Source organism: Endozoicomonas sp. ALB032, assembly GCF_049310125.1.
GTDB lineage: Bacteria > Pseudomonadota > Gammaproteobacteria > Pseudomonadales > Endozoicomonadaceae > Endozoicomonas_A.
This window is the reverse complement of record NZ_JBLYNW010000001.1, coordinates 1-922,746: the sequence shown is the minus strand read 5'-3', so window position 1 is coordinate 922,746 and position 922,746 is coordinate 1. Positions and strand designations below refer to the sequence as shown.

The window sequence follows — 922,746 nt, the reverse complement described above, 5'->3', positions numbered from 1 at the left end:
CCCACGAGCGTAATATTACCTTGAATGGTTGGAATGGTGCAGGCTACCTGATTATTGACCCTGAAACGGGAGCCGGTGCTTATAAGATCAGTGGTGGGGCTAATGGTGGATTTATAAGCGATGATGCAGCTGGTATTCTGACATTTATTGGTTTGGCATTTGGTATTATTGGCAGTGTTTTCTTTTCTGCCATTCTACTTCCGATTTCTGCAATTATTTCGCTCTTGTTGGCAACCGATCTATTGCTTGACTTTAATTCTTTATCACATAAGTGCGAAGGACTAGATGTGATTCTTGCACTAGCTATTGCAACTGCTTTTCTTTCTCTTTTTGTGGCAACGGGGTTAATGTTGATTCTTTCTTACATATCATTTTTGTCGGGAGGTATTCTTATTCCAGTGGCTAGCAATAGTATTTGTAGGAGTTAAAAATGTCAGAACTAATAGTCTATGTCATAGATTTTGGTATTTTATTGTATTCTTTAACTCTTGTTTATGGCCTTTGTAAGAAACGAGTTTATATGACATCTCGATGGTTTTATTACGAAGAGAATAAATGTAAGTATTGGTGGGCTGTTTTTTGCTATATATCAATGCTAGGTATTCTTGTTTTTGCTCGATTGTCACTTTTTTCTTAAATTCGAGATTCAAAAATGAGTAATGAATTATTCAGGCCTAAAAGGTTTTTAATTCAAACTGGCTTTCTCCTTTATACCGGAGCGCTTTATGTATTGGGAATATCTTGGCCAATCATAATAGGGGCTATCTGTGGAACCTTACTGATTATTATTAGCTTTGAGTTGAAAAAACCGGTAAGCCGATTTGGTGTTGCATGGGTTGCAATTAGCTTTGTACTTGCTTTTGCTGAGTGGTGGTTACGAAGCTAGGGTACTCGGGGACTAATATTATTATACCGTGCCCCAGTTTTGGTCTGTTTATGACCAGCGTCACACCTTCTACTGGTTTGGCATGCCCAGGGATGTGAAAATGGGTGGACTGGTTATGGATGTGGATAACTATATGACCATGGCTGTTCATAAACAAAATGATAAAAAACTCTGGGCAGACTACAACCAAAGAACAGGCACTAACAGCTCAGCGATGGAACATCTGGTGCCTGAGCAGATATTTTCAACGGAAGACTCTCCGGCAGAAGGTGTGAGTGCTGTAAAAGCTCTAACTCTGGCGGTGGCTGAAGGGCAGAAAGTATTTACCATCACTCGGGAGAATCTTGATCAGGCACTTGCCAGCATTACTCTGTCTACTGAAGTTGAGCAAGAAATCCGGCAGGGTGTTCTGGCTGGTAAGACCGTAACTGCCCATGAGCGTAATATTACCTTGAATGGTTGGAATGGTGCAGGCTACCTGATTATTGATCCTGAAACGGGAGCTGGTGCTTATAAGATCAGTGGTGGGGCTAATGGTGGTTTCCTCAGTGATGATGCTCTCGATATTCTTGGGTATATTGGTTTTGTTTTTGGGGTAATTGGTAAAGGTCTTATTGGAGTACTTTCAGTAGGCATAGCCGCATTTTTGAACGTAAAGACTGTTCTTGATTATTTGGCGATTGATCATAAATGTAATGGGCTTGGAGCCCTTATAGCTTTATCCGTATTTGTGAGTTTGCTTGGGATATTTTTCTTAGCTGGTCCCTTGATAGGTATTGTCCTTATGTATGCAGGGCTTTTAGCTTCGAAAGCCGCTGTGGTTATAGCTGAAAGTAAAATTTGTAAAGGATAATATGTTATGAGCAAGTCACAGCTGGCTTATTTCTTGTTGATAATATTTGATGTTGCCATTGTTCTTTATTTTAGTATGGTTATCTATGCCTTAATCAAAGGGAGGGTCTATGCATTTGGGGAATGGTTTTATAAAGAAAATAGGTCGATGTTTTATCAATATGTCGTAGGCTATATCCTCTTAGGTATATTTTCGTTGTATATAAGGTATGTGGTATTTCCTGATGAAATTTATAAGTACCTGTAGAGATGCTAGCTGAGTGAAAGAATGGACCCAGTTCTACTCGTAATAGATATAGGCATACTGCTTTATGGTGTCATGCTGGCTTGGGGGATATGGACGAAAAGGGTATATGCTCTAAGGAAGTGGTATGATTACTATGATAACAAGAAAAAATATTTTGAAATACTTATAGGGTATCTGATTATGCTATGTACTTTGTTTGCGGTTAGATGGATTATAGTTGATCGATTGTATAGCTAAAGTTACCTGTATTTTTCTGGGGTCGGCAGAATTTTTTAATGAGGATCAAGCCCGAGTCTAAATAGTGAACCTTCTACCCATAAGGGAGAGAGCATTAGTTCTCTCCCTTATGGGTAGAAGGTTCGTTTTTATCAGAAAAATTTGCTGAAGGTTCCCCACCCACCGCCAGTGAACAATTTAGTATTACGCGCTCGTAGCTCAGCTGGATAGAGTACCTGGCTACGAACCAGGCGGTCGTAGGTTCGAATCCTACCGAGCGCGCCATCTTCAGGAAGCCCTATTTTTATAGGGCTTTTTGTCGTTATGGGGGGTGGTTTTTTCTGGCTCTCTGTCTGTTTTATAGTCTTCCGGTGTCTTATAACTGAGTACTTGGAAAATTCTTAAAAAAGCCGATTTTTGGCCATTTTTGGGCCGTTTTTTCTCTCTCCTCTCTAAATAACGTACTTCGGCTACTTTGAAGTACGTTACTTGATTTCCTCTTTATAATCAGTGATTTGCAGGTGTTTTTTAGTTTCTGGGACGGGTGTTGGGTTTGCACTTTTATAGCGGTGTGGGCGGGGTGTTGTCGGCGAACTTTTTGATTATTTTTTACTGCTTTTTTTCTCCACAGAGGAACTGTATTTGTTCTAAAGTGTACAATATTTTATACAGAGTGCTAAGCTGTTGGATAACGAAAAGCAGATTTTCTGGATGGGTAGCTCCCTGGAAGACCTGCTTGAATTCCTGGGTATGGCCAAGCGAGAAGCGGGTTATCAATTAAGCCGGGTACAGCATGATCTCGACCCTGAACACTGGAAGGATTTCAAGACAGTGGGAGCGGGTGTCAGGGAAATTATCATCTCGGAAGAAGGTGGTGCTTTTCGAGTGATGTATTTGGCCAAGTTTGAGGAAGCTGTATACGTGCTTCACAGTTTTCAAAAGAAAACCCAACAAACCAGTAAGCACGACAAGCAAGTAGCAGCTCGCCGTTACAAGCAGGTTCTGGCAGAACGGAGCAAAAGGAGGAAGGACGGATGAGTATTAAGAACATCGGACATACGACACCAACAGGTGGCAACGTTTTTGCCGACCTGGGCTTTTCCCCTGAAGAAGCAAAGAAACTGAAAGAGGAAGCTGAGGGTAAAATTAAAGCGGATCTCAAGATTCAACTGATGGTAGAAATTACAAAGGCCATCAGAGATCGCCAGCTGAAGCAGGAAGAAGCTGCACGGTTGTTGAATGTGAGCAGACCCAGAGTCTCTGATGTGATGACAGGGAAGGCCAGCAAGTTCACCATTGATGCATTGGTGGACATGCTACAAAAACTGGGTCTTTCAGTGACACTCAAAGTCGCTTGAGGCAGGGAGGGAGTAAATCAATCTTCCGATACCCCCAAAGCCTTCTTCTGCTCAGACCAGAGCAAGGGGAAAGGGCTTCATTTTCTATAGAAGTCTGCGCCTATGCTGTATGCCTTTTCGATCACAGGGGCAAAATCCGGCTAAGGCGTTGCCTCATATACTTTACGATTATCTTGAGCTGGTTGACTGGAGTGGGCTTGCAGTCCGATCCGATAAGAAAAGTTCAATCCGATCAGATATCCCACCCATTCTGAGCCGACTGGAAATTGATTCAAATGAATGGCTCAAAACCATGAGATGGAATAACCGCTTCTATCGGGCAGTGGGCAGGCTAGAAGTCATGAAAACTTTTGCTCGGGAAATGGGGCAGCAATGGGTACAGGGGTTGTTTACCTGTAGTCGTTTATTTTCATGGCGTAAGCTGATTGTCCGACTTTTCCGTTGTTAGTTTGTTGCTCCTGTCATCTGGGGAACTCTGCTATTTCTGATTTTTCCCCTTTTTAAGTGATTCGCTTGTTGTTTGTTATGGTAAACGATTAATATCCTCATTTGAGAGGCTGTCAGGGCTTAATGGACTGCTGGGCTCGCGGCTTTTGGGTTGTTGCGGAACATAATCAGCCTTAACCTTCGAGATATAGCTTCACATTTGCTTTTTTTGCAGCTTTCGCCAGTGCATCATCCAGAGTAGCAAGTGGCAGTCCTTCACGAATAGCCAATTCTAAATAGGCTGCATCATAACTACTGAGATTGTAATTTCTGGCAAGCCCCAGTGTTCGACTAAACGCCTGATTAGACGTTAATGGATCGGCGAAAATAGGCAGATTTTCCAGTTGAGCAAGAAAACCTTCAGACAGGGCAATGTCTATATCACCTCTGCGCTCTGACCGAGACACTACATTACACACTTCCAGATGCCAGAGATTTGGGACAATTGCATCAACCGAAGCCAGTGCTGCCATAACATCTTCGGCATACTGCTGATCAGAAGTATCTTCTGTTTTCAATAGCCAGCGCATTGTTACAGAATTGTCCAACACGAAGTCTGTCTTCATCTGCGACCTTCTTCACGAAGAGCTTTCAAATCTACATCAGATATTGTTGGCTTCTTCATCTTTAGTAGATTATTGATGGCTGCTTGAGCCTTCAAACGACTTTTTGCTCGACTGGGGATGAGGTCAGCAATCGGTTTGCCACGGTTTGTTATAGTAAAAGCTTCTCCAGCCTCAACACGGCGAAGAATTTCTGGGAGTTTGGTTTTGGCATCATAAGAGCCAATTTCTTCAAGCATTTGAGTAGCCTCTTTTTTTTGGTTTATATAGACCAGTATACTAGTCTATTAATGTTATGCAATAAAGAAAAAAGAACACCCTTATATTTGACAAATAAGCCAGCTTGCCCAGTTTTTCCCTGTCGCTGATATTTAGTTCCGGCAGGAGAGGTTATTCCTGTGCACGAAGTTCTTTGATCGACCCAGGTTCCACGCCTTATTATCACTGTACAGCTTGATGCGTGTGCAGAGCGTATTTGTGTGGAGAGGATTATTTGACGGGCAAGAACTACGAGCATCGTCGGCAGTGGGTTGTAGATAAGCTGAGGGAACTGGTTTCAATCTTTTCTATAGAAGTCTGTGCCTATGCTGTTATGTCTAATCACTACCATGTGGTTTTGCATATCAATGAGAAACCTGCCAGAGAGTGGGCAAGAGATGAAATTTTGAGTCGATGGACAAGGCTTTTCACAGGGCCGCTTCTGGTTCAGAGGTATCTTGCTGCTGACCAGCTGAGTCACTCGGAACTGACTCGTGTGGACGAATTTGCTGAAGAATATCGAAATCGTTTAACGAATATCAGCTGGTTCATGCGTTGCCTGAACGAATATCTTGCCCGTGAGGCTAACCAGGAAGATGACTGCAAAGGTCGCTTCTGGGAAGGACGGTTTAAAAGTCAGGCGTTGTTGGATGAGGCAGCATTGTTAACCTGCATGGCCTATGTTGACCTGAATCCGCTCCGTGCCGAAATGTCGGAAACTCCAGAAGGATCAGACTACACGTCGATTCAGGAACGAATTGAAAATTTGGCAGGTTCTGATACCCGAAAGCAGCCAGTCACCCTTATGCCTTTTCGATCACAGGGGCAAAATCCGGCTAAGGCGTTGCCTTATATACTTCACGATTATCTTGAGCTGGTTGACTGGAGTGGGCGTGCAGTCCGATCTGATAAGAAAGGTTCAATCCCTTCAGATATCCCACCCATTCTGAGCCAACTGGAAATTGATTCAAATGAATGGCTCAAAACCATGAGATGGAATAACCGCTTCTATCGCGCAGTGGGCAGGCTGGAAGCCATGAAGACTTTTGCTCGGGAAATGGGGCGGCAATGGGTACAGGGGTTGTTTACCTGTAGTCGTTTATTTCATGGCGTAAGCTGATTGCCCGACTTTTCCGTTGTTATTTGTTGCTCCTGTCATCTGGGGAGCTCTGCTATTTCTGACTTTTCCTCTTTTTGAGTGATTCGCTTGTTGTTTGTTTTGATAAACAATTAATATCCTCATTTGAGTGGCTGTCAGAGCTTAATGGACTGTTGGGCTCGCGGCTTTTGGGCGGTGTTTATTACGGTTTATTTTATATGGATGTCCTATTTTTTTTATATGGATGTCCTATTTTTTGGATGTCCTATTTTTCTTTTTTATCACAATGTTATCACCGCCTTTCACCACCCCTATCAGGAATACATGGACTCGTAAAAAATGCCCAAAATTTGAATGATCGTCCACTGCCTTTCCTTCAAGCCAATCACATGTTCCTCCTGATTATTGACCGTTAATACACTAAGCCCCTGGAAACAGAAAAATACCCATCTTGCTGTTGGGTTCTGGCAGGGCTTTTTTTTCTGGTCTGGAAATACACGACTTTGCTTTTTCAGTTCCTGCCTGATTCTGTGCTGGATAGCAGCATAGACCATCAGGCATAGAGTCATCACCATTAACAGGGCTTCAATACGTTCCGCTTTCTTCAGATAGAGCGAAGAGACCAGAAAGTCCGGGCTCTTCAGGAACCGAAAGCCGCCTTCAACTTTTTGTTGCGACTTATAAGTAGACAGCAGCTCAGAGGCATTCAAACTATTTTTATCCAGTTCATTGGTGCTTAGGATAAAACAACCCAGTGAGGCTTCTGCATGCTCCCTTTTCTCGCAGGAAACAAAGCACTCAGCCTGCACAAAGTACTCGAAGTGATCAGGCTTGCTATCCGGCGATGGTCTTCCTTTGCCCGAATAGCAGGGTTTACGGATAACCTCTGGCTCTGTTTCGCTTTGGCAAAGTCTCGATTGTTTCTGCCACAAGGCAAAAGCCTTCAATGCATCGTCCCGGCACAAAAAGGCCTTTTTGCTCAGCTTCTCCAGATCACGGGCCTCTTTCAGTGACTGCTTTTGCATCTTTCGGGTCAATGTTTTCCGTTCACTAAGCCCGCGCTTTTTGTTGAGAAATAGGAACCATCGTTGCTGAACCCCTCCGTAGCAGGAAGGCACTTCAGCTGAGTAGTAATCTTCATAGCCTTCAACAGGCACCAGCGACATGGTTGGCGCTTTGCAGACCAGCTCCTTTGCCTCCTTGATGTTCAGGGGCACCCGGGAGATAAACAGCTGCTTTTGCTCATCAAGCAACTGAAGGGTTTCTGCAACATACATGGCAGCATCAGCAACCAGATAGCGGCTATTCAAAGCGGCCTTAAAACATGACAGATGATTTTTGATAATTTCCTGAAAACAGGTTTTGTCGTTTACATTACCGCTGGCAGGGGCCATAAACACAGGGATGCCCGCCTGATTTTCAGTCATTAACTGCAAGACTACCTGATTCAGGTCAGGCCGGTGGTCACGGCTGTAACCTTGGCAGATATGAATACAATTTAAGTCGTCTGGATTGTCATGACTGTTATAGACTCCATCCACATGAAAGCTGGTGCCATCCAGATTTAATGCCTTGCAAGGAAGTTTCAGATGATTGACGACCTTGACGGCCAGATTGAGATACAAGTCGCTAACACCAGCGTCGTACAAACTGTCGAGAGCCCGACCAAGTACCTTGTCGTTCAAGTGTTCAGCCTGTATATCTTCCCCGATAAGGCGGTCAATCGGCTTATCCTCAAAAAACTCAGGGAGCATGTACAGAGTTTGCCCCGTAAAGCCCAAGCCATTGATGATCATTGCAACTACAGCTTGTCCAATAGTGACATTACGAACATCGGAGTCATTTGTGATACGGGCATCAATGTATTCGGCTATCTTTAACTCCCGACACATAGCGGCAACCAAGCCAAGGTGGTTGAGGTTCTTAGACTGGTATTGAGCTTGAGGCATGTTGGTGCACCTGAATGTCTGTTTATTTCTTTGACAACAGATTTTAGGCAAATATCAATCGGGGTGGTGAAAGGCAGTTATCAGTCGGGTCTCGGGCATTACTGCCAATCTGGTAGCTCATGATTTTACCGCTGGTAATATCTCCCTGGCACTTCGAGGCAGTGTTATTGAGGCTTCTCGCCGGTGACTGATGAAGCGCAAGAAACCTTTGGTGTGGCGGGTGAATTGATTCCTTTTGAGCATTTACCTGATTTGGATCAGACCATTACGGTAAAAGACAGCCCGGATACCGTATTGGTAGAAGGTGACGACCACCAACTGATGAAATCTGGCATTCAGGTCATTGAAGGTGGTGGTATTGATGACCAGGGCATCAAGGTCAGTTACACCCCACTTAAGGCTAATACGGTACAAGCCCTCGTAGAGTCCGGGCGAGAGTTTACCTTGTTTATGAAAGGGTTGAATGATGCTCAGGAGGGGTTGCCCTTCAATATCAGAGTACATCGAGTGAAGTTCTCTCCGGTACAGAATCTGGGCTTTATCTCGGATGACTTCGCCAGCATTCCCCTACAAGTCGATGTGCTGGCGGATACGTCGATTTCAGGGAATGGGCTGAGTTCTTTCATGCAACTGGATCTGGCGGGCTAGTCGCTAAAATTTCCACGTGTTCCTTTTTGATGGGCAATACAAAATCTGTGTGATAAACGAGGTGCACTTTTCTTTTTTGGTGCTAATATGGTGCATATATGAACCAAGGAGAGAGTCTCATGCCCAGACAGAGCATCACGTTTACCGAGCCCAACGATGAGTGGCTCAAGGCTCAGGTTGACAGCAAAGAATACAGTAGTAAAAGCGATGTCATTAATGACCTGATCAGACAAGCCCGATCCAGAAAAAGTGAACTTGAAGCGATTCGTGAAGCACTGATCAAAGGAGAAAACAGTGGTATCAGCGAATTAACTCCTGAAGACATAGTGACCCAGGTACTGGAGCGAAAACGTAAAAATGGCGAGTTATAAGCTATCAAATGAAGCTGCTTTGGATATAGGACGTATCCTTGAGTTTGGCATTGATAACTTTGGTCTGGATCAGGCAATTCATTACCACGATAGCTTGCAGGCCCGTTTGACAAAAAAAAATAGGACACCCTTATATTTGACAAACAAGCTAGCTAGTCTAGTTTTTCCCTGTCGCTGATATTTAGTTCCGGCAGGAGAGATTATGACCCGTGCACGAAGTTCTTTGATCGACCCAGGTTCCACGCCTTATTATCACTGTATAGCTCGATGCGTACGCAGGGCGTATTTGTGTGGAGAGGATTATTTAACGGGCAAAAACTACGAGCATCGTCGGCAGTGGGTTGTAGATAAGCTGAGGGAACTGGTTTCAATCTTTTCTATAGAAGTCTGTGCCTATGCTGTTATGTCTAATCACTACCATGTGGTTTTGCATATCAATGAGAAACCTGCCAGAGAGTGGGCAAGAGATGAAATTTTGAGTCGATGGACAAGGCTTTTCACAGGGCCGCTTCTGGTTCAGAGGTATCTTGCTGCTGACCAGCTGAGTCACTCGGAACTGACTCGTGTGGACGAATTTGCTGAAGAATATCGAAATCGTTTAACGAATATCAGCTGGTTCATGCGTTGCCTGAACGAATATCTTGCCCGTGAGGCTAACCAGGAAGATGACTGCAAAGGTCGCTTCTGGGAAGGACGGTTTAAAAGTCAGGCGTTGTTGGATGAGGCAGCATTGTTAACCTGCATGGCCTATGTTGACCTGAATCCGCTCCGTGCCGAAATGTCGGAAACTCCAGAAGGATCAGACTACACGTCGATTAAGGAACGAATTGAAAATTTGGCAGGTTCTGATACCCGAAAGCAGCCAGTCACCCTTATGCCTTTTCGATCACAGGGGCAAAATCCGGCTAAGGCGTTGCCTTATATACTTCACGATTATCTTGAGCTGGTTGACTGGAGTGGGCGTGCAGTCCGATCTGATAAGAAAGGTTCAATCCCTTCAGATATCCCACCCATTCTGAGCCAACTGGAAATTGATTCAAATGAATGGCTCAAAACCATGAGATGGAATAACCGCTTCTATCGCGCAGTGGGCAGGCTGGAAGCCATGAAGACTTTTGCTCGGGAAATGGGGCGGCAATGGGTACAGGGGTTGTTTACCTGTAGTCGTTTATTTCATGGCGTAAGCTGATTGCCCGACTTTTCCGTTGTTATTTGTTGCTCCTGTCATCTGGGGAGTTCTGCTATTTCTTACTTTTCCTCTTTTTGAGTGATTCGCTTGTTGTTTGTTTTGATAAACAATTAATATCCTCATTTGAGTGGCTTTCAGAGCTTAATGGACTGCTGGGCTCGCGGCTTTTGTTTTCTCTATTTTTCCATGATTTTTCTATTTCTCTATTATATGGATGTCCTATTTTTAATTAATCCAATGGTACGGGGCTGGATCAATTATTACGGGAAATTTTACCCATCTGAATTGAAGAAGGTTCTGAATTATGTGGAAGCAACACTGGTTCGCTGGGCTATGGGCAAATACAAGAAATTGAGGGGGCGAAAGTGGCGAGCTTCCCGATGTTTGGGAAGGGTGGCCAAAAGAGCTCCGTTGTTAATGGCGCACTGGCGTATTGGCTGTGTGTCAGCGGTTGGATGAGAAGAGCCGTATGAGCTGAGAGGTTCGAGTACGGTTCTGTGAGCGCCTGAGGGGGGAGGTTCCCTTGGGCGACTCGACAGGGGGTTGGAGCTACAATTGGTAGCTCCTTCTACCCGGTGAGCGTAGCTGTGAGGCTACGCCCTATCTCGATCATGGAGTGATTTTTACGGCTCCTTGCCTGTTTGAAAATAATCCAAAGACCTACGCTGTCAACTTTCACCTTCCACAGGTTCTGACCAGGCCTGTTGCATCATTTTTACCTTAATCATCCCATCAGAATAGATATCGCTTTCCACGGGAGCTTTACTTTTTAATTGCTCACTGACTTTGTTGAGAATATTGTCGCTCAAAGCATTCAAGTCATCACGATAGGAAGCTGTCAGGGTTTTAAATGCATTTTTCAGATGGATATCATTTCCAGATAAATCCGGAGCGTATAAAACGATTCTAACCAGTGCTGAAGCGATCAGGTCAGCCGCTTTGTCTGTTTCTTTGTCAGCCATTAAAAAACGGGCTTCTGAAAAACAATGAATGACAGATGTAATAATTTGTACGAGCTGGGTGCGGGCATCCAGCTCTGGTTTTCCAAAGTAGAATTTTTGACGTCGATAAGACTGCGTTAACTCTTCATTGGCAGAATCTGCTGCCATTTGCTCATCCTCGCTATGGGATGCCGCAACATTCAACATGGCCTTGCGGGAATGGGCATAAATTCTTTTTCTGAGAGGATCTGTTGTTCCGAATTCAAAAACATTGGCCAAAAAGTTAGCTATAGACCGCGAAACCAGATCCATGCTGTGGAAATAAGCTTTAATGGACGCCTGCACTACAAAGCCTGCTATACCAAGCATATATTCACCATAAACTGCCCAGGAATCCAGGACATCCTGAGCATATTCTGTATCTTCCTGATCACATTTAATACCCCAGTTATTTAATATATCCAGATAACTATCCTTAATGGCTTTGTCACCATAGTTTGAATCCAGCTCGGCAAGATGAAGTAAAACCTGTCTTGCATAAAGGGGCATCAGATTTTTTTGTTGTAACATGTTTAGAGCATTGCCCAATCGTGCGTTGGCCAGGGCAGAGATGACCTTACTGCTGGTTTTAAATTCCGGATGATAATATCTGAGAGCGTAAGCAGAGTATGCGACAACTCTGGCTGAGTCAGTGTAATTTTTCTCCTGATCCGTCAAGAGGGTGTTCGCCAGTAACCAGCATTTTACCAGCATGGCTTCCATCGTCATCTTATAGGAGCGACTGGTTTGGGCTTCAATACTGAGTTTCCGGTGTACAACATTCACCTTGGCAGCAAGCTCGCTCTGAATCTCCTGATCTTCCGGGTCAAGAATGCCGGTTGTGCTGCCTATCCCGTTTTTAACGACAGTTTGCAGATGCACAATGGCAGGTTCACCCACTGAACGAAGTCCGAACTCTATCATTGAGAACAGGAAATAATAACTAACCAGTCGCCAGAAATGTTTTTGCCCGGTTTTCTTTGGATCAACTTTATCAATGGTTAAAGGTTTGATTAGCCCCATTATCATTGAGTACCCGAGAGCGGCACCATGTATTGTTGCGGTAGTCACGGTCTCTCTGCTGGGCAAATATTGGTAATAAAATGGAGATTCTTCTTCGGGTTCAGTCAATCCCTCGGGTAGACACTCTTCTGCAGGGCAAATGTCAGTCTGGTTGTTGGTTGCCACTGAATGGGATGTAACAGGTTTTGCGCCATCCAAAGAAATCTTTGCCCAGCTTTCGCTGAGTTCCTTGTACCCTTCACAATCAGAACAGGCAGGGTCGAGAGTTATAACCTGTTTATAGATCTTGTTAACCTCTGATACCGATTTAATGGGCTGGTAAGCTATCAAAAGGCTTCTCATAAGTGTGTCCTGGGCGTTGACTTCAACGATCTCCCGATAATTCTGCACCAGGGCACCGGCTAAAATAGGGGCTTTTTCAGAGGGGGTTCTGTAGGCATCCGCAAAGTGAATAATCAGTAACTCCATTGCCCTTTGACTATTTGATCGGGCGAAATTGGGTTGCTCAGCCAGAATCATCCCCGCTTTTTTTTGCAGGGTACTGAAATACTGGTTGCTATAATCGGCGATGCCGGATGTTCTGTTGACCGATGAGCCGGTATTAATAGCACCCCAGTTTTCAAGGGAGCGCCTTGATTGGGAAGCAAAGCGTTCCATATTTTCTTTTGTGGTTGACAGCCCGACTATTTTGGAAAAATGTTTAGTTATCACCTGAATAGCGATATGTTTTTTATCAGCGAAATAAAGGAAAGTTCCGGGTACAGAAACCCCTAAAATAAAAATACTTGTTCTGATTTGATCCTTCGAAACACTTTTTAGCAATGACTTAATAAGCCCTGTTTCCTCAAGGTTAGAATGAGAGGCAAGCACTTTTAACTCATCTATCGCATCGTTTTCATATTGAAGGCAATCAATACTCCCAACTTTCCACTGATTCAGCATATCGCAATACCTGAGACCCATAGTGGCCGAATGTTCCATCAGTGGATCCATAACCTTCAGGTAGTGCGTTACTCGAGATCTGAAGCCAGGATGCTGACGCCAGTCAATCGCCCGGCTGAAGCTGGCGTAAACACTGTCGAAAACATCAAGGGCTGTCGCCTCCGGATGAAGGTAAACCATAGATAGAGCACTAAATGCCATCAATGCTGCAGCGTGATCTTCATCGCCTCTGGACATAGCCAGGCTCGCAGAAGAAGACACTGTATCAATAATGTCGAGTAGCCGGAAATAGGTTTTTCTGGCCTTTTGCGCATGAAGGCTCAATATTGAAAATGTTGATAGTGAGCGGTAGAGCAAATCAGATTGCAGTTCGTCTGTCTTTTTAGTTATATGACTGTCCGATAAAGCTTTATAGCTGATACTTTCGAGGCGGGCACTGATATTATCAGTGAGGTGTTGGCTCATAGCTCTTTGTACATTATTGCTGTGAATCTTTAGTAGCTTATAGAGAAAGTTATAGCCTTTAGAATCCAGATACTTATCAAGAGAAGTGATCGCTACCTCTGAGCCAAGGGGGACCAGCCCCCAGGCGACACCTGTCTTTAAATGATCTGTTATGTAAAATTGATGATTGTCATCATCCTGCTTCTCTGTGCCTAAAGCAGATTGACCAAACAGCACGAACGTGATGATCAAGTTCACCGTGATTTTGTTCATTAGTCACCTGATAGGTTGAAAAAACCAGTTTTAACCATTGGCTGTTGATATTCATAGTAACGTGACTGCCCCCCTACCCTCTCGAAAGTGTTGCGTAAGTTCTGGTTCCCATGCTTTCAAGCCCTGTGGGTTCCATCGGGGAAGCCCATACCTTCACTGAAAGGAATAAAAAATGCGTTCCCACAGAGATCATATTAATGAGTTTTCGAACTTTTGCGAAAACCTCAATTGAGCGAGGGTTTACGGCACTTTTGCAATAACTATAGTTAGAAAAAAGTTGTCGTATTTAACCTTTTCGTCTAGATAAAGTGAGTTTGTCTCAGAATTCACCAGTCACAAGGCGATAAAATGTCAGATAATACTGAATTCAGTAAATGGAGAGCGAGGCTTTGGCCCGTCTACGTTTATGAGCTTAAAAAGCTACTTCCGATGATCCTGATGTTCTACCTGATACTCTTTAACTACACCATATTGCGAGACACGAAAGACACTCTGGTAGTTACTGGTGCTGGTTCAGGAGCGGAGATAATACCTTTTTTAAAATTATGGGTGAATGTACCTTTTGCAATAATATTCACAGTTACATACGCAAAGCTGAGTAATATATTTGAGAGGAGAACTTTATTTTATTTAGTTATATCCAGCTTTCTGTTGTTTTTCTGTTTTTTTTCTCTGGTTCTTTATCCCGCTCGGGATATGCTTCATCCAACAGAGTTTGCAGATTACTTGCAGAGTATTTTGCCGCCCGGATTTATGGGATTGATCGCTGTTATGCGTAACTGGACGTTTTCTCTTTTCTACGTCATGTCTGAGCTTTGGGGAAGTGTCTGCCTCTCTCTGATGTTCTGGGGCTTTGCCAACCATATTACCCGAGTCTCAGAATCCAAACGATTTTATGCGCTTTTCGGCATGATGGGTAATTTGGCATTACCAACGGCAGGACTGTTTGTCTACTTTGCTTCACAGACTCGTGAAAACCTTGCTGAAGGTGTTGACCCCTGGGGTTACTCCCTGAATTTAATGACGGGTGTCCTTACTATTGGTGGCATTTTGATTATGGCGACTTACTGGTGGATCAACCGGTATGTGATGACAGATCCAAGGCTTTATAAACCTGATGAGATAGCAAGCTCCAATAAGGAAAAATTATCCTTATCCCTGAAAGAAAGTTTTATGCATATTATCAATTCAAAATATCTGCTTTGTATTGCCCTTTTGGTTATTGGATATGGTGTCTGTATCAATATTGTTGAAGTCACCTGGAAAAACCAGCTACGCATGCAATATCCAAACCCCCATGAATACAATCAGTTCATGGGATTATTTTCCACCTGCACAGGCATTGTGACTATTTCCATGATGCTGTTTTTTACTAACAATGTTATCCGTCGCTTTGGCTGGACAATAGCTGCACTTTGCACTCCGGTGGTTTTATTAATTACCGGAACTTTGTTTTTTTGTTTTGTTTTATTCAGGGATATCGTACCCGATATTTTATTTCTGGCGCTGGGCACCACTCCATTGATGCTAACCGTCATATTGGGGGGTGTACAAAATATCATGAGTAAATCGACCAAGTACTCCTTGTTCGATCCCACCAAGGAAATGAGCTACATCCCACTTGACCCTGAAGAGAAAGTGAAAGGTAAGGCGGCAGTTGATGTTATTGGCAATCCGACCGGTAAATCAACAGGCTCAGTCATACAGCAAATATTAATAATTTATTTGGGTTCACTGGCGGCTATTGCTCCTTACGTAGCTGTTATCGTTCTGCTTTTTTTTGCTATATGGATTGCCGCAGCCCGCTCATTAGGGCGCCAATTTAATGAACTCTCGAGGGCGAAGAAAAAGCCGCCTGAGGCGCAATCTCAGGAAGCTGCCCCCAGCTCGCAAGCACCTTTGGGCAAAAAACTGGGTCCGGCTGATTACTGAGGCATCTTTCAGAGTGCCTTAGCACCTGACCAATCTTGGCGAAGGTGAAATTGATCCTGGTCGGTCAGTCCGTATTGCCATTAAGCAGGTATGACCGTAATCAAAATGTCAAAAGGTAGCTATTGTGCAATCCACAGTGGCTACATAGCAGGTTTTTATATGCACTTAAAATCAGGTTTGCAGCCATTAATGCTTTTTGCTTCAGGATTTTGGAATACTGCAGTTTTATCGGGTGAATCATTATCAGATAACTCGCGCTTTATTAATAATACGACACTGGGCGGAAAGCTTCGGACTGTCTATTACGATGTACACAACACGGTAAAAGACTCGACATCAGGAGCCTGGACGGGAGGCTTATCGCTTGATTTGCGTTCCGGTTTGGGTGAAATGGTAGGAATAGGAGCCAGTTTGTATAGCGCGGTCAAGTTGTACATGCCCGAAGAGAATACTAATTCATATCAATTGTTGAATAATGCTAACGAAGGCTTCAGTAAACTGGGGCAAGCCTATGTCGAAGTAAAATTACCGTCAACTTACGAAGACCGATCACTCAGCTTTAAGGCGGGACGACAGAATTTACGTACCGGACTGATTTCCGGCTCCAGCTCAAGAACCGTTCCCAGCAACTGGAATGGGTATAATCTCAAAGGCACGATTGAAAACCTGGAAATCGGTTTTGCTCTGGTTGATCAAATGTCACTTAGAAATCAGGCAGGTTTTCATAGTCTGATGAACTTTTCCGGTGAAAAAATTGATTACATCATAGGTGCTGAAGCGATCTATACACTTCAGTTTTCCAAAGAGCGTGAATTGCAGCTTAAATATCGCAATGCTTTTGCCAAAGAATTTTTAAAGGCACACAATGGCGATATCTTGTTTACCACATACGCAGGACAGAATCTCAAAATTAACCTGGGGGGTAGTTATTATCAAACCCAAAAAAGTGGTCGTCTCTGGCAGGGTGCAGGCTGGGATGGCTCGCCATTATTTGACGATAAAGCCAGTGTTATTAACCTTCGCGGGGGCTTGGCTGCTGGTTCATGGCATTTTCGTGCAGGAGTCAGTCATTTTAAGGCACCATCCAGCGTAAAAGCTTCAGGCAATGCTTACACTCCACCCGGTGCTTATTATTATGATTTCGGAGCAAACACCCACGGGTACTGGGACATTAACACTTCAGGTTCTGCAGAAGATATGTTGTATGACGGTGAAACCGCATGGATGATGGGTGTTACTTATCATTTTTCAGAATTCTGGCTCAAAGGGCTGAAGGCAGGTTATTCATTTCATTATGGCTCCGGTATGAAGGTTAGCACCCCCGGCGGCCAAAAAATAGCTGTCGCAGAACAGGAACACGACATTCATCTGGTTTATGCCTTTCCGAAGACTGTATTGGAAGGGTTGAAATTTAAACTGAAATACGGTCTTTATCGAAATGATAAGGCATTACGAAAAGCCATTCACAAAGAAGAAAACGATTTGCGTGTCTGGCTTGATTATGATTTCCGGATTTTCTGATTTCAGCCGGAGGTGCTGTCGCCTTATGGAGACTTAATGGCTGCATAAAAGAACCGACAACGTTCCATTTCAGCCTGATATTTTCTTTTAAAGGATGGACTAAGGGCTGACAGCCTTTTCCAGCTCGCTGAAACCATTACTCTGGGATCAACAACCCGGCAACGAAGATTTTCAAAGGTTGTGCTAGCCTCATTTGCATCAGTCGTCTCATAAACCCGGTACCAGGCTGATTTTATTTTTTCGACAAGAGCGGCAACCTTTGTATCTTCGCTGCTTAGCATGGACTGCCATACTTCTCTATCTCCCATCTGGTATTTGATATCTTCCAAAGTCAATTCATTTATAGATATCATGCGTCTGATTGCCTCTGTCGTCCATTGGTAAAGTGTCCGTCCCCAGGCGGTGACAAATATATTCTTGTTGAGCTCCAGGCTGGCATCTGCAAGTAACTGGGCTGAATCCTGACTGCTAAAATACCAGTGGTTAGTTAACGGATCATGGCGAAGGGACTTTATGATCTGATCGACCTGTTCCCGGGTTAAAGTCTTCCTTCTGACTGAGCCTTGTAATATGTAATCCAGCCGATCTGCGCATATATCCGGCAGCTCTCTTTCAAGCATTGTGAATTGAATATTTTCAGGGGCTACGTCGTCAGGCGTTAGACCATGATTTTTCAATATCAGGGCAACCCCGTGCTTTTCTAAAAAACCTCTGAATAGCGAATCATGGTAATCAGGATTCCCTGCAGAGCTTGTAGTAAAAAGGTAATCTGAGACATGACTGAATGTAGTGTGAGATATATCGTGGAGCAACCCGCTGACCTGCTCCTCAAAGGGAGCCCCGAAATAATTCAGAAGATAAAGTACCCCAAGGGAATGGTCATAACGGGTATAAGATTCATTGTTATGCCCCTGAGAGTCAACCAGCTGAATAATTCCATACTGGTTAATGTTCTTCAGTCGTTTAACAGGTTGACTGTTCAACAGCTCTGACAATAAAGGAAACTGGGCACGATTAAACTCCAACAGGCCATAATAGGTTTCTATCTGCTCATGGTCGTTGCTATTGGCTTTGGTCAGGAATCCCAAAACACATAAATGAGCTAAAAGCAGGTACCACGAGAAGCGTCGGAACTGCTGGTGGCCGGACTCAGACAGGGTATGACAGGTTATCATTTGATGCACCTTAAAACACTGGTAAACCAAAGTTAGCTCTAAAGCGGTGTTTGCCAGTATAGTCGCCAGTTCTGCCCTTTTTATCTAAACTGGCTGTTAGTTAAAGAGAGTGTGCAAGTAATCCAGGGGAGCGTAAAATTTCTTCCATAGATTCCATTCCGACTCCATGAGATTTTCTTCAAGTGAGATACCATAAACTGCATTGTTTGAAACGCCATTGATCAAAGCAAGAGCCAATGCAGAAGCGAGGATAATGTCGAGGTTTTTCAATAAATGTTTTGAGTCCAGTTGTGAGCTACCGTTGTAGACTCTTCGTTTATTGTGATTATTGATCCAGTCCGGCTTTCATCGTCTTTAACGGAATTGCAGTCGTATTTGCGACCTTCTACCTGTATTACGGTTTGAGTAGAGCGCGTGATTTGTGCGACAATGCTCTTGCCAATGAGATTAAACAAGAATTATACGAGAATGGACTTCAAGCATGGCAGCATTACTTTTCTATAAAGACCCTGCACCACTCAATCGTGATCTTCACAAGGCACTGAGATACCAATCTTCCGGAGATTATTCATTTACCGATAGTGTAAATTCTGTACCTCTGACGGGTATTGAGTTTTTTGAAGCCAGTCGAGATATGCCTGTGCTTTTCAGCAAAGATGATGAAGGACGTTTTTTTCCTCTGGCGCTGCTTTCACTGATGGATGCCGGCCATAAACAACTGGATGGCGAAGGACGCTGGGAAGACAGTTATGTTCCAGCCTTTGTCAGACGCTATCCTTTTGCTCTCACCGATGAGGGAACGGTTTGTTTTGACAAGGAATCTGCTCAAATTGGTGGTGAAGAGGGTGAGGCACTCTTTAATGACGAAGGTGAAAACTCTGAAACCCTGAACAACATCATCCAGTTTTTGAACAACTACGACCAGCAGTACAAAAATACTCGCGCCTATTGTGATGAATGCAGTGAGCTGGAGCTGTTCTCACCTTTTAATCTTCAGGTCATGGCCGATAAGGATAATCCCCTGAGGCTGGAAGGGCTGTATGTCATCGATGAGAAAAAGCTGGCCGGGTTGCAGGAAGAAAAAATAAACGACTGGTTCAAGGCTGGCTGGCTGGCCTGGAGCTATGCGCACCTGCACTCTCTGGGAGCGCTCAAGCGGTTGCTGAAAAAACAACAGTAAAACTGCAGTCATTGAGAGTTAAAACAGACGGGGGCTTGCCCCCTCTTCTTCGTCTGGGGCGCCTGAAGGACAGCGTCAGGAATAAAAAGAAAAAGGAAAGGGATTCTATGACATGCTTTAATCGCACGCTGTTGTCGACCTCTATTGGCCTGGCTAACAGGGCAACATTCAACAAGGTTCCCTGGCCGGTAGTGACCGGTGCTCTGTTTTCTGCGCCGGCAATGGCAGTGGATAACGACATTCGTGCCGTAGATGGAATCACCTCGGTGTCCAGTTCCGGTAATGTCCATACCATTACTTCCACAAAGCGCTCCAATGCTTCCGCCATCAATGTCTTTGACAAGTTTGTAGTCGGCACTTCCCATACCGCTAACCTGACAGTACCTGCTGACGCCAGTAATCTGGTCAATATCGTCAGGGGCTCCGATGCGCCGGAAGTACACGGTATCCTGAACAGCTACAAGAACGGCTCCCTGGGCGGCAATGTGGTATTCGCCAGCTCAGCTGGCTTCATCGTAGGTGAGACCGGTGTCGTCAATGTCGGCAAGCTTTCTATAAAAACACCCGATAGCAGTGAAATCGCTGCGCTTCTGTCCAATGGCGCGCCGGTAGACAGTGAGGTCAGTGATCTCCTCGGTAACAGTTTCAGCGTCTCTTCCTCTGGCCTGGTGAGAATCCAGGGCAAGATCAACACAGCTTCAGGCATAGACATCTACGCCAACACCATTGATGTTGATGAAAAGGCTATCATCATTGCCGGCAATGCAGCGGCTGCCAGCGGTGTCAGCAACTATGGACAAAACAACGATTACACGGCGGTTAACGTCGATGACCTGACTATTCCAAACGAATTAAAGGTCGATGGCGGCACTATTGTTCTCAAGGCTTCCAGCAGCGCAGACGCTGCCATTAACCTTTCCGGTGATCTTTATGCCGATGGTGGATTTACCATCACGGCTGAGAAAATTTCCGTCAACTCGGGTTCCACTCTGGATACAAGAGACGGCGCCAGTCTGGCTTCGTCCGGCAGTATTCAGTTTCAGGCTGACGGTAATACATCTACGACACTGACTCTCAATGGCAGTAGCAATCGTGTACTTCTCCAGAGTGGTTCTGCCGCTTCTCCGGAAACCAATGATTCCGGCATTAACCTGATTGGCAGTGTTCTCTCTGATGGATCAGTGACAGTTGCCGGTGACAAGGTTCAGATGAATTCTGGCAGTTCTCTGGATGCAGAGGGCAGTGTAACGGTCACGGCTGCTACTCAGGCCAGCGTCAGTGGCACTTTGGCTGCGGAATCGGGCATCAGTATTGACTCCAAAGATATAGATCTGAACAGCGGCAGTGTTCTCGATACTCGAAACTCAAGCGACACTGCCCGGGGTGATGTAACGCTCACGGCTTCAGCCAGCCAGAATGTCAGCCTGGCTTCTGCCAGCGCGACAACCAACATTGATTTCAGTGGTCAGGTGTACGCCGGAAGTCTGACCGCAAGCGCCAAATCAAAAGCTGCCAGCAGCATCAAAGAGGAACCTGGCGTAGCCATGGGCTCGGTGGTGGGTGGTGCCCTTGCCGGAGCGTCATTTTACCTGATGGACGCCGATGCTGAAGCAACGGTCAACGTCAACAGCGGCGCCAATATAAACGCCAGTGGTAATGTTTCTCTGGCATCAGAATCCCATGCTGTTTCCGACGCTTCCGCCATTACCCTGGGCAATGCTCTGCCCGGAGCACTGGCGGCAGTTTACGCCACCAGTGACGCAACCAGTACCACCCACGTGAAGTCAGGGGCTACGATTCAGGCGGGAGGAAACCTGGACGTTTCTGCCCACAACGAGTCCTATGTGGCCGCCACAGCATTTAACCTTATTGCTGAAGATGCCAACAAGGTAGTGATTGCTGCCGCCGTCGGGGAATCCGATGTTGACGCAACCGCCAAGATTGACAGCGGCGTTACCCTGGACGCCAACAACCTGGTGGTCGCCGCAGAGAACCAGAATTACTACCATATCTCTGCTTCTGCCTATGGCCTGAAAGCAACCCGCTATGGTGTTGCGGTTGCTGTGGGTGATTTTGATACCAATGCTACGGCCGAGCTGGGCAGCAGCCTTGGAACCGATCAGGATAAGACGGGAAATGTTACCATCACAGCCCTGGACCGGACTCTGAACCAGAGGGTTCACTCCGGTGTGACAGTGGGCAGTAACCTGTTCATGCGCACCATCGGCTCCAAAGCCATCAGCGGGGTTTCTGCGTTGCAGAATGGTGTCCACAACTTCACCACCAAATACCTCCCGATAGGGCACTCTGCTCCCACCGATGAAACGGGCAAGGTCAGCTTCAAAGGTGGCCTGGCATTTTCCCTCAACCTTTCGGATCACGATGCCTACAGTTTCCTGGGGACTAATGTATCAGGGCAGACGGATGCGCCACACATTATCGCGACTGGCAATATTCTGGTCGCCAGCCAGACCGATCTGGGTAGCGATAACCAGGCCGTTGCGGGTGGTAATAACAATGGTGCCCTGGGTGGCGACCAAGGCGGTTACAGAACGTCGGCAGAAGCGGCTGTATCGGCTCCCAAACAGAATTCCAGTGGCAGCAGCCAGACTCCGGCATCGGACAAAAGCCTGGCGCTGGCCCTCAACTTTGCCATTAACGACAGTGACGCAGTAGCGGAGGTTGGCCAGTCGGTACAGATCAACGCGGCTAACCTGGGCGTCATTGCTCTGCAACAGATGCCCATTGTCTCCACCTACGACAAGTGGGACACTTTCTCTGATGTCGTCGGCAAATTTAACGGTATCGGCGGGTTACAGAACAATATTCTGACCGGTTTCGCCAATGCCGGTGCGGCTGCAGATAAGGAAGCCTACGGCGGCAGCTTTAATGTCCTGTGGAACGATATGGACACCAAGGCCTGGGTAGGCGACAAAGCCAAAATAACGACGACCGGTACGGGCAACTGGAGTGCGAGCAGAGAACTGAAGGCCAACAGTGAAGTTCCCGGAATTCTGGGTAGCAGCAAGGTCTTTAAAGACGTCACCTATACCTTCTCTTTTGATGATTCGGTAGCGGTCAGGGCCTATAACCTGATGGAAACCGCTACTGTTGCTGGTAATCTCGGTAGTCTGGGGCTGATACCGAACGCCAACGGCACCAATGAAAAAGGCAAGTCGGTTGGCGGCTCCATTTCCTATATCCAGCAGTCCGGTTCAGCCGTGGCGGGTATTGGCAAAGCCACGGTCAATGCCAGTGGCAATGTGGGGGTTTATGCAGAAACAGACGAACGTCACTTCCTGGTGACGCCTTCCTCTGGTCAGTCCAGTGGTATTGGCTTCAGTGGAGTTCTCGGCTTTCTCAATTCGGAAGTGTTGACTCACGCATCCCTGCACAATCAGGCTCAGCTGAGCGCTGATAATCTTGTTATCATTGCTGACCATGAATTTGGCAACTGGGCGGCGGCTGGTGCCTTCAGCTGGTCAGACCAGTCAGCGGTTGGCATCGCTATAGCGGCGAACGTTTCCCAGGGCGATACCAAGGCGTTTATTGGTGACAATTCAAAGGAATACAATAAGGTCAAGTTTCAGGACAAGAACAATAGCGAGACCGATAAGCCTTCCCCAAGTTCGCCAACGGCACCTGATCCAACAAAAGGCATCGTCGTTAATTCGGTAAGCGTGCGTGCCCGCTCAACAGGCACCAACGGGTCTCTGGCGGTTGCCGGAGCATTAACCACAGAGCCCAGTGATGAGCCCGGCATTGGCGCCAGGTTCGAGAATTGGTACAACGGCTTGTCTTCAAAGCTGGCTGCGAATTACACCGGCGCTACCGGAAGCAGCAGTGATTCATCGATAGGCAAATCTTCAGAAAGCGGCAAGAACGACGACAGTGGCTCAGGTTCTGGCAAAAGTTCTGCGGAAGTCTCCAAGGAGCAGCTGGGCCTGACAGGGGCGGGCAGCTTTACTGTCTCCGTCAATAATATGGACGCCAAGGCCATTATTGATGGCGCTGCCATCAGCGGTCACCAGAACGGTAACAGCTACAACGATGTCGATGTTGACGTTCAGGCTCTGGAAAAAGTGATCTCGGCTTCTGCGACAGGTTCAGCAGCGCTGTCTATGCTGGGAGCAAATTCGCCTACCAATCAGGATACTATTGCCGGGGCTATCTCCTATCAGATCAGTTTCAATGATGCCCTGGCCTGGATTAAAGACTCTGTCATCACTTATGCCGATGACGTAAATGTTCAGGCATTGCACGGTGGTGAACTGACTTCCGTCGCCCTGGCGCTATCTGTCACCAGGCCGGACTCTTCCTCTGGCCAGACACGTAATGGTGCGCTGTCCATCTCGGGTGCCCAGATATACGACGGCACATCAGCACGGATTGAAGGTTCGTCCATCAGCTCAAATCAGGGGGCGAATAATGATCTTGAAGTCTCCGCCTATAACAACAGTTATGTGGGCGTAGGGGGCGGTACCCTTTACGGCGGCGGCAAGCAGGGGGCCGGTCTGGCCATTACCTTTGCCGAGATTAATGATCCGTCCGCCATTCCCGGAGACGCCAACCCGGATGGTAACAATGTTCTCAGTACCGCCTATGATGAGGATGTTTATGACGGTGCAGCCACCGAAGCCATCGTTGACTTCAGTGGTTCCAACCGCTCTTATCTCAATAACTTTGACCGGGTCGACATCAGTGCCCGCAGCCTGAACCGGATCGGTATTGGCGCCGCAGGTATTGGCTATAACAATAATCAGGAAGATTCCCTGGGCTTCCAGGGCAGCTTTGCCATAGGTTCCATCGGTGCGGATACCAAGGCGCTGATGAAAGGCACCAACATCACCGGGGCGGGTGTCGTTAATCTTAATGCCAGTGGTGAGAAAGACGGCGATCTTGACAAGATTCTCAGTGACCTCGGCTCCAGCAATACTAACAAGGATTACGACTTCAGCGGTGCTGAAGCCATGGACAATACCAACGTCCACACCAGTGAAGACGGTAGCGGCTCGACTTACAACTACTCCTCAGAAGGCAAGCGCATCATTGCTGTGGCCGGTGCTGTTCAAGCTGGTAAAAAGAATCTGGGTATTTCCTACGCCCATGCGGATGTGAAAAGTGAAACCAAAGCCCGCATGGAAGACGTCAATATCAATAAGTCAGGAGCCGGGGCAGACGTTAATATCAATGCCCGTGACAACTCCCTGCTCTACAGTGTTGCCATTGGTGTGGGTGTAGGCACTGGCGGCTTCTCCGGTGTCGGCTCTGTTGCGGTTAACCGCCTGAATAACCAGGTCTTGGCTGAAATTGGTGACTGGAACGGTTCCGATAAGGGGACCATCAACGCCAGTGACTTGTCTGTGGTCGCCCAGAATGACATGGATCTGATTAACGTCGCTGGTTCAGTAGCGGTGGCCAGTGGTCAGGGTGGCGCTATTGCCGGAGGTCTGGCAGTAGCCCTGAATCTTGTAGGTACTGACGAGCATTCAACAAAAGCCAGGGTCAGCAACACCAGCCTTAAGGTGGATGAGGATCTTACCGTCAGGGCGCTCAGCGGAACATCCAATGATCATAATCTGCTGGTGGGCAACGCCATCGCTATAGGTGCCAATCTTGGGCAGAGTGGTATTGGCTTTGCCGGCGCAATTTCTACCAACAATGTCGATCAATCCATCGAAGCCGGTATTAAAGACACCGCCACCAATCGTTCCAGCGCAGCATCTTCAACCAGTGGCGGTGATGTCGTTGTCCAGGGTCAGGATTACAGTGATAGCGTAGCCACAGCCTGGATGGGTGCTGGCTCCGGCAATGGTTCCGCCGGTGGTGTCGCCATTGCTACCAACCGTGTCGATTCAGATGTCACGGCAGAAGTGCTGGGTAACAAAGGCAACCCTGGCAGTACAACGCTCAAGGCGCAGAACGTTACTGTTGACGCTTTCCGCCGTAACTGGCTGTTGACCATCGACGCCGGTGTTGCTGCTTCCAAACAGGTATCCCTGGCGGGCTCAGTGGGAACCGGCGTTATAGACGGCAATGTGACAGCAAGAATTGCCGACGATGCCCGAATAGATGCCTGGAACAATGTCTTGGTCAATGCTGATGCGATGAGCGTCAATCTGGTGGGCAGTGGTGCTGTCGGCATTGGTGTCGATGCAGGCGCTGGTGCTGTCGCCATCTCTACAGCGATGGAATACGGCAAAACAGAAGCCTACATTGACGATGCAGTTGTGATTGCCAGAGGCAAGGGCAGCACTATGCAGGTGGATACCGGTGATCTCAAGGGCTATGGTGATCTGCCGGATCTTTCTACTGCCGGTGACAGTTCCAATCCGGATGCTGTCTCCATGGGTGACCTGACTTCCGGCTTCAACACGTTATCTGTGGAGCGCACCAAAGAATCGGTCAATGGTCTTGTTGTTAATGCAACGTCCAGAACCAAGCAGCGCGCGATTACTGTCGGCGGTGCTGGTGGCAAGGCCGTTGCTATCAATGTCAATGTAGCAACTAACGGCACCTATAACGCTACCAGGGCTTATATCAAGGATGCCACCATTAACTCCGGCGTTTCCGGTGAAGATGGTGCAGATGTCTATGTTCGTGCCAATGCTCATGAAGTGGGACTGGCTGTTTCTGCAGGTGTTGCCGTTTCTGGTGGCGGTGAAGCCGCTGGCGCGGGAGTTGGTGGTTTTGCCACCAATGACCAGAAGCGTTCCAGTGAAGCTACGGTTGAAAACAGTACTGTTAATGCGGATAAAGTAACCATTGACGCCAATACCTCGAAACTGGCTCAGGCCGTTTCAGCGGGTGTGGCAGCCGGGTTAGGCGCAACCGGTGGCCTGGGTGGCGCTGCTTCAGTGGTTATCACTGAACAGGCCGGTAACACGCGTGCCTGGTTACGAGGTGGCACAACCAATGCCAGAGAGGTAGTGGTTGTCTCCGACAGACGTCAGGAAGCCAATGTCGCCGCCGGTGCAGCCGGTATCGGTACGACAGTGGGCGTTGGTATTGGATTGGCCTTCAATATTGTGGGTGGTGATTCGAAAGCCATTATTGGCAATGATCTGGACGATAACGGCGATACCCTGACTACCGCAGTGAACTCAGATACGGTTACAGTGGATGCTGATCGGGTTTCCAGTGCAAAAAGTTATGTCTTTGGTGCTGGACTGGGTGGCGGCTATGGTGTCGCAGCGATGATCAATACTACGGAATTCCGTGGCGAAACACGTGCTGCAATTCATGGTTATCTCAAGAATAGCAACCTCACCACAGACATTCGTGGCAGTGACGGCAGTTCTGCCGCCACTAACGTGACCGTTAATGCTCAAGAACTTCAGGATGCTGATCAGTGGGCTGCGGGTATCGGTGCTGGCGCCAGTTTGGGTGTGGGTGCTGTGGCGAATGTGGTGCTGGGACGTTCCCAGGTCTACAGTGAAGCGGTTGGCTCGGACATTGAAGCGGGCACACTGGATATTGACGCCAATGCCCAGCGCCAGTCCAATCTGATCAGTGTTGCTGGTGCTGCATCCACTAACGCAGCCGCAGCGGTCAGTATCGGTCTTGCTCTTTATGGTCAGGGTGATACGACAGCCGAAGATGGCACCAACGCTGAAGATGAGTTTGATCCAAGCCGAAACGAAGCCAACACGGTTCTGGCTACGGATACTGCCAGCTATAACAGACATTTGTCTGATGAAGAGATCGCTACGCTGGAAGCCGATAACAATGTCACCATAACCCGCAGTCAGACGCCTTCTACTTCAACGACGACAGAATCAGGTAAGTCTCTCAAGCTCAGTGGTGAAAGTGTCACTGCTGCCCGGATCAGTGGCGGCAAGATTGATGTCGATACGCTTAACGTCAACGGTCGTACGCTGCAGCACAGCTACCAGGGGCTGGGCGCAGCTCAGGCCAGTTCTGTGGGTATTGCAGGCGTGGTGGGTATCAGTCGTTCCTATGAAATGAACATCGCCACCGTAGACAGCAATGTCAAGGCAGACAATGCGGTGATCGGCGCAAGCCTGGAGAATGCCAGCAGCGATGACGGCGCTCTTGAAATGAAGAGCTTTATTGTTGGCCTGGGTGGAACCAGCGTCGTTATTAACTACACCGATGCGCGCAGTGAAAACCGGGTTGTGGCCGGAATCAACTCAGCAGAGGGTAACGACACCGGAGATCTTGAAGTTACCGCTACCGATTCCACCGATATTCGTCTTGGGGATGTCAGCAGCGGTAAGCCCTCATCGGTTACCGATGGTTCCCTGAACATCAATATTGGCGCCGGGGCTCTTGGGGTCAGCATTGGCTATGCAGAAAAGGACAGTGACATTGATGCCTGGGTGGGTGAAACAGGCAAGCTGATAGACGGCTATAACAACATCACCGTTTCTGCCCTCAACGAAGGTATGGTGAAGAGCACAGGCTTCGCTCTGGCAGGCGGTTTGTTGGCAGGAGTTCAGGGGGTTGTGACTGACGCCCGCGATGATTCCGATGTAAAAGCGACAGTTTACGGCACCATTGATACCGGCTCTGATTCCAGTGCCGTTAATATCAATGCCCAGTCTGCATCGGAACTTTACTCCAGTGCTTATGGTGTCACCGTTGCGGCGGGTGGTTCCATGGGCGGCTCTTTTGCTTATGCCATTGCTGATACTAAAGCGGAAGCCGAAGTGGCTGACGGAACGGTATTTAACGGCAGTGGTGAAGTTATTGTTCGCTCAGAAACTGGCAGCGGCGCTGACGGTTATCAAAGTGCCTATGCTGCAGCCTTTGCAGCTTCCGGTGGTTTGCTCCTTGGTATTGCAGGCAGTGAAGCCAGGGCCACTAATAAGTCTCAGTCCATTGCCAGAGTGGGCGATGGTGTTTATCTGCCGTATTCTGACTTCACTGTGAATGCCCGTCATACCGGGGTGCAGATTGCTGATGCCGACGGCTACTTTGTTGGTCTGGTGGCCGGAGGCTATCAGACAGGTGTTGCTCAATCTTTCAGCTCAAGCCGGGTTGAGTTTGGCAAGAATCCGATAGCTGCCCTGGAACGTCCGGGTGACCTGACTCTGGACGCCACCAGTTACAACCAGAACCAGAGCTTTACCACCGCAGGCGGTGGCGGCTATTACTCTGGCAGTGCTGCAGAATCGGTTATGGATGCTGGTGATCACAGCAATGGCAATGAGTCCGCTGCGGTCAAGATTGATGACTGGTCTGGCAACTATCGGATTGTTCCTGTCGATGCCGGTGGTGTTTATATTTCTGCCAGCAGTGAGACGGAGTTCTTTGCCGGAACCGATGCTACCACCGTTTCTGTAGTGGGTGGTTCAGGCGCAACTTCTCTGGTCGAGGTGGATACCAATGCCAGGGTGGAGCTGGGCGAGAATGTCAGCTTCTCGGCGCTGGATATTGATATTGACGCCTTCAACAGCGCTTACCAGATTCAGAATCCTTACTTCAATGGCTTTACCTCTTCTATTCACGGCGCGGGCGGTGGTGCCGCCAACGGTACTGCGGGGCTTTCCTACCAGGATCTGAAAAACCTCGCCGCCGAAGTGGTGGTGGGTAAAAACGCTGTGCTGAAGATTTCTGACCTGGCCTGGATGGACAGCACTTACGACCACAACATTATGTTGGACGCCAACACGGATTTCTTTGTCTACGACGAATCCAAGCTGGAAATCGGTGGTGCCTTGCAGGGGGCAGGCGCTGAATCCGATGTGGATGTCAAAACCCGCAACAAAATCTCATTGGGTGAAGGGGCTGAACTTTATAACCCGAGGGGAGAGATTGGTATCGGCACTTACTCCCGGGGCAGTGCCGTATCCCAGGCTAATGTAACCGTCTGGGCGGCAGCGGGTGTTGCCGGTGGTGTCAGTACCGTTGATCTGGATGTCCTTAACCAGATTGATATTGGCAAGAATGCCATTATCAATGGTTATGGTAATGTCGGAATCTACAGCGGTCGTGGCAGTAATTACTTTCAGGAGAATCAACTGACAGGTAATGCCCTGGCCAACGTCTATAACTGGACGGCTATTCCTATTCCGGCTGGCAACAAGGCAAAATCCAACATCACCCTGAATAACAAGGTGAACTTTGCTGATGGTTTTGACATTGGTTCCGACAGCCATGTGTTTATTGAAGCCAATGAAGGACAGGTCAGTTCCACGCACCGTGGCATTGAAAAGAACCCCTACCTGGAGCTGTTCAGTTCTGAAACCAGCTTTGGCAGCAGTGACTCCAGCACCAGTAATATTCTGACCTTTAACGGCAATGGTAAGGTAGTTGCCGGGCAGTACGCCTATCAGTGGGTGGAAATAGAGTCTGACGGCACCATTAACAAGCAGCTTTACCGTTATGGTACGGCAGCCCGGATGAATGAGAAGTACTCCAGCCGGGCAGAACTGGAAGCCTACATCAAGGATCTTCAGGATCGCGTTGACCTGCTGGAGTCCTGGGACGGTTCCAGCATCCTTATCGATGGGATTACAGTGAGTGATGGCGATGGCGAAGATACCGGCAGCTCATCCGGCACTGGCTCCGAGAGCATCGTCGATGGTGGCACAAACCCTTACCAGGATGAGATCAATGAGCTGAAGTCAGAAATTGTACTGCTGTCGGCTATCGTCAATGATCTGTCTGCGAATCCGAACGATGCCATCAGGGTGGCGGATGTTCAGGCTACAGCAGGGAATATCAACCTGGTGGCAGACACCATTACACTGGCTGGCAGTAACAAACCTGACTTTACTGCCAAAGGCGACGCCTACATCAAAGTGGAGAACAAGACCGATGAACATTTGCTGCTGGAAAACCTGAGCATTACCAATCAGACCGGCGGTAACGTGTTTGTCACTGGCGGTGCCTCGCTGGGCAGCAATTACATCTTTGAGCAGTCCGGCAGTGATTTTACGTCGAAGACTGGCATTGATATCAGTCATGCACCAACCGGCGCCAACTACCTGGACTCTGACGTTATTATTAATGGTGATATCTCTAACCTGCTGTCCAGTGTCAATATTGATGTGGCAGAAGGCGATCTGATTCAGCAGGCTACCATCGAAGCTAACGCCATTAACCTGAACGTAGAGAACGGCAGCCTGCTGCTGAATTCCAACAAGCCACAAACTTACGGTCGTGATCCCAAGGCGCTGGTCAACTACACTGCTGGCTGGAAACCCTCCGCTGAAGGTTTTGTGCAGCTTTATCTCAACGACAAATACAGCACAGCCATCAATGCTACTGGTATTAATGACTTCAATAACTGGTTTACAGGCCGTGCAATCCGTCATACCGACGACCAGAAGAGTTATTACCAGGGCGGTAGCTACGGCTACGACGAGATGAACATCTACTTCAACTGGGGCTTCAGCGACAGTAAAGAATACAACGGCAGCGATGCAGTAGTATTCGAAATGCGCACCAACAGCAGCAGTCGTGGCGGTAGCAAGTGGAAGTTCAAGCCTGTTCAGAATTTACAGTCCAAACTTGAGCAGAGCGCTACCTACTCCCAGGTAAAAAGCAGTCTCGGCGGAACCGGCACTTCGATTATTGGTGAGAAGGTTGTTATTAATGCCGAGCGTCTGGATATCAACGGCAAGATCATTGTCGGTACCGATAACTCCTGGTCTGTGGATGTGGGTTCAGGCTTTGATGCGACCGTCGCCGATTACATCAGGGACGCCGGACTTTCTGCCGGTGATGTGATTAATATCAGGCCCGGCGAAACCAAGGCTCTCTGGGTCAAACATCCGTCTCTGCCCGGCCTCAAAACCCTGAAATACTATAACTTTGATGTGTCGTCCAGTAATGGCACCTCCGGCATCGGTCTGACTTATGATGTTGCTACCGGCAAGCTCAGGGCTGATGATATTCCGGTCAGCGGCGGTGGCTATGTGGCTATCAGGGCCAGAATTTCCTCAACCGGCGAAGAAGGTAATATTACCGTTAAGGACGGTCTTGGCCAGATTGACATCAATAACGACTCCAGCAAGCAGCTGGTGCTCGGTACTATCAGTGCCGGAGACGATGCCACTGGTGTTATCCGCATTACCGACCTGAACAAAAGAAAAAATGGCAGCTATTACAGTGAATGGTTCGTTCACTCGCCCGGCAACAAAATCAGACAGTATGAGACCGACGCCTGGGCGGTCAGTTATGACGAATCCAATTATGTGAAGAGCCTTGGCGGCACCGGAACAACGTCGACCATGACCTACAACCCCATGGCCGGACAGCTGTTTTATATCCGTGAAGGGGCGACAGTGGTGCGTAGCTTCGATCCGCCCGGAGACAGCTCTGCGCCTTATGATGGCAAGTCTATCGATGGCTACTTCGCGAAGTACCCGAACACCTTGGGGGACTGGTATTACGAAACCAACTGGAACACTGAAACCAGCTATTACACCACCTGTTCCTACAAGCCGGAAGCCTGTTCCAATGGCACAGCCAGTAATTACCTGACCCAGGTCTATGACCGTGGTGGTGAGTATGTCTGGGGAGTGAAGTGGGGCCTCAGCTACGACAAGTACTACGGCAGTAACATGACCAATGTCGATCCTGTGGTTTACGTTCCCTATCGTATGTGGATGGACGCCCACACCTATGTGAAGGCGGACAACGCGATCAGCTTCCAGTTCACTGGTTCGGCTAATGGCTTTATTGACCTGACCTCAAAATCTTCTATAGAGCTGACCGGTAACGTTTATAACCCCAGTGGCACCACGAATATCAGCACGCTCAATAATCTGATCACTTCGGGGTCCACCGCGATTACCTCTGACGTGACCACCATTGCGGCCAGAGGCAGCATTGGCAGCCAGGATAATGCACTGGCGATCATTACCGACGAGTTGGGCCTGAGCTCCAGTCATGGTTCTCTTTACTTCAACGTGACAGGCGCCGATGGTGATGTCGAACTTCGACATCTGAAAGCCAAATACGACATTGTTGGTGTTGTTGACAAAGGCATTGTGGCCAAAGACAGCAGTACGATTATTCAATCTGACCGTCTGGATCTGACCAGCTCAACCGGTGGTATTGGTAAGGTCGGAACCATTGGCAATACCGGTACCTACCAGTTCGTCAATATTTCCACCACCGGCACAGTGAAACTGAATGCCGCTACTGATATTGCTGTTAATCAGGCCAGTGGCGACCTTGAGCTTTACAGCGCCAATGCTAACGAAGAAGTGGTAATCAAGCTGGGTAATGGCCGGATTACCAACGGTATTGGCCGACTGGACAAGACCGATGAAGAGCTGGCTTATGATGCTGCGGTATGGGACAGCCTGAACCTGCTGGATGATGACGCCGGTGCTGTGACTGTGTCGTCTTACGAAAACCAGTTCACGCACAAGTACCATAGCTACTGGATGATCAAGCAACGTCTGTCTGACGACAGCGATGCCGGTTTCACCATCGATCCCGCCTTTGTTGAAGCCCTGAAAGTGCGTTACAACACCACTGACGAAGTGGAACTGACCAGCCTGGTGAAGGCCGACTATCAAGGGCTTGAGCAGTGGTTCGCAAACCAGATTGCTGCCGCTGATGTTTACGACAAGGCTGAAGACGCCATTGGCATTGAGCAGAAAGGTACTCTCTTCGGTTATGAATATGGCAATCTGCTCACTGGCAGTTACGATCAGAGCTATCGCCTGACTCTGGCGAAAGACTCGAGCTGGTACACCGGCATGGTGGATGGTGCAAAGTGGAAGCAGAGCCAGCTGGATATCAGTATCTCTGCAACAGCGCTGAATGGCGACGCTTCAAGCCAGCTGACCAACAGGGAGGCCAACATCAAGGCTTCCGACATTCACCTGATTGCCAATGGCGGCAGTGTCGGTGAAAACCTGAATGACCTGGTCTTCACTGTCAGCCGTGATGGTTCCGGAACCATTACCGACGCCCAGAAAGCCGCTCTGCTGGCTGCCGGTGCCGGTGATATTTCAACGACAGTGACCCAGAACAATGTAACGTTCAACGTCAAGCAGGTTGACCCGATCAAGATCGATATGTCCGGGGAGCTCTACGCATCGGCCACCAAAGAGATCTACATCGAGTCCAAATCCGGCCTGACCCTGGGCAGTCTGGCTTCTTCCGGTAACGACATTCGTCTGGTGGTGGATGGTGCCATTGAAGCTAAATCAGGGCTGACCAATATAACTGCCCGTGACCTGTTTATCGCTAATACCCGTGGCGATATTGGCTCGCAAAGCAATGCCGTGAAGCTCAATCTCACAGGAGCGCTCAGACAGGCGGGTGCTGCATCGGATATGTACCTTCAGGGTGTGGGTGGTGATCTCTATCTCGGATCAATCAGTGCTGGTGGCCTGCTCTCCATAGCCAACGGTAATGATCTTCTGTCGTACAACAACGACAGCTTCCTTGCTGCTGAGTCATTCAATCTGGACGTCAACAGCCACGATCTGGGCAGCAGTTCCGGGGCGTTGAATCTGATTATGACAGGTACGGGTACTTTCCGTGCTGACGCAGGCAATGCCTGGCTGAACGTGAAGGACTCCAGCCTGTTCACGCTGGGGCAGGTTGATATCGACAAAACCTTGTCCCTCAGCGCAGTGGGCGCCCTGGCTCTGCAGGGGAATATTGACGCTACTGACCTGACTCTGGATGTGGATGGCGCTCTGACCAGCGGTGGTTACACAATGACCGTTGGGAATGACGCTGACATAGATGCCGACAGCATTGACCTGGGCGCCATGAACGTCAGAGTGGGCAGTGCTAATATCTACGCCCAGTCTGGCGGCCTCACTCTGGGTGATGTCACTGCATCCAAAGGTTTGTTGACGCTGCTGGCTAATGGTCAGCTGACCCTGAATGGTGACATTGTCACTCAGGGTGGAAATCTTCTGGCTGACGCCAACAGGATTGCAATGGATTCTCTGGCCTCTGTGACCAGCTCCGGCAATATCACTATGACGGCGTCGGATAGCATGAGCCTGTTTAATCTGACAGCCCGCAATGGTGTGATTGACCTGACTGCCAGCAACGGCTTTGATGCTCAACTGGGTTCAATTACCGCGACTCGTCTGGATGCCCGTGAGGTAGACATCGAAACCCAGGCTGACCTGACTCTGATTGACACAGTCGCAACCTCTGCAGGCAATATATTGCTTACCTCAGGTGGCGATATGTTCCTGAATGCGGATATCACCAGTGACCAGGGCTCCATTATTCTCGATGGACAGAAGGGACTGTATGCCACTCGTCGTATAAAGTCTGGCCAGAATCTTCAGATCACCACCAAAGGCAACCAGGAGCTGAGCACTCTGGAGGTTGGCGGTAACCTGGATATTGATCTGGAAGGCGGCTCAACCCTTAGTATTGCCTCTGCTACTGTTGCCGGGCTTGTCGACATTCTCTCCAGTGGCGACCTGACGCTGTCCGGTTCTCTGGCTGCGAGCGATGTGAGTATTGAAACAACCGGTGGCCTGACCTCTGGCGGTTCCATCAGCTCTTCAACAGGTTCCATGACCCTGAAGATGGGCAAAGGTCTGAACGTTCAGGGTGACATCGGTGCTTTCAGCAACATGAATATTGTTGCCGTTGAAGGTGTCACTATGGCAGCCGGCAAGAGTATTACCGCCGGTGGTTACATGGACATTAACGCCGCCTTCATCAATATGAGCGACAACAGCCTGATAAAATCCGGCGCTGACATGAAGCTCTATACACCGGGCTCCATGCTGCTGGGCACTCTGGAAGTGGGTGGTAACCTGGATATCGATATTGAGTCGGGTGCCGAGCTTGCTATCAGCAGTGCGACGGTTGCGGGTATCGTCGACATTCTTTCCAGCGGTGATCTCGATCTGTCCGGCTCTCTGGCAGCCAGTGACGTCACCATTGAAACCGCAGGCGAACTCACTGCCGGTGGTTCCCTCAGTTCTTCAGCTGGTTCCATGACCCTGAAGGTAGGTAAGGGGCTGAATGTTCAGGGTTATATCAGTGCCTTCAATGATATCGACATTGTTGCTGCAGATGGGCTGACAATGGCCTCTGGCCGAAGCATTACCGCTGGTGGCTACATGGACATCAATGCCGCCTTCATCGATATGGGCGACAACAGTCTGATGAAATCCGGTGCTGACATGAAACTCTACACACCGGGCTCCATGTTGCTTGGCGTTCTGGAAGTAGGCGGTAATCTCGATGTCGATATTGAATCAGGCTCCGTGCTTGCCATTGATTCTGCCACAGTTGCGGGAACCGTTGATGTACTGTCCAGTGGCGACCTGACACTGTCCGGCTCTCTGGCTGCAGCGGACGTGAAAATAGAAACCGCAGGTGATCTGACTGCCGGTGGTTCTATCAGTGCTTCTGCAGGCGCCATGACGCTGAAGATGGGCAAGGGGCTGAATGTTCAGGGGGATATCAGCGCTTCCAGCAATATGAATATAGAAGCGGTTGAGGGTGTCCTGATTGCTTCAGGCAGAAGCATGAGCGCGGGTGGCAACCTTGATCTCAAGGCTGCTTTCCTCGAGATGGCAAGTAGCAGAATTCTCTCCGGCGGCAACATGCAACTGACCACCAACGGTCTGATGGATCTTTCCGAACTGGTGGCAGGAGGTAATCTGACCCTGTTCAGTGGATCTGGACCGATTCTGTTCAACAAGTCTGTTACTGCGGGTGGACATACCAACATCAGAACAGGCAGCCCGGTTGTCTTGAGACTGTCTGCGTTTTCAGAGCCAGGCACAGTGAATCTGGCAGCGGGAGAAAGCATTACCTCAGCCGGTGGCATCTCAATAGACACAGACACTCTGGTGCTGGGTGACAACAGTCGTTTGAATTCCGGGGATGGCGTCACTGTGTTGCTCAACACTTTTGAGATGGGCGACGATGTGGAAATTTCTGCTGTCAATGACATCGACATGACGGTTCAAAGTCAGGTCGTTCTGAATGGCCCGGTAAGTTCCAGCGCGGGTTCCATTCGAATTACCGGCGCTGAAGGTCTCGATATTCTGCACAGCCTCAATGCGGGTCAGGATATTGTTCTGACTGTTCCTGAAACCGTGGTTCTGCCTACCGAAAAACACCTGCTGGCTGGACGCAGCATCCGTGTGACTTCTGACTGGCTGGATCTGCAGGGCAATAACAATCTGCACGCAGGGGCAAACCTGACACTCAGCAATAATGGTATGAGCTTGCCTGACACGACCAGCCTGAGAGCGGGCGGTGATATGGCATTGCTGACCAGTGGTCTGGTCAGATTGAATGGTCAGGTGCAGCAGACAGGAGGCTCTTTCCAGGTCAACACTGACAGTGACATCCAGCTTAAGCAGGACATCAATGCCGGTCGACATATTCTGTTGACTACGCCTGAAGATGTTTATCTGGAAGTGGGTCGCAGCCTGATTTCCGGAGAGGACCTGCGGGTTGAGTCCGACGGCCTGTATCTGGGACGAAACACTGTGCTTGATGCCGGTGGCAACCTGGCGCTTATTAATAATACGCTGTCACTGCCTGACAGTGTGCAGATCAGCGCGGGTGGCGATCTTGAGCTTGAGACCGATGGAAGGCTCTATCTGACCGGTACCATTGGTGATATTGGCGGCTCTCTGCGGATTCGCACCGATGAACTGTATCTCTATCAGGATCTGAATGCCGGCGAGAGCATCGAGCTTGATACCAGCTACCGCATTTATCAGCAATACCGCAGGAATCTGGTCGCTGGAGAAGATATCAGTCTCAGTACTGACCGTTATTACACCGGCTATCGTAGCAGCCTGACGGCCGGGGATGATATTTCTGTGTCTACCCGGGATGGACTCGACTTTTACTACGTCAGCGCCGGTGGTGATTTCGCTGTTGACAGTGCATACGGTGATGTTCACTTCAAGGAGTCTGTCACAGCAGGTGGAGACATGAGTGTTGAGTCTGGCCGTAGTGTCTATCTCTCGTCATGGAAAGACATCACTGCGGGCTCTCTCGCTGTGGGAACGGCCAATCAGTCCGGAGCTTATCGTTTCTCGGTGGGGTATGGCAGCACCATCGAGACAGAGGGCGACCTGCTGGTGAACACCACCTACAGCCAGGACTATCAGGAACTGATCGTTGGCGGTGATTTCACGGCAAGGGCTGAATATGGCTCTATCCATTTCCGGGACTCTGTGACGGCAGGTGGTGCTGTGAACCTCCACTCGGGAAGGGATATCTACCTGTCATCCCACAATGACCTCACAGCGACCTCTCTTTCCGTAGGGTCAGAGAGTCAGGTGGGAGCCTACAACTTCTCGGTTGGTCACAGCAGTACCATCAAACTTGATAGTGACCTGTTGGTTCATACCAGACACGATCAGCAGTATCAGGCAACAAACGTCGGTGGCAGTGTTAATGCTGTGGCTGAGCAAGGGCGGATTTACTTTGCTGACTCCGTGATTGCTGCAGGGGATATGCAACTGCAGGCAGGACGTGACATTGACCTTTCAGGCCGTAGTGTCCTCAGCGCCAACTCTCTGACCATTGGCAGTCAGGAGCAGGCCGGGGCATACAACTTCTATGCAGGGTACGACAGCCGTATTGAGATTGCTGACGACATGTTCATACACACCACAAACTACCAGTCTTATCGTGATGTGACGGCTGGCGGTGATTTTGACGCCATTGCACATAGCTGGATCAATTTCAATGGTGATGTAAACGTCGCAGGAGCGATGAATCTTTATTCTGCAAGGGATATCCATCAGGCTTCACACACTGATTTGAAAGCAGGCTCCCTTACCGTTGGTTCAGAAGATTCGGTCGGTGCCTATCGCTTCAGCACGGGCTATGACAGTGTTATAGAAACCGACGGTGATCTCTTCATCAGCACCACGTCTTCCCAGAATTACCGTGCGCTGACTGCAGGAGGCGACTTCACCGCCAGGGCAGGATGGGGAGATATTGACCTGGGTGGATCAGTCATTGCTGAAGGTGCTGTAAGCTTGTTCTCCGAGAGGGACATTAGTCTTTCGGGCTGGACAGACCTTAAGGCGGCCTCACTGACAATAGGTTCCTCTGAGCATTACGGAGCTGATCGTTTCTCAATGGGCTATGAGAGTTCCATTGAAGCCAGTGGCGCGGTAACCATTCATACCCGCGGTAACCAGTATCTCGGCAGTCTGACATCCCACGCTGATGGATTGGCCTTTGCTCTCACCTCTGCACAAGGCGGCATTTACGGAAACAATGAATACAGATTCAGTAAGTGGCGTGATGCCAGTCACCTGACAGCCAGCAACGGAGAGGCTGTTCTTCAGGCTGCTACAGGTATCGGGCATCCGCTGGTGGTTGATCTGCCATGGCTTTCAGCAGAAACTGAGAGTGGCAATATCAACATTCTGGCCCGTGCCGATCTTCAGGCCAGTCTGCTTAAGACGACCGGTGGCAATATCTACATGACAACTCTGGGCTCACTGTCCATTGATGAACTGGAAGGTAACGCCTGGCTGGTGGTGGGTGATCTCCTGTTTGCCGGCAAAATGACCATGGAGCGTGGCTCGATTCGTGCTGAAAATGGCGTGGAGGTTGAAGAACTCAGTCTGACTGGCAGGCATGGCGTCAGCTTTTACGCACCTGATATCCGGGTGACTCAGGTCGATGACGAGGGCACCAGCACGGAAGTCGATACACAGCACTATGCGTATATCAAGCCTGCCTCTGAAAGCCGCAGTTGGGGATGGGGGAGATTTTTCTAGGGTGTAATTGGCCTGTCCAGTGATGGGCAGGCCTGGGAGTAGATGTACTTGGACGGGTATAACAAGAAAAATAATGCTTGCAGAAAGCGACTTTTCTCTAAATTCCATTTCTCGTTGAATGCAGCCGGACTGGCTTTATGCAGTCTCTGGCTGCAATCAACGGTCACTTTGGCCACACAACTACCGCTGCCAGATCCTTCGGGAAATCTCAGCAGAGACATTGAGAAGCAGAAAGAGCGCCTGGTTGAGCCTGAACTGAGAAAAAAGACGCCAACTGTGAAGAAGGATCAGGAGCCGGAAGCGGTTCAGGAAAGCGGTGGTCCAATGCTTCTTTTGCAGGGCATTCGCTTCACAGAATCTAGACACCTGTCCCGAGAGGAATTGCAGTCGCTGGCGGAGCCCTGGCTGGGCAAAGAAGTCAATTATCAGGATTTGCAAACCCTGCTTGGAGCTGTCAATACACTCTACAAGAGCAAAGGCATTTACACGGCTGCTGCAGTGTTTCCGGAACAGAAAATAGAGAACGGGTTGGTCAGTATCAGACTGGTGGAAGGTCGCTTTGGTGAACTGGTTTTTTCTGGCGAAGTGGAAGAGGATGACAGAGCGTATTTTCAGAAGTGGATCAATACAGACTGGCAGAAAGACTCCATCGATGTCGAAGCGCTGGAGCGGGATATCCTGTTTTATAACCGGGTTCACGGCCAGAGATTGCAGTCAGAGCTTAAGGCCGGTCAGGCGTTTGGATTGACCGATGTCGTTGTTCAGATTCCTGAATCGGAAGAAGGAGCGTCGCTCTATTTTGATAACCACGGCACTGAAAACGCCGGAGAAGAGCAGTTAAGTCTGCTCTACCAGAAAACGTCGGTGTTCAGCCACGGCGACAAATTATTGGGCTATGGTCTGACGTCTGATGGACTCAAGTCATTCAGCGCCAGCTACAACCGGGTCTTGGGCGAAGAGGGCTGGAGACTGGGAGGCAGTTTCCAGTACACCGACAGCGAGCTGGAAATCACGACAGTTGACGTCGACGTTACCGGTGACACGACACGTTACACTCTGGATGCCAGTTACCTGTTCTGGTCCGACATTGATGGCTGGCTGAACCTGCTTTTTTCAGCCAGCAGTACTCGTTCGGAAAACGCTGTTGCGGATGAACCTTTGTCGGACTACCGTAATGATCAGCTGCAGTTCGGGCAGGAATTGAATCTGCTGGACGACAACTGGCAGGTTAATGGCCGACTGCTGTTCAGCAGACTGCGCAGCAAGTCCATTCTGAATGACGATGTGCGCTACCTGAGTTTGTTGAACCCGAGCCTGACCCTGATCTACAACTTTGACTCGCCACTCTATGTGCTGTCTTCATGGGAGGCTCAGTGGGCCAGTGAAGCAACTCTGCCTTCGAGCCTTGGCTTTGCTCTCGGAGGGTTGTACAGCATTCGAGGCTATAACAACAGTGCTGTGACCGGCGACAAAGGCTGGCGTCAGCAGACAGAGCTGCACTACTCTGGCCTGTCCTATCGACAGAGCGCAATCGAACCTTTTGTCTTTCTTGATCATGGCGAGACAAGGATGCCCGGTTCCCACGAAAAACTCACCTCCGCTGGCCTGGGGACAAAAGTCTCTGCCGAATGGGGCGCTGTTGAAATCACTGCCGCCCAGACGCTCGAGCCGGTGGGTGTCTCAGGGAATGACTTTCGGGTTTATGCGCGGTTTAGTCTGACCAGCTGGGATTGAGGTGCTCTGATCATCAAACAGGTTGCCACGAGGTTGCCACGCTTGAGCATGGGAGCGAGCCATTATGACTGAATGGTCAGCAATCCATCATTAGTCTCTGTCAGAAATTGATTGATACGACTCCTGTTATTACTGATCAGGGATTCAAGAGCGGGTAGACGAGCGTTACCGATTTTAATGTGGATGACTTTAGGCGGTGGCCCGAACCGACTCCAGAAATCTACGAAGTCTTTATCTTTGGTTAATATGGCCTTATTGTGTGCTTTTGCGTATTCCCAGACCAGCCGATCCGGGGCTCCTTCACCCAGTGATTCGACTCTTGAGACAGCCTGCGTCCCTTTGTAATCAGCTTCTATTCTTGCTGCCAGTTTGTAAGACAGGTTTTCATCAATCAATATCACTACGCAGCATCCCCCTTAGCCAGATTTTGGGCGGCATAACCCAGGGCAGCTCGTATCTTGGTTTCATTCAGGCTGGGAAAGTCCGATATGATTTCGGCGAAGGACATGCCGGAACTCAGCATTTCAAGAATGCTTTCTACAGTGATCCGGGTGCCTTTAACGCAGGGCTTGCCTGTCATGACTTCAGGGTTGCATACAATCCAGATGTTACTGTCAATCACGTTGTATCTCCATTTATTGTGATTTTTCGGTAATTTTAGGCGTTGGGGGCGCTTTCAACAATGTGGCAAGCCATTTGACCCTGTATCCATGCCAACTTACTGAATTTTGAGCATAACAAACCAACACGCTGACCTACATGCCTCCGTTGCTAAGTGCCAGAATCTCAGGACTCCAGCACAGAAACCGACACTGCTTCCTCCGGGCCAATGCTGAGAAACCGAAAGCGGTATTCACAGTCTGCTGCTAACTGATAATTGGCTATTCCGTCTTTTGAGACAGTGTCTGCGTAAGCCATTGGCAGGCTGTCCTGACTGACTTCGGACGACAACTGGCAGGTTAATGGCCGACTGCTGTTAAGCAGACTGCGCAGCAAGTCCATTCTGAATGACGATGTGCGGTACCTGAGTTTGTTGAACCCGAGCCTGACACTGATCTACAACTTTGACTCGCCACTCTATGTGCTGTCTTCATGGGAGGCTCAGTGGGCCAGTGAAGCAACTCTGCCTTCGAGCCTTGGCTTTGCTCTCGGAGGGTTGTACAGCATTCGAGGCTATAACAACAGTGCTGTGACCGGCGACAAAGGCTGGCGTCAGCAGACAGAGCTGCACTACTCTGGCCTGTCCTATCGACAGAGCGCAATCGAACCTTTTGTCTTTCTTGATCATGGCGAGACAAGGATGCCCGGTTCCCACGAAAAACTCACCTCCGCTGGCCTGGGGACAAAAGTCTCTGCCGAATGGGGCGCTCTGGAAATCAGCGCCGCCCAGACGCTTGAGCCGGTGGGTGTCTCAGGGAATGACTTTCGGGTTTATGCGCGGTTTAGTCTGACCAGCTGGGATTGAGATGCTTTGATCATCAAACAGGTTGCCAGGAAGCCTCCCAAAATAATAAGAGGGTGTCACAGTAAAAAAAGCAGTGATGGAAATGAGTATCTATACTTGAGCGTTGGGTTAATTCGGGAATCTGATAAAGCGGAGTACTTCTCTTTCTTCTGCTATCTGATTGACGACATCTTGTCGTTAGTGTCGAGTGAGCTGGTAAAAATCCGACTGGTGACGTTCGTTTGTTTTTCTACAGATGGATAAATGGTGACTGGAATTTTTTATGTGACCTTGGTCTGGTTAAAGCAGCTTCATGATATTCCCGGGTTATAACATCAGAAGAGGCTTTTTTAGTTATGAAAGTTTTAATGGCTATTCCTGTTGGTTTACTCCTTTCCGGTTTCCTGTCCACAGCATCGGCAGCAGAAGTGACATTCAGAGATGAAACGGTGGGGTTAGGCTATGGCTTTAGTGCAGTAGCTGCAGGTTTTCAACATAATGCTTTTAGATATTTCAGGAAGGTGGGTGGCTTGAAGGCCACTTTGGACAGTTTTATTAAGTCTGGTGTTTATCTTCCCATCAGTACCAGTATCAGTCTCCAGAATGTGAACAATGACCTTCATCCCACTGATGCCAGGTATCCCAAGGGGACTGTGGCCTGGTCCCTTGATAGCCCCGATGTTTATAAGCCCACCTATACTTTCTCTGTTTTTGCAGGTGGCATATTTTATTATCCTGATGAGCAGCCGTATATGATTACACTGTCAGTGGATGGAAGGGATTACGGTCCAGTGAAAACAAACAGGGAGAGTAACTGGTCTCCCACTCGCTTTGAGAGAGTACCTTTCTCAGATAGCAGTGATGTGGTTATAACCCTGTCCCCGATAGCTCAAAACGAGCCTCAGAATAATGAACTTTGAGTCTCAAACATTCCGGACAGTTTTTCACTATCGGGTTCATTTCTTCAGGGTGTAGAGCCTGATTATCTTCACGGATGCATAACGAGCCAGAACCCTCGCAGCCTGTAGGACAGTCTTAAGTCCGACAGGCTGCTCGCCCATAACTAAGCGTGATGGGCGGGGAATGGCGCTTAACGCACTTCCGGAACAGCGCTGAGCAGCTTACGAGTGTAATCATGCTGAGGTCTGGTCATTACATCTTCGGTATGGCCCTGTTCGACAATTTTGCCTCCCTTCATCACCGCGACCCGGTGAGCGAGATGAGGAATGATTGAAAGATCGTGAGTTATAAACAGGTACGAGACTTGCAGCTCTCTTTGCAACTCCAGCAACAAATCCATGACTTCTGAGCGGATAGATACATCCAGTGCGCTGGTAGGTTCATCACAAATGATCAGGTCAGGTTCAACCGCAAGCGCCCGGGCGATGGCTATGCGCTGACGCTGACCACCAGAGAACTCGTGGGGATAGCGATAGCGGTGCTCAGGCTCCAGCTGGACCCTCTTTAAAAGCGATTCAACACGTTGCTCCCTTTCAGCTTTGCTCAGACCCATCTGCAGGCTAATCATACCTTCTTCGATAATGTCACCCACCGTCATACGTGGGTTCATGGAAGAATAAGGGCTTTGGAAGATGACCTGGATTTTTTTGCGAAGGGGCAACATTTCCCTGCGGGAAAGCGCGTGAATTTTCCGGTGGTTGTACCAGATCTCACCACCGGTCGCTTTTTCCAGGTTAAGAATGGCACGACCAGTGGTGGATTTGCCACAACCCGATTCGCCTACCAGGGCCAGCGTTTCACCTTTGGCGATGGAGAAGCTGATGCCATTAACCGCTTTGGTGTAATCGTGAACTCTCTGGAGGATTCCCTTACGAATGGGAAAGTGAACTTCCAGATTATCTACCTTCAACAAGGGAGTGGGATGGGTCTGAGGCCGGTAAGCGTCCATGTCAGGCAGGCTGTTAATCAGACGACAGCTGTATTCTTCACGAGGATTCTCAAAGAAATCATCACAGCTGCCTTCCTCAATGATCTCACCCTGATACATAACACCAACACGATCAGCGGTTTCACGAACTACGCCCATATCATGGGTAATCAACAATACCGCCAGGTCACGGCTAATGGTTAATGCTTTTACCAGCTCCAGAATCTGCTTCTGAATGGTGACATCCAGGGCGGTGGTGGGCTCATCCGCCAGCAGAATATCCGGCTCACAGGCCAGAGCCATAGCAATCATAACCCGCTGCTGCTGACCTCCGGACATCTGGTGGGGATACCAGTCTACACGTTTATCCGGGTCAGGAAGGCCGACTTCTTCAAACAGTTGGACAGTGCGTTTTCTGATCTCGTCACCGGTCAGATTGGTGTGTATTTTCAGGGTTTCTGCAATCTGGTCACCCACTTTTTGAACCGGATTCAAAGAGGTCAATGCATCCTGAAAGATCATGGCGATCTTTTTACCACGAACGGAGCCCATTTCCTGCTCGGTCAGGGCAAACAGGTTGGTATCATCTTGCCGGATTATTCCCTGAGTGATTTTCAGAGCATCGGGCAGCAGACGCATGATTGACAACGATGTTACCGACTTGCCACTGCCTGACTCGCCAACCAATGCAAAGACTTCACCCTTGTTCAGTTGGAAACTGACGCCTTTTAGAATCCGGGTATCGGGTTCATGTCTGAGGACAACATTAAGATTGGATACCTGCAATGCCGGTTCTTTGCTCTCGGCCGTTTTGGCCATGTTCTCCCCTGAGGATTCTGTAATGCTCATATCAGGCAGCCTCCAAATGGGTTTTGGGGTTAAAGGCGTCACTGACGAGGTCCGAGAAAAGGTTGGCTGCCAGCACCAGAACAAACATCAGGGTAAAAGCGCCTGCAAGGTTCCACCAGACGGCGGGTACCCGACTGAGTTCTGCGCTGCTAGTGCTGATCATATTACCCCAGCTGTGCATTGAAGAGTCGACTCCCACACCGATGTAGGCAAGCACTGCCTCGGCCATTACCAGACCACTGAAGTCGAGAACAAATATGATCAGAATGATATGGGTAACATTGGGCAGAATGTGTTTGCTGATGATTCTGGCATGACTGACGCCGAAAGCATGGGCAGCCTGGACATAGTCAAGTTGACTGATTTTCAAGGTTTCCGCTCTGAGCAGACGACAGAGGGTGGCCCAGCTGGTAACTCCGAGAATAAAGCATAGGCCGATGAATTTGGCATCACCTTTTTCGAGTCCGGTACTAAAGTAATCAGGGTTCAGGTCAATCCATATCTGGAACAGCAGAGCGGAGGCTGCAATCAATAGAAGACCCGGAATAGAACTGAGAGTGGTATACAAATACTGAATAATGTCGTCTACCCAGCCTTTGAAATAACCAGCGGCTATTCCAAGGGAAATGGCAATAGGCATCATGATCAGAGTAGCCAGAGTGCCAATCAACATGGCGGTGCGAATACCTTTGAGGCATTTGTAGAGAACATCGTTACCTCCTTTATCTGTGCCCAGGATGTGATAAAGGCAGCCGATGTGAATCATCCAGGTGAGCAGGCAAATAATAATTGCCAGGGTTATATAGGCCGTTTTCCACGGGTAGATGCTGTTTTTACCTTTCATCCAATAGGCATGGGCAGCAATCAGAAGAGCACTGAACAACAGGCCAGTGAGAAGCGCCTGAAATGATTGCAGGGCAATATCCACAAGCCTGTCATCAGAGGATTCCAGATGCTTACCTGCATGTTTCAAGCTGGCATAATCCCGGTAAGTATTGCCTTGTTCATCTTGCATATTTTCCTTGGAGTATGATTTCAGTGAGAAGGGGGCTGAATAGGTTTTTTCCTTGTCCTCCCCCATTTCGCCCAGCACCAGATCCAGAACACTGTTTATATGACTGGAGTAATAAACGTCACTTTTATACTGACCTTCAAGAGGTTCGATCGCCTTGCGAAAATGCAGTGAATCCAGAACACCTATGACAATGTAGGTAAGAATAATCAGAAAGCAGGACATGCCCAGTCGGGAACGAAAAACTCTGCTCCAGCGTTCACGACTCTCGTTGTTGCGAATGATACTGACAATGAATGCGATCATGGCTGCCAGTAGGATAAACAGCAATGCATCACTCCATAAAATAACCGGTTTCATGGATGTTCTCCTAATTCAGCCTGACACGGGGATCGACCAGTGTGTATGAAATGTCAGTGGCAATCAGGCCTATGATGTAGAGTACTGAGCCAATAAACACCATTGTTCTGACAATGGCGAAGTCCTGGGATTTCAGGGCATCAATCATGTAACTGCCCAGGCCCGGGATGCCAAAGAAGGATTCCATCACCAGGCTGCCCATAAACAGCATTGGAATGACAATCACGATATTGGTCAGAATCGGGATCATGGTGTTGGGCAGAATGTGCCGGAACAGGACGCTGACTTCGCTTACCCCTTTTGCCCTGGCCGTGCGGGCGTAATCCTGATTCGCTTCCTCCAGGAACAGTGTCCGGTAGAGTCGGGCTCCGGCTCCGGTACCGGCAATGACACCAATAACAACCGGAAGAATCAGAAACCTGAAGGAACCCAGTCCGGGCTGGAAACCCGACACAGGCACCAGGTTCCACAAACGGGTGACCAGATACTGGCCACCAATGATGTAAAACAGGTAAGAGACAGACATCAAGCCAACAAAAGAGACCACAAACACTTTCTCAAGTCCGGTATTGCGGATCATAACCACTAAAAGGGCTATGCTGATATTGACCCAGAGTCCGATGAGCAGTGTTGGCAGGGCAAACATGACGCTGGGCCACATGCGCTGGGAAACATCGCTGGTAATATCCCGACCGCTCTCCGACCGTCCAAAGTCGAAGCTGAAGAGACTGATGGATTTGTTGAAAAAGATGGTTTCTGTCAGTGCTTTCAGACCTTCTTCTTCGTGATTGAAAAACAGTGGCTGGTGGTAGCCATTCGTCTCTTTCCAGAGTTCAATGGCTTCCTCGGTGACGTATTTATCCCCCAGCTGAGCTCGTGCCATATCGTCAGGGCTGTTCACCACAAAGAAGAGTAAAAAAGTAATCAGATTGACACCAATAAGAATAGGAATGGCGTAAATCAGTCGTCTGATAATATAAGCAAGCATGGTAGAACGTCCTTAAACCTGAAAATTATTCTTCAGCTTTTTATTAGCTGTCGGTATTTATGACCAGCTTCTGGCGTCGTCTATAGGCGCGAATCGCAGGAATAAACAAAGCGACAAAAACCCCCATGCCTGCCACCAGAGGGACAAGATTGGGTTGGTTCCATTCAGCCTGTTTTTGTTTTCTCACTTCTGAATCGATCTTCAGGTATTTAAGGGTAGCCTTGGAGATGCCATGACGTTTGGTATTAGAAACCCACTGGTTATTCAGGTAATACTCTTTCGGGTATTCGCCAGTAAACCAGGGAGCATCAGCGCGAACCTGATCCAACATTTCGGCGATTAACCGATTTCGCTCAGGACCGGGCTGCATGGTCTTCATCTGCTTGAAAAGCCTGTTATAGCGAGGATTGTTATAGTTGGCATTGTTGTTGCCGTCACATTGACAGGCGACAGGGCTTTGAGGGCCATAGAGCAAGAACAGAAAATTCTCGGGATCAGGGTAATCGGCCAACCAGCCATAGGAGAACATTTGGTGGTTCCCTGTGCTCATTTTCTCTTTATAGCGATTCCAGTCTGTCGCTCTGAGTTCTAACTCTATGCCGAGTTTTTTGAGCTGGCGTTTTTGCCAGTCTTCACGGCTTTTGCTGGTGGCTTGGGCCTGGACATCCAGATAGAGCTTCAAAGGCTTACCTGTTTCAGCATCACGACCATTGGGGTAGCCCGCTTCAGCCAAAAGCTGTTTGGCGTATTCAAGGTCTTTGCGAACGGCCTTGCCATTTTTCCAGTCGTGGGTGAAGGGATTGATGCCTGCCTCTGCTTTCAGAGAACCTTCAATACCGGGAGGAATGGGCCCCATGAAAGGAATGGCGGAGCCGTTTCGGAATATTTCTATATATTCTTCAGAATTCCAGGCAATGGAGATGGCCTGACGCAGCTTTTGCTTTTTCGGGGAGTAACCACCCACCACATTGTCCAGCATATTGAAGCCCATATAGTAGACCGCAGGCTTAACATCCTGGGACAGAGTGATCTGTCTGTCTTGCATTTCGTCGGTAAGCTCTACACCCTCGGGGCCGATGGTCAAGGCCTGGTCAAAGTTTTGGGTGACGTTGCCGTGGTTTTCTCCTGAGCGATCGTAATATCCCTGCAGGAATTTGGTCCACATAGGCAAAACTTCTTTGTCCAGGCTGAAAATGGCTTTATCTATGAAAGGTACCTTTGCTCCGGCATCAGCAAGCAACCCTGCCTCTTTATCACCGGGGGCTCCTTCAGTGGGATAAAAATCATCCCTGAAGTTAGGATTTCGTTCCAGAATGATTTCCCTGTTAGGGTCATTTCTGGTCATCATGTAGGCACCTGTGCCGACTGGATACCAGTCCAGAGTCAGGTTGTTGTCTTTGAACCCGGGGTTGTTATAGAAGCGATCCGCCTCCCAGGGGACAGGTGCAAAAAAGTGCATGGCCAGCCAGTAAGAAAACTGGGGGTAGATGCCTTTTATAGTAATAGAGAAAGTCCGCTCATCAACTCTTTCCAGTCCCCTCATTTTGAATTCACGAAGATCCAGCCACCCGTCTCTTTCAACAGTTTTTAATTCCTCGGTCACTTCACTCATGCCGTCTATATACTGAGCAAGGAAGCCAATTAAGGGTGCTTTATTGTGAGGGTCGGCAATCCTTTTGATCTGATAGAGAAAGTCGTCTGCGTCCAGCCCCCGAGTTGCTGTTTGACCAAAGTCGGAAAGAGCTTTGTAGTTTACGGTTTCACTTTCATCGTTAAAGAGATAGACGTAATCGCCTTTACCGTTTTTGGCGAACGCCGGGTGAGGCTGATAAACAATACCTTCCCTGAGGGTGATGGTGTATCGACTGAAGGCAATGTCAGGGCTATCAAAGGTGGTCTCCTCGTGGTTGGCGTTAAGAAAACGAACCTCTGGCATGGATTCAGCCACCAGAGGTTGCAGTTCATAAGGCCTTTTCAGAAAGTGATAACCAAGAGGAGGCTCGTAGATCTGGTCGATCAGCATACTTTCATCAGTGCTGTACGAAATAGCCGGATCAAAGTGCTGGGGGGGGAGTTGAAAATTGGTGTAGTAGACAGTCTGGTTCTGATGACCAGAACTTTCCTGATGAGGATTATTCCAGGGACCTGAACAGCCCGTCAGCTGAGTGGTAGCTATGAGTGTGGCAGCCAGATATCTGGTTGCTTTCTGGTTCATAATAACTTCATCCCCGTTTTCTAATAATTGTTCGTCGATGTCAGAGTTACTGAGTCATTTTCAAATCAAGGCAGAGACCGCCCTCTGGAGGCGATATAAAGCTTGTACCAGTCTTCCCTGCTTAGATGAACTTCCATCGCCTGAGAGCATGCACGAATACGATCTTTATCCGTTGTGCCAATCACAGGCTGGATGCTGGCCGGGTGCCTCATCAGCCAGGCCAGAGCAATGGCTTCTCCGGAAGTCTGATAGTCTTCAGCCATCTCGGCAACCTGTTTTGCAGTGGCCTGAACGGCCGCTGGTTCCTTACTGGTATCTTTTCCGATGAACAGTCCCTGATCCAGACAGCCCCAAGCCTGAAGCTGAACGTTATTTTTACGACAGTAATCAATCATTCCCGGCGTAAAGCCAGTGTCGGCACTCTCACTCATGGCGACCAGTATCCCGTCTTCCACAAAGTCACAACGGGCAAGACTCATGGGCAACTGGTTGACGATCAAAGGTTGTTCGATGCAGGAGTGAAGGTAGGCGATTTGATGCTGGTTCATATTGGAAACACCAAAGTGTCGTACTTTTCCGCTGTCGTATAAGCGAGTAAACGCTTCGGCGATTAAATCGGGTTCCATCAGCGGGTCAGGGCGATGCAGTAAAAGAATATCCAGATACTCTGTACCCAGCCTTTCGAGAATGCCATTGACACTGAACTCTATCCATTGGGGAGAAAGGTCGTATCGACCGGGGTTGTCGTCGTCGGCAAAGCGAATGCCACATTTGGACTGGATGATCAGGTCCTGGCGAAGTTTTGGCTCCGCTTTAATAACGTTGCTGAATGCCTGTTCTGCTTTGCCCATGGTATAGATATCAGCATGGTCAAAGAAGTTAATGCCACACTCCAGTGCTGTATTCACGGCATTATGGGCCAGAGTGTGGTCGTGATCGGAAATAGGATTATTGTTCCACTCACCTCCCAGGCCCATACAACCATAAATCAGTCGGCTGGCTTTAGGAATGTGAATCTGAAGCGGGAAACGATTCATACTCAGCTCCCTTCTTAAGGACTATTCGGACAGCTCAAGGCTGTTCGGAAAAACTCATGGCTGTGTTGGCATTACTATGGCTGTTTGTTGGGTATTCAGTCAGTATTCAGAGCACTACTTCTTTTGTCTGGCTTCAAAAGCGGCCAGCTGTTCCTCCGATGCGGGCTGCTGATGCTTTTCTTTCCATTGGGAATAGGGCATGCCATAGATACGTTCTCTGGCTTCATTGTCGGACACTTCAACACCCAGATCGTCAGCAGCTGTTTTGTACCACTTGCCCAGGCAGTTCCGACAAAAGTTCGCCAGAATCATCAGGTCAATATTCTGCACCTCTTTATGATCATTGAGGTGCTTCAGCAGGCGGCGAAAAGTAGCTGCGTCGAGTTTGTCCTGAGTTTCCTGATCAATCTGTGTATTCATCACATCTTCCTTATAAGGTTGTCAGGCAGTGTAAGAAATTGTGGGTCAATAAAAAAGCCCCAGAATCTTCGGGGCTTTCTTCCCGATTATTGCTACCAGCTCCGGCACCATCGCACCATCTCTAAGCTGCAAGATTGGCTTGGAATAAACCACTAGAGGTAGCACACTTTTCGTGACTTCACGAAAAGGGTCAGGGCTTTTGACAGGCTTGATGCATATGACTATATTTGTAGCAATTTGTTACAAAAAGTAGGTTTTGAAACATGCCAAGCAGACCCTTACGACTGGATGAAGAGCTGGTGACCGCTGCAACCCTTGTTGGCAAGGTCAAAAAACGCTCGGCGGCAAAACAGGTGGAATATTGGGCCTGCCTTGGCAAGATTGCCAAGGAAAACCCTGATCTGCCCATTAATTTCATTGAAGATATTCTGGAAGCCGAAGAAGAGCGCAAACAGGGACTGGTCTCGGAGTACCGTTTTGGCTAAAGCAGAAACGATACTCCAGACATCCCGGTTTGCAAGAGCCGTGAAAAAACTCAAGCCCAACCAGAAAGCGGATCTTGATACAGCTATCAGAGCCGTAGCCAATAATCCCGATATTGGCGATAAGAAGAAAGGCGTCCTGAGCCACCTTCAGGTTTATAAATTCAAGATGGCAAAACAATTGACCCTGCTGGCTTATTATTTTGACGACGGCAAGCTGTTACTGGAGCTGATCTCCTTTGGCTCCCATGAAAATTTCTACCGGAACCTTGAGCGGCATGAGCGCCAGTGATGCGGTTAAAAAAATATTGGCTATATGTAGCAAATATTGGCAAGGCCACTTTTTGCCATCCCCATCAACCGAGCAAGGGTCAATAAAAAAGCCCCGAAGAATTCGGGGCTTTTTTTTTAGGGGTTATCTGGACTTTTTATTAGCTGAAGGCTTTTTCCGGGCTACCGGCTCTTTGCGGGGTGCTCGGTTATCCCACTGACCACCACGGGCCTTCTGGAATTTTCCCGCAGGCTTTTTGTTGTATGGTCGGCGGTTGTCTTTGCTCTGTTCTTCCGCAGGTACCAGTTGATTGGGGCCATCGCCAATCAGTTCGGAGCGGTTCATCTTTCTCAGGGCGTTACGGAGGACATCCCAGTTTCTGGAGTCGTGATAACGCAGGAAGGCTTTTTGCAGACGACGTTGTTCCAGCTCTTTGGGAATATAAAGTCTGTCACCCTTGTAATTAAGCTTCTTGAGCGGGTTACGACCGGAATAGTACATAGCCGTTGCCAGAGACATAGGCGACGGATAAAAGGTTTGTACCTGGTCGACACGGAATTTGTGACGTTTCAGCCAAAGCGACAGGTTCATCATATCTTCGTCTTCACAACCCGGGTGGGCGGCAATGAAGTAAGGAATAAGATACTGCTTTTTTCCGGCTTCTTTGGAGAACTTGTCGAACATTTTCTTGAAAGCGTCGTAGGTGCCCATGCCGGGTTTCATCATCAGGTCCAGAGTACCTTTCTCGGTATGCTCCGGCGCAATCTTCAGATACCCACCGACGTGGTGCGTGACCAGCTCACGGACGTATTCCGGATCTTCTACTGCCAGGTCATAACGAAGACCCGAAGCAATGGCGATTTTCTTGATGCCGGGAATGGCACGGGCTTTTCTGTACAGCTCTGTCGTTTGCTTGTGTGAGGTTTCCAGATTTTTGCAGATACCCGGGAACACACAGGAAAGACGGCGGCAACTGGCCTGAATCTCTGCACTCTTGCAGTTCAGGTGATACATGTTGGCGGTTGGGCCACCGAGGTCAGAAATCTGACCGGTAAAGCCAGGCACCTTGTCCCTGATCTCTTCCAGTTCCTGCAGGACGGATTCCTGGGAACGACTCTGGATGACCCGACCTTCGTGCTCGGTGATGGAGCAGAAGGTACAACCACCAAAGCAGCCCCGCATGATATTCACGGACGTTTTGATCATGTCGTAGGCCGGAATTTTTGCATCACCATAGGATGGGTGTGGCCTGCGCTGATAAGGCAGGGCAAAGACACCATCAATCTCCGGCGTTTCCAGAGGAATGGGAGGCGGGTTTACCCAGATTTCCCGGTTGCCATGTCTCTGCACCAGCACCCGGGCATTATGGGGGTTGGATTCCTGGTGCAGCACTCGGGAGGCATGGGCGTATAGCGCGGGATCTTTACGCACTTTTTCAAACGACGGCAGACGAATACAGCTTTTGCTGGTATCAAAGTCAGTCTTGCGGTGCAGCGGAAGTGGAACAATGCGGACAGGCTGAATATCCGGCTCCTGTCTTTTTTTGGATTCGCACTCTTCTTCTTGCACATATTCGTATGGGTTGGTGCCATAGGCTTCTTCCAGAGATCCCGGATCTCTTGGCCAGTCGATACGGGTAGAGTCTATTTCGGTCCAGCCTTCTGGTGTGCCAGGCTTAACGACAACCGTACCGCGAATATCATCCATATTTTTGATATTAACGCCCGCAGCCAGTTTGTCCGCCACCTCGGCCATGGCTCGCTCAGCGTTGCCATAGAGGAGGATATCTGCAGTGGAATCCATCAGAACAGAACGGCGCACTTCATTACTCCAGTAATCATACTGGGCAATCCTGCGAAGGCTGGCTTCAATACCGCCAATAACGACGGGCACATCGTTATAGGCTTCTTTACAACGCTGACTGTAAACAATCACCGAGCGATCAGGCCGTTTGCCCGGCTCTGCATCCGGTGTATAAGCATCGTCATTTCGAACTTTCAGGTCGGCGGTGTAGCGGTTGATCATGGAGTCCATGTTGCCACCGGTGACACCGTAAAACAGGTTGGGCTTACCCAGACGCATAAAGTCTGCTGTGTTGCTCCAATCTGGCTGGGCAATAATGCCCACCCTGAAGCCCTGGGATTCCAGGAAACGGCCAATGACTGCCATACCGAAGCTGGGGTGATCTACGTAAGCATCGCCTGTGACAATGATAATGTCGCAGGAATCCCAGCCTAACTCATCCATCTCTGCTCGGGTCATGGGGAGGTAAGGCGCTGTGCCATAGCATTCAGCCCAATACTTTGGGTAGGAAAACAGTTCCTTGGCAGGCAACGGTTGCTGCAGGGAGGAGTGACTCATGAATGTTCTGGTTTTATCTGCTCTTTCTGAAGGGGCACTATTTTTTCAAAAAATGCGTTGCTTTGATAGCACGAATTGCAGCCAGGGGATGAGATGAAACCGAAGTGATGTGGTGATAAACCATCCCTGCCTCGGTATGAACATCATTGATTCATGGCAAAGGCAGGGTGGTCAGGTACTTACACAGAGGTGAAGCGCTTGATCAGGCTCAGTTCACCGTCTGCATCCTTCATGGAAGAGAGCACCTCGTCAGGAACACCGGATATGTCATCGACAAACCTCTTAATATCCTTTGCCTCTGTAAGCTCTTTATCACCGGTTGACGCACTCATGCTGTCTCCGATACTGCTATCCAGTCCCTGAGAGCCCAGAATCTCTTCTGCCAGAGCAGGGTCTCCGCCTTGCAGTGCGTTGATAGCTGCCTCAAGCTTTTTCTTGGCTTCTTCCGATTCAGCCTGTTGCTGGAGAGTCTGGAGCAGAGCCTTTCTTCTCTCAAAGTGATCAAGACCTTCGCTGGCAATCTGAAGGCCTTCAGTGGCATCGCTCACTGGAGAGCCCGATTCATCAAAGGCTTCTTTGCGCTCTTGGGTATCATCCGTTTCTGATGGGTGATTATCGGTTCGTTCAGAGTTGCCGATTTCCACCATGGAAGCTGGCATAATGGGGCTTGCATGTCTGATTAAACTCGCATCGGCCTCCCCGGTCTGCTGCAGCATAAAGTCGATTTCATTTTTAGAAAATATACTTAGATGAGAGTTGTCTTTGCCGGGGTTGACCTCCCGGTCAATCATCAGTGCGGTTTCCCACAGCATGACAGGCGGGAACAGGAAAGACAGGGCTTTCAGGAAAATATTGTCAGGATTGGCTGTAGCTTCGGCACTGGCGCTGTTAGCCTCTTCAATGTGTTCCCGAATACGCTCGATATTACTATCATGCCGCTGTTGAGCATCAAGGGAAGCCATCTCAATCTTGTTTTCAGCGTATTTAACCGAGCTGTCTTCCAGGCTAGCATTGATCTGAGCCAGTATTTCTTCGAGCTTGTCGGCGGTCAGTGTGCCCTCAATATGCTCCATTTGAAGTTGATCTACGGAATCACCAATGTGCTGCATGACCCGAGGAGGGGCTTCCGCCACCCGTGACAGTTTGGCTTCGGTATCCAGAACAGTCTCAGATACCGCCACAGTCATTAACTCTGGTCGGCTACTGGTAATTGAGTTCGGGCTTTCACCAAACATGCCGCCAATCTCGCCTCGCAGTTTGGCTGTGGTTTGTTGGGTTAAATGCTTTTCAAGGTCATCCAGTTGGCCCGCATTCATTGAGTCGGGTTCTGGAATGGAAGGAGCCTCTGAACCACCGGGAGGCAGATCAACCTGACCTTCCCCGGTTCTGACTGATGCCGAGTTCTTGTACTCATAGCCCTGTGAGACCGTGTTAGTCTTCTCAATCTCTTTTAGAGCTTCTGCCTGCGTTGGGACTAAAATAGCTTCATTGCGATTAACTGAATCGACCATCAGGACTGCCCTCCCTTTTCGTCCTCAAAGGTCTGGAGCAGATTCTCGACTCTTTTCAGCTCCAGATGATTAAACTGATGTTTTCTGGCATCTTTCAGGGCGCTTTTATAAATCACTTCAGCAATGCCTCCTTCCTTCAGAGCCAGGTAGCAATCAGCCATATAGACTTTGGCCAGTGGATTACTGATATCCATTCGTGCGGCGTATTCGAGGGTTTTGATGGCCTGACCGTAAGTTTTCAGCATCATCTGACAGGAACCCAGGCAAAGAAAGTTGCGGGCATTCCAGTGGTCATAAAAGCAGAGATATTGGAAGATTTTGGCAGCCTCTTCAAAATGACCATTCTGGTACTGGTTGTAGCCATGGGAATAAATGGACTCAAGGGCCTTCTCACTCATCTGGTTGGCTTCTGCCAGTGTTCCTCCAGTGAGCAGGTATTCGGTGATAGTGGCCAGTTCCTGACTGTGAGGGGCCTGAAAGAGCTGTTTCGACATCGACGGCATCCTTGCTGGTATTTCAAATGACTGTTTCTAAAGGTATAGCATCTGCTTTCAGGAGACTCCTGCCTGTGAAGACGAAAGTTATAAAAAGGCCTAATGAGTGGTTCACGATCCTTTCTTGGACTTATTGCCTGCCTTTTTGGGTTTGGCTTCCTTGGTAAACAACTGGTAATCCTCCTCAAAACCGGATTGAAAGTAATGCTCCATAGAAGCAAACCATTGGTGTTCTTCTCCGGAATAAGTGGGGTATTCCAGATGCAGGTGGGGTTCCGGGTTTGTCCAGAGGTCGAGTTGCTGGGGCCTAACCAGACCTGGCCGAAAGTAGAGCCTGTTGCTCAATGGCAGGTTAGCCTGAACAGGAATGTTCAGAGCATCTGACAGAAAGGTAAAGTCAACGCCAAAGTACCCGGAGTCTTTCAGAAAAGTACCCTGCTTCACTCTTGCCAGCATTGCTTTTACATTCAGCTTCTCAGGCACAGCTTTGCCATCAGGTGTTTTTCCGGTCTCATTGAGCACTTCAAGATAGTCACAGAGCCTTGTCTGGAGTTTCAGGCCCAATTCACCGGGATCGGCATTTTCCTCTTTAACAGCGGTGGCTTGAGGTTCTGTTGGAGCTTTTTCTCTTTGCCCCTGCCGCTTCCCTTTTTTGCCTTTTCTGGATTTTGCAGCGGTCAGATTTTTTTCCTGAACGCTTTCTGAATCGTAGAGTTTCATGGGTGCAATGAGCTTGTGCTCTATGATCGAAAAGCCCAGGGCGACCATCATGTTCTCGGGAATAGGCAGCTTCAGGGGTAGCAAAACCCCATGAGCTTCTTCAATATCAGCAACTGATGGGGTTTCTATCTCCCCTTCGTCGGAGTCCTTTGAAAACTCAGCAGTAGCTACCGGAGGGGTTGCCATGGATGAGGTTGCCGGTTCGGGCAGAGAGCCCTGTGCAGAATCATTACTAATTTCAGGCGCAGGGCCCGGATCATCAGGGTTCAGGGTCTGCTGCTTGTCTTCAATGGAACCAGGGCTGGTTTTTTCATCCGGCGTCGGGGTGTTTGTTTTCGCGATTGAAAGCGTCTGTCGGAATTGAGCCGCCTGTTCACATGTAAGGGTTTTTTCCAGCATTCCCATACTGGTATCGAGCTTTTTGCCGAGTGCTTCCAGATCCTTGATGTGATCGCTTAGCTCGCGATGTCGTTCTGAGTCACTTCTTAACTCGCTGCGCCGCTGTGAGCCAACTTTTTTAGACAGCTTGTAATGCTGAATCATTTGACCCCGTCGGGCATAAATATCTGGAATGTCCTTGCAGCATTGAATGACGGCTTTTCCCTGTGCAACCAGGTACTCCATGTCATTGTGAAGGTCCACCAGTGCATCAACAAACTCTGGCTGATCTTCATTAAGGCTAAAGAAAATCTCCTGTGCTTCTGTGACGGCCTTATTCATGATCAGGGTGTTGATACTGATTTTCTGCATATTAAGCTTGAACTGCCTCAGTGCTTTCCTGAATTTGATGTCTTTCTCCAGCTCAGGCGGACCCTGATTTTCCAGAGCTTCACTGAAGGCATAAACGGGCTCAATCATTTTGTGAACAGACTCCAGTTGACGCCGAAGCCTGGAAGTCACCATGTCTGCATAACTGTAGTGAGCCTGAGCCTTGTCAAAGCCGCTGACCCGGGGATGTTGAATCACTTTCTTGAAGATGTTGTTCAGAACGCCAATAGGCTCTTTTCGGGCAAACGCCTCGGTAGCCTTGCTCAGAGTGCTTTCCAGGTCATAGGGCTTTGGCTCAGGGGGCTCCGGCTTCTTCTCTGCGGCTGCGGCCTGTGTGGCCTGCTTTTTCTGCCATTGGGCCTCCTGTCTCTGTTCTTCTTTTTCCCGACGTTTTTTTGCTCTGGCCTCCAGTTTTTCTTTGATCTGCTTTTGTTCCTCTTCTTCTTCTCTAATCAGGTCGGAAGCTATCTGAACGACCCCTGCTTCGCGCTCACGAAGATCCTTTATTACTAATTGGTAGTCATTGTTGATCCGCTCAAAAAGGTACACCAGCGCAGCCCATAGGTTGTCAGTTAGCATTTTTTTCTTGTTAATGGTTCTGATCAGGGTTACTAACTCAGTTAACGGAGCTAAAGTCCCTTGCAGCCGTGCTTTAAAGTGGGCCAGTGGTTCAGGGCGGTCATAAAGATAGGGTAGCGATGTAATTAGGGAATGGCAGAGTGAGAAAACATCCTGTGGGGCAAAGTCAGGATTATTTGCTTCCATCTGTTTCCGGAAGAACTGTAAGAAGCGCTCAGCTTGTTTGGGGTTGTCTGCCAGAATGGCGGCATTGATCAGATGCTTGACTCTCCAGCTACACAGCTTCACTACTTGTGGCTGCTCCGGGTCGAAGTCAGTCAGCCACTGGATGAAGCAGCAGGAATGGGTCGCCAGCATTTGACGAAGTTTATCCTTACCGTCAGTGGGCATGTAGTCATCCATGGCCAGATCAGCCAGCATGGCTGCCCCGAAGGCCGCTCTATCGTGGGCATTAAGGCTTTCTTCAAGTTTTGAATATTGTTCAAGCCCCAGCTGACATTGAATGACTTCCTGGTACATTTTCATGCATTCAATGGACTGGGGCAAAAAGTCTTCTATCCTTTGGCGGAAGGTTTCGCTCCCTCGTATGGCATCAAGTTTAGGAATCACTTTGAGAGCTGTGCTAAGGCGTATTCCACAAAGACTGGCATAAAGGAGTATCCGTTTTTTCTCTTGCCAGTACTCCTTGTAGCGTTTGTCAGAATTTCCCAGAATGACGAGGTCTTTCAGGAGATTCTGTTCCTCTTCGCTGACCCGTCGCGATCTGGCAGCTCTTCTGGCGGTGCTTTCCAGTTTTCCATACGCTCTGTAATCCGACTGGAGCACTTGGTACATCCGGTTCACATTAGAAAAATGCGCATCCAGTAACCGTTTCATCTCTACGAACAGGACCTGAGTGGACTCTTTGTAGCCATCGTAAAGTTCACATTTAAGTTCGGGTACCCCTTCATTTAAGCCATTCTCTATTAGAAATGCTGCAATGGCTTTCCGGGACTTTTCGACCTTATAGCCCATTTCGGCCATTTCATCCGGAGTGTATTTCTTCCTGCTGACGCTTCGTTGCGACAACTGCTCGTCCTTGCCAGCTGCAACAGCTGCTCTGGCTACCAGATTTTCGCCGCTGGTGGGAGTGATAGCACGATGATGATGTTCACCTGTGACTTCGCTTTCCTGCTCAGAGCCCATTAAAGATTGAGGAGGGGGAATATTCCCTGTTTGGGGAGAGGGCTCACCCCGGCTTGTTCCGTCCACCGTAACCTGCCATTTTGTTAGTTAGTTTTCTTCAATCAGGAAAGTCTAGCAGATTTGTCAGAATAGGCAGGAAGCTGGCTCACAGGAGCCAGCTTTACGTGAGGGATAGGTCAGATATCCCAGTGCAGACCCAGATTAAAGCCCTTGATGCTTTCATCGTTATAGATGCCCTTGGTGCCATCCATATCGATTTCGTAGAGGCGGTAGCCAGCCTGCAGTTTCAGGCCGACAAACAGGTAAAAACGGGCACCCACTTCCAGATCGTTAAAGTCAGTATCTTCAGAGCGACCTGCGAACAGCTTGCTGTAAAAGCTGATAGTGCTGGCCTGAAACAGCTCCACATCGGCAGTTAACATGGGGATAGTATCGCTGAATGAGGCGTCCCGGTATTTACCGCTGTCAAAGCGACGAACCCCCAGACCCAGGTCCAGGGCAATATTGCCATTATCCAGAATTTCGTAGTAGCCGGAGGCATCGTAACTGTCGAATTTCAGCTTGTCATGATTGAGTTTGCTGTAACCTGCCGCGAGATTGGGGAGCAGTGGGATGGGGTGCTCTATCTGTCCGTAAACAGTGTGAAAGTCACCGTGATCGGCAGTATTCCAATAGTTGTAACCCAGTTTTGCGCCAATAATATCTGCCTGGGCAAGGGTAGAGCTGGCCGCCAGGATGACAGCCGTCAGAATCGATTTTTTCATTTGTCGTTATTGCTTAGATAAAAATAACAAAATTACCGTTTGTGAGCACTGGCTCCCATGCTGACTTTTACCTATAGCCAATGCTCAGTGATATTTCATGTCCCTGAGGGAGAGGATGTGGCGATAAATCCTAACTTCGTCTATATAACTGTGTCTAGAAAAAGATAACTCCAAAAGTTCTAAGGCAGCCGATTCTGAATTATCAATTTTTAGCAGTGGTGAACTCTGATGCGTTTAGTTCGAATGGCTTTATCCAGTCTGACTGGGGCTTTCCTTTCACTGTCTATGGCACATGCGGAAGCAAATAAAGCGTGTTGGCTTTCTACCTATTCCAGCAGCTCGTATAACGTCGATGCCCTCTCTGAAATCATTGAGTCTATTGACGATGTGCCACTTTGTGTGACGAATTCGCCGACACGCTCTGGTATTGAGGTTGGGCATGTGTCTCTTGAGGGGGTAGAAGGCGGCGAGGTTCTGGCCTGCTTGTATATGGATTCCAACGGAAATAGCTCTTACGGTTATGAGTTTCAGTGGCTATTGGCCAATTACACTCAGTTACAGGAAGCAGAAACCTCTAATCCCTATTTGAAGGACCCTGCGGGAATTAGTACTGAACTTTTTCTATCAAAACGTGTTTTTGAGTTTTGTGATCTACCGACAGGTGAGCCCGAGGTTGATGCTAAGGATGGAGAGTATCAGGGAGAATCAACCCCCGGTGGTGGAGACAAACCTACCCAGGAACACGAGCCTGCCACGCAGGGACTCAGGTTCTGTACGGGTAGCGGAACTGAAGAAGTTCGTGGAGAAGAGCGCCGTTACTTCTCTTTTGGTACTAAATCAGCCGATGGCGAGCGCTGTGAGCTGGGTGAGTCTCGTTATTACGAAAATCAGGTTTTCTCAGACCTGGCATCGGAAAATCAGGTATGCAGGTTCCCTGAATATGTTAAAGGCAACATTGATGTCTGCAAGTTTGATATAGGGACTCATAACGGCCATTACTGGATTCGGGACGGTCAGGAAATGAAGCATTCTGCCAGGGATCTGGGTGAGTGTGCCCGTTTCAACTACGAACCAAGGTTCTGCATGGATATGAAGGGTCACTGCATTATTGGCAGAAAAGTCAAACACGATAGTGATCACAACCGCAACTACTGTTATGTCTGCAATGAACAGATAACTCAGGAAGCGAAAAAACTGGACTGGAGCAAGGTCAAGTGTATTACCCCTTGATTTAGGAGGCGGTTTCCAAAGATCCCGGCTCATAACACAAATTGGATGTGTTATGGGCCGTGAGCACTTAAAACACGGGAGTTATCAGAGTCTGCGAACTTTAAACTTCCGGCCCTTAATTCTGCCCTGTTCAAGGCGAGCCAAGGCTTTTCGGGCATTTTCTCTTTTAATGGCCACATAGGCGACAAAATCAAAGATATTGATTTTGCCAACTTGATCTCCCGGAATGCCAGCGTCACCAGTAAGAGCACCCAGAATATCACCAGGGCGCACCTTGTTCTTTTTTCCTCCGTCAATAGCCAGTGTCACCATTGGGGCTTTTGAGGGTGGCTGTGTTGCTGGCTTCAGTGCTCTGTGGTCACCAAAAGTCAGTTCCGTCCGCAAGATATCGGCAATAGCATCCAGCTTGTATTGCTCACGGGAGGTGTGCAGGTTTAAGGCCAGCCCCTCCTTGTCGGCACGACCTGTTCGCCCGACTCTGTGGATGTGGACTTCCGGATCCCGACTCAGGTCATAATTGATGACGGCGGCCAGATCATCAATATCCAGACCCCGGGCTGCGACATCAGTAGCAATCAAAATGTCGGCACTCTGGTTTGAAAATCGTACCAGCATCTGGTCTCGTTCTCGCTGTTCCATATCACCATGGAGTACCAGTGGCTTGTAACCCTGATCATAAAGGTATGTTCCAACTTCTTTACAGGTCTGTTTGGTATTACAGAAGATAACAGTAGAAGCGGGCTGATGATGGTTGAGCAGTTTGCGGAGGGTTTCTGATTTATCACCATTCTCAGCTTGATAGAAAAACTGTTGAATGTGCTGGTGAGTATGCACTGACTCAACGGTGACCTCTTCAGGTTCAGACTGGAACTTTTGGCTCAAAGTCCTGATCTGTCTGGGGTAGGTGGCTGAATAAAGCAGCGTCTGCCTGTCTGGCGGGGTGTGATCCAGAATGTTTTCAATGGCATCAATAAATCCCATATCCAGCATACGGTCGGCTTCATCCAATACCACCGTCTTTAGATGCTCGATAGTCAGTGTTCGCTTACGCAAATGGTCCTGAATTCTTCCCGGTGTACCGACGACGATATGGGCACCATGGGAGAGTGAGTTGATCTGTGGACCAATAGGTTGCCCACCACACAAGGTAACGACCTTGATGTTCTGGCGGTAGCGAGCCAGTTTTCGAATCTCGTTGGCGACCTGGGTTGCCAGTTCACGAGTCGGGCACAGCACCAGTCCCTGGCAACCAAAAAAGCGTTGATGAATGCCCAGTAGCATAGCAATGGCAAAGGCTGCCGTTTTACCACTGCCGGTTTTGGCTTTGGCAATCAGGTCTCTGCCAGCCATGGCCAGAGGTAAGCTTTTTTGTTGGATAGGGGTCATTTCCCGGTAGCCAATCTGCTCCAGGTTGTGCAGCAGCGCTTCGGGCAGCGGCAAGTCGGAAAAAGGTTGTGTACTCAAGGTTTACTCTCTACCGTGAAAAGTCTGCATCATTCAAATCTGTGCGGCAATGCAGTTTGGGCCCGGATTATAACAGAGCTGAGGAAAAAGCGCGGACGTGGGCTTAGAGATAGATAGGTGCCAGAATAAAAATCTGTATCAGCGGCTTAAACTGGTTGATGATCCAGTCAAACAAGGCACCTATCTCTCTCCTGTCTATGAGGAAGTGCTGTCCTGACAGGCTCAGCATAACATCGCCCGATGCTTCAGGCTGAAAGTTAATCACAGTGACCTGTTGGTCCGGGGTTATCAATTGAGCGATAAAGGGGGTTCGTGCTTCGGTCAGAGCCTCGACATTCTGCAAAGCATCACCTTCAGCTGGATTTTGCTGGAAGCCATAATCTGGCATTGATAGCGCAAGTTTGGCCTGATCCTGAGTCTTTTTAAGTTCCCGTATAGCGCCGGTATGTTCGATAGGAGGATATTCTTGTGAAGAAACCCCCAGTCGTTGGATATATTCGATGATGGCGACTGTTAGAGATTGAGTCAGTATAGCCCCGGCAGTAGCGCCTTCTGATGAAGGGGCGGGATCGTCTGGGACAGCCTCGTGAGTAAAAACAGCCAGTTCTGTCACCCCTTCATGGTACACAAAAGCACTTAGAAGGAGGGGCAGGTTTTCGATACAAATGGGCGAACTCTGCAGACCCAGCTCTGTAATAATCAGAGCCTGCTGGTTTTCTACAGGGTGAATATGGATAACCGTGATCATCCCATCTTTTTGGGTCATCCGGATAATAAGGTATTTACTTGAAAGCAAAAGCGACTTGAGATTCAACAGGGATTGAGCTGCAAATTCGATATTAAAATGCGACAACAGTGGGAGCAGGACAGGCAGTTCCACCTTGTCTCTCAGCAGCAACATGGCTTCCCCGGGTGGAAGGGCTGAAGCATGAGTGCCTGATATTCCATAACCTCTCTTTTCAAGTCGTTCAATAAGGTTGTAAGCAATAGATGAACCTTCTGAATCCTGCACAGAAGTCCGCACGGTTTGAAACTCTTCATGACCTCCTTGTTCGGCGGGTTCAATAATATTGTGAGCAACAGATGGAGTGGTTGTCGTTATCATTTCAGCAGGCAATGATTCGACGGCCAGATTTTCGCGGGGGTCATCGTGAGTGGGTAAGCTGGTCTTGTGCTCTGCCGTCCCTTCAAAGCTGTATTTGGCAGTGGCTGGCAGCGATAAACCGGAACGTGAACTCACCATGGCAGAAGAAGAAATATAGCCGCCTGTTGCCTGCCCCGGATCGAGTAACAAACGGGCCCTTTCCATCAGGTCCGCCAGTGAAGAGGTATGATCTCTAACGTTGTAATAGGGGCTTTGTTCAGCTTCTGTCGAAACCGTTTCAGCAGCATAGCCATAGGTTAGCTGAAACTCCATATCATCTTCCAACTTATTGATTTCATCTGACATGCACTGAAGACAGAAGTGCCCCCCGCTGCCGTCCGGTTCCATAGCCATGCTGTGTTTCGAACACACAGGCATGTCACAGGAGGGCCTGTCAGCTGCTTTTGCCTGATACGTTGATGCCGCTACACACAGCATCAGTACAAAGCTCATAAAGAAAGCAATTCTGACTGAAAAGAGTTTGACAGAAAATAAGGAGTCCATTGCCGTAGTCATTCATAATTTTATTTTGATAATCCGACAAAGCGTAGAATAAAAATTGTCATATTGCTCAGGTAAAAATTGGTCAGAATGACCGTTTGCACACTATGGAAGAGGGCGGTATCTGGATTTTTGGAGGTAGACGGGTGAATAAATCAGGGAATTGACCGACTTATAAACAGAATACTTCCAAGGAACAGACCATGAGCAAACAACCCTCCTCAACAGAGCTGGAAGCGGGGGCTAACCCTTACATCTGGCTGACTGGGCTGATCTCAGGGGGGGCATTGTTTGTGATGACCCTGGTGCTGCCTGCACCTGAGAATATGCCTGTTGCTGCCTGGCAGTGTGCTGGTCTGGCACTGATGATGGCGGTCTTCTGGTCCATGGAAATACTCCCTATTTCAGTGACTGCACTGTTACCTCTTCTGCTGGCTCCGTTAGTTGGCCTGTTATCTCTGGATAAGGTTGCTTCGGCTTATGCACACCCTGTCATCTATCTGTTTATGGGAGGCTTCATGCTGGGTCTGGCTATGGAGCGCTGGAACCTGCATCGGCGGATTGCGCTTTTGACCATGCTGGCTTCTGGCACCGGTGAACGCCGACAGGTCATAGGGTTCATGCTTACCACCGCCTTTATCAGTATGTGGGTGTCCAATACTGCAACGGCCATAATGATGTTACCCATTGGTATGTCAGTGATCGCAATGATGAAAGAAGAACGGGGTTCTCACGGACACTTTCCTGCGGCTCTGCTTCTGGCTATTGCCTATGGCGCCTCCATCGGCGGCTTTGGCACTTTGATCGGAACACCACCCAATGCCCTGTTGGCAGCTTTTCTCAGCGAACAATACGGCATTGAAATTGGCTTTGCTCAATGGATGCTGGTAGGTATGCCTGCGACGCTGTTAATGCTGCTGGTCACGGGCTGGTGGCTCAGTTCCGGGGGCTATGAGCTTCGTCCGGGAGAAAATGAATCTGTACGCCTGTCTTTAAAAGAGCAATTAGCTGAAATGGGTTCCTTAAGCAGGGCTGAAAAATGGGTGGCAGTAATTTTTACTACGACCGCATTATGCTGGGTTTTCCGACCCTGGCTGTCCGGCTTTTTACCAGACATAAAGCTCACTGACACTGCCATAGCCCTTACTGGTGGGCTGCTGATGTTTATCATTCCCGTCCGCTGGGGTGAAAAGCTCGACTTTCTTCTTAACTGGAAAGATATTCGCAGGTTGCCTTGGGATGTTTTGCTGCTGTTTGGAGGCGGTCTGAGTCTGGCGGCAATTATCCGTAAAACAGGGCTGGCAGAATGGATTGCCAGCAACTTCCAGGTATTGGATGGACTGCCTACCATTGCCGCCATAGCCCTGGTGGTTTCTGTGATTATCTTCCTGACTGAAATTACCAGTAATACAGCGACTACGGCTGCCTTCCTGCCGCCTCTGGGTGCGCTGGCTGTCTCCCTTGGCCTGGACCCGGAAGTTCTGGCTATTCCGGCAGCCATAGCCGCCAGTTGTGCCTTCATGTTGCCCGTTGCCACTCCCCCCAATGCAATCGTGTTTGGTTCGGGGCTGTTATCGATTCGTCAGATGATTCGAAGTGGCCTGATTCTGAATCTGGCGGGTATCGTGATTATTACTGTTTTGTGCGCTCTGCTGGTGGACAGGGTCTTCTAGCCAGAAAATCTGAAGTTTTAGACTTCAGACGCAAAAAGGTAAGCGGTAAATGCTGCCCAGCTCAGAGCCAGTAAAAGCCAGGGCAGCCAATGCTGTCTATAGCGGGTCAATTCCTTAGTGATGGTTTCAGTTTCTGCGGCAGGGTTCTCTACCTGCCTTTTAACTTTTTTCAGGTGTTTGTCGAGTTCTCTGGCTTTGGCTTTTTGCTGCTTTTTATAGTGCTCAATGCCTTTCTGGATGCCCTGGGCGATCAGCCTGGTCTGCTCTTTGCTCTGGCCGGGTCGCTGGGTGGCCCTGGCTACAGACATAGCCTCTTCACGGGTTTTGGATGAATCGGTTTTCTTCCGGGGGCTGGCCATATCGTATAACAATCTCGGGGAAGGGAGAGACGGATAATAGAGCAAGACCCCGACGAAATCAGCTCAGATTTCTATCTTTTGTGTGATGCGCGTTGGATCACATAGAGTTTCATATCAAAGCGGCACTGCAGAGCACCCAGGCTGGCCAGCTTTTCTTTCTGGGAAGGTTTGACATGCCAGTAATGCGGGGTCATTGCCAGTAAGTCCATGATATCTTCTGCTGAGTTCAGCTGCATAATGCCCTGAACCGCTTTTGTTTCTGTCAGGTTAAAACTTTCAGGAAGTTGATCAAGCAGTTTATCCACAGGGTAAGGTCTGACCGTTTCGTAGATAACCTGACGAAGTTCCAGCAAGTGCCTCTCTCCGGGAGACATCACCAAAACATGCCCGTCAGGCTTTAACAGTCGCACAAATTCGTTCCAGTCGCATCGTGAAAATACACTTACAATGACGTCAACTTCATGGTCTTTAACGGGAATGTCATTAACACTGGCAACCAGCCACTGGACAGTTTTGCTTCTTTTGCAGCAGGCCATTATGGCAGGCCTGGAGATGTCAATGCCGACTACTGCGGCTCCCGGAAACGCCTGTTGCAGCCTTTCTGTGTAATAGCCTTCACCGCAACCGGCATCAAGAATAGACCGATTACTTTCTGAAAATTTCTCAAGGCTGTCCAGAGTTTTGGCAAGTGAATCAGCCACCGGCTGATAGTAGCCTTTGTCCAGAAAACGGGTTCGGGCCTGAACCATTGTTTTGTCATCGCCGGGGTTTTTGCTGCGTTTTTTATGCCCCGGAAGAAGATTGAAATACCCTTGTCTGGCTCGATCAAACTGGTGATTCCGGATGCAGCCCAGACCCGCACCGGAGGTATGGAATGACTGTGCCAGAGATTCGTGGCAGACGGGGCAGCGCAGAGTCAGGGTCATGATTACCAGTAAAGGTTTTTTTGATAATGCAAATGCAGCGCATCCGGGCCTTTAAGCCACTTCCACGATTTGCTGGGAACTGGATTTAGCTCAGAGCTGCTCGAGCCGGGAAGTTTACTGTAATTACTGCTTTTTGCCATGAAAAAAATGTCCGCAGCGCCGAACATTAAATCAGCTATGACTTCTAATGGCCTAATTCAGGGCGCTTATTTCAACAGCGGATGATTTTCTGGCAGTTGGCGAGATATCCACAGCGCCAGTTTGCGTTTCATGCTTGGTTCTGACTCTTCCCCTTTCACCAGAGGTTGTATCAACTTGTCATGAACCAGCAGGCGGTATAGATATTCAATTTTTTGCTTGGCGGAATCTGTCGGTTCAAACTGAGCTACTTTGCGTTTTTGGGCATAAATGGCTCCGACTCTCAGAGCTTCTTTGACCAGTTCGCTTTCATTTTTGAGTTTTTTCATTGGCTTCCAGGTTTTGTTCTCTAAGCAGCCTGTCGGACTTAAGCGTCCGTAGCGAGGATTGCAAGAAATTGAGGATAAAAATCTCTGTTTCTGAGGAGAATAGCGAGCTATTTGACGAAGAAACAGGGATTTTTAGACCAATTTATTGCAACCGCAGTAGGACAGTCTTAAGTCCGACAGGCTGCTAAGGTTCACGGTAAAGGGTACATCATAATAGCTCAAGCGATCTCATGCTCCCGAGTAGTTTGCACTGAGGATCTGCCTGAGGTCAGCAATTCCAGAGTTAATTTGAGTACTATTGGCTAAATCCGGCACCAGACCCTGTTGTTTTTTCTTACCATGGAATAGCCACTCAATGGACTGCAAAGAATGTTTTGGGTTTTTAGAGGGTGTTACCGATAAAAACACCCTGTCAGACCCTTAAATTCCACTTCTTAAAAAGAAAATTCAGACACCAGAGTGGCCCGACCAGCAGAAACTGAATGTCTTCAAAGAAAGAGGGTTTTTTGCCCTCTATCTTGTGGCCGATAAACTGGAAGATCCAGGACACCACAAAAACAGTAATGCTCAGGGTCAGTAAATACTCACCAAGGCTGGCGGCGATGCAACTCATAACTGCGTATAAGGCAATGATGGCCAGAGATAAAGGCAGAGACAGCATAAAGTAGAAAATCAGGGTCATGGCCATGACCACAATGACCGCAGCAGGGCTGAAAGACCAGACAATGCCAATAATACTGAACATGATTGCCGGAACGCAGATCCAGTGAATCTGTTTGTTGGTGGGGTCCTGGTGACTTTCACCATAGGCTTCGAGCCATTCAGTCAGGGGTCGTATTTGCATAGGGGGCCTCATTCTAATGAAACCTGCTAAAGCAGCGTTTTTGTTATTCTTGTCTTTATTCTGCGTAATGCCTGCTACTGAACCCAGTGGCAGGCATGTCAATGATACCTCGCACCATGGAGTTGTTCACAATGATTTTAAAATGCGTCAGTGTTTTTCAGAGTTAGCCAGTTATCAGGAGCACTGCTTGCCTTACTGACAAGGAGTGTTTCCTGCTGATTCTGATTCATGGCTGCGATCAACGGTTGTGTGGTCTTTTTAAATCGCTTCAATGCATCACCTTGCAAAGGTTCACCGGTTGGCAGTCTCGCGGTCATAGGATCCACTGCCTTGCCATCGATAAACAGTTCGTAATGCAAGTGGGGACCAGTGGACAAACCGGTATTTCCGGTTTTACCAATCAAATCGCCTTTGCGAACCTTTTGCCCTTCTTTCACATGCAGTTTGCTCAGATGAAGGTACCGGGTGACATAGCGACTGCCGTTTCGCATTTCGATAAAGTGACCGGCTGCCGGGTGATTGGTTTTTGCTTTGACGATGACGCCGTCAGCTGGAGCATAAATGGCAGTTCCTACGGGCACAGCCCAATCTGTTCCATTGTGCGGGCGAATCTGGCCGGTGATGGGATGCTTCCTGGCTGGATTAAAACCGGAACTGACCCGGCCCTTTTTACCCAGAGGGTACCGGGAGAAAGAGCTGCCGAGTATTTTTCCTTCCGGTGTATAGTACTTCCCATCGCTGTAGCGAACCGCCGTGTGGATTTCGTCCTTCTGATAGAGTCGGGCAGCCAGAATGACACCGCCAGCTCCCTTCTTGTTTTTCAGGGAATTGTCAGTCAATAGTTTAAAGCGATCACCAGCCTTCAGATCTTTACTGAAATCAATCTTATATCGGAAAATGGCCGCAAACTTATGAATGAATGAGCTTGAAACACCCGCTTTTCGCGCACTCCGGTAAAGGCTCCCCTGAATTTCGCCGGTAAAAGTTTTGAACAGTTCAAAAGCAGCGGGTTCATGCCTGTCAGTGGAATGAGCAAAAGCAATCTTTGAGAAAGACACTGAAAGTATCAGAGCGGCAGGCAAACTGCGTCTGACTTTGATGGTGAATGATTTGCTGGTCGAGCGATGAGGCCTGTCAAACAGTCTGGTGCAGGCTTTATAAAATGAATTGGCAGGCATTCATCAGGACCCCCTGTGGAAAACTGCAGGCAGTATCACAGCCCTCGAAAAAGTGGACTATGGAGGCTTCTCCTTAATAGGTCTGTGATCAGGATAAGCGATAACACTGGCTATCGGGATTTTTACCAGGCCGACATCGGACAGGAAAATAAAAAGGGAACAAACGAAGTGATCGAATGTGGACTTTCGTACAATCGGTTGTTCTTTCCGAGGTTTCTACTTAGAACAAAATCCATCTATCAGTATTTTTATATATCAGTAAGCAATAATTCTGCTTTTCTAACATTTGCACGTCTGTATCATGTGGCCGCTTTAATGGGTGAACGCACTCATCAATAGGCGTTTTCGCCCGTTACCCTGTTGTTCTGGCTCCCGCTATGGGCATGAATCCCTTGTTTACTTTTTTCCTGTAAAAACTCAACTCCGCCAGCCCTCAGAAAGGAGGCTGGCTCTCAAATCTCATGGTTTCTGCCGTGGCAGGGTGTTTGAATGTCAGAAGGCTGGCGTGCAGGCGCAAACGGTCAGACGCTGCTCTGGCTTCATCATGAGCGTAAAACTCACAGCCCAGAATAGGGTGTCCCAGCTCAGCCAGGTGAACCCTGAGTTGGTGAGACCGGCCTGTCACGGGCTCCAGCCAGACCCTGCCGTGTTTACCATCACCGGCCATGGAGTAATACCGGGTCAGGGCCTTTTTTCCCTGCTCATGATCCACCTTTTGTCTGGGTCGGTTAGGCCAGTCGCAAATCAATGGCAGGGATATCTCTCCGGAGTCTTGTTCCGGCGTTCCCCAGACTTCTGCAATGTACCCTTTCTCCACTTCCCGATCCTGGAACTGTCGGCTCAGTTCTCTGTGGCTGGCTGCATTCAGGCCGAACACCATGAGCCCGGATGTGGACATATCCAGCCTGTGGACCACCCGGGTTTCCGGCTCAATGGCAAGCAGGCGCGCATGAGCACTGTCCTTATTGTTGGGTGGACGGCCGGGAACGCTTAACAGTCCCGCAGGTTTAACAACGACCACCAGTTCGGAGTCACGGTACAGCTCAGTCAAAGGTTCCTGACAGTGAGGCGCAATAAAGGTCATGCAAAAAGGTCAATAATGAATGTGCGGGCATTATGCAGGGATTGAGGGGGGGATGAAAAGTAAGACTTCTAATCACTGCTGCTGTCACCACCGGTAAAGCCTACGCTCGTAGTATCCAGCTTAAGGACTCTGCCCGACAAAGTGAAAGCTGACATTGAGTTTTCATAGCTCATCTTTTCTTAGTATTATATCTCTTTCACTTGAGCAAATGCTTGAATCTGTCGAGGGCCAAATTTTTTTGTTTTCTTTTAAATTGGAGTCTCTAAAAAATAATCTCTGATTGTGAAGGTAGTAATCAAAATCTTCCCAGCAAATGACTAATTTCCCAGTAGCAATTTTTTTTAACCGTATGTAAGCGGTCATTCTTCCAGGCATTTTTCTTAATTCTTCCAGATTGGTTTCTTTTGTTAAAAAAACACCATTCAAGTCGGGATTTTCAGGGGGAGAAGCTGAAATCCATAAGGCGCTATGACTTAAGATTCCCTCATCTGTTGTTACATTCATAGTGTAGGTCCCATAACTACCATCTCTCATTACATGGCCGATCTCGGTACGTTCATCTTCTTCAGTTCTGTAGAGTATGAACAGTTTTTCAGAAGCGAAGGTGTTTAGTCCATGAAATTCCAGATTGATATGGTCAAGGCTGGCACTCTCACCATTCCATGAGCCCAATAACTCAAAATAATTAATGGTTGGTCTGGCGTAAGAAACCGATGTCAAAAAGATCAATATAGAAAGAAGCTTGATTCTTATCATAAATAAACCTCATTACTTCGAATGCAATTCATTGTAAAAAAGAATTTGCATAATTCCAGAAAACATAACAAAAAAAATCCAGCGGACTGCCAATGGTTATGCACAGGATCAATAATGAATGTGCGAGCATTATGCAGCCCCCCGCTACAACATAGTTGTCGTTTCATGTCACGATACGGCAGTACCGACAATGAACTCAATCACTGGCGACTTTCTTAACGAAGCGAGCGACAAAACGTTCTATAAATTCCGGCACTTTTCTGAAAATAAGGGCACAGATCAGCAGGTTGAGTACACCAAGTGTCAGGAAAAACTGTTCAATGGACAGCTCCAGGAACCCCAGGAATACCATGCCAGACAAGGCACTGACCACCATATAGAGTGCATTCTGAACATTCAGGGCAGCAATCGTCTGTGCACGACGGTTCGCAGGTGTTCTCTGCTGAACCATGGCATACAGAGGAACGATAAACAGGCCGCTGAAAAAACCAATCATGCCCAGATCCAGCAAAACTCTCAGATTCTCACTGTTTTCCATAAAGGCATCAATGGTCAGTAAGTTTGTCGTTGTGGCAGGAGTGACAGCGAAATACAAATCAATTCCGAACAGGCTCAGACCCAGGGCACCAATGGGTACAATACCCGGCTCAATATGACCTTTGGAAAGTCGTCCACAGAACAGCGAACCGGCAGCGACGCCAATGATGAATATCGCCAGCATGACACTGACGACTTGTGGACTGCCTTTCAGGGTCTCGCTGGCCAGGTTGGGAAGCTGTGTCAAATAAGCAGCCCCCAGAGCCCAGAACCAGGAAATGGCAATAATGGATTTGTGAACGCTGTCGTTTGATCGGGTTTTCCGGATTATAGTCAGGGTCTGCTGAAAGAGGTTCCAGTTGATTTTCAGGTCGGGATCAGCCGCTGCAGCCCCGGGTATAAATAGAGACGCCAAATAACCCAGAACGGCAAACAGAACGACAGAAACGGCCACCCAGGCAGTAGCATCAGTCTGTTCAATCAAAATACCTGCACCCAGCGTACCCGACAGTATGGCAACAAAAGTACCCATTTCTACCAGAGCATTGCCGCCAATCAGTTCATTTTCATTCAGGTGCTGGGGAATAATGGCGTATTTAACCGGCCCGAAAAAAGCGCTTTGAACCCCCATCAGGAACAGCAGAACCAACAGGATCAGGTAGTTCTGGGTAATGATAAAGCCGGAAGCGACCGCCATGGTGACAATTTCCAGCAGTTTGACCCGGCGGATAATCATCGACTTTTCATATTTGTCACAGATCTGCCCGGCAGCACTGGAAAAAAGAAAGAAAGGAAGAATAAACAGGCCAGCAGCCAGGTTGATGTATAGATCTGAGTTAAGTGGCAGGTTTTCTGCTGCAGCGAATGCCGCCATCAGTAACAGGCAGTTTTTATAGAGGTTGTCGTTAAAAGCACCCAGAAACTGGGTCAGGAAAAAAGGTAGAAAGCGTCTTTTATCCAGCAGTGCCAGCTGACTCTGTTGCCTCATGTTAAAGCCTCGTTATTTTTTATGACAGGCTCAATGAGTCATAAATTGAGCTCAAATTCACGCTTTTCAAAAACTCATCGGCAATTATCGTCATCTTATCAGATCTGAGTACCAGAGCGTTATTGGCGTTGAGAACCTGCCTTAAGTAGGAGTCCTCAATAGAAGAGTTTGCGGAAGAGCCTTGAACCCTGGACATCATGGCACAGAGCTCTTCTGGTGAAGATGGGGCATGAGAGCCACAGTGGTAATCATTCTTGGGCATGATGGCAGCATCGTCCCAACAATACGTCAGGCAGCCGCCTTTCGAGTGTGTCAATTCATACAGGTAATGGCTGAAGGCCTGCTGAATCGCTTGCCTGCATTTGTCTTTTAAGATGTCAGGAAGATTTTTCTCTTCATCCGACAGCTCTAATGACTTCAGGCTAGCTTGGTAACTTCTGCGAATGGATTCGTGCGTTCTTTTGATAGCAAGCATTCTTCTCCTATATTCTTCTTTTTGAGCTTGATTTTGTTGTTGATCCATGGATGTTTCAAGCTCTTCAATCCTATTTCGCTCAGAGTTGGTGTAATCTTCAAGCGCTGCCGCAGTTTCCTTATATTGATTGATTCTTTCCAATTTTGCCTTCAAGTCCGGATTGTTCTTAACTTTTTGTTGGAACAGAGCCTTGACCTTTTCTTTAATCACTGTGTCGCACCAGAAAGATCCCCCTATGATAATCACCGGACGGTGATTCTTCTTGCCTGAGACTGATTGTGGAAACGCGGGACGGTGTGCCAGCATTCGTTCTATATTGGGAATGCCCTCAGGTTGGTCTGTCCAGGCGTTCTGTATAGATGAGCTGATAATGCTATCTTCCAGGTATCGTGAAAACCCGTCATGACAATGAGTGATGAAAAAGCCATAACCTTCCCTCTCCCGGAAGTGCTCATAAGCCAACCGCCATACCTGACTATTTTTTTCTCTGGACCATAATTTCCTATACCACTTTTTCAGGCAATGGGTAGCTTCGACCTTCAGTTCATCGAACTTTGCCAGCTCCCTCAATAGATCATAATAATAACTGGCCTGTTCAGTATGGCCCCCATTGGTCGGCACTGGGTCCAGCCAACCTGATTTCAGGGCTTCATGGGCAAAGTGAATAACCGCAGGGTCGGTCAAGATCCTGCGTTTCAGAATCTCCACTATTGATTTAAACCATTCGTAAGGGTCTGCACCGCCCTGAACAATCATTTTTGAGTACAATAACTTGAGTTGTTCAGTGACCTGATCTCCATCATTATTGAGCAATATTTCTCTGACTGTCGCCGTCATCGGGGACTCAATCCGGGCTAAAAAATAGAACTCTTCGATCAATTTCTTCTCTGCATCGCCCAATGCTTCTTGCTCCAGTAACATTGAGACACCCATGGAAAAACTGGTTAGATCTTTTTGTTTCCAAAGTTTCAAGACCATTTCGGCGGTGCCTGGATTGGTTTCCGGCAATTCACAGTCTGCCTCATCGGCGTTGTCCAGTTCTTCGAGGCTCTCAGCATAGGCACTTTGATGTTTTGCTATAACAGCATCTTTCAAAAGACCTATAAAATTCGCTAACGCAGCGCTGACAGCACTTTTCATTCTGGTGGGCGTGCCAGAAGCATTTGCCATTCTGGTGGAAGTGCCGGAAGCATTTGCCATTCTGGTGGAAGTGCCGGAAGCATTTGCCATTCTGGTGGAAGTGTCGGAAGCATTTGCCATTCTGGTGGAAGTGCCGGAAGCATTTGCCATTCTGGTGGAAGTGCCGGAATCATTTGCCATTCTGGTGGAAGTGCCGGAAGCATTTGCCATTCTGGTGGGCGTGCCGGAAGCATTTGCCATTCTGGTGGAAGTGCCGGAAGCATTTGCCATTCTGGTGGGCGTGCCGGAAGCATTTTCCTTTCTGGTGCCTGTACCGGAAGGATTACCCTTTCTGGCGGGCGTGCTGGGAGCATTTGCCTTCCTGACAGGCTGGAATTCAGGTTTGATTTCCTTTTCCTCTACAGGTTGCCCGCCAAAAGACTCAGACTCCCAGGTTCGACCTCCATCCACTGAATACTCACCAAAGCCGTGGTTGAGGCTATTTGTTTGCCGACATGGAATCCCGAAATAACGGCAAAAAGCAATAAAAACAGGCACTCGATGACGACAGGAGCCTTGCCGCTGCGTGACGAGGAAGTGAAAGAGATTTTTTTTGCGTTTCGGTTTAGCTTTACCGGAAAACTGTCGGCAATAGTCCGAGATCGCCTTAACTCGTTGTGTTGTGGTTTCTGCGTTTTTTATTGCCCGCAAAATCTGCTGTATTTCCGGCGGGTGATCGGCAATGGTCTTGAACAGTTCGTTCAGTACGGTTTTCATACCTTCTGAGCAGTGGGCATCAAAACGTGCTGATGGATCTGATCCTTCGGATTGGGCTTCATTAGCCAATGTTTTTTTGCCCGGTTTTCTGGATTCCACGACATAGTCGAACTGAATACTCTGATTGGCTCCGGCGCCGGGAATAAACACTGTGTGAAGCCCGGTATACCGATCCCTGATCAGTTTATATGGCAAATTGGGTTCCATACGCAGTGCCACAATATAGTCGTCAGGTGTCAGGCTGGGCAATACATATTGGCCTCTTTGTGGTGGTGTTTTATAGCTTGCCAGTGTTTGATCACTGGTTAATGTCACTGTCTGGTCATGCCCGGGTAACGGGGCTGGTGTGAGGATTTCGACTCCCTTAATGTGTTGATCATTAATATCGATACATTCGATATCACCCTTAGCAGTCACACGAATATTTATCACCTCGTAGCGATACATACTGGGAGGAGGGTTCTCAGTATTGAAGATTTTATGCTCTTCCACTGTTGGCTTCTTTAGTCTCTCAAAGTCCGTTTCCCGACCCAATGCCCGATTCACCGTCGTTTTGTTACCATCATTCGCAGCCAGGCCGCAAAAGTCCGTTTCTTCAGCCAATGCCTTAACCTGCGTCTCTTCGTTAATAGAATCGTTCAACATTTGGTTCGGCAGGTCACTCATCTGATGCCAGAATGCAGGCCAAAATTGAATGTCACGGGCATTCCATGTCTCTATCAGCTTATCAGCCTCCCGAAGATAAGGCTGGCAGGCCGGTGTTTTCAGGGTTTGTTCCTCTTCTTTCGTCATGGAGAATACATCATCGGCCTTCACGCCGGTGCGGCCAAACTCATCATTAAACCAGCGTTGCTGCCAGTGTCGGTAAAGTGCCCGGGTGAGAATATCGCCGGACTGATACGGCTTCAGGGAGAGACCAGATGCCTGCCATTTAGCCTGAGCCACCCTCCTGATGATTTCCGCTTTGACTTCCTCTTCATTCGGACGCGCCTTAATACGAATTTCGTGGTTTTTTTCATCAATACTGTCGAGGTTACTTTTTCGTATCAACCACGGCCGATCAATGTTGGGTACGCTTTGGATGAACCATTCGCAAAGTCCGGAATCAAACTTACTTTTACCCATGGCGAGAGCGGGTGGTTCTGGCAGTGTCTCCAGCGACAGTTCGGCTGCCATCAGATAAAGCCGGTAGTGCTTATCGAGGCATTGAAGCAGTGCTTTTTCGGTAAAATCGCCCCCTTTGTCAACCGCTCTGGCGACATTCTGTAAATCAAGGCTGGTCGGCTGCAACGGCAGGTTTCCCTGTTGCAGGCAGGCCCTTAATCGACAGTGTTGCTCAGTCAGCTTTTTAGCTGCGGTTTTCCCTTCTGGAGTCAGTGGCAACACTTTCTCGGCAATGGTCTGCAATTCGGTCTGATTGTACTGTCGGATCGGCAAATGTCGAAAACGCCCTTTCAGAGCCGGTGATAAGGGTTTTCGTCCGCTGTACTCGGGTGGGTTGATGGTGGCAAACAAATGGAAACCCGGATGGGCATCACCGGCCAGAATATCATTTAACTCACCTTCCAGATGCTGGCTGTCGATCAGATTCATTTCCGAAATAACTACGATGCCGCCCTTTACTTTTGCTTTCTGGATCACTTCACACAGTTGCTCCCAGGAACAATCACAGGCATTCAGGGGAAAGACCTCTGGCATGGTTTTTCCCCGTTCTTCAGCTTGCTGTTTAACACTTTTGATCAGCAGGTTCAGCGTGGCATCCTTACCCCGTCCAGCCGGGCCTTCAATCAGCGTTGCCTGACGGCCGCCGTGTTTTCTGTCGTGATGATAAGCCTGCTGACAGCGGCTTAAATCCTGTCCCAGATGTTGCACCAGATCAATGACTGCCGATCCGGAGGTATCAAACTCAGGTCGGAATTCTTTGGTGAATGCTTCGAAGTCCCGCTGAATATCCGGCAAGGTGTGGTTATGAACTCTGTCGCGCAGGGTGTGGTCCGGTTGGTAGCGGGCAGCAAACCAGATTTCCAGTGCCGAAAGGGCATCCTGTTGAGTCTCGCTGATTTCGGGACCCAGTAGATCCCGGAAACTTTGCTGGATCAAACTGTTCACCTGCTCACAGCTGGCACTGTCGCCTTCGGACAACGCTCGATCCAGATACCAACCCACCCAGCTGCAGATATCGGTTAAATCCCTGGGGGTAAACTCATGGTCGGGCAACAGCTCCTGATAATATTGCCACAGTGCCATCACACTTTTGCTGGCCCTGTGTGCAATGTCGTTTATTTTGTGGCGCTGTAAATGATTGAGCAAAGCCGGTTCTACTACTCTGTCCCGAAGGAAAGCCTGATCCAGACGCGGGTAGTAAGCCTTGGGCAGTTTCTCTTTCAGGGTCGGGTCCATTTGGCGCCCGGAGTAATGATCGGGGTTGCCGGTGAGAATTACCCGGTGTTTTTCGCTGACTTTGACAGGATGACCATTCACGTAGATGCAGGGTTCCGGTTCCCATAAGCCGTTCAGTGACGCCAGCAATCCGGCTTCGGCCAAGTTAGCCTCATCCAGCACCAGGGTAATGTATTCTCCGTCTTTGTCGGATTTGGTATTGGCCCATTCCATCAATGCCCGGTTTTGTTCCGCCATAGAGCGGTCGCCATCGCCGTGTTGTTGCCACTGCCAGCGTTTCATCAGGGTCTGTTCGCTGTCGGAAGGTCCAAGGGAAATGACTGAAGCTTGTCCCGAAGCCTTGGCCAATTTGGCAGAAAAGTAACTTTTCCCTGTGCCGGTTTCCCCCTGCAGGAATATAACGGGAGAGTCTGTCATCCGGTCATGGAGCCGGGATAAACGACGGCTTTCACGATCTTCCTGACTCATCTCGCCATAATAAAGATCCCTGGCCAGTGCAGACAGGGGCTCATCAGCGGAACCCTGCCATTTCAGTAATTCAGAGAGTCGATGTTTTATACGTTCAATGCCTTCTGCCTCCGCATTCGCTGTTTTGGATATGTGAAAACAATCGGTGGCCAGCGCGTGAATGGTATTGGATCGGGTCTGCCCCGATAGCAGAAGTAACTGCCAGCCAGAAGCCAGTGCATCTTGCAAACGTTTAATCTGTCTGGTTGGCTTGATGGCCAGGGATTGCCAGGGCTTTGTTGCCGCCGGATCGACTGCCAGCTGATAGGCTATAGCATCCCGTTGTTTTTCAGGCGCATGGGCCAGGATCATGGCACAGAGCCTGTCCATAACGTCTTTTTCACCTTGCTCTGGAAATGGACTTTTATAGGACAGTTGTAATTGGATACCTTTAAAGACTGCCGGGTCAAAGGCTCGGGCCAGTGGCCACAGGTTCTGTTCCACAAACACTCTATTCAATGGCAGGGCACTGTTGATGATGGCGTTTAACCGATCCGGGTCTACCGAGGCGGCTTGATCCTGGTCCGGCGTCTTATCCGGTAACAGGTGCCAACAGGCTACTTTCATAAAATCCCGCACTGAAGGATGCTGTCGGGTGCCATGGGTGATGACGCTATTGATGGCCTTGCGCCAGTGGCAAGACAGGAGCTGTTTGGAGTGGTTAACCTGCTGTGCCCGGCGGGCAGCCAGTATCAGGTTATTCAACAACTCTTCGGTTATTTCAGGCAGAGGGTTACAAAGGTGGGCAGGTACGCTTTCAAACGCTTCGTAAAGTTTAGCAATTGCCTGTTCTGGCAGCTCAGTCTGCGGGATTTGATGCTTGCGAGCATTAATATGCCAGAGATCGACCTCAGGACAGGGTTTACCCATGGCGACCATCAAATTGACTACTGAAGACGGACTCTTCGCAGACTCAGGCCAAAGCAGGGTGACATGTGCTTGTGGGTACGCCTGTAATTGGCCATTCACTAACAGAGGTTGCCCTATAATCAGGGGTTCCAGAACCTGCGCAAGTGTTGGACTAGTCTCCATTCCCAGGAATACAACCGGCTTGCCAGAGGTTAATGCCTTCTGCAACTGACTCTGACGTTGTCCAAAATACGCCTTTTGTTCGGAAGTAATATGAATGTTATCAAATAGCTGGCTGAAGCTGGTCTGTTCATTGACTTGAATGACCAGAGGCACTTCCTGCTGACTATTTATCCAGTGACTGGTCTGGGCATGATGCTGATACGTCAGGGTACTAAAAGCGCGTTGATCTTTGATTTTTTGCTGCAGCTGACAGCTGCTGGACGAAGAGTGCTTATCGTTTTCTGCCAATCCCAGGGCTTCTGGCTGCCGTTTTGAATCAGCCACCTGAAGCCGGGGCTTCAGGCCTGTTGTTTCGAGAATAGTTTGCAGTGAGCCCAGCAAACGGAACCAATCTGCCTCAGTGAGGGCAGACGTTACGGTGACTGCACCACCTGCCTGAATTTGTTCCAACAGACGGATGTTAGGGACTGCGTAGCCTTCCGGGGCAATGGCAATCGGGCTCAGCCAGTCCCTGATATTACTCTGGTTAATAATGATCGGTTTTTCTGATGTGCACTCGCTATCGTCACCCTCTTTGACAGAAGAGTGGGACAGACTTTGGAACAGTGAATGAAGCTCGTTATCCCCTACCGGCATCTGATAAAACTGAACATCGTCGGGTAACGGACAGATCTTCCCATTGCTCTCAAAGCACTGTTGCGCCAGCATCTGACGAATGCTCTGTTCAAAGGCCAGATCTTTCCAGTCAGCCCCCTTCAGAATCACCCGTTGCCCGGTCTTCAATGACTCAAGCCTGCCGGGGATGTGCCGGATTCGCCCCTGTTTATCCACGCCAGGGCCGCCGAGCAGCAACGGTCGCCAGTGACTGTGCAGGTGGCAGTCAATAAGAACGGTATTGTCGTCATCCGTGGTACTTTCAGCAGAGGGGAGTTCAGCCAATAGCGAAGGAAGCTCGTCGATCTCTATCGATGAGTCATAGTCGGTCTGTGCTTCGAACTGCCAGGTATTGCCCGGTCGATTAATTCGCCGCCAGAAATCAGCACCGGGTGCGTCTTCACGCCGACCAACCAATGCCAACTGTTCAGGGTCTGCCAACACCAGCAGAGCAACGTGTTCGCCCAGAGGGCGTTTCTTCTGGCTGACATTATCGAACAGACAGGGGTTATCCGGGTCCAGTAGATCGTTAAGTTTAGGCAGTTCCTCACTGGTGAGCTTTCGGATATCGATCACCAGGGTCAATGGCTGTGAACTTTCAAAGAGCTTGCCCGGACTCAGAGTGTGACGGCCCTCTTCGGAAATGCTCAACCGGCTCACCAAGTTGGCCTGTGAGAGGTCGTCGGGGTGAGAAATAACCGTAACATCCTGATGTTCATCGCAGGTTCTGGCAACCAAAAGCTGTCGAACCTCGTCATCACTGTCGACAAAACGAAAATCGAAGGAATGAGTCGCCTTTTGGAGCGAGGAATCCGCAGAGATGGTTCTCACTTTGTCAGGCAAAGTCTCCGAAGAGGACGATCTCTTTAGTCTGGACCTTACTTCAGAGCAGATTTCTACATCCTGCTTTTCCTTTGACGATACATCCAGCTTTGCCATCTTGGCTGCCATGCCATCATCAAGCAGGCCAGGATCAGAAACGCGTTTTTTGGTACTTCCAGCAATCTGGCCATCCATAGTCAATCTCCCTCTCAACTGTCATTTGAAGTTATTGAAATTGTTTAGTGGTTAGACCTTAAGGTGTGATTAAAGTTCCATTTTAACGATCTCGAAAAACTGATCATGACCAAACGGTTATCAGGTATCCAGTGACTCAGAGAGTGAATTCAAATTCACGCTGTTCAAAAACTCTTCGGCAATGGCTGTCAGCTCAGCGGATTTGAGTATCAGAGCGTTATTGGCGTTGAGTGCCTGCCGCAGGTAGGCATCCTTAACAGAATTCTGAAACGTTAAAGAGCTATGAAAACTACACATCATGACTAACAGCTCTGCTGGTGAAGACGGATCATGAGCGCCATAGTAACGTTGATCCTCGCAGTCCCCGAAGAGAGCATCTCCCCAACAATAGGTTAAACAACCACCTTTCGAGTGTGTTACTGAATACAGGTATTGAATGAAAGCCTGCTCAATCATGGGCTTGGATTTAGTTTTTATATCATCCAGAAGCTTTTGGTCATCCCACGACACCCCGTGGGGATTTAGTTTGATTTCTTCCAATAACGGTTTCAGGTAAGGGCTGTTATTGATTATTCGTTGATACAGGGTATCAGCCTTTTCATTAAACACCGTATTGCCCCAGCGAGGTTGCCCCATGATAATCACCGGACGGTGGTTCGCCTTGCCTGAGGTTAGCTTCACAAACGCAGGATGATGCACCAGCATTCGTTCTATATTCGGAATGCCCTCAGGTTCGTCTGTCCAGGCGTTCTGTAGAGATGAGCTGACAATTTTATCTTCCAGAAATGCTGAAAAACCTTCATAACAATGAGTGATGGACAAGAAGGCATTACCATTTTTTTCCTGGTAGCGTTGATAAGCCATCCGCCACTTCTGGCTATTTTTTTTCAACGAAAATAACTGCTTATACAACTTTTTCAGGCAATGGGTGGCGCCGACCTGCAATTCATCGATACCTTCCAGACGCACCAAAAGGTCGTGGTGTATATTGGCTCCCATAATCTTGCTATCGTAGTCCGGCACAGGATCCAGCCAACCCCATGCCATGGCTTTACGGGTCAATTGAAGAATCGAAGGCCTGGTCAGGTCACTTTCATGAAGTAGATGAACCATTGTAGTCAGCCAATTGTAAGGGGGGAGGCCGACCTGAAGAATAATTTTTGAATGGAGTGACTTGAGTTGTTCACTGACCTGATCTTCATCACTGTTGGACAATATTTGATGGATTGCCTCCGATATGGGTTTAAATTTCAAATTGAAATGATCCAACTCTTCTCTCCCCAGTGACTCGATCACTGAGGCAGCCATGGAAAAAGCGGATAAACTTTTTTCCTTAAAAAGGTTATTTAATAATTCGGGAATACCTGGATTGCTTTCTGGCAATGCACTGTCTGTCTCAAGGTTTTTTTTCAGTTCCTCAAGGCTTATTCCAGAGGCTGCAGCCAACGTTTGCTGTTGTGCTAAATCAGCTCCTTTCAGGAGATTCTTAATCTTCTTTGATGCAGTGCTGGCACTACGGACCTTCCTGATGAGCTGGAATTGAGGAGTGATTGCTTTTGGCCGTATTGGCGCTCCGCCTAAATCCACTGATTCCCAGGTTTGGCGTTCATCCACCGAGTACTCGGCAAAGCAGTGGATACGGTTATTAATTTGCCGACATGGAATCCCGAAATAACGACAAAAAGCAATAAAAACAGGCACACGATGACGGCAGCTACCTTGCCGGTGTGTTACGAGGAATGCAAAGAAATTTTTAGCACTCTCTGGTTGAGACGCACCGGAAAACTGTCGGCAATACTCAGTGATTGCCTCAATGCGTTGCCTGGTGTCTCCAGCATTTTCTATTGACCGCAAAGGCTCCTGTATTTCGATTGGTTGTTGTTCAATGCTCTTAAACAGTTTCTCCAGTACAGTAATCATACCTTCTGAACAGTGGGTGTCTAACCATGTTGATTGTTCTGGCCGGGCTTCTTTTCTACCCGGTTCTCTGGGTTCTACGATATAAGCAAATTGAATACTCTGTTCAGCATTAATCCCGGAAACAGACATCCCGGAAACAAACAGTGTGTGTAGCCCGTTATATCGGTCTCTGATCAGGGTATATGGCAAATCGGATTCTATACGAAGGGCCACGATATGGTCGTTGGGCGTCAGGCTGGGCAATGCAAACTGGCCATTCTTTGATGACAGGGTAAAGGTCGCCAGCGTTTGCTTGCTGGTTAATGTCACTTCCTTGTCAGGCCCCGGTAACCGCGCAGGTATGAGGGTTTCGACCCCCAGAATGTGTATACCATCAAGACTGATCTGTTTGATATTACCCTCAGCAGTTACGTAGGTATCCACTGCCCGCCAGCGATACATCGCAGCAGAATGGCAGCGCGAATTAAAAACCTCATAAACGTCAACTTTTGGTTTCTCCAGACATTCATAGTTTGTTATCTGGTCCAGTGTCTTAGCCTCTTTCTCGAGGACTTCTGGATTGTATTTTTCAGAATTGTCCATCCAATGGTTTGGCAGATCACTTATCTGATGCCAGAACGCAGGCCACCATTGAACTTCATCGGCTTTCCATGCCGTTATCTGCTTATCAGTCTCGCGCAGATAAGGCTGGCAAGCCGGCATTTTCAGGGTTTGTTCCTCTTCTTTCGTCAGGGGAAATATAAGATTAGCTTTCACGCCCGTCCGGCCAAACTCACGATCAAACCAGCTTTGCTGCCAGTGTCGGTACAGTGCCCGGGTGAGAATATCGTCCGACTTGTCTGGCTCCAGGGAAAAACCGGATGCCAGCCATTTTGCCTGAGCCACCATCCCGATAATTTCTGTTTTGGCTTCGGCTTCATTCAGATTGGCCTCAATACTTATTTCATGGCGCTCTTCATCAATGCTTTTGTGATCAGAGTTTCGTATCAACCACGGGCGGTTAATTCCCTTTACTGTCTGGTTGAACCAATTGCAAAGTTCAGAAGCAGGCTCTCCTTTACCTGTGGTCAGAGCCGATGGCTCTGGCAGTTTCTCCAGCGACAGGTCTGCTGCCATCAGGTAAAGCCGGTAGTGCTCATTGAGGCATTGATGAACGGCTTTTTCGCTAAAATCGCCTCCTCTGGTGATAGCCCTGGCAACATTCTGTAAATCAAGGCTGGTCGGTTGCAATGGCAGTTTTTTGAGTTGCAGGTGAGCCCTTAAACGACAATGTTTTTCTGTTAGAATCTTGGCGGCGAATGTCCCTTGTGAGGACTCTGGCAACACTTTTTCGGCAATGGTCTGTAATTCGGTCGCGTTGTACTGCCGGATGGGCAAATGTCGAAAACGCCCTTTCAGTGCCGGTGATAAGGGTTTTCGCCCGCTGTACTCAGGCGGGTTGATGGTGGCAAACAGGTGGAAACCCGGATGGGCTTCACCGGCCAGAATATCGTTCAATTCACCTTCCAGATGCTGGCTGTCGATCAGATTCATTTCTGAAATCACCACTATGCCGCCTTCCAGCTTTGCCTTCTGGATCACTTCACACACTTTGTCCCAGGAACAATCACAGGCATTCAGGTAAAAGACTTCCGGCATGGATTCTTGCCGTTTTTCAGCCTGCTGTCTGACACTTTCAATCACCAGGTTCAGCGTGGCATCCTTGCCCCGTCCGGCCGGACCTTCAATCAGTGTCGCCTGACGACCGCCGTGTTTTATTTTGAGATGATAAGCCTGCTGACAGCGATTTAAATCCTGCCCAAGCCGTTGTGCCAGTTCACGGACTGCCGATCCCGAGGTATCAAAGTCTGGTCGGATTTCTCTGGTGACTGCACTGAAGGTTTGCTGAATATCTGACAGGGTCTTGTTATGAACTCTGTCGCTCAGGGTGTTCTCCGGTTCGTAACGGGTAGCAAACCAGGTTTCCAGTGCCGACAGGGCCTCCTGATGAGTTTCGGTGATTTCCGGCCCCAGTACATCCCGAAAACTGTGTTGAATCAAACTGTTTATTTGCTTACAGGTCACACTGCCGCAAGCGGGCAGGGCACGATCCAGATACCAACCCACCCAACTGCAGATATCGGTTAAATCCCTGGGAGTAAACTCATGCTCGGGCAGCAGTTCCTGATAATATTGCCAGAGTGTCATCACAGCTTTGGTGGCACTGTGTGCAATGTCGTTTATTTGCTGCTCCAGCAGATGCCGTTGTAAATGCTTGGCCAGAGCCGGTTCCACCACCCTGTCCCGAAGGAATGCCTGATCCAGGCGGGGGTAGTAAACTCTGGGCAGTTTCTCTTTCAGGGCCGGGTCCATTTGGCGCCCGGTGTAATGACCCCCGTTACCGGTGAGAATCACCCGGTGTTTCGGGCCGACCTTGACAGGATGACCATTCACATAAACGCAGGGTTTCGGTTCCCATAAGCCATTCAATGAAGCCAGCAATCCGGTCTGGGCCAGGTTGGCTTCATCCAGAACCAGAGTTATGTACTCTCCTCCAATACAGCCTCTGTCTTTGTCGGATTCGGTCTTGGCCCATTCCATCAGCACCCGGTTTTGCTGCACCATAGAGCGGTCGCCATCGGCGTGTTCTTGCCACTGCCAACGTTTCATCAGGGTCTGTTCGCTGTCGGAAGGTCCAAGAGAAATGACTGAAGCTTGTCCTGAAGCTCTTGCCATTTTGGCAGAAAAGTAACTTTTCCCGGTGCCGGTTTCTCCCTGCAGGAATATAACGGGAGAGTCCGCGAGCCGTTCGTGGAGTCGGGATAATCGGCGACTTTCACGATCCTTCTGACTTATCAAACCGTGATAAAGATCCCGGGCCAGTGCTGACAAGGGCGAACTGATAGAACCCTGCCATTGCAGTGATTCAGCCAATCGGTGTTCTATGCGTTCAATGCCTTCTGCCTCAGAATTCGCTGTTCTGGCTCTATAAAAACAATCAGTGGCCAGAGCGTGAATGACCTCGGATCGGGTCTGCCCGGATGGCAAAAGTAACTGCCAGCCAGAAGCCAGTGCATCCTGCAAACGTTTAATCTGTCTTGATGGCCTGATGGCTGATAGTGAGTAAGGCTCTGTTGATTCCAGATCGACTTGCAACTGATAGGCTATGGCATCTCGTCGTTTTTCAGGTGCATGGGCCGTGATCATGGCACAGAGCCTGTTCAGAAATTCTTCTGCACCAAACTCCGGGAATGGACTTTCATAGGACAACTCTAATTCTTCATTAAATAATCCCACGTCAAAAGCTCTGGCCAGTTGCCAGAGGTTCTGTATTACAAAGCCTCTATCCACCCACAAGGCACTGTTGATGATGGCAGTTAAGCGATCCGGATCTACCGAGGCGGCTTGATCCTTATCCGGCTTGTTATGGGCATCCGGCGTCTTATCCGGCAACAAGAGCAAACAAGCCACTTTCATAAAATCCCGCACTGGTGGACACTGCCGGGTGCCGTGGGTGATGACGCTATTGATAGCCTTGCGCCAGTGGCAGGGGCGGAGTTGTGGCGAATGGTCAACCTGTTGTGCCTGCCGGGCAGCCAGTATCAGGTTATTCAACAACCCTTCGGTTATTTCAGGCAAGGGTTTACAAAGGTCGGCAGGTACGGTTTCAAATGCTTCATAAAGTGTGTGAAGCGCTTGTTCTGGCAGCTTGGCCCGGGGGATACCATGCCTGAGGACATTGATATCCCAGACACCAACCTCAGGACACGGGTTGCCCGTTTCAACCATCGAATTAACTATTGAAGATCGACTTCTCGCAGACCTGGGCCAGAGTATTGTGATATGAGCTTGTGGGTACGCCTGCAATTGGCCATTCACTAACAGAGGTTCGCCAACAAACAGAGGCTCCAGAAGCTGCTGAAGCGTTGGATTAGTCTCCAGTCCCAGGAATACAACCGGCTTGCCAGCGGTCAATGCCTTCTGCAACGCACTCTGACTGCGTTCAAAATGTGCCTTTTGTTCCGAGGTGATATGGATATTATCAAAGAGTTGGCTAAAGCCGGTCTGTTCACTGACCCGAATCACCAGAGGTGCTTCCTGCTGATTATTTAGCCAATAACTTGCCTCGACATGTTGCTGATAAGTGACAGTATCAAAGGCTGCGTGATCTCTGACTTTTTTCTGTAGCTGAAGGCTCTTGAACAGAGATTGCTCATGGTTTTCTGCCAATCCCAGGGCTTTCGGCTGCCGTCTTGAATAAGCCACCAGCAGTTGCGGGTTCAGGCCTGTCGTCTCGCGAATAGTCTGCAATGAACCCAGCAAACGAAACCAATGTGCCTCAGTGAGGGGAGACGTTACGGTGACTGCCCCCCCCGCCCTAACCTGCTTCAACAGGCAGGTGTTAGGGACTGCATAGCCTTCCGGGGCAATAGCAATAGGGCTCAGCCATTGCGAGATATTACAGCGGTTAATGATGATCGGGTTTGCGTGTGCCTGCTTTTTATCAAGTTCTTTGTTACTTTCTTTGTCAGAAGAGTGAGACAGACTTTGGAACAGTGAATAAAGCTCGTCATTCCTCACTGGCATCCGGTAAAACTTAACATCATCGGGTAACGGGCAAATCTTCCCATTGCTCTCAAAGGACTGTTGCGCCAGCATCTGCCGAATCGTCTGTTCAAAGGTCAGGTCCTTCCAATTGGCCCCTTTCAGAATCACCCGCTGTCCGGCCCTCAGAGATTCAAGCCTGCCGGCGATGTGCCGGATTCGCCCCTGTTGATCCACACCGGGGCCGCCCAGAAGTAACTGTCGCCAGTGACTGTGCAAGTGGCAGTCAATAAGAACCGTATTCTTGTCATCCATGGCGCTTTCAGAGCAGGGCAGTTCAGTCAATACCGGGGAAACTTTGTCAATTTTCATCGATGGATCATTGCCGGTCTTTGTGTCGAACTGCCAGGTATTTTCGGGTCGATTAATTCGCCGCCAGAAATCAGCGCCCGGAGCATTGGTCCCCAAGGCGTCATCACGCTGGCCAACCAATGCCAGCTGTCTGTGATCTGCCACGACCAGCAGAGCAACATGTTCTCCCAGAGGGCGCTTTTTCTGGCTGACTTTGTCGTAAAGACAGGGGTTAGCCGGGTCCAGTAGATCGTTAAATTTTGGCAGATCCTCGCTGGTGAGCTTTCGGATATCGATCACCAGAGTGAGTGGCTGGGAACCTTCAAACAGCTTGCCTGAACCCAGAACCTGGCGGCCATCGTCGAAAATGCTCAACCGGCTCACCAGATTAGCCTGTGAAAGGTCATCGGGATGGGAAATAAGGGTGACATCCCGATGTTCATCGCAGGTTTGGGTAACTAAAAGTCGTCGAACCTCATCATCACTGGCGACAAAACGGAAATCGAAGGCATGGGAAGCCTTTTGCAGCGAGGAATCCGTCAAGGATACGGTTCTCGCTTTCTCTGGCTTCATCATTTGAGTTGACGATATATTGAGTTGCTCGTTGAGACCAGAGCAGATGGCTATTATCTTTGAAGATGAATCAACCAGCTTTTTTGTTTTCTTGGCTGGCACGCTAATTTCGCTAATTTTTAGAGCATTGGCATCAATTTTTCTATCAATAGGATAACCATCCATAGTCAAACTCCCTCCTGTCAAATTAAGGACTGCATCGAAATTGTTATATCATTCGACCTTCAGACAGGATGAGAGTTCAAAAAAAAATAAGACACCCATAGAAAAAAAAAAATAAGACACCCATTAAATAAATAAGACATTTAAAAACTGTATTCCAAAAAAGGATCTAAAAACCTATCTTCGAATAGCCTATCAGCGAGCCATACAGAAGCATCCCAAGAACAGAGGCTGCTCAGGCCACGATTCAGACAACACAAACCTATTCCGACTTAAAGTCGAAGAGAGATGAAGAGAAAGTGTTTAATTTCTTAACTGACTTCTACGCTAACCTGTCAGGTACAAACGACTACAGACATTTAAACCTCGAAGCCACTTCTGTCCGGCTTCAAATGCATAAGCCTTCATCGCCTCCAGACGGCCAACTGCCCGATAAAAACGATTATTCCATTGCATGGTTTTCAGCCACTCATCCGGATCAATTTCCAGTCTTTCAAGAATACGAGGGATATGCGACGGGATGGAACCTTTCTTATCTGTTCTGACAATGCGACCACTCCAGTCAACCAGTTCCAGATAGTCGTGAAGAAGGTAGGGAAGGGCAACGTCCGTATTCTGGCCCTGCGAACAAAAAGGTTTCAGGGTCAGCGGCTGCTTTTTAGTCTCAGAATGTGTAACCTGCTCCACGCGTTCCTGAATCGACGTGTAGTCTGATTCTTCCGGTGTTTCCACCTTTCCAGCCCGAATCGGATTCAAGTCAACATAGGTCATGCAGGTCAGTAAGGCTGCTTCGTCCAGCAATGCCTGGCTTTTAAAGCGACCTTCCCAGAAGCGTCCTTTACACTCGTCTTCTTTATTAGCCTCACGAGCAAGATGTTCATTCAGGCAGCGCATAAACCAGCTGATATCCACTAAACGACGCCGGTATTCCTCAGCATATTCATCAATACGGGCCAATTCAGCGCTGCCCAGTTTGTCAGCGGCCAGATGCCTTTGCACCAGAAGTGGACCTCTGAACAAGGTCGTCCAACGATGAAGCACCTCATTCCGTGACCAGCCTCTGGCAGATGACTGATTGATGTGCAAAACCACATGATAATGATTCGACATGACAGCGTAAGCGCAAACTTCGATAGCAAAGACTGAAACCAGTTCCTGAAGTTTATCCACCACCCATTGGCGGCGATGCTCGTAGTTCTTGCCAGTCAGGTGGTTCTCTCCACAGAGGTAAGCCTGACGAACACATCTTGCCATGCAGTGGTAATAAGGCGTTGAGCCGGGGTCAATCAGAGTATTGCGGGCCTGAGCCATGAACTCACCTGTCTGGGTAAAAAATCAGTGATGGGTGAAAAAGTAGACCAGGTTGATGGTAAAAAAAATTTATGGGTGTCTTTTTTTCTTATGGGTGTCTTTTTTTCTCTTTTTTTCTTTATCAGGTCTCTAATGACTCATAAAGCGAGATCAAATTCACGCTGCTCAAAAATTCTTTGGCGATGGCTTCCAGCTTACCGGGTTTGAGCACCAGAGCATTACTGACGTTGAGTGCTTGCCTTAAGTAGGCATCTTTAAACCTGTGCTCACATTCGCGAGAGCTATCAATTTCAGACATCATGGCGTATAGCTCTTTTGGTGAGGATGGAGCATGAGTGCCATAGTTGTCGCTCTCCTGAGTCTCAGACCCTATGCGAGCTTCGGCCCAACAATACATTAAGCTACTGCCTTTCGAGTGTGTTACTCCATACAGGTAATGACAGAAGGCCTGTTGAACCGCTTTCTTGCATTTGTCTTTTAAATGATTCAAAAGTTCTTCGTCCTTTAATGACGAATTAAGGGTCTCTAAACTAAGGGTGTAATTATTCAGGAGTTCATTCCGTTTTTTCTCATATTCCTCTTTTTGAGCCTGAGATTGTGTATTGCCCCCAGCTTCCCTGAATGCTTTGTTCAATGCTCGCACGTTATTGGCGCATTGATCACGGTTTGCATGATTTTTATTGATTCTTTCCAATACCTGCTTCAAATCGGGGGTGTTCTTAATTTTTAGTTGAAACAGGGCTTTGATTTTTTCATTACTCACACTGTCTTTCCAGGAAGGTTGCCCCAGGATAATTACCGGACGGTGGTTTGTCTGCCCTGAGATGAACTTCGAAAATGCGGGTTGTTGCGCCAGCATTCGTTCTATATCAGGAACTCCCTCAGGTTGTTCCGTCCAGGCACTTTTTACAGATTGACTGGCAATGTTCTCTTCAAGCAGTCGCGAAAACCCGCCATGACGATGTTCGACGAACATGACATCACCTTCTCTCTCCAGGAAGTCTTTATAAGCTAACTGCCATACCTGGTTATTTTTTTCCCTGGACAAAAATTCCTGATACCACTTTTTCAGGCAACGGGTGGCTTTAACCTTCAGTGCATCGATTTTTTGCAGACGCACCAACAGATCGTGATGTTCATGAGCCCCCACCATATCGGTCGGCAGTGGATCCAGCCAACCCAATGTCAGTGCTTCATGGGCAAGGCGAATAGTCGAACTATTTATACAAGGGAATTTCAGTATATCCACTATTGCACTCAACCACTTTTGTGGGCTTACTCCGGCCTGAACAATCAATTTTGAATGGAGTGACTTGAGTGGTTCAGTGACCTGATCTTCATGCCTGAAGATCAATAATTCTTTTACTGCTTCTGACACAGGTTTAGGGTTATGCCTATCGCCGCGAATAATATGACTGGGAGGCAGATTCTCGTGACCAGTCCAAAGACTATTAATGAGAGATTTATCGTCGTAGTCGAACCAAGGCTTACTATCGGGAAATCCATTCTTGCGATTGGGGTGAGTCTCACTACTGAGCAGTTCATGCTTGACATCGCTCAATTCTTTTGTATCCAGCGACTCAATCATTGCGACGCCCAATGAAAAACTGGCTAAATCTTTTCGCCTCCAAAGTTCCTTCAGTACTTCGAGAGTGTCTAGTTGGGATACCGGCAATGTAGTGTCTTGCTCAAGGGCTTTGCTCAATTCCTCAGGGCTCAAACCAATGGCTTGAGCCAGAGCTGCCTTTTGTGCTAAATCAGCACCTTTCAGGATATCCTTGATTTTCTTCGACTGAGTGCCAGAACCTCTGACCTGCTTGCGAGGCTGGAACTTGGACAGGATGTTTATATCCCGGGTAGGCGCCCCGCCCAAATCCGCTGACTCCCAGGTTTGGCCTCTATCTGCAGAAAACTCTGCAAAGGCATGGGTATAGCTTCTGATTTTCCGACATGGAATCCCAAAATAACGACAAAGAGCAACAAACACAGGCACACGATGACGACAGCGCCCCTGCCGTTGTGTTACCAGGAAGTGAAAGTAATTTTCCGTTTTTTTCGGCTCAGCCTTACCGGAAAACTGTTTACAATAGTCCCTGATCGCCATAATGCGTTGCCTTGTATTTTTGGCGTCTTTTATGTTCTGCAAAGGTATCTGTACTTCGGTTGGTTGCCCCTTAATGTTATCAAACACTTCCTTCAGTACGCTTCTCATCCCTTCTGAACAGCGGGTGTCAAAACGTGTTGATTGTGCGGGTCGGACTTCTTCAACAGGTGTTTTTTTGCCCGCTTTTCTGGATTCTACGATATAAGCCAATTCAATATTCTGGTTGTCTTTGGCTTCCGGAATAAACAGTGTGTGAAGCCCGGTATATCGATCCCTGAGCAGGGTATATGAAAAACCGGGTTTCATACGCAGGGCCACGATATAGTCTTTAGTCGTCAGGCTGGGCAATTCAAGTTGACCATTTTTTGATGGCCAGGTAAAAGTTGCCAGCGTTTGATCTCTGGCCAATATCACTTCCTGGTCAGGCTCTGGCAACCTTGCAGGTACGAGGACTTCGGCTCCCTGTATGTGTTGATCATTAATACTGATCTGTTTGACATTGCCCTCAGGAGACACATAAACATCCTCTGCCCACAGGCGCATCATTGCGGAAGGAAACTGCGTCGTATCAAAAATTTTATATTCCTTAACGGTTGGCCTTTCCTGGTTCTCATAATTCGTTTTCCGGTCCAACTTCGGAGCCTTTTCCAGGTGGGCCTCTGGAAGGTATTTTTCAGGAGTTTTATCAGCGCTGGCAGCCAACGTTTTGTTAACAGGTTGTGGTTCATGGTTCGTTCTCTGATCCAGTGCCGGAGCCTGTTGCTCCTGAACTTTTGGCATGTTTTGTTCAGGCGCTTTATCAGAGCTGATAGTCGATACTTCATTAACGGGTTGTGGCTCACGGTTCGTTCTCTGATCCAGTGCCGAAGCCTGTTGCTCCTGAATTTTTGGCAAGTTTTGTTCAGGCGCTTTATAAGCGCTAACAGCTGGAGTTTCGTTAATAAAATCGTCTACCAAATGGTTCAGCAGACCACTGATTTGACGCCAGAATGCAGGCCACCATTGAACTTCACCGGCTTCCCATGCTTCTATCCGCTGATCAGCTGTCTGAAGATAAGGCTGGTTAATAGACAATTTCAGCGTTTGTGACTCTTCTTCCGTCAGGGGGAATAGGCTACTGGCGTCCACGCCCGACTGGCCAAACTGACGATCAAACCAGCATTGCTGCCAGTGTCGGTAAAGTGCCCGGGTGAGAATGTCGTCCGACTCGTCCGGCTTCAGGGAAAGACCGGATGCCTGCCATTTTGCCTGAGCTATCCCCTTGATGATTTCCGTTTTGGCTTCCTCCGGAGTCAGTTGGGTCTTAATACGAATTTCATGGTTTTTTTCATCAATACTGTTGCAATCACTTTTTCGTATCAGCCACGGACGACTAATGCCCGATACCGTTTGATTGAACCAACGGCAAAGTCCGGAACTAAATTCACTTTTCTCCATGGCAAGAGCCGGTGACTCGTGGAGTTTCTCCAGTGATATATCGGCGGCCATCAGGTAAAGCCGGTAGTGCTGATTGAGGCATTGATGAACGGCTTTTTCGCTAAAATCGCCTCCTGCGAGGACGGCCCTGGCGACATTTTGTAAATCGAGGCTGGTCGGCTGCAATGGCAGTTTTCTGCCTTGCAGATGAGCCCTTAAAAGACAATGTTTTTCTGTTAGCTTTTTAGCGGCGGATGTCCCTTCTGAGGACTCTGGCAACACTTTCCCGGCGATGGTTTGTAATTCTGCCGGGTTGTATTGCCGGATGGGCAAATGTCGAAAACGCCCTTTCAGCGCCGGTGATAAGGGTTTTCGCCCGCTGTATTCTGGCGGGTTTATGGTGGCGAACAGGTGGAAGCCCGGATGGGCGTCACCGGCCAGAATATCGTTTAACTCACCTTCCAGATGTTGGCTGTCGATCAGGTTCATTTCTGAAATCACCACGATGCCGCCTTCCAGTTTTGCTTTCTGGATTACTTCACACAGTTGCTCCCAGGAACAATCACAGGCATTCAGTAGATGGACCTCTGGCATGGGTTCTTGCCTTAGTCTGGCCCGCTGTTTGGCGCTTTCAATCACCAGGTTCAGCGTGGCATCCTTACCCCGTCCGGCCGGGCCTTCAATCAGGGTCGCCTGACGGCCATCGTGTTTTATCTTGCGATGATAAGCCTGCTGACAGCGACTTAAATCCTGTCCAAGCTGTTGCGCCAGTTCAATGACTGCCGATCCGGAGGTATCAAACTCAGGTCGGTTTTTGTCGGTGTATTCCATGAAGGGCTGCTGTATATCATTCAGGTTCTGTGTACGAACTTTGTCGTTCAGGGTGTTGTCCAGTTGATAACGGGCAGCAAACCAGATTTCCAGTGCCAAAAGGGCATCCTGATGAGTCTCGGTGATTTCAGGACCCAGCACATCCCGAAAACTTTGCCGGATCAGACTGTTCACTTGCTTACAGCTAACACTGTCTCCTTTAGATAATCCACGGTCCAGATACCAGCCCACCCAACTGCAGATATCCGTTAAATCCCTGGGGGTAAACTCATGCTCGGGCAACAGTTCCTGATAGTACCGCCAAAGTGCCATCACACTCTCGGTGGCTTCATGTGCAATCTTGTTGATTTGGTCGTAGTCCTGCAGATGCCGTTGTAGCTGCCTGACCAGAGCCGGTTCCACTACTCTGTCCCGAAGGAAAGCCTGGTCCAGGCGGGGATAGTAAGCCCTGGACAGTTTCTCTTTCAGGGCCGGGTCGAGCTGGCGCCCGGCGTAATGATTCGGGTTACCGGTGAGAATCACCCGGTGTTTTGGGCCGACCTTGACAGGTTGACCGTCTATATAGATACAGGGTTCTGGTTCCCATAAGCCATTCAATGATGCCAGCAACCCTGCTTTGGCCAGGTTGGCTTCATCCAGTACCAGGGTGACATAGTGTCCGTCTTTGTCGGACGGGGTATTGGCCCATTCCATCAGAGCCCGGTTTTGCTGTGCCATAGAGCGATCGCCATCGGCGTACTTTTTCCAGTACCAGTGTTTCATCAGGGTCTGTTCGCTGTCGGAAGGTCCAAGGGAAATGACCGCAGCCTGTCCTGAGGCCTTTGCCATTTTGGCGGAAAAGTAGCTTTTCCCGGTGCCGGTTTCTCCCTCAAGGAATAGAACGGGAGAGTCCGTAAGCCGGTCATGGAGCCGGGATAATCGACGGATTTCACGATCCTCCTGACTCATCTCGCCGTGATAAAGATCCTGGGCCAGTGCTGACAATGGCCTATAAGCAAAACCCGGCTGTAGCGAATCGGACAGTCGATTTTCTATGCGTTCAATGCGTTCTGCGGGACTCTCTGTGACATATTCTCCTCTGGCAATGTGGAAACAATCGATGGCCAGGGCGTGAATGGCATCGGATCGGGTCTGCCCCGGTAGTAAAGGTAAGTGCCAGCCGCAAGCCAGTGCATCTTGCAAACGTTTAATCTGCCTTGCTGGCCTGATGGCCAACGATTGCCAGGGCTTTGCTGCCGCCGGACTTATTTCCAACTGATACGCTATGGCATCTCGTTGATGTTCGGGCACATGGGCCAGAATTATGGCAGAGAGCCTGTCGAGAACGTCTGCTTCACTCCACTCTGGAAATGGACTTTTATAGGACAGTCGTAATTCGTTACCTTTAAATACTGCCGGGTCAAAGGCTCTGGCCAGTGACCACAGGTTCTGTTCCACAAACACTCTATTCAATGGCAGGGCACTGTTGATGATGGCGTTTAACCGATCCGGGTCTACCGAGGCGGTTTGATCCTTATCCGGTTTCTCATCAGCATCCGGCATCTTATCCGGTAACAACTGCCAGCAGGCCACTTTCATAAAATCACGCACGGACTGATGCTGGCGGGTGCCATGGGTGACGACGCTATCGATGGCCTTGCGCCAGTGGCGAGGTAAAAGCTGTGAGGCATGGTCAACCTGCTGTGCTCGTTGGGCTGCCAGTATCAGGTTATTCAACAACCCTTTGGTCATTTCAGGCAAAGGGTTACAAAGGCCGCAAGGGACGGTTTCAAACGCTTGGTAAAGTTGCTTAAGCGCTTGTTCTGGCAGTTCAGTCCGAGAGATACCATGCTTGTGGGCATTGATATCCCAGAGATCGACCTCGGGACACGGCTTACCCGCAGCAACCAGCGAACGAAATACTGGCGATGGGCTTATCGCAGACTCAGGCCAGAGCAGGGTGACATGAGCCCGGGGGTAGGCCTGTAATTGGCCATTGATCAGCAGAGGCTGACCCATCATCAGAGGTTCCAACAGCTGCGCCAGGGATGGATTTCGTTCGAGCCCCAGGAATGCCACTGGCTTGCCAGCAATTAATGCCTTCTGCAATTCACTCTGGCATCGTTCAAAATACGCCTTTTGTTCTGAGGTGATATAGAGATTATCAAATAGCTGACTTAAACAAGTCTGTTCATTGACCCGGATGACCAGAGGTGCTCCCCGGTGATCATTGATCCATTGACTTGCCTCAGCATGTTGCCCATAAGTGACTGCTTCAAAGGCATCATGATCTTTGATTTTTTTCTGTTGCTGATGGCTCCCGAACAAAGGGCGCTCATCTGTTTCTGTCAATCCCAGAGCTTCCGGCTGCTGTTTCCAGTGGGCTACCTGAAGTCGGGGCTCCAGGCCGGTGGTCGCGCGAATAGTCGCCAATGAGCCCAGCAAACGAAACCAGAGTGCCTCAGCGAGGGGCGAGGTTACAGTGACGACACCACCCTCTCGAACCTGTTCCAACAGACAGGTGTTTGGGACTGCATAGCCTTCCGGGGCAATGGCAATGGGGTTCAGCCATTGGGCAATATTACTCTGGTTAATAATGATCGGGCTTCCTGACGCGTTCTCTCTGTTGTCATCTTCTTTGACACCTTCTCTGGTAAGAGAGTGGGACAGACTTTGGAACAGTGAATGAAGCTCGTCATCCCCTACCGGCATCTGGTAAAACTGAACATCGTCGGGTAACGGACAGATCTTGCCATTGCTTTCAAAACACTTTTTCGCCAGCATCTGCCGAATCGTCTGTTCAAAGGCCAGATCACGGCAGTTGGCCCCTTTCAGAATCACCCGTTGTCCAGCTTTCAAACACTCAAGCCTGCCGGGGATGTGCCGGATTCGCCCCTCTTGATCCACTCCGGGACCGCCCAGGAGCAACTGTCGCCAGTGACCGTGTAAATGACAGTCAATTAAAACGGTATTGTCGTCTTCCATAGCACTTTCGGCAGAGGGGAGTTCAGTCAATACCGGAGGAACTTTATCGATATCCATCGATGGATCATTACCGGTCTGTGCCTTGAACTGCCAGGTATTTCCCGGACGATTAATTCGCCGCCAGAAATCGGCACCCGGAGCGCCGACCGCCGGAGCGCCGTCAAGCCTGCCAACCGACCTCAACTGTTCAGGGGCTGCCAGGACCAATAGAGAAACATGCCCGCCAAGGGGGCGTTTTTTCTGGCTGATTTTGTCGTACAGACAGGGGGTATCCGGGTTCAGTAAATCGTTGAATTTGGGCAGTTCTTCGCTGGTGAGCTGTCGGATATCTATCATCAGAGTAAATGGCTGTGAACCTTCAAACAGTTTGCCCGAGCGCAAAGTATGACGACCCTCTTCGGAAATGCTCAGCCGACTCACCAGGTTAGCCTGTGAGAGGTCATCGGGGTGGGAAATAACAGTAACATCTTCATTACAGGTTATGGCAGTCAAAAGCTGCCGAACTTCATCATCACTGGCGACAAAACGAAAATCGAAGGAATGAGTTGCCTTTGGCAGCGAGGAATCCGTTGAAGAAACGGTTCTGACTTTGTCAGGCACCGTCTCCAAAAATGGCGATCTGTTTAGTTTGGACCTTACTTCAGAGCAGCTTCTTACAGTCTTCTCTTGTTCTGATAATAAATCCAGCTTTGCTATCTTGGCTGCCACGCCATGCCCGCCATGATCAAGAAGGTTAGGATCCAGAGCGTGTTTTTTTGTACCTCCATCAATCTGACCATCCATAGTCAATCTCCTTACTGCGATCTGAAGAACCAAGTTGAAGTTGTTATATAATTTGACCTTAAGATTAAACGTAAGTTCCATTTAAATAGAGAGCCGCAACCATGGCAGATGCGACGGCCTCACCTGATTCAGTGCAGCCGAACAGCAGGCTGGGCAACCCTACAGAGGGGTAACAGTCAAAATCGAACTTTAATCCCATCCTAAGGTCAAACAATCAATCAGTTTCAATACAGTTCTTCAAAAGACATCAGGAAGGGAGATTGACCATGGATGGTGGAATAAGGGAAATAAACAAATCGGTTTTTGATAGTGGCTCTGATACTGGCGTACCATCCAAGAAACCAAAGCTGGAATTATCAGCAAATGATGTCGGGATCTGCTCTGATGTCATGGCCAAACTCAATGTATCATCACCTCAGATTCAGTCACCTGACACGGCAAGAACCGTATCCTCAACAGATTCCTCATTCTGCAAGACCCCTCATGCCTTCGATTTTCGTTTTGTCACCAATGATGATGACGTTCGTCAGCTTTTAGTGGCCCAGACCTGCGATGAACATCGGGATGTCACCCTTATTTCCCATCCCGATGACCTCTCACAGGCTAACCTGGTGAGCCGTTTGAGCATTTCCGGCGAGGGTCGCCACACCCTTTATCCGGGCAAACTGTTTGAAGGTTCACAGCCACTCACACTGGTGATCGATATCCGAAAGCTCACCAGCGAAGATCTGCCCAAATTTAACGACCTGTTGGACCCGGATAACCCCTGTCTGTACGACAAAGTCAGCAAGGAGAAGCGCCCCCTGGGCGAGCATGTTGCTCTGCTGGTGCTGGCAGACCCTGAACAGTTGAGGTCGGTTGGCAGGCTTGACGACGCACCGGGGGCTGACTTCTGGCGGCGAATTAATCGACCGGACAATACCTGGCAGTTGGACGCAAAAACCGGCAATGCCCCATCGTTGGAGATCAACGAGGTTCCACCGCTACTGGCTGAACTCCCCTCTGCCGAAACTGCCATGGACGACAATACCTTTCTAATTAACTGCCACTTGCACAATCACTGGCGACAGTTGCTGCTGGGCGGCCCCGGTGTGGATAAACAGGGGCGAATCCGGCATATCCCCGGCAGGCTTGAGTCATTGAGGAGCGGACAGCGGGTGATTCTGAAAGGGGCCGACTGGGGAGACCTGGCCTTTGAACAGACCATTCGACAGATGCTGGCGCACCAGTGCTTTGAGAGTAATGGGGAGATCTGTCCATTACCCGACGATGTTCAGTTTTATCAGATGCCGGTTGGCGATGACGAGCTTTATTCACTGTTCCAAAACCTGTCACACTCTCATGAAAAAAACTGTGAAAAAGAATTTGATAAAAAGCACGCACCTCAAAACCCGATCATCATTAACCGGAATAATATCAGGGACTGGCTGAGCCCCATTGCCATTCACCCGGAAGGCATTGCAGTTCCCAATACCAGCCTGCTGGAACAGGTTCGGGCCGGTGGTGCAGTCACCGTCACCTCTCCCCTGACTGAGGCTCTCTGGTTTCGTTTGCTGGGTTCATTGCAGACGATTCGCGAGACAACCGGCGTAGAGCCCCTGCTTCAGGTAGCTCATTCAAAACATCAGCCGAAAGCTTTGGGATTGGCAGAAAATGATGAGCAGCCTCTGTCTAATCTGCTGGGAAAAATGAGGGCTCGCTCCGCCTTTAATACCTTCACCTATCAGCAAGCTGCCCAGGCCAGCCATTGGCTCAATAATCATCCGGAAGCCCCTCTGGTGATTCGGGTCAATGAACAGACCAGTTTCAGCCAGCTATTTGATAATATCCATATCACCTCGGAACAAAAGGCCTATTTCGGACGCCGTCAGAGTAAATTGCAGGAGGCATTGACCGCTGGCCAGCCGGTGCTATTGCGGGGGCTGGAAACTAATCCAATGCTTCAGCAGCTTCTGGAGCCTCTGGTTGTTGGCCAACCTCTGTTGGTGAATGGCCAATTACAGACCTATCCACAAGCTCATGTCACAATGCTCTGGCCTGAGTCTGTAAAAAGCCCATCTTCAATATTTCGTTCGATGGTTGCCAAGGGTAAGTCCTGTCCTGAGGTGGATCTCTGGGAGATCAATGCCGTCAAGCATAAAATCTCCCGGGCTGAGCTGCCAGAACAGGCGCTTAATAAACTTTACCAGGCGTTTGAAACCGTACCTGCTCATCTTTGTAACCCGCTACCAGAAATGACCGAAGGGTTGTTGCAAAACCTGATACTGGCTGCCCGGCGGGCACAGCAGCTTGACCAGTCCTTACAGCTCCTGCCCCGCCACTGGCGCAAGGCCATCGATAGCGTTATCACCCATGGCACCCGGCAGAACCCATCAGTACGGGATTTTATGAAAGTGGCCTGCTGGCACTTGTTACCGGATAAGACGCCGGATGAGGATCAAACGGCTTCGGTGGACCCGGATCGTTTAAACGCCATCATCAACAGTTCCCTGCGGTTGGATAGAAAGTTTGTCAGGCAGAACCTGTGGCAACTGGCCAGAGCCCTGGATCCGGCAGTATTTAAAGGTACCGAATTACAACTGGCCTATGAACATCCATTTCCAGCATGGGGCGAAGAAAACGTTCTCGACAGGCTCTGTGCCATGATCCTGGCCCATAGGCCTGAAAAACAACGAGATGCTTTAGCCTATCAGTTCGAAATTGATCCGAAGGCAGCAGAAGAACATCCACCGTTAGCCATCAGACCATCAAGACAGATTAAACGTTTACAGGATGCACTGGCTTCTGGCTGGCAGTTAATTTTGCCATCGGGGCAGACCCGATCTGATGCCCTTCATGCTTTGGCCAGCGATTGTTTTCATGGGGCCAGAACAGCGAATTCCAAGACAGAAGACATTGAACGTATAAAACGTCGACTGTCTGAATCACTGATATGGCAAGGCTCCGCCGATATGCCCTTGTCAGCACTGGCCCGGGATCTTTATCACGGCGAGATAAGTCAGAAGGATCGTGAAAGTCGTCGATTATCCCGACTCTATGACCGGCTTACCGACTCTCCTGTTATCTTCCTGCAGGGAGAAACCGGCACCGGGAAAAGTTACTTTTCCGCCAAAATGGCGAAAGCTTCAGGACAGGCTTCGGTGATTTCTCTTGGACCTTCCGACAGCGAACAGACCCTGATGAAACGCTGGCAGTGGCAACAACATGCCGATGGCGACCGCTCTATGGTGCAGCAAAACCGGGTGTTGATGGAATGGGCCAGTACTGAATCCGACAAAGACGCAAGCTGTATTGGAGGAGAGTACATTACTCTGGTTCTGGATGAAGCCAATCTGGCCCAGACCGGATTGCTGGCATCATTGAACGGTTTATGGGAACCGCAACCCTGCATCTATGTGAATGGTCATCCTGTCAAGGTCAGCCCAAAACACCGGGTGATTCTCACCGGTAACCCCGATCATTACGCCGGGCGCCAGATGGACCCGGCCCTGAAAGAGAAACTGCCGACAGCTTACTACCCTCGCCTGGACCAGGCATTCCTTCGGGACAGAGTGGTGGAACCAGCTCTCGTCAAGCATTTACAACGGCACCTGCTGGAGCATCAAATAAACGACATTGCACACAGAGCCAGCAACAGCTTGATGGCGCTCTGGCAATATTATCAGGAACTCTTGCCCGAGCATGAGTTTACCCCCAGGGATTTAACCGATATCTGCAGTTGGGTGGGCTGGTATCTGGATCGTGCCCTGCCCGCTCGCGGCAGTGTGACCTGTGAGCAAATAAACAGTTTGATCCAACACAGTTTTCGGGACGTACTGGGGTCGGAAATCACCGAAACTCATCAGGATGCCCTGTCAGCACTGGAAATCTGGTTTGCTGCCCGCTACCACCCGAACAATACCCTGAGCAACAAAGTTCATGACCACACCCTGCAAGATATGCAGCAAACCTTCAGTACAGTCAGCAGAGAAATCCGACCAGACTTTGATACCTCCGGATCGGCAGTCTGTGAGCTGGTGCAATGGCTTGGACAGGATTTAAGCCGCTGTCAGCAGGCTTATCACCTCAACAGAAAACACGGCGGTCGTCAGGCAACACTGATTGAAGGCCCGGCGGGACGGGGCAAGGATGCCACGCTCAACCTGGTGATTGAAAGTGTCAGACAGGAGGCTAAACGACAGGGAGAGTCCATGCCGGAAGTCTTTTACCTGAATGCCTGCGATTGTTCCTGGGACAAAGTGTGTGAAAAGATCCAGAAGGCCAAAATTGAAGGCGGCATCGTGGTGATTTCGGAAATGAACCTGATCGACAGCCAGCATCTGGAAGGTGAGTTAAACGATATTCTGGCCGGTGACGCCCATCCGGGTTTTCACCTGTTTGCCACCATCAACCCGCCTGAGTACAGCGGACGAAAACCCTTATCACCGGCGCTGAAAGGGCGTTTTCGGCATTTGCCGATCCGGCAGTATAACCCGGCAGAACTGCAGGCCATTGCCGAAAAAGTGTTGCCACAGGACCCGCAGGGAAAAATCGCAGCTAAATGGTTGACTGAGAAACACTGTCGTTTAAGAGCTTACCTGCAACGGAGAAAACTCCCGTTGCAGCCAACCAGTCTTGATCTACAGAATGTCGCCAGAGCGGTTAACAGAGGGGGTGATTTTAGCGATAAAGCACTCCATCAATACCTCAATCAGCACTACCGGCTTTATCTGATGGCCGCCAACAGATCGCTGAAGAAACTACCCGATTTAACGACTCTTGCCATGGGTAAAGGAGCGCCTGAGCCTGAGCTGAGCCATTGGTTCTACCAAACGGTATCGGGCATTGATCGTCCCTGGTTGATTCGACTCAGTGATCGCAACAGCATTGATGAAAAACACCATGAAATCCGTATTAATACCCTTCTGGATAAAGAGGAAGCCAAAACGGAAATTATCAGGCTGGTGGCCCAGGCCAGATGGCTGAAATCCGGTCTTTCCCTGAAGCCGAACCAGTCGGACGATATTCTCAACCGGGCACTGTACCGACACTGTCAGCAACACTGGTTTAACCATGAGTTTGAGCGGACAGGCGTGGATGCTAATAGCGTCTTTCCCCTGACGGAAGAAGAGGAACAAACGCTGAAATTACCCGCTTCCCAGCCTTTTCTTCAGGAAGCTGAACGGCGGATAAGTGCATGGAACTCCAATGCCATTCAATTGTGGCCTGGGTTTTGGCATCAGCTGATGGGTCAGCCAAGCCATTGGGTTGAGGTTTCTGAAAAATACAATTCAGAAGTCCACGAGAAACAGGCTCCGACATTGGACCAGAGCACCAATTATGAGAACCGGCAGGTGCCAAAGGTTATCGATTATAAAATCTTTAATAGTCGGCATCCGTCCCATATGTACCGCTGGTGGGCAAGGGATATTAATGTCACTGTTGAGGGTGACGTCGAACTGATCGACATGAGTGATCAGGACATTCAGAGAGTCGAACCCCTCACGCCTGCACTATTGCCAGAGTATGGTCAGGAAGTGACATTAACCGGATATCAAACGCTGGCGACCCTGAGTTTGCGATCAAAAAATGGTCAATATGCATTGCCCAGCCTGACGCCTGATGACTATATCGTGGCCTTGCGTACCAAACCCGATTTCGACTTTAAACTGGTCAGGGATCGATGTACCGGGCTTCACACACTGACTATTCCAGAGGCCAAAGCCAACCAGAGTATTCTGATCGCTTATATCGTAGAAGAGAGAGAACCGGGCATAAGCTCGCCTGATAAAGAGGCCCTGTCAAAACGATTAACAGCTTCTGACACCCACTGTTCAGAAGGCATGAAAAAGGTACTGAACGATTTGTTTTCACCCACCAGCCAACACCCAACCGAATCACAGGAGCTTTTGCAGGCCATAAAAAACGCTAAATCCAAGCTACAACGTATTTGGGCGATCAATCACTATTGCAGACAATTTTCCGGTAAGTCTGAACCAGAGGAAAGTCAGAATTTCTTTCAATTCCTGGTAACAGAGCGGCAAGGTAGCTGTCGTCATCGTGTGCCTGTTTTTGTTGCTTTGTGTCGTTACTTTGGGATTCCCTGTCGGCAAATAGACAACTCTGTCCACTGCTTTGCCGAGTATTCCGAAGATGGCGGCCAAACCTGGGTATCGTTGGATTTAGGCGGGGCCCCTCTGCAGACAATAGAAATCAGACCTGACTTCCAACCCACCGGGAACTTCGGTAATTACGACAGGGCATCAAAGAAGATCAGGAATCTGCTGAAAGATCTTCTGAAAAGTGCTGATTCAGCTCAACAGCAAGCTCTGGCCATGGTGCTTGGCATGAACCTTGAGGCACTGAAAATAGCCCTTGAGACAAACCGTGCATTTCGGCAAGCCCATATGACTGTTTCCGAAATGGTAGAGAGACTTTGGTTGCAAAAAGATTTAGCCGGATTTTCCATGGGCGTCTTAATGCTGGAGTCACTAGCGACAGAAGCATTGGGCGATGACGAGAAGGCATTGGCCGGTTCTGGATTTGGAAACGTTTATGACGAAAGGCCGATGTCGGACGCAGTAAAAGCAATATTGTCCAACAGTGATGAAGATCAGGTCAGTGAACCACTCAAGTCATTACACTCAAAAATCATTGTTCAGGGCGGAGCAAGCCCTCACCCGTGGTTGAAGGCAATGCTGGATATTCTGAACTCAGCCGGACCTTCGGTTATTCTCTTTGCCCGTGAGGCCATGGCATCGGGTTGGCTTGATCCACTGCCGTACGATAAGAATTATCCCAAGCTGGCCCGTAAACTTCATGATCAATTGGTGGGTCTTAAATACTTCGATGAACTGAAAGTTGAAGCCGACCATTGCCTGAAAAAGTGGTATCAGGCGTTCTTGTCCAGGGAAAAAAATAGCCAGTCATGGCAATTGTTTTATAAACGCTTGCGAAAGAAAACAAGTGATATCTCCACCTTTTTCATCACTCATGGTCATGATGGGTTTTCGTCATTCCTTGAAGGTAAAATTACCAACTCATCCGTAGAGACCGCCTGGACGGACAATCCTGAGGGCATTCCGAATATAGAACGAATGCTGGTGCACAACCCTGCATTTGTGCAGTTAATTTCCGGCAAGGCAAACCATCGTCCGGTGATTATCACAGGAAAACCTGACTGGGACGAAACATTGATCAGAGACAAGATCAAAGCCCTTTGTCGACAAAAAGTTGAGAAACGCCCTGACTTGCAGCCGTTAGGGGAGGAAAAACTTGTGGATAATTTAAAAGACAAGTGCAAGCAAGCGATTCAGCAGGCCTACAGTCATTATCTGTATGAATTAACGCACTCGAAAGGCGGTAGTTTAACGTATTGCTGGATTGATGCTTTCAGCTGGGGGACCAAGGATAGAGGCAACTATGGCACTCACGATCCCTCTTCACCAGGAGAGCTTTACAGCATGATGTCAGAAATAGATACCTATTCCTCTATATACGACAGTATTTAGTATACCTACCTGAAGCAGGCACTCAACGTCACTAACGCTCTGGTGCTCGGACCCGTTGATATGACAAAAATTGCCGAAGAGTTTTTGAGTACCGTGAATTTGAATTCGCTTTGTGACGCACTGGATAGCTAAATGAATCCCGGCCTCACTCCCGATGTTCTTCCGGTACCCTGACTCTTGCCTCGGGGCTCGTACTGACTGACCTATGTTGTTTTTGCTAGTCGAGCTTATTGAAGATCTGGATTAGCATGTCTTCAATCTTGTCAAAACGTCGGTCATGATCCTCTAAATACATTTCAATCTTGTCAAAACGCTGGTCAACCTGCTTGAAACGCTGTTCAATCTTCGCAAATTTCCGGTCATGTATTTTCAGATGAATCTCTAATTGCTGATGTGTCCGAAGCATAAACGATAGGGTATCGCTCAAGCTTGCGGTCACTTTCTCCCATTTGTCTTGCCGTTCTTCCAGTACCGTGACTCTTGCCTCAAGGCTCATACTGACTGTCCTATGCGATTTTTTGTTTGAGCGTTGAGAATAGCAGTTGAAAGGAAGGCTGCAACTTGCTCCCTGTTGGAGTTTCACCTCGTTCCCAGGCTCTGCGTGGGAGCAGGTAAACAGCAGGCTGGACAACCCTACAGAGGGGTAACAGTTAAAATGGAACTTTAATTACACCTCAAGGTCGAAACATTAAAAATTTCAACGCAGTCCTTCAGATGTCAGGGGAGAAATTGACTATGGATGGCCGAATTAACAAATCGGTTTTTGATACTGGCGTACCATCCAAAAAACCAAAGCTGGAATTACCGCCAAATGATGTCGGGATCTGCTCTGATGTCATGACCAAACTCAATGTATCGTCACCTCAGATTAAGTCACCCGACTGGACAAGAACCGTATCCTCAACGGATTCCTTACTCTGCAAGACCCCTCATGCCTTCGATTTTCGTTTTGTCACCAATGATGATGACGTTCGTCGGCTTTTAGTGGCCCGGACCTGCGATGAACATCGGGATGTCACCCTTATTTCCCATCCCGATGACCTCTCACAGGCTAACCTGGTGAGCCGTTTGAGCATTTCCGACGAGGGTCGCCACACCCTTTATCCGGGCAAACTGTTTGAAGGTTCGCAGCCACTCACCCTGGTGATCGATATCCGAAAGCTCACCAGCGAGCATCTGCCCAAATTTAACGACCTGCTGGACCCGGATAACCCCTGTCTGTACGACAGAGTCAGCAAGGAGAAGCGCCCCCTGGGCGAGCATGTTGCTCTGCTGGTGCTGGCAGACCCTGAACAGTTGAGGTCGGTTGGCAGGCTTGACGACGCACCGGGGGCTGACTTCTGGCGGCGAATTAATCGACCGGACAATACCTGGCAGTTGGACGCAAAAACCGGCAATGACCCATCGTTGGAGATCAACGAGGTTCCACCGCTACTGGCTGAACTCCCCTCTGCCGAAACTGCCATGGACGACAATACCTTTCTAATTAACTGCCACTTGCACAATCACTGGCGACAGTTGCTGCTGGGCGGCCCCGGTGTGGATAAACAGGGGCGAATCCGGCATATCCCCGGCAGGCTTGAGTCATTGAGGAGCGGACAGCGGGTGATTCTGAAAGGGGCCGACTGGGGAGACCTGGCCTTTGAACAGACCATTCGACAGATGCTGGCGCACCAGTGCTTTGAGAGTAATGGGAAGATCTGTCCATTACCCGACGATGTTCAGTTTTATCAGATGCCGGTTGGCGATGACGAGCTTTATTCACTGTTCCAAAACCTGTCACACTCTCGTAACAAAAACTGTGAAAAAGAATTTGATAAAAAGCACGCACCTCAAAACCCGATCATCATTAACCGGGATAATATCAGGGACTGGCTGAGCCCCATTGCCATTCACCCGGAAGGCATTGCAGTTCCCAATACCAGCCTGCTGGAACAGGTTCGGGCCGGTGGTGCAGTTACCGTCACCTCTCCCCTGACTGAGGCTCTCTGGTTTCGTTTGCTGGGTTCATTGCAGACGATTCGCGAGACAACCGGCGTAGAGCCGCTGCTTCAGGTAGCTCATTCAAAACATCAGCCGAAAGCTTTGGGATTGGCAGAAAATAATGAGCAGCCTCTGTCTTACCTGCAGGAAAAAATGAGGGCTCGCTCCGCCTTTAATACCTTTACCTATCAGCAAGCTGCCCAGGCCAGTCACTGGCTCAATAATCATCCGGAAGCCCCTTTGGTGGTTCGGGTCAATGAACAGACCAGTTTCAGCCAGCTATTTGATAATATCCATATCAGCTCGGAACAAAAGGCCTATTTCGGACGCCGTCAGAGTAAATTGCAGGAGGCATTGACCGCTGGCCAGCCGGTGCTATTGCGGGGGCTGGAAACTAATCCAATGCTTCAGCAGCTTCTGGAACCTCTGGTTGTTGGCCAACCTCTGTTGGTGAATGGCCAATTACAGACCTATCCACAAGCTCATGTCACAATGCTCTGGCCTGAGTCTGTAAAAAGCCCATCTTCAATATTTCGTTCGATGGTTGCCAAGGGTAAGTCCTGTCCTGAGGTGGATCTCTGGGAGATCAATGCCGTCAAACATAAAATCTCCCGGGCTGAGCTGCCAGAACAGGCGCTTAATAAACTTTACCAGGCGTTTGAAACCGTACCTGCTGACCTTTGTAACCCGCTACCAGAAATGACCGAAGGGTTGTTGCATAACCTGATACTGGCTGCCCGGCGGGCACAGCAGGTTGACCAGTCCTTACAGCTTTTACCCCGCCACTGGCGCAAGGCCATCGATAGCATCCTCACCCATGGCACCCGGCAGAACCCATCAGTACGGGATTTTATGAAAGTGGCCTGTTGGCACTTGTTACCGGATAAGACGCCAGATGAGGATCAAACGGCTTCGGTGGACCCGGATCGTTTAAACGCCATCATCAACAGTTCCCGGCGGTTGGATAGAAAGTTTGTCAGGCAGAACCTGTGGCAACTGGCCAGAGCCTTTGATCAGGCAGTATTTAAAGGCATCGAATTACAACTGGCCTATGAACATCCATTTCCAGCATGGGGCGAAGAAAACGTTCTCGACAGGCTCTGTGCCATGATCCTGGCCCATAGGCCTGAAAAACAACGAGATGCTTTAGCCTATCAGTTCGAAATTGATCCGAAGGCAGCAGAAGAACATCCACCGTTAGCCATCAGACCATCAAGACAGATTAAACGTTTACAGGATGCACTGGCTTCTGGCTGGCAGTTAATTTTGCCATCGGGGCAGACCCGATCTGATGCCCTTCATGCTTTGGCCAGCGATTGTTTTCATGGGGCCAGAACAGCGAATTCCAAGACAGAAGACATTGAACGTATAAAACGTCGACTGTCTGAATCACTGATATGGCAAGGCTCCGCCGATATGCCCTTGTCAGCACTGGCCCGGGATCTTTATCACGGCGAGATAAGTCAGAAGGATCGTGAAAGTCGTCGATTATCCCGACTCTATGACCGGCTTACCGACTCTCCTGTTATCTTCCTGCAGGGAGAAACCGGCACCGGGAAAAGTTACTTTTCCGCCAAAATGGCGAAAGCTTCAGGACAGGCTTCGGTGATTTCTCTTGGACCTTCCGACAGCGAACAGACCCTGATGAAACGCTGGCAGTGGCAACAACATGCCGATGGCGACCGCTCTATGGTGCAGCAAAACCGGGCGTTGATGGAATGGGCCAAGACTCCATCCAAGAAGGATGGACACTATGTCACTCTGGTTGTGGATGAAGCCAACCTGGCCAAAACCGGATTACTGGCATCATTGAACGGCTTATGGGAACCGCAACCTTGCATCTATGTGAATGGCCATCCTGTCAAAGTCAGCCCAAAACACCGGTTGATTCTCACCGGCAACCCGGATCATTACGCCGGGCGCCAAATGGACCCGGCCCTGAAAGAGAAGCTGCCCAGGGCTTACTACCCACGGTTAGACCAGGCATTCCTTCGGGACAGTGTGGTGGAACCGGCCCTGGTCAAGCATTTACAACGGCATCTGCCAGAGCAGCAAATAAACGACATTGCACACAGTGCTACCAAAAGCGTAATGGCACTCTGGCAATATTATCAGGAACTCTTGCCCGACCATGAGTTTACCCCCAGGGATTTAACCGATATCTGCAGCTGGGTGGGCTGGTATCTGGATCGTGCCCTGCCCGCTCGCGGCAGTGTGACCTGTGAGCAAATAAACAGTTTGATCCAACACAGTTTTCGGGACGTACTGGGGTCGGAAATCACCGAAACTCATCAGGATGCCCTGTCAGCACTGGAAATCTGGTTTGCTGCCCGCTACCACCCGAACAATACCCTGAGCAACAAAGTTCATGACCACACCCTGCAAGATATGCAGCAAACCTTCAGTACAGTCAGCAGAGAAATCCGACCAGACTTTGATACCTCCGGATCGGCAGTCTGTGAGCTGGTGCAATGGCTTGGACAGGATTTAAGCCGCTGTCAGCAGGCTTATCACCTCAACAGAAAACACGGCGGTCGTCAGGCAACACTGATTGAAGGCCCGGCGGGACGGGGCAAGGATGCCACGCTCAACCTGGTGATTGAAAGTGTCAGACAGGAGGCTAAACGACAGGGAGAGTCCATGCCGGAAGTCTTTTACCTGAATGCCTGCGATTGTTCCTGGGACAAAGTGTGTGAAAAGATCCAGAAGGCCAAAATTGAAGGCGGCATCGTGGTGATTTCGGAAATGAATCTGATCGACAGCCAGCATCTGGAAGGTGAGTTAAACGATATTCTGGCCGGTGACGCCCATCCGGGTTTTCACCTGTTTGCCACCATCAACCCGCCTGAGTACAGCGGGCGAAAACCCTTATCACCGGCACTGAAAGGGCGTTTTCGGCATTTGCCGATCCGGCAGTATAACCCGGCAGAATTGCAGGCCATTGCTGAGAAAGTGTTGCCACAGGAACCGCGGGGAAAAATCGCGGCTAAATGGTTGACTGAGAAACATTGTCGTCTAAGAGCTTACCTGCAACGGAGAAAACTGCCGTTGCAACCAACCAGCCTTGATCTACAGAATGTCACCAGAGCGGTTAACAGAGGGGGGGATTTTAGCGATAAAGCACTCCATCAATACCTCAATCAGCACTACCGGCTTTATCTGATGGCCGCCAACATCTCTCTGGAGGAACTGCCAAAATCATCGGCTCTTGCCATAGGCAAAGGATCGCTTGATCCTGAGCTGAGCGAATGGTTCTACCAAACGGTATCGGGCGTTGATCGTCCCTGGTTGATACGACAAAGTGACCTCAACAGCATTAATGAAAAGCGCCATGAAATTCGTATTAATACCCTTCTGGATAAAGAGGACGCAAAAACAGTAGTTATCAAGATTGTGGCCCAGACCAGATGGCAGGCATCCGGTCTTTCCCTGAAGCCGCGTGAGTCGGACGATATTTTCACACAGGCACTTTACAGACACTGGCAGCAATGCTGGTTCGCTTGTGTGTTTGACCTTACGAACGTGGACGCTAATAGCGTATTTCCCCTGACGAAAGAGCAGGCGCAAACGCTGAAAATGCCGACTTACCAGCGTCATTTTCAGGAGGCCGATAAGCAGATACAGGTATGGAATGCCCATGACGTTGAATGCTGGCCCGCATTTTGGCATCAGATCAGTGATCTGCCGAACCGTTGGGTAAACGATTTTATTAACAAAGCATCCGCTATTAGCGGTGACGACGCTCCTGAACCATACGACCCGGAAGTCGAGGAACAAAAAGCCCCGGCATTGGACCGAAGCACGAACTATGAGGATAAGGAGATAACAAAGGTTGAATATTGTAAAATTTTTGATTCGCTGCATCACCCTAAGATGTATCGCTGGGAGGCATGGGATATTCGTGTCACTGCCAGGGGTGAAATCAAAGAGATCAATCTTGATGGTAAGCACCTTCTGGGAGTCGAAACCCTCACACCTGGGCGGTTGCCAGGGAATGACAGGAAAGTGACATTAACCAGAAATCAAACGCTGGCAACCCTTGAGATATCACCAAAGAACGGTCAATGTCCATTGCCCAGCCTGACGGCCAGTGACTCTATCGTGGCCCTGCATATAGAACCCTGTTTACCATTTAAACTGATCAGGGACCAGTATACCGGGCTTCATACACTGTTTATTCCTCTGGCCGCAGTCGGCCAGAGTTTTCAATGTACTTATGTCGTAGAACCCGCAAAGCCGAGCGGTAAAACGGGTGCTAAAAAAGCCCTTTTTGACGTCCAGTGTTCAGAAGGCATGAAGTCCGTACTGAAGGAGCTGTTTGATAACATCAACGAACAACCCGCCGAAATACAGGCACCGTTGCACAAAATAATAAACGCTAAAGACGTCAGGCAACGAATTAGCGCAATCACGGAATACTGCAAACAGTTCTCCGGTGCAGCTAAACCGGAAGAGAGTGAAAATTTCTTTCGATTCCTGGTAACAAAGCGGCAAGGTAGCTGTCGTCATCGTGCGCCTGTTTTTGTTGCTTTTTGTCGCTATTTCGGGATTCCCAGTCGGCAAATAGAGAGCCTCACGCACGTCTTTGCCGAGTATTCCGTGGATGGAGGCCAATCCTGGGAGTCAGTGGATTTGGGCGGGGCGCCCGTGGAGGCAACAGTAATTATACCTCGCTACAGGAAGCTCAATGATTGGAGCATTAAATCAGAGAAGCTTAAGGATCTCCTGAAAAGTGCTGATTTAGCCCAACAGCAAGCTCTGGCCAGGGCCCTTGAGATGAACCTTGAGGAACTGAAAAAATCCCTTGAGACAAATCGTGCATTACCGCAAGCCAATCTGACTGTTTCCGAAATGGTAAGTAAACTTTTTAAGCAAAAAGATTTAGCCGGTTTTTCCATGGGCGTGTTAATGGTGGAGTCGTTGGATACAGAAGAATTAGGCGCTGACGAGAAAGCATTGGCCTGTTCCGGGTCTGAAAACTTATTTACCAGAAGTCAGATGTGGGAAGCAGTAAAAGCAATATTGTCCAACAATGATGGAGATCAGGTCACTGAATCACTCAAATCATTACACTCAAAAATGATTGTTCAGAGCGGAGTGAGCCCACACCAATGGCTGAGGTCAATGCTGAATATATTGAATACCAACTTAACCGGACCTTCGGTTATTCGCTTTGCCCGTGAAGCCATGGTATCGGGTTGGCTGGACCCACTGCCGAACGATAAGAATTATTCTCATCTGGATTCTGATCTTCATCGGCTATTGGTGCATCTGAAAGGCATCGATGAACTGAAAGTTGAAGCCGCCCATTGCCTGAAAAAGTGGTATCAGGCGTTCTTGTCCAGGGAAAAAAACAGCCAGTCATGGCAATTCTTTTATAAAAGCTTACAAGAGAAAAGAAGTGATACCGCTACCCTTTTCATCACTCACGGTCATGAAGGGTTTTCGTCATTCCTTGAAGGTAAAATTGCCAACTCCTCTTTAGAGACGCACTGGACGAATGAACCTGAGGGCATTCCGAATATAGAACGAATGCTGGTACACAACCCTGCATTTGCGCAGTTCATTTCCGGCAAGGCAAACCATCGTCCGGTGATTATCATAGGAAAACCTGAGTGGTACAACAACGTGATCCATTACAAGGTCGAAGCTCTTCTTAAACAAAAAGTTAATAAACGCCCAGACTTGCAGCCGCTAGAGAAGGAAACACCTATGGATAATTTAAACAAGTGCAGGCAAGCGATTCAGCAGGCCTTCAGTCATTATCTGTATGAATTAACGCACTCGAAAGGCGGTAGTTTAACGTATTGCTGGATCAATGCTTTCAAATGGGGGACCCTGGACAGAGGCAACCATGGCGCTCACGATCCCTCTTCACCGGGAGAGCTCTACACCATGATGTCAGAAATAGATGCCAATTCCCTCATACATGAATGTATTGAGGTTACCTACCTGAAGCAGGCATTCAACGCCACTAACGCTCTGATACTCCAATCCAATGAGCTGACAAAAATTGCCGAAGAGTTTTTAAACAGCATGAATTTAAATTCGCTCTGTGACGCATTTGATATCTGAATGATTCCCGGCTTCACTCCCGTCATTCCCGCAAAGGAGGCTGGACAACCCTACAGAGGGGTAACCGTTAAAATGGAACTTTAAACCCATCCCAAGGTCAAATGATTAAGTAATTTCAATACAGTCCCCAAAGGGACATCAGGAAAGGAGATTGACTATGGATGGTCGGATCAGGGAAATAAACAAATCGGTTCTTGATAGTGGCGAGTCTGACGCTATCGTACCAGCCAAAAAACCAAAGCTGGAATTACCAGCAAATGATGTCGAGATCTGCTCCGATGTCATTGTCAAACTCAATGTATCGTCACCCCGGATTAAGTCACCTGACCGTGCCAGAACTGTATCTTTAACGGATTCCTCAGTCCGCAAAAACTCTCATGCCTTCGATTTTCGTTTTGTCACCAATGATAATGAGGTTCGTCAGCTTTTAGTTGCCCAGACCTGCGATGAACGTCGGAATGTCACCCTTATTTCCCATCCCGATGAACTCTCACAGGCTAACCTGGTGAGCCGGCTGAGCATTTCCCAAGAGGGTCGCCACACCCTTTATCCGGGCAAACTGTTTGAAGGTTCACAGCCATTGACCCTGGTGATCGATATCCGAAATCTCACCAGCGAGGATCTGCCCAGATTTAACGACCTGCTGGACCCGGATAACCCCTGTCTGTTCGACAAAGTCAGCAAGAAGAAGCGCCCCCTGGGCGAGCATGTTGCTCTGCTGGTCCTGGCAGACCCTGAACAGTTGAGATCGGTTGGCAGCCCTGACGACGCATCGGCGGCCGACGCACCGGGGGCTGACTTCTGGCGGCGAATTAATCGCCCGGACAATACCTGGCAGTTCGACGCAAAAACCGGCAATGACCCAGCGATGGAAATCGACGAAGTTCCTCCGCTACTGGCTGAACTCCCTTATGCCGAAAGCGCAATGGACGACGACAATACCCTTCTTATTGACTGTCATTTGCACAACAACTGGCGGCAGTTGCTGCTGGGCGGCCCCGGCGTGAATAAACAGGGACGCATACAGCATATCCCCGGCAGGCTTGAGTCATTAAGAAGCGGACAACGGGTGATTCTGAAAGGGGCCGACTGGCAAGATCTGGCCTTTGAACAGACAATACGACAGCTGCTGGCGCAACAGTGCTTTGAGAGCAATGGCAAGATCTGTCAGTTACCGGACGCTGTTCAGTTTTATCAGATGCCGGTAGGGAATGACGAGCTTCATTCACTGTTTCAAAGCCTGTCCCACCCTCGTGAACAAGAAGGTGTCACAAAATCTGATAAAGAACAGGCACCTGGCAACCCGATCATCATTAACCAAAGTAATATTGCCCAATGGCTGAGCCCGATTGCCATCGCCCCGGAAGGCCATGCAGTACCCAATACCTCCCTGCTGGAACAGGTTCGGGCCGGTGCTGCCGTCACCGTGACGTCTCCCCTTACTGAGGCTCTCTGGTTTCGTTTGCTGGGTTCATTGCAGACGATTCGCGAGACCACCGGCCTGGAGCCCCGACTTCAGGTAGCTCATTCAAAACAACAGCCGAAAGCCTTGGGATTGGCAGAAAACGATGAAGACTCTCTGGCCAGTAAACGTCACCTGGAGGAAAAAATCAGGGCTCAAACTGACATTAATACCCTCATTTATCAGCAACCTGACGAGGCAAATTATTGGGTTTATCGTTACTGGAACACACGTCTGGTCATTCAGGTCAATGAACAGACCCGCTTCAGCCAGCTATTTGATAATATCCATATCGCCTCGGAACAAAAGGCGCATTTTGGACGATGTCAGAGTGACTTTCAGAAGGCATTGATTTCTGGCAGGCCGGTGGTATTCCGGGGGCTGGAAACTAATCCAACCCTTCAGCAACTTCTGGAACCTCTGTTTGCCGGGCAACCTCTGCTGGTGAATGGCCAATTACAAGCCTACCCGAAAGCCCGTATGAAAATACTCTGGCCTGAGTCTGCAAAAAGCCCATCTTCAGTATTTCATTCGATGATTGCCACCGGTGAGACCTGTGGTGAAGTCGGTCTCTGGGGTATCAGTACCGTCAGGCATAATATCTCCTGGGCTGATCGGCCAGAACAGGCGCTTCATAAACTTTACGAAGCGTTTAAAACTGTACCTGCCGGCCTTTGTAACCCGCTACCAGAAATGACGGAAGGGTTGATGAACAACCTGATACTGGCTGCCCGGCGGGCACAGCAGGTTGACCAGTCCTTACGACTCCTGCCTTGCCACTGGCGCAAAGCTGTCAATAGCGTCATCACCCATGGCACCCGGCAGAATCCATCAGTACGGGATTTTATGAAAGTGGCCTGTTGGCACTTGTTTCCGGATAAGACGCCGGATGAGAATCAAGTCGCCTCGGTAGACCCCGATCGGTTAAATGCCATTATTAATAGTGCCCTGCCGTTGGATAGAGCGTTTGTGGAACAAAACCTGTGGTCATTGGCCAGAGCCTTTGACCCGGCAGTATTTAAAGGTACCGAATTACAGCTGTCCTATAAAAGTCCGTTTCAAGGATGGGTTGAAGAAAAAGCTCTGGACAAGCTCTGTGCCATAATCATGGCCCATGCACCTGAAGAACATCGAGAGGCAATAGCCTATCAGTTGGAAATCGATCCGGCAGCAGCAACGCCCTGTTTGGCCATCCGCCCAACGGCACAGATTAAGCGTTTGCACGCGGCACTGGCTTCTGGCTGGCAGTTAACTCTGCCATTGGGGCAAACTCGATCCGATGCCATCCTCGCCCTTGCCAGCGATTGTTTTCGCAAGGCCAGACCAGCGAATTCTGAGGCAGAAGGCATTGAACGCATAAAACATCGACTGTCTGAATCACTGGCATGGGAGGGCTCCGCTGATATGCCTTTGTCAGCACTGGCCCAGGATCTTTATCACGGCGAGATAAGTCAGAACGATCGTGAAAGTCGTCGCTTATCCCGACTCCATGACCGGTTTGCGGACTCTCCCGTTATCTTCCTCCAGGGAGAAACCGGCACTGGGAAAAGTTACTTTTCCGCCAAAATGGCGAAGGCTTCAGGACAGGCTGCGGTCATTTCTCTTGGACCATCTGACAGCGAACAAACCCTGATGAAACGCTGGCAGTGGCAACAACACGCCGATGGCGACCGCTCTATGTTTCAGCAAAACCGGGCGTTGATGGAATGGGCCAACACTCCATCCTACGAGGATGGACACTATGTCACTCTGGTTCTGGATGAGGCCAACCTGGCCAAAACCGGATTACTGGCATCATTAAACGGCTTGTGGGAACCAGAACCCTACATTTACGTGAATGGTCATCCTGTCAAGGTCGGCCCAAAACACCGGGTGATTCTCACCGGTAACCCGGATCATTACGCCGGGCGCCGAATGGACCCGGCCCTGAAAGAGAAACTGCCCAGAGCTTACTACCCCCGCCTGGATCAGGCATTCCTTCGGGACAGGGTAGTGGAACCCGCTCTGGCCAATCATTTACAACGGCATCTGCTGGAGCAGCAAATAAACGACATTGCACACAGTGCCAGCAAAAGTGTGATGGCGCTCTGGCAATATTATCAGGAACTCTTGCCCGACCATGAGTTTACTCCCAGAGATTTAACCGATATCTGCAGTTGGGTGGGTTGGTATCTGGATCGTGCTCAGCCCGCACGCGGCAGTGTGACCCGTGCGCAAATAAACAGTTTGATCCAACATAGTTTTCGGGACCTACTGGGGCCGGAAATCACTGAAACTCATCAGGATGCCCTGTCGGCACTGGAAATCTGGTTTGCTGCCCGTTACCAACCGGAGAACACCCTGAGCGACAGAGTTCGTAACAAGACCCTGTCAGATATTCAGCAGACATTCGGAACAGTCAGCGAAAAAATCCGACCAGACTTTGATACCTCCGGATCGGCAGTCCGTGAACTGGCGCAAGGGCTTGGGCAGGATTTAAGCCGCTGCCAGCAGGCTAATCATCACGACAAAAAACACGGCGGCCGTCAGGCAACACTGATTGAAGGCCCGGCGGGAAGGGGCAAGGATGCGACGCTGAACCTGTTGATTGAAACTGTCAGAGAGGAGGCTAAACGACGGTGTGAGTCCATGCCGGAAGTCTATTACCTGAATGCCTGTGATTGTTCCTGGGACAAACTGTGCGAAAAGATACAGACGGCAAAAATTAAAGGCGGCATCGTGGTGATTTCAGAAATGAATCTGATCGACAGCCAACATCTGGAAGGAGAGTTAAACGATATTCTGGCCGGCGACGCCCATCCCGGCTTCCACCTGTTCGCCACCATCAATCCACCTGAGTACAGCGGGCGAAAACCCCTATCACCGGCGCTGAAAGGGCGTTTTCGACATTTGCCGATCCGGCAGTACAACCCGGCAGAATTACAGACCATTGCCGAAAAAGTGTTGCCAGAGTCCTCACAAGGGACATTCGTCGCTAAAAAGCTGACAGAAAAACATTGTCTTTTAAGGGCTCACCTGCAAGGCAAAAAGCTGCCGTTGCAGCCCACCAGCCTCGATTTACAGAATGTTGCCAGGGCTATCAACCGAGGTGGCGACTTTAGCGAACAAGCACTCCATCAATGCCTCAATCAGTACTACCGGCTTTACCTGATGGCCGCCAATATCTCGCTGGAGGAACTGCCAGAATCATCGGTTCCTGTCATGGGTAAAGGAGCGCTTGAAACTGAGCTGAGTCAATGGTTCTACGAAACGGTATCGAGCATTGATCGTCCGTGGTTGATACGTCAAAGTGATCACAACAGCATTAATGAAAAACGCCATGAAATTCGTGTCAATACCCTTCTGGATAAAGAGGAAGCCAAAACAGAAGTTATCAAGAGGGTGGCCCAGGCTAGGTGGAAGGCATCCGGCCTTCCCCTGAACCCGGATCAGTCGGACGATGTTCTCACCCGGGCACTTTACCGACACTGGCAGCAAAGCTGGTTTGTTCATGAGTTTGACCAGACTGGCATTGACGCCAATAGCGTATTTCCCCTGACGGAAGAAGAGGAACAAACGCTGAAATTGCCCGCTTCCCAGCCTTATCTTCAGGAGGCTAGGAAGCGCATAAGCAAATGGAAATCCGATGTCGTTCAATTGTGGCCAGCGTTTTGGAATCAGATAAGTGTTCAGCCGAACCGCAGGGTTGATTATGCTGAAGAATACCAGCCGGCAGTCCACTGGAAAGATGTTTTTACATTGAAGTGGAACACGAACTATGAGAACTGCGAGCCAGGACATCATGAAGACCATATAGTTTTTGCTACGAAGAAACTTTCTTCCACTATGTATCGCGTTTGGTTAGATGATATTAATGTGACTGCTGAGGGTGACATCGAACTGTTAGAGATCAGTGATCAACAGCTACAGAGGGTTGAAACCCTCATGCCTGCAAAGTTGCCGGAGTATGGCCAGGAAGTCACATTAGCCAGCAATCAAATACTAGCGACTTTTAAATGGCCATCGAAGAATGGCGAATTTGCATTGCCCAGCCTGACGCCTAACGACCATATCGTCGCCCTGCGTATCGAATCCGATTTGGCATTTACCCTTGTCAGGGGTGGCTATACCGGGCTTCACACACTCTATATTCCGGAGGCCAGAGCCAACCAGAGTATTGAGGTGGCTTATGTCGTAGAAACCAGAGAACCGGACAAAAAATCATCGGTTAAAGAAGCCCGAAGAGAACGATCAGTAAGGTTTGACACCCGCTGTTCAGAAGGGATGAAAAAAGTACTGGACGGAGTGTTTACGGCCATTGACGAACAACCATCCGAAATACGTGAGCCATTGCGGAAAATAGCAGACGCCCATGGCACGAAACAACGCATTGAGGCAATCACTGAGTATTGCAAACAGTTTTCCGGTAAATCTAAACCAAAGCGCACAGAAAATTTCTTTCAATTCCTGGTAACACAGCGGCAAGGTGACTGTAGTCATCGTGCGGCTGTTTTTGTAGCGCTTTGTCGATATTTCGGGATTCCATGTCGGAAAGTTAGAAACTATATTCACAGCTTTGCCGAGTATTCCCTGGATAAAGGCCGAATCTGGGAGTCGGTGTCTTTGGGCGGGTCAAAATCAAAGAAAACAGAAATCACCTACAATTTCCAGCCCATCATCCAGCTCGATGATCCCGGCACTGTTTCAAGGAAGATTAAAGGACACCTGAAAGCCCTCCTGAAAGGTGCTGATTCAACACAACAGCAAGCTCTGGCTAAGGCTTGTGTTATGAGCCCCGGGGAACTGAAAAAAAACCTTGATACGCACACTGCCTGGCCAGAAGCGAATCTGAGTTTCTCCAACATCATCAGGAACCTCTGGGAGAGAAATGATTTAACCGGTTTTTCCATGGGCGTCTCGTTGATAGAGTTGCTGGGGACAGACGCACTGAGCTATTTCGAGAAGCCATGGCGCGATAATGTGACTGACAACGAATGGCATATTTATCAATCGATGTCGGAGGCGGTCAAACAAATATTGTCCAACAGTGATGAAGATCAGGTCACTGAACCGCTCAGGTCGATCCACTCAAAAATGATTGATCGGGCCGGAGCAAACCCTCACCAGTGGCTGAGATCAATAGTGAAGATACTGGAAGACAGTGACTTAACCAAACCTTCGGTCATTAACTTCGCCCGTGAAGCCATGGAATCGGGTTGGCTGGACCCACTGCCGATCAATGAGTACATCTCTTCACTGCCCCGTGAGCTTCATCAGCTATTGGTGCGTCTGGAAGACGTCGATGAACTGAAGGTTAGAGCCGCCCATTGCCAGAAAAAGTGGTATCAGGAGTTCTTGTCCAGGGAAAAAAATAGTCAGGATTGGCAGTTGTATTATAAAACCTTACAAGGGGCAAGAAGTGGTAACTATGGCGTTTTCATCACTCAGGGCCATGATGGATGTTCGTCATTCCTTAAACGTAAAATGGCCGATTCATCTCTACAGGAAGCCTGGACGGACGAGCCTGACGGCATTCCGAATATAGAACGAATGCTGTTGCACAACCCTGCATTTAAGCAGCTAATCTCGGGCCAGGCGAACCACCGTCCGGTAATTGTCATGGGGAAACCTCTCTGGAACGACACAGCAATATATGAAAAGACCCAAGCCCTGCTTCAACATAAAATGGAGAATAGCCCGGGCTTGAAGCAGTTATCGAAAAAAATCAATCAATATGAGGCGCTCAAAAAAGAAAATGACCTCCGTCGTAAACAATATTTGAATGATTTGCAAAATACGCTGAGCACACTTTTTCTTTCCGGCAGCTCATCAACTCCAGACGCAATATTGAATCTGGTTGAGCAAAAACAGATTGCTCTCTGTAGAGACTACAAATCCAATGCAGAGTCCCATGAAATATCAGAGGAGGAGAAAAAACTTGTTGATAATTTAAAAAACCAGTGCGAGAAAAAAATTAAGCAGGCCTTCAGTTATTTTCTGTACGAATTGACACACTCGAAAGGGAGTTGTTTATCGTATTGTTGGGCCAATTCCTGCCTCTGGGGAGATCTTCATCATAGAGGCAATTATGGCGCTCATGATCCCTCCTCACCAGAAGAACTGCATACTATGATGTCTCAAACGATAAACGATCCCTTGTTTGAGAAATCCATTAAGGATGACTACTTGCGGCAGACACTCAACGTCAGTAACGCTCTGGTGCTCAGATCTGATGAGCTGACAAAAATTGCCGAAGAGTTTTTGAACAGTGTGAATTTGAATTCGCTCTGTGACGCATTTGATATCTGAATGATTACCGGCTTCACTCCCGTCATTCCCGCGAAGGCGGGAATCCACACTGACTCTCCACCAGAACCGTACTGCCCGGCACTCGCCCTGGCCTTGTCATCCTCGAGAAGGCGGTGTCCCACTGTTGGCCCTGGATTCCCGCCTTCGCGGGAATGACGAGTTCCTTCGCGGGAATGGAAACATTAACTGAGCACCTGATTCAGTGCAGCCGAACAGCAGGCTGGACAACCCTGCAGAGGGGTAACAGTTAAAATGGAACTTTAAACCCATCCCAAGGTCAAATAATTAAGTAATTTCAATACAGTCCTCCAAGGGACATCAGGAAAGGAGATTGACTATGGATGGTCGGATCAGGGAAATAAACAAATCGGTTCTTGATAGTGGCGCGTCTGACGATGTTGTACCAGCCAAAAAACCAAAGCTGGAATTACCGGCAAATGATGTCGAGATCTGCTCCGATGTCATTGCCAGACTCAATGTATCCTCACCCCGGATTAAGTCACCTGACCGGGCAAGAACCGTTTCCTTAACGGATTCCTCACCCCGCAAAACCCCTCATGCCTTCGATTTTCGTTTTGTCACCCGTGATAATGAGGTTCGTCAGATTTTAGTTGCCCAGACCTGCGATGAACGTCGGGATGTCACCCTTATTTCCCATCCCGATGAACTCTCACAGGCTAACCTGGTGAGCCGGCTGAGCATTTCCGAAGAGGGTCGCCACACCCTTTATCCGGGCAAACTGTTTGAAGGTTCACAGCCATTAACCCTGGTGATCGATATCCGAAATCTCACCAGCGAGGATCTGCCCAGATTTAACGACCTGCTGGACCCGGATAATCCCTGTCTATACGACAAAGTCAGCCAGGAGAAGCGGCCTCTGGGCAAGCATGTTGCTCTGCTGGTCCTGGCAGACCCTGAACAGTTGAGATCGGTTGGCAGCCCTGACGACGCATCGGCGGCCGGCGTGCCGGGGGCTGACTTCTGGCGGCGAATTAATCGCCCGGACAATACCTGGCAGTTCGACGCAAAAACCGGCAATGACCCAGCGATGGAAATCGACGAAGTTCCTCCGCTACTGGCTGAACTCCCCTCAGCCGAAAGCGCAATGGACGACGACAATACCCTTCTTATTGACTGTCATTTGCACAGCAACTGGCGACAGTTGCTGCTGGGCGGCCCCGGCGTGAATAAACAGGGACGCATACAGCATATCCCCGGCAGGCTTGAGTCATTAAGAAGCGGACAACGGGTGATTCTGAAAGGGGCCGACTGGCAAGATCTGGCCTTTGAACAGACAATACGACAGATGTTGGCGCAACAGTGCTTTGAGAGCAATGGCAAGATCTGTCAGTTACCGGACGCTGTTCAGTTTTATCAGATGCCGGTAGGGAATGACGAGCTTCATTCACTGTTTCAAAGCCTGTCTCACCCTCGTGAACAACAGGGTGTCACAAAATCTGATAAAGAACAGGCACCTGGCAACCCGATCATTATTAACCAAAGTAATATTGCCCAATGGCTGAGCCCGATTGCCATCGCCCCGGAAGGCCATGCAGTACCCAATACCTCTCTGCTGGAACAGGTTCGGGCCGGTGCTGCCGTCACCGTGACGTCTCCCCTTACTGAGGCTCTCTGGTTTCGTTTGCTGGGTTCATTGCAGACGATTCGCGAGACCACCGGCCTGGAGCCCCGACTTCAGGTAGCTCATTCAAAACAGCAGCCGAAAGCCTTGGGATTGGCAGAAAACGATGAAGACTCTCTGGCCAGTAAACGTCACCTGGAGGAAAAAATCAGGGCTCAAACTGACATTAATACCCTCATTTATCAGCAACCTGACGAGGCAAATTATTGGGTTTATCGTTACTGGAACACACGTCTGGTCATTCAGGTCAATGAACAGACCAGCTTCAGCCAGCTATTTGATAATATCTATATCGCCTCGGAACAAAAGGCGCATTTTGGACGATGTCAGAGTGACTTTCAGAAGGCATTGATTTCTGGCAAGCCGGTGATATTCCGGGGGCTGGAAACTAATCCAACCCTTCAGCAACTTCTGGAACCTCTGTTTGCCGGGCAACCTCTGCTGGTGAATGGCCAATTACAGGCCTACCCGAAAGCCCGTATGAAAATACTCTGGCCTGAGTCTGCAAAAAGCCCATCTTCAGTATTTCATTCGATGATTGCCACCGCTGAGACCTGTGGTGAAGTCGGTCTCTGGGGTATCAGTACCGTCAGGCATAATATCTCCTGGGCTGATCGGCCAGAACAGGCGCTTCATAAACTTTACGAAGCGTTTAAAACCGTACCTGCCGACCTTTGTAAGCCGCTACCAGAAATGACGGCAGGGTTGATGAACAACCTGATACTGGCTGCCCGGCGGGCACAGCATGTTGACCACTCCCCTCAGCTCCTGCCCTGCCACTGGCGCAAGGCCATCAATAGCGTCATCACCCATGGCACCCGGCAGAATCCTTCAGTACGGGATTTTATGAAAGTGGCTTGTTGGCACTTGTTACCTGACAAGGATCAAGCCGCCTCGGTAGACCCGGATCAGTTAGCTGCCATCATCAATAGCGCCCCGCGGTTGGATAGAACGTTTGTGAAGCAGAATCTGTGGTCACTGGCCCGAGCCTTTGATCCGGCAGTCTTTAAAGGTAGCGAATTACAACTGACCTATAAAAGTCCATTTCCAGAATGGGGTGAAAAAGACGTTATGGACAGGCTCTGTGCCATGATCCTGGCCCACGCGCCTGAAAAACAACGAGATGCTATAGCGTATCGGTTGGCAGTTGATCCGGCGGCAACAAAGCCCTGGCAATCCTTAGCCATTGAGCCAACAAGACAGATTAAACGTTTGCAAGATGCACTGGCTTGCGGCTGGCAGTTACCTTTGCACTCAGAGCAGACCCGATCCGATGCCATCCACGGCCTGGCCAGCGATTGTTTTCACATAGCCAGAACAGCAAACTCTAAAGCAGAAGGCATTGAACGCATAGAACATCGCCTGTCTGAATCACTGAAATGGACGGGTTCCGCTGATAAGCCCCTGTCTGCACTGGCCCGGGATCTTTATTATGGCGAGATGAGTCAGGAAGATCGTGAAAGCCGTCGTTTATCCAGGCTCCATGACCGGCTGACAGACTCTCCCGTTATATTCCTTGAGGGAGAAACCGGCACCGGGAAAAGTTACTTTTCCTCCAAATTGGCGGAGGCTTCGGGACAAGCTTCAGTGCTTTCCCTTGGACCTTCCGACAGCGAACAGACCCTGATGAAACGCTGGCAGTGGCGACAACACGCTGATGGCGACCGCTCTATGGTGCAGCAAAACCGGGCGTTGATGGAATGGGCCAAGACTCCGTCCAACGAGGATGGACACTATGTCACCCTGGTTCTGGATGAAGCCAACCTGGCTAAAACCGGATTGCTGGCATCATTGAACGGCTTATGGGAACCGGAGCCCTGTATTTACGTGAATGGTCATCCTGTCAAGGTCGGCCCAAAACACCGGGTGATTCTCACCGGCAACCCGGATCATTACGCCGGGCGCCACATGGACCCGGCCCTGAAGGAGAGACTGCCCAGAGCTTACTACCCAAAACTGGACCAGGCTTTTCTTCGCGACAGAGTGGTGGAGTCGGCTTTGCTCGAGCATTTACAACGGCATCAAATAAACGACATTGCACACATTGCCAGCAAAAGTGTGATGGCACTCTGGCAGTATTATCAGGAACTCTTGCCCGACCATGAGTTTACCCCCAGGGATTTAACCGATATCTGCAGCTGGGTGGGTTGGTATCTGGATCGTGCTCAGCCCGCACGCGGCAGTGTGACCTGTGCGCAAATAAACAGTTTGATCCAGCAAAGTTTTCGGGATGTACTGGGTCCCGAAATCGCCGAAACTCATCAGGATGCCCTGTCAGCACTGGAAATCTGGTTTGCTGCCCGTTACGACCTGAAGAACACTCTGAGCGAAAGCGTTCGCAACAAGACCCTGTCAGATATTCAGCAGACCTTCGGAACAGTCAGCAGAAAAATCCGACCAGACTTTGATACCTCCGGATCGGCAGTCCGTGAACTGGCGCAGCAGGTTGAGCAGGATTTAAACCGCTGTCAGCAGGCTTGTCATCACGACAGGAAACACGGCGGTCGTCAGGCGACACTGATTGAAGGCCCAGCCGGACGAGGTAAGGATGCCACGCTGAACCTGGTGATTGAAAGTGTCAGAAAGGAGGCCAGGCGACGGGGAGAGTCCATGCCGGAAGTCTATTACCTGAATGCCTGTGATTGTTCCTGGGACAAACTGTGCGAAAAGATACAGACGGCAAAAATTAAAGGCGGCATCGTGGTGATTTCAGAAATGAATCTGATCGACAGCCAACATCTGGAAGGAGAGTTAAACGATATTCTGGCCGGTGACGCCCATCCCGGCTTCCACCTGTTCGCCACCATCAACCCGCCTGAGTACAGCGGGCGAAAACCCCTATCACCGGCGCTGAAAGGGCGTTTTAGACATTTGCCGATCCGGCAGTACAACCCGGCAGAATTACAGACCATTGCCGAAAAAGTGTTGCCAGAGTCCTCACAAGGGATATTCGTCGCTAAAAAGCTGACAGAAAAACATTGTCTTTTAAGGGCTCACCTGCAAGGCAAAAAGCTGCCGTTGCAGCCCACCAGCCTTGATTTACAGAATGTTGCCAGAGCTATCAACCGAGGTGGCGACCTTAGCGAAAAAGCCGTTCATCAATGCTTTAAACAGCACTACCGGCTTTACCTGATGGCCGCCAATATCTCGCTGGAGGAACTGCCAGAGTCATCGGCTCCTGTCATGGCTAAAGGAGCGCTTGATCCTGAGCTGAGCGAATGGTTTTACCAAACGGTATCGGGCATTGATCGTCCGTGGTTGATACGACAAAGTGACCGCAACAGCATTAATGAAAAACGCCATGAAATTCGTATTAACAGGCTTCTGGACAAAGAGGAAGCGAAAACGGAAATCATCAAGAGGGTGGCCCAGGCCAGGTGGAAGGCATCCGGCCTTCCCCTGAACCCCGATCAGTCGGACGATGTTCTCACCCAGGCACTTTACCGACACTGGCAGCAAGGCTGGTTTGTTCATGCCTTTGACCAGATTGGTATTGACGCCAATAGCGTACTTCCTCTGACGGAAGAAGAGGAACAAACGCTGAAATTACCCGCTTCCCAGCCTTATCTTCAGAAGGCTGATCAGTGGTTAAGCAAATGGAAATCCGATGTCGTTCAATTGTGGCCTGCGTTTTGGAATCAGATGAGTGGTCAGCGGAACCACAGGGTTGACGATTCTGAAGAATACGATCCGGCAGTCTACTGGAAACACGTTTCACCGTTGAAATGGGACACGGACTATGAAAACTGCGAGCCAAGACATCATGAAGACCATATAGTTTTTGAAACGGAGAAAACTTCTTCCGATATGTATCGCTTTTGGTTAGATGATATTAATGTGACCGCCAAGGGCGACATCGAAAAGCTCGAGATCAGTGATCAACAGATGCAGAGGATTGAAACCCTCATGCCTGCAAGGTTGCCGGGACATAATCAGGAAGTGACATTAGCCAGCAATCAAACGCTGGCGACTTTTAAATGGTCATCGAAGAATGGCGAATTTGCATTGCCCAGCCTGACACCTGACGACTATATCGTCGCCCTGCGTATCGAAGGCGATATGGCATTTACTCTGGTCAGGGGTGGCTATACCGGACTTCACACACTGTACGTTCCGGAGGCCAGAGCCAACCAGAGAATTGAGGTGGCTTATGTCGTAGAAACCAGAGAACCGGACAAAAAATCATCGGTTAAAGAAGCCCTGAGAGATCCACCAACAAGGTTTGACACCCACTGTTCAGAAGGAATGAAAAAAGTACTGCACGGAGTGTTTACGGCCATTGACCAACAACCATCCGAAATACGTGAGCCATTGCGGAAAATAGCGGACGCCCATGACACGAAACAACGCATTAAGGCAATCAAGGAGTATTGCAAACAGTTTTCCGGTAAGGCCAGACCAGAGGAAAATGAAAATTTCTTTCGATTCCTGGTAACACAGCGGCAAGGTCGCTGTAGTCATCGTACGGCTGTTTTTGTAGCTCTTTGTCGTTATTTCGGAATTCCATGTCGGTATGTTAGAAACTACACTCACGGCTTTGCCGAGTATTCCCTGAATAAAGGCCAAACTTGGGAATCGGTGTCTCTGGGCGGGGCAAAAGGGGTTACGACAAAAATCACCTATAATTTCCAGCCCACCAGGCAGGTCGATGATCCCGGCGCTGTTTCAAGAAAGATTAAAGGACATCTGAAAGCTCTCCTGAAAGGTGCTGATTCAGCACACCAGCAAGCTCTGGCTAAGGCTTGTGTTATGAGCCTCGGGGAACTGAAAAAAAACCTTGATAACCTCAGTGCCTGGCCAGAAGCAAATCTGAGTTTCTCCAACATCATCAGGAACCTCTGGGAGAGAAATGATTTAACCGGCTTTTCCATGGGAGTCTCCTTGATAGAGCTGCTGGGGACAGACGCACTGAGCTATTTCGAGAAGCCGTGGGACCTTAATGTGATTGACAACGATTGGTATATTTATCAATCGATGTCAGAGACGGCCAAACAGATATTGTCCAACAGCGATGAAGACCAGATCACTGAACCGCTCAGGTCGCTCCACTCAAAAATGATTGATCAGGCCGGAGCAAACCCACACCAGTGGCACAGATTCATAGTGAAAATACTGGAAGACAGTGACCTAACCAAACCTTCGTTTATTCACTTTGCCCGTGAAGCCATGGAATTGGGTTGGCTGGACCCACTGCCAATCGATAAGAAGAACTTTTCGCTGCCCCGTGAGCTTCATCAGCTATTGGTGCGTCTGGAAGACGTCGATGAACTGAAGGTCAAAGCCGCCCACTGCCGGAAAAAGTGGTATACGGAGTTCTTGTCCAGGGAAAAAAATAGCCAGGAATGGCAGTTGTTTTATAAAGGGTTACAAAAGGCAAGAAGTGGTACCACTAACTTTTTCATCACTCAGGGTTATGATGGATGTTCGTCATTCCTTAAACGTAATATTGCCGATTCATCTTTACAGGAAGCCTGGACGGACGAACCTGAGGGCATTCCGGATATAGAACGAATGCTGTTGCACAACCCTGCATTTAAGCAGCTAATCTCGGGCCAGGCGAACCACCGTCCGGTAATTGTCATTGGGAAACCTCTCTGGGACGACACAGCATTTGCTGAAAAGACCCAAGCCCTGCTCCAACATAAAATGGAGAATAGCCCGGGCTTGAAGCAGTTATCGAAAAAAATCAATCAATATGAAGCGCTCAAAAAAGAAGAAACCCACCATCGCAAGCAATTTCTGAATGATGTGCAAAATCAGATGAAGACGCTTTTTCTTTCCGGTCGCCTATTAACTCCAGAGGCAATTAACAATCTAATTGAGCAAAAAGAGGCTGAGCTTAATAGCGAATACAAATCCATTGCAGAGTCCCATAAAATATCAGAGGAGGAGGAAAAACTTGTGGATAATTTAAAACACAAGTGCGAGGAAGCAATTACGCAGGCCTTCAGTTATTTTCTGTACGAATTGACACACTCGAAAGGGGGTTGTTTATCGTATTGTTGGGCCAATTCAAACTTCTGGGATATCTATTTTAGTAGAGGCAATTATGGCGCTCATGATCCCTCCTCACCCGAAGAGCTGGATACCATGATGTCTGAAACGAATCACGCTCCCTTGTTTGAGAAATCCATTAAGGATGACTACTTGCGGCAGGCACTCAACGTCAGCAACGCTCTGGTGCTCAAATCCGATGAGCTGACAAAAATTGCCGAAGAGTTTTTGAACAGCCTGGACTTGAATTCGATGAGTGACGCATTGGATACATGATAACCGTTTGACCATGTTGACACCCTCCCCAACACCCTCGAAGGAGGGTGTGGCAAAGCTCTGGTTCCCGCCTTCACCCCCGTCATTCTCGCGAAGGCGCAAATCCACACTGACTCACCACCACTGTTGGCAATCGTTGACAGCGTTTAATCGTCACGGCTGACCGCCAAAAAGGAACTTCCGTACTATCTAAAGGTCAAATAACTTAACAACTTCAATTCAGTTCTGCAGGTGGCAGTTGGGAGATTGGTTATGGATGGTCGTATCGGTGAGAAAATAAACAACAACCCCGTTCCTGGTTTTGCACTGTCTGAGAGTGGTGAAAAGAGCGGCGTGCCAGCCAGGAAAGCAGAGCTGGATTCATCATCAAAGAAAGCAAAAGCCTGTTCTTTTGTAACTCCTGAACTCAATAAACCCTTTCCTCCGAGGACGTTGCCTGACAGAGCGAGAAGCGTATCCCCAATAGATTCATCACTCCAAAAGGTCACTCATGCCTTCGATTTCCGTTTTGTCGCCAGTGATGATGAAGTTCGACAGCTTTTAGTTGCCCAGACCGGCGATGAACATCGGGAGGTCACTGTTATTTCCCATCCCGATGACCTCTCACAGGCTAATCTGGTGAGCCGGTTAAGCATTTCCGAAGAGGGTCGTCACACTCTGCGTTCAGGTAAGCTCTTTGAAGGTTCAAAGCCATTAACCCTGGTGATAGATATCCGAAAAATCACCAGCGAGAATCTGCCCAAATTTAACGATCTGCTGGACCCGGATAACCCCTGCCTGTACGACAAAGTCAGCCAGATGAAACGCCCTCTGGGAGAGCATGTTTCTTTATTAGTCCTGGCAGAGCCTAAACAGCTGGCATCGGTTGGCCAGCATGAAGAAGTGTCCGCAGTCGGCGCACCGGGGGCCGACGCACCGGGGGCTGATTTCTGGCGACGAGTTAATCGACCGGGCAATACCTGGCAGTTTGACGCACAGGCCGGCAATAACCCATCGATGGAGATCGACAAGGTTTCCTCCTTATTGCCTGAATTCACCCGTGCCAAAAGTACTATGGAAGACGACAATACCGTTTTAATTAACTGCCACTTGCACAGTCACTGGCGACAGTTACTGCTGGGTGGACCCGGAGTAGATAAACAGGGGCGAATCCAGCACATCCCAGGCAGGCTTGAATCATTGAAGGCCGGACAACGGGTCATTCTGAAAGGAACCAACTGGGAAGATCTGGCCTTTGAACAGACGATTCGACAAATGCTGGCGCAGAAGTGTTTTGAGAGCAATGGCAAGGTCTGTCCGTTACCCGACGATGTTCAGTTTTATCAGATGCCGGTTGGGTATAACGAGCTTTATTCGCTGTTCCAAAGTCTATCCCGTGCTCTTGACAAAGAAGGTGACAAAGAGCACGCATTACGCAAACCCATCATCATTAACCAGAGTAATATTGCCCAATGGCTGAGCCCTATTGCCATTGCACCGGAAGGCTATGCAGTCCCTAACACCCGACTGTTGGAACAGATTCGGACGGGGGGATCAGTCACCGTAACGTCACCCCTTACTGAGGCACTCTGGTTTCGCTTGCTCGGCTCACTGCAGATGATTCACGAGACCACCGGCCTGGAGCCCCGACTCCGGGTGACTGATTCAAAACATCAGCCGAAGGCCCTGGGTTTGGTAGAAAAGGATGAGGTCTCTCTGTCCTGCCCACAGGAAAAAACCAGAGATCACGCCCCGGTGAGTACCGTCACTTATCAGCAACCTGCCCAGGCCAGTCATTGGATCAGGAAGCAGCCGGATTCACCTCTGGTCATTCAGGTCAATGAACAGACCCGATTCAGCCAGCTATTTGATAATATCCATATCACCTCGGAACAAAAGGCCCATTTTGGACATCGTCAGACTGGGTTGCAGGAGGCACTAACCGCTGGCAAGCCGGTCGTATTCCGTGGGCTGGAGAGTAATCCAACGCTTCAGCAGCTTCTGGAACCCCTGATTATCAGGCAACCTCTGTTGGTGAATGGCCAATTGCAGGCCTATCCAAAAGCTCATATCAAAATACTCTGGCCTGAGTCTGCAAAAAGCATATCTTCAATATTTCATTCGATGGTCGCCAGGGGTGAGCCGTGCCCTGAGGTTGATCTCTGGGGTATCAGTGCCCGCAAGCATGGTATCGCCCGGACTGACCTGCCAGAACAAGCGCTTCACTCACTTTACCAAGCTTTTAAAACCATACCTGGCAACCTTTGTAGCCCTCTGCCAGAAATGACCGAAGGGCTGTTGAATAATCTGATACTGGCTGCCCGGCGGGCACAGCAGGTTGACCACTCCCTACAGCTCCTGCCCTGCCACTGGCGCAAGGCCATCAATAGCGTCATCACCCATGGCACCCGACAACATCCGTCCGTGCGTGATTTTATGAAAGTGGCCTGTTGGCACTTGTTACCGGACAGGGATCAAGCCGCCTCGTTAGACCCGGATCAGTTAGCTGCGATCATCAGTAGCGCCCCGCAATTGGATAGAAAGTTTGTCAGGCAGAACCTGTGGCCACTGGCCCGGGCCTTTGACCCGGCAGTCTTTAAAGGTATCGAATTACAACTGTCCTACAAAAGTCCATTTCCAGAGCAAGTTGAAAAAGAAGCTATGGACAGGCTCTGTGCCATGATCCTGGCCCACGCGCCTGAAAAACAACGGGATGCCATAGCCTATCAGCTGGCAGTCGATCCGGCGGCAACAAAGCCCTGGCAATCCTTAGCTATCGAGCCAACCAGACAGATTAAACGTTTACAAGATGCACTGGCTTCTGGCTGGCAGTTACCTTTGCACTCAGGGCAGACCCGATCCGATGCCATCCACGGCCTGGCCAGCGATTGTTTTGACATAGCCAGAACAGTGAGTTCTGAGACAGAAGGCATTGAACGTATAAAAAATCAGCTGTCTGAATCACTGAAATGGCAGGGTTCTGCTGATGAGCCCCTGTCTGCACTGGCCAGAGATCTTTATCATGGCGAGATGAGTCAGGAAGATCGTGAAAGCCGTCGTTTATCCCGGCTCCATGACCGGCTGACAGACTCTCCCGTTATCTTCCTTGAGGGGGAAACCGGAACCGGGAAAAGTTACTTTTCCGCCAAAATGGCCAAGGCTTCAGGACAGTCTGCGGTCATTTCCCTTGGACCTTCTGACAGTGAACAGACCCTGATGAAACGCTGGCAGTGGCAACAACAAGACAACGGCGACCGCTCTATGGCGCAGCAAAACCGGGCATTGATGGAATGGGTCAATACCAAATCCGACAAAGGCGGAGAATACATTACCCTGGTGCTGGATGAGGCTAACTTGGCCGAAGCCGGATTGCTGGCGTCACTGAACGGCTTATGGGAACCGGAACCCTGCATCTACGTAAATGGTCATCCTGTCAAAGTCAGCGAAAAACACCGGGTAATTCTCACCGGCAACCCCGATCATTACTCCGGGCGCCAAATGGACCCGACCCTGAAAGAGAAACTGCCCAAGGCTTACTACCCACGTCTGGATCAGGCTTTCCTTCGGGACAGAGTAGTAGAACCGGCTTTGCTCAATCATTTACAGCGCCACAAAATAAACGACATTGCACACAGGGCCAGCAAAAGTGTGATGGCACTGTGGCAATATTATCAGGAGCTGTTGCCCGACCATGAGTTTACCCCCAGGGATTTAACCGATATCTGCAGCTGGGTGGGTTGGTATCTGGATCGAGCGTTGTCCGAAGGCGACAGTGCCAGCTGTGAGCAAGTGAACAGTTTGATCCAGCAAAGTTTCCGGGATCTACTGGGTCCCGAAATCAGCGAGACTCAACAGGATGCCCTTTTAGCACTGGAAATCTGGTTTGCTGCCCACTACCACCCGGACAACACCCTGCGCGACAAAGTTCATAACCACACCCTGCCAGATATACAGCGGGACTTCGAAGCATTCACCAAAGAATTCCGACCTGAGTTTGATACCTCCGGATCGGCAGTCATTGATCTGGTGCAACATCTGGGACAGGATTTAAGCCGCTGTCAGCAGGCTTATCATCACGACAGAAAACACGGCGGCCGTCAGGCAACGCTGATTGAAGGCCCGGCTGGACGGGGTAAGGATGCCACGCTGAACCTGCTGATCAAAAGTGTTAAACAGCAAGCTGAAGAACGGGGAAAAACCATGCCAGAGGTCTTTCCCCTGAATGCCTGTGATTGTTCCTGGGAGCAACTGTGTGAAGTGATCCAGAAAGCAAAAGTAAAGGGCGGCATCGTAGTTATTTCGGAAATGAACCTGATCGACAGCCAGCATCTGGAAGGTGAGTTAAATGATATTCTGGCCGGTGACGCTCATCCGGGCTTCCACCTGTTTGCCACCATCAACCCGCCTGAATACAGTGGGCGAAAACCCTTATCACCGGCGCTGAAAGGACGTTTTCGGCATTTGCCGATCCGCCAGTATAACTCGGCAGAATTGCAGACCATTGCCGGGAAAGTGTTGCCAGACTCCCCAAAAGGGAAATTCGTCGCTAAACAGCTGACTGAAAAACATTGTCGTTTAAGGGCCTGCCTGCAACGGAAAGACCTGCCGTTACAGCCCACCAGTCGCGATTTACAGAATGTCGCCATGGCTGTCAAAAAAGGAGGCGATTTTAGCGAAAAAGCACTTCATCAATGCCTCAATCAGCACTACCGGCTTTACCTGATGGCCGCCAACCTGTCGCTGGAGGAACTGCCCGAATCATCGACTCTTGCCATGGATAAAAGGGCACTTGATTCCGGACTTTGCAAATGGTTCAACAAAACGCTACCGGACATTGATCGTCCGTGGTTGATACGACCCGGTAACCTCGACAGTATTGATGAAAAAAACCATGAAATTCGTGTTAAGGCTCGTCCGAATAAAGAGGAAGTCAAAGCGGAAATCATCAAGAAGGTGGCTCAGGCCAGATGGCAGGCATCCGGTCTTTCCCTGAGGCCGGATGAGTCGGACGATCTGCTCATCCAGGCAATCTACCGACACTGGCAGCAACGCTGGTTTGCACATAAGTTTTGCGAGACGGGTGTGGATGCTAATAGCGTATTTCCACTGACGCAAGCACAGGAACAAGCGTTGAAATTACCGGCTTCCCAGCCTTATCTTCGAGAGGCGGATCGGCGGATAGAGGCATGGAACTCTGACGCAGTTCAACTATGGCCTGCGTTCTGGCATCAGATAAGTAATCTGCCGAGCCATCAGGTTGACGATCATAGTAAAGAAGCTTTAGCGGTTGGTAATGATAACGCTCCTGAAAAATACCGTCCGAAAGCCCGCTCGAACCTGGCTAACACATTGAAATGGATAAAAAGCTATATAGACCCACCTTCCAGGAACCGGCCTGATCATCAGGCATTAGACCGGAGAACAAACAATAGAGGCCCTGTGAGTGGAACATCTCCTGTCAGCCAGCCTGATCATCAGACATTGGACCGGAGAACTATCGATAAGGGCCCGCTGAACAGAGCGTCCGGTCAGTCTGATCTTCTGGTATTGGACCGTACAACGAATTATGAGAAGCTGAAGCTGCCAGAAGTTAAAGACTATAACGTTTTTAATACACAGAAGTATCCTTCCTTTATGCATCGCTGGGAAGTATTGAATATTGATGTGACTGCCAAGGGTAATGTCGAAAAGGCCTTTCTTGGGGTGCAATGCCTTGAGGGGTTCGAAACCCTCACACCGGACCCGTTACCAGGACGTTACCACATGACACTAGCCAGCAATCAAACGATGGCAAGCATTTTGTTATCATCGAAAGCTAATCTTTTTTCATTGCCCAGCCTGACGTTTAACGACTACGTCGTTGCCCTGCGTATATCAACCGATTTGCCATTCACCCTGTTCAGGGATCGATATACCGGGCTTCACATAGTGCTGATTCCAAAGGCCAAAGCCCACCAGAAAATTAAATTTGATTATGTCGTAGAAACCAGAAAACCGGGCAGAAAAACAGCTCCGCAATCAACCCGACCAGAACGACCAACACAGCTTGACGCCCGGTGTTCAGAAGGTATGAAAACCATACTGGACCCACTGTTTATGACCATTAAAGAACAACCGACCGAAATACAAGAGCCTTTGCAGAAAATAAAAGACGCCAAAAACACTGAGCAACGAATTGAGGCGATCAGGGAATATTGCCGACAGTTTTCCGGTAAGGCTAAACCATCGAGACATGAGAATTTCTTTAAATTTCTGGTAACACAACGGCAAGGGGGCTGCCGTCATCGTGCGCCTGTTTTTGTTGCTTTTTGTCGTTATTTCGGGATTCCATCCCGGCAAGTGAATAGCCAAATCCACGCCTTTGCTGAATATTCCGTTGATGAAGGCCAAACCTGGGTGTCAGTGAATCTGGGCGGGGCGCCTGTCGAGAGAATAGATTTCAAACCTGACGTCCAGCCCAGTACCAATGTCAGTAGTACCAGCACTGAGTTAAAGAAGCATAAGGCTTTCCTGAAAGATTTCCTGAAAGGTGCTGATTTGTCACAACAGCAAACTCTGGCTAAAGCCTGTGATATGAGCCTTGAGGAACTGAACAAAGCCCTTGATAAAAACAGCGCATTGCCAGAAGCCAGGCTAATTATTTCCAACATAACCGGGAACCTTTGGGAGCAAAGAGATTTAATCAGTTTTTCCCTGGCTGTCTCAATAATAGTGTCGCTGGGGAAAGAGGTATTGGACAATTGCCAAGGGCAACAACTTAAACAAATATCGGAGGCGGTGATAGAAATATTGTACGACGGTGATGAAGGGCAGGTCATTGAACAACTCAAGTTACTCCATCCAAAAATAATTAATGAGGACGAACTGGACGCTATAAGTTGGTTTTTTTCAATGGTAGAAATACTGAAAGATAGTGACCTGACCAAGTCATCGGTTATTCGCTTTGCCCTTGAAGTCCTGAAATTGGGTTGGCTGGATCCAATGCTGGCCGATGAGTACTCTTCTATATACGCCCAAAATCATAACCTATTGGTGCGTCTGAAAAGCGTCGATGAACTCAAGGTTGAAGCCACTCATTGCCAGAAAAAGTGGTATAAACAGTTATTTTTCAGGGAAAAAAATAGTCAGTTATGGCAGAAAGCTTATGAAGACTTCCAACGGAGACAAGGCACCTCGTTCGTCGATCATTGTTATGATGGCTTTTCATCATTCCTTGAATATGAAATCACCAATCGACTCTTACAGAACGCCTGGACCGACACACCTGAGGGCATTCCCAATATAGAACGAATGCTGGCGCACCAGCCCGCTTTTCCGAATGTAACCTCAGGCAGGGGGAACCACCGTCCGTTGATTATCCTGGGGAAACCTTCCTGGCAGTTCGCACAGATTAATACTCATGTCGGATTCATGATTGATCAAAAAACCAGGGACAGGGGCAATCGGGAATTAAGTCGGAGAAAACGTGATTCATTACGCAACCAATCCGCGCTGGCGATCCAGAAGGCCTTCACTCATTATCTGTATCAATTGACAAACACAAATGGCGGCTGCTTAACCTATTGTTGGGCCGAGGCTTCCTTCGAATCGTGCTACGAGCGACACTCCTATGGTGCTCATGACCCATCCTCACCAGAAGAACTCTATGCCATGATGTCTGAAATTCAGAGCTCTGAAGACTTTGAGAACTCTCTGAATGATGACTACTTACGACAGGCACTCAACGCCGATAACGCACTGGTGCTCAGATCCCGTGAGCTGACAACTATTGCCAAAGAGTTTTTGCGCAGTGTGGATTTGTTTTCGCTTTGTAACCTGTTGAAAATCTGATTGCTGTCCGGTCATGATGAATTTTTCGAGATCGGTGATTGCCTTCAAGGGTCACGGCTGACTGTCAAAAAGGAACTTTCGTACTATCTAAAAGTCTAATAATTAAACAGCTTCAATTCAGTTCTTCAGATAGCAGTTGGGAGATTGACTATGGATGGTCGTATTGGTGAGAAAATAGACAACAACCCTGTTCCTGGTTTTGCCCTGTCTGAGAGTGGTGAAAAGAGCAGCGTGCCAATCAGGAAAGCAGAGCTGGATTCATCATCAAAGAAAGCAAAAGCCTGTTCTGTTGTAACTCCCGAACTCAATAACCCCTTTCCTTCGAGCACGTTGCCTGACAAAGCGAGAAGCGTATCCCCAATAGATTCATCACTCCAAAAGGCCCCTCATGCCTTCGATTTTCGTTTTGTCGCCAGCGATGATGAGGTTCGACAACTTTTAGTTGCCCAGACCAGCGATAAAAATCGGGATGTCACCCTTATTTCCCATCCCGATGACCTCTCACAGGCTAATCTGGTGACCCGGTTGAGCATTTCCAAAGCGGGTCGCCATACTCTGCGTTCAGGTAAGCTCTTTGAAAGTTCAAAGCCACTGACCCTGGTCATGGATATCCGAAAACTCACCGGTGATGAACTGCCCAAATTTAACGATCTGCTGGACCCGGATAACCCCTGCCTGTACGACAAAGTCAGCCAGAAGAAACGCCCTCTGGGTGAGCATGTTTCTCTATTAGTCGTGGCAGACCCTGCACAGTTGAAATTCGCTGGCCGACGTGAAGATGCGCCCGCAGCCCGCGCTCCGGGTGCTGATTTCTGGCGACGAATTAATCGACCGGGCAATACCTGGCAGTTCGACACTCAGACCGGCAATAGCCCATCGATGGAGATCGACAAGGTTCCCCCCTTATTGCCTGAATTCACCAGTGCCAAAAGTGCTATGGAAGACGACAATAGCATTTTAATTGATTGCCACTTGCACAGTCACTGGCGACAGTTACTGCTGGGTGGCCCCGGAGTGGACAAACAGGGGCGAATCCAGCACATCCCCGGCAGGCTTGAATCATTAAGGGCCGGACAGCGGGTGATTCTGAAAGGAGCCAACTGGGAAGATCTGGCCTTTGAACAGACGATTCGACAGATGCTGGCGCATAAGTGTTTTGAGAGCAATGGCAAGATCTGTCCATTACCCGACAATGTTCGGTTTTATCAGATGCCGATTGGGGATAACGAGCTTCGTTCACTGTTTTTCAGTCTGTCCCCTTCTCTTGAAAAAGAACAAGCATCACGCAACCCCATTATTATTAACCAGAGTAATATTGCCCAATGGCTGAGCCCCATTGCCATTACCCCGGAAGGCTATGCAACCCCTAACACCTGTCTGTTGGAACAGATTCGGGCGGGGGGATCAGTCACCGTAACGTCTCCCCTCACTGAGGCACTCTGGTTTCGCTTGCTGGGTTCACTGCAGACAATTCGTAAGACCACCGGCCTGCAGCCCCGACTTCAGGTGGCTGATTCAAAACATCAGCCGAAAGTCCTGGGATTGACAGAAAACGATGAGGTCTCTCTGTCCTGCCCACAGGAAAAAAACAAAGATCAGATCGGGTTCAGCACCCTCACTTATCAGCAATCTGCCCAGGCCAGTCATTGGATCAATAAGCAGCCGGACTCACCTCTGGTCATTCAGGTCAATGAACAGACCCGATTCAGCCAGCTATTTGATAATATCCATATCACCTCGGAACAAAAGGCCCATTTTGGACATCGCAAGACTGCGTTGCAGGAGGCATTAACCGCTGGCAAGCCGGTCGTATTCCGGGGGCTGGAGAGTAATCCAACGCTGCAGCAGCTTCTGGAACCCCTGATTATTGGGCAACCTCTGCTGGTGAATGGCCAGTTGCAAGACTATCCAAAAGCTCGTGTGACAATACTCTGGCCTGAGTCTGCAAAAAGCTCATCTTCTGTATGGAGCTCGATGGTTGCCAGGGGAAAATCCTGTCCTGCGTTCGATATCTGGGATATCAATGCCCGCAAGCATCGTATCTCACAGGCTGATCTGCCGAAACAAGTACTTCACTCCCTTTACGAAGCCTTTAAAACCGTACCTGGCAACCTTTGTAGCCCTCTGCCAGAAATGACCGAAGGGCTGTTGAATAATCTGATACTGGCTGCCCGGCAGGCACAGCAGGTTGACCACTCCCTGCAGCTCCTGCCCCGCCACTGGCGCAAGGCCATCAATAGCGTCATCACCCATGGCACCCGACAGCATCCGTCCGTGCGGGATTTTATGAAAGTGGCTTGTTGGCACTTGTTACGGGATAAGACGCTGGATGAGGATCAAACCGCCTCGGTAGACCCGGATCAGTTAGCTGCCATCATCAATAGCGCCCAACGTTTGGATAGAAAGTTTGTCAGGCAGAACCTGTGGCCACTGGCCCGAGCCTTTGACCCGGCAGTGTTTAAAGATGCCGAATTACAACTGTCCTATGAAAGTCCGTTTCCAAAGCAGGGGAAAAAAGACGTTATGGACAGGCTCTGTGCCATGATCCTGGCCCACGCGCCTGAAAAACAACGGGATGCTATAGCCTATCAGCTGGCAGTCGATCCGGCGGCAACAAAGCCCTGGCAATCCCTGGCCATCAAGCCAACCAGACAGATTAAACGTTTGCAAGATGCACTGGCTTCTGGCTGGCAGTTACTTCTGCCATCGGGGCAGACCCGATCCAATACCATTCACGCGCTGGCCACCGATTGTTTTCACATATCCAAAACAGCGAATGCGGAGGCAGAAGGCATTGAACGTATAAAACATCGACTCTCTGAATTACTGAAATGGCAGGGTTCCGCTGATGAGCCCCTGTCTGCACTGGCCAGGGATCTTTATTATGGCGAGATGAGTCAGGAAGATCGTGAAAGCCGTCGTTTATCCCGGCTCCATGACCGGATGACAGACTCTCCCGTTATATTCCTGCAGGGGGAAACCGGCACAGGGAAAAGTTACTTTTCTGCCAAATTGGCCAAGGCTTCGGGACAAGCTTCAGTCATTTCCCTTGGACCTTCCGACAGCGAACAGACCCTGATGAAACGCTGGCAGTGGCAACAACACGGCGATGGCGACCGCTCTATGGCGGAACAAAACCGGGCATTGATGGAATGGGCCAATACCAAATCCGACAAAGACGGAGAATACATTACCCTGGTGCTGGATGAGGCTAACTTGGCCGAAGCCGGATTGCTGGCGTCACTGAACGGCTTATGGGAACCGGAACCCTGCATCTACGTGAATGGTCATCCTGTCAAAGTCAGCGAAAAACACCGGGTAATTCTCACCGGCAACCCCGATCATTACTCCGGGCGCCAAATGGACCCGACCCTGAAAGAGAAACTGCCCAAGGCTTACTACCCACGTCTGGATCAGGCTTTCCTTCGGGACAGAGTAGTAGAACCGGCTTTGCTCAATCATTTACAGCGCCACAAAATAAACGACATTGCACACAGGGCCAGCAAAAGTGTGATGGCACTGTGGCAATATTATCAGGAGCTGTTGCCCGACCATGAGTTTACCCCCAGGGATTTAACCGATATCTGCAGCTGGGTGGGTTGGTATCTGGATCGAGCGTTGTCCGAAGGCGACAGTGCCAGCTGTGAGCAAGTGAACAGTTTGATCCAGCAAAGTTTCCGGGATCTACTGGGTCCCGAAATCAGCGAGACTCAACAGGATGCCCTTTCGGCACTGGAAATCTGGTTTGCTGCCCGCTACCAACCGGACCACACCCTGCGCGACAGAGTTCATAACCACACCTTGCCGGATATACAGCGGGACTTCGAAGCATTCACCAAAGAATTCCGACCTGAGTTTGATACCTCCGGATCGGCAGTCATTGATCTGGTGCAACGGCTGGGACAGGATTTAAGCCGCTGTCAGCAGGCTTATCATCACGACAGAAAACACGGCGGCCGTCAGGCAACGCTGATTGAAGGCCCGGCTGGGCGGGGTAAGGATGCCACGCTGAACCTGCTGATCAAAAGTGTTAAACAGCAAGCTGAAGAACGGGGAAAAACCATGCCAGAGGTCTTTCCCCTGAATGCCTGTGATTGTTCCTGGGAGCAACTGTGTGAAGTGATCCAGAAAGCAAAAGTAAAGGGCGGCATCGTAGTTATTTCGGAAATGAACCTGATCGACAGCCAACACCTGGAAGGTGAGTTAAACGATATTCTGGCCGGTGACGCTCATCCGGGCTTCCACCTGTTTGCCACCATCAACCCGCCTGAGTACAGCGGGCGAAAACCCTTATCACCGGCGCTGAAAGGACGTTTTCGGCATTTGCCAATCCGCCAGTATAACTCGGCAGAATTGCAGACCATTGCCGGGAAAGTGTTGCCAGACTCCCCAAAAGGGAAATCCGTCGCCAAACAGCTGACTGAAAAACATTGTCGTTTAAGAGCCTGCCTGCAACGGAAAAACCTGCCGTTACAGCCCACCAGTCGCGATTTACAGAATGTCGCCATGGCTGTCAAAAAAGGAGGCGATTTTAGCGAAAAAGCACTTCATCAATGCCTCAATCAGCACTACCGGCTTTACCTGATGGCGGCTAACCTGTCCCTTGAGGAACTGCCCGAATCATCGACTCTTGCCATGGCTAAAGGAGCACTTGATTCCCGACTTTGTAAATGGTTCAACAAAACGGTACCGAACATTGATCGTCCCTGGTTGATACGATCCGGTAACCTCGACAGTATTGATGAAAAAAACCATGAAATTCGTGTTAAGGATCGTCCGAATAAAGAGGAAATCAAAGCGAAAATCATCAAAAGGATGGCTCAGACCAAGTGGCAGGCATCCGGTCTTTCCCTGAAACCGGATGAGTCGGACGATGTACTCATCCAGGCACTCTACCGACACTGGCAGCAACGCTGGTTTGCACATAAGTTTTGCGAGACAGGCGTGGATGCTAATAGCGTATTTCCACTGACGGAAGAACAGCAACAAACATTGAAATTACCGGCTTCCCAGCCTTATCTTCAGGAAGCCGATCAGCGGATAGAGGCATGGAACTCCGATGCAGTTCAATTGTGGCCTGCGTTCTGGCATCAGATAAGTAATCTGTCGAGCCAACAGGTTGAGGATCATAGTAACGAAGCTTTAGCGGTTGGTAGTGATAAGGCTCCTGAAAAATACCGTCTGAAAGCCCGCTCGAAACTGGCTAAGTTATTAAAACGGAGAAAAAGCCTTAAAGGCCCGGAGAGCAGAACGCCTCCCAACAAAGAGCCTGATCCTCAGGCATTGAAACAGAGAAAGAACAATAAAGGCCCGGTGAGCAAAACATCTCCCGTCAGACAGCCTGATCCTCAGGCATTGAAACAGAGAAAGAACAATAAAGGCCCGGTGAGCAAAACATCTCCCGTCAGACAACCTGATCCTCAGGCATTGAAACAGGGAACGAACGGCAAAGGTCTGGTGAGCAAAACATCTCCCATCAAAGAGCCTGATCCTCAGGCATTGAAACAGAGAACGAACGATAAAGGCCCGATGAGCAGCACTCCTCCAACCGACCAGTCTCCTCCTGGGGTACTGGACAAAAGAACGAACTATGAGAATCTGGAGCTGCGACAAGTTAATCGTTATAAAATTTTTAAACCGCAAAACCAGCCTTCCCATATGTATCGCTCGGCGGTGTGGGATGTCAAAGTGAATGCCTGGGGTGATGTCGAACTGACCTTTCTTGAGGTTAAATACATTGAGGGTGTCGAAACTCTCAGACCGGATCCATTAACAGAGTGCGACCAGGAAGTGACCTTAGCCAGCAATCAAACGCTGGCAAGATTTTCGGTATCATTGTGTAAGGATCGTCTGGCAGTATTGCCCAGCCTGACGTTTAACGACTATATCGTTGCCTTGCGTATAAAACCCGGATTGTCATTTACGCTGGTCAGGGATCAATATACCGGGCTTCACATATTATGGATTCCGGAGGCCGAAGCCAACCAGAGTTTTGCCTTTGATTACGTCGTAGAACACAGAGAACCGGGCAGAAAAACACTTCCTGAAGAAGCCCGGCCAGAACGATTAACAAACCTTGACGCCCGGTGTTCAGAAGGTATGAAAAACGTACTGGGCAAAATGTTTATGACCATTAAAAAACAACCGACCGAAATACAGGTGCCTTTGCAGAAAATAAAAAACGCCAAAGACACAGAGCAACGAATTGAGGCGATCACGGAGTATTGCCAACACTTTTCCGGTAAAACCACACCAGCGAGCCATAAGAATTTCTTTAAATTTCTGGTAACTCAACGGCAAGGGAGCTGCCGTCACCGTACGCCTGTTTTTGTTGCTTTCTGTCGTTATTTCGGGATTCCATCCCGGATAGTGAATAGTGATATCCACAGCTTTGCTGAATATTCCGTGGATGAAGGTCAAACCTGGGTGCCTGTGGATCTCGGCGGTGCGCCCGTCGAGCAAACAGAGATCGAGTCTGTCTACCAGACCATCACAAATGTCAGTCATTCCAGCACTGAGTTAAAGAAGCATAAGGCTTTCCTGAAAGATCTCATGAAAGGTGCTGATTTGTCACAACAGCAAACTCTGGCTGAAGTCTGCGATATGAGCCGTGAGGAACTGAACCAGGCCCTTGAGACAGACAGTGCATTGCCAGAAGCTAAGCTAATTATTTCCAACATAATCGGGAACCTTTGGGAACAAAGAGATTTAATCAGTTTTTCCCTGGCCGTCTCAATCATCGTGTCGCTGGGGAAAGAAGCATCGGGCGATTACAAGAAGCAACTTGAACCGATATCGAAGGCAGTGAAACGAATAATATTGTACCGCGATGATAAACAGCGTGTCATTGAACAACTCAAGTTACTCCATTCAAAAATAATTAATCAGGATGACCTGAGCGCTCACCATTGGTGTTCCTCAATGGCAGGAATACTGGAAGGTAGCGACCTGACCAAGCCATCGGTTATTCGCTTTGCCCTTGAAGTCCTGAAATCGGGTTGGCTGGATCCAATCCTGAACGATGAGACATATATAAAAAACGCCGATAAACATCATAGGCTATTGGTGCGTCTGAAAAGCGTCGATGAGCTCAGGGTTGAAGCCACTCATTGCCTGAAAAAGTGGTATAAGCAGTTGTTCTTCAGGGAAAAAAATAGTCAGTTATGGCAGAAGACTTATGAAGACTTCCAACGGAGAAAAGGTACCTCGTTCGTCGATCATTGTTATGATGGGTTTTCATCATTCCTTGAATATGAAATTACCCATCGACTCTTAAAGAACGCCTGGACAGACGAACCTGAGGGCATTCCCAATATAGAACGAATGCTGGCGCAGCAGCCCGCTTTTCCGAGGTCAATCTCTGGCAGGGGGAACCATCGTCCGGTGATTATCCTGGGGAAACCTTCCTGGGAGTTCACATCGATTTACAAAAAGGCCGGAGATCTCTTGCAAAGTCAATATGCGGTCATTTTGAAACGTAATGGGATAAAAGACCCGCTGCTTTTAAATAAAGAATTCGAGGATTTGATTCAAAAGGCCTTCAGTCATTATCTGTATCAATTGACACACTCAAAAGGCGGCTGCTTAACCTATTGTTGGGCCGATGCTTACATCAAATGTTGCAACGAGAGATACTCCTATGGTGCTCATGATCCATCCTCACCAGAAGAGCTGTATGTCATGATGTCTGAAATTGACGGCTCTAAATGGTTTATGGACTCTCCATCCAGATTGTTTGTGGACTCTCTAAAGGGTGACTATTTACGGCAGGCACTCAACGCCGATAATGCACTGGTGCTCAAATCCGATGAGCTGACAATCATTGCCGAAGAGTTTCTGAACAGCGCTAATTTTGATTCGCTTTGAGGCGTGATGGATTTCTGGTAGTAGTCTGTTCATGATGAATTTTTCGAGATCGGTAATTACCTTCAATGATCACGGCTCACTGTCAAAAAGGAACTTTCGTATTGTCTAAAGGTCAACCCACTAAACAACTTCAATTTATTTCTTCAGATGACAGTTGGGAGATTGGCTGTGGATGGTCGTATTGGTGAGAAAATTGACAACAACCCTGTTTTTGATATTGGCCTGTCTGAGAGTGCTGAAAAGAGTGACATGCCAGCCATTAGAGCAGAGCAGGGTTTACCGTTAAAGATTACAAAGGTCAGCTCTGGTATCACCTCCAAACTCAATAAATCGTCACCTTCGACAACCTTTCCAGACAAAGCAAGAATCGTTTCCGCAACAGATTCCTCGCTCCAAAAGACCCCTTATGCCTTCGATTTTCGTTTTGTCGCCAGTGATGATGAGATTCGACAGCTTTTAGTTGCCCAGACCAGCGATAAAAATCGGGATGTCACCCTTATTTCCCATCCCGATGACCTCTCACAGGCTAATCTGGTGACCCGGTTGAGCATTTCCAGAGAGGGTCGCCACACTCTGCGTTCAGGCAAGCTCTTTGAAAGTTCAAAGCCATTAACCCTGATGATAGATATCCGAAACCTCACCGGTGATGAACTGCCCAAATTTAACGATCTGCTGGACCCTGATAACCCCTGCCTGTACAACAAAGTCAGCCAGAAGAAACGCCCTCTGGGAGAGCATGTTTCTCTATTAGTCGTGGCAGACCCTGCACAGTTGGAATTCGTTGGCCGACGCGAAGATGCGCCCGCAGTCGGCGCTCCGGGCGCTGATTTCTGGCGACGAATTAATCGACCGGGCAATACCTGGCAGTTCGACACTCAGACCGGCAATAACCCATCGATGGAGATCGACAAGGTTCCTCCCTTATTGCCTGAATTCACCAGTGCCAAAAGTGCTATGGAAGACGACAATAGCATTTTAATTGATTGCCACTTGCACAGTCACTGGCGACAGTTACTGCTGGGTGGACCCGGAGTGGACAAACAGGGGCGAATCCAGCACATCCCCGGCAGGCTTGAGTCATTAAGGGCCGATCAACGGGTCATTCTGAAAGGAGCCAACTGGGAAGATCTGGCCTTTGAACAGACGATTCGCCAGATGCTGACGCAGAAGTGCTTTGAGAGCAATGGCAAGATCTGTCCATTACCCGACAATGTTCAGTTTTATCAGATGCCGGTAGGGAATAACGAGCTTCGTTCACTGTTCCAAAGTCTGTACCCTTCACTTGACAAAGAACAAGCATCACGCAACCCCATCATCATCAACCAGAGTAATATTGCCCAATGGCTGAGTCCCATTGCCATTACCCCGGAAGGCTATGCAACCCCTAACACCTGTCTGTTGGAACAGATTCGGGCGGGGGGATCAGTCACCGTAACGTCTCCCCTCACTGAGGCGCTCTGGTTTCGCTTGCTGGGTTCACTGCAGGCGATTCGCGAGACCTCCGGCCTGGAGCCCCGACTTCAGGTGACTGATTCAAAACGTCAGCCGAAAGTCCTGGGATTGACAGAAAAGGACGAGGTCTCTCTGCCCTGCCCACAGGAAAAAAACAAAGATCAGATCGTGTTCAGTACCCTCACTTATCAGCAATCTGTCCAGGCCAGTCACTGGATCAATAAGCAGCTGGATTCACCTCTGGTCATTCAGGTCAGTGAACAGACCCGCTTCAGCCAGCTATTTGATAATATCCATATCACCTCGGAACAAAAGGCCCATTTTGGACATCGTCAAACTGCGTTGCAGGAGGCATTAACCGCTGGCAAGCCGGTCGTATTCAGGGGGCTGGAGAGTAATCCAACGCTTCAGCAGCTTCTGGAACCCCTGATTGTTGGGCAACCTCTGTTGCTGAATGGCCAGTTGCAAGACTATCCACAAGCTCGTGTGACAATACTCTGGCCTGAACCTGTGAAAAGCCCCTCTTCAATATTTCATGGGAGGGTCGCCATGGGTGAGCCGTGTCCTGAGGTCGATCTCTGGGATATCAATGCCCGCAAGTATGATATCGCCCGGACTGAACTGCCAGAACAAGCGCTTAAACAGCTTTACAAAGCCTTTAAAACCGTACCTGCCCACCTTTGTAGCCCTCTGCCTGAAATGACCGCAGGTTTGCTGAATAACCTCATAATGGCTGCCCGCCGGGCACAGCAGGTTGACCACTCCCTGCAGCTCCTGCCGCGCCAATGGCGCAAGGCCATTAATAGCGTCATCACCCACGGCACCCGACAGCATCCTTCAGTGCGGGATTTTATGAAAGTAGCTTGTTGGCACTTGTTACCGGATAAGACGCCGAACGAGGATCAAGCCGCCTCGGTAGACCCGGATCAGTTAGCTGCCATCATCAATAGCGCCCAACGTTTGGATAGAAAGTTTGTCAGGCAGAACCTGTGGCCACTGGCCCGAGCCTTTGACCCGGCCGTGTTTAAAGATGCCGAATTACAGCTGTCTTATGAAAGTCCGTTTCCAGAGCGGGGTGAAAAAAAAATTATGGACAGACTCTGTGCCATGATTCTGGCCCACGCGCCTGAAAAACAACGAGATGCTATAGCCTATCAGTTGGCCGTCGATCCGGCGGCAACAAAGCCCTGGCAATCCTTAGCCATTGAGCCAAGAAAACAGATTAAACGTTTGCAAGATGCACTGGCTTGTGGCTGGCGGTTACCTTTGCTACCGGGGCAGGCCACCCGATCCGATGCCATTCACGCCCTGGCCACCGATTGTTTTCACATTGCCAGAGGAGAATATGTCACAGAAAATTCTGCCGCAGAACGCATTGACCGCATAGAAAATCGACTCTCTGATTCACTGCAATGGCCGGGTTCTGCTGATAGGCCATTGTCAGCAATGGCCCGGGATCTTTATCACGGCGAGATGGGTCAGGAGGATCGTGAAAGCCGTCGATTATCCCGACTCCACGACCGGCTGACAGACTCTCCCGTTATATTCCTTGAGGGGGAAACCGGCACCGGGAAAAGCTACTTTTCAGCGAAGATGGCAAAGGCTTCAGGACAGTCTGCGGTCATTTCTCTTGGACCTTCTGACAGCGAACAGACCCTGATGAAACGCTGGCAGTGGCAACAACACGCCGACGGCGACCGCTCCATGGTGCAGCAAAACCGGGCATTGATGGAATGGGCCAATAGCGAATCTCACAAAGACGGAGAATACATCACCCTGGTGCTGGATGAGGCTAACCTGGCCGAAGCCGGATTGCTGGCGTCATTGAACGGCTTATGGGAACCGCAACCCTGCATCTATGTGAATGGTCATCCTGTTAAGGTCAGCGAAAAACACCGGGTGATTCTCACCGGTAACCCGGATCATTACGCCGGGCGCCAAATGGACCCGACCCTGAAAGAGAAACTGCCCAGGGCTTACTACCCACGTCTGGATCAGGCTTTCCTTCGGGACAGGGTGGTGGAACCGGCTTTGCTCAATCATTTACAACGGCATCAAATAAACGGTATTGCACATAAGGCCAGCAAGAGTTTGATGGCACTGTGGCAATATTATCAGGAGCTGCTGCCCGAGCATGAGTTTACTCCCAGGGATTTAACCGATATCTGTAGCTGGGTGGGCTGGTATCTGGATTGTGCGTTGTCCGAAGGCGACCGTGTTAGCTGTGAGCAAGTGAACAGTTTAATCCAGCAAAGTTTCCGGGATGTGTTGGGTCCCGAAATCAGCGAAACTCAACAGGATGCCCTTTCAGCACTGGAAATCTGGTTTGCTGCCCGTTACGAACTGGACAACACCCTGCGCGACAAAGTTCATAACCACACCCTGCCAGATATTCAGCGGGACTTCAAAGCATTCACCAAAGAATTCCGCCCTGAGTTTGATACCTCCGGATCGGCAGTCATTGATCTGGTGCAACATCTGGGACAGGATTTGAGCCGCGCTCAGCAAGCTTATCATCGCAAGATAAAACACGGCGGTCGTCAGGCAACGCTGATTGAAGGCCCAGCCGGACGGGGTAAAGATGCCACGCTGAGCCTGTTGATTGAAAGTGTCAGAAAGCAGGCTAAGCAACGGGGAGAGTCCATGCCGGAAGTTTTTCCCCTGAATGCCTGTGATTGTTCCTGGGACAAAGTGTGTGAAGCGATCCAGAAAGCAAAAGTAGAGGGCGGCATCGTAGTTATTTCGGAAATGAACCTGATCGACAGCCAGCATCTGGAAGGTGAGTTAAACGATATTCTGGCCGGAGACGCTCATCCGGGTTTCCACCTGTTCGCCACCATCAACCCACCTGAGTACAGCGGGCGAAAACCCTTATCACCGGCGCTGAAAGGACGTTTTCGACATTTGCCGATCCGCCAGTATAACTCGGCAGAATTGCAGACCATTGCCGGGAAAGTGTTGCCAGACTCCCCAAAAGGGAAATCCGTCGCCAAACAGCTGACTGAAAAACATTGTCGTTTAAGAGCCTGCCTGCAACGGAAAGACCTGCCGTTACAGCCCACCAGTCGCGATTTACAGGATGTCGCCATGGCTGTCAAAACAGGAGGCGATTTTAGCGAAAAAGCCCTTCATCAATGCTTCAATCAGCACTACCGGCTTTACCTGATGGCCGCCAACCTGTCGCTGGAGGAACTGCCCGAATCATCGACTCTTGCCATGGCTAAAGGAGCACTTGATGCCGGACTTTGCAAATGGTTCAACAAAACGCTACCGGACATTGATCGTCCCTGGTTGATACGACCCGGTAACCTCGACAGTATTGATGAAAAAAACCATGAAATTCGTGTTAAGGCTCGTCCGAATAAAGAGGAAGTCAAAGCGGAAATCATCAAGAGGGTGGCTCAGGCCAAGTGGCAGGCATCCGGTCTTTCCCTGAAACCGGATGAGTCGGACGATTTACTCATCCAGGCACTCTACCGACACTGGCAGCAACGCTGGTTTGCACATAAGTTTTGCGAGACAGGCGTGGATGCTAATAGCGTATTTCCACTGACGGAAGAACAGCAACAAACACTGAAATTACCGGCTTCCCAGCCTTATCTTCAGGAAGCCGATCAGCGGATAGAGGCATGGAACTCCGATGCAGTTCAATTGTGGCCTGCGTTCTGGCATCAGATAAGTAATCTGTCGAGCCAGCAGGTTGACGATCAAAGTAACGAAGCTTTAGCGGTTGGTAATGATAACGCTCCCGAAAAATACCGTCTGAAAGCCCGCTCGAAACTGGCTAAGGTATTAAAACGGAGAAAAGGCCATAAAGGCCCGGTGAGCGGAACATCTCCCATCAGACAGCCTGATCCTCAGGTATTAAAACGGAGAAAAGGCCATAAAGGCCCGGTAAGCGGAACGCCTCCCATCAAAGAGTCTGATCCCCAGGCATTGAAACAGAGAACGAACAATAAAGGTCTGGTGAGCAGAACATCTCCCATCAGACAGCCTGATCCTCAGGCATTGGACCGGAGCACGAACGATAAAGGCCGGGTGAGCAGCACTCCTCCAACCGACCAGTCTTCTCCTGCGTTATTGGACCAGATAACGAACTATGAGAATCTGGAGCTGCGACAAGTTAACGATTATAAAATTTTTAAACCGCATAACCAGCCTTCCCATATGTATCGCTCGGCGGTGTGGGATGTCAAAGTGACTGCCTGGGGTGATGTCGAACTGACCTTTCTTGAGGTTCAATACATTGAGGGTGTCGAAACTCTCAGTCCGGATCCATTAACAGAGTGCGACCAGGAAGTGACCTTAGCCAGCAATCAAGCGCTGGCAGCCTTTGGAGGACCATTGACGAAGGATCGTCTAATTGTATTGCCCGGCCTGACGTTTAACGACTATATCGTTGCCTTGCGTATATTACCCGGTTTGTCATTTACCCTGGTCAGGGATCGATATACCGGGCTTCACATATTATTGATTCCGCAGGCCGAAGACAGGCAACACTTTAACTTTACTTATGTCGTAGAACACAGAGATCCGGGCAAAAAAACACCTCCTGAAGAAGCCCGGCCAGAACGATTAACAAGCCTTGACGCCCGGTGTTCAGAAGGTATGAAAACCGTACTGAACAAACTGTTTAAGACCATTAAAAAACAACCGACCGAAATACAGGTGCCTTTGCAGAAAATAAAAAACGCCAAAGACACAGAGCAACGAATTGAGGCGATCACGGAGTATTGCCAACAGTTTTCCGGTAAAACCACACCAGCGAGCCATAAGAATTTCTTTAAATTTCTGGTAACTCAACGGCAAGGGAGCTGCCGTCATCGTACGCCTGTTTTTGTTGCTTTTTGTCGTTATTTCGGGATTCCATCCCGGATAGTGAATAGCCAAATCCACAGCTTTGCTGAATATTCCGTGGATGAAGGTCAAACCTGGGTGCCTGTGGATCTCGGCGGTGCGTCCGTCGAGCAAACAGAGATCGAGTCTGTCTACCAGACCATCACAAATATCAGTCATTCCAGCACTGAGTTAAAGAAGCATAAGGCTTTCCTGAAAGATCTCATGAAAGGTGCTGATTTGTCACAACAGCAAACTCTGGCTGAAGTCTGCGATATGAGCCGTGAGGAACTGAACCAGGCCCTTGAGACAGACAGTGCATTGCCAGAAGCTAAGCTAATTATTTCCAACATAATCGGGAACCTTTGGGAGAAAAGAGACTTAATCAGTTTTTCCCTGGCCGTCTCAATCATCGTGTCGCTGGGGAAAGAAGCATCGGGCGATTACAAGAAGCAACTTAAACCGATATCGGAGCCAGTAAAAAAAATATTGTCCGACGGTGATGAAGGGCAGGTCATTGAACAACTCAAACTACTCCATCCAAAAATAATTAATCAGGACGACCTGAGCGCTCACTATTGGTTTTCTTCAATGATAGCAATACTGAAAGACAGTGACCTGACCAGGCCATCGTTTAATCGCTTTGCCCTTGAAGTCCTGAAATCGGGTTGGCTGGATCCAATGCTGACCGATGAGTACTCCATTATATGCGCCCAACATCATGACCTATTGGTCCGTCTGAAAAGCGTCGATGAGCTCAGGGTTGAAGCCACTCATTGCCTGAAAAAATGGTATAAGCAGTTGTTCTTCAGGGAAAAAAATACTCAGTTATGGCAGAAGGCTTATGAAGACTTCCAACGCAGAGAAGGCACCTCGTTCGTCGATCATTACGATGGGTTTTCATCATTCCTTGAATATGAAATTACCCATCGACTCTTAAAGAACGCCTGGACGGACGAACCTGAAGGCATTCCCAATATAGAACGAATGCTAGCGCAGCAGCCCGCTTTTCCGAGGTCAGTCTCTGGCAGGGGGAACCATCGTCCGGTGATTATTCTGGGGAAACCTTCCTGGAAGTACACATCGATTAAAAAAAAGGCCATAGAGCTGTTTTATAATCGATATGCGCAAATGTTGAGACGTAGTGGATTAGAATCAGGAGCTCTGGAGTATTTAGAAAACAAATGCCTGGAGTTGATTAAGCTGGCCTTCAGTCATTATCTGTATCAATTGACACACACAAAAGGCGGCTGCTTAACCTATTGTTGGACCGAAGCTTTCATCGACTGTTGCAAAGAGCCACACTCCTATGGTGCTCATGATCCATCTTCACCAGAAGAACTCTATGCCATGATGTCTGAAATTCAGAGCTCTGAATCTCTTGAGAACTCTCTAAAGGATGACTACTTACGGCAGGTACTCAACGCCGATAACGCACTGGTGCTCAAATCCCGTGAGCTGACAACCATTGCCAAAGAGTTTTTGGACAGCGTGGATTTAGTATGAATTTTTCGAGATCGGTGATTGCCTTCAAGCGTCACGGCTGACTGTCAAAAATGAACTTTCATACTATCTAAAGGTCAAACTACCAAACAACTTCAATTCAGTTCTTCAGATGGCAGTTGGGAGATTGGCTATGGATGGTCGTATTGGTGAGAAAATTGACAACAACTCTTTTCTTGGTATTGCCGTGTCTGAGAGCGGCGAAAAGAGCGGCGAAAAGAGTGTCGAGCCAGCCAGGAAAGCAGAGCAGGATTTACCGTTAAAGGTTGTAAAGGTCTACCCTGGTATCGCCTCCAAACTCAATAAATCATTACCTCCGACAACCTTTCCTGACAAAGCAAGAATCGTTTCCGCAACAGAGACCTCGCTCCCAAAGGCCCCTCATGCCTTCGATTTCCGTTTTGTCGCCAGTGATGATGAGCTTCGACAGCTTTTAGTCGCCCAGACCAGCGATAAAAATCGGGATATCACCCTTATTTCCCACCCCGATGACCTCTCACAGGCTAATCTGGTGACCCGGTTGAGCATTTCCAAAGAGGGTCACCACAGTCTGCGTTCAGGTAAGCTCTTTGAAAGTTCAAAGCCACTGACCCTGGTCATTGATATCCGAAAACTCACCGGCAATGAACTGCCCAAATTTAACGATCTGCTGGACCCGGATAACCCCTGTCTGTTCGACAAAGTCAACCGGGAGAAACGCCCTCTGGGTGAACATGTTTCTCTGCTGGTCGTGGCAGACCCTGCACAGCTGACATCGGTTGGTAGGCGTGACGACTCGCCTGGCGCTGATTTCTGGCGACGAATTAATCGACCGGACAATACCTGGCAGTTCGACGCACAGACCGGCAATAACTCATCAATGAGCATGGACGAGGTTCCTCCAGTAGTGCCTGAATTCACCCGTGCCAAAAGTACTACGGAAGACGACAACACCGTTTTAATTGACTGCCACCTGCACAGTCACTGGCGACAGTTACTGCTGGGTGGACCCGGGGTGGACAAACAGGGGCGAATCCAGCACATCCCCGGCAAGCTTGAATCATTAAGGGCCGGACAGCGGGTGATTCTGAAAGGAGCCAACTGGGAAGATCTGGCCTTTGAACAGACGATTCGACAAATGCTGGCGCAGAAGCGTTTTGAGAGCAATGACAAGACCTGTCCATTACCCGACAATGTTCAGTTTTATCAGATGCCGGTAGGGAATAACGAGCTTCGTTCACTGTTCCAAAGTCTGTACCCTTCACTTGACAAAGAACAAGCATCACGCAACCCCATCATCATCAACCAGAGTAATATTGCCCAATGGCTGAGTACCATTGCCATTACCCCGGAAGGCTATGCAACCCCTAACACCTGTCTGTTGGAACAGATTCGGGCAGGGGGATCAGTCACCGTAACGTCTCCCCTCACTGAGGCACTCTGGTTTCGCTTGCTGGGTTCACTGCAGGCGATTCGTAAGACCACCGGCCTGGAGCCCCGACTTCAGGTGGCTGATTCAAAACATCAGCCGAAAGTCCTGAGGTTGACAGAAAACGATGAGGTCTCTCTGTCCTGCCCACAGGAAAAAAACAAAGATCAGATCGCGTTCAGCACCCTCACTTATCAGCAATCTGCCCAGGCCAGTTATTGGATCAATAAGCAGCCGGATTCACCTCTGGTCATTCAGGTCAATGAACAGACCCGCTTCAGCCAGCTATTTGATAATATCCATATCACCTCGGAACAAAAGGCTCATTTCGGACATCGCAAGACTGCGTTGCAGGAGGCATTAACCGCTGGCAAGCCGGTCGTATTCAGGGGGCTGGAGAGTAATCCAACGCTGCAGCAGCTTCTGGAACCCCTGATTATTGGGCAACCTCTGTTGGTGAATGGCCAGTTGCAGGCCTATCCACAAGCTCATATCAAATTACTCTGGCCTGAGTCGACGGAAAGCTCATCTTCGATATTTCATTCGACGGTCGCCACAGGTAAGCCCTGTCCTGAGGTCGATCTCTGGGATATCAATGCCCGCAAGTATGATATCGCCCGTACTGAGCTGCCAGAGCATGCGCTTAAACAGCTTTACAAAGCCTTTAAAACTGTACCTGCCCATCTTTGCAGCCCTCTGCCTGAAATGACCGCAGGTTTGCTGAATAACCTGATAATGGCTGCCCGCCGGGCACAGCAGGTTGACCACTCCCTGCAGCTCCTGCCCCGCCACTGGCGCAAGGCCATCAATAGCGTCATCACCCATGGCACCCGACAGCATCCTTCAGTGCGGGATTTTATGAAAGTAGCCTGTTGGCACCTGTTACCGGATAAGACGCCGGACCAGGATCAAGCCGCCTCGGTAGACCCGGATCGGTTAAACGCCATCATCAACAGTGCCCTGCCATTGAATAGAGTGTTTGTGGAACAGAACCTGTGGCCACTGGCCCGAGCCTTTGACCCGGCAGTCTTTAAAGGTATCCAATTACAACTGTCCTATAAAAGTCCATTTCCAGAGCAAGGTGAAAAAGACGTTATGGACAGGCTCTGTGCCATGATCCTGGCCCATGCGCCTGAAAAACAACGGGATGCTATAGCCTATCAGTTGGCAGTCGATCCGGCGGCAACAAAGCCTTGGCAATCCTTAGCTATCGAGCCAGCCAGACAGATTAAACGCTTACAAGATGCACTGGCTTGTGGCTGGCAGTTACCTTTGCACTCAGGGCAAACCCGATCCGATGCCATCCACGGCCTGGCCAGCGATTGTTTTCACAGGGCCAGAACAGCGGGTTCTGAGACAGAAGGCATTGAACGTATAAAAAATCAGCTGTCTGAATCACTGAAATGGCAGGGTTCCGCTGATGAGCCCCTGTCTGCACTGGCCAGGGATCTTTATCATGGCGAGATGAGTCAGGAAGATCGTGAAAGCCGTCGTTTATCCCGGCTCCACGACCGGCTTATGGACTCTCCCGTTATCTTCCTGCAGGGAGAAACCGGCACCGGGAAAAGTTATTTTTCAGCGAAGATGGCCAGGGCTTCGGGACAAGCTTCAGTCATTTCCCTTGGACCTTCCGACAGCGAACAGACCCTGATGAAACGCTGGCAGTGGCATTACCACGCCGATGGCGACCGCTCTATGGCGGAACAAAACCGGGCGCTGATGGAATGGGCCAATACCAAATCCGACAAAGACGGAGAATACGTAACCCTGGTTCTGGATGAGGCTAACCTGGCCGAAGCCGGATTGCTGGCATCACTGAACGGCTTATGGGAACCGCAACCCTGCATCTATGTGAATGGTCATCCTGTCAGGGTCAGCGAAAAACACCGGGTGATTCTCACTGGCAACCCCGATCATTACGCCGGGCGCCAAATGGCCCCGGCCCTGAAAGAGAAACTGCCCAGGGCTTACTACCCACGTCTGGATCAGGCTTTCCTTCGAGACAGAGTAGTGGAACCCGCTTTGCTCAATCAGTTACAACGGCATCAAATAAACGACATTGCACACAGTGCCAGCAAGAGTGTGATGGCACTCTGGCAATATTATCAGGAGCTGTTGCCCGAGCATGAGTTTACCCCCAGGGATTTAACAGACATTTGCAGTTGGGTGGGTTGGTATCTTGATTGTGCTCAGCCAGCAGTTGGCAGTGTTACTCCTGAGCAAATCAACAGTTTGATCCAGCAAAGTTTTCGGGATGTGTTGGGTCCCGAAATCAGCGAGACTCAACAGGATGCACTTGCGGCACTGGAAATATGGTTTGCTGCCCGCTACCACCCGGACAACACCCTGCGCGACAGAGTTCATAACCACACCTTGCCGGATATTCAGCGGGACTTCGAAGCATTCACCAAAGAATTCCGACCTGAGTTTGATACCTCCGGATCGGCAGTCATTGAGCTGGTGCAACGGCTGGGACAGGATTTAAGCCGCTGTCAGCAGGCTTATCATCGCGAGATAAAACACGGCGGTCGTCAGGCAACGCTGATTGAAGGCCCGGCCGGACGGGGTAAAGATGCCACGCTGAACCTGTTGATTGAAAGTGTCAGAAAGCAGGCTAAGCAACGGGGAAAAACCATGCCAGAGGTCTTTCCCCTGAATGCCTGTGATTGTTCCTGGGAGCAACTGTGTGAAGTGATCCAGAAAGCAAAAGTAAAGGGCGGCATCGTAGTTATTTCGGAAATGAACCTGATCGACAGCCAGCATCTGGAAGGTGAGTTAAATGATATTCTGGCCGGAGACGCTCATCCGGGCTTCCACCTGTTTGCCACCATTAACCCGCCTGAGTACAGCGGGCGAAAACCCTTATCACCGGCGCTGAAAGGACGTTTTCGACATTTGCCGATCCGCCAGTATAACTCGGCAGAATTGCAGACCATTGCCGGGAAAGTGTTGCCAGACTCCCCAAAAGGGAAATCCGTCGCCAAACAGCTGACTGAAAAACATTGTCGTTTAAGAGCCTGCCTGCAACGGAAAAACCTGCCGTTACAGCCCACCAGTCGCGATTTACAGGATGTCGCCATGGCTGTCAAAACAGGAGGCTATTTTAGCGAAAAAGCCCTTCATCAATGCTTCAATCAGCACTACCGGCTTTACCTGATGGCCGCCAACCTGTCCCTGGAGGAACTGCCCGAATCATCGACTCTTGCCATGGCTAAAGGAGCACTTGATTCCCGACTTTGTAAATGGTTCAACAAAACGGTACCGAACATTGATCGTCCCTGGTTGATAAGAGCCGGTGACCTCGACAGTATTGATGAAAAAAACCATGAAATTCGTGTTAAGGCTCGTCCGAATAAAGCGGACGTCAAAGCGGAAATCATCAAAAGGATGGCTCAGGCCAGATGGCAGGCATCCGGTCTTTCCCTGAAGCCGGATGAGTCGGACGATTTGCTCATCCAGGCACTGTATCGGCACTGGCAGCAACGCTGGTTTGCGCATAAGTTTTGCGAGATGGGCATGGACGCTAATAGCGTATTTCCACTGACGGAAGAACAGCAACAAACCCTGAAATTAACGGCTTCCCAGCCTTATCTTCAAGAGGCGGATCGGCGGATAGAAGCATGGAACTCCGATGCAGTTCAATTGTGGCCTGCGTTCTGGCATCAGATAAGTAATCTGCTGAGCCATCAGGTTAACGATCATAGTAACGAAGCTTTAGCGGTTGGTGATGATAAGGCTCCTGAAAAATACCGTCCGAAAGTCCGCTCGAAGCTGGCTGAGGCATTGAAATGGAGAAAAAGCCATATAGGCCCGGTCAGCAAAACGCCTTCCAGCAATCGGACTGATCGTCAGGCATTGGGCCAGAAAACGAACAATAAAGGCCCGGTGAGTAGTAATCTTCCTATCAACCAGTTTTATTCCGAGGTATTGGACCGGGGAACGAACTATGAAAATCTGGAGCTGCAACAAGTTAAAGATTTTAAAATTTTTAAGACGGATCACCATCCTTCCAGTATGTATCGCTGTAAGATGCAGGATATTAATGTGACTGCCTGGGGTGACGTCGAACTGAGCAATCTGGTGACTGAACGCATTGAGGGGGTCGATATCCTCATACCGGACCCGTTACCAGAGCATGAACAGCAGGTGACCTTAGCCAGCAATCAAACGCTGGCAAACTGTTCAATGATATTGTTTGATGGTCGTCTAAATCGATTGCCCAGCCTGACGTTTAATGACTATGTCGTTGCCCTGCGTATAACACCCGCTCTGCCATTTATACTGGTCAGGGATCGATATACCGGGCTTCACACAGTCTTTATTTCGAAGGCCAAAGACAATCAGGTTTTTGAATATACTTATGTCGTAGAACACAGAAAACCGGACAGAAAAACACCTCCTGAAGAAGCCCGGCCAGAACGATTAACACAGCTTGACGCCCGGTGTTCAAAAGGTATGAAAACCGTACTGGACAAGCTGTTTAAGACCATTAAAAAACAACCGACCGAAATACAGGTGCCTTTGCAGAAAATAAAAGACGCCAAAGACACAGAGCAACGAATTGAGGCAATCACGGACTATTGCCGACAGTTTTCCGGTAAAGCCAAACCAAAGAGCTATAACAACTTCTTTAAATTTCTGGTAACACGACGTCAGGGGAGCTGCCGTCATCGTACGCCTGTTTTTGTTGCTTTCTGTCGTTATTTCGGGATTCCATCCCGGATAGTGCATAGCAAAATCCACAGCTTTGCTGAATATTCTGTGGATGAAGGCCAAACATGGGTGTCAGTGGATCTCGACGGGGCACCCGTCGAGAAAACAGACATCGAATCTGTCCGCCAGACCACCACAAATGTCATTCATTCCAGCACTGAGTTAAAGAAGCATAAAGCTTTTCTGAAAGATCTCATGAAAGGTTCTGATTGGTCACAACAGCAAACTCTGGCTGAAGCCTGTGGTATGAGCCTTGAGGAACTGAAAAATGCCCTTGAGACAGACAGTGCATTGCCAGAAGCCAAGCTAATTATTTCCAACATAATCGGGAACCTTTGGAAGAAAAAAGATTTAATCAGTTTTTCCCTGGCCGTCTCAATCATCGTGTCGCTGGGGAAAGAAGCAACGGGCGATTACAAGGAGCAACTTGAACCGATAGCGGAGGCAGTGAAAGAATTAATATTTTACCGCAGTGATGAAGAGGCTGTCATTGAACAACTCAAGTTACTCCATCTAAAAATAATTAATCAGGACAACCTGAGCACTCAGGATTGGTTTTATTCAATGGTAGAAATACTGGAAAATATTAACCTGACCAAGCCAACGGTTATTCGTTTTGCCCTTGAAGTCCTGAAATTGGGTTGGCTGGATCCAGTAGTGACCGATGAGGAATATACAAAAGTAGCCGATGAACATCATAGGTTATTGGTGCGTCTGGAAAGCGTCGATGAACTCAAGGCTGAAGCCTCTCATTGTCTGAAAAAGTGGTATAAGCAGTTATACTCCAGGGAAAAAAATAGTCAGTTATGGCGGGAGGCTTATGAAAGCTTCCAACAGAGAGAAGGTGATACCTCGTTCGTCAGTCATTGTTATGATGGTTTTTCATCATCCCTTGAATATGAAATTACCAGTCAATTATTACAGAACGCTTGGACAGACGAGCCAGAGGGCATTCCCAATATAGAACGAATGCTGGCGCAGCAGCCCGCTTTCCCGAGGTTAATTTCGGGCAGCAGTCAGCATCGTCCGTTGATTATCCTGGAGGCACCTGATTGGGAGTACACATGGATTGACATAAAGGCCGAACTCCTGTTTCAAGCTAAATATGGTGACATTTTGAAACCTGAACAGCAGATAGATGTGGAGGATTTAGAAAACAAATGCACGCAGGCGATTCAGCTGGCCTTCTGTCATTATCTGTATAAATTGACACACACAAAAGGCGGCTGCTTAACCTATTGTTGGATCGATGCTTCCATCCAATATTGCGACGAGCTACACTCCTATGGTGCTCATGACCCATCCTCACCAGAAGAACTGTATGCCATGATGTCTGCAATTAAGAACTCTGAATTTTTTTTTCAGGACCCAAAGGAAGACTACCTACGGCAGGCACTGAACGCCGGTAATGCACTGGTGCTCAGTGCCGGTGAGCTGACAAAGATTGCCGAAGAGTTTTTGAAAAGCGTGGATTTGGTTTCACTTTCTTACGCGTTGTGAACCTGATAGTAATCTGGTCATGATGAGTTTTTCGAGATCGGTGATTTCCTTCAATGATCACAGCTGACTGTCAAAAGTGAACTTTCGTATTGTCTAAAGGTCAAACTACCAAACAACTTCAATTCAGTTCTTCAGATGGCAGTTGGGAGATTGGCTATGGATGGTCGTATTGGTGAGAAAATTGACAACAACTCTTTTCTTGGTATTGCCGTGTCTGAGAGCGGCGAAAAGAGCGACGAAAAGAGTGTCGAGCCAGCCAGGAAAGCAGAGCAGGATTTACCGTTAAAGGTTGTAAAGGTCTACCCTGGTATCGCCTCCAAACTCAATAAATCATTACCTTCGACAACCTTTCCAGACAAAGCAAGAATCGTTTCCGCAACAGATTCCTCGCTCCCAAAGACCCCTTATGCCTTTGATTTTCGTTTTGTCGCCAGTGATGATGAGATTCGACAGCTTTTAGTTGCCCAGACCAGCGATAAAAATCGGGATATCACCCTTATTTCCCACCCCGATGACCTCTCACAGGCTAATCTGGTGACCCGGTTGAGCATTTCCAAAGAGGGTCACCACAGTCTGCGTTCAGGTAAGCTCTTTGAAAGTTCAAAGCCACTGACCCTGGTCATTGATATCCGAAAACTCACCGGCAATGAACTGCCCAAATTTAACGATCTGCTGGACCCGGATAACCCCTGTCTGTTCGACAAAGTCAACCGGGAGAAACGCCCTCTGGGTGAACATGTTTCTCTGCTGGTCGTGGCAGACCCTGCACAGCTGACATCGGTTGGTAGGCGTGACGACTCGCCTGGCGCTGATTTCTGGCGACGAATTAATCGACCGGACAATACCTGGCAGTTCGACGCACAGACCGGCAATAACTCATCAATGAGCATCGACGAGGTTCCTCCAGTAGTGCCTGAATTCACCCGTGCCAAAAGTACTACGGAAGACGACAACACCGTTTTAATTGACTGCCACCTGCACAGTCACTGGCGACAGTTACTGCTGGGTGGCCCCGGAGTCGACAAACAGGGGCGAATCCAGCACATCCCCGGCAAGCTTGAATCATTAAGGGCCGGACAGCGGGTGATTCTGAAAGGAGCCAACTGGGAAGATCTGGCCTTTGAACAGACGATTCGACAAATGCTGGCGCAGAAGCGTTTTGAGAGCAATGACAAGACCTGTCCATTACCCGACAATGTTCAGTTTTATCAGATGCCGGTAGGGAATAACGAGCTTCGTTCACTGTTCCAAAGTCTGTACCCTTCACTTGACAAAGAACAAGCATCACGCAACCCCATCATCATCAACCAGAGTAATATTGCCCAATGGCTGAGCCCCATTGCCATTGCCCCGGAAGGCTATGCAGTCCCTAACACCTGTCTGTTGGAACAGGTTCGGGCGGGGGGATCAGTTACCGTAACGTCTCCCCTCACTGAGGCGCTCTGGTTTCGCTTGCTGGGTTCACTGCAGGCGATTCGCGAGACCACCGGCCTGGAGCCCCGACTTCAGGTGACTGATTCAAAACATCAGCCGAAAGTCCTGGGGTTGACAGAAAACGATGAGGTCTCTCTGTCCTGCCCACAGGAAAAAAACAAAGATCAGATCGCCTTCAGTACCCTCACTTATCAGCAATCTGCCCAGGCCAGTTATTGGATCAATAAGCAGCCGGATTCACCTCTGGTCATTCAGGTCAATGAACAGACCCGCTTCAGCCAGCTATTTGATAATATCCATATCACCTCGGAACAAAAGGCTCATTTCGGACATCGCAAGACTGCGTTGCAGGAGGCATTAACCGCTGGCAAGCCGGTCGTATTCCGGGGGCTGGAGAGTAATCCAACGCTGCAGCAGCTTCTGGAACCCCTGATTATTGGGCAACCTCTGTTGCTGAATGGCCAGTTGCAAGACTATCCAAAAGCTCGTGTGACAATACTCTGGCCTGAATCTGTGAAAAGCCCCTCTTCAATATTTCATGCGACGGTCACCACAGGTAAGCCCTGTCCTGAGGTCGATCTCTGGGATATCAATGCCCGCAAGTATGATATCGCCCGTACTGAGCTGCCAGAACAATCACTTCACTCACTTTACAAAGCCTTCGATACCGTACCTGGCTACCTGTGTAAACCCCTGCCGGAAATAACCGCAGAGTTATTGAATAACCTGATACTGGCTGCCCGACGAGCACAGCAGGTTGACCATTCCTCACAGCTTTTACCCCGCCACTGGCGCAAAGCCATCAATAGCGTCATCACCCATGGCACCCGGCAGAATCCGTCCGTGCGTGATTTTATGAAAGTGGCCTGTTGGCACTTGTTACCGGATAAGACAACGGATGAGGATCATACCGCCACGGTAGACCCGAATCAGTTAGCTGCCATCATCAATAGTGCCCCGCGACTGGATAGAAAGTTCGTGAAGCGGAACCTGTGGCCACTGGCCCGGGCCTTTGACCCGGCAGTCTTTAAAGGTATCGAATTACAACTGTCCTATGAAAGTCCGTTTCCAAAGCGGGGGAAAAAAGCCGTTATGGACAGACTCTGTGCCATAGTCGTGATCCATGGCCCTGAAGAACAACGAGATGCTTTAGCGTATCAGTTGAAAGTCGATCTGGCGGCAGCAGAGCTCTATCAATCGTTAGCTATCAGGCCAACAGGACAGATCAGACGTTTGCAAGACGCACTGGCTTCTGGCTGGCATTTACCTCTGTCACCGGGGCAGACCCGATCCGATGCTATTCACGCGCTGGCCAGCGAATGTTTTCACAGGGCCAGAACAGCGAATTCTGAGGCAGAACCCATTGAACATATAAAACACCGACTGTCTGAATCACTGAAATGGCAGGGTTCCGCTGATATGCCTTTGTCAGCACTGGCCCGGGATCTTTATCACGGCGAGATAAGTCAGAAGGATCGTGAAAGTCGTCGATTATCCCGACTCCACGACCGGCTTACAGACTCTCCCGTTATCTTCCTGCAAGGGGAAACCGGCACAGGGAAAAGCTACTTTTCCGCCAGAGTGGCGAAAACTTCAGGACCGACTTCGGTCATTTGCCTTGGGCCTTGTGACAGCGAACAAACCCTGATGAATCGCTGGCAGTGGCTGGAGCACACCGATGGCGACCGCTCTATGGCCCTGCAAAACCGGGCGCTGATGGAATGGGCCAGTACCGAATCCAACAAAGACGGAGAATACATAACCTTGGTTCTCGATGAAGCCAATCTGGCCAAAGCCGGATTACTGGCATCATTGAACGGCTTATGGGAACCGCAACCCTGCATCTATGTGAATGGCCATCCTGTCAAGGTCAGCGAAAAACACCGGGTGATTCTCACCGGCAATCCCGATCATTACTCCGGGCGCCAAATGGACCCGGCCCTGAAAGAGAAACTGCCCAGAGCTTACTACCCACGCCTGGACCAGGCATTCCTTCGGGACAGGGTGGTGGAACCCGCTCTGGTCAGGCATTTACAACGGCATTTGCCGGAGCAGCAAATAAACGACATTGCACACAGGGCCAGCAAGAGTGTGATGGCACTGTGGCAATATTATCAGGAGCTGTTGCCCGGGCATGAGTTTACCCCCAGGGATTTAACCGATATCTGCAGCTGGGTGGGCTGGTATCTGGATCGTGCGTTATCCAGAGGCGACAGTGTTAGCTGTGAGCAAGTGAACAGTTTGATCCAGCAAAGTTTCCGGGATCTGTTGGGTCCCGAAATCAGCGAGACTCAACAGGATGCCCTTTCGGCACTGGAAATCTGGTTTGCTGCCCACTACCACCCGGACAACACCCTGCGCGATAAAGTTCATAACCACACCCTGCCAGATATACAGCGGGACTTCGAAGCATTCACCAAAGAATTCCGACCTGAGTTTGACACCTCCGGTTCGGCAGTCATTGAGCTGGTGCAACGGCTGGGACAGGATTTAAGCCGCTGTCAGCAGGCTTATCATCACAAGATAAAACACGGCGGTCGTCAGGCAACGCTGATTGAAGGCCCGGCTGGGCGCGGTAAGGATGCCACGCTGAACCTGCTGATCAAAAGTGTTAAACAGCAAGCTCAAGAACGGGGAGAAACCATGCCAGAGGTCTTTCCCCTGAATGCCTGTGATTGTTCCTGGGAGCAACTGTGTGAAGCGATCCAGAAAGCAAAAGTCGATGGCGGCATCGTAATCATTTCAGAAATGAATCTGATGGACAGCCAGCACCTGGAAGGGGAGTTAAACGATATTCTGGCCGGAGACGCCCATCCGGGCTTCCACCTGTTTGCCACCATTAACCCGCCTGAGTACAGCGGGCGAAAACCCTTATCACCGGCACTGAAAGGACGTTTTCGACATGTGCCGATCCGGCAGTACAGCTCGACCGAATTGCAGACCATTGCCGGGAAAGTCTTGCCAGAGAACGAGCAGGGAAAAACCGTGGCTAGACGGTTGACTGAAAAACATTGTCGTTTAAGGGCTTACCTGCAACGGAAAAACCTGCCATTGCAGCCCACCAGCCTCGATTTACAGAATGTTGCCAGGGCTATCAACAGAGGGGGCAATTTTACCGAAAAAGCCGTTCATCAATGTCTTACTCAGCACTACCGGCTTTATCTGATAGCCGCCAACCTATCGCTGAAGGAACTGCCCGAGTCAACGGCTCTTGCCATGAGCAAAGGAGCAATTCATTCCGGGCTTTGCCAATGGTTCAACCAGGTGGTACCTGGTATTAGTCGTCCATGGTTGATAAGAAGCAGTGATCGCAACAGTGTTGATGAAAAAAAACATGAAATTCATATCGACACTGATCTGATTGAAGAGGAAGCCAAAACGGAAATAATCAGGATGGTGGCTAAGGCAAGGTGGCAGGCATCCGGTCTTTCCCTGAACCCCAATAAGTCGGACGATATTCTCACCCGGGCGCTTTACCGACACTGGCAACAATGCTGGTTTGATCGTGTGTTTGGCCAGATGGGTGTGGAAGCCAGTAGCGTATTTTCCCCGACCGAAGAAGAGATACACACGCTGAAAATATCAATTAACCAGCCTTATCTTCAGGAGGCTGATTTGCGGATAAGGGGGTGGAAAGCCGAGGACGTTCGGTGTTGGCCTGAGTTCTGGCATCAGATCAGGGATCTGCTGAACCATTTTGTTGGCGATTATATTAACAAAACCTCAGTGGTTGCTGGTGATAAGGCTTCCGGGCAATCCCTGCCACAAGTCCACGAGAAACAGGCACCGGCATTGGCTCAGAGAAAGAACCATAAGCCAGAGTCGGCCAGGGCATTGGACTGGGAAACAGATTATGAAAACCATGAGAAGCGACACTTTCACGATTATAGAGTTTTTGATAACCAGAACTTTCCTTCCTGGAATTACCGCTGGTTGGCAAGGGATATTTATATCTCTCCCGAAGGCAATATCGAACGGACCATTATTAATTATCAACACGTACAGGGGGTCGAAGTTCTCATACCTGCCCGATTGCCACAGGATGACCAGGAAGTAACATTAGCTAGCGATCAAACACTGGCGACCTTGGTGGTGACACCAAACAATGGTCTGTATGCTTTACCCAGCCTCACGGTCAACGACTATATCGTAGCCCTGCGCATGGAATCCAGGTTGTCCTTTGTTCTGCTCAGGGATCGCTATACCGGTCTTCATACAGTGTCTGTTCCAGAGTGCAGAGCCAATCAGAGTATTAAATTTGCCTATGTCGTAGAGTCCAGAAAAGCGAGCAAAAAAAAACCTGCTGAAGAAGCCCAACCAGCACAGTCAAAACGTTCTGACGCTCGCTGTTCAAAAGGTATGAAAACAGTACTGGAGGAAGTGCTCACGAACATTAAAGAACAACCACACGAAGTGCAGGAGCCATTGCAGAGAATAAAAAGTGCTATAGACACGACGCAACGCATTGAAGCAATCAGGGACTATTGCCGAGGGTTCACCGGTGTTGCCATACCAGCAGAGCACAATAAAAATTTCTTTCACTTTCTCGTCACACAGCGACAAGGGCGCTGTCGTCATCGTGCGCCTGTTTTTATGGCTTTTTGTCGTTATTTTGGCATTCCATGTCGAACAATATCTAATCTTCTCCACACCTTTGCGGAGTATTCCCCGGATCAAGGCCAAACCTGGGAGTCAGTGGACTTGGGCGGGGCGCCTGCCGATACAACAAAACACACATCTGCATTCCAGCTCACCCGTCGGCTCAGAGGTTCTGGCACTGAGTTGAAGAAGAGCAGGGACCTCCTTAAGAATGTCCTGAAAGACGCTGATTTAGCACAACTACAAACTCTGGCCAAAGCCTATGGTATAAGCCTCGAGGAACTGAACAAAACCCTTGAGACAGACCATGCCTTGCCAAAAAAAAATCTGAGTACTTTCGAAATAGTAAAGAACCTCTGGGAGGAAAAAGAGTTAACCGGTTTTGCCATGGGCGTCTCAATCTTGCAGTCGCTGGAGACAGAAGTATTGAGCGAGGACGATAAGGCATTGGTCGGTAAAGTGATTGGAGGTGGAAACCCCCCCTATAAACCAATGTCGGAGGCACTCAAACCAATATTGTCCAACAGTGATGAAGATCAGGTCACTGAACTACTCAAGTCACTCCATTCAAAAATGATCGACCAGGCCGGAACAAGCCCTGACCAGTGGTTGTGCTCAATAGTGGACGTATTGGCAAACAGTGATTTGACCCGTCCTTCAGTTATTCACTTTGCCCGTGAAGCCCTGGAATCGGGTTGGCTGGATCCAGTGCCGACCTATGGCAAATATGTTATGACGACCGTTGAACATCATAAATTATTGATGCGTCTGGAAGCTGTCGATGAACTGAACATTAAAGCCGCTCATTGCTTGAAAAAGTGGTATGAGGAAGTGATGTCCGGGGAAAAAAATAACCAGCAATGGCAATCGGCTTATGAAACCTTCCAGGAGGGAAAAGAGAATGCCTTCTTCATCACTGATCCTCATAACGGGCATTCGCCATTCCTTAAAAATATAATGGCCAGTCCATCCGTCGAGATTGCCTGGACGGACAAACCCGAGGGCGTTCCGAATATAGAACGACTGCTGTTGCACAACCCTGCCTTTGTGCAGTTAAACTCGGGCAAAGGCAACTACCGTCCGGTGATTATCCTGGGGAACATCTCACTGAACAGCAAAGTGATTAATGAAAAGGCCGAAGCCCTACTTCAACGGAAACTTGAGAACAACCCGTACTTGAGGCAGATATTGGAAAAAATCAATCAATATGAAGCAATGGATCGACGATGCTTTAATGCTCTGAAAGCAACGGATAGTCAGAAAGAAAGGCTTGATATCATCAGCAAGTACCAATCCACCCTGAAGTCCCTTGAGGTACCATCCAGGGACAAAGTCCTGGTGTTTGACTTAAAAAACCAATGCCGGAAAGCAATTCAACAGGCCTTCATTTATTACTTGTATGAAATGACACATTCGAAAGGGGGGGGCTTAACCTATTGTTGGGCCGATGCTTTCATCCTGGCGGAAGACGATGATGGCCACTGTGGTGCTCATGCTCCATCCTCACCAGAAGAACTGTATGCCATGATGTCTTTAATCAAGAGCTCTGACTGGTCGCAGGAAGCTATTAGGGATGACCACTTGCGGCAAACACATAACGTCAGTAACGCCCTGATTCTCAAAACCAATGAACTGACAAAAATTGTCGAAGAGTTTTTAAACAGCCTGAATTTGAGTTCGCTTTGTGATGCTTTGGATACCTGATAACCGTTTGGTCATGTTGAGTGCTTCACTCCCGACACTCCCGGCTTCATTCTCGTCATTCCCGCGAAGGAGGCTGTCGCAAAAGGGTATGGTCAGCAGGATATATCAAGATCGTCGTTCCCGCGCAGGCGGGAACCCACCACGAACAGTGGATCTCCGCCTTCGCGGAGATGACGGTTTGAAGCTTGAAGCGTTTTAATTGACCTTTTGCGACACCCGCGAAGGCGGGAATCCACAGTGACTCACCACCAGAACCATACTGCCCGGTGCCCCCCTGGCCTTGTCATCCCCAAGAAGACAGAGATCCACCGTTGGCGCTGGATTCCCGCCTTCGCGGGAATGACGACCTCAGAGCATGGGAATCAGAGTTTTGCGACACCCTCCTTCGCGGGAATGACGACTTCCTTCGCGAACATCAGGCTGGACAACCCTACAGAGGGGCAACAGTTAAAATGGAACTTTAATCTCATCCTAAGGTCAAACGATTAATCAGTTTCAATGCAATCCTTCAAGGGACATCAGGAAAGGAGATTAATAGTGGATGTTCAGATCAGGGAAATAAACAAATCGGTTCTTGATAGTGGCGCGTCTGACAATATCGTACCAGCCAAAAATCCAAAGCTGGCATTACCGGCAAATGATGTCGAGATCTGCTCTGATGTCACTGCCAGGCTCAAGGTATCGTCACCACTGATTTCGTCGCCTCACCAGGCGAGAACCGTATCCTCAACGAATTCCTCGCTCCCCGGGGCTCCTCATGCCTTCGATTTTCGTTTTGTCGCCAGTGATGATGAGATTCGACAGCTTCTGGTTGCCCGGACCTGCGATGAACATCGGGATGTCACCCTTATTTCCCATCCCGATGACCTCTCACAGGCTAATCTGATGAGCCGGTTGAGCATTTCCGAAGAGGGTCAGCACGCGCTTTATCCGGGCAAACTGTTTGAAGGTTCGCAGCCATTGACCCTGGTGCTGGATATCCGAAAACTCACCAGTGCTGAACTGTCAAAATTTAACGATCTGCTGGACCCGGATACCCCCTGTCTGTACGACAGAGTCAGCCAGAAAAAACGCCCTCTGGGCAAGCATGTTTCTCTATTGGTTCTGGCAGACCCGGCACAGTTGGCATTGGTTGGCAGCAATCATGAGGCACCAGGAGCTGATTTCTGGCGGCGAATTAATCGACCGGGCAATACCTGGCAGTTCGACGCACAGACCGGCAATGACTCATTAATGAGCGTCGCCGAGGTTGCTCCGGTAGTGCCTGAACTCTCCTGTGCCGAAAGTGCTGAGGATGGCGACAATACCGTTTTAATTGACTGCCACTTGCACAGTCACTGGCGACAGTTACTGCTGGGTGGCCCCGGAGTCGATAAACAGGGACGTATCCAGCACATACCCGGCAGGCTTGAGTCATTGAGGCCCGGCCAACAGGTGATTCTGAAAGGGGCCAACTGGAAGGACCTGGCCTTTGAACAAACGATTCGACAGATGCTGGCGCAAAGGTGTTTTGAGAGTAACGGGAAAGTCTGTCAGTTGCCGGACGATGTTGAGTTTTATCGGATGCCGGTAGGGAATGACGAGCTTCATTCACTGTTTCAAAGTCTGTCCCACTCTGATGCGGAAGGACTTTCCCACAACGCACCACCAAACCCGGTCATCATTAACCAGAGTAATATCAGGGAATGGCTGAGCCCGATTGCCATTAACCCGGAAGGTTATGTCGTCCCTGACAACTGTTTGTTGGAACGGGTTCGGGCGGGTGGTGTCATCACCATAACGTCCCCCCTCAATGATGTACTTTGGTTTCGTTTGCTGGGTTTACTGCAGACTATTCACAAGACGACAGGTCTGGTGCCCCGGCTTCAGGTGACTCATTCAAGACAGCAGCCGAAAGCGCTGGGACTGACAGAAAATAATGAGTGCCCTCTGCCCGGGAGCCATCAGCAAGATAAAAAAGACAGGGACCAGACCTCCTTTAGTATCGTCACTTATCAGCAACATGCCCAGGTAAGTCATTGGATCAAAGATCACCTGGAAGCCCCTTTGGTCATTCAGGTCAATGACCAGACCAGCTTCAGCCAGCTGTTTGATAATATCCATATCACCTCGGAACAAAAGGCCCATTTTGAACGAAGTCAGAGCGAGTTGCAGAAGGCATTAATCGCTGGCAAACCGGTTGTATTTCTGGGGCTGGAGAGCAATCCAACACTTCAGCAACTTCTGGAACCCCTGGCTATTGGTCAGCATCTGTTGGTGAATGGCCAATTACAGGCCTATCCGCAGGCTCATGTCACTCTTTTCTGGCCTGAGTCTGCGAAGAGCCCATCGCCAGTATTTCGTTTGATGGTCGCCACAGGGAAGCCTTGTCCTGAAGTTGATCTCTGGGATATCAATGCCCGCAAGCATGATATCCCTCGGACTGAGTTGCCAGAACAAGCACTTAATAAACTTTACGAAGCGTTTAAAACCGTACCTGGCGGTCTTTGTAACCCCCTGCCAGAAATGACCGAAGGTTTGCTGAATAACCTGATCCTGGCTGCCCAACAAGCACAGCGGGTTGACCATTCCCTGCAGCTCCTGCCCTGCCACTGGCGCAAGGCCATCAATAGCGTCGTCACGCACGGCACACGGCAGAGTCCGCCCGTGCGTGATTTTATGAAAGTGGCTTGTTGGCACTTGTTACCGGATAAGGATCAAGCCGCCTCGGTAGACCCGGACCGGTTAACTGTCATCATCAACCGTTCCCGGCGGTTGGATAGAAAGTTTGTGAAGCAGAATCTGTGGCTACTGGCCCGAGCCTTTGACCCGGCAGTATTTAAAGGCACCGAATTAAAACTGTCCTATGAAAATCCATTGTCACTGCGGGCTGAAAAAGAAGTTCTGGACAGGCTTTGCGCCATAATTGTGGCCCATGCGCCTGAAGCACAAAGGCAGGCGATAGCGTACCAGTTGAAAGTTGATTCGGCGGCGGCAGAGCAGTATCAAGCGTTAGCCATCAGGCGAGCAAGTCAGATTAAACGTTTGCAGGATGCACTGGCTTCTGGCTGGCAGCTAAAGCTTCCATCAGGTCAGACCCGATCCGACGCCATTCACGCTCTGGCCAGCGATTGTTTCCACATTGCCAGGGGAGAATATGTCACAGAGAATCCCGTCGCAGAACGCATTGAACGCATAGAAAATCGTCTGTCTGAATCACTGAAATGGCCGGGTTGCACTGATCAACCCCTGTCAGCACTGGCCAGGGATCTTTATCACGGCGAAATGAGTCAAAAGGATCGTGAAAGCCGTCGATTATCCCGACTCCACGACCGGCTTAGCGACTCTCCCGTTATCTTTCTGCAGGGCGAAACCGGCACCGGGAAAAGTTACTTTTCCGCCAAAATGGCGAAGGCTTCAGGACCAGCTTCAGTCATTTCCCTCGGACCTTCTGACAGTGAAGAGACCCTGATGAAACGCTGGCAGTGGCAAGAACACGCCGATGGCGACCGCTCTATGGTGCAGCAAAACCGGACGTTGATGGAATGGGCCAATACCGAATCCGACAAAGATGGAGAATACATAACCCTGGTGCTGGATGAGGCTAACCTGGCCAGAGCCGGATTGCTGTCGTCATTGAACGGCTTGTGGGAACCGGAACCCTGCATTTATGTGAATGCTCATCCTGTCAAAGTCAGCGCAAAACACCGGGTAATTCTCACCGGCAACCCGGATCATTACTCCGGGCGCCAGCTTGACCCGGCGCTGAAGGAGAAACTGCCCAGAGCTTACTACCCTCGTCTGGACCAGGCTTTCCTTCGGGACAGAGTGGTGGAACCGGCGCTGCTCAATCAGTTACAACGGCATCTGACAGGACCTCAAATAAACAAAATTCTACCCGATGCTACCGGGAGCGTGATGGCACTGTGGCAATATTATCAGGAACTGTTGCTCGAGCATGAGTTTACTCCCAGGGATTTGACCGATATCTGCAGTTGGGTGGGCTGGTATCTGGATCGCGCGTTATCCGAAGGAGAGAGTGTTAGCTGTGAGCAAATGAACAGTTTGATCCGGCAAAGTTTCCGGGATCTACTGGGTCCCGAAATCAGCGAGACTCAACAGGATGCCCTTTCGGCACTGGAAATCTGGTTTGCCGCCCGTTACAAACTGGACAACACCCTGCGCGACAAAGTTCATAACCACACCTTGCCAGATATTCAGCGGGACTTCGAAGCATTCACCAAAGAATTCCGACCTGAGTTTGATACCTCTGGATCAGCAGTCATTGAGCTGGTAAAAGGGCTGGGACAGGATTTAAGCCGCTGTCAGCAGGCTAATCATCGCAAGATAAAACACGGCGGCCGTCAGGCAACGCTGATTGAAGGCCCGGCTGGACGGGGTAAGGATGCGACGCTGAATCTGATGATCAACAGTGTCAAACAGCAGGCTGAGAAAAAGAGAGAAACCATGCCAGAGATATTTCTCCTGAATGCCTGTGATTGTTCCTGGGATAAAGTGTGTGAAGCGATCCGGAAAGCAAAAGTGGAAGGCGGCATCGTGGTGATTTCAGAAATGAACCTGATCGACAGCCAGCATCTGGAAGGTGAGTTGAACGATATTCTGGCCGGCGATGCTCATCCGGGCTTCCACCTGTTCGCCACCATCAACCCGCCAGAATACAGCGGGCGAAAACCCTTATCACCGGCTTTGAAAGGGCGTTTCAGACATTTGCCGATCCGGCAGTACAACCAGACCGAATTGCAGACCATTGCCGAGAAAGTGTTGCCACTGACTCCAGAAGGGAAAGCTGCGGCTGAAAAGCTGACTCAGAAACACTGTCGCTTAAGGGCTTACCTGCAACGAAAAAACCTGCCGTTGCAGCCGACCAGCCTTGATCTGCAGAATGTTGCCAGGGCTGTTATCAGAGAAGGCGATTTTGGCGAAGACAGCCTTAATCAATGCCTCGGTAAGCACTACCGGCTTTACCTGATGGCAGCCGACCTATCCCTGGAGAAACTGCCAGAATCATCGGCTCTTGCCATGGATAAAAGTGAGCTGGATTCCGGGCTTTGCAAATGGTTCAACCTGACGGTATCGGACATTAGTCGTCCGTGGTTGATACGACCCGGTGATGGCAACAGTATTGATGAAAAACACCATGAAATTCGTTTTGAACCTGGCTTGACTAAAGAGGAAACCAAAACGGAAATCATCAAGATGATGGCTCAGACCGGGTGGCAGGCATCCGGCCTTTCTCTCAAGCCGAATCAGTCGGACGATATTCTCACCCGGACACTTTACCGACACTGGCAGCAAGGCTGGTTTAATCGTGTGTATGGACGGACGGGGGTAGACGTCAATAGCGTCTTCCCCCTGACCAAAGAAGAGAGACAAATGCTGAAAACACCCGCTTCCCAGCCTTATCTTCGGGAGGCTGATCGACAGATAGGGTTATGGAACTCCAATTCAGTTAAATGGTGTCGTGCGTTTTGGCATCAGATAAGTGATCTGCCGAAACGTGGGTTGGACAACTACGTTAACGAAGGGAAACAGACCAAGACATTGGATCGGAGGACCGGCTACGAGGGCCTGAAGAAGCCACAGGTCAACGATTGTAAAATTTTTGATACGAAGTACATTACTTCCAGAATGTATCGCTTCTGGGCAAGTGATTTTGATGTCACTGCCGAGGGTGAGATCAATCAGTTCGTTATTAATGATCGACACATTCAGGGGTTCGAAGCCCTCACACCGGCCCCGTTACCGGGGCGTGAACAGTCAGTAACATTAGCCACAAATCAAACACTGGCGACCTATGAATTGTCATCGAAGAATGGCCAATATGCATTGCCCAGCCTGACGCCTGACGACTATATCGTGGCCCTGCGCATAGAACCGAATATGCTATTTACCCTGGTCAGGGACCGATATACCGGACTTCACACACTGACTATTCCAGAAGCCAAAGCCAACCAGAAAATTCTGTGTGCTTATGTCGTAGAACCCAAAAAACCGGGGAAAAAAACAACGGCTGAAGAATCTCAATCAGAAGGATCAGATCGATCAGTACGTTTTGATGCCCTCTGCTCAGAAGGTATGAAAACCGTACTAAAAAAACTGTTTATGGCCATTGAAGACCAGCCATCTGAAATACAGCAGCCTTTGGAGGCAATAAAAAACGCAGAAAACAGGACGCAACGAGTTAAAGCGATTAAGGACTATTGTCTACAGTTTTCCGGTAAGGCTAAACCAGCGCCCAGTGAAAACTTCTTTCAATTTCTGGTAAAAAAGCGGCAAGGTAGCTGTCGTCATCGTGTGCCTGTTTTTGTGGCTCTTTGCCGTTATTTCGGAATTCCATGCCGACAAATTAATAACCTCATCCACAGCTTTGCCGAGTACTCCCTGGATGGCCGCCAAACCTGGCAATCAGCGGATTTGGGCGGAGCTCCAGTGCTGCCAATAGAAATCAGACCTGACTTCCAACACAACAGGAAGGTGGGTGCCCCCGACACTGAGTTAGAAACGGTCAAGAATCTCCTTAAAGGTGCTGATTTAGCAAAACAGCCAACTCTGGCTGAGGCCTCTGTTGTGAACTCCAGAGAACAGTACAACACACTTGAGACAAAGAGTGCATTGCCAGAAACCGATCCAAGTCCTTATGAAAGGGTACTGGAGCTCTGGAAGATAAAAACTTTAGGCCCTTTTTCCATGGGTGTCTCAATGTTAGTGTCGATGGACACAGAAGCATTGGGCGAAGAGGAGAAGAGTTTAATCGGAACAGTGTTCGATGGTCGATGGCTTCGTAAACCGATGTCGGAGGCAGTATGTACGATGTTGAACTACTACGGTGAAGGAGATCAGGTCGCTCAGCAACTCAAATTATTGTACTCAAAAATGATTGATCAGGCCGGAGCAGACTCTCGACAATGGTTGGGTTCGATAGTGGATATACTGGCAAAATGTAACTTTCACAGAGCTTCGGTTGTTCGCTTTGCCCATGAAGCACTGGCATCGGGCTGGTTGGATCCAATGCCAGAATACGAAACTATTATTGTATCGGCCACAGATCATTATAAGCTATTGATGCGTCTGAAAGATTTCGATGAGCTGAGGGTCAAAGCCACCCATTGTCTGAAAAAGTTTTATAAGCAGTTATTGTCCAGAGAAAAAAATATTCAGTTCTGGCAGTCGGCTTGTAAATACCACCATATAATAAAAGGCAATGACTTTTTCGCCACCCATAGCCATGATGGGTTTTCGCCATTTCTGGAAGCTAACATTCTCTGCACATCGTTAAAGAATGCCTGGACAAACCAACCTGACGGCACGCCGAATATAGAACGAATGCTGGTGCACCAGCCTGCGTTTCCGAAATTAGCCTCGGGCAAGGATAATCACCGTCCGGTGATTATCCTGGGGCAACCTGTCTGGAGCAACACACTGGTTGAGGAGAAGGCCGAAGAACTGTTTCAACTAAAAGTTGAGAACACCCCGTACTTAAAGCAGTTATTAGAAATAGTCAGTATATCTAGGGCCAGGTTAGAACAGTTCGACGATGAACTGCAAGAGCTCAGTGTATCCAGAGAGAAAGCACTGCGAAAATTGAAAGACGAATATATGAAAGCATTGCATACTGCAGATGATCCTGCAGGTTGCACTGGTTCATTACCTCTTCATGAAAAACGTCGGCTTGCAGAAGAAGTCTATAACGAAAAAACATCTGATATCGAAATGAGATACAAAAACATAAAAGACTCTGTTAAAGAGTTGAAAAAGGGTGTGGAATTTGGGGTTACTTTAAAAAGTAACTGCAATCAATTGATTCGGCAGGCCTTTAGTCATTACCTCTATGAATTGACACACTCAAAAGGTGGTCGCTTAACCTATTGTTGGGGCGATGCTAACGGGGTGAGTGAGCTTGTCAGTAATCAAGCCTTTGGCTCTCACGAACCGTCCTCACCAGAAGAGCTATATACCATGATGTCTGCTATTTCAAGCTCTTCCGATTTTCAGCGCTCTGTTAATGATGCCTACTTAAAACAGGCACAGGACGCCAGCAACGCTCTGGTGCTCAAAAACGCTGAACTGACAAAAATTGCCAAAGAGTTTTTGAACAGCATGAATTTGAATTCGCTTTATAACTCATTAGATGCACGTTGACAGCCTGATCATAGTAAGTTTTTCGAGATCGTTACTCCCTTCAATGGTCACGGGTAACCATTGAAATCGAACTTTCCTCCTGTCTGAAGGTCAAATGATTAAACAATTTCAATACAGTCATTCAGATGGCAGGAGAGACATTGACTATGGAAAGTCGGATTGATGGTGCTGGCATAAAAACAACCGTTCTTGACAGTGGCGTACCGGCCAAGAAAGCAAAGCGGGATGCATCAACGTCAAAGATTGCAGGAGTCTGCTCTGATGTCACTGCCAGGCTCAGGGTATCGTCACCACTGATTTCGTCGCCTCACCAGGCGCAAACCCTGGCTGCGGATTCCTCGCTCCAAAAGGCTCCCCGTTCCTTCGATTTTCGTTTTGTCGCCAGTGATGATGAGATTCGACAGCTTCTGGTTGCCCAGACCTGCAATGAACATCAGGATGTCACTCTTATTTCCCACCCCGATGACCTGTCACAGGCTAACCTGGTGACCCGCTTGAGCATTTCCGGCGACGGTGGCCACACGCTGGGTTCGGGCAAGCTGTTTGAAGGTTCACAGCCCATGACTCTGGTGCTGGATATCCGAAATCTCAACAGCGAGGATCTGCCAAAATTTAACGACCTGCTGGACCCTGATAACCCCTGTCTGTACGACAAAGTCAGCCAGCAGAAACGCACTCTGGGCGAACATGTTGCTCTACTGGTGGTGGCAGATCCTGAACAGTTGGCATCGGTTGGCCAACGCGAAGATGCACCCGGTGCTGATTTCTGGCGGCGAATTAATCGCCCGGGCAATACCTGGCAGTTCGACGCACAGACCGGCAATGCTTCGGCAATGGACATCGACCAGGTGCCTCCGGTATTGGCGGAACTCTCCGCTGAAAGCGCCATGGATGACGACAATACCCTGGTTATTGACTGTCACCTGCACGGTCACTGGCGACATTTGTTGCTGGGTGGTCCCGGCGTAGATAAACAGGGACGAATCCAGCACCTCCCCGGCAGGCTTGAGTTATTGAGGGTCGGTCAACGGGTGATTCTGAAAGGGGCCAACTGGCAGGATCTGGCCTTTGAACAGACGATTCGGCAAATGCTGGCGCAGCAATGCTTTGAGAGCAATGGCAAGGTCTGTCGGCTACCCGACAATGTTCACTTTTATCAGATGCCGGTAGGGAATGACGAGCTTAGTTCACTGTTTCAAAGCCTGTCCTGCTCTTTTGAAAAACAAAATGACAAACAAGGCGCCAATGGACTTAATCAAGAGCAACCACCACAAAATCCGGTCATCATTAACGAGAGTAATATCAGCGAATGGCTGAGCCCGATTGCCATCGCCCCGGAGGGTTATGCAGTCCCTAACAGCTGTCTGTTGGAACAGGTTCAGGCGGGCGGTGCCGTCGCTGTTACGTCTCCCCTCAATGAGGAAAACTGGTTTCGTTTGCTGGGCTCACTGCAGACTATTCGCGAAACCACTGGCCTGGAGCCCCGACTTCGGGTGGCTCATTCAGGACGGCAGCCAAAAGCCCTGGGATTGATAGAAAACGTTGAGTACCCTATACCCGGGAGCGTTCAGTTACCGAAAAAAGTCAGCGATCAGGCAGCCATTGACACCTTTACTTATCAGCAACATGCCCAGGTCAGACACTGGATCAATCAGCAGCCGCAAACACCTCTGGTCATCCAGGTCAATGAACAGACAGGCTTCAGCCAGCTATTTGATAATATCCATATCACCTCGGAACAAAAGGCGTATTTTGGACGACGCCAGAGTAAATTGCAGGAGGCATTAACCGCTGGTGAGCCGGTGGTATTCCTGGGACTCGAGCGTAGTCCAGCGCTTCAGCAACTGCTGGAACCTCTGGTTGTGGGACAACCTCTGCTAGTGAATGGTCAATTACAGGCCTACCCAAAAGCTCGCGTCACATTGCTCTGGCCTGAGTCTGCAAAAAGCCCCTCTTCAGTATTGAACTTGATGCTTGCCACAGGTAAGCCCTGCCCCGAGATCGATCTCTGGGATATCACTGCCTCCAGGTATGAGATACCGCGGACTGAACTGCCTGAACAAGCACTTAATGAACTTTACGAAGCCTTTAAAACCGTACCCGCCCACCTGTGTAACCCTTTGCCTGAAATAACCGAAGGGTTATTGAATAACCTGATACTGGCGGCCCGACGGGCACAGCAGGTTGACCAGTCCCCAGAGTTCCTGCCCCGCCACTGGCGCAAGGCCATCAATAGTGTCATCACCCATGGCACCCGGCAGAATCCGTCCGTCCGTGATTTTATGAAGGTGGTTTGTTGGCAGTTGTTACCGGATAGGACGCCAGATGCTCACAGGAAGCCGGATGAGGATCAAACCGACTCGGTAGATCCGGACCAGTTAAATGAAGTCATCAATAGTGCCCCGCACTTAAACCGAGAGTTTGTAAAGCAGAACCTCTGGCCACTGGCCAGAGCCTCTGACCCGAAAATCTTTAAGCAAGCAAAACTCTACTATCAAAGTTCATCTCCGGAATGGGATGTAGAAGAAATTCTGGACGGGCTCTGTGCCCTGATCGTAGCCCATACGTCTGCAGAACAACAAGACGCAATGGCCTGCCAGTTGAAAGTCGATCCGGCAGCAACAGAGACCTTTCAATCGTTAACCATCAGGCCATCAAGACAGATTAAACGTTTGCAGGATGCGCTGGCTTGCGGATGGCAGTTAAACCTTGCGTCTGGTCAGATCCGATCCGATGCTATTCAGGCTCTGGCCAGCGATTGTTTTCATATTGCCAGAACCGCGAATACTGTCAAAGCAGGTATTGAAGAGATAGAAAATCGTCTGCCTGAATCACTGGAATGGACGGGTTCCGCTGATAATCCTTTGTCAGCACTGGCCCGGGATCTTTATCACGGCGAGATAAGCCAGAGAGATCGTGAAAGCCGTCGATTATCCCGACTCCATGACCGGCTTTCGGACTCTCCCGTTATCTTCCTGCAGGGGGAAACCGGCACCGGAAAAAGTTACTTTTCCGCCAAAATGGCGAACGCTTCAGGACTGGCTGAGGTCATTTCCCTTGGACCTTCCGACAGCGAACAGACCCTGATGAAACGCTGGCAGTGGCAAGAGCATACCGATGGCGACCGCTCTATGGCGCAGCAAAACCGGGCGCTAATGGCATGGGCCAATACCAAATCCGACAAAGACGGAGAATACATCACCCTGTTGCTGGATGAGGCTAATTTGGCCAAAGCCGGATTACTGGCGTCATTGAACGGCCTGTGGGAACCGGAACCCTGCATCTATGTCAATGGTCATCCTGTCAAGGTCGGCCCAAAACACCGGGTAATTCTCACCGGTAACCCGGATCATTACACCGGGCGCCAAATGGACCCGGCCCTGAAAGAGAAGCTGCCCAGGGCTTACTACCCACGTCTGGACCAGGCTTTCCTTAGGGACAGAGTGGTGGAACCGGCTCTGCTCAATCAGTTACAACGGCATCTGCCGGATTCTCAAACAAGCAGGATTGCGCAGAGTACCACCGGGAGTCTGATGGTGTTGTGGCAATATTATCAGGAACTGCTGCCAGACCATGAGTTTACCCCCAGGGATTTAACCGATATCTGCAGTTGGGTGGGTTGGTATCTGGATCGTTCGTTATCCGCCGGTGACACGGTTACCGGCAAGCAAATGAACGCTTTGATCCAACAAAGTTTTCGGGATCTACTGGGCCCTGAAATCACCGAAACAAATCAGGATGCCCTGTCAGCACTGGAAAGCTGGTTTGCTGCCCGTTACCAGCCGGAGAACACCCTGAGCGACAGAGTTCATAACAAGACCCTGGAGGAAATGCAGAAGACCTTCAGAACAGTCAGCGAAAAAATTCGACCAGACTTTGATACCTCCGGATCGGCAGTCCGTGAACTGGCGCAACGGCTTGGACAGGATTTAAGCCGCTGTCAGCAGGCTTATCATCGCAAGATAAAACACGGCGGTCGTCAGGCGACACTGATAGAAGGTCCGGCCGGACGGGGTAAAGATGCCACGCTGAGCCTGGTGATTGAAAGTGTCAGACAGCAGGCTGAACAACGGCAAGAATCCATGCCGGAAGTCTTTTACCTGAATGCCTGTGATTGTTCCTGGGACAGAGTGTGTGAAGCGATCCAGAAGGCAAAAATTAAAGGCGGCATCGTGGTGATTTCGGAAATGAATCTGATCGACAGCCAGCATCTGGAAGGTGAGTTAAACGATATTCTGGCCGGTGACGCCCATCCCGGCTTCCACCTGTTTGCCACCATCAACCCGCCTGAGTACAGCGGGCGAAAACCCTTGTCACCGGCACTGAAAGGACGTTTTCGACATCTGCCCATTCGGCAGTACAACCCGGCAGAATTACAGACCATTGCCGAAAAAGTGTTGCCAGAGTCACCAGAATGGACATTAGTCGCTAAAAAGCTAACAGAAAAACATTGTCTTTTAAGGTCTTGCCTACAACGCAAAAACCTGCCTTTGCAGCCGACCAGCCTTGATCTTCAGAATGTCACCAGGGCTGTCTTCAGAAGAGGCGACTTTACCGATAAAGCACTTCATCAATGCCTCACTCAGCACTATCGGCTTTATCTGATGGCCGTCAACCTATCGCTGGAGGAACTGCCCGGGTCTTCGGCTCTTGCCATGGGGAAATGTGAATTTAATTCCGGACTTTGCCATTGGTTCAATCAGACAGTACCGAACATTGATCGTCCATGGTTGATACGAAGCAGTCATCTCAGCAGTGTTGATGAAAAAAAACATGAAATCCGTGTTAACACTGAGCTGGATGAACAGGAAGCCAGAACGGAAATCATCAAGAGCGTGGCTCAGGCAAAGTGGCGGTCATCAGGCCTTCCAATGAGGCCCTATGACTCGGACGACTCACTCACCCAGACACTTTACCGACACTGGCAGCGAAGCTGGTTTAATCATAAGTTTGGCCACACCGGCGTGCACGCTGATAGCGTATTTTCCCTGTCGAAAGAACAGACACTGACGCTGATCTTATCAGCTAACCGGCCTTATTTTCGTGAGGCTGATCGGCGAATCAGTGCATGGTACCTCCATGGTGCACAATGTTGGCCTGTGTTCTGGCATCAGATCAGTGATCTGCCGAAGCATCTGGTCGATGATTTTATGAACGAAACACCACAGGACATGCCAAAAGTCCGGGAGAAACAGGCACCGACATTGGATCAAGGCACCAACCCTGAGCCACAGTCTGTTTACCAGGCATTGACTATTGACAGTGATAAGGCCTCTGAAAAATACAATCCGGAAGACCTCGAGAAACAGGCTTCACCATTGGACCGCATTACGGACTACGAGAACGAGAGTGAGCTAAAAATCAAGCGTTATATAATTTTTGACATTAAGGACTTTTTTCCCGCTCATTATCGGTGGTGGGCAAGAGATATTTTTGTATCTGCTGAGGGCGACATCAAATTGATCGATATTAATGATCGTCACATGCAGGGAGCCGAAGTCCTCATACCGGGTCGGTTACCGCAACCTGACCAGGAAGTGACATTAGCCAGCGATCAGACCCTGGCGACCTTTGAGCGGCCATCGAACACTTGTCGATATGCCTTGCCCGGCCTGAAGCCTGACGACCGAATCGTGGCCCTGCGCATAACACCAGCATTGCCATTTACCCTGATCAGGGACCGATATGCCGGGCTCCATACACTCTATGTTGCGAAGGCCGAAGATAACCAGACTATTCAATTTGCCTATGTCGTAGAACACAGAGAAGCGGGAAAAAAAACACTTGCTGAAAAAGTCCGACCCGCACAATCAACACGGTTTGACGTCCGCTGTTCAGAAGGTATAGAGGCAGTACTGAAAAAAGTATTTACCCGAATTGACCTGCAACCAACGGAAGTACAGGGGCCTTTACAGATAATAAAAGACGCTAAAAACATCAGGCAACGCATTAAGGCGATCAAGGACTATTGCCGGGGGTTTTCCGGTGGTGATATGCCAGTGGGGAATAAAAATTTGTTTCAATACCTGGTAACACAGCGGCAGGGGAGCTGTCGTCATCGTGCGCCTGTTTTTGTTGCTCTTTGCCGTTATTTTGAGATTCCATGTCGGCTAATTGCTAACAAAAACCACGCCTTTGCAGAATGTTCCATAGACAGCGGTCAAACCTGGGAGTCAGTGGATTTGGGCGGGGCACCTGTTGAGGTAATAGAAATCTGGCCTGACTTCCAGCCCAACAGGCGGATCAGCGGTTCCGGCGCCAATTCAAAGAAAATAAGGGATCTCCTGGAAGGAGCTGATTTAGCACAACAGGAAGCTATAGCCAGAGCCCTGGGAATGAGCCTGGAGGAGCTGAATAAAGCCCTTGAGGCAAACACTGCATTGTTAGAAGCCGATCTGACACCTTTCAAAATAGTAGTGAGACTTTGGAAGAAAAAAGATTTGGCCGACTTTTCCATGGGCGTCTCAATCCTGGAGTCGCTGGAGACAGACAAATCGGACTACGCCGAGCAGGCATTGATCGGTGATATAGATTGCCGAGGAGATAATCCGATGTCGGAAGCCGTAATGCAAATATTGTCCGACAGTGATGAGGATCAGGTCTCTGATCAACTTAAATCCCTCTATTTAAAAATGATTGTTCATGGCGGAGCAGAGCCGCTCGATTGGTTGAATTCAATAGTGAAAATACTCAATGGCAGCGACTTGACCAAACGTTCGGTTATTCAATTTGCCAGTCAAGCCCTGAAATCGGGTTGGCTGAATCTATTGCCATTACAAAAATACAAAAGTAAGAAGGAAGTTAAACACCATCAGCTATTGCTGCGACTGGAAAGCGTCGATGAACTGAAGGTTGATGCCAGCCGTTGTCTGAAACAGTGGTATAAGGGATCATTCTCCAGGGAAAAAAATAGCCATCTCTGGCAGTTCCTACATAGCTACTTCCAAACAAAGAAAAAGTATGCCTTGCTCGTCACTCACAGTCATGACGGGGTTTCGCCATTCCTGCAAAGTAAAATTGCCAGCTCGTCTTTGCAAAAAACCTGGACAGACGAACCTGAGGGTATTCCGAATATAGAACGAATGTTGGTACATGATCCGGCCTTTGAGCAGTTAAGCTCGTTCAAGGCGAACCACCGTCCGGTAATTATCATGGGGCAACCTTCCTGGGACGAAACAGTGTTGGATAAAAAGGTCGAAGCCCTGTTGCAGCGAATTATTGCCAACAGCCCGGACGACCTGGAGCCGTCGGATGAGGAGCGAAGGCTGGAAAGTGATTTAAAAAACAAATGCATTCAGGCAATTCAGCAGGCCTTCAGTTATTACCTGTATGGACTGGCAAACTCGAAAGGCGGTTACTTAAAGTATTGTTGGGCTGACGCTGTCATCGGGCCTTATAAAAGCAGCGACCACCATGGCGCTCACGATCCATCCTCACCGGGAGAGCTGTATGCCATGATGTCCTGGATTTATAGCTCTTACGAGTTCCAGGGATCTGTTGAAGATGCCTACTTACGGCATGCGTACAACGCCAGCGATGCTCTGGTGCTGAAATCCGTCGAACTGACAATTATCGCCGAAGAGTTTGTAAACAGCGTGAATTTGAATTCGATTTATGACGCATTGAAGAGCTGATAACCCTTTGGTCATGATGAATTTTTAGCAAAATCGTCGTAAACCCTCGCCCAATCGAGGGTGTCGCAAAAGGTCAATTAAAACGCTTCAAGCTTCAAACCGTCATCTCCGCGAAGGCGGAGATCCACTGTTCGTGGTGGGTTCCCGCCTGCGCGGGAACGACGATCTTGATATATCCTGCTGACCATACCCTTTTGCGACACCCTCGACAAGGCGGGGAGTGTCACAGTGATTTCCATCAATCATTACGGCTAACTTTCCAAGCGGAACTTTCGTCCTATCTTACGGTCAAATAATTAAACAGTCTCAATTTAATCCTCCAGATGGCAGTAGGGAGATTAGCTATGGATAGTCGTATTGGTGGTGAAAAAAACAACCTCGTTTCTCTTAGTGACGTGCCTGTCAGTGACATGCCTGATAGCGCAGTGCCAAGCAAGAGAGCAACGCAGGGTTTACCATCAAAGATTACAAAGGCCTGCTCTGGTATCGCTTCCACACTCAATAAATCATCACCTTCGGTAAACTTTCCTGACAAAACCAGAACCCTGGCCTCAACCGATTCCTCACTCCACAAGGCCCCTCATGCCTTCGATTTTCGTTTTGTCACCAGTGATGATGAGCTTCGAAAGCTTCTGGTTGCCCAGACCTGCGATGAACATCGGGATGTCACCCTTATTTCCCACCCCGATGACCTGTCACAGGCTAACCTGGTGACCCGCTTGAGCATTTCCGGTGACGGTCCCCACACCCTGGGTTCGGGCAAGCTGTTTGAAGGTTCACAGCCCATGACTCTGGTGCTGGATATCCGAAAGCTCTCCAGCGAGGATCTGCCAAAATTTAACGACCTGCTGGACCCGAATAACCCCTGTCTATACGACAAAGTCAGCCAGAAGAAACGCTCTCTGGGTGAACATGTTGCTCTGCTGGTGGTGGCAGACCCTGACCAGCTGGCATCGGTTGGCCAGCGTGAAGATGCACCCGGTGCTGATTTCTGGCGGCGAATTAATCGACCGGGCAATACCTGGCAGTTCGAGGCACAGACCGGCAATGCTCCGGCAATGGACGCTGACGAGGTGCCTCCGGTATTGGCGGAACGCTCCGCTGAAAGCGCCATGGATGACGACAATACCCTTGTTATCGACTGTCACCTGCACAGACACTGGCGACAGTTGCTGCTGGGTGGCCCTGGCGTAGATAAACAGGGACGAATCCAGCACCTCCCAGGCAGGCTCGAGTTATTGAAGGCCGGACAACGGGTGATTCTGAAAGGGGCCAACTGGCAGGATCTGGCCTTTGAACAGACGATTCGGCAAATGCTGGCGCAGCAGTGCTTTGAGAGCAATGGCAAGGTCTGTCGGTTACCCGACAATGTTCACTTTTATCAGATGCCGGTAGGGAATGACGAGCTTCGTTCACTGTTTCAAAACCTGTCCTGCTCTTTAGAAAAACAAGGTGACAAACAAGACGACGAAGGACTTGTTCAAGAGCAACCACCACAAAATCCCATCATCATTAACGAGAGTACTATCAGGGAATGGCTGAGCCCGATTGCCATTGCCCCGGAAGGCTATGCAGTCCCCAACAGCTGTCTGTCGGAACAGGTTCAGGCGGGGGGTACCGTCACCGTTACGTCTCCCCTCAATGAGGAAAACTGGTTTCGTTTGCTAGGCTCGCTGCAGACTATTCGCGAAACCACTGGCCTGAAGCCCCGACTTCAGGTGGCTTATGCAAAAGGACAACCAAAAGCCCTGGGATTGACAGAACAGGATGGGCACCCTTTGCCCGGGTTACCGAAAAAAGTCAGCGATCAGGCTGCCATTAACACCGTCACTTATCAGCAACATGCCCAGGTCAGACACTGGATCAATCAACAGCCGCAAACACCTCTGGTCATTCAGGTTAATGAACAGACCAGCTTCAGCCAGCTATTTGATAATATCTATATCACCTCGGAACAGAAGGCGTATTTTGGACGCCGTCAGAGTAAGTTGCAGGAGGCATTAACCGCTGGCAAGCCAGTGGTATTCCGGGGACTCGAGCGTAATCCAGCGCTTCAGCAACTGCTGGAACCTCTGGTTGCAGGACAACCTCTGTTGGTGAATGGTCAATTACAGGCCTACCCACAAGCTCGTGTCACAGTGCTCTGGCCTGAGTCTGCAAAAAGTCCCTCTTCAGTATTGAGCTCGATGCTTGCCACGGGTAAACCCTGTCCCGAGATCGATCTCTGGGATATCAGCGCCTCCAGGTATGAGATCCCCCGGACTGAACTGCCTGAACAAGCACTTAATGAACTTTACCAAGCCTTTGAAACCGTCCCCGTCGACCTGTGCAACCCTTTGCCTGAAATAACCGAAGGGTTATTAAATAACCTGATACTGGCGGCCCGGCAGGCACAGCAGGTTGACCAGTCCTTGAGGCTTTTACCCCGTCACTGGCGCAAGGCCATCAACAGCGTTATCACCCATGGTACCCGGCAACATCCGTCCGTGCGTGATTTTATGAAAGTGGTTTGTCGGCAGCTATTGCCAGATGAGAATCAAACCGCCTCGGTAGACCGTGATCGCTTGAACGCCATCATCAAAAGTGCCCTGTCGTTAGATAGAGAGTTTGTGAAGGAAAACCTGTGGCCTCTGATCAGAGCCTTTGACCCGAAAGTCTTTAAACAGTCACAACTGTCTTATCAAGGTTCATCTCTGAAATGGGATCAGGAAGAAGTTCTGGACAGGCTCTGCGCCCTGATCGTGGCCCATGCGTCTGAAGAAAAACGAGGTGCAATGGCCTGCCAGCTGGAAGTCAGTCCGGCAGCAGCAAAGACCCATCAATCGTTAACCATCAGGCCATCAAGACAGATTAAACGTTTGCAGGATGCATTGGCTTCTGGCTGGCAGTTAACCTTGCCATCAGAACAGATCCGATCCGATGCCATTCAAGCGCTGGCCACTGATTGTTTTCATATTGCCAAAACAGCAACTTCTGAGGCAGCAGGCATTGAACGCATAGAACTTCGGCTGTCTGAATCACTGAAATGGACGGTCTCCAATGATATGCCTTTGTCAGCACTGGCCCGGGATCTTTATCACGGCGAGATAAGTCAAAAGGATCGCGAAAGCCGTCGATTGTCCCGACTCCATGACCGGCTTACGGACTCTCCCGTTCTGTTCCTGCAGGGAGAAACCGGCACCGGGAAAAGTTACTTTTCTGCCAAAATGGCCAGGGCTTCGGGACAAGCTTCAGTCATTTCCCTTGGACCTTCAGACAGTGAACAGACCCTGATGAAACGCTGGCAGTGGCAACAACACGCCGACGGCGACCGTTCTATGACACCGCAAAACCGGGCGTTGATGGAATGGGCCAAAACCGAATCCGACAAAGACGGAGATTACATTACCCTGGTTCTGGATGAAGCCAACCTGGCCCAAGCCGGATTACTGGCGTCATTGAACGGCTTATGGGAACCACAACCCTGCATCTATGTGAATGGTCATCCTGTCAAGGTCAGCCTGAAACACCGGGTGATTCTCACCGGCAATCCCGATCATTATGCCGGGCGCCAACTGGACCCGGCCCTGAAAGAGAAACTGCCCAGGGCTTACTACCCTCGCCTGGATCAGTCATTCCTTCGGGACAGGGTGGTAGAACCGGCCCTGGTCAGGCATTTACAAGAGCATCTGACGGAGCAGCAAATAAACGACATTGCACGCAGTGCCAGCAAAAGTGTGATGGCGCTCTGGCAACATTATCAGGAGCTGCTGCCAGAGCATGAGTTTACCCCCAGGGATTTAACGGACATCTGCAGTTGGGTGGGCTGGTATCTGGATCGTGCTCAGCCCGCTTGCGGCAGTGTGACCTGTGAGCAAATAAACAGTTTGATACAACACAGTTTTCGGGATGTACTGGGCCCTGAAATCACCGAAACACATCAGGACGCCCTGTCAGCACTGGAAATCTGGTTTGCTGCCCGCTACGAATCGGAGAACACCCTGAGCGACAGAGTTCATAACAAGACCCTGCAGGAAATGCAGCAGACCTTCAGTACAGTCAGCGAAAAAATCCGACCAGACTTTGATACCTCCGGATCGGCAGTCCGTGAACTGGCGCAACGACTTGGACAGGATTTAAACCGCTGTCAGCAGGCTTATCATCACGAAAGAAAACACGGCGGTCGTCAGGCGACACTGATTGAAGGTCCAGCCGGACGGGGCAAGGATGCCACGCTGAACCTGGTGATTGAAAGTGTCAGAAAGCTGGCTGAAGAACGGCAAGAATCCATGCCGGAAGTCTATTACCTGAATGCCTGTGATTGTTCCTGGGACAAACTGTGCGAAAAGATCCAGAAGGCAAAAGACGATGGCGGCATCGTGGTGATTTCGGAAATGAATCTGATCGACAGCCAGCATCTGGAAGGTGAGTTAAACGATATTCTGGCCGGTGACGCCCATCCCGGCTTCCACCTGTTTGCCACCATCAACCCGCCTGAGTACAGCGGGCGAAAACCCTTATCGCCGGCACTGAAAGGACGTTTTCGACATTTGCCCATCCGGCAGTACAACCCGACAGAATTACAGACCATTGCCGAAAAAGTGTTGCCAGAGTCCTCACAAGGGACATCAGCCGCTATAAAGCTGACAGAAAAACATTGTCTTTTAAGGGCTCACCTGCAAGACAAAAAACTGCCATTGCAGCCCACCAGCCTTGATTTACAGAATGTTGCCAGAGCTATCACCAGAGGTGGCGATTTTAGCGAAAAAGCCGTTCATCAATGCCTCAATCAGCACTACCGGCTTTATCTGATGGCCGCCAATATATCGCTAGAGGAACTGCCTGAGTCTTCGGCTCTTGCCATGAGGAAAAGTGAATTTAATTCCGGACTTTGCCAATGGTTCAATCGGACGGTATCGGACATTGACCGTCCGTGGTTGATTCGAAACAGTCATCTCAACGGTGTTGATGAAAAAAACCATGAAATTCGTATCAAGACTGGTCCGACTGGAGAGGAAACCAAAACGGAACTTATCAGGATGGTGGCTCAGAAAAAATGGCAGACATCCGGTCTTTCCCTGAATCCGGATCAGTCGGACGATATTTTCACACAGGCACTTTACAGACACTGGCAGCAACGCTGGTTCGCTGATGATTTTAGCCTTAGCGAAGTGGACGCTAATAGTGTATTTCCCCTGACCAAAGAACAGGCACAAACACTGAAAATGTGGGACTGCAAGCCTTATCTTAAGGAGGCTAATAAGCAGATACGGGCATGGAACTCCCGTGACCTTCAATGCTGGCCCGCATTTTGGCATCAGATCAGCGCTCTGCCGAACCGTTTGGTAAACGATTTTATTAAGGAAGCATCAGCTATTAGCGGTGATGAAGCTCCTGAGCCATACAATCCAGAAGTCGAGGAAGAAAAAGCTCGGGCATTGGATCGAAGAACGAACTATGAGGATCGGGATAATTCAGGGACTAAGCTTCACAAAGTTTTTAATACGCAGCATTCCCCTACGATGTATCGCTGGGAGGCAAAAGATATTCGTGTCACCGCCGGGGGTGAAATCAAACGGATCGATCTTGATGGCAAACCCTTTCTGGGGGTCGAAACCCTCACTCCTAAACAGTTGCCAGGGAAAGACCAGGAAGTGATATTAACCAGAGATCAAACGCTGGGGACCCTTGAGGTATCACCAAGGAATGGTAAGTGTCCCTTACCCAGCCTGGCGGCCAGCGACACTATCGTGGCCCTGCGTTTAGAACCCTATATGCCATTTAAACTGATCCGGGACCAATATACCGGGCTTCATACACTGTTTATTCCTCTGGCCAAAGCCTACCAGAGTTTTCAGTGTACTTATGTCGTAGAACCCCGAAAGCCGTGCGGAAAAAAGGCTGCTAAAGAAGTCTTTTTTGACGTCCAGTGTTCAGAAGGCGTGAGGTCCGTACTGAAGGAACTGTTTGATAACATCAACGAACAACCCGCCAAAATACAGGCACCGTTGCGGAAAATAATAGACGCTAAAAACATCAGGCAACGAATTAACGCAATCACGGAGTATTGCAAAGAGTTCTCTGGTATAGCTAAACCAGATGAGAGTGAAAATTTCTTTCGATTCCTGGTAACAAATCGGCAAGGTAGCTGTCGTCATCGTGCGCCTGTTTTTGTTGCTTTTTGTCGCTATTTCGGGATTCCCAGTCGGCAAATTCAGAGCCCCAAGCACGCCTTTGGTGAGTATTCCGTGGATGGAGGCCAAACCTGGGAGTCAGTGAATTTGGGCGGAGCGCCTGTCGAGTCTACAGAAATCGCACCTGACTTCCAGCACAGCAGCAAGGCCGGTAGTTCCAGCAGCTGGCCAAACAAGATTAACATTAACAATCTCCTTAAAGATGCTGATTCAGCACAACAGCAAGCTCTAACTGATGTTTTGGAGATTAGCCAGAAGGCGCTAAAAAAAGCCCATAAGACAAACACTGCATGGTTAGAAACCAAACTAAAACCTTTCGAAATGGTACTGAAACTTTGGAAGAAAAAAGATTTGGCCAGCTTTTCCATGGGCGTCTCAATCTTAGATTCGCTAGAGACAAAAGCATTGAACGATTCAGGGCTGGAATTGATCGGTAATGTGTATGGCGAAAATGATCGAAGATATAATCCAATGACGGAAGCCGTAATACAAATATTGTCTGACAGTGATGAAGATCAGGTCTCTAATCAACTCAAATCACTCTATGTAAAAATGATTGTTCAGGGCGAAGCACTCCCTGAATATTGGTTGAGATCAATAGTGAAAATACTGAACGGCAGTGACCTAAGCAAACGTTCGGTTATTCAATTTGCCGGTGAAGCCCTTAAATCGGGTTGGCTGGATCTGGTGCCGGTAAAAATATTCCCGGGGCAGGAGAAAATTGAACATCATAAGCTATTGGTCCGTCTGGAAAGCGTCGATGAACTGAAGGCTGATGCCAGTCATTGTCTGAAACAATGGTATAAGGAATTATTGTCAAGGGAAAAAAACAACCACAGGTGGCAATTCTTTTATAGCAGCTTCCAAACGAATAAAAAGTATGCCTCACTCGTCTCTCGCAGTCATGATGGGGTTTCGCCATTCCTTCAAGGTAAAATTACCAGCTCGTCTTTGCAAAAATCCTGGACATACCAACCTGAGGGTATTCCAAATATAGAAAGATTGCTGGCACATGATCCAGCGTTTGAGCAGTTAAGCTCGGTCAGGGCGAACCAACGTCCGGTGATTATCCTGGGGCAACCATACTGGAACGACACAACGATGTATAAAAAGGTTGAAGCTCTGTTGCAACGAATGATTGCCAGCGACCCGGACAACCTGAAGCCGCTTCTTGAAAAAATGAATCAATACAATCAGATCAAAAAACAATTTGACGATGATATGGAAGCACTGAAGAAAGAACATAGTTATAGAGAATGCAGGCACTCCGGCTTTTTTGATAAGCGATATCAAAGTAAAAAAAATGACTATGAGAAAAAAAGGCTTGAGATTGAAAACAGGTATAACTCTGCTCTGAAGCTCCATGAGTCGTCGATTAAGGCGCAAAAACCGCAGAGTGATTTAGTAAACAAATGCACTAAGTCAATTCAGCAAGCCTTCAGTTTCTACCTTTATGGATTGGCAAACTCGAAAGGCGGTTACTTGAAGTATTGCTGGGCCGATGCTGCTATGGGGCCTCATGCTGTCAAAGGGCCTAATGATGAAAAGTGCTGCCACTATGGCGCTCACGATCCATCCTCACCAGAAGAGCTGTATGCCATGATGACCTGGATTAGAAGCTCTGACGAGTTCCAGGAATCTGTTGAAGATGCTTATTTACGACAAGCGCAAAACGCCAGCGATGCTCTGGTGCTGAAATCCGATGAGCTGACAACCATCGCCGAAGAGTTTTTGAACAGCGTGAATTTGAATTCGCTTTCTGACGCATTGGAGAGCTAACAACCTCAATATCCCAAAAGTCCATCCCATTTGTGATGGATACGGGTAATACCAATCGTATTTTCTAACTCCCGCAATGAGCATGGAGATTTGAGCCTTAAGACAAGGCGGCGTGAGGAGTCATAGCCTTAGCTATGGCGACGATCGCCAACGCAGGATTAAGGCTCAAATCTTCAGCGCAATAGGGAGTTAGAAAGTTCGATTGGTATAACTATCCTGACGGAACTTCCATCCTGTCTGAAGGTCATACCATTAAACAATGGCAATGCAGTCCTTCAAATAACAGGTAGGAGATTCACTATGGATGGTCGTATTGTTGGGCAAAAATGCAAACCTTCTGCTGAAAATAGTTTACCTCCAGCCAAGAGACAGGGAGGATATTCATCATCTAAGATTGCAGAGGTCTGCTCTGGTGTCACTCCCCAAACCAAGACATCATCAAATCCGTTGATGTTGCCTGACAGAGCGAGTTCCGTATTCTCTATGGATTGCACGCTCCCAAAGGCCCCTTATTCTTTCGATTTTCGTTTTGTCGCCAGTGATGATGAGGTTCGACAGCTTTTAGTTGCCCGGGCTGGCGATGAGAATAGGGATGTCACCCTTATTTCCCACCCCGATGATCTTGCACAGGCTAACCTGGTGAGCCGGTTGAGCATTTCCGCCGATGGTCGCCACACTGTGAGTTCGGGCAAGCTGTTCGAAGGTTCACAGCCACTCACACTGGTGATGGATATCCGAAAACTCAACAGCGAAGAGCTGCCAAAATTTAACGATCTGCTGGACCCGGATACTCCCTGTCTGTTCGACAAAGCCAGTCAGAAGAAACGCCCTTTGGGCGAGCATGTTTCGCTATTGGTCCTGGCCGACCCTGAGCAGTTGGCATCGGTTGGTCTGCGTGAAGATGCACCCGCGGTCGGCGCTCCGGGTGCTGACTTCTGGCGGCGAATTAACAGGCCGGGAAATACCTGGCAGTTCGAGGCTCAGACCGACAATGACTCATCAATGAACCTGGACAATGTTCCCCCGCTATTGGCTGAACTCCCCTGTGCCGAAAGTGCTATGGATGACGACAGTACCGTTTTAATTAACTGCCATAGGCACACCAGCTGGCGACAGTTGCTGCTGGGCGGGCCGGGAGTGGATCAACAGGGGCGAATCCGGCACATCCCCGGCAGGCTTGAGTGTTTGAGGGCCGGGCAACGGGTCATTCTGAAAGGGGCCAACTGGCAGGACCTGGCTTTTGAACAGACGATTCGACAGATACTGGCGCAGCACTGCTTTGAGAGCAATGGCAAGATCTGTGGGTTACCCGACGATGTTCAGTTTTATCAAATGTCGGTAGACAGTAATGAGCTTCACTCACTGTTTCAAACCCTGTCCTGCCAGGGTGACGCTTCAGGACACCCGATCATCATTAACCAGAGTAACATTAGTGAGTGGCTGAACCCGATTGCTATTTCCCCGCAAGGCTATGCAACCCCTAACAACTGTTTGTTGGAACAAATTCGGGCGGGTGGTGTAGTCACTGTAACCTCTGCCCTTAATGAGGCACTATGGTTTCGTTTGCTGGGTTCATTGCAGACTATTCGCGAAACGAGTGACCTGGAGCCCCGACTTCAGGTGATGCACTCAAAACAACAGCCGAAAGCCCTTGGATTGCCAGAAAACGATGGGCAGCCTGTGTCCAGCCTGCAGGACAAAACCAGAGAGCACACTGCCTTTGATATCGTCACTTATCATCAACAGGCCCAGGCAAGCCACTGGATCAATTATCTGCAGGAAGCACCTCTGGTCATCCAGATCAATGAACAGACCAGCTTCAGCCAGCTTTTTGATAATATCCATATCACTTCGGAACAAAAGGCTCATTTTGGGCGACGTCAGAGCGGGTTGCAGAAGGCATTAATCGCTGGCACGCCGGTTTTATTGCGGGGATTGGAAACTAATCCAATGCTTCAGCAACTTCTGGAACCCCTGGCTGTAGGGCAACCTCTGTTGGTGAATGGCCAATTACAGGCCTTCCCAAAAGCCCTTGTCGCAATACTCTGGCCCAAGTCCGTGATGGGCTTCTCTTCGGTATTGGATTCGATGGTCGCCACGGCTGACCCATGTCCTGACTTCGATATCTGGGATATCAATGCGGACAGGCATGATATCCCCCGGACTGAATTGCCAGAACAAGCACTTTACTCAGTTTACAATGCGTTTAATACCGTACCTGCTCACCTTTGTAACCCTTTGCCTGAAATTACCGAAGACTTGTTGAATAACCTGATACTGGCTGCCCGACGGGTACAGCAGGTTGACCAGTCACCACTGCTTTTACCCGGCCACTGGCGCAAGGCTATCAATAGCGTCATTACCCATGGCACCCGGCAGCATCCGTCCGTGCGCGATTTTATGAAAGTGGCTTGTTGGCATTCACTGCCCGATGTTCATACGACGCCGGTTAAGGATCAAACCACCTCGGTAGACCCGGATCAGTTAGCTACCATCATCAATGGTGCTCTGCGGTTGGATAGAACGTTTATGAAGCAGAACTTCTGGCAACTGGCCCGAGCCTTTGATCCGGCGGTATTTAAGGACAGTGAATTACAAGTGTCCTATGAAAGTCCATTTCCAGTGCAGGGTGAAAAGGAAGCTCTGGACAGATTCTGTGCCATTGTCCTGGCCCATGCGCCTGAAGAAAAACGCCAGGCAATGGCCTATCAGCTGGCAGTCGACCCGGCGGCGGCAGAGCCCTGGCAATCGTTAACCATCAGACCCACAAGACAGATTAAACGTTTGCAGGATGCACTGGCTTCTGGCTGGCAGTTAGCTTTGTCACCAGGGCAGACCCGATCCCATGGCATTCAATCTCTGGCTGGCGATTGCTTTTACATAGCCAGAACAGCCAATTCTGACGCAGCAGGCATTGAGCACATAAAAAATCGACTGTCTGAATCACTGGCATGGACGGGGTCCACGGATAAGCCCTTATCCGCACTGGCCGATGATCTTTATCACGGCCTGACGAACCAGAAGGATCGTGAAAGCCGACGATTATCCCGACTCCATGAACGCTTTGCGGATTCTCCCGTTATCTTCCTGCAGGGAGAAACCGGTACTGGAAAAAGTTACTTTTCCGCCAAAATGGCGAATGCTTCAGGACAGGCTGCGGTCATTTCACTTGGGCCTTCTGACAGCGAACAAACCCTGATGAAACGCTGGCAGTGGCAAGAGCACACCGAGGGTGACCGTTCCATGACACTGCAAAACCGGGCGCTGATGGAATGGGCCAACACTCCGTCCGGGAAGGATGGACACTATGTCACTCTGGTTCTGGATGAAGCCAACCTGGCCAAAGCCGGATTGCTGGCATCATTGAACGGCTTATGGGAACCGCAACCGTGCGTATACGTCAATGGTCATCCTGTCAATGTCGGCCCGAAACACCGGGTGATTCTCACCGGTAACCCGGATCATTACGCCGGGCGCCAAATGGGCCCGGCCCTGAGAGAGAAACTGCCCAGAGCTTACTACCCACGGTTAGACCAGGCATTCCTCCGGGACAGGGTGGTGGAACCGGCTCTGGTCAGGCATTTACAACGGCATCTGCCGGAGCAGCAAATAAACGACATTGTACACAGTGCCAGCAACAGTGTGATGGTACTCTGGAAATATTATCAGGAACTCTTGCCCGGGCATGAGTTTACCCCCAGGGATTTAACCGATATCTGCAGCTGGGTGGGTTGGTATCTGGATCGTGCCCAACCCGCTCGCGGCAGTGTGACCTGTGAGCAAATAAACAGTTTGATCCAACAGAGTTTTCGGGATGTACTGGGGCCGGAAATCACCGAAACTCATCAGGATGCCCTGTCGGCACTGGAAATCTGGTTTACTGCCCGATTCCAACCGGAGAACACCCTGAGCGACAGAGTTCGTAACCAGACCCTGTCAGATATTCAGCAGACCTTCATTACAGTCACCAGAGAAATCCGACCTGAGTTTGATACCTCCGGATCAGCAGTCATTGAGCTGGTGCAAAGACTGGGACAGGATTTAAGCCGCGCTCAGCAAGCTTATCATCTCGGCATAAAACACGGCGGCCGTCAGGCAACGCTGATTGAAGGTCCGGCCGGGCGGGGTAAAGATGCCACGCTGAACCTGGTGATTGAAACTGTCAGACAGCAGGCCAGGCAACGGGGAGAATCCATGCCTGAGGTCTTCCCCCTGAATGCCTGTGACTGTTCCTGGGACAAACTGTGTGAAGCGATCCAGAAGGCAAAAGTCGATGGCGGCATCGTAGTGATTTCGGAAATGAATCTGATCGACAGCCAGCATCTGGAAGGTGAGTTAAACGATATTCTGGCCGGTGACGCTCATCCGGGCTTCCATCTCTTCGCCACCATCAACCCGCCTCAGTACAGCGGGCGCAAACCCTTGTCACCGGCACTGAAAGGGCGTTTCAGACATCTGCCCATCCGGCAGTATAACCCGACAGAACTGCAGACCATTGCCGGGAAAGTATTGCCACAGAACCCGGAGGGGAAAATCGTGGCTAAAGAGCTGACTCAGCAACACTGTCGATTAAGGGCTTACCTGCAACAGCAAAACCTGTCGCTGCAGCCGACCAGCCTTGATCTGCAGAATGTCGCCAGGGCGGTTGCAAGAGAGGGCGCCTTGACCGACAAGAGACTTCTTCAATGCTTCAATCAGCACTACCGGCTTTATCTGATGGCCGCCAAAATATCGCTGGCGGAACTGCCCGGGTCATCGCTCCCGAATTTAGGTGAAGGAGCGCTGGAGTCTGATCTTTGCCATTGGTTCAATGAAACGGTATCGGGCATTGATCGCCCCTGGTTGATACGACACAGTGACCGCAACAGTATTGATGAAAAAAACCATGAAATTCGTGTTAACACTTGTCTGCATCCAGAAAAAGTCAAAACTGAAATCATCAAGAGGGTGGCTCAGGCAAAATGGCAGGCGTCCGGTCTTCCCCTGAAGCCTCAACAGTCGTACGACATACTCACCCGGGCACTCTACCGACACTGGCAACAAAGCTGGTTTGGTGTTCAATTTGGCCAGACGGGCGTGGACGTTAATTGCGTCTTCTCCATGACGAAAGAAGAGCAACAAACGCTGAAAGCACCGGCTTCCCTGTCTTATGTCCGCAAGGCTGATCAGCGGATAGCTGCATGGAACGCCAATGAAGTTCAATTTTGGTCCGGGTTCTGGCATCAGATCAGTGATCTGCCGAACCAATGGGTTGACGACTCTGAAAGATACAACCCGGAAGTCGAGGAGAAAAAAGCCAAGACATTGGACCAAATGACGAATTATGAGGATCTGAAGATAGAGCTTAACGATTATAAAATTTTTGATACGCAGGACCATTCTTGCCACATGTATCGCTGGCAGGCAACTGATAATTATGTGACGGCTAAGGGGTATGTCAAACTGATCGATCTTGATGATGAACATCTTCAGGGGTTCGAAACCCTCATACCAACATCGTTACCCGGGCGTGACCAGACAGTGACATTAGCCAGAGATCAAACGCTGGCGACCCTTGAGCTGTCATCAGAGAATGCTAATGGTGAATATCCATTGCCCAGCCTGAGGGCTAACGACTATATCGTGGCCCTGAGTCTGGAACCCAATTTGGCATTTACCCTGGTCAGGGGTCGATATACCGGGCTTCACATACTGTCTATTAAAGAGCCCAGAGCCAACCAGAGTATTCAGTGTACTTATGTCGTAGAACCCAGAGAATCGAACAACAAAACAGCTGCTAAAGGAGTCCGGCCAGAACAATCAACACATTTTGATATCCACTGTTCAGAAGGTATGAAAACAGTACTGGACAGATTGTTTGAGACCATTGAAGACCCGCAAGACCCAACCGAAGAACAGCTGCCTTTATGGAAAATAAAAAACGCTAAAAACACGACGCAGCGCATTGAGGCGATCAGCGAATATTGCCGACAGTTTGCCGGAGATGCGCAACCAGAGAGCAATAAGAACTTCTTTGAATTCCTTGTTACACAGCGGCAAGGTAGCTGTCGTCATCGTGTGCCTGTTTTTGTTGCTTTATGTCGTTACTTCGGGATTCCCTGTCGGCAAATTAATAGCCGGGCCCACGCCTTTGCCGAGTATTCTCCGGATGAACGGCAAACCTGGGATTCAGTGGATTTGGGCGGAGCGCCCGCAAATACAACAGAGATCGAATCTGTCTTCCAGACCACCAGAAGGATCAGTGTTTCCAGCACTGAGTCAAAGAAGATTAAGGATCTTCTGAAAACAGCAAATCTGGCACAACTGCAAGCTTTGGCTAAAGCCCTTGACATAAATTTTGAGGAACTGAAAGAAGCGCTTGAGACAAACAGTGCATTGCCAGAAACCCATCTGAGTCTTCCTGAATTGGCAAGGAAGCTCTGGGAGCAAGGAGATTTAACCAGTTTTTCCCTGAGTGTCTCAATCATAGAGTCAATGGAGACAACAACATCAGGCCATCTCATCAAGCAGCTGACCGATGTTCTTGATGGCACCGGTGAGCATACCGGTAAAAGGATGTCGGAGGTGATAGCACAAGCATTGTCCGAGAGTAATGAAGATCAGGTCATTGAACCACTCAAATCGTTACACTCACAAATGATTGTTCAGGGCAAAGCAAACCCTCGGCAGTGGTTGAGTTCAATGGTGGATCTGCTGAAAAACAGCGACCTGAGCAAGCCTTCGGTGATTCACCTTGCCCGTGAAGCCCTGAAATCGGGTTGGCTGGACCCACTGCCAACCTCTGACGGCGAAATTATAGATGCTGACGAACATCATGAACTATTGGTGAGTCTCGAAGGTATCGATGAGTTTAAGTTTAAAGCCGGACATTGCCTTAAAAAGTGGTACAAGGAATTATTGTCCGCAGAAAAAAATAGCCAGCTATGGCGGTTAACTTATGAAAGCTTCGTAAAGAGAGAAGGTACTGACTTGATCGTTGATCATTCTCATGATGGCGTTTCGTCACTCCTTGAAAATAAAATAGCCAGCCCATCTATACAGATCTCCTGGACAGACGAACCTGAGGGAGTTCCGGATATAGAACGAATGTTGCTGCAACATCCCGCGTTTGGGCAGTTAATCTCGGGCAATACTAACCACCGCAGGGTGATTATCCTGGGGGAACCTCACTGGGCAGAGACAATGATTGTTGAAAAGAGCAAAGTCCTGTTTCAACGAGTCGTTGAGAACAGCCCGGAATTGCAGCAGTTATCGGAACAAATCAAAACAAAGTCCCCTGGTGTGCCCTATGAAGACGAAAGGCTTGAGGAATTAAAACGCAGATGCTTCCCGATAATTCAGCAGGCCTTCAGTCATTACCTCTATAAAGTGACACACTCAAAAAACGCCAGTTTGACGTATTGTTGGGTGAATGCTCACATCAGGAGGTCCCAATACAATTACAACTATGGCACCCATGATCCATCCTCACCAGAAGAGCTGGATACCATGATGGGTGAAATTGATAGCGATTATAAGTTTGAGAAATCGATTAAGGATGACTGCTTACGACAGGCACTCAACGCCGATAATGCTCTGGTGCTCAGAACCGACGATCTGACAAAAATTGCCGATGAGTTTTTGAACACCGTGAATTTGAATTCGATGTTTGACTCAGAATATTTATTCCTCTGATGATAGCTGCCCATAAATGTTCCATAAGGCCATCCTGACAACTCGTTCCCACGCTCCTTCGAGGCTGTCGCAAAACTCTAACAGCTCGTTCCCACGCTCTGAGGGTGTCGCAAAACTCCAACAGCTCGTTCCCATGCTCTGAGTTCGTCATTCCCGCGAAGGCGGGAATCCAGCGCCAACGGTGGATCTCTGCCTTCTCGGGGATGACAAGGCCAGGGGAGCACCGGGCAGTATGGTTCTGGTGGTGAGTCAGTGTGGATTCCCGCCTTCGCGGGAATGACGAGAATGAAATCGGGAATGACAGGAGTGAAGGCGGGAATGACAGGAGTGAAGGCGGGAATGACAGGAGTGAAGGCGGGAACCAGAGTTTTGCGACAGCCTCTCCTTCGCGGGAATGACGGGAGAATTGTCCCCTGTAGAGTGGATTTGGGTAACTGTCCTTACGGAACTTCCATCCTTTCTGAAGGTCTTACGCTTAAACAATTTCAGTACAGTCCTTCGGATAACAGGTGGGAGATTGACTATGGATGGTCGTATTGTTGGGCAAAAAAGCAAAGCTTTTCCTGATAATAATAATGTTCCGCCCGCCAAGAAAGCGAATCAGTACGCATCGGCAAAGATTGCAGAGGTCTGCTCAACCCCCCAACTCAATAGATCCTTACCTCCGATAATCTTGCCTGACAGGACGACAAGTCTTTTCTCAGCCAATTCCCCGCCCCCAATAACCCCTCATTCCTTCGATTTTCGTTTTGTTGCCAGTGACGATGAGGTTCGACAGCTTTTAGTTGCCGAAACCGGCGATAAATATCGGGATGTCGCCCTTATTTCTCATCCCGATGACCTCTCAAAGGCTAACCTGGTGAGCCGGTTGAGCATTTCCGGCGATGGTCGCCACACTCTGCGCTCAGGCAAGCTGTTCGAAGGTTCGCAGCCATTAACTTTGGTGATGGATATCAGAAAACTCACCAGCGCTGAACTGCCGAAATTTAACGATCTACTGGACCCGGATAATCCTTGTCTGTACGACAAAGTCAGGCACAGGAAACGTCCTCTGGGCAAGCATGTTTCTCTATTGGTGCTGGCGGCTCCTGAACAGTTGAGATCGGTTGGCAGACGTGGGGAAGCACCGGGGGCCGATGCACCGGGGGCCGACGCACCGGGGGCCGACGCACCGGGGGCCGACGCACCGGGGGCCGATTTCTGGCGGCGAATTAATCGACCGGGAAATACCTGGCAGTTCGATACTCAGACCGGCAATACCCCATCAATGACCAGCTGCAAGGCTCCCCCGATATTGCCTGAATACCCCAGTGCCGAAATTGCTCTGGATAATACCGTTCTTATTGACTGTCACTTGCACAATAACTGGCGACAGTTGCTTCTGGGCGGCCCCGGAGTGGATCAACAGGGGCGAATCCGGCACATTCCTGGCAGGCTTGAATCATTGAGGACCGGACAAACGGTGATTCTGAAAGGGGCCAACTGGCAGGATCTGACCTTTGAACAAACGATTCGACAGATACTGGCGCAACAGCGCTTTGAGAGCAATGGCAAGGTTTGTCAGTTATCCGACAATGTTCAGTTTTATCAAATGCCGGTAGGGAATGACGAACTTCATTCACTGTTCCAAAGCCTGTCCCGCTCTCGCGACAAAGAAGGTGACAAAGAAGCTGACAAAGGATCTGATAAAAAGCACGCACCACCAGGCCCGATCATTATTAACCAGGTTAATATCAGAGAATGGCTGAGCCCGATTGCCATTGCCCAGGGAGGCTATGCAGCCCCTAATACCTGTCTGTTGGAGCAAATTCAGGCGGGTGCTGCAGTGACCATAACGTCTCCCCTCACTGAGGCTCTCTGGTTTCGTTTGCTGGGTTCACTGCAGACTATTCGCGACACAACCGGCCTGACGCCCCGACTTCAGGTGGCTCATCCGGGACAGCAACCAGAAGCCCTGGGATTGGCAGAAAACCATGAACAACCTCTGTTCAATATCAGAGATCAGTCTGCTTTTAATGCAGTCACTTATCAGCAACAGGCCCAGGTAAGTCACTGGATCAATCATTACCCGCAAGCCCCCCTGGTTATTCAGGTGAATGAACAGACCAGCTTCAGCCAGCTTTTTGATAATATCCGTATCACCTCGGAACAAAAGGCACATTTTGGACGACATCAGAGTGGCTTGCAGCAGACATTAACCGCTGGCAAGCCGGTGGTATTGCGCGGGCTGGAGACTAACCCAACACTTCAGCAACTTCTGGAACCCCTGGCGGTTGGGCAACCTCTGTTGGTCAATGGCCAATTACAGGCCTACCCGCAGGCTAATGTCACCCTACTCTGGCCTGAGTCTGTGCAGAGCCCCTCTTCAATATTTAATTCGATGGTCGCCACGGCTAACCCCTGTCCTGAGGTCAATCTCTGGGATATCAATGCCCTCAGGCATGATATCTCCCGCACTGAACTGCCGGAACAGGCACTGCACTCACTTTACGAAGCGTTTGAAACCGTACCTGCCCACCTGTGTAACCCTCTGCCAGAAATGACCGAAGGCCTGTTGAATAACCTGATACTGGCTGCCCGACGAGCACAGCAGGTTGACCAGTCTCCTCAGCTCCTGACCCGCCATTGGCGCAAGGCCATCAACAGCGTCATCACCCATGGTGCCCGGCAGAATCCGTCAGTGCGGGATTTTATGAAAGTGGCTTGCTGGCACTTGTTACAGGACAAGACGACGGATGCCCATAAAAAGCCGGATGAGAATCAAGCCGCCTCGGTAGACGCGGATCTGTTAGCGACCATCATCAGTAGCACCCCGCGACTGAATAGAAAGTTTGTCAGGCAGAACCTGTGGCAGCTGGCCCGGGCCTTTGACCCGGCAGTCTTTAAAGATGCCAAATTACAACTGTCCTATGAAAGTCCATTTCCAGTGCAGGGTGAAAAAGAAGTTATGGACAGGCTCTGTGCCATAATCCTGGCCCACGCACCGGAAAAACAACGAAATGCTGTAGCCTATCAGCTGGCAGTCGATCCGGCGGCAACAAAGCCCTGGCAATCCTTAGCCACCAGACCAACCAGACAGATTAAACGTTTGCAAGATGCACTGGCTTCTGGCTGGCAGTTACTTCTGCCACCGGGGCAGACCCGATACGAAGCCATCCACACTCTGGCCAGCGATTGTGTTCACATGGCCAGAACAGCGAATTCTGAGGCAGAACCCGTTGAACGCATAGAAAATCGGCTGTCTGAATCACTGAAATGGTGGGGTTCTGCCGATGTGTCCCTGTCCGCACTGGCCCGGGATCTTTATCACGGCAAGATGAGTCAGGAGGATCGTGAAAACCGTCGATTATCCCGACTCCATGACCGGCTTAAAGACTCTCCCGTTATATTCCTCGAGGGGGAAACCGGCACCGGGAAAAGTTACTTTTCCGCCAAAATGGCGAGGGCTTCAGGACAGGCTGCGGTGATTTGCCTTGGACCTTCTGACAGCGAACAAACCCTGATGAAACGCTGGCAGTGGCAACAACACGCCGACGGCGACCGCTCTATGGCGCAACAAAACCGGGCATTGATGGAATGGGCCAATACCGGAACTCACAAAGACGAAGGCTGTGTTGGAGGAAGCTATATCACCCTGGTGCTGGATGAGGCTAACCTGGCCCGGGCCGGATTGCTGGCGTCATTGAACGGCTTGTGGGAAGCGCAACCCTGCATTTATGTGAATGGTCATCCTGTCAGGGTCAGCGAAAAACACCGGGTGATTCTCACCGGCAACCCGGATCATTATGCCGGACGCCAGCTGGACCCGGCCCTCAGGGAAAAACTGCCCAGGGCTTACTACCCACGCCTGGATCAGGCTTTCCTTCAGGATAGAGTGGTGGAACCGGCTCTGGTCAATCAGTTGCAACGGCATCTGCCAGAGCAGCAAATAAACGACATTGTACGCAATACTGTCGGAACTGTGATGGTGCTCTGGCAACATTATCAGGAGCTGTTGCCTGAGCATGAGTTTACCCCCAGGGATTTAACGGATATCTGCAGTTGGGTGGGCTGGTATCTGGATCGTGCGCTGCCCGCAGATGACCCCGTTACCTCCGGACAAATCAACAGTTTGATCCAACAGGGCTTTCTGGATGTACTGGGTCCCGAAATTACCGGGACTCATCAGGATGCCCAGCTGGCACTGGAAATCTGGTTTGCTACCCGTTACGAACCGGAGAACAGCCTGAGTGACAAAGTTCATAATCACACCCTGTCAGATATTCAGCAGGCCTTCAAAACATTCAGCCAAGAGATCCGACCTGAGTTTGATACCTCCGGATCGGCAGTCATTGAACTGGTACAACGGCTTGGACAGGATTTAAGCCGCTGTCAGCAGGCTTATCATCTCAACATAAAACACGACGGAAGACAGGCGACACTGATTGAAGGACCGGTCGGACGGGGTAAAGATGTCACACTGAACCTGGTGATCGAAAGTTTCAGACAGCAGGCTGAACGACGGGGAGAATCCATGCCGGAGGTCTTTCCCCTGAATGCCTGTGATTGTTCCTGGGACAAGGTGTGTGAAGCGATCCAGACGGCAAAAGTCCATGGCGGCATAGTGGTTATTTCGGAAATGAATCTGATCGGCAGCCAGCATCTGGAAGGTGAGTTAAACGATATTCTGGCCGGTGACGCTCATCCGGGTTTCCACCTGTTCGCCACCATCAACCCTCCTGAGTACAGTGGGCGAAAACCTTTATCACCGGCCCTGAAAGGGCGTTTTCGACATTTGCCCATCCGGCAGTATAACCGGGCCGAATTGCAGACCATCGCTGAGAAAGTGTTGCCACAGACCCCAAAAGGGAAAATGGTGGCTGAATGGCTGACTCAGCAACATTGTCGATTGAGGACTTACCTGCAACGCAATAACTTGCCGTTACAGCCCTCCAGCCTTGATTTACAGAATGTCGCCAGGGCTGTTATCAGAAGGGGCGACTTTAGCGAAAAAGGACTTTATCAATGCCTCGATCAGCACTACCGACTTTATCTGATGGCCGCTGACCTGTCAGTGGAGAAACTGCCTGAGTCATTGGCTCTTGCCATGGGTAAAAGTGAGCCTGATTTCAGACTTTGCCAATGGTTCAACCAAATGGTATCGGGCATTGACCGTCCGTGGTTAATACGACGCAGTGATCTCAACAGTATTGATGAAAAACGCCATGAAATTCGTTTCAAGGCTCGTCTGACTGAAAAGGCAGCCAGAACGGCAATCATCAGGATGATGGCTCAGGCAAAGTGGCTGGCATCTGGTCTTTCCCTGAAGCCCGATCCTTCGGACGATATTTTCACCGGAGCACTGTACCGATACTGGCAGCACCGCTGGTTTAATCATGAGTTTGGCCGGACAGGTGTAGACGCTGATAGTGTATTTCCACTGACCGAAGAGGAAAAACAAACGTTGAAATTACCGGCATCCCAGCCTTATCTGCGAGAGGCCGATCAGCGGATAGTCCCATTGAACGCCCACGAAGTTCAGTTATGTCCCGGGTTTTGGCATCAGATAAGGGATCTGCCAAACCATTGGGTGGAGAGGTCTATGAGCGAAGCGTTCGAAACCGGCGATGATAAGGCTCCTGAACAATACGATCCGGAAGTCCAACAGAAACAGACTCCGACATTGGACCAGGACACGAACTATGAAAATCAGGAGAAGCCACCCGTTAACGTCCATAAAATTTTTAATACGCAGACCCCTTCTTTCCATATGTATCGCTGGTGGGCAAAGGAGATTTACGTGACTGCTGAAGGTGATGTCAAACGGATCGTCATTAATGACAAACCCACTCTTGGGATTGAAACCCTCATACCTGCCCGGTTACCAGGGCATGATCAGGAAGTGACATTAGCCGAAGATCAGACGCTGGCGACCCTCAAGAGATCATCCTGCAACGGTCAATTTGACTTGCCCAGCCTGACGCCTGACGACTATATCGTGGCTTTGCGTATCGAACCCGATTTGCCATTTACCCTGGTCAGGGATCGATATACCGGGCTTCACTCACTGACTATTCCAGAGGCCAGCGCTTGGCAGAGTATTCAATTTTTTTACGTCGTAGAACCCAGAAAAACGAGCACTAAAGGAACCCGGCCTGAACGGTCAATAGATTCCGACAGCCAGTGTTCAGAGGCTATGAAAAATGTACTGGATGAGCTGTTTACGACCACTGACCAATACCCAGCCGAAGTAGAGGCGCTTTTACAGACAATGAAAAGCACTGAGGACACGAGGCAACGCATTAAGGCGATCACTGACTATTGCCAGCAGTTTTCTGGTAAGGCCCGACCCGAGAGTAGTGACAATTTCTTTCAATTCCTCGTCACACAGCGGCAAGGTAGCTGTCGTCATCGTGTGCCTGTTTTTATCGCTTTTTGTCGTTATTTCGGGATTCCATGTCGGCAAATAAGCAACCTTGTCCACAGCTTTGCTGAGTATTCTGTGGATAGAGGCCAAACCTGGGAGCCAGTGGATTTGGGCGGTGAGCCTGTGCAGACAACAGAAATCACACCTGACTTCCAGCCCACCCGGAAGAGCGGTAGTTCCGGCACTGCATCAAAGAAAATTAAGGATCTCCTGAAAGGAACTGATTCAGCACAACAGCAAGCTCTGGCCAAAGCCTGCGGTATCAGTTTTGAGGAACTGAACAAAGCCCTTGAGAGAAACAATGCATTACCAGACACAAATCCAGGTACTTTCGAAATGGTTAAGAATCTCTGGAAAGAAAAAGATTTAGCCGGTTTTTCCATGGGTGTCTCAATGTTGGAGACAAAAACATTGGGCCATCTGGAAAAGCAATTGATCGGTGATGTGCATGACCCCGATGGGTATACCTGGAAACCGATGTCGGAGGCAGTCAAACCAATCTTGTCCGGCAGTGATGCAAATCAGGTCATTGAACCACTCAAGTCATTGCACACAAAAATGATTATTCAGTGCGGAGCAGACCCCTGCCAGTGGCTGAGTTCAATGGTGGATATACTCAAATACAGTGACTTGGACAACCCTGCGGTTATTCACTTTGCCTGGGAAGCACTGCAATCGGGTTGGCTGGATCCATTGTCTGTCTACGAACACCATATTGTGGGAGCCCATGAACATCATGATCTATTGGCGTGTCTGGAAGGCATCGATGAACTCAAGGTTAATGCCGCCCACTGCCTGAAAAAGTGGTACAGGGAATTGTTGTCCAGGGAAAAAAATAGTCAGGTATGGCGTCTGGGTTATAAAGACTTCCAAAGTGAAGAGGGTAATGTCCCGTTCATCACTCATTGTCATGGCGGATTTTCACCATTCCTTGAAGATAAAATGGCCAGTCCATCTTTACAAAACACCTGGACGGACGAACCTGAGGGCATCCCGAATATAGAACGAATGCTGGAGCAGCTCCCCGCATTTGTGAAGTTAACCCCGGGCACTGCGAACTGCCGTCCGGTGATTATTATGGGAAGACCTTCCTTCCGCAGCGAAGTGATGGATAAAAAGATCGAAACCCTGTTAGCCAGGAACAACCCCGACTTGAAGCAGTTATTGGAAAAGATCAATCAATATGAGGCAAAGGAAAAACAACTCCAACATGAGCTGGATGCAGTGGATAGTTCTTATCCTGATAGTGAAATGGATGTTGACTGCATGGAGAAAAAAAAACGTGCCATCAAGCGCAGTTACGAACCCACTCTGAAGTCCCTTGAGGTGTCATGGGAGGACAGAAAGCTTTTGCATGTTTTAAAATTCAAATGTACGCAAACGATTGAGCAGGCTGTCATTCATTACCTGTATGAAGTGACACACACAAAAGGCAGTTGCCTGACGTATTGTTGGGCCAATGCTTACATCGGGGACTCCAGGGACCCCGACTACTATGGCGCTCATGACCCGGCTTCAGCAGAAGAGCTGTTTTTCATGATGTGTAATATTGATAGTTCTTTATCGTTTCAGAAATCTATCAAGGATAGCTGTTTAAAACAGGCACTCAACGCCAATAACGCTCTGGTACTCAAATCCGATGAGCTGTTAAAAATTGCCGAAGAGTTTTTGAATCGCATGAATTTGAACTCGATCTATAAATCGTTGAATATGTGTTAGGTGTCTCTGTGCACCAAACAACTCGCTTGTCGGGGACTGGCTTTGCCAGCCCGTCAGCTCTGGTGTTAGCGGCTACCCAAGATTTTAACTGGGGATGTAAATGAAGATAGAAGAACATATTTATCGGTCGGAGTCTTTTGTAGAGCTTATCGAAGACGCAGTTGAATTTATGATAAATACGCCGTTTGAAAAACTTCCACCGGAGGTCAAATTCGCAGGCGGTGGCGTATATGCACTTTATTACAAAGGGGATTTTCCACAGTACAGAAAGATCTATAGCAAAACTCCAGATCTTCCAATTTATGTGGGTAAAGCAGTACTGCCGGGATGGAGGCAAGGTCGGGGTAGTCTTAAAGAAAATGATTCCGCTTTATACAGAAGGTTAAACGAGCACGCGAGAAGCATTAATGCTGCGGAGAATCTTCAGATTGAAGATTTTTCATGCAGGTTTATCGTGTTACAAGATCAGGAAGCTGACCTTATAAGTACTAGCGGCGATGACTCGCAGGTATAATCCTTTTTGGAACTCTCATATAGATGGGTTTGGCAATCATGATCCCGGTAAGGGGAGGTATGAGCAAGCAAAATCTGAATGGGACGTGCTTCATCCCGGCAGAGTTTGGGCTGATCGACTAAAAGGTACGCCACCGAATGAGAATAAAGTTGAAGAAAAAATAGGTATTTATCATGTCCAAAAATCAACCTAACTCAGTCGAGCTATTTTCTGGAGCAGGCGGGTTAGCTTTGGGGTTGGCAAACAGTGGCTTTAAGCATGAAATGCTCGTTGAATTTAATAAAGATGCTGTAAACACACTGTTAAAGAATCATGATGAGGGACAAGCTCAAATAAAAAGCTGGGATATCCAGCATGAAGATGTAAGAAATATATCATTCCAAAAATATAGAGGCAGTCTTTCTCTCGTTGCAGGTGGCCCTCCCTGCCAACCATTTTCTTTAGGTGGAAAGCACAAGGCGTTTAACGATAACAGAGATATGTTTCCTCAAGCTGTTCGAGCAGTAAGAGAGTCAAGGCCTGACTCTTTTATATTTGAAAATGTTAAGGGATTGCTGAGAAAAAATTTCAGCACATATTTTGAATACATAATATTGCAATTATCTTACCCAAATATCTCTAAGGCAGATGGCGAAGACTGGGAGAGTCATTTAGCGCGACTCGAAGAAACTCACACGAAAGGCAAATATAGAGGTCTTAAATACAATGTCGTGTACAGACTTCTGAATGCTGCAGATTATGGTGTTCCTCAAAAAAGAGAGCGAGTTTTCATTGTTGGCTTCCGTAATGATTTAAATGTCGAGTGGAGTTTTCCCAAGGCTACTCACTCTCAAGATGCATTGCTATGGGATCAATGGGTTACTGGAGATTACTGGAAGCGCCTCAAGGTTTCTAAATTCGATAGGCCAAAACTAAATCAAAACCCAGAGAAAATTGCTTCACGTCTTCAAAAAAAGTATGGGCTATTCCAACCTGAAGAAAAACCATGGGTTACTGTCAGGGAAGCTATACAAGATTTACCTTCGCCTAAAAGAAAGAATGATTTTAACAACCATGTATTTAAAGATGGTGCCAAATCATATCCTGGTCACACAGGAAGTCCCATCGACGAGCCTTCTAAAACATCAAAAGCGGGAGATCATGGTGTCCCCGGCGGGGAAAATATGGTTCGCTTTAATGATAATTCAATTAGGTATTTCACCGTACGTGAGGCTGCAAGAATTCAAACATTTCCTGATGATTATCATGTTGCCGGAGTATGGAGTGAGTGCATGAGGCAAATTGGTAACGCCGTTCCCGTCACACTAGCTGAAGTAGTAGCAAAGAGTGTCTATCAAGTCATTGCCCCTAACAAGTCAAAGCACTCGGTGGCAGCATAGCTGCGCCGGTGTTTTCGGCGCTATGCATATTGGCAAACTCTTCAGTAAGCTTATCTTCGTTATTCGTTCCGACATCTGTATCTATCTGAAATTAAAACAAAAAGCTCTTTACACATAACTGTGTATGGAAAGGTTTGCTTGCAGTGTGTGTGCGTGTGTATACTTCTGTTATGCAAGTTTAGGGAGGTCGAATGACTTCGGACGAACTAAGAAAAGAACTTGAAGCCAGGGGTTGCAGGTTCTTAAGGCAAGGCAAAGGCTCTCATGAGATATGGATAAACAAGGAAGGGAAAAGAACTTCCGTTCCTCATCCGAAAAGGAAACTTGGAAAGGGGCTTGTAACAAAGTTGCTGAAATGGGCAGGGGAGTGATCTCCCCCTCAGAATCGATAAAGAAATTATATTAATGTGAGGCAAGACATGTTATTTAAAATTGGTATAGAAAAAGCGGAAGACAATAACACAGCCTATGGTATTGTAATTCCTGCTCTGTGCAATGATAAATACTCAGCCTATTCTGCAGCTGATGAGTTTGATGATATTGTAAAAAATGCAAAAGATGCCGCATTTACAGTTATGGAAGAGATGGCTCTTAATGGAGAATTAGATCTATCTCAAATTGCATTATCAAACAAACAAGATTATTCGAATAATCCTGATTATGAAGATTTTACCGAATGGGCTTTTATAGATATTGAAGTAGATGAAGTTCTGGGAAAGCAAAAAAGAATCAATGTCAGCATGTCTGATCTTCTTATTGCTCATATAGATCAAATCGTTAAGAGTGGTGGAAAGTACAAAGATCGAAGTGATTTTTTGACGCAAGCAGCATTACATCAAATAACTGGTGCAACCTTATAACAAGTAAAACCATCTCCTGACAAAGGACATGTACACGGACAAAAAATAGAACGCGCATAACGAACTCGCTTGACGGGGTCAGCTACGCTGCCCGTCAGCACTGGGATATCAGTTCATGATGCGTTTTTTGAGATCGCTGACTTTCTTCTCCGCTGACTTTCTTTCCTCACCAGGGATAATCATCAAAACGGAACTTTAGTACTTTCTTAAGGTCAAATAATTAAACAGCTTTAATTTATTCCTGCAAATGACTGTAGGGAGGAAGATTGACTATGGATGGTCGTATTGGTGAGAAAATAAATTACCCCGTTCCTGATGGTGGCATGCCAGCCAGGGGAGCAAGTCTGTATTTATCGTCAAAAAATACGGATGTCTGCCCTGGTGTAAGGCCCAAACTCAATGGATCGGCACCTCCGGTTGCTTCGCCGGACAGAGTGAGAACCGTATCTTCAAAGGACTCCGCGACTCAAAGGCCCCCTCACGCCTTCGATTTTCGTTTTGTCGCCAGTAATGATCAGGTGCGACAGCTTTTAGTTGCCCAGACCCGCGATGAACATCGGGAAGTCACCCTTATTTCTCATCCCGATGACCTCTCACAGGCTAACCTGGTGAGCCGACTGAGCATTTCCGGTGATGGTCGCCACAGGCTGTATCCGGGCAAACTGTTTGAAGGTTCACAGCCATTTACTCTGGTAATAGATATCCGAAAGCTCGCCAGCAAAGCACTGCCAAAATTTAACGACCTGCTGGACCCCGATAACCCCTGTCTGTACGACAAAGTCAGCCGTAAGAAACGCCCCCTGGGCAAGCATGTTTCTGTATTGGTCGTGGCAGACCCTGCACAGTTGGCATCAGTTGGCCATTGTGAAGGCGCATTGGCGGTCGGCGTTCCGGGGGCTGATTTCTGGCGGCGAATTAATCGGCCGGGCAATTCCTGGCATTTCGATGCTCAGACCGGCAATGCCCGGGCAATAAACATCGACAGTGTTCCTCCGGTATTGGCTGAATTCTCTCCCGCTGAGAGCACCATGGATAACGACAATACCCTTGTTATTGACTGTCACCTGCACAGCCACTGGCGACAGTTGCTTCTGGGCGGCCCCGGAGTGGATGAAAAAGGGCGAATCCGGCACCTGCCCGGCAGACTTGAGTCATTAAAGGCCGGACAACGAGTGATTCTGAAAGGCGCCAACTGGGATGATCTGGCCTTTGAACAGACGATTCGACAGATGTTGGCGCAACAGAGCTTCGAGAGCAACGGCAAGATTTGTCAGTTACCCGACAATGTTCAGTTTTATCAGATGCCGGTAGGGAAGGACGAGCTTCATTCATTGTACCAAAGCCTGTCTCACTCTTATAAAGAAGATGACAAAGGACTTGATAAAAAGCACGCACCACGAAACCCGATCATCATTAACGAGAATAATATCACGGATTGGCTGAGCCCCATTGCAATTGCTCCCGGAGGCTATGCCACCCCTAACACCTGTCTGTTGGAGCAAGTTCGGGCGGGTGGTACCGTCACCGTAACGTCTCCCCTCACTCAGGCAGAATGGTTTTGTTTACTGGGCTCACTGCAGACTATTCGCGAAACGACTGGTCTGGAGCCCCGACTTCAGGTGGCGCATTGGAAAAAGCAGCCGAATGCCCTGGGATTGACAAAAAACGATGAGCACCCTTTGCCCGGGAGCCAACAGCCACAGAAAAAAGTTAAAGATCATGCTGCTTTTAATACCTTCACTTATCAGCAACATGCCCAGGCAAGTCATTGGCTGAATAATCAGCGGGGAGCACCTCTGGTTATTCAGGTCAATGAACAAACCAGCTTCAGTGAGCTATTTGATAATATCCATATCACCTCGGAACAAAAGGCCCATTTTGGACGACGTCAGAGTAAATTGCAGGAGGCATTAATCGCTGGCACGCCGGTTATTTTTCGGGGACTGGAGAGTAATCCGGAGCTTCAGCAGCGTCTGGAACCTCTGGTGGTTGGCCAGCCTCTGTTGCTCAATGGCCAATTGCAGGCCTACCCACAAGCTCATATCACAGTACTCTGGCCTGATTCTGCAAAAAGCCCGTCTTCGGTATTTCGTGCAATGGTTGCCAGGAGTAAGCCGTGTCCCAAGGTTGATCTTTGGGGTATCAGCGTCTCCAGGCATGGTATCGCCCGAACCGAGGTGCCAGAACAAGCACTTGATAAACTTTACGAAGCGTTTAAAACCGTACCTGTTGGCCTTTGTAATGCTCTGCCTGAAATCACCGAAGGGTTGTTGAATAATCTGATACTGGCTGCCCGGCGGGCAAAACAGGTGGACCAGTCCCAACAGCTTTTACCCCGCCACTGGCGCAAAGCCATCAATAGCGTCATCACCCATGGCACCCGGCAAAATCCATCCGTGCGTGATTTTATGAAAGTGGCTTGTTGGCAATTGTTACCGGATAACACGCCAGATGCTCATCAGAAGCCGCAAGAGGGTCAGGCCGCCTCGGTAGACCCGGATCAGTTAACTGCCATCATCAACAGTGCCCGGCATTTGGATAGAGAGTTTGTGGAGCAGAACCTGTGGCCACTGGCCCGAGCCTTTGACCCGGCAGTATTTAAAGGTACCGAATTACAACTGTCCTATAAAAGTCCGTTTCCACAATCGGCTGACAAAAAAGCTCTGGACAGGCTCTGTGCCATGATCCTGGCTCATGCGCCTGAACAACAACGACAGACCATAGCCTATCAGTTGGAAGTCGATCCGAAGGCAACAGAGCAATATTCATCGTTAACCATCAGGCCAGAAAGACAGATCAAACGTTTGCAGGACGGACTGGCTTGCGGCTGGCATTTACCTTTGTCACAAGGGCAGATCCGATCCGATGCCATTCAGGCTCTGGCCACCGATTGTTTCCACATGGCCAGAACAACGAATTCCGAGGCAGAGCGCATTGAACGCATTGAAAATCGACTGTCTGAATCACTGAAGTGGCAGGGTTCCGCTGATATGCCCCTGTCAGCACTGGCCCGGGATCTTTATCACGGCAAGATAAGTCAGAAAGATCGTGAAAGTCGTCGATTGTCGCGACTTCATGACCGGCTTACGGACTCTCCCGTTATATTTCTGCAGGGAGAAACCGGCACCGGGAAAAGTTACTTTTCAGCAAAGATGGCAGAGGCTTCAGGACAGGCTAAGGTCATTTCCCTTGGACCTTCCGACAGCGAACAGACCCTGATGAAACGCTGGCAGTGGCGGGAGCATACCGATGGCGACCGCTCTATGATGCAACAAAACCGGACTCTGATGGAATGGGCTACTATCCCAGAGGACACAGATGGAGAATACATTACTCTGGTTCTGGATGAAGCCAACCTGGCTAAAACCGGATTACTGGCGTCATTGAACGGCTTATGGGAGCCAAAGCCTTGCATCTATGTCAATGGTCACCCTGTTCCGGTCAGCCCAAAACACCGGGTGATTCTCACCGGCAATTCGGATCATTACTCCGGGCGCCAGCTCGATCCGGCCCTGAAAGAGAAACTGCCCAGGGCTTATTACCCACGCCTGGATCAGGCTTTCCTTGAGGACAGGGTGGTGGAACCGGCTCTGGTCAATCATTTATCACAACGGCATCTGCCGGAGCAGCAAATAAACGACATTGCACGCAGTGCCACCAAGAGCCTGATGGCTCTGTGGCAATATTATCAGGAGCTGTTGCCCGAGCATGAGTTTACTCCCAGGGATTTAACCGACATCTGTAGCTGGGTGGGTTGGTATATGGATCGTGCGTTGTCGGAAGGCGACAGTGTTAGCTGTGAGCAAGTGAACAGTTTGATCCAGCAAAGTTTTCGGGATGTACTGGGTCCCGAAATCAGCGAGACTCAACAGGATGCCCTTTCGGCACTGGAAATCTGGTTTGCTGCCCGTTACCACCCGGACAACACCCTGCGCGACAAAGTTCATAACTACACCCTGCCAGATATTCAGCGAGACTTCGGAGCATACACCAAAAAATTCCGACCTGAGTTTGATGCCTCCGGATCGGCAGTCATTGAACTGGTGCAAGGGCTGGGACAGGATTTAAGCCGCTGTCAGCAGGCTTATCATCACGACAGAAAACACGGCGGACGACAAGCGACGTTGATTGAAGGCCCAGCCGGGCGGGGTAAGGATGCCACGCTGAACCTGATGATTGAAAGTGTCAGACAGCAGGCCAGGCAACGGCAAGAATCCATGCCAGAGGTCTCTCTCCTGAATGCCTGTGATTGTTCCTGGGATAAAGTGTGTGAAGCGATCCAGAAAGCAAAAGTGGAAGGCGGCATCGTGGTGATTTCGGAAATGAATCTGATCGACAGCCAGCATCTGGAAGGTGAGTTAAACGATATTCTGGCCGGTGACGCCCATCCGGGTTTCCACCTGTTTGCCACCATCAACCCACCTGAGTACAGCGGGCGAAAACCCTTATCACCGGCGCTGAAAGGACGTTTTCGGCATTTGCCGATCCGCCAGTATAACTCGACAGAATTGCAGAACATTGCCAAGAAAGTGTTGCCAAACTCCCCAAAAGGGAAATTCGTCGCCAAATGGCTGACTGAAAAACATTGTCGTTTAAGGGCCTGCCTGCAACGCAAAGACCTGCCGTTACAGCCCACCAGCCGCGATTTACAGAATGTCGCCATGGCTGTCAAAAGAGGAGGCAATTTTAGCGAAAAAGCACTTCGTCAATGCCTCAATCAGCACTACCGGCTTTACCTGATGGCTGCCAACCTGTCGCTGGAGGAACTGCCGAAGTCACCGGCTCTTGTCATGGGTAAAGGAGCACTTGATTCCGGACTTTGCAAATGGCTCAACGAAAGGGTATCGGGCATTAGTCGTCCATGGTTGATACGACGCAGTGATCGCAACAGTATTGATGAAAAACACCATGAGATTTGTTTCAAGACCGGTCTGACTGGAAAAAAAACCAAAACAGAAATCATCAGGATGGTCGCTCAGTCACAATGGCAGGCATTCGGTCTTTCCCTGAATCCGGACCCGTCGGACAATGCTCTCACCCGGGCACTGTACCGACACTGGCAGCAAAGCTGGTTTGATCGTAAGTTTGACAAGACGGGCATTGACGCCAATAGCGTATTTCCCCTGACGGAAGAAGAGAAAAAAACGCTAAAATTACCCGCTTACCGGTCTTGTCTTCAGGAAGCTGATCAGCGGATAAGCACATGGAACGCCAATGCAGTTCAATACGGGTCTGCGTTTTGGCACCAGATGGGTGCTCTGCCGAACCAGCGGGTGGACGATTATACTAACAAAGCCTCAGCCATCAATGCTGATGAGGCTCATGAAAAATTCATCGAGGAACTCTCCGAGAAAGATTTCATAGGCCTGGAACGAGACACGGACTATGAGTGCGAGAAGAAGCCACGAGTTAAGAGTGAAATAGTTTTTAAGACTCAGCACCATCCTTCCCATATGTATCGCTGGTGGGCAAGTGATGTTTGTGTGTCCGACAAGGGTAATATTAGAACGGTCGATATTAATGACCTGCACTTCCTGGGGGTCGAAACTCTCACACCTGACCCTTTACCAGGAGGGCGTGATCAGGAATTGATCTTAGCCAGCAATCAAACCCTGGCGACCCTCAAGATGTCATCAGAAGATGGTCAATATGAATTACCCAGCCTGACGCCTGATGACTATATCGTGGCCCTGCGTATAGAACCCGATTTGCCATATACCCTGAAAAGAGACAAATATACCGGGCTTCACACGCTGTTTATTCCAAAGGCCAAAGCTAATAAGGGGCGGCGTATTCAAATTTCTTATGTCGTAGAATCCAGAGAACCGGACTTGGAAGCATCGGCTAAAGAAGCTCGCTCAAAACGATCGATAAGGTTTCACACCCGCTGTTCAAAAGGGATGAAAAAAGTACTGAAAGGACTGTTTACGAACATTGACCAACAACCACCTGAAATACAGGAGCCTTTGCGGAAAATAGCAGACGCTCAAGACACGGCAGAACGCATTCAGGCAATCAAGGAGTATTGTCGGCAGTTTTCCGGGGTGACTAAACCAAAGCGCGGGGAGAATTTCTTTAAATTCCTGGTAACACAGCGGCAAGGGCGTTGTCGTCATCGTGCGCCTGTTTTTGTCGCTCTTTGCCGTTATTTCAAGATTCCATGTCGGCAAATGTTTAACAATACACACGCCTTTGCCGAGTGTTCCGAGGATGGAGGCCAAACCTGGCTGTCAGTGGATTTGGGCGGAGCGCCCACAAAGAACACAAAAGTGATACCAAAATTTCAGCGCACCAGAACGTTGCAAAGTACCAGCGCTGAGTTAAAGACATTTAAGAATCTCCCGGAAGGGGCAGATTTATCACAACAGCAAACTCTGGCTAAAGCCATGAGTACGAGCCCCGAGAAACCGGGCAAACCTTTTCTGACAAACAGTGCATTGCCAGAAAGAATTCCAAGCATTTTCAAGATGGTAAAAAAACTTTGGGGAGAAAAAAATTTAACCAGTTTTGCCATGGGTATCTCAGCGTTATCAGAGACAAAAGCGTTGAGTAATGACGACAAGAAATTGCTCGGTACTGTGGCTCGCGACGATCAGGATGAGAACAGTAAAAGTCATAATGATAAACCGATGTCGGAGGCTCCGATCGATTCTGTGCAAATCGACGATTGGGAATGGGACGGGAGGAGTCGCGATTATGAACCGATGTCTGAGGCAGTCATACAAATCTTGCTCGACAATGATGAAGATCAGGTCACTGAACAACTCGAGTCATTGTACTCAAGAATGATTATTCAGGGCGGAGCAAATCCTAACAACTGGTTGAGATCAATGGTGTCTATATTGGGTCAGAGCGACCTGACCAAACCGTCGGTTATTCACTTTGCCCTTAAAGCCATGGAATCGGGTTGGCTGGATCCAGTGCCAGATTATGACATAAATATTATCAGAGCCTCTGAACATCATGAGCTACTGGAAGCTCTGGAAGGCATCGATGAGCTGAAGGTTAAAGCCACCCATTGTCTGAGAAAGTGGTATGAAGCATTGTTGTCCAGGGAAAAACACAGTAGGGTGTGGCGTTTGAATTATGAACACTACCAGAGGCAAGAACCTGACACCTTGTTCGTCACTCATTGCCATGACGGGTTTTCGTCATCCCTTGAAAATCAAATTGCCCATCATTCTATAGAAGACGTCTGGACGAACAATCCTGAGGGCATTCCGAATATAGAACGAATGCTGGTGCAACTGCCTGCTTTTTCACAGTTAAACTCGGGCAGGGAAAAACACCGTCCGGCAATTATTATCGGTTGCCCCAAATGGGACGAAATTGCAATTAAGGAAAAGGTTCAAGCCCTGCTGCAACGAAAAGCAGAGAACAGGCCGGAGTTGAAGCAGATATTGGAAAAAGCCAATCAGATTCTGCCCCCCCTCAAGGTGTCGGACGAGGAGAAAAAAATTCTTGATGACTTCACAAACAAATGCGAGCAAGCGATCAGACATGCCTTCAGTCATTATCTTTACGAAGTGACACAGTCAAAAGGCGGTCGCTTAACGTATTGTTGGGTTGACGCTGTCATGCATTCTCACAGAAACCGTGACAGCGATAACTTTGACTATGGCGCTCATGATCCATCCTCACCAGAGGAGCTGTTTGCCATGATGTCTGATATTTGTAGCTTTAGCCATCGAGAGAAACTTGTTAAGGACGCCTACTTGCGACAGGCACAAAACGCCAGTGATGCCCTGGTACTGAGGTCCGATGAGCTGACATTCATTGCCAAAGAGTTTTTGAGCAGCATGAACCTGAATTCGATGGCTGACTCATTGGATATCAGAACATAGTCTGGTCACGATGAGTTTTTCGAGGTCGTTGACTTGCTTCAATGGTTACAGGCAACTGTCCAAATGGAACTTTCATCCAATCTCAAGGTCAAATAACTGTACAGTTTCAAAACACTCCTTCAAAGGAAAGCAGTAGAGGAGATTGGCTATGGATGGTCAGATCAATGGAAAAACAAACAACCCTGTTTTTAAGACTGAAAAGCCTGATGGCGGCATACCATCCAAAAGAGCAAAGCTGGATTTAAAACCAGAGATTGCAGAGGTCACCGGTGTGACTGCCAGACTCAATATATCGCCAACTTCGAGAGGCCTGCCTGACAAAACGAGAACCGTATCCACAACGGATTCGTCGCTCCAAAAGTCTACTCATTCCTTCGATTTTTGTTTTGTCGCCAGTGATGATGAGGTTCGACAACTTCTGATTGCCAGGACCTGCGATAAACATCAGGATGTAACTGTTATTTCCCACCCCGACGATCTCTCACAGGCTAATCTGGTGAGCCGGTTGAGTATTTCCGAAGAGGGTCGCCACACTCTGCGTTCAGGCAGGCTCTTTGAAAGTTCACAGCCATTGACACTGGTGATAGATATTCGAAAACTCACCGGTGAAGAACTGCCCAAATTTAACGATCTACTGGACCCAGATAACCCTTGTCTGTACGACAAAGTCACTCAGGAGAAACGCCTTCTGGGCGACCATGTCTCTCTATTGGTGCTGGCAGACCCTGCACAGTTGGCATCAGTTGGCCAGTGTGAAGGCGCTCCGGCGGTCGACGTTCCGGGGGCTGATTTCTGGCGGCGAATTAATCGACCGGGCAATTCCTGGCATTTCGATGCTCAGACCGGCAATGCCCGGGCAATAAACATCGACAGTGTTCCTCCGGTATTGGCTGAATTCTCTCCCGCTGAGAGCACCATGGATAACGACAATACCCTTGTTATTGACTGTCACCTGCACAGCCACTGGCGACAGTTGCTTCTGGGCGGCCCCGGAGTGGATGAAAAAGGGCGAATCCGGCACCTGCCCGGCAGACTTGAGTCATTAAAGGCCGGACAACGAGTGATTCTGAAAGGCGCCAACTGGGATGATCTGGCCTTTGAACAGACGATTCGACAGATGTTGGCGCAACAGAGCTTCGAGAGCAACGGCAAGATTTGTCAGTTACCCGACAATGTTCAGTTTTATCAGATGCCGGTAGGGAAGGACGAGCTTCATTCATTGTACCAAAGCCTGTCTCACTCTTATAAAGAAGATGACAAAGGACTTGATAAAAAGCACGCACCACGAAACCCGATCATCATTAACGAGAATAATATCACGGATTGGCTGAGCCCCATTGCAATTGCTCCCGGAGGCTATGCCACCCCTAACACCTGTCTGTTGGAGCAAGTTCGGGCGGGTGGTACCGTCACCGTAACGTCTCCCCTCACTCAGGCAGAATGGTTTTGTTTACTGGGCTCACTGCAGACTATTCGCGAAACGACTGGTCTGGAGCCCCGACTTCAGGTGGCGCATTGGAAAAAGCAGCCGAATGCCCTGGGATTGACAAAAAACGATGAGCACCCTTTGCCCGGGAGCCAACAGCCACAGAAAAAAGTTAAAGATCATGCTGCTTTTAATACCTTCACTTATCAGCAACATGCCCAGGCAAGTCATTGGCTGAATAATCAGCGGGGAGCACCTCTGGTTATTCAGGTCAATGAACAAACCAGCTTCAGTGAGCTATTTGATAATATCCATATCACCTCGGAACAAAAGGCCCATTTTGGACGACTTCAGAGTAAATTGCAGGAGGCATTAATCGCTGGCACGCCGGTTGTTGTTCGGGGACTGGAGAGTAATCCAAGGCTTCAGCAGCTTCTGGAACCTCTGGTTGTGGGACAACCTCTGCTAGTGAATGGCCAATTGCAGGCCTACCCAAAAGCTCATGTCACAATACTCTGGCCTGATTCTGCAAAAAGCCCGTCTTCGGTATTTCGTGCAATGATTGCCAGGGGTAAGCCGTGTTCCAAGGTTGATCTTTGGGGTATCAGCGCCTCCAGGCACGGTATTACCCGTACCGAGGTACCAGAACAAGCACTTGATAAACTTTACGAAGCGTTTAAAACCGTACCTGTTGGCCTTTGTAATGCTCTGCCTGAAATCACCGAAGGGTTGTTGAATAATCTGATACTGGCTGCCCGGCGGGCAAAACAGGTGGACCAGTCCCAACAGCTTTTACCCCGCCACTGGCGCAAAGCCATCAATAGCGTCATCACCCATGGCACCCGGCAAAATCCATCCGTGCGTGATTTTATGAAAGTGGCTTGTTGGCAATTGTTACCGGATAACACGCCAGATGCTCATCAGAAGCCGCAAGAGGGTCAGGCCGCCTCGGTAGACCCGGATCAGTTAACTGCCATCATCAACAGTGCCCGGCATTTGGATAGAGAGTTTGTGGAGCAGAACCTGTGGCCACTGGCCCGAGCCTTTGACCCGGCAGTATTTAAAGGTACCGAATTACAACTGTCCTATAAAAGTCCGTTTCCACAATCGGCTGACAAAAAAGCTCTGGACAGGCTCTGTGCCATGATCCTGGCTCATGCGCCTGAACAACAACGACAGACCATAGCCTGTCAGTTGGAAGTTGATCCGAAGGCAACAGAGCAATATTCATCGTTAACCATCAGGCCAGAAAGACAGATCAAACGTTTGCAGGACGGACTGGCTTGCGGCTGGCATTTACCTTTGTCACAAGGGCAGATCCGATCCGATGCCATTCAGGCTCTGGCCACCGATTGTTTCCACATGGCCAGAACAACGAATTCCGAGGCAGAGCGCATTGAACGTATTGAAAATCGACTGTCTGAATCACTGAAATGGCAGGGTTCCGCTGATATGCCCCTGTCAGCACTGGCCCGGGATCTTTATCACGGCAAGATAAGTCAGAAAGATCGTGAAAGTCGTCGATTATCGCGACTTCATGACCGGCTTACGGACTCTCCCGTTATATTTCTGCAAGGAGAAACCGGCACCGGGAAAAGTTACTTTTCAGCAAAGATGGCAGAGGCTTCAGGACAGGCTAAGGTCATTTCCCTTGGACCTTCCGACAGCGAACAGACCCTGATGAAACGCTGGCAGTGGCGGGAGCATACCGATGGCGACCGCTCTATGATGCAACAAAACCGGACTCTGATGGAATGGGCTACTATCCCAGAGGACACAGATGGAGAATACATTACTCTGGTTCTGGATGAAGCCAACCTGGCTAAAACCGGATTACTGGCGTCATTGAACGGCTTATGGGAGCCAAAGCCTTGCATCTATGTCAATGGTCACCCTGTTCCGGTCAGCCCAAAACACCGGGTGATTCTCACCGGCAATTCGGATCATTACTCCGGGCGCCAGCTCGATCCGGCCCTGAAAGAGAAACTGCCCAGGGCTTATTACCCACGCCTGGATCAGGCTTTCCTTGAGGACAGGGTGGTGGAACCGGCTCTGGTCAATCATTTATCACAACGGCATCTGCCGGAGCAGCAAATAAACGACATTGCACGCAGTGCCACCAAGAGCCTGATGGCTCTGTGGCAATATTATCAGGAGCTGTTGCCCGAGCATGAGTTTACTCCCAGGGATTTAACGGATATCTGCAGTTGGGTGGGCTGGTATCTGGATCGTGCGTTGTCGGAAGGCGACAGTGTTAGCTGTGAGCAAATGAACAGTTTGATCCGGCAGAGTTTCCGGGATGTGCTGGGTCCTGAAATCAGCGAGACTCAACAGGATGCCCTCACGGCACTGGAAGTCTGGTTTGCTGCCCGTTACCAACAGGACAACACCCTGCGCGACAAAGTTCATAACTACACCCTGCCAGATATTCAGCGAGACTTCGGAGCATACACCAAAAAATTCCAACCTGAGTTTGATACCTCCGGATCGGCAGTCATTGAACTGGTGCAAGGGCTGGGACAGGATTTAAGCCGCTGTCAGCAGGCTTATCATCACGACAGAAAACACGGCGGACGACAAGCGACGTTGATTGAAGGCCCAGCCGGGCGGGGTAAGGATGCCACGCTGAACCTGATGATTGAAAGTGTCAGACAGCAGGCCAGGCAACGGCAAGAATCCATGCCAGAGGTCTCTCTCCTGAATGCCTGTGATTGTTCCTGGGATAAAGTGTGTGAAGCGATCCAGAAAGCAAAAGTGGAAGGCGGCATCGTGGTGATTTCGGAAATGAATCTGATCGACAGCCAGCATCTGGAAGGTGAGTTAAACGATATTCTGGCCGGTGACGCCCATCCGGGTTTCCACCTGTTTGCCACCATCAACCCACCTGAGTACAGCGGGCGAAAACCCTTATCACCGGCGCTGAAAGGACGTTTTCGGCATTTGCCGATCCGCCAGTATAACTCGACAGAATTGCAGAACATTGCCAAGAAAGTGTTGCCAAACTCCCCAAAAGGGAAATTCGTCGCTAAATGGCTGACTGAAAAACATTGTCGTTTAAGGGCCTGCCTGCAACGCAAAGACCTGCCGTTACAGCCCACCAGCCGCGATTTACAGAATGTCGCCATGGCTGTCAAAAGAGGAGGCAATTTTAGCGAAAAAGCACTTCGTCAATGCCTCAATCAGCACTACCGGCTTTACCTGATGGCTGCCAACCTGTCGCTGGAGGAACTGCCGAAGTCACCGGCTCTTGTCATGGGTAAAGGAGCACTTGATTCCGGACTTTGCAAATGGCTCAACGAAAGGGTATCGGGCATTAGTCGTCCATGGTTGATACGACGCAGTGATCGCAACAGTATTGATGAAAAACACCATGGGATTTGTTTCAAGACCGGTCTGACTGGAAAAAAAACCAAAACAGAAATCATCAGGATGGTCGCTCAGTCACAATGGCAGGCATTCGGTCTTTCCCTGAATCCGGACCCGTCGGACAATGCTCTCACCCGGGCACTGTACCGACACTGGCAGCAAAGCTGGTTTGATCGTAAGTTTGACAAGACGGGCATTGACGCCAATAGCGTATTTCCCCTGACGGAAGAAGAGAAAAAAACGCTAAAATTACCCGCTTACCGGTCTTGTCTTCAGGAAGTTGATCAGCGGATGAGCACATGGAACGCCAATGCAGTTCAATACGGGTCTGCGTTTTGGTACCAGATAAGTGATCTGCCCAACCATCAGGTGAGCGATTATGCTAACAAAGCCTCAGCTATCAATGCTGATGAGGCTCATGAAAAATTCATCGAGGAACTCTCCGAGAAAGATTTCATAGGCCTGAAACAGGACACGGACTATGAGTGCGAGGAGAAGCCACGAATTAAGGATGAAATAGTTTTTAAAACTCAGCACCATCCTTCCCATATGTACCGTTGGCGGGCAAGTGATGTTTGTGTGTCTGACACGGGTAATATTAGAACGGTCGATATTAATGACCTGCACTTCCTGGGGGTTGAAACTCTCACACCTGACCCTTTACCAGGGCGTGATCAGGAATTGATCTTAGCCAGCAATCAAACCCTGGCGACCCTCAAGATGTCATCAAAGGATGATGAATATAAATTGCCCAGCCTGACGCCTGATGACTATATCGTGGCTCTGCGTATAGAACCCGATTTGCCATATACCCTGAAAAGAGACAAATATACCGGGCTTCACACGCTGTTTATTCCAAAGGCCAAAGCTAAGGGGCGGCGTATTCAAATTTCTTATGTCGTAGAATCCAGAGAACCGGACTTGGAAGCATCGACTAAAGAAGCTCGCTCAAAACGATCGATATGGTTTCACACCCGCTGTTCAAAAGGGATGAAAAAAGTGCTGAATGGACTGTTTACAAACATTGACCAACAACCACCCGAAATACGGGAGCCTTTGCGAAAAATTGCAAACGCTCGAGACATGACCGAACGCGTTCGGGCAATCAAGGAGTATTGCCGACAGTTTTCCGGGGTGACTAAACCAAAGCGCGGGGAGAATTTCTTTAAATTCCTGGTAACACAGCGGCAAGGGCGTTGCCGTCATCGTGCGCCTGTTTTTGTCGCTCTTTGCCGTTATTTCGGGATTCCATGTCGGCAAATGTCTAACCATACCCACGCCTTTGCCGAGTGTTCAGTGGATAGAGGCCAAACCTGGCTGTCAGTGGATTTGGGCGGGGCGCCCACAAAGGACACAAAAGTGATACCAAAATTTCAGCGCACCAAAACGTTGCAAAGTTCCAGTGCTGCGTTAAAAACAATTAAGAATCTCCTGCAAGGGGCAGATTTATCACAACAGCAAACGCTGGCCAGAGCCATGAATACGAGCCCCGAGAAACTGAGCAAATATTTTCTGACAAACAGTGCATTGCCAGAAAGCATTCCAAGCATTTTCGAGATAGTAAAAAAACTTTGGGGAGAAAAAAATTTAACCAGTTTTGCCATGGGTGTCTCAGCGTTATCAGAGACAAAAGCGTTGAGCAATGACGAGAAGAAATTGCTCGGTACCCTGACTCGCGACGATCAGGATGAGAACAGTAAAAGTCATAATGATAAACCGATGTCGAAGGCTCCGTTAAAAGGCCTCATAGACGCGAGGTATGAATTCGATTCTGTGCAAATCGACGAATCGTACAGGAGGAATCGCGACTATGAACCGATGTCGGAGGCAGTCATACAAATCTTGCTCGACAATGATGAAGATCAGGTCACTGAACAACTCGAGTCATTGTACTCAAGAATGATTATTCAGGGCGGAGCAAATCCTAACAAGTGGTTGAGATCAATGGTGTCTATATTGAATCAGAGCGAACGGACCAAACCGTCGGTTATTCACTTTGCACTTAAAGCCATGGAATCGGGTTGGCTGGATCCAGTGCCAAATTATCACAGAAATATTATCGGTGCCTTTGAACATCACAGGCTATTGGAAGCTCTGGAAGGCATCGATGAACTGAAGGTTAAAGCCACCCACTGTCTGAGAAAGTGGTATGACGCATTGTTGTCCAGGGAAAAACACAGTAGCGTGTGGCGTTTGAATTATGAACACTACCAGAGGCAAGAACGTGATACCTTGTTCGTCACTCATTGCCATGACGGGTTTTCGTCATCCCTTGAAAATCAGATGGCCCATCGTTCTATACAAGACGTCTGGACGAACAATCCTGAGGGCATTCCTGATATAGAACGAATGCTGGTGCAACAGCCTGCTTTTTCACAGTTAAACCCGAGCAGGGATAAAGACCGTCCGGTGATTATTATCGGTTGCCCCGACTGGGGCGAAATTGCAATTGAGGAAAAGGTTCAAGCCCTGCTGCAACGAAAATCAGAGAACAGGCCGGAGTTTAAGCAGATATTGAAAAAAGCCAATCAGACTCTGCCCCCCCTCAAGGTGTCGAATAAGGAGAAAAAAATTCTTGATGACTTCACAAACAAATGCAAGCAAGCGATCAGACATGCCTTCAGTCATTATCTGTACGAAGTGACACAGTCAAAAGGCGGTCGCTTAACGTATTGTTGGCTTGACACTATCATGCTTTCTCGCATGAACCATGACAGCAATAACTTTTGCTATGGCGCTCATGATCCATCCTCACCAGAAGAGCTGTTTGCCATGATGTCTGATATTTGTCGCTTTAGACATAAAGAGAAACTTGTTAAGGACGCCTACTTGCGACAGGCACAAAACGCCAGTGACGCCCTGGTGCTGAGGTCCGATACGCTGACAACCATTGCCGAAGAGTTTTTGAGCAGCGTGAACCTGAATTCGATGTCGGACTCATTGGATATCTGATCATAATCTGGTCACGATGAGTTTTTAGAGGTCGTTGACTTCCTTCAATGTTACAGGCAACTGTCCAAATGGAACTTTAATCCTATTTTAAGGTCAAACAGTAATACAGTTTCATAACACTCCTGCAAAGGAAAGCAGTAGAGGAGATTGGCTATGGATGGTCAGATCAATGGAAAAACAAACAACCCTGTTTTTAAGACTGAAAAGCCTGATGGCGGCATACCACCCAAAAGAGCAAAGCTGGATTTAAAACCAGAGATTGCTGAGGTCACCGGTGTAACTGCCAGACTCAATATATCGCCAACTTCGAGAGGCCTGCCTGACAAAACGAGAATCGTATCCGCAACGGATTCGTCGCTCCAAAAGGCTCCTCATGCCTTCGATTTTCGTTTTGTCGCCAGTGATGATGAGGTTCGACAACTTCTGATTGCCAGGACCTGCGATAAACATCAGGATGTTACTGTTATTTCCCACCCCGACGACCTCTCACAGGCTAATCTGGTGAGCCGGTTGAGTATTTCCGAAGAGGGTCGCCACACTCTGAGCTCTGGCAAGCTCTTTGAAAGTTCACAGCCATTAATACTGGTAATAGATATTCGACAACTCACCAGCGAAGAACTGCCAAAGTTTAACGATCTACTGGACCCGGATAACCCCTGCCTGTACGACAAAGTCAGCAACAAAAAACGTCCTTTGGGCGAGCATGTTTCGCTATTGGTGTTGGCAGACCCTGCACAGTTGGCATCAGTTGGCCGACGTGACAAGGCACCCGGTGCTGATTTCTGGCGGCGAATTAATCGACCGGGCAATACCTGGCAGTTCAACGAAACGACCGGCAATGCCTCATTAATGGATATCGACGAGGTTCAGTTATTGGCTGAACTCCCCTCTGCCGAAAGTGCTATGGATGACGAAAATACCCTTCTTATTAACTGCCACTTGCACAGCAGCTGGCGTCAGTTATTGCTGGGTGGCCCCGGAGTGGATCAACAAGGGCGAATCCGACACATCCCCGGCAAGCTTGAGTCGTTAAAGGCCGGACAACGGGTGATTCTGAAAGGCGCGAATTGGCAGGATCTGGCCTTTGAACAGACGGTTCGACAGATGCTGGCGCAACAGTGTTTTGAGAGCAACGGGAAGATCTGTCCATTACCCGACGATGTTCAGTTTTATAAGATGCCGTTAGGCAATGAAGAGCTTCATACACTGTTCCAAAGTCTGTCTCACTCTGATAATGAAGAAGGTGACCAGGAACTTGATAAAGCCCAGGCATCAGCAAACCCGATCATCATTAACCAGAGTAATATCAGGGAGTGGCTGAGCCCGATTGCCATTGCCCCGGAAGGCTATGCAATCCCTAATACCAGTCTGTTGGAACAAATTCGGGCAGGTGGTGCTGTCACCGTAACGTCTACCCTCACTGAGGCACACTGGTTTCATTTGCTGGGTTCACTGCAGACGATTCGCGAGACGACCGGCCTGGAGCCCCGGCTTCAGGTGACTGATTCAAGACAGCAACCAAAAGCACTGGGATTGACAGAAAACAATGAACAGCCAATCACAGATCACGCCACTTTTAATACCGTTACTTATCAGCAACATACCCAGAAAAGTCATTGGCTAAATAATCAGCAGGAAGCCCCTTTGGTCATTCAGGTCAGCGAACAGACCGGCTTTAGTCAGCTCTTTGATAATATCCATATCACTTCGGAACAACAGGCGCATTTTGGGCGACAGCCGAGTAAATTGCAGGAGGCATTGAGCGCTGGCGAACCGATTGTATTCCGGGGACTCGAGCATAACCCAAGGCTTCAGCAGCTTCTGGAGCCCCTGTTTATTGGGCAACCTTTGTTGGTGAACGGTCAATTACAAGCCTACCCACAGGCTTGTGTCACCTTACTCTGGCCTGAGTCTGCGAAAAGTCCGTCTCCGGTCTTGCATTCGCTGGTCGCCAAGGGTGAACCCTGTCCCGAGGTTGATCTCTGGGCTGTCAATGCCGACAGGCATGAAATCCCCCGGGCTGAGCTGCCAGAACAAGCGCTTAATAAACTTTATCAGGCGTTTAAAACCGTACCTGCTCACCTTTGTAATCCTCTGCCTGAAATAACCAGTGGTTTGTTGAATAACCTGATGCTGGCTGCCCGTCGGGCACAACAGGTTGATCAGTCCCCGCAGCTCCTGCCCTGCCACTGGCGCAAGGCCATCAATAGCGTCATCACCCATGGCACTCGGCAGCATCCGCCCGTGCGTGATTTTATGAAAGTGGCTTGTTGGCAGTTATTGCCTGATGAGGATCAAACCGCTTCAATCGACCCGGACCGCTTAAATGCCACCATCAACAGTGCTCTGGCGTTGGATAGAAAGTTTGTGAAGCAGAACTTTTGGCAACTGGCCAGAGCCTTTGACCCGGTGATATTTGAGGACACCGAATTTGAAGGACTTCAACTGTCTTATGAAAGACCATCTCAACTGGATGATAAAGACGAAGCTCTGAACAGGCTCTGTGCCATGATCCTGGCCCATGCGCCTGAAGCACAACGAGATGCAATGGCGTATCAGTTGGAAATCGATCCGGAGGAAGCAGAGCTCTGTCAATCGTTAGCCATCAGGCCAACCAGACAGATTAAACGTTTGCAAGATGCACTGGCTTCTGGCTGGCATTTACTATTGCCGCCCGGGCAGACCCGATCCGACGCCATTCACGATCTGGCTACCGATTGTTTTTATATTGCCGCAACAGCAAATTCTGACGCGACAGGCATTGAACACGTAGAAAATCGACTGTCTGACTCACTGGAATGGAAAGGTTCCGTTGATAACCCCATGTCAGCACTGGCCCATGATCTTTATCACGGCGAGATGAGTCAGAAGGATCGCGAAAGTCGTCGATTATCGCGACTCCATGACCGACTTACAGACTCTCCCGTTATCTTCCTGCAGGGGGAAACCGGCGCCGGAAAAAGCTACTTTTCTGCCAAAATGGCGAAGGATTCAGGGCAGGCTTCGGTGATCTCCCTTGGACCTTCTGACAGTGAACGGACCCTGATGAAACGCTGGCAGTGGCAACAACACCCTGACGGCGACCGCTCTATGGCGGAGCAAAACCGGGCATTGATGGAATGGGCCAATACCAAATCCGGCAAAGACGGAGGCTGTGTTGGAGGAAACTATATCACCCTGATTCTGGATGAAGCCAATCTGGCCAAAGACGGATTGCTGGCGTCATTGAACGGCTTATGGGAACCAGAACCCTGCGTTTATGTGAATGGTCATCCTGTCAAGGTCAGCACAAAACACCGGGTGATTCTCACCGGTAATCCGGATCATTATGCCGGGCGCCAGCTGGACGCGGCACTGAAGGAGAAACTGCCCATAGCTTACTACCCCCGCCTGGACCAGGCTTTCCTGCGGGACAGGGTGGTGGAACCAGCTCTGATCAATCAGTTACTGAGGCATCTGCAGGGGCCCCGAATAAACAACATTGCACACAGTGCCACCAAAAGCGTGATGGCATTGTGGCAATATTATCAGGAACTGTTGCCCGAGCATGAGTTTACCCCCAGAGATTTAACGGATATCTGCAGTTGGGTGGGCTGGTATCTGGATCGTGCGCTGCCCGCTGATAACCCTGTTACCGGTGAGCAAATAAACAGTTTGATCCAACAAAGTTTTCGGGATGTACTGGGTCCCGAAATCAGCGAGACTTATCAGGATGCCTGGTCAGCACTGGAAATCTGGTTTGCTGCCCGTTACCAACCGGAGAACACCCTGAGCGACAGTCTTCGTATCAAGACCCTGTCAAATATGCAGCAGACCTTCAGTACAGTCACCAGAGAAATCCGACCAGATTTTGATACCTCCGGATCGGCAGTCCGTGAACTGGCGCAATGGCTTGGACAGGATTTAAGCCGCTGTCAGCAGGCTTATCATCGCAAGATAAAACACGGCGGCCGTCAGGCAACACTGATCGAAGGCCCGGCAGGACGGGGTAAAGATGCCACGCTGAGCCTGGTGATTGAAAGTGTCAGACAGGAGACTGAGCGACGGGGAGAATCCATGCCGGAAGTCTTTTACCTGAATGCCTGTGATTGTTCCTGGGACAAAGTGTGTGAAACGATCCAGAAGGCAAAAGTGGCAGGCGGCATTGTGGTGATTTCGGAAATGAATCTGATCGACAGCCAGCATCTGGAAGGTGAGTTAAACGATATTCTGGCCGGTGAAGCCCATCCGGGTTTCCACCTGTTTGCCACCATCAACCCGCCTGAATACAGCGGGCGCAAACCCTTATCACCGGCGCTGAAAGGGCGTTTCCGACATTTGCCCATCCGGCAGTACAACCCTGCAGAATTGCAGACCATTGCCGGGAAAGTATTGCCAGATTCCTCAGAAGGGACATTCGTCGCCAAGATGCTAACAGAAAAACATTGTCTTTTAAGGGCTCAACTGCAAAGCAAAAAACTGCCATTACAACCGACCGGCCTTGATTTACAGAATGTCGCCAGGGCTGTTAACAGAGGGGGTGATTTGACCGAAAAAGCCGTTCATCAATGCCTCAATCAGCACTACCGGCTTTTTCTGATGGCCGCCAACATATCGCTGGAGCAACTGCCAGAGTCATCAGTTACTGCCATAGGTAAAAGTGAGTTTGATTCCGAACTTTGCGAATGGTTCAACCGGGTATCGGGCATTGATCGTCCGTGGTCGATACGACGCAGTGATCGCAACACTATTGATGAAAAACACCATGAAATTCGTTATGCAGCTCGTCTGACTGAAGAGGAAACCAAAACAGAAATCATCAAGATGACAGCTCAGGCCAGGTGGCGGGCATCAGGTCTTTCACTGAAGCCGGATCAGTCGAACGGTATGCTCACCCGGGCACTTTACCGACACTGGCAGCAACGCTGGTTTAATCATGAGTTTGGCCAGACAGGTGTGGACGCTAACAGCGTATTTCCCCTGACGAAAGAAGAGAAACAATCACTGAACATGCCAGCTAACCAATCTTATTTTCACGAGGCTGACCAGCTGACACGCGAATGGAATTCCAATACTGCTCAATGGTGTCCTGCGTTTTGGTATCAGATAGGTGGCCAGCTGAACCATTGGGCTGAGAATTCTGAAAAAGACCTGCTGCACGTCCAGGAGAAACAGGCTCCGGCATTGGATCAGAGAACGAACCATGAGCCGCGACCTGGTAAAGAAACATTGACTATTGGTAATGATAAGGCTCCTGAAAAACACATTCTCAAAGTCTACAAAAAAGGGTCTCGATTATTGAGCAGGGAAACGAACTATGAGAGCGTGGAGAAACCAGAACGTACCGACTATAGAGTCTTTGATAAGCACAGAAAGTCTCATATGTATCGCTGCCGGGCAGAGGATATTGATGTGTCAGCTAAGGGTGATATCGAACTGATCGACATTAGTGATAGACACATTGAGGGTTTCGAAACCCTTACACCTGAACGGTTACCGGGGCGTGACCAGCAATTGACATTAGCCAGCAATCAATCGCTGGGAACCCTTGAATGGTCATCGAAGAATGGTCAAGTTATATTGCCCAGTCTAACAGCTGACGACTATATCGTGGCCCTGCGTATAGAGCCCGATTGGCCATTCACGCTGATCAGGGACCAATATACCGGGCTTCACACACTGACTGTTCATGGGGCCACAGCCAAACAGAACATTAGAACGACTTATGTCGTAGAAACCAGAAAGCTGGGCAAAAAAACAGCTGCTAAACGAACCCGACCAGATGGATCAACACATTTGGACACCCGTTGTTCAGAAGGTATAAAAACAGTACTGGGCAAACTGTTTAAGACCATGGACCAACAACCCTCCGAAGTGTATGAGTCTTTGCGGGCAATAAAAACCGCTAAAAACACGAAACAACGAATTATGGCAATCAAGGGGTATTGCCGACTGTTTTCCGGTGATGCCAAACCAATAAGCAAGGGCAATTTTTTTCATTTTTTGGTCACACAGCGGCAAGGTAGCTGTCGTCATCGTGTGGCTGTTTTTGTAGCTTTTTGCCGTTATTTTGGGATTCCATGTCGGCAAATGAATAGTTATATCCACAGCTATGCCGAGTATTCCGGGGATAAGGGCCAAACCTGGAAATCAGTGAGTTTGAGCGGGGCACCTGCACATTTAAAAAAAGTCAGACCGCATTTCCAGCCCGTCATGAACGACGTTGATTCCAGCACCAGGTCCAGGAAAATTAAGGAGCTCCTGAAAGATTTCCTAAAAGTGGCTGATTCAGCACAACAGCAAACTCTGGCTAAAGCCTGTCGCATGAGTCTGGAGGAACTGAACAAAGCCCTTGAGAGATACAGTGCATTGCCTGAAAACAATCTATTTTTTCCTGGAATAGTCGAGAGACTTTGGGATGAAAAAGGTCTAACCAGTTTTTCCATGGGGGTCTCATTGCTGGAGTCACTGGAGACAAAAGAATGGGGCCATTACGAAAAGCGTTTGGTCGGAGGTGATTTATATCCGATATCATGGACAGTCAGACGACTATTGTCCAACTGTGATAAAGATCAGGTCACCGAACTACTCAAGTTATTGTACTCAAAAATGATTGTTCGGTGGGAAACAGGTCCTCTGATTTGGTTGAGTGTCGTGGAGCAGATACTGAAATGCAGTGACTTGGCCAGGCCCTCAGTTATTCACTTTGCTCTTGAAGCCCTGAAATCAGGTTGGCTGGACCCACAACCGGAATACCTTGAGTGTCATATAAAGGCTGTTGATCATCATCAGCTATTGATAAATCTGGAACGCGTCGATGAACTGAAGATTGAAGCTGCTAATTGCCTGAAAAAGTGGTACAGGGAATTGTTGTCCAGAGAAAAAAATAGCCAGACTTGGCGTTTGGTTTTTCACAATTTCCAGAATAGAGAAAGTGATGCCATGTTGGTCACTCACTGTCATGGTGGGTTTTCGTCATCCCTTGAGGGTGACATCGCCAGCTCATCGTTAAACGCCGCCTGGACGGACAAGCCTGAAGGCGTTCCGAATATAGAACGAATGCTGGTGCACCATCCCGCGTTTCCGAATTTAATCTCGGGCAAGGCGAGCCACCGGCCGGTGATTATCATGGGGCAGCCTTCCTGGCAAAACACGATGATTAATGAAAAGGTCGAAGCCCTGTTTCAACTAATCGTTGAGAACAGCCCAAACTTGAAGCAGATATTGGAAAAAATCCATCAAAATAAGTCAGCGCAAACACCATTTGGCAATGCTCTGAAAGAATCGGATATTCACAATTATGATAAAAACTGCGACAAACCAGTAACCTCTCAGGCTCAAGATCTTTTGCCTTATGTAAAAGACAAATGCGAACGGGCAATTCTACAGGCCTTCAGTCATTACCTGTATGGAATAACGCACTCGAAAGGCGGTTGCTTAACCTATTGTTGGGCCGACACTTCCGACAGAAGTTTCATGTTTAAGGAATATGGCACTCACGATCCATCCTCACCAGAAGAGCTGTATGCCATGATGATCACAATTGATAGCTCTCCCGGGTTTCTGAAATCTTTTCAGGACGCTCGCTTAAGGGAGGCACACAACGCCAGTGACGCCCTGGTACTGAGGTCCGATGATTTGACAACCATTGCCGAAGAGTTTTTGAGCAGCGTGAACCTGAATTCGATGTCGGACTCATTGGATGTCTGATCATAGAGTTTTTCGAGGTCGTTGACTTCCTTCAATGTTACAGGCAACTGTCCAAATGGAACTTTAATCCTATTTTAAGGTCAAACAGTAATACAGTTTCATAACACTCCTGCAAAGGAAAGCAGTAGAGGAGATTGGCTATGGATGGTCAGATCAATGGAAAAACAAACAACCCTGTTTTTAAGACTGAAAAGCCTGATGGCGGCATACCACCCAAAAGAGCAAAGCTGGATTTAAAACCAGAGATTGCTGAGGTCACCGGTGTAACTGCCAGACTCAATATATCGCCAACTTCGAGAGGCCTGCCTGACAAAACGAGAATCGTATCCGCAACGGATTCGTCGCTCCAAAAGGCTCCTCATGCCTTCGATTTTCGTTTTGTCGCCAGTGATGATGAGGTTCGACAACTTCTGATTGCCAGGACCTGCGATAAACATCAGGATGTTACTGTTATATCCCACCCCGACGACCTCTCAGAGGCTAATCTGGTTAGCCGGTTGAGTATTTCCGAAGAGGGTCGCCACACTCTGCGTTCAGGCAAGCTCTTTGAAAGTTCTCAGCCATTAACACTGGTGATAGATATTCGAAAACTCACCGGTGAAGAACTGCCAAAGTTTAACGATTTACTGGACCCGGATAACCCCTGCCTGTACGACAAAGTCAGCAACAAAAAACGTCCTTTGGGTGAGCATGTTTCGCTATTGGTGTTGGCAGACCCTGCACAGTTGGCATCAGTTGGCCGACGTGACAAGGCATCGGGGGCCGAGGCACCCGGTGCTGATTTCTGGCGGCGAATTAATCGACCGGGCAATACCTGGCAGTTCAACGAAACGACCGGCAATGCCTCATTAATGGATATCGACGAGGTTCAGTTATTGGCTGAACTCCCCTCTGCCGAAAGTGCTATGGATGACGAAAATACCCTTCTTATTAACTGCCACTTGCACAGCAGCTGGCGGCAGTTATTGCTGGGTGGCCCCGGAGTGGATCAACAAGGGCGAATCCGACACATCCCCGGCAAGCTTGAGTCGTTAAAGGCCGGACAACGGGTGATTCTGAAAGGCGCCAATTGGCAGGATCTGGCCTTTGAACAGACGGTTCGACAGATGCTGGCGCAACAGTGTTTTGAGAGCAACGGGAAGATCTGTCCATTACCCGACGATGTTCAGTTTTATAAGATGCCGTTAGGCAATGAAGAGCTTCATACACTGTTCCAAAGTCTGTCTCACTCTGATAATGAAGAAGGTGACCAGGAACTTGATAAAGCCCAGGCATCAGCAAACCCGATCATCATTAACCAGAGTAATGTCAGGGAGTGGCTGAGCCCGATTGCCATTGCCCCGGAAGGCTATGCAATCCCTAATACCAGTCTGTTGGAACAAATTCGGGCAGGTGGTGTAGTCACCGTAACGTCTACCCTCACTGAGGCACACTGGTTTCATTTGCTGGGTTCACTGCAGACGATTCGCGAGACGACCGGCCTGGAGCCCCGGCTTCAGGTGACTGATTCAAGACAGCAACCAAAAGCACTGGGATTGACAGAAAACAATGAACAGCCAATCACAGATCAAGCCACTTTTAATACCGTTACTTATCAGCAACATACCCAGACAAGTCATTGGCTAAATAATCAGCAGGAAGCCCCTTTGGTCATTCAGGTCAGCGAACAGACCGGCTTCAGTCAGCTCTTTGATAATATCCATATCACTTCGGAACAACAGGCGCATTTTGGGCGACAGCCGAGTAAATTGCAGGAGGCATTGAGCGCTGGCGAACCGATTGTATTCCGGGGACTCGAGCATAACCCAAGGCTTCAGCAGCTTCTGGAGCCCCTGTTTATTGGGCAACCTTTGTTGGTGAACGGTCAATTACAAGCCTACCCACAGGCTTGTGTCACCTTACTCTGGCCTGAGTCTGCGAAAAGTCCGTCTCCGGTCTTGCATTCGCTGGTCGCCGAGGGTGAACCCTGTCCCGAGGTTGATCTCTGGGCTGTCAATGCCGACAGGCATGAAATCCCCCGGGCTGAGCTGCCAGAACAAGCGCTTAATAAACTTTATCAGGCGTTTAAAACCGTACCTGCCGACCTTTGTAACCCTCTGCCTGAATTGAACGAAGGCTTATTGAATAACCTGATAATGGCTGCCCGGCGGGCACAACAGGTTGATCAGTCCTCATCGCTTTTACCCCGCCACTGGCGCAGGGCCATTAATAGCGTCATCACCCATGGCACCCGGCAGAATCCACCCGTGAGGGATTTTATGAAAGTGGCTTGCCGGAGCTTGTTACCGGATAGGACGCCGGATAAGGATCAGCCTATCTCGGTAGACCCGGATCAGTTAACGGCCATCATCGACAGTGCCCCGCAGTTGAATAGAGCGTTTTTGGAGCAGAACCTGTGGCCATTGGCCAGAGCCATTGATCTGACAGCATTCAAGAACGGTAAATCTAAAGGATTACTGTTGTCCTATGAAGAACCAGTTTCCGTTTGGCATAAGGAAAATTTTCTGGACAAGCTCTGTGCCCTGATTGTGGCCCCTTTGCCTGATGAACTTCGTCAGGCCATGGCGTATCAGTTGAAAGTCGATCCGGAGGCAGCGAAACGCTATCCACCGTTAACCATCAGGCCATCAAGACAAATTAAACGTTTGCAGGATGCACTGGCTTCTGGCTGGCAGTTACGTTTGCCACCAGAGCAGACGCGATCCGATGCCATTGAGGCTCTGGCCACCGATTGTCTTGATAAAGCCATAACAGCGAATTCTGAGGCAGAAGGCATTGAACGCATTGAACACCGACTGGCTGAATCACTTATATGGGCAGGCTCCACAGACAATCCCCTGTCAGCACTGGCCGGGGATCTTTATCACAGCGAGATAAGTCAGAAAGATCGTGAAAGCCGACGATTATCCCGACTTCATGACCGGCTTACCGACTCTCCCGTTATCTTCCTGCAAGGGGAAACCGGCACCGGGAAAAGTTACTTTTCTGCCAAAATGGCCAAGGCTTCGGGACAGGCTTCAGTCATTTCCCTTGGACCTTCCGACAGCGAACAGACCCTGATGAAACGCTGGCAGTGGCAACAATACGCTGATGGCGACCGCTCTATGGTGGAGCAAAACCGGGCATTGATAGAGTGGGCCAAGACCAAATCCGACAAAGACGGAGAGTACATCACTTTAGTGCTGGATGAAGCCAACCTGACCCAAGCCGGATTACTGGCATCATTGAACGGCTTATGGGAACCACAACCCTGCATCTATGTGAATGGTCATCCTGTCAAGGTCAGCGAAAAACACCGGGTGATTCTTACCGGTAACCCGGATCATTATGCCGGGCGCCAACTCGACCCGGCCCTGAAAGAGAAATTGCCCAGAGCTTACTACCCACGCCTGGATCAGGCTTTTCTCAGAGACAGGGTGGTGGAACCGGCTCTGGTCAATCACTTACAAGAGCATCTGACAAAGCATCAAATAAACGACATTGCACACAGTGCCAGCAAAAGTGTGATGACACTCTGGCAACATTATCAGGAACTGCTGCCCGAGCATGAGTTTACCCCCAGGGATTTAACGGACATCTGCAGTTGGGTGGGTTGGTATCTCGACTGTGCTCAGCCCGCTCTTGGCAGTGTGACCTGTGGGCAAATAAACAGTTTGATACAACACAGTTTTCGGGATGTACTGGGGCCGGAAATCACCGAAACGCAACGGGATGCCCTGTCGGCACTGGAAATCTGGTTTGCTGCCCGTTACAAGGCGGAGAACACCCTGAGCGACAGAGTTCGTAACAAGACCCTGTCAGATATTCAGCAGAACTTCAGTACAGTCACGCGAGAAATCCGACCGGACTTTGATACCTCCGGATCGGCAGTCCGTGAACTGGCGCAGCGGCTTGGACAGGATTTAAGCCGCTCTCAGCAGGCTCATCATCACGACAGAAAACACGGCGGCCGTCAGGCAACACTGATTGAAGGTCCGGCGGGGCGGGGTAAAGATGCCACGCTGAACCTGGTGATTGAAAGTGTCAAAAAGCAGGCTGAACAACGGCAAGAATTGATGCCGGAAGTCTATTACCTGAATGCCTGTGATTGTTCCTGGGACAAACTGTGTGAAAAGATCCGGAAGGCCAAAATTGAAGGCGGCATCGTGGTGATTTCGGAAATGAACCTGATCGACAGCCAGCATCTGGAAGGTGAGTTAAACGATATTCTGGCCGGAGACGCCCATCCGGGTTTTCACCTCTTTGCCACCATCAACCCACCTGAGTACAGCGGGCGAAAACCCTTATCACCGGCCCTGAAAGGGCGTTTTCGACATTTGCCCATCCGGCAGTACAAAGCGACCGAATTACAGACCATTGCCGCGAAAGTGTTGCCAGAGTCGTCACAAGGAACATTCGCCGCTGAGATGCTAACAGAAAAACATTGTCGTTTAAGGGCTCACCTGCAAAGCAAAAAACTGCCATTACAACCGACCAGCCTTGATTTACAGAATGTTGCCAGGGCTATAAACAGAGGTGGTGATTTGAGCGAAAAAGCCGTTCATCAATGCCTCAATCAGCACTACCGGCTTTACCTGATGGCTGCCAACCTATCGCTGGAGGAACTGCCCGAGTCTTCGGCTCTTGCCATGGAGAAAAGTGAATTTGATTCCGGACTTTGCCGTTGGTTCAATGAAACGGTATCGGGCATTGATCGTCCGTGGTTGATACGAAGCAGTCATCTCAACAGTGTTGATGAAAAAAAACATGAAATCCTTGTTAACACTCAGCGGGATGAAAAGGAAGTCAGAACGGAAATCATCAAAAGTGTGGCTCAGGCAAAGTGGCAGTCATCAGGCCTTCCCCTGAAGCCGGACGAGTCGGACGATATTCTTACCGGGGCACTCTACCGACACTGGCAGCAACGCTGGTTTAGCAATCATTTTGGCCGGACGAACGTAGACGTTAACAGCGTATTTCCCCTGACGGAAGAACAGCAACAAACGCTGAAAATGTCTGCTAACCAGCCTTATCTTCAGGCCGCTGATCAGCAGATAGGGGCGTGGAAAGCCGATGAAGTTCAATGGTGGCCTGTGTTCTGGTATCAGATCAGTAATCTGCTGAACCATCTGGCAGACGATTTTATCAACGAAGCATCCGCTATTGGTGGTGATCAGGCTCCTGAACAAGACAAGCCACAAGTCCACGAGAAACAGGCTTGGGCATTGGATCAGAGAACGGAGCCTGCGCCACAACCTGTTAACGAAGTCTTGACCACCAGTAGTGATAAAGTTCCGCCACAAGTCCACGAGGTGCAAGCTCCGGCATTGGATCAGAGAGCGAACCTCGAGACACAACCTGTTAATAAAGCGTTGACTGTTTACTGTGATAGCACTCCAGAAAAATACATTCCGGAAGTCCATGAGAAAGAGGCTCCGGTATTGGACCGAAGAACGGACTATGAGAATGAGAAAGAGAGCGAGCGACAACTTGACGATTATATAATTTTTGATGACCCGGACCATTTCCCCGGGATTTATCGGTCATTGGCAGAGGATATTTATGTATCACCTGAGGGCAAAATCAAAAGGATCAGTATTAATGATAAACACATGCAGGGAGTCGAAGTCATCATACCTGCACGGTTACCAGAGCATGGCCGGGAAGTGACATTAGCCAGCGACCAAACACTGGCTACCTTTTACATGTCATCAAAAAATGGTCAATTTATATTGCCCAGCCTGACAGTTAAGGACTACATCGTGGCACTGCGCATAGAACCCCATCTGGCATTTACACTGCTCAGGGACCGATATACCGGCATACACACACTATTTATTCCAGAAGCCAAAGCCGACCAGAGCATTAAATTTGCTTATGTCGTAGAACCCAGAGAAGTGGGCAAAAAAACATCGGCTGAAAAAGTCCGGCCAGCACAATCAAGACGTTTTGACGCCCACTGTTGCCAGGGTATGAAAACAGTACTGGACGACGTGTTTCAGAAGATTGAGAAACAGGCATCCAAAGTAAGGAAACCTTTGCAGAAAATAGCAAAGGCTGAAGACACGGAGCAGCGCATTAGGGCAATCCAGGATTATTGCGAAGACTTTTCCGGTGTTGCTGTACCAAAGCGCAATAAAAATTTCTTTCACTTCCTGATAACACGCCGACAAGGCAGCTGTCGTCATCGTGTGCCTGTTTTTATTGCTTTATGTCGTTATTTTGGCATTCCATGCCGACAAATATCCAATGATACCCATGCCTTTGCAGAGTGTTCGCTGGACGGTGGCCAAACCTGGAAATCGGTGGATTTGGGCGGAGCGCCTGTCGAGGTAACAGAAATCCTCCCTGAGTTCCAGGACACCAAAAGAGTCAGTGTTTCTGGCACTGAATTAAAGAAGACCAGAGATCTGCTGAATGGGCGTCTGAAAGGTGCTGATTTAGCACAACAGCAAACTCTGGCTGAAGCCTGCGGAACAAGTCCTGAAGAACTGAACAAGGCCCTTGAGGCAGGCTGTGAATCGCCGGAAACCCTTCCAGATATTTTCGAAATAGTAAAGAAACTCTGGCAGACAAAAGATTTAACCGGCTTTTCCATGGGTGTCTCAATATTAGTGTCGCTGGAAACAAAAGCATTAGACTTTGACGAAGTGGAGTTGATTTGTATTGTCTTTAGCAAAAAAGGCCCGATGTTGAAGGCAGTCAAACACATCTTGTCCAACAGTGATAGAAATCAGGTCACTGAACCCCTCAAGTTATTGCACTCAAAAATGATTATTCATGGCTCATCAGAACCTGAGGACTGGTTAATCCTGATGCTGAGTATTCTGAGTGATATTGATCTGACCCCCGCAGTTATTGACTTTGCCAGGGAAGCCCTGGCATCGGGTTGGCTGGATATACCGCCGACCTATGCAGGCCAGATCGTAGAGGCCCATGAACACCATAAGCTATTGGTTCGTCTGCAAGGTGTCGATGAACTGAAGGTTAAAGCCAGCCATTTACTGAAAAAGTGGTATAAGAAATTATTCTTCAGAGAGAAAGATAGCCAGACATGGCAAAGGGCTTACCATTCCTTCCAAACAAGTAAATTAGGGGCCTTTTTTGTCACTCGTTGTCATCATGGTTTATCGCCATCTCTGGAAAAAAACATTCTCACCTCATCTGTACGCAACGCTTGGACGGACCAACCCGAGGGCATTGCGAATATAGAACGAATGCTGGTTCACCATCCTGCATTTCCGAAATTAATCTCGGGCAAAGCGAACCACCGTCCGGTGATTATCATAGGGAAGCCTGACTGGATATCCGGCTTGAAAGTGATGGATAAAAAGGTCGCAGCCCTATTACAACGAATCGCTGAGAACCGCTCAGACCTGAAACATTTGTTGGAAAAAAGCAGTCAATTTATGGCAAGAAAAAAAGAACTCGATCTGGCTCTGTTTGCATTGGACAGAGACTACAGCGTGGGATCACCAAATCATAGAGAGGAATATAGGAAAAAAAGGTCTGATATCTTAGGAAGCTACCAATCCATCGTGGAGCCTCTCAGGTTATCTTCAGGGGAGGTAGATCTCATAAATGATTTAAAAAACAAATGTGTGGTGGCGCTTAAGCAGGCCTTCAGTCATTATCTGTATGAAGTGACACACCTGAAAGGCGGTTGCCTGACCTATTGCTGGGGCGATGCCCACATAGATGGATGCTGGAATAGCAACAGGTATGGCGCTCATGACCCATCCTCACCAGAAGAACTGAATGCCATGATGTTTGCAATCAGAAATGAAGAGCTTGAGAAATCTATTCAGGATGACTACCTACGGCAGGCACTTAACGCCAGTGATGCTCTGGTGCTCAAAACCAATGAGCTGAATACCATCGCCGAAGAGTTTTTGAACAGCGTGAACTTGAATTCGCTTTGTGAGGCATTGGATACCTGATAACCGTTTGGTCATGATGCGCTTTTCGAGATCGGTAACTCCACTCCCGTCATTCCCGGCTTCCTTCCTGTCATTCCCGGCTTCCTTCCTGTCATTCCCGGCTTCCCTCCCGTCATTCCCGGCTTCCCACCCGTCATTCCCGGCTTCCCTCCCGTCATTCCCGGCTTCCCTCCCGTCATTCCCGGCTTCCCTCCCGTCATTCCCGCGAAGGCGGGAATCCACACTGACTCACCACCAGAACCATACTACCCGGTGCCCCCCTGGCCTTGTCATCCCCGAGAAGGCAGAGATCCACCGTTGGCGCTGGATTCCCGCCTTCGCGGGAATGACGACCCTTTAGTGCCGCACAGGCCCAAAGACTCTATAACAGCAGGTTGGACACCCCTACAGAGGGGTAACAATTAAAATGGAACTTTAATCACACCTTACAGGTCTAACCATTTAACAATTTCATTAAGTACCTGGCCAGTTGGTTTCGCATATTCTGGCGAGTGGATTTTTTCATCCTTCAAGACGCAACGACGGGCGCGTAGCCACAGCTACGCAACCAGAGTTGGAACGCAGAATGATGGAAAAAGCCGCCGTCCAGAATATGCGAAACCAACTGGTTAGGTACTTCAGTCCTTCAAATAACAGTTGAGAGGGAGATGACTATGGATGGTCAAATTGCCGGAGGTACCAAAAAACGCGTTCATGATCGTAGCCTGCATGATCATGACGTGGCAGCCAAGATGGCAAAGCTGGGTATATTGTCAGAGGAAAAGCAGGATGTAGAAATCTGCTCTGAAGTAAGGTCCAGATTAAAGAGATCGCCCTCTTCGGAGACCTTGCCTGACAAAGTGAGAACCATCTCCGCAACGGATTCCTCGCTCCAAAAGGCGACTCATTCCTTCGATTTTCGTTTTGTCGACAGTGATGACGAGGTTCGACAGCTTTTGATTGCCACTACCCGTGATGAACATCTTGATGTTGCGCTTATTTCCCATCCCGATGACCTTTTAAAGGCTAACCTGGTGAGCCGGTTGAGTATTTCCGAAGAGGGTCGCCACACTCTGAGTTCAGGCAAGCTGTTTGAAGGTTCACAGCCATTGACTCTGGTAATTGATATTCGAAAGCTTACCAGTGAAGAGCTGCCAAAATTTAACGATCTGCTGGACCCGGATAACCCTTGTCTGTACGACAAAGTCAGCCAGGAGAAGCGCCCTCTGGGCCAGCATGTTTCTCTATTGGTTCTGGCAGACCCGGCACAGCTGGCATCGGATGGCAGGCGTGATGATGCGCCTGCGGGCGGCGCACCCGGTGCTGATTTCTGGCGACGAATTAATCGGCCGGAAAATACCTGGAAGTTCAACGCGCAGACTGACAATGACCCATCGATGGAGATCGACAAGGTACCTCCGTTATTGGCTGAACTCCCCTCTGCCGAAAGTGTTATGGACGACGACAATAGTGTTTTAATTGACTGCCATTTGCACAACAACTGGCGACAGTTGCTGCTGGGCGGCCCCGGAGTGGATAAACAGGGGCGAATCCGGCACCTGCCCGGCAGGCTTGAGACATTGAGGACCAGACAACGGGTGATTCTGAAAGGGGCGGATTGGGCAGATCTGGCCTTTGAACAGACGATTCGACAGATGCTGGCGCAACAGTGTTTTGAGAGCAACGGGAAGATCTGTCCATTACCTGACGATGTTCAGTTTTATCAGATGCCGGTGGGGAAAGACGAGCTTAATTCAATGTTCCAAAGTCTGTCGCACTCTTGCGACGAAAAAGACTCCGCTCCACGACCCCCGATCCTTATTAACGAGAGCAATATCAGTGAATGGCTCAACCCGATTGCTATTGCCCCGGAAGGCTATGCAATCCCTAATACCAGTCTGTTGGAACAAACTCGGGCAGGTGGTGTAGTCACCGTAACGTCCACCCTCACTGAGGCACACTGGTTTCATTTGCTGGGTTCACTGCAGACGATTCGCGAGACGACCGGCCTGGAGCCCCGGCTTCAGGTGACTGATTCAAGACAGCAACCAATAGCACTGGGATTGGCAGAAAACAATGAACAGCCAATCACAGATCAAGCCACTTTTAATACCGTTACTTATCAGCAACATGCCCAGACAAGTCATTGGCTGAATAATCAGCAGGAAGCCCCTTTGGTCATTCAGGTCAGCGAACAGACCGGCTTTAGTCAGCTCTTTGATAATATCCATATCACTTCGGAACAACAGGCGCATTTTGGGCGAGAGCCGAGTAAATTGCAGGAGGCATTGAGCGCTGGCGAACCGATTGTATTCCGGGGACTCGAGCATAACCCAAGGCTTCAGCAGCTTCTGGAGCCCCTGGTTATTGGGCAACCTCTGTTGGTGAACGGTCAATTACAAACCTACCCACAGGCTCATGTCACGCTACTCTGGCCTGAGTCTGCGAAAAGTCCGTCTCCGGTCTTGCACTCGCTGGTTGCCAAGGGTGAACCCTGTCCCGAGGTCGATCTCTGGGCTATCAATGCCAACAGGCATGAAATCCCCCGGGCTGAGCTGCCAGAACAAGCGCTTAATAAACTTTACCAGGCGTTTAAAACCGTACCTGTCGGCCTTTGTAACCCTCTGCCTGAATTGAACGAAGGCTTACTGAATAACCTGATAATGGCTGCCCGGCGGGCACAACAGGTTGATCAGTCCTCAACGCTTTTACCCCGCCACTGGCGCAGGGCCATTAATAGCGTCATCACCCACGTCACCCGGCAGAATCCGCCCGTGAGGGATTTTATGAAAGTGGCTTGCTGGCAATTTTTACCGGATAAGGATCACCCTCCCTCGGTAGACCCGGATCAGTTAACGGCCATCATCAACAGTGCCCCGCAGTTGGATAGAGCGTTTTTGGAGCAGAACCTGTGGCCACTGGCCAGAACCATTGATCTGACAGTCTTGAAAGACAGTAAATCTGAAGGATTATCGCTGTCCTATAAAGAACCAGTTTCATTTTGGCATAAGAGAAATTTTCTGGACAGGCTCTGTGCCCTGATTGTGGCCCACGAGCCTGAAGAACATCGTCAGGCAATGGCGTATCAGTTAAAAGTCGATCCGGAGGCAGCGAAACGATATCCACCCTTAACCATCAGGCCATCAAGACAAATTAAACGTTTGCAGGATGCGCTGGTTTCTGGCTGGCAGTTACGTTTGCTACCAGGGCAGACGCGATCCGATGTCATTCAGGCTCTGGCCACCGATTGTTTCCACATCGTCAGGACAGCCAATTCTGAAGCAGAAGGCATTGAACGTATAAAACGTCAACTGTTTGAATCAATGGCGTGGCAAGGTTCCACTGATATGCCCTGGTCAGCACTGGCCCGGGATCTTTATCACGGCGAAATAAATCAGAAGGATCGTGAGAGTCGTCGATTATCCCGACTCCATGACCGGCTTACGGACTCTCCCGTTATCTTCCTGCAGGGAGAAACCGGCACCGGGAAAAGTTACTTTTCTGCCAGAATGGCGAAGACTTCAGGGCAGGCTTCGGTGTTGTCTCTTGGACCTTCTGACAGCGAACAGACCCTGATGAAACGCTGGCAGTGGCAACGACATGCCGATGGCGATCGCACTATGATGCAGCAAAACCGGGCATTGATGGAATGGGCCAATACCAAATCCGACAAAGACGGAGAGTACATCACTTTAGTGCTGGATGAAGCCAACCTGACCCAAGCCGGATTACTGGCATCATTGAACGGCTTATGGGAACCACAACCCTGCATCTATGTGAATGGTCATCCTGTCAAGGTCAGCCCAAAACACCGGGTGATTCTCACCGGTAACCCGGATCATTACGCCGGGCGCCAGCTCGATCCGGACCTGAAAGAGAAGCTGCCCAGGGCTTACTACCCACGTCTGGACCAGGCATTCCTTGGGGACAGGGTGGTGGAACCGGCTCTGGTCAAGCATTTACAAGAGCATCTGACAAAGCATCAAATAAACGACATTGCACACAGTGCCAGCAAAAGTGTGATGGCGCTCTGGCAATATTATCAGGAACTCTTGCCCGACCATGAGTTTACCCCCAGGGATTTAACGGACATCTGCAGTTGGGTGGGTTGGTATCTGGATCGTGCTCAGCCCGCTCGCGGCAGTGTGACCTGTGGGCAAATAAACAGTTTGATACAACACAGTTTTCGGGATGTACTGGGGCCGGAAATCACCGAAACGCAACGGGATGCCCTGTCGGCACTGGAAATCTGGTTTGCTGCCCGTTACCAGGCGGAGAACACCCTGAGCGACAGAGTTCGTAACAAGACCCTGTCAGATATTCAGCAGACCTTCAGTACAGTCACCCGAGAAATCCGACCGGACTTTGATACCTCCGGATCGGCAGTCCGCGAACTGGCGCAGCGGCTTGGGCAGGATTTAAGCCGCTGTCAGCAGGCTTATCATCACGACAGAAAACACGGCGGCCGTCAGGCAACACTGATTGAAGGTCAGGCCGGACGGGGCAAGGATGCCACGCTGAACCTGGTGATTGAAAGTGTCAGACAGGAGGCCGAAAAACGGCAAGAATTGATGCCGGAAGTCTATTACCTGAATGCCTGTGATTGTTCCTGGGACAAAGTGTGTGAAAAGATCCAGAAGGCCAGAATTGAAGGCGGCATCGTGGTGATTTCGGAAATGAACCTGATCGACAGCCAGTATCTGGAAGGGGAGTTAAACGATATTCTGGCCGGTGACGCCCATCCGGGTTTTCACTTGTTTGCCACCATCAACCCGCCTGAGTACAGCGGGCGAAAACCCTTATCACCGGCGCTGAAAGGGCGTTTTCGACATTTGCCCATCCGGCAGTACAACGCGACCGAATTACAGACCATTGCCGAAAAAGTGCTGCCAGAGTCCTCACAAGGGACATTCGCCGCCAAGACGCTAACAGAAAAACATTGTCGTTTAAGGGCTCACCTGCAAAGCAAAAAACTGCCATTGCAACCGACCAGTCTTGATTTACAGAATGTTGCCAGGGCTATCACCAGAGGTGGCGATTTGAGCGAAAAAGCCGTTAATCAATGCCTCAATCAGCACTACCGGCTTTATCTGATGGCCGCCAATATATCGCTGGAGGAACTGCATGAGTCTTCGGCTCTTGCCATGGGGAAAAGTGAATTTGATTCCGGACTTTGCCGTTGGTTCAATGAAACGGTACCGGGCGTTGATCGTCCGTGGTTGATACGAAGCAGTCATCTCAACATTGTTGATGAAAAAAAACATGAAATCCTTGTTAACACTCAGCGGGATGAAAAGGAAGTCAGAACGGAAATCATCAAAAGTGTGGCTCACGCAAAGTGGCTGTCATCAGGCCTTCCCCTGAAGCCGGACGAGTCGGACGATATTCTTACCGGGGCACTTTACCGACACTGGCAGCAACGCTGGTTCAGCAATCATTTTGGCCGGACGCACGTAGACGCTAACAGCGTATTTCCCCTGACGGAAGAACAGCAACAAACGCTGAAAATGCCAGCTAACCAGCCTTATCTTCAGGCCGCTGATCAGCAGATAAGGGCGTGGAAAGCCGATGAAGTTCAATGGTGGTCTGTGTTCTGGTATCAGATCAGTGATCTGCTGAACCATCTGGCAGACGATTTTATCAACGAAGCATCCGCTATTGTTGGTGATCAGGCTCCTGAACAAGACAAGCCAGAAGTCCACGAGAAACAGGCTCAGACATTGGATCAGAGAACGGAGCCTGCGCCACAACCAGTTAACAAAGTCTTGACTATTGGTAGTGATAAAGCTCCTGCATTGGATCAGAGAACGAACCAGGAGCTACAGCCTGTTAATAAAGCCTTGACTGTCTACGGTGATCGCACTCCAGAAAAATACATTCCGGAAGTCCATGAGAAAGAGGCTCCGGTATTGGACCAAAGAACGAACTATGAGAAAGAGAGCAAGCCACGAATTGACGATTATATAATTTTTGATAAGCCGGGCCATTTTCCCGGGATTTATCGGTCACTTGCAGAGGATATTTATGTATCTCCTGAGGGCAAAATCAAACAGATCAGTATTAATGATAAACACATGCAGGGAGTCGAAGTCGTCATACCTGCACGGTTACCAGAGCATGACCGGAAAGTGACATTAGCCAGCGACCAAACACTGGCTGCCTTTTATATGTCATCAAAAAATGGTCAATATACATTGCCCAGCCTGACAGTTAACGACTATATCGTGTCACTGCGCGTAGAACCCAATCTGGCATTCACGCTGCTCAGGGACCGATATACCGGTATACACACACTATTTATTCCAGAAGCCAAAGTCGGCCAGAGCATTAAATTTGTTTATGTTGTAGAACCCAGAGAAGTGGGCAAAAAAACATCGGCTGAAAAAATCCTGCCCGCACAATCAAGACGTTTTGACGCCCACTGTTGCGAAGGTATGAAAACAATACTGAACGACCTGTTTGAGAACATTGAGAAACAAGCATCCGAAATAAAGAAACCTTTGCAGAAGATAGCAGAGGCTACAGACACGGAGCAACGCATTAAGGCAATCAAGGACTATTGCGAACACTTTTCCGGTGTTGATGTACCAGAGCGCAATAAAAATTTCTTTCACTTCCTGGTAACACGCCGACAAGGCAGCTGTCGTCATCGTGTGCCTGTTTTTATTGCTTTATGTCGTTATTTTGGCATTCCATGCCGACAAATATCCAATGATACCCACGCCTTTGCAGAGTGTTCGCCGGACGGTGGCCAAACCTGGAAATCGGTCGATTTGGGCGGAGCGCCTGTCGAGGCAACAGAAATCCGCCCTCACTTCCAGGACACCAAAAGAGTCAGTGTTTCCGGCACTAAATTAAAGAAGACCAGGAATCTGCTGAATGGGATCCTGACAGGTGCTGATTTAGCACAACAGCAAACTCTGGCTAAAGCCTCTGGTATGAGTCCTGAAGAACTGAAACAGGCCCTTGAGGCAGGCTGTGAATCGCCGGAAACCCTTCCGGGTAGTTTCGAAATGGTAAAGAATCTCTGGGGGAGAAAAGATTTACCCGGCTTTTCCATGGGTGTCTCAATATTATTAGTGTCGCTGGAAACAGAAGCACACAACTTTGACGACATTCTATTGGTTTGGAGTGTTTTTCACGAAAATAAACTGATGTTGGAGACAATCAAACACATCTTGTCCAACAGTGATAAAGATCAGGTCACTGAACCCCTCAAGTTATTGCGTTCAAAAATGAGTATTTGCGGCGTAGCAGGCCCTGAGGACTGGCTAAACCCAATAATGAAAATTCTGAATGACATTGAACTGACTCCTTCGGTTATTGACTTTGCCCGGAAAGCCCTGGCATCGGGTTGGCTGGATATACCGCCGACCTATACGGGCCTCGTAAAGGCCCATAAACACCATGAGCTATTGGTACGTCTGCAAGGTGTCGATGAACTGAAGGTTCAAGCCAGCCATTTACTGAAAAAGTGGTATAAGAAATTATTCTTCATAGGGAAAGGTAGCCAGTTATGGCAAAGGGCTTACCATTCGTTCCAAACAACAAAAGCCGGGGCCTTTTTTGTCACTCATTGTCATCATGGTTTATCGCCATTTCTGGAAAAAAATATTCTCAGCTCATCTATACGCAATGCCTGGACGGACCAACCTGAGGGCATTGCGAATATAGAACGAATGCTGGTTCACCATCCTGCATTTCCGAAATTAATCTCGGGCAAAGCGAACCACCGTCCGGTCATTATCGTGGGGAGTCCTGACTGGAGCTATGGCCTGGAAGCGATGGATAAAAAGGTCGAAGCCCTGTTACAACGAATCGCTGAGAACCGCTCAGACTTGAAACATTCGTTGGAAAAAAGCAGTCAATTTGTGGCAAGAAAAAAAGAATTCGATCTGGCTCTGTCAGCATTGGACAACGACTACTCGGCGGGATCACCTTGGCTAAATAAAGATCGTAGAGAGGAATATTGGAAAAAAAGGTCTGATATCTCAAGAAGCTACCAATCCATCCTGAAGCCTCTCAGGCTATCTTCAGAGGAAGAAGTTCTCATAGGTGATTTAGAAGGCAAATGCATCAGAGCGCTTGAGCAGGCCTTCAGTCACTATCTGTATGGAGTGACACACCTGAAAGGCGGTTGCCTGACGTATTGCTGGGTCAATGCCGACATAGATAGATGCTGGGATAGCAACAGGTATGGCGCTCATGACCCATCCTCACCAGAAGAACTGCATGCCATGATGACTGCAATCAGAAATGAAGAGCTTGAGAAATCTATTCAGGATGACTACCTACGGCAGGCACTTAACGCCAGTGATGCTCTGGTGCTCAAAACCAATGAGCTGAATACCATTGCCGAAGAGTTTTTGAACACCGTGAATTTGAATTCGCTCTGTGAGGCATTGGATACCTGATAACCGTTTGGTCATGATGCGCTTTTCGAGATCGGTAACTCCACTCCCGTCATTCCCGGCTTCCCTCCCGTCATTCCCGGCTTCCCTCCCGTCATTCCCGGCTTCCCTCCCGTCATTCCCGGCTTCCCTCCCGTCATTCCCGCGAAGGCGGGAATCCACACTGACTCACCACCAGAACCATACTACCCGGTGCCCCCCTGGCCTTGTCATCCCCGAGAAGGCAGAGATCCACCGTTGGCGCTGGATTCCCGCCTTCGCGGGAATGACGACCCTTTAGTGCCGCACAGGCCCAAAGACTCTATAACAGCAGGTTGGACACCCCTACAGAGGGGTAACAATTAAAATGGAACTTTAATCACACCTTACAGGTCTAACCATTTAACAATTTCATTAAGTACCTGGCCAGTTGGTTTCGCATATTCTGGCGAGTGGATTTTTTCATCCTTCAAGACGCAACGACGGGCGCGTAGCCACAGCTACGCAACCAGAGTTGGAACGCAGAATGATGGAAAAAGCCGCCGTCCAGAATATGCGAAACCAACTGGTTAGGTACTTCAGTCCTTCAAATGACAGTTGAGAGGGAGATTGACTATGGATGGTCAAATTGCCGGAGGTACCAAAAAACGCCTTCCTGATCGCAGCCTGCATAATAATGCGGTGGCAGCCAAAATGGCGAAGCTGGAGATATCGTCAAAGGAAAAGCAGGATGTAGAAATCTGCTCTGAAGTAAGGTCCAGACTAAAGAGATCGCCCTCTTCGGAGACCTTGCCTGACAAAGTGAGAACCCTCTCCGCAATGCATTCCTCGCTCCAAAAGACGACTCATTCCTTCGATTTTCGTTTTGTCGAAAGTGATGACGAGGTTCGCCAACTTTTGGTTGCCAGGACCTGTGATGAACATCAGGATGTTACTGTTATTTCCCACCCCGACGACCTCTCACAGGCTAACCTGGTGAGCCGGTTGAGCATTTCTGAAGAGGGTCGCCACACTCTGAGTTCAGGCAAGCTGTTTGAAGGTTCACAGCCATTGACTCTGGTAATTGATATTCGAAAGCTTACCAGTGAAGAGCTGCCAAAATTTAACGATCTGCTGGACCCGGATAACCCTTGTCTGTACGACAAAGTCAGCCAGGAGAAGCGCTCTCTGGGCCAGCATGTCTCTCTATTGGTTCTGGCAGCCCCTGCACAGCTGGCATCGGTTGGCAGGCGTGATGATGCGCCTGCGGGCGGCGCACCCGGTGCTGATTTCTGGCGACGAATTAATCGACCGGAAAATACCTGGCAGTTCAACACACAGACTGGCCACGACCCATCAGTGGAGATCGACAAGGTACCTCCGTTATTGGCTGAACTCCCCTCTGCCGAAAGTGTTATGGACGACGACAATAGTGTTTTAATTGACTGCCATTTGCACAGCAACTGGCGACAGTTGTTGCTGGGCGGCCCCGGGGTGGATAAACAGGGGCGAATCCAGCATCTTCCCGGCAAGCTTGAGCTATTGAAGGCCGGACAACGGGTGATACTGAAGGGGGCCGACTGGGAAGATCTTGCCTTTGAACAGACCCTTCGACAGGTGCTGGCGCAACAGTGTTTTGAGAGCAATGGCAAGATCTGTCAGTTACCGGACAATGTTCAGTTTTATCAGATGCCTGTAGGGAAGTACGAGCTTCATTCACTGTTGCAAAGTTTGTCCCACTCTCATAACAAACAGGGTGACAAAAGACTTGATAAAGAGCAGGCACCAGCAACCCCTATACTCCTTAACGAGAGTAATATTGTTCAATGGCTGAACCCAATTGCCATCGCCCCGGAAGGCTTCGCAGTTCCTAATACCTGCCTGTTGGAACAGGTTCGTGTCGGTGGTGTCGTCACCGTAACGTCTCCTCTTACTGAGGCAGACTGGTTTTGTTTGCTGGGCTCACTGCAGACGATTCAGAAGACAACCGGCCTGGAGCCCCGGCTTCAGGTGGCTCATGCAAAAGGACAACCAAAAGCCCTGGGTTTGACAGAAAACGATAAATACCCTCTGCCCAAACCACCGGAAAAAGTCAGAAATCGCGCTGCCTTTGATACCGTGACTTATCAACGATCTGCCCAGGCAAATCATTGGATCAATGGTCTCCCGCAAGCCCCCCTGGTCATTCAGGTCAATGAACAGACCAGTTTCAGCCAGCTATTTGATAATATCCATATCACCTCAGAACAAAAGGCCCGTTTTGGACAAGGTCGGAGTGCGTTGCAGGAGGCATTAACCGCTGGCAAGCCGGTGGTATTGCGGGGGCTGGAGACTAATCCAACGCTTCAGCAGCTCCTGGAACCCTTGATTATTGGACAACCTCTGTTGGTGAATGGCCAATTACAGGCCTATCCAAAAGCTCATGTCACCCTGCTCTGGCCTGCGTCTGCAAAAAGCACGTCGTCAATAGTTAATCTGATGATCGCCAAAGGTAGCCCGTGTCTTGAGGTCGATCTTTGGGATATCAATGTCGTCAGGCATGGTATCCCACGGACTGAACTGCCAGAACAGGCGCTTTATAAACTTTACGAAGCGTTTAAAACCGTACCTGCCCGGCTTTGTAACCCACTGCCGTCAATAACTGAAGGGTTGTTAAACAATCTGATACTGGCTGCCCGGCAAGCACAGCAGGTTGACCAGTCCCTGCAACTCCTGCCCTGCCACTGGCGAAAGGCTATCAATAGCGTCATCACCCATGGCACCCGACAGAACCCGACTGTGCGTGATTTTATGAAAGTGGCTTGTTGGCAATTGTTACCGGATAAGAATCAGGCCGCCACGGTAGACCCGGATCAGTTAACGGCCATCATCAACGGTTCCCGGCGGTTGGATAGAAGGTTTGTGAGGCAAAACCTCTGGCCGCTGACCCGGGCCCTTGATCCGGCAGTCTTGACGGATAACCCGTTTGAAGGATTACAACTGTCCTATGAAAGTCCACTGCCCGGGTGGGCTCAAAAAGAAGTTCTGGACAAGGTCTGCGCCCTGATCGTGGCCCATGGGCCTGAGGAACAACGACAGGCCATGGCGTATCAGTTGAAAGTCGATCCGGAGGCAGCGAAACTTTATCCACCCTTAACCATCAGGCCATCAAGACAGATTAAACGTTTGCAGGATGCACTGGCTTCTGGCTGGCAGTTAAACTTGCCATCGGGGCAGACCCGGTCCGATGCTATTCATGCGCTGGCCAACGATTGTTTCTACATCGTCAGGACAGCCAATTCTGAAGCAGAAGGCATTGAACGCATAAAACATCGACTGTTTGAATCAATGGCATGGCAAGGTTCCACTGATATGCCCTTGTCAACTCTGGCCCGGGATCTTTATCACGGCGAGATAAGTCAGAAGGATCGTGAAAGTCGTCGATTATCCCGACTCCATGACCGGCTTACCGACTCTCCCGTTATCTTTCTGCAGGGAGAAACCGGCACCGGGAAAAGTTACTTTTCTGCCAGAATGGCCAAGACTTCAGGGCAGGCTTGGGTGCTGTCTCTTGGACCTTCTGACAGCGAACAGACCCTGATGAAACGCTGGCAGTGGCGACAACATGCCGATGGCGACCGCTCTATGATGCAGCAAAACCGGGCACTGATGGAATGGGCCAAGACCGAATCCGACAAAGGCGGAGGCTGTGTTGGAGGAGAGTACATAACCCTGGTGCTGGATGAAGCCAATCTGGCCAAAGCCGGATTACTGGCATCATTAAACGGCTTATGGGAACCGCAACCCTGCATCTATGTGAATGGTCATCCTGTCAAGGTCAGCGAAAAACACCGGGTGATTCTCACCGGCAACCCCGATCATTACGCCGGGCGCCAAATGGACCCGGCCCTGAAAGAGAAACTGCCCAGGGCTTACTACCCTCGCCTGGATCAGGCATTCCTTAGGGACAGGGTGGTGGAACCGGCTCTGGCCAATCATTTACAAGAGCATCTGACGGAGCAGCAAATAAACGACATTGCACACAGTGCCAGCAACAGTGTGATGGCACTCTGGCAATATTATCAGGAGCTGCTGCCAGAGCATGAGTTTACTCCCAGGGATTTAACAGACATCTGCAGTTGGGTGGGCTGGTATCTGGATCGAGCTCAGCCCGCTCACGGCAGTGTGACCTGTGGGCAAATAAACAGTTTGATACAGCAAAGTTTTCGGGATGTACTGGGCCCTGAAATCACCGAAACGCATCAGGATGCCCTGTCAGCACTGGAAATCTGGTTTGCTGCTCGTTACCAACCGGAGAACACCCTGAGCGACAGAGTTCATAACAAGACCCTGTCAGATTTTCAGCAGACCTTCAGAACAGTCAGCGAAAAAATCCGACCAGACTTTGATACCTCCGGATCGGCAGTCCGTGAACTGGCGCAACGGCTTGGGCAGGATTTAAGCCGCTGTCAGCAGGCTTATCATCACGACAGAAAACACGGCGGCCGTCAGGCAACACTGATTGAAGGACCGGCTGGACGGGGCAAGGATGCCACGCTGAACCTGGTGATTGAAAGTGTCAGACAGCAGGCCGAACAACGGCAAGAATTGATGCCGGAAGTCTTTTACCTGAACGCCTGTGATTGTTCCTGGGAGAAACTTTGTGAAAAGATCCAGAAGGCAAAAGTCGATGGCGGCATAGTGGTGATTTCAGAAATGAATCTGATTGACAGCCAGTATCTGGAAGGTGAGTTAAACGACATTCTGGCCGGTGACGCCCATCCGGGTTTCCACCTGTTTGCTACCATCAACCCGCCTGAGTACAGCGGGCGAAAACCCTTATCACCGGCGCTGAAAGGGCGTTTTCGACATCTGCCCATCCGGCAGTACAATCCGACAGAATTACAGACCATTGCCGAAAAAGTGTTGCCAGTGTCCTCAGAAGGGACATTCGTCGCTAAAAAACTAACAGAAAAACATTGTCTTCTAAGGGCTCACCTGAAACGCACAAAACGACCGTTGCAACCGACCAGCCTTGATTTACAGAATGTTGCCAGGGCTATCACCAGAGGAGGCGATTTTAGCGAAAAAGCCGTTCTTCAATGCCTCAATCAGCACTACCGGCTTTATCTGATGGCCGCCAACCTATCGCTGGAGAAACTGCCCGGGCCTTCGGCTCCTGTCATGGGGAAGAATGAATTTAATTCCAGACTTTGCCAATGGTTCAATGGGACGGTATCGGACATTGATCGTCCGTGGTTGATTCGAAACAGTGATCTCAGCAGTGTTGATGAAAAAAACCATGAAATTCGTATCAAGACCCGTCTGACTGAAGAGGAAACCAAAACGGAACTCATCAGGACGGTGGCCCAGACCAGATGGCAGGCATCCGGTCTTTCCCTGAAGCCGGATCGGTCGGACGATATTCTCAGACAGGCTCTCTACAGACACTGGCAGCAACGCTGGTTCGCTGATGATTTTAGCCTTACCGAAGTGGACGCTAATAGCGTATTTCCCCTGACCAAAGAACAGGCACAAATACTGAAAATGCCGGCTTGCCAGCCTTATCTTCAGGAGGCTGATAAGCAGATACAGGTATGGAAGGCCCATGACGTTCAATGCTGGCCCGCATTTTGGCAGCAGATCAGTGATCTGTCGAACCATTGGGCAAAGGTTTTTATCAACCAAGCATCAGCTATTAGCGGTGACAGCGCTCCTGAACCCTATGATCCGGAAGTTGAGGAGAAAGAAGCACCGGCATTGGATCGAAGAACGAACTATGAGGATCAGGAGATACCGAAGATTGAACTTTGTGAAGTTTTTGATTCGCAGCATCCCCCTGAAATGTATCGCTGGCAGGCAATAGATATTCGTATCACTGCCAGAGGTGAAATCAAAAAGATCAATCTTAATGGTAAATACCTTCTGGGGGTCGAAACCCTCACACCTAAACGGTTGCCAGAGAATGACCAGAAAGTCACATTAACCGGAGATCAAACGCTGGCGACCCTTCGGGTATCGCCAAAGAATGGTCAATGTCCATTGCCCAGCCTGACGGCCAGTGACTCTATCGTGGCCCTGTGTATAGAACCTAATTTGCCATTTAAACTGATCAGGGACCACTATACCGGGCTTCATACACTGTTTATTCCTCTAGCCGCTGCCGACCAGAGTTTTCAATGTACTTATGTCGTAGAACCCGGAAAGCCGGGCAAAAAAACGGCTGCTAGAGAAGCCTTTTTTGACGTCCAGTGTTCAGAAGGCATGAGGTCCGTACTGAAGGAAATATTTGGAAACATCGGCGAACAACCAGCCAAAGTACAGGCACCGTTGCAGAAAATAATAGACGCTAAAAACATCAGGCAACGAATTAGCGCAATCACGGAATACTGCCAACAGTTCTGCGGTGCAGCTAAACCAGAAGAGAGTGAAAATTTCTTTCGATTTCTGGTAACAAACCGGCAAGGTAGCTGTCGTCATCGTGTGCCTGTTTTTGTTGCTTTTTGTCGCTATTTCGAGATTCCCAGTCGGCAAATTGAGAGCCTCAAGCACGTCTTTGCTGAGTATTCCGTAGATGGAGGCCAAACCTGGGAGTCTTCGGATTTGGGCGGGGCGCCGGTGAAGGTAACAAAAACTACACCTTTCTACCAGGCTGCCGGGAAGGCCGGGAAAGCCAGGAAGGCCGAAAAGGTCAGAAAGGCTGGTGATTTCAGCACTGAATTAAAAAACCTGAACGATGCTGACTTAGCACAACAGCAAGCTCTGACTAAAGCTTTTGGTATGAGCCCTGAGGAACTGAACAAAGCCCTTGAGACAAACAGCGCATTACCCAATCCAAGTACTTCCGAAGTTGTACAAAATCTTTGGAGGGAAAAAAATTTAGCCGGTTTTTCTATGGGTGTCTCAATATTAATAGAGACAAAAGAACTGAGCGCTTCAGAAAAGAAATTGATCGGTAATGTGCCCAACCAATATGGGAAGCCCCATAATCCGATGTCGTCGGCAGTAAGACAAATATTGTTAGACAATGATGCAGATCAGGTCATTGAACAACTCAGGTCATTGCACTCAAAAATGGTAGTTGAGGAAGAAGTAAGCCCTCTGCGGTGGTTGGGTTCAATGAATAAAATACTGCTGTACAGTGACTTAACCAACCCTTCGATTAGACACTTTGCCAATAAAGCCCTGCAATTGGGTTGGCTAGATCCACTGTCGTTCTACAAAGAAAAAACTATCAGAGCCGATGAACACCATCGTCTGTTGGAGAGACTTGAAGACGTCGATGAACTGAAGGTTGCAGCCACAGATTGCCTGAAAAAATGGTATCAGACCCTGTTGCACAGGGGAAAAAACAGCAAGCAATGGTGTCATTTTTATAGCGACCATCAAGAGAATAATCTCGATGCCTTGTTTATTACTCACTGTCATGATGGTTTTTCAAAATCCCTTGAAAATAAAATCGCCCACCGAGCTCTAAACAGCTGCTGGACCGACCAGCCCGGGGGCATTCCGAATATAGAACGAATGCTGGTGCATCAACCTGCTTTTGAGCAGTTGATCTCGGGCAGGGCGAACCACCGTCCGGTAATTATCGTGGGAGGCAATTTTTGGTGCAACACAGTGATTGATGAAAAGGCCGAAGTCCTGCTCCAACGAAAAGTTGAGAGCAATCCGGAATTGAAGACATTATCGGAAAAGGTCAAAAAATATAAGGCGATAGAACTGGAACGCACCAGAGCTCTGGCCGACTTGTATGAAGAAAGAGAAAACGCCCAAAAACTCAGTTTTTCTTGTTGGCAATATCAAAATAAATTAAAAGAAATCGTGAAAAAACAGCTTGAAATCGATAGCAGCTACCGACGCATTCTGGAGACCCTTGGGGTATCAAATAAAGAGAAGTCCCTTCTGAGAGGTATAGAACTCGAATACTCAGAAGCGATTCGTCAGGCCTTCATTCATTACCTGTATGGAGTGACACACTCAAAAGGCAGCTCTTTGACCTATTGCTGGGTCGACGCTTCCTTAGGGAATTCATGCTACAAAAACTCCTATGGTGCTCATGAGCCATCCTCACCACAAGAGCTGTATGACATGACGTGTCATATTAACAGCTCTTTATCGTTTCAGAGTTCTGTAGAGGATACCTACTTAAAGCAGGCACAAAACGCCAGTAACGCTCTGGTGATCAAATCCTGTGACTTGACCAAAATTGCCAACGAGTTTTTGCACACTGTGAATTTAAATTCGCTGTATGAGTCATTGGATACCTGATAAGTACTTAACCATTTGGCCGTGATGAGTTTTTTGAGATCGGTGATTTCCTCCAATAGTCAGGGCTGTCTCTTTAAATGGAACTTTCGTTCATTTCTAAAGTCTAAACATTAAACACTTTCAATTTAATCCTTCAGATGTCAGGAGGCGGACTATGGATGGTCGTATTTGTGGTAAGAAAATAAAGGCGCCCGTTCACGATACTGCCACGCCTGCCAAAAGAGCAAAGCTGGATTTACCGCTAAGTATTGCCAAGGTCACCAGTGTAACTGCCAGACTCGATAAATTGTCAATTCCGGGTGTGATGTCTGCTAAACCGAGAAGGGTATCCTCAACGGACTCATCGCTTCAAAAGATCTCTAATGCCTTTGATTTTCGTTTTGTCGCCAGCGATGACGAGGTTCGACAGCTTTTGGTTGCTACTGACGGTGATGAACATCGTGATGTTGCCCTTATTTCCCATCCCGATGACCTTTTACAGGCTAACCTGGTGAGCCGGTTGAGTATTTCCGAAGAGGGTCGCCACACTCTGGGTTCAGGCAAGCTGTTCGAAGGTTCACAGCCATTGACTCTGGTGATGGATATTCGAAAGCTCACCAGCGAAGAGCTGCCCAAATTTAACGATCTGCTGGACCCGGATACCCCCTGTCTGTACGACAAAGTCAGCCAGAAGAAGCGCCCTCTGGGCCAGCATGTTTCTCTATTGGTTCTGGCAGACCCTGCACAGCTGGCATCAATTGGCCATAGTGGCAATGCCCCCGGTGCTGATTTCTGGCGACGAATTAACCGACCGGAAAATACCTGGCAGTTCAACCCACAGACTGGCCATGACCCATCGATGGAGACCGACAAGTTACCTCCGTTATTGGCTGAACTCCCCTCTGCCGAAAGTGCTATGGACGACGACAACACCGTTGTTATTGAATGTCACTTGCACAACAACTGGCGACAGTTGCTGCTGGGCGGCCCCGGAGTGGATAAACAGGGGCGAATCCAGCACCTCCCCGGCAGGCTTGAGACATTGAGGGCCGGACAACGGGTGATTCTGAAAGGGGCCGACTGGGAAGATCTGGCCTTTGAACAGACCATGCGACAGATGCTGGCGCAAAAATGTTTTGAGAGCAATGGCAAGGTCTGTCAGTTACCCGACGATGTTCAGTTTTATCAGATGCCGTTGGGGAATAACGAGCTTCATTCACTGTTTCAAAGCCAATCCCGCTCTTGTTACAAAGAAGGTGATAAAGGAGTTGATAAAGATCAGACACCAGGAAACCCGATTATTATTAACCAGGGTAATATCGCCCAGTGGCTGAACCCGATTGCCATTGCTCCGGAAGGCTTCGCAGTTCCTAATACCTGCCTGTTAGAACAAGTTCGTGCCGGTGGTGCCGTCACCGTAACGTCTCCTCTCACTGAGGCAGATTGGTTCTGTTTGCTGGGCTCACTGCAGACTATTCAGAAGACAACCGGTCTGGAGCCCCGGCTTCAGGTGGCTCATGCAAAAGGACAACCAAAAGCCCTGGGTTTGACAGAAAACGATAAATACCCTCTGCCCAAACCACCGGAAAAAGTCAGAAATCCTGGTGCCTTTGATACAGTGACATATCAGCAAGATGCTCAGGCAAATTATTGGATCAATGGTCTCCCGCAAGCACCTCTGGTCATTCAGGTCAATGAACAGACCAGTTTCAGCCAGCTATTTGATAATATCCATATCACCTCAGAACAAAAGGCCCGTTTTGGACAAGGTCGGAGTGCGTTGCAGGAGGAATTAACCGCTGGCAAGCCGGTGGTATTGCGGGGGCTGGAGACTAATCCAACGCTTCAGCAGCTCCTGGAACCCTTGATTATTGGACAACCTCTGTTGGTGAATGGCCAATTACAGGCCTATCCAAAAGCTCATGTCACCCTGCTCTGGCCTGCGTCTGCAAAAAGCACGTCGTCAATAGTTAATCTGATGATCGCCAAAGGTAGCCCGTGTCTTGAGGTCGATCTTTGGGGTATCAATGTCGTCAGGCATGGTATCCCACGGACTGAACTGCCAGAACAGGCGCTTTATAAACTTTACGAAGCGTTTAAAACCGTACCTGTTCACCTTTGTAACCCACTGCCAGAAATAACTGAAGAGTTGTTGAACAATCTGATACTGGCTGCCCGGCGAGCACAAGAGGTTGACCAGTCCTTGCAACTCCTGCCCTGCCACTGGCGAAAGGCTATCAATAGCGTCATTACCCATGGCACCCGACAGAACCCGACTGTGCGTGATTTTATGAAAGTGGCTTGTTGGCACTTGTTACCGGATAAGAATCAGACCGCCACGGTAGACCCGGATCAGTTAACGGCCATCATCAAAGGTTCCCGGCGGTTGGATAGAAGATTTGTGAAGCAGAACCTCTGGCGGCTGACCCGGGCCTTTGATCCGGCAGTCTTGATGGAGAACTCGTTTGAAGGATTACAACTGTCCTATGAAAGTCCACTGCCCGGGTGGGCTCAAAAAGAAGTTCTGGACAAGGTCTGCGCCCTGATCGTGGCCCATGGGCCTGAAGAACATCGACAGGCAATGGCTTATCAGTTGGCGGTGGACCCGCAGGCAGCGAAACACTGTCTACCCTTAGCCATCAGGCCATCAAGACAGATTAAACGCTTGCAGGATGCGCTGGCTTCTGGCTGGCAGTTACACTTGCCATCGGGGCAGACCCGGTCCGATGCCATTCAGGCGCTGGCCAGCGATTGTTTTTACATGGCCAGAACGGCGAATTCTGAGGCAGAAGGCATTGATCGTATAGTACTTCGGCTGTCTGAATCATTGAAATGGACGGTCTCCACTGATATGCCTTTGTCAGCGCTGGCCAGGGATCTTTATCACGGCGAGATAGATCAGAAAGATCGTGAAAGCCGACGATTATCCCGGCTCCATGAACGGCTTACGGACTCTCCTGTTATCTTCCTGCAGGGAAAAACCGGCACCGGGAAAAGTTACTTTTCTGCCAAAATGGCCAGGGCTTCAGGACAAGCTTCAGTCATTTCCCTTGGACCTTCCGACAGTGAACAGACCTTGATGAAACGCTGGCAGTGGCGACAACAGGCCGATGGCGACCGCTCTATGGTGCAGCAAAACCGGGCGTTGATGGAATGGGCCAATACCAAATCCGACAAAGACGGAGAGTACATTACCCTGGTTCTGGATGAAGCCAACCTGGCCCAGACCGGAATACTGGCATCATTGAACGGCTTATGGGAACCGCAACCCTGCATCTATGTGAATGGTCATCCTGTCAAGGTCAGCAAAAAACACCGGGTGATTCTCACCGGCAACCCGGATCATTATGCCGGGCGTCAAATGGACCCGGTCCTGAAAGAGAAACTGCCCAGGGCTTACTACCCCCGGTTAGACCAGGCATTCCTTCGGGACGGAGTGGTGGAACCCGCTCTGGTAAAGCATCTACAACGGCATCTGCTGGAGCAGCAAATAAACGACATTGCACACAGTGCCAGCAAAAGTGTGATGACGCTCTGGCAATATTATCAGGAACTCTTGCCCGACCATGAGTTTACCCCCAGGGATTTAACAGACATCTGCAGCTGGGTGGGCTGGTATCTGGATCGTGCTCAGCCCGCTCGCGGCAGTGTGACCTGTGGGCAAATAAACGGTTTGATACAGCAAAGTTTTCGGGATGTACTGGGCCCTGAAATCACCGAAACGCATCAGGATGCCCTGTCGGCACTGGAAATCTGGTTTGCTGCCCGCTACGAACCGGAGAACACCCTGAGCGACAGAGTTCATAACAAAACCCTGGAGGAAATGCAGCAGACCTTCAGTACAGTCAGCGAAAAAATCCGACCAGACTTTGATACCTCCGGATCGGCAGTCCGTGAACTGGCGCAACGACTTGGACAGGATTTAAGCCGCTGTCAGCAGGCTTATCATCACGAAAGAAAACACGGCGGTCGTCAGGCGACACTGATTGAAGGTCCGGCGGGGCGGGGCAAGGATGCCACGCTGAACCTGGTGATTGAAAGCGTCAGACAGCAGGCTGAGCAACGGCAAGAATCCATGCCGGAAGTCTATTACCTGAATGCCTGTGATTGTTCCTGGGACGAACTGTGCGAAAAGATCCAGACGGCAAAAATAAAAGGCGGCATCGTGGTGATTTCGGAAATGAATCTGATCGACAGCCAGCACCTGGAAGGTGAATTGAACGATATTCTGGCCGGTGACGCCGATCCGGGTTTCCACCTGTTTGCCACCATCAACCCGCCTGAGTACAGCGGGCGTAAACCCTTATCACCGGCGCTGAAAGGGCGTTTTCGACATTTACCCATCCGGCACTACAACGCGGCAGAATTACAGACCATTGCCGAAAAGGTGTTGCCAGAGTCCCCGGAATGGATATCAGTCGCTAAAAAGCTAACAGAAAAACATTGTCGTTTAAGGGCTTGCCTGCAACAGAGAAAACTGCGATTGCAGCCGACCAGTCTTGATCTTCAGAATGTCGCCAGGGCTGTTTTCAAAGGAGGCGACTTTACCGATAAAGCACTTCATCAATACCTCACTCAGCACTACCAGCTTTTCCTCATGGCCGCCAATCTATCGCTGGAGAATCTGCCCGGGTCATCAGCTCTTGCCGTGGAGAAAAGTGAATTTAATTCCGGACTTTGCCAATGGTTAAATCGGACAGTATCGGACATTGATCGTCCGTGGTTGATACGAAGCAGTCATCTCAGCGGTGTTGATGAAAAAAAACATGAAATTCGTATCAAGACTCGTCCAGCTAAAGAGGAAACCAAAAGGGAACTCATCAGGATGGTGGCCCAGACCAGATGGCAGGCATTCGGTCTTTCCCTGAATCCGGATCAGTCGGACGATATTTTCACACAGGCACATTACAGACACTGGCAGCAATGCTGGTTCGCTGGTGTGTTTGACCTTACGGACGTGGACGCTAATAGCGTATTTCCCCTGACCAAAGAGCAGGCACAAACACTGAAAAGGCCTGCTTTCCAGCCTTATCTTCAGGAGGCTGATAAGCAGATACAGGCATGGAAGGCCAATGACGTTCAATGCTGGCCCGTATTTTGGCATCAGATCAGTGATCTGCCGAACCGCTGGGTAAACGACTTTATTAACACAGCATCAGCTATTGGCAGTGACGACGCTCCTGAACCCTACGACCCGGAAGTCGAGGAACAAAAAGCTCCGGCTTTGGACCGAGAAACGAACTATGAGGATGAGGAAACGCAAAAGGTTGAACTTTATAAAGTTTTTGATTCGCAGCATCTCCCTGAGATGTATCGCTGGCAGGCATGGGATATTCGTGTCACTGCCAGGGGTGATATCAAAAAGATCAATCTTGATAGTAAACACCTTCTGGGGATCGAAACCCTGACATCTGACCAGTTGCCAGGGAATGACCAGGAAGTGATATTAACCAGAAATCAAACGCTGGCGACCCTTGAGATATCACCAAAGAACGGTCAATGTCTATTGCCCAGCCTGACGGCCAGTGACACTATCATGGCCCTGCATATAGAACCCTGTTTGCCATTTAAACTGATCAGGGACGACTATACCGGGCTGCATACACTGTTTATTCCTCTGGCCGCAGTCGGCCAGAGTTTTCAATGTACTTATGTCGTAGAACCCACAAAGCCGGGCAAAAAAACGGCTGCTAAAGAAGCCCTTTTTGACGTCCAGTGTTCAGAAGGCATGAGGTCCGTAATGAAGGAACTGTTTGATAACATCAACGAACAACCCGCCGAAATACAGGCACCGTTGCACAAAATAATAAACGCTAAAGACGTCAGGCAACGAATTAGCGCAATCACGGAATACTGCGAACAGTTCTCCGGTGGCGCTGCACCAGAAGAGCATGAAAATTTCTTTCAATACCTGGTAACACAGCGGCAAGGTAGCTGTCGTCATCGTGTACCTGTTTTTGTAGCTTTCTGTCGTTATTTCGGGATTCCCTGTCGGGAAATTAGTAGCCGCATCCACAGCTTTGCCGAGTATTCCGTGGATGGAGGCCAAACCTGGGGGGCAGTGGATTTGGGCGGGGCGCCCATGGACATAATAGAAATTACACCTGACCAGCAGTCTTCCGGGGAGGTCGTAACGTTTAGCACTGATTCAAAGATCGGGGATCTGATTAAGAATCTCCTGAAAGATGCTGACTCAGCACAACAGCAAGCTCTGGCTGAAGCCTGTTATAAGAGCTTCGAGGAACTGCAAAAAGTCCTTGAGACAAACAGTACATTCCTCGATACATATCTAAGTACTGGCGGATTGGTAGAAAATCTTTGGAAGCAAAGAGATTTAGTCGCTTTTTCTATGGGTGTCTCGATCTTGATATCTATGGGTGTCTCGATCTCGATCTCGATCTCGATCTTCTCGACCTTGATAGAGACAAAAGCATTGCGCCCTTCAGAGGAGCAATTGGTCGGTGATGAGTTCGACCACTATGGGAATCCCCTTGATCGGATGTCGGATGCAGTAATAAAGATATTGATGGGCCATGATGCAGATCAGGTCATTGAACAACTCAAGTCATTGCACTCAAAAATGATTGTTGAGGGCGGAGCAAGTCCCCTGCAGTGGTTGGCTTCAATGAATAAAATACTGCGATGCAGTGACTTAACCATCCCTTCGGTTATTCACTTTGCCAAAGCAGCCATGCAATTGGGTTGGCTAGATCCACTGTCGTTCTACAAAGAAAAGATTATCAGGGCCGATCAACACCATTATCTGTTGGAGTCACTTGAAAAAGTCGATGAACTGAAGGTTGCAGCCACAGATTGCCTGAAAAAATGGTATCAGACCCTGTTGCACAGGGAAAAAAATAGCAAGATATGGTGTGATTTTTATAGCCACGAAAAGAATGAACGCGGTGCCTGGTTCATTACTCACTGTCATGATGGTTTTTCAAAATCCCTTGAAAATAATATCCCCGAGCGATCTTTACAGATCCGCTGGACCGACCAACCCGGGGGCATTCCGAATGTAGAACGACTGCTGTTGCGCCAACCTGCGTTTGAGCAGTCGATCTCGGGCAGGGTGAACCACCGTCCGGTATTTATCATGGGAAATATTTTATGGCACAACACAGTGATTAATGAAAAGGTCGAAGCTCTGTTGCAACAAAAAGCTGAGAACAATCCGGAATTGAAGACATTATCGGGAAAAGCCAAAAAATATCAGGCGATAGAACTGGAACTCAACAGAGCGCTGGCCGACTTGGGTAGTAAGCGAGGTCAAATTGAATTAGAAGAATTCAAGAAAAAACAGCTTGAAATCAAAAGCAGCTACCAACAGATTCTGGAGCCCTTTAAGCTATCAATTAAGGAGCAGATCCTTCTGGAGAAATCAGAAAAAAAATGCAAAGAGGCGATTTATCAGGCCCTCAGTCATTACCTGTATGGAGTGACACACTCAAATGGCGGCTCTTTGGCGTATTGCTGGATCGAGGCTTTCTTAGGGTGTTCCTACCATACAGACTCCTATGGCGCTCATGATCCATCTTCACCAGAAGAGCTGTGTTGTATGTTGTCTTCAATCCAAAGTAATTCTCTGTTAATTCAGTCTCTTAAGGATGACTACCTACGACTTGCACAAAACGCCAATAACGCTCTGGTGCTCAAACCCACTGAGTTGACAAAAATTGCCGACGAGTTTTTGAACACTGTGAATTTAAATTCGCTGTTTGAGTCATTGGATACCTGATAACCAACTGGTTAGGTACTTAACCAGTTGGCCATGATGAGCTTTTTGAGATCGGTGATTTCCTCCAATAGTCAGGACTATCGGAACTTTTTTCCAACCCTAAGGTCAAATTACTGATGACTTTCAATATCAGTTTTTTAATGACAGCAAGGAGATGGACTATGGATGGTCAGATTGGTAAAGGTACAACAAAACGCGCTCTTGATCTTAGCCTGCCTGATGATGGCGTAGCAGCCAAGATAGCAAAGCTGGATTTAGCGTCAAAGGAAAAGAAGGATGTAGGAATTTGCTCTGAAGTAAGGCCCAAACTGGAGAGATCACCGTCTTTGGAGAGGTTGCCTGCCAGAGCGAGAACTCTATCCTCAACGGACTCCTTCCTGCCAAAGCCCACTCATGCCTTCGATTTTCGTTTTGTCGCCAGTGATGATGAGGTTCGACAGCTTTTGCTTGACCAGACCCGCGATAAAAGCCGGGACGTCACCCTGATTTGCCATCCCAATGACCTCTCTGAGGCTAACCTGCTGAACCGATTGAGCATCTCCGCTGACGGTCGCCACCTTCTGCGTTCGGGCAAGCTCTTTGAAGGTTCGCAGCCATTGACCCTGGTGCTGGATATCCGAAAACTCAGCAGCGATGAACTCCCCGTATTTAACGATCTACTGGACCCGGATAACCCCTGTCTGTTCGACAAAGTCAGCCAGAAGAAACGCCCTCTGGGCGAGCATGTTGCCCTGCTGGTGCTGGCGGACCCTGCACAGTTGAAATCAATTGGCAGCTCAGACGAGGTGCCGGGAGCCGATTTCTGGCGGCGAATTAATCGCCCGGGCAATACCTGGCAGTTCGATGCTCAGAGCGACAATAAAACCGATAATAAAACCGATAATGTCCCATCGATGGCCATCAATAAGGTTCCTCCACTGTTGCCAGAATTGCCCAGTGCCGAAAGCGCCATGGACGACGACAATACCGTTTGTATTGAATGTCACTTGCACAGCCACTGGCGACAGTTGCTGTTGGGTGGTCCCGGAGTGGATCAGCAGGGGCGAATCCAGCATATCCCCGGCAGGCTTGAGTCATTGAGAGCCGGGCAACGGGTCATTCTGAAAGGTGCCAACTGGCAGGATCTGGCCTTTGAGCAAACGATTCGACAGATGCTGGCGCAACAGAGCTTTGAGAGCAATGGCAAGCTCTGTCGGTTACCCGACGATGTTCAGTTTTATCAAATGCCAGTGGCGGAGGATGAGCTTCATTCACTGTTTCAGACCCTGTCCCGCTCCAGTGACAAAGGGTTTGGTAAAGGGCAGGCACCACAAAACCCGATCATTATTAACCAGAGTAATATTGCCCAATGGCTGAGCCCGATTGCCATTGGTCCGGAAGGCTATGCAGTCCCCGACACCTGTCTGTTGGAACAGCTTCGGGCAGGAGGTGTGGTCACCGTAACCTCTCCTCTCTCTGAGGCACACTGGTTTCGTTTACTGGGTTCTCTGCAGACTATTGGCGAGACCACAGACCTGAAGCCCCGACTTCGGGTAGCTCATTCAAGACAACAGCCGAAAGCTCTGGGACTGACAGAAAACGATGCGTACTCTCTGGCCAATAAGCGTCACCTGCAGGAAAAAATCAAAGAGCAAACCGACATTAAAGCCTTCATTTATCAGCAACCTGCCTTTGCAAATTATCATGTCAATAATTTCTTGAGAGCACCTCTGGTCATTCAGGTCAATGAACAGACCAGCCTCGGCCAGCTATTTGATAATATCTATATCACCTCGGAACAAAAGGCACATTTCGGACGCAGTCAGAGTGACTTGCAAAAGGCATTGACCACTGGCAATCGGGTGGTCTTCCGGGGGCTGGAGAGCAATCCAACCCTTCAGCAGCTTCTGGAACCCCTGATTATCGGGCAACCTTTGCTGGTGAATGGCCAATTACAGGCCTATCCGAAAGCTGATGTGACAATACTCTGGCCTGAGTCTGTGAAAAGCCCATCCTCAGTATTTCGTTTGATGGTCGCCAAGAGTAAGCTGTACCCAGAGCCCGACCCCTGGGATATCAATGTCCTCAAGCATCATATCCGCCGGGAAAAACTGCCAGAGAAAGCCCTTCACTCACTTTACAAAGCGTTCAATACCGTACCTGGATACCTGTGCAAACCCCTGCCAAAAATGACCGCAGGGTTGTTGAGTAACCTGATACTGGCTGCCCAACGAGCAAAGCAGGTTGACCATTCCTCAGAGCTTTTACCCCGCCACTGGCGCAAGGCCATCAATAGCGTCATTACCCATGGTACCCGTCAGCATCCGGCGGTGCGTGATTTTATGAAAGTGGCTTGTTGGCACTTGTTACCGGATAAGGATCAGGCCGCCTCGGTAGACCCGGATCAGTTAGCGGCCATCCTCAATAGCGCCCCGCGACTGGATAGAAAGTTTGTCAGGCAGAACCTGTGGCCACTGGCCCGAGCCTTTGACCCGGCCGTGTTTAAAGATGCCGAATTGCAGCTGTCCTATAAAAGTCCGTTTCCAGAGCGGAGTGAAAAAGACTTTATGGACAGGCTCTGTGCCATGATCGCGGCCCATGGGCCTGAGGATAAACGAGAGGCCATAGCCTATCAGTTGGCAGTCGATCCGGCGGCAACAAAGCCCTGGCAATCCCTGGCGATCAGACCAACCAGACAGATTAAACGTTTGCAAGATGCTCTGGCTTGTGGCTGGCAGTTACTTTCGCAATCAGGGCAGACCCGATCCGATGCCATTCACGCTCTGGCCTCCGACTGTTTAGACATTGCCAGAGGAGAATATGTCACAGAGAATCACTCAGAACGCATTGAACGCATAGAAAATCGACTGTCTGATTCACTGCGATGGCCGGATTCTGGTGATAGGTCATTTGTCACAGAGAATCCTGACCCGAAACGCATTGAACAAATAGAAAATCGACTGTCTGATTCATTGCAATGGTCGGGTTCTGGTGATAGGCCATTGTCAGCAATGGCCCGGGATCTTTATCACGGCGAGATGGGGCAGGAGGATCGTGAAAACCGTCGATTATCCCGGCTCCATGACCGGCTTAAAGACTCTCCCGTTATATTCATTGAGGGAGAAACCGGCACCGGAAAAAGTTACTTTTCAGCGAAGATGGCAAAGGCTTCAGGACAGGCTTCGGTCATTTCCCTTGGACCTTCTGACAGCGAACAGACCCTGATGAAACGCTGGCAGTGGCAACAACAAGACGACGGCGACCGCTCTATGGTTCAGCAAAACCGGACATTGATGGAATGGGCCAATAGCGAATCCGACAAAGATGGAGAATACATCACCCTGGTGCTGGATGAAGCTAACCTGGCTGAAGCCGGATTGCTGGCATCATTAAACGGCTTATGGGAACCGCAACCTTGCATCTATGTGAATGGTCATCCTGTCAAGGTCAGCGAAAAACACCGGGTAATTCTCACTGGCAACCCCGATCATTATGCCGGGCGTCAGCTGGACCCGACCCTGAAGGAAAATCTGCCCAGGGCTTACTACCCACGCCTGGATCAGGCTTTCCTTCGGGACAGGGTGGTGGAACCGGCTTTGCTCAATCATTTACAACGCCATCAAATAAACGGTATTGCACATAAGGCCAGCAAGAGTGTGATGGCACTGTGGCAATATTATCAGGAGCTGTTGCCCGACCATGAGTTTACCCCCAGGGATTTAACCGATATCTGCAGCTGGGTGGGCTGGTATCTGGATCGTGCGTTGTCCAAAGGCGACAGTGTTAGCTGTGAGCAAGTGAACAGTTTGATCCAGCAAAGTTTCCGGGATGTACTGGGTGCCGAAATCAGCGAGACGCATCAGGATGCCCTTTCGGCACTGGAAATCTGGTTTGCTGCCCGTTACGAACTGGACAATAGCCTGCGCGACAAGGTTCATAACCACACCCTGCCAGATATTCAGCGGGACTTCGAAGCATTTACCAAAGAATTCCGACCTGAGTTTGATACCTCCGGATCGGCAGTCCGTGAACTTGCGCAACAGCTTGGGCAGGATTTAAGCCGCTGTCAGCAGGCTTATCATCACGACAGAAAACACGGCGGTCGTCAGGCAACGCTGATTGAAGGCCCGGCCGGACGGGGTAAAGATGCCACGCTGAATCTGCTGATCAAAAGTGTCAAACAGCGAGCTGAAGAACGGGGAGAAATCATGCCAGAGGTCTTTCCCCTGAATGCCTGTGATTGCTCCTGGGACACAGTGCGTGAAGCGATCCAGAAGGCAAAAGTCAATGGCGGCATCGTGGTGATTTCGGAAATGAATCTGATCGACAGCCAGCATCTGGAAGGTGAGTTAAACGGTATTCTGGCCGGTGACGCGCATCCGGGTTTCCATCTCTTCGCCACCATCAACCCACCTGTATACAGCGGTCGAAAACCCTTATCACCGGCGCTGAAAGGACGTTTCAGACATTTGCCGATCCGGCAGTACAACCCGACCGAATTGCAGACCATTGCCGAAAAAGTGTTGCCACAGAACACCCAGGGGAAATTCGCGGCTGAAAAGCTGACCCAGCTACATTGTCGCTTGAGGGCTGACCTGAAACAGAAAAACCTGCCGTTACAGCCCAGCAGCCGTGATTTACAAACTGTCGCCAAGGCTGTTACCAGAGCGGGCGATTTCAGCGACAACGGACTGCATCAATGCCTCAATCAGCACTATCGGCTTTACCTGATAGCCGCCAGTACATCGCTGGAGGAACTGCCAGAGTCATCAACGCTTGCCATGGATAAAGGAGTCTTCGATTCCGGACTTTGCGAATGGTTCAACAAAACAGTACCCAACATTGATCGTCCGTGGATGATACGACTCGGTCACCTCGACAGTATTGATGAAAAAAACCATGAAATTCGCATTAAGGTTCGTCCGAATAACGAGGAGGTCAAAGCGGAAATCATCAGAAGGGTGGCTCAGGCCAAGTGGCAGGCATACGGTCTTCCCCTGAAGCCGGATCAGTCGGACGATATGCTCATCCAGGCACTTTACCGACACTGGCAACAACGCTGGTTTGCTCATGAGTTTCGCGAGACGGGCGTGGCTGCTAATAGCGTCTTTCCCCTGACGGAAGAACAGGAACAAACGCTGAAAATGTCAGTTAACCAGCCTTATCTTCAGGAGGCTGATCAACGGATAGGGGCATGGAACTCAGACCCAGTCCAATTGTGGCCTGCGTTTTGGCACCAGGCAAGTGATCAGCCGAACGACAGTCTTGACGATTCTGAAAAAAACATCCTGAAAGCCCTCAGGAATAAGGATGCGATGTTGGACCGGATAACTAACTATAAGCATCTGGAGACGCCACAGCCTTATAACTATAAAGTTTTTGATGTCGAGTCCCCTGCGCCCGTGATGAATCGCTGGTGGGTAAAGGATATTAATGTGACCGCCCGGGGTGATGTCGAACGGCTCGATATCAATGATCAGGACATTGAGGGGTTTGAAACCCTGACACCGTCGCAACAACTGCCAGAGACATTAACCAGAGTTCAAACACTGGCGAAATTTAAAACGACATCGAAGAATGGGCAGTATCTATTGCCCAGCCTGACGCCTGACGAGTCTATCGTGGCCCTGCGTATACTACCCGAGATGGCATTTACCCTGATCAGGGGCCGATATACCGGACTTCACACGCTGTCTGTTCCAGAGGCCAAAGCCGATCAGTTTATTCACGTGACTTATGTCGTAGAGCCGAGAGCACCGGGCAAAAAAACACCGGCTGAAGCAGTCCGTGCAGGACGATCAACACGGCCTGACGTCTACTGTTCAAAGGGTATGAAAACGGTACTGAATGAATTGTTTAAGAACATTGCCGATCAGCCATCCGAAATTCGGGAGGGCTTGAAGACAATAAAAAAAGCTAAAAACACAAAGCAACGTATTAAGGCGATCACGGACTATTGCACACAGTTTTCCGGCGAGACTCAGCCAGATAGCGGTGAAAATTTCTTTAAATTCCTGGTCACACAGCGACAAGGTAGCTGTCGTCATCGTGTGCCTGTTTTCGTTGCTTTTTGTCGTTATTTCGGGATTCCATGTCGGCAAATCACCAACCCTGCCCATTGCTTTGCTGAGTATTCCGTGGATGACGGTCAAACCTGGAAATCGGCGAATTTAGGCGGTCCAGTTGTAGGGTCAAGAGAAATCAACTGTGACTCCCGGCCCATCTGGAAGTTGAGGAATTCCAATCATGTGTCAGCGAAGATTAAGGATCTCCTGAAAAGGGCTGATTTTGCACAACAGCAAGCTCTGGCTGAAGCTTCCGGCATGAGCCTCGGGGAACTGAACAAAGCCCTTGCTTCAGAAAGTGCGTGGTCTGCAACGAATCCGGGTCCTTCCAGTATTCTGAAGAACCTCTGGGAGAGAAAAGATTTAGCCGGTTTTTCCATGGCTGTCTCGGTGATCGAGTCTCTGAAGACAGATGCATTGGCCTGGGGCAAGAATGAATTTAAAGCAATATCGGAGGCAGCCAGACATATACTGTCCAACAGTGATGAAGATCAGGTCACTGAGCTTCTCAAGTCACTCCGTTCAAAAATAATGGGTCAGGCCGGAGCAAGCCCTCATCAGTGGTTGAATTTAATAACGGACATACTGGTAGACATAGACTTAGCCAAACCTTCGCTGATTCACTTTGCCTATGAAGCCATGGAATCAGGTTGGCTTGAACCACTGCCGGTCAATGTGAAACATCCTGCACTGACCACGAAACTTCATCTGTTATTGTTGCTCCTGGAAAACGTAGACGAGCTGAAAGTTAAAGCCGCCCATTGCCTGAAAAACTGGTATCAGACATTTTATTCCAGGGAAAAAAATAGCCAGGCATGGCAGTTGTTTTATAAGCGCTTCCAAGAGAATAAAGATGATACCCGCGCCTTCATCACTGATAGTTATGATGGGTTTTCGTTATCCCTTGAAAAAAGTATTGTCGACTCATCTTTACAGGAGGCCTGGACGGACCAACCCAATGGCATTCCCAATATAGAACGAATGCTGACGCATAATCCTGCATTTGTACAGTTAATCTCGGGTAAGGCAAACTGCCGCCCGGTGATTATCCTGGGGCAACCTTGCTGGTTTACCACAGTGATTGATGAAAAGGCTAAAGCCTTGCTTTATCAGGAAGTTGAGAACAGTCCGGTATTGAAGCCGTTAATGGAAAAAATCGATCAATATCTGATAAACGAAAAAGAAAAACGCCACTATCTTGGGCAAGAATTAGACGAGATCTTTGCACAGTTAATAGGAATGAGTGTTCGCAGCAACATTACAAACATGGACGAATTACTGCTTCAAGTTAAGGAAACACCAATTGCTACGCAAAACAAATACGAAGCCGAGCCCTCTAAGTTATCACCTGAGGAGCAAACACTTGTGGATAACTTAAAAAGCAAGTACTCCCGGGCGCTTCGTCAGGCCTTCAGTCATTATCTGTTTGGATTGACACACTCGAAAGGCGGCTCCTTAACGTATTGTTGGTGCGATTCTGCCGCCCTGGCCAAGATCTCGGTTAGCGGTTCCCATGGCGCTCATGATCCCTCCTCTCCGGAAGAGCTGAATGCCATAATGGAAGAATTGGATCCCTCTCTGACTCGGGAAAGTCTCAATGATGACTACTTACGACAGGCACAGGACGCCAGTAACGCTCTGGTGCTGAGATCCGCTGAGCTGACAGCAATGGCCGATGAGTTTTTAAACAGTGTGAACCTGAACTCGCTTTATGAGTCATTGGACACCTGGTAACCGTTTGGTCTTGATGAGTTTTTCGAGATCGACTACTTCCTTCAATGCTTAACGGCTTATTATTCAAGCGGAACTTCCATCCTGTCTGAAGGTCATATCATTAAACATTTTCAATGCAGTCCTTCAGATGACAGGAGAGAGATTGATTGTGGATGGTCGGATTAATGAGAAAATAAACAACTCCGTGGTTAACACTGGTGTACGAGACAATGGCGCAAAACTGGATTCATGGTCAAAGGCTGTACAAATCTGCCCTGAAATAACCGCCAAACTCAACAGATCGTCAACTCCGATAACATCGCCTGATAAAGCGAGAACCGTATCCTCACACTCAAAGACCCCTCATGCCTTTGATTTTCTTTTTGTTGCCAGTGATGATGAGGTTCGTCAACTTTTGTTTACCCGAACCGGTGATGAGCATCAGGATGTCACCCTTATTTCCCATCCCGATGATCTCTCACAGGCTAATCTGGTGACCCGGTTGAGCATTTCCGACGATGGTCGCCACGCCCTTCGTTCAGGCAAGCTGTTCGAGGGTTCAAGACCATTAACACTGGTGCTGGATATCCGAAAGCTCACCAGCGGGGATCTGTCAAAATTCAACGATCTACTGGATCCGGATAACCCCTGTCTGTACGACAATGTCAGCCAGAACAAACGTCCCCTGGGGGAGCATGTTTCCTTGCTGGTTCTGGCAGACCCCACACAGTTAGCATCGGCTGGGCAGCGTGACGAAGCAGCGGGGGCCGATGCACCGGGGGCTGATTTCTGGCGCCGAATTAATTGCCCGGAAAATACCTGGCAGTTCAACGCACAAAAAGCCAAAGTCCCTCCTGTATTGGCTGAGCTCCCCCCTGCTGAAAGCGCTGTGGATGACGACAATATCCTTCTTATTGATTGTCACCTGCACAGCAGCTGGCGACAGTTGCTGCTGGGCGGCCCTGGAGTGGATAAAAGGGGACGAATCCGGCACATCCCCGGCAAGCTTGAATCATTAAAGATCGGACAACGGGTAATATTGAAAGGAGCCAACTGGAAGGATCTGGCATTTGAACAGACGATGCGACAAATGCTGGCGCAAAAGTGCTTTGAGAGCAATGGCAAGATCTGTCATTTACCCGACGATGTTCAGTTTTATCAGATGCCGGTAGGGGATGAAGAGCTTCATTCACTGTTCCGGGCCCTGTCCCGCCCTGATGAGGCAGGACTTTCCCATAACCCACCGGGAAACCTGATCATTATTAACCAGAGTAATATTAGCGAATGGCTGAGCCCCGTTGCCATTAACCCGGAAGGTTATGCTGCGCCTAACACCCGCTTGCTGGAACAGGTTATGGCGGGCGGTGCAGTCACCGTAAGCTCAGCTCTTAATGAAGCCCTCTGGTTTCGTTTGCTGGGTTCACTGCAGACGATTCGCGAGACAACAGGTCTGGAGCCCCGACTTCAGGTGGCTCATTCAAGACAGCAGCCGAAAGCCCTGGGATTAGCAGAAAACGATGAGCAGCCTCTGTCCATCCCACAGGAAAAAACCGGAGACCAGGCTGCCTTTGAAACCGTCATTTATCAGCAAAATGCCCAGGCACGCCATTGGATCAATGATCACCCGAAAGCACCTCTGGTCATTCAGGTCAATGAGCAGACAAGCTTCAGCCAGCTATTTGACAATATCCATATAACCTCGGAACAAAAAGCCCATTTTGGGCGATGTCAAAGTGATTTCCAGAAGGCATTAACCGCTGGTAAGCCGGTAGTCATCCTGGGACTCGAGAGTAATCCCGCACTTGCGCAGCTTCTGGAGCCCCTGGTTGTTGGGCAACCTTTGTTGGTAAGTGGCCAATTACAGGCCTACCCGGACGCTCATGTCACCCTACTCTGGCCTGAGTCTGCGAAAAGCCCCTCTTCAGTATTGAGCTTGATGGTTGCCATGGGTAAACCCTGTCCTGAGGTTGATATCTGGGAGAGCAATGCCCTCAGGCATGGTATCCACCGGGCTGAGCTGCCAGAACAAGTGCTTAATGAAGTTTACGAAGCCTTTGAAACCGTACCCGGCGGCCTTTGTAAACCTCTGCCTGAAATCACCGAAGGCTTGTTGAATAACCTGATACTCGCTGCCCGCAGAGCACAACAGGTTGACCAGTCGACACTGCTCCTGCCCTGCCACTGGCGAAAGGCCATCAACAGTGTCGTCACTCATGGCGCCCGGCAACATCCATCTGTGCGTGATTTTATGAAAGTGGCTTGTTGGCACTTGCTACCGGATAAGACGCTGGATATCAATAAAAAGCCAAATGAGAATCAAGCTGCATGGGTAGACCCGGATCGCTTGCATGAGATCATCATTAGTGCCCCACGGTTGGATAGAGAGTTTGTGAAGGAAAACCTTTGGCAACTGGCCAGAGCCTTTGACCCGGCAGTATTTAAAGCCCAGCAATTACGACTGAGATATGGCAGTCCATTTCCACTGAGCAATCAAGAAGAAGCTCTGGACAGACTCTGTGCCCTGATTGCGGCTCACGGGCCTGAAGAAAAACGGGATGCAATGGCGTATCAGTTGGAAGTCGATCCGGCGACAGCAGAGCTCTCTCAACCCTTAGCCATCAGGCCAGCAAGACAGATTAAACGTTTGCAGGATGCACTGGCTTGTGGCTGGCTGTTAATTTTGCCAGCGGGGCAGATCCGATCCAACGTCATTCACGCCCTGGCCACTGATTGTTTCCATATTGCCAGGGGAGAATATGTCACTGAGAATCCTGACGCAGAGCGCATTGAACGCATAGAAAATCGACTGTTTGAATCAATGAAATGGACGGGTTCCTATGATCAGTCCCTGTCAGCACTGGCTCATGATCTTTATCACGGCGAGATGGGTCAGAAGGATCGTGAAAGTCGTCGATTATCCCGACTCCATGACCGGCTTACTGACTCTCCCGTTATATTCCTGCAGGGGGAAACCGGCACCGGAAAAAGTTACTTTTCTGCCAAAGTGGCCAAGGCTTCAGGCCAGGCTGCGATCATTTCCCTTGGACCTTGTGACAGCGAACAGACCCTGATGAAACGCTGGCAGTGGCAGAAGCACGCCGATGGCGACCGCTCTATGAAGCTGGAAAACCGGACGTTGATGGAATGGGCCAGGACCCGATCCGACACAGACGAAGGCTGTGTCGGAGGAAACTTTATCACCCTGGTGCTGGATGAAGCCAATCTGGCCAAAGCCGGATCGCTGGCGTCATTGAACGGTTTGTGGGAACCGCAACCCTGCATCTATGTAAATGGTCATCCTGTCAGGGTCAGCGCAAAACACCGGGTAATTCTCACCGGCAACCCGGATCATTATTCCGGGCGCCAGCTGGACCCAGTCCTGAAAGAGAAACTGCCCAGGGCTTACTACCCTCGGTTAGACCGGGCATTCCTTCGGGACAGAGTGGTGGAACCGGCTCTGTTCAATCAGTTACAACGATATCTGACAGGACCTCAAATAAACAAAATTCTACCCAGTGCTGCCGGGAGTGTGATGACACTCTGGCAATATTATCAGGAACTGTTACCAGAGCATGAGTTTACCCCCAGGGATTTAACCGATATTTGCAGTTGGGTGGGCTGGTATCTGGATCGTGCGTTATCCAAAGGAGACCGTGTTAGCTGTGCGCAAGTGAACAGTTTGATCCAGCAAAGTTTCCGGGATCTACTGGGTCCCGAAATCAGCGAGACTCAACAGGATGCCCTTTCGGCACTGGAAATCTGGTTTGCTGCCCGTTACCCACTGGACAACACATTGAGCGACAACGTTCGTATAAAAATCCTGAACGATATACAGCAGCCCTTCATGCAATTCGCTGAAAAAAACCGACCTGAGTTTGATACCTCCGGATCGGCAGTCTGTGAGCTGGTGCAACGGCTGGGACAGGATTTAAGTCGCTGTCAGCAAGCTTATCATCGCAAGATAAAACACGGCGGCCGTCAGGCGACGCTGATTGAAGGCCCGGCTGGACGGGGTAAAGATGCGACGCTGAACCTGATGATCGAAAGTGTTAAACAACAGGCTGAGAAAAAGGGAGAAACCATGCCAGAGATATTTCTCCTGAATGCTTGTGATTGTTCCTGGGATAAAGTGTGTGAAGCGATCCAGAAAGCAAAAGTGCAAGGCGGTATTCTGGTAATTTCGGAAATGAATCTGATCGACAGCCAGCATCTGGAAGGTGAGTTGAACGATATTCTGGCCGGTGATGCTCATCCGGGCTTCCATCTGTTTGCCACCATCAACCCGCCTGAGTACAGCGGGCGAAAGCCCCTATCACCGGCTCTGAAAGGCCGTTTCAGACATTTGCCGATCCGGCAGTATAAGCAGACCGAATTGCAGACCATTGCCGAAAAAGTGTTGCCTCAGACCACGGAGGGGAAATTCGCGGCTGAAAGACTGACTCAGTTACATTGCCGATTAAGGGCTTACCTGCATCGAAAAAACCTGCCGTTGCAGCCGACCAGCCTTGATCTGCAGAATGTTGCCAGGGCTGTTACCAGAGGGTGCGATTTTAGTGAAAACGGACTGCATCAATGCCTTGATAAGCACTACCGGCTTTACCTGATGGCAGCCAACCTGTCGCTGGAGAAACTGCCAGAATCATCGGCTCTCGTCATAGGTAAAAGCAAGCTTGATTCTGAACTTTGCTATTGGTTCAACCAAAGGGTACCGGGCATTAGTCGTCCGTGGTTGATACGACGCAGTGATATCAACAGTATTGATGAAAACAATCATGAGATTCGTATTGAGGCTGAGTTGAGTAAAGAGGAAGCCAAAACGGAAATTATCAAAAGGGTGGCCAGAGCCAAATGGCAGGCATCCGGTCTTTCCCTGAAGCCGGATGAGTCGGACGATATTCTCACCCGTGCACTTTACCGACACTGGCAGCGACGCTGGTTTACTCGTGAGTTTGGTCGCACGGGCGTGGACGCCAATAACCTGTTCCCTCTGACAGGAGAACAGGAACAAACGCTGAAAATATCGGCTTGCCTGCCTTATGTTCGGAAGGCTGATGAGCTGATAAGGGCGTGGAACGCCAATGAAGTTCAATCATGGCCTGCGTTTTGGCAACAGATAAGTGATCTGCCGAACCATTGGCTTGACAGTTCTGAAAAATACAATCCGGAAGTCCATGAGAAAGAGGCTACAGCATTGGACCAGGAAACGAACTATTCGCACCTGGAGCGGCGGCAAGTTGTCGATCATAAAATTTTTGATACAGAGAGCTTTCCTACCAATATGTATCGCTGGCAGGCAGAAGATATTTATGTGACCGCCGAGGGTGATATCAAACTGATCGATATTAATGATCAACATATTCAGGGAGTTGAAACCCTGATACCTGACAGTTTACCGGGGCCTGACCAGGAAGTGACACTAGCCGGCGATCAAACACTGGCGACCCTGATCATCCCATTGCACAAGGGTCGATGTACCTTGCCCAGCCTGAGGGCTAACGACTATATCGTCACCCTGCGTATAAAACCCGAGTTGCCATATAATCTGACCAGGGATCGATATACTGGTCTCCACACACTGTCTGTTCCTGAGGCCGAACCCTTCCAGAGTATTGAAGCTGCCTATGTCGTAGAACCCAGAGAAGCGGGCATGAAAACACCCGCCAAAGTAGCCCTCCCGAAACAGGCAACACGCTTTGACGCCCACTGTTCAGAAGGTATGAAAACTGTACTGGACCGATTGTTCAAGACCATTGAAGGCCTGCAACAACCAACCGCAGAACAGCTGCCTTTATGGAAAATCAAAAACGCTAAAAACACGACGCAACGCATTGAGGCGATCAAGGACTATTGCCAACAGTTCTCCGGTAACGCCGTAGCAGAGAGCAATGAAAATTTCTTTCAATTCCTGGTAACAAAACGGCAAGGAAGCTGTCGTCATCGTGTGCCTGTTTTTGTCGCTTTATGTCGCTATTTCGGGATTCCGTGTCGGCAAATTGGCAACCTTACTCACGCCTTTGCCGAGTGTTCCATGGATAGCGGCCAAACCTGGGAGTCAGTGAATTTGCTCGGGGCGCCTGCCGAGGTGACAGAAACCCCGTCTGTCTTCCAGCCTACCAGGAGGGTCAGTGGTTCTGGCACTGAGTCAAAGAAACTGAAGGAGCTCCTGAAAGGTGCTGACCTGGCACAACAGCAAGCTCTGGCTAGCTCCTGCGGCATCAGCATTGGGGAACTGAACAAAGCCCTTGAGACTAACGGTGCATTGCCAAAAGGCAGTCTAAGCAGCTCCGATATGGTAGACAAACTTTGGCAGGAAGGAGATTTAGCCAGTTTTTCCATGGGTGTCTCAATATTATTGGAAAAAGAAGCATTAAGATATCGCGACAGGATTTTGATCGCTGAGGTCTATAACAATGATGAGAATGAACATACAACGATGTCGGATGCAGTAAGAAAAATATTGTCCAACGATAATGCCGATCAGGTCATTGGACAACTCAAGTTATTGTACTCAAAAATAATTGCTCAGGGTGGATCAATCCCAACAAGGTGGTTGAGATCAATGAATAGTTTATTGGATAGCAAATCCCTGGCCATACCTCCGTTTATTCGCCTTGCCCATGAAGCCCTGGTATCGGGTTGGTTGGATCCACTGCCGATCTACTATAACCATGTTATGAATGCCGCTCAGCATCATCAGCTATTAGCGCGTCTGGAAAGCATCGATGAATTGAAGGTAAATGCTAACCATTGCCTGAAAAAGTGGTATACGGAATTATTCTCCAGGGAAAAAAACAGCCATGAATGGCGATACATTTTTGGCTATTTACAAAACTACGAAGATTATTCCTTTTTCGTCACTCATTGTCATGGTGGGTTTTCGCCACTCCTTGAAAATAAAATGGCCCACTCATCCTTACAGACCGCCTGGACGGACGAACCTCAGGGAGTTCCGAATATTGAACGAATGCTGGTGCATCAGCCCGCCTTTGCGCGGTTAAACCCTGGCACGGCGAACCACCGTCCGGTGATTATGCTGGGGCGACCTTTATGGTTCGACTGCGGGTTAATTGAAAAGGCCGGGGCTCTGATCCAACTAAAAGCTGAGAATAGCCCGAGCTTAAAGCAGTTATTGGAAGACATCAAAGAAAAACCTGATGAGGAATCATCTGACCTTTTGGAAAATTTTAAAAAACAATGCTGGGAAGCAATTAAGCAAGCCTTCAGTCATTATCTGTATGGAGTGGCAAACTCGAACGGCGGTTGCTTAACGTATTTTTGGACCAATGCTTACGCCGGGCCACACTCCTGTGGCGCTCATGATCCATCCTCTCCAGCAGAGCTGCATGCCATGATGTTAGAAATTGGTACCAACTTCTTTTTTCAGAAATTTATCAGGGATGACTACATAAGGCAGGCACTCAACGCCAGTAATGCCCTGGTCCTGAAACCCAATGAACTGACAAAAATTGCCGGAGAGTTTTTGGACAGCCTGAATTTGAATTCGTTGTCTGAATCTTTTTAAAAGCCTTGACATCACACCCTCGAATGGAGGGTGTCGCAAAACTCTCTCCAGCGTGGGAACGAGTTGACTCCCGTCATTCCCGGCTTCATTCCCGTCATTCCCGGCTTCATTCCCGTCATTCCCGGCTTCATTCCCGTCATTCCCGGCTTCATTCCCGTCATTCCCGGCTTCATTCTCGTCATTCCCGGCTTCATTCTCGTCATTCCCGGCTTCATTCTCGTCATTCCCGGCTTCATTCTCGTCATTCCCGGCTTCATTCCCGTCATTCCCGTCATTCCCGGCTTCATTCTCGTCATTCCCGGCTTCATTCTCGTCATTCCCGCGAAGGCGGGAATCCACACTGACTCACCACCAGAACCATACTGACCGGTGTCCCCCTGGCCTTGTCATCCCCGAGAAGGCAGAGATCCACCGTTGGCGCTGGATTCCCGCCTTCGCGGGAATGACGACCTCAGAGCATGGGAACGAGTAGAGTTTTTGGACAGCTTGAATTTGAATTCGTTGTCTGAATCATTTTAAAAGCCTTGACATCACACCCTCGAATTGGAGGGTGTCGCAAAACTCTCTCCAGCGTGGGAACGAGTTGACTCCCGTCATTCCCGGCTTCATTCCCGTCATTCCCGGCTTCATTCTCGTCATTCCCGCGAAGGCGGGAATCCACACTGACTCACCACCAGAACCATACTGACCGGTGTCCCCCTGGCCTTGTCATCCCCGAGAAGGCAGAGATCCACCGTTGGCGCTGGATTCCCGCCTTCGCGGGAATGACGACCTCAGAGCATGGGAACGAGTTGTTGGGCTTTTGCGACACCCTCAGAGCGTGGGAACGAGTTTTACGAGTTGTTGGAATTTTGCGACAGCCTCGAATGACGGGAGTGAAACTGGGAATGATGGTTGCGGCTGCCTATTTAAATGGAACTTACGATCAATTTAAAGGTCAAATTATCAGATAACTTCAACTTGATTCTTCAGATAGCAGTGGGGAGATTGACTATGGATGGTCAGATTGACGAAGGTAGAAAAAAAAACGCTCTGGATCCAAACCTCCTTGATCATGGCGCGGCAGCCAAGATGGCAAAGCTGGATTTATCATCAAAGCAAAAGAAGGCTGTAAGAAGCTGCTCTGAAGTAAGGTCCAGAATAAAGAGATCGCCATCTTCGAAAACCTTGCCTGACAGACCAAGAACCGTATCCTTATTGGATTCAAAGCTCCAAAAGCCACCTCATTCCTTCGATTTTCGTTTTGTCACCAGTGATGATGAAGTTCGACAGCTCCTGATTGCCAGGACCTGTGATGAACATCAGGATGTTACTGTTATTTCCCATCCCGATGACCTCTCACAGGCTAACCTGGTGACCCGGTTGAGTATTTCCGACGATGGTCGCCACAGTCTCTATCCGGGCAAACTGTTTGAAAGTTCCCAGCCACTGACTCTGGTGATGGATATCCGAAAGCTCACCGGCGAAGAACTGCCTGAATTTAACGACCTGCTGGACCCGGATACCCCCAGTCTTTACGACAAACTCAGCCAGAAGAAACGCCCTCTGGGTGAGCATGTTTCTTTGCTGGTCCTGGCAGACCCTGCACAGTTGATATCGGTTGGCCAGTGTGAGAACGCATCGGGGGCCGATGCACCGGGGGCTGATTTCTGGCGGCGAATTAATCGACCGGAAAATACCTGGCAGTTCAACGCACAAACTGGCAATGGCCCGTCAATGGATATCGACGAGATTGCTCCGCTATTGCCTCAACTCCCTGCTGCTGAAAGCGCTACGAACGAAGACAATACCCTTGTTATTGACTGTCACTTGCACAGCCACTGGCGACAGTTGCTGCTGGGCGGTCCCGGTGTCGATCAACAGGGACGAATCCGGCACCTCCCCGGCAGACTAGAGCTATTGCGGGCCGGACAACGGGTCATTCTGAAAGGAGCCAACTGGCAGGATCTCGCTTTTGAACAGACGATTCGACGGATGCTGGCGCAACAGTGCTTTGAAAGCAATGGAAAGATCTGTTCTTTACCCGACAATGTTCAGTTTTATCAGATGCCGGTAGGGAGCGACGAGCTTTATTCACTGTTCCAAAGCCTGTTCCATTCTCCTGACAAAGAAGGCGACAAGGAAGGTGAAAAAGCACTCGATAAGGAGCCCGCATCAGGCAACCCGATCATTATTAACCAGAGTAATATTAGCCAATGGCTGAATCCTGTTGCTATTGTTCCACAAGGCTATGCAGTCCCTAACACCCTTCTTGTGGAACAGGTTCGGGACGGTGGAACTGTCACCATAACTTCTCCCCTCACTGAGGCACTTTGGTTCTGTTTGCTGGGCGCACTGCAGACTATTGGCAAGACGACCGGCCTGAAACCCCGACTTCAGGTGGCCCATACAAGACAGCAGCCGAAGGCACTGGGATTGAAAGAGAGCAATGAACATCCTTTGTTCAGAAGCCATCAGCCACAGAAAAAAGTCAGAGATTATCCTGCCTTCAGAACCTTCACTTATCAGCAATATGCCCAGGCAAGTCATTGGATCAATCATCACCAGAAAGCAGCTCTGGTGATTCAGATCAATGAGCAGACGAGCTTCAGTCAGTTATTCGATAATATCCATATCAGCTCGGAACAAAAGGCACATTTTGGACGACAGCAGAGTCCATTGCAGGAGGCATTAACCGCTGGGAAGCCGGTCGTTTTGCGGGGGCTGGAAAGCAATCCAACGCTTCAGCAGCTTCTGGAACCCCTGCTGGTTGGACAGCCTCTGTTGGTGAATGGCCAATTACAGGCCTACCCGGACGCCCGTGTCACCCTGCTCTGGCCCGAGTCTGCGAGAAGCTCCTCTTCACTATTTAACACAATGGTCGCCACGGCTGACTGCTGTCCTGAGGTCGATTTCTGGGAGATCAATGCCCGCAAAAATGGTCTCTCCCGGACTGAGCTGCCGGAACGAGCGCTTAATCAACTTTACGAAGCGTCTAAAACCGTACCTGGCAACCTTTGTAACCCTCTGCCTGAAATGACCGAAGGCTTGTTGAATAACCTGATACTGGCTGCCCGGCGGGCACAGCAGGTTGACCAGTCGAAACAGCTTTTACCTTGCCACTGGCGCAAGGCCATTGATAGCGTCATCACTCATGGCACCCGTCAGCATCGGCCAGTGCGGGATTTTATGAAAGTGGCTTGTTGGCACTTGTTACCGGATAAGGCAGCGGATGCTCATAGGAAGCCGGATAAGGATCAAGCCGCCTCGGTAGACCCTGAACAGTTAAATGCCATCATCAACAGTGCCCCGAAGTTGGACAGAGCGTTTGTGAAGCAGAACTTCTGGCAACTGACCAGAGCCATTGATCCGACAGTATTTAATGACACTGAATCCAAAGGATTACTTCTGTCCTATGGAAGTCCAATTTCATCGTCAGATAAGAAAGGAGTTCTGGACAGACTTTGTGCCCTGCTTGTGGCCCATGGTCCTGAAGAACATCGACAGGCAATGGCGTATCAGTTGGGAGTCAATCCGGCGGCAGCAAAGCGATATAGACAGTTAGCCATCAGACCATCAAGACAGATTAAACGTTTGCAGGATGCATTGGCTTGTGGCTGGCAGTTAACTTTGCCGTTGGGGCAGACTCGATCCGATGCCATTCAGGCTCTGGCCAGCGATTGTTTTCACAGGGCCAGAACAGCGAATTCCAAGACAGAAGGCATTGAACGCATAGAACATCGACTCTCTGAATCACTGAAATGGACGGGCCCCACTGATAAGCCCTTGTCAGCACTGGCCCGGGATCTTTATCGCGGCAGGGTGAGTCAGAAGGATCGCGAAAGCCGTCGATTGTCACGACTCCATGACCGGCTTACAGACTCTCCTGTTATCTTCCTGCAGGGGGAAACCGGCACCGGAAAAAGTTATTTCTCAGCGAAGATGGCGAACGCTTCAGGACAGGCGTCAGTGATTTCCCTTGGACCTTCTGACAGCGAACAAACCCTGATGAAATGCTGGCAGTGGCAGGAACACGCCGATGGCGACCGCGCTATGGTGCAGCAAAACCGGGCGCTGATGGAATGGGCCAAGACCAAATCCAACAAACACGCTGAATACATTACCCTGGTTCTGGATGAAGCCAACCTGACCCAAGCCGGATTACTGGCCTCATTGAACGGCTTATGGGAACCGCAACCCTACATCTATGTGAATGGTCATCCTGTCGGGGTCAGCCCAAAACACCGGGTGATTCTCACCGGTAACCCGGATCAATACTCCGGGCGCCAAATGGACCCGGCCCTGAAAGAGAAACTGCCCAGAGCTTACTACCCACGCCTGGATCAGGCATTTCTTCGGGACAGGGTGGTGGAACCGGCCCTGGTCAGGCATTTACAACGGCATCTTTCGGGGCATCAAATAAACGACACTGCACACGACGCCAGCAAAAATGTGATGGCACTCTGGCAATATTATCAGGAACTCTTGCCCGACCATGAGTTTACCCCCAGGGATTTAACGGATATCTGCAGTTGGGTGGGTTGGTATCTGGATCGTGCGTTATCCAAAGGAGACAGGGTTACCTGTGAGCAAATAAACAGTTTGATCCAACATAGTTTTCGGGACGTACTGGGGCCGGAAATCAGCGAAACTCATCAGGATGCCCTGTCAGCACTGGAAATCTGGTTTGCTGTCCGTTACGAACCGGAGAACAGCCTGAGCGACAGAGTTCGTAACAAGACGCTGTCAGATATTCAGAAGGCCTTCAGAACAGTCAGCAAAACAATACGACCAGACTTTGATACTTCCGGATCGGCAGTCTGTGAACTGGCGCAACGGCTTGGCCAGGACTTAAACCGCTGTCAGCAGGCTTATCATCTCGACAGAAAACACGGCGGTCGTCAGGCAACACTGATTGAAGGCCCGGCTGGACGGGGTAAGGATGCCACGCTGAACCTGATCATTGAAAGTGTCAAACAGCAGGCTGAACAACGGCAAGAATTGATGCCGGAAGTCTTTTACCTGAATGCCTGTGATTGTTCCTGGGACAGAGTGTGTGAAGTGATCCAGAAAGCCAAAGTGCAGGGTGGCATCGTGGTGATTTCGGAAATGAATCTGATCGACAGCCAGCACCTGGAAGGCGAATTGAACGATATTCTGGCCGGTGACGCCCATCCGGGCTTCCACCTGTTTGCCACCATCAACCCGCCTGAGTACAGCGGGCGAAAACCCTTATCACCGGCGCTGAAAGGGCGCTTTCGACATTTGCCCATCCGGCAGTACAACCCGACCGAATTACAGAACATTGCCGAAAAAGTGTTGCCAGAGTCTTCTCAAGGGAAATTCGCCGCTAAAAAGCTGACAGAGAAACATTGTCTTTTAAGGGCTTACCTGCAACAGAAAAACCTGCCATTGCAGCCTACCAGCCTCGATTTACAGAATGTCGCAAAGGCTATTACCAGAGGGGGCGATTTTACCGAAGACAGTCTTCATCAATGCCTCAATAAGTACTACCGGCTCTATCTGATGGCCGCCAGAATATCGCTGGAGGAACTGCCCGAGTCCTCGGCTCTTGTCATGGATAAAGGAGAGTTTGATTCTGAACTTTGCCGTTGGTTCAACGAAACGGTACCGGGCATAGATCGACCCTGGTTGATACGGGGCAGCGACCACAACAGTATTGATGGAAAACATGAAATTCACATCAAGACTGATCTGACTGTAGAGGAAGCCAGAGCGGAAATTATCAAGGAAGTGGCTCAGGCCAGATGGCAGGCATCTGGTCTTTCTCTGGAGCCGAAGAAGTCGGACGATATTCTCACAAGGGTACTGTACCGACGCTGGCAGCAACGCTGGTTTGAAGGTGTGTTTTGCCAGATGGGTGTGGGCGCTGATAGCGTATTTCAACTGACGGAAGAAGAGAAACAAACGCTGACATTATCGGCTTCCCGTCCTTACCTTCATGAGGCTGACAGGCAGATAAGTGCGTGGAACGCCAATGCCGTTCAATATTGGCCTGCGTTCTGGCATCAAATCAGTCATCTGTCGAAGCATGGTGTGGACGATCATACTAAAAAAGCGGTAGCCATCGGCGGTAATAAGGCTCCTGAAAAACGCATTCCAGATATAAGCGGGGAACAGACTGAGTTCCTGGACCGGCGCACGAACTATAAGCACCTGAAGAAGTCACAAGTTGACGATCATATGATTTTTAATACCCATTACCCCACTTCCCCAATGTATCGCTGCCAGGCAAAGAATATTGATGTGACTGCTGAGGGTGATATCGAAGTGAGCGAGATCAGTAAGAACATTCTGGGGGTCGAAACCCTAACGCCTGAACGGTTACCGGGGCCTGACCAGGAAGTGACGTTAACCAGCAAGCAAACACTGGCCACCTTCATAGCGTCGTCAAACGATGGTCAATATGTATTACCCAGCCTGACGCCTGACGACTATATCGTGGCCCTGCGTGTTGAACCCGATCTGGCATTGAGCTGGCACAACTGGGCAATGAGTTTCTTCAGTCAACCTGTAGAACCCGAATATACCCTGCTCAGGGACCGATATACCGGACTTCATACACTGTCTATTTCAGAGGCCAAAGGCAAAAACACTCTTCGCATTGCTTATGTTGTAGAACCCGGAAAGCCTGGCGAAAAAACAGCGGCTAAAGAATTCCGACGAGCACAATCAACACTGTTTGACAGCCACTGTTCAGAAGGTATGAAAACAGTACTGGACAAATTCTTTGAGACTGTTGGGACTATTGGTGGACACCCAAGTATTAGTGGACACCCACACAAAATAGAGAAGCTTTTACGGACCATAAGAGACACTAAAGACACGACACAACGCATTAAAGCGATCACAAAGTATTGCCAACAGTTTTCCGGTGAGGCTAAAGCAGAGAGCGGTGAAAATTTCTTTAAATTCCTGGTAACAAAGCGGCAAGGGAGCTGCCGCCACCGTGTGCCTGTTTTTATTGCTTTTTGTCGTTATTTCGGGATTCCCTGTCGGCAAATTGATAGCTTCGTCCACAGTTTTGCCGAATATTCTGTCGATAAAGGCCAAACCTGGGAGACAGCGGATCTAGGCGGGGCACCTGACGAGAACAAAGAAATCCTGTCTCACTTCCAGCCCACCAGGAAAGTCCCAGGTTCCAGCACTGCAACAAAGAAGATTAAGAAACTCATGAAAGGGGCTGATTTAGCACAACAACAAACCCTGGCTAAAGCCTGTGGCATGAGCCTTGAGAAACTGAACAAAGCCCTTGAGAAAAAAAGTGTATTGCCAGAAACCCATCTAAGTATTCCCGAAATACTGCAGAACCTTTGGCAGAAAAAAGATTCAACTGGTTTTTCCATGGGCATGTCAACGATCGCTTTACCAGGAGAAAAAGCGTTGGACTATTACAGGGAGCCATTTAATCCGATATTGGAGGCAGTCAAACGCATGTTGTCCAACAATGATGAAGATCTGGTGATTGAACAGCTCAAGTCATTCCATTCAGAAATGATTGATCAGGGCGGAGAAAGAGCCCAAAAGTGGTTGAGCTTAATAGTGAATTTACTGAAACGCAGTAACTTAACCAGGCGTTCGGTTATTCACTTTGCCCGTGAAGCACTGGCATCGGGCTGGCTGGACCCACTGCCGGTCTACTCAGGGGATACTATAGAGGCCCATCAACATCACGATCTATTGCTGCTTCTGGAAGGAGTCGATGAACTGAAAGATAAAGCCGCTCTTTGCCTGAAAAAGTGGTATGGAGAATTATTGGCCAGAGAAAAAAATAGTCAGTTATGGCGGCTGGCTTATCAACGCTTTCGGCAAGTAAAAAGTAATGCCTTTTTCATCACTCATTGCCATGAAGGTTTTTCATCATTCCTTGAAGATAAAATCACCCGCACATCCCTAAAGAAAGCCTGGACGGATGAACCTAAGGGAATTCCGAATGTAGAAAGAATGCTTTTGCACCAGCCCGCATTTGAGCAAATAAACTCGGGTAAAGTGAACCACCGTCCGGTGATTATACTGGGAAGACTAAAGAACATTCGAGCGATACGTGAAAAGGCCGAAGCTCTGTTTCAACGGAAAGTTGAGAACAGCGCGAATCTGAAGCAGATGCTCGAAAAACTCAATCAATTCAATGAGGAGACACAACGACTCCAACATGAACTGGATAGTCCTTGTCCCGAAAGAGATCGTGACAAAAACGTGCCTTATGATGTTTCAGGCGATGATCTTATTGATAGCGATGATCTTATTGATAGCGATGATCTTGTTGATAGCGATATCGACAGCAATAGCGATATTGACTGTGTGGATATGGACGATAGTTCAAGGGACTCGTCAGGTGAGCAAGTTCAAGATCAGTCGTCATGGAAGAAAAAAGAGCTTCTGGGTCATTCTAAGGACAAATGCACACAGGCGATTATGCAGGCCTTCAGTCATTACCTTTATGAAGTGACACACTCGAACGGCGGTAGCTTAACCTATTGTTGGGTCGATGCTTACTTCGAGAATGATTTCAACTTGGGTCGCACCTATGGTGCTCATGATCCATCTTCACCAGAAGAGTTGTTTGCCATGATGTGTTGTATTCGTGGCGGATTCCTTAGCAAATCCGTTCAGGAAGATGGTAAGGATACCTACTTGAGGCAGGCACTCAATGCCAATAACGCTCTGGTGCTCAGAACCGATGAGATAACAAAAATTGCCGAAGAGTTTTTCAACACCCTGAATCTGGATTCGCTTTGTGACTCATTCATGTAAACCCGGGGCGTGTTTTCCTCTCTGATGACCAGTATCCATGCATATCTCATGAGGCCATCGCATCTGCCATGGTTGCGGCTGCCTGTTTAAATGGAACTTACGTTTAATCTGAAGGTCAAATTATAAAACAACTTCAACTTGGTTCTTCAGATAGCAGAGAGGGTGATTGACTATGGATGGTCAGATTGATAGAGGTAGAAAAAAACACGCTCTGTATCCTAACCCCCTTGATCGTGGCGTGGGAGCCAAGATAGCAAAGCTGGATGTATCGTCAAAGCAAAAGAAGACTGTAAGAAGCTGCTCTGAAGTGAGGTCCAGACTAAAGAGATCATCATCTCCGGAAACCTTGCCTGACAGACTGAGAACCGTCTCTTCAATGGATTCCACGCTCCAAAAGGCGACTCATTCCTTCGATTTTCGTTTTGTCGCCAGTGATGATGAAGTTCGACAGCTCCTGATTGCCAAGACCTTTGATGAACATCAGGATGTTACTGTTATTTCCCACCCCGATGACCTCTCACAGGCTAACCTGGTGAGTCGGCTGAGCATTTCCGGCGATGGTCGTCATACTCTGCGCTCAGGCAAGCTGTTTGAAAGCTCACAGCCGCTGACTCTGGTGATGGATATCCGACATCTCAGCAGCGATGATCTACCTAAATTTAACGATCTGCTGGACCCGGATAACCCCTGCCTGTACGACAAAATCAATCGCAGGAAACGCCCCCTGGGCGGGCATGTTTCTCTGCTGGTCGTAGCAGATCCTGCCCAGCTGGCATCGATTGGCGAGCGTGATGACGCACCCGGCGCTGATTTCTGGCGGAGAATTAATCGACCGGGAAATACCTGGCAATTCGAGGCACAGACCGGCGATGACCCAGCAATGGATATCGACGAGGTTCCTCCGGTATTGACTGAACTCCCCTCTGCCGAAAGCGCCATGGATGACGACAATACCGTTTTGATTGACTGCCATTTGCACGCTCACTGGCGACACTTACTGCTGGGCGGCCCCGGTGTGGATAAACAGGGGCGAATCCGGCACATCCCCGGCAGGCTTGAGTCATTGAGAGCCGGACAACGGGTGATTCTGAAAGGGGCTAACTGGCAGGATCTGGCCTTTGAACAGATGATTCGACAGATGCTGGCGAAAAAGTGTTTTGAGAGCAATGGCAAGATCTGTCCGTTACCCGACGATGTTCAGTTTTACCGGATGCCGGTAAGGAATAACGAGCTTCACTCATTGTTCAAGAGTCTGTTCCACTCTCGTTTCAAAAAAGGTGACAAGAGAAAGAACGCATCAAGAAGCCCGATCATTATTAACCAGAGTAATATTACCCAATGGCTGAACCCCATTGCCATTGCCCCGGAAGGCTATGCAATACCTAACACCCGTCTGTTGAAACAGATTCGAGCGGGTGGTGTCGTCACTGTAACCTCCCCCCTCACGGAGGCACTCTGGTTTCGTTTGCTGGGTTCACTGCAGACGATTCGCGAGACGACCGGCGTCAAGCCTCAACTTCAGGTGGCTGATTCAAGACGTCAGCCGAAGGCATTGGGACTGGCAGAAAACAATGAACAACCAATCAGAAATCACGCCGCCTTTGATACCATAACTTACCAGCGACCTGTCCAGGCAAGTTATTGGATCAATAATCAGCCGGAAACCCCTCTGCTCATTCAGGTCAATGAACAGACCAGCTTCAGCCAGCTATTTGATAATATCCATATCACCTCGGAACAAAAGGCGCATTTTGGGCGACGTCAGAGTAAGTTGCAGATGGCATTAACCACTGGCAAGCCGGTGGTATTCAGAGGGCTGGAAAGTAATCCAACCCTGCAGCAGCTTCTGGAACCTCTTGCTGTCGACCAACCTCTGTTGGTCAATGGTCAATTACAGGCCTACCCAAAAGCTCATTTCACCCTGCTCTGGCCTGAGACTGCGAAAAGCCCCTCCTCAGTATGGAGTGCAATGATTGCCAAGGGTAAGCCGTGTCCTGAGGTCGACCCCTGGGATATCAATGCCCACAAGCACGATATCTGCCGGACTGAACTGCCAGAACAGGCGCTTAATGACCTTTACAAAGCGTTTGAAACCGTACCTGCTCACCTGTGTAACCCTCTGCCAGAAATAACCGAAGGGTTGTTGAATAACCTGATACTGGCTGCCCGAAGGGCAAAGCAGTTTGACCATGCCGCACAGCTTCTACCTCGCCACTGGCGCAAGGCCATCAATAGCGTCATCACCCATGGCACCCGGCAGCATCCGCCCGTGCGTGATTTCATGAAAGTGGCCTGTTGGCACTTGTTACCGGGTAAGATATTGGACACCCATAAAAATAAGATACTGGACACCCATAAAGTTCTTGAAGTTCTAGACACCCATAAAATTCCGAATGTGGATCAAACGGCCTCGGTAGACCCGGACAGGTTAAATAAGATACTGGACACCCATAAAAATCCGAATGCAAAGATACTAGACACCCATAATAAGAAGATACTAGACACCCGTAAAATTCCGAATGTGGATCAAACGGCCTCGGTAGACCCGGACAGGTTAAATGCCATCATCAATAGTGCCCTGCAATTGGATAGAGCGTTTGTGAAGCAAAACCTTTGGCAACTGGCCAGGGCATTTGACCCGGTAATATTTAAGGACACCGGGTTTCAGCTGTCCTATGAAAGTCCAATGCCAGGGTGGGCCCAAAAAAAAACTCTGGACAGGCTCTGTGCCATAATCGTGGCCCACAGGCCTGAAGCACAACGAGATACAATGGCGTATCAGCTGGAAATTGACCCGGCAACAGCGGAACCCTGTCAATCATTGACCATCTGGCCAAGCAGACAGATTAAACGTTTGCAAGATGCACTGGCTTCTGGCTGGCAGTTGGCCCTGCCACCGGGGCAGACCCGATCCGATACCCTTCATGCTCTGGCCACCGATTGTTTTCATAGGGCCAGAACAGCGAATTCTGAAGCAGAAGGCATTGAACGCATTGAACATCGACTGTCTGAATCGCTGAAATGGACGGGCTCCGCAGACAGACCCTTATCAGCACTGGCCCGGGATCTTTATCACGGCAAGATGAATCAAAAGGATCGAGAAAGCCGTCGATTATCGCGACTCCATGACCGGCTTGCGGACTCTCCCGTTATCTTCCTGCAGGGGGAAACCGGCACCGGGAAAAGTTACTTTTCTGCCAAAGTGGCGAAAGCTTCAGGACAGGCTGCGGTGATTTCCCTTGGACCTTCTGACAGCGAACAGACCCTGATGAAACAATGGCGGTGGCAGGAATATGCCGATGGTGACCGTTCTATGGCACAGCAAAACCGGGCGCTGATGGAATGGGCCAGTATTAAACCCGACGAAAATGACAAATTCGTCACTCTGGTGCTGGATGAAGCCAACCTGGCTAAAACGGGATTACTGGCGTCATTGAATGGCTTATGGGAGCCGGAGCCCTGTATCTATGTAGGCGGTCAACCTGTTCCGGTCGGCACTAAACACCGGGTAATTCTCACCGGCAACCCGGATCATTACGCCGGACGCCAACTGGACCCGGCTCTGAAAGAAAAGCTGCCCAGAGCTTACTACCCTCGTCTGGATCAGGCTTTCCTTCGGGACTGCGTGGTGGAACCGGCTCTGGTCAATCAGTTACAACGACATCTGCCGGAGCCTGAAATAAACGACATTGCACACAGTGCCACACAGAGCGTGATGGTGCTCTGGCAATATTATCAGGAGTTGTTGCCTGAGCATGAGTTTACCCCCAGGGATTTAACGGACATCTGCAGTTGGGTGGGTTGGTATCTGGATCGTGCGCTACCCACAGCTGCCCCTGTTACCTCTGAGCAAATCAACAGTCTGATCCAACAAGTTTTTCGGGATCTTCTGGGTCCCGAAATCAGCGAGGCCCATAAGGATGCCCAGTTAGCATTGGACATCTGGTTTGCTGCCCGTTTCGAACCGGACAAGACACTGAGCGACAAAGTGCATAACCAGACCCTGCCGGATATTCACCAGGCCTTCATAAATTTCACCGAACAAACCCGACCTGAATTTGATACCTCCGGATCGGCAGTCCGCGAACTGGCAAAACGGCTTGGACAGGACTTAAGCCGCTGTCAGCAGGCTTATCATCTCAACAGAAAACACGACGGTCGTCAGGCGACTCTGATTGAAGGCCCGGCTGGACGGGGTAAGGATGCCACGCTGTACCTGATGATTGAAAGTGTCAAACAGCAGGCAGAAGCACGGCAGGAATCCATGCCGGAAGTCTTTTACCTGAATGCCTGTGATTGTTCCTGGGACAAACTGTGTGAAAAGATCCGGACGGCAAAAATTAAGGGCGGCATCGTGGTGATTTCGGAAATGAATCTGATCGATAGCCAGCATCTGGAAGGTGAGTTAAACGATATTCTGGCCGGTGATGCCCATCCGGGCTTCCACCTGTTTGCCACCACCAACCCGCCTGAGTACAGCGGGCGAAAACCGTTATCACCGGCGCTGAAAGGGCGTTTCAGACATTTGCCGATCTGCCAGTACAGCCCGGCAGAATTACAGACCATTGCCGGGAAAGTGTTGCCAGAAACCCGGGAAGGGAAAATCCTGGCTAAAAAGCTGACGCAGCTACATTGTCGCCTGAGGGCTTACCTGCAACGGAAAAACCTGCCGTTGCAGCCTACCAGTCTTGATTTACAGAATGTGGCCAGAGCCGTCATCCAGGGAGACGATGATACCGAAAAAGGCCTTCATCAATGTTTTAATCAGTATTACCGGCTTTACCTGATGGCCGCCAACATATCGCTGGAGGAGCTGCCCGAGTCATCGTCTCTTGCCATGGGTAGAAGAGAGTTTGCTCTTGAACTGAGCAAATGGTTCAACCAGGCACTGCCGGACATGAATCGCCCGTGGCTGTTACGACTCAGTAATCTCAACAGTCTTGATGAAAAATGCCATGAAATTCGTATTAATGCAGATCTGAATGACAAGGAAGCCAGAACGGAAATCATCAGGATGGTGGCTCAGGCCCGTTGGCAGGCATCCGGTCTTTCCCTGAATCCAGACGGGTCCGACGATATTCTCAACCAGGCACTGTACCGGCACTGGCAACAATGCTGGTTTGCCCGGGAATTTGACCAGGCAGGCGTGAATGCGAACAGTGTATTTCCCCTGACGGAAGATGAGGAACAAACGCTGAAATTACCGGCTTCCCAGCCTTATCTTCGCGATGCTGAGCAGCAGATCGAGTCATGGAACGCCAAGGCATCTCAGTTATGGCCTGCGTTTTGGCAGCAGATAAGAAGACTGCCGAACCCTGTTAACAAAGCGCTGGCTATCAGCGTTGATAAAGCGGCTGAAAAATACGACCCGGAACTCCACGAGAAAGAGTTTGAGGCATTAGACCAAATGACGAACTATCAGTATCAGGAGAAGCCACAAATTGATGATCATATCGTTTTTGATACCCGGGACTTTCCTTCCGAGATGTATCGTTGCTCGGCAAACGACATTTTTGTGTCTGCCAAGGGTGATATCACACCGATCGAGCTTAGTAATAAACACCCTATGGGGATCGAAATACTCACGCCGGACCCGTTACCAGAGCATAACCAGCCAGTGGTATTGGCCGACAATCAAACGCTGGCGACCTTGAACGTGACACCGGACAATGGTCAATATGCATTACCCAGCCTGACGCCTGACGACTATATCGTGGCACTGCGTATAGAGCCCGATTTGGCATTTACCCTGGTCAGGGACCAATATACCGGGCTTCACACACTCTCTGTTCCTGAGGCGAAAGCCAACCAGAGTATTCGAGTGACGTATATCGTAGAACCCCTGGAACCGGGCGAAAATACATCGGCTGAAGGATCCCGATCAGAACGATTTGACGCCTGCTGTTCAGAAGGTATGAAATCAGTACTGGACAAAGTGTTTGAGAATATTGACGAACAATCAGGCAAAGTACGGTTTCTTCTGCAGAAAATAAAAGACTCTAAAAACACAAAACGACGAATTAAGTTAATCACGCGTTATTGCCAGCAGTTCTCCGGTGATGCCATACCAGAGCGCAAGCAAAACTTCTTTGAATTTCTCGTAACAAAAAGGCATGGCAGCTGTCGTCATCGTGTGCCTGTTTTTATTGCTTTTTGTCGTTATTTCGGAATTCCCTCACGGCAAATGAATAGCAGTTTCCACAGTTTTGCTGAGTATTCCCTGGATGAAGGCCAAACCTGGAAGTCTGTGCATTTGGGCGGGTCGCCTGTTCTGAAAACAGAAATCCCATTTAATTCCGAGCCCACCGGGAAGGAAAATGATTCCGGCACTGAGTCAAAGATGAGTATGGATCTGCTGAGAAAGATTATGAACGAGGCAGATTTAGCACAACAACAAGCTCTGGCTGAAGCCTGTGACATAAGTCTTGAGGAACTGAACAAAGCCCTGCAGACAAACAGTGAATTGCCAGAAAAAAATCCAAGTACTTCCGAAATACTAAACAAACTCTGGAAGAAAAAAGATCTACCCGCTTTTGCTGTGGGCGTTTCAATAATCAAGTCGCTGGAGACGGGGGCATTGGGATATTACGAGAAGGAATTTAAACCGATATCGGAGGCATTGAAAAAAATATTGTACAAAAGTGATGAAGATCGGATCACTGAACGACTCAAGTCGCTTCATTCAAAAATGATTATTCAGGACGGAGCATGCGTTCAACGGTGGTTGGGCTTAATAGTAGTGGCAACACTGGAAGGCAGTGACCTGAACAAACCTTCAGTTATTCATTTTGCTCGTGAAGTCCTGGAATCGGGTTGGCTTGATCCAGTGCCGAACTATAATAAATCTGTCGTAGGAGCCTTTAAACATCATCGGCTATTGCTGCGCCTGGAAAATGTCGATGAACTGAAGGTTAAAGCCAGCCATTGCCTGAAAAAGTTTTACAAGCAGTTATGGTCCAGAGAAAAAAATAGTCAGGTATGGCGTTTGGCTTATGAACGCTACCTGGAGATAGAAGATGATGACTTCCTCGTCACTCATTGCCATGATGGTTTTTCGCAGTACCTGGAAAATAAAATTGTCAGCTCATCTCTACAGTTCACCTGGACGAAAGACCCTGAGGGCATTCCAAATATAGAACGAATGCTGACGCAAGATCCCGCGTTTCTGAAACCAGACTCGGGCAAGGTCAATCACCGTCCGGTGATTATCATGGGACAGATTTTCCGGAACGATGAAGTGACTGGTAACAAAGTCGAAGCCCTGTTTCAAAAGATTGTTGAGAAGAGCCCGGAATTAAAGAATACATTACAAAAAATCAATACCCGTATGGCAATGAAAAAACAACGCTTCAATACTCTGAAGGCATTGAAAAAAATGAAGAAAAAGTTTCAAGATGATTTAAAGCATAAATGTGCGCAAGCGATTGAGGAGGCGTTCTGTCATTATCTGTATGGATTGACACACTCGAAAGGTGGTTACTTAACGTATTGTTGGGCCGAAACTTGCCTTGAGAATTCCGCAAACTCAGACTACTGCGGTGCTCATGAACCATCTTCACCGGATGAGCTGTATATGATGATGCAAGATTTTAATAGTTCTTCAGCATTTCAGAAATCTGTTAAGGATGCCTACCTGCGGCAGTCACTCAACGCTAATAACGCTTTGGTGCTCAAAGACGATGATATGGGCAAAATTTACCAAGAGTTTTTCAACACGGTGAATCTGGATTCGCTTTCTGACTCTCTGGTCTATGAAGGTGACCAGCCCGTCACCAACAAAGCATAGTTTCTTTCAGCGCACTCAAAATGGCGTCATTCAGTGACAGCAAGCAATGAATCATACCTTCGCAGTTCAGTGATTTTCACCGAATGGTCGCTGGAGGCAGTTACCACAAGGCGACTATCGATACTGAAGTTGGCCGATAAGACCCAGTCATTATGGTAAATGCAGGCTTTTTCTGACCATAACCCATCGGTGCCCAGACCAATGATTTTCGCTGTTCCGTCCCTGCTGGCAGTCACCACATGGCGGCCATCAGGACTAAAATTGGCTGATAAAACTCCGTCTTTATGGTAAATATTCACTTCTTCTCGTTCCCATGATCCATTCGCTGTCTGGCGATAGATTCTTGCTGTGTCATCTTCACTGGCCGTCACCAGATAACGGCCATCGGGGCTAAAGACGGCTGAGTGGACGTAGTCACCATGGCGAATGGTCTTTTTTGGTTCCCATGATCCATCGGCCTTTTGAGCAAAGATTTTCGCTGTGTTATCCCTTCCGGCAGTCACTAAATGACGGCCATCGGAGCTGAAGTTGGCTGATAAGACCCATCTATGACGTTCTGTGCTGGTTTTTTCTGAACGGGATCCATCGCCCTTGGGGCCACAGATTTCTGTCGTTTTATCGCCAGTGTCGGTCATACGAACAGCGGGGTTAAAGCTGACTAATTTGATCGGACCATTTGGGCGAACAGTAGTTTCCCTTTCCCATGATCCATCGTCCCTGAGGCCATAGACTTGCGCTGTTCCATCATTACTGGCAGTCAGCACATGGCTGCCGTTGGCGCTGAAGGTGGCTGAATAAACAAGGTCACTATGGGAAATAGTGCGAACTGTTTTCCATGACCCATCTTTCTTATAGCCATAAATTATCGCCCTGCCATCATTACTGGCGGTCACCACATAGGAACCATCGGGGCTGAAGCTGGCTGAATTGACCTTGCTGGTATGGCGAATGATGTCTATCAATTCCCATGATCCAGCAGCCGTTTTAACGTAGATTTTTGCGGTGCCATCGTCGCTGGCGGTGACCAGGTGGCGTCCATCGACACTGAGGCTGGCTGAGTTTACACAATTCGCTTCGTTAATAGTGGTTGTATCTAAAACAAATGTCTCACATTCAGACATCAGCCTGGACAGGGTGAAAAATAACAGAGCCGGCACATAAACCCTGTCCGTTTTGCGATCTGTGATTGACTTCACTAATGCCTGATCATTCGTGAACGACCTAAACCAATCACAAAGTTGGTCAACATTTTTTGTATTGATGGTTGTCCTTAGTTGATACTGCAATGGTGAAGGAAACCGGCGATACCATGCTTTTGCCAGAGCATTATCTTGATGGATACCATTGCGAAGGCGTTTACATACCCGTTTTAAAATGACAACATCCCGAAGTCGCAAACGGCTGAAAATCATGGGGCTTGATAAAATAGAAAAATATTGAAATGAAGGTCTGTTCTTTTTTTCTTGATCAGCAACAGCGACGGATCTAGCCGCACTGACACGAGATAATGCACGTTCCAGTTCGGCTTGCCCGGTTGGTGGCGGGTTAGGTTGTGCAATGCTGGTGTTATTATCTATTCCATGCATCCCTGAATTCTCCAGAATAGGTATTTATCTTCGATCAACAAGGAACATTCAATGTTGATGCTGAGCTATATGGAAAATTGGAGTCAGTTTTAAAATGAAAGTTCATAACATGTTGTTAAGTGCAACTAACAGAGTTTCTGTCTTTCAGCGCACTCAAAATGGCGTTACCCAGTGACAGCAAGCAATGAATGATTGCTTGGTAGTTCAGTGATTTTCACTGTGCATCACGCTAATCACCTGATTCTCTATAGAGGAAAAGTGAATTTCTTTATCAAGCAGTCAGGTGGCAGTTTGATAAAACGGAGATGCAGTACGCTATATATTGCGATAAGTAAAGTGACGCGCTATCTTTACTATACGAAAAATGTAAAGAAATAAACCTATGCCTAAACTCAGTGCCAAACGGCAAATCACTATCCCTGCCGGTCAGTGTGAAGAACTTGGCATCCAGCCAGGAGATGAAATCGACAGCTTTATCGTCGATGGTCGGATTACCTTGATCAAGAGGCATAAAGGGGCAGCAGAAGGGTTTCTGAAGCACGTCAAGACCAAGCAGGACATCTCAGACGACGATTCACTTCAGAGTGGTTTGTAGTGATAGTCATTGATAGCAATATCCTGCTCCGATACTTGCTGAACGATGATGAGAAGCAGTCAGCACAGGCCGCCCGGTTGATTCAGGGAGAAGAAAAGGTTCTGGTGACTGATGCTGCTCTGGTTGAGACAGTCTGGACGCTGAAGGGTAAAAAATACCAGCTTGCCAAACCTGAAATCATTGAGACCGTTTTGCAGCTTTTTCAGGAAACCAACCTCTACTTTGAGGAAGGCCAGGTTGTTTGGAAAGCCCTGAGTGACTTCAAGAACGCAAAGCCTGTAAAAGGCAAGGAAGCCGACTTTGCTGATGCACTTATTGTGTGCAAAGGTCGAAGCGTGATTGAGAAGCAGAAAGAGGTATTCAATGGCTCCTTCACTTTTGACAAAGCTGCACAAAAACTACCTGGAGCCAAGGCTCCGAAGAATTAGAATCAGGGATTATCTACAGCTCGTCTTAGAGCTCGTCATTTAGTGTTGCAGGCCTGCACCATGGTTTATCTTCGCATAATCCACCTACGCACCTTTCAGAACCGCAGAAGGTGTCATCCGGGCATGGATCCCAGTATGTAAATGCTGAGCATTTGAAGGCGCCACAGCCATTACCATTACAATTGTGACAATGGGTGGTGACCGCATCGGAAGGACATGAATCCGGCAAAGCATTGAGTTCAATAAATGGTGAGCTGTGGTCTTGTGGTCTTTTTGCGCAGTTTATTCTTTCGTAACTGTGATCATAGACAGCTTTGACGAGATCCCGTTTTCCACATGTCGTACTACCATTGTCGTTTTGCTCATAACCAAAGGATATTTTACCTTCTTGTTTGTCGACATATGCACACATTGGTTCGTTAACCCTAGAACAGTTTTCAGGCGTTCTCATAACGTAATAATAATTTTTTGAGCCCGGGATAGTGACTTCTGTTGTATGGATATGCATGAAACCATCAATGGTATAGAAACCTGCGTCCAGCCAATCATAGTTTGTGAACTCTTCTTGCATAGAACCATTTGCATGATATCTGCAGACATGTGTGCTGGATTTTTCTGATGTTATCGTAGTGACATAACCAATATGCTCTTTACACTCTTCAGGTTTGCCGGGGTCGTTGGATAGGTTGTCAGCATTTTCAACATTGCTGACGAAACATAACAAAACTGTTGGCTTCAACTTGCTGATATCCTCAGGAAGCATGCTGGGTGGCCTTCGGTATTCGTGGATAGAATCATTCTTAGCCAGTGTCTGAAGAGAAAGAACAGAGACCAAAAACAGGGCTAATGACCCTGTTTTTTTCAGTGAGTTGAATAACATCAGACATTCACTCTTTCAGGAGGTGAAATTCAGTTATAGACAAGGATACAAAGAATGACAAACGCTCGATTTAAACGTCGGGAGAATAGAGACCATCGCATCTGCCTCGGTTGCGGCTCTCTATTTAAATGGAACTTATGTTTAATCTGAAGGTCAGAATATAAAACAACTTCAACTTGGTTCTTCAGATAGCAGTAAGGAGGTTGACTATGGATGGTCAGATTGATGAAGGTACAAAAAAACACGCTCTGAATCCTAACCTTCTTGATCATGGCGGGAATGGCGTGGCAGCCAAGATAGCAAAGCTGGATTTATTGTCAGAACAAGAGAAGACTGTAAGAAGCTGCTCTGAAGTAAGGTCCAAACTAAACAGATCGCCATCTTTGGAGACGGTGCCTGACAGAGTCAGAACCGTCTCTTCAACGGATTCCTCGCTGCCAAAGGCGACTCATTCCTTCGATTTTCGTTTTGTCGCCAGTGATGATGAAATTCGACAGCTTTTGACTGCCATAACCTGTAATGAAGATGTTACTGTTATTTCCCACCCCGATGACCTCTCACAGGCTAACCTGGTGAGTCGGCTGAGCATTTCCGAAGAGGGTCGTCATACTTTGCGCTCGGGCAAGCTGTTTGAAGGTTCACAGCCATTCACTCTGGTGATGGATATCCGCAAGCTCACCAGCGAAGAACTGCCCAAATTCAACGATTTACTGGACCCGGATAACCCCTGTCTGTATGACAAAATCAACCGGAAAAAACGCCCCCTTGGCGGGCATGTTTCTCTGTTGGTCCTGGCAGACCCTGCACAGTTGGCATCCATTGGTCAGCGTGATGACGCGCCCGCAGCCAGCGCTCCCGGTGCCGATTTCTGGCGGCGAATTAATCGGCCGGGAAATACCTGGCAGTTCAACGCACAGACTGACAATGACCCATCGATGGAGATCGACAAGGTACCTCCGTTATTGGCTGAACTCCCCTCTGCCGAAAGTGCTATGGACGACGACAATACCGTTCTTATTGACTGCCACTTGCACAACAACTGGCGACAGTTGATGCTGGGCGGCCCCGGAGTGGATAAACAGGGGCGAATTCAGCACCTGCCCGGCAGGCTTGAGCTATTGAAGGCCGGACAACGGGTGATTCTGAAAGGGGCCGACTGGCAAGATCTGGCCTTTGAACAGACCATTCGGCAGATGCTGGCGCAACAGTGTTTCGAGAGCAACGGGAAGATTTGTCCGTTACCCGACGATGTTCAGTTTTATCAGATGCCGGTGGGGAAGGGCGAGCTTCATTCACTGTTCCATAGCCTGTCCCACTCTCTTGCCAAAGAAGGTGTAATAGAAGGTAACAATAAAGACTCTGCTCAACGAATCCCGATCATTATTAACGAGAGTAATATCAGTGAATGGCTGAGCCCGATTGCCATTGCCCCGGAAGGCTATGCAGTCCCTGAAAACTGTCTGTTAGAACAGATTCGGGCAGGTGGTGCTGTCACGGTAACCTCTCCCCTCACTGAGATTCTCTGGTTTCGTTTGCTGGGTTCACTGCAGACTATTCGCGAGACCACTGGTCTGGAGCCCGGACTTGAGGTGGCTTATTCAAGACGACAGCCGGAAGCTCTGGGCCTGACAGAAACCGATGACTACCCTCTGTCCAAACTTCAGGAAAAAATGAGCAAGCACCTGGCCTTTCGTGCTGTCACTTATCAACAACCTGTTCAGGCAAGTTATTGGATTAATAAGCAGCAGCAAGCCCCTCTGGTCATTCAGGTCAATGAACAGACCCGCTTCAGCCAGCTCTTTGATAATATCCATATCACCTCGGAACAAAAGGCTCATTTTGGCAGAAGTCAGAGTAAACTGCAGGAGGCATTAATCGCTGGCAGGCCGGTGGTATTGAGAGGGCTGGAAACTAATCCAACGCTTCAGCAGCTTCTGGAACCCCTGGTTGTCGGGCAACCTCTGTTGGTGAATGGCCAATTGCAGGCCTACCCAAAAGCTCATATCACCCTGCTTTGGCCCAAGGCTGCAAGAAGCCCATCTTCACTGGTTAATTCAATGGTTGCCATGGGTAATCGGTGTCGCCGGGTCGATCTCTGGGATATTAATGCCCACAAACATGATATTCCCCGGACTGAGCTGCCAGAACAGGCGCTTGATGAACTTTACGAAGCCTTTAAAACCGTACCTGCCGACCTTTGTAACCCTCTGCCTGAAATGACCGAAGGATTGTTGCACAACCTGATAATCGCCGCCCGGCGAGCACAGCAGGTTGACCATTCCCCACAGCTTTTACCCCGCCATTGGCGCAAGGCCATCAATAGCCTTATCACCCATGGTACCCGGCAGAATCCTTCAGTGCGTGACTTTATGAAAGTGGTCTGTTGGCACTTGTTACCGGATAAGACGCCGAATGCCCATGAGAAGCCGGATGAGAATCAGACCGCCTCGGTAGACCCTGATCGGTTAAATGACATCATCACCAGTGCTCCACGGTTGGATAGAGCCTTTGTGGAGCAGAACATCTGGCCACTGGCCAGAGCTTTTGACCCGGGAGTACTTAATGAAGAATTAAAACTGCGCTACGTAAGTCCATTGCCATCGAGGGATGAAGAAAAAGAAGAAGTTCTCGGCAGGTTCTGTGCCATGATTGTGGCCCATGCTCCTGAACAACAACGGCAGGCAATGGCACAAGAGTTGGCAGTCGATCCGGAGTCAACAAAGCATTATCAATCCTTAGCCATCAGGCCATCGAGACAGATTAAACGTTTGCAGGATGTACTGGCTTCTGGCTGGCAGTTACCTTTGCCGTCAGGGCAGACCCGATCCGATGCCATTCAATCTCTGGCCACCGATTGTTTTCATATTGTCAGAACAGCCAATTCTGACGCAGCAGGCATTGAGCTCATAGAAAATCGACTTTCTGAATCACTGAAATGGACGGATTCCGCTGATACCTCCTTGTCAGCACTGGCCCGGGATCTTTATCACGGCGAGATAAGTCAGAAAGATCGTGAAAGTCGTCGATTATCCCGACTCCATGACCGGCTTACAGATTCTCCTGTTATCTTCCTGCAGGGAGAAACCGGCACCGGCAAAAGTTACTTTTCTGCCAAAATGGCAAAAGCTTCAGGACAGGCTGCGGTCATTTCCCTTGGACCTTCCGACAGCGAACAAACCCTGATGAAACGCTGGCAGTGGCAAGAGCACACCGATGGTGATCGCTCCATGACACTGCAAAACCGGGCGCTGATGGAATGGGCCAACACTCCGTCCGGGAAGGATGGACACTATGTCACTCTGGTTCTGGATGAAGCCAACCTGGCCAAAGCCGGATTGCTGGCATCATTGAACGGCTTATGGGAACCGGAGCCCTGCATTTACGTGAATGGTCACCCTGTCAGGGTCGGCCCAAAACACCGGGTTATTCTCACCGGCAACCCGGATCATTACGCCGGGCGTCAAATGGACCCGGCCCTGAAAGAGAAACTGCCCACAGCTTACTTCCCTCGCCTGGATCAGGCATTCCTTCGCGACAGAGTGGTGGAACCGGCTTTGGTCAAGCATTTACAACGGCATCTGCCGGAGCAGCAAATAAACGACATTGCACACAGTGCCACCCAAAGTGTGATGGCACTTTGGCAATATTATCAGGAACTCTTGCCCGACCATGAGTTTACCCCCAGGGATTTAACCGATATCTGCAGTTGGGTGGGCTGGTATCTGGATCGAGCCCTGCCCGCTCGCGGCAGTGTGACCTGTGGGCAAATAAACAGTTTGATACAACGTAGTTTTCGGGATGTACTGGGGCCGGAAATCACCGAAACTTATCAGGATGCCCTGTCAGCAGTGGAAATCTGGTTTGCTGCCCGTTACCAACCGGAGAACACCCTGAGCGACAGAGTTCATGAACACACTCTGCAGGAAATGCAGCAGACCTTCAGTACAGTCAGCGAAAAAATCCGACCAGACTTTGATACCTCCGGATCGGCAGTCCGTGAGCTGGCGCAACGGCTTGGACAGGATTTAAACCGCTGTCAGCAGGCTTATCATCTCAATAGAAAACACGGCGGTCGTCAGGCGACACTGATTGAAGGTCCGTCCGGACGGGGCAAGGATGCCACGCTGAACCTGGTGATTGAAAGCGTCAGACAGGAGGCTAAGCGACAGGGAAAGTCCATGCCAGAAGTCTTTTACCTGAATGCCTGTGATTGTTCCTGGGACAAACTGTGCGAAAAGATCCAGACGGCAAAAATAAAAGGCGGCATCGTGGTGATTTCGGAGATGAACCTGATCGACAGCCAGCATCTGGAAGGAGAGTTAAACGATATTCTGGCCGGTGACGCCCATCCGGGTTTCCACCTGTTTGCCACCATCAACCCGCCTGAGTACAGCGGGCGAAAACCCTTATCACCGGCGCTGAAAGGACGTTTTCGGCATTTGCCCATCCGGCAGTACAAACCGGCAGAATTACAGACCATTACCGAAAAAGTGTTGCCAGAGTCCTCAGAAGGGACATTCGTCGCTAAAAAGCTGACAGAAAAACATTGTCGTTTAAGGGCTTACCTGCAACAGAAAAACCTGCCGTTGCAGCCGACCAGTCTTGATCTACAGAATGTCGCCATAGCCGTTAACAGAGGGGGTGATTTTAGCGATAAAGCACTCCATCAATGCCTCAATCAGTACTACCGGCTTTACCTGATGGCCGCCAAACTATCGCTGGAGGAACTGCCAAAATCATCGGCTCCTGCCATGGGTAAAGGATCGCTTGATCCTGAGCTGAGCGAATGGTTCTACCAAACGGTATCAGGCATTGATCGTCCATGGTTGATAGGGCGCAGTGATCGCAGCGCTATTGATGAAAAACACCATGAAATTCGTATTAACGCTCATCTCGATAAAGAGAAAGCCAAAACGGAAATCATCAAGGAAGTGGCTCAGGCCAGATGGCAGACATCCGGTCTTTCCCTGAAGCCGGATGAGTCGGACGATATTCTCACCCGGGCACTGTACCGATACTGTCAGCAATGCTGGTTTAAGCATGAGTTTGGCCAGACGGGCGTGGACGCCAACAGTCTGTTTCCGATGACGGAAGAAGAGGAAGAAACGCTGAAAATGCCGGATTCCCAACCTTGTCTTCGGGAGGCTGATCAGCGGATAAACACATGGACATCCAATGCCGTTCAATTTTGGCCTGAGTTTTGGCATCAGATAATTGATCTGCCAGACTATTGCATTGGCAATGATAACGCGCCTGAAAAATACGATCCTGAAGTCTTCGAGAAACAAGCTCCGGCATTGGACCGGAGAACGAACTATGAGGTTCTGACGACACCAGATCCTGAGGATCATATAGTTTTTGATACGGATAAGAATATTTCCCATATGTATCGGTGTTCGGCACTGGATGTTTACGTAACTTCTGAGGGTAATATCAAACTGATCGATCTTAAGGATGTACACATCAGGGGGGTCGAAACCCTCATGCCTGAACGCTTACCCGGGCCTGACCAGACACTGATATTAGCCAGCAATCAAACGCTGGGAACCCGGGAGTTGTCATCGGACAATGGTCAATATGCATTGCCCAGCCTGACGCCCAACGATTATATCGTGGCCCTGCGTATGGAACCCGATTTGCCATTTACTCTGGTCAGGGACCAATATACCGGGCTTCACACACTGTCTGTTCCTGAGGCCAAAGTCGGCCAGAGTATCAGAGTGGTTTATGTTGTGGAACCGAGAGAGCCGGGCAAAGCCACGCGCGCCAGACAAACCAGACCTGCAACAGATTTGGACACCCACTGTTCAGAAGGCATGAAAACAGTACTGGACAGGGTGTTTACGACCATTGACCAACAGCGTCGAGCCAAAGAACGGGAGCCTTTGCAGACCATAAAAGACGCCAAAGACACTGAGCAACGAATCGAGGCGATCAGGAAGTATTGCCGACAGTTTTCCGGTAAGGCAAAGCCAAAGCGCACGGAAAATTTCTTTGAATTTCTCGTAACACGACAACAGGGTAACTGTCGTCACCGTGCTCCTGCTTTTGTTGCATTATGCCGTTATTTCGGGATTCCATGCCGACAAGTCGCAAGCTTTGTCCACTGCTTTGCTGAGTATTCCGGGGATGGTGGACAAACCTGGAAGTCAGTGGATTTAGGTGGGGAGCCCGGAGAGACAGTAGAAACGACAACTGAGTTCCAGACCACCACAAAGATCAATGATTCCAGCAATAAATCAAAGAGAATTAAAGCTCTCCTGAAGGATTTCCTGAAAGGGGCTGATTTAGCACAACAACAAACTCTGGCTAAAGCCTGTGGCATGAGTTTGGAGGAACTGAACAAAGCCCTTGAGACAAACAGTGCATTCCCGAAAGTCAATCTAAGTATTTCCAAAATAGTCAGGAACCTTTGGGAGGAAAACAATTTAACCAGTTTTTCCGTGGGGGTCTCATTGCTGATGTCCCTTGAGACAAAAGAATTAGGCTGGGACGAGATTGTATTGACTGGTACTAATTACGACAAAAATAGGAATACCTACAGCCCAATGTCGGAGGCGGTAAGAAAAATATTGTCCAAGAGTGATGAAGATAAAATCACTGAACAACTTAAGTTACTTTATTCAAAAATGATTATTCAGGGTGGAGCAAGCCCTCGCCAGTGGCTGAGTTCAATAATTAAAATACTGATAGACAGTGACTTAACTAAACCTTCGGTTATTCACTTTGCCAGTGAAGCCTTGAAACTGGGTTGGTTGGATCCACTGGCGGCCTCTGGCTCCTATGGGGTCACTATCAATGCCTATAAATTTCATCAGCTATTGGTGAGCCTGGAAGCTGTCGATGAACTGAAGGTTAAAGCTGCCCATTGTCTGAAAAACTGGTACAAGGCCTATTTGTCCAGGGAGAAAAATAGCTATTCATGGCTGTCAGTCCATGAGTACTTCCAAAAGAAATTAACCAGGACTACGTTGGTCACTCACGAACATGATGGGTTTTCGCCATTCCTTAAAGGTGAAATAGCCTGCCTATCTTTACAAAGCTTCTGGTCGGACGAACCTGAGGGCATTCCGGATATAGAGCGAATGCTGGTGCACCATCCTGCGTTCAGGAAATCAAGCTCGGGCAAGGCAAACCACCGACCCGTGATTATCCTGGGGCAACCTTCCTGGGACAGCACGGTGATTAAGGAAAAAGCCGAGGCTCTGTTTCAACGAAAAGTTGAGAACAGCCCGGATCTTAAGCTGTTACTGGAAAAAACCAAACTGAAGTCCTTCAAGGTGTCATTGAAAGATCAAAGGCGTTTAGATAATTTAAGAAACAAATACCAGCAAGCGATTCAGCAGGCCTTCTGTCATTACCTATATGGAGTGACCCACTCGAAGGGCGGTAGCTTATTGTATTGTTGGGCCGAGGCTCAAATGCAGGAGTCCCTGAGTCAAGATTTCTATGGCGCTCATGAGCCATCCTCAGCAAAAGAGCTGTTTGACATGATGCGTTATATTAATAGCTCTTTATCCTTTCAGAATTCTATTAAGGATGCTTATTTAAAGCAGGCACAAGACAGCAGTAACGCTCTGGTGCTCAAATCCCGTGAGTTGACAAAAATTGCCGAAGAGTTTTTGAGTACCGTGAATTTGAATACGATTTATGAGGCATTGGATACCTGATAACGACCATCCGGAAAACCTGAATCAGCTACTGAATTTCATAAACTTCAGCGACTCAGACAAGGCTTCCCAAAGCAAACTTTATTTTTCTTCTTTCTATTGCTTGCTTCAGGTCGACGGTGAACTTTATACAGGTATTATTGTCTAAAAAACTAGAGGTACTTTATTTATGCGTTAGCGATTAAATCATGGATGAGTATTAGTAGGATAGGGGGTGTCAAAATGTTAAATGCCAATTTTGGTGACTCAAAGCTCCAAATCCCGACGACGAATTCAAACCAGGATACCTGGTCTGGCAGTCCAACCAATCGGTCTGAAAGTGAATCCAAAAGACATTTTGATCCTGGTGGCGTTCCGGCCATCGAAATGCCTTTAGCCAAGCGTCTCTGTCGTTTGTCTGTTCCAGATCAGGTTGGCACACTCCGGGAACAACTTGGGGGCAAGGGAATGTTTTTGCAGCGGATGAAGGACGCCGGTCTGAATGTTCCACCATTTAAATGTGTGACAACCCAGGTTGTGAATGCGCTTGAACAACAGCCTCTGAATCCCCGTTCTTTAGCCCGTTATCTTCCCGATATCGCCTATGAGCCGGGTGCTCAGGCCAGTCTGGCGCACATCAGGGAATACCTTGATACTTTGTCATCTTCAGACGCCAAAAGAACCGGGGTGCTGAAGGGGCTGGCGGAATTTATTGCCGGCGATGACTTTTACCAGCAGATTAAAGAGTCTGAAGCGGCCCAACAAATCAGGGATCTACGTCATCAGTTGGACAAACCCTCTCTATCAACACCGGTTATCGTCCGCAGTTCTGGCATCAACGAAGATAATTACGGCGATGCCCAGGCGGGCAAGTACCTCTCTATAGTTCAGGAAGAAGACGATGTTTTGCGAACCTGTCTCAAGGTCATGGCTTCAGGTTACCACCCTGAAGTCTGTCCCGCAGGCGTACCACAACCCATGGCACTGATCATCCAGGAGTGTATTGACTGTCAATACGGCGGGGTCATCATGAGCTTTAAATCTTTTCGGGATGGTACCATCGGGGTTGAGTTCACCCGCGGTCAACCCAGAGGTGTGGTTGCAGGGCAGTCGGGTAATACGCCTCACCGCATCGATATTTCTGACGAGGAAGGCCCTGACAGCTATCAATATTTTCCCGGTACGATCTCAAGTCATTTTGTCCTGCGCAAAAGCACTAACGGCTATTCAGAAACAAGAATTGAAAATGCAGACACCCATAAAGACGACGTTAGTCATATAGTTAATGATAAAATGGTTGCAGATATCAGGACGATGCTGACAACACTGGAAAGCTTACTGCTCTGCCCTGTGGATGCGGAGTTCGCCATCAATCCTGAGGGTGACCTGTTCCTGTTGCAGGTGCGTCCTGTTACCCAACTCTCTGGCGATATGGACTTTGCCATGCCCATGCCCAAAAAGACCATTGCTATTGGTGCGGGTGTCAGCGAAGGCTTTTGCACCGGATCACTTTGGCTGGCCAGACGACCAGAGGCAGACTCTATGCCGGATGGAGCCATTGTCGTAGCTGACCACGTTGAAGACTGGATGCTTGAGCCTGAGTTCCTGAAACGGGTTGGCGGTTTTGTCATTGCCAAAGGAGGATTCAATGATCATGTGGCGATCCTTATGAAACAGGAGCAAAAAACTTTGATGCTGGCCGGTGATCAGTTTGAAGCGCTGTCTGTTCAGGCTGGCCAACAGGCGACACTGGTCTGCGCTTGCTTTAATGATGAGCCTGGTGCCTTTATTGTTGCCGGTGATCTTAGCGGAAAACTGGCCAGTTGCAGAAAGCTGTCCTCAGCTGTTCCTGATGTGTCGTTAGCCAAAGCCATCCCCTCACTGGATGATTTATCCTTTCCTGAAGGCACATTCCTTGAGGTTGCCAGCGGTTTCAAATGGCTCACGGATCAAAATGCCCGCCTGCTGGCATTATTTGCCCCCGGTGCCGGACTGAATGGTCTGGCCAACCCGGTAAAACTGAGCATGTCACCACAACGATCCAGAATACTGGCAGAGACTGAAGACAGCGTAAATCGGCTGGTTTATGGGGCCGAAGCCCTGTTGCAGGGTTACCAGGCCTTCTTACAGCTGGCGGGTGAGAAAGGTTCACCCGAGGTTCAGTTATTGCGGGATGAATTGCCGCAACTGACCAGCCGGTTCGAGACGTTGCAAAAGACCATCAAATCAAGGCTGGAGCGTATCATTCTGCTCATGCAAGCTGCTGAAAAAGGGCGACCATCCCCGGCTAACTTTCGTCAATGGCTGGCCGATTGCCATAAGCTACAATCCGATCTTCAAGCGCTCAACCCCGGGCAAGCTGAGCAGGTCCGAAGTGTCCATGAGCTGATTTTTGCCCTGCATCAGCGCTTTGTAAACGCACTGGCACCGGTCACTCTGGCTTCGGGCCAGGGCAGGATATCTAAGGAAAAGAAAATCACCTATGTCGATTGCACGACCTCGGGTGGCTCGGTAGAAAAAGCGCCACTACTGAGGCCGTCCGACAAAGTATTCATCGAAGAAGCAGGGAAATCAGGGACTGTCGTCAGTACGGATGATGCCTTGATTGTTAACCTGAAACTTGGAGTTCATATGAGCGTTATCGAGCTACTTGAACAGGCAGATGGGGGGAAAGGACGAACCCTGCGGCTGAAATTATCTGACGAGTTTAATAACCCTGATGAAGGATTTAAATCCGGTAAGTTAAAGCGTATGTGGTTTCTGGCACAGTTTCTAAAAGCGATCGAACTGGATGAAAACTCTGACCCCATGAAGATAAGTTGCAACGCCGCAGCGGGTGAAATAACCATTGAATGCCCCCAAATGAAATCACGTAAAACCATGCAGAATGCCTTTGAACAACTGCTCATTGTGATAAATGGTATGTTTGGTCTGGATACACGCCTTGAGGAGATAGCCATTTTTGGAAGAGATCAGTGGGACTTTAATGTACTTGCACAACATCTTAATTGCGATGTCACGACAGAAGCTGATAGATTCGCCTTTCAACACAGCCTTTTCTCAATCTTTTATATTCACTCTCTTCGTAGTATTCCTCCTTGCTACAAGTTATTAAGCAACCACCAACAGTTTATTCATCATGCTCATCGGTTGGGAGTGTGTCATTTTTTAATATCCTTCAAGAAAGAATCGAAGGGTAATTTTCGGGAAATGTTTATGAGTGATGAGATGAGTGAGGATATCCGCAGGGAAATCTTACAGCATCTTGTGTTGTTAGATCCCAAAAGGGCTACACGATTGTATGAGGATGTCTACCCCGATTTAAAAGATAAATACTTTGTTATCACTCCAACACACGACTACAAGCCAGACTTTGTTGTTCAACCCCATGAGCCCTATAGGGAGCATAATGAACAATTCGCGCAAACCCTGCTGAAGCATGGACTGAAATATGCGAGCAAACGGGCTCGGAGCGATTACTCTTACCTGGGGATTCGTGACCGTTCCCTCAAAAAACGCATCATGACCAAACCGTTATCAGGTAGCCATTGACTCATAAATCGAATCCAAATTCACGGTACTCAAAAACTCTCCGGCAATTTTTGTCATCTCGTCGTTTCTGAGTACCAGAGCATTGCTGGCATTATGTGTCTGTCGTAAGTAAGCATCCTCAATAAGTTCCTGACACTCGCGAGGGCTAGCAATATGCAAGATCATGGCATACAACTCTACCGGTGAGGATGGGTCATAAGTGCCACATTCTTTACTCATAAAAGCACCTGCCCAGCAATAGCTTAAGCAACCGCCTTTCGAGTGTGTCACTTCATAAAGGTAATGACAGAAGGCCTGCTGAATTGCTTGTTTGCATTGCTTTTTTAACTTCTCCAAGGGCGTTTCTGCTTCCAATACCAGAGGGTAGGACTTTGATTTGAGCATTTCCAATACCGGCTTCCAGTTAGGGCTGCCATTAACTTTTCGCTGATACAGGGCTTCGGCTTTTTCTTCAATCACTGTCTTGTTCCAGGCAGGCTGCCCCATGAGAATCACCGGACGATGGTTCGCCCTGCCCGAGGTTAACTGCGGAAATGCGGGCCGTTGCTCCAGTATTCGTTCTATATTGGGAATGCCCTCAGGTTGGTCTGTCCAGGCGTCTTCTATAGATGGATTGGCAATTTCACCTTCAAGAGATGACGAGCGCCCATCATGACAATGAGTGACGAAAAAGGCATTCTTTTTTTCCTCATGGATGGTGGCATTAACATTGCACGTCCGATTATCTTTTCCCCTGGAGAAGAATGTCTTATACCACTTTTTCAGGCAATGGCTGGCGTCAACCTTCAGTTCATCGACGTTGACCAGACGCACCAGTAGCTCATGATGTTGAAGCGGCATGATACTACCGTTCTGATTGTTGGACACGGGATCCAACCAACCTGATAGCAGAGCTTCACGGGCAAAGCGAATAAACGAAGGCTTGGCCAAGTCAGTGTTCACAATATCCACCATTGAACGCAACCACTCGTAAGGGTATTCTCCGTTCTTTTTAACCATTTTTGAATGAAGTAGCCTGAGCGGTTCAGTGACCTGAACTTCATCACTGTCGGACAATATTTGAATGACTGCCTCCGACATTGGTCTATAATCAGGCTTGCCGAAATCAAACACTCTACCGATCAGTCGATCCCTAGGATAGTTAAATGCTTCTGTCTTCAGCGACTGTAACAGCGAGACACCCAGGGAAAAACCGGCAAAACTTTTTTCTACCCAAAGACTCTTTACTATTGCGATAATAAATCGATCGACTTGTGTAATAAATGGTAATAAACCGCCTTTCTCAACGGCTTTCTTCAGTTGCTCAAGGCTCATGTTAAAGGCTCTGGCCAGAGCTTGAATTTGTTCTGAATCAGCCTCTTCCAGAAGGTCCTGAAGATGCTTTGATGCAGCGTTCAAATCACAGAACTTCCCGGAATCAGGTGTAATTTCTGTCACCTCCCCGGGCGCTCCGCCCAAATCGGAATCAGGTGTAATTTCTGTCACCTCCAAGGGCGCTCCGCCCAAATCTACTGACTCCCAGGTTTGGCCTCCATCCAGGGAATACTCGGGGAAGCAGTGAACATTGCTATCAATTTGCCGACAGGGAATCCCGAAGTAACGGCAAAAAGCAATAAAAACAGGCACCCGATGACGACAGCTACCTTGTCGCTTGGTTACGAGAAATTCAAAGAAATTCTTACCAGGCTCTGGTATAGCCTTACCGGAGAACTGTTTGCAATATTCCGTGATTGCGTTAATTCGTTGCCTGGTGTCTTCAGGGCTTGCTATTGTCTGCAAAAGTGCCTGTATTTTGGGTGGATGTTCGCCAGTGTTATTAAAGTTATTAAGCAGTTCTTTCATTACGGACTTGATACTTTCTGTACAATCGACGTCAAAATGTATTGATCGTTCTGTTCGGGTTGCTTCAGTACCCGTTTTTTTGCCCGGCTTTGCGGGTTCTACGACATAAGTACATTGAAAACTCTGGAAGGCTTCGGCCTGAGGAATAAACAGTGTATGAAGCCCGGTGTATTTGTCCCTGATCAGTTTATGCGGCAAATAGGGCTCTATACGCAGGGCCACGATAGAGTCACTGGCCGTCAGGCTGGGTAAGGGATATTGGCCGTTCTGTGATGATATCTTAAGGGTCGCCAGCGTTTGATCTCTGGTTAATCTCACTTCATGGTCATTACCTGATAACCGCTCAGGTGTGAGGGTTTCGAATCCCAGAAGGTGTTTACCATCAAGATTGATCTGTTTGATTTCACCTCTGGCAGTGACACGAATATCTAATGCCTGCCAGCGATACATCGTAGGGGGATGCTGCGAATCAAAAACTTTAAATAGTGAAGCCTTTGGCGTCTTCTGATCCTCATAGTTCGTTCTTTGGTCCAGTGCCGGAGCTTCTTCCTCCTTAACTTCCGGGTCATACGGTTCAGGAGCGTCATTACCGCTAATAGCTGATGCTTCGTTAATAAATTCGTTTACCAACTGGTCTGGCAGAGCGCTGATCTGATGCCAGAATCCGGGCCAGCATTGAACGTCACAGGCATTCCATGCCTGTATCTGTTTATCAGCCTCCTCAAGATAAGGTTGGTAAGCCGGTGTTTTCAGCGCCTGTGCCTGTTCTTTGGTCAGGGGGAATACACTATTAGCGTCCACTTCCGTAAGGCTAAAATTATGTGCGAACCAGCATCGCTGCCAGTGTCTGTAAAGAGCCTGTGTGAGAATATCGTCCGACTGATCCGGCTTCAGGGTAAGACCGGATGCTTGCCACCTGACCTGGGCCAGCCTCTTGATGATTTCCGTTTTGGCTTCCTCTTTATCCAGACGAGTGTTAAAACGAATTTCGCGGCGTTTTTCATCAAGACTGTTGCGATGACTGCCTCGTATCAACCATGGGCGATTAATACCGGATACCGTTTGGTAGAACCATTCGCTCATTTCAGGGTCAAGCGCCTCTTTATTCATGGCAATAGCCGATGACTTTGGCAGTTCCTCCAGCGATAGTTTGGCGGCCATCAGATAAAGCCGGTAGTGCTGATTGAGGCATTGATGAACGGCTTTTTCGCTAAAATCGCCACCTCTTTTGATAGCCCTGGCAACATTCTGTAAATCAAGGCTGGTGGGCTGCAACGGCAGTTTTTTGCGTTGCAGGTGAGCCCTTAAAAGACAATGTTTTTCTGTTAGCTTTTTAGCGGCCAATTTCCCTTCTGAGGACACTGGCAACACTTTTTCGGCAATGGCCTTTAATTCGACTGGGTTATACTGCCGGATCGGCAAATGTCGAAAACGCCCTTTCAGCGCCGGTGATAAAGGTTTTCGCCCGCTACACTCAGGCGGGTTGATGGTGGCAAACAGGTGGAAGCCGGGATGGGCGTCACCGGCCAGAATATTGTTCAATTCACCTTCCAGGTGCTGGCTGTCGATCAGATTCATTTCAGAAATCACCACTATACCGCCATCCAGTTTTGCCTTCTGGATCACTTCACACACTTTGTCCCAGGAACAATCACAGGCATTCAGGTAAAAGACTTCCGGCATAGATTCTCCCCGTCGCTTAGTCTCCTGTCTGACACTTTCAATCACCAGGTTCAGCGTGGCATCCTTACCCCGTCCTGCGGGGCCTTCAATCAGTGTCGCCTGACGACCGCCGTGTTGTATCTTGCGATGATTAGCCTGCCGGCAGCGGCTTAAATCCTGCCCAAGCCGTTGCGCCAGTTCACGGACTGCCGATCCGGAGGTATCAAAGTCTGGTCGGATTTTTTCGGCGACTGCTCTGAAGGTCTGTTGCATATCCCGCAGGGTGTGTTCATGAACTCTGTCGCTCAGGGTGTTCTCCGGTTGGTAACGGGCAGCAAACCAGATTTCCAGTGCCGACAGGGCCTCCTGATGCGTTTCGGTGATTTCCGGCCCCAGTACATCCCGAAAACTTTGTAGTATCAGACTGTTTATTTGCTCACAGGTCACACTGCCGCGAGCGGGCAGGGCACGATCCAGATACCAGCCCACCCAACTGCAGATATCGGTTAAATCCCTGGGGGTAAACTCATGCTCGGGCAACAGCTCCTGATAATGTTGCCAGAGTGCCATCACACTCTTGCTGGCACTGTGTGCAATGTCGTTTATTTGATGCTCCAGCAGATGCTCTTGTAAATGCTTGACCAGAGCCGGTTCCACCACCCTGTCCCGAAGGAAAGCCTGACCCAGGCGTGGGTAGTAAGCTCTGGGCAGTTTCTCTTTTAGAGCTGGGTCCATTCGGCGCCCGGCGTAATGATCGGGGTTGCCGGTGAGAATCACCCGGTGTTTTGGGCCGACCTTGACAGGATGACCATTCACGTAAATGCAGGGTTCTGGTTCCCACAAGCCGTTTAATGATGCCAGTAATCCGGTTTTGGCCAGGTTGGCCTCATCCAGAACCAGAGTGACATAGTGTCCATCCTCGTAGGATGGAGTGTTGGCCCATTCCATCAATGCCCGGTTTTGCTGCACCATAGAGCGGTCGCCATCGGCGTCTTGTCGCCACTGCCAGCGTTTCATCAGGGTCTGTTCGCTGTCGGAAGGTCCAAGGGAAATGACTGAAGCCTGTCCCGAAGCCCTGGCCATTTTGGCAGAAAAGTAGCTTTTCCCGGTGCCGGTTTCTCCCTGCAGGAATAGGACGGGAGAGTCCGAAAGTCGGTCGTGGAGTCGGGACAGTCGACGATTTTCACGATCTTTCTGGCTTATCTCGCCGTGATAAAGATCCCGGGCCAGCGCTGACAAAGGCCTATCAGCAGAACCCTGCCATTTCAGCGATTCAGACAGTCGATGTTCTATGCGTTCAATGCCTTCTGCTTCAGAATTCGCCGTTCTGGCCCTGTGAAAACAATCGTAGGCCAGCGCGTAAACGGCATCGGATCGGGTCTGTCCAGGCGGATGGGTTAATTGCCAGCCAGAAGCCAGTGCATCTTGCAAACGTTTAATTTGTCTGGCTGGCCTGATGGCTAACGATTGTCGGGACTCTGCTTGCGCAGGATCGACTTTTAACTGATACGCCAATGCATCTTGTTTTTTTCCGGGTGCATAGGCCACGATCAAGGCACAGAGCCTGTCGAGAGTTTCTTTTTCATCCTGCCATGAAAATGGTCTTTCATAGGACCGTTGTAATTTTTCATTAAATACAACCGGGTCAAAGGCTCTGGCCAGTGACCACAGGTTCTGTTCAACAAAGGCTCTGTCTAACGGCAGGGCAGTGTTGATGATGGCATTTAAGCGATCCAGGTCTACCGAGGCGGTTTGATTCTCATCTGGCAATAGCTGCTGACAAGCCACTTTCATAAAATCACGCACGGACGGATGCTGCCGGGTACCATGGGTGATAATGCTGTTAATGGCCTTGCGCCAGTGACAGGGCAGGATCTGCAGGGACTGGTCAACCTGCTGTGCCCGCCGGGCAGCCAGTATCAGGTTATTCAATAACCCTTCGGTTACTTCAGGCAGAGGGTTACACAGGTGGGAAGGTGCGGTTTTAAAGGCTTCGTAAAGTTCATTAAGTGCTTGTTCAGGCAGCTCAGCCCGGGAGATTTCATGCTTGACGGCATTGATATCCCAAAGATCGACTTCGGGACACGGCTTGCCAGTGGCAACCATCGAACGAAATACTGAAGACCGGCTTTTTGCAGACTCAGGCCAGAGCAGTGTGACACGAGCTTTTGGGTAGTCCTGTAATTGACCATTCACCAGCAGTGGCTGCCCTGCAACCAGAGGTTCCAGAAGCTGCTGAAGGGTTGGGTTGCTTTCCAGCCCCCGCAATACCACCGGCTTGCCAGCGGTCAATGCTTCCTGCAACCCACTCGGACGTTGTCCAAAATGGGCCTTTTGTTCCGAGGTGATATGGATATTATCAAATAGCTGGCTGAAGCTGGTCTGTTCATTGACCTGTATGACCAGAGGAGCTTGCGGGAGATCATTGATCCAATGATTTGCCTGGGCAGATTGTTGATAAGTGGCGGTATCAAAGGCAGCGCGATTTCCGACTTTTTCCAGTGGGGTGGGCAGAGGGTATTTATCGTTTTCTATTAAACCCAGGGCTTTTGGTTGTCCTTTTGCGTGGGCCACCTGAAGCCGGGGTTCCAGGCCGGTCGTCTCGCGAATAGTCTGTAATGAACCCAGCAAACGAAACCAGAGTGCTTCAGTGAGAGGAGACGTTACGGTGACCACACCTCCCGCCTGAACCTGTTCCAGCAGACGGGTGTTAGGAACTGCGTAGCCTTCCGTGGTGATGGCAATCGGGTTTAGCCATTGAACAATATTACTCTCGTTGATGATGATCGGGTTTGCTGGTGCCTGCTCTTTATCAACTTCTTTTTCAGGAGAACGGGACAGACTTTGGAACAGTGAATGAAGCTCATTATTTCCCAGCGGCATCTGATAAAACTGAACATCGTCGGGTAACGGACAGACTTTCCCATTGCTCTCAAAGCACTGTTGCGCCAGCATCTGCCGAACGGTCTGTTCAAAGGCCAGATTTTGCCAGTCGGCTCCTTTCAGAATCACCCGCTGTCCGGCCCTTAATGACCCAAGCCTGCCGGGAAGATGCTGGATTCGCCCCTGTTTATCCACTCCGGGGCCACCCAGCAACAACTGTCGCCAGTTACTGTGCAAGTGACAGTCAATAATAAGAATATTGTCGTCGTCCATAGCATTTTCGGCGCCGGGAATTTCTTCCAATAGTGGAGGAATTTCGTCGATGTTCATTGATGGGTCATTGCCGTTCTGCGCGTCAAACTGCCAGGTATTTTCCGGTCGATTAATTCGCCGCCAGAAATCAGCTCCCGGCGCCCTGTTGTGCTGGCCAGCCGCTGCCAACTGCCCAGGATCTGCCACCACCAGCAGAGAAACATGTTGGCCCAGAGAGCGTTTCTCCTGACTGACTTTGTCGTACAGACAGGGGTTATTCGGGTCCAGTAAATCGTTAAATTTGGGCAGTTCTTCGGCGGTGAGCTTTCGGATATCCAGCACCAGAGTTATGGGCTGCGAACCCTCAAACAGCTTGCCTGAACGCAGAGTCTGACGACCATCGTCGGCAATGCTCAACCGGCTCACCAGGTTAGCCTGTGAGAGGTCATCGGGGTGGGAAATGAGGGTGACATCCCGATGTTCATCGCAGGTTTGGGCAACTAAAAGCTGTCGTACCTCATCATCACGGGTGACAAAACGGAAATCGAAGGTTTGAGGAGGCTTGCAGAGTGAGGAATCCGTTGAGGATACGGTTCTTGCCCGGTCAGGTGACTTAATCTGAGGCGACGATGCATTGAGTTTGGCAATGACTTCAGAGCAGATTGTTACAGCATTCGGCAGTAATTCCAGTTTTGGTTTCTTGAAGGGGGTGGCGGTATCAGACGCGCTACTATCAAGAATCGATTTGTTTATTTCTTTGATTTGACCATCCATAATAAGGCTCCCTTCCCGATGTCCTTTGAAGGACTGCATTTAAGGCGTTTAATAACTTAGATCTTAAAATGGGATGAAAGTTCCATTTTAACTGTCACCTCTCTTCAGGGGTGTTCAGGCTGTTGTTCGGCTGCACTGAATCAGGTGCTCAGTTAATGTTTCCATTCCCGCGAAGGAGGTCGTCATTCTCGCGAATGACGGGAGTGCATGATCTTCCAGAGCGAAAAAACCTCTTGCTCTCTGACATGGTCATGAGTAGGGCGCAAACTGGTGACTTGAAGGGTGCGGCTGCACGGGCTGAAGCAAAATTTTTCAATCCTGCCTTCTGTTTGCAAACGGGTCCTTTCCACCCAGCTCCCGTCTGCCGTCAACCCGAACAGAATCAGGCTTTGTGTACACGTACTGGGAACTAAAGCCAGAAGGCAACCTTCCTGATTGAAATCTGCTTTTACGATGGAAAACCCGATGCGTTGATTGACCCACTCAACGGCGGCGGGTTCAGCGAATGGCTGATCGAAAGATTCAGCAAAAGGCTTGCGTTGATAGAGATCAGTGTGGCCAGAAGGATCGTTACAAACAATAGTTTCACCGCTGGGACTGGATGCTACCAGGGCCTCAGCCGGAAAGGTTTGTGTCTCGCCCCAGATTCCGGAGGCTGCCTTGCGCCAGATCGTTACGCTGCGCCCGCTTCTTCTGATGAATTCACAAGGGTCCACAGGAAAATAAAAATCACCACCGCCACCCTGGGACTCCTCCCGATAAGAGAGTTGCCATTTGTCGTCAGTATCCAATTCCCAGATATTAAAACTTTTTTCGGAGGTGATAATCAGAAGCCGACCATCCTGGCTAAATTCAGGTTTGATAAAGAAATACCGCATTGGCCAGTCACAGTATTCAATGATTCTCTTTTTTTCATGCCACTGCCCTTGCGGATCACAGGCAAAAATGACGACAAAGAAATAGTCCCGTTCAATGGCACCAAGATTGCTATCATCGCCGGCATCCTCAAACCATGTAACAAAATGGCGGTTATCCGGGCTGAATTTCACATCGAGATCAAAGTCAAAGTCGCTCACTGTTTCGCCACTGGGCGTTTTTTTCAGATCATCAGCAGGATCTGTAACAACAATGTCGCCCGTTTGTGACCAGGATTTATCCTCTGCCCGACTCATCAAAGTAATGTATGATCCGTCATAAAGCAGAAGATGATTGTTGTCGGCACTGAACAGCAAATGATGATTTCGGCCTGTGTTAATCTTGCCTCTATTGACCCACTGCCCATCAGCCCCCCGACCGAGAATAGCACCGGCTTCCCCATTGTGAATACAGACCAGTGAACTGGCATCAGGTGACAAGTGCATCTCATTCATGTACTTGTTCTCATCTTGAGGAAAAACATCACCCGTCGTCAATTGTTGCTCAACCCACGAATCTTTCTTGCGTTCAAAAACAGACAGTAAATGCTCTTTGCCGGTGTATTGGTGGCTAAGGGGTCCCCTTCGCATAAGACCTCGGGGAACGCGATGCAGGACAAATAAAATATGGTCGGCCCATTGATGACCATAACTGACACGGTCATTGTGTTTGATTTCAGCTTCCCTGACCCATTGACCGTCAGGATCCGGAGCCAGAATATCACTGTAGTTCTCCGACTTTCTCTCAATGATAATGGGAATATGATCACGCAGATGATGGTGATAATGAACATCCAGGCTGCCAATGGGTATAAAGGTCAATGCGGCCCCATCAAGAATCTGCTGGCGCAAATGGCTGGCATAACAGGAGTAATAGGCCGGGCCCAGTTGCGCAGGGAAGTGGCGGTCAGAAAATATGGGCAATGTTCTGAGATACTCAAGGAGCAAATGACTGGACTGAATGATTGCCCGGCACGAAGACTGCCTTTGCCTGGTCAGGGAGAGAAAGTAATGGACCTCATCCAGGCCGCATGACCTCAGGCGATCGCCCATTGTTGGCGATGTTTGCCCAAAATGATTGATATCGTTGATGGATAAATAGCTGGCGATTCTGTTGAACACTTCCCCGGGCAAGCTAACCAGTCGGCTGTCGGAGCAAGTCGTAGCTGTTGCTGAAACCGCTGTGGATACGGTTCTCGTCTTGTCAGGCATCCTGGCCGGAGTTGGCCATGGACTGAGTTTGGGAATGACATCAGAGACCTCTGCAATGTTTGACGCTACATCCTGCTTTGCTCTGTTGGCTGGTGGCTCACTACCTGGAGAGGGAGTGTTTCTTTTCTCATTAATCCGACCATCCATCGTGAACTTCTCTCCTGTCATCTAAAGGACTGCATTGAAATTGTCTGGTTAGGTACTTATGACCTTCAGAAAGGAGAAAAGTTCTATTTGGATGGTTACCCGCAACCAGTGGAAGAAATCGGTAATGGTTGTCAACTCATCGGATTTCAGTACCAGAACATTACTGAACACCGCCAGCGGCAGGGCGTAAACTGGTGACCTGGAGAGTGTGGCTGTACGGGTTTAAACATCAAATTCTGGGGCAGCTTTCTCTTCACATGAATGCCGTGTAGATTGAGAGCATTGAAAATTCATAGGATGTAATAAGAACCTTTGTATTTGATAAGCAGGGGAGTAATTTTCTTTAACAACTTCATATCGGACTGCTGTCAGATACCAGGGGTTCTGTTATCACAGACGCATGAATCACTGCTGGATAGTTGGATTTGAGTGTCCATTAAAACGGAAGAGATTGTTTTTTTTATGCCTATACTAGTGCCTGTCCGAAAATTATCAGGCTCCTGGGGTCAGGCAATTCTGAGCTTTTTTATCTAGAATGGTGCTTTTATCTCTTGGAGCTTAGTTATTTGTAATGAAGAATATCTGCTGCGCCTTTGTTGTTGCTGTCGGCGTTTTTTTGTCAGTTATTAGTCAGGCTGAAGTTCCTTATGCTTCATTATTGGTCTCTGGCAATGGTGTCGATGAAATTCTTTCCTCTTTTTTATCTGACCCTATTCGTTTACCTAAGTCTGGGATTGTTCTGCTGTCTCTGTTAAAGAAGGGAAAAAAAGATTCAATAATCACTTCGCCTTTTTCTGAAGGGGAAGGGTTACAGCCAGATAAAGGAACGGTGTTTACTGGCTATTCATTCGAATTAAACCGTTATGGCGACGAAAACAAGGAGCAATCTAAAACCGACGGTAAATCTCCGCCGCCGCAGCAAGAGCAACAAAGTAAAAAACAAAGTACGAAAGAGCAGGGCATTTCTGGCTCTTCGGGTTCATCAGGCTCTGGTGCAGCGTCAGCATCGGCTTCCGGTAATGATAAGAGTCATGCCAGGCATCTTGAAAAACTGAAAGAAATTCTTAAGGCTGCTGAAAAGTCATTGAAAACAGTAGATCAGAAAAAAAATATTGATGATTTTAATGCAGAATTGGAAAAATTGTATGAGGCAAACCCCGATATTTTGGCAGAAAAAGGAGCTCTGGAAAACAAACAACACCGTGGTAAAGCGATTCTAAGGGTACTTCAACTTTACTTTCCTGGAAAGCTGGAAAGAGGTGAAATGATACATGTTTTACTTGACTATCCAGGGCTTAGGATATTTTCAATACATATAATCAAATTATTTGCCAAAGTTCTGTTACCTCAAATTGAGTTACCCGAAGGTCTGACCGATCACGAGTTTGTTTACAGGCTTGAGGAAGCAGCTAATCTGGATATGAGAAAACTCATGCATGCTTACCTTGGCTCCTATCATTGTCTTCATCAGCTACTTGCATTGTTTATAACCCAGCTGCCATTAATGACAGCAGAAGAAACAAAAAATTATATTTTTCAGGATAAATCAGGTCACGTCAGTGTTGTTTCTATCAGGAGGAATAGCAAAGGGCATTATCGGTTTTTTTTTGTTGATAGTCTAAGGACTTTTAAGCGCTACCCAGAACAAACTTATTCACCCATGTCGCACCTTGTCGGTTTAGTGCTGACACTGGCGATAAAATATCACGGCTTTACTGATTCCCGGTTTTTCTTTCTGCCTGGACGTCAAGTCAATGACTTTGGTTGTGAGTCATTTATGTTGCACGATCTGAAAACATTGTTGGAATCCCCTATGTTGCCTCAAAACGGTTATTATGTGGACAAAGAAGCCCTTAATGAAGACACCATGATGACGTTTTTTTTGCAGATAATGTATTTAGAGGGGGCCGAACAACTGGGGCGATTGGTAGTCAATGGGGAGGCTAAGGACTTTATCAAAGCAGCAGACAAACCTGCCTTTAATGCGCAAGACCTGGACTTCTTTATTGCTACGGCGATCCGAACCTGGAAGGAATCAGGGCTGGAACAAGATTTGGTTAATTTGTATCAGTTGCGCCAGTTTCCTCTGAGGTTTGCACATCTGACCCAGGGACAGAGGAATCTAAAACGGTTGCTGGATGAATTCCCTGAAGAAAGCCAAGAGGAGGTGAATCAGGTGATCGATGAAACTCGGGGTTTGTTAACCGTCAATGATGGAGCCTGCCATAACGTGAACCTGGCTGCTACTCTGCTGTGGATGAAAATGAATATTGATTTGCTGGATATGAACCGCCACGGTCAGGAAAAATAAATCTGTTCGGACGCTATCCCTGCAACTGCTTCAGCAGATGCAGGCGCTGTTGGTGAAACGGGACCAGAAGCTCGCCGCCCTTGAACACCAGTTGGCCTGGTTTAAACAACAGCTGTCTGGTGAAAATCTGAAAAGCGCCTGATCGAGAACCCTGACCAGTTGTCACCAGGAGCCTGACCGAGATAAGCAAGCACTAGTGCAGCTAAGCTCTGATATCCATACACCCCTCGTTCCCACGCAACAGAGGGTGTCGCAAAACCCGTTCCCCTCCCGTCATTTCCGGCCTCACTCCCGTCATTCCCGCGAAGGCGGGAATCCACACAGACTCATCACCAGAACCATACTGCCCGGTGTCCCCCTGGCCTTTTCATCCGCGAGAAGGCAGAGACCCGCTGTTGGCGCTGGATTCCCGCCTTCGCGGGAATGACGACCTCAGAGTATCGGAACGAGTGGCCTGTATGGATATCAAGGCTTGGCTGCACTAGCTATTGGAAGACTGAAAGATACACTTGCCCTAATAGCTTCAATGAACAATCATACTGGTTATATTTTCCCAGTTTTGATTGTTCCTATGGGAGAAGATAAAGGTCGAATCCAAGATGCAGTAGATAGTTGCTATGAAAGTCATTCTGGATTGAAAATTACTGTTTCTCGTCCAATTAATTATGATCCTGAGAATTTCGAAAAAGCCCTTACTTAATGGCAAGTTCGTTTGGGAGTATCCCGGATGTGAGTACATAAAGGGCATCCTGAGTACATAAAGGACATCCTGCAGGAAGCTGTCAATAGCATATAGGAGCGCACCAATGAGCAACAATAGCAAATTTGTAGACGAGGCTCTCTCAGATATAGATGATTTAGTTGATAATAATGAGAGCGTCATTAAAATAAAATTGACTGAGCAGCAGATAGAAATGGCAAAAAAATTACAAGCTGCTTTGCATTTTTCAAAACATGTGTTTTTTAATACTCTTGCCAACTATGGGGCATACTCTTGTTCCAAAGATGACTTTGATGAAACCGAATTTCCATCATCAATGGAAGGAGTAGAAATCGACTTTAATGTGTCAACTGAATCAGAAACTGAATTGGAAAAACATCCAGAATATATGAATGAACTTATAACTGTTTTCGGCTTAATCAAAATGAGCCAAAGTTTGTTATGATTACTCTCAACAAGGCTCAAGCAATTAATTTAGCTGACTCAATCGTTTCATTAGATAGTAGAGGCAAACAAGAAATTGGTCGTAGGTTTGCCTACCGGCTGGGGTTCACACCTGGCCCTCTTGGGCCTGATGATGGCATAGATGGTGAGTTTTTACATAATGGATTATTTTGCCATTTTCAATCTAAAATGAGTCGCACACCCTTAGATAAAGATGAAGCAAGGAAATACTACTCAGATATAAAAGCTCATAAAGCAGAATGGAGTATCATGTTATCTGGTATTGGTTTCAAAGATACTTTTTATTCCAGGTTAGATATGCACGATGACTTGCAAAGGGAGAAGATATACCTTCTTACTTTGGTAGATGTTTTTACTAAAAGTGAATTATTTTTACAAGCAGCTAATAATATCCCGCCTCTATTCAATATCACTTCCATTGATTGGAGTAACTATTAAAGAGAAGCCGAAAGCCATTGCATTGGGTCTGATCTGCCAGAGCGAAAAAACTTCTTGCGCTCTAACACCGCCAGAAGCAGGGCGTAAACTGGTGACCTGGAGATTGCGGCTGCAGGGGCTGAAACAAAATTTCTTAATCCTGCCTTCTGTCGGCAAACGGGCTCTTTCCAGCCAGCTCCCGTCTGCCGTCAATCCGAACAGAATCAGGCTGTGCTCAGCTGTTTTAGGAACCACAGCCAGAAGGCAACCTTCCTGGTTGAAACCTGCTTTCATGATAGAAAAACCGATGCGTTGATTGACCCATTCAACGGCGGCGGGTTCAACGAATGGCTGACCGAAAGATTCAGCAAAAGGCTGACGTTGATAGAGATCAGTATGTCCGGCAGGATCGTTACAAACAATGGTTTCACCGCTGGGACTGGCTATTACCAGGGATTCAGCCGGAAATGTTTGTGTCTTGCCCCAGATTCCGGACGCTGCCTTGCGCCAGATTGCTACGCCGTGCCTGCTTTTTCTGATGAATTCACAAGGGTCCACAGAAAAATAAATCTTACCGCCGCCACACCGGGGCTTCTCCCGTTCAGATCGCTGCCATTTGTCGTCAGTCAATTCCCAGATATCAATACTGTTCTCGGTGGTGATAATCAGAAGACGACCATCGGGGCTAAATTCAGGTTTAAGATCGAAATACCGGGTTGGATGATGACAGAATTCAATGATTCTCTGTTTTTCACGCCACTGCCCTTGCGGGTCACAGGCAAAAATGACGACAAAGAAATAATCCCGCTCAATATCAAACTCACCGGAGTCTTCATCGGCATCTTCAAACCATACGACAAAATGACGGTTATCCGGACTGAATACCACATCAAAATCAATCTCAAAGTTGCTCAATTTTTCGCCACTGGGCGTTTGTTTCAGATTATCAGCAGGATCTGTAACAAAAATGTCACCCGTTTGTGACCAGGATCCATCCTCTGCCCGACTCATCAACGTCATGTATGAGCCACTATAAATCACAAGATGATTGCTGTCGGCACTGAATAGCTGGTAACGATTACGGTGTGCATTAATGTTGCCTTTATTGACCCACCGCCCATCGGCATCCTGACCGAGAATAGCAACGGTGTGCCCCCATTTGGTACAGACCAGTGACCTGGCATCAGGTGACAGTAGCATTTTAGAGATGCGCTTATTCTTACATTCAGGAAAAACCTCATCCGATGTCAGTTGTTGCTCAACCCAGGAATCGTTGTTGCATTCATAAACAGACAGAAAGTGCTCTTTGCCACTGTATTTTTGGCTAAGAGGTTCCGTTCGCTCAGGGGCTGGTGTAACGGGTTGCGGGACAAATAAAATATAGTCGGCCTGCTGATCGCCATAACTGACCAGTTTTTCGTGTTTGATCTCAGCTTTCCTGACCCAGTGACCATCAGGGTCCGGAGCCAGAATATCACTGAAGTTCTGCGCCTTTTCCTCAATGATAATGGGAATATAATCACGCAGATGATGACGATATTTATGAACATTTAAACTGCCACCAGGTATAAGAGTCAATGCGACCCCATCAAGAATCTGCTGGCGCAAATGGCTGGCATAACAGGCGTAAAAGGCCGGGCCCAGTTGCGCAGGGAAGCGGCGATCAGAAAATATAGGCAATGTTCTGAGATACTCAAGGAGCAAATGACTGGACTGAATGATTGCCCGGCACTGAGTCTGCCTTTGCCTGGTCAGGGAGAGGAAGTGATGGACCTCTTCCAGACCGCATGACCTCAGGCGATCGCCCATTGTCGGCGATGTTTGCCCGAAATGATTGATATCTTCGATGGCTAAATAGCTGGCGATTTTCTCGAGCACTTCCAGAGGCAAGCTGGCCCACTGGCGGTCGAAACAAGTCATAGCCGTTGCTGAATCCGCTGCGGATACGGTTCTCGTCTTGTCCGGCATCCTGACTGGAGTTGACGATGGACTGAGTTTGGGAATGGCATCAGAGACCTCTGCAATGTTTGACGGTGCATCTTGCTTTGCTCTGTTGGCTGGTGGCTCACTGTCTGGAAAGGGAGTGTTGCTTTTCTCATTAATCCGGCCATCCATCGTAAACTTCTCTCCTGTCATCTAAAGGACTGCATTGAAATTGTCTGGTGGTATGACCTTCAGAAAGGAGAAAAGTTCCATAGACTTTGGCACCAAAGCCTAGTCTGAAAAGTCATCCCGCCCTGCGAAAGCCAGTTCATCGGGCATGATCTGCCAGAGCGAATAAAACTCTCGCCTTCTGGCACAGCTGTCAGGGCGCAAACTGGTGACTTGAATGGAGCGGCTGCACGGGCTGAAACAAAATTTCTTAATCCTGCCTTCTGTTTGCAAACGGGCCCTTTCCAGCCAGTTCCCGTCTGCCGTCAACCCGAACAGAATCAGGCTGCGCGTATCCGTCTTGGGAACCACAGCCAGAAGGCAACCTTCCTGATTGAAATCTGCTTTTACGATAGAGAACCCGATGCGTTGATTGACCCACTGAACGGCGGCGGGTTCACCGAATGGCTGATCGAAAGATTCAGCAAAAGGCTGACGTTGATAGAGATCAGTGTGTCCGGCAGGATCGTTACAAACAATGGTTTCACCGCTGGGACTGGTTACTAAAAGGGACTCAGCCGAAAATGTTTGTGTCTTGCCCCAGGTTCCGGACGCTGCCTTGCGCCAGATCGTTACCTCACCCCCGCTTCTTCTGATGAATTCACAAGGGTCCACAGAAAATTGAATTTCACCACCGCCGTCTTCGGGCTCCTCCCGTTTAGATTGCTGCCACTGGTCGTCAGTTAATTCCCAGATATCAATACTTTCCTCGGTGGTGATAATCAGAAGCCGACCATCGGGGCTAAATTCAGGTTTAAGCTGGAAATATCGGGTTGGCTGGTCACAGTATTCAAGGATTCTCTGTTTTTCACGCCACTGCCCTTGAGGGTCAGAGGCAAAAATGACGACAAAGAAATAATCCCGTTCAATATCACCGTGATGGGAATCATTGCCGGCATCCTCAAACCATGTGGCAAAATGGCGGTTATCCGGACTGAATGCCACATGAAGATCAAACTCAAAATCGCTCACTTTTTCGCCACTGGGCATTTCTTTCAGATCATCAGCAGGATCTTTAACAGTAATGTGACCCGTGTTTGACCAGGATCCATCGTCTGCCTTGCTCATCAGCCTGATGCGTGAGTTATTACCATAAAGCACAAGATGATTGCTGTCGGCACTGAATAGCCCATGAGAAAGACGTGTATTAATGTTGCCTTTATTGATCCACTGTCCATCTGCACCCCGACCCAGAATAGCTACAGCTCGCCACTGGTTAATACAGACCAGTGTCCTGGCATCAGGTGACAGGTGCATGATATCGATATCCTGATACTTACATTTAGGAAAAACCTCACCCGTTGTCAGTTGTTGCTCAACCCACGTATCGTTCTTGCGTTCATAAACGGACAGACAATGCTCTTTGCCGTTGCATTGGTAGCTTAAAGGTCCAGATCGTATAAGAGTTCGTGGAAAGGGTTGCCGGACAAATAAAATATGGTCGGTCTGCTGATGCCCATAACTGACATGGTCGTCGTGTTTGATTTCAGCTTCCCTGACCCAATGGCCATCAGGGTCCAGGACCAGAATATCGCTGTAGTTCTCCGCCTTTTTCTCAATGATGATGGGAATATGATCACGCAGATGATGTTTAAGGCTATGAATATTTATGCTGTCAGTGGGTATAAGGGTCAGTGTGACCCCATCAAGAATCTGCTGGCGCAAATGGCTGGCATAAAAGGAGTAAAAGGCCGGGCCCTGTTGCGCAGGGAAATGACAAACAGAAAATATGGACAATGTCCTGAGGTACTCAAGGAGTAAATGACTGGACTGAATGATTGCCCGGCACTCAGTCTGCCTTTGTCTGGTCAGGGAGAGGAAGTGATGAACCTCTTCCAGACCGCATGACCTCAGGCGATCGCCCATTGTCGGCGATGTTTGCCCAAAATGATTAATATCTTCGATGGCTAAATAGCTGGCGATTTTCTCCAGCACTTCCAGAGGCAAGCTGGCCCACTGGCGGTCGTAGCCAGTCATAACCGTTGCTGAATCCGCTGCGGATACGGTTCTCGTCTTGTCCGGTATCCTGACCGGAGTTGACCATGGACTGAGTTTGGGAATGACATCAGAGACCTCTGCAATGTTTGACGGTGCATCTTGCTTTGCTCTGTTGGCTATCGCGCTTCTGCTATCAGGAACGGGTTCGTTTATCTTCCCGCCAGTCAGACCATCCATAGTTAACCTTTCTGCTCTCATTCGTGGGACTGTCTTGAAATTGTTTAATGATTTGACCTTCAGACAGGAGAAAAGTTGCATTTGGATGCTTTCCCGTAACCATTCAGGAAAGTCAATGATCTTGAAAAACGCATCACGGTCAAACGCTTATCAACTATCCAATGACTCATAAATCGAATTCAAATTCACGCTGCTCAAAAACTCTTCGAGAATGGTTGTCATATCCCAGGATTTGAGTATCAGAGCATTATTGGTATTTTGTGCTCGCATTAAGTAGGCATCCTTAACAGACTTCTGAAACAAAAAAGAGCTGTTAATATTACACATCATGTCAAACAGCGTCTCAGGTGAAGATGGATCATGAGCGCCGTAGTAGCCCTGATTATCGGAGTCCATGACGCAGGCATCGCCCCAACAAAAATTTAAACAACCGCCTTTCGAGTGTGTCACTTGATACAGGTAATAAGTGAAGGCTTGCAGAATCGCGCTCATGCATTTGTTTTTTAAATCATCCAAAAGCTTTTGGTCTTCTGGCTGCACCTCAACGGACTCTGGTCTCATTTTTTTCAACGACTGCTGCAGTTTAGGGCTGTTCTTAACTTTTCGTTGAAACAGGACATCGGTCATTTCATTAAGCTCTGCACTGTAACAGTCAGGTTGCCCCAGGATAATCACCGGACGGTGGTTATTCTTGCCTGAGGATAACTGTACAAACGCAGGCTGGTGCAACAGCATTCGTTCTATATTCGGAATGCCCCCGGGTTGATCCGTCCAGGCGGTCCGTATAGATGAGCTGACAATGTTACCTTCCAGAAATGGCGAAAAACCATCATGAGAATCAGTGATGAAAAAGATACTGCCTTCTTTCTCCCGAAGTCTTTTATGAGCCAGCAGAAACGCCTGACTATTTTTTTCCCTGGACAAAAAATGCTCATACCACTTTTTCAGACAACGGGCGGCCTCAACCTTCAGTTTATCAATGCCTTCCAGACGCACCAATAGCTCATGATAATTATGGACCAATACTAAATGGCTTTGTGAGAACGGCACTGGATACAGCCAATTCAATGCCATGGCTTTACGCGCAAACTGAAGAACTGAAGGCTTGGTCAAGTCACTGCACTCCAGTACAAATACTATTGCAAGCAGCCATTGGTCATGAGTTACCCCGGCCTGATCAATCAATTTTGAATGGAGTATCTTGAGTGGTTCAGTGACCTTATCTTCATCACTGTTGGACAATATTTGTATGATTGCCCCCGATATCCATTTAAATGTCTCCTCGAAAGAGCCCAATACTTCTGTTCCCAGTGACTCAACCACTGAGATGCCCATGGAAAAGGCGGTTAAATTTTTTTCCTTCCAAAGGTTATTTAATAGTTCGGAAATACTTAGATTGGTTTCTGGCAATACGCTGTTTGTCTCAAGGGCCTTTTTAAGTTCCTCAAGGTTTATGCCACAGGCTTTGGACAGAGTTTGCAGTTGTGTTGAATCAGCACCTTTCAGGAGATTCTTAATCTGCTTTAATGCACTGCTGGAACCGGGAAACTTAATGTTGGGCTGAAAGGCAGGTGTGATTTTTGTTGGCACTACAGGCGCTCCGCCCAAATCCACGGACTTCCAGGTTTGGCCGTCATCCCCGGAGTATTCGGCAAATCTATGGATGCGGTTATCAATTTGCCGACATGGAATCCCGAAATAACGACAAAAAGCAATAAAAACAGGCACACGATGGCGACAGCTGCCTTGCCGCTGTGTTACGAGAAATTCAAAGAAATTCTTACCATTCTTTGGTTGAGACGCACCGGAAAACTGCTGGCAATACTCAGTGATTGCCACAATGCGTTGCCAGATGTCTTCAGCGTTTTCTATTGTCCGCAGAGGCTCCTGTATTTCGGATGGTTGTTGTTCAATGCTCTTAAACAATTTGTCCAGTACTGTTTTCATACCTTCTGAACAACTCTGGTCAAAAAGTATTGATCGTTCTGGTTGGGTGCCTTTAGTCGGTGTTTTTTTGCCGGGTTCTACGACATAAGCCACTTGAATACTCTGGTTGGCTTTTGCCTCTGGAATAGTCAATGAGTGAAGCCCGGTGTATCGGTCCCTGATCAGGGTGAATGGCAAATCGGGCTCAATACGCAGGGCCACGATGTAATCGTCAGGCGTCAGGCTGGGCAATGCATATTGACCATTCTTCGGTGACACCTTCAGGGTCGCCAGCGTTTGATCGCTGGCTAATCTCACTTCCTGGCCTTGCCCCGGCAATCGCTCAGGCATCAGGGCTTCGACCCTCTGAATGTGTTTATCACTGATCTCGATCAGTTTGATGTTACCCTCAGGAGTCACATAAATATCCTTTGCCCACCAGCGATACATCCGGGAAGAGGGCGTCTGCGTATTAAAAACTTTATAGTCTTCAACGACAGGCTTCTTCTGGTTCTCATAGTTTGTGCTCCAGTCCAATACCTCAGACTGTTTCTCGAAGGCTTGTGGGATGTATTTTTCAGAATCGTCAGCCCGATGGTCCGGTTGCGCACTTATCTGCTGCCAGAACGCAGGCCACCATTGAACGGCATTGGAATTCCACGAGTTTATCTGCTGGTCAGCCTCCTGAAGATAAGATTGGTTAGCTGGCATTTTCAGTGTTTGTTCCTCTTCTTTTGTCAGGGGGAATACACTGTTGGCGTCCACGTCCGAGCCACCAAACTGACGATCAAACCAGCTTTTCTGCCAGTATCGGTACAGTGCCCGGGTGAGAATATCGTCTGACTGGTCCGGCTTCAGGGGAAGACCGGATGCCCGCCATTCTGCCTGAGCCACCCTCCTGATGATTTCCGTTTTGACTTTCTTTTCATGCAGATGAGTGTTGATACAAATTTCATGTTTTTTTTCATCCATACTGTTGCGGTTACTCTGTCGTATCAACCACGGGCGATTAATGCGCGTTACTGTCTGGTAGAACCAATGGCACAGTACAGGATCAAGCGCTCCTTCATCCATGGCAAGAGTCGATGACTCAGGCAGTTGCTCCAGTGACAGGTCGGCGGCCATCAGATAAAGTCGGTAGTGCTGATCGAAGCATTGATGAAGTCCTTTTTCGGTAAAGTCGCTCCTTTTCATAACAGCCCTGGCGACGTTCTGTAAATCAAGGCTGGTGGGCTGTAACGGCAGGTTTTTGCGTTGCAGGTCGGCCCTCAATCGACAATGTTGCTCAGTCAGCTTTTTAGCCGCGAATTTACCCTCCGTGGTCTCTGGCAAGAATTTTTCGGCAATGGTCTGCAATTCGGTCTGGTTATACTGGCGGATCGGCAAATGTCTGAAACGTCCTTTCAGCGCCGGTGATAAGGGTTTTCGCCCACTGTACTCAGGCGGGTTGATGGTGGCGAACAGATGGAAACCCGGATGGCTGTCACCGGCCAGTATATCGTTTAACTCACCTTCCAGATGCTGGCTGTCGATCAGATTCATTTCCGAAATCACCACGATGCCACCGTCGACTTTTGCCTTCCGGATCGCTTCACACACTTTGTCCCAGGAACAATCACAGGCATTCAGGAGAAAGACTTCCGGCATGGATTCTCCCCGTTGCTCAGCCTGCTGTCTGACACTTGCAATCATCAGGTTCAGCGTGACATCCTTACCTCGTCCAGCCGGGCCTTCAACCAGCGTCGCCTGACGGCCGCCGTGTTTTCTGCCGAGATGATAAGCCTGCTGACAGCGGCTTAAATCCTGCCCAAGCCGCTGCACCAGCTCAATGACTGCCGATCCGGAGGTATCAAACTCAGGTCGGGTTTGTTCGGTGAGTTGTATGAAGGGCTGCTGTATATCCTCCAGGTTCTGTGCACGAACTCTGTCGCTCAGGGTGTTGTCCGGGTGGTAGCGGGCAGCAAACCAGATCTCCAGTGCTGACAGGGCATCCTGATGAGTCTCGCTGATTTCGCTACCCAGTACATCCCGGAAACTTTGTTGGATCAAACTGTTCACTTGCTCACAGCTAACACTGTCTCCTTTGGATAACGCACGATCCAGATACCAGCCCACCCAACTGCAGATATCCGTTAAATCCCTGGGAGTGAACTCATGTTCGGGCAATAGTTCCGGATAATATTGCCAGAGTGCCATCACACTCCTGGTGGCAGTGTGTGCAATGTCGTTTATTTCAGGCTCCGACAGATGTCGCTGTAACTGATTGACCAGAGCCGGTTCCACCACTCTGTCGCGAAGGAAAGCTTGATCCAGGCGTGGGTAGTAAGCCCTGGGCAATTTCTCTTTCAGGGTCGGGTCCATTTGGCGTCCGGCGTAGTGATCGGGGTTGCCGGTGAGAATCACCCGGTGTTTTGTGCTGACCGGAACAGGATGACCGTTCACATAGATGCAGGGTTCCGGTTCCCACAAGCCATTCAATGACGCCAGTAATCCGGTTTTGGCGAGGTTGGCTTCATCCAGAACCAGTGTGACATAGCCTCCGTCTTTGTCGGATTCGGTATTGGCCCATTCCATCAACGCCCGGTTTTGCTCCGCCATAGAGCGGTCGCCATCGTCGTGTTCTTGCCACTGCCAGCGTTTCATCAGGGTCTGTTCGCTATCAGTAGGTCCAAGGGACAACACCGAAGCCTGCCCTGAAGCCTTCGCCATTGTGGCAGAAAAGTAACTTTTCCCAGTGCCGGTTTCTCCCTCAAGGAAGATAACGGGAGAGTCCGTAAGCCGGTCATGGAGTCGGGATAAACGACGACTTTCACGATCCTTCTGACTCATCTCGCCGTGATAAAGATCCCAGGCCAGTGCTGACAGAGACCTATCGGTGGAGCCCGACCATTTCAGTGATTCAGACAGTTGATGTTTTATGCGTTCAATGCCTGCTGCCTCGGAATTTGTTGTTCTGGCAATGTGAAAACAATCGCTGGCCAGTGCGTGAATGGCATCGGATCGGGTTTGTCCTGATGGCAAAGGCAATTGCCAACCGGAAGCCAGTGCATCTTGCAAACGTTTGATCTGTCTTGCTGGCCTGATGGCTAACGGTTGATATTGCTCCGCTGCCTCCGGATCGACTTGCAACTGATGTGCCATTGCCTCTCGTTCAGGCACATGGGCAACGATCATGGCACAGAGCCTGTCCAGAGCTTCATTATTTTCCTGTCGAAATGGACTTTCATAGGACAGTTGTAATGCTCCATTAAATACTGCCGGGTCAAAGGCTCTGGCCAGTTGCCACAGGTTCTGCTCCACAAACGCTCTATTCAGCCGCAGAGTACTGTTAATGATGTCATTTAAGTGATCCGGGTCTACCGAGGCAGTTTGATTCTCATCCGGCGTTTTATCCGGTAACAAGTGCCAGCAAGCCACTTTCATAAAATCACGCACGGGCGGATGTTGCCGGGTGCCATGGGTGATGACGCTGTTGATGGCCTTGCGCCAGTGGCACGGCAGGAGTTGCAGGGAGCGGTCAACCTGCTGTGCTCGCCGGGCAGCCAGTATCAGGTTACTCAACAGGCCTTCGGTCATTTCCGGCAAAGGGTTACACAGGTGGGCAGGTACGGTTTCAGACGCTTCGTAAAGCAAGTGCAGAGCCTGTTCAGGCAGTCCAGCGCGGGAGATATCATATTTGAGGGCATTGATATCCCAGAGATTGACCTCAGGACACGATTTTCCCCTGGCAATCATCGAACGCAATACTGAAGAGGCGCTGTTCACGGACTCAGGCCAGAGTAGAGTGACATTAGCCTGTGGGTAGGCCTGTAATTGGCCATTGACCAACAGAGGTTGTCCAAGCATCAGGGGTTCCAGAAGCTGCTGAAGCTTTGGGTTAGTTTCGAGTCCCCGGAATACCACCGGCTTGCCAGCGCTTAATGCCTTCTGTAAGTCACTCTGACGTCGTCCAAAATGAGCCTGTTGTTCCGAGGCGATATAGATGTTATCAAACAGCTGGCTAAAGCTGGTCTGGTCATTGACCTGAATGACCAGAGGTGTTTCCTGATGACTATTGATCCACTGACTGGCCTGGGCGTGCTGCTGATAACTGACTGCACTGAAGGCAGACTGATCTCTGACATTGAGCAGAGGATGCTCATCCTTTTCTGACACTCCCAGAGCTTTCGGCTGCTGTTTTGAATGAGTTACCTGAAGCTGTGGCTGCAAATCTGTCGTCTCGCGAATCGTCTGCAGTGAACCCAGTAAACGAAACCATAGTTCCACATTGAGTGGGGACGTTACTGTAACTGCACCAGCCGCCCGAATTTGCTCCAACAGACAGGTGTTAGGAGCTGCATAACCTTCCGGGGCAATGGCAATCGGGCTCAGCCATTCCGCGATATTACTCTGGTTAATGATGATCGGGCCTGGTGCTGTGTGCTTTTTATCAGGTCCTTTGTCAGCTTTTTTGTCACCTTCTTTGTCACAAGAGCGGTACAGGCTTTGGAACCGTGAACGAAGCTCGTCATTCCGTACCGGCATCTGATAAAACTGAACATCGTCGGGTAACTGACAGATCTTCCCGTTGCTCTCGAAACATTGTTGCGCCAGCATCTGTCGAATTGTTTGTTCAAAGGCCAGATCCTGCCAGTTGGCTCCTTTCAGAATCACTCTTTGTCCGGCCCTTAATGACTCAAGCCTGCCGGGGAGGTGCCGGATTCGCCCCTGTTGATCCACTCCGGGGCCGCCCAGCAGCAACTGTCGCCAGTGACTGTGCAAGTGGCAGTCAATAAGAACAGTATTGTTGTCATCCATAGTGCGTTCGGAGTAGGGGAGTTCAGTTAATACCGGAGGAACTTTGTCGATCTTCATCGATGGATCATTGCCAGTCTTTGCATCGAACTGCCAGGTATTTTCCGGTCGATTAACTCGCCGCCAGAAATCAGCCCCCGGTGCGACGGCCCCCGGTGCGACGGCCCCCGGTGCCTCGTCAAGCTGGCCAACCGATGCCAGCTGGGCAGGGGCTGCCAGGACCCATAGAGAAACATGCTCGCCCAGAGGGCGTTTCTTCTGGCTGACTTTGTCATACAGACAGGGATTATCCGGGTCCAGCAGATCGTTAAATTTTGGCAGTTCATCACTGGTGAGTTTGCGGATATCCATCACCAGTGTCAGTGGCTTTGAACTTTCAAAGAGCTTGCCAGACCCCAGAGTGTAGTGACCATCGTCGGCAATACTAAACCGGCTCACCAGGTTAGCCTGTGAGAGGTCATCGGGGTGGGCAATAAGAATGACGTCCCTGTGTTCATTAGAGGTTTGGGCAACTAAAAGCCGTCGAACCTCATCATCATTGGCGACAAAACGGAAATCGAAGCAATGAGGGGCCTTTTGGAGCGAGGAATCCATTGTGGATACGGTTCTCTCTTTGTCAGGCAAGTCAATTGGAGGTGAAGATCTAGTAAGTTCGGGAGTGACAATGGGACAGATAGCCAAATTCTCTGACGATGAAGCCAGATTTGCTCCTGTGGCTGGCACGCCACTGTGTGTGTCTGGAAAAGGTTTGCTGATTTCTACTTTAATCTGGCCATCCATAGTCAATCTCCCTACTGCCATTTGAAGGACTACATTGAAATTGTTTGAATATTTGACCTGCAAAATGGATGAAAGTTCTATTTGAATTTTGCCGGTCAAGACTGACGGTCAAGATTGAGACACCCATAGAAAATTACTTCAGTGCAGATTCCGGTCAAGATTGAGACACCCATAGAAAATTACTTCAGTGCAGATTCCTGCATCATTATTTGCCTCTGATGATAAATCCTGCTTTGCTAACCTGGCTGCAAAGTCATTATGAAAAAGATTATCATCAAGGGCGTGTTTGTTTGTAGCTGGAACAATCCGACCATCCATAGTCAGTTTCCCTCCTGTTATCTGACAGCCCTTTATTAAAATTGCTTAATGATTTGGCCTTCAGACAGGAGGAAAGTTCAATTTGGTTTAGAAGTCACCAAACTCGAAAAAATCCATCATAATCAGACTCTAATGCCGTATCCAGTGAGTCATAAAGCGAATTCAAATTCACGCTGTTCACAAACTCTTCGGCAATTTTTGTCAGCTCACTGTTTTTGAGAATCAGAGCGTCACTGGCGTTAAGTGCATGTCTTAAGTAGTCATCCTTAATAGCTTCCTGCGACCAGTCAGAGCTCCCGATCAAAGACATCATGGCATATAGCTCTCTCGGTGAGGATGGATCATGAGCGCCAAAGCTGTCATCATTTTCCCTCCAGTCGCTAGGATAGGCCCAACAATAGGTTAAGCTCCCACCGTTCGAATGTGTCATTCCATACAAGTAATGAATAAAGGCCTGTTGAATCGCTTTCTTGCATTCTTTTTTATAGCGAGACACCAGAAGTTCTTCCCTGGATGTGACCCCATTGGACTTCAGGAAGGATTGGTACTTGCTGTTGATATCACGCTTTTCTTTCCTGCTATCCGTTGCCATTAAAGCATCACGTTGTCGTTTTTCCATTGCCTTACATTGATTGATTTTTTCGAACATCTGCTTAAAATCCGGGCTGTTCTCAAGTTTCCTTTGAAACAGAGCTTCGGCCTTTTCATTAATCGCTTTGTTCCTCGGGGAGATTTGTCCCAGAATAATCATCGGACGGTGGTTCCCCTTACCCGAGTTTGACTGCATAAAGGCAGGTTGTTGCAACAATATTCGTTCTATATTCGGAACGCCCTCTGGTTTGTTTGTCCAGGAAATCTCTATGCTTGGACTGGCAATTTTATTTTTAAGGAATGGCGAATGCCCGTCATGATGATGGGTGATGAAGAGAGTGTTCTTTTTACTCTTTTGGAAGCTTTCATAATCCTGCTGCCATTGCTGGTTATTTTTTTCCCTCGACATCAATACCCCATACCACTTTTTCAGGCAATGAGCGGCTTTAATGTTCAGTCCATCGACACTTTCCAGACGCACCAATAGTTCATGATGTACAGAGGCCTCTATAAGCTCTGTTATATAGGTCAGCACTGGATCCAGCCAACCCGATTCCAGGGCTTCACGTGCAAAGTGAATAATTGCAGGACGGGTCAAATCACTGTTTGCCAGTACGTCCGCTATTGAACACAACCACTGTTCAGGAGGTGTTCCGACCTGATCGATCATTTTTGAATGGAGTGACTTGAGTTGTTCACTGACCTGATCTTCATCACTGCTGGACAATATTATTTTGAGAGCCTCCGCCATCGGTTTATATTGACTTCCGTATTCAAACACTTTACCGACCAATGCTTTCTCGTCTTCGCCGAATGCTTCTGTCTCCAGCGACTGAAGCATTGAGGCGCCAATGGAAAATCTGGTTAAATCTCTTGCCTCCCAAAGGTGCTTCACTATTTCGAAAGTACCTGGAATTTTTTCTGGCAATGCACTGCCTGTCTCAAGGACTTTGTTCAGTTCCTCAAGGCTCATACCAGAGGCTTCAGCCAGAATTTGCTGTTGTGCTAAATCAGCATCTTTCATGACATTTTTCAGGAGAACCCTGGCCTGCCTTGACTCATTACCAGAGCAAAGGACCCTGTTGACAGGCTGGAACTGAGGTAAGATTTCAGTTAACTTGCCAGATGTTCCGCCCAAGTTCACTGTCTCCCAGGTTTGGCCTCTATCCGGAGAACACTCGGCAAAGGCGTGGACAGGGTTATTGATTTGCCGACATGGAATGCCAAAATAACGACAAAAAGCAACAAATACAGACGAACGATGTGTACAGTTACCTTGCCGCTGTGTTACGAGGAAATGAAAGAAATTTTTATTGTGCTCTGGCAAAGCATCACAGGAAAATCCTCGGCAATAGTTCTCGATCGCCTCAATGCGTTGCATCGTGCTTTTAGCGTTTTTTATTCTCTGCAAAGGCACCTGTACTTCGGTTGGTTGTTGCTCAATGTTATCAAGCACTCCCTTCAGTACTGTTTTCATAGTTTCTGAACAGCGGACGTCAAAACGTGTGGATTGTGCTGGTCGGACGTCTTCAGCAGGTGTTTTTTTGCCCGTTTGTCCGGACTCTACGACATAAGTAAATTCAATACTCTGGTTGGCTCCGGAGTTTGGAATAAACACTGTGTGAAGCCCGGTATAGCAATCCCTGACCAGGGTCAACGACGAATGGGGTTCTGTACGCAGGGCCAGGATACAGTCGTCAGGCGCCAGGCTTGGCAATGGGTATTGACCATTGTTTGATGTCATCTTAATGGTTGCCAGCGTCTGGTTGCTGGCTAATGTCACTTCCTGGTCACGTTGTGGTAACCGGTCTGGTATGAGAACTTCGACCCCCTGCATGTGTTGATCACTAATATTGATCCATTTGACATCGCCTTGAGCAGACACATAAACATCCCATGCGCACCAGCGATCCATCCGGGAAGAAGGGTTCTGCGTACGAAAAACTATATGCTCTTCGAAGTGTGGCTCCTCCTGGTTATCGTAGTCCGTGCTCCGTTCCAATGTTTTAGCCTGTTCCTCGTAGGCTTCTGCAATGTATTTTTCAGGCGCCTTATCAGCGTAAATAGTCAACGTCTGATCAACAGGTTGTGACTCATGGTTTTTTCTCTGATCCAGTGGCGAAGCCTGTTTCTCGTGGACTTCTGGCTTGTCTTGTTCAGGCGCCTTATCAGCGTAAGCAGTCAACGTCTGGTCAACAGGTTGTGACTTATGGTTTTTTCTCTGATCCAATGGCGAAGCCTGTTTCTCGTCGACTTTGATAAAATCGTCTACCAGATGGTTCGGCAGATCACTGATCTGGTGCCAGAACGCAGGCCGCCATTGGACTTCACCGGCTTTCCACGCCCTTATCTGCTGATCAGCGGCCTGAAGATAAGGCTGGTTAGCTGACATTTTCAGCGTTTGTTGCTGTTCTTCCGTCAGGGGAAATACGCTGTTAGCGTCCACGTTCGTTCGGCCAAAATGATTGCTAAACCAGCTTTGCTGCCAGTGTCGGTAGAGTGCCCCGGTGAGAATATCGTCCGAATTCAGGGGAAGGCCTGATGACTGCCACTTTGCCTGAGCCATGCTCTTGATGAGTTCCGTTCTGGCTTCCTTTTCATCCAGCTGAGTGTTAACAAGGATTTCATGTTTTTTTTCATTAACACTGTTGAGATGACTGCCTCGTATCAACCACGGACGATCAATGCCCGATACCGTTTCATTGAACCAACGGCAAAGTCCGGAATCAAATTCACTTTTCCCCATGGCAAGAGCTGAAGACTTGGGCAGTTTCTCCAGCGTTATGTTGGCAGCCATCAGATAAAGTCGGTAGTGTCGATTGAGACATTGATGAACGGCTTTTTCGCTAAAATCACCACCACTGGTGATAGCCATGGCAACATTCTGTAAATCAAGGCTGGTGGGCTGCAACGGCAGTTTTTTGCGTTGCAGGTGAGCTCTTAGACGACAATGCTTTTCTGTTAGCATTTTAGCGGCGAATGTCCCTTCTGAGGACTCTGGCAACACTTTTTCGGCAATGGTCTGCAATTCGGTCGGGTTATACTGCCGGATGGGCAAATGCCGAAAACGCCCTTTCAGCGCCGGTGATAAGGGTTTTCGCCCGCTATACTCTGGCGGGTTGATAGTAGCAAACAGGTGGAAACCCGGATGAGCATCACCGGCCAGAATACCGTTTAACTCACCTTCCAGATGCTGGCTGTCGATCAGATTCATTTCCGAAATCACCACGATGCCGCCTTCCTCTTTTGCCTTCCGGATCGCTTCACACACTTTGTCCCAGGAACAATCACTGGCATTCAGGAGATAGACTTTGGGCATGGATTCTTGCCGTTGCTCAGCCTGCCGTTTGACACTTTTGATCAGCAGATTCAGAGTAGCATCCTTACCTCGCCCGGCTGGGCCTTCGATCAACGTCGCCTGTCGTCCGCTGTGTTTCCTGTCCAGGTGATAAGCCTGCTGACAGCGACTAAAATCCTGCCCAAGCTGTTGCACCAGTTGACTGACTGCCGATCCGGAGATATCAAACTCAGGTCGGATTGCTTTGGTTAATGTTTCGAAGTCCTGCTGAATATACGGCAGGGTATGGTTATGAACTTTGTCGCGCAGGGTGTTGTCCACTTCGTAATGGGCAGCAAACCAGATTTCCAGTGCCTGCCGGGCATCCTGATGAGTTTCGGTGATTTCAGGACCCAGAAGATCCCGAAAGCTTTGCTGGATCAAACCGTTCACTTGCTTGCAGGTAACATTCGCACCTGCGGGCAGCGCACGATCCAGATACCAGCCCACCCAACTGCAGATATCCGTTAAATCCCTGGGGGTAAACTCATGCTCGGGCAAGAGTTCCTGATAATATTGCCACAGTGCCATCACGCTCTCGGCGGTAATTCGTGCAATGTCGTTTATTTCAGGCTCCGACAGATGTCCCTGTAACTGATTGACCAGAGCCGGTTCCACTACGCTGTCGCGAAGGAAAGCCTGATCCAGACGTGGGTAGTAAGCCCTGGGCAATTTCTCTTTCAGGGTCGGGTCGAGCTGGCGCCCGGCATAATGATCCGGGTTACCGGTGAGAATCACCCGGTGTTTTGGGCTGACTTCGACAGGATGACCATTCACGTAAATGCAGGGTTGTGGTTCCCATAAGCCGTTCAATGATGCCAGTAATCCGGTTTTGGTGAGGTTAGCTTCATCCAGAACCAGGGTGACATAGCCTCCATCTTTGTCGGATTTGGTATTGGCCCATTCCATCAGCGTCCGATTTTGCTGTGTCATAGAACGGTCGCCGTCGGCGTCTTGTTGCCAATGCCAGCGTTTCATCAGGGTCTGTTCGCTGTCAGAAGGTCCAAGGGAAATGACCTCAGCCAGCCCTGCAGCTTTGGCCATTTTGGCAGAAAAGTAACTTTTCCCGGTGCCGGTTTCTCCCTGCAGGAATATAACGGGGGAGTCTGTGAGCCGGTCATGGAGTCGGGATAATCGTCGGCTTTCACGATCCTTTTGACTTATCTCGCCATGACAAAGATCCCGGGCCAGTGCCGACAGGGGCTCATCAGCAGAGCCCGTCCATTTCAGTGATTCAGACAGTCGATGTTCTATGCGTTCAATGCGTTCTGCCTCCGAATTTGCTGTTCTGGCCCTATGAAAACAATCGATGGCCAGTGTCTGAATAGCATCGGATCGGGTCTGCCCTGATGACAGAGGTAAATGCCAGCCAGAAGCCAGCGCATCTTGCAAACGTTTAATCTGTCCTGTTGGCCTGATGGCTAACGATTGCCAGGGCTTCGCTGCCGACGGTTCGACTTGCAACTGGAGTGCTAAAGCGTTTCGCTGTTGCTCAGGCCCACAGGCCACGATGATGGCACAGAGCCTGTCCAGAATTTCTTTTGCATCCCTGTATGGCAATGGATTTTCATAGGACAGTTGCAATCCTTTAATCAATCCAGCGGCCCTGAATACCTCCGGGTTAAAGGCTCTGGCCAGTTGCCACAGGTTTTGCTTCACAAACGCTCTATCCAACTGCGGGGCACTATTGATGACGGCATTTAACCGATCCGGGTCTACCGAGGGAGGTTGATCCTTATCCGGTAACAAGTGCCAACAGGCCACTTTCATAAAATCACGCACGGACGGATGCTGTCGTGTACCATGGCTGATAATGCTATTGATGGCCCTGCGCCAGTGGCGGGGCAGGAGCTGTGAGGACTGGTCAACCTGCTGTGCTCGCCGGGCAGCCAGTATCAGGTTGTTCAATAACCCTTCGGTTATTTCAGGCAGAGGGTTACAAAGGTTTGCAGGTACGGTTTTAAAGGCTTTGTAAAGTTCATCAAGCGCCTGTTCCGGCAGCTCAGACCGGGAGATTTTATGCTTGTCCGCATTGAGATCCCAGAGATCGACCTCGGGACAGGGTTTACCTTTGGCAACCATCGAATTAAATACTGAAGAGGGGCTTTTCACAAGCCCGGGCCAGAGTACGGTGACTTGAGCCTGTGGGTAGGTTTGTAATTGGCCATTCAGCAACAGAGGTTGCCCAATAATCAGGGGTTCCAGAAGCTGCTGAAGTGTTGGATTAGTTTCCAGCCCTCTGAATACCACCGGTTTGCCAGCGGTCAAAGCCTTCTGCAAGTCACTCGGACGTCGTCCAAAATGCGCCTTTTTTTCCGAGGTGATGTGGATATTATCAAACAGCTCGCTGAGGCCGGATTGTTCATTGATCTGAATGACCAGGGGGGCTTGCGGTTGATGACTAATCCAATAACTTGCCTGGGCATGTTGTTGATAGGTCACCGTGTTAAAGGCACGGTGATCGCTGACTTTTTCCTGTGGCTCGGGCAGAGGGTATGCATCGTTTTCTTCCAACCCCAGGGCTTTGGGCTGCTGTTTTGAATGAGCCACCTGAAGTCCGGGCTCAAGGCCGGTCGCCTCACGAATCGCCTGCAGTGAGCCCAGCAAACGAAACCAATGCGCCTCAGTGAGGGGAGAGGTTACGGTAACGGCACCACCGGCCCGAACCTGTTCTAACAGACAGGTGTTGGGGACTGCATAGCCTTCCGGGGCAATGGCAATCGGGCTGAGCCATTGGGCAATATTACTCTCGTTAATGATGATCGGGTTGTCTGATAAAGAATGGGACAGACCCCGGAACAGTGAATGAAGCTCGTCCTTCCCTACCGGCATCTGATAAAACTGAACATCGTCGGGTAATGGACAGATTTCCCCATTGCTCTCAAAGCACTTCTGCGCCAGCATTTGCCTAATCGTCTGTTCAAAGGCCAGATCCTGCCAGTTGGCTCCTTTCAGAATCACTCTTTGTCCGGCCCTTAATGACTCAAGCCTGCCAGGGAGGTGCTGGATTCGCCCCTGTTGATCCACTCCGGGGCCACCCAGCAGCAACTGTCGCCAGTTGCTGTGCAAGTGACAGTTAATAATAATTGCATTGTCGTTTATAGCACTTTCGGCACTGGTGCATTCAGGTAATAAGGGAGGAACCTCGTCGATCTCTATTGATGGGTTCTTGCCGGTTTGCGCATCGAATTGCCAGGTATTTCCCGGTCGGTTAATTCGTCGCCAGAAATCAGCACCGGGTGCCTCGTCGCTCTGGCCAAACGATGCCAGCTGGGCAGGGTCTGCCAGGACCAATAGAGAAACATGTTCGCCCAAAGGGCGTTTCTTCTGACTGACTTTGTCGTACAGACAAGGGTTATCCGGGTCCAGCAGGTCGTTAAACTTTGGCAGATCCTCGCCGGTGAGTTTTCGGATATCCATCACCAGCGTCAGTGGCCTTGAACCTTCAAAGAGCTTGCCAGAACCCAGAGTGTGGCGACCGTCGGTGGCAATGCTCAACCGGCTTACCAGATTAGCCTGTGAGAGGTCATCGGGATGGGAAATAACGGTGACATCCCGATGTGCATCGTCGGTCTGGGCACTTAAAAGCCGACGAACTTCATCATCACTGTCAACAAAACGAAAATCGAAGGAATGAGTCGCCTTTTGGCGCGGGGAATCCGTCGAGGAGACGGTTCTCTTTTTGTCAGGCATCTTCTGCGAAGATGGCGATCTCTTTAGTTGGGACCTGACTTCAGTGCAGATTCCTGCATTATTATTTGCCTCTGATGATAAATCCAGCTTTGCTAACCTGGCTGAAAAGCCACTATGAAGAGGGTTATCATCAAAGGCGTGTTTGATTGTAGCTGGACCAATCCGACCTTCCATAGTCAGTCTCCCTCCTGTTATCTGACAGGCCTGTATTAAAATTCCTTAATAATTTGACCTCCAGACAGGACGGAAGTTCCCTTTGGATGGACTATGGAAGCAAGTGTCCAATCTCGAAAAACCCGGGGTCACGCATCCAATGAGTCACAGAGCGAACTCAAATTTACATTGCTCAAAAAGTCTTCGACGACGGTTGTCAGCTCATCGGATTTGAGTATCAGAGCGTTACTGGCGTTTTGTGCCTGTTTTAAATAGGACCCCTTAACAGAACTCTGAAATTCGGAAGAGCTACTTATATCAGACAACATGGCGAACAGCTCCAGTGGTGAGGATGGATCACGAGCGCCATTGTGGGCGTGCATGGCGGTAGAATCGGCCCAACAATAACTTAAAGAACCGCCTTTCGGGTGTGTAACTTCGTACAGGTAATGACTGAAAACCTGCTGAATCACCAGGCGGCATTTGTCTTTTAAATGACGCAAACGGTTCTGAAGATGGAGGCTTCCAAGTGAATATTCAGGGGCTAGTCTGATGTCTTCCAATAACTGCTGCCAGTGAGGGCTACTCTCAACTTTTCTTTGATACAGGGCTTCGATCTTTTCATTGATCACTCTGCTCTTCCAGTCAGGTTTTCCCAGGATAATCACCGGACGGCGGCTTGCCTTGCCTGAGTTTAACTGCACAAATGCGGGATGGTGCAGTAATATTCGCTCTATATTCGGAATGCCCTCAGGCTTGTCCGCCCAGACGTCCTGTATAGATGGGCGAGCCATTTTAGCTTCCAGGAGTGGCGAAAACCCATCATGACAATGAGTGATGAACAATGTCTCACCTCTTAGCTGCAGGATGCGACCGTAATCAAACTGCCAAAACGAACTGTTTTTTCCCCTGGACAACAAATTCTTATACCACTTTTTCAGGCAATGGGTGGCTTTAACCTTCAGCTCATCGACACCTTCCAGGCGCAGCAATAGCTGATGATGTTTAGTGGACTTTAAAGTTGAACTGTCGTAGGACGGCGTTGGGTCCAGCCAGCCCAATGCCATGACTTTACTGGCAAAACGAATAACCGAAGGTTTGGCCAGGTCGCAGCCATTCAGTATACGCACTATTGAACCCAACCATTCGAGAGGGTCTGCTTTGCCATGGACAATCATTTTTGAATGCAATAACGTGAGTTGTTCAGTGACCTGATCTTCATCACCATTGGACAATATGTGTATTACTGCCTCTGACATCGGGCTATAACGACCCCTTTTCGAACCCTCTCTCGTAATTCTGCTCCTACCCCAATTTCCATTTGGCAGACTACCGACCAATTCTATCTCGTGACGGTCCAATGCTCCTTTCTCGAGTAACACTGAGACACCCATGGAAAAACTGGTTAAATCCTTTCTCTCCCAGAGGTTCACTACTGTTTCGAAACTGTTTAGATCGGTTACTGGCAATGTACTGTTTGTCTCAAGGGCTTTGCTCAATTCCTTGAGGCTCATACCAGTGGCCTCAGCCAGAGCCTGCTGTTGTGCTAAATCAGCTTCTTTCAGGAGGTTCCTGAGCTTTCTTGATTCAGTACCAGACCCAGTGACCCGCCTGGTGAGCTGGAAGGCAGGCCAGATTTCTATCGGCTCACTAGGTACCCCGCCTAAATCCACTGACGTCCAGGTTTGGCCGTCATCCGGGGAAAACTCTGCAAAGGTGTGAATACTGTTACCGATTTGCCGACATGGAATCCCGAAGTAACGACAAAAAGCGATAAAAACAGGCACACGATGACAGCATCTCCCTTGCCGTTGTGTTACGAGGAATTGAAAGAAATTGCGTTTGCGCTCCGGTACAGAAACACCGGAAAACTGTTTGCAATAGTCCACGATCGCCTTAATGCGCTGGGTCGTGTTTTTAGCGTTTTCTATTTTCCTCAACGGCCCCTTTATTTCCGATGCTTGTTCTTCAATGTGCTCAAGCACGTCCTGCAATACTGCTCTCATACCTTCGCAACAGCGAGCGTCAAAACGTGTTGATTGTTCAGGCTGGGCTCTTCTGGCAGGTGTTTTTTTGTCTGGTTGCCATGGTTCTACGACATAAGTTACTCGAATAGTCTGTAAGGGTTTGGCCCCCGGAACAGACAGTGTGTGAAGCCCGGTATATCGGTCCCTGATCAGGGTAAATGGCAAATCGGGTTCTATGCGCAGGGCTACGATATAGTCGTTAAGCGTCAGGCTGGGTAATGTATATTGACCATTGTGGGATGAGATATCCAGGGTCGCCAGCGTTTGATCGCTGGCTAATGTCGCTTCCTGATCATGCCCGGGTAACTGGTCAGGTATCAGGACTTCGGCCCCCTGCATGTGTTGATTGGTAATATTTATCACCTTGACAGCGCCCTTGGCAGTCACATAAATATCTTCTGCCCCCCACCGATAGTTTTCGGGAAGATGGTCCTGCGTGTCAAAAATTACAAGCTCTTTAGCCTGTAACATCCCTTTATTCTCAAAGTCCGTTGTCCGGTTCAATGCTTCAGCCTCTTTCTCACGGGCTTCTGGAATGTATTTTTCAGGAGCCTTATCACCGCCAATAGTCATCGCTTCGTTAACTGGTTGTGGCTTATGGTTAGTTCCCCGGTCCAATGCTGAAGCCTTTTTTCCGTGGCCCTCTGGAAGGTATTTTTCTGAAGCTTTATCACCGTCAATAGTCATCGCTTCATTAACTGGTTGTGGCCTGTGGTTTGTTCCCCGGTCCAATGCTGAAGCCTGTTTTTCGTGGCCCTCTGGAAGGTATTTTTCAGGGGCCTTATCACCGTCAATAGTCATCGCTTCGTTAACAGGTTGTGGCTTTTGGATCGTTTTCTGAGCCAATGCCAGGGCTTGTTCCCCGTTGACGTCTGGCATGTCTTGATCAGGAGCCTTATCACCCTCAACAGCTGAGGCTTCGTAAATATAATCGTCAACCAGATGGTTCGGCAGATCACTTATCTGAGCCCAAAACGCAGGCCATAATCGGACTTCATGGATGTTCCATGCATTTATCCGCTGATCAGCTTCCCTGAGATAAGGCTGGCAAGCCTGTAATTTCAGCGTTTGTTTCTGTTCTTCCGTCATCGGAAATACGCTGTTAGCGGCCACGCCCGTCTGGCCAAACTTACGACCAAACCAGCATTGCTGCCAGTGTCGGTAGAGTGCCCCGGTGAGAATATCGTCTGACTGATCCGGCTTCAGGGAAAGGCCTGATGCCTGCCACTTTGCCTGAGCCACCATCCTGATCACTTCCGCTTTGGCTTCCTCTTTATTCGGACGATCCTTAAAACCAATGTCATGGCATTTTTCATCAATACTGTTGCGATCACTGCGCCGTATCAACCACGGACGATCAATGCCCGATAGCGTTTGGTTGAACCATTTGCAAAGTCCGGAATCAAGCTCACCATTGCTCATGGTAATAGCCGACGACGCTGGTAGTTCTTCCAGCGACAGGTCGGCTGCCATCAGATAAAGCCGGTAGTGCTGATGGAAGCATTGGTGAAGGCCGTTATCGCTAAAATCACCCCCTCTGATAACAGCCCTGGCGACATTCTGTAAATCAACACTGGTCGGCTGCAAGGGCAGGTTTTGCTTTTGCAGGTAAGCCCTCAATCGACAATGTAGCTGAGTCAGCTTTTTAGCCACGATTTCCGGCTGCGTAGTTTGCGACAATACTTTCCCGGCAATGGTCTGCAATTCGGTCGGGTTATACTGCCGGATCGGCAAATGTCGAAAACGCCCTTTCAACGCTGGTGATAAGGGTTTTCGCCCGCTGTACTCAGGCGGGTTGATAGTGGCAAACAGGTGGAAACCCGGATGGGCGTCACCGGCCAGAATATTGTTTAACTCACCTTCCAGATGCTGGCTGTCGATCAGGTTCATTTCCGAAATCACCACGATACCGCCTTCAATTTTGGCCTTCTGGATCTTTTCACACACTTTGTCCCAGGAACAATCACAGGCATTCAGGAGATAAACTTCCGGCGTGGACTCTCCCCGTCGCTTAGCCTGCTTTCTGACACTTTCAATCACCAGGTCCAGCGTGGCATCTTTACCCCGTCCAGCCGGGCCTTCAATCAGCGTTGCCTGACGACCGCCGTGTTTTATGTTGAGATGATAAGCCTGCTGAGCGCGGCTTAAATCCTGTCCAAGCCGTTGCGCCAGCTCAATGACCGCCGATCCGGAAGTATCAAACTCAGGTCGGATTGTTTTGGTGAATGTTTCGAAGGCCTGCTGAATATACGGCAGGGTATGATTATGAACTTTGTCGCGCAGGGTGTTGTCCACTTCGTAATGGGCAGCAAACCAGATGTCCAGTGCCTGCTGGGCATCCTGATGAGTCTCGTTGATTTCGGGGCCCAGAAGATCCCGAAAACTTTGCTGGATCAAACCGTTCACTTGCTTGCAGGTAATATTCTCACCTGCGGGCAGCGCACGATCCAGATACCAGCCCACCCAACTGCAGATATCCGTTAAATCCCTGGGAGTAAACTCATGCTTGGGCAAGAGTTCCTGATAATATTGCCACAGTGCCATCACGCTCTCGGTGGTAATGCGTGCAATGTCGTTTATTACAGGCTCTGACAGATGTCGCTGTAACTGATTGACCAGAGCCGGTTCCACCACCCTGTCGCGAAGGAAAGCCTGGTCCAGGCGTGGGTAGTAAGCCCTGGGCAATTTCTCTTTCAGGTCCGGATCGAGCTGGCGCCCGGTGTAATGATCCGGGTTACCGGTGAGAATCACCCGGTGTTTTGGGCTGACTTCGACAGGATGACCATTTACGTAAATGCAGGGTTGTGGTTCCCATAAGCCGTTCAATGATGCCAGTAATCCGGTTTTGGCGAGGTTGGCTTCATCCAGAACCAGAGTAATGTATTCTTTTCCAACACAGCCTCCGTCTTTGTCGGATTTGGTATTAGCCCATTCCATCAGCGTCCGATTTTGCTGTTTCATAGAACGGTCGCCATCGGCGTCTTGTTGCCACTGCCAGCGTTTCATCAAGGTCTGTTCGTTGTCAGAAGGTCCAAGGGAAATGACCTCAGCCAGCCCTGAAGCCTTTGCCATTTTGGCAGAAAAGTAACTTTTCCCGGTGCCGGTTTCTCCCTGCAGGAATATAACGGGAGAGTCTGTGAGCCGGTCATGGAGTCGGGATAACCGACGACTTTCACGATCCTTCTGACTTATCTCGCCATGACAAAGATCTTTGGCCAGTGCAGACAGGGGTTCATCAGCAGAACCCGTCCATTTCAGCGATTCAGACAGTCGATGTTCTATGCGTTTAATGCGTTCTGCCTCCGAATTTGCTGTTCTGGCCCTATGAAAACAGTCGGTGGCGAGCGCCTGAAGAGTATCGGATCGGGTCTGCCCCGATGGCAGAAGTAACTGCCAGCCAGAAGCCAGTGCATCCTGCAAACGTTTAATCCGTGCTGTTGGCCTGATGGCTAACGATTGACAGGTTTCTGCCGCCGGATCGACTTCCAACTGATAGGCTAAAGCATCTCGTTGTTCTTCAAGCCCATGGGCCACGATGATGGCACAGAGCTTGTCCAGAATTTCTTTTGCACCCCTGTATGGCAATGGATTTTCATAGGTCAGTTGCAATCCTTCAAATCCGGTGCCCTTGAATACTGCCGGGTTAAAGGCTCTGGCCAGTTGCCACAGGTTTTGCTTCACAAACGCTCTATCCAACTGCGGGGCACTATTGATGACGGCATTTAACCGATCCGGGTCTACCGAGGGAGGTTGATCCTTATCCGGTAACAAGTGCCAGCAGGCCACTTTCATAAAATCACGCACGGACGGATTCTGTCGGGTACCATGGGTGATAACACTATTGATGGCCCTGCGCCATTGGCAGGGCAGCAGTTGTGAGGACTGGTCAACCTGCTGTGCTCGCCGGGCAGCCAGTATCAGGTTATTCAATAACCCTTCGGTTATTTCAGGCAGAGGGTTACAAAGGTTTGCAGGTACGGTTTTAAAGGCTTTGTAAAGTTCATCAAGCGCCTGTTCCGGCAGCTCAGACCGGGAGATTTTATGCTTGTCCGCATTGAGATCCCAGAGATCGACCTCGGGACAGGGTTTACCTTTGGCAACCATCGAATTAAATACTGAAGAGGGGCTTTTCACAAGCCCGGGCCAGAGTACGGTGACTTGAGCCTGTGGGTAGGTTTGTAATTGGCCATTCAGCAACAGAGGTTGCCCAATAATCAGGGGTTCCAGAAGCTGCTGAAGTGTTGGATTAGTTTCCAGCCCTCTGAATACCACCGGTTTGCCAGCGGTCAAAGCCTTCTGCAAGTCACTCGGACGTCGTCCAAAATGCGCCTTTTTTTCCGAGGTGATGTGGATATTATCAAACAGCTCGCTGAGGCCGGATTGTTCATTGATCTGAATGACCAGGGGGGCTTGCGGTTGATGACTAATCCAATAACTTGCCTGGGCATGTTGTTGATAGGTCAACGTGTTAAAGGCACGGTGATCGCTGACTTTTTCCTGTGGCTCGGGCAGAGGGTATGCATCGTTTTCATCCAACCCCAGGGCTTTGGGCTGCTGTTTTGAATGAGCCACCTGAAGTCCGGGCTCAAGGCCGGTCGCCTCACGAATCGCCTGCAGTGAGCCCAGCAAACGAAACCAATGCGCCTCAGTGAGGGGAGAGGTTACGGTAACGGCACCACCGGCCCGAACCTGTTCTAACAGACAGGTGTTGGGGACTGCATAGCCTTCCGGGGCAATGGCAATCGGGCTGAGCCATTGGGCAATATTACTCTCGTTAATGATGATCGGGTTGTCTGATAAAGAATGGGACAGACCCCGGAACAGTGAATGAAGCTCGTCCTTCCCTACCGGCATCTGATAAAACTGAACATCGTCGGGTAATGGACAGATTTCCCCATTGCTCTCAAAGCACTTCTGCGCCAGCATTTGCCGAATCGTCTGTTCAAAGGCCAGATCCTGCCAGTTGGCTCCTTTAAGAATGACCCGTTGTCCGGCCCTTAATGACTCAAGCCTGCCGGGGACGTGCTGGATTCGCCCCTGTTTATCGACTCCGGGACCTCCCAGCAGTAACTGTCGCCAGTCACTGTGTAAATGGCAGTTAATTAAAACGGTATTGTCGTCATCCATAACACTTTCAGCGGAGGGGAGTTCAGCCAGTAACGGGGGAACCTTGTCGATCTCCATCGCTGGGTCGTTGCTGGTCTGTGCATCGAACTGCCAGGTATTTCCCGGTCGATTAATGCGTCGCCAGAAATCAGCACCGGGTGCGCCGGCCGCCGGAGCGCCATCGTTCTGGCCAACCGATGCCAGCTGGGCAGGGCTTGCCAGGACCAATAGAGAAACATGCTCACCCAGAGGGCGTTTCTCCCGACTGACTGTGTCGTACAGACAAGGGTTATCCGGGTCCAGCAGGTCGTTAAACTTTGGCAGATCCTCGCCGGTGAGTTTTCGGATATCCATCACCAGCGTCAGTGGCTTTGAACCTTCAAAGAGCTTTCCTGAGCGCAGGGTGTGGCGACCGTCGGAGGCAATGCTCAACCGGCTTACCAGATTAGCCTGTGAGAGGTCATCGGGATGGGAAATAACAGTGACATCCCGATATTCATCGCCGGTCAGGGCAGTTAAAAGCCGTCGAACTTCATCATCACTGTCGACAAAACAAAAATCGAAGGAATGAGTCGCCTTTTGGAACGAGGAATCCGTTGAGGAGACGGTTCTCTTTTTGTCAGGCATCCTCTGCGAAGATGGCGATCGCTTCAGTTGGGGCCTTACTTCAGTGCAGATGCCTGCATCATTATTTGCCTCTGATGATAAATCCAGCTTTGCTAGCTTGGCTGCAAAGCCGCTATGAAGAGGGTTATCATCAAGGGCGTGTTTGTTTGTAGCTCGATCAATCCGACCATCCATAGTCAATCTCCCTTTTGTTATCTGACAGGTCTCTATTAAAATTCCTTAATAATTTGACCTTCAGACAGGACGGAAGTTCCCTGTGGATGGACTATGGAAGCAAGTCACCAATCTCGAAAAACTCATGACGAACAAACCAGGATCACGTATCCAATGAGTCATAAAGCGAATTTAAATTCACGTTGCCCACAAACTCTTCGGCAATTTTTGTCAGTTCATGGGATCTGAGGATCAGAGCGTTACTGGCGTTTTGCACCTGCCTTAAGTAGTCATCCTTAACAGATTCCTGAAAACAGTGAGAGTTGTTAATTTTCTTCATCATGGCATACAGCTCTTCTGGTGAGGATGGATCATGAGCACCGAAGTAGTCCAGCCTGCCGGATTCGCCCCAACAAAAGGTTAAACAACTGCCTTTCGAGCATGTCACTCCATACAGGTAATGAATGAAGACCTGCTCAATCGCTCGTGAGCATTTGTCTTTTAAATCATCCAAAAGGCTTTCTTCCTCCGGTGAAACCTCAAAGGGCTCCAGTTTGTGTTTTTCCAATAACTGCTTCAAGTCGGGTCTGGTATCAACTTTTCTTTGAAACAGAGCTTCGGCCTTTTCCTGTAATTTTCTGCTCCGCTGGCAAGCTCCCAGGATAATCACCGGTCGGTAGTCCGCTTTGCCCGAGTTTGACTGCACAAACGCGGGGTGGTGCACCAACATACGTTCTATATTCGGAACCCCACCGGGTTCATCCGTCCAGGTGATCTGTAAAGATGTATTGACCAGGTTAGTTTCAAGGGTTGGCGAAAACCCGCCATGACAATGAGTGACGAAAAAGCCACCAACATTTTCCTTTTTGAAACGTTGATAAGTAAGTTGCCATGCCCGACTATTTTTTTCCCTGGACAACAATTCCCTGTACCACATTTTCAGGCAACGGGTGGCTTTAACCTTCAGCTCATCGACGCCTTCCAGACGCACCAATAGCTCATGATGTCGAATGACCTGAATAAAATAACCCATTCTGGGAGGCAGTGGATCCAGCCAACCCGATTTCAGGGCTTCATGGGCAAAGCGAATAACCGAAGGATTCGACAAGTCACTGTCTGTCAATATATTCACTATCGAATGCAACCACATGTGAGGACATGCTCCGGACTGATCAATCATTTTAGAATGGAGTGACTTGAGTAGCTCAGTGATCTGATCTTCATCACTGTTGGACAATATTTGTTTTACTGCCTCAGACAACCGCTTGCTGTCGGACATACAGTCAAGCATGCCTCTGACAAGTCGCTTCTCGCAATCGTCCACTGCTTCTATCTCCAGTAACATTGAAACCCCCATGGAGAAACCGATTAAATCTTTTCTCTCCCAAAGCTTTTCTACCCGCTTGTAAGTACTCAGATATAGGTTTGGTAATGCCCCCTTTGTCTTAAGGGCTTTGTTGAGTTTACCAGGGCTGATGCCGCAGGTTTCAGCCAGTACTTGCTGTTCTGTTAAAGAAGACCCTTTCAGGAGATCCCGGATCTTCCTTAACTCAGTGCCAGAATCTCTGACGCTTCTGTTGGGCTGGAAGCCAAATTTGATTTTTGTTGCTTCGATAGGCGACCCGCCCAAGTCCACTGGCTTCCAGGTTTGGCCGCCATCCGGGGAATACTCTGCAAAGCTGTGGATATGATTAGATATTTGTCGGCATGAAATGCCAAAATAACGACAAAAAGCGATAAAAACAGGCACACGATGACAGCATTTGCCTTGCCGCTGCATTACGAGGAATTGAAAGAAATTTTTATTGCGCTCTGGTACAGCAACACCGGAAAACAGTTTGCAATAGTCCCTGATTGCCTGAATGCGTTGCTTTATGTCTTCAGCGTTTTCTATTGTCTCCAAAAGCCGCTTTACTTTGAGTGGTTGTTCGTTAATGGATACAAACACTTTGTTCAACACTGTTTTCATACCTTCGCAACAGTGGGCGTCAAAACGTTTTGATGGTGCTGGTCGGACTTCTTTAGCAGGTATTTTTTTACCCGCTTCTCCGGGTTCTACGACATAAGCAATTCTTATGCTCTGGTCGGCTTTGGCTTCTGGAACAAATAGTGTGTGAAGACCGGTATATCGGTCCCTGAGTAGTGTGAAGGCCAGGTTGGGTTCTATGCACAGGGCCAGGATACGGTCGTTAGCTGTCAGGCTGGGCAATGGATATTGACCATCTTTTGATGTCATATAAAAGGTTGCCAGTGTTTGGTTGCTGGCTAATATCACTTCCTGGTCCTGCCTTGGTAACCGGGCAGGTATAAGGACTTCGGCTCCCTGCAAGTGTTTATCATTAATGCTGATCGTTTTGACTTCGCCCCCGGCAGTCACATAAATATCCTCTGCAATCCACCGATAGGTCCCGGTAAAGAGGCCCGGCTTGTCAAAAATAACATAATCGTCATATTTTGGTTTTGCCAGCCTCTGATAGTTTGTTAATGTGTCCAATGCTGGAGCCTTTTTCTCATGGACTTCCGGAACGTATTTTTCAGGAGCCTTATTACTGTAAATAGCCAACGTGTTATTAACAGATTGCGGCTCATGGTTCCTTCTCTGAGCCAATGCCGAAGCCTGTTTCTCGTGGACTTCTGGCTTGTCTTGTTGAGGAGCCTTATCACCGTCAATAACGGATGCTTCGTTGATAAAATCGTCGACCAGGTGGTTCGGCAGATCACTGATCTGATGCCATAACGCAGGCCACCATTGAGCTTCATTGGTTTTCCACGCCCTTATCCGCGCATCAGCCGCCTTAAGATAAGGCTGGTTAGTTGACAATTTCAGCGTTTGTTTCTGTTCTTCTGTCAGGGGGAATACGCTGTTAGCGTCCACGCCCGTTCGGCCAAAATCACCCGTAAACCAGCGTTGTTGCCAGTGTCTGTATAGTGCCTGTGTGAGAATGTCGTCTGAGTGCTTCGGCTTCAGGGGCAGACCTGATGCTCGCCACCTGACCTGAGCCACCTCCTTGATGATTTCCGCTTTGGCTTTCTCTTTATCCAGACGAGTGTTAAAACGAATTTCATGGCGATTTTCATCAACACTGTTGTGATCACTGTGTCGTATTAACCACGGACGATCAATGCCCGATACCCTTTGGTAGAACCATTCGCTCATTTCAGGGTCAAGCGCTGCTTTATCGATGGCAATAGCCGATAGCCCGGGCAGTTCCTCCAGCGATAGGTTGGCGGCCATCAGATAAAGCCGATAGTGCTGATTGAGGCATTGATGAATGGCTTTTTCGCTAAAATCGCCAGCACTGGTGATAGCCTTGGCAACATTCTGTAAATCAAGGCTGGTGGGCTGCAATGGCAGTTTTTTGAGTTGCAGGTGAGCCCTTAAACGACAATGTTTTTCTGTTAGTATCTTGGCGGCGAATGTCCCTTGTGAGGACTCTGGCAACACTTTTTCGGCAATGGTCTGTAATTCGGTCGCGTTGTACTGCCGGATGGGCAAATGCCGGAAACGCCCTTTCAGCGCCGGTGATAAGGGTTTTCGCCCGCTGTACTCAGGCGGGTTGATGGTGGCAAACAGGTGGAAACCCGGATGGGCGTCACCGGCCAGAATATCGTTTAACTCCCCTTCCAGATGCTGGCTGTCGATCAGGTTCATTTCCGAAATCACCACGATGCCGCCATCGACTTTTGCTTTCTGGATCTTTTCACACACTTTGTCCCAGGAACAATCACAGGCATTCAGGAGATAAACTTCCGGCATGGGCTCCCCCCGTTGCTTAGCCTGCTTTCTGACACTTTCAATCACCAGGTCCAGCGTGGCATCTTTACCCCGTCCAGCCGGGCCTTCAATCAGCGTTGCCTGACGACCGCCGTGTTTTCTGTCGTGATGATAAGCCTGCTGACTGCGGCTTAAATCCTGCCCAAGCCACTGCACCAGTTCACGGACTGCCGATCCGGAGATATCAAAGTCTGGTCGGATTTTTTTGCTGACTATACCGAAGGTCTGCTGCATATCCTGCAGGGTGTGGTTATATACTTTGTTGCTCAGGGTATTGTCCGGGTGGTAGCGTACAGCAAACCAGGTTTCCAGTGCCGACAGGGCATCCTGATGAGTTTCGGTGATTTCGGGCCCCAGTACATCCCGAAAACTTTGTTGGATCAAACTGTTTATTTGCTCACAGCTGGCACTGTCTCCTTTGGATAACGCACGATCCAGATACCAACCCACCCAACTGCAGATATCCGTTAAATCCCTGGGGGTAAACTCATGCTCGGGCAAGAGTTCCTGATAATATTGCCAGAGTGCCATCACGCTCTCGGCGGTAATACGTGCAATGTCGTTTATTTCAGACTCCGACAGATGCCGTTGTAACTGATTGACCAGAGCCGGTTCCACTACCTGGTCCCGAAGGAATGCCTGATCCAGACGTGGGTAGTAAGCTCTGGGCAGTTTCTCTTTCAGGGTCGGGTCCATTTGGCGCCCGGCGTAATGATCGGGGTTACCGGTGAGAATCACCCGGTGTTTCGGGCTGACTTTGACAGGATGACCATTTACATAGATGCAGGGCTGCGGTTCCCATAAGCCGCTCAATGATGCCAGTAATCCGGTTTTGGCAAGGTTGGCTTCATCCACAACCAGGGTGATGTATTCTTTTCCATCACAGCCTCCGCCTTTGTCGGATTTGGTCTCGGCCCATTCCATCAGCGCCCGGTTTTGCTGCACCATAGAGCGGTCACCATTGGCGTGTTGTTGCCATTGCCAGCGTTTCATCAGGGTCTGTTCGCTGTCGGAAGGCCCAAGGGAAATGACCATAGCCTGCCCTGAAGCTTTCGCCATTTTGGCGGAAAAGTAACTTTTTCCGGTGCCGGTTTCCCCCTGCAGGAATATGACAGGAGAGTCCGTAAGCCGGTCATGGAGTCGGGATAAGCGACGACTTTCACGATCCTTCTGACTTATCTCACCGTGATAAAGATCCCGGGCCAGTGCTGACAAGGGCATATCAGTGGAACCCTGCCATGCCAGTGATTCAGCCAGTCGATGTTTTATACGTTCAATGCCTTCTGTCCTGGAATTCGCTGTTCTGGCTATGTGAAAACAATCGCTGGCCAGAGCCTGAATGGCATCGGATCGGGTCTGCCCCAATGGCAAAGTTAACTGCCAGCCGTTAGCCAATGCATCCTGCAAACGTTTAATTTGTTTTGATGGTCTGATGGCTAACTGTCTATATCGCTTTGCTGCCGCCGGACTGACTCCCAACTGATGCGCCATTGCCTGTCGATGTTCGTCAGGCCCATGGGCCAGAATCAGGGCACAGAGTTTGTCTGGGACTTCTCCTCCATGCTGCAATGGAAATGGATTTTTATAGGACAGTTGGAATAGTTTAAATACGCTCGGGTCAAAGGCTCTGGCCAGTGGCCACAGGTTTTGTTTCAGAAACTTTCTATCCAACCGCAGAGCACTATTGATGATGGCAGTTAACTGGTACGGATCTACCGATGCGGTCTGATCCTCATGAACATCGGGCAGTAACTGCCAACAAGCCACTTTCATAAAATCACGCACTGACGGATTCTGCCGGGTACCATGGGTGATAACGCTGTTGATAGCCTTGCGCCAGTGGCAGGGCAGCAGCTGTGGGGACCGGTCAACCTGCCGTGCTCGCCGGGCAGCCAGTATCAGGTTATTCAGCAATTCTTCGGTTATTTCAGGCAGAGGGTTGCAAAGGCCGGCAGGTACCGTTGCAAATGCTTCATAAAGTCTATGAAGCGCTTGTTCTGGCAGATCGGCCCGGGGGATATCATGCCTGATAGCATTGATATCCCAGATATCGACCGCAGGACAGGGCTTACCCGTGGCGACCATCGAACCAAATACTGAAAAGGGTTTTTGCAAGGACTCAGGCCAGAGTATTGTGACCTGAGTCTTTGGGTAAGTCTGTAATTGGCCATTTACTAAAAGAGGTTGGCCTACGGCCAGGGGCTCCAGAAGCTGCGCAAGTGTTGGATTGCTTTCCAGCCCCAGGAGTACCAGCGGCTTGCCAGCGGTCAACGCTATCTGCAATGCACTCCGACGTTGTCCAAAATGCGCCTTTTGTTCCGAGGCGATATGGATATTATCAAATAGCTGACTGAAGCGGGTCTGTTCATTGACCTGAATGACCAGAGGTGCTTCCGGCTGATTATTGATCCAGTGACTGGCTTGGGCAGCTTGCTGGTAACTGACGATACTAAACGCGGCCTGATCGCTGATTTTTTCTTCTGGGAAGGACAGGCAGGACAGAGAGTGCTCATCGTTTTCTGCCAGCCCCAGGGCTTTTGGCTGCTGTTTTGAATGAGCTACCTGAAGTCGGGGCTCAAGGCCGGTTGCTTCGCGAATCGTCTGCAGTGAGCCCAGCAAACGAAACCAATGTGCCTCGGTGAGGGTAGACGTCACAGTGACCAAACCACCCGCCCGAATTTGTTCCAACAGACAGGTGTTAGGGACTGCATAACCTTCCGGGGCAATGGCAATCGGGCTCAGCCATTCCCTGATATTACTCTGGTTAATGATGATCGGGTTTGCTGGCACCTTATGGGAAAGTCCTTCCTCATCAGAGTGAGACAGGCTTTGGAACAGCGAATGAAGTTCGTTATTTCCTACCGGCATCTGATAAAACAGAACATCGTCGGGTAACTGACAGATCTTCCCGTTGCTCTCAAAACACTGTTGTGCCAGCATCTGTCGAATCGTTTGTTCAAAGGCCAGATCCTGCCAGTTAGCCCCTTTAAGAATCACCCGTTGTCCTGCCCTTAATGACTCGAGCTTGCCGGGGAGATGCCGGATTCGCCCCTGTTGATCCACTCCGGGGCTGCCCAGAAGTAACTGTCGCCAGTTGTTGTGTAAGTGACAGTCAATAAGAACAGTATTGCCGTCATCCATAACACTTTCGGCGGGGAATTCAGTCAATACCGGAGGAATCTTGTCGATGTTCATCGATGGGTCATTGCCGGTCTGTGCATCGAACTGCCAGGTATTTTCTGGTCGATTAATTCGCCGCCAGAAATCAGCACCGGGTGCGCCGGCCGCCGGAACGCCGGCCGCCGGGGCCTCGTCGCTCTGGCCAACCGATGCCAGCTGGGCAGGGCTTGCCAGCACCAATAAAGAAACATGCTCACCCAGAGGGCGTTTCTTCTTGCTGACTTTGTCGTACAGACAGGGATTATCCGGGTCCAGCAGGTCGTTAAACTTTGGCAGGTCGTCGCTGGTGAGTGTTCGGATATCCATCACCAGCGTCAGTGGCTTTGAACCTTCAAAGAGCTTGCCTGAACGCAGCGTGTGGCGACCCTCTCTGGAAATGCTCAACCGGCTCACCAGGTTAGCCTGTGAGAGGTCGTCGGGGTGGGAAATAAGGGTGATATCGCGATTTTTATCGCGGGTCTGGTCAGCCAAAAGCTGTCGAACCTCATCATCACTGGCGACAAAACGGAAATCGAAGGCATGAGGGGTCTTTTGGAGCGAGAACCCCGTTGCTGATACGGTTCTTGCTTTGTCAGGCAAGTTCACCGGACAGGGTGAAATCTTTAGTTTGGCGCTTACTTTTGAGCAGATTCCTACATCCTTCGTTTCCTCTGAAGATAAATCCGGCTTTGCTATCTTGACCGGCACGCCACTCTCAGGACCGAGTTTATATATTTTTACATCAATACGACCGTCCATAGTCAATATTTCCCCACTGTCATTTGAACAACTAAAGTGAAACTGATTAGTTATTGGACTTTCAGTTAGTATGAAAGTTCCGTTTTAGTGGTAATAAAGGCCGGGTCCGGTTGCGCAGGGAAATGGTAAACAGAAAATATGGACAATGTCCTGAGGGGCTCAAGGAATTAAAGGGATGGTTTGGTGACGAACTAGGAATCGCCGTCCTTTACAGGATGTCGCAAAACTTCAACAGCTCGTTCTCACGCTCTGAAGTCGTCATTCCCGCGAAGGCGGGAATCCAGCGCCAACAGTGGGTCTCTGCCTTCTCGGGGATGACAAGGCCAGGGGGGCACCGGGCAGTATGGTTCTGGTGGTGAGTCAGTGTGGATTCCCGCTTTCGCGGGAATGACGAGAATGAAGCCGGGAGTGACGGGAGTCAACTCGTTCCCACGCTGGAGCATGGGAGCCAGAGGTTTTGCGACACCCTCTTTAGGGCGGGGAGGATGTCAATGTGTATCCAGTGACTCATAAAGCGAATTCAAATTCACGCTGTTCAAAAACTCTTCGGCAATTTTTGTCAGCTCACCGGATTTGATTATCAGAGCGTTGCTGTCGTTGAATGCCTGGCGCAAGTAGGCATCCTTGCCATATTCCTGAAACCAGGAAGAGCTGTTGATTTCAGACATCATGGCATACAGCTGTTTCGGTGAGGATGGATCACGAGCTCCATATTTGTATGGGTCATCAATTTTAGGCTTCACGGTAGCATCGACCCAACAATACGTTAAGCTACCGCCTTTCGAATGCGTTACTTCATACAGGTAGTGACTAAAGGCCTGCTGAATTGCCTGCCTGTATCTGGCTCTTGAATCATCTAAAAGCTTCTGATCCTGCCTTGATAATTCCGGGCTATTCTCAACTTTTTGTTGCAACAGGGCTTCGACCCTTTCATTAATCACAGTGCTGTTCCAGGAAGGCTGCCCCATGATAATCACCGGACGGTGGTTCGCCTTGCCCGAGATTAACTTTGGAAACGCAGGTGAGTGCATCAGCATTCGTTCTATATTCGGCATACCCTCAGGTTCGTTCGACCAGCCGGTCCGTAAAGACCGAACGATAATGATATCTTCAAAAGATTGCGAAAACCCGTTATGACAGTGAGTGACCAATAAGGCATCACCTTCTCTCTCCCGGAAGTTCCTGTAAGCCAACCGCCATGCAGGACTACTTTTTCTCCCGAAAAATACATACTTATACCATTTTTTCAGGCAATCAGCGGCTTTAACCTTCAGTTCGTCGACGCCTTCCAGACGCACAAATATCTGGTGATATCTATCAAACCCCCAGAAACGGTTGTCAAAGTGCACTGGATCCAGCCAACCCAATTTCATGGCTCCAAGTGCCAGGTGGATAGCCGAAGGTCTGGTTATGTCGATGTCTTGCAATATGTGCAGCAATGTCATTATCCACTTTAAACTGCTTGCTTCGGCCTGATCAATCACTGTCGCATAGATTGACTTGAGTCGTTCAATGACCTGATATTCAACACTGTTGCACAATATGTGCATTAATGCCTCTCTCATCAGTTTAAAGTCCATTTCCTGATCGACCAGTGCTTTGGTTTCCAATGTCTCCAGCATTGAGACTCCCATGAGAAAACAGGCTAAATTGTTTTCCTGCTGAGGGCTCTTTACTATTTCGGAATTACCTGAATGGGTTTCCAGCAATGCACTGTTTTCCTCAAGGGCTTTGTTCAGCTCCTCCAGACTCACGCCAAGGGTTTTAGCCAGAGCTTGCTTTTGGGCCAAATCAATCCCTTTCAGGAAAGCCTCAATCTTCTTTGACTCATCGCTGGAACAACTGATCTTTCTGTTGGGCTGGAAAGCATAGAGGATTTCTGTTGTCTTGGAAGGTGCTCCACCCAAATCCACGGATTTCCAGGTTTGGCCATCATCCAGGGAGTACTCGGCAAATGAGTGGATAGCGTTTTGAATATTTCGACAGGGAATCCCGAAATAACGACAAAAAGCAATAAAAACAGGCACACGATGAAGACAGTGCCCTTGCCGCTGTGTTACGAGGAATTTAAAGAAATTTTCATGGCGCTCTGGTTGAAGCTTACCCGAAAACAGTCGGCAATAGTCCGTGATCGCCCTGATTCGTTGCAGCGTGTTTATAGGGGATTTTATTTTCCGCAACAGTATCTTTACTTCGGATGGGTGGTCAGTTTTCGCAAACAGTTCATCCAGTACGGTTTTGATACCTTCTGAACAGTGGCTATCAAACCATGTTGATCGTTCCGGACGGGTTCCTTTGGCAGGCGTTTTTTTGCCCGGCTTTCTGGATTCTACGACATAAGCCACGTGAATACGCTGGTTGGCCTGAACCTCATTAACAGACAGTGTATGAAGACCGGTATATTGGTTTCTGACCAGGGTAAATGGCACATCAGGTTTTAAACGCAGGGCCACGATATAGTCATTAACCGTCAGGCTGGGCAATGCATGTCGACCATTGCCCGATATCCAGTTAAAAGTCGCCAGCGTTTGATCTCTGGTTAATTTCAGTTGCTGATCAGGCCCCGGCAACCGGGCCGGTATGAGGTTTTCGAAGCCATCAATGTCTTTATCATTAAGATCGATCTCTTTAACCTCACCCTCAGCAGACACATAAATATCCTTTGCCCACCAGCGATACATATGGGAAGGGCTCTCTGTCTCAAAAATTTTATAATCCTCAAGTTGTGGTATCTCCTGGCATTCATAGTCCGTTGTCCGATCCAATGTCGGAGCCTGATTCTCGTGGACTTCCGGATTGTAGGGTTCAGGAGCGTTATCACCGCCAACAGCTGACACTTGGTTACTGCAACCGTCAACCCGAAGGTTCTCCAGACCGCCCATCTGATGCCAAAATGCAGGCCATAGTTTAACGTCATGGTCATTCCATGCCGCTATCCGCTGTTCAGCGTCCTGAAGATAAGGCTGGGAAGCTGATAATTTCAGCGTTTGTTCCTGTTCTTCCGAGAGGGGAAAGACGCTATTGGCGTCCATGCCTGTCTGGCAAAAGTTACGATTAAACCAGCGTTGCTGCCAGTGTCGGTAGAGTGCCTGGGTGAGGATATCGTCCGATTCATCCGGTTTCAGGGAAAGACCGGATGCCCGCCACCGGGCCTGAGCCAGTCTTTTGATGATCTCCGTTCTGGCTTCCTTTGCATTCAGATCAGCGTCAACAAGCATTTCATGGCGTTTTTCATCCGTACTGTTGAGATAACTGCGTCGTATCAACCACGGACGATCAATGTCCGATATTGTTTGGTTTAACCATTTGCAAAGTCCGGAATCAAGCTCACTATTACTTGTGGCAATAGCCGATGGATCTGGCAGTTCCTCCAGCGATAGTTTGGCGGCCATCAGGTAAAGTCGGTAGTGCTGATTGAAGCATTGACGAAGTGCTTTTTTGCTAAAATCGCCTTTTCTGTTAACAGCCATCGCGACATTCTGTAAATCGCGACTGGTCGGTTGTAACGGCAGGTCTTTCCGTTGCAGGCAGGTCCTTAAACGACAATGTTTTTCAGTCAACCGTTTAGCCACGATTTTTCCCTGCTCATTCGCTGGCAAGACTTTTTCGGCAATGGTTTGCAATTCGGTCGAGCTGTACTGCCGGATCGGCAAATGCCTGAAACGCCCTTTCAGTGCCGGTGATAAGGGTTTTCGCCCGCTACACTCAGGCGGGTTGATGGTGGCAAACAGGTGGAAGCCCGGATGAGCGTCACCGGCCAGAATATCGTTTAACTCACCTTCCAGATGCTGGCTGTCGATCAGGTTCATTTCCGAAATAACAACGATGCCGCCATCGACTTTTGCCTTCTGGATGGCTTCACACACTTTGTCCCAGGAACAATCACAGGCATTCAGGAGAAAAACTTCCGGCATGGACTCTCCCCGTTGCTTAGCCTGCTTTCTGACACTTTCAATCACCAGGTTCAGCGTGGCATCTTTACCTCGTCCAGCCGGGCCTTCAATCAGCGTTGCCTGACGACCGCCGTGTTTTCTGTCATGATGATAAGCCTGCTGACTGCGGCTTAAATCCTGCCCAAGCTGTTGCACGAGCTCAATGACCGCCGATCCGGAGGTATCAAACTCAGGTCGGATTTCTTTGGTCAATGTTCTGAAGTCCTGCAGAATGTCTGGCAGGGTGTGGTTATGAACTCTGTCGCGCAGGGTGTTGTTCGGGTGGTAGCGCGCAGCAAACCAGATTTCCAGTGCCGAAAGGGCATCCTGTTGAGTCTCGCTGATTTCGGGACCCAGTAGATCCCGGAAACTTTGCCGGATCAAACTGTTCAATTGCTCACAGCTGACACTGTCTCCTTTGGATAACGCACGATCCAGATACCAACCCACCCAACTGCAGATATCGGTTAAATCCCTGGGAGTAAACTCATGCTCGGGCAAAAGCTCCTGATAATATTGCCACAGTGCCATCACACTCTTGCTGGCACTGTGTGCAATGTCGTTTATTTGCTGCTCCGGCAGATGCCTTTGTAAATGCCTGACCAGAGTCGGCTCCACTACCCTGTCCCGAAGGAATGCCTGGTCCAGGCGTGGGTAGTAAGCTCTGGGCAGCTTCTCTTTCAGGGCCAGGTCCATTTGGCGTCCCGAATAATGATCGGGATTGCCGGTAAGAATTACCCTGTGTTTTTTGCTGACCCTGACAGGATGACCATTCACGTAGATGCAGGGTTGCGTTTCCCACAAACCGTTCAATGATGCCAGCAATCCGGTTTTGGCCAGATTGGCTTCATCCAGAACCAGGGTAATGTACTCTTTTCCAACACAGCCTCCGTCTTTGTCGGATTCGGTCTTGGCCCATTCCATCAAGGCCCGGTTTTGCTGCACCATAGAGCGGTCGCCGTCGGCGTGTTGTTGCCACTGCCAGCGTTTCATCAGGGTCTGTTCGCTGTCAGAAGGCCCAAGGGAAATGACCTTAGCCTGTCCTGAAGCCCTGGCCATTTTGGTGGAAAAGTAGCTTTTCCCGGTGCCGGTTTCCCCTTCAAGGAATATAACGGGAGAGTCTGTAAGCCGGTCATGGAGTCGGGATAATCGACGGCTTTCACGATCCTTCTGACTCGTCTCGCCGTGATAAAGATCCCGGGCCAGTGCCGACAATGGCTTATCAAAGGAGCTGGTCCATTTCAGTGATTCAGACAGTCGCTGTTCTACACGTTCAATGCCTTCTGTTCTGGAATTTGCTGTTCTGGCTATGTGAAAACAATCGCTGGCCAGAGCCTGAATGGCATCAGATCGGGTCTGCTCCAATGGCAAAGTTAACTGCCAGCCACAAGCCAGTGCATCCTGCAAACGTTTAATCTGTTTTGTTGGCCTGATGGCTAGTGATTGACAGGGCTCTGATGCCGCTGGATCGACTTCTAACTGATACGCCATTGCATCTCGTTTTTCTTCAGGTGCATGGGCGACGATCATGGTACAGAGATTGTCCAGAACTTCTTTTTCATTCTGCTCTGAAAATGGACTCTTATAGGACAGTTGTAATTTTTCATTAAAGACAGCCGGGTCAAAGGCTCTGGCCAGTGACCAGAGGTTCTGCTTCACAAACTCTCTATCCAGGCGCAGAGAATTGTTGATAATGGCATTTAAGTGATCCGGGTCTATCGAGGCGGTTTGATTCTCGTCCGGCGTCTTATCCGGTAACAAGTACCAACAGGCCACTTTCATAAAATCCCTCACAGTCGGGTGCTGCCGGGTACCATGGGTGATGACGCTATTGATGGCCTTGCGCCAGTGGCAGGGCAGGAGCTGCGCGGACTGGTCAACCTGCTTTGCCCGCCGGGCAGCCAGTATCAGGTTATTCAACAACCCTTCGGTCATTACAGGCAGAGAGTTTTTAAGGCCGACAGGTACGGTTTTAAACGCTTTGTAAAGTTTATCAACTGCTTGTTCTGGCAGCTCAGTTCCGGGGATATGATGCTTGTCGCCATTGATAGCCCAGAGATCGACTTCAGGGCACCGTTTACCTGTGGTGACCAGCGAATTAAATACTGAAGACGGGCTCTTGGCAGACTCAGGCCAGAGCAGGGTGACATGAGCTTGTGGGTAGGCCTGTAATTGGCCATTCAACACCAGAGGTTGCCCGGCAGCCAGAGGTTCCAGCAGGTGCTGAAGCGTTGGATTACTCTCCAGCCCAAGGAATACGACCGGCTTGCCAGCGGTTAATGCCTTCTGCAACTCACTCTGACTTCGTCCAAAATGGGCCTTTTGCTCCGAGGTGATATGGATATTATCAAATAGCTGGCTGAAGCCGGTCTGTTCATTGACCTGAATGACCAGAGGTGCTGGCTGGTGATTATTGATCCAATGGCTTGCCTGGGCATGTTGCTGATAAGTGACTGTTTCAAAGGCAGCGCGATTTCTGGTTTTTTCCAATGGGATGGGCAGAGGGTATTCATCGTTTTCTGCCAAGCCCAGGACTTTCGGCTGCCGTTTTGAATGAGCCACCTGAAGCCCTGGCTGCAAACCTGTCTTCTCGCGAATCCTCTGCAGTGAACCCAGCAAACGAAACCAGAGCGCCTCACTGAGGGGAGAAGTTACGGTGACGACTCCCCCCGCCTGAACTTGTTCCAACAGACAGGTGTTTGGGGCTGCATGGCCATCCGGGGCAATGGCAATGGGGCTCAGCCATTCATTGATATTACCCTGGTTAATGATGATCGGGTTTCCTGGTGCCTGCTCTTTATCAAGTCCTTTTTCACCTTCTGTGTCACCTTCTCTGTCGCAGGAGCAGGAAAGGCTCTGGAACAATGAACGAAGCTCATCATTTCCTACCGGCATTTGATAAAACTGAACATTGTCGGGTAACGGACAAATATTCCCGTTGCTCTCAAAACATTGTTGCACCAGCATCTGACGAATCGTCTGTTCAAAGGCCAGGTCCTGCCAGTTGGCCCCTTTCAGAATGACCCGTTGTCCGGCTTTTAATGACTCAAGCCTGCCGGGGAGGTGTCGGATTCGCCCCTGTTGATCCACTCCGGGGCCGCCCAGAAGTAACTGTCGCCAGTTGTTGTGTAAGTGACAGTCAATAAGAACAGTATTGCTTTCATCCAAAACACTTTCGGCGGGGAATTCAGTCAATACCGGAGGAATCTTGTCGATGTTCATTGATGGGTCATTGCTGGTCTGAGCATCGAACCACCAGGTATTTTCCGGTCGATTAATTCGCCGCCAGAAATCAGCACCCAGTGCGTCGGCCGCAGGCGCTTCGTAGCTCTGGCCAACCGATGCCAGCTGCGCAGGGCTGGCCAGGACCAATAGAGAAACATGCTCACCCAGAGGGCGTTTCTTCTGGCTGACTTTGTCGTATAGACAGGGATTATCCGGGTCCAGCAGATCGTTAAACTTTGGCAGCTCGTCGCTGGTGAGTTTTCGGATATCCATCACCAGCGTTAGTGGCTTTGAACCTTCAAAGAGCTTGCCTGAGCTCAGAGTGTGGCAACCGTCGGCGGCAATACTCAACCGGCTCACCAGATTAGCCTGTGAAAGGTCATCGGGGTGGGAAATAAGGATGACATCCCGACCTTCATCGCCGGTTCGGGCAGCCAGAAGCTGTCGAACCTCATCATCATTGGCAACAAAACAGAAATCGAAGGAATAAGGGGCTGCCTGTGAGGAATCGGTTGAGGAAAGGGTACCTGCTCTGTCAGACAAGGTCATCGAAGTTGACGATACATAAGCTTTGACAGTGACAACAGGGTTGATGCCTTCAATCTTAGGCGGTGAACCGAACTGTGATCTCCCTGTTGGCATGCCATTATGGGATACGCCATTGTTACAAAAGGAGGGGGTTATTTCTCCGCCAATCTGACCATCCATAGCCACTTCTCCTGTCCTTTGAGAGATTAAGTTGAAATTGTTTGATCATTTGACCTTCGGATTGAAGAGAAGTTCATTTGGATCGTTATGTTTTGCCATTGAAGGAAGTCATCTATGATCACATTCTTAATGACTCACAAAGCGAATTTAAATTTATATTGCTCAAAAATTCATCAGCAATTTTTGTCAGCTCATTGGGTTTGAGTATCAGTGCATTACTGGTGTTGAGTGCCTGCCGTAGGTAGTCATCCTTAACAGAGTTCTCAAAAGAATAAGAGCTGAAAACAGAAGCCATCATGGCATACAGCTCTTCTGGTGAGGATGGGTCATGAGCGCCATATTCCGGCCTGTTGGCATCACCGCCCCAACAATAGGTTAAACAATCGCCTTTCGAGCGTGTCACTCCGTAAAGATAAAGACTGAAGGCCTGTATTAACGCATGCAAGCATCTCTCTTTTGAATCACTCAAAAAGCCTGCATCCTCAGGAGATATCCCAAGGTGGGCTAGTTCGTTTATTTGCGACAGTTGCTTCGAGTTCAGGCTATTCTCAACGGCTGTTTGAATCAGAGCTTCGATCTTTTCATAGAGCACATCGCCGTACCAGTGAGGTTGCCCCACGATAATCACCGGACGGTGGTTTGCCTTGCCCGAGTTTAACTTCACAAATGCAGGATGGTGCAGCAACATTTTTTCTATATTCGGAGTGCCCTGAGGTTCGTCCGTCCAGACGGTCTTTATGGATGAGCAGATCAATTTTTCTTCAAGCAGTGGCGAAAACCCTTCATGACAATGAGTGACAAACAAGGTATCACCATGTTCCCGTTGGAAGCGTTTATAATTGCGTTGCCATGCCAGGCTATTTTTTCCCCTGGTCAATAATCGCCGGTACCACATTTTCAGACACTGGGCGGCTCTGGCCTTCAGTTCATCGACGCCTTCCAGACGCACCAAAAGCCGATGATGTTCAATGGCTTTCATAACAAGGCTCTTATAGTCCGGCAGTGGATCCAGCCATCCCGATTTCAGGGCTTCATAGGCAAAGTGAATAACCGAAGGGTTGTTCAGGTTACTCTCTTTCAATATATGCGTTATTGAATTCAACCAGTCTTCAGGGTCGGCCCCAGCCTGATTTATCATTTTTGAGTGCAGTAACCTGAGTTGTTCAGTGACCTGATTTTCATCACTTTTGGGCAATATCTGTTTGACCGCCTCTGACATTGGCCTGTGACGACCTTTACTGTCATCCAGTTCGCCGATCAATTTCCTCTCAAAATAGCCCAATGTTTCTGTCTCCAGTAATATTGAGACACCCATGGCAAAACCGGTTAAATCTCCTCTCGCCCAGAGATTCAATACCGTGTTGTAAGTGCTCAGGTTCGTTGCTGGCAATGCACTGCCTGTCTCAAGGACGTTGTTCAATTCCTCAAGGCCCATACCCATGGCCTCAGCCAAAGCTTGCCGTTGTGCTGAATCAGCCTCTTTCAGGAGATCACCGATCTTCTTCGACTCAGAACCAGAACCGCTGACCCTTCTGTTGGGCTGGAAGAAAGACAGGGTTTGTGTTGCCTCGACAGGCGACCCGCCCAAATCTACTGACTCCCAGGTTTGACCACCATCCACAGAACACTCTGCAAAGGCATGGGTACGGTTAGATATTTGCCGACATGGAATACCAAAATAACGACAAAAAGCGATAAAAACAGGCACACGATGACGACAGCTGCCTTGCCGCTGTGTTATGAGGAAGTGCAAAAAATTGCCACTTTGCTCTGGCATAGCTGCACCGGAAAACTCTCGGCAATAGTCTCCGATTGCATCAATGCGTTGTCTCGTGTTTTCAGCGCTTTTTATTCTCTGCAAAGGCAGTTGTATTTCGGGTAGTTGTTGGTCAATGTTCTCAAGCAGTCCCTTGAGTACTGTTTTCATACCTTCTGAACAGTGGCTGTCAAAACCTGTTGATCGTTCGCGGCGGGCTTTTCCGGCAGGTGTTTTTTGGTCCGCTTTTCTGTGTTCTACAACATAAGCAAATCGGATACTCTGGTTGGCTTTGGCCTCTGGAGCAGAGAGTATGTGAAGCCCGGTGTATCGATCCCTGATGAGGGTGAATGGCAAATGGGGTTCTGTTCGCAGGGCCACGATATAGTCGTTAACTGTCAGGCTGGGCAATGCAAATTGACCATTGTTGGATGAGATGTCCAGGGTTGCCAGGGTTTGATCGCTGGCTAATATCAGTTCCTGATCCTGTTCTGGCAACCGGGCAGGTATGAGGACTTCGGCCCCCTGTATGAACTGATGACTAATATTGATCCTTTTGATTTCACCCTCAGCAGATACATAAATATCCTTTGCCCACCATCGATAAATCCCGGGAAAATGGTTCGGCAAATCAAAAATTATATAGCGGTAAATTTGTGGCTTTTGCAGAGCCTCATAGTTCGTTTTCCGGTCTAATGCCGGAGCCTTTTCCTCACGGTCTTCCGGGAGGTATTTTTCAGGAGCCTTATCACCGTCAATAGTCAACGCCCGGTTTAGAGGTTGTGGCTCTTGGTCGGTTCCCTGAGCCAATGCCGGAGCCTGTTGGTCATGGACTTGTGGTATGTCTTGTGATGCGTCGTTAATAAAATTGTCTACCAGATGATTCGTCAGATCACTTAGCTGGTTCCAAAATGCAGACCACCCTTGAAGGTCAGGAGCGTTCCATGCACTTATCTGCCGATCAGCCTCCTGAAGGTAAGGCTGGCAAGCCGATAGTCTCAGCGTTTGTTTCTGTTCTTCCGTCATGGGAAAAACACTATTGCCGTCTACGCCTGCCCAGCCAAACTGGCGATCAAACCAGCGTTGCTGCCAGTGTCGGTATAGTGCCTGGATGAGCGTATCGTCGGACTCATCCGGCTTCAGGGATAGACCGGATGCCTGCCATTTTGCCTGAGCTACCCTCTTGATGATTTCCTTTTTGGCGTCCTCTTCATTCAAAAGAGTGTTGAAACAAATTTCGTGGTTTTTTTCATCAACACTGTTGTGATCACTGCGTCGAATCAGCCATGGACGATCAAAGTCCGGTACTGTCCGGTTGAACCATTCGCACAGGCCGGAATCAAGCTCACCTTTATCAAGGGCAAGAGCCGAAGATTCGGGCAGTTCATCCAGCGATAGGTTGGCAGCCATCAGGTAAAGCCGGTAGTGTTGATGGAGGCATTGATGAAGTGCTCTGTCAGTAAAATCGCCGCCTCTGAAGACAGCCCTGGCGACATTCTGTAAATCACGGCTGGTGGGTTGCAATGGCAGTTTTTTGCGCTGCAGGTAAGCCCTTAAAAGACAATGTTTTTCTGTTAGCTTTTTAGCGACGAATGTCCATTCCGGGGACTCTGGCAACAGCTTTTCGGCAATGGTCTGTAATTCTGCCGGGTTATACTGCCGGATGGGCAAATGCCGAAAACGTCCTTTCAGCGCTGGTGATAAGGGTTTTCGCCCACTGTACTCAGGCGGGTTGATGGTGGCAAACAGGTGGAAACCCGGATGGGCGTCACCGGCCAGAATATCGTTTAACTCACCTTCCAGGTGCTGGCTGTCGATCAGATTCATTTCTGAAATCACCACGATGCCGCCATCGACTTTTGCCTTTTGGATCTTTTCACACAGTTTGTCCCAGGAACAATCACAGGCATTCAGAAGATAGACTTCCGGCATGTATTCATCCTGTTGCTCAGCCTGCTTTTTAATAGCTTCAATCACCAGGTTCAGCGTGGCATCTTTACCTCGTCCCGCCGGGCCTTCAATCAGTGTTGCCTGACGACCGCCGTGTTTCCTGATGAAATGATAAGCCTGCTGACAGCGGTTTAAATCCTGTCCAAGTCGTTGCACTAGCTCACAGACTGCCGATCCGGAGGTATCAAAGTCTGGTCGGATTTTTTCGCTGACTGTGCTGAAGGTCTGCTGAATATCTGACAGGGTCTTGTTACGAACTCTGTCGCTCAGGGTGTTCTCTGATTTGTAACGGGCAGCAAACCAGATTTCCAGTGCGGACAGGGCATCCTGCTGAGTCTCGGTGATTTCAGGCCCCAGTACATCCCGAAAACTTTGTTGGATCAAACTGTTTATTTGCTCACAGGTCACAGTGCCGCGAGCGGGCAGGGCATGATCCAGATACCAGCCCACCCAACTGCAGATATCCGTTAAATCCCTGGGGGTAAACTCATGCTCTGGCAACAGCTCCTGATAATATTGCCAGAGTGCCATCACACTGTTGCTGGCACTGTCTGCAAAGTCGTTTATTTGGTGCTCCGGCAGGTGCTCTTGTAGATGCTTGAACAGAGCCGGTTCCACCACTCTGTCCCGAAGGAATGCCTGATCCAGGCGTGGGTAGTAAACTCTGGGCAGTTTCTCTTTCAGGGCCGGGTCCATTTGGCGCCCGGAGTAATGATCCGGGTTGCCGGTAAGAATCACCCGGTGTTTCGGGCCGACCCTGACAGGATGGCCATTGACGTAAATGCAGGGTTGCGGTTCCCAGAGGCCGTTCAATGATGCCAGCAATCCGGCTTTGGCCAGGTTGGCTTCATCCAGAACCAGGGTGACATAGTGTCCATCCTTGTCGGACGGAGTTTTGGCCCATTCCATCAATGCCCGGTTTTGCTGCACCATCGAGCGGTCGCCGTCGGCGTGTTGTTGCCACTGCCAGCGTTTCATCAGGGTCTGTTCGCTGTCAGAAGGTCCAAGAGAAATGACCGCAGCCCGTCCTGAAGCCCTTGCCATTTTGGCGGAAAAGTAACTTTTCCCGGTGCCGGTTTCTCCCTCAAGGAATAGAACGGGAGAGTCTTTAAACCGGTCATGGAGCCGGGATAATCGACGGCTTTCACGATCCTCCTGACTCATCTTGCCGTGATAAAGATCCTGGGCCAGTGCTGACAATGGCCTATAAGCAGAACCCCTCCGTAGCGAATCAGACAGTCGATTTTCTATGCGTTCAATGCGTTCTGCGTCAGGGTTTTCTGTGACATATTCTCCCCTGGCAATGTGTAAGCAGTCGCAGACCAGAGCGTGAATGGCATCGGATCGGGTCTGCCCCAGTGGCAAAGACAACAGCCAGCCAGAGGCCAGTGCGTCTTGCAGACGTTTGATCTGTCTTGATGGCCTGATGACTAACGATTGATATTGTTCTGCTGCCGCCGGATCGACTGCCAACTGATACGCCATTGCCTGTTGTTTTTCTTCAGGAGCATGGGCCAGGATCATGGCACAGAAACTGTCCGGGACTACTCTTTTACCCCATTCTGGAAATGGATTGTCATAGGACAGTTGTAAGTCGCCATTAAACACTGCCGGGTCGAAGGCCCGGGCCAGTTGCCAGGGGTTCTGCTCCACAAACTCTCTATCCAGCCGCAGGGCACTGTTGATGACGCCATTTAACCGATCCGGGTCTACCGAGGCGGCTTGATCCTTGTCCGGTAACAAGTACCAGCAAGCCACTTTCATAAAATCACGCACTGACGGATTCTGCCGGGTGCCGTGGGTGATAACACTGTTGATGGCCTTGCGCCAGTGGCAGGGCAAGAGTTGTGGGGACTGGTCGGTCTGCCGTGCTCGCCGGGCAGCCAGTATCAGGTTATTCAATAACCCTTCGGTCATTTCAGGCAGAGGGTTACAAAGGTCGCCAGGTACGGTTTTAAAGGCTTCGTAAAGTGAGCAAATTGCTTGTTCTGGCAATTCAGTCCGGGAGATATCATGCCTGTCGGCATTGATATCCCAAAGATCGACTTCAGGACAGGGCTTACCCGTGGAAACCAGCGAATTAAATACTGAAGATGAGCTTTTCAAAGACTCAGGACAGAGTAGTGTGACACGAGCTTGTGGGTAGGCCTGTAATTGACCATTCACCAACAGAGGTTGCCCAACCATCAGGGGTTCCAGAAGCTGCTGAAGCGCTGGATTAGTCTCCAGTCCCAGAAGCACAACAGGCTTACCCGCAGTCAATGCCTTCTGCAACTTACTTTGACTTCGTCCAAAATGGGCCTTTTGTTCCGAGGCGATATGGATATTATCAAATAGCTGGTTGAAGCCGGTCTGTTCATTGACCTGAATGACCAGAGGGGCTTCCGGCTGATGATTGATCCAGTGATTTGCCTGGGCATTTTGCTGGTAAGTGGCGGTATTAACGGCGACAGTATCTCTGATTGTATTTTGTAGCCTGGACAAAAGGCATTCGTCGTGTTCATTCAACCCCAGAGCTTCCGGCTGCTGTTTCGAATGAGCCACCTGAAGTTTGGGTTGCAGGCCGGTTGTGTCGCGAATCGTCTGCAGTGAACCGAGCAAACGAAACCAGAGTGCCTCAGTGAGGGGAGAGGTTACGGTGACGACCCCCCCCGCCATAACCTGTTCCAACAGACAGGTGTTAGGTGTTGCATAGCCTTCCGGGGCAATGGCAGTAGGGCTCAGCCATTCGCTGATATTACTCTGGTTAATAATGATTGGGTTTCCTGGTGCATTATCAGAGCAGGAGAGGCTTTGAAACAGTGAATAAAGCTCGTCATTGCCAACCGGCATTTGATAAAACTGAACATCGTCGGGTAACGGACAGACCTTGCCATTGCTTTCAAAGCACTGTTGCGCCAACAGCTGTCGAATCGTCTGCTCAAAAGTCAGGTCCTGCCAGTCGGCTCCTTTCAGAATGACCCGTTGTCCGGCTTTCAAAGACTCAAGCCTGCCGGGTATATGCTGGATTCGCCCCTGTTTATCGACTCCGGGACCGCCCATCAGTAACTGTCGCCAGTGACTGTGCAAGTGACAGTTAATTAAAATTGTGTTGTCGTCTATAGTGCTTTCGCTGGAGGGGAGTTCAGCCAAAACCGGAGGAACCTTGTTGACAGTCATCGACGGGTGATTGCTGATTCGAGCTTCGAACTGCCAGGTATTACCTGGCCGATTAATGCGCCGCCAAAAGTCAGCGCCTGGTGCGCCGACCGGCGAAGCTTCGTCACGCTTGCCAAGCGATGCCAACTGTTTAGGGTCTGCCACAACCAGCACAGAAACATGCTCACCCAGAGGGCGTTTCTTCTGGCTGACTTTGTCGTACAGACAGGGGGTGTCCGGGTCCAGCAGATCGTTAAATTTGGGTAAATCCTCGCTGCTGAGTTTTCGGATATCTATCACCAGGGTTGATGGCTTTGAACCTTCAAAGAGCTTGCCTGAATGCAGAGTATGGCGACCCTCCCCGGAAATGCTCAACCGGGTCACCAGATTAGCCTGTGAAAGGTCATCGGGGTGAGAAATGAGGGTGACATCCTGATGTTCATCGCAGGTTCGGGCAACCAAAAGCTGTCGGACCTCATCATCACTGGCGACAAAACGAAAATCGAAGGCGTGAGGTTTTTTTTGCAGTGAGGAATCGGCTGAGGATACGGTTCTCGCTTTGTCAGGCATTGCCACCGAAGAGGGCGATGTTTTCAGTTTGCACGTCACCTGGTAGCAGATTTCTATGCCCTTTTCCTTTTCCTCTGATGGTGGCTTGGCTGGCACACGTCCATCAGGCACGTATCTCTCAGGAACAGGACTGTCTGTTTTTTCACCTATCTGATCATGCATAGTCAATCTCTCTCCCGGAGGACTGCTTGAAGTTGTTTAATCGTTTGACCTTCAGACAGGAGAAAAGTTCTATTGGAGGGTTATCCGAAACCATTAAAGGGAAATCACTGGTCTCGAATAACTCATCACGATCCGGCTACTACCTGGTCCATCACTGCGTCACAAAGCGAATTCAAATTCACGCTGTGCAAAAACTCCTTGGCAATTTTTGTCAGCTCGTGGGGTTTGAGCACCAGGGCGGTGCTGGCGTTTTGAACCTGCTTTAAGTAGTCAACCTTAACAAAACACTGAAAATCGAAAGAGCTTCCAATTCGATCCATCATGGCATACAGCTCTTTGGCTGAGGATGGGTCACGAGAGCCATAGCAGCTGCCCGGATCATGCGACCCGTTGATGAGTGCATTACCCCAGCAATACGTTAAATGACCACCCTCCGAGAGTGTCAAGTCACAGAGATAATGACAGAAGGCCTGCTCAACCGCTTCCCGACATTTATCTTTCAGGCTATATTGCGTATCTGTCGCAAAAAAGTTATTTATCCTCCCATCTTCGAAGAACTGCTTCATGCGAGGGCTGTTGCTGACTTTTTGAAACAGGGCTTCATACTTTTCACACATGTCTCCGTCGCCCCAGTTAGGTTTCCCCAAGATAATCACCGGACGGCGGTTCACCTTGCCCGACTTTAACTGCTCAAACGCAGGATCATGTACCAACATTCGTTCTATATTCGGAATGCCCTCAGGTACCTCAGTCCAGGCGATCTGCATAGATGGATCGAGAATTTTCTTTTCAAGGAGTGACGAACTGCCATCATGACAATGAGTGATGAAGAAGGCGTTATTTTTTTGCTTTTGGAAGCTTTCATAGACCGGCGGCCATACCTGGCTACTCTTTCCTCTGGGCAATAATTTCCTGTACCACATTTTCAGGCAGTGGGCGGCTCTAACCTTGAGTTCATCGATTCTTTCCAGAGTCAGCAACAGATTATGATGTTCTCTGGTCATCGTAACAGGGTTCTCATCGTCCGGAAGTGGATTAAGCCAACCCGATTTCAGTGCTTCATCGGCAAGGCGAATAAACGAAGGGGTTTCCTCATCACTCTTTGCCAATATATCCACTATTGATTTCATCCACTGGTGAGGGCTGGCTCTGCCCTGAACAATCATTTTTGAATACAATGACCTGAGTGGATCAGTGACCTGATCTTCGTCACTGTCGGACAATATTTGCTTTACTGCTTCCGACATCGGTTTATAGGTATACCCAGGGCCGTAACGCACATCACCGACCAATGCCTGCTCGTCAGGGCCCAGTGCTTCTGCCTCTAGCGACTCTAATAGTGAAACACCCGTTGCAAAACCGGTTAAATCTTTTTTCTCCCAAAGTTTCCTTACTATTTGGGCTTGGCTCAGATCATCGGTTACTGGCAATGCACCGCCTGTTTCAAGAGCTTTCTTCAGCTCCTCAATGCTGATACCACAGGCTTCAGCCAAAGCCTGCTGTTGTGCCGAATCAGCCCCTTTCAGGAGATTCTTAATCCTCCTTGACTCAGTGCCACAACCACTGGCCCAATGGGTGGGCTGGAAGTCAGGCAGGATTTCTGTTGCCTCGACAGGCTCCCCGCCCAAATCCACGAACTCCCAGGTTTGGCCTCCGTCCAGCGAATACTCTGCAAAGGCGTGATCGCAGTTAACAATTTGTCGGCATGGAATCTCAAAATAACGACAAAGAGCGACAAAAACAGGCGTACGGTGACGACAACTGCCTTGCCGCTGTGTTACCAGGAATCGAAACAAATTTTCACCGTACGCTGGTACAGAATCACCGGTAAACTGTTCACAATAGTCCTTGATTGCCTGGATTTGTTGCCTGTTGTCTCTGGCTTTTTCCACTGTCTGCAAAAGCTGCTTTAATTCCTCAGATTGGTCCTTAGTGGCCACAAACGGTTCTTCCAGCACTGTTTTCATACCTTCGCAGCAGTAGGCGTCAAATCGTTTTGATTGTTCCGATAGGGCTTCTTCAGCGGATGTTTTTATGCCAGGCTCCCTGGGTTCTACGACATAAGCAAATTTAATTATCTGGTTGGCTTCGGCTTCTGCAACTGTCAGTGTGTGAAGCCCGGTATATCGGTCCCTGACCAGGGTAAATGGCAATTCGGGTGTTATGCGCAGGGCTACGATATAGTCGTCAGGCGTCAGGCTGGGCAATGCATATCGACCATCGTCCGATGACCATTCAAAGGTCGCCAGCGTTTGATCTGTGGTTAATGTCACTTCCTGGTCAGATTCTGGTAACAGGTCCGGTATCAGGACTTCGGCCCCCTGCATGTGTCGATCATTAATATCGATCCATTTGATATCGCCCCCGGCAGACACAAAAATATCCTTTGCCCACCACCGATACATTCTGGAAGGAAGGCCCGGCCTGTTAAAAATTATATGATTGTCAGTCTGTGACTTACCCCGTTGCCCGTAGCTTGTTCTCCGGTCCAATACCAGAGCTTCTTCCTCGTGGTCTTCCGGATTGTATTTTTCAGGCCTGTTATCATCGCCAGTGCTCAAGGCTTCGTTAACAGGTTGTGGCTCATGGCTCGTGCTCTGAGACAATGCCGGAGCCTGTTCCTCGTCGATTTTTGCAGCCCGCGCCTGGTCAACATAATGGTCAGCCAGATGGCTCGGCAGATCACTCAGCTGATGCCAAAATGCAGGCCATAGTTGCACGGGATTGGCGTTCCATGCACTTATCCGCCGATCAGCCTCCCGAAGGTAAGGCTGGTTAGCCGTTAATTTCAGCGTTTGTTGCTGCTCTTCCGTAAGGGGAAATACACGATTAGCGTTTATAGCCGTCTGGCCAAACTCACGATCAAACCAGCTTTGCTGCCAGTGACGGTATATTGCCCCGGTAAGAATATCGGCTGACTCATACGGCTTCAGGGAAAGACCGGATGCCTGCCATCTGGCCTGAGCTACCCTGTCGATGATTTCCGCTTTGGTTTCCTCATCGGTCTGAAGAGCGTTAAAGAAAATTTCATGGTTTTTTTCATCCATACTGATGTGATCGCTGCGTTGTATCAACCAGGGGCGATCAATGCCCGGTATCGTTCGGTTGAACCACTCGCAAAACTCAGTATCAAGCTTACCTCTGGCCATGGCAAAAGCCGATGACCCGGGCAGTTGCTCCAGCGTTCTTCTGGCTGCCATCAGGTAAAGCCTGTAGTGCTGATTGAGGTATTGATGAAGTCTTGTTTTGGTAAAATCACCCCCTCTGTTAATGGCCTTCGCCACATTCTGTAAATCAAGGCTGGTGGGCTGCAACGGCAGTTTTTTCTCTTGCAGGCAGGCCCTCAATCGACAATGCTGCCGGGTCAGCTCTTCAGCTACGCTTTTCCCCTGCTCATTGTGTGGTAACACTTTCTGGGCAATGGTCTGCAGTTCGGTCGGGATGTACTGCCGGATGGGCAAATGTCGAAAACGTCCTTTGAGTGCCGGTGATAAGGGTTTTCGGCCACTGTACTCAGGCGGGTTGATGGTAGCGAACAGGTGGAAACCCGGATGGGCGTCACCGGCCAGAATATCGTTTAACTCACCTTCCAGATGCTGGCTGTCGATCAGATTCATTTCCGAAATGACCAGGATGCCGCCATCGACTTTTGCCTTCTGGATCGTTTCACACACTTTGTCCCAGGAACAATCACAGGCATTCAGGTAAAAGACCTCCGGCATGGATTCTTGCCGTTGCTTTGCCTGCTGTCTGACACTTTCAATCATCAGATTCAGCGTGGCATCCTTACCCCGTCCAGCCGGGCCTGCAATCAGCGTCGCCTGTCGTCCGCCGTGTTTCCTGTCGAGGTGATAAGCCTGCTGACAGCGGCTTAAATCTTGCCCAATCTGTTGCACCAGTTCACTGACTGCCGATCCGGAGGTATCAAACTCAGGTCGGTTTTTTTCAGTGAATTGCATGAAGGGTTGCTGTATATCCTTGAGGTTCTGTGTACGAACTTTGTCGCTCAGGGTGTTGTCCAGTTGGTAACGGGCAGCAAACCAGATTTCCAGTGCCAGCAGGGCATCCTGATAAGTCTCGGTGATCTCGGGACCCAGAAGATCCCTAAAGCTCTGCTGGATCAAACTGTTTATTTGCTCACAGGTAACAGGGGCAACGGTGGGCAGCGCACGATCCAGATACCAACCCACCCAGCTGCAGATATCCGTTAAATCCCTGGGGGTAAACTCATGTTCTGGTAACAGTTCCTGATAATATTGCCAGAGAGCCATCACGCTCCCGGTGGTAGTGTGTGCAATGTCGTTTATTTGATGGCGTTGCAAATGACTGAGCAAAGCGGGTTCCACTACTCTGTCCCGAAGGAAAGCCCGGTCCAGACGTGGGTAGTAAGCCCTTGGCAGTTTCTCTTTCAGGGCCGGGTCCATTTGGCGCCCGGCGTAATGATCCGGGTTGCCGGTGAGAATCACCCGGTGTTTCGGGCCGACCTTGACAGGATGACCATTCACATAAATACAGGGTTCCGGTTCCCATAAGCCGTTCAATGATGCCAGTAATCCGGTTTTGGCCAGGTTGGCCTCATCCAACACCAGTGTTATGTATTCGTCGTCTTTGTCGGATTCGATCTTGGCCCATTCCATCAGCGCCCTGTTTTGCTGCGCCATAGAGCGGTCGCCGTCGGCGTGCTCTTGCCACTGCCAGCGTTTCATCAGGGTCTGTTCGCTGTCGGAAGGTCCAAGGGAAATGACCTTGGCCTGTCCTGAAGCCCTGGCCATTTTGGCAGAAAAGTAACTTTTCCCGGTGCCGGTTTCTCCCTGCAGGAATATAACGGGAGAGTCCGCAAATCGTTCATGGAGTCGCGACAATCGACGATTTTCACGATCCTTCTGACTCGTCTCGCCGTGATAAAGATCCCGGGCCAGTGCTGACAAGGGCTTATCAATGGAGCTGGTCCATTTCAGTGATTCAGACAGTCGCTGTTCTACACGTTCAATGCCTTCTGTCCTGGAATTCGTTGTTCTGGCTATGTGAAAACAATCGCTGGCCAGAGCCTGAATGGCATCGGATCGGGTCTGCCCCAGCGGCAAGGACAACTGCCAGCCAGAGGCCAGTGCATCCTGTAAACGTTTAATCTGTCTGGTTGGTCTGATGGCTAACGATTGACAGGGCTCTGTTGCCTTCGGATCAACTTCCAGCTGATAGGCCATTGCCTGTTGTTTTTCTTCAGGAGTATGGGCCAGGAGCATGGCACAGAAACTGTCCGGGACTCCTTCTTCGTACCATTGCGGAAATGGATTTTCAAAGGACAGCTGTAAGTCGCCATTAAAGACTGCCGGGTCAAAGGCTCTCGCCAGAGGCCACAGGTTCTGCTCGACAAACGTTCTATCCAACTGCAGGGTGCTACTAATGATGTCATTTAATTGATCCGGATCTACCGAGGCGGCTTGATCCTCATCCGGCGTCTTATCCGGTAACAATTGCCAACAGGCCACTTTCATAAAATCTCGCACGGAGGGGTGCTGCCGGGTGCCATGGGTAATGACGCTATTGATTGCCTTGCGCCAATGGCAGGGCAGGAGATGTGGCGACTGGTCAACCTGCTGTGCTCGCCTGGCGGCCAGAATCAGGTTATTCAATAACCCTTCGGTCATTTCAGGCAGAGGGTTACAAAGGTCAGCAGGTACGGTTCTAAAGGCTGCGTAAAGTTCATTAAGCGCTTGTTCTGGCAGCTCAGTCCGGGAGATTTTATGCCTGAGGACATTGATACCCCAGATATCGATCTCAGGACAAGGGGTGGCTGCGGCGACCATCGAAGCGAATACTGAAGATGGGCTGTTCGCAGACTCAGGCCAGAGTATTGTGACATGAGCCTGTGGGTAGGCCTGTAATTGGCCATTCACCATCAGAGGTTGTCCGACAACCAGGGGCTCCAACAGCTGCTGAAGGCTTGGGTTACCCTCGAGACCCAGCATTACAACCGGCTTGCCAGCCGTTAATGCCTGCTGCAATTGACTCTGGCGTCGCCTGAAATGGGCCTTTAGTTCCGAGGCGATATGGATCTCATCAAATAGCTGGCTGAGGCTGGTCTGGTCATTGACCTGAATGATCAAAGGGGCTTCCAGGTGATCTTTTATCCACTGACTTACCTGGGCATGGTGCTGATAAGTGACGGTACTAAAAGCGGCCTGATTCCTGCCTTTTTTATCTTGCTGATGGCTCCCGGGGAGCGGGCACTCATCATTTTCTGTCAATCCCAGGGCTTCCGGTTGTTGCCTTGAATTGACCACCTGAAGCCGAGGCTCCATGCCGGTCGTTTCGCGAATGGTCTGCAGTGAACCCAGCAAACGAAACCAGAGTGCCTCGGTGAGGGGAGAAGTTACGGTGACGATCCCCCCCGCCTGAACCTGTTCCAAAAGACAGGTGTTAGGGACGGCATAACCTTCCGGGGCAATGCTAATCGGGCTCAGCCATTCCCTGATATTGCTCTGGTTAATGATGATCGGGTTTCGTGGTGCGTCGAGGGAAAGTCCTTCCTCATCGTGTTTGTCAAAAGAGCAGGACAGGCTTTGGAACAGTGAATGAAGCTCGTCATTCTCCACCGGCATTTGATAAAACTGAACATCGTCCGGTAACTGACAGACTTTCCCGTTGCTCTCAAAACGCTGTTGCGCCAACATTCGTCGGATCGTCTGTTCAAAGGCCAGGTCCTCCCAGTCGGCCCCTTTCAGAATTACCCGTTGCCCAGCCCTTAATGACTCAAGCCTGCCGGGGGTGTGCTGGATTCGTCCCTGTTTATCGACTCCGGGGCCGCCCAACAGCAACTGTCGCCAGTTATTGTGAAAGTGGCAGTCAATTAGAAGGGTATTGCCGTCTATAGCGCTTTCGGCAGAAGGGAATTCAGCCAATACCGGAGGAACCTCGTCGGTTTCCATCAACGGCTCATTGCTGGTTTTTGTGTCAAACTGCCAGGTATTGTCCGGTCGATTAATTCGCCGCCAGAAGTCTGCACCCGGTGCGCCGCCTGCGGGCGCATCGCCATGCTGGCCAACCGCTGCCAATTGCCCGGGGTCTGCCAGGACCAGCAGAGAAACATGGGGTCCTAAAGGGCGTTTCTGCTGACTGACTTTGTCATACAGACAGGGGTTATCCGGGTCCAGCAGGTCGTTAAATTTTGGTAGCTCATCGCTGCTGAGTTTTCGGATATCTATCACCAGAGTTAATGGCTGTGAAGTGTCAAACAGCTTGCCTGAACGCAGAGTCTGGCGACCGTCGCCGGAAATGCTCAACCGGGTCACCAGATTAGCCTGTGAAAGGTCATCGGGGTGAGAAATGAGGGTGACATCCTGATGTTCATCGCAGGTTCGGGCAACCAAAAGCTGTCGAACCTCATCATCACTGGCGACAAAACGAAAATCGAAGGCGTGAGGTTTTTTTTGCGGTGAGGAATTCGTTGAGGATACGGTCCTCGCTTTGTCAGGCATTGCCAACGGAGAGGGCGATGTCTTTAGTTTGGACGTCACCTGGTAGCAGATTTCTATGCTCTTTTCTTTTTCCTCCGATGATGGCTTGGCTGGCACATGTCCATCAGGCACGTATCTCTTAAGAGCAGAGCTGTCTGTTTTTTCACCAATCTGGCCATCCATAATCAATCTCTCTCCCTAAGGACTGCTTGAAGTTGTTTTGTTGTTTGACCTTCAGACAGGAGAAAAGTTCTATTTGCAGGGCTCTGTAGGGGACACTCGGGGATGACAAGGCTAGAGGGGGCACCGGGCAGTATGGTTCTGGTGGTGAGTCAGTTTGGATTCCCGCCTTCGCGGGAATGACGGGAGTGAAGCTGGGAATGACGGGAGTGAAGCTGGGAATGACGGGAGTGAAGATGGGAATGACGGGAGTGAAGACGGGAATGACGGGAGTGAAGACGGGAAAGAGTATGTGGTCGTCATTCCCGCGAAGGCGGGAATCCAGCGCCAACATAGGGTCACCGACTTCTCCGGCATGACAAGGTCAGGGAGTCACCGGGCAGTATGGTTCTGGTGGTGAGTCAGTTTGGATTCCCGCCTTCGCGGGAATGACGGGAGTGAAGCTGGGAATTACGGGAGTGAAGCTGGGAATGACGGGAGTGAAGACGGGAAAGAGTATGTGGTCGTCATTCCCGCGAAGGCGGGAATCCAGCGCCAACATAGGGTCACCGACTTCTCCGGCATGACAAGGCCAGGGAGGCACCGGGCAGTATGGTTCTGGTGGTGAGTCAGTTTGGATTCCCGCCTTCGCGGGAATGACGGGAGTGAAGCTGGGAATGACGGGAGTGAAGACGGGAAAGAGTATGTGGTCGTCATTCCCGCGAAGGCGGGAATCCAGCGCCAACATAGGGTCACCGACTTCTCCGGCATGACAAGGCCAGGGAGTCACCGGGCAGTATGGTTCTGGTGGTGAGTCAGTTTGGATTCCCGCCTTCGCGGGAATGACGGGAGTGAAGATGGGAATGACGGGAGTGAAGCTGGGAGTGACGGGAGTGAAGCTGGGAATGACGGGAGTGAAGCTGGGAATGACGGGAGTGAAGACGGGAAAGAGTATGTGGTCGTCATTCCCGCGAAGGCGGGAATCCAGCGCCAACATAGGGTCACCGACTTCTCCGGCATGACAAGGTCAGGGAGTCACCGGGCAGTATGGTTCTGGTGGTGAGTCAGTTTGGATTCCCGCCTTCGCGGGAATGACGGGAGTGAAGACGGGAATGACGGGAGTGAAGCTGGGAATGACGGGAGTGAAGCTGGGAATGACGGGAGTGAAGACGGGAAAGAGTATGTGGTCGTCATTCCCGCGAAGGCGGGAATCCAGCGCCAACATAGGGTCACCGACTTCTCCGGCATGACAAGGCCAGGGAGTCACCGGGCAGTATGGTTCTGGTGGTGAGTCAGTTTGGATTCCCGCCTTCGCGGGAATGACGGGAGTGAAGCTGGGAATGACGGGAGTGAAGAAGGGAATGACGGGAGTGAAGACGGGAATGACGGGAGTGAAGACGGGAAAGAGTATGTGGTCGTCATTCCCGCGAAGGCGGGAATCCAGCGCCAACATAGGGTCACCGACTTCTCCGGCATGACAAGGTCAGGGAGTCACCGGGCAGTATGGTTCTGGTGGTGAGTCAGTTTGGATTCCCGCCTTCGCGGGAATGACGGGAGTGAAGCTGGGAATGACGGGAGTGAAGCTGGGAATGACGGGAGTGAAGAAGGGAATGACGGGAGTGAAGACGGGAAAGAGTATGTGGTCGTCATTCCCGCGAAGGCGGGAATCCAGCGCCAACATAGGGTCACCGACTTCTCCGGCATGACAAGGTCAGGGAGTCACCGGGCAGTATGGTTCTGGTGGTGAGTCAGTTTGGATTCCCGCCTTCGCGGGAATGACGGGAGTGAAGCTGGGAATGACGGGAGTGAAGCTGGGAATGACGGGAGTGAAGCTGGGAATGACGGGAGTGAAGCTGGGAGTGACGGGAGTGAAGACGGGAAAGAGTATGTGGTCGTCATTCCCGCGAAGGCGGGAATCCAGCGCCAACATAGGGTCACCGACTTCTCCGGCATGACAAGGCCAGGGAGTCACCGGGCAGTATGGTTCTGGTGGTGAGTCAGTTTGGATTCCCGCCTTCGCGGGAATGACGGGAGTGAAGATGGGAATGACGGGAGTGAAGCTGGGAGTGACGGGAGTGAAGCTGGGAATGACGGGAGTGAAGCTGGGAATGACGGGAGTGAAGACGGGAAAGAGTATGTGGTCGTCATTCCCGCGAAGGCGGGAATCCAGCGCCAACATAGGGTCACCGACTTCTCCGGCATGACAAGGCCAGGGAGTCACCGGGCAGTATGGTTCTGGTGGTGAGTCAGTTTGGATTCCCGCCTTCGCGGGAATGACGGGAGTGAAGATGGGAATGACGGGAGTGAAGCTGGGAGTGACGGGAGTGAAGCTGGGAATGACGGGAGTGAAGCTGGGAATGACGGGAGTGAAGACGGGAAAGAGTATGTGGTCGTCATTCCCGCGAAGGCGGGAATCCAGCGCCAACATAGGGTCACCGACTTCTCCGGCATGACAAGGTCAGGGAGTCACCGGGCAGTATGGTTCTGGTGGTGAGTCAGTTTGGATTCCCGCCTTCGCGGGAATGACGGGAGTGAAGACGGGAATGACGGGAGTGAAGCTGGGAATGACGGGAGTGAAGCTGGGAATGACGGGAGTGAAGACGGGAAAGAGTATGTGGTCGTCATTCCCGCGAAGGCGGGAATCCAGCGCCAACATAGGGTCACCGACTTCTCCGGCATGACAAGGCCAGGGAGTCACCGGGCAGTATGGTTCTGGTGGTGAGTCAGTTTGGATTCCCGCCTTCGCGGGAATGACGGGAGTGAAGCTGGGAATGACGGGAGTGAAGCTGGGAATGACGGGAGTGAAGCTGGGAATGACGGGAGTGAAGATGGGAATGACGGGAGTGAAGACGGGAAAGAGTATGTGGTCGTCATTCCCGCGAAGGCGGGAATCCAGCGCCAACATAGGGTCACCGACTTCTCCGGCATGACAAGGCCAGGGAGTCACCGGGCAGTATGGTTCTGGTGGTGAGTCAGTTTGGATTCCCGCCTTCGCGGGAATGACGGGAGTGAAGATGGGAATGACGGGAGTGAAGCTGGGAATGACGGGAGTGAAGCTGGGAATGACGGGAGTGAAGATGGGAATGACGGGAGTGAAGACGGGAAAGAGTATGTGGTCGTCATTCCCGCGAAGGCGGGAATCCAGCGCCAACATAGGGTCACCGACTTCTCCGGCATGACAAGGTCAGGGAGTCACCGGGCAGTATGGTTCTGGTGGTGAGTCAGTTTGGATTCCCGCCTTCGCGGGAATGACGGGAGTGAAGATGGGAATGACGGGAGTGAAGATGGGAATGACGGGAGTGAAGCTGGGAGTGACGGGAGTGAAGATGGGAATGACGGGAGTGAAGATGGGAATGACGGGAGTGAAGATGGGAATGACGGGAGTGAAGACGGGAAAGAGTATGTGGTCGTCATTCCCGCGAAGGCGGGAATCCAGCGCCAACATAGGGTCACCGACTTCTCCGGCATGACAAGGTCAGGGAGTCACCGGGCAGTATGGTTCTGGTGGTGAGTCAGTTTGGATTCCCGCCTTCGCGGGAATGACGGGAGTGAAGATGGGAATGACGGGAGTGAAGATGGGAATGACGGGAGTGAAGCTGGGAATAGTGGAGGTAAAACTCGGGGGGGGATTTTGCAAGCGGTCACTGAATATTATCCCACAGGTTGTTCCATTGTGGGTTTTCTTTTTCAATCAAATCAATCTTCCACTGGCGATTCCATTTCTTCAGCTGTTTTTCGCGGATAATGGCCGACTCCATCGTTTCATGCTGCTCAAAGTAAACCAGCTTGTGAACGCTATATTCTGCTGTAAAACCAGGAGCCAGGTTGTTTTTGTGTTGCCATATCCTCTGAATCAGGTGACTGGTTACACCAATATACAGTGTTCCATTTCTCTTGCTGGCAAGTATGTAAACGCAAGGCTGCTTAAGCATTGATACTCCTTCGATCGTCATTCTCTCAAAGGCGGGAACCATTCAGCTTGAGTTAATAAGCTTGCAGTTTGCTGGCGAGTGCCCACTCTCCCTTTTATATCAAGATTCGTTACGAAATTGTCTCTCACAGAGTTTGCAGGGCTACCCGAAACCATTAAAAGAAATCACCGGTCTCGAAAACTCATCACGATCCGGCTACTACCTGTTCACGCAATGCGTCACAAAGCGAATTCAAATTCACGCTGTGCAAAAACTCTTCGGCGATGGTGCTCATCTCATCGGATTTGAGTACCAGTGCGTTATTGGCGTTGTGTGCCTGACGCAAGTAGTTATCCTTAACAGATTCCTGAAACTCGGAAGAGCTCTTTATTTCAAGCATCATGGCATGCAGCTCTTCTGGTGAGGATGGGGCATGAGCGCCATAGCTGTGTTTTTGCCAGCCCTCCACATCAGCATCGGCCCAGCAATAGGTTAAGCAACCGCCTTTCGAGTGTGTCAATCCATAGAGATAATGACTGAAGGCCTGCTGAATCGCTTTCCTGCAGTTGTCTCGTAAATTTCCCACAAGAACATTCTCCCTGAGTGAAAGCTTAAGGGTTTCCAGAATGGCTTCGTACCTGCTTAGGATAACAGACCTTTTTTTCTGATATTCTTCTTCCAGAGTTCGATCTCGCAGACGATCCGGGACTTTGTTGCGATCTCTTAGCAACGCTGCAAGAGTGTTTTGGAGTTGCTTTTCTGTTGCCTGCACTTGATTGAGTCTTTCCAATAAATGCTTCAGGTCTGGACGGTTCTCAGCGAGTTGTTGTAACAGGGCATCGACCTTTTCATTTAACAGTGTATCGTCCCAGGAATTGCCCCAGGAAGGCTGCCCCAAGATAATCACCGGACGATGATTCGCCTTGCCCGAGATTGACTTCACAAAGGCAGGATGGCGCAGCAGCATCCGATCTATACATGGAACGCCCTCAGGTTCGTCCGTCCAGTCTTTTTTTACAGATGAGCTGATAATTTGATCTTCCAGAGATCGTGAAAAACCATCATGACAATGAGAGACCAGCGAGGTCCTGACTTTTCCCCACCGGGGGGTTTCATAAGCCCGCTGCCATAGCCCGCAATTTTTTTCTCTGGACAGAAATACCCTATAGAACTTTTTCAGGCATTGGTCGGCTGCAACCTTCATTTCATCGATACCTTGCAGACGCACTAATAGCTCATGGTGCTCACGGAAATCTGCATGATTTCTAAAAAAGGTCGGCACACTATCCAGCCAACCCGATGTCAAAGCCTTTTGGGCAAAGTCAATAACCGGGGGCCTGGTCAGGTCACTGTTTATCAGAATTTTCACCATTGAAAACAACCAATGTATAGGGTTTTCTTTGCCCTGAACAATCATTTTTGAGTGCAATATCCTGAGTGGTTCAGTGACCTGGTCTTCATCACTGTCAGACAAGATTTGTTTGACTGCCTCCGACATCGGTCTTCTGTAGGTATTTAAATCCCTGTCAGACACAAGACCGACCAGACCTTTCTCTTCAAAGCTCAATGCTTCTGTCTCCAGCGACTCCAGGATTAAGACACCCATGGAAAAACCGGTTAAATCTTTTCTGTTCCAAAGGTTCACTACCATTTTGGCAATGCTTAGATGGGCTGCAGGCAATTCACAGCCTGTCTCAAGAGCTTTGTCCAGTTCTTCAGGACTTATGCCACAGGCTTTGGCCAGGGTTTGCTGTTGTGCCAGATCAGCACTCTTCATAAGACCCTGCAGGAGATTGCTTTTCTTCTTTAACTCAGTGCCAGAACCAGAGAACCTTTTGATGGGCTGGAAGTCAGGCAGAATTTCTGTTATTACGCCAGGCCTCCCGCCCAAATCCGCTGACGTCCAGGTTTGGCCGCTATCCGTGGAATACTCTGCAAAGGCGTGGACATTGTTAACCATTTGTCGGCATGGAATCCCAAAATAACGACAAAAAGCAATAAAAACAGGTACACGATGACGACAGCTCCCCTGCCGCCGGGTTACGAGGAAGTGAAAGAAATTTTGATTGTGCCCGGGTGCAGCAGCGCCGGAAAACTCTGTGCAATAGTCCTTGATTGCCTTAATCCGTTCCGTCGTGTCTTTGGCTGTTTTTATTCTTAGCAGGGGCTCCTGTATTTCGGTTGGTTGCAGGCTAATGTTCTCAAGCACTCCTTTCATTACTGCCTTCATACCTGCGGAACAGAGGGCGTCAAGACGGTTTGATGCGTTTGATCGGACTTCTTCGGTAGAAGTTTTTTTGTCTGGTTTTCGGGATTCTACGACATAAGCAAATCGAATACTCTGGTTGGCTCTGGCCCCCGGAACAAACACTGTATGAAGCCCGGTATATCGGTCTCTGACCAGGGTAAATGGCAATTCGGGTGTTATGCGCAGGGCCACTATATAGTCATCAGGCTTCAGGCTGGGCAAGGTATAGCGACCATTCCTCGGTGTACAGTCAAAGGTCCCCAGCGTTTGTTTGCTGGCTAATGTCACTGGCTGGTCATGTTCTGGTAAGAGGGCAGGTATGATGACTTCGGCCCCCTGTATGTGTCTGTCATTGATGCTGATCGCTTCGACTTCGCCCTCAGGAGACACATAAATATCTTCTGCCCACCATCGATACAGCTCGATAGAAGGGTAATTCTGATGAAAAATTATATAATCGATATGCCGTAACTCACCCAGGTTCTTATAGTCAGTGATATGGTCCAATGTCGGAGTCTGAGCTACAAGGGCTTGCGGATTGCATTTTTCAGGCGCTTTATTTGCAGGCTGTGGCTCATGGTTCGGTCTCTGACCCAATGCCGGAGCCTGTACCTCGTGGACTTGTGGCATGTCTTCTGCGGGAGCCTTATCACCGCCAACAGCTGATGCCTGGTTGCTAAAATCGTCAGTCAAATGATTCAGCAGAGCACTGATCTGAAGCCAGAACCCGGGCCAACATTGAACTTCATCGTCTTTCCACGCGCTTATCCGCTGATCAGCCGCCTGAAGATAAGGCTGGTTAGCTGTCATTTTCAGCGTTTGTTTCTCTTCTGCCGTCAGGGGAAATACGCTGGCAGCGTCAACGCCCGTCTGGTCAAACAGACGGTCGAACCAGCATCGCTGCCAGTGTCGGTACAGTGCCCGGGTGAGAATATCGTCGGACTCATTCGGCTTCAGGGAAAGACCAGATGCCTGCCACCTGACCTGAGCCACCCTCGTAATGATTTCCTTTTTGGTTTGCTCTACAGAAAGATCAGTGTTGATACAAATTTCATGGTTTGTTTCATCAATACTGTTGCGATCGCTGCCTCGTATCAACCACGGGCGATCGATCCTGGGGACCTTTTCGTTGAACCATTGGCAAAGTCCGGAATCAAGCTCATTTTTACCCATGGCAAGCGTTGCTGACCTGGGCAGTTTGTCCAGTGATAGGTTGGCGGCCATCAGATAAAGCCGGTAGTGCTGATTGAGGCATTGATGAACGGCTTTTTCGGTATAATCGCCTCCTCTCTTAACAGCCATGGCGACATTCTGTAAATCGCGACTGGTCGGCTGTAACGGCAGGTTTTTCCGTTGCAGGCAGGCCCTTAAAAGACAATGTTTTTCTGTTAGCTTTTTAGCGACGAATTTCCCTTTTGAGGACTCTGGCAACACTTTCCCGGCAATGTTCTGCAATTCTGCCGAGTTATACTGGCGGATCGGCAAATGTCGAAAACGCCCTTTGAGCGCCGGTGATAAGGGTTTTCGTCCGCTGTATTCTGGCGGGTTGATGGTGGCGAACAGGTGGAAGCCCGGATGAGCATCGCCGGCCAGAATATCGTTCAACTCACCTTCCAGGTGCTGGCTGTCGATCAGGTTCATTTCTGAAATCACCACGATGCCGCCTTCGACTTTTGCTTTCTGGATCGCTTCACACACTTTATCCCAGGAACAATCACAGGCATTCAGGAGAAATATCTCTGGCATGGTTTCTCCCTTTTTCTCAGCCTGCTGTTTGACACTGTTGATCATCAGATTCAGCGTCGCATCCTTACCCCGCCCGGCCGGGCCCTGAATCAGCGTCGCCTGACGGCCGCCGTGTTTTATCTCGCGATGATTAGCCTGCTGACAGCGACTTAAATCCTGTCCCAGCCCTTGTACCAGCTCAATGACTGCTGATCCGGAGGTATCAAACTCAGGTCGGAATTCTTTGGTGAATGCTTCGAAGTCCCGCTGAATATCTGGCAAGGTGTGGTTATGAACTTTGTCGCGCAGGGTGTTGTCCAGTGGGTAACGGGCGGCAAACCAGATTTCCAGTGCCGAAAGGGCATCCTGTTGAGTCTCGCTGATTTCGGGACCCAGTAGATCCCGGAAACTTTGCCGGATCAAACTGTTCATTTGCTCACAGCTAACACTCTCTCCTTCGGATAACGCACGATCCAGATACCAGCCAACCCAACTGCAGATATCGGTTAAATCCCTGGGAGTAAACTCATGCTCGGGCAACAGTTCCTGATAATATTGCCACAGTGCCATCACACTCCCGGTAGCATCGGGTAGAATTTTGTTTATTTGAGGTCCTGTCAGATGCCGTTGTAACTGATTGACCAGCGCCGGTTCCACCACTCTGTCCCGAAGGAAAGCCTGGTCCAGACGTGGGTAGTAAGCTCTGGGCAGTTTCTCCTTCAGCGCCTGGTCAAGCTGGCGTCCGGAGTAATGATCCGGGTTGCCGGTCAGGATTACCCGGTGTTTTGCGCTGACTTTGACAGGATGAGCATTCACATAAATGCAGGGTTCCGGTTCCCACAAGCCGTTCAATGACGCCAGCAATCCGGCTTTGGTCAGGTTAGCCTCATCCAGCACCAGGGTTATATAGTTTCCTCCAACATAGCCTTCATCTTTGTCGGATTCGGTATTGGCCCATTCCATCAATGCCCGGTTTTGCTGCACCATAGAGCGGTCGCCGTCAGCGTGCTCTTGCCACTGCCAGCGTTTCATCAGGGTCTGCTCGCTGTCAGAAGGTCCAAGGGAAATGACCCAGGCCTGTCCTGAAGCCTTTGCCATTTTGGCGGAAAAGTAGCTTTTCCCGGTGCCGGTTTCCCCTTCAAGAAAGATAACGGGAGAGTCTGCAAGACGGTCATGGAGTCGGGATAATCGACGACTTTCACGATCCTTCTGACCTGTCTCGCCGTGATAAAGATCATGGGCCATTGCTGACAGGGATTGATCAGTGGAACCCGGCCATTGCATTGATTGAGACAGTCGTTTTTCTATGCGTTCAATGCGTTCTGCGACGGGATTCTCTGTGACATATTCTCCCCTGGCAATGTGGAAACAATCGCTGGCCAGAGCCTGAATAACATCGGATCGGGTCTGACCTGATGGAAGCTTTAGCTGCCAGCCAGAAGCCAGTGCATCCTGTAAACGTTTGATCTGTCTTGATGGCCTGATGGCTAACGCTGGACATTGCCTTGTTGCCTCCGGAGGGACTTGCAACTGGTACGCTATTGCCTGTCGCTGTGCTTCAGGCCCATGGGCCACGATCAGGGCACAGAGCCTGTTGAACACTTCTTTTTTATCCCACGTAAAAAATGGTTTTTCATAGGACAGATAAAATGTTTCATTAAATGCAGCCGGGTCAAAGGCTCTGGTCAGTGACCACAGGTTCCGCGTCACAAACGCTCTATCCAACTGCCGGGTACTGTTGATGATGGCCGCTAACTGATCCGGGTCTGCTGTGGCAGCCTGATCCTCATCCGGCAGTAACTGCCTGCAAGCCCATTTCATAAAATCACGTACTGACGGATTCTGCCGGGTGCCATGGGTGATGACGCTATTGATAGCCTTGCGCCAGTGGCGGGGTAAAAGCTGCAGGGAGTGGTCAACCTGCTGTGCTCGTCGGGCGGCCAGTATCAGGTTATGCAACAACCCTTTGGTCATTTCAGGCAGAGGGTTAGATAGTTTGTCTGGCACGGTTGCAAACGCTTCGTAAAGCTTATCAAGCGCTTGCTCTGGCAGCTGGGACCGGGGGATATTATGCTGGTCGGCATTGATATCCCAGAGATCGATTTCGGGGCAGGGTTTACCCGTGGCAAGCTTCGAACGAAAGACTGGCGATGGGCTTTTGGCAGACTCAGGCCAGAGCAGGGTGATATGGGCCTGCGGGTAGGCCTGTAATTGGCCATTCACCAGCAGAGGCTGTCCTGCAAACAGAGGTTCCAGCAGCTGCTGAAGGGTTGGATTACTTTCGAGTCCCAGGAATACCACCGGCCTGCCAGCGGTTAATGCTTTCTGCAACCCACTCTCACGTTGTCCAAAATGGGCCTTTTGCTCCGAGGTGATATGGATATTATCAAACAGCTGGCTGAAGCCGGTCTGTCCATTGATCTGGATGACCAGAGCTGTCCCACAGTGACGGTTGATCCAATGACTGGCCTGGGCAGGTTGTCGATATGTGACTGCCTCAAAAGCATTGTGATCTCTGACTTTTTTCTGTAGCTGAGGGCTTTCGGACAAAGGGCCCTCATCGTTTTTTGCTAATCCCAGGGCTTCCGGCTGCTGTTGCGAATGAGCCACCTGAAGTCGCGGCTCCAGGCCGCTTGTCTCACGAATAGTCTTACGAATTGTCCGCAGTGAACCCAGCAAACGAAACCAGGCTGCCTCAGTGAGGGGAGAGGTTAGGGTGACTGTCCCACCCGCCTGAACCTGTTCCAACAGACGGGTGTTAGGCACGGCATAGCCTGCCGGGGTAATGGCAATCGGGCTCAGCCAATCGTTGAGGTTACTCTGGTTAATGATGATCGGATTTTCTGATGAATGATCAGAGCAGGACAGACTTTGGAACAGTGAATGAAGCTCGTCCTTCTCTACCGGCATCTGATAAAACTGAACATCGTCGGGTAATGAACAGATCTTCCCATTGCTCTCAAAGCATTGTTGCGCCAGCATTTGCCGAATCGTCTGTTCAAAGGCCAGGTCCTGCCAGTCGGCCCCTTTCAGAATCACCCGTTGTCCAGCCCTTAATGACTCAAGCCTGCCGGGGATGTGCCGGATTCGTCCCTGTTGATCCACCCCGGGGCCACCCAGCAGCAACTGCCGCCAGTTGCTGTGTAAGTGACAGTCAATTAGAAGGGTATTGTCGTCGTCCATAGCGCTTTCGGCAGAAGGGAGTTCAGCCAATACCGGAGGAACCGCGTCGATTTTCATCGATGGCTCATTGCTGGTTTTTGCGTCAAATTGCCAGGTATTGTCTGGTCGATTAATTCGTCGCCAGAAGTCAGCTCCCGGTGCGTCGTCACGCTGGCCTACCGATGCCAACTGTTCAGGACCTGCCACGACCAATAGAGAAACATGCTCGCCCAGAGTGCGTTTCGTCTGGCTGACTGCGTCATACAAACAAGGGTTATCCGGGTCCAGAAGATCGTTAAATTTAGGCAGTTCATCGCTGGTGAGCTTTCGGATATCCATTACCAGGGTGAATGGCTTTGAACCTTCAAACAACTTGCCTGAACCCAGAGTGTGGCGACCATCGTCGGAAATGCACAACCGGTTCACCAGGCTGGCCTGTGAGAGGTCATCGGGGTGGGAAATAAGTGTGACATCGCGATGCGCATCGCAGGTTTGGGCAACCAAAAGCTGTCGAACCTCATTATCATTGGCGACAAAACGAAAATCGAAGGCATGAGGGGACTTTTGTGAGGCTACAGCTCTCGCCTTGTCAGGCGTCATAATCTGAGATGACGATAGATTAAGTTGGTCACTGAAATCAGTGCAAACAGCTTTAACCGTAGGCGATAAGTCCAAATCCAGCCTTGGCCTCTTGGCTGGCACGTCACTACCCGGAACGGGTTTGTTGATTTCTCTACCAATCTGACCATCCATAATCAATCTTTCTCCCGGAGGACTGCTTGAATTTGTTTAATCGTTTGACCTTCAGACAGGAGAAAAGTTCTATTTGGAGGGTTACCCGAAACCAGTAAAGGAAATCACTGGTCTCGAAAAATGCATTATGACCAAACAATTAACAAGTATTCAGTGACTCACAAAGCGAATTCAAATTCACACTGTGCAAAAACTCTTGGCAATTTTTGTCAGCTCACGGGGTTTGAGCATCAGGGTGTTGCTGGCGTTTTAAACCTGCTTTAAAAGACGTCAAAAATTGCGTTCATGGTAAATACATAATATATACTTTGTTAGTATCAAACAAAGTGAGAGTTGCCCATGTCAAAACAATCTGTTTTCACCATGAAAATTGATTCTGAGCTCAGAGCTGATTTCATTGCAGAAAGCGAGGCTATTCACCGGCCTGCATCGCAGGTAGTCAGGGAGCTAATGAGAGAATTTATTGAACGTCAAAAAAAAGCTCGCGAATATGATGAATACTTGCAAGCCAAGGTAAATGCAGGAAGAAAGTCCATGAATGCCGGTAATGGTCGGGATAATCATGAAGTTGAAGCGGAATTTGCAGCGCTTCGCGCAAACGCAGCAAATCGTTCATGAGAGTAATTTGGACACCTGAAGCCAGTCAAGACCGTATGGATATTTGGGATTACTTGGTTGCTAAAAACTCGCAAGCGGCGATAGATATGGATGAACGATTCAGTGAAGCCGCCGAAATTCTGGGCACTCATCCGATGTCTGGCCATCGGGGGAAAATATCAGGGACACGTGAACTGATCCCGCATGAGCACTATCGGCTTGTTTATGAAATAGCGGCTGATACAGTCTGGGTACTGGCATTGGTACATACTTCCAGACTGTGGCAATCCGACAATGATGGCTGTACTTGACATCCTCCCCGCCGTAAAGAGGGTGTCGCAAAACTCTCTACAGCTTGGGAACGAGGTGATCTCAAAACATCCGCCGCACGATTTACTCCGAAAGTGTCAACTTGCAGCCATCCCGTTCCCTCGCTCTGAGGCTGTCGCAAAACTCTGGTTCCCGCCTTCACCCCCGTCATTCCCAACTTCATTCTCGTCATTCCCGATTTCATTCTCGTCATTCCCGATTTCATTCCCGTCATTCCCGATTTCATTCCCGTCATTCCCGATTTCATTCCCGTCATTCCCGCGAAGGCGGGAATCCAGCGCCAAAGGTGGATCTCTGCCTTCTCGGGGATGACAAGGCCAGGGGGACACCGGGCAGTATGGTTCTGGTGGAGAGTCAGTGTGGATTCCCGCCTTCGCGGGAATGACGAGAATGAAGCCGGCAATGACGGGAGTCAACGCGTTCCCACGCCGGAGAGAGTTTTGCAACACCCTCGCTTCTGCGTGGGAATGCATACCTCCCCTGAAAAGCCTACTCTGCAGCGCGAGATGGGTATGGGTTCCTGCGCTGGGACCCAAAGGCCTGAAAACATGGGAACCAGAGTTTTTTGACAGCCTCTCAAAGTACGGGATTTTGCGCTTATTCGATAATCACCGCAAAAAATAGTTCATTCGTTCAAGTACAATTCAGCCATCCCGTCCAAACGACTTTTGACTTCTTTCCAGTGCGGCATAACTTGTCTCAGTAAACGCCAGAAGCGCTCACTGTGGTTATGTTCAGCGATATGGCACAGCTCATGGAGTACGACATAATCAATGCATTCCTTTGGGGCTTTCACCAGATGAGGGTTGAGTAGTAGTGAACCTTTTGCAGAGCAGCTACCCCATTGTTTCTGCATCTTCATAATGCGGAAACCGGGGATGCCTGTGACCCATGTAGCTTGAGGCAGCAAGTGGTTTAAGCGCTCCTGAAAAATGATCACCGCCCGGTATTTATACCAGTCTTGAAGCAGCCCTTTGACTAGCTTGCCTTTATTGCTACCAAACCGTGGCAGTGTGACCAGCAGCTTTCCTCGATCCATCTTTACAGAAGCCGTTGACTCTTTATCTTCCACTACTTTCAGTACATAACGTTTGCCGAGGTAAAAGGTCATTTCGCCACTGATATACTGTTTGTCCTGCACGAACTTTTGATGACTTCTGAACTCTATCAGGGCATTCCATATCCATTTTGAACGTTTAAGGACCGCCTCATGAATGTCGGAGTTCACCGCATCATCAGGGGCAGTGACTAGCACCTGGCAGTCGGGGTGAACACGGATACTGATCTTTCGTTTCTTTCCCTCAGGGTGAGGCTTTCTGACAACCTCATAGGATACAGCTTCATCTCCATAGACAAAGCTGTACTCTTCCCTGGAACGTTCATCGGAACAGACGGATGCCATTATTTGTTAAGTCCTGACAAACCTGACCGTGTGATTTGCACGACATCCGTAATCAATGCCTGAGCCTTATCAATCCCGATATCACCAAACAGCAGTGGCAGAAGGCCAATAGTAATTTGGTTCTCGATTTCCTGTGGGTTAATGCTGAACTCGGCAACAGACTTCCTGACCACTTCATCAATTTTCAATGCATGCTCAAAGCACTGAGCTTCCGATGGTGTATCTTGACCGTCAGGAGGTAGTTGTTCACCCAGGTGCTTCAGAAACAACCCGTAATACGCCTGAACCTGTTGCCTGATGTTGGGCTCCAGAGATTCAAACCGGTCTGCTGGAATGCTTGCAACTCTACGCTCTTTCACTTGTTGTTCAAAGTCAGCAAAGATCAGGTACTGCTTCACCGGAGCGTCGAACATAGCCTTGGTTTGCTGAATGGCTTTCTTAAGCAGTTTGGAGAAATACTCCTGTGCATACGGGTCATCAGCCAGATCCTGATCAATCATCTTGCTAATGCGGCCAGTAATCTTATCTTTCTGGTTCCGGGCTTCGTCGTCGGACATTTCCTCAGGCTTGTTGCTTTTGCCCATGTTGCCAACCAGATAAACGCCTTCAGACTCCCTGACTTCAACGCCGCCAATATGCTTATCCAGCAATGCCCGGATATCGTCTGTGTAGTCATCGTAATCGACGGTTTCTTCGGCATCCTCCCGCACTTGCTTACGCAGTTGCGACATCATCTTCAGCGTATCTTTGTAATGCTGGCGGGTAGTGGTATAGGTCCCGGGAAATAGCAGGTCAAAACTTTTGTCTTCAAAGTAAGTGGCAGATTGCAGTGCAACCTTCATGCAGTTGGCAAATGCGGTGAGTGCCGTATAAAAATCATCCCGTTTTTTCAGATGGGTATCCGTAAGCTGTCCATCAACGGTGTCAATCCTGGGAGTCAGTGCTTGTCGTAAAGCCTGTCCATCCTGCTTGTTCTTGACGCTATCGAAAATAGCCCACAGATCAGCATACAAGCTCGGTAGCTTTTTATATTCGGTGTCCATGCGGTTATAGAGACCTTTCAGGTCATCTATATCAAAGCCGCCCTGAGTGCGTTCCGCCAGATTTTGGTACTTTTCAATGGTGGCATCCAGCTCTTTGAGAATGCCCCTGTAGTCGATCAGATATCCAAACTGCTTTTTGCTATGAAGGCGGTTAACCCTTGCGATGGCTTGAATCAGGTTGTGCTGCTTCAGCGGCTTGTCGATATAGAGCACCGTGTTTTTTGGCTCATCAAAACCCGTGAGAAGCTTATCCACCACAATCATAATGTCTGGCCCATCTTCCTCACCAAACTCTGCAATGATTTTCTTGGTATAGGCTTTCTCATCCTGACTGCCAACGGTTTCTTTCCACCAGTTCTGCACCAGATCGGTACTTTCCTGATCAACACTGTCATGTCCCTCACGGGTGTCCGGTGGTGACATGGCAACAACAGAAGTAACCTTGCCAGTCTCATCCAGCATTCTTTTGTATTGAATGGCTGAAGCCTTGGAGTCGCAGGCAAGCTGGCCTTTTAACCCCTGCTGCTTAAAGTTTTGGAAGTGGTCGGAAATATCATGGGCAATCAACTCAATCCGACCTTCTGTCTGATAAATCTGCCCCTTTTGAGCAAATTTCTTTTTCAGGTCTGAACGCTGCTTTTCGGTCAGCTTCTCGGTGATTCGATCAAACCACGCATCAATGGCTTTATCATTGGTAGAAAGTTCAGGAATACGCTCTTCATACAACAATGGTGTTACAGTGCCATCTTCTACTGCCTGCTGCATGGTGTAAGAGTGGATGATCCTGCCGAACTTATTTTCAGTTTTGTCATCTTGCAGCAAAGGTGTGCCAGTGAAGGCAATATACGCCGCCTTGGGTAAGGTTTGCTGCATGCGGATATTGTTTTCACCATTCTGGCTCCGGTGCCCTTCATCAACCAGCACAATGATATCCGGGCTGTCGTTGTAGCAATCCGGTAGTTTGATTGCTGTCCCGAACTTATCAATGATGGAGAAAATGATTCGCTCATTGCCCTTACCAATTTGTTCGGCCAGCCGCTTGCCAGTGGTTGCCATGGCATCTTTTTTATCTTTGCCGGAGAGAGCACCGCCAGAGGCAAAAGTACGGGCAAGCTGATCTTCCAAATCAACCCGATCTGTTACCACCACAACCCGACACTTCGCCAGTTCAGGCAACCAGATCAGTGCTTTGGACAGAAAGACCATGGTGAAGGACTTACCAGAGCCTGTGGTATGCCAGATCACACCACCATTACGTGCTCCCCGTCGTTCACCCGGTAAAGAGTCATCAAAGGAGGTAATGCGTTTGACCAGTGCTTTAATACCAAATACTTGCTGGTAACGGGCAACAATCTTGCCTGCTTTTTTATCGAACAGGGTAAACAGCCGGGTGAGTTCTAACAGCCGGTCTGGGCGCAGCATGGAAATCAATAAACGGTCTTGGTCAGTTACTACCAGGTCGCCACCGGAAGTCAGAGAAAGAAATTCAGTCTTTACCTTCTCTGGTCTGTGGGCAAACAAGGCTTTAATCTGAACTTCTGACAGAGGCTTGTTTTTCAATTGAGCAAACTCTGCCTCAGTGATCTCTTCCTCTTTCCACTTCGCCCAAAATTTTGCCGGTGTGCCGCAGGTGCCATAAAGTCCATCGCTGCCATTGATAGACAGTAATAACTGGCTGTAGGCAAACAGGTGTGGAATTTCACCCACCTTTTGGTTACGAATATTCTGCGAAATCCCTTCTGCAACCGTCGGTTTGCCAGTGGTCGAAGAGTCAGGGCGTTTCGCTTCAATCACCACCCATGGCAAACCATTTACGAAACAGACAATATCTGGAATTCGCTTACCTGTACCTTGGCTGTGCTCAACTTCCAGTTCTTCAGTGAAGTGGTAAACGTTATTTTCCGGGTGCTCCCAGTCAATAATCTGAATAGTTGGACTGACTTTCTTGCCTTCCACAAATTCGGTCACACCAATGCCGTAAGTCAGGGCGTTATAGAGCTTTTCATTGGCAGCCTTCAGACCCTCGTTCATGGCAGGGTTGGACAGTTCGTGAACAATCTTGTCGATAGCGGCTGATGACAGTGGCTGCTCCTTCCCCATAAAGGGGAAGGTTTTTTTTACCAGACGGTCTCGCAAGACTTGAGGTAGAATGACTGTGGATTTGCTGCTTCTCTGAGCTATGCATTCTCTGGGCGGAATAAACTGGTAGCCCAAGATGGTGAGAAGAGTCAGAGCTGGGATTTTTGCACTTTGCTCTTCTTTGAAGTTTGCCAATTGCTGGGATACTTGTTGCTCCATAACTTTTACCCTCTAAGCCTTGCTCCACTTGGGACGAATCTTGGCTTCAAACTCATCTAGCAGTTTCAACTTGTGAACAAGAAGAGCCTTCCAATCATCTTTTTCAGTTGTTTTGATTGTTGTCTTATAGCAGCGAATCGTCTTGTTTTTTTCATCCCAGGGCTTGCTGCAATCGTCTTCTATGAGGTGCTTGTCAGCCTGATCATTTTCGATGCGTGTCAGTGCTCTGTAGTGGGTCCATGACAATTCGAGACGCAGTGCGTCTCGTTTTGGAAAACAGAGGTAAAATGCCCTCATTTTTCGCAGATTGGTGAGATCAAACCCCTTGCCAAACTCCCGGCTGAGGCTTTCGGAGAGCTTTTTTAATACCTTTTTGCCGTAAGCCGCACGGGTTTCGCCCTGCTGTTCATCCTCAACAATCAGGCGACCAATTTCCCAGTAGGTCTGCACCATGGCGGCATTGACCACCGTCACCACCTGCTGGCGACCTTGGGTCAGCAGCTTACGGATATTGTTAAGCAGCTTGTCGTGCTGGCTTTCGCTCATCAGGCGGCCTCCTGTGTTTCCACTTTTACCCGGCGCTTGCCCGTTAGCAATTGTTGCATCAGAGATTTTTTCTCTTGTTTGAGATTGGCAAATTTTGTTTGCAGATGTTCTAGCTCACTATCAGCAGAACTGAGTACAGTCGCAATTTTTTTCTGCTCATTTAGATCAGATGGAAAAAAAATTTTGACCTTCTTTAGCTCACTTGACTTTATGCCCTTTGCCGTGGAGCCTGATGAGCAAAGGTCAATCAGTCGCTGCCCTTTCTCGGATAGAAGAAAATACAACAAAAAATCTGAGTTAATTTTTTGGTTGACTCTTAAAGTCACCGTTCTCTGTCCTACGCCATATACACCCGTTTCTGGGTAGCGGCATGCCATTCCTAACGGTGCTTCAGTAGTAAAGAGAATATCCCCTGCCTGAGGGGTGCCTCTCTTCATCCATGAGTCAAACGAGTTCTCATCAATATATTCTTGGCTTGCAAAATCCAGATAACCCATCCGGACATTCTTGGCAGTAATAAGTGGGATGCCTTTGTTAGCTTTTGGGACAGACTGTCCACGATAATCAATTATTCTTTCGAGCAGGGAACTTAATGCTTCGATTCCCCACTCTTCCTCAAAACCCGAAAAGCGTTTTTTTCCAGTCAGCAACTGCTGCATCAGGGCTTTTTTCTGCTGTTTGCTGACCTCGATCAGCTTTTCAGTGGTTGCAATGGCTTTATCCCAAGTACCAAGGATTGTGGCGATTTTGCGTTGTTCCTGAAGTGGAGGGAGCTGAAACTCTAGTTTTTCGAACTCTTTTTGTCCGAGAGTTTTGTTTCGTCCAGCCCCTCCCGGAGAAGCGAGACCAAGAAGGTGTTTACCTTTTGGCGTTTTGAGTAGATATAAGAGGTAATCAATATTTGACTTATTTTTCTTCGGCAAAAACTGAGAAAACGGTGAGATGCAATAAAACCTGCTTCGCTTGTAGTAGTTTTTGCTACAGCTTGCTCCCACGCAAAAACAATATTCAAAACTAATGCGTCCTCTACAACTTGGAAAACTCTCTTATTCCCAAGTTCTACAGATGTCACAGCCTCTTTGTGGAAAGTACCTTTTCCGTGAGAGCGTATTCCAATCTCTCTGTAAGATACGCCCTGTTCAGGAGTTACAGGTATTGAAACTCTTTCCAACACATCTGAGATTTTTGCATTTACCCATCCTTTAGGCACCATAACCCAACTCCTTCAGGTACTCAGCCATTTCCGCTTCCAGATCAGCCAGCTCAGTTGCACCAAAAAGCCATTGTGCAACGGTGCGTTGCACAAAATAAGCAGGCAGGAAAGAAAGGTGCAACACTGTCGCACTAATCCTGCTTATCATGGTTGGATGCCTCCAGAACGGCGGATAGCTCAGTTTCCAGCTCTTCAATAGTGGGCAGACTGGAGCGCAGGTCTTCAGGTAGCTGACGAGTCAGGGCTTGTTGCCAGTAGTTTTTAGCGATTACGCTACCTGTCAGGAAAAGTAAAATACCTTCCGCTTTCTGCCCGTGTTTGTTAACAATCCGAAAGGTAGAGCAGATTGTCGAATAAGGTGTATGCCGCTACTGGGTAAGGTATACACTGCGGTCGGGCATGACCGTCTAGCTATAGGAATCCCCGTCGTTCAGAGGCTGTCGCAAAACTCTGGTTCCCATGCTCCAGCGTGGGAATCCATACTTATCTCGAGCTGCAGAGTCCGCTTTTCAGGGGAGGTATGCATTCCCACGCAGAGCGTGGGAACGAGTTGTTGGGCTTTTGCGACAGCCTCTTCACGGCGGGGAGGGTGTCAAGAATCTGCTTTAGAGGGCGTCAAAAATTGCGTTCATGGTAAATACATAGTGTTTACTTTGTTAGTGTCAAACAAAGTGAGAATTGCCCATGTCAAAACAATCTGTTTTCACCATGAAAATTGATTCTGAACTCAGAGCTGATTTCATTGCAGAAAGCGAGGCTATTCACCGGCCTGCATCGCAGGTAGTCAGGGAGCTAATGAGAGAATTTATTGAACGTCAAAAAAAAGCTCGCGAATATGATGAATACTTGCAAGACAAGGTAAATGCAGGAAGAAAGTCCATGAATGCCGGCGATGGTTGCGATAATCATGAAATTGAAGCGGAATTTGCAGCGCTTCGGGCAAACGCAGCAAATCGGTCATGAGAGCAATTTGGACTCCTGAAGCCAGTCAAGACCGTATGGATATTTAGCAAACGGTTAACAAGTATTCAGTGACTCACAAAGCGAATTCAAATTCACTCTATTCAAAAACTCTTCGGTAATTTTTATCAGCTCCGCAGATCTGAGTACCAGGGCGTTACTGTCGCCCAGTGTCTGTCGTAAGTAGGTATCATCAACCGATTTCTCAAACCACTCGGATCGATCAATTTCAGAGAACATGGCATACAGCTCTTCCGGAGAAGATGGGTCATGGGCGCCATAGTGGTTCCGATGAGGCTCAAACCGGACAGGAGCATCGCCCCAACAATAGGTTAAACGACCACCCTTCGAGTGTGTCAATTCATACAGGTAATGACAGAAGGCCTGAAGAATCGCCTGTTTGCATTTGTTCTCTAAATCACTGGCAAACTCTGCGTCCTTGTGTAACACGTCACCAGACTCAGAAATGGGTCTGTAGTGGTTGTAAATACCATTCATATAGCCTCGGTTTGAGACCACATTATCCTGTTTGACTTTTTCCAATAACCGCTTTAAATCAGGGTTTTTCTTGGCTTTCAGTTGCAACAGGTCCTGGGCTTTTTTATCAATTAATGTGCTGCTCAGGAAAGGGTGGCCCAGGATAATCAGCGGACGGTGTCTGGCTCTGACCGAGCGCAACTGCACAAATGCGGGCTGGTTCACCAGCATTCGTTCTATATTCGGAACACCCTCAGGGTCATCCGTCCAGGCGGTATCTAAAGATGGGTTGGTAATTTTATCATTAAGGGATGGCGAAGCCCCTTCGTGACAATGACTGACGAGCATGTCATTGCCTTTTCTCCTCAGAAAGTCTTTATAAATCGACCGCCAGTTATGGCTTTTTTTCCCCCTTTTCAGTAATGTCTGATGCCACATTTTCAGGCAATTCATAGCTTCAACCTTTAGTTCTTCGACACCTTTCAGACGCATCAACAGCTCGTGATGTTGAGTGGGCATAATAATGCTGCGGCTATACCTTGGCACTGGATCCGGATCCAGCCAACCCAATTTCAGAACTTTAAGGGCAAAGCGAATAATCGAGGGGTTGGTCAAGTCAGTGTCCTCAAGTATATCCACCATTGAGCCCAACCAGTCGAGGTAGTTTGCTCTACCCTGAACAATTATTTTTGAATGCAATGATTGGAGTTGTTCAATGATCCGCACTTCATCACCGTTAGATAATATTTTTTTGACAACCGCCGACATCGGCCTGGAAGGCCAATCGCGATAAAAAAACTTACCGACCAGTTGCCACTCGCGAAAGGTCAATGCTTTTGTCTCCAGCGACTCTAAAATTGAGATCCCAAGGGAGAAACCGGTTAAATCTTTTCCTTCCCAAAGCTTCAATACTGTTTCGCGGATATCCAGGTTTTTTTCCGGTAATGCCCCGCCTGTCTCAATGACGTTGTTAAGTTCCTCAAGGCTCAGACCATAGGTCTTAGCCAAAGTTTGTTGTTGTGCTGAATCAGCACCCTTCAGAAGACCCTGCAGGAGATCCCTCGCCTTCTTTAAATCACTACTGACTTTTTTGTTGTGCTGAAAGTCAGATGGGAATTTTCTTACCTCTAAAGGCACCCCGCCCAAATCCACTGACTTCCAGGTTTGGCCTCTATCTATGGAACACTCGGCAAAGGCGTGAGAAGGGTTGCCAATTTGCCGACACGGAATCCCGAAGTAGCGACATAAAGCGACAAAAACAGGCACACGATGACGACAGCTTCCTTGCCGTTTTGTTACCAGGAATTGAAAGAAATTTTCATTGCTCTCTGCTACGGCGGTACCGGAGAACTGTTGGCAATAGTCCTTGATCGCCTCAATGCGTTGCGTCGTGTTTTTTGCGTTCATTATTGCCTGCAAAGGCACCTTTATTTCAGGCAGTTGTTGTTCAACCTCATCAAACAGTTTGTTCAATACTGCTTCCATACCTTTGGAGCAGCGGGCGTCAAAACCTATTGATTGTGCTGGCTGGACTTTTTTCGTCAGTGTTTTTTTGCTCGCCTCTCTGGGTTCCACGACATAAGTAAATTCAATAATCTGACCGGCTTTGGCTTCGGGAACTGACAGTGTGTGCAGCCCGGTATATCGATCCCTGAGCAGTGTATACGGCAAAGCGGGTTCAATACGCAGGGCCACGACATAGTCTTCAGGCGTCAGACTGGGCAATGCATATTGACCATTGCTTGATGGCGCTTTGTAGTTTGCCAGTGTCTGGTTGTTGGCTAACGTCAGTTCCTGGTTACGCCCCGGTAACTCTTCGGGTATAAGGGTTTCGGTCCCCTGAAGGTGTTGATCACTCATTTCGGTCAGCACGACCTCACCCCCGGTAGATACACTAATATCCTCAGCCTGCAGGCGATACATATGGCGAGGGTAATCCGTGTCAAAAATTTTATAGTCGTCGACTTTTGACTTCTTACTGCACTCATAGTCCGTGTCACGGTCCAGGGTCTTACCCTGTTTCCCGTGAGCTTTTGAGATGTATTCTTCAGGAGCGTTATCACCGTCAATCGTAATATCTTCGTGAGTCTGATCGTTCACACAATGGTTCAGCAGATCACTGATCTGATGCCAGAACGCAGGCCACCATTGAACTTCACTGGCTTTCCACGCCCTTATCTGCTGGTCAGCCGCCTCGAGATAAGGCTGGTTGGTTGACGTTTTCAGCGTTTGTTTCTGTGCATTCGTCAGTGGAAATACGCTATCAGCGTCCACGCCCAACTGGCCATACTCGCGATCAAACCAGCGTTGCTGCCAGTGTCGGTAAAGTGTCTGGGTGAGAATATCGTCGGATTCATCCGGTTTCACTGAAAGACCCGATGTCTGCCAGCGGGTACGTGCCAGCATCCTGATAATTTCCGTTCTGGCTTCCTCACCATTCAGATCAGTTTTGATACGAATTTCATGGCGTTTTTCATCCGTACTGTTGCAATAACTGCGTCGTATCAACCAAGGTCGATCAATACCTGATACCCTTTGGTTGAACCATTCGCAAAGTCTGGTATCAAGTGCTTCGTTACTCATGGCAATAGCCGATGACCCGGGCAGTTCTTCCAGCGTCAGCCTGGCTGCCATCAGGTAAAGCCGGTAGTGCCGTTGGAAGCATTGATTCAGTCCGTTTTCGGTAAAATCCCTTGCTCTGATAACAGCCCTGACGACGTTTTGTAAATCACGACTGGTTGGCTGTAACGGCAGTTTTTTGCGTTGCAGGTGAGCCCTTAAAAGACAATGTTTTTCTGTTAGCTTTTTAGCGGCGAATGTCCCTTCTAAGGACTCTGGCAACACTTTTCCGGCAATGGTCTGTAATTCTGTCGGGTTATACTGCCGGATGGGCAAATGTCTGAAGCGCCCTTTCAGCGCCGGTGACAAAGGTTTTCGCCCGCTGTACTCAGGAGGGTTGATGGTGGCAAACAGGTGGAAACCCGGATGGGCATCACCGGCCAGAATGTCGTTTAACTCACCTTCCAGATGCTGGCTGTCGATCAGGTTCATTTCTGAAATTACCACGATGCCGCCCTCTACTTTTGCTTTCTGGATCACTTCACACAGTTGCTCCCAGGAACAATCACAGGCATTCAGGGGAAAGACCTTTGGCATGGTTTCTTCCCGTTCTTTAGCTTGCTGTTTGACACTTTCGATCATCAGATGCAGCGTGGCATCCTTACCCCGTCCGGCCGGACCTTCAATCAGCGTTGCCTGACGACCGCCGTGTTTTCTGTCGTGATGATAAGCCTGCTGACAGCGGCTTAAATCCTGTCCCAGCCCTTGCGCCAGATCAATGACTGCCGATCCGGAGGTATCAAACTCAGGTCGGATTTCTTTGGTCAATGTTCTGAAGTCCTGCAGAATATCTGGCAGGGTGTGGTTATGAACTCTGTCTCGCAGTGTGTTGTCCAGTTCGTAACGGGCAGCAAACCAGATTTCCAGTGCCGAAAGGGCATCCTGTTGAGTCTCGCTGATTTCGGGACCCAACACATCCCGGAAACTTTGCTGGATCAAACTGTTCACTTGCTTACAGTTGGCACTGTCGCCTTTGGATAACGCACGATCCAGATACCAACCCACCCAGCTGCAGATGTCTGTTAAATCCCTGGGAGTAAACTCATGCTCGGGCAACAGCTCCTGGTAATATTGCCACAGTGCCATCACACTCTTGCTGGCAATCTGTGCAATGTCGTTTATTTGATGCCGTTGTAACTGACTGAGCAAAGCCGGTTCCACTACTCTGTCCCGAAGGAAAGCCTGATCCAAACGCGGGTAATAAGCTCTGGGCAGTTTCTCTTTCAGGGTCGGATCCATTTGGCGCCCGGCGTAATGATCGGGGTTGCCGGTGAGAATTACCCGGTGTTTTTCGCTGACCTTGACAGGATGACCATTCACATAGATGCAGGGTTGCGGTTCCCACAGGCCGTTCAATGACGCCAGCAATCCGGCTTGGGTCAGGTTAGCCTCATCCAGCACCAGAGTGATGTATCCTCCGTCTTTGTTGGATTCGGTATTGGCCCATTCCATCAACGCCCGGTTTTGCTGCGCCATAGAGCGGTCGCCATCGGCGTGCTTTTGCCACTGCCAGCGTTTCATCAGGGTTTGTTCGCTGTCAGAAGGTCCAAGGGAAAGCACCGTTGCCTGTCCTGAAGCCTTTGCCATTTTGGCGGAAAAGTAGCTTTTCCCGGTTCCGGTTTCCCCCTCAAGGAATATAACGGGAGAGTCCGTAAGCCGGTCATGGAGTCGGGATAAGCGACGACTTTCACGATCCTTCTGACTTATCTCACCATGATAAAGATCCCGGGCCAGTGCAGACAGGGGCTCATCAGCGGAACCCTGCCATTTCAGTGATTCTGACAGTCGATTTTCTATGCGTTCAATGCCATCTGCCTCAGAACTCGCTGTTCTGGCCCTATGAAAACAATCGCTGGCCAGACCGTGGATGGCATCGGATCGGGTCTGCCCTGAGTGCAAAGGTAACTGCCAGCCAGAAGCCAGTGCATCTTGCAAACGTTTAATCTGTCTTGTTGGCTCGATGGCTAAGGATTGCCAGGGCTTTGTTGCCGCCGGATCGACTGCTAACTGATACGCTATGGCATCTCGTTGTTTTTCAGGCGCGTGGGCCAGGATCATGGCACAGAGCCTGTCCATAACTTCTTTTTCACCCGACTCTGGAAATGGACTTTCATAGGACAGTTGTAATTCGGTACCTATAAATACTGCCGGGTCAAAGGTTCGGGCCAGTTGCCACAGGTTCCGTTTGACAAACTCTCTATCCAGTCGCGGGTCGCTATTGATGATGGCAGCTAACTGATCCGGGTCTGCGGAGGCGGCTTGATCCTCGTCCGGCGTCTTATCCGGTAACAAGTGCCAACAGGCCACTTTCATAAAATCCCGCACGGACGGATGCTGCCGGATGCCATGGGTGATGACACTATTGATGGCCTTGCGCCAGTGGCGGGGCAGGAGCTGCAGGGAGTGGTCAACCTGCTGTGCTCGACGAGCAGCCAGTATCAGATTATTCAACAGCCCTTCGGTCATTTCAGGCAGAGGGCTGCAAAGGAGGTCAGGTACGGTTTTAAACGCTTTGTAAAGCTGTTTAAGCGCTTGTTCTGGCAGCTCAGTCCGGACGATACCATGCCTGCGGGCATTGATATCCCAGAGATCGAGCTCAGGACAGGACTTACCCGTGGCGACCATCCCATGAAATACTGAAGAGGCGCTTTTCACAGACTCAGGCCAGAGTATTGTGACATGAGCTCGTGGATAGGCCTGCAACTGGCCATTCACCAACAGAGGTTGCCCAATAACCAGGGGTTCCAGAAGCTGCTGAAGCGTTGGATTACTTTCCAGTCCCCTGAATACCACGGGTTTGCCAGCGGTTAATGCCTCCTGCAACTCACTCTGAGATCGTCTGAAATGCGCCTTTTGTTCCGAGGCGATATGGATATTATCAAAGAGCTGAGTGAAGCCAGTCTGTTCATTGACCTGAATGACCAGAGGGGCTTGTGGCTGACGATTAATCCAATGACTGGCCTGGGCATGTTGCTGGTAAGTGATGGTATCAAAGGTGGCATGGGCTCTGGCTTTTTCATGCAGGTTGGACAGAAAGCGCCCATCGTCTTCTGCCAATCCCAGGGCTTTCGGCTGCTGTCTTGTATGAGCCACCTGAAGTCGGGGCTCCAGGCCGGTGGTCTCGCGAAGGGTTTGCAATGAACTCAGCAAACGAAACCAGAGGGCTTCAGTAAGTGGAGATGTTACGGTGACGACACGCCCCGTCTTAACCTGTTCCAACAGGCAGGTGTTAGGGATTGCATAGCCTTCAGGCGTAATGGCAATCGGGCTCAGCCATTCTGTGATATTCCGCTGGTTAATGATGATCGGGTTTTCTGCGGCGTGCTCTTTAGACTGACTTTGGAACAGCGAATGAAGCTCGTCCTTCCCCACCGGCATCTTATAAAACTGAACATCGTCGGGTAATGGACAGACTTCCCCATTGCTCTCAAAGCACTGTTGCGCCAGCATCTGTCGAATGGTCTGTTCAAAGGTCAGATCCTGCCAGTCGGCGCCTTTCAGTATCACCCGTTGTCCGGATGTCAACTGTTCAAGCCTGCCAGGAATGTGCTGGATTCGCCCCTGTTGATCGACACCGGGAGCACCCAGCAGTAATTGTCGCCAGTTGTTGTGCAAGTGGCAGTCAATAACCAGGATAGTGTCGTCGTCCATGGCGTTTTCGGCACTGGGGAATTCAGGCAATAGCGGCGGGGCCCGGTCAATGTCCATCGATGGTTCATTGCCAGTCTCAGCCTCGAACTGCCAGGTATTGCCCGGTCGGTTAATTCGCCGCCAGAAGTCAGCGCCCGGAGCGCCGGCCGCAGGTGCCTCTTCATGCTGGCCAACCGATGTCAATTGTTCAGGGGCTGCCAGAACCAGCAGAGAAACATGCTCTCCCAGAGGGCGTTTCTTCTGGCTGACCTTGTCGTATAGACAGGGGTTATCCGGGTCCAGCAGATCGTTAAATTTTGGCAGATCCTCACTGGTGAGTTTTCGGATATCTATCACCAGGGTCAATGGCTGTGAACCTTCAAAGAGCTTGCCTGGGCGCAAAGCGTGGCGACCATTGTCGGCAATGGTCAACCGGCTCACCAGGTTAGCCTGTGCAAGGTCATCAGGGTGGGAAATAAGCGTGACATCGCGATTTTTATCGCAGGTCTGGTCAGCCAAAAGCTGACGAACCTCATCATCACTGGCGACAAAACGGAAATCGAAGGCATGAGGTTTTTTTTGGAGCAAGGAATCCGTTGAGGATACGGTTCTCGTCCTGTCAGGTGTCATAATCTGAGATGACGATAGATTCAGTTGGTAATTGAGACCAGAGCAGACAGCTTTGACGTTTGATGGTAAATCTAAATCCTGCCCTGACCTCCTGGCTGGCCTAGCCGGAACGGATTTGTTAATTTCTCCACCAATCTGACCATCCATAGTTAACCTCACTACTACCATCTGAAGGATTGCATCTGAAGGATTGCATTAAAACTGTTTAATTATTCGACCTTCAAATAATACAAAAGTTTCATTTTGGTACTGGCTCGTTGCCATTGTGGGAAGTCAACAGTCTAGAAAAACTCATCATGATCAAACCTTTAACAAGTATTCAGTGACTCACAAAGCGAATTCAAATTCACACTATTCAAAAATTCTTCGGTAATTTTTATCAGCTCTGCGGATCTGAGCACCAGGGCGTTACTGTCGCCCAGTGTCTGTCGTAAGTAGGTATCATCAACGGATTTCTCAAACCACTCGGATCGATCAATTTCAGAGAACATGGCATACAGCTCTTCCGGGGAAGATGGGTCGTGAGCGCCGTAGTAGTTCCGATTGCTCACAAACCGGACAAGAGCGTCGCCCCAACAATAGGTTAAACGACCACCCTTCGAGTGTGTCAATTCATACAGGTACTGACAGAAGGCCTGAAGAATCGCTTGTTTGCATTTGTCCTCTATATCACTGGCAAACTCTGCGTCCTTGTGTAACACGTCACCAGACTCAGGAATGGGTCTGTAGCGATTGTAAATACCATTCATGTAGCCTCGGTTTGAGACCACATTATCCTGTTTGACTTTTTCCAATAACCGCTTTAAATCAGGGTTTTTCTTAGCTTTCAGTTGCAACAGGTCCTGGGCTTTTTTATCAATTAATGTGCTGCTCAGGAAAGGGTGGCCCAGGATAATCAGCGGACGGTGTCTGGCTCTGACCGAGTGCAACTGCACAAATGCGGGCTGGTTCACCAGCATTCGTTCTATATTCGGAACACCCTCAGGGTCATCCGTCCAGGCGGTATCTAAAGATGGATTGGCAATTTTATCATTAAGGGATGGCGAAGCCCCTTCGTGACAATGACTGACCAGCATGTCATTCCCTTTTCTCCTCAGAAAGTGTTCATAAATCGACCACCAGCTCTTGCTTTGTTTTCCCCTTTTCAGAACAGACTGATACCACTCTTTCAGGCAATTCGAAGCTTCAATCTTCAGTTCTTCGATACCTTTCAGATGCATCAACAGTTCGTGATGTTGAAGGGGCATAATAATTTCGTCGCTGTACCTTGGCAGTGGCTTCAGCCAACCCAATTTCAGAACTTTAAGGGCAAAGCGAATAACCGAGGGGTTGGCCAGGTCACTGTGCTCAAGTATATTCACCATTGAACCCAACCACTCGAGGGGGCGTGCTTTAGCCTCAACAATCATTTTTGAGTGCAATGATTGGAGTTGTTCGATGACCCGGACTTCATCACCGTCAGATAATATGTTTATGACAACCGCCGACATCGGCCAGAAACTCCAGTCGCAAGAAATAAACTTACCGACCAGTTGCTGCTCGAAATAGCCCAATGCCTCTGTCTCCAGCGACTCTATCATTGAGACTCCCATGGAGAAACCGGTTAAATCTTTTCCTTTCCAAAGCTTCAATACCGTTTTGCAGATACTCTGGATTTTTCCTGGTAATGTGCCGCCTGTCTCAATGATCCTGTTAAGTTCCTCAAGGCTCATACCATAGGTTTTAGCCAGAGTTTGTTGTTGTGCTGAATCAGCACCCATCAGAAGACCCTGCAGGAGATCCCTCGCCTTCTTTGACTCACTACTGACTTTATTGGTGCGCTGGAAGTCAGATGGGATTTTTTTTAGCTCACCAGGCGCCCCGCCCAAATCCACTGACTTCCAGGTTTGGCCTCTATCCTCAGAATACTCTGCAAAGGCGTGGACACGGTTGGTCATTTCCCGACATGGAATCCCAAAATAGCGACAAAAAGCAATAAAAACAGGCGTCCGATGACGACAACTGCCTTGTCGCCGTGTTACGAGGAAGTGAAAGAAATTAACATTATGCCCTGCTGGTTCAGCACCTCCGGAAAACTTCAGGCAATAGTCCTTGATCGCCCTGATGCGTTGCGTCGTGTTTTTTGCGTTCATTATTGCCTGCAAAGGCACCTTTATTTCAGGCAGTTGTTGTTCAACCTCAGCAAACAGTTTGTTCAATACTGCTTCTATACCTTTGGAACAGCGGGCGTCAAAACGTATTGATTGTGCTGGCTGGACTTTTTTAGGCAGTGTTTTTTTGCTCGGCGCTCTGGGTTCCACGACATAAGTAAATTGAATAATCTGACCGGCTTTGGCTTCGGGAACAGACAGTGTGTGCAGCCCGGTATATCGATCCCTGAGCAGGGTACATGGCAAAACGGGTTCTATACGCAGGGCCACGATATAGTCTTCAGGTGTCAGACTGGGCAATGCATATTGACCATTGTTTGATGACGCTTTGTAGTTTGCCAGTGTCTGGTTTTTGGCTAACGTCAGCTCCTGGTTATACCCCGGTAACTGTTCGGGTATAAGGATTTCGATCCCCTGCAGGTGTTGATCACCCATATCGGTCAGCTCGACCTCACCCCTGGCAGATACATTAATATCCCTCGCGCGCAAGCGATACATGTTGAAAGGGTAGTTCGTGTCAAAAATTTTATAATTGTCGAATACTCTCTTCTTCTGGCGCTGATAGTCCGTGGCCCGGTCCAGGGCATTGGCCTGTTTCCTGCGAACTTCTGAAATGCATTCCTCAGGAGCCTTGTCACTGTCGATCACTATATCCTGATGAGTATAATCGTGCGCACAATGGTTCAGCAGATCACTGATCTGATGCCAGAACCCAGGCCAAAATTGAACTTCACTGGCTTTCCACGCCCTTATCTGCTGGTCAGCCGCCTCGAGATAAGGCAGGTTGGTTGACGTTTTCAGCGTTTGTTTCTGTGCATTCGTGAGGGGAAATACGCTATCAGCGTCCACGCCCAACTGGCCATACTCACGGTCAAACCAGCGTTGCTGCCAGTGTCGGTAAAGTGTCTGGGTGAGAATATCGTCGGACTTATCCGGTTTCACTGAAAGACCCGATGCCTGCCAGCGGGTTCGTGCCAGCATCCTGATGATTTCCGTTCTGGCTTCCTCTCTATTCAGATCAGTTTTGATACGAATTTCATGGCGTTTTTCATCCATACTCTGGCAATCACTGCGTCGTATCAACCAGGGTCGATCAATGCCTGGTACCCTTTGGTTAAACCATTCGCAAAGTCTGGTATCAAGTGCTTCGTTACTTATGGCAATAGCCGATGACCCGGGCAGTTCTTCCAGCGTCAGCCTGGCTGCCATCAGGTAAAGCCGGTAGTGCCGTTGGAAGCATTGATTCAGTCCGTTTTCGGTAAAATCCCTTGCTCTGATAACAGCCCTGGCGACGTTTTGTAAATCACGACTGGTTGGCTGTAACGGCAGTTTTTTGCGTTGCAGGTGAGCCCTTAAAAGACAATGTTTTTCTGTTAGCTTTTTAGCGGCGAATGTCCCTTCTAAGGACTCTGGCAACACTTTCCCGGCAATGGTCTGTAATTCTGTCGGGTTGTACTGCCGGATGTGCAAATGTCTGAAGCGCCCTTTCAGCGCCGGTGATAAGGGTTTTCGTCCGCTGTACTCTGGCGGGTTAATGGTGGCAAAGAGGTGGAAGCCCGGGTGGGCGTCACCGGCCAGAATATCGTTTAACTCACCTTCCAGATGCTGGCTGTCGATCAGATTCATTTCCGAAATCACCACGATGCCGCCTTCCACTTTTGCTTTCTGGATCGCTTCACACACTCTGTCCCAGGAACAATCACAGGCATTCAGGTAAAAGACTTCCGGCATGGATTCTCCCCGTCGCTTAGCCTCCTTTCTGACACTTTCAATCACCAGGTTTAGCGTGGCATCCTTACCCCGTCCGGCTGGACCTTCGATCAGCGTCGCCTGTCGTCCGCCGTGTTTCCTGTCGAGGTGATAAGCCTGCTGACAGCGGCTTAAATCCTGTCCAAGTTGTTGCACCAGTTCAATGACTGCTGTTCCGGAGGTGTCAAACTCAGGTCGGATTTTTTGGGTGACTGTACTGAAAGTCTGCTGAATATCTGACAGGGTCTTTTTGCGAACTCTGTCACTCAGGGTATTCTCCGGTTGGTAACGGGCAGCAAACCAGATTTCCAGTGCTGACAGGGCATCCCGATGAGTTTCGGTGATTTCGGGCACCAGCACATCCCGAAAACCTTGTTGGATTAAACCTTGTACTTGCTTGCAGTTAACCCTGTCACCTGCGGATAACGAACGATCAAGATACCAACCCACCCAGCTGCAGATATCCGTCAGATCCCTGGGGGTAAACTCATGTTCTGGCAACAGTTCCTGATAATACTGCCAGAGTAGCATGACGCTCTCGGTGGCAATGCGTGCCATGTCGTCTATTTGCCGAGACTCCGGCAGATGCCGTTGTAAATGATTGAGCAGAGCCGGCTCCACCACTCTGTCCCGAAGAAAAGCCTGGTCCAGACGAGGATAGTAAGCCCTGGGCAGTTTCTCTTTCAGGGCAGAATCCAACTGGCGTCCGCCGTAATGAATGGGGTTACCGGTGAGAATCACCCGGTGTTCTTTGCTGACCGGGACAGGATGACCATTCACATAAATGCAGGGTTCCGGTTCCCATAAGCCGTTCAATGACGCCAGCAATCCGGTTTTGGCCAGGTTGGCTTCATCCAGAACCAGAGTGATATATTTTCCTTCAACATAGCCTCCATCTCTGGGGTGTGAGGTCTTGGCCCATTCCATCAGCGCCCGGTTTTGCTGTGCCATAGAGCGGTCGCCATCAGCGTGTTGCTGCCACTGCCAGCGTTTCATCAGGGTCTGCTCGCTGTCAGAAGGTCCAAGGGACAGCACCACAGCCGATCCTGAAGCTTTTGCTATTTTCGCTGAAAAGTAACTTTTCCCGGTGCCGGTTTCGCCCTGCAGGAATATAACGGGAGAGTCTGTAAGCCGGTCATGGAGCCGGGATAAACGACGGTTTTCACGATCCTTCTGACTCGTCTCACCGTGATAAAGATCCCGGGCCAGTGCTGACCAGGGCTCATCAGTCAAACCCTGCCATGCCAGTGATGCAGACAGTCGATGTTTTATACGTTCAATGTCTTCTGTTTCAGAATTCGCGGTTCTGGCCATCTGAAAACAATCAGCAGCCAGTGATTTAATGGCTTCGGATCGGGTCTGCCCTATGGCTAGAGATAACTGCCAGCCAGAGGCCAATGCATCCTGTAAACGTTTAATCTGTCTTGATGGCCTTATGGCTAACCTTTGATAGTGTTCTGCTGCCTGCGGATCGACTGCCAACTGACAGGCCATTGCCTGTCGATGTTTTTCAGGGGTATGGCTCACGATCAGGGCACAGAGTCTGTCCAGAGCGTCTTCTTTGCTCTGCTCTGGAAATGGATCGCAATAGGACAGTTGCAATTGCTTTAAGACTCCAGGGTCAGAGGCTGCTCTGATCAGCGGCCACAGGTTCTGCTTCACAAACTCTCTGTCTAACCGTGGGGCACTATTGATGATCTCATTTAACTGATCCGGATCGACCGAGGCAGTTTGATCCTCATCCCGCTTCCCGGGAGCATCTGGCAGCAACATCCAACAAGCTACTTTCATAAAATTACGCACCGGCAGACTCTGCCGCAGGCCATGGGTGATGACACTATCGACGGCCTTGCGCCAGTGGCAGGGCAGGAGCTGAAGTGAGCGGTCAACCTGCTGTGCTCGCCGGGCAGCCAGTATCAGGTTATTCAACAAGCCTGCGGACATTTCAGGCAGAGGGTTACAACAGTTGGCAGGTACGGTTTTAAACACTTCGTAAAGCAAGTTAAGGGCTCGTTCTGGCAGCTCAGTCCGGGGGATATCATGCTTGAGGGCATTGATATCCCAGATATTGACCTCAGGGCAGGGTTTACCTGTGGCAACCATCGAATTAAAGACTGCAGATTGGCTTTTCGCAGATTGAGGCCAGAGTATTGTGACATGAGCTTGTGGGTAGGCCTGTAACTGGCCATTGACCAACAGAGGTTGGCCAACAATCAGGGGTTCCAGGAGTTGTTGAAGTGTTGGATTACTTTCGAGCCCGCAAATTACAACCTGCGTGCCAGCGGTTAATGCCTTTTGCAAGTCACTCTGATCTCGTCCAAAAAGGGCCTTTTGTTCCGAAGTGATATAGATATTATCAAATAGCTGGCTGAAGCCGGTCTGTCCATTGACCTGAATGACCAACGGTGCTGGCTGGTGTTTATTTATCCAACGACTTGCCTGGACGTGTTGCTGATAAGTGACGGTTCTAAAGGTGGCCTGATCTCTGATTTTTTCCTGCAGGTTGGGCACAGACTGTTCATCGCTTTCTTCTAATCCCAGAGCTTTCGGCTGCTGTCTTGAATGGGCTACCAGAAGTCGCGGCTCCAGGTCCGTTGTCTCTCGAATAGTCTGCAATGAACCCAGCAAACGAAACCAGGCCGACTCAGTGAGGGGAGACGTGACGGTGACCGTACCACCTGCTCGAACCTGTTCCAACAGACAGCTGTTAGGGACTGCGTAGCCTTCCGGAGCAATGGCAATGGGGTTCAGCCATTCTGTGATATTACTCTGGTTAATGATGACCGGGTTTCCTGGTGCGTGCTCTTGAGACAGGCTCTGAAACAGTGAATAAAGCTCATCCTCACCCACCGGCATCTGATAAAACTGAACCTCGTCCGGTAACTGACAGACCTTCCCATTGCTCTCAAAACACTGTTGCGCCAGCATCTGTCGAATCGTCTGCTCAAAGGCCAGATCCTGCCAGTTGGCCCCTTTCAGAATCACCCTTTGTCCGGCCCTCAATAACTCAATCCTGCCGGGGAGATGCTGAATTCGTCCCTGCTGATCCACACCGGGGCCGCCCAACAACAACTGTCGCCAGTCGTTGTGCAAGTGGCAGTTAATAAGAACGGTAACGTCGTCGTCCATGGCGCTTTCGGCAGGGGGGAGTTCAACCAATAATGGAGCAATCTCGTCTATGTCCATCGATGGGTCATTACCAGTCTGGGCCTGGAACTGCCAGCTATTTTCCGGTCGATTAATTCGCCGCCAGAAATCAGCGCCGGGTGCGTCGTCACGATGACCAACCGATGCCAACTGTTCAGGATCTGCCACGACCAATAGAGAAACATGCTCGCCCAGAGGGCGTTTGTTTTGGCTGACTTTGTCGTATAGACAGGGGGTATCCGGGTCCAGCAGATCGTTAAATTTTGGCAAATCTTCGCTGCTGAGTTTTCGGATATCCAGCACCAGAGTCAGTGGCTGTGGACTTTCGAACAGCTTGCCAGAACCCAGAGTGTGGTGGCCATCGACAGAAATACTCAACCGTCTTACCAGATTGGCCTGTGCGAGGTCATCGGGGTGGGAAATAAGGGTAACATCCCGATGTTCATCGCAGGTTTGCGCCACTAAAAGCTGTCGAACTTCATCATCACTGGCGACAAAACGAAAATCGAAGGCATGAGTGGTCTTTTGGAGCGAGGAATCCGCTGAGGATACGCTTCTCGTCTGGTGAGGCGAGATCCCCGGAGCTGATGATTTATTGAGTCTGGGAGTTACATCTGAGCAGACCTCTGCAATCCTTGACGGTGCATCCAGCTTTGCTCTCTTGTCTGGCACGCTGCCATCAGGTAAGGGTTGTTTATTTCTCCAGCCAATCTGGCCATCCACGGTAAATCTCGCTCCTGTTATTTGAAGGACTGCATTGAAATGGTTTGATTTCGTATGGTTGAGTACTTATGTGACCTTCAGGCGGGAGGAAAGTTCCATTGGGTTAGTTAGCCGCAGGGCAATGGCATCAATCAGGATTATCAGTTATCCAATGACTCATAAATCGAATTCAAATTCACGCTGTTCAAAAACTCTTCATTAATTTTGGTCAGATCATCGGACCTGAGTATCAGAGCGTTACTGATGTTGAGTGCCTGTTTTAAATAGGCATCCTTGGCAGATGACGGAAATTCGTAAGATTCAATTAATTGCATCATGGCATACAGCTCTTCCGGTGAGGATGGATCATGAGTGCCATACCATTTTATTCTAAGTATCTGGTCACTGACAATTGCTTCGGCCCAACAATAGGTCAAGGAACCGCCTTTCGAGTGCGTCAAACCATACAGGTAATGACTGAAGGCCTGCCCAATCGCTTGCCTGCATTTGATTTTTAGATCACGTACAAGCCCTTTTTCCCGGTGTTGCAGCCCAATGGAATCCAGAAGGGGTTTGTAATGACTTTTGATAGCAAGTTTTTGTTTCTCATATTGTTCTTTTCGAGTCTGGCATTGCTGATCAGGAAGCATTGATTGTTCATGGCTTGAATGATCACTGTACCAATTATCCAGGTCAGCCAGAGCTTTGTCGTATTCATTATCAATCTCCCTGTACTGTTTGACTTTTTCAAACGACCGCTTCAATTCCGGGCTGCTCTCAACTTTTAGTTGAAGCAGAGCTTCGGTTTTTTCACTCATTGCTTCGCTGTACCAGCGAGGTTGCCCCAGGATAACCACCGGTCGGTGGAGCGTCCTGCCAGAGTTTAATCGCACAAACGCGGGATGGTGTACCAGCAACCGCTCTATATTCGGAATGCCTTCAGGTTCGTCCGTCCAGGCGTCTTGTAAAGCTTTACGGACAATCAGCTCTTCCAGGTATGGCGAAAAGCCACCATGACAATGGGTCATCAGGCAGGCATCTTCTCTCGTTTGGAAGTCTTCATAGCTCAGCCGCCATTCCTGACTGTTTTTTTCTCTGGAAAACAACTGCTTGTATAAATTTTTCAGGCAATGGGTGGCTTTAACTTTTAATTCATCAACGCCTTCAAGGCGTAACAATAGCTCATGCTGTTCACGGACCCCGTTAATCTTGTGGTCGTATTCCGGCAGTGGATCCAGCCAACCTGATTCCAGGGCTGCGAGGGCAAGTTGAATAACCGAAGGCCTGGTTAAGTCACTGCCGTTCAGTATATCCACCATGGAACTCATCCACTGCTGAGGTCTCTCTCCGGCCTGAACAATCACTTTTGAATGGAGTAACTTGAGTTGTTCAGTGACCTGGTCCTCATCACTGTCGGACAATATTTTTGCTACTGCCTCCACCATGGGTTTATAGGTACTCGCCCCGTGTTTTATATGCACAGCACCAACCAATGCCAGCTCGTAATTGTTCAATGCTTTTATATCCAGTAAAATTGAGACGCCCATGGAAAATCCGGTCAAATCTTTTCTCTTCCAAAGTTCCCTCACCATTTTGGAGGTGACTTTAAATGGATTTGATGAGGCACTACCTCTTTCAAGGGCTGTGTTCTGTCTCTCAGGATTCTTGTCAATGGCTTGTGCCAGAGCTTCTTGTTGCGCTGAATCAGCCCCTTTCAGAAGATCCTTAAACCTCTTTGACTCACTGCCGGAACTACTGAGCTGCCTGGTGGGCTGGAATTCAGATTTGATTTCTCTTACCTGTGCGGGCCCTCCGCCCAAATCCACCGATTCCCAGGTTTGACCTCTATCCAGTGAATACTCGGGAAACTCGTGGGTAAGGCTATGAATTTGCCGACTGGGAATCCCGAAATAACGACAAAAAGCAACAAAAACAGGCGCGCGATGACGGCAGCTACCCTGCTGCTGAGTGACGAGGAATCTAAAGAAATTTTCTTCCGGCTTCGGTTCAGTCTTACCCGAAAACTGTCGGCAATACTCCGTGATCGCCTCAATTCGTTGCCGGGTGTGTCTGGCGTTTTTTATTTTCTGCAAACTCATCTGTAGTTTGGCCGGGTGCTCTTTTACGGGCGAAAACAGTTCGTCCAGCACGGTTTTAATACCTTCTGAACAGTGGGTGTCAAAACGTATTGATTGTTTTGGCCGGGCTTCTTCAGCCGAAACACTGTCGTCCGGTTTTTTGGGCTCTACGACATAAGTAAATTGAATAGTCTGTTCGGTGTTGGCTTCTGGAATAATCAGTATGTGAAGCCCGGTATACCGATGCCTGATCAGTTTAAATGGCAAATCGGGTTCTGTACGCAGGGCTACGATATAGTCGTCAGGCGTCAGGCTGGGTAACACAAATTGACCTTTCTTCGATGTCCACTTAAAGGACGCCAGGGTTTGGTTGCTGGTTAATATCACTTCTTGGTCAGGCCCTGGTAACCGGTCCGGCATGAGGGTTACGAAACCTTGAATGCGTGGATCATTAAGATCGGTCCGTATGATATCGCCCCTGGCAGTCACACAAATATCCTTTGCCTCCCAACGATACATACGGGAAGTGGGTCTCTGCGTTTTAAAAACGGGTAAATCGTATAGTAGTGGCAATCTCAGGCACTCATAGTTTGTTCTCCGGTCCAGTACCTTATCTTTTTTCGAGGGAGCGTTTAGACAGTGTTTTTCAGGCGCATTACCAGAGTCAGTCGCTAACTTTTCATCCATGTAATCGTCAAGCCAATGGTTCGGCAGGTTACTTATCTGATGCCAAAAGGCAGGCCACCATTGAACTGCGTCGGCTTTCCATGCACCAATCAACTTATCAGCCTCCCGGAGAAAAGGCTGGGAGGTCGACATTTTCAGCGTTTGTTTCTCTTCTTTGGTCAGGGGAAATAAGCAATTGGCGTCCTCGCCCGTCAGGCCGAACTCACGATGAAACCAGCGATGCTGCCAGTATCGGTACAGTGCCCGGGTGAGGATATCGTTATACTGATCCGGCGCCAGTGAAAAACCGGATGCCTGCCACCTCGCCTGAGCCACCCTCTTGATGATTTCAGTCCTGGCTTGCTTTTTATCCAGACCAGCCTCAACAAGAATTTCGTGGCCTTTTTCATCAATACTGTTGCGATCACTCTGTCGTATCAACCACGGACGATCAATGTTCGGTACCTTTTGATAGAGCCAATGGCTCAGATCAGAAGCAAGCGCTCCTTTGCCCATGGCATGAGTCGATGACTCCGGCAGTTCCTCCAGCGACAGGTTGGCGGCCATCAGGTAAAGCCGGTAGTGCTGATTGAAGCATTGATGAAGTGCTTTTTCGCTAAAATCGCCTCTTCTTTTGACAGCCATGGCGACATTCTGTAAATCGCGACTGGTGGGCTGTAATGGCAGGTCTTTGCGTTGCAGGCAGGCCCTTAAACGACAATGTTTTTCAGTCAGCCGTTTAGCCGTGATTTTTCCCTGCTCATTCTCTGGCAAGACTTTCCCGGCAATGGCCTGCAATTCGGTCGGGCTGTACTGCCGGATCGGCAAATGTCGAAAACGCCCTTTCAGTGCCGGTGATAAGGGTTTTCGCCCGCTGTACTCAGGCGGGTTAATGGTGGCAAACAGGTGGAAGCCCGGATGGGCGTCACCGGCCAGAATATCGTTTAACTCGCCTTCCAGATGCTGGCTGTCGATCAGATTCATTTCCGAAATCACCACGATGCCACCATCGACTTTTGCTTTCTGGATCTTTTCACACACTTGGTCCCAGGAACAATCACAGGCATTCAGGAGAAAGACTTCCGGCATGGACTCTCCCCGTTGTAGAGCCTGCTGTCTGACACTTTCAATCAACAGGTTCAACGTGGCATCTTTACCCCGTCCGGCCGGGCCTTCAATCAGTGTTGCCTGACGACCGCCGTGTTTTCTGTCGTGATGATAAGCCTGCTGACAGCGGCTTAAATCCTGTCCCAGCCCTTGCGCCAGATCAATGACTGCCGATCCGGAGGTATCAAACTCAGGTCGGATTTCTTTGGTCAATGTTCTGAAGTCCTGCAGAATATCTGGCAGGGTGTGGTTATGAACTCTGTCTCGCAGGGTGTTGTCCAGTTCGTAACGGGCAGCAAACCAGATTTCCAGTGCCGAAAGGGCATCCTGTTGAGTCTCGCTGATTTCGGGACCCAGTACATCCCGGAAGCTTTGCTGGATCAAACTGTTCACTTGCTTACAGCTGGCACTGTCGCCTTTGGATAACGCACGATCCAGATACCAACCCACCCAGCTGCAGATATCCGTTAAATCCCTGGGAGTAAACTCATGCTCGGGCAAAAGCTCCTGATAATATTGCCACAGTGCCATCACACTCTTGCTGGCACTGTGTGCAATGTCGTTTATTTGATGCCGTTGTAACTGATTGAGTAGAGCTGGTTCCACCACTCTGTCCCGAAGGAACGCCTCATCCAAACGTGGGTAATAAGCTCTGGGCAGTTTCTCTTTCAGGGTCGGGTCCATTTGGCGCCCGACGTAATGATCCGGGTTGCCGGTGAGAATTACCCGGTGTTTTTCGCTGACCTTGACAGGATGACCATTCACATAGATGCAGGGTTGCGGTTCCCATAAGCCGTTCAATGATGCAAGTAATCCGGTTTGGGCCAGGTTGGCTTCATCCAGAACCAGGGTAATGTATTCTCCGTCTTTGTCGGATTTGGTATTGGCCCATTCCATCAGCGCCCGGTTTTGCAGCACCATAGAGCGGTCGCCATCGGCGTGCTTTTGCCACTGCCAGCGTTTCATCAGGGTTTGTTCGCTGTCAGAAGGTCCAAGGGAAAGCACCGTTGCCTGTCCTGAAGCCTTTGCCATTTTGGCGGAAAAGTAGCTTTTCCCGGTTCCGGTTTCCCCCTCAAGGAATATAACGGGAGAGTCCGTAAGCCGGTCATGGAGTCGGGATAAGCGACGACTTTCACGATCCTTCTGACTTATCTCACCATGATAAAGATCCCGGGCCAGTGCAGACAGGGGCTCATCAGCGGAACCCTGCCATTTCAGTGATTCTGACAGTCGATTTTCTATGCGTTCAATGCCGTCTGCCTCAGAACTCGCTGTTCTGGCCCTATGAAAACAATCGCTGGCCAGACCGTGGATGGCATCGGATCGGGTCTGCCCTGAGTGCAAAGGTAACTGCCAGCCAGAAGCCAGTGCATCTTGCAAACGTTTAATCTGTCTTGTTGGCTCGATGGCTAAGCATTGCCAGGGCTTTGTTGCCGCCGGATCGACTGCCAGCTGATAGGCTATAACATCTCGTTGTTTTTCAGGTGCGTGGGCCAGGATCATGGCACAGAGCCTGTCCATAACTTCTTTCTTACCCCACTCTGGAAATGGATTTTCATAGGACAGTTTTAATTCGGTACCTATAAATACTGTCGGCTCAAAGGCTCGGGCCAGTTGCCACAGGTTTCGCTTGACAAAGTTTCTATCCAGTCGAGGGGTGCTACTGATGATGGCAGCTAACTGATCCCGGTCTACGGAGGCGGCTTGATCTTCATCCGGCAGTAACTGCAAACAGGCCACTTTCATAAAATCATGGACGGACGGATGTTGTCGGGTGCCATGGGTGATGACGCTATTGATGGCCTTGCGCCAGTGGCATGGCAGGAGCTGAGGGGAGTGGTCAAACTGCTGTGCCCTCCGGGCAGCCAGTATCAGATTATTCAACAACCCTTCGGTCACTTCAGGCAGAGCATTACAAAGGCCACCGGGTACGGTTTTAAAGGCTTCGTAAAGTGAGTGAAGTGCTTGTTCTGGCAGCTCTGCCCGGGAGATTTTATGCCTGAGGGTATTGATATCCCAGAGATCAATCTCGGGACACCGGCTACCCGTGGCAACCATCGAATTAAATACTGAAGAGGCGCTTTTCACAGACTCAGGCCAGAGTATTGTGACATGGGCTTGTGGGTAGGCCTGTAATTGACCATTCACCAACAGAGGTTGCCCAATAACCAGGGGTTCCAGAAGCTGCTGAAGCCTTGGATTACTTTCCAGCCCTCTGAATACCACCGGCTTGCCAGCGGTTAATGCCGCCTGCAAATCACTCTGAGATCGTCTGAAATGCGCCTTTTGTTCCGAGGCGATATGGATGTTATCAAATAGCTGGCTGAAGCCAGTCTGTTCGTTAACCTGAATGACCAGAGGGGTTTGTGGTTGATGATTAATCCAATGACTGGCCTGGGCATGTTGCTGATAAGTGAAGGTATTAAAGGTGGCGTGACCAGTGACTTTACTGTGTGGGCTGGACAGAAAGCGCCCATCGTCTTCTGCCAATCTCAGGGCTTTCGGCTGCTGTCTTGTATGAGCCACCTGGAGTCGGGGCTCCAGGCCGGTGGTCTCGCGAAGGGTTTGCAATGAACCCAGCAAACGAAACCAGAGGGCTTCAGTGAGTGGAGACGTTACGGTGACGACACCCCCCGCCCTGATCTGTTCCAACAGGCAGGTGTTAGGGATTGCATAGCCTTCAGGCGTAATGGCAATGGGGCTCAGCCATTCTGTGATATTCCCCTGGTTAATGATGATTGGGTGTTCTGCGGCGTGCTCTTTAGACTGGCTTTGGAACAGCGAATGAAGCTCGTCCTTCCCCGCCGGCATCTGATAAAACTGAACATCGTCGGGTAACGGACAGACTTCCCCATTGCTCTCAAAGCACTGTTGCGCCAGCATCTGTCGAATGGTCTGTTCAAAGGTCAGGTCCTGCCAGTCGGCGCCTTTCAGTACCACCCGTTGTCCCGACGTCAATCGTTCAAGCCTGCCAGGGATGTGCTGGATTCGCCCCTGTTGATCGACACCGGGACCACCCAGCAGTAACTGTCGCCAGTTGTTGTGCAAGTGGCAGTCAATAACCAGGATAGTGTCGTCGTCCATAGCATTTTCGTCACTGGGAAATTCAGGCAATAGCGGGGGAGCCCCGTCAATGTCCATCAATGGTTCATTGCCAGTCTCAGCCTCGAACTGCCATGTATTGCCCGGTCGGTTAATTCGCCGCCAGAAATCAGCGCCCGGAGCGTCGGCTGCCGGTGCGCTGGCCGCAGGCGCGCCGCCATGCTGGCCAACCGATGTCAATTGTTCAGGGGCTGCCAGAACCAGCAGAGAAACATGCTCTCCCAGAGGGCGTTTCTTCTGGCTGACCTTGTCGTATAGACAGGGGTTATCCGGGTCCAGCAGATCGTTAAATTTTGGCAGATCCTCATTGGTGAGTTTTCGGATATCTATCACCAGGGTCAATGGCTGTGAACCTTCAAAGAGCTTGCCTGAGCGCAAAGTGTGACGACCATTGTCGGCAATGCTCAGACGGCTCACCAGGTTAGCCTGTGAGAGGTCATCGGGGTGGGAAATAAGCGTGACATCGCGATTTTTATCGCGGGTCTGGTCAGCCAAAAGCTGTCGAACTTCATCATCACTGGCGACAAAACGGAAATCGAAGGCATGAGGTTTTTTTTGGAGCAGGGAGTCCGTTGAGGATACGGTTCTCGCCCTGTCAGGTGTCATAATCTGAGATGACGATAGATTCAGTTGGTAATTGAGACCAGAGCAGACAGCTTTGACGTTTGATATTAAATCTGAATCCTGCCCTGACCTCTTGGCTGGCAAGCCACTAGCCGGAACAGGTTTGTTAATTTCTCCACCAATCTGACCATCCATAGTCAATCTCCCTACAACCATCTGAAGGACTGAATTGAATCCCTTTAATGATAAGACCTTCAGAGGCCGGGAAAGTTCAATTTGGGTACTGGCCCGTTGCTATAGTGGGAAGTCAACGGTCTTGAAACCAAACGTTTATCACGTATCCAATGACTCACACAGCGAGTTCAAATTCACACTGTTCAAAAACTCTTCGGCGATGGTTGTCAGCTCATCGGATTTGAGCACCAGTGCGTTGCTGGCGTTGTGTGCCTGCTGCAGCAGGCGGGCATCCTTCACTGGCTGCTGAAAACAGAAAGAGCTCTCAATTTTACATATCATTGCATGCAGCTCTTCTGGTGAAGATGGATCATGAGCGCCGTAGTAGTCTGAATTCATGGAGTCTGCGATGGAAGCGTCAGCCCAACAATAGGTTAAACGACTGCCTTTTAAGTGCGTCACTTCATAAAGGTAATGACTGAACGCCTGCTGAATCGCCTGCCTGCATTGGTTTTTTAAAGTACCCAAAAAGCTTTCGTCATCCCATGACAGCTCAAGGCACTTTAAAATGGGTTCGTGACTGCCTGTGGTAGCAAAACGTCTTTTCTTATATTGTTTAATGTCTTCCAACAGCGCCTTCAATTCCGGGCTGTTCTCAATTTTTCGTTGCAACAGGGCTTCAACTTTTTCATTAAACACCTCGCTGTCCCAGGAAGGTTGCCCCATGGTAATCACCGGACGATAGCCAGCCTTGCCCGAGTTTAACTTCACAAATGCCGGCTGATGCACCAGCATTCGTTCTATATTCGGAACACCCTCAGGTTCGTGCACCCAGTCGATCTGTACAGATGGATTGAGCATATTTTTTTCAAGGGATGACGAAACCCCATCATGACAATGAGTGACGAACATGGCATCACTTTTTCTTCCCTGAAGGTCTCTATAAGCCACCCGCCATACCTGGCTATTTTTTTCCCTGGACAAGAGTGTCTGATACCACTTTTTCAGCTGATGGGTGGCTTCAGCCCTGAGTTTGTGGACACCTGCGAGACGCACCAATAGCTTATAATGATGATCGGCCTTCATAATAGGGCTCTTATAGGTCGGCAGTGGCTCCAGCCAACCCGATTTCAGGGCTTCGTGGACAAAGTGAATAACCGAAGGGTTGGCCAAGTCACTGTTCTCGATTATTTCCACTATAGAACTCAACCAATCAAGAGGGCTTGCTCCGCCCTGAACAATCATTTTTGAGTGCAATAACCTGAGTTGTTCAATGGCCTGATCGGAATGACCGTTGGACAATATTGCCCTTACTGCTTCCGACATCGGTTTACAGGCATTCCCCTCATGGTCATAGATAACTCCGATCAATCGCTTCTCACAATGTCTCAGGGCTCTCGTCCCCGAGGCCTTTAACGTTGACACGCCCATGGAAAAACCGGGCAAATCTTTTTCCTGCCAAAGTTTCTGTACTGCTTCAAAAAGACTTATATTGGCTTCTGGCAATGCACTGTCTGTCTCAACGGCTTTGTTCAACTCCTCAAGGCTTATACCACAGGCTTTAGCAAGAGCTTGTTGTTGTGCTAAATCAGCCCCTTTAAAAAGATCCTTCAGGAGTCCCCTGATCTCAATGTTGTAAACGTTTTCTTCCAAGATAGGCTGACTGTCATTCCCCTGGAAGTCAGGGGCAATTACTGTGAACGGAAGATATGACCCACCCAAATCCACTGACTTCCAGGTCTGATCTCCATCCGGGCAATATTCAACAAAGCTGTGTAAAAGGCTTCTGATTTGCCGGGATGGAATCCCAAAATAACGACAAAAAGCCACAAAAACAGAACTACGATGACGACAGCTACCTTGCCGCTGTGTTACGAGGAATTCAAAGAAATTTTTACCGGGCTCTGGTTTGCTCTGGCCGGAAAACTGTCGGCAATAATCCGTGATCGCCTCAATTCGTTGGCTGGTGTTTTCAGAGTGTTTTATTTTCCACAAAGGAAAGCGTATTTCGGCTGGTTGTTTGCCAATGTTATTAAACACTTCGTTCAGTACTGCTTTCATACCTTCTGAACAATGGGTGTCAAACCATGTTAATTCTTTTGCACGGGGCTCCGTTTTCCTGGGTTCTACGACATAATCCACTTTAATATTCTGTTTGGCTTCGGCCTCAGGAATAGAGAGTGTGTGAAGCCCGGTATATTTGTCCCTGACCAGGGCAAAGGGTAACTCGGGTTCCAGACGCAGTGCCACAATATAGTCGTCTGGCGTCATGCTGGGCAATGCATGATGACTGTTGCCCGGTTTTAAGTCGAGGGCCCCCATCGTCTGACCCTTGGCTACTGTCACTGGCTGGTTCTGCTTTAACAGGGTCGGCCTGAGTATTTCGACCCCCAGCGTGCGGTTATCACTAAGATCGATTCGTTTGACATCACCCTCGACGGTCACATGAATATCTTTGGCCCAATAACGATACATGTGGCAAGGAACATTCCTGGTATTAAAAACTATATAATCGTAATGGTGTTGTACTTCCTGATGGTCTTCGTCAGTGTTCCGGTCTAATGCCTCTGTCTCTTTCTCGATGACTTCCGGATTGTATTGTCCGGCTTTGTTATCAGCGTCAACAGCCAAGGCTTCGTTAATATGGTCCAGCGTATCCTTCAACCGGTGCCAGAACGCAGGCCAACATTGAACTGCATTGGCGTTCCATGCCGCTATTTGCCGATCAGCTTCCTTGAGACAAGGCTCGTAAGCCGATAATTTCAGCATTTGTTCCTGTGCTTGCCAAAGATGAAATACTTGGTTGGCGTCCACGCCCGTCTTGTGAAACTCACGAGCAAACCAGCAATGCTGCCAGCGTCGGTATATTGACTGGGTGAGCATATTGTCTGACTTGTCTGGCTTCAGGGAAAGACCGGATGCCTGCCACCGGGCCTGGGCCACCCTCCTGATGATTTCTGTTTTGGCTGCCTCTTCGCTTAATTGAGTGTTAATACAAATTTCATGGTTTTTTTCATCCGTACTGTTGCGATGACTGAGTCGTATCAACCACGGGCGTCCTATCTTAGGTACTGTTTCGTTGAGCCAGTGGCACAAATCAGGAGCCAGCGCCCCTTCAGCCATGGCAAGCGTTGATAACCCGGGCAGTTCCTCCAGCGACAGGTTGGCGGCCATCAGATAAAGCCGGTAGTGCTGATTGAGGCATTGATGAAGGCTATCTTCAGAAAAATCGCGCCCTCTGGTAACAGCTTTTGCGACATTCTGTAAATCAAGGCTGGTGGGCTGTAACGGCAGGTTTTTCCGTTTCAGGTCAGCCCTCAATCGACAATGTAGCTGAGCCAGCTTTTCAGCCGCAAATTTCCCTTCCGTGGTCTGTGGCAACACTTTTTCGGCAATGGTCTGCAATTCGGTTGGGTTATACTGGCGGATCGGTAAATGTCTGAAACGACCTTTCAGCGCCGGTGATAAGGGTTTTCGCCCGCTGTATTCAGGTGGGTTGATGGTGGCGAAAAGGTGAAAACCCGGATGAGCGTCACCGGCCAGAATATCGTTTAACTCACCTTCCAGATGCTGGCTGTCGATCAGATTCATTTCCGAAATGACCAGGATACCGCCATCGACTTTTGCCTTCTGGATCGCTTCACACACTTTGTCCCAGGAACAATCACAGGCATTCAGGAGAAAAACTTCCGGCATGGACTCTCCCTGTTGCTTAGCCTGCTTTCTGACGCTTTCAATCACCAGGTTCAGCGTGGCATCTTTACCCCGTCCAGCCGGGCCTTCAATCAGCGTTGCCTGACGACCGCCGTGTTTTCTGTTGTGATGATAAGCCTGCTGACTGCGGCTTAAATCCTGCCCAAGCTGCTGCACCAGTTCACAGACTGCCGATCCGGAGGTATCAAACTCAGGCCGGATTTCTTTGCTGAATGTACTGAAGGCCTGCTGAATAGCTGGCAGGGTGTAGTTGTGAACTCTGTCGCGCAGAGTGTTGTCCGGGTGGTAACGGGCAACAAACCAGATTTCCAGTGCCAGCTGTGCATCCTGATGAGTCTCGGTGATTTCGGGACCCAGTACATCCCGAAAACTTTGCTGGATCAAACTGTTTATTTGCTGAGGGGTAACATTGTCACCTTCGGGCAGCGCACGATCCAGATACCAGCCCACCCAGCTGCAGATATCCGTTAAATCCCTGGGGGTAAACTCATGGTCTGGCAAGAGTTCCGGATAATATTGCCAGAGTGTCATCACACTCTCGGTAGCACTTTTTACAATGTCGTTTATTGGTTGCCCTGACAGATGCCTTTGTAACTGATTGACGAGAGCCGGTTCCACCACTCTGTCTCGAAGGAATGCCCGGTCTAACCGAGGGTAGTAAGCCCCGGGCAATTTCTCTTTCAGGGCCGGGTCCATTTGGCGTCCGGAGTAATGATCGGGGTTGCCGGTGAGAATCACCCGGTGTTTTTCGCTGACCTTGACAGGATGACCATTCACATAGATGCAGGGTTCCGGTTCCCATAAGCCGTTCAGTGATGCCAGCAGTCCGGCCTGGGCCAGGTTAGCCTCATCCAGCACCAGAGTGATGTAGTTACCTCCAACATAGCCACTGTCTTTATCGGGTTCGGTCTTGGCCCATTCCATCAATGTCCGGTTTTGTTGCGCCATAGAGCGGTCGCCATCGGCGTGTTGTTGCCACTGCCAGCGTTTCATCAGGGTCTGTTCGCTGTCAGAAGGTCCGATGGAAATGACTGAAGCTTGTCCTGAAGCCCTGGCTATTTTGGCAGAAAAGTAACTTTTTCCGGTGCCGGTTTCTCCCTGCAGAAAGATAACGGGAGAGTCGCCAAGCCGGTCATGGAGTCGGGATAAGCGACGGCTTTCACGATCCTTTTGATTCATCTCACCGTGATAAAGATCCCGGGCCAGTGCTGACAGGGGCTCATCAGCGGAACCCGCCCATTTCAGTGATTCAGACAGTCGATGTTCTATGCGTTCGATGCGTTCTGCCTCAGAATTCGCTGTTCTGGCAATATGAAAACAATCGCTGGCGAGGCCGTGGATGGCATCGGCTCGGGTCTGCCCTGATGACAAAGCTAACTGCCAGCCAGAAGCCAGTGCATCCTGCAAACGTTTAATCTGTCTTGCTGGTCTGATGGCTAAGGATTGCCAGGGCTCTGCTGCCGCCAGATCGACTTTCAACTGGTACGCTATAGCATCTCGTTGTTCTTCAGCTGCATGGGCCACGATCATGGCACAGAACCTGTTGAGAAGGTCTTCGTTACCCCATAGTGGAAATGGGCTTCCATAGGACAGTTGTAATTCTCCATTAAATACTGCCGGGTCAAAGGCTCGGGCCAGTGCCCAAAAGTTGTGTTCTACAACCGTTCTATCCAACTGCGAGACACTATTGAGGATGCCATTCAAGTGATCCAGGTCTACCGAGGCGGCTTGATCCGGCTTCCTGTGAGCATCAGGTGTTTTATCCGGTAACAAGTGCCAACAAGCCACTTTCATAAAATCCCGCACGGGCCGATGCTGACGGGTGCCATGAGTGATAACGCTATCAATGGCCTTGCGCCAGTGGCAGGGCAGGATTTGTGGGGACTGGTCCACCTTTTGTGCCCGCCGGGCGGCCAGTATCAGGTTATTCAACAAACCTTCGGTCACTTCAGGCAGAGGGTTACAAAGGTCTTCAGGTACGGTTTTAAATGCCTCGTAAAGTTCATTGAGTGCTCGTTTTGGTAGTTCATTCCGAGGGATTTCATGTCTGCGGGCATTGATGTCCCAGAGGTTGATTACAGGGCACGGCTTACCCGCAGCAACCAATGAAGTGAATACTGAAGATGGGGTTTTCGCAGACCCAGGCCAGAGCATTGTGACATGAGCGTGCGGGAAGGCCTGTAACCGGCCATTGACCAACAGCGGTTGCCCGACAACCAGGGGTTCCAGGAGCTGCTGAAGACCTGGATTAGTTTCCAGCCCCCGAAATACCACCGGTTTGCCAGCGATCAATGCCTCCTGCAACTGACTCAGACGTCGTCCGAAATGCGCCTTTTGTTCCGAGGTAATATGGATATTATCAAATAGCTGGCTGAAGCCAGTCTGTTCGTTAACCTGAATGACCAGAGGGGTTTGTGGCTGATGATTAATCCAATGACTGGCCTGGGCATGTTGCTGATAAGTGAAGGTATTAAAGGTGGCGTGACCTGTGACTTTTTTATGTGGGTTGGACAGAAAGCGCCCATCGTTTTCTGCCAATCCCAGGGCTTTCGGCTGCCGTCTTGAATGGGCCACCTGGAGTCGGGGCTCCAGACCGGTGGTCTCGCGAAGGGTTTGCAATGAACCCAGCAAATGAAACCAGAGAGCTTCAGTAAGTGGAGACGTTACGGTGACGACCCCCCCCGCCCTGATCTGTTCCAACAGGCAGGTGTTAGGGATTGCATAGCCTTCAGGCGTAATGGCAATGGGGCTCAGCCATTCTGTGATATTCCCCTGGTTAATGATGATCGGGTTTTCTGCGGCGTGCTCTTTAGGCTGGCTTTGGAACAGCGAATGAAGCTCGTCCTTCCCCACCGGCATCTGATAAAACTGAACATCGTCGGGTAACGGACAGACTTCCCCATTGCTCTCAAAGCACTGTTGCGTCAGCATCTGTCGTATGGTCTGTTCAAAGGTCAGATTCTGCCAGTCGGCGCCTTTCACTATCACCCGTTGTCCGGATGTCAACTGTTCAAGCCTGCCAGGAATGTGCTGGATTCGCCCCTGTTGATCGACACCGGGACCACCCAGCAGTAACTGCCGCCAGTTGTTGTGCAAGTGGCAGTCAATAACAACAGTAGTGTCGTCGTCCATAGCATTTTCGGCACTGGGGAATTCAGGCAATAGCGGGGGAGCCCCGTCAATGTCCATCGATGGGTCGTTGCCAGTCTCAGCCTGGAACTGCCAGCTATTGCCCGGTCGGTTAATTCGCCGCCAGAAATCAGCTCCCGGTGCGTCGGCTGCGGGCGCGTCGTCACACTGGCCTACCGCTGCCAGCTGTGCAGGGGCTGCCAGAACCAGCAGAGAAACATGCTCTCCCAGAGGGCGTTTCTTCTGGCTGACCTTGTCGTATAGACAGGGGTTATCCGGGTCCAGCAGATCGTTAAATTTTGGCAGATCCTCACTGGTGAGTTTTCGGATATCTATCACCAGGGTCAATGGCAGTGAACCTTCAAAGAGCTTGCCTGGGCGCAAAGCGTGGCGACCATTGTCGGCAATGGTCAACCGGCTCACCAGGTTAGCCTGTGCAAGGTCATCGGGTTGGGAAATAAGCGTGACATCGCGATTTTTATCGCGGGTCTGGTCAGCCAAAAGCTGTCGAACCTCATCATCACTGGCGACAAAACGGAAATCGAAGGCGTGAGGGTTATTTTGGAGCGGGGAATCCGTTAAGGATACGGCTCTCGCCCTGTCAGGTGTCATAATCTGAGATGACGATAGATTCAGTTGGTAAGCGAAACCAGAGCAGACAGCTTCAACTTTTGGCGGTAAATCTAAATCCAGCCTTGGCCTCTTGGCTGGCATGCCAGTATAAGACGGGTTACTATCACGCGCGCCACGATCAGGCATGCTACCAGCCGGAACGGGTTTGTTAATTTCTCCAACCATCTGACCATCCACTGTTAATCTCCCTATTAGCATCTGAAGGACTGAATTGAAACTCTTTTGTAATGAGACTTTCAGAGCCCGGGAAAGTTCAATTTGGATATTGGTCCGTTGCCATTGTGGGGAGTCAACGGTCTCGAAAAACTCATCAGGAGCTAACGGTTATCAGCTGTCCAATGAGTCAGACTTCAGGTGCATGGGCCACGATCATGGCACAGAGCCTGAATACAGTTCAAATCGTAAACTCACCATCAATATTCATGAAAGGACAACCAAAGCCAACGAATGAACTAGCCAAAAAACCAGCAACATGAGAAGCAGCAATGTAGCCATAAGTTTCAAAAGCTATAGGCACACCGTAAAAGCAAATAGCCCCACCAAAGAACGCGAGAGGTCTTAAGTCAGCCAGGCTATTTCCCAATCCAAAAAAAGCTCCAGATACAATAGCTGTATGTACACCAGCAGCCAAAGCAGTCATGACATTATCAGTCCCAGCCAAGCCACGGCCAACATTAATAATGCCATAGGAACCAATAAGAGTTGCCGCAGTTAGAGCAGAGGCAGCAGCACCGACAATAGTATTAGTAACGATTCTGACTACCCGATCACGCAAAAAAGGAGCAGAAAAAGATAACGGCATTTTAGACCTGCAAACAGGACAGGTCATGGATTGCTCAAACCATCTGACAATACATTTTCTTCCAAAGACATGAGTTTCATGACACGGGAGAACTACTTTATCATTACATCGAAGAGCTTCATTATCATCAAAAGATCTGTAACAGATTAGACACTCATCCACAACACCTATTGTCATAAAGTAAACTCCACCCTTGTTAATAGTTAATAATGAGATAAAAAACCGGCAAAGAAGTTCCCCAAATTTTATAACTCACCCTGTGAAAAGCTATTACGATGCCATTCAAGTATGATGGGACTTTCAAAGGCCGGGAAAGTTCAATTTGGATACTGGCTGGTTGCTATTGTGGGAAGTCAACGGTCTCGAAAACAAACGTTTATCAGGTATCCAATGATTCACACAACGAATTCAAATTCACAGTGTTCAAAAACTCTTCGGCAATGGTTGTCAGCTCGTCGGATTTGAGCACCAGAGCGTCACTGGCATTGAGTGCCTGCCGTAAGTAAGAATTCTCAATAGATTTCTCAAAACTATCAGGACCTATGATTCTGGACATCATTGCATACAGTTCATGGGGTGAAGATGGATCATGAGCGCCATAGTCCTTATGAGGGTTAGCATGTATGGAAATATTGCCCCAACAATGTGTTAAACGACCACCTTTTGAGTGTGTCACTCCATACAGGTAATGACTGAAGGCCTGCTCAATCGCCTCGCAGCATTTCATATGTAAATCACAGAAAGACAAATAGTCCCTCGGTGACAACTTAAGGGACTTTATAATGGGCTGGTACTTGCTTTCGATATCATGCTTTTTTTGCTTACGTTCTTCTTGAGTCAGGCATTGCTCATCCAATGCCTTCAGAGCGTCCCGGAGTTGTTTTTCCATCGCCTCATATTGCTTGTATTGTTCCCATAACCGCTTCAAGTCCGGGCTATTCTCTGCTTTTACTTCCATCAGGGCTCTGTGTTTTTTATTGAAGACTGTGACTCCCCACGAAGGCCGCCCCAGGGTAATCACCGGACGGTGGTTTGCGTTGACCGAGGTTAACTGCATAAATGCAGGTTCTTGCAGCAACATTCGTTCTATATTCGGAACTCCCTCAGGTACGTCTGTCCAGTTGTAGTCCAGGATTGAGCGGGCAATTTTATCTTCAAGGAATCGCGAAAACCCACCATGAGAATGAGTGACTAACAGGGCACTATTTTCTTCCCTCATGAAAAGCTCATAACTTAACTGCCATCTCTGGCTGATTTTTTCCCCGGACAACACAGTCCGATACCACTTTTTCAGGCAATTAGTGGCTTGAGCCTTCAGTTCATCGATGTCTCTCAGGCGCATTAATAACTGATAATGTTCATCGGCTCCCATAATCGCGTTATCATAAACCGGCACTGGGTCCAGCCAACCCGATGCCAGGGCCTCACGGGCAAAGTGAATAACCGATGGTTTGGCCAAGTGACTGTTTTTCAGTATTTTTACCATTGAACACGACCATTCGAGATGGCTTGCATTGGTATGATTAATCATTATTGGATGGAGTAACTTAAGTTGTTTGGTGACCTGATCTTCATCGCTGTTGGACAATATTTGCACGACTGCCTCTGACATCGAATTGCGGTGAGGGTGGTTGCCAGAGCGCTCAGTACGAACCAACTCCCTCATTTGATACTGATGTGCCTGTCTCGACGTTATAACTGAGACGCCCATGGAAAAACTGGCTAAATCTTTTTCTTTCCAAAGGTTCTTTACAATGTTGAAAGGATGTAGATCTTTGTTTGCCAATGCCCCGAATGTCTCAATGGCTTTGTTCAGCGCTTCAAGGTTGATGCCAATGGCTTTAGACAGAGCTTGCTGTTGTGTTAAATCAGCTTCTTTCAGAAGACTCTTCAGGAGTTTCTTAATCTTGTTTGACTGAGTATTAAAATCAATGCCCCTGCTGATGGGCTGGAATTCAGATTTGATTTCTGTTACCGATGCAGGCCCCCCGCCCAAATTTGCTGACTTCCAGGTTTGGCCCCCATCTTCGGAATACTCAGCAAAGCTGTGTATAAAGTTTGTAATGCTCCGACATGGAATCCCAAAATAACGACAAAAAGCGACAAAAACAGGTGTACGATGTTTACAGTAACCTTGCCGCTGTGTTACCAGAAAGTGAAAGAAATTTTCGTCTCTCTCTGGTTTGGTTTTACCGGAAAACTGTTTGCAATAGTCCTTGATCGCCTCAATGCGTTGCGACCTGTTTTCAGCCTTTATGATTTTCAGCAAAGGCACCTGTATTTCCGTTGGCTGCTGCTCGATGTTTTCAAACAGTTTGTCCAGTACGGCTTTCATCCCTTCTGAACAGCGGGTGTCAAAACCTGCTGGTTGGACTTTTTGGCCCGGTTCCCTGGACTCTACGACATAGGCAACCTTTATACTCTGGTTGGTTCTGTCCCCGGTAATAAACAGTTTGTGCAGCCCGGTATATCGATCCCTGACCAGGGTGTATGGCCAATCAGGTTCTATGCGCAAGGCCACGATATAGTCGTCAGGCGTCAGGCTTGGCAATGCACATTGACCGTACTTTAATTGCATCTCAAAGGTTGCCAGCGTTTGATTTTTAGCTAATGTCACTGGCTGGTCATGCTCTGGTAACAGCTCAGGTGTGAGCAGTTCCATCCCCTGAAGGTACTTATCACCAATATCGATCCTCTTGATATTGCCCCCAGCCGTCACAAATATATCCTGTACTCTAAGTCGATACATCTGGGAAGGAAGTTTCTCCGTTTTAAAAACTTTATAATCCCTAAGTTTTGGCCCCGCCAGAGAGTCGTAGTTCGTTATCTGGTCCAATGCCCTGGTCTTTTTCTCTTCGACTTCCGGATCGTATTGTTCAAAAGCACTATCAGCTGATGCTTCCTTAATAAATTCGTACAGCGAATGGTTCGGCAGATTACTTATCCCATGCCAGAACGCTGGCCACCATTGAACTGCCTTGGTGTTCCATAACCTTATCCGCTTATCGGCCTCCTGAAGATAAGGCAGGGAAGCCGGCGTCTTCAGTGCCTGCTCCTCTTCTTTCGTCATGGAGAATACACTATTGGCGTCCACGCCTGTCTGGCCAAACTCACGATCAAACCAGCTTTTCTGCCAGTGTCGGTACAGTGCCCGGGTGAGAACATTGTCAGACTCATCCGGCCTTAGGGAAAGTCCGGACGCCTGCCATTGGGCCTGAGCGACCCTTTTGATGATTTCTGTTTTGGCATCCTCTTTACTCGGGTCAGCCTTAAAACAAATTTCATGGTTTTTTTCATCAATGCTGTTGTTATCACTGCTTCGTATCAACCAGGGACGACCAATGTCCGGTAACGTTTCGTTGAACCAACGGCTCAGTTTATCAGCAAGGACTCCTTCGCCCATGGCGGAACCGGATGACTTTGGCAGTTTCTGCAACGATATTTTGGCTGCCATCAGATAAAGCCGGTAGTGCTGATTGAGGTATTGATGAAGTGTTTTTTCGGTAAAATCACCCCCTCTGTCAACCGCCCTGGCGACATTCTGTAAGTCAAGGCTGGTGGGCTGCAACGGCAGGTTTTTCCGTTGCAGGTAAGCCCTTAAACGACAATGTTTCTCAGTCAGCTGTTTAGCCGTGTTTTTTCCTTGCGGGGTCTGAGGCAACACTTTTTCGGCAATGGTCTGCAATTCTTTCTGGTTATACTGCCGGATCGGCAAATGTCGGAAACGTCCTTTCAGCGCCGGTGACAAGGTTTTTCGCCCGCTGTATTCAGGCGGGTTGACGGTAGCAAACAGGTGGAAACCCGGATGGGCGTCACCGGCCAGAATATCGTTTAACTCACCTTCCAGATGCTGGCTGTCGATCAGATTCATTTCCGAAATAACTACGATGCCGCCCTCTATTTTTGCCTTCTGGATAGCCTCACACAGTCTGTCCCAGGAACAGTCACAGGCATTCAGGGGAAAGACTTCCGGCATGGATTCTCCCCGTTGCCTGGCCTGCTGTCTGACACTTTCAATCATCAGGTTCAGCGTGGCATCTTTACCCCGCCCGGCCGGACCTTCAATCAGCGTTGCCTGACGACCGCCGTGTTTTATGTCGTGATGATAAGCCTGCTGAGCGCGGCTTAAATCCTGTCCCAGCCCTTGCACCAGTTCAATGACTGCCAATCCGGAGGTATCAAACTCAGGTCGGATTTCTTTGGTCAATGTTCTGAAGTCCTGCAGCATATCGGGCAGGGTGTGGTTATGAACTCTGTCGCGCAGGGTGTTGTCCGGGTGGTAACGGGCTGCAAACCAGATTTCCAATGCCAAGAGGGCATCCTGGTGAGTCTCGCTGATTTCGGGACCCAGTAGATCCCGGAAACTTTGCTGGATCAAACTGTTGATTTGCTCAGGAGTCACACTGCCAACTGCGGGCTGCGCACGACCAAGATACCAGCCCACCCAACTGCAGATATCGGTTAAATCCCTGGGAGTAAACTCATGCTCGGGCAACAGCTCCTGGTAATATTGCCAGAGTGCCATCACACTCTTGGTGGCAATGTGTGCAATGTCGTTTATTTGATGCCGTTGTAACTGATTGAGTAGGGCTGGTTCGACCACTCTGTCCCGAAGGAAAGCCTGATCCAGACGTGGGTAGTAAGCCCTGGGCAATTTCTCTTTCAGGGCCGGGTCCATTTGGCGCCCGGCGTAATGATCGGGGTTGCCGGTGAGAATCACCCGGTGTTTTTCGCTGACCCTGACAGGATGTCCATTCACATAGATGCAGGGTTGCGGCTCCCATAAGCCATTCAATGACGCCAGCAATCCGGCTTGGGTCAGGTTGGCTTCATCCAGAATCAGGGTGATATATTTTCCTCCAACATTGTCGGAAGGGGTACTGGCCCATTCCATCAGCGCCCGGTTTTGCTGCTCCATAGAACGGTCGCCATCGGCGTGTTTTTGCCACTGCCAGCGTTTCATCAGTGTCTGTTCACTGTCAGAAGGTCCAAGAGAAATGATTGAAGCCTGTCCGGAAGCCTCTGCCATCCGGGCGGAAAAATAGCTTTTCCCGGTGCCGGTTTCCCCCTGCAGGAATAGGACGGGAGAGTCCGCAAAGCGTTCATGGAGTCGGGATAATCGACGGCTTTCACGATCCTGCTGACTCATCTCGCCGTAATAAAGATCCCGGGCCAGTGCTGACAGGGGCATATCAGAGGAACCTTGCCATTGCAGTGATTCAGACAGTCGATGTTCTATGCGCTCAATACCTGCTGCCTCAGAATTCGCTATTTTGGCACTATGAAAACAATCGGTGGCCAGTGCCTGAATGACATCGGATCGGGTCTGCCCTGGTGGCACATATAACTGCCAGCCAGACGTCAGTGCATCCTGCAAACGTTTAATCTGCCGTGTTGGCCTTATGGTTAACGGATGATATGGCCTGACTTTCGACTCTGTGACTTCCAACTGATACGCCATTGCAGGTCGTTGTTTTTCAGGCGTATGGGCCAGGATCATGTTACAGAGCCTGTCCAGGGCTTCTTTTTCACTATGTTTTGGAAATGGTCTTTTATAGGACAGTTGTAGTCCTTCAAATGGTTGTTCCGCAGAGAACGAAAATTGCCCGTCGTTAAAGAATGCCGGGTCAAAGGCTCTGGCCAGTTGCCACAGGTTCTGCTGCAAAAATGTTCTATCCAACCGCTGGGAGCTATTGATGATGGCATTTAACCGGTCCGGGTCTACCCAGGCGGCTTGATGCTTATCCGGTTTCTCATGAGCATCCGGCAGTAGCTGCCAACAGGCCACCTTGACAAAATCACGCACTGACGGATTCTGTCTGGCACCATGGGTGATGACGCTGTCGATGGCTTTGCGCCAGTGCCGAGGCAGGCGCTGTGGAGACCGGTCAACCTGCTGTGTCCGCCGGGCAGCCTGTATCAGGTTATTTAACAGCCCTTCGGTCATTTCAGGCAAAGGGTTACAAAGGTCGTCAGGTACGGTTTTAAACGCTTTGTAGAGTTCATGAAGCGCTTTTTCTGGTAGCTCAGTCCGGGGGATACCATGTTTGGAGGCAGTGATAGTCCAAAGATCGACTTCAGGACACGGACTGCCCGTGGCAACCATTGAACGAAATATGGGAGATGGGCTTTCCACAGACTCAGGCCAGAGAATTGTGATGTGAGCCTTTCGGTACTCCTGTAATTGGCCATTGACCAGCAGAGTTTGCCCGACAAACAGGGATTCCAACTGTTGCTGAAGTGTTGGATTGCTTTCCAGCCCCCGGAAGACAACCGGCTTGCCAGCGATTAATGCCTCCTGCAATTCACTTTGGTGACGTCCAAAATACGCCTTTTGTTCCGAGGTGATACGGATATTATCAAACAACTGGCTGCAACGGGTCTGCCCATTGACCTGAATGACCAAAGGAGCTTCCTCTTGATGATTGAGCCAATAACTTGCCTCAGCAGGTTGCTGATAAGTGACGGTATTGATGGTATTAAGGATGGCGTGATGACTAATTTTTTCTTGTAGTCCGGACAGTGATGAGTGCTCATCTTTTTTTGTCAATCCCAGGGCTTTTGGCTGCTTGATTGAATGAGCTACCTGAAGTTGCGGCTCCAGGCCTGTGGTCTCGCGAATAGTCTGCAACGAACCCAGCAAACGGAACCAAAGAACTTCAGTGAGTGGAGAGGTTACGGTGACCGTATCACCTGCCTGAACTTGTTCCAACAGGTAGGTATTAGGGACTGCATAGCCTTCCGGGGCAATGGCAATCGGGTTCAGCCAATCGCTGATATTACTCTGGTTGATGATGATCGGATTTCCTGGTGCATCACCAGAGCAGGACAGACTTTGGAACAGTGAATAAAGCTCGTCCTTCCCTACCGGCGTCTGATAAAACTGAACATTGTCGGGTAACTGACAGATCTTCCCGTTGCTTTCAAAACATTGTTGCGCCAGCATCTGACGAATCGTCTGTTCAAAGGCCAGGTCCTGCCAGTTGGCTCCTTTCAAAATCACACGTTGTCCGGCTCGCAGAGACTCAAGTTTGCCGGGGATGTGCTGGATTTGCCCTTGTTGATTCACGCCAGGACCGCCCAGTAGCAACTGTCGCCAGTGACTGTGTAAGTGGCAGTCGATAAGAACGGTATTGTCGTCATCCATAGCACTTTCGGCAGAGGGGAGTTCAGCCAATAACGGAGGAACCTTGTCGATCTCCGCTGGGTCGTCGCCGGTCTGTGCGTCGAACTGCCAGGTATTGCCCGGTCGATTGATTCGCCGCCAGAAATCAGCGCCCGGAGCGCCGACCGCAGGTGCCTCGTCATGTTGGCCAACCGAGGCCAATTGTCCAGGGGCCGCCAGGACCAGCAGAGAAACATGCGCTCCCAGGGGGCGTTTCTTCCGGCTGACTTTGTCATAAAGGCAGGGGTTATCCGGGTCCAGCAGATCGTTAAATTTTGGCAGATCCTCGCTGGTGAGTTTTCGGATATCCATCACCAGGGTCAATGGCTGCGACCCTTCAAAGAGCTTGCCTGAGCGCAAAGTGTGGCGACCATCGCCGGAAATGCTCAAGCGGCTCACCAGGTTAGCTTGTGAGAGGTCATTGGGGTGGGAAATAAGGGTAACATCGCGATTTTCATCGCAGGTCTGGGCAACTAAAAGTTGTCGAATCTCATCATCACTGGTGACAAAACGAAAATCGAAGGCATGAGCGGCCTTTTGGAGCGGGGAATCTGTTGAGGATACCCTTCTCGCCTTGTCAGGCAAAGCAATGGCAGGTGACGATAGGCTGAGTTGGGCTGTTACGTCACAGACCTCTGCTACCGAAGGTGAATCCTGTCTTGCTTTTTTGGCTGGCACGCTGCGATCAGGCTCTGCGCTCTTAAAAAAAGGCCTCTTTATTTTCCCATCAATCCGACCATCCATAGTCAATCTCTCTCCCTACTGCTATTTGAAGGACTGCATTGAAATTAATTGTTTGATGATTGGACTTTAGAACGGGCTTAAAGTTCCATTTGGAGAATTATTCGTTGCCATTGAGGGAAGTCACGAACCTCGAAAAAATCACCATGACCAAACCATGATCAGGTATCCAGTGACTCGTAAATCGAATTCAAATTCACGCTGCTCAAAAACTCTCTGGCAATGGTTGTCAGCTCATCGGATTTGAGCACCAGCGCATGACTGGCGTAACATGCCTCCTGCAAGTAGTCAGCCTGAAGCGATTTCTGAAACTCGCAAGAGCTCTCAATGACAGTCATCATGGCATGGAGCTCTTCCGGTGAGGATGGGTCATGAGCGCCGTAGTTGTTTTCCTCCGAGTATCCATATACTCGGGCATTACCCCAGCAATAGGTTAAGCAACCGCCTTTCGAGTGTGTTATTCCATAAAGATAATGACTGAAGGCCTGCTGAAGAGCTTCCCTGCATTTGTTTTTTAAATTTCTCACTTTTATGTTCCACTCAGGCGCCCCGACGATAATCACCGGAAGGTGGTTAGCCTTGCCCGGGATGAACTTTGGGAATGCAGGATGATGCACCAGCATTCGTTCTATATTCGGAATGCCCTCAGGTTCGTCTGTCCAGGCTTTCTGCATAGATAAGCTGAGAATGTTCTTTTCCAGAGATGGCGAGAAACCATCATGGCCATGAGTGACAAAAAAACTATTAGCATTGACTGCCTGGAAGCTTCTATAAGGCATCCGCCATATCTGGCTATTGTTTCCTCTGGACAAAAATTGCTTATACCACTTTTTCAGGCAGTGGCTGGCTTTAACCTTGAGTTCATCAACACTGTTCAGAAGCGCCAACAGCTGATGGTGTTCATGGGCCTCTATGATATGGCCTGCATAGGCTGGCAGTGGGTCCAGCCAACCCAGTGACAGGGCTTCCCGGGCAAAGTGAATCACCGAAGGTTTGGCCAGGTTACTGTTTTGCAGAATATGCACTATTGAACTCAACCACTCGAGAGGGTTTGCGCCACCCTGAACAACCGCTCTTGAGTGCAATAACTTGAGTTGTTCAGTGACCTGACCTCCATCACTGTCAGACAGGATTTGTTGGACTGCCTCTGACATCGGTTTATATTTCTGTCCGCTGTCGTCATAGACATCACCCACCATTTGCATCTCGCCAACGCCCAATGCTTTTGTCTCCAGTGATTCCAATATTGAGGACTCCAATATTGAGACACCCATGGAAAATCCCGTTAAATCTTTTCTTCCCCAAAGGTTCTTTACCATTTCGAGAGTGCTTAGATGGATTTCTGGCAATTCACAGTCTGTCTTGAGGGTTTGGTTCAGTTCCTCAAGATTCATACCAAAGGCTTCAGCCAGAGTTTGCTGTTGTGCTAAATCAGCACCTTCCAGGAGCCCCTGCAAGATATCCCTGGTCTTTCTTAACTCAGTGCCAGAACCACCGACCCTTTTTGTCAGCTGAAAACCAGAGGAGACTTCTTTTGCCTCGAAGGGTGCCCCGCCCAAATCCACTGACTTCCAGGTTTGGCCTCCATCCATGGAGCACTCTGCAAAGGCGTGGATACGGTTAGTGATTTGCCGACATGGAATCCCGAAGTAACGACAAAAAGCGATAAAAACAGGCACACGATGACGACAGCTACCCTGCCGCTCTGTTACCAGGAATTGAAAGAAGTTTTCATTCTCTTCTGGTATTGCAGTACCGGAAAACTCCAGACAATAGTCTCTGATCGCCTCAATGCGTTGCGTTGTTTTTGTAGCGTTTTTTATTCTCTGCAAAGGTACCTGTACTTTGGATGGTTGTTGATTAATATGCGTTAACACTTCCTTCAGTACTTGTTCCATACCTTCTGAACAGCGGGCGTCAAAACGTCCTGATGCTTCTGACCGTGCTTCTGCAGCAGATGTTTTTTCGCCCGGTTCCCGGTGTTCTACGATATAAGCAAATTGAATGTTCTGACTGGCTTCGGCCTCTGCAACAGACAGCGTATGAAGCCCGGTATATCGGTCCCTGACCAGGGTAAATCGTAATTCGGGCTCTGTGCGCAGGGCCACGATATAGTCGTCAGGCGTCAGGCTGGGTAAGGCATATCGACTATTGTTTGATGACATCTCAAAGGTTGCCAGCGTTTGGTTTCTGGCTAATGTCACTGGCTGGTCACGCCCTGGTAAACGCGCCGGTAAAAGGACTTCGGCCCCCTGCAGTTGTTGATCATTAATACTGATCTTTTTGACATCGCCCTCAGCAGACACACAAATATCTTCTGCCCACCATCGATAAATCCCGGGGAAATGGTTCGGCCTGTCAAAAATAATTTGATATTCACGTTGTGGCTCCCCCTCGTTCTCGTAGTTCGTTATCTGGTCCAATGCCGGAGCCTTTTTCTCGTGGGCTTCCGGTATGTAATTTTCAGGTGCCTTATCACTGCCAGTAAAAACGGATGTCTGGTTGATAAAATCGCCTACCAGATGGTTCAGCAGATCACTGATCTGATGCCAGAACGCCGGCCACCATTGGACTTTATCGGCTTTCCACGCCTTTATCCGTTGATCAACCGCCTGAAGATAGGGCTGGTTAGTCAACATTTTCAGCGTTTGTTGCTGTTCTTCCGTCAGGGGAAATACGCTGTTAGCGTCCACGCCCGTCCGGCCAAAATCACCAGCAAACCAGCGTTGCTGCCAGTGCCGGTAAAGTGCCCCGGTGAGAATATCGTCCGACTCGTCCGGCTTCAGGGAAAGACCGGATGCCTGCCACCTGGCCTGAGCCACCTCCCTGATGATCTCCGTTTTTGCTTGCTCTTCAGTTGGACAAGCCTTAAAACGAATTTCATGGTGTTTTTCATCAATAGCGCTGCGATCACTGCGTCGTATTAACCACGGCCGATCAATGCCCGATACCGTTTCATTGAACCAATGGCAAAGTCCGGAATCAAATTCACTTTTCCCCATGGCAATAGCCGAAGACTCGGGCAGTTCCTCCAGCGCCAGGTTGACGGCCATCAGATAAAGCCGGTAGTGCTGATTAAGACATTGATGAACGGCTTTTTCGGTAAAATCGCCTCCTCTGAAGACAGCCCTGGCAACATTCTGTAAATCAAGGCTGGTGGGCTGCAAGGGCAGGTTTTTCTGTTGCAGGTGAGCCCTTAAAAGACAATGTTTTTCTGTTAGCTTGTTGGCGACGAATGTCCCTTCTGAGGACTTTGGCAACACTTTTTCGGCAATGGTCTGCAATTCGGTCGGGTTATACTGTCGGATCGGCAAATGTCGAAAACGTCCTTTCAGCGCTGGTGATAAGGGTTTTCGCCCGCTGTACTCAGGTGGGTTGATGGTGGCAAACAGGTGGAAACCCGGATAGGCGTCACCAGCCAGAATATCGTTTAACTCGCCTTCCAGATGCTGGCTATCGATCAGATTCATTTCCGAAATCACCACGATGGCGCCCTGGATTCTTGCCGTCTGGATCTTTTCACACAGTTTCTCCCAGGAACAATCACAGGCATTCAGGAGCAAGACTTCCGGCATGGATTCTTGCTGTTGTTTAGCCTGCCGTTTGACGCTTTCAATCACTAGGTTGAGAGTGACATCCTTGCCCCGACCCGCCGGGCCTTGAATCAGGGTCGCCTGACGGCCGTCGTGTTTTCTGTCGTGATGATAAGCTTGCTGACAGCGGCTTAAATCCTGCCAAAGCCGTTGCACCAGATCAATGACTGCCGATCCGCAGGTATCAAACTCAGGTCGGATTTCTTTGGTCAGTGTTCTGAAGCCCTGCAGCATATCTGGCAGGGTGTGGTTATGAACCCTGTCGCGTAGGGTATGGTCCGGGTGGTAGCGGGCAGCAAACCAGATTTCCAGTGCCGAGAGGGCATCCTGCTGAGTCTCGTTGATTTCGGGACCCAACACATCCCGAAAACTTTGTTGGATCAAACTGTTCACTTGCTCGCAGCTGGCACTTTCGTCTTCGGATAACGCACGATCCAGATACCAACCCACCCAGCTGCAGATGTCGGTTAAATCCCTGGGGGTAAACTCATGGTCTGGCAACAGCTCCTGATAATATTGCCAGAGTGCCATCACACTCTTGGTGGCACTGTGGGCAATGTCGTTTATTTGATGCCGTTGCAACTGATTGAGCAAAGCTGGTTCCACTACTCTGTCTCGAAGGAAAGCCTGATCCAGGCGTGGGTAATAAGCTCTGGGCAGTTTCTCTTTCAGGGCCGGGTCCATTTGGCGCCCGGTGTAATGATCCGGGTTGCCGGTGAGAATCACCCGGTGTTTTTCGCTGACCCTGACAGGATGACCATTCACATAGATGCAGGGTTGCGGTTCCCATAAGCCGTTCAATGATGCCAGTAATCCGGTTTTGGTGAGGTTAGCCTCATCCAGAACCAGGGTGATGTATTCTCCGTCTTTTTTGTCAGGTTCGGTATTGGCCCATTCCATCAACGCCCGGTTTTGCTGCACCATAGAGCGGTCGCCGTCGGCGTGTTGTTGCCACTGCCAGCGTTTCATCAGGGTCTGTTCGCTATCAGAAGGTCCAAGGGAAATGACTGAAGCTTGTCCCGAAGCCCTGGCCATTTTGGCAGAAAAGTAACTTTTCCCGGTGCCGGTTTCTCCCTGCAGGAATATAACGGGAGAATCCTTAAGCCGGTCGTGGAGTCGGGACAATCGACGGCTTTCACGATCCCGCTGACTCATCTCGCCGTGATAAAGATCCAGGGCCAGTGCTGACCAGAACGTATCAGCGGAACCTCGCCATTTCAGTGATTCAGCCAGCCGATGTTCAATGCGTTCAATGCCTTCTGCCTCAGAATTCGCTGTTCTGGCTATATGAAAACAATCGCTGGCTAGCGCGTGAATGACATCGGATCGCGTCTGCACTAATGGCAAAAGTAACTGCCAGCCAGAAGCCAGTGCATCTTGCAAACGTCTAATTTGTCTTGATGGCCTGATGGCCAACGGTGGATGTTGTTTCGCTGTCTCCGGATCGACTTTCAACTGATACGCCATGGCCTGACGATGCTCCTCAGGCCCGTGGGCCACGATCAGGGCGCAGAGTTTGTCGAGAGCTTCTTTTTTACCCCACCTTGGAAGTGGATTTTCATAGGATAGTAGTAACCCTTTAGATTTAGTGCCCTTGAAAATTGTCGGGTCAGTGGCTCTGGCCAGTGGCCACAGGTTCTGCTCCAAAAACGCTCTATCTAACTGCGGGGCACTGTTGATGATGGCCGTTATCTGATCCGGGTCTACCGAGGGAGGGTGATCCTTATTCGGCTTCTTATCCGGTAACAAATACCAGCAAGCCACTTTCATAAAGTCCCTGACGAGCGGATTCTGCCGGGTGCCATGGGTGATGACGCTATTAACGGCCCTGCGCCAGTGGCGGGGTAAAAGCGTTGAGGACTGATCAACCTGTTGTGCCCGACGGGCAGCCAGTATCAGGTTATTCAACAACTCTTCGGTCATTTCAGGCAGAGGATTACAAAGGCCGGCAGGGACGGTTTTAAACGCTTGGTAAAGTTTATTAAGCGCTTGTTTAGGCAGCTCAGCCCGGGGGATTTCATGCCTGTCGGCATTGATAGCCCAGAGATCGACCTCAGGACAGGGTTTACCCTTGGCGACCAGCGAATGCAAGACCGGAGACGTACTTTTCGCAGACTCAGGCCAGAGTAAGGTGACATCAGCCTGTGGGTAGGCTTGCAATTGACCGTTCACCAACAGAGGTTGCCCAATAACCAGTGGCTCCAGAAGCTGCTGAAGCCTTGGATTACGCTCGAGTCCCCGGAATACAACCGGTTTGCCAGCGGTCAATGCCTCCTGCAATTTACTCTGACGTCGTCCAAAATGCGCCTGTTGTTCCGAGGTGATATGGGTATTATCAAATAGCTGGCTGAAGCCGGTCTGTTCGCTGACCTGAATGACCAAAGGGGATCTCTGCTGATTATTTAGCCAATGACTTGTTTGGGCATGTCGCCGATAAGTGACGGCATTGAAGGTAGCGTGATCTGTGATTGGATGTTCATCGCTTTCTGCCAATCCAAGTGCTTTCGGCTGCCGTCTTGAATCAGCCACCTGAAGTCGGGGCTCCAGATCTGTCGTCTCGCAAATCGTCTGCAGTGAACCCAGCAAACGAAACCAGAGTGCCTCAGTGAGGGGGGACGTTACGGTGACTACACCACCTGCCCGAATTTGTTCCAACAGACAGGTATTTGGGACTGAATAGCCTCCAGGGGTAATGGCAATCGGGCTAAGCCACTCCCTGATATTATTCTGGTTAATGATGATCGGGTTTCCTGGTGTTTGCTCTTTATCATCTTCTTTATTGTTCGAATGAGACAGACTTTGGAACAGTGAATGAAGCTCTTCATTCCCTAACGGCATCCGATAAAACTGAACATCGTCGGGTAATGGACAGATCTTCCCGTTGCTCTCAAAGCACTGTTGCTGGAGCATCTGTCGAACCGTCTGCTCGAAGGCCAGATCCTGCCAGTCGGCCCCTTTCAGAATCACCCGTTGTCCGGCCTTCAATAACTCAAGCTTGCCGGGGATGTGTCGGATTCGCCCTTGTTGGTCCACTCCAGGGCCACCCAGCAGCAACTGCCGGCAGTTGCTGTGCAAGTGGCAGTTAATAAGAAGGGTATTTTCGTCATCCGTAGCACCTTCAGCAGCCGGGAGTTCAGCCAATACCTGAACCTCGTTGATATCCATCAATGAGGCATTGCCGGTCTTTTCGTTGAGCTGCCAGGTATTGCCCGGTCGATTAATTCGCCGCCAGAAATCAGCGCCCGGTGCGTCGGCCGCCGGAGCGCCGACCGCCGGTGCCTCTTCATGCTGGCCAACCGATGCCAACTGTGCGCGATCTGCCAGAACCAGCAGAGCAACATGCTTGCCCAGAGGACGTTTTTTCTGGCTGACTTTGTCGTATAGACAGGGATTATCCGGGTCCAGCAGATCGTTCAATTTGGGCAGTTCTACGCCGGTAAGCTTTCGGATATCGATCACCAGGGTCAATGGCTGCGAGCCTTCAAAAAGCTTGCCTGAATGCAGAGTGTGGCGACCATCACCGGACAGGCTCAACCGGCTCACCAGATTAGCCTGTAAGAGGTCATCAGGATGGGAAATAAGAGAGACATCCCGGCCTTCATCACAGGTCTGGGTGATTAAAAGCTGTCGAACCTCATCATCATTGGCGACAAAACGAAAATCGAAGGAATAAGGGGACTTTAGCAGCGAGGAGTCCGTTAAGGATACAGTTCTTGCTTTGTCAGGCAATATCTCCGAAGATGGCGATATCTTCAGTTTGGATTCTATTTCGGAGCAGATTCCTACACCCTTTTCCTTCGACGACAAATCCCGCGTTGCTCTCTTGGCTGTTACACGACTATCAGGCTCTTGACTCTCAAGAACCGGTTTGGGTAGTTTCCCATCAATCCGGGCATCCATAGTCCATCTCTCTCCTGACATCTGAAAGATTGTATTTAAAATGTTTTAAGTACTCAGGCATACGGAATCGAATATTTCTGGCTTATTGGGCAGGTGCTCTGCAAGGCGCAACGACGGGAACATAGGAGGCTGACCGAGAATAGTCTGCCCTACGCGGCAACTGCTCCTGCGTTGCTCTAGCTCCTGCATCCATGCAGTCGTGTGGCGGCAGCAAATTGGTCTGAAAATCCGCTTTTGTTCGTCAAATAGCTCGCTATTCTCCTCACAAAACCGAATTTTCATCCTCAATTTTCTGGCGTCCTTGCTACGGGCGCTATTCTCGGTCAGCCTCCTAGCAAGCTATGTGACCAGAGTTGCAACACAGCACGACTGCATGGATGCAGGAGCTAGAGCAACGCAGGAGCAGTTGCCGCGAGTGCCTGAACAATGAGTCAGAAAATATGATTTCGTATGGTTGAGTACTTATGATATGACCTTCGAAGTGGACGAAAGTTTCATTCGGAAATTTAGTCTTGGCTATTGAAGATGCCGGAGCGGTGACTCAAAACGTGAATGTCACCGGTTTCCGGATTCTTTGTGAGAAGTGGGAAAACGATCTTGTAAGCTTTGTTCTTGGTTAAATAATATTTCTTCAGTGCAGTTGATTAATAAATAAATCGCAACTACTTTAGAGTGCATATTGATTGAATGTTTGTACAATTGAACGTAAAAAAGAACAGTAGTACTTACAGTGGATATCTTTTTAGTACTGGGATATTGAAGGATTAATGACTCTTAGAACGTTAAATTTCGGGTATTGAAAATGCACTTTTAGCAGCATGGCATCAGGAAAAACTGAACAAAAATTATTCGAATTTTATAGTATGGAAAATGGATTAACACTCAATTTTATAACTGGCTATGAAATCATTAGTATTTTTCTCATCCTTATTCTTGGTTGCTTTGCACGTTCAAGCTTTTGGTTCTACTTCTCTTCATTATCAGGCAGCTCTTATTCCGGGTTTTACTGGAAAATTATTTTCTCCAATACTTCCTCTTGAAAGAAATAGCGCTGAAAAAACGCTATTGAATGCTTTTAAGAAAAAAGTTATAGCGAATCTTAAAGACTGGAAAGACCCCTTTCTTGAAAGCAAGACAAATAAAGTGACAAAAGAGTACCAGGAACTTGATCGCAAAAAAAGTACAGGTCTTTCTAAAAAAGAAAAGGATAACTTTTACCAGTTGGTCTACGACAAAAATGAGGCTGGCAATAGTGCTCATGTCTTGAGTGCTTTTTTATCTTTATTAATCGATACTGCTAACAATGTTTCTTTGAGAGGTAATACAGGTGATATACACGGAATTGTCAGCCTCGGTAATTCAAATGAAAAGGGAGCAGCGGGTGGCAAAGGTGATCTGTTGCCTGAAAAAAACGGAAGATCGGCCAAGGATCAAAGCCAGGAAGCATTAACGCAATTTAAACCAGGCAAGCGCAAGAGGGAAAAGGAAAAAGAACTTGATTTTGAGGTGCTGGACTTATCACCTCGAGATGCAGCCAAGCACTTCCTTAATACCGTTAATCAACTTGCGAGGGAACATAATATATCCATCAAAAGAATAATCGGGAATAATAAGTGTAAGGGTTCTGGTTATATATATTTCAGCGATGGTAATTACATTACTAGCAGTGCGAATGTTGAAGAGATATTTGTAGATTTTATATTATTTACGGAAGGGTTGTTAAGAGATCAGAAGTTTGTTTATAGTGATGATGCCGATAAATATCGTTCAGGTCAAAAAATTACTAATAACCAAGTGGAACTAATAGATTCAATTTTTTCAGAAATGTTTGCTCGGAAAGATAAACAGTTGTCAGATAGAAATCATTCATATCGTCGCTATTATCTTCGTGAATTACTATCCGATTACCTTTATGAGAATTACAGAGGCTTTGGCGATGTTGATGGCTATCAGGCAGTTGGGCATGCGACATTTCCATTCTTTGAAAAGATGCTTTTTGGGGAAGGCTATTTTTCAGAATTTGCTGGTTTTATGAGTTTTACTGATCAATATAAGGTAGAAATTATTACAGAGTTAAATAAGAGTTTCAGCTTTATAGATTGCAAGAATGAAATTATCGCTGTCCTTAGAGGTAATGACAAACTCAGAATGGCTTTTAATGAAGAGGTCATGGCGGGGGAGTTTAATAGACGCTGGTTAGATATTCTTGATGATATGTTTCAAGAAAAACCAGACTCAGTCGGACAGGCTCTTCTACCTGATAATCCCATTAATCTCAAATTTGGTGAAGAGTTGGAATATGATTTGGTTTCTAAAGAAGAAGATCAATGGGGCGGGCCAAGTTACTATTATCTTACGAAAGTAGATAAATATATGAAAAAATTAGGAGCCAATAAGGAAGTTGCTTATGATCCTAAGAGGTACACTTTTGATGGTCATTTCTATGTAGCCCCTTTTGTAGATTTTAAAAAATGGCTTGAGGTGAATTGTACGCCTTACTATGATGGTGACGCTGGTGCGGAAAAATGCTTTAAAAAAGTATTTAAACTCGTTGACTTAATGATTAAAGATGGCTTTATAGATCATGCCTCCGGTCACAAGCATGTAGATGCACTCTCTGCTACCCATGGCAACCCCGGCGTTCTACTGGAATTACAGAGGGAGATTGAGAGCAATCCTTATCTAACCAGAGCATTCGGTAATAATGACCGAATTGTTAAAAAAGATGAGGGTCAATGGTACAAATTGTTTTCTGACTATGCTGCTTTGAGAAGCCTGGCAATTGAACGGATGAATTGGATGATTGCTACGTACAATGAGAAGTTGGCTGGTGTAAATTATGGAGAGGGGAGTGCTTATTGGCTAACGGATTCAGAGAAATTGGAAAAGCTTAAACAGTTCTCAAAATTATACAGTCATTTTGTGCAATTGGCGCCTTTGCAAAAAATGTTTGGTGCAGTTGGTAATGTGTTTTTAGATAAATATATGGCTGTATCTTTGTTGCACATTCCAGGAACTGAGATAATTGATCCTTATGGCACAATAGAGTTTCGCTTTTTCCGTTGTCCAGAAAGTATGCAGGAATTAAAATTGATTAATCAGTTTTTAAAAGCCTTGTTCGAATATATCCATGAGCGTCGAATGCGAAATGAGCCGATTGAGTCTGTACCTGACGACATTAAAGCCAGCAAAGATTACACTCCTGAAGAAGTTCTTCATCATACTGTTGAATACTTGCAAAAACTGGGACTGAACCCCGCTGACTATCAAAGCTTTCTGAATAAAGTATCCAAGGATATGTGATCATAAAATGGCGGGTTTGATAGCCCAGCGCAGTTATTATCGGCTCGACCCGTGCGATGGTTTCGATACACACTGGGTGACCGATTAATGACAAGAGAGCCTGTGGTTGTTGATACTCCCTGTTTTTACTTGTTGCTAATCGAAGCTGGTCATCCTCTCGCAGCCCTAACCTCTATGCAAGCTTCCTGATAATGCGAAATGTTAGCTTTTTTTGGAGTACAGCCACCACATTCAAGTAATGATTGGCATTTTATTCTAAGCTCTCCCCTGCGCCAGTTAATGCGATCCGGGAATGTCTGGGCATACCTGGTGTTCAATTATCGTAACCGCAGCAGGACCATTTTAAGTACGACAGCTTCCCAGTATCTAAGTACCAGGCCTGTTGGTCTCGCATATTCTGGCGAGTGGATTTTTTCATCCTTCAAGGCGTAACGACGGGCGCGTAGCCATAGCTATGCAACCAGAGTTGGAACGCAAAAGGATGGAGAAAGCCGCCGTCCAGAATATGCGAAACCAACTGGTTAGGTACTTATATTGGGTATCTTTTAATGGGTCATGGAGTGGAAGTTGTTGAGTATAAAAACCGGTATATCTTTCTTGTGCTTGGCCTGGCTATTTCTGGCCGTGTTCTGTGCGTATTCTACTGATTTGTACGGTGATACCATTCCAGATAGCTCATCTTATTGTACACAGTTTTCTGTTCCCGGTGTCTCTGTAAGTTTTTCGTTTAACCTCGAAGATGTCGGGGCTGCGGCGGTTGTGCAGCTGGCGGTATCGTCTGCAATCGTGTTATCAGCGTTAGTTTGTCAGGGTCATGCCGTGCCCTGTAGTTCGGTTATCTATCCTCTTTTGCAGGTTTACATTATTTCGGCTGGTCTGCTGCACCGTTTTCTTTTGATTGATGCTTTCAGGCAATGGGCTTCGTGGCTTGTATTTTCTGGTTCGCAGTGGAACCCCGTGAGAATACCCGATTCTGCCACTGCTGAGGCTGGCACCTTGAATCCGGTGCTTGGCTACTCGACTCTGGCAGAAGCTGATCCAAACTATCAGCTACGGCACGATAATTTTGCCAGCCTGCACAGCCTTGTGGCCTATGTTACCGAGCTTAATAAGCAGATCACACCCGGTCAGTCGGTCGTGAAAAGTCGTGATGGAAAAGCCCAACTGCAGGTTGTGCAACAGGATACCACTGCAACTGTATTCTCGATCATTCTACCCAACAGTGACAACACGACCAGCACTTATCAGGTGGGGAGTAATCAGGGCATTTTCTGGATAAAAAAATTTAATGACATCAATGTAGAGCGGTATCAACAGGTTGTTTGGAGCGAACCGAAAGAAGGAAGTACTACTGCTTGTTTAACCGCCCAGCTTATTGCTCCAGAGAAAGCAAATGAGTCTGGCTTGCAACTCGCACTAAGGGTGCCATCCTGGCTGACTCACCGGCTTCTGGCGGTCAGCACTGAAAAGACTATAGCTAAGTTCAGCCGGTTGTTTCTGAATTGGTATTGGTCGGCTTATTTAATGTCTGAACCGGTGAAGGCTATGATGTCCCGGCGACATCAAAAACCAGGCTTGCAAGGGCTGTCTCCTGTGGTTCCTGCCTGCTACTCCGACAATCAGCATTGTTTTGGCTGGATGACCACGCAAGGTTTTTCTGCTGGTGTTGTTCCACAGTCACATATGATGGATGCACCTGCAGAGGAAAATAGTTTTTCCAGCAGCGGAGAAAGCTTCACTCTCAACAAACCTGAAGAAAGGGAGCCAGAGGGTTCCGGGGTGGGTGAGGGTGAGGGAGCCGAAGGTGGAAAAGATAAGGACAAAGGTGAAGGCTCCCCATTTTCTGAAAAGCCACGTTTGTCACCCGTCGCGTTACCTGAGAGTCTTCTGTGGCAGGCGACAGAGCAGTTTTTTTTAAACAGTGGATTGAGTGTGGGGCAGTCACCCGAAGTCGATCTTCAGGATGCCTACGACTTAATGCGCAAGATGAGCCATGCAGGCATGCTGCAGGTTTTACCTGTTGAAGGTCAGCCGATGAAAGACTGGGCAATGGTTGTGAGTAAGCGTCTTGCTCGTTATATCAATCACCCCATAAGTCCAGCAGGTGATACAGATCAGCCTGCTTTTTCTGATCACAGTCGTAGTCGTTATGATGAGTATGTTGTACCCATGACGCAAGATATGTTTAATCGTGTCGTTGATAGCCTTGATAAATATGACCAGTTTGCTCAGACTATTATTAATCTGCGCGATGGCCTCAAGGATATTATCGAAGCCTTTTGTGTAGAGAAAGAAACGGGTAGCTGCTTGTATGGAGGAGAGTCTGTAAGAGCGTACATAACCAAATACGGGTTTGGACATCAGCTTAAATTCAAGGATAACGAGCCTGTTACGGATGATATTGATGTGCTGCTTGGGTACGACAAAGTAGACGATTTAAAACAGTGGCTGGACACAAAACTGGTTGGTTTTAAAGTATCAGAACCCCGTAAAAAAATGTTGTTTTCTTTTCCCGGACAGAGGCCTGATCCTGAAGCCTATAACCTGTATGTGTTTGATTTCGAGGTTGATAGCGGGTCAATCAACGCCTTCCTCCCAAGCCTGGATGTCGCTATGGCGATTCCTGGATCAAAGGCGACTTTTCAGTCAGAGGAACTGGTTATTTATGAGAGCATCGTCAGGGGGCTAAACGCTGATGCCTTGGTTCGCAATACCTCTGTTCGTAAGCAGGGCAAGCATTGGGACCGTGCCCTCTATTTGAAATCGGTTTTTTCACAGAATTATTTCTTCAGTATGCTTTTAGACGACATAGATCGGCAGACAGGTGAATTACCATTACAGCCAACTCACAGGAGTACTCATTCCAAGTCAGCCACGATTGAAGTGATGAAGGAGCGCATTGATGAACTGACCTGTGAATTAAATAATAAGGAACAACAATTAAAAATTTTGAAACAAAAAGTTTTGGATGCTTTAAAAGCTAATGAAATCAGTCTTGCCAAAAAGGAAGAGGAGCGAAAGCAATTATTTCATGAATTTCAGCAGAAGCTGGCGAAGGAAGGTAAAGAGATAGCTGACAGGAAGTCTGCTAATAAGAAAATGGGTGAAAAAATATTGTTATTAAATAAACTGAATAAAAGCTATGAGGAAAAAAATGTAAATCTTGATAAAGAAATAAAAAGTCTTGAGCAACAACTAAAAAAAATAAAGCAAGATCTGGTTCAAGCTCAAGATAAAAGAAAGGGGATTGATAGGTATAAAGAAAAAATCAGTCAGCTTGATCTTGAAGTGCTCAATATTAAAAAAAAGTTGGAAGTATCAAATATCAGGTGTGACGAATTGCAGGCAGATAATGAAAGGCTTAAAAAAGAAGTTTCAGAGTATAAAAAAACACATGAAAAATGCCTTGAAGTCGATAATGAAACCTCGAAAAATTTAAAAAATCCAATTAATAATGTTAGCCACCGACTAGACCAGAATAATAAGCTAACCGGCAAAAAAAACAGACGTAAAGCTAAATTAAAAAGCTCAGAACGATATGAGTATGAACCGACTAAAAGGTCATGGCTCAGAGCTTTTTTGGTAGGTATTTCAGTTTTTATAGGCTACAAGCTAAGCGGTTACGTGGCGCGACAATACATGCAGGAGTCCGGTAGTGATGGCATAGAAAATCCTTGCCTTAATTTAGATGATTACACAGGATTAAATAGGTATATACTGCAGACATTGTGCGATCTCGATAAAAATTACAGAGTTGTTGATTATCAGATTTTCTCGTTCATTCGTAAAAAAGCAGCTTTTGAATTTATGAATAAAAAAACTTTCTTCGAGAACCAAAGAGCACAAAAAATACAGAAGGGAAGCAAGGTTATATTAGCTCATGCCAGGTACTACCTGCTATCTCAAATGACAACAAAGCAACTGCTGCAGGTTGTAGGTGGCATCAGAGCTGGCAAGGAATCGGTGGGTGATAAACTTTTATTGAATGAAATTATCCCTGGTGTTGTTGATTATTGTGGCTTGATGCCTGATAAAAAATGGCAGTACGACTGTGGTCGTATGGCAGTGCAAAGAATGCTTTCTAAGCAATTTGAGAATGAGTATTATGTTGTTGTCAATGGAAGAAGAGATATCAAACTTGGAGATTCACACAGGGTTATCAATTTCCTTCCTGTGTGGGACATAACTTCAGAAAAACTGCGCTGGTACGATGTTTGGCCCTATCGTCTTGACAACGAAGGATATGCCATTCTGGGCAATATAGCTGAAAAACAAAATGCTGTATTTTTACTGTCAGAATGCAAAAATAGAAATATTAAAAAAGAGATTAAGTTAAAAGTATTCTCTAATTATAAGTGGCACGACAAAGTTTTTAAATGTGCTGTGAAAACTGAAATAAGTGCGAATCTTGATGCAGTCTTCTGGTGGAATCATTATTATCCGGAGGCGCATCGCAGTACAGCTGGTTGTGATGATGGACATGGGCCGTACTACGGGGCATGGACATATATCGATAAGTAGTTACCCGGAGCTGTCACGCCAGCTTCTGAGCCTGGGCAAAACTGGGCCGACTTTTGCCCTGCTACCACTCAAGCAGTTTTTCGGGCTTCTGTTTTAGCTTTCTCGCCAGATCAGCAGGAACCATCCCGGCACGTTCCCGCAGAAAAAAATAAGACACCCATAAAAATAAAAACAAGACATTCAAAAATTGTATTCCCAAAAAGGATCAGAAAATCTATCTTCAAGTAGCGTATCATCGAACCACACATCGCCATCCAACGAACAGAGGCTGTTCAAGCCATAATTCAGACAATGCAAATTCATTCCGACATGAGTCGAAGAGAGATAAAGAGAGGGTCTTTGACGTCTTAACTGACTTCTACGCTAACCTATCATATACAAACGACTACAGACATTTAAACCTCGAAGCCACTTCTGTCCGGCTTCAAGTGCATAAGCCTTCATTGCCTCCAGACGGCCAACTGCCCGATAAAAACGATTATTCCATTGCATGGTTCTCAGCCACTCATCCGGATCAATTTCCAGTCTTTGAAGAATAGGAGGGGTACACGACGGGATGGAACCTTTCTTGTCTGTCCTGACAATGCGTCCACTCCAGTCAACCAGTTCCAGATAGTCGTGAAGAAGGTAGGGAAGGGCAACGTCCGCTTCCTGTCCCTGCAAACAGAAAGGTTTCAGGGTCAGCGGCTGTTTTTTAGTCTCAGAATGTTTAACCTGCTCCACTCGTTCCTGAATCGACGTGTAGTCTGATGCTTCCGGTGTTTCCACCTTTCCAGCCCGAATCGGATTCAAGTCAACATAGGTCATGCAGGTCAGTAAGGCTGCTTCGTCCAGCAATGCCTGGCTTTTAAAACGACCTTCCCAGAAGCGTCCTTTACACTCATCTTCTTTGTTGGCCTCACGAGCAAGATATTCATTCAGGCAGCGCATAAACCAGCTGATATCCGTTAAACGACGCCGGTATTCCTCAGCATATTCATCAATACGGGCCAATTCAGCGCTGCCCAGTTTGTCAGCGGCCAGATGCCTTTGCACCAGAGGTGGACCTCTGAACAAGGTCGTCCAACGATGCAGCACTTCATTCCGTGACCAGCTCCTGGCAGATGACTGATTGATGTGCAAAACCACATGATAATGATTCGACATGACAGCGTAAGCGCAAACTTCGATAGCAAAGACTGCAACCAGTTCCTGAAGTTTGTCCACCACCCATTGGCGGCGATGCTCGTAGTTCTTGCCAGTCAGGTGGTTCTCTCCACAGAGGTAAGCCTGACGAACACATCTTGCCATGCAGTGGTAATAAGGCGTTGAGCCGGGGTCAATCAGAGTATTGCGGGCCTGAGCCATGAACTCACCTGTCTGGGTAAAAAATCAGTGGTGGGTGAAAAAGTAGACCAGGTGGATGGGAAAGCAAATTTATGGGTGTCTTTTTTTCTCTTTTTTTTTTCTCTTTTTTCTTCTCGCCAGATCAGCAGGAGCCATCCCGGCACGCTCCCGGGCCCAATGGACGATCTCCGGATTGATCATGGCTTCGTTCATTATTGGCGTCCATCGTGTAATGGTTGGAACGGTATCATTATGAATATTTCATCGGTAGGTGTTATTAGAGGTTGACTGCCAACCTCCAAAACAGATCTCAAGCACACTCTGGTTGTTTAAGTAATCTTTACCTAAAAATCCACACTCAGGAAATCTCCACCAAATCCCCCTTAGCCTCCAGCCAGCTCTTGCGATCGCCAGCCCGTTTTTTGGCCAGTAGCATGTCCATCTCTTCATGGGTCAGCTCAAAGTCTTCCAGCGTTAACTGAACCAAACGACGAGTGTCGGCAGACATGGTGGTTTCACGAAGCTGTAACGGGTTCATTTCACCCAGACCCTTGAAACGCTGTACGTTGACTTTGCCCCGTTTCTTTTCGGCCCTGATTCGTTCCAGAACGCCTTCTTTTTCTGCTTCATCGAGAGCGTAGTAAACTTCTTTGGCGACATCGATTCGGTAAAGGGGAGGCATGGCTACATAGATATGTCCCTGTTCTACCAAAGCTCTGAAGTGTTGTACAAACAGTGCACAGAGTAGCGTGGCAATGTGCAGACCATCAGAGTCGGCATCCGCCAGGATGCAGATTTTACCGTAGCGCAGACCGTCGAGTTTGTCTGAACCGGGGTCAACGCCCAAGGCTACAGAAATATCATGAATTTCACGAGAGGCCAGTACTTCGCTCGAATCCACTTCCCAGGTGTTCAGGATTTTACCGCGCAGTGGCAGAATCGCCTGATATTCACGATCCCTGGCCTGTTTTGCAGAGCCCCCTGCAGAATCACCCTCGACCAGGAACAATTCGGTGTAATTCAAATCCTGGCTTGAACAGTCTGCCAGCTTTCCGGGCAGGGCAGGTCCCTGAGTGATTTTTTTACGGGCTACTTTTTTGGACTTGCGCATCCGCTTCTGGGCGTTATTGATGCACAGTTCTGCCAGCAGCTCACCCTCTGCATGGTGCTGGTTGAGCCAGAGACTGAAAGCATCTTTGGCAACGCCGGAAATAAAGGTAGCGCATTCTCTTGAGGACAGACGTTCTTTGGTTTGACCTGAGAATTGCGGGTCAGCCAGTTTGGCTGAGAGAACGTAGGAGCAGTTTTCCCAGATATCGTCCGGGCCCAGTTTGATGCTTTTAGGTAAGAGGTTACGGAATTCACAGAATTCGCGAATCGCTTCCAGCAAGCCGGTTCTTAAACCATTGACGTGTGTCCCGCCCAGGGGAGTTGGAATCAGGTTGACGTAACTTTCTGTCAGCAATTCACCACCTTCAGGAAGCCATTGTACTGCCCAGTCTACCGCTTCTTTTTCACCCTGCAGTGAACCTGTGAAAGGTTCCTGTGGCAGGGTTTCGTATTCCCGGGTCGAACCTTTCAGGTAGTCGGTGAGGCCATCTTCGTAGTACCACTCATCGGTATCGCCGGTGTGGTGATCGACAAACTCGATGTTCAGGCCGGGGCAGAGTACGGCTTTGGCACGCAGTACGTGCTTGAGTTTGTTGACCGAGAATTTGGCTGAATCAAAGTAGCTGGCATCGGGCCAGAAACGAACTGTCGTGCCGGTATTGCGACGTCCACAGGTGTCGATCTCGTGCAGATCCTGGTCTTTGTAGCCATCCCTGAAGGTAATCAGGGAGACTTTTGCATCTCTGCGAACAGTGACTTCAAGACGTGTCGACAGTGCGTTAACAACCGATACCCCCACTCCGTGCAGACCACCAGAGAACTGGTAGTTCTTGTTGGAGAATTTACCACCGGCGTGCAGCCGGGTCAGGATCAGCTCTATGCCGGTTATTCCGTGTTCCGGATGAATATCCGTGGGCATACCCCGGCCATCATCAGTGACTTCCAGAGAGTTATCCTTGTGCAGGATAACCTTGATCTTGCTGGCAAACCCGGCCAGCGCCTCGTCGACACTGTTGTCGATGATTTCCTGAGCCAAATGGTTGGGCCGGGTTGTGTCTGTGTACATGCCCGGACGTTTGCGAACCGGGTCCAGGCCACTGAGTACCTCAATGGCTTCCGCTGTATAGTCGTTACGCATGAAATCCTTGTTGGGTCTGATTGCGCGTTAACTCATAAGTGTACCTAAAGCCTTGGCGTTAGTCAGTGTTGAGAGCACCTTATCATTGTTATGGGTATTTGTTCTCGGGATTTTAGTTCAGGGAAGACCTTTTTTATTTTGATGAAAGGGTCATGGATTGCGGTGTGGTCGGGCTGAACTCGAACGTAGGGTCAGGGTGCCTGTTTTCCCATAGCCAGAGCAGTAAAAGCAATAGCAGAGCCAGGAAGCTGGCACCGGCTAGCAGTTGGAAGCAGGCATCCCAGCCGTAGAGGTCGAGTACTTTTCCAAGTAACAGGTTGGCGGAAGTGGCTCCGAAAATATAGCCAAAGAGACCACAGAAACCGGCCGCAGTGGCTGCAAAGGGCAAAGGTACCAGATCAATAATATGAACGTGTACCAGCATGACCGGGCCGTAGATTAAAAAGCCGGTGGAGATCAGCGAGAGTACGGCGTGAGTGGTGTCGCCCGGTGGTGAGTTCCAGTATGCAATGACCGAAATGAGTACCAGTGCCATAAAAAGTGCATTCATGGGAGCACGCTTGCCTTTGAAGTGCTTATCGCTCACGTAGCCGCAAATAAGGGTTCCGGGAATAGCGGCGTACTCAAAAGCGAAGAAAGCCCAGCTGGAGGCGTTGAAGCTAAAGCCTTTGGTTTCTGTCAGGTAGACTGGAGCCCAATCAATAACACCGTAACGAATGAAATAAGTGCAGGCGTTCACGACGGCCAGAATCCAGAGCGGTGGCAGAGTCAGGCAATGCTGGCCGAACAGCTGAAGCGTTCGGACAAAGGACGTCTTGTGTCGTTCTATCTCCAGTTCTTCCGGCAATTCCGCAGAAGGCGACGGTAGCTGACATTGAGAAGGTCTGTCCCGTAAGAGCAGATACCCCAGTATGGCAATAATGATGGCTATAAAAGCTGGAACGAAGAACTTGCTTTGCCAGCTACCGAAGAGTGTTACTGCCAAGATGGCAATGGGCCCCAGCAGGCCGCAGCCGACATTATGCGACAGGTTCCAAATGCTCATGGCTGTGCCACGCTCTTGCCTGACGAACCAGTGAGCAATCAGTTTGGCACTGCATGGCCATCCTGAACCCTGTATACAGCCATTGAGGGCCAGGGTGATCACTATCACTATCAGCGGGAACTGAAGCAATGGTGAAAAGCCAAGAACCAGAGAGAGTATCGCCGAGCCCAGAAGGCACAAAGGCATTAACTTTCGGACATCGATACGGTCTGCCAGATATCCCATGGCCAGATTGCTGATTCCATAACTGAGGGCCAGCGCTGATAGCGCCATTCCGAGTTCAGATTTGCTGTAGCCTTCTGAAATCAGGTCGGGCATGACCATGACAAAGTTTTTCCGAACCAGGTAATAGGCCGAATAAGATAGAAAAGCCCCGAGCAGAATCTGCAATCTTAATCTTGAATAGCGTTCGTGCTGCTCTTTGGAGTAGCCATCAGGGACAACAGAGCATTTAAGGAAAGATCTCATGAAAACTTCCATGAACTTTTAAGAAAAAGTGGAACACGTCAGGATAGAAGGGGCCGAAAAAACAAAGGTGGCAGTGTTTTTACGGAAAAAAAATCTTTTACCAGCGGAGGAGACGAAAGATTATCTTTGTCGTTCATCTGTTCAGACTCAAAGTCAACTTAGGGAATAATGTAGCACCATTCAGAAAAAACGCCTGTCGAATTAAAGTCTTATAAGGGTGATGTCATGAAAACCAGATATAAGACCACTGTGGTTGAGCAGGGAGGCTGCGTCAATGCAGCCTTATCTTAATGAGGGCTCAGTCACGTTCGCGAAGGTGAACAAACCAGTAGCTCAGACCTACCATGACACCACCACCAATAATGTTGCCGATGGTTGCAGGGATGATATTCATGACAATCATGTTGAAGGCAGTGATATTGCTGAAAGAGTCAGCACTATAGCCTGTGGCTGCCCAGAATTCAGGCGAGGCAATGTTTTTGATCAGCAAGCCCATAGGCAGCAGGAACATGTTGGCAATGGAGTGCTCAAATCCGGCTGCCAGGAAGCAGGCGACGGGTAATGTGCAAGCGAGCATTTTTCCGGCTGCAGAACGTGCGCTCAGAGTCATCCAGTAAGTGAGACAGACAACAAGATTACAGAGGATACCCAGCATCATGGCCTGAATGAAATTGTGACCCATTTTGGCATTGGCAATGTACATGTAGTTGATGCCTACCTCACCATGAGCGCCCTGGTATTGACTCACTCCCATGAGCATGACCACCATGAAAAAGGCACCGGTCATGTTACCGAAGTAGACCAGTGTCCAGTTCCTGGTGATCTGGGCTATGTTGAGACGACGGGTGGCGCGACCCATCAGCAACAGGGTATTACTGGTAAACAGTTCGGCTCCACAGAGTACGACCATCATCAGACCCATGCTGAAAGTCAGTCCACCGACCAGCTTGGTCATACCATAGGGCAGGCCCTCTGTTCCTGTGGTGACGATGGTGTAAAACATGCCCGCCAGAGAGATAAAAATACCGGCCAGAACGGCAAGGACAAAGGTCACTTCAGGGTGCTTTTGAGTTTTACCCACAGCGGCGTCTTCTGCCAGACGGGCAATTTCAGAAGGAGGTACGCAGCCAGATTGTGGGTTGTTGTCGGTTTGCATGTCGGGGTCCAGAAGGGAAAGAACGGCCAAACTTAATGACCATGAGCGATTGAAGCTATTTTTCGTAAAGCTATTTCGAGTAAAACTATTTCGAGTAAAACTATTTCTCGTCACCCATCGTTGATGAAAATGGTGAGAAGTTTTTTCATTAAGAAAAGATAGTTTATCAATATGGGAGTCAGATGATCAGAAGGAGAATTCGTGAGTTGCTTTCAGGATTCACTCGTTGAATGGTTGACTTGCTTCGGCTTTTCCGGAGAGGATAGGGGAAAGATCCCTGTTCCAAATCGTGATTCCCGGAGAAAGGATAATGAACGGCGGTCCTTCAATCTTCGCAGTCTGCATCATGCTTTCCGTAAATACTCTGGCAGATGATGCCGACTTTATCCCTGTAGAAACCGGCGGTGAGGTTTTGAGCAGCCAACAACCAGCAAGCAGCCACACTTTTGGTCTTCGTGCTTATTCGTTGATCGGTGATGGTCTTTCTGTTCCCGATACTCACAGCTCTGCTTCAAAAAACGGTCTGTTGATTGATTACTACCCCTTTGAAAGTGGCTTCAGGGTCTCTGCAGGAGCATTTTCGGGCGACTCGAAGAAACTGGGGAAGGCCTATTTTTCTGGTGAAGGGCAGCAAGCCTATGTCGGTGTCGGTTGGAAAAAACTTCTTGATGATGCAAAACGAGTCGATCTCAGTGTTGACTTAGGTACTTTTCTGGACACAGGGCCTGAAGCGGTAGAGAGCACTGTTTCGGAGTCTACAGCCAACACGTTATTGCAACGTACCAGGTCTGACAGTAGAGATCAGCCTGTCATCAGTCTGGGGATTGAATTCAGGTTCTGAAATGCAGTGAAAGCATCTGGCTTTCTGTTTTTTAATGGCTTGTAAAAAAACCGTCTGAACGGTTCCAGACGGTTTTTTTACGAAGCTTAAAGAGTCGTTGCTGTTTTTATAGTCTCTTTGGGTTCTTCGGCCAATGCAGAGGGCTTTTTCTTGTCCCGGGTAGCATTTATATGAATGCCCTTAAGAACATTAAGAGCCTGGCTTAACTGATAATCTTGCTCGGCCAGAGAACCCGACTCGTCCTTCTGCTTGTCTTTGAGCTGTTTGCTTTTCTTGTGTTTGCCTTTTTCAGTCTTTTTATTGCCGTTGGTAAGATGACCCTGCAAGTCCGCCTCCTTGTAATCGGATACGTCTTCTTCAGGTGTCACTTTAGCCCTTGGTACAAAAATATCAGGCTTTATACCCTCGGCCTGAATTGAACGACCATTGGGCGTGTAATAGAGAGCCGTAGTAAGTTTCAGACCTTTCTCTTTATTATTTCTCAGAGGTAGTACGGTTTGAACGGAGCCTTTGCCGAAAGATTCGGTGCCGACCAGAACGGCTCTGTGATGGTCTTGCAGGGCTCCAGCGACGATTTCAGAAGCCGATGCTGAGCCACCATTGATCAGCACTACCAGGGGCATACCTTCGGAAGGATCATCTTTGCTGGCTTTAAAGCTGAGCTGAGAGTTGGGGATATTTCCTTTGGTGTAGACGATCAGTCCTTCTTTGATAAAGGCGTCTACAACTCCCACTGCTGACTGAAGAACTCCGCCGGGGTTATTTCGAAGATCCAGTACCAGACCTTTCAGTTTCCCGTTCTGAGATTTTTTGAGTTTGTTAAGGTGTTCAACCAGCTCCTTGTCAGACTCAGACTGGAACTGGCTCAGGCGAATGTAACCATAGCCATCCTCCAGAACCCGGGACTTGACACTCTGTACTTTGATGATGTCGCGTTTGACAACCAGGTTAATGGGTTTGGGCGCCCCTTCACGAACTATCGTTAACTTGATAGGCTCTCCGGGCTTGCCACGCATCTTATCGACAGACTCCATCAGAGTCATACCTTTCACGGAAGTGTCATCCAGCTTGATGATCAGGTCGCCTGCCTTTACACCGGCTTTCTGGGCCGGGGTGTCATCAATAGGAGCGATGACCTTGATAAAACCATTTTCCATTCCGACTTCGATACCCAGTCCGCCAAACTTGCCGGAGGTATTGATTTCAAGTTCTTTAAATTCGTCTGGTTTCAGGTAAGAGGAATGGGGGTCCAGGCCTGAAACCATACCCTGGATGGCATTATCCAGAAGCGTCTTGTCATCTATATCTTCAACATAGGCACTTTTGATAAGTTGCAGGGCCTCGGTGAAGGTACGCAATTCTTCCAGTGGCAGTGCGCCTTTCTTCTCTTCCTTTGCCGCTTTGTCATCGGCTTCTGACTCGGCGGGTTCAACCGCTGCCGGGGCGGGCTTATCTCCCCGGTCAACAGGGGCTGACCAGCCTTGCAGGGCAAACCCGGATGCCAATGCCAGCACAGCGGCTTTTATCCATTGTGGCATCGGCTGCCGGGAAGTAGAAAAAGATGTTGTCATGAATTCTCCCTGCACATTTATGGTGAAAATGCCGCTATTTCTGATCCTGCGGCAATGTTCGTGGTTTGGATGGTCCGGCATCCCGGTGGTCCGGCATTCCGGTGGTCCGATTCCGGTGGCCGACATCCCGGTGGTCCGGTACTGAAGTATAGGCAGCTTTATTTAACAGACTGCGCTGTGCACTGTCTTTCAAGCTTCAGGTTCAGCCGGAAAAATAAGGGATAAGAAAACCCAAAGCTCTCTGTTTTATCGGTTCAACCCACCGTTTCTGCAATCTTTTATGGGACGATGTTTTATGATTCCTCTGTTACAATTTTGATAACCATGGAACTGGATTCTGCGGTTTTCCCCTGTGTCGGATTTCCAGATAGACTCCGGGTTCGTTCTGCCCCCCTGACTGACCGCTGAGTGCCAGTTCCTCTCCGGCCAGAACTGTCTCACCTTCTTTCTTCAGTAGCCATTGGTTGTGTGCGTACAGCGACAGGTAGTGATTACCATGGTCTACAATAATCAGCTGACCGTAACCTCTTAGCCAGTTAGAAAAAATGACAGTGCCGTCGTGTATGGCATTGACTTTGGTTCCGGCTTTTACCGAAATAAGAATCCCCTTCCAGCGAATTCGAGTATCTGGTCGCTGCTGGTTGAAACCGTACAAAACCCGACCTTTAACCGGCCAGGAAAGTTTTCCCCTGGACTGCTGAATAGGAGAACTGGCTGGTTTTCTGGCAGCCAGTTGGGCCAGAAGTGCCTGCAGCTGTTGCTTTTGTCGATTGAGGGAGTCCAGCTCCCGGTCATTGCTTTTGAATTGATCATTGATTCTGGAAATTAACTGCTTCCGGTCATTTCTGGATTTAATCAATCGGTCCTGTTTTTGGGTAAGGTCCGCTTGCTGTTTTTCCAGTCTGTCGTTCAGAGCCTGCTGCTGTTGTCTGTTGTCTTCTATGTCGGTCAGCGTTTTCTCGAAAGCTTCGATAGCCTCCAGCTGAGCTTTCTGAAGATGCTTCAGGTAGGTCAGGTGTCTGGATACTTCTTCCGGATCTTCCTGATTCAATAGTAACTTCAGCCGATTGTCGCGGCTGGCAAAATAAATGGAGCGTACACTGTTGGCGATGCGACTTTTTTCTTTATTTTTCTGCGCCGTCAGAGCCTGCTGACGGCTTTCGAGCTTTTTTAAGTCGGCTTGCCCCTGCTCAAGAGCTTTTTCTATTTTACGAATAGAGTTTTGCAGCTGGCTTATTTCTGTTTCGGTAGATTGCAAGTGCCTCTCGGCAGATGAGCGTTCGTTGTTGAGCTTGTCCAGCAGCTTTTTCAGATGTTTAATGTCCCCGTTGATCGCCTCCAGCTGAGTCTGGGGTGATTCTTTTTCCACGGATTCTGCGTGGGCCGTTCCGCTGTTCATAAAATTGAACAGAGTCAGGACTACGGCGAACATCAGGTTTGCAGCCGTGATTCTCATACTTAAATGCCATTGATTTTTTTAGTAGATGTTTCAGTATGCCCTGAATGATCGGGCTTTCACATACTTATATGCGGCTTGCTTCCGATTTGTTTTCCGCTCCCTGTAACGTGTTATGCTGTTTCAAAAGCAGAAAGACGGCATAACCCATCTGGGAAAACTGAGCAGGTAAACGACAATTTTATGAGATTTACGTTTCTTGGAACCTCGGCAGGGTCACCTACCGCAGACAGAAATGTGACCGCAATGGCTCTGGCTCTGGATGAAAGTCGAGACTGGTATCTGGTTGATTGTGGTGAAGGAACTCAGCAGCGACTGTTGATAAAGAGCCCTCAGCAGATAGAAAGCCCTCAGCGAACAAAGAACCGTTACACGCTGTCCAATCTTGCAGGTATTTTCATCACCCACGTTCATGGTGACCACATTTTTGGACTGCCAGGCTTGATCACCAGTGCCAGTATGCAGGGCAGAAGAGCCCCCTTAACAATCTGTGCACCAGAAGGCGTGGAAAGTTTTGTCAGACACTCACTCAAATGTGCTGCCGTTCGCAATATGCCCTTTGAACTGAATTTTATTCGCAGTGATCAATCGGGTTTTCACTTTCAGGATAAGAATTTTAAAGTGACTTCCCATGAGCTGTCCCATCGCGTTCCCAGCTATGCCTATCGCTTCGCAGAGAAGCCTGTAATGCAATCAATGGATCAGGACAAACTGGAAGTGTTGGGCGTGCCAAGGGGAGCGCTTTGGGGTGCATTGCAAAATGGCAATAGTGTCACCTCACCGGATGGCAGGGTTATTCATCCTCGAGATGTAAGGCAGCCGCCCCGGCCAGGCAGGGTGGCTATTATTGGTGGCGATAATGACCAGCCTGATCTGCTGATAGACGCCATGAAAGGTGTTGATGTGCTGGTGCATGAAGCCACCTTTACGGAACCTGTTCTGAAAAAAGTCGGACCCCAATATATGCACAGTACCGCCAGAATGGTGGGTGAAGCAGCGGAAAAAGGTGGAGTCAGTCATATCATCCTGACTCACATCAGTGGTCGTTATCGAAAACATGCGTCTGACTTTGCCTCATCGGTTGAAGCACTCAGAAGCGAAGCTCAATCGGTTTTCAGTGGGCAGATTGAGTTGGCTGAAGATTTTGCCTGTTGGGCTTTGGACAGGGAAAGAAAACTGACTCGAATGGAATAACGCGGAAGAGCTTTATAGCACCTCTCCCGCTTATCGGTCTCAGTGATTAGCCTGACGGAGTGAGTGCATAACCCTCAGGGCCCCAGCCGCTATCAATTGATCAGTCTCCTGCTTGTTGATGTAGGAGTAAGTCAGCCCCCATTCCTTAAAGCGTTCTCTGAATAAGGCATTGACAAAATCAATCTCGTTGATTTCGGCGTACTCTCCCAGAAAGTAAACATGGGGCGGATTGGATTTTCCCTTTTCTTCCGCTTTGGCGATCATGCCTGCAGCACGTTTCTGGATCTCTCTCAGAGTGGGTTCCATGGTGGCTTTCATATGGTCAACATACCACTCTTTGAGAGCCACTGGTGCTTCTGAATCCTGTAGTCTGAGTAACAGGATTCTATGGCCCAGCTCATTTTTTCTCTTGCGTTGGGAATAGCGGTCAAAGAACTCAGAGGTTGATGCCTCTGAATCAATATTTTGCTTCAGATAGAAGTAGGCAGCGATCTTGTCTGCTTGCAGTTTCAGCTCTTCCATACAGGTTTTTGTTCCTTCAAGACAAGCATATGCATCTGAAGTAATCTCCTGGAACTGTTGGTCAGACTTGTATTCTTCCCATCGTTTCATCTTTGCCCGACATGTCTGTAAATTGTCTTTGCAATCTGTTTCGGTATTGATAAAAAACTCGTCACTGGCGAAGGCGCCAATGCTGTGAACGCTGCCACTGGGAATGGATTTGGGGGGCTTGCGTGGCTTGGGAACCCTCATTACTGGCATCTTGAAACTATCTCTGAAATCCTCTTTGCTATCTCTATAGAACATTTTCATATCAACGGTTTTTAAGGTTCCCTGCTCCATGGAGCACACCAGATCGTAGGTGGTTTTAAAAACGAACAGCTCATCTTCAGCGTTCATCAGTTTCATAGCTTCCCCGATCAATGCGGTATCGCGGGTAGTCCTGATGTCTGTCAGAGCTATTCCGCTATCCTGAAAGGTTTCCTTAATGGCAGTTTCTGCCTGTTTCTGAATGTCGATAACATCTTGTGGGTTAAAGAAGATGTGTAGAACATCTCCTTCTTTGGCCGTGGCGGCATCAAGGCCAGCCACTGCATAGAGGAACGAAGCGGGTGTTTTTGCAGGATTTATCCCCTTTTGGGCCAATACCGGCTTTTGCTCTGCAAGCATTTCCCGGGCCATTTTTCTGGCCACAGCCACGGCGTTTCGGGAGGGGTCATAATCACCGCTCTTCATGTCGGTGCGGGTTCGTTTGGAAGCAATGTTCCCAACATGATCCAGATACGCTTCGTCGATACTCATGTCCCGCTTGATCGAGACCAGAACTCTGGGTTTGTCATTGTCCAGACGCTGAACCAGATACATTTCGGCACGGGAATTCAAGCTCCAGAGTACATAGACCAGCTCTTCCTGAGCCTGGAGGATGGCACTGAAGCTTATGGAAAACAGGGCCACGAACAGAATAGGTACTTTTCTGATAATCATGAATTACTCCTTACAAATTCATAAAGACTCAAAGTTTAGACAGGAATTTCAGGCTTTTAGTTCCTTTGTTGTCGATATTCTTGTTTTATCAATACCTATGGTGTTAAGTCTGAAGTCGGGCAGGTTCGTGGTACAACCCATCGGGGGGGTAGTGAACAAAAGCATTAAGACTCAGATTATGGGCTCTGGACAGGGAAAGAAAACTAACTCAAATGGAATAACGCGGAAGAGCTTTATAGCACCTCTCCCGCTTATCGGGCTTAGTGATTAGCCTGACGGAGTGAGTCGATAACCCTCAGAGCTCCAGCCACTATCAATTGATCAGTCTCCTGCTTGTTGATGTAGGAGTATGTCAGCCCCAAATTCTCAAGGAACTCTCTGAACAAGGCATTGACAAAATTAATCTCGATGATTTCGGCGTACTCCCCAAGAAAGTAGACATTGGGCGGATTGGATTTTCCCTTTTCTGCCGCTTTGGCAATCATGTTTGCAGCGCGTTTCTTTATCTGTCTCAGAGTGGGTATCATGTTGTCTTTCATTTGAGCAACATACCACATTTTGAGAGCTGTTGGCGCTTTTGCATCCTGCAGTCTGAGCATCAGGATTTTGTAGCCCAGCTCATTATTTCTCTTGCGTTGCGAATAGCGGTCAAAGAACTCAGTGTCTGACGCCTCTGGATCAATTTGTTGTTTCAGATACTGGCGGCTTAGTATCAGTCGCTGTTCTATCAGACAGGCCTTTAAATCGGCGTCGCAGGCAGATAATTCTGAATCCATCTCCCGGTACTGTTGGAGAGAGATAGATTCTTCTGATTGTGCCAGTTTCTCTTTCCATTGTGTCTGCTTTGCCTTACATGCCGTATAAGTGTCTTCGCAAAATGTTGTTTCGGCATTGGCAAAAAACTCGTCACTGGCGAAGGCCCCGATACTGTGAACGCTGCCACTTGGAAGGGGCAGTTTGGCAGCGATCATTGGCATGCTAAGGGTTTTAGCGGCACGCTCTATGTCATCCCTGTACAGCATTTTCATATCAACGGTTTTTAACTCGCCCTGTTCCATAGAACACAACACATCGTGGGTGGTTTTAAAAACGAACAGCTCATCTTCTGCGTTCATCAGTTTCATAGCTTCCCCGATCAATGCGGTATGGTGGGTAGTCCTGATGTCTGTCAGAGCTATTCCGCTACTCCGAAAGGTTTCCTTAATGGCTTTTTCTGCATGTTCCTGAACGACGATAACATCCTGTGGGTCATAGAAGACCTGCAGTAAATCTCCTTCTTTGGACGTGGCGGCATCAAAGCCAGCCACAGCATAGAGGAGCGAAGCGGGTGTTTTTGCAGGGTCTATCCCCTTTTGGGCCAATACCGGCTTCTGCTGTGCAAGCATTTCCCGAGCCATTTTTCTGGCCACAGCCACAGCGTTTCTAGAGGGGTCATAATTACCGCTCTCCATGTCGCTGCGGGTTCGTTTGAAAGCAATGTTTCCATCATGGTCCAGATACGCAGCGTCGATGCTCATGTCCCGCTTGATCGAGACCAGAATTCTGGGTTTGTCATTGTCCAGACGCTGAACCAGATACATTTCGGCACGGGAATCCAGGCTCCAGAGTACATAGACCAGCTCTTCCTGAGCCTGGAGGATGGCACTGAAGCTTATGGATAACACGGCCACGAACAAAATAGTCACTTTCCTGATAATCATGAGTTACTCCTTATAAAATTGTTAAAGACTCGAAGATTGGACAGGAGTTTCAGGCTTTTAGTTCCGCTGTTGTCGACATTCTTGTTTTATGGTTTTAAGTCTTAAGTCGGGCAGGTTCGTGGTACAATGGCTTCCTTTCGCCGTAAGAATACTGAAAAGGCAGGCTTGTGGCGTCAGCTTGAGCGATGTGAATCGCTTACACCTGTTTCACCCAAAGTGAATAATTCAATGTCCGAATATACAAGTGTCGAAGAGCGCGTAAGTGGATGACTGTGCAGAATTCGTTTCAGCCGGTAGCCAGTTTTCCGACGGCCTGATAGCACTCATCATCACTGTTTTCCATTTCCCAAATATCCAGAGCATTTTGCATTCCGAGCCATACATCTACAGAGGTACCCAGAGCAATAGCCAGGCGCTTAGCCATATCCTTGCTGCATGGTATTCGTTCGTTCACGAAAGCGGATAAATGCTTTCTGGAAACATTCAGAACTTTTGCCGCTTCAGTGACCGAAAGATTCAAAGGCTCAAGCACATCCATTTTTACAATCTGTCCGGGATGGGTCGGCTTTCTGCTTCTGATTCTCTTGGACATAATTTCTTCCTCAGTGGTACTGCTCATAATCAACTCTGATTGCATCCTGCCCTTCAAACTCAAAGGTGATGCACCAAGGCCCGTTTACATGGACCAAGCGATTAAGACTCAGATTATGGGCTTTGGACAGGGAAAGAAAACTAACTCAAATGGAATAACGCGGAAGAGCTTTATAGCACCTCTCCCGCTTATCGGGCTTAGTGATTAGCCTGACGGAGTGAGTCGATAATCCTCAGAGCTCCAGCCACTATCAATTGATCAGTCTCCTGCTTGTTGATGTAGGAGTATGTCAGCCCCAAATTCTCAAGGAACTCTCTGAACAAGGCATTGACAAAATTAATCTCGATGATTTCGGCGTACTCCCCAAGAAAGTAGACATTGGGCGGATTGGATTTTCCCTTTTCTGCCGCTTTGGTAATCATGCTTGTAGCAAGTTTCTCTATCTGACTCAGAGTGGGTATCATGTTGTCTTTCATTTGATCAACGTACCACATTTTGAGAGCTGTTGGCGCTTCTGCATCCTGCAGTCTGAGCATCAGGATTTTGTAGCCCAGCTCATTATTTCTCTTGCGTTGCGAATAGCGGTCAAAGAACTCAGTGTCTGACGCCTCTGGATCAATGTGTAGTTTTAGATACTTGTGGCCTAGCAGCAGATCCACTTCTCCCAGACAGGTCTCTACATCGGCGTCGCAGGCAGATAATTCTGAATCCATCTCCTGATACTGTTGGGGAGAGATAGGTTCTTCCGATTGTGCCAGTTTCTCTTTCCATTGTGCCAGTTTCTCTTTCCATTGTGTCTGCTTTGCCTTACATGCCGTTAGAGTGTCTTTGCAAGATGTTATTGTTGTTTCGGTATTGGCAAAAAGCTCGTCACTGGCGAAGGCCCCGATGCTGTGAACGCTGCCACTGGGAACGGGTTTGGGAATCATCATTGGCATGCCAGGGGTTTCAGCGGCACGCTCCAAGTCATCACTGTACAGCATTTTCATATCGAGGGCTTCTAACTCGCCCTGCTCCATAGAACAGACCACATCGTAGGTGGTTTTAAAAACGAACAGCTCATCTTCTGCGTTCATCAGTTTCATAGCTTCCCCGATCAATGCGGTATGGTAGGTAGTCCTGATGTCTGTCAGAGCTATTCCGCTACTCTGAAAGGTTTCCTTAATGGCTTTTTCTGCATGTTCCTGAACGACGATAGCATCCTGTGGGTCATAGAAGATGTGTCGTAGATCTCCTTCTTTGGCCGTAGCGGCATCAAAGCCAGCCACTGCATAGAGGAACGAAATGGGTGTTTTTGCAGGGTCTATCCCCTTTTGGGCCAATACCGGCTTCTGCTCTGCAAGCATTTCCCGGGCCATTTTTCTGGCCACAGCCACAGCGTTTCGGGAGGGGTCATAATCCCCCCTCATCATGTCGGTGCGGCTTCGTTTGTAAGCAATGTTCCCAACATGGTCCAGATACGCATCGTCGATGTACATGTCCCGCTTGATCGAGACCAGAACTCTGGGTTTTTCATTGTCCAGACGCTGAACCAGATACATTTCGGCACGGGAATCCAGGCTCCAGAGTACATAGACCAGCTCTTCCTGAGCCTGGAGGATGGCACTGAAGCTTATGGATAACACGGCCACGAACAAAATAAGCATTTTCCTGATAATCATGAGTTACTCCTTATAAAATTGTTAAAGACTGAAGATTTGACAGGAGTTTCAGGCTTTTAGTTCCGCTGTTGTCGACATTCTTGTTTTATGGTTTTAAGTCTGAAGTCGGGCAGGTTCGTGGTACAATGGCTTCCTTTCGCCGTAAGAATACTGAAAAGGCAGGCTTGTGGCGTCAGCTTGAGCGATGTGAATCGCTTACACCTGTTTCACCCAAAGTGAATAATTCAATGTCCGAATATACAAGTGTCGAAGAGCGCGTAAGCTATGGTATTGGCCGTCAAATGGGCGACCAGCTGGCTAGCAATCCTGTTGAAGGTCTGTCCATCGATGCCGTTCTGGCCGGTCTGGCTGACTCCCTGAATGGGGCTCCAAGTGCCGTTGAGCATTCTGCTCTGCAGGAAGCGTTCAATGAAATGCATCAGCGCATCCAGGCCAGGGAAGCCGAGAAAGCCAAGGAGCTGTCTGCTGAGGGTGAAAAGTTCCTGGCTGAAAATGCCAAGCGTGAGGAGGTTACTGTTACTGAATCAGGCCTGCAGTACGAAGTGCTGGTAGCCGGTGATGAGAATGGCGAAAAGCCGGGACCCAACTCCACTGTTCGCACTCACTACCATGGTACTTTGCTCAACGGTTCTGTGTTTGACAGTTCTGTTGATCGAGGTGAGCCTATCGAATTCCCCGTTAACGGCGTTATTGCAGGCTGGACAGAAGCCCTGCAGCTGATGACCGTCGGCTCCAAATGGAAACTGTTTATTCCATACAATCTGGCTTACGGTGCCCAGGGTGCAGGTGGTGCTATTGGCCCTTATGCAACTCTGGTCTTCGAAGTTGAGCTGCTGGCTGTCTCCTGACAACAGCTCTGGACTGGCAGCGTCCTGCTCCCAGTCCTGTTTTGCCAATATTCTGGAAGCATCAGCCCACCAGCGACTTACCGGTCATCTCTTCAGGTTGCTCGAGACCCATCAGGTCCAGCAGGGTAGGGGCAATGTCAGATAAAATACCGTCTTTCAAGTCAATGGCTTTGGGTCCAAAGTAAACGAGAGGGACCAGCTCGCAGGTGTGGGCTGTGTGAGCCTGACCGGTTTTAGGGTTAACCATCTGCTCAGCGTTACCGTGGTCGGCGGTAATCAGACACTGACCACCGGTTTCATCCAGCGCGGCAATAACTCTGCCAATGGCTTGATCGACGGCTTCCACGGCTTTCACAGCGGCATCAAAAACGCCGGTATGACCCACCATGTCGCAGTTAGCGTAATTGCAGACAATCAGGTCATGCTTGCCGCTCTTGATTTCAGCGACCAGTTTTTCAGTCACTTCCGGAGCGCTCATTTCAGGCTTGAGGTCGTAGGTGGCTACTTTGGGTGAAGCAACCAGAACTCTTTCTTCTCCTTTGTAAGGCTCTTCCCTGCCGCCACTGAAGAAGAAGGTGACGTGGGCATATTTTTCAGTCTCGGCAATACGCAGCTGTGTTTTACCCAGCTTTTCTATGTATTCACCCAAAGTATTAGGGAGTTCTGACGGTGGGTAGGCACAGATCGTATCGATGTTGGCAGCATACTGAGTCAGCATCACGAATCCGGCCATTGCGGGCTGTTTGGAGCGTGGGAAACCGTCAAAATCTTTTTCTACAAAGGCGCGGGTGATTTCACGGGCCCTGTCGGCACGGAAGTTCATGAACAGAACCGCATCACCGTCATTGATGGTGGCCGGGCTTTCACCAAGGGTGGTAGCTTTTACAAATTCGTCGTTCTCATCACGCTCATAAGCCGCATGCAGTCCTTCTACAGCAGTTTTGGCAGAAAAGTCTGCTTTGCCCAGAGTCATCAGGTCATAGGCTTCCCGGACTCGTTCCCAGCGGTTATCACGATCCATTGCGTAATAGCGACCGATCAGGCTGGCCACTCTGCCAATACCTTTTTCCTTCAGGAGAGCGTCGGCTTTTGCCAGAGAAGCTTCGGCGCTGCGTGGTGGTGTATCGCGGCCATCCAGAAATGCGTGAACATAGACTTCTTTGGCGCCTCGTTTGGCAGCCAGTTCCACCATGGCGTTGATATGATCTTCGTGACTGTGAACACCGCCAGGAGATAACAGTCCCATGATGTGAACCGCTTTTCCTGCTGAGACAGCTTTGTCGATAGTGTCTGTGAATGCTTTATTCTCGAAGAAGTCACCGTCCTTAATGGACTTTGTGATACGGGTAAAGTCCTGGTAAACCACCCGACCGGCACCGAGGTTCATGTGGCCGACTTCGCTGTTACCCATCTGACCATCGGGCAGGCCCACATCCATACCGGAGCCTGAGACAAAACTGAAAGGATGCTCCTTCTGGAGTCGGTCCATGACCGGTGTATTGGCAGCCAGGATAGCGTTGGAATCAGGTTCTTTTCGGTAACCATAACCATCGAGGATGATCAGGGCGGTGGTTTTGCGCTTGTCAGTCATGGATCAAACCTTGGGCATAAAGGCCAAAATGGTGGTCAAAATAGTGTCTTTGAAATACTGCTTTTGCGAACATTGCAGCTATTCTCAGAAACCGGGTTGAGCAGCATTTTTGGCTCAGGACTGTTTTGAGAGGTGAAGGCCATGAATTCTACCTGCTTTACGGCTGGTTTCCAGAGACAGATAGATAGAAATTCACAATTTGCAGAATAGAACAATTGTTTTCGCCAAAGCCTGATTTTCTCTGCTTTCAGAGGGGTATACATAACCTGTTATGCTGACATTTACTAGCGAGCACTTTTAGTTCACACAGTCGTAACTCTATTTAGCAGCCTGTATACTTGTCGCCTCAAGGAAAATAATTACGAAAACTGGCGCGGTTCTCTCCTTAAATAGAGAGACAGTAAGCTGTTTTCCCCTCGTTAAGGCATATTAGTACTGGTTCGGTATGGAACAGATTATTGAATTTATAGGCAACCACCCTCTGCTGGTGGGTTCTCTGGTGGCTTTGGTGTGTGCACTGCTCTTTACCGAGATGCGTAAGGGCGGACAGAGCGTCGGTTCTCAGGAAGTGACTCAGCTGATTAACCACCAGGGGGCTATAGTACTTGACGTCAGGGAAAAAACCGACTTTAGCAAAGGTCATATCGTTGATGCCGTGAGCATGCCCTATGGCAAAGTGGCTGAGCGTATCGGCGAGCTGAACAAACACAAAGACAAGCCGATTGTTATCGTCGATGCCATGGGGCAGCATGCTGGTACCGTTGGCAAGCAATTGAAAGACGCCGGGTTTGAGCAGGTTGTCCGACTGAAAGGTGGTATTGGCACCTGGACGGCCGATAGTCTCCCTCTGGTTAAGAAGTAGATTAACAGAGAATGATTCACTCCCGGATAGACGAGTGAATCATTGTCAGCAACAATGGAAAACAGATGGCTCAGGTTACCCTTTATATTTCTGCTTATTGCCCCTTTTGCCATCAGGCGCTCAGGCTGCTGGACAGCAAAGGGGTCAGCTACCAGACTATCAGCGTCGACGGTAAGCCCGATGTCCGTCAGGAAATGACACGCAAGGCAGGTGCGCGCACAGTTCCCCAGATATGGATCGGAGACACCCACGTGGGGGGTTGTGATGACCTGTATGCTCTGGAATCTGCTGGCAGACTGGACGACTTGCTGAAGTAAAATGGACTCGTATCCTGAAGCTTCATGGGATCGAGCCCGTTTTTGAAAGTAGCTGGTTACCAGACTTGATACTGGTATTTTTATCCCCACTAATAAGTGGGAAGCGAATTTAGAACCGATGTTTTTAAGGAAAAGATAATGGCTGAGAATCAGCAGCAAGATCAGGCGCAGTTTGCGCTGCAGCGTATTTACGTAAAGGACCTGTCCTTTGAATCGCCAAAGTCTCCGGAAATGTTTCAGGCGCAGTGGCAGCCAGAAGTTAAGCTGGACCTGAACACCACTAACCGTCTGCTGCACGATGACATGTATGAAGTCGTACTGTCTCTGACCATTACTGTCCAGAACGGCACTGAAGAAGAGAAAGAAACGGCTTTCCTGGCTGAAGTTCAGCAGGCGGGAGTTTTCCTCATCAAAGGATTGGGTGATGAGGAATTGCACCGCACTCTGGGTGCTTTCTGCCCGAACATTCTGTTTCCATACGCACGTGAAGCCATTGATAACCTGGTTCTGCGTGGCAGCTTCCCTCCGCTGATGCTGGCACCTGTCAATTTTGACGCCCTCTACCTGCAGGCGCGTGAACAGCAGGAAGCTACCGTTAACTGACGGACTGATAGCTTATAAATAGATAGCTCATAAATAGATAGCTCATAAATAGAGTGTGCCAGGCGTTGACCGGCACACTCTTCTCTCACTCACCCCCAATAAATTCCAGCTGCTTCCAGGCCTCGTAAACCATAACGGCCACAGTATTGGATAAGTTCAGGCTTCTGCTTTCAGGCAACATCGGTAAACGCAGTACCTGATCCTTTGGCAGGCTATTCAAAATATCGGCTGGCAGGCCTCTGGTTTCCGGGCCGAACATCAAGGCATCTCCGGGTTCAAAGGCATGTTTCGAGTAGCGGGTGGTACCTTTGGTGCTCAAAGCCAGAACTCTTTTGGGTTTCACTGTTTGAAGAAAGTCCTGATAGTGATCATGAATCTGCAAATTGGCGTACTCATGGTAATCCAGCCCGGCCCTTTTCAGACGCTGATCATCAAGATCAAAACCCAAAGGCCTGATCAGATGCAGGCGAAAACCTGTATTGGCACAGAGTCGGATGATATTCCCTGTATTGGGAGGAATTTCTGGCTGGTAGAGAACGATATCAAGCATGCTCGCGGGAACTGATTCAGTACATCGAGGTGGAATTATAAGGCTTTTAGCTTGGATTGTGAGTGAATCTATACCCATCACTACATCTTTAAAGGCGATGGATACAGAAACGGTTGTTAACCTTTCAGACAGAAGCCTGAGCCAGACCTGAGATCAGAACCATGGTTAACAGGAGAGCAACAATGTTACAGCTGCGTCCGACGCTACATTGTTTTTCATCGCAGCGGCATTGGTCGTAAGGTGACAGATTCATCTTCAGAAGCCTCTTTAAATTTCCTGAGGGTTTGCTGATACACGCTTCGAATACTGCTCTGCCTTGGAAGCTACACAATTAATATTAGTAAAGCTTGTCAGGGCCGAAAGAAAATTTCTTGCCCCAATAAATCTGTCGGGATAATACTATTTTTTCAGGGGTTTTTCAGGATTATCTTGATGGCTGTTGCTTTTCTGGCGTGTTCGATGAAATGTATGCTCAATCCATCTCACCTCACCCCGGAGGAAGTGCGGACTTAGGTTTCATCTTTCGAAGCGTAATATTCAGCAACCTTTTCATGGGTAGCAGTCAGTGCCTGAAGAGTGCCGCTCCACATCAGATTGGAGACACCTCCCATGGCCGTTGCATAAGCTAACTGGGCAACAAAAACCTTAGGGTTTTTAGCGGCAGTAGCAGCCAGTTGTCTGAAAATTTCCTGATGGGTTTTGCCCAGTATCCGGCCATTGGCGTGGGTTTTGAGAATATTATTGATAAAACCCACTGTTGCACCCACACCAAACTGTGTTGCCCTCATTTCAAAATCACCAAGCTTCCCTTCATCCCGTCGTTTTACCTGCTGCCTGTCCATTGAATCCATCGAAAACATCAGCAGAGCGGAAAGGCAATTGCTTGTAACTCCTCGAAAATGCGATGTTAGCGTTCTTTTGAAGCCTCGTTGCAGAATAGTTTTAGATTCCTGAGCTTTTTTTACATTGCGATCTCTCATCTGCTGTTTAATTTGCATCGCTGCAAAAGGCTGGCTGGCTACTGTCATTAGTGTGGCAGTAGTGCCGTTGACTGCAAAATTAGCTTTACCCTGGGTGCCTTCAGGCAGCTCCATTGTAGAAGACACGCCATAAAGCAATTGCGCAGATATTGTTCGAACCGTATCGGCAATCGCGTAACGAGTAACAGTGCGGGCAATGGCTGGAGCCCAGCCGGCCGTAGATAAAGCCGCTGTCAACTTAGGCAGCTGACCGGTTTGCTGTGACTGAACCAGTGGCCTGAGTAAGGAGGAAGTCGCAGGTGTGTTCAATACAGCAGGAAGCAGCATATTGTTTTTAGCAAACTTACTTACGTACAAAGGTAAAGGAGCACCCTTCAACAGGCTTTCAGGAGCCAGCTCTGTTTTTCGGCTTACAAGAGATGTTTCACTGCCTGTTTCTGCGTTACTGGCGTCAGGAAGGTACTTTGACGATTCAATGTCAGCAGAGGGCTTGTTTTCAGGTGAGACAGTACTCAGGCCCGGTTGTTGCTGTGTGGTGGTTAGTGGATCCATTATCGACTCCCTTTAAATAAATCATATTCATTCTGAGTTCCTCGCTGGGAAAAAGTTCATTTTATAGTGTGTTTGTGCTCATCTTCCTCACTTACCGCGAAGGACAATCTCAAGTCCGACAGGCTGCCAGCTGCTTGGTAGCAGAAATCAGATCACCGTAAGCTCGTTTGGCGTCTTGTGCGTTCAACCCAACGAAAGAATAGAAAGCTGAATCGCCAGAATGTAGTAATATGTGTTAATTATTAACACAAATGGTGCGGAGCTATGGCAAGAACAACATCGGTAACATTAGGCCAGCATTACGAAGACTTCATCAATGATCTTATAGAAAAGGGTCGTTTTCAGTCTGTTAGTGAGGCGGTTAGGGCAGCGCTCAGGGTCTTTGAAAAAGAAGAGCAAGAATATGAAGCCAGGTTACAGGTTCTGAAGGACAAAATAGAAGCCGGTCGTAACAGCCCGATTGTAAAAGACTTTGATATGGATCGTTTGCTTGATGAATTAAACGGGAGGCGTGATGTCGGGTAGTTACACTGTTCGCCAGAGAGCAAAAGACGATGTAATGAGCATCTGGTTTTATACAGTGGAGCGCTGGGGGACTGAACAGGCCAACAGGTATCTGCGTAAAATCAGGGACAAGTTTGAATAGCTGGCTGAGAACCCCAGAGCGGGCACACAGAGAAAAGACGTAGACCCTGAACTGTATGCTACACCGGTAGGGATGCACATCGTTCTTTACGATATTGTTAATAACCAGCCTGACATTGTGGCGGTTATTCACCAGTCTGCAGACATAAAACGCAAACTGCGGGAATAAGAATAAATATTTAACAAAACGACTGCGGGTGTTTTTTTGCTTTAACAACTAACATTCAAAAGTCGGCTTCATACAGTTTTTTTATGCCCGAAAAAAGGTGAGTCATGGAAGACATTGCTCACATTCTCAATCTCTCAGGTGGCAAGGATTCAACTGCACTGGCGTCACTGGCAAAGGAACGACTGTAAGCAGGAGCGATTAGTAACGTTCAGCTGTTTTTGCGGATACAGGCAACGAGCATCAGGACACTTACGATTAAGTTGACGACCTGAAAACAAATCTTTATCTAAAAAAATCTGCTCAAAGTTTAAAATATAAATTTATATTGATGAATCCGCTTGCATTTGTGCGGGAAGTACCTGTTTTCAAAATCTTTGAATATGAGGTGTTGACATGGATCAATATATCTCCAATAGATGTTTTTGTGAGCAATTATTTATGTTAGCCTTATCGGAAAATACGTACATTAGTCAGCCTTGGGCTAACTAAAGCGTGTAGAGAAAATAAGAAGTATCGGTTTCAGGTAAAGTCAGTCATAAGAATAATAAAAAGACAGTGGTTGTTTAGTTCTTTTTGTCATTCTCCATGTCTGCCTTGATGTTCCGAAAGAAGCCTGAAAAGTGGCTTCGAGATCAGGTGTCGGAAAACACCTGAAGCTTTGAAGAAAAATAGACAACGGACTAGTTCTAGATATTGGAGAAAGTGATGGAATTTAAAAAAGTAGCTGTGGCTTTAGCACTGTCTGCAGGGCTGGCCTCTTTTGGGCTTCAGGCTGCAACCAATCCCGGGAGTCCAAGTGACACTACCTCTTCTGGTGATTTTGATATAACTCTATACAACAGTACCCAGATTCAGATATACGGCCTTGATGATGTTGAGATCGTAGATACTGGAACTGCAGATGCTACTGGTACTACGCCAGTTTGTGTGGCTGCTAATGTCGATAATTTCAATATTTCAATGAGTTCTACAAGCGCGTTTAATCTTACCAATGCTGGTGGAGCTTCTAATATTCCCTACACACTGACTTTGCAAGATAGTGGTGGAACAGCAATTGCTGACGGCGTTTGGGGCGTAGGTCAAAACTCTAATGGCGAGCAAAGTTCAACTGATTTGGCAAGAACAACTGGTAATTTCGCTGATGTGGCTTCAGGATGTTCTGGCTCTTATAGCATTCTTGTAACTCCTGACTACACTGGTGCTGCTGATGGTTTATATGCCGATACAGTTACTGTAGAAGTAGCTCCAATTTAATCTCAAATAAGCCAGCGAAGTTGTCTCCGGTATCTTCGCTGGCTCTCCAAAAAAAATAAAAAACAGCCGTGAGTAATAGCCCTGAGCCAACCCACGGTAGAAGAATCAGAGCAGTAACAAAAAGGACTTTCCCGGGTCATGACTAGGCGGAAATGCATTGACATTCTATGTATTGCATTGCCCATGGTTTTTATTTTTTCGAAAGCTGTGGCCAGTCAGCCGCTTTTCCTTGCCCAGAATAAAGTCCCCGAAGGTTTTGAGACGCTCAGCGAGCCCCAGCAGTCGCTGATGGATATCTATTATGGCAACCGCTATCTAACTTCCCAGCTGGCCACCTTTCAACCCGGTAAAATTACCCTTTCCAATGTTAATGAAGTGGTTCGCCTGATTGGTTCGGTGAATGATCCTGCTTTTTTGACGACAGCTTTATCGGGCGAGTTGAATACCCATGCCGAGGCGATCTGTCCGCCCAATGTCACGAAGGATTGTGGTGTTCTTAATCCTCCCATTGCCGGTGTGATTTTTGATGAGTCCCGCTTTCGGGTCGATGTGTTTGTTAATCCCCGCTTTCTGTTAACCCGGGCTGCAGATGTCAGAAAATATTTGCCGCCATCCGATGCAGGCTTTGCCATGATGCAGAACTTTTCGGCAGCGGCCACGGGTAACACTGAAGACGCTAATGGCAATGACTACACTCTGAATGGTCTGACACTGTTGTCTTATTATGAAAACAGTGTGCTGTGGAGCTGGGACTATTCAAAGTCACAGCAGTTCTCGGTCAATCAGCTATATGGTCAGAGGGAGTATGAAGGTTTTGAATACAATCTTGGCTTGCTCTCAAGTCAGGGGTTTGGCCTGAATTTCACGTCCGACCAGCCTCTTGTGGGAGCCCGCTTTCAGAGTTCTGATAATACCCGGAACGACACCGATTTCAGCGGTGGTATGCCGGTTGAAATCTTTATGCCCCTCAGAGGCAGGGTTGAAATCAGAAAAGATGGACGACTGATTGCCTCTTATTTCCACGAAGCGGGTCTTCAGGCTCTGGATACCACTAATTTTCCCAGTGGTGCCTACGATATAGAAATCAGTATTCTGGATGAACAGGGTAACCTGCAGTCTCAGGAAACCCGTTTCTTTTCAAAACAGTACCAAATACCCCCTGAAGGTGAATGGCAGCTCTTTGCCGAAACAGGGCGTGTGATGACATCGGTTTTCGATGGCGCCCTGCCTCAAAGTACCGAGCAGTGGCTGACCCGGGCCGGTGTGAGTCGGAGAATTTTTGATACTATGGCAGGTACTCTCTCTGCTGCCGCTACTCTGGACACTGCATTGCTTGAGCTGGGTCTGTTTAACCTGGGGTATCGTTATGAGTTATCACCGTCGGTGATGGTAGCAGATAACGGCAGCTATGGTATGACCCTGACTGGCAGAACCTGGTTGGGCGACGTCTCTCTCAACGGCAGTTATCGCCGACTCTGGAGAGATGACAGTGAAGAGGAAAACACGGATCGCCCGGCACTGATCGGTGATGCTTTTGAGCAAAGCAGTTTTTCTGTTTCTGCACCCCTCTGGAGAGGTAACGCCAATTACCGATTCAGCAGCAACAGAAATAATAGCGACGGTAGAACAGAAACCCACGGAGTGAGTTACACCGCTAACGTTTTCAGAACACTGGATTACGACACCAGTGCGACCTTCAGTTTGAGTGAATCAGAAGGTAACACGGTAGCTCTGTTCAGTTTTGAGTGGCGATTCCGTCAGGACCGTTGGAATTTCCGGGTTAACCCCCGGGCTGAGGTTCAGGACAATAACGGTGTTAGAGACAGAACAGAAAAAATGAGGCTGTCAGCCTCCTGGGACGACGGTGATCTTTTTGATGGCCAGTTGACTTCCAGTGTCTCCGCAGAAGCGGGCAGCGGCGAACGCAGACTCGATGGTACTTTGCAGTATGGTAACCGGTTTGGCAGAGCGGCATTGTCGGTAAACCACAGTTCAACAGAAGCTAACCGGATTACTAACTATAACGGCAGTTTCAGTACCAGCTTCCTGACCGATGGCAATGTTGTTGCCATGGGGGGAGAGCAAAGAGCTGAAAGTGCTCTGGTGGTCAATCTGGAAGGTCGTGAAGGCGACGTTTTTGATGTGAGAATTGATGGCCAGAGAAGAGGTTATGCCGTGGCGGGCAGACCGTCGGTGATCACACTGTCGCCTTTTGAACAATATACCGTTACCCTGTCGCCTTCAGGAGATACCCTTTACAGTTTTGATGAGCGGGAGCGCCGTTTTACCCTGTATCCCGGAAACGTGGTGACACTGGACTATGAAGCTATCCCCCTGCAACTGCTCTTTGGTCGTCTGTTAATGAATGGTGAACCTCTGGACAGAGCCCGGATAACCGGAGGGCTTTATCCTTCCAGCTCAGACGACATTGGCATGTTCCAGATAGAAGCTCGCTCAGATATTAACGAATTGAGGATTGAGCTGGAGAATGGTTGGCAATGTTCCGTACCTGTTGAACCGGATGATGAACAATACATATTGAGAATGGGAACTCTGGATCTTTCCGAGTCTGATTGTGTTCCCGAGCTGGAAGGTCAGCTGGCCATCGGTAAACGCGATGATTCCTGAGCGGGATTTTCAGAAAAAAATAGATAACAGGATAATGGGATCCTGCAGTGTTCAGCTGCATTGATTACAAGAAGGTCTGTCGTATAAAGGCCCGGGATTGAAGACATTGAAGTATTTTATCAAGGTGTTTTTTGCGGTACTGATATTCTTTTCATCAGGGTCACAGGCGTTCTTTGATTTCTCAGGTTTTGTCGCTGACCCGCTCAACGTGTCCTCGGGCAGTGCAAACCCCACCTATAACTTCACGGTTTCCTTCAGTGCATTTTGTAATTCGGGCTGTGTAGGTCAGGATTATCGGTTGGCTCTCTCTGATTCTGATCCCGGCAGCCAGAGCCCTTCGAGTAATGTTCCTGATAGTTATCAGGCGGATGAGTTGTCAGAGTTTTTGATCAGTGCTCAATATAGTCAGCTGGAAAATCAGGGGAGTTTAGTACCCGGTCAGTGGACACATTCCGATAGCTCATCCTCATTTTTTCAGACTACTACCAATGGCACAGTGATGGGTTCGTTTACTTTTACATTCAACCAGAATCGGCTGCAACAACTTGAAGCTGGCACATACAACTTCCGTTTTTATATTGCTGGCGAAGACATGTTCGATACACGCCATCTGGACAGTATTCTGGTAACTATTCCGATCGTTGTACCTGAGTTCGTGCAAATATCAGGTCTGGAAGATGTTGCCCTGGATGTTAATGATCTTTCTGGTAATAACCTGACAGCTCAATTTGGTGTCTGCGTATTCAGTAACACAGGTGGCGTTTCTGTAGACTTCGATAGCAGCAGTAATCCGGGCGGTAACTTTATGCTGAGTAAACAGGGACAATGTGTGAACCCTTCGGATTGTGTTGATTATCGTATCAGGGTCCGGACGCCCGGCCAGTTTCGGCGGACTTATAGCCGTCAGGGGCAAAGACCTAACAGGATCTGGAATGCCAGTAATCAGCAGGATTGCGGTGGTCAGGATAACATGACGTTGCAGGTCAGGATCATGCAGAGTGCTCTTAATAATATCGATTCTGGTGTATACAGCGATACCATGACGGTTACAGTAAGGGCACGATAAAAATAACTATGGATGTTGTTTTCTTATGATATATGTCAGATGGATACTTTCGCTAATTACACTGACATTGGCTAATACGGCTGCAGGCTTTTTCGTTTTTGGTCAGCAGCAATATACTGCGACACCTGTTATTTGGACCGGTGGCGATGTTGATATCGATCTGCCTATTCAGTTGCGATCGTGTAATGGTATCGGTACTGGGTCAAGCTTTCTCCGCTGTGGCTGGTTTCGACAAGCTGAAGATTACACTATTGAAGCGACTGATTTTGATTTCATTGCTTCAGGGAGTGTCCCTTCTATAGAAATGTCCCGGGTGATCTTTGAGCAGGGGAGCAATTCATTGTTGCTAAAAGATGGCAGCAATGTTCCCGATACGGGTTCGACATTTTTAGATCCGGGGACTTGGAGGCAGGTAGATGGGAACGTATCGGTTACGGTGAATGCTATCGAGTTACAGGGTCGTCAACCCGGAAATTATCAGGCTGTAATAAAGCTCACAGGCATGGAGAACGGTGGTTTTATACCTTATACCGATAACAGCGATCTCATCTTTGATCTGAACATTCCTGACCGCATCCAGATCAGCGGCCTGAGCGACCTGGCGCTCACTGACCAGAGTCTTCAGGGTGATATAGATTTTTGTGTTTACACTCAAAGTGGATCTGACTTCACTGTCCGGGCTACCGGGCTGAATAATGATTTTCTTTTATCGGGTCAGGTGGGTTATCAGTTAAGAGTAGGGCAAGGAGGCTCTATGGAAACTCTGGTGCCGGGAGTGGATGGGCAGCCCTGGAACGGTTCCACTCAGCAGTATTGTGGCGGCGGCTCCAATATGGATCTTGAGGTTACAGTACCTCCATCGGAAATATCCGGACTTCAGCCCGGCGTTTATAAAGATACGGTAACGGTGACAGTGTCGGTTCAATAAGTTAAAACGTCTTTCTTTGCTGCCATTGAACAAACCTTACGTGACTTCGGTGTCGTTGCCGGGGGATTTTCAATGTCTAGCTCTTTCGCGGTCAGAGTCGTTTGATATCATCAATATTATAACAATGACGTTTTTTGTACTGGCCTCAGCATAGCTTTCTTTGGCAATACAACACTTCCCAATGATTGAGGTAAACGACTTAGTTTAAGTCATGTCCGAATCTTTTGAGCCCACCTGTGTTTTTATTTGTTTGCTACACTGTCGCAATCAAAGCTTGAAAAGAGGCACTGAGGTCGGGGTGCCACAAAGTACTTGAAGCGCAGAAACAAGACAGATCACGAACTGGCTAGATAAAGGAGAAGGTAATGGAGTTAAAGAAGTAGCTATGATTGTCGCTTTCTCTGCAGGACTGGTCTCATCGGGGCTTCAGGCGGCTGTAAACCCAGCGGGGCCCGCTGCAGACTCATCTACCGGCAACTTCGAGATCGTCTATAGAAGGAAGGTTCAAATACAACTCTTTGGTCTGGAAGACGTTGTTTTTGATAAATCCTCTGCTTCTATGGGTGATCTCAAAGGTTCAACCCCTTCTTGTGTTGATTCTAACATTGAACGTTACGAAGTCAGTCTGGATAGCAGGAATGATTTCAAATTGACTGCAAGGCGTGGTCCAAGATCAAACGAGATCCCTTATTCACTAACTTATTCTCAGAAAAAGGGTGCAAAAGATCAGGTTTGGGGGCAAGGCAATCTGGGGCCAGGTGTTGCAGCAGGTGATTTTGCAAGAGATGGTCCTATTGATAGTAAGACTTGCGACCCCGCTCTGGACTCTAAAATTACTGTGGATATTAAAGAAGCTGATTACACCGGTAAACCTGAAGGCGTGTATTCAGACACAGTTACAGTGGTGGTTTCATCTATATAATCCCTATTAGCCAACGAAGTTAACTCCGCTATCTTTGCTAACGGGGGAAAAATATAAAAGTGGCTTTAAGTAAGACCCCTGAGCCAACCCACTGCATAGATTTCCAACGTCATTTGTCGTTCTGGCCTGAGCAGAATAGTTCCTTGCGAAATATCAGATTGGCGAATGATTAAAATAAACGACAAAGGTTAATTCATGGTCGGCATTTTTTGAGCCCATCTGCGTTTCTATATCTCTGCTACAATGTCCAAGGTCGATCCTGAAAGGGGGTTTCGAAGTCTGAGTGTCGCGAAGAGCACCTGTAGCATAGAAGGAAAACAGGATACGTACTAGGTTAGATTAAGGAGGAAGAGATGAAGTTAAAGAAGTTGTCACAGCCGTTGTGCTATCTTCAGGGCTGGCCTTTCCCGAGATCAAGGCAGCTGAAAACCCAACAGGGCCTACCGCAGACTCGTCAACCGGCAAATTCGACATCGTTCTTAGAAATAATGTTCAAATGCAGCTCTTTGGTTTGGAGGACGTAACTTTCAATGCCGCCTCTGGCGGTGATCTCAAAGGTTCTACTCCTTCTTGCGTTAATTCAAACGTTGAGCGATACCAAGTCAGCTTGGAAAGCAGCAATGATTTCGCATTGATGGCAGGATCGGGTACGACAACGGGCAATATCCCTTATTTGTTAACCTATTCTCAGGAGCTGGGTGCAAAAGATCAGGTCTGGGGGGCTGGCCACTTGGGGTCAGGTGCTACTGCGGGAGATTTTCAAAGAGATGGCCCTATACTTACTGATCTCATTTGCAGTGTTGTAGACTCTAAAATTACTGTGGACATTAAAGAAGTGAATTACACCGGTAAACCTGAAGGCGTTTATACAGACACAGTTACAGTGGTGGTTTCATCAATCTAGTCACAAATTGTCGCGAATTGGCCTCGATATCTTCACTGGCTTTCCAGATAATATTTAAAGCGGCTGTGGTTAAAGTCCTGTGCCGACACGCATTAGGATTGCTGCGGTCTGTTGTTGTTCTGGCTCGAGCAGAATTGCACATTGCGAAAAAACACATTAGCCGAAGATGAAGATTAAGTTAAACGACAGACTTAAGTGATATTGGCACCTGTTGAGCACGTGTTCTTCTGTATGTCTGCTATACTTTCCACCTGATTAGAGTTTGGGCTGAGGCTCGAATGTCTGAGGTGTCATAAAACTCCCTAAACATAGAAGCAAAACAGTTTACAAACTGATTAGGTAAAGGAGAAATAGATGAAATTAAAGAAGTAATTGTGGCTGCTGTTCTATCAATAGGATTGGCCACTTATGGGCTTCATGCGGCTGAAAACCCAACAGGACCCACAGCAGACTCGTCTACCGGCAAGTTTGACATCATTCTCAGAAACGATGTTTTAATAAAGCTTTTTGGTTTGGAAGACGTAACTTTCAATACCGTTTCTGCCACTACCGGTGATCTCACCGGTTTCACTCCCTCTTGTGTTGATTCAAACGTTGAAAAATACGAAGTCAGTCTGACGAGCAGCAATTCCTTCGCATTATCGCCGGGGTCGGGTGCAGCAATAGGTAATATCCCTTACACTTTGACCTATTCTCAGAAAAGGGGTGCGGCAGATCAGGTCTGGGGAGAAGGCCACTTGGCGTCAGGTGTTGCGGCGGGTGAATTTGCAAGAGATGGCATCATTGGTGGTGACACTTGTGACGCGGCTCTGGACTCTAAAATTACTGTAGACATTAAAGAAGCGGATTATAAAGGTAAAAGTGTAGGTGTTTATTCAGATACAGTGACAGTGACAGTTTCATCTATCTAATTCCCAGATACCCAGCGGAGTTGACTCGGGTATTTTCGCTGGCTTTCCAAAATATATAAGTCGCTGTGAGTAAGCGTCCTGCGCGAACCCCATGGTATAGATTTTCATTTTCTTAAGCACCAGAGCATCAACAAAAGGATTGTTCCGGGCCATGATAAGGTGGAAATGCATTGACATTTTGTGTATTGCATTGCCCATGGTTTTTATCTGCTCGAAAGCTATGGCCAGTCAGACGTTATTTCTTGCCCAGAATAAAGTCCCAGCGGGTTTTGAGACGCTGAGTGAGCCCCAGAATTCAGTAGTAGATATCTATTATGGTAAGCGCTATTTAACTTCCCAGCTGGCCACCTTCCAACCCGGTAAAATTGCCCTATCTAATGTTAATGAAGTGGTTCGTCTGATCGGTTCGGTGAATGATCCTGCTTTTTTGGCTTCGGCTTTATCGGGCGAGCTCAATACCCATACTGAGGCAATCTGTCCGCCCAATGTCACCAGGGATTGTGGTGTTCTTAATCCTCCCGTTGCCGGTGTGATTTTTGATGAATCCCGCTTCCGGGTCGATGTTTTTGTGAATCCCCGCTTCCTGTTAACTCGAGGTGCGGATGTCAGAAAATACCTGCCGCCTTCCGACTCTGGTTTTGCCATGATGCAAAACTTTGCAGCAGTAGCCACCGGTACATCTGATGACGTTAATAGCAGTGACTACACTTTATATGGTCTGACGCTGTTGTCCTATTACGAAAACAATGTTCTGTGGAGTTGGGACTATTCAAAGTCTCAAGACTTCTCGGTCAATCAGCTTTACGGCCAGAGGGACTTTGAAGGCCTTGAATACGATTTTGGCTTGCTTTCGAGTCAGGGGTTTGGCTTAAATTTCACGTCCGATCAGCGCCTTGTCGGAGCTCGCTTTCAAAGTTCTGATAACACCAGAGACGATACCGATTTTAGTGGTGGCATGCCCGTTGAAATCTTTATGCCGACGAGGGGTAGGGTTGAAGTCAGAAAAGATGGACGACTGATTGCATCTTATTTCCTTGAAGCCGGTCTTCAAGCTCTTAATACTACCACTTTTCCGTCGGGTGCCTATGATATAGACATTCGGATTCTGGATGAGCAGGGCAACCTTGAGTCTCAGGAAACCCGTTTCTTTGCTAAGCAGTTTCAACTGCCCCCTGAAGGTGAATGGCTGCTTTTTGCTGAGACGGGACGTGTAATGACATCCGTTTTTGATGGGGTATTTCCTGATAGTACCCAGCAGTGGTTGACCCGGGCCGGTGTCAGTCGAAGAATTCTTGATACTGTGGCGGTTACTCTCTCTGGCGCTGCTACCTTAGACACTTCATTGCTTGAGCTGGGTCTGTTTCATCTGGGCTATCGTTATCAGTTATCACCTTCGGTGATGCTGGCGGATAACGGAAGCTATGGTATGACACTGATTGGACAGGCCTGGCTGGGCAACGTCTCCCTGTATGGCAACTATCGTCGACTCTGGAGAGATGATAATGAAGTGGACAATGCTGATCGCCCAGCACTGATTGGTGATGCTTTTGAGCAAAGCAGTTTTTCTGTTTCTGTACCCCTCTGGAGAGGTAGCGCCAATTATCGATTCAGCAGCAACAGAAATAATAACAGTGACAGAACGGAAACCCACGGAATAAGTTACACCGCCACTGTTTTCAGAACGCTGGATTGCGATACAAACGTTACTTTCAGTTTTAGTGAGTCGCAAGGCAACTCCGTAGCTCTGTTGAGTTTGGAGTGGCGATTGCGTCAGGATCGATGGACTTTCCGGGTTAACCCCCGGGCTGAAGTTCAAAACACTGACGGCACAGAAGACAGAACAGAAAAATTGAGGCTTTCAACAACCTGGGATGATGGTGATCTTTATGATGGTCAACTGATTTCCACTGTCACCGCAGAAGCCGGCAGCGGTGAACGCAGACTCGATGGTGTTTTGCAATACGGCAACCGGTTTGGCAAAGCCGCATTGACAGTTAACCATAGCTCAACAGAGGATAACCAGGTTACTAATTATAACGGCAGTTTCAGTACCAGCTTCCTGACCGATGGCAATGTTGTGGCTATGGGAGGAGAGCAGTTGGCAGAGAGTGCTCTGGTGGTCAATCTGGAAGGTCGTGAAGGCGACGTGTTTGATGTAACCATTGATGGTCATAAAAGGGGTTATGCCGTAGCGGACAGACCTTCGGTGATCCCGCTGGCGCCTTTTGAGCAATATACCGTTACCCTGTCGCCTTCAGGGGATACCCTTTACAGCTTTGATGAGCGTGAGCGCCGGGTCACCCTGTATCCCGGAAATGTCGTGACACTCGACTATAAGGCTATCCCCCTGAAACTGCTCTTTGGTCGCTTGTTAATGAAGGGTGAGCCTCTGGACAGAGCCCGGATTATCGGAGGACTTTATCCCTCCAGCACTGACGATATTGGCATGTTCCAGATAGAAGCCCGTTCAGATATTCATGAGTTGAGGGTTGAACTGGAGAATGGTTTGCAATGCACAGTGCCCGTTGAAACGGATGATAAGCAATACATACTAAGAATGGGAACCGTGGATCTTTCCGAGTATGACTGCGTTCCCAAGCTGTCAGGCAGTTGACCAATGGCGAACAGGACAGCGGCTGAGCATCAGTAATACTCGGTCATACGGAGATATTATGATGGTTAGAGTTAAGGTCCAGTCAAGATAAGAACAGATGTTGTTTTCTTATGATATGTCTCAGAGGAATACTTGTGCTAATTGCACTGACATTAGCTAACACAGCTTCAGGTTTTTTCGTTTTTGGTCAGCCGCAATATGTTGCGCTGCCTGTTACCTGGACCGGTGGAGATGTTGATATCGACCTGCCTTTGCAGCTGCAGTCGTGCAATGGCACCGGTCTTGGGCCACGCTTTCCTCGTTGTGGCTGGTATCGGCGAGCTGAAGATTACACCATTGAAGCTACCGATTTTGATTTCGTCTCTTCAGGGAGCGCTCCTTCTATAGAAATGTCTCGTGTGGTCTTTGAGCAGGGGATAAATTCATTGTTGCTAAAAGATGGCAGTAATATTCCGGATACGAGTTCGACATTCCTGACTCCAAGGACTTGGAGACAGGTAGGAGGGAAAGTATCGGTTAAGGTGAATGCGATTGATTTAGAAGGGCGTCAACCCGGAAGTTATAAGGCGACATTAAAGCTCAAAGGTATGGAAAGTGGTGGTTTAATCCCTTACACAGATAATAGTGACCTTGTCTTTGATGTGAAAATTCCTGATCGTATCCAGATCAGTGGCTTGAAAGACATGTCACTCAGTGACAAGAGTCTTAAGGGGGATATGGACTTTTGTGTTTACACTCAAAGTGGATCTGACTTCAAGGTCAGAGCGATGGGACTCAGCAGTACTTTTCTACTATCAGGTCGGGTGGGCTATCAGTTAAGAGTAGGGCAGGGGGGCTCTCTGGAAACCCTGACGCCGGGAGTGGATGGGCAGCCCTGGAAAGGTTCTACTCAGCAGTATTGTGGCGGTGGCTCCAATATGAATCTTGAGGTAACCGTACCTCCATCAGAAGTATCAGGACTTGAGCCCGGCATCTATAAAGATACGGTAACGGTAACAGTAACCGTTCTGTAAGTTAGAACTTTTTCCTTTCCTCTGTGCTGCCATTGAACAAACCGTATTCCACTTGGGTTTTGCTGCTGGGAATTTTCAATGTCCAACTCTGACCAGCATACAGTCGTTTAATCTCATCAATATCAGAACACTGACGTTTGCCTTTCTGGTCTGAGCAAAATTGTCCATTGCGCAATACCACATTAACGTTGCCACTGTTGGTGAAAGTGATTGAGTCTTTCTCTCGTCTGGCTGTCACTTTGTATTCCGGATTTTCCGGGCGAACAAAGACCAGAGCCTGGTAGGCAATCAGCAGTTTAATGGCATTCTGGGTGGCTTCCAGATCACCGACGACGGGTTTGAAGGTTACTCTGTAGACTGACTCAGTTGTTTTTGGTGTCTCAAGGCTGACCAGTCGAACGGTTTTTCGACTGTTGGGGGCGACAATGGTTTTCTGTGGCGTGCTGAGTAATTTCAGCTCGGAAGGGTCGGTAATGCGAACCCTTTCTTCCTGTTTGGTGCCGGGATTAACGACTTTGTAAACCTCAGTCTGCAGATACAGGTTTTCCTTATCCGGATTGGTAACGACTATGTCCTGACGAGGGGATTTGTTCGGCTCGAAATAAACAATCATTTTATCCAGGGACATGGCGCCGAAAGCATTGAGGGTTATAGCCAGAGGTGCCAAAGCCAATAATATCGATAGACGACAAAGTTTAAGCCACGACCGCATCTGTTGGGCTCTTGTGTTTCTGTAATCTGATCCAGTCACTGAAGTGATCTCTTTTTCATCACGACTGGTTCCCGGTTTTGACCCAGTGGGTCTAAAAGCACGGGAACCAGAGTTTGAATATCAGGCAATAGTCTTCGGCCTTCATTCTACGGGTACTATCGCCTGTGGTAAACAGCCTTTGATAAAGCGTCTTATTCGGCATTGATGATCAAGTTTAGCTCACCTTCAAGAGGCTGCTGAGCCACGTCTTGAGGTAGTTTCACCATAAAACCCGTTTCACTGTTATTACAGTCTGAGCTGCGTGGCAGTGCATTGATCGGGTTACTGTTCTGTCCACTGTTAAGGGCCTGGGCTTCGCGATTAGAAGACCAAAGGTCGACTTCATAGTTATAGGAACTTTGATCATTTCTGAGCGCATAGGAGCCACCTGTTCCTGAACCTTCTGTGACAACAGAGTACTGATTAATTCCCGTACCCTTGATGCAAATAGGCTCCACCTCATTGAATTTAGCAACAGTTGATGTTGCGTCATTGAGGTTGGCAGCGTTTGAATTCGTGTCATCCGTTTGTGATGTGGAGGGAGTTGCTATGGAGGCTTGCAAGTTAGGCTTTATAACCAGGCGAATACCGAAAGAACCTGTGGATGTTTTTCCAATATTGCCCTGCTGCGCAGAATAACTCGAAGACGTGATGAGAATAACTAATGAGGCGACTAAGCCTCTGCAGACCATTGCTGAGAGTTTCATATTACACCTACTTCCTGTCTGGTGTTACCTAAGTGGAGTATAGAAATTCTCAGAGACTTGTTTGGCAGGACAGTTTATCGGGTAGTAGCGGAAGATATTCGGGCATGTTGATGTGTCCAATGGAGGGATACCGTCAGAGAAACGGCTCCCCCCGATTCCATAAGCGTTATTCTGTCAAAGCTTTGTCGGACATTTCCAGCTCTTTTATTTTACGGGTGAGGGTGTTTCTGCCCCAGCCTAGTAGCTCGGAAGCATCTCTTTTTCGACCTCCTGTGTGTTGCAGAGCTGATTCAATCATGATCTTTTCAAAAGCCGGGATAGCTTTGTCCAGAATGCCGCTGTGTCCTGCTGCAAGCTCTCTGTCTGCCCAGAGACGAAGCTGCTGCTCCCAGTTGCCTGACTGGGGAGTGACCGGGCCACTGTCGGGCTGGCTCAACAGTTCAGGTGGAAGGTCAGAGATCAGTACTTCCCGGCCTGAAGCCATCACCGTCAGCCAGCGACAAGTGTTCTCTAGCTGTCTGACATTACCGGGCCATTCCAGACTGGCAATAAATTTCGCTGTTTCCTGGGTGAGTACTTTGGGCTCAACGTTCAGTTCTTTGGCGGCCCTGTCCAGGAAATGTCTGGCCAGAACAGGGATATCTTCTGAGCGTTCTCTGAGTCTTGGCAGGTGAACACGAATCACATTGAGTCGATGGAATAAGTCTTCTCGAAATGAGCCTTCCTCAACCAGTTTTTCGAGATTCTGGTGAGTGGCTGCAATAATGCGGACATCGACTTTTACCGGAGTATGACCACCCACCCGATAGAACTCACCGTCTGCAAGTACCCGAAGTAGACGGGTTTGTGTTTCTGCGGGCATATCTCCTATTTCGTCAAGAAACAGTGTGCCGTTCTGAGACTGTTCAAAGCGCCCCTTGCGCATGGCACTGGCACCGGTGAATGCCCCTTTTTCATGGCCAAAGAGTTCTGATTCAATCAGGTCCCTGGGTATGGCTGCCATATTCAGGGCAATAAAAGGATTATTGGCTCTGGGGCTGTGCTTGTGCAGTGCCTGGGCAACCAGTTCTTTACCTGTGCCAGATTCACCATTGATGAGTACAGTAATATTGGACTGCGATAGCCTGCCAATGGCACGGAAGACTTCCTGCATGGCAGGTGCCTCACCGATAATCTCTGTACCGTTATCAACCGCCTCAATCACCTGTTCTGTCTTTTTCTGGCAGCTGTGCTCAATGGCACGTTTGGCCAATGAAACGGCATCGTCTATATCAAAGGGTTTGGGAAGATATTCAAAAGCGCCACCCTGATAGGAGGAGACAGCGCTTTCAAGATCTGAGTGGGCGGTCATAATGATGACAGGCAGATCCGGGTAGGTTTCGTGAACTTCCTTGAGGAATTCCAGCCCATTGGTACCGGGCATTCTGACATCGCTGATTATGGCTTCAGGCTGAGAGTATTGCAGTTCCCGCAGAGCCTTGTCGGCAGAGTCAAACACATCGACTGCGATCTGCTCTCCGGCCAGTGCCTTTTCTAGCACCCAGCGGATAGAGCGATCATCATCAATAATCCAGACTTTAGAGTCCATACTCATTAATTACTCCTGTTGTTTATCCGCTGAAGACTGTCTGATGTAAGACGGTTGGGATGAAGGCTGATTAATCGTTAGCGGGAGATAGACGTGAAAGCATGTCTGCCCCGGTTTACTGTCACATTCAATTAACCCCTGATGCTGGCTGATAATGTACTGGGCCATGGGTAGCCCGAGGCCGGTTCCTTCTGCTCTGCCACTAATCATGGGGTAAAAAATATTTTCCTTAAGGTGCTCAGGAATACCGGGACCATTGTCAATAATGGATAGACGACAAACGAGCTTCCGTCGTTGATTGCCAATCGTGAACTGTCTGGATATACGGCTTTGAATGGCTATTTGACCATCACTTAAAGGCATGTGCTGTTCTATGGCCTGCATGGCGTTACGCACTAGGTTGAGAATGGCTTGAATCAGCCGCTCCCTGTCAGCAGGAAGATCAGGAATACTGGGATCATAATCTTTCACAATAGACAGCTGACCACCGGTCTCTGCATGTATCAGCTGGATAACCCTTTCCAGCACCTCGTGAATATTCAGACTGTTCATGCTCGGGGGTTTGATGGGGCCGAGCATCTGGTCAACCAGGTCTCTGAGTCTATCCGCTTCCTCAATGATGATCTGTGTGAACTCACTGAGTTCTTTGTCATCCAGTTGTTTATCCAATAGTTGGGCTGCGCCTCTTATACCTCCCAGTGGATTCTTGATTTCATGAGCGAGTCCACGGGCGAGAATACGTGAGGTTTCCTGCTTGGCAATCAGAGATTCTTCACGAGTGATGCGTTGCAACCTGTCTCTTGGGTGAATCTCTACCAGCAGGCAGGCGTGCTGGTTTTCCACGGGAGTAATCGTGTAATCAACCAGTACTGGGGCTCCATGAATCACTATTTCTGACTCTCTGCGGGTAAATTGCTGGTTCTGCTCCAGGGCTCGCTGCAGGTCTTTCATCATGGAGCCATGGTCAAGCGACTGCGGCGGGGGCAATTGCAGACCGCTCTTTTCGCTGATATCCAGGAGTGCTTCAGCAGCATGGTTGATGAAGGAGACACGAAGCTCCTGATCCAGAGCAATAATGGCCGTGTTTAGATTTTCCAGTACAAATTCATTGATCACCGACTGACACCCGGATAAGTGGTGGTTGTTATTTCATGGTCTGGTAAAACATTACGCAAGAATTGAACCAACTGTTGCCAATCTCTTTCAGTGTGTGACCTTTTTGCATCAGGTCGCACTACTGAAAAGAGTCGAGAGGCTCCGAATTATAAGTCAGTTTATCAAAGCGCACTAACATAGTGCGATCAGTAGTTTCAGAGGGCTGGTGTTGGAACCGGTGTGGGAGGTCTGAAAACCGTTCTCTGCACATGCACAGTGCTTTTGGCGGTTTTTAAGGTTTTGCCTTTAGGGTCAAGAATGGTCACTGACAGCTGGTGAGTACCTCGATCGACATTTTTCAGCTTGAATTGAGGGTTTCTCTGGGGGGGGCCCTGCTGAACGCCATCAACTGACAAGGACAAAGTGTGACCTTTTACCAGTCTTGGTTTCAGGCTGACTTTAACGGTGAAGTTGCCATTATCTCTGACGGTTGAATCATTGGCAGGTTCGGTAATCGTGAAGACTGGATAAATGCCCTCTTTATGGTTATTCAACGGCTTGATGGACGAGCGACCTGTTGTCTGGGTAGAGGGTATGCTGGTAATGGGAGTGAGTTCTACCGGCTCAGCCTTTTCACGGGCGCCAGGGCTGTCAGTGAATGTGACATTGCCATTCTTGTCGACCGTTTTATAAATTTCAGAGGCTTGTCCAGGCAGGGGTAGGGCCAGCAATAACATAAATATTATTCTTTTCATGGTGATCTAAGGCTGATTCCGGGTTCTCCTAGAGTACTGTAGAGCGCACCTGTTTGCATCCGTGCGGTCAAGAAAGGACAAAGAAAGGACAAAAAAAGGCGATGAAAGGACTTTAAAGCGAGTATTGGGGATATGAAATAGAGGGGACTTGAATAACAGCCGGAGTGCTATCTGTGGCGATAGACACTCCAGCATTTGGGCTTTTGATAACAGGAGTAGTAGTTACTGCCCTATTCGTTTACACACTGTAGTAGAGATCGAACTCAGCAGGATGAGTGGTCTGGCTTACCTGTACACACTCTTCTTTCTTCAGTTCGATGTAAGCGTCGATCATGTCGTCAGTGAATACACCGCCGGTAGTCAGGAATTCACGGTCGGCATCCAGAGCGGCCAGAGCTTCTTCGAAGCTTTCTGCAACGGTCGGGATTTCAGCCGCTTCTTCTGCAGGCAGGTCGTAAAGATCCTTGTCAGCAGCGTCGCCAGGGTGGATCTTGTTCTTGATGCCGTCCAGGCCAGCCATCAACAGAGCAGCAAACGCCAGGTATGGGTTAGCTGTTGGGTCAGGGAAGCGAACTTCTACACGACGGGCCTTGGGGCTGTTTACGTAAGGAATACGGATGGAAGCAGAACGGTTACGGGCAGAGTAAGCCAGCATAACAGGTGCTTCAAAGCCCGGGATCAGTCGCTTGTAGGAGTTGGTGGAAGCATTGGCAAAAGCGTTAATCGCTTTAGCGTGTTTAATGACACCACCAATGTAGTACAAAGCGTTTTCGCTCAGACCGGCATAGCCATCGCCAGCAAACAGGTTTTCACCATCTTTGCTCAGGGACATGTGAACGTGCATACCGCTGCCGTTATCACCCACCAGAGGCTTGGGCATGAAGGTGGCAGTTTTACCGTAAGCGTGAGCAACATTGTGTACGGCGTATTTCAGGATCTGAACTTCGTCAGCCTTGGCTACCATGGTGTTGAATTTAACACCGATTTCACACTGGCCCGCAGTACCTACTTCGTGGTGATGTACTTCAACGCCGAGGCCCTGAGCTTCCATCGCTGTGCACATGGCAGCACGAATATCGTGCAGTGAATCGACGGGAGGAACCGGGAAGTAACCGCCTTTAACTTTTGGTCGGTGGCCGATATTGCCACCTTCGAAAGACTTGCTGGAAGACCAGGCCGCTTCTTCAGAGTTGATTTGGTATGAAGCACCGGAAATGTCAACGTTCCACTTAACATCGTCAAATACGAAGAATTCCGGCTCCGGACCAAAGAAAGCCGTGTCAGCAATACCAGTAGACTTCAGGTACTCTTCAGCACGCTTGGCAACAGAACGTGGGTCACGCTCGTAGCCCTGCATGGTTGAAGGCTCGATGATGTCGCAACGAATGTTCAGAGTAGTTTCGTCAGTAAAAGGATCGATGACTGAGCTGTTGTCATCAGGCATCAGGATCATGTCGGATTCATTGATGCCTTTCCAGCCAGCAATGGAGGAACCGTCGAACATTTTACCCAGCTCGAAGAATTCGGCATCGACTTCGCCGACCGGCAGGGAAACATGCTGTTCTTTACCACGGGTATCGGTAAAACGAAGGTCAACCCATTTTACATCGTGATCCTTGATCAAATTCAGGGTCTTGGACATTTATTATTCCTCCAAAGGACTATAGCTCTCGTTGAGCACCGCAGGTCGATTGTAGGAGCCTGACCGAGAATAGACTGCCCTACTGCGGCGACAGCAAATTGGTCTGAAAATCCGCTTTTGTTCGTCAAATAGCTCGCTATTCTCCTCACAAAACCGAATTTTCATCCTCAATTTTCTGCCGTCCTCGCTACGGGCGCTACCCTCGGTCAGGCTCCTAGGAGGCCGACCGAGAATAGACTGCCCTACTGCGGCGGCAGCAAATTGGTCTAAAAATCCGCTTTTGTTCGTCAAATAGCTCGCTATTCTCCTCACAAAACCGAATTTTCATCCTCAATTTTCTGCCGTCCTCGCTACGGGCGCTATTCTCGGTCGGCCTCCTAGAGACTTGTCAATCGTTATGGCGGTTTACCAACATTTAGTCGTATTGTGCCGCATTGGCGGCTGTGCCGACACCGTCTCAGCAATTGCTGTGCCAGTATCGAAAACCGGTTGATTTTGCTGAGTTCTAAAACGTGAACATGCCTGAGTATAAGCCGAATGCAGGTGGTTGCACCGAAAAGAATCTCATTAAATCGAATAAGTGCACAAAAAAAGTGCGCCAGACTTTGAGAGTGTTTCGGTTTGGTGCATTTGCCCGTTAAATATCCGCAAAACCATTCCCAGGCGGTGCCCAGTGTAGCGTGAATCTGCAGGGACTACTAACAACCATGTGGCCTTTACGAGGTGTCTAAGCGAATTGTCTGCTACCAGCCGGGGTTACCGGTGTCTGGGAGTCTTCTGTATAATCGTGTGGATTCGTTTCTTAATTTTCCTAACTGGCATCTGGACCGGGTTCTCTTCCTGACTTGCAGTGGCACTTTTCTGTGGTGACATTTTTCCGATGGGAGAGCACCGGACATACAATTCTATGAAGTTCATCATCAAGCTGTTTCCTGAAATTACCATTAAGACGCCTCCGGTGAGAAAGCGTTTTATTAAGCAGCTGCGCAAGAATATTCGTACCATTCTCAAACGGGTTGATGAAGACGTTGAGGTGGCTGGCACCTGGGATTTTATCGAGCTGGCCACTGGTCATGATGATTCTCAGCTGGTGGCTCAGGTCTCCGATCTGTTGAGCCATATTCCCGGTATAGCGTACTGGCAACAGGTGGTTGAGTATCCGCTGACTGACCTGGATGACATTATGCATAATGCTCTGGCAGTGAATCGTGAATTGCTGGCCGGGAAAACCTTCCGGGTTACCTGTCAACGCTCAGGTAAACATGACTTTCAGTCTATTGATGTGGAGCGATACGTGGGTGGTGGCCTGAATGCCCGAACTGAAGCGGCGGGTGTCAAGCTCAAAAATCCGGACGTTGTCGTAAAAATTGAGATCAGGGGCGACCGTTATTTCCTGGTCACGAACCGTGGTAATGGGTTGGGTGGCTACCCACTGGGCTCTATGGAGCCCGTATTATCGCTAATCTCTGGTGGCTTTGACTCGACAGTTTCAAGTTTCCTGACCATGAAACGGGGTATCAGAACCCACTTCTGTTTCTTCAATCTGGGTGGCCATGCCCATGAGCTGGCGGTGAAAGAGGTGGCTTATTATCTCTGGAGCCGCTTTGGCTCGTCCCATAACGTCAACTTTGTTACGGTTCCTTTTGAAGGGGTTGTCGAAGAGATTCTGACCAAGGTAGATAACTCCCAGATGGGTGTTGTTCTCAAGCGGATGATGTTGAGAGCTGCAACCCGGGTCGCAAAAGAGATGTATGTTGAAGCCGTAGTCACCGGAGAAGCCGTTGCCCAGGTTTCCAGCCAGACACTCACCAACCTGGCGGTTATTGATTCGGCTACCGATCATCTGGTCTTGCGTCCGCTTATTGCCATGGATAAGCAGGACATCATTGATATCTCAGTCAGGATCGGTTCAGAGGAATTGGTAAAAAATATTCCCGAGTATTGTGCGGTGATCTCGAAAAATCCGACCACCAGGGCCAAGCCGGAAAAAATTGCAGCGCAAGAAGCCCGTTTTGATTTCTCCATTCTGGATGCGGCGGTTGTCGATCGTCGTAAGGTTTCCGTTTCTGATATCATTGCCGATGACCTGACCCGTGAAGAAGTTGAGGTGTTCGAGACCGCAGAACAAGACGACATTGTTGTTGATATCCGCCATCCGGATGAAGAAGAGATCAAGCCTTTTGATCTCAATGACCGAGAAGTGCTGACGATTCCTTTCTATCAGCTCAGGACAAAATTTGCTGAACTGGATAAAGATAAGCACTACCTGCTCTACTGCGAAAAAGGGGTGATGAGTCAGTTGCACGCCATGCACCTTCGTGACGAAGGGCATGAGAATGTCGGCGTCTACAACCCAGGGAAAAAGTAACCGATAAGATGATGAAAATTGCCATGATTGCCGCCGTTGCCAAAAACCATGCCATCGGCATCAATAATAAAATGCCCTGGTACTTGCCCGGAGATCTCCGCTATTTCAAGGCTGTCACCATGGGCAAGCCTGTAATTATGGGACGCAAGACGTTTGATTCACTGCGCAAGCCTCTGCCGGGTCGTACCAATATTGTCATTACCCGTGACAAAGACTGGCATTATGAAGGGGTCAGGGTGGTGCACAGTCTTGAGCATGCCATTTCTTTGGCGGAAGATGTAGCCATGATCAATGGCAATGAAGAAATCATGGTGATTGGTGGTGAGCAGATTTATCGTCAGGCCCTGGACAGAGCTGATCGGCTTTATCTGACCAAAGTCTTCAAATCGTTTGATGGTGACGCATTTTTTCCGGAAATCGATGACAGTGAATGGGATATTACCGCCAGGGAAGATCAGGTCTCTGAAGATGATCAGGCCCTGGAGTTCAGTTATCAGGTGCTCGATCGCAAGTCCGTCTGAGGTCCTGGTCTCCCTGCCGTATAAGCCAGCTAAATCAAGTTGGCTTTTCTTATTTACAGCTGTTTTTAGTGAGTACAAGCGTAAAACAAAACCACAGCAGCCCTGAGGCGGCTATAGTTTAAATATTGTTGCTTTTGTATTTTTTAATCATCTTATCTAATAAAAAACGTTTCGATTCATCATCTATTTCTCAGGGATTGAGAGGCATGCCATCAGAGATCAGGAACCAAAGAGGTTCTCCTTTCTCTGCTACAGAGCGAAAAGAGACCGTCAGAACTTCAGAAGATTCCAGCCTGGGTCAGATTGATTACGGTCGGTGGCGGGGTCGCTTTGTTTTCTCGCGCATAGGCGGTTTTATCAAGCGTCTATTTGGCGGAGGTCCCTCAGCAGCAAAGGCACTCAGGGTTTACGACTCATTCCGTTATGCTGCCCACGAAGAACTCTCTTCTCCTATCCAGCGCAGTCTGCGTGACTACCATATTGCCTGTGCCATGGCCTATCACCATGTTTGTGTGCTGGGTGAAGAGAAAAAAGGTGAAGCAATGAAACTGGTGCTGTCAGGGGGCAGTGAAAAAATCAGTGAACAGGTTCTCACTGAAGTCAGAAAAACCGTTTCTTGTTCTACCGTTGAGTTGACTTATAAATACCTTGCAGAAGATCGAACTCTGCCCGTTGGCTTTTTGAAAAGGGCTCTGATACCGGACTTAATTCAGAGCACCGTGAGAGACTTCAATGTGGATGCTGACACAGCGGAAGCTACGATTGTCAAACTGGCACAGGATACAGGGCTGCTCAACGATACGGATATTACCTTTGAACGTATTCTTGAAATCAAGAATGCGCTGCGCTGGCGGTTTGCACCAGAGACTCGCACACCGGTCGAACAGTTACCGGGCAGAAGAGGTAAAGGTCCCGTCAGCAGGTTTGACCCTTCTATTCCTGCAGCAACTCCTCCCGGACTTGAAAGACCCAAAGCGACTCGTTACCACCTGGATAAAGTCGACAGGACCCATATTCAGAATGTTGTGGATAAAGGGGGGGGTATCAAGCTAAAGAATACGGATACCCGTGACAGGATCAAACGCCATTTTCTCAGGAATAAAAGGTACTTTAGTCTTAATTCTGCTGCCATAGTGGTCAGTACCGTGCTGATAGGTCTGGTGTCAGGGGGGATTGCCGCTGCAGCGGCTCTATTCAGTTATATTGCCTGGTACGGTGTATGGAGTGGTGGTACAGAGCTGATTCGGATGACCAAAGCGATCAGGGCTTTACAGAGGGCAGAAGCATCCGCTGATTACAAACTGGAGGTGAATGATCTGGGTGTCTTGTCAGAGATGGATGACAAGAAATTTCGGGTCTTCCTGAAAAGCCTGAGATACATCTGCAGTCATGAAACCTTAACCCGCATCTTCACTGCCTATTCTGCGCTGGAAAAAGACGCTCAGATGAGATTGGAGATGGAAAGAGAGAAAGATGAGAGCAATCTTGAAGCCGTGATACGTCTGGAGGAAGGCAAAGCTCGATACCTGTATCGCAGACGCAACCTGCAAGATGCTTTCAAACTTTACAGACGTTTCTACACAGCAGCCGTCAGCGACGTTGAGAGAATGGATCAAGAGTGGGAGCCGGTTCTGGATCAGCTGTGGAACGGTAAATTCAAAAACATGGACCCGGAGAAAAGAGAACGCTTGTTCAGCCATGCGGCCAATGATCCTCGAGTGATTGGCAAGTCATATCATTTCAAGACCAAGCAGACGGGATGGCTGCAAAAAGTGTTCCCGAAAATGACCGATGATTTAACCAGTGACGGCTCTATTGCTTCCAAAGAGGCTGTGGAAGAGCTGGAGCGGATACTGGCAGAAGAAATGCCCGATATAGAGCTGAGCGAAGAAGAAAAGAGTCGCTTTAACACTCACGCCGACAGGGTGGCCAATGCCCTGATACTGGCTGAGAATGGCGTCAGAAGTTATTTGAATGTCTGGTTGAAGGGAGCCATTAAATCAACCATGCTCCATGGCTTTAAAGTGGTCTGGCATGCTTCTGAAAGGAGACCAGCATTGGAAATCTCACCTCACGTGCCCAAGCCCACTGTGGATGGATTAATTATCTTTGGTTTTTTCTTTCTGGCAGATCTTTTTGTTGATCGTTACAACGAGGCAGTCAATAAAGAGCGATTTGAACGCATTACCGGAAAGAAGACAGGCAAAAGTATGGTCTGGGATTGGCAGGGTCAGAGAAAAAGAACCGGACGGGAAGAAATGAATACCATGAGAAGGTTGGCTAAAGATCAGCTGGAAGACTTTGTTGATCGTATGCTGAAACTGCATGATTCCCATAAAGACATTATGAAAGAAGTCAGGCTCCAACAGCAGCTGAGCCAGGTTAACCCTGGCTCTCCCATGTTTGATCATATGGATGATCGGGAGGCAGCTGTGTTAATTCTACGACGGCAATATCACCATCAAATCATTTCTGAAATGATGATGGGAGCTATTGGTAAATACTATGAGAGCGTTATGACCAAAACCGCTTCCTGGGATCAGAAAATGAGCCATATTATTCCCCCACAGACCCCTATTTGAGCGCAATAAGCTTTTCTATGCCTCAAAGCTTCTTGACCAGAACTTTGGATTGTCTCTCCTCATTGTACTGATTGCGCTTCTCCATAGGCAAAGACTTCTGGGTGGATTCAGAAAAACCTCGTTCCAGAAACCAATGGCTGGTCTGGGTCGTTAATACAAACAGCGTATCCATTCCCTGTTGGGCAGCCTGTTCTTCTATAGCACTGAGAAGAAGGTCGCCTCGGTTTTTCTTCTGGTAATCAGGGTGTACGACGAGACAGGCCAGCTCCGCGACCTTTTCTCCCGAAAACAAATGGATAGCTGCACAGCCAATAATCATGCCGTCCAGGGAAATGACCCGGAACAGCCGAATCTCACGCTCCAGCTCTTTTCTTGAACGCCTTCTGAGGATGCCTTTTTGTTCCAGAGGCCTGATAAGCGCCAGGATTCCCCCCACATCCTCAATGCTGGCCACACGAATTTCTTCATAACGATCACGAGAAACCATCGTGCCAGATCCATCACGGGTAAAAAGCTCCATTAGCAGAGAACCGTCCTGCTCGAAGCTGATCAGCTGTGAGCGTTCCACACCACCGTGACAGGCGGTAATGGCTGAGGAAAGCAGTCTTCTGTCCTCCCCATGAAGGTGCTTGAGGACTTTTTCAGCTTCCTGGGGGGAAAGACGGCTGATCTGTTGCCCCTGCTGATCCTTTACACCTTCAAACCTTGAGTACAAAAGTAGTTTTTCGGCTTCAAGGTGGATGGCTGTGTGGGTAGCGACTTCTTCCACCTCCATGTTGAAAAGCTCGCCAGTCGGTGAATGACCGAGGCAGGAGAGAAGAACTATGTAGCCACTGTCGAGCTGCTGCTGGATTGCTTCTTTATCTATTTTGCGAATAGCACCGGTGTGGAGAAAATTCTGCCCATCGATCACACCCAGAGGTTTTGCAGTGACGAAATTGCCACTAATAACTCGAATGCTGGCCCCGTGCATGGGAGAGTTAACCAGACCGAGTGAAAGCTTGGATTCAATTCGTGCGCGAAGATTACCCACAGCGTCCATCACGCATTCAAGGCACTGACGATCCGTAATCCGTATTTCGTTGTGAAATCTGGACTCAAGGCCTCTGGCTCTGAGACGCTCCTCGATCTGAGGTCGGGCACCGTGGACAAGAACCAGTCGAACGCCCAGGCTGTTGAGCAGGGCAATATCGTTGATGATATTGTTCAGATTAAGGCTTGCCAGAGCCTCACCGCCCAGAGTAATGACAAACGTTTTGCCGTGGTGGGCATGAATGTAGGGCGAACTCTGGCGGAAAAATTTTACGTAGTTCTTGTTCAAGTTCATGGCTGTTTGTTTATCTTCATTCTGATGTTACGTTGCTGAATCAAACTCAATAGTGATAGCGTAAACTGGCTATCAAAATAGAATCGTCTTCAAACTTGTATACAACCCTGTGCTCATCATTGATGCGTCTTGACCAATAACCTGATAGTCCATGTTTTAGCGGCTCTGGCTTCCCGGTTCCTTCATAGGGCGTTCTCTTGATTTCTTTAATTAATGAATTGACCCGTTTAGCAATTTTTTTATCTGTTTTTTGCCAGTAAAGGTAATCTTCCCACGCTCGTTCTGAGAAAGTGAGCTTCATTCTATGAGCTCTCTTTCAGTACCTTTTCCACTTTCTAACTCAGCAATAGACTCAAGCAAACGGCGAGCATTTTTCGGGCTGCGCAGTAAATATGCTGTCTCTTGCAGTGATTTATAGTCTTCCATTGACATCATAACGACGGGTTGTTCCCCTTTTCTGGTAATAATGACCGGAGCATGATCGGAACACACCTGTTGCATGGTTTTTGCCAGATTATTTCTTGCTGATGTATAACTAATCGTATCCATAGTTCACCTATATCGTACATGTTCATTATTCTGTACAATAAGTTAGCGCAGCATAACGAATTTATCCAGTCGATTCGTTTCGCTGAAGGCTGATAGAAGGGTTAATCAGAGGCAGAATTGCCGTATCAGAGATCTCAGTAGCTCAATGGTTGGATGAATTCTGTCCATAGAAAGGTATTCATCAGGTTGATGAGCCTGATCGATATCACCCGGACCCAGCACGACTGTATCCATCCCCATTCGGCTGAAGAAAGGCGCTTCCGTAGTGAAAGCAACGGATTTCGCTGAATAGCCGGTTAGATTTTCACAGGTTTTCACCAGGGGAGAGTCGGCAGAGCCTGTAAATGGATCAATACTGTCGTGAATCGCGTTCAGAGAAAGTTTTACATTATCGGCTCTGGCGATGGGGAGAAGACGCTGTTTCAGGCTTTCTCTCAGCTCCCGGCTGTCCATACCAGGCAGGAGGCGCACGTCAAAGTCCAAATCACAGTGGCCACAGATTCTGTTAGGGTTGTCGCCACCATGAATGCAACCGAGGTTGATGGTAGGGGTAGGCACAGCAAATCCGGGATTATTGTATTTACCGGCCAGTTCTTCCCGGAACGCCATGATTTCAGTGATTACTTTATGGGCTGTTTCCATGGCATTCCTGCCAAGGGCCGGGTTGCTCGAATGACCGGACTGTCCGAGAATCCGAATGCGTTCCATCATGATACCTTTATGCATATAGACTGGTTGCATACCGGTAGGCTCACCCACCACCGCATAACGCCCCCTGGGTTTACCTGCAGCAGCCAGGGCCCGGGCACCACTCATGGAGGATTCTTCGTCTGCTGTTGCCAGAATAATCAAGGGGGCCTTCAGAGGCACTTTCAGATAATCTTTTACTGCTTCCATGACGAGACCAAAGAATCCCTTCATATCGCAGATGCCCAGACCGTAAAACCGGTTATCGGATTCATTGAGTGAGAAAGGGTCGAATTGCCAGAGATTTTCATTGTATGGCACGGTATCGGTATGGCCTGCCAGAACTAATCCACCAGGACCTGAGCCCAGAGTGGCAATCAGGTTGGCTTTCAGCGGTGCTTCCGGAATGGGTATGATCTCACAGCAAAAGCCCATGGTTTCAAGCCAGCCTGCCAGTTCATGAATCACCGGCATATTGCCCATATCCAGCTCAGGCTGTGTGGAACTGACAGAGGGAATCTCTATCAACCGCGACAGGACTGCTTTCAGATCAGGTTGCTGGATTCCAGACATTATCAGGCCCCAGGTTCTAATTGTTGGAAAATTGGATAGGCATAAATCAAATCTGCCAGATCATCTGGCTGTCAACCTTCCAGTGCCGAAATTAACAGCCTTTTTCAGCATGATAACAGCCCTGCCTCGGGATAGGTACGAGAGACTGAAACGAAAATGCTGGAAGAGGGTGCGTAGAAGAGCCCTCTAGTTAACCAAAAATAAGCCTCAAAATATGGAAGAAGACGATAGCAAGGAAGGCACCGGCGGGCAGTGTGATTAACCAGGACATAAAAATAGTGCCGATGACTCTCAAGTTAAGTGCACCAATTCCTCTGGCAAGGCCAACCCCTAACACGGCACCCACCAGAGTGTGTGTGGTGGAAATAGGAAGCCCGGTCCCTGAGGCCAGAACGACGGTGGTCGCTGCTGCCAGTTCTGCTGCAAAACCTCTGCTGGGGGTTAGCTCAGTAATCGCTGTGCCTATGGTCGCCATGACTCTATATCCATAGGTAGCCAGACCCACCACTATGCCTCCAGCCCCCAGAAGCAAAACCCAGCTTGGCATGGCTGCCTTGCCTGCGATTTCTCCGCCACTGAGAACAATACTGGCCACTGCTGCCAGAGGACCTACTGCATTGGCAACATCGTTGGAACCGTGGGCAAAAGCCATCGAGCAGGCGGTGAAGATCATCATTACGCCAAAGACTCGCTCGACACTGGAGAAATGGAAAGCTTTGTCGGCCTGTGCATCTTCCTTGATTTTGGAAAGCGCTATTTTTCCGGCCAGCATGACCAGCAGGCCAATCAGTAGCGAGATCAGGCTGCTTTCCTGATAATCCAGCGGCAGGCCAATATGCTTGAGCCCCTTAGTCAGGGTCACCATAGCCATCATGAAGCCAACCAGAAACATATAAATGGGCACGTAAACTTTGGCATTTCTAAAAGGGTTGTCGGTATCCAGTATTAGTTTCTGGACGCTCATGAAAATCATGAAAGAAATAAAGCCGGACATGATGGGAGAGACGATCCAGCTGGCTACGATTGAGCTGACTTTCCCCCAGTTCACGGCATCTGCCGAGACGTTGACAACGGCAAAACCGACAATTGCCCCGACAATAGAGTGTGTTGTCGACACAGGCCAGCCATAATGGGTGGCAACTAACAGCCAGGTGCCCGCAGCCAGCAGGGCTGCCATCATTCCGTAAACCAGCAGCTGTGGATGCTCCAGCAGTAATGGCATGTCGGGATCGATGATCCCTTTTCTGATCGTATCGGTAACCGATCCACCGGCCAGGTAGGCACCCATAAACTCCAGGCAGACAGCAATGACAATGGCCTGTCTGATGGTCAGAGCTTTGGAACCGACCGAGGTTCCCATGGCGTTGGCGACATCATTTGCTCCCACGCCCCAGGCCATGAAAAAGCCAAAGAGGCAGGCGAGAATCAGCAGTATCGTTCCATACTCAGCGATAATGCTCATGGATGTTATTTCCAATCATTAGAGTTAACGGGCAAGCAGCAATTGAAGATAACTGCCAACTCTTGAGGCGCGATCTGCCAGGTCACCGACCCAGTCGATAATTTTGTAGAGAAAAATGACTTCCACAGGGGGGAGGTCCTTTTCCAGTTTGAACAGAATTTTTCTGACTTCAATCTGGTGCTTGTCGGTATCGCTTTCTATCTGGTCGAGCTCTTCAATGAGCTCTTCCACCAGATTGACTTCTCTTCCCCTGAAGCCTGTTTCCAGCAGTTCATCCAGTTCATCCATGGCCCTGACTGCTTGCGCTGAAGTGGCAATGGAGCGTTTCAGGTAGTCCATAAAAGCCTCCCTCATCTCCTGGGGGATCATCATTTGTCTGCCCAGCACAATGCCGGCAATATCCTTGGTCCTGTTTGCTACTTTATCTTGCACCGTCACTATCTCCAGAAGATCATTTCTGGGCACTGGCAAAAACAGGCTTTTGGGAAGGGAGAGTCGAACGTTCTTTTTGATGAGATCAGCCTCGTGCTCCAGCTCTACGATGGTTTGCTGAATACTTTCAACTTCCAGCCAGTCGCCATCAAATGCTGCTTTGAAAAATGGTTCCAGCTGTATGGCACATTCGTGTGCCTTGGCTATGTGTTTTTGTATCGGACCAATAGGAGATCGGCCAAATACACTCGATAGTAGATTGCTGGTTGGCATAGTCGCAGACCTGTCGGATTAAATTTCTAGGGGTCAGACTCCTCGTCGTTTGCGGCGAACGACTTACAGAACTAACATCGCATCCCGTTCCCTGGAAGAGGGCGGCTGACCAAAAATTATAGGAGCTGGCTGAAAATTATGCATTGAAACGCCACCTGCACTGGAAGTGCTGTGGCCATTCTGACGCTCATTTTTCATAACAAGCCCTTGTTGTTACAGGTAAAATGACCCTTTTAAGCCGTCGGTCAGATAACCCATGAATACTGAAACAGAGTTAAAGTTGTCGCTGCCAAAAGAGCAGATACCTCTTCTTAAGACACTGACTTTCTGGAAAAAGTTCGCCAGCTCGTCACCTGAAACCTTTCATTTGGGCAATACCTACTTTGACACGGCCTCTCTGACACTAAATCAGGCTCGGGTTGCCTTGCGTATCAGAGAGAAAAATGGTCAGCTTTTTCAAACGCTTAAAACCAAAGGTGAGAGTCTTGACGGACTGACTCGCCGGGGGGAGTGGGAGTGGTCAATAGAGCGACCGGAACTGGATATGGAAGGGTTAAAAAAAGTCTGGCCAGAATCATTGGGAGCTTTTCCTCCAGAGTCCCTGATACCGCTTTTCTCGACCGATTTTGATCGTACCTGCTGGCTGGTGGAGTGGTCTGAGCCAGATGCCAGGGTTGAAGTTGCTCTGGATTACGGGTTTGTCCGCTCAGGAGATGAGAGCAGTGTCATCTGTGAGTTGGAGCTCGAGCTGGTGAAGGGTGATGAAAATGCACTGCAAATGATTGCCGATGAACTGGCAAAAACCATTGATTTGAAGCCTGCAGACAAGAGCAAGGCCGAGAGAGGATTTGAACTGCTTCAGATCTTCAGGAATCCAGCCAGCACTAGCACGGTTGCCAGTCCAGTAAAAGCCTGAAGCAGGGTGGCCAGGGTGAATGACTTAAAGCCTGTGGCCGGGCTGATTCCGGAAAACTGAGTGACTACCCAGAAATAGCTGTCATTGGCATGGGTAACCATCATGGAGCCACATCCCGCCGACAAAAAGGTCAACAGTCGACCATTTTGGGAGTCCAGACCCAAGCCAGGCAGCAAGGGGTCCATCATCGAAGCCGCACTGATTAAGGCCACGGTGCTAGAACCCTGGGCGGTTTTGAAGAGAGCGGCTACGAGAAAAGGCAAAATCAGTCCAAGGCTCTCTGGCAGTCCTTGAGCAATTCTGGCTATATGTCCGGTCTGAGCCAGCATTCCCGCAAGCGCCCCACCGGCTGTAATGATCAAGATAATCATCGCGCATGAGTGAATACTCTCACTGAACATCTCAGTCAGTCCGGTCTTACAGTGTCGAATCAAAGGCAGGCTGGCCAGCAAACCCAGGAACAGAGCATTGGCAGGTTGTGAAAGGAAAGCAGTCCAGCTTTGCTCTTTATTGCCTGTTTGAAAGTTAGCCATGGACATCAGTAGCAAAGGCAGAAGGATAGGGATAATCGCTGTCCAGACATTCTTTTGATGAGCAGGGGGGGATTGAGGAGGGTCACTGACCACTTGGCTCTCATCATTCAGCCAGCGGGTGACCCATTTACCCCAGAGAATAGCTACAAAAGTGACCAGGAGAGCCACTCCCAGCGCCCAGGGAATTGTCAGGCTCGGAGATATTTCCAAAATCAGGGTTGCCGCTGCGGGCCCGGGTGTGGGAGGGACCAGAGAATGGGTTGCAAACAGGCCTCCACCCAGAGCAACGCTGAGAGAGATCGGGTTGCACTGCACTCTCCGGGCAATAGACTGCCTGATACTGTTGAGCAGGATAAATCCAGAGTCACAGTAAACGGGAATAGAAATAATATATCCGGCTATACCCATGGCTAACGCAGGAAAGCGCCTGGCGATAGAGAGAATCAGCTTCTCTGCGAGAAGGACGGCTCCGCCCGACTTCTCCAGAATATTTCCCAGTAATCCCCCAAAAATGATGAGCAGAGCGACGTCGCCGAACGTCTTGCCCATATCACGGGATATGAGGGGAGTCAGTTCAGAGATCGGCAGGCCTGAAAAAAAACCTGTGGCGTAAGCACTGAGCAGCAAGACGATGAATGGCGAAAACCTGAGACGACCAATCAATATCAGAATGAGGGCTGTCAGTGAAAGGACGAACAGAAAACTATGCAGTATTGATGGGGTCACAGCGGAGTGTCTTGAGAGAATGGTATTGAGTAAAAGTCAGTATAGAGGGGAATGGGTCACCTCGTATCCAGAAAGCCATTTATAACAGACATCAGTCGCGGTTTATTCTGGCGATATACTTAGTTGAACCATTGCTGAATTGAACTTCTGCTTAAAAGCCTGAATTTTCTTATAGGCATAAGCTGACGGTTTAGTGGAGAATAGCGAGATGGAAAGCTTTTCAAGGTAAAAGGAAACGACAGTGTCCAGTGTCCGTGAGCCGAAGTCAAACGCCAATAAATTCAGGGCCTCACTCAACAACAGAGAACTCCTTCTGGATCTGCAGACAGTGGTCTCTGATCTGATTCAGACGGGTCGGATCAGGCAATCGGAAGCCAATGAAATATTGGCTCGTCATCGAAATGCTGATCAACTTAAGCTTCACCCTCTGGAGTACATTGCCTCACAGGATCTGAAGGACGCCCGCAGTGGCGGCTCTCTCGATCTCGATACCCTGATGCATTGGTTGGCAGATCTGTCAGGCCAGGAGTATTTTCACATTGACCCTCTGAAAATTGATGCTACTGCCATTACTCCGGTCATGTCTCACGCTTATGCCATACGTCATCAGATTCTGGCAGTAGAAGTCTCGGCTGACGAGCTCGTGATCGCTTCAGCACAGCCGTGGCACATTGGCTGGGAGGATAATCTCAGACATATTAACCGCAAGGAAATCCGGCGGGTGGTCGCCAATCCAACCGATATTCGAAGATACACTTCGGAATTTTATCGACTGGCAAAGTCTGTCCTGGGTGCTAATGAACACAACGGCGTCCAGTCCACTCAGTTGAACAGCTTTGAGCAGATGCTTGAGCTGGGCAATATGAAGGCTCCGGACGCCAATGACCAGCACATAGTTAATATTGTCGACTGGTTGCTCCAGTATGCCTTTGAACAAAGGGCCAGTGATATTCATGTTGAGCCCAGACGAGAGCAGACTCACCTGCGTTTTCGAATTGATGGGGTGCTACACCTGATCTACCAGATGCCTGCCAAGGTGGCGGCTGCCGTAACCAGTCGCCTTAAGATTCTGGGTCGTATGAATGTGGCAGAGAAAAGAAAGCCACAGGATGGCCGACTTAAAACCCGCAACCCGGATGGCAATGAAGTTGAACTGCGACTTTCAACCCTGCCGACCGCCTTCGGGGAAAAGCTGGTGATGCGGATTTTTGATCCGGATGTTCTGGTCAAGGGATTTGGCGAGTTGGGTTTTTCCAGAGAAGACGAACGTCGCTGGACTCATATGACCGCGCAGCCCAACGGGATTGTTCTGGTCACGGGCCCTACTGGTTCAGGTAAAACTACTACGCTCTATTCGACGCTGAAAAGTCTGGCTTCTGATCAGGTGAATGTTTGTACTATTGAAGATCCTATTGAAATGGTGGAGTCCAGCTTCAATCAGATGCAGGTTCAGCATAATATTGATCTGACATTTGCCAGCGGCCTGCGTGCGCTGCTACGTCAGGATCCGGATATCATTATGGTGGGTGAGATTCGGGATTTGGAAACCGCTGAAATGGCGATTCAGGCGGCGCTGACCGGGCATCTGGTGCTTTCCACTTTACACACCAACGACGCGCCGTCTGCCATAACCCGTCTGCTGGAACTCGGTGTTCCCCACTATCTGATCAAAGCAACGGTTCTGGGAGTTATGGCACAGAGGCTGGTCAGAACACTGTGTCCTTCTTGCAAACAGCCTGTAAAACTCGATAAGTCTGGTTGGAAATCCCTGACTCGTCCCTGGACAGCCCCCGCGCCTTCGCAGATCTTTCAACCTGTGGGTTGTCTGGAATGCAGGGATACCGGATACAGGGGGCGAGCGGGTGTTTATGAGTTAATGCCTATGTCTCAATCTCTTAAGGACATGCTGGCAGAGACTTCTGATATAGAAAGCCTTCGTCGTCAATCCATCAAAGAAGGTATGTACAGTCTTCGCCTTTCCGGAGCTCAGAAAGTAGCAACAGGATTAACAACCATCGAAGAAGTGATGAGAGTGACACCAGACCAGCAGCATTGATTGACTCAGCTTTAAGAAGAAATGGTTGCAGTCTCCCACTGACTATTCGATATTAATATGTGAAGTGGCAGTGGAACAGTCAGATAATAATGAAAACACTTATCCTTACAGGCTTGCTGCTATTACCCTTTGCAATACAAGCGCAGAAGGTAATGGAACTGAAGCCTGCCGAAAAACCCCAATCATTTGTTGAGCAGATGCAGCAGAATTTTGATCCGGCTGTGGCTGATCTCGTGCTGGAGTCTTATTTGAACAGCCTGCTCAAGGCTAACGCAATTAAAGGTGGAGCCAGAAACTCATCCATAGAGTATTCTGTAAGAGCCAACCGGGAAGGGGAGTTGGTGGTGACTCGGCATCAGCAACTGGAGCGGGGGCTGGTCCGAAACAATAACACCCTGACAGTGTTCGGCGTTGGCCATACTTTGGAGTCAGACTGTTCCAGTATTGAGCAGCGTTGCTGGATTTTATATCCCGATAAGGATGAACGTTGGGTTGAAATAGAATATGCACCCAAAGCCGTGAAGGAACTGGCTAAAGGAATGGGGTTACTGATTAAGGAGCTGCAAAGGTAATTTCAGGCGGCAGACCTTGAAACACAGAGACTAAGCATCTCTTTTGCGTGGTTGAGTGTGGACTCGGTCATTTCTACACCGCCCAACATTCGGGCCACCTCTTTAACACGACAATCGCCTTTCAGGCCGACGATCTCAGTGGAGGTTTTAGCATTGCGAACCTTCTTGCTGACATGCAAATGCTGATGCCCCTGGGATGCTACCTGAGGCTGGTGGGTGACACAAATTACCTGACTTCTTTCTCCCAGCTCCCTGAGCATGGCCCCGACAATTTCCGCAGTGCCACCGCCAATGCCCACATCCACTTCGTCAAAGATCATGCTGGGAACGTGAGAGGTTTGAGCGGTTATCACCTGAATGGCCAGACTGATTCTCGACAGTTCACCACCAGAGGCCACTTTAGCGAGTGCTCTGGGTGGTTGACCCGGGTTAGTCGTCACCAGGAATTCGACCTCTTCAGCACCATTGGCTGAGAGCATGCTGCCCTCTATCGGTGTCAGGGCAATGATGAACTCTCCGTGGGGCAGGCCGAGCAAAGCCATGCGTCTAGTGATTTTCTTTTCAAGTTGTCTGGCAGCAGACTGACGTTTTCTGGAGAGTTTTTCGCATTGGTTCTGAAACTCGGATTTTAGTTCGATCAGCTTTTGTTGTAATGCTTCAACCCGTTCATCGCTGAACTGGATGCTCTCCAGCTCAGAGCCAAGCGTGCTTTGCTTTTCCAATAACGCTTCGGGTTGAACCCTGTGCTTTCTCGCAAGGTCGTAAATAGCACTGAGGCGTTCATCCACATCCCGCATTCTGGCGGGATCGGCATCAAAATGATCGATAAAGTGATTGATTTCTCCTACCGCTTCCTCGACCTGAATTTGGGCAGAGGACATCATTTCAATTGTGTTGTTGATGGCTGGGTGATCTATTTGCAGATCGCTCAGGCGCTGCAGGCAGGTGGAGAGTTTCTGGAGAATGTTACCTGCCTCGTTGTCTGAGCAGATAGCATTGATTTCGTGACACACGGAAAGAGTGCCTTCAGCATGGGATAACTGTTTGAGTTCCTGCTCAAGTTGTTCCAGCTCTCCTTCCTGAAGCGATAGCTGTTCCAGCTCCTGAAGCTGATAGCTGAGCAGTTGCACTCGTTCATCCTGCTCCCTGCGATTATGGCTGAGAGTGGTCAGTTCATCATGTGTCTGGTTGAACTGATGGGCAGTGCGAGCCACTTCAGAGGCCAGTTTTTGTATGTCGGCATAATCATCCAGAAGCAGTCGATGGTTGCTTTTTTTCAGTAACGACTGGCTTTCATGCTGGCCATGGATATCAATTAACCGTTCACCAATGGCCCGAAGATCCGCAAGGGGAGAAAGAGTCCCATTGATATAGGCACGGGACCGTCCCTCTTTGGTAATGACTCTTCGGAGAATGCACTCATCATCACTGGCCAGATCTTTTTCTTGCAGCCATGCTTTTGCCGCAGTGCACTGGCTGATATCAAAAGAAGCGTGAATCTCAGCTTTGTCAGTACCCTGACGAACACAGTGACTATCGGTTCTGTCACCCGTTGCCAGACCGAGAGCATCCAGCATGATGGACTTACCGGCACCGGTCTCGCCGGTAATGACAGTCATTCCACAATGGATGTCCAGATCCAGCTGGTCAACGATGGCGAAGTTGCTGATGGACAGTTGGGTCAGCATGATAAATACCCGCTACTGTAGCTTTACTGTTTATATATACAGTAACCTGAAGTGTGCGATTCGTAAAGTCAGAGCTGAAAAAATCCACTGATCCTGAACTGAATGAGATGGGTGGCCGTTGTGATTTTGTTTTGCGGCCCGGTGTTTTGCGAAATGATCGCTTGCGTTAAAAAAACTGTTTTTCAGGTCTTGAATCCGGAATTCGTGACCCAATATACGTTTCATCTAAATGATTGCCTCCCGGTCGGAGATTCTGGAATGACAGTAGAAAGCAGCAAACCTGAAGAGCAGGTAACGGAAGAAGCCACAGAGCAGCAGGCAGAAGAAAGCCTGCTGAACGAAGAGGGTGGTGTTGAACTCGACAGTGAAGGTAATCTGACCGACGGCCTTGAGAGTCAGCTGGAAGCACTCAACGAAGAACTTGCCAGGGCGAAAGATCAGACTCTGCGTACTGCTGCTGAAATGCAGAACATTAAGCGTCGTGCCGAGCAGGATGTTGAAAAGGCTCACAAATTTGCTCTGGAAAAATTTGTTGACGCACTGATTCCAGTGGTTGATAGCCTGGAAAAAGGCATTGAAAGTGCCGAACAGGCAGAAGGGTCTCACGAAGCCCTGGTAGAAGGTATGAAGCTGACTCTGAAGCAGTTCCTGGATGCATTGGGACGCTTCGCGGTAGTTCAGGAAGACCCCAGTGGTCAGCCTTTTGACCCGAACTTCCATCAGGCCATGTCGATGGTTCCGAATCCCGATGTTGAAGCCAACACCGTGATTGATGTTTTCCAGAAAGGATACAAGCTGAATGGTCGTTTGATTCGTCCGGCTATGGTTGTTGTTTCCAAATAAGTGATTTTGCTGAGGAATATTCAAAAAAGAATATTTCAACAGCCTTGAAATCAAATCGATTGATCCCATATTGATTTCAAAGGCCAAAAACAGCTGCTCACCAGACACTGGCAAGCAGCCCTCAGCTGAAGAATTAAAGAATTGAACTAAAGAATTTCGTCCTGGAATCAGGGCAATGGAGAGATTGAACAATGGGTAAAATAATCGGTATTGATCTGGGTACCACTAACTCTTGTGTATCTATTCTGGATGGTGAAAAAGCCAAGGTTCTGGAAAATGCTGAAGGCGGTCGTACAACGCCTTCTATCATCGCCTTCACTGACGATGGTGAGACTCTGGTAGGTCAGCCAGCCAAGCGTCAGGCCGTTACCAATCCTGACAATACCCTGTTTGCCATCAAGCGTCTGATTGGCCGTCGTTTCAAAGACGATGTGGTTCAGAAAGACATCCAGATGGTTCCTTACAAGATTGTTGAAGCTGACAATGGCGACGCCTGGGTTGAAGTTAAAGGTGACAAAAAAGCGCCGCCTCAGATTTCTGCTGAAATCCTGAAGAAAATGAAGAAGACCGCTGAAGACTACCTGGGCGAGTCTGTTACTGAAGCGGTGGTTACCGTACCTGCATACTTCAACGATGCTCAGCGTCAGGCAACCAAAGATGCTGGCCGTATTGCCGGTCTGGATGTCAAGCGTATCATTAACGAGCCAACTGCTGCTGCTCTGGCCTACGGCATGGACAAGAGGCAGGGTGACCAGACCATCGCTGTATACGACCTGGGTGGTGGTACTTTTGATATCTCAATCATCGAGATTGCCGATGTTGACGGCGAGCACCAGTTCGAAGTACTGGCCACCAACGGTGACACTTTCCTGGGTGGCGAAGACTTTGACATGCGTTTGATCGATTACCTGGCAGAAGAGTTCAAAAAAGACCAGGGTATCGACCTTAAAGGTGACCCTCTGGCCATGCAGCGTCTGAAAGAAGCTGCTGAAAAAGCCAAGATTGAGCTGTCTTCTGCTCAGCAGACTGATGTTAACCTGCCTTACATCACTGCCGATGCAACCGGTCCTAAACATCTGAACGTTAAAGTCACCCGCTCTAAACTGGAGTCTCTGGTTGAAGACCTGGTTCAGCGTTCTCTGGAGCCATGTCGTCTGGCGGTTAAGGACTCCGACCTGGATCTGTCTGACATCGACGAAGTCATTCTGGTGGGTGGTCAAACCCGTATGCCAATGGTTCAGGAAAAAGTTGCTGCTTTCTTCGGCAAGGAACCTCGTAAAGATGTGAACCCTGACGAAGCGGTAGCCATGGGTGCATCCATCCAGGGTGCGGTTCTGGCGGGTGACGTTAAAGACGTGCTGCTGCTGGACGTCACTCCACTGACTCTGGGTATCGAAACCATGGGTGGAGTTATGACTGCCCTGATTGAAAAGAACACCACGATTCCGACCAAGAAGTCTCAGGTATTCTCTACTGCTGATGACAACCAGAGTGCTGTGACCATTCACGTTTGTCAGGGTGAGCGCAAGCAGGCTTCTGCCAACAAGTCTCTGGGACGTTTTGACCTGTCTGACATTCCACCGGCTCCACGTGGCATGCCTCAGATTGAAGTCAGCTTCGACCTGGATGCCAACGGTATCCTGAATGTTTCTGCCAAGGACAAGGCTACTGGCAAAGAGCAGTCCATTGTGATCAAGGCTTCTTCCGGCCTGTCTGACGATGAAATTGATCAAATGGTTCAGGACGCTGAAGCTAACGCGGCTGAAGACAAGAAGTTTGAAGAGCTGGCGGCTGTCCGTAATACGGGCGATGGTCTGGTACATGCTACCCGCAAGACTCTGGAAGAAGCCGGTGATAAGGCCACTGAAGAAGAGAAGAGTGCGATCAACGAAGCTCTGACTGCTCTGGAAGAAGCGCTGAAGGGTGACGACAAGGATCTGATTGAAGAGAAGTCCAAGGCACTCTCTGAAGCTTCTTCCGGTCTGGTTCAGAAGATGTACGCTGAAGCCCAGCAGCCGGGTGCTGAGAGTGCTCAGGAAGCTGAATCTTCTTCTGCTGCGGACGACGCCGTAGATGCCGAGTTCGAAGAAGTGAAAGATGACAAGAAGTAAACCCATTCCGCGCTGCGGTATGAGTTGATTTGGCGGCGCGGGAGCTTTCTCCCGCGCTCTTGTGTTTAAGAGGCTGTCTGAAAAGTTTCGCTGATTTTCCAAACAGTCTCTGATTCAATAAATCGGGATCGATCCCGATGTATGAAAGCGATTTGGATTATTTCGGTCAGGTGATCTGACGGAACCTGACCACAGGGTGTTACTGATGGCAAAACGTGATTTTTACGAAGTACTGGGCGTAGAAAAGGGGGCCTCTGACAAGGAGATCAAGAAGGCCTACCGCCGCATGGCTATGAAGTTCCACCCTGACCGTAACCCTGATGACAAAGAGGCAGAAGAGAATTTCAAGGAAGTAAACGAGGCTTTCGAAATCCTCTCTGATGATCAGAAGCGTGCCGCCTACGACCAATACGGTCACGCCGGTGTCGATCCCAATATGGGCGGCAGTGGAGCTGGCGGCTTCGGTGGAGCTGGCGGTTTCGGTGACGTCTTCGGTGATGTTTTTGGAGACATCTTTGGTGGCGGCGGCCACTCCCGCAGCTCTGTTCAGCGAGGTGCTGATCTGCGCTACCAGCTGGAGCTGAGTCTGGAAGAAGCGGTTAAGGGGACTACCAAGAAAATCAAGATTCCTTCCCTGGTAGTCTGTCAGTCCTGCGACGGTTCTGGTGCCAGGAAAGGCACTTCTCCGGTTACCTGTACCACCTGTGGAGGCATGGGTCAGGTGCGTATGCAGCAGGGTTTCTTCTCTGTTCAGCAAACCTGTCCTGATTGTCACGGCACCGGCAAGATGATAAAAGACCCTTGTCGTGAGTGTCATGGTGAAGGTCGGGTTCAGGAATATAAGACTCTGTCTGTAAAAATTCCTGCCGGCGTCGATACCGGTGACCGTATTCGTCTGGCTGGTGAAGGTGAAGCGGGCGTCAATGGTGGTCCAGCCGGTGATCTCTACGTTCAGGTCAGCGTAGCAGACCATCGGATCTTCCAGCGTGATGGCAAGCACCTCTACTGTGAAGTGCCTATTACCTTTGTTGATGCAGCCCTCGGTGGCGAACTGGAAGTTCCGACCCTCGACGGTCGGGTAAAACTCAAGATTCCAAAAGAAACCCAGACTGGCAAGTTGTTCCGTCTGCGCGATAAAGGTGTCACACCGGTGCGTGGCGGTAGTCGTGGAGACCTGATGTGTCGTGTTGTGGTAGAAACGCCGGTGCATCTGACTGAACGCCAGAAAGAGCTGATGGAAGAGTTGAAGGAAACCTTTGCTGCCGAAGGTGAGCATCGTCAGTCGCCTAAGAAAACCTCTTTCTTTGAAGGGGTTAAAAAGTTCTTCGACGATATGGGCAAGTGATCGGTCAGTCAGAATGGAAAATAAAAAAAGTGGCTTCAGTGCCACTTTTTTTATGTCCAGCGTTGTTCAATTAATGCGTAGGCTTACAGAAATATTTATCGTACTCGGTAAGAAAGTATTGATGATTGAAGTACTTTGTAGTCATGGCTCCCAGCGCTTCGTTTCTGTCTCTGAACGGGTTTTTGTAAACTAGTTCTTTCTGTTCCAGAAAATCCCGGTAATCAGAGTTTGGAGTATCGGCATCATTGTCGAAGTTTGTTATATCAATGTAGGAGAAAATCAGGCGATCTTCTTCTGCAATAACGACAGTATTCCAGGCATGTGTTTTGTAGGGTGAAAACAATGCCCTGGTCAGGTAAACATTTGCCAGTACGTCAGGAAACAGCTGTTTCAGTTGGGCAAAAACAACCATTCCCAGTACCGTGTATTTATCACAGTCGCCAATCTCCCTTCGCCAATATTCAGCGATTGAACACTCCTCCGGAAAAGTCATTGCCAGCTCGCCTTCATCCACAGTCTCGTAGTGAAGCTTTTGTGAAACAATATGAGCTGTCAGATAGAGCAAATTATAGATCGTTGGTTTTTTTACATAGTTAGCTATGTTTTCAACGTACTTGAAAATTTCCGCCTGGTCGTCTGTCGAAAAAAGGTTCATGCTGTTATAAACATGTATTGAGTTAAGCTGGGAAAATAAATCTTTTGGTAGAGGGATGGGCTCTTTCTTACTCTGGTAGCCCGCCAGATTACCGATGTACTCAAATTCAAGATGATTAGCGGGGTATACACTGCAGGTTGGCTGGTCTGAGATTAGAGAAGGGTAAGTGTCCAGGTCAATGCCATGGAAGTAGAGGGAAGTTGCATCACTCAGCGTTATGTTTTTGCTCATGGCTTCATGAATAAAAGCTGTAGGCACTTTTGAAGAGTAGAGTTTTTTTAATTCAAAGGGTGTGCGGGCGAGCCCGATGTATCTGGGCAGGTCTTTTGTTGTTAAGCCTTTTTCGAATGTTTCATGAAAATCTCTCTGTTCAGTATCCGTGGCGATATACAAGCCGTTCTTGTTTAGGGAGTCTGCAAGATTGGGAGGTATTCCATGTTTAACATAAGCGATAATAGACCTGGCACGATAAACACCTGCCTCGATGTAGCTGTTAGCCGTTTGGGGAGTTAGTCCTGCCTCGAGAATATCTGCAATAAAAAATGGTTTGGAAATGACTCTGGGATGAAACATAGCGGCAACGCCCGGAGTAATGTTGAAGTGAGTATAATAGTAAATAATGTCTGGACTGATTGTTGGGGCATCTTGAGCAAAAAGAAGGACTTCTTCTGGCGTGGTTCCTACTTCTATGAGGCTCTCAATATCATAATCGACTAGCCCGGCGTTCAAGAAAGCCTGTTTTTTTTGTTCTGTAATATCAGCTTCGGCGCAGAAGCTCGTCGTTATGAGCAGCGCAGTTGTCAGTATTATGGCACGTTTTGCAATGTTCATAGGCGTACTCCTTTACTGGCAGATTTAATGGTCCTCTATGTATTAGAGTTTCTGGAGAGCGAGAAGTTCCCCCAGGGGTATAGATGATTTACAGGTAAAGCCGACCTTGCAGGCTCCTGGTTTGACGCCCAGCCTACTTCGATTGCGTCGTACAGAAGTATTCTTCGTATTTGCTAAGAAAGTTTCGCATCTCGAAGTACTCTGGGTACATTGCTCCCAGTTCTTCATTTTTGTTTCTGAGTGGGCTCGGGATGCAGCCAGCTGCCTCATACAGATTGTGCAAGGCGTCATGCAGTTGTATAAGAAACTGAAGAATAAGGCGCAGAACATTGGAATCAGTGTCGTATCTCATGATGTCAATGTACGTAACAATCAGGTGATTCTCTTCTGCAATGACGACGGTATTCCAGGAATGTCTTTTGTATGTCGAAAACCATTCCTTGCTTAGGTAAACATTGGTCAGTACGTCAGGAAACAGTTGTTTTAGTTGGGCAAAAACAACCGCACCCAATGCCATATATTTATCACAGTCACCCATGCCCCTTCGCCAATATTCAGCTATTGAACAGCCTTCCGGGAAGGTAAGACTCAGCTCGCCATCCACTAATGCGTAGTGAAGCTTGTCTGAAACAATTTTTGCGGTCAGGTAGAGCAAACTATAGATCGTGGGGTTTTTTACATCTTTTGCAGCCTTTTCAACGTACTTGAAAATTTCCGCTTGATCGTCTGTTGAAAAGTGGTACATATCGTATTGGATATATATGGAATTTAGCTCGGAAAATAGAGCTTTTGGTAGAGGAATGGGCTCTTTTTTACTCTGGTAGTTTACAAGATTACCCAAGTGTTCAAATTTAAGATGAGAAATGGGATACACAGTGCAGGTATTTTGGTCAGAGATTAAAGACGGGTAGGTGTCCAAGTCAATGCTGAGAAAGTAAAGAGACATTGCATCATACAGTTTTATACCCTTACTTTTAGCTTCATGAAGAAAATCTGGGGGCACTTTGGAAAAGTAGAGATCTTGTAACTGATCGATTGATATGGTGAGCCCTCTGTATTTAGACAGGTTTTCTGCCGTTATCCACTGTTTAAATTCATCTTGAATAGGGATACGATCACTGCTCATGATTACGAAAAAGAGGTTTTTGTATAGAGAATTTGCAAGATCAGGGGATATTCGTTTTTTGGCGTACCCGATGATACTGAAGGCCACATTAATGCCGACGTCGAGGTAGCTATTTGCCGTTTGGGGGCTTAACCCTGCCCGTAGAACCTTATCTATAAAAAACGAATCATTGGCCACTTCAGGACGAAATGATGCAACGACTTCCGGAGTAATGTTGCGCCGTGTAAAACTGTGAATGTCATACGGGCTGACCATTGGGGCTTTTTGAGAAAAAAGAAAGACTTCTTCTGCCGTAGTCCCCACCTCTGTAAGGTACTCAATATCATAACCGGCCAGTGCATCTTTCAGGCAATGTCCTTCTTGTTCTGTAATATCAGCGTCGACACTAAAACTCATCAATATGAGTAATGCAGAGATCAGCTTGATGGCATTTGTAATGTACATTGGCGTACTCCTTTATTGCCGGGCTTCAGTTATCCGGAAGATTTCTTTCTAATACTTCCAACATCATGTTGTTATCAGGATGCAATGCCTTTTGTTGTAATTCTCTGGCCAGTTCATAAAAACTATCTCCTGGCTTAGTTGTTTGAGACATATAATCAAGCATTATTTCATTTGATTTATCACAGACGTACTGGCAAAACTCGGGTAATCTACCTTCGTCTAATAACCGGGTAAAGTAACTTTGCCGATCGTCAGCTGAGAGATCAGTGTATTCATGGATTTTTGAGGTATCCGTTCCATTAAAAAAATGCGGAATTAACGTTGGGATTAGCCCAGGATATCTCAGGATATCGTCGGTGACTGCTCTGCATATCTTATCGAGTTCTAAATGGGCATTCTCAGGGTCATACCAGAAATCATGTTTATTTTTTCTGTCACATAATTCTATTTGCTCTTTGCTCATTGTTAACAGAGCCGATTTAACCTCTTGCATAAGGAATGGATTTAAATGGAATGCACTATTAGCTACTTTCCAGCGGCCTAATAGTTTCGGGTTGCCTGTTTTTGGTACTCTATGACCACATCTGCCCAGTCCAAGGTAGGGTTTATTTAAGCATTGTGCAATATTAGCGGTGCTGGCTCCCGGTGCATAAATGGGGATGTTGGAAAAATAACAAACCAACTCAAACAGTCGCTTCGGTAAAAAAGTAAATTCAAATACGGTGACCTTATCTATAAGTGATTTCTCAGTGGTAAAGTCCAGGGAGTAATTAGTTGAAAACTGTATATTACCAGTATCACTGAGTTCTTTTTTTCCTTTCTCAGACAGACTGATATTCTCGCTGTGTGGTGCAATAATAATGATAGGCTTATCACCAAAACACGCTTTAGCAGCATTTGTGTAATTGTAATACTCATGTTTTAACATTCCCCAAGCATGATAAGAAAGGGCTAAATATATTTTATTTTCTTTGGCCGATTGCAATAATTCGGTAAAAAATTGAGCTAATTTTTCAGTATCATAACCTTGTATTACTGGCTTTTGTAAGCTGTTAGCTATATCCCTTTTCATTAACTCTGGTGTTGACGTATCTTTATTGATCTCGTACGGATAAATGGGTAGATGATTTTCTCGGTTTTTCAGGGGTATTTCCTTCGTACATTCAGTGAACCATCTATAGTTAGTTATTTGAAATAATGGAGCTTTTGTTGATGTTTTATACGAGTCCCAAACGGTGTAAATTTGTAGTGTGTTTTTTGATAAAAGATGGGTTGGTATTGTCTGTTCTATGATGTATGGAATACCAAATATTTTATCTGGTCTTATTTTTGGTGACGATAATTTGTGATCCCCGTGAATGATAGACTCATCAATGTCACGCGCAGGTAAACCAGAAAGAAGATTTGGTAATTTGTTGCTAAGAGTAGGTTCATAGCCAGAAAAGCGAACCAGATTTAAAGTGCCAGGGGAAAGTCTGACAAAATTCCTTAAGAATTCTATATACAGGTTTAAATTTCCATAGCCCTGAGTGGGGGAGCTAGCTTCTACCAGAAAAACTATTTCTTTAACTTTCCCAGCTTTACTTTGCAAAGAGGTGATTCTATTCATAGATGATGCATGAATCGGTATCTGCCTGAAAAAATCCTGAAGAAAAGATATCCATTGCTTGTCCTTTGGTATCAAACAACCAACTTGCTGGAGAGCACTACTTTCGATAATAGAAGACTCTTTAGTGTTTTTTAACTTTTTTGGAAGCACCTCTGCGGACGAACTTTCACAGGCTGTTCTTTTTTCATCATGCCAGGTAATTCCTTCATTAGTTGAAACATAATAATGCTCCAGTTTAGTCGGGGGCTCAGGAAAAGATTTTTCCAAGGTATTTTCCGGTTTGTGTACTTGGTTTATGGCAGAAGTTGCACAAACATCATTCTTAAAGATTTTGTTTATATTATGGTGTTCCTGACTGGCAAAGGTATCAGTAGTAGTTTGGTCACCTTTTTCTACATTAATTGTTTTTTCTTGTGTTGACAGTTCACTGGTAAGTCTGGGCTGAACTGGAAGATGACTATTAATCATAATGAACCTCCGAACCAATTTCCCGTTACTGGCTGAGAAAGCGTTAATAGGTGTATTTCGATCTGTCGTGTTGATAACTGTCCAATTAGCCAGAAATATAAGATTCCATACGGCCAACTACTTAGCATTGAATGGGTGAGTCCTTTGTATTTAGGTTCTAAGCTCCAGTTTAAATGCGTCATGAAGGTCGGTCCATTCAAAGTCAGTGATTGTACTAAAGCCGTTTCGTTTTAAGGTGCCTGCAATATCTGCCGTGGTCTCCACCTCTATGTGGCGGCCAATATCATAATTGGCCAACGAGGCGTTCAGGAAGCGTTCTTTTTCTTGTTCTGTAATATCAGCGTTGACACAAAAACTCATCGTTATGAGTAATACAGATATCAGCTTGATGGCATGGCTTGTAATGTTCATTGGCGTAATCCTTTACTATCGGGTTCAATAGTCCATGGAACTTAGAGTCTCGGGAGAGTGATTAGTTCCCCCAGGAGGGAAATATAGTAGCGTTACAGGTAAAGAAGCCGGAAAAGATTGGGGGGATTTTCTCAGCTCATCTATCATTCATCTGTCTGAGCAGTTGTTATGTCCGGATTGCTCTGATCGTGTGGACAGAAATATTTCTTGTATTCGCTAAGAAAGTATTCCTTGTTGAAGTTCTCGGGGTACATCGCTCCCAAGGCTTCGTTTTTGTTTCTGTATGGATTCGGGGTGTAGCCAGCTGCCTCACGCAGATTCTCAAGAACTTCATACAGTTGTAGATAAAACCGATAAATAAGCTTTAGATAATAGTAATCTCCGGGGTCGTAGTTTGTTATGTCAATGTAGCTGAATATCAGGCGATCTTCTTCTGCAATGACGACGGTATTCCAGGAATGTCTGTTGTATTTTGCAAACAGTTCATTGATTAGGTAAACATTTGCCATTACGTCAGGAAACAATTGTTTCAGTTGAGCAAAAACAACCGTTCCCAATGCCGAGTATTTATCACAGTCGCCAATTCCCCTTCGCCAATATTCAGCTATTGAACAATCTATCGGGAAAGTCTGCTCCAGTTCTCCTTCATCCACTAATTCGTAGTGAAGCTTTTCAGAAACAATCTCCGCTGTCAGGTAGAGTAAATTATAGATCGTTGGGTTTTTTACACGTTTGGCTTTGTTTTCAACGTACTTGAAAATCTCTTCCTGATCGTCGGTTGAAAAATGTCCCATAAATTCTTGCGTAAAATCCCTGCCAGAAAATACTGTGTTAAGCCGGAAAAATAAAGCTTTTGGTAGAGGAATAGGCTCTTTTTTGCTCTGGTAGCCCGCAAGATTACCAAGGTGTTCAAACTCAAGATGGGTTGTGGGATATGCTGTGCAGGTCCGTTCGTCAGAGATTAGAGATGGATAGGTGTCCAGGTCAATGCCACGGAAGTAAAGAGATTTTGCATCTTCCGTGTCCAGGGTTATATCCATACTCAGGACTCTATGAAGAAAATCAGTAGGTACTTTTGAAACGTAGAGTCTTTTTAATTCATTGGTTGTTGAGGCGAGTCCCTTGTATCTGGGCAGATCTTCCATGGTTAGCCCCTTTTCCATTGTTTCTTGAAGCCAAACCTTCGAATAGTCAGAGTCAGTGTAGAAATAGTAGCCACTTTTGTATAAGGCGCCTGCAAGATCAGGAGCTATTCCATTTTTGAAGTAACTGGTCAAAATGTTGGCCTGATCAACGCCGGCTTCTAGGTAGCTATTTGCTTTTTGGGGGCTTAACCCTGCCTGTAGAATTTTATCTATAAAAGCCGGTTCACCAGCCACTTCAGGATGAAACGATGCAACGACTTCCGGAGTAATGTTGCGCCGGGTAAAACGGTGAATGTCATACGGGCTGATCATTGGGGCTTTTTGAGAAAAAAAAAGACTTCTTCTGCCATGGTTCCTGCCTCTGTGAGGCGCTCAATATCATAACCGGCCAGTGCGTCGTTCAGGCAATGTTCTTCTTGTTCTGTAATATCAGCGTTGACACAAAAACTCATCGTTATGAGTAATGCAAATATCAGCTTGATGGCATGGCTTGTAATGTTCATTGGCGTAATCCTCTACTCTCGGGCTCAATAGTCCATAGAACTTAGAGTCTCGGGAGAGTGATTAGTTCCACCGGGAGAGAAATATAGAAGAATTACGGGTAAAGAAGCCGGGAGAGATTACAAGCAGCAGGCTCTGCCCGGAATGCTACGTGGGGGTGCCGCTTTATTCGCAGTGGGGGGCCTGACCATTCGCCTACTCTCTTCAGTCTCCGTTCAATTCAGCCCTTTTTGGCTATTCCATAGGCTTCTGTCAGTATTTCATCAGTCTTGCAGTCAAGGCTCGGATTCCTTTTTATGTGCTGCTCGTTATCATACTTTGATCTTCCTTTGGGGCACCATTCCCGCAGCAGGTGTGCTATACCGTTTTTAGCAACGCTGGCGAAAAATCAAACGGGTTCGAGGGCAGGAAGAAGTTAACCGGAGAAAATTATGTCTCAACAACGAGTCTTAATGGCAATTCTGGTATTGAATGGATCTATTGCCACAACACTCAGGAAGACGCTTGAAAAGGATTGTACCAGGCTTTACCAGAATCACTTCGGCAAACATTACAAGCTCTTTCCGATCTGGGTGGAAGTGCCGCGTTCACAGGCTTTTTTAGCAGCTCGCCCGAGCAATGCGACCACCATTTCCATTGGCGTGGAAAACGATCTTCCCAACGACATTCGTCATGCATTTATGAGTGAATTCAGTGAACTTTGGATGAACTATACCGGGTGCAATAAAAACGAGATCATGCTGACGGCGATGGATTTTCAGGCACAACAAGATTTATTGAAGCTGACTCAGACCCGAATCCGTCCCTCCAGAAGACCTCTGGTTACACTTCAGATGTTGGGCCGATTGGCAAAGTCGAAAATCATTACACGACACTTTTCCACGTCCATTAACTTTTAAACCTTAGCCCGCAGGAGAACAGCCATGCCCCTGTACAATGTTTCAACCCCGGGTGCGGTAGAGATGTCAAAAAGACAACCCTTGTCAAAACTCATTATGGATACCCACTGTGGTTTAACGAGTGCTCCTGAGAGTCTTGTAAATGTGCTCTTTAATCAAAATATTCCATTGCAAAAAGGTATTGCCATTCACGTACAAGCTAACGTCCGCAAAGGCAGGACATCAGACGTCAACGACCGACTTAGTCTGGAAATGCAGAATAATATTGCTGATTTTTTTGGGATCGATGTTTCCGGGGTATCAGTAACCCTGTTTGAAGTGCCAGCATCCTGGGTGATGGAAGGCGGTGAGTTGTTACCAGAACCCGGAGAAGAAGCTTCTTGTGAATGGCTTCAAAAAGATCTCAAAGAATGCGAAGAGAAGAAAAAGCATGCTACTTTGGAAACGATGACATAGGTACTTTGTATCTGGACAGTTGCTCTGTCGATAGCCCTTGTTCGAATGCAGCTTGAAACGTTCAAGGGCATGCTCCTTTCCTGTCGGGTTTAATAGCTCGCTGGAGAATGGAGTTTCGGGAGAGCCTGTAGTTCCCCCAAGAGAAATATAAAACAGTTACAGCAAAATAAGCCGGGAAAGAGTGGGGAGATTTTTACCGCTCATCTATTCTTCATGTACGGCTAAGTGACTGCTTTTGTCGTGTTAATAACATTCAAAAAACATTTTTTGCGGGTAGCTTGAGCAGTGATGAAACTACCTTTGGTGTTAAAATCCGAGCCTGGCCTTTATTCAGGTTTTGCTGCATCAATATTATTCTATTCGTTGTGCAACTGCTTTTTGACGACAGGATCTCCCAACTGGGTCAGTGCGGCTCTGTTTCTGATTTTGTTCGTTGTTATGCTCTGGTCTTCCTTCGGCGTGGTTCGCCATGCTGATGGTCTGGCTGAACAGTTGGGTGAGCCATACGGCACTCTGATATTGACCCTGTCAGTGATCAGTATCGAAGTCATTGTGATTTCAGCCGTGATGCTCACCGGAAGTCATAATCCAACGCTGGGTCGGGATGTGATGTTTTCTGTCCTGATGATTGTACTGAATGGATTGGTCGGGCTGTCGCTGCTTCTGGGAGGGGTCAGACATGTTGAGCAGACGTTTAATTTGCAGGGAGCCAACTCCTTTCTGGGAATTCTTGTTCCTCTCTCTGTGCTGGGTTTGATTCTGCCGAATTTTACAGAATCAACGTCCATAGGTACTTTCTCCCTTGAGCAAATAGTCTTTCTTGTTGTTATGAATGTTGTCCTCTACCTGGCTTTTCTGGGAATGCAGGCCATGAGACACCGGCACTATTTTGTGGGTGACAATGAGGGTTCTGATCACAGTGATGAAAAGAGGTTGTCTGTCCCGTCACATACCCTGCTTTTGCTCTGCTACATGGTTCCCATTGTTTTGCTGTCGAAGAAGCTGGCAGTGATTGTGGATTATGGGATTTCTGAACTGGGAGCACCCACAGACCTGGGCGGAATGATTGTGGCAATTCTGGTGCTGTCGCCGGAAGGGATGGCGGCGATCAAAGCAGCAAGAGCTAATAATCTTCAGCGCTCTATCAATATTTGTCTGGGGTCGGCTCTGGCCACTATAGGTATGACCATACCTGCCGTGCTACTGATCGGGGTTCTGACCTCCAAAATCATTGTTCTGGGTTTGAACAATGTCGATGCACTATTGCTGGTTCTGACGCTACTGGTTTCCATTGTGAACTTTTCCTCAGGTAAAAGTAACCTTTTCCAGGGAGTGACTCATCTGACACTGTTTTTCTGCTACATCATTCTGATTTTTGACTGATCCTGGTTCATAAGTACTCAACCATACGAAATCATATTTTCTGACTTATTGCTCAGGCACTCGCGGCAACTGCTCCTGCGTTGCTCTAGCTCCTGCATCCATGCAGTCGTGATGCGTTGCAATTCTGGTCACATAGCTTGCTATGTTTCCGTCGTTGCGCCTTGCAGAGCACCTGCCCAATAAGCCAGAAATATTTGATTCCCTACGGCTGAGTACTTAACTGCTTTTCTTTTCGATTCATTGGCTCTTGATCTCTCATAAGAAAACTGGTTCAGAAATGCCCTGAATTCAGGTGTTTTTTGGAAGAAAAATATTGTCTTTTTATAAATGTTGTGTTTGAATGCGAAAAATTTGCATTAGATTTGTTGAGGCAGCTGGCGTGCCCCCGAGACTCCTTATAAAAGTCGGATAAAAAAAGCGAGACGGTGATTCAATTTACCTCTCGCTTTTTTTGAGCGTGCTCTCTAAGGAAACAGGGTTATAACATTGCTGTCTTGCGTACTTCACCCATCAGGTTTTACCCTTGCTGACCTGATTGGGAACAGGTCGAACAGCCTTAAGCGTAGAAAATCATTTTGCCCATGAATAAGATGATTTTCATGAGGTGAATGTGGGAGGAATCATTGACTAAGTCAGCCGTACTGGCTCTGGAAGACGGAAGTCTTTTTCGGGGCATTGCCATTGGATCCGACGGAGAGACCAGTGGTGAGGTCGTTTTCAATACAGCCATGACTGGCTATCAGGAAATACTCACCGATCCTTCTTATTCTCGTCAAATTGTGACTCTCACCTACCCCCATATTGGTAATACCGGCATTACTCCCATAGACGAAGAGTCTACTGAAATTCATGCCGCTGGCCTTGTTATCCGTGATCTTCCTTTTCTCGCCAGCAACTGGCGGAACAGGATGCCTCTTGATGAGTACCTTCGTACTAATCAAATCGTAGCCATTGCTGATATTGATACCCGTCGCCTGACTCGTATCCTGCGAGAGAAGGGTGCCCAGAATGGTTGTATCCTGGTGGCCGATGAAAACGGTCATATTGATGAAGCGGCAGCTTTGGAAAAGGCTCGGGCATTCCCCGGCCTGAAAGGCATGGACCTTGCCAGAGAGGTGACAGTTTCGGAGTCTTATGAATGGAAAGAAGGTGTCTGGTCTCTGGAGTCCGATGATCACCAGACTGTTGATGAGCAGCCCTTCCACGTTGTGGCTTATGATTTTGGTGTCAAGCGCAACATACTCAGAATGCTGGCCCAGCGTGGTTGTCGTTTGACGGTTGTGCCCGCTGAAACTCCTGCACAAGAGGTTCTGGCCATGAACCCGGACGGTGTTTTCCTGTCCAACGGTCCTGGTGATCCGGAGCCCTGTGATTATGCCATCAAGGCCATTCAGGATATTCTGGCAACCCGTATCCCGGTCTTTGGTATCTGTCTGGGTCATCAGCTGCTGGGTTTGGCCAGTGGTGCTGCCACCATAAAGATGAAGTTTGGACACCACGGGGCCAACCATCCAGTGCAGGATCTGGATTCCGGTGTCGTAATGATTACCAGTCAGAATCACGGTTTTGCCGTGGCTGAAGAGAATCTGCCTGAAAATATCCGGGTCACTCACAAATCCCTGTTTGATAGCAGTCTTCAGGGTATTGAGCTGACAGACCGGCCCGCCTTCAGTTTCCAGGGACACCCTGAAGCCAGCCCGGGGCCGCATGATGTCGCAGTGCTGTTTGACCGGTTTATCACTATGCTGGAAAAGCACACAGCCGCTTCCAAATCCTGATCAGGTCGCTTGAAAGAGAGACATACAGTACAGACTCAACAGGCTTTCGTGAGCGAAGAACTCCGCAAGCCTGAGACAAGTTACGAGAGCAACGATGCCGAAACGTACAGATATTGAAAGCATCCTGATCCTGGGTGCGGGTCCTATCATCATCGGTCAGGCCTGTGAATTTGACTATTCCGGAGCCCAGGCCTGTAAAGCCCTCAAAGAAGAGGGTTATCGTGTCATTCTGGTGAACTCTAACCCGGCCACCATCATGACCGACCCCAGTATGGCAGACGCGACTTACATTGAACCCATTCGCTGGGAAACCGTCGCCAAGATCATTGAGAAAGAACGTCCGGATGCGGTACTGCCTACCATGGGCGGTCAGACCGCTCTGAACTGTGCCCTGGATCTGTTCCATAAGGGCGTTCTGGAAAAATATAATGTCCAGATGATCGGCGCCAGCCGTGATGCCATCGATAAGGCTGAAGATCGTGAAATGTTTGACAGGGCAATGAAGAACATTGGTCTGGAAACACCTCGTTCCGGCATTGCTCACACCATGGAAGAAGCTCAGGCTGTGCTGGATCAGGTGGGCTTCCCCTGTATTATCCGTCCTTCTTTCACTATGGGTGGATCCGGTGGTGGCATTGCTTATAACAAGGATGAATTTGAAGAGATCTGCAAGCGTGGTCTGGATTTGTCACCCACCAGTGAGCTATTGATCGATGAATCCCTGATTGGCTGGAAAGAGTATGAGATGGAAGTGGTCCGTGACCGTAATGACAACTGCATCATTGTCTGCTCTATCGAGAACTTTGACCCAATGGGCGTTCACACCGGCGACTCGATCACAGTCGCTCCTTCCCAGACGCTGACCGATAAAGAATATCAGATCATGCGTAATGCCTCTGTTGCTGTGCTGCGAGAGATTGGCGTTGAAACCGGTGGTTCCAATGTTCAGTTCGGTATTTGCCCGGACACCGGCCGTATGGTCGTAATCGAGATGAACCCCCGGGTATCCCGTTCTTCCGCTCTGGCTTCCAAAGCGACTGGCTTCCCCATTGCCAAAGTGGCCGCCAAGTTGGCCGTAGGGTATACCCTGGATGAACTGCGAAACGAAATTACCGGTGGTGTGGTCCCGGCTTCTTTCGAGCCTACCATCGATTACGTCGTTACCAAGATTCCCCGTTTTGCTTTTGAAAAATTCCCTCAGGCTGACGACCGCCTCACTACCCAGATGAAATCGGTGGGTGAGGTCATGGCTATTGGTCGTACTTTCCAGGAGTCCATGCAAAAAGCCCTTCGTGGTCTGGAAACCGGAGTTACTGGTTTCAATCCAATGCTGGATGTTTCTGATGAAGGTGCTATCGACAAGATCAAGGCAGAGCTGGTTGTTCCAAAAGCGGATCGACCTTACTACGTGGCAGATGCTTTTCGTGCCGGTATGACACGTGAGGAAGTCTTTAACAGCTGCATGATCGATCATTGGTTCCTTGTCCAGATTGAAGACATTGTTAAAGAAGAGCAAAACCTGGTTGGTAAAGATCTGTCTGCACTGGATGCCGACACTCTGTTCAGACTCAAGCGCAAGGGTTTCAGTGATGCACGTCTGGCTGAAGTGATGGCCGTCGCTGAAACAGAAGTGCGTAACCATCGTCGTCAGCTGAACATAAAGCCGGTATTCAAACGTGTGGACACCTGTGCGGCCGAGTTTGCCTCCACGACAGCTTACATGTACTCCACCTACGAGGAAGAGTGTGAAGCTGTGCCAACCGATAATGAAAAGATCATGGTTATCGGTGGTGGTCCAAACCGTATCGGCCAGGGTATCGAATTCGATTATTGCTGTGTGCATGCCGCCATGGCTGCCCGTGAAGACGGTTACGAAACCATCATGGTTAACTGTAACCCCGAAACGGTTTCTACAGACTATGACACTTCTGACCGACTGTACTTTGAGCCAGTTACTCTGGAAGACGTTCTCGCCATTATTGATGTTGAAAAGCCCAAGGGTGTGATTGTTCACTACGGTGGTCAGACTCCTCTGAAGCTGGCTCGTGCTCTGGAAGCTGAGGGTGTGCCAATTATCGGTACCAGTCCGGACGCAATTGACCGTGCCGAAGACCGTGAACGTTTCCAGGGCATGATCCAGAAGCTGGGTCTGCTGCAGCCTGCAAACGCTACCGTGCGCAGTGCTGAAGAAGCTGTAACTAAAGCCAAGGAAATTGGTTATCCGCTGGTTGTGCGTCCGTCTTACGTCCTGGGTGGTCGTGCCATGGAAATCGTGGCAGGCGAAGATGAACTTCAAAAGTACATGAAGGAAGCCGTTCAGGTTTCCAATGACAGTCCGGTACTGCTGGACCTGTTCCTGAGCCGTGCCGTAGAGGTGGATGTCGATGCAGTATGCGACGGCGAGCGTGTGGTCATTGGTGCCATCATGCAACACATTGAGCAGGCAGGTATTCACTCGGGTGATTCCGGTTGCTCTCTGCCTCCCTACAGTCTGAGTCCCCGTATCCAGAACAAGATCCGTGGGCAGGTGAAAGCCATGGCTATGGAACTGGGTGTTGTTGGTCTGATGAATGTTCAGATGGCGTTGCAGGACGGTGAACTCTATGTGATCGAGGTTAACCCTCGTGCATCCCGTACAGTGCCTTTTGTGTCCAAGTGCATTGGTCACTCCCTGGCCAAGATTGCTGCTCGTGTCATGATGGGCAAGACTCTGGAAGAGCTGGAGTTTACCAAAGAGATCGTGCCTCCATACTTCTGCGTGAAAGAAGCCATCTTCCCATTCAACAAGTTCCCGGGTGTGGACCCGATTCTTGGCCCTGAAATGAAGTCTACTGGAGAAGTGATGGGTGTTGGTGCTTCTTTCCCTGAAGCCTATTACAAGGCTCAGCTGGCTGAAAATATGGCACTGCCGGAAGGTGGCCGTGTCATCATCAGTGTCCGTGATCAGGACAAGCCCATGGTGCCTGGTATCGCCCGTCTGTTAATGGATACCGGTTTTGAACTGGTGGCTACCAGTGGTACTGCCCAGGTGATCGAAGATGCCGGTCTGCCCGTGACCCGGGTCAAAAAGGTGATGGAAGGTCGACCAAATATGGTGGACAGCATCGTCAATGGTGATATAGCCTTTGTGGTCAATACTACCGAAGGTCGTCAGGCCATTGCAGACTCCTATAAAATTCGCCGATCTTCCCTGACCAATAAGGTTCTCTACACCACTACCATGGCAGGTGCGGAAGCCATTGCCCGGGCCATTGCTTTTGGTTCGGAGAAAACAGTCAGAAGACTTCAGGATTTACACGAAGGTAAGACTGGATGAATCGATATCCAATGACAGTGGAGGGCGAAAAAGCTCTCCGAGAAGAGTTGGCTCAACTGAAAACCGTGGAAAGACCACGCATTTCCCAGGCAATTGCCGAGGCCCGGGAATTGGGGGACTTGAAAGAGAACGCTGAATATCACGCAGCCCGTGAACAGCAGAGTTTTACTGAGGGTCGTATTAACGATATTGAGGGCAAGTTATCCAACGCTCAGGTTATCGATATTACTACGATCAAGAAAACCGGTAAGGTTGTCTTTGGTACTACGGTTGTACTGGTTAATCTGGATACGGACGATGAAGTCGAGTACAAGATCGTGGGTGATGATGAAGCAGAGATCAAGGATAACAAGATTTCTGTAAACTCACCGATTGCCCGTGCCCTGGTTGGTAAAGAAGAAGGTGACGTGGTGGTTGTGAATACACCATCTGGCAATGTTGAATATGAGATCGATGAGGTTAAGCACATCTGAAGATCTCGATTCTCTGCATGGGTCAATGGCCTGTGCAGAGAAGCTGGTTTCCCCCTCTGCGCTCCCTGAAGCTCTCATCCTCTGTGTATAAGTACCTGGCCATTGGGTTTTCATAGCTATGTCAGCATAACTGACATGCCTGTTAGTGACCTTTCCTGCCATTGATTGCATTCTTGTGTCCAGAAAAACAATACAACAAGGATTCATGGAGGGAGTGTTATGATGAATTTTCTGGAAACAGGCTCAGTGCCATTCAGTAAGAAAACGATTGCCGTAAAATTGGAGCAATTTGGAAGCGCTGTCTCCAAGCTTGGACGCCATACGGTCGGTAAGCTCAAAAACGCTTATGGCCATATGAAGAGCGGCGACTTTTCGCACACCCACTACTCTGAGCAAAGCTCAAGCAGCTCAGACGGCACCATACAGGTTTCAGAGCGTGCTATTGCCAGACCGCCTTCAGAAAGAGGTGTTATCAGGCCGGTTTCAAAACCTGCCCAGTCGGGCAGTGACAATGGCAACGATCTGGCAACCAGACTTGAGAGTCTCAAAAGTGACTGCTCTCGGGCACATTCCGGGCAGGATCTGGTGGCTATGAAGCAGAAAACCACAGATCTGCTAAACGATGCCAGAAAAAAGCTTCAGGATCATCCAGAGGCGGGCAAAATTCTTGAGAAACTGAACACAGCGGCCAATCTGCTTGATGCGTCATCTGCAGCTGATAACCATGTCCACGAGGCTGCCAACAGTCTTCAGAAGGTGTTGCTGGACATTAAATTTGATGAATTGGGCCAGCTACGCAATCGACATCAGCAGATGATCCAAATAGAAAAAGATGTTGCTGATGTGTGCAGGATGATGCATACACTGCAAGATCTGGTTCATAAACAGGGTGAGGAAGTGAGCCGGATTGAAGATAATATCACTCGAAGCAGTGAGAATGTCAAAGATGCCGGGGATTCTCTGGATTCAGCGCAAAAGTCCGCTAAAAAAGCTCGTAAACTGAAGATTGTTTTAGGTATTGTGCTTGCCGTTGTCGGCATCACCCTTCTGGCCTGCTTGCTCTGATTGACACTCAGAACTTGAAGGTGTGAGATGATCAGCTGCTCACACCTTCAAATTCTCCAGTTTCATAACGGTAAGAGTATCGAATATTTGACTAATAAGTCTTCTCTCATTTCTCTGAATAGCTCTTGTGGAACCTTATCCTTGAGCGGGCTCAAAAGCTTTTATTGCTTCAATAGTTCAAAGCACCTTCAGGACACTGCTGCTGCCACGAATAACATCAACGAAATCAGGCTTTTCCTTTAACTGATATTGCAACATTCTTTCTTCGACTTCCGATAAATAATCAGAAGTCAGAGTTATGTCTATACTGTTGGCTTTGAATTCGGTGTATTTGTAAAGTGAAGACAGTCAGAAGCGTACTTTTTTATTTTTAAAATAATCCGATACCTCATGTCAGCTTTGCTATCTTGTAGCTGAAAATTCAAAATTTTTGGAAACTTGGATTATGAGAAAAATAGCTGCCTTGATATTTTCATTACTTTGTGTTGAATCTGCCCTTTCTGATGAAATTTCAGTTCACTGGTTATACAGTTGGATGCCTTTTACATATACGGTACCAGAAGGAAGTGTTGGTATTTTTTTCAGAGGTGGATTTTATAAGGAGGTTTATGAGCCGGGAATACACAGATTATTCACATGGCCTGTTACCAAAGGAATGCGAATAAATGTAAGACCACAGATAGATATTATTGAGGATATAGCATGTGGTACTATGGACGGTCTCACAATCCATTTTCCTAGAATTGCCGTTTATAATCAGCTCCATAAAGAAGAGGTATTAAATATTGTCTCAAATTTTGGAGAAGATTATGATCATTACTTAATAACAGAACCTACAATTCAGGCTGTAACAGAGCTGTGTACGACTATGACAGCACAGGAAATATATATTGATAAGTTTCCTACTATAAACGATTTTTTGTTACAACATCTGGTTGAAGAGCAAGCAAAAAGTAATTCTAAATTAAAAATAAATAAAGTAGTTGTTTCTAAGCCCGTTCTTCCGGGAAACATAAGAAAAAACTACGAAGTTATTGTGGAAGAGAAAAGCAAGCTTGTAGCTGTTTCACAAATTCAAGCCAGGAAATTAAAGGAAGCTGAAACCGAACAATTGGGACGGTCAAAAAAGGCTCAAACAGATAAAATGGTAGCTGAAATAGAGAATGAAAAAAAACTTGCTGAAGAAAAAAATAAAATGGAATTAGAGAAGATTCGAGTGGCTGTTAGAATTCATCAGTTACGTGAAGACGCTGAAGCAGAAGCGCTTATACTCAGGCAAAAGGGTGAAGCTGAAGCCTATGTAATACAAGTTAGTGGTGAAGCTCGTGCCAATGCTACGCTGCAAGAAGCAATAGCCAATGAAAGGCTCATTACACCTTTATATGTTGATCTAAAACAGGCAGAGGCATTTTGGAGAAATAACAACTCTAAACTGATATATTTTGGCGAAAATATTCCTAAAACTGTATATCCAGGCTTTATCGACTCAGAAGAAGTAAGAAAGTTTGCAAATTAACGCAAGTATCTTTTAGAGTCAGCTAACGCTGGCAGACGGGGTGGAGAGCGAAATGAGCTACCCATTTACTAACTTCGAAGCCCTGTCAGCTTGGACAAGGTTGATTGATACACAGAACTTGCAGATATCCTTTTCTTTGCTCTTTTCTGGTTATGGATTTTGCCAATTTAAGCCTTACTGGCAACATCAATGCTTATGCAACTTTTAAATGCTGTAGAGCTGCAGGGAATATGATCATGAAAATCGGTAAAGCTGCAGAACTGATGATTTTCCAAGTAGTAGAGTATTGAATATGAAAAAACATTACTTCTTTTTTTTTGCTCTATGTTTTTGTCATGTCGCACTTTCAAATGAACGGTTTATAAACCCCAAGCTTGTATATAAATCTGGTTGGCTTGAATTCAATATTCCTGAATGGATCAATTTTCTTGATTATGAAGGTGGAAAAAAAGTTCAAACGAGTGAGGGGCGCACATTTTATATTGCAAACAAAGATGGCTGGCAGTCTAATTTTGGCCGAATGGTTAAAGTTTTCTTAAGAAATGAAATTGAATTGAACAAAGGGTTGCTTTATTTAACTGGTTCTGAAATGAGTGCAGGTGTTTTTGAAAATTTTAAAGACTGGATACAAGGTAAGAATGCTATTTGTACATGCAGTAACCCAGCTTGCGAAGCGGGATTTACAACAACAGTTCCGGATAGAACCTACCGTTCGACTATTAAAGTAAACAATGAAATGACTTACTCAATAACATTTATTATCGAAAATAATGCACTTACCCTGACAGTTGTGGATGATACGGCGCCTTCAAATAGTGTGAAAATAATATACGAATGCGCAGTCAATTCAAGCAGTTAACCTATTGAGTCAGTTTATGGGGACAGGTGATGCCGGATTCATTGTCAGGTGGCATGTATCTTGAGGTAGTTCACAAGGATTCTATTATCTTATTGATATATTAAACAAGGGAACTTTTTACAAGAGTTTTGGTCAAAGGATGTATGATCAAAGAAATTGAAAGGATGCTAATCCATGAAAAATAAAGCTTACTTATTATTATTTCTTTCTCTGGCGTTCTCACGTTATTCATACCCGTGTCTTGTAAGTGATAATTACAAAGGCTACAGGTCAGAGGCCATTTGTACTGAGGAACCTCTGTCTATCGAAGAAAAAGCTAAAAAGATTCTGGCTAATATCGAAAAACGTCCATTGAAACAGAAGAAAATAAACGCCTCCATAAAATCAGCTTACTTAGAGATCAGATCTTTGACCAATAGGCTAAGTAATGGCAAATCTACAGAAAGGTTATTTTTAGTTGTACGCGATCAAAATAGAACGTTTTCAAAGGATATAACTGAGTATTCACTCGTACTCTTTAATGATGGGATGGTCCTGTTCCCGAATGCATATGATCTTATGCATGTAATGGAAGATTCAGGATTTTCAATTTCATATATTAATAAAATTAAAGATAAATTAAAGAATAAGCATTTGATAATGGCTTTTCCAGAAGTTCTTTCAGATCTTGGCATTCCTATGGATCAAATTTTTATAAAAGATGGATTTTCAAAGTATATATCGAGAATTAAAGTAATGATTGACGCTTCTAAAAAAGAAGCATCGCTTTCTGGAATGTTGCATAGGAATACGCCTCATGTTATTGCTTTATTGCGATGTCATTTTCCTGATATCAAACAACTACATTTGGATATAATACCCGGTACTAATAACGCGGTTTTTGTGTACGAAGCAGCTTTACTTGTACGTTATTTCTCTTTAGACACATACATAGGAAAAGACAGTCAGGTTTATTCTGGGGGTGTTATATTGTTTTTCTCAGGTGCGAAGAAATTTTTTCACAGTGGAGCAATATTAAAAGATCACGGTTGGCAGGCAAAAATTATTGAACAGGGTCAACCTGGGAGTGAATTTAGTGACCAACAATTAATGCTCAACGATTTAAGAGAAACTCTTGGTTACCCTGTTTTGCTTAAGGAATTGACAAAAAGTTTAACACCTGACGTCTTTCATCGATTTACACCTGATGAGTTATCATCTATGGGGGCTGTTCTCGTTAATGATGAGCTTTGAGGCATAAACCTTCAAATCGCCGGTTGACGAAATGTAATGATTTTCTCAGGATAAATAGACATAGGTTTACTAGCTAAGTTAACCATCTCGTGTTCTACTTTAGGTCGGTCATTGCAACATACATAATCAAAGATATATGATCAAAATTAAAAGGATGTTTACCTATGAAAAATAAAACTTACTTATTATTAATTCTTTCTCTGGCGTTCTCAAGTTATTCATACCCGTGTCTTGTAAGTGATAACTACAAAGGCTACAGGTCAGAGGCCATTTGTACTAAGGAACCTCTGTCTATCGAAGAAAAAGCTAAAAAGATTCTGTCCAATATCGAAAAACGCCCATTGAAAGAGAAGAAAATAAACGCCTCTATAAAATCATCTTTCTTAGAGATTAGATCTTTGTCCAAAAGGCTAAGTAATGGCAAATCTACAGAAAGATTATTTGTAGTCGTGCGTGATCAAAATAGAACGTTTTCAAAAGATATAACTGAGTATTCAGCTGTAGTCTTTAATGATGGATTGATCGTGTTCCCAGATGTTTATGATCTTATTCTTGTAATGAAAGATTCAGGATTTTCAAGCTCATATATTAATAAGCTCGAAGATAAATTAAAGAATAAGCATTTGGCAATGGCTTTTCCAGAAGTCCTTTCAGAACTTGGCATTCCTATGGATCAAGTTTTTATAAAAAATAGATTTTCAAAGTATTTATCGAGAATTAGAGTAAAGGTAGATGCTTCTGAAAAAGTAGCATCGCTTTCTGGAAAACTGCATAAGAATACACCTCATCTTATTGCCTTATTGCGACAATATTTTCCTGTTATCGAACAATTGTATTTAGATAAAATACCCGGAACTAACGACGCAGTTTTTGTGTTCGAGGCAGCTTTACTTGTTCGATATTTCTCTTTAGATACATACATAGGAAAAGACAGTCTCGTTTATTCTGGCGGGGTAATATTGTTTTTGTCAGGTGCAAACAAATTTTTTCACAGTGGAGCAATATTAGAAGATCATGGTTGGCAGGCAGATACTATTGAACAGGGCCAACCAGGAAGTGAATTTAGTGACCAGCAATTAATGTTCAACGATTTAAGAGAAACTCTTGGTTACCCCGTTTTGCTAAAGGAATTGACAAAAAATTTAACACCTAAAGACTTTCATCGATTCACACCTGATGAGTTATCATCTATGGGGGCTGTTCTCGTTGATGATAAGCTTTGAAGCATAAACCTTTAAAGCGCTAGTTGCCGAACGTAATGATTTTCTCGAGATAAAATGGACATGTAGCAAAGTTGTCCATCTCGTGTTCTACTGGAGGCCTGTCATTTAAGATCAAAACTATTAACTCTCTGCGGCTCTGATTATCTGCATAAATTTTATTCTGTCTTGATCATTATAAACAGTATTTTCACTCAAGCTGCGATCAATATCACTGGATCGGGAAGATAGAATTATAGATTCCTCCTTAGTAATGTGTGCCAAAATCAACCTTAAAAAGTCTATGGCTGTCTCAGCATTTATCAATCTGACTTTGGTTAAATGTTCACAAGCAGAGATTGTATCTTTTACATCTGATCTGGATTGACGAGCATAGCGTGCAATTTTACGAAAAGTCTTGGATTTATTTAATTGATACAAACGCTCAAATAATTCGTTTCTTGTGCAAGTCCCGGTGTGATCTTGGCTCGAAATGAGAGATGAATAAGCACAAATTGCATCTTCAGCCAGTGGAATAGCTCTAATGTATCTAGTGTTTTCCACGCCTTGAACTAAACCATTGAAAGGGTTCATCGAATAGAAGTTACCAAAGTATTCAATTACATTAGATATGTTAAAATAAGAGACTTCTAGATTTTCCTCTACCAGTATTTTAATTAGACTATCCATGTCATCTTTTGAGAAATAGTTTGCCTCTATGGCTTGTATACGGCATTCACTTAAAGCTGATTTGAATTCCTCTAATCTGCTTTGCGATGAGAGACAGTGTAGCTCTCCCATTGCTTCTTTATACATTGCCGCTGATTCTAAAATTTCTGATTCTACTTCGTCTGCTATACATCCTGATTTCTTTAAAAGCTCTAAAGATGACTGGACTAACTCATCAAAAATTTCGGGATTGATTAAAGTTAAGAAGGTCAATTTTTCCAATATTTTTTCAATGAATTTTAAAAGAACAGGGTCGCAGTCAACTTGTATGATCAATTTTGATATTCTTGAAAGCTCTGGTATACAAGATAGTAAACCTGACTCACCCGTTACAATGGATACTCTTCTTTCATTTACTGGGGGTGAGTTACGAATCCCAGCAATAGTTGATGCTAACGAAACATGTTCGCATGCATAAACTGATGAAATTTCATTTGTAAACCAGAAATGACTTTTCAGGGAATGATTTTCTAATTTTGAAATTGGAAATCGGTTTGCAAGTCTGTCAGCAACTCTGGAAACATTAAACCCAGCAAACTTACAAGGAGGCCTGGTTTCAGGCTCCAGATTATAACTTGCTTGTACGTTCTCTGTTGATAATGATAAAGACGAAATATGGTTCATTTTATTAACATCCCTGTTATCCATTTATCATTTAGACAATTTTTTTATTCTTTAGTTCAAAGTTGTAAGCGTTATCTTGTGTCTAAGACTTGCAGCAAAGGAGGCGAATACAATGAACTATCATCTTCTCCGATAAAATAGACCCCGAAAAAATCGACATAGGTCTATAGCTAAGTTGTCAGCTCGTATTCTACCGGCGATCGCTTATTGAAGCTTGAATGACATTGAACTCGATTATAAAAATGCTGTCTGTATCCCGCTATAGCATCTCAAAGATGCTGGATTATCCGTAACGTCTTTACGAACACGAGCTTCACCTTCAAGGTTTCGAAGAAGAGGACCATTTCAGCGTTTCTGACGGGCTTTAGGAATATGGCTCTCGTTTCAGTTGGATTTAATGCCGGAATTTTTTTTTAGATGCTAAACTTCCTGATTTGTATATGAATAGCTGCCAATGAAAACTTTTCTACTTATTACACTTTTGCTGTGCCCATTAATCGCAAGCTCTGTCTATGAAGAGAAACCAGAGTCTTCAGTAAGGATCATAAGCAGACAGATAATGATTGGTGTGATCTGTGGTACCATTGAATTTACTTTTTCAACTTGTATTGTAGTCCCGATAGCTTCTATATTCCTTCCTGAAGGTCAAAGGATATGCGATGATTGTGCAACCAGTCGGCCTGTTTTTATCAGGGGTCTAGCGCTTGTTGTTGGGTCAGCCATGGAAGAAGTCTTTTTTCGCTTTTATTTGCAGCCAATGCTGAATTATGTCCTGTGCCGAAGATTGTGCCGTCCCCGATCATTCATTGATACTTTATTTGTCAGCCAACGTTGTATTGCCAGTGATCTCTCTTTATGTTTTAGCAACATTTTTTTTGGATTTTGTCATTTATTAGGTCCAAACTGGTCAACTGTCCAAGCTTTTAGTGCTACAGTAGCAGGTTTTTACTTTTCATATATATATAACCATCATGGTCCAATCGCTGTAATCACCTGTCATGCCACACACAATCTTATCTGGCTTGCTCTGAGACCCTACCTTAAAAGATAAAAGGCAACTGACGCTTGTGAAAGCAAGATAGTTAAGTACTCAACCATACGAAATGATATTTTCTGACTTATTGTTCAGGCACTCGCGGCAACTGCTCCTGCGTTGCTCTAGCTCCTGCATCCATGCAGTCGTGATGCGTTGTAACTCTGGTCACATAGCTTGCTATGTTCCCGTCGTTGCGCCTTGCAGAGCACCTGTCCAATAAGCCAGAAATATTCGATTCTGTATGGCTGAGTACTTACTATCGTAAATGCCATGTAGAATGTGTTAAAAACACAACTAAAAAAAGCATAGTCGTTGAAGCCTTTGATGTTGATGAGGCAGTTGAAGCCGGTGGGCATTCTAAAGAAATCCACTCGATTTGGGGTTGAAATTGAGCTGCATCTTCAGAGTTTTGGAAGTGGCTTGTTGCATTTTGTATGAAATCAACATTATGCATCATAGTTTCATAAATGTTACCACAGTTATTGCAAAACAAACTTTGAATTGCTACGCCTAAAACATGGTAAGAATTATTTTCCCAATAGAATAATGGCGAGCCTGAATCGCCTCTTTCAGAGTAGCCATCATAGGATAAATAGTATTTATAAGGACCATTAGGCTCAGCACATTCTTGATTTGTTTCCCATGTTAAATTAGCTTCTCTCAGAGAAGTTCGCATTGCATATCCTGAACCAATGAGACTCTGAAAACTGTATAGCTCTTCACATGTATAGGGTTGAAAGTCAATAGCAGGGGTTGATGATAGTATTAGTTTTTCTTCAACAGGAGTTGATAATTCAAGAACAGCGATGTCATTAAATATATTTTTATTGTGATTATATAAAGGGGATAATGCGATTCTATTTATCTGTATGAAGAATGGGTTTTGATAATTAAGAAAGTGTATAGATAAGCATCACCTTTTCTCAATATTATCAACTACGTGTGCCGCTGTTAATACATATCGTTTGTTGATTAAAAGCCCGCTGGACTGACGACCCCTTTGATTGATTGTCTGGATTATCCAAGGGTATTTATTAATTGGTACTTTAATACTTGTATGAGAGTACCTTTTTACAATTCCCTGAGCCTGTAAAATTGATGAAAGAGCTACAAGGACAAAAATTTTACACGCTGCTTTCATGAAAAATCAATCCATCAACTTGCAAAATTTCAAGATTAGCTGTTTTCCCTGATTTGGCAATATAACGAATTCTTAGAAAAAATCACCATAAAAGCTGTTATCTTCAAGAGAGGCTGAAACGAATTTTGCGTTTGAAACACTCTCTCTCAGAAGTCAGGAAACCCTGATAATCCCTCACACCGCACTCTGCTTTCAATACTTCCAGATCCACTTGATGGGCATACGGTTTTCTGAGAGAGAAGTTTACAAGTGCTTAATCTGATAGAGCGGCTTTGATATAATTGGATGACTGCAAAAGGATTAAATTAATATTCAAGGTGAGTGTCTTGGAGAGAGTAGCCTTAGAAATGTTTTTTCTACAGGCCCGTTATATTGATTCAGAAAGGTATCAACAATGTATTACTTTTTCTTTTTATTATTTTTTGCAGTGGTCAGCGCAGTTAAGGCTTCTCCTGACCAATGTGAAAAAGGTTATCTGATTTTAAAGCTAAGCGAAACGACAAGACAAGAAATCAGACAACAAGGTAATAAATCTGAGAATAAAGTTTATTTGGAAGATGATGCGGGAAGCAGAATAGATCTTCACCTTATAAAGCAGTTGCCTGAAGAATTATCTAACGACTTTTTTGAATATAGCTATTTGGAAATTAATTCTGTCTCAGAAATAAATTCTGCATACGGAGGAGGTTGCATGTTTTTTAGTTTTGATTTGCCTGAAAATCTTTATTTGAACGGATTTTTTGGTTCCTTCCCTATATTCAATACAATAAAACATGAATGTTTAAAATTTTCAATACATGTGTGCTTGGATGATGATTTGTACTGGGCTACAGGCCGTTGGTTTGGATTTACAAAGGAGGCGGGAGACTTCTTGTCACTTATATTGCCAAGGTATGAAATTAAGTGGAAAAGAAAAAACAATGAAGTTTTACGAGAGCTTTTACTATTACCCCCAGACAAAAACAAAGGCTTCCCTGGAGGTATGGAATATCTAAAAGCTAAAGCTCATTTTGAAAGTTATACGAAAAAGAACTGATCAGGGCGCCTGAAACATACAGGCACCCTCAAAAGTCAGAAGCTTTTGATATTAGACAGGTTGGGCTTGGCGTCTTTATTCTCTTTGAAGATAAGAGCAATGTTACCAATGGTCTGAATCAGTTCTGCCTGAGTCTGGTTGCACAGCTCGTTAATAGCTTCTTTCTTGACTTCACGGTCACCTACTGCAAACTTCACCTTGATCAGCTCGTGATCGTGCAAGGCGCGCTGTGTTTCTTCAATAACGCCGTCACTCAAACCGTTGCCCGCTACCATGACAACAGGCTTCAGTTTATGGCCGAGGGAACGGTAGTGTCTCTTTTTTTCAGAACTAATGCTCATGATTTCAGAATCCTGAGGCTGCTTATCCAGTAAGCCGATTGCCTACAGCCATGGCAATCGGGCAACAGATTCCTGATGAGCGATTAAACAAGGTTGTATTTTACAGACCTGAATCGGGGCTCGTTTCCCGGTTTTTATAAGATTGGGAAAAACCGGGTTGGAAACTGTTGATCAAAAGTTCATCATTGTACTTTATTCTCTGTGGCTCACAAGTCCAGTAGTCATGAATAATGCTTTTTAAGCTAGGTAATGTAAGGTAGAAATGGCCAGATCCAAAAGCAGTGCCCGCTGGCTGCAGGAGCACTTTGAAGACAAATACGTAAAGCGTTCACAGGAAGACGGCTATCGATCCAGGGCCAGCTATAAGCTGATTGAAATCCAGGAGAAGGACAAGCTGATCAGGCCGGGGATGAAGGTCGTTGATCTGGGGGCGGCTCCTGGCGGCTGGTCTCAGGTGGCTATCGAAATGGTAGGGGATAACGGTCGTGTGGTGGCTTCAGACATTCTTCCCATGAACCCCATTGCCGGAGTCGACTTTATTCAGGGCGATTTTACCGAGGACGCTGTACTGGAAAAAATCCTCGAGACGATCGGAAGTGATAAAGTAGACCTTGTAATTTCAGATATGGCCCCCAATATGAGTGGTACACTGGCGGTTGATCAGCCCAGAGCTATGTATCTGGCTGAGCTGGCTCTGGATCTGGCCAGACAGGTGCTGAAGAAAAATGGCTCTTTTCTGACCAAAACATTTCAGGGTGAAGGGTATCAGGAGTATCACAAGGATATGAAAACCTCATTCCAAAAAGTGATTACCCGAAAACCGGGCTCCTCAAGAGCACGATCCAGAGAGGTGTTTCTGCTGGCCAGAAATTTTGTATCTTGAGAACATTGCTTTAACCTGGACGTTGCAATGTTTTGTCTGTTCAAGGGTGATGGTTAAACGCTATCGAATCTTGACAGAAACCTGACAACCCGTTAGGTAAACGCGAAAAACCTTGTCGCAGCGCAGTTTCAAGCAGACCTGTCGGCATTATAGATTTTTTCTATCTGCCCAATAGCCAGCTGATGACTGTCACCCTCACTGCCATTCGTGTATGGTAGAAGCTGCGGATTAACCATAAGAGAGAGCAGAGCCGGTAATTATGCCCTTTAAAACCGTTAGCCACAGGCTTCAGTACGCTCAAGTGAGGGTAGCCCTTTGAATGATATGGCAAAAAACTTGATTTTATGGGTCATCATTGCCTTGGTGCTGTTGACCGTATTCAAAAACTTCGATGGCATGCAGTCTTCTACTCAGAAGCTCAGTTATTCAGATTTCATCAGTGCAGTAGAAAACCGTCAGGTCAGCAAGGTAGTGATTGACGGGTTTACCATTACTGGACTAATGAACAACAGTGAGCGTTTTGAGACCAACCTGCCCCCGGCAGTGCCCGATAATCAGCTGATGGACGAGCTATTGCGCGGCAATGTTCAAATTGAGTCCAAACCTATTGAAAAGCAGAGCATCTGGACACAGTTGCTGGTTGCCAGTTTCCCGATTCTGGTGATTCTTGCCGTCTTCATGTTCTTTATGCGACAGATGCAGGGCGGCGGCGGTGGCCGTGGTGGCCCAATGAGCTTTGGCAAGAGCAAAGCCCGATTGTTGTCGGAAGATCAGATCAAGACGACTTTTGCTGATGTAGCGGGTGTTGAAGAAGCCAAGGAAGACGTACAGGAACTGGTGGATTTCCTGAAAGACCCGGGCAAGTTCCAGCGTCTGGGTGGCCGCATTCCCCGTGGTGTCCTGATGGTAGGTCCTCCGGGTACTGGTAAAACTCTGCTGGCCAAGGCTATTGCAGGTGAAGCCAAGGTTCCGTTCTTCACCATCTCTGGTTCTGATTTTGTTGAAATGTTCGTGGGTGTGGGTGCTTCCCGTGTCCGTGACATGTTCGAACAAGCTAAAAAGCAGGCACCCTGCATTATCTTCATCGATGAGATTGATGCTGTAGGTCGTCACCGTGGTGCTGGTATGGGTGGTGGTCATGATGAGCGTGAGCAAACACTTAACCAGTTACTGGTAGAAATGGATGGCTTCGAAGCAAACGACGGTATTATCGTAATTGCGGCAACGAACCGTCCCGACGTACTGGATCCGGCGCTGCTGCGTCCCGGCCGTTTTGACCGTCAGGTTGTGGTAGGTCTGCCAGACATCCGTGGTCGTGAACAGATCCTGAAAGTTCATATGCGCAAGGTGCCTATTGGAGATGACGTTGAGCCGGCAGTGATTGCCCGTGGTACTCCCGGTTTCTCCGGTGCAGATCTTTCCAACCTGGTCAATGAAGCGGCACTTTTCTCTGCCCGCGCCGACAAGCGCACGGTAGGTATGCATGAGTTCGATCTTGCCAAAGATAAAATCATGATGGGTGCCGAGCGCAAATCCATGGTGATGAGTGAGAAAGAGAAACGAAATACGGCCTATCATGAAGCCGGTCACGCTATTGTTGGCCGTCTGGTGCCTGATCATGATCCTGTATACAAGGTCAGCATTATTCCTCGTGGTCGAGCACTGGGTGTCACCATGTTCCTGCCCGAGGAAGACCGTTACAGTCAGAGCAAAGAGGCTCTGATGAGTCAGATCTGTTCACTGTTCGGTGGTCGTATCGCCGAAGAAATGACCCTGGGTAAATCGGGTGTCACCACTGGTGCTTCCAATGACATTCAGCGTGCAACCCAGATTGCCAGGAATATGGTGACCAAGTGGGGTCTATCCGAGAAGCTGGGTCCTCTTCAGTATGATGATGAAGAAGGAGAAGTGTTTCTGGGCAAGAACTACGGCAGTGGTGGCGGACGCATGAATGTGTCTGGCGAAACTGCCAAGATGATCGACGAAGAAGTGCGCAGCATCATTGATGAGTGCTATGACACTGCTGAGAGACTTCTAAAGGAAAACCGCGACAAGCTGGATCTGATGTCTGATGCATTGATGCAATACGAAACCATTGATACTGATCAGATTGATGACATTATGGAAGGCAAGAAGCCTCGGCCACCCAAGGAATCTTCCGGCTCTTCATCCAACGGTGATGGTGGTGCGGGTATCAAGGCAGAAGAGACTCCTGAAGCATCCAAGTCAAAAGGTGCTGACGGTGATAATAATGCCAACAGCGACAATGATGATAAGAAAGGACCTATTGGTGGGCCGGCTGGCGAACATTGATCCCTTCTTATGAAACAAAAAAGGCAGGATTGTTATCCTGCCTTTTTTGTATGGCTTGAGAAGAGGCTAAGTTTGTTGGCTGGTTTGTGCTGAGTCCGACTTTTTTTGGGGCAAAAAATGACAGTAATGCATGAAGTTGCTGTAGATTGACCTTAAATAAGTGTTGAAGCTATACTTCTTGCTACCAGTGACTAGGAGTAGCTCCAGTCGTAAAGCTGGTCCCTAGTGGCCTTCATGTCATTTCTTCCACGACCCTCTTTTGAGAGGGTTGATGGTTGAAAATACTGCTACCCTCTCTGGCTAGTTTGTCTTTAATCTATTCTGACTGTCGTCCCTGTACTCTATCGTTTCTTTTTGCATTTTGTATATATCAATACTGATATGTTGTAGCTTATTGTTATTAGGGAGAATGTGTTTTTGCATATTGTCGGGAGGTTGCGTGAACAAAAGAACGCTGGAGCAGGCATTTAATGCAGTGTTTCATGAGAAAGAATCTTTCAATGACTTTTGTGTAATGAGTCAGAGTCAGGAGGTGCTAGCCTTTTCTGCGAATTCTCGGGATCTTTTCCGCCCATCGGTAAAACTCAAAAAGTATCTCAGATTTATTGATAAAGTTATCTTGAGGTATCTCAAGAGGGCTGATGATGTTGTCCATTCATATGTCAAAGGTAAAAGTGCTCTTACGGCTGTTCAGGCTCATGCAGGCAACTCTCATTTTTTTATGACGGATCTTAAGGCTTTTTTCTCGAATATTTCAAACGTCGATGTCAGAGAAATATTAGCCAGAAATGAAGCTAATGTACCGATATCAGACATAAAAGAGTATATACCTCTGTTAGTGGGCATGATGACATGGCAGGGGTCTTTACCAGTAGGGTTTCCTACGTCGCCTCAACTAAGTAATGCTTTCTTATTGAGTTTTGATCAAAAATTGAGTGTTTATTGTGCTGGTAGGGGTTATACCTATACTCGATACTCTGACGATATTGTTATCTCTGCTAAGACTTTCGATGGTTTTGAACATTTATCTGAAACTATTCAGCTTCTACTGGATTCTAATGCTTCACCGTTACTGACGTTGAATGATGATAAAACTCGTTTCACACATACAGGGAATAAAGTTAAAGTTTTAGGGCTTGTTGTGACTCAAGGAGGGAAAGTCACAATCGATTCTAAGTATAAAAGACAGCTTGAAATGTTATTACATTTTTATGTGACTGATAGAAAACGTTTTAACCGGGTTTTAGATGAGACGTTGACTGGAAAGGAACATTCTTTATTTGGTTTGTTACACTATGCCAGATCCATTGATCCAGGCTATCTGGAAAAATTGCAAAGAAAATATGGTGCTTATGCCTTACGTTCTTTGATGGAGGATAAGTGGCATGGCTGATGTTGTTGTAATTCGAAACATTAAAAATGTCTCGGAGTTGCGAGTTAGTTTTGACTTTCCTGACTCGAATATAATAGTTGTTACTGGAAAGAATGGTGTAGGTAAAACAACTTTGGTTAAAGCATTTAAAACTATCGTAAATCCAAAGGTTTTTGAAAGCTCTACCGTGCATAAAGCAATAAGCGAAGGAAGTGAAATTAAATTTGATCTAGATGGTTTTTCTCCCTTTTCTTATGCCTATCAAAGTAAATTGGGTGTAATTGACACTAAAGATTTTCTGCCTGAAGAGGGAGCGATTTTAGCGGAGTTACCTATTCCTGATGGGCAAAGGTTTCAGCATTTTTCAGCAATAGCAGCTCAGAACTCTGAAATATCTGTTCGTAATGCAACTCAAGATTATGAGAGGGCTGAAGAGTTAATCAAGTTTCTTCATGAGGTTTATGGGGATGATAAGTTTGATAACCTGAAAATGATTAATATAGGGAAAAAGAATTATTATTTCATTCCAAAAGACGATGCTACCTATATACGCGAAGATCACTTAAGCTCTGGAGAGTATTTTCTTATACAGATATTCAGGCTTGTGACATCAAAGGCAAAGCTCATTATTGTTGATGAGTTGGATGTAGCTCTGGATGCGGCTGCACAGGTGAAATTATTCCATGCTTTAAAGTCTTTGTTACGACAACGCGATTCACGCTTGATTGTTATTTCTCATTCGTTAGCTTTTATGAATACTGTAGATGATGGAGGGCTGTATTACCTTGAGAGTAACAATGATCAAGTGAGCTTGGAGCAGCGTTCATTTGGCTATATCAAGGCTGACCTATACGGATTTAAAGGGTTTGATCGTTACATCTTAACAGAAGATTCCGTATTGGAAGGTTTTATAGAGTTCATTATCAGACATTTCTCAATAATTCCATATTATCAGCATAAAACGATTGGTTTGGGTGGTGTCAACCAGTTGAGAATGATTGTTGAAAAAAATGATAGTGATCAAATTTTTTCAGATTCTAAGAATGTTTTAGCTATTGTGGACAGGGATGTGTTTTCTGAAATGTGCAAAGGTTACAGTGGTGAGTCAAGAATACTTTGTTCTCCTGTTCAGGATCTAGAGCTATTTATCTATGAGAATCGAGATGAGTTGTTTCCAGAAGTCAAGCTCCCTTCCTATAAGGAGTCGAGTCAGGCCAAGAAAGCTTCAAAATCGTATTGGAAGTATTTGGTAGCGGATAAAGGTCTAAATCTCAATAAGTTATACCTATTAATCGTTGAGCATAATGAAATAGAGACTAGAAAGTTAGTCAACGAAATTGACTTGTTCTTGAACTTGGGTGGTGCTTAGCGTTTTTTAAAAAAGTAAGTTGAATTGTTCCAGAAAAACTCTGACCTTTGACCAAGCGCTGGTCATGGGAATATTGAATACTATTCCAGAATCCTTTTGTCAAAGCTGTCGTTACCAGGATCTGGATCAGGGACTGAGTCTTGCTTTGTAGATGGTTCGGGATGGTGTTATCCGTGAACCCGCTGGCTAACATTGATCCCTTTTTTTTATGATGTGTCCCGTCCTGAAATAAGTTGACAACTTGTAGACTTATTATGAATATCCCTTTATTGGCCCGTGATTTTCACGTTACCAACCCAGCCCTCCCCGCAAATGCCTTACTGACCTGCTGGATAAGTATTTTTAAGGTGAAGAGGTCGGTCTACGGAAGCTTTTTTGGCACATGGCAATCATATCCATATAGCGATTCAGAAATTCTTGGCTATTCTCTCTCTGTACTTCGAATAATGAAATTAGCCAATGGCGTTCCTTTATTTTTCCAGAGCAGAAAGTCAACACAGATTGAATTGGTTTTCTATCAGACAAAAAGGGCGGATTTGGTATTATTGACCAAATTGTACAGAGAGACTTTAGTGCATTTTTACCGCTCATTGGTAGCCTTAATAGCGTTTGTTCTTTCATTAATAACAACGGTGGTTGCACAGTTATGCTATTCCTCAACCGTTATTGATCGGCATAGTCCTGATGGGTACAAGGTTCGGATTGAAATCAATGATGATGCAGATCCGCAGGATAAGGTTCAGTGGCAATTGATTTTGCTGCTCCTCGAAGGCTTCAATGACCGAAACAGCATTCTTTGCTTTAATGCACCTGTGGCGCCAGCAGATTCGAACAGTATCGCAATATTAGTCACGAACGACTTGAGCAACTATTGCTATCAGCTAACGATACTGTCAGAGGGACAAATACCCATTTTCCAGCATGTATCAAAAGGAGTCTCGGAAAATGGCATAACTGTTCGTTTGAAATCCACGACGGCAGACAGACCTGAGCTTACTTCAGTAAACACCGATCCGCTTCTGAATAACAAACCCCATGCTACCTCACTTATTCTTCTGGCCTATTCCGACAACATGACTGTCAGTGGGCTGGAAACGCAGCAAGCCCTGAATAACACAATGACATTGACAGGAGGCAAGCTCACTGGCATTGCTGATTTTTCCAGTGACGGGGGTGGTGGCTTTTTCTATTCGCTCCCACCCCCGCCTCCGCCCGGAGGCGGCGGCAGGCCGTCGGGGTTATTCGAAATAGACCTGCTTATCCTGAAACCCGTCATCACATGGTTGATGTCCATTGGCAAGGATTCTATTTCGTTTGACCAGCAGTCATCCCCGGCACACCTGAAAATTACACGCGTTAATGGCGATGGTTCTTCCAGCGAAGTCACAATACCCGTTAGCTGGCTTGACTTTCTCGATATTGAACAATTGATCGATGTTGATTTCTGGAATACTCTTCTTCGGCGTGCAGCCAATACCTGTCCTGCCAGCGAAAGTCTTCAGTGGCAGCTTGGCTGTTTCAAACTATTTCTTGAGAGTGCTGTCTTGAAGGCAGGTAATGGGGATGGACAACCCTCTTATAGCGTATCCGATGCAGGACCTGAGAACGGAAATAACGACCATCAAGAGGAGGAAAGAGAAGAACCTGAAGATCAGGAGGGCCAATCATCTGGAGAAGACAGTGATGGTAGCGGAAATGAAAATAACAGAAAAGACGATGATGGTGACAAGAGTGAAAAAAATGCGACGACTCAAGACCTTCAGGAACTTGCTGACCAGCTTATTGCCATTATTGAGGGCAGCGATCGCAATGCAGTTTATAAGCTGAGGCAAATACTGGATGAACTGGACAGGCCTCAACGTTTACAGGTTTTGGAAACAAAAGGCACGAACATCAGGGGGAATACTGTCACTCCTCTTGAGGCGGTACTGGCACTGCCGCGTTCTTGCAAAGAGAATTCATTGCGCAACCGTTTTATCGAGCAGCTGATAGAAGCCACGAGCGATACAAAACAGACTTTGAATGACCTTGGTATTCTGTCTTCACTGCAACCGATCATTCCAACTGACGAGACACTGCTCAAGGTCGGCGAAAACAACCTGATGATTTTGCATAAGATTGTTCAGGACATCATTCATAGGGTCAATCAACCTGATCAACAGCCACCTATAGGACAATTTGAAAAATGTTGCTTTACTGAGTACTTCGTTCACTTGTTCCTGAACTATTCAAACCCCATTGAACTTATTCGTAATCTGTTAGGGAAAATATCAGATGTCGCTATAAGTCACGATATCATGATTTATGCACAATCATTTACATTTTCCACCTCTTTTCTGGATACCCTTATACGATTTGATCAGCACCCGTCATCCCATGAATTAATAAGCTTCTCAGAGAAACTGTACATGCAGTTGCAATCTTGCTCTACACCACAAGAGCCTCTGATCAGTAACAGTGATAATATTGCCAACGAAATAATTGCCATCAATGCAAATACATTCACAGATCCCATCCAGCAGGTTGATAGCTACCAGAGTACCTCGGGCTCTGTGGGCAGTTCCTCTAATCTAACAGCTGATAGATACTTACAGCAGGGAGCAAGGCCAAAACAGCCCGGGTTTGCTGATCGGCAAAATGACTCTTCCCAAAAGAGAGCCAGCCTTGGACAACCTCCAGACTTCCCGACGATTACTCCGGGAAATGCAGTGAATGCTGACAATAGCCCCGACGATCATCGGGCTAAAAATTTGAAACATAAATTGAATAAGTTAGAAGGTGTTGTAAGTAATTACCTCAGGCTTAGAAAAGCAATTGATCTGAAAAGAATCGCTAAGGAAAAAGAAGAGCAAAAAAGACAACAGATAGAAAGACAACAGACTGAAAAGTTAACAGTAGAGGTTCAAAGGTTAACAATAGAAAATCAAGGATTAACTCAGGAGGTTCAGGGGGTAAGAGCAGAGAATCAGGAGTTGGCTATAAAGAATCAAAATCTTACTGCAGTAGCTCAAAGGCTCTGGAAACGGGTGACCCAGTCAGACACTGAGAACCAACGTTTGAGGGAAAATATCGAAAAGTTGGAGGGAGAGCTCGGGAAACAACAAGAATTAATAGACTTAATGATCCAGCAAGCCCTCCAACAGGTGGCAGCAGCCAGTCCAGCGATGTCAGCCAGTGACCCGAAGAGTTCTGCTTCTTGCCCGCAGTCGAGCCTCCCTGATGTGAAGGCAAACCGGTCGGGTGGGGAGTTACCGCTATCTCGGCAAGAAAGCATAAAGCCAATGTGCGAACACTACCACAGGCGCTGCCTTGTGAAATTCAAGTGCTGTGGCCTTTATTTCCCCTGCCATAGATGTCATAACGCAAGCCCCCGCTGTCAAGCTGAAAATTGCAAGGCTTCTGACGCAACACACCTTCAATGTACAGTCTGTGAATATGAAGGTGAAATTACGGATGGTTCCCAGACATGCCCGGGATGCAACGAGCGGATGTCTGACTTTTTCTGTGCAAAGTGTAAACACTTCATCAGTGCAGAACTAAATCCGTACCACTGTGATAAATGCGGCATTTGTCGAGTATATGAGGAGAAAAACTATCACTGTGATGTTTGCAACATCTGCCTGAATAAAAAGTTAAAAGGTGATCACATATGCCGACCCGATTCAGGGCACGATGAATGCTGTATCTGTCTGGAAGACGCCTTCGGCGGCTGCCAGATACTACCCTGCTCCCACAGAGTCCATAGGGAATGCGCTGATGCGATGATTCAAAACGGAGTGACAAGCTGCCCAGTGTGCAGGGATCCCTTCCGGTTAAGGTGAATACCACATCTTCGTCACCCCTGGCCTGGAGATTGAATGCAGTGGTGGAAATATTAACCTTGCCAGGCTGTATTTGTGGATTAATGGCCTGAGGTTTGAGTGTGGAAACGGTCTGTTGTGGAAAATCTTCGCTTCGGCTATAAGCTTCTATTCTCAGGTGTTTGAGAGTTTCCAGACGGGCGCTGTAAAGCCTGATTGATGGGCAGAATGAAAGAGAGTCTCAACAATTGGCCTGTAAAATCAGGCAGTAGCTGAGTCTGGATGATTTTTAGTGGTATTCGTAGATTGGGTATATGAAAAAAATGAAGACGTTAAATTGTGCCGGAAAGTCTCTGACTTTTGACCGAACGCTGGTCATGGGAGTATTGAATATTACCCCGGACTCCTTTTATGAAAGCAGTCGTTATCAGAGTCTGGATCAGGTGCTGAGTAGTGCTGAGCAAATGGTTCGCGATGGGGTCGATATTCTGGATGTGGGTGGTGAATCCACAAGGCCAGGAGCAGACGGAACAGTCACCAGTGAGCAGGAGCTTGAGAGGGTTGTGCCTGTTGTGGAAGCTTTGAGAACGAACTTTGATCAGGTGGTCTCTGTGGATACCAGTTCTGCCCTGGTTATTTCTGAAGCCAGCAAAGCCGGTGCAGGCATGATTAATGATGTGCGTGCTCTGTTGAGGCCCGGAGCTCTTGAGGCGGCGGCCGCCACCGACCTTCCTGTCGTTTTGATGCATTCGCTGGTTGAACAGACAGAACCAGGCTTTGTGCCTCAATACGATGATCTGGTCAGCGAAGTGAATGAGTATCTGCTTGAGCGTGTCAGTGCCTGTGAAACGGCGGGTATTACCAGAGATCGACTGATACTTGATCCGGGATTTGGTGGCGGCATGTTTGGAAAAACACCTGCCCATGATCTGCAGTTACTCAAACATCTGGATCGTGTGCTTGCTCTTAACTTCCCGGTGTTGGCAGGAATGTCCAGAAAGTCATTCATTGGTGCTGTGTTGAATAAGCCTGCAGAGCAGAGGTTAAGTGCAAGTCTTGCCGTTGCTACTCTGGCTGCCCGGGCAGGGGCTCAAATTATTCGAGTTCATGATGTTGCTGAAACCGTTGATGCAGTTCGTATGGTAGATGCAGTCAGGAATGCTTAAGGTGTTTTAATCGCCTGCTCTTGTGGGCAGGCATTGGCTCTGATTCTTTTTTCTATTTCTCCCTTTTTTCGCAGCGTTGGCTCTAAGCGCAGGTAGGGAGAATTTTGTCATTTGTAAGACAATCATTTCTATTAAGTCTGTATGACAGTCATGTCATAATTCAGAGTATATCTTCAGTATTTTTTGTTCTGCGACGCCATCATGGCAAAGCAGAATATCGCCTGTTTTCACCTGTCACTCCTTTTTGTCTAGCCATTTGAGAGTGCTGTCTGACAGCGGATTCAGGCGCCAGATTATTGCATAAGGGTTGCTTTATGGGTCGCAAATTTTTCGGCACCGATGGTATTCGAGGCAAGGTGGGTGAGTTTCCTATTACCCCGGATTTCGTTCTCAAGCTGGGCTGGGCTGCGGGTAAGGTTCTGGCAGCAGAGGGCGAGGGTAAAGTCGTTATTGGTAAGGATACCCGTATCTCCGGCTACATGTTTGAGTCTGCTCTGGAGGCCGGTCTGTCTGCGGCGGGTATTGACGTATGTTTGACCGGCCCTATGCCGACACCTGCTATCGCTTATCTGACCCGCACTTTTAATGGTCAGGCCGGAATTGTAATCAGTGCCTCTCATAATCCTTTCTACGACAACGGTATCAAGTTCTTTACCGGTAATGGCAGCAAATTGCCAGACGATGTTGAAGCAAAAATCGAGGCTCTGATAGAAGGTGTTATTGAGGTCGTTGACTCTGGTGAGCTGGGTAAAGTGACCCGACTGGATGATGCTTCCGGTCGTTATATCGAATATTGCAAAGCCAGTACTGTCTACCCTCTCGACTTGCGTGGCATGAATATCGTGATTGATGCCGGTCATGGTGCTACCTATCAGGTGGGTCCTGCTGTGTTCAGAGAGCTGGGTGCCAATGTTCAAGCCATTGGAATTAACCCGAACGGTTTGAATATCAATGAGGGTTGTGGTTCTACCCAGCCTGACAATCTGGCTGAAATTGTCAAAGAACGTGAAGCTGATCTGGGAATTGCTTTTGATGGTGATGGCGATCGAGTCATCATGGTGGATGACAATGGTGAGATTGTTGATGGTGATGAGCTGCTGTTCGCTATTGCTCTGGATCGTCGTCAACATAATGAGCTGAAGGGAGGGGTTGTCGGCACTCTGATGACAAACCTGGGAATGGAGAAAGCTCTGGAAGCCAACAATATTCCTTTTGCCCGAGCCAAAGTCGGTGATCGTTATGTCAATGAGTTACTGCTGGAGCATGATTGGCAGATAGGTGGTGAGTCCTCCGGTCATATCATCTGTAGAGATGTGTCCACCACCGGTGATGGTATTGTCTCTGCGCTGCAAGTTTTGAAGGCCGTAGTTCGTTCAGGTAAAAAACTGTCTGAGCTGCGTAGAGGAATGAGCAAGTACCCGCAGACCATGATTAATGTCCGGGTAAAAGAGAAAAAAGACACTGATAAAGTACCGGGTATTGTTGCCGCTGTGCAACAGTCTGAAACTGAACTGACAGGTCGTGGTCGTGTGCTCTTGAGGCCTTCCGGCACTGAGCCTGTTATCCGTGTCATGGTAGAGGGTGAGAATGCCGAAGAAGTTCGTGCTCACACCGAAAGACTGGCCATGGTGGTTGAACGGGAAATGTCCTGATTCTCGTTTTACAGGCTGGCTGGATGATTTCCAGTCAGTCTGTTGCTTTTGAAGTTTATTATTGATCTACGACAGTTTTAAGCAACCTCTTGCTTCTCTGAATTACTTTCCTTAGGTAGGATAAAAAACCGGCGTGTCAAATTTGTACGGGTCAGTCTACCCGGACTTGACTGCTGTTGCTCGAAAGAAAAATAAAAAATATTTTACAGGGGAAATATCATGCGTTTTGTCGCTGCCCTCTTTATGCTGATCCTGCCAGCGTTCTCTTTTGCACAGAACTACTCCATTGGTACCGGTGGTCAAAGTGGTATTTATTATCCGCTCGGTGGTGCACTGGCAAAAGTTTGGTCTGATAAGGTTCATGGGGTTAATGTAAAAGCAGAAGTTACTGCCGCTTCTGTTGAAAATACTATCAAGGTTGTTCGTGGCGATATGCTGGCTGGCATTGCCATGGGGAATGTGGTTCTCGATGCATACAGGGGTGAAGGCAAGTTTCCCGGTGAGATGCCGGTAAAGGTGTTGTTTGCCCTCTATCCAAATCTGGTTCACGCTTTGACCCTTCAAAGTTCTGACATCGCCAAACTGTCTGACCTCAAAGGTAAGCGGGTTTCTTTGGGTGCACCGGGTTCCGGGACCGCTGTTACCTCTGCTGCACTGTTGGAGAGTGTGGGTGTTGATCCCAAAAAAGATATCCGCGCTGTTTACCTGAATTATTCTGAAACCACCAATGCACTGGCTAATGGTCAGGTTGATGCGGGCTTTATTGTCGGTGGTCAGGGAGTAGGCGCTGTAACCCAAGTCGCTCTGACTCACCCGATTCGTGTCCTGCCAGTCTCTGAAAAAGAGCGTGAGAAATTCATTGCTGAAAACCCTGCTTACAGCAGTTATACCATTCCGGGTGATGTATACAACGGCGTTGAGGCGGTTGATACCCTGAGTATCTGGAATGTCCTCGTCGTGCGAGCTGATATGTCTGACGACATGGCTTTCAGCCTGACTAAAGCAGCTTTTGAAAACATGGATGATGTTCGCAAGGTGGTAAAAGTGGCCGAAGCCACTACCAAAGGCAATGCCACTCGCCTGTCCGGTGTGCCTTTGCATCCGGGTGCTGAAAAATACCTGAATTCCATCAATTGAGTTTTCGGGTGGCCGAATGAATAAAGTCGTGATCAAAGCGCTGGGTTATCTGGTTCTTGTCTGTGCAGTACTTCTGTCTGTGTTTCAGATCTGGCAGGGGATTACCTCGACGATTTCTGCCACCTATTTCAGGCCGGTTCATCTGGCCTGGGTCATGGTGCTGATATTTCTTCATTATCCTTTGCTGAAAAACGAAGAGAGTCGTTTTTTTGTGCCAGTCAAGCTGTTTGATTTGATTCTGGCCCTGGCTACTGTGGTGGCGGGCTTTCGAATTATTAACTTTGACTACAACGATATTAACTATCTTCTGTATGGTCTTTCCGATTATGACCTTTATGCTGGTGTCGTCTATGTGGTGCTGATGATGGAGGCCTGTCGTCGGGCTGTAGGCTGGGTGATGGTGTTCATAGCATTGTTGTTCCTGGCTTATAGTGGTTTTGGGGATATGCTGCCAGGTGCTCTGGCAACCAAGAGTTACAGTGTTCAGGAATGGGTGCAGTTTCAGATCTTTTCCAGTAATGGCGTGTTTGGTTCTGCGCTGGGCATTGCGGCCACCACTGTCTTTATCTTTGTTCTGTTTGGAGCCTTCCTTGAGGTAACAGGCGCAGGCAAGTTCTTTATTGATCTGGCATTTGCTATTGCCGGTAAATACCGGGGAGGGCCTGCCAAGGCAGCCGTTATTGCTTCCGCTGGTCTGGGTTCTATTTCCGGATCTGCTATTGCCAATACGGTGACCACTGGCTCCATCACCATACCGATGATGAAAAAACTGGGTTATAAGCCAGAACAGGCTGCAGGTATCGAAGCCGCTGCATCAACCGGTGGGCAAATAATGCCACCTATTATGGGGGCAGGTGCTTTTGTGATGGCGCAATTTACCGGTGTGCCCTACAGCGACATCATGATTGCCTCCATTGCGCCTGCACTGCTCTACTTCTTCTGTACACTGTTGTACGTCCATATCATGGCCTGCAAACTTGAATTGCCAACAGTCAGTCGGACTGAAGCGGTATGGAGTGTCATGAAGCAGGGTGCTCACTTCCTTCTTCCCCTGGCCCTGATTACTAGCCTGCTGATGATCGGGTACTCGCCTCTTCTGGTGGGCGTGGCCGGTTGTGCGGCTATTCTGGTGGCGGCGTCACTGAGAAGTCATAGTCGTATAGGTGTCAGCAAGATCATTGAAGGGCTTAAGTCTGGTGCGCTGCTGGCCTTGCCTATCTCTGTTGCCTGTGCAGCGGCAGGAATTATTGTTGGGGTAGTAGGACAGACCGGTATTGGGTTGCAGTTTACGCAGTTCGTTATGGCACTTTCCGGTGGGTATATGTTTACTGCGCTGATTCTCATCAGTCTTGTTGCCCTGGTGCTTGGAATGGGATTGCCTGTCACTGCTGCCTATATAGTATTGGCGGTAATGGCTGTACCTTTGTTGGGTGATTTTGGATTGCCTCTGTTGACATCGCATCTGATGGTTTTCTGGTTGTCTCAGACTTCCAATGTAACGCCTCCTATCGCTCTGGCAGCGTTTGCGGGAGCGGGTGTTGCTAATGCCAGTCCAATTAAATCTTCCGTTGAGGCGTTCAAGTTGGCGGCGGGCTTATTTTTGATTCCGATTATGATGGCCTATACCGGTTTAATTAATACTGGAGAGGATTTTGCCGGATTGGTTATCGCGGTTGCCCGGACAATAGCCATCATTATTAGCATGGCTGTTGTTGTCGAAGGTTACCTGATTAGAAGATTAAGCCTGTTGGAAAGAGGTTTGGCCTTCAGCAGTTTACCAGTTCTACTGTTTAATCCTGCGGGTTTAGGCTTTTTGGGTATTTTTCTTGTAATGATGCTGTTGTTAATGCAGTGGCGAGCAATTGGGGCTGTGTTGCGTTCTCATTCGAGTTGAGTGATATGGGCCGGTCGCGCTCTCATTCATCAGCTAATGTGCAGTACTCTGATATAAAGTTAACGTTCTTGAAGGCTATTCATGCACTGGCCTTGAATGAGCAGGAGTGATTCTCTAAGTGCTTGACTGGTTATGAGTTTATTGATTTTCATCCGCTGTTGGAAAATTGCCAGTGAAAGGTGTCAGCACAGTTGTATAACAAAGGAACTTGGGTTAGTATGCCGACCTCGCGAATGTTGAGGTGAGCAGTATGCGCCAGCCACTGGTTGCCGGTAATTGGAAGATGAATGGATCTCTCGAAGAGAACCGTCAATTACTGGGTAAACTTGTTTCCGGTCTTGATACTAAAGCTGAAGTCCTGGTTTGTCCTCCTTCGATTTATGCTCAAGGCATTTGCGAAATATTGGCTGTTAGTGCTATAAAAGTTGGCTTGCAGAATGTCTCTGACAAGACATCTGGCGCTTATACTGGCGAGGTTTCGCCTCTGATGGTCAAAGATCTTGGTATTGAATACGTGATCATTGGTCATTCTGAGCGTCGCTCTCTGTTTGGAGAGGGTGATGAGGAAGTTGCTGCGAAATTCTGTGCTCTGGCTGATCAGGGTTTGGTGCCTATCCTTTGTGTGGGTGAAACTCTGCAAGAGCGAGAAGCTGGCAGCACCATGAAGGTGGTGACAGCTCAGGTCGAAGCTGTGCTGCGGACTGCTGGTCCGGAGCGTTTGGCAAATTTTGTGATCGCTTATGAGCCTGTATGGGCTATTGGAACCGGGCTGACTGCAACACCGGAACAGGCGCAGGAAGTGCATGCTGTGATTCGCAGCTTGCTGGCAGAACATGATCAGGCTATGGCTGGCAGAACTCGTATTCTGTACGGTGGTAGCATGAAAGCAGCTAATGCTGCAGACCTGATCGCTTTGCCGGATGTTGACGGTGGTCTTGTGGGGGGAGCCTCATTGGTTGCTGAAGAGTTCCAGGCGATCTGTCGCGCTGCAGGATAGTGATGGAAACCATAATTCTTATTGTTCATGTTCTTGCCTCTGCTGCCGTAGTCGGTCTGATTTTGTTGCAGCAGGGTAAGGGTGCGGAAGCCGGTGCCAGTTTTGGCTCCGGTGCGTCACAAACAGTGTTTGGTAGTCAGGGTACTGGCAACTTTATGAGTCGTACTACGGCGATTCTGGCAACGGTGTTTTTTGTGACCAGTTTTGCTCTGGCTATGGTGGCCAGGCAAAAGGCAGACAGTATCGGTGATGCAGGTGTGCCAGCTGTAGTTGTTGAGGAGTCCGTTCCGGCCGGTGATGCACCGATCGCTCCGGAAGCCGCTTCAGAAACGAGCTCAGGTATAGGCTCAGAAAAGAGTGTCGAGAGCGATGCTCCTGTGATAGAATCACAACCCGTCGAAAGCGACGAGCAGAATAAAGAGCTGTCTCTGCCTCCAGTCCAGTAAGGACTAGCTTTAAGCAGGATGTAGTGGTGGTGTTTGCCCAGGTGGTGGAATTGGTAGACACGCCGTCTTGAGGGGGCGGTGGCCTAACGGTCGTGCGGGTTCAAGTCCCGCCCTGGGCACCAAATTGCCATTAACTTTTTCAGTAAATGGAAGAAAAGAATTTGGTTTAGTGTTGTAATGATTAAAAGGCGTATCTACAGTTATGGCTTGTGAAGCAAGTTTTTAGCTGGCAGTATACTGGAGTAGGTTTGATGCGGGGTGGAGCAGCCTGGTAGCTCGTCGGGCTCATAACCCGAAGGTCGTCAGTTCGAATCTGGCCCCCGCTACCAAATAATTAAACCCCATTATGGGGTTTTTTATTAGGTGCGTCAGAGTCTTTTGTTGGGCTTGAGGTGTCGGTCTCGACAGGGCTCTGGGAGTCTATTGAATTCATGTCTGATGGCGTGACTTTGGTAGGTTAATTAGTTGCGTCCAGCTGGAAAACTGGGTGCATAGAAGAGACAGGGCTTTTAAGCCCTTTTTTTGTTTTTGCAGACAGGTGTTTCCAACGTGGCAGGCAAGCAGTCGCAGCTGGAAGCATTGATTGGACCCGTGGTTGAATCCCTTGGCTATCAGCTTTGGGGAGTTGAGTTCAAATCTCAGGGTAAGCAGTCAATGCTTCGCATTTATATTGATTCCCTTGATAAAGAAAAGGGAATTCAACTGGATGACTGTGAGGTCGTCAGTCGCCAGGTCAGTGGGGTTCTCGATGTGGAAGATCCCATTACGGAAGAATATACCCTCGAAGTCTCATCGCCCGGAGTGGACAGGCAGCTGTTTACTCTTGAGCACTTTGTAGCCTGGGCGGGGGCAGAAGTTAATGTGCGTTTGAGGGTGCCTTTTGAAGGGCGTCGCAAGTACAGGGGTATTGTAAGAGGGGTTGAAGATCAGGACGTGGTGTTAGTTGTCGATGATCACGAACTGCTTCTTCCCATTGAGAGCATAGACAAGGCTCAGGTGATACCGAGATTCGACTAACTTCAGACTCAAAACTGGTAATGACCAGATAAAAGATTGAGAACAAGGTTCAGGCCGGGTTGTTAGCCGTTGTCTGCAATAACAAAGTTGATTACAGGCAGGGGTCTTCCCGGTTAACGGCCAGGGAAGTGTTGGCAAAGGCATGGACTGGTTCAGCATAGGCGAGGCAGAGCATGAGTAAAGAAATTCTGTTGGTCGTTGAGTCCGTTTCCAACGAGAAGGGCGTTCCACCCGAAGTGATCTTCGAGGCTATGGAAATTGCTCTGGCGACCGCGACCAAAAAGCGTTACGAAACCGAAGTTGATATCCGGGTGGCGATTGACCGCAGCAGTGGTGAATACGATACCTTCCGTCGTTGGACTGTAGTTGCTGACGAAGATTTCGAGTTTCCTGGCATGCACTTTACCCTGGATGAGGGTAAGGAAAAGGATGAGTCACTGGAAATCGGTGGTGTCTGGGAAGAGCAGGTTGAGTCTGTAGCATTTGGACGGATAGCAGCCCAGACTGCCAAACAGGTTATTGTTCAGAAAGTGCGTGAAGCTGAACGTGCCCAAATGGTTGAGCAATATCGTGACAAGCTGGGCGATCTGATTAATGGAACCGTAAAGAAAACGACTCGTGACAGTATTATTGTTGACCTTGGCAACAATGCTGAAGCAGTCATGCGTAAGGATAGCGTCTTGCCACGTGAGAACTTCCGTATGGGAAGTCATGTAAGGGCACTGCTCAGTGAAATTTCCACGGAAGGTCGTGGACCGCAGCTGATGCTGTCCCGAACTGCGCCTGAAATGCTGATTGAATTGTTCCGCATTGAAGTGCCAGAAATTGCTGAAGAGGTTCTGGAGATCAGGGCGGCTGCCCGTGACCCGGGCTCAAGGGCAAAGATTGCCGTTAAAACCAATGACGGTCGCATTGATCCGGTAGGTGCTTGCGTAGGTATGCGCGGTGCTCGTGTACAGGCGGTATCCGGCGAGTTGGGTAATGAACGTATCGACATTGTTCTGTTCGACGAAAACCCTGTCCAGTATGTGATTAATGCCATGCAGCCTGCAGAGGTTGCCTCCATCATCGTTGACGAAGATTCCGGAACTATGGATATCGCAGTCAGTGAAGATAATCTGGCCCAGGCCATTGGTCGTAGTGGTCAGAATGTTCGACTGGCCAGTGAGCTGACTGGCTGGAAATTGAACGTTATGACAGAAGCTGAAGCCGCTGCCAAACAGGAAAAGGAAGCGGACAGGTTTAAACAGAGTTTTATTGATCTGCTCGACATTGATGAAGAACTGGCGCAGCTGCTGGTCGACGAAGGATTCACCACCGTTGAAGAAATTGCCTATGTCCCACTGGAAGAGATGGTGGCAATTGAAGGCATGGATGAAGACATCGTGGAAGAGCTTCGCACTCGTGCGAAAGACAAGCTGCTGACCCAGGCCATTGCTCGAGAAGAAAAGCTAGATGGCGCACAGCCAGCTGAAGACCTTCTGACTATGGACGGTATGGATGAGGAGCTGGCACTGGAGCTGGCCAGCCTGGGTGTCATTACTATGGAAGATCTGGCGGAGCAGTCCATTGACGACCTTCTTGAAATTGAAGGTATGGACGAGACGCGTGCGGGTGAATTGATTATGACGGCGCGTGCTCCCTGGTTCGAGGAAGCTGGTAACTGAGCGGGCCACTGAGAGGAGAAGTGTTAATGGCAGAAGTAACCGTAGAACAACTCGCGAAGGTGGTCGGCGCTCCGGTCGAAAGGTTGCTGCAGCAGATGCAGGATGCGGGCCTGAAGCAGACAAAGGCTTCGGAAGCCGTGTCGGATGCAGAAAAGAAGCAGTTGCTGGCTCACCTGAAAAGCATTCACGGTGATCATACAGGTACTGCTGAGCCAACCAAGATCACCCTCAAGCGCAAAACTGTCAGTCAGATGAAAGTATCTGGCGGTGGTGGCGCTGGTAAGAAAAAAGTTGTCAATGTAGAAGTTCGCAAGAAGCGTACCTACGTCAAGAACGAAAAAGCGGAAGAGCAGAAGCCGGAAGAAAAGCGGGCTCGTGGTGACTCACGCCGTGATGGTGACCGTCCTCAGCGTCGTGACGGCGATCGTCCTCAGCAGCGTCGTGACGGCGATCGCCCACCGCGTCGTGATGGTGATCGTCCTCAGCGTCGTGATGGTGATCGTCCTCAGCGTCGTGATGGTGATCGCCCACCACGTCGTGATGGCGACCGCCCACCGCGCCGTGACGGAGATCGTCCGGCTCGTCGTGATGGTCCTTCTGCACCTGGCTTTGATCCAGCAGCAGCGCCAATGCCGACTCCGGAAGGTGATAAGCGAGGTCGTAATCGTAAAGCCAAAGATCGCCGTGATGAGCCCCGTGAAGAGCGCGGTCGTCGTGGTGAGAAGCGTGGCGGACGTAGCGCCGGTCGTAAAGACGATCGTCGTGGGGGCCGTAAGGCAGCTCGAACTATCACGCCTGAATCCATGGCCGCTCACGGCTTCACCAAGCCAACCGCTCCGGTGATACGTGAAGTCTCAATTCCTGAGACCATCACTGTTGCTGAACTGGCGCAAAAAATGGCCGTGAAGGCCGCTGACGTCATCAAGGCAATGTTCAAGATGGGCTCCATGGTGACCATCAACCAGGTGATCGACCAGGATACAGCGTCCATCGTGGTTGAAGAGATGGGTCACACCTTCAAGTTGGCTAAGGCTGACAGCATTGAAGACTCCCTGACTGAAAATCAGGAAGGTAGCGTAACCGAGTTTGAAGAGAGGCCTCGTGCACCGGTTGTCACGGTAATGGGTCACGTTGACCACGGTAAGACCTCCCTGCTGGACTATATCCGCAAGAGTCGTGTGCAAGCTGGCGAGGCCGGTGGTATTACTCAACACATTGGTGCTTATCATGTAGATACGCCACGCGGTATGGTGTCCTTCTTGGATACTCCTGGACACGCGGCCTTTACCGCTATGCGTGCTCGTGGTGCCAAGGCAACGGATATCGTCATTCTGGTGGTTGCAGCTGACGATGGTGTTATGCCTCAGACCGAAGAAGCGGTTCAGCACGCCAAGGCTGCCGGTGTTCCTGTGGTTGTTGCTGTGAACAAGATCGATAAGGAAGCTGCAGATCCTGATCGTGTGAAGAATGAACTGGCTGCGAGGGAAGTCATTCCTGAAGAGTGGGGTGGTGACACCCAGTTTATTCATGTATCGGCTCTGACCGGTCAGGGTATTGACGAGCTGCTGGAAGCGGTGCTTCTTCAGGCTGAGGTTCTTGAACTGTCTGCTGCTGACGAAGGTCCGGCTAAAGGCGTGGTGGTTGAATCCCGTCTGGATAAAGGTCGTGGCCCTGTCGCTACGGTTCTGGTTCAGTCCGGTAACCTGCAACAGGGTGACAACATTCTGGTAGGTCAGCAGTACGGTCGTGTTCGTGCGATGCTGGATGAAGACGGTAAGGCGATCAAGGATGCAGGTCCTTCCATCCCGGTTGAAATTCTGGGCTTGGACGGTACGCCTGATGCCGGTGATGAGCTGATTGTGGTTAAGGATGAGCGTAAGGCTCGTGAAATCGCACTGTTCCGTCAGGGTAAATACCGTGAAGTCAAACTGGCTCGTCAGCAGGCTTCCAAGCTGGAAAATATCTTCTCCAGCATGGGCTCTGAAGAGAAGAAAACTCTCAATATCGTTCTGAAAGCAGACGTACGAGGTTCTCTGGAAGCTCTGACGACTTCTCTGGAAGAGCAGGGTAATGATGAAGTACAGGTTAAGGTTATTTCTGGCGGCGTAGGTGGTATCACTGAAACCGACGCTAACCTCGCTCTGGCTTCCAACGCTGTTATTGTCGGCTTTAATGTTCGTGCTGATGCCTCTGCCCGCAGGGTGATTGAGGCAGAAGAACTGGATCTCCGCTACTACAGCGTCATCTACGACATCATCGAAGATGTTAAGAAGGCTCTGGGCGGTATGCTGGGCTCCGACACCCGTGAGCAGATTGTTGGTACCGCAGAAGTGCGTGACGTCTTCCGTTCTCCGAAGTTCGGTGCGGTGGCTGGCTGTATGGTTATTGAAGGTACTGTTTACCGCAACGACCGTATCCGTGTTCTGCGTGACAACGTGGTTATCTTTGAAGGCGAACTGGAATCCCTGCGTCGCTTCAAGGATGACGTGCAGGATGTGCGCGAAGGCATGGAGTGTGGTATCGCGGTTAAGTCCTACAACGACGTTAAGCCAGGCGATAAGATCGAAGTGTACAAGACTGTTGAGGTCAAGCGTACTCTTTAATCAGGCTCGGCCGATCTCATTCGGTTGCCCGTCAAAGAAGCCCGCAGAAATGATTGCGGGCTTTCTCATATCAGCAGGATTGAATCCCCAATGGCTAAAGAATACAGTCGAACCCAGCGGGTGGCGGACCAGATTCAGAAAGAACTGGCACAGCTGATCCAGCTGGAGATGAAAGATCCCCGTCTGGGTATGGTCACTGTCAGTGCGGTAGAAGTTTCCCGCGACCTGGCTTTTGCCGATGTTTTTGTTTCTTTCCTGGGTGTAGACGACCAGAAAGGCGTCAGTAACCAGAAAAGCGCTGATGAGGACCTTGAGGTGCTGCAGAGTGCTGCCGGATTCCTGCGCAGCCAGCTGGCCCGTTCCATCAAGTTACGTAGCATTCCCCAGTTGCGTTTCCGCTATGACAATAGCCTGAGGCGTGGGGCGTATATGAGTGAGCTGATTGCAAAAGCTCGTTCTGGTGACAGTGATCATCAGGGTGAGTCTGAGGAGTAATGGATGTCTAAACGCAGACGTAGCCGTGGCCGCAGGGTGGACGGTATTGTTGTTGTGAATAAGCCCAAAGGTGCCAGTTCCAATGACGTTCTGCAACGCGTCAAGGGGCTTTATGGTGCAGCCAAGGCCGGTCATACCGGCAGTCTTGACCCTCTGGCCACAGGCGTTTTGCCGATCTGTCTGGGTGAGGCGACCAAGTTTTCACAGTATCTGCTGGAGTCCGATAAGTCCTACAGGACGGAAGTAAAGCTGGGTATCCAGACGGAGACCGGTGACCGTGAAGGTGAGATTGTTGAGCAGCGTGCGGTGAATGTTACCCGCTCTGATATCGAGACTGTCCTTGATCGTTTCCGTGGTGAGGTTGATCAGGTTCCCAGTATGTATTCAGCGTTGAAGTACAATGGTGAGCCCCTTTATAAGCTGGCTCGTCAGGGGATTGTTGTTGAGCGTCCGTCTCGCCGAATCACTATCTATCGTCTTGAACTGCTGGATTTTGAAGGTGACAGGTTAATCCTTGAAGTGGACTGTTCCAAGGGCACCTATATCCGTACACTGGCTGAAGATGTTGGTGCGGCTCTTGGTTGTCTGGGGCATGTTGCCGAACTTCACAGAATTAAAGCCGGTCCATATACTGAACACCAGTCTCACACTTTGGAAGAGCTCGAAGACATTCGTGACGGCGGTGGTCACAGGGCTCTGGATGAGCTCTTATTACCGTTGGATACTTCCGTCAGTGACTGGCCTCAGATCCGTCTGGGGGCAACCAGCAGCTACTACATCAGTCAGGGGCAGCCTGTTCAGGTACCTCAGGCGCCAACCAAAGGGAATGTCCGTATTTATGGCCAGGAAGAGGTTGAAGGGCAGGAAGTCTTTCGATTCCTGGGGATTGGTGAGATTGATGAAGACGGTCGTGTCGCTCCCAGGCGGCTGATCAATTCTGGAAACTGAGGCAGATTTTCTGGCGTGGTGGTTTTAACAGACTGGCTTCCGGTTGGAAGTTGGTGTTAGAATGCCCCGCTTGGTTGACAGCAGGTGCTGTTAAACTTTGAAGGCTGGCTGTAAATATGCACGGTCTTGCCTGATTGTGAATGCATATTAACTGGAGTACAAAACAATGGCTTTGACTGCCAAAAAGAAAGCGGAAATCATCAAGAAATTCGGTCGCACTGAAGGCGACAGCGGTAGCCCTGAAGTTCAGGTTGCTCTGCTGACTGCAAACATCGAAGGTCTGCAGGGGCACTTCAAGGCAAACCACAAGGATCACCACTCCCGTCGTGGTCTGATTCGCATGGTAAACCAGCGTCGCAGCATGCTGAACTATCTGAAGGGTAAAGACGTTGAGCGTTACCGTTCCCTGATCGAGCGTCTGGGTCTGCGTCGCTAATAGCGCCTGTCTCGCTATTGACCTGGATTCAGGATTCTACTTTGGGTTGTTCTGTCATGTTCAACTCAGGGTTGAACAGGATACATTGAACAGTTTTGTGTCTGATAAATGTATTTCTGTGCAGCTAAAGCACCGCCGGCTTCCGTTGTGAGGCAGGCGGTGTTTTTGCATTGTTGATCACAGGAAAAAAGAAAAATCAGTGTGTTGTAAAAAGCAGCAAGGTGTTGCTGATAAGCTGTGAAATCTTTATTGCAAATAAGTGTATAATAAGGTTCTGACTTTTCTTGTGGTTAAAAAAACCATAAAGACGACATTGCTTTTACGGTTTTAAAGAGAGGGATTACCCCTCTCAAGTGCCTGACCAGGTACTTATACCAATCGTATTTTCTAACTCCCGCAATGAGCATGGAGATTTGAGCCTTAAGACAAGGCGGCGTGAGGAGTCATAGCCTTAGCTATGGCGACGATCGCCAACGCAGGATTAAGGCTCAAATCTTCAGCGCAATAGGGAGTTAGAAAGTTCGATTGGTATTACATGTCAGCACTCTGGTCGTCAGTAGAGGGTGCAATTCCAAGTCTGTCTGGATAGGCGGGGTCTGTACATTATCCAGAAGGTTTAGAATTGCATCTGTCACGCCACTATGACCGGGTACTGTATTGGTTCATTCACACTCAATAGGAAAACGTTGTGAATCCGGTAATTAAAACATTTCAGTTCGGTGATCAGACCATCACTCTGGAAACTGGCCGTGTTGCTCGTCAGGCTTCAGGTGCCGTCCTGGCCAAGATGGGCGATATTGCTGTTTTGGCAACCGTAGTGGGTGCCAAGCAGGCAAACGAAGGTCAGGATTTCTTTCCGCTTTCTGTGCACTATCAGGAAAAAACATACGCTGCTGGTAAAATACCGGGTGGTTTCCTGAAGCGCGAATCCCGTCCAAGCGAAAAAGAAACTCTGACCTCCCGTTTGATCGATCGTCCTATTCGTCCTCTGTTCCCTAAGGGGTTCATGAATGAAGTGCAGGTTGTCTGTACTGTCATGTCTACTGACAAAAAGAACGACCCGGACATTCTCGCCATGGTCGCTACTTCTGCGGCTCTGGCTGTATCAGGTATTCCTTTCGATGGCCCTATTGGTGCTGCGCGCGTTGGTTTCAATGAAGAGAAAGGCTATCTGCTGAACCCTGACTATGAAGAGCTGAAGACTTCAGAGCTGGACATGGTAGTAGCGGGTACCAACGACGCTGTTCTGATGGTTGAATCTGAAGCCCAGGAGCTGACAGAAGACGAAATGCTGGGAGCAGTCTTATTTGCTCATCAGGAATACCAGACCGTCATCCAGGCCGTTAAAGAGCTGGCTGCAGAAGCTGGCAAGGCTCGCTGGGAGTGGGAAGCGCCAGCTGAGAACACTGAGCTGAAAGAAAAAGTAGCGTCCTTCGAAGGCAAAATGCGTGAAGCTTACCAGATCACCATCAAGCAGGATCGTACTGCTGCCGTAAAATCGCTGCGCCAGGAAGTGCTGGAAGCCATTGCTGGTGAAAACAGTGCTTTCGACACTTCTGATGTTGAAAAAGCCTTCGGCAAGCTGGAGAAAAATGTTGTACGTGGCAACATCATCAGCGGTATGCCTCGTATCGATGGCCGTGATACCAGGACGGTCCGTAACATTGGTGTCGAGATCGGCGTTCTGCAGAAGACCCATGGTTCATCCCTGTTCACCCGCGGTGAAACTCAGGCCATCGTTACCGCCACTCTGGGGACGACTCGCGACGCTCAGATCGTTGACAATCTGGAAGGTGAAGTCAAAGATCCATTCATGCTGCACTACAACTTTCCTTCATACTCTGTAGGCGAGTGTGGTCGTATGGGAGCGCCTGGTCGTCGTGAAATTGGTCATGGTCGTCTGGCTCGTCGTGGTGTTCAGGCGGTTCTGCCTACTCAGGAAGATTTTCCGTACACCATCCGTGTTGTTTCCGAGATCACAGAATCCAACGGTTCCAGCTCCATGGCTTCGGTTTGCGGTTCTTCCCTGGCCCTGATGGATGCAGGTGTGCCTCTGAAAGCACCTGTAGCCGGTATTGCCATGGGTCTGGTTAAAGAAGGTGATCAGTTCGCTGTTCTGACCGACATTCTGGGTGATGAAGACCACTTGGGTGATATGGACTTTAAAGTAGCGGGTACTTCTGAAGGTATTACTGCCCTGCAGATGGATATCAAGATTGCCGGTATTACGGAAGAGATCATGGAGATTGCCCTGGAGCAGGCTATGCAGGCCCGCCTGCACATTCTGGGCGAGATGAACAAGGTCATCAGTTCTGCTCGTACGGAACTGAACCCGAATGCGCCTATGACCATGTCTCTGAAAATTGACCCGGACAAGATTCGTGACGTGATCGGTAAAGGGGGTTCTACTATTCGCAGCATCTGCGATAAAACGGGTGCGTCCGTTGATATCGACGACAGCGGTATGGTACAGATCTTTGCCGAGAACAGCGAGAAAGCCAAGGCTGCCTATGACATGGTCTACGGCATAACTGCCGAAGCCGAGATTGGTAAGATCTATACCGGTGAAGTGACTCGTATTCTTGACTTTGGCGCATTCGTCAGTGTTTTGCCCGGTAAAGACGGTCTTGTGCACATTTCTCAAATCGCCAATGAGCGTGTTGAGAATGTGACCGACTACTTGAAAGTTGGCCAGACTATCGACGTTGTGGTGCTGGATATTGACTCCCGTGGTCGTATTAAGCTCAGCATTAAAGAAGTTGAGCGTGCAAGAGAACAGCAGGGCTGATCTTGAGTGCGTAACTTTCTAATAAAACAGGAGCCAGTGGCCCCTGTTTTATTATCTCCCTATCACACCGCTAAATCGCTGAACTCCCAAGCTGTAAGTCAGACTTCATTAGAACCAGTTTTTATAAATCATTTATATAATTTGCTATTAAACCCACAAACTCAGAGCCAGATCTCATAAGAATCGGTTTTTATAAGTCATTTATATTCTATTTATCATTGAAATAAAAACTATACTGTCGTCTTGTTGAGTGTTACGAACAGGCTTTTAACCGGGTTTTACCGTAACTATGGTCGAGGAGCTTAAGCATGAAACGAGTTTTAGGGGCTCTACCCGTGCTGGTCTTATCCATCGCTGTGAATCACAGTGCAATTGCTTTTGCCGTTGAGCAGCGCCAGGGAGGGCTTACGCACTCAGATTCAAAGCAATCAAAAAATGGAACGCTTCTTCCATCCGATTTGGATCCGACATTGCCGTCGGGCGACTCAAGAGCTGGGAAAAGCAGTTCTGTTGATTCCTCATCAAGTCAAAGTGATATTAAAAACAGCCCCAGTGAGCTATTTGCGCTATTAAAGGGCACGTTAGTAGAGGGCATACAGCTTCCTGAGAATTCTCAGAGAGCGATCATCGATCAGAACAACCTGATTCCTTTTGATGTCGATGAGGATAACTACACTGACGCTGAGAAAAAGCCAACGCTTCTTTGGGCAAGGGCGACATTTCTTAAAAAAAAGCACCCCCCTCACCTTAATGAAGGTGATCTCCGGCCGGCACTATTTCCGTTAAACACTTCCTCCTATAACCGGGCCGATCCCTTCGGGACTGCGGTCGTAAAGTGTGGTTCCCCACTGCCGGCACCTTTAACCAAAAAGGGTCGCTGCAATGATCAGCAAGCGACCGGATTCTGTCGAGTCAAGTTAGAGTGGGGCGGAGGGGTCTATACCCTCGTTGGTATGCTGGCCAACACACCCGATGATTTCAGCGGATGCCTTTTATCGGGTAGAATAACAGATAATTTCCTGGTATCCTTGGGGGTTGAGGCTCTGCTACCCAGAGACATTCTGGTCACTGACGAAGAATATTATCAGATCAATGTTACTTATCGCAGAGGCTCCTACCGATTTCGGAAAGAGCCTAGGCATCCGGTACTCTTTGCATCGACAGTACTCTTGTCTGGGAGTCTGCGTCATGAAACTTTGTGTAAAAATGATGCCAGCCCCGGAACCCAATGGTACAGCGATTACAGCGATGGGGTTCGTGAAAGCGGAGATGGATGTGCAGGACTGATAGCTGGTGCTAACCCATCAGGCTCTATGCTCCATTTTATCCCTATACGAAAGAAGGCCCTTCCAGTCAAGCAGTCTCCTGTTGTATGGCAAGCAATGGAATCTGAACAAGATATCAGAGGAGTCAATCTTGATGTTTATGAATACTTTTGCTCCCCCAGAAGGCCTTACAAAGAGTTTATCCTGGGCTCACTGGCTGGGCAGGGATCTAATAAGTATTGTGGATATATAGGTACCAGTGGAAAAAGTGGCTACGTCGCTACCAATCAGGATGGCAGTATTGCTACTGATTACCTGAAACCTGTGATTAATGGTAGGATTGGCTGGAAGGCTTTTGAGGATAATCTGCCTGACGAGGCTATTATTGCCGGTTACAGCGTTGCAGGTTTTAGCAGAAGAATAGACAGGGTACCGGTATATTTTTGTCGTTTTATGAATAACGGTTTCAAAACCTTCGGCCAGTATTTTAAGGAGGGCAAAGTCTGTAAAGCATCATTTGCAACGCCCTGCGGAGACTCCAACGCCCTGGTTACTTCAGATACCTTTGAAATTCTAGTCAGGAAGTGACGGGCAGAACCAGGAAGGCTGCAGACGGAATGTCAATTGTCGTTGTTTGGGCAATGGTGCGGCCCGCACTGGCTAATGAACATGTCATTAAACGTTTGAATGAACTGCTCTATGTGCATTTCAATAATGCCGGTACTGGCAGGGCTTCTCTCAGAAGTAGACCTGAATCCTTCGATGTTAAGTGGGATTGTGTCTTTGGTTATGTCGAATATGTACGGTACAGCATGTTTCAGGAGGTCCTTTACTTGCGGCTTTGTCAGGCCATAAGCGACTCCATAGCTGAAATGCCCCGGATTACTCCTCATGACTTCAAATATTACGCTATTTTCTGAGGAAAGAGGCTGAGTGTGTTGATTAATGGTAATCAGGTTTTCAACTGCAGCAGACTCACCTTCAGGGTCACGGATGTAAACGATATCTTTTTCTTTGTCATAGCCAATCAGGCTGTAGGCGTGTTCGGTTCTAATTCCTGCGAACGGTCTCAGCCCCAAGGGAGCTGAATGGGGTGGGCTAATGGAAACAGTGGCTGCTTTTTCATTATCGACAAAAGAATTAAGTTGCTTCTTCAATCGCTCCTGAGTTTGAAGTTGCGGGTTGACGAAATCGGTAAGCGATCCCATCAGTACAGTCAAAACTGATTCTTCATCTAACCCGTCCAGTTCTGAGTATTGATGATACTTGAATCTTGCCGGGCGATTATATCGATTTGCATTAATGAAACGTTTCGACAGGTGGGCGTAAGCGGCTTCCAGCATAGCCAGCCAAACACCACCATCACGTGTTTCGGCAAAGTGTGAGTAGCGCTCAACTTCTCTGAATTGGATCAGCGTGCCATCATCAATCCCCGGAAAAACAATGTCAAATGTTCGTTCATCCGTCGTCGTATGGAAGTAATTGAATATTAGTCTTTTTCCGGTTTCAGAACTGGCAATTGAGGCCAGTGAGGCAATCAGAACACAATCTGGAAAATGTTTCTGCAGTAGATTGTCGGGAGTAATACTGGTCAAGCCGTGGGGGAAAAGCCGTTTATAGGCGTTGTTAAACGGTTGCCGTTCTGGCCTGGCAAGCCAGGTATCCCAAAATCCGTTGTCCTGCTCGTAGTGATACTTTGCGGCCTGCCCCGACAGTTCAGCCAGCTCAATACTATCCCTGCTTAATAAAGCGGTAACAGGGTTTTGCCATTGCTCGAAATTAACAAGGTAAAGCCTGATGGTCTGGTAAAGGTCTTTGTTCAAATAGGGAGCATGATAACCCTCAATCAGTTCATCTTGGGAGAGCAGGCCATCAGAGTCTTTATCAAGTGCACCTGCCAGCTCCGGAAAGTAGCGGTACGCCGAAGGGTAACCGGGTGAAAATTCGCCACTAAATACCTGGACAGTAAAAAAGAGCAGACTGGTCAGTAATAAAGTACGTAAATGGTCCATCCTGTTAATTCCTGTAATAAGCATCCTGCTGTTAAGCCATGCCCTCTGGTTTTGTCATGGGTTGTGACACGGCTTCTTAACCATTAAGTGCCTGGTTAGGTACTTAGATGACAGGAAGTTCAAAAAGTTCATTTACAGGTGAGAGAAATGGAGATTCCTGTTAGCAGAATGAGCAACTGGCCAGGTCCTTAGTTATGGTTTATAGGGCATTGATACGGCCCGTCCTGACTAATGTGCATGATATTAAAGGTGCTAATAAGCTGGTCTATGCTCATTTCGATGATGCCGGTATTGGCGGGGCTTTTCTCAGACCAAGACCTGAGTCGTTCAATATTGATTATGTCTTTCTCCATTTTAATCGTCTTAGGGTCATTTAGTTTAAGGAAGTTGTTTACTTCAGACTCTGTCAAGATATAGGCGACTCCGTAGTCAGGATGGCTGGGATAGTTCATCATGGCTTCAAATATTACGTTATCTCCTATGGAAAGATGCTGATTATGTCGAATAATGGTAATGAGATTTTCAACCGCAGCAGAATAACCATGAGGGTCACGAATATAGACAACTTCTTTTTCCCTGACATAGCCAATCAGGCTGTAGGCGTGATTGTTTATAATTTTTGCGAACGGCTTTAGCCCGAGGGGAGCTGAATAAGATGGGATAATAGCAATAGTTGCTGCTTTTTCATTATCAACAAAAGTGTTGAGCAGTTCCTTTAATCGCCCCTGAGTCACAGATTGCAGATTGATGAGATTGCTATGCGATCCCATTAGTATGTGAAAAGCATCTGACTCCCTGATTGTATCCAGTTCTGAGTATTGATGATATCTGGATTGTGCCCGGTCATTATGTCGATTTTTATTAATGAAACGTTTCGACAGGTGGGCGTATGCGGCTTCCAGCACAGCCAGCCAGATACCACCATCCCGTGTTTTGGCAAAGTATGAATGGTGCTCAACTTCTCTGAATTCAATCTGGGCGCCCTCACTAATACCTTCAAAAAGAATACTTAATGCCTGTTCATCAATGGGATAGAAGTAATTGAATATTAACCTTTTTCCGGTTTCACAACTGGCTAATGAGGCCAGAGTAGCGATCAGAACACAATCTGGAAAATCTTTCTGCAGGAGGTTATCCGGGGTGATACTGGTAAGACCATGGGGGAAAAGTCGTCTATAAACGTCGGCAAACGCTTTTTGTTTCGGCTTTGCTAGCCAGGTATCCCAGAAGGTGTTGTCCTGCTCGTGATGATACTTTGCGACTTGCCCCGACAGTTCAGCCAGTTCAATGCTCTTCCTGCTTAATGAAGCAGTAACAGGGTTTTGCCATGACTCGAAATTAACAAGGTAAAGCCTGATGGTTTGGTAAAGGTCTTTGTGCAGATACGGGGCATGGTAGCCCTCAATCAGTTCATCGTAGGAGAGTAGACCATCAGAGTCTTTATCAAGTGCGCCTGCCAGCTCCGGGAAGTAGCGGTATGCCGACGAGTAGCCGGGTGCGAATTGCCCGCTAAAAACCTGGACAGAAAAAAACAGCAGACTGGCCATTAATAGAGTGCGTAATCGATCTAGCATATTCATTGGTGGTCAAAGATTCGCGTCATTCTCTTGATTTGTGGTCAGGGATTCGCGTCATCTTTGCCGTCGATGGCGCGTCATCATAATGCCATGCCGTGGGGCGAGGGTGATCAGGGGCTCGAGGGCGATGGGATGGCCAGCTACGAGGTCAAGGCGGTATTGCTGGCAGAGGGTGGCGAGGATGAGGCTGCCTTCCATCATGGCCATCTGGTTGCCAATGCACTGACGTGGGCCGCCGCCAAAGGGAAAGTAGGCAAAGCGCTTGATTTCGCGTTCTTTTTCAAAGCGCTCTGGCTCAAAGCCTTCAGGGTTTGGCCAAAAGGTGGCATGGCGGTGCGTGACGTAGGGGCTGGTGAATATCATCGTGCCGGCGGGGATGTGGTAGCCCGCGATTTCATCATCGGCGACGGCGCGGCGCGAGATGAGCCAGGCGGGTGGAAAGAGGCGCATCGCTTCGAGAAAGACCATGCGCGTGTAACTAAGCTTTGGCAAATCATCCAGCGTGGCACGTCGCCCCCCTGACACCTCATCTATTTCAGCCCAAAGGCGGCGGCGCACGGTGGGATGTGTTGAAAGCAGATAAGAGCACCACGCCAGGGCATTGGCTGTCGTCTCAGTCCCGGCGGTAAAAAAAATCAGCACTTCGTCGCGTAGTTGCTGATCGGTCATCTGTTCGTTCGTTTCTTCATCACGGGCGTGCATTAGCATCGAGAGCAAGTTGCCGCGTTCTGTATTGTCTTGGCGATGCCTGCTGATCATTTGTTCCACGGCGTCATTCAGCTCTTTTTGTGCCGCTCGGAAACGACGGTCACGCGGCGTGGGCAGCACGGGCGGCAGTGGCAAAAGCGCCCGGAATCGTTCGCCAATCTCAGAATTAATGAGCAAGGTTTGGCGATGGATCGCCTCGGCTTGCTCTTCAACGTCTACTCCAAAGAGGGTTGTGCTGACAATGCGGGCTGTCAAGTGTCCCATTTCCGCAGCCATATCGAACGCCGCTTCCTCTTCCTCCTGATCTTTTTGCACCCAGGCCGCAAGCATCTTGACCGTTTCCTCAACCATCAGCTCCGCAAAGGTCGCGATACGCTTATGATGAAAGGCGGGTTGCGCCAAACGACGCTGCCGTCGCCAAAACTCCCCTTCGCTCGTCAGCAAGCCCTCACGAAAAAACCAGCGTGACATATCCCAGAGGGGATTGCCTTTGTCATAGTTACGATTATTTGTTTGAAGCACATGACGAACATGGTCTGGGTGCGTCACCAAACAGGCTGGCCAAAGCCCATAGCGGAAACGCACAATATCACCGTACTGATTGCTCAAGCTCATCAGCGTGCTGAGGATATCGCGCTGCCCCTCCTTCATCACCTTGAGCATTTCAAGCCCAGTCGGCCCAGGGACTTGAGGCGCGGACGACATGCTTTCTTTGCGGCCAAATAACTTTAAACGGGTCATGACCCCTCCTTTTTTACTCATTGATTTCGATCAGCGATTTCCCACCCCATTCGTACGGCGCATCAATGCCAAAGAGACGCAAAAGCGTCGGAGCGACTTAACCCCTGTAAAAAGCAGCTTGTTACACGTGACACCTTCTGGTCTGATGGTGATTTTCGACAAGGCTAATTAGCCATTAGATAACAGCAAGTCCAAAGAGTAGTTTATATCCGGCTGGCCAGGCTCCTAGTTATTGATATTAGGGCATTGATAGGGGCCGCACTGGCTGATGAACAGGACATTAAATGTATCAATGAACTGTTCTACGGTCATTTCAATGATGCCGGTCCTGGCAGGGCTTCTCTCAGAAGTAGATATGGGTAATGAAATATCGGAAAGGATTTCGCCTTTGGCTATGATGTCCAGCGCCTGTGGTGCGGTTTGGTTGAGGAAGTCGTTTAGTTCAGGATCCGTCAGTCCATAAGCGCGTTTATAGTCAGGGTCCCAAGGGTGGCTCTTTATGACTTCAAATATTGCACTGTTGCCTGAGGAAAGAGGCTGAATATGTTGGTTAATGGTATAGAGGTTTGTATGCGTAGCAGACCAGCCATGAGGGTCACGAATATAAACAATATCTTTTTCTTTGTCATAGCCGATCAGACTATAGGCGTGATAGCTTTTGATTCTAGCGAATGGCCTTAACTTCAGTAAAGTTGAAATTGATGGGTTAACAGAAAAAATCGCAACTTTTTCATTATCAACAAAAGAGTTGAGTAGCTCCTTCAACTGCTCCTGACTTTGAAGTTGCGGGTTGATGTAATCGGAATAGGATCCCATAAGTACATCAATAGCTTGCATCTGGTCTACCCCGTCCAGCTTTGAATATTTGCGATAGTCAAACCGTGACCAGTCGGCTTGTCGATATTTTTTAACGAAACTTTTTGACGATTCTGCGTAAGCAGCTTCCAGCATAGCCAGCCAGATACCGCCATCACGTGTTTCGGCAAATTTGTGGTGCTCAACTTCTCTGAATCGAATCGGTATACTTGCATTACTGCCGCGAAAAACGATGCTAAATACCTGTTCATCAGCCGTATTATAGAAGTAATTGAATATCAGTCTTTTTCCGGTTTCGGAGCTGGCTATTGAGGCCAGCGAGGCACTCAGAACACAGTCTGGAAAATACTTTTGCACAAGATTATCCGGAGTAATACTGGTCAGACCATGAGGGAAAAGTCGTCTATAAGCGTCTGCATAAGGTTGCCGTTCCGGTTGTGCAAGCCAGGCATCCCAAAAAGTGTTGTCCCGCTCGTGGTGATACTTTGCCACTTGTCCCGACAGTTCGGCCAACTCAATGCTATCCCTGCTTAATGAGACGGCAACAGGGTTTTGCCACGACTCGAAATTAACGAGGTAAAGCCTGATGGTTTGATAAAGGTCTTTGTTCAGATACGGTGCATGGTAGCCATCAATGAGTTCATCGTAGGAGAGCAGGCCATCAAAGTTTTTATCAAGTGCAGTTACCAGCTCTGGAAAGTGGCGGTATGCCGTCGAGTAGCCGGGTGAAAATTCTCCAGCAGAAGCCTGGACAGGAAAAAAGATCAGAATGGTCAGTAATAAAGCGCGTAATGGATCCATAATGTTATCCCCCTTTTAAAGAACATTATTGGTGTTACGCAACTCCCTCTGGAGAGATCAGAGGTTGCGATACAACCCGTCTAATTATTAGAGGCAAAAAAGCTCCAAAGAGTTCATATATAGGTCAGTAAAATGGACACACCTGTTATTGAAGCGACCCACGATGGGTCACCTGTCTTGACCAGTTGGTGGCAGCCAGATACAAAAAAACCGTGCTTTCAAAAGTGAAAAGCACGGCTTTATTGGTACTTTGGAACTGGAAGATATTACTCGTCCAGGAAGCTCCTCAGGTGATCCGAGCGCGTCGGGTGACGCAGCTTTCTCAGAGCCTTGGCTTCGATCTGACGGATACGTTCACGGGTAACGTCGAACTGCTTGCCCACCTCTTCCAGAGTGTGGTCAGTGTTCATGTCGATACCGAAACGCATGCGTAGTACCTTCGCTTCCCGAGCCGTCAGGCCAGAGAGTACGTTGCGGGTAGATTCTTTCAGACCAGTGCCGGTAGCCCGATCGATAGGTGACTGAATGGTCGCGTCTTCGATAAAATCACCCAAATGGGAGTCTTCATCGTCGCCGATGGGTGTCTCCATGGAGATAGGCTCTTTGGAGATTTTCAGTACCTTGCGGATCTTGTCTTCTGGCATTTCCATGCGAACAGCCAGTTCTTCAGGAGTCGGTTCACGCCCCATCTCCTGGAGCATCTGTCTGGAAATACGGTTCAGTTTGTTGATCGTTTCAATCATGTGAACCGGGATACGAATCGTTCTGGCCTGGTCCGCAATGGAGCGGGTGATAGCCTGACGGATCCACCAGGTAGCGTAGGTCGAAAACTTGTATCCGCGACGGTATTCGAATTTGTCTACCGCTTTCATCAGACCGATGTTGCCTTCCTGAATCAGATCCAGGAACTGCAGACCACGGTTGGTGTATTTTTTGGCGATAGAAATAACCAGACGCAGGTTGGCTTCGACCATTTCTTTCTTGGCACGACGGGCGCGGGCCTCGCCCAGAGACATTCTGCGATTGATGTCCTTGATCTGGACCAGCGTACAGCCGAACTCTTTCTCAATAGTGATCAGCTTCTTCTGGGCACGTATGATTTCATCCCGGTAGTGATTGATGGCTTCAGCATAGCCGGCGCTGCCAGAAGTGATGTCATCAATCCATTTCAGGCTGGTCTCGTTGCCCGGGAAAGTACTGAGGAAGATCTTGCGAGGCATTTTCGCGCGGCGTACGCAGAATTGCATGATCGCGCGCTCATTGCCCCGAATGGTGTCCAGAGTATTCCTGATGCGGAAAACCAGCATGTCAAAAACACGGGGAACCAGTTTCAGAGGCATGAAAGCTGTGGTCAGTTCATCCATTGCAGCTTTGGCTTCTTTGGAACCAAAGTCATGCTTTGCCAAAGTGCTCAGTACCTTCTCATGACCAGCGCGAAGGAGATCAAAGCGCTCTTTGGCTTCTTCCGGATCAAGACCGCCAGCGTCGTCATCGTCATCGTCATCAGAGTCATCGTCGTCAAAGTCTTCTTCGATGTTCTCGACAGCAGGAGAGGGGGGGGCGACAGGCTCATCGGAATCAGGATCGATATAGCCGCTGATCAGATCAGTCAGGCGGCCTTCTTCTTCTATAATCCGGTCATATTCGTCCAGAACAATCTGAACCGAGCCAGGAAATCTGGCCAGGGCTGACATGACTTCACGCAGCCCTTCTTCAATGCGTTTGGCGATCTGGATTTCGCCTTCGCGAGTCAGCAGTTCGACCGTGCCCATTTCACGCATGTACATGCGCACAGGGTCAGTGGTTCGGCCTGCTTCCTGTTCAACAGCTGCAAGAGCTGCTGCTGCCTCTTCGGCAGCAGCTTCATCAGTGTCCGCTTCTGACAACAACAGGGTATCGGCGTCCGGCGCTGTTTCGTAGACGGTGATACCCATGTCATTGATCATGCGAATGATATCTTCAACCTGGTCAGGGTCGGAGATGTCTTCAGGAAGATGGTCATTTACCTCAGCGTAAGTCAGGTATCCCTGTTCCTTACCGCGAGAGATAAGCTCTTTCAGTCGGGATTGTTGTTGCGAGTTAGCTGACATATCAACCCTTTAACAGCGAAAGTGGAGTGCCGGACGAAAAAAAACGTAAGCAGGCAATTATAGCTCAAAAAACATGAGGTTTTCCACAATAAAGTGTAAAAGAGTACACTCTCGCGGATCTGCACGATGTTCAGTGGATGGGGCACCGGAAAAACGGTCCATGAAAAACTACGCATGGTGAGGGTCCCCTTCCTTGGCTTTTTACCGTAAAAGCACCCTCTCACAACAGGTGAGTCAGTAAGATGCCTTCTTCGCTCATGGCTGTTTCAGACCGGTTTCAGAATCAGGTGTGTGGTTAATAACGGCTTCCCACATAGCACAGTGAAGTTCAAGTATATACCTAAAAATATGTGCGTCGCCATAAATAAAGTGATAAAAAACAATTTACATTTTACTTACAGTTATTGCTAAAAAATAAGGCGTTTGTCGTTCAGTCCGGGATTTTTCCGGGTTTTCAGAACGTTATTTCTTGGTACTGGTGTTCGTGGACTCGATACCGAGTTTTTTCTTTTTCTTTTCAAGCAGGGCTTCCAGAACACTGCGTTGTGCCGAGTCTATCTGACCGGGTTTTTTCTGTGAAAAAGTTTGTTTAAGAGAGTTGGCCGTCTGTTTGTGCTCAAGCTCCCGGACCGTATCCCTGATTCGTTCTATAGCTTCATGGAATTCTTGGTCGTTGGGCTGATGCCCAAGTTCCAACGATGCGATTTCCTGAAGTCGAATGCCGTGGTGAGTACCATGCCATTGTGCGATCAGGGCAATAGTGGCCAGTTTAGGTTGTTCCTGAAGCGTTTTTATCAGAGCAATTAACAGTTGTGTATCAGGATGCCCGTCACCTTCCAGTTCATTGATTGCTTTTACGCTGGTCGCTAATTCAGGATTACAAAGCAGGTGCCGGATGGCATATAGAGATCGACCCACTTTTAATGGCGCAGGAACGGGCGGTTCGTTCTTTTCCTTAAAACCCTTTTTAAAGGGTTTGCGCTCAAAACTATACGTCTGAGGTTGGAAGTGCTGGGCAGACTCAGGCTCATAGTGCGCTTGCGGATAATAGTCGGTTTCAGCAGGTATAGGGTAATCGTCGTATGCGTTATCAGCGGCAGGTTCAGGCTCACTCTTTTTGTTTAAATAATTTTCAAGAGTATCGGTATTCAAACCAGTGATCTCTGACAGTTTCTGCATCAACATCTGTTTGAACAGACCGTCGGGAATCTTGTGGAGGTGAGGTTGTGCATCGGTGGCCAGTCGTGAACGTCCGTCCATGGTATTCAGGTCGATACCGTTACTGAGTTCCTGAAACAGGAAAGTGTCGAGGCTGAGGGCGGTGGTTTTTATTCTTTCCAGAAAGGCATCGGCACCTTCTTGTCTGACCATGCTGTCCGGATCTTCGCTCTGGGGTAAAAACAGAAAACGTGCCTGATTGCCATCTTTCATATGGGGAAGAGTGGATTCAAGGGCTCGCCAGGCTGCGCGTCCGCCAGCATTATCGCCGTCAAAGCAGAACACAACTTCTGATACGGTTTTAAAAAGTCTCTGTATGTGGTCCGGGGTTGTTGCTGTACCCAGGGTGGCGACAGCATTGTTAATGCCCTGTTGGGCCAGGGCAACAACATCCATATAGCCTTCGACAACAAGAATGCGTTCAAGGTGGCGATTATGCTTTTTGGCTTCATACAGTCCATATAACTCCCGTCCCTTCTGGAAAATGGGGGATTCCGGTGAGTTGAGGTATTTGGGTTTGGCGTCGCCCAGTACCCGGCCACCAAAAGCGATGATTCGGCCTCGGGTATCATGAATGGGAAACATGATTCGGTCGCGGAAGCGGTCATAGCGGCTTTTGGTTTCTTCTTTTTCCACCAGCATGCCGGTGGTAACTAACTGGTCTTCTTTCTCCTGGTTCTCTGCCAGATGATTCTTCAGGTTGTCCCAGCCAGGCGGGGCAAAGCCGATACCGAAACGTTTGCAGGTCTGGCCATCCAGTCCTCTCTGCTTAAGGTATTCAATGGCTTTGGGTGCATCAGAAGCTTTAATCAGTTGTTCGTTGAAAAAAACGTTGGCTTTGGTCATCAGCTCATAAAGCGGGCTGTGATCCGGGCCGCGTTTTTGACTGTGCTGTTCTCTGGGAACTTCCAGTCCAACCTGGCTGGCCAGAGAATCAACTGCTGTCGGGAAGTCCAGGTGGTCAAAATCCATGACAAAGCCCAGGGCGTTGCCGCTGGCACCGCAGCCAAAGCAATAGTAAAACTGCTTGTCCGGGCTGACAGTGAATGATGGGGTTTTTTCCTGATGGAAAGGGCAGCAAGCGGAGTAATTTCGACCGGTCTTCTTAAGCTTTACCCGGCTATCGACAACGTCCACGATGTCCAGCCGGTTCAGCAGGTCATCAATAAATGTCTGGGGGATGCGTCCGGCCATAAATGCCCATAAATGTGAGTGCCAGCCATTGAAGTGAAAAGGCCGCTGCCAGAAATCTTAACAGAGTGCTGATGTTATCATCGCTAATGGACGGTTGTCAGTGATTGTTGCCAATGTTGATGGCAGACTTGCGCAGAGCTGACTCAGTTAAGCAGTTGTCTGATGGTCTGGCTGACCTGACTCATGTCTGCCCGGCCTTGAACTTTAGGCTTGATAATGCCCATGACCTTTCCCATGTCGCGCATGCTTTGTGCCTCGGTTTCGCGAATGGCTTCCGAGACGAGTTGGCTGATTTCTTCGGTGCTGAGCTGCGAGGGCAGGAAGCCCTGAAGAATGGTCAGTTCCAGTTTCTCCTGATCAGCCAGATCAGTGCGCCCTGCAGACTCGAACTGGTTGATGGCATCGCGGCGTTGCTTGGCCATCTTGTCAAGTGCTGCAAGGGCGCGGGTGTCGTCAATCGACTTTTCGTCTACTTCTATTCGCTTAAGCTCGGAAAGAGCCAGGCGAATCGTTCCCAATCGAACCTTGTCGCGGCTGCGCATGGCATCCTTCATTGCAGCAGTCAGTTGTTCCCTGACCTGGCATTCGCTCATGTTCTTACCTCAATACGATTCTTTCCCGAAAGAAAGTTTCGAGCAGAAATTTGGGAATCGAAGTTATTAAAGCCGGAAATCCGTTCTTAATACAGACGCTCGCGACGACGCTGTTCGCGCTGCAGTTTTTTCAAATGACGCTTGACAGCAGCAGCGGCCTTGCGCTTGCGAACGGAGGTAGGCTTTTCGTAGTGTTCACGACGACGTACTTCAGCCAGTACCCCAGCCTTTTCGCAAGAGCGCTTAAAGCGGCGCAGTGCTACATCAAACGGTTCATTTTCTTTAACTTTAACAGCAGGCATGCAGAGATCACCTTCCTATAAAAATAGTGAGTACATTAATAAAGGTTTGCAGCCCGGCATCACAACATCTGCTATTAGTACCATCTACTCTCTTTCAGAAAATTCTGCCCTGTTGTTCACAAGCCAGGGATGGCTTGGCAAGGATTTATTTTCGACCTGACGATTTTCATATCAATGAATCACGCCAAACGAGAGCAGGCGGTTGAGCATTCACACTTTTTTCCGGAGTACAGTTAATCTGATGCCCTGAAAGCCGTGGGAAGAAGCTAATTCCGACCCGCAAAATAAGCCTGAACAAATGTTCAGACTAGCCGCGTATTTTTAAGGGTGGGAATTTTATAGACTATTTTCAATAAATGCAAAAACCTGACTTGCTTTCATTCCTTTAAGAGTCCCCGGGGTTGCGGTGTCTGGCATTTCCTGTAAAGGCCGCTTTGCAGTATCATCCCGAGATCCTGCAGCAGGTAGCGAATAATAGCCTTATAGGTAGATTCTTATTATCAGGGTGCCTGTTATTTGTGCTGAGGTTGATGAGCTGAAAAGCTGTCTGAATGACGGTAATCCACAGTTTCTTTCAGAAACCAGCGGGAAGTGTCAGCTGTATCTGACAGGCCAATGCTAACGGATCGTGGCATTGCCTTAATGAAAACAGCTTTTTTTTGAAAACAGTAGTGGGTCTAACAGATGATAGTCCTCGGGATTGAAACATCCTGTGATGAGTCAGGCATTGCACTTTATGACAGCGAGAGAGGGTTGCTGGCGGATGCTCTGTACAGTCAGATTGAAATGCATACCGAGTATGGCGGTGTCGTGCCTGAACTGGCCTCCAGAGACCATATCCAAAGGGTTCTCCCACTGATCAGCCAGGTGCTGGAAAAAGCCGACATCACACGCAAACAGATTGATGCCCTGGCCTACACCAGAGGCCCGGGTCTGATTGGTGCACTGATGGTGGGAGCCAGTATAGGTCGTTCCATGGCCTGGGCGCTGGGTGTTCCTTGTGTGGGTGTCCATCATATGGAGGGTCATTTGCTGGCTCCTATGCTGGAAGAAAATCCACCTGATTTTCCTTTCCTTGCCTTACTGGTGTCGGGTGGTCATACCCAATTGGTGCGGGTTGATGGTATTGGGCAATATCAGCTGTTGGGCGAGTCTATTGATGATGCTGCTGGTGAGGCTTTTGACAAAGTAGCCGCTATGTTGGAATTAGGGTATCCCGGTGGTCCAAGGGTTTCCAATCTTGCACAGAAGGGGACTGAAGGGCGTTTCCGCTTCCCACGGCCTATGTGCGATCGTCCCGGTCTGGATTTCAGCTTCAGTGGTTTGAAAACCTTTACACTCAATACCATAGCAGCCTGTAAAGAAGAAGGTGGGCTGAGCGAGCAGGATCGAGCGGATATTGCCTGGGCTTTTGAAGATGCCGTGGTTGATACTCTTGCATTCAAGTGTCGTCGGGCTCTCAGGCAGACCGGTTTGAAACAGTTGGTGATTGCCGGAGGTGTCAGTGCCAATCGCCGGTTGAGAAATCAGCTTGAAGCCATGGCGGCAAAAGAAGGTGGCAGCCTTCGTTATGCCAGACCTGAGTTTTGTACAGATAATGGTGCAATGATCGCCTATGCCGGTTGCCAGCGTCTGCTTGCCGGTCAGACGGAGCCCCTTGAAGTGGCCCCGATGCCACGCTGGAACATGGAAACACTGGAAGCCGTTAACCTGAAACCAGAGGGCAGGGTGAATGGATAAGGTTCGAATTGAACAGCTGGAAACCCAGGCTGTGATTGGTGTTTACGAATTTGAGCACGAAGCGGCCCAGCCTTTGATCATTGATTTAGAGCTGGAAACTGATTTTTCCCGGGCATTTCGATCTGACGACCTGAACGATGCCTTGGATTACGATGCTATCAGCCAGACCGTTCGTGCTTTTTGCGAAGCATCCCGATATGCTTTGCTCGAAGCCCTGGCAGGTGGCATCATTCAGTTAATTCAGGCGAATTTCAATGTTGACAGGGTCGGAGTACTGATCCGAAAACCACAGGCATTGAAAGGTGCTTTAGCCTCCGTGTGGTGCGAACGAACCAGGGAAGAGATGCGTCAGCCATGACACTTTTTTACATTGGCGTAGGGTCCAATGATGAGGCCGAGCAAAACTGTTGGCAAATGATACAGACTCTCCGTCAGCAGTTTGGTACCTTATTGGTCAGCAGTCTGATTCAAACGTCTGCCGAGGGTGGTGCTGTGGCTAAGGAGAGAGCGGCTGATTACTATAATGCTGTCGCCTGCTTTGAGAGCGAAGTGTCATCCGCATCGATTAATGGCTGGTGCAAGCAGGTAGAAGACCGGCTAGGAAGAGTCAGAGGCAGTCTTGAATGCCGGGCTGATCTCGATATTTTACAGGTGGTTGATGATGTTCGCGATGTGAGGATCAGCAGCATCGAAGAAGTTTACTATCGACCCCTGGTAAAGCAGTTATGGAATTTTCAGATGGGCAGGCCAGTCAGTGTTTTTACCGGCGCTATTAATCTGGTATTTGAACCAGGCGTTAAGCTGGGTAGTCAACCTCGTCTTCTGCCTGAGCTGGAGTTCGAAGCCATCTGATCAGCAGCCCGTTCATGGGCTGAATAATTCTAGTGATCCAGTTGTTCCTGCATTCGTAATACTCTCGTTTTTCTCAGTTCTTCACCTATCGCCTTGCCCTTAAAGCCCCGGGCAACAATCTCTTTGGCATTGGTCGAAAGGCAAAGAGAAAGCAAGGATTTTATCTGGCTCTGATGGCTTTCAGAAAGTGTTTTTTTCTGAGCTACGGCAATGCAGCGGCTGGCTTTCAGAAAGGCGTCAAAACGTTCTGACCGCCTGAATGCATCGGTGTTTTCAAACAGAATCATTAGCTGTTCTGCTTCTAGGGCTTCGGCGAGCTCGATTAAATAAGCACTGTGCTGAAAAGTCAGGCTGGACAGCTCTGAAAACTGGGAAGGTGTTTTCAGTCGTTTACTCAGTGCAGTCAGTAAGTCTCTGGAGAGTTCTTTTTCAGAAGCGAAGGTGACTGCAAATCGAACGTCACAAGACGCCTGTTGAATGGCTGCCGTGCGAAGTGCTTTTATGCCTGTCGAATTCTCTCTCAGGAAAGGAGCCCATTCCGGCATAACGGCGTTTATGGCGTGACACTCAGATAATACTTCAAAAAATATCTCAGGGTCAGGTTCAGACAGGGCGCGTGTGGTTTCTTGCCAGATTCGCTCGGGAACCAGATAGGAGGCTTCACCTCTGTCGATCATAGAGGACATCAATTCGAGAGTCTCGGGAGCCACCCTGAACCCCAGGTGATGGAAGCGGGCGGCAAATCGAGCTACACGAAGAATGCGCAGGGGGTCTTCCTGGAATGCCGGGGAAACATGGCGAAGCAGTTTTTGTTCGAGGTCTTTCTGACCACCGTAGGGATCATAGATATTGCCAAGATCATCCTGGGCCATGGCATTAATGGTCAGGTCTCTGCGGATCAGGTCTTCTTCCAGAGTGACATCGGGGGCGGTATGAAAAACAAAGCCAGTGTAACCATGACCGGACTTTCTTTCGGTACGAGCCAGCGCATATTCTTCTTTGGTATCCGGATGAAGGAAGACAGGGAAGTCCTGGCCAACAGGCTGAAAGCCCTGTTCAGTCATTTGCTCAGGACTGCTACCAACCACTACCCAGTCGTGATCTTTGAGTGGAAGGCCTAATAACCTGTCTCGAACGGCACCGCCGACCAGAAAAATGTCCATGTCATCTCAATCTATTTCGTTGAATAAAATACATTAACTGCAAGGAAGCTGTTATAGAACCTTCTTTCATCAGGTGATCTATCCTTCCTTCCTTCCTGTAAACCAGAAATCAAGGATAGAATTATTAAACACTCACTCTTTGCAGTACCCTTGTCGATGCTACTGGCGTTGTTGATCGCCTGCCAGACCGAAGCACTGACAAGACATTATATTATCGAGCTTGGACAAGATGCAGGTTCTCCGAAACAGAACTCTATCATAGAACGTGAGCCGCCTGCGTTGTCACGCAAGCCATCAGATATTGCCGACACAAACGCCTATGCAGGACCCGCTTTAGCACCTCATGAAAAACGACACAGATCTGACAGTTATGGGTTACAAATGACCTTTGTTGAGTCGATTCCATGGCAGTTGCTTTACACCGCTCACCTGCAGGTTGTTTACGAACTGATCCTGCCCTCCAGCCTCACCGCTCGTGGTGCAAGCTTTTATCCACAGCTACCTCTGGAAGCAATTCTTCTTGTCGGCTGGCTTTTAAAAAGCTATCTGAACACTAGTTCAAAGTGGTTTGATTGGGCTCAACAGCAGGCGAGCCGGGATTACCCGTTTACGGCTATTACCGGGACGACTGGCTCCGGACACGGACAGACACAATACTCGCCATCAGCATCATCCACTCAGCAAGTATCGGCAGCCACTCCCCTCCTTGCTGGCTATGTTACTGAGGTCTCTTATTCTGACTTTGGTGATGGTAACGGTGAGCCTGAACAACACCCGCACACTTTAGGTTTAAATTGTTTCCTCCATCCCTGTAATGGCGTTTGTCAATTCAGACCATCATCCAATATCAGAGAGCCTGCAGTTTGGTCGCAGTATTGCGAAGAGCGTTCGACAGACCAGACAGATGATGTTCCTGACATTCCGGTCCTATTGAATTCTGATGTCGTATTTGGACCTCAGGCCCATGAGTTTGATTGCAACCCTATCGATGGGGGCGCTTCAGGTTCGATGAGCACAGGTACAACCTTTACAGCTGGCGATAGCGGGTTATTCAATGATGATTTAACAATGCCAGGAGACTGGTTTTACACTGCTAATGATTTGGCAGCTAATAACGAGTTGCCCGGTCGAGAGAGTCTTCTCGTAGATGAACCGATTTTCTTTACTCCTGCCGATTCAGAAAGACAACAAATAATCACCGAGCCATCCCGATCAGGTCAGGGCCAACCACCCCTTTTCCGGGCAGACACAGTAGAAGCCACAGACCATACAGGACAAAAAAAACCTAACCTGGCAGTGCTCGCGGAAGGTCACCAGCCGCAGACATTGAGAACAGTTTGCAAGAATGCCAAAGGACTGTCGAATCTTAGAAGCAGAGTTCACATCGGGCAACGAATCTGTGAGGTGATCGTGATCGGGGAAGATGGTCAGCAGCGACCATGCGGGAAAATCTGCAAGAATGCCCGAGTCATGTCTTCTCACAAAAGCGCAAGACACAGCGGACAAAAAACCTGCGACCTGACAGTGGTTGGAGAGGATGGCCAGCAGCGGTCATGCGGCAAGGTCTTCAAGAATCTTTACGCTCTTTATCTTCACAAAAACAATTTCCACATCCGACACAGAACTTGTTTGGTGGCTGTGGTCAGGGAGGATGGTCAGCGACGGATATGCGGGGTGACCTGCATGACTGCTCGCGAACTGAGGGATCACAAACAAAAAGAGCACAGCGGGCAACAAGCCTGTGACCTGACAATAGCCGGTCTGAATCAGCAGTGCCCATGCAAGGTAGTTTGCAAGAACGCTAAAGCCTTGACCGGGCACAAAAGAATGCATCGAAAGCGCAAGCCTGAAGATCTCGACCAGGACAAGGACAATCGTTCTCGGGAGATAAAGTGAATAACTAATAATCAGGTCCGCAATCAAACCTTTTAGGGGGTCTTGATCTATCCTTCCTCTCTGTAAAAGAGAATGCAAGGACAGAATTATTAAACACTCAATCTGTGCCGTAATGCTGTTGCTGCTATTCTCGTTGTCTGTCGTCTGTCAGGTCGAAGCGGTGACAGGGCGTTTTATTGTCGATCTTGGACAGGATACAGCTTCACTAAAACAGGGCTTTTCGATCAAACATGATCGGCCTGAATTGCCGGTCAACCCATCAGATATTGCTGTTACCAACGGCAATGCAGAATCTGATTCGCCGCCCGATGACAAACGACATAGATCTTACAGTTACAGTGTAAAAACCACCCTCATCGAATTGATTTCGTGGCAGTTGCTCTGTGCCACTGACTTGCTGGTCGCTTATGAATTGAAACTGACTGGCAAAGATGTCCCTCTTTATTCATGGCTACCTTTAGAAGCGGTCGTCGTTATCGGTTGGCTTATAAAAAGTTATTGGAACCCCGATTCATTGCTCTTAAACTCAATTGAACAACAAAAAATGCGTCCGGATTATCCACTCAGGGCCATCACCATGATGTTCGGCTCCGGACAAAACCCGGAAAAATACCCACCATCAGAATCATCCAGCCAGCCAGCGATTCGGGCAGCCGTCCATCATACAGGCTATCTCACCAACCTCCTGTATTCTGACCCTGGCGGTGGTAACGGTGGCCCTCGACAATATGCACATACTTTAGGTTTAAATTGTTTCGTCCACCCGTGTTATGGCTTTTGTAGATACCAACTGTCACCCGATAGCAGGGAGTTCGTTGAATCGCCGCTGAACTCGGTAGAACATTCGACAGGCAGCAGAGGGCAACTCAGTGATGATGTGCCAATGCCGAGTTATTTTCCTGTCAACAGTAATGACTGGTTTATAGCCAGTGTTTTACTCAATCTGGGTGGTCATTGTCTTCAGGAAGAACGCCGGATTTCATCTACGCAAAGTTATTTCACACCTCCAATGGAAACTTCAGAAACACAACAAACAGCAAGAGGATCATCCCAATCAGGTCAATATCCACCCCGTATTTCCAGGGCACGCAGGTTAAAAACTGCAGATCGCAGTAGTCATCGGACTTGTGAAGTTATCCTGGTCGGAGAGGATGGCAGACAGAGACGGTGCGATAAGGTCTGCAAGAATGCCAGCGCCCTGTCGAGTCACAAAAGCAGCTTTCACTCTGGCCAAAAGACCTGTAAAGAGATTCTGGTTGCAGAGGATGGTCAGCGACGGCCTTGCAGGAAGATTTGCAAGCATGCTCAAGCCCTGTCGGTTCACAAAAAAAGAGAGCACAGTGTTCAACAAATCTGTAAAGTGAAAGTGGTCGCAAAAGATCGCCAGCAACGGCCATGCGGGAAGGCTTGCAAGAATACTGCGGCCCTGTCGATTCATAAAAGCAATTATCACACCGGGCAAAAAACCTGTGACCTGCCCGTGTTTGCAAGGGATGGTCAGCAGAAGCCGTGTGGGAAAGTCTGCCAGCATGCTCAGGCCCTGTCGACGCACAAAAAAAAAGACCACGGTGTGCAAAAAAGCTGTGTCGTGACAGTGGCCGGTGAGGACGGTCAGCAACGGCCATGCGGGAAAGTCTGCAAGAATGCTCTTGCCTTGTCGCAACATAAAAGTAGCGTCCACAGCGAGCCAAAAACCTGCGACGTATCGGTCGTCGGAGAGGATGGCCAACAGTGGCGATGCGGAAGAGTCTTCAAGAATGCTCATACCCTTTCGGTACACAAAGGGTTACATCGAAAACGCAAGCCTGTTGAAGTGCACCAGGATGATGGCCCCGAACCTCACGTAAGTAAATAAGTGACTGCTCCCCGCCCTGTCGAGGGTGTCGCAAAACTCTGGTTCCCGCCTTCACCCCCGTCATTCCCAACTTGATTCTCGTCATTCCCGATTTCATTCTCGTCATTCCCGCGAAGGCGGGAATCCACACTGACTCACCACCAGAACCATAATGCCCGGTGCTCCCCTGGCTTTGTCATCCCCGAGAAGGCAGAGATCCACCGTTGGCGCTGGATTCCCGCCTTCGCGGGAATGACGAACTCAGAGCATGGGAACGAGCTGTTGGAGTTTTGCGACACCCTCGATTGGGCGAGGGTTTACGACGATTTTGCTAATGATCGGGTCTGGCAGCAGATCTTTCATATGGTTTTGCCCGGGGCAACCTTTGGCTTTTTTAATAGAAGGTTTTTAAAAGAAAAGCATACTTGTTTTCCTGATCTATCCTTCCTTTCTGTATGCCAGAACTCAAGGATAGAATTATTAAACACTCACTCTTTGCGTTATCGCTATTGCTGCTTCTGACGTTTTCTGTCATCTGTCAGGCCGAAGTGCAGACAAGACGTTTTGTTGTTGAGTTTAAACAGAATGCAAGCTTTCCAAAACAAAGCTTTTCTATAAAGTCTGATCTGCTCTCAAAGTCGGGCAACCCGTCAGACATTGCTGATACAAACGGCTGTACAGGGTCAGATTCACTGCCCGATGAAAAACGACACAAATTGAGCAGTTACGAGCTCAAAATGAATCTTATTGAGTCGATTTCATGGCAGTTACTTTACGCCACTCAACTGCTGGTTGCTTACGAACTGATCCTGACCACCAATCACGCTCCTGTATGCTGCAAACGATATTCATGGCTGCCTGTAAAAGTGGTTGTCGCTGCCGGTTGGCTTGTAAAAAGCTATTGGAACTCTGAATCATCACTTTTTAACCCGATTGAACAGCATGAGGCGACATCCATGCTGACACAGGGGGATCTCCCGTTTGTAACCGTCACTGCGGCGTTTGGCTCCGGACATAACCAGCAACAATATTCGCCATCAGCATCATCCGGCCAGCAAAGTCCGGGAACAGTCACCTGCCCTGCAAGCTCATTCACCAGCTTCCTGTATTCCGAGTTTGATGACGGTGACAGAGACCCTCAACAACACCAGCATACTTTTGGTTTAAATTGTTTCGTACATCCCTGCCAGGGTTTTTGCAGACTCCGATCATTATCCGATAGCAGAAGGCCTGCTGAATGGTTGCTGAATGCCATTGAACCTTCGACAGGCCAGACCGGAGTAGCAAATACAGATTATAACGGGCCACTTAATGATGATCTGACAATGCCCCGACGTTGGCCTGCCACCGCTGATGACCTGATCATAATTAGTGGTTTACTTAATCTGGGGCGTCAAAGTCTTCACGAAAAAAACGGGATGCCCTCTACTCTGAACCATTTCAGACCTCGAATGGAAGTTCCGGAAACACTACAAACAAAAACAGAATCATCGCAACTGGTTCAGGGCCCACACCGTCTTTCCAAGGCAGTTAGAGTACAAACGAAAGACCAGAGCGAACAGGAAACCTCTGGTGTGACCATGGTCAGGGAAGATGGTCAGCCGCAGCTATGTGGTAAGGCCCGCAAGAATGCTCAAGCCCTGTCGCATCAAAAAATAAAAGACGACACTAGGCAACGAATTTGTGAGGTGAGTGTGATCGGCGAGGATAGCCAGTCGCGGCCATGCGGAATGGTCTGCAAGAATCGTCAAGCTCTCTCTTATCACAGAATAAGAGATCACTCTGGCAAACAAACTTGTAGCGCAGCGGTGGTTGGCGACGATGGCCAGCTGAGGAAATGCGGGACAGTCTGCAACAATCCTATAACCCTGTCGGAACACAGAAGAAGAAGCCACAGCGGGCAACAAACCTGTAAGCTTACCGTGATTGGCGAGGATGGTCAGCTGCGGCCATGCGGGATGGTCTGCAGGAATGTTCTGGCCCTGTCGGCTCATAAAAGCGGATACCACAGAGGCCAGTCAATCTGTAACCTGGCTGTGGTTGGGGAGGATGCTCAACCGCAGCCATGCGGGAAGATCTGCAAGAATGCTAAAGCTCTGTCGAATCATAAAAGCAACTTCCATGGCAGGCAACAAACTTGCAAAGTGGCTGTGATCGGGGAGGGTGGTCAACCGCGATCGTGCGGGAAGGTCTTCAAGAATGTTCAAGTACTGTCGCATCACAAAAAATCAAGTCACAGCGGACAGCAAGTTTGCAGCGCGACCCTGTTCACAGAGTGTGGCCAGCAACGGCCATGTGGGAGGGTCTTCAAGAATGGTAGAGCACTGTTGCATCACAATAGAATACATCGAAAACGCAAGCTTGTTGATGTGGGTCAGGACGGTGGTCCGGGTTCTTGATCTCATACCCGTCTTTTCATGTGGTGATCTATCCTTCCTTTCTGTCGAACAGAATGCAAGGATGGAATTATTAAACACACATTCTTTGCTGCATCGCTGTTGCTGCTGATGTCGCTATCTGACATCTGTCAGGCCGAAGCGTTGATACGAAGTTTTATTGTCGAGCTTGAACAGGATGCAAATTCTCTAAAGCAGAACTTTTCTGTGAAGCGTGACCGGCGTAAATTGTCGGGCATCCCATCAGGCATTGTCGTCGCCAGAGGCTATGATGCAGCACCCGATTTGCCTGATAATAAACGGCAAAGATTATATAGTTACAGGGTCAAAATACCCCTTGTTGAGTCGATTTCATGGCATTTGCTCCACGCTACTCATTTGCTGGTTCTTTACGAGCTCATCCAGACCACCAGAGACACATCTCAGGGTTTAACCCTATATTCATGGCTATCTATGGAAGCTGCCGTCGCTGTTGGTTGGCTCTTAAAAAGTTATTGGAATCCTGATTCGACGTTGTTTAACTCGCTTGAACAACCGTCGACTTCTATGCTGCTAAAGGGGTCTTGCCCGTTTTCAGCCATCACTGCGATGTTTGGTTCTGAACATAACGCACCGCAACACACGCCATCAGAAACACCCGGCCAGCAAGCTCCACAAACCACCACCCAACCGACAGGCGCTCCAATCAGGCTGGTGAATTCTGATTCTGGCGGCGGTAACGGAGGTCATCAACAACACCTGCATACGTTGGGTTTAAATTGTTTCATCCATCCTTGTCATGGTGTTTGTCAATTCCAGCTCTTATCCAATAACACGGGACTTGCTGAATGGCCACTGAAATTCGGAGAAAGCTCATGCCCGCATCTGGCTTATGGGCACTGCATGGGTTGCATAGGTTATTTTGACTCTGAAAACGTTAAATATTCCCTGGGAAATGTGCCTCTCGAAACAATGAATGGTTTGCCTGACATTAAAACCCAATTCATTGCAGACCAACTATTTGAGCCCTGGGCCCATGGCATTGACGTTAACTCTATAGACGGAGTCACTTATAAAACTGAAACTGCCGGATTATTCAATCATGAAGATCCAGTGCTTGGGAATGCATTTTCGGCCGCTCATGACTCCGTGCTTTTTGATCGGTCCGTTGATCTGCAGATTCCTCATGAAGAAACAGGTTTTTCTATGCCGTTTACCCATCCGGAAACACTACAAACAACTGCTGCATCAAGCCAATTGGATCAGGGTCAACATCATCGTTACCGGACGGTGGCAATACAAGCGACAAACAACAGTAGTCAAACAATATGCTACGCGACTGTGGCAGGGGAAGATAGCCAGCAGCGTCTGCCTGGGAAGGCCTGCAAGAGTGCTCTGGTTCTATCAAATCACATAAGCAAATACCGCACTGGGGTACAGATCTGTAGTGAGACTGTCATCGGGACGGATGGTCAGCAACAGCCATGCGGAAAGATCATCAAGAATTATGAAACCCTGTCGGATCACATAAAAAGATTACACAGCGGGCCACAAACCTGTGACTTAGCCTTTTTCGGGGAGCACGGCTTGCAGAGGCCATGCAGGTCAGTCTGCAAGAATGCTCGCGCTATGTCAGTTCACAAAAGCAGATACCACTCCGGGCAAAGAACCTGTGCAGTGATAGTGGTCGGAAAGGATAGTCAGGTGCAGCCATGCGGAAAGGTCTGCAACAATGCTCAAGCCCTGTCGGATCACAAAAAAAGAGCTCATACCAAGCAACAAATCTGTGACCTGGTTCTGCCCGATGGCCGTCAACACTTGTGTGGGAGGGCATACAAGAATTCTAATGCCCTGTTGGATCATAAAAGAAAATATCACTCCGGACAAAAAAGCTGTAACTTGCCACTGGTGGGAAAAGATGGGCAGTCGCGACCATGCGGGAAGGTCTGCAAGAATGCTCAAGCTCTGATCTATCACAAAAAAATGCATCGAATGCGCAAGCCTGTTGATGTCGAGCAGGACGCTGATCCCCGTCCTTGATCTGGCACCCGTTCTTTCGCAAGGTTTTCTTGATCTATCCTTCTTCTCTGTAATTCAGGATGCAAGGATAGAATTATTAAACACTCACTCTCTGCAGCATCGCTGTTGCTGCTACTGTTGTTTTCTGGTGTCTGCCAGACCGAAGCCTTGACAAGATCTTTTATTGTCGAGCCTGAAGAGGATGCAGATTCACCAAAACAGAACGTTTCGAAAAATCGCGATATGCATACATTGCCCGGCAACTGGTCTGGCATTGCCGCTACCAAAGCCTATGCAGAATCCGATTCTTTGCCTGATGACAAAAGACACAAATCTGATGGTTACCGAGTAAATACCAACATCATTGCATTGTTTTCATGGCAGTTGCTTCACGCCTCTGGACTTGCGGTTGCTTACGAAATGATTCTGACCACCAGAGACGCTCCCCTGAGCTACGATTCCCACTCATGGGTAAGTTTAGGATGGGTTGTTGCAGTCGGTTGGCTTTTAAACCGCTATTGGTATCCAGACTTACCTCTGTCTAAACCGATTGAACAACAGGCGAGCCAGGAACTACCGTTTGCGACCATCACTGTGATGTTTGACTCCGGACATAACCCACCAAAATACCCGCTATCTAAATCATATGGGCAGCAAACTTCACAAGCCACCAACCAAGGTTCAAGCTCTCTGTACAGCTTTCTGAATTCTGGCTCTGGCGAAGGTAACCGGGGCCCTCATCGACGCCAGCATACTTTGAGCCTGAATTGTTTCCTCTATCCCTGTCATGGCGTTTGTCGATTCAGGCCCTCAAGCAATAGCGAAGCACCTGCTGACTGGCCACTGAACTTCTCAGAAGACTCATGTACCCATTTGACCAATGGACACTGCATAAGTTGCAAAGATCGATTTGAGCCTGTATGTCCTGCATACTCCCGAGAAGGCTCGCTTTTAAAAACATTGAATGATCTTTCCGGGACTCAAAGCCTTTTCGATTCTGGCCAGTTCTTTCAGCCACGGACAGATGATATTGGTGGCAGCTCTTTAGACGGGGTCGCCCTAGACGGGGTCGCCCTAGACGGGGTCGCCCTAGACGGGGTCGCCTCAGATGATTTTGACTTAGACGAGTTTGACTTAGACGAAGCCACCCTGAACATTATGAGTGCAGTGACCGCCAATAAAACTGATGCTAACGCGCCACTCAATGATGATGTACCAATGTTCGACACTTTTACTTTCACCACTGGTGATTTTGAGGGCATTAATGGGGCGCTCGATCTAAACAGTCCTCCCGAAGAAGGCGAGATTTCTTTTCCCCTTACCCAGACAAATACAGTACAAGTCCCGGCAGCACCTGATAATGTTATATTCACAGCCACACATTGTCAGCAGGGCCTGTTGGATCACAAAAAAAAAGCCCACTGCGGGCAAAAAATCTGTAATGAAATGTTGGTCGGAGTGAATGGCCAGCGACAGGTATGCGGAAAAGTTTACAAGAATTCCAAAGCCATGTTCAATCACAAAAGAAGAAGCCACAGTGAGCAACAAACCTGTGAAGTAAACGTGTTCGGGGAGAATGGTCAACTGCGGCCATGTGGAGTGGTCTGCAAGAATGTAAAAGCCCTGTCGGATCACAAAGGAAGAAACCACGTAAAGCATCAAGCCTGTGACGAAACCATGATTGGGGTCGATGGCCAGCTGCTGCCATGCGGGACGGTCTGCAAGAATCCTCGTGCCCTATCGGATCACAAAAGAAGAAAACACACCGGGCAACAAAGCTGTGACGAAACGGTGGTCACAGACGATGGCTTGCAGCGACCATGCGGGAAGGTCTCCAAGAATCTCCAAGCCCTGATGGAGCACAAAAGAAACAACCATAGCGGACAACAAACCTGTAACGTAAGTGTGATCCGGGAGGGTGGTCAGTGGGGACCATGCGGAAAAGTCTGTCAGAGTATTGTCGCTCTGAAAAGTCACAAAAGAAATGCCCACACAGGCCAACAAACCTGTGACAGAATGGTGATAACAAAGGATGGCCAACAGTATCCATGTGGTAGGGTCTGCAACGGTGCTTTGGCCCTGACGATTCACAAAAGCAACTACCATACCGGACAAAAGACCTGCGGCTTGCCCGTGCTCGGAAATGATGGTCAGTTGCAGCCATGCGGGAAAGTCTGCAGTAATGCCCGAAGCCTGTCGGAACATAAAAGAAAGGACCACACCGGGCAAAAAATCTGTGACGCAGTCATGGTTGGGAAAGATGGTCGGCAACGGCTATGCGGGCGAGTCTGTGAGAATACTCAAAATCTGTCACAACACAAAATCAGATCCCATACCAATGAAAAAAGCTGTGACGTGATCGTGGTCGGTGATTTTGGCCAGCAGCGGCCATGTGGGAAGGTCTGTATGAATACAGGCGTTCTTTATAATCACAAAAGAAGTCATCGAAAACGCAAGTCTGCTGCCCTGGACCAGGACAATGACCTCAGCCCTCAAGAAGGTAAATGAATAAGTAACAATCTGGTTGTATGGGGATCAGGTTTTTACGACACGCTTGTTTATAAGCTAATCTACCCTCCCTCCCTGTAAACGAGAAAGCAGGGATAGAATGATTAGACAATCACTCTTTGCTGCATCGCTGTCGCTGCTAGTGTCGTTTTCTTTTATCAGTCAGACCAAAGCGCTGACAAGATGTTTTATTGTCGAGTTTGAACAGGGTGCTGGTTCTCAAAAACAGAGCTTTTCGATAAAACCAGCCCGGCATTCATTTCCGGTCGACCCAACAGTTATTCCTGAAACTAACGACTATGCAGTATCTGGTTTACCGCCTGATGAAAAACGACAAAGAGCTGTCAGTTACGGATTAAAAATGCCTCTTATTGAGTCGATTTCATGGCAGTTGCTTTATGCCTATCAGCTGCTGGCTGTTTACCAACTGATCCTGACCACCAGAGACGCACCTCCGGGCCCAGCCCCCTATTCATGGCTATCTGTAGAAGCGGTTGTCGCTGTCGGCGTACTTTTAAAAAACTACTGGAAACGCGATTCACTTCTGTTTAATCCAATTAAACAACAGTCGGCATCTATGTTGATACAGAAGTATTTCCCATTTGCAACCTTCACTGCAATGTTTGGTTCTGGAGATGACTTATCACAATACCCGGCCCCGGAATCATCTGGCCAGCAGGCTTCACAAACCGGTATCCAACATAAAGGCAGTTTAACCAGTCCACTGGATTCTGGCTCTGGCGACGGTAACGGAGGTTCCCAACAACACCAACATACGTGGGGTTTAAATTGTTTCGTCTATCCCTGTCACGGTGTTTGTCAATTCCGACCATTGATCGAGAAAAGAGAGCCCGTTGATTGGCCGCTGAATTTCGAAGAAATCTTTTGCCCTCATTTGGCTAATGGACACTGTCTGGGTTGCATAGGTCGTTTTGATCCTGAAAACGCCACTGATTCCCGGAAAGACTTTTTTTACAAAACAGTGAATGATCCTTCTGCCATTCAACTTTCATTCGATTCTGCCCTATTCTTTGATGACAACTCAGAAGACGGGACCACTCAGGAAGAGTTAATCCTGGACTTATTGAGTTCAGGAAGCGCCAATACAACCTATCCTGCCGGGCCTCTCAATGACGATGTCCAAATGCCCGGGGATTTGGACATCGCTAATGGTTTTGAGATCATTAATGGGTCAATCAATTTAAATGATCTGCTCGAAGAAAACGGTTTTTGCCTAACGCTTTCCCATTCAGAAACACCACAAAGAACCACTGAATCATCCCGATTGGATCAGAGCCAACCCTATCCATCCCGGGCAGAGGCAACACCAGCCACAGACAGCAGAGGGCAATTAATATGTGAATACTACACAGGGCAAAAAATCTGTGAACTGGCAGTATTGGGGCAGGATGGGCAGCAGCCATGCGGGAAGGTTTTTGACAATATCATGGCCCTGAGGAATCACAAAAAAAAGGACCACTCAGGGGAAAAAAATTGTGACCTGACATCACTCGGGCAGGATGGTCAGCAGCAACCATGCAGGGTGGTCTGCAAGAATGCTCAAGCCCTGTCATATCACAAAAACAAATGCCATAGCGGGCAACAAACCTGTGACATCAGTGTGGTTGGGCAGGGCGGCCAGCAGCAGCCATGTGGGAAGGTCTTCAAAAATATTCGATCCCTGACGGATCACAAAAGCAAATACCACACAGGGCAAAAAATCTGTGAGCGAGCAGTAGTAGGGAAGGATGGACAGCAGCGGCCATGCGGGGAGGTCTGCAAAAATGCTCGAGCTTTTTTACTTCACAAAAGCAACTATCACTCAGAGCAAAAAACCTGTGTCGTGACCGTGGTAGGAGAAGATGGCCAGCAGCGGCCATGTGGGGAAGTCTTCAGAAATCTTCAATCCCTCTCGGGGCACAAAAGCAGATGCCACTCAAGGAAACAGAACTGTGACTTTGTCGTGGTCGGGCAGGATGGGCAGCAGCGACCATGCGGAAAGGTCTGCAAGAATATCAGAGCCTTGTCGGATCACAAAAGAAAATACCATACAGGAAAAAAAAACTGTGAATTGGCAGTGGTCGATCAGAATGGGCAGCAGCAACCATGCGAGACCGTCTGCAAGAATGCCATTGCCCTGTTGGGTCACAAAAAAAGATACCACAGCAAACAAAGAGTCTATCGAAAACGCAAGCCTGTTGATGTGGGTCAGGGTGATGAATCAGTCTCCAAGAAGTTAAAGTGAAGAAGTAGCGAACTGATCTAACCTCATTTCACGAGGTTTTGCCTGTACAATCTTTATTTTTAACAGAGGCTCTCTGAAATAAAAGCACGCTTGTTTTCTTGAACTATTCTTCCTCTCTGTATATCAGGAAGCAAGGATAAAATTATTAAACACTCACTCAATGCGGTACTGCTATTGCTGCTGTCGTTTTCTGTCGTCTGCCAGGCCGAATTGTTAACAAGACGTTTTATTGTTGAGCTTGAACAGAATGCAGGCTCTCTAAAACAGAGCTTCTCCATAAAGCCTGACCCGCATATGTTTACGGGTAGCTCGTCAGAAATTTCTGAAACAAACGACCGTGCAGGATCCTGTTTACTCCCTGATAAAAAACGACACAGACATGACAGTTACGGGATCAAAACAACCCTTGTTGATTCGATTTCATGGCCGTTACTTTACGCTACTCAACTGCTGGTTGTTAACGAACTGATTCTGACCACCAAAGATGCCCATTTAAGCTCCAATCTCTATTTATGGGTACCTGGAGAAGTGATTGTGGCTGTCAGTTGGCTTTTAAAAAGCTATTGGAACCCTGTTTTACCTTCGTTTAGCTCAATCGAACATTATGAGGTGACTCAGAACCTCACGTTTGCCACCATCACTGTGATGCCAGGTTCCGGGCATAACCCTCCAAAAGGCCAGTTACCTGAGTCGCTTGGTCAGCTACCCTCAGCAGCAAACACCAATTTTGCAGGCTCTTTCAGCAGCCCCCCGAATACTAATGACAATGGTGACGGTAACAGAGGCCCTCAACAGCATTTGCATACTTTGGATCTAAACTGTTTTGTCTTTCCCTGTCGTGGTGTTTGTCAATTGTGCAATTTTGATCAACCACCACAGACTCTTTCCGAAGAAATTCGAATTTCCACAATGCTTACCTCTTCAGAAAGACAAGAAAAAGCCACTGAATCATCTCAATTGGGTCAGAGCCAACCTCAACTTTCACAGTCAGGCGAAATAAAAGTCACAGATATCAGCGGACAAGAAAGCTGTCACCTGACAGTGGTCAGACATAATGGCCAGCAGCGGCTATGCAGGAAAGTTTTCAAGAGTGCTCAAGGCCTGTTGGATCACAAAAAAAAGTGTCACCTCGGGCCACAATCGTGTGCCACGATGGTGGTCGGTCGAGATGGTCAGCTAGAGCCATGCGGGGTCGCCTGCAGCAGTGAAAATACTCTGTGGCATCACAAAAGAAGAGACCACTCCGGGCAACAAATCTGTAACCTGACCGTGGTCGGGGAAGATGGCCAGCAGCGGCCATGCGGGATGGCCTGCAAGAATGATAATGTTCTGTGGCGTCACAGAAGAAGAGACCACTCCGGACAATTAATCTGTAGTCTGAACCTGGTTGGTGAGGATGGTCAGCAGCGCCCATGTGGCAAGGTCTGCAACAATGCTATAGCCCTGTCATCGCACAAATCCAGATTCCATAGCGGGCAACGAATCTGTGATGTGTTACTCGTCGGGGAAGATGGCCAACAGTGGCCATGCGAGAAGGTCTGCAAGAACGCTCAAGACCTGTCGGTTCACAGAGCAAGAGACCACACCGGGCAACAAGTCTGTAAAGTGGTCGTGGTTGGAGAAGATGGCCAGCGGCGACCATGCAGCATTGCCTTCAGAAATGTTCTGGCTCTGTCATCTCACAAAAGCAAATTCCACAGAGGGCAACAAAACTGTGACCTGGTGGTTGCCGGGGAAGAAGGTCAGCAGCGGCCATGCGGGAGAGTCTTCAAGAATAAAAATGCCCTGTTAAGTCACAAAAGAAGAGACCACACCGGACAACAAACCTGTAACATGACAGTGGTCAGGGCAAATGGTCAGCCGCGCTCATGCGGCAAGGTCTGCAAAAATGTTTTAGCGCTATTATTTCACAAAAGCAAATACCACAGTGGACAACGATCCTGTGAACAGGATGTCGCCGGTGAGGATGGTCAACAGCGACCATGCGGGAAGGTTTGCGATAACGCTCAAGCCTTGGCGGATCACAAAAGAAAAGACCACAGCGGGCAACAAATCTGTAACCTTACCCAGGTCGGGGAAGATGGCCAGCAGCGCCCATGCGGTAGGGTCTGCAAAAATGCTTCAGCTCTATCAACTCACAAAGGCAGCTACCACAGCGGACAAAGAACCTGTGACTTGGTCATTATCGGTGAGGATGGCCAGCAGCGCCCATGCGGGAAAGTCTGCAAGAATAATCGAGACCTGAGGGATCACAAAATCATAGATCATACCGGGAAACAAGTCTGTGATGTGATGGTGACAGGGGAGGATGGCCAGCGACGGCCATGCGGGAAGATCTATAAGAATACTAAATGCCTGAAGGAGCATAAGAGAAAACACCAAAAACGCAAGCTCGCTGAGGTGGATCAGGGTAATGACTGAATCAGAGAGCAAGGACAGAATTATTAAACACTCAGTCTTTACGGCACTGCTCTTGCTAATGTCGTTGTCTGTTGCCTTTCAAACTAAAGCGTTCACACAAAGTTTTATTGTCGAGCTTGAACAGAATTCCGGACTTCCAAATAAGAACTTTTCTATAAAACCTGACCAGCATACCTTGCCGGGCAATCCGTCAGACATTACCGATATAAGCGGCTATGCAGGATCAGATTTATTTTCTGATAAAAAACGACACAGGCTTGGCAGTTACCGGTTAAAAACGACCCTTATTGAGTCGATTTCATGGCGGTTGTTTTATGCCACACAGTTGCTGGTTGTTTATAAACTGATCCTGAGCAGCAAAGATTTCTCTTCAGGCACCAGCCTTTATTCACGGCAACCTTTGGATCTGGTCGTCGCTGTCGGTTGGTTTTTAAAAAACTATTGGAACCTTGATTCACCGCTATTTAAATCGATTGCACAACAGGAACTGAATCATTGCCATCCGTTTGCTATCATCACTGCGATGTTTGGTTCTGGAGAAAATTCCCCACAATACTCACCATCAAAATCATCAGGCCAGCGAGCCTCCCAAGCCACCCTCCAAAGTACAGGGTCTATAACCAGCCTTCTGAATTCTGGCTCTGGCGGTGATAACAGAGATCCTCAACAACATCGGCATAGTCTGGGTTTAAATTGTCTTGTCTATCCCTGTCACGGCGTTTGTCGATTCCGAACATTATTTGATAGCAGTGGATCTTCTGAATGGACGCTGGACTCCCTAAAGGGTTTATGCCCCCATTTGTTCAGTGGACATTGCTTTATTTGCTCATATCATTTTGCTCCTTTAAACACTGAAGATTGCCAACAAAACCCGCTTTTTGACACGTCGATCGGTCTTCCTACGATTCAAAGCCGATTCGATCTTGATCCACTTTTACAGACACAGGGAAATAGTATTGATGGCAATACAGCCAATGGTTGCATCTTTTTAGGCGGGGTCGCCTCAGACGGGGTCGCCTTAGACGGGGTCGCCTTAGACGGGGTCGCCTTAGACGGGGTCGCCTTAGACGGGGTCGCCTTAGACGGGGTCGCCTTAGACGGGGTCGCCGAGACAACTGACTTTATCGGGTCAATGGGTGATGATTTGCCAATGTCCGGGAGTTTGCCTTGTACTGTCAATGATTTTGAAGTTATTAACGGGCCACTCGATCCAGTAAGTCTTTTAGAAGAAATGGGAATTTCCTCAACGCTAAATCATTCTGAAGCACAGCAAACAATCACTGGATCACCCAAGTTGGGTCAGAGACAGTTTCATCTTTCGCAAACCGGCGCAATACCGGCCAGAAACAAAAGCAGGCAAAAAACCTGTAAACTGACAATGTTGGATGAGTATGGCCAGTCGCAGCCATGTGGGAAGGTCTGCGATAATACTAAAGCCCTTTCAATTCACAAAAGACGATATCACACCGGGCAAAAAACCTGTGACTTAACCATGGTCGATAAAGGAGGTCAGAAGCGGCCATGTGGAAAAATCTGCAAGAATTCCATGAGCCTGGCGGTTCACAAAAGAATACACCACAGCGGACAACAAATCTGTGGCTATTCCGTGTCAGGGGAGGATGGCCAGCTGCGCTCATGCGGGATGGTCTGCAGGAATATAAAAGCCTTGTTGGAGCACAGAAGCCAATACCATAGTGAGCAAATAAACTGTGAGCTAACCGTGGTCGGTGAGGATGGCCAGCAGCGATCATGTGGGAAAGTCTGCAAGAATGCAAAAGCCTTTTCGGATCACAAAAGAAGAGAGCACAGTGGACAAAAAACCTGTGAACTGATCCTGGTCGGAGAAGATGGTCAGCGGCGGCCATGCGGGATGGTCTGCAATAGTGCTCAAGCCTTTTCATCTCACAAAAGCCGATATCACACTGGGCAAAAAACCTGTGATGTAACAATACTCGGTAACACTGGTCAGAAGCGGCCATGTGGGAAAGTCTGCAGGGGTGCTCAAGCCCTGAGCGACCATATAAAAATAAACCATATCCTTGACCAAACCTGTGATGTAAAAGTGGCAGGGGAAGATGGCCAGCCTCGGCCATGCGGAAAGGTCTGCAAGAACGCCAAAACACTGTTAGATCACAAAAGAAACTCCCATACTGAACAGAAAACCTGTGCTGTAACCCTGGTCGGAGACGATGGCCAGCGGCGGCGATGTGGGTTTGTCTGCAGGAGTCAAACAGCCTTGAAGGGGCACAAACAAAGACACCACAGCGGGCAGAAAACCTGTAACCTGAGCGTGATGGGGAAGGATGGCCTGCAGCGGCCATGTGGGGAGGTCTGCAACAGTGTCAGAAGCCTGGCGGATCACAAAAGAAGAAACCACAGCGGGCAAAAAACCTGTGATGTGATCGAGTTCGGGGAGAATGGCCTGCAGCAGCGATGTGGGAAGCTCTGCAAAAATGCTATAGCCCTGACCAGGCACAAAAGAATGCACCGAAAACGTAAGCCTGCTGAGGTGGACAAGAACGATGACTTCAGTCATCAAAAAGGTATAGTGAATAAATAATGATCTGACTGCCGCCCTTTTATTGGGTTAGCGGTTATGCGACAGTCCATGGGCAAATAAATCAGATCAGCAGCGGGAAGTGTACAGGGATTGTACAAAAATCTGTCTTCTGTATCTGGGAATTCTGTTTGATTTTGTGCATGATTGCGGGCTGGCCAAAAGCCACTGGAGGCTGCTCATTTGCCTTAATTGGAGATGCCATCGTAATAGGCATTTCCCGATTAGATTGATCATACGGCACAGGATCAGGTTTGCCGTCATTGGGGGAGACACCGCATGTTTGAGGCTAAGGCCTTATTTGAGCCTGAATTCATCCAGCAGAGCCCAACCAGGCTCTGGAAGACTATCTCTCCACAATACAGTGTGGATGAGTCAGCCTTACTGGCACAGCTGGCCGATTTGGCCAGACCCAGTCCGCAGCAGCTGGCTGTGGTAACCCGACGAGCTACCGATCTGGTCGAGCAGGTTCGAGCCCGGGAAGATTCCATTCATATGATTGACTCTATGTTGTTGCAATACAGCCTGGATACCCGTGAAGGTATTCTGCTGATGTGTCTGGCAGAAGCCCTGATGAGAATTCCTGACTCTGAAACCGCCGATGCCCTGATTCGTGACAAACTCAGTGTCGCTGAGTGGGAAAGGCATCTCAAACAGAGCGATTCGCTATTGGTGAATGCCTCCACCTGGGGTCTGATGTTGACCGGTAAAGTGGTGACATTAGGCAAATCGGAAGACGGTCGCCCGGCTAGCGTGATTGGTCGACTGGTTAAAAAAATGGGTGAACCCTTGATTCGTCAGGCTGTGAACCAGGCGATGAAAATTATGGGTGAGCATTTTGTACTGGGTCGCACTATTGCAGAAGCACTCAGGAATGGTCGAAAGCCAAGAGAGAAAGGTTACACCTATTCTTTCGATATGCTGGGTGAAGCAGCACTGACCGAAAGCGATGCTCAGAAATATCTCGCTTCCTACCTGACGGCTGTCAGGTCCGTTGGTCAGGAGCAGAAGGGTGGCTACAAGGGCCCTCGTCCCAGCATTTCGATCAAACTTTCTGCCCTGCATCCCCGTTATGAAGTGGCCAATGAAACCCGTGTCTTGAAAGAACTGTTCGACAGCGTGCTGGAACTGATTCGCACTGCCAGAAGCCTGAATGTGGGAATCACCATTGATGCCGAAGAGCAGGACCGCCTTGAGTTGTCTCTGAAACTGTTCGAGAAACTCTACCGTCATCCTGATTGTCAGGGATGGGGTGCTTTCGGACTGGTTGTACAGGCTTACGGTAAAAGAGCACTCCCCGTTCTTGCCTGGCTGGCAGCTCTGGCAAAAGAGCAGGGTGATGAAATTCCTGTGCGTCTGGTAAAAGGTGCCTACTGGGACAGTGAAATAAAACTGTGTCAGCAATCCGGCTATTCCGGCTACCCGGTATACACGCGCAAAGAAGCAACAGACGTTGCTTATCTGGTGTGTGCCCGTTTTCTGCTGAGTGATCCTGTTAAAGGGGCTATTTACCCTCAGTTTGCTACCCACAATGCTCATACTGTTGCCAGCATTCTGAGCATCGCAGAACATAAACATTATGAATTCCAGCGTCTGCATGGAATGGGTGATGCGCTCTATAACACGGTACTGGATCAGGAAAAACCGGACGTTCGCATTTATGCACCTGTGGGTAGTCACAAAGATTTGCTGCCCTATCTGGTGCGTCGACTTTTGGAAAATGGTGCTAACTCCTCTTTTGTTCATCGTCTGGTGGATGCCAGGACACCCGTAAAGGACCTGGTTCATCATCCTGTCACTGTGCTCGAGAAGCATAGTTCTCTGGCCAATGACAGAATTCCTTTACCGGTAGCTATTTTTGGAAAAGACAGAGTTAATTCCATAGGTGTCAATATCGATATTGAGTCACAGTGGCAGCCGTTTTCTGAATCTGTACAGAAGTTTATGGGCCAAACGTGGCACAAAGGTCCCGTGATTTCCGGCCAAAAGGTTGAAACTGAAAAAGTGGTTGATGTGCAGTGTCCTTACCAGCTCAGCGAGCTCGCAGGTCGTCTGCACTTCGCCGGAGAAAAGGAAGTGGACCAGGCTATTTCAGTGGCTCACAAAGCGTTTGACCGTTGGCACAAGATACCAGTAGAAACCCGTGCCCAGAGTCTGGAGAAGTTGGCCGACCTGCTGGAGGCCAACCTTGAAGAGCTGGTGGCACTCTGTCATAAAGAAGCGGGTAAAACGATTCACGACAGTATCGATGAAGTGCGTGAAGCGGTAGATTTCTGTCGTTATTATGCCAACCAGGCGCGTGAAAAATTCTCAGCACCTCAGGTTATGCCAGGACCTACCGGTGAATCCAATGAGCTTTACCTGACCGGTCGGGGTGTCTTTCTGTGTATCAGTCCCTGGAACTTCCCTCTGGCGATTTTCCTGGGTCAGGTGGTTGCAGCGCTGGCCTGTGGTAACACGGTTGTAGCCAAGCCCGCCGAGCAAACCACTCTGATTGCTGCACGAGCTGTTGAGATGATGCTGGAAGCCGGCGTGCCTGCCGATGTGATTCAACTGGTACCGGGTGAAGGTAAGGATATTGGTCATCAGTTGACCGCTGATCCTCGTATTGCCGGTGTTGCTTTCACAGGTTCAACCCAGACGGCAAGATTAATAAACCAGACTCTGGCTGCGCGAGAGGGCGCTATTATCCCTCTGATTGCCGAGACCGGTGGTCAGAATGCCATGATCGCAGACTCTACTGCTCTCCCTGAGCAGGTCGTTAATGACGTTGTTCAGTCTGCTTTTGCCAGTGCCGGGCAACGTTGTTCAGCGTTGCGAGTGCTCTATGTTCAGGAAGATATTGCTGATCGTATTGAAGACTTGCTGGTCGGTGCGATGGCAGAACTGAAGGTGGGTCACCCAGCCCTGCAGGAAACAGACCTTGGCCCTGTCATCAGTGAAATCGCCCTTAAAGGACTCCAGGCTCATATTGATCGCATGAAGCAGGAAGCTCGCCTGATTGCCGAAGTGGATTTGGGGGCTGAATGCAATGAAGGTTACTTTATTGCGCCGGTTGCCTTTGAGATTGAGAGCATCAGCCAACTGGAAAAAGAACACTTTGGCCCGATTCTTCACCTGATTCGCTACAAGGCTTCTGAGCTGGATAAAGTGATTCAGGAAATCAACGGCACAGGTTACGGTCTGACTCTGGGAGTGCATAGCCGCAACGAAGCGACCTCCTCCTACATTGAGCAAAGCCTTAAAGTGGGTAATGCCTACATAAACCGTAATCAGATCGGTGCGGTGGTCGGTGTTCAGCCATTTGGTGGACAGGGACTCTCCGGTACCGGTCCAAAAGCCGGTGGGCCTCACTACCTGTATCGCTTTTCTACTGAACGTACCCGCACCATCAATACGACGGCTGTCGGAGGTAATGCCACACTGTTGTCCCTTGGGGCTGGTCTCTGATCGTCATTGCCTGCTCTTTAACTCTGGTTCCCATGCAGAGCGAGGGTGTCGCAAAACTCCAACAGCTCGTTCTCACGCTCTGAAGCCTTCATTCCCGCGAAGGCGGGAATCCAGCGCCAACGGTGGATCTCTGCCTTCTCGGGGATGACAAGGCCAGGGGGACACCGGGCAGTATGGTTCTGGTGGAGAGTCAGTGTGGATTGCCGCCTTCGCGGGAATGACGAGAATGAAGCCGGCAATGATGGGAGTCAACGCGTTCCCACGCCGGAGAGAGTTTTGCGACACCCTCTCAGAGCGTGGGAACGAGTTGACAGGAGGTTGGGAAATCAATTACTCAAGCGTTACCCGGTTAGCTTCTTCGAGACTGGTCACACCCTCCAAAACCTTTAACAGTCCAGACTGGCGAAGGTTATTAAATCCTTCTTTCTGTGCAATTTCGGCAATCTGGAGGGAGTTGCCCTCTTCCATAATGATTTGCTGCAGAGCCGGTGTGATCTTTACGACTTCATAGATACCCACACGGCCTTTGTAGCCCTTGCTGCATTGATCACATCCCTTGGGGCCATAAATTTTGGCATACTTGATCTGCTCTTCGGTAAAACCTTCTTCCAGCAGTGTTTCTTTTGGGATGTCTTTTATTTCCTTACAGTGGTTGCATAAGCGTCTGGCCAGACGCTGGGCAATGATCAGGCTGACAGAGGTGGCAATGTTGAAGGAAGGAACCCCCATGTTTTGCAGACGTGTCAGTGTTTCCGGAGCGCTGTTGGTGTGTAGCGTGGACATGACCATGTGGCCTGTCTGGGCCGCTTTGATGGCGATGTTGGCCGTTTCAAGATCTCGAATCTCCCCCACCATAATGATGTCAGGATCCTGACGAAGGAAGGCTCTCAGAGCTTGAGAGAAATCCATCCCCTGCTTCGGATTAACGTTCACCTGGTTGATACCTTCCAGGTTGATTTCTACAGGGTCCTCGGCGGTGGAAATGTTTCTTTCCGGAGTATTCAGAATATTCAGCCCCGTATAGAGAGAGACGGTCTTACCGGAACCGGTGGGTCCTGTGACCAGAATCATACCCTGGGGTTGGTGCAAGGCTTCCATGTACATTTCTTTTTGGGTTTTTTCATAACCCAGGGCATCAATGCCCATTTTGGCACTGGAAGGATCGAGAATCCGAAGTACGATTTTTTCACCCCAAAGGGTAGGCAGGGTATTGACCCGGAAGTCGATGGATTTGCTTTTGGACAGGCGCATTTTAATACGACCATCCTGGGGCTTACGTCGTTCTGAAATATCCATGGCAGACATTATCTTTAGACGGGATGCAATTCTGGGTGCCAGGCCAGCAGGTGGTTTGGCGGTTTCATGAAGAACGCCGTCGGTGCGAAATCGAACCCGATAGGTTTTTTCATAAGGTTCAAAGTGAAGATCCGATGCGCCTGATTTGATGGCAATGAGCAGCATTTTATTCACGAATTTTACGACAGGGGCATCGTCATCTTCCCCTGCTACTTCCTCATCGTTGTCTTCGACGGCACCCACTTCCAGCTCTTCAAGGTTATCAAATTCCTCATCATCGAAATTCGACAGGGCATCAACATTGCTATCCAGCAGTTGATCAATGAATCTGTCCAGCTTGTCTTCTTCAACCAGTACCGAATCCACCATAAGACCGCTGCTGAATCGGATTTCATCAATAGCTGTATGATCACTGGGATCAATTACCCCGACAAACAGTCTGGTCCCCCTCTTTATTAACGGGATCAGTTTATGCTTGCGAATCAGCTTTTCCTGAATCAGTTCCTTCGGGATGTTTTCAGGGTCAAAGGCATCAAGATCCATAACTGGCATGCCAAATTCTTCTGCGGTAGCCAGGGATATGTCTTTGGCGCTGAGTAAATTCTCCTGGACCAGGTAGCTGGCAAGGGGCTGCTTTGTTTTTTCTGCCTGTGAAAGTGCGGAGCGGAGTGTCTTTTCATCGATCAGCTGGTCGACAACCAGTCGAGCAGCCAGTCCTGTCAAAGGTTTATCGACCATGCCTTGTCTATCCGTTTATTGTTCTTGGGTCTGTTCTCTGATTTCTACTATATCAGCACTGAGACGAGAGCATAAACAGGATATTTCATAAAGTGTTGAAGAAGGTGTGGCGTTCACAGAGTATACGGTCTGGTAGAAGGAAGCTGAATTTTATAATGTCGGAGTCTGACAATGAACAAAGCCATTACCAGGGGGATAATGGCTTTTGCGGCACTCTTGTACATTTTTTACATGCTTTTCCAGATGCCAAGTGTCGGATTTTATTTACTGGCTGGCAAGGTAAAATACATGAGGCGGGTTGGGGTGCCCCGTTTACTATCTTCACCGTCATAGTAACTGACCAGCATAAATGTTTTGCCCCCTTGTACCGTTTCAGGACCCCGAGCAATCGCCTCAAAAGAGGTTTCGTGAATATCAAAGCCTATTCCATCTTCGAATAATTTCAGGGAGTCCTCTTGAAGGCTGTCAAAGATAAGGGTCTTGGACATAAAGTAGTCTGGTGCATCCATGAATGCCTTGTTCAGCTCGTTGTCAGCAAACATTTCACTGCCTTTGACATTCTTGCCACTGCCCAGGTCGACCAGATAAACCCGGGTAATAAAATTGGATTCAGAACTTCGATAAGGGAGCACTGTTTTCTCAAGGAACAGAGCCTCTTTCTTATTGAGAACCGCAATATCGCTGACTGTACGAATCGGGCTGCTCTTCAGCTGTTTCATTGCAGAAGGGCTTAAACCCAGAAGAGAAAAGTTATAGAGCTTCTCTGACAGAATTGTTACTTCACCCTTGGCAGGAAGCTGTTGGCTGTTCAGGTATTTTCCTGGCAGCGGTTCGCCATTGTTAGACAGTTGTTCTGTAGTAAAGGTCACCACCCTGACAGGTGGGACATGTTCATTGATATTCCATTGTTTGGCATCCTGAACCAGAGCTCCGGCGGTTGCTGCAACGTAATGGTTGCTCTTGGGAATACGGTCAAGACTTTTCACACCTAATCCCTGTTGAATACCCTTCAATCCCATGTGGAAAGGAATCCAGTTGTTGTTTTCAAAATGTTTAGGCAGTTTGAATGCGCTATCTACCTGACCGGGTCTGTGATCATTTTCTGTGAGCAGGAATTTTGATGACAGTCCGATATCGACGTGGTGAACACCTTTGGAGAGTTGCAGGGGAATTTCCCTGAAGGTATGCAGGAAGGCTGCCGGAATCAGGTCAAGCACAGGTACAGGGAAGAACTCATGGGCATCATACCAGGCTTTCAGAAAACCATTGTTTCGGGTGGCCAGACTGGTTTCGTCACGATTCGCGTGCCTGTAGCCGTAGCCTGCATAGGCGGGGATGTCGATTGCCCTGTAGTCAATAACGCCGGTAACGCCTCTATCACTCTGACTGGAGGAAATCATCAGCTCACCGTCTTTGGTCAGAGTGATGGCGCTGGGGGCAATATGACCATCGTTCAGCCAGAGGGGATGGGTTTTGGCATTCTTGCCTTCGGTGATAGGGTATTCGAACACTTCACTGGGTAAAGGTCCGCCGTGATTAGGATTCTGACGATCCAAAACCACCTTGCTCATATCCAGCTCGTAGTAGTGGGGCTTGGAAAAGACCCCCCAGCCATGACGACCGGTGAAGCCTGCTCCGGCATCTCCAGAAAGCAGGTAGAGTGTCCCTGTTGAACCATTTCCGACATGAGCGAAGTGAGCACCAGTAATATGAGTGACCCTTTTCTGGTCGTCCGGGCGCAACAGGTGACTTCCCAGATACCTGACGCTTTTATGAGGGGCTAATTTCCCTGGGGATTCTGCTGACCATCCGGGAGTCGAAAGAGTCAAGCAAAGCGTTAAGCCAACCAGGGCACTTCTTCTTTTCATCATTGATAAAAACACCTGAAATGAAACAACCCCATAAAGATAGCCATAATTTTTCATTGCAGGTGTATTTTTGACTGAAGTCGCTTCTAAAGCACCAGAGACGGGAAGGGAGTACCTGAAAGTCTGATAGTCAGGGTTTGATTGGGTTGCTTGGGCAAGTGAGCCATCGATCACAAAGCTCTCGGTTATAGAGATGCGATATAATGCGGCAGTCGCCTGCATGAATGCAGATGAAGAGCACGATAACACAGGGAAGAAGATCCGATGGTCAGACAAGAGCTTCCACCGCTTCAGGCAGAAAGTCCTCAAACTGATCAGCTGTAGCCAGGGAGTCTCAATGAGCCTCCGCTTGCGAAAGCTTAACAGGTCTATCCTTAGCTGGGCTTCTTCAGAATAAACGGACATTACCGTCTGATGCAGCAGCTGGATCAATGGATACGTCGGCGCAAGCCGAAAACGCGGCACTGAAACGTGATCGGACCAGGTGCGGACCCGCTTAAGGAGTTGATGTGGAAGCCGGAGGTTAGAAACGTCCGACTGTCCGATTTAGCAGGTTTAAGTACCTGGTTAGGTACTTATCTACCGGCTTATTCGATTCAGTTACAATCAAAATAAGTCAAAGCCTGCTCTAAAAATAATTTAAAGCTGTTTGGAAAAGACTTTGTAAGAGTCGTTAATTCGTTTAATAGCTTATTTATTTCTTCCAGATAACTCCAAGTCTCGGATACGTCAATTGTGTCGTTCTGGTCAAGATATTCTTTTAGCTTGTTGTTTAAAATCTGGTATGACAAGGCTTTCTGTGAAAATTCAGAACTATCTTTATCCGCCTTATCAGCTAATTCCGTTAGGGTGCCACACTTGTGCTCTTGAAAAGTGCCTGAAAAACTTGCGTCCCCAGAGACGCCAGCAACACTAAACAGCCTGCCCATTGCTACTGATTGCCCTGGATTGCCAGCTGAAACTTTCATCCGCTCAAAAGCCTTTTTTGCTAGCAATTCAGAATCATTCGTGACTGTTTTTGTGAGTGTGGCTAAATAAGCTTTGCTCATTGATAACGATGAAAAAACTCTCTCTAAAGATTCGTTCATAGATACTAAGTGAGGAATGATGGTGAAAATGGACTGAGACCCAAAGGTTGTTATGATAGTTTGAACTCTTTCAGCCAGTTCCAGAAACTCACTTCCTCTCCTGTCCATGTCATCTATAAGCTGTCGTCCTTGCTTTAAGTGTTCTTCGCTTATTTTAATCGCAAAGACAAAGGGAGATGAAACGATCAATATAACCGAAATAAAAACTGTGGTAAAAGTTTGCATAGGTGTTTCAACTTCTTTTCGGTTTGCATTTTTGCTCATGTTCTGCCAGCTAACCCCTGCTTCACCACGCGGGCAAAGCACGTCGGGAAGAGAGGTGAAGCCTCGGGATAGAATTGGCAGAATTACGCGATAACTATAGTGTAATCAGTGATAGCTGGGTGGTGATGTGCTGGCAGTGAGGCCCTGATACGCCAGGTAAATCTCCGGGAACCTCTGATGCGTCGGCAGCTACAGCGAAATTGTGAGATTGAGTAATGAACTTAAGGAGCTGGCCGGTCACAGCAGCTGATATTTAATGGAGAGAATCACCGTAACCGATTTCTTGTGAGGTGTCGGTAAGGGCAGGGAGCGCTCAATGGCTTTCAGACTACTGGCTTCGAATGCCTTTTTACCGGCCAGTACAGTCGCCTTTTCCAGTGTTCCGTCAGAGTTGATTTCAATTTTGATTTTTACTTCTCCTTCCAGTCGCCTTCTTTTAGCCTGGTAGGGATACACTTTGTAGCGATTGATCCGGTATTGAAGTTGAGCCACCCATTTCTGAAATTCATCAGGCTCCAAATGCCCGGCTTTTGAAGTGATGAGCTCTTCGACGGGCTCTCCCGATGTCTGCTGGTTGAGAGCAGATACCGGAGGCTCACCCGGTTTTGCGTGCCTGTGTTTGTTTTCTTCCTGATTGGCCGACTCTTGCTGAATCTTTTTCTTTTCGGCTCTGGTCGTTATGACTTTCTTGTTCTCTGCTTTTTCAGCCTGTTCTGTTTTTTCAGTGCTTTGAATGTGTTCAGTGTTTTCAATCTGAGAATCTGGCTTTGTCAATTCCGAGCCGGTCATTGCTTCTGTAGCGGTCAGGTTTTTTTCAATGGCAGGTGTTATGTCGGGTTGATGAGACACCAGTTTGATTTGAATGCCGGGTGATTTTGCAGCAGTCAACCAACTACTCCCGCTATAGCCCAAAAGTAAGGTGTGAAAGACAACTGACAACGTCAGGGGGATGACCAGATGCCTGATGGTGGTTTCCTGTTCCATGATTGGCAACCCACAGAGCATAGCAATTTAAACAGGAATTAAAGAAACAGGTCTGTAGAGGAAACCCCGACATGGTCAGGGCTTCTTAAGAATATCAGGAAGGCTTTACCGGGCTACCAAAATCCCGAGGCCCGGTATGACAAAGAAGGCCAGCAAAAGATACAGGAATGCATAAGCGCGGTTTTTTATAGCCAGATCAGACAATTTTTCTGCAGCGTAGAGAGGAATCTCACGGAGCCACCTGATGCCATAGATAAGGGCTACGGCAAACACGTTGAAGAACAAGTGTACCAGAGCAATGGTCATTGCGTGCTCTGCGTCTGCACCGACGATGGCCGTTGCTGAAAGCAGCGCTGTGATGGTTGTACCGATGTTGGCACCCAGAGTGACAGGGTACATCTGACGAACGGTGAAGACGCCACTGCCTACCAGAGGAACCATAAGACTGGTGGTAGTAGAAGAGGATTGCACCATTACGGTCATAACAGTACCGGAGGCAATACCGGAAATCGGACCACGACCAATAGACTTGTGCAGAATGTCCCTGGCACGTCCCACCATAACTTTTTTCAGCAGCTTGCCCAGTCTTACGACCGAGCTGAAGATAAGGAAGATACCGAAGGCGATCATGGTCAGGCCAGCCAGTGTGCTGTCGGGCAGAAGGCCTGCAAAATCCTTGACAATATTCACGGCCGGCTTGGTCAGGGGTTTGACGAAATTCAGGCTGCCCATATCAATAGCAGAGCCACCCACCAACAGTGCGGCTACGTGCTGTGAAATATCGCTCAGGAAGCCGGTCATCAATTCCAGAGGCAACAGAATCAGAACCGCCAGATAGTTAAAGAAGTCGTGAACTGTCGAAGCAGCAAAAGCTCGCTTAAAGGATTTGTCGCAACCCATGTGACCCAGACTGACCAGAGTATTTGTGATGGTGGTACCAATATTGGCTCCCATTATCATGGGGATCGCCATCTCTACCGGCAGGCCGCCAGCCACGAGGCCAACGATAACAGAGGTTACTGTACTGGAAGACTGAACCAGAGCTGTGGCGAGGGTACCGGCTATCAGTGCCAGCATAGTGTTGTTGGCAAAGCTGAACAGCTCTGCAGCTGCTTCTGCGCCACCTACGGCCATTTTAAAACCAGAGCCCACTACGCTGACGGCAACCAGGAGAGCATAGATCCAGAGGATAACTCTCAGCCAGATACGGCCATAGTGCCTGCTGGTGTATTTATAGTCAGCTTTGGTGCTGGCTTGACTTGTTGCTTCAGACATTTTCTGCACCTTGGTGCTGTGTGGATAGAGATGATGGCGAAAATATAGGTGTTCTGTTTCAGAAATATTACAGTTATGACATTTTTTTGAAATATTTAAAAAGCCCTCCAGGACCAGAGGGTGTCGCAAAAGGTCAATTAAAACGCTTCAAGCTTCAAACCGTTATCTCCGCGAAGGCGGAGATCCACTGTTCGTGGTGGGTTCCCGCCTACGCGGGAACGACGATCTTGATATATCCTGCTGACCATACCCTTTTGCGACACCCTCACCAGGGCAAAGACTGCAGAAATATGACAGTGCTCGTTTTCGGGGCAACCCTTTTCCATGTCGGAACCCGGAGGTCCCAAAAGCATGGGAGCCAGAGTGATGCGACAGCCTGCAGAACAGGGAGTAGTTACCTGAGAAGTTTATCGAACAACTGCACTCTAACCGTTTCTCCTGCCTCAATATTTCCCTGGGAAGCGGGCAAAATGATGTAACAATTAGCCATACTCATGGATCGGAGAATCCCCGACCCCTGACTGCCCGATGTGACTACCTCGGCTTCTCCTCTCTCGTTGGTTGAGAGAATGCCCCTCTGGAATTCCAGGCGACCGGGTTGTTTCTTCAGGGGAGTGAGGCACGTTGCTGGTAGTTCAGCAGCAGGAGTTGGTTCTGCTCCCATCATATGTTGCAATGCGGGCGCTGCCAATTGTTGGAAAGTTACCGTAGCGGAAACCGGATTGCCGGGTAGCCCAAAGAAAACACTGTTGGGAAGTTTACCAAAGGCAAAGGGTTTGCCGGGTTTAATGGCCAGCCTCCAGAACGAAGTATGGCCTATTTCACTGAGAATATCTTTGACAAAGTCGACGTCACCTACGGATACCCCACCAGAGGTAACAACTGCATCAGCCTGCTGATCAGCTTTCAGAAAAGCTTTCCGGATCTCGTTGCGGTCATCATGGAGTTTTCCAAGGTCAATCACTTCTGCACCCAGTCGCTTGAGCATCGCTGATACTGCAAACCTATTGCTGTCGTATATATTACCTTGTCCGAGAGTCTCGCCGGGCAGCTTCAGTTCATCACCCGTGGAAAAGAGCGCTACTTTTATTCTGCGAATGACTGGAACTTCAGGGATTCCCAATGAAGCCAGCAGACCTATATCCTGGGCTTTGATGATGTGTCCCTTTTCAAAAACCTGACAACCTTGAGGAATATCTTCACCGGCACGGCGAACATTATTGCCTGACTGAGAGGGTAGCTTGCTGAAAGCAATACCCTGTGAGGTTATCTCGGCCTGCTCCTGCATGATGACCGTATCGGCACCTACAGGAATGGAAGCACCTGTCATGATTCTTATACAGTGGCCAGCGGGCATAGAACCCTGATAGGGATGTCCGGCCAGAGATTTTCCGGCCAGCGGCAGTATTGAATGTGGTGCCAGGTCACTGAAACGGACTGCATACCCGTCCATGGCTGAATTATCATGGGACGGAACGTTAACCGGCGAAATAATTGCCTCAGAGATAACCCTGTCCAGGGAGTCAGCCAGAGCCACTGTTTCAGTTTCAGTGACGACCGGTGTTTCTGTCATCAGTTTCTCAAGCCCTTCGTGCAGGGGCATGAGCCCCGGGGCAGAACAGCAGTCAGTCATTGAAAGGTCTCCTCGATACAGTTTTTGAAACTGCTCTTAAAGTAAAAGCTATAAATGAATTCAGCAATCTGTTTCTTGTTATTTGTATCACTCGATATTGTCCTTTAAGGCATGGCTATTTTATCGGGTTAGGGTTAGGATGAGCCCCTAATTAATTTTAATAAAGCGCCGAGCTTCGCAACCTAACCCTCACCATGAAGGTACGGTTGTCTGGCCGTGACCTGATGCGTGTTACACGCAGGGTTGCCAGGGTTCACACAGAAATGTCTGGGCCTCCCGTGTTTGGAAAGGTGTGAAATGCGACCATTACAAGACCAACAGGGACGAACGTTTCCCTATCTCAGACTGTCTCTGACTGATCTGTGCAACTTCACTTGCAACTATTGCCTGCCTGATGGCTGTGATGAGCATCGTCACAAGCAGTCGCTGGATGTTGCCGAAATTAAACGTCTGGTGACCGCTTTTTCGGCGGTGGGTGTTGAGAAGGTTCGCCTCACTGGCGGTGAGCCTACCCTGCGCTCTGACTTCATGGATATTGTCAGTACTCTTAAGTCCATTCCGGGGATTCAGAAAGTGGCTATGACCACAAATGGTTACAAAATGGACCAGAGAGTTGAGTCCTGGCTGGCTGCTGGTGTTGATCAGATTAATGTCAGTATCGACAGTCTGGACCCCCGAGCCTTTGCAGCAATAACCGGGCACGACCGCCTTCAGGAAATACTGGTGGGTATTGACAAGGCCTTCGCAAAAGGTCTTCCTTCTATCAAGGTCAATGCGGTTTTGATGAAAGGGGTCAACGACATCCAGCTGGAGGCGTTTCTGAAATGGATTAAGCACCAGCCTGTTACCATGCGTTTCATTGAGTTGATGCAGACGGGTGATAATAGTCGCTTTTTCAATCAATACCATGTCCCCGGAAAACAAATAAGGGATCAGCTTCTGGAGCAGGGCTGGGTCAGAATGGCCAGAAATAAAGATGCGGGTCCGGCTTACGAATATTGTCATCCTGAGTATCAGGGGCGCATTGGACTGATTACCCCCTACTCAAGAGATTTCTGTAAAGACTGCAATCGTCTGAGGGTTAGCAGTCAGGGGCATCTGCAACTTTGCCTGTTCTCGGAATCAGGCCATGACCTTCGACATTTCTTACAGGACGACAGCCAGCAGGATGAATTGATTCAGGAAATTCGATCAGCACTGAGGTTGAAAGTAGACGGTCATTTTCTGGAACAGGGGTATACCGGAGGTACTCGCAATCTTGCCCAGATTGGAGGCTGATATAGCTCGGCCTTCGCTTTAGGTGACTGGGGGTTATTGTCGGCACACAGGGCACAAAGGTGATTGTGTCGTCCATGCGTGAATGCATGCTGCACAGTAGAAGTGCTTTAAACACTCCCCAGCGGCGATAGGGGATCTTATGGGGTCCATACAAATAGAGCATAATCCGCCAAAGAGTTTTACTGCCAGATAGTCAGTAATTCTTGCTGACAATGCGTGCTCTGTTACTCGGGCAACGAGACTGCAAAAGGCTAGTGGTAAGTTTTCATCACTACTGAAAAATGCTATCAGGTCGTAGATGAAGTTAAAATAAAAGCATGATATTAAGCTTATTGAAAAAGCAAAAGCTAACTCTTGACGAAAAACATTACCCGATTTAAGTAGATGGTAAATTAAAAAAGAAGCACTTGTTGATTCAACTAAGCGTAAAGGTAGCCTGATTTCATCATAATATAACGAGAGAGAAGTTAATAAATTTAACAGGTCCCTGAGAAAGCTCTGTTCGTAATCTTTATGTGAAATAGTCAGGTCGGAATTTACATATTCATCATTATAAGTATTATCTTCAGATCCGTAAGAAGTGCCACAAGATATTAGCAAGACAAATATCACTAATTTGCATAAATAGAGCATATCTGTTGTATATGGATTTTAGGGAACACTCAGTCAAGATAGATTACGAAGGGTCATGTTACAAATATCGAGCAGGTTTTACCTGCGAGCACCCGCTGAAAATGGCTGGAGCAAAAGGTGCTTCAGCCAAAATCCATTCAGTTTTCGAAATGGATATTTATTGAACGGGTTGATCGCTATTCTATTTATTTTATCGGGAGGTTACTGTCGGCATACAGGGCACAAAAGTGATTGCGCCTCCCATGTGCGAAGGCATGCACTGCAATACCAGTGCCTTCTGCAGCCTGCACAGTTGATAAAGGTACTCATTTGTTCCAGACAAATAGGACATATTCCTGAAAAAAGTTTTACTGACAAATAATAGGTAATAAATAGAGACAATGCGTGCTCCATCCTTTGTGCGATGAGTGTAAATATGAATAATGATAGATCTTCGTAATTATGCTGATTAGTTCTTAGGTCATATGAAAAGTTAACGACAGCGCTTAATAAATAAACAAAAAGATACTCATGATGAAAAGTACTGCTCAGCTTAAGTAGACAGAAATTCAACAAACACTGAGATGTTATCTCAGTTAAACGTAAAGGTAGCCTGAATTCATCATAATGTGACGAGAGAAAGGTTAATAAATTTAAGAGGCCAGTTGAAAGGCTCTGTTTGTAATCTTCATATGAAATAGTGTGGTTGGGATTTTTATATTCATCATCATAAGTATTATCTTGAGAACCGTAAGAAGTGCCACATGATATTAGTAAGATAAATATCACTAATCTACCTAAATAGAGCATATCTAATGTTTATGAATTTTAGGGAACAAGTAGTCAAGATAGATTACGAAAGGTCATGTCACAAATATCGAGCAGGCTGCACCTGCGAGCACCCGCTGAAAATGGCTGGAACAAAATATGCCTCAGCCAAAAAACATTCAGTTTCTGAAAAAGGCATTTATTGAACAGGCTGATCGCTATTATTCTTTATCATCAGTGGGTTACTGCCGACATACAGGGCAAAAAGGTGAATGTGCCAGCCATTGATTAAGGCAGTCTGCACAAAACAAATGTCTTCTACAACGTGCATATCGGAAAGGGAATCTTAAGGGCTCTAAACAAATAGGACATGATTCTGTGTGAATTTTTACTAAAAATATTAAGGGCTTTAAACAAAAAGAACATGATGCTGCGACAATGACTACAAAAGTTATGTGCTCCGTTGTTTGTGCAATGAATCTAGGTAAGAATAATAATAATGATCTTCCATGATTTTTAATATTCATGCTTATGTCGTATATAATATGAAACAAAAAACTTGATCCAAAAATAAATGATAAAATTTCAGTATATATATTACGAGGAGGCTCTCTACCTATTTCAAATAGATGGATATTAAATAAAAGACATACGATTTCAACAGCACGCAGCGGTAGCCTGACTCCATCATAATATATTAAGAGACCGCTTAAGAAATTTAACAGGTTACTCGAAGCACTCTGTTCATGGTCTTCGTATGAAATAGTTTGGTTGGGATTTAGATATTCATCATTATAAGTATTATCTTGAGACCCGTAAGAAGCACCATAAGATATCAGTAAGATAAACATCACTGATTTACATAAATAAAGCATATCTATTGTCTGGGGATTTTAGGAACACTTGGTCATGGTAGATTACGAAAAGTCATATCACAAAAATCCAGCACGCTGCACCTGCGAGCAACGGCTGAATATGGCTGGATAAAAAGATGCTCCAGCCAAAAGTCGTTCCGTTTCCGAAATAGGCATTTATTGTACAGGCTGACCGCTATTCTCTTTAGTTCATTGGCGGCTTACTGACGACATACAGGGCAAAAAGGTGAATGCGCCCGCCATTGACCAATGCAGGCCGCACAAAACAAATGTCTTGCACAAGTTGCAAATTGGACAGGAAATCTTAAGGACTCTAAACAAATAGGACATGGTTCTGTGAAAAGTATTACTAACAAATGTTCGGCAATTGCTAAAGACATTATGTGCTCTATTCTTTGTGCAATGAATTTGGCTAAGGATAATAATGAGATTCCATGATTTTTAACATTCATTCTCGTGTCGTATATACCATTAGCAAGATGGCTTGATGCAAGGCTATATGAAAAAATCATACGACATGTTTCAGGAGTTACTCTACGCATTTTAAATATATATAAATCAAAAAAAACAACAGCTGCTATTTCAGTCGCACGTAGAGGCAGCCTGAATCCATCATAATATAAAGAGAGAGTGCTTAATAAATTTAACAGGTTACTCGAAAAACTCCCTTCGTAATCTTTATATGAAATAGTTTGGTTGGAACTTACATGTTCATCATTATAAGTATTATCTTGAGACCCATAAGAAGCACCATAAGATATGAGCAAGATAAATATTACTGATTTGTATAAACAGAGCATATTAATTGTGTGGTAATTTTACGGAGTACTCGGTCATGGTAGACTGTGGGGGGTTGTGCAACAAACAATCCAGCATGCTGCACCTGCGAATATCCACTGAATGAACAGTCCTCCGGACTGATCCCTTACATCAATGCCTGCAGGGCCTGGCCCGGCTGGGCAATATTTTTCGCGAAATTGGCTAAACATAAAAATGTTCACTGGCGTGTACATTCTGTTTAAGGCAGGTATAATCACGTTCCAAGGCTGGTCGGGCGAATATAATTTTTAAAGACATTTATTTGTTATGGACACTGAGTCAGTCTTGATCTCGACTGCCTGTGGTAACCTTCTTGATGACTCATACGATCTTTGATACTCCCATTATTAATACTCTCTTTCGTTTAATCTCTACTCTGGGTCTGAAGCTTGCGGGCTGGAAGTTGTCGGGTAAAAAGCCGGATGCTCGAAAGTACGTCCTTATTGCTGCTCCCCATACCAGTAACTGGGACTTTATTCTGGTGATTGCCATTGCCTTTAAATTCGGTCTCAAGATTTCCTGGATGGGCAAGAGCAATCTTTTTAAAGGCCCCATGGGCCCCATAATGCGCTGGATGGGCGGCATACCTGTGGAGCGAAGCCGTAATACCGGACTGGTGCAGCAAGTTGTCAACCGGTTTAATGCTTCCGAGGATCTTATCGTTACCATTCCTCCCGAGGGAACGCGCAGCAAGGTGGGCCAATGGAAAAGTGGTTTTTACCATGTTGCGGTTGGAGCCGGTGTCCCCATTGCTCTGGGATTTCTGGATTTTAAAACCAGAGTGGGAGGTTTCGGCCCCATGTTCTTCCCTTCGGATCACTATGAGAGTGACCTGAAAAAAATTCAGCACTTCTACCAGGGGATGACGGGCAAAAGGCCTCACAGGTTCTGAAAGGAGCCCGCAGTGTTCTTCGCGCGTTTTGCGTAGCTGAGGTCAATGGCCGCAAATAAATAACGAGTAGTTGTAAATCCTGCTGTCCTATTGGCTAAATACAGGGAGGTTGCTTGAAATACAGCTATCTATGTTGAGCGAATAGCGATAGAATAACTGACCTTTTGTGGAAGGGCTGTTAATAAGACCTTCCAGGGAGACTGGCTGAGAATGCTCTGCAGGCGTTCCCGGGCTGCCTCCCAGATGTCCTGGTACTCCGTTTACCTCTGTGATCGGTTTGCATATTGAACTCTCATCGGATGCCGATCCTGTCAGTTCTTTCGAGATCTTCAACGAAGTCATGGACACCCAACTGCCATGAGTGAAAAGGCCACCGCCTGTTTGTGAACCCGGTGGCCGGAACATGGTTAATAATCACTGCGCGTTACGAAAAGGACCGTGCGGTGGATCAGTGTACATGGGAGCCTGTTTGCAGGCTCAGGTCGCAAGGTCCGAAAAGAACGATCAACGCTTTCATTGAATTATTCAAGCTAAGCAATCACTTGTCTGACTCTCTGAAATCTGTCCTGTTCCACAGAACATGGTGACCGACTTTCTACCCGCGACTGGCCCATGGGTGATTCTCACGGCTTAAGACCGGCGCTACCCCGTCGGCTGCCTGTCAGAGTATCTAAAGGGAGAACACTGATTGTATCAATGCCTAATTTTTTGGAGTACTTGATGTCTGACGACACAACCCCTGCTGAGTCAATAATTACCTTCGCTGAACTGCCTCTTTCCCCGGCAGTAATCAAGGCGGTACAGGATGTCGGTTATGAAACACCTTCTCCTATCCAGGCTCAGAGTATTCCCCGGATTCTTGAGGGCAGAGACCTGCTGGGTCTGGCTCAGACCGGTACTGGCAAAACTGCCGCGTTTGCCCTGCCTATGCTTTCCAGTCTGGATATGAAGGCCAATGATCCTCAGGTTCTGGTGCTGACACCTACGCGCGAGCTGGCCATTCAGGTGGCTGAAGCTTTTCAGCGTTACGCGCGTCACATGAAGGGCTTTCACGTGCTGCCGGTTTACGGTGGGCAGGATATGCGTGGTCAGCTGAGAGGCCTCAAGCGTGGTGCTCATGTTATTGTGGGCACGCCGGGTCGTGTCATGGACCATATTCGCAGAGAGAGCCTCAAGCTGGATGCTTTGAAAGCAGTTGTTCTGGATGAAGCCGATGAAATGCTGCGCATGGGCTTTGTCGATGACATTGAATGGATCATGGAACAGACACCGGAAGAGCGTCAGGTGGCCCTGTTCTCTGCCACTATGCCCAGACAGATTCGCAAGATAGCGGATACGCACCTGAAAAATCCTGCCACTGTTGAGATTAAGGCGAAAACCGCCACTGTTGATACCATCACCCAGAAAGTCTGCATGGTCAGCGGTTTCCACAAGCTGGACGCACTGACACGAATCCTTGAAGTCGAACCTTTTGATGCCATGATAATCTTCGTGCGCACCAAAACTGCAACCGTAGAGCTGGCTGAAAAGCTCGAGGCCAGAGGCTTTGCTGCTGCTGCATTGAATGGTGACATGAGCCAGGGGTTGCGTGAAAAAGTAGTAGATCGACTGAAGAAAGGCTCTCTCGATATTCTGATCGCTACAGATGTAGCGGCCCGTGGTCTTGACGTTGAGCGAATGTCTCACGTTGTAAACTACGACATTCCTTATGATACAGAAGCTTATGTTCACCGTATTGGTCGTACTGGCCGTGCAGGTCGTCAGGGTGTAGCTATTCTTTTTGCTACGCACCGTGAGCGTCGTATGTTGCGAGCTATTGAACACGCCACTCGCCAGCGCATTGAGACTATGCGTCTGCCGTCTATGCGTGATGTTCGTGATATGCGCATTCGTGCCTTCAAGGAAGAAGTGGTGAAATCTCTGGAAATGGGCGAAGAGCTGGATGTATTCCGTGAAATCATTGCTGAGCTGGAAACCGAACATGCTCTGAGCCACGAAGATATGGCCGCTGTTCTCTGCTTTATGGCCCAGAAAGAACGTCCGTTCCCGGATGGTAAAGAGCCTGAGCGTCCACAGCGTGAGCGACGTGATCGTGGAGACAGAGGCGATCGTGGTGAGCGCGGTGCGCGTCCACGTCGTGATCGTAAAGAAGACAATGAAGGTATGGTTCGTTACCGTGTTGATGTAGGTCGCGATCAGGGCATTACCCCCGGAGACCTGGTCGGTGCGATTGCCAACGAAAGTAATATTTCAGGCAAGAATATCGGTCACATTCGCCTGTTTGACACCTGCTCTTCCGTCTACCTGCCAGAAGGTGTGGATGCTTCCATTCTGGATGCTCTGAAAAACGTCAAGGTCCGCAACAAGGCTCTGGATCTGAAAATCTGGGCTGATGACGGTCGTCGTGATCACAATCGTCCCCGACGTGGCCGTGGTCGTGATGGCGAAGGTTTCAGAAGAGATCGTGACAATCGTGGTGGGGACCGGCGTCAGGGTTCTCGCAGGCCTCGCCGTGAAGCATAAGTCAATCATCTTTCATTGATTATGAAAAAGCAGAAGTCTGGTACTTCTGCTTTTTTTTGGGTGGAGCACTGCAAAAAGACAATTAACAGACCGCTAAAGGGCAGGTAGACTGTCAGGAAACAAAAATTAAAGAGGTCTCGCTTATGCTGTACGTAGCATTTTCTGGTTCGAAAGGGCGAGGAGTCTTTACACGTAAAAAGATTGAGCGAGATACAGTCATCGAGCGTTGCCCTGTTCTTGAATTGCCTCCTGAAGATCTTGAACACATTGATCAAACGACGATATACAACTACTACTTTTCCTGGGGTGAGGCAATGGATTCAGCCGCTATTGCTTTGGGGCTGGGTTCAATTTACAACCACTCTTATACACCCAATGCACTCTACCGATATGATATGGAAGATCGGGTGATTGAATTCATTGCCATTAAAAAAATTCGACCCAATGAAGAGATAACAATTAATTACAACGGCTCACCGAACGATCAATCACCTCTTTGGCAAGGAATTCAATGGGAGCCCTGAAAACCCAGCAGCCTGTCGGACTTAAGCATCCGTAGCGAGGATTGCAAGAAACAGGGATTTTTAGACCAATTTGCTGCCGTCCTCGCTACGGGCGCTATTCTCGGTCAGGCTCCTAGGAGCCTGACCGAGAATAGACTGCCCTACTGCGGTGGCAGCAAATTGGTCTGAAAATCCGCTTTTGTTCGTCAAATAGCTCGCTATTCTCCTCACAAAACCGAATTTTCATCCTCAATTTTCTGCCGTCCTCGCTACGGGCGCTATTCTCGGTCAGGCTCCTAGACACCTGAATTCAGGTGTCGTCAGTTAGCGTGATTGATTTATATCGCGAATCATTTGGCTGCTACACTTAGTGATGTTTTACCTTGAGGTGGTCAGCCAGACGAGTATCGGTCGATGTTCTACTGTTTGCTACTTCTTTGTCGTGTATAGGTGGCGCTTCTATCCGGGTTAATGATGTCACTTCATTCGTGGGTTTCATTAGGATGCTGTATCTTTGTATCGATCCGCATTCCGTATATAGCTCCGTATATAGCTCCGTATTTTGTGTCAGACCTTGGTAATAAAGGTTTCTGGCGGTTTTCAATGAGCAGCTTCAGGGTTTATGCTCAGGCTTTTCTGCCGGGGCAGAAATCAAGAACCGTCTCACGTGAGGTATAAGGTAAAATCATGAGAACCATGGGCCGTTATGTTCTGGTGCTGGCAGCAGGAGGTTTTCTTGTTGCCTGTAGTACACCGGACAAGAGTGTGGTGGTAACACCCACCGACGTTGAGGGTAAGACCTGGGTGCTGCGTTCCCTGAATGGCGTGCCACCGGTTAATGGCAAAAGAGTCACTCTTGAGTTTCAATCTGCTTCTGGCAAGGATGGTCAAATCAGTGGTCGTGGCCCTTGTAACGGTTACTTTGGCAGCTATACGATGCAACAGGATGAGTTGCAGTTTGGCAGAGTAGGTTCCACTATGATGGCCTGCCCGGAACCTTACATGAAACAGGAAATGGCTTATTTCAAAGGGCTTCAGCAGGTTGACACCATGATGTCCAACGGCCTGGTAATGACTCTGAAGGGGCGTCACAATGATGAGACGATGACGTTCTTTGCAGAGAGTGCCAAAGTGAGAGGGATCATCAAATCATCCACAGGCAGTTTCCCGGCTGGCGCAGATGTTCTGATTTTGATGAAAGATATCAGCAATAAGGATAAGCATTCGAACCTGATTGGTGAGAAAAAAATCAAGCTGAATCAGCGTGTTGATGGACCCTTAAAATTTGATGTTCCTTATGCGCCTTCACTGATTCAGCCAAACCGTACGTATTCTGTCTCTGTAGAAGTCAGACAAAATGGAAAACTGGTTTCCCACACTACTTCTAACAAAATAATTGATTTCTCCAGACCTCTGGAATTCAAAGGTCAGTGATCACGGGCTGAAAGTCAGGTTCAGAATTTCAGCCAGACAATAACCTGAACTCGCCCTCCTTTCTTTTGCAACCCTCTATCCCCTCCAGCAAATTCACTTTGCTGGAGGGAACTGCAAATATGATCTTATGAAGTCGCTGCTCGCTCCTTAGGAGCCTGTCGCGAAACTCTGGTTCTCATGCTTTCAGGTCCTCTGGGTCCCAGCGTGGGAACGAGTTGCAAAGCAACATTAAAGCTATCCTGCTGCTGATCCTTTGGTCCGGGTCTGGCTGAAAACAGGCTTGCCAACCAGAAGAGTCTTTCTTTTCACATGACAGCGCAAAGCAGGAAACGCTCTCTTAATTGACCTTAAATGTGATAGGTTTAGCGCTTTCATTTCACTGTTAAAGCACATCAAGGAGGTTCCATTATGCAGTTTCGTCCCTGTATTGACCTGCACGAAGGCAAGGTAAAACAGATAGTGGGAAGCTCTCTGCGTGATGGTGATAATTCGGCTCTGGTGAATTTTGAAAGTGACCGCTCTGCGGCTGATTTTGCGGATCTTTATCGGCAGAAACAATTAACGGGTGGTCATGTCATAAAACTCGGGCCCGGCAATGAGGATGCCGCCGCTTCTGCCCTGTCAGCATGGCCCGGAGGCCTTCAGATTGGCGGCGGTATTACAGCAGACAATGCTGTTCGGTATCTGGATATGGGAGCCTCACATGTCATCGTGACCTCCTACGTTTTCAAAGATGGTCAGATAGATTTTGATAATCTGGACAAATTACTCGCTGCAATAGGCCGTGAGCGTCTGGTGCTGGATCTTTCTTGTAAGAAAAAAGATGATGACTATTTTATTGTGACGGATCGCTGGCAGAGGTTTACCGATACCCGGATCAATGCTGAGACATTGAATAGGCTGGCTCATTATTGTGATGAGTTTCTTGTTCATGCGGCATCGGTTGAAGGTTTGATGGCAGGGCCTGACCTGGAACTGGTTTCCCTGCTGGCTCAATATTCACCTGTTCCTGTGACCTATGCGGGAGGCATTGCCACTCTGGAAGACATTGAAGCAGTCAGAAAAGCCGGTAACGGTCAGGTACACATTACCATAGGCAGCGCCTTGGATATTTTTGGTGGTTCGCTGGCATTTATGGATGTAGTCGCGCGCTGTAAAACCGATTAAGCCGCAGGTTTGACGTTCATGCCGGGTGGTTCTGAATTATCCGTTTTGGATATTTCTGCTCAACGTTTCAAGAGTACTCGATAATGCAGTGAGGCATGTTAAATTGTTTTTTTGGGAAAATGAGTCGAAGAAGCTTATCAAAGGCTCTTAACAGAAAAAGAGAGAAAGATCACTCTATAAATTCTTGTTAATTCTTGTCTATCCTTGGTGTTTGGAAAGGAAACGATGAATTAACACATGAACAGTCAAACACTGGGAAGCACTCTGCTGGTAGCAGGTACATCAATTGGAGCAGGTATGCTGGCCTTGCCTCTGGTTTCTGCTGCTACGGGTATCTGGTCAGGAATTCTGCTGATGATGTTAATGGCCTCACTGGCATGCTATGGAGGTTTGCTGATCGCCGAGGCCTGCCGTGCCGTGCCAGAGGCTGATAATCTTCATGGTGTGGTGGGACGGCTGCTGGGGAAACCCGGTCAGGCTGTCGCTATTCTGGCCATGCTGTTTCTGTATTACTCACTCTGTTCAGCCTATATCACAGCCGGCGCAGGGCAAGCGGTCGCCATCACTCAAAAAATGGGGCTGGCTCTCAGTTTTTCTCAGTCAGCTACGTTAGTGGCAGTGATTATTGCTGTAATGGTGGTTGTCGGGACGGTCGTGGTGGACTACGCCAATCGAGCCATGTTCTTTCTGATGATGATGTTAATGATGTTCATCATGGTGCTTTTATTGCCAGAAGCTGAAGCCAAAAATCTCACCCTTGGGGTCGGTCAACCCGGTATGCTCTTTGCTGCTTTGCCAGTACTTTACACCTCATTCGGATATCATTGTGCAGTACCTACAGTTGTGCGGTATGTAAAAGGCAAGCCTGGAGATTTTCGTATGGCACTGGTGTTGGGCAGTATCGTGCCCCTTCTGGTCTATTCACTCTGGCAGTTTGCCACCAACGGCACTTTGTCATCCAGTCTGATCAACAACCTGCAGGGCAGTCCGGATGCTGTCGACCAGCTTATCAACAGCATTGGTGAAGCCAGCCATTATTCCGGCTTTAACCATCTTATCAGTGCTTTTACAGCCTGTGCACTGGGCACTTCGTTTCTGGGGGTAGCCATTGGTCTCTTTGATTATCTGGCTGAAGTCAGTAAGAGACCTGATACCATCATCGGTCGTATTCAAACTGTCTGCCTGACTCTGGGGCTGCCGTTGCTGGTGGCGGTTTTTTTTCCGGGAGGCTTTGTGACGACTTTGGGTTATGCCGCAGTAGCTTTGGTGATTCTGGCGGTTTTTCTTCCCGTCATGCTGGTCTGGGAAGTGCGGAAGGAGCATCTTGAAGAGCCCTATCAGGTTGCCGGAGGTAATCCGTTGCTGGTCATCATGTGTTTGATCGGGCTGGCCGTGATTCTTGCCCAGGCAGGTATTGTTTCCGGCTGGCTGCCAGCTCTGGATTCCTGATCCGTTTTTGAGAATCCGGAGTCTTGATGACTCAAATGTTTTTAGCTGGTTCTTTAGCATTGATCCGATTACTATCGTTTCGTCAAACGAGAAATGTAGGAACTCCTCATGTTACGAAAAACTCTTCTGGCAGCTTCTGCACTGCTTATCCCGGTTCTGTCTTTTGCCAATGGATACGTTGGTGAGTGGTACACCGTTAACGAAGAAACCAATAAAAAGGAATCTCTGGTGACTATCTGGCAAGAAGGTGATCAGCTGAAAGGTAAGATTGTGGAGATCCTTGATCCTGCTTCCAGAGATGCGGTCTGTGAAAAATGCAAAGGCGACAAAAAGAACCAAAAGATAGAAGGGATGACTTTTCTTTGGGGAATGAAAAAAGATGGTTCTAAATACGACAACGGAAATGTTCTCGATCCGAAGTCAGGTAGAGTATACAGCGGCAGCATGAAGTTGATTGACGGGGGTCAAAAACTTGAGCTGAGGGGGTATCTGGGCTTTTCATTGTTGGGTCGAACTTCGGTTTGGGTGAAGGCTGATTAGTCGCAATTGCCTTAAGTCTCAGAGGCTCCGGTTACCCGGCAGAAATGACTGCCGGGTAGAAGTTGTATCATTTGTACTGACTGAAGAGTTCGGCTTTGTCTTCTTTTTCCTGCTTCAGAGTCATTGCCAGAAACAGAATCGCCATGACGCAGGCAGCCAGAATCAGCATAAAGCCACCACTCCAGCCCATCGCATCAACAATAACTCCCATAGCCAGGTTGGCAAAGAGAGCGCCACCGAGATAACCAAACAGGCCGGTCAGGCCAGTGGCGGTTCCGGTTGCCTTCTTGGGGGCTGAATCAGCGGCCTGGAGACCTACCAGCACAACGGGGCCATAGATCAGGAAGCCCACAAATATCAGGCAGAGGTTATCAATCATCGGGTGTCCAGCCGGGTTCTGCCAGTAAATGACAATGGCAACACAGACCAGTGCCATCATCCACATACTGACAGGGGCACGACAGCCTCTGAAGAAACGGTCACTGGCCCAGCCACAGAGCAGGATGCCGGGAATGCCGGCAAACTCATAGAGGAAATAGGCCAGACCGCTCTGAGCCATTGAGAAACCTTTCACTTCTTTCAGGTAAGTTGGCGCCCAATCCAGTACTCCGTAACGAACCAGATAAACGAAGACATTAGCCAGCGAGAGATACCAGAGCAATTTATTGTTAAATACATATTTGAAAAAGATATCTTTGGCCGACATCTCCTGCTCATGGTGGTGCTCGTCATAGGATTTAAGCTTGTCACCAGTCCATGCTTCGATACTGGGCAGGCCACAGGACTGGGGAGTATCTCTTAATAAGGTCCAGGTGATACCGGCCAGGACGAGGGCTACGACTCCGTGGAACCAGAGCTGTGATTGCCAGTCACCAAACAGATAGACCGCAAAAATAGCCATGGGACCTACCAGACCGGCTCCCAGGTTGTGAGAAGTATTCCAGTAAGCCCATTTAACGCCCCTCTCTCTCACAGAGAACCAGTGTGTCATGACTCTGCTGCCAGCCGGATAGCCCATACCCTGAAACCAGCCATTGAGAAACAGCAGGGCAAACATGGAAGTGACTGTGGTGGTGGCAAAAGGAACGGTTCCCATAAATATCATGGTCAGGGCCGAGAGAATCAGGCCAATACTCATGAATTTCCGAGCGTCACTGCGATCAGAGAGGTTGCCCATAAGAAACTTGCTGAAGCCGTAGGCAAAAGAGACCGCTGAGAGAGCCAGACCCAGTTCGGACTTGGTAAAACCCTGCTCAATCAGGTCGGGCATGGCCAGAGAGAAATTTTTGCGAATCAGGTAATAAGCGGCATAGCCAACAATGATGCCTAACAAAACCTGTATACGAAGTTTTTTATAAGTTTCATCAACTTCTTTGGACGCAATCTGCTCTTGATGAGCAGGAGGACTGAGAAAGCTCAACATAGGAAGTACTCCCGAATTTATTCGTTATAGCCATTTGTCCCGAACAAGAGCTCGTTCGGGCGGCCAAGAGCTTCGGCAAACATTCCTTTGGCCGGCAATTGGGTTCACGGCTGAATGATCGAACAGCTTTGCTCTCATTTCAGTGAGCATCATTTTTACAGGTAACTGGCAAAACGATGGTTAGACTCACCGGTATCAAAAAACAAAAGCCGCTTTATTAAGTCCCACAAACTCTGTGCAAAGATGTTCCTGTGGGAGGGTAGCAACTGTTAATTCCAGTTCAGATTTGTGATTTAGCAAGTCGAAAGCCAAAAAAAACTTAATATCACAATGATGTTCTTTAAATAGAACTTTCGTTTTGTTTTATAGTGCTAACCTGCCCAGTGCGGTAAACTGCTGTTGTTTATCTTTTTTGTGCAGGTTTCATGAACTGGTTCGTTTATATCATTCTGGCAAGCAACAACAGTCTGTATACCGGCATTACCACCAATGTCGAGCGGCGCTGGAAAGAACACTCAGGCAAAAAGAAAGGCGGCGCCCGATTTTTTAATGGTAAAAAACCTGCTGCCCTGATGTATCTGGAAGCAGGTCATAACCGTTCAACCGCAGGCAGGCGGGAAGCCGCCATTAAAAAAATGACTCGCACTCAGAAGGAGGCTCTGCTGAAAGAAAAGCAAAACATTGCTTCCAACTATGCTGAAGTCCTTCCGGTCGAAACAAGGCTTTGATCCGCAGAAATTTCTCACCCTGTCAGAATGCGCCTAAACCAATAAAATACATCGACATCAAAAGCGTCAATGCCGGTAAGTCATAAAGTGAGCTTGCCTTACTGATGTATTCATACTTAAAGCTACCCACATTGATAGACAGTTTTGATTTCCATAACCGCGCAGGACTGTACTCCGGTGATGCCTCAAATCGATAAACGTCGCCATTTTGGTATTCGGGTTTCAGTATCGTCAGGCGCTCACCGACTTTCTGACATAACCAGCTATCGACAATGTTTCCTTTGTCGTTCAGAAGACTGATTTTTGTGTTGGGTTCTTTACACAGTGCAACCACCGGGTAATTCTCCTCTTCAAAGAGAGTTTCAGTCTGGGTCTGGTTAAAGCCCATTTCCCACATTAACTGAACGGAGTCTGCCTGTGTAACATCATAGTCAGTGGGTACCGTTTCAGTGGCCTTTGTTGTTACCGCATCGGTATAGATGTCAGTAATAACAGCAGCCGCTTTTTCAGTCGTATTAGTCATGACCGTCTCGGTATTGTTTCCAGTATCAGTATGATCAGTAATGGCAGGAATAGTTGTCGTTAAAGGATTTGTTAAACGAGCTTTTACACGGTTTGTTATAGGAGCAGGAGTAAAAGGGTAAGTTCCTGGAAGCCAGTTTAACTGAGGGTTTGTTTTTTTGCAGAGCGGGCTGGTGTCACCCTTTGCTTTACAGACATAAATCTTGATGCGCATGTTGTGTGTCAGACAATGCCCACCTTTTCTGTTATAGAGTGTACTCGCACGGCCATCTGAAGTGGAGAATAGATAGTAATATTTCCCACCTTCAAAGGTTTTGTCGTTCATTCCGGCAGCATTTTCAAGAAACAGTAAACTAAGGTGAATCAGGCGAGTAGGGTCGTCGCAAATAAATAAATCTTGCCGGGTAATGGGAAAATCTTCCGGTATCTCACAGTTTTCATAGTAGGTCTCGTTGTTCGTGAGCCATATATTTTCTTTCATGTCTGAGGTTTGCCTATCGTGGCTGCGTACCCTTGCTACAGTAGGAAGGTTGGGGCAAAGAAACTGTATCTGCGAGTTTAGCCTTACCCCTATGGTTTTGTTCTCAGCTTTGGAATATAAATCATATTCCCACAATACACTTGTGTAAACATCACGAGCATCAGATGTCTGCAAGAGATGGAATAACAACAGGAGCGAAAATAAGAAAACTTGCATTATATTTCTCTAATGTAAAGTTAGAATAAAAGTAGTAGCCCTATATGCACACCTTTATCTGGTCAGAATGCGTTTGTCACAATAAAGTACATTGAGATCAAAAGCGCCAATGTTGGTGAGTGGTAGAGAGGGTTTTCTTCATTGGTCATGTGATGTCTGAAGCTAGCCACATTAACAGACAGTTTTGATTTCCATACCCGGGTATGGCTATATTCGGGTGATGCCTCAAATAGATAAATGTCGCCATTGTAGTATTCGGGTTTAAGTATCGTCAGACGCTCGCCGACCTTCTGACATAACCAGCTATCGACAATCGCTCCTTTATTGTTCACCAGGCTGATGCTGATGTTGGGCTCTTTACAAAGTGCAACCACTGGGTAACTCTTTTCTTCAAAGAGCTGTGCAGTTCGGGTTTGGTTATAGCCCATTTGCCAAATTAACTGAAAGCGCCGCGACAGTGAATGACCATCATAGTCGGCAGTGGCCTTTGCTATCACCGTTTCTGTATCAGTCATAATGACAGGAGCCACACCAGTGGTTTTTGGCACCATTGTTTCAGTTTCATCATCAATATCGGAATCTGTGTCGTTAATAATGATGTGCAAAGTCGTCGTTACAGGGTTTGTTACAGGATTTGTTAAAGGGGTGGTTAAAGGGCTTTTCAAAGGAGCATAAATAAAAGCATCCGTTGGACTGTAAAAGTTTGGCTGAGGATCTGTAATGCCTCTGCATTCGGGATTTGTTTCATTGATAAGCTTTTTTTTACAGACATAAATCTTGAGGCGCATGTTATGGGTTAGACAATGTCCGCCTTTTCTGTTGTTAACTGATGACTCAGTCCCGTTTGATGTGGACAATAAATAGTAATGTTTCCCGCCTTTAAAGGTTCTGTCGTTCGGCCCTGCCGCATGTTCAAGAAACAGTAGACTTAGGAAATCCAGCTCAACGGGATCGTCGCAAATAAAGTGATTCTTTTTAGTTGAGGGAAGATCTTCAGGTATCTCACAGTTCTCATAGTGGGTTTCATTGTCCGTTAACCATATATTTTCATACATGGTTGAAGTTTGTCTATCGTGGCCCCGTAGCTTTATTACGGTGGGGAAATTGGGACAAATAAAATATATCTGTGAGTTTAACTTTACTGTTATGCTCTTGTTCTCAGCATCAGAAAATAATTCGTCCCACCACCAGAGGCTCTGGTAGATATCACGAGCATTGCAGGTCTGAAACAGATGGAATAACAACAGGAATAACAACAGAAAACCAAATAAGATAACTCGCATACTTTTTTCCCAACAACTAGTCAGGATAAAAGTAGCAGATGTATCCGTATGCTTCAGAAAAATCTATGGAAAGGTTCTTAAACCTTTCAGAATCGGTTTGCAGCGATAAGATACATTGAAATAAGAAGCGCTAATGCCGATGAGTCATAGAGAGCGTTTGCGTTATTGTTATTGATTGTTTGATGCCTTATAGTACGCACATTAACAGACAGCTTTGATTTCCATAGCTGTGTAAGGCTGTAATCGGGCGATGCTTCAAATAAATAAAACGCATCATTGCGGTTTTCGTATTTAAGTATCGTCAGACGCTGATCTGTTTTGTTACATAACCAGCTATCGAGAATTTTGTTTTTATCATTTAGCAGGCTGATCTTGATGTTGGGTTCATGACACAATGCAACCACGGGGTAATGCTCTTCTTTAGAGATAGTTGTTGTTTGGGTCTGGTTGTGGCCGATCTCCCATATTAACTCAATGGGGTCATCCAGTGAATCATTATCCCCGATGGGAGCTGCTTCGTTAGACTCTGTCGTAACTGCTTCAGTAGCCTTTGTAATATCCGCTTCAGTAGTCACTTTCATAGCAGTTTTGGTATTAGCATCGTTATAGGGATCAGTAGTAATAGCAGGAACAGCGGGAATTACAGGATTTATAAAACTGTATATGGAATGAGAATTCGTAGAAGGATCACTTGGAGGAATAATGTTTAACTTAGGGTCTATGTTTTTGCACAGCGGATGAGGGTCGTTATTCCTTTTACAGACATAAAACTTGACGCGCATGTTGTGTGTCCGACAATGACCGCCTTTTCGGTTGTTAAGTGAACTCAGGTCGCCATCTGATGTGGAAAATGCATAGTAATATTTCCCCCCTTCAAAAGTCATATCGTCTCTACCGGCAGCGAATTCAAGAAACTGTAGATTTACAAAAAACAGTTTATTGGCATCATTGCAAACAAAATGGTAAACCCTGCTTGAGGGATTTTCCGGTATCTCACAGTTTTCGTAGAAGGTTTCGTTTCTTACTAACCATAGATTTTCATTCATATCTGAGATTTGTTTATCAAATCTGCGTTGCCTTATCACAGTGGGAAGGTTGGGGCAAATAAAGTATATTTTTCCGTTTAACCGTACGCCTACGGTTTTGTTCTCTGCGTGTGAATATAAATCTTTCACCCATAGAGCGCTTGTGTAGGTATCACCGGCATCACATGTCTGAAATAGACATAACAACAAAATGAACCCGAATAAGACCAGTTGCATAATTGTTCTCTAGTACAAATTCAGATTAAGAAATAGCAGACAACTCTGCAGATTTTTAGTAAATAAGACAATAAAAAGACATTCATAGAGTTTACTCATCATTTGTTGAAACAAAGAAGTTGTGCCTGGTTCTTGCTAATCCGCTTAAATCATCTGGTTCTTAACCCTGTCAGAGTGCGCTTGTAATAATAAGATACACAGAGATCAAAAGCGCCAATACCTGTGGGTTATAAAAGGTGTCTGCGTTATTGTTATGATAATCTCTGGAGCTAACCACATTGACAGACAGCTTCGATTTCGGTGCCAGTATACGGCGATATTCCGGTGAAGCCTCAAATAGATAAACGTCGCCATACCGGTATTTGGGTTTAAGTATCGTCAGGCGCTCACCGACTTTCTGGCATAGCCAGCTATTGACAATGGTTCCTTTGTCGTTCAGCAGATTGATCCTGGTGCTGGGCTCTTTACACTTTGCAATCACCGGATAATGCTCTTCTTCAAAGATATTTGCAGTTCGGGTCTGGTTGTAGCCCATCATCCAAACTAAACGAATGGGCTGTGCCTGTGAATGTTCATGTCTGGTTGTAGTTGTTTCGGAATCGGTTTGAGTATTGTTGACAGTCATAGTGACAGGAGCCGTTCCCGAAGCGGTTGCCGTAACTATTGCAGTACTCTTGTCAGTGGTAGTGACGGGAGCCGTTCCCGAAGCGGTTGTCATAACTGTAGCGGTACTCTTGTCAGTGGCAGAGACGGGAGCCGTTCCGGAAGCGGTTGTCATAACGATTGCTGTCTCGTTGTCGGCCATAGTCACCGGAGCCGTTTCGGAAGCGGTTGTCATAACGATTGCTGTCTCGTTATTGGCCACAGTGACGTGAGTCGTTCCGGGAGCGGTTGTCATAACGATTGCTGTTTCGTTGTCGGCCATAGTGACGGGAGCTGTTCCGGGAGCGGTTGTCATAACGATTGCTGTTTCGTTGTCGGCCATAGTGACGGGAGCCGTTCCTGAAGCGGTTGTCATAACAATTGCTGTTTCGTTGTCGGCCATAGTCACCGGAGTCGTTCCGGGAGCGGTTGTGATAACGATTGCTGTCTCGTTGTTGGCCATAGTGACGGGAGCCATTCCAGTGGCGGTTGTCACAACTATTGCAGTGTCGTTGTCAGCCATAGTGGCAGGGACCGTTCCATTAGCGGTTGTGTTAATTATTGCGGTACCGTTGTCAGTGGCAGTTGCAGGGACAGCTGTCGTTACAGGATTTGTTAAAGGTGTCTTTATGGGAGCAGAAAGAAAAGCACCCGTTGCACTATACCAGTTTAACTGAGGGTCCGGATAACTGCAGCTGGGCTCCGTTTCATTATAATTTTTACAGATATAAACCTTGAGGCGCATGTTGTGTGTTCGACAATGTCCGTCTTTTTTACTCTCAAGTGAGTCCTTAAAACCGGTTGACGTGGACATAAAGTAGTAATGTTGCCCGCCTTTAAACGTTCTGTCGTCCCTTCCGGCAGCATGCTCAAGAAACAGTATACTCAGAAAGCCCAGGCGAAGGGGATCGCGACATAGATGGACAGATGTTTCATCTGAGGTGATTTTCGGTATCTCACAATTCTCATAGTAGGTCTTGTTATCCGTCAACCATATATTTTCATACATGCTGGAGGTTTGTCTGATGGAAGTACGCATCTTTACCACGGTGGCAATATTGGGACAGACAAAATACATATGTGAGTTTAACTTTACCGATACGCTCTTATTTTCGTCGCGGGAATATAACTCGTCAATCCACCAGGTGCTCTGGTAGACTTGGCGACTAGCATGGCAGGTCAGGGGCAAATGGGATAACAACAAGAATACGATTAAGACAAATTGCATAATTGATCTCTGACAAGATGTCAGTGTTAAAGTAGCAGACAGGCCAGTGCATCTTTCGAAAGCCCGGAGATTTTTAACTTTGCCTGCAAATATCCGGGTTTAACGGGCAGAAAATAGAAACCACAGTGTAACGTTACGTCCACTTTTCATGGGACAGCAATACCTCTGAAGCCTGCTGCTGCCTTAACTTTACCCGATAAAAACAGCAGTTTTCTGATGCTGAAAACTTCCCGCCAATTAACAAAATCTTACAAAAATAATTCAAGACTGACGGTGAAGCGAGTATAATGCGCACCCGATTAAGGTTTGAACAATCTGTATGTATATGTAACCGGTGGCAGCCCGGACGACATTCACAACAATAAGACGAGGAGCTCTCCATGGAAGTAGCTTTTTGGGATGGCAAACGCGCACCCGGTATTTCTGATCATATTGACCTCGGAGCTTTCTCTAATCTTGGGGAAGTGATTGCAGATGCTGTCGATAGACATGGAGACAAGCCCGCCTTCACAGGACTGGGATTAACGCTCAGCTTTAATGAGGTGGATCGCCTGAGCGATCAGTTTGCAGCCTACCTTCAGCAGCACACCGGATTGCAGCCCGGTGATCGCATTGCTCTGCAAATGCCTAACATTTTGCAGTATCCAGTGGTGGCCTTTGGTGCCATCAAAGCGGGTTTGGTCATTGTTAATACGAATCCTCTCTATACTGCCAGAGAGATTAAACATCAGTTCAATGACGCAGGTGTGAAAGCACTGGTCTGCGTCAATATCGTTGGACATCTGGTCGAAGAAGTCTTATCGGAGACCGGTGTTGAGCACCTGATTGTGACTGATCTGGCGGATCTGTTGCCCTGGCCGAAACGCTCCTTAATCAACTTTGCCGTTAAGCACGTCAAGAAAATGGTGCCGTCTTACAGCCTTCCAACGGCCATAACTTTCAGGAAGGCCCTGGCACTGGGTAGCAAGGGAACCTATAAGCCACCCAAGCCAGCACAAAGAGAAGATCTGGCTGCTCTGCAGTACACTGGGGGGACTACCGGTGTCGCCAAGGGTGCGATGTTGACTCATGCCAATCTGGTCGGCAATGTTCTCCAGACAGTTGAGTTGAGAAGACAGGTGAATGCTGATGGTAGTCCGGTTTGCAATCCTGAAGGTGATACTGTGGTAGCGCCATTGCCTCTTTATCACATCTATGCCTTCTCGGTTCACTTGTTGTCATACTTCTCTCTGGGAGGGCACAGTATCCTGATTGCTAACCCCAGGGATATTGATACCTTTATCAAAACCATCAAGCCATGGCGTATCAATGCATTCATTGGCCTCAACACTCTGTTTGTCGGCCTGATGAATCATCCCGAGTTCAAGAACATTGACTTCTCTGACCTGAGGGTGACCAATTCGGGGGGGACAGCGCTTCAGCAGGCGACAGCAGATCGCTGGCTCGAACTGACTGGCTGCCGAATTGGTGAAGGCTATGGTTTGTCCGAAACCTCTCCTATTTTGACCGCCAACCCTGCGGGTGACTTTGTTCAGGATGGCACAGTGGGTATTGCCCTACCGGGTACTGCTCTGAAAGTCATTGATGATGAAGGCAACGAGTTACCATTCGGTGAACGCGGCGAACTCTGTGCAAAAGGTCCCCAGGTCATGGCAGGTTATTGGCAACGCCCTGAAGCGACTGCCGAAGTGCTGGACAACGAAGGCTGGTTCCGTACGGGTGATGTAGCCATTATTGGTGAAGACGGTTATATACGTATCGTAGACCGTCTGAAAGATATGGTGCTGGTATCCGGTTTTAATGTCTATCCTAACGAGATTGAGGATGTCGTGGCCAGGCATGAAAAAGTGCAAAACTGTGCGGTGATCGGAGTACCTGATGAAAAAACAGGAGAGGCAGTAAAACTGTTTGTTATTCCACAGGATGACAGTATTACCGAGCAGGAGTTGAAGGATTACTGTCGTAAAAATATGACGGCTTACAAAGTGCCCAGACAGGTGGAGTTCAGGGTAGAGCTTCCGATGACCCCCGTCGGTAAGGTTTTAAGAAAAGATCTCCGTGCGCAGGAACTGAAGAAGCTGGAAACAGCCTGATTATAATTGCAGCGATCTGTTTTATGGAGCATGGCATAGACTCGTAATGAGTCTATGCCACTATCTGGTAATAAAAACGATGACAGCCAGTCGTATGATTTAATTAGACTGTTCGTAGGATTGGCTATTGAAAAAGAAATGATTATTTTTTTCTTAATTCGTTAGTAGTTATTTAGTTTTGCATCATAATTTATGTACGACACTGTTTACAGTTAGTCAGTGCAATGGTACTTTTGATGCTTTCCAAATATTGCCCACCCTGGTTCTATAATGAATATTTTTGAAGAGTCCCTGAATATCCTGAAATCAAAAGTACAGTTACGTAAACTGTTTCAGGGCATGCATGTTGAAGATATAGAAAACGTTATCAGACGTGTAGAAGCGATCCATGCAGAAAAAGTGCGTGAGCACAATGAGCAGAAGGAACAACAAGGTCGCAAAAGAGAAGCTGTTGAAAGCATTCTTGGTCAGATGCAGGAGAAAGGTCTGACCATTGAAGATCTGATGGCTTCTACTGTTGTAGAGAAAACCAGAAAAGGAAAGCCAAGACAGCGCTATCAATTTCAATACGAAAAAGAAGACGGCTCTGTGGTTAACTGGGAAGGCGCTACCATGGGTCGTATTCCATCGGAGTTTACTGAATATCTGTCAAAGACAGGAAAAGAACGTAAAGACTGTATTGTGGCTGAGCTTTAATACTCATCAGCGCAAAAGTTATTACTAAATGGCCTGAGAAATGTAATAGCCAGCAAGTCAAATAAAAAACCGGATGATTCCGGTTTTTTATTAGTTGAATTGCAGGTCAGAGACGCTGCTTGATTTTTTCTTTCAGTACGCCTTCTTCGGTGTAGCCTCTCAACACTTCATCGGGGAATACCAGTGCAGGTGTTCCGCGAATGCCAAGCTCCTGTGCCAGACGCAGGTTCTCGTCAAGCTGCTGAGTTACAGACTCGTCTACTTTCAGTTTGTCGGAGTCTACTCCCTCTGCTTTCAGCGCCGCTTTAATGGAGCTGCTGGTGTGTCTGCCGGGTCTGGACATCAGACGCTGGTTAACAGACAGGTATTTATCCTTGTCCAGCTTGAAGGTGGCCAGAGCCATTTCCGCAGCTTCACGTGATTCCGGGCCAAGAACGGGGAGTTCCTTGACAACAATTTTTACATCAGGGTTCTCTTCAACAATTTTCTTCAGGATAGGATCCTGACGCTTGCAGAAACCACAGTTGTAATCACCAAAGTAGGCAATAGTTACCTTGGCTTCAGGGTTGCCCATAATGGGGTTCTCAGGGTTTTCGAATAGCTGCTTTTGACGGTCTTCCAGCATCTGCGTTTCGGCACTTTGCTGGGCAGCTATTTCTCGCTTTCTCAGTTCGTTCATAGCTTCAACCAGGATGTCAGGGTTTTCTACCAGTGTTTTACGAACCAGCTCTCTGACTTCCTGCTTCTGCTGATCATCCAGAGACTGTGCCTGAATGTTGAGCGAGCCCATCAATAGGGTAGTGGCGAGAATAAAAGTTTTTTTCATCGTGCTCATCTTTGAGTCAGTATTTGTTTCCCTGAGTTGTTGCTGAAGCTCATGGGAGTGAGATTCACTTCAGGGGCGAAATAGCTTTGACTGCCACTTTGTCATGATTAAATGGCAATGGCAAAGACTTATAGGCCAGGCTGTCTGGCTATGGAGCCCATCTGTTGGTGAAACTTCAGGGCTCAGGTTGGTCGGTAAACAGCGAAAAAGCATTCCATTATGATTCTATGAGAAGCTTTTCGGGCTGATTTCCCGGGTTTACCTGGACGATGCCTTCTCAATAGCCGCTGCAACACTGTCATGGTCGAGAATAACCGGCAGTGGTATTCCTTCAGGAGCACCCGGACCATAGACGATATTGAAAGGTACACCAAATCGCCCGTTCTTCTGAAGGTAGGCATTAATTTCTTCTGAAGGCCGGGTCCAGTCTCCTTTCATAGTTATCATAGAGTTTTTTTGTAGGCGACTGTTGGTTGGATCCCTGTCGATGACCCTGATCTTGTTTGCTTTACAAGTGATACACCAGTCAGCTGTGACATCGACAAAGACGACTTTGCCTTCAGCCACCGAGCTGGCAATTTCCTGCTCATTCAGGGGGTTCCAGATCAGATTGTCTGATGTCGATTGTTCCGGACTGAACAAACCGGTCGACCAAGCTCCGAAGAGCACTATCGCCATTGACAGGAACAGTGAGGGCAGTAGCAATAGTCTTTTTCCAGCTTGAGGCATCAAGCTGATCAACAGGCGATGCAGGACCAGTACAGTAGGAATCAGGGCAATCATCAGAAGCAGATAGACTGGCAGGAATGCCTGAAGCAGGCTGGTTAGCCACAACGAAGTCACCAGCAGCATCAGTGCCAGTAAACGACGAAGGTTGATCATCCACTGACCGGGTTTTGGCATCCACTTCAAAAGAGAGGGTCTGGCTGCAATCAGCAGATACGGAAGGGCAAGACCTATGCCCAAAGCCGTGAATATGGCAAACAGGTTGAAGCTGTTGGTGGACAGGGCAAAGGCGACGGCGGTTCCCAGAAATGGCGCTGAACAGGGCGTTGCCAGAAGCGTTGCGAACATACCCTGAACAAAGTGGCCTGCTGTACTGTTATCACCTGCTGTAGCCAGCCTGGTCGACAGGAATGAGGGCAGATGGATTTCAAACAGGCCTATCAGGTTGGCAGCAAAAAGGGCAGTTACCGCCACCATGAAACCGATAAACCAGGGGCTTTGAAACTGGATGCCCCAACCAATACTGTTGCCGGTCAGCTTGAGTATCCAGAGAAACGTCGCCAGTAACCAGAAGGAGAAAACAATGCCTGCCGCAGAGCTAAGAAACTGCTTGCGGGTGACTTTGGCTTCCTGGCCTGAAGCATGGAGTACGGAAGAAAGCTTCATACCGAGGACGGGCAGAACGCAGGGCATCAGGTTGAGGATAAGGCCGCCCAGAAGTGCCAGACCCAGTAACACCATCAGGCTTGCTGAACGGGTGTCTGCTGGCAGTGAACTGGCAGCGACTTCCTTGACGGACAGGGTTTTTTCAAGGCCATTGTCGCCATTAAGAAGGGTAACGGTGACAGGTTCATCTGACAGGTTGTATTCACCCAGCCAGCTTGATGCATTCATGACGGCCTGAAGCTGGTTGCCCTCAATGGTAAATTCCGGCAGTCCGAAGGTAATCTCTTCCTGACCATCGATGATGACGTCAACGGCCTTTTCCCAGCCAGTCTCAGAGTGGGCAGTGGCAACAACCTTGTTGTTTTCCTTGTTCCATACAACAGATTCCACGCTCAGCCCTGAGTCCGGCATAGTCGTCGGAACCCGGGAAAGGGCTTTATCAATCAGGAATGACGCTTGCGGGTCTGCTTTCAGATCAGAGGGTGTGAAATCCAGTTGAATCTCGTAATCTGTCAGTACGCATACCGTGGTGCAGGAAGACAACCTCAGCCTGGCATCGATGGAGACCGGCTGATTCAAATCTTTAACCTGAATCAGAAGAGGAAAAACCGTACCATTTTTATAGCCAAGGGTATGCAGTCCCAGCATTTCTATACGCTCTGGAGCGGGCCAGAGCCACTCAACCGTTTCTATATTACTGCTGCCTTGTGGCTGTTCTATACGCCAGTCGATTTCAGGTGGAATACCAGCCTCACCGGGTGATCGCCAGTAAGTCTTCCAGTCACCTGATAATTGGACTTCCAGTGCCGCATAAAGTTGACGGGTGGTCGGGTCTGCTTCACCAGAAAAGTGTAGCCTGACCCTGGCCTCAGGCTGCTGAGGGTTCACTAACCATTCAGTTGAAAGAGCATGTGCAGGTCGATTGAGCGATAAAAGAAGGAATACCAGACATAAGCTGAATAGCACTAGCAGGGTATTCTGTCTGCTGTTTTTTGAAACTGTTGCAGTGCAGCTTATCTGAGAATGCAGATTAAGTGATCGTATCTTCATGTATATCCCGATAAATTCAGGCAGACCTTAAAAAGTCGATTATTGTCAAAGACTGCACAGTGCAAAAAAGCATGAGTCTATCTCGACATTGGCGAAACTTTGCCTGAAAAAACATTGTCAGGGTAAATGTGGCCGGTCAGTGACCGTTCTCTATTGATCCTGTGAATGATACGCTGGACTTCAGTACCTGGATTCAGGAAAAATGATTTTTCTTTGATATTTTCAACCCGTTCCCACGCTCTGAGGCTGTCGCAAAACTCACTCCAGCATGGGAACGAGTTGACTCCTGTCATTCCCGGCTTCATTCTCGTCATTCCCGCGAAGGCGGGAATCCACACTGACTCACCACCAGAACCATATTGCCCGGTGCCCCCCTGGCCTTGTCATCCCCGAGAAGGCAGAGATCCACAGTTGGCGCTGGATTCCCGCCTTCGCGGGAATGACGACCTCAGAGCATGGGAACGAGCTGTTGGAGTTTTGCAGCACCCTCTTTAGCTTTGGGAGGCTGACAATGTATCCAGTAGTCAGAAATACTCCGTTGCGGTCAATTTTTTGAGTCCGGTTGGCTGTTTGGAGAAATGCACCCATTCGCTGGGGTCGGTGTGTAGCTGGCACTCAATGGTAGAAAGGGTTGAGGTGTGTTTTCAACAAAATAACTGATTAACACACTGAATTACTTGTGGATAACTCATGAGGTGCCTGAAATTACAAGGCGTTTATGCATTGGTTGAAAAATAATCAGACGAGAGTCTCTTGAATATGTTGGGCCTTTTGAAAGCCGTATTTATACGTTAATTGTTGTTTATAAGGCTACAAAATTTTGTGTATAACCTGCTTCAACAGTTGTTTTTTGAGAGCGTGTGTTTAAAGCAGGAGCCTGCTGAGAGCAAGCTCCAGACAGAGATATCATTGATTGCGATCCACATCAAAAGCTGCAAAAGCCTGCTGAACGGGCATGATTTCCATGGCGTTAATATTGACATGGGCTGGTCTGCTTGCGACCCAGTAGATGCTCTCTGCGATATCTTCTGCTGAAAGAGGCTTCATACCTTTATACACTGCATCGGCTTTTGATTGATCACCCTCGAAACGCACGAGTGAAAATTCAGTTTCAGCCATTCCGGGTTCGATATTGGTCACTCTGATGCCATTCCCCAGAAGGTCAGAACGAAGATTCAGGGAAAACTGTTTTACAAATGCTTTGGTGCCGCCATAAACATTGCCACCAGGATAAGGATAATTACCGGCAACCGATCCCAGGTTAATAATACTGCCACTGTTGTTTTTCTTCAGGGCCGGTAAAAGAGCATGAGTGATCAGAACCAGTCCTTTAACGTTGGTGTCGATCATATTGATCCACTGTCGGGTATCACACTGGTCAGCCGGTTTAGTACCCAGGGCCAGACCGGCATTGTTGATCAGAGTATGAATGTCCGAAAAAGCTTCCGGGAGATTGCTCAGCGCGTACTGAATGGCATCTTCATCTCTTATATCAAAAACAAGGCAGTGAACAGGGCAGGATGCCGAGAGTTCTCTGGCCAGTGCTTCCAGACGTTCCTTTCTTCTGCCGGTAATCACCAGTTGCCAGCCTTGTTCACTGGCAAAACGACGGGCACAGGCTTCACCAAAACCGGAAGTGGCTCCGGTGATAAACACAGTTTTCAAGCTCAAGGGGGGGACTCCTGGTCAGAGTGGGTCTTTTCTCTTTCCTTATTATGTCAGATTCTCAGAGCTATTATTTTTTTAGTCTCAGTGAGGCTGCTGACTGACTTCGTGCGCATGAAAATATGCTTTCGAATGCGGACAGAGTCAGATTGTTGGGCATTACTGTTACTCACTGTTTTCCTTCGGTGGGGTACTCTACTATGACTTTACCAGGCGGTAAGATAACGGAAGAACAAGTTCACAGGGGTCAGGCCGTTTATTCAAAGCGGGTTCTCAATATCTATGATATTGCCGTGCTGGGCATTTCCAACCGTTTTATCTGGCAGTGTCCGACACCTATAATCCTGGACTGGTTTAATCAGCACGTCAGCGACCAGCATCTGGATATAGGGGTTGGCACCGGTTATTTCCCTGACCGCTGCCAGTTCCCAACCGATCATCCATCGTTGACATTGGTAGACCTGAACGTAAACACACTTGAGTATGCCGGGCAGCGAGTAAACCGTTATCAACCCATTACCCTGGTGCATAACGTTTTCAAACCATTTACCTCCTTGCCGGTCAATGCCTTCAACTCTATCAGCATGAACTATTTACTGCACTGCCTGCCAGGCAGCATCCATAGCAAAGCTGTCGTGTTCGATCACGTTAAGCCCTTGCTGAATGAAGGGGGAAAACTGTTTGGCTCCACCATTCTTAATGTACCTCGTACTCTGGTGGCAAAAGCTCTTATTGGCCTTTATAACCGAAAAGGGATCTTCAGCAATCAGAAAGATTATCTGGATGGGTTGGAGCAGGAATTGCGCTCAAGATTCACCGATGTGGACATTCTGGTGACCGGTTGTGTCGCTCGTTTTGTAGCCAGTAGCCAGTAGCCAGTAGCCAGTAGCCAGTAAGTGCAGAAACAGAATTATAGCTCAATGAAAATACTCACTGGCCAGACGGGGGTTGATGATTCCTGTGTCACAGGGACTATTTAATATCGACGACCTTCAAATCCTGCTGTTTTTTCAGATCTAAATCGCGATAACGAATCCCGGGTTTATCAAAGTCTACCGATGCGAAATCAATCTCCCGAATACGGCTGTTAAACATGGTTTTGTAATAGTATTTCAGGTCTTTGGTATCCATAGCCGTCGTCCACTGAGTGGAGCCCAGTGTGTCGTCTTTGGGGAGTTCATCTCTGGCGAATACTGCACCAGAAGGAATATCAAAGTTGTTCAGGATGCGCAGTGATTCCATTGCGGCGGCATAGCCATTTTCGACGGGGCGTGCTGTGTTTCGAAGTGCCGCTGCGCGAACAAATCGAGATACGGGTGAGTAATCGCCAGGCAGGCCAATCATGCCCGAACCAGCACCGTGTGGCGTTAACTCCAGATCGCCTACTTTAATGTCTGGTTTGGCTTTAGCGGTAAGGCCGATGTAGTTTTTCAGGTTTTGCAGATGCCAGGGAAATTCAGGATTGTTAGTTAACACGCCGACGGGGTTGTCATAAATATTCAGCTGGCCGCCATGGGTGTACTCCACCACGATTGATGCTCCTGAGCGATCTGTGATCATGAAATGGATCGGAGGCACGATATTGCCTAAGCCTTTTTCCTTGACGGGGGCTACATCTATTTTTGGAAGATTTTGCTTTATATCTTTTATTGTCGACTGGGTAGAAAGTACCCAGTTGCTGATGTCTTGAGGGCCAATTGTGTTTGCTGCTTTGGCCGGGTCATAGGGTGGAAACTCGGCAGTGCCTGGCAAGTAAAGCACTGAAACGGCTAACCCTTTTTCGTTCATTCCATCAATAAGCGCTGGTTTATTCAGGCCATTGATGCCGACAACACCGTATTTGGCTTTCCACTTTAAGCCCGGTTTGCCATCAGGCGTGAGACCCGTGAAGGCGGTGTCTCGTGGTATCACCATAATTTTTGATTCCAGATCAAAGGATCCCCACTCTTCAGTGCGAGCCTGGATGACCGCATCGTCCTCTGAAACCAGTGTAATGCCCGTACAGGCCAGAGCGATTGGGATCTGAACAACGGCGGCAAGAGCCATGGCGCTGAGAAGAAAGGCTGCGATGACCGATACTTTTAATGAAGTAGTGTTCATAAAAAAGCGCTCTTTGTGATGAGTAAGGCGCGATCGAAGTATAGCGTCTTAAGTACTCAACCATACGAAATCATATTTTCTGACTCATTGTTCAGGCACTCGCGGCAACTGCTCCTGCGTTGCTCTAGCTCCTGCATCCATGCAGTCGTGATGCGTTGCAACTCTGGTCACATAGCTTGCTATGTTCCCGTCGTTGCGTCTTGCAGAGCACCTACCCAATAAGCCAGAAATATTCGATTCCGTATGGCTGAGTACTTATAAAAGATAGTTTAATCAAATGGGTTTCCTTGTCTTTTTTTTGCGTCGAACTCACGTTTTTTAAGCAGATCATCAGCGTCCTGTCTTCTTGTTAGTTGCGCTTACATCAATGTTATGAACTTTTATCCTGAAGGCAACTCTGAGTTACCGAAGGACATCAATGTTGGATGATCTTCAAATCAAATATCCTTGCAATCAAGGATAAAACTAACTTAATGAAAGGAACTTATATGAATAACGTAAATACACCCGCCGCTGTTGGGGTTTCAACCCCAGACTTGACAAAACCTGTTCAGCCACAGAGCAAACAAACAGGTGCTGGTTTCGGATGGGTTATTACTAAAGCTGACCAGGGTGAACTTTTAAGTCATCAAGGTTTACAACAGGCAGGCTCCCCTCTTCAAGGTGACAGAGCCAATGACCGCCGTGTGGTGACCATCAATACCGATGGCATAGCGAATATCTACAATCGGAAGGCCGATGGGTCATTTGCAAAAGAGGCTAGCATTGCCTCTAAAGGTCTTGTCAACTCAGCCACCTTAAGCGACGATAAGCTCCATGTGGTCACTGTCAGCGACGATAACATGGCGGGAGTTCATGCCTTGGGGGCCGACGGAGCATGGGTAACCAAAACTGCCATTTCCCATGACGGGCCGATCACATTAGCAACCTTCAGCGCTGATGAAATGCATGTGGTGACCGCCAGTGACGATCACACGGCAAAAGTCTGTGACAAGATGGTCGACGGATCATGGGTAGAAAAAACCACCGTTCAACATGATGGGCCGGTCAATTTCGTAGACTTCATCGACGATGGCTTCCGCCTGGTGACCAGCAGTGAGAATGGAACGAGGCAAGTCACTGAACTGAAGTGAAATGATTGATTGCCTGCGCTCACTCATGGTGTCAGGCAACAGTTCTTGACAACTCACCTTAATTAACGCAACCCGCCGAGTGGGCAGTGATGTACCCTGGTACTTTGACGCCACTGACAAACTCCCGGAACCTGCCGCAATTACCTGCTCTTAACTGTTTGTGCTCCAGAGACTCTGTTGGTGGGTCATGGCTAATTCATCAAAGTCGTGGCGAGATGGGCTGTTTCAAGCTCAGTGGCAAAGTGGCGATATAAAAAAAAACTCTCTGAGCATGGATGATGATATGGCAACTGGTGGCTCCAATCTACCTGTTAATGGCCCCGGGGGCAGGCAACAAACAGTTCAAAGTCAATCGCTACCTTATACTCAACCAACCAAGGCTAAAATGGGGCCTCGGGATGTCTCTGTTGACGAAACCACCGACTCGCTATTGCAGGGGGAAGCAGGTCTGCACCTCCAATATGTGCCTATCCACAAACGGGATGTTGTCATTGAGAATGTGGAGGGAGGCTTCTGGGCCACCCTCCTGACAGGATTTTCCAAGTTAGCGATGAAGTCTATCCGAGCCGGAGTCGGTAAGACTGGCAACAGGGCCGATGATAATTTAAAGAGAAATGAACAGTTTGCCAACGAGAACAAAAAGAAACTGAAGAAATTACAGTATGAGATGAAATCCATTCAGACTGAGCTGAAGGGATTGAGAAAAAAGCTTCCCCGTCTGGAAACTAAAAAGCAGGATAAATTTTCAAAACTCCAAAAAAGGCTTTTTGAATTAAGAGCTCAGCTGAGCAGGCTAGAGCGAAACTTAAATGAGATAGAGGAGACGAAGCCTCTCCTGAAAGTTTGGGATACGGCGATCAGGAAAGAGACACAGGACTTCCTGAAGTTGATCGAAAAGCAAATGGGTCCCGGACTTAAACTGATACATGGGCTTCAAGAGGTCTTTGGGAAGTCCAAAAAAGGACTGCCTGCTGGCAAGGTTTATCACCTCAACCTGGGGAACCTGTCGACCACACTGTCCTCCGGTGCTGAGCTGAAGGTACAAAACATCGGTGTCTTTATTGAGCAGTGTTATATGTCTCCCACGCAAGAGCTGATATTGGATATTGCCGATATCAGGGCAGACTTATCGTCAATGGGGGCCAGTGGCGAGGTTGAGCCAATGACTTTGTCCGGAGGAATCAGTATCAAACTGAAGCCACCGATCAGTGAACACTTGCGCAAGGTGTTGACCGAGAACATCGCGAAAGCTCCCATACATATTAATGCCATGAGCAACGAGCTGAAGCCTGCCAATGTGGCTGATATGGCTGAAGTGTCGATTAAAAGCCTTCAGTTAGAAAAAAAAGATGGACAAACCCTGGCGCTGCAAGACGCTTCGTTTGCTCACTCGCTGCTTGATTTGATGATCCCGTTCATGTCGGGAAGCCCCGAGCTTCCTCTTGTTGCACTGCACGTTGAGAAGCAATGGAAGCATAAAGGGTTGGAAGTGGTTTGCGAAAGTTTGGGCAAAGAAGAAAAAGAGCGCAAAGACGATCTTCATCAACTGCTGGAAGATATAAAAAGCCTGCCTGGAGGTGAAGCAAAAGACTACTGTCAACAATTGAGTATTCAAGCGACCAAAGCTCTGAAAGCGGTAGCGGAACTGAGAGAAGTCAAAATCCGTGAGTTAACCCACAGCAAACAGTTAAGAAGCGTACAGCAACAACGATCAAAGAATATTGACTCGTCATTTGATATGAACCGGGGGATGATCGATCTGGTCTACGGGCTGGCAGCTGTGGCTAATGGCAGCCAGACAGGCAGACAAAAGCATATTGCTATTCCGGGAATGAAGATTCCCGTATCGGATACCAGTTCTGTTGAATTGAGCCAGCTTAAGGTCAACGCGTCTGATTTTTCTTTCAGTCCATCCGGTGCTGCGGAGCTGACTATTCCGGAAATGGCCAGCCATATCACTCTTCAGAATGAAGTGACGGGAGAGAAAAAGTCGGTACCGGTCATCGTTAGAGGTGCATCGATCAAAATTCAGCCACCCTTTGGACCTCTGGTGAAGGAACTGTTGCAGCTGAAGTTTCCAGTGGACTCGAAAACGCTGAAAAAAGTCGTTCTGCCCATTTACAGGGAGGTGGAGAAAAAGAAGCACTCGGGTGGGACTCAAACCTCCGATTATTTAGAGATTGATCTGGGGAAGGTTGCCTGCCTGACCCGCGAGGGAGAGGTGGCTTTCTCAGGAGAGGAAGCCAGCCCGTATCAGCAGCACAGGCAGACGTTTGTCGAGAAAACCGGAGAACTTCTCTCGGCGAATGTTGATGCCGGGGCTATGGCGTCAGCACTGGCATCGGCAGGTTTAACCAAAGAGTCTCAGCAGAAGGTCTGGAAGCTTTGTGAGGAAGGTGTTTTTGCTGACAGTGCTGTTTTTGCACCTGAAAAACTGGAACATCTGGTCTTGCCATTCTCTGGACAAGAGCTACCAATACCACGGACTTCCCCACTGCCGGAGCAAGAGGGCACTCAGAGTTCGGAAGTGGCGACCCCTGTTCCAGAGACTGAGCCAGCAGAGAATACAACCCCGAATGCTGAGATCTCAGAGTCTGAACCTGTCTTACCCACTTCAACAGGCACAGCGGCGGTAAATCCTGAGTCTCCCCGGAATGTAACGGTGGATGCTTCCGTCGCTGAGCCGGAAAGGCTTGAGTCAATCCTGGTGAATTCTCGAAAAACCCAGGCAGTTACTCCATCCTCTTCATCGTTACCCGAAGAAGTCAAGCCGTCCGAAGTGGCAAACGCAGCGACCAATCGGCCCCTGTCCCGGGCCTCAGTTAAACCAGCCGTAGAAAAACCACCAGAAGGTTTAAAGTTCAAAGACCTGGACGAGTGCATCGGAGTGATTAATCCAAGGTTCCGGACAGAAAAAGGAAAAAGAGTCGCTGATTTTGAAATGCGTATTGCTCCTCGGAGTCTGATGAAAAAGCTGTCCTGGTGGATGGGCTTTTTCCTCGGCAAAAAAGAGGTGGCTGTAAAGGTAACTCTGCCGATTGACCGAAAAAGTTCAGAATTGCAACTGCAGTCACCTTTTGTTCAATTGAAGAAGCGAACTTCCTTAAACCCGGCTGTCTGGTTCGCGACTTTTCTGGTTAATCGCAGGCTCAGGAAGCAGCAGTATCAGCTGGAGCTGGACCGTGTTGAGCAGCAGAAGCGTTTGAATCTTGTTCAAAAGTCTCGGGTTAGGCCTGTCTGATGCCGGGAGTCCGGATCGCGGGGCAGAGCAGAAAGCGCTGGGATATATGGCAAACCTGACTAACTGGTTTGTAGAATGGGTGAGTGAAAATCAAGTGAAGGCATTTCTCAGAGTGTCGCACCAGACAACTGAGATGGGTTGGTCGTATAACTGAACAGACATTAGGCCAACAAAAAACGCTCAAGCCAGCCTTGAGCGTTTTTGGCAGGTGCAATTAAGCCTCACTGCTTTGTAGTGGTCAAGTAAAAACGGACACCTGATTAAGCTGCTTTTTTCAATTTTTGCTTCTCGAAGTCTACTGGACTCATATAGTCCAGATAGGAATGCAATCTGTTATTGTTGTAGAACAAAATGTAATCAATAACATGTGCCTCTACTTCTGCCCGAGTATCATAAATATAATGATCCGTTCTTTCCCTTTTCAGGCTGCCAAAGAACTGCTCCATCACAGAGTTATCCCAGCAATTACCCTTGCGACTCATACTACAGACCATCCCATACTCCCTGAGTTGATTCTGATACTCCAGAGACGCGTACTGGCTGCCACGATCTGAATGGTGCATCACACCATCTCCAGGCTTTCTGCCCCAGTAAGCCATTCTCAAAGTTTCCAGGGGCAGCTCTGTCGTCATACGGTTACTCATCGACCAACCGACGACTTTCCGCGAAAACAGATCAACGACAGCCGCCAGATAAACCCAGCCTTCACGAGTCCAGAGGTAGCTGATATCAGCTACGCATACTCTATCGGGTGCTGAAACTGAAAACTCACGATTCAAAAGGTTTGCCGACACTGGCAGTTTGTGTTTGCTGTTGGTTGTCACCTTGAATTTTTTGACCGCCCGAACCCGCAGGCCAAGCCGTTGCATCAGGGTTTTGGCCTGATAACGCCCTATGCTGTAACCTTTTGAACGCAGGGCTTTCGCCATTCGACGACTTCCATAAGGGTCACCTGATTGAGCAAAAATCTCTCGGGCATCTGCCTCCAGGCGAAACATCTCCGGGTCAATCTGTTGATTTTTTGCCTGTTGTTTATTCCATTCGTAGAAGCTGCTGCGATTAACTTTTAGTGCTTTGCATAGCGTTACGACAGGATAGGCCTTCCTCTCCCGCTGTATGAAGGCGTATCTTACAGCTGGTCTTTCGCAAAGAAGGCCATGGCTTTTTTTAAGATTTCCTGTTCCATTTTCAGCTGTTTGTTTTCAGCTTCAAGCTCTTTGATTCTCTGCTGTTCAGTCGTCAGGGCCTGATGGCCTTTGCCGGGGAAAGCCAGCTCTTTCTTCTCTTCACTGAGTCGAACCCAACGACGGAGGTTAGTCGCACAAATTCCTAGACTTCTGGCGACTGCTGTAGGCGACTGAGCTTGTTCAGTAACCAGTTTTACAGCTTTGAGTTTGAATTCCTGAGAATAATGTTTTCGCGTTGCCATTATGAACCTCGTTACTGGTTGCACTATTGTGCTTAACGAGGTGTCCGGTGTCATTAGACCACTTCACAACCACGCTAACACGTTAGCGAAAACATGCAGACCCGCCGCAATCGGTCGTTGAGCTGAGTCTGTGCATGTCAGGCTTTTTAAATTGTTACACTAACGTTGCAGGCGTATTAAACCAGTGTTTCAGACACTCGTCTACCAGGGAAATGGTTAATAAAAGGTAATGAAATTAGGCAATAAAGTAACCGGCAGAAAGCCCCTGCATCTGCCTCCGTCTTCGGACTTGGATAATGAGGTTCAGGGGGTTCGCAAGGAAGAGACAACCCGCAAACAGATCCTGTCTCGTTCAGAATATCAACCTTTCCGATCACTGGCTGAAAGGGGAATAGAGACAGTCCCGGTTAAACCCGGCCTGTTGACCCGTGCGCTCAGTTCACTGTCGTCCAGTTTTATCTCTTTTTTCAGCTCTGCCATTTCATCGGTTACCGGTGCCACTCAGAAAGAGTTTCGCAATTTAATCAATGATGAGCTTGAGAATCAGGAGTCATTCAAGCGGGATATCGAAGACTTGGAGCACAGTCTGAAGCTTGCTGAGGAGTCACTGCAAAGGCTACGCAAAAGTATTGAGGTCCTGACGCCTGAGCAGATGGATCACTACATTATTCTGGTTAAAAAGCAACTGAGCATAAAGGCACAGCTGGTTCTCAAAAAGGCTTATTTAACAAGATCCGCTGAACAGGTGCGTTCTTATGAGCAGTCGCTGCCAGTCAGTAAAAGAAAACTTGAGCAGAGTATGAAGGTACTGGAAGAGAATATTTCAACCGGTATCCAAGCCCTTGCACTAATGAAAGATGTTTTCAAAAGAAACAGGAAGGACAAGCACCGGGGCAAGGTGTTTGAAATGCGTCTGGGTGATGTGAAAGTGACCGATCCTGACCGTTATGACTTTCAGGTGAAAAATCTGGTCCTTAATACCAGTCGTTTCTGTTTTGAGAAGGGGCTGCTGGAGCTGGAAGTACCCGAAATCTCTGCCGATTGCTTTTCCCTGGAAGAAGATAAAGCGGTTGGCCCCATCAAAATGAAGGGGAGCTGTCGTGTTTGCATTGGCGAACCCCTTGCCGAGCCATTGAACCACTTGTTGACCTGTAGAAAGACAGAGACTTTCAGCGCCTACAAAAAATGCTCTGAGGCCTTTGGAGCTCTCTATGCAGAGACATCAGGATCGGATGCAAAAAGGCATCTGGGTGATGTTATTCAATGCTCGCTTGATGGCTTGGAAACGGAAGAGAGAGGGGTGAAGTCAGACCTGTTCATGCAAGCGATGGGAGAAGCGCTCATCCGATTATTTGCTCCGATGGTGACGACCTGGAAAAAAGAGCTGGGTGCTGACAGTCTTAAAAAGTCCAGAGAGCGGGAAGATGGCTTTGCCGTAAAAGCCAATGCTACGGTCGGTCTGTATCAGTCAAGAGAAAAGACGGTAAAGATGCTCGAAGAAGATCTTCCGGGGATGAAGGAAAGCAAGGCGAAAAAGGCTTGCCAGGTCATGTTGGCCTCTTGCCGGAAAGATCTGCAACGCGCCCGGAAATTGCTTAAGCAGAGGCAAGAAGAGTTGTCGAAGCAGAAACAGCGGACTGCGGCTATGATGTATCGCGAAGCCAATGCTGGCCAATCCATCCATTCTTACCAAAATGCCCTGAAGCTCTTTCATACCTTAAGAGGACTTGCCAAAAAGCAGGCATCAGACCCTTCTACCTCTGCATCCATGGGTTTTGGTGAGCAGCGCATCGACTTCACAGACACAGCCCATGGCGAGTTATCATCCGCCTCTCTGAAGTTTTCCGGATTCCGTCTGGGTGAGGAGGGTGTGTTTGAAATCAAAGTGCCCGATGTCGTCCTGAACCTGGGGCTGGTCAACGAAGTGTCAGATACCCGTGAAGCGTTTCCCGTCAGCTTGAAAGAGGTCTCTGTGAAAGTGAATCCGCCAATGGGAGAGATTGTTCACCAATTACTGCAACTGGACTTTCCTCTTGAGTTTCGGAAACTGGAACGGTTATGGAAACAGTATCAGGCTTGTACCTCTGAACATTACAACTCCATTGGTACCCATAATCCTCTTGGTATCGGCAGTTACCTTTCTGTCGACCTGGGCAGCGTGGCCTGTCTGGCTGCCGGAGATGTTCGTGTCGAAGCCAGAGAGCGCCCGGTTGCAGATAAGGAGTGGGTGGCCCTTGCTATCTCTGATCTGATGGGGAAGCCGCATGAGGTCAGTAAATTGGATCAGCTGTTCCAGGAAAAAATGGGTATGAATCCTCAGTCGTCCAATCAGGTCATGAACCTGCTTTGCCTGGGCTTGCTGGGTGAACTGGAACCGCTTTCTGCTCCGGACGAACAGAAAGAACTGTCGACCCATGAGATACCGTCATCCTTTCCCAAAGAGATTGAAGTGACTCCTGTAATCAATGAAAAGGCTGACATCAGCACCGGGTTGCCTTCTCAAATACCCGAAGAGATACCGGCTCCTCTATCCGAAAGTTCCGTGAGTCATAGCAATATAAAGTCAGAACCTGAATCTGAACCTGAGCCCGAACGTAAGGAGCCAGCATTCAACACGCTTCAGGAAAACCCTGAAAAAGCAGCACTGCCAGGGACAGAAATTTATTTGGGTGATCTTAGCCATTGTCCAGAGGTCAGTCAGGTGAAATTAGCGGTCAAGGGGGATACACCGCAAGTGAGTTTTGCTCTGAAAGTACCTGCCCTCAAGGTGCTTGGGAAGCTGCCTTTGCTGTTTAGCTGGCTGGTGGGATCTGACCTGGCTCTGTCTGTTCAGGCTCCCCTGAAAGAGGATATTGTTCAGTTCAGGCAACCCTTCATTAAGGTTCGTGGTGCCAGAGTACCTCTACTGGGTCCCTGGCTGGCCAATTTCTGGTTAAAACGCGCAATGGCCAGAGGCCAGTTAGCAATTAACACCCATCAGGTTGAAGGGCAGGCGGGCCTGCAGTTGCTGAGAGTTGACTCAGCCTGACGTCAGGATTTGTACCTCGACAGTGAATTCTGTCCCGACCCGGTCTACCGTTGTAGAGGCGTTAACTATAAAAACTCTGACCGGAAGGATAACTGGCTATAATGCCCTCTTGTGTTTCGGCTATAGTATGTTGGCTGGGACGGTTTAGCGCGGTTCTTTCACTGATGTTAAAACTCGAAAAAAGACAGATCTTTTTGCAGCAGGAGGCTGATAGCAAGCAGGAGGCTTTGCAGTTAGCTGGCAAAAAAATGCTGGAAACCGGTTTGGTTTCAGCCGACTACCTTCCGGGTATCCACGCCCGGGAGAGCCTTGCTTCCACATTTCTGGATAACGGTATCGCTATACCTCACGGCATGCCAGAACTTCGCCGCGCCATTAAGAAGACGGGCGTGGTTGTCATTCAGTTTCCTGAAGGTGTTGAATGGGGAGTGAATCAACCTGTTTTTCTGGCCTTTGGCATAGCTGCCCACTGCCATGAACACCTCAGGATTCTGGGTGGTCTGACCAGGGTTCTGGACAATCGTCCTCTCTGTCATTATCTGGCCCGCACCCGTGAGCCTGAAATTATTGTCGATGCACTTGAGGGCAAACCATTACCGGGGCTGGGCAGTCTCAGTGAATGGCAAAAGGCTTACTTGAACCAGAGCCAGAAGGAAACCTGTGAGAGAGGCTGGGTCAGTCGTACATGCACGAAAAGCAATGAACTGACCAGAGAGTATCTTATCCACAACATTAATGGTTTACATGCCCGGTGCGGCAGTGCCTTTATTGCTGCCCTGACGCACTATGATGCCCGTGTTTATGTCCGCAATGTCAGTAAGAATGGTGACTATGTCAATGGAAGAAGCCTGGTCAAACTGTTGGGTCTTGAGCTGGTCTGTGGTGAGACTCTGGGTATCAGACTTTCTGGTCTTCACGCATTTGATGCGTTAAAGCGTCTTGATCAGTTGTTTCAGAAGAGTTTTTTTTGATCTGGGTCTGGCGCGCTTTTGAGTTCAGTCCGAAAGGCTCCCAAAGTAAAAAGCGCCCTTGAACGGGCGCTTTTGCAAATTCTATCTGGAGCTCAGGCCTCCAGGAAGTTGTTAGTTTCATCTACCTCAGTGATGAACATAAAGTATCCGGTTAATGACGGGTTTCACTGGCGGGCATTATGTTCGGGTGATCGAGCCACTCTTCAGGGCTCTCATCAATAGAGTCCACTGCTTCGGCTTCGTTCAGCTCCCCACGGGTTGCCAGCACTGCCAGATCCTTGGCAAAGCTCTGCAATAGATCGATCACTTCCTCCCTGTCAGGATCGAGGCTTTCATCAAAAGTGATATTAAAGAGAGGATTATCATGTTCATACTCCTCTCCCTTGCGCATAAGTGTCATTTGAAGTCCGGGGTTCTCATAGTCCGCGACTTCGGCCAACTTGAAGGTAACAGATTGAGCTTCCCTGAGAACAGACAGCAACTTCAGGGCTTCTGCAGCGCTGATATCGCCTGCATCCACACAGGCTTCAACATACTCTCTGGCTGATAACCCCGAGTCCAGGTAGTTGTCTACCAGATCCTGCAGTTCTTTGTACTTGTTATGGTTCATGGACCCTCCTTAACTGCGCTTTCAGTAATGCCTGTAAACGAGTGCACAATTCCAGTGTACCTGATTGCGGATCAAATGAAAGGTTAAATAAGTATTTGTACTTTTACGAATTTCGGGTGTTACCTAAAGGCATCAAGTAGATCTTCTAACAGTTGATTTAAGGTGATACATTTGGCCACCATAGCTTTCATGAAAGGTTTTCTGAAAGGTTTTTTTTATTCGTAATGTAGGGCTGTTTGGCCATACTTTTATTTTCTATCAATCCTTCTGCTGTATTTATGAACCTTTCCAGACTGAACCTGAACCTGCTGCCCGGCCTGAAAGCCCTGCTGGACACCCAGAGTGTTTCCAAAGCAGCGCAGATGATGTGTGTTACCCAGTCTGCCATGAGTCGAACTCTGGCCCAGTTGCGGGAAGCATTGAATGATCCGATTCTGGTGAGAAAAGGCAATCGGATTTTTTTGTCCGAGAAAGCTACGTCACTGCATGAAGATGTGAACAGAGTGGTCACGGAAGCGAGCAGTATTTTTGAAAACCAGCAATTTTATATTGCGACTACCCAGCGACATTTCCGGATTGCTTCGGGGCACACGGTGCTGGAGCGAATTCTGCCAGAAGTACTGCAAAAAATATGGGCGGTGGCACCCGGGCTGACCTTTGAATTGCAAGCCATCAATCCCGCTGTTGATGTTGCAGCCGGAAAGTTGGATCTGTCCATTGGTTATATGGGCGTTCGGGAAGAAGGATTATCCAGCTTTTCACTGATGAAAGATCGGATGTGCCTGATTCTCTGTGAAAACCATCCCTTGGCCCATGAGTCTTTTTCAGAAGAGGCTCTGAAGTCTTTTTCCTTTGTGGTACAACGGGACAATATCAATCTGCATCAACAGAGCGAGATCAACCATTTCCTGAGCAAGGTGCAGGTGAAAACCTGGTCACCCGGTCTTTCGATCAGTCTGGCGTTAATCAAGGGAACAGACTGTGTGCTCATGGCTCCGGCTTCACTGTCCATGTTCCTGGACGATCTGTCAGGCTATGTGATCCGTGATTGCCCAAAAATTATCCCGGAAGTCAGCTTCGATATTGTCTGGCCAGAGTATTGGGAGATGAACAGGGCGCATCGTTGGATGAGGGAGTTCATCAGTGATGCATTGCTGGAACATATCCGGAGCAAAGAGCTGTATATGTTTGCCAATGAGTCAGAAGAAAGTCGGAAAAGGCCAGGTGCACGCCTTTCCTGACCCTGTTCTCAAATGATACTTTCCCGGGCGATTGCTTCCGTTGTCGGGGGCTGGCACACCTGAAGAACATCATATAGCTTTTCTATCTGACGGGTGAGCATCTCAACAGGTCGCTCACCGGAGACATCAAGTGCAGCAGAAACCATTTTCCCACACTCGGAGCTGCTCATGGATAGGCTCTCGAGATCAAATCCCCGGTGTCTGATTACCCGCAGGAGTCTCTCCATCACCTCTGGTTTTTTATGACACTGGATGGTCAGAGAGTAGTGGGTTTTGGAATCGCTCATGCTCTTGCCTCCATCATTTCGTGGTTGGCGGCGCCGGGTGGCACCAGGGGCCAGACGTTTTCTCGCTCATCAATACAGACATGAAGCATTCTTGGTCCCGGAGCCAGAAGCATTTCTTCCAGGGCCGGGAGCACTTCATGTCGTTCGGTAATCATTCTGCCTTCAATGCCAAATGCATTGGCCAGCGTAACAAAATCAGGATTGTCCGAAAGGTCAGTTTCACTGTAGCGCTGGTCAAAGAAGAGTTCCTGCCATTGCTTCACCATGCCCAGCCGCTGGTTGTCGAGTAAGACAATTTTGATGGGGAGCTGTTTTCTTTTGATCGAAGCCAGCTCCTGCACATTCATCATGAAAGAGCCATCTCCGGAAACCAGTATCACATCGTCTTCCGGTCTTGAAATGGCCGCGCCTATCGCTGCCGGCAGACCAAAGCCCATGGTGCCAAGCCCGGCACTGGAGAGATGGTTGTTAGGATGAGAGAAGCTCATGTGCTGGGCTACCCACATCTGGTGCTGACCCACATCACAACTGATGACAGAATTCTCGCGGGAGGCTTCAGATAACTGTTTCAGAAGCAGAGGCGCAAAGATATCCTTACCGGGTTTGTCATAAACCCACTGGCTGGCAGCGCGGCTGGCTATACAGTGCTGTAACCAGTCACCCTTTTCTAAGGCGATGGTCAGGCTTTTGAGATTCTTCTTTAAGCAACCACCGAGGCTGACATCAGCCAGGCGACGCTTACCAAATTCTGCCGGGTCAATATCGAGATGGATGACTTTCGCATCGGGTGCAAAGCTCTCAAGCCTGCCTGTGACCCGGTCATCAAAGCGGGCTCCGATGGCTATCAGCAAGTCGCATTCCTGCACTGCCAGATTGGCAGCCCGGGTCCCATGCATACCCAGCATACCAAGGTAGCCCTGATCCTCAGGACAAACCGCTCCGATACCTTTCAAAGTACAAACACTGGGAAGACAGGTTTCTGTCAGGAATGTTCTGAGTTCGTTTACCGCATCAGCCATGCCTGCTCCACCACCGATATAAGCAAGAGGCTTGTTGCTCTTGCGGAGCAATGAGAGGGCTGTATCAATCTTGTCATAACTTTCGGCAGCTCTCTCTTCTATCACGTTGAGCGGTGGTGCATAGTGAGCTTCTGCTTGCTGAATATCTTTTGGCAGGTCAACCAGAACAGGACCCGGGCGGCCAGATTGAGCCAGATCGAAAGCTTTGTTCAGGGTTTCGCAGATATCATTCGGGTCCGTCACCAGAAAGCTGTGCTTGGTGCAACCCAGTGTCATACCCAGAATATCGATTTCCTGGAAGGCATCCGTTCCCATCATGGCAACAGGCACCTGACCTGTAATGGCTACCAGAGGGATGGAGTCCAGCATGGCGTCAGATAAAGCGGTGATCAGGTTGGTTGCGCCAGGACCGGAAGTAGCAATACAGACTCCGGTTTTGCCACTGGCTCTGGCATAGCCAATAGCAGCGAAAGCGGCTCCCTGTTCATGTCTGCAAAGAAGGTGCTCAATATTGGAATCCAGAAGGGCGTCATACACTGGCATAATTGTGCCACCGGGATAACCGAAAACATGCCGGACTCCGCGTTGGGTAAGATTTCTTACCAGTACATTAGCGCCGTTCATGGGGTTGACCTCGCCCGGGATGAACTTCAGACTTGATGCGAACAGGCTTGCCAGTGTTCAACTCAAACCATTGCTGCGCAAAGAAAAATACGGCAACAGGGAGGATAATCAGCAGCAGTTCAGGAAGGCTGATGACTGCCGCAGTGGCCAGACTCAGAATAGCAAGAATCAGTTTGTTGTTTACGTTTAGCATGGTTCTATCCTCTCTGTTTGGAGTTTTTATCTTGTTTATACTTGCCGGGTTTTTAGGCCCCAAATACGAAAAAACCCCCCGAACCTTTCGGTGCGGGGGGTTCCTCGAAACTCTGATCTGTCAGCCAACAGACCCCCGCGCAGAGACGATAATCACCACGACTGGTAGCAGAATGATGTTGCTTATGGGGTTGGTTTTCATGGCTGACAAATACATATCAAGTTATTTAACGTGTTGTCAGGTATAACACACGCAGTCAGCATCTGCCAGAAAAAAATAAAATCTCGGAAAGGTGGCAGAGCCAGTGAGGCAGAGTGTCCTCACTGGTAAATCCTCAGAAAGGCTGGTTAATAAAGATGCGAAGCCGGTTGTCTTCTTTGCTGCTGGCGATTTCAGTTCTTACAGTGACACCTTCCACCTTAAAGCGGATACCACCGCCCACGCTGTATTTCATATCGGTGTGAAGTTCTCTCAGGTCGAAGTCGTCAGCAACGCGGCCAGCATCAACAAACAGGGTCCATTGCCACCAGGGAATATCGTACAGAGGTCCGATGACAGCTAGATTCTCAAGTGGCTGCCAGAGAGGAACTGCCCGGTACTCCAGACTATAAGACACTGCTGATCGGCCATGAAAACGCTCAGTGTTGTAACCTCTCAGCTTATCCCAGCCGCCCAGAGAGACTCCGGCAAAAGAAGGGGGGCGCTTGTACTCCTCTACGCCGTTGACATCGGTAGTGTCGTTCCAGGTAGGCGTATCAGCCAGCCAGGCGTTCAAGGCGATGACCTGCTGGTCAAGATAGTCATTGCTACCCAGGTTAAAGAACTTGCTGAACTCAAATTGCCAGGTTGTCCAGTCGGCACGGCTTTCGCTACCCCAGTCCCTGGTGTAGGTGAAGGTTGTCTGACTGCCCCGGGTCGGCAATTGACTGGCGTTACGATTGTCATAATCCAGAATAAGCCTGATACCGGCAGCTTCGTCTGCAGAATCTGTCGAGTGGTCTTCAAGTTTCACACTTTCGTAAAAAGGCTGAATGTCGAAAGAGCTGATACCGGATATCAGAGGGTTCCAGACTTTACCCGCAGCGGCATTGCCCAGTGCATCCTGTTTCAGGCTGGACAGTGCACCGTTTCGACCTTCTGCAATAGGAAAAATGTATTTGAAACGGACTGAATAGCTTTGTTCAATACTGCCAGGGGTTATGAAGTTTTCCTTACTCGACTCATTGCTGCCGGGTTGCTCTCCGGAAAAGTCAGGGTTGCCGGGCAAATAATATCTGGACTGTGTGTAATCACCATAAAGCCCATTGACACTCACCAGCATCTGATCAAAACCGGGAATGATGAGATTATAAAGACCGGCATAGGCCATCGCGGAACCATTGCTGGAGGCAATGGCGGTTCCGAACAGAGAGGCCTGTGGTTGTCCAATGCCTTTGATAAGTCCGGCACCACCCAAGGCGGTGCCCCAGTCTTCAGAACTGAACAGGAAGGGGATTCCGGCAAAATCGAATTCTTCACTTGCAGGCGTCGCAGCAAACGCGCTTTGAAGCCCGGCAGTCAAGAGTAAAGAAGCTCCAACAAGCTTTGTTTTTTGTCCGCGTTGGGTATTGTTGCGCATTGTGTGTGCAGCAGATCCTTAAGGTAATGCGCTATTTTCTAATTGGTTCCAACGTTCTGGAATAAGAGGTTGTGCCTATTGACCTGCTGAACTTTGGATTATGCAGTCGACCCTCTCTCAGTATGATAAAAAAATCTGAGTTGACAGTTAGTTACCCTGATAATGTTCTGGCCAGCTCGTAGTTTGTTTCACACTGAAGTGTTCTGATTTACCTGAGTTCTTGTTGAGGCCGACCACCATAGCTAGCCGTGACCTTGATACGATAGACATCGCCAGCATCAACCGTTAATAAATGATCAGGGTCATAGATTTCGACCAAAGTCGGGTCTTCATCCGCATCTTTCAACCACTTAAATTGGGCAAGCTTGTCAGAGTGTTGATTACTTTTTACCTCGAAAAGCAGGATGGACGGATCTATGTCACAGTAGGGCGCCTCCTGACGGTAATAAATATTCATGATTTTTTCGTTTCCTGCAGTGGTTTGCACAGACCACGGCGAGACATGGTCAATGCATTCTCTTGGAACTCCCGTAGTCACTGTGAAAGTATCCTCGCCGCCTCCCTGTATGAATTCTATCTGTGCCTGACCAACGGAGAAGGCATTCATGGAGCAGAGCGATAACAAAACCATGATAAATGCTATCGTAACGGTTTGGTTTGCATTTTGCCTCGACATAATTAAATCTCCGGTTGCATTGCTGCAGCCTGTATTCTAGCAGCCTGTCGGACTTAAGACTGTCCTACACGGCAACTGCTCCTGCGTTGCTCTAGCTCCTGCATCCATGCAGTCGTGCGGTTGCAATAAATTGGTCTAAAAATCTCTGTTTCTTCGTCAAATAGCTCGCTATTCTCCTCAGAAACAGAGATTTTTATCCTCAATTTCTTGCAATCCTCGCTACGGACGCTTAAGTCCGACAGGCTGCTAAGAGCCTGACCGAGAATAGTCTGCCCTACTGCGGCGGCAGCAAATTGGTCTGAAAATCCGCTTTTGTTCGTCAAATAGCTCGCTATTCTCCTCACAAAACCGAATTTTCATACTCAATTTTCTGCCGTCCTCGCTACGGGCGCTATTCTCGGTCAGGCTCCTAGAACACCCTGACGTTTATGCGAGCACAAATGGTTAATGTTGGAAACAGTCAACCATAAGGTGGATAGCATCTCGTTTCTTCATAATTTACAGACTGAGCATCGTCACAAATCCTGACTTTAATATTGTCGCTAACATATTGTCGCTACCGTCAATTGATAATAATCCGCATTCATCAATAAGTACTCAACCATACGAAATCATATTTTCTGACTTATTGTTCAGGCACTCGCGGCAACTGCTCCTGCGTTGCTCTAGCTCCTGCATCCATGCAGTCGTGATGCGTTGCAACTCTGGTCACATAGCTTGCTATGTTCCCGTCGTTGCGCCTTGCAGAGCACCTGCCCAATAAGCCAGAAATATTCGATTCCGTATGGCTGAGTGCTTACAATGCCCGAATCGAATCAGGAAAGGCTCATATGAACCTGAAAAAGCAGTTTCCCATTCTGGAACAGCATGCCCATGGCCATCCGTTGGTGTATTTGGATAATGCTGCCACTACCCAGAAACCTTTCCCGGTCATTGAAGCCATAGATCGTTTTTATCGGGAAGCCAATGCCAATGTACATCGTGCGTCACACTACCTGAGTGCTCGCTCAACCCATGCCTTTGAGGAAGCAAGGGAGGAGGTTAAGCATTTCCTGAATGCCGCCAGTTCTGACGAAATTATCTGGACGCGGGGCGCGACAGAAGCTCTCAATCTGGTCGCTCAAAGTTGGGGAAGAAGTCAGTTGCAGCCGGGCGATGAAATTCTGCTTTCGGCCATGGAGCATCATGCCAATATTGTGCCCTGGCAACTGGTGGCCGAACAAACAGGCGCTGTGATCAAAGTCATCAGTGTCACCAGGCAGGGAGAACTTGATAGCAAGAGTTTTCGCGAACAGTTGACGGACAGAACCAGGATTCTTGTTATTACCCATGTCTCCAACGCGATTGGAACAGTGAACCCGCTTCAAACGCTTATTCCTGAAGCCAAAGCCAGGGGCGCATTGGTGTTGGTGGATGGCGCCCAGGCAGTGGCGCATTCTGCTATTGACGTACAGAAACTTAACTGTGACTTCTATGTTTTTTCCGGCCATAAAGTATTTGGCCCAACCGGTATCGGTGTTTTATACGGTCGTAAAGCCTTACTGGAAGACATGCCACCCTGGCAGGCCGGGGGAGAAATGATTCGGCGGGTCAGTTTCAGCGGCACTTCGTTCAACGACTTACCCTTCAAATTCGAAGCGGGTACTCCCAATGTGTCGGGCGTGATCGGACTCGGGGAAGCCATCCGTTTTTTGAGGTCACTGGATATGGGACAGATTGCTGAGCATGAAGACAGGCTGAGAAGAAAAACGGAAGCTGGTTTGAGAAAAATTCCCGGAGTCACTTTGGTGGGGGAAGCCAGAGAGAAAGTGTCTGTCGTCTCTTTTGTAGTCGAAGGGTTTCACAATCAGGATATTGGTCTATTGCTGGATCAACAGGGTATTGCCGTAAGGACTGGCCATCATTGCACCATGCCGTTGATGGAGCATCTGGGATTGTCAGGAACCGTCAGAGCTTCTTTTTCTCTCTATAACACACTTGCTGATGTGGATGCCTTCCTGTTAGCGCTGACCCGTATTGTGAACGGCGAGTTTGATGCTTCTCCCCTGAGCAAAGAGATTAAAGCCGATTCAGCCTTCTTCAACCAGCTTGAAGGTGAGCATGTTGCCGAGTTTACGAAAAATCAGATTTTCCAGACAATCACCAATGCCCGAAGCTGGCAGGAAAAGTACCTTCATATTATGCTACTTGGCAAGAAACTGCCTTCTCTGCCAGAAACGATGAGAACCGAAGAGTCACGACTTCATGGCTGTGAAAGTACCGTCTGGTTGCATCATTTTTATGACGAGCAGTCCATGAAGCTGTTCTTCGCTGCGGATTCTGATGCCCGAGTGATCAGGGGGCTCATCGCTATCGTGATTTCCGTCTTTAATGGTTGTACACCAAAAGACATCAGTCGTTTTGATATCGATGGATGGTTTGCCAGTCTGGACCTGTACAACCATCTGAGCCCATCACGGGGCAATGGGCTGAGGGCGATTATAGAAGAGATCAGATCTATTGCTCACCGGTTTGAATAACGGTATCTGTCTTTGCCCACCAGGCTGCAAGAACAGAGCCTGTGATGTTATGCCAGATGCTGAAGAATGTAGCCGGCAGAGCAGCGGTAGGCATAAAGAATTTGGTAGCCAGTACAACAGCCAGACCGGAGTTCTGCATCCCGACTTCAATGGCGACGGTCTTGCAGGTTTTCCGGTCAAAGCCTGACAGGTACGCTGCCAGATAACCCAGACTCAGTCCTGTGCCGTTGTGCAAAGCCACTGCCAGAATAGTAATGAGTCCAATTTCTGGCAGCTCCTGAGCATTAGACGCCACGACCACGGCAATGACCAGAAGGATGCTAGCCATGGAACAGAGTGGAAACAGAGGGCTCAGTTTTTGCACGAAACCATCGCAGAAATGGTTGATCAGAACCCCCAGAGCCACCGGTAAAACAACTATCCTGGCCAGGCTCCACATCATTGCCAGTGGTTCCACTTCAATATACTGGTGAGCAAGAAGACTGATTAACAGGGGAGTAGCGAAAGCGCCTATCAGAGTTGATGCAGCGGTCATTGAAATGGACAGTGCAACATCTCCCCTGGCCAGATAACACAGCACGTTAGAAGCGGTCCCCCCGGCAACACTGCCAGCCAGAATCATGCCTATTGTCAAATCCACGGGAAGACTCAGAAGTTGTGCAATCAATAACCCGGCAAAAGGCATGATACCGAATTGCAGAATCACTCCAGCAGAGAGCGCGGGTAAACGATTTTTGATTCGGGCGAAGTCGGTCACTGATAAGGTCAGTCCCATAAACAACATGATCAGGCTGAGTCCCGGAGTAATCAGGTAACCAAGGTGGTCAAAGCCCTCTGGGAAGGAATAAGCGAGGGCCGAAAAGATAACCGCCCATAAAGGAAAAAGTCGTGTCATCGTATTCAAAAGCATGAAGGATTTTTCCACGCCAACCGTTAATCATTGGCAGCTAAAGATTTTCTTGAGTCGCTAGATAAATCTTAAACCAATGTGAACCCGGGTGACAGACCACTCAGAGCAAGTTGAGTAACAGAGGGAGCATTGAAACCGACAATCTGTTTTTGCTGCAAGCTGCTTAGTCTGGCAATGAGTAAAAACCGGATTGTCGTTGATCAGGAGTAAATCAATAACGATAAAGCAGGAGCTTAACTCCTATGGCCATCAGTTTTGAAGCTGCGTTGGGTGTTCATCCCCGGGCTCTGGCGTTTCGGGGAGTCCGTGCTGAAGTGATTGCCGGAAACCTGGCAAACATTGATACACCGGGATTTAAAGCCCGGGATGTAGAGTTTAAAACCATCTTGAATGGGCAGCTTTCCGGAGATGCCACCACCGACGGCAGGCATCTGGACATGCCACCCACTGGGCAAAACAATTCAATGTTGTATCGCATTCCATTCCATCAAACTACTGATGGCAACTCGGTAGAATTGGGCGTTGAGCAGGCATACTTCTCTCAGAATGCCATGGACTTTCAAACCAGTCTTATTTTTCTCCGTAAAAAGCTTGGCTCCCTTGAGCAGGCTATTAAGGGGGGTCGATAAATGAAACTGGACAACCTCTATGAAATATCCGGTTCGGCATTGAATGCCCAGATGGTTCGTCTGAATACCATTGCCAGTAATCTGGCTAATATCTCCAGTGCAGGCAGCACTGCTGAAGAAGCTTACCGCCCTGTTAAACCCGTTTTTTCTGCCATTTACAAGCAGGCTGTTGGAGAAAATAGAGGAGCTGCCCTGGTGCAGGTTGATGATGTTTTGGAAATGCCACCCAGTGCCAAAAATAAACGATACGAACCTGATAACCCTCTGGCTGACAAGGAGGGTTACGTTTTCTATCCCGACATCAATGTGATGCAGGAAATGGCTGACATGCTGTCGGCCACTCGCAGCTACCAGAGCAGTATGGAAGTTATGGTCAGCGCCAAGAAATTACAGCAACGACTGCTGTCGCTTGGTGAGTAAAAAGGAGAGCTATGACAGGCATTAATTCGGTCTCATCAGGCAGCAGCGTTAACGCTGTGAACAATGACAGCAGAACGCTACAGGTCAACCAGGATCAGTTTATCGAACTGTTCATCGCACAATTGAACAACCAGGACCCGTTGGCGCCGATGGACACCAACCAGATGCTGACACAGCTTTCGCAAATATCCTCTGTTGAAAGCCTGAACTCTATTGATGATCGAATTGGTGGTCTGACCAGTTCACTTCAGCAGTCCCAGTCTCTGGGGGCAGCCGGACTGGTAGGGAAAGAAGTCTGGGTTGACTCCAATAGCCTGTCGATAGAAGAGGAAGGTCAATACAGCGGGAAAACCGAGTTGCAGGTTAATGCTTCGGACGTTCTTATTCGGATTTATACGCCGGATGGTAGTCTGGTTCAGTCCAAATCACTGGGACAACAGTCGGCAGGCATTATTCCATTCACTCTGGATGATCTTGCTCCCGGGCAATACACGGTCACTGCGACCGGAGTCAATGGTAATGAAGCCTATAGCGGTAAGTTGTCTATGAAATCTACGGTCACCGGTATCAATATGACCAGTTCCGGAAGTGAATTAAGGCTTGAAGGCATGGGATCTGTACCACTGTCTTCTATCTCAACAATTGGCAAATAAGACTGTCAGGGAGGGTGGAGAATGTCGTTTAGAATCGGGTTGACCGGATTAAATGCTGCACAGCAGGATCTGGAAATAGTCAGTAATAATATTGCCAACAGTAATACCATTGGCTTTAAAGGGTCCCGTGCAGAATTTTCTGATGTTTATGCCTCTTCGATAGGTAGTGGTAATGGTCAGGTGGCAGGTGTTGAGGTGGCATCTATCAGTCAGCAGTTCTCACAGGGCAGTATCACTTCAACAGATAATGCGCTTGATATGGCGGTTAATGGTCAGGGTTTTTTTGTCGTGAATGACAATGGCCAAATGAATTACACAAGAGCCGGTTTCTTTCAGTTAGATGCCAATAATAATGTGGTCAATAATAAGGGCCTGAGGCTTCAGGGGTATTCAGCGGATGCATCAGGCAACGTACTGGCCGGTACCCAGACTGACCTGAAAATCAACCAGACCTCTATACCCGCTCAGGCAACTACCGATGTGGTGACGCTTGCCAATCTGGATGCCAGAACGGATGCCATTACGCCTGCTGTGGCAATAGACCCAACCAACCGGTCTACCTTTAATTCCACCATGGCATTTAATGTTAATGACAGTCTGGGTGGATCGCACACCGTCAGTATGTATTTTGCAAAAACTGCAGATAACGCCTGGAACATTGAATATTATTTTGATGGGCAGGGGCCGGACCTGACTCAGCCGGTCACATTTAATAACGATGGAACCCTGGCAACCCCTGTTGGCGGCGCGGTCACTCTGGGTATTCCAGCCGGGGATGCCCGGCTGTCCGGTGCTGACGCGATGAGCTTCAACATCGATTTTTCAGATTTCACTCAGTTGGGCACTGACTCATCGGTAAACCGGGTCACCCAGAATGGTTTTCCTCCGGGCTCACTCAACGGTATTCAGATTACTGCTGACGGTATTCTTCAGGCGCTTTACTCCAACGGACAAACCCAGGTTCAGGGGCAGATCGTTCTGGCCGATTTTGCTAACGACAGTGGTTTGATTCCAATAGGGGACAGCCTCTGGCAGTCAAGCTTTGCTTCAGGTAATGCTGCTTTGGGTATTCCGGGAGCGGGTGTTATGGGTTCCCTGGAGTCAGGAGCACTGGAACAATCCAATGTCGACATCTCTTTGCAACTGGTGCGTTTGATTGAGGCCCAGAGTAACTATCAGGCCAATGCCAAAACCATTGAAACCAGTAACAACCTTACTCAGGCACTGATGAATATTATCTGATGGATAAAGTTCTATATATCAGCACAGCCGGAGCCAATCTGGCCATGCAAGCCCAGCAGGTACATGCCAATAATCTGGCTAATGTCTCTACCCCCGGATTCCGCCGGGACTTTGTTAGCAGTATGGCCGTGGAAATGAAGGGTGATGGCCTTGAAGCCCGGGTGATGCCGAAAATGCGAGGACTCGGTAGTCGTTTTGCCAGCGGTGCAATGGAGACTACCGGTCGTGCAATGGATGTTGCGATCAGTGGCAGTGGCTGGTTTGCAGTCCAGGGCAGTGATGGCAATGAAGCTTATACCCGAGCCGGACAGTTAAAAATAGATGACGAAGGTAACGTACTGACCGCCCAGGGGTATGCCGTTATCGGAGATGGCGGGCCTCTTCAGTTACCGGATAATCAGTCTGTCTCCTTTGGTGTAGACGGCACGATAAGTATTGTACCTGCTGAGGGCGGCAATCCTGTTCAGGTGGGCCAGTTAAAGCTGGTGAACCCGACTATTACAGAAATTACCAAAGGCGCAGACGGGCTTTTTCGTTCGATTGAGGGTGGAGAGCTGGAGGCGGATCCGGAAGTCAGGTTACGAAGCGGTTTTCTTGAAGGCAGTAATGTTAATGCTCTGGAAGAAATGGTGTCGTTTTTAAGCCTCAGCCGACAGTTTGAGGCCCAGATGAAGCTGATGAAAACCGCTGGCGACATGGCTTCTGCAGGTGACCGTTTAGTCAGAGATCAGTAACTGACAGCAGATAACAACTTATAGCTCAGAGGATGAGTCTATGAATCCCTCATTATGGGTCAGTAAAACTGGGCTGGCTGCTCAGGAAAAGCAGATGGCCATCATTTCCAACAACCTGGCCAACGTCAATACCATCGGTTTTAAACGGGATCGGGCCAGCTTTGAAGATCTCTTTTATCACATTGGAAAACAGCCGGGGGCGCTGTCAGACCAGGACAACGAATTGCCTTCCGGCCTGCAGATAGGAACCGGCGTAAAAATTACCGGAACCCAGAAAGTGTTTACTCCCGGTAGTTATGAAACCACGAAACAGGCCCTGGATGTGGCGATCATCGGTAATGGTTTTTTTCAGTTTACTCAACCCGATGGAACCGCTGCATTCTCCAGAAATGGTCAGTTTCATTTGAATGGAGATGGTCAAATGGTGAATGCCAGTGGTTTGCCCCTGGAGCCCGGCATTACCCTGCCCGCAGACGCTACCGGAATCAGTATTAGTGAAGATGGCATTGTTATGGCAACCATTCAGGGGCAGGTTGAACCGACAGAAATAGGCCAGATCACCGTTGTTAATTTTGTTAATCCGGCTGGCCTGGTGGCTCTGGGGGGGAATCTGTACCTGCAATCCAACGCCAGTGGTGATCCGGTAGAAGGCACTGCGGGTGAGGGAGGTCTGGGCTCGCTGAAACAGTTTACTCTGGAAACATCCAATGTCAGCTCAGTGGAAGAGTTGGTCAATATGATATCAGCACAACGGGCCTATGAAATGAATTCCAAGGTCATAGCAGCGGCTGATGAAATGATGCAGTTTGTTAACCAGACTCTTTAACAGGGCTGGATAGAGAGCTGGATAGAGGGCAGGGAATGAGACTTCTGTGTTTTATAGCCATTTTTATGTTGTTGGGTTGTTCGACTGCACCCCGTCAGGGGGACACCCAACCTGCTGGTAATCAACAGCAAGTGACAGAGCGTCCTGAACCTGAAGCGGAAAAAATGGCTCTCGAAAAAGTGGCCTTTCAAAAGGGGAACTCTTACAACGAAGCTGTTTATCCCAACGGCAGTCTGTTTAATGCCAACTACGGGTATTTTATGTTCTCCGACCGTCGTGCCTATCGGTTGGGCGATATTCTTACCATCGAGCTGGAAGGTACCACGAATATCAGCATGAGTGGTTTAAGTAATGTCAACAAAAATAATGCCATCAGCATTCCTGATCCCACTCTGCTTGGTAAAAGCAGTGCATCGATTCTTGGCGGGGGCAGATCTCTGGCCTTTGAAATTCAGCCTTCCAGAACTTACGGAGGCAATACTTCCGCCAGTCGTGGTAATAGCCTGAAAGGTAATATTGCCGTGAAGGTGGTCGAGGTTTTCAACAATGGCACCCTCAGGGTCGAGGGAGAAAAATGGCTGACCATCAATTCGGGTAAAGAGCTGATCAAGATCAGCGGGCTGGTCCGGCCGGAAGATATCAAAACGGATAACAAGGTTTCGTCTGAGCGACTGGCGGAAGCAAAAATTGATTACGTGGCATTAGGCATTAACTCAGATGCCCATGAACCAGGCTGGGTGAGCAAGATGCTTAACAGTCCATGGTTTCCATTTTGACAGGGGTCATTATGTCTTCAACGCGATGGGGCATCATTTTTCTTATGCTGGTTTTGGCAGGTAATGCCAGTGCCCGTCGTTTGCTGGATATGGTGGATGTTGAAGGTGTCAGAAATAATCAGCTGATTGGTTACGGTCTGGTGGTGGGGCTTGATGGCACCGGAGATAAATCAGCGTTTACCAAACAATCACTGGTGAACATGCTGAGAGAGTTTGGATTAACCATCAGCAGTTCTGATGTGAATTCAAAAAATATTGCAGCGGTCACCGTCCATGCCAGCTTGCCTCCTTTTGCCCGTCCGGGTCAGAAAATCGATGTAACCGTCTCTTCTATTGGTGATGCCAAGAGCCTCAGAGGTGGAACTCTGCTGCTGACACCGATGAAAGGTATTAATGGCGAGGTGTTTGCAGTGGCCCAGGGCAGTCTGATTGTGGGCGGAGTTTCTGCTCAGGGTTTGGCAGGAGCGGCGGATGCTCCAGTCGCGGGTAGCCTTATACAGATTAACAGTACTAACGCCGGTCGCATCCCCGGAGGTGCATTGGTTGAGCGTTCAGTAAAGAGCGCTTTCAACTTTGGGGAACAGCTGGTACTGAATTTAAAAGAACCCAGTTATACCAATGCTCGCAGGGTAGTGACGGCCATTAATAATCACTTTGGCCCCAAAGTCGCCAACGCCAGTAATGGTGTCTCTATTCTGGTTTCGGCTCCCAAAGACAGTAGCCAGCGGGTGGCCTTTATGTCCATGCTCGAAGGGCTGAATGTTGAAACGGCAGATCCTGCGGCACGTATTATTTTCAATTCCAGAACAGGCACTGTGGTTATGGGCGAGCATGTTCGTGTTCGTCCGGCTGCAGTCAGTCATGGCAACCTGGTCGTCAAAGTCCGGCAGGCAACTTCGGTATCACAACCTGGTGCATTCTCTCAGGGAGGAGGCACAGAAGTCATATTAAACAGTGATGTGACAATAGAAGAGCAGAATGCCGCTATCTATATGGTTAAGGAAGGAGTCACTTTGCAGGAAGTGGTCATGGCTATTAACGGTGTCGGGGCGACACCCACAGATTTGATGTCAATTCTTGAGGCGCTCAAAGCAGCCGGGGCTCTGGAAGCTGAACTCATTGTGATTTAAATGGATTTACGATAAGGGCTTTCGATATGGATATTGGCAGCACTCTGTCGGCTAAACATCTGGCCGGTATTTATCAGCCGGACTCAGGTCAGGGAAAAGCTCCGGAGGATCTGAAAGAAGCAGCAGAAGCCTTTGAAGCCCTGTTTGTTAACGAATTACTCAAGAGTATGCGCAGGGCCAATGAGGCGATGATGAGCAGCTCAGACTTGCCGACATCGGGCAAGGATGTGCAGTTTTTTCAGTCAATGTTTGACAGCCAGATTGCCGGACATCTGGGTAAAGAAGGCGGGCTGGGCATCGCTGAGGCATTGGTAAGGCAGCTGGGTGATAAAGACGACGGGCTTGATGCTGAACGTTAATCGGGGTAGATGACATGAGTCTGACGCAGATAGGTATTTCTGGATTACAGGCCAGCCAGGCGTCGCTTAATGTCGCCAGCAATAATATTGCCAATGCCGAAACAGAAGGCTATAGCCGTCAAAGGGTTTACTGGTACCCGACTTACACTTTGCATCCGGGAATCGGTACCAAGGGAACCGGTGTTAATGCATCCAGTGTCGAGCGAATAGCTAATAGTTTTCTTACTGCCCAGATGTGGGAGAGCCAATCTCTGGCAGAAAAAACCGCCACTTTTTCAGAATACATCAATTCGCTGGACCAATGGTTGGGCGATGACAGCACCTCTCTTACCTCAGGCCTCGAGAGTTTCTTTACGACGCTCAATGGCGCAACGGTTGATCCTTATTCCAGTGCTGCCAGGCAGGTCATACTTAGCGAAAGTAGTAAGCTGGCTCAGCAGTTTACGACACTGAATAACCAAATTGCGGGTCATCAGGGGCTGGTCGGGCGGCAGCTGGAGGCTGCGGTGGCAGAAGCGAATGGTTTGCTGGCAAATATTGTCGGCTTTAATGACCAGCTGAAGAAGATCAGTGCCAGTGGTGAGGCTGCTAACGAGATGTTTGACCAGCGGGATCTGGCCGTCAAAGAATTATCAAAGCTGATGGGCATCAATGTTCTGGAGCAGTCAGATGGCAGTATTAATATTTATCTGAAATCAGGGCAGCCACTGCTGGTTGGTGATCAGAGAAACAACCTGAATGTGAGCGGATCAGCCAGCAACCCTGATGGCTTTTCATTGGAGTTTGAAAGTGATTCTGCCTCTCTAAAGGTACACGGTGATCCGGGAGGCAGCATTGGTGGCATCCTGAATTACCAGAATGGCACTTTAACACAGGCTCAAAATGAGATTGGGCGCCTGGCAGTAGTCATATCATCGACGATCAATGCCCAGCTTCGACTTGGGGAAGATGTTAATGGCAACGCCGGTGTCGACCTTTTTTCTGATCTGACAAATCCTGCCAGTGGTATATTTTCCCTGGACGTTGTCTCTACCGCAGTGTCTGATATGAGAATTACGGATAGTTCCCAAGTCAAAGCCAGCGACTATGATCTGCGGGTAGATAACACCGGCAACTATGTTATTACCCGTTTGAACGACGGGGTTCAATTCAGTGGCAGCTTATCCGGTGCCGGTACCGATACCCTGAACTTTGATGGTGTTGAAATTGATATCGACGGCACCGCTACTGACCAGGCTTACCGGTTGTCACCGGTGCGTTATGGTGCCAGAGATCTTGATGCGGTTCTGACGGAACCTTTTGCTCTGGCTCTGGCAGCACCAGGTGGCGGCGTGGCCGATAATTCAAACTTGCAGACAATTATTCAGCTTCAGAATGATGCTCTGATAGAAGGGCAAAGTAGTCTGACTGAAAGCTATACCCGGTTTATTGGCGATATTGCGGTACAGACTTCTCAGGCGAAAACAGAAGCCGATGGGGGTAAAAAGCTGTTTGAGCAGGCTGAAGCGAGCCGAAATGCTTATAGCGGTGTCAATCTGGATGAAGAAGCCGCCAACCTTCTGCGCTTTCAGCAACTTTACAGTGCCAATGCTCAGGTAATTTCAGTGGCCCGGCAGACATTTGATTCATTGCTGAGAATGTTCTGATTAAAACAGGAAGCCGAAAACATGCGTATCAGCAGCATCAATTTCAATAATATTATGCTCAGGGCTATGCAGGACGGTATGGCCAGACTGGCTGTAACCACTGACCAGATGGCAAGCGGAAAGCGTATCTTGCAACCATCAGATGACTCCGTTGACACAGTAAAAATTCTTCAGATCAATAATGAATTAACGGCAATAGGACAGTATGAAGATAATATTGATTCGGCGAGGAGAATGCTGCAACAGCAAGATGTTTTGTACAGTGGAATGACTGAGCAACTGCGGCGTGCCAGAGACATTATTTTGCAGTCCAGCAACGGAACCCTGACTGATCAGGACTATGTGCCACTGGCAGAGGAGCTGAATACGGTTAATCAGTCTCTCCTGAGCCTGGCCAATTATCAGCAGGCAGACGGGCAATATATTTTCTCCGGAACCCTGAGCACCCAGAAGCCTGTTGATGAGGTCGCTGGTGATTATTCATACTATGGCAATAATAACCTTCGCCAGGTCAATATCAGCGGCTCTGCCCAGATACCGGTTAATGAGCCGGGAGAAAATCTGTTTTTTGACCCAACCGCTACACCACCAACGGACAGTGTCTTTGATGCTCTGTCTGATGCAGTGGATGAACTGAGAAACCCTGTGAGTTTAAACACCGTTCTTTCTGACGCATTGACATGGATTGACGACACTCTGGACAGGATAGGGATCGCCCAGACCAAGGCTGGCAGTAATCAGAGTGTGCTTGACCGGGTGGGTGAAAGCCATGCCGATATCAAACTCATGCTGGAAAAACTTCATTCATCCCTTGAAGATATTGATATGACAAAGGCTGCTACCGATCTGGCTCAGCAGCAGACCCTGCTCAATGCCAGTCAGCAGGTTTATGCCAACATCAAGCAGTTGTCTCTGTTCAATTATTTCTGACGGGCCATGGGCAAAAAAAAATCCTCATTTCAGGGGATTTTAATATTTTTTGACACCTTGCCGATTGGAGTTCTGTACCCATCACATACGAGTGGTGAAAAGGATGCCAGGAATAAATCGCACCGGGCCAAAAAAAGCGGCTAGTCCAATAGCAAGTCAGCGTGCAGTTAAAAATGATGCGAAAGCTGTCGAGCCCCCTAAAGTCAATAATGATCGTTTGCAGTTGAGCGGTGAAGCCCAGAATATTGAAGAACTGTTCCAGTCTCTGTCAGCCATAGATGAAATTGACAGTAAAAAAGTGGAAAGCATTCGGCGCGCCATTAAAAAAGGTGAGATGCCGGTCGATTATCAAGTGCTTGCCAATAAAATTCTGGAGCTTTCCGATGACTTTGATGACCACAGAAAAGAATGACAATAAAAGTGGTACCTACAACGTCTCTGCTGAAAAAAAACTGCTGGATAATATTCGAGATGCACTGGCTTTAACCCGCAAACTTGAAGCTGTTCTGAGCAAGGCCCATAACCTGATGCTGGAAAGGGATATTGCAGCTCTGGAAACTCATCTGGAAACTCAGGTCAAACTGTTGGACATGCTGCATCTGAATGCTTCCCTGCGAGAGCATTATTTGAAAGAAGCGGGGTTGTCACCGGACCCGGCAGGTATACGAACTTTTCTGCAGATTATAGCTTCTACTCCCAAGTCTGAAATCACACTGAAACAATGGCATCAACTGGAAATCACAGCAGGTCGCTGCCGCAGTTTGAATCAGGCAAACGGCAAACTGCTGAGTCGTTTGGCTGCCAGTACTAACCAGATTATTGATGTGGTTTTTTCCAGTCAGGAACCTGTGCCCTATAACCAACAGGGCATCTGCGAAAGAAAGCTGGGCTGATCAGCATGTGGTTTTCTGATGATTTGCGGCGATTTCAGAAACTGTTGATTTTTGGCCTCACGATTTTTGGCTTCTCCTTGCTGCTGCTTTCCCGATCATCAGCCAACTCAGTCAGAGAATTCCCTCAGGAACTCAGTCTCCATAAATGGGAGTTGACCACTTCCCGTTTCGAGTGTCGCATGAACAGCAAAGTGACGGGGCTGGGTAGTATCGTTTTGAATGCGGCTGCCGGAGGCATTCATTATATAACCCTGGAACCGGATTTTTTCATTAAAGAAGCCCGACATATTCGTGTTGGGGTTCAGCAATCACCCTGGCGTCATAGCCATTATCTGAACGCTCTGGGAGGTGTTGAAGCAGAGCCGGATAAACAGTTTGAAATGAGAATCAATGTTGCCCGTGTTGTGGAAGATATGCAACAGGGTCATCAGCTGGTTATTGAGATTGAGAGGGAGGCAGTTAACCCTGTTCATATTAAAATACCCGCTATGAATTTCCAAAAAACAGCAGCAACATTTTATAAATGTTATGGAGAATTGCTGGCTCTGAACTACGAACAGGCAAAAGAAACACTGTTCTATTACTCCTCTTCAGGCTCTCGTATAAGCTCTGAGCAGTTATCACATCTTGATGATCTGGCCACTTATATTCTGGTGGATAAAAGTGTAACCAATGTCGCCATTGACGCTCACACAGATTCTCGGGGTGACAGGCTGGAAAACCTTCAGCTGTCAAAAGTGCGTGCAAGCCGGATTTATAGATATTTACGATCAAAAGGTATTCCCGAACAGCGTCTTACCATGCGCTTTCATGGTGACCGCTATCCTGTCGCCACCAATGCAACTGTTGAAGGAAGAAATAAAAACCGACGGGTAAAGATTACCCTGAGCCGCCGATAAATAATTCTGACAATAAATCGTCAACTACGAAAGAGCCTGTTCTCACCAGGCACTTTTACAGAACAATATTTCACAGAACAATAGTGGATGGCGGCTCAATGGACATCAAAGGTCTTAACCCGGATTCCCTCAGTGTACTCCTGAAAAACCGACCTGCTCCGATTTTACCTTCCGCAATTGAATCTGAAGCTGTGACTACCACCGGCTTTGGCAATCTGCTGCAACAGGCCATCGAAAAGGTTAATGATCTGCAACAACATTCCAGCAGCATGATGCACAACATTGAAACCGGGGAGAGTGATGACCTCATGGGCACCATGATTGCCATGCAGAAATCCAGTATTTCCTTTCAGGCATTGATGCAGGTCCGTAATAAGGCAGTGACTGCTTACGAAGACATCATGCGTATGCAGATTTAAGGTAGAAAAATACCATGGCAGAATCAGATAAAAAGGCTGCCCCGGAGCCGACACCAGAAGAAAAAGAAGTGAAGCCTGTGTGGCGCGAAGCAGTGGACAGAGTCACCGGAGTTCTGAAAAACAATCGCAGCTATCAAGTGGTGCTGATGGTGTTGTTTGCAGTTTCTGTTGCCCTGATGTCGGTTTTCTGGCTCTGGTCACAATCTCCCGATTATCAGCCACTGTATGGCAATCAGGAACTCTATGATGTGGCCAGTGTCGTCAATGTGCTGGATCAAAACAATATTGCTTATAAGATTCACCCTGCTTCGGGTCAGGTAATGGTGGATGCCGGAAGACTCTCTGATGCCCGTATGCAGCTGGCTGTATCCGGAGTTCAGGCGAGAATGCCGGAAGGGCTGGAAACTCTGGATGGGCAGGAGATCGGTACCAGCCAGTTTGTGGAAAATGTCCGCTACCGGCGCGGTCTCGAAGGCGAGCTGGCTCAGACCATTATCAGCCTGAAACCCGTCCGCAATGCCCGAATCCATCTGGCTCTGCCCAAGCAGAGCAGCTTTATTCGCAAACAGGGAAAACCATCGGCCTCGGTGTTTGTCGATCTGTTTCCGGGGTACAGGTTGAGCAATGAGCAGATTGAAGGCATCGTGAATCTGGTGGCCGCCAGTGTCGCCAATATGAATCGCAGCGATGTTTCTGTCATTGACCAGTCCGGCAAACTGCTCTCTTCCGATATTTTACTGGGCAACAGTGCGCTCAGTGAAGCCAGTAAACAGTTGGACTTTAAGCGCCAGGTTGAGGCTCATTTTCAACAGCGCATTAGTGCCCTGCTAGAGCCACTGGTGGGTGCTGTCAACTTCAGAGCTCAAGTGAGCGCCAATGTGGATTTTGAACAGGTAGTACAGACGGTTGAGCAATATGAGCCTGGTGCTCCGGTGCTGAGAAGCGAGCAGGGAAGGGAAGTGGCAACCAGTGGGCAGGGAGCCAGGGGCATACCTGGAGCGCTCAGTAATCAGCCTCCGGAAGAAGAAGGACAGGCTGAAGCAGAGCAAAACAATAATGTCCAGTCAGAGTTTGTCCGCAATTATGAAGTAGATAAAGTGATCAGGCAGGTGGCCAATCAGCAGGGCAGAGTACAAAAACTCAGCGTCGCTGTCGTTCTTAATGAGCTGCCCGATGAAGCGCTGGGTATTGGTAACTGGGACCAGGCAAGAATTGCCACGATTCAACAAATGATCATTGATGCAACAGGTATTGATCAGGCCCGTGGTGATCAGATCAGTATTCACACCGCACCCTTTGTGCCAGTCACTCATGTTGAACCTGTCGGGCTGGCCTGGTGGCAACAGCCGCAGGTTCTCTACTTCGTCAAATATGGTTGCGGCACTTTGTTGGGTATTTTGGTGATTATGTTTCTTTTAAGACCCATGATGAAACAGATCACCGTCAAGATGGAGGAGCCCGAAGCATTACCTCCTCCAACGCCCGAGGAAAGTGGTGCCCAGTTTGACCAGAAAGGCAGGAAAGTGATCTTTGACGACACCTTTGATCTGTTGCCACCTGAGTTAGCCGATTTTGAAACTCAGGTGACTCAGATGCGAGAGCTGTCCTCGAAGGCTCCTGCCAGGGTTGCACAGGTGATCAAGCTATGGATGAACAGTCATGAGTGATAATCCGAGAGTCTTGCCATCAAGGCAGCCGACGCCCAAAGACATAGCCATTCTGCTGCTCAGTCTTGGGGAAAAAGGTGCGGCGCAGGTATTCAAACACCTTAGCCAGCGGGAAGTTCGACAGATCAGCACGAACATGGCGACCATCTCACCATTGAAAAGAGATCAGGTTCAGGAAGTGCTGGACCTGTTTTTCCACACCTATCGCTACGATAGTGCCTTGTCCGGCTCCTCAAAAAGCTATCTCAACAAGACCTTGAAGTTGGCTCTGGGTGATAAAGAAGCAAAAGGGGTCATGGACTCTATTTTTGGTGGTGAGAGCAATAGCCTGGAAGCGATGAAATGGATGGACTCGGGAACCATTACTGAACTGATTGTTGATGAGCACCCACAACTTCAGGCAGTGGTATTGACCTATCTGGGAGCCACGCAGGCTACCGATGTATTAATGCGCCTTCCAGCCAAGAGTCATCAGGATCTATTGTCACGAGTCGCCCGACTGCAGGAATTACATCCATCCATTATTGAAGAACTTAACATTATATTTGATGCCAATGTCGGCAAAATGAGCACCAGCCAGAATACCACCGTCAGTGGTCTTCGTCAGGTGGCCGATATAATGAACCGGATGAATGATACTTCGGTGCAGAGTCTGTTGAGTTACTTTAAGGAGCAGGACAAAAAACTGGCTGAGCAAATTGAACAACAGATGTTCCTCTTTGAACACCTTATGCGTCTGGATGAAGATGCGCTGCGTAAGGTCATGGCGGAGGTCAGCCAGGATATTCTGGCTCTGGCGCTCAAGGGGGCTGCTCAGGAGATGGTTGATTCTGTGGTAGGCACCATGACCAAACGAAGCGCCAAATTCCTGCTTGAAGATATTGAAAACCTCGGCCCGGTGCGTGCCAGCCAGGTTCAGTCTGCCCGAAATGATGTGCTTCGGGCAGCGCGACAGCTGGCGGCATCCGGTGAGATAGAGCTGAGCTTTAATGATGAGGACGAGATGATCGGGTAATGCAAACCAATATCCATCACGTTTTTCATAATACTAACAACAGGTTGGTTCATGACAAACAGACAAAAAATATGGCAGCCTGAAACAGCGGCCTTCAAACGGTTTCTCTTTCCGGTTCACCAGAAGCCCGGTGAATCTCAGAATTCAGAGCGTTCAGAGGTAGATCAACAACCTGACTATAGTGCTTCCCAGTCTGTCGATACGGTTGAGAATACAGTACCGAAACCTCAGGAATCCATTGAGCCCTCTCCTGAAGTATTACAGAGTATTCTGGAGCAGGGTATTGAGAAAGGCTATGCCAAAGGTGTGGAAGAAGGCCGCCGAATGGGCTTTGAAGAAGGCAGAGAACTGGGCGTCAAAGAAGGTGGGCGTATTGCCACTGAAGAACAGAAAAAACTGGTATCCCTGCTGCGAAAAGAAATGTCTGAATTTCGCTCTGGTGGCAATTATGGTCGTGACGAAAAGATCAGCTGGCTAGGAAAAGTTATAGAAGAAACCTGTCGTCAGGTAGTGCGCCGGGAACTGATGACTTCTCCGGAACAGATAGTCTCTGTTGTCAGGGAAACTCTGAGTATCATGCCCGAGGATACTCAGTACACCATTCATGTGAATCCGGTCAATGCGGAGTTGCTCAAGACACTCAAACCTGACTTTGGTGCAGCCTGGCAGGTTGTCGAAGATCACGAATTACAAATAAACGACTGCCGTATTATGTCCAGCCAGACAGAAGCGGAAGCGCGCATGGAATCCCGGTTGGTGGAGTGTCTCGATATCATTCGTGAAAACTTGCCTGCCGCAATGGAGGATGCAGGTTAATGTCTCTTTCTGATGATCTGATTGAAAAACTGAAGACAGTACCTGTTGCCAAATTATCCGGGAAAGTATCAGCCATAAAAGGTCTTCTTCTGGAAGCCCAAGGGTTGCGATTGCCCATTGGCCAACTTTGTCATATCAATATGCGCAGTGGTCGTCAGGTAGAAGCAGAAGTGGTTGGCTTTGACGGGGCCAGTCAGTTTCTGATGCCCCTGTCAACGACAATGGAAGGCCTGGCAGCAGGAGACAAAATTATTCCCGTTTCTCACAATCACACCATGCCTGTGGGGGAAGAACTGTTAGGGCGGGTAGTGGATGCTATGGGTAAGCCGCTTGATTCCTCTGCCTTGAGCCTGTCTGACAGAATTTCAATTCATTCCTCCCCTCTTAATCCCATGACCAGAAAGCCGGTCGATGAGCCACTGGAAGTGGGAGTGAGAGTTATCGACAGTCTGCTGACCCTGGGAAAAGGACAAAGAGTAGGGTTGTTTGCCGGCAGTGGCGTTGGCAAAAGCACGCTTATGGGTATGATGACCCGAAATACCCGGGCTGATGTTACAGTTGTTGGTCTGATCGGTGAACGCAGTCGGGAAGTAAAGGAATTTGTGGACCAGATTCTGGGTATGGACGGTCGGGAAAAAGCGGTTGTGGTGGCCTCCCCCGGGGATGAGTCGCCCGTCCGAAGAATTCGTGCTGCACTCTATTGTCATCAAATTGCCGAGTATTTCAGAGACCAGGGCAAAACGGTTCTGCTGCTGATGGACTCCCTCACCCGCTATGCCCAGGCTCACCGTGAAATTGCCCTGGCTGTGGGTGAAGCTCCGGCAGCGAAAGGTTTTCCTCCTTCAGTATTCAGTAAGATTCCAATACTGCTGGAGCGGGCTGGAACGGGAACCGGCGAAGGTTCGGTAACGGCCATCTATACCGTACTGGCAGAAGGTGATGATATGCAGGAGCCAGTAGTAGACACTGCCCGCTCCATCCTGGATGGGCATATTGTGCTCAGTCGTGAGTTGGCGGAAAGAGGGCATTTCCCGGCCATTGATCTGGAAGCCTCCATCAGCAGAACAATGTCTCAGTTGATAACAGAAGAACATGAAAAGTGCGCCCAGGCGTTCCGACGCTTCCATGCCCGGTATAATGAGTTCAGAGAACTTATGGCGATAGGTGCTTATAAACCCGGTGCTGATCCTGAGCTTGATAAAGCGATTGAATACCGTCCGCAGATGGAGCGTTTTCTGCAGCAGAGCCGTTATGAACAGGTTGATCTCACCGGCAGTATTGAACAGCTGATACATATCTGGCGATCTGATCAGGTTGTTACATCATGAACAAAGTCCGGCGTCTGGAAAAAGCACAGTCCGCACTGGAGAAAAAGAGCCAGCTAACTAAAAGAGAGAAACAGCATGCTGAGCAGAGTCTGGCTTCACTCAACGCCCAGAAAGAGTTGTTGAATGATGCCCGGAAATCCTGCGATAGTCGTCCTGGAGAAAAACTTTCATCACTATCCTGCTGGGGTCGCAATCAGTTTGTTGAATTGCTTGAAGATGTTTCTGTATTACTGGAAGAGAAGATAAAAGCAGAGTCTGGAAATCTCGAGCAAATTAATCAGCGGCTGGAAGAAGAACGCAGAATGACCAGCGGTGTTGAACATATAAAAAATAAAGAAACCGAACAACAGCAGCAAAAACAGCTTCGGGATGAACTTCAGGAGACAGATCGACTGCTGCAGCGCTCCCCTCGATAATTCTGGCTTGCCTGTGTTAACCTGACATTTCGTCAGGTACTTTATGCAGGGAAGCATCCATGCCGCTTTTGATACCGCATTTCAGACCGCTTTTCAGATCATCCATACTCATCGCCTCGCTATTTTCTCCTCACACCTCTTCTGATACAGACCTCGCAAAAGAGATTGAACGCATTGTTTATCAATCCGTTGAAAAAGCAGTGGCCGGTTTTATTCAATCAATTCCCGGTGCCCGCTATGAACTGAAAGTCCGCCCTCTTTCTGCCAGTAAGTCCCGAAGAACCTGCAAAGGCAAACTGTCCGTCTCTGCAGTTTCCGGAACGCGCCCGCCTGTGGGAGTGGTCAAACGAACAGTAGAATGCCCTGGTGAATGGCGAATGACAGTGATGACTGAAAGTAAGATTTTGGTGCCTGTTATTCACAGTGCTCGTGCTTTGGCCAGAGGGCAGAGGCTGACCAGCGATGCTCTTGTGTTTCGGGAAGCCGATTACAGCAGGCTGAGAGGTCAGTTTTTTACTGAAATCAATGAAATCAGGGGGAGAGTTATCAAGCGCAGTATAGGTGCACAGAAACTGATTTCAGCCAATATGCTCGAAAAAGACTATGTGATTCGCAAGGGGGAAGTCGTCCAGATTATTGCCGGCGGGAATGGGCTGGAGGTTTCTATGTCCGGGATGTCTCTGGATGATGGCGAATTACAGGAAACCATTCGGGTAAGAAACCGGTCTTCTGGCAAAATTGTGCACGCAGAAGTTATCAGCACAGGAAAGGTTCGAATTCATCATTAATTTTTTGCTGAATACAGTAATCAGCGTCTGATTAGATGTTTTATCAAAAAATTAACTAATCAGCAGATGATTTAGTTAATAACGATTAAATTAACCCTGTCAGAGAATGATTTTATGAGCCGCGACATTGTTAATGCCCTTATTCCGGGTACGTTACAGAATAAAAACTGGTATCAGGCTTACCTGGTTCTGCTGGGGCAGCTCTTTGCCTGGGCAAGGTTGTGTGAAATGGAGTTTTTGCCGGAGCGAGAGTTACCAGACAATCATTCTGAACTTGAGCAGCTGTTCAGAGAAATCGGGCAGAAAAAAGTACCGGTGACATTTGCCAATACAGATCAACGTATCTGGCAAATAGCCTGGCAACAGAGCGATGAATTACCTGGACAGATTCCGACAGATGAAATCACCCGAGCCTGCCACTCAGTGATGACTGCAAAGAGGCATAAGCTACTGAAGTACAATGAGATTCCTCTGGCCCTGCATCGTCGCTTCAGACCTCTCTCCTCGGCATTGCCCGAAGCCATTGGTGGACTGCTGGAGGCACTGTCCGAATCAGTTGGCAGTTGCTACCTGCCCAATGCAGACAGTTTTATTCTGGGAGCGGATCTTGCGCTCACCGGCGAGATTTATTCTGAGCAGCCTTCTATCAATACTCTGGATGCTTTGAGTGTTTTGATTAATCCGGATATTCATATTGCCCAGGGGCATCCGGTACTTGAACCTGCTTTTTTTAAATCGGGCCAGCTACAAAAGTTTGATCATGGGGTGGGTCTTCTGACAGCGGATCACCGTTATAAAGTGAATGAAGTTCGAGATATTTTCCAACGGCTGGATACCCAGGTCCGTAATGAAGAAATGTTGTTTATCCGGCATATGTTCTGGCGCTGTTCCGAACAGGTTGTCATTGCTGTGCCGGGGGTATTTCTTCAGAAAAATACCGAGCATCATATTGCCTTTCGCCGCTGGTTATTAAAACAGAACAGGCTGCACGCTATTATTAAACTGCCTAAAGGACTGCTTCCCGGACGAGCCACGCCACTTTATGTGCTGGTGGCAAAACGACAAGTTACTGATAATGTGCATTTGATAGACGCCAGCAGCGACTACTTCAAAGTTACCCCTGTGCGCAAAAAGGGAGCAGCTAAAATTCAGCTGAATAATGTTGATGTCATTCTTGAACAAATGAATGAAGAAACAGTAAACCCTCGTTTCTCCAAAAAGCTGGACAAAAGGCAGCTGATTCAGGGGAGCGTCATTCTTGATCCCGGACATTATTGTGCTGACACCCGACGCATTGATTTACTCGGTAAGCCTTTAGCTGCCAGTCATTTAGAGTCACAGGTCGATATCATAAGAGCTCAAGCTCTGCGTGATAATAGTCTGGAAAAACAGGTATTTCTGGAAGTAACAGCCAATGACATTAATGAGGCTGGAGAGATTGAGCACCCTGAAAAAGAAATTCATGTTGATGAAAAAGGGCTGAAGCGGGCAAAACAACAGTTATTGCGACCAGGCGATGTTCTACTGGTTATCAAGGGACAGGCAGGGCGAATTGCCATTGTACCGGATGTCTGTGGGTTAAACTGGGTGGCCAATCAGTCCTTTGTCATTCTTCGACTGAAGAAAAATACTTATCTCAATAGCTCTATTGTTTTGTTTCGATTCCTGCGTTCGCAAACCGGAAAAATGTTGCTTGATAGTATTTGTACAGAAAGTCAGGTGCCGTTTATTCATGGCAATGATTTAAAACAACTTCCTGTTCCCGAGTGGTCTTCCATTGAACAAAGGCAGGCAGAACAGTCGCACAGAGAAATTCTCAAACTCTATGCCCAGGTTCGGTTTATTCGCGATAAAGCGCGAATGATAGAAAGTGAGTTGTTAAAAGAAGCTTGATGCCAGAGTACCCATAATCATGGCCCAGCCGTCTACCAGAACAAACAGCATCAATTTGAAAGGCAGCGAAATCATCTGGGGCGACAGCATAATCATACCCATGGCCATGAGAACACTGGCCACTACCAGATCAATCACCAGAAAGGGTATGTATATAACAAAGCCAATTTGAAAAGCAGTTTTTAATTCACTGGTAACAAAAGCAGGAATGGCGATGGAGAAAGGCGTTTCAGCAACATCGATCGGTGGCGTTATATCGGCAATTTGATAAAACAATTCCAGATCCGTATCTCTGGTCTGGCGCAGCATAAAATCTTTGACAGGAACTTCTGCCTTTTTTAAAGCCTCTATCATTGTCAATTGCTCATCCAGATAAGGTTCAACCGCCTGGCTGTAAACAAGCCCAAATAATGGTTGCATTATAATCAGGGTCAGTGCCAGCGATATGCCAAGCAAAACCTGAGTTGGGGGAGTCTGTTGTAAACCCAGAGCCTGACGCAGAATGGCCAGAACAATAATAATCCGGGTAAAGGACGTCATCATCAGCAGCGCAGCAGGAATAAAACTCAGTGCTGTCATCAGAATCAGAATCTGAAGACTGGCGCTGTATTCCTGAGAATCACCATTACTGGTGACAGTCATTAATGGAAAGCCTTCCTGCCCCCAGCTGAGTGACGGAGTCAGGAGAAATGTCAGGCCGACATAGATCAGCAACCTTATAGTCATGGGTCAGGCCAGATTTTTCAGACGTTCTGATTCGCTGATGACATCCAGCAGGCGAATGCCGTACTTATCGTTGATCACCACAACTTCGGCGTAGGCGACCAGAGTACCATTGACTTTCACTTCCAAAGGCTCGGAGGCTTCTTTCTCCAGCTCTACAATTGAGCCTTTATTAAGGTGCATTAGTTCACCAATGTTAATTTCGGTGCTGCCCAGTTCCAGAGACAGTGTCACCGGAATGTCAAGTATCATGCCCAGATCACTGACTGACTGCGGCGGGTTATTGGTATCTTCCAGTAGCTCTCTGGAGGTGGTTTCTGATTCCAGACTGTCCTGAAGACTGACACCATCACCTGCAGGTTGTGGCGGAGCCAGTTCCTGCTCGTTTTCATTTTCTTCATTACTCATGGATGATATTTCCTCGGGCTGGTGGATCTCTGCCTACTCTTTCTGGCCTGGATAAAGAGAGTTAAGAATTTTCATGGCCAGCATATTATTCACAGTGCAGACGTCAGCACGGTAGGCTGGAATGCCTGCAAACTTGACAGTGACACTGCTGGGAATATCTGCCTGAATGATCTGTCCCGTTTTCAGTCTCAGCACATCGCGAAGGCTCAGCTTCAACTCGCACAATCGGGCAGAGACTTCCAGTGGAGCCTGCATAACCCCGGCCATCATGTTGCGTTGCCAGGTGGGATCCTGTTCTGTAAATTTAAAGGCCTGCAGCTTTTCTCTGACCGGTTCCAGAGCCTGATAAGGCATGATGATATGAAATGGACTTTCTGTGGAGCCAAGGGAAATAGTGAAGCGGCTGAGGAGAATAATCTCGGTATCTGAGCGAAAGACGGTGGATATGGGGCGGTTGTGATTTTCAGCAAGGCGTATCTTGAAAGAAAGAATACTGCTCCAGGCTTCGGTCTGGTCATCCGCTGCAGATTTTAGCAGGCGTTCCATGATACGAATTTCGGCGTTGGTGAGTTCCTCTTCATGGTTTTCGTTAAACTCACCGGTACCACTGAAAAAAATGTCTACAAGAGAATATAAAAGCGGTGTCTCCAGGGCCATGAAGCCAGCACACTTCAGTGTTGTAGAGCGGTAGATATACTGCACATCAGGTATATTTTCCTGATGCAGATAATCACCGATTGCCAGGGAATCGACCGATTCAAAATGAATATCTACCGGGCGACGAAAAACAGCAGTGAGACTGTGACGAAATAATTGGGAAAAACGCCGGTAGATCAATTCAAGTGTCGGCAAAAGGTCGTGAATCTTATAATCCGGGTTAGTCAGATCATAAGTCGTCAGATCCTTGAATTTTGAAGGCGGATGAACCCGGCGAGTCTTTGTTTCACCCGACAGGCTGGATTCGGTATTGTCTGATAAAGATTTCCGTTCCATGGGAAATTCCATATAACTGGCTTATCACCAGATAATTCTTGTTATTAAAAAACATACCGCTATTAGCTGATAAAGACAATCAGCCAATCTTGCCAACCACTATGACTTCTTTATTTTCAGGAATTTCATTAAACGACAATACATGCATACCCTCGGTGCATAGACGAGCATATCTGGCCATGGCCGGGCGCAATGATGCATTGACAAGCATGACAGGCACTTTTCCTTCAGCAGCAAGGTTGGCAGAGACTTCTGGCATTTGAACTTGAAGTTGCTCCGCAATTCGGGGTTCAAGTGGCAGTGTGTCAGGGGAGAAGTCGTTACTCTGACGAGCTTGTTGGTAACTTTGCATAATGACCTGCTCCAGCTCTGAGCTCATGGTGACAACCGGTATTTCAGAGGTGTTGCCTACCAGGTTCTGGATAATGCTGCGACGCAGGGCAATTCGAACTTCAGAGGTCAATAAGTGTGGTTCTGTAATCCGTTCAGACGACTCCAGCAGGGTGCTGGCAATGGTTTGAATATCACTGACAGAGACATCTTCGGTCAGCAAATCTCTGAGTATTCGGGAAAACACACTCATGGACAGCTTTTTGGGAATAAGATCTTCAGCCAGTTTGGGGGAATAGTGAGTCAGCTTATCCAGCAGTTGCACTACTTCATCATGCCCAAGCAGCTCACTGGCGTGTTCATCAATAATTTTATTAAGGTGTGTAGCGATAACCGTAGCAGCGTCGACTACCGTGTAGCCCAGTCCGACGGCATGTTCCCGCTCTGAGGTTTCAATCCAGAGTGCTTCCAGTCCGTAAGCAGGCTCTGAAGTTGCAATACCATTTATCTCACCAAATACTTCACCGGGATTGATCGCCAATAAACGCATGGGCTCAATCTGTCCTTCGGCAACAATGACACCCTTGAGCAGTATATTGTAACTATCAGGTTTCAGGTTCAGGTTATCTTTCACATGCACGCTGGGAATCAGAAAGCCCAGCTCCCGGGATTGGGTTTTGCGAATGCCTTTTAGCTGAGTGAGTAGTTGAGCGCCCTGATTTTCATCTGCCAGAGGAATGAGTTTATAACCCAGTTCAAGCCCCAGGGTATCCACTGGCGGAATATCTCCCCAGGACCAGGGTGATGACTCACTGACATCTTCTGTATTGGCTGCAGAGTGGCTGGATTCGGGTTCATCCTTCTGATGTTTGTTGGTGGTCCACCAGGCCAGAAACGCCACGATCAGGCCCAGACTGAGAAAGGGTACATGGGGCATACCGGGAACAATGCCTATCACCATTAAAATCATGGCTGTGAGGCCCAACGCTTTCGGAGAAGAGAACATCTGTTCGGAAACCTGATGCCCTACATCCGCAGATTCAGAGACACGGGTTACCATGATAGCCGCAGAGGTGGAGAGCAGCAGCGAAGGAATCTGGGCCACCAGACCATCACCAATCGTCAGAAGAGAATAAACAGCAAAGGCTTCCCCGGCAGATAACCCTTGGCCAATGGTGCCTATCAGCATTCCACCTATGATATTGATGGCAAGAATAAGCAGGCCGGCCACAGCATCACCCCGGACAAACTTACTGGCACCATCCATTGAGCCATAGAAGTCTGCCTCCCGGCGTACACTTTCCCGGCGGTCGTGCGCTTCCTGCTGATCAATAACGCCGGCATTGAGGTCTGCATCAATGGACATCTGCTTGCCTGGCAGGGCATCGAGAGTGAAGCGGGCGGTCACCTCAGAAATACGACCAGCACCCTTGGTGACCACGACAAAGTTGATAATCACCAGAATAAAGAACACCACCAGACCAACAACGTAACTGTTGCCAATAACAACCTCACCAAAGGATTGAATCACCTTTCCGGCAGCGCCATTGCCAGTATGTCCATTCAGAAGAACCACCCGGGTTGATGCCACGTTCAGGGCAAGGCGCAACAAAGTGGAAACCAGCAGGATGGTTGGAAACACCGCAAATTCAAGAGGTCGAAGTGTGTAAATGCTAACTAACAGGATGAGCAGAGACAGTGCGATGTTGAAGGTAAAGAATACATCCAGCATAAAAGGCGGCATCGGCAGTGTAACCATACCGAGCGTCATCAGAACGATCAGCGGAATCCCGATATTCAGGTTGCCGCTTTTGGGCGACATCATGTATAGCAGACGTTGAGCTTCCTTGATCATTGTCTCTTCTTATCCCATTTTTCCCGGAAGGCGCTGGGGACTTCCGGTGTTGGTAAATCGGGTGCCTTGCTTCTGCGTCCGGCCTGAAAGTCATTCAGATGATGGACGTAAGCCAAAACCTGGGCAACGGCCAAAAACAGGTCGTCGGCAATTTCCTGATTTAACTGTGTCGTATGATAAATCACCCGGGTTAACGTGGGTGACTGTACCACCGGCTTATTGTATTCCCGTGCCACAGCGCAGATACGCAGGGCTACTCTGTCAACGCCTTTTGCTACGACATAGGGCGCTCTGGCCTTGTCCAGATCATATTTCAGAGCCACTGCAAAGTGAGTTGGGTTGGTGATAATGACATCCGCCGAAGGAACGGCCTGCATCATTCTGCGACCCGCAATTTCCTGTTGCTTCTCCCGCAGTCTTGAACGAAGCTCTGGCTGACCTTCAGACTCTTTCATTTCATCACGCATTTCCTTGTGTGTCATGCGCAGTTTTTTCATGTGGTTCCATCTTTGGAAAGGTACATCAATAAAACAGATCAACAGCAGGGCACTGACTAGAATGGTGATGGCCATGGTAAGGTGGCTGAGGCCCTCTGAAACTGCTTGAAATATCGGCAGCCGGTTGAGCCAGAGCACATCCCGAAAGAACCATTGATTAATGAGCCAGAGGGAAAAAGCCAGCAGCGAGATTTTGGCAATGGACTTTAACAACTCAATCATGGAGTTGGCAGAAAACATGCGTTTAATGCCTTTGAGAAAACTGATGCGCTCAGCCTTGGGTCGTATCTGTTTATTTGAGAATATCCAGCCTCCTAAAGCCGCTGAAGCGGCTATTGAGGCCAGAATGACAATCAGCATAAAGGGCAGCAGGCCGGAGAACCCCTGAGTAATGCTGACGATCAGGTGATCCGTCAGCCAGCTTTCCTGACGCAATACGTCTTTTTCAAACCTGAAGCTTTTGTACATAACCTGAAACAGCTGGTCGCGAATTAATCCACCACTGAGCCATAAAGCAACCAGGGTTGAAGCCAGCAAAGCAAAGGTGACCAGTTCCCGGGATCGGGGAACCTGGCCTTCGTCACGGCTCTTCTGAAGTTTTCGTTCGGAGGGTTCTTCTGAGCGTTCGCCAGTCTGTGATTCTTCTGCCATCTGAAAACTCCTAAAGAACCAGCGATCGTAGAATGTCCAGAACAGTCCGGGTAAATCGTGTGAAGACACCGTTCAGGGTGGAACTGATCAGCATCAGAATAAAAATGCCTGCCAGCATGGTCAGAGGAAAGCCCAGACTGAAAATATTGAATTGCGGCGCCGAGCGGTTCATTACACCAAAGGTAAAAGTGACAATTAATAATGCAACAATGGCGGGAAGAACCATCAGCAGTGCGCTGGCAAACATCCAGCCGCCCATGGCGGGAAGCCGGTCAATATCCAGTTGGCGAATAGAAAAAGGCGCAATGGGAATGGTATTAAAGCTCTCCACAACAATAGAAATGACGACCAGATGCCCATCAAATGCCAGAAACATCAGAAAGCTCAGCAGTTGGAATACCTGGCTGATTACCGGAATCTGGGCGCCGTTCATCGGATCAAACATGACCGCCATACCCAGACCCATCTGCAGGGAGAGCATTTGTCCGGCGGAGGTGAAAATAGCGAAATAGATTTGCAGTACCATCGCCATTAAAAGCCCGACAGCCAGCTGTTGTGCAGTGATCAGAAGGGCTTCACCCGACAGTGGCTCTACTGCGGGTACCGCAGGCAGCATGGGGGCCACAATAATAGTGATGGCCATCGCCAGAATTACCCGGATTCTGGGTGCCACTACCTGACTGCTGATAATGGGCATTGCCAGAAAGAGGGCTCCGATACGAAAAAACGGCCAGAGGTACTGACCAATCCAGCCCACCACTTCAGAGAAGGTAAAGGTTCCCATCAGGCCAGCATCTCAGGAATAAATTCATACAGCCGGAGAAACAGATCCATAAATTCCTGAATCAGCCAGGGGCCCGTCATGCCTATAGTGACCAGTGTTGCCAGCAGACGGGGCAGGAAACTGAGGGTTTGCTCATTGATTTGAGTCGCTGCCTGCAGTGTGCTGACCACCAGACCCACCAGCAGTCCGGGCATCACAATCACCGATACCATCAGAACAATGAGGGTCAGCGCATCACGAAAAAGGTCTGCCACAACTTCCGGTGTCATGGGGTTTCCTCTGAATAGTTCAGGTTGTTTCGCAACTTTGCAAAACAGACTGCAACCCGAAGAAATTAACCAAGAGCATAGTTTTCTAAAATGAATTCGCAATAGATATATAAAAACATTTTTTTACTTTAAAAACGACTTAAAAGAATGGCAAGTCTATTTAATAAATCCAGAAGCCTTCCCGAGTGGTACTTATCAACAGGCAGTACGTTGAAGTTATTAAGCGAGTAAAACCATGAATAGGAATTAGTAAAATGGCAATGACCGTAAATACCAATATCTTCTCTCAGAATGCTCAGCGTAATCTGAGTAAGACCGAGGCAGGTCTTCAGACCGCCATGCAGCGTCTGTCTTCTGGTATGCGTATTAACAGTGCTAAGGATGATGCTGCCGGTTTGCAGATTGCGAATAAAATGGCTGCACAAATTGGTGGACTTGGTGTCGCTATCCGTAATGCCAACGATGGCATCTCCATGGCCCAGACTGCTGAAGGTGCTATGAGCGAGATCACTAACTCTTTGCTGCGTATGAGGGATCTGGCTTTGCAGGCGTCAAGTGGTACCTATGAGGCTGCTGATGTTACCGCCCTGCAAGCCGAATACGATGCTCAACTGGCTGAGATTGGCCGTATTGCCGCAACGACTGAGTTTAACGGGACAACCGTTCTTGGCGCAGGTACCGTCGAAATTGCAGTTGACTATACCGATGCTACCACCAATAACATAGACCTTAACTTTACTGCCGTTGCGCTGACCGCTGTTACCTTTACCGATGCCGCTACCGCTCAAACAGCAGTGGGTGCATTGGATGTGGATATTGCTGCTTATGACGCTGTTCGAGCCAGTCTGGGTGCATCCCAAAACCGACTGAGCACTACCGTCAATAACCTTTCAAATATCCGTGAAAATCTGAGTGCTTCCAGAAGCCGTATCGTGGATACTGATTTTGCTTCAGAAACAGCGAATCTGAGTAAGTATCAGGTTATGCAACAGGCCGGTACTGCTGTGTTGGCTCAGGCTAACGCGATCCCTCAGAACATTCTGTCTCTGCTGCGTTAATCGCTGGAGAGGTAACATTCAGTCAGCTTTAATGCTGATGGTCTTTGTGGGAGCCAGTGAGCTCCCATTTTTTATAGAGCTGTCTGTTATTCGGTTATGTTTCTCAAAGCGGTGCCGACTGAATAAAAGCAGGCATTAATCAGAGGCTGATTATGTTCAGTTTAAGTGGCATCTATTCAGGGCTGGATGTTAACTCCATTGTTGACACTTTGGTGGAGGCCGAGCGTGCTCCCAGTGAAAACCGTTATGCCCGCAGAGAGGAGGCCTTTAATGTAGAACTGTCTGCCGTCGGGACGCTAAAGTCTGCACTGAATGATTTTAATACTCAGGTAGAAAGCCTGAACAGCATCAGTAAATTCAGTCCCAGAGCCGTCAGTGTCAGTAATGAGTCCGTTCTGAGCGCAACCGCTTCCAGCAGCGCCGGGGAAGGCAGTTATCAGTTTTATGTGGATCAGCTGGCGACTCGCCACCAGACTGTATCCGCAGCTATCGCTACAGATGCCACTATTGGTTCCGGAACGGTCAATCTCTCGGTTAACGGTGAAAGCTTCTCCGTTACGGTCGAACCGGGTTCAGAAAGCCTGACTAATTTACGCGATGCTATAAACAGCGCAGCCGATAACACCGGGGTTCAGGCAGCGATTATTAATGAAAACGGTCAGCAACGTCTGATGCTGACTAGTGAGAAATCCGGAGCAGCAAACACCATAACGAGTGACTTCAGTGGCCTTTCCGGTGGCTCAGCAACCCTGGGTTCCTTTACCGATTTACAGGTGGCAGTGGATGCCAGTATCCGGTTTGGTGCAGGAGCCTCTGCAATCACTATTACTTCCGAAGATAACCAACTGGAAAACCTTATTGATGGCGTCACGCTCAATCTGAAAGCCGTCAGCACAGATCCGGTTACCGTGAATATCTCCGTAGACAAAGACAGCCTGAAAGAGTCCATGCAGGAGTTTGTGGATGCCTGGAACAATGTTAAGTCTACCCTTGATACTCTCACAGATTTCAACGGTGTTTCAGCGGGGCCTCTCAATGGTGATAGCCAGACCCGGGCTATTGAGGGTCAGTTGAGAAGTGTCATTAGTTCTTTATATGGTGAAGACGGTGACACATTCAGAACACTCGGGCAATTGGGTCTGACGACTACCGAAGACGGCTCAATAACCCTGGATAACGATAGTCTGGATGACGCCCTGATTAACAACTTTGATGAATTGGCGCAGGTACTGGCTGGTGAAGATGGCTTAATGAATCAAATGGCAGCCGTTCTCACTCCCCACCTTGAAAGTAGCGGAACGCTTGACAGTCGAGAGGACAGGATTGAAGAGGGCTTGAGTGATATTGAAGATGATCGTGCGGCACTGGAGCTGAGACTGGAGCGGACCCGCAGCTATTACCAGAATCAGTTCCTGGCGATGGAAAGTATTCTGGCCTCACTGAGTGGAACCAGTGACTGGATCACCAGCAGTCTGAATAGTCTGAATAACAATAATTCCTGATCATGGAGAGGGTCATGAAGAAAAAAGGTCTGGGTGCTTATCAGCAACAGGAAAAAGCGGGTGTAGAAGCGTCTGATTCTGTTCAGCTGGTGGGTGTGTTGTTTACCAAACTGATGGACAATCTGGCTAAAGCAAGCCACCACATTGAGCGAAAGGATCTGACCAACAAGTCTGATCGCCTCTCCCTGTCTATCGAAATTCTGCTGGTGCTGGAACAGTCTCTGGATTTTGAAAGAGGTGGTGACTTGGCCGGAAATCTCCAATCGTTATATCTCTATTGCATCAGACGTTTAACTGAGGCCAATGCAAAAAATGATTTGACTGCTATCAGTGAAGTTATGGGGCTGCTAAAAGAAATACAGGAAGCCTGGGCCCATATTTCCCTTCCTCAAGCTGCGATTGCCACTATTCAGTAACGGAGCGGTTTGAATGGAAAACCAGGCTCTGCCAGTTTTTTCGTTGTTATCTCTATCGAGTTCAGCGCCATCGGTTGATGGTGCTCAACCGCAGGTCATGGCGGCTGCTGAGACAGTTACTACTTCTTCTGAGTTGACATTTGAAACTGTTCTTCAACAGTTTTCCTCAATAGAATCTGCATCCACAGAGTTAGTCTCTCCGGAGCTTCTGGCTGCAGGGTTGATACCTGTTGATGGGCAGGCAAAAACAAATTTACCCTTGGCAAACCCTGACGTTTCAGAGCTGACAAAGCATATTCCCGTCACCAGCTTACCGATACTGACCAGAGAAGCAAAACCTGAACAGTCCGCCGTAGAAATAAAAAGTACCTCTTTAACAGTAGGGGTTACTGAACGGCCTGATTTAAATCTGTCAATGCCCGGAAAATCTGAAAAACTCCGCCTGCCTGTTCGACCACAGGAATCAGAGGTCTCTCTGACTCCGGTTAATACTCAGTGGGTGTCTCAGACTCAAAAACCATTAACGGATGTTAATCTGGTAGAGGAAGTCGATCACCAGACAGGAAAATTTAAGCCGGAAATCACTCTGAAACCGGATCAGATCCAGACAGAAGCCAAAGCGCCGGAGATAAAAAATCACCATGGATCAAAAGAAATTCCAGCTCCGCTGTCTCTGTTCAATTTCGAAGTGGAACGGAAGGTTTCTTTAAAAACAGCGCCTGCATTGATACAGCCAACCGAATCAATACAGGCCATCGTTAATCAGACGCCTCAAACCTCCCAACAGCCTGTTTCCATTCAGATGACTGAGCCATCATCAGCAGCCCAGTCAGCCACAGTTAAGCAACCTTTCCTGCAACCTGAAGTAGCTCAGCGACCCTTCGGGCAGACAGTGGTGCAAATGATTAAGCAGGGTGAGCAGAAAATGGAGTTTCGGTTAGACCCACCGGAATTGGGTCGTGTAACGCTGACGGTTAGCGTTGACAGAGACGCTGTCAGCCTTCAGGTGATAACAGCAACACCCGCTGCCAGAGACTTGCTGCTGCTTCACGGAGATCGCCTGCGGGAAGCTCTTAATAGTGAATCACTGACTCTGGGGCAAATGTCAGTGGATGTGGGTAGCCAGAAAGACGCTGATACGTCGGAACAATCTTCAGAATATCTGCCCACCGCCGATGGTTGTCTTGAATCAAATGGTTATCAGAGCGCCCAGGAACAATTCAGGCTTCATGGCGGCAGATTATTGGATCATTTCGTTTAACAGATCATCGGAAAAGGAGTTTCTGGACTCATGGCAGATGAAAAAGAAGGCAGTGACTCTGAAAACAAAAATTCAGGCCACGGCAAGTTATTAATCATCATCATTATTCTTCTGGTGCTGTTGCTGGCGGGTGGTGGCGCTTTTGTGGCAATGACAATGATGAATCCGCCGCAGCAACAGGAACAGCAACAGCAACAGCAGCCGCAACCGCAAGCTGCAGCATTGGGACCACCCAGTTTTATGGTGCTTGAGCCATTTATTATCACTCTCAAAAGTGATGCCCGACCTCGATATATGCAGATAAAACAGTCATTGATGGTACGGGATGAAACCGTGATCGCAACACTGGAAGCCTACCGGCCTCTTATTCGTAATGAAGTCATCAACTATCTGGGCTCACTCTCGTTTGAAGAGGTTAAAGCCGGGGGAGTTACAGAGATTATCCGTGCTGAAACGCTGGCAAGAGTCAATGCCCTGCTCGAGAAAGAGAGGGTGGGAGCAAGGGTGGATGACTGTCTGATTACGGATCTTGTGATCCAGTAGCAACTTAGTGGCTGAGATGCAGCAAAAAGGACTTGACGCTTATCGCCAACAGGCAGGAAATCAGCGGGATGTTCTGGTTAAACAGCACTTGTCTCTGGTCAAAAAGATTGTGCTGCATCTGGCCAGTAGTCTGGGTAGTAACATTTCCCGGGATGATCTCTTGCAAGCCGGGATGATGGGGCTTCTGGATGCTGCCAGTCGTTACGATCCGGGCCGCAAAGTCCCCTTTGAACAGTTTGCCAAAACCCGGATTCGAGGCGCAGTGATTGATGAGTTACGACAGTGGGACTGGCGCAGCAGAACAGATCGGGAACACGGACAGAAGATCAGGAAGGCAATTCAGACGCTTAATACAAAGCTGGGACGGGCTCCGTCCGAGTCAGAAATTGCAAAAGAGCTTGGTGTCAGCCTTGAGCGATACCACCGCATGTTGCAGAGCAGTAATTCCGACAATCTGCTGAGTCTGGATGGGCTGATGCAGGGTGAGGCTGACAGCAAAATCATAGAGGTTAATCAGGATGACTCTATAGAAGTGGTTGCCATGGGAGGGGAGCGCAGCAGGGCCCTGGCAAATGCTTTAAAGGAGTTACCGGAACGAGAGCAACATTTGATGAATCTCTATTATGTTCATGAACTGAATATGAAAGAAATTGGAGAAGCTCTGGATCTGACGGAGGCCCGTATTTGTCAGTTACACCGTCAGGCTGTTCTAAGACTGCGCTCGCTGCTGGAAGAATGGAACAGGGAATAGTGTTATGAAAATCTTGGGGCTGCTTATCCAGCTAGGCTGCATCTTTGGTGGCTTTATGGCTGCGGGTGGTGAAATGAGGGCTATCTGGCAGCCAGCAGAAATAGTGATGATTGGTGGTGGCGCCTTGGGGGCGTTTATGATTGCCAACCCAACGAATGTTGTCAAAGCGGCCGGGCGACATTTGGTTTATACCGTCAATAATTCAGGTTTTAATCGTGAATATTTTGATGAGCTGCTCTCTCTTTTGTATACGTTGTTCAATATGGCGAAAAAAAAGGGAGGGACCAAGGCGCTTGAAGAGCATATAGAAAACCCTGAAAACAGCGATGTTTTTTCCAAATACCCTCTGATAATGAAGACCCCTCATATCTATAACTTCATTACTGAAAACCTCAGGTTGTCACTGGTAGACGGCATTGAGCCCCACGAATACGAAACCATTATTGAGGAAGAAATTGAATCCATGGAGTCAGAAATGATGCGTCCGGCGGATGCTCTGCAGCTGATTTCTGATGCATTGCCGGGTTTCGGTATTCTCGCGGCAGTACTGGGTATCGTTATTACTATGGGTGCGATAGATGGCCCAATGGATCAACTGGGCCGATTGATTGCTGCGGCTCTGACAGGTACTTTTCTTGGCATATTTATGGCCTACGGATTAGTAGGACCCTGTGCAACGGCCATTGGTCACTCAATCGATCAGGAGATTAGAGCATTTCATTGCATCAGGGTGGGGCTGGGCAGTAACAAGTCCGGTTTTCCTCCTGTTGTTTCAGTGGATTCCGGCAGGAAAATGCTTTTTGCGGACAAACGCCCCACTTTTAGTGAACTGGAAGAGTTGCTGGACGGCTCATGAGTAAAGATCATGTCATTGTCATTAAAAAGAAACATGGCGGTCATGGTGATGGACATCATGGCGGTTCATGGAAAGTAGCCTTTGCTGATTTTGCCATTGCCATGATGGCTTTGTTTCTTTTGCTCTGGATCATGAGCGCCACGGACAAGGAACAGAAGAAAGCCATTGCCACCTATTTTGAAGATCCGGGCTCATTCCGCCATCCAAGCAGTTCCAAGCCCATTAATTTTGGGGGAATGAATACTTTGGTGAATATTCCCAGACCAGGGGCAAACAATCGAGGCAGGGAAGAGACTGAAGTTATTGCTGAGGATATGGACAAAACCCTGAATAACACGCTGATTTTCGACAAGCTGTCCGATGAATTACAAAAATTGGTAGGCGGCAGTAAATCAGCTGGAAGATATGAAGATTACATTGATCTGGAGAAAACACCGGAAGGCTTACGCATTGTCATTCTGGACAATAACAAGAAGAATATGTTTGAAAAGGGGAGCGCGAGACTGCAGCCATTTTTTCAGGATTTAATGCTTGAGATGGCCCCTATTTTGAACAAACTTTCTTTCAGTCTCATGATCAGCGGTCATACCGACAGCTCAGGCTTTCAGAGGAATAACTATTCAAACTGGGAACTGTCATCAGCCCGGGCTCAGGTTGCCAGAAGAACACTGGTTTTCGGAGGACTGGAGGAGTCCCGGATTATGATGGTGTTGGGTATGGCTGACCGGGTACTGCGCGACCCTGAAAAGCCTGAATCCAGCTCAAATCGTAGAATTGAAATTCTGTTTTTGAACGAGGAAATGGAAAAGCGGATTGAAAATATGTTTGCACCGGTTGAAGAAGGTACCGAAGATGTAATTCAGGAAGGCACCGAAAAACTGAGTGATGAAGACTCGCAGAAAATGCGCACAGCTCTGGACAAAGCCCGAGACAACCAGCTTCCGGAAGAAATGAAAGATGATATAAACTGGGGAGACAATTAAGCATCTGACCAGGTTCTTAAGTTTTCTTATCGATGATTTTTTTAATGATTCGAGACACAGCCACAAAGCCAAACGTAGCCGTCACAACAGTGGTGGCGCCAAAACCACTGGCACAATCCATTTTTGTAGAACCCATATCAGCAGGCTTCTGCTGGCACACTGTGCCATCGGGCTGAGGATAAACGGCCTGTTCTGAAGAGAAGACACAATCGACACCAAACTTCCGCTTGCTGTTTTTAGTAAAGCCGTGGAAATCTCTCAGATGGTTTCTGACTTTTTTTGCCAGAGGGTCGTGCCAGGTTTTGGTAAGATCGGCAATCTGAATCTGGGTAGGATCGACCTGACCGCCCGCGCCACCGGTTGTGATGACAGGAATCTTGTTTCTTTTGCAGTGATGAATCAGGGCGGCCTTGATTCTGAAACTGTCTATGGCATCCAATACATAATCAAAGTCCGGACTGATCAGTTCAGACACATTTTCGGTCGTTACAAAGTTTTCAATAACATGGCACTGGCAGTCCGGATTAATGGACTGAATGCGGCTGGCCATCACTTCACATTTGGACTGGCCAATGGTTTCAGTGGTGGCATGAAGCTGACGATTGATGTTAGTGACACAGACATCATCCAGATCGATCAGAGTAATAGTCCCTACCCCGGTTCTGGCCAGAGCCTCTGCTGCCCATGAGCCGACTCCGCCAATGCCTGTGACGCAGACATGAGATTGTCTCAGTCGGTCTACAGCATCGTTGCCATAGAGCCTGCGGCTTCCTCCAAAACGGGCGTCATAGCCATTGGTTGAGTTTTCTGAAGCAACTGTCATAGAGAGTCCGGGAGCTTTTCAGGCATTTTCAGGTCAGGAGTTCGGGCGCAGGATTATAATACTGACATCCTCACTTGTCATGAAGCCTGTTGGCCTGGATGTATCCGATGACTGAAGTATTGCAATCTCTGGTGGGGGATATTGGTGGTACCAATGCCCGCTTTGCCCTGGTGAAACCTGACAGTCTGGTGTTGGAAGGCATTCAGACGATGTCGAGTATTGATTATTCCGATCTGGAAGATGCCGTTCGGCTCTATCTGAAAAATCAGCGGGTTGAAACCATTGCCAGGGCCTGTCTTGCTGTTGCAGGCCCGGTCGTGGGTGGAAGGGTAAATTTCACCAACAGCCACTGGAAAATTAATCAGCAAGAGTTCAAACAAGACTTTGAACTGGAAGTGATGGCACTGATCAATGATTTTGCCGCACAGGCTCTGGCGGTCCCTCACCTTCCTGTAAGCGAACTCATGCCTGTTGGGCCTGAGCTGGACTTTGATCCTGATGCCGTCAAGCTGGTAATTGGTCCCGGAACCGGTCTGGGGCTTTGTGGATTGATCGAAACGCCTGTGGGTTGGCAAGCTCTGCCCGGTGAAGGGGGCAATGCCGACTTTGCACCTTCTACTGAAAGAGATATCAGTGTCTGGAGATTTATCCGAAAAGAAGTTGGGGGGTTGCTGGGAGTTGAGAGAATACTTTCCGGCTCAGGTCTGGAATTACTTTATGAAGCGCACTCGAGCCTGGATGGTCGGATGGATAAACTGCAGGCGGCAGATATTACAGTTCAGGCTCTGGAAGAACAGGATTCTCTCGCTTACGAAGTGCTGGATCACTTTTTTGAGATTCTGGGTAATACCGCCGGGAATGCTGCACTGATTCTGGGAGCAAGGGGTGGTGTCTACATTGCGGGCGGCATTATCCCCAAAGTTAAAACGCTGTTTGCCAGAGGAACGTTCCGTAAGGCCTTTGAGAACAGAGACAAGATGAAAGACTACATGTCAGGCATACCAACATGGCTCATATTGTCTGAAAATCCCGGGTTAACCGGAGCGGCGGCCTATTTGAACCGTTCAGGTCATTATTAAAGTCAGCTGTCTTCTAAAAGTATCCCCAGAGGCTGTGGATAAGTCTGGGATTAACCTTTGGGTGGTTTCTCAAACTTCAGGGAAGTAACAAACTGCAAATAAGTGGTTAAAAAATGATCAGTGAACACGGCAGGATCATCGTCCAGATGGGCTTCGGCCAGGAATTCAGCAATTTCATTGTCCTGCAGCATTTCTAGAGGGTTTGTATTTGCCCCTGACGGGGCTACGGCTCATGAGTACTCAGCCATACGGAATCGAATATTTCTGGCTTATTGGGCAGGTGCCCTGCAAGGCGCAACGACGGGAACATAGCAAGCTATGTGACCAGAGTTGCAACGCATCACGACTGCATGGATGCAGGAGCTAGAGCAACGCAGGAGCAGTTGCCGCGAGTGCCTGAACAATGAGTCAGAAAATATGATTTCGTATGGTTGAGTAGTTATATGTCAGTTGATGTAACTATAGGGTTAGGCTATTCAGGAAACTAATAAGCATTCAAACAATCAAAAGTTATAACTTGAGAGTTTAAGAAGGAAGAATGCAGCATGTTTGGAACAATTGGTCAAAGTGTTGGGACGTATCAATATCCTGGTTGTGGGCTTGGAGGAGCAGACCTTATATCAATGAGTATAAAGCCTGATCGATACTCCTTAGAAGTATGGAAAGAAACTTTGAATAAAATAAATCCTAATATTTCTGATAATCTGGGAATCAGTCCACTGATGTATGTAATATGGGCGGCAGATGATGACTCTATGGATAAAGCTCGTTCTGAAAAGATAGCAACTATTATTGAACTTTTTATTAAGAACGGGGCTGATTGCAATCCACAAAATGGCGCTGGTGACACTCCGCTGCTACTACTTTGCAAAAAAAAATGGGGTGACTTTCCACAGCTCATAGAATTTGCCCTTGAACAAATAATAAATAATGGAACTGAACCTGACTCTATTATGGTTCGTGGCATACCTCTACTTTTGGATATGTCAACATTTCCAGGAAATTATTCAACAATGGCATGGAAAATTTTGTTGAAAAAGGGGCTAAACCCTAATGTTTCTGATGCTGGAGAAAGCCCATTGACCAATGTAATAAAAAGCAAGTCTATGGATGACGTTATTAATCAAAAGCTAGCAACTATTATTGAACTGTTGATTAATAATGGGGCAGATTGCTATCAAGAAATTGGCTCTGGTGAAACTCCGTTACAACTACTTTGTTCAAAAAAATGGGATGACTTTCCAAAGCTCAGAGAGCTTGCAATTGAACAAACAATAAATAAAGGAATTGATCCTGACTCTATTATGGCTGTTGGCAAACCTCTACTTTTAGCTATGTCAAACTATCCAGATTATTATTCTTCAATGGCATGGAAAACTTTGTTGCATAAAGGGCTAGACCCTAATGTTTCTGGCGATGCAGGAATGAGCCCATTGATTAATGTAATAAAAAGTAAATCTTTGGATAAGACTTCTTCTGAAAAGCTAGTAACTATTATTGAACTTTTGATTAATAATGGGGCAGATTGCAATCAAGAAAGTGGCTCTGGTGAAACTCCGCTACAGCTACTTTGCTCAAAAAAATGGGATGTTTTTCCAAAGCTAAGAGAATTTGCACTTGAACAAATGAGAAATAATGGAATTGAACTTGACTCTATTATGGTTGATGTCCAATCTCTACTTTTAGCCATGTCAAGATATCCAGAATTATATTCTTTAAAGGCATGGAAAACTTTGCTGCACAAAGGGCTGGACCCTAATGTTTCTGACGATGCAGGAATGAGCCCATTGATTAAAGTAATAAAAAGTAATTCTTCGGACAAAGTTATTTCTAAAAAGCTAGCAAATATTATTGAGCTTTTGATTAAGAATGGGGCAGATTGCTATCAAAAAGATAGGGTTCGTGACAATGCGCTAGAACTACTTTTTTTAAAAAAATGGGATAACTTTCCACAACTCAGAGAGCTTGCGTTAGAACAAATAAGAAATAATGGAATTGAACCAGAGTCTCTTAAGGTTAAAGGCAAACCTCTACTTTTAGCTATGTCAAAATCTCCAATAAAGTATTCTAAGTTAGCTCTTAGAAGCGTTTTCAGATATGGAGTTCTCCCTATTTTAGAAGAAAATGAATTAGAAGGGCCTACAGAAAAAAAACCAAAATTGAAGTGTTATTTTAACGATACGTTAGAAAAGCACAAAGCCCATTTTTGTTTTCGCCCTCTTGAGTATCGCTGCATTTGTGCTGTAGACAGACATTCAAGAGGACAGGAATTGACAATGCTTCCGAAAAGCATTCAGAAAGATATTAAACACTTGTTTTATTCATGAAAGAAAAAAGACACCCATAAATTAAAGAAAAAAGACACCCATAAATTTGCTTTACCATCCACTTGGTCTACTTTTTCATCCATCACTGATTTTTTACCCAGACAGGTGGTAAGCGTTCAAGCAGGGTATAGACTCCCCCTACTTATCGAGATCGGATTTTAACGGATTGGCCCCGAATTTCTCTTTCCAGATTCGTGGGATTAGCTCCCGGATATCTCGAGCCGGATGGTAACTGATGCGCTGAAGCACATCGACGAAGTACTTGTATGGATCAATGCCTGCAAGAAGACAACTGACGATTAACGTCTGGAACACGGCAACATTGTCTGCTCCTTCTTCTGTCCAGCAAAAAAGCCAGTTTTTTCTCCCCATCGGGATACACCTGAGACTTCGCTTCAGGTGATTCGTATCAATGGCGACATCCGGATTATCCAGATAAAGCCGTAGCTCTTTTTCCCGTTTGTTCACGTAGCCAAGAGCCTTGCTCAATGGGTTGCTTTTCACCAGATTCAGGCGACGAAGTTGTTCTTCATGCCAGTTAAAGAACTGATCAACCAGTGGCTTGCCATTCTGTTGGCGGTATTCCCGCTTTGCTTCGCCTTGCAGCTCAGCTTTGCGGATTTCGTCTTCGACTTGATAGATCGCACCTATGCAGTCCAGCGCCTCTTTTGCGGCTTCTGGCTCGACCTCTTGTGACTTAACGAAGTATCTCCTGCTATGTGTCCAGCACTGGGCATGGATGATTTTGGGGTATTTCATGCACAGGCGGTCGTATTCCGAATAACCATCGGTCAGCAAGACCCCCTTATACTCTTTCAGATAAGGTTCTACGACCCTGCCAGAACGAGTGGTGGAGAAAGTAAAAGCTATCTCATTCTGGTCTCCGTAAAAACACCAGAAGTAGCCTCTTTGCATCTTGCCCTTGCTTTTACGGCCCGCTTTTCCGGGCGTTTCATCCAGAGTGAGGACACGACTTTCCAGACAGCTGTTGAGCACTTCGTCAGCGATGGGTTTGAGTAAGTGCCCGGCACGCTGCTCAAGATGTGTCAGGGTTCCACGGCTGATAGTAATACCACTGGACTCAAGTTTCTGATGCTGGCGGTAAAGCGGTGCGTGAAAGCGGTACTTCTCTACCAGCAGACCTGCGATAAAGCTGACATCGGCAAAGCTGCGATCAAATAATCCTGATGGTGCGGCTACCGTTGTTAGCGTCTGGCTGGGCTTATGGCGAACGACTTCGCGCTGATATTTCAGGATGACATAGCTGGCAGGGCGCTGCGCCAGCCGATAGGTGTACTTGTAGTCAATGATTTCGTACTGGTCTGCGTCTTCACCCTTCATTTCTGCAGCAGGCATCGGGATGAGTTCAACCGGTACATCTTCAGTAAAGCGCAGCCCCTGATCGGTCACACAGTCTTCAGGGCGATTCTTTTTCCGCCGTTCGTAAGTGATGGTTTCTGTGGGAGTTTCCTGCTCTTCAGGCTTGTCCTGAAGGATTTCTCCCAGCGCCAGCTGGTCCGGATTCTCAATCAGGCGCTTTTCGGATTTTTCACCAAATAGCTGATGTTTAAACCAGGCCAGCTGATGTTTAAGAGAAGCTATTTCCTGATCACGCTCCGACAGCAAGACCAGGATCTGCTGGAGCAGGTCCTGGTCAGTGGTGCCGGGGGTCGAAACAGGTAATTTCATGGCGGTTAAAGATAGACCTTTGACTCTCCTTTTGTGTAACGGGACGGTTGATGTTTGTAGCGTTTATATTGCTGAACGCAGCGGGTATCAATGCCTTCAAGGATGAGCTTCAGATCTGTCCACGCCATTGTTTGCTTGATGGATTTGCCTGCATGAGTATGAAACTGACCCTGTTCCAGTCGTTTGCTCCAGATACAGTATCCACTGCGATCAAAATACAGCACCTTGCACTGGGTTTGTTTGCGGTTGATGAAGACAAACAGCTGGCCGCTGAGTGGGTCTTCTTCAAGTTTGTTTCTCACCAGGGCAGACAGGCCGTCGTAGGATTTACGCATGTCGGTGGGCCGGTTGTAGAGCCAGATCCGAACCTGAGATTCTGGAAAAAACATGATCAGCGACGCATACGAAGAATAACACCACCGGGCAGCTCAAGTTCCAACTGCCAGTTTAAGCTGGCTGGAGGTTCAGTCAGCCCGTTTGGGACTTCAACCCATTCCGGGGCAGAAGCCTGAGCGATATCAAAGGAGTCAGTGTTGTCGTTATCCCTGAGTTTGCGCTTCCAGTTTGTGAATGTTGCCAGGCTTATGTTTTGAGTTTGGCAAAAAGCTTTCTGGCTCAAGCCACTGGCTATTTGCTGATCAATGATCTGTTGCCACTGCTCAGGGTTGAGACGGGTAAAGGGTTTTGTCAGTTGCTTCACGTTAGGTATCTCCTGCGTTGTTTGCAGGGGAAAGGCTGGCAGTCAGGTTGTGATTTTTGAAGACGTCCTCAAATGAGCGGTTACTCCCTACCTTCTTCACGACTATCTGGAACTGGTTGACTGGAGTGGCCGCGTTGTCAGAACAGATAAGAAAGGTTCCATCCCGTCGTATACCCCTCCTATTCTTCAAAGACTGGAAATTGATCCGGATGAGTGGTTGAAAACCATGCAATGGAATAATCGTTTTTATCGGGCAGTTGGTCGTCTGGAGGCAATGAAGACTTATGCACTTGAAGCCGGACAGAAGTGGCTTCGAGGTTTAAACGCCTGTAGTCGTTTGTACCTGACAGGTTAGCGTAGAAGTCTGTCAAGGCGTCAAAGACCCTCTCTTTATCTCTCTTCGACTTATCTCGGAATGAATTTGCATTGTCTGAATTATGGCTTGAACAGCTTCTGTTCGTTGGATGGCGCGTGTGGCTCGTTGATACGCTGGTTGAAGATAGATTTTCTGATCCTTTTTGGGGATGCAGTTTTTGAATGTCTTATTTTTTATGGGTGTCTTATATTCTTGTTCCACAGATATCCCTGAAGAGCCATTTTTTATGGGTGTCTTATATTTTTTATATTTTTATATTATGGGTGTCTTATATTTTTTTATATTTTTTATATTTTATATTTTTGTTTCGAATACCCGAAAAAATAAGGCCACATCACTGCAGCCTTATTTTGGTCATAAGAAACACATTATTATTTAGGTTTTTTTGCCACACTTTACTTAGCCCCTTGGCATAAAACCCGCTACTTTGTTTATTTCAGGTTACGGATTAACCACTACCACCAAGCTTCAAAATGCACGCCGTATGTCCAGCCGTCGGTTTCAGCGCCAAAGGTTCTTATGATTTGAGTCGCAGAGGTGCCTGTATCGAAATATCCCAAACCGGCAGCACTATAACACTCATCTGCAGAGTAGGTAGCGGTGCACTTGGCGTTTTCATCAGTTTCTGTTGGAAGTTTCCAGTCGTCTTCAATCCCATCCCATTTGGCATAGGTGGCAAACACTCTGATAACGGGTCTGACAAACGCTCCAAACTTTGGATGGAACTGCTGAGCTATAGTAAATTTGGTCACTTGACTATCAAAGCCCTGACCTTTACCACCGTTTAAAGAGCTATCATAAAAGGCATTTTCTACTTTGTCCCAACCCAGCTCAATTGCAGTACTGGTGATTTCAGTCCATTTCCAGATGGGTCTGATACCTGCGGTTATCCAAGTTCTTTTGTCAGGCAAGGAGAGGGGGTCATCAGGCAACCCACTCAGTCTTTGAGCTTCTTCGTCGTATTCGACCTGAGTCCATGCTGCAACGTACATGATGTCCATCTGGTCACTCAGAGAGAACGAGCCATGATCAAGTACCCTGAAGAGCTTGTTACCTTTGTACCATTCTGCTGAGACAATATCTCGTCCGGTTGAGCCAACACCTGGACCCGTCATGCCATCACTAGCGTATTGCACTGCAAACTTGTTAAAGCCATCCAGAACCTCCCAAGTCAACTCAGCTGTAAGCATCCATCCGTCCTTATCAAGGGCCTCCTTGCTTTCATACTTGTCAGGAGGATTTCCCTTCCCGTAGTCAATTCCCAGTTCAAGGCTGAGATTATCCATTAGTCTCAAATCCTTTAGTCTGAGATCTATGACATCGGTTTCAACAGCTTGCTTTTCGTAAGACCCACTGCTGTCAAAATATTCAACGATGGGTGTATGTCTTAGCCAAGCAATATCAAACTTGCCTATGCCAATATCGATATCCTGAATACCGGCTCCGGGGCCAGAAACATCCCAGTAGTACCAGTCATTCATATGAACATCATGTCTCTGGTAGAAGCGTTTGCCCGCCCAGAGCATAGCCTCCGGCATACCCTCAATGATATTAGTGGCCTGTAAGTTGACTTCCCTCAGGGCAAACTCATTGTTGCCATAATAATCGTCACCCATCCCGGGCATTTCCCAGTCATTGTTTTGGTAAACCTTGTAGGCGATATTGGTATCCAGCCTGAACGAGGTATTATTATCATTAGACAACTCAGCACCAAACTTCAGCTCGGTATAGGTCTCACACTCATTACCCAAGCGGTACTTGGCGGGTGCCCCAGCCGCTTTAAAGCAGGCCTGATCTCCTCCTTCTGCTGAACGACCTACGCCAGAGCGGGCATAGCCGTGAAAATCAACGTTAACTTCTTCAAAGGCCCAGGAAAGTGCAGGGAGGGAAGCGAGAGAAATAACCCCAATACTGCGACCCAGAGCAGACAGAGTACTCTGTATCTGAATCATTGCTATTTACCTTGTGTGTGTACGACAGTTGACCAGAGCTAACCGTTGGCTAAGTTGCTCTGGCCTGTTGCCATGAAGATGCGGTTTCCCAAGATCCTGAAGCCATCACATATTCATGGCGGCTTGAGTAAATAAACCGAATGACTTTGAGAATTATGTTTTCGGCATACCCGTAAAAAATCTAGACCAGAGATTCGCAATCAGCAAAGTAAACAGGAAAAAATAGCAGATAATAGAGTTTTTTATCCTGTCTGACACAAATACGACTATGTTTGCAGACAGGCTCCCAGAGCCTGTGCGGCAATACTGTTACTGATAGTGAAAAAATGCTGCAATTTTTTGTTGATCGTGAATTCAGGTATACAGTTTATGAGTTTGTTGAGAGGTATCAGAACAGTTGGCACTCCAGGCGGCCAAATTAACGCAGCATTAAGAAGATCTTATAAACGACGGGATGTGTTTGGAATGCGGAAAAAACAGATTCTTTCGCTGTGTATTATTGTCCCTGTGATAACCCTGACGGGCTGTACTTTTTTCAATAGCCGCGAAGAGATAGTCAGGCAGCCAGACTCAGAAGGCAAAGTGTACAACTCGGTTAAACATATTACCTGTCAGCCAATCAGTTATCCCGGCGATAAAAAAAAGACTAACGTTGTCGTTAATGACTTTACTTCAAGGTTAAAACAATCCACCGGAGAGACTCCGGTACTGGCTTTCAGTCTGCCGCCAACGGGTATTCATAAAGTGAATATTAACAGCTACGTGGTCAAGGATGGCGACAAAGAACAGCTGTTCTATCCGGCTGTTGCACTTCTGGATCAGTCGCACAATATCATAGCCCATATACCTGAAAGTCAGATCAAGTACAAAAAGCCCGGGTTTACCAGCCCTGAAAGTATTGAAGCCCAATTCGTCATCGATAATGACAAACGCTCCAATGAGGAAGCTGTTTGTATGCTTATCTACACCACCGATGAACTGAGGAAAGGAAGAACTACTTTGATGAATGAGGCCAGGGCATATGCCAGAGCTTACGGCGTTGTAGCTCCGCCAGTTTCAGATCCTGTAGCCATTCATGGAAACAAAGGGTATCTGGCCATCAGTATAAAAAGTTCAGAGGTGGCTCATGCTTCAACGACCATTGCTCCTGTAGCTGTCTCTGCTACAGCACTTCCAAAAGCGGTACAGGACCCTTTTACAAAAGAAGTTCTGCAGTATTATGTTGATGCTGTTAATAAAGGCCTTAAGTCATGCGATATTGGATGGGCTCTTGTCTCAAGGGCTGAATTGGGCAGTATTGTCAGGGATACAGAGGAGTACTTTGTTGAACAGTATGGTAAGCCCGTTGATAAACTGAATGCCCCTAAAACTGATGTTAGAGTTGGTTATGGCGGGAAAGTCCTGTATCACTATCAATTACAAATATACGAGCACCTGAAGGCCGGTCAGGGAGCTGCGGCATTGAAGGTCATTGATCAGATCAAGGCTGCCTTGGATGAAGTGGATAAGCTGTTTGATTATAGGCGACAGACGAACAGTTAACACTTGCAGCCTGTCGTTTCCTATTAAAGCGGCCGCATTCTGTTTTGCACTTTGATGGCGTTAAACTTAACCGCTCTTTCTAATCACCGTCATGTTGTTAAAAAACGACCGATTGGATTCATCAGCAAAAATATTTTCCAGAGTATCGGTCAACTTCCTGCGCCAGTTTAGATACTCTTCGCTGGTCCCGGGAATATTCACCGGGGAGTCAATTTGCAAAACCTCTTCCAGCTGAACCACGGTGATTTTTGAAGCTGTTTTAGTCAGGTAATAATGCACTTTTTCCATTAAGTCCCTTGAGTATCCCATGGTGGAAATATCGTGTGGGTTCATGCCTGCAGGAAACTCATGGATACTCGAAAGTGTTTTCAGTAAAGCCAGCTTTTCCCTGTGTCTTGCCTCTTTCTCTTGCAGTGTCCGGTTGTGATCATAAATACCCAATTGCAGACGCAAATCCAGATCCAGACAATTCCACCAGGCCTTCAGAGGAGGGATGTCATGGTTGCTGATACAGGTCAAAGCCATCGGTTTATAGTCCAGAGGTGGCGTAAAATGATCACCCAGGCATTCGAAAAGAACCACTTCATTGGAATAGAACAGGGCCGGTGGCAAAGTGGCCTGAATTTCAGGCGGAACTGTCCCGAGGTCTTCTCCGAATACCAGACACTGACGACGATGGCTCTCCAGTTTGATGATGCCGAGTAAGTCCTCAAGGGGATAATAGACATAGGCACCATAGTCAGCGGTTTTGCCCTTGGGGCACCACCAGAGTCTCAGTAGCCCCATGACGTGATCAATTCTCAAAGCCCCGCAATGGCTCATATTAGCCTGAACCATTTCAATAAAGGGCTGGTACTGCTGAGCCCTTAGCACCTGCGGATTAAAGGGAGGCAAACCCCAGTTCTGTCCCTGGGGAGCGACACCGTCCGGGGGCGCACCAACGCCTGCATCCAGACAATACAGGCTGCGATGACTCCAGACATCAGAGCCGCCACTGTCCACACCTACGGCCAAATCACGATAGATGCCCACCAGCATACCGGCTTCAATGGCCGCTTCCTGGGCTTTGGCCAGCTGATCTTCAGCCAGCCACTGTAAGTACATATAGTATTGAATGCGTTTTCGGTTATCGCTAGCAAACGCTTTAACGGCACTGGATTCCGGGTTTTGGAACAAAGGCTCCCAGCATGGCCATCCCCAGTTATTGATGTTCAGCTTTTTGTAATGCTCATAAATAGCTTCATAGAGGGCATGTTGCTCCAGAGCTGGGCCACGGTTTCTGCAAAAATCCAGAAAAGCTTTTCCCCTTGAGCTTTCGGGGTTAAGGTGCTGTTGATAGAAGTGTTCAAACAGTGTGTTCAGAAAACCAAACTTCAGCCACGCTACCAGGCTGTAGTCTACGTATTCCTGATCTCTTGCCCGTTGCAGTTGTTCTTTGAACTCTGGCTCTTCAAATCGCTTCCGGGCTTCGTCACATTCCCTGAAGTCCGGCACAGCTGTGATATCGATATACAAGGGATTAATAAAGGTTCGACTTGATGGGCTGTAGGGGCTGGCATGAAGAGGGTTGGCAGGGTAAAGGGCATGAATAGGATTCAGACCAATAACATCTGCGCCCTGCTCTGCCAGTTGAGTCGCCAACTGACTCAGGCTTGAAAAGTCGCCCATACCCCAATCATGACGAGTTCGGAGTGTGTAAAGTTGGATTGCACTGCCCCATATCTTATTGCCACTGCCCAGTCCTTCAGGTTCGTAACAGGTTTCAGGAGCAATAATTATCAGTGCACAGTCTTGCGTATTGTTACTTTGCAGCGAGAGCCGATGGTAACCAAGGGGCAAAGTATCCGGTAATTTGAACGTCAGGTGATGATAGATTTTACCCCCAAAATTGCAACTTTCCTCTATGGGCATATCGTCAGTATTCAGATTCAGTGAGTGGTGGCCAGCGGTTTCCAGTATTATTTCGCCTTTGAACAGCTGACCCAGCTGTTGATCTTCAAGGTGCAGACTGACCTGATAGGCTTGTCCCTGTGTGAAGACAGAAACGGGATGCAACAGTTGCTGCCACCTCTGTTGTTCAAAGTCTGTGATCGCCTGTTTTATCGCATCGTCAGATTCAACGTTCAATCCCATGGCGGCGAGAATTGGCAATTTGTATTCGATGGGGACGCTGACAGGCTCACCCGCCCAGTCACTGTATTCTCCAGAAACGCGATAGTACCCGGCCAGCTGTTCAATCAGATCAGGATCAGACATAACGCTCTCTCTTATCAGTCGTGGGCTGGCGCCTGGGTACGAGGAAAAGCCTTGCCCTCAGCGTTGAAGAGGTGACAAAACTGAACCGGAAGCTCAATTTTCATCTTGCTGCCTGCATCACGTTTTTTTGAGTCTTCTACCCGGACAATAAAGTTTTCACGAATGGTATCGTGGCTCATGTATATGTAAGATTCGGCGCCCAGACGCTCCAACGTCTCAACCTTGCCTTCGACAGCGTTGCCATTATCCGTTTCTGCCAGAGCATCTTCGGGTCGAATGCCCAGCACGACCCTGTCACCCTTTTTGGCATCCTGGCAGTCAACATTTGTCCGGAGTACTTCACCGGTGGTTAATTTGACTCGGGTTTCGCTGTTGCCGGTCTCTTCAATAAAACCGTCAAAGAAATTCATTTTGGGTGAACCGATAAATCCGGCAACGAACAGGTTGGCGGGTTGGTGATAAAGCTCCAATGGCTTGCCAACCTGCTCCAGGTTAGTTTTTGCCCCCTGAGCCAGAGGGCTCAGGACAACAATCTGGTCTGCCAGAGTCATGGCTTCAATCTGGTCATGGGTGACGTAGATAGACGTTGTTTGCAGACGGTTGTGGAGTCGGGCTATTTCCTGCCGCATCTGAACCCGGAGCGCGACATCGAGATTGGACAGCGGCTCATCAAACAAAAAGACCCTTGGTTGCTGCACGATGGAGCGGCCGATAGCCACCCTTTGTCGTTGACCTCCGGACATGGCTTTTGGCTTTCGATCCAGCAGGGCTTCCAGTTGGAGAATTCGGGCGGCTTCTTCAACCCGGCTTTTGATTAACGATTTATCGGCTCTTGCCAGCTTCAGACCAAAGGCCATATTTTCGGCCACCGACATGTGTGGATAAAGAGCGTATGACTGGAAGACCATGCCTACCCTGCGCTCGTTCGGTGGCCAGTCATTCACCTGCTCTCCGGCAATGTACATTTCTCCTTCAGTGATATCTTCAAGACCACAGACCATTCGAAGCAGAGTGGACTTACCGCAGCCAGAAGGCCCGATAAACGCAATGAATTCACCCTCTGCAATGTTCAGGTTGATATTCTTGAGAACCCAGGTCTTGCCCTGGTCATAGCTTTTGGAAATATTGACAAGCTTAACTTCAGCCATAAGGTTTTCCGTTTTTTATACGCTGAACCCGGCAGGCTAGCCTTTGACACCACCTGAAGTCAGACCACCGACAATCCAGCGCTGGCACAACAGGAAAATAATAGAGATGGGCAGACCTGACAGAACGGCTGCCGCAGCAAAGTCGCCCCAGAGATAATTCTGTGGATTCAGATATTGTCTCGAGCCAACCGCCAGCGTCAGATTATCCATGCTCTGCAAAAGCACTGAAGCAACGGGATATTCAGCAATATTGGTAATGAAAGCCAGAATAAAAACCACCGCCAGAATGGGTGTTGATAGCGGTAGCAACACAAAACGAAATGCCTGCCAGGGCGTTGCTCCGTCAATCGCTGCAGCTTCTTCGAGGGATGAATCAATGGTTTCGAAGTAGCCCTTGATTAACCAGATGTGCAGAGCCAGACCACCCAGGTAGGCGACAGTTACCGAACCCAGAGTGTCCAGACCTAACCAGGGAACATAGTTGCCGATCTGCTCAAACAGGGAGTATATGGCAACCAGTGCCAGTACAGCTGGAAACATTTGCAGAATCATCATGGCAGTAAGCATGGATTCCTTGAATCGGAATCTCAGTCTGGCGAATGCGTAGGCGCCCGTGGTTGATAGTAGCAGGATCAACAGCGTGGAAATAAACGCTACTTTGATAGAGTTCCATAACCAGAGGAGAACAGGGAAGGGAGACTGGGTGATGGAGCCGTCGGCATTTTCCCAGGGAATACCAAAAGCCAGATACCAGTGTTCCAGACTGGGATTACTGGGTATCAGGTCGCCGGTAGCAAAGTTACCGGAACGAAAAGACACCGAAATAATCATCAGGAAGGGAAACATGATCAGGCAGAGAAAGAGAATCATAAAGATTCTGGCAGACCACACCCGGCATTTAAGGTTTCTTGGCTGTACCATCATAGTCGTTCACTCCAGTACCTGTTTAGTCGCTTTCAGGTTCACCCAGGCTATGATACCCACCATGATGAAGATGAAGGTGGCTATGGCAGAAGCCAGGCCGTAATCCTGCCCGTACTGGCCAAATGCGATCCGGAAGGTATAGCTCACCAGAATGTCGGTGGCACCTGCCGGAGTGCTGGCACCAATGATATTGGGAGCACCGTCAGTCAGCAGTGCAATCAGAACCAGGTTGTTGAAGTTGAATGCAAAACTGGCAATCAACAGCGGTGTCAGAGGCTTTATGATCATGGGCAAAGTGATGTTAAAGAAGTTCTGGATGGGAGAGGCGCCGTCTATTGCTGAAGCTTCATAAAGAGTATCTGGAATAGACTTCAACAGGCCTATGGCGAGAATCATCATGTAAGGATAACCCAGCCAGGTATTAACGATCAGGACCATGGCTTTTGCCAGATACTCGTTGCTGAACCATTCGGGTTGAACCCCAAAGAGCAGGTTTAGCAGCATATTGATCTCACCAAAATTCTGATTAAACAGGCCCCTGAAGATCAAAATAGAAATGAAGGCTGGCACTGCATAAGGAAGAATTAACAGCAGCCGGTAAAAGTTATTACCTTTCAGGGGTTCCCACTGCACCAGACAGGCCATCAGCAACCCTACAGTCATGGTAAAGAGCACCGAGAGAGCTGCAAATACCAGGGTCCAGAGGAAAATTTTTAAGAAAGGACCCTGAATACCAGGATCTTTGAGCACCCGAACAAAATTATCCCAGCCGTTATAAACGACAAAGCCCGGTCTTACCTGCTTGCCCGCTGAATCAGGCTGCCCTTCAGGCACTTCGATATAATAGCCCGTTGTATGATCAGGCTTTAGCAGGTTGCCATTACGCGTGTCCTGCAGAGTGTCATTACCAATGTCACGGTAAATTTTTGACATGGGACCAAATTTTCTCAGGCTGGTCATTGTTAGCTCAGTCTTGTCAGGCAGTTCTACGTCCAGTTTTTTGAGGGTACTCCGTAGCTTTATGGTCTCCTTGAGGGGGAGCTCATTGCCTTCAGGAAGGTCCGGTGAAAAGTCAGCTTTCAATGGCACTGGAATGACGGTTTCGTTGAACGGCTGACTTATAAGGTACTTGTCTGTCTCCTTGTTACTGATAAACAGAACCCGGTAATCAGCCCCCTGCTGATAAACACTGAAATGATAGGACTCACCCTCTGTTTTATAGGTTTTGCCCAGATGCAGGATTTTTACGCGCTCCAAGGATAAAAGGTGACTGGAACTGTAATTTGTGAATGCGACATATACCGTATAGATCAGGGGGAAAACTATAAATATCGATACGCCCAGAATTGCAGGGAAAACATATCGGTAGTTGTAGCCATCAGCGCTTATGAACACCCAGGTGCCGACGCAGACAATCACCAGAATGATCAGGGCAAAAGCAAACTCTCCCTGAAAGTACATCAGGGCCACGCCATAGAGCAGCACAAGATCAATCATGCCAATTAATCCACATACCAACCAGGTCAATGGGCTCTTTGCTTTCTGATCAGCCTCCATAAAGTCGACTCCTGAAGCAGATTTAGCTCACATACTCTGATCCGGTGGGCTTGAAACTGCATAAATCGCTCTCGAAATCACTTGTCGTATTTCACTGCATTGAGATAAGTAGAAGGGGATCTAGACAGCCTAGTTGACAATTTGCCTGGCTGCTTCATTGAGCGCATTCTTGTAGTCCTGTCTTCCGGAGGTAATGTTCATCAGAGCAGACTCCATGGCTGACCAGAATTTGCCCATTTCCGGTACATTGGGCATGAGCAAACCGTTGACGGCATTTTCGTAGGTAACCTTGATGCGAGGGTCTTTTTCCAGTTCCTTCATGTAGCTTTTATTGACCACAGCACCCAGCGGAACATCGCTGTTCATAGTACGAAGACCGTCGTCTGTTAGCAGGTAGTTTTCAAGAAACTCTTTAGACAGGGCTTTATTGGGACTGGCACTGTTCAAAGTGGCTCCCCAGACGCCAACAAATGCCTTGGAACGCTGGCCATTGACGCTGGGCAAAGCGGCCACACCATAATTCAGATCTTTGCCGTCGATTTTGGTTTTGTCCAGGTTTGACCAGGCCCAGGGGCCGGTAATCATCATGGCTGTCTGGCCCTTGTTGAAGCTGGACTCCATAACACCATAATCAACGCCTCTGGGCATAACGCCTTTGTCAATCAGCTCGGTCAGCATTTTGGCACCGGCCATGGCTCCGGCGTTATTGACTCCGGTGTCTTTGATATCATAACCAGTCGGTGTTTTTTTGAAGACATAGCCGCCATCTGCAGCAAGCATCGGCATAGTGAAGTAAGGCTGGATCTGATCCCACATAATGGTAGTAACTTTGCGTTTGGCCAGTTTGTCTTTAAGAGGAAACATTTCCTCAAATGAGCCGGGAGGCTCTGGCAACAGATCCTTGTTGTAGATCAGGCTGATAGCCTCCATAGAGACAGGGTAACCATAGATCTTGCCGCTAACCGTCATCGCCTGCCAGCCCAGATCGTCAATCTTGCTTTTGAAATCCGCAGCTGGGTTTACAGGCGAAAGAAGGCCGCTCTGGGCCCATTCACCGTATCGGTCATGGGCCCAGAAGAGAATGTCTGGTCCACCACCGGACGCTGCCGACTGTTGAAAACGATCGGTAATATTTTCCGGAATCTCAACTTTAACCTTGATGCCGGTGTCTTCCTCAAACTCCTTGCCGATTTCCCGGATACCATTGTAGGCCTTGTCACCGCCTACCCAGATCACCAGTTCATCATCCTCAAAGGAGAAGGCCTGGAAAGGGCTGAGGGCAGTCCCGAGAGTGATTGCAGCTGCAGCTATGGTTTTGCCAAGTGGAGTACCCAGTAATCTGATCATCAGTCAACGGCTCCTGATCAATTTAGCTATTCAGTTAAAGCGCAGCGGCCATTCGCAGTGATAAACCGCAGGCGCGTTCTGTAGGACAAGCTTCATACGCACCCGGACGTGAACCTCTCCGGTCAGCCTAATGATGATTCCCCTACATGGCTTGAAAGTTCGCTCAAGAGTGAAGATTTGTTTTCACAGACAGACCCATTGGGTTGCTGTCTGAGATGAAAGAAAAACTTATTCAATAATAGCGGCAGAATCGGAAGGTAATGATGATGTGGAGAAGAATTTTTCATCAAGGCAAGGTTTTAAGTACCTAACCAGTTGGTTTCGCATATTCTGGCCGGCGGCTTTTTCCATCCTTCTGCGTTCCAACTCTGGTTGCGTAGCTATGGCTACGCGCCCGTCGTTGCGCCTTAAAGGATGAAAAAATCCACTCGCCAGAATATGCGAAACCAACTGGCCAGGTACTTATTCATAATTTTCTAAAAAAGCAAGTTAATATTATTTTTGAGAATTAAATCAAAATATACGACGATAGCTAATTAATTGAGGCGAAAAAAGGAAGTCGTTTTCATCTCGTTCTGATTCTGGAGACAGGGAGCTGGGTTTAGTCCGGGTTCCCTCGCTGGGGCCCAAAGGGCACGACAGCTTGGGAACCTGAGTTTTGCGACAGCCGCTCCAGCATAGGAACCAGTTACATCATTGTCGACGGTTAAGGCGCTCTTTTACTCTGGCAACTAAGCTATCAAAATCCTCTGAAGGTTCTGGATCTTCTGAATCAACTTTTATTGTAATAATGCCTGTTGGAAGTATGTCATCAGCCGTCTTGTTTTGTGCAAGAAATGCTTCTAATTCATTTTCTGAAATCAGTGACTGTAACCACTCTACAGTTTCTATTTGACTACCTCCGGACCAAGGATCATGAATGACTAATTTATCACCCATAATGCCTATTAACAGGGCATAATGACCATAGAAGCAATTTTCTTGATATCTAAGAAGAATAGGTGTCTCGGCAATGAGTTCAGTTAAAGACTCAACTAATGCTTCTTTAGTGTATGAAGAATCAGGAAATTGCAACTCAGATAATTTGAAATTTGAACGAATAGACTCTTCGTAAAATTCTTCTAAGGGGAATCCTTTAAATATTCTTCTCGGGTTAGTAGAAAGTGATTCAACTTTTTCTGGATTTATACTGGTAACAAATAATGGATCGTCACCATAAAACCTTCTGAGCATTTCTACACAGGCATCACCACAGAGATTAACATGCCCTTGATGAATGTACTTAACAGGGTGAATGTGACTTTTGAGCTCTACACTCCTTCCTTTGAACTTTTTCTGTTCAGCTTCTAAATTTGTTGTGTCATTAGTAGCATTAAAACCCCAAATTGCTCTGAGCGGTCCTCTTAGTTTCATATTTTATCCATTTTTTAGTTATCGAATTTTCAGAGGGTGTCGTAAAACTCTGGTTGCCACGCTTTCAGGCCCTGTAAGTCGAAGCGTGGGAACGGGTTGTTCCTTTTTTCGCATCTTCTTGTCAGGTGTTTCATTCAGTGACTGAAGTGAGGGAGGTAAATCTCTTTTGTTTTCAATGCTGGGCACTGCGAATTCCTTTTCATGGTTTTTTTCTATTACTAGTTGTATAGCAAAAACCTATGCACGGGACAAATTGCACAATGGAATGGACCGGGAAGCGATTCTCGCCATAATACTTAAAATGACTGCGAGGGAAGAATCCAGCTTTATGCCACAGAGCTGGTGTACCCCTGTTTACCGGAGCTATTCTCGTGGCTTTTTCAGTATCTTCTTTGGCACCAGCATTTCTTTTTCTCCCGGGAAGCCATTGTTGTTAAAGTAGCGACGCTTCTCGCTGACCACAGCAATACCCCGCTTCTTCAGCACTTCCCGGGCGTCCTCCGAATGCAGTGTTTCCTGAATCAAGGTGCCCGGATTCATCCGAATACCTTCGTTCTTCAGCCGCTGCACCTCTTGCTCTATTGCCTGTTGTGTGGCCGGGCTCAGCAGCGACGGATCATGTTCGTACTGCATCTTTTCCAACAGTGTCATTCCGGCCGGAATCGTCACCTGCCCCAGATCATACCCGCTGTTATGAATACCATAAGTGATCCCTTTGTTCTGATCGGCCCTGCAGGCTTTGTGGCTGGGGTCTGAACAGGTAATAATTCCGGCCTCCTGAGCGATTTTACGGCGGACATTGTCATCAATAAACTGGTTCATTCTCTGCACTGGCTCAGTAGTCCATTCAAAGTTTTCGGAGATCTTTGAGCCATTGTCGATCAGACCGTAGACTTGGGCGTAGTTTTTTCTGCGCCGATCCAGAAGTTGCCAGGTTACCCGCGCCAGATCAGCCGCTCCGTGCATGGCGGCTTCGAGATGACGTTGGAATTCAGTCTTTTTGTCAGGCTCGAAGGTAAACTCTCTGGTCAGCTGCAATGGCAAGTCAAGAAGACTGGCGTCAAAACCCAGAGATCGAGTCACTGTTAATCCTGGGAAATCAGCCCCAACCCCGCAACCACGGATAACATCCATTCGATCCGCAAAGCGTAATATGCGCAGATACCAGCGCACACGCTCACAAAGGCTCTGCTCGTCTTGACCCTTGACATCGTTTTCCTTGCTGACTATCGCCTTTGCCATATCAGCCAGCAGCTTTTCAGGATAGTGCCCGGCCAGATCCCGTTTGAAATATTCAGCTGAACTCGTTTCTTCTACTGATTTGTCGACATCTTCGGCAGCCGCGTCATGGTAGATGATCGCCAGAGAAAGGAGTTCTTTTTCTTGCGGGTGCAAGGAGCGTTGCTGAAATTTCTCCAGCAACTCCATATACCAGAGCCCATTATTCCTGGCCCGCAGAACATGACTGCAACTGTGCAGTGGTTTCCACACGGCTGGCATGGTCTGTCTGACAAGGCTCTCTATCACCCGCTCTGGTCCCGGACGGCGGTAATAATGCTGCAATACTTTCAGGATGGTTTTTTCATTATCGCCGACATTGTCAGGCAGGACCGGCGGTTTACTGAACGCTTCCACCACAAACTGTAATGCCGCCGGTACTTCGGTTGTCAATGGTGTTGCCGATGCGCCGGTATCGTTCAGGCCGAGAGATTGTTTCAGGTCCTTAACTTCCCGCTGAGCCTGCCGGACATGCTCTGGCCAATTCTGGTAGAAAGGATATTTTTCCCGTTGATCCCGAAGGTTTTCAAGCCATTTGATATAACCATTGAGAGATAAATCTTCAATAATCTTCTTACCATTACCATATCTGCTCGCATGATAGACTTTAACGCGATTCAGAACGTCATTGTCCAGAGAAGCTCCGTAATGGAACAGGGCCAGTAAGAGGGACTGGAGGGTGTTGAGAGTTGGAGGATTAAAGTCAACCACATGATGTATTATTAACTCTTCCAAAAAGCTTTGCCGCTGCTGTTGGGTGGTTTCCCGGCAGATTCGGTCAAATTCAATGACGTTTCCCGGGCAACCGGTTAAAGGTAGTCTCCGGAGATGATTCAGGGTCAGAAAATCAAATGGAGCAAAGGCAGGCAAAACATAGTTCATAATGCTAAGTGGCATTAATGCATGCATGCACTCATCCATATGGAAAATGGGTGGAAAATTCTTTTCCAGCCTTGCACCGCTCTGCAGAAGCAGCTGACATAAGCGGCAGGCTTCGTCCGCCTGTTTCCGGATTTGCTCGTGCATTGGCCGGTCGTTTCTGATCAATTCGGAAACCAGTAACATTCCAAGTAAAGATTCAACACTTCCTTCATGAGAAAAAAACTGGTGAATTGGCAAGCCACTTTGTTTCAATTCCAGAAGCCTCTTATAACTGTAATGACAGGGATTATTTACCAGCTCGATGGCTTCTTGCAGTAGCTGCATGGTATCTGGATCAGCTGAGAGAGTTGATTTCGAACTCAGTGCCTTTGCCCGCAAAGGCATTGGCAGCAAATTCAGCATGGCTCTCAAATGCTCTGGGGCTAAGCCCTGTGAGAAGGCAAAATCATTCAGAGAATTCTCATTGCTGGCCAGGTGCGGACTTTCCAGCTCATCATCAAAATAGACCTCTACAGAACCTGTGCGGTGGCAGTAAACCACCAGAGGCAAGGGGCCAAGCTCCAGTAAAATTTCACACTGATTTTTACGCCTAAGGATATCGGAAATATTTATTTGTGCGTCCTTGTATACGCAAAAGCATTTGACGTCTCCCATGCGGTAGTTGGTGAGTATCAGTTCAGGGTAATGAAAAAGGTGGGATTTATTGCCGGATTTCAACTTTGGTAAACTGAATGTTCCGTCTTTTTGCAGATGTCCCGAGGTGAAACGAGGATAAACTCCCCAGAAAACTTTATTGCTGCGCTCAAGAAGTGCGTCGTGCAGTGATTGCAGATCAGGCAGGTGTTTTTCAATCCGTTTATTCTCATCAGCGCCCTGCGCCAGATGATTGGTGTCGGCATCACGTTTGTAGACATGCAGGCATTGGGGGTTAACAATGCCTACCATCCATTTACCGAAAGCATCTGTTATGGGCCCGGTGGGCATCATCTTCCCCGGCAGAGCGAGAGTGAAGGGTCTTGGTGCTCCCTTACCCGAAAAGTAATCTTTTTCTTTGGTGTATTGAATTCCCCGAAACGCCAGGCGTCCACTGGCGGCAGCTTCCTTCAGCTTCTGTCGCTCAGGCTCTCTGGAATCATGGGATCGCAGCCTGCTGGTTGATTCGCAGACTGTCCATTGGCCAGAGGCCGTTAGCGACTCGGTGTCAAACTTTGTTGGAGGGCACAGGCTTTGAGAGGTTCCCGTTCCATGGGCAATATTCATGGCAATACTCCTTTAAGACTTATTACTTAACTATTTTCCTGAAGGTAAACTTTAGAGTCCTTAGAGTAACTGGCTGGCGAAAAGTTCCGCCAGGTTACTGCTGTCTGAAGTTGCATTTCATAGCCAGATCAAAGGATTTTGCAGGCCCACTCTGCCGACGCGCTCTGAGCATCAGGCTTCGCTATCTTCTTTGGCACCAGCATTTTCCGTTCTCTCGGGAGGTCATCGTTGGTGAAGTAGCGACGCCTCTCCCTGACCACGGCAATACCCTGCTGTTTCAGCACTTTTCGGGCTTCCTCCGAAGCCAGTGTTTCCTGCTTCAAGGTGCCCGTATTCATCCGTATACCTTTGCTCTTCAGACGCTGCACCTCTTGCTTCAGTGCCTGTTGTGTTGCCGGGCTCAGCAGCGATGGGTCGTATTCGTACTGCATCTTTTCCAGCAGTGTCATTCCGGTCGGAATCGCCACCTGCGCCAGATCGTACCAGCTGTTATGAATACCATAAGTGATCCCTTTGTTCTGATCAGCCTTGCAGGTTTTGTGACTGGGGTCTGAACAGACAATAATTCCGGCCTCCTGAGCCATTTTGCGGCGCACATTGTCGTCAATAAACTGGTTCATTCTCCGCACCGGCTCAGTTGTCCATTCAAAGTTTTCAGAGATCTTTGCGCCATTGTCGCGGAGACCGTAGATCAGGGCGTAGTTTTTTTTGCGCTGATCCTGAAGTTGCCCGGTTATCCGCGCCAGATCAGCTGCACCGTGCATGGCGGCTTCCAGATGACGTTGGAATTCAGTCTGGTTGCCAGAGCCTGAGCGAAAATCCCAGGGTAACTGCTTCGGCAGGTCAAGACGTGTAGCATCAAAACCCCAGGGTTGAGTCTCCATTATCCTGGGAAAATCAGCCCCAACCCCGCAACAACGGATAATATCCATTCGATCCGCAAAGCGTAATATGCGCAGATACCAGCGCACAGACTCAGACAGGTTTGGCTCATCGCTACCATCGACATCTTTTTCCTTGTTGATCATTGCCAGTGCCATATCTTCCAGCAGCTGTTCGGGGTAGTGCCCGGCCAGGTCCCTTTTGAAATAATCAGCCGATCTTGTTTCTTCCTCCGATTTGTCGACATCTTCGGCTGCAGCGTCATGGTAGATAATCGCCAGAGACAGGAGTTCTTTTTCTTTTTTGCTCAGGGAACACTGCTGAAATTTCTCCAGCAATTCCATATACCAGTGTCCGTTATTCCTGGCCCGCAGGACATGGCTGCAGCTGTGCTGGAGTTTCCATTGTGTTGGCATGGTCTGTCTGCCAAGGCTCCTGATCACCCGTTCCGGCCCCGGACGGCGGTAATAATGCTGCAATACCTTCAGGATGGTTTTTTCATTATCGCCGGCATTATCAGGCAGGACCGGGGGGTTGCTGAAGGCGTCCACCAGAAATTGCAACGCCGTTGGTGTTCCGGCTGTCAGGGGTGTCGCCAATGTGACAGAATCGTCCAGACCGAGAGATTGTTTCAGATCTGTTATTTCCTGCTGAGCCTGACGGACATGTTCTGGCCAATTCTGGTAGAAAGGATGCGTTTTTCGTTGCTTGTACAGTTCTTCAAGCCAGTGGATATAATCATCTACGGAGAGATCATCAATGACCTTTTTGTCATTCCGGCAATGATACCTCTTCAGGTCAAATTCAAGATTATCCAGAACGTCTTTTTCCAGGGAAACCTGGTAATGAAAAAGAGCCAATAAGTTGGACTGAATATGTTCGAGGGTTGGATTCGGCAAAGTGACCACATAACGTAATACCTCTTTCAGACATTCCTGCTGTTGCACTGGACTGTCGCTCCGGCAGATACGGTCAAATTCAAAGACGCTTCCCGGGCAGCCGGTCAAAGGCAGTTGTCTGAGATGTTGCAGGGTCAGGAACTCAAATGGAGCAGAGGCAGCCACTAAACAATTGAACAGACCCACTGGCAATACATATTCCAAATACCGTTCCATACCGTCGATGCGGCTCAGGCCCCATTGAGTCAGCCTTGCCCCGCTTTGCAAAAGCAGCTGAAATAATCGGTAAGCTTCTTCCCCCTGCTGAACCCGAATTGGCTGTCCCTTAAGCAAATCCTCTCTCGTTCTTCCGAAATCCAGGGCCCCATTGTGTCTGAATATTTCGGTATCCAGGAGAATATCAAGCAAAGATTTAACAGCCACGTCATGAAAAAAACGCTGGTCAATGGGCAATCCACCCTGTTTCAATTCCAGAAGCCTTTCATAGCTGTAACAACAGGGATCACTCACCAGCTCTATAGCCTGTTGCAATTTGTGCATAACCTCGGGTGGGACGGTTAATTTTGAACTCAGCGCCCGGGCCCGCTGAGGCATTGGCAACATATTTAACAGGGCTCTGAAATTGTCCAGGTCTATGCTCTGTGAGAACGCAAACTCATCCAGAGAACGCTCATTATTGGCCAGGTGTTCACTGTCCAGCTCATCATCAAAACAGACCTGCACAGAGCCTGTGCGATGGCAATAAACAACCAAAGGTAAGGATTCACGATTCAATACCTCTTCACAACGGTGCTTATATTGCAGGATATCGGAAATATTGGTCTCTTTATCCTTGTATACACAGAAACACAGGATGTTTTTCTTGCTGTAGTTAATGAGCACCAGTTCCGGGAAATCATATATGGGATTATATTCGCCGTCTTTCAATTTAGGTAAACTGAACGTCCCATCTTCTCGAAGGTGTCCAGAGGTGAAACAAGCAGGATAGAGTCTCCAGTTGACTCGATTGGCATTCTCGCGACGTTTGTCGTGCAATGACTGCAGATCTGATAGTAGTTTTTTTGGCAGTGTATCGGGAGTCATGTCTGGCTCCTCCAGCAAACGCTCAGACCGTGGATCACGTTTGTAGACGAACAGGCATTGCGGATCGATGATACCTACTATGTACCTGCCTAATGTTTCTGGCACTGGCTCGACGGGTATCATCTCCCCCGGTAGAGCCAGAGTGAAAGGTCTTGGTGAACGTTTGTTAGTGAAGTAATCTTCTTCTACATGCACTTCAATTCGCCGAAACGCCAGACGCCCACTCTCAGCGATCCGAAGTAGCTCTTGTCGCTCAGACTCCCTGGGGTGAGGAGGCAGCGGCTTGCTGGTCGATTCGCAGACTGTCCGCTGGCCAAAAGCCGTTACCGGCTGGGTGTCAAATTTTGTTTCAAATTTTGTTTCAGGGCACAGGCTCGGAGGAGTTTCCGTTCCGAGGTCAACATTCATGGCAATACTCTCGTGGACTCATTACTTACCCATTTTTCTATAGGTAAACCTTAGGGGCTTTGGAGTAAGTATCTGGCAAAAAGTTCCATCAGGGTCCCAAAAAAGTCCGCAGTTGCATTTCATAGCCAGATCAAAGGATTTTACAGGCCCACTCTGCCGACGCGCTCTGGGCATCAGGCTTCGCTATCTTCTTTGGCACCAGCATTTCCCGTTCTCTCGGGATGCCTTCGTTAGTAAAGTAGTGACGCTTCTCGCCGACCACGGCGATACCCCGTTGTTCCAGCACCTTTTGGGCTTGCTCCGAAGTCAGCGTTTTTTGCGTCAAGGTGCCGAGATTCATCTGAATACCTTCGCTCTTAAGCCGCTGCACCTCTTGCTCTATTGCCTGAAGTGTTGCCGGGCTCAGCAGCGACGGATCATGTTCGTACTGCATCTTTTCCAGCAGCGTCATTCCGGCCGGAATCGTCACCTGCCCCAGATCATACCCGCTGTTATGAATACCATAAGTGATCCCTTTGTTCTGATCGGCCCTGCAGGCTTTGTGGCTCCGGTCTGAACAGACAATAATTCCGGCCTCCTGAGCTATTTTGCGCCGGACATTGTCGTCAATTAACTGGTCCATTCTCCGCACTGGCTCAATTGTCCATTCAAAGTTTTCAGAGATCTTTGCGCCATTGTCTTTGAGACCGTAGGCTTGGGTGTAGTTTTTTTTGCGCTGATCCAGAAGTGACCCGGTTACCTGTGCCAGATCAGCCGCACCGTGCATGGCGGCTTCAAGATGGCGTTGGAATTCACTCTTGTTGAAAGACCAGGAGCTAAACTCACCGGTCAGCTGCGATGGTAAGTCAAGACGTGTAGCGTCAAAACCCAGAGTTCGAGTCACTGTTAATCCCGGAAAATCAGCCCCGACCCCGCAACCACGGATAACATCCATGCGATCTGCAAAGCGTAATATGCGCAGATACCAGCGCACAGAGTCAGGCAGGTTCTGCTCCTCTTTACCCTTAACATCGTTTTCTTTGCTGACTATCGCTATTGCCATATCAGCCAGCAGCTTTTCAGGGTAGTGTCCGGCCAGGTCCCGTTTGAAATATTCAGCTGAACTTGTTTCTTCAACTGATTTGTCGACATCTTCGGCAGCCGCATCAAGGTAGATAATTGCCAGCGACAGAAGTTCTTTTTCTTGTTCTTTCAGAGAACACTGCTGAAATTTCTCCAGCAATTCCATATACCAGTGCCCATTATTCCTGGCCCGCAGGACATGACTGCAGCTGTGCAGGGGTTTCCACACGGTTGGTATGGTTTGCATGCCAAGTCTCTGGATCACCCGTTCCGGTCCCGGACGGCGGTAATAATGTTGCAATACCTTCAGAATGGTTTTTTCATTATCGCCGACATTATCGGGCAGGACTGGCGCTGTGCTGAAGGCGTCCACCACAAACTTTAATGCCGCTGGTGTTTCGGTTGCCAATGGTGTTGCCAGATTGTGAGAATCGTCCAGACCAAGAGATTGTCTCAGATCTTTGATGTCCTGCTGAGCCTGCCGGACATGCTTTGGCCAATTCTGGTAGAAAGGATATGTTTCCCGTTGCTCCCATAGTTTTTTGACCCATTTGACATAATCAGCCACGGAAAAATCATCAATGATATTTTCATCTTCTTGGCGATACATATCCAGATGGGATTCAAGACTATCCAGAACGTTTTTGTCCACGGCAACCTGGTAATGAAACAGGGCCAATAAGCTGAGCTGAATATGTTTGAGGGTTCTATTCTTCAGAGTTACCACATAATTTAATACCCTTGTCAGGCATTCCTGCCGTTGCAGTTTATTCTGACCACGGCAGATACGGTCAAATTCAACGACGCTACCCGGGCAGCCGGTCAAAGGGTACCATTTGAGATGTTCCAGAGTCAGGAACTCAAATGGAGCAGAGGCAGCTACCAAACAATTGAATATCCCAGCCGGGATTGCCGGTCCAAAGATACCCGCCATGCGCTCAATGAGATATACATACCCATCCAGCCTCGCACCGCTGCGCAGAAGCAACTGACATAAGCGCCGGGCTTCGTCCTCCTGTTTCCGGGTCTGATCGTGTTCTGGCCGCTCGTTTCTGCGTATTTCGGAGTCCAGCAGCATGCCAAGTAAAGATCGAACTCTTCCTTTATGAAAAAAACGCTGGTGAATTGGCAGGCCACTTTGTTTTAACTCCAGAAGCTCTTCATAACTGTAAAGAAAGGGATCACTGACCAGCTCGATGGCCTGTTGCTGTTTGTGTATGACATCCGGATCAACTGAGACGGTTGATTCCGAACTCAGTGCCTTTGCCCGCAAAGACATGGGCAGCAGATTCAGGATGTCTCTGAAATGATCTGGAGCCAGGCCCTGTGAAAACGCAAAATCATCCAGAGAACGCTCATTCCTGGTCAGATACAGACTGTCCAGCTCATCAGCAAAATAGACCTGTACAGAACCTGTGCGATGGCAATAAACAACCAGAGGCAAGGGGTCAATCTGCAATAAAAATTCACAGAGATACTTATCCCGCAGGATGTCGGAAATATTTGTTTTTGAATCGTTGTAAACGCAAAAGCATTGGATGTCTTTCTTGCGGTAATTAGTCAGCACCAGTTCAGGGTAACATTCCAGGTGGGAATAATTGCCAGTTTTCAATTTTGGTAAACTGAAGGTTCCGTCCGCTTGCAGATGTCCCGAGGTGAAACGCGGATAAACTCCCCAGGTAACCTTATTGGCATGCTCAATGAGTCCGTCGAACAATGATTGCCGATCAGAGAGTAGTTTTACATCCAGTTTATCCGCATCTGCGCCCAACTCCAGATACCGGGTGGTGGCATCACGCTTGTAAACGAACAGGCATTGGGGGTTAGTAATGCCCACCATCCATTCACCGCAATCATCTGGCAGGGGCATAGAGGGCATCATCTCTCCCGGCAGGGCGAGTGTGAAGGCTCTTGGTGCTCCCTTACCCGAGAAGTAATCGTTTTCTTCAGTCAATCTGATGCGCCGAAACGCCAGGCGTCCACTCTTGGCTGCCCGAAGTAGCTGTTGTCGTTCGGACTCCCTGGGATCAGGAGGTAGCAGCTTGCTGGTCGATTCACAGACTGTCCATTGGCCAGAAGCCGTTACCGATTGGGTGTCAAAATTTATTGTAGGGCACAGGCTCTGAGAGGTTCCCGTTCCATGGGTAATATTCATGGCAATACTCCTGTAAGACTTATTACTTAACCATTTCCTGAAGGTAAACCTAAGAGTCTTTGGAGTAACTATCTGGCAAAAAGTTCCATTAGGGTCCCATTGAAGTTCGCAGCTGCATTTTTATAGCGAGATCAAAGGATTTTATCGGCCATCCTCTGCTGGCGAAGTCTGAGCATCAGGCTTCTCCATCTTCTTTGGCACCAGCATTTTTCGTTCCTTCGGGAAGCCATCTGCACCAAAGTAGCGACGCTGCTCGCTGACCACGGCAATACCCCGATCCTCCAGCACTTCCTGGGCCTTCTCCGAATCCAGCGTTTCCTGGGTCAGGGTGCCCGTATTCATCCGAATACCTTCGCTCTTCAGTCGCTGCACCTCTTCCTCTATTGCCTGAAGTGTTGCCGGGCTCAGCAGTGACGGGTCATGTTCGAACTGCATCTTTTCCAGCAATGTCATTGCGGCCGGAACCCTCACCTGCCTCAGATCGTACCAGCTGTTATGAATACCATAAGTGATTCCTTTGTTCTGATCCGCCTTGCAGGTTTGGTGGCTGGGGTCTGAACAGGTAATAATTCCGGCCTGTTTGGCAATTTTGCGGCGAACATTATCATCAATAAACCGCTCCATTCCTTGCACGGGCTCCGCTGTCCGGTCAAATTGCAGGGTGATTTTTTTGCCATCAGGCACCAGTCCGTAGACTTCGGTGTAGGGATTTTTGCGCTGGTCCTCAGGGTCCGTGGTTGTTACCTGCACCAGGTCAGCCGCACCGTGCATGGCGGCTTCCAGATGCCGTTGGAATTCAGTTTTGTGGTCAGGCTCGATGGTAAAATCCCTGGCCCACGGGTCCGGCAGGTCAAGATAGGAAGCGTTGAAAAACAGAGGCTGAGTCGCCAACCCGGGAAATTCAGGCTCAACGATATTGCGAGTAAATTCCATACAAACGGCAAAGCGTAATATACGCAGATACCAGCGCACGGTTTCAGACAGCTTCTGATCCGCTGCACCATCAATATCGTTTTTCATATTGACCATCGCCAGGGCGACCTCATCCAGTAGCTTTTCAGGGAAATGCCCGGCCAGGTCCTGTTTGAAGTAAACTGCTGACCTGGTTTTTACCGCCGATTTGTCGACATCTTCAGCTGCGGCATTCTGATAAATAATGGCCAGTGGCAGGAGACTTTTTTCGACTGGATTAAAAGAGTGAACCTGACATCGCTCCAGCAATTCCATATACCAGAGCCCATTATTCCTGGCTCGCAGGGCATGATTGCAAGAGTGAGTCTTTTTCCACGTCTTTGTAAGGAATTTGTCCAGGCTGGCCATCACCCGCTCCGGTCCCGGACGACGGTAATAATGCTTTAACACCTTCAGGATGGTGTCTTCATTATCGCCGACATTATCTGGCAAGACCGGCGGTTTGCTGAATGCATCCACCATAAACTGTAACGCCGGTTTCACCGATGCGAAGCGATCGACCGGCAGATCGAGGGATTGTTTCAGTTCCTTGAGTTGCTGATTGGCCTTCTCGACATGTGCTGGCCAATTCCGGAAGAGGGGATGAGTATTCCGTTCATGCCAGAGTGTTTTAATCCATTCGATGTAACCAGCCACAGATAAATTACAAATAAGCGTTTCACCGCCATACAGCTTCAGATCGCTTCCAATAGAATCCAAAACGTCTTCGTCCAGGACAGCGCCGAAATGAAACAAGACTATCAGGAAGGGCTCCAGGGTATCCAGGGTTGTTTTCTTCTGATAAAGCCGGAGAAAAGATAATCCCTCTTTCAGGCAGTTCTGCCGTTGCTGATCATTGAACTTCTGGCAGATTCGGTCAAATTCGACAATGCCTCCGGGACAACTGGTCAATGGTATATTCCAAAGGTTTCGCAAGGTAAGGAACTTGAGTGGACCAAAGGCAGCCACCATATAATTGAACATGTCCGGTGGCACATAAAGTTGATCACAATCTCCCATCTGTTTGAAAAGGTGCCAGCCCCATGCAGTCATTATGGCCCCGCTCTTCAAAAGCAGCCTGAGTAATGGGGCAACTTCATCAACCCGGAATTCCGATGCCCGGTCATGCACATTGTATTTGACTACTACAGAGGTCAGGAAAAGATCAAGCAGAGAAGTCATTTTTCCATCATGAAAAAAACAGCGGTGAATGGGCAAGCCTCTCTCTTTTAATGCCAGAAGTTTCTGGGCACTGTGAGGACAGGGATTACTCACCAGCTCGATGGCCTGTTGCCATTTATGTTGATCATCAGGCGGGATGGAAAATCCTGACCTCAGTGCCTCTGCTTGCAAATGCATTGGCAATAAATTCATTACCTTCATGATTTTGGATAAAGATTCGCCGGAAGGATCAAAACAATCCAGAGAACGCTCAATCAGGGCCAGATGTTCAGAGTCAAGTTCATCGTCATAACAGACCTCTGCAGACCCGGTTTCGCAGCAAAAAACAACCAGTGGCAGGGGCGGCAGGCTCAATGCCTGTTCACACTCACGCTTTTTCTGCAGAATATCTGAAATATTTCCAGGGACATCACTCACAACAAAAAAGCATTTGATGTCTGCTTTTCCACCGTTGGTGACCACGAGTTGCGGAGGGGGTACGGAGCCTCCGAAATATGCTGAAGCAGATTTGTGGCTATCGTATTTGAAGGGCTTCAGTTTTGGTAAACTGAACTTTCCGTCCGCCCCCAGATGTCCTGAGGTTAAACGTTTATAAACCTCCCAACCGGCTTGTTCTTGTATCTCTCTATCTTTTTCAGCCAAAGATTGCAGATCAGACAGAAGTTTTACCTTCAGTTTATCCGCCTCTGCGCCTTGTTTCAGCGGCCAGGTACCCGGATTTTGTTTGTAGACATACAGGCAATCCGGGTCGACGATGCCTACCGTCCATCGACCTGTCAGGTTCCCGTGTTGCAACCCCCGCAAGACAAGGTTAAAGGATTTTGGTGTGCCATTGCCGTTAAGGTAACTGGTTACTTCGGCTGGTTTAATTTTCCGAATCGCCAGACGCCCGCTCTCCGCCGCCTGGCGTAGTGCCTGACGCTCAATTTCTCTGGAAGGCCCCGGTAACTGTTTGGTCGGCTCGGTCGCTGTCCATTGGCCAGAGGCTGTTACCGACTGGGTGTTAGGGTTTGGTTGATGACAGAACCAGGAGGGGAGTTGTATGCCTCTGAAAATATTCATGATGATGCTCCAATAATCGTTATTAATTCCCTCTTCCCTGAGGAGGCTGTCGCAAAACTCTGGTTCCCGCCTTCACCCCCGTCATTCCCGATTTCATTCTCGTCATTCCCGATTTCATTCTCGTCATTCCCGCGAAGGCGGGAATCCACACTGACTCTCCACCAGAACCCTACTGCCCGGTGTCCCCCTGGCCTTGTCATCCCCGAGAAGGCAGAGATCCACCGTTGGCGCTGGATTCCCGCCTTCGCGGGAATGACGACTTCAGAGCGTGAGAACGAGCTGTTGAAGTTTTGCGACACCCTCAGAGCGTTGGAACGAGTTCTTAGAGTTTTGCGACAGCCTCTAAGAGCCCATACTCTTATTATTAGAGTGACTGATTGGTAAAAAAGTTCCGTCAGGATCTTATTGCCCGAAGCGGTATTCACTCATAGCGGGGTCAAAGGATTGTCCATGCCAACCTGTCGGCATGCTCTCAATCAGGCTTTACTATCTTCTTTGGCACCAGCATTTTTCGTTCCTTCGGGAAGCCATCTGCACCAAAGTAGTGACGCTGCTCGCTGACCACGGCAATAGCCCGATCCTCCAGTACTTCCTGGGCCTTCTCCGAATCCAGCGTTTCCCGGGTCAAGGTGCCCGTATTCATCCGAATACCTTCGCTCTTCAGCCGCTGCACTTCTTCCTCTATTGCCTGAAGTGTTGCCGGGCTCAGCAACGACGGGTCATGTTCGAACTGCATCTTTTCCAGCAGCGTCATTGCGGCCGGAACCCTCACCTGCCTCAGATCGTACCAGCTGTTATGAATACCATAAGTGATTCCTTTGTTCTGATCCGCCTTGCAGGTTTGGTGACTGGGGTCTGAACAGGTAATAATTCCGGCCTGTTTGGCAATTTTGCGGCGAACATTATCATCAATAAACCGCTCCATTCCTTGCACGGGCTCCGCTGTCCGGTCAAATTGCAGGGTGATTTTTTTGCCATCAGGCACCAGTCCGTAGACTTCGGTATAGGGATTTTTGCGCCTGTCCATGGGGTGTGTGGTTGTTAACTGCACCAGGTCAGCCGCACCGTGCATGGCGGCTTCCAGATGCCGTTGGAATTCAGTCTTGTGGTCAGGCTTGCTGGTAAAATCCCTGGCCCACAGATGCGGCAGGTCAAGGTCGGAAGTGTTGAAAAACTGAGGCTGAGTCGCCAACCCGGGAAATTCAGGCTCAACGATATGGCGAATAAAGTCCATATGAACGGCAAAGCGTAATATGCGCAGATACCAGCGCACGGTTTCAGACAGCTTCTGATCCGCTGTACCACCGATATCGTTTTTCATATTGATCATCGCCAGGGCGACCTCATCCAGTAGCTTTTCAGGGAAATGCCCGGCCAGGTCCTGTTTGAAGTAAACAGCTGACCTGGTTTTTTCTGCCGATTTGTCGACATCTTCAGCTGCGGCACCCTGATAAATAATGGCCAGTGGCAGGAGACTTTTTTCGACTGGATTAAAAGAGTGAACCTGACATCTTTCCAGCAATTCCATGTACCAGAGCCCATTATTCCTGACCCGCAGAGCATGACTGCAAGGGTGTTCCTCTTTCCACGTTTTTTGAAAGAGTTTGTCCAGATTGGCCAACACCCGCTCCGGTCCAGGGCGACGGTAATAATGCTGTAACACCTTCAGGATGGTGTCTTCATTATCGCCGACATTATCTGGCAAGACCGGCGGTTTGCTGAATGCATCCACTATAAACTGTAACGCCGGTTTCACCGATGCGAAGCGATCGACCGGCAGATCAAGGGATTGTTTCAGTTTCGCGATTTGCTGATTGGCCTCCTCGACATGTGCTGGCCAATTCTGGTAAAGAGTGCAGGTTTCCCGTTTCTTCCAGAGTTCTTCAACCCATTCGATGTAACCAGCCACGGATAAATTATCAATAAGCTTTGCATTGTCATGGTGATAGGTCTTCAGATCGCGTTTAAACGAATCCATAACATCTTTGTCCGGGATAGCCTCGTAACGAAACAAGGCCAGTAGCTGGGACTCCAGGGTATCGAGGGCTAGATTCGGATAAAACCGCTTACGAGATAATATCTCTATCAGGCAGATCTGCCGTTGCTGATCATTGTAGTTCTTGCAAATTCGGTCAAATTCAACGACGCCTCCCGAACAACGGGTCAATGGTATATTCCAGAGGTTTTGTAAGGTAAGGAACTTAAATGGACCAAAGGCAGCCACCATATAATTGAACAGGTACGGTGGCAAAGATGGTGAAGTACAACCTCCCATCTGTCTGATATGGTCCTGGCCCCATGCAGTCAGTCTGGCCCCGCTCTTCAAAAGCAGCCGCAGTAATGGGTCAACTTCATCAACCCGGAATTCCGTTGCATGGTCATGGGCATTGTATCTTTCTATTTCAGAAAACAGGAACAGATCAAGCAAAGAAGTCATTTTTCCATCATGAAAAAAACAGCGGTGAATGGGCAAGCCTCTCTCCTTTAATGCCAGAAGTTTCTGGGCACTGTAAGGACAGGGATTACTCACCAGCTCGATGGCCTGTTGCCATTTATGTTGATCATCCGGCGGGATGGAAAATCCTGACCTCAGTGCCTCTGCTTGCAAATGCATTGGCAATAATTTCATTCTGTCCATGATTTTTTCTATAGATATATTCCCGGAAGGATCAAAACAATCCAGAGAATGCTCAATCTGGGCCAGATGTTCAGAGTCAAGTTCATCGTCATAACAGACCTCTGCAGACCCGGTTTCGCAGCAAAAAACAACCAGTGGCAGGGGGGGCAGGCTCAATGCCTGTTCACACTCACGCTTTTTCTGCAGAATATCCGAAATATTTCCAGGGACATCACTCACAACAAAAAAGCATTTGATGTCTGCTTTTCCATCGTTGGTGACCAGGAGTTGCGGAGGGGGTACGGAGCCACCGCGACATAATGTACTAGGTTTGTGGCTATCGTATTTGCCGGGCTTCAGTTTTGGCAAACTGAACCTGCCGTCCGCCCCCAGATGTCCTGAGGTAAAACGTTTATATACCTCCCAACCGGCTTGTTCTTGTATCTCTTTATCTTTTTCAGCCAATGATTGCAGATCAGACAGAAGTTTTACGTTCAGTTTATCCGCCTCTGCGCCTTGTTTCAGCGGCCAGGTATCTGGATTTTGTTTGTAGACATACAGGCAATCCGGGTCGACGATGCCTACCATCCATCGACCTCTCAGGTCCCCGTGGGGCATCCCCTGCAAGGCAAGGGTATAGGATCTTGGTGTGCCATTGTCATTAAAGTAACTGGCTACTTCGGCGGGTTCAATTTGCCGAATCGCCAGACGCCCACTCTCCGCCGCCAGGCGCAGTGCCTGACGCTCAAGTTCTCTGGAAGGCCCCGGTAGTCGTTTGGCCGGTTCGGTCGCTGTCCATTGGCCAGAGGCTGTTACCGACTGGGTGTTAAGGTTTGGCTGATGACAGAGCCAGGATGGGAGTTTTATGCCTCTGAAAATATTCATGATGATGCTCCAATAATCGTTATTATTTCCCTCTTCCCTGAGGAGGCTGTCGTAAAACTCTGGTTCCCGCCTTCACCCCCGTCATTCCCGATTTCATTCTCGTCATTCCCGGCTTCATTCTCGTCATTCCCGGCTTCATTCTCGTCATTCCCGGCTTCATTCTCGTCATTCCCGCGAAGGCGGGAATCCACACTGACTCTCCACCAGAACCCTACTGCCCGGTGTCCCCCTGGCCTTGTCATCCCCGAGAAGGCAGAGATCCACCGTTGGCGCTGGATTCCCGCCTTCGCGGGAATGACGACTTCAGAGCGCGGGAATGACGACTTCAGAGCGCGAGAACGAGCTGTTGAAGTTTTGCGACACCCTCAGAGCGTTGGAACGAGTTCTTAGAGTTTTGCGACAGCCTCTGAGAGCCCATACTCTTATTATTAGAGTGACTGATTGGTAAAAAAGTTCCGTCAGGATCTTATTGCCCGAAGCGGTATTCACTCATAGTGTGGTCAACGGATTGTCCATGCCAACCTGCCGACATGCTCTCAATCAGGCTTTGCTATCTTCTTTGGCACCAGTATTTCCGGTTCTTGCGTAAAGCCAACGTCGCTACTAAAGTGGGGACGCTTCTCGCTGATCACGGCAATACCCCGATCCTTCAGCACTTTTTGGGCCTCCTCCGAATTCAGTGTTTCCCGGGTCAAGCTGCCGTGATTCATCCGAATACCTTCGCTCTTCAGCCGCTGCACCTCTTCCTCTATTGCCTGAAGTGTTGCCGGGCTCAGCAGCGACGGGTCATGTTCGAACTGCATCTTTTCCAGCAGCGTCATTGCGGCCGGAACCCTCACCTGACTGAGATCGTACCAGCTGTTATGAATACCATAAGTGATCCCTTTGTTCTGATCCGCCTTGCAGGTTTTGTGACTGGGGTCTGAACAGGTAATAATTCCGGCCTGTTTGGCAATTTTGCGGCGAACATTATCATCAATAAACCGGTTCATTCTCTGCACGGGCTCCGCTGTCAGATCAAATTGCATAGTGATTTTTTTGCCATCAGGAACCAGGCCGTAGACTTGGATGTAAGGATTTTCACGCTTGTCTAAAGTCGGCTTCCATGGGTGCTTGGTTTGCACCTGCACCAGGTCAGCCGCACCGTGCATAGCGGCTTCAAGATGCTGTTGGAATTCAGTTTTGAAGTCTTGCTCGCTGGCAGAATCGGTAGCCAAATGCGGTGGCAGGTCAAGGTCTGAAGCATCAGGAATCCGACGTTGAGCCATCGTCAATCCCGGAAAATTAGGGCTAACCCCTTTAGAGCGAATTTTGTCCATAAGAACAGCAAAGCGTAATACGTGTAGATAACAGCTTACGGATTCAGACAGGTTCTGCTCAGCTTTATCACCGGCCTTGTTTTTCATGTTGACTATCGCCAGTGCCATGTCATTCAACAGCGATTCAGGGTAGTGCCCGGTCAGGTCCCGTTTGAAGTAATCAGCTGACTTTGTTTTTTCCGCCGATCTTTCGACATCTTCACAAGCGGCCCCTTGATAAATAATGGCCAGCGGCAGAAGACTTTTTTCTTGTGGAGTAAAAGAATATGCCTGATATTTCTCCAGCAATTCCATATACCAGAGCCCATTATTCCTGGCCCGAAGCGCATGACTGCAGGAGCCATGTTTCCACGTATCCGGGAAGAAGTAGCCCAGGCTGGCAATCACCCGCTCCGGTCCCGGGCGACGGTAATAATGCTGTAACACCTTCAGGATGGTGTCTTCATTATCGCCGACATTATCCGGCAAGACCGGGGGTTTGCTAAAGGCATCTACCAAAAACTGTAACATCGGTTTTAACGATGCGTGGCGATAGTTCGGCAGATCCAGGGACTGTTTCAGTTTCGCAAGTTGCTCACGGGCCTCGGTGACATGTGTTTCCCAATTCCGGTATAGACTGTGGGTGTTGCGTTCCCACCAAAGACCTTGAACCCATTCGATGAAACCAGCCACGGATAAATTATCAATAACCCTCATGTTGTCATCGCAATGCGCCAGATCGCGTTTAACCCTATCCAGAACCTTATCGTCCAGGACAGCCCCGAAATGAAACAGGGCCAGTAAGTGGGACTCCAGGGTATCAAGAGTTGGTTTCTGAAAAAGTCGCTCACGAGATAACCCCTCTCTCAGGCAACTTTGCAATTGCTGATGATCGTATTTCTTGCAGATTCGGTTAAATTCAACGATGCCTCCCCAGCAACGGGTCAATGGTATATTCCAAAGGTTTTGCAAGGTAAGGAACCTGAATGGAGCAAAGGCAGCCGCCATACAATTGAATAGGGCCGGTGGCAGGAAAAGTTGACCATTTGATCCCATCGTTTTGATAATGGACAAGCCTCGTGCAGTCGGTATTGCCCCGCTCTTCAAAAGCAGCTTAAGTACTTGCAGAGCTTCGTCCTCCTGATCCGGAACGCTCTGTTCCCGGGGCTCGTTATTGAATCTTTTCAGCTCTGAAATCAGAAGCATATCAAGCAAAGAAGTCACCGTTCCTTCATGACAGAAACAGCGGTGAATGGGTAAGCCGCTCTCTTTTAATGCCGAAAGTCTCTGGCAACTGAAAGAACAGGGATCACTCACCAGCTCGATGGCCTGTTGCCATTTATGTTGATCATCCGGCGGGATGGTAAATCCTGACCTCAGTGCTTCTGTTTGCGTACGCATTGGCAACAAATTCATCATGCTCTTGAGAGTGTTAAAGCGTATATTCCAGAAAGACTTGAAAATATCCAGAGAATGCTCAACCAGGGCCAGATGTTCAAAGTCAAGTTCATCATCAAAACAGACCTCTGCAGACCCGGTGTGGTGGTCAAAAACAACCAGTGGCAGTGGTTCAATTTTCAGTGCCTGTTCACACTGCTTTTTTTCCTGCAGGATATCCGAAATATTTTTAAAGGTATCACCGACAACAAAAAAGCATTTGATGTCTGCTTTTCCATAGTGGGTGACTACGATTTCTGAACGCGCGGGGTGATAAAAATAAAGTGAAGTAGGCATAGAGGCATCATATTTGTACTCATTCAGTTTTGGTAAACTGAACATCCCGTCCGGCTCCAGATGTCCCGAGGTAAAAGGAGGATAAACATTCCACCAGGTTTGTTCCCTTATCTCATCAGATTTTTCAGCCAATGATTGCAGATCAGGCAGTAGTTTTTCGTCCGGTTTATCCGCAGCTGGGCCATATTCCAGCCACTTGCTGGCGGCATTTTTTTTGTAGACGTACAGGCAGTTTGGATCGACGATGCCTACCGTCCATTTCTGCTCAGCTGTCCGGCTCGAGCAGGGCATCCCCTGTTGGGCAAGGGTAAAGGTTCTTGGTGTGCTATTGCTATCCAGGTAACTGGCTTCTTCAGCTAATTCAATTTGCCGAACCGCCAGGCGACCACTCTTTGCAGCCTCCAGCAGTGCTTGTCGCTGATCTTCTCTGGAAGGCGGGGGTAGGCGTTTGGTCGGTTCGGTGGTTGTCCATTGGCCAGACGCCGCTACTGACTGTGTGTGAGGGTTTGGCTGCGGGCGCAGGCAGGAAAAACAATTTATACCACTTAAAGTATTCATGATGTCACTCCAATAATAGTTGTTATTCTCCAATTCCCTGAGGGTGGATACGTTCATCATTAGAGTGATTAACCTGGAAAAAGTTCCGGTCTTATTTCTTCTCTGGCACCAGCATTTTCCGTTCTTTCGGGAAGCCATCGTTGGTAAAGTAGGGGCGCTGCTCGCTGAGCACGGCAATACCACGCTTGCTCAGCACTTCCCGGGCTTCCTCCGAATCCAGCGTTTGCTGGGTCAAGGTGCCTGTATTCATCCGTATACCTTCGCTCTTCAGCCGCTGCACCTCTTGCGCTATTGCCTGTTGTGTTGCCGGGCTCAGCAGTGACGGGTCATGTTCGTACTGCATTTTTTCCAGCAGTGTCATTCCGGCCGGAATCGTCACCTGCCCAAGATCATACCAGCTGTTATGAATACCATAAGTGATCCCTTTGTTCTGATCCGCCTTGCAGGCCTGGTGGCTGGGGTCTGAACAGACAATAATACCGGCCAGCTGAGCTATTTTGCGCCGGACATTGTCGTCAATAAACTGGTTCATTCTCTGCACTGGCTCAGTTGTCCATTCAAAGTTTTCAGAGATCTTTGAGCCATTGTCGTTCAGACCGTAGACTTGGGTGTAGTTTTTTTTGCGCTCATCCAGAAGTTGTCCTGTTATTCGCGCCAGATCAGCCGCACCGTGCATGGCGGCTTCCAGGTGACGTTGGAATTCAGTTTTGTTACCAGACTCGGAGGTAAACTGACTGGTCAGCTGCAATGGTATGTCAAGACGTCTGGCGTCAAATCCCGGAGGTTGAGTCACCGTTAATCCGGGAAAATCAGCCCCAACCCCGCAACCACGAATAACGTCCATTCGATCCGCAAAGCGTAATATGCGCAGGTACCAGCGTAAAGGGTCAGGCAGGTTCTGCTGGTCTTTACCCTCAACATCGTTTTCCTTGCTGGTCATCACCTGTTCCATATCATCCAGCAACTGCACAGAATAGCGTCCGGTCAGGTCCCGCCTGAAATACTCAGCTGACTTTGATTCCTCAGCTGATTTGTCGACATCTTCGGCAGCCACATCATGGTAGATAATCGCCAGAGACAAGAGTTCTTTTTCATCCGGGCTCAGGGAGCACAGCTGAAATTTCTCCAGCAATTCCATATACCAGTGCCCATTATTCCTGGCCCGCAGGACATGACTGCAGCTGTGCTGCGGCTTCCATACTGCTGGCATTGTTGGTCTGACCAGGCACTGGATCACCCGTTCCGGTCCAGGACGGCGGTAATAGTGCTGCAATATCTTCAGGATGGTTTTTTCATTATCGCCGACATTATCTGGCAGGACCGGTGGTGTGCTGAAGGCGTCCACCACAAACTTTAATGCCGCTGGTGTCTGAGCTGCCAATGCTGTTGCCGATGCGCCAGAATCGTCCAGACCGAGCGATTGTCTGAGGTCCCTGATCTCCCGCTGAGCCTGCCGGACATGCTCTGGCCAATTCTGGTAGAAAGTATGTGTTTCCCGTTGCAGCCACAGGTTTTTGATCCATTGGATATAATCAGTCATGGAAAAGTTACCAATAACTTTCCTGTCGTCCGGGTAATACCATTTCAGAATGTCTTTAAGATCAAGCAGAATCTCTTCGTCCGGGCAAACGTCATAATGAAAAAGGGCCAGCAAGCGTGACTTGATCATGTCGAGCGATATAGAGTCGACAAACACATCAGATAATACCTCTTTCATACACTGCTTTAGTTGCCCTGGACTGTAACCCTGACAGATTCGGTCAAATTCAACGACGATTCCCGGGCAACCGGTTAAAGGTATTCTGCTGAGATGTTCCAGGGTCAGAAAATCAAATGGAGCAAAAGCAGCCACCAGATAATTCATTACGCCCACTGGCATTAACGGTTCTGAGCTATTGTTCATGTTGTCAATTTCGGAAGCAGCAGTTCCCAGCTTTGCCCCGCTCTGCAGAAGCAGGTGAACTAAGCGACAAGCTTCTTCCTCCTGTTTCCGGGTTTGCTCATGCTCTGGCTCACGGTTTCTGTCTATTTCGGAAAACAGCAACAGGTCAAGCAAAGAATCAACAAATCCTTCATGGAAAAAACGCTGGTGAATCGGCAAGCCACTTTGTTTTAATTCCAGAAGCTTTTCATAACTGTAATGACAGGGATCACTGACTAATTTGATGGCCTGTTGCAGTTTATGCCTTACATCCGATGAGACGGTTAACTCCGAACTCAGTGCTTTTGCTCGCAGCGACATTGGCAGCAGATTCAACATGTCTCTGAAATGGTCTGGGGCTAAGCCCTGTGAAAACGCAAAATCATTCAGAGCACGCTCATTCGTGTTCAGGTTTACACTGTTCAGCTCGTCATCAAAATAGACCTGTACAGAGCCTGTGCGGTGGCAATAAACGACCAGAGGCAAGTTTTTAATCTTCAATACCTTTTCACACTGAGACCTGTCCCTCAGGATGTCGGAAATATTTATCTGTGCATCGTTGTAAGCAAAGAAGCATTTGATGTCTTCTTTACCATATTTGCCAAGCACCAGTTCCGGGAAATCATCTGAGCGGGTAGTATCGTCGGGCTTCAATTTAGGTAAACTGAACGTCCCGTCCGCTCGCAGACACCCCGAGGTGAAACGAAGAGGATAAACTCTCCAGAAGATTTGATTGCCACGTTCAAGACACCTGTTAAGCAATGATTGCAGATGAGGCAGCAATTTCACTGACAGTGTTTCCGGAGTTAAGTCAGGCTCTAGCAGCAGTTTTCTGGTCCCTGCGTCACGTTTATAAACGTACAGGCATTGTGGATCAACAATGCCCACCATCCATTCACCATAATCTTCTGGCACGCGCCCGGTGGGCATCATCTCTCCCGGCAGGGCGAGGGTGAAGGGTCTTGGTGCCCCCTTACCCGAAAAGTAATCGTTTTCTTTGGTCAACTCAATTCGCCGGAACGCCAGACGCCCAGTCTCAGCGGCCTGCAGTAGCTTCTGTCGCTCAGACTCTCCGGGGTGAAGCAGCCTGCTGGTCGATTCGCAGACAGTCCATTGACCAGAGGCTGTTACCGACCGGGTGTCAAGCTTTGGTTGAGGGGGAGGGTAGAAGCTCGCAGAGGTTCCCGTTCCCTGGGCAACGTTCATGGTAATACTCCTGTATAACTTACTACCTGCTCACTTCCATATGGATCTACTTCCTCTGCTGGCGTACTCTGAGCATCAGGTACCGCCATCTTCTTTGGCACCAGCATTTCCCGTTTTCCCGGCAGGCCATCCCTGGTAAAGTAGGGACGCTGCTCGCTGACCACCGCAATACCTCGCTCCTTCAGCACTTTTCGGGCTTTCTCCGAAGTCAGCGTTTCCTGGGTCAAGGTGCCCGGATTCATCCGTATACCTTCGCTCTTCAGCCGCTGCACCTCTCGCTCTATTGCCTGTTGTGTTGCCGGGCTCAGCAGCGACGGGTCATGTTCGTACTGCATCTTTTCCAACAGCGTCATTTCGGCCGGAATCTTCACCTGCGCCAGATCATACCCGCTGTTATGAATGCCATAGGTGATCCCTTTATTCTGATCAGCCTTGCAGGCTTGGTGGCTGGGATCTGAACAGACGACAATTCCCGCCTCCTTAGCTATTTTGCGGCGAACGTTGTCGTCAATAAACTGGTCCATTCTCTGCACTGGCTCGGTTGTCCACTCAAAGTTTTCAGAGATCTTGGAGCCATTGCCAATCAGACCGTAGACTTTGGTGTAATCTTTGTTGCGCTGATCGTGAAGTCGCCCGGTTACCCGCGCCAGATCAGCCGCACCATGCATGGCGGCTTCCAGATGACGTTGGAATTCACTCTTGTTGTCAGGCCCGGAGGTAAAGTCTTCAGTCAGCTGCGTTGGTAAGTCAAGAAGTCCAGCGTTAAAACCCCGGGTTCGAGTCGCCGTTAATCCGGGAAAATCAGCCCCAACCCCGCAACCACGGATAACGTCCGTGCGATCCGCAAAGCGTAATATGCGCAGATACCAACGCACTGACACAGACAGGTTCTGCTGGTCTTTACCCTTAACATCGTTTTCCTTGTTGATCATTGCCTCTGCCATATCAGCCAGCAGGGGGGCAGGGTAGCGTCCGGTCAGGTCCCGTTTGAAATATTCTGCTGAACTTGTTTCCTCTTCTGTTTTGTCGACATCTTCGGCAGCCGCATCGTGGTAGATAATCGCCAGCGACAGGAGTTCTTTTTCTTCTTCGCTAAAGTAACGCTGCTGAAATTTGTTCAGCAATTCCATATACCAGTGCCCATTATTTCTGGCCCGCAGGACATGACTGCAGCTGTGCAGCGGTTTCCACACTGTTGGCATGGTTTTTCTGTGAAGGCTCTGGATTACCCGCTCCGGTCCCGGACGGCGGTAATAATGCTGCAATACCTTCAGGATGGTTTTTTCATTATCGCCGGTATGATCTGGCATGACCGGCGGCCTGTTGAAGGCGTCCACCATAAACCGCAATGCTTTTGATGTTATGGCTGCTGATGGGGTAGCCAGATTGTGAGAATTGCCCGGATCCAGAGATCGTTTCAGTTCCCGGATGTCCTGCTTAGCCTGCTGGACATGCTTTGACCAATTCTGGTAGAAAGGATGTGTTTCCCGATGCTTCCATAGTTCATCAACCCATTGGATATAATCTGCCACAGAAAAATCATCAATAACTTTCTTACCCTCTGGGTGAGACCATTCCAGACTTCCTTTGAGCCTGAGCAGAATTTTTTTGTCGGGGCAATCACCGTAACGAAAGAGGGCCAGTAAGCGTTGCCTGAGCATGTCGAGGTGTGGGTATGAACCCACATCAGATATAACCTCTTTCATATATTGCTTTAGTTGCTCTTGACCGAGACCCTTACAGATTCGGTCAAATTCAATAACACTCCCCGGGCAACCGGTTAAAGGTATTCTGCTGAGATGCTTCAGGGTCAGAAAATCAAATGGAGCAAAGGCAGCCACCAAATAATTTATGACACCCGTCGGCATTACCGGTTGTAAGGCACTTTCCATAGAGGCAATGTGTTGAATAACAGTTCTTTCCAGCCCTGCACCACTTTGCAGAAGCAGCTTGAGTAAGCGACACGCTTCTTTTTCCTGCTCCCCGGTTTGCTCGTGCTCTGGCTCAGAGTTTCTGCACGCTTCGGAAAGCAGCAACATGTCCAGCAAAGATCGAACACTTCCGTGATGAATAAAACTCTGGTGAATTGGCAAGCCACTTTGTTTTAATTTCAGAAGTTTCTCGTAACTGTAAAAACGGGGATTCCTCACCAGCTTGATGGCCTGTTGCAATTTACCCATAACCTTCGTTGAGTCGGTTAATTTTGAACTCAGCGCCACTGCACGCGAAGACATTGGTAGCAGGTTTAACAGGGCTCTGAAATGTTCTGGGGCCAGGCACAGTGAAAACGCAAAATCATTCAGAGAGTGCTCATTTCTGGCCAGGCGTTTACTGTCCAGCTCATCATCAAAATAGACCTGTACAGAACCAGTGCGGTGGCAATAAACAACCAGGGGCAGGGGGTCAAGCTGAAATTCCTTTTCACATTGATGCTTGTCCAGCAGGATATCGGCAATATTTATCTGAGCATCGTTGTATACACAAAAGCATTTGATGTCTTCTTTGCCATATTTGGTGAGCACCAGTTCCGGGTAATCAGCTGAGAAGGTGCCATCGCCGAGTTTCAATTTTGGTAAACTGAACGTTCCGTCCGCTTGCAGATGTCCCGAGGTGAAACGAGGATAAACTCCCCAGACAATCTTATCAGCACGCTCAAGAAGTCTATCGTGCAATGATTGCAGATCAGGCAGTTGCTTTACACCCAGTTGATTTGGGCCAGTGCCCCACGCCAGTTGCTGGGTGTTAGCATCACGTTTGTAGATATGCAGGCATTGAGGATTAACAATGCCTACCATCCATCTACCGCATCTTTCTGATACGGTCCCAGTGGGCGCCATCTTCCCCGGCAGGGCGAGGGTGAAGGGCCTTGGTGCCCCCTTACCTGAAAAGTTATTTTTTTCTTCAGTCAATTCAATTCGGCGAAACGCCAGGCGTCCACTCTCAGCAGCGTGAAGTAGCTCTTGTCGAGCAGACTCCCGGCGATCATTGGGTAGCAGCTTGCTGGTCGATTTGCGCAATGCCCATCGGCCTGAGGCTTTTACCGACGGGGTGTCAAACTTTGATTGAGAGGGAGGGTATGGGCTCGCAGAGGTCCCCGTTCCCTGGGCAACATCCATGGTAATACTCCTGCAAAAACAAATTACCTACCCACTTCCATATGGGGGTTTACAGTAATTTAGAGTCACTGGCTGGCGAAAAGTTCCATGTTCATAGTGGCATTATCACAGAAAGATCAAAGGATTTTATCGTTCTTTTCCTGCTGAGGATCAAGCTTCACTATTTTCTTTGGCACCAGCATTTCCCATTCTTTCCGGAAGCCATCGTTGTTAAGGTAGGGACGCTTCTCGCTGATCACGGCAATACCTCGCTGTTTCAGTACTCCTCGGGCTCCCTCCGAATGTAGTGTTTTCTGCGTCAAGGTGCCCGTATTCATCCGTATACCTTCGCTCTTCAGTCGCTGCACTTCTTGCTCTATTGCCTGTTGTGTGGCCGGACTCAGCAGCGACGGGTCATGTTCGTACTGCATCTTTTCCAGCAGTGTCATTCCGGCCGGAATCGCTACCTGCTGGAGATCATACCAGCTGTTATGAATACCATAAGTGATCCCATTGTTTTGATCCGCCTTGCAGGTTCGGTGTTTGCCGTCTGAACAGACAATAATTCCGGCCTCCTGAGCGATTTTGCGCCGAACATTGTCGTCAATATACCGGTTCATTCTCTGCACTGGCTCAGTTGTCCATTCAAAGTTTTCAGAGATCTCTGAACCATTGCCAATCAGACCGTAGACGTGGGAGTAGTTTTTTTTGCGCTGATCTCGCAGTGGTCCGGTTACCTGCGCCAGATCAGCCGCACCGTGCATGGCGGCTTCCAGATGCCGTTGGAATTCAGTTTTGTTGTCAGTGTCGGAGGTAAACTGTTCGGTCAGCTGCGATGGTATGTCAAGACGTCTGGCGTCAAATCCCAAAGGTCGAGCCACCGTTAATCCGGGAAAATCAGTCCCAACCCCGCAACCACGGATAACGTCCATTCGATCCGCAAAGCGTAATATGCGCAGATACCAGCGCACGGACTCAGACAGGTTTTGCTGATCGCCGCCCATGACATCGTTTTCCTTGCTGGTCATCGCCAGTGCCATATCCTTCAGTAGCTGTTCAGGGTAGTGCCCTGTCAGGTCCCGTTTGAAGTAATCAGCTGACGCTGATTCTTCCATTGATTTGTCAACATCTTCGGCAGCCGCGTCATGGTAGATAATGGCCAGAGACAGGAGTTCTTTTTCATCCGGTTTCAGGGAACACTGCTGAAATTTCTCCAGCAATTCCATATACCAGTGCCCATTATTCCTGGCTCTCAGGACATGACTGCAACTGTGCAGTGGTTTCCACACTGCTGGCATGAACTTTGTGAGGCTCTTGATGACTCGTTCCGGTCCTGGTCGGCGGTAATAATGCTGCAATACTTTCACGATGGTTGCTTCATTATCGCCGACATTTTCAGGCAGGACCGGCGCTTTGCTGAAGGCGTCCACCACAAACTGTAATGCCTTGCTTCTCTCGGTTGCCAATACTGTTGCCTGGTTGTGAGAAGCGTCCGGAGCGAGTGATTGCTTCAGATTCCTGATCTCCTCCTGAGCCTGCCGGACACGCTTTGGCCAATTCCGGTAGAGAGGATAGGTTTCCCGTTGCTCCCACAGATTTTCAATCCATTCGATGTAATCAGCCATGGAAAAATCACCAATAACCTTCTTGTCTTTAGGGTAAAGCCACTCCATATCGTCTTTAAGATCATTCAGAAAGTCTTGGTCCGGGATAGCCTTATAATGAAACAAGGCCAATAAGTGGGACTGAATATCTTCGAGGGTTGGAGCCAGCCTGGTTGTCACATAAAGTGATGCCCTGTTCAAACAGGCCTGATTTTGCAGTTGACTGTTGCCCCGACAGATTCGGTCAAATTCAACGATGCTCCCCGAGCAACTGATTAAAGGTAATCGACAGAGATGTTGCAGGTTCAGGAAGTCAAATGGAGCATAAGCAGCCACCAGACAATTGAATATGCCCACTGGCATTGCAGATTCATTCCTGGATGCCATATCGCTGATGAGTTCCAGACCAAATTCAGTCAGCCTTGTCCCGCTCTGCAAGAGCAGCTGAAAACATCGGTAAGCTTCTTCCTCCTGCTGCTTCCTGATTTGCTGTTCCTGAACATCATTGTGTCTGAATATTTCGCTGTGCATGAGAAAATCAAGCAAAGATCTAATACCCGCGATGTGAAAAAAAGGCTGCTCAACCGGCAATCCATTACGTTTTAATTCCAGAAGCCGCTCGTAACTGTAACAATAGGGATTACTCAGCAGCTTGATGGCTTCTTGCAGATTGTGGACAAGATCCGGTGGGATGTTTAATTCTGAACTCAGTGCCTCCGCCCGCAAAGACATTGGCAGCAGATTTAACACGGCTCTGAAATTTTCTGAGGCTACGCCCCTTAAAAACGCAAAATCATTCAGAGAATGCTCATTTCTGGCCAGGTGTTTACTGTCCAGCTCATCGTCAAAATAGACCTCAACAGAACCTGTGTGGTGGCAATAAACGACCAGTGGCAAGGATTTAAGCTGCAATTCCTCTTCAAACTCACGCTTCTCCAGCAGGATATCGGATATATTCATCTCTGCATCCTTGTAAACACACAAGCATTTGATGTCTTCTTTAGCGTATTTGGCGAGCACCAGTTCTGGGTAATCCAGTGAGAAAATCTTTTCGCGGGGTTTCAATTTTGGCAAACTGAACGTCCCATCCGCTTGCAGGTGCCCCGAGGTGAAACGAGGATAAACTCTCCAGATGACTTGATCGCTAAACTCAAGACGTCTACTAAGCACAGATTGCAGGTTAGGCAGCAGTTTTACTTGCAGTGAATCCGGACTGAAACCATGCTTCTCCTTCAGCCTTTCAGTCCCTGCATCACGTTTATAGACGTACAGGCATTTTGGATCAACAATGCCCACCATCCAGTGACTAAAGCCTCTCGATATGCGCCTGGTAGGCATCATCCGCCCCGGCAGGGCGAGGGTGAAGGGTCTTGGTACTCCCTTACCCGAAAAGTAATCTATTTCATCCGTCAATTTAATGCGCCGTAATGCCAGGCACCCACTCTCAGCAGCTCGCAGTAGCTTTTGTCGTTCGCACTCCCTGGGATGATGCGGTAGCCGTTTGCCAGTCGCTTCGCAAACTGTCCATTGGCGAGAGGTTGTTACCGACCGGGTGTCAAAGTTTGATTCGGGTTGAGGTGCTGGGCACGGGGTCGCTGAGGTTTGGGCGACATCCATGGTAGTACTCCTTTAAAACTTATTATTTACCTGCTTTCGATTGGGGATTCTGTCGTCGTTAGAGTAACTGGCCGGTAAAAAGTTCCATTTCATACCAGTCGTGCTTTCTAACTCCCTATTGCGCTGAAGATTTGAGCCTTAATCCTGCCTTGGCGATCCTGCATTTTCATAGCGAGAACAAGGGAAATCCACTTTCAGGTGTCCGCCCTGTGCCCGGGCACTGATAGTTAAGCACTGCTGCAAACCGTGGACTATCTTATCTGGGCATTCATAAACCGGAGAAGGTGGGTATTTATGAATCACTCCATTTCCCGATCCCCTGAGACAGCAAAGCGAATGACATTTTTTTATCGTGGCAAGGTTAAACACTGGATTGTCACAGCCCTTAACCTCACCGCTATAGCTTGCCCCTGTTCTAAACTGCTGGCAAAAAACCCTTTACCAACGCCAGTTGTGGAGGTGCTTGCCGGAGATAAAACAACAAAAGAGACTAACTTCCTGGACGACTTGATTAACCATAATGCTTTCATGGGGTTAACTGCTCCTTTTGCTCTCGACCCAAATGCAACCCATCTTATTTTCGCCATGAACCATAACAATGAGCAGGGCGAAAAAAAGAGTGAGCATTCAGAAGAACCAGAGGGAGCCGGGGCACAACAGCTGCAGCCTTTAATGACCATTCCGCTCCCGCCAATGTCCCATGCACAAATTACTGCCATTATCCAGGGGCTGGATACCGGCCTTTACCAAGACACCCTGAACACTCTGTTGGCCTGGCTCCCGGAAGCCTCCGACAGTGGCAACCTGACCATTGCAGACATGATTGAGCAAGTGAAGCAAACACTCAACATTGAGCCTGACCCAGACCAGGAAAAGATGATGGAAGTTCTGTCTTCTATCCAGGGTACTGAATCGCCTGTCGATTTGACCAAACCAGAAGATCGGGAGAGCCTGGCAAGGTTACTGGTGAGTTACTATGCGGCCATCCATTCAAGAGGAGCATCCCAGGAGGCTTATGATTTTTTTGACTCATTCCTGCTGTATGCCACTGGCTTGTCGGGTATCGAGAGGCTCGAGGCCAGAAAAGGAGAGCTGTTAGGTACAAAAGAACCCATAGAAAGTCACTTAATAATGGGAAATGTTAAAGAATCTGCATCCGTCTTCTCTGGACTGAAGTTGTTGCAAAAAATGCGCCTCAGGCTTTTGCGACGACTGTGGGCCCCCTCAGAATCCATAAATCTCTTTAGATATTTGCAACGTCTGGAGATCCCCATGGAAACTGAAGAGCTCCTTGAGCATTTGCAACGAATCGCAACCCCCTCAGAAAGAACACTCAGTCTTTTCCGGCGAATATTGAACCCCTCAGGAATTCTAAAATTCGAGGAACCCCCAGATCCAACGCTAGAATACGCATCCTCTCTGCTCAACCGTTGCCTTGATATGTACGAAATACCGTTTTACGAGCGTACTATAAGTTCAACTGAACGAACGTTAGAAGTGATAAAAGAACAGGCTGAAAAAAGACCTGTAATCATTGCCTCGAATAATCAGTTCACCACTTTGATGAATGCCATAGGCCTGATTCTTGACCCATTCAAGATACAAGACGCTGACGAACTTATAGACAACATGTCGAGCTATTTCAGCCAATCAAATTGGGATCAAACCATTACTGACTCTGAAGGCAAAGAACAGAAATTATTTGATGTATTCAAAAAGCTAATCACTGATGCAAAGGAAAACCCGGGAAATGAAAACCCTGAATTATTTCAAGAATTGCTTCTGGCCATAGAAAAATACCTATCGCAACATTTAGAAAAAATGTTTATGCATGAAGTTGATCGCCAAGTCATATTTTCAAACCTTGTCCATGGATTTTCTGACCTGCGGAGACAATCGTGGGCTCTGTTGGAAATGCTTAAGCCAGCTATTGACACTCATACCAGAGAACAGGCTGATGAAGCCCAACATGACAAGGCAGCAAAGGCGCAGAAAAGAAAAGAACTCAGCAACGAAGAGAAGAAGAGAAAATACCTGAGAGAAAGGATAGAATACCTGGACGATTTCTACTTTCGGTTCGGCTGTAAATATGGTAACTGGGCGTGACCGGCCCTTAACCTTCTTCCAGACCGGCTGCCAGCAGCAGACTTCCCGGCATGCTGCTGGCACTTAAGACTGTCCTGCACGGCAACTGCGCATCCATGCAGTCGTACTCTCAATCAAGCTTTGCCTTCTTCTCTGGCACCAGCATTTCCCATTCTTTCGGGAGTTCGTCATAGGTAAAGTAGGGGCGTTTCTCGCTGACCACGGCAATACCTCGCTGTTTCAGTACTCCCCGGGCTTCCTCCGAAAGCAGTGTTGCCTGCGTCAAGGTGCCCAGGTTCATCTGTATACCTTCGCCACTCAGCCGTTGTACCTCTTGCTCTATTGCCTGTTGTGTTGCCGGGCTCAGCAGCGACGGGTCATGTTCGTACTGCATCTTTTCCAGCAGCGTCATTCCGGCCGGAATCGCCACCTGCCTCAGGTCATACCAGCTGTTATGAATGCCATAAGTGATCCCTTTACTTTGATCAGCCTTGCAGGCCTGGTGGCCTGGGTCTGAACAGACAATGATTCCGGCCTCCTGAGCGATTTTGCGCCGGACATTGTCATCAATAAACTGGTTCATTCTCTGCACTGGCTCAGTGGTCCATTCAAAGTTTTCAGAGATCTTTGAACCATTGCCAATCAGACCGTAAACTTCGGTGTAGTTTTTTTTGCGCCAATCCCGGAGTAGTCCGGTTACCCGGGCCAGATCGGCTGCACCGTGCATAGCGGCTTCCAGATGCCGTTGGAATTCAGTTTTGTTGTCAGTATCGGAGGCAAACTGTTCGGTCAGCTGCGATGGTATGTCAAGGAGTCTGGCGTCAAATCCCGAAGGTCGAGCCACTGTTAATCCGGGAAAATCAGCCCCAACCCGGCAACCACGGATAACGTCCATTCGATCCGCAAAACGTAGTATGCGCAGATACCAGCGCACGGACTCAGACAGGTTCTGCTGATCGCCGCCCATGACATCGTTTTCCTTGCTGGTCATCGCCAGTGCCATATCCTTCAGTAGCTGTTCAGGGTAGTGTCCTGTCAGGTCCCGTTTGAAATACTCAGCTGACGTTGATTCTTCCACTGATTTGTCAACATCTTCGGCAGCCGCGTCATGGTAGATAATGGCCAGAGACAGGAGTTCTTTTTCATCCGGTTTCAGGGAACATTGCTGAAATTTCTCCAGCAGTTCCATATACCAGTGCCCATTATTTCTGGCCCGCAGGACATGACTGCAACTGTGCTCTGGTTTCCACATGGTTGGCATGGTCTGACTGCCAAGGCTCTTGATGACTCGTTGTGGTCCGGGACGGCGGTAATAATGTTGCAATACTTTCAGGATGGTTGTTTCATTATCGCCGACATTGTCAGGCAGGACTGGTGGTTTGCTGAAGGCGTCCACCACAAACTGTAATGCCTTTGGTGTTTCGGTTGTCAATGGTGTTGCCTGGTTGTGAGAAGCGTCCAGACCCAGTGATTGTTTCAGATTGCTGATGTCCTCCTGAGCTTGCAGGACACGCTTTGGCCAATTCTGATACAAAGGATAGGTTTCCCGTTGCTTCCACAGATTTTCAAGCCATTCGATGTAATCAGCCACGGACAAATCAGCAATAGTCTCATTGCCGTCAAAGCAGTAACGCTCCAGATCCTCTGCAAGATCATTCAGAAAGTCTTCGTCCGGGATAGCCTCATAACGAAACAAGGCCAATAAGTGGGACTGAATATGTTCGAGGGTCAGACCCAGCCTGGTTTTTGTATAGAGTGATACCTCTTTCAAACAAGCCTGATTTTGCAGTTGACTGTTGCCCCGACAGATTCGGTCAAATTCAACGATGCTCCCCGGGCAACCGATTAAAGGTAACTGACTGAGATGTTCCAGGTTCAGGAAGTCAAATGGAGCATAAGCAGCCACCAGACAATTGAATAGGCCCGCTGGCATTGCAGGTTCATTCTTATATTCCATGCAGCTGATGAGCTCCACACCAAATTCAGTCAGCCTTGTCCCGCTCTGCAAAAGCAGCTGAAATAACCGGTAAGCTTCTTTCTCCTGCTGCTCCCTGATTTGCTGTTCCTGAAGCTTATTGTGTCTGAATATTTCACTATGCAGGAGAAGATCAAGCAAAGATCTGACTCCCGCCGTACCGAAAAAAAAGGTGGACTTAAGAGGCAGACCACTAAGGTTCAATGCCAGAAGCTGCTGGTAACTGTAACAAGAGGGATTAATCACCAGCTTGATTGCTTCTTCCAATTTGTGCACAAGATTCGGAGGAATGGTTAATTCTGATGAACTCAGTGCTTTCGCTCGCAAGGGCATTGGCAGCAGATTTAACAGGGCTCTGAAATGTTTTAAGGTCAAGCCTTGAGAAAACGCAAAATCATTCAGAGAATGCTCATTCCTGGCCAAGTGTTCACTGTGCAGCTCATCGTCAAAATAGACCTGAACAGAACCCGTGCGGTGGCAATAAACGACCAGTGGCAAGGATCCAAGCTGAAACTCCTTCTCACACTCACGCTTGTCCAGCAGGATATCGGATATATTCATCTCTGCATCCTTGTAAACGCAAATGCATTGGATGTCTTCCTTCCTGTAGTGAGCGAGCACCAGTTCCGGGAAATCCTCTATGTGGGTACATTGACCAGATTTCAACTTTGGCAAACTGAACGTCCCATTCGCTTGCAGATGCCCCGAGGTGAAACGAGGATAAACTCGCCAGATGACCTGATCGCCATGCTCAAGACGTCTATCGAGCACAGATTGTAGATGAGGCAGTAGTTTTACTCTCAGTTGATCCGGAGTTAAGTCAGGCTCTACCATCAGCTTCCTGGTCATCGCGTTACGTTTATAAGCATACAGGCATTGTGGATCAACAATGCCTACCATCCATTTACCAAACCCTACCCCCACGCGATCGTTAGGCATCATCCTCCCCGGAAGGGCGAGGGTGAAGGGTCTTGGTGCTCCCTTGCCAGAAAAGTATTTTCTCTCTCTGGACAAATCAATGCGCCTGAGCGCCAGACGTCCACTCTTGGCAGCCTGCAGTAGCTTGTGCCGTTCACACTCTCTGGGATGATGCAGCAGCCGTTTGCCAGTCGGTTCGCAGACTGTCCATTGGCCAGAGGCTGTTACCGACCGGGTGTCAAAGTTTGATTCGGGTTGAGATGGTGGGCACGGGCTCGCAGCGGTCTGGGCAACATCCATGCTAATACTCCTGTATAACTTATTGTTTACCTGCTCTCGTTTGCAGAGATTCTGAAGTCCTTAGAGTAACTGGCTGCTGTAAAGTTCCATCTCAGCTAATTTTTAAGGCAAGATCAAAGGATTTTGTCAGTCTTTTCCTGCTGGTTTGTCCTGAGCATCAAGCTTGGTTATTTTCTTTGGCACCAGCATTTCCCGTTCTTTCGGGAAGCCATCGTTGGTAAAGTAGGGACGCTTCTCGCTGACCACGACAATACCTCGCTGTTTCAGTACTGTCTGGGCTTCCTCCGAAAACAGCGTTTCCTGCGTCAAGGTGCCCGTATTCATCCGTATACCTTCGCTCTTCAGCCGTTTTCTGGTAGAAAGGATGCGTTTCCCTTTGCTTCCATAGTTTTTCAACCCATTGGATATAATCCGCCACGGAAAAATCATCAATAACTTTCTTGCCGTCGGGGTAATAGCAGTCCAGCGTTCGTTTAACTCTATACAGAGTCTCCAAGTCCAGGTCAGTATAATGAAAGAGGGCTAGTAAGCGGGTCCTGATAATTTCGAGGGGGTGAGAGTGTAAACAGACATCATAGAGTACCTCTTTCATGCATTTCTGAAGTTGCTTTTGAGTTTGAGCCCGACAGATTCGGTGAAATTCAACGACGCTGCCCGGGCAATGGATTAAAGATATTCTGCGCAGATGTTTCAGGGTCAGACAATCAAATGGAGCAAAGGCAGCCACCATATAATTCATTGTGCTCGCTGGTATGACCGTTTGCATGTCATCCGCCATGGCGTGAATGCTTGAAATAGCACTCCCCAGTCTTGCCCCGCTTTGCAGAAGCAGCTGAAGTAAGTGACAAGCTTCTCTCTCCTGTTCGGTTTGCTCCTCCCCAGACCCTTCGTTTCTGGACCTTTCGGAAACCAGCAAGATGTCGAGTAAAGATCGAACCTTTCCTTCGTAAAAAAAATCCAGATGAATTGGCAAGCCACTTTCTTTTAATTTCAAAAGCCCCTCATAATTGTAAGAACGAGGATGACTCACCAGCTTGATGGCTTGTTGCATTTTGTGCACCAGGTTAGGTGGGACGCTTAATTCCGAACTCAGTGCCTCTGCCCGCAAAGACATTGGCAGCAGATTTAACAGGGCTCTGAAATGTTCCGGGGCTATGCCCTGTGAAAATGCAAAATCATTAAGAGACTGCTCATTCCTGGCCAATTGTTTACTGTCCAGCTCATCATCAAAACAGACCTCGACAGAACCTGTGTGATGGCAATAAACAGTCAGAGGCAAGGATTTAAGCTTTAATTCCTTTTCACACTGACGCTTGTCCTGCAGGACATCAGCAATATTCATCCCTGCATCCTTGTATACACAGAAGCATTTGATGTCTTCTTTGCCGTAGCTGCTGAGCACCAGTTCCGGGTAATCAAGTGAGTGGGCGACATCGTCAGGCTTCAATTTGGGTAAACTGAACGTCCCGTCGGCTAGCAGATGCCCCGAGGTGAAACGGTGAGGATAAGTTCTCCAGAAGACCTGATCACCATGCTCAACAAGTCTAGCGAGCAACGATTGCAGATCAGGCAGTAATTTCACTCTCAGAGTATCCGGAGTTACGTCAGACTCCGCCAGCAGCCGTCTCGTGGATGCGTTACGTTTATAGAGATACAGGCATTGCGGATCAACAATGCCTACCATCCATTTACCATACCTTTGTGGTACGGGCCCGGTGGGCATGATCCCCTCAGGCAGGGCGAGGGTAAAGGGTCTTGGTACTCCTATACCCGAAAAGTAATTGTCTTCTTTAGTTAATTCAATTCGCCGGAACGCCAGAAGCCCACTCTCAGCGGCCCACAGTAGCTCTTGTCGCTCTGATTCCCTGGGGTGGCAGGGTAGCCGCTTGCGGGTTGATTCGCAGACTGTCCACTGGCCGGAGGCAGTTACCGACTGGGTGTCATAATTTGCTTGAGAAGGAGTGCATTGGCTGGCAAAGACACCCGTTCCCTGGGCAACATTCATTGAAATACTCCAAACTTGCCATTCACTCTTTAAACCAGTGGTTGTCAAAAGGCAATCCACTGGATTTTGTTGTTGGGTGGCGTAGTTATTTCTGAACGTGGTTTACGATGATGGCGAGAGTTTTTTCTATTTTGTCAAAACGTTCGTCGTGCTGGTCAAAACGTTTGTCGTGCTGGTCAAAACGTTTGTCGAGCTGGTCAAAACGTTCGTCGTGCTGGTCAAGACGTTTGTCGAGCTGGTCAAAACGTTCGTCGTGCTGGTCAAGACGTTTGTCGAGCTGGTCAAAACGTTCGTCGTGCTGGTCAAGACGTTTGTCGAGCTGGTCAAAACGTTCGTCGTGCTGGTCAAGACGTTTGTCGAGCTGGTCAAAACGTTTGTCATGCTGGTCAAAACGTTTGTCGTGCTGATCAAAACGTTTGCGGTTCTCAGACTGGTAAGCCTCGATCTTGCGGTCTTGCCGCTCAAACATGAGCCGGGTCTCTCGCTGGTTTTCGAGCACAATCTTCTGTGTTTCCCCAGTAATCTCGATGAGCCGGTGTACAGCGTTATCCAGCGATTCAAAATGGGATTCAAGTCTCTCTACACGAAGTTCCAGTGACATACTGCGTACCATTATCATTTGTTGAAGCAGCAGTCAGCATAGCAGACATTGAGAGGGGGGGGCCGGACAGATATGAAAACACTCAGCGGGCTGCTGCTGATCCTGTCAGCCTTATACATGGTGCTTATGGGGATAGATTATTTCTATCCCCAGTTTTTGCTGTCAGTGTTAGCCGATGCCTGTGAACAGGCGGTCTATGGCAGAAATAATATCACTACGCTGCTCCTGCATACTGGCCACTTTTTTGCCGATGAAGTGATTGGGAATAGATGCCAGCTGCGGAATAACCAGCATCCATTCTTCATCGTCCACAACAGTTTGGGGGCATACCTGCAATGCTTTTTTGTAACGGTGACTGCGGCTTAGAGGAGCAACAACCGATTGGTCGTCGAACTGAATTAAACTCGACTGAAGCACTACAACATAAGGATACTTGTCTGCATTATCGGCGGTGTTCAAACACACATCGAACTGTGTCATTTAGAATGTCCTCATGCCATCACTGAACAAACCATCTTCTTTGATGACTTGTTCAATTTCTTCCATGGCTTCCTTGTAAAGTTTCTTCAAACGCTCTTCCTCCAAACTTCTGACTTCAGCCTTAACGCCTTGTTCGGCGGCAGAAGAAATATTAATGTTCAGCTCACGAGCCTTCTCTAACACCTCGTCATCAATGGTCACTGTGGTTTTACTTTTGCTCATGCTAATACCTACTTATTCAGTGTTTTGGTTAGTATAACAGGTGTATATCAGAACTGTTTCCCATACTTCCCAACCGCTTCAGCAGACAGCTTGCTCATTGGAGTAACTGTCTGGTAAAAAGTTTCACCAGGGGGCCACCGCCCGAAGATGAATTTCAATAGAGGGATCAAAGGATTGTACATGCGCGCCCCGCTGGCGGATTCTGCTGAGCATTAAGCTTTGGCACCAGTATTTCCGGTTCTCTCGGGAAACCCTCGTTGCTGAAGTAGGGACGCTTCTCGCTGACCACGGTAATACCACGCTTTTTCAGCACTTTTCGGGCTTTCTCGGAAGCCAGTGTTTTTTGAGTCAAGGTGCCCAGATTCATTCGTATCCCTTCGCTCTTGAGCCGCTGTATCTCTTTCTTCAACGCCTGTTGTGTTGCCGGACTCAGCAGCGACGGGTCATGTTCGTACTGCATCTTTTCCAGTAGCGTCATTCCGGCTGGAATCTCAACCTGTCCCAGATCATGCCAGCTGTTGTGAATACCACGAATGATCCCTTTTTTCTGATTAGCTTTGCAGGCTTTGTGGCTGGGATCTGAACAGACAATAATGCCAGCTTCCTGTGCCATTTTGCGTCGGACATTGTCGTCAATAAACTGGTTCATTCTCTGCAAAGGCTCGGTTGTCCATTCAAAGTTTTCAGAGATATTGGAGCCACTGTCGTTCAGGCCATAGACTTTGGTGTAGTTTTTTCTGCGATAATCCTGAAGATGCCCGGTTACCCGCGCCAGATCAGCCGCACCGTGCATGGCAGCTTCCAGATGACGTTGGAATTCACTCTTGTTGCCAGGCTCGGAGCTGAACTCTTTAGTCAGCTGCGCTGGTAAGTCAAGACGTGTAGCGTCAAAACCCGGAGGTCGAGTCACTGTTAAACCGGGAAAATAGGGCGCAACCCCAAAACAACGGATAACGTCCATTCGATCCGCAAAGCGCAATATGCGCAGATACCAGCGCACAGGGTCAGGCAGGTTCTGTTCATCTTTACCATTGACATCGTTTTCTTTGCTGATCATCGCCATTGCCATATCAGCCAGCAGCTGTTCAGGGTAATGCCCGGTCAGATCCCGTTTGAAGTACTCGGCTGACCTTGTTTCTTCCGCTGATTTGTCAACATCTTCGGCAGCTGCATCATGGTAGATAATTGCTAGAGACAGGAGTTCTTTTTCTTCTTTGCTCAGGGAACACTGCTGAAATTTCTTCAGCAATTCCATATACCAGTGCCCATTATTTCTGGCTCGCAGGACATGACTGCAACTGTGCAGGGGTTTCCACACTGCTGGCATGGTCTGTCTGCCCAGACTCTGGATCACCCGCTCCGGTCCCGGACGGCGGTAATAATGCTGCAATACCTTCAGGATGGTTTTTTCATTGTCGCCGACATTATCTGGCAGGACCGGCGGCTTGCTGAAGGCTTCTACCACAAACTGTAATGCCGCTGGTGCCGTGGCCGCCATGGGTGTTGTCGATGTACCAGAATCGCCCAGACCGAGCGATTGTTTCAGATTCTCTATGTCCCGATGAGCCTGTTGAACATGCTCTGGCCAATTCTGGTACAAAGCATGTGTTTCTCGCTGATCCCATAGTTTTTCAAGCCAGTTGATATAATCATCCTGAGAAATACCCGCAATGACTCTATTACCTTTGGGATATTCCTTCTGCACATAGGATTCAAAAGATTTCAGAACGTTTTTGTCCAGAGAAGCTCCGAAGTGAAACAGGGCCAGCAAGAAAGACTGGATGGTGTCGAGAGAAGGGAGAATACGATCATTCAGATATTGCCGTAATAACTGTTCCAGAGTGTCCTGGCGTTGCGGTTGGCTTAGCCCCCGGCAAATACGGTCAAATTCAATAACGGCTCCCGGACAGGCGGTCAAGGAGACCCTCCTGAGATGAAGCAGAGTCAGGAATTGAAATGGTCTAAAGGCAACCAGCATACAATTCATTATGCCCGGTGGCATTGTAAAAGAGAGAGAGTCGTCCATCCGGTAAATGAAGCTCAAGCACCACTTTTTCGGCAGACTTGCCCCACTTTGCAAAATCAGCCGAAACATTCGATAGGCTGTTTCCTCCTGTTTCTGAGTTTGCTCCTGATCAGTCTTTTCGTTTCTGAACATTTCCTGAGTCAGGAGCATTTCAAGCAAAGATTGAAAACGTCCTTTATGAAAAAAAGGCTGGTGAATGGGTAAGCCACCCTGTTTTAATTTCAGAAGCCCCTCGTAACTATAACAACGAGGATTTTGCACCAGCGTGATCGCCTGTTGCAATTTGTGCTCGGCATCTGGTGAGACGGTTAATTCCAGACTCAGTGCCTTTGTCCGCAAAGACATTGGCAGCAGATTCAACATGTCTCTGAAATTTTCCGGCGCTATGCCCTGTGAAATCGCAAAATAATCCAGAAAATCCTCATTCCTGGCCAGGTGTTTATTATCCAGCTCATCATCAAAATAGACCTGAACAGAGCCTGTGCGGCAGCAGTAAACAACCAGAGGCAGGGGGTCAAGTTCCAATTCCTTTTCACACAGACGCTTGTCACGCAGAATCTCGGCAATACTTGTCTGTGCTTCGTTGTATGCACAGAAGCATTTTATGTCTTCTTTGCCATATTGGGTGAGCACCAGTTCCGGGTAGTCGAGTAAAGGGGTGACATTGCCGATTTTCAATTTTGGTAAACTGAACGTTCCATCCTCTTGCAGATGTCCCGAGGTGAAACGATGAGGATAAGCTCTCCAGAGGACTTGATGGCCATGCTCAAGACGTCTAAGAAGTGATGATTGCAGATCAGGCAGTAGTTTTGCTCGCAGCGTTTCCGGAGTGGCGCTTGAATCTATCAGCAAACGTGAAGTAGCTGCATCATATTTATAGGCATACAGGCATTTTGGATCAACAATGCCTACCATCGATTCACCAAAATCCGTTTTTTGCATGGGCCTGGTGGGCATCATTCCCCCCGGCAGGGCGAGAGTGAAAGGCCTTGGTGCCCCCTTACCCGAAAAGTATTCTTTTTCTTCATACAAATCAATTCGCCGGAGCGCCAGGCGTCCAGTCTCTGCGGCCCGCAGTAGCTCTTGTCGCTCAGACTCCCTGGAAGGAGCGGGTAGCAGCCTTCTGGTCGATTCGCAGACTGTCCATTGGCCAGAGGCCGTTACCGACTGGGTGTCAGACTTTGATTGTGTGGGAGGGTAAAGGTTTGCAGTGGTTCCCGTTCCCTGGGCAACATTCATGGTAATACTCCTGTAAAACTTATTACTTACCTGCTTTCCTGTGGGGCTACCTTTTTTTGGAGTCACTGGCTGGCAAAAAGTTCCAACTGGCTGGCAAAAAGTTCCACTTTGACTTCATAGCGAGATCAAAGGACTGAGCACGTCCACCCTTCTGGCGCATTTTGCTGGGCATCAAGCTTTGCTATCTTCTCAGGCACCAGCATTTCCCGTTCTTTCGGGAAACCTTGGTTGGTAAAGTAGGGACGCTTCTCGCTGACCACTGCAATACCTCGCTGTTCCAGCACCTTTCGGGCTTCCTCCGAAGCCAGCGTGGTTTGCGTCAAGGTGCCAGGATTCATCCGAATACCTTCGCTCCTCAGCCGTTGCACCTCTTTCGCTAATGCTTTTTGTGTTGCCGGGCTCAGCAGTGACGGGTCATGTTCGTACTGCATCTTTTCCAGCAGCGTCATTCCGGCAGGAATCGTCACCTGCCTGAGATCATACCAGCTGTTATGAATACCACGAGTGATCCCTTTTTTCTGATCCGCCTTGCAGGCTTTGTGGCTGGGGTCTGAGCAGACAATAATGCCGGCCTGCTGAGCCATTTTGCGGCGGACATTGTCGTCAATAAACTGATTCATTCTCTGCACTGGTTCAGTTGTCCATTCAAAGTTTTCAGAGATCTTTGAACCATCGCTATTCAGACCGTAGACCCGGGTGTAGCTTTTTTTGCGCCGATCTTGAAGCTGCCCGGTTACTCGCGCCAGATCAGCCGCACCGTGCATGGCGGCTTCGAGATGACGCTGGAATTCAGTCTTGTTGTCAGGCTCGGCGGTAAAATCTCGAGTCAGCTGCGCTGGCAGGTCAAGACGTGTAGCGTCAAAACCCAGGGTTCGAGTCACCGTTAATCCGGGAAAATCAGCCCCAATCCCACGGCAACGGATAAAGTCCATTCGATCTGCAAAGCGTAATATGCGCAGATACCAGCGCACAGAGTCAGGCAGGTTCTGTTCATCCTTACCCTCGACATCGTTTTCCTTGCTGACCATTGCCAGCACTATATTCTCCAGCAGCTGTTTGGGGTAGTGCCCGGTCAGGTCCCGTTTGAAGTACTCGGCTGACTTTGTTTCTTCCACTGATTTGTCAACATCTTCGGCAGCAGCGTCATGGTAGATAATCGCCAGAGACAGGAGTTCTTTTTCTTCTTTGCCCAGAGAACACTGCTGAAATTTCTTCAGCAATTCCATATACCAGTGCCCATTATTCCTGGCTCGCAGGACATGACTGCAACTGTGCAGGGGTTTCCACACTGCTGGCATGGTCTGTCTGCCAAGGCTCCGGACCACCCGTTCCGGTCCCGGACGGCGGTAATAATGCAGCAATACCTTCAGAATGGTTTTTTCATTATCGCCGACAGTATCTGGCAGGACCGGCGGCTTGCTGAAGGCGTCCACCACAAACTTTAATGCCGCCGGTGCCTGAGCTGACAATGCTGTTGCCGATGGGCCTGAATCGACCTGATCGAGAGATTGTTGCAGGTCCCTGATGTCCCGTTCAGCCTGCCGGACATGCTCCGGCCAATTCTGGTACAAAGAATGTGTTGCTCGTTGATCCCACAGTTTTTTAAGCCATGTGATGTAATCATCCGCAGAAAAATCAGCAATAACTTTCTTACCTTCAGGATATTCCTTACGCAAATAGGATTGAAAAGATTTCAGAAAGTTTTTGTTCAGGGAAGCTCCGAAGGAAAACAGGGCTAGCAACTGAGACTCGACGGTGTCGAGAGTGGGACGGTAACAATCGTTCAAATGTTGCCGCAATATCTGTTCCAGAGCGTCCTGCCGTTGCTGTTGACTAAGCCCCTGGCAAATGCGGTCAAATTCAACAAGGGCTCCCGGACAGGTGGACAAAGCGATCTTCCTGAGATGGAGCAGAGTCAGGAATTGAATGGGTCTAAAGGCAACCAGCATACAATTCATTATGCCCGGTGGCATTATGTAAGAGAGAAAGCTGTCCATTCGGTAAATGAAATACAGGCACCACTTTTTCGGCAAACTTGCCCCACTTTGCAAAATCAGCCGAAACATTCGGTAGGCTGTTTCTTCCTGTTGCTGAGATTGCTCCTGAGCAGAGTTTTCGTTTCTGATCATTTCCAGAACAGTGTTTTCGTTTCTGATCATTTCCTGAGTCAGGAGCATTTCAAGCAAAGATTCAAAATCTCCTTCCTGAAAAAAAGGCTGGTGAATTGCCAAGCCACTCTGTTTTAATTTCAGAAGCTCCTCGTAACTGTAAAAACGAGGATTACTGACCAGTTTGATGGCCTGTTGTAACTTTTGCCTGGCATCTGCAGAGACGGTTAATTCCGAACTCAGTGCCTCTGTCCGCAAAGACATTGGCAGAAGATTCAACATGGCTCTGAAATTTTCCGGGGCTATGCCCTGTGAAATCGCAAAATAATCCAGAGAATCTTCATTCCTGGCCAGGTGTTTATTGTTCAGCTCATCATCAAAATAAACCTCAACAGAACCTGTGCGATAGCAATATATAACCAGAGGCAGGGGGGATTTAATCTTCAATACCTTTTCACACTGACGCTTGTCCCCCAGGATCTCGGCAATATTTATCTGTGCATCTTTGTATGCACAGAAGCATTTGATGTCTTTTTTGTCATATTGGGTGAGCACCAGTTCCGGGTAGTCGAGTAAAGGGGTGTCATTGTCGGATTTCAATTTTGGTAAACTGAACGTTCCATCCTCTTGCAGATGTCCTGAGGTAAAACGATGAGGATAAACTCTCCAGATGACCTGATTGCCATGCTCAAGACGTCTATTGAGCGATGATTGCAGATCAGGCAATAGTTTTGCACGCAGTGTTTCCGGAGTGACGCCGGGCTCTATCAGCACACGTCCAGTAGATGCATCATATTTATAGACATACAGGCATTGTGGATCAACAATGCCTACCATCCATTTACCAAAATCTGCTTTTGGCATGGGCCTAGTGGGCATCATTCCCCCCGGCAGGGCGATTGTGAAGGGCCTTGGTGCCCTCTGACCCGAGAAGTAATCGTTTTCTATATTCAATCTGATTCGCCGAAACGCCAGGCGTCCAGTCTCTGCGGCTCGCAGTAGGTCTTGTCGCTCAGACTCCCTGGAAGGAGCGGGCAGCAGCCTGCTGGTGGATTCGCAGACTGTCCATTGGCCAGAGGTCGTTACCGACTGGGTGTCAGACTTTGATTGCGTGGGAGGGTAAAGGTTTGCAGAGGTTCTCGTTTCGTGAGTAACATTCATTGGAAATCTCCAAAATTAATATTTACCACTTTCGTAAAGGTGATTTCTGCGCTTTTAGAGTGACTGGCTGGAAAAAAGTTCCATGATCGAGGGGGGAGAGTATGAATTCACATAGTACCTCTTTAATGAATTGTTGTTGTTGCTCTTGACTGGGTTTCCGGGTGGATGGTCAATCAAATTTATGGTTGTCCTTGTTTCTTCTTCTTTTGCTTTTCTGAAGTAATTGTTTGGTATCAGGTTATTTTAATTTTTTCATAATTTCTTCACAAATAGGAAAAATTGTTTTAAATAATTCCTCGTTATCCTTCCCTGCTTTGTCTGGGTGTATTCTTAATAACAGCTTTTTATATTTTTTCCTGAACTCATCTCTGCTTGGTATTCCTTGTATTTTAAAATCGGATAAGTTGGGGTCAATTAATAGACGATTGTACCTCTCAAGTAACTGAGCTCTGTCACTCATTTCAACAGATTCATAAGTTTTGTATGAGTTATCTGACCTTGACGAACGGCTATCAGATTCAGTGTCCGAGTAAGACTCTGAGTAATAACTGTGATGGGATTCGGGACGAGTTTCTCTTGATGAACGACTATCAGTCTCAGAAGAGTAAGACTCTGAGTAATGACTGTGATCGGATCCGGGACGAGTTTCTCTTGATGAACGACTATCAGCCTCAGAAGAGTAAGACTCTGAGTAATGACTGTGATCGGATCCGGGACGAGTTTCTCTTGATGAACGACTATCAGCCTCAGAAGAGTAAGACTCTGAGTAATGACTGTGATCGGATCCGGGACGAGTTTCTCTTGATGAACGACTATCAGCCTCAGAAGAGTAAGACTCTGAGTAATGACTGTGATCGGATCCATAAAGAGTTTTTCTTGACGAATGGCTATCAGCCTCAGAGTCCGACTCTGAGCAATGACTGTGATCAGATCCGTAAGGAGTTTTTCCAGACGAATGGCTTTCAGCCTCAGAATCCGACTCTGACCAGTGAGTGTGTTTAGATCCGTAACGAGTTTTTTTTGACGGAGGGCTATCAGCCTCAGAGTCAGACTCTGAGCAATAACTGCGATCAGATCCATAACGAGTTTTTGATGACGAAGAGCTTTCAGTCTCAGAGTGAGACGCTGACCAATGACTGCTATCAGATCCGTAACGAGTTTTTGTTGACGAAAGACTATCAGTTTCGGAACTCGATGAGATTATTCTTTCAGAAACTTTTGTCTGTTTTTGATGTCTTCCATACTTTTTTGGTATTTCCTTTTTTTTCTCCCTATTGTTAGATTCATCTTCACTTAACCGGAATGAGCGGCGTATACCGGCTTTGCTGCCAACACTATTCAAGTTGAACTCCTGTTTATTAAATCAACCGGACAGGCTCATTGCGAATGGCCTCAATAGTTAGAGTGATTATCTGGGAAAAAGTTCCGGCAAGGTCCTATTGCCTGGTCATGGACTTCATAGCGAGATCAAAGGATTGTTCATGCCAACCTGCTGGCGTGTTCTCAATCAAGCTTGGCTATCTTTTTTGGCACCAGCATTTTCCGTTTTCTCGGGAAGCCATCGTTGTTAAAGTAAGGACGCTTCTCGCTGACCACAACAATACCCCGCTCCCTCAGCACTTTTTGGGCTTCCTCCGAATACAGCGTTTCCTGGGTCAAGGTGCCCGGGTTCATCCGTATACCTTCGCTCTTCAGTCGCTGCACCTCTTGTGCCATGGCCTGTTGTGTTGTCTGGCTGAGCAGCGAAGGGTCATGTTCGTACTGCATCTTTTCCAGCAGCGTCATTCCGGCCGGAAGCTTTACCTGCCCCAGATCATACCAGCTGTTATGAATACCATAAGTGATCCCTTTGTTCTGATCCGCCTTGCAGGCTTGGTGGTTGGGGTCTGAACAGACAATAATCCCGGCCGCCTGAGCGATTTTGCGCCGGACATTGTCGTCAATAAACTGGTCCATTCTCCGCACTGGCTCAGTTGTCCATTCAAAGTTTTCAGAGATCTTTGCGCCATTGTCGTCCAGACCGTAGACTTGGGTGTAGTTTTTTTTGCGCTGATCCAGAAGTTGCCCGGTTATCCGCGCCAGATCAGCCGCACCATGCATGGCGGCTTCCAGATGTCGTTGGAATTTACTCTTGTTGCAAGACCAGGAGCTAAACTCACTGGTTAGATGTGATGGTAAGTCAAGACGTGTAGCGTCAAAACCCAGAGGTCGAGTCACCGTTAATCTGGGAAAATCAGCACCAACCCCGCAACCACGGATAACATCCATTCGATCTGCAAAACGCAATATTCGCAGATACCAGCGCACAGCGTCAGGCAGGTTCTGCTCCTCTTTACCCTTAACATCGTTTTCTTTGCTGACTATCGCCTTTGCCATATCAGCCAGCAGCTTTTCAGGGTAGTGTCCGGCCAGGTCCCGTTTGAAATAATCAGCTGAGCTTGATTCTTCCACTGATTTGTCGACATCTTCGGCAGCCGCATCATGGTAGATAATCGCCAGCGACAGGAGTTCTTTTTCGTCCGGGCGCAAGGAGCACTGCTGAAATTTCTCCAGCAATTCCATATACCAGAGCCCATTATTTCTGGCCCGCAGGACATGACTGCAACTGTGCAGTGGTTTCCACACGGTTGGCATGGTTTGCATGCCAAGGCTCTGGATCACCCGTTCCGGTCCCGGACGGCGGTAATAATGTTGCAATACCTTCAGGATGGTTTTTTCATTATCGCCGACAAGATCAGGCAGGACTGGCGCTCTGCTGAAGGCGTCCACCACAAACTTTAATGCTGCTGGTGTTTCGGTTGCCAATGGTGTTGCCAGATTGTGAGAATCGTCCAGACCGAGAGATTGTCTCAGATCTTTGATGTCCTGCTGAGCCTGCCGGACATGCTTTGGCCAATTCTGGTAGAAAGGATATGTTTCCCGTTGCTCCCATAGTTTTTTGACCCATTTGACATAATCAGCCACGGAAAAATCATCAATGATATTTTCATCTTCTTCGCAATACCTATCGAGATAGGATTCAAGACTATCCAGAACGTTTTTGTCTACGGAAATCTGGTAATGAAACAGGGCCAATAAGCTGAGCTGAATATGTTTGAGGGTTATATTCCAGAGAGTTACCACATATTTTAATACCCTTCTCAGGCAATCCTGCTGCTGCCGTTTACTGAGACCGCGACAGATACGGTCAAATTCAACGACGCTTCCCGGACAGCCGGTCAAAGGGTACCACTTGAGATGTTCCAGAGTCAGGAACTCAAATGGAGCAGAGGTAGCCACAAAACAATCGAATATTCCAGCCGGGATTACAGGTACGCGGGGACCATCCATGTTCTTAATGCGATAAAAATACTCCTCCAGCCTCGCACCGCTGCGCAGAAGCAACTGACATAAGCGCCGGGCTTCGTCCTCCTGTTTCAGGGTCTGCTCGTGTTCTGGCTGGTCGTTTCTGAACACTTCGGAATCCAGCAGCATGCCAAGTAAAGATTGAACTTTTCCTTTATGAAAAAAACACTGGTGAATTGGCAAGCCACTTTGTTTTAACTCCAGAAGCTTCTCATAACTGTAAACAAAGGGATCACTTACCAGCTCGATGGCCTGTTGTTGTTTGTGTATGACATCCGGATCAACTGAGACGGTTGATTCCGAACTCAGTGCCTTTGCCCGCAAAGACATTGGCAGCAGATTCAAGATGTCTCTGAAATGATCTGGAGCCAAGCCCTGTGAAAACGCTAAATCATCCAGAGATCGCTCATTCCTGGTCAGATATGGACTGTCCAGCTCATCAGCAAAATAGACCTGTACAGAACCTGTGCGGTGGCAATAAACAACCAGAGGCAAAGGTCCGATCTTCAATACCTTTTCACACTGGTGCTTGTCCTTCAGGATGTCGGAAATATTTATCTGTGCATCCTTATATACGCAAAAGCATTTGATGTCTTTTTTACTGTATTTGTTGAGCAACAGTTCCGGGAAGTCAAATAAGCGGGTGCCATCGTCGAGTTTCAATTTTGGTAAACTGAATGTCCCATCCGCTTGCAGATGGCCTGAGGTGAAACGATGAGGGTAAATTTTCCAAATGACCTGATTGCAACGCTCAAGACGTACATCGAGCAATGATTGCAGGTGAGGTAGTAGTTTTATTAACAGTTGTTCCGGAGATTTGCCGTACTGGAGGTATCTGGTCTCTGCATCACGTTTATAGACATACAGGCATTCTGGATCAACAATGCCTACCATACATTGACCGAACCCTTCTGGCATGGCCTCATTGGGCATCATTTCCCCCGGCAGGGCGAGGGTGAAGGGTCTTGGTGCCCCCTGAACTGAAAAGTAATTGTCTTCTTCAGTCAATTTAATTCGCCGAAACGCCAGGCGTCCACTTTCAGCGGCCAGCAGTAGCTTATGTCGCTCAGACTCCCCGGAAGGATCGGGCAGCAGCCTGCTGGTGGATTCGCAGACTGTCCATTGGCCAGAGGCCGTTACCGACTGGGTGTCAGACTTTGATTGCGGGGGAGGATACAGGCTTGCAAAGGTCCCTGTTCCCTGGGCAACATCCATGGTAATACTCCTGTAAAATAAATTACTTAACCATTTCCATGATGGTGTCGTAAAACTCTCTCCAGCGTGGGAACGAGTTGACTCCTGTCATTCCCGGCTTCATTCTCGTCATTCCCGGCTTCATTCTCGTCATTCCCGCGAAGGCGGGAATCCAAACTGAATCACCACCGGAACCATACTGCCTGCTGCCCCCCTGGCCTTGTCATCCCCGAGAAGGCAGAGATTCACCGTTGGCGCTGGATTCCCGCCTTCGCGGGAATGACGACTTCAGAGCATGGGAACGAGCTGTTGGAGTTTTGCGGTAGCCTCCCATACGGGGGTCTCCCTTTTGTTAGAGTCACCGGTTGGCGAAAAGTTCCATCAGGTTCTTATACCATTCGTGCTATCGGCCCACCCCTGCTGGTTTGCTCCGGGCATCAGGCTTTGGCATCTTCTTTGGCACCAGCATTTCCGGTTCTCTAAGATCGCCTTTGTTGGTAAAAAAGTAGGGACGCTTCTCGCTGATCACGGCAATACCCCGATCCTTCAGCACTTTTCGGGCTTCCTCCGAAGCCAGTGTTTTCTGCTTTAAGGTGCCCGGATTCATCCGTATACCTTCGCTCCTCAGACGCTCTACTTCTTTTTCCAATGCCTGTCGTGTTGTCAGGCTCAGCAGTGACGGGTCATGTTCGTATTGCATCTTTTCCAGCAGCGTCATTCCGGCTGGAAGCTTTACCTGCCCCAGGTCATACCCGCTGTTATGGATACCATAAGTAATCCCTTTGTTCTGATCAGCCTTGCAGGCTTTGTGGTCAGGATCTGAACAGACAATGATTCCGGCCTCCCGGGCTATTTTGCGGCGGACATTGTCGTCAATAAACTGGTTCATTCTCTGCACTGGCTCAGTGGTCCATTCAAAGTTTTCAGAGATCTTTGAGCCATTGTTGCTCAGACCGTAGACTTGGGTGTAGTTTTTTTTGCGCCAATCCTGAAGTTGCCCGGTTACCCGCGCCAGATCAGCCGCACCGTGCATGGCGGCTTCCAGATGGCGTTGGAATTCACTCTTGTTGTCAGGCTCGGAGCTAAACTCCCTGGTCAGCTGCAATGGTAAGTCAAGACGTCTGGCATCAAAACCCCAGATTCGAGTCACCGTTAATCCGGGAAAATCAGCCCCAACCCCGCAACCACGGATAACGTCCATTCGATCCGCAAAGCGTAAGATGCGCAGATACCAACGCACTGACACAGAAAGGTTTTGCTCGTCTTTACCCTTGACATCATTTTCCTTGCTCACCATTGCCTCTTCCATATCATCCAGAAGCTGCTCAGGGAAGCGTTCGGCCAGATCCCGTTTGAAATAGTTAGCTGAACTTGTTTCTTCCACTGATTTGTCGACATCTTCGGCAGCCGCATCATGGTAGATAATCGCCAGCGACAGGAGTTCTTTTTCTTGTTCTTTCAGGGAACACTGCTGAAATTTCTCCAGCAATTCCATATACCAGTGACCATTATTTCTGGCCCGCAGGACATGACTGCAGCTGTGCTGAGGTTTCCATACGGTTGGTATGTTTTGCATGCCAAGGCTCTGGATCACCCGTTCCGGTCCTGGACGGCGGTAATAATGCTGCAATACCTTCAGGATGGTTTTTTCATTATCGCCGACATTGTCAGGCAGGACAGGCGGTCTGCTGAACGCCTCCACCACAAACTTTAATGCCGTTGGTGTTTCGGCTGCCAATGGTGTTGCCAGGTTGTGAGAATCGTCCAGACCGAGAGATTGTTTCAGATTATCGATGTCCTGCTGTGCCTGTCGGACATGCTTTGGCCAATTCTGGTAGAAAGGATATGTTTCCCGTTGTTCCCATAGTTTTTCAACCCATTCGATATAATCATCCAGAAAAAAATCATCAATAACTTTCTGACCTTCGTCGTAAAAGATCTTCAGGTCGTATTTAAGACTACGCAGAATGTTTTCATCCACTGAAACCTCGTAATGAAACAGGGCCAGTAGGTTGGACTGAATATGTTCGAGGTTTTTAGTCGGTAAGGTGATCAAATAACGCAATACTGCTTTCAGGGATTCCCGCAGGTTCAGTTTGTTTCTTCGGCAGATACGGTCAAATTCAACGACGCTTCCCGGGCAATCGGTCAAGGGTAAACGCTTGAGATGTTGCACGGTCAGGAACTCAAGTGGAGTAGAGGCAGCCACCAGGCAATTGAATATTCTTGCTGGCATTGCTGGTCCCAGGAAAGCTGCCATGACGTCAATATAAAAAGTATACTTCTTCAGCCTCGCTCCGCTCTGCAGAAGCAGCTGAAGTAACCGTAAAGCTTCTTCTTCCTGTTTCCGGGTTTGCTCATGTTCCGGCACATCTTGCCTTTTCATTTCCGAATGCAGCAACATTTCAAGCAACGAATTACCAGAAGATCCGTTATAAATAAAACACTGGTGAATGGGCAATCCAGCCTGTTTTAATTCCAGAAGCTTCTCATAGCTGTAGCGACGAGGATCTGTTACCAACTCGATGGCCTGTTGCAATTTTTGTCTGACATCTGGTGTGATGGTTAATTTCGAACCCAGTGCCTTTGCCCGCAAAGACATTGGCAGCAGATTCAACATGGCCCTGAAATGTTCCGGAGTTATGCCCTGCGAGAAGGCAAAATCATTAAGAGAAAGCTCATTCATGTACATCCGTGAACTCTCCAGCTCATCACCAAAATAGACCTGTACAGAACCTGTGCGGTGGCAATAAACCACCAGAGGCAAGGGTCCAATCTTCAATTCCTCTTCACACCGACGCTTGTCACATAGGATATTGTAAATATTTTTCTGGGCATCGTTGTAAACACAAAAGCATTTGATGTCTTCTTTGCTGTAGTGAGTGAGCAGCAGCTCCGGGAAATCATCATGGGTGTTATAAGGGCCAGATTTCAATTTTGGCAAACTGAACGTCCCGTCTGGCAGCAGATGTCCCGAAGTGAAATAAGGAGGATAAATTTTCCAGAAGACTTGATTGCCACGCTCGAAACGTTTATCGAGCAGTGATTGCAGATCAGGCAGCATTTTTGCCAGCATTTTTTCCGGAGTGACGCCAGGCACTTTCATCATCAGCGACCTGGTCCCTGCATTACGTTTGTAGACATACAGGCATTGTGGATCAACAATGCCTACCATCCATTTGCCATAACCTTCTGGCACAGGCTGGGTGGGCATCATTCTCCCTGGCAGGGCGAGGGTGAAAGGTCTTGGTGTTCTCTTGCCTGAAAAATATTGTGCTTCTTCAAACAAATTAATTCGCCGAAACGCCAGGCGTCCACTCTCAGCGGCCAGCAGTAGCTGTTGTCGCTCAGACTCCCTGGAAGGACCGGGCAGCAGCCTGCTGGTGGATTCGCAGACTGTCCATTGGCCAGAGGCCGTTACCGACTGGGTGTCAGATTTTGATTGCGGGGGAGGATACAGGCTTGCAAAGATCCCTGTTCCCTGAGCAACATCCATGGTAATACTCCTGTAAAATAAATTACTTAGCCATTTTCATGAGGGTGTCGTAAAACTCTCTCCAGCGTGGGAACGAGTTGACTCCTGTCATTTCCGGCTTCATTCTCGTCATTCCCGGCTTCATTCCCGGCTTCATTCTCGTCATTCCCGGCTTCATTCTCGTCATTCCCGCGAAGGCGGGAATCCAAACTGAATCACCACCGGAACCATACTGCCTGCTGCCCCCCTGGCCTTGTCATCCCCGAGAAGGCAGAGATTCACCGTTGGCGCTGGATTCCCGCCTTCGCGGGAATGACGACCTCAGAGCATGGGAACGAGCTGTTGGAGTTTTGCGGTAGCCTCCCATACGGGGTGCTTACGATATTTGGAGTCACAGGCTGGCGAAAAGTTCCATCAGGTTCTTATACCATTTGTGCTATCGGCATCCCCTGCTGGTTTGCTCCGGGCATCAGGCTTTGGCATCTTCTTCGGCACCAGCATTTCCCATTCTTCCGGCTTGCCCTCGTTGTTGAAGTAGGGACGCTTATCGCTGACCACGGTAATACCCCGGTCTTCCAGCACTGACTGGGCTTTCGGCGAACGCAGTGTTTGCTGCGTCAAGGTGCCCAGATTCATCCGTATCCCTTCCCTTCTGAGCCGTTGCACCTCTTGTTCCAATGCTTGCTGAGTTGCCGGGCTCAGCAGTGACGGGTCATGTTCGTATTGCATCTTTTCCAGCAGCGTCATTCCGGCTGGAAGCTCTACCTGCCCCAGGTCATACCCGCTGTTATGAATACCGTAAGTGATCCCTTTGTTCTGATCCGCCTTGCAGGCTTTGTGGCTGGGGTCTGAACAGACAATAATTCCGGCATTCCGGGCTATTTTACGCCGAACATTGTCATCAATTAACTGGTTCATTCTCCGCACTGGCTCAGGTGTCCATTCAAAGTTTTCAGAGATCTTTGAACCATTGTCGTCCAGACCGTAGACTTGGGTGTAGTTTTTTTTGCGCTGATCCAGAAGTCGCCCGGTTATCCGCGCCAGATCAGCCGCACCGTGCATGGCGGCTTCCAGATGACGTTGGAATTCAGTCTTGTTGCAAGACCGGGAGCTAAACTCACTGGTCAGATGCGATGGTAAGTCAAGACGTGTAGCATCAAAACCCAGAGTTTGAGTCACCGTTAATCCGGGAAAATCAGCCCCGATCCCGCAACCACGGATAACATCCATGCGATCTGCAAAGCGTAGTATGCGCAGATACCAGCGCACAGGGTCAGGCAGGTTCTGCTCCTCTTTACCCTTAACATCGTTTTCTTTGCTGACTATCGCCATTGCCATATCAGCCAGCAGCTTTTCAGGGTAGTGCTCGGTCAGGTCTCGTTTGAAATAATCAGCTGAACTTGATTCTTCCGCTGATTTGTCGACATCTTCGGCAGCTGAATCATGGTAGATAATCGCCAGCGACAGGAGTTCTTTTTCTTGTTCTTTCAGGGAACACTGCTGAAATTTCTCCAGCAATTCCATATACCAGAGCCCATTATTCCTGGCCCGCAGCACATGACTGCAGCTGTGCAGAGGTTTCCACACCCTTGGTATGGTTTGCATGCCAAGGCACTGGATCACCCGTTCTGGTCCCGGACGGCGGTAATAATGTTGTAATACCTTCAGGATGGTTTTTTCATTATCGCCGACATTATCGGGCAGGACTGGCGCTGTGCTGAAGGCGTCCACCACAAACTTTAATGCCGCTGGTGTTTCGTTTGCCAATGGTGTTGCCAGGTTGTGAGAATCGTCCAGACCAAGAGATTGTCTCAGAGCCCTGATGTCCTGCTGAGCCTGCCGGACACGCTTTGGCCAATTCTGGTAGAAAGGATTTGTTTTCCGTTGCTCCCACAGTTTTTTAACCCATTGGATATATTCATCCGGAGACAAATTATCAATAACCTTCCTACCGTCAGGGTGATGCCATTCCAGAGTTTCTTTAACCCTGTGTAGAATCTCCGGGTCCAGGTAAGAACAGTAATGAAAGAGGGCCAGTAAGCGGGATTTGTGCATGTTCAGGGGAGTGTGTCTGGATCGAGATTTTAGTTCCTTTTTCATTTGTTGCTGCAGTTGCTCTTGACTGTGACCCTTACAGATTCGGTCAAATTCAACGACGCTTCCGGGACAACCGGTAAAAGGTATTCTGCGGAGGTGTTTCAGGGTCAGAAAATTGAAGGGAGCAAAGGCAGCCACCATGTAATTCATTATGAATGCTGGCATTACCAATCCAAAGCCATCCTTCATCCTGTCAATATGATAAATACACCCCCCCCCCTCCAGCCTTGAACCGCTCTGAAGAAGCAGACGAAGTAAGCGACAAGCTTTTTTCTCCTGTTCCCGGGTTTGCTCATCCTCTGGCTCTTCGTTTCTGATCATTTCGGAAAGCAGCAACATGTCCAGCAAGGATCGAACACATCCTTCATGAAGGAAAGACTGGTGAATTGGCAAGCCGCTTTGTTGTAATTCCAGAAGCCTTTCATAACTGTAATAACGGGGATCACTCACCAGCTTGATGGCCTGTTGCAATTTTCGCATAACATCCGGTGAGAAGGTTAATTTCGTACTCAGTGTCTTTGCCCGCAAAGACACTGGCAGCAGATTTAATATGGCTCTGAAATGTTTTGGTTCTATGCCTAGTGAAAACGCAAAATCATCCAGAGAATCCTCATTCCCGGCCAAGTGTTTACTGTCCAGCTCATCATCAAAACAAACCTGAACAGAACCTGTGCGGTGGCAATAAACGACCAGAGGTAATGGGGCAAGCTCCAATACCTTTTCACACTCGTGCTTGTCCCTGAGGATATCGGAAATATTTATCTGTGCATCGTTGTATACACAAAAGCATTTGATGTCTTTTTTGCAATATTTGGCGGTCACCAGTTCCGGGTAATCAAATATGTCGGGTTTATCGCCGGATTTCAATTTTGGTAAACTGAACGTCCCATCCGCTTGCAGATGTCCTGAGGTGAAACGGAGAGGATAAACTGTCCAGATGACTTGATCGCCACGCTCAAAACGACGGCGGAGCAATGATTGCAGATCAGGCAGTAGTTTTACTTTCAGTTGTTCCGGAGTTACGTTACGCGCTACCAGCACAGTTCCGGTCTCTGCATCGCGTTTATAGGCGAACAGGCATTGGGGGTCAACAATGCCTATCATTGATTGACCGAGCGTTTTTGGAGTGGGCATAGTAGGCAACATCTCTCCCGGCAGGGTGAGGGTGAATGGTCTTGGTGCTCCCTTACCCGAAAAGTAATCTCCTTCATTGGTCAATTTAATTCGCCGAAACGCCAGGCGCCCACTCTTGGCAGCGTGAAGTAGCTCTTGTTGAGCAGACTCCCTGCGATCACGTGATAGCATCTTGCTGGTCGGTTCGCAAACTGTCCATTGGCCAGAGACCGTTACCGACTGGGTGTCAGACTTTGATTGAGGGGGAGGGTGCAGGCTTGCAGAGGTCCCCGTTCCCTGGGCAACATCCATGGTAATACTCCTGTAAAACAAATTACTTACCCATTTCCATTTGGGGTCTACTGTTATTTAGAGTCACTGGCTGGCGAAAAGTTCCATCAGGTTCTTATACCATTCGTGCTATCGGCATCCCCTGCTGGTTTGCTCCGGGCATCAGGCTTTGGCATCTTCTTTGGCACCGGCATTTCCCATTCTTCCGGCTTGCCCTCGTTGTTGAAGTAGGGACGCTTATCGCTGACCACGGTAATACGCCGGTCTTCCAGCACTGACTGGGCCTTCGGCGAAAGCAGTGTTTCCTTCGTCAAGGTGCCCGGATTCATCCGTATCCCTTCCCTCCTGAGCCGCTGCACCTCTTGTTCCAATGCTTGCTGAGTTGCCGGGCTCAGCAGCGACGGGTCATGTTCGTATTGCATTTTTTCCAGCAGCGTCATGCCGGCCGGAAGCTCTACCTGCCTCAGGTCATACCAGCTGTTATGGATACCATAAGTAATCCCTTTGTCCTGATCAGCCTTGCAGGCCCGGTGTTCAGCATCTGAACAGACAATGATTCCGGCCTCCCGAGCTATTTTGCGGCGGACATTGTCGTCAATAAACTGGTTCATTCTTTTGACTGGCTCAGTGGTCCACTCGAAGTTTTCAGAGATTTTTGAGCCATTGCCAATCAGACCGTAGACTTTGGTGTAATCTTTGTTGCGCTGATCGTTAAGTCGCCCGGTGACCCGCGCCAGATCAGCCGCACCATGCATGGCGGCTTCCAGATGACGTTGGAATTCACTCTTGTTGTCAGGCTCGGAGGTAAACTCTTCAGTCAGCTGCGTTGGTAAGTCAAGAAGTCCAGCGTTAAAACCCCGGGTTGGAGTCACCGTTAATCCGGGAAAATCAGCCCCAACCCCGCAACCACGGATAACGTCCGTGCGATCTGCAAAGCGTAATATGCGCAGATACCAACGCACTGACACAGACAGGTTCTGCTCGTCTTTACCCTGAACATCGTTTTCCTTGCTGATCATTGCCTCGGCCATATCAGCCAGCAGCGCTTCAGGGTAGTATCCGGCCAGGTCCCGTTTGAAATATTCAGCTGAACGTGTTTCTTCAGCTGATTTGTCGACATCTTCGGCAGCCGCATCATGGTAGATAATCGCCAGCGACAGGAGTTCTTTTTCGTCCTGGCGCAAGGAGCATTGCTGAAATTTCTCCAGCAATTCCATATACCAGTGCCCATTATTCCTGGCCCGCAGGACATGACTGCAACTGTGCAGTGGTTTCCACAGGGTTGGCAAGGTTGGTTTGCGCAGGCTCTTGATCACCCGTTCTGGTCCCGGACGGCGGTAGTAATGCTGCAATACCTTCAGGATGGTTTTTTCATTATCGCCGACAAGATCAGGCAAGACCGGCGCTGTGCTGAACGCATCCTCGATAAACTTTAATGCCGATGGTGGTTCGTCTGCCAATGGCCCGGATGGGCCAGAGTCGTTCAGGTTGAGAGATTTTTTCAGATCCTTGATCTCCTTCTCAGCCTGCTCCAGATGTTCTGGCCAATTCCGGAATAAAGGATAGGTGTTCCTTTCGTCCCAGAGTTTTTTAACCCACGGGATAAAATCAGCCACAGTAAAATTATCAGCAATCTTCTTAGTGCGATGGCAATAATAGTCCAGAAATACTACAAGAGAATCCAGATTCACTTCGTCCAGGCAAGCGCCGTAATGAAAGAGGGCCAGCAAGTGGGATTTGATCATGTCGAGGGGTGGAGGTTCAAAACTCACATCCAATACCTTTATCATACGTTGCTGTATTTGTTCTTGACTGAGCCCCTGACAAATTCGGTTAAATTCAACGACGTTCCCTGGGCAACCGATTAAAGGTATTCTCTCGAGATGTTTCAGGGTCAGAAAATCAAATGGGTCAAAGGCAGCCACGATATAATTCATTGCACTCGCTGGTATTACCTGAGATGTGCAATCTTTCATGCTTTTAATGTAGGGGATGGCGCTCTCCAGCCTTGCTCCACTTTGCAGAAGCAGTTGCAGTAAGCGACAGGCTTCTTTTTCATGTTCCCGGGTTTGCTCATGCTCTGGCTCACCGTTTCTGCCCATTTCGGTAAGCAGCAACAGGTCAAGCAAAGATACATACCCGCCTCCATAAATAAAATGCTTGTGAATGGGTAAGCCACTTTGTTTTAGTTCCAGAAGCTTCTCATAACTGTATGAACAGGGATCAGTCAGTAATTCGATGGCCTGTTCCAATTTGTCCTTAAGACCAGGTGAAAAGGTTAATTTCGAACCCAATGTCTTTGCCCGCAAAGACATTGGCAGCAGATTCAACAGGGCTCTGAAAGTGTCTGGGAATAACTTGTGAAAGATCGCAAAATCTTTCAGTGAGCGCTCATTCTCGGCCAGGAGCATATTGTCCAGCTCATCTTCAAAATAGACCTGAACAGAACCTGTGCGGTGGCAATAAACAACCAGAGGCAAGGGGTCAAGCTCCAATTCCTCTTCACACTCGCGCTTGTCCCGGAGGATATCGGAAATATTTTTCTGTGCATCGTTATAAACACAGAAGCATTTGATGTCTTCTCTTCTGTAGTGGGTGAGCACCAGTTCCGGGAAATCCTTTGAGCGGGTACATTGGCCCGGTTTGAATTTTGGCAAAGTGAACGTTCCATCTGCTTGCAGATGTCCCGAGGTGAAACGGGGATAAACTCTCCAGATGACTTGTTCGCCACGCTCAAAACGTCTATCAAGGGCAGATTGTAGATCAGGCAGTAGTTTTACCTGCAGTCCTTCCGGAGTAAAGCCAGGCTCCAGCAGCCTGCTGGTCCATGCGTTACGTTTATAGACATACAGGCATTGTGGATCAACAATGCCAACCATCCATTCGCCATGATTTTCTGACACGCGCTGGGTGGGCATCATTGCCCCCGGCAGGGCGAGGGTGCAGGGCCTTGGTGCTCTCTTGCCAGAAAGGTATTCTTCTTCTTTAAATATATCAATTCGCCGAAGTCCCAGACGTCCGCTCTCAGCGGCCAGCAGTAGCTCTTGTCGCTCAGACTCCCTGGCAGGACTGGGCAGCAGCTTGCTGGTTGACTTGCAGACTTTCCACTGGCCAGAGGCTGTTGCTGACTGGGTGTCAAAATCTGATTCAAAATCTGATTCAAAATCTGATTCTGACTGGGTGTCAAAATCGGGTTGATGTTGATAGCTTAGGTGCGAACAGCTTCTCACTCCCTGAGTTACATTCATGGTTATAGCCCTTTAAAAGTTATTATTTACCCACTTCCCTGTAGGTGAGTCCTGAGTCTTAGAGTCACTAGCTGGTAATAAAGTTCCGTTCCCACTGTCTGAGGATGTCAATTATTTAATTTAAAGCCAGGCAGCGCCCCTGACACCCGATGAATCACCGTGTTTGGCGGGTGCGATCCGGGTATTCAGCCGATCAGAGAAAACATACTTTGCGACAGCTCCCGGAAGTTCGGTATACAGCGCCTCGATATTCGACATGCCGCCACCGAGGACAATGACCTCCGGATCAAAAATGTTGATGACGCCGGCAAGCGCACGGGCCAATGCATCCACATAATGATTGAAATGCTCAATAGCCGGTTGATCAGCATTTTGAACTCTTGCCATCACTGATTTTGCATCAGGAATTTCACGGGCGCTGAAGCCATGGGCTTCACGGAAACGTTTGGCCATTCCTGTGCCGGATACAAAGGTTTCAATACAGTTCTTGCGGCCGCAGTAGCAGTTCTGGTCCGGACCGTCGGTGTGGTTATGGTAATAGGGCAGAGGATTGTGGCCCCACTCTCCGGCAATGGCGTTGGGTCCCTGAACAAGCTGGCCGTTATACACCAGTCCGCCACCACAGCCTGTCCCGATAATGACGCCAAAACAGCTTCTGGCCCCCGCTGCCGCCCCATCGGTTGCTTCTGACAGGGCAAAGGAGTCGGCATCGTTGGCCAGCTTCACGGCTCTACCCAATCGCTGCTCAAGGTCTTCCGCAACAGTCTGATCGATCAGGTAGAGGGTGTTGGCATTTTTCATGCGACCTGTATCAGGACTGACAGCGCCCGGCAGGCAGAGACCGATATGGCTGGCAGGTCCATACTGTCTTTCAGTGACGCGGATTAATACCTGAATGCTATCGAGAAAGTCAGGGTAATTATTTGGGGTAGCTTGTCGCTCCCGATGAATCATTTCCCCGCTATCGGAAAGCACCACAATCTCTGTTTTGGTGCCACCCACATCAATGCCAAATCGCACAGAATCACCTCGTTTATGGATCGGTTGGCTTGGCATCTGAGTTTAAACGAATAACTGAAGGTATCATTATTAAACAATCTTTGTCGTATAAATGTTGAAATCGTACACAGGGCGTAATGTCTTTTCATCGTCCGACTGAGCAGGAATTAATGACAACTAAACCGAAATGACCTGAAATCAGAATTATAATTATCCACAGGTCATGCCATCACGTTTGGTTAAGTAAACAGCCCTGATTGTAGGCAACGATTGAATGCCTCTCATGGCCAAAAGTTTTTCATGGTTGATAGTGCAGGTGGAAAAACATGAGTGCAAACAAGGCTGGGCAAAATGATGCAATGCCCGTTTTGGGCAGTGAAGAGATTGCCCGGCGGGTGGTCGAACATCTTCAACAATCACTGGGTGTTGAGTCTGAAGAGTCCGGGCCCGCAGAGTATTGGGAAGCCCTGAGCCTGGTGGTTCGTGAGATGGGTCTGCAACGTATCCGCGCAACACGCAAGAGAGAGCGTGAAGGCAAAGCCCGGCGCATTTATTACCTGTCGCTGGAATTCCTGATTGGCCGCCTTTTGGGTAACAATCTTCACAATCTGGGAATCTTCAGGCAGACAGAACAAGCCATGGCCAGCCTGGGAATATCTCTGGTTGATATTCTTGAGTATGAGTCTGATCCGTCACTGGGCAATGGCGGTCTGGGAAGACTGGCTGCCTGCTTTCTGGATTCCATGACCACCCTTGATATGCCTGCCATGGGTTACGGCATTAACTATCGATTTGGTCTCTTTCGTCAGAGCTTTGCCGGAGGCAAACAGGTGGAAACGCCTGACGCCTGGCGTGAGGAGAGTTTCCCATGGGGTATTGAGAGAGCCAAGCGCAAGCAGCGCGTCAAACTTTATGGCACCGTGAGAGAACATGCTGGTAAAGCGGTCTGGGAAGATACTCAGGAAATTTTAGGTATGCCCTGGGATGTGCCTGTCACCGGTTATGGCACAGAGACTGTTAACACTCTGCGTCTTTGGGAAAGTCGTGCCGCTCAGGGTTTTGATCTGAACAGCTTTGATGCTGGCCGCTATGAGGATTCCCGTTCACAGGAAATCAGCGCCGAAAACATCAGTCAGGTGCTCTATCCCAACGATAATCATCCTGCGGGAAAAGAGTTGCGCTTCATTCAGCAGTACTTCTTCGTCGCCTGTTCACTGGCTGATCTGATCCAACGTTACAAGCGTGAAAACAGTGAAAGTCTGGAACCTATTGCCGACAAGGTCGCCATTCAGCTGAACGATACCCATCCTGCCATCGCTGTGGCTGAATTCATGCGCTTCCTCATGGATGAGGAAGGTTTTGCATTCAACAGGGCGCTGGAAATCACTCGTGAGGTGTTTACCTACACTAACCACACTTTGTTGCCAGAAGCGCTGGAAAAGTGGCCTCAGAGTTTGATTATCAGAGTACTGCCCCGCCATATGCAGATCATTCATATGATTAACTACCACTTTTTGCATTCTGAAGTAGAGGCAGTCTGGCCGGGCGATGACGCTATGAAACGTCGCCTGTCCATTATCGAAGAGCCGGATCGTCCGGGGGATGATCAGATGGTTCGTATGGCATTCCTGTCGGTTGTTGGTAGCCACAAAGTCAACGGAGTGGCTGCCCTGCACTCAAGACTGGTTCAGGAAAAACTGTTCCCCGAATTTCATAAAATGTGGCCTGATAAAATTGTCAATGTGACCAATGGTGTTACTCCAAGGCGCTGGCTGGACTATTGCAATCCGGCATTGGCAGTCCTTATCGACGAGACTGTTGGAAGCGACTGGCGAAAAGACCTTTACAAACTTGATGCTTTGAAGGCTCATGCCGATGATCCGGCATTCCAGAAACGCTTTGCGGCTATCAAACATGACAATAAAAAGCATCTGGCAGCAGTTATCAGGGAACTCTGTGATGTTGATGTAAGCCCTGATGCCATTTTTGACGTCCAGATCAAACGTCTCCACGAATACAAGCGTCAGCAAATGAACCTGCTTCACATCATGGCGCTGTATCGTCGACTTCTGGATAACCCGGATCTGGATGTACCCCGGCGGGTCTTTATTTTTGGTGCCAAGGCAGCGCCTGGCTACAAAGTGGCCAAAACCATTGTTCATGCCATCAACCGGGTGGCTGAACGAGTGAATAATGATCGTCGTATCAAAGATAAGCTGAAGGTGGCTTTCCTGCCTAATTATCGAGTCAGTCTGGCGGAAAAAATTATCCCTGCTGCGGATGTTTCCGAGCAGATCTCTACGGCCGGATTTGAAGCGTCCGGTACGGGCAACATGAAGTTTGCTCTCAACGGTGCCTTGACCGTGGGTACTCTTGATGGCGCCAACGTCGAGATTGCCGAAGAGGTAGGCGACGATAATATCTTTATTTTTGGTCTGACGGTTGAACAGGTGTCAGAGCTTCGTCACCGTGGCTATAACCCCCGGGATGTCTACAACCGTTGTGAAGAGCTGCGCAGTGTCATTGACTGGCTGGATTCCGGAGATCTTTCTCCCGAAGAGCCGGATGCCTTCCGGCCTCTGGTTGAAGCCCTGCTGAACAAGGGAGACTACTTCCTGACACTGGCGGATTATCAGGCCTACAGTGATGCCCATGATCGCATTGTTGAAACCTGGAAAAAGCCGGAACTCTGGTGGCGAATGGCCATCATCAACTCGGCCTCAATGGGCAAGTTTTCATCCGACCGGTCTATTCAGGATTACAGCAAGATCATCTGGAATATGGCCTGAGCTGGAAGCAGCGAGTCACTCCTGAATGAGCCACTTCTTATAGTGATTCGCTGCTTTAGAGCATTTTTTTCAGGAGCCTGTCGATTTTTGAGTGGGCTCCTATAATACCTCAGACTGAATAAACAGAAGCCGTTCCCTGTATGCCTGATTCTGTCGAAGCGCTGGTCGGTCAACTGCTGAATTGTCACTGTGCCGAGCCGTTTAATATTCTGGGGTTTCATGAGCGTCCTGAAGGCGGCGGCCTGTTGCTTAGGGTCTGGAGGCCAGATGCCAGTGCTGTCAGTGTCATCGCCTTTACTTCCGGCGAAGCCATAGGTGAAATGGTTCAGATCGCTCCGGGATTGTTCGAGCTGGTACCGCCAGAATGCTGTTCTGTTTTTCTGTATCAACTGGTGATCACAAATAAAGATCATCAGTCGTATACATTAATGGACCCCTACCAGTTTCAGTCTTACACCCTGAGTCATGTTCACCGTGAGCCTTATCGAAACTATCGTTATATGGGCGCGCACCTGGTTTCGTTGCACCCTGAGGAGAAAGTTTCCATAGAAGGGGTGATCTTCAGGGTCTACGCACCCCATGCGAGAAGCGTCAGTCTGGTGGGCAGTTTTAATGGCTGGGACGGCAGAGTTCACCCCATGGCCAGCTCGGACGACGGGGTCTGGTGTCTCTTTCTCCCGAATGTGAAGGCGGGTGATCTCTACAAATATGAAATTCGCAGCCAGCAGGGGGATTTACTGCCTCACAAGGCCGATCCCTATGGCTACTATGCCGAGCAGCCACCCGGTAATGCTTCCATTGTTTACGATCACCTGAACTATGAGTGGGAAGACTGTCACTGGAAGCATCACTCCTGTCTGGACAGGCCGGTCAGTATCTATGAAGTACACCTGGGGTCCTGGCGCCAGGAACAGGGTAAAAGCCTCACTTACAAGGCGCTGGCCGAACAGTTAATCCCTTATGTTGTCGAGATGGGGTTTACTCATATTGAACTGATGCCCCTTATGGAACATCCATTTACAGGCTCCTGGGGCTATCAACCGGTGGGACTGTTCGCTCCTACCAGCCGCTTTGGCAATCCGGATGATTTTAAAGCCTTTATTGATGCCTGCCATCAGTCTGGTATTGGTGTCATTCTGGACTGGGTACCTGCTCATTTTCCCTCCGACCCCCACGGTCTGGGTCATTTTGATGGAACAGCCCTGTATGAATATGCTGATCCCAAAAGAGGTTGGCATCCCGACTGGCAATCTCATATCTACGACTATGGAAAACCGGAGGTAAAGGATTTTTTGATCAGCAATGCCATGTACTGGCTGGATCGTTTTCATCTGGATGGTGTGCGGGTGGATGCGGTGGCTTCTATGCTCTACCTCGACTATTCCAGAAGCGAAGGGGAGTGGGAGCCTAATTGCATGGGTGGAAATGAGCATATTGAAGCGGTGCAGTTCCTGAAGGAATTGAACGAAACACTCTATCTGCACTACCCGGATCAGATATCGATTGCCGAAGAATCTACCAGTTGGCCCAAGGTTTCCATGCCTACCTACGACGGGGGGCTGGGCTTTGGCTACAAATGGAATATGGGGTGGATGCACGACACCCTCGGCTATATGGCCCGTGACCCCATTTATCGATACCATCATCATTGGGAAATGATGCAGAGCATGACCTACCACTACAGCGAACATTTTATTCTGGCGCTGTCTCATGATGAAGTGGTGCATGGTAAGGGCAGTCTGCTGGGAAAAATGCCGGGAGATGAGTGGCAAAAGTACGCTAACTTGCGTGCCTGTCTGGGCTTTATGTTCGGGCATCCCGGTAAGAAGTTGCTGTTTATGGGTTCTGAGATCGGCAGTACCCGGGAGTGGGATCATGATGGCCAGCTGGATTGGGCATTGCTCAATAAAAACCATTACAGTCAGGGGCTCAGTCTTCTGGTTAAAACATTAAATCACCTGTATAAGTCTTATCCTGTGCTGTATAAGTCCGATTATGACCAGAATGGGTTTGCCTGGGTGGTGGCTGACGATCAGCAGCAGAGTGTATTTGTATTTATTCGAAAAAGCTTTTCAGGTTCTCCGGTTATAGTCGTGGCCAATATGACACCGGAAGTAAGGAAAGATTACAGGATTGGAGTACCCATCGAGGGTGTCTGGAAAGAAATATTGAATTCCGATGCACAGAGCTTTGGTGGCAGTGGCGTTGCTAACAGCAAGGTACTTTATACCGAGCATTTTCACACCCACAGTTATGATCACTCTCTTTTGGTCACACTACCTCCTTTGTCGACCCTGTTTCTTGCTCCGGATTCTCGCGCTCTTCCCATTTCACAGGACCATAACTTTTAACGACAACAGCCGTGAGTGAAAAAAACGATTGTGATGACAGATATTTCTGTTTCTGCGGGGTGTCCCGAGCTGCAAGGGGCAACAAGGGTAAATGATGATTTCCTGCCAACAGCTGATCATGAAGCAACAGGTGTTAACTTTGCCATCTATGCCCCTGATGCCAGTCAACTCTACCTTTGCCTGTTCAGCCAGAATGATGAGGAAGAAAGGCTGGCAATGATGCCTTCTGATCAGGGGGTGTGGCATCTTTTGGTAAAAGGTATTGAGGTCGGTCAGCGTTATGGCTTTCGTGCCGAAGGAGCCTGGTCGCCTTCTATTTCTCCCCGGTTTAACAGTCACAAACTATTGATGGACCCTTATAGCCGCGAAGTGCGGGGAAAGGTCCAGTGGTCAGAAGCGTTATTTGACTACCAGTGGCATACCCCCCCTGAAGACAATACTTACAGGGTAAAGCGTTTTTCATCGGCAAACAGTGCTGAACAGTGGCTCAAGAGTGAGCTGGACAGTGCCGCCTTGATGCCACGAAGTGTTGTGAGAGAACAGACTTTCGACTGGCAGTCCGTTCAGAAGCCAGCTATTTCCAGAGCCGACAGTATCGTTTATGAACTGCATGTAAAAGGGTTTACACAGCAGCATCCGGACGTACCGGAAGCATTGAGAGGCACTTATCTGGGGCTATGCCATCCCAGTGTGATTGACTACCTCAAAAGGTTGGGAGTCAACGCAATTGAGTTGCTTCCGGTGACCTCTATGGTCAATGAAGAACGCCTTGAAAATATGGGACTCAGGAATTACTGGGGATATAACCCTCTCTGTATGATGGCTCCGGAACCTTCACTGGCGATCAAGGACCCGGTCAGTGAAATGAAGACTATGATTCGTGAGCTGCACAGGGCGGGTATCGAGGTTATTATGGATGTGGTTTACAACCACACCTGTGAATCAGGTTATGGGGGTCCCAGCTTGAGTATGCGTGGCCTGGCAGAACGTGATTACTATCTGATGGACAATCATAATGGTCGTCTGTCTGCCGTCAACTATACGGGTTGTGGCAACACTCTGAATTTTGACAGTCCCCAGACCCTGAAGCTGACCATGGATGCGTTGCGTCTTTGGGCAGAAGAATATCAGGTTGATGGTTTCCGCTTTGACCTTGCTCCTGCACTTGCCAGACAGCATCGAGCGTTCCGCTTTGACAGCGCCTTTTTCCGCGCTGTACATCAAGACCCGGTTATTTCCCGCACTAAATTAATTGCAGAACCCTGGGATATTGGCCCCGAAGGTTATCGACTGTCCGGATTCCCACAGGCGTGGCAGGAGTGGAGTGATCGTTTCAGGGACAGTACACGAGCTTATTGGCGTGGCGATGGGGGAAGGCTGGCAGAGATGGGCTGGCGGATAACCGGTTCTGAAGATGTATTTGGTAAACGTCGTCCATTAGCCAGTATCAACTACATTTGCAGCCACGATGGCTTTACCCTCAACGACCTCTGTTCCTTCGAGGAGCGTCATAACCATGCCAATGGCGAGGAGAACAGGGATGGTGACCAGCACAACTTTTCGCGGAATTATGGCGTAGAGGGAGAAACGGAAGATCACTATATCAAAGCGAGAAGGTTGAGGGCTCGAAAAAACATGCTGGCAACACTGATGCTTTCCCGGGGAACGCCAATGTTGATGGCCGGAGATGAGTTCGGTAACAGCCAGCAGGGTAATAATAATGCCTACTGTCAGGACTCACCCTTATCCTGGCTGGACTGGAGCTGGATGCAGGGCAGTGAAGATGATGGTGCTGTTTTACAGTCATTTGTCCGGCAGCTGATATCCTTTCGTAAGACTCACTTCCTGCTGGGTGGTGCCGGTGGTCGTAAAGCTACGGCCTGGTATTCGCCGGATGGCAGTAAGCTGACGGAAGCACAACTGGGAGAACTGGGTGGGGGTTGTCTCTGTATCAAGCTGAGTTCAGTGATCAACTCTGAGGATGAAAAAAACCTCTACATTTTGATCAATAATGAAGCGCAGTCCAGAAAAGTGACTTTGCCTCAGGTCGAACCCCATAAGTACTGGACCCGCCTTTTGGATACTGGTTCGGAATCACCTTTTTCCAGGGAAGCCTTGCTTACCCGGGGCTGGGTTGAGATGGAAGCAAATTCACTGGTGGTTATTGAAGAGCGACGGTGACTTTTGATAGAGGCAGGGATGGCTCCTGTATTCTCGTTTTGCTCACATGATTATGATCCTCTTTTTGTTGTTTTAATCTTCTTTGAATTTGAGACATTGATAAGAAAAACACTCCATATCTGCGGGCCACTCATGAGGCTGAAGTCCGGCTTTGTGTTTGAGGTGAAGGAGAAACTGGTCAGGTTCGGTCAGTTGTTCCCATACCTGGGGAAGGAACGTGGCCTTGTGATGATCCCCCTGGATCAACAGGCCATCAATTCCCGGGCGTAACTGCGCCAGAAGATCTTCTTCAGTTTCAATCTTCATAGCCGTCATGGGCGTCAGGATAGATATTTCAATACGCAGATCGGCCAGCTCATTTTCGGTGACAGGAAAAAAACGCTGGTCTCTGAACGCACTGGCAAAAGCATTGTATGCGATATCTTCTATCAGGGGTTTTTGAGGAATCAGTGTGCCGATACAGCCTCTGAGTTCGCCAAACTTTTGAAGCGTCACAAATGAAGCAAGATGGACCTGCAATGTTGTTGGAAACTGAGTTAAATCAAGTTTGGGTGGTTCACCGTCAATGCAGATTTTGGCAATAGTGTGTCTGGCCAGACGTAACAGGTTTTTTTTATCCAGTTCTGTGAGATTCAGATCCATCTGACTCGATCCTTTCATGTTATGGCCAGTCTCTTGAACAGTAAATAAGTGCACATCTGGTAATATCGACTCGAGCAATTTTTACTGGATAACATAGGCTCCATATCCGACGACCCGTTTTTTATCACCGGCCGTATCGCCGGAGTTTCGGACATCCAGAGTCACGACTTCCATGCCTCTGCGCTGGGCTATTTTCAGCATACCGTTGAGAGGATAGCTGCCGCAGGCCTGTCCTCCGGTCAGACACCCGCTCATTTGTTCTATTGCTTTGGTCGTCAGACTGTCACGCTGGTTGGCTTCTTCGTAGCTGAGATAGTGACTGAGGTCTGAGCTGATGACAATCAGGGTTTCATCGCCGCCCCAGAGAAAGTCTATAACCTCGGCAACGGCGAAGGGGGAGGCATCACCCACGACCAGAGGAATCAGCGTGAAATTGTCCAGGGTGCTCTGCAGAAAGGGGCACTGGACTTCCAGACTGTGCTCATTGGCATGAGCTGCATCCAGAGTATGTACCTGATTGAACCGACTCAGACTTTTGATTGTATCGGTATCCAGCGGAATATCTCCCATGGGGGTTGAGTAGGCTTCACAGTCCGGAAGGGCTATCCCTTCAAACGCAACCTGATGAGAAGGACCCAGCAATACCACTCTTTTAATCTTGCTGCGGTAGGTCTTCAACTGTTTGTAGCCGGATGCGGCAACAGCTCCGGAGTAGACGTATCCGGCATGAGGTACGATCAGGACTTTAGGCGACAGTTCTCTCTCAGTGGCTTCGGACATCAGATTATTGACAACGGTTTTCAGCAGTTCTGGCTGGTCGGGATAGAAAACACCAGACACAGCGGGTTGTCGAATATTCATTGAGCTTACCCCCCGGATGAACGGCCCTATAATTATAGTCAGCGAACCGAGCGAGGCACTGTGATGATGAATGGAATTCGTCAATCTCCACCTGACTATTTTCCCACTGGGTACTGGCACAGTCTCGAAGATGGTCGAATTCAGTGTGATGTCTGCCCCAGAGCCTGCAAGTTAAGAGAAGGCCAGCAGGGGCTTTGCTTTGTCAGAGCCCGGCATCAGGATCAGATTGTGTTGACCAGTTACGGGCGCTCCAGCGGTTTTTGCATTGACCCCATAGAAAAGAAGCCACTGAACCACTTTTTACCCGGCACTCCGGTGTTGTCATTTGGCACGGCAGGTTGCAATCTTGCCTGCAAGTTTTGCCAGAACTGGGATATGAGCAAGTCCAGGGAAATGGATACTCTGGCCGATCAGGCCATGCCCGGACAGCTGGCTCAGGCTGCGTTGGCAACGGGCTGCAGAAGTCTGGCTTTTACCTACAACGACCCGGTTATTTTTCTGGAGTATGCCAGAGATGTTGCGCTTGCCGCTCATGAGCAGGGTATCCGCTCTGTCGCCGTCAGTGCCGGTTATATCTGTGAAGCCCCCAGAGAAGCCTTCTTTGAATGTATGGATGCAGCCAATATTGACCTGAAAGCATTCACTGAGTCTTTCTATAAAAAGATTTGTGGCGGGTCTTTGCAGCCCGTGCTGGAGACTCTGAAGTATCTAAAGCATGAGACAAAGGTATGGTTTGAAATAACCACTCTGCTGATTCCCGGAGAGAATGATTCTGATCATGAGCTTAACAGTATGTGTGAATGGATCGTTGAACATCTGGGTGTTGATGTGCCTGTACATTTCACCGCATTTCATCCTGACTGGAAAATGATGGAGCACACTCACACACCCGCTGATACCCTTACCAGGGCAAGAAATATCGCGATCAAAAAAGGCATTCGTTATGCCTACACCGGCAATGTACACGACAGTCAGGGGGGGAGTACCTGGTGTCATAACTGCGGGCAATTGTTGATTGAGCGAGATTGGTATCAGATGGGTGTCTGGAACCTGAAGTCGGGTTGCTGCCATCAATGCGGTGAAAAGGTGGCCGGTGTTTTTGAAGAGCTGCCCGGTGACTGGGGGAGCAAAAGAATTCCTGTGAGAATGAAGTCCTGAACTCTTTATAAGACAGTGGTTTGTGATCCTCCTTTAGCAGTCATACCTTGCGGGCGGGCTTCTCAGAAATAGCCGCTAAAAGAAATGACGTTGGTTGATTTTTTTTAACACTTCGCTATATGAGAGATCTAAGAAATTGACCATGGTAATGGCTGGGGGGGGTAACAGTGATGGAAACAGCCTTCTAATAATTGGTATGACTGCTTTTACGGTCAGGTTAAATAGGGAGGTTTTTGCGTCAGTCAGCTCTTGGTAGTTACGTTCCGAGAGTACATTGGCAGCAAATCCTTCAGGCTGTCGGTCATCGTTAAACTTTTGAAATGTTTGATCGAGGTTATTGCTGTATTTTTTCAGAGTATCAAATAAGAATTGGCAATCTTCAAAGCCAAGATTGACTCCTTGCCCCATAAAAGGAACGATGGCATGTGCAGCATCACCGATCAATAAAATGTTATTTCTAAAAACATAACGGTCACACTCTGCTTTAAACACATATCCTTGCTGTTTCTCCAATATCTCACTCCCGGATTCTTTGATGAATGGGTAAATGTCAGGAAACTGTGCTTTTAAAAAATCTTCAATCTTTTTGGGTGAATCGAGGGATGAAAAACTGATTTTCCCCATTGAGGGTAGAAATAAATTAGCTCTGAAGGAGTGGTTTAAATTGGGAAGCGCAATCATAAAAAAGTCCTTGCGAGGCCAAATGTGGATGGCACCTGGATTAATGGCCCAGGAATTGTTTTTTTCTTTGATGGTAATTTCTTTATAAGTAGAATCTATTAATGAAAATTGGTGTTTAAAAGAGTTTCTTTTTGCCATCAAACTACGAGTTATGGATTTTGCACCATCTGCACCGATGACGGCATCAGCTTCAAGGGTATTTTTCTTGCCAGCCTGAATATAAGTCACATTATTCTTTTTTTGTGAATTATCAATATTGATGCACTCACTATTTAAACATATTGATACATTGCGAGTCTCTTTCGCTGATTTTAATAATAATTTATGCAATTGACTTCTTTCTACTGAATAGTTGAACCAGGAATTTTTTCCGTATTTTGTCAAACTTATGGGTCTGCCTTTCCGATGAGTGGCTCGACTGTCCATCGGTAACGCAATATCTTTGAATTCCGTTTCCAGCCCTGCTGCTCTCAGTGCTTTGAGACCTCTTGGTGAAATTGACAAATTGATGGTTCTGCAATTATTAGTAGTTTCGGTGTTGATATTCTTTTCCAGTACATGTACAAAAAATCCCAACTCAGCCAAAAATTTTGCTGCCAATAGTCCAACGGGGCCAGCACCGACTATGACAACATCCTGTTTGTCAGGAGCATGTAGCGTGCGACAGGTAAGCATGGGGTCAGGCTCAAAGGTTAACGCTGTTACACCAGGTCTCTGCTGGTTCTTCAAGGTTATTTAGCTGGCCGTATTGTTGACCGGCAAACGTTAACATGAAATGAGCATCACTGCCCATGCCCAGAAATGTCAACCCATCCTGCATCCTTTCTTTGACCTGGGATGCTTCACGGCATAACGTTCCCACCGGGATATTGCGTTTCTTACAACCCTTGATGACTTTCTCGGTAGCACTGACAAAAGTGGGCTCATCACTCCAGAACCTGGCGGGTAATCCAAGGGACATGTGTAAGTCATTTGGACCGATGAAAAAAAGATCTACACCAGGCACATCTAATATTTCGTCGAGGTTATCAATGGATTCTTTCGTTTCTATCTGGATTCCGACAAGAATCTCCTGGTTGGCTGCACTCAGATATTGTGGGCGATTGACGCCAAAACCCAGGTGTGGGGCCAAGCCACCTCCACCTCTTTTGCCATCAGGAGGAAAGCGGGCATAGGCGACTGCTCGTTTAACGTCATCAGCGGTATTTATCATTGGCACGATAATGCCCTGTGCACCACAATCCAGAGCGCTTTTAATATGTTCAATGGAGCCAACCGGTACTCTGACAAGAGGGGTAATACGCCCGTCACTGATATCAGATATGGTCGACATGATGATGGCGGCAGTGGGATAGTCGTAAGGCGTGTGTTCCAGGTCAAGCAGTAGCCAGTGGAAGAAGCCTTGGCCAGCGAGCAACCGGGCTGCATGAAAACTGTTCATTTGTAGCCAGGTTCCGATGGCAAACTTACCCTGTCTTAAGCTCAATAACGTTAGATTTTTGCGCATCAGAGAGTCCTGTATTCAGACATCCTGAAATTCTAGGCAGCATTGACAGAATTTTCCAAATTCGCGATTTCAGGTCCTGAATCCCGATTCCTGATTCCGTCTTCATTCGTTGTTGGCAGGGATGCGTCAATCACTGTCCTGTCACGAAACCATGAGCCAAAATGACCTGTAAGTACTTAAGCAACCGGTTGTACTCCTTCTGGATTTTTAATTCCTGTTAAAACGTATTGCATGGTCAATATTCTTGAATTTCTAATAAAAATCATTCGGAAAATGAAGGAACTTACCTGTAGTTTCTTGGTCAAATAATTAAGGAGTCCTGATTAAATGGATTTTTTTATTAAAACGAAATGGAGAAACTTATTATGAAGTCTTATTGGAGAAAAATGATTAACTGTTCAGTGCTGGCTGGACTGTCCTGCGTCGCTATTACAGGACTTAATGCTGACACGTCTGCGCAGGAGCCACCAAAAAAAGTGGATATTGAATTGGCCCTTGAAATGAACGCGAATCCTCCCGTTGAGTTCGTGAATCCCTATGATGGTCAGAGCTCTATGTGTAACGTGCACTCAACTTCATGGAATCATGACGCTTCCTGGCTGGCAGCTGGAGTATCGTGCAAACATAAGCATATTTCGAATACCGCTCATGTACAACTATTACAAAAGGATACATTGATTCGTTTATATATTCGTATTCCATCTGGTGAAAATTTTGATAAAGTCAATGCCGTATTTAGCCCCGATGGTTCATTGTTGGCGGTATCTACGAACGAGAAGGTCATCAGATTTTATGATGCCCATAAAGGTTTTATACTCAAGCATGTGCATGAGCTTGATGATAATTTTCGCCCGAATCCACCTTTTTCTTTCAACTCCGATGGTTCATTATTTGCGGTTGCACGCAGTCATGATGTAAAAGTGTACAGTTTGAAGGGTGATTTTCTGCACACTGGTACGATTAATAATATTGAGCCAGTTGAAATGACTTTTACTTCCGATAAAAACATACTGGCTGTCAAGACTTTCTCTCAGATAAAAACTTTTCATTCAAACGATGAATTTGCAACCAGTGAAGTTGTGAAAACTTCCAAAATGAAAAAACGAAGGTTTTATCGAGGTTTCGCTTCGAGTCCAGATGGTTATTTATTGGCAACCCCAACTGCTTTCGGTGGAATCAGGTTTATAGATAATAGAACTTGTCAACCAGGAGATCCGTATCAAACGTCTTTTACTCCTATGATATCTGAAGAATACTCACCCTGTTCCGGCAACAGTATGTTCAATCAGGATATTGTCTACCTGGATACTAGTTTCACAACCAGTATGGCATTCAATAATGATGGGTCTCTTTTGGTCGTAGGTGGAAGCGACATTAATGATGGCTCCGGATATGTTAGTGTTTTATCGAAACAGGGATATGGGTGGTCCATAGAACATTCTATCAAAGATCCAAAATCAACAGTTAATAGCGTCAGCTTCAGTCCTGACGGTGAGTTGATGGCGGTGGCCGGGGTTGAGGGAAAAATCTGGTTATACGAAATTAATCCGGTCGAAGACAATTCGGACGAAGTTAACCAAGAAGAAGTTAACCTGGTCAATAAATCCACAACACCTGAACCATCCAACTTGACTACTGAGTACTCAATGTGCACTATTTTCGGCCACTGTAAGTAACGACGGCTCGATCGTAAAAATGATATGAGAGCCAGCTGGTGGCTGAGTTGTATTTCATTAACAACTGTCAAAATCAGTGGCTCTCATTTATCAGATTTACCTATTCAGTAACATGATGGTTTTTTCTTCTCTCTTGAATCCGCCCTAGGAGCCTGACCGAGAATAGCGCCCGTAGCGAGGACGGCAGAAAATTGAGGATGAAAATTCGGTTTTGTGAGGAGAATAGCGAGCTATTTGACGAACAAAAGCGGATTTTCAGACCAATTTGCTGCCGCCGCAGTAGGGCAGTCTATTCTCGGTCAGGCTCCTAGAGGTGATACTTATATTTTGTTGAATTTTAAATGTTAATGTAATGCTGTGCTTATTAATTCAATAGTTGTTTTATACTCACTTTCTAAGTCAAAATTAGTGCATGTTGTTAAAAAAACCTGATCATTTTTTAATGATTCGTAAATTTTTGATAAGTGTTCTTTTGTTTTTTCGGAGATTTCTTCGTCATTGAAGCTGTCTATTTCAAAAAAAAGTTCAGATTGTGGAATACCATATTTTTCTTTATGCCCATGAAATGTAAAGTAACTCCCCCCTTCACCAGACGACATTAGCCCAGTTAAAACTTGCATGATAAATTGAGCATAAGCATCAGGGAGGGGACGAAAAATTTGTTTTTTTGTTTCTTCTATAAAGATGTCTTTTGAAGACGCTGTGCCTGGTTTCTGTCTGGCAAGTAATGATGCGTGATATATCCTCATTAATGCAATATTGTTATTTAACTCTAAATCAGAAGAAATAGGTGTGTCTGATTGATTTAATTGATGTTGTTTTAATCTTATCTCGTCAATAAGGGAGATTAAGCTATTGACCGCACTGTTGAGTGATGCATTGGCATTATATGAATAAAAAACAGAAATAATAAAAATAATTCGACATATTAAAGTTGCTCTGTGATTTTTCATGTGATTCAGGTTTAGTGACTTCGAAAACTACCCCCGAAACGTAGCACTTTTTTATTATTTTTGCAGACTGTTGGAAAACATAGCGCTTGCAGCAAGGGTGGTGAGCGCAGTTAAACTTTCCCTGATTAATTCAAATTCTGTCTTTAACTAAGCCTCTGCCTGGTATTTCAGGAGGCTGACCGGGAATAGACTGTCCTACGCGGCAACTGCTCCTGCGTTGCTCTAGCTCCTGCATCCATGCAGTCGTCGGCAACTGCTCCTGCGTTGCTCTAGCTCCTGCATCCATGCAGTCGTCGGCAACTGCTCCTGCGTTGCTCTAGCTCCTGCATCCATGCAGTCGTCGGCAACTGCTCCTGCGTTGCTCTAGCTCCTGCATCCATGCAGTCGTCGGCAACTGCTCCTGCGTTGCTCTAGCTCCTGCATCCATGCAGTCGTGCGGCGCCGCCTCTGAAAAGTGAAAGCGTTTTGACTTTACGAATTGTTCTGGTTGACTCACTATAAAGCTTTCCATCAAAGGGAGGTGCATACAGTGAAGGATGCGAACGGCTGGATTGAAACGCTGTCGCTTGAGCCTCATCCGGAAGGCGGCTTTTTTCGGGAAACTTATCGCTCTGATGAAGTATTAGCCCATGGTAGTCTGCCGGATCGGTTTTCAGGAGAACGAAACTTTTCGACGGCTATTTATTATTTGTTGGAGGGTAAGGATTTTTCCGCGTTTCATCGAATTCAGCAAGATGAAGTCTGGCATTTCTATGACGGTGCATCATTGATTATCCATATTATTGATCCGGAAGGAAGCTATTCCACTGCAAGGCTCGGACGCACCATTCTGGATGGTGAAGTTCCACAGTTTATAGTACCTGCAGGCTGTTTTTTTGCGGTAGAGGTAAGTGATCCTTCTTCGTACGTTCTTTCTGGTTGTACCGTTGCTCCGGGCTTTGACTTTGCGGACTTTGAAATGCCTTCAGCTGAGCAGCTGTTGAATAGCTTCCCTGAGCATGCTGTTCTGATTGAGCGATTGACACGGTAAAAGCTATGAAAACATTTATCGAATGAGCGTAAAACCCCGTACTTTGAGAGGGTGTCGCAAAAGGTCAATTAAAACGCTTCAAGCTTCAAACCGTCATCTCCGCGAAGGCGGAGATCGACTGTTCGTGGTGGGTTCCCGCCTGCGCGGGAACGACGATCTTGATATATCCTGCTGACCATACCCTTTTGCGACACCCTCTTCACGGCGGGGAGGATGTCAATGTAACTGTCCCCTCGAATATCAATATCAATATCAATTCATACAATACTGTTGTCGTTTGGTGTGAGACCTTTGGCGAGTTTATCACTGCGGCCAGGTATCGATAGAATGGAGCCGGACTTGTTGAAGTCCGGCAAAATTCATGGCTTAACTCTCGTTAAACGCCTCGTCCCATTCATCGGCAAAAAGATAACCCAGGGTGTGGGCATTTTTTTCTTCTTTATTGACCGCAAGGAAGATGGTTGCGTTGTATGTAGACTTGTCGTGTATGTCCATGACCACGAGATCATCGTTCTGGGCTTCACCTAACTTGTCGATACAGGTGCTATGGGTCACCAGAATCAGGTTTTTGCCTTCTTCCTTGTATTTGAAAATATCGCTATAAAGGTTCTCTTTACAGCCTTCACGAAGCCAGTTTTGAGTAATGGTCGCTTCCTCACCAAACATCAGGTCAGCAGTCTGGTGGGTTCGTTTGACAGGGCTGTTGTAGACGATGGTTGTTTGCTCGGGTAAGTGATTAAATTTCTGGCCGACGGCAATAGCCTCTGCCTTGCCGGGAACGGTGATACCGGTTTCCCCATCAAGACACAGGTTGTCGGAGCGATCACAGCGTTCAGCGTGTCTGACCAGTGCAACGACATTACCTTGAACCCAGTGAACCTGTAGATCAAACAGTCTTTTATCATTTTCAGCCAGGCTAACAGTGGGCTCAGGCTGCAGAAAGGACCAGGCTGCTGACGCTGAAACGGTCAGACCAGCCAGGGCAATCAATGTCTTTTTAAGCATATAAGGTGTTGTGCGACAATTCTTTGAGAGAGGTAATGTATCGAATCACCGCCTCTCCAAAACAGTGTTAATCAACGCAGAGTAAGCCACATATATTACGGATTTATGACGGAAGCGCACATGGATAGAGAAATGCCACTTGTCGGGTTTGGGCGTGGTGCACTAAAGAATAGGTATAAGTAGCTTGCTGTTTTCTATACTGACGCAGTTCAGACTCCATCGCCCCTGCTCTGAAATCGCAGAGACGATTGAATTCAGGTTACAGAGCCAAGATTGCGGTCAGACAGACCGCGAAATCCAAAGTAACGATAATAACAGCATTCAAAACAAAGGTAGCAGTAGCATTCAAAGCAAAGATAACAGCAGTGGCTCTCGCAGATGAACTATTGAGTGCGCTTTTATCCTGGGCTATTTTTGTACCGGGGTTTGAGCTTGCTCCGGAATCATAGGGTGGGGCGACTGGCTGGCAGATTTCTGTGTCAAAGAATAGCTTGCCTTCAAGGTTGAACAGTCCTCTGCAGGCAGAAAGAGTGGAACCGTTGATAGCAGACCATGTATTCACCATCGGGTTGCGTGTGGGGGTTGACATGACAATGCTGGAACTCACAGGTCTTTCGCACAGTTCTCGTACTTTATGTTCTGACAGTTTTTGTTCGCCAAGATCTTCCAGTGATTTGTGAACTGCTTTCAGGCTGAATGGTTTCAGGGGTTGCCACCATGGATTGACTGCTTGCAGATGGTTACAAACCAGGTTCAGTTCAAGCCCTCCCCAAATGGTTATAGCTGTCCATGTTACACCGATATGATTTGCAATCATGTAAAAACGTGGAAGTCCTGCTTTGATTATTTCGGAACCTTCGATATCTCCGGTAAGAACAAAACCACCTTTGCGAGCAGGGTCGTGACGACTGAAGCCGACATTGGAAATGTCGACTTCGTTGCTGATAATATCCATGCTGCTTCCAGATGCTATTCTAAACTCACCCGCTTCTGCCATATTGCCGATGAAACTGTTCGACTTGACAACTAATGGCTCTGACTGGTTGCTGATCTCGGGAAGATTAATAAATATCCCATGATCCGGAATTAAATGTGGGAAATAGTGGTTGTTAATCGTGCTGTATTTTTCACCTGTGATCAGGTTGACAGAGAACTGCAAGCCCGGACCCCGGATCTCACCATTGGCAGACGCATCCAGAGATTTTCTGCAGTCAAGGACAACTGCGGCACGGATGGGAAGATGAAAAATGTTCCCTTCTAAAATCAGTTTCCGGTTGTAGCACTCTGCAAAAACAATGGAGTCAATTGAGGGGTGGTTATTCTCTCGGTCTGGCTGAAAATTAACGTGTTTTATATTGCTGTTTTTTGTTTCACCAGGCTGGAAATTGTCAGTGGTTCCGATCCTGACCATATATTTGTCTTTATATCCCGGTCGATCCCTGATGATGATATCAAAACCATTTTCGGCTGCTCCAATAATGTCCTGACCGTTTTTCAAACGTATTGCACTGCTAATAAAGTATTCAACCGGAGTTACAACAGGTGCTGTCGTATGTAAAGAGCTATCCGATGGAGAGGGTGTCATTGGCATGACCATTTCAGAGGAGAGCAGTATAACAGTGTTCTCAGGTATCCGTTCTATCAACTCATTTAAATTCTCGGTCGGTTTGGCACTGAGAATAGTACACTGTCGTTTGTTAACAAGTGCTGAATCCATTTTTAGCCGTTGCTGAAGCACCGTCGAATGCTCTGAGAGGAGGGGCTTGGGGTCAAGCAGAGAGTCGCAGTCGACTATCGTAAGGGGTGTAGAAGAGGAGACCGTTGGAGATTGAGTCGACGCTTCGAGCTGTTGAATCAGAGTTTGTAACAGGAATACTGGGGCGATGAATCGGGTCAACAAACACTGCTGATTAATCATGTTCTGAACTTCCAAAGAAATTTAGAAGGGAAGCCTAGACGCCGTAGCTATATCTATCCATCCAAATTATGCGCAAGTTTTCGAGGATAAGGCACGATGATTCTCGCGCTTGACCAGCTAAAGTCGGTCAAGCGCGATTGGTGTCAGCTGCCTTCCTTGGAGAGTTCAGAAATTTCTTTCAGGCGCTCCAGAACTTTGTAATTGATGGAGTCTTTTGTGTACTGACCACGACTGTTCAGTGTGCCAGGCTTGCAACCGGTCAGAAGCTCCATGGCTTCGTCAGCATGATTGACTGCATAAACACTGAAATTGCCTGCTTTTACAGCATCGACCACTTTCTGGTGGAGCATCAGGTTTCGGAGGTTGGTGGCAGGGATAATGACGCCCTGCTCACCTGTCAGGCCACGGGCGTTACAAAGATCAAAGAAGCCCTCAATCTTTTCATTAACACCGCCAATTGCCTGAACTTCCCCATGCTGGTTCATGGAGCCGGTGACGGCAAAACCCTGTTTGATAGGCGTATTGGTCAGAGCGGACACCAGGCAGCAAAGTTCAGCCAGAGTGGCGCTGTCACCATCAATATAACCGTAGGATTGCTCCATGGTCAGGCTGGCCGAGATAGCCAGAGGGAATTTCTGGGCGTATTTGCTGCCCAGATAGCCAGTCAGGATCATAACCCCCTTTGAATGAATGGCCTGACCCAGAGAGACTTCCCGTTCAATATCGACAATCCCCTGGGATCCCGGGTAGACGGCTGCCGTAATTCTGGCTGCAGAACCAAAGCTGGTATCCCCGATAGACATGACAGTGAGCCCGTTGATCTTGCCGATCTTTTCTCCTTTGGTATCGATCAGGATGCTGCCTTCAATCATCTCGTCGAGAATCTGTTGGCTGACACGTCCGGTGCGCTCAGACTTGGCGGCCAGGGCCCGGTCAATATGTTCGTTGTTGATCTTGCGGCCACGGCTCATACGACGAATGAAGTCTGCTTCTGCCAGCAGGTCGAACAGATCGCCTATCCTGGCAGACATCTCACCCTGGTGTTCAGCCATTCTCGAACTGTGTTCGACGAGGCGGGCAACGGCCGCAGCCGTCAGGGCCGGGTAGTTTTCATCATCTGCACGGTTTTTTAACAGTTGGGCAAAAGCATGTACCGATTCCCTGTCTCGTGTAATTCGGTCATCAAAATCGACCAGAACTCTGAATATTTCGTGGAAATCCGGATCAAGCTGTTGCAAGAGGTAATAAATATCTCTGGAACCGACAAGGATGATCTTGATGTTGAGAGGGATGGACTCCGGGTTCAGGGTAATGGTGTTGAGCAGCCCCATCTCTGAGTAGGGAGATTCAATAGTCAGCTCTTTCTGTTTCAGGGCTCTTTTTAGTGCTTCCCAGACAAAAGGTTCTTCCAGCAACTTGTTAGCGTCCAGCAACAAGTAGCCACCATTGGCTTTATGCAGAGAACCAGGGCAAATCTGTCGGTAATTGGTCACCAGGGCACCCATCTCGCTGGCGTATTCAATACGACCAAACAGGTTCTTGTAGTTAGGGTGAGACTCATACACGACGGGTGCAGCACCGCTGGCAGAATGGCCAATCAGCAGGTTGGGTGCATAGAGTTCAACCAGTGACTGTCGTTTGCTTGAGTCATCCTTGGACTCCATGTTGCGGTCATCAGCAAGAATATCAATAACGGTGCGGTGCAGGTGATTTTTAACGGCCTCAAGATACCCCAGCACCGACTTCTGATTGTTGTACTTTTTATTCAGTGGTTTGAGCAGAGGTTCCAGGGCCTGGTCAATGGTTTCCTGATTGAGCTTTTGTAGTTTCTCGTTGGATTCCCTTTTCCATTGCGGAAGTTCAACCAGTGAGTCGTTCAGTATTGATTCCAGTTCACTGATGTCTTTATTGAATTTGGACCGTTTTTTATCCGGGAGCTGGGCAAATTCGGTTTCGTCCATCGCCTTACCCTCATGCATAGGGGTAAAGCTGAGGGAACCCGCTTCGCGAAACAAGGCAATGTTCCGTTTCAGGGCTTCCTGTTCAATCTGATCAATGGCGTGGTCATAGCTTCGGTTGAAATCACGCTCAATAACGCTTTTCTTTTGCTGATAGGTCGGGTTTTCAAACGCTGCCGGAAAGGTCAGCATGAGACTGTCAACAAACTGATCAAAATCTTTCTGCAAAGGCTCGCCCGCTCCTGCGGGAAGCGTCAAAATCTTTGGTTCACGAGGAGTGTCGAAGTTATTGATATAAATCCAGTCGTCAGGTGGCGTCTGGAGCTTGGCTTCAGATTCCAGATATTTTCTCAGGTAGGACATCCTGCCTGTACCGGACTCCCCCATCACATAGATGTTGTAGCCCGTTCGGTGCATGGCTACGCCGAATTGAATGGCACTGGTTGCTCTTTCCTGGCCGAGGATACCCGCATATTTCTCAAGATCGTCGGTGGACTTGAACCCAAGTTCTTTGACCGGCTGTTTCGCAATGAGTTGACTGGTTGAAAGTTTAAGCTTTTTCACTAAGGCCTGCCGTTAACTAATGAGTTCTCTGGGTCATTTCTACGTCGCAGAGCACCATAGGATCAATCATAAGCCGCTCTGCTTTGATGGATTCTTAACCTGCCGGAAAAACCATTAGCCGGTAGGCTGCCAGGTCATCAGTCTCTTTGGATAACCCGTACGGATAGCATAATGCTTTTTTTATCTAACTGTCATGAATTCTGTTGCCAATTGAGGTTGGAGGATAAAAGCGGCTTTTTTAGCGGTTATTTGTTACAAGAACTTGCTTCTAATTTTCTGAGTAATAGCGTTAACTTAAATGATGAGATGTTCAGTGTCGATCGTTGAAGTGACATTGAGTAAAAGTGTGGGATTGCTTCAGAACAAAATGTAGTACGTAAGTTTTATATCGTTTGTGTATGCATCTTTGCGAAGGTCCTCTGAGGTTGCCAGGAAATTGAGGTCATCATGTTGAGATTTCTGTCATGCCTGCTAACAGTTTTTTTTATTTTTTCATTTCACAGTGCTCAGGCTTCACCGCAGCTGGTTAAAGAGTTGCAGAAACTGGTAGGGGGGTTACCACCGGGTAGTGTTCACTCCATTCAGGTCAAAGACCCTGCCAGTGGCCGGGTTGTTTTTGAACAGGGGGCTCATCACAATCTGGTGCCTGCCAGCGTTCTGAAAGTAGTGACGGCCACACTGGCTTATGAGGTTCTGGGCGATAAATTTCAATACACTACCCAGCTCGTAACCCGCGACCGACCTATCCGAAAAGGTATTGTTAATGGGCCCGTAGCTCTTGTGTTCAGTGGTGATCCCTCTTTGAGACGGAAACATCTGGATGAGCTTGTTGGCCAGCTGAAAAAGCGGGGGGTCAAGTCTATTCATGGAGACCTCTGGCTGGATGGAGCTGTCTTTACAGGCTATGACCGCGCTGGTGGCGTCAGCTGGGATGATCTGAACATCTGTTTTGCAGCACCGGCAGCCGCCATGATTCTGGACCGGAACTGTTTCTACGGCTGGCTGAAACCAGGCAAAAAAGAAGGTTCCAGAACGTCCATCCAATACGATCAGCCAGACTGGTTTCTGGCCATTGATAATCAGGTACGCACCCATTCTGAAGAAAATTGCCGTCTTGAAGTTCGCCCCTCAAGGGATAAGGAGTACCGTCTACAGGGCTGTATCAGCCCCAAATCATCGCCTGTTCGCCTCGCTTTTTCTGTGAACAATGTAGAGAGAACGGTTAAGCGGTATGTGAAAGATCGGCTGCAAAAAAAGGGTGTCGAATTAAAAGGCAGAGTCATTGTGGGTCGTCCCGGGATGGATTTGCCTTTTGTTCTGGCAGAACATAGATCCGAGTTTTTACCGCAGCTACTCAAACCGGTGTTAAAGAATTCTGACAACCTTTACTCTGACAGCATTCTGAAAACAGTAGGTTACGAAACCTCTGGCAAGCCGGGATCTTATGCCTCAGGTATTGAAACAGCGCGGGAAGTTCTGGGAGGCAAAGGCGTTGGTTTTCGAACCAGCAGGTTGGTAGACGGTTCCGGGCTTTCCCGATACAACTTTATCAGTGCGTCGACCCTGGTTGATGTGCTGATGTTTGGTTGGTCACGATGGGGGGAAAAAAGTCCTTGGCTGAGCGCTCGTGATCGTAAGGAAATGTGGTTCAAAACCGGTTATATGAGTGGCGTCAGCAGTGTGGCTGGTTATGTATTCCAGCCTGATGGAAAGCCCTTGGTGTTTGCTGTGATCCTTAATGGTCTGATGCCTCCTCTACCAGCCAGTCGTGAACAAATGAAAGCTTTTCGCAAAGACATCAGAGTTTTCCGTCGTTCATTTCTAAAAGCTTTGTCCAAGGAAGGAAAGGTCTGAATCATGCTTCCCCCCCCCCCTTTCGAAGTGGCTTCCATTATCCATGAGTGAGTCATTGTTGTCTGCGGTAGGTGTTTGCCGTTGTTGCTATCTTTGATCCCGCAATTATAATGCGCCTCCACTGAATGGTGCATGGCTCTTAACGGGCACGTAACGATCCATTGCAACAACGTTTAAAACGGTGATTGACAATTGTATCGAACAGCGTAGAATGCACCGCCGCTGAGACAGAAACGCAACGCTCACTGAGTGAACGAATGCGGTCCCGGCAAGTTGAAAAGTGGCTTGAAAAACAGGTGCTTGACAACAACCAGCGCCAAGGTAAGATGAGCGCCTCGCTGAACAGCGCTGACCGCTGGTTCAGCCGGTTAAAACCTTCTTGTTTTAATCCAGTTCTTTAACAAATTATCAGACAATTCGTGTGGGCGCTTGTGTGAATAGCATCGGTCAACAGAGCTTTGCTCTGAAATGATTTAAATGCTGATCAAGCAAGCGAACATACCCTTAAATTCTATGAGAATTTATCTTCTCATAAAGAGTTTCATGTACGTTTAATTGCAAATGATTGAGCAGCGGACTGTTTTCGGACAGGAAGCAAAACGATTTAAACTGAAGAGTTTGATCATGGCTCAGATTGAACGCTGGCGGCAGGCCTAACACATGCAAGTCGGGCGGTAACATTTCCAGCTTGCTGGAAGATGACGAGCGGCGGACGGGTGCGTAACACGTAGGAATCTGCCCGGTAGTGGGGGATAGCCCGGAGAAATCCGGATTAATACCGCATACGTCCTACTCTTTTTCGGAAGAGGGGGGAAAGCAGGGGACTCTTCGGAACCTTGCGCTATCGGATGAGCCTGCGTCGGATTAGCTGGTTGGTGGGGTAAAGGCCTACCAAGGCGACGATCCGTAGCTGGTCTGAGAGGATGATCAGCCACACTGGGACTGAGACACGGCCCAGACTCCTACGGGAGGCAGCAGTGGGGAATATTGCACAATGGGCGCAAGCCTGATGCAGCCATGCCGCGTGTGTGAAGAAGGCTCTAGGGTTGTAAAGCACTTTCAGCGAGGAGGAAAGGGTGTAGGTTAATACCCTGCATCTGTGACGTTACTCGCAGAAGAAGCACCGGCTAACTCCGTGCCAGCAGCCGCGGTAATACGGAGGGTGCGAGCGTTAATCGGAATTACTGGGCGTAAAGCGTGCGTAGGCGGCTTGTTAAGTTGGATGTGAAAGCCCCGGGCTCAACCTGGGAACGGCACCCAAAACTGGCAAGCTAGAGTGCGGAAGAGGAGTGTGGAATTTCCTGTGTAGCGGTGAAATGCGTAGATATAGGAAGGAACACCAGTGGCGAAGGCGACACTCTGGTCTGACACTGACGCTGAGGTACGAAAGCGTGGGGAGCAAACAGGATTAGATACCCTGGTAGTCCACGCCGTAAACGATGTCTACTAGTCGTCGGGGATCTTGCATTTCTGGTGACGCAGCTAACGCGATAAGTAGACCGCCTGGGGAGTACGGCCGCAAGGTTAAAACTCAAATGAATTGACGGGGGCCCGCACAAGCGGTGGAGCATGTGGTTTAATTCGAAGCAACGCGAAGAACCTTACCTGGCCTTGACATCCTGCGAACCTTTTAGAGATAGAGGGGTGCCTTCGGGAACGCAGTGACAGGTGCTGCATGGCTGTCGTCAGCTCGTGTCGTGAGATGTTGGGTTAAGTCCCGCAACGAGCGCAACCCTTATCCTCAGTTACCAGCACTTCGGGTGGGCACTCTGGGGAGACTGCCGGTGACAAACCGGAGGAAGGTGGGGACGACGTCAAGTCATCATGGCCCTTACGGCCAGGGCTACACACGTGCTACAATGGTGCATACAGACGGTTGCCAAGCCGCGAGGTGGAGCTAATCTGAGAAAGTGCATCGTAGTCCGGATTGGAGTCTGCAACTCGACTCCATGAAGTCGGAATCGCTAGTAATCGTGAATCAGAATGTCACGGTGAATACGTTCCCGGGCCTTGTACACACCGCCCGTCACACCATGGGAGTGGGTTGCTCCAGAAGTAGCTAGCTTAACCTTCGGGAGAGCGGTTACCACGGAGTGATTCATGACTGGGGTGAAGTCGTAACAAGGTAGCCCTAGGGGAACCTGGGGCTGGATCACCTCCTTAAACGAAGACCGACCTTCCATAAGCGTTCACACGAATTGTTTGATTATCAGTTGACAGTGGTCAGTGACCAGTTGTCAGTTGTTAGTTTTGTTCTTTAACAATGTGGAATCCAAACTTAAATTAAGCTGAGTTGATTTAAAAGACTTTGGTCTTTTAATGAAATTCTTGCTGAGACACTCTCAAGTGTAGGGCGTATCAGTGGCCGGTTGTCAGTTGACAGTTTCCGGTTACTGAAGATCGTTAAAGGTAGTTATTGCCTATAACCATCAGTTGCCACGAATCGACTGACCACTGGTCACCGACAACTGACAACTGAGATCTCGAAGAGATCGTTTTGGGTTATATGGTCAAGTGACTAAGCGTACACGGTGGATGCCTTGGCAGTCAGAGGCGATGAAGGACGTGGTAATCTGCGAAAAGTCTTGGGGAGCCGATAAACAGGCGTTGATCCAGGAATGTCCGAATGGGGAAACCCACTCACACAAGTGAGTATCCTTTACCTGAATACATAGGGTTTAGGAGGCGAACCCGGGGAACTGAAACATCTAAGTACCCGGAGGAAAAGAAATCAACCGAGATTCCCCCAGTAGCGGCGAGCGAACGGGGAGTAGCCCTTAAGCAATTTTTGGTTTAGCGGAACACTCTGGAAAGTGTGGCCATAGTGGGTGATAGCCCCGTACGCGAAAAGCCAGTTATTGTGAAATCGAGTAGGACGGCACACGTGAAATGTTGTCTGAACATGGGGGGACCATCCTCCAAGGCTAAATACTCCTGACTGACCGATAGTGAACCAGTACCGTGAGGGAAAGGCGAAAAGAACCCCGTTGAGGGGAGTGAAATAGAACCTGAAACCGTGTACGTACAAGCAGTGGGAGTCAGTGGTCAGTTGTCAGTTGTCAGTTGCCAGTAGGCAAGCGACAGCAGATGACTGATTACCAGGTCGTCAAGTTGGAAAATACGGGCAGATTTGCAGAGGTGTTGAAATTGACGCTGAACAAAACTGACCACCGACAACTGACAACTGGCCACTGATGACTGCGTACCTTTTGTATAATGGGTCAGCGACTTATTTTCTGTGGCAAGGTTAACCGTATAGGGAAGCCGTAGCGAAAGCGAGTCTTAACAGGGCGTCCAGTCGCAGTGAATAGACCCGAAACCGGGCGATCTATCCATGAGCAGGTTGAAGATCAGGTAACACTGATTGGAGGACCGAACCCACTGTCGTTGAAAAGCCAGGGGATGACTTGTGGATAGGAGTGAAAGGCTAATCAAGCCCGGAGATAGCTGGTTCTCCTCGAAAGCTATTTAGGTAGCGCCTCGTGTCTCACCATCGGGGGTAGAGCACTGTTTGGGCTAGGGGGCCATCCCGGCTTACCAACCCCATGCAAACTCCGAATACCGATGAGTGCAATCACGGGAGACACACGGCGGGTGCTAACGTCCGTCGTGGAAAGGGAAACAACCCAGACCGTCAGCTAAGGTCCCAAAGTAATAGTTAAGTGGGAAACGATGTGAGAAGGCCCAGACAGCCAGGAGGTTGGCTTAGAAGCAGCCACCCTTTAAAGAAAGCGTAATAGCTCACTGGTCGAGTCGGCTCGCGCGGAAGATGTAACGGGGCTCAAACTATTCACCGAAGCTACGGGGTTCAGTTGTCAGTTTACAGTTGTCAGTTGGCAGTATGAGAAGTAAGTATGCAGCGATTTGAAGATTTAGAAGTATTTCAATGGGCCTATAAGCTTTCTTTGAAAGTTCACAAGCTCTCGCTGGAATTTCCGAGAATTGAACAAATGCATGAACTTGCTGATCAGATGCGCAGAGCCAGTAAAGGAATCTGTGCAAATATTGCTGAAGGACATGGGAAACTGATCATCTCAAAAGCAGAGTTTCGAAGGTTCATATTGATGGCTATCGGATCATCTGACGAAATGAGAGTTTGGTTAAGGTACTGCCTTGATCTCAATTACATTGACGATCAGCAATGGCAAGACCTCAAAACCGAATACAACCAAGTCAGTAAGATGTTGGTTAGTTTGCACAAGAGTTTTAAATAACTCAGTTCAAACTGACAACCGACAACTGCAAACTGACAACTGAACCGGTAGAGGAGCGTTCTGTAAGCCGTAGAAGGTTCACCGGAAGGTGGGCTGGAGGTATCAGAAGTGCGAATGCTGACATGAGTAACGATAAAGGGAGTGAGAGGCTCCCTCGCCGGAAGACCAAGGGTTCCTGCGCAACGCTAATCGGCGCAGGGTGAGTCGGCCCCTAAGGTGAGGTCGAAAGACGTAATCGATGGGAAACAGGTTAATATTCCTGTACCCCTTTTGACTGCGATGGAGTGACGGAGAAGGCTAGGCCAGCAGGGCGATGGTTGTCCCTGTTTAAGGTCGTAGGCTGTGGACTCAGGCAAATCCGGGTTCACAAAGCCGAGAACTGATGACGAACCCACCAAGGTGGGGAAGTGGTTGATGCCAGGCTTCCAGGAAAACCTTCTAAGCATCAGGTCAAAAGGGACCGTACCCGAAACCGACACAGGTGGTCAGGTAGAGAATACCAAGGCGCTTGAGAGAACCTGGGTGAAGGAACTAGGCAAAATGGCACCGTAACTTCGGGAGAAGGTGCGCCGGCTTTGGTGATCGGGCTTGCCCCGTAAGCTGAGGCTGGTCGAAGATACCAGGTGGCTGCGACTGTTTATTAAAAACACAGCACTGTGCTAACACGTAAGTGGACGTATACGGTGTGACGCCTGCCCGGTGCTCGAAGGTTAATTGATGGGGTTATCTTCGGAGAAGCTCTTGATCGAAGCCCGAGTAAACGGCGGCCGTAACTATAACGGTCCTAAGGTAGCGAAATTCCTTGTCGGGTAAGTTCCGACCTGCACGAATGGCGTAACGATGGCCACGCTGTCTCCACCCAGGACTCAGTGAAATTGAAATCGCTGTTAAGATGCAGTGTATCCGCGGCTAGACGGAAAGACCCCGTGAACCTTTACTACAGCTTCACAGTGGATCTTGATGTTGCTTGTGTAGGATAGGTGGGAGGCTTTGAAGTGTGGACGCCAGTCTGCATGGAGCCAACCTTGAAATACCACCCTGGCAATATTGAGGTTCTAACCCAGGTCCTTTAGCAGGATCGGGGACATTGTGTGGTGGGTAGTTTGACTGGGGCGGTCTCCTCCCAAAGAGTAACGGAGGAGCACGAAGGTTGGCTAAGCACGGTCGGACATCGTGCGGTTAGTGTAATGGTACAAGCCAGCTTGACTGCGAGAGGTACATCTCGAGCAGGTACGAAAGTAGGTCATAGTGATCCGGTGGTTCTGAATGGAAGGGCCATCGCTCAACGGATAAAAGGTACTCCGGGGATAACAGGCTGATACCGCCCAAGAGTTCACATCGACGGCGGTGTTTGGCACCTCGATGTCGGCTCATCACATCCTGGGGCTGAAGCCGGTCCCAAGGGTATGGCTGTTCGCCATTTAAAGTGGTACGCGAGCTGGGTTTAGAACGTCGTGAGACAGTTCGGTCCCTATCTGCCGTGGACGTTGGAAGTTTGAGAAGAGCTGCTCCTAGTACGAGAGGACCGGAGTGGACGAACCACTGGTGTTCGGGTTGTGTCGCCAGACGCATTGCCCGGTAGCTAAGTTCGGACGGGATAACCGCTGAAAGCATCTAAGCGGGAAGCCCCCTTCAAGATGAGACTTCCCTGGCCGTAAGGCCCATAAGAGACGTTAAAGACTATGACGTTGATAGGCGGGGTGTGTAAGCGTTGTGAGGCGTTGAGCTAACCCGTACTAATGACTCGAGAGGCTTGACCATATAACGCCAAAGCGATTTGCGCAGCGAAGCTGCCAGCAAAAGCTGGAAGCTGGAAGCTTGAAGCCGTACACAGTGAACGAGAGTGTTGAGCAAGAATAGACACACAGCTTAAAAGATATTTGGATTCCAGAGCCTTGGTTTTCGAGAAACAGCTTCAAGCCTCCAGCTTAAAGCTTCCAGCTCGAGAGCCAACGGCTCGACCAGTTTTGCCTGGTGACCATAGAGTGTTGGAACCACCCGATCCCATCCCGAACTCGGAAGTGAAACGACACATCGCCGATGGTAGTGTGGGGCTTCCCCATGTGAGAGTAGGTCATCGCCAGGCATTGAATAAAGCAAAACCCCGGTTGAGAGATTGACCGGGGTTTTTGTTTTGTGGGCAAAGGAATGTGGCAGAACAGAAGTGAAACGACACATGCCTGGGCGGCCCCACCTCGGCGGCCCCACCTGGGCGGCCCCACCTCGGCGGCCCCACCGATGGTAGTGTGGGGCTTCCTCATGTGAGAGTAAGTCACTGTCAGGCATTGAATAAAAAAAAGCCCAAGATCGAATTCGTTGGGCTTTTTTTATTCAGTGATTTGCGACCTTATACCCATCACAGAGAAAAGTCGCACTGGCATCGGCGATAAATAAGCGCTAAATCCCCCTAATCGACATCGTCAAAAACTCCGGTTAATGTTTTGCTTTTAACTGGGGTTTGATTATGACGGTAGAAAAAAGCGCCTGAATGAAAGGTCTCTCGTAGCGGTGCTTACAAGGGCAACATGTATCCGGAATATTTCAAGCCGACAGAACAAAAAGATTTCGGTTTTTACCAGAAGTGCTATTTTTTGCTTGCAAGGAACTCGGCTTTCCTTATAATCAGCCGCGTCTTCAGGGATGGCATTTCTTCCTCGAAGCAACGAAGTGGTGGGCGTAGCTCAGTTGGTAGAGCCCCGGATTGTGATTCCGGTGGTCGTGGGTTCGAACCCCATCGTCCACCCCACTTTTAAAAAAGGCCTGACTATCAAGTCAGGCCTTTTTTTTGAACTTAGCACTCATTATTTTCTAATACTTCTGCTGATCTTCACTCAGCTCAAGATAAATCCTGTATTTTCTGTCATAGTCTTCTGCAAGCGATGTGTCAGGAGATAGCGTTTCTTTTCGCTTCATTCAAGCCTTCAGCATAGGAAAGATGACTGCTTGGCAGGTGGTCAATCAATGCTCCCGACACTGATCGAACAACAACGTTGTGTTAAAAGCCTTCAAGGGCTGAAGGCATAAGATGTCATCAGAGGGCTGCATTATTGTGTCAGAAGTCTGCCAGAGCTTTAGTGTCTGGGGTTTTTTTGCCGCAAAAACAAGCATAATAGTAGACGAGTAATTCAGCGGGCTTTGAAGAGATAAGCAGATGATTATGGACTCAGTGATCGGGCATCGAGGTGCAGCTGCTCTGGCTCCGGAGAATACTCTGGCTGGTATTCGGAAGGCGGCCGATTTGAGGCTGAAATGGATAGAGCTCGATGTGACACTGCTGGGAGATGGCTCAGCAGTGATGTTTCATGACCCAACAATGAGCAGGACTTCTTCAGGAAATGGGCATTTGAGGGGAAAGAATCTGGCTCAGGTCGCTACTCTGGATGCCGGACGCTGGTTCTCGGAGGCGTTCGCCGGTGAAAAGGTGCCAACACTTCTTGAAACACTGGCTTTGATCAAGAAACTGAAGCTGAGCCTGAATCTTGAGTTGAAGCCCAATCGCTGCGATTTAAAGCTTTTGGTTGAGGAGGTGGTTGCAGCCATAGAAGCAGCTGATTTCCCCGAGGATCAACTGTTGGTATCGAGCTTTAATCATAAACTGCTGGTTCTGTATCGGGCAAAAGCTGGCAGCAGGATTGGTTGTCTTTTCGAGTCGCTGCCTCGAAACTGGAAATACAAAGCCAGACAGGTTGGTGCCAAAACGATTCATCTGAATGGCAAAAAACTCAAAGAGAAAAACGCGCATGACATCAAAGCGGCAGGTTATGAGCTGTATTGCTATACCGTTAACGACAAGGATATGGCTGATCGATTAAGAGCCTGGGGTGTTGATGGCGTCTTTTCGGATAATCCTGCTTTAATCGCTTGACAGAGTGCCGGGCAGGCACTCGGTTGCGAATGAAGATTAGTGCTCTTCGTCTACTTCTCTCAAGTATTTGAATAGTTTTCTGAAAGCTGCGGGAGGTTTGTCCTGTACGGCTTCCTTTTGAGCGTTACGTACCAGTTGTCGTATGTGTTGATGATCGGCTTCAGGGTATTTGTCGAGGTATTCGGTGAGCACCTCATGCCCCTCGTTTATCAACCGGTCACGCCAGCGCTCCAATTGATGAAAGCGACGGCTGTATTCCTCACTGGTGGAATCCAGGCTGTCGAGATATTTCTGGATGGGTTCCAGCTCCTGGTCTCGCATTAATTTGCCTATGAAGCCCAAGTGCCGTTTGCGGGCATTATTGCTTTTAATTCGCTTGCTCTCATCCAGCGCTTCCCTGAGGCGTTCATTCAGGGGCAGCTTGTCCAACATGGCTGGCTTCATATCCATCAGGCGGGCACCCATGGCCTTGAGCTCGTCCATATCGCGTTTGAGCTCGGATTTGCTGACGTAAATGATTTCTTCAGCGTCGTCTTCAAATGGGGAGAGGTCTTGATCTGACATGGTTCAGGTCTACTTAGAGAGATGCAGGCATTTTACTCCAGTTACGGATATTCAGCTATGAGTGTAGAAGGAAGGCTGCCAGACTTGTTTTGGGCCAATGGTGATAGTGCTTATGGTGAATGGTTTGTTTTTCTTTCGCTATGGGCATTTGTGGCTGGGCACGGCACAATAGGACTTACACGTATAATTCTGAAAGGCAGGAATTTCATGGGTGATAAAACCAACGCTGTACTGGATCCCCGCTCTGAAGAGGATCGCCTGAAGACCCTGGTCAGGGATATTCTGGCTGAAGCCCGACGTCAGGGCACAGATGCCTGTGAAGTCGGTGTCAGTCTCGATGCAGGTCTTTCGGTGGGCGTCAGAATGGGTGATGTTGAAACAGTGGAGTTTAACCGTGATCAGGGTTTCGGTATCACCGTTTATCAGGGGAAGAAAAAAGGATCAGCCAGTACTTCAGACAGTACACCTGAAGCCATCAGGGAGACGGTGAAGGCAGCTTGTGATATTGCTGGATATGCTTCGGAAGATCCCTGTGCCGGTCTTGCCGATGCAGAGTTAATGGCGACTGAACTGCCAGAGCTGGACCTTTATCACCCTTGGGGTGTTGGTGCAGAAGAGGCTATAGAGCTGGCTTTGAAGTGTGAGGAAGCTGGCAGATCGTTTAGTAGTAAAATCAAGAATTCTGACGGTGCCAATGTCGGTACTCATCAAGGCTGTCGTGTATATGGGAACAGTCACGGCTTTGTAGGCAGCTATATTTCCAGTCGTCATAGTCTGAGTTGTATATTGATTGGTGAAAAAGCCGGTGAAATGCAGAGAGATTATTGGTACACCGTCGCCCGTGATGGTAATGATCTTGAGTCTGCTGCGGATGTCGGTCGCAAGGCAGCGGAAAGAACGGTGGCCCGGCTGGGTGCCAGTAAAGTCCCTACGGGTCAGGTGCCCGTGCTGTTTGCAGCAGAAGTGGCTTCAGGCCTTGTGTCACACTTGTTGGAGAGTATCAGTGGTGGCAGCCTTTATCGTCGGGCTTCATTTCTGCTGGATCATCTGGGTAAGCAGATATTTCCTGACTGGGTGCGCATCCATGAGCAGCCATACCTGAAAAAAGCACTGGGTTCGGCCAGTTTTGATAATGACGGTTTGGCTACCCGGGCCAAGGATTTTATCTCTGATGGCGTTCTGGCCAGCTATCTCCTGAGTACTTATTCTGCCCGTAAGCTGGGCATGAAGAGTACGGCTAATGCCGGGGGTGTCAATAACCTGTTCCTTGACTGCAATGCAGGCGGCAGGGAAGAGTTATTGAAACAGATGGGAACGGGCTTGCTGGTGACCGAGTTGATGGGGCAGGGTGTGAATATTGTCACAGGTGATTACTCAAGAGGTGCGGGTGGCTATTGGGTTGAAAATGGCGAAATACAGCATCCTGTCTCTGAAGTGACTATCGCTGGAAACCTGAAAGATATGTTTATGAATATGGTGGCTGCAGGGAGTGATTATGATCGCAGAGGGAGTATTCAGACCGGTTCGATTCTGATCAGTGAGATGACTCTGGCGGGTGAGTGATAAGGGTTCAGCCTGTTATCTATTTGGCTGAGTATAAAAGCAGGTTAAATGAATGATAATCACATTTTTAAAGGTTTGAGATATATCCGGAACGAAAGAGGTCAACCTCATCTGGAAGCACAATATGAACATCATCGTCCAAATGCAGGGTGGCAATCAGAAGAGCACTTTTCTGATGGAACGTTGAGATTGTTGGGTATTCTTTGGAGTTTGATGGAAGGTATGGGGGTTCTGCTATTGGAAGAGCCAGAATTATCACTCCATAGTGCAGCAAACTCCCCTGATGATTGATCGAATTCAAAGAAAGACAAAAACAAGGAGAAGGCAAATCATCATAAGTACCCACAGTGAAGCAATACTGAATAATGAGGGTATTGATCCAAATAGTGTGATCATTTTGGAGCCCGGCAGAGAGGGTAGCCAGATCCGAACAGTCAGCAAAGCTGAAAATAAAGCACTGGAAGCGGGTTTGATAGTGAGTCAAGTGATACTGCCAAAAAACCGACCTGCAAATGTCCAGCAGCCAGGGTTTTGGGGATGACACCGCTGTATGTCGCTACTGAGGATCAGTTAAAGCTGTTTCAATGATAAAGAGTTAGCAGACAGACTGCAGTGTCAGCCATAAAACAAGGCCGCCAGTCCCAGAAAGGATAGGAATCCAACAACATCGGACACTGTCGTTAGTATTATGGTGCCAGCTAATGCGGGATCTATGTTCATGGATTTGAGAACAACGGGCAGGCTGGCACCGACAATAACGGCAGTGCTGAGATTGATGATCATAGCACAGGCGATCACCAGAGAAATGACCGGGTCATGAAACCATAAGTAGGCAATCAGGGAAACCAGAGCAGCCCAGAGTATGCCATTGAGAAACCCTGCCATTAATTCACGACTGAGCAGCCATCGAAGGTTGGTCCGACTGATCTGGCCCAGTGCCATGCCCCGAATCACCAGGGTCAGAGCCTGTCCGCCAGCATTGCCGCCCATTCCTGCAACAATGGGCATCAGGACAGCCAGGGCAACGACCTTGTCTATGGTAGCCTGAAACATACCTATGACAGAAGCGGCAATAAAGGCTGTTATCAGGTTGATACCCAGCCAGACTGCACGCCGACGGGCTGTCTTCAGTGCGGGAGCAAAGGTGTCTTCATCGTCATCCAGGCCTGCCATGCTCATCATGGAGTGTTCGGCTTCTTCCCGGATAACATCTACCACGTCGTCAATCGTAATGCGGCCTAGAAGCTGACCATGCTCCGAAACTACTGGTGCTGATACCAGATCCTGCCGTTCAAACAATTGCGCAACCTGGCTGTCTTCCATATCGGCAGCGATAGGTTTCAGATCGGTCTGCATTACTTCAAAAACTGTGGCTGAAGGGGATGTGGTCAGGAGAACGGATAAAGGCAATGCCCCAATGTATTCGTCTCTGCGGTTGACGACAAACAGACTGTCTGTCATCTCCGGAATATCCTTGTGACGCCTGAGGTAACGAAGCACAACATCAAGCGTACTGCTGGGTCGGATGGTGATGACATCAGTATTCATCAGTCCACCGGCTGTGTCTTCCGGATAAGAGAGAACGGCTTCTACCCGTTGCCGGTCCTGGCTGTCCATAGAATCCAGCACTTTTCGGGTGATGGCGTCGGGTAGCTGCTGTAGCAAGTCAGCTATGTCATCAACGTCCTGACCTTCGGTAATGACTTTGAGTTCTGCCACATTCATCCTGTCCAGGAAAAACTGCCGGACTTCGTCGCTCAGCTCCTGCAATACGTCGCCTTCCATCTCTCGATCGATCAGGCGCCAGAGAAGGCTGCGAAGTTTGGGAGGGGAAGATTCAAGCAGGTGTGCCGCATCCGGAGCCGGAAGACCATTCAGCATACGCCTGAGTTCAGGAGAAACACCGTGCTCAAGGGCTTCGTTGAGCTCCTGAAATGCCTTGTCTCCGATACTCAGTTGTAGCTGTTGAACCATAGATGCGTATCCGGTTTTTTTGGTAGAAGTGTCTGAGTATCGAACTTCTGTTCTTTTAACCATCAAGTCTGATAGTCAGACTCAGTCATTTCACATGTCATTCTTTGTTAGCTTTGCCGGGCTTTCAATCTCTGGCAAAGCTTTTCGAGAGACCAGTATAAACAGGGATTTAATGATGAAAAGGGTGACTACTCACCCTCTTCAAAAAAATCATTGATCAGATTGCACAGAGCCGAACAGGCCTCTTCTTCATCATGGCCTTCAAATGTCAAATCAAGGACAGAGCCTTTTCCAGCAGCCAGCATCATGACGGCCATGATACTTTTCCCATCCACTTCACGGCCGTTAAAGCTCACCTTCACCTGGCTGGCAAAAGCCGTCGTTGTAGAAACAAATTTGGATGCTGCCCGAGCATGTAAACCAAGTTTATTAATAATGGTGATCTGCTTCTGGATCATTATTTGGAAAGCTCCCGATGTCTGACCTGAACACAGTCAAAACGTTCTTTGAGCCACTCGCCCAGTTTTTCACTAATAAATACGGAACGGTGCTGCCCCCCGGTACATCCGATCGCAATCGTCATATAACTGCGCTGTCCGGATTCGAACCTTGGTAACCATTTTTCCACGAATGTGCTGAGATCTTCAAACATCTCATTCACCATGGGTTCTGATGCCAGAAAATCTTTAACTGGCTGATCCTGACCAGTGAAGGATCTTAAGGCTTCAACCCAGAAAGGATTAGGCAGACAGCGAACATCAAAGACGTAGTCGGCATCAACTGGCATACCGTGCTTGAAGCCAAAGGACTGGATCATCAGGGTCATACTTTTGCTGGTGGAGCCGCAGAGTCGTTGTCTTATCTGTTCTCTGATTTCATGGACAGACAGTGGCGAAGTGTCCAGCCTAATATCAGCTTCTTCAGCCAGTGGGGCCAGCAGTTTCTTTTCCAGATTAATGGCTTCTGTCAGGGAAACCTTGTCATTGCTCAGAGGATGGCGACGGCGTGTCGAACTATAGCGCTTCATCAGGGTGTTGCTGTCTGCGTCGAGAAAGATTACTTGACACTCAACCCCCTGTTTTTTCAACTTTTCCAACAATGTCGGGAAGCGTTCCAGAGAGCCGGGCACATTACGAACATCGAGGCTGACAGCCATACGGTGCGGTTCGACCAGGTTGCTTTTAAGATTGGTTGGCAGATCATTCAGCATGCTGGCAGGAAGGTTGTCTACACAGTAAAAACCCTCATCTTCAAGGGCGTGAAGGGCGGAGCTTTTGCCGGAGCCTGAACGTCCACTGATGATGACCAGCTTCATGGTGTGTCCTTCCCGATTGTTTGACTGTGTAAACAGGTCTCTCACCTGGTTCCGAGTGAGGCAAGTCTATCAAAACCTAATGAGATTAGAACCAGTCGCTTTCTTTTATTTCTAGCATAGTCCGGATATTTCTATTCCATGCAGTTTTGAAGGATAAATAGGCTTTGTAGTGACAAAAGTGAAGAAGAAAGGATTTCTGAGCAAGAAACATTTTGCCTGCTTCTGTTATCAGATCAGCAAGCAAAATATTTTTTATCTACAGTCGTTAAACGGGGGAACAGATGATGCTGTAAAGTGCCTCGGAATTTTCTGCCGCTCGCATCTGACTTAACAATACTTCTGATTGAAAGCGCTCAGCGACAGCCTGCAATATATTGAGATGTTCCTGAGTATTTTCTTCCGGAACAATAAGTGCGAACACCAGATCGACCGGCTGCTTGTCCACAGAGTCAAAATCTATGGGTTCAGACAGTTTGATCAGAAGTCCGGTAGGATGCTGACAAGCACTGGAGCGACAGTGAGGCAGGGCTATGCCTTTGCCCAAACCGGTGGTACCGAGTCGCTCTCTGTTAATCAGCTTGTTAAACAGATCCTTGGTTTTGATAGCGGGAACATGCTCATTGATGATTTCCGCAACAATTTCCAGGATTTTCTTTTTGCTGGCCCCCTGCACATCGCAGAGGGTGCGCCCGGGGGTTAGAATGTTTTCAATAATCATACAACGATCGATGCTTACAGGCGGCCGTTGGCACCCTGTAGCCGGTCAAGCGTTTTCTCTTTGTGTTTTACCAGTTGTCGATCCAGTTTGTCCGACATGTCATCAATGGCAGCGTACATATCTTCAGCCTCAGCGGTTGCATTAATATCCGCCCTACGAACATGTAGAGTCGCTTCCACTTTGTGCTTCAGTTTCTCAACACTCAGAGTGACCTGAACGTTTGTAATCTGATCAAAGTGGGCGGCAAGGCGGTCGAGTTTCTTGGTGACATAATCTTTCAGAGCCTCAGTCACCTCTACATGATGTCCACTGATGTTGACTTGCATGTAACGCTCTCCTGCTGATCCCGATTCTCGACATTGGACTGCCCCCGGGATTGTACGGGCAACCCTGATTGAAAGTCTATCACTGTCAATGACAGTTAGCGCTGTTCTGAGACAAAAAATCTATGGGGCGATTTGTGGTATAAGGGCTTGTTACCTCAATCGCTGAAGGCTCAGATAAGCTGCTTGCGTTCATTCGATGGCGGTATATTCATTGATTCACGATATTTGGCGATGGTTCTCCTGGCCACTTTGATCCCCTGGTCCCCCAGCAAGCCGGCGATTTTGTTATCACTCAGTGGTTTTTTAGGGTTTTCATCGGATACCAGTTTTTTAATCAAGGCTCTGATGGCTGTTGATGAGCACTCTCCACCAGTGGCTGTGCTGACATGGCTGGAGAAAAAGTATTTCAGCTCAAACACGCCTCTTGGAGTGTGCATGTATTTCTGTGTAGTGACCCTGGAAATAGTGGACTCGTGCATATCCACTGCCTGAGCAATGTCTGCCAACACCAGGGGCTTCATGGCCTGCTCACCCTGCTCCAGAAAATCTTTCTGAAATTCAACAATCTTGCCCGCTACTTTCAGTAAGGTTTCGTTACGACTTTGCAGGTTTTTCAGAAACCAGCGGGCTTCCTGCAGCTGATCAACCGCCCAGCGGTCCCTGACTTTGGTGACCGAAATATCGGGGGTGACGTATTCCGTGTCCGCCTGGCCGATTTCTGATCCGGGCCTCGGGTTGAGGCTTTGAACAAGGCTAAGGGCTTCCCTCAGTTGATGTTCTTTGAGACGGGTACGCCGCATGATTTGGGCATAGTCACGACTACCCAGAGCCTGTAGATGATTCTGGATCAGCAGACGTGCTTCTTTCAGGAAGTGGGTTTCTTGTGGCAGTTGATTGAGTTGAACTTCGAGACATTCTTTCAGGTTGGCGCTGGCACAACCCACCGGATCAAAGTGAAGAATCCGTCGTTGCATGACCTGAAGTTCTTCAAACGCCAGTTCCTCTACCTGTTCCTGTAGCGAGAGATAAATTTCTTCCAGGGAGTGAGTGAGGTACCCGTCATTATTGATGGCTTCGATCACAGCCAGGCCCATCAGCCTGTCTCTGTCAGTCATGGGAGTCAGGTTTAACTGCCATTCCAGATAGTCCTGGAGGGACTCATTGGCCCGGGAGCGGGCAAAAGGATCATGTTCCTCATCGGTTGCAGCGGGCAGGCTGGAATAGACATCATCCCATCCGGAGTCAACGGGCAGGTCATTGGGTATGCTGTCAGCCCACTGGGGCTCTTCTGGTTCCGGGGGCTGTTCTGCTTTTTCATTGAAGTCAACAGGCTGTTCCCCTTCATCACCAGATGCAGGTGGTTCTTCAACGGACTCTTCAGACTCCAGCATCGGATTGGATTCAAGAACTTCCTGGATTTCCTGCTGAAGGTCCAGAGTGGAAAGTTGCAGAAGCCTTATGGCCTGCTGCAGCTGAGGTGTCATGGTCAGCTGCTGGCCCATTTTTAGCTGTAAGGATGGCTTCATAGGCAACTGTATACCTTTACTTCGGTGTCTGCACTGAGGGTGCCAGATTTGATGCCATCAGCGCCTGACAGTTATATCTCAGTGTCTGCTCATTATTTTGATTGGGCTACTCTCCATGTCACTGGGATTATAATCACATCTGAAGCTTCGGGAAAGTGATTCATCAAGTCAGCCATGCAACATTCAGAACAAGAGTATGAAAATAAATCAGCTCAACATCTTTGCCCGCTTCTTTCGCGAGACCAGTCAAGAGATGATCAGAGACTGAACTGATGCCCGAGATAAACGTCACGAACCTTTTGATTAGCCAGGACAGTCTGACTATCACCCTCGGCAATAATAGTGCCTTCGCTGACAATGTAGGCCTTCTCGCAGATATCCAGTGTCTCCCGGACATTGTGGTCGGTAATCAGGACTCCGATGTCCCGGGCTTTCAGGTGCGTGATAATGGCCTTGATGTCACCAACAGAAATGGGGTCAACACCGGCAAAGGGTTCATCGAGCAGAATAAATTTTGGGTCAGTGCAAAGAGCTCGGGCAATTTCTACCCTGCGCTTTTCACCACCGGAAAGGCTCATACCCGGATTGTCCCTGATATGATTGATATTAAACTCTTCCAGCAATGACTCCATTTTTGCGATGCGATCTTTCCGGGAAAGGTCGGAACGGGTTTCCAATATCGAGAGCAGGTTATCGGTGACCGTCAATTTCCTGAAAATAGAAACTTCCTGTGGCAGATAACCTACGCCAGCTCTGGCCCGGCCATGCATAGGTTCGTGAGTTAAACTCTGGCCACTAAGGTCAACCTGTCCACCGTCTGCTTTTACGAGACCTACAATCATGTAGAAGCAGGTAGTTTTACCTGCCCCGTTGGGGCCAAGAAGTCCGACAATTTGACCACTGTCGACAGCCAGAGATACATCTTTGACGACCTGTCTGCCTTTGTAGCTTTTACTGAGATGTTCTGCCTTAAGCGTTGCCATCCGGAGTTTGTCTTCCTGTTTAAAAGTTAGCTGTCGTTTTTCTGGCAGCCCTTTCAAGCCTGTTCAGTCGTTGAGCAGTGAGTGTAATGGGATATGAGTACTACTGCTTGCTCTCAGGTTTGGGTTGGTAAATCATTTTGACCCGACCATCCGGGTTGCTTTTGTTCTCACTGCCCTTGGCATTCACGGTCTGTTTGGTCAGGTCATAATCAATGCGTTCACCTGTGAAGGTATCACCCTTCTGGGTCAACTGCGCCTGCTTGATCAGTTGGATCTTATCGCCAGCCACCTGATAATCGATAGTATGACCCCAGGCTTTCAGAATGCCCTGATCATCAGGTTGCTGTTCTTCGTAGTAAGCTCTTTCCTTGTCGCCTTCTGCCACAATTTTTTTAACTTCCTGCTGGACGGAATAGATGGTCACCTTGTCTCCGGTAATTCGGGTGGTGCCCTGAATCATCACAACATTGCCTTTATAGATGGATACACCTTTCTTGTTATCGATATCGGCGGTGTTGGACTCGATCTCAATAGGCTTCTGCCGGTCAGATGGCAATGCTTGTGCCATGACTGGAAGCAGAACCGTGGCCCCCAGCATCAGGTAATATTCGACCCCTCTGCGACGACTCTTTCTGTCTGGCCGCTCATTTGGATCAAGGCGCTTGGCCTGTTCATGGCTTTGGCTCATGAAATCCTCTTACCCTAGACTTGAGTTTAACCAGACTCTCCTTGAAGAAAGCCTCCATACCAATGGCGCGCGTACGTCCAGTGTCGTTGGTGATCAGTACCGGTCGATCAGTGACTGCCAGATCCTTTTCAGAGTATATGGTCATGAAATCAGTGTCTATTCGAACCTTACTACCATTGCCGAGGTTCGTCTGGGTCATCACCACATCATCCCAGAGCTCTATATCCTCGCTGCCGGGCAACAGTTTGCCATAGAGGGCGTCGGCCACCATGGGTTTTCCGGGGGTATTGAAATTCTCCAGATGAGGGGTTTGCAGCAACGTTGTGTCATTGTGCGGGTAATGGGTGATACTGTCTGAGACCAGTATGTAATCCAGTTCGCCCTCTTTGTTGTACTGGGTGACCCTGGTGTCAATGAAATAGTAGTCAGCGTTCTCACGAACCAGAGGCTGTTTTTTCTGAACCCCAACATGGAGTTTGCTGTCATAAGCCCAATAGCCAACTCCGACCATTATCAGCATCAGAAAAGCAATCATTATCAGGTTCCGATTGGGCATCAGATCATTGGCTCCGGGTCACAATCTGGTCAGAGTCTGCAAAGGCAGATACCGACAAAAGAAGGCCATTCAGGAAAATGATGCCCGGTTTGTGCAGTCGGCAGCATTTTCGCAGCAAATGAATTCAGTTTACCATGATTTTATTTGATCATCAGGGGCTGCAGACGAATGTTTTCAAATACTAGACACTCGCTGTCGGCCTTACGTAAGAAGAGTTGAACGGTAGTGCTTTCTTGTCGTCAAAGAAACGCTTGAATGGAAAGGTATCGCTGTAATGGTGGAAAACTATCACAGCGATATTTTGGGTATTTTAACTCTCTATTTCAGGTAACTGGCCAGCATGTCATCCAGCTTGCCTTTGGCTTTAAGAATGAAATCACAAAATTCTCTGGCTGCACCTTCGCCGCCACGATTAGTAGTGATAGCAGGTGAGTGTTCACGAACGTAGTAGTGCCCGTTAGGAACGCTGCAGCCAAAACCAACCTGTCGAATGGCTGGAAGATCTGGCAGATCGTCTCCGATGTAGGCCACTTCATCCAGGCTAAGACCTTGCCCTTCTTCCTGAAGCAATTCTTTCAGAGCGACAAACTTGTCTTCGCGGCCCTGATAGAGAAAATCTACGCCCAGGTCGGAGGCTCGTTTTTCAACAAATACGGATCGACGGCCGGTGATGATGGCCGTTTTTACACCCGACTGCTTGAGCATTTTCAGGCCATGACCGTCGAGAGTATTGAATATTTTCATTGATTCGCCATGCTCACCAAACAACAGTTTGCCGTCAGTGAGAACACCATCGACATCAAAAACAGCCAAACGAACCCTGGCGGCGGCAGATTGTAGTGAAGAACTGATCATACAACGCCCGCCTTCAGTAGGTCGTGCATATTAATGGCACCGATCAGTTCATTGTCATCATCAACACAGATCAGAGCATTGATTTTCCGGTCATCCATAATCTTCAGGGCTTCAGCCGCAAGAATCTCGGGGTGGATGGTTTTGCAGTGGCTGGTCATCACTTCATCAATCAGTGTGGATTTGGGGTCGACGCCCTTGTCCAGAGCCCGACGCAGGTCACCATCGGTGAAAATGCCAATGACATGGCGTTTGTTATCGACAATGGCGGTCATGCCCAGGCCTTTGCGAGTAACTTCCAGCAGGGCTTCGCTCATTGGTGTGCCCAGGGGAACTTCTGGTACCCGTCTGCCAATGTGCATGATGTCTTTTACTTTCAGAAGCAGTCGTTTACCTAAAGAGCCACCAGGGTGAGAGAAAGCAAAGTCTTCTGCAGTAAACCCGCGGGCTTCCAGCAGGGCAATGGCCAGTGCGTCGCCCATTACAAGGGCTGTGGTCGTGCTCGAGGTAGGCGCGAGATCCAGAGGACATGCTTCTTTTTCCACCCCGGTGTTGAGATGGGCTTCAGCATCTTTCGCCAGTGTTGAATTCGGGTTGCCGGTCATGCTGATCAGGGGGGTGCCCAGTCTTTTCAGCAGGGGCAATAGAGTAATGACTTCGCTGGTTTCGCCAGAATTGGAAAGAGCCAGAACCACGTCTTCATGGGTGACCATTCCCATATCACCATGGCTGGCTTCTCCGGGGTGTACAAAGTAGGCAGGGGTGCCGGTGCTGGCGAGGGTTGCAGCAAGCTTGCGGGCAATATGTCCCGACTTGCCCATGCCAACGACAATAATCCGGCCACGGCATTCAAGCATAACACGGCAGGCACTGGCAAAACTGCTGTCGATCCTGTCTATCAGGCTCTGAACAGCTTCCAGTTCCATGGTAACGGTGCGGCGACCAATTGAGATGAACGGCTCGTCAGTAGTCATATTACGTACAGATTAGTTGTGACACGGCTATTCTATAGTGCCTTTCGCCACAGTAACAGTTCGGGATTTCTGCATTAAAACCTGTGCACTATGATCAGTTCCTCCTGATTCCGATACTATAGACCTTATCGCAACCGCACGACCGCATGGATGCAGGAGCAGTTGCCGTGCAGGATAGTCTTAACACGGGCTAAAATGGAGAAGCCCGGGAGGCAGAGCTGACCGGTCAGCCCTGCCTGAAAAAGTCAGTGCTGAATGAATAACCAGGCACCATAGAGAAAGTATATTGAGAGCAGCGCAATGCCTGTCATTCTGCCCAAATGTCGAGGTTTCCTGCCAATCACGCAGACCAGGGTCAACAATATTGTCATGCCCAGCATAACAGGATAATCCCGCAGGATAACTGCCTGATCCAGTGCTCCGGGAGCTACGAGTCCGGGCATGGAGAGAACCGCCAGAAGGTTAAACGTGTTTGAGCCGATCACATTACCCAGGGCAATATCATGATGGCCTTTCAGAGCGCTGGTGATGGATGCGGCCAGCTCTGGCAGACTGGTGCCAATGGCAACAATCGTCAACCCGATCACAAGGTCGCTGATGCCCATGGCCTTAGCAATCTCGGTGGCCCCCCATACCAGTAGCTGTGAGCTGCCCAGCAACAGTAAAAGACCAGAACCCAGCATAAACCAGGCTTTTGCTGAGGACAGCTCTGGAATGTCTTCATCTTCCACCACTGCCTCATCCGGGTGTTGTTTCTGCCAGTGGATCATCAGGTAAAGGGTAATGACGAGGCCTGCCAGCAGAATCAAACCATCTATTCGACCCAGATAACCATTGGCAATGCAGAGACCGGAAATAATAGTTATCACCAACAGAAGGGGAATTTCTCTCTTGGTCAGAGCCGCTTTAACAGGCAGGGGGGCTATCAGGGCAGTAACACCCAGAACCAGGCCGATGTTGGCGATGTTTGAACCCATGGCATTGCCCACGGCCAGTCCCGGGAATCCTTGCAGTGCAGCCGATAGAGAGACCAGAATTTCAGGTGCAGAGGTGCCTATGGAGACCACTGTCAGGCCGATTAACATTCTTGAGACGTTCAGATTGCTGGCCGTAGCAGCGGCACCGGCAACAAAACGGTCTGCACTCCAGGTCAGGATAATGAAACCCACCAGGATGGCAGCAAGGGCAATGAGCATAGGATAAATTCTCTTCTCTAATTCAGGATGATTGGCTGAGATACTTTTTTTTTTACCTTGGAAGCGGCAAGATGATTTTATTCAGTCATTATTGTGTGAAAAAACCATTATCAGAAAGGGAGCAGTCATTCTCGGAACGGATCGGTTCATATAGCATTGTTCTGCCAGTACGGACTCTAGATAAAAAAGCCCAGTCTAAGTCTGTTGATAGTGAAAAGATAGTAAAAAGCCGGTAAAGAAGCTGTTTGGATGCAGTGATACTGATAAGGATACGTTCCCACAGTTCAAAAGGTAGCTGAAAGTCGCCATAATTAGATGCGGGTTGGTGGTAAGCTACCAGGGGACGGCGGTTGCTACTGAGTGCAGTCCACACATAGACAAGGAATAGCCTTCCAATGACAAAGGCAAGTGATAACTTTATTGAGATCCGTGGTTTGACGTTTCATCGAGGCGATCGAACGATTTTCAAGAATGTTGATATCGCCATTCCCAGAGGAAAGGTGGTGGGTATTATGGGGCCATCGGGTACTGGTAAAACGACGTTATTACGTTTGATCGGACGTCAGCTTCGCCCTGACTCCGGACAGATCTTTGTGGATGGCCAGAATCTCGATCTGCTCTCCCGTGAAGAGTTGTTTCGTACCCGTCGTAAGATGGGCATGCTTTTTCAGAGTGGTGCGCTTTTTACCGATTTGTCGGTGTTTGAAAATGTTGCCTTTCCTCTGCGCATTCATACCAGACTGGCTGAGCCGATGATTCGGGATATTGTCTTTATGAAGCTGGAGGCGGTAGGGCTAAGGGGGGCCTGGTCGTTGATGCCGGCAGAACTGTCAGGTGGAATGAACCGTCGTGTGGCACTGGCCAGAGCCATTGCACTGGATCCGGCTATGGTGATGTACGACGAGCCTTTTGTAGGGCAGGATCCTATAGCCATGGGTGTGCTGGTAAAATTGATCAGAATGTTGAACGAAGCACTGAATATTACCAGTATTGTGGTATCACACGATCTTCATGAAACAGCGTCAATCTCCGACTACCTCTACCTGATAGCCGATGGTGAAGTTATTGGCCAGGGTGAGCCGAAGCGTCTTATGAATTCCAATGATTCCCGGGTTAAACAGTTTATGAACGGACTATCTGATGGTCCTGTGCCATTCCATTATCCGGCACCGGATTATAAAGAAGTATTGCTGGGTGGGGAGACCGGATGAGCACAGGTATTCTTGACAGATTATCGCAGCTCGGCCGTTTTGGGTTGGATCAGATTCAATCCATGGGCCGGGCAGGTATTTTTCTGGTACTGGCTATTTTCTCCCGAGCCGGTTTCAGTAACCGATTCTCCTTGTTGATTCAGCAGTTATACAGTGTCGGTGTCATGTCGCTGATTATTGTTACCGTGTCAGGGCTGTTTATTGGTATGGTGCTGGCCTTGCAGGGCTACAACATACTGATACGATACGGCTCAGAAGATGCCGTGGGGCAGATGGTGGCTCTCAGCCTTTTGAGAGAACTCGGGCCGGTAGTTACAGCTTTGTTGTTTGCTGGACGAGCAGGTTCGGCTCTGACGGCTGAAATAGGGTTGATGAAAACCACAGAACAACTGTCCAGTATGGAAATGATCGGGGTTGATCCACTCAAGCGCGTCATTGCGCCTCGTTTCTGGGCAGGGGTGATCTCCATGCCATTGCTGGCCGCCATTTTCAGTCTGGTCGGTATACTGGGAGCTGTGATGGTTGGCGTGGATTGGCTGGGTATTTATGAAGGTTCTTTCTGGGCCACTATGCAGGCTTCGGTCAGTCTGGCGGCGGATATAGGGAATGGGCTGATCAAAAGTCTTGTATTTGGTTTTGTCGTGACCTGGATAGCGGTATTCCAAGGATATGATGCCATCCCCACTTCAGAGGGGGTCAGCAGGGCCACAACAAGGACTGTTGTTTATTCTTCGCTGGCCATTCTGGGGCTGGATTTCATTTTGACCGCTGTCATGTTTGGAGAACTCTAAGATGCGGATGAGAACGGTAGAGATAAGTGTCGGCGGTTTCATGTTGGCCGGGATGCTGGCATTGGTTGTACTGGCGCTAAAAGTCAGTGGTCTTTCATTGGAAAGCGGCAAGCAAACCTATACCGTGACTGCCATGTTTGATAACACTGGAGCCCTCAAGCCGAGAGCTAAAGTAGCCCTGGCCGGTGTCATCATTGGCAGGGTCACCAAGGTTGAGCTCGACAAGCAGACCTATATGGCAAAGGTCGATATGGAAATCGATTCCCATATAAATAACATTCCTGTCGACAGCACTGCCTCTATCGTGACGGCAGGGCTGCTGGGAGAGAAATACATTGGTATCAGCATTGGTGGAGATACTGACTACATCAAGCCCGGTGGTCGCTTCGAGGATACCCAGTCAGCTGTTATCCTGGAGGAGTTGATTGGCAAATTCCTTCTGGGTTCAGTCGATAAGGACTAAAGGCTATTAACTCCAATATATAAAGCCTGTAGAGGATGATGGAATCAATGATGAAAATGGTAAAGTCTGTTCAACAATTCATGACGACCCTGGTCTGTCTGATGGTAATGGGTGTATCTTATGCTGCGCCCGCTTTGCAGCCCCCGGAAGTGGAAGTCAGGAAGATTACCTCCGAGTTGCTGGATACTTTCAATAAGAACAAGAAGCAGTACCAGAAAGATCCTGAAGGTTTTTTCAAGGAAGTCGATCGTCTTTTATCTCCGGTGGTGGCTTTTGACCAGGTAGCCCGCTATGTCATGGGCAAGTACGCTCATCGCAATCCTGAACAGGTTGAGAAGTTTGAGTCGGTATTTAAGGATAGTTTAATACGTTTCTATGGCAAGGCACTGTTGTCTCTGGACGACACTAGTCTGGTTATCGAGAGTGTGGATAAAACCTCACCTGAGTTGCTGAAAAAATATCAGGAAGGTCAAATCAGCCGTATACCCGTCAGGATGAAGGTTCGTACCAGCACCAACACGGTCGAGATCTTTTACTCAATGGTGCATGTTGATGGTCGCTGGAAGCTGCGTAACGTGACAATCGAAGGAATCAATATTGCCAAGCAATTCCAGAGCCAGTTTGCAGACGCTATGAAAAAGCACAAGAAAGTATCCTACGTGATAGATAACTGGGCTGCTATCATGTCGGCTTCAGCAGACGGCAGCAGCAAGAAGTAGTTTTGTCCATTTTTTGCTATGAGCATTCAGGAATCAAAATCATGCAGCTTGAACGATTGGCACCGGGACAGTTTTCTCTTAACGGGATTGTTAATTTTGATAATGCTGTCGAGGTGGAGAGTGAGGGGCGTAAGCTGTTGGAAGAGGACGTAGCTCCCGGAGGCGTCCTGAGAGTCAGCCTTGGGCAACTGCATAAAGGGGATAGCTCAACCCTGTCTGTTTGCCTGTCCTGGATCAGGCTGGCTCAGAGTAGAGGTGGTCATCTCTGCCTTTCTGACATACCGGAGGAGCTTGCTGCCCTGGCCAAGGTCTGTGGAATAGCGTCGATTCTGCAGGAAAGCACTTGCCCTTCTGCTTCCTGATTAAATGCAAGTGAGTGACGCCCTTTTGCCTGTTTATTCGCTACCAGTCTCCTTTCGGGACTGGTCAGTACAGTCAATGTCCGATATGATCCATCGATTTGCCCGCGAGTACGTACAAAGAGTACGGGCTTGTTGAGTGGTTGTTATTTTTTCATGAAAATACCGCTGTTGGGTGGTGTTTTTGTGTTTATGCTTTTAAGGCGTGAGGCGGTCTTTCCGGCTCATGACTGTTTTGAGAGGTGAATGCATGCAAGCCACCGAAGTGAAGGCGCTGCTGGAAGAGAGTTTCCCGGGTTCAGAGGTTCTGGTAGAAGGAGAAGGGTGTGACCTTCGGCTGACCATTATCAGTGACCAGTTTGAAGGGGCCCTGCCTATCAAACGTCAGCAGATGGTGTACAAACACCTCAATGAACTGATCGCCAGTGGTGCCATTCATGCGGTGACCATGATCACCCAGACACCTTCAGAAGCGCAGCGTCAGGCCTAACCAGCGAATCACAGGTGAAACTATGATGGATAAACTGATTATCACTGGTGGTACGCGTCTGGATGGCGAAATCCGTATCTCCGGTGCCAAGAACTCTGCACTGCCTATTCTGGCAGCAACCCTGCTGGCGGATGATCCTGTTACTGTCTGCAACCTTCCCCATTTACACGACATCACTACCATGTTTGAGCTGTTTGGCTGCATGGGTATCGATCTGATGGTCGATGAGCGTATGAACGTTGAAGTTCATGCCAGCACCATCAAGCAGCTGAAAGCGCCCTATGAGCTGGTAAAAACCATGCGGGCTTCCATTCTGGTTCTGGGGCCTTTGCTGGCCCGGTTCGGTCGTGCTGAAGTCTCTTTGCCCGGCGGTTGTGCCATCGGCAGTCGACCTGTGGATCTGCATATTCGTGGCCTGCAGGCTATGGGTGCTGATATTTTGGTTGAAGATGGTTATATCAAGGCCAGTATCAGGGATCGTCTGAAAGGTGCCCGTATTTTCATGGATACCGTGACCGTAACCGGAACTGAAAACATTCTTATGGCAGCCTGTCTGGCCGATGGTGAAACCATTATCGAGAATGCTGCCCGTGAGCCGGAAGTGGTTGATTTGGCAGAATGTCTGAAAACCATGGGGGCCAAAATTGAGGGTGCTGGTACCGATGTTATACGTGTTCAGGGGGTTGAGCGTCTTAAAGGGTGCACCTATTCCGTTCTACCTGATCGAATTGAAACCGGTACTTATCTGATCGCCGCGGCTGCAACCGGAGGCCGCGTTCGTCTCAAGGACACTCAACCTGATCTGCTGGATGCGATTCTGATTAAATTGCGCGAAGCTGGTGCTACCGTAGAATGGGGTGAGGATTGGATTGAGCTGGACATGAAAGGTAAGCGTCCGGAAGCGATTGATCTTAGGACAGCTCCCTACCCTGCCATGCCAACCGATATCCAGGCCCAGTTTACGGCGTTGAACCTGATTTCTGATGGCGTAGGCAGCATCACAGAAACCGTTTTCGAAAACCGCTTTATGCACATTCAGGAAATGAAGCGGATGGGAGCTGACGTCAAAGTAGAAGGCAATACCGTTGTGATTAAGGGGGTTGACTCACTGAAGGCAGCTCCGGTTATGGCGACTGATCTGAGAGCATCAGCCAGTCTGGTGATTGCGGGCCTGATTGCTGAAGGTGACACGGTTGTGGAACGTATTTACCACATTGATCGTGGTTATGAGTGTATTGAAGAGAAACTTCAGCAGCTCGGTGCGAAAATTCAGCGTGTACCTGCCTGATAGCATTCTGTTCATTGCAGCTATGTAGCAGGGGCAAGCTTCAAGCTTGTCCCTGCTGAGCCTCTTAGATCAGTTCTGAATCTTTCTCTCTCATAAAAGTATAAAAATCCTCAGTCGGCACGGGTGTATGACACCCACGTTATCTTCTGTTTGGTGTAAACTACGCCACTTAAAGCAAAGGAAGCCTGTCCCGGATGTCCAGTCAGATCACAATAGCGCTTTCCAAAGGGCGCATACTCAAAGATACACTGCCTCTTCTCAAGGCGGCGGGTATTGAACTAGCTGAAGACCCTGCCAAGAGCAGGAAGCTGATTATTTCTACTACTCATCCAGACGTCAATCTGTTGATTGTCAGAGCCAGTGACGTACCCACCTATGTTGAGTACGGCGCTGCGGACGTCGGTGTGGCTGGAAAAGATGTGTTGCTGGAGCATGGATCGACCGAGCTTTATGAGCCTTTGGACCTGCAAATTGCTCAATGCAAACTCATGACTGCTGGTAAAACCGGGCATGAAGAGCCAACAACCGGTCGGGTCAAAGTAGCGACCAAGTTTGTGAATGTTGCCAGACGCTACTATGCATCCCAGGGGCGTCAGGCCGATGTTATCAAACTCTACGGTTCTATGGAGCTGGCGCCACTGGTGGGCCTGGCAGATATCATTGTTGATGTCGTGGATACCGGTAATACCTTGAGGGCCAATGGGCTGGAGCCAAGAGAATTGATCACTCAGGTATCCTCCAGGCTAGTGGTGAACAAGGCTTCCATGAAAGTAAAGTTTGAAGCCATTAATGCACTGATTCAGCAGTTGAGAGCTGCAGTAGACGCCCAAACCCATTAACTGCCATGACGGAAGAGCATTCTTGTTCCAATCCGGGATGAAAAGTTTTTATGATAAAAAGTGCGACGGAGTAATACGATGACGGTGAATCCTGTACAACTGAGCTACGGAAACCGGGATTTTAATGAGCAGCTGGGTCGTCTACTGGCCTGGGATAGTGTCTCTGACGAAGAGGTTCAGCATCGTGTTAAGCATATCATCGCCGAAGTGCGCTCCCGTGGTGACGAGGCTCTGGTAGAGTTCACCCATCGTTTTGATCGCGTTTCTGTTTCCGGTATGGCAGATCTTACTCTGGGAGAAGAGCAACTTCAGAAAGCGCTGGAAACCATCCCGCAGGAGCAGAGGCAGGCTCTGCAAACAGCGGCCAGCAGAATCAGAAGCTATCACGAGCGACAGGTGCAATCTTCCTGGACTTACCAGGAAGAGGACGGAACCGTGCTTGGACAACAAGTGTTGCCTATGGATCGCGTTGGTCTCTATGTGCCCGGAGGGAAGGCTGCCTACCCTTCATCCGTAATGATGAATGCCATTCCGGCTCATGTTGCTGGCGTAAAAGAAATTATTATGGTGGTGCCCACACCGGATGGTGTAGTCAATGACATGGTGCTTGCCGCTGCCGCTGTTGCTGGCGTCAAAAAAGTGTTCACCATTGGTGGAGCTCAGGCCGTGGCTGCTCTAGCCTACGGTACAGAAACCGTTCCCGGCGTCGACAAGATCGTTGGCCCTGGCAATATCTATGTCGCCACCGCCAAGCGTGAGGTGTTTGGTCAGGTGGGCATTGATATGATCGCAGGTCCATCGGAAATCCTGATCCTATGCGATGGTCACACGGATCCGGACTGGATAGCCATGGATCTGTTTTCACAAGCTGAGCACGATGAAGACGCTCAGTCAATTCTGGTGTCTCCGGATCAGGCTTTTCTTGATCAGGTTGTAGCAAGTATGCGCCGCTTGTTGCCTGACATGGAGCGCAGGAAGATCATTGCAGAATCGGTGAATAACCGAGGCATTATGATCCATGTTCCGGATATGAAAGCCGCCTGTGAGGTCAGCAACCGAATTGCTCCCGAACATCTGGAGTTGTCTGTAGAAGATCCTCAGGCTTTGTTGTCTGATATTCGTCATGCCGGTGCTATTTTTATGGGTCGTTATACGGCCGAAGCCTTGGGTGACTATTGTGCCGGTCCTAATCATGTATTGCCCACATCCGGCACGGCCCGGTTTTCCTCCCCGCTGGGGGTGTATGATTTTCAGAAGCGCTCTTCACTGATTCACTTTTCACCCGAAGGGGCTTCAGAAATAGGTAAAGTGGCTTCTGTAATGGCAAGAGGAGAATCCCTGACAGCTCATGCCCGTTCAGCAGAATACCGCATCAAGAAATGAAGCATCGACTTCTGGTGTGTCGTTGTTATCACTCTTCAGGAAAAACAGAAAGCCTGTTATAGCTGCGCTTATGCTCAGCTGTACACCACTACTATTCAGTTCCTGGGCGGCTTCACTATTAATCCGGTATCAGGCTGACCTTTCAGCCCTCAGTGTTGGGCAGTGGTTACCTTTCTTTCTATTGAGTGCTGTGACCATGGCTCTGGCTCTGACGCCCAGCACTTTTGTGGCACTGGTAGCCGGTTTTTTTCTTGGCTGGGATGCTATTCCCTATGTGTTGTCAGCTTATCTGATGGCTTCAGTAATGGGCTATTGTGCGGGAGCACTTCTGGATGGTGGGCACCTGATGCATACCTTTCGAAACAGCCTGCGTGTCAAAAAAACACTGAAAACCCTCAATGCCAGCGGCTGGAGTCTTATGTTTATGGTCAGGCTTTCGCCCGTTTTGCCTTTTGCATTAATGAACCTGTTGATGCCCGCATTGAAGGTCCCGTTTTCGGTTTTCCTGCTGGGTGGGTTCCTTGGCATGTTGCCCAGAACGCTTTTCTCCATCTGGCTGGGTCTCGGAACCTACGACATTGTTTCCCTGATGAATAGTGAAGCAATAGCGTCTCAGTCAAGCTGGTTGGTCATGCTGCTGGTCGTCCTGTCTGTTGCAGGGTTGTTCTTTCTGTTGAGTCGTGCGGTAAAACAGGCAAAGACGATATAACAGGAAGAGTATCAGATGAGCTTTCTCACTAACTGCTATGTTTGTCACTCTCAGTCGAATAAAGAGGGGCAATTATGTGTAGGACTGTTCTGCGGCCACTGCTTGGAAGTGTATGTCTGATTTTAATGTGTCTCAATAGTTGGGCTCTGGGCTATTCTGAAACAGAAGCCGTTTGTCACGTTTCTGGAAAAAAAGTGTGTGTGACTGTTGAAAAGACCACTTCTTATGAAAAGTGGCTTTGGTTTTCCACATCATGCGATTTGAGGTGCGAGTATTATCATGATGCTTTTGTGGAACAGTTTTTTCCGCTGGAACATCTGAGCGAGTTTGATGGTTTCGGAATAAATCTCCGAAAAAAATCAGATGGCAGGCTGGTTTGGAGTCATTACATGCTCGGCAGAGGGTATAAAAAGCAGGCTTTGATCGTCGAGATAGAAGTGACGAAGGAGGATCGCTTTGAGAGTCCTGAAGGCAAACTGTTTAACCAGCTGTTATTAGAAGATCTGTCGAGACTCCAGCCTGTAACCCCGGAATTATTGAAACGTCACAGCACCAATTACAGGGGATGGCTTTGGTGGGGGCTGGGTCATACTGTGAGTTTATTTTCTGGTTTTTTTGGTTCCTTTTTATTTCTGGCTTTAATGTCATAAACCTGAATCAGTTGACCATATTGGGTCGGGTCGCGACAACCGCCTTCATTTCAAGAGGGTGGTTGTTGCGCAGAATTTGTAGGGTGACTTCACTCCCGGGTGCTTCCTGAGCAACCATATTCATGACCTTCCTGCCATCATTGGTGCTTATGTTGTTGATGGCCATCAGAATGTCTCCACGTTTCAGGCCGGCCAAATCTGCTGGACCATTGTCGTAGACACCTGAAATCAAAATGCCAACATTGCTTTCAACACCGTACGCTTGCGCCAGTCGACTGGTGAGTGGCTGTGATTCTATGCCCAGCCAGCCTCGCACAACACGACCGTATTTGATGATGGACTGAGTGACAAATCGTGCCATGCTGGAGGGAATCGCAAAGCCAACGCCTTCATTACCTCCTCCCCTGGAAAACAGCAGCGTGTTAATGCCCACTAATTCACCACGGGCGTTGATCAGGGCGCCCCCTGAGTTACCCACGTTGATGGCGGCGTCGGTTTGAATAAAATCTTCATAAGTATTGAGACTGAGGTCATTCCTGCCAGTAGCGCTGATAATCCCCATGGTGACTGTTTGACCCAGTCCGAAGGGGTTACCTATAGCCAGAACCACGTCCCCCACCTCGGCCTGGCCAGAATCGGCCAGATCCAGGCTGGGTAAATTGTTTAAATCAATTTTCAGTACCGCCAGATCCGTCTCTGGGTCCCTGCCGACAATGGTTGCGGATTCTTCTCTGCCATCTTTCAGCACAGCCACAATACGGTCAGCGCCTTCAATAACGTGATTATTAGTCAGCAGGTAGCCGTCAGGGCTGATAATGACTCCGGAGCCGAGGCTGGTTTCTACCTTGGCTCTGCCAAGGTTGTTTTCTGTGAAGGGACTTTTCGGCATTCTGGAGGGGCTGGATTCATTGATCAGTGTGGCGGTAGCAATGTTAACCACGGCAGGCGCTGCTTCCTTGACTGCCGAGCTGTAGGAAACCTCGCCAATGCCCAATAGTTGTTCGCCCCTGCTGAGTACATTACTGAGACTCAAATGAGGCAGGCCCAGCCATTTCGGAGCAAGCAACATCACCAGCAAGGCAACAATCAGGCCTGACAGGGCGGGATAGATGAGCTGGTTGAGGAGTCTTTTCATGCTGTGCTTGTCAATGATTGTGGGTCAATGATTGTGGGCCGAGATTTCTGCTGCTGGAAATAAAAATTCTTGAAACCCGAAAGCCAGCAGTATAATCCTCTAATATACCTGTATTTTGTGGCTGATAGATAGCCCCCGAACTTATGGGAAGCTGGTCATGACCATGATGTGACAGCTTCCCGAATCCAATAAACAGTGGAGTGAAAAATGAGCATCACGCTGAAGCAGCTGGTGAAGATTCTCGAAGATGAACTACAACCGGGGCTGTTCAAAGATTACTGCCCCAACGGTCTACAGGTCGAAGGAAGTGAACAGATTAAACGTCTTGTGACCGGTGTGACGGCTTGTCAGGCCCTGATTGATAAGGCCGTTGAGCTCAGAGCCGACGCTATTCTGGTTCACCACGGCTACTTCTGGAAGGGTGAAGATTCTGCTATTGTCGGCATGAAGAAGCGCCGGATTGAAACACTTCTCGAGCACAACATCAGTTTGATCGGTTATCATCTGCCGCTGGATGGGCATCAGGAACTGGGTAACAATGCTCAGCTAGCCAGACTCCTCGGCTGGAAGACAGAAGGTGGCATGGAGCCGGGAAAAGCTCGCTCGATAGGCAATTGGGGAAGGCCTGCGACATCTGTTTCTCTGGACGTTCTGGGCAGGCAGATTGAAGAAAAACTGGGTCGTAAACCCCTGCTGATTGCGGGCGGTGACCATGAGATTAAAACTCTGGCCTGGTGTACTGGTGCGGCCCAGCGCATGATTGATCTGGCCCTGGATCTGAAGGTAGATGCTTTTGTGAGTGGTGAAATCTCCGAGTCCACAGTCCACTTTGCTCGCGAAAATGGCATTCACTACATCAGCGCCGGACACCACGCTACTGAGCGCTACGGTGTCAGGGCTTTAGGTGAATGGCTGGAAGAACAGCAAGGTGTTGAACATACCTTTGTCGATATTGACTCTCCTGTCTGAGCTTTTGATCAAACAGGCAGACCGATAGTTTATGGCGTTTCAGGGTTAATATAATGTTATGAATTATTGGTATAATTTTTTTGTTTTATATTCCATTGATGCTGCTAGTATTCGAACTAAGAACAACTCTTAGCCAGCTTCGGGTTTAGCATTCATGTCTGACACAGCCACTCAGGAGAGCACTAAAGAACGTGCTATCGAGCTTTCTGGAGAGCGCCTCAACCATTTGAAGCAGCTCGAAGCAGAAAGCATCCAGATTATCAGGGAAGTTGCTGCCGAGTTTGATAACCCGGTTATGCTCTATTCCATTGGCAAGGATTCAGCGGTAATGCTGCATCTTGCCATGAAAGCCTTTTATCCGGGTAAACCGCCTTTTCCGCTCATGCATGTTGATACCACATGGAAATTCAAGGAAATGATTCAGTTCCGTGACCAGTTGGTCGATGACCTGGGTCTTGAGTTGATTGTGCATATCAATCAGGACGGCGTAGAACAGGGCGTTGGCCCTTTTTCCCACGGCAGCGCGAAACATACTGATATCATGAAAACCCAGGCCTTGAAACAGGCTCTGGACAAACACGGTTTTGATGCTGCATTCGGTGGCGCTCGTCGTGATGAAGAAAAGTCACGGGCGAAAGAGCGGGTTTACTCTTTCCGTGACAGGCACCACCGCTGGGATCCCAAGAACCAGCGGCCGGAACTCTGGAATATCTACAACAGTGAAGTAGAAAAGGGCGAAAGCATTCGGGTCTTCCCTCTGTCCAACTGGACTGAGCTGGATATCTGGCAGTATATCTATCGCGAAAATATTCCTATTGTTCCTCTCTATCTTTCTAAAGAACGCCCGGTGGTAGAACGTGATGGCAACCTGATTATGGTTGACGATGAACGTATGCCTCTGGAACCCGGCGAGAAACCAGTGATGAGGAAAGTCCGCTTTCGTACTCTGGGCTGCTACCCATTGACGGGAGCCGTTGAGTCAGAAGCTGACACTCTGCCTGATGTTATTCAGGAAATGCTGCTCACCAAAACATCTGAACGTCAGGGGCGGGTCATTGATCACGACAGTGCCGGATCAATGGAGAAGAAAAAACAAGAGGGGTATTTCTAATGTCTCATCAGTCTGATCTGATTGCTTCGGATATTCAGGAATATCTCCGCAGGCACGAGCAGAAAGAGATTCTGCGTTTCCTGACCTGTGGCAGTGTCGACGACGGTAAAAGCACCCTGATTGGCCGACTTTTACATGACACCAGCATGATCTACGAAGATCAGCTGGCCTCTGTTGAGAACGACAGCAAACGTGTAGGAACCCAGGGCGAAAAAGTTGATCTGGCTTTGCTGGTGGACGGTTTGCAGGCTGAGCGGGAGCAGGGCATTACTATTGATGTGGCCTATCGCTACTTCTCTACAGAAAACCGGAAGTACATCATTGCTGATACTCCGGGTCACGAACAATACACCCGAAATATGGCTACCGGAGCTTCCACCTGTGATCTGGCCATTATTCTGGTAGATGCCCGCCAGGGGGTGCTGACACAAACCCGTCGTCATACCTACATTGCCAGCCTGCTGGGTATCAAACACCTGGTAGTAGCGATCAACAAGATGGATCTGGTGGGTTTCAGTCAGGCACGTTTTGAGGAAATTCGTAATCAGTACCTGGACTTCTCTGAATCACTGAACCTGGGGGACGTTCGTTTTGTTCCTGTATCGGCTCTGGACGGAGACAACGTTGTTCATCGCAGTGACAAGGCTGACTGGTATACCGGGCAGACTCTGATGGAAGTGATGGAAAGCGTTGAGGTGGCGAATGACCGTAACCTCGATGACTTCCGTCTTCCGGTTCAATATGTGAGCCGACCCGACCTCGATTTCCGGGGGTATGCAGGCACTATCGCTTCCGGTGTGGTTAAGCCCGGCGACAGAGTAAAGGTATTACCCTCCGGACTGGAAAGTTCTGTCGCACGAGTGGTGACCTACGACGGCGATCTGGAAAAGGGTTTTGCGGGTCAGGCTATAACCCTGACGCTGGATGACGAGATCGATATCAGTCGCGGTGATATGCTGGTGCATGCCCGGGATGATATTTCGGTCTCTTCGCACCTGAATGCCAGTGTTGTCTGGATGGCAGAGCAGGCCATGAAGCCCGGGCGCCAGTACCTGATCAAATTTGCCACCACCAAAGTAGCGGGAAGTTTCACAGCCATTAATCACAGGGTGGATATCAATACCCTGGAACAACAGGAGGCCGATCAACTGGCTCTGAATGAGATAGGCTCCTGCCAGCTGGTGCTGACACAACCTGTTGTTTTTGATCGTTATGAGGATAACCGTCAAACCGGTGCTTTTATTGTTATTGATCGCTTGAGCAATGCGACCATTGCCGCAGGCATGGTTGAATCTGCTGCGAACGAGGGTGCTACCGCAGAGACGGTTCTGGCCAGCGACAGGGCGAATCGACTGGGTCAGGGCGCCGCTCTGGTTATGGTTGATGGCTCTGAAGGTTATCTGCAGAAAGTAGAGCGTCATTTGTTTGATGGTGGGCTTTTACCGGTCGTCGTTGATCATCAGGACCAACACTGGGTTCAGAAAACAGAAGCCCTGCTTCAGGCGGGACTGGTTGTTCTGGTGGCCAGGACTGAACTGAAAGACCTGCAGGTTGAAGTTTTACACAGCATTAATGAGTCAGATAGTCTGTCGGCTCTTGTTAATTCTCTGTCTTTGTAGCTGAAACGGGCTGTCGCAGTTGTCCGGTTGCGATAGCCCTTTTTCCTTCCCTCCGGGACACTGTCTGATCATTTATCATTCTTTATATAGGCACGCCAAGTAAGGTTGAGAGCTGAAATACGTACAAATGCTGGTACAGAGTCTCGACACCCTGATTCAATATTGCAACTCTTCTACAATGGGGAATTGGCACCTTATTCAGCCTGAGGTATGTTTGGAGGTTGAATCGGGACTGCTTCCCTCAGAGTCTGACTGTGAAGAGAGCAGCAACTGCCTGTTCCGGCCAGCCCCTCATATTCTTAGTTTTCTGGAGCCGAAATGAAAGCCAACTTTTATGCTGGACTGCGTGAGCAGCTGGAAGACCTTAAAAAAGAAGGTTTGTACAAAAGCGAGCGAGTGATTACCTCGCAGCAGCAGGCTGATATTACTGTTGATACTGGCGAAGAAGTGATTAATTTTTGTGCTAACAATTATCTCGGGTTGGCCAATTCCCCTGAGCTGATAGACGCAGGCAGGCAGGCGCTGGATAAATATGGCTACGGTATGGCTTCCGTACGTTTTATCTGTGGAACCCAGGATGTTCACAAAGAGCTGGAAAAGCGTATTTCCGAGTTCCTGGGCATGAATGACACTATCCTGTATTCCTCCTGTTTTGACGCTAATGCCGGTTTGTTTGAAACCCTGTTGGGCCCTGAAGACGCTATCATCAGTGACTCTCTGAATCATGCCAGCATCATTGATGGTATACGTTTGTGCAAGGCGAAGCGCTTCCGCTATGCCAACAACGACATGGCAGACCTGGAAGCCAAACTGAAAGAAGCTGCAGAAGCAGGCGCCCGTTACAAGCTGATCGCAACGGACGGTGTATTCTCCATGGATGGCGTGATTGCCAACCTCAAAGGTGTCTGCGATCTGGCGGACAAGTACGATGCCATGGTCATGGTAGATGACTGTCATGCCGCAGGTTTTGTCGGTGAGAATGGCCGTGGTACCCACGAACACTGCGGTGTAATGGATCGTGTTGACATTATTACCGGTACTCTTGGCAAAGCTTTAGGTGGTGCTTCCGGTGGTTATACCTCTGCCCGCAGCCCGGAAGTCATCGACTGGCTGCGCAACCGCTCCCGTCCTTACCTGTTCTCCAACACCCTGAGTCCAACCATTGCCAGCGCTTCTATCAAGGTGCTGGATATGCTGGAATCGGGCGGTGAGCTGCGTGAGAAGCTGCGCCACAACTCGAATTACTTCCGCACCGAGATGGAAAAGCTGGGCTTTACCCTGGCGGGTAATGGCCATGCAATCATTCCCGTCATGCTCGGCGATGCTTCTTTGGCGGCCGAGTTTGCGGAACGAATGCTGAACGAGGGAATCTATGTAGTAGGATTCTCTTTCCCTGTTGTTCCAAGGGGCGCAGCCCGAATTCGTACCCAGATGTCAGCTGCTCATAACCAGGAACACATGGATCGAGTGATTGCAGCCTTTGCTAAAGTAGGCCGTGAGCTGGGCGTTATCTCCTGAAGGACCTGCGGAGCTGAGTGAATAGGAAGCTGACATGAAAACCCTGGCAAAACTGAAAGCGGAAAAAGGCATCTGGCTGGCCGACAAGCCCAGGCCGGAACCTGGCTACAACGATGTTCTGATCAAGATTCGCAAAACAGCGATCTGTGGAACCGACATGCACATCTATAACTGGGATGAGTGGTCACAAAAAACCATTCCTGTTGGAATGCATGTAGGACACGAGTTTATTGGTGATATTGTGGAAATGGGCGAAGGCGTGCGCGGCTTTGAAATAGGTCAGCGTGTGTCCGGTGAAGGTCATATTACCTGTGGCCACTGCCGTAATTGCCGTGCCGGCCGTCGCCACCTTTGTAATTTCACGGTTGGTGTGGGTGTCAATCGGGAAGGAGCTTTCGCAGAGTACCTCTGCATACCAGCGACCAATGCTTTCCCGATTCCCGATGACATCAGTGATGATCTGGCCTCCATCTTCGATCCCTTTGGCAATGCTGTACACACTGCTCTGTCGTTTGATCTGGTGGGTGAAGATGTATTGATCACCGGTGCCGGTCCTATCGGCATTATGGCGGTTGCAATCTGCAGGCATGTCGGTGCTCGTAATGTTGTCATTACTGACGTCAACGAATACCGTCTGGATCTGGCCCGTAAAATGGGAGCTACCTGTGCTGTTAACGTTGCCACTGAAGATCTGCAAGAGGTCATGGCAAAACTGGGGATGGTAGAAGGCTTTGACGTAGGCCTGGAGATGTCTGGTAATGGTCGTGCTTTCCAACAGATGCTGGAAAACATGAACTACGGTGGCAAGGTATCCCTGCTGGGTATTCCTTCCAGCGATACCACTATTGATTGGAATCAGGTGATCTTCAAGGGTCTGGTCATCAAGGGTATTTATGGCCGTGAGATGTACGAAACCTGGTATAAAATGACCAGTATGCTCCAGTCCGGTCTGGATATTTCCCCGGTGATTACTCACCGGATGCCGGTGGATGATTTCCAGAAAGGTTTTGAAATCATGGGGTCCGGCCAGTCTGGCAAAGTGATTCTTGATTGGAGTTGACCATCTCTAACATCGACCTGTCCACGCCATAATACGACTTAGCTCTGGTTCCCATGCTTCGGTGGGTGTCTTAAAACCTCTGGTTCTGTAAAAGAAAATGTGGAGCCGAAAGGCTCCACGATCAGAAGTTAATGCTTAACCAAAGTCACCCGCGATATAGTCACGGGTCTTCTGATTTTCAGCTTTGTTGAAGATCTTGCCGGTTTTATCAAACTCAACCAGCTCACCCAGATACATAAAGCCGGTGTAATCAGAGATACGCATGGCCTGTTGCATGTTGTGAGTCACGATCACAATGGTGTACTTCTGACGCAGTTCAGTAATCAGCTCTTCAATGGCGCTGGTGGCCAGTGGATCGAGAGCCGACGTGGGTTCGTCCATCAGGATGACTTCCGGCTCCAGGGCAATGGTGCGGGCGATGCACAGACGCTGCTGCTGACCACCGGACAGGCTGCTGGCATCGGCATTCAGCTTGTCCTTCACTTCTTTCCACAGATGGGCTCGCTTCAGGGCCTTTCTGGCACGAATAGCCATTTCCGGCTTGCTCAGTCCACCTTTCATCTTCAGACCGAAGGTGATGTTGTCGTAAATGGACATAGGGAAAGGCGTAGGCTTCTGGAAAACCATACCGACTTTGGAGCGCAATTCATTCAGATCCACACCACGTTGCAGGATATTTTCGTTATCCAGCAGAATCTCACCTTCAGCCGACTGACTGCCATACAGGTCGAAGATGCGATTCATGGTGCGCAGCAGGGTGGATTTACCACAGCCGGAAGGACCAATCAGAGCCGTTACCTTGTTGTTGTAAATCGGCATGTTGATGTTCTTCAGGGCTGGTTCAGAACCTTTGCTGTAAAAGAAACTGAGGTCTTTTACTTCCATTCTGGGTTGCAGAATATCATCGGCCAGACCGGATTCTGTCTTGATTTGACTCAGGCTTTCTGTAGCCGCAGGAGCAGTAGCAATGTTCATGTTCATTTGGCTGCCTTTCGAGCTTTGATCCAACGCGGTAAAGCAGTGGACAGAATATTGATAATCAGAATAAATACGGTTATCAGCAGTGCGCCGGCCCAGGCCAGTTGATTCCAGGATTCAAAAGGGCTCATAGCATACTGATAAATGGTCACCGGCAGGTTAGCCATAGGCTTGTCCAGATCGGTGCTCATGAAGTTACTGTTGAGGGCGGTAAACAACAGGGGGGCTGTTTCACCGGTAATCCGCGCTACAGACAACAGAATACCGGTCATAATACCGGGGCCGGCTGCCCGATAGCACAGCTGGGTAATGACTCGCCAGCGCGGAGCGCCCAGTCCGCTACCTGCTTCTTTCAAGGTGGTGGGAACCAGGCGCAGCATTTCTTCTGTGGTGCTGACGATAATGGGCAGTGCCAGAATAGCCAGTGCAATGGCACCTGCCCAACCAGAAAAGGAGCCGGTGGTGACCACCACAACCTTGTAGACAAACAGGCCGACCAGAATAGAAGGTGCGCTCATCAACATACCGTTGAGAAAGCGCAGTGCTTCAGCAATTTTTGAACTCTTGTCGGATTCAGACAGCCAGGTACCAGCCAATACACCCAGAGGTGCGGCGATCAGAATACCAAGAGCGGTCAGAATCAAACTGCCAACAATGGCGTTTTTCAGGCCACCGTGGCTACCGGGTCCGGGAGTGAGTTCGGTGAAGACATGCAGACCCATGCCGGAAATACCTTTTCCGACCAGGCTGTATAGTACGCTGGCCAGAACCACCAGGCCAAACAGTGCACAGAAGGTACAGAAGCCGATGAAAGCGTAGTTCTTGAGTTTCCTGACTGGCATTATCGCTTCCTCAACAGCAGACGGGCAGTACCCATCACAATAAAGGTGAGTACAAACAGTACCAGGCCCAGACTGATCAGAGCCGAGATGTGCATCTCATTAGTCGCTTCGTTGAACTGCTGCGCAATCGTAGAAGAAATAGAGCTCGCAGGCATGAACAGTGAAGTCTCTATACGGTTGGCGCCGCCTATTACAAAGGCAACTGCCATGGTTTCTCCCAGGGCACGACCCAGGCCGAGGATTCCGGCACCCACTGCGGCATTCTTGATACTTGGCAGCAGCACTCGGGTAATGACTTCATAGGGCGTAGCGCCAACACCGTATGCTGCTTCTCTGACCACATTGGGAATGGTTTTCAGGGCGTCACGAGTTAAAGCCGTAATAATGGGCAAAATCATGAACGACAGAATGATGCCCGCCGTTAGTAGACCTATACCGATGGGGGGACCGTCAAACCAGTGGCCAATCAGAGGCAGGCCAACCAGGTTTTCCAGTGCCCAGAATTGGAAGCCTTCTGAGAACCAGGGTGCGAAGACAAAAAGACCCCACATACCGTAAATAATACTGGGTACAGCGGCCAGCAGCTCAATGGCCATGCTCACGGGGCGACTGATCCAGTCGGGGGCCAGCTCGGCCAGGAAGATCGCCGTGCCCAGACCGACAGGAATGGCAATAATAATGGCGATAAGCGAAGAAACCAGGGTGCCATAAATAGCAGATGCGGCACCAAACTCACTGTTTACCGGGTCCCAGACATTACGAAATACAAAGCCGGGGCCAAACTCGGAGAGAGCCAGCCAACCGCCGTCGATCAGGGAAAGGATAATCCCGATCAACACCAGAAAAATCAGAATGGCGCTGGTGAAGCTCAGTCTGTAGAAGATTGAGTCACCCTTTATAGCGCTGGGCATCGCAGTTAAAAGCATAAGCTACAACAAGACAGCTGACCAGCGCTATGCTGATCAGCTGTCGTTCGTTTCCTGTTTAAGAAAGGCTAGAATAACCGGTTACTTGATAATGGTTTGTCCGTTGCTAGTCAAGTCTTCTTTCCAGACATTCTCTACCATGTTAACTACGCTTTCCGGCATTGGGATGTAGTCCAGACCTTCTGCAAGTTCGCCGCCTTTCTCGTAGCTCCACTCGAAGAAGTCGATGATTTGCTCAGCTTTCTCGGCGTCAGCCTGATCTTTATGCATCAGGATGAAGGTCGCTGCTGTCATAGGCCAGGAGTCAGCACCAGGCTGGTTGTTCAGCAGCAATTCGAAGCCCGGAGCATTCTCCCAGTCGGCATTGGCAGCGGCAGCCTGGAAGGTTTCCATGCTTGGCTTCAGGAACTTGCCATCAGCACTGGCCAGCTGGGTGTAGGTCAGGTCGTTTTGTTTTGCAAAGGCATATTCTACATAACCGATAGCACCACGGGTACGGCCCACGAAGTTGGCGACACCAGCGTTACCGTTACCACCGATAGTGGTAGCTGCTTTTGGCCAGGTGATGTCGGTGTTTCTGCCGATATTCTCACTCCACTCCGAGCTGATCTGGCTCAGGTAATCGGTGAAGTTGTAGGTGGTACCGGAACCATCGGAACGATGGACGACATAGATAGCCTGGGCAGGAATCTCAAGATCCGGGTTCAGAGCAGTGATGCGCTCGTCATTCCACTTCTTTATTTTACCCAGGTAGATGTCTGCCAGGACTTCACCGGTCAGCTTCAGAGCACCGGACTCAATGCCAGGTACGTTGATCACTGGAACAATAGCGCCCATCACCATTGGGAACTGGATCATCTCTTCTTTATCCAGTCGCTCTTCATTCAGAGGTGCGTCGCTGGCGCCAAAGTCGACGGTTTTGGCAGTGATCTGACGGATACCACCGCCGGAACCGATGGCCTGGTAGTTGATGCGAATACCGGTTTCTTTCTGGTATTCCTCAGCCCATTTGGCATAGATCGGATGTGGGAAACTGGCTCCCGCACCGTTGATAACTTCTGTCTTGGCAGATGCAGAGAAGGACGCTGCAGCCAACATGGAGGACATTACAATAGACTTCAGAAACTTCACTTCTATTCTCCCCGAGAAACTCGCTTGGAGTGTACTTGCGTTTACAAAGAAAAATCTTTTGCCGTGCCTTAATCTGTCAGTGGGTTGTGCAAAATATTTTTCTGTTACCTCAAAATTTGATGGGTGCAAGGATAGGGGGTGAATATTTCAGTAATGTTACAGGTTTGTTTGGATTTTATGAAAATGACAGTTTTTGACTCCAGGGTGTCTCTCCTGTCTTTTTGGCAGAAAAAAAAGACACCCATAAATTTGCTTCCCCATCCACCTGGTCTACTTTTTCACCCATCACTGATTTTTTACCCAGACAGGTGAGTTCATGGCTCAGGCCCGCAATACTCTGATTGACCCCGGCTCAACGCCTTATTACCACTGCATGGCAAGATGTGTTCGTCAGGCTTACCTCTGTGGAGAGAACCACCTGACTGGCAAGAATTACGAGCATCGCCGCCAATGGGTGGTGGATAAACTTCAGGAACTGGTTTCAGTCTTTGCTATCGAAGTTTGCGCTTACGCTGTCATGTCGAATCATTATCATGTGGTTTTGCACATCAATCAGTCATCTGCCAGGAGCTGGTCACGGAATGAAGTGCTGCATCGTTGGACGACCTTGTTCAGAGGTCCACTTCTGGTGCAAAGGCATCTGGCCGCTGACAAACTGGGCAGCGCTGAATTGGCCCGTATTGATGAATATGCTGAGGAATACCGGCGTCGTTTAGCGGATATCAGCTGGTTTATGCGCTGCCTGAATGAACATCTTGCTCGTGAGGCTAATAAAGAAGACGAGTGTAAAGGACGCTTCTGGGAAGGTCGCTTTAAAAGCCAGGCATTGCTGGACGAAGCAGCGTTACTGACCTGCATGACCTACGTTGACTTGAATCCGATTCGGGCTGGAAAGGCAGAAATACCGGAAGAGTCGAACTACACGTCGATTCAGGAACGGGTGGAGCAGGTTACACATTCTGAGACTAAAAAACAGCCGCTGACCCTGAAACCTTTCTGTTTGCAGGGACAGGAAACGGACGTTGCCCTTCCCTACCTTCTTCACGACTATCTGGAACTGGTTGACTGGAGTGGCCGCATTGTCAGGACAGATAAGAAAGGTTCCATCCCGTCGCATATCCCTCGTATTCTTGAAAGACTGGAAATTGATCCGGATGAGTGGCTGAAAACCATGCAATGGAATAATCGTTTTTATCGGGCAGTTGGCCGTCTGGAGGCGATGAAGGCTTATGCACTTGAAGCCGGACAGAAGTGGCTTCGAGGTTTAAATGTCTGTAGTCGTTTGTATATGATAGGTTAGCGTAGAAGTCAGTTAAGACGTCAAAGACCCTCTCTTTATCTCTCTTCGACTCATGTCGGAATGAATTTGCATTGTCTGAATTATGGCTTGAACAGCCTCTGTTCGTTGGATGGCGATGTGTGGCTCAATGATACGCTACTTGAAGATAGATTTTCTGATCCTTTTTGGGAATACAGTTTTTGAAGGTCTTGTTTTTATTTTTATGGGTGTCTTATTTTTTTCTGTGGCTGGCCTCAATGGCAACATCCAGACCTGCTTTTTCTATGGGTCTTCATAGCCTATAAATATATGTGCTAAGGAAGCTCACATAAGGCTCACTGATAGCAATGTAGCTTTTTTAACGAATACAGGTGAAAGTATGGCTATAACATGTGTCTTAAAGACACTTTTGTTTTCAATGTTTTTGTTTTTTTATCAGCAGGGGCTTGCAAACGACACCTATCGTCTTGAAAAATTTCGTAACTATCAAATGAAAAACTGGAAACCCCTTTCAAAAGAGCAACAAAACTGCAGAGATCAACCCGACATAAGCCCACTTGAAAATATTCGTATTGGCTTTGTCAGGCTTAACTTAGAATCTGATGACCTATCCGGAGATGAGCGACTGGAAACCTGTGAAACTTACGAAGTTGATGAGCAAGACTTTAATCGTATGACCAACTTTTATTTTAATTATGTGAACACGGGTAATCCTGAATTTCGAAAAAATCGCATTCAAAGAGTATTGAGACTCATACATCGTATATTCGCTATTAATATAAACAGGTTCAATAGTCAAAGCCGCTTAGAGAAAGGGGTGGTCTATACAACGGCAAGAAGCCTTTTTGATCAACTGTTTTTGTCTGTCAACATAAATGGCAGAAGTAATCCCTATTTCAATTATTTTCATTTAGTTCAGGGGGAAAAACAGTGCAATTATGTTGGGGTTAATAACGGTCTGGTCCTGATGTTTCTTGCTTTTCTTGCACCCAACTTTCTTTCCAGGGATCGACTTTATACCTACTTTTGTATCTTGGCTGACATATACACCGGAGAAAGCTGCGATCAAGCATTCGACCGTGCATTGCTTTGTGAAAATATCAATGCATATGATTGTCCGCAGTCCCTTTCAAGTCAGTTGAAAGCAGCCGAATTGGACGCAGGAATAGCGCTTCTGATCGGTTTAACTGCAATGGCATCAGCGGCTTTCCAGCGCATTGATTCAGGACTGGAGTCAGAGGAGACACTGGAAAACTTGTTGATAAGATGCTTGCCCTACGAGCTTCTGCCGATTATCTACAGTAATGCAGCCAGGCATTGTCGCCCGGGACGCTCATGCCCTGTACCTGCGTTTATGCATACCGTGAATGGCATGCAAGAATTTATATCCAGTATTATGGGTATTAACCTCACACCTTTAACGGAGGCATCATCGTTCGAAAGTCTGAAATTTCTAATGGATTATATTGAGCTTTCAGATAGTGAAGGCTCAGATAGTTTAGGTTCAAACAATGAGTTTGCTCTTGAGGAGTCGGATTCTGAGGATCAGGATCAGTCAGTAGTCGTTCGGCAACAAAATGAACTGATAGGTCAATTACGACAGGAATTGGCAAACCAATCAGCAACGGAAGAAGTGGGTGCTGTCGGAGGCGCTTTAGCAGGAACTAAAAAATGTCCAATTTGTACCGACCCATTAACAGACATTACAGTGTTAAATCGTTGTGGACATGCCGGTTTTTGCAAGACTTGTGCTGAGCGGTTTATAAATGAGCAGAGAGAATGTCCCTATTGTCGGGAAATACCCTTGTCATACATGAAGTTTATCGATATGTCTTTGCCCTGAATGTGTGCCAAGGATGCTGATACATAGCCCATTAACAACAGGAAGCTTTTTTAACGAGTGCAGGTTAAAGTATGATCCCACAATATGCCTTAAAGACGCTTTTGTTTTCAGTAATTTTGTTTTTTTATCAGCAGGGGCTGGCAAATGACACCTATGATCTTGAAGAGTTTCGCAAGTATCAAATGAAAAACTGGAAACCGCTTTCAAAAGAACAACAAAGTTGCACAGGTCAACCCGCCATGAGTCCACTTGAAAACATCTGTATTGGTTTTGTCAGACTTAATATGGAATCTGACGATGTATCTGGAGATGGCCGACTGGAAATCTGTGAAAATTACGAGGTTACTGAGCAAGACTTTAGGCTTCTGGTCAACTTTTATTTTAACTATGTGAACAGTACTGATACTCAAAATGATCGAAAAATGCGCACTCAAAGAGTACTGAGACTGATACATCATATATTCGCTATAAATATAAACCAGATCAATGGAGCAAGCCCTGACAAAAAAGAGCTAATCAGAGTTGCAGCACAAAGCCTCTTCGAATGTTTTTTTTCTTCTGAAATGAGAAATGGCGGGAAAAATCCTTATTTCCATTATTTCTCTTTAGATTCGCTAGCAAGTCAGTCCGATTATGTCGGTTTAAATAATGGTTTAGTCCTGATGCTTCTGACTTTTCTTGGTCCTCATTTTCTTTTCAGCAATGATTTTGATAACTACTTTACCGTGCTGCGTAACAGTTATACTGAAAAAAGCTACGATCGGGCATTATCCCGTGGATCGCTTTATGAAAATATCAATGAAAATTCTCCACATAGCATTGCCAGTTATTTCACTGCAGCCGGATTGGACACAGAAACAGCACTTCTAATTGGTTTAACTGCAATGGCATCTGCAGCTTTCCAGAGCCTCAACTCAGGGCAGGAATGGCCAGAGACACTGGAAACTTTGTTGCAAAGATACTTACCCTGCGAGATTCTGGGCACTGTCTACTGGAGTTTGGTTGGCCTTTTTCCTGCAGGACGTTCATGGCCTGTACCTGAGGTCATGTTTACCGTAGAGGGGATGCAAGAGTTTACACAGGTTATTTTGGGTATTGACGACACGGCTGAGTCTGCATTATTGCAAGCAGAATCTTCTCAAAGTCCGGACTGTCAATCGGATTATTCTCAGGGTTCAGACAATCAGGCTGAGGACCCTGACGGGGAGCCGCATTCTGAGCATCAGGATCAGCTAATAGTCATAAAGCAACAAAATGAACTGATAACCGAACTACGGGAGGAATCAGCAGACCAACCTGCTACGGAGGAAACGGGTGCTGTCGGAGGAACCACGGCAGGAACCAAAAAATGTCCACTTTGTGCCGACCCACTGACAGATATTATCGTGTTAGATTGTTGTGAAGACTCCGGCTTTTGCAATACTTGTGCTGATCGACTTATATATGAGCAGAGCGAATGTCTCTTTTGTCGGAACGTACCTTTGTCATACATGAAGGCTCCTGAGATGTCTTTACCTTGAATGTACGCGCAGTGCCAGTCTGATGCTTCTCCTTCCTGTTCAGTGCGGTCAGCACTTTTCCCCGGCATATACACCTGAGACCAGGCTGCAGGTGACTGGTATCAATGGCAACATCCGGATCAGCTTTTTCTATTGCTTTCCATGTCCTATAAAAGTATGTGCTAAGGAAGATCACAGAAAGATCATTAATAGTAGTGCAGCTGTTTTGACGAATGCAGGTGAAAGTATGGCCATATCATTTGCCTTAAAAACGCTTTTGTTTTCAGTGTTTTTTTTTATCAGCAGGGGCTGGCAAACGACACCTATCGCCTTGAAAAATTTCGCGATCATCAAATAAAAAACTGGAAAGAGCTTTCAAAAGAGCAACAAAAATGCACGGGTCAGCTCGGCATGAGCCCTATTGAAAATATCCGCATAGGCTTTGTCAAGCTTAATTTAGTCTCTGACGATGTGTCTGGAGATGAGCGAGTGCAAATTTGTGAAAATTACGAGGTTGCTGAGCAAGACTTTAAACGTCTGCACAACTTTTATTTCGATTATGTGGAAATGGGTGATCCTCAATATCGAAAAGTTCGCATTCAAAGAATGCTGAGACTATTACATCGTATATTCGCTATGAATATAAATATGACCAATGAACAAAGCCGGGAAGAGAAAAAGATAATCATTACAACGGCACAAAGCCTTTTTGAACAGTTTTTTTCGACTGTCAACATAAATGGCAAAAGCAATCCTTATTTCAATTATTTCTATTCAATTCCGGAGGCCCCTCTCTCTGATTATGCTGATGTTAATAACGATCTGGTTCTGATAGTTCTTGCTTTTCTTGGTCCTCACTTTCTTTACAAGGAACAACTTTTTACCAGCTTTATTATGTTGGCTGGCATATATACCGGGCAAAGCTTCGATCAAGCATTCGACAGTGCGCTGCTCTGTGAAAATATCAATGAATATAATTCTCCGCAAAGCCTTGCCAATCAATTAAATGCAGCTGGGCTGGACGCAGGAACAGCGCTTCTAATCGGTTTAACTGCAATGGCATCAGCTGCTTTTCAGCGCATGAATTCAGAACTGGAATCGCAGGAGACACTGGAAAACTTGTTGATAAGATGCTCGCCATTCGAGCTTCTGCCCATTATCTACAGCAATATAGCCTGCCATTGCCGCCCTGGACGCTCGTGCCCTGTACCTGGGGTTATGTATACCTTATATAGCATGCAAGAGTTTACAAACAGTATTTTGGGTTTTGACCCTACATCTACATTATCATTGGCATCATCGGCAGAAAGTCTGAACTTTCTCGTGGATTATATTGTGCTTTCAGATAATGAAGGTTCAGACAGCGAGGGTTCTGTTGATGATTCGGATTCAGGGGATCAGGATCTGTCAATAGTCGTTCAACAACAAAATGAACTGATAGCCGAGCTGAGGCAAGAATTAGCAAACCAAACTGAAAAGGAGGAAGCGTGTGCTGTTGGAGGTGCCTCAGCAGAAACCAAAAAATGTCCACTTTGTACCGACCGCTTGACAAACGTTATAGCGTTACAAAGCTGTGGACACGCTGGTTTTTGCAAGAATTGTGTTGAGCGACTCATACGTGAGGAGAGGGAATGTCCCTTTTGTCGGAGCGTGCCCTTGTCATACATGAAGATTCTCGACATGTCTTTACGCTGAATCTCTGCACAGCACCAGTCTATTGCCTGATGTTTTGAAACACATCGACGAAGTACTTATAAGAATCAATGCCTGAAAGAAGACAACTGTCAAGTAACGTCTGGAACAGGGCAGGGTTATCTGAACGTTCTTTTTGTTCAGCTAAAAAGGCCAGTTTTTTCTCCCCATCGGGATACATTGGGGACTAGACTGCATGTGATTGTTGTCAATGGCAACATCCGGATCCGCTTTTTCAATTGCTCTTCATAGCCTGTGTAAATATGTGCCTGGGAACTCACAAAAAGAACGTTAACAGTAGTACAGCTTCAACGAGTGAAGGTGAAAATATGACCATGCTATGCGCCTTAAGGATACTTTTGTTTTTAGTATTTTTGTTTTTTTTTCAGCAGAGCCTGGCAAACGATACTTACAACCTTGAAGAATATCGCCATCATAAAAAGACAAACGGGAAACAGCCTTCGGAAAAACAACAAAACAGTACAGGTCAACCGGCCATGAAACCACTTGAAAACATGCGTCTTGGCTTTGTAAGGCTTAATTTAGCTTCTGACGATGTATCTGGAGATGAGCGACTGGAAATTTTTGAAAATTACGAGGTTGCTGAGCAAGACTTTAAACGTCTGGAGAGCTTTTATTTTGATTATGTGAATATGGGTGAACCTCAGCGTCGAAAAGTTCGCATTCAAAGTGTATTGAGACTCATACATCGTATATTCGCTATTAATATAAATAGATTTACTGTTCAAAGTCGAGCAGAGCAAATGTCAATCAATGCAATGGCAAAAAGCCTTTTTGACCAACTGTTTATGTCTGTCAACATAAATGGCAGAAGCAATCCATATTTGAATTATTTCTATATATTTCTTGACGAACATTCATCCAGTTATGCTGATGTTGACAACGGTCTGGCCCTGATGTTTTTTGCTTTTCTTGGTCCTCAATTTCTTTCCAAGAATGACTTGTATACCGGCATTAGGATAATGCAAAACATATATACCGGAGTAAGCTGCAATCAAGCATTTGATTGTGCATTGCTTTCAGAAAATATCGATGAGTATCATTCTCCAGAAAGCCTTGCCAGTCAATTAAATGCAGCCGGATTGGACGCAGGCACAGCGCTTCTAATCGGTTTAACTACAATGGCATCAGCCGCTTTCCAGCGCATGAATTCAGGACTGGAATTGCTGCAAACACTGGAAACCGTATTGATAAGATGCTTGCCGTTCGAGCTTCTGTCGATTGTCTACAGCAATATAGCCAGGCATTGCCGCTCTGGAAACTCACGCCCTGAACCTGCGCTTATGTACTCCGTGTATGGTATGCAAATATTTACACACAGCATTGTGGGTATTAACCCCGTGCCTTTATCGGAGGCAGCATCGTTAGAAAGTCTGGAATTTTTAGTGGATTATCATGAGCTTTCAGACAGTGATTCTTCTCTTGAGGAATCGGATTTCGAGGATCAGTCAATCGTCGTTCAGCAACAAAATGAACTGATAGGCCAACTTCGACAGGAATTGGCAAGCCAATCCGCAACGGAGGAAGCGGGTGCTGTCGGGGGAGCCTCAGCAGAAACCAAAAAATGCCCACTTTGTACCGACCGCCTGACAGACCTTGTAGCGTTACATAGTTGTGGACACGCTGGTTTTTGCAGGAATTGTGCTGAGCGACTCATACGTGAGGAGAGGGAATGTCCTTTTTGTCGGAACGTACCCTTGTCATGCATGAAGATTCTCGACATGTCTTTACCCTGAATGTGTGAACAGTGCCGGTCTATTGCCCGGCGCTTTGAAGCACATCGACGAAGTACTTGTAAGGATTAATGCCTTAAAGAAGACAGCTGACAAATAATGTCTGGAACAGGGCAGGGTTATCTGAACGTTCTTTTTGTTCAGCCAAAAAAGTCAGTTCTTTCTCCCCATCGGGATACATCAGAGGCTAGACTACATATGATTAGCGTCAATGGTCACATCCGGATCAGCTTTTTCTATTGCTCTCCGTAGCCAGTATAAATATGTGCCGAGGACGCTCACACAAGGCTCATTATTGGTAGTGGTACATCTGTTTCAATCAGTGAAGGAGAAAGTATGGCCATGCTATGCGCCTTAAAGACGCTTTTGTTTTTAGTGTTTTTGTTTTTTTATCAGCAGGGGGTGGCAAATGATACCTATAACCTTGAAGAATTTCGCCAGCATCATATGACAAACTGCCAGCCGCCTTCAAAAAAACAACAAAGGCTTACAGGTCAACCCGCAGTGAGCAGACTTGAAAACATCCGTATTGGTTATGTAAGACTCGATCTGGAATCTGACGATGTATCTGGAGATAGACGGCTGGAAATCTGTGAAGATTACGAAGTTGATGAGCAAGACTTTAATCGGCTGAACAACTTTTATTTTGATTATGTGAATATGGGTGAGCTTCAGCATCGAAAAGATCGCATTCAAAGAGTACTTAGACTGTTGAATCGTATATTCGCTATGAACATAAATATGATCAATAAACAAAGCCCGGAAAAGAAACCGTTGGCAAATGCAAAAGCAACAAGACTTTTTGAAAAAAAGTTTTTGTCTGTCAGGGTAAACGACAGAATCAATCCTTATTTCCATTATTTCTATCCGGATTCGATAGAAAATCAGTCGAATTTTCTCGGTGTTAATAATGATTTAGTCCTGATGTATCTTGCTTTTCTTGGGCCCCACTTTCTTTTTCAGAATGACTTATATGCCTACTTTGACGTACTTCATAATAGCTATAGCGAAAAAAGCTGCGAGCAAGCATTCGACCGTGAATTGCTTTCTGAAAATATCAATGAATATGACTCTCCGCAAAGTCTTGCCAATCAATTAAAAGCAGCTGAATTGGACGCAGGTATAGCACTTTTAATCGGTTTGACTGTAATGGCAGCATCAGCTTTTCGGCACATGCATTTAGGACTGGAATGGCATGAGACACTGGAAGCTTTGTTACGAAGACACTTGCCAGACGAACTTTTGGCCGTTATCTACAGCAATATAGACGACCATTGTCATCCTGTGTCATCGTACACTATACCTATGGTTATGTTTACAGCGGGCGGTATGCAAGAGTTTACACACAGTATTATAGGTATTGACCCCCACGCATTATCGTCAGAAAGCCCGGACAATCGATCGGATTATTCTGAGAGTTCAGAGACTGAGTTTTTTCTTGAGGTATCGGATCCTGAGCATCAGGATCAATCAATAGTCATTCAACAACAAAATGAACTGATAGCCCAGTTACGAAGTGAGTTGTCAAGCCAAACTGCAACGGAGGAAGCGGGTGCAATTGGAGGAGCAGCAGGAGTCACCAAAAAATGTGGAGTTTGTCACGAGCCACTGCAAGAAGTAATGGGTTTTAAAAGTTGTGAACACGCTGGTTTGTGCCAGATTTGTATTGAGCGAATTATACGGGAGCAGACCGGCTGTCCCTTTTGTCGGGTAAAATCGGAATCATACAAGAGGGTTTTAGATATGTCTTCTCATTGAAAATGGGTTGTCATCTCTCCGGCTGCATCAGAATAAGCTTTCTTTATTGGTCATTATGACCATAAGTAGTTGCCAGGGACGCTCATACAAAACTCATTAATAGCAGTGCAGCTGTTATAACGAATACAGGTGAAAGTATGGTAAGACCATGTTCCTTAAAGACACTTTTGTTTTCAATGTTGTTGTTTTTTTCTCACCAGGGGCTGGCAAACGATAGTTATGATCTTGAAAGATTTCGCGAGTATCAAAAAACAAACTGGAAACCGCCTTCAAAGAAAAAACAGAGGCAATCAGGCCGACCTGTCATGGGCCCACTTGAAAACATACGCATTGGCTTTGTCAGGCTTAATTTAGAATCTGACGATTTGTTTGGAGATGTGCGACTGGAAATCTGTGAAAATTACGAGGTTTCTGAACAGGACTTTCAACGACTGCTAAACTTTTTTTTTAACTATATGAACATAGGTGATCCTAACTATCGAAAAACACATATTCTAACGGCACTGAGACTCATACACCGTATGTTCGATATCAATATGAATACGTTCATGGGACAAAGCCCGGCAGAGAAAGAATTAATAAATACAATGGCAAAAAGCCTCTTTGTGCAAATGTTTTTATCTGACAATGTAAACGGGCGAAGCAATCCTTATTTCCTTTATTTTCATTCAGTTTCAGCAGACGATAGGTCTTATAATGCCGGTGTTAATAACGGTTTAATCTTGATGTTTCTTGCTTTTCTTGGTCCCCATTATCTTTCCCGGTTTGACTTGTCTGAATGGTTTAGCGTGCTTCAAAGACGCTATACCAAAAAAAGCTACGGTCGAGCATTCTCCTGTGAGCTGCTTGCTGGAGATGTCAATGAATATAATTCTCCGCAAAGCATTGCCAATCAATTGACTGCAGCCGCACTGGACACAGAAACAGCACTTCTAATTGGCTTAACCGCAATGGCACCAGCCGCTTCCCGGTGCTTAAATTCAGAACAGTTATGGCCAGAGACACTGGAAACCTTGTTGATGAGTCACTTGCCAGACGAACTTCTGGCCATTATCTACAACAATTTAGCCAGCCTTTGCCACAATGGACGCATCTTCCCTGTCCCCACGGTTATGTACACCTTGAGTGGCAGGCAAGATTTTACGCATAGTATTTTGGCTATTAACCCTGAACCTGCAATATCATCGGCATCATCGTCAGAAAGCCTGGACTATCAATCGGATTATTCACTGGATTCAGACAATGAGGTCGAGGATCCTGGTGAGGCGTTGGATTTCGGGCATCAGGATCAGTCAATAGTCATTCAGCAACAAAATGAACTGATAGCCCAACTACGACAGGAAATAGCAAGCCAACACAGAGCGGAGGAAGCCGGTGCAGTGGGAGGAGCCCCAGAAAAAGTCATAGAATGTCCGGTTTGTTTCGAACCACTGCAAGAAATAACGTTATTAGAAACTTGTGGACACGCGGGTTTATGCAGGGTTTGTGCTGAGCGATTTGTTCGGGAGCAGAGGGGATGTCCTGTTTGTCGGAAAGAACCTGAATCATTTAGAAAGATATTCTTAATGCCCCCTCATTGAATGTGTATGCAGTGCAAGTTTATTGCCTGATACTCTGACTCCATGGGAACGATAGAGTCAGTTTGTACCCATTATCAAGAGAAAGCGTTCGAGCGGGGTTCAGACCCCGCTATTTGTCGAGATCGGATGGCAGCTGTTTCAAGGAATTCAGGTGGAAGTATGACCATAGAATGTGCCTTAAAGATGCTTGTGTTTTCAGTATTTTTGTTTTTTTATCAGCAGGGGCTGGCAAACGACACCTATGACCTTGAAGAATTCCGCCAGCATCAAAAGAAAAACTGGAAACCGCCTTCAGAAAAACAACAAAGTTGCACAGGTCAGCCCGCCATACCCCCTCTTGAAAACATTCGTATTGGTTTTGTCAGGCTTAATTTAGCTTCTGACACTGTATCGGGAGATGAGCGACTGGAAATCTGTGATGATTACGAGATTTCTGAGCAAGACTTTAATCGTTTGAATAACTTTTATTTTGATTATGTGAACGTGACTGAACAATCTCGAAAACTTCGCATTCAAAGAATGCTGAGACTAATGAATTTTATATTCACTATAAATATAAATAGGACTAATGGGAAAAACCCCGAAGATAAACGAAGAATAAATGCAATAGCAGAAAGCCTCTTTGAGAAAAACTTTTTGTCTGAAAGTATAAATGGCGGGAGTGAACATTATTTCCATTATTATGATTTTGAATTTACAGCGAGTCATTACAGTTATGACGATGTTAATAAAGATTTATTTCTGATGACTTTTCTTGGTCCCCATTTTCTTTTACAGAATGAATTATATGACCACTTTAAAGTGCTGCATAACAGTTACACCAGAACAAGCTACTATCATGCATTTGAACGTGAATTACTTTCTGTAAATATTAATGAATATCATTCTCCGCAAAGTCTTGCCAATCAATTAGATACAGCTGAATTGGACGCAGGAACAGCACTTTTAATCGGATTAACTGCAATGGCATCAGCGGCTATCCAGCGCATTAATTCAGGACGGGAATGGCAAGAGACTCTGGAAACCTTGTTGATAAATTACTTGCCATACGATCTTCTGGATGTTGTCTACAGAAATATAGTCATTCATTGCCACGCTGGACGATCGTATCCAGTACCTATCGTTATGTTTACCGTGAATGGTATGCATGAGTTTACACACAGTATTTTGGGTATTGACCCCACACCTGTATCACCGCCAGAAAGGCGGGGCCACTCAGTGGATTCTTCTGAGAGCTCGGACAGTGATGGTCATATTGAGGAAACAGATACGGAGCATGAGGATGCGTCAAAAGTCATTCAACAACAAAATGAACTGATAGCCGAACTGCGACGGGAATTAGCAATCCAGTCCGAGAGGGGGGAAGCTGGTGCAGTTGGAGGAGCCTCAGGAGCAGTCAAAAAATGCCCACTATGTCGCACACCACTGGAAGACATTATGCTGTTACAAAGTTGCGGGCATGCTGGTTTCTGCAAGAATTGTGCTGAGCGAATTATAAACGAGCAGAGGGACTGTCCCTTTTGTCGGGAAGCTAGCTTATCAGTCATTAGAGTTATCGACATGTCTCTTCCTTGAATGTGTGCACAGTGCCAGATTGCCTGATGCGCTGGAGCAAATCTACGAAGTAGTTGTATGGATCAATGCCTGCAAGAAGACAACTGACGATCAATGTCTGGAGCAGACTAATGCTGTTTGCCCCATCTTCTGTCCGGCTAAAAAGTCACTGCTTTCTCTCCATCGGGATACACCCGAGAGCAGGCTTGAGGCGATTGCTGTAATGGCAACATCCGGGTCAGCTTTTTCTATGGGTCTCCATGGCCTATATAAATAGGCACTGAGGGGGGGCTCACGTAAAGCTCATTAATAGTTGTGCAGCTGTTTTAACGAATGCAGGTGAGAGTATGACCATAGGATGTGCCTTAAAGACACTTTTGTTTTCAGTATTTTTGTTTTTTTATCAGCAGGTGCTGGCAAACGACACCTACGGCCTTGAAGAATTTCGCAGGTATCGTAAGGCAAACACAAATCCACCTTTAAACGAACAACAAAGGCACGCTGATCAAAGCCCATTTGAAAACATCCGCATTGGTTTTGTCGGACTTAATTTAACCTCTGACGACCTGTCTGGAGATGAGCGATTTGAAATCAGCGGAAATTACGAGGTTGATGAGCAAGATTTTGGACGTCTGATCAGATTTTATTTTCATTATGTGAACAGGACTCACGATGGATATGATCAAAAAACTCGCATTCAAAGAATGCTGAGACTGATACATTACATGTTCGCTATAAATATAAATCAGACCAATGTACAAAGTCCTGACAAGAAAGCGCTAATTAAAGCAATAGCACAAAGCCTCTTTGAACATTTTTTTTCGTCTGTAATGAGAGGTGGCTGGAGAAATCCTTATTTTCATTATTTCTCTTCAGATTGGGGAGCAAGTCAGTCCAATCATGTTGGACTTAATAACAATTTAGTCCTGATGCTTCTGGCTTTTCTTGGTCCTCATTTTCTTTCTGGCAATGACTTTACTAACTATTTTACCGTGCTGCGTAAGAGATATACCGGAATAACCTACAATCGGGCATTTTTCCTTGGTTGGCTTTCTGAAAATATTAATGAATACAGTTCACCGAGCAGCATTGCCGGTCAATTTATGGCAGCCGGATTCGACACGGAAATAGCACTTCTAATTGGTCTGACTGCAATGGCATCAGCAGCTTTCCACAGCATCAACTCAGGGCGGGAATGGCCGGGGACACTGGAAGCATTGCTGCGAGCGTACTTACCCTACGAGATTATGGCTACCATCTACTGGAACTTGGCTGGTTTTTGCCCCACTGGGCATTTACGCCCTGTACCTCAGGTCATGTTTACCATGGAGGGTATGCAAGAGTTTACAGAGGCTATTATGGGTATTTGCACCACACCCTCTGTGCCAGTGCAGGCAGAATCGTCAGAAAATCTGGACTATCTATCGAATTATTTTCGAGGTTCAGACGACAGCAGGGAGTTTGAAGTTGAGTTTGAGGCTTCTGGTGAGGATCCAGATTCTGCGCAGCAAAACCCGGCTGTAGTCATTCAACAACAAAATGAACTGATAGCCCAGCTGAGACAGGAATTAGCAAGCCAAACTCTAACTGAGGAAGCTGGAGCTGTTGGGGGCACTCCAGGTGAAACCGCTAAATGTCCAGTTTGTTTCGAACCACCGCATGAAATGACGGCACTAGAGCCTTGTGGACACGCTGGTTTGTGCAAGAATTGTGCTGAGCGATTTATACGGGAGCAGCGGGGGTGTCCCATTTGTCGGAAAATAACGCAATCTTACAGGAATATATACCTTGTGCCACGGCCCTGAAAAGGGGAGCCGTTAAGGCTCCCTTATACGACAGCGGATTATTTGTTACGGATAAACTGCAGGAATTCCTGACGGGAAGGCTGGTTTTCACGCATCAGGCCCAGCATGACAGAGGAGGTCATGGAAGAGTTCTGCTTTTCGACACCACGCATCATCATACACATGTGTTTGGCTTCAATGACAACACCCACCCCTTTTGCACCCGTAGCTTCAACAATTGCGTCGGCAATCTGCCTGGTCATGTTTTCCTGAATCTGTAGACGACGGGCAAACATATCCACGATGCGGGCGAACTTGGACAAGCCCAGCACTTTGCCATCAGGGATGTAACCAATGTGGCACTTGCCAATAAAGGGCAGCATGTGGTGTTCGCACATGGAGTAGAGTTCAATATCCCTGACGACCACCATTTCGCTGATATCGGACTCGAACACCGCGTTATTGACAATATCCTCAAGGCTTTGCTCATAACCGCGTGTCAGGAACTGCATGGCCTTGGCGGCACGTTTCGGGGTTTCTCTCAGGCCATCACGGTGAATATCTTCTCCCAGGGATTCGAGAATGGCTTTGTAATGTTCGCTCAGATGTTCGGTCATGGATCGCTCAATAGTGACATGAAAAGTAGTGGCATGAAGAGGGCAGGGGGCGGATACTGTCTGTCCTTCATGGGTAGTTCATGTAAAAAATTGGCCAGAGTTTAACATAAAGGGGGCCATGTGGAACGGTTTGAGTCTCTGAGAGATTTATTTGTTGGCGGACTTGTCAGCTCTGCTCAATCTAGGTAAGTTACAGCGAGTATCAGATGCCTACTGTAAAGTAGTAAAAAAATAACAAACGGGATCGATTATGATAAGAAAACTCAAAAAATGGGTTGCACCTGTTCTTATGCTGGCAGCTACCGGTGCTCAGGCTGAGACCGATAGCGGTACCCTGGAAACCGTGTTAAGCAAAGGTTACCTGAGTTGTGGTGTAAACACCGGTCTGCCGGGTTTTGCGACACCTGATGAGAAAGGCAAGTGGTCCGGCATTGATGTCGATGTCTGTCGTGGCGTAGCAGCTGCGGTACTGGGTGACGCCTCCAAGGTTAAATTCATTCCCCTGACCGCCAAAGAGCGTTTTACCGCTCTGCAGTCTGGTGAAATTGACATGCTTTCCCGTAATACCACCTGGACACTCACCCGTGACGCATCGCTGGGTCTCAACTTTGCCGGTGTCAGTTATTACGATGGTCAGGGTTTTCTGGTGAAAAAAGAGCTGGGTGTGACCAGTGCCAAACAACTGGATGGTGCTGCGATCTGCATTCAGTCCGGTACGACTACCGAGCTGAACCTGGCCGATTATTTCCGCACCAATGGCATGAAATACCAGCCTGTTGTCTTTGATACCTCCGACGGTACGGCCAAAGGTTTTGATTCAGGTCGTTGTGATGTCCTGACTTCTGACCAATCCCAGCTTTATGCCCTGAGACTGCGTCTGTCCAAGCCGGATCAGGCTGTCGTTCTTCCCGAAGTGATTTCGAAAGAGCCTCTGGGGCCACTGGTTCGTCAGGGTGATGATCAATGGTTTAACATTGTGAAGTGGTCTCTGTTCGCTATGATCAATGCCGAAGAACTGGGTCTGACTTCAGCCAATATCGATAAGAGCAAGTCCTCAACCGATCCTTCCGTTCGCCGTTTGTTGGGCATTGAAGGTCCAAAAGGCAAAGGCATGGGTCTCAAGGACGACTGGGCTTACCAGGTAGTGAAGCAAGTGGGTAACTACGGTGAAGTCTTTGAGCGTAATATCGGTGCATCCTCTCCTCTGAAGATTGAGCGTGGCCTCAATGCCCAGTGGAACCAGGGCGGTATTCTCTACGCACCTCCTTTCCGCTAAGAGTTCTGAAAGGCCGACAGCCCCAATAAAGAGGGTTGTCAGCCTTCTGCTATCAGATGCCTATAGCAAAATACCTCTGGCAAAATACCTTTAGCAAAATAAAAGTAAAGCCATGAAAGGATTCTTCATGGCTAATAAAAAAGGCACCCTATGTTAGTAAGACTCTGGCGAGACCCGGTCTGGCGGGCTGTTCTTTTTCAGGTTCTGTTGATCCTTGCCGTCGTGGCAATGGTCGCCTGGGTAGTGAACAATACCCTGTCGAATTTAGAGCATCGCGGTATCAGTACCGGCTTTGATTTTTTATCCCAATCCGCAGGTTTTGGCATTATCCAAACTCTGGTGGAGTACGACGAAAGCCACACTTTTGGCAGAACCTTTCTGGTGGGTTTGCTCAATACTCTGCTGGTCTCATTACTGGGCGTTATCTTTGCCACCGTTCTTGGATTCCTGATCGGTGTAGCCCGCCTCTCCTCTAACTGGCTGCTGTCAAAAATGGCCAGTATTTATATTGAGGTTTTCCGGAATATTCCCCTGCTGCTGCAGATTTTCTTCTGGTACTTTGCGGTTCTGGGCATTCTGCCCAACCCCCGTCAAAGCATCAGCCTGTTTGATGCCGTCTTTCTTAATGTCCGTGGTATCTCTCTTCCCTGGCCCGAATTCAATGCTGGCATGGTGACGGTTGTCTGGGTGTTCGTCGCTTGTCTGGCTGTTGTTCTGACGTTGAGATTCTTTATGCGCCCATGGTTGTCTAACCGTCAACATGGCGAAAACAACGGGCGAACGATTCTTTTTATCAAGCTGGCAATGGCTTCATTCGTTGTGCTGATTCCACTGGTGACCAGCTTTCTGGTAGATGCACAGTTGCAATGGGAGATACCGGAATTAAAAGGTTTTAATTTCTCTGGTGGTCTGGTTTTAATCCCCGAACTGGCTGCGCTCTGGTTTGCTCTGAGTATTTATACTGCGGCTTTTATTGCTGAAGTCGTTCGTTCTGGTATTGAGTCCGTCAGCAAAGGTCAGAAGGAAGCCGCTGCGGCACTGGGTCTCAAGCCCCGCAGAGTTTTGAGTCTGGTGGTGATTCCCCAGGCCATGCGGGTGATTATTCCGCCCCTGACCAATCAGTATCTGAACCTGATCAAGAACTCTTCACTGGCGACGGCTATAGGTTATCCGGATCTGGTTAGTGTATTTGCGGGAACCACACTGAACCAGACCGGTCAGGCCGTTGAGGTGATTGCTATGACCATGGCCGTTTATCTCACGATCAGTCTGACCGTCTCCGTGTTAATGAACTTGTATAACCGCTGGGTATCGCTGGTAGAGCGATAAGGACTCTCTTTATGAAGAGCACGAAGATGGAAGAAAAAATGATTCCTGCAAGAGAGCCCCCGGTCAACTCGAGGGGTGTATTAGGCTGGATGCGGGAGAAGCTGTTTGCGACACCCTTACAGTCACTGATGACACTGACCATTATTTACGGGCTCTATCTGATCCTTCCTCCCTTTTGGCAGTGGGCGGTCATGGACGCCACCTGGACGGGCGAAAGTCGCTCGGCCTGTAATGTCGACGGTGCCTGCTGGGCTTTTGTTACTGCACGACTGGATCAGTTTATTTACGGCTTCTATCCCGAGAGTGAAATCTGGCGGGTGAATCTGTTTTTTGCGCAGTTGGCACTGATTCTGGGTTGGCTGATGATTCCGGCCATACCCGGCAAGAAGCTGGCATTGGGCGTGGGACTGCTGGTGTTGCCTGTGACCTCCTGGCTGGTGCTGTCCGGAGGCTACTTCGGTCTGCCCGAGGTTGAAACCCACAAGTGGGGTGGTTTGATGGTGACACTGGTGCTGGCGCTTTATGGCATGTTGGCATCACTACCGGTAGGCGTTTTGCTGGCCCTTGGCAGACGATCTTCCATGCCGGTTATCAGAACTTTCTGTACCGCCTATATTGAACTTTGGCGTGGCGTTCCGCTGATTACTGTCCTGTTTATGGCGTCGGTTATGCTGCCTCTGTTTGTTCCGGAAGAAATTGTTTTCGACAAACTGGTTCGGGCCCTGATTGGCATCGTCATGTTCCAGTCAGCTTATATGGCAGAAGTGGTGCGGGGTGGATTGCAGGCGATTCCAAGAGGCCAGGTAGAAGCCTGTCAGAGTCTCGGAATGGGCTACTGGCAGAGTATGTTGCTGGTGGTGCTGCCCCAGGCTATTCGTCTGGTCATTCCTGGCATTGTGAATACCTTTATTGCCCTGTTCAAAGACACCAGTCTGGTATTGGTGATTGGTCTGTTTGATCTGCTTTCGATTGTTCAGGCGGCCCTGAATGACCCCGAGTGGCTGGGCAGTGCCGTAGAAGGTTATCTGTTTGCCGGATTTGTGTTCTGGTTGTTCTGTTTTGGTATGTCCAAATACAGCCAACGCCTGGAAAAGAATTGAATTCAAGAATAATGAAAATGAGAGGTCTTCATGGATAAGATGGTCCGGGAAGTTAAAGACCCTGCAAGTCCTGTCATCAGGTTGAATGGGGTTAACAAATGGTACGACAGCTTTCATGTCCTCAGAGATATTAATCTGGATGTGGTGCGTGGCGAAAAGATCGTGATCTGCGGGCCTTCCGGCTCGGGTAAGTCGACGTTGATTCGCTGCATCAATGCGCTGGAAGAGCATCAGGAAGGCCAGATTATTGTTGATGGCACAGAGCTGACCCGGGACCTGAAAAATATAGAGAAGGTCCGTCGTGAAGTCGGTATGGTGTTTCAGCAGTTTAATCTGTTCCCTCATCTGACGGTGCTTGAAAACTGCACGCTGGCGCCGCTCTGGGTCAGAAAAACCGCTAAAAAAGAAGCGGAAAAAACAGCGATGGAATACCTGGAGCGCGTCCGTATTCCCGATCAGGCGGATAAATATCCCGGACAACTCTCGGGAGGTCAGCAGCAGCGTGTGGCAATTGCCCGAAGTCTGTGCATGAACCCGGAAATCATGTTGTTTGACGAGCCGACTTCGGCACTGGACCCGGAAATGATCAAGGAAGTACTGGACGTCATGATCGAGCTGGCCAATGAAGGCATGACCATGCTCTGCGTGACCCATGAAATGGGCTTTGCCAAAACGGTAGCGGATCGCATGATCTTTATGGATCAGGGGCAAATCGTGGAAGAGGCGACACCGGAAGTCTTCTTTAATAATCCGAAGTCCGAGCGTAGCAGGGAGTTTTTGGGGCAGATTCTTAATCACTGACTGCCTGTTTGAATTCAGTGTGAATTCCAAACAACAAGGCCGCTGATCGAAAGATTAGCGGCCTTGTTATGTTTCTACTGAAAAACCGGCTTAGAAACGGTAAGTTGCAGATGCATGGAGGGAGTATGAGCTGGATTCATACTTGCCACTGTAAGATGTAGTGTCCTCAGTTAGTTGACCACCACCTTTTACATCGTCATTCTCAACGGTGTCGTAGACAGCCGCGAAGTCCAGATCCACCTGTCCATCAAGAATGCTGGTTCCGGCACCCAGAGTGAAGCTGTGGGCATTGGCTGGAGTAGAGAAGGTAGGCGCAGCATATTCTTCGGGTACAACAGCTGTTGTATAAATATAACCGGCTCTCAGGGCCCAGTTTTCAATGCCGGTATACTCGGCTGCAATGCGGTAGTTGTATTGGTCTTCCCAGTTGGTGTTGATTGCTGGTACAAGCAGGCTGTCGTCGGAGGTAAACTCGATCTGCTCGTTGTTGCTGTACTCGGTGTATGTGACTTCACCAAACAGGGTCCAGTTTGGAGCTACCTGGTAATCGATACCACTAGAGATCTGCATAGGCAGTGCTGTTTTTGCAGTCGCGTCTGCTGACCTACTTGGAGTGAGGCCGGTTCGCTCGTTGTAATCACCATCCGCTTCAATATCTACTTCAGAACGGTAGTTGATACCCCAGCCCCAACGGTTGTCGTCTGAGCGGTACATTGCACCCAGACGGACACCGAAGGTATTGAAGCCGCTCATGTCGTTGTAACCCACGGCAGCTCCAACCTCTCCAAAAGGTGGTTTTTGAGCTGCTGACACCATGTTGATATCGGCCGTGGCATAAGTCAGGCGATAAGTGCCCCCAACGGACCAGTTGTTATTGATGCGATAAGATAACCCCAGACCCGCTTCAATAATCTTTATGTCAGTAGAGTATTCATCTGTGATGGAGTGATCGTTGCCAACCGTTACATCTTCATACTTGGCAGCAGCACCACCAGAAGCATAAACACCATAACCCATAGTGAACTTGTCGTTCAGTTTGTACAGACCTGTCAGGCCGCCCGCAGGGGAAAAGTTGGTTTCACCTTCAATAAAAGTATTTCCATCCGCAGGACCATTTACCTGAGTAAAGGTAGGAGACACATGCAGAGCAATATCATTGGACTCCGCAAAAGCCATACCGGCCGGGTTGAAGAAGATGGCACTGGAATCATCGACAGAAGAAACGGCTGCACCTGCCAGTGCACTGTATTCGGCATCCCAGAGAGTCGCTTTCTCAAAACCACCGGCTACCGCGTGACCTGAAGAAACAGCAACAGCGAGAGTTGAAACGAGGAAAAAAGGCGAGGAACGTGTAGGGCTTTTCATTATTACTCCTTAATGGTGGCAAGACCTCAGGCAGCTCCCTGTTTTAAAAAAGGATTTCTTTTTATTAACAAGTGACATCAATCTGCCTGATTGCGAACCTTGTGAGCTCTTGTGGATTTTTGCTGGTTCGCTGGTCGAACGAGGGCTATTTTATTTATTCTTAATCGAAATTAATGTTATTTTTTTGTAAATAATTAGCTATTAAAAAATCTTTTAAAGGTGCTTCAAAACAAGCTTTGAAACTATGGTGAGCAGTAACTCTATTTCTAAATTTTTGATTCAAGGTGAATTTTTTTGTTAATAATAATTCGAATATTATTCGAGTTGTTGTTGCAATTAATTCAATGCACCTTGATTAAGATGCGTCACTGGAATTCTTCTCAGGAAGACTCGGGGCGACCCCGTCTGGGCGACCCCGTCTGGGCGACCCCGTTAAGAAACACGGGCAGAAAGCGGAAGGTATTTTACTTTTCCTGTCAGGTAGCGTAATAGCTAGAAACGCCCGACGGATGGCAAAGTAGTACAAGAGGCTTGTTCTGCAGGCCCAGCTTTCATCCCCGTCCTCAAGAGCGCGTCGCAAAACTCTGGTTCCCATGCTCCAGAGGGTGTCGCAAAACTCTCTCCAACGTGCGAACGACTTCACTCTCGTCATTCCCGACTTCACTCTCGTCATTCCCGACTTCACTCTCGTCATTCCCGACTTCACTCTCGTCATTCCCGACTTCACTCTCGTCATTCCCGACTTCACTATCGTCATTCCCGCGAAGGCGGGAATCCACACTGACTCACCACCAGAACCATACTGCCCGGTGCCCCCTGGCCTTGTCATCCCCGAGAAGGCAGAGATCCACCGTTGGCGCTGGATTCCCGCCTTCGCGGGAATGACGACCTCAGAGCATGGGAACGAGCTATTGGAGTTTTGCGACATCCTCTCAAAGTACGGGGTTTTACGCTCATTCGATAATGAGGTCGGACCGGGTGGTTAATACATTAACTGTATTTATGAGAGGTTAAACATCTATTGGACGGAAGGGGGTTAAATAATGATCTCAGAAAAAAACAAGGCCGCAGACTTTAGATCAGCGGCCTTGTCTATTATGCGTCTAACAAACCGACTTAGAAGCGGTAAGTTGCAGAAGCATGGAGGGAGTAGGAGCTGGATTCATACTTACCAGCATAAGATTTAGTAGTGCTGGTCAGGTCACCACCCCCTTTTACATCATCATTCTTAACTGTGTCGTATACAGCAGCAAAGTCCAGATCCACTTGTCCATCAAGAATGCTGGTACCTGCACCCAGAGTGAAGCTGTGCGCATCGGCTGGGCTTGAGAAGGTGGGCGCAGCATATTCTTCGGGTACAACAGCTGTTGTATAAATGTAACCGGCTCTGAGAGCCCAGTTTTCGATTCCGGTGTACTCGGCAGCAACGCGGTAGTTGTATTGGTCTTCCCAGTTGGTGTTGATTGCAGGTACGGCGACAGTGGTATCGTCAGAGCTAAAGTCAATCTTTTCAATGTCGCTGTACTTAGAATAAGTGATCTCACCGAACAGGGTCCAGTGTGGGGCTACCTTGTAGTCGACACCGGTAGATATCAACATTGGCAATGCTGTTTCTGCAGTGGCATCACCTGTATCGCTGCCGCCAGCTCCGTCACGGTAGTTGTAATCACCATCCGCTTCAATATCGACTTCAGAACGGTAGTTGATACCCCAGCCCCAGCGGTCGTCATCAGAGCGGTACATGGCACCCAGACGAACACCGAAGGTATTGAAGCCGCTCAGGTCGTTATAGCCCACCGCAGCACCAACAGCACCACCAAACGCATCAGGGGCAGACGCCAAGTTGATATCGGCAGTAGCATAGGTCAGGCGATATGTACCCCCAACGGACCAGTTATTGTTAATGCGGTATGATAACCCCAGACCCGCTTCAATAATTTTGATGTCAGTAGAGTAGTCGGCTGTGACGGGTAGAGCGCTGCCAACCTTAACATCCTCATAACTGGCAGCCGCACCTCCAGAGGCATAAATACCGTAACCCATGGTGAACTTGTTATCCAGTTTGAACAAACCTGTAAAGCCGCCAACAGGGGAAAAGTTTTTTTCACCATCAGTAAAGTTTGTACCATCCGCAGGACTGCTTGTCTGGGTAATGGTTGGAGATAAGTGCAGAGCAATATCATTAGACTCCGCAAAAGCCAGACCGGCCGGGTTGTAGAAGATGGCACTGGAATCACTGACAGAAGAAACCGCTGCACCTGCCAGTGCAGTGTATTCAGCATCCCAGAGAGTCGCTTTTTCAAATCCACCGGCTACCGCCTGACCTGCTGAAAGTGCAACAGCCAGGGAGGAGGCTACAGCTAATGGAGAGAGAGAAAAATGCGAGAAACGAGTGTGGCTTTTCATTATAACTCCTGGCGGTGGCATGACCTGAGGCGGCTGCTTGTTGCAAAGAATGCCACTAAGAAATGGCTTCTTTTTTTATTAACAAGTGATGTGAGGCTGCCTGATTACGAACGTTGTTTGCTCTTTTGTGAGTCTTTTCCGGTTCGCTGGTCGAAAGACCGCTGGTCTATTTATGCTTATTATTAGTTTTTGTTGTCGTTTTTAACGTGCTCTGCAATGGATGTTTGAAACGACAGTACGAAATATCTCTGTTTAGAGGTGTCGAGTCAAGACAGGGGTGGGTGTTAATTGTAATTCGAATAGTATTCGATTTTTATTTTAATGAATTTAAGGTATTTTGATGCCGCTTTTTATAACTAACTCAATGATATTTAATGGTTTTTCTGGAAGGATGAGATCCGGAACAGTATCGAGAAAAGAAGAAAAAAAATTTTAAAAAAATATACAATCGAGTCTCTGATTGCTGTGTAGGCGTCAGTAATCGGGCCATGTTGAATACTTAAGATGTTTTTTATATAAACTGAAAGACAGGCACTCATGGTGTCATCTGAACCTGCATAAGGCTTCGGAGTTTGACGAAAGTTCCTGTTGAATTAAGTAAGCGCCCTGATGTGGCCTATGCGATTTGGAACGTATACTTTGGGTATTCATTCATCGGATTCATTCTCTCTTTCATGCTGCTCTATATTCTGGATTTATTTGGTACTGCAGTGTTTGCCATCAGCGGTGCCTGGCTCGCCTGTCGCAAGGATATGGATATCTTTGGGGCAATGGTTCTGGCGTTTGCCACTGCCGTGGGGGGTGGCACGATTCGCGATGTTCTTCTGGGAGCAACCCCGGTTTTCTGGGTACAGAATCATGATTATGTTCTGGTCACTCTTGCCTCAACGTTGCTGGCGATTCTGGTAAGGCGCTGGCATCAGAAAACCCATCATATGATGTTGCTTTCTGATGCGCTGGGTCTGGCTGTATTTACTGTGATTGGTGTCACCAAAGCTCTGGATTTCGGTGCTTCGGCTATTGTCTCTGTCATGATGGGGGTGCTTACCGGTTGTGGTGGAGGGGCTATCCGTGATCTGCTTTCTGGTGAAGTGCCGCTGGTGCTAAAAAAAGAGGTCTACGCCTTTGCCGCTATGGCGGGTGGTGCTCTTTTTGTTGTATTGGAATCTTATATTGGAGTCAATATGGCAACACTGCTGTCTGCAGGTCTGGTTCTGTTACTCAGACTTTTGGCTCTTTACAAGAAATTATCTCTCCCCCGTTTTGACCTGCCTCCCACCGCCCGCTGACTTGAAAGGAGCTTTGAGATATAGCTATTTGCTCAGAGCTCTCGTGTTTTTAATATCTCTTGATTACTAATCGTCGTTAATGCCTCTAAAAAAAAAGCATGGAAGCGTTTCTGCGTCTATACCTTTCAGAACAACACACACAATGAGGTTTGAAGATGACTTTGTGTTTACGACAGAGGTTGGCTGTTCTGTCACCTCTTCTTGCCGCCATGGCAGTTTCCTTTCATTCCAGTAATGCTTTCTCTGCAGGTTACGGTATTAATGAAAACTCAGCCAGCTACATGGGTACAGCCTATGCGGGCAGAGCGTCCAACCCTCAGGATGCTTCCATTGCAGCCAATAACCCGGCGGGTATAGCTTATGTTGAGGGTACTCAGGTTTCAGTGGGCTCCGCTATTATTCTTGAGGGAGGTGAGTTTGAGGGGCAGCATACTCTTCCTAATGGAATGGTGGCTGCTCAAGGTAAAACAGAAGATTTTGTGTCAACAAGCGGGGTACCTTTTGGGCATTTTGTTATGCCACTGAATGAACAAATCAGCTTTGGTATAAGTGGATATGCTCCTAATGGTATTGAGCTGGATTATGACGAGGATTGGGCGGGTCGTTACTTTGGTAATAAAACCAGTGTTAAAACCGTCAACCTCCAGGGAACGGTTTCCTACAAATTCCAGGAAGATTTTTCTGTTGGTTTTGGGTTAATTGGTTCCTATGTGGAGGGGGAATTAACTCAAAATGTCAATCCCCTTGCGCCTGCTGCAAAAGCAAAGATTGAGGGCGATGCTAAAACATTGGGTTGGACTCTGGGAGCACTTTGGAATGTTTATGATAAAACCTATGTCGGCCTTGCTTACTTTTCGGAACTTGATTTTGAACTCGAAGGAGATGTAAAAGTCGAGGGCTTGAGTCCAAATGAGGAGAAATCAGATGCGAAGCTCGATATCACTATGCCAGAAAAAGCGGCTTTGAGCCTCACTCATGAGCTAAACGATGAATGGACTCTAATGGCTGAGGCCACCTGGACTCGTTGGAGCCGGTTCGAGGAATTTTATGTCAGAGCGGATAATAATGACTTGTCCAGCTATGTCCCAATCAACTGGAAGGATGTCTGGGCATGGAGTTTTGGAGCTACATGGCAAGTCCTGCCTGAGTGGAAGCTGAGGGCGGGCTATATGTTTGATGAGTCTCCCGTCGATGATGACAATCGCACTGTGCGTACGCCGGATTCTGATCGCAACTGGTTTACCGTGGGAGCAAACTGGAGACCTGATACCAATATCTCCATAGACATTTCCTATGCGTATGTGAGCCTGAAAGAAGGCAAAATCAATGAATCCAAGTACACTGCAGATCAAAGGACTACTCCTGATCCTTTGTACGGCACAATAACAGGAGATTATAAAAACAGCTCCAATATTGTGGCTGCACAATTGAATTATATTTTCTAGACTTGTTGAGTCTGAGACCTTGCCTGCTTTCACAGGCAAGGTCTTGGTTGAGGTTTTTCAGAACCAGGGAATAAGTCGATGAAATCAGTCTTTCACAAAAAAACGATTAAAATTAGTCTCGTCATGGCCGCGTCAGCGGCGACAGCAGGTGCTCTGGTTTCGGGGTATGCAGACCAGCCCGCCAGCAACAAAGATGAAGTGATTACCGAAAAGCGCAATGTTGATCAGGACAAGTTCTGTCAGGATCTCGGTCAGCTTTTTACCAAAAGCCAGAATGGTTTTTCGGACATACGTAAACAACCTTCTTTTTACAACAAGATCACCATATGGCAGACAGACTATCAACCACTGAACGGTGGCTGCGAGGTCTGGCAGTGGTCGAATCGTTACAGCTATGTATGCAGTCGTGTTCTGCCTGATGAACAGACTGCGGCTCAGGCTTTTGACGAAGCCAACCGCGTCATTGGTCAATGTCTGCCGAAGAGTTGGGCGCAAAAGCAGGTGGCATTGCCTGACAACAAGGGCGAAAAAATTCAGTATTCCTTCAATGGGCAGGTCAGGGGCTCTCTGGAAAAAGTCAGCACCGGCGGCCTGTTTACCCATGACTGGACAGTTTACCTGTTGATTTCATCACCGGAAAATACTCAGTAGTAGTACTGATATGAGTAAAAGAAAGGCATTTTGTCCGGTAGTACTCACGGACACTGTGGCGTGGGCAAAATGTTTTTCGAAAGGCCGTGGTCGTTTAATCTCCATCCTGAAAAAGCTTCCGTTATTAGTGCTTCTTCTCTATCAGGGCACTCTGTGGGCTTATGGCTTCCCTATTAAGGACCCATTCCTTGCGACCGTCGTTGGCACCCCGCCCGGGCAACAGGTGAAGCTTCGGCAAGGTATTGTCCGCGAGGCGATTTTAGGATTGGCTGACGAAACCGTTAAGGGTGCACCGGGTATATTCTGGGATGTGATCAAACCCCGTTTCAAGTTGGCCTGGCAGGAGAAACCTGCTCCACTGATTTTTATTATTGCCGGCACCGGTGGTCGTTTCGATACCAGCAAGGTCGAGTTCCTGAAAAAGGTTTACTATCAGGCAGGCTTTCATGTCATTCAGATCTCATCCCCCACCAGTTACGACTTTGTTGTTTCCGGCTCCCGATCCCATCGACCCGGTCTGACGCAGCAGGATTCAGAAGATCTTTATCGTCTGATGAAAGCGTCTGTCAGGCGGGTTCGCTCCTTTAAAAAAATTCAGATTAAAGGCTGGTATCTGACAGGTTACAGCCTTGGTGCACTCAACGCTGCTTATATCGCCAGAATAGACAGCGAACATAATGCCTTTGGCTTTAATCGTGTGCTGTTAGTGAATCCTCCTGTTGACCTGCGGCGCACCGTCAATAGTCTTGATCGCTTACTGCTGGTCGACGTGCGGGGCGTTGATAATGCAAAAACGCTTTTTAATCATTTCTTTGACAAGCTGGCTGCTTATTTTCGGACGCATAAAAGTATTGATATCGATGAATCCATGTTGGTTCAGGTGGCAAAAAGCGCTTATGCCCTGAGCAGGGAAGAGCTGGCACTGCTGATAGGCGTCAATTTCAGGTTGGTAGTAGCGTCCCTCTATTTCACTTCTGCTGTCATGACCTGGAACATCAGCCTGATTCCCAGGTTTTTTAAATTCACCCTGAGTGATAGCCGAACTCCTTATTTTAAGCGGGCTATGTTTTGCAGCTTTGAATGCTATATAGATAAGGTACTGATTCCTTATGAAGAGAAGCAGAAGGGAATCTACTTTGATCAGAAAAAATCCCTCGCTGCGCAGCGTGCTCTTATATTTGAGCAGAACGGTTTGCCTCGCCTTAAGTTGTGGTTGAAGAAAGCCCGGCATATAGGTGTGATGCACAATGTGGATGACTTTATTATTGACAAGAAAGGGCTCGACTTTCTTTATGATACCTTCGATGGGCGAATAAAAATTTACCCTCGGGGTGGGCATATGGGCAATCTGAAGTATCCACAAAACGTGGAGGATATGCTCAGCTTTATCAAAGGTAAGGGCTTTCCCGATGCTTAGAGCCGGATGCCTGCTCTTGTTGTTTTCTCTAACAGTCTGCAATCTCCCGGCTGATCATAGTATCCCTTATTCAGATCCTATGGATACTTTGAAGTACCGAGACCCTGATGATGAGTTATTGGAAGACTGGCATCACAATATGAATTCAATGTCGTTTATGGATGTTTATGACCCACTGGAGCCCTTTAATCGCGAGGTGTTTGCTTTCAACCGGCAGTTGGATCGCTATTTTCTTGAGCCCGTAATGCAGCTTTATGAAACGGTGACTCCATTTTTTGTTCGGATCGGAATAGCCCATTTTTTTCAGAATCTGAAAGAAGTTTCCACCCTTATGAACAACCTGCTTCAGTTTGAGGGTGAGCGGGCTGTTAAATCAGTCGGTCGATTATTCATCAACACTACTCTGGGTATTTTTGGCTTTTTTGATCCTGCCGAGAGTATGGGGTTGCCCCATCAACGCAATGAATTTGGCAATACACTGGCAAAATATGGGGTGGGAGCTGGACCTTATCTGGTGGTTCCGGTTGTTGGTCCATTCAGTTTGAGGGATGTGAGTGGTCTGGTCGTTGATCTGGCCGCAGAAGATTATATTGATTTTCTCGGGGTGCCTTCACAGGTGTTTTCCGAGCCTGACCTGTTTGCCATCTATGGAATTAACTATCGCTATACCGTTCCCATGAGCTATGATGACTTCAGTTCGCCCTTTAGCTACGACATCATTCGCTTTTTGTATACCAAAAGGCGGGAGTTGGAAGTGGGCGTTAACAAGTAAAGCTCCAATGTGTCTGCAATAGAAGGGAGATGTCTTCCAGCTCGCAGGCAATGTCGGAGCTGGAAGAAAATAACTCAGGCTTCTTTGCGAATAAACACCCATTCCTTGTCATTCGACATGGCTTCGTTGTAGCTGTAGCCCTCGTAATCAAAACCTTTCAGGTCATCGACTTTTTTCAGGTTGTTATCAATGGCGTAACGACACATCAGGCCCCTGGCTTTTTTAGCGTAGAAGCTGATGATTTTGTATTTGTCACCTTTCCAATCCTTGAAGACCGGGGTGATGATCTGACCTTTCAAAAGTTTGGGCTTAACGGCCTTGAAGTATTCATTGGAGGCCAGGTTAACCAGAATATCATCTTTTTGAGCGGCCATTTCTTCGTTCAGTTTGTCGGTGATCTGTTCGCCCCAGAATGCATAAAGGTCTTTTCCGGCATTATTGGCAAATTTGGTGCCCATCTCCAGACGGTATGCCTGCATCAGGTCGAGAGGTTTCAACAGACCGTAGAGTCCTGAGAGAATGCGCAGGTGTTTCTGGGCATAATCAAACTGTTTGGCATTCATGGTCTCAGCATCAAGCCCCGTGTAAACATCACCTTTAAAGGCCAGGACTGCCTGTTTGGCATTTTCCTGGGTAAAAGGCTGTTGCCAGGCCTGGTAACGGGCAGCATTCAGCTGTGACAGTTTATCGCTGATGCTCATCAGGCTGCTGATATCCGCCGGACTCAGCTCACGCAGTTGATCAATCAGGTTCTGGGATTGGTCCAGAAATTCTGGCTGACTGAACTTTTTCGTCACCACAGCGGTGTCATAGTCCAGGGTTTTGGCAGGTGACACGACAAAAAGCATGGTTTTTTCTTCCTTCTGAATTCCGGTTCTACCCCTAACAAGCTGAAGTGTTCAGCTTTAGCACTATGGAACACATCCTAGTAGAGGGAGGAGGTGTTTGGTAGTGAATTATCTCTATTATGTTGATAGACCGGTCAGGCTAGGAGCCTGACCGAGAATAGCGCCCGTAGCGAGGACGGCAGAAAATTGAGGATGAAAATTCGGTTTTGTGAGGAGAATAGCGAGCTATTTGACGAACAAAAGCGGATTTTCAGACCAATTTGCTGCCGTCGCAGTAGGGCAGTCTATTCTCGGTCAGGCTCCTAGCAGCCTGTCGGACTTAAGACTGTCCTACACGGCAACTGCTCCTGCGTTGCTCTAGCTCCTGCATCCATGCAGTCGTGCGGTTGCAATAAATTGGTCTAAAAATCCCTGTTTCTTCGTCAAATAGCTCGCTATTCTCCTCAGAAACAGAGATTTTTATCCTCAATTTCTTGCAATCCTCGCTACGGACGCTTAAGTCCGACAGGCTGCCAGGGTGTTTAGTTGTGCGGTTGAGGCAAGTCGTTAATCAGGAGGATAGGGCTTCAGGGAGAGGTTGATGATCCATGGTTGTCAATTTTTGATAGCCAGACGATCAAGTCTGGCTATCTCTCTGAGGTCAGTGAAAATTAAAGGTTTTCTTCAGCGTATGCGGCCAGCGGCGAGCGTGGGACCCCCTGTAACTGGACTGCGCCACCGTGTGGAAAGTTTTTAAATCGTTCAGTCATGTAAGTCAGTCCTGAACTGGTCGGTGCCAGGTAAGGGGTATCAATCTGGGCCAGGTTGCCCAGGCAGATGACCTTACTGCCTGAACCCGCACGGGTGATAATGGTTTTTATCTGGTGCGGTGTCAGGTTCTGACATTCATCAATGATGATCAGGCTCTGTTGAAAGCTTCGTCCCCTGATATAGTTCAGGGATTTGAAATGGAGTGGGACCTGCTTAAGAATGTAGTCCACACTGCTGTTGGTGGATTCATCGTCATAGTGCAGGGCTTCTAGGTTGTCAGTAATGGCACCCAGCCAGGGCTCCATTTTCTCAGCTTCCGTGCCCGGCAGGAAGCCAATGTCTTCATCCAGCCCCCGGGTTGAGCGGGTCGCTATGATTCGACGGAACTGTTTGGTGGCGACTGTCATCTCTATTGCGGCGGCCAGAGCCAGAATGGTTTTACCTGAGCCCGCAGCACCGGTCAGGTTGACCAGGTGAATATCGGGGTCCATTAAAAGATTCAGGGCTATGGCCTGATGAATATCGAGAGGCTGAAGCCCCCAGGCTTCCTGACTCATTAGTGCTTCACGACAGAAGTGTTGCAACTGGACTTCGTCATGAGTGATGGCGTTCACCCGGGCTACAAATCCAGTGTCGTCCAGGAAAAACTGGTTCAGATAGATATCCTCACCGAGTTCTTCTTTCAACAGTCGATGATAGGTAATACCCTCCAGCTGCTCTGTCTGAACCTGGGAAACGCGGTCCCAGAAGTTACCTTCGAACAGTCGGTAACCTTTACTGAGCAAACCAATATCTGAAACCAGTTGATCGCTGTGGTAATCCTCCGTTGGAATTCCGCATCCCCTGGCTTTCAAACGCATATTGATATCTTTAGTCACCAGAACAACCGGTGCACCCGGGTGGGTTTCCTGAAAATGACAGATATCGTTGATGATGCGGTTATCGTTATTGCTGGTGGGCAGTGTGGTAATGTTTTCTACATAATGAGAGCTCAGGATTGAGAGAGTACCCTGAGGCTCTGATTTATTACCACGTCTGATAGGAACGCCTGCTTCGATCTCCGAGGGTGAGGCGGTACCCAATATCTGGTCAATCAGTCTGATGGCCTGTCGGCAGTCAGCAGCGATGGTTTGCTTTCCGTTCTTAAGCTTGTCCAGTTCCTCCAGAACGGTCATGGGGATGAGCACTTGATGCTCTTCAAAGTTGAGGATTGAGTTAGGGTCGTGTATCAGAACATTGCTGTCGAGAATGTAGGTGGTTGTTTGGGTTGAGATGATCGGCCTGGCTTCCAAGGCGTTTCCCATAGGCGGCTTCCTCGTCCTTTTTTTGGGTCTCTCATAGTTGATTTTTATCGAAAAGAAGCAAGTCGGCAAGTTTAAATTTCAGATAGGACTAAAAAAATTTAAATACTGATTTTATTGTTTTATTAAGTGAAGTTTGATTCTAATATTAGAGGATTGCATTCTTATTTCTGCCAAATACTTCGTCCAGAAACTGTCCTGAACTTTTCCGTTTACATCGCTTTTTAGAGGCTTTCGCCAGCGAACCTTCTATCGAACACTCGCTGGTGGTGAGTAGCACGTTAATGATTATTTCAACAGATCTGCGGGTGGGTATTCCAGGTTGAGCTTTGCACCCAGCATTTCTTCCAGGTCGGGGATCAGGAAAGAGTCTTCTTCACAGGCAAAGCTGATGCTGGTACCACTGGCTCCAGCCCGGCCTGTCCGGCCAATGCGGTGGACATAATCTTCCGGGTCTTCAGGCAAGTTGTAGTTGATCACATGACTTATTCCGTCGATGTGAATGCCACGGCCCGCAACATCGGTAGCTACCAGAACCGTCAGCCTGCCATTCTTGAAGTTATCCATCGTCTTCAGGCGCTTCTTCTGAGGTACTTCACCGGAAATTTGATCAGCTTTGAGGCCTTTCTTTTGTAGCTTCTCGGTCAGTCGACGGGTTTCATCCCGACGGTTGGTGAACACAATCACCCGCTCCAGGTTGTTTTGATTGATCAGGTTGATCAAAAGAGGAACTTTCTGTTCATTGGTGACAATGTAAACCTTCTGATCGACGGTCTCTGTGGCAACGCTTTCTGGTTCGATTTCAACTTTCACAGGCTTCCAGGTCCACTGTGCACCGAGTCTTAGTACCTCATCCGTGAAGGTGGCTGAAAACAGCAGGGTCTGGCGATCGCCAGGACGGGGTGTCATTCGGATAATGCGTCGAACCTGGGGAATGAAGCCCATATCCAGCATTCGGTCGGCTTCGTCAATGACCAGTGTTTCGGTCAGGTCCAGATGCAGGTCTTTACGTTCGCAGTAATCCAGAAGTCGGCCAGGCGTAGCCACCAATATATCGATGAAGCCATTACTCATGCGGCTGCGCTGCTTCTCATAATCCATTCCACCAACAACCGTCAGCACATTCAGGGGCAGGTATTTGGTCAGGGCTTCAGCATCCTGACCAATCTGTAATGCCAGTTCCCGTGTAGGGGCAATGATGACGGCACGGGGTTCGCCGAGGTAGCGTTGATCCGGTGGTGGGATATCGATCAGTTGTTTGATGGTGCTGACAAGAAAGGCGGCCGTTTTACCCGTGCCGGTTTGAGCTTTACCAATAGCGTCTCTACCTGCCAGCGTGCTGCCCAGTACTTCTGCCTGAATGGGGGTGCAGTACTTGTAGCCCAGTTCCTGAATGGCTCGCATCAGTTGATCAGGCAGATCAAAGTCATGAAAGCGGGTTTTACCCTGCTCTGGCTCTACCTGGAACTGGCTGATATGCCAGGAAGGCTCGGAACTCTTGTTGGCTGAGCGATGAGAGCTGTGAGAGTGGCTACGTCGAGCAGTGTTCTGAGTCTTGGGGTTTCTGGATTGGGCTCCGACAGCTTTGCTGTTTTTCTTCCCGCCCCGGGGCTTGGAAGAAGGGTTTTTTGGTGCCGGTGAAGGCTTTTGTCCACCGGATGAAGGTGCTTTTTTCTTTCTGAAAAGACCTAGTAAACCGCTCAATGCTTTAATCTCGTTCCAATACGATATCGGTATCCCGGTCTGCAGCGTTGGGCTGCCGTGTCCTGAGAGTGTCTCGGAACCGGGGATTGAATCTGCTGACGACGGGTATCTCCGCCCTGGTGTTAAAGAGTCGGGCAAACAGAAAGAGAAAGAGGCCTTCAGGTAACTGGCTGTTAATAGTCAGTTACCTACTCAGCAGCAACGCGCCGCAGGAAACTGGATTTGCAAGGCTGCGGCATTCCAGAGGGATTCTAAGGTATCTGGCGGGTGATTGCTAAAATGTTTGCTCATCCACGTCGCTATTATCCGGGTTGTCCTGTTCTTCGTGTTTTCTTTTACGCATGAAGAGTCTGTCCAGTCTGCCTTTTTTGCTGATTTTTCTCTTTTTTCTGCGGAGCTTCGATTTGTACAGTATCAACATCAGAGGTTGATCAGGCATAGGTTTTAGGGGACGTCCCTTGAAAAAAAAGCTCACTTCTTCGGCAAACTTCTGGATTTTGGCAGCCAGCGTTTCGGTTTCGGTCTCCGGGCCTTTCTCATGACCCTGATTCAGTATGTTCATGATGTATCGCACTGGCGCTATTTCCATAGGACACCTCAATATTAGGAACTGTATGCTCTGTTACCCGGGAAAATCCACTAATGGTGACCGGGTAACCACTTTTTCATGAAGATCAATTGTAAAGATATGCAGTTTTCTCTCATGCAACCATTAGACATAGGTCTTGGGGAAATGGTTCCTCAGGAACCGCCCGGAATAGCGGAACAAATGATAATCGGAAGTTCTGTCGGGGCAGGGCAGACTTATCGAATTGACAGGGAATCCCTTAATAATTCACAAGAAACCAGAGGGGGATTCCTTGTCAATAGTCAGAGCTCAGAAACAATATCCTTGCTGAATGACTTCTCGCAATAGTGACACTTCAGTCGAATATCGTCGTCTTTTTCCCGCAGGTAGAAATAGCTGCTCACAGGCTCATTGTGAGTGATGCAATTTGAGTTAGGGCAGGGAAAAGCGCCTCTGAGCGTCTCGGGAACCGTCATTTTGAATTTATCAACGACCTGGTATTCGTCGATGACATTAATGGTGGCTCCCTGTGCGAACAGGGCCAGCTGACTGGCTTCTTGTTCAGTGAACTTCAGGCCAGTCACTTTAATAATATCTTTGCGACCCTGAGCCTTGCTGGGCAGGTTAAAGCCCACGGTAATGCTGACATTGGAGTCCAGCAATTGCAGGCGATCCAGAATTTTAACACCCTGACCTGCGGGTATATGGTCAATGACGGTGCCTTTGCGAATGGCTTCAACCTGAAGCTTGTTGGTCATTGCTGTGTCTCCCTTCAGATACTTTCGTTCAAAACCAGAGCCAGGAGCGCCTGACGGGCATAGACCCCATTCTCGGCCTGCTGAAAATAGTAGGCATGAGGTGTGCTATCGACAGCCATTTCTATCTCGTCGACCCGTGGCAGGGGGTGAAGAATTTTCAGGTTGTCTCTGGCTCCCTTCAGACTTTCGACACCCAGAATATATTTAGAGGCCATGTGCATGTATTCAGTTTCATCAAAGCGCTCTTTTTGAACCCGAGTCATATAGATAATGTCAGACTCTGGTACCACTTCTTCAATAGTCTCGGTTTTGCGGTAGTGAATGCCTTTTTCGTCCAGCTCTTCAAGCAGGTAATCGGGCATTGAAAGGGCTTCGGGTGCGATAAAGTTAAATTTGGCACCGAACAGTGACATAGCCTGAACCAGGGAATGAACGGTTCTGCCGTATTTAAGGTCACCGACAAAGGTAATGGTCAGTTCGTCCAGCGTCCCCTGACATTCTTTAATGCTGAACAGGTCCAGCAATGTCTGTGTCGGGTGCTGGTTGGCACCGTCACCGCCATTAATGATGGGGACATTAGCGAATTCAGAGGCTAGTCGTGCTGCGCCTTCCTGAGGGTGACGCATGATGCAGGCATCGGTATAGGAGCTGATGATTTTCACTGAGTCGGCCAGTGTTTCGCCTTTTCTGGCAGAAGTGTTACTGCTGTCAGAGAAACCAATCAGGGTTCCTCCCAGCCTCTGAACAGCGGTTTCGAATGAGAGACGGGTGCGGGTAGAAGCCTCGAAGAAGCAACTGGCGATCACCTTGCCCTTCAAAAGATCAGGACGTGGCTTTGTTTTAAGCTGGGCGGCAGTCTTCAGAATTTGTTCAAGGTCTGAACGATTCAGGTCTGCTATGGAAATGATGTCCCTCAGATAGAGCTGGTTTTCCATCAAGAATTACCTGTTCCTGAGTAAGGGTGTAGAGTTGGGCGCTGGTGCCAAATAGCCTTTGGAGCTATATGGACAGCACAAGCCAAAAAAAAGCCCCTGATAAAGGGGCTTTTTTTTCTGAAAAACGGATCACTGCTGATGTCGCCTGGCATCCAGCTCAGAAGTGAGTCTGAAGCATAACAGCCAGTTTCGGATGTCATTAGCGTGTGTCCGTAACAGTATACGTTTCAGCTTTAACAGCCTCTGTGCATTAAAGCACCATTAAACCTAAGTTAAAGAAGCTCCTGTTTTCAGGCAAGCCTTCTTAAGCAAGTTGCCACGTATTCTACCGATGCCAACCCCCAAATCAAGAACATGTTGGCAGTGTTTTTCTGTTTGGCTATAGACTCTGGTTTGGTCTGTACCACCAGTTATTCAGGTCGAGCCAGTAAAGCTGGTCTTGTGGTGGATGATCAAGATAATGCCAGTAGGCCAGGTGAGTCTTTTGAGTATGCCATTTGGGAATGACATAATGACCCCACATCAGCACCCGGTCCATAGCCCTGATAATGGGTGTCAGTTTTTCGTAACTGTCCGCTTTTGTAGTTGCGGCCAGCAAGTGGTCAATGACCGGGTTGGTGATGCCGACAATGTTACCACTGTGTTTTTCCATTACGACTCTGCTGCTCCACATGTGATAAAGCTCGTTGCCCGGGTAAGTGGATTGCCAGAAATACCAGTCCACCAGTTCGAAATCGAAAGCCCTGACTCTTTTTCGGAACAGGCTTTTGTCGAGCGTATTTATATTCAATGTTATGCCAAGGTCAGCAAGACTTTTGCGATAAGAAAGTAATAGACGCTCCTGTCTAGGGTCCTCGGTCAGGAGGCTGAGAGTGAGAGGTCTGCCTGATTCTGTTTCTATCATTCGACCGTTTTCCAGCCGGTATCCTGCTTTTTTAAAGAGCGCCAGAGCTTTTCTGACATTCTCCCTGTTTGTACCGCTTCCGTCTGAAACAGGGACACTGACAGCTTGCTTGAAAAGTTCATCGGGTAACTGCTCCTGAAACGGTTCCAGCAGCTTGAGTTCTTCTTCCGTAGGCAAGCCATTGGCTGCAAGAGGCGAGTTGGAGAAAAAACTCCTGGTACGCTGAAAATCACAATTCATCAGAGTTCTGTTAATCCATTCGAAATCGAAGGCCATGATTAAAGCCTGACGAAGAGCCGGGCTTTTGAACTTATCCCTGCGAAGGTTAAAGGCCAGGGCACTCATGCCAGGTGGATAGAGTATGGCAATGTCTTGTTTCAGCACGCGACCTTCCTTTACCGCCGGGAAACTGAATGACCGATGCCACTTTTGAGTGTCTGTCTCCTGATGAACATCGTAAAGCCCCGCTCTGAAACCTTCGGTTACAGCCTGATGGTCACGATAATAGTCCACCCTGATTTCATCAAAATTGTATCTCCCCTTCTGGCTCGGAAGATTGACTGCCCAGTAATTCCGGACTCGCTCAAAAGTGATGTTTTGACCTAATCTGACCTGCTTGATCTTCAGGGGGCCACTGGTCACCGGGCTGTCCAGGTGTTTGTCCTGAAAGTTTCTGGTGTGCCAGTAATGATGCGGAAGTACGCGCAGATAAGCCAGCAGGGCAAGCTGTTTTCTGCCGGGTTTGTCCAGATAAAAAACGACTCGGTAGGGTGACGTTTTTTCAACTCTGACTACGTCTTTATAAAGGTTCTTCAAAAAGGGTGAGCCTTCCTTTTTGAATAATTCAAAGGTAAATACAACATCTTTTGAAGTGAGAGGGTGGTTGTCGCTGAACTTTGCTGCCGGGTTGATATGAAAGGCGACCCAGCTGAAGTCGTCAGGGTATTCGATGGCTTCGGCCAGAAAGGGATAAAGCGAGTGGGGTTCGTCGGCTGACCGGGTCATTAATGAGCCGTAGGTGTGGTAAACGTAATCGGGAACAGTTCCTTTGCCGTTAAACGGGTTCAGGGTATCGAATGATCCTGTCCTGGCCAGTCTCAGGACACCACCTTTAGGTGCATTGGGGTTTGTGTAAGCAAAATGAGTAAAGCTGTCCGGATATTTGTGGGTACCGATCAGGGTAAAGGACTTTTGAATATGTACCTGACATTGGGCCGCCAGAGGGTTTGTCAGGCAAAGACTGAGGAGAAGGCTTTTTATTATTCTGATTCTGGTGCCATTAATCTTGCATAGATGGCTGCTGGCAACAACTCTGCACACAATATCTTCAGCCTTTTCTGTGTCGAGGTGGATTGACGGGGAAAGAACGGTTGGGAGAAATATAGCTCAGCCGCTCTGCTCTTTGCTCAGGCCTATGACTGTCCGGGCTGCAGTGGTGGAAGGTTAAGCTGGATGTTGGCCTCAAGTGCTCTGAGCAGTCCACTGGCAAGGTGTCGAGACCAGAACTGAGCTAATCCATGCAGCGACTTCTCAGAAGCGGGTACGGGGATCTCCAGCCCTTCAACAGGAAGGCTGCCCTGGGCATAGATTGCGTGAGCCGGACCCTGGATAAAATGTCCCTGAAGGGTATCGTTCAAGAGCTCCCCGTCCAGATAAGCATGAGTGATCAGAGCTTCGGGTCTCAGGTCAGGTTCTTCGTTTTGAACTTGCCAGTAGATGGCTGAGTTCAGGGCAAGACTGTTAAATACCACTGCCTTGAATCGAGTTTTAAACGAAACATATTGGGCGATTGCGCCACCCAGAGAAGAACCCGTCAGCTCAAACTCATGGTCAGGGTAGTGCTCATAAAGATCGACAGTGAGCTCCAGGGCTCTTCTCAGCATGGGGACTTCCAATGGAAAATAACCGCTGCCAGTGATGAAGCGGTATAAGCTGGAGGTGATCTGAGCCAGATAGCCATATCCGTAGCCACCCTGTGTCCAGACTGCGTTAGTCAGAGAGTTAAGGCTGTCAAATTCTGTCCCGGTGAAAGCTATGAGAATCTTCTTTTGTGAGGTGTGGAGTAGAACTCTGGCTTTCAGCCCGGAATCCTTGTGGTCATGGATTCGGTTTGTTTCGCGTCGGGTGTCAAATACTCCCTGTGTCAGCCATTTTTCAGGGACATCTGTCTTGACTGCGTTGCGATACTGAATGTAAGTCAGGCGATCTTCAAGAGCCTCTTTGGTACCCGCTTTGTCACTGCTAACTTTGTAGCGATAAGACAGGTAACTGGCAAATGCATAGGGATAGAGTGCTTTCAGGCGCTGCCTGAACTCAGCCATCCTGGCCACTTCTTCATCCATAAACTGAACATTGTCGCGATACCAGCGCTCAACGTTTTCTCTTTCGGCAGGAGAATGGATGTAACGTCGAATGGGGTCGGATTCCGGGATCTTGTTGAAATTGAGCTTTTCAGGATCAAAAGGCCCAACGTAAGGAATGCTGTCTGCCGGGCGAGGATATTTCAGGTTGAGAACAGACAAAGGGGCGTCTGTTTTGAGAAATCCTGCCTGATAATCCTCAGGACTGTCGCCCACAGCGAATGCGTTATGGCTTAATCCAGGCGTTGGCAATACGCTGACCAGAAGAATAAGCAGCATAAAACGAGGGTGCAGTGATGCCAATTTTCCTGTCATAGTTACGATTCCTCCCTGAAAACTCTGCCGCTTATAAAGTATTAGACAGAGCAAGAGTGCTTTAGTTCAGGGAGGCGACTGGTTGATTGGGGGTAAGGCAAAACGTTTTTTATTTTTAATAGTTATATAAAATTAAGTTTAAATTCTTTTTATTAAAAAGAGGTCTGCTTTTTTCCGGTCATTACTCTTTTTTGATATGACAGCCACCGGGGATCTCAATAGTGAGGTCGCTTTTGGCATGGCAGCAACAGGGCAGGATTTTTCCATCGGGGACAAAAGCGACGGGCTCAGCAAAGTATTCCACTTCACCAGCCACCAGTTCAACCTGACAACTACCACAGAATCCCTCACGACATTGGTATTCAATATCCACCTTCTGTGATTCAAGCGCTTCCAGCAAGTTGAGATCACTTCTGGAAATAAAGCTGAAGCCATCCAGTATCTTGACGATGTTGGCCATGAGGGTCTCCCGGTGAAAGGTGGCCAGTCTTCCGGCCACCTTGTTATCTCTCTTACAGTGAGAAGTTGCTGAAGTCATCGGTCTGGACTTCGTTATCAATCTGGCCCACCAGGTAAGAGCTGACTTCCACTTCCTGAGGTGCTACCTGAACAGCGTCGCTATTGAGCCAGCTATTCATCCAGGGCAGGGGGTTTTGACGGGATGGGAAAGCGGGTTCAAAGCCCAGGGCTACCATTCTCTGATTGGTGATGTATTCCACGTACTGACTGAGAATGTCTTTGTTCAGACCAATCATTGAGCCATTCTGGAACAGGTATTCAGCCCATTCTTTTTCCTGTTCAGCAGCAGCAATAAAGATTTGTCTGGCTTCTGCCTGAAGCTCAATAGCAATCTCAGCCATTTCCGGATCGTCTTTACCTTCGGCCATGATTTGCAGGATGTGCTGGGTGCCGGTCAGGTGCAGGGCTTCGTCACGGGCGATCAGTTTGATGATTTTTGCATTGCCTTCCATAGTGGAGCGCTCAGCAAAAGCAAAGCTGCAGGCAAAGCTGACGTAGAAACGAATGGCTTCGAGAACGTTGACTGATACCAGGGTCAGGTAAAGTTTTCGCTTCAGATCCCTGACGGAAACCAGTACTTCCTTACCTTTGATCTGGTGAGTGCCTTCACCCAGCATGTTGAGCTGGCAGATTCCTTCGATCAGGTCATCGTAGTAACGGGTGATGTCTGCTGCCCTTTTGACAATGGCCTCGTTATTCACAATATCATCAAAAACCACGGAAGGTTCGGTGATGATGTTACGAATAATATGGGTGTAAGAACGAGAGTGAATCGTCTCACTAAAGGCCCAGGTCTCAATCCAGGTTTCCAGCTCAGGCAGGGAAACAATGGGCAGCAGGGCGACATTGGGTGAGCGACCTTGTACAGAGTCCAGCAGGGTCTGATATTTAAGGTTGCTCAGGAAGATGTGTTTTTCATGTTCTGGCAGATGAGCGAAGTCACTGCGGTCGGTTGATAAGTCCACCTCTTCCGGGCGCCAGAAGAATGAAAGCTGTTTTTCGATCAGCTTTTCAAAGATCGGGTGTTTCTGGACATCATAACGGGAGACGTTAACACCCCGTCCAAAAAACATAGGTTCCTGAGTGGCATTGAACTTTTCTTGGTTGAAAGTCGAGTAGCTCATGTTCTCTCTGCTTCTGGGCCAGGAAGGGCCGGCCTCGTCCAGTTGCTGTTAACTCTGTTATAAGTGGGACACTGTTTCAGTGTCCCGGTTCCGACTTTCGTCAAATTTTACAAGCGCCGCCTGCACAGCCGTCATCTGTTTCTTCCTGGCCGTCCGACGCACCATCACGGGTGTTGTGATAGTAAAGGGTCTTCACACCCAGCTTATAGGCTGTCAGAAGGTCTTTAAGAAGGAGTTTCATAGGTACCTTGCCACCTTCGAAACGAGCAGGATCGTAGTTGGTGTTGGCCGAAATGGTCTGGTCAACAAACTTCTGCATGATCGCAACCAGCTGCAGGTAACCGTCGTTACTGTTGATATCCCATAGCAGTTCATAGCTGTTACGCAGCTCTTCGAAGTCTGGTACCACCTGCTTCAGGATACCGTCCTTACTGGCCTTGACGCTGACATAGCCACGTGGCGGTTCAATGCCGTTGGTGGCGTTACTGATCTGAGATGAAGTCTCGGAAGGCATCAGGGCAGTCAATGTTGAGTTACGCAGACCGTGATTCCTGATCTCGCTACGCAGAGCTTCCCAGTCCAGGTGAAGTGCTTCGCTGCAGACTTCGTCCAGGTCCTTCTTGTAGGTATCTACAGGCAGTATGCCCTGGGAATAAGTGGTCTCATGGAACTTGGTGCAGGTGCCTTTCTCTTTTGCCAGCTGGTTAGAAGCTTTCAGCAAATAGTACTGAATAGCTTCAAAGGTTTTATGAGTCAGACCGTTGGCTGAGCCATCAGAATAGCGAACACCGTTTTTAGCCAGGTAGTTGGCAAAGTTGATCACGCCAATACCCAGAGGGCGGCGTGCCATGGTGGCATTGTAAGCCGCTGGCAGAGGATAATCCTGATAGTCCAGCAGGTTATCCAGCGCACGAACCAGAAGGTTACTCATCTCTTCCAGTTCGTCCAGGCTATCAAGCTTACCCAGATTGAAAGCAGCCAGGGTGCACAGTGCGATTTCACCTTCCTCATCCATTACGTGCTCGAGAGGTTTGGTAGGCAGAGCAATTTCCAGGCAGAGGTTGCTCTGGCGAACCGGAGCTACTGTCGGGTCGAATGGGCTGTGAGTGTTGCAGTGGTCAACATTCTGCAGGTAAATACGACCGGTACTGGCACGCTCGGATGCAAACAGGGAGAAAAGCTCTACTGCTTTCAGAGTCTTTTTGCGGATGTCAGGATCCTGTTCGTACCTGACGTAGAGGGCTTCGAACTTTTCCTGATCCTCAAAAAAAGCATCGTACAATCCCGGAACATCAATCGGAGAAAACAGAGAGATGTTGCCACCTGTGATCAGGCGCTGATACATCAGGCGGTTGAACTGAACGCCGTAATCCAGATGACGAACACGATTTTCTTCAACACCCCGGTTATTCTTCAGAACCAGCAGATTCTCAACTTCATAGTGCCAGATCGGGTAGAAAAGAGTCGCTGCGCCGCCACGAACCCCCCCCTGTGAGCAGGACTTAACGGCTGTCTGGAAGTGCTTGTAAAAAGGAATACAGCCTGTATGGAAAGCTTCACCGTTACGGATCGGGCTGCCAATGGCACGAATACCGCCGGCATTGATGCCAATGCCTGCACGTTGGGAAACATACTTAACGATGGCGCTGGATGTCGCATTGATAGAATCCAGCGAGTCACCGCACTCAATCAATACACAGGAACTGAACTGGCGGGTAGGTGTGCGAACACCGGCCATAATTGGTGTTGGCAGAGAAAGCTTGAATGTAGAGACAGCCTTGTAGAAACGCTCAATGTAATCCAGCCGGGTCTCTTCAGGGTAGCTGGCAAACAGGCAGGCACCGATCAGCATGTAAAGCATCTGGGGGCTTTCATAGTATTCACCAGTGACCCGGTTCTGAACCAGATATTTGCCTTCCAGCTGTTTAACGGCAGCGTAGCTGAAGTCCATGTCACGCCTGTGATCGATAAAGCCATTCATGGCATTGAAGTCAGCTTCACTGTAATCATGGAGAAGATGAGCGTCGTACTTCTTCATTTCTGCCAGTTTGACAACGTGGTCGTAGAGTCCAGGTGGCTCGAACTGGCCGTAGGCTTTTTTGCGCAGATGGAAGATGGCCAGACGAGCTGCCAGATACTGGTAGTCAGGAGCCTGTTCGGAGATCAGGTCAGCGGCTGACTTGATCAGTGTTTCGTGGATATCTGTGGTCTGTATGCCATCGTAGAACTGGATTTGTGATTTAAGTTCAACTTCGGAAACGGAAACGTTGTTCAGTCCTTCAGCAGCCCAGGTGATAACCTTGTGGATCTTCTCCAGATCCAGCTGCTCCTTGTCTCCATCGCGCTTGGTGACCAGGATATCTTTGTTCATTAAAAGTCCTTACCAGTAAAAAAATAAAACTCAAGATATTGTATTTTTATGTTTCGGCTACTACTGAATGCCAGCCCCTGTCTTGGGTGCAGGAGTTGTGTCGCAGAGGGTTGAGCCGAGAAAAATCTGCAGGTCACTGATCCCGCAGTAAAAACGTCTCGAAGAGGTGTGTTCAGGAGTCAGATGCTGTCCTGAGTGACCTGTCAGCTTTTCTTCCCTGATACCGCAGCGCCTGCGCCACAAATCCCTTTCGTTAGCGGCTTCACAGATTCTGTCTTTCAGTTCGGCACACTATCTAATATGTAATAAGCACGCACCAGCCATTTCATTTAACTATCTGGTTAACTGCCCGACTAAACAACACAATATGTTGTGTGGCGACCTTTTATATACACAAGATAATGCGCTATTAGCAGAAGTTCAAGTTGGAAATTTAGTGGAAAAATTGTGTATAACTTGTGAGTTTTTTGCAGTGTTAGTACTTGCAAACGGCCTGACTGCTTTTGCTGACACGGCTTTCAGTATTCTACAGATCTGCCGACACAGGCCAGACTCTATATATAATAAAAAGTCATAAATAAGTATAAATCAATAAGAAATAGGTAGTATTCGAAAAGACGCACCAAAACGGTGTAACCCACAACATTGAGTGTTTTACAAATGCCAAGATTACCGTGAAAATCCCCGGAATCAAGTCGAAGAATACCATCCCTGCTCCGTTGCAGGGCGCGATTTGCTTTGTTTAGCTGATTAACTCTGGGACTTCTTGCCTGACCACCGGTAACCAGGCGTCTCTGGATAAGCGAGGGTACGGATGATCACTCCCAAGTCAGTTTAGGCTCAATGGCAAGCACTGAAAATCTGCGGCCACACCCCAGGCTCTGCCAGTCGTGAGCGTTTAGGGATTATTCCCTATCCGCTCATTTTTCAATAGAACTGTTTTCGAGCATATCTGATAGCTGATAGTAAGTGAACACATGCCATCCCTGGTTTTCAGCGCCGGAAGGCACGAACAATCCTGTTGCTGGATCCTTCAGGTAATACTCATTGAAATTCTCAAGCCTTGACACTTTGTCGTGTATCTTCTGCGCCAGAGAGAGGTAGCGCGCATCATCGGTGGTATTGTACATATCCATAAGGGCAATGCCGCAGCGCAGTATTTTATCGGGCCATAATGTGTAGCCGTTATTTGCTCTCATTAAGTGCTCATTCGGACCGCTGTTGCCCATAGGGATAAATAACTGACCATCATTGTTGTAGAATTCCTCAAATAGATCGGCGACATCCGGATAATTTTCCTGAGGTACCGCACCGGAAATGATGGCCCAGGCCAGACCGAAGGGGTCTGTGATACTGCCATCTTTGAATTTTTGTGCGTCCGGTAGCGCTTCTCTTTGAGCAATCATATCTTTAATGATCAAGCCTGGTTGTGTAGGGTTGCTAGCCTTATGCTTGCTGCGCACAAACCAGCGGGGGCTAAATTGTTGGTTGGCATCAAAGAGTAAATGGGTTCTCAGATTATTTTGTAGCTGCTGACTTAAACTGACAAGCATTGTTTCAACACTGGTCACTGAATCTGTCAGCGACTTAAGCAAGGGTGGCAGGTATGGGCTAGCCCTGATCAATTCCTGCTTGAACGCAGCATTATCAAGATAGCTCGAAGCACTCTGGAGACTTTTCAGGCCATCAAGAAGAATTGACGCATTGGTCAGCAGACAGCTGTCGGCGAGGAAGTCATTAAAAATATCAAGGTAGTCAGCCCCGACAGGCAGTCCCTGCTCATCCATAACATTGGTGTAAACGTAGATAAGTGCTCTTGCAATCATGGGTGTTAACTGATGACCCCTGGCTTGTGCCTCCGACGGGTCGTAAGTTGCCAGCGTTTTGAGGTATCTGCCACAGAGCGCGAGTATATTGATTTCCGGGTCAGTGGTGCCTGGTGTCAACCTGTCCAAATTTTCTTTTACATAGTTATCCAACAGGAAACTGGGTTTTGGAAACTTGAATTGCGATGCGTTCGGCGTTGTTGTTTTCAAGTTTTCAATATGCCGATATACCGAAGTGACTTGCGCTTTCAGTTTTTCGGGAGCTGTTATCTTGACATAAGTAATTGCCCTTTCGACATCCAGAGTAAATAATTCGGGTAATTGCATCCCGAATAACAAGTGGGGGTGTTGATCAAAGAATTCCTGTACTTGTGTGAGATATCTTCGCCTGATAACCCGTTCAATGATAAAGTGAGTGGGATTGTTTACCAGAACGATTGGGAGTGCTCCCAGATTATTGTGCTGGAAACCCGGAAAGCTCTCGTTACTGTCGGGTTCCAGTTTGTTTACCTGGCGGTTGGCAAATGCAAGCAGGATCTTACCAACGACCTCCAGAACCTCTGGCTGTGTGAGCACCCGATCAACAGCCATCATGTTGTCATCACGGGCCCATGTAGTACCTTGATAGTGAGTTGATTTTTCGTCTTCAGCAATACTGGCAGCAAGTTGTTGGTCTATGCCAAGTGATACCAGTTCCTGACTTTTTACCATTTTGGCTGAATGAGCAAGGGGATGGGTCTGTGCTTTCCATAAATAAAGTACTCTCTGGCTGGAAATAGGAGTGCAGACCGGATTTTCATCGATATTAATGCGTGTCCCATTACCACCTGCAACTAGTGACAGTGCCGTCAAAAATAAAATCAATGCCATCGATCTGGCTATGTTACTCATTTTTAAGTTCTCCCAAACTCATTCAGCTTTCTACCATTTTCTGATGTTTGAAAAGCAAGGCTAGCTGCAAAACAGCAGAAGTGCTTCACTTATCTGCCACGATAATTTCGCTTCAGTTAATCATTGCAACCATTAGGCCTGTGCCTTCCTCTGTATACTATTTACGAGGGTAATTACTGGAGGCTTTGACACAATTCCTCGTGATCTTTTCTGAACGAGCCGAATGAGAACCACGACAGGATTTCCATGATGTGAGTAACCGAAAAAAAACGCATGTTAACGGCTCATGACTGACCCTGCCGGTCATCAGCGTTCAGGGCAGGAAAATGACCTTTTGGGGAATTTTCAGGTCACCTAGGGACTCTAACGCAATGCTGTAGTAGTATCCGTTACCTGAGCCCGACCATTCACGTCGGGCTTGTAGTCTTCATTTTTATAATCTTTGGAAGTTTGGCTGTGGAGAATTCAGAAACAGGTCGAATCCTGATAGTTGAGGACGATGAGCGGTTGGCCACACTCACCAGGGACTATCTCGAGAACAATGGACTCTCGGTCTCTATAGAAGGTGATGGTGGTAAAGCGGTTAATCGTATTCTTGAAGAGCGCCCCGATCTGGTGGTGTTGGATTTGATGCTGCCGGGAGAAGATGGTGTTTCCATCTGTCGCCGTGTTCGCGGACATTACGCTGGACAAATTTTGATGCTGACCGCACGGACCGATGACCTGGATGAAGTTCTGGGGCTGGAAATGGGGGCAGACGATTATGTTGCCAAACCGGTACGTCCAAGAGTGCTGTTGGCCAGAATCCGGGCTTTGCTGCGCCGAAATCAGGGCCCCATGGAAGAACAGGAAGAGCAAGGCAGCAGCCGCCTGACGTTTGGTCCATTGGTTGTGGATAACTCTATGCGAGAAGCCTGGCTGAAGGATGTGAGTGTAGAGTTAACCAGTGCCGAGTTTGATCTGCTGTGGTTGCTTTGCTCCAATGCGGGTCGGGTTTTGAGCCGGGAAGAAATTTTCTCTCAGCTGCGTGGTATAGAGTACGACGGGCAGGATCGCTCCATTGATGTTCGGGTGTCCCGTATTCGACCCAAGATTGGCGATGATCCCATGCATCCCCGTTTGATCAAAACCGTTCGCAGTAAAGGTTACCTCTTCGTTAAAAGTGAATAAGTGCTCTGAGCTATTTAAGTAGAGAAACCTGTGAGTAGTATTTTCTTACGCATATACGGAGGGCTCCTGTTTACGCTGGTGCTCGTCGCTGTTCTGTCAGGTATTTCCGTCACGCTGATCAATGGGATGAGACAGGCTGACTATCGAGAAGATATGGTCAGGGGCACCTTTCGTCTGATCGCAGAGACGGTTGAAACCTTGCCTGAAGCTGAACGTAACTCCTGGCTGGAAGACTGGGGAGAGCGTCTTGCTATTCCCTTCGAGCTGGTGAGCGTGAAAGATTCAGGGCTGGATCAGGAACAGTTCAAATCTTTGAAGCCTGATGGCATCTGGGTTCGCATGTTGGATCAGAACAGAGCTCTGGTTCTGACACCTCTGGAGGGAGATATCCTTCTGGAAGGTGTGGTGTCGTCTATATCAGAACAAACAGCCAGTGGTACTCTCAGTCTTCTGAAAGCTAAATTGATGCGTTTTCCTGTCGCAAGCAGAGCAGACAAACTGAAAGAGTTGTCTGTCAATAGTTTCAGTTACCCTGTTCATCTGGTGGAACCTTCCCAGACTCGATTGCTCCCTGTGCAGCAGGAGCAGCTCCGTGAAGGCAGCGTGATGATGCTGCTGGATGACGAGGCTCAGACGGTCTCTATCTACACAAGCCTGCCGGATGAAACCCGACTGCTCAGAATGGGACCATTAGGGTTGCTGAACCCTTATCCTTTCAAGCTGATGCTGACCATTGGTTTGTTCGTGTTGACTTCCCTGAGTTTGGCCATTTACATCCTGGTTCGGGGAATGGAGAAACGTCTGCGCAAGCTTGAGAGAGCAGCGACACGTTTCAGTCATGGCGACTTTGATGTCCGGGTCTCTCTGTATGGTGCTGACTCCATTGGTCGTCTGGCTCAGGCATTTAATGCCATGGCAGGTCATATCCAGAGACTGTTGAGCCTGCAAAAAGAAATGATCAGAGGCGTCTCACACGAGTTAAGGACACCTGTCGCCCGACTCAGGTTTGGTCTGGACCTGGTGGCCGATGCCAGAACGCCTGAAGAAAGAGATCATCAGTTAGAAGGTATGGATAAGGATATTCAGGAACTGGATAACCTGGTGGATGAGATTCTGACCTATGCCAATCTTGAACAGGGTGCGCCCGAGGTGCGTTTCAAGCGGCATGATGTCGATAAGGTCATTGGTCAGGTCGTTGGTGAGCACAAGCGTCTTCAGGATCGTGTGGCGATTGAGCATGTTCCCTGCAATATACTGGATCCACGTCGTTTTGCAGACATTGATCGTCGCTACATGCACCGGGCCATCCAGAATCTGGTGGGTAATGCCTGTCGCTACGCAGACAGTAAACTGGAGGTCAGGTTTTCCGCAACACAGGACACCTGTCGGGTTGATGTGGATGATGATGGTCCCGGTATTCCAGAGGATCAATGGGATCGAGTCTTTTCAGCGTTTTCAAGATTGGATGACAGTCGTACCAGAAAATCAGGTGGCTACGGCCTTGGACTTTCTATTGTGAGGCGAATTATGTACTGGCATAACGGTCGGGCAATGGTCAGTCACAGCCCTCTGGGTGGTGCCCGGTTCAGTCTGGTTTTGCCTCGTAAACAAAGACGCTAACCGACTGTTTGTTTCCTTCCATCACGGCTTTAAGGTTTTTTCCGATATGGCTGGAAGAATTCCCGATAACGTTTTGAAGCAGGTTTCCCTGGCTGTTTCCAGAAAGTCGGCGATGTAGGGTTGTTCTTTCTGTTCCACCCGGATACCCGCATAGAGTGTTGACCAGAGACCTCCACTGCCCAGCTTTCTCGCTGCTACATGATCTTTTTCAAGATATTCCGCCAAAGCCCAGTTAGGCAGTGCACAAACGCCGCGCTGACTGGCAACCAGCTGCAACATCATCAGGGTCAACTCAACGGTTCTGACCTGGCTGGGTTCTATGTCATCCGGATCCAGAAAGCGATTGAAGATATCAAGCCGGTTGTGATCAATGGGGTAGATAATCAGTGTTTCTGCTTCGAGATCAGCAGGCTCAATCCACTCCTTTTCCAGCAAGTAATGTTGTCTGGAGAGAGCCAGTAACATCTCATAGCGAAATAACGAGATATACGTCAGACCAGGAACGCCTATCGGGTCAGAGGTAACCACCAGATCGAGCTCTCCTCTGGATAAAGCGGGTAAGGGGGCAAAGTTGAAGCCGGTGGCAAAGTCCATTTCGACTTCCGGCCATTGCTGGCGATAGGCGTCAATGGTTGGCATCAGCCATTGGTAACAGCTGTGACACTCAATGGCAATGTTGAGGCGTCCGGACTCACCTCCTGCCAACCTGAACAGGTCTTGCTCAGCGTGCCTTAGCTGGGGAAGAAGTTCATCTGCCAACTGCAGGATACGCAGACCGGCTGATGTAAATCTGGGAGGACGGGTTTTACGGATGAATAACTCCATGCCAATCCGGGCTTCAAGTTCCTTGATCTGGTGAGACAGGGCTGACTGAGTCAGATGCAGGCTTCTGGCTGCTTCAACCAGGCTCCCGGTCTGCTTTAGAGCAAGCAGTGTTTTCAGGTGCCTCAGTTCCAATCCTATGTTGGTTGTCATGATAAGCAATGTTTCGTACGGAGGTTGATTTTCCAAAAGATTATCAATTTTTTTCACTTTTATCATTAGTAAAATGAGTTTGATTCAACTTCTTTTGTGAGCCAGACTCATACTCCATGAGCAGCCGGGTGTGATGACAATGACTTCGCAACTACGGCAGTTTTCGCATAAACAACAGGAAGCCATGAGCGGCAGGGTAGTTTGTCGTCGCCATGGGATGAACAAATCTCTCTAAATCAACAAGAGTGGATGCTCTGGAGAATCCGGTTATGGCAATTTCACACAGCGGTGGCTTTCCACGCATCGGTGCCAATCGCGAGTTGAAAAAAGCGCAGGAAGCCTACTGGAAGGGTGAACTGAGTAAAGAAAGGCTTTTAGAGGAAGGTAAACGCCTCAGGTTGCAACACTGGGCTGTGCAAAAGGAAGCCGGACTGGATCTGATCCCGGTTGGGGATTTTGCCTGGTACGACCAGATGTTAAATCACTCACTCATGCTGGGCGCTGTTCCGGCACGGTTTGGTGCAGATTCTGACTGTGAAGATGTTGACACCCTGTTTCGCATGGCCCGGGGCAGGGCACCTGGCGGGACTCCGGCAGCAGCGTGTGAGATGACCAAGTGGTTTGATACCAACTATCACTATATTGTTCCGGAGTTGCACAAAGGCCAGACCTTAAAGCTGTCGTCTACAGAAATTATTCGCGAGACCCGCGAAGCATTGGACGCAGGATTTAAGGTCAAGCCAACACTGATAGGTCCACTTACCTGGCTGTGGCTTGGGAAGGTAAAAGGAGAAGCGTTTAATCGTCTGGAACTGCTGGATGATGTTATAGAGGTCTATGGACAGGTACTCAATGAGCTGGCCAAACTGGGTGTTGAGTGGGTTCAAATTGATGAGCCTATCCTGGTACTGGATCTTCCTACCGAGTGGCATCAGGCTTTTGAGTCCACCTACAACAGGCTGCAAGGCAAAGATCTGAAGATCCTGCTGGCGACCTATTTTGGAGGTCTTAATGGCACAACGACGACTGTAGTCAATCTACCCGTTGAGGGGCTGCATATTGATCTGGTTCGTGATGCTGAGCAACTGACAGCAATCCTTGACAGGCTGCCTTCCTACAAAGTGCTTTCAGCTGGTGTCGTGAACGGCAGAAATATCTGGAAAGCGGATATCCGTTCTATAGTCAGTAAACTTCAGGAAGCCAGTGAGCGTCTGGGTAACCGTCTCTGGGTTGCCCCCAGTTGTTCACTTCTGCATACGCCGGTTGATCTTGAATGTGAAACAGATCTGGATGATGAGTTGAAATCCTGGTTTGCCTTTGCCGTTCAGAAGTGTCAGGAAGTAGCAATCATAGCCAGCTTGCTTTCAGGCAATCAGAGCCCCGAGGTTCAGGCTGCTCTGGCTACTTCGGATCGAGCGATTGAAACCCGGAGTCAGTCATCAAGGATACACAATAAGGCTGTTCAGAAGCGGGTTGCCGGAATCAGCAGTGGCGATGACCAGCGAAACCTGCCTTATGAAAAAAGAGCTGTCGTTCAGGCATCCAGACTTAAATTACCGTTGTTTCCAACTACCACAATCGGCTCTTTTCCTCAGACGGTTGCTATCAGAAAGCAGCGTCGTTTATTCAGAAAAGGTGAGTTGAGTAAGCGTGACTACGTAGCAGCCATGCAGAAGGAGATTCTGGACACTGTTGCCAGACAGGAGGCGCTGGGACTCGATGTTCTGGTTCATGGCGAAGCCGAACGTAATGACATGGTCGAGTATTTTGGAGAGCAGCTCAATGGTTTTGCCTTTACCAGCAATGGCTGGGTTCAAAGCTATGGCAGTCGCTGTGTAAAACCTCCCATCATCATTGGTGATGTTTCCAGACCAGAGCCCATGACCGTGAACTGGAGTCGCTTTGCCCAAGACCAGACCAGTAAGTGGATGAAGGGTATGCTCACAGGTCCGGTAACAATACTCTGCTGGTCTTTCCTGCGGGAAGATGTGGATCGAAGTGTTTCCTGCCTGCAACTTGCTCTGGCGCTCAGAGATGAAGTCGTGGATCTGGAAAAGGCGGGCATTGGCATCATCCAGATTGATGAGCCGGCGATTCGTGAAGGTTTACCCTTGCGCAAAGAAGACTGGCCTGACTATCTGAACTGGGCAGTAAAAAGCTTCAGGATTGCTGCCAGTGGCGTTCAGGATGAAACCCAGATTCATACCCACATGTGTTATAGCGAGTTCAATGACATCATTGAATACATCGCGGCAATGGATGCTGATGTTATTACCATTGAGACCTCCAGATCTGACATGGAGTTACTGGATGCTTTTGAACAGTTTGAATACCCCAATGAGATCGGCCCGGGGGTTTATGATATCCACTCGCCTAATGTTCCGGAGTCACAGTGGATGAAACAGTTGATGAAGAAAGCCGCCGAAAAAATCCCGCCGCAACGTTTATGGGTCAATCCGGACTGTGGTCTTAAAACCCGTGATTGGCCCGAAGTAGAAGCGGCTCTGAGCAATATGGTGCAGGTGGCTAACGAACTCAGGGATGAGCTGGCTTAACCGGTGATGCCTTGACCTGGACTTCAATAATGGGAAGTTCTGGAGGGGAAGCGGTGTAGGAAGCCTCTTGCCCTTCATAAGTCAGGAATGAGGGAGCCATCACCTCGGCATGGACACCGGTGAGAATTTCTACCTCTCCCTCTTGCTCTCCAGGCTTGACAAGGTAGAAAACTTTATAGACTCGGCTCTTTTCCGCATCCTCGAAATAGAGAGTGGCTCCCTGGTCCGCCGAAATGATAAGGCTCCGGGGCTCCAGGGGGCGCTCGTCAACGATCAGGTTTGTATCCAACCGGTATTGGGTTTGGGTAGCTTCTTTGTTACGGCCCGGCATTGAACACCCTGATAACAGCAGTATAAGGGGGATGATCAGGAACTTCTTATACAGGCTATCCAAGTGTTGAGCATTTTTGTTCGACATCAAATAAAAGTCCTTAGCTTTAGTGTTTTTGTCTCTGAGACATTGTTCGTGACATATATTCATGCCTAAAGATAGACGCTTCAGAGAAACTAATCTCTGAAATTTTAAGCTTGAATCTATGAAACGTTCACAAAAAAGCAAAACTGCCTTCTCGAGGGTACGATCACTGCTTCTGCTAATGACAATAATGTTTGGGGAGTCGCTGCCTGCCGTGGAACTAGTCGGCTCAGGCCCGATGCCAGCACATTTCTTGTATACTGATAAGTTGTTTGATCCTGAACAGCCCATTCCTCTTCCGTTTGATTTTATGCAGTTCACCCTCAGTTTGCTGCAGTTGCTGCCGAATAACAGACCTCTTCAGTCTCTCAAGCGGCCTCTCTCCCCGGTGTTATCAATGAAGCCAACACACCGCATTGATCTTGTTGCTGAGCCCCTTGAAGTCCTGGTGAATAATTCCAATATGCTGATCGCCACGGGCGCTGGCGGGGGAGGTGGCGGCGATAAGCCACCTGACGGAAACAGCGGGAGTCCTGACCCAGAACCCCAACCTGACCTTACCCTTATTCCTGATCCTGTCCAAACTTGTCTGCGGCAAAAAAAGCAACTGCTTCTAATATTACGAATCAAACGACATTGGGCAATTATGACAGGCCAGACCACGCTGGCCCGGATTTTGTCAGATCGGATCATGGTGATTGAAGCCGATCTTCTTGATCTGGAAAGGTCAGACCCTGGCACGATTCAACTGGGGCTGGTTCAGACATGGATGGCAGAGAATAGTCAGGAACTCAGAGTTTACCGTGAGATGGTTTCTGGCAAATATTCTGGCCGACAGACAGCTAACGGGAAAAAGAATTCATCCTCCCGAACGACCAAAGCATCTACGACCACAACAACAGGTCAGACCGGCCAGACAAGCGGACCTTCTGCCCGTAACTTGGGAGCCGGTTCGACAGGCGGCAATGGTCGTGGAGGCGATGACCCACTGAAACCGTCAGCTGGGCAGGATGCCGGACATTCGCATGTAGCTTGTTCGAAGTGTGACAAGGTATTGAATCCACAGGAATTAGGACGTGTAGCAAATCAGACAACAGCTTCAGCGTTGTTGTGCAACAAGTGCCTGTCGGGCATTCAAGGTTACGAAAGGGTAAGACGAATCAGGGAAGAAGCAGAATCGGATTCATCAGAACCCGCTCCGAAAAAAAAGAAGGGCCCGGGTAGAAAAAGAAATAATTCAACCGCTGTTGCTGAACCACCGGCTAAAAAAAAGAAACCGCCAGACACTCAAATTCCCGATGATCCGTTACAAAAAGTAAAAGCCAATATCCAGTACGAATTAAGTCAGGAAGAGCTGGAAAAAGTGCAAACCCTGTTGGCGGTATTCAAGAAAAAAAACATCACTGTAAAAAACACTTTTTATAAGTTGCTTGGTTTCGTAGATAGAGATTCTTTTAATGGCTTCTTCGATAATGCCACCGCCTTTTTTGGGCACCTTTCTGAAAACGTCAAAAATACAGGTATGCTGACCGGCATGCTGCATAGTAGAAAAAAACATATCCGTAGTTTTGCAGAGCGTAGCCAGGATGAACTCGAATATTTAGCGAGGTTAGATGCAGTGACTTCTTTCTCGTCCATGAATAATCGCAAAGGCGTGCCCACACATGAGCAAGTGAAAGCAATACTGGGCTGGTCTGAATGGAAACACAAAGATGGCGAGTTCAATATCGAACTGTTCCGCTCTTTCTCGTCCATGAATAATGGCCACGGCGTACCCAGGCATGAGGAAGTGAGAGAGGTGCTGGGCTGGCCGGAATGGAAAGACAAAGATGGCGAGTTCAGTATGGAGCTGTTCCGCGCCTTCTCATCTATGAATCATGGCAAAGGCATTCTCAAACATGAGCAAGTGAAAGAGCTGCTGGGCTGGCCGGAATGGAAAGACAAGGATGGCGAGTTCAACATTGAGCTGTTCCGCGCCTTCTCGTCCAGGAATCATGACAAAGGCATGCTCAAACATGAGCAAGTGAAAGAAGTGCTGGGCTGGCTGGAATGGAGAAACAAGGATGGCGAGTTCAGTATAGAGCTGTTCCGCGCCTTCTCATCTATGAATCATGGCAAGGGCATCCTCAAACATGAGGAAGTGAAAGAGGTGCTGGGCTGGCCGGAATGGAAAGACAAGGATGACGAGTTCAATATGGAGCTGTTCCGCGCCTTCTCATCCATGAACAGTGGAAAAGGCATGCTCAAACATGAGGAAGTGAAAGAGGTGCTGGGCTGGCTGGAATGGAAAGACAAGGATGGCGAGTTCAATATGGTGCTGTTCCGCGCCTTCTCATCTATGAATCATTGCAAAGGCATCCTCAAACATGAGCATGTGAAAGAGCTGCTGGCCTGGTCGGAATGGAAAGACAAGCATGGCGAGTTCAACATTGAGCTGTTCCGCTCCTTCTCATCCATGAATAATGGCAAAGGAGTGCTCAAACATGAGCAAGTGAAAGAGGTCCTGGGCTGGCCGGAATGGAAAGACAGGCATGGTGAGTTCAGTATGGAGCTGTTCCGCGCCTTCTCATCCATGAGTCATGGCAAGGGCGTGCATAAACATGAGGAAGTGAAAGAGGTGCTGGCCTGGTCGGAATGGAAAGACAGGGATGGCGAGTTCAACATTGAGCTATTCCGCTTCTTCTCATCCATGAACAATGGTAAAGGCATGCTCAAACAAGAGAAAGTAAAAGAGGTGCTGGACTGGATAGATTGCCGGGGGGCACCCAATCACAGGTTACTGCAAATCATGCCCAGGCTTTGGGCATCGGCAGGGCTTCCTGCTATTAAGCTGCTGCAGCACTGGGAAACACAACTGAAACAGTTACTGCCTGCAGAACTTACCGGAGAACACAGCAACTCGGATAATGAAGGAGAGGATAAATACAATCGCCAGATAAAAGCAGTCGCTCTTTATCTTTCCACCCCCAAGGCAGACTGGTCGCTAAAATGGACGGTTTTAAAACAGTTCTGCCAATTTCATGAACAGACTAAAACGGTTCTGATGCTGGGATCATTGATAGGGCTTTTATCTTCTTCTGGAGGAAAAAGCGTCAAACGTTACCTTCAGGCTAATCAACTGGATCGGCATTTTTTGTGGCGTCATTTAATGGAAGCCGTGCCTTTGCGTGTGTTAAATAAAGCAATGTTCCTGTGTTCTTCCGATGAAGACAGGGAGCGTTTTGTCTATTTTGCCAAGCGGCTGAAGTCATTGCCAGATAAAAGATTATGGGAGCAGTATTCAGCTCTGTTGCAACCATTGTCAGGAGTGCTGAAATTCGAATATATGCAAGGGCTCTATCTGGAAATCCTGCAACCCTTAACAAAGGATGATCAGCTGCGTTTTCTGGATGCCAGCCACGCCCGCGTTGTGTTCGACCTGTTTCCCTCGTTAAGCGCCCTGCAAAAACTCAGCAAAGAGCATTCTTCCCATTGGTTAAACAAGCTGCTTGAAGCCTGCCTGCAACTAAAAACCCATGACATCACCAAAGAAGGCATCCAGATACTGTTTGAAGCGCTGCTCAAAACCCATAGTCTTCTACCCTGGGATAACGATATTCCCGATCACTTTTTGTCCGGGATGCAAACGACCGACAATAACCATGTTGAGATACCTGTCTCCGGACTTATCCAGTCAGGAGAACAGTTGGCCCTGAGCTATATTGCCGTATTGATGCAGAACCTCAACGAGATGTCTTTTACCGTCAAAAGACAATGGCTTGAGGTTGAGGTGCCGGATGATGATGTTCAGACCTATCGCTACCCAATGCCACAGCTGGAAATACAGGATGAAAAAATGGCCATCAGCAACTGGTCAGAGGAGCAGTTCCGGACTTTTTTGAAAATCACCGGGATATCTGAACACTATTATTTGACTGCAGATCAATGGCAGAAAGTGGATAACGTTCAATCCAGGCAAGCTGTAGCATGTCAACCAGAGAATGAATTGGAACCGCAAAAACAGGCGTTTGGCAGTTTATGGTTAAAGCTCAACCAGACAGAAATTTTTGGCAGCGAAATACTGAATTTACTGGAGGAGTATGAGAGTGAAATGGAGCTTATGCATACAGTGACCCTCCTTAAAAAAGCCAGAATCGATAGCGCTACCCACATACTGGAAGCATGGCGGCAACGGGCGTGCAACAAAATAGAACAGTTAAAAAAGCAAGACCCTTTATTATCCGATGTTGATCCTGTTGTTTATCAGGGTTGTCAGGAACTGGAGCTGCTTGATGGATGCGGGAGTATTTTCTAAAAAGACTTGTGTCGTCTGATGAAGCTTCTAAAAACAAACTGTCTGCCAACTCCGTTCATGGCAAGCTTGCCAGTGCGGTGCTATAAAATCTAGCGCAAACCTGAATCCGCATGCCCAAGCCGGATGACGTACGAATTTTTTCCACTAGCGAATGGATTCACAGAAGCTGATTTTATTAGCCTGGATCTATGAGACGCTCACAACAAAAAAAAGCTGCCTGCTCGATGGTCCGATCACTGCTTGTGCTAGTGACGATGTTGTTTGGAGATTCGCTGCAGGCATTGGAATTAGTTGGCTCAAGCCCGCTACCAGCTCATTTCCTGTCTTCCAATAAGTTGGCTGAACCTGAACAGCCCGATCCTCTTCGAGGGTGTCACGAGTTGACTCCCGTCATTCCCGGCTTCATTCCCGGCTTCATTCCCGGCTTCATTCCCGGCTTCATTCTCATCATTCCCGCGAAGGCGGGAATCCACACTGACTCACCACCAGAACCATACTGCCCGGTGCCCCCCTGGCCTTGTCATCCCCGAGAAGGCAGGGAGCCACCGTTGGCGCTGGATTCCCGCCTTCGCGGGAATGACGACCTCAGAGCTATTCCTGATCCTGTCCAAACTTGTCTGCAGCAAAAAAAGCAACTGCTTATAATATTACAAATCAAACGACTATGGGCTATTATGGCTGGCCAGACCACGCTGGCCCGGATTTTGTCAGACCGGATCATGGTGATTGAAGCCGATCTTCTTGATCTGGAAAGGTTAGACCCAGGCACGATTCAACCGGGGCTGGTTCAAACATGGCTGGCAGAGAATGGTCAGGAACTCAGAGTTTACCGTGAGATAGTTTCTGGCAAATATTCTGGTCGGCAGGTGAGTAACGGGAAAAAGAATTCATCCTCCCGAACGACCAAAGCATCAACGACCGCAGCAACAGGTCAGACTGGCCAGACAAGGGGATCTGCTGCCCGTAAAAGGGGAACCGGTTCGACAGGCGCCAATGGTCGTGGAGGCGATGACCCACTGAAACCCTCAGTTGGGCAGGATGCCGGACATTCGCATGTAGCTTGTTCGAAGTGTGACAAGGTATTGAATCCACAGGAATTAGGACGTGTAGCAAATCAGACAACAGCTTCAGCGTTGTTGTGCAACAAGTGCCTGTCGGGCATTCAAGGTTACGAAAGGGTAAGACGAATCCGGGAAGAAGCAGAATCGGATCCACCAGAACCCGCTCCGAAAAAAAAGAAAGGCCCGGGTAGAAAAAGAAGTAGTTCAACAGCTGTTGCTGAATCACCGGCCAAAAAAAAGAAACTGCCAGACACTCAAATTCCCGATGATCCGTTAGAAAAAATAAAAGCAAATATCAAGTACGAATTAAGTCAGGAAGAGCTGAAAAAAGTGCAAACCCTGATGGCGGTATTCAAGAAAAAAAACATCACTGTAAAAAACACTTTTTATAAGCTGCTTGGTTTCGTAGATAGAGATTCTTTTAATGGCTTCTTCGATAATGCCACCGCTTTTTTTGGGCATCTTTCTGAAAACGTCAAAAATACAGGCATGCTGACCGGCATGCTGGGTAATAAAAAAAAACATATCCGTAGTTTCGCAGAACGTAGCCTGAGTGAACTCGAATATTTAGCAAGTTTGGATGTATTGAATTCCTTCTCGTCCATGAATAGTAGGAAAGGCGTGCCCACACATGAGCAAGTGAAAGCAATACTGGGCTGGCCAGAATGGAAAGACAGGGATGGCGAGTTTAATACGAAGTTGTTCCGATCCTTCTCGTCAATGAATAGTGGCAAAGGCTTGCTCAAACATGAACAAGTGAAAGAGGTGCTGGGCTGGCCGGAATGGAAAGACAAGGATGGCGAGTTCAGTATGGAGCTGTTCCGCTCCTTCTCATCCATGAACAATGGAAAAGGCATGCTCAAACATGAGGAAGTGAAAGAGGTGCTGGGCTGGCCGGAATGGAAAGACAAGGATGGCGAGTTCAGTATGGAGCTGTTCCGCTCCTTCTCATCTATGAATCATGGCAAAGGCATCCTCAAACATGAGGAAGTGAAAGAGGTGCTGGGCTGGCCGGAATGGAAGGACAAGGATGGCGAGTTCAATATGGAGCTGTTCCGCTCCTTCTCATCCATGAATCATGGCAAAGGCATGCTCAAACATGAGCAAGTGAAAGAGGTGCTGGGCTGGCCGGAATGGAAAGACAAGGATGGCGAGTTCAGTATGGAGCTGTTCCGCTCCTTCTCGTCTATGAATCATGGCAAAGGCATCCTCAAACATGAGCAAGTGAAAGAGGTGCTGGGCTGGCCGGAATGGAAAGACAAGGATGGCGAGTTCAACATGGAGCTGTTCCGCGCCTTCTCATCCATGAACAATGGCAAAGGCATGCTCAAACATGAGCAAGTGAAAGAGGTGCTGGGCTGGCCGGAATGGAAAGACAAGGATGGCGAGTTCAGTATGGAGTTGTTCCGTTCCTTCTCGTCTATGAATCATGGCAAAGGCATCCTCAAACATGAGCAAGTGAAAGAGGTGCTGGGTTGGCCGGAATGGAAAGACAAGGATGGCGAGTTCAGTATGGAGCTGTTCCGCTCCTTCTCATCCATGAACAATGGCAAAGGCATGCTCAAACATGAGCAAGTGAAAGAGGTGCTGGGCTGGCCGGAATGGAAAGACAAGGATGGCGAGTTCAGTATGGAGCTGTTCCGTTCCTTCTCATCTATGAATCATGGCAAAGGCATCCTCAAACATGAGGAAGTGAAAGAGGTGCTGGGCTGGCCGGAATGGAAAGACAAGGATGGCGAGTTCAGTATGGAGCTGTTCCGCTCCTTCTCATCTATGAATCATGGCAAAGGCATCCTCAAACATAAGGAAGTGGAAGAGGTGTTGGGCTGGCTGGAATGGAAAGACAAGGATGGCAAGTTCAATATGGAGCTGTTCTGCGCCTTCTCGTCCATGAATAGTGGCAAAGGCATGCTCAAACTTGAGAAAGTGAAAGAGGTGCTCGGCTGGCCTGAATGGAAACACAAGGGGGGCGAGCTCAATATAAAGCTGTTCCGCGTTTTCTCGTCTATGAATCACGGCCAAGGCTTGCCCAAACATGAGCCTGTGAAAAAAGTGCTGGACTGGACAAGTTGCCGGGGGGCGCCCAATCACAGGCTACTGCAAATCATGCCCAGGCTCTGGGTATCAGCAGGGCTACCTGCTATCAAGCTGCTGCAACACTGGGAAACACAACTGAAACAGTTACTGCTTACAGAACTTACCGGAGAACACAGCAACCCGGATAATGAAGGAGATGATAAATACAATCGCCAGATAAAAACAGTCGCTCTTTATCTTTCCACCCCTAAGCCAGACTGGTCGCTAAAATGGACAGTTTTAAAACAGTTCTGCCAATTGCATAAAGAGACTAAAACGCTTCTGATGCTGGAATCATTGATAGGGCTTTTATCTTCTTCTGGAGGGAAAAGTGTCAAACGCTACCTTCAGGCTAATCAACTGGATCGGCATTTTTTGTGGCGTCATTCAATGAAAGCCGTGCCTTTGCGCGTGTTAAATAGAGCAATGTTCCTGTGTTCTTCCGATGAAGACAGGGAGCGTTTTGTCTATTTTGCCAAGCGGCTGAAGTCATTGCCGGATAAAAGACTATGGGAGCAATACTCAGCCCTGTTGCAACCATTATCGGCGGTGCTGAAACTCGACTCTATGCAAAGGCTCTATCTGGAAATCCTGCAACCCTTAACAAAGGATGATCAGTTGCGTTTTCTGGATGCCAGCCATGCCCAGGCTGTATTCGATCTGTTTCCCTCGTTAAGCGCCCTGCAAAAACTCAGCAAAGAGCATTCTTCCCATTGGTTAAACAAGCTGCTTGAAGCCTGCCTGCAACTAAAAACCCATGACATCACCAAAGAAGGCATCCAGATACTGTTTGAAGCGCTGCTCAAAACCCATAGTCTTCTACCCTGGGATCACGATATCCCCGATCACTTTTTGTCCGGGATGCAAACGACCGACAATAACCATGTTGAGATACCTGTCTCCGGACTTATCCAATCAGGAGAACAGTTGGCCCTGAGCTATATCGCTGTGTTGATGCAGAACCTCAATAAGATGTCTTTTACCGTCAAAGGGCAGTGGCTTGAGGTTGAGGTGCCAGGTGACGGAGTTCAAAACTACCGCTTTCCAATGCCACAGCTGGAAATACAGGATGAAAAAATGGCCATCAGCAACTGGTCAGAGGAACAGTTCAGGACTGTTTTGAAAATCACCGGGATATCTGAACACTATTATTTGACTGCAGATCAATGGCAGAAACTGGATAACGTTCAATCCAGGCAAGCTGAAGCATGTCAGCCAGAGAATGAATTGGAACCACAAAAACAGGCGTTTGGCAGTTTATGGTTAAAGCTCAACCAGACAGAAATTTTTGGCACCGAAATACTGAATTTACTGGAGGAGTATGAGAGCGAAATGGAGCTTATGCATACAGTGACCCTCCTTAAAAAAGCCAGAATCGATACCGATAACCACATACTGGAAGAATGGCGGCAACGGGCGTGCAGTAAGATAGAACAGTTAAAAAAGCAAGACCCTTTATTATCCGATGTTGATCCTGATGTTTATCAGAGTTGTCAGGAACTGGAGTTGCTTGATGGGTGTGGGAGTATTTTCTAAAAAGACTTGTGTCGTCTGATAAAGCTTCTAAAAAAAACTGTCTGCCAACTCCGTTTATGGCAAGCTTGCCAGTGCGGTGCTATAAAATCTAGCGCAAACGTGAATCATCAGGCCTAAGCCGGATGACGTACGAATTTTTTCCACTAGCGAATGGATTCACAGAAGCTGATTTTATTAGCCTGGATCTATGAGACGCTCACAACAAAACAAAGCTGCCTGCTCGATGGTCCGATCACTGCTTCTGCTAGTGACGATGTTGTTTGGGGATTCGCTGCATGCATTGGAATTAGTCGGCTCAAGCCCGCTACCAGCTCATTTCCTGTATTCCAATAAGTTGGCTGAACCTGAACAGCCCGATTTTCTTCGAGGGTGTCACAAAACTCTGGCTCCCATGCTTTTAGGCCCTGTAAGTCGCGGGCGTGGGTGCCCATATGTTATCTCAAGTGGTAGTATCTGGCTTTCAGGGGAGATATGCATTCCCACGCCGGAGCGTGGGAACGAGTTGACTTCCATCATTCCCGGCTTCATTCTCGTCATTCCCGCGAAGGCGGGAATCCACACTGACTCACCACCAGAACCTTACTGCCCGGTGCCCCAATGGCCTTGTCATCCCCGAGAAGGCAGATATTCACCGTTGGCGCTGGATTCCCGCCTTCGCGGGAATGACGACCTCAGAGCATCCGAACGAGCTGTTGGAGTTTTGCGACACCCTCCGGAGCGTGGGAACGAGTTGTTGGAGTTTTACGTGCCCCCTGAAGTTCTGGAGAACACTTCCAATGCGTTGATCGCCGGGGGCACCGCCGGTGGAGATGATGGCAATAAGCCACCTGACGGAAACAGCGGGAGTCCTGACCCAGCGCCCCAACCTGACCTTACCCTTATTCCTGATCCTGTCCAAACTTGTCGGCAGCAAAAAAAGCAACTGCTTCTAATATTACAAATCAAACGACTATGGGCGATTATGACAGGCCAGACCACGCTGGCCCGGATTTTGTCAGACCGGATCATGGTGATTGAAGCCGATCTTCTTGATCTGGAAAGGTCAGACCCTGGCACGATTCAACCGGGGCTGGTTCAGACATGGCTGGCAGAGAATGGTCAGGAACTCAGAGTTTACCGTGAGATGGTTTCTGGCAAATATTCTGGCCGACAGACGGGTAACGGGAAAAAGAATTCATCCTCCCGAACGACCAAAGCATCAACGACCGCGACAACAGGTCAGACCGGCCAGACAAGCGGATCTGCTGCCCGTAACAGGGGAACCGGTTCGACAGGCGCCAATGGTCGTGGAGGCGATGACCCACTGAAACCCTCAGCTGAGCAGAATACCGGACATTCGCTTGTCGCTTGTTCGAAGTGTGACAAGGCATTGAATCCACAGGAATTAGGACGTGTAGCAAATCAGACAGCAGCTTCAGCGTTGTTGTGCGACAAGTGCCTGTCGGGCATTCAAGGTAACAAAAGGGTAAGACGAATCCGGAAAGAAGCAGAACCGGATTCACCAGAACCCGCTCCGAAAAAAAAGAAGGGCCCGGGTAGAAAGAGAAATAATTCAACAGCTGTTGCTGAACCAGCGGCCAAAAAAAAGAAACCGGCAGACACTCAAATTCCCGATGACCCATTAGAAAAAATAAAAGCAAATATCAAGTACGAATTAAGTCAGGAAGAGCTGAAAAAAGTGCAAACCCTGATGGCGGTATTCAAGAAAAAAAACATCACTGTAAAAAACACTTTTTATAAGCTGCTTGGTTTCGTAGATAGAAATTCTTTTAATGGCTTCTTCGATAATGCCGCCGCCTTTTTTGGGCACCTTTCTGAAAACGTCAAAAATACAGGCATGCTGACCGGCATGCTGGGTAATAGCAGAAAACATATCCGTAGTTTTGCAGAGCGTAGCCAGGATGAACTCGAATATTTAGCGAGTTTAGATGTAGTGACTTCTTTCTCGTCCATGAATAATGGCAAAGGTGTGCCCACAAATAAGGAAGTGAAAGCAATACTGGGCTGGCCTGAATGGAAAGACAAAGATGGCGAGTTCAATATCGAACTGTTCCGCTCTTTCTCGTCCATGAATAATGGCAAAGGCATGCTCAAACATGAGCAAGTGAAAGAGGTGCTCGGCTGGCCGGAATGGAAAGGCAAGGATGGTGAGTTCAGTATGGAGCTGTTCCGCTCCTTCTCATCCATGAATAATGGCAAAGGCATGCTCAAACATGAGCAAGTTAAAGAGGTGCTTGGCTGGCCGGAATGGAAAGACAAGGATGGCAAGCTCAACATTGAGCTGTTGCGTGCTTTCTCATCCATGAATAGCAGCAAGGGCATGATTAAACATGAGCAAGTGAAAGAGGTGCTGGGCTGGCCGGAATGGAAAGACAAGGATGGGGAGTTCAACATTGAGCTGTTCCGCTCCTTATCATCCATGCACAGTGGTAAAGGCATGCTCAAACAAGAGGAAGCAAGAGAGGTGCTGGGCTGGCCGGAATGGAAAGACAAGGATGGCGAGTTTAATACGAAGTTGTTCCGATCCTTCTCGTCAATGAACAATGGTAAAGGCATGCTCAAACATGAGGAAGTGAAAGAGGTGCTGGGCTGGCCGGAATGGAAAGACAAGGATGGCGAGTTCAATATGGAGCTGTTCCGCTCCTTCTCATCCATGAACAATGGTAAAGGCGTGTTCAAAAAAAAAGAAGTGAAAGAGGTGCTGGGCTGGCCGGAATGGAAAGACAAGGATGGCGAGTTCAGTATGGAGCTGTTCCGAACCTTCTCATCTATGAATCATGGCAAAGGCATCCTCAAACATGAGGAAGTGAAAGAGGTGCTGGGCTGGCCGGAATGGAAAGACAAGGATGGCGAGTTCAACATGGAGCTGTTCCGCTCCTTCTCGTCCATGAATAATGGCAAAGGCATGCTCAAACATGAGCAAGTGAAAGAGGTGTTGGGCTGGCCGGAATGGAAAGACAAGGATGGCGAGTTCAATATTGAGCTGTTCCGCTCCTTCTCGTCCATGAATAATGGCCACGGCGTACCCAAACACGAGCAAGTGAAAGAGATGTTGGGTTGGCCGGAATGGAAAGACAAGGATGGCGAGTTCAGTATGGAGCTGTTCCGCTCCTTCTCGTCCATGAATAATAAAAAAAGCCTGCCCAACCATGAGGAAGTGAAAGCAGTGCTAGACTGGCCGGAATGGAAAGATAAGGATGGCGAGTTCAGTATGGAGCTGTTCCGCTCCTTCTCATCCATGAACAATGGTAAAGGCATGCTCAAACAAGAGGAAGCGAAAGAGGTGCTGGGCTGGCCGGAATGGAAAGACAAGGATGGCGAGTTCAGTATGGAGCTGTTCCGCTCCTTCTCATCCATGAATAGTAGCAAAGGCATGCTCAAACAAAAGGAAGTGAAAGAGGTGCTGGGCTGGCCGGAATGGAAAGACAAGGATGGCGAGTTCAATATGGAGCTGTTCCGCCCCTTCTCATCCATGAATAAAGGCAAAGGCATGCTTCAACATGAGGAAGTGAAAGAGGTGCTGGGCTGGCCGGAATGGAAAGACAAGGATGGCGAGTTCAGTATGGAGCTGTTCCGCTCCTTCTCATCCATGAATAATGGCAAAGGCATGCTCAAACAAAAGGAAGTGAAAGAGGTGCTGGGCTGGCCGGAATGGAAAGACAAGGATGGCGAGTTCAATATGGAGCTGTTCCGCGCCTTCTCGTCTATGAATCATGGCAAAGGCATGCTCAAACAAAAGGAAGTGAAAGAGGTGCTGGGCTGGTCTGAATGGAAACACAAGGGTGGCGAGCTCAATATAAAGCTGTTCCGCGTTTTCTCGTCCATGAATCACAGCCAAGGCTTGCCCAAACATGAGCCTGTGAAAAAAGTGCTGGACTGGATAGGTTGCCGGGGGGCGCCCAATCACAGGCTACTGCAAATCATGTCCAGGCTCTGGGTATCAGCAGGGCTACCTGCTATCAAGCTGCTGCAACACCGGGAAACACAACTGAAACAGTTACTGCTTACAGAACTTACCGGAGAACACAGCAACCCGGATAATGAAGGAGATGATAAATACAATCGCCAGATAAAAACAGTCGCTCTTTATCTTTCCACCCCTAAGCCAGACTGGTCACTAACATGGACGGTTTTAAAACAGTTCTGCCAATTGCATAAAGAGACTAAAACGCTTCTGATGCTGGAATCATTGATAGGGCTTTTATCTTCTTCTGGAGGGAAAAGTGTCAAACGCTACCTTCAGGCTAATCAACTGGATCGGCATTTTTTGTGGCGTCATTCAATGAAAGCCGTGCCTTTGCGCGTGTTAAATAGAGCAATGTTCCTGTGTTCTTCCGATGAAGACAGGGAGCGTTTTGTCTATTTTGCCAAGCGGCTGAAGTCATTGCCGGATAAAAGACTATGGGAGCATTACTCAGCTCTGTTGCAACCATTGTCGGCGGTGCTGAAACTCGAATATATGCAAAGGCTCTATCTGGAAATTCTGCAACCCTTAACAAAAGATGATCAGCTGCGTTTTCTGGATGCCAGCCATGCCCAGGCTGTATTCGACCTGTTTCCCTCGTTGAGTGCCCTGCAAAAACTCAGCAAAGAGCATTCTTCCCATTGGTTAAACAAGCTGCTTGAAGCCTGCCTGCAACTAAAAACCCATGACATCACCAAAGAAGGCATCCAGATACTGTTTGAAGCGCTGCTCAAAACCCATAGTCTTCTACCCTGGGATAACGATATTCCCGATCACTTTCTGTCCGGGATGCGAACAACCGACAATAACCATGTTGAGATACCTGTCTCCGGACTTATCCAATCAGGAGAACAGTTGGCCCTGAGCTATATCGCTGTGTTGATGCAGAACCTCAATGAGATGTCTTTTACCGTCAAAGGGCAATGGCTTGAGGTTGAAGTGCCAAGTGACAGAGTTCAAAACTACCGCTTTCCAATGCCACAGCTGGAAATACAGGATGAAAAAATGGCCATCAGCAACTGGTCAGAGGAACAGTTCAAGACTGTTTTGAAAATCACCGGGATATCTGAACACTATTATTTGACCGCAGATCAATGGCAGAAACTGGATAACGTTCAATCCAGGCAAGCTGAAGCATGTCAGCCAGAGAATGAATTGGAACCACAAAAACAGGCATTTGCCAGTTTATGGTTAAAGCTCAACCAGACAGAAATTTTTGGCACCGAAATACTGAATTTACTGGAGGAGTACGAGAGCGAAATGGAGCTTATGCATACAGTGACCCTCCTTAAAAAAGCCAAAATCGATAGCGCTACCCACATACTGGAAGTGTGGAGGCAACGGGCGTGCAATAAAATAGAACAGTTAAAAAAGCAAGACCCTTTATTATCCGATGTTGATCCTGATGTTTATCAGAGTTGTCAGGAACTGGAGTTGCTTGATGGGTGTGGGAGTATTTTCTAAAAAGACTTGTGTCGTCTGATAAAGCTTCTAAAAACAAACTGTCTGCAAATCCGTTTATGGCAAGCTTGCCAGTGCGGTGCTATAAAATCTAGCGCAAACGTGAATCATCAGGCCTAAGCCGGATGACGTACGAATTTTTTCCACTAGCGAATGGATTCACAGAAGCTGATTTTATTAGCCTGGATCTATGAGACGCTCACAACAAAACAAAGCTGCCTGCTCGATGGTCCGATCACTGCTTCTGCTAGTGACGATGTTGTTTGGGGATTCGCTGCAGGCATTGGAATTAGTCGGCCCAAGCCCGCTACCAGCTCATTTCCTGTATTCCAATAAGTTGGCTGAACCTGAACAGCCCGATTTTCTTCGATGGCATCACAAAACTCTGGCTCCCATGTTTTTAGGCCCTGTAAGTCGCGGGCGTGGGTGCCCATATGTTATCTCAAGTGGTAGTATCTGGCTTTCAGGGGAGATATGCATTCCCACGCCGGAGCGTGGGAACGAGTTGACTTCCATCATTCCCGGCTTCATTCTCGTCATTCCCGGCTTCATTCTCGTCATTCCCGCGAAGGCGGGAATCCACACTGACTCACCACCAGAACCTTACTGCCCGGTGCCCCAATGGCCTTGTCATCCCCGAGAAGGCAGATATTCACCGTTGGCGCTGGATTCCCGCCTTCGCGGGAATGACGACCTCAGAGCATCCGAACGAGCTGTTGGAGTTTTGCGACACCCTCCGGAGCGTGGGAACGAGTTGTTGGAGTTTTACGTGCCCCCTGAAGTTCTGGAGAACACTTCCAATGCGTTGATCGCCGGGGGCACCGCCGGTGGAGATGATGGCAATAAGCCACCTGACGGAAACAGCGGGAGTCCTGAACCAGCGCCCCAACCTGACCTTACCCTTATTCCTGATCCTGTCCAAACTTGTCGGCAGCAAAAAAAGCAACTACTTGTAATATTACAAATCAAACGACTATGGGCGATTATGGCAGGCCAGACCACCCTGTCCCGGATTTTGTCAGACCGGATCATGGTGATTGAAGCCGATCTTCTTGATCTGGAAAGGTCAGACCCTGGCACGATTCAACCGGGGCTGGTTCAGACATGGATGGCAGAGAATGGTCAGGAACTCAGAGTTTACCGTGAGATGGTTTCTGGCAAATATTCTGGCCGACAGACGGGTAACGGGAAAAAGAATTCATCCTCCCGAACGACCAAAGCATCAACGACCGCAACAACAGGTCAGACCGGCCAGACAAGCGGATCTGCTGCCCGTAACAGAGGAACCGGTTCGACAGGCGCCAATGGTCGTGGAGGCGATGACCCACAGAAACCCTCAGCCGAGCAGAATACCGGAAATTCGCTTGTCGCTTGTTCGAAGTGTGGCAAGGCATTGAATCCACAGGAATTAGGACGTGTAGCAAATCAGACAGCAGCTTCAGCGTTGTTGTGCAACAAGTGCCTGTCGGGCATTCAAGGTAACAAAAGGGTAAGACGAATCCGGGAAGAAGCAGAACCGGATTCATCAGAACCTGCTCCGAAAAAAAAGAAGGGCCCGGGTAGAAAGAGAAATAGTTCAACAGCTGTTGCTGAACCAGCGGCCAAAAAAAAGAAACCGCCAGACACTCAGATCTCCGATGACCCATTGGAAAAAATAAAAGCAAATATCAAGTACGAATTAAGTCAGGAAGAGCTGCAAAAAGTGCAAACCCTGGTGGCGGTATTCAAGGAAAAAAACATCACTGTAAAAAACACTTTTTATAAGCTGCCTGGTCTTGTAGATAGAAAGTCTGTTAATGGTTTCTTCGATAATGCTGCCGCCTTTTTTGGGCACCTTTCTGAAAACTTCAAAAATACAGGCATGCTGACCGGCATGCTGGGTAATAAAAAAAAACATATCCGTAGTTTCGCAGAACGTAGCCTGAGTGAACTCGAATATTTAGCAAGTTTGGATGTATTGAATTCCTTCTCGTCCATGAATAATGGCGAAGGCGTGCCCACACATGAGCAAGTGAAAGCAATACTGGGCTGGCCAGAATGGAAAGACAGGGATGGCGAGTTTAATACGAAGTTGTTCCGATCCTTCTCGTCAATGAATAATGGCAAAGGCATGCTCAAACATGAACAAGTGAAAGAGGTGCTGGGCTGGCCGGAATGGAAAGACAAGGATGGCGAGTTCAGTATGGAGCTGTTCCGCTCCTTCTCGTCTATGAATAGCAGCAAGGGCATGATTAAACATGAGGAAGTGAAAGAGGTGCTGGGCTGGCCGGAATGGAAGGACAAGAATGGCGAGTTCAGTATGGAGCTGTTCCGCTCCTTCTCATCCATGAACAATGGTAAAGGCATCCTCAAACATGAGCAAGTGAAAGAGGTGCTGGGCTGGCCGGAATGGAAAGACAAGGATGGCGAGTTCAATATGGAGCTGTTCCGCTCCTTCTCATCCATGAATAATGGCAAAGGCATGCTCAAACAAAAGGAAGTGAAAGAGGTGCTGGGCTGGCCGGAATGGAAAGACAAGGATGGCGAGTTCAGTATGGAGCTGTTCCGCGCCTTCTCGTCTATGAATCATGGCAAAGGCATGCTCAAACAAGAGGAAGTGAAAGAGGTGCTGGGCTGGCCGGAATGGAAAGACAAGGATGGCGAGTTCAGTATGGAGCTGTTCCGCGCCTTCTCGTCCATGAATAATGGCAAAGGCATGCTCAAACAAGAGGAAGTGAAAGAGGTGCTGGGCTGGCCGGAATGGAAAGACAAGGATGGCGAGTTCAGTATGGAGCTGTTCCGCGCCTTCTCGTCTATGAATCATGGCAAAGGCATGCTCAAACATGAGGAAGTGAAAGAGGTGCTGGGCTGGCTGGAATGGAAAGACAAGGATGGCGAGTTCAGTATGGAGCTGTTCCGCTCTTTCTCATCCATGAATAGTGGCAAAGGCATGCTCAAACATGAGGAAGTGAAAGAGGTGCTGGGCTGGCCGGAATGGAAAGACAAGGATGGCGAGTTCAGTATGGAGCTGTTCCGCTCCTTCTCATCCATGAACAATGGCAAAGGCATGCTCAAACAAGAGGAAGTGAAAGAGGTGCTGGGCTGGCCGGAATGGAAAGACAAGGATGGCGAGTTCAGTATGGAGCTGTTCCGCGCCTTCTCATCCATGAATAATGGCAAAGGCATGCTCAAACATGAGGAAGTGAAAGAGGTGCTGGGCTGGCCGGAATGG

Annotated in this window: 485 protein-coding genes, 4 tRNA genes, 3 rRNA genes, 1 pseudogene and 1 riboswitch (1 of these 494 only partly in view); of the genes and pseudogenes, 259 read left to right on the top strand and 234 right to left on the bottom strand. The window is 48.5% G+C overall.

The window, feature by feature from the left end:
* The 7 genes from ACO6VG_RS02465 to ACO6VG_RS02435 form a co-directional block, all read left to right on the top strand.
* A protein-coding gene (locus ACO6VG_RS02465; RefSeq protein ID WP_422472534.1) for a transglutaminase-like domain-containing protein crosses the window boundary here: on the top strand, positions 1–428 show its end. It extends 1,795 nt beyond the left edge of the window; the window shows 428 of its 2,223 coding nt (coding positions 1,796–2,223); its start codon lies beyond the left edge, outside the window; the stop codon is at positions 426–428.
* A gap of 224 nt (positions 429–652) precedes the next feature.
* Positions 653–886 carry a hypothetical protein gene (locus ACO6VG_RS02460; RefSeq protein WP_422472532.1) on the top strand — a complete coding sequence of 78 codons (234 nt, stop codon included), beginning with the start codon at positions 653–655 and terminating at the stop codon, positions 884–886.
* Positions 887–986: 100 nt separating this feature from the next.
* Positions 987–1,739 (top strand): hypothetical protein, encoded by a 753-nt coding sequence (locus ACO6VG_RS02455; RefSeq protein ID WP_422472530.1) that lies wholly within the window; start codon positions 987–989, stop codon positions 1,737–1,739.
* Between the two features lie 670 nt (positions 1,740–2,409).
* Positions 2,410–2,486 (top strand) — tRNA-Arg (locus ACO6VG_RS02450).
* A gap of 426 nt (positions 2,487–2,912) precedes the next feature.
* Entirely contained in the window at positions 2,913–3,239 is a 327-nt protein-coding gene (locus ACO6VG_RS02445) for a type II toxin-antitoxin system RelE/ParE family toxin (RefSeq protein ID WP_422413097.1), read from the top strand.
* On the top strand, positions 3,236–3,559 hold the full coding sequence (locus ACO6VG_RS02440) for a helix-turn-helix domain-containing protein (RefSeq protein ID WP_422138999.1): 324 nt from the start codon (positions 3,236–3,238) through the stop codon (positions 3,557–3,559). The genes ACO6VG_RS02445 and ACO6VG_RS02440 overlap by 4 nt, the downstream gene beginning before the upstream one ends.
* A 109-nt stretch (positions 3,560–3,668) precedes the next feature.
* Positions 3,669–4,007, top strand: a complete 339-nt coding sequence (locus ACO6VG_RS02435) for a hypothetical protein (protein WP_422138998.1) — start codon at positions 3,669–3,671, stop codon at positions 4,005–4,007.
* A 172-nt stretch (positions 4,008–4,179) separates the two neighbouring features.
* On the opposite strand, the gene ACO6VG_RS02430 is transcribed toward ACO6VG_RS02435, so the two are convergent.
* Both ACO6VG_RS02430 and ACO6VG_RS02425 read right to left on the bottom strand, forming a co-directional pair.
* A complete protein-coding gene (locus ACO6VG_RS02430; RefSeq protein WP_422138997.1) occupies positions 4,180–4,611 on the bottom strand; it encodes a type II toxin-antitoxin system VapC family toxin in 432 nt (143 codons plus the stop codon).
* The gene (locus ACO6VG_RS02425) at positions 4,608–4,847 is read right to left on the bottom strand and encodes a type II toxin-antitoxin system Phd/YefM family antitoxin (RefSeq protein WP_422138996.1); all 240 of its coding nucleotides are present in this window, start codon (positions 4,845–4,847) and stop codon (positions 4,608–4,610) included. Before ACO6VG_RS02425 ends, ACO6VG_RS02430 begins: the two co-directional genes overlap by 4 nt.
* 254 nt (positions 4,848–5,101) lie before the next feature.
* Between ACO6VG_RS02425 and ACO6VG_RS02420 the strand changes: the two genes are divergently transcribed.
* Positions 5,102–5,986, top strand: a complete 885-nt coding sequence (locus tag ACO6VG_RS02420; protein ID WP_422472528.1) for a transposase — start codon at positions 5,102–5,104, stop codon at positions 5,984–5,986.
* A 293-nt stretch (positions 5,987–6,279) separates the two neighbouring features.
* Here ACO6VG_RS02420 and ACO6VG_RS02415 read toward each other — a convergent pair whose 3' ends face one another.
* Positions 6,280–7,914 carry an IS1634 family transposase gene (locus tag ACO6VG_RS02415; protein WP_422472526.1) on the bottom strand — a complete coding sequence of 545 codons (1,635 nt, stop codon included), beginning with the start codon at positions 7,912–7,914 and terminating at the stop codon, positions 6,280–6,282.
* Between the two features lie 183 nt (positions 7,915–8,097).
* Here ACO6VG_RS02415 and ACO6VG_RS02410 point away from each other — a divergent pair, with 183 nt between their 5' ends.
* The 4 genes from ACO6VG_RS02410 to ACO6VG_RS02395 all read left to right on the top strand — a co-directional run bounded on the left by ACO6VG_RS02410 (position 8,098) and on the right by ACO6VG_RS02395 (position 10,581).
* Positions 8,098–8,562, top strand: coding sequence for a hypothetical protein (locus tag ACO6VG_RS02410; protein WP_422138993.1), 465 nt, complete (start codon positions 8,098–8,100; stop codon positions 8,560–8,562).
* Between the two features lie 119 nt (positions 8,563–8,681).
* Positions 8,682–8,933 carry a ribbon-helix-helix domain-containing protein gene (locus ACO6VG_RS02405; RefSeq protein WP_422138992.1) on the top strand — a complete coding sequence of 84 codons (252 nt, stop codon included), beginning with the start codon at positions 8,682–8,684 and terminating at the stop codon, positions 8,931–8,933.
* A gap of 202 nt (positions 8,934–9,135) precedes the next feature.
* Positions 9,136–10,122 (top strand): transposase, encoded by a 987-nt coding sequence (locus ACO6VG_RS02400; RefSeq protein ID WP_422472524.1) that lies wholly within the window; start codon positions 9,136–9,138, stop codon positions 10,120–10,122.
* 144 nt (positions 10,123–10,266) lie between these two features.
* Positions 10,267–10,581 (top strand): group II intron maturase-specific domain-containing protein, encoded by a 315-nt coding sequence (locus ACO6VG_RS02395; RefSeq protein ID WP_422472522.1) that lies wholly within the window; start codon positions 10,267–10,269, stop codon positions 10,579–10,581.
* Positions 10,582–10,790: 209 nt separating this feature from the next.
* Here ACO6VG_RS02395 and ACO6VG_RS02390 read toward each other — a convergent pair whose 3' ends face one another.
* On the bottom strand, positions 10,791–13,784 hold the full coding sequence (locus ACO6VG_RS02390) for a hypothetical protein (RefSeq protein ID WP_422135464.1): 2,994 nt from the start codon (positions 13,782–13,784) through the stop codon (positions 10,791–10,793).
* A 348-nt stretch (positions 13,785–14,132) separates the two neighbouring features.
* On the opposite strand from ACO6VG_RS02390, the gene ACO6VG_RS02385 reads away from it, so the two are divergent.
* Together ACO6VG_RS02385 and ACO6VG_RS02380 are read left to right on the top strand one after the other, a co-directional pair.
* Positions 14,133–15,716 carry an NTP/NDP exchange transporter gene (locus ACO6VG_RS02385; RefSeq protein ID WP_422135463.1) on the top strand — a complete coding sequence of 528 codons (1,584 nt, stop codon included), beginning with the start codon at positions 14,133–14,135 and terminating at the stop codon, positions 15,714–15,716.
* A 159-nt stretch (positions 15,717–15,875) separates the two neighbouring features.
* Positions 15,876–17,237 carry an OprD family outer membrane porin gene (locus ACO6VG_RS02380; RefSeq protein ID WP_422472520.1) on the top strand — a complete coding sequence of 454 codons (1,362 nt, stop codon included), beginning with the start codon at positions 15,876–15,878 and terminating at the stop codon, positions 17,235–17,237.
* A 23-nt stretch (positions 17,238–17,260) separates the two neighbouring features.
* On the opposite strand, the gene ACO6VG_RS02375 is transcribed toward ACO6VG_RS02380, so the two are convergent.
* Positions 17,261–18,412, bottom strand: a complete 1,152-nt coding sequence (locus ACO6VG_RS02375) for an HD domain-containing protein (protein WP_422135461.1) — start codon at positions 18,410–18,412, stop codon at positions 17,261–17,263.
* Between the two features lie 481 nt (positions 18,413–18,893).
* On the opposite strand from ACO6VG_RS02375, the gene ACO6VG_RS02370 reads away from it, so the two are divergent.
* The 3 genes from ACO6VG_RS02370 to ACO6VG_RS02360 all read left to right on the top strand — a co-directional run bounded on the left by ACO6VG_RS02370 (position 18,894) and on the right by ACO6VG_RS02360 (position 41,014).
* Complete coding sequence (locus tag ACO6VG_RS02370; protein WP_422135460.1) at positions 18,894–19,592, top strand: SapC family protein; 699 nt, start codon at positions 18,894–18,896, stop codon at positions 19,590–19,592.
* A gap of 107 nt (positions 19,593–19,699) precedes the next feature.
* Positions 19,700–39,280, top strand: coding sequence for a leukotoxin LktA family filamentous adhesin (locus tag ACO6VG_RS02365; protein WP_422472518.1), 19,581 nt, complete (start codon positions 19,700–19,702; stop codon positions 39,278–39,280).
* A gap of 48 nt (positions 39,281–39,328) precedes the next feature.
* Complete coding sequence (locus tag ACO6VG_RS02360) at positions 39,329–41,014, top strand: ShlB/FhaC/HecB family hemolysin secretion/activation protein (protein WP_422135458.1); 1,686 nt, start codon at positions 39,329–39,331, stop codon at positions 41,012–41,014.
* A gap of 62 nt (positions 41,015–41,076) precedes the next feature.
* Here the strand turns inward: ACO6VG_RS02360 and ACO6VG_RS02355 are convergent, their stop codons facing one another.
* The 3 genes from ACO6VG_RS02355 to ACO6VG_RS02345 all read right to left on the bottom strand — a co-directional run bounded on the left by ACO6VG_RS02355 (position 41,077) and on the right by ACO6VG_RS02345 (position 42,016).
* Positions 41,077–41,415: a DUF5615 family PIN-like protein gene (locus ACO6VG_RS02355; RefSeq protein ID WP_422135457.1), complete on the bottom strand. Its 339-nt coding sequence runs from the start codon at positions 41,413–41,415 to the stop codon at positions 41,077–41,079.
* On the bottom strand, positions 41,415–41,636 hold the full coding sequence (locus tag ACO6VG_RS02350) for a DUF433 domain-containing protein (RefSeq protein WP_422135456.1): 222 nt from the start codon (positions 41,634–41,636) through the stop codon (positions 41,415–41,417). Before ACO6VG_RS02350 ends, ACO6VG_RS02355 begins: the two co-directional genes overlap by 1 nt.
* 164 nt (positions 41,637–41,800) lie before the next feature.
* Entirely contained in the window at positions 41,801–42,016 is a 216-nt protein-coding gene (locus ACO6VG_RS02345) for a hypothetical protein (RefSeq protein ID WP_422135455.1), read from the bottom strand.
* A gap of 13 nt (positions 42,017–42,029) precedes the next feature.
* Here ACO6VG_RS02345 and ACO6VG_RS02340 point away from each other — a divergent pair, with 13 nt between their 5' ends.
* Together ACO6VG_RS02340 and ACO6VG_RS02335 are read left to right on the top strand one after the other, a co-directional pair.
* Positions 42,030–42,479, top strand: a complete 450-nt coding sequence (locus tag ACO6VG_RS02340; protein ID WP_422135454.1) for a ShlB/FhaC/HecB family hemolysin secretion/activation protein — start codon at positions 42,030–42,032, stop codon at positions 42,477–42,479.
* 335 nt (positions 42,480–42,814) lie between these two features.
* A complete protein-coding gene (locus tag ACO6VG_RS02335) occupies positions 42,815–43,378 on the top strand; it encodes a hypothetical protein (protein WP_422135453.1) in 564 nt (187 codons plus the stop codon).
* 170 nt (positions 43,379–43,548) lie between these two features.
* On the opposite strand, the gene ACO6VG_RS02330 is transcribed toward ACO6VG_RS02335, so the two are convergent.
* The 6 genes from ACO6VG_RS02330 to ACO6VG_RS02305 form a co-directional block, all read right to left on the bottom strand.
* A complete protein-coding gene (locus ACO6VG_RS02330) occupies positions 43,549–45,195 on the bottom strand; it encodes an ABC transporter ATP-binding protein (RefSeq protein WP_422472516.1) in 1,647 nt (548 codons plus the stop codon).
* 1 nt (position 45,196) lies between these two features.
* The gene (locus ACO6VG_RS02325) at positions 45,197–46,567 is read right to left on the bottom strand and encodes an ABC transporter permease (RefSeq protein WP_422135451.1); all 1,371 of its coding nucleotides are present in this window, start codon (positions 46,565–46,567) and stop codon (positions 45,197–45,199) included.
* Positions 46,568–46,577: 10 nt separating this feature from the next.
* Entirely contained in the window at positions 46,578–47,555 is a 978-nt protein-coding gene (locus ACO6VG_RS02320; protein ID WP_422410663.1) for an ABC transporter permease, read from the bottom strand.
* Positions 47,556–47,598: 43 nt separating this feature from the next.
* Complete coding sequence (locus ACO6VG_RS02315) at positions 47,599–49,770, bottom strand: ABC transporter substrate-binding protein (RefSeq protein WP_422135449.1); 2,172 nt, start codon at positions 49,768–49,770, stop codon at positions 47,599–47,601.
* A gap of 65 nt (positions 49,771–49,835) precedes the next feature.
* Positions 49,836–50,807, bottom strand: coding sequence for an aldo/keto reductase (locus ACO6VG_RS02310; protein ID WP_422135448.1), 972 nt, complete (start codon positions 50,805–50,807; stop codon positions 49,836–49,838).
* Between the two features lie 114 nt (positions 50,808–50,921).
* Entirely contained in the window at positions 50,922–51,227 is a 306-nt protein-coding gene (locus ACO6VG_RS02305) for a DUF1244 domain-containing protein (RefSeq protein ID WP_422472514.1), read from the bottom strand.
* Positions 51,228–51,490: 263 nt separating this feature from the next.
* On the opposite strand from ACO6VG_RS02305, the gene ACO6VG_RS02300 reads away from it, so the two are divergent.
* Positions 51,491–51,712: a TA system antitoxin ParD family protein gene (locus tag ACO6VG_RS02300; RefSeq protein ID WP_422135446.1), complete on the top strand. Its 222-nt coding sequence runs from the start codon at positions 51,491–51,493 to the stop codon at positions 51,710–51,712.
* The gene (locus ACO6VG_RS02295) at positions 51,705–52,001 is read left to right on the top strand and encodes a type II toxin-antitoxin system RelE/ParE family toxin (protein ID WP_422472512.1); all 297 of its coding nucleotides are present in this window, start codon (positions 51,705–51,707) and stop codon (positions 51,999–52,001) included. Before ACO6VG_RS02300 ends, ACO6VG_RS02295 begins: the two co-directional genes overlap by 8 nt.
* Before the next feature lie 123 nt (positions 52,002–52,124).
* Here the strand turns inward: ACO6VG_RS02295 and ACO6VG_RS02290 are convergent, their stop codons facing one another.
* The 5 genes from ACO6VG_RS02290 to ACO6VG_RS02270 all read right to left on the bottom strand — a co-directional run bounded on the left by ACO6VG_RS02290 (position 52,125) and on the right by ACO6VG_RS02270 (position 60,362).
* Positions 52,125–54,341: a YgiQ family radical SAM protein gene (locus ACO6VG_RS02290; RefSeq protein ID WP_422410659.1), complete on the bottom strand. Its 2,217-nt coding sequence runs from the start codon at positions 54,339–54,341 to the stop codon at positions 52,125–52,127.
* 179 nt (positions 54,342–54,520) lie between these two features.
* Positions 54,521–55,852 carry a hypothetical protein gene (locus tag ACO6VG_RS02285; protein ID WP_422135443.1) on the bottom strand — a complete coding sequence of 444 codons (1,332 nt, stop codon included), beginning with the start codon at positions 55,850–55,852 and terminating at the stop codon, positions 54,521–54,523.
* Complete coding sequence (locus ACO6VG_RS02280) at positions 55,852–56,346, bottom strand: SycD/LcrH family type III secretion system chaperone (protein ID WP_422135442.1); 495 nt, start codon at positions 56,344–56,346, stop codon at positions 55,852–55,854. The genes ACO6VG_RS02285 and ACO6VG_RS02280 overlap by 1 nt, the downstream gene beginning before the upstream one ends.
* Before the next feature lie 111 nt (positions 56,347–56,457).
* Complete coding sequence (locus ACO6VG_RS02275; RefSeq protein WP_422472510.1) at positions 56,458–59,664, bottom strand: hypothetical protein; 3,207 nt, start codon at positions 59,662–59,664, stop codon at positions 56,458–56,460.
* Positions 59,665–59,774: 110 nt separating this feature from the next.
* Positions 59,775–60,362, bottom strand: coding sequence for a hypothetical protein (locus ACO6VG_RS02270; RefSeq protein WP_422135440.1), 588 nt, complete (start codon positions 60,360–60,362; stop codon positions 59,775–59,777).
* Positions 60,363–60,590: 228 nt separating this feature from the next.
* Between ACO6VG_RS02270 and ACO6VG_RS02265 the strand changes: the two genes are divergently transcribed.
* On the top strand, positions 60,591–61,592 hold the full coding sequence (locus ACO6VG_RS02265; RefSeq protein ID WP_422135439.1) for a hypothetical protein: 1,002 nt from the start codon (positions 60,591–60,593) through the stop codon (positions 61,590–61,592).
* 84 nt (positions 61,593–61,676) lie between these two features.
* Here ACO6VG_RS02265 and dbpA read toward each other — a convergent pair whose 3' ends face one another.
* Positions 61,677–63,056 (bottom strand): ATP-dependent RNA helicase DbpA, encoded by a 1,380-nt coding sequence (gene dbpA, locus ACO6VG_RS02260; protein ID WP_422138976.1) that lies wholly within the window; start codon positions 63,054–63,056, stop codon positions 61,677–61,679.
* Positions 63,057–63,159: 103 nt separating this feature from the next.
* Entirely contained in the window at positions 63,160–64,473 is a 1,314-nt protein-coding gene (locus ACO6VG_RS02255) for a hypothetical protein (protein ID WP_422413300.1), read from the bottom strand.
* A 431-nt stretch (positions 64,474–64,904) separates the two neighbouring features.
* Between ACO6VG_RS02255 and ACO6VG_RS02250 the strand changes: the two genes are divergently transcribed.
* A complete protein-coding gene (locus ACO6VG_RS02250) occupies positions 64,905–66,374 on the top strand; it encodes an SLC13 family permease (protein WP_422135436.1) in 1,470 nt (489 codons plus the stop codon).
* Between the two features lie 17 nt (positions 66,375–66,391).
* On the opposite strand, the gene ACO6VG_RS02245 is transcribed toward ACO6VG_RS02250, so the two are convergent.
* The 12 genes from ACO6VG_RS02245 to ACO6VG_RS02190 all read right to left on the bottom strand — a co-directional run bounded on the left by ACO6VG_RS02245 (position 66,392) and on the right by ACO6VG_RS02190 (position 98,433).
* Complete coding sequence (locus ACO6VG_RS02245) at positions 66,392–66,733, bottom strand: DUF2956 domain-containing protein (protein WP_422138974.1); 342 nt, start codon at positions 66,731–66,733, stop codon at positions 66,392–66,394.
* Between the two features lie 71 nt (positions 66,734–66,804).
* Positions 66,805–67,659: a methyltransferase domain-containing protein gene (locus tag ACO6VG_RS02240; RefSeq protein ID WP_422135434.1), complete on the bottom strand. Its 855-nt coding sequence runs from the start codon at positions 67,657–67,659 to the stop codon at positions 66,805–66,807.
* 206 nt (positions 67,660–67,865) lie between these two features.
* Complete coding sequence (locus tag ACO6VG_RS02235) at positions 67,866–68,126, bottom strand: DUF5062 family protein (RefSeq protein ID WP_422472507.1); 261 nt, start codon at positions 68,124–68,126, stop codon at positions 67,866–67,868.
* A 412-nt stretch (positions 68,127–68,538) separates the two neighbouring features.
* Positions 68,539–68,970 (bottom strand): DUF962 domain-containing protein, encoded by a 432-nt coding sequence (locus ACO6VG_RS02230; RefSeq protein ID WP_422472505.1) that lies wholly within the window; start codon positions 68,968–68,970, stop codon positions 68,539–68,541.
* A gap of 137 nt (positions 68,971–69,107) precedes the next feature.
* Positions 69,108–70,148 (bottom strand): peptidoglycan DD-metalloendopeptidase family protein, encoded by a 1,041-nt coding sequence (locus ACO6VG_RS02225; RefSeq protein ID WP_422135431.1) that lies wholly within the window; start codon positions 70,146–70,148, stop codon positions 69,108–69,110.
* Positions 70,149–70,581: 433 nt separating this feature from the next.
* Positions 70,582–71,232, bottom strand: coding sequence for a pseudouridine synthase (locus ACO6VG_RS02220; protein ID WP_422472503.1), 651 nt, complete (start codon positions 71,230–71,232; stop codon positions 70,582–70,584).
* 162 nt (positions 71,233–71,394) lie between these two features.
* Positions 71,395–71,988 carry a hypothetical protein gene (locus tag ACO6VG_RS02215; protein WP_422135429.1) on the bottom strand — a complete coding sequence of 198 codons (594 nt, stop codon included), beginning with the start codon at positions 71,986–71,988 and terminating at the stop codon, positions 71,395–71,397.
* A 196-nt stretch (positions 71,989–72,184) separates the two neighbouring features.
* Positions 72,185–73,513, bottom strand: a complete 1,329-nt coding sequence (locus ACO6VG_RS02210; RefSeq protein ID WP_422413307.1) for an MFS transporter — start codon at positions 73,511–73,513, stop codon at positions 72,185–72,187.
* Positions 73,514–73,532: 19 nt separating this feature from the next.
* Positions 73,533–81,494, bottom strand: coding sequence for an AAA family ATPase (locus ACO6VG_RS02205; protein ID WP_422472501.1), 7,962 nt, complete (start codon positions 81,492–81,494; stop codon positions 73,533–73,535).
* 120 nt (positions 81,495–81,614) lie between these two features.
* Positions 81,615–89,027, bottom strand: coding sequence for an AAA family ATPase (locus ACO6VG_RS02200; protein WP_422472499.1), 7,413 nt, complete (start codon positions 89,025–89,027; stop codon positions 81,615–81,617).
* A 324-nt stretch (positions 89,028–89,351) separates the two neighbouring features.
* Positions 89,352–90,335, bottom strand: a complete 984-nt coding sequence (locus ACO6VG_RS02195) for a transposase (protein ID WP_422472497.1) — start codon at positions 90,333–90,335, stop codon at positions 89,352–89,354.
* A gap of 121 nt (positions 90,336–90,456) precedes the next feature.
* Positions 90,457–98,433, bottom strand: a complete 7,977-nt coding sequence (locus ACO6VG_RS02190) for an AAA family ATPase (protein ID WP_422472495.1) — start codon at positions 98,431–98,433, stop codon at positions 90,457–90,459.
* Between the two features lie 266 nt (positions 98,434–98,699).
* Between ACO6VG_RS02190 and ACO6VG_RS02185 the strand changes: the two genes are divergently transcribed.
* Positions 98,700–105,923 (top strand): AAA family ATPase, encoded by a 7,224-nt coding sequence (locus ACO6VG_RS02185; protein WP_422472493.1) that lies wholly within the window; start codon positions 98,700–98,702, stop codon positions 105,921–105,923.
* A gap of 217 nt (positions 105,924–106,140) precedes the next feature.
* On the opposite strand, the gene ACO6VG_RS02180 is transcribed toward ACO6VG_RS02185, so the two are convergent.
* Complete coding sequence (locus tag ACO6VG_RS02180; RefSeq protein ID WP_422138965.1) at positions 106,141–106,419, bottom strand: hypothetical protein; 279 nt, start codon at positions 106,417–106,419, stop codon at positions 106,141–106,143.
* Between the two features lie 239 nt (positions 106,420–106,658).
* On the opposite strand from ACO6VG_RS02180, the gene ACO6VG_RS02175 reads away from it, so the two are divergent.
* From ACO6VG_RS02175 to ACO6VG_RS02020, 32 genes are all read left to right on the top strand, one after another.
* On the top strand, positions 106,659–113,981 hold the full coding sequence (locus tag ACO6VG_RS02175; RefSeq protein ID WP_422472491.1) for an AAA family ATPase: 7,323 nt from the start codon (positions 106,659–106,661) through the stop codon (positions 113,979–113,981).
* Between the two features lie 157 nt (positions 113,982–114,138).
* Complete coding sequence (locus ACO6VG_RS02170; RefSeq protein WP_422472489.1) at positions 114,139–121,731, top strand: AAA family ATPase; 7,593 nt, start codon at positions 114,139–114,141, stop codon at positions 121,729–121,731.
* Between the two features lie 337 nt (positions 121,732–122,068).
* Complete coding sequence (locus tag ACO6VG_RS02165) at positions 122,069–129,643, top strand: AAA family ATPase (RefSeq protein ID WP_422472487.1); 7,575 nt, start codon at positions 122,069–122,071, stop codon at positions 129,641–129,643.
* A 252-nt stretch (positions 129,644–129,895) separates the two neighbouring features.
* Positions 129,896–137,452 carry an AAA family ATPase gene (locus tag ACO6VG_RS02160; RefSeq protein WP_422472485.1) on the top strand — a complete coding sequence of 2,519 codons (7,557 nt, stop codon included), beginning with the start codon at positions 129,896–129,898 and terminating at the stop codon, positions 137,450–137,452.
* A 150-nt stretch (positions 137,453–137,602) separates the two neighbouring features.
* Entirely contained in the window at positions 137,603–145,318 is a 7,716-nt protein-coding gene (locus ACO6VG_RS02155; protein ID WP_422472483.1) for an AAA family ATPase, read from the top strand.
* A gap of 168 nt (positions 145,319–145,486) precedes the next feature.
* A complete protein-coding gene (locus tag ACO6VG_RS02150) occupies positions 145,487–153,112 on the top strand; it encodes an AAA family ATPase (RefSeq protein ID WP_422472481.1) in 7,626 nt (2,541 codons plus the stop codon).
* Between the two features lie 130 nt (positions 153,113–153,242).
* Positions 153,243–160,730 (top strand): AAA family ATPase, encoded by a 7,488-nt coding sequence (locus ACO6VG_RS02145; protein ID WP_422472479.1) that lies wholly within the window; start codon positions 153,243–153,245, stop codon positions 160,728–160,730.
* 156 nt (positions 160,731–160,886) lie between these two features.
* Positions 160,887–168,467: an AAA family ATPase gene (locus tag ACO6VG_RS02140; RefSeq protein ID WP_422472477.1), complete on the top strand. Its 7,581-nt coding sequence runs from the start codon at positions 160,887–160,889 to the stop codon at positions 168,465–168,467.
* 266 nt (positions 168,468–168,733) lie between these two features.
* Positions 168,734–168,931 carry a hypothetical protein gene (locus ACO6VG_RS02135; RefSeq protein ID WP_422472475.1) on the top strand — a complete coding sequence of 66 codons (198 nt, stop codon included), beginning with the start codon at positions 168,734–168,736 and terminating at the stop codon, positions 168,929–168,931.
* Between the two features lie 73 nt (positions 168,932–169,004).
* A complete protein-coding gene (locus ACO6VG_RS02130; protein ID WP_422472473.1) occupies positions 169,005–176,606 on the top strand; it encodes an AAA family ATPase in 7,602 nt (2,533 codons plus the stop codon).
* Positions 176,607–176,752: 146 nt separating this feature from the next.
* A complete protein-coding gene (locus ACO6VG_RS02125) occupies positions 176,753–184,240 on the top strand; it encodes an AAA family ATPase (protein WP_422472471.1) in 7,488 nt (2,495 codons plus the stop codon).
* Positions 184,241–184,584: 344 nt separating this feature from the next.
* Positions 184,585–192,192: an AAA family ATPase gene (locus ACO6VG_RS02120; RefSeq protein WP_422472469.1), complete on the top strand. Its 7,608-nt coding sequence runs from the start codon at positions 184,585–184,587 to the stop codon at positions 192,190–192,192.
* A gap of 300 nt (positions 192,193–192,492) precedes the next feature.
* On the top strand, positions 192,493–199,866 hold the full coding sequence (locus tag ACO6VG_RS02115; protein ID WP_422472467.1) for an AAA family ATPase: 7,374 nt from the start codon (positions 192,493–192,495) through the stop codon (positions 199,864–199,866).
* A gap of 254 nt (positions 199,867–200,120) precedes the next feature.
* Entirely contained in the window at positions 200,121–200,264 is a 144-nt protein-coding gene (locus tag ACO6VG_RS02110; RefSeq protein WP_422413414.1) for a hypothetical protein, read from the top strand.
* Positions 200,265–200,389: 125 nt separating this feature from the next.
* The gene (locus ACO6VG_RS02105) at positions 200,390–207,991 is read left to right on the top strand and encodes an AAA family ATPase (RefSeq protein ID WP_422472465.1); all 7,602 of its coding nucleotides are present in this window, start codon (positions 200,390–200,392) and stop codon (positions 207,989–207,991) included.
* Positions 207,992–208,091: 100 nt separating this feature from the next.
* Entirely contained in the window at positions 208,092–208,505 is a 414-nt protein-coding gene (locus tag ACO6VG_RS02100; RefSeq protein WP_422472463.1) for an Eco29kI family restriction endonuclease, read from the top strand.
* Positions 208,489–208,698, top strand: a complete 210-nt coding sequence (locus ACO6VG_RS02095; protein WP_422472461.1) for an Eco29kI family restriction endonuclease — start codon at positions 208,489–208,491, stop codon at positions 208,696–208,698. Before ACO6VG_RS02100 ends, ACO6VG_RS02095 begins: the two co-directional genes overlap by 17 nt.
* The gene (locus tag ACO6VG_RS02090; RefSeq protein WP_422472459.1) at positions 208,679–209,884 is read left to right on the top strand and encodes a DNA cytosine methyltransferase; all 1,206 of its coding nucleotides are present in this window, start codon (positions 208,679–208,681) and stop codon (positions 209,882–209,884) included. The genes ACO6VG_RS02095 and ACO6VG_RS02090 overlap by 20 nt, the downstream gene beginning before the upstream one ends.
* Positions 209,885–210,075: 191 nt before the next feature.
* Entirely contained in the window at positions 210,076–210,255 is a 180-nt protein-coding gene (locus ACO6VG_RS02085; RefSeq protein WP_422135406.1) for a type II toxin-antitoxin system HicA family toxin, read from the top strand.
* 48 nt (positions 210,256–210,303) lie between these two features.
* Complete coding sequence (locus ACO6VG_RS02080; RefSeq protein ID WP_422138947.1) at positions 210,304–210,744, top strand: type II toxin-antitoxin system HicB family antitoxin; 441 nt, start codon at positions 210,304–210,306, stop codon at positions 210,742–210,744.
* A gap of 272 nt (positions 210,745–211,016) precedes the next feature.
* A complete protein-coding gene (locus ACO6VG_RS02075; protein WP_422472457.1) occupies positions 211,017–218,588 on the top strand; it encodes an AAA family ATPase in 7,572 nt (2,523 codons plus the stop codon).
* A 148-nt stretch (positions 218,589–218,736) separates the two neighbouring features.
* Positions 218,737–226,332: an AAA family ATPase gene (locus ACO6VG_RS02070; RefSeq protein WP_422472455.1), complete on the top strand. Its 7,596-nt coding sequence runs from the start codon at positions 218,737–218,739 to the stop codon at positions 226,330–226,332.
* 153 nt (positions 226,333–226,485) lie between these two features.
* Positions 226,486–234,021: an AAA family ATPase gene (locus ACO6VG_RS02065; RefSeq protein WP_422472453.1), complete on the top strand. Its 7,536-nt coding sequence runs from the start codon at positions 226,486–226,488 to the stop codon at positions 234,019–234,021.
* A gap of 140 nt (positions 234,022–234,161) precedes the next feature.
* Positions 234,162–241,940, top strand: a complete 7,779-nt coding sequence (locus ACO6VG_RS02060) for an AAA family ATPase (protein WP_422472451.1) — start codon at positions 234,162–234,164, stop codon at positions 241,938–241,940.
* Positions 241,941–242,593: 653 nt separating this feature from the next.
* A complete protein-coding gene (locus ACO6VG_RS02055; RefSeq protein ID WP_422472449.1) occupies positions 242,594–250,333 on the top strand; it encodes an AAA family ATPase in 7,740 nt (2,579 codons plus the stop codon).
* Between the two features lie 591 nt (positions 250,334–250,924).
* Positions 250,925–258,538, top strand: a complete 7,614-nt coding sequence (locus ACO6VG_RS02050) for an AAA family ATPase (RefSeq protein WP_422472447.1) — start codon at positions 250,925–250,927, stop codon at positions 258,536–258,538.
* Positions 258,539–258,692: 154 nt separating this feature from the next.
* Positions 258,693–266,255, top strand: a complete 7,563-nt coding sequence (locus ACO6VG_RS02045; protein ID WP_422472445.1) for an AAA family ATPase — start codon at positions 258,693–258,695, stop codon at positions 266,253–266,255.
* 161 nt (positions 266,256–266,416) lie between these two features.
* Positions 266,417–274,033, top strand: coding sequence for an AAA family ATPase (locus tag ACO6VG_RS02040; protein WP_422138938.1), 7,617 nt, complete (start codon positions 266,417–266,419; stop codon positions 274,031–274,033).
* A gap of 127 nt (positions 274,034–274,160) precedes the next feature.
* A complete protein-coding gene (locus ACO6VG_RS02035) occupies positions 274,161–281,534 on the top strand; it encodes an AAA family ATPase (protein WP_422472443.1) in 7,374 nt (2,457 codons plus the stop codon).
* Between the two features lie 63 nt (positions 281,535–281,597).
* Entirely contained in the window at positions 281,598–281,900 is a 303-nt protein-coding gene (locus ACO6VG_RS02030; RefSeq protein ID WP_422472441.1) for a hypothetical protein, read from the top strand.
* Positions 281,901–282,527: 627 nt separating this feature from the next.
* On the top strand, positions 282,528–290,288 hold the full coding sequence (locus ACO6VG_RS02025; RefSeq protein ID WP_422472439.1) for an AAA family ATPase: 7,761 nt from the start codon (positions 282,528–282,530) through the stop codon (positions 290,286–290,288).
* Between the two features lie 172 nt (positions 290,289–290,460).
* Positions 290,461–298,074 (top strand): AAA family ATPase, encoded by a 7,614-nt coding sequence (locus tag ACO6VG_RS02020; RefSeq protein WP_422472437.1) that lies wholly within the window; start codon positions 290,461–290,463, stop codon positions 298,072–298,074.
* Positions 298,075–298,100: 26 nt separating this feature from the next.
* On the opposite strand, the gene ACO6VG_RS02015 is transcribed toward ACO6VG_RS02020, so the two are convergent.
* Positions 298,101–299,660 (bottom strand): F-box/WD repeat-containing protein, encoded by a 1,560-nt coding sequence (locus ACO6VG_RS02015; RefSeq protein WP_422138933.1) that lies wholly within the window; start codon positions 299,658–299,660, stop codon positions 298,101–298,103.
* 382 nt (positions 299,661–300,042) lie between these two features.
* Between ACO6VG_RS02015 and ACO6VG_RS02010 the strand changes: the two genes are divergently transcribed.
* Both ACO6VG_RS02010 and ACO6VG_RS02005 read left to right on the top strand, forming a co-directional pair.
* Positions 300,043–300,255, top strand: a complete 213-nt coding sequence (locus tag ACO6VG_RS02010; RefSeq protein ID WP_422135386.1) for an AbrB/MazE/SpoVT family DNA-binding domain-containing protein — start codon at positions 300,043–300,045, stop codon at positions 300,253–300,255.
* Positions 300,255–300,683 (top strand): PIN domain-containing protein, encoded by a 429-nt coding sequence (locus ACO6VG_RS02005; protein WP_422138932.1) that lies wholly within the window; start codon positions 300,255–300,257, stop codon positions 300,681–300,683. The genes ACO6VG_RS02010 and ACO6VG_RS02005 overlap by 1 nt, the downstream gene beginning before the upstream one ends.
* A 25-nt stretch (positions 300,684–300,708) precedes the next feature.
* On the opposite strand, the gene ACO6VG_RS02000 is transcribed toward ACO6VG_RS02005, so the two are convergent.
* On the bottom strand, positions 300,709–301,563 hold the full coding sequence (locus ACO6VG_RS02000) for a hypothetical protein (RefSeq protein ID WP_422442469.1): 855 nt from the start codon (positions 301,561–301,563) through the stop codon (positions 300,709–300,711).
* 209 nt (positions 301,564–301,772) lie between these two features.
* Here ACO6VG_RS02000 and ACO6VG_RS01995 point away from each other — a divergent pair, with 209 nt between their 5' ends.
* Together ACO6VG_RS01995 and ACO6VG_RS01990 are read left to right on the top strand one after the other, a co-directional pair.
* On the top strand, positions 301,773–309,233 hold the full coding sequence (locus ACO6VG_RS01995) for an AAA family ATPase (RefSeq protein WP_422472435.1): 7,461 nt from the start codon (positions 301,773–301,775) through the stop codon (positions 309,231–309,233).
* Between the two features lie 222 nt (positions 309,234–309,455).
* Positions 309,456–312,764: a PEP/pyruvate-binding domain-containing protein gene (locus ACO6VG_RS01990; RefSeq protein ID WP_422472433.1), complete on the top strand. Its 3,309-nt coding sequence runs from the start codon at positions 309,456–309,458 to the stop codon at positions 312,762–312,764.
* Here ACO6VG_RS01990 and ACO6VG_RS01985 read toward each other — a convergent pair.
* Positions 312,750–320,177 carry an AAA family ATPase gene (locus ACO6VG_RS01985; RefSeq protein WP_422472431.1) on the bottom strand — a complete coding sequence of 2,476 codons (7,428 nt, stop codon included), beginning with the start codon at positions 320,175–320,177 and terminating at the stop codon, positions 312,750–312,752. The two genes, ACO6VG_RS01990 and ACO6VG_RS01985, sit on opposite strands and share 15 nt — an antisense overlap.
* 182 nt (positions 320,178–320,359) lie before the next feature.
* Entirely contained in the window at positions 320,360–322,450 is a 2,091-nt protein-coding gene (locus tag ACO6VG_RS01980; RefSeq protein WP_422472429.1) for a hypothetical protein, read from the bottom strand.
* Between the two features lie 571 nt (positions 322,451–323,021).
* Between ACO6VG_RS01980 and ACO6VG_RS01975 the strand changes: the two genes are divergently transcribed.
* The 5 genes from ACO6VG_RS01975 to ACO6VG_RS01955 all read left to right on the top strand — a co-directional run bounded on the left by ACO6VG_RS01975 (position 323,022) and on the right by ACO6VG_RS01955 (position 326,385).
* The gene (locus ACO6VG_RS01975) at positions 323,022–324,761 is read left to right on the top strand and encodes a hypothetical protein (protein ID WP_422472427.1); all 1,740 of its coding nucleotides are present in this window, start codon (positions 323,022–323,024) and stop codon (positions 324,759–324,761) included.
* Positions 324,762–325,111: 350 nt separating this feature from the next.
* The gene (locus ACO6VG_RS01970) at positions 325,112–325,246 is read left to right on the top strand and encodes a hypothetical protein (RefSeq protein ID WP_422132603.1); all 135 of its coding nucleotides are present in this window, start codon (positions 325,112–325,114) and stop codon (positions 325,244–325,246) included.
* Entirely contained in the window at positions 325,234–325,461 is a 228-nt protein-coding gene (locus ACO6VG_RS01965) for a hypothetical protein (RefSeq protein ID WP_422135377.1), read from the top strand. Before ACO6VG_RS01970 ends, ACO6VG_RS01965 begins: the two co-directional genes overlap by 13 nt.
* A gap of 106 nt (positions 325,462–325,567) precedes the next feature.
* Positions 325,568–325,927, top strand: coding sequence for a hypothetical protein (locus ACO6VG_RS01960; RefSeq protein ID WP_422135376.1), 360 nt, complete (start codon positions 325,568–325,570; stop codon positions 325,925–325,927).
* Positions 325,924–326,385 (top strand): hypothetical protein, encoded by a 462-nt coding sequence (locus tag ACO6VG_RS01955; RefSeq protein ID WP_422138925.1) that lies wholly within the window; start codon positions 325,924–325,926, stop codon positions 326,383–326,385. The genes ACO6VG_RS01960 and ACO6VG_RS01955 overlap by 4 nt, the downstream gene beginning before the upstream one ends.
* Here ACO6VG_RS01955 and ACO6VG_RS01950 read toward each other — a convergent pair.
* The 21 genes from ACO6VG_RS01950 to ACO6VG_RS01850 form a co-directional block, all read right to left on the bottom strand.
* Positions 326,347–328,479 carry a hypothetical protein gene (locus ACO6VG_RS01950; RefSeq protein ID WP_422472425.1) on the bottom strand — a complete coding sequence of 711 codons (2,133 nt, stop codon included), beginning with the start codon at positions 328,477–328,479 and terminating at the stop codon, positions 326,347–326,349. The two genes, ACO6VG_RS01955 and ACO6VG_RS01950, sit on opposite strands and share 39 nt — an antisense overlap.
* 99 nt (positions 328,480–328,578) lie before the next feature.
* Positions 328,579–330,690, bottom strand: a complete 2,112-nt coding sequence (locus ACO6VG_RS01945) for an F-box protein (RefSeq protein ID WP_422472423.1) — start codon at positions 330,688–330,690, stop codon at positions 328,579–328,581.
* A gap of 150 nt (positions 330,691–330,840) precedes the next feature.
* A complete protein-coding gene (locus ACO6VG_RS01940) occupies positions 330,841–338,190 on the bottom strand; it encodes an AAA family ATPase (protein WP_422472421.1) in 7,350 nt (2,449 codons plus the stop codon).
* Between the two features lie 138 nt (positions 338,191–338,328).
* Complete coding sequence (locus tag ACO6VG_RS01935) at positions 338,329–338,508, bottom strand: hypothetical protein (protein ID WP_422472419.1); 180 nt, start codon at positions 338,506–338,508, stop codon at positions 338,329–338,331.
* A 94-nt stretch (positions 338,509–338,602) separates the two neighbouring features.
* Complete coding sequence (locus tag ACO6VG_RS01930) at positions 338,603–346,303, bottom strand: AAA family ATPase (protein WP_422472417.1); 7,701 nt, start codon at positions 346,301–346,303, stop codon at positions 338,603–338,605.
* 128 nt (positions 346,304–346,431) lie between these two features.
* Entirely contained in the window at positions 346,432–354,216 is a 7,785-nt protein-coding gene (locus ACO6VG_RS01925) for an AAA family ATPase (RefSeq protein ID WP_422472415.1), read from the bottom strand.
* A 142-nt stretch (positions 354,217–354,358) separates the two neighbouring features.
* A complete protein-coding gene (locus tag ACO6VG_RS01920; protein WP_422472413.1) occupies positions 354,359–361,888 on the bottom strand; it encodes a transglutaminase-like domain-containing protein in 7,530 nt (2,509 codons plus the stop codon).
* 242 nt (positions 361,889–362,130) lie between these two features.
* On the bottom strand, positions 362,131–362,310 hold the full coding sequence (locus ACO6VG_RS01915) for a hypothetical protein (RefSeq protein ID WP_422472411.1): 180 nt from the start codon (positions 362,308–362,310) through the stop codon (positions 362,131–362,133).
* A 66-nt stretch (positions 362,311–362,376) separates the two neighbouring features.
* Positions 362,377–369,753 carry an AAA family ATPase gene (locus ACO6VG_RS01910; RefSeq protein WP_422472409.1) on the bottom strand — a complete coding sequence of 2,459 codons (7,377 nt, stop codon included), beginning with the start codon at positions 369,751–369,753 and terminating at the stop codon, positions 362,377–362,379.
* Between the two features lie 118 nt (positions 369,754–369,871).
* Positions 369,872–377,329: an AAA family ATPase gene (locus ACO6VG_RS01905; RefSeq protein WP_422472407.1), complete on the bottom strand. Its 7,458-nt coding sequence runs from the start codon at positions 377,327–377,329 to the stop codon at positions 369,872–369,874.
* A 125-nt stretch (positions 377,330–377,454) separates the two neighbouring features.
* Entirely contained in the window at positions 377,455–384,969 is a 7,515-nt protein-coding gene (locus ACO6VG_RS01900) for an AAA family ATPase (RefSeq protein WP_422472405.1), read from the bottom strand.
* Complete coding sequence (locus ACO6VG_RS01895; protein ID WP_422472403.1) at positions 384,950–385,300, bottom strand: hypothetical protein; 351 nt, start codon at positions 385,298–385,300, stop codon at positions 384,950–384,952. The genes ACO6VG_RS01900 and ACO6VG_RS01895 overlap by 20 nt, the downstream gene beginning before the upstream one ends.
* 30 nt (positions 385,301–385,330) lie before the next feature.
* A complete protein-coding gene (locus ACO6VG_RS01890) occupies positions 385,331–385,942 on the bottom strand; it encodes a hypothetical protein (RefSeq protein WP_422472401.1) in 612 nt (203 codons plus the stop codon).
* A gap of 30 nt (positions 385,943–385,972) precedes the next feature.
* Complete coding sequence (locus ACO6VG_RS01885) at positions 385,973–386,398, bottom strand: hypothetical protein (protein ID WP_422472399.1); 426 nt, start codon at positions 386,396–386,398, stop codon at positions 385,973–385,975.
* 30 nt (positions 386,399–386,428) lie between these two features.
* Complete coding sequence (locus tag ACO6VG_RS01880) at positions 386,429–386,626, bottom strand: hypothetical protein (protein WP_422472397.1); 198 nt, start codon at positions 386,624–386,626, stop codon at positions 386,429–386,431.
* A gap of 30 nt (positions 386,627–386,656) precedes the next feature.
* The gene (locus ACO6VG_RS01875; protein WP_422472395.1) at positions 386,657–387,373 is read right to left on the bottom strand and encodes a hypothetical protein; all 717 of its coding nucleotides are present in this window, start codon (positions 387,371–387,373) and stop codon (positions 386,657–386,659) included.
* A gap of 30 nt (positions 387,374–387,403) precedes the next feature.
* Entirely contained in the window at positions 387,404–388,099 is a 696-nt protein-coding gene (locus ACO6VG_RS01870; protein ID WP_422472393.1) for a hypothetical protein, read from the bottom strand.
* Positions 388,100–388,129: 30 nt separating this feature from the next.
* Complete coding sequence (locus ACO6VG_RS01865) at positions 388,130–388,390, bottom strand: hypothetical protein (protein ID WP_422472391.1); 261 nt, start codon at positions 388,388–388,390, stop codon at positions 388,130–388,132.
* A 30-nt stretch (positions 388,391–388,420) separates the two neighbouring features.
* Complete coding sequence (locus ACO6VG_RS01860) at positions 388,421–388,582, bottom strand: hypothetical protein (protein WP_422472389.1); 162 nt, start codon at positions 388,580–388,582, stop codon at positions 388,421–388,423.
* A gap of 4 nt (positions 388,583–388,586) precedes the next feature.
* Positions 388,587–388,877 carry a GIY-YIG nuclease family protein gene (locus ACO6VG_RS01855; protein WP_422409598.1) on the bottom strand — a complete coding sequence of 97 codons (291 nt, stop codon included), beginning with the start codon at positions 388,875–388,877 and terminating at the stop codon, positions 388,587–388,589.
* A gap of 184 nt (positions 388,878–389,061) precedes the next feature.
* Entirely contained in the window at positions 389,062–396,744 is a 7,683-nt protein-coding gene (locus ACO6VG_RS01850; protein WP_422472387.1) for an AAA family ATPase, read from the bottom strand.
* 339 nt (positions 396,745–397,083) lie between these two features.
* On the opposite strand from ACO6VG_RS01850, the gene ACO6VG_RS01845 reads away from it, so the two are divergent.
* The gene (locus ACO6VG_RS01845) at positions 397,084–397,362 is read left to right on the top strand and encodes a CopG family ribbon-helix-helix protein (protein ID WP_422135355.1); all 279 of its coding nucleotides are present in this window, start codon (positions 397,084–397,086) and stop codon (positions 397,360–397,362) included.
* Positions 397,359–397,652 carry a type II toxin-antitoxin system RelE/ParE family toxin gene (locus ACO6VG_RS01840; protein ID WP_422472385.1) on the top strand — a complete coding sequence of 98 codons (294 nt, stop codon included), beginning with the start codon at positions 397,359–397,361 and terminating at the stop codon, positions 397,650–397,652. The genes ACO6VG_RS01845 and ACO6VG_RS01840 overlap by 4 nt, the downstream gene beginning before the upstream one ends.
* A 96-nt stretch (positions 397,653–397,748) precedes the next feature.
* Here the strand turns inward: ACO6VG_RS01840 and ACO6VG_RS01835 are convergent, their stop codons facing one another.
* From ACO6VG_RS01835 to ACO6VG_RS01810, 6 genes are all read right to left on the bottom strand, one after another.
* Positions 397,749–398,087: a hypothetical protein gene (locus ACO6VG_RS01835; protein ID WP_422472383.1), complete on the bottom strand. Its 339-nt coding sequence runs from the start codon at positions 398,085–398,087 to the stop codon at positions 397,749–397,751.
* Between the two features lie 209 nt (positions 398,088–398,296).
* Positions 398,297–399,073 (bottom strand): M48 family metallopeptidase, encoded by a 777-nt coding sequence (locus tag ACO6VG_RS01830; protein ID WP_422472381.1) that lies wholly within the window; start codon positions 399,071–399,073, stop codon positions 398,297–398,299.
* Positions 399,073–402,414, bottom strand: coding sequence for a type I restriction endonuclease subunit R (locus ACO6VG_RS01825; protein ID WP_422472379.1), 3,342 nt, complete (start codon positions 402,412–402,414; stop codon positions 399,073–399,075). Before ACO6VG_RS01825 ends, ACO6VG_RS01830 begins: the two co-directional genes overlap by 1 nt.
* Before the next feature lie 12 nt (positions 402,415–402,426).
* Positions 402,427–402,960: a DUF1016 N-terminal domain-containing protein gene (locus ACO6VG_RS01820; RefSeq protein WP_422472377.1), complete on the bottom strand. Its 534-nt coding sequence runs from the start codon at positions 402,958–402,960 to the stop codon at positions 402,427–402,429.
* Positions 402,960–403,955 (bottom strand): restriction endonuclease subunit S, encoded by a 996-nt coding sequence (locus tag ACO6VG_RS01815; RefSeq protein WP_422472375.1) that lies wholly within the window; start codon positions 403,953–403,955, stop codon positions 402,960–402,962. The genes ACO6VG_RS01820 and ACO6VG_RS01815 overlap by 1 nt, the downstream gene beginning before the upstream one ends.
* A gap of 207 nt (positions 403,956–404,162) precedes the next feature.
* The gene (locus ACO6VG_RS01810; RefSeq protein ID WP_422472373.1) at positions 404,163–404,321 is read right to left on the bottom strand and encodes a hypothetical protein; all 159 of its coding nucleotides are present in this window, start codon (positions 404,319–404,321) and stop codon (positions 404,163–404,165) included.
* Between the two features lie 560 nt (positions 404,322–404,881).
* Between ACO6VG_RS01810 and ACO6VG_RS01805 the strand changes: the two genes are divergently transcribed.
* A complete protein-coding gene (locus tag ACO6VG_RS01805) occupies positions 404,882–405,136 on the top strand; it encodes an antitoxin of toxin-antitoxin stability system (protein WP_422472371.1) in 255 nt (84 codons plus the stop codon).
* Between the two features lie 54 nt (positions 405,137–405,190).
* Here ACO6VG_RS01805 and ACO6VG_RS01800 read toward each other — a convergent pair whose 3' ends face one another.
* The 7 genes from ACO6VG_RS01800 to ACO6VG_RS01770 all read right to left on the bottom strand — a co-directional run bounded on the left by ACO6VG_RS01800 (position 405,191) and on the right by ACO6VG_RS01770 (position 451,605).
* Positions 405,191–412,636: an AAA family ATPase gene (locus tag ACO6VG_RS01800; protein ID WP_422472369.1), complete on the bottom strand. Its 7,446-nt coding sequence runs from the start codon at positions 412,634–412,636 to the stop codon at positions 405,191–405,193.
* A gap of 161 nt (positions 412,637–412,797) precedes the next feature.
* Positions 412,798–420,258 carry an AAA family ATPase gene (locus ACO6VG_RS01795; protein WP_422472367.1) on the bottom strand — a complete coding sequence of 2,487 codons (7,461 nt, stop codon included), beginning with the start codon at positions 420,256–420,258 and terminating at the stop codon, positions 412,798–412,800.
* A gap of 140 nt (positions 420,259–420,398) precedes the next feature.
* Entirely contained in the window at positions 420,399–427,949 is a 7,551-nt protein-coding gene (locus tag ACO6VG_RS01790; protein ID WP_422472365.1) for an AAA family ATPase, read from the bottom strand.
* A gap of 138 nt (positions 427,950–428,087) precedes the next feature.
* Positions 428,088–435,581, bottom strand: a complete 7,494-nt coding sequence (locus ACO6VG_RS01785) for an AAA family ATPase (RefSeq protein ID WP_422472363.1) — start codon at positions 435,579–435,581, stop codon at positions 428,088–428,090.
* 217 nt (positions 435,582–435,798) lie between these two features.
* Complete coding sequence (locus ACO6VG_RS01780; protein ID WP_422135336.1) at positions 435,799–436,383, bottom strand: RING finger domain-containing protein; 585 nt, start codon at positions 436,381–436,383, stop codon at positions 435,799–435,801.
* A 202-nt stretch (positions 436,384–436,585) separates the two neighbouring features.
* Positions 436,586–444,115: an AAA family ATPase gene (locus ACO6VG_RS01775; RefSeq protein WP_422472361.1), complete on the bottom strand. Its 7,530-nt coding sequence runs from the start codon at positions 444,113–444,115 to the stop codon at positions 436,586–436,588.
* 158 nt (positions 444,116–444,273) lie between these two features.
* Entirely contained in the window at positions 444,274–451,605 is a 7,332-nt protein-coding gene (locus ACO6VG_RS01770; RefSeq protein ID WP_422472359.1) for an AAA family ATPase, read from the bottom strand.
* A gap of 900 nt (positions 451,606–452,505) precedes the next feature.
* Between ACO6VG_RS01770 and ACO6VG_RS01765 the strand changes: the two genes are divergently transcribed.
* Positions 452,506–454,908, top strand: a complete 2,403-nt coding sequence (locus ACO6VG_RS01765) for a hypothetical protein (RefSeq protein ID WP_422472357.1) — start codon at positions 452,506–452,508, stop codon at positions 454,906–454,908.
* A 570-nt stretch (positions 454,909–455,478) separates the two neighbouring features.
* Positions 455,479–459,429 (top strand): hypothetical protein, encoded by a 3,951-nt coding sequence (locus ACO6VG_RS01760; RefSeq protein WP_422135332.1) that lies wholly within the window; start codon positions 455,479–455,481, stop codon positions 459,427–459,429.
* Positions 459,430–459,792: 363 nt separating this feature from the next.
* Here ACO6VG_RS01760 and ACO6VG_RS01755 read toward each other — a convergent pair whose 3' ends face one another.
* The 5 genes from ACO6VG_RS01755 to focA form a co-directional block, all read right to left on the bottom strand.
* The gene (locus ACO6VG_RS01755; protein WP_422472355.1) at positions 459,793–460,776 is read right to left on the bottom strand and encodes a transposase; all 984 of its coding nucleotides are present in this window, start codon (positions 460,774–460,776) and stop codon (positions 459,793–459,795) included.
* Between the two features lie 69 nt (positions 460,777–460,845).
* Complete coding sequence (locus ACO6VG_RS01750; RefSeq protein ID WP_422410925.1) at positions 460,846–460,968, bottom strand: hypothetical protein; 123 nt, start codon at positions 460,966–460,968, stop codon at positions 460,846–460,848.
* Positions 460,969–461,113: 145 nt separating this feature from the next.
* Positions 461,114–463,003 carry a DNA topoisomerase IV subunit B gene (gene parE / locus ACO6VG_RS01745; RefSeq protein WP_422410927.1) on the bottom strand — a complete coding sequence of 630 codons (1,890 nt, stop codon included), beginning with the start codon at positions 463,001–463,003 and terminating at the stop codon, positions 461,114–461,116.
* A gap of 133 nt (positions 463,004–463,136) precedes the next feature.
* Positions 463,137–464,516: an MFS transporter gene (locus ACO6VG_RS01740; RefSeq protein WP_422472353.1), complete on the bottom strand. Its 1,380-nt coding sequence runs from the start codon at positions 464,514–464,516 to the stop codon at positions 463,137–463,139.
* Between the two features lie 298 nt (positions 464,517–464,814).
* Positions 464,815–465,702, bottom strand: a complete 888-nt coding sequence (focA, locus tag ACO6VG_RS01735) for a formate transporter FocA (protein WP_422472351.1) — start codon at positions 465,700–465,702, stop codon at positions 464,815–464,817.
* A gap of 316 nt (positions 465,703–466,018) precedes the next feature.
* Between focA and ACO6VG_RS01730 the strand changes: the two genes are divergently transcribed.
* Positions 466,019–466,513 (top strand): hypothetical protein, encoded by a 495-nt coding sequence (locus ACO6VG_RS01730; RefSeq protein WP_422135326.1) that lies wholly within the window; start codon positions 466,019–466,021, stop codon positions 466,511–466,513.
* Positions 466,514–466,599: 86 nt separating this feature from the next.
* Here the strand turns inward: ACO6VG_RS01730 and ACO6VG_RS01725 are convergent, their stop codons facing one another.
* Positions 466,600–468,084 (bottom strand): S41 family peptidase, encoded by a 1,485-nt coding sequence (locus tag ACO6VG_RS01725; protein ID WP_422135325.1) that lies wholly within the window; start codon positions 468,082–468,084, stop codon positions 466,600–466,602.
* A 307-nt stretch (positions 468,085–468,391) separates the two neighbouring features.
* Positions 468,392–469,540 carry a murein hydrolase activator EnvC family protein gene (locus tag ACO6VG_RS01720; RefSeq protein WP_422472349.1) on the bottom strand — a complete coding sequence of 383 codons (1,149 nt, stop codon included), beginning with the start codon at positions 469,538–469,540 and terminating at the stop codon, positions 468,392–468,394.
* Positions 469,541–469,723: 183 nt separating this feature from the next.
* On the opposite strand from ACO6VG_RS01720, the gene ACO6VG_RS01715 reads away from it, so the two are divergent.
* A complete protein-coding gene (locus ACO6VG_RS01715; protein ID WP_422472347.1) occupies positions 469,724–470,734 on the top strand; it encodes an MBL fold metallo-hydrolase in 1,011 nt (336 codons plus the stop codon).
* 39 nt (positions 470,735–470,773) lie between these two features.
* Here the strand turns inward: ACO6VG_RS01715 and ACO6VG_RS01710 are convergent, their stop codons facing one another.
* The 4 genes from ACO6VG_RS01710 to ACO6VG_RS01695 form a co-directional block, all read right to left on the bottom strand.
* Positions 470,774–472,219 (bottom strand): hypothetical protein, encoded by a 1,446-nt coding sequence (locus tag ACO6VG_RS01710; RefSeq protein ID WP_422135323.1) that lies wholly within the window; start codon positions 472,217–472,219, stop codon positions 470,774–470,776.
* Between the two features lie 260 nt (positions 472,220–472,479).
* The gene (locus tag ACO6VG_RS01705) at positions 472,480–473,919 is read right to left on the bottom strand and encodes a hypothetical protein (RefSeq protein ID WP_422472345.1); all 1,440 of its coding nucleotides are present in this window, start codon (positions 473,917–473,919) and stop codon (positions 472,480–472,482) included.
* A 286-nt stretch (positions 473,920–474,205) separates the two neighbouring features.
* Positions 474,206–474,511, bottom strand: coding sequence for a HigA family addiction module antitoxin (locus tag ACO6VG_RS01700; protein WP_422410935.1), 306 nt, complete (start codon positions 474,509–474,511; stop codon positions 474,206–474,208).
* A gap of 197 nt (positions 474,512–474,708) precedes the next feature.
* Positions 474,709–476,172 carry a hypothetical protein gene (locus ACO6VG_RS01695; RefSeq protein ID WP_422472343.1) on the bottom strand — a complete coding sequence of 488 codons (1,464 nt, stop codon included), beginning with the start codon at positions 476,170–476,172 and terminating at the stop codon, positions 474,709–474,711.
* 227 nt (positions 476,173–476,399) lie between these two features.
* Here ACO6VG_RS01695 and ACO6VG_RS01690 point away from each other — a divergent pair, with 227 nt between their 5' ends.
* Positions 476,400–477,020, top strand: a complete 621-nt coding sequence (locus ACO6VG_RS01690; RefSeq protein WP_422135319.1) for an FKBP-type peptidyl-prolyl cis-trans isomerase — start codon at positions 476,400–476,402, stop codon at positions 477,018–477,020.
* A gap of 61 nt (positions 477,021–477,081) precedes the next feature.
* Here the strand turns inward: ACO6VG_RS01690 and gpmM are convergent, their stop codons facing one another.
* Entirely contained in the window at positions 477,082–478,611 is a 1,530-nt protein-coding gene (gene gpmM, locus ACO6VG_RS01685; protein WP_422135318.1) for a 2,3-bisphosphoglycerate-independent phosphoglycerate mutase, read from the bottom strand.
* Positions 478,612–479,056: 445 nt separating this feature from the next.
* On the opposite strand from gpmM, the gene ACO6VG_RS01680 reads away from it, so the two are divergent.
* The 3 genes from ACO6VG_RS01680 (at position 479,057) to secB (ending at position 480,393) form a co-directional block, all read left to right on the top strand.
* Positions 479,057–479,473, top strand: a complete 417-nt coding sequence (locus ACO6VG_RS01680) for a rhodanese-like domain-containing protein (protein WP_422135317.1) — start codon at positions 479,057–479,059, stop codon at positions 479,471–479,473.
* Between the two features lie 65 nt (positions 479,474–479,538).
* Positions 479,539–479,790 carry a glutaredoxin 3 gene (grxC, locus tag ACO6VG_RS01675; protein ID WP_422135316.1) on the top strand — a complete coding sequence of 84 codons (252 nt, stop codon included), beginning with the start codon at positions 479,539–479,541 and terminating at the stop codon, positions 479,788–479,790.
* Between the two features lie 138 nt (positions 479,791–479,928).
* Positions 479,929–480,393: a protein-export chaperone SecB gene (secB, locus tag ACO6VG_RS01670; protein WP_422135315.1), complete on the top strand. Its 465-nt coding sequence runs from the start codon at positions 479,929–479,931 to the stop codon at positions 480,391–480,393.
* A gap of 85 nt (positions 480,394–480,478) precedes the next feature.
* Here the strand turns inward: secB and trmL are convergent, their stop codons facing one another.
* Positions 480,479–480,943, bottom strand: coding sequence for a tRNA (uridine(34)/cytosine(34)/5-carboxymethylaminomethyluridine(34)-2'-O)-methyltransferase TrmL (gene trmL / locus ACO6VG_RS01665; protein WP_422135314.1), 465 nt, complete (start codon positions 480,941–480,943; stop codon positions 480,479–480,481).
* 509 nt (positions 480,944–481,452) lie between these two features.
* Complete coding sequence (locus tag ACO6VG_RS01660) at positions 481,453–482,475, bottom strand: hypothetical protein (protein WP_422135313.1); 1,023 nt, start codon at positions 482,473–482,475, stop codon at positions 481,453–481,455.
* 264 nt (positions 482,476–482,739) lie between these two features.
* Between ACO6VG_RS01660 and ACO6VG_RS01655 the strand changes: the two genes are divergently transcribed.
* From ACO6VG_RS01655 to ACO6VG_RS01610, 10 genes are all read left to right on the top strand, one after another.
* Positions 482,740–483,000, top strand: coding sequence for a type II toxin-antitoxin system ParD family antitoxin (locus tag ACO6VG_RS01655; RefSeq protein WP_422135312.1), 261 nt, complete (start codon positions 482,740–482,742; stop codon positions 482,998–483,000).
* A complete protein-coding gene (locus ACO6VG_RS01650) occupies positions 482,990–483,121 on the top strand; it encodes a type II toxin-antitoxin system RelE/ParE family toxin (protein ID WP_422135311.1) in 132 nt (43 codons plus the stop codon). Before ACO6VG_RS01655 ends, ACO6VG_RS01650 begins: the two co-directional genes overlap by 11 nt.
* Positions 483,122–483,289, top strand: a complete 168-nt coding sequence (locus ACO6VG_RS01645) for a type II toxin-antitoxin system RelE/ParE family toxin (protein WP_422137039.1) — start codon at positions 483,122–483,124, stop codon at positions 483,287–483,289.
* Between the two features lie 705 nt (positions 483,290–483,994).
* The gene (locus ACO6VG_RS01640) at positions 483,995–484,543 is read left to right on the top strand and encodes a hypothetical protein (protein WP_422135310.1); all 549 of its coding nucleotides are present in this window, start codon (positions 483,995–483,997) and stop codon (positions 484,541–484,543) included.
* 288 nt (positions 484,544–484,831) lie between these two features.
* Positions 484,832–487,171, top strand: coding sequence for a TcfC E-set like domain-containing protein (locus tag ACO6VG_RS01635; RefSeq protein ID WP_422135309.1), 2,340 nt, complete (start codon positions 484,832–484,834; stop codon positions 487,169–487,171).
* 106 nt (positions 487,172–487,277) lie between these two features.
* On the top strand, positions 487,278–488,237 hold the full coding sequence (locus ACO6VG_RS01630) for a hypothetical protein (protein WP_422135308.1): 960 nt from the start codon (positions 487,278–487,280) through the stop codon (positions 488,235–488,237).
* A 25-nt stretch (positions 488,238–488,262) separates the two neighbouring features.
* Positions 488,263–489,165 (top strand): hypothetical protein, encoded by a 903-nt coding sequence (locus ACO6VG_RS01625; RefSeq protein WP_422135307.1) that lies wholly within the window; start codon positions 488,263–488,265, stop codon positions 489,163–489,165.
* A gap of 385 nt (positions 489,166–489,550) precedes the next feature.
* On the top strand, positions 489,551–490,087 hold the full coding sequence (locus ACO6VG_RS01620; RefSeq protein ID WP_422135306.1) for a hypothetical protein: 537 nt from the start codon (positions 489,551–489,553) through the stop codon (positions 490,085–490,087).
* 496 nt (positions 490,088–490,583) lie between these two features.
* Positions 490,584–490,991 carry a hypothetical protein gene (locus tag ACO6VG_RS01615; protein ID WP_422135305.1) on the top strand — a complete coding sequence of 136 codons (408 nt, stop codon included), beginning with the start codon at positions 490,584–490,586 and terminating at the stop codon, positions 490,989–490,991.
* 374 nt (positions 490,992–491,365) lie between these two features.
* Complete coding sequence (locus ACO6VG_RS01610; protein ID WP_422135304.1) at positions 491,366–491,902, top strand: hypothetical protein; 537 nt, start codon at positions 491,366–491,368, stop codon at positions 491,900–491,902.
* Here ACO6VG_RS01610 and ACO6VG_RS01605 read toward each other — a convergent pair.
* Positions 491,891–492,100 (bottom strand): hypothetical protein, encoded by a 210-nt coding sequence (locus tag ACO6VG_RS01605; protein WP_422135303.1) that lies wholly within the window; start codon positions 492,098–492,100, stop codon positions 491,891–491,893. The two genes, ACO6VG_RS01610 and ACO6VG_RS01605, sit on opposite strands and share 12 nt — an antisense overlap.
* On the opposite strand from ACO6VG_RS01605, the gene ACO6VG_RS01600 reads away from it, so the two are divergent.
* Together ACO6VG_RS01600 and ACO6VG_RS01595 are read left to right on the top strand one after the other, a co-directional pair.
* A complete protein-coding gene (locus ACO6VG_RS01600; protein WP_422135302.1) occupies positions 492,099–494,516 on the top strand; it encodes a TcfC E-set like domain-containing protein in 2,418 nt (805 codons plus the stop codon). The two genes, ACO6VG_RS01605 and ACO6VG_RS01600, sit on opposite strands and share 2 nt — an antisense overlap.
* Before the next feature lie 134 nt (positions 494,517–494,650).
* The gene (locus ACO6VG_RS01595) at positions 494,651–495,529 is read left to right on the top strand and encodes a hypothetical protein (protein ID WP_422138878.1); all 879 of its coding nucleotides are present in this window, start codon (positions 494,651–494,653) and stop codon (positions 495,527–495,529) included.
* Between the two features lies 1 nt (position 495,530).
* Here ACO6VG_RS01595 and ACO6VG_RS01590 read toward each other — a convergent pair whose 3' ends face one another.
* From ACO6VG_RS01590 to glnA, 6 genes are all read right to left on the bottom strand, one after another.
* Positions 495,531–496,241, bottom strand: a complete 711-nt coding sequence (locus ACO6VG_RS01590) for a molecular chaperone (RefSeq protein WP_422135300.1) — start codon at positions 496,239–496,241, stop codon at positions 495,531–495,533.
* Positions 496,242–496,432: 191 nt separating this feature from the next.
* Positions 496,433–496,987 (bottom strand): hypothetical protein, encoded by a 555-nt coding sequence (locus tag ACO6VG_RS01585; RefSeq protein WP_422410953.1) that lies wholly within the window; start codon positions 496,985–496,987, stop codon positions 496,433–496,435.
* 166 nt (positions 496,988–497,153) lie between these two features.
* Positions 497,154–498,581 (bottom strand): nitrogen regulation protein NR(I), encoded by a 1,428-nt coding sequence (gene ntrC, locus ACO6VG_RS01580; protein ID WP_422135298.1) that lies wholly within the window; start codon positions 498,579–498,581, stop codon positions 497,154–497,156.
* Positions 498,582–498,584: 3 nt separating this feature from the next.
* Positions 498,585–499,691 carry a nitrogen regulation protein NR(II) gene (gene glnL, locus ACO6VG_RS01575; protein ID WP_422135297.1) on the bottom strand — a complete coding sequence of 369 codons (1,107 nt, stop codon included), beginning with the start codon at positions 499,689–499,691 and terminating at the stop codon, positions 498,585–498,587.
* 194 nt (positions 499,692–499,885) lie between these two features.
* Positions 499,886–500,407 (bottom strand): DUF4124 domain-containing protein, encoded by a 522-nt coding sequence (locus ACO6VG_RS01570; protein WP_422135296.1) that lies wholly within the window; start codon positions 500,405–500,407, stop codon positions 499,886–499,888.
* Between the two features lie 256 nt (positions 500,408–500,663).
* Positions 500,664–502,067 carry a glutamate--ammonia ligase gene (gene glnA, locus ACO6VG_RS01565; protein WP_422135295.1) on the bottom strand — a complete coding sequence of 468 codons (1,404 nt, stop codon included), beginning with the start codon at positions 502,065–502,067 and terminating at the stop codon, positions 500,664–500,666.
* Positions 502,068–502,974: 907 nt separating this feature from the next.
* Between glnA and thiI the strand changes: the two genes are divergently transcribed.
* The 3 genes from thiI (at position 502,975) to ACO6VG_RS01550 (ending at position 507,538) form a co-directional block, all read left to right on the top strand.
* Positions 502,975–504,435 (top strand): tRNA uracil 4-sulfurtransferase ThiI, encoded by a 1,461-nt coding sequence (gene thiI / locus ACO6VG_RS01560; protein WP_422472339.1) that lies wholly within the window; start codon positions 502,975–502,977, stop codon positions 504,433–504,435.
* 11 nt (positions 504,436–504,446) lie between these two features.
* Positions 504,447–504,956, top strand: a complete 510-nt coding sequence (locus ACO6VG_RS01555; protein ID WP_422476249.1) for a dihydrofolate reductase — start codon at positions 504,447–504,449, stop codon at positions 504,954–504,956.
* A gap of 206 nt (positions 504,957–505,162) precedes the next feature.
* Entirely contained in the window at positions 505,163–507,538 is a 2,376-nt protein-coding gene (locus ACO6VG_RS01550; protein WP_422472337.1) for a hypothetical protein, read from the top strand.
* 22 nt (positions 507,539–507,560) lie between these two features.
* On the opposite strand, the gene argA is transcribed toward ACO6VG_RS01550, so the two are convergent.
* From argA to ACO6VG_RS01520, 6 genes are all read right to left on the bottom strand, one after another.
* Positions 507,561–508,865 carry an amino-acid N-acetyltransferase gene (gene argA / locus ACO6VG_RS01545; RefSeq protein WP_422135291.1) on the bottom strand — a complete coding sequence of 435 codons (1,305 nt, stop codon included), beginning with the start codon at positions 508,863–508,865 and terminating at the stop codon, positions 507,561–507,563.
* A 46-nt stretch (positions 508,866–508,911) separates the two neighbouring features.
* Entirely contained in the window at positions 508,912–509,166 is a 255-nt protein-coding gene (locus ACO6VG_RS01540; RefSeq protein ID WP_422135290.1) for a Txe/YoeB family addiction module toxin, read from the bottom strand.
* Positions 509,163–509,414: a YoeB-YefM toxin-antitoxin system antitoxin YefM gene (gene yefM, locus ACO6VG_RS01535; RefSeq protein ID WP_422135289.1), complete on the bottom strand. Its 252-nt coding sequence runs from the start codon at positions 509,412–509,414 to the stop codon at positions 509,163–509,165. The genes ACO6VG_RS01540 and yefM overlap by 4 nt, the downstream gene beginning before the upstream one ends.
* 105 nt (positions 509,415–509,519) lie before the next feature.
* Entirely contained in the window at positions 509,520–510,674 is a 1,155-nt protein-coding gene (gene argE / locus ACO6VG_RS01530) for an acetylornithine deacetylase (protein WP_422472335.1), read from the bottom strand.
* A 190-nt stretch (positions 510,675–510,864) separates the two neighbouring features.
* On the bottom strand, positions 510,865–512,136 hold the full coding sequence (locus ACO6VG_RS01525) for an inorganic phosphate transporter (RefSeq protein WP_422135287.1): 1,272 nt from the start codon (positions 512,134–512,136) through the stop codon (positions 510,865–510,867).
* Between the two features lie 24 nt (positions 512,137–512,160).
* On the bottom strand, positions 512,161–512,841 hold the full coding sequence (locus tag ACO6VG_RS01520) for a TIGR00153 family protein (RefSeq protein WP_317145111.1): 681 nt from the start codon (positions 512,839–512,841) through the stop codon (positions 512,161–512,163).
* 256 nt (positions 512,842–513,097) lie between these two features.
* Between ACO6VG_RS01520 and ACO6VG_RS01515 the strand changes: the two genes are divergently transcribed.
* Positions 513,098–513,757: an inorganic triphosphatase gene (locus ACO6VG_RS01515; RefSeq protein ID WP_422135286.1), complete on the top strand. Its 660-nt coding sequence runs from the start codon at positions 513,098–513,100 to the stop codon at positions 513,755–513,757.
* Here the strand turns inward: ACO6VG_RS01515 and ACO6VG_RS01510 are convergent.
* On the bottom strand, positions 513,700–515,016 hold the full coding sequence (locus ACO6VG_RS01510; RefSeq protein ID WP_422135285.1) for a GntP family permease: 1,317 nt from the start codon (positions 515,014–515,016) through the stop codon (positions 513,700–513,702). The two genes, ACO6VG_RS01515 and ACO6VG_RS01510, sit on opposite strands and share 58 nt — an antisense overlap.
* A gap of 328 nt (positions 515,017–515,344) precedes the next feature.
* Here ACO6VG_RS01510 and ACO6VG_RS01505 point away from each other — a divergent pair, with 328 nt between their 5' ends.
* Positions 515,345–517,072, top strand: coding sequence for a GspE/PulE family protein (locus tag ACO6VG_RS01505; protein WP_422411077.1), 1,728 nt, complete (start codon positions 515,345–515,347; stop codon positions 517,070–517,072).
* 89 nt (positions 517,073–517,161) lie between these two features.
* Positions 517,162–517,644: a hypothetical protein gene (locus tag ACO6VG_RS01500; protein ID WP_422135284.1), complete on the top strand. Its 483-nt coding sequence runs from the start codon at positions 517,162–517,164 to the stop codon at positions 517,642–517,644.
* A 2-nt stretch (positions 517,645–517,646) separates the two neighbouring features.
* On the opposite strand, the gene recN is transcribed toward ACO6VG_RS01500, so the two are convergent.
* A complete protein-coding gene (gene recN / locus ACO6VG_RS01495) occupies positions 517,647–519,332 on the bottom strand; it encodes a DNA repair protein RecN (RefSeq protein WP_422472333.1) in 1,686 nt (561 codons plus the stop codon).
* 258 nt (positions 519,333–519,590) lie between these two features.
* Between recN and grpE the strand changes: the two genes are divergently transcribed.
* The 3 genes from grpE to dnaJ all read left to right on the top strand — a co-directional run bounded on the left by grpE (position 519,591) and on the right by dnaJ (position 523,631).
* Positions 519,591–520,175, top strand: coding sequence for a nucleotide exchange factor GrpE (grpE, locus tag ACO6VG_RS01490; protein WP_422135282.1), 585 nt, complete (start codon positions 519,591–519,593; stop codon positions 520,173–520,175).
* 191 nt (positions 520,176–520,366) lie between these two features.
* Positions 520,367–522,286: a molecular chaperone DnaK gene (gene dnaK, locus ACO6VG_RS01485; protein WP_422138871.1), complete on the top strand. Its 1,920-nt coding sequence runs from the start codon at positions 520,367–520,369 to the stop codon at positions 522,284–522,286.
* A gap of 205 nt (positions 522,287–522,491) precedes the next feature.
* Positions 522,492–523,631 (top strand): molecular chaperone DnaJ, encoded by a 1,140-nt coding sequence (gene dnaJ / locus ACO6VG_RS01480; RefSeq protein WP_422135280.1) that lies wholly within the window; start codon positions 522,492–522,494, stop codon positions 523,629–523,631.
* Between the two features lie 70 nt (positions 523,632–523,701).
* On the opposite strand, the gene ACO6VG_RS01475 is transcribed toward dnaJ, so the two are convergent.
* The 6 genes from ACO6VG_RS01475 to ACO6VG_RS01450 form a co-directional block, all read right to left on the bottom strand.
* Positions 523,702–525,117: a hypothetical protein gene (locus ACO6VG_RS01475; protein WP_422472331.1), complete on the bottom strand. Its 1,416-nt coding sequence runs from the start codon at positions 525,115–525,117 to the stop codon at positions 523,702–523,704.
* A gap of 133 nt (positions 525,118–525,250) precedes the next feature.
* Positions 525,251–526,642, bottom strand: coding sequence for a hypothetical protein (locus tag ACO6VG_RS01470; protein ID WP_422472329.1), 1,392 nt, complete (start codon positions 526,640–526,642; stop codon positions 525,251–525,253).
* A 70-nt stretch (positions 526,643–526,712) separates the two neighbouring features.
* Positions 526,713–528,764, bottom strand: coding sequence for a hypothetical protein (locus ACO6VG_RS01465; RefSeq protein ID WP_422472327.1), 2,052 nt, complete (start codon positions 528,762–528,764; stop codon positions 526,713–526,715).
* Between the two features lie 150 nt (positions 528,765–528,914).
* Positions 528,915–529,175: a hypothetical protein gene (locus ACO6VG_RS01460; RefSeq protein ID WP_422135276.1), complete on the bottom strand. Its 261-nt coding sequence runs from the start codon at positions 529,173–529,175 to the stop codon at positions 528,915–528,917.
* A 143-nt stretch (positions 529,176–529,318) separates the two neighbouring features.
* The gene (locus ACO6VG_RS01455) at positions 529,319–530,554 is read right to left on the bottom strand and encodes a hypothetical protein (RefSeq protein ID WP_422472325.1); all 1,236 of its coding nucleotides are present in this window, start codon (positions 530,552–530,554) and stop codon (positions 529,319–529,321) included.
* Positions 530,555–530,628: 74 nt separating this feature from the next.
* The gene (locus ACO6VG_RS01450; protein WP_422138865.1) at positions 530,629–530,823 is read right to left on the bottom strand and encodes a hypothetical protein; all 195 of its coding nucleotides are present in this window, start codon (positions 530,821–530,823) and stop codon (positions 530,629–530,631) included.
* Between the two features lie 429 nt (positions 530,824–531,252).
* Here ACO6VG_RS01450 and ACO6VG_RS01445 point away from each other — a divergent pair, with 429 nt between their 5' ends.
* From ACO6VG_RS01445 to ACO6VG_RS01395, 11 genes are all read left to right on the top strand, one after another.
* Entirely contained in the window at positions 531,253–531,720 is a 468-nt protein-coding gene (locus ACO6VG_RS01445; RefSeq protein ID WP_422135274.1) for a hypothetical protein, read from the top strand.
* A gap of 24 nt (positions 531,721–531,744) precedes the next feature.
* Positions 531,745–532,176, top strand: a complete 432-nt coding sequence (locus tag ACO6VG_RS01440; protein WP_422135273.1) for a hypothetical protein — start codon at positions 531,745–531,747, stop codon at positions 532,174–532,176.
* A gap of 378 nt (positions 532,177–532,554) precedes the next feature.
* Positions 532,555–533,559 carry a calcium:proton antiporter gene (locus tag ACO6VG_RS01435; RefSeq protein ID WP_422135272.1) on the top strand — a complete coding sequence of 335 codons (1,005 nt, stop codon included), beginning with the start codon at positions 532,555–532,557 and terminating at the stop codon, positions 533,557–533,559.
* Positions 533,560–534,182: 623 nt separating this feature from the next.
* Positions 534,183–535,337 (top strand): glutamine-hydrolyzing carbamoyl-phosphate synthase small subunit, encoded by a 1,155-nt coding sequence (carA, locus tag ACO6VG_RS01430; protein ID WP_422472323.1) that lies wholly within the window; start codon positions 534,183–534,185, stop codon positions 535,335–535,337.
* A 94-nt stretch (positions 535,338–535,431) separates the two neighbouring features.
* Positions 535,432–538,653: a carbamoyl-phosphate synthase large subunit gene (gene carB / locus ACO6VG_RS01425; protein ID WP_422135270.1), complete on the top strand. Its 3,222-nt coding sequence runs from the start codon at positions 535,432–535,434 to the stop codon at positions 538,651–538,653.
* A complete protein-coding gene (greA, locus tag ACO6VG_RS01420) occupies positions 538,650–539,126 on the top strand; it encodes a transcription elongation factor GreA (RefSeq protein ID WP_422135269.1) in 477 nt (158 codons plus the stop codon). The genes carB and greA overlap by 4 nt, the downstream gene beginning before the upstream one ends.
* A 219-nt stretch (positions 539,127–539,345) precedes the next feature.
* Entirely contained in the window at positions 539,346–540,191 is an 846-nt protein-coding gene (locus tag ACO6VG_RS01415; RefSeq protein WP_422138864.1) for a hypothetical protein, read from the top strand.
* A gap of 445 nt (positions 540,192–540,636) precedes the next feature.
* Complete coding sequence (locus tag ACO6VG_RS01410) at positions 540,637–541,707, top strand: SPFH domain-containing protein (protein WP_422472321.1); 1,071 nt, start codon at positions 540,637–540,639, stop codon at positions 541,705–541,707.
* A 292-nt stretch (positions 541,708–541,999) separates the two neighbouring features.
* Positions 542,000–542,566 (top strand): hypothetical protein, encoded by a 567-nt coding sequence (locus ACO6VG_RS01405; RefSeq protein WP_422135266.1) that lies wholly within the window; start codon positions 542,000–542,002, stop codon positions 542,564–542,566.
* A 174-nt stretch (positions 542,567–542,740) separates the two neighbouring features.
* Positions 542,741–543,799 (top strand): hypothetical protein, encoded by a 1,059-nt coding sequence (locus tag ACO6VG_RS01400; protein WP_422472319.1) that lies wholly within the window; start codon positions 542,741–542,743, stop codon positions 543,797–543,799.
* 164 nt (positions 543,800–543,963) lie between these two features.
* A complete protein-coding gene (locus tag ACO6VG_RS01395) occupies positions 543,964–545,022 on the top strand; it encodes a hypothetical protein (protein WP_422135264.1) in 1,059 nt (352 codons plus the stop codon).
* A 120-nt stretch (positions 545,023–545,142) separates the two neighbouring features.
* Here ACO6VG_RS01395 and ACO6VG_RS01390 read toward each other — a convergent pair whose 3' ends face one another.
* Positions 545,143–546,351, bottom strand: a complete 1,209-nt coding sequence (locus ACO6VG_RS01390; protein ID WP_422452509.1) for a hypothetical protein — start codon at positions 546,349–546,351, stop codon at positions 545,143–545,145.
* 454 nt (positions 546,352–546,805) lie between these two features.
* On the opposite strand from ACO6VG_RS01390, the gene ACO6VG_RS01385 reads away from it, so the two are divergent.
* A complete protein-coding gene (locus tag ACO6VG_RS01385) occupies positions 546,806–547,402 on the top strand; it encodes a CPBP family intramembrane glutamic endopeptidase (RefSeq protein ID WP_422135262.1) in 597 nt (198 codons plus the stop codon).
* A 241-nt stretch (positions 547,403–547,643) separates the two neighbouring features.
* On the opposite strand, the pseudogene ACO6VG_RS01380 reads toward ACO6VG_RS01385, so the two are convergent.
* Positions 547,644–548,528 (bottom strand): annotated as a pseudogene (locus ACO6VG_RS01380) (trypsin-like serine protease).
* Between the two features lie 394 nt (positions 548,529–548,922).
* On the opposite strand from ACO6VG_RS01380, the gene ACO6VG_RS01375 reads away from it, so the two are divergent.
* Complete coding sequence (locus ACO6VG_RS01375; RefSeq protein WP_422452507.1) at positions 548,923–549,564, top strand: hypothetical protein; 642 nt, start codon at positions 548,923–548,925, stop codon at positions 549,562–549,564.
* 35 nt (positions 549,565–549,599) lie between these two features.
* Here the strand turns inward: ACO6VG_RS01375 and yhbY are convergent, their stop codons facing one another.
* A complete protein-coding gene (gene yhbY, locus ACO6VG_RS01370; RefSeq protein WP_422135259.1) occupies positions 549,600–549,905 on the bottom strand; it encodes a ribosome assembly RNA-binding protein YhbY in 306 nt (101 codons plus the stop codon).
* A gap of 262 nt (positions 549,906–550,167) precedes the next feature.
* Here yhbY and rlmE point away from each other — a divergent pair, with 262 nt between their 5' ends.
* The 21 genes from rlmE (at position 550,168) to ACO6VG_RS01265 (ending at position 578,741) form a co-directional block, all read left to right on the top strand.
* Positions 550,168–550,788: a 23S rRNA (uridine(2552)-2'-O)-methyltransferase RlmE gene (gene rlmE, locus ACO6VG_RS01365; RefSeq protein ID WP_422135258.1), complete on the top strand. Its 621-nt coding sequence runs from the start codon at positions 550,168–550,170 to the stop codon at positions 550,786–550,788.
* A 324-nt stretch (positions 550,789–551,112) separates the two neighbouring features.
* Complete coding sequence (gene ftsH, locus ACO6VG_RS01360; protein WP_422137037.1) at positions 551,113–553,101, top strand: ATP-dependent zinc metalloprotease FtsH; 1,989 nt, start codon at positions 551,113–551,115, stop codon at positions 553,099–553,101.
* Positions 553,102–553,540: 439 nt separating this feature from the next.
* Positions 553,541–554,494: a reverse transcriptase domain-containing protein gene (locus ACO6VG_RS01355; protein WP_422135257.1), complete on the top strand. Its 954-nt coding sequence runs from the start codon at positions 553,541–553,543 to the stop codon at positions 554,492–554,494.
* A complete protein-coding gene (locus tag ACO6VG_RS01350) occupies positions 554,487–555,842 on the top strand; it encodes an AAA family ATPase (protein ID WP_422135256.1) in 1,356 nt (451 codons plus the stop codon). The genes ACO6VG_RS01355 and ACO6VG_RS01350 overlap by 8 nt, the downstream gene beginning before the upstream one ends.
* 572 nt (positions 555,843–556,414) lie before the next feature.
* Entirely contained in the window at positions 556,415–559,663 is a 3,249-nt protein-coding gene (locus ACO6VG_RS01345) for a CHY zinc finger protein (RefSeq protein ID WP_422412830.1), read from the top strand.
* Positions 559,664–559,956: 293 nt separating this feature from the next.
* A complete protein-coding gene (gene folP, locus ACO6VG_RS01340) occupies positions 559,957–560,808 on the top strand; it encodes a dihydropteroate synthase (protein ID WP_422442501.1) in 852 nt (283 codons plus the stop codon).
* Positions 560,809–561,122: 314 nt separating this feature from the next.
* Positions 561,123–562,460, top strand: coding sequence for a phosphoglucosamine mutase (glmM, locus tag ACO6VG_RS01335; RefSeq protein ID WP_422135253.1), 1,338 nt, complete (start codon positions 561,123–561,125; stop codon positions 562,458–562,460).
* Positions 562,461–562,679: 219 nt separating this feature from the next.
* Entirely contained in the window at positions 562,680–563,597 is a 918-nt protein-coding gene (locus ACO6VG_RS01330) for a TAXI family TRAP transporter solute-binding subunit (RefSeq protein WP_422135252.1), read from the top strand.
* Positions 563,598–563,613: 16 nt separating this feature from the next.
* A complete protein-coding gene (locus ACO6VG_RS01325; RefSeq protein ID WP_422472317.1) occupies positions 563,614–565,491 on the top strand; it encodes a TRAP transporter permease in 1,878 nt (625 codons plus the stop codon).
* Positions 565,492–565,741: 250 nt separating this feature from the next.
* On the top strand, positions 565,742–566,488 hold the full coding sequence (tpiA, locus tag ACO6VG_RS01320; RefSeq protein ID WP_422135250.1) for a triose-phosphate isomerase: 747 nt from the start codon (positions 565,742–565,744) through the stop codon (positions 566,486–566,488).
* 2 nt (positions 566,489–566,490) lie between these two features.
* Positions 566,491–566,934, top strand: a complete 444-nt coding sequence (gene secG, locus ACO6VG_RS01315) for a preprotein translocase subunit SecG (RefSeq protein WP_422138856.1) — start codon at positions 566,491–566,493, stop codon at positions 566,932–566,934.
* 35 nt (positions 566,935–566,969) lie between these two features.
* Positions 566,970–567,056, top strand: a tRNA-Leu gene (locus ACO6VG_RS01310).
* Positions 567,057–567,186: 130 nt separating this feature from the next.
* Positions 567,187–567,263: transfer RNA gene (locus ACO6VG_RS01305), tRNA-Met, on the top strand.
* A gap of 220 nt (positions 567,264–567,483) precedes the next feature.
* Positions 567,484–567,951 (top strand): ribosome maturation factor RimP, encoded by a 468-nt coding sequence (gene rimP, locus ACO6VG_RS01300; protein WP_422135248.1) that lies wholly within the window; start codon positions 567,484–567,486, stop codon positions 567,949–567,951.
* 173 nt (positions 567,952–568,124) lie between these two features.
* Positions 568,125–569,618 carry a transcription termination factor NusA gene (gene nusA, locus ACO6VG_RS01295; protein WP_422135247.1) on the top strand — a complete coding sequence of 498 codons (1,494 nt, stop codon included), beginning with the start codon at positions 568,125–568,127 and terminating at the stop codon, positions 569,616–569,618.
* 26 nt (positions 569,619–569,644) lie between these two features.
* Positions 569,645–572,221 carry a translation initiation factor IF-2 gene (gene infB / locus ACO6VG_RS01290; protein WP_422135246.1) on the top strand — a complete coding sequence of 859 codons (2,577 nt, stop codon included), beginning with the start codon at positions 569,645–569,647 and terminating at the stop codon, positions 572,219–572,221.
* Between the two features lie 90 nt (positions 572,222–572,311).
* The gene (rbfA, locus tag ACO6VG_RS01285) at positions 572,312–572,716 is read left to right on the top strand and encodes a 30S ribosome-binding factor RbfA (RefSeq protein WP_422135245.1); all 405 of its coding nucleotides are present in this window, start codon (positions 572,312–572,314) and stop codon (positions 572,714–572,716) included.
* Between the two features lie 3 nt (positions 572,717–572,719).
* Positions 572,720–573,664, top strand: a complete 945-nt coding sequence (truB, locus tag ACO6VG_RS01280; protein WP_422135244.1) for a tRNA pseudouridine(55) synthase TruB — start codon at positions 572,720–572,722, stop codon at positions 573,662–573,664.
* 166 nt (positions 573,665–573,830) lie between these two features.
* Positions 573,831–574,100, top strand: a complete 270-nt coding sequence (gene rpsO, locus ACO6VG_RS01275) for a 30S ribosomal protein S15 (RefSeq protein ID WP_422135243.1) — start codon at positions 573,831–573,833, stop codon at positions 574,098–574,100.
* 688 nt (positions 574,101–574,788) lie between these two features.
* A complete protein-coding gene (gene pnp / locus ACO6VG_RS01270) occupies positions 574,789–576,888 on the top strand; it encodes a polyribonucleotide nucleotidyltransferase (RefSeq protein WP_422135242.1) in 2,100 nt (699 codons plus the stop codon).
* Between the two features lie 308 nt (positions 576,889–577,196).
* Entirely contained in the window at positions 577,197–578,741 is a 1,545-nt protein-coding gene (locus ACO6VG_RS01265) for a hypothetical protein (RefSeq protein ID WP_422472315.1), read from the top strand.
* Positions 578,742–578,773: 32 nt separating this feature from the next.
* Here ACO6VG_RS01265 and ACO6VG_RS01260 read toward each other — a convergent pair whose 3' ends face one another.
* The 8 genes from ACO6VG_RS01260 to rpsU form a co-directional block, all read right to left on the bottom strand.
* The gene (locus tag ACO6VG_RS01260; RefSeq protein WP_422472313.1) at positions 578,774–580,165 is read right to left on the bottom strand and encodes a hypothetical protein; all 1,392 of its coding nucleotides are present in this window, start codon (positions 580,163–580,165) and stop codon (positions 578,774–578,776) included.
* 188 nt (positions 580,166–580,353) lie between these two features.
* Entirely contained in the window at positions 580,354–581,745 is a 1,392-nt protein-coding gene (locus tag ACO6VG_RS01255) for a hypothetical protein (protein ID WP_422135239.1), read from the bottom strand.
* A gap of 51 nt (positions 581,746–581,796) precedes the next feature.
* Positions 581,797–583,191, bottom strand: coding sequence for a cytochrome P450 (locus tag ACO6VG_RS01250; RefSeq protein WP_422135238.1), 1,395 nt, complete (start codon positions 583,189–583,191; stop codon positions 581,797–581,799).
* A 225-nt stretch (positions 583,192–583,416) separates the two neighbouring features.
* Positions 583,417–584,808, bottom strand: coding sequence for a hypothetical protein (locus ACO6VG_RS01245; RefSeq protein ID WP_422472311.1), 1,392 nt, complete (start codon positions 584,806–584,808; stop codon positions 583,417–583,419).
* Positions 584,809–585,074: 266 nt separating this feature from the next.
* Positions 585,075–586,898 carry an RNA polymerase sigma factor RpoD gene (rpoD, locus tag ACO6VG_RS01240; RefSeq protein WP_422135236.1) on the bottom strand — a complete coding sequence of 608 codons (1,824 nt, stop codon included), beginning with the start codon at positions 586,896–586,898 and terminating at the stop codon, positions 585,075–585,077.
* A gap of 462 nt (positions 586,899–587,360) precedes the next feature.
* On the bottom strand, positions 587,361–589,310 hold the full coding sequence (dnaG, locus tag ACO6VG_RS01235; protein WP_422135235.1) for a DNA primase: 1,950 nt from the start codon (positions 589,308–589,310) through the stop codon (positions 587,361–587,363).
* Between the two features lie 143 nt (positions 589,311–589,453).
* Positions 589,454–589,903 (bottom strand): GatB/YqeY domain-containing protein, encoded by a 450-nt coding sequence (locus ACO6VG_RS01230; protein WP_422135234.1) that lies wholly within the window; start codon positions 589,901–589,903, stop codon positions 589,454–589,456.
* 86 nt (positions 589,904–589,989) lie between these two features.
* Positions 589,990–590,205, bottom strand: a complete 216-nt coding sequence (rpsU, locus tag ACO6VG_RS01225) for a 30S ribosomal protein S21 (RefSeq protein WP_034839300.1) — start codon at positions 590,203–590,205, stop codon at positions 589,990–589,992.
* 684 nt (positions 590,206–590,889) lie between these two features.
* On the opposite strand from rpsU, the gene tsaD reads away from it, so the two are divergent.
* Genes tsaD through ACO6VG_RS01210 form a run of 3 tightly spaced genes read left to right on the top strand, consistent with a single transcriptional unit; the run spans position 590,890 to position 592,797 of the window.
* Positions 590,890–591,945: a tRNA (adenosine(37)-N6)-threonylcarbamoyltransferase complex transferase subunit TsaD gene (tsaD, locus tag ACO6VG_RS01220; protein WP_422138848.1), complete on the top strand. Its 1,056-nt coding sequence runs from the start codon at positions 590,890–590,892 to the stop codon at positions 591,943–591,945.
* Positions 591,938–592,303, top strand: a complete 366-nt coding sequence (gene folB, locus ACO6VG_RS01215) for a dihydroneopterin aldolase (RefSeq protein WP_422135232.1) — start codon at positions 591,938–591,940, stop codon at positions 592,301–592,303. The genes tsaD and folB overlap by 8 nt, the downstream gene beginning before the upstream one ends.
* Positions 592,300–592,797 (top strand): 2-amino-4-hydroxy-6-hydroxymethyldihydropteridine diphosphokinase, encoded by a 498-nt coding sequence (locus tag ACO6VG_RS01210; RefSeq protein WP_422135231.1) that lies wholly within the window; start codon positions 592,300–592,302, stop codon positions 592,795–592,797. Before folB ends, ACO6VG_RS01210 begins: the two co-directional genes overlap by 4 nt.
* Before the next feature lie 29 nt (positions 592,798–592,826).
* Here ACO6VG_RS01210 and ACO6VG_RS01205 read toward each other — a convergent pair whose 3' ends face one another.
* The gene (locus ACO6VG_RS01205) at positions 592,827–593,960 is read right to left on the bottom strand and encodes a hypothetical protein (protein WP_422472309.1); all 1,134 of its coding nucleotides are present in this window, start codon (positions 593,958–593,960) and stop codon (positions 592,827–592,829) included.
* Positions 593,961–594,110: 150 nt separating this feature from the next.
* Here ACO6VG_RS01205 and ACO6VG_RS01200 point away from each other — a divergent pair, with 150 nt between their 5' ends.
* The 9 genes from ACO6VG_RS01200 to putA all read left to right on the top strand — a co-directional run bounded on the left by ACO6VG_RS01200 (position 594,111) and on the right by putA (position 615,265).
* The gene (locus ACO6VG_RS01200) at positions 594,111–595,856 is read left to right on the top strand and encodes a hypothetical protein (RefSeq protein WP_422472307.1); all 1,746 of its coding nucleotides are present in this window, start codon (positions 594,111–594,113) and stop codon (positions 595,854–595,856) included.
* Positions 595,857–595,968: 112 nt separating this feature from the next.
* The gene (locus ACO6VG_RS01195; protein ID WP_422472305.1) at positions 595,969–597,711 is read left to right on the top strand and encodes a hypothetical protein; all 1,743 of its coding nucleotides are present in this window, start codon (positions 595,969–595,971) and stop codon (positions 597,709–597,711) included.
* 434 nt (positions 597,712–598,145) lie between these two features.
* Positions 598,146–600,089: a hypothetical protein gene (locus ACO6VG_RS01190; RefSeq protein WP_422472303.1), complete on the top strand. Its 1,944-nt coding sequence runs from the start codon at positions 598,146–598,148 to the stop codon at positions 600,087–600,089.
* Between the two features lie 108 nt (positions 600,090–600,197).
* Complete coding sequence (locus ACO6VG_RS01185; protein WP_422135225.1) at positions 600,198–602,105, top strand: hypothetical protein; 1,908 nt, start codon at positions 600,198–600,200, stop codon at positions 602,103–602,105.
* 105 nt (positions 602,106–602,210) lie between these two features.
* Entirely contained in the window at positions 602,211–604,592 is a 2,382-nt protein-coding gene (locus ACO6VG_RS01180; protein ID WP_422472301.1) for a hypothetical protein, read from the top strand.
* 100 nt (positions 604,593–604,692) lie between these two features.
* Positions 604,693–606,837, top strand: a complete 2,145-nt coding sequence (locus ACO6VG_RS01175) for a hypothetical protein (protein WP_422472299.1) — start codon at positions 604,693–604,695, stop codon at positions 606,835–606,837.
* 174 nt (positions 606,838–607,011) lie between these two features.
* Positions 607,012–609,258, top strand: coding sequence for a hypothetical protein (locus ACO6VG_RS01170; RefSeq protein WP_422472297.1), 2,247 nt, complete (start codon positions 607,012–607,014; stop codon positions 609,256–609,258).
* The gene (locus ACO6VG_RS01165; protein WP_422472295.1) at positions 609,251–611,818 is read left to right on the top strand and encodes a hypothetical protein; all 2,568 of its coding nucleotides are present in this window, start codon (positions 609,251–609,253) and stop codon (positions 611,816–611,818) included. The genes ACO6VG_RS01170 and ACO6VG_RS01165 overlap by 8 nt, the downstream gene beginning before the upstream one ends.
* Positions 611,819–612,094: 276 nt before the next feature.
* Positions 612,095–615,265 (top strand): bifunctional proline dehydrogenase/L-glutamate gamma-semialdehyde dehydrogenase PutA, encoded by a 3,171-nt coding sequence (gene putA / locus ACO6VG_RS01160; protein ID WP_422472293.1) that lies wholly within the window; start codon positions 612,095–612,097, stop codon positions 615,263–615,265.
* A gap of 72 nt (positions 615,266–615,337) precedes the next feature.
* Here putA and ACO6VG_RS01155 read toward each other — a convergent pair whose 3' ends face one another.
* The 7 genes from ACO6VG_RS01155 to moeA form a co-directional block, all read right to left on the bottom strand.
* Positions 615,338–615,517, bottom strand: a complete 180-nt coding sequence (locus tag ACO6VG_RS01155) for a hypothetical protein (RefSeq protein ID WP_422138837.1) — start codon at positions 615,515–615,517, stop codon at positions 615,338–615,340.
* A 78-nt stretch (positions 615,518–615,595) separates the two neighbouring features.
* On the bottom strand, positions 615,596–617,299 hold the full coding sequence (gene pilB / locus ACO6VG_RS01150; RefSeq protein WP_422135218.1) for a type IV-A pilus assembly ATPase PilB: 1,704 nt from the start codon (positions 617,297–617,299) through the stop codon (positions 615,596–615,598).
* Between the two features lie 260 nt (positions 617,300–617,559).
* The gene (locus ACO6VG_RS01145; RefSeq protein ID WP_422472291.1) at positions 617,560–619,170 is read right to left on the bottom strand and encodes an esterase-like activity of phytase family protein; all 1,611 of its coding nucleotides are present in this window, start codon (positions 619,168–619,170) and stop codon (positions 617,560–617,562) included.
* A gap of 593 nt (positions 619,171–619,763) precedes the next feature.
* Positions 619,764–620,519 (bottom strand): hypothetical protein, encoded by a 756-nt coding sequence (locus ACO6VG_RS01140; protein WP_422135216.1) that lies wholly within the window; start codon positions 620,517–620,519, stop codon positions 619,764–619,766.
* A gap of 237 nt (positions 620,520–620,756) precedes the next feature.
* The gene (locus ACO6VG_RS01135; protein ID WP_422135215.1) at positions 620,757–621,503 is read right to left on the bottom strand and encodes a TonB family protein; all 747 of its coding nucleotides are present in this window, start codon (positions 621,501–621,503) and stop codon (positions 620,757–620,759) included.
* Positions 621,504–621,608: 105 nt separating this feature from the next.
* Positions 621,609–622,778, bottom strand: a complete 1,170-nt coding sequence (locus tag ACO6VG_RS01130) for a Na/Pi symporter (RefSeq protein ID WP_422135214.1) — start codon at positions 622,776–622,778, stop codon at positions 621,609–621,611.
* Between the two features lie 394 nt (positions 622,779–623,172).
* The gene (moeA, locus tag ACO6VG_RS01125) at positions 623,173–624,411 is read right to left on the bottom strand and encodes a molybdopterin molybdotransferase MoeA (protein ID WP_422138834.1); all 1,239 of its coding nucleotides are present in this window, start codon (positions 624,409–624,411) and stop codon (positions 623,173–623,175) included.
* Positions 624,412–624,565: 154 nt separating this feature from the next.
* A riboswitch (molybdenum cofactor riboswitch) is annotated at positions 624,566–624,720 on the top strand.
* Here moeA and moaA point away from each other — a divergent pair.
* Positions 624,709–625,689, top strand: a complete 981-nt coding sequence (gene moaA / locus ACO6VG_RS01120) for a GTP 3',8-cyclase MoaA (protein ID WP_422410256.1) — start codon at positions 624,709–624,711, stop codon at positions 625,687–625,689. It overlaps the preceding riboswitch by 12 nt.
* Before the next feature lie 33 nt (positions 625,690–625,722).
* On the opposite strand, the gene ACO6VG_RS01115 is transcribed toward moaA, so the two are convergent.
* Entirely contained in the window at positions 625,723–626,322 is a 600-nt protein-coding gene (locus ACO6VG_RS01115) for an RING finger domain-containing protein (RefSeq protein WP_422138832.1), read from the bottom strand.
* A gap of 906 nt (positions 626,323–627,228) precedes the next feature.
* On the opposite strand from ACO6VG_RS01115, the gene ACO6VG_RS01110 reads away from it, so the two are divergent.
* The gene (locus ACO6VG_RS01110) at positions 627,229–627,357 is read left to right on the top strand and encodes a hypothetical protein (RefSeq protein ID WP_422137149.1); all 129 of its coding nucleotides are present in this window, start codon (positions 627,229–627,231) and stop codon (positions 627,355–627,357) included.
* Here the strand turns inward: ACO6VG_RS01110 and ACO6VG_RS01105 are convergent.
* Both ACO6VG_RS01105 and ACO6VG_RS01100 read right to left on the bottom strand, forming a co-directional pair.
* Positions 627,312–627,596, bottom strand: coding sequence for an RING finger domain-containing protein (locus ACO6VG_RS01105; RefSeq protein WP_422137036.1), 285 nt, complete (start codon positions 627,594–627,596; stop codon positions 627,312–627,314). The two genes, ACO6VG_RS01110 and ACO6VG_RS01105, sit on opposite strands and share 46 nt — an antisense overlap.
* Positions 627,597–628,144: 548 nt before the next feature.
* Positions 628,145–628,711: an RING finger domain-containing protein gene (locus tag ACO6VG_RS01100; RefSeq protein ID WP_422472289.1), complete on the bottom strand. Its 567-nt coding sequence runs from the start codon at positions 628,709–628,711 to the stop codon at positions 628,145–628,147.
* 368 nt (positions 628,712–629,079) lie between these two features.
* On the opposite strand from ACO6VG_RS01100, the gene ACO6VG_RS01095 reads away from it, so the two are divergent.
* The 3 genes from ACO6VG_RS01095 to ACO6VG_RS01085 all read left to right on the top strand — a co-directional run bounded on the left by ACO6VG_RS01095 (position 629,080) and on the right by ACO6VG_RS01085 (position 632,702).
* The gene (locus ACO6VG_RS01095) at positions 629,080–629,655 is read left to right on the top strand and encodes a lysophospholipid acyltransferase family protein (RefSeq protein ID WP_422135205.1); all 576 of its coding nucleotides are present in this window, start codon (positions 629,080–629,082) and stop codon (positions 629,653–629,655) included.
* A gap of 720 nt (positions 629,656–630,375) precedes the next feature.
* On the top strand, positions 630,376–632,178 hold the full coding sequence (locus tag ACO6VG_RS01090; RefSeq protein ID WP_422472287.1) for a DEAD/DEAH box helicase: 1,803 nt from the start codon (positions 630,376–630,378) through the stop codon (positions 632,176–632,178).
* A gap of 143 nt (positions 632,179–632,321) precedes the next feature.
* Positions 632,322–632,702: an SET domain-containing protein gene (locus tag ACO6VG_RS01085; RefSeq protein WP_422135203.1), complete on the top strand. Its 381-nt coding sequence runs from the start codon at positions 632,322–632,324 to the stop codon at positions 632,700–632,702.
* A 346-nt stretch (positions 632,703–633,048) separates the two neighbouring features.
* Here the strand turns inward: ACO6VG_RS01085 and ACO6VG_RS01080 are convergent, their stop codons facing one another.
* Positions 633,049–633,180 carry a hypothetical protein gene (locus tag ACO6VG_RS01080; protein ID WP_422135202.1) on the bottom strand — a complete coding sequence of 44 codons (132 nt, stop codon included), beginning with the start codon at positions 633,178–633,180 and terminating at the stop codon, positions 633,049–633,051.
* A 188-nt stretch (positions 633,181–633,368) separates the two neighbouring features.
* On the opposite strand from ACO6VG_RS01080, the gene ACO6VG_RS01075 reads away from it, so the two are divergent.
* From ACO6VG_RS01075 to ACO6VG_RS01060, 4 genes are all read left to right on the top strand, one after another.
* On the top strand, positions 633,369–634,115 hold the full coding sequence (locus ACO6VG_RS01075) for an META domain-containing protein (protein WP_422135201.1): 747 nt from the start codon (positions 633,369–633,371) through the stop codon (positions 634,113–634,115).
* A gap of 408 nt (positions 634,116–634,523) precedes the next feature.
* Positions 634,524–635,282, top strand: coding sequence for a phosphoribosylformimino-5-aminoimidazole carboxamide ribotide isomerase (gene hisA / locus ACO6VG_RS01070; protein WP_422135200.1), 759 nt, complete (start codon positions 634,524–634,526; stop codon positions 635,280–635,282).
* 237 nt (positions 635,283–635,519) lie between these two features.
* Positions 635,520–636,731, top strand: a complete 1,212-nt coding sequence (locus tag ACO6VG_RS01065) for an aromatic amino acid transport family protein (protein ID WP_422135199.1) — start codon at positions 635,520–635,522, stop codon at positions 636,729–636,731.
* Between the two features lie 108 nt (positions 636,732–636,839).
* Positions 636,840–637,271 carry a DUF2147 domain-containing protein gene (locus tag ACO6VG_RS01060; RefSeq protein WP_422135198.1) on the top strand — a complete coding sequence of 144 codons (432 nt, stop codon included), beginning with the start codon at positions 636,840–636,842 and terminating at the stop codon, positions 637,269–637,271.
* Positions 637,272–637,338: 67 nt separating this feature from the next.
* Here ACO6VG_RS01060 and pgtP read toward each other — a convergent pair whose 3' ends face one another.
* The gene (pgtP, locus tag ACO6VG_RS01055) at positions 637,339–638,694 is read right to left on the bottom strand and encodes a phosphoglycerate transporter protein PgtP (RefSeq protein ID WP_422135197.1); all 1,356 of its coding nucleotides are present in this window, start codon (positions 638,692–638,694) and stop codon (positions 637,339–637,341) included.
* Positions 638,695–639,119: 425 nt separating this feature from the next.
* On the opposite strand from pgtP, the gene ACO6VG_RS01050 reads away from it, so the two are divergent.
* Positions 639,120–639,422, top strand: a complete 303-nt coding sequence (locus ACO6VG_RS01050) for a GIY-YIG nuclease family protein (RefSeq protein WP_422135196.1) — start codon at positions 639,120–639,122, stop codon at positions 639,420–639,422.
* 22 nt (positions 639,423–639,444) lie between these two features.
* On the opposite strand, the gene ACO6VG_RS01045 is transcribed toward ACO6VG_RS01050, so the two are convergent.
* The 4 genes from ACO6VG_RS01045 to ACO6VG_RS01030 form a co-directional block, all read right to left on the bottom strand.
* The gene (locus ACO6VG_RS01045) at positions 639,445–640,425 is read right to left on the bottom strand and encodes a hypothetical protein (RefSeq protein WP_422135195.1); all 981 of its coding nucleotides are present in this window, start codon (positions 640,423–640,425) and stop codon (positions 639,445–639,447) included.
* Positions 640,426–640,703: 278 nt separating this feature from the next.
* Positions 640,704–641,696 (bottom strand): hypothetical protein, encoded by a 993-nt coding sequence (locus ACO6VG_RS01040; protein WP_422135194.1) that lies wholly within the window; start codon positions 641,694–641,696, stop codon positions 640,704–640,706.
* A gap of 314 nt (positions 641,697–642,010) precedes the next feature.
* The gene (locus ACO6VG_RS01035; RefSeq protein WP_422135193.1) at positions 642,011–643,186 is read right to left on the bottom strand and encodes a hypothetical protein; all 1,176 of its coding nucleotides are present in this window, start codon (positions 643,184–643,186) and stop codon (positions 642,011–642,013) included.
* A gap of 169 nt (positions 643,187–643,355) precedes the next feature.
* Complete coding sequence (locus ACO6VG_RS01030; protein WP_422472285.1) at positions 643,356–645,056, bottom strand: hypothetical protein; 1,701 nt, start codon at positions 645,054–645,056, stop codon at positions 643,356–643,358.
* Between the two features lie 380 nt (positions 645,057–645,436).
* Here ACO6VG_RS01030 and ACO6VG_RS01025 point away from each other — a divergent pair, with 380 nt between their 5' ends.
* Both ACO6VG_RS01025 and ACO6VG_RS01020 read left to right on the top strand, forming a co-directional pair.
* On the top strand, positions 645,437–647,149 hold the full coding sequence (locus tag ACO6VG_RS01025; RefSeq protein WP_422412022.1) for an AMP-binding protein: 1,713 nt from the start codon (positions 645,437–645,439) through the stop codon (positions 647,147–647,149).
* Between the two features lie 270 nt (positions 647,150–647,419).
* A complete protein-coding gene (locus ACO6VG_RS01020) occupies positions 647,420–647,845 on the top strand; it encodes a hypothetical protein (protein WP_422135190.1) in 426 nt (141 codons plus the stop codon).
* A gap of 106 nt (positions 647,846–647,951) precedes the next feature.
* Here the strand turns inward: ACO6VG_RS01020 and ACO6VG_RS01015 are convergent, their stop codons facing one another.
* Complete coding sequence (locus tag ACO6VG_RS01015) at positions 647,952–648,671, bottom strand: DsbA family protein (protein WP_422135189.1); 720 nt, start codon at positions 648,669–648,671, stop codon at positions 647,952–647,954.
* Positions 648,672–648,929: 258 nt separating this feature from the next.
* The gene (locus ACO6VG_RS01010) at positions 648,930–650,951 is read right to left on the bottom strand and encodes a protein-disulfide reductase DsbD family protein (RefSeq protein WP_422135188.1); all 2,022 of its coding nucleotides are present in this window, start codon (positions 650,949–650,951) and stop codon (positions 648,930–648,932) included.
* A gap of 441 nt (positions 650,952–651,392) precedes the next feature.
* Here ACO6VG_RS01010 and ACO6VG_RS01005 point away from each other — a divergent pair, with 441 nt between their 5' ends.
* Positions 651,393–651,608 (top strand): hypothetical protein, encoded by a 216-nt coding sequence (locus tag ACO6VG_RS01005; RefSeq protein ID WP_422135187.1) that lies wholly within the window; start codon positions 651,393–651,395, stop codon positions 651,606–651,608.
* A gap of 411 nt (positions 651,609–652,019) precedes the next feature.
* Here ACO6VG_RS01005 and ACO6VG_RS01000 read toward each other — a convergent pair whose 3' ends face one another.
* Positions 652,020–652,778 (bottom strand): SDR family oxidoreductase, encoded by a 759-nt coding sequence (locus tag ACO6VG_RS01000; RefSeq protein WP_422476247.1) that lies wholly within the window; start codon positions 652,776–652,778, stop codon positions 652,020–652,022.
* Between the two features lie 200 nt (positions 652,779–652,978).
* Between ACO6VG_RS01000 and ACO6VG_RS00995 the strand changes: the two genes are divergently transcribed.
* Positions 652,979–653,653 carry a class I SAM-dependent methyltransferase gene (locus ACO6VG_RS00995; RefSeq protein WP_422135186.1) on the top strand — a complete coding sequence of 225 codons (675 nt, stop codon included), beginning with the start codon at positions 652,979–652,981 and terminating at the stop codon, positions 653,651–653,653.
* 97 nt (positions 653,654–653,750) lie between these two features.
* Here ACO6VG_RS00995 and ACO6VG_RS00990 read toward each other — a convergent pair whose 3' ends face one another.
* Positions 653,751–654,878 (bottom strand): linear amide C-N hydrolase, encoded by a 1,128-nt coding sequence (locus ACO6VG_RS00990; RefSeq protein WP_422135185.1) that lies wholly within the window; start codon positions 654,876–654,878, stop codon positions 653,751–653,753.
* Positions 654,879–655,366: 488 nt separating this feature from the next.
* Between ACO6VG_RS00990 and ACO6VG_RS00985 the strand changes: the two genes are divergently transcribed.
* Positions 655,367–656,011, top strand: coding sequence for a WD40 repeat domain-containing protein (locus ACO6VG_RS00985; RefSeq protein ID WP_422472282.1), 645 nt, complete (start codon positions 655,367–655,369; stop codon positions 656,009–656,011).
* Between the two features lie 187 nt (positions 656,012–656,198).
* Entirely contained in the window at positions 656,199–659,252 is a 3,054-nt protein-coding gene (locus tag ACO6VG_RS00980) for a hypothetical protein (protein WP_422472280.1), read from the top strand.
* Between the two features lie 260 nt (positions 659,253–659,512).
* On the opposite strand, the gene ACO6VG_RS00975 is transcribed toward ACO6VG_RS00980, so the two are convergent.
* A protein-coding gene (locus ACO6VG_RS00975) for an IS3 family transposase (RefSeq protein ID WP_422472278.1) occupies positions 659,513–660,681 on the bottom strand; the annotation gives its coding sequence in 2 pieces (ribosomal slippage) (positions 659,513–660,399 and positions 660,399–660,681; 1,170 coding nt in all).
* A gap of 229 nt (positions 660,682–660,910) precedes the next feature.
* Here ACO6VG_RS00975 and ACO6VG_RS00970 point away from each other — a divergent pair.
* Both ACO6VG_RS00970 and ACO6VG_RS00965 read left to right on the top strand, forming a co-directional pair.
* Complete coding sequence (locus tag ACO6VG_RS00970; protein ID WP_422472276.1) at positions 660,911–663,709, top strand: hypothetical protein; 2,799 nt, start codon at positions 660,911–660,913, stop codon at positions 663,707–663,709.
* 164 nt (positions 663,710–663,873) lie between these two features.
* Entirely contained in the window at positions 663,874–664,680 is an 807-nt protein-coding gene (locus ACO6VG_RS00965) for a PTS sugar transporter subunit IIA (RefSeq protein WP_422135181.1), read from the top strand.
* Between the two features lie 151 nt (positions 664,681–664,831).
* Here the strand turns inward: ACO6VG_RS00965 and ACO6VG_RS00960 are convergent, their stop codons facing one another.
* The gene (locus tag ACO6VG_RS00960) at positions 664,832–665,290 is read right to left on the bottom strand and encodes a hypothetical protein (RefSeq protein WP_317145220.1); all 459 of its coding nucleotides are present in this window, start codon (positions 665,288–665,290) and stop codon (positions 664,832–664,834) included.
* A gap of 278 nt (positions 665,291–665,568) precedes the next feature.
* Here ACO6VG_RS00960 and ACO6VG_RS00955 point away from each other — a divergent pair, with 278 nt between their 5' ends.
* Complete coding sequence (locus tag ACO6VG_RS00955) at positions 665,569–666,531, top strand: LysR family transcriptional regulator (protein WP_422135180.1); 963 nt, start codon at positions 665,569–665,571, stop codon at positions 666,529–666,531.
* A gap of 8 nt (positions 666,532–666,539) precedes the next feature.
* Here ACO6VG_RS00955 and ilvM read toward each other — a convergent pair whose 3' ends face one another.
* The 5 genes from ilvM to ACO6VG_RS00930 form a co-directional block, all read right to left on the bottom strand.
* Positions 666,540–666,818, bottom strand: coding sequence for an acetolactate synthase 2 small subunit (gene ilvM / locus ACO6VG_RS00950; protein ID WP_422135179.1), 279 nt, complete (start codon positions 666,816–666,818; stop codon positions 666,540–666,542).
* Positions 666,815–668,461, bottom strand: a complete 1,647-nt coding sequence (gene ilvG / locus ACO6VG_RS00945; RefSeq protein WP_422472274.1) for an acetolactate synthase 2 catalytic subunit — start codon at positions 668,459–668,461, stop codon at positions 666,815–666,817. The genes ilvM and ilvG overlap by 4 nt, the downstream gene beginning before the upstream one ends.
* Positions 668,448–668,654, bottom strand: coding sequence for a hypothetical protein (locus ACO6VG_RS00940; RefSeq protein WP_422135177.1), 207 nt, complete (start codon positions 668,652–668,654; stop codon positions 668,448–668,450). The genes ilvG and ACO6VG_RS00940 overlap by 14 nt, the downstream gene beginning before the upstream one ends.
* A gap of 334 nt (positions 668,655–668,988) precedes the next feature.
* Positions 668,989–670,215 (bottom strand): BamA/TamA family outer membrane protein, encoded by a 1,227-nt coding sequence (locus tag ACO6VG_RS00935; protein ID WP_422472272.1) that lies wholly within the window; start codon positions 670,213–670,215, stop codon positions 668,989–668,991.
* A 265-nt stretch (positions 670,216–670,480) separates the two neighbouring features.
* Positions 670,481–670,948, bottom strand: a complete 468-nt coding sequence (locus ACO6VG_RS00930; RefSeq protein WP_422135175.1) for a hypothetical protein — start codon at positions 670,946–670,948, stop codon at positions 670,481–670,483.
* 830 nt (positions 670,949–671,778) lie between these two features.
* Between ACO6VG_RS00930 and ACO6VG_RS00925 the strand changes: the two genes are divergently transcribed.
* Positions 671,779–673,467 (top strand): SufS family cysteine desulfurase, encoded by a 1,689-nt coding sequence (locus ACO6VG_RS00925; protein ID WP_422138817.1) that lies wholly within the window; start codon positions 671,779–671,781, stop codon positions 673,465–673,467.
* Here the strand turns inward: ACO6VG_RS00925 and ACO6VG_RS00920 are convergent.
* Positions 673,445–674,377, bottom strand: a complete 933-nt coding sequence (locus ACO6VG_RS00920; RefSeq protein ID WP_422135173.1) for a bile acid:sodium symporter family protein — start codon at positions 674,375–674,377, stop codon at positions 673,445–673,447. The genes ACO6VG_RS00925 and ACO6VG_RS00920 overlap by 23 nt on opposite strands.
* Before the next feature lie 242 nt (positions 674,378–674,619).
* On the opposite strand from ACO6VG_RS00920, the gene flgB reads away from it, so the two are divergent.
* The 22 genes from flgB (at position 674,620) to ACO6VG_RS00810 (ending at position 693,856) form a co-directional block, all read left to right on the top strand.
* The gene (flgB, locus tag ACO6VG_RS00915) at positions 674,620–675,006 is read left to right on the top strand and encodes a flagellar basal body rod protein FlgB (RefSeq protein ID WP_422135172.1); all 387 of its coding nucleotides are present in this window, start codon (positions 674,620–674,622) and stop codon (positions 675,004–675,006) included.
* Entirely contained in the window at positions 675,007–675,426 is a 420-nt protein-coding gene (flgC, locus tag ACO6VG_RS00910; RefSeq protein ID WP_422135171.1) for a flagellar basal body rod protein FlgC, read from the top strand.
* An 11-nt stretch (positions 675,427–675,437) separates the two neighbouring features.
* The gene (locus ACO6VG_RS00905; protein ID WP_422135170.1) at positions 675,438–676,079 is read left to right on the top strand and encodes a flagellar hook assembly protein FlgD; all 642 of its coding nucleotides are present in this window, start codon (positions 675,438–675,440) and stop codon (positions 676,077–676,079) included.
* Positions 676,080–676,100: 21 nt separating this feature from the next.
* Complete coding sequence (gene flgE, locus ACO6VG_RS00900; RefSeq protein ID WP_422135169.1) at positions 676,101–677,321, top strand: flagellar hook protein FlgE; 1,221 nt, start codon at positions 676,101–676,103, stop codon at positions 677,319–677,321.
* A complete protein-coding gene (gene flgF, locus ACO6VG_RS00895) occupies positions 677,321–678,055 on the top strand; it encodes a flagellar basal-body rod protein FlgF (protein ID WP_422135168.1) in 735 nt (244 codons plus the stop codon). Before flgE ends, flgF begins: the two co-directional genes overlap by 1 nt.
* A 40-nt stretch (positions 678,056–678,095) precedes the next feature.
* Positions 678,096–678,881, top strand: a complete 786-nt coding sequence (flgG, locus tag ACO6VG_RS00890) for a flagellar basal-body rod protein FlgG (RefSeq protein ID WP_422472270.1) — start codon at positions 678,096–678,098, stop codon at positions 678,879–678,881.
* A gap of 35 nt (positions 678,882–678,916) precedes the next feature.
* Entirely contained in the window at positions 678,917–679,657 is a 741-nt protein-coding gene (locus ACO6VG_RS00885; protein ID WP_422138816.1) for a flagellar basal body L-ring protein FlgH, read from the top strand.
* 11 nt (positions 679,658–679,668) lie between these two features.
* Positions 679,669–680,787, top strand: coding sequence for a flagellar basal body P-ring protein FlgI (locus tag ACO6VG_RS00880; protein WP_422472268.1), 1,119 nt, complete (start codon positions 679,669–679,671; stop codon positions 680,785–680,787).
* A 26-nt stretch (positions 680,788–680,813) separates the two neighbouring features.
* The gene (locus ACO6VG_RS00875) at positions 680,814–681,146 is read left to right on the top strand and encodes a rod-binding protein (protein ID WP_422472266.1); all 333 of its coding nucleotides are present in this window, start codon (positions 680,814–680,816) and stop codon (positions 681,144–681,146) included.
* Between the two features lie 14 nt (positions 681,147–681,160).
* Positions 681,161–682,792, top strand: a complete 1,632-nt coding sequence (gene flgK, locus ACO6VG_RS00870; RefSeq protein ID WP_422135163.1) for a flagellar hook-associated protein FlgK — start codon at positions 681,161–681,163, stop codon at positions 682,790–682,792.
* Positions 682,793–682,813: 21 nt separating this feature from the next.
* On the top strand, positions 682,814–683,722 hold the full coding sequence (gene flgL, locus ACO6VG_RS00865) for a flagellar hook-associated protein FlgL (protein WP_422472264.1): 909 nt from the start codon (positions 682,814–682,816) through the stop codon (positions 683,720–683,722).
* 103 nt (positions 683,723–683,825) lie between these two features.
* Positions 683,826–684,134, top strand: a complete 309-nt coding sequence (gene flgM / locus ACO6VG_RS00860; protein ID WP_422135161.1) for a flagellar biosynthesis anti-sigma factor FlgM — start codon at positions 683,826–683,828, stop codon at positions 684,132–684,134.
* Positions 684,106–684,615 carry a flagellar export chaperone FlgN gene (gene flgN, locus ACO6VG_RS00855; RefSeq protein ID WP_422135160.1) on the top strand — a complete coding sequence of 170 codons (510 nt, stop codon included), beginning with the start codon at positions 684,106–684,108 and terminating at the stop codon, positions 684,613–684,615. Before flgM ends, flgN begins: the two co-directional genes overlap by 29 nt.
* A gap of 5 nt (positions 684,616–684,620) precedes the next feature.
* The gene (locus ACO6VG_RS00850; protein ID WP_422135159.1) at positions 684,621–685,514 is read left to right on the top strand and encodes an OmpA family protein; all 894 of its coding nucleotides are present in this window, start codon (positions 684,621–684,623) and stop codon (positions 685,512–685,514) included.
* Between the two features lie 98 nt (positions 685,515–685,612).
* Positions 685,613–685,933, top strand: coding sequence for a flagellar hook-basal body complex protein FliE (fliE, locus tag ACO6VG_RS00845; protein WP_422135158.1), 321 nt, complete (start codon positions 685,613–685,615; stop codon positions 685,931–685,933).
* Positions 685,934–685,947: 14 nt separating this feature from the next.
* The gene (gene fliF, locus ACO6VG_RS00840; RefSeq protein WP_422472262.1) at positions 685,948–687,600 is read left to right on the top strand and encodes a flagellar basal-body MS-ring/collar protein FliF; all 1,653 of its coding nucleotides are present in this window, start codon (positions 685,948–685,950) and stop codon (positions 687,598–687,600) included.
* Positions 687,593–688,615: a flagellar motor switch protein FliG gene (gene fliG, locus ACO6VG_RS00835; protein ID WP_422135156.1), complete on the top strand. Its 1,023-nt coding sequence runs from the start codon at positions 687,593–687,595 to the stop codon at positions 688,613–688,615. The genes fliF and fliG overlap by 8 nt, the downstream gene beginning before the upstream one ends.
* A gap of 51 nt (positions 688,616–688,666) precedes the next feature.
* On the top strand, positions 688,667–689,431 hold the full coding sequence (locus ACO6VG_RS00830) for a FliH/SctL family protein (RefSeq protein WP_422135155.1): 765 nt from the start codon (positions 688,667–688,669) through the stop codon (positions 689,429–689,431).
* A complete protein-coding gene (locus tag ACO6VG_RS00825; RefSeq protein WP_422135154.1) occupies positions 689,431–690,759 on the top strand; it encodes a FliI/YscN family ATPase in 1,329 nt (442 codons plus the stop codon). The genes ACO6VG_RS00830 and ACO6VG_RS00825 overlap by 1 nt, the downstream gene beginning before the upstream one ends.
* Positions 690,756–691,175: a hypothetical protein gene (locus ACO6VG_RS00820; protein WP_422135153.1), complete on the top strand. Its 420-nt coding sequence runs from the start codon at positions 690,756–690,758 to the stop codon at positions 691,173–691,175. The genes ACO6VG_RS00825 and ACO6VG_RS00820 overlap by 4 nt, the downstream gene beginning before the upstream one ends.
* A 59-nt stretch (positions 691,176–691,234) precedes the next feature.
* Entirely contained in the window at positions 691,235–691,963 is a 729-nt protein-coding gene (gene flgA / locus ACO6VG_RS00815; protein ID WP_422138809.1) for a flagellar basal body P-ring formation chaperone FlgA, read from the top strand.
* Between the two features lie 114 nt (positions 691,964–692,077).
* Complete coding sequence (locus tag ACO6VG_RS00810) at positions 692,078–693,856, top strand: N-6 DNA methylase (RefSeq protein ID WP_422135151.1); 1,779 nt, start codon at positions 692,078–692,080, stop codon at positions 693,854–693,856.
* Here ACO6VG_RS00810 and fliP read toward each other — a convergent pair.
* From fliP to ACO6VG_RS00775, 7 genes are all read right to left on the bottom strand, one after another.
* Positions 693,842–694,582 carry a flagellar type III secretion system pore protein FliP gene (gene fliP, locus ACO6VG_RS00805; protein ID WP_422135150.1) on the bottom strand — a complete coding sequence of 247 codons (741 nt, stop codon included), beginning with the start codon at positions 694,580–694,582 and terminating at the stop codon, positions 693,842–693,844. The genes ACO6VG_RS00810 and fliP overlap by 15 nt on opposite strands.
* 3 nt (positions 694,583–694,585) lie before the next feature.
* Positions 694,586–694,987 carry a flagellar motor switch protein FliN gene (gene fliN, locus ACO6VG_RS00800; protein ID WP_422135149.1) on the bottom strand — a complete coding sequence of 134 codons (402 nt, stop codon included), beginning with the start codon at positions 694,985–694,987 and terminating at the stop codon, positions 694,586–694,588.
* Between the two features lie 33 nt (positions 694,988–695,020).
* Positions 695,021–695,980, bottom strand: coding sequence for a flagellar motor switch protein FliM (locus ACO6VG_RS00795; protein ID WP_422412727.1), 960 nt, complete (start codon positions 695,978–695,980; stop codon positions 695,021–695,023).
* Positions 695,981–696,059: 79 nt separating this feature from the next.
* Positions 696,060–698,165: a flagellar biosynthesis protein FlhA gene (flhA, locus tag ACO6VG_RS00790; RefSeq protein ID WP_422135147.1), complete on the bottom strand. Its 2,106-nt coding sequence runs from the start codon at positions 698,163–698,165 to the stop codon at positions 696,060–696,062.
* Positions 698,162–699,313: a flagellar biosynthesis protein FlhB gene (flhB, locus tag ACO6VG_RS00785; RefSeq protein WP_422412729.1), complete on the bottom strand. Its 1,152-nt coding sequence runs from the start codon at positions 699,311–699,313 to the stop codon at positions 698,162–698,164. Before flhB ends, flhA begins: the two co-directional genes overlap by 4 nt.
* A 10-nt stretch (positions 699,314–699,323) precedes the next feature.
* Positions 699,324–700,097 carry a flagellar biosynthetic protein FliR gene (gene fliR / locus ACO6VG_RS00780; RefSeq protein ID WP_422135145.1) on the bottom strand — a complete coding sequence of 258 codons (774 nt, stop codon included), beginning with the start codon at positions 700,095–700,097 and terminating at the stop codon, positions 699,324–699,326.
* Positions 700,097–700,366 carry a flagellar biosynthetic protein FliQ gene (locus tag ACO6VG_RS00775; RefSeq protein WP_422135144.1) on the bottom strand — a complete coding sequence of 90 codons (270 nt, stop codon included), beginning with the start codon at positions 700,364–700,366 and terminating at the stop codon, positions 700,097–700,099. The genes fliR and ACO6VG_RS00775 overlap by 1 nt, the downstream gene beginning before the upstream one ends.
* Before the next feature lie 254 nt (positions 700,367–700,620).
* On the opposite strand from ACO6VG_RS00775, the gene ACO6VG_RS00770 reads away from it, so the two are divergent.
* From ACO6VG_RS00770 to ACO6VG_RS00735, 8 genes are all read left to right on the top strand, one after another.
* Positions 700,621–701,424 carry a flagellin gene (locus ACO6VG_RS00770; RefSeq protein ID WP_422135143.1) on the top strand — a complete coding sequence of 268 codons (804 nt, stop codon included), beginning with the start codon at positions 700,621–700,623 and terminating at the stop codon, positions 701,422–701,424.
* A 152-nt stretch (positions 701,425–701,576) separates the two neighbouring features.
* A complete protein-coding gene (fliD, locus tag ACO6VG_RS00765; RefSeq protein ID WP_422135142.1) occupies positions 701,577–702,926 on the top strand; it encodes a flagellar filament capping protein FliD in 1,350 nt (449 codons plus the stop codon).
* Positions 702,927–702,940: 14 nt separating this feature from the next.
* Positions 702,941–703,342 (top strand): flagellar export chaperone FliS, encoded by a 402-nt coding sequence (gene fliS / locus ACO6VG_RS00760; RefSeq protein ID WP_422135141.1) that lies wholly within the window; start codon positions 702,941–702,943, stop codon positions 703,340–703,342.
* Positions 703,343–703,355: 13 nt separating this feature from the next.
* Complete coding sequence (locus ACO6VG_RS00755; RefSeq protein ID WP_422472259.1) at positions 703,356–704,603, top strand: flagellar hook-length control protein FliK; 1,248 nt, start codon at positions 703,356–703,358, stop codon at positions 704,601–704,603.
* Between the two features lie 30 nt (positions 704,604–704,633).
* Positions 704,634–705,146, top strand: a complete 513-nt coding sequence (locus ACO6VG_RS00750) for a flagellar basal body-associated FliL family protein (RefSeq protein ID WP_422135139.1) — start codon at positions 704,634–704,636, stop codon at positions 705,144–705,146.
* Positions 705,147–705,162: 16 nt separating this feature from the next.
* Complete coding sequence (locus ACO6VG_RS00745; protein WP_422135138.1) at positions 705,163–705,897, top strand: sigma-70 family RNA polymerase sigma factor; 735 nt, start codon at positions 705,163–705,165, stop codon at positions 705,895–705,897.
* Between the two features lie 4 nt (positions 705,898–705,901).
* Positions 705,902–706,753, top strand: coding sequence for a flagellar motor stator protein MotA (gene motA, locus ACO6VG_RS00740; protein WP_317145266.1), 852 nt, complete (start codon positions 705,902–705,904; stop codon positions 706,751–706,753).
* On the top strand, positions 706,750–707,736 hold the full coding sequence (locus ACO6VG_RS00735; RefSeq protein ID WP_422472257.1) for a flagellar motor protein MotB: 987 nt from the start codon (positions 706,750–706,752) through the stop codon (positions 707,734–707,736). The genes motA and ACO6VG_RS00735 overlap by 4 nt, the downstream gene beginning before the upstream one ends.
* A 16-nt stretch (positions 707,737–707,752) precedes the next feature.
* On the opposite strand, the gene tcdA is transcribed toward ACO6VG_RS00735, so the two are convergent.
* A complete protein-coding gene (tcdA, locus tag ACO6VG_RS00730) occupies positions 707,753–708,559 on the bottom strand; it encodes a tRNA cyclic N6-threonylcarbamoyladenosine(37) synthase TcdA (protein ID WP_422135136.1) in 807 nt (268 codons plus the stop codon).
* 107 nt (positions 708,560–708,666) lie between these two features.
* Between tcdA and glk the strand changes: the two genes are divergently transcribed.
* Entirely contained in the window at positions 708,667–709,638 is a 972-nt protein-coding gene (gene glk / locus ACO6VG_RS00725; protein ID WP_422410322.1) for a glucokinase, read from the top strand.
* A gap of 50 nt (positions 709,639–709,688) precedes the next feature.
* On the opposite strand, the gene ACO6VG_RS00720 is transcribed toward glk, so the two are convergent.
* Complete coding sequence (locus ACO6VG_RS00720; RefSeq protein WP_422135134.1) at positions 709,689–709,829, bottom strand: hypothetical protein; 141 nt, start codon at positions 709,827–709,829, stop codon at positions 709,689–709,691.
* 354 nt (positions 709,830–710,183) lie between these two features.
* On the opposite strand from ACO6VG_RS00720, the gene ACO6VG_RS00715 reads away from it, so the two are divergent.
* A complete protein-coding gene (locus ACO6VG_RS00715; protein ID WP_422135133.1) occupies positions 710,184–711,965 on the top strand; it encodes a hypothetical protein in 1,782 nt (593 codons plus the stop codon).
* Positions 711,966–712,103: 138 nt separating this feature from the next.
* On the opposite strand, the gene tnpC is transcribed toward ACO6VG_RS00715, so the two are convergent.
* The 3 genes from tnpC to tnpA are packed head-to-tail and all read right to left on the bottom strand — an operon-like array spanning position 712,104 to position 714,354.
* A complete protein-coding gene (gene tnpC, locus ACO6VG_RS00710; protein WP_422472255.1) occupies positions 712,104–713,654 on the bottom strand; it encodes an IS66 family transposase in 1,551 nt (516 codons plus the stop codon).
* 5 nt (positions 713,655–713,659) lie between these two features.
* Positions 713,660–714,043, bottom strand: coding sequence for an IS66 family insertion sequence element accessory protein TnpB (tnpB, locus tag ACO6VG_RS00705; protein WP_422452200.1), 384 nt, complete (start codon positions 714,041–714,043; stop codon positions 713,660–713,662).
* A 2-nt stretch (positions 714,044–714,045) separates the two neighbouring features.
* Positions 714,046–714,354: an IS66 family insertion sequence element accessory protein TnpA gene (tnpA, locus tag ACO6VG_RS00700; RefSeq protein WP_422452199.1), complete on the bottom strand. Its 309-nt coding sequence runs from the start codon at positions 714,352–714,354 to the stop codon at positions 714,046–714,048.
* Positions 714,355–714,580: 226 nt separating this feature from the next.
* Here tnpA and ACO6VG_RS00695 point away from each other — a divergent pair, with 226 nt between their 5' ends.
* Entirely contained in the window at positions 714,581–714,709 is a 129-nt protein-coding gene (locus ACO6VG_RS00695) for a hypothetical protein (RefSeq protein ID WP_422472253.1), read from the top strand.
* Positions 714,710–715,185: 476 nt separating this feature from the next.
* Here the strand turns inward: ACO6VG_RS00695 and lamB are convergent, their stop codons facing one another.
* Complete coding sequence (gene lamB / locus ACO6VG_RS00690; RefSeq protein ID WP_422472251.1) at positions 715,186–716,682, bottom strand: maltoporin LamB; 1,497 nt, start codon at positions 716,680–716,682, stop codon at positions 715,186–715,188.
* Between the two features lie 465 nt (positions 716,683–717,147).
* On the opposite strand from lamB, the gene ACO6VG_RS00685 reads away from it, so the two are divergent.
* Positions 717,148–718,224 carry a MalM family protein gene (locus tag ACO6VG_RS00685; RefSeq protein WP_422135130.1) on the top strand — a complete coding sequence of 359 codons (1,077 nt, stop codon included), beginning with the start codon at positions 717,148–717,150 and terminating at the stop codon, positions 718,222–718,224.
* A gap of 66 nt (positions 718,225–718,290) precedes the next feature.
* On the opposite strand, the gene malQ is transcribed toward ACO6VG_RS00685, so the two are convergent.
* The 17 genes from malQ to ACO6VG_RS00600 all read right to left on the bottom strand — a co-directional run bounded on the left by malQ (position 718,291) and on the right by ACO6VG_RS00600 (position 756,508).
* The gene (gene malQ, locus ACO6VG_RS00680) at positions 718,291–720,480 is read right to left on the bottom strand and encodes a 4-alpha-glucanotransferase (RefSeq protein ID WP_422472249.1); all 2,190 of its coding nucleotides are present in this window, start codon (positions 720,478–720,480) and stop codon (positions 718,291–718,293) included.
* A gap of 14 nt (positions 720,481–720,494) precedes the next feature.
* Positions 720,495–721,628 carry an ABC transporter ATP-binding protein gene (locus tag ACO6VG_RS00675; protein WP_422135128.1) on the bottom strand — a complete coding sequence of 378 codons (1,134 nt, stop codon included), beginning with the start codon at positions 721,626–721,628 and terminating at the stop codon, positions 720,495–720,497.
* Between the two features lie 36 nt (positions 721,629–721,664).
* Positions 721,665–722,552 carry a maltose ABC transporter permease MalG gene (gene malG / locus ACO6VG_RS00670; protein ID WP_422135127.1) on the bottom strand — a complete coding sequence of 296 codons (888 nt, stop codon included), beginning with the start codon at positions 722,550–722,552 and terminating at the stop codon, positions 721,665–721,667.
* Between the two features lie 6 nt (positions 722,553–722,558).
* Entirely contained in the window at positions 722,559–724,109 is a 1,551-nt protein-coding gene (gene malF / locus ACO6VG_RS00665) for a maltose ABC transporter permease MalF (protein ID WP_422472247.1), read from the bottom strand.
* A 129-nt stretch (positions 724,110–724,238) separates the two neighbouring features.
* Complete coding sequence (gene malE / locus ACO6VG_RS00660; protein WP_422135125.1) at positions 724,239–725,456, bottom strand: maltose/maltodextrin ABC transporter substrate-binding protein MalE; 1,218 nt, start codon at positions 725,454–725,456, stop codon at positions 724,239–724,241.
* A 693-nt stretch (positions 725,457–726,149) separates the two neighbouring features.
* The gene (locus ACO6VG_RS00655) at positions 726,150–726,869 is read right to left on the bottom strand and encodes a papain-like cysteine protease family protein (RefSeq protein WP_422138796.1); all 720 of its coding nucleotides are present in this window, start codon (positions 726,867–726,869) and stop codon (positions 726,150–726,152) included.
* Between the two features lie 363 nt (positions 726,870–727,232).
* On the bottom strand, positions 727,233–730,289 hold the full coding sequence (locus ACO6VG_RS00650; protein ID WP_422472245.1) for a hypothetical protein: 3,057 nt from the start codon (positions 730,287–730,289) through the stop codon (positions 727,233–727,235).
* 128 nt (positions 730,290–730,417) lie between these two features.
* Positions 730,418–733,561 carry a hypothetical protein gene (locus ACO6VG_RS00645; protein WP_422472243.1) on the bottom strand — a complete coding sequence of 1,048 codons (3,144 nt, stop codon included), beginning with the start codon at positions 733,559–733,561 and terminating at the stop codon, positions 730,418–730,420.
* Positions 733,562–733,691: 130 nt separating this feature from the next.
* Complete coding sequence (locus tag ACO6VG_RS00640) at positions 733,692–736,778, bottom strand: hypothetical protein (protein WP_422472241.1); 3,087 nt, start codon at positions 736,776–736,778, stop codon at positions 733,692–733,694.
* A 141-nt stretch (positions 736,779–736,919) separates the two neighbouring features.
* On the bottom strand, positions 736,920–739,973 hold the full coding sequence (locus ACO6VG_RS00635; protein ID WP_422472239.1) for a hypothetical protein: 3,054 nt from the start codon (positions 739,971–739,973) through the stop codon (positions 736,920–736,922).
* Positions 739,970–740,272, bottom strand: coding sequence for a hypothetical protein (locus tag ACO6VG_RS00630; protein ID WP_422472237.1), 303 nt, complete (start codon positions 740,270–740,272; stop codon positions 739,970–739,972). Before ACO6VG_RS00630 ends, ACO6VG_RS00635 begins: the two co-directional genes overlap by 4 nt.
* 173 nt (positions 740,273–740,445) lie before the next feature.
* Positions 740,446–743,475: a hypothetical protein gene (locus ACO6VG_RS00625; RefSeq protein ID WP_422472235.1), complete on the bottom strand. Its 3,030-nt coding sequence runs from the start codon at positions 743,473–743,475 to the stop codon at positions 740,446–740,448.
* Positions 743,472–743,666 carry a hypothetical protein gene (locus tag ACO6VG_RS00620; RefSeq protein WP_422135116.1) on the bottom strand — a complete coding sequence of 65 codons (195 nt, stop codon included), beginning with the start codon at positions 743,664–743,666 and terminating at the stop codon, positions 743,472–743,474. The genes ACO6VG_RS00625 and ACO6VG_RS00620 overlap by 4 nt, the downstream gene beginning before the upstream one ends.
* Before the next feature lie 345 nt (positions 743,667–744,011).
* Positions 744,012–747,065, bottom strand: coding sequence for a hypothetical protein (locus ACO6VG_RS00615; RefSeq protein WP_422472233.1), 3,054 nt, complete (start codon positions 747,063–747,065; stop codon positions 744,012–744,014).
* Between the two features lie 91 nt (positions 747,066–747,156).
* Positions 747,157–750,192, bottom strand: a complete 3,036-nt coding sequence (locus tag ACO6VG_RS00610; RefSeq protein WP_422472231.1) for a hypothetical protein — start codon at positions 750,190–750,192, stop codon at positions 747,157–747,159.
* Positions 750,189–753,308: a hypothetical protein gene (locus ACO6VG_RS00605; protein WP_422472229.1), complete on the bottom strand. Its 3,120-nt coding sequence runs from the start codon at positions 753,306–753,308 to the stop codon at positions 750,189–750,191. The genes ACO6VG_RS00610 and ACO6VG_RS00605 overlap by 4 nt, the downstream gene beginning before the upstream one ends.
* A gap of 116 nt (positions 753,309–753,424) precedes the next feature.
* The gene (locus ACO6VG_RS00600) at positions 753,425–756,508 is read right to left on the bottom strand and encodes a hypothetical protein (protein ID WP_422472227.1); all 3,084 of its coding nucleotides are present in this window, start codon (positions 756,506–756,508) and stop codon (positions 753,425–753,427) included.
* Between the two features lie 294 nt (positions 756,509–756,802).
* Here ACO6VG_RS00600 and ACO6VG_RS00595 point away from each other — a divergent pair, with 294 nt between their 5' ends.
* On the top strand, positions 756,803–758,614 hold the full coding sequence (locus tag ACO6VG_RS00595) for a hypothetical protein (RefSeq protein ID WP_422472225.1): 1,812 nt from the start codon (positions 756,803–756,805) through the stop codon (positions 758,612–758,614).
* Positions 758,615–758,723: 109 nt separating this feature from the next.
* Here ACO6VG_RS00595 and ACO6VG_RS00590 read toward each other — a convergent pair whose 3' ends face one another.
* From ACO6VG_RS00590 to ACO6VG_RS00555, 8 genes are all read right to left on the bottom strand, one after another.
* Positions 758,724–761,786 (bottom strand): hypothetical protein, encoded by a 3,063-nt coding sequence (locus tag ACO6VG_RS00590; RefSeq protein WP_422472223.1) that lies wholly within the window; start codon positions 761,784–761,786, stop codon positions 758,724–758,726.
* Positions 761,787–761,943: 157 nt separating this feature from the next.
* Positions 761,944–763,791 carry a hypothetical protein gene (locus ACO6VG_RS00585; RefSeq protein ID WP_422472221.1) on the bottom strand — a complete coding sequence of 616 codons (1,848 nt, stop codon included), beginning with the start codon at positions 763,789–763,791 and terminating at the stop codon, positions 761,944–761,946.
* Positions 763,792–763,876: 85 nt separating this feature from the next.
* Positions 763,877–764,392, bottom strand: coding sequence for a hypothetical protein (locus tag ACO6VG_RS00580; protein ID WP_422472219.1), 516 nt, complete (start codon positions 764,390–764,392; stop codon positions 763,877–763,879).
* A 168-nt stretch (positions 764,393–764,560) separates the two neighbouring features.
* Positions 764,561–764,872 (bottom strand): CcdB family protein, encoded by a 312-nt coding sequence (locus ACO6VG_RS00575; RefSeq protein ID WP_422413279.1) that lies wholly within the window; start codon positions 764,870–764,872, stop codon positions 764,561–764,563.
* Complete coding sequence (locus tag ACO6VG_RS00570) at positions 764,873–765,094, bottom strand: type II toxin-antitoxin system CcdA family antitoxin (protein ID WP_422135106.1); 222 nt, start codon at positions 765,092–765,094, stop codon at positions 764,873–764,875.
* Between the two features lie 166 nt (positions 765,095–765,260).
* Positions 765,261–768,359, bottom strand: a complete 3,099-nt coding sequence (locus tag ACO6VG_RS00565; RefSeq protein WP_422472217.1) for a hypothetical protein — start codon at positions 768,357–768,359, stop codon at positions 765,261–765,263.
* Positions 768,360–768,484: 125 nt separating this feature from the next.
* Positions 768,485–771,628: a hypothetical protein gene (locus ACO6VG_RS00560; RefSeq protein WP_422135104.1), complete on the bottom strand. Its 3,144-nt coding sequence runs from the start codon at positions 771,626–771,628 to the stop codon at positions 768,485–768,487.
* Between the two features lie 238 nt (positions 771,629–771,866).
* Complete coding sequence (locus tag ACO6VG_RS00555) at positions 771,867–772,088, bottom strand: hypothetical protein (RefSeq protein ID WP_422135103.1); 222 nt, start codon at positions 772,086–772,088, stop codon at positions 771,867–771,869.
* Between the two features lie 119 nt (positions 772,089–772,207).
* On the opposite strand from ACO6VG_RS00555, the gene ACO6VG_RS00550 reads away from it, so the two are divergent.
* A complete protein-coding gene (locus tag ACO6VG_RS00550) occupies positions 772,208–772,630 on the top strand; it encodes a hypothetical protein (RefSeq protein ID WP_422472215.1) in 423 nt (140 codons plus the stop codon).
* Positions 772,631–773,131: 501 nt separating this feature from the next.
* Here ACO6VG_RS00550 and ACO6VG_RS00545 read toward each other — a convergent pair.
* Positions 773,132–776,188: a hypothetical protein gene (locus ACO6VG_RS00545; protein WP_422472213.1), complete on the bottom strand. Its 3,057-nt coding sequence runs from the start codon at positions 776,186–776,188 to the stop codon at positions 773,132–773,134.
* A 77-nt stretch (positions 776,189–776,265) separates the two neighbouring features.
* On the opposite strand from ACO6VG_RS00545, the gene ACO6VG_RS00540 reads away from it, so the two are divergent.
* Positions 776,266–776,493 (top strand): hypothetical protein, encoded by a 228-nt coding sequence (locus tag ACO6VG_RS00540; protein ID WP_422472212.1) that lies wholly within the window; start codon positions 776,266–776,268, stop codon positions 776,491–776,493.
* A gap of 77 nt (positions 776,494–776,570) precedes the next feature.
* On the opposite strand, the gene ACO6VG_RS00535 is transcribed toward ACO6VG_RS00540, so the two are convergent.
* On the bottom strand, positions 776,571–779,663 hold the full coding sequence (locus tag ACO6VG_RS00535; RefSeq protein WP_422472210.1) for a hypothetical protein: 3,093 nt from the start codon (positions 779,661–779,663) through the stop codon (positions 776,571–776,573).
* 77 nt (positions 779,664–779,740) lie between these two features.
* On the opposite strand from ACO6VG_RS00535, the gene ACO6VG_RS00530 reads away from it, so the two are divergent.
* Positions 779,741–780,001 (top strand): hypothetical protein, encoded by a 261-nt coding sequence (locus tag ACO6VG_RS00530; RefSeq protein ID WP_422472208.1) that lies wholly within the window; start codon positions 779,741–779,743, stop codon positions 779,999–780,001.
* Positions 780,002–780,056: 55 nt separating this feature from the next.
* On the opposite strand, the gene ACO6VG_RS00525 is transcribed toward ACO6VG_RS00530, so the two are convergent.
* The 3 genes from ACO6VG_RS00525 to ACO6VG_RS00515 form a co-directional block, all read right to left on the bottom strand.
* Positions 780,057–783,164 (bottom strand): hypothetical protein, encoded by a 3,108-nt coding sequence (locus tag ACO6VG_RS00525; RefSeq protein ID WP_422472206.1) that lies wholly within the window; start codon positions 783,162–783,164, stop codon positions 780,057–780,059.
* Between the two features lie 86 nt (positions 783,165–783,250).
* On the bottom strand, positions 783,251–786,391 hold the full coding sequence (locus ACO6VG_RS00520) for a hypothetical protein (RefSeq protein ID WP_422472204.1): 3,141 nt from the start codon (positions 786,389–786,391) through the stop codon (positions 783,251–783,253).
* 120 nt (positions 786,392–786,511) lie between these two features.
* A complete protein-coding gene (locus ACO6VG_RS00515) occupies positions 786,512–787,411 on the bottom strand; it encodes an ROK family protein (protein ID WP_422472202.1) in 900 nt (299 codons plus the stop codon).
* Between the two features lie 305 nt (positions 787,412–787,716).
* On the opposite strand from ACO6VG_RS00515, the gene ACO6VG_RS00510 reads away from it, so the two are divergent.
* The 3 genes from ACO6VG_RS00510 (at position 787,717) to glgX (ending at position 794,711) form a co-directional block, all read left to right on the top strand.
* Entirely contained in the window at positions 787,717–790,179 is a 2,463-nt protein-coding gene (locus tag ACO6VG_RS00510; RefSeq protein ID WP_422472200.1) for a glycogen/starch/alpha-glucan phosphorylase, read from the top strand.
* 140 nt (positions 790,180–790,319) lie between these two features.
* Complete coding sequence (glgB, locus tag ACO6VG_RS00505) at positions 790,320–792,530, top strand: 1,4-alpha-glucan branching protein GlgB (protein ID WP_422138772.1); 2,211 nt, start codon at positions 790,320–790,322, stop codon at positions 792,528–792,530.
* Between the two features lie 15 nt (positions 792,531–792,545).
* On the top strand, positions 792,546–794,711 hold the full coding sequence (gene glgX / locus ACO6VG_RS00500) for a glycogen debranching protein GlgX (protein ID WP_422472198.1): 2,166 nt from the start codon (positions 792,546–792,548) through the stop codon (positions 794,709–794,711).
* A gap of 72 nt (positions 794,712–794,783) precedes the next feature.
* Here glgX and amrA read toward each other — a convergent pair whose 3' ends face one another.
* Positions 794,784–795,353, bottom strand: coding sequence for an AmmeMemoRadiSam system protein A (gene amrA, locus ACO6VG_RS00495; RefSeq protein WP_422472196.1), 570 nt, complete (start codon positions 795,351–795,353; stop codon positions 794,784–794,786).
* A gap of 81 nt (positions 795,354–795,434) precedes the next feature.
* Positions 795,435–796,214, bottom strand: a complete 780-nt coding sequence (amrB, locus tag ACO6VG_RS00490) for an AmmeMemoRadiSam system protein B (RefSeq protein ID WP_422472194.1) — start codon at positions 796,212–796,214, stop codon at positions 795,435–795,437.
* Between the two features lie 63 nt (positions 796,215–796,277).
* On the opposite strand from amrB, the gene amrS reads away from it, so the two are divergent.
* Positions 796,278–797,372: an AmmeMemoRadiSam system radical SAM enzyme gene (amrS, locus tag ACO6VG_RS00485; protein ID WP_422135088.1), complete on the top strand. Its 1,095-nt coding sequence runs from the start codon at positions 796,278–796,280 to the stop codon at positions 797,370–797,372.
* Positions 797,373–797,447: 75 nt separating this feature from the next.
* Here amrS and ACO6VG_RS00480 read toward each other — a convergent pair whose 3' ends face one another.
* Together ACO6VG_RS00480 and ACO6VG_RS00475 are read right to left on the bottom strand one after the other, a co-directional pair.
* A complete protein-coding gene (locus ACO6VG_RS00480) occupies positions 797,448–798,782 on the bottom strand; it encodes an FAD-dependent oxidoreductase (RefSeq protein WP_422138767.1) in 1,335 nt (444 codons plus the stop codon).
* A complete protein-coding gene (locus tag ACO6VG_RS00475; protein WP_422135086.1) occupies positions 798,739–799,560 on the bottom strand; it encodes an HpcH/HpaI aldolase family protein in 822 nt (273 codons plus the stop codon). The genes ACO6VG_RS00480 and ACO6VG_RS00475 overlap by 44 nt, the downstream gene beginning before the upstream one ends.
* A 365-nt stretch (positions 799,561–799,925) precedes the next feature.
* Between ACO6VG_RS00475 and ACO6VG_RS00470 the strand changes: the two genes are divergently transcribed.
* Positions 799,926–801,236: a WD40 repeat domain-containing protein gene (locus ACO6VG_RS00470; RefSeq protein WP_422138766.1), complete on the top strand. Its 1,311-nt coding sequence runs from the start codon at positions 799,926–799,928 to the stop codon at positions 801,234–801,236.
* Between the two features lie 344 nt (positions 801,237–801,580).
* On the opposite strand, the gene ACO6VG_RS00465 is transcribed toward ACO6VG_RS00470, so the two are convergent.
* Positions 801,581–802,189 (bottom strand): hypothetical protein, encoded by a 609-nt coding sequence (locus tag ACO6VG_RS00465; protein ID WP_422472192.1) that lies wholly within the window; start codon positions 802,187–802,189, stop codon positions 801,581–801,583.
* A 529-nt stretch (positions 802,190–802,718) separates the two neighbouring features.
* Here ACO6VG_RS00465 and ACO6VG_RS00460 point away from each other — a divergent pair.
* Together ACO6VG_RS00460 and ACO6VG_RS00455 are read left to right on the top strand one after the other, a co-directional pair.
* On the top strand, positions 802,719–803,219 hold the full coding sequence (locus ACO6VG_RS00460) for a cupin domain-containing protein (protein ID WP_422135083.1): 501 nt from the start codon (positions 802,719–802,721) through the stop codon (positions 803,217–803,219).
* Positions 803,220–803,377: 158 nt separating this feature from the next.
* Positions 803,378–803,545: a DM13 domain-containing protein gene (locus ACO6VG_RS00455; protein ID WP_422135082.1), complete on the top strand. Its 168-nt coding sequence runs from the start codon at positions 803,378–803,380 to the stop codon at positions 803,543–803,545.
* A gap of 40 nt (positions 803,546–803,585) precedes the next feature.
* Here the strand turns inward: ACO6VG_RS00455 and ACO6VG_RS00450 are convergent, their stop codons facing one another.
* The 3 genes from ACO6VG_RS00450 to ACO6VG_RS00440 all read right to left on the bottom strand — a co-directional run bounded on the left by ACO6VG_RS00450 (position 803,586) and on the right by ACO6VG_RS00440 (position 808,664).
* Positions 803,586–804,224, bottom strand: a complete 639-nt coding sequence (locus tag ACO6VG_RS00450; protein WP_422135081.1) for a histidine phosphatase family protein — start codon at positions 804,222–804,224, stop codon at positions 803,586–803,588.
* 259 nt (positions 804,225–804,483) lie between these two features.
* A complete protein-coding gene (locus ACO6VG_RS00445; RefSeq protein ID WP_422135080.1) occupies positions 804,484–806,142 on the bottom strand; it encodes a hypothetical protein in 1,659 nt (552 codons plus the stop codon).
* 143 nt (positions 806,143–806,285) lie between these two features.
* Complete coding sequence (locus ACO6VG_RS00440) at positions 806,286–808,664, bottom strand: Lon protease family protein (RefSeq protein WP_422135079.1); 2,379 nt, start codon at positions 808,662–808,664, stop codon at positions 806,286–806,288.
* 447 nt (positions 808,665–809,111) lie between these two features.
* On the opposite strand from ACO6VG_RS00440, the gene dacB reads away from it, so the two are divergent.
* The 6 genes from dacB (at position 809,112) to ACO6VG_RS00410 (ending at position 818,597) form a co-directional block, all read left to right on the top strand.
* Entirely contained in the window at positions 809,112–810,518 is a 1,407-nt protein-coding gene (gene dacB / locus ACO6VG_RS00435) for a D-alanyl-D-alanine carboxypeptidase/D-alanyl-D-alanine endopeptidase (protein WP_422135078.1), read from the top strand.
* A 606-nt stretch (positions 810,519–811,124) separates the two neighbouring features.
* Positions 811,125–812,681, top strand: a 16S ribosomal RNA gene (locus tag ACO6VG_RS00430).
* 345 nt (positions 812,682–813,026) lie between these two features.
* Positions 813,027–816,493, top strand: a 23S ribosomal RNA gene (locus tag ACO6VG_RS00425).
* A gap of 209 nt (positions 816,494–816,702) precedes the next feature.
* Positions 816,703–816,818 (top strand): 5S ribosomal RNA (gene rrf / locus ACO6VG_RS00420).
* Together the 16S, 23S and 5S rRNA genes form the textbook arrangement of a ribosomal RNA operon.
* Before the next feature lie 584 nt (positions 816,819–817,402).
* Positions 817,403–817,478 (top strand) — tRNA-His (locus tag ACO6VG_RS00415).
* 405 nt (positions 817,479–817,883) lie between these two features.
* Positions 817,884–818,597 carry a glycerophosphoryl diester phosphodiesterase gene (locus ACO6VG_RS00410; RefSeq protein WP_422135077.1) on the top strand — a complete coding sequence of 238 codons (714 nt, stop codon included), beginning with the start codon at positions 817,884–817,886 and terminating at the stop codon, positions 818,595–818,597.
* A 36-nt stretch (positions 818,598–818,633) separates the two neighbouring features.
* On the opposite strand, the gene yjgA is transcribed toward ACO6VG_RS00410, so the two are convergent.
* The gene (yjgA, locus tag ACO6VG_RS00405) at positions 818,634–819,161 is read right to left on the bottom strand and encodes a ribosome biogenesis factor YjgA (protein WP_422135076.1); all 528 of its coding nucleotides are present in this window, start codon (positions 819,159–819,161) and stop codon (positions 818,634–818,636) included.
* A gap of 207 nt (positions 819,162–819,368) precedes the next feature.
* Here yjgA and pmbA point away from each other — a divergent pair, with 207 nt between their 5' ends.
* The 3 genes from pmbA to ACO6VG_RS00390 are packed head-to-tail and all read left to right on the top strand — an operon-like array spanning position 819,369 to position 821,265.
* Positions 819,369–820,724 carry a metalloprotease PmbA gene (pmbA, locus tag ACO6VG_RS00400; protein WP_422137142.1) on the top strand — a complete coding sequence of 452 codons (1,356 nt, stop codon included), beginning with the start codon at positions 819,369–819,371 and terminating at the stop codon, positions 820,722–820,724.
* A gap of 48 nt (positions 820,725–820,772) precedes the next feature.
* On the top strand, positions 820,773–821,015 hold the full coding sequence (locus ACO6VG_RS00395; protein WP_422135075.1) for an AAA family ATPase: 243 nt from the start codon (positions 820,773–820,775) through the stop codon (positions 821,013–821,015).
* Positions 821,008–821,265, top strand: a complete 258-nt coding sequence (locus ACO6VG_RS00390) for a hypothetical protein (protein WP_422138760.1) — start codon at positions 821,008–821,010, stop codon at positions 821,263–821,265. Before ACO6VG_RS00395 ends, ACO6VG_RS00390 begins: the two co-directional genes overlap by 8 nt.
* A 74-nt stretch (positions 821,266–821,339) precedes the next feature.
* On the opposite strand, the gene mgtE is transcribed toward ACO6VG_RS00390, so the two are convergent.
* From mgtE to ACO6VG_RS00330, 12 genes are all read right to left on the bottom strand, one after another.
* A complete protein-coding gene (gene mgtE / locus ACO6VG_RS00385) occupies positions 821,340–822,698 on the bottom strand; it encodes a magnesium transporter (RefSeq protein WP_422137141.1) in 1,359 nt (452 codons plus the stop codon).
* Between the two features lie 188 nt (positions 822,699–822,886).
* Positions 822,887–823,156, bottom strand: a complete 270-nt coding sequence (locus tag ACO6VG_RS00380) for an HPr family phosphocarrier protein (RefSeq protein ID WP_422135073.1) — start codon at positions 823,154–823,156, stop codon at positions 822,887–822,889.
* Positions 823,156–824,013, bottom strand: coding sequence for an RNase adapter RapZ (rapZ, locus tag ACO6VG_RS00375; RefSeq protein ID WP_422135072.1), 858 nt, complete (start codon positions 824,011–824,013; stop codon positions 823,156–823,158). Before rapZ ends, ACO6VG_RS00380 begins: the two co-directional genes overlap by 1 nt.
* Positions 824,014–824,278: 265 nt before the next feature.
* On the bottom strand, positions 824,279–824,731 hold the full coding sequence (locus ACO6VG_RS00370) for a PTS sugar transporter subunit IIA (protein WP_422412987.1): 453 nt from the start codon (positions 824,729–824,731) through the stop codon (positions 824,279–824,281).
* A gap of 14 nt (positions 824,732–824,745) precedes the next feature.
* Positions 824,746–825,057: a ribosome hibernation-promoting factor, HPF/YfiA family gene (gene hpf / locus ACO6VG_RS00365; RefSeq protein WP_422135070.1), complete on the bottom strand. Its 312-nt coding sequence runs from the start codon at positions 825,055–825,057 to the stop codon at positions 824,746–824,748.
* A gap of 170 nt (positions 825,058–825,227) precedes the next feature.
* A complete protein-coding gene (locus tag ACO6VG_RS00360; RefSeq protein ID WP_422472189.1) occupies positions 825,228–826,583 on the bottom strand; it encodes an RNA polymerase factor sigma-54 in 1,356 nt (451 codons plus the stop codon).
* 257 nt (positions 826,584–826,840) lie between these two features.
* Entirely contained in the window at positions 826,841–827,566 is a 726-nt protein-coding gene (gene lptB / locus ACO6VG_RS00355; RefSeq protein ID WP_422135068.1) for an LPS export ABC transporter ATP-binding protein, read from the bottom strand.
* 100 nt (positions 827,567–827,666) lie between these two features.
* The gene (lptA, locus tag ACO6VG_RS00350) at positions 827,667–828,254 is read right to left on the bottom strand and encodes a lipopolysaccharide transport periplasmic protein LptA (RefSeq protein ID WP_422412984.1); all 588 of its coding nucleotides are present in this window, start codon (positions 828,252–828,254) and stop codon (positions 827,667–827,669) included.
* Positions 828,238–828,810 carry an LPS export ABC transporter periplasmic protein LptC gene (lptC, locus tag ACO6VG_RS00345; protein ID WP_422135066.1) on the bottom strand — a complete coding sequence of 191 codons (573 nt, stop codon included), beginning with the start codon at positions 828,808–828,810 and terminating at the stop codon, positions 828,238–828,240. The genes lptA and lptC overlap by 17 nt, the downstream gene beginning before the upstream one ends.
* Before the next feature lie 318 nt (positions 828,811–829,128).
* On the bottom strand, positions 829,129–829,662 hold the full coding sequence (locus ACO6VG_RS00340) for a KdsC family phosphatase (protein WP_422137140.1): 534 nt from the start codon (positions 829,660–829,662) through the stop codon (positions 829,129–829,131).
* A complete protein-coding gene (locus ACO6VG_RS00335) occupies positions 829,662–830,636 on the bottom strand; it encodes a KpsF/GutQ family sugar-phosphate isomerase (protein WP_422135065.1) in 975 nt (324 codons plus the stop codon). Before ACO6VG_RS00335 ends, ACO6VG_RS00340 begins: the two co-directional genes overlap by 1 nt.
* 245 nt (positions 830,637–830,881) lie before the next feature.
* The gene (locus ACO6VG_RS00330; protein WP_422135064.1) at positions 830,882–831,832 is read right to left on the bottom strand and encodes a calcium/sodium antiporter; all 951 of its coding nucleotides are present in this window, start codon (positions 831,830–831,832) and stop codon (positions 830,882–830,884) included.
* Between the two features lie 395 nt (positions 831,833–832,227).
* Between ACO6VG_RS00330 and ACO6VG_RS00325 the strand changes: the two genes are divergently transcribed.
* The 11 genes from ACO6VG_RS00325 to ACO6VG_RS00275 all read left to right on the top strand — a co-directional run bounded on the left by ACO6VG_RS00325 (position 832,228) and on the right by ACO6VG_RS00275 (position 840,734).
* Entirely contained in the window at positions 832,228–833,043 is an 816-nt protein-coding gene (locus ACO6VG_RS00325) for an ATP-binding cassette domain-containing protein (protein ID WP_422135063.1), read from the top strand.
* Entirely contained in the window at positions 833,040–833,834 is a 795-nt protein-coding gene (gene mlaE, locus ACO6VG_RS00320) for a lipid asymmetry maintenance ABC transporter permease subunit MlaE (protein WP_422135062.1), read from the top strand. Before ACO6VG_RS00325 ends, mlaE begins: the two co-directional genes overlap by 4 nt.
* A 1-nt stretch (position 833,835) precedes the next feature.
* Positions 833,836–834,297 carry an outer membrane lipid asymmetry maintenance protein MlaD gene (mlaD, locus tag ACO6VG_RS00315; RefSeq protein WP_422135061.1) on the top strand — a complete coding sequence of 154 codons (462 nt, stop codon included), beginning with the start codon at positions 833,836–833,838 and terminating at the stop codon, positions 834,295–834,297.
* A 47-nt stretch (positions 834,298–834,344) separates the two neighbouring features.
* A complete protein-coding gene (locus ACO6VG_RS00310) occupies positions 834,345–835,016 on the top strand; it encodes an MlaC/ttg2D family ABC transporter substrate-binding protein (protein WP_422135060.1) in 672 nt (223 codons plus the stop codon).
* A gap of 41 nt (positions 835,017–835,057) precedes the next feature.
* Positions 835,058–835,378 carry an STAS domain-containing protein gene (locus tag ACO6VG_RS00305; protein WP_422135059.1) on the top strand — a complete coding sequence of 107 codons (321 nt, stop codon included), beginning with the start codon at positions 835,058–835,060 and terminating at the stop codon, positions 835,376–835,378.
* Positions 835,379–835,625: 247 nt separating this feature from the next.
* Positions 835,626–835,865 carry a BolA family protein gene (locus tag ACO6VG_RS00300; RefSeq protein WP_317145347.1) on the top strand — a complete coding sequence of 80 codons (240 nt, stop codon included), beginning with the start codon at positions 835,626–835,628 and terminating at the stop codon, positions 835,863–835,865.
* A gap of 25 nt (positions 835,866–835,890) precedes the next feature.
* A complete protein-coding gene (murA, locus tag ACO6VG_RS00295; RefSeq protein ID WP_422137139.1) occupies positions 835,891–837,153 on the top strand; it encodes a UDP-N-acetylglucosamine 1-carboxyvinyltransferase in 1,263 nt (420 codons plus the stop codon).
* A gap of 194 nt (positions 837,154–837,347) precedes the next feature.
* Positions 837,348–837,992, top strand: a complete 645-nt coding sequence (hisG, locus tag ACO6VG_RS00290) for an ATP phosphoribosyltransferase (protein WP_422138759.1) — start codon at positions 837,348–837,350, stop codon at positions 837,990–837,992.
* Between the two features lie 78 nt (positions 837,993–838,070).
* Positions 838,071–839,375 (top strand): histidinol dehydrogenase, encoded by a 1,305-nt coding sequence (gene hisD / locus ACO6VG_RS00285; protein ID WP_422409503.1) that lies wholly within the window; start codon positions 838,071–838,073, stop codon positions 839,373–839,375.
* Positions 839,341–840,084, top strand: coding sequence for a TVP38/TMEM64 family protein (locus tag ACO6VG_RS00280; RefSeq protein WP_422472187.1), 744 nt, complete (start codon positions 839,341–839,343; stop codon positions 840,082–840,084). The genes hisD and ACO6VG_RS00280 overlap by 35 nt, the downstream gene beginning before the upstream one ends.
* A 74-nt stretch (positions 840,085–840,158) precedes the next feature.
* Entirely contained in the window at positions 840,159–840,734 is a 576-nt protein-coding gene (locus ACO6VG_RS00275) for a hypothetical protein (RefSeq protein WP_422472185.1), read from the top strand.
* 7 nt (positions 840,735–840,741) lie between these two features.
* Here the strand turns inward: ACO6VG_RS00275 and ACO6VG_RS00270 are convergent, their stop codons facing one another.
* The gene (locus ACO6VG_RS00270) at positions 840,742–841,869 is read right to left on the bottom strand and encodes a S1C family serine protease (RefSeq protein WP_422135054.1); all 1,128 of its coding nucleotides are present in this window, start codon (positions 841,867–841,869) and stop codon (positions 840,742–840,744) included.
* Positions 841,870–842,076: 207 nt separating this feature from the next.
* Between ACO6VG_RS00270 and ACO6VG_RS00265 the strand changes: the two genes are divergently transcribed.
* The 5 genes from ACO6VG_RS00265 to tdh all read left to right on the top strand — a co-directional run bounded on the left by ACO6VG_RS00265 (position 842,077) and on the right by tdh (position 848,146).
* Entirely contained in the window at positions 842,077–842,838 is a 762-nt protein-coding gene (locus tag ACO6VG_RS00265; RefSeq protein WP_422472183.1) for a Nif3-like dinuclear metal center hexameric protein, read from the top strand.
* A 154-nt stretch (positions 842,839–842,992) separates the two neighbouring features.
* Positions 842,993–843,949 (top strand): sulfate adenylyltransferase subunit CysD, encoded by a 957-nt coding sequence (gene cysD / locus ACO6VG_RS00260; RefSeq protein WP_422135052.1) that lies wholly within the window; start codon positions 842,993–842,995, stop codon positions 843,947–843,949.
* Complete coding sequence (gene cysN, locus ACO6VG_RS00255; RefSeq protein WP_422135051.1) at positions 843,949–845,568, top strand: sulfate adenylyltransferase subunit CysN; 1,620 nt, start codon at positions 843,949–843,951, stop codon at positions 845,566–845,568. The genes cysD and cysN overlap by 1 nt, the downstream gene beginning before the upstream one ends.
* Before the next feature lie 318 nt (positions 845,569–845,886).
* Entirely contained in the window at positions 845,887–847,086 is a 1,200-nt protein-coding gene (locus ACO6VG_RS00250; RefSeq protein ID WP_422135050.1) for a glycine C-acetyltransferase, read from the top strand.
* 34 nt (positions 847,087–847,120) lie between these two features.
* Positions 847,121–848,146, top strand: a complete 1,026-nt coding sequence (gene tdh / locus ACO6VG_RS00245) for an L-threonine 3-dehydrogenase (RefSeq protein WP_422135049.1) — start codon at positions 847,121–847,123, stop codon at positions 848,144–848,146.
* Between the two features lie 135 nt (positions 848,147–848,281).
* Here the strand turns inward: tdh and pstB are convergent, their stop codons facing one another.
* From pstB to pstS, 4 genes are all read right to left on the bottom strand, one after another.
* Entirely contained in the window at positions 848,282–849,031 is a 750-nt protein-coding gene (pstB, locus tag ACO6VG_RS00240) for a phosphate ABC transporter ATP-binding protein PstB (protein WP_422137138.1), read from the bottom strand.
* 92 nt (positions 849,032–849,123) lie between these two features.
* Positions 849,124–849,966, bottom strand: coding sequence for a phosphate ABC transporter permease PstA (gene pstA, locus ACO6VG_RS00235; RefSeq protein WP_422135048.1), 843 nt, complete (start codon positions 849,964–849,966; stop codon positions 849,124–849,126).
* Positions 849,966–850,892 (bottom strand): phosphate ABC transporter permease subunit PstC, encoded by a 927-nt coding sequence (gene pstC, locus ACO6VG_RS00230; RefSeq protein ID WP_422135047.1) that lies wholly within the window; start codon positions 850,890–850,892, stop codon positions 849,966–849,968. Before pstC ends, pstA begins: the two co-directional genes overlap by 1 nt.
* Before the next feature lie 81 nt (positions 850,893–850,973).
* The gene (gene pstS / locus ACO6VG_RS00225; protein WP_422135046.1) at positions 850,974–852,023 is read right to left on the bottom strand and encodes a phosphate ABC transporter substrate-binding protein PstS; all 1,050 of its coding nucleotides are present in this window, start codon (positions 852,021–852,023) and stop codon (positions 850,974–850,976) included.
* Positions 852,024–852,339: 316 nt separating this feature from the next.
* Here pstS and ACO6VG_RS00220 point away from each other — a divergent pair, with 316 nt between their 5' ends.
* The 8 genes from ACO6VG_RS00220 (at position 852,340) to ACO6VG_RS00185 (ending at position 865,003) form a co-directional block, all read left to right on the top strand.
* On the top strand, positions 852,340–853,323 hold the full coding sequence (locus ACO6VG_RS00220) for a transposase (RefSeq protein WP_422135045.1): 984 nt from the start codon (positions 852,340–852,342) through the stop codon (positions 853,321–853,323).
* Between the two features lie 358 nt (positions 853,324–853,681).
* The gene (locus tag ACO6VG_RS00215) at positions 853,682–855,145 is read left to right on the top strand and encodes an RING finger protein (protein ID WP_422135044.1); all 1,464 of its coding nucleotides are present in this window, start codon (positions 853,682–853,684) and stop codon (positions 855,143–855,145) included.
* A gap of 71 nt (positions 855,146–855,216) precedes the next feature.
* Positions 855,217–856,665 (top strand): hypothetical protein, encoded by a 1,449-nt coding sequence (locus tag ACO6VG_RS00210; protein ID WP_422135043.1) that lies wholly within the window; start codon positions 855,217–855,219, stop codon positions 856,663–856,665.
* A gap of 390 nt (positions 856,666–857,055) precedes the next feature.
* The gene (locus tag ACO6VG_RS00205; RefSeq protein WP_422135042.1) at positions 857,056–858,339 is read left to right on the top strand and encodes an RING finger protein; all 1,284 of its coding nucleotides are present in this window, start codon (positions 857,056–857,058) and stop codon (positions 858,337–858,339) included.
* Positions 858,340–858,665: 326 nt separating this feature from the next.
* A complete protein-coding gene (locus ACO6VG_RS00200; protein ID WP_422135041.1) occupies positions 858,666–860,093 on the top strand; it encodes an RING finger protein in 1,428 nt (475 codons plus the stop codon).
* A gap of 333 nt (positions 860,094–860,426) precedes the next feature.
* Positions 860,427–861,848, top strand: coding sequence for an RING finger protein (locus ACO6VG_RS00195; protein ID WP_422472180.1), 1,422 nt, complete (start codon positions 860,427–860,429; stop codon positions 861,846–861,848).
* A gap of 305 nt (positions 861,849–862,153) precedes the next feature.
* A complete protein-coding gene (locus tag ACO6VG_RS00190) occupies positions 862,154–863,428 on the top strand; it encodes an RING finger protein (protein ID WP_422472178.1) in 1,275 nt (424 codons plus the stop codon).
* Between the two features lie 159 nt (positions 863,429–863,587).
* A complete protein-coding gene (locus tag ACO6VG_RS00185; protein WP_422135038.1) occupies positions 863,588–865,003 on the top strand; it encodes an RING finger protein in 1,416 nt (471 codons plus the stop codon).
* On the opposite strand, the gene ACO6VG_RS00180 is transcribed toward ACO6VG_RS00185, so the two are convergent.
* A complete protein-coding gene (locus ACO6VG_RS00180) occupies positions 864,981–865,097 on the bottom strand; it encodes a hypothetical protein (RefSeq protein ID WP_422135037.1) in 117 nt (38 codons plus the stop codon). The genes ACO6VG_RS00185 and ACO6VG_RS00180 overlap by 23 nt on opposite strands.
* A 262-nt stretch (positions 865,098–865,359) precedes the next feature.
* Between ACO6VG_RS00180 and ACO6VG_RS00175 the strand changes: the two genes are divergently transcribed.
* Positions 865,360–866,787 carry an RING finger protein gene (locus ACO6VG_RS00175; RefSeq protein WP_422472176.1) on the top strand — a complete coding sequence of 476 codons (1,428 nt, stop codon included), beginning with the start codon at positions 865,360–865,362 and terminating at the stop codon, positions 866,785–866,787.
* Between the two features lie 38 nt (positions 866,788–866,825).
* On the opposite strand, the gene folE is transcribed toward ACO6VG_RS00175, so the two are convergent.
* Positions 866,826–867,383 (bottom strand): GTP cyclohydrolase I FolE, encoded by a 558-nt coding sequence (folE, locus tag ACO6VG_RS00170; RefSeq protein WP_317145386.1) that lies wholly within the window; start codon positions 867,381–867,383, stop codon positions 866,826–866,828.
* A 250-nt stretch (positions 867,384–867,633) separates the two neighbouring features.
* On the opposite strand from folE, the gene ACO6VG_RS00165 reads away from it, so the two are divergent.
* From ACO6VG_RS00165 to ACO6VG_RS00150, 4 genes are all read left to right on the top strand, one after another.
* Positions 867,634–868,659: an amino acid ABC transporter substrate-binding protein gene (locus ACO6VG_RS00165; protein WP_422135035.1), complete on the top strand. Its 1,026-nt coding sequence runs from the start codon at positions 867,634–867,636 to the stop codon at positions 868,657–868,659.
* A gap of 150 nt (positions 868,660–868,809) precedes the next feature.
* Positions 868,810–869,988 (top strand): amino acid ABC transporter permease, encoded by a 1,179-nt coding sequence (locus ACO6VG_RS00160; RefSeq protein ID WP_422472174.1) that lies wholly within the window; start codon positions 868,810–868,812, stop codon positions 869,986–869,988.
* A gap of 11 nt (positions 869,989–869,999) precedes the next feature.
* Complete coding sequence (locus tag ACO6VG_RS00155; protein ID WP_422472172.1) at positions 870,000–871,088, top strand: amino acid ABC transporter permease; 1,089 nt, start codon at positions 870,000–870,002, stop codon at positions 871,086–871,088.
* 39 nt (positions 871,089–871,127) lie between these two features.
* On the top strand, positions 871,128–871,889 hold the full coding sequence (locus ACO6VG_RS00150; protein WP_410493919.1) for an amino acid ABC transporter ATP-binding protein: 762 nt from the start codon (positions 871,128–871,130) through the stop codon (positions 871,887–871,889).
* A gap of 90 nt (positions 871,890–871,979) precedes the next feature.
* On the opposite strand, the gene ACO6VG_RS00145 is transcribed toward ACO6VG_RS00150, so the two are convergent.
* Positions 871,980–873,254, bottom strand: coding sequence for an OmpP1/FadL family transporter (locus ACO6VG_RS00145; RefSeq protein WP_422135032.1), 1,275 nt, complete (start codon positions 873,252–873,254; stop codon positions 871,980–871,982).
* A gap of 605 nt (positions 873,255–873,859) precedes the next feature.
* Between ACO6VG_RS00145 and ACO6VG_RS00140 the strand changes: the two genes are divergently transcribed.
* Positions 873,860–874,240, top strand: a complete 381-nt coding sequence (locus ACO6VG_RS00140; RefSeq protein WP_422472170.1) for a hypothetical protein — start codon at positions 873,860–873,862, stop codon at positions 874,238–874,240.
* 130 nt (positions 874,241–874,370) lie between these two features.
* Here ACO6VG_RS00140 and ACO6VG_RS00135 read toward each other — a convergent pair whose 3' ends face one another.
* Positions 874,371–875,660, bottom strand: coding sequence for an OmpP1/FadL family transporter (locus ACO6VG_RS00135; protein WP_422472168.1), 1,290 nt, complete (start codon positions 875,658–875,660; stop codon positions 874,371–874,373).
* 674 nt (positions 875,661–876,334) lie between these two features.
* Here ACO6VG_RS00135 and ACO6VG_RS00130 point away from each other — a divergent pair.
* The 5 genes from ACO6VG_RS00130 to ACO6VG_RS00110 all read left to right on the top strand — a co-directional run bounded on the left by ACO6VG_RS00130 (position 876,335) and on the right by ACO6VG_RS00110 (position 881,234).
* Entirely contained in the window at positions 876,335–876,949 is a 615-nt protein-coding gene (locus ACO6VG_RS00130) for a trimeric intracellular cation channel family protein (RefSeq protein ID WP_422409481.1), read from the top strand.
* A gap of 155 nt (positions 876,950–877,104) precedes the next feature.
* A complete protein-coding gene (locus ACO6VG_RS00125; protein ID WP_422472166.1) occupies positions 877,105–878,394 on the top strand; it encodes an OmpP1/FadL family transporter in 1,290 nt (429 codons plus the stop codon).
* 78 nt (positions 878,395–878,472) lie between these two features.
* Positions 878,473–879,045 (top strand): hypothetical protein, encoded by a 573-nt coding sequence (locus tag ACO6VG_RS00120; protein ID WP_422409477.1) that lies wholly within the window; start codon positions 878,473–878,475, stop codon positions 879,043–879,045.
* 10 nt (positions 879,046–879,055) lie between these two features.
* Positions 879,056–880,462, top strand: a complete 1,407-nt coding sequence (locus ACO6VG_RS00115) for a hypothetical protein (RefSeq protein ID WP_422472164.1) — start codon at positions 879,056–879,058, stop codon at positions 880,460–880,462.
* Positions 880,463–880,541: 79 nt separating this feature from the next.
* Entirely contained in the window at positions 880,542–881,234 is a 693-nt protein-coding gene (locus tag ACO6VG_RS00110) for an MlaA family lipoprotein (protein WP_422472162.1), read from the top strand.
* A 74-nt stretch (positions 881,235–881,308) separates the two neighbouring features.
* On the opposite strand, the gene yaaA is transcribed toward ACO6VG_RS00110, so the two are convergent.
* The 12 genes from yaaA to ACO6VG_RS00050 form a co-directional block, all read right to left on the bottom strand.
* Positions 881,309–882,082, bottom strand: a complete 774-nt coding sequence (yaaA, locus tag ACO6VG_RS00105; protein ID WP_422135023.1) for a peroxide stress protein YaaA — start codon at positions 882,080–882,082, stop codon at positions 881,309–881,311.
* 650 nt (positions 882,083–882,732) lie between these two features.
* Positions 882,733–884,136, bottom strand: coding sequence for a PhoH family protein (locus tag ACO6VG_RS00100; protein ID WP_422409470.1), 1,404 nt, complete (start codon positions 884,134–884,136; stop codon positions 882,733–882,735).
* A 285-nt stretch (positions 884,137–884,421) separates the two neighbouring features.
* On the bottom strand, positions 884,422–885,609 hold the full coding sequence (gene rhlB, locus ACO6VG_RS00095; protein ID WP_422137137.1) for an ATP-dependent RNA helicase RhlB: 1,188 nt from the start codon (positions 885,607–885,609) through the stop codon (positions 884,422–884,424).
* A 502-nt stretch (positions 885,610–886,111) separates the two neighbouring features.
* Complete coding sequence (locus ACO6VG_RS00090; protein ID WP_422409468.1) at positions 886,112–886,399, bottom strand: hypothetical protein; 288 nt, start codon at positions 886,397–886,399, stop codon at positions 886,112–886,114.
* Positions 886,400–886,707: 308 nt separating this feature from the next.
* Positions 886,708–887,163, bottom strand: a complete 456-nt coding sequence (gene pyrI, locus ACO6VG_RS00085) for an aspartate carbamoyltransferase regulatory subunit (protein ID WP_422135020.1) — start codon at positions 887,161–887,163, stop codon at positions 886,708–886,710.
* Positions 887,164–887,177: 14 nt separating this feature from the next.
* Positions 887,178–888,098, bottom strand: coding sequence for an aspartate carbamoyltransferase (pyrB, locus tag ACO6VG_RS00080; protein ID WP_422135019.1), 921 nt, complete (start codon positions 888,096–888,098; stop codon positions 887,178–887,180).
* A gap of 379 nt (positions 888,099–888,477) precedes the next feature.
* Positions 888,478–890,322, bottom strand: coding sequence for an extracellular solute-binding protein (locus ACO6VG_RS00075; protein ID WP_422472160.1), 1,845 nt, complete (start codon positions 890,320–890,322; stop codon positions 888,478–888,480).
* A gap of 92 nt (positions 890,323–890,414) precedes the next feature.
* Positions 890,415–891,677 (bottom strand): hypothetical protein, encoded by a 1,263-nt coding sequence (locus ACO6VG_RS00070; RefSeq protein WP_422472158.1) that lies wholly within the window; start codon positions 891,675–891,677, stop codon positions 890,415–890,417.
* Between the two features lie 181 nt (positions 891,678–891,858).
* Complete coding sequence (gene yfaE / locus ACO6VG_RS00065; protein ID WP_422135016.1) at positions 891,859–892,215, bottom strand: class I ribonucleotide reductase maintenance protein YfaE; 357 nt, start codon at positions 892,213–892,215, stop codon at positions 891,859–891,861.
* Positions 892,190–893,320, bottom strand: a complete 1,131-nt coding sequence (gene nrdB, locus ACO6VG_RS00060) for a class Ia ribonucleoside-diphosphate reductase subunit beta (protein WP_422135015.1) — start codon at positions 893,318–893,320, stop codon at positions 892,190–892,192. The genes yfaE and nrdB overlap by 26 nt, the downstream gene beginning before the upstream one ends.
* A gap of 100 nt (positions 893,321–893,420) precedes the next feature.
* Positions 893,421–895,691 (bottom strand): class 1a ribonucleoside-diphosphate reductase subunit alpha, encoded by a 2,271-nt coding sequence (gene nrdA / locus ACO6VG_RS00055; protein WP_422135014.1) that lies wholly within the window; start codon positions 895,689–895,691, stop codon positions 893,421–893,423.
* Between the two features lie 920 nt (positions 895,692–896,611).
* Entirely contained in the window at positions 896,612–898,408 is a 1,797-nt protein-coding gene (locus tag ACO6VG_RS00050; RefSeq protein WP_422472156.1) for a hypothetical protein, read from the bottom strand.
* Positions 898,409–898,858: 450 nt separating this feature from the next.
* Here ACO6VG_RS00050 and ACO6VG_RS00045 point away from each other — a divergent pair, with 450 nt between their 5' ends.
* The gene (locus ACO6VG_RS00045; protein ID WP_422472154.1) at positions 898,859–899,578 is read left to right on the top strand and encodes a winged helix-turn-helix domain-containing protein; all 720 of its coding nucleotides are present in this window, start codon (positions 898,859–898,861) and stop codon (positions 899,576–899,578) included.
* A gap of 30 nt (positions 899,579–899,608) precedes the next feature.
* A complete protein-coding gene (locus tag ACO6VG_RS00040) occupies positions 899,609–901,198 on the top strand; it encodes an ATP-binding protein (protein WP_422135011.1) in 1,590 nt (529 codons plus the stop codon).
* 21 nt (positions 901,199–901,219) lie between these two features.
* On the opposite strand, the gene ACO6VG_RS00035 is transcribed toward ACO6VG_RS00040, so the two are convergent.
* Positions 901,220–902,173, bottom strand: a complete 954-nt coding sequence (locus tag ACO6VG_RS00035; RefSeq protein ID WP_422135010.1) for a LysR family transcriptional regulator — start codon at positions 902,171–902,173, stop codon at positions 901,220–901,222.
* 269 nt (positions 902,174–902,442) lie between these two features.
* Here ACO6VG_RS00035 and metE point away from each other — a divergent pair, with 269 nt between their 5' ends.
* Positions 902,443–904,728, top strand: coding sequence for a 5-methyltetrahydropteroyltriglutamate--homocysteine S-methyltransferase (metE, locus tag ACO6VG_RS00030; protein ID WP_422472152.1), 2,286 nt, complete (start codon positions 902,443–902,445; stop codon positions 904,726–904,728).
* On the opposite strand, the gene ACO6VG_RS00025 is transcribed toward metE, so the two are convergent.
* Entirely contained in the window at positions 904,709–905,146 is a 438-nt protein-coding gene (locus ACO6VG_RS00025) for a hypothetical protein (RefSeq protein ID WP_422135008.1), read from the bottom strand. The two genes, metE and ACO6VG_RS00025, sit on opposite strands and share 20 nt — an antisense overlap.
* Before the next feature lie 394 nt (positions 905,147–905,540).
* Between ACO6VG_RS00025 and ACO6VG_RS00020 the strand changes: the two genes are divergently transcribed.
* The 4 genes from ACO6VG_RS00020 to ACO6VG_RS00005 form a co-directional block, all read left to right on the top strand.
* Positions 905,541–909,437, top strand: a complete 3,897-nt coding sequence (locus ACO6VG_RS00020; protein WP_422472150.1) for a hypothetical protein — start codon at positions 905,541–905,543, stop codon at positions 909,435–909,437.
* A 380-nt stretch (positions 909,438–909,817) separates the two neighbouring features.
* A complete protein-coding gene (locus tag ACO6VG_RS00015; RefSeq protein WP_422472148.1) occupies positions 909,818–914,110 on the top strand; it encodes a hypothetical protein in 4,293 nt (1,430 codons plus the stop codon).
* Positions 914,111–914,612: 502 nt separating this feature from the next.
* Positions 914,613–919,538, top strand: coding sequence for a hypothetical protein (locus tag ACO6VG_RS00010; protein WP_422472146.1), 4,926 nt, complete (start codon positions 914,613–914,615; stop codon positions 919,536–919,538).
* Between the two features lie 502 nt (positions 919,539–920,040).
* On the top strand, positions 920,041–922,746 hold a 2,706-nt coding region (locus tag ACO6VG_RS00005; protein ID WP_422472144.1), incomplete at its 3' end, for a hypothetical protein.

What these genes read in the sequence shown, in the direction of transcription:
- ACO6VG_RS02455 (WP_422472530.1), top strand. Translation starts at nt 987, where the DNA reads ATGGGTGGACTGGTTATGGATGTGGATAACTATATGACCATGGCTGTT.
- ACO6VG_RS00265 (WP_422472183.1), top strand. Translation starts at nt 842,077, where the DNA reads ATGAGCATCACGCTGAAGCAGCTGGTGAAGATTCTCGAAGATGAACTA.
- folP (WP_422442501.1), top strand. Translation starts at nt 559,957, where the DNA reads ATGAAAAAAATGAAGACGTTAAATTGTGCCGGAAAGTCTCTGACTTTT.
- ACO6VG_RS01895 (WP_422472403.1), bottom strand. Translation starts at nt 385,300, where the DNA reads ATGTTGGCGCTGGATTCCCGCCTTCGCGGGAATGACGACCACATACTC.
- argE (WP_422472335.1), bottom strand. Translation starts at nt 510,674, where the DNA reads ATGTCTGGAATCCAGCAACCTGATCTGAAAGCAGTCCTGTCGCGGTTG.
- ACO6VG_RS01705 (WP_422472345.1), bottom strand. Translation starts at nt 473,919, where the DNA reads ATGATTATCAGGAAAGTGACTATTTTGTTCGTGGCCGTGTTATCCATA.
- flgA (WP_422138809.1), top strand. Translation starts at nt 691,235, where the DNA reads ATGCCGCTTTTGATACCGCATTTCAGACCGCTTTTCAGATCATCCATA.
- ACO6VG_RS01040 (WP_422135194.1), bottom strand. Translation starts at nt 641,696, where the DNA reads ATGTATGAAAATATATGGTTAACGGACAATGAAACCCACTATGAGAAC.
- ACO6VG_RS02085 (WP_422135406.1), top strand. Translation starts at nt 210,076, where the DNA reads ATGACTTCGGACGAACTAAGAAAAGAACTTGAAGCCAGGGGTTGCAGG.
- yfaE (WP_422135016.1), bottom strand. Translation starts at nt 892,215, where the DNA reads ATGACTTCAGCAACTTCTCACTGTAAGAGAGATAACAAGGTGGCCGGA.
- ACO6VG_RS00070 (WP_422472158.1), bottom strand. Translation starts at nt 891,677, where the DNA reads ATGACAGGAAAATTGGCATCACTGCACCCTCGTTTTATGCTGCTTATT.
- ACO6VG_RS01625 (WP_422135307.1), top strand. Translation starts at nt 488,263, where the DNA reads ATGATATATGTCAGATGGATACTTTCGCTAATTACACTGACATTGGCT.
- dnaK (WP_422138871.1), top strand. Translation starts at nt 520,367, where the DNA reads ATGGGTAAAATAATCGGTATTGATCTGGGTACCACTAACTCTTGTGTA.
- ACO6VG_RS00675 (WP_422135128.1), bottom strand. Translation starts at nt 721,628, where the DNA reads ATGGCTGAAGTTAAGCTTGTCAATATTTCCAAAAGCTATGACCAGGGC.
- fliE (WP_422135158.1), top strand. Translation starts at nt 685,613, where the DNA reads ATGGACATCAAAGGTCTTAACCCGGATTCCCTCAGTGTACTCCTGAAA.
- ACO6VG_RS00305 (WP_422135059.1), top strand. Translation starts at nt 835,058, where the DNA reads ATGCAGCTTGAACGATTGGCACCGGGACAGTTTTCTCTTAACGGGATT.
- ACO6VG_RS02265 (WP_422135439.1), top strand. Translation starts at nt 60,591, where the DNA reads ATGCGTTTAGTTCGAATGGCTTTATCCAGTCTGACTGGGGCTTTCCTT.
- ACO6VG_RS01980 (WP_422472429.1), bottom strand. Translation starts at nt 322,450, where the DNA reads ATGGATGGTCGGATTAATGAGAAAAGAAACACTCCCTCTCCAGGTAGT.
- ACO6VG_RS02145 (WP_422472479.1), top strand. Translation starts at nt 153,243, where the DNA reads ATGGATGGTCGTATTGGTGAGAAAATTGACAACAACTCTTTTCTTGGT.
- ACO6VG_RS02125 (WP_422472471.1), top strand. Translation starts at nt 176,753, where the DNA reads ATGGAAAGTCGGATTGATGGTGCTGGCATAAAAACAACCGTTCTTGAC.
- ACO6VG_RS00360 (WP_422472189.1), bottom strand. Translation starts at nt 826,583, where the DNA reads ATGAAGCCATCCTTACAGCTAAAAATGGGCCAGCAGCTGACCATGACA.
- flgF (WP_422135168.1), top strand. Translation starts at nt 677,321, where the DNA reads ATGGATAAAGTTCTATATATCAGCACAGCCGGAGCCAATCTGGCCATG.
- ACO6VG_RS02390 (WP_422135464.1), bottom strand. Translation starts at nt 13,784, where the DNA reads ATGAACAAAATCACGGTGAACTTGATCATCACGTTCGTGCTGTTTGGT.
- ACO6VG_RS01730 (WP_422135326.1), top strand. Translation starts at nt 466,019, where the DNA reads ATGCTTTCCGTAAATACTCTGGCAGATGATGCCGACTTTATCCCTGTA.
- ACO6VG_RS02235 (WP_422472507.1), bottom strand. Translation starts at nt 68,126, where the DNA reads ATGAAAAAACTCAAAAATGAAAGCGAACTGGTCAAAGAAGCTCTGAGA.
- ACO6VG_RS01740 (WP_422472353.1), bottom strand. Translation starts at nt 464,516, where the DNA reads ATGAGATCTTTCCTTAAATGCTCTGTTGTCCCTGATGGCTACTCCAAA.
- ACO6VG_RS00270 (WP_422135054.1), bottom strand. Translation starts at nt 841,869, where the DNA reads ATGAAAAGACTCCTCAACCAGCTCATCTATCCCGCCCTGTCAGGCCTG.
- ACO6VG_RS00090 (WP_422409468.1), bottom strand. Translation starts at nt 886,399, where the DNA reads ATGAACATACTGAATCAGGGTCATGAGAAAGGCCCGGAGACCGAAACC.
- ACO6VG_RS02245 (WP_422138974.1), bottom strand. Translation starts at nt 66,733, where the DNA reads ATGGCCAGCCCCCGGAAGAAAACCGATTCATCCAAAACCCGTGAAGAG.
- ACO6VG_RS00190 (WP_422472178.1), top strand. Translation starts at nt 862,154, where the DNA reads ATGGGCCCACTTGAAAACATACGCATTGGCTTTGTCAGGCTTAATTTA.
- ACO6VG_RS01925 (WP_422472415.1), bottom strand. Translation starts at nt 354,216, where the DNA reads ATGGATGGTCGGATTGATCGAGCTACAAACAAACACGCCCTTGATGAT.
- ACO6VG_RS01900 (WP_422472405.1), bottom strand. Translation starts at nt 384,969, where the DNA reads ATGGATGGCCAGATTGGTGAAAAAACAGACAGCTCTGCTCTTAAGAGA.
- dnaG (WP_422135235.1), bottom strand. Translation starts at nt 589,310, where the DNA reads ATGGCCGGACGCATCCCCCAGACATTTATTGATGACCTGCTGAACCGG.
- ACO6VG_RS01865 (WP_422472391.1), bottom strand. Translation starts at nt 388,390, where the DNA reads ATGTTGGCGCTGGATTCCCGCCTTCGCGGGAATGACGACCACATACTC.
- ACO6VG_RS01395 (WP_422135264.1), top strand. Translation starts at nt 543,964, where the DNA reads ATGAAAAATAAAACTTACTTATTATTAATTCTTTCTCTGGCGTTCTCA.
- ACO6VG_RS02200 (WP_422472499.1), bottom strand. Translation starts at nt 89,027, where the DNA reads ATGGATGGTTATCCTATTGATAGAAAAATTGATGCCAATGCTCTAAAA.
- ACO6VG_RS02105 (WP_422472465.1), top strand. Translation starts at nt 200,390, where the DNA reads ATGGATGGTCGTATTGTTGGGCAAAAAAGCAAAGCTTTTCCTGATAAT.
- ACO6VG_RS01475 (WP_422472331.1), bottom strand. Translation starts at nt 525,117, where the DNA reads ATGAACATTGCAAAACGTGCCATAATACTGACAACTGCGCTGCTCATA.
- ACO6VG_RS00580 (WP_422472219.1), bottom strand. Translation starts at nt 764,392, where the DNA reads ATGTCACTGGAACTTCGTGTAGAGAGACTTGAATCCCATTTTGAATCG.
- ACO6VG_RS02080 (WP_422138947.1), top strand. Translation starts at nt 210,304, where the DNA reads ATGTTATTTAAAATTGGTATAGAAAAAGCGGAAGACAATAACACAGCC.
- folB (WP_422135232.1), top strand. Translation starts at nt 591,938, where the DNA reads ATGGATAAGGTTCGAATTGAACAGCTGGAAACCCAGGCTGTGATTGGT.
- ACO6VG_RS02230 (WP_422472505.1), bottom strand. Translation starts at nt 68,970, where the DNA reads ATGCAAATACGACCCCTGACTGAATGGCTCGAAGCCTATGGTGAAAGT.
- ACO6VG_RS01590 (WP_422135300.1), bottom strand. Translation starts at nt 496,241, where the DNA reads ATGCGGTCGTGGCTTAAACTTTGTCGTCTATCGATATTATTGGCTTTG.
- ACO6VG_RS01130 (WP_422135214.1), bottom strand. Translation starts at nt 622,778, where the DNA reads ATGTCTGAAGCAACAAGTCAAGCCAGCACCAAAGCTGACTATAAATAC.
- ACO6VG_RS01015 (WP_422135189.1), bottom strand. Translation starts at nt 648,671, where the DNA reads ATGAAAAAAACTTTTATTCTCGCCACTACCCTATTGATGGGCTCGCTC.
- ACO6VG_RS02075 (WP_422472457.1), top strand. Translation starts at nt 211,017, where the DNA reads ATGGATGGTCGTATTGGTGAGAAAATAAATTACCCCGTTCCTGATGGT.
- ACO6VG_RS01185 (WP_422135225.1), top strand. Translation starts at nt 600,198, where the DNA reads ATGTCGCTATCTGACATCTGTCAGGCCGAAGCGTTGATACGAAGTTTT.
- recN (WP_422472333.1), bottom strand. Translation starts at nt 519,332, where the DNA reads ATGCTGACCCAACTGTCCATCAGCAACTTCGCCATCGTTGACCAGCTG.
- ACO6VG_RS01325 (WP_422472317.1), top strand. Translation starts at nt 563,614, where the DNA reads ATGAATAAAGTCGTGATCAAAGCGCTGGGTTATCTGGTTCTTGTCTGT.
- ACO6VG_RS01025 (WP_422412022.1), top strand. Translation starts at nt 645,437, where the DNA reads ATGGAAGTAGCTTTTTGGGATGGCAAACGCGCACCCGGTATTTCTGAT.
- ACO6VG_RS00185 (WP_422135038.1), top strand. Translation starts at nt 863,588, where the DNA reads ATGACCATAGAATGTGCCTTAAAGATGCTTGTGTTTTCAGTATTTTTG.
- ACO6VG_RS02120 (WP_422472469.1), top strand. Translation starts at nt 184,585, where the DNA reads ATGGATAGTCGTATTGGTGGTGAAAAAAACAACCTCGTTTCTCTTAGT.
- ACO6VG_RS02190 (WP_422472495.1), bottom strand. Translation starts at nt 98,433, where the DNA reads ATGGATGGTCAGATTGATGGAGGTACAAAAAAACACGCTCTGGATCCT.
- ACO6VG_RS02025 (WP_422472439.1), top strand. Translation starts at nt 282,528, where the DNA reads ATGGATGGTCAGATTGACGAAGGTAGAAAAAAAAACGCTCTGGATCCA.
- ACO6VG_RS01780 (WP_422135336.1), bottom strand. Translation starts at nt 436,383, where the DNA reads ATGACAATAGGTGTTGTGGATGAGTGTCTAATCTGTTACAGATCTTTT.
- putA (WP_422472293.1), top strand. Translation starts at nt 612,095, where the DNA reads ATGTTTGAGGCTAAGGCCTTATTTGAGCCTGAATTCATCCAGCAGAGC.
- ACO6VG_RS00745 (WP_422135138.1), top strand. Translation starts at nt 705,163, where the DNA reads ATGCAGCAAAAAGGACTTGACGCTTATCGCCAACAGGCAGGAAATCAG.
- cysN (WP_422135051.1), top strand. Translation starts at nt 843,949, where the DNA reads ATGTCTCATCAGTCTGATCTGATTGCTTCGGATATTCAGGAATATCTC.
- truB (WP_422135244.1), top strand. Translation starts at nt 572,720, where the DNA reads ATGTCTAAACGCAGACGTAGCCGTGGCCGCAGGGTGGACGGTATTGTT.
- ACO6VG_RS02370 (WP_422135460.1), top strand. Translation starts at nt 18,894, where the DNA reads ATGGCAGCATTACTTTTCTATAAAGACCCTGCACCACTCAATCGTGAT.
- ACO6VG_RS02215 (WP_422135429.1), bottom strand. Translation starts at nt 71,988, where the DNA reads ATGATAAGAATCAAGCTTCTTTCTATATTGATCTTTTTGACATCGGTT.
- ACO6VG_RS00210 (WP_422135043.1), top strand. Translation starts at nt 855,217, where the DNA reads ATGATCCCACAATATGCCTTAAAGACGCTTTTGTTTTCAGTAATTTTG.
- ACO6VG_RS00275 (WP_422472185.1), top strand. Translation starts at nt 840,159, where the DNA reads ATGTGTAGGACTGTTCTGCGGCCACTGCTTGGAAGTGTATGTCTGATT.
- hisD (WP_422409503.1), top strand. Translation starts at nt 838,071, where the DNA reads ATGACGGTGAATCCTGTACAACTGAGCTACGGAAACCGGGATTTTAAT.
- ACO6VG_RS01105 (WP_422137036.1), bottom strand. Translation starts at nt 627,596, where the DNA reads ATGAATATTAAAAATCATGGAAGATCATTATTATTATTCTTACCTAGA.
- moeA (WP_422138834.1), bottom strand. Translation starts at nt 624,411, where the DNA reads ATGACTGACTGCTGTTCTGCCCCGGGGCTCATGCCCCTGCACGAAGGG.
- ACO6VG_RS00595 (WP_422472225.1), top strand. Translation starts at nt 756,803, where the DNA reads ATGAATCACTCCATTTCCCGATCCCCTGAGACAGCAAAGCGAATGACA.
- ACO6VG_RS02375 (WP_422135461.1), bottom strand. Translation starts at nt 18,412, where the DNA reads ATGATAACCTGTCATACCCTGTCTGAGTCCGGCCACCAGCAGTTCCGA.
- ACO6VG_RS00970 (WP_422472276.1), top strand. Translation starts at nt 660,911, where the DNA reads ATGAAATTAGGCAATAAAGTAACCGGCAGAAAGCCCCTGCATCTGCCT.
- ACO6VG_RS01995 (WP_422472435.1), top strand. Translation starts at nt 301,773, where the DNA reads ATGGATGGTCAGATTGATGAAGGTACAAAAAAACACGCTCTGAATCCT.
- malQ (WP_422472249.1), bottom strand. Translation starts at nt 720,480, where the DNA reads ATGTCTGATCCTGATCTGATTGAACAGCTGGCCGGGTACTATCGCGTT.
- ACO6VG_RS00715 (WP_422135133.1), top strand. Translation starts at nt 710,184, where the DNA reads ATGTTTGGAACAATTGGTCAAAGTGTTGGGACGTATCAATATCCTGGT.
- ACO6VG_RS02405 (WP_422138992.1), top strand. Translation starts at nt 8,682, where the DNA reads ATGCCCAGACAGAGCATCACGTTTACCGAGCCCAACGATGAGTGGCTC.
- ACO6VG_RS00940 (WP_422135177.1), bottom strand. Translation starts at nt 668,654, where the DNA reads ATGCTAAACGTAAACAACAAACTGATTCTTGCTATTCTGAGTCTGGCC.
- ACO6VG_RS00380 (WP_422135073.1), bottom strand. Translation starts at nt 823,156, where the DNA reads ATGATCCAGAAGCAGATCACCATTATTAATAAACTTGGTTTACATGCT.
- ACO6VG_RS00905 (WP_422135170.1), top strand. Translation starts at nt 675,438, where the DNA reads ATGACAGGCATTAATTCGGTCTCATCAGGCAGCAGCGTTAACGCTGTG.
- ACO6VG_RS02305 (WP_422472514.1), bottom strand. Translation starts at nt 51,227, where the DNA reads ATGAATACACAGATTGATCAGGAAACTCAGGACAAACTCGACGCAGCT.
- ACO6VG_RS02240 (WP_422135434.1), bottom strand. Translation starts at nt 67,659, where the DNA reads ATGACCCTGACTCTGCGCTGCCCCGTCTGCCACGAATCTCTGGCACAG.
- ACO6VG_RS01050 (WP_422135196.1), top strand. Translation starts at nt 639,120, where the DNA reads ATGAACTGGTTCGTTTATATCATTCTGGCAAGCAACAACAGTCTGTAT.
- ACO6VG_RS00445 (WP_422135080.1), bottom strand. Translation starts at nt 806,142, where the DNA reads ATGATTAATCAGCAGTGTTTGTTGACCCGATTCATCGCCCCAGTATTC.
- secB (WP_422135315.1), top strand. Translation starts at nt 479,929, where the DNA reads ATGGCTGAGAATCAGCAGCAAGATCAGGCGCAGTTTGCGCTGCAGCGT.
- malE (WP_422135125.1), bottom strand. Translation starts at nt 725,456, where the DNA reads ATGATCAGATTACTGGGTACTCCACTTGGCAAAACCATAGCTGCAGCT.
- ACO6VG_RS02285 (WP_422135443.1), bottom strand. Translation starts at nt 55,852, where the DNA reads ATGGTCGATTCAGTTAATCGCAATGAAGCTATTTTAGTCCCAACGCAG.
- yefM (WP_422135289.1), bottom strand. Translation starts at nt 509,414, where the DNA reads ATGGATACGATTAGTTATACATCAGCAAGAAATAATCTGGCAAAAACC.
- ACO6VG_RS02345 (WP_422135455.1), bottom strand. Translation starts at nt 42,016, where the DNA reads ATGGACTTGCTGCGCAGTCTGCTTAACAGCAGTCGGCCATTAACCTGC.
- ACO6VG_RS02170 (WP_422472489.1), top strand. Translation starts at nt 114,139, where the DNA reads ATGGATGGTCGGATCAGGGAAATAAACAAATCGGTTCTTGATAGTGGC.
- lptA (WP_422412984.1), bottom strand. Translation starts at nt 828,254, where the DNA reads ATGAGCCAAAGCCATGAACAGGCCAAGCGCCTTGATCCAAATGAGCGG.
- mlaD (WP_422135061.1), top strand. Translation starts at nt 833,836, where the DNA reads ATGCGGATGAGAACGGTAGAGATAAGTGTCGGCGGTTTCATGTTGGCC.
- ACO6VG_RS02195 (WP_422472497.1), bottom strand. Translation starts at nt 90,335, where the DNA reads ATGGCTCAGGCCCGCAATACTCTGATTGACCCCGGCTCAACGCCTTAT.
- ACO6VG_RS00525 (WP_422472206.1), bottom strand. Translation starts at nt 783,164, where the DNA reads ATGGATGTTGCCCAGGGAACGGGGACCTCTGCAAGCCTGCACCCTCCC.
- thiI (WP_422472339.1), top strand. Translation starts at nt 502,975, where the DNA reads ATGAAGTTCATCATCAAGCTGTTTCCTGAAATTACCATTAAGACGCCT.
- ACO6VG_RS01400 (WP_422472319.1), top strand. Translation starts at nt 542,741, where the DNA reads ATGAAAAATAAAGCTTACTTATTATTATTTCTTTCTCTGGCGTTCTCA.
- pstB (WP_422137138.1), bottom strand. Translation starts at nt 849,031, where the DNA reads ATGGAAGTAAAAGACCTCAGTTTCTTTTACAGCAAAGGTTCTGAACCA.
- ACO6VG_RS01385 (WP_422135262.1), top strand. Translation starts at nt 546,806, where the DNA reads ATGAAAACTTTTCTACTTATTACACTTTTGCTGTGCCCATTAATCGCA.
- grxC (WP_422135316.1), top strand. Translation starts at nt 479,539, where the DNA reads ATGGCTCAGGTTACCCTTTATATTTCTGCTTATTGCCCCTTTTGCCAT.
- ACO6VG_RS01635 (WP_422135309.1), top strand. Translation starts at nt 484,832, where the DNA reads ATGGATATCTATTATGGCAACCGCTATCTAACTTCCCAGCTGGCCACC.
- ACO6VG_RS02000 (WP_422442469.1), bottom strand. Translation starts at nt 301,563, where the DNA reads ATGTTATTCAACTCACTGAAAAAAACAGGGTCATTAGCCCTGTTTTTG.
- amrA (WP_422472196.1), bottom strand. Translation starts at nt 795,353, where the DNA reads ATGGATCTGAATCTCACAGAACTGGATAAAAAAAACCTGTTACGTCTG.
- ACO6VG_RS02205 (WP_422472501.1), bottom strand. Translation starts at nt 81,494, where the DNA reads ATGGATGGCCAGATTGCTGGAAGTACCAAAAAACGCGTTTCTGATCCT.
- ACO6VG_RS00330 (WP_422135064.1), bottom strand. Translation starts at nt 831,832, where the DNA reads ATGCTCATTGCCCTTGCTGCCATCCTGGTGGGTTTCATTATCCTGACC.
- ACO6VG_RS01615 (WP_422135305.1), top strand. Translation starts at nt 490,584, where the DNA reads ATGCAGCTCTTTGGTTTGGAGGACGTAACTTTCAATGCCGCCTCTGGC.
- tnpC (WP_422472255.1), bottom strand. Translation starts at nt 713,654, where the DNA reads ATGAAATTACCTGTTTCGACCCCCGGCACCACTGACCAGGACCTGCTC.
- ACO6VG_RS00555 (WP_422135103.1), bottom strand. Translation starts at nt 772,088, where the DNA reads ATGAGTGACAGAGCTCAGTTACTTGAGAGGTACAATCGTCTATTAATT.
- dacB (WP_422135078.1), top strand. Translation starts at nt 809,112, where the DNA reads ATGTTGAGATTTCTGTCATGCCTGCTAACAGTTTTTTTTATTTTTTCA.
- flgL (WP_422472264.1), top strand. Translation starts at nt 682,814, where the DNA reads ATGCGTATCAGCAGCATCAATTTCAATAATATTATGCTCAGGGCTATG.
- rpsO (WP_422135243.1), top strand. Translation starts at nt 573,831, where the DNA reads ATGGCTTTGACTGCCAAAAAGAAAGCGGAAATCATCAAGAAATTCGGT.
- ACO6VG_RS01445 (WP_422135274.1), top strand. Translation starts at nt 531,253, where the DNA reads ATGTCTCAACAACGAGTCTTAATGGCAATTCTGGTATTGAATGGATCT.
- ACO6VG_RS01585 (WP_422410953.1), bottom strand. Translation starts at nt 496,987, where the DNA reads ATGAAACTCTCAGCAATGGTCTGCAGAGGCTTAGTCGCCTCATTAGTT.
- pyrI (WP_422135020.1), bottom strand. Translation starts at nt 887,163, where the DNA reads ATGACCAACAAGCTTCAGGTTGAAGCCATTCGCAAAGGCACCGTCATT.
- ACO6VG_RS02430 (WP_422138997.1), bottom strand. Translation starts at nt 4,611, where the DNA reads ATGAAGACAGACTTCGTGTTGGACAATTCTGTAACAATGCGCTGGCTA.
- ACO6VG_RS00325 (WP_422135063.1), top strand. Translation starts at nt 832,228, where the DNA reads ATGACAAAGGCAAGTGATAACTTTATTGAGATCCGTGGTTTGACGTTT.
- murA (WP_422137139.1), top strand. Translation starts at nt 835,891, where the DNA reads ATGGATAAACTGATTATCACTGGTGGTACGCGTCTGGATGGCGAAATC.
- ACO6VG_RS01810 (WP_422472373.1), bottom strand. Translation starts at nt 404,321, where the DNA reads ATGATAAGCAGGATTAGTGCGACAGTGTTGCACCTTTCTTTCCTGCCT.
- ACO6VG_RS01655 (WP_422135312.1), top strand. Translation starts at nt 482,740, where the DNA reads ATGGCAAGAACAACATCGGTAACATTAGGCCAGCATTACGAAGACTTC.
- ACO6VG_RS01985 (WP_422472431.1), bottom strand. Translation starts at nt 320,177, where the DNA reads ATGGATGGTCAAATCAAAGAAATAAACAAATCGATTCTTGATAGTAGC.
- ACO6VG_RS00125 (WP_422472166.1), top strand. Translation starts at nt 877,105, where the DNA reads ATGACTTTGTGTTTACGACAGAGGTTGGCTGTTCTGTCACCTCTTCTT.
- ACO6VG_RS00465 (WP_422472192.1), bottom strand. Translation starts at nt 802,189, where the DNA reads ATGAAAAATCACAGAGCAACTTTAATATGTCGAATTATTTTTATTATT.
- ACO6VG_RS01190 (WP_422472303.1), top strand. Translation starts at nt 598,146, where the DNA reads ATGCCAGAACTCAAGGATAGAATTATTAAACACTCACTCTTTGCGTTA.
- ACO6VG_RS01035 (WP_422135193.1), bottom strand. Translation starts at nt 643,186, where the DNA reads ATGCAACTGGTCTTATTCGGGTTCATTTTGTTGTTATGTCTATTTCAG.
- ACO6VG_RS00820 (WP_422135153.1), top strand. Translation starts at nt 690,756, where the DNA reads ATGAACAAAGTCCGGCGTCTGGAAAAAGCACAGTCCGCACTGGAGAAA.
- ACO6VG_RS01095 (WP_422135205.1), top strand. Translation starts at nt 629,080, where the DNA reads ATGACTCATACGATCTTTGATACTCCCATTATTAATACTCTCTTTCGT.
- ACO6VG_RS00925 (WP_422138817.1), top strand. Translation starts at nt 671,779, where the DNA reads ATGAACCTGAAAAAGCAGTTTCCCATTCTGGAACAGCATGCCCATGGC.
- tdh (WP_422135049.1), top strand. Translation starts at nt 847,121, where the DNA reads ATGAAAACCCTGGCAAAACTGAAAGCGGAAAAAGGCATCTGGCTGGCC.
- ACO6VG_RS00200 (WP_422135041.1), top strand. Translation starts at nt 858,666, where the DNA reads ATGACCATGCTATGCGCCTTAAGGATACTTTTGTTTTTAGTATTTTTG.
- ACO6VG_RS00960 (WP_317145220.1), bottom strand. Translation starts at nt 665,290, where the DNA reads ATGAACCATAACAAGTACAAAGAACTGCAGGATCTGGTAGACAACTAC.
- ACO6VG_RS02210 (WP_422413307.1), bottom strand. Translation starts at nt 73,513, where the DNA reads ATGAGGCAACAGAGTCAGCTGGCACTGCTGGATAAAAGACGCTTTCTA.
- ACO6VG_RS01990 (WP_422472433.1), top strand. Translation starts at nt 309,456, where the DNA reads ATGTTAAATGCCAATTTTGGTGACTCAAAGCTCCAAATCCCGACGACG.
- ACO6VG_RS01725 (WP_422135325.1), bottom strand. Translation starts at nt 468,084, where the DNA reads ATGACAACATCTTTTTCTACTTCCCGGCAGCCGATGCCACAATGGATA.
- ACO6VG_RS02395 (WP_422472522.1), top strand. Translation starts at nt 10,267, where the DNA reads ATGGACTGCTGGGCTCGCGGCTTTTGTTTTCTCTATTTTTCCATGATT.
- ACO6VG_RS00850 (WP_422135159.1), top strand. Translation starts at nt 684,621, where the DNA reads ATGTGGTTTTCTGATGATTTGCGGCGATTTCAGAAACTGTTGATTTTT.
- nrdA (WP_422135014.1), bottom strand. Translation starts at nt 895,691, where the DNA reads ATGAACAAAGATATCCTGGTCACCAAGCGCGATGGAGACAAGGAGCAG.
- ACO6VG_RS01660 (WP_422135313.1), bottom strand. Translation starts at nt 482,475, where the DNA reads ATGGATCCACTAACCACCACACAGCAACAACCGGGCCTGAGTACTGTC.
- ACO6VG_RS00130 (WP_422409481.1), top strand. Translation starts at nt 876,335, where the DNA reads ATGCTGCTCTATATTCTGGATTTATTTGGTACTGCAGTGTTTGCCATC.
- malG (WP_422135127.1), bottom strand. Translation starts at nt 722,552, where the DNA reads ATGATGGTACAGCCAAGAAACCTTAAATGCCGGGTGTGGTCTGCCAGA.
- ACO6VG_RS01465 (WP_422472327.1), bottom strand. Translation starts at nt 528,764, where the DNA reads ATGATTAATAGTCATCTTCCAGTTCAGCCCAGACTTACCAGTGAACTG.
- ACO6VG_RS01520 (WP_317145111.1), bottom strand. Translation starts at nt 512,841, where the DNA reads ATGCCAACCAGCAATCTACTATCGAGTGTATTTGGCCGATCTCCTATT.
- pstC (WP_422135047.1), bottom strand. Translation starts at nt 850,892, where the DNA reads ATGCTTTTAACTGCGATGCCCAGCGCTATAAAGGGTGACTCAATCTTC.
- ACO6VG_RS00535 (WP_422472210.1), bottom strand. Translation starts at nt 779,663, where the DNA reads ATGGATGTTGCTCAGGGAACAGGGATCTTTGCAAGCCTGTATCCTCCC.
- ACO6VG_RS01555 (WP_422476249.1), top strand. Translation starts at nt 504,447, where the DNA reads ATGAAAATTGCCATGATTGCCGCCGTTGCCAAAAACCATGCCATCGGC.
- ACO6VG_RS01045 (WP_422135195.1), bottom strand. Translation starts at nt 640,425, where the DNA reads ATGAAAGAAAATATATGGCTCACGAACAACGAGACCTACTATGAAAAC.
- nrdB (WP_422135015.1), bottom strand. Translation starts at nt 893,320, where the DNA reads ATGAGCTACTCGACTTTCAACCAAGAAAAGTTCAATGCCACTCAGGAA.
- ACO6VG_RS00775 (WP_422135144.1), bottom strand. Translation starts at nt 700,366, where the DNA reads ATGACACCGGAAGTTGTGGCAGACCTTTTTCGTGATGCGCTGACCCTC.
- ACO6VG_RS00195 (WP_422472180.1), top strand. Translation starts at nt 860,427, where the DNA reads ATGGCCATGCTATGCGCCTTAAAGACGCTTTTGTTTTTAGTGTTTTTG.
- ACO6VG_RS00575 (WP_422413279.1), bottom strand. Translation starts at nt 764,872, where the DNA reads ATGACACAGTTCGATGTGTGTTTGAACACCGCCGATAATGCAGACAAG.
- tsaD (WP_422138848.1), top strand. Translation starts at nt 590,890, where the DNA reads ATGATAGTCCTCGGGATTGAAACATCCTGTGATGAGTCAGGCATTGCA.
- ACO6VG_RS02095 (WP_422472461.1), top strand. Translation starts at nt 208,489, where the DNA reads ATGACTCGCAGGTATAATCCTTTTTGGAACTCTCATATAGATGGGTTT.
- ACO6VG_RS01720 (WP_422472349.1), bottom strand. Translation starts at nt 469,540, where the DNA reads ATGAGAATCACGGCTGCAAACCTGATGTTCGCCGTAGTCCTGACTCTG.
- ACO6VG_RS00035 (WP_422135010.1), bottom strand. Translation starts at nt 902,173, where the DNA reads ATGACAACCAACATAGGATTGGAACTGAGGCACCTGAAAACACTGCTT.
- flgG (WP_422472270.1), top strand. Translation starts at nt 678,096, where the DNA reads ATGAATCCCTCATTATGGGTCAGTAAAACTGGGCTGGCTGCTCAGGAA.
- ACO6VG_RS01410 (WP_422472321.1), top strand. Translation starts at nt 540,637, where the DNA reads ATGAGAAAAATAGCTGCCTTGATATTTTCATTACTTTGTGTTGAATCT.
- ACO6VG_RS02310 (WP_422135448.1), bottom strand. Translation starts at nt 50,807, where the DNA reads ATGAATCGTTTCCCGCTTCAGATTCACATTCCTAAAGCCAGCCGACTG.
- ACO6VG_RS01755 (WP_422472355.1), bottom strand. Translation starts at nt 460,776, where the DNA reads ATGGCTCAGGCCCGCAATACTCTGATTGACCCCGGCTCAACGCCTTAT.
- ACO6VG_RS02040 (WP_422138938.1), top strand. Translation starts at nt 266,417, where the DNA reads ATGGATGGTCAGATTGGTAAAGGTACAACAAAACGCGCTCTTGATCTT.
- ACO6VG_RS00695 (WP_422472253.1), top strand. Translation starts at nt 714,581, where the DNA reads ATGCAATGGAATAATCGTTTTTATCGGGCAGTTGGTCGTCTGGAGGCA.
- hisG (WP_422138759.1), top strand. Translation starts at nt 837,348, where the DNA reads ATGTCCAGTCAGATCACAATAGCGCTTTCCAAAGGGCGCATACTCAAA.
- ACO6VG_RS01145 (WP_422472291.1), bottom strand. Translation starts at nt 619,170, where the DNA reads ATGATGAAAAGAAGAAGTGCCCTGGTTGGCTTAACGCTTTGCTTGACT.
- tpiA (WP_422135250.1), top strand. Translation starts at nt 565,742, where the DNA reads ATGCGCCAGCCACTGGTTGCCGGTAATTGGAAGATGAATGGATCTCTC.
- ACO6VG_RS01440 (WP_422135273.1), top strand. Translation starts at nt 531,745, where the DNA reads ATGCCCCTGTACAATGTTTCAACCCCGGGTGCGGTAGAGATGTCAAAA.
- pyrB (WP_422135019.1), bottom strand. Translation starts at nt 888,098, where the DNA reads ATGGAAAACCAGCTCTATCTGAGGGACATCATTTCCATAGCAGACCTG.
- ACO6VG_RS00115 (WP_422472164.1), top strand. Translation starts at nt 879,056, where the DNA reads ATGAGTAAAAGAAAGGCATTTTGTCCGGTAGTACTCACGGACACTGTG.
- flgM (WP_422135161.1), top strand. Translation starts at nt 683,826, where the DNA reads ATGCCAGGAATAAATCGCACCGGGCCAAAAAAAGCGGCTAGTCCAATA.
- ACO6VG_RS01140 (WP_422135216.1), bottom strand. Translation starts at nt 620,519, where the DNA reads ATGAGCAAAAATGCAAACCGAAAAGAAGTTGAAACACCTATGCAAACT.
- ACO6VG_RS02365 (WP_422472518.1), top strand. Translation starts at nt 19,700, where the DNA reads ATGACATGCTTTAATCGCACGCTGTTGTCGACCTCTATTGGCCTGGCT.
- ACO6VG_RS02460 (WP_422472532.1), top strand. Translation starts at nt 653, where the DNA reads ATGAGTAATGAATTATTCAGGCCTAAAAGGTTTTTAATTCAAACTGGC.
- ACO6VG_RS00650 (WP_422472245.1), bottom strand. Translation starts at nt 730,289, where the DNA reads ATGAATATTGCCCATGGAACGGGAACCTCTCAAAGCCTGTGCCCTCCA.
- ACO6VG_RS01765 (WP_422472357.1), top strand. Translation starts at nt 452,506, where the DNA reads ATGAAATCATTAGTATTTTTCTCATCCTTATTCTTGGTTGCTTTGCAC.
- ACO6VG_RS00810 (WP_422135151.1), top strand. Translation starts at nt 692,078, where the DNA reads ATGAGCCGCGACATTGTTAATGCCCTTATTCCGGGTACGTTACAGAAT.
- ACO6VG_RS00475 (WP_422135086.1), bottom strand. Translation starts at nt 799,560, where the DNA reads ATGCGCAAAAATCTAACGTTATTGAGCTTAAGACAGGGTAAGTTTGCC.
- ACO6VG_RS01910 (WP_422472409.1), bottom strand. Translation starts at nt 369,753, where the DNA reads ATGGATGGTCAGATTGGCGGAGAAATAACCCCCTCCTTTTGTAACAAT.
- ACO6VG_RS02160 (WP_422472485.1), top strand. Translation starts at nt 129,896, where the DNA reads ATGGATGGTCGTATCGGTGAGAAAATAAACAACAACCCCGTTCCTGGT.
- ACO6VG_RS02335 (WP_422135453.1), top strand. Translation starts at nt 42,815, where the DNA reads ATGAAAGTTTTAATGGCTATTCCTGTTGGTTTACTCCTTTCCGGTTTC.
- ACO6VG_RS01800 (WP_422472369.1), bottom strand. Translation starts at nt 412,636, where the DNA reads ATGGATGGTCAGATTGGTGGAGAAATTAACAAATCCGTTCCGGCTAGG.
- ACO6VG_RS00370 (WP_422412987.1), bottom strand. Translation starts at nt 824,731, where the DNA reads ATGATTATTGAAAACATTCTAACCCCCGGGCGCACCCTCTGCGATGTG.
- ACO6VG_RS00885 (WP_422138816.1), top strand. Translation starts at nt 678,917, where the DNA reads ATGAGACTTCTGTGTTTTATAGCCATTTTTATGTTGTTGGGTTGTTCG.
- pstA (WP_422135048.1), bottom strand. Translation starts at nt 849,966, where the DNA reads ATGCCAGTCAGGAAACTCAAGAACTACGCTTTCATCGGCTTCTGTACC.
- lamB (WP_422472251.1), bottom strand. Translation starts at nt 716,682, where the DNA reads ATGATTCAGATACAGAGTACTCTGTCTGCTCTGGGTCGCAGTATTGGG.
- fliG (WP_422135156.1), top strand. Translation starts at nt 687,593, where the DNA reads ATGAGTGATAATCCGAGAGTCTTGCCATCAAGGCAGCCGACGCCCAAA.
- ACO6VG_RS01090 (WP_422472287.1), top strand. Translation starts at nt 630,376, where the DNA reads ATGTCTGACGACACAACCCCTGCTGAGTCAATAATTACCTTCGCTGAA.
- mgtE (WP_422137141.1), bottom strand. Translation starts at nt 822,698, where the DNA reads ATGGTTCAACAGCTACAACTGAGTATCGGAGACAAGGCATTTCAGGAG.
- ACO6VG_RS00510 (WP_422472200.1), top strand. Translation starts at nt 787,717, where the DNA reads ATGAGTGCAAACAAGGCTGGGCAAAATGATGCAATGCCCGTTTTGGGC.
- trmL (WP_422135314.1), bottom strand. Translation starts at nt 480,943, where the DNA reads ATGCTTGATATCGTTCTCTACCAGCCAGAAATTCCTCCCAATACAGGG.
- ACO6VG_RS02220 (WP_422472503.1), bottom strand. Translation starts at nt 71,232, where the DNA reads ATGACCTTTATTGCGCCTCACTGTCAGGAACCTTTGACTGAGCTGTAC.
- ACO6VG_RS02100 (WP_422472463.1), top strand. Translation starts at nt 208,092, where the DNA reads ATGAAGATAGAAGAACATATTTATCGGTCGGAGTCTTTTGTAGAGCTT.
- grpE (WP_422135282.1), top strand. Translation starts at nt 519,591, where the DNA reads ATGACAGTAGAAAGCAGCAAACCTGAAGAGCAGGTAACGGAAGAAGCC.
- ACO6VG_RS00150 (WP_410493919.1), top strand. Translation starts at nt 871,128, where the DNA reads ATGGTCCGGGAAGTTAAAGACCCTGCAAGTCCTGTCATCAGGTTGAAT.
- ACO6VG_RS01415 (WP_422138864.1), top strand. Translation starts at nt 539,346, where the DNA reads ATGATGAATTTTCTGGAAACAGGCTCAGTGCCATTCAGTAAGAAAACG.
- ACO6VG_RS00685 (WP_422135130.1), top strand. Translation starts at nt 717,148, where the DNA reads ATGCGGAAAAAACAGATTCTTTCGCTGTGTATTATTGTCCCTGTGATA.
- motA (WP_317145266.1), top strand. Translation starts at nt 705,902, where the DNA reads ATGAAAATCTTGGGGCTGCTTATCCAGCTAGGCTGCATCTTTGGTGGC.
- ACO6VG_RS02055 (WP_422472449.1), top strand. Translation starts at nt 242,594, where the DNA reads ATGGATGGTCAAATTGCCGGAGGTACCAAAAAACGCGTTCATGATCGT.
- ACO6VG_RS00470 (WP_422138766.1), top strand. Translation starts at nt 799,926, where the DNA reads ATGAAGTCTTATTGGAGAAAAATGATTAACTGTTCAGTGCTGGCTGGA.
- ACO6VG_RS00145 (WP_422135032.1), bottom strand. Translation starts at nt 873,254, where the DNA reads ATGAAAAGCCCTACACGTTCCTCGCCTTTTTTCCTCGTTTCAACTCTC.
- rpoD (WP_422135236.1), bottom strand. Translation starts at nt 586,898, where the DNA reads ATGTCAGCTAACTCGCAACAACAATCCCGACTGAAAGAGCTTATCTCT.
- fliF (WP_422472262.1), top strand. Translation starts at nt 685,948, where the DNA reads ATGGCAGAATCAGATAAAAAGGCTGCCCCGGAGCCGACACCAGAAGAA.
- ACO6VG_RS01920 (WP_422472413.1), bottom strand. Translation starts at nt 361,888, where the DNA reads ATGGACGGTCGTATTGATGTAAAAATATATAAACTCGGTCCTGAGAGT.
- ACO6VG_RS00160 (WP_422472174.1), top strand. Translation starts at nt 868,810, where the DNA reads ATGTTAGTAAGACTCTGGCGAGACCCGGTCTGGCGGGCTGTTCTTTTT.
- ACO6VG_RS01600 (WP_422135302.1), top strand. Translation starts at nt 492,099, where the DNA reads ATGGTTTTTATCTGCTCGAAAGCTATGGCCAGTCAGACGTTATTTCTT.
- ACO6VG_RS00395 (WP_422135075.1), top strand. Translation starts at nt 820,773, where the DNA reads ATGAATGATAATCACATTTTTAAAGGTTTGAGATATATCCGGAACGAA.
- ACO6VG_RS01650 (WP_422135311.1), top strand. Translation starts at nt 482,990, where the DNA reads ATGTCGGGTAGTTACACTGTTCGCCAGAGAGCAAAAGACGATGTAATG.
- yjgA (WP_422135076.1), bottom strand. Translation starts at nt 819,161, where the DNA reads ATGTCAGATCAAGACCTCTCCCCATTTGAAGACGACGCTGAAGAAATC.
- glgB (WP_422138772.1), top strand. Translation starts at nt 790,320, where the DNA reads ATGCCTGATTCTGTCGAAGCGCTGGTCGGTCAACTGCTGAATTGTCAC.
- pilB (WP_422135218.1), bottom strand. Translation starts at nt 617,299, where the DNA reads ATGGTCGATAAACCTTTGACAGGACTGGCTGCTCGACTGGTTGTCGAC.
- ACO6VG_RS00605 (WP_422472229.1), bottom strand. Translation starts at nt 753,308, where the DNA reads ATGGATGTTGCCCAGGGAACGGGGACCTCTGCGAGCCCATACCCTCCC.
- ACO6VG_RS00020 (WP_422472150.1), top strand. Translation starts at nt 905,541, where the DNA reads ATGAAGCCAACACACCGCATTGATCTTGTTGCTGAGCCCCTTGAAGTC.
- ACO6VG_RS00590 (WP_422472223.1), bottom strand. Translation starts at nt 761,786, where the DNA reads ATGGATGTTGCCCAGACCGCTGCGAGCCCGTGCCCACCATCTCAACCC.
- amrB (WP_422472194.1), bottom strand. Translation starts at nt 796,214, where the DNA reads ATGAATATTCGACAACCCGCTGTGTCTGGTGTTTTCTATCCCGACCAG.
- ACO6VG_RS00610 (WP_422472231.1), bottom strand. Translation starts at nt 750,192, where the DNA reads ATGAACGTTGCCCAGGGAACGGGAACCTCTGCGAGCTTCTACCCTCCC.
- ACO6VG_RS01075 (WP_422135201.1), top strand. Translation starts at nt 633,369, where the DNA reads ATGAGAACCATGGGCCGTTATGTTCTGGTGCTGGCAGCAGGAGGTTTT.
- ACO6VG_RS00635 (WP_422472239.1), bottom strand. Translation starts at nt 739,973, where the DNA reads ATGAATATTTTCAGAGGCATACAACTCCCCTCCTGGTTCTGTCATCAA.
- ACO6VG_RS01880 (WP_422472397.1), bottom strand. Translation starts at nt 386,626, where the DNA reads ATGTTGGCGCTGGATTCCCGCCTTCGCGGGAATGACGACCACATACTC.
- ACO6VG_RS00755 (WP_422472259.1), top strand. Translation starts at nt 703,356, where the DNA reads ATGGAAAACCAGGCTCTGCCAGTTTTTTCGTTGTTATCTCTATCGAGT.
- argA (WP_422135291.1), bottom strand. Translation starts at nt 508,865, where the DNA reads ATGAACTTGAACAAGAACTACGTAAAATTTTTCCGCCAGAGTTCGCCC.
- lptC (WP_422135066.1), bottom strand. Translation starts at nt 828,810, where the DNA reads ATGCCCAATCGGAACCTGATAATGATTGCTTTTCTGATGCTGATAATG.
- ACO6VG_RS02020 (WP_422472437.1), top strand. Translation starts at nt 290,461, where the DNA reads ATGGATGGTCAGATTGATAGAGGTAGAAAAAAACACGCTCTGTATCCT.
- ACO6VG_RS01525 (WP_422135287.1), bottom strand. Translation starts at nt 512,136, where the DNA reads ATGAGCATTATCGCTGAGTATGGAACGATACTGCTGATTCTCGCCTGC.
- ACO6VG_RS02065 (WP_422472453.1), top strand. Translation starts at nt 226,486, where the DNA reads ATGGATGGTCAGATCAATGGAAAAACAAACAACCCTGTTTTTAAGACT.
- ACO6VG_RS02250 (WP_422135436.1), top strand. Translation starts at nt 64,905, where the DNA reads ATGAGCAAACAACCCTCCTCAACAGAGCTGGAAGCGGGGGCTAACCCT.
- ACO6VG_RS00215 (WP_422135044.1), top strand. Translation starts at nt 853,682, where the DNA reads ATGGCTATAACATGTGTCTTAAAGACACTTTTGTTTTCAATGTTTTTG.
- ACO6VG_RS02255 (WP_422413300.1), bottom strand. Translation starts at nt 64,473, where the DNA reads ATGGAGTTTCAGCTAACCTATGGCTATGCTGCTGAAACGGTTTCGACA.
- ACO6VG_RS00250 (WP_422135050.1), top strand. Translation starts at nt 845,887, where the DNA reads ATGAAAGCCAACTTTTATGCTGGACTGCGTGAGCAGCTGGAAGACCTT.
- ACO6VG_RS00640 (WP_422472241.1), bottom strand. Translation starts at nt 736,778, where the DNA reads ATGAATATTACCCATGGAACGGGAACCTCTCAGAGCCTGTGCCCTACA.
- ACO6VG_RS02440 (WP_422138999.1), top strand. Translation starts at nt 3,236, where the DNA reads ATGAGTATTAAGAACATCGGACATACGACACCAACAGGTGGCAACGTT.
- ACO6VG_RS01175 (WP_422472299.1), top strand. Translation starts at nt 604,693, where the DNA reads ATGATTAGACAATCACTCTTTGCTGCATCGCTGTCGCTGCTAGTGTCG.
- ACO6VG_RS02380 (WP_422472520.1), top strand. Translation starts at nt 15,876, where the DNA reads ATGCACTTAAAATCAGGTTTGCAGCCATTAATGCTTTTTGCTTCAGGA.
- ACO6VG_RS02015 (WP_422138933.1), bottom strand. Translation starts at nt 299,660, where the DNA reads ATGCATGGAATAGATAATAACACCAGCATTGCACAACCTAACCCGCCA.
- ACO6VG_RS01605 (WP_422135303.1), bottom strand. Translation starts at nt 492,100, where the DNA reads ATGGGCAATGCAATACACAAAATGTCAATGCATTTCCACCTTATCATG.
- ilvG (WP_422472274.1), bottom strand. Translation starts at nt 668,461, where the DNA reads ATGAACGGCGCTAATGTACTGGTAAGAAATCTTACCCAACGCGGAGTC.
- tnpB (WP_422452200.1), bottom strand. Translation starts at nt 714,043, where the DNA reads ATGTTTTTTCCAGAATCTCAGGTTCGGATCTGGCTCTACAACCGGCCC.
- ACO6VG_RS00120 (WP_422409477.1), top strand. Translation starts at nt 878,473, where the DNA reads ATGAAATCAGTCTTTCACAAAAAAACGATTAAAATTAGTCTCGTCATG.
- nusA (WP_422135247.1), top strand. Translation starts at nt 568,125, where the DNA reads ATGAGTAAAGAAATTCTGTTGGTCGTTGAGTCCGTTTCCAACGAGAAG.
- ACO6VG_RS00280 (WP_422472187.1), top strand. Translation starts at nt 839,341, where the DNA reads ATGCCCGTTCAGCAGAATACCGCATCAAGAAATGAAGCATCGACTTCT.
- glmM (WP_422135253.1), top strand. Translation starts at nt 561,123, where the DNA reads ATGGGTCGCAAATTTTTCGGCACCGATGGTATTCGAGGCAAGGTGGGT.
- ACO6VG_RS01750 (WP_422410925.1), bottom strand. Translation starts at nt 460,968, where the DNA reads ATGAACGAAGCCATGATCAATCCGGAGATCGTCCATTGGGCCCGGGAG.
- ACO6VG_RS00825 (WP_422135154.1), top strand. Translation starts at nt 689,431, where the DNA reads ATGTCTCTTTCTGATGATCTGATTGAAAAACTGAAGACAGTACCTGTT.
- rapZ (WP_422135072.1), bottom strand. Translation starts at nt 824,013, where the DNA reads ATGAAGCTGGTCATCATCAGTGGACGTTCAGGCTCCGGCAAAAGCTCC.
- ACO6VG_RS01205 (WP_422472309.1), bottom strand. Translation starts at nt 593,960, where the DNA reads ATGGACATTTTTCTGGTCGGCGGTGCCGTTCGAGACAGGTTATTAGGC.
- ACO6VG_RS01955 (WP_422138925.1), top strand. Translation starts at nt 325,924, where the DNA reads ATGATTACTCTCAACAAGGCTCAAGCAATTAATTTAGCTGACTCAATC.
- ACO6VG_RS01790 (WP_422472365.1), bottom strand. Translation starts at nt 427,949, where the DNA reads ATGGATGGTCAGATTGGTGGAGAAATTAACAAACCTGTTCCGGCTAGT.
- ACO6VG_RS01945 (WP_422472423.1), bottom strand. Translation starts at nt 330,690, where the DNA reads ATGGATGGTCTGACTGGCGGGAAGATAAACGAACCCGTTCCTGATAGC.
- ACO6VG_RS00110 (WP_422472162.1), top strand. Translation starts at nt 880,542, where the DNA reads ATGGATACTTTGAAGTACCGAGACCCTGATGATGAGTTATTGGAAGAC.
- ACO6VG_RS02155 (WP_422472483.1), top strand. Translation starts at nt 137,603, where the DNA reads ATGGATGGTCGTATTGGTGAGAAAATAGACAACAACCCTGTTCCTGGT.
- ACO6VG_RS00025 (WP_422135008.1), bottom strand. Translation starts at nt 905,146, where the DNA reads ATGTCGAACAAAAATGCTCAACACTTGGATAGCCTGTATAAGAAGTTC.
- ACO6VG_RS02445 (WP_422413097.1), top strand. Translation starts at nt 2,913, where the DNA reads ATGGGTAGCTCCCTGGAAGACCTGCTTGAATTCCTGGGTATGGCCAAG.
- ACO6VG_RS00520 (WP_422472204.1), bottom strand. Translation starts at nt 786,391, where the DNA reads ATGAATGTAACTCAGGGAGTGAGAAGCTGTTCGCACCTAAGCTATCAA.
- ACO6VG_RS00545 (WP_422472213.1), bottom strand. Translation starts at nt 776,188, where the DNA reads ATGGATGTTGCCCAGGGAACAGGGACCTTTGCAAGCCTGTATCCTCCC.
- ACO6VG_RS02270 (WP_422135440.1), bottom strand. Translation starts at nt 60,362, where the DNA reads ATGAAAAAATCGATTCTGACGGCTGTCATCCTGGCGGCCAGCTCTACC.
- ACO6VG_RS00220 (WP_422135045.1), top strand. Translation starts at nt 852,340, where the DNA reads ATGGCTCAGGCCCGCAATACTCTGATTGACCCCGGCTCAACGCCTTAT.
- ACO6VG_RS00980 (WP_422472280.1), top strand. Translation starts at nt 656,199, where the DNA reads ATGGCTAATTCATCAAAGTCGTGGCGAGATGGGCTGTTTCAAGCTCAG.
- ACO6VG_RS00310 (WP_422135060.1), top strand. Translation starts at nt 834,345, where the DNA reads ATGATGAAAATGGTAAAGTCTGTTCAACAATTCATGACGACCCTGGTC.
- fliR (WP_422135145.1), bottom strand. Translation starts at nt 700,097, where the DNA reads ATGGGAACCTTTACCTTCTCTGAAGTGGTGGGCTGGATTGGTCAGTAC.
- ACO6VG_RS00930 (WP_422135175.1), bottom strand. Translation starts at nt 670,948, where the DNA reads ATGTCGAGGCAAAATGCAAACCAAACCGTTACGATAGCATTTATCATG.
- ACO6VG_RS00410 (WP_422135077.1), top strand. Translation starts at nt 817,884, where the DNA reads ATGATTATGGACTCAGTGATCGGGCATCGAGGTGCAGCTGCTCTGGCT.
- ACO6VG_RS01960 (WP_422135376.1), top strand. Translation starts at nt 325,568, where the DNA reads ATGAGCAACAATAGCAAATTTGTAGACGAGGCTCTCTCAGATATAGAT.
- ACO6VG_RS00720 (WP_422135134.1), bottom strand. Translation starts at nt 709,829, where the DNA reads ATGCTGCAGGACAATGAAATTGCTGAATTCCTGGCCGAAGCCCATCTG.
- yaaA (WP_422135023.1), bottom strand. Translation starts at nt 882,082, where the DNA reads ATGCTTTTTGTCGTGTCACCTGCCAAAACCCTGGACTATGACACCGCT.
- ACO6VG_RS01195 (WP_422472305.1), top strand. Translation starts at nt 595,969, where the DNA reads ATGCTGTTGCTGCTATTCTCGTTGTCTGTCGTCTGTCAGGTCGAAGCG.
- ACO6VG_RS01450 (WP_422138865.1), bottom strand. Translation starts at nt 530,823, where the DNA reads ATGAACATTACAAGCCATGCCATCAAGCTGATATTTGCATTACTCATA.
- ACO6VG_RS01890 (WP_422472401.1), bottom strand. Translation starts at nt 385,942, where the DNA reads ATGTTGGCGCTGGATTCCCGCCTTCGCGGGAATGACGACCACATACTC.
- ACO6VG_RS00770 (WP_422135143.1), top strand. Translation starts at nt 700,621, where the DNA reads ATGGCAATGACCGTAAATACCAATATCTTCTCTCAGAATGCTCAGCGT.
- ACO6VG_RS01680 (WP_422135317.1), top strand. Translation starts at nt 479,057, where the DNA reads ATGGAACAGATTATTGAATTTATAGGCAACCACCCTCTGCTGGTGGGT.
- ACO6VG_RS02060 (WP_422472451.1), top strand. Translation starts at nt 234,162, where the DNA reads ATGGATGGTCAGATCAATGGAAAAACAAACAACCCTGTTTTTAAGACT.
- hpf (WP_422135070.1), bottom strand. Translation starts at nt 825,057, where the DNA reads ATGCAAGTCAACATCAGTGGACATCATGTAGAGGTGACTGAGGCTCTG.
- flgC (WP_422135171.1), top strand. Translation starts at nt 675,007, where the DNA reads ATGAAACTGGACAACCTCTATGAAATATCCGGTTCGGCATTGAATGCC.
- ACO6VG_RS01030 (WP_422472285.1), bottom strand. Translation starts at nt 645,056, where the DNA reads ATGCAATTTGTCTTAATCGTATTCTTGTTGTTATCCCATTTGCCCCTG.
- cysD (WP_422135052.1), top strand. Translation starts at nt 842,993, where the DNA reads ATGTCTGACACAGCCACTCAGGAGAGCACTAAAGAACGTGCTATCGAG.
- ACO6VG_RS00050 (WP_422472156.1), bottom strand. Translation starts at nt 898,408, where the DNA reads ATGAGTAACATAGCCAGATCGATGGCATTGATTTTATTTTTGACGGCA.
- ACO6VG_RS01855 (WP_422409598.1), bottom strand. Translation starts at nt 388,877, where the DNA reads ATGCTTAAGCAGCCTTGCGTTTACATACTTGCCAGCAAGAGAAATGGA.
- ACO6VG_RS01930 (WP_422472417.1), bottom strand. Translation starts at nt 346,303, where the DNA reads ATGGAAGGTCGGATTGGTCCAGCTACAATCAAACACGCCTTTGATGAT.
- ACO6VG_RS01940 (WP_422472421.1), bottom strand. Translation starts at nt 338,190, where the DNA reads ATGGATGGCCAGATTAAAGTAGAAATCAGCAAACCTTTTCCAGACACA.
- ACO6VG_RS00300 (WP_317145347.1), top strand. Translation starts at nt 835,626, where the DNA reads ATGCAAGCCACCGAAGTGAAGGCGCTGCTGGAAGAGAGTTTCCCGGGT.
- rlmE (WP_422135258.1), top strand. Translation starts at nt 550,168, where the DNA reads ATGGCCAGATCCAAAAGCAGTGCCCGCTGGCTGCAGGAGCACTTTGAA.
- infB (WP_422135246.1), top strand. Translation starts at nt 569,645, where the DNA reads ATGGCAGAAGTAACCGTAGAACAACTCGCGAAGGTGGTCGGCGCTCCG.
- lptB (WP_422135068.1), bottom strand. Translation starts at nt 827,566, where the DNA reads ATGGCAACGCTTAAGGCAGAACATCTCAGTAAAAGCTACAAAGGCAGA.
- ACO6VG_RS01540 (WP_422135290.1), bottom strand. Translation starts at nt 509,166, where the DNA reads ATGAAGCTCACTTTCTCAGAACGAGCGTGGGAAGATTACCTTTACTGG.
- ACO6VG_RS00920 (WP_422135173.1), bottom strand. Translation starts at nt 674,377, where the DNA reads ATGCTTTTGAATACGATGACACGACTTTTTCCTTTATGGGCGGTTATC.
- ACO6VG_RS01165 (WP_422472295.1), top strand. Translation starts at nt 609,251, where the DNA reads ATGACTGAATCAGAGAGCAAGGACAGAATTATTAAACACTCAGTCTTT.
- ACO6VG_RS02300 (WP_422135446.1), top strand. Translation starts at nt 51,491, where the DNA reads ATGCCAAGCAGACCCTTACGACTGGATGAAGAGCTGGTGACCGCTGCA.
- ACO6VG_RS02115 (WP_422472467.1), top strand. Translation starts at nt 192,493, where the DNA reads ATGGATGGTCGTATTGTTGGGCAAAAATGCAAACCTTCTGCTGAAAAT.
- ACO6VG_RS01840 (WP_422472385.1), top strand. Translation starts at nt 397,359, where the DNA reads ATGAGAGTAATTTGGACACCTGAAGCCAGTCAAGACCGTATGGATATT.
- ACO6VG_RS01375 (WP_422452507.1), top strand. Translation starts at nt 548,923, where the DNA reads ATGTATTACTTTTTCTTTTTATTATTTTTTGCAGTGGTCAGCGCAGTT.
- ACO6VG_RS01390 (WP_422452509.1), bottom strand. Translation starts at nt 546,351, where the DNA reads ATGAACCATATTTCGTCTTTATCATTATCAACAGAGAACGTACAAGCA.
- ACO6VG_RS01515 (WP_422135286.1), top strand. Translation starts at nt 513,098, where the DNA reads ATGAATACTGAAACAGAGTTAAAGTTGTCGCTGCCAAAAGAGCAGATA.
- ACO6VG_RS00390 (WP_422138760.1), top strand. Translation starts at nt 821,008, where the DNA reads ATGATTGATCGAATTCAAAGAAAGACAAAAACAAGGAGAAGGCAAATC.
- fliP (WP_422135150.1), bottom strand. Translation starts at nt 694,582, where the DNA reads ATGACTATAAGGTTGCTGATCTATGTCGGCCTGACATTTCTCCTGACT.
- fliD (WP_422135142.1), top strand. Translation starts at nt 701,577, where the DNA reads ATGTTCAGTTTAAGTGGCATCTATTCAGGGCTGGATGTTAACTCCATT.
- ACO6VG_RS02185 (WP_422472493.1), top strand. Translation starts at nt 98,700, where the DNA reads ATGGATGGTGGAATAAGGGAAATAAACAAATCGGTTTTTGATAGTGGC.
- ACO6VG_RS01260 (WP_422472313.1), bottom strand. Translation starts at nt 580,165, where the DNA reads ATGGACCATTTACGTACTTTATTACTGACCAGTCTGCTCTTTTTTACT.
- ACO6VG_RS02320 (WP_422410663.1), bottom strand. Translation starts at nt 47,555, where the DNA reads ATGCTTGCTTATATTATCAGACGACTGATTTACGCCATTCCTATTCTT.
- greA (WP_422135269.1), top strand. Translation starts at nt 538,650, where the DNA reads ATGAATCGATATCCAATGACAGTGGAGGGCGAAAAAGCTCTCCGAGAA.
- amrS (WP_422135088.1), top strand. Translation starts at nt 796,278, where the DNA reads ATGATGAATGGAATTCGTCAATCTCCACCTGACTATTTTCCCACTGGG.
- ACO6VG_RS01700 (WP_422410935.1), bottom strand. Translation starts at nt 474,511, where the DNA reads ATGTCCAAGAGAATCAGAAGCAGAAAGCCGACCCATCCCGGACAGATT.
- metE (WP_422472152.1), top strand. Translation starts at nt 902,443, where the DNA reads ATGGCAATTTCACACAGCGGTGGCTTTCCACGCATCGGTGCCAATCGC.
- ACO6VG_RS01950 (WP_422472425.1), bottom strand. Translation starts at nt 328,479, where the DNA reads ATGGATGGCCGGATTAATGAGAAAAGCAACACTCCCTTTCCAGACAGT.
- ACO6VG_RS00615 (WP_422472233.1), bottom strand. Translation starts at nt 747,065, where the DNA reads ATGAATACTTTAAGTGGTATAAATTGTTTTTCCTGCCTGCGCCCGCAG.
- dnaJ (WP_422135280.1), top strand. Translation starts at nt 522,492, where the DNA reads ATGGCAAAACGTGATTTTTACGAAGTACTGGGCGTAGAAAAGGGGGCC.
- hisA (WP_422135200.1), top strand. Translation starts at nt 634,524, where the DNA reads ATGCAGTTTCGTCCCTGTATTGACCTGCACGAAGGCAAGGTAAAACAG.
- tcdA (WP_422135136.1), bottom strand. Translation starts at nt 708,559, where the DNA reads ATGACAGTTGCTTCAGAAAACTCAACCAATGGCTATGACGCCCGTTTT.
- ACO6VG_RS00985 (WP_422472282.1), top strand. Translation starts at nt 655,367, where the DNA reads ATGAATAACGTAAATACACCCGCCGCTGTTGGGGTTTCAACCCCAGAC.
- ACO6VG_RS02315 (WP_422135449.1), bottom strand. Translation starts at nt 49,770, where the DNA reads ATGAACCAGAAAGCAACCAGATATCTGGCTGCCACACTCATAGCTACC.
- yhbY (WP_422135259.1), bottom strand. Translation starts at nt 549,905, where the DNA reads ATGAGCATTAGTTCTGAAAAAAAGAGACACTACCGTTCCCTCGGCCAT.
- ACO6VG_RS01210 (WP_422135231.1), top strand. Translation starts at nt 592,300, where the DNA reads ATGACACTTTTTTACATTGGCGTAGGGTCCAATGATGAGGCCGAGCAA.
- malF (WP_422472247.1), bottom strand. Translation starts at nt 724,109, where the DNA reads ATGGAGGCTGATCAGAAAGCAAAGAGCCCATTGACCTGGTTGGTATGT.
- rpsU (WP_034839300.1), bottom strand. Translation starts at nt 590,205, where the DNA reads ATGCCTGCTGTTAAAGTTAAAGAAAATGAACCGTTTGATGTAGCACTG.
- fliS (WP_422135141.1), top strand. Translation starts at nt 702,941, where the DNA reads ATGAAGAAAAAAGGTCTGGGTGCTTATCAGCAACAGGAAAAAGCGGGT.
- ACO6VG_RS02175 (WP_422472491.1), top strand. Translation starts at nt 106,659, where the DNA reads ATGGATGGCCGAATTAACAAATCGGTTTTTGATACTGGCGTACCATCC.
- flgB (WP_422135172.1), top strand. Translation starts at nt 674,620, where the DNA reads ATGGCCATCAGTTTTGAAGCTGCGTTGGGTGTTCATCCCCGGGCTCTG.
- ACO6VG_RS01830 (WP_422472381.1), bottom strand. Translation starts at nt 399,073, where the DNA reads ATGGCATCCGTCTGTTCCGATGAACGTTCCAGGGAAGAGTACAGCTTT.
- ACO6VG_RS01935 (WP_422472419.1), bottom strand. Translation starts at nt 338,508, where the DNA reads ATGGATGGTCGGATTGTTCCAGCTACAAACAAACACGCCCTTGATGAT.
- ACO6VG_RS02035 (WP_422472443.1), top strand. Translation starts at nt 274,161, where the DNA reads ATGACAGGAGAGAGATTGATTGTGGATGGTCGGATTAATGAGAAAATA.
- ACO6VG_RS00550 (WP_422472215.1), top strand. Translation starts at nt 772,208, where the DNA reads ATGAACGACTATCAGTCTCAGAAGAGTAAGACTCTGAGTAATGACTGT.
- ACO6VG_RS01255 (WP_422135239.1), bottom strand. Translation starts at nt 581,745, where the DNA reads ATGAATATGCTAGATCGATTACGCACTCTATTAATGGCCAGTCTGCTG.
- ACO6VG_RS02385 (WP_422135463.1), top strand. Translation starts at nt 14,133, where the DNA reads ATGTCAGATAATACTGAATTCAGTAAATGGAGAGCGAGGCTTTGGCCC.
- rbfA (WP_422135245.1), top strand. Translation starts at nt 572,312, where the DNA reads ATGGCTAAAGAATACAGTCGAACCCAGCGGGTGGCGGACCAGATTCAG.
- ftsH (WP_422137037.1), top strand. Translation starts at nt 551,113, where the DNA reads ATGGCAAAAAACTTGATTTTATGGGTCATCATTGCCTTGGTGCTGTTG.
- ACO6VG_RS00830 (WP_422135155.1), top strand. Translation starts at nt 688,667, where the DNA reads ATGACAAACAGACAAAAAATATGGCAGCCTGAAACAGCGGCCTTCAAA.
- mlaE (WP_422135062.1), top strand. Translation starts at nt 833,040, where the DNA reads ATGAGCACAGGTATTCTTGACAGATTATCGCAGCTCGGCCGTTTTGGG.
- ACO6VG_RS01805 (WP_422472371.1), top strand. Translation starts at nt 404,882, where the DNA reads ATGAAAATTGATTCTGAACTCAGAGCTGATTTCATTGCAGAAAGCGAG.
- fliN (WP_422135149.1), bottom strand. Translation starts at nt 694,987, where the DNA reads ATGAGTAATGAAGAAAATGAAAACGAGCAGGAACTGGCTCCGCCACAA.
- ACO6VG_RS00165 (WP_422135035.1), top strand. Translation starts at nt 867,634, where the DNA reads ATGATAAGAAAACTCAAAAAATGGGTTGCACCTGTTCTTATGCTGGCA.
- ACO6VG_RS02415 (WP_422472526.1), bottom strand. Translation starts at nt 7,914, where the DNA reads ATGCCTCAAGCTCAATACCAGTCTAAGAACCTCAACCACCTTGGCTTG.
- ACO6VG_RS01135 (WP_422135215.1), bottom strand. Translation starts at nt 621,503, where the DNA reads ATGGAACAGGAAACCACCATCAGGCATCTGGTCATCCCCCTGACGTTG.
- ACO6VG_RS00585 (WP_422472221.1), bottom strand. Translation starts at nt 763,791, where the DNA reads ATGAATGTTGCCCAGGGAACGGGTGTCTTTGCCAGCCAATGCACTCCT.
- flgE (WP_422135169.1), top strand. Translation starts at nt 676,101, where the DNA reads ATGTCGTTTAGAATCGGGTTGACCGGATTAAATGCTGCACAGCAGGAT.
- ACO6VG_RS01850 (WP_422472387.1), bottom strand. Translation starts at nt 396,744, where the DNA reads ATGGATGGTCAGATTGGTAGAGAAATCAACAAACCCGTTCCGGGTAGT.
- ACO6VG_RS00600 (WP_422472227.1), bottom strand. Translation starts at nt 756,508, where the DNA reads ATGGATGTCGCCCAAACCTCAGCGACCCCGTGCCCAGCACCTCAACCC.
- gpmM (WP_422135318.1), bottom strand. Translation starts at nt 478,611, where the DNA reads ATGACTGACAAGCGCAAAACCACCGCCCTGATCATCCTCGATGGTTAT.
- ACO6VG_RS00875 (WP_422472266.1), top strand. Translation starts at nt 680,814, where the DNA reads ATGGATATTGGCAGCACTCTGTCGGCTAAACATCTGGCCGGTATTTAT.
- ACO6VG_RS00965 (WP_422135181.1), top strand. Translation starts at nt 663,874, where the DNA reads ATGTTAAAACTCGAAAAAAGACAGATCTTTTTGCAGCAGGAGGCTGAT.
- ACO6VG_RS01460 (WP_422135276.1), bottom strand. Translation starts at nt 529,175, where the DNA reads ATGAACATTACAAGCCATGCCATCAAGCTGATATCTGTATTACTCATA.
- ACO6VG_RS02400 (WP_422472524.1), top strand. Translation starts at nt 9,136, where the DNA reads ATGACCCGTGCACGAAGTTCTTTGATCGACCCAGGTTCCACGCCTTAT.
- ACO6VG_RS00335 (WP_422135065.1), bottom strand. Translation starts at nt 830,636, where the DNA reads ATGACTACTGACGAGCCGTTCATCTCAATTGGTCGCCGCACCGTTACC.
- flgK (WP_422135163.1), top strand. Translation starts at nt 681,161, where the DNA reads ATGAGTCTGACGCAGATAGGTATTTCTGGATTACAGGCCAGCCAGGCG.
- ACO6VG_RS00565 (WP_422472217.1), bottom strand. Translation starts at nt 768,359, where the DNA reads ATGAATGTTGCCCAGGGAACGGGAACCACTGCAAACCTTTACCCTCCC.
- ACO6VG_RS01230 (WP_422135234.1), bottom strand. Translation starts at nt 589,903, where the DNA reads ATGAGCGAATGCCAGGTCAGGGAACAACTGACTGCTGCAATGAAGGAT.
- ACO6VG_RS01715 (WP_422472347.1), top strand. Translation starts at nt 469,724, where the DNA reads ATGAGATTTACGTTTCTTGGAACCTCGGCAGGGTCACCTACCGCAGAC.
- ACO6VG_RS00135 (WP_422472168.1), bottom strand. Translation starts at nt 875,660, where the DNA reads ATGAAAAGCCACACTCGTTTCTCGCATTTTTCTCTCTCTCCATTAGCT.
- flgN (WP_422135160.1), top strand. Translation starts at nt 684,106, where the DNA reads ATGACTTTGATGACCACAGAAAAGAATGACAATAAAAGTGGTACCTAC.
- ACO6VG_RS00100 (WP_422409470.1), bottom strand. Translation starts at nt 884,136, where the DNA reads ATGGGAAACGCCTTGGAAGCCAGGCCGATCATCTCAACCCAAACAACC.
- ACO6VG_RS01875 (WP_422472395.1), bottom strand. Translation starts at nt 387,373, where the DNA reads ATGTTGGCGCTGGATTCCCGCCTTCGCGGGAATGACGACCACATACTC.
- ACO6VG_RS01115 (WP_422138832.1), bottom strand. Translation starts at nt 626,322, where the DNA reads ATGCTCTATTTATGCAAATTAGTGATATTTGTCTTGCTAATATCTTGT.
- ACO6VG_RS02010 (WP_422135386.1), top strand. Translation starts at nt 300,043, where the DNA reads ATGCCTAAACTCAGTGCCAAACGGCAAATCACTATCCCTGCCGGTCAG.
- folE (WP_317145386.1), bottom strand. Translation starts at nt 867,383, where the DNA reads ATGACCGAACATCTGAGCGAACATTACAAAGCCATTCTCGAATCCCTG.
- ACO6VG_RS01570 (WP_422135296.1), bottom strand. Translation starts at nt 500,407, where the DNA reads ATGTTATTGCTGGCCCTACCCCTGCCTGGACAAGCCTCTGAAATTTAT.
- ACO6VG_RS01245 (WP_422472311.1), bottom strand. Translation starts at nt 584,808, where the DNA reads ATGGATCCATTACGCGCTTTATTACTGACCATTCTGATCTTTTTTCCT.
- ACO6VG_RS01905 (WP_422472407.1), bottom strand. Translation starts at nt 377,329, where the DNA reads ATGCATGATCAGATAGGTGAAAAAACAGACAGTCCTGTTCCTGAGAGA.
- ACO6VG_RS01405 (WP_422135266.1), top strand. Translation starts at nt 542,000, where the DNA reads ATGAAAAAACATTACTTCTTTTTTTTTGCTCTATGTTTTTGTCATGTC.
- ACO6VG_RS01020 (WP_422135190.1), top strand. Translation starts at nt 647,420, where the DNA reads ATGAATATTTTTGAAGAGTCCCTGAATATCCTGAAATCAAAAGTACAG.
- ACO6VG_RS00880 (WP_422472268.1), top strand. Translation starts at nt 679,669, where the DNA reads ATGTCTTCAACGCGATGGGGCATCATTTTTCTTATGCTGGTTTTGGCA.
- ACO6VG_RS01695 (WP_422472343.1), bottom strand. Translation starts at nt 476,172, where the DNA reads ATGATTATCAGGAAAATGCTTATTTTGTTCGTGGCCGTGTTATCCATA.
- ACO6VG_RS02225 (WP_422135431.1), bottom strand. Translation starts at nt 70,148, where the DNA reads ATGCCTGCCAATTCATTTTATAAAGCCTGCACCAGACTGTTTGACAGG.
- ACO6VG_RS01775 (WP_422472361.1), bottom strand. Translation starts at nt 444,115, where the DNA reads ATGGATGGTCGGATTGATGGGAAAATAAAGAGGCCTTTTTTTAAGAGC.
- ACO6VG_RS00795 (WP_422412727.1), bottom strand. Translation starts at nt 695,980, where the DNA reads ATGGAACGGAAATCTTTATCAGACAATACCGAATCCAGCCTGTCGGGT.
- ntrC (WP_422135298.1), bottom strand. Translation starts at nt 498,581, where the DNA reads ATGAGTATGGACTCTAAAGTCTGGATTATTGATGATGATCGCTCTATC.
- ACO6VG_RS00750 (WP_422135139.1), top strand. Translation starts at nt 704,634, where the DNA reads ATGGCAGATGAAAAAGAAGGCAGTGACTCTGAAAACAAAAATTCAGGC.
- ACO6VG_RS01550 (WP_422472337.1), top strand. Translation starts at nt 505,163, where the DNA reads ATGCCATCAGAGATCAGGAACCAAAGAGGTTCTCCTTTCTCTGCTACA.
- ACO6VG_RS01885 (WP_422472399.1), bottom strand. Translation starts at nt 386,398, where the DNA reads ATGTTGGCGCTGGATTCCCGCCTTCGCGGGAATGACGACCACATACTC.
- parE (WP_422410927.1), bottom strand. Translation starts at nt 463,003, where the DNA reads ATGCGTAACGACTATACAGCGGAAGCCATTGAGGTACTCAGTGGCCTG.
- glnA (WP_422135295.1), bottom strand. Translation starts at nt 502,067, where the DNA reads ATGTCCAAGACCCTGAATTTGATCAAGGATCACGATGTAAAATGGGTT.
- ACO6VG_RS01820 (WP_422472377.1), bottom strand. Translation starts at nt 402,960, where the DNA reads ATGAGCGAAAGCCAGCACGACAAGCTGCTTAACAATATCCGTAAGCTG.
- ACO6VG_RS02045 (WP_422472445.1), top strand. Translation starts at nt 258,693, where the DNA reads ATGGATGGTCGTATTTGTGGTAAGAAAATAAAGGCGCCCGTTCACGAT.
- ilvM (WP_422135179.1), bottom strand. Translation starts at nt 666,818, where the DNA reads ATGAGCGATTCCAAAACCCACTACTCTCTGACCATCCAGTGTCATAAA.
- ACO6VG_RS00205 (WP_422135042.1), top strand. Translation starts at nt 857,056, where the DNA reads ATGAGCCCTATTGAAAATATCCGCATAGGCTTTGTCAAGCTTAATTTA.
- ACO6VG_RS00450 (WP_422135081.1), bottom strand. Translation starts at nt 804,224, where the DNA reads ATGCTTAAAAAGACATTGATTGCCCTGGCTGGTCTGACCGTTTCAGCG.
- ACO6VG_RS02165 (WP_422472487.1), top strand. Translation starts at nt 122,069, where the DNA reads ATGGATGGTCGGATCAGGGAAATAAACAAATCGGTTCTTGATAGTGGC.
- flhB (WP_422412729.1), bottom strand. Translation starts at nt 699,313, where the DNA reads ATGGCAGAAGAATCACAGACTGGCGAACGCTCAGAAGAACCCTCCGAA.
- ACO6VG_RS01085 (WP_422135203.1), top strand. Translation starts at nt 632,322, where the DNA reads ATGCTGTACGTAGCATTTTCTGGTTCGAAAGGGCGAGGAGTCTTTACA.
- ACO6VG_RS01870 (WP_422472393.1), bottom strand. Translation starts at nt 388,099, where the DNA reads ATGTTGGCGCTGGATTCCCGCCTTCGCGGGAATGACGACCACATACTC.
- ACO6VG_RS01640 (WP_422135310.1), top strand. Translation starts at nt 483,995, where the DNA reads ATGGAATTTAAAAAAGTAGCTGTGGCTTTAGCACTGTCTGCAGGGCTG.
- ACO6VG_RS02070 (WP_422472455.1), top strand. Translation starts at nt 218,737, where the DNA reads ATGGATGGTCAGATCAATGGAAAAACAAACAACCCTGTTTTTAAGACT.
- flhA (WP_422135147.1), bottom strand. Translation starts at nt 698,165, where the DNA reads ATGATCAAGGAAGCTCAACGTCTGCTATACATGATGTCGCCCAAAAGC.
- ACO6VG_RS00560 (WP_422135104.1), bottom strand. Translation starts at nt 771,628, where the DNA reads ATGAATGTTACTCACGAAACGAGAACCTCTGCAAACCTTTACCCTCCC.
- moaA (WP_422410256.1), top strand. Translation starts at nt 624,709, where the DNA reads ATGCGACCATTACAAGACCAACAGGGACGAACGTTTCCCTATCTCAGA.
- ACO6VG_RS00645 (WP_422472243.1), bottom strand. Translation starts at nt 733,561, where the DNA reads ATGAATGTTGACCTCGGAACGGAAACTCCTCCGAGCCTGTGCCCTGAA.
- ACO6VG_RS01690 (WP_422135319.1), top strand. Translation starts at nt 476,400, where the DNA reads ATGTCCGAATATACAAGTGTCGAAGAGCGCGTAAGCTATGGTATTGGC.
- ACO6VG_RS01975 (WP_422472427.1), top strand. Translation starts at nt 323,022, where the DNA reads ATGAAGAATATCTGCTGCGCCTTTGTTGTTGCTGTCGGCGTTTTTTTG.
- secG (WP_422138856.1), top strand. Translation starts at nt 566,491, where the DNA reads ATGGAAACCATAATTCTTATTGTTCATGTTCTTGCCTCTGCTGCCGTA.
- ACO6VG_RS00625 (WP_422472235.1), bottom strand. Translation starts at nt 743,475, where the DNA reads ATGAATATTTTCAGAGGCATAAAACTCCCATCCTGGCTCTGTCATCAG.
- ACO6VG_RS02280 (WP_422135442.1), bottom strand. Translation starts at nt 56,346, where the DNA reads ATGTCGAAACAGCTCTTTCAGGCCCCTCACAGTCAGGAACTGGCCACT.
- ACO6VG_RS00990 (WP_422135185.1), bottom strand. Translation starts at nt 654,878, where the DNA reads ATGAACACTACTTCATTAAAAGTATCGGTCATCGCAGCCTTTCTTCTC.
- ACO6VG_RS02140 (WP_422472477.1), top strand. Translation starts at nt 160,887, where the DNA reads ATGGATGGTCGTATTGGTGAGAAAATTGACAACAACTCTTTTCTTGGT.
- ACO6VG_RS01350 (WP_422135256.1), top strand. Translation starts at nt 554,487, where the DNA reads ATGGCTGATGTTGTTGTAATTCGAAACATTAAAAATGTCTCGGAGTTG.
- ACO6VG_RS02425 (WP_422138996.1), bottom strand. Translation starts at nt 4,847, where the DNA reads ATGCTTGAAGAAATTGGCTCTTATGATGCCAAAACCAAACTCCCAGAA.
- ACO6VG_RS01265 (WP_422472315.1), top strand. Translation starts at nt 577,197, where the DNA reads ATGAAACGAGTTTTAGGGGCTCTACCCGTGCTGGTCTTATCCATCGCT.
- ACO6VG_RS01080 (WP_422135202.1), bottom strand. Translation starts at nt 633,180, where the DNA reads ATGAAACCCACGAATGAAGTGACATCATTAACCCGGATAGAAGCGCCA.
- ACO6VG_RS01250 (WP_422135238.1), bottom strand. Translation starts at nt 583,191, where the DNA reads ATGACCCGTTTAAAGTTATTTGGCCGCAAAGAAAGCATGTCGTCCGCG.
- ACO6VG_RS01060 (WP_422135198.1), top strand. Translation starts at nt 636,840, where the DNA reads ATGTTACGAAAAACTCTTCTGGCAGCTTCTGCACTGCTTATCCCGGTT.
- ACO6VG_RS01620 (WP_422135306.1), top strand. Translation starts at nt 489,551, where the DNA reads ATGATTGTCGCTTTCTCTGCAGGACTGGTCTCATCGGGGCTTCAGGCG.
- ACO6VG_RS02325 (WP_422135451.1), bottom strand. Translation starts at nt 46,567, where the DNA reads ATGAAACCGGTTATTTTATGGAGTGATGCATTGCTGTTTATCCTACTG.
- ACO6VG_RS02290 (WP_422410659.1), bottom strand. Translation starts at nt 54,341, where the DNA reads ATGAGTCACTCCTCCCTGCAGCAACCGTTGCCTGCCAAGGAACTGTTT.
- ACO6VG_RS00655 (WP_422138796.1), bottom strand. Translation starts at nt 726,869, where the DNA reads ATGAAACTAAGAGGACCGCTCAGAGCAATTTGGGGTTTTAATGCTACT.
- ACO6VG_RS00955 (WP_422135180.1), top strand. Translation starts at nt 665,569, where the DNA reads ATGAACCTTTCCAGACTGAACCTGAACCTGCTGCCCGGCCTGAAAGCC.
- ACO6VG_RS00995 (WP_422135186.1), top strand. Translation starts at nt 652,979, where the DNA reads ATGACTTTACCAGGCGGTAAGATAACGGAAGAACAAGTTCACAGGGGT.
- ACO6VG_RS01845 (WP_422135355.1), top strand. Translation starts at nt 397,084, where the DNA reads ATGTCAAAACAATCTGTTTTCACCATGAAAATTGATTCTGAGCTCAGA.
- ACO6VG_RS02180 (WP_422138965.1), bottom strand. Translation starts at nt 106,419, where the DNA reads ATGAGCCTTGAGGCAAGAGTCACGGTACTGGAAGAACGGCAAGACAAA.
- ACO6VG_RS01710 (WP_422135323.1), bottom strand. Translation starts at nt 472,219, where the DNA reads ATGATTATCAGAAAAGTACCTATTCTGTTCGTGGCCCTGTTTTCCATA.
- carB (WP_422135270.1), top strand. Translation starts at nt 535,432, where the DNA reads ATGCCGAAACGTACAGATATTGAAAGCATCCTGATCCTGGGTGCGGGT.
- ACO6VG_RS01825 (WP_422472379.1), bottom strand. Translation starts at nt 402,414, where the DNA reads ATGGAGCAACAAGTATCCCAGCAATTGGCAAACTTCAAAGAAGAGCAA.
- ACO6VG_RS00735 (WP_422472257.1), top strand. Translation starts at nt 706,750, where the DNA reads ATGAGTAAAGATCATGTCATTGTCATTAAAAAGAAACATGGCGGTCAT.
- ACO6VG_RS01330 (WP_422135252.1), top strand. Translation starts at nt 562,680, where the DNA reads ATGCGTTTTGTCGCTGCCCTCTTTATGCTGATCCTGCCAGCGTTCTCT.
- ACO6VG_RS00570 (WP_422135106.1), bottom strand. Translation starts at nt 765,094, where the DNA reads ATGAGCAAAAGTAAAACCACAGTGACCATTGATGACGAGGTGTTAGAG.
- ACO6VG_RS02330 (WP_422472516.1), bottom strand. Translation starts at nt 45,195, where the DNA reads ATGAGCATTACAGAATCCTCAGGGGAGAACATGGCCAAAACGGCCGAG.
- ACO6VG_RS01110 (WP_422137149.1), top strand. Translation starts at nt 627,229, where the DNA reads ATGCCTCAGCCAAAAAACATTCAGTTTCTGAAAAAGGCATTTATTGAA.
- ACO6VG_RS02090 (WP_422472459.1), top strand. Translation starts at nt 208,679, where the DNA reads ATGTCCAAAAATCAACCTAACTCAGTCGAGCTATTTTCTGGAGCAGGC.
- pmbA (WP_422137142.1), top strand. Translation starts at nt 819,369, where the DNA reads ATGGGTGATAAAACCAACGCTGTACTGGATCCCCGCTCTGAAGAGGAT.
- glk (WP_422410322.1), top strand. Translation starts at nt 708,667, where the DNA reads ATGACTGAAGTATTGCAATCTCTGGTGGGGGATATTGGTGGTACCAAT.
- ACO6VG_RS01770 (WP_422472359.1), bottom strand. Translation starts at nt 451,605, where the DNA reads ATGGATGCCCGGATTGATGGGAAACTACCCAAACCGGTTCTTGAGAGT.
- pgtP (WP_422135197.1), bottom strand. Translation starts at nt 638,694, where the DNA reads ATGTTGAGCTTTCTCAGTCCTCCTGCTCATCAAGAGCAGATTGCGTCC.
- ACO6VG_RS02435 (WP_422138998.1), top strand. Translation starts at nt 3,669, where the DNA reads ATGCCTTTTCGATCACAGGGGCAAAATCCGGCTAAGGCGTTGCCTCAT.
- ACO6VG_RS01065 (WP_422135199.1), top strand. Translation starts at nt 635,520, where the DNA reads ATGAACAGTCAAACACTGGGAAGCACTCTGCTGGTAGCAGGTACATCA.
- ACO6VG_RS01500 (WP_422135284.1), top strand. Translation starts at nt 517,162, where the DNA reads ATGAAAACACTTATCCTTACAGGCTTGCTGCTATTACCCTTTGCAATA.
- ACO6VG_RS00155 (WP_422472172.1), top strand. Translation starts at nt 870,000, where the DNA reads ATGAAGAGCACGAAGATGGAAGAAAAAATGATTCCTGCAAGAGAGCCC.
- ACO6VG_RS02050 (WP_422472447.1), top strand. Translation starts at nt 250,925, where the DNA reads ATGGATGGTCAAATTGCCGGAGGTACCAAAAAACGCCTTCCTGATCGC.